Genomic DNA, 904,982 nt, shown 5'->3' with positions numbered 1-904,982 from the left:
TCAGCGCGGCCGATGCGGGCGCCTGGGGCATGCCTGCGCCCACACCGGGCACTAGGCCCTGCACGCCCACGCCCGGCTGCATGAGCAGGCGGCGCAACTGGCCCACGACTTCCTGGGCGCGGTGGCGTGCGCGCGAAAGGGTTGTCAGGCCTACGGGCATGGCGGGCATCGCCGGCATCTGGCCATGGGGCGCGGCGGCGTCAGGCGGGTAGGCGGCAGCGCCGGGCACGCCGCCCATCTGCGTGGGCGCATAGGCCGAGGAATGCTGTGATGCAGTGGCATGCTGCGAGGCCGCAGCAGGTGGCGCGGCGGTCTGGCCCAGGCCCATGGCGCGCGTGGAGTTGCCTGCCTCGGTGCGCCGCACGCGCATGGCCACGTCCTGCGAGCGGGTGACGCCCTGGCCGTCCAGCAGCACATGGGCGGCCTGGTACTCGGTCACCAGCACGGGCGCCAGGGCCGTCTGCAGCAGGTCCAGCACGCGCTGCAGATCACCGCGCTGCAGGCCCGTGGCCAGCCATTGCTCGACCAGGTGCCGGCACACGGTTTCGGTGCGCAGGATGTCGTCCGAGGGCAGCTCGCGGCCCTCGATGAACTGCATGCGCAGACGCAGCGTGTCGAAGGCCGGCGCTGCGGTCTCTCCCATGGCCAGGGCCATGCGGGAGGCCAGGATCTTGTTCTCCACCACATCGTCGCTGAGCAACTCGAACTGCGGCGCGCCGCGCTGCGGCACGGCGGCAGGCGCGGCTTTGGCCGGCTGTAGCGCGCCTTGCAGGGCCTGCATGCTGGCGTTCAGCCAGGCGCTCTGGTGCTGGCGGTAGTTGCCCCAGGCTTCACGCCGCTCCTGCATTTCGCGCTGCGTGCCCACGGCCTGGGCCTGTTGCTCCATCTGCGCCAGCAGCTGCTGGGCCACGCCGGGCAGGCCCTTGCACAGTCCTCGCACCCAATGCAAACGCGCCTGCTGGCCCAGGGAGGACTGGGGGCCAGCAGGCGCGTTGGAAGGGGTGGGCAGGGAGGGCATGCCCGCGAGTGTAAGCCGGTCTGGAGCTAGAACATTCGCTTACACAGTGGCGCCGGCGTTGGGATCGTTGGGGTCCGTGGAAGCCTTGGGCGCCTTGATCAGATCCTCGCGCTTGACGCCCAGCCACATGGCGATGGCGGCGGCCACGAAGACCGAGGAATAGATGCCGAACAGGATGCCGATGGTCAGCGCCAGCGCGAAGTAGTGCAGGCTGGGACCGCCGAAGAAGAACATGGACAGCACCATGGCCTCGGTGGAGGCGTGGGTGATGATGGTGCGGCTCATGGTGCTGGTGATGGCGTGGTCGATCACCTCGGTGGTGCTGAGCTTGCGGAACTTGCGGAAGGCTTCGCGGATACGGTCGAAGATCACGACCGACTCGTTGACCGAGTAGCCCAGCACGGCCAGCACGCCGGCCAGCACCGACAGCGAGAACTCCCATTGGAAGAACGCGAAGAAGCCCAGGATGATGATCACGTCGTGCAGGTTGGCGATCACGGCGGCCACGCCGAACTTCCACTCGAAGCGCATGGCCAGGTAGATCACGATGCCCAGCACCACGAAGCCCAGGGCCATCAGGCCGTTGTGCATGAGCTCGTCACCCACCTGCGGGCCCACGAACTCGGTGCGGCGCAGCGTGACTTCGGCGTCTTCCTTCTTGAGTGCCGTGAGTACTTGCTCGCTTTGCTGGGCCGAGGTCACGTCCTTTTGCACGGGCAGGCGGATCATCACGTCGCGCGATGTGCCGAAGTTCTGGACCGTGACATCGGCGTAGCCGAGGCCGGCGACCGTGTCGCGCACCTTGGCGATGTTGGCGGGCTGGGTATAGGCCACCTCCATCACGGTGCCGCCCGTGAATTCCACGGACAGGTGCAGGCCGCGGGTGAGCAGGAAGAACACGGCCAGCGCGAAGGTGATGAAGGACACCGCGTTGAGGATCAACGCGTACTTCATGAAGGGGATGTCTTTGCGGATGCGGAAGAACTCCATGGTCTTCCCCCTTTCAGTTGTTGGCGCCGGAATCGGCGACGCTGGATCCCTTGGCCGTCACCGAGCGCAGCTGGCTGGTGTCTTCAGGCTTCCAGACCTGGCCGATGGAAATGCTCTTGAGCTTCTTGCGGCGGCCGTACCAGAGGTTGACCAGGCCGCGCGAGAAGAACACGGCCGAGAACATGCTGGTCAGGATGCCGATGCAGTGCACCACGGCGAAGCCGCGCACCGGGCCGGAGCCGAAGGCCAGCAGCGCCAGGCCCGCGATCAGCGTGGTCACGTTCGAGTCCAGGATGGTGTGCCAGGCGTTCTCGTAGCCCGCATGGATGGCCGCCTGCGGCGAGGCGCCGCCGCGCAGTTCCTCGCGGATGCGCTCGTTGATCAGCACGTTGGAGTCGATGGCCACGCCCAGCGCCAGCGCCATGGCGGCGATGCCGGGCAGGGTCAGCGTGGCCTGCAGCATGGACAGGATGGCCAGCAGCAGCAGCACGTTGACCGACAGGGCCACCGTGGAGATCACGCCGAACAGCAGGTAGTACACGCACATGAAGGCCGCGATGGCCACCAGGCCCCAGACCACGGAGTGGATGCCGCGGTTGATGTTGTCGGCGCCCAGGCTGGGGCCGATGGTGTATTCCTCGATGATCTCCATGGGCGCGGCCAGCGAGCCGGCGCGCAGCAGCAGGGCCGTGTCGTTGGCTTCCGCCGTGGTCATGCGGCCCGAGATCTGCACGCGTCCGCCGCCGATCTCGGTGCGGATCACGGGAGCCGTCACGACCTCGCCCTTGCCCTTTTCGAACAGGATGATGGCCATGCGCTTGCCCACGTTCTCGCGCGTGATGTCCTTGAAGATGCGTGCGCCCTTGGCATCCAGCACCAGGTTGACCGTGGGCTCCTGGGTCTGGCTGTCGAAGCCGGGCTGTGCGTCGGTGAGGTTCTCGCCGGTCAGCACGACCTGCTTTTGCACGATCACGGCCTGGGCGTTGCGGTCCAGGTAGCGCTCGGAGCCGAAGGGCACGGGGCCCGAACCCAGTTCAGCGCCGCGCGCCTCGGAGGATTCGTCGACCAGGCGCACTTCCAGCGTGGCCGTGCGGCCCAGGATGTCCTTGGCCTTGGCCGTGTCCTGCACGCCGGGCAGTTGCACGATGATGCGGTCCAGGCCCTGCTGCTGGATCACGGGCTCGGCCACGCCCAGCTCGTTGATACGGTTGTGCAGGGTGACGATGTTCTGCTTGAGCGCCTGCTCCTGCACCTTGCGCAGGGCTTCGGGCTTGATGGAGGCCAGCAGCTTGAAGCCTGCGCCATCCGGCTCGGAGGTGGCCGCCAGATCGGGGAACTGGTCGGAGACCAGGTTGCGCGCGGCCGTGAGCATGGCTTCGTCGCGCACGCGGATCTCGACGGTGTTGCCGTTGCGCGAGACGCCGCCGTGGCGGATGTTCTTGTCGCGCAGCGAGCTGCGCAGGTCGCCGGCAAAGGAGTCGGCCTTCTTGGTCAGGGCGGCGGCCATGTCCACCTGCAGCATGAAGTGCACGCCACCGCGCAGATCCAGCCCCAGGTACATGGGCTTGGCGCCGACGGCCGTGAGCCATTGCGGCGAGCGCGACACCAGGTTCAGGGCCACGATGTAGGCCGGGTCGTTGGCATCGGGGATCAGGGCCTTCTGGATCACGTCCTTGGCCTTGAGCTGCTCGTCGGGCGTGTTGAAGCGCGCGCGCACCGAGGTGCCTTCGATGGACAGGACGTCGGGCTTGACATCGGCAGCCTTCAAGGCCTCTTCGACTTTCTGCAGCACGGCGTTGTCCACCTTGATGGTGGCCTTGGCCGAGGAGACCTGCACCGCAGGCGCCTCACCGAAAAAATTGGGCAGGGTGTAGAGCACCCCTACCAGCAGCGCGATCACGATGATCGCGTACTTCCAGACCGGATATCGGTTCATGATCGCGCTCTTCGCTCTTTGTAGACAGCAACGCACAAAAGGGTGTGCTGCCGCCTGCGCGGTCCGCACACCCGCAAGACAGGGACAGCGCTTACTTCAGCGTGTCCTTGGGCAGCACCTGGACGACGGCGCTGCGCTGGATCTGGACTTCCACACCCGAGGCGATCTCGATGTGCAGGAATTGCTCGGACATGCGCGTCACGCGGCCGATGATGCCGCCGGCCGTTGCCACTTCGTCACCCTTGGCCAGTGCCTCGATCATGGAGCGATGCTCCTTCTGGCGCTTCATCTGCGGACGGATCATCACGAAGTACAGCACCACGAACATCAGCGCCAGAGGCGCCATGCCCATCAACTGCGACATGAAGTCGCCACCGGAGGCTGCTGCTGCGGGTGCGGTCTGGGCAAAAGCGGAAGAAATAAACACGGGCAAGACTCCAGGATTGGAAGGTCGAAAAAGGGTCGCTGCGCACGCCGATATGCACGGGCCCGCGCAGGAGAACGGAGCATTGTATGCGTCAGCCCTGACCCACATGGGCTGCCAGGATCTGGCTGCTGCGGGTTTTTCGGCGACGATGGCTGCAACTGGCGGCCATCTGCCGTTTTTAAAGGGGCGGAGCGCGTTTTTTCGTGGTTTTTGCGCCCGGCGTGACGGCACTTGAAGCGGCCCCGGAGGCAACCGCGCCGCCCGCACCTCACGGTACGGGCGGCGGCCGCGATCTTACAGGACGCCCCTGTGGCGGGGCTGTCCGTGTGGTTTCAGGCCACGCCGACTGCGGGCTGTCCCGTGCTGCCCGCGCCCCGTGATGGGGCGTTCCAGCGTGCCATCAGCGCCTTCCACTTGGTGCGGGCCGCAGCCAGGTTGCGCTCCTTGACGTGGCCGTAGCCGCGGATGTCCTCGGGAATGCTGGCGATCTCCACGGCCAGCGCCAGGCGCTCGGGCGTGAGCTCGGACAGCAGTCCTTCTATGCACTGGCGGTATTCCTGGATCAGTGCGCGCTCGGTGCGGCGCTCCTGCGTGCGGCCGAAGGGGTCCAGCGCCGTGCCGCGCAGGCCCTTCATCTTCGCCAGCACTTCCATGGCCTTGCGCATCCAGGGGCCGTAGGACTTCTTGACCAGATGGCCCTGCTCGTCCTTGGCGGCCGACGACGGCGGCGCCAGGTGGTGGACCACGCGGTAGTCGCCCTCGAACATGCTGGCGATGCGCTGGCTGAAGGCCGCATCGGTGTGCAGGCGCGCGACCTCGTACTCATCCTTGTAGGCCATGAGTTTGAACAGATAGCGGGCCACGGCTTGCGACAGGCGCGTGCCCGAGCCCGCCACGGCGCGCTCGGCGGCATGGACCTTGTCCACGAAGGCCTGGTACTCGGCCGCATAGGCGGCGTTCTGGTAGGCCGTGAGGAAGTCCACGCGCTTGGCCACCATCTCGGTCAGCGAAGGCTTCTTGACGAACTGGATCACCTGGGCCGTCTGGAACAGGGCGCGCACGGCAGCCAGGTCATGGGCGCAGCGGCGGCCCCACTCGAAGGCGGCCTTGTTGTTGTCGGCCTGCACGCCGTTGAGTTCGATGGCACGCATCAGCGCTGCATGCGACAGCGGCACGCGGCCCTTTTGCCAGGCGTAGCCCAGGATCAGCGGGTTGGTGTAGATGCTGTCGCCCAGCAGCTGCACGGCCACCTGCTCGGCGTCGAAGCTGCCCAGCAGCTCGGGGCCCACGGCCTGGGCCAGTGCGCTGGCGCAGCGGTCGTCCGGCGCCTGCCAGTCAGGGTTGGTGACGAAGGCTGCCGTGGGCGAACCATGGCTGTTGAGCGCCACGAAGGTGCGGCCCGGCTGCATCACCGACATGGTGGTCGGCGTGGCCGTGACGATGGGGTCGCAGCCGATCACCAGGTCGGCCTTGGCCATGTCCACCTTGGTGGTGTAGATGGCTTCGGGGCGGTTTGCGATCTGGATGTGGCTCCAGGTGGAGCCGCCCTTTTGCGCCAGGCCGGCCGCATCCTGGGTGATCACGCCCTTGCCCTCCAGGTGGGCCGCCATGCCCAGCAGCGAGCCGATGGTGATCACCCCCGTGCCGCCGACGCCGGCCACGACGATGCCCCAGGCCTGCTCGGCCACCGGCAGCACGGGCTCCGGGATGGCGGGCAGCATGGACAGGTCGCCCTTTTTCTCCTTCTTGGGCTTCTTGAGCTGGCCGCCTTCGATGGTGACGAAGCTGGGGCAAAAGCCCTTCACGCAGGAGTAGTCCTTGTTGCAGGTGTTCTGGTTGATGCGGCGCTTGCGGCCGAACTCGGTCTCCACCGGCTCGACCGACAGGCAGTTGGACTGCACCGAGCAGTCGCCGCAGCCCTCGCAGACCAGCTCGTTGATGACCACGGTCTTGTCGGGCGTGGCCAGCGTGCCGCGTTTGCGGCGGCGGCGCTTTTCGGTGGCGCAGGTCTGGTCGTAGATGATGGCCGTGCAGCCCTTGAGGGTGCGGAACTCGCGCTGGATGCGGTCCAGCTCGTCGCGGTGGTGCACGGTCACGCCCTCGGCCAGCGCCACGCCGTCGTACTTGGCGGGCTCGTCGGTGACGATGACCAGTTTGGCCACGCCCTCGGACTTGAGGCTGTTCATGATCTGCAGCACCGAATGGCCCTCGGGCCGCTCGCCCACGCGCTGGCCGCCCGTCATGGCCACGGCGTCGTTGTACAGCAGCTTGTAGGTGATGTTCACGCCGGCCGCGATGCTCTGGCGTATCGCCAGCAGGCCGCTGTGGAAGTAGGTGCCGTCGCCCAGGTTGGCGAAGACATGGGCGTCCTTGGTGAAGGGCGCCTGGCCCACCCAGGTCACGCCCTCGCCGCCCATCTGCGTGAAGGTGCTGGTGGAGCGGTCCATCCACACCGTCATGTAGTGGCAGCCGATGCCGGCCACGGCGCGGCTGCCCTCGGGCACGCGGGTGCTGGTGTTGTGCGGGCAGCCGCTGCAAAACCATGGCACGCGGTCGCCCGTGGGCTGGCTCTGGGCCACCTTGAGCGCGGCCTCGCGGGCGTCCAGCACGGCAATGCGCTCGTGCATGCGCTGGGCGATGTGTTCGGGCACGCCGATCTTGGTCAGGCGCTGGACGATGGCGCGCGCGATGAGGGCCGGCGTCAAGTCCGCATTGGGGCGCAGCAGCCAGTCCTGGCTGGGATTGGGCACCGACCATTCGCCGCCGTGCTCATCGCTGAACTTGCCGACCACGTTGGGCCGCACGTCGGAGCGCCAGTTGTACAGCTCTTCCTTGATCTGGTATTCGATGACCTGGCGCTTTTCCTCCACCACCAGGATTTCCTGCAGGCCGCGCGCGAAGTCGCGCGTGATGGTGGCCTCCAGCGGCCAGACCACGTTGACCTTGTGCACGCGTATGCCCAGCTGGCGGCAGGTGTCGTCGTCCAGGCCCAGGTCGGCAAGGGCCTGGCGCATGTCGTTGTAGGCCTTTCCGCTGGCGATCAGGCCGAAGCGGTCGTTGGGGCCCTCGATCACGTTGTGGTTGAGCCGGTTGGCGCGCACATAGGCCAGGGCCGCATACCACTTGTAGTTCATCAGCCGCTGCTCCTGCTCCAGCGGCGCATCGGGCCAGCGGATGTGCAGGCCGCCGGGCGGCATCTGGAAGTCCTCGGGCAGGATGATGTTCACGCGGTCCGGCTCCACCGACACGCTGGCCGAGGACTCGACCACCTCCTGGATGGTCTTCATGCCCGACCACAGGCCCGAGAAGCGGCTCATGGCAAAGGCATGCAGGCCCATGTCCAGGATGTCCTGCACATTGCTGGGAAAGAACACCGGCGTGCCGCAGGCCTTGAAGATGTGGTCGCTTTGGTGGGCGGCCGTGCTGCTCTTGCTGATGTGGTCGTCGCCGGCCAGCGCGATCACGCCGCCGTGCCGGGCCGTGCCCGCCATGTTGGCGTGCTTGAACACGTCGGAGCATCGGTCCACGCCCGGGCCCTTGCCGTACCACAGGCCGAAGACGCCGTCGAACTTCTTGGTCTCGGGATAGAGATCCAGCTGCTGCGTACCCCAGACGGCCGTGGCGCCCAGCTCTTCATTGACGCCGGGCTGGAAGACGATGTTGTTGGATTCGAGGTGCTTTTTCGCGGCCCATAGCGCCTGGTCATAGCCGCCCAGCGGGGAGCCCCGGTAGCCGCTGATGAAGCCTGCGGTGTTCAGGCCCGCTGCAGCGTCGCGCTGGCGCTGCAGCATGGGCAGGCGCACAAGGGCCTGTACTCCGCTCATGAATGCACGGCCGTGCTGCAGAGCGTATTTGTCGTCGAGGGTGACCGTCTCCAGGGCGCGGCGCACGTCTTCGGGCAGTGGGGCATTCATGGCTTGTCTCCATCGATGGTCGGCGCCCTGTCATGTCCTGCCCGGAACGGGAAGGAGGCATGCACGGCACTCGTTGTCTGAACCAAATCGCCTTTTTTCAGTGTATTCGTGCTCGTCTGATAGGTCTTTGCTTTCTTTGCGCTGTTTCAAGTATCCTGAGCAAGGATCTTTCTTGAAAATGGTGTTTTGTGCAAACTTTGGACAAATTCGACATTGCCATCCTCGGCCACCTGCAGGCCGACGCGCGCCTGACCAATGCCGAGCTGGCCCAGCGCGTGGGCCTGTCGGCCGCGCCGTGCTGGCGCCGCGTGCGGGCGCTGGAAGAAGCGGGCTTCATCCGCGGCTACCACGCCGACATCGACCGCCACAAGATCGGCCTGGGCGTGCTGGCCTTCGTGCGGCTCGATGCCGTGCGCACGGCCGGCACGCTGACGCTGGAGATGGAGGACGCCATCCGCAAGCTGCCCGAGGTGGTCACCTGCCACTACATCAGCGGCACCGGCACCTTCGAGCTGCAGGTGGTGGCGCGCGACCTGGACAGCTTTGCGCAGTTCGCGCGCAACACGCTGCTGAACCTGCCCAACGTGAAGGATATGCAGACCAGTTTCTCGCTGGGCGAGATCAAGTCCAGCCATGCGCTGCCGCTGTCCCAACTGGGACCCATGGCGGGCCAGGGACTGCCGGGCCAGTAGCCGCAGGCCGGCGGACTGGCCTATGAAGGTCGCGCCGAAGCGACAGTGTGCTCCTGTAACAGGAGCGAAAAACGGTTGTCGTACAAGGCGGTGATCGTGGTTATTAGTAAGGCAACCATTTCTGGCGCCACCCTGCGTTTGGCCCGAGAATCGGGACACATGGCCGCAGAACAATCAACACCAGACCCCGCCCAGCCACCCGCCTCAGAAACCGAGCCTTCCACCCAGCCCCCGGCCGAGCCCTCGGGCGCGGGGGCGCCGGGCACCCTGCTCGAGGACCCGTCCGGCATGGCCGCTGCCGACAGCGCGGCCGCCGAGGCCGAAGGCCAGAAGACGGCCCAGGCCCAGCAGGGCGTCTGGGCGCCGCTGTCCGGCCCCACCTTCCGCATGCTCTGGCTGATCTGGATGGCGGCCAACACCTGCATGTGGATGAACGATGTGGCGGCGGCATGGCTCATGACCTCGCTGACCACCTCGCCCGTGCTCGTGGCCCTGGTGCAATCGGCCTCCACGCTGCCCGTCTTCCTGCTGGGCCTGCCCAGCGGTGCGCTGGCCGACATCCTGGACCGGCGCCGCTACTTCATCGTCACCCAGTTCTGGGTGGCGGCCGTGGCTCTGGTGCTGTGCCTGTTCGTGCTCTCGGGCCGGATGACGGCGCACTGGCTGCTGGTGCTGACCTTTGCCAACGGCATCGGCCTGGCCATGCGCTGGCCGGTGTTCTCGGCGCTGATTCCCGAACTCGTGCCCAAGCACCACCTGCCCTCGGCCATGGCGCTCAATGCCGTGGCCATGAACGCCTCGCGCATCATCGGCCCCCTGGTGGCAGGCGCCATCATCGCCAGCCTGGGCAGTGCCTGGGTGTTCGTGCTCAATGCCGTGCTGTCCGTCATCTCGGGCATCGTGCTGATCCGCTGGAAGCGCCGCCACGTGGCCAACCCGCTGGGCCGCGAGCGCCTGCCCTCGGCCATGCGCGTGGGCCTGCAGTTCGTGCGCGAGTCGCCGCGCATGCATGCGGTGCTGGCGCGCACGGTGTGTTTCTTCCTGCAGTGCACGGCGGTGATGGCCCTGCTGCCCCTGGTGGCACAGCGCCTGCACGGCCCGACCGAGGGCGGGGGCGGCGCCGAGACCTTCACGCTGCTGCTGGCCTCCATGGGGGCGGGCGCCATCGTGGGCGCCATGTTCCTGCCGCGCCTGCGCCAGGCCATGTCCAAGGAAAGGCTGATTCGGTCGGGTTCGGCCGTCCATGCCCTGGCCACGCTGGCCGTGGCCTTGTCGCCCAATGTCTACATGGCGGTGCCGGCCATGATGCTGGCCGGCATGGCGCTGATCTCCACGGCCAACGTGCTGGGCGTTTCGGCCCAGATGGCCCTGCCCAACTGGGTGCGGGCGCGCGGCATGTCCATCTACCAGATGTCCATCATGGGCGGCACGGCGGCAGGCGCCGCGCTCTGGGGACAGGTGGCCAGCATGGTGGGCGTGCGCGGCAGCCTCATGGTGGCGGCCGCCAGCGGCGTGGCCTGCATGCTGCTGGTGCAGCGCCTGGTGCGCGACCGCCAGATCGAGGAGGACCTGAGCCCCTCCAAGGCCTTCCAGCGCCCCGAGGTCAACATCCCCGAAGCCGGCCGCGTGGTCGTCACCATCGAGTACCAGATCGACCCCACCCAGGCCGAGGCCTTCCGCGCCCTCATGCAGGAAAGCCGCCGCAGCCGCATGCGCCAGGGCGCGCTGGGCTGGAGCCTGCTGCACAGCATGAGCCACCCGGAGCGCTACGTGGAGCAGATCATCGACGAGTCATGGACCGAGCACCTTCGCCGCTTCGACCGCGTCACCGCCGCCGACGTGGCGCTGCGCGACCGCAAGCTGGCGTATCACAAGGGCAAGGAACCGCCGCGCGTCACGAGGTACTTCGATACCCCCTGAGGCGCTGCGCGCCTTCCCCCAGAGGGGGACGGCGCCCTCGCAGCGAGGCGGCTCTTGCTCGGCGCCCCTGGCGTTGGGCCGCGCCAGAGCGAGGGACAGTGGATAGAGGTGTGTCTGCGCTGGTCTTGTGCCATGCGGGGCGAGCCTTGGCGCAAAGGCGGCGCACCCCAAAGCGGGAGGAAGCGGCGTAGCCGCTCAGGGGGTCACCTCAAGTGCGGTGCCTGGCTCGCCAGGGCGCGCGGCCAGAAGGCCCACAGGCGCAGGTTCTGCTTGATGCGGCCTGCCAGGTCGCCGGCTTCGGGGCCCCAGCCCATGAAGTAGTCGGCGCGCACGGCGCCGACGATGGCGCTGCCCGTGTCCTGGGCGAAGACCAGGCGGTTCAGCGCCACGGTGGGCCCGGATGTGGACAGCCAAACCGGTGTGCCGTAGGGGATGCTCTGCTTGTCCACGGCGATGGAGCGGCCTGGCGTCAGGGCCACGCCCTGGGCGCCCTTGGGGCCGAACTGCAGGTCCAGGCCTTCCAGCGGCTCCTCGCGGAAGAAGACGTAGCGCGGGTTGCTCCACAGCATTTCATTGACGCGGCCGGGGTTGGCGGCCACCCAGGCGCTGATGCCGGGCCAGGTGGCGTCGCGCACCAGTCCCTGGTCCAGCAGCCAGCGGCCCACGCTCTTGTAGGGCTGGTCATTGGTGCCCGCAAAGGCGACGCGGATCGTGCGTTGCGCGCCCGTGGGCTCGGTGATGTTCAGGCGCCCCGATCCCTGGATGTGCAGCACCATCGCATCGACCGGGTCGCGCAGCCAGGCGATGGCGCGGCCTGCCAGGGCCGCCTGGGCCTCTGGCAGGGTCTCGATCTGCTGGCGCGAGAACCAGGGCTTGCGGCTGCCGAAGCCGGCGCCGGCCGGCGTCTTGTACAGCGGCACGTTGAATCCGTCGCCGGGCAGGCGCCGCGCCTCGAACAGCGGCTCGTAGTAGGCCGTCAGCATGCCGTCCGGGCCGCCGCCCAGCGCCTCGATGCGGTAGGGTTGCAGATTGGCCATGAGCCAGGCGCGCTGCTCGTCGCCCGTGGCGATGCTCAGCTGGCGCACATCGCGGCACAGGCCTGCGAAGACCGAACTGGGTCGTTCGCAGTTCTTTAGCCAGGCATTCCAGGCTTCGTGCAGCGCGTCCTCCTGCAGGCCGGGCAATTCGCTCCAGTCGGCCGCGATCCAGCGGCTCTTGGTGGGCGTGTTGGTGACCAGCGGGGGCCTGGGCGTGACGGCGGGAGAGCCGCCCGGCTGCAGATCGGGTACGGGCGAGGGGTCGTAGACCGGCTTGGTGGTGGTCGTGCAGGCGACCAGCGTCCCTACAATCAGCGCCATCGCGGCATGGCGCAGGAGGTGGAAATTCATGGGGTTGATTTTGCTCGAAGCACTGCTGGCCTTGGTGATTCTGGTCGCTATTGTGTGGTGGACCATGTTCTCCGGACGCCGCAAGGGCGAGTTGCCCGTGGACACGCCACGGGATTCGCATCCGTCTCCAGACAAACCCTCTCCCGGGCAGGATCGCAGCGGCCCGTGACGGCCGTGGAGGCAGCCTCGCGGAGCGGGCGCCGTCCTACGGGTATGCCCTGCCCGCACTGATAGGCTGTGCGCAGCCTGCTTTCCACAATGGGGACCCTGGCGCTACCGCACGGTGCGTTCCCAAGATTCAAAAGGAGTTTCCAATGCGCAAGCACATCGTTCTGGCCGCCGCAACGGCGGCCGCACTGTTCATCTCCGGCTGCGCGAACATGAGCGACACCCAGCGCCGCACGGCCACGGGCGCTGGCGTGGGCGCTGCAGCCGGCGCCGTGCTGGGCGCCGTCACCGGCGGCAGGGCCGGCACGGGTGCCGTGATCGGCGCTGGCGTGGGTGCACTGGGTACCTACATCTGGTCGCAGAACATGGAAAAGCAAAAGCGCGAGATGGAGCAGGCCACCCAGGGTACGGGCGTGAACGTGAGCCAGACGGCTGACAACCAGCTCAAGCTCGACATTCCCAGCGACATCTCGTTCGATACCAACCGTTCCGACATCAAGGGCAACTTCGCTCCCATCCTGGACCGCTTCGCCGAGGGCCTGCGCAACAACCCCAATGCCGAGGTGCGCATCATCGGCCACACGGACAGCACCGGCTCTGACGCCATCAACAATCCGCTGTCGCTGGACCGCGCCAACAGCACGCGCAACTACCTGACCATGCGCGGCGTCTCGGGCGCCCGCATCGCCACCGAAGGCCGTGGCTCGCACCAGCCCGTGGCTTCCAACGACTCGGCCAGCGGCCGTGCCATGAACCGCCGCGTGGAGATCTTCGTGGGCGAGATCCCGCAGCAGCACCAGCAGCCTCAGTATCAACAGCAGCCGCAGTACCAGCAGCCCCGCTGACCCGGGCTCTGTGCCAGATGCAACGCCCCGCAACGCGGGGCGTTTTTGCGTGGGCGGGCACCGGCATTGCCCTATGCTGGCTCCCATCCATCAATGGGGAGTCGTATGAGTGAAGCAAGCACAGCGGGCGCGGCCGACGTGGTCAGCCCGCTCGACAAGGGCCTGGGCGCGCTGTCCGCCCCCTGCGCGCCGCAGGACGCTGCCGCGCAGGGGTGGAATCTGCTGCGGGAAGACTTGAGTTTGCCGGTGGCCGTGCTGTCGCAGTCGCGCCTGTCGCACAACCTGGCCTGGATGCAGCGCTTTGTGGATGCCTACGGCGCCCAGCTCGCGCCCCACGGAAAGACGACCATGGCGCCCCGCCTGTTCCGCCAGCAGATCGACGCGGGCGCCTGGGGCATCACGCTGGCCACCGCTCAGCAGACGTGCGTGGCCCATGCCCATGGCGTGCGCCGCGTGCTCATGGCCAACCAGTTGATCGGCCGGCGCAACATGGCGGCCGTGGCCGAGCTGCTGGCCGATCCCGGCTTCGAGTTCTTCTGCCTGGTCGATTGTGCCGAGCAGGTCGAGCAGCTGGCCGCCTTTTTTGGCGCGGCGGGCCGGTCCGTGCAGGTGCTGATCGAACTGGGCCCGCCCGGCGGGCGCACGGGCGTTCGCTCCGATGCGCAGATGCAGCCGCTGCTGGACGCGCTGGCCCGGGCCGGTGCCGGCGTGCGACTGGCCGGGATCGAGGTCTACGAGGGCGTGCTCAAGGAAGAAGAACCCATCCGCACCCTGCTGCGGCGCGCCGTGGACTGGCTCCAGCGGCTGGCGGGCGAGGGCCGGCTGCAGCGCAGCCCGGCCGTGCTCACCGGCGCCGGCTCGGCCTGGTATGACGTGGTGGCCCAGGAGTTCGGCAAGGCCGACATCGGCGGTCCGCTGGATCTGGTGCTGCGCCCGGGCTGCTATCTCACGCATGACGCGGGCATCTACCAGGCAGCGCAGCGGCGCATCGACCAGACCAATCCCGTGGCGCAGCAGATGCGTGCCAGCCTGCAGCCTGCGCTGCAGGTCTGGGCCTATGTGCAGTCGCTGCCCGAGCCCGGCCGCGCCATCGTGGCGCTGGGCAAGCGCGATACCGCCTTCGAGGCCGTGCCGCCCCGGCCCGCGCTGCGCTACCGCCCCGGTGATGCCGCGCCGGTGGCTGCACCGCCCCATTGGGAGGTCACGGCCATGATGGACCAGCATGCTTTCCTGAAGGTGGCCGAGGACGATGGCCTGCGCATAGGCGACATGCTGGCCTTCGACATCTCCCACCCCTGCCTGACCTTTGACAAATGGCGGCAGTTGGCCGTCGTCAATGACCGCTATGACGTGGTGGACGTGATTGCCACGTATTTCTGAAGGGGTCAGCCGTGTGTGCGCAGCAGGTTGGCCAGTTCAACGGCCGACTTGACCTGCATCTTGTCGAAGACGCGCGCGCGGTGGACCTCGACGGTGCGCACGCTGATGTCCAGCTGGTCGGCGATGAGCTTGTTGGGAATGCCCTCGACCACCAGGCGCATCACGTCGCGCTCGCGCTCCGTCAGCTCGTTGAAGCGTGCACGCACGGCTTCGCGCGCACGGGTTTCAGCCTGGTGCTGGGCCGACAGTTCCAGCGCCTGTTCGATGCGGTCCACGAGGGCATTGTCCGAGAAAGGCTTCTCGCAGAAGTCGAAGGCGCCGCGCTTGACGGTGTCCACGGCCGTGGGCACGTCGGCATGGCCGGTCAGGAAGATCACGGGCATGCCTGCGATCTGGTTGCGTTCCAGCATGAGGTTGAACAGCGCCAGCCCGCTCATGCCGCCCATGCGCATGTCCAGCAGCAGGCAGCAGGGATTGCGTGGCGGTGGGCGCGACTGCAGCATGGCGTCGAAGGCCTCTGCGCTGTCATAGCATTCGCTGAGCAGGCGGCGCGAGCGCAGCAGCCAGGCGAGCGCTTCGCGGACATCGGTGTCGTCGTCGACGATGTAGACGGTGGCGTCGGGTACAGGTTCCATGGGCCTATTGTTCCATTTGTTCCATTGGTGCCATCTATGCCTGCACCTGCGCAGGGCTGTGCGCCGGCAGCGTGAAGGCGAAGACGGTCCCGCGCGGGCTGTGGGGGCTGTGCTGCAGGTGGCCGCCATGCTGCTCGACCACGGTACGGCACAGGCTCAGGCCCAGGCCCATGCCCTCGTTGCGCGTGGTGAAAAAGGGCGTGAACAGTTGCTCCGCCACATGCTGGGGAATGCCGGTGCCGCAGTCGATGACGGCGAACTCCACCCAGCTGCGGCGCGTGCTGGCGGCCGCACGGCGCACGCGCAGCTGCAGCTCGCGCTCCATGGTCTCGGGCGAGTCCATGGCCTGCATGCCGTTGCGCGCCAGGTTGAGCAGCACCTGCTCGATCATGGTCGGATCGCACAGCACGGGCGGGAGGCCGGGCTCGATGTCGGTGGTCACGCGCACGCCCAGGTTGCGTGCCTGCAGGCTGATCAGCGGCAGCACGGCGTCTATGAGTTCGGCGGCGCCTATGACTTCGCGGGACTGGTCGCGCCGCCGCACGAAATCGCGCACGCTCTTGATCACGCGGCCTGCGCGGTCGGCCTGGAAGCTGATGCGCTCCATGGCCATGCGCAGGTCCTGCAGTTGCTGGCGCAGCCGGGCTTCATGGTCCGAGATGGCGCTGCCCGCACCTGCACCTGCACCTGTGCCCGTGCCCGTGCCCGTGCCATCGTCGCTCCCCAGCATGTTCAGCGATCCCGTGGCGTAGCTGGAGATGGCCACCAGCGGCTGGGTGAGTTCATGGCTCAGCAGCGAGGCCATCTCGCCCACCGTGGCCAGGCGGGCCGTGGCCTGCAGGCGCTCCTGCGAGGCGCGTGAGATCTCTTCCATGCGCTTTTGCTCGCTGATGTCGATGAAGGCACTCATCCAGCCGGTGTGTTGGCCCTGGGCATTGATCAGCGGCGCCTCGAAGATCAACACCGGAAAGCGCGTTCCGTCCTTGCGCATGAAGATGCTTTCATGGCCCTCGCGCGGCGGCGGGGCGTTGCCGGACAGGCGGCTGTCGCGCCGGCGCGCGTAGATCTCGGCGCGCTCGGGCGGCCAGTAGGGCGCAATGCTCAGTCCCAGCAGTTCCTCGGCCGTGAAGCCCACCATGCTGCAGAAGGCCGGGTTCACATAGCTGATGCGGCCCTGCAGATCGCGCGCGCGCAGGCCCGTGACCAGCGAGTCCTCCATGGCCTTGCGAAAGGCCAGCGCATCGCCCAGATCGCGCTCGGCGCGCAGGCGTCGGCGGTTGTCGCGCACCAGCACGGCGACCACGGACACCAGGGCGATGGACATCAGCGTCACCAGGGCCGTGAGCACGTTGGGGAATACGCTGGGCGCGCGGTGCCAGCTGTCCATGCGCAGCACCAGGGTGCTGCCCGGCAGGTCCAGCAGCTGCTGCGCCGTGAACATGCGCGTGCCGCGCCAGGAGGCGCCCAGCAGGGCCAGGCGCGTGCCGTCCGGCTCGGTGAAGGACACTTCCTGGGTGCGCGGCAGGTTCTTGCTGACCTGGGTGATCAGCAGGCTTTGCAGGCTGTAGGTGCCGATGACAAAGCCGATGATGTGGCCGCTTTGCGTCAATGGCAGGCAGACCTCCATCATCTCCGTGCCCAGGCCTTCGGCCAGCAGCTGGAAGTAGCTGGGCGAGTAGGCCGGGCCGTTGAGGCGGCGCGCGTGGGTGCAGGTCAGCACGGCCTCCGGATGGGTGTTTTGCGTGCGCAGCTGGTCTTCCCACTGCACGTTGCGGTAGGGCGTCTCGGCATGGGAGCGGATCTGCAGGCCCGCATCGCGCCATTCGATGCGCATCAGCTCGCGGCGCACCTGCAGCAGCTCGGCGGCGCGGGTCTTCCACTCGGCAGGGTCGTTGTCGGGCGCGTTCAGCGCCTGCAGGTCCTGCAGGTTGCGGTTGAGGGCGGCGCGTATGTCGGCCACGGCATTGGCGGTGTCGCGCTCCAGCTTGTCCTGGACCTGGGAGGCCTCATAGCGTCCGGCCAGCCAGACCATGGTGATGAGCATGCTGGCCACCAAAGCGACCAGCAGGCTCCACAGCGACCAGCGCCGCCAGGCAGTGCGCCAGCGGCGCCAGGGCCAGCGGCCTTCGGCAGGGGCGGGCGTGGACAGGTGCAGCGGATTCACAGGACGCGGTGCTCCAGGGCCGGCAACTGGCGGCGCACATGCGCCAGGCGCTCGCGCTTGATCTCGCCCAGCACCACGCCGGCACCCTCGGCCTGCTGCGCCAGCACCATGCCCCAGGGGTCGGCCAGCAGGCTGTGGCCCCAGGTGCGGCGGCCGTTCTCATGGTGGCCGCCCTGGGCGGGCGCCAGCAGGTAGGCCTGGTTTTCGATGGCGCGGGCGCGCAGCAGCACCTCCCAGTGGGCCAGGCCCGTGATGTGGGTGAAGGCGGCGGGCACCAGCAGCAGGTCGGCACCCTGCTCGGCCAGTCGGCGGTACAGCTCGGGAAAGCGCAGGTCGTAGCACACGCTCAGGCCCAGGCGCCAGGACTCGCCCTCGCGCGAGGTGATGTCGCAGGTCACGGGCGTGTGGCCGGCCTGGACCACGGCGGCCTCTGTGTAGCGCTCGCGGCCGTTGTCGTAGTGGAACAGGTGGATCTTGTCGTAGCGCGCCACGCATTCGCCCTGGGGCGAGAACACCAGCGAGCTGTTGAGCACGTGGGCATCGTCATCGGCCACCAGGGGCAGGGTGCCGCCGACGATCCACAGCTGCAGCTCGCGCGCGGCGCGGCCCAGGAAGTCCTGGATGGGGCCTTGGCCGAAGCTCTCGCGGTAGGCCAGCTTGTCGGTATCGCGCAGGCCCATGGCACAGAAGTATTCGGGCAGGGCCGCGAGTTCGGCGCCCTGCTCGCGCGCCTGGCGCAGCAGGGCCATGGCCTGGTCGAGGTTGGCGCGCACATCGGGTTCCGACACCATTTGCAGGGCTGCGATTTTCATGGGTTCTCTCCTGAAGGGGCTGACTCGGTGGCGGTGGAGGGCGTGCGCGACGGTGTGTCAGAGGGCGTTGCGGCCCGGCGGCGCGGCAAGGCAGTGACCTGGGGATCATCCCAGCTGCCGTCGATGCGGAATTCCTTGGTGGCTGCCGCAATCAGCGGGCCCCGCAGCAGCACCTGCGCCAGAAAGCTGCCCAGGCCGATCACGGGGTTGATGGCCGTGGCCACCAGGGAGGCGGTCATCGCGTTGATCTCTGGCACCACCACCACGTGCAGATTCTGCGTCTCCTGGACCAGGTCTGCCGTGCCTTCCATCAGCACGGCGGCGTTGACGCCCTTCATCTGCATGTTGTTGGTGCGCGCCACGCCATCGGTGATCTGCACATCACCGCGCATGAAGTCGAAGGCAAAGCCGTTGCTGAAGACATCGCGGAAATCCAGCGTCAGCCGGCGTGGCAGCGCCTGCAGGCTGAGCACGCTCAGCAGCTTGGCCAGGCCCGGTTCGGCCTTGAGGAACTGGCCGGTCTGCACATCCAGGTGCATGGAGCCCGAGAGGCTGCGGAAATCGGGCGTGATGGGCGAGCCCGTCCATCCCGCCGAGCCCTGCAGGCTCCCCTTGCCATTGCCCACCACGCCGGGCATGTCAAAGCGCGTGAGCAGCTTGCCCACGTCGCGCAGGTCCAGCTGGAACTGCAGCTGGCTGCGCCCCGGATGCTCGGACTGCCCCTGGGGCAGGCGCCACTGGCCGTTGGCCGTCAGCGTGGCCTCGGGCGTGGAAATGTTGAAGCGCGACAGCTGCCATTCGCGTGCCGCCGCGTTGCCGGGCACGGGGCGGTTGCGGGCCTCGACCTCCAGGCGGCCCAGCGCATGGCCCGACAGGTGCATGTCGTCCACCACGATCTGCAGCGCCGGCAGCTGGCGCGGCCCTTCGTTGAACAGGGCGTCCACGCGTTCGGACTTGGCCTCCGGCACCGTCAGGCGGGACAGCCGGGCGACCAGTTGCCCTTCGGGCTGGGCGTCCGTGCCTTCGCGAAAGCCCACATAGCCATCCAGCTCCTGGGAGGTGAGGTTGCTGTGCCACGAGCCACCATCGCGCGAAATGCCCGCCACCACATCGTGCAGCTGCCGCCCCTTGGCCTGCAGTTGCTTGACGCGCAGGCTCAGCCGATCGGGAAGGTATTCGCGCGCAGGGTCCGTGGCGGCGTCGGCGGGCTCTGGCATGGCGCCGTTGGACTGCGGCGCCAGCGCCAGCCAGTCGTCGATATTGAAGAGCGGCAACTGCACATGGGCCTGCACGCCCTGGCCCGAAGTGGGGGCGGTGCCCGCTTCCTGGCCGATGAGGATGCTGCCGTGCAGCACGCGGCTGTGCTTGCCACTGATGTCGCGCTCATAGAAGACCGAGCCCGTGTCGCCCAGTTGCACGCTGATCTGGTCGCGCAGCGGGGCATCGGGCGCGGCGAAGCTGGCGGGCGCGAGCTGGTGGCTCACGGCCAACGGCTGGATGGACTCGGCGGCCTTGCCCAGCGGAGTCGGCAGGTTGATGCGCATGCCCTGCAGGCTGGACTGGACCTGGATTTCGGGCGTGCCACGGCGCACCTTCAGCAGCAGGGAATAGGGCGACTGGCCCTCGGCATGGCGGGCCAGGTCGGCCACCCAGCCCAGTTCCCTGGCATCGCGCAGCCCCTGTGCCGTGGCCGTGCCCTGCACCCGCACCTTGACGGACGATTCGGTGGCTGGCGCATTGCGCGCCAGCGCCTGCATGCCGCCATCGGCACGCAGTTCACCGCCCAGGGCCCGCGCCTGCAAGCCCACCAGCGAGAAGCCGGTGTCGGAGAATTTGACGGCGCCACGCAGCTGGCTCAGGTGCGGTGTCTCGTCATCGAGCTGCAGCGAGTTGCCCGCCAGCGTGACCTGCCCGGACACCTTGCTGCGGTCCAGATGGTCGATGGGCAATTGCAGTTGCAGGGCCAGTTGCGCGGCGCCCGTGGCCTCGCTGCCGTCCAGCACGTGCCCGGTCAGCGCCGACAGGGCCGAGGTCTTCACCACCCCCAGCATGTCGGCCAGCGGGCCCTGGCCCTTGGCGGTGACGGCCACCTCGGTGTGGGCCAGGTTGGGAATGCTGGCCTGGATGTCGCGCATCTGCAGCTGCGGATAGCCGGCGAACTGGCCGCGCGCATTGCGCACGGCCATGGAGGAGCGGTCAAACACCAGCTCGCCGGACAGATCGACCAGGGCCGGCCAGGGCGCCTCGCCATGCGTGAGCAGATGGGGCGGCACATATTCATAGTGCACGTCATGCAGCTTGGCCGCGATGTGGAACTCGCCCTGGCTGGGCTTGTCGGCGGGTACGTGGTCCAGGTTGCCGCGCACCTTGAAGTTCACCGTGCTCGCGCGCCCGGCGTGTATGGCCTCGCGCACATAGTGGCGCGCGTCGGCGGGAATCTCCAGCGGCAGGTAGCGGTGCACGCGCGTGCCATCGGCGTTGCGCAGCTGGCCCTGCAGGTCCAGCACGCCGGGAAAGCGCGGCTGCCTGTCGCTGCCGTCGCCGGTATGCCATTGCGCGCGGGCCTCGCCTTCGGTGTCGTCATTGGCAAAGCGCAGGCTGGGCACCTGCACGCTGATGGCCTGGCCGCGCAGTTGCCAGCGCAGGCTGGCCTGCAGGCGGTGCAGCGGGATCTCGGGCTCCTCGAACACGCCGGGGAACGACAGCGACGCCGGCCGCTGCTCTGTGCCCTCCATCTCCAGCTGGGCCTGGCCGCCGTCCTGGTCCAGCGAGAAGCGCGCGTTCAGGCCCTTGAGGCCGGGCATGCCCGGCGCCGCGGGGCCTTCGGACGACGCCACGCCGTTGATCGACAGTTGCAGCAGTTCGCCACTGGCCTTGTACTGCTGCAAGGACTCCAGCGGGCCGCGCCAGCTTCCCTGGAACTGGTGCAGGCGGCCGGCCGGTGCCAGATCGGCCAGGTGCTGCTGCACCTGCTCTGGAAGCGGCAGGCGCTGGCCCAGCTGGGCGAGGATGGCCAGGTCAATGCCATCGGCCTGGAACTCGCCGTGCTCACCCAGCGCCCCCTGCGTGCTGGCGCCGGCGGGGTTGTAGCGCGCGCGCAGATTGCCAGCCGGCCAGTGCAGGCCGTCGCCCGTGGAAAATTCCAGGTTCTGCGCAGCGAAGCGCCAGCCGTCCTGGTGTTGCACGCTCAGCCTGCCCGTCAGGGCCTGCAGCTTCAGCGGCTGCAGGTCTTCGCGCCACTGCAGCTGCAGCGCGTTCACGGCCACGTCGGCCATGGCGCCCACGGGCTGGCCCTGGCGCAGGTCTATCCAGGCGCGCAGCGCGCCCCGGCCCTGCTGCAGGCGCAAGCCAGAGGTGTCTATGTACCGGCCGAGCTGGGACAGGTCGATCTGCGTGAACATCGCATGGGCCTGGCCGCTCCAGCGGCGCCAGTTGCCCTCGTGCGTGGACAGCAGCGGCTCGCGGAACAGGCCGGTCAGCATGAAGCGCTCGCCCCAGCCCTCGGGCGGCGTGGCATCCAGGCGCAGTCCGTGGCCCCAGCCCTTGTTGCGCAGCACCAGGTCCACATCGCGCAAGGCCAGCGGCGGAGCCTGGCGCAGTTCGTCCAACCACAGCAGGCTGCCGCCGCGCAGCGCCAGTTCGGTCTGCGAAAACAGCCAGTCGGCGGCGGCATTGTCCCCGCCGGCCGAAGGGCTGATCTCGATGCCGGCCACGAAGACTCGGCCATCGGCCGCGCGGCGCACCACGAGTTCAGGACGGTCTATGTAGATCTGTTCCACGCCCAGGCGCATCAGCGAGCGTGCCGAAACGGCGACCACCACGCTGGGCAGGCGCAGGGCGTCTGCCGAATGTTCGGGGTCTTGCACCACCACGTCGCCCAGCTCGAAGCGGGGGACCAATCCCTCGCTGCGGGCCGTGATGCTGCCTATGCGAACCGGTAGGCCCAGCGTGCGTGAGGCCAGGGATTCCAGCTGAGGACGCCATTCGCCGATTCGCGGCACAATCCAGCCATGGAGCACCCCCCACACGGAGGCGAGGACCAGCCAGAAGGCCAGGACCAGCCCCAGTGACCACCGCGCAAGGCCGGCCATCCAACGGGTCAGGCGTGTGGGGTGCGGTTTCGGTTCGATCATCGGCGGCATCAGCTATGACGGGAATTATGACCGGCGCCCTCAGGGCCTGGGCGGTAACCAAGGGTTGCTGCAATCCCTCTGCGCGTGAGTGGCCGCTTCTTTCGCGTTCCGTATGCAATCCTCAGTTCACGCAATGGCAGGTACGGCCTTGAATGTCCCCGCACAGGCCGCCTATTCCCGTTTTCACCAACGGCTGCACCGTCGCTATGGCGACGAGCTGAGCCTCTTGCCGCCGGGTCCGCCCGAGCGCGCGTCCATGGAGCAGGCCCTGGCGGCACTGCTGGAGCGTGGCCTGGACCTGTCGGCTGCGCTGCGTGTGCTGCGCCAGCTGGTCATGGAGCGCACCATGGTGCTCGACTGCGAGCAGCAGGCGCCGCTGGCCGTGGTCACGCGCGCCGTGACCGAGCTGGCCGAGCTGGCGCTGGAGCGCGCCTGCATCCAGGCGCGCGCCGAGCTCGACGCGCGCCATGGCGCGCCCCAAGGCCCCGACGGCCGGCCCGTGCAGCTGTGGATCATCGGCATGGGCAAGCTGGGCGCACGCGAGCTCAACGTCTCCAGCGACATCGACCTGATCTACGTCTACGAGCAGGACGGCGACACCGCCGGCCTGCCCGATGGGCGCGGGGTGATCTCCAACCACGAGTACTTCGCGCGCGTGGTCAAGGGCATCTACGGCCTGATCGGCGACACCACCGAGCACGGCTTTGTCTTCCGCGTGGACCTGGCGCTGCGTCCCAACGGGAACTCGGGGCCTTCGGCCGTCTCGCTGGCCTCGCTGGAGGAGTATCTGCAGACCCATGGACGCGAGTGGGAGCGCTTTGCCTGGCTCAAGAGCCGCGTCGTGGCGCCCATGGACTGCGTGCGCTCCCAGCAGGTGCAGGCGCTGCGTGCCGTGGTCCTGCCCTTTGTCTTTCGCCGCTACCTGGACTACGCGGTCTTTGATGCGCTGCGCTCGCTGCACCGCCAGATCCGCGAGCATGCGGCGCGGCGCAGCGCGGGCCATCCGGGCCGCTCCAATGACGTCAAGCTCTCGCGCGGCGGCATCCGCGAGATCGAATTCACCGTGCAGCTGCTGCAGGTGGTGCGTGGCGGCCAGTTCCCCGAACTGCGCTGCCGCCCCACGCTGGAGGCGCTGGGCCGCCTGGCGCGCGCCGGCCTCATGAGCCAGGAAGTGGCCGACGCCCTGGGCTCGGCCTACACCTTTTTGCGCCGTGTCGAGCACCGTATCCAGTACCTGGACGACCAGCAGACCCATGTGCTGCCCACCCGCGACGATGACCTGGAATGGATTGCGCGCACCATGGGCTTTGCCGATGCCTGCGCCTTTTTGCACCAGCTCGATGCCCATCGCGAAAAGGTGGCCGAGGAATTCGACACCCTGCTGGGCGGCTCGGCCCAGCCCCAGTGCGGCTCGGGCCGTTGCAACGGCGCGCGCAGCCCCGCCCAGGGCACGCCGCGCGAGATAGACGGCCTCATGGAGCAGTTGCCGCCAGCCCTGGCCGCCCATGTGGCCGACTGGCGCGGCAATGCCCGCATCGCCAACCTGCGCGACGAGGCGCGCGGCCGGCTGTTTCGACTCGTGCAGCGCACGGCGCAATGGGTGGCCGAGCGCAGCGTGCCCGAAGACGCCGCGCTGCGCTTTCTGAACTGGCTGGAGCCGCTGCTGCGCCGTGAAAGCTATCTGGCCCTGCTGCTGGAGCGCCCCGCCGTGCACGAGCGGCTGCTGGACCTGCTGGGCGCGGCACGCTGGCCCGCGCGCTACCTGCAGCAGTACCCGGGCGTGATCGACGAGCTGGCCAACGAAGCCATGCTGGGCGAGCGTTTCTCGCCCATGGACTTCGAGCATGAGCTGGCCCTGCGCCTGGCCGCGCTGCAGGCCACGGGCGAGGACGATGACGAAACCCTGCTGAACCTGCTGCGCCGCGCCCACCATGCCGAGGTCTTTCGCACGCTGGCGCGCGATATCGAAGGTCGCATCACGGTCGAGCAGGTGGCGGACGATCTCAGCGCACTGGCCGACTGCGTGCTGCGGGTGACGGCCAGCTGGTGCTGGAGCCGGCTCAAGAACCGCCACCGCGAGTCGCCGCAGTTCGCCATCATCGGCTACGGCAAGCTGGGCGGAAAGGAGCTGGGCTACGGCAGCGACCTGGACATCGTCTTCGTCTTCGATGACGAAGACGAACACGCCTCCGAGATCTATGCCGCCTTTGTGCGCAAGCTCATCAACTGGCTGGCCGTCAAGACGGGCGAGGGCGACCTGTTCGAGATCGACACCGCGCTGCGCCCCAACGGCAACTCGGGCCTGCTGGTGACCAGCTTCGCCTCCTATGCCAACTACCAGCAGCAGCGCGGCAGCAACACGGCGTGGACCTGGGAGCACCAGGCCATGACGCGGGCGCGCTTCGTGCTGGGCAGCGACGATCTGCAGGCCCGCTTCGATGCCGTGCGCGAGGCTGTGATCACCGCGCCTCGCGACGCCTCGGCGCTGCGCGACGAAATCGTCGCCATGCGCGAACGCGTGCGCGGCGCCCATCCGGTGCGCGGCGGCCTGTTCGATGTCAAGCACAGCCCGGGCGGCATGGTCGATGTGGAATTCGCGGTCCAGTACCTCGTGCTCTCGCAATCGGCCTCGCACCCGGAACTGATGGCCAACCTCGGCAATATCGCGTTGCTGCAGCGCGCCGAACAGGCAGGATTGATCCCGGCCGGCGTAGGCCAGCAGGCGGCCCGGGCCTATCGCGAACTGCGCCGCCTGCAGCACGTGGCACGGCTGGATGAGCGCTCGGCACAGCTGGTGCCAGGGCAGGCCGAGCCGCTGAGTGCGCCCGTCAAGGCCTTGTGGGATGCGGTTTTCGCCAACGCCGTTGCGGCTTGACGATGTGAAGCAAAGAAGGCGGCTTGCGGCTGCGAACGCCTTCACTTCAGCATCCGTGGAAATTGGCCTACAGCAGGATCGCGGGCATCCTCAAAATGTTACATTTTTCCTGCCCACGACCCCTGGAACTTCTGCAAAAGTAGCTCATCTATTGAACAGCTTGTTGAGAGAGAGTATCCAGACCGAATTTCACGTTGCGAAGCCTCTGGGGCCACAGTCCTGAACTGTTCCGCCCGAAGCGCTTCTCCTCCCTCCCTCTCTTTATTCGTTTCGGGATGCTTCGCAACTTTTTTATGCCAGCAAAAAGGCCACCCATCGGGTGGCCTTTTTGCATTCCCGGGCTGGTGCGGCGTCAGGGCTGGGGAGGGCGCGTGGCTGCAAAACTGGCACGCTCGGCCAGCTTGGCCTGCAGTGCGGCCAGATTGGGGTGGTCGGCGCGCCAGTCCAGCTCGGGAAAGCGAAAGTCCAGCCAGCCCAGGGCACAGCCCACGCACACGTCGGCCAGGGTGAAGTGGATGCCGCAGCAATACGGCTTGTCGCCCAGGCCCTGGGACATCACGTTCAGTGCAGCCCGCACCTTGGCAAGCTGGCGGTCTATCCATGCCTGGCAGCGCTGTTCTTCGCTGCGGCCATCCCAAGTGGCTTCGAGGCGGGCCAGCGCCCCGGCATCCAGCAGGCCATCGGCCAGTGCTTCCCAGGTCTTGATCTCGGCGCGCTCGCGCCCCGTGCCGGGGATCAGCTTGCCTACCGGGGAAAGTGTGTCCAGATATTCGACGATCACGCGCGAGTCGAACATGGCATCGCTGCCGTCCATGACCAGGCGCGGCACCTTGCCCAGCGGGTTGCCGGTGCCGGGCGACAGCTCGCGGCTCCAGGGGTTTTCCTCGACGAACTGATAGTCGAGCCTTTTCTCTGCCAGTACGACGCGTACCTTGCGTACGTAGGCGCTGGTGGAGGAACCTATCAGTTTCATGGCAATTTTCCGTGGCGAAGAGGCGGCCCATGGGCGGGCAGCAGATTCTATGCGCTGCCCGGCGATCTCCCCCTCGGCCCCCGTTTTTGCCGCGCGCACCTACAATCACGGCCCATGAATCTGCCGCACATCTCCGCCCTGTCCCCGCTCGACGGCCGCTACGCCGCCAAACTGTCTCCTCTGCGCCCGATCATGAGCGAGATGGGATACATGCACCGCCGCGTGCAGGTGGAGGTCACCTGGTTCATCGCCCTGTCGGATGCCGGCTTTGCCGAGTTCAAGCCCCTGTCCGAAGGCGCGCGCGTCTATCTGCAGGACCTGGTGAAGAACTTCTCCGAGGCCGATGCCGTGGCCATCAAGGACATCGAGAAGACCACCAACCACGACGTCAAGGCCGTGGAGTACTGGATCAAGGGCAAGTTCGACGGCCGTCCCGAGCTGCTCAAGGCCGCCGAATTCGTGCACTTTGCATGCACCAGCGAAGACATCAACAACACCAGCCACGCGCTGCAACTGCGCGCCGGCCGCGACAGCGTGCTGCTGCCTGCAATCTCCGGCATCACGGCCAAGCTGCGCGAGATGGCCCATGCCTATGCTGCCGTGCCCATGCTCAGCCGCACGCACGGCCAGACCGCCAGCCCCACCACCGTGGGCAAGGAAATCGCCAACGTGCTGGTGCGCCTGGAAAAGGCAGCCGCGCGCATTGCCGAGGTCAAGCTCCTGGCCAAGATGAACGGCGCCGTCGGCAACTACAACGCCCACCTTTCCGCCTGGCCCGAGTTCGACTGGGAAGCCTTCAGCAAGAACGTGATCGAGTCGCCGGAACCCCAGGGTCTGGGCCTGAGCTTCCAGCCCTACTCGATCCAGATCGAGCCGCATGACTACATGGCCGAGCTGTTCGACGCCATCGCGCGCGCCAACACCATCCTCATCGACTTCTCGCGCGATGTCTGGGGCTATGTGTCCCTGGGCTACTTCAAGCAGCGCCTGAAGGCCGGCGAGATCGGCTCCTCGACCATGCCGCACAAGGTCAACCCCATCGACTTCGAGAATGCCGAAGGCAACCTGGGCCTGGCCAACGCCCTGCTCAAGCACCTGGCCGAAAAGCTGCCCATCTCGCGCTGGCAGCGTGACCTGACCGATTCGACCGTGCTGCGCAACATCGGCGTGGCCATGGGCTATGCCACGTTGGCCTACAGCTCGCTGATGACCGGCCTGAACAAGCTCGAACTCAACGAAGAGCGCCTGCAGGAAGACCTGGACAACGCCTGGGAAGTCCTGGCCGAGCCCATCCAGACCGTGATGCGCCGCTACGGCGTGCAGGGCGCCTACGAAAAGCTCAAGGAAGTCACGCGCGGCAAGACCGTGCAGGCCGAAGACCTGCACCGCCTGATCAACGGCCTGGAAATCCCCCAGGCCGACAAGGACCGCCTGCTGGCCATGACGCCTGCCTCCTATGTGGGCAAGGCGGCCGAGCTGGCGCGCCGCGTCTGAGTTGATGCAGGCCTATGGTGCCGGCACTTCGGCGCGATCCAACAATTTCGACGCGCTGAGACTGCTGGCCGCACTGCTGGTCATCTGGAGCCATCAGTTCGCGGTCATGGGCTTGCCGGTTCCCCAGCTCCTGCACAACGAGCCCGGGGCGCTGGGCGTGGTCATCTTCTTTGCCATCAGTGGCTATCTCGTCACCTTGTCCTGGCTGGCTGACCCGCATCTGGGGCGCTTTGCGGCGCGCCGGGCACTGCGTATCTGGCCCGGCCTCATCGCAGCCGTCCTGCTCTGCGCTTTCGTGCTCGGGCCCTTGGTCACCACCTTGCCCTTGAAGGCCTATCTCGCGCATCCATTGACGTGGGACTATCTGCGCAACCTGTGGCTGGACACACAGTTTGCGCTGCCGGGCGTATTTGATGGCAACGTGCTGGCTTCATCGGTCAATGGCCCCTTGTGGACCATCCCGCTGGAAGTGGGCTGCTATGCCTTCCTTGCTGCAGCCGGAGCCCTGGGTGTGATGCGCTGGCCCTGGGTTGCTCCCCTGGCATTTCTTGCGCTGCTTTTGGGCATGCAGTGGCACTACAGCCCAGCGCCGGGTGCTGCCATGCCTGCCTGGTCGTTCGGACTGCAATACGGCATGGTGTTCGCGCTGGGCGCGACGCTGGCCTGCTGGCGCCATCTGTGGATAGAGCGCCGCCCGTTGGCGATGACTGCAATGCTGCTGCTGCTTGCCGTCCTCTACTTCAAAGGCCCGGCGATCATTGCGGGCCAGGCACCCTTGCTGGCGCTTGCAGTTTTTTCCGTGGTGGCAGGATCGGCATCCACGCCCCTTCTCAAGCATGCAGGGCATTTCGGCGATTTCTCTTACGGCCTGTACATTTACGCCTTTCCCGTGCAGCAGCTGGTGGTCTGGCATTTCGCGGACCGGCTCGGCTATGGCGCAGCTCTGGCCTGCACCGTGGCCGGCACGGGCCTGCTGGCCGTGCTGTCCTGGCATTTGCTGGAAAAGCAGGCACTGACCTTCAAGCCTGCCCGGCCCGCTTCGGGTGCTCCCAAAATCCCTTCGTCGCATGTGACGGGCTGACCCTCACCTGCCGAACTACCTGTCTCATGGCCCTCAAATCCACCATCTTCAAGGCGAACCTGTCCATCGCCGACATTGACCACGGCTACTACGCCGACCATGCGCTGACCCTGGCTCGCCATCCCAGCGAAACGGACGAGCGCATGATGGTGCGCCTTGTGGCCCTGGCCCTCAATGCCCACCAGCTCAGCGACATGTGCAACGGCGACGGCACGCTGGCCTTTGGCGCGGGCCTGTCCGATCCCGAGGATCCCGATGTCTCGCTGACCGACTTCACGGGAGCCAAGCGCCTGTGGATCGAGGTCGGCCAGCCCGAGGAAAAGCCCATCGCCAAGGCATGCAACAAGTCCGATGCCGTAGTGCTCTACGCCTTCCACCATGCGGCGGAAGTCTGGTGGAAAGGCCTGGAAGGCAAGCTGGCACGACTGAACAAGCTGCAGGTCTGGCGGATTCCCTCCGAAACCTCCCAGTCGCTGGCGGAGCTGGCCGAGCGCAGCATGCAACTGCAGGCCACCATCCAGGAAGGCGCATTGACGCTCAGCAGCAATCTGGGCACGGTCTTCATCGAGCCGCTGCGCTGGAAGTAGCCGGGCACTGGCCCAAGCAAGCCACTGTCTCAGTCAGGCACCTGCATCCGGACGGCCTGGGCGAAGGACTTCACCGTCCAGCCCGCGCCCAGCAGCATGCGGCGAGTGGACAGCCGGTCCATGACATCGTCGGGCACATTGCAGCCCAGATGGATCAGCGACTTGCTCTCCGTGATGCCCACATAGCGGCCGTCATAGCTGCGCGCCAGATGGTTCCACAGGCCGTGTGCACCCGGCGACTGGCGTGCGCCGCTGACGAGGCAGGTGCCCGTATCGAGCACGCTGCGGTAGACGGCGCTGGCGATGCCGCGCCGCTGGTAGTCCGGCGCAAAGCGCGAATGGGGCGAGCGCACGCGGCGGTCGGTGCGCTTGTCCACTTCGACCAGGCGATTGAACACCGTGTAGCCGGCCAGGCAGCGCCGCTCCATATCCTCCACGTAGGCAAACCATTCGCCGTCGGCCTCCCGCCAGTGCAGCTGGAACTGCGGATCGTGAAGCGGACGTCGCTCCAGGCCGTGCAGCTTGTTGCCGGGCTGGTACAGGCGCTCATGAATGGCTTCGAGCTCGCCCTCCACCAGCGGCTGCATCACGTCGATGCGCAGTTCGGTGACGTGGTGCGGCCGCAAGCGGGCCGAGGCGCGATGCGCCGCGGCATCACGCAGATGGCGCCAGAGGGAGGAAAACGAGGGCCCGGCTGGGGCAAAGGCTAGACAGGTCACGGCAAAGCTCGCTTTGTCGGCAGGCCTTGTGGCCCGGCAGACGCGTGAAAACCCAACCGTCTTCAGTTTCAAGGTGAAGGCGGCGCAAGAAGAGCGGATTCAGTGAAGCGACGCTGCCCGGTTCCGCGCAGGGCAGCGCATCAAGACCGTGCGGCCTGTCTGGGGCCGATGTTCAGCCGCGCTGCATCGCGCTCGCGCAGGCGAGCGGCCGTGGCAGGCCAGGCCTTGCTGGCCGGCACGCGCGTGCTCCCCGCATCACTTGCCGTGAGGCGCATGCAGGGGCGGGGGCGGCGGTGGCTGGAAGCAGCGGTCTGCAGCATGGGGACTGATGTTAGGCCGCCTGCAACATCGCACTGGTTCGGTGCGATATACGGCAATCAGCCGGGTTTGCGCGATATGTCCGCGCGCTCGGCCGCACGCTCTGCATAGCGGGTAAAGCGCCAGGAGTCGCCTTCTGTCGTGATCCTGCGCCATACGGCGCGCTTCTGTGGTGGCTCCATGGCGGTCCACATCTGCACTTCGTCGAAGCTGCGGCCACAACCCTTGCATTTCTCGTCGCCCTGGCTGGTGGAGCAGATGGCGATGCAGGGCGTATCGGGGGTCGTGTCGTACCAGGCCAGCCAGGCTGCCATGGCGTGCGAGGGAAAGCCCTCAACCTGCACTTCGGTCTCATGCCAGAAGATCATCAGCGCGTACACCTCGGCCAGGGCCCGTACTTCGGGCTGCAGCAGCACACCATCCGGGGACGGGTGGCGCTCTCGCCAGTAGTTGATGGCGGCTTCGATATCGGTGATGTGCAGTGCGGTCATGGACGGGCAAGGGGAAGGGACAGCGATGATAAGGCGCATGCCAGTCCTCGGCCGGGCACTGCTGCAACACTCCATCAGCTTCAGGGTTGCTATGAATAGTGAAGCGTTGGGGGTAGATGTATAAAAGGAGTGCGGGATGTGTTGCTTGTGCTTTCCGTGGAATTGAAGGGTTTTTTCACTTGCGTGCCGCAGCGGCTTTGTGTTGCAATCCGCAGGTTCGAAGGGGAGTAGCTCTCTGCCGGCAGGGGTGTTTGCAAAGCCACCGCGCCGGCATCGGAATGGTCGTCAATACGAAGCGCAAGCTTCCGGCCTTCCGGGCTGCGGTGCATACCGCAGCCGAGCAAGACCTTTGATGGACCTGATGACGGTCGATCAAGGTGTTCTCCCCTGAGCCAGGCATGTCCTTGCCCGGGTAGGCGCTGTGTCGTCGCATCGGTCTTTCTGTGCTGGTGGGTGTTTCTCCAGGAGGGAGGAGTTTCCGCCGGCCGTACTCAACAGCGAGGACCTTATGGACTTGGACTTTCTGACTCACGCCCCGTTCTGGGTGGCCCTGGGCCAAATCATCATCATCGACATCCTGCTGGGCGGGGACAACGCGGTCGTGATCGCGCTGGCCTGCCGCAAGCTGCCGCCCGCGCAGCGCAAGAAGGGCATCATCTGGGGCACGGCTGGCGCCATCATCCTGCGCGTCATCCTGATCGCCTTCGCGATGACGCTGCTGGCGCTGCCCTTCCTGAAGTTTGTCGGCGCACTGCTGCTGGTGTGGATCGGTATTAAGCTGATTGCACCTGATGAAGATGGCCATGACAACATCCAGGGCAGCGACAAGCTGCTGGCGGCCATCAAGACCATCATCGTCGCCGACCTGGTGATGAGCGTGGACAACGTGATCGCCATCGCCGGCGCCGCACAGAGCTCGGGCGAGCACCAGCTGCTGCTGGTCGTGCTGGGTCTGTTGATCTCCATCCCCATCATCGTCTGGGGCTCGCAGCTCGTGATCAAGCTGATGGAGCGCTTCCCCATCATCATCGTGGCCGGCGGCATGCTGCTGGGCTGGATTGCCGGCGGCATGCTGGTCACCGACCCCGTCTTCGCCAATACGGAGAAGTGGGACTGGATGGTCAAGCTGCCCCAGACCGACATGCTCAAGTACGGTGCCAGCGTGTTCGGAGCCCTGCTGGTGCTGGCACTGGGCAAGTACATCGCTTCGCGCCGTCCTGCTCCCAAGGCGGATGCCCACGGAGCTTGATTTCCTGAAAAGTTGAGGTTGGCGCCGGGTTGGCCTGTCTGGCCTCCCGCGCCGATTCGCGACAATCCAGTGCAAGGGCGGCTTTGACCGCCCGCCTGTCCCACCCCGCAAACCCAGTTCGACAAGGACTTGCTTTGAACCCCATCATCGTCTACGTGGATGACGCTTCCTACGCTCTGCCTCTGGTCCAGGCCCTGGCCGCCTCGCCGCAGGCCCAGTCCTCGCACTGGTTGCTGGTGGCCTGCGCACCGCGCATAACCCACCGTGTCAGCAAATGGGTGAGCCACAGCGCACGCGAAAGCTGGCGCGGCAAGTGGGCCGACAAGCTGTTTGCCCAGTTGCTGCCGGTGTTCGGTGACAGTGCAGGCCGAATCACGCCGGTGCTGGCCAAGGGGCCGCTGGCCGAACTGGTGGCCCAGCTCCAGCAGGAGCATGGCGCGGCCCAGATCGTCGATGCGCGCCGCCCCAAGCAGGAAGCCACGGCCCCAGCCGTGGCGCCTGCAGCCCCGCTGGGCCGGCGCTGGAATCTTCCGGGAACGCTGGCGGCCATCGGCGCGCTGATGGGCTTGGTGTTCGAGGAAGCGATGGTCTAAAGGCTTGCATCTGCCTGGCTGCTCTGGTCAGGCGATCACTGTCAGGACGGCATCCCGGAAAACGGGATGCCGTTTTTCATGGAGTTCTCCGGTCCACGGTTCCCAGTGCGCCGCCTCAACCCGGATCTGCTGGCTGCTGCTATGCTGCCCGCATGAAAATCCTGATCAAATGGCTGCTCAGCGCCGGTGCCCTGCTGGTCGTGGCCTATCTCTATGGTGGCGTGCAGGTCAACAGCTTCAGCTCGGCCATGATCGCGGCGCTGGTCATCGGCCTGCTCAACGCGGTGCTGCGGCCCATCCTCGTGGTGTTGACGCTGCCCGTGACCATCGTGACGGTCGGGCTGTTTCTCTTCGTGGTCAACGGACTGATGTTCTGGGCAGCCTCGGGCCTGCTCAGCGGCTTTCATGTCGCGGGCTTTTGGGCGGCCATGCTGGGCGCGCTCATCTACTCGCTGCTGGGCCTGGCCATCGAGTCACTTCTCGCGCGCCTGTTCCCTTAGCAGCTCCTCCACGGCACGCAGCCGCGTGTCCACGATGGAGGCTTCAATGAAATCCACCTTGGGCCCGCCCTTGCGGGCCAGTTCCTGCGCTGCCTTGAAGCGATCCACCGCGGCCGCATAGTCGTAGTGCGCAACCTGGGCCTCGGCCTCGGCGCGCAGCGCGCGCAGCTCCTGGCCCTGAGAGCGCTGAACCTGGGCCAGCAGTTGCCAGGCGCTGGCATCGCGCGGGTGGTCCGTCACCCAGGTATGCAGCGGGCCTGCCATGCTGGCGGCGCCCTGCTCGCGCAGCAGGATCTGTGTGCGCATCAGCAGCTCGGGCCGGCGCACCGCACGGCTTTCGACCACATTGACGGTGGCCAGACTGGGGCCGCTTTCCGTTGTCTTGGCGGGGACGGATTCCGTGGGACTGGCCTGGGCAGGTGCGGCTGCAGGCAGGTAGAGCGGTGGCAACGCCTGCAACGCGGCGCCGGGCTTGCCGGCTGTCAGCTCCAGTTCGGCCTGCAGCAGCTTGGCCTGCCGCAGGGCGCCGGGATCGGCGGCCGTGGCCGCTTGAAGGCGCCCGGACATTTCCCGCGCCTCGGCCCAATCGCGCAATTGCACGGCGCTCAGTGTGGCGGCATACAACTGTGCCACCTGCTGGGTCGGGGTTTGGCTGCCAAAGCTGGTGGAGCGCGGCAGCTCGGCCCACTGGCGCAGCACGTCCACGCCCGGGCGCGACAGCACGCGGGCCCGTGCGGCCATCATCACGTGTTCCAGGGAAGGGGCGGGCGCGGGCGCAACGCCGCGCGGCAGGCGTGAATGCATGTCGGCCATGCGCTCCGTGGTCAGCGGATGGCTGCGCAGATAGGGCCAGCTGCCGTTGTCATTGAGCCTATTGGCCTGCTGCAGCTTGTCGAACATGGTGACAAAGCCCTGCGGCGCAAAGCCCGCAGGCGCCATCAAGCCATAACCCATGCGGTCGGCCTCGCGTTCCATGTCGCGAGAGAAGTTCAGCTGGTTCTGCACGGCCAGCGCCTGGCCGCCCATCATCATCGCCATGGCGGCATCCGGGCTGCGGCTGGCGGCCAGGGCGCCCAGGATCATCGAGCCGATCATCAGCGGCGTCTGCTTGCCCTGCTGGGCAATGAGCCGCGCAATGTGGCGCTGCGTGACGTGGCTCAGCTCATGCGCCAGCACCGACGCCAGCTCGTCGCGCGTGCTGACCACTCCGATCAGTCCCAGGTGCACTCCCAGATAGCCGCCGGGCAGCGCAAAGGCGTTGACCGAGCGGTCCCGCCCCAGCAGGATCTCCCAGGCAAAGCGCTCTTCCAGCTCGTCCGACAGCTCGCCACGCGTGCGCGCCGCATCAACCAGGTGCTGCCAGATGCCTTCCACATATTCCTGCAGAACGGCGTCGTCTATGTAGTCCGGATCGCGGTACAGCGAGCGGATGATGCGGTCACCCAGGCGCCGCTCGTCACTGGTCGTCGTGGCCGCGCCGTCGCCCAGCGTTGGCAGGCGCAACTGGGCCTGTGCGGGGGCATGCGTTGCGATGGTGAGGGACGCGGCCAGCAACTGCAGGCCAACGGCGAAACGTGTCTTCAGGCGTGATGGGCGCATGGGCAGGTAGGAGGCCAGAAGGCCGGGCCCTGCACCTTGATGCCGGGCGGTGGAACACCCCACTATGATGCCTCGGTTCGCCGAACGTTCACGGCAGGACTGACCAGCGTGTCAGGTCTGCCGTAGACCGGCCCGTGCATTTTTTGGAGTTGTGCCATGTCTTCCCTCACCCATTTCGACGCCCAGGGCCAGGCCCACATGGTCGATGTCGGCGCCAAGCCTGCCACCCACCGCATCGCGGTCGCCGAAGGCCGCATCACCATGCAGCCCGCCACCCTGGCCATCATCCAGAGCGGCACCGCCAAGAAGGGCGACGTGCTGGGCATTGCGCGCATCGCCGGCATCATGGCCGCCAAGAAGACCAGTGACCTGATTCCGCTGTGCCATCCGCTGGCGTTGACGCGGGTGGCTGTGGAGTTTGAGCTGTTGGCCGAGGCATCTGCCGTCCGCTGCATGGCCACGGTGGAAACGGTGGGGCCCACGGGCGTGGAGATGGAGGCGCTCACCGCTGTTCAGGTCGCCCTGCTCACGGTCTACGACATGTGCAAGGCGGTGGACAAGGGCATGGTGATGGAGGGGGTGAGGGTCGTGGAGAAGCGAGGGGGCAAGTCAGGAAGTTTGAATGCCGCTCATGCAGTAATCAAGTCAACGATATAAACCTACTGGACGGTGAACTGAAGCATGGGAACCTGATCGGCTTCAAATTGCATGCGGGCTGATTCGCTATTGAAGATGGGGGCATGATCTCCCACGACGACCACCTTGACCCCGTGCATTTTCTTGTCGTTGATCATTTCTGATAATTCTTCAAAGAATTGAGTGTGCAATTGATGGTAGGTGCACAGTTGAGATTCGTATATTTCTCCAAATGCCAGCTTGCAGATGCTCTCGCGGAAATTGCTTACATCTCTCTCATCATAAGGGGTGTGTGAATTAAGTGTCATCCAGTAGACAAATGTCTTCGGTGCTGATGAGAGTTTCTCTTTTGCTATGCTGAAAAGGTACTTGTCACAATATCCAGGGAATGAATAGCATTCTGTCTTTCGGGATATTGGAAGAATTTCCTTGAATATCATTTCGTGAAATCCGACTACTGGATACCATTCCAGTCGTCCATACATGGTGCTGTGGGCGCCGTGCAACGATACCGTTTTGTAGCCTTTGGAGTGAAGCAATGCGGGAAGGCATTCTCCGACTGAATTTTCGTCGCTGGATATGTTCTTGAATTTCAGTTTTGTGGGAATCTTTCCGCACAGCTCGCGAAATTCGCCGAATATGGTGGAGCCTACGGCGTGTATACTTCCAGTTTGAATATGGGATGAGTGAGGGTTGGATGTTATCGCTGTAATCTGTTTTTCCAATATGGAATTGTCTTTTGGTTTTCCCCAGGATTCAGTAATTATGAGAAGTATTTTGTCGGGCAGGGGCCCGGAAAGGGAGAGAGACGCTGCGGAAGGCTGGGTTATCTTGTGATACTCCACATTGTCATTGCTGGTGAGGAAGAACGCCTGCTCGTTCAATGCCTGCAAATTTCCTATGAAATAGGAAGAACTGCCAAAAATGAGGTCACTGCGATCAAGGTATGAGGGATGGGTGAAGTTTCCTTCACGAAATGAAAATGCCCCTTGGAGCAAGGCCAGTAATATACCTGTGGTGAACACACGCTTCCAATTGATTGATTCCAGAAGCTTGATGGATTTGATGAATAGTAGTGCTATTATTCCGGAGCAGACAGCCAATGCTGCCAAGTAGGAAGGCTTGGCCTCAAAGGCAAAGCTTGTAATCGTGCTTATCTGTGAATAGTTGAAAAGGTAAAATACTTTTGTCATTCCCAGGAATATTTCCTGAGAAATAGAAAATATGAAGGCGGCTGATCCGATCCACTTGAAGCCAATCGCCACGAGAAAGAAGGATAGAAATATCTCCGCGCTGATGAAATATCTCTTATAGCCAAAGTGTATGGATATCCATTGAAACAATCCATTCAATGCAATAAATATTGCAAGGAGTAGCCATTTCGGTGCATCAATGGTTTGAATGATATTCTTGAGGTTTTGGAGAATCATGGCTCATGATGGTTAGAATCCATCGACAGGCGCAAAGGATTTTATTTCGGCTGTTCGGGAATCAATGAAGGCAACCCATTCCAGGCTTCGAAAACTGGTCAATGGCAGCCATGCCAGATATTGTTCCGAAAGCCCGCTGTCTCTGATCGCTTGATCAATCAATTGATGTTGGGTGGGATGCTTATTCCTCAGTAATTCCACTTTCTTGGCCCTCTCCAGCACCGCTGCCTTGCTCATTTCATAAGGCTGCCACCAATCGGGTCGCATGGATGGATCGATTCCGGCCAAAGATAAATCAAGGCTTTCCAGAAATTCCTGTCCTCCTTGGGGTGTTCTTGTGCCGATGATCCGGGGACCCATCCATGGCAGAACCTGTAATCCACCTTGTCTGGGTTGTAGTTTTTCTGGTGAGATATCTGCTGCAGTGATGACTCGAAAACGATCTGTCTCAAAAACTGTATATACCGGCCTGGCCTGGCTCAAGGTGAAAAGGCCATAGATCAGTGCTGCCAGCTGGAGTATCATGACCAGGCTCAGATCCTGAATAAGTTCGCGTCGAGGCTTGCGAGGATTGAAAACAATGGCAGTGAGTGCTGGGCCGCATATGACATCTACACCAATGATCAGCAAGAAAAGGCTCCTGCCGCCAACCAGCTCGCGGTAGGGGAAAGGAAACCACAGCCAAAATACCAAAAAGGCAATACCTGTTGCAATAGCTGAACTAGCAAGGAGATGCAAGCTTGCTGCACGCAAAGCGCTTTTTACTCTACTGTCCACAATTGTGTGTGATTTAAAATATGTAGAATGCTGGGCCACAGCATTGCGAGGCAAGGAAATCTATTTCCTTGCATCTTCGCGGTTTGTAATTTGTAAAAAATGCAAAAATATCTGTTTTTGATAAAAAAAGGAGCGCAAAGCGCTCCTTTTTATCTATCGAAAAATATTTCGATATCAGCGGCATTCAGCAGGGGAGTACTTTGCCAGAACGCCGATGTCGAGAGGTGTGAAACCACCGCCCAGACGGCGACCAGTGGACAAAGCAGTCGTCGCAGTCTCGCCAACACAAGCCCAGTCAAGAGCACCAGATTTACCCGCAGCCCATGCGGTCGGCAGAGTTACGGCAGCTTCACTTGCAGTGCCTGTGCGCATACGAGGATACAGTTGCAGCAAAACGCGGCTACCCAGGCTGCCGACATTGGCCGCATTGTAGCGAATTGCGATATGTTCAGCTGCAGCACCAGTGGCGGACGAGCCAGCAAGAGCAGAAGTGCCGTTGTCGCTGAAGAACACAGCGTTTACAAACTTGGAATTTGCGCCCGTGCCGCCTGCTTGTGCGTTCCATGTAGCAACAAAACGTTGATAGTCATTCAGGCTGGCAACTCCGTCGGTAGCCAAGCCAGAACGGGCTGGCTGTGCAAGGCCGAGGCCTTCAGTGATACGCGAGCGCACCGTGTAATCCTGATAAGCCGGCAGCGCAACGGCTGCCAAAATGCCGATGATCGCCACGACGATCATCAATTCGATCAAGGTAAAACCTTGCTGGATGGAACGCTTCATGAACTTCTCCTCATAGGGGTTGATTGCATGCTCTGTCGAGCAAGAGCCGTGCCAGCTGTGCTGGAGGGACCGAAGGTCCTTGCAATGTAGGGTTTGGTTGCAACTTACACGGTTGATGCGCATTCTCTGACAAATTGATCCAAGTTGCGTGACATTTTTGTCAAGGATGGTGAGCTTGCTAAAAATGCATTGGCGTAGCTTGTCAGTAGATCAAGCCGGTCCTTCAGGCCACCAGGAACTGCATCTGGGTGCCAGCGAGTTCCAGCGTGTCGCCATGCTGCAGCGGTGCAGCGCGGCGGCCGATTTCCTGGCCGTTGAGCTTGAGGCTGGGGGCGTCGCCTTCCAGCTGGGCCAGCACGAAGCCGTGGTGCTTCTGGGTGATGGAGGCCACGGCCACGCCGGGCTTGCCCAGGGTGGTGACGACCTTGACCAGGGGGACTTCGCGGCCGGCGGCGTTGCCGTTGAGCATGCGGATGGCGGCCTGGCGCGTGGCCAGGCCGGCCATGGAGGGGGGCAGGGTGTGGTCGAAGCCCGAAGGGGTCTCCGAGCTGAACTGCGAAGGCAGGTCCGCTTCGGCCAGCGGGGCGGGGCGGGTGGCCTCGACGGCGGCGGCAATGGCGGCAAGGGCCGAGCGCGAGGAGGCGCTGGCCTGCTGCTGGACGAAGCGGATCTTGTACTTGCCGATGTCCAGTAGGTCGCCGTGGTTCAGGGTCTGGCGCAGTATGGGCTGGCCGTTGACATAGGTGCCATTGGTGCTGCGCAGGTCTTCGATGATGACGGCACCGTCGACGATGCTGAGCACGGCATGCTCCCCGCTGACCGCGAGGTTGTCGATGACGATGTCGTTGTAGGGGCGGCGTCCCAGCGTGGTGCGCTCCTTGGTCAGCTGCACTTCCTTGATGACGGCGCCGTCGATGGAGATGACCAGGGTCGGCATGCTCAAAATTCCTTTGTTATGCCCGGCTTGCACTGCACTGGGTGATCCGGAGCTGGGGTCTATCCAACTATTATGTCTGCGGCCCGGGCACGCCGGAGTCCGTCATCGTATTTGATACAGGCTATGGCTTGTCTTTGACCGATTGTTGGGTGCGCAATCATTTTTGACAATTGGAACCTGGGGTTTCTGCGCACGCAAGCGCGTCCATCGGATGGGTTCTGCCGTCGATCCCTGCGCTCTGTCTGGGCTCAATCGATGGCAGCGCAGGCGGCAGAGGGCGGGTTGGCCTGGAGTTCGATGAGCGCTGCGCTGATGTTGTCGTTTCCGCCTGCTTCATTGGCGGCCGTGAGCAGCGAGGTCAGCAGCACGGGCAGCGGGCTGGACTGCTTGAACAGTGCGGCAATGGCGTCGTCATCGAGCATGTCGGTAAGGCCGTCGGAGCACAGCAGGATGCGGTCGCCAGGCTGCAGCGGCCATTCATTGAAGTCGGGTGTGACGTCCTGGGTCACGCCCAGGGCCTGGGTGAGCAGGTGGCCCAGGCCGGACTGCCGGGCTTCGTGGTCCTGGATGCGGCCTGCGTCGATTTCTTCCTGGAGCCAGGTGTGGTCCCGGGTCAGGCGCAGCAGTTGGCCATCGCGCCATCCATAGGCCCGCGAGTCGCCGAGGTGGGCCAGCATCAGCAGGCCGGGCAGCAAAGCGGCTGCGATGACGGTGGTGCCCATGCCGCGGCAGCCGGGTGTTTCCTGGGCGGCGGTGAGGATGGCGGCGTTGGCCAGGTTCAGGGCATTGGCAAGTGACTGCTGCAATTCCTGGCGGGCCTGCGGCGTGTTGGCCACGGGCGCCTCGGTGGTGGTGCTTTGCAGCGCCACGGATACCAGACTAATGGCCATGGCGCTGGCGACTTCGCCGGCGTTGTAGCCGCCCATGCCATCGGCCAGCACGGCAATGGGCCAGGGCTGGGCGCTGGGATGGATGGTGACGGCGTCCTCGTTGTTGTCACGGCGCCGGCCCACATCGGTGCGTGCAACCATGGCGCAGTACTGGGCAGGAGCTTCCTGCCGGGTGGGTTGGTCCGGGATTTGGGGGGCGCTGGGCATGGTGGCAAAGGACGGATTCGGCGGTGGTGCCATCAGTCCCTGGTGTGCAGATGCAATGGTGAAGACCGGTGCACAGCGTAAATGAAAACAGTGCGCGCAAGTGCCCGGAATGCGCGGGCGCAACGGCTCGTCAGCTTGACGCCACATCAAGATGGGTCCTCGCAAAGCAAAAACGCACTGCCGGGGCAGTGCGTTCGTGATGCGGCGAAGGTGCTGCCTGCGGCAGCGTCAGGCCTGGGCTGCGTGCTTTGCGCCTGAGCGCGCCTGCAGGAACTTGCCAATGCCCACGACCAGCACGGCGCCGGCTGCGGCCGCCACATAGTGCAGCCAGGGGTGGCTGATGGCGTAGCCGTGCAGCAGGCGGTCGTTGACGATGGTTTCTCCGCCGACCCAGCCGATCAGGGCGGCGCCCAGCGTGATGATGACGGGGAAGCGCTCCATGAGCTTGATCATCAGCGTGGAGCCGAAGATCACCAGCGGGATGCTGATGGCCAGGCCCAGGATCAGCAGGACCATGTTGCCCTGGGCAGTGGCGGCCACGGCGATCACGTTGTCCAGGCTCATCACCAGATCGGCGATCAGGATGGTGCGGATGGCAACCATCATGCTGCCATGGCCCTTGGATTCGCCTTCATCATCTTCTTCGCCGGTCAGCAGCTGCAGGCCGATCCACAGCAGCAGGCAGCCGCCCACGATCTGCAGGAACGACAGCTCCAGCAGCTTGGCCGCGACCACGGTCAGGATGATCCGCAGCACCACGGCGGCGCCGGAGCCGAACATGACGGCTTTCTTTTGCTGTGCGGGAGGCAGCGAGCGTGCTGCGAGGGCGATGACGACGGCGTTGTCGCCAGACAGGATGATGTTGATCCAGACGATTTTCAACAGGCCGATCCAGAAATCGGCGCTTTGCAGGTATTCCATGGTTTCTCCGCTGTTATGAGTTGAAAAGCGCCAGGGCGGTAGCCTCTGGCGCTTTTTCTTTTTTGGAGTCGTCAGTGTAGGGCGGACTTGCCGCCTTACCGATTCGTAATTCTGCGTAATTTCTTCCTGGGGCGAACCCTGGATGTCACGCAGAACCGGTGCCGCTTAGATCAGGCCCTTGAGCAGGCGGCCCATTTCGGAGGGATTGCGGGTGATGACGAAACCGCACTCTTCCATGATGGCCAGCTTGGCGTCGGCCGTGTCGGCGCCGCCGGAGATCAGCGCGCCGGCGTGGCCCATGCGCTTGCCGGGAGGGGCGGTGACACCAGCGATGAAGCCGACGATCGGCTTCTTCATGTTGTCCTTGCACCAGCGGGCAGCTTCGGCTTCGTCGGGACCGCCGATTTCGCCGATCATGATGACGGCGTCGGTGTCGGGATCGTCGTTGAAGGCCTTCATCACGTCGATGTGCTTGAGGCCGTTGATCGGGTCACCGCCGATGCCCACGGCCGACGACTGGCCAATGCCCAGTTCGGTCAGCTGAGCCACGGCTTCGTAGGTCAGCGTGCCGGAGCGGCTGACCACGCCGACGCGGCCCTTCTTGTGGATGTGGCCGGGCATGATGCCGATCTTGATCTCGTCGGGCGTGATCAGGCCGGGGCAGTTGGGGCCCAGCAGCAGGGTGCGCTTGCCGCCTGCAGCTTCCTTGGCGCGCATCTTGTTGCGCACTTCCAGCATGTCACGGACAGGGATGCCTTCGGTGATGCAGATGGCCAGGTCCAGGTCGGCTTCCACGGCTTCCCAGATCGCGGCGGCAGCGCCTGCGGGGGGAACGTAGATCACGGAGACCGTGGCGCCCGTGCCTTGTGCGGCTTCCTTGACGGAGGCGTAGATTGGCACGTCGAAGATCTTTTCGCCGGCCTTCTTGGGGTTCACACCGGCCACGAAGCAGTTCTTGCCGTTCGCGTACTCGATGCATTTTTCCGTGTGGAACTGGCCCGTCTTGCCCGTGATGCCTTGGGTGATGACCTTGGTGTCTTTATTGATGTAGATAGACATGGTGTGTTCTCCGGGCCTGCTTACTTGACGGCTTCGACGATCTTCGTGGCCGCTTCGGCCATGGTGTCGGCGCTGATGATGGGCAGGCCGGACTCGGCCAGCATCTTCTTGCCCAGTTCTTCGTTCGTGCCCTTCATGCGCACGACGAGGGGCACTTGCAGGTTCACGGCCTTGCAGGCAGTGATCACGCCGGTGGCGATGGTGTCGCACTTCATGATGCCGCCGAAGATGTTGACCAGAATGCCTTCGACCTTGGGGTTCTTCAGCATGATCTTGAAGGCTTCGGTGACCTTCTCGGGGGTGGCGCCGCCGCCCACGTCCAGGAAGTTGGCCGGCTCGCCGCCGAACAGCTTGATGGTGTCCATGGTGGCCATGGCCAGGCCGGCACCGTTGACCAGGCAGCCGATGTTGCCGTCCAGCGAGATGTAGGCCAGATCGAACTTGGAGGCTTCGACTTCGGCGGGATCTTCTTCGTCCAGGTCGCGCAGTGCCACGATTTCGGGCAGGCGGAACAGGGCGTTGGCGTCGAAGTTGAACTTGGCGTCCAGGGCAATGACATTGCCCTTGCTGTCACGGTTCAGGGGGTTGATCTCGACCAGCGAGGCATCCGTGTCCATGTAGCACTTGTAGAGCTTCTGGCAGATGTCGATGAACTGGGCAGTGGAGTCGGCAGGCATGCCGATGCCCTTGGCCAGCTCTTCGCCCTGGGCCTGGGTCAGACCGACCAGGGGATCGACGAAGATGGTGATGATCTTCTCGGGCGTGGAGTGGGCCACTTCCTCGATGTCCATGCCGCCTTCGCTGGAAGCGATGAAGGCCACCTTCTGCGTGGCGCGGTCGGTCACGCACGACAGGTAGTACTCCTTCTGGATGTCGGCGCCGTCTTCGATGTACAGGCGGCGGACCTTCTGGCCTTCGGGGCCGGTCTGGTGCGTGACCAGCTGCATGCCCAGGATCTGGCCAGCCAGTGCCTTGACGTCGTCGATGCTCTTGGCAACCTTCACGCCGCCGCCCTTGCCGCGACCACCAGCGTGGATCTGGGCCTTCACGACCCACACGGGGCCGCCGAGCTTTTGGGCGGCCTCGACGGCCTCTTGCACTGTGAACGCAGGGATACCGCGAGGTACAGGCACACCAAACTGACGCAAGATGTCCTTGCCTTGGTATTCATGAATCTTCATGATGTCTCTCTCAAACAAATAGGGGGGGATTGACCCGGTAGCCCTGGGGTGCTGCCTCAAGGCGGAGTGACCTGGCAATCGCCGAATGTACCATGCTGCACTGCGCCATCCGACACGCCCCCATGCGCAGAATCCACAATTTCCTGCGGGCCAAGCAGCATGCCAGGAACTGTGCAATGCATTGATATGTCAGGGAAAAGACGGTTTCCCGACATTTCTTTCAGGCGCCACAGCTCTTTTGTCTTATAGAGGATCTGCAGGCGGCCCTGCCCGCCGTTTGTAACAGGCGCATGTCAGCGGCCCTGGATCGCCGCTGCCAACCGTTTTGCGACAACGGGCGCAGGGGGACCCGGTTTCGGTGAGAATCCGCAGCTGGAACGCGGCAATGGTGCCGCAGCGGCTCCAGGAGGGCCGCGCAGCAGGAGAAATACAGCGATGGCAAAAGTCTTTATCGATGGCGAAGCAGGCACGACAGGGCTGCAGATCCGTGAGCGTCTGGTCGATCTGTCCGGCGTGGAGCTGGTCAGCATTGCGCCCGAGCTGCGAAAGGATCCTGCTGCCAAGCGTGCGCTGATCGCCGGCGTGGACCTGGTCATCCTGTGCCTGCATGACGACGCTGCGCGCGAAACCGTGGCCATGGTCGACGCCATCGAGGCCGAGACCGGCCGTGCCATCAAGATCATCGATGCCTCCACCGCCCACCGCGTGGCGCCGGGCTGGGTCTACGGCTTTCCCGAGCTGCGCAAGGGCCAGCTGGACGCCGTCAAGGCTGCCACGCGCGTGGCCAACCCCGGCTGCTATGCCACGGGCGCCATCGCACTGCTGCACCCGCTGGTGGCGGCAGGCCTCATTCCAGCCGACTACCCGCTGAGCCTGCCCTCGGTGTCCGGCTACTCGGGCGGCGGCCGCAGCATGATCGAAGCCTACGAGGCCGGCACGGCCGCGCCTTACGAGGCCTATGCGCTGGGCCTGTCGCACAAGCACATTCCCGAAATCCTGCACTACACGGGCATGACGCGCCGCCCGGTCTTCATTCCTGCCGTGGGCAATTTCCGCCAGGGCATGCTGGTGCAACTGCCCCTGCATCTGGACCTGCTGCCGGGCGCGCCCAAGGCCGCCGATCTGCACGATGCGCTGGCCGCCCATTACGCGGCGACCAACACGCCCGAGCAATGGGTGTCGGTGCTGCCGCCCACCGACGACATGAAGCTGGCTGCCGATACGCTGACCGACACGAACAAGCTGGAGCTGCGTGTGTTCGCCAATGAGCAGTACCGCCAGGCCGTGCTGATCGCCCGTCTGGACAACCTGGGCAAGGGCGCCAGCGGCGCCGCCGTGCAGAACCTGCAGATCATGCTGGGCCTGTGAGGCCCCCCGCGCCCCCGTCCTTGCCGGGCCGGCGCGGTCCGGTCTGGGGCCATGTCCTGGCCCTGGCCGTGCTGTGTCTGCTGATCGTTGTGTTCACCTGGAAGCTGCGGCCGGCATTGCCTTCCTCATCGCGCCTGCTGCTGAGTCCGCTGCTGGGCAATATGGAAGCCTGCCTGGTGCAGGACGGGCTGCGCGAGGATTTTCCCAAGGAATTCCAGCAGGTGCCTGCCAGTTGCCTGGGCCCTCAGGGCTCAGCCGCGGAAATGGTGAAAGCCACGCTGCAGCGCCTGGGCCGGCCGCAGGGCGAGGGGCTGGAGCTGGGCTATACGCTCAGCGTGCCTCTGCTGCGCTATGTGCAGTGGAACGGCCGGGCCTGGGAAGTCCGGGGCGAGGCGCTGGACCGCGTGGTGCGCACGGTGGCGCAGGCGCAGCGGCCCGTGGTGCTCTACCTGTTCGCCACGCATTTCGAGGTCCACTCCCAGGCCGAGGAGCGCCTGGCCGCCGATCCCGCCAATCTGGCCTGGACGCCCAAGGGACCGCTGCCGCTGGACACCTATCTGGGCGCGCGCATCTTCCCGTGGTCGGTTGCGCGGCAGGACAATGAAATCACGCGCGTGCGCAAGCTGGTGGTTGATGCCCTGGCCGAGCGCATGTGCGCTGCGGGCGATGCCGCCATGCATCCGCTGCGTGCGCTCACCGTGCTGGGTGAGACGCACCAGCTGTTCCCGGGTTTCGAGGCCGGCATGGGGTTCGCGGCCGAAGGCTATGCGGTCACCGACTACAGCCCTGCATCCGTGGCGGGCTTCCATGCATTCCTGCGCCAGCGCTATGGCGACATTGCGCGGCTCAATGCCCATCTGAAGTCGGAGTTCGCCAGCTTCGATGCGGTGGAGCCTCCGTCGCGCAACATCCGCAGCGAGCCGCTGCAGAACTTCTTCCAGCACATCGACAGCTATGCGGCTGGCACGGTCCCGGTGTCCGGCTGGGTCCACTCGCCCGACGCGAAGCTGCAAAAGCAACTGGCCGTGGCCGTCTTCGTGGACGGGCGCCCTTACTCGCACGCCCCCGTGCACATGCACCGCCAGGATGTGGCCCAGGCCAAGCCTGATTTCCTCACGCCCGATGTGGGCTGGCGTGCCGACATCCGCTATCCGGCGCTGGGCGAGGGCCTGCACCGCATCGACGTGGTGCTGCAGACCGGCGGGCGCAGCCTGGGCCTGCTGGCCACGCGCCAGATCGCCGTGATGGACCGCCACCAGGGCGAGCCCAGGCCCCATGCCGCCGAGGCCTTGCCTGACTTCGGCAAGCTGCCCGATGGTGTGGAGTTCTGGGTGGACAGCCCGCAGGACCGGCTGGCGCTGTTCTACAACCCGCTGGTGACGGACTGGAACGATTTTCGCGAGCAGCAGGTGGCCGATTACATCCAGGGCTTTTCCGAGCACATCGGGCACGGCTGCCTGGGCCGGGTGCCTCGCTTTGCCCACCAGCTCAACCCCCATGCGAATCCGAGCTGGGACGCCAGCCGCTACGCCGTGGAGCGCAGCCTGCAACGCATGCCGGGGCTGTCCCTGGGTGTCAGCCTGTATGGCGAAGACACCTATGGGCCACTGGTCGGCCAGATGCTGCGCCGCTATGGCCACACGGCCTATGGCGTGACGGAGTTCCATCCGCTGGTGGCACTGTCGCCGCAGCGGCTGGAGAAAGTGCTGACCATGCACCGCCGCCAGGGCGCGCGCTTCCTGTCCTTCTTCATGGAGGCGCGGCCCGAGGACGCGACCGGCACGCAGTCCAGCAACGAGTTCTCCTTCGATGCGGATAACCGCGCGCACGGCTCGGACGCGCTTTACCGCTCGCTGCGCCAGGTGCTGCAGCCGCACTGACCTGCCGCGCGCAGCCTTTTCCATGTCTTCAGCGCACAGCAGTTCCCCTGCAGCCGCAGGCCGGGCCACCGCCATCGGCCTGCTGGCCGTGGTGTGCTGGAGCTGCACCGTGGGCCTGATGCGCTCGGTGGCCGAGCCGCTGGGCGCCGTGGGCGGCGCTGCCATGCTCTATACGGTCAGCGCCCTGTGCGTGGCCGCCGTGCGCGGCCTGCCCAGGCCTTCGCAATGGCGAACCATGCACCCGGCCTATTTCTGGGGCTGCGGGCTGCTGTTTGCGGTCTATGAAATCTGTCTGTCGCTGGCGATCGGTCTGGCGCAGGACCGCGCTCAGGCACTGGAGCTGGGGCTGATCAACTACCTGTGGCCCAGCCTGACCATCGTCTTGGCGGTGCTGCTGCGCCAGCAGCATGCGCGCTGGTGGCTGTGGCCCGGCGTGCTGCTGTGCCTGTGGGGGCTGACGCGCGTGCTGGGCGGCGAGTCCCTGCAGATGCATGACATGGCAGACCACATGCTGGCCAATCCGCTGGCCTATGGACTCGCCTTTGGCGCGGCCCTGCTGTGGCCCTGCTATTCGCTGGCTGCTCGGCGCTGGGGTGGGGGGCACAATGCCGTGGGGTTGTTCCTGATCTGGACTGCGCTGGCGCTGTGGATCAAGTGGTTGTGGCTGGGTGGCGAAGGCGGCATGCACTGGTCAGGCACCGTGGTGCTGCAGCTGCTGGCCGTGGGCGGGCTCACGGCCATGGGCTACAGCTGCTGGGAGCACGGCATACAGCACGGGCATCTGGCCGTGATGGCGGCGGCCTCGTACTTCACGCCCGTGTTCTCTGCCTTGCTGGCCAGTGCCTGGCTGCAGGTGCAGCCGGGCTGGGGCTTCTGGCAGGGCGTGGCGCTGGTGACCGTGGGGTCGCTGGTGTGCTGGGGCGCAACCCGGCGCGTGGATTAGTTGCCTTCGTCTGCAGCTCCGTCATCCCAGTCTTCGCTGCGCCCGCGCAGCACCTTGCTCGCTATTTCTCCGCCAAAGCCGCGCGCGGCCAGAAAGCGCATCTGCTTGAGGCGTTCCTGCGGGGTGGCCGGCGGTGTGCCGAAGCGCTGGCGCCATACGGCATGGGCGCGCTGCAGTTCGGTGGCGCGCAATTGTTCTGCGGCGGCGCGCACCAGGCCATCGTCCAGCCCCTTGCTGCGCAGCTCCTGCACCACGCGCGATGTACCAAAGCGCGCGGCCTTGCGATGCAGCACGGACTCGGCCACGCGCTCGGCGCTGATGAAGCCGCGCTGCTCCAGCGCGTCGAGCATGGCGCCCAGGTCCTCGCCTTCCTCCACATGGGGGGCGAGCTTGCGTTCCAGCTCCAGCCGTGAATGTTCGCGCTGGCCCAGCAGCTTGAGCGCCCGGCCTTTGAGCGACAGCTTGGCGAATCCCATGCGGCAATGTCTCCTGAATCATCCCGAATAAAAAAGGCCCCCACGCTCCCCTTGCTGCGCAAGGTCCGCTGCCCCCCAAGGGGGCCGCTTTTTGCCTTGGGGCGTCCCGGCGATAAAAAAGGCGCAGACGTGAGCCTGCGCCAAGATGGCAAACACAGTGTGTGCAGGCGCGGCGGCGCCTGCAGTGAGGGGTCAGGCCGCTCAGGCTTCGATCACGCCGTCCTTGTCGGCCTTGGCCTTGGCGCCCTTGGCGGCCTTGGCTTCGGGCGCATCGCCGCCGGCCGTGGGCAGCAGGGCAATGCCCAGGCTGTCGCGCACCTTGTTCTCGATCTCCACGGCCAGGCCGCTGTTCTCGCGCAGGAATTCGCGGGCGTTGTCGCGACCCTGGCCGATCTTTTCGCCGTTGTAGGCGTACCAGGCCCCCGACTTGTCGAGGATCTTGGCGTTGACGCCCATGTCCAGGATTTCACCTTCGCGCGAGATGCCTTCGCCGAAGAGGATGTCGAACTCGGCGGTCTTGAACGGGGGCGAGACCTTGTTCTTGACGACCTTGACCTTGGTTTCGTTGCCGATGGCTTCGTCGCCCTTCTTGATGGTGCCGGTGCGGCGGATATCCAGGCGGACCGAGGCGTAGAACTTCAGCGCATTGCCGCCCGTGGTGGTTTCGGGGCTGCCGAACATCACGCCGATCTTCATGCGGATCTGGTTGATGAAGATGACCATGCAATTGGTCTTCTTGATGGTGGAGGTCAGCTTGCGCAGCGCCTGGCTCATCAGGCGGGCCTGCAGGCCGGGCAGCTGGTCGCCCATCTCGCCTTCGATTTCGGCGCGCGGTGTCAGTGCGGCCACCGAGTCCACGACGATCATGTCCACGGCGCCCGAGCGCACCAGGCTGTCCACGATTTCCAGGGCCTGCTCGCCGGTGTCGGGCTGGCTGATCAGCACTTCGTTGAGGTTCACGCCCAGCTTCTGGGCATAGCTGGTGTCCAGCGCGTGTTCTGCGTCGATGAAGGCGCAGGTGCCACCCTGCTTTTGCATTTCGGCGATGACCTGCAGCGTCAGCGTGGTCTTGCCCGAGGATTCAGGGCCGTAGATCTCGATCACGCGGCCACGGGGCAGGCCGCCCACACCCAGGGCGATGTCCAGGCCCAGCGAGCCGGTGGAGACGACCTGGATGTCCTGGATGGCTTCGCCTTCACCCAGGCGCATGATCGTGCCCTTGCCGAACTGCTTTTCGATCTGGGCGAGTGCGGCCTGCAGGGCCTTGGCTTTTTCACTGTTGGCGGTGGTGACGGCGGTGTTCATGCGGACTCCTGGGTTGGGTATGGATTCAGCTCTGTATTTGCATTCAGGCTGGATGCTTGAACAGTAGTTTATGGGCTTGCTGTCTTGATTTGTTGGTGTTTTTAGTCAGTTTTCCTGACTTGTTGGATTTGCCTCCACAATGCATCCATGAGTGAGCTTTCCCCCGTCACGCCGCCCGCCGACGCCTGGCGCCAGACCCACCTGGGCCGCCTGCTCGGCCATGCCATGCGGCGGTTCGACGCGCGTGTGCTGCAGCTCATGGCGCGCGATGTGGAGGTGCCGCTGGCACTGTCCAACCTCGCTGCGCGCGACAAGGTGGGGGCGGCCCATATCCACATCACGCGGCATCTGTCGCTGGCTGGCGACCGGCTGACGGACCTGGCAGAGCGCGCAGGCATGACCAAGCAGTCCATGGGCGACCTGGTGGCCCAGTGCGAGGCCTGGGGCCTGGTCACGCGCGAGAGCGACGAGCGCGATGCGCGCGCGCGCCGCATCCGCTTCACGCCAGCGGGCCTGGCCTGGCTGCAGGCTTTCCATGACGCCGTCTCCCAGGCCGAGGCCGAATTCCGCGAGGAAGTCGGCGACGACATCGCCACCGTGGTGGCGCTGGGGCTGGAGGCCTACGCGGGCGGCGGCTCACTCGGGTAAGGTCCCTGCCCGCGCTGCGGGGCGCATCCTAGAATCCTGGGAATTAAAGGCGCGCATTTCCAACTCCCAGAGCGCGCCTGCATTACAGGAGACATCCCCCATGCGCATTCTGATTGCCGAAGACGACCAGGTCCTGGCCGATGGCCTGCTGCGCAGCCTGCGCGGCTCGGGCGCCGTGGTCAGCCATGTGGCCAATGGCAGCGAGGCCGACACCGCGCTGATGACCAGCAGCGAATTCGATTTGCTGATTCTGGACCTGGGCCTGCCCAAGATGCACGGTCTCGAAGTGCTCAAGAAGCTGCGCGGCCGCGGCGATGCGCTGCCGGTGCTCATCCTCACGGCGGCCGACAGCGTGGAAGAGCGCGTGCAGGGGCTGGACTACGGTGCCGACGACTACATGGCCAAGCCGTTTGCGCTGTCCGAGCTGGAGGCGCGCGTGCGCGCCCTCACGCGGCGCGGTATGGGCGGCGCCAGCAGCACCATCAAGCACGGCCCGCTGGTCTACGACCAGGCCGGCCGCGTGGCCACCATCGACGGCAAGATGGTCGAGCTGTCGGCGCGCGAGCTGGGCCTGCTGGAAGTGCTGCTGCAGCGGGCCGGCCGGCTGGTCAGCAAGGACCAGTTGGTCGAGCGCCTGTGCGACTGGGGCGACGAAGTCAGCAACAACGCCATCGAGGTCTACATCCACCGGCTGCGCAAGAAGATAGAGCGCGGCCCCATCCGCATCGCCACCGTGCGCGGCCTGGGCTACTGCCTTGAGAAGATCGCGTCCTGAGGCCGCTGCCGTGGCTGTCAGGCCCGGGTTGGCTTGCCTGCGCATAGTGGTGGTTGCCGCGGGGCCGTGAACCCGTCGTAAGGGGCTGCCCGCCGATGAAAATCTTCCAGCGTGAACAGCGCTCCCTGTTCGGCGAGATCCTTGACTGGATGCTCACGCCGCTGCTGCTGCTGTGGCCCGTGAGCCTGGCGCTGACCTGGCTGGTGGCCCAGGGCCTGGCCAACAAACCCTTCGACCGCGCGCTGGAATACAACGCCCAGGCGCTGGCCCAGCTGGTGATGGTGCAGCACGGCAAGGTGCTGTTCAACCTGCCGCAGTCGGCCAGCGAGATCCTGCGTGCCGACGAATCGGACACCGTGTATTTCCAGGTGCTGGGCGTGAAGGGCGAATACCTGGCCGGCGAGCGCGACCTGCCGCCGCCGCCCGAACCCGACGAGGCTCTGACTGGCGCGACGCCTCCAGGCTTGCCGTCCGGCGGCACCGTGCAGCTGCGCGATGCGGAATTTCGCGGCATCGATCTGCGCGTGGCCCATGTCTGGGTGCGCATGCCCCTGCCGGGCGAACCGCAGGCCCTGGTTCAGGTGGCCGAGACGCGCGAAAAGCGCAGCGTGCTGGCCACGGAAATCATCAAGGGCGTGATGCTGCCGCAGTTCGTCATCCTGCCGCTGGCCGCGCTGCTGGTGTGGCTGGCGCTGGCGCGCGGCATCAAGCCGCTGCACCGGCTGGAGGAGCGCATCCGCGCGCGCCGGCCCGAGGACCTTTCGCCCATCAACCACAAGGACGTGCCGCTGGAAGTCGTGCCGCTGGTGGATTCGGTCAATGACCTGCTGGGCCGCCTGGGCGACTCGCTGGCCACGCAAAAGCGCTTCCTGGCCGACGCGGCCCACCAGCTCAAGACGCCGCTGGCCGGGCTGCGCATGCAGGCCGAACTGGCCCAGCGCGAAGGCGTGAGTACGGGCGAGCTGCGGCAGTCCCTGGCCCAGATCGCGCGCTCCAGCATCCGTGCCACGCACACCGTCAACCAGTTGCTGGCGCTGGCGCGTGCCGAGAGCGCGGGCCTGGGGCGGGGCCTGGCCATGCAGCCGTGCAACCTGGTGCGCATCGTCACCGACGTGGTGCGCGACTGCCTGCCGCGCGCCATGGACAAGCATGTGGACCTGGGCTATGACGGCGCCGAGTCCTCGGCCGCCGGCGTCTGGCTGCAGGGCAACGCCACGCTGCTGACCGAGCTGGTGCGCAACCTCGTGGACAACGCCATCAACTACACGCCTTCCACCAGCAGCCGGCCGGGCATGGTCACCGTGCGTGTGCTGGCCGATCCTTTTGGTCAGGTCCTGCTGCTGCAGGTGGAGGATTCGGGGCCGGGCGTGCCCGAGGCCGAGCGCGAGCTGGTGTTCCAGCCGTTCTACCGCGTGCTGGGCTCGGAGGCCGATGGCTCGGGCCTGGGCCTGCCCATCGTGCTGGAGATTGCGCGCCAGCATGGCGGGCAGGTGGTGCTGGAGGATGCGCATCCGGGCCAGCAGCCACCGGGCGCACGCTTCAGCGTGCGCTTCACGGCACTGCGCTCGCCGCCGCCGCCGCCTAAGCCTGCGGCATAGGTGGCGCCTGACCGGCTGCCGCAGGGGCATCGGGGGCTACAGGGGCCATCGCCACCCGTCCCGGTGTCTGCGCCGCATGGTCCACCAACCAGTTGCGGAAGATGCCCAGCGTGCCATGGTTGGCACGGTCGGCCGGATAGCACAGCCAGTAGCCCAGGGCGCTCTGGTAGCCGTGCTGGGGCAGGGGCTCGTTCACCAGGCCGGCGGCAAGCTCGTCGAGCACCAGGCAGCGTGGCACCAGTGCGATGCCCATGCCCGCCATCACGGCGCGAATGATGGTCTGGAACTGGTCGAACTGCGGGCCCGCCAGCGGGCTGATGCCGTGGATGCCGTGGGCCTCGCTCCAGCGCGCCCAGGCGTCGGCAATGGTCACGTGGCGCAGCCGCGTGCAGCGCGCCACGTCCTGGGGCGTGGTGATGCGCGCCTCGGGGCCCGTGCCATGTGGCGGTGCGATCAGCGTCACCTGGCGGCCCACCAGATAGTGGGCGTGCGCGCCGCTCCAATGCCCGTCCCCGAACAAAATCGCGCAGTCCAGACCCGGACTGTCAAATTGGTAGCTGTGTACGTAGGGTACAAAGTGCAGCGTGATCTGTGGATAGCGCTGCTGAAACTGGGGCAGCCTGGGGATCAGCCACTTGGCCGCGAAAGTCGGCAGCGATGACAGGTGCAGCGCGCCTCGGCTGTCATCGCTGGTGATGAGTTCGAGGGTGGCCGCCTCCAGCTGGCCCAGCAGGGCGCGCACGGCGCGCTCGTAGCGTTCGCCCGCAGGCGTCAGGCTCAAGCGCTTGCGCTCGCGTTCGAACAGCGGCACGCCCACCCACTTCTCCAGCTCCTGGATCTGCTTGCTGACTGCGCTTTGCGTCAAGTGCAAGGCTTCGGCCGCGCGCGAGACACCTCCGAAGCGCACCACGGTGGAGAAGGCGCGCAGCAGATGTATGGGCGGGTTGAGGCGGCGCAAACTCATGACAGGGATATGATGAAACTATTCCTGTTCGGAATATTAACAGGCACAGTATTTGCTTTTTTTGTGAGCAGATTTCTTTTAATCTGACCTTGTTTGTAAGAAAGATCCTATGCAACGACGCCATTTCCTTGCTTCCATCGCCGCTTCTTCTGTCGTTCCTGGAATGTCCTTCGCCCAGGAAACCACCCGTCCCCTGCGCATCGTCGTTCCGTTCCCTGCCGGTGGCTCCACCGACATGGTCCCGCGCAACATGCAGGACGTGCTGCCCAAGCTGCTGGGCGGCCAGGCGGTGGTGATCGAGAACAAGGCCGGCGCCGGCGGCTCCATCGGCATGGCCGAAGTGGCACGTGCCACCGACGGCGTGACCTTCGGGATTGCCACGCTGTCCACCCATGGCGTGAACCCCGCCGTGTTCAAGAAGCTGCCCTACGACGCCATCAACGACTTTGTCGGCGTGACCGAGATCGTCAAGGCGCCCGGCGTGATCGTGATCAACCCCAAGCTGGTGCCTGCCAACAACTTTGCCGAGTTCGTGAAGTACCTGAAGGCCAACCCCGGCAAGGTCAGCTTCGCCACGCCCGGCAACGGCACCATCGGCCACATGTGGGGCGCCCAGTTCATGAAGAGCACGGGCACCGAGATGCAGCACATTCCCTACCGTGGTGCAGGCCCGGCCATCAACGACGTGCTCGGCGGCCAGGTGCCCGTGTATTTCGACCAGGTCGCGTCCTCGCTGCCCCACATCAAGGGCGGCAAGGTCAAGGCCCTGGCCGTGTCCTGGCATGAGCGCCTGGACGTGCTGCCCGATGTGCAGACCTATGCCGAAGCCGGCCACGCCGACCTGAACGATCCTTCCTGGTTCGGCCTCGTGGCCCCCAAGAGCACGCCGCCCGAGCAGATCGCCCGCGTGCAAAAGGCCATCGCGGCCGCGCTCAAGGACCCGGCCGTGCAAAAGCGCATGGCTGCCCAGGGCCTGTACATCTCCGGCACCAGCAGCGATGCTTTCACCAAGCAGATCGCCAGCGAAGTGGCCAAGATGAAGAAGATTGCCGCCACGGCCCAGATCCAGCTGGATTAAAGGCTCCCCCTGAGGCGCTTCGCGCCTTCCCCCTCTCTCGCTTCGCGGGAGGGGGACGACGCCCTCGCTGCGGGGCGGCCCTTGCTCGGCGTCCCTGGCCTGGGACGCGCCAGTTTCATGGCGGGCTGGCCGCAGCGCAGCGGTGCAATGCGTAACCGAGATAGACCACTTCCTCATGCATCCCGTCCTGCGACTGATCAGTCAGAACTTCCTGCAATCCCTGCCCGGCGCGGCAGGCTCCGGCGCGGCCGATGCCGCGCAGCCCATGGTGACCAGCGTGGCCGGCACCAGCGCCGTGGTGCTGGACTCGCCGCACAGCGGCACGGTCTACCCGCAGGACTTCGGCTCCTGCCTGCCGCTGGCCACGCTGCGCCAGGCCGAGGACACGCATGTGGAGAAGATCTATGCCTTTGCGCCAGGCATGGGCGTGGGCTGGGTGGAGGCGCATTTCCCGCGCATCTACCTGGATGCCAACCGCGACACCGCCGAGATCGACACCACCATGGTCGAAGGCGACTGGCCGCTGCCCGTCACCACCGACCAGGTCGTGCTGCAGAAGGTTCGCCTGGGCAAGGGCCTGATCTGGAAGTTCACCGACGAGGGCGTGCCCATCTACGACCGCCAGTTGCCGGCCTCCGAGCTGCTGCAGCGCATCGAGCGCTGCTGGAAGCCCTACCACGCCGCCGTGGAGCGCGCCATTGACGCCGCCCATGCGCGCCATGGCTACAGCATCCACATCAACTGCCATTCCATGCCTTCCGTCGCCGCCAGCCATGCCACGCTGCACCCGGGCCTGGTGCATGCCGACTTCGTCATCGGCGACCGCGACGGCAGCACGGCCAGCCCCGCGCTGTCCGAGCGCATCTGCGCCTTCCTGCGCGAGCGCGGCTACAGCGTGGACTACAACCATCCCTACAAGGGCGTGGAGCTGGTGCGCCGCTACGGCAAACCTGCCGAGCACCGCCACAGCATCCAGATCGAGATCAACCGCAAGCTCTACATGAACGAGCAGACCCTGGAACTGGACCAGGCCGGCTACCTGCGCCTGACCACCGATCTGAAGGTATTGGTCGAGCAGCTCATGGCCACCGACCCGCGCGCGCTCTGACCCGCGGCGGCTGAAATGAAAAAGGCCCGCGATCCTGTGATCGCGGGCCTTTTCGCATGGCATGCCCAACGGGTTCAGCAGGGTTTGAACGGCTTGCCCTCGAAGGCCTTGCCGCCCATGGCCTCGACCTGGCTGCGCAGTGCGGCCGTGGCCTGGGGCAGGCGCAGGGTGTAGAGCGTGATGTCGGGGCGCTCCTGCACCACGCGGGCCGTGCGCACGCCCTGGCGCGCGAAGTTGGTCAGCTCGCGCGTGGCCGCTTCCTCGGTGGAAAAGCGGCCCAGCGACAGGCCCGGCTCCAGCGCGCCGCCCGCACGGTCGAAATCGATCTTGCGGGCGCGCAGTTCGGCGCGCTTGCGTTCCAGGAATTCGGCGTCGGGGAACTTGCCCATGTAGACCATCCAGCGGCCCGGCTGGTGCGTGCTGCTCAGGTCCCATTGGTCGCTGGCGACCTGGGCGATGAGGCCGCGGCGCAGCGCCTCGGCATGGCGGTCTTCGATGCCCGTGGCCACCAGGCAGCTGGTGGGCTGGCCTGCAGCCTGGGCGGGCCTGGGTGCAGGGGCGGGCTCCTCGCCGCCTGCCGGGGTGGCGGCCGGCGCTGGCGTGGACGGGGCGGCGGCGGCCGGCGAGGGCGTGGTGGATGCGTTGTCCACGCTCAGCAGGCTCAGCGCCTCGGGGCGCACCTGCTGGGCCAGGCGCTCGGGCTCGGTCGTGGACGGGGGGGCCAGGCCCAGGGCCTGGAGCTGGCCGTGGCTCCAGAGGTAGTAGCCGGCATTGGCCAGCACCAGCAGCAGAAAGGCAATTCGCAGCATGTCGTTTCTCGGCGGGCCTAGTGCATCAATCGCTCTAGCCTACAGCAGCCGGCCGCACGCTGATTTCCGAGCTGGTGATGGCCTGCAGGCCGCGCGCCGTGCGCACCAGCAGCGCGCCATCGCGGCCCACGCCTTCGGCCATGCCGCTTTCGCCGTCGCTGAGATTGACGGCGCGCCCGCGCAGCAGGTCGCGCTGTGCAAAGCGGTCCACCAGCGGCGCAAAGCCCTGGGCGGCAAAGGCCTGGATGTCGGACACCAGTCCCGGCAGCACGCAGGCCAGGGCGGTGGGCGCGTCCAGGCGCTCGTCCAGTTCCAGCAGGCTGGCCGGCGGCGTGCGCATGCCGTCGCCGGGGCGGGGGCGCACATTCAGGCCGATGCCCACGACCACGTAGCGCGGCGTGCCGGGCTCATGCGCGGCGCTGCCGACAAAGCTGGCGGTCTCGATCAGGATGCCGCCGAGCTTGCGGTCGCCGTCGATCCACAGGTCGTTGGGCCATTTGAGGCCGATGCGCGGGCGCTGCGAGCCCGGGGCGGGCAATTGCGGCTGCAGGCTTTGCGCCACGCTCAGGCCCACGGCCAGCGACAGGCCGGACCAGTCGGCAGGCGCCAGCGGCATGCCCAGCGAGAAGGTCAGCGAATCGCCCACGCCGCTGGTCCACTGGCGGCCCAGCCGGCCCCGGCCGGCGGTCTGCACTTCGGTCACCAGCAGCACGGGTTCGTTGCGGCCATCGCGGGCGCGCGCCATCAGCTCGGTATTGGTCGAGCCGATGCTGGGCACGATCTCCACGGAAAAGCCCGGCAGTTGCGGCTCGATGGCCTGCCACAGCGACTCCGCAGGCCAGTGGATGGGGGACGAAGCCATCATGCGCCCGCCTTTGTCGAGGATGTGCCGGATTTTTTCTTCGGCTCTTGGGTGGGTTTGCCCAAAGGCTTTGGCGCTTGGGCCTGCTGTTTTTGGGGCCGCTTTGCCTTTTCAGACTTTTCCGATTTCGGCTTTGCGCCGGCCGGCAACGCATCGCCGGGCATGGGCGGGCGCCAGCCGCGCTTGGGCGCCAGCAGCGTGCCGCGGCAGGTGGCCGCACCGCACCAGCAGGGATACTCGGCCTTCAGCTTCCTGGTGTAGGGTTCGTCGATGATCAGGCCGTAGTCGTAGCTCAGCTCCTCGCCGGCGGCGATGTTGCGCAGTGCGACGATGAAGATGCGGCCATCGCGCTCGTCGGTGTAGCAGTTGGGCGCGCAGCTGTGGTTGATCCAGCGCGAGGAATTGCCGCCGTAGTTGGCATCGATCACGCGGTCTTCGTCGATGTGGAAGTAGAAGGTATGGTTGGGCTGGCTGGGGTCGTGCGGGTGCCTGTCCTGGGCTTCCTGCCAGCTGACGATTTCCCCTACGTACTCGACAAGGACCTCGCCTTCGGCAAGATCCTGCACGGCGAAGACGCCCTTGCCATGGACACCCGAGCGGCGGGTCTGGATACGGCGGCCGCCGGAAGGGGCCAAAGCTGTGCGGGGCATGTTTTCTCTGATAACTTGAATAGGCACACATGCGCGTGCGCGTACACGTACGTACACGCGTGAGCCATGGATTGTAGAAGCGCAGGCATGCGACATGCAGCTCCTGCGGGGAATGACGAGTACACACAATGACAAAGACCCTGGTGATTGCTGAGAAGCCTTCGGTCGCGCAGGACATCGTCCGCGCGTTGACTCCGGTGGCGGGCAAATTCGACAAGCACGATGAATACTTCGAGAGCGAACACTACGTCGTGACCAGCGCCGTGGGCCACCTGGTGGAAATCCAGGCGCCCGAGGAATTCGACGTCAAGCGCGGCAAATGGAGTTTTGCCAACCTGCCGGTGATCCCGCCGTATTTCGACCTCAAGCCCGTGGACAAGACCAAGAGCCGGCTCAATGCCGTGGTCAAGCTGGCCAAGCGCAAGGACGTCACCGAACTCATCAACGCCTGCGACGCGGGCCGCGAGGGTGAGCTGATCTTCCGCCTGATCGAGCAGTACGCTGCAGGTGCCAAGCCGGACGGCAAGGGTCTGGGCAAGCCGGTCAAGCGCCTGTGGCTGCAGTCCATGACGCCGCAGGCCATCCGCGACGGCTTCCAGAACCTGCGCAGCGACAGCCAGATGCAGGGCCTTGCCAGCGCGGCGCGCAGCCGCTCCGAGGCCGACTGGCTGGTGGGCATCAACGGCACGCGCGCCATGACGGCCTTCAATTCGCGCGACGGCGGCTTCTTCCTGACCACCGTGGGCCGCGTGCAGACGCCCACGCTGTCCCTGGTGGTGGAGCGCGAGGAAAAGATCCGCAAGTTCGTCAGCCGCGACTACTGGGAAGTGCATGCCGCCTTCGACGCGCAGGCCGGCCAGTACCTGGGCAAGTGGTTCGATCCCCAATGGAAGAAGAGCGAGGATGCGGAAGCCCGCGCCGACCGCATCTGGAACCAGCGCGACGCCCAGGCCATCGCCGACGCCGTGCGCGGCAAGCCGGCCCAGGTCACCGAGGAGTCCAAGCCCACGTCCCAGGCCAGCCCGCTGCTGTTCGACCTGACCAGCCTGCAGCGCGAGGCCAACGGCAAGTTCGGCTTCTCGGCCAAGACCACGCTGGCGCTGGCGCAAAGCCTGTACGAGCGCCACAAGGCCCTGACCTACCCGCGTACCGACTCGCGCGCCCTGCCCGAGGACTACGTGCCCGTGGCGCACCAGACCTTCGCCATGCTGGCCGGCAGCGGCATGCGCCACCTGGCGCCCTTTGCCCAGCAGGCGCTGGACGAGAACTATGTGCGCCCGACCAAGCGCATCTTCGACAACAGCAAGGTGTCGGATCACTTTGCCATCATCCCGACCACGCAGGCGCCCAGCGGCCTGTCCGAGGCCGAGCAAAAGCTCTATGACCTCGTCGTGCGCCGCTTCATGGCCGTGTTCTTCCCGAGTGCCGAGCACCAGGTGACCACGCGCATCAGCAAGGTCGAGCAGCACAGCTTCAAGACCGAAGGCAAGATCCTGGTCAAGCCCGGTTGGCTGGCCATCTACGGCAAGGAGGCCGCCAACGAGGTCGAAGGCGGCAAGGACGGCGACAAGGGCCAGCCCCTGGTCGCGGTGCAGCCCGGCGAGCAGCCGCGCGCCGGCCAGGTCGATCCCAAGGGCCTCAAGACCAAGCCGCCCGCGCGCTACTCCGAAGCCACGCTGCTGGGCGCCATGGAAAGCGCGGGCAAGCAGGTGGAGGACGACGAGCTGCGCGAGGCCATGCAGGAAAAGGGCCTGGGCACGCCTGCCACGCGCGCGGCCATCATCGAAGGCCTGCTGACCGAAAAGTACATGCTGCGCGAAGGCCGCGAGCTGATTCCCACGGCCAAGGCCTTCCAGCTCATGACGCTGCTGCGCGGCCTGGGCGTGGAAGAGCTCTCGCGCGCCGACCTCACCGGTGAATGGGAATACAAGCTGGCCCAGATGGAAAAGGGCCAGCTCTCGCGCGATGCCTTCATGCAGCAGATCCAGTCCATGACGGAAAAGCTGGTCAAGAAGGCCAAGGAATACGACCGAGACACCGTGCCCGGCGACTACGCCACCCTGTCCACGCCTTGCCCCAACTGCGGCGGCGTGGTCAAGGAGAACTACCGCCGCTACGGCTGCACGGGCAGCGACGGCCAGGGCGCGGGCTGCGGCTTCTCGTTCACCAAGTCGCCTGCAGGCCGCACCTTCGAGACGGCCGAGGCCGAGCAACTGCTGCGCGACCGCCGCCTGGGCCCTCTGGACGGCTTTCGCTCCAAGGCAGGCTGGCCCTTCGTGGCCGAGGTCACCATCGTGCACGATGAGGAAGGCGGCAACTACAAGCTCGAGTTCGACTTCGGCGACGACGCCGCTTCCGAAGACACGGGCGAGCTGGTGGACTTCGCCAGCCAGCAATCGCTGGGCCCCTGCCCCAAGTGCGGCGCGCCCGTCTTCGAGCACGGCAGCAACTACGTCTGCGCCAAGGCCGTGCCCACGCTGGCCCAGGCCACGCCCAGCTGCGACTTCAAGAGCGGGCAGATCATCCTGCAGCAGCCCATAGAGCGCGAGCAGATGCAAAAGCTGCTGCAGACCGGCAAGACCGACCTGCTGGACAAGTTCGTCTCCAACCGCACGCGGCGCAGCTTCAAGGCCTTCCTGGTGTGGGACGGCGCGGCCGGCAAGGTGAACTTCGAGTTCGAGCAGCGCGACAGCAAATACCCGCCGCGCAAGACAGCGGCCGCCAAGAGCGCGCCGGCCAAGAAGGCACCTGCCAAGAAGGCCGCGGCCAAGACCACGGCAAAGACCGCCACCAAGACTGCGCGCAAGCCGGCCGCCGGCACGTTGCAGCCCAGCGCGGCCCTGGCCGCCGTCATCGGCGAAGGCACGGTGGCGCGAACCGAGGTGGTCAAGAAGCTGTGGGAATACGTCAAGGCCCAGAACCTGCAGGACCCCAAGGACAAGCGTGTCATCCGCGCCGACGACAAGCTGCGGCCCGTCTTCGGCAAGGACAGCGTGAACATGTTCGAGCTGGCCGGCATCGTGGGGAAACATCTCACCCCCTGAGGCGCTTACGCGCCTTCCCCCTCTTTACTCGCTCCGCGAGGGAGGGGGACGACACCCTCGGTGCGGGGCGGCGCGGCCGGCTTAGGCCCTTCCTCGGTGTCCCTGGCTTTGGGGCGCGCCAGTTTTGAGGGCAGTGTTTGAGCTCTACGCCAGCGGGTCGCCGGCCTGACATGGGGGCAACACATGCTTGGGCTAATCTAGCGGGCATGGATACCGAAATGCTCACCCCGGCAGCAGCTGCCGCCGCTGCTTCCTCCCCGGCGCCCTCGCGCTCCATCCGCCTGGACGGCGCCTCCAACTTCCGAGACCTCGGTGGCTACGCGGGCCTGGATGGCCGGCGCGTGCGCTGGCGCACGCTGTTCCGTGCAGACCACCTGGCTGGCCTCAGCGCAGCGGACCTGGACGTGCTGCAGGGCCTGAAGCTCGCGCGCAGCGCGGACTTCCGGGGCAAGATGGAAAGCGCCCACCTGGCCTACGAATGGCCGGGCATTGCCCGCCATGCGCTCATCGTCGAGCCCACCGTGGTGCAGCGCGCCAGTGCCCTGATCGCCGCAGGCAACGACCTCACGGCCGCCCATGCCGAGGAGCTGATGCAGGACACCTACCGCAGCTTCGTGCACGCCTACGCACCGCGCTTTGCACAGTTGTTCCAGCTGCTGCTGGACAGCCAGGATCCGCTGGTCTTCCACTGCACGGCCGGCAAGGACCGCACGGGCTGGGCTGCCGCCTTGCTGCTCACCGCGCTGGGCGTGGACGAGGACACCGTGATGCAGGACTACCTGCTGACCAACCAGCTCTACCAGCGGCCCGCTACCACCTTCGCCCCCATGCCAGCCGAAGTGATGGATGTGCTGTGGCGCGTGCAGGCCTCCTACCTTGCGGCCGCCACCGACATGGTGCGGGCCGACTTCGGGGGGATGGAAGGGTATCTGCGGGATGCGCTGGGCATCGACAGTGCGGCACGCGAGCGGCTGGCCGCGCTTTACCTCGAAGGGTGATTACCTTCGCTCACGGGGCGGCAGGGTGGCGCGGCTAACATGGGCTGTGCCGGTCGGTTGCGCCGGAGTTCAAGGAGATTGCGATGAAATACGGCATGCGTGAGCTGGCCGCGATGGTGCTGGTGGCCCTGAGTGTGGGGCTGGCTGGCTGTGCGGGCGGGGTGCCTGGGGATGTTGCGGGGAGCCAGGCGTCCAGTGGCAGTGGGGTGACGGTGTTTGGGACTGTGGATGCCAATGTGAGTCATACGCGGACTTCGCGGTGACTCTTTGTGCTTTGGTTCTTTCGCTGGATTTGTCCCTGCCGGGTGGTTGTTTTTCGAGGCCGGGTTTCGGCCCGGCGGCCGACCTACTTTCTTATCGCGCGATAAGAAAGTAGGCAAAGAAGCGCGCCCCACTGCCCACGACCCTTCGCTTCGCTGCGGGCGACCTGCGTTGTGCGGGATGCGGGGTGCGCCGTGAAACTCGTTGCGCGCTGCGCGCTGCGCGCTTCACTCAAAACTCACGGCGAGCTAGACAACGAAGCAAGCCTGTCCTTCGGCAGGCTTGCCACCCCGCATCCCGCCCAACGCAGGCGTGGGCAGAAGGGGGGGAGGCTGGGGAACAGCCAACAGCCAACAGCCAACAGCCAGCCGGGTCAGGGCTGGATCGGCGTGATCACCACGCCGGTGCCTGCGGGGGCGTCTTCGCCGCCGGGCAGGGCGGGCGTGGCGGGGGTGGCTTCCTGCACTGCGCGCTGGTCCGTGGGGCCCAGCGTGCCCTGGGTGAGGGGGATGTTGGGGGCGGGCAGGGCGGGGGTGCTTTCTATGATTTCCTCGCCGGGCGACAGGCCCGGGCCGGGTGGCTCCGTGGGCTCGGGTGCGGGTTCAGGGGTCGGAGCCGGCTCCGGGGTGGCGGGTTGGCCGGGCTGTGCGGGCGGCTGCTGGTCGGCCCACCAGCCCTGCATGCGTTCGCGCAGGCGGCCGACCATGTCGGACCACCAGTGGCTTTGTTCGGGTGGCTCGAAGCGGGCCTTGGCGTCGATGACGGGGCTGCGCAGGGCGCGGGACATGAAGTCTCCCACCATGGGCAGGGCGCTGCGCGAGCCCTGGCCCCAGCGGTCGCTGCGCAGGGTGATGCGCGCGTCGTTGAAGCCGGCCCAGGCGCCGGTGACGATTTCCGGGTGCATGAGGATGAACCAGCCATCGGCATTGCCCTGGGTGGTGCCGGTCTTGCCGGCCACGTCGGCGTGGATGCCGTAGCGCTGGCGCACGGCCACGGCCGTGCCTTTGTCCACCACGGCGCGCAGCATGTCCACCAGGGCGTAGGCGTGGCCTTCGTCCAGCGCGCGCTCGGGCTTGGGCGGGCTGAACTCGGCGATGACCTTGCCGTCGGCGTCCTCGATGCGCGTGACCATCATGGGTGGCAGCCAGCGGCCACCGTGGGCCAGGCTGGCATAGGCGTTGACCATCTCCAGCAGTGACACCGGGCTGCTGCCCAGGGCCAGGGCGGGAACCTCGTCCAGCGGGCTCTGGCGCACGCCCAGGGCGCGGGCCAGGCGTGCCACGCGGGCGGGACCCACGGACTGCATGACTTCGGCGGTGATGGTGTTCTTGGAGTAGGCCAGGGCGTCGCGCAGCGTCATCTCGCGGCCCGTGGGGGGCGTGGCGTCGGTGGGGCGCCAGACTTCGCCGCCGGCCAGCTGGATTTCCACGGGGCTGTCCACGCGCTTGTCGTCGGGGGTGGCGCCCTGCTGCAGCGCGGCGCCATAGACAAAGGGCTTGAAGGTGGAGCCGGGCTGGCGCCGTGCCTGCTGCACGTGGTCGTAGGCGTCCTGCGTGAAGTCGCGGCTGCCTACCCATGCCAGCACTTCGGAGGTGGCCGGGTTCAGCGCCACGAAGCCTGCCTGCACGCGGGTCTTGTCCTCGCGCAGCTGCTTCATGAAGGCCTTGTCGGCCAGCAGGGCCTTGAGGGTATCTTCCTCGCTGTCCTTGTCCGTTGCCTTGTCCTTGCCTTGGCTGTCCGCGCGTTTGCGCGCGGCACGCCAGGCGGGGGTCTCTCGCACGAGTTGCTGCACCAGCGGGTTGGAGGCGTTCCAGCCGTCGCGCTGGCTCCAGGCGCCATTGGCCACGCCCTGCAGCGTGCGCGTCTGGCGCGCCACGGCCTGGTTGGCCCAGTTCTGCAGGCGCGAGTCGATGGTGGTGTGCACCACCAGGCCATCGGTGTAGATGTTGTAGTCGTTGCGGTCGGCCCAGTCGATCAGCCACTTGCGCAGATGCTGCGCGAAGTGCGGCGCCATGCCCAGGGGCTCTTCCTGGCGCTCGAAGTTGATGCGCATGGGGCGCTTCTTGAGCTGGGCGAACTCGGCCTCCTGCAGCACGCCGCGCTTGACCATTTGCGACAGCACCGTGTTGCGGCGGTACAGCGCGCGGTCGGGGTTGAGCACGGGGTTGTAGTAGCTCGTGCCCTTGAGCATGCCCACCAGCGTGGCGCTTTCCAGCACCGTCAGCCGCGCGGCCGGCTTGTCGAAATAGGTGCGCGCCGCCATCTCTATGCCGAAGGCGTTGTAGAGGAAGGGCACGGTGTTCAGATAGGTCTCGAGGATCTCGTCCTTGGTGTAGAGCGCCTCGATCTTGAAGGCCGTGATCGCCTCCTTGAGCTTGCGGTTGAGCGTGGGCGCGCGGCCGATTTCGGTCGGGTACAGGTTGCGTGCGAGCTGCTGGGTGAGGGTGGAGCCGCCCTGCGGATCGCCGCGCAGCGTGTGCACCACCGAGCCCAGCGTGCGGCGCCAGTCCATGCCGTGGTGCTCGTAGAAGCGGTGGTCCTCGGTGGCGATCAGCGCCTTGATCACCGAGGGCGACATCTCGTCGAGCTTCACCCACTGCCGGTTGCTGCGCTTGAACTGTGCGAGCTGCTTGCCATCCGCGCTCATGATCTGGGCTGGCTGCTCCAGCTTGGCCTTGCGTATGTCGCGGATGCCGGGCGTGAACGGGATCAGGGCCAGCACATACAGCGCGAACAGCAGCGGCAGCGCAGCGGCGAACAGCAGCCATTCGCGCCGGGTGGGCCAGCGGTGCCACCAGGGCAGGGCCGCCACGCGCTGGCCGATGCGGCTGGCCAGCAGCCTTTGCCAGGCTGCGAGCACAGCGTCGGGCAGCTTCAAGTCATTGAAAGAAAAGCGCATATTGCAAGACGGCCCTGATGACAGGACATCAGGGCCGATAGGGCGGGACCATTCCGCGAAGGCTAGAGAATGCCCAAAAAAACGGCACCCCGCTCGCGCGGGGTGCCTTGCCTATGGGCCAAGCCCCGGTATTGTCGGGCTGGCGTGTACTGGCGGGAAGTGCTTATTTCTCCAGCCAGTCGGACAGCTCGTCCGCATGCTCCTGCTCCTGCTCCAGGATGGATTCGATCAGCCGGCGCGTGGTCGGGTCCTTGTCGCCGATCAGGTCGATCATCTGGCTGTAGGCCTCGATGGCCACGCGCTCGGCGATCAGGTTGGTGCGGATCATGGCCTTCAGGTCCGTCTCGCCGTTGTAGTCGGCATGGCTGCGCTGGGTCAGCGTCTGGGGGTTGAAGTCGGGCTCGCCGCCCAGCTGCACGATGCGCTGGGCCAGCTTGTCGGCGTGGGCCATTTCCTCGTTGGCATGGACCAGGAACTCGTCGGCGATGGCCGGCGAGGCCAGGCCCACGGCGGTGAAGTGATGGCGCTTGTAGCGCATCACGCACACCAGCTCGGTGGCCAGCGAGTCATTGAGCAGCTTGATGATGTCCTCGCGCCAGGGCCCGAAATGCGGGGTCACGGCGCCATCGTCCAGGCTGCGCTTGGCAGCCTCCAGGGCCTTGGGGTCCAGCGCCAGGTGGCCGTTGCCGGGGTTGGATTTGGCTTGCTTCGTGGGGGTGCTGTTGGTGTTCATACAGGTGGTCTCTTCATCGTGGGACGGAAACTACGGCAGGCATGCGCCTATGCGGCTTGTAAACACCTGCCAGCGAAACGGGACCAGGCGGGCCGCTGTGCCCGCCTGTTGCCTTCCAAGGTAAGTTTTTGGCCGCCTGCTGTCTGTGAGACAAGTCCGCATCCCCATGCCCGGCCAGCGCGCCCCCGGGTGTCCCGGCGCTACCATGGATGCTCCACTCCAGGAGCACCGCATGAATGACACCGCCGCCGCGCCCCGCTCGGCCTACGACTTCGAGGCCACCTCCATCACGGGCCAGGCCGTCCCCCTGTCGGACTACCGCGGCAAGGTGCTGCTCATCGTCAACACCGCCAGCGCCTGCGGCTTCACTCCGCAGTACGCGGGACTGCAGGCGCTGCATGAGCAGTACGGCGAGCGCGGCCTGGTGGTGCTGGGCTTTCCGTGCAACCAGTTCGGTTCCCAGGAAAAGGGCAGCGAATCGGAAATCGCCAGTTTCTGCGACCTGAACTTTGGCGTGCGCTTCCCGCTCATGGGCAAGATCGACGTCAACGGCGCCAACGCCCACCCGCTGTACCGCTGGCTCACGGCCGAGGCGCCGGGCGTGCTGGGCACCAAGGCCATCAAGTGGAACTTCACCAAATTTCTCGTCGGCCGCGACGGCCAGGTCATCCGCCGCTATGCGCCGCAGGATGCGCCGGCCAAGCTGTCCACGGACATCGAGGCCGCGCTGGCGCTTTGATGCGCTGACCGCGCCTGTCCATCAGGGTTTCACGCAGGGCCGGCAGCGCGGGCCGGCCGCACGCCATGATTAGCATGCTCCTTGACATCACAACAAGGAGACAACACCCGTGAAAGCCTTCCGCCGCACCGCCCTCGCCCTGCTCACTGCCTGCACCCTGCCCATGATTGCTACCAGCGCCGCCGCCCAGGACAAGCCCGTGGTCCAGTTCATCGCCACGGGCGGCACCATCGCCATGAAGATCGACCCGGTCAAGAACGCGCCCGTGCCCGCGATCTCGGGCGACGACCTGCTGGCCACCGTGCCCGACGTGGGCAAGTACGCGCGTATCCAGGTCAACAACCTGTCCAACGTGCCCTCCGACTACATGGACCCGGCCCGCTGGGTGCAGCTCACCCAGGCCGTACAGGCCGCGCTGGCCCGCCCTGAGGTGGCTGGCGCCATCGTCTCGCACGGCACGGACACGCTGGAGGAAACCGCCTTCTGGCTGGACCTGACCGTGCAGTCGTCCAAGCCCGTCGTGCTCATCGGCGCGCAGCGCAATGCCTCGGTGTCCGACTTCGACGGGCCGCGCAACCTGCTCAACGCCGTGCGCATCGCCGTGGACCCCAAGGCGCGCGACAAGGGCGCCATGCTGGCCATGAACAACCAGATCAACGCCGCGCGCTACGTTACCAAGACACACACGGCCAACGTGGAGACCTTCCGCTCGGGTGAATTCGGCTTTCTGGGCGAGGTCTACCCGGACCGCGTCAGCTTCGCCTCCGCCCCCGCGCGCCGCCAGCACCTGCCCATCCAGGCGCAGACCATGCCCGAGGTGGAGATCTTCCCCATGTACGGCGGCGCCAACGGCCAGGCCGTGCGCCAGGCGGTGGACCGTGGCGTCAAGGGCATCGTCATCGACGCCCTGGGCATGGGCAACATGAACGTCGCCATGCTCGATGCCGCCAAGTACGCCATCGACAAGAACGTGCCCGTGGTCGTCAGCACGCGCGTGCACAACGGCCGCGTCATGCCCAGCTACGGCTTCGAGGGCGGCGGCAAGACCTCGTTCGAGGCCGGCGCCGTCATGGCCGACGACCTGCGCGCGCCCAAGGCGCGGATCCTGCTGATGCTGGCGCTGCAGTCCGGCGTGACGGGGCAGAAGGACCTGCAGGCGGTATTCGATCGATAGTTCGACCGACAGGCCGCCGCAACGCTGCCGCGCAGGCCCTGGCCTTGCGCGGCATTTCTGGCGGGGCACCGAGGTGGCACACTGGCAGCCCCATATGCCAACCAGGGCGCACCATGCAGGATGACGATCTCGAATACGTGGGCTTCTGGGCCCGCACCGGCGCCGCGCTGATCGACACCGTGATCCTGCTCGTGCTCATGCTGCCGGCCCTGATCTCCATCTACGGATGGGAATACCTGGAGTCCGAAAAACTGTTACACGGCCCGGCCGATTTCGTCATCTCCTGGGTGCTGCCTGCCATTGCCGTCGTCATCTTCTGGATCAAGAAACAGGCCACGCCGGGCAAGATGATCATCTCCGCCAGGATCGTGGACGCGCAGACCGGCGCGGACATGAGCACACAGCAGGCCGTCATTCGCTACCTGGCCTATTTCGTGTCCATCATCCCGCTGTGCCTGGGGCTGATCTGGGTGGCCTTTGACCCGCGCAAGCAAGGCTGGCACGACAAGATTGCGGGCACCGTGGTGGTCAGGCCCAAGCACCGGGGCGTGCAGCCGGTGAAGTTCCGCTGATATCCATATCGCACTGCTCCAGCGCGCTGGCCGTTTGTGCCTCGGCCTGCTTCAACGCCTTCTGGCTGTCTGCCAGGCTGCGGGCAAGGCCCGCCCCGTGGCTCAATCCTCTTCCAACCCCGGCTCGTCCACCACGAAGCCCGAGCCGTCCTCGTCGCAGAACACGCATTGCTGCACGAAGCTGTCCATGCTGCTGGCATGGAACCAGATCAGGCCCTGGTCTTCGTCGCAAAGCATGTCGGTCTGCTCGTCCACGCTGGCGGCGGCAAAGCCGCTCAGTTCCATTTCTTCGAGGAACTGCTCCAGGTCCTCGCAGCCCGCAAACAGCTCATGGTCCAGGCTGCCGATGCGGCCCTTGAAGGCGCCGTGCAGCACTTCCACGAAGGGGTTGCCGCCGGGGTCATGGCCAATGACCATGAAGTGCGCGGCAAACAGGTTCTCGCGCTGGTGGTCCTCCACGTCGCAGTGCTCCGAGCCTGCGCGGAAGTGGTGCAGGGTGCGCAGCCAGGCGTGGTTGTCGCCGGTCTCGTCGTCGGCCTGCAGGTAGTCCTCGCGGTCGGGCGCCGCTTCGAGCCGGTCGAAGTCCAGGCCGTTCTGCGTGATCAGGAACTGCGCGTAGGCGTCGGAGAAGCCTTGCGCGGCCTGGTATTCGCGCACCGCCTGGGCGTCGGGCAGGGCCAGGCCGAAGGGATTGGGAAAGCGCACTTGCATGGAACGGTCCTTGAAAAGGAGTGAACGGCGGCCACGCAGGCCGTGCCCGCAGGATGGTGCAGGCGTTGGGAGGCAGTTTGGTGACAGTTCTGTATTGAGCTGCAGAGCAGAGCAAAGCAGTGGCACGCAATGACTTCCCATATGTGCGTTGAACCCAGGCCTGCCTGCTCACAAATTGCACAGGTCTCAGACGTATCCGAAAGCACTCATGGAGGCAAGTACCCGTCCACCAGCGCTTGCACCACGTCCGCTTGCAGTACATCCCGCCTGCGCTTGATGGCCTCTCGCTCGCGCAGGCCGGCCATCCATCGCTTGAACGCGACGAAGGTTGCCGGGTGGACGGTATGCATGCGCGCCATGGCTCCATTGCTGGCGACGATGACGGCTGAAAACGGTGGCGCATCCAGCAGCACGTTGGCACGCCTGGCCTGGGCCACCCAGAAGTCTTCCTCGGCGTCGCTGAGTTTGATGGGGTGGGGATCGTCTGCCACACGTTCGCGACGGATGATGTCCACTTCAAAACCGTCTTTGTTGACGGCCGTGTAGAGCTGGCTTTTGCGCAGGCGGAACGTGCTGTCCACCTTCTTCAGTACGCCGAGCATGGAGCTGTCTACGCGGGCGAGTTGCGTGGCAAATTGCAGCCGCTTGCGGGTATCCCACAACAGGTCCATGTCGCGCGTGGCCAGGGCATCTGCCTGTAGCCGCAAGCCGGCTGCTGCCTCGTACGCGTAAAGCGCATGCGTTCCTACCACGCGAAAGTGCGGACTCAGCCCGGTGATCGACAGACGGTTGAGCAGCTCCACCACCAGCGGGTCCACCCTGCCTACGCGCAGCGCACGATTCAGTCGCTGGTGCTGGGCCAATGCGGCCTTGAGCCCGGCCAAACGCTCGGCGCTTTCCTGTTTGCGCTGCATGAAGCGTTCATAGATGGCTTCGGTTTCCGGCGTGCGAAGACCGAGGCTGGTTTCGGCGCCCGCAGGCGTGGTGCGGATCAGGTAGCTGGATTGAGGAGACGACGCCGGACCCGCATGCCAATACATGCCACCGCGTACTTGAGCCCCTTCATCCCGGGCTTCTTCCAGGGCTTCGAAGGTGGATACGGCGTCTATGTACTGGCGGGCCGCTGATGGCTGGAGGTCTTGCATTTCGGTATTTTTTTGAGAATTTCTCTTTTATACCGAAATTCTTTTAAAAACAACAGCCTAAGAGATTTTGAAACGCTTCGGATCACGAAGAAACCACCAGCCTCGAATGCCCCACGCCACCGCCTTTCTCCACCCGCACCTGCACGGCGATGCGTTCCTTGAGCGCCTCCACGTGGCTGATGATGCCGATCATCTTGCCGCTGTCGTTGAGCCGGTCCAGCGCGGTGAGTGCGATCTCCAGCGTGTCGGCATCGAGCGTGCCGAAGCCTTCGTCGAGGAACAGGGAGTCGATGGAGGTCTTGTGGCTGACCAGGTCGGACAGCGCCAGGGCCAGGGCCAGACTGACGAGGAAGGCCTCGCCGCCCGATAGCGTGCGCGTGTCGCGCGGGGTGTCGCCCTGCCAGCTGTCGACGATGTCCAGTTCCAGCTCGCCCTCGGGCTTGCGGCGCAGCAGGTAGCGGCCGTGCAGGCGCGACAGGTGGAGGTTGGCCAGGTGCAGCAGGTGGTCCAGCGTGAGGCCTTGGGCAAAGCGCCGGTATTTGTCCCCCTTGGCCGAGCCGATGAGGCCGTCCAGGTGCTGCCACAGCTCGCTGTCGCTGGCCTGGGCCGCAATGCGCTCGAACAGGGCCTGCTGGCCCTGGCGGCGGCGCTGGTCGTCGGCCAGCTGGGTGCGGACGCCGCCCAGTTGTTCGCTGAGTGCGTTGCGGCGTTCCTCCAGCGTTTGCAGGCGTGCCTGGATTTCTTCGGGCGCCGCCTCGGTCAGGGCCTGGGCCTGCAGTTGCGCGTGCTCGCGCTGTGCGGCTTCGAGCAGGGTGGCAGCGCGCTGTTGTGCCGCCTGCAGTTGCTGGCGCAGCGCGACCAGGCGCTGGCGTTCGGGTGCGGACAGCAGGGCCTGCAGGTAGGCGGGTTCGTCGGCAAAGGGGCTGGTGCTCAGGGCGGCCTGCCATGCGGATTCGGCCTGGGCCGCTTCCTCGCGCTGGCGGGCCAGCGTGGCCTGGGCCTGTTGCTGCTGGCCTTGCAGGGCATCCTGCTGCCGCGTGAGAGCGGCGATGTCGCTGGCGCATTCGGCCAGGGCCTGCGGCAGCTGTTCCAGGGGCGGCAAGGGCAGGGAAGGCGGCTCTGCCACAGCCGTATCGACGGGATGGTGCTGCGCCGTTCTCTGCACCTCGCACTGTGCCTCCCACTGTGTTTCCGACTGCTTTTTCCAGCGCTGCGCATCGGCCTCGGCCGCCTCGCATTCCTTGCGCTGCAAGGCCATCGATTGGGCCAGTTGCTGCAGGTCGTGCCGGGCCTGCTGCCAGTGCTGCCATTCGGCTTCGCGTGCCACAAGCCAGGGCTGGGCGTCGTCGGGCAGGGTGTGGCCGGCCTCGCCGAGTGAAGCCTGCAACTGCGCGTTCAGCGCCTGGGCTTCGGCCTGCAGGCCGGCGATGGATTGCTGCAGTTCTTCGCGGCGTGCGCTGTGGTCGGCCAGGGCCTGCTGCTGCAGCGCAAGCTGGCCTTGCGCGGTCTGCAGTGTCTGGCGGCTGTGTTGGGCGGCGTCCTTGGCCTGTTGCACGGCCTGCTCGCCTTGCTCGGCGGCCTGCACGGCGCGCTTGAGCGTGTCCAGCTGCCGGGCGCAGGCCTGGGCCGATGCGGCGAGGGTGTCGGCCTGTTGCCAACTGTCTGGCGCGAGTTGCAGGGGTTGCGTGAGGCCCTGCCATGTGTCGTGCCAGCGTGCGATGTCCTGTTCCAGTTCGTCGGCCTGGCGCTGGCGCGCCGCCTGCGCGGCCGTGGTGGCGGCCAGCGTGGCGCGGGCGGTTTCGCCCTGGGTTTGCAGGGCGTCGAGTTCCTCCTGCTTGCGGCGCAGCGCGGCTTCGGTGGCCGAGGCGTCCAGCGCTTCGTAGGCGGCCACGGCCGGGTGCTCTTGCGCGCCGCACAGCGGGCAGGGCTGGCCGGGCTGCAGGGCGTGGCGGTGCTCGGACAGGCTTTGGATGCGCTGCTCCTGGGCCAGCAGTTTTTGCTTGTCACGGACCTGTTCTCGCACGTCTATGTAGCGCGTGCGCAGGGCTTGCCAGGTGTCCGTCTGCTGCTGCGCCAGTGCTGTTCCTTCGCGCAATTCCCGGGCCAGTGTCTGTTGCTGGCGCGCAAGTTCGCGGCGCTGCGCGGCCTGGGTTTCTGCCTGGCGCCACAGGTGCAGGCGGTCCTGCTCTGCCTGCTCGCGCGCGCGCAGTTCGGCCATGCCGCCGCTGCCTTGAAGGCGCTGCGCCTGTTCGTCCTGCGCGTGCTGGAGTGCGGCGCTGGCGCGGGCCTGGGCATCGGTGGCGGCTTGGACCTGGGCCGCGCCGGCTTCGACGCTTTGCGCCATGCGGGCCTGTTCGGCATCCAGCTTGCGCAGGGCCTGCTGCTGGTGGGCAGCCTGCTGTTGCTGGCTGGCGCGCAGCTTGAACTGCTGGCGCCAGCTGCCCAGGCGCTCGCCCAGCAGGGCATGGGCTGCATGGTGGGTGCAGAACTGTTCCAGCGTTTGGTGCTCGGCCTGCTGGCGGGCCAGGGTGTCTTGCGCAGCCTGGGCCAGGCGGGCGGACAGGGCCTGGGCATGGCGGTGCTGCAGCAGCAGGCGGGTCTGGGTCTGCTGTTCGTGCTCGCGCAGTTGCTGCAGTTGCTGGCGGCTGTCATCGCAGGCGGCGGTGCTGCGCTGCCAGGCCTGGTGCAGCGGCTGCAGCGCTTGAGCAGGCTCGTCGTTGGCCAGTCTTTCCAGTTCGGGCGTGGCCTGCTCCAGTGCCTGGGCGGCGTCTGCGCAGCCGGTGCGGGCGGACTGCAGTGTCTGGGTGGCCTGGGCCAGTTGCTGCTGCCATTGGTGCTGGGCCTGGGTGCGCAGGTAGTCGGCCTGCAGCGTGGCCTGCTCCGTCACCAGGCTGTCGGCCTGGGCCTGCAGGGCATCGCGCGCCTCGGGCGTCAGCAACTCCACGCCATCGGCCTGGGCCTTGAGCTGGTCCAGGCGCTGGCGCGCATCGCGGGCGCGTTCGAAGACTTTCTGCGAGATCAGGCCGTAGATCTCGGTGCCTGTCAGCTCTTCCAGCAGGCCGGCGCGCTCATTGGCATTGGCTTGCAGAAAAGCCGCAAAGCCGCCCTGGGCCAGCAGCATGGATTTGGTGAAACGCTGAAAGTCCAGCCCGGTGATGGCGGCGGTCTGCTCGAGCTTGTCGCGCGTCTGGCTGCTGAGGATGCTGCCGTCGCCCCGGGCCAGTTCCACCTTGGGCGCCTGCAGTGCGCCATCCACCCTGTCGCGTGCGCGGCGCTGGCTCCAGAAGGCGCGGTAGACCTGTCCCTTGACCTCGAATTCGACCTCGGCCAGGCAGTCGGCCGTGTGGCGCGTCATGAGGTCGTTGGCGGATGCCGAGATGGTCTTCAGGCGCGGTGTCTCGTGGTACAGCGCCAGGCAGATGGCATCGAGCAGGGTGGACTTGCCCGCGCCCGTGGCCCCGGTGATGGCGAACAGGCCGTTGCCCGCGAACGGTGCCTGCGTGAAGTCGATGCGCCATTCGCCCTTGAGCGAGTTGAGGTTCTTGAGCCGCAGCGTAAGGATCTTCATGCGCGGGCCTCCTCGCCGTGTTCGCCGGCGCCTGGGTGGGGCGCATCAAGCCCGGCCACCACCTCCTGGTAGCGCCGGGTGAGGGCCTGGGCCAAGCCAGGCTCCAGTGTTTCCAGCGCCAGGCGGCGCTCGAAGACGTCGGCGGGGCTGATCTCGTGCAGCGACTCGCCAGCGGCGGCGGCCATGCCGGCCACCGCCCGGCCGCGCTGGCGCCGCACGCGCAGCAGTTCCACGGGCAGCTCGTCGGCCAAGGCCTGCACGCGGTCGGTGAGCTGGGGCAGGTAGTCGTCCTGCTCCACCACCACCTCCAACCACACGGGCCGTGCAGGGCTGCCGGCCTGGGCGGCGGCGCGCATCAGATCCGGCAAGGCGGTCAGGCTGCCTGCCACCGAGGCCATGGGCTGAAAGCAGGGAACGGGCAGGGGCGTGACGGTCTGCAGCCCTTCGGGGCCCAGGTCCACCAGCAGCATCTGCTTGGACTGGCGGGCCTCGTCAAAGCTCAGCGCAATGGGCGAGCCGCTGTAGCGGATGTGCTCCAGGCCGCCCACTTTCTGCGGCTGGTGGATGTGGCCCAGGGCCACGTAGTCGGCGGGTGGAAAGGCCGAAGTGGGAAACGCGTCCAGCGAGCCCACATAGATTTCGCGCACGGACTCGCTGCTGCTGGCGCCCACGGTGGTGAGGTGGCCCGTGGCGACGATGGGCAGGCGCTCGCCGCGTGTGGCGGCCAGCGTATCACGGCGAGCGATGGCGGCGTCGTGCACGTTGCGGTAGCAGGCCTCGATGGCGGCCTGCAGCGCCTGCTGTTTTTGCTCGGCGCTTTGGCCCGCCTGGCTCAGCATCACGTCGCGCGGGCGCATGAAGGGCAGGGCGCAGACGATGCAGCCAGGCATGGCAGGCTGGCCCGGCCGGCGCCGCAGCGGCAACTCCACCACGTGGCTGGCCGTCTCGCCCACGGCGGCCACCACGGTGGTGTCCAGGCAGGCCAGCAGCTCGCGGCTTTCGGCCAGCGTGGCCACGGAGTCATGGTTGCCGCCCAGCAGCAGCAGGGCCACGCCCGCCGCGTGCAGGCGCACCACGAGCTGGCTGTACAGCTCGCGCGCATAGCTGGGCGGCGCGCCGGTGTCGAAGATATCGCCCGCGATGAGCACGGCATCCACCGCCTGGGCATCGACCTGCTCCAGCAGCCAGTCGATGAGCGCAGCGTGCTCTGCCTGGCGGCTCTTGCCCATGAAGTGCTGGCCCAGGTGCCAGTCGGAAGTGTGAAGAAGGCGCATGGTTTCGGTATCGCGGTATCGGTCCAATGTCCGCCGGCTCTGGCGGGGGCGACAGTATGGTCGCTGGCGCGCATGGGTGACAGCAGGACGGCTTGCCGCAGCTAACATCCCGGTTCGCATCAACCAAGGAGACACAGGCATGTTCAGCCACGTCATGGTCGGGGTCAACGACCTCGAAAAATCCAAGCAGTTCTACGACGCATTCCTGGGCGCGCTCGGCATTGCGCCGGGCATGGCCAACAAGAACCGCTATTTCTACCGCAGCGCGGGCGGCACGTTTGCCATTTCCACACCGATCAACGGCGAGGCCGCCTGCCACGGCAATGGCGCGACCATCGGCTTTGCGACGCAGTCGCCCGAGCAGGCCGACGCGGCCCATGCCGCCGCCGTGGCAGCCGGGGGCGTGACCTGCGAGGATCCGCCCGGCTGGCGCGAGGCTTCGCCCGGTGGCCGGCTGTACTTGGCCTATGTGCGGGATCTGGATGGCAACAAGCTGTGCCTGTTGCATCGGCCGCCGAAGGCCTAAGTTTCTGACCGTGCCGGACGGTGTTTTTTCGGGGCTGGAGCCCTGACGTCGAAACGCCAAAATGCAAATAGCCGATGTGCCATAGCTGCACTCGGCTGTTTTTATTGCGATTGGCCAACGTGGTGCCGCGCCAGAACAATCACCATTGAAATGGCTTGAACTTGCATTTTGGGCAGTGCAATACCGTCTTGTCCCTGCCCTCCAGGAACAGCGCACCGCCCCGGAACTGGTTGATGCTCCAACTTCCACGGCTGCCATCGCTGAATGCGATTTCGCCGCTTGCATAGCAGGGCGACCAGTCTAGCGTGTAGTGTGCGTCGTTTTCGTTGGTGGTTTTTGCCTGTTGAAAATAACGGCGCACCTGGGAGATGGTCAGGACAAAGTTGGCGCAACTCACCGCTGGGTCTTTTTCGACGGGCGATTTGGCCGCGTTTTCCTGGATGGTGATCTGGCTGATCTTGGGAAGTATCAGTGGGCACAGTGGCGGCTCGAACTCTGAGCCTTTTGTGCATTGATTGGCGGCGGAGGCGGTGCTAGCCATAACAACTAGCAGGGGTAAGGTTAATAGTGATCTCACCATTTTGCTGAAATCGCTTCCGTAGGATTTTTTCTAGAGACTTCTGGGTGCCTGAAAACTTCGCTCATAGATATTCTTAGTGTCAGCGTTAATTCCGCGATAAGCCACTGTAGTGCATTGTTCTGCTCGCTTGTAACGGCCTGATAAGTTTTCTTTTCGTCTGGTATGTTCCCGCCACGAGGAAGTGCTTCACCTACCAATTCAATGCCAATGCTGTCTTGGTTGGCCGGAAATCGTGCTGGAACCTTTTTCAGCATCTCGCGCTTGTTCTCTTGGGTTGGATTGAAGCGTTGTAACGATTTTAATTCAACTGGCGTGCATCGCTTTTCCAATAAACAACGCGCTTTTATTTTGCCAATGTGCCATGTTTGTTTGTAAAGGGAAGCGGTTTGATATATTGTTCTATCTTTCTCTATCAGGAAATGTGCTCCATTTGCTGATGGGTTTTTGTAATTATCAATTGAAGACTGTGCTGTCGATCCTCCAGTTTGATGAACAATGATGCCATGAATTTCCTTCATTTCACCACGTTCAATGGTGGGTGCGATGGCTCGCTTTATAAGGGAGTGGATTGCTATTCCATTTCTATCAATTATTAGCATTTTAGTACCAATGATGTAGGCCTGCCGATGGCCCATGGGTGTTAATTTGGTATTTTGCTGGATATCGTAATTGCCGTTGATATGTTAGCCATGATGGGTATTGAGTGGTTGGATTGAATTTGTAAAATTATGCAATCCTGATTTTTTTGTCATATCTCGCAGTTTTTTAGATGTTTGGGCGGCTGTTGTTGTGATCTGATATGCAAATCAGTCTGTCTTGCGGAGTAGCAACTGTCTTGGCTTATGCGGGCGATCAAGAAATTGGTCGACAACCGGACAGGCCCGGCCTCGGAAAAAAGCATCACCCGGCAGGGGCAAAAAACACGCGTTCCCATACCCACTGCCCTCTGCGCCATACTCCCGCCCGAACGCGCCCACCGGGCGCTCACCCCCCAAGGAGAATGCGTGCAATCAGCAAGTGACCAGTGGTTCGACGAGGCGTACTACCAGCGCTACTACTTCGACAAGAAGACCAGCGTGGTCGACACCGAGCATGTGAACCGGCTGGGCGCTTTCGTGTGTTCCTATCTGAACTATGTGCGGGTGCCGGTGCGCCGCGTGCTGGATGTGGGCTGCGGCATCGGTCTGTGGCGCGAGGCGGTGCAGCGCCACTTCCCCGGTGCCAGCTACCACGGCGTGGAGTTCAGCGAGTACCTGTGCGGGCGCTTCGGCTGGGAGCGCGGCTCGGTGGTGGACTATGCGGCGCATGATCCTGCAGAGCCCTTCGATCTGGTGATCTGCCAGGGCGTGCTGCCCTATCTGAGCCCGCCGGATCTCAAGCGCGCGCTGGCCAATCTGGGGCGGTTGAGCCGAGGCGGTCTGTATGTGGAGGCAGTGGCGCGCGAGGATTACGAACGCGGCGTGATCGATGAGGATCTGACCGATCCGCGCCTGTTCCGCCACCGGGCCGATCTGTACCGGCGCGGGCTGGCCGAGCATTTCAAGGAACTGGGCGGCGGCGTGTGGCTGAGCCGCCGCGCCGAGCTGCCGCTGTTCGAGCTGGAAAGCGTGGGATGAGCATGGAGCTGCCTGCCCAGGCGCCGGTGTCTCCGGTGCCCCTGTCCTATTTGCGTGGCGTGGATTCGGGCGTGGCGCCGCATGCGGTGTCGCGCCTGCGCACGCAGCGGCTGGCGCGCAGCACGCGGCCGTTCCTGTCGCGCGGCGGGCCGCGTGGTGAGCGCTGCGAGGGTTGCCGGCTGCGGCCTTCGCACTGCATCTGCGCGCTGCGGCCCATGCTGCCGACGCGGGCAGGCTTTTGCCTGCTGATGCACGATGCCGAGCCGCTCAAGCCCAGCAACACGGGCTGGCTGATCGCCGATGTGGTGGAGCAGACGCACGCCTTCGGCTGGGCGCGCACCGAGGCCGATGCGGGCCTGCTGGCGCTGCTGGCCGATCCGCAGTGGCAGCCCTATGTGGTGTTTCCCGGTGAGTTCGTACAGCCGCCGCAGCGCGTGGTGCACACGCTGCCGGTGCCCCAGGCCGCGGTCGTGCCGGGCCAGGAGCGGCGCCCGCTGTTCATCCTGCTGGATGCGACCTGGCCCGAGGCGCGCAAGATGTTCCGCAAGAGCCCTTACCTGGACCGCTTTCCGGTGCTGAGCCTGCACCCGGATCAGGTCTCGCAGTACCGCCTGCGCCGCTCCCAGCGCGAAGACCACTTCTGCACCAGCGAGGTGGCCGCCCTGTGCCTGGAGCTGACGGGCGATGCGGGCGACCGGCGCGCGGGCCGCGCGCTGGAGAGCTACCTGGCGCTGTTCACCGAGCACTATCTGCGCGCCAAGAGCCAGCAGCCGGTTCAGGCAGACAGTGCCGCGCACCGGGGTCTGCAGGACGCCGTCTCATCCCGCTGTACGCCTGAAGAATAAAAACGATAGCGGTGAATGCTTGTGTTCATTGGGATTGGCGTCGTTTTGTTCCAAATTGTTGACGGCGCATCCATCGCCCCTGCCCGGTGTGCGCCGGTGGCTTCACGGGGTGGAACGGGCCAGGGTGCAGCGGCGCCAGCACAAACCTCCTGTTACGTTCTGGCTGCAGGGCGCCTCCCATACTCGCGGCGTGCGAAGAAAGGCGAGTGGACGGCAGGGCGGGGGCATAGGATCCCGGGCTGAATGTCCATCGAACCTCGTCCCCGGGCGGTGATGGCTAGAATTGGATTTCGCTGAAATTCATCGGCCTGGCCCCGCTCAAGCGGGGCTTGTTCGTGCACGCAGGGCTGCCCGTCGAGGTGGCCCGCATCCTCAGGGCGCGCCGCACCGCGGCACGCGGATTGCTGTTCACCGCATCCGCCGGGAACCTTGGGACGTGCCGTCTCTCTTATCGCGCTGGACCATGCGTTGCACCCTTCGGGGCCGGCTGCGCCATGGCCGCGTGCTCCATTTTCTTGGGGTTTGTTCATGGCTCGGGGCCCATTGCTCCGGCGTTGGAAAGGTGTCCGGTTTTGGTGGTCAAGGATTTCAAACTGCGCTACAACCCCGCCCTTGACGGGCTGAGGGGCGTGGCGATCCTGTTGGTGATCTTGTCGCACTCCCATGCGCCTCTGTTTGATGGCGCGTTCTTCGGGGTCGACCTGTTTTTCGTGCTCAGCGGCTATCTGATCACTTCGCTGCTGCTGATGGAAAACGATTCCGAGGGCCGCATCGGCTTCTGGCGCTTTTACCGCCGCCGCTTCTTCCGCCTGATGCCGGCGCTGGCCCTGTTTCTGGCCGCGTACTGCATCTTCGCGCCCATGCTGTGGCCGGACCTGAACGACATCTACTCCGATGCGCTGGTCTCCATCCTCTATCTGGCCGACTACGGCATCGCCTTCTTCGACAGCCCGGACACGCTGCTGCACATGTGGTCGCTGTCGGTGGAGGAGCACTTCTACCTGATCTGGCCGCCGCTGCTGGTGCTGCTGCTGCGCTTTTCCAAGCCGGGCCGCCTGTGGCGCCCGATTGCCCTGCTGTGGGCGCTGAGCTGGCTGTGGCGCGTGTACTGGGTGGACCAGGGTCAGCACTTCTATGAGATCTTCTTCCGCTTCGACACCCGCGCCTCGGGCCTGTTCGCCGGTGCGCTGCTGGCGGCGCTGATGATCGAGCGCCCGGACTTCATCGCTGCGCTGAAGGCGCGCATGCACCACGCCATGTGGGTGCCGCTGGCCGTGCCGCTGTTGATGGCGCTGCAATGGGACAACCAGGACGCCATGGTCTGGGGCATCACCGTGGTGGAGTGCGCGGCCGTTGTGCTGCTGGTGGCGGTGAGCCAGGGCTCGGGCCTGGTCTACGACATGCTGTCGTCGCCCATGCTGGTGAAGCTGGGACGCCTGTCCTATGGCGTCTATCTCTGGCACTACCCGGTGGTGCGCTATCTGCGCGCCGACTTCTCGTGGCCCGTGGTCGTGGTGCTGGGCCTGGCGATCTCGGTGGTGCTGTCGGCGCTGTCCTTCTACACCATCGAGCGCTGGGCGCTGCGCATGCGCGATGGCGAGCGCAAGGGCGGCGAGCGCCAGCCGCAGGCGCAGCCGGCCTGAATGCCGGCAGCGCGCCGAAAGCAAAAAGGGAACGTTGGCACGTTCCCTTTTTTTGTGGGTGAAGGAGATCTGCTGCGCTCTCAGAACCCTGCGCCGGGCTGGGACAGGTACTGCAGTTCCTCGGGCGTGCTGGTGCGGCCCAGGATGGCATTGCGATGCGGAAAGCGGCCATAGCGCACGATGACGTCGCGGTGCCGGTGGGCGTAGTCCAGCGTGCCGGCCAGGAACTCGCGCACGCCCTCGCCGCCAGTGTCACCGGCCTGGTCGGCCAGTGCCTGGAAGGCGGCCACGCTGCGGTCCTGCAGGGCCAGGTCCTCGGCATGCTCCAGCGGCAGGTAGCAGAAGATGCGGGCCACGGCGGGCAGGTCGGCATGCCGGTCATGGCCCTGGGCGATGCCGTCCAGCGCCAGCTGCAGCGCCTGCGGGTCGCCCGCAAAGCTGCGCGCCGTGCCTCGGAACAGGTTGCGCGTGAACTGGTCCAGCAGCACGATCAGCGCCAGCCTGCCCAGCGCCGTGCCGGCCCAGGCGTCGAGTCGGCCGGCCAGCGCGTCTTCGACCAGGGCACCGAAGCGCTCGCGGATCTGGTTGTCGGTGGCCTCGGACTTGATGAACCACAGGTTCTTGCAGGCCAGGGCGCTTGCATTGTCGGGGCGGGTGGAGCCCAGCCAGTAGCCGAGCACGTCGGCAATGCGGGGGTCTACGGCGGAGGAGGGTGCAATGCTGGTCATCGGGGGCCCGTGTCTGGTCGGATGAGGAAAGCTTCGATTGTGCAGGCGGTGGCGGGCCGAGGCTGTGGATGGCCGGTTCTACGCAGATGGATAACAGTTTGTGCAGAGGTTTTTCCAACCAATATGCACAGATTTTTCAAGAGGATTTCTATTGGTTATCAACAGGTGGTGTCATTGATTCCATTGGAGGTGCTTGAAAATCAAGCGGCAAGGGCATCAAGATTGCTTTCGGCAATACTGCGGAATTCCCCGGAGATGCGCGCATCCTGCGCCACGGCCCGCCAGAAGCGCCGCGCCAGTGCCTGGGCGCGCGGCCATTCGGCCAGCGTGGCGGCCGTGGGGCGCGGGGGCTGGGCGCTGAAGTCGCGCTCCACGATCTCGCCATTGATGGGCATGTAGAGCATGGGCAGCATGTCGTAGGTGGGCGACAGCGCCCAGTCGCCCTGCGGCTGCGGCAGCACGAAGGAGATGTTGCCGTAGTGCCGGTCGGTGTTGGCGATGAGTTGGCCGTAGGCCTCGAGCAGGCGCAGGCTGCGCGCATCGGTCTCGGTGATGAGGCCACGCGCCGCCAGGCGGCTGGCCGTGGCGGCCCAGTTGTCCACCTCGCCCACGTACTGGGCATTGAGCACCTGCAGGGAGACCATGCCTATGCGTCCGGGGTTGCGGTCCGGCGGCGGTGCGCAGCCCGGCTCGGGCTGGCTGCGATCGAAGCGCTCCGATTCGAGAAAGGCCCGGCCGCCATCAATGAAAAGCCGCGTGCGCGCGGCGGGCAGGCCGTCTTCGGCCAGGGTCTGCAGCGCCAGATGCTCGCAGACCAGCAGGTCGCGTATGCGCTGCTCGGCCGGCGCGTCGCCTGCCGGGGAGAACTTGACGATGACGCTGCGCCCGGCCGTGGTGCAGCAGAACTTGGGCTGCTCGCCGCCCGCCGACGAGCCCGGATGCGTGCCCTGCATGGCCTGCATGGCCAGGCGCGGATACTCGGCCGGCGACTCGGCGCGCAGCGCGCGGGCGGGCAGGGTGTGGAAGCGCTCGAACGCGGCTTCGCCCACGATGAGGTTGCCCGGCAGGTCCTCGCCGAATCGGGCCAGGGCGCGCAGCACGTCGTCCTCACCCCATTGGCGCGGGTCGCCGCCCAACTGCAGTTCGGGATGGCTGTGCGCAAAGGTGCGGCCGATGAAGCCCTGGGGCCGCATGTCGTCCAGGAACCAGGGCAGGCCGTCGTGCTGCTCGCTGAGGCCATCGGCCTCGTCCACCCAGAAGCCGCCGCCGTGCAGCGCGATCATGCGGCCGAAGGGCGATGCGTGGCCTTCGGTATCCACGCGCATGATGGCCACCTCGGCGCCCACGCCCGCCACCTGGCGCGGCAGCACATAGCGCTGCGTGCGCGCCGCACCCACCTTGCGCACCTGGCCCGACCGGATCAGCGGCGCCAGCGCGCGCGACACGGTGGGCTGGCTCACGCCCAGCATCTGCTGCAGCTCGCGCGCCGCCAGCGCACCGCCCTGGCGGCGCAGTGCCGCCAGTACCTGGGTGGAGAGGTCTTCCAAGGCCATGGGAATCAATTGATGAATGAATAAAAATAGGGGGTAATTTATTAAAAATCAATGATTTATGCAAATCAATGAATGAATATATGAATAAATTAATGCGCCGGTGGAGGGCCGTGCCCAAGGCCGCGGCAAAGCTGGGCGGGCGGGAGGGCCGGCCAGAAGGATTGGGTGATGTTTCCGTACGGGTGGCGGTACTGCCTATGTCTGATGGGCGCTCGCTGTGAAGCGCCTTCGCGCAGGTGCCGGGCAACACCCACTGCAGGGACAGGGAATAGCCCCTGGCGGGACAATGCCGATCTCAAAAAACATAGCGCCATGCGTATGGCATGCATGGCGCTTCAGGGTTTCGTGTCGGGCTTTCTGGGGCTTGTGCTGTCGTGATGAATCGCCGCTTTTTGTTGATGGTCCTGGCCACGGGCTGCAGCCTGGCTGCGACCGGATGTTCGGGAAAGTCCGGGCCTGGAAATGTCTCGATTTCGCGGCAAAGGCTGCAGGAGGTGGTGGCCCAGCGCTTTCCACGGCAATTCCCCGTGGCCGGCATGCTGCAGCTCAAGCTGCATTCGCCGGTGCTGGGATTGCTGCCCGAGCGCAACGCGCTCAATGCGGTGTTGCAGGCCGATCTGTCGGGACCCGTGCTCAAGCAAGCCTATGGCGGCCATCTGAACCTGGACTTCGCGCTGCGCTACGAGCCCACGGACCGCACGCTGCGCGCCCACCAGATCAAGGTCAACAGCCTGGTCATCAACGACCTGGCCCCCGCCATGAGCGACATGATCACCACCTACGCCAGCGCCCTGGCCGAGCAGGCGCTGGGCCAGCTCGTGCTCTACCAGCTGCAGGACAAGGACCTGGCCCTGATGGACTCTCTGAACATGGAGCCCGGCGCCATCACGGTGACGCCGGACGGCCTGAGCGTGGCCCTGGTCCAGAAGCCCGTCGCGCCGCGCTGAGAGCTGCGCCGGGCGGGCGGTGCTCGGTTCAGCCGTGCGCCTCCATCCGAGCGCCTCGGTAGCCGGTGCATGGCGGCGAGCGGGGAGACTGGCCATGCAATCTGCGTGGGTTGTCATGACCCGGCGGCAGGGCCGGGCCGCCATTATTTGGCGTGCCAAGCATGGCTGGGCGCCGAACGCTACGATGCAGCGGCCATCGATTTCTTGGCGAACCCGTCCAGCCTTCAAGGTGCCCCATGACTCCACAGAATCCGCTTTCCGCCTTTTCCGTCACGCGCAAGTGGCCGGCCACGCAGCCGGACCGCATCCAGCTGTATTCCCTGCCCACGCCCAACGGCGTCAAGGTGTCGATCGCTCTGGAGGAGATGGGCCTGCCGTATGAGGCGCACCGCGTGGGCTTCGAGAGCAATGACCAGCTCTCGCCCGAGTTCGTGGACACCTTTCCCAACAACAAGATCCCGGCCATCCTGGACCCGCAGGGTCCGGGCGGGAAGCCGCTGGCGCTGTTCGAGTCGGGCGCCATCCTGGTCTACCTGGCCGAGAAGTCCGGCAGCCCGCTGCTGCCCGCCGACCCGGCCGCGCGCTATGAAACGCTGCAGTGGCTGATGTTCCAGATGGGTGGCGTCGGCCCCATGTTCGGCCAGCTGGGTTTCTTCCACAAATTCGCGGGCAAGGACTTCGAGGACAAGCGCCCGCGCGACCGCTACGTGAACGAGTCCGTGCGCCTGCTGGGTGTGCTGGAGCGCCGCCTCGCAGGCCGCGCCTGGGTGATGGGCGAGCAATTCACCATTGCCGACATCGCCCTGTGGCCCTGGGTGCGCAACATGGTGGTGGAGCAGGGCTACAACGCGGCCGAACTGCTGGGCTGGGAGCGCTTTCCCGAGCTGCAGCGCGTGCTGGCCGCCTTCGTGGCGCGCCCGGCCGTGCAAAAGGGCCTGGTGACGCCGCCGCGCAACTGACCCGGCGGGCGTTGCATTCCTGGGCCGCACTGTCCCAGCCATGGTGGCTTTCAAAACCGGCGCGGGGGCCGCATCTGTCCGAGAATGCAGCGCCCCCTTTTTTCTTGCGGGCGCAGCCTCACAGGAGCCACGATGACCGCAGCCACCACCCCCGTCCTCCAGAGCCAGCCGCTGGGCCCGCTGTGGCCCACCATGGACCCCTTCCTGTTCTGTGCCCACCATGACGATGCCTATCCGCCCAGCGATGGCCGCCTGGGCGTGCAGGCCGTGGACCTGGAAGGCCGCCAGATGGGCAGCGACTTCAGCCGCAAGGACGGCTTTTCCATGTACCACGGCGATGGCGTGCCGGGCTTTCCCGGCCATCCGCACCGCGGCTTCGAGACCGTGACCCTGGTGCGCAAGGGCCTGATCGACCATTCCGATTCGCTGGGCGCGGCCGCGCGCTTTGGCGGCGGCGACGTGCAGTGGCTGACGGCCGGCAAGGGAATCCAGCATTCGGAGATGTTCCCGCTGCTCAACAGCGACGCGCCCAATCCGCTGGAGCTGTTCCAGATCTGGCTGAACCTGCCTGCGCGCTCCAAGATGGTGGAGCCGCACTTCACCATGTTCTGGAATGAGCGCATCCCGCGCCTGGAGCACGCAGACGCCGCAGGCCGCAGGACCGTGGTCACCGTGGTCGCAGGCAGCCTGCCCGGCACGGCGGCCGCCCTGCCTCCGCCGCCCGAATCCTGGGCCTCGCAACCCGAGGGCGACGTGGCCATCTGGACGCTGCGCCTGGAGCCCGGCGCACGCTGGACGCTGCCGCGCGCAGCCGGTGCGGACACGCAACGCATGCTGTATTTCTTTGCGGGCCAGGCACTGCAGGTCGGGCCCACGGCCCTGGCCCAGCATGCGGCCCTGCATGTGGATGCCACGCAGGACTGGGAGCTGCACAACAGCGGCGCCGACGCCGTGGAATGCCTGGTGCTGCAGGGCCGCCCCATTGGCGAGAGCGTGGCGCAGTACGGCCCCTTCGTGATGAACACGCAGCAGGAAATCATGCAGGCCATGCAGGACTACCGGCGTACCCAGTTCGGCGGGTGGCCCTGGGCCGAGCAGGACCCGGTGCATGGCGCAGAGAACCGGCGCTTTGCGCGCTACCCGGGCGCTGCGGCCGAGGAGCAGCCTCCGGCCGCCTGAGTCCGGTCAGGCCGCGTCAGGCCGTGTCTGCGGGTGGATGAAAGCTGGCCGGCGCGGGCGTGCGCCCCAGCTCCTTGAGGATCTTCAGCGTGATGGCCATGCCGGTGTTGCCTGCGGGCACGCCGGCATAGACGGCGGTCTGCAGCAGCACTTCGCGGATGGTGTCCAGGTCCAGCGGCGCGGCCTCGGCATCGGCCGGGTCGGCCAGCAGGCCCGTGCGGATGTGCAGCTCGAACTCTTCCCAGCGGCCCATGGAGGCCGTGATGGCCAGCACCATGATGCGGCGCGTGCGGCGCTCCAGGCCGGGGCGGCTCCAGATGCCGTCCCAGGCGTAGGCCGTGATCATGCGCTGGAACTCCACATTCAGTTCGTTGGCGCGCGCCACGGATTGGTCCACCCATTCATCGCCCAGCACGCGGCGGCGGTTGGCAAGGCCGCGCTGCAGGGCGTCGGCGGAAGGTTCGGTCATGGCGGGGTTCCTGTGTCAAGCATGGGAATGGGCATTGGCGTGGGCGTGGGTCTGCGGCGCTGCCAGCAGCGCCAGGCATGCATCATGCGATGCCTGCACGGCGCGGGCCGGGTCGCAGGCCCGGGCCAGCGCATCTTGCAGCGCTTGCAGGGCTGCTGCGTCCAGCCGGGGCGCGGCCCATTCGGCCAGCAGCAGGCGCAGCTCGCGTCCCTGCTCCAGCGCCTGCGGGGCCAGCAGCTCCACGGCGGCCAGGGCCTCGGGCTTGCCTGTCCAGTGCGCCATGGCGTGCACGCAGGCCTCTGAAAACACCAGTCCGTGCAGGCCCCGCACATGGCCCAGCATGCGCTGCGGAAGCACCTGCAGCGACTGCGCGGCCTGGCGCAATGCGGCGGCGGCGCCATGCACATGGCGCCACAGGTCGGGCCAGTGCGCGACCTCGGCCTGCCACTCGCCCAGCGCGCGTTCATGGGCCTGGGCCATGCAGCCCAGCAGCAGGGCCGCGAGTTGGGGGATGGCCTGGGCCTGTGCCACCGCCTGCATCAGGTGCACGGGATTGCGCTTGTGCGGCATGGCGCTGGAGGTGCTGCCGCGCGGCGCCTCGGCGATCTCGCCCACCTCGTACTGCGCCATCAGCGACCAGTCCCGGGCCAGCTTGGCCAGGCTGCCGCCGCACACAGCCGCTTCCATGGCCAGGCGCATCCAGTCGTCGCGCTGCGTATGCCAGCTGCGGCCGCAGGCCGACAGGCCCAGGCGCCGGGCCAGTGCCTGCTCCACCTCGGCACGGTGGCTTCCCAGCACGGCGCCATTGCCCACGGCGCCGCCCAATTGCACGCACAGCGCAGCGGTGGCAAGCCTTTCAAACTGTTCGATGCTGCGCCCCACGGCGGCAGCCGACTGCGCGCACTTGAATCCGAAGCTGGTGATCTGCGCGGGCTGCAGCAGGCTGCGCGCCAGCATGGGCGTGGCCACGTGCGTGCGGGCCAGGGCCTGCAGTGCGGACTGCAGCGCGTCCAGCTCGGCCAGCAGCGCCTGCAGGGCCTGCTGCGTGAGCAGGGCCTGCGCCGTGTCCACAGCGTCCTGCGTGGTCGCGCCCCAGTGCAGCCAGGGCAGGCCTTCCGGGGCGTGGGCCTGCAGCCACTGCTGCAGCGGCCGCACCACGGCCAGGCCCAGCGCGCCGCTGGCGCGTGCCTGCTCCACCACGCCTTCGCATGTGAGCGGCGCCTGCGCGCAGGCGCGCGCTATGGCCTCGGCGGCCGGGCGCGGCACCAGGCCGCAGTCGGCCTGGGCCTGGGCCAGCGCGCTCTCGAAGCGCAGCAGCGCGTCCAGCCAGCGCGCGTCTGCAAACCAGTGGCCGCTGTCGGCCGGGCCCAGATAGTCCTTCACCAATGACATGCTGTCCTTGCCGGTCTCAGGCCGTGGCGCCCGAGGCCTTGATCACGGCGGCCCACTTGGCGCTCTCCACCTGGATGCGGGCCGCGTACTGCGCGCCATCGCCCAGCAGCGGCACGGCGCCCTCGATGCCCAGGCGCGACTGGAAGGATTCGGCAGACGCCACCTTGAGGACGTCGCGCCCCAGCGCGCGCACCGTCTCGGCAGGCGTGCCCTTGGGCGCGAGGATGCCGTAGGTCAGCGAGCTCTCGAAGTCGGCCAGCGCACGCACGCCGGACTCGGCCACCGTGGGCACGTCGGGCAGCTGGGGCTGGCGTTTGGCGCTAGTCACGGCCAGGGCGCGCAGCTTGCCGGCCTTCACCAGGGCCATGGCCGCGGGAATCACGCCAAAGCTGAAGTCCACATTGGCTCCCACCAGGTCGGTCAGCGACGGGGCCGTGCCTTTGTACGGCACATGGATGGCCTTGGCGCCCAGCGCGTGGGCGAACATCTCGCCCGTCAGGTGGCCGCCCGTGCCCGAGCCGCTGGAGGCGTAGTTCATCTCGCCGCTGCGCTTGCGCATCTGCTCGGCCAGGTCGGCCACGCTGCGCGCGGGCGAGGAAGCCGGCACCACCAGCAGCAGGGCCGACGAGGCGAACATGGCCACCGGCTGCAGATCGGTGGCCGCATTGAACTTGAGGCCCGGATACAGCGAGGGATTGATGGACACCGTGCCCGTATGGCTCAGCAGCCAGGTGCCGCCGTCGCCGGCCGCACGCACCACGGCTTCCGTGCCCAGGTTGCCGCCCGCGCCGGCCTTGTTCTCCACGATCATCCCGTAGCCGAAGGACTCGTTGAGGCCATGCGCCATCTGCCGCGCAAATACATCGTTGCCGCCGCCCGGCGCAAACGGCACCACCAGGCGGCTGCCGCGCTTCTGGGCCCAGGCCGGCAGCGCACAGGCGGCCAGCGCGGCGGCGGCGGCGGACAGCCACATCCGGCGCGGCAAAGAGTTCTGAGAGGCTTGAGCGGTTTGAGCGGTGGGCCGGGAATCCATGCGTCTGTCTCCTGAAATAGTCGTTGTCACGCAGTGTGGTGCAGCGCAGCCTGGGAAAACAGCAGTTGCATCTGCGTTGTGATTCAAGAAAATGTGTGAAATGGACGTGAGATACATACACAATTTCTTGAGAGTGGTGGACACCGGCTCCATGTCCGAGGCCGCTCGCCAGCTGGATCTGAGCCCCTCGGCCATTGCCCAGCAGATGCGCGTGCTGGAAGGCGAGCTGGGTGCGCCGCTGCTGGTGCGCCATGGCCGCAGCGTGCGCGCCACCGAGGCGGGTGAGCGGCTGTTCGAGCGCGGCCGCCAATTGCTGCAGGACTTCGAGGGCCTGCGCGAATGGGTGGCCTCGGACGCGGACGGCGGCGAGCTGCGGCTGGGCACCGTGAACACGGCGCTGCACGGCTTTGTGCCCGCCGTGATGCGGGCCTTCGTGGCGCGCCACGCCGAGGTGCGCATCAGCGTGCGCGCCGGCCTCACGCCCGAGCTGTACACGGCCCTGGTCCAGTCCGAGCTGGACGTGCTGATCTGCCTGCAACCCTCGTTCGACCTGCCAAAGACCGTGTGCTGGGCCGAGCTGCGCCAGGAGCCTTTGGTCGTGCTGTGCCGCGCCCGGGATGCGCAGCAGGACCCGCTGGCCCTGCTGCGCACCCGGCCCCTGGTGCGCTACGACCGATCCCTGGCCGGTGGCCGGCTGGCCGACCGCTACCTGCGCGCCCAGGGCATTGCGCCGCTGGAGCGCATGGAACTGAACTCGGTGCTGGCCGTGGCCATGATGGTGGACCAGGGGCTGGGCGTGGGCTTGGTGCCCGACATCGGCCCCGTGCTTTCCCAGGGCCGCGACGTGCGCGTGCTGGCGCTGCCCGATCAGGCCGGCGGCGAAGGCCCCCGGCCTGCCGATGCGCGCAAGGTCGGCCTGCTGTGGCTGAACACCTCGGCCCGCGCGCGCTGGGCGCGCAGCCTGCTCGAATGCGCGCGCGAGTGCCTGGGCTGAGGCTGGGCAGCCGGTGAACCCCCGGTCCCGACGCTGGAATGCCCCAGGTCGCCGACAATGGCGGCTTTGCGCGGCGCGCCTTTTGCGCTGCGGTTTTCCAAGGCCTTTGCCATGAACATCACCAAAGACACCGCCGTCACCATCAACTACAAGATCACCGACAAGCTGGGCAAGCTGCTCGACAAGGGCGATGTGGCCTATCTGCATGGCGGCTACGACAACATCTTCGCCAAGGTGGAAGCCGCCCTGGACGGCAAGACCGTGGGCGACACGCTGACCGTGGACCTGGCCGTGGAAGACGCCTTCGGCGCGCGCGACGAGAGCCTGACCCGCACCATCCCCAAGGGCGAGTTCCCACCCGGCGTGAAGGTCGGCGGCCAGCTGCGCGGCACCGATGACCAGGGCCAGCCCCAGATCTACCACGTGGTCAAGATCAAGGGCCCCGTGGTGCTGCTGGACGGCAACCACCCGCTGGCCGGCATGGCGCTGCACTTTGCCTGCAAGGTCACCGAAGTGCGCGCGGCCAAGCCCGAGGAAATCGAGCACCGCCACGTGCACGGCGGCCACGGCCACCACCATTGAGAGGCACGGCCGGGATACACCCGGTCCGCACGGCTACGCAGAGCACAAAGGCCGCCTGGCATGCCCGGCGGCCTTTGTGCTTTGCGACTAGACCGCCTCCAGCGCCAGCAGCGCCGTGGCGGTGTTGGAGATCGGTATGTGGTAGTTGCCGTGCACGCGGCGCACGCCGGGCGCAGCCGCGGACAGGGCGCCGCGCATGGCCAGCCACATCAGCAGTTCCACGCCCTGGGTGCCGGTCTTTTCCACGAGTTCATGCACGCTGAACTGCGTGGCCCATTCGGGATTGGTGGCCATGCTTTCAAGGAACTGCAGGTCGAAGGCCTTGTTGATGAAGCCCGCGCGCTCGCCATCGAGCTGGTGCGACAGGCCCCCTGAGGCAATGACGGCCACGCGCTGGTCGCTGTTCCAGCGCGCAATCGCCCGGCCCACGGACTGGCCCAGCGCATAGCAGCGGCGCGCCGAGGGCAGCGGGAACTGCACGGTGTTGATGCACACCGGCACGACGGCCACAGGGCAGTCGCCCTCGGGCCAGAACAGCTTGAGCGGCAGCGTGCAGGCGTGGTCCACCAGCATCTCCTGGCAGCTGACCACATCGAAGTCCTCGCCCACCAAGGACTCGATCAGGTGCCATGACAGCTCCGCGTGGCCGCGCAGCGGTGCCAGCGTGGGAATGCCCCAGCCTTCGTCGGCGTTGCAGTAGCGCTCGGCCGCGCCCACGGCGAAGGTGGGCATCTTGTCGAGGAAGAAGTTCAGGCCGTGGTCGTTGTAGAACACCACCACCACGTCGGGGCGCTGGGCGGCCAGCCATTCGCGGATGGGCGGGAAGCCGTCGAAGAAGGGCTTCCAGTACGGCTCGTTCTGCAGGCCCTTGTGGATGGCGTTGCCGATGGCGGGAATGTGCGAGGTGCCGAGGCCGCCGATGAGATGTGCCATGGTGGGTGTCTCCTGTGCTGTGTCTTGCGTGTGGGCTGCGGCGGGGCTCAGGCGTGCGAGCGCAGCAGGGCCTGGAATTCGGCCTTGGTCATGCCGGTCTGCTGGGCGCCTATGTCCTGCATGTCCAGGTGGAAGATGCCGGCCAGCTTGGCCAGGTAGTAAGCGTTGCCGCCGGCCGCGATCATCTGCAGCACGTTGCGCGCGCGCACGGCCTCGGCCTGCTCCTGGTTCAGCCCGTAGCTGCGCATATAGGCCTCTTCGTCGGCCAGGAAGGCCTGGCGGTTGGCCAGCTCGTTGAAGGAAAAGCACATGCTGTTGAGCGCATAGCCCTTGCGGGCCTGCCTGCCGTCGAACAGGGTGGTGCCGGGAATCTGCGGCTGATCGGCCATGTTTTGTCTCCGGTATTTGCGTTGGATCAGCGGCAGTGTCCGGTCCGCGTTGCCAAAGATAAAGCGGCGGCCAATCATGGAATGCATGAGACAAATCGATGGATCGCAGCTCGATGGCAGGCTGCTGCAACTGCTGCTGGCCGTGCTGGAGACCGGCAGCGTCACGGCGGCGGCGCAGCGCCTGGGCGTGACGCAATCGGCCGTCAGCCATCTGCTGGACAAGCTGCGCGCCATCACGGGCGACCGATTGTTCGTGCGGCAGGGGCGGGGCATTGCGCCCACGGCCCATGCACTGGCGCTGCAGGACCCGGCGCGCGAGCTGCTGCGGCAGATGCAGCAGTTCGGCCGGGGGGCCAGCTTTGACCCCGCGCACTGGCGTGCCGAGATCACCATTGCCGCCAACGACCTGCAGCGCGAGCTGCTGCTGCCCGCACTGGCCCGGCGCCTGCGCTCAGCCGCGCCCCGGACGGTGCTGCGCGTGATCGACAGCGGCGCGCCCGATGCCGAACTGCTGCGCTCGGACGCCTGCCTGCTGGCCATCAGCCCGCGCCCGCCCGATGTCACGGACATCGTGCAAAAGCGCCTGTTCAGCGATGAGTACGCCGTCTTCTATGACAGCGCCGTGCGACAGCCGCCGGCCAGCCTGGCCGACTATCTGCAGGCCGACCACGCCACCGTGGCCTATGCCGACCGCCAGGCGCTGGACCTGGACCTGCAACTGCAGGCGCGCGGGCTGGAGCGCCGCTTTGCCGTGCGCGTGCCGGGCTTTGCGGCGCTGGCCGCCTTTGTGCGCGGCACGCCGCTGCTGGCGACGGCGCCATCGCTGCTGGGCCGCACGGCCCTGTCATCGCTGGCCAGCGTTGCGGTGCCCGTGGACTGCCCGCCGCTGCCCATGTTCATGATCTGGCACGCGCGCCACCAGGCCGATCCCGCCCATGCGTGGCTGCGCGGGCAGTTGCAGCAGGTGGTGGCGCAGGCGCTTGGCGGCGCCGGGCCGTCAATGCCTGCGGAGCAAGGCGCGCCGCAGCAGGCGCGCGGCGCGGTTGCGGATCTGGAAGGGGCTGTGGCTCACGGCCGGGCTCACGCGGGCGCGTGAGCAGGCGGCCAGGAAGTCGCGCAGCAGCACGCTGTCATCCAGCGTGCTGGTGTCGGGGTTGCGGAACTGGAATTCGGGGTGCCACTGCGTGGCCGCGATGTAGCTCTTGAGCGTGCCGGGCTTGCGGAAGATGGCCTCGGGGATGCGGTCGGGCAGGCTCCAGGCCTCCACATCGAACTCGGGCGCCACGTCCTTGATGCCCTGGTGGTGGATGCTGTTGACGCGTGCGCGGTCCAGCGTGGGATACAGCGCCTCCAGCCGGCTGCCGGGCACGATGGCGATGTCGTGGTAGTGGCGGTCGTACTCGGTGGGATTGCGGTGCAGCTGCGAGCCGGGCACCTGGGTCTCGATGTCCTGGTAGAGCGTTCCGCCGAAGGCCACGTTGATCAGCTGCAGACCGCGGCAGACGCCGAAGATGGGCTTGCCGGCCTGGGAAAACGCCTCGACCACGGCCAGGTCGTAGAGGTCGCGCACGCGGTCGCCCAGCCATTCGGGGCGCATGGGTTCCTCGCCATAGCTGCCGGGCCAGACATCGGCGCCGCCATGCATGACCACCCCATCCAGCCACTCGGCATAGTGCTCCAGCGTCACGTCGCCGCGTGCGGTCTCGCCTGTGGGGCAGGGCACCATCACCACCATGGCGCCGGCCGACATGATCCAGTGCGCTATCGATTGCTCCACGTACTGCAGCGTCTTGCCCGTGAAAAGCGGACGCTGCGGGTCCGCATGGGAGAAACAGGCCGAAAGGCCGATCTTGAGGCGGCGTGAGGCAAGTGGGCTCATGGGGTGGTGGGCAAGGGGAAAGTCCTGATGGTCACGTTGTAAGCCCAATCGTGCCTGCGACCTGTAGGAAGGGGTTGAACGCCCGCGACCGGCGCAGGGCCATCACCGCAAATAGGTGTAGGTGAATGCAAGAGTTGTCTTGAGGCATCTCAAGCTTCTTCAGCGCGCTGAACCCGGCGTCGTCCCTCTGGGTGTAGCCTGTAGGCAGGGTGGGGACTGCGGATGCTGCAGTGCGAAAAACCTGACGACGCAGGGTGCGACTTGCTGTGCAGGCAGCCCGCATGGCGTTACGATGGTTTCGCCAGTTCATCAATGGCCCCGACAACCCCGCCGCGCCGGTGGTGCGGCTTTTGGCGACTAGGAGGATATGCATGCAAGTTCAGGTTCATGCCGACGATTCGATCCAGGGTGGCGAGTCCTTGGCGCAATGGGCGCAGGAAGAAATCAACGCCAAGCTGGCGAGATTGAAGGACTATGTGGTGCGCGTGGAGGTGTTCCTCACGGGTGTCGATGCGCTCAAGACCTCGGGGGCTCCCGGCAAGCGCTGCGTTCTGGAGACCCGGGCCAATGGACGCCCGCCGATCGCCGTGAACGCCGAGGCCGAGAAGGTCAAGGACGCCTTCAACGCCGCCATCGATAAGCTGAAGCGGGCGGTGGAAACCGATCTGGGCAAGCTCAAGGACAAGCATGGCCGCGAGAGCGTGCGCGGCGTGGAAGATGGCACCGAGGTGGATGCGGCCAGCCCGGCCTGACCCTCGAAACTCCCGCAACATCAACGGCAAGGCGCCCCTTTCGGGGCGCCTTTTTGCTGGGGCGGCCATCGCCGCGAAGACTGCGGTACGGCGCGTTTCAGCGCGAGGCGCGCAGCACCACGCCGTCCAGCGAAGGCGCATGCAGCGGCGCCAGGGGCGAAGCCAGCGGCGGTCCGAAGCGGCGCGCCGCAGTGGCGGGCTGCCGGGTCTCGGCCTCCCACTGCGCGCGGGCCTCGGCGATTTCCTCTCCCGTGCGCGCCACGAAGTTCCACCACAGCAAGATGGCTTCATCCATGGGCTCGCCGCCAATGACCAGCAGGCGGCTGCCGGGCGCCGCTTCGATGGCGACCGAGGGCGTGCCCAGGGGCAGGTAGAGCAATTCCTCCACCGGCAGCGGCTGGCCGTTCACGCGCACGTCGCCTTCCAGGCTGAGCACGGCATGCTCGAAATCGGCGCGCAGCGGCAACGTGGCGACGGCATTGGCGCTGCGTGCGTTGTCCGCATGCAGGTCCACGCTCATCAGGGGCGTGTGCACCTCGGCGGGCGACGTCAGGCCCAGCGCCTCGCCGGCCAGCACCGTGGCCGTGAAGTCTCCCACCGTGGTCCTGGGCAGCTCGGGGTAGTGCTGGAAGCGGGGCGGACCGTTGCGGTGCGATTCGGGCAGCGCAATCCACAGCTGGGCGGCGTGGATGTGCGAGGGCGTCTGGCTTTCCTCGGAATGGGCGATGCCGTGGCCTGCCGTCATCAGATTGACCTGTCCGGGCCGGATGATCTGGGTGTTGCCCAGGCTGTCGCGGTGCAGCACTTCGCCGCGGATCATCCAGGTGAAGGTCTGCAGGCCGATATGGGGATGCGGGCCGACCTGCATGCCGGGCGGCGCGGGATCGGCGGGGCCGGCGTGGTCGAGAAAGCACCAGGCACCGACCTTGCGCAGGGCGCGCTGCGGAATGGCGCGCTGGATGGGAATGCCGCCCACGTCGGCGGTGCGGGTGGGAAGGTGCTGGGGCTGGGAGTTGGGTGGGGACGTGTCGGACATGGGCGGATCGGCCTGGTTCGTGGGGGAGGCCACCAGTGTCGTGCAGCTCGGCGCAGCAGGCAAACCAGGATCGCAGATATTGGGCCTGTTCGCTGACAGCGCATTCTCAGGAACATTGTTTACATTCGAGGAACGGCCCGGCGCCCGTCCTTTTGGCGGGCGCCGGCCTCACTCTTACAGGAGAAAACGCCATGAATACATCCGTACAGACGCACGCCGAAGCCGCTGAAGAGGCGGTCCAGAGCGCCGTGGAAGTCCAGCGATTCCCCGAGAAATTCGAAGCCACGGTCACCGGCAATGTGCAGCACCGGGTAGGCGATGGCCAATTGGAAGACATTCCGCGTGGCACCCGTGTGCAGGTGGCCACGGCCATCGGAAGCTATGTGCTGTCCTGGACCCAGGAGGATCAGCCGATCACCGTGTCGCTGGCCAAGCGGGAGTTCGAACTCTATGTCGATACGGGGGAGATCGAGGTCAGCGAAGCCTGACGCCGGCCATGTCCCCGTCCACTCCGAAGGCCCTGCGGCATACCTGCCGCAGGGCCTTTTGCATGGTGGCCAGTCCTTCGCTCAGGCGGGCAGCTGCAGCGCGGTCTGGATGTGCACTTCGCCGGCCAGCAGCTTGTGCACGGGGCAGGCCTCGGCCACCTGCAGCAGGCGCTGGCGCTGTTCGTCGTCCAGGTCGCCTTGCAGGGTGATCTGGCGTTCGATCAGGTTGCCGCTGGCCGGCGTGCCTTCGGGGTTCAGGCGCAATTGCACATCCACCTGCTCCAGCTTCCACTGCTTGCGCGCCGCATACATCTGCAGCGTGACCGTGGTGCAGGCGCCCAGGGCCGACAGCAGCAGCTGCAGGGGGTTGGGCGCCGTGTCGCCGCCGCCCTTGTCCGCGGGCTCGTCCACATGCCAGCTGTGGCCTTGGGGGTCGCCAAGCGTGACGCGATAGGGGGTGTCCGTGCTGGTGGCATGGGCGCTGTGGATCATGGAAGGTCCTTTGTCCTGGGGGTGTCGCAAGAGGGGTGGGGGAGCCAACGGACGACTCTACGCCTGCTTCGCGTCCGCTGCCTGGGGCCGATGCTTCATGCGCAGCGGAATTTTGAGGTAGTGCACGCCGTTGGCCTCGGCCTCGGGCCAATGGCCTGCGTGCATGTTGACCTGGATGGCGGGCAGCAGCAGGGCGGGCGCGGACAGCGTGGCGTCGCGCCGGTTGCGCATGGCCACGAAGCTGGCCTCGTCCACGCCCGCGTGCACATGCACGTTGCCGGCACGTTGGTCGGCCACGGTGGTTTCCCAGGCGTGGCGGTCGCGGCCCGGCGCCTTGTAGTCATGGCACATGAACAGGCGTGTTGCGGGCGGCAGGGCCAGCAGGCGCTGGATGGAGCGGAACAGCGTGCGCGCATCGCCGCCCGGAAAGTCGGCGCGCGCCGTGCCGTAGTCGGGCATGAACAGCGTATCGCCCACGAAGACCGCATCCTCGATGCGGTAGGACACGCAGGCGGGCGTATGGCCGGGCGTGTGCAGCACCTCGATGCGCAGCCCGCCCAGGGGCAGGCTGTCGCCGTCTGCCAGCAGTCGGTCGAAAGGCGGCTCCCCGGCGGGCGCGGGCAGGTTGAAGACGGGGCGGAAGATGCGCTGCACCTCGCGGATGTGCTCGCCCACGGCGATCGGGGCGCCCGTGCGCTCGCGCAGGTACGGGGCCGCGCTGAGGTGGTCGGCATGCGCATGGGTTTCCAGGATCCAGCGCAGGCGCAGGCCCTGGGCCTGCGCGGCGGCCAGCACGGCATCGGCCGAGCCGGTGTGGGCCTGGCCGCTGGCATGGTCGTAGTCGAGCACGGGGTCGATGGCGGCGGCCTCGCCCGTGTTCGCATCCCAGACCAGGTAGGTCACGGTATGGGTGGCTTCGTCGAAGAATGGCGCGATGCGCAGCGGCGAGGTCATGAAAGCACTCCTTTGTCGATGGCTCCAGTGCAGCCTGCCGGCAAGTATATTAGAATTTGCTAAATTAGATTTTTCTTAATCATGAACCAACCCATCCTCTCCTCCGAACAGGCTTTCCTGCAGCAGGGTGCGGCGCGCGCCGCCGCCCTGCTGCGCGCCGTGGGCAACGAGAGGCGCCTGCTGGTGCTGTGCCTGCTGATCGAGCATGGCGAGCTGTCGGTGGGCGGGCTGCTGGAGCGTATCCCGCTGAGCCAGTCGGCCCTGTCCCAGCATCTGGCGCGCATGCGCGAGGAGGGCCTGGTCGCCTACCGCCGCGAGTCGCAGACCCTGTACTACCGCATCGCCGATCCCGATGCGCAAAAGCTGGTGGCGGCACTCAAGAGCATCTTCTGTCCCTGAAAACCCCCACCCCAGGAGTCGTCCCATGTCCCTTCCCCTCATCTCGGCCCAGGCCGCCCGCCAGTTGCAGGCGCAAGGCGCCTGGCTCATCGACATCCGCGCGCCCGACGAACATGCGCGCGAACGCATGGCAGGCGCCCGCAGCATGCCCATGGAGCGCCTGGGCGCCCAGGCCTGGGGCGATGCGCCGGCCGCCGTGGTCTTTCACTGCCGTTCCGGCAACCGCACGCGGCTCAACGCCCAGGCCCTGGCGGCTGCCTTGCCGCCCGGCTGTGTCGGCCATGTGCTCGACGGCGGCCTGGACGCCTGGAAGGCCGAAGGCCTGCCCGTGCTGCAAGACAGCCGCCAGCCGCTGGAGCTGCAGCGCCAGGTGCAACTGGGTGCGGGCGGGCTGGCTCTGCTGGGCGCCGTGCTCGGTGCCACGGTTTCACCGTGGTGGCACCTGCTTTCGGCCTTCGTGGGCTGCGGTCTGATCGTGGCGGGTGCCACCGGCTTTTGCGGACTGGCGCGCATGCTGATGAAGGCGCCCTGGAATCGGCGCGCCCTGGGGCAGTGACGGTGTCTGCGCTGAAGTCCACCTGACGCCGGCCGGCTGCCCCCCCTCCTTCCCCTGTTCCGGGGACTGTGGAGAACCCCGGACGGCAGTACGATAGCTGCATGACATCTGTTTATGCCCAACGCCGCGCACGCTTGGCCGCCCAGTTGGGCGCCGGCGGCATCGCCATCATTCCCACCGCTCCCGAGCGCCAGCGCAACCGGGACACCGGCTATCTGTACCGCCACGACAGCTATTTCTATTACCTGACCGGCTTTGCCGAGCCCAATGCCTGCCTGGTACTGGCCGCCGATGGCTCCAGCGTGCTGTTTTGCCAGCCCAAGGACCTGGAGCGCGAAATCTGGGACGGCATCCGCCTGGGCCCCGAGGCTGCCGTGGCCACGCTGGGCGTGAGCCAGGCGTTCTCCAGCGCCGAGATCGATACGCGCCTGCCCCGCCTGCTGGAGAACCGGGGCCGCCTCTGGTATCCGTTCGCCACGCATGAAGGGCTGGCCGTGCGCGTGGAAGGCTGGCTGGGCCAGGTGCGCGCACGGGTGCGCTTTGGCGCGCTGTGCCCGTCCGAGCAGGGCGACCTGTGCACGCTGCTGGACGAGATGCGCCTGGTCAAGGACGCCCACGAGCAGGACATCATGCGCCGCGCCGCCGCCATCAGCGCCCAGGCCCATATCCGCGCCATGCAGCGCTCGGCGCGCATGCTGCGCGCAGGCCAGGAAGTGCGTGAATACCACCTGGATGCCGAGCTGCTGCATGAATTCCGCCAGCAGGGCTCGCAGTACGTGGCCTACGGCTCCATCGTGGCCGCCGGCGCCAATGCCTGCGTGCTGCACTACCAGGCCGACAAGGCCCCCGTGCGCGCGGGCGAACTGGTGCTGATCGACGCCGGCTGCGAGCTCGACGGCTACGCCAGCGACATCACGCGCACCTTCCCCGCCGATGGCCGCTTCACCGGCCCGCAGCGCGCGCTCTACGAGCTGGTGCTGGAAAGCCAGAAGGCTGCCGTGGCGGCCACGCGGGCCGGCGCGCGCTTCAACGATCCGCACGACGCCACCGTGGCCGTGCTGGCGCAGGGCATGCTGGATCTGGGCCTGCTGGACAAAAAGGTCTATGGCAATGCCCAGGACGTGATCGAGCAGCGCGCCTTCTTCCAGTTCTACATGCACCGCACCGGCCACTGGCTGGGCATGGACGTGCATGACTGCGGCAGCTATGTGGAGCCTTCGGAGCTGGGCCAGTCGCACGAGCGCAAGGACCCGCTGTCGGGCGAGACCATCACCAACCGCCCCAGCCGCATCCTGCGTCCGGGAATGTGCACCACCATCGAGCCGGGCATCTACGTGCGCCCTGCGGCCGGCGTGCCCGAGCAGTTCCACAACATCGGCATCCGCATCGAGGACGATGCCATCGTCACCGAGACCGGCTGCGAGCTGATCACGCGCGGCGTGCCCGTGGAGCCCGACGAGATAGAAGCCTTGATGCGTGACTGACAACGCCAGCCTGCCCACCACCGGCCCCGTGTCCACTCTCATGCCCGCCCCATCGGCCTATGCCGCACCCGCACTGCCCCGGCTGAGCTGGCGCATCTTCACGGTGCTCTGGCTGCTGGGGCTGCCCGGCGTGGCGGCCATGGCCTGGTTCGTGCTGCCCGACTGGATGCGCATGCTGGGCCTGCCCGTGGAGCCGCTGGTCACGCCGCTCACCGGCATTGGCGTGATGGCCGCGCTGCTGGCCCTGCCCGTGGGCGTGGGCGTGTGGCTGGGGCCGCGGCTGGGCCTGTCCGCACCGCTGCTGACCACCTGGGTGGCCGGGCGTTCGCCCCAGCGCGCCGTGCGCTACCTCACGCTGCCGGGGCTGGCCGGTGGCGTGGTCGGCGCGGCCTGGCTGGTGACCCTGGCCCTGGCCTGGCCCGACGACCTGACCCTGATCGACCCCGTCTACGCCATGCCGCTGGGCGCCAAGATGCTGTACGCGGGCATCACGGCCGAGCTGGTGATGCGGCTGGGCGGCATGACGCTGGTGATGTGGCTGCTGTGGCGGCTGAGCGGACGCACAGACCGCCGCCCGGGATGGACGCTGGGCTGGTGGTCCGTCATGCTGTCGGCCATGCTGTGGGGCATGCTGCAGCTGGCCCTGGCCTGGAGCACCTGGGGCGGCCTGTCGGACGCGCTGGTGCTGCAGTTGCTGCTGTTCGAGGTCGTCCACGGCGCCGTGGGCGGCTTCCTGTTCTGGCGCTATGGCCTGGAGGCGGCCATGGTGGCCCATGCCATCACCTACCTGCTCTCGCACGGGCTGGTGTGAGGCCTGGCGTCTGCGCAATGACACCGCCAGGATGAAGCGTCACAGAAGCCTCAGCGAGCCGAACAGGCCCTCGGTTTCGTCCTCGGGGCCGGCGGCGAAGTAGAGCGCGTCGCTGTCGCCCAGGGCCACGCCGTTGCCGAACTGCAGGGCCCACAGGCCGGGGATGGCCACGGGGCGGTCCTGCGCGTCGCGCAGATCGTCCACATAGCGGCCCGTGGACAGGTCGAAGGCACAGATGCGGCCTGCTCCCCCGAAGTTGCCGACCAGCAGGTGCCCCGCCAGTGCGCCGAAGCCGTCAGGAGCGATGGCCACGCCCCAGGGCGCATTCAGGCGTCCATCGTCCTCATAGATGCGCAGCAGGCGGCCGTCGAGGTCGAACTCGGCCAGCCTGCCGCGCGCAGGCCGGTTGCCGCTGGCCGCTTCTGCGGCTGCGTCCAGCGCATCCTCCTCGCCGGCATGGAACGCCAGGGGATCGTCCGGGTCGGGCTGGCTGATCGCATAGAGCACGAACACGCGGTCGCGGCGGCCGTCGTTGACGACCTGGATGTTGAAGGGCACCGGATCACCGGGCCGGGCCTCGCCTGCCGCGCCTGATGCGAACGGGTTGGCGAAGCCCTGAGTGGGCACCAGTTGCCACTGCGCGTCCAGCGTGCGGATCTGGGGCCGGGCGCCGAAGTCGGCCATCCACACGCGGTCCCATCGGCCCGTGTGGATGGCGGCCCCGAAGAAAGCCATGCCCTGGTCGGCGCCATTGAACATTTCCACCGCAGGGCCGTCCACCCGGACGATGGCGCCCGTCTGCGCATCGCGCTCCGTCCAGGCGCTGACGCTGCCGCTGTCGGTCACGAAGACGAAGCGGGCCGAGCCCTCGAGCAGGCGTCCGGCGGCAGGCTGCTGCCGGACCCGCAGCAGCTGCGAGTCCAGGGGCGCACCGTTGTAGACCACGCCGGTGACTTTGCCGGCACTGTCATCGCCGGTCAGGGCATCGGAGCGCGGAACGGCCACTTCGCGCAGGCCGTCCTGGTGCAGGGCGCGCATCCCGGGATCGGCCGAGCGAGCCACGTCACCGATGAACTGCCAGGACGTGCCCCCGCCGCCAATCCAGAAATGGCCTCCCGCGCCGGCCGGGCGGATGGCGATGCCCCAGCCGTTGACGAAGCCGGGCTGCGTGAAGCGCGCGCCGTAGCGCGCATGGCTGGCGAGCAGGGGAGTCTGGACATAGCGGTTGGCGGCAACATCGCCACCCGCGCCGCAGGCGGTCAGCGCCGGGGAGGCCAGGGTGGTCAGAACAAAGCGTCTGCGGTCAAGCATGGTGGATTTCCTGGTGGCATGGCAAAGCTGTGGATGGACTGGCTGAGCATGCGAAACCAAGGGGAACCGTATGTTCTGGCTGCGGCCTGCGGGCCTGGTGGACCACAGGATGTTGACGCCGACCGAAAACTGAGCCACTTTTTGGTGTGATGCCGACCTAAAACTGAGCCAGGTGTTTTACCTACCCTGCTGTTTTGTGCAGCAAGGGAATGAAGAGGGTGATCACCATGGACATGATTGGCAAGATACGGCGGATGCATCGCCGGGACAAGAAGACGAAGCGGGAGATATCGAGGGCCACGGGTCTGTCGCGCAACACGGTGGCCAAGTGGCTGGACGAGGCGCAGCCGGTCGAGCCCAAGTACCGCCGGGAGGCGGCGAAGGCGACCAAGCTGTCGGCGCACGAGGCGGAGCTCAAGCAAGCCTTGAAGGCCGATGCCAAGCGGCCCAAGAAGGAGCGGCGCACGGCCAAGGCCTTGTTCACGCAGATCAAGGCAGCGGGCTACGAAGGTGGCTACACGCGGGTGACGGACTTCATCCGCAAGTGGCGCCAAGGTGAAGGCCAACAGGCGGCCTGCAAGGCCTTCGTGCCATTGACCTTCGAGCTTGGCGAGGCCTTCCAGTTCGACTGGAGCGAAGACGGCTTGCTGGTGGGCGGGGTGTACTACCGCATGCAGGTCTCGCACATGAAGCTGTGTGCCAGTGGGGCCTTCTGGCTGGTGGCCTACCCCAGCCAAGGCCACGAGATGCTGTTCGATGCGCACACCCGCAGCTTTGCAGCGCTGGGTGGCGTGGCACGCCGTGGCATCTACGACAACATGAAGACGGCGGTCGACAAAGTCAAGAAGGGCAAAGGCCGCGTGGTCAATGCGCGCTTTGCAGCCATGTGCGCGCACTATCTGTTCGACCCTGATTTTTGCAACCGTGCCAGCGGCTGGGAGAAGGGGCGCGTGGAGAAGGATGTGCAAGACAGCCGCCGTCGCATCTGGGTGGAGGCGGGGCAACGGCGCTTTGGCAGCTTTACCGAGCTCAATGCGTGGCTGGGCGAGCGCTGCCGGGCTCTGTGGCGAGAGCTGCGCCACCCGCAGCACAAAGCGTTCAGCATCGCCGAGATGCTGGAGCTGGAGCAAAGCCACCTGATGCCGATGCCGGTGGCCTTTGATGGCTATGTTGAGAATCCGGCCAAGGTGAGCAGCACCTGCCTGGTGACGGTGGCGCGCAACCGCTACTCGGTGCCCTGCGAATGGGCGGGGCAAATCGTCAGCACACACCTGTACCCGGCGCAGATCGTGGTGGTGGCCGGCGATGCTATGGTGGCCACGCACGAGCGCCTGAGCGATCGCAACCAGACCCGCTACGACTGGCAGCATTACGTGCCGCTGATCGAGCGCAAGCCGGGCGCGCTGCGCAACGGCGCGCCCTTTGCAGACCTGCCCGAGCCATTGCAGCGCATGCGCAAAGGCTTGCTGCACCAGGAGGGCGGCGACAGGGTGATGGCGCAGGTACTGGCCGAGGTGCCCAAGCAAGGGCTGGACGCCGTGCTGGTGGCGGTGGAGTTGGCCCTGGAGAGTGCGCCGCCATCGGGGCGGGTGAGCACCGAGCACGTCATCAACGTGCTCGGCCGCCTGCAAGCGCAGCCCCTGCCCGAGACGGTTGCGACCAACCTGCAAGTGAGCCAGACACCCCTGGCCGACACGGCGCGCTATGACAGCCTGCGCGCTGGCAGCGACATGCAGGAGGCCGATCATGCGTGAGCTGGACAAGGAGTTCAAAGAGCTGCGCCTGTACGGCATGGCCGGGGCCTGGGAGGACCTGGTCAAGCAAGGCGGCCACGCCACGCTGGAGAGCTCGCGCTGGCTGCTGGAGCACCTGCTGCAAGCGGAAGTCACGGACAGAGCCATGCGCTCAGTGAGCTACCAGATGCACACGGCGAAGTTCCCCGTGCACCGCGACCTGGCGGGCTTCGACTTCGAATGCTCGCCCGTGGACAAAAAGCTCATCGAGCAGTTGGCCAGCATGGCGTTCACCGAGCAGGCGCACAACGTGGTGCTGGTGGGTGGCCCCGGCACGGGCAAGACGCATCTGGCCACGGCCATCGGCGTGGCGGGCATCACGCGCCATGGCTCACGCGTGCGGTTTTACTCCACGGTGGACCTGGTCAACGCACTGGAGCAGGAGAAGGCCCAAGGCAAGGCAGGCCGCATCGCAGCGAGCTTGCAGCGCATGGACCTGGTCATCCTTGATGAGCTGGGCTACCTGCCCTTCAGCCAGGCAGGCGGCGCCTTGCTGTTCCACCTGCTGAGCAAGCTCTACGAGCAGACCAGCGTGATGATCACCACTAACCTGGACTTCAAGGAATGGTCCAGCGTGTTCGGCGACGCCAAGATGACCACGGCACTGCTGGATCGACTCACGCACCACTGCCACATCGTCGAGACGGGCAACGAGTCCCACAGGTTCATGCACAGCACAGCCGTGGCCAAGAAACGCATCAAGGCACGCGAACAGGCCAAGAAGGCTGAGCCGTTCTGAGCGGTTCAAGGGCAAGCCGCTACGGGCTTCGCCCTGCGCGGCTTACCCTCAACGGACGACCACCGAGCTCGATCACCAAGGAGACCAAAACCGACCCAAGGCACTACACTTATCCACAGCCGACCTTCACAGGTTGGCCATTAGCCCTGGCTCAAAATTCAATCGGCACGGTGGCTCAATTTTGAATCGGCGCCAACACCACAGAGCGCTCCTGGGGCAACTCGGCAGCGATCTCCGTTACATCAGCGCTCCCTAGTTGCATCACGCGCTTGAGCACTGCAATCCGGGCAGGCTCGCAAAGCGCCTTGAAAAAGCTGCTTTCCAAGGACCCGATGGCGGCGTCAATGGCATGCGTGCGGTTGAGAGGCGAGGTAGTCATGTGCCGAATAATACGTGTATTTACATGCACATGTAAACCGACGCACCCAGCGGTGCCTACGCTGGCACTTGGGCAGCAAGGTACTGGTCAATCTCGGTTGCAGTGGAGCGCGCGGTGCGCATGACACCTATGAGAGTGGCAGATGCGGGCCCGGTCCATTCGCCGTAGCCGACCAGCCAGAGGCCTGGCACATCGCGCGCACGTGTCCCGTCTACGGTGACTTTGTTATCGGCCACCACGCCAAGAGACTCCAGATGTTGGAGTGCGGGCTTAAACCCGGTACACCACAAGATGGCGTCAAACGTGCGGCTGGTGCCGTCCGCCCACTGTGCGCCTTCAGCTGTCAGCCTCCCAAATGCTCCTACGGCATGAAGCACGCCACGTGCGCGGGCATCCACGACAGGGGGTACCATGACGACATCACCAAATCCCCCTGGCAAGTCTGTCGGGTCACGGCCTTCTTGGATTGCCAGCCACCGTGCAGTTGCGCGTTCAAAGAGTACTCTTCCATCCACATCGTCTGCCAGAAAGGCAGGCGGGCTCAAGGTGGCCCAGGTAGTGGACGCAGCAACCTGCGAAACCTCGGCCAAGATCTGCGCACCCGAGTTGCCACCGCCGACCACCATGACTCGCAGTCCTTGAAATGCGCTGGGCGATACGTAATGTGCGGAGTGAACCTGGAGACCGCCAAACGTGGACCGACCTTCGAGTTCCGGAATAAACGGGTTGCGCCAAGTCCCTGTGGCACTCACCACCACGCGCGCATCCCACGACCGGTCACCTGCCTTTACGGCAAATCCGTGGTCTCTACGCTCCACCGCCGTCACCAGCACAGGCCGCTGTACCGAGAGGTTGTAGCGGGCTTCGTACTGCCGCAGGTAGCAAATAACCTGGTTGCGGCTTGGGTACTGCTCCCCGGAGCTAGGCATGGGCCAGCCAGCAATGGAGCTCCAATTTGCAGGAGAGAACAGGCGCAGAGAGTCCCAGCCATGCTGCCAGGCTCCTCCACCGTAAGCGTTCCGCGAACGACACCCTTGCGCCGTCGATGACGGCGTGTTGAAGGATGGTTCTACGCGGCGGCGGCGAGCGCCGCGTTTGGCACGGCGATGTCGGTGGCAGGCCGCCAGTTGTGCGGCAGCAGCTGCGCGAGGTCGCGCTGCTTGAGCGTGGGCAGACGCTCGAAGACGTCCTTGAGGTAGGCCCAGGGATCGTGCCCGTTTAGTTTGGCCGACTCGATCAGGCTCATGACCACGCCAGCGCGCTCGCCGGCCTGCTGCGAGCCTACAAAAAGCCAATTCTTGCGGCCAACGCACAGCGGGCGCACCGCGTTCTCCGCCGCGTTGTTGTCGATTGGGACGTCGCCGTCGTCCAGGTAGCGCGTGAGCGCGCGCCAATTGCTCAGCGAATAATCGATCGCCTTGGCCGTCACGTCGGCATTGGCCAGCTTCTGGCGCTGCCCGGTCAGCCAGAGGTGCAGGGCCTGGACGATGGGCCTGGAGCGTTGCTGGCGCAGCAGCCACCGTGCCTGGGGTTCGAGTTCGCGCGCCTCGCGCTCGACCTCGTACAGCTTTGCGATCAGCGCCACCGCCTGGCCGGCGATCTGGCTGGCGTTGAACTCGTGCGCCTCGAACAGCTTGCGCCGCGCGTGGGCCCAGCATAGTGCGGCGCTGACGCCTTGCGCCTGAAGCCCAAAATAGCCGCTGTAATCGTCGCTGACCAGCGTGCCGCCGAAGCCTCGCAGCACGCGCCGCGGATGTTCGCCGGCGCGGCTGGCGGTGAAGTCGAACAGCACCGCGCGCTGGGCCACGAAGTTGGTCGTGCGGTAGACCCAGACGTAGGCCCGTTTGGTCTTGCCGCGCCCCGGCGCCAGCAGCGACACCGGCGTCTCGTCGGCGTGGATCACACCGTGGCTGAGGATGAAGCCCTTCAGTGCATCGGCCAGCGGTGCCAGACGCACCCGCAGATGCCGATCCACTGGGCCATGCTCGAGCGCGGGATGTGCACGCCAGAGCGCGCGTAGATCTCTTCCTGCCGGTACAGCGGCAAGTGATCGTCGTGCTTGGCCACCACCACCTGCGCGAGCAGGCCCGGCGCGGGGATGCCTTTGTCGATGATCTGCGCGGGCATCGGCGCGGCCTGGATCGTCTGGCAGCACGTGCAGGCGTACTTGCCGCGGATATGGCGCAGCACGAAGAATTGGGCCGGCACGCAATCGAGCTGCTCGCTGACTTCTTGGCCGATGCGCTTGAAGGGCTGGCCGCACTCGCAGTGGGTCTGCTCGATCTCGTGATGGTGATCGATGCGCGGCAGGCTCGCCGGCAGCGCCTGGCGCACCGCCTGGCCTTTGGCCCGGGGTGGCGCTACCGGTGGCTTCTGGTCTTGCTGGGCGGCGCGGTCTTCCAGCGCCGTGTCGGCCAGGATCTGATCGAACAGCACCGCCTGCGTGCTCGTCTCCAGGCTCTCGCTGGAGGAGCCGAAGCGCCAGCGCTTCAGCCGCGCGATCTCGAAGTTCAGCGCCTCGATCCTGGTTTGCTTGAACTTCAGCTCGCCTTGCATGCGCCCGATCACATCGCGCAGCTCCTGCATCGAATCCAGTGCGCCCGGCGCATCGATCGTGTGGGTGTCCGGGCCTTCGAGCATGGCCGCCATCATGCCTCGCGCGCGCGTGCGCGCGAGGCATGACTTTCTCCAATAGACAAACGCGCAAATCCCGACCTCGAATCGAGCGCATTCAGACCACCGTGATCGACTGCGGCTGCGCGCTGCCCAGGCGCTGCCACGGCAGGCCCGCGACGAGCCAGTCGAACTGCTCGCGCGTGAGTTGAAGTGACCCCGTGTCCTGGCGCGGCCAGGCGAAGCTGCCCGCTTGCAGCCGCCGGGTGCACAGCCACATGCCCGCGCCGTCGTAGACCAGCACCTTGAGCCGGTCGGCGCGGCGGTTGGCAAACACGTAGGCGTGGTGGGCTTGCGCGCCCAGCGCGAAGCCGCGCACCACTTGGGCCAACAGCGTGTCGATGCCCCCGCGCAGGTCGGCCGCGCCAAGCGCCAGCCAGATGACGTCGATGCGAATCATCGGCCGAACTCCCGCAGCAGCGAAGCGAGTTCACGCGTGTGCGCCAGCGGCCAATGCAGATCGAGCCGGGTGCCTCCCACGTTCAATTCGACGCGCACCGATGTCGATGCGGCACCAGGCGCCACGCGGGCGGCCACGAAGCCGCTCGGCCTGGCGGCTGGCGAGGGCTCAGGGCTGACGCCGTCGAGCCGCGCCTGCCAGCGCCGCGCATGTGCGCACCAGCTTTGCAGCGTTCCCGCTGGCACCCCGTTGGCCTCGGCCCATACCTGCGCCTTCTGGCCAGAGGCACGATACGCCGCCACTTGCTCCAGGCACCGTTCCATCTGCTGTCGATCCATGTCCACCTCGTCTCGTTCGTTGATTGCGAAGACCCGAGGTTCGCAGCTTCAACGGTGAGATGAAAGATGGGTTCGCGGAACGCTTACCCTCCACCTGCATCCTCGGCGTCCAAGATCAGCACTGAGCGGTTTGTGCGCCTCAGGAAGTAGGCAACGGACAGTGCAGCCTGGCCTCCTCCAACAATGATCACGTCATACAGTGTCACGCTCACATCGACCTCCAAATTCATTGCGCACTGGCAGTGCGGTGCTGAATGCGCATGGCCCACAGCGCAAAGAACGCGGTGATGCCGAGCATTGAGGAAAGCCACAATGCTCCCAGCGCCCAATGGGATACAGCCATTCCGAAGAGAAACGGGGACCCCGCCTGCACGATGCGCGCGGGCACCATCAACCAGCCTTGCCGCTGTCCATAGCCCTGTGCACCAAACACCTTGAGCGGCAACGTGCCCACGGCAATCGTCAAAATTCCGTTCCCAAGCCCGTGCAAGACTGCAAACAGACTCACTGCAGGCGCTCCAATCAGATACAGACACAGTGCTGCAGCGGGATGCGCCAAGATGGCCAGCTTGGCAGACAGCAGAGGGTGGGCGTTTTTCAAGAACCCGTATTCCACCAACCGCCCCGCCACCTGCGCGGGCCCCACCAGCGCAGCGGCTCCGATGGCAACGCCAATTGCTGCTCCAGTCGTCTGCAGAAGCTGCGGCAGGTGCGCCGCCATCGCCGTGCTGATGAACCACGAAACCGCAAACACATAGGCCATCAGATAGGCTGTGGATCTGTGAGGCTTGCCAGCTGCGCTTGAATGCTCGTGGGGGCTGGCCGCAGGTTGTTCATCACCTTGTCCCGGTTCAGCTACTGCAGCAGCTGCGCGCGGCAGCAACAGGTTGAGCGGAAGCCCCAAAAGAAGGTGTAGCAGTGCCCACGCCAGACATGCCTCACGCCAGCCAAACTCATGCGCGAGATAGCTGGAAAGCGGCCAGCCTACAGTACTGGCGAAGCCGGCAAACAGCGTGATGCCAGTGATGGCACGCCTCGCGTCCTGACCATACAGGCGAACGACAGTGGCAAAGGCGGCTTCGTACAGGCCGCTGCCCATGGCTATGCCCATGACGGCCCAGGCCAGGAACACATGGCTGGCCTGCGTGGCTAGACTAAGGATCACCAGTCCAGCAGCGAACACCAGGTTGCTGGCGACCAATACTGGACGGCCACCGAAGCGGTCAATGAACCGTCCTGCAATGGGTCCCATGGCAGCGGAAACCAATAGGGCCACCGAGAAGGCCGCGAATACCGTGGAGTACGCCATGCCGACCGCACTGCTGATCGGCTCCGCTAAAACAGCAGGAAGGTAGTACGACGAAGCCCACGACAGCGTTTGGGCCACGCCCAGCATGGCAGTGATCCGGATGCGGCGTTGCATCGTCTCGGCGCTTTAGATGCTTCGCTGATTAACGCGTTGCGAGAGTGCTTGTGCAGACTCACGTCGCTCGCTGTAGCGGTCCACAAGGTAATCTGCGCTGTCGCGGGTCAGCAGCGTGAACTTGACCAGCTCTTCCATCACATCGACCACCCGCTCATAGTAGGCAGAGGGCTTCATGCGGCCGGCTTCATCGAACTCCAAGAATGCCTTGGCCACCGACGACTGGTTGGGGATGGTGATCAGACGCATCCAGCGTCCCAGCACGCGCATCTGGTTGAGTGCGTTGAATGACTGCGAACCCCCACTGACCTGCATCACCGCCAGGGTCTTGCCTTGGGTCGGCCGCACAGCGCCCACGGCCAGCGGAATCCAGTCAATCTGGGCTTTGAGGATGCTGGTCATTGCGCCATGGCGCTCGGGTGAAGTCCACACCATGCCTTCGGACCACTGAACCAGATCGCGCAGCTCCTGGACCTTGGGATGGCTCTCCGGCGCATCGTCTGGCAGCGGCAGCCCACGTGGATCGAAGATCCGAGGCTCTGCCCCTAGTTTGCGAAGCAGTCGAGCAGCTTCCTCCGTCAGCAGTCGGCTGTAGGAGCGCTCACGGGCCGATCCATAAAGCAGCAAGATGCGAGGTGCATGCGTAGCGCGCTGGGCAGGCAGCAACCGATTCAGGTCCGCAGTCTCGAAGGACTGTTCGTCGAGGTTGGGTAAATCAGTGCTTTGCAACACGTTGTCCTTTCGCGTCGATGACGGCCTCTCCGTCTTCTTTGGTGAATGCACCCAACTGAGGGCGGGGCAAGATGTCCAGCACGGCCTCAGACGGCCGGCACAGACGAGTACCCAGCGGCGTCACCACGATGGGTCGATTGATCAGAATTGGATGCTCAAGCATGAAGTCGATCAGCTGCTGGTCGGTCCACTTGGGATCGCTCAGACCGAGTTCATCGAACGGCGTGCCTTTTTGCCTCAGGACCTCGCGCACCGGCACGCCCATTTCGGCCAGCAAGCGCTCCAATGTGGGCCGATCAGGAGGCGTCTTGAGGTATTCGATGACCGTGGGCTCTTCGCCGCTGTTGCGGATCAAAGCCAGTACGTTGCGGGAGGTGCCGCAGGCGGGGTTGTGATAGATGGTGATAGTGCTCATACCGGCTCCAGGACAGAGGGTGTGTTCAGGCAAAGATGCTCAGGCGCAATGCCAGGGCAGCCAAAGTGGCAAGCAGTACGGGTACGGTCAGCACCGAGCCAACCTTGAAGTAGTAGCCCCAGCTGATCGTGGTGCCCTTCTTTGCCAGCACATGCAGCCACAGCAGCGTGGCCAAGCTACCGATGGGGGTGATCTTGGGACCCAGGTCACAACCGATTACGTTGGCATAGACCATCGCCTCTTTAACGATGCCGCTGGCACTGGAGGCGTCGATGGACAAAGCGCCCACCAGCACTGTTGGCATGTTGTTCATTACGGATGACAGCAAGGCAGACAGCAGTCCCGTGCCAATGGCTGCGCCCCATACACCGCCATGTGCAAAACGCTCCAGCATCGCAGCCAGATAGTCCGTCAGGCCTGCATTGCGCAGCCCGTAGACCACCAGATACATGCCCAGCGAGAAGATCACGATCTGCCAGGGGGCACCATGCAGCACCTTCTTGGTACTGATGACCGACCCACGGCCTGCCACGGCCAGCAAGATGACCGCGCCCGCTGCCGCCACGGCGCTCACAGGCACTCCCAATGGCTCCAGGCCAAAGAAGCCAATCAGCAGCAACGCAAGTACTACCCAGCCAGCGCGGAATGTAGCTGGGTCTTTGATGGCATCGGCTGGGCGCTTGAGCTGGCCAAGGTCGTAGGAGGCTGGAATATCCCGGCGAAAGAACAGCATCAGCATGGCCAAGCTGGCGAGCACCGAGACCATATTGACCGGCACCATGACAGAGGCGTACTCGTTGAAGCCGATCTTGAAGAAGTCGGCAGAGACGATGTTGACCAAGTTGGAGACGATCAGCGGCAGGCTGGCCGTGTCCGCAATGAAGCCTGCCGCCATCACAAAAGCCAAGGTCGTTGCCGGCGAAAAGCCCAGCGCCACGAGCATGGCCATGACGATGGGAGTGAGGATCAGCGCGGCCCCATCGTTGGCGAACAGTGCCGACACGGCGGCGCCCAGCAGCACGATAAAGGCAAACAGCTTGGAGCCTTTGCCGCCGCCCCAACGCGCGAAGTGCAGCGCTGCCCACTCGAAGAACCCGGCCTCATCCAGCAGCAAGCTGATGATGATCACAGCGACAAAGGTTGCGGTGGCGTTCCAGACGATGTGCCATACCACGGGAATGTCGGCCAGATGCACCACCCCCAGCAGCAAAGCGATACCGGCCCCCAGAGAGGCACTCCATCCGATTCCCAGGCCTCGTGGTTGCCAGATGACCAAAACCAGGGTGAAAAAAAAGATCAGTACAGCCGAAAGCATCGTGATGGAGACCGTGGGTAAGTGATGGGCGTGCGTTGGTGAGGCAGTGGATCAGTGCGCGGACAGCTCGCGGGCCGTGCCCTGCAGTCGTGCTTTCTCCAGCTTGTCTGCGGGCAGATTCACCAGCAGCTCCAGACGGCGGCGAATCATGTGCATGGTCTGGCGGAAAGCTTCGAGCTTGGCGCCGTCATCAGCATCGCTTTCAGAAGGATCGGGGTAGCCCCAGTGCGCAGTAGCGGGGTGTCCGGGCCAGATGGGGCAGACTTCGCCTGCGGCGTTGTCGCAGACGGTGATGATCAGATCCATCTTCGGCGCATCGGCCACGGCAAACTCGTCCCAGCTCTTGCTGCGCAGGCCCTCTACGGACACGCCTGCGCGTTGCAGCACTTGCAAGCCCAGAGGGTTGGGCTGCTGGTTGGCTCGTGGGCTGCTTCCAGCCGAATAGGCCTTAAAGCGCCCCTGGCCCATATCGTTGAGCAAGGCTTCCGCCAGGATGCTGCGCGCCGAGTTGTGGGTGCACAGAAACAGAACATTCAAGGGTGTTGTAGTGTTAGTCATAAAGCCTCAGCAGCAAGACTTGGAGTTGGAAGTTTTGGAGTGGGGTGCACAGCATGAAGACGCCGTGGTTGTCGCCGCTGCGGCAGGACTGCAGCAGGCGCTGAACTTGGGCGCCGTCTGCGCCGCTTCATTGAACACAGGGATGTTTTCAAGGGAATGAAAGTGCTCCCAGGCGATGCCTTGGGGGTCGGTGATCCAGTGCTTGTCGCTGCGGGCGTAGCAGCAGGTGGTAGTGCCCTCATCCAGCAGTGCCATGTCAGCAGACTCGGCGCGCGCCTTGAGCTCTGCCAGTTCCACTGCTTCATCCACCTGGAAGCCAAGATGGTCCAGCCCAGGCTTGTTGCCCCGGGTCGAGATGGCGAAGTTCACCCGGGGTTCATCGAGCATCCACTTGGCGTAATCGGTTTCCACGCGGGCAGGTTCTGCGCCAAAGAGCTGGGAGTAGAAGGTGATGTTCTTGGCCAGATCATCAACATGCATGTGGACGTGGAAGCGTTTCATCGTGTGCTCCGTTAGCAGTTGCAGGTAGAGGCATCTGCCGGGGTGCACACAGCGCCCTGGCAGCAGTTTTCGGTGAGGTAGGCCAAGAGGTCGGTCATCGCAGGGAACGCAGCCCGGTACAGCACGTTGCGCCCCTGACGTTCCTGGCTGACCAGCTCAGCATGGGACAACTCTTTGAGATGGAAGGACAGTGCATTGGGAGCGATGCCCAACTGCTCGGCCAAGACACTGGGTGTCAGCCCGTCGGGGCCTGCGACCACCAGGGCGCGAAAAACGCGCAGGCGGGCTTCATGGGCCAGGGCGGAGAGGGAGCGGATGACTTGGGCTTCTTGCATTTATCAATAATACATCAACTGTTGAATAAATGAATTGATTTGAGAGTGTGACATCAGCGGATGACTGCTTATTGCCGACAGCTGTCTTTGCGCGAGCGCAAGCCGTTTCCGTCCCGACTGCCGCACCCAAGGGCCGTAGGCGTCTTGTATAGGCATGGCTGTAGTCGTTGGCGTGGCGCATGCTAGGCTTCCTGCGGGTTCGTCACTCGGCCTCGAATTCGAGGACCCAAACGATGCTCGTCCCTCATCACGTCAGGACGGCAGAGCACCTGAAAATCTGACCTTCGCTCCTCATCCGCGTACGACCTAGCCAAGCCACCTTGCAGGACTAGCTCTTCATTGGGGCAAGACGGTGGAGCTTTTTCACCCTTGACCCCGCAGAGATCACCGGCCGAGGCTGCGCTCCTCGTTCGCACCCGACTCAGCCCAGTCACCCTGCACGGTTGGCTCAGCGTGGGTGCGCTCAACCGGAGGGCTTGGGACGGTCTCGATGCAACGTGAATACCCAGGCCGGAGGGCTGCCTGGTGTTTCATCTCGAACCTTCCGCCCTAAGTTCTGTGTGCGCCAGCGGGCCGCTTGTCGCGTGCTGGCCAGCCTGGCTGCGCTTCGCAAAAACTCAAGATCAGTGGCGTAAAAGCTTATGTGCAGTGTCGTTCCGCATGTCTACCGGTTGCCTGCGGCTTGGAGGGGAGGTATGTGGCATGGAGGTGGACGTTATGATTGAGCTATTGCGATAACTATTCTTATCAAAATAGCTTCTTGCTTTTCGTAAACTGGCAGGATGAAAAGTACTCAGGCCACCTTGATGCCTCTTGCGCAAAGCGCAGCGGACTTCCCAAGCACCGATGAGCTGGCTGCTTTGCGTGCTTGGTATGAGGGCCTGCAGGCGCGTGCTGCGGTATCGAAGTACCTCGGGCACAACAAGGCTGATGGCCAGTCTTCTCGCGCCATGCTCGGGGCGATCCGCAGTAAGTTGGCTGCGTATGCAAAAGTGCGTCAGCGCCAAGACCTGGCCAGCGTGTTCGAGCACTCCGCCCAGGAGCGACACCATCGTCGTCGTGCGGTCCTTGCCACGATTGAAACCTTGCGTCATCTGCCGGCGCCTGAGCCGTCTGTGACGGACGAAGTGGAGCGCTGGCTTCCAACTCGCGCCGCTAACGCGCTGCGGAAGCATGGACTCAGAACGTTGGCAGACCTCACCGTCCGCGTACCCCGCCGCCGCCGCTGGTGGACTGTTGTGCCTGGCCTTGGGGCTACGAATGCCAAGGTGATAGAGAAGTTCTTTGCGGCTTATCCGTTGTTGACAGAGCAGGCGAGGGCGCTGCTACCAGAGCAGTTCGTACAAGATGTCGTGCCGTGGGAGCGCCTGGCTGTGCCGGCTGAGCTCGATGGCTCGCGTGGTGCCTTCAGGGCTCCAAAGGCGACCTGCACGCTCAGCGCAAGCACCGACTACCAAGCGATCCAATCATGGTTGTCTCTTCATGAATCAGAGTCGACGCAACGAGCTTACAAAAAGGAGGCAGAGCGACTCTTGTTGTGGGCTGTACTTGAGCGTCGCAAGCCACTTTCTTCATTGACTGCGGATGATGCGATCGCGTACCGAGGATTTCTACGCCGCCCGGCTCCAGCCATCCGGTGGATTGGTCCTGCAAGGCCCCGTACTGCCAATGACTGGAAGCCCTTTGCTGGGTCGCTGTCGCCTCGTTCGGTCGGCTACTCGCTGTCTGTGATTGGAGCCATGTTTCGCTGGTTGATCCAGCAGCGCTATACCCTGGCCAACCCTTTCGCAGGAGTCAAAGTTCGTGGCGCATCTCGAACCGAACCTTCAGCCGCCTCAAGAGTGTTCAGTGAAGGGGAGTGGGCCTTGATCCAGGCTGCCGCACAAGGTCTGGAATGGCGCAACGGTTGGACAGCTCCTGCAGCACAACGCTTGCAATTTGTACTCAGCTTCAGCTTCGGCACGGGACTGCGTATCGGGGAAATGGTCAGTGCAAAGCTTGGTCAGATCGAAGTTGATGGTCGGGGAGACCATTGGCTCCATGTGATGGGAAAGGGCGGTAAGGCGGGCAAGGTTGCACTGCCGCCGTTGGCGCGTTCGGCGCTAGAGCGGTACTTGGCCTACAGGCAGTTGCCTCTGACTGGGCTGCTGCCGGTCTCGTTGACACCGACCTAAGCTTCTTGAGCTTGCTCGAACTGTACGGGACTGAGATATCCGAGCGTCGAATGCCGACGCGTCGGGTTGTAGAAGCACTCGATGTAATCGAACACATCTGAGCGGGCCTGCCCTCGTGTCCTGTACACCTTACGGGCCGTGCGCTCGGTCTTCAGAGAACTGAAGAAGCTCTCCATGGCCGAGTTGTCCCAGACCTCACCAGCCCGACTCATACTGCAAGTGATGCCCTGTTCGTCCAGCAGCCTCTGGAAGTGCTCGCTTGTGTATTGGCTACCCTGGTCCGAGTGGTGCAGCAGTGCCACTGGCCTGCCCCGGCGCCACACAGCCATCATCAGCGCGTCCACCACGAGCTGCGAGGTCATGCTCTCCTGCATCGACCAGCCCACGATTCGACGGGAGTACAGGTCCAGTACCGCAGCTACGTAAAGCCAGCCTTCTGCCGTCCAGATATAGGTGAAGTCGGCCACCCATTTCTGGTTCGGACCATCTGCCTGGAACTGACGGTCCAGCACGTTGTCAGCCACAGCACCACGCGCGCCACGGTCCTTGGGTAGTCCACGCCTTCGCGGTCTCGCACGCAGCGCCTGCTCCCGCATGAGCCGCTCAATACGATGCAGCCCACAGGTCTGGCCTTGCTCCAGCACGTCGTGCCACACACGGCGTGCGCCGTAGGTGCGGTCGCTGCGTACAAAGCTCTGATGCACTTGCGCACCCAGCACCTCGTCGCTGAGGCTACGCCGGCTCCTGGGTCGTGTGAGCCAGGCGTAGAAGCCGCCTCGCGAGACACCGAGCGCCTCGCACATCAGATTGACCGGCCAGGCCCCTCGGTGTTTCGCCACGAAGCCGAACTTCACATCGACTCCTTCGCGAAGTAGGCCGCGGCTTTTTTCAATATGTCGCGCTCCATCTTGAGCTTGGCCACTTCCTTGTGCAGCCGTGCTATCTCAGCATCCTGCGCCTTTTGTTTGCCGTTGCCAGGGAACGCCTCCTGAGGCTCCTGCCTCAGCTCACGCACCCACTTGCGCAGCACGTTCTCGTGAACGTCCAAGTCTTTGGCCGCCTGGGCCACAGACACGCCACGCTCAACGACCAGTTTGACCGCCTCGAGTTTGAACTCGCGACTGAATGTCCTTCTTCTCTCCATTAACCACCTCCGGTTTCATCTGCCACCTTAACAAGGTGTCATCGAAACCGGCAGCAGCCCACATCTCCTGCTTCGCCGAAGCGATGCCGCGATCGGCCTCTGCCACGAACCGGTCGCGTCGGGTGGTATCACTCGCGTAGTTGAAGGGCGCCAACGCCTTCAGTGCCTCCTTGGTGGCGCCCGGCATCACGATCTTGCCGGCCTCGTCGCGAATCTGCGCGATCGGCACGGCCACGTCGTGCTGTCCCAGGCCCACGAACCCACCCGCACCGATGATGACGTACGACACGTTGCGCTCGGGGTCGATGATCAGGTCTTGCACCTTTCCGATCTTGGTGCCTGCATCGTTGTAGACCGTCTTGCCGAGAATCCCCTTCTTCACGCTCCATCCAAGTGCGAGGTGATCGGTCTCGGTGATGGTGACACCGATGGTGGTCGTGGAACCTGCGACCTGGGCGGTAGCGGCGGTCAGTGTCGTGAGCATGCCGGCAATGCCGAGCGCTGCGAACAGGAGAGTTTTCTTCATGGACTTCTTTCGTTGGTTGAGATGCTTCAACGCGGTTTTACAAAGCCATGAAGCGTGGGTCTGTGCGCTGGCGCACTGCAACGTCCAAGGCGCCAGCTTCGGTTGCTGGCCGTTGACGCTGAGCATGCCGGCCCTGTATTTGGGCTATGCGCCCAACCAGAATCGCTCGCTGCGATCGAGAAAGTCATGCAGGTGCACGAGCACCGAATCCTCGTCGAGCAGCACGACGCCGTACTGTGGCGGCTCGAAGCTGCCCGGGATGTCTTCCGATTCCCGAAGGTGCAGCGCCACCTGGTGGTTGGTTCCGCGCAATGTCGAGAACGGGATGCCGCGCCAGCTGCCCGAGATGGGGCGATGAATGTGGCCGAAGAACAAGTGCTTGACGCGGTGCTCGTGGCCCTTCAACGCCGTCAGCAACCATTCGTTGTCGACCAGGCCGATCCGGTCCATGACCGGGATGCCGAGGTGGAAGGCCGGATGATGCATGAACAGCAGCACCGGCGAATCGCCCTCCGCCAGACGCTGAGAAAGCCAGTTCGCCCGCTGCTCGCAGAAGACGCCGGAATGCGTTCCCGGTTCGTTGGTGTCGAGAAACAGCGCTCTGAACTTGCCGACGGCTTTTTCGTACTGGACGAACCCGTTGTTGTCCACGCCCACCTCTGGGAAGCGTTCCCGGAAATTGGGCCGGCTGTCGTGGTTGCCGAGAATCAGATGAACGGGCATCGGCAGCCGCGCACATTGCTCCGACAGTTGGCGGTAGGCGTCCGCGTGCCCGACATGTGCGAGGTCGCCCGTGATCACGCAGAACGATGCGTCCGCGTGCTCGGCGATCACGCTGTCGATGCAGCGCTCGAACCGTTTGCCGGGGTCATGCCCGTAGAGGGCACGACCCTGCTCGACAAGATGGATGTCCGTGATGTGGATGAACTTGAGCATGGTCGTGCCTGGCGATCAGCGCGGCAGCAGTGCCTGGACCGCCTTGCTCATGTCGGTGAGGGCGACGGCGGGCTGCACCTCTTGCGAGACCACGGTCTGCAGATGATCCTTGATCACATCGGTGATCTTCAAGCCGTTGTCACCCGGAAACGCATACCAGCCCGTGAGAACCGGCATCTGCGCGATGGCGGTCAAGTGATTGGGGTTCGCCTGGTAGAAGGGCGCAAGGAGCTTCGGGTCGTTCGCCGGCAGCGTGTTGGCCGGGAAGTAGCCGGTCGCCTTCACCATGGTCGTCGCACCCAGCGGGCCGGTGGCGAACTTGATGTATTCCCAGGCAGCGGCCTGCTTGGCAGAATCCTTGGAAAACATCATCGCTGCATTGCCGCCGGCCGGCAGGCGGCCGTCCTTGGCCACGGGCATGCGGGCGGTGCGAATCTCGAACTTGCCGCCGACCTGCTTCGTGATGCTGCCCAGGCGCGCCGTGGTCGTCGCCAGTACCGCGAGCTTGCCGCTCACGAAGTCCTGCCAGGCGGCCGAATAGGCGATGTTGCGCATCTCGCCTTGCTTGACGAGCTGCTCGAGGGTTTGAATGGCAGCCTTGCCTGCGGGGCCGTCGAATGCCACCTTCTTCTCGTCGGCGGTCAACATGGTGCCGCCGTTGCTGAAGACCAGCGCCTGCCACATCCAGTTGCCGGTGATGTCCCACTCGACGTGCAGGCTGTCCGTGCCGGGGGTTGCCGATTTCGACTTCTTGGCCGCATTCATGATGGCTTCCCAGGTCGTCGGGAAGCGATCGGGCTCCACGCCCGCCTTGCGCATCAGGTCGGCGTTGTAGTAGATGACGGGTGTGGACAGCGCAAAGCCGATGCCAACCTGCTGACCCTTGACCTGCCCCAGTGACAGCAGCGCCTGGTCGTAGCCCATCCCGGCCCAGCCTTTCTCTGCCTTGATGAAGGGTGTGAGGTCGACGGCGAGCCCGCGGTCGGCAAACACGCGCTGACGATTGAGGCCCTGATAGGACACGTCGGGCAGCTGGCCCGTCACGGCCTGGCGCAAGACCTGTTGCGCGGAGACCTCGTAGTCGGAGTTGGGCGCGCGGAACGTGACCTTGTACTGGGGGAACTTCGCCATGAAGTCTCTCGCGATCGATTCATGGACCTCCTTGAAAAGATCGGCGTAGGCGTAGTCGACGACGATCTCGGTCGGTTGCTGAGCCTGTGCCAGGCCTGCGGCCATCAACATGGTCAGGGCGGCGGTTTTTTTGAACAGTTGTTTCATTGCTTGATTCCTTGCGGTTTAACCCTTGACGCCGGTGAGCGTCACACCTTCGATGAAGCGCTTTTGCGCGACGACGAACAACAGCACCAGCGGCGCCGTGATCAGCACCGTGCCGGCCATCAAAGGACCGAACGCGCTGCCTGCTTCCTCATTGCGGAAGAACATGGTTCCCAATGGCGGTGTCGCCAGATCGGGTGAATTGATGACCAGGAGGGGCCAGAAATAGTCGTTCCAGTGCCAGACCACCGAGAAGATCGAGAACGCCAGCAAGGCGGGCATGGCGGTGGGCAGCATCACGCGCCAGACGATCTCCAGCTCACCCATGCCGTCCAGCCGCGCGGCATGGATCAGGTCGTCGGGCACGGTGCGAAAGAACTGCCGCATCAGGAAGATGCCGAACGCCGACACGCTGAAAGGCAGGATCAGCGCGCCCATCGTGTCGAGCAGACCTGCGTGGTACAGCATCACGTAGAGTGGGATGGCCGTGGCCTGGTACGGCACCATGAGCGCAAGCATCACCAGGCGCCATGCCCACGGCTTGCCGCGGAACGACAGCTTGGCGAAGGCGTAGGCGGCAGGCAGCGCCACCAGGATCTGAAGCACCAGGATCCCCGCGCAGACGAGAACGCCGTTCCACAGGTAGCGCAGCAAGGGGACCTTGGTCAGCGCCAGGGTGTAGTTCTCGACCGCGGCAAAGCGCGTCGGAAAGAGATGGATCTCGCTGCCGAAGATTTCGTCGGCGGGCTTGAGCGAGGTCAGCACCATCCAGATGAAGGGCATCAGGAAGACGAGCGCCACGGCCATCAGGACCCCGTGGCGAAGGATCCGAAAGGAAGGAGAAGGACGTTTCATGCGTAGTGCGTCCGGCGCTCCAGCGCGGCGTGCTGGATCTGGGTCAAGAGGAAGATGCCTGCAATGAAGACGACCGTCATGGCGCTGGCGTAGCCCATGCGGAAGAAGCTGAAACCTTCGGTGTAGATCGTGTGGAGCAGCACCTCGGTGGCCTTGTTCGGCCCGCCCTTCGTGAGCACATGCACGGTGTCGAAGACCTGCAGGGCGCGGATGGCGCACACGGTGATGACGAACAGGGTGGTGGGGCCCAGCAACGGCCAGGTGACGAAGCGGAAGCGATCGAAGGGGCGTTCGATGCCGTCGAGTTCTGCCGCATCGCGCACGTCGCGAGGAATGCCCTGCAAGCCGGCCAGGAAGAACACCAATGCCAGCCCCGACATCTGCCAGATGCCGATCGCGGCGAGCGAGTACAGCGCGAGCCGCCGGTCGTTGAGCCAGTTCTGGGGCGAGAGGCCGACCTGCATCAGCAGGTGATTCACGAGCCCGGCGCTCGGATGCAGCAGGAACTCCCACACGACCGCCATGGCGATCAGCGTCGACGCGGCCGGCATGAAGAAGGCGGTTCGGTAGAAGCCGCGTCCCGACCGATCGGACTCGATCAACAGCGCGAGGCTCAGGCCCAGCACGATCGAGCCCCCGGTGACGAGAACAAGGTAGACGAGGGTGTTGGCGACGGACTTGCGGAACACCGCGTCCGACCAGAGTTCGGCGTAGTTCTGCAGGCCGACCCAGTTCAGCGTGGTCGCGCCGAACTGCCAATCGGTCAGCGACATCAGAACGACGGCCAGCACGGGGATGAACAGCAGAACCGTCGCAAGAAGTCCCGCGGGTGCGAGAAGCGACGCTGTGGAGAGGGGATGGATGCGCATCGTCGGCTTTCAGGCAACCCGGGCCAGGACGTCGCATCGATCGATCGACAGGCGCTGACCGCCTGCGTCGAAGACATGCAGCGCTTCCCACGGGACCGTGACCTCGAACTCGGCCCCTGCGCGCGCAGCCGTGCCGGCCGGGAGGCACACGATGCAGGCCTCGCCCTGGCTCGGCAGGGTCAGCGTGGCCATCAATTCGGTGCCCGCATATTCCACATGGCCGACCACGCCGCGCACGGTGAGGCCAGGCGCCCTCGCCAAGGTGACCGCCTGGGGCCGGAAGGCGACATGGCAGGGTCCGCTGTTCCCCGGGGTAGCCGCGATGCGTTGCGCCAGGCAATGGATCTCGCCGTTGGCGAGGATCTCGCCCGGCACGACGTTGATCCGCGGCGCGCCGACGAATCGCGCGACTTCGAGGCTTCGGGGTCGCATGTACAGATCTTCGGGTGGCGCGACCTGAAGGATGCGGCCTTCGCGCATGACCGCGACACGGTCCGACATGGACATCGCTTCATGTTGATCGTGGGTGACGTAGATGAACGTCACGCCCAACTGGTCGTGAAGCTGGCGGATTTCGGCGCGCAGCGCATGCCGAAGGTTGGCGTCCAGGTTCGAGAGGGGCTCGTCGAACAGGAAAACGGAAGGGTGGCGAACCATCGCACGCGCCAGGGCAACGCGTTGGCGCTGGCCGCCTGAGAGATGCGCCGGCTTGCGATCGAGCAATCCGTCGATGGCGAGTCGTCGTGCGACCTCCTGCGCGCTGGCATGGATGTCGGCGAGCCGTCGCCGCACCCCGGGGGACACCAGGCGTGCCCCCGGCAGGCGACCCCAGAATCCGAGGCCACGCATCACCAGTGGCATCGAGATGTTCTCGCGGACTGTCATGTGGGGGTACAGCGCATAGGACTGGAACACCATCGCGCAGTCCCGCGCGCTGGGCGACAGGGCGAGCAGGTCGCGGTCTCCCATGCGGATCGTGCCCGTGTCGGGCGTGTCCAGGCCGGCGATCAGCTTCAGCAAGGTGGACTTGCCGCAACCGGATGCGCCGAGCAGGGTGAGGAATTCGCCGTCGCGCACGGTCAGGTCGAGTTCCTGAAGAACGGCAGCGCTGCCGAAGCGCTTGGTCAGGCCCGAGATCTGGATGTCAGACATGGTGAGTCGTCTCCGCCGTTGACTGAGTCGATGTCCGGGCGGCCATCCAGCTGTGGAATTCCGCGTAGTCCGAAAACGCGACGACGTACGGGCGCAAGTCGTCGGGGTTGGCCGCGTAGCCGCCCAGGTGAGCCGCCAGCCGTACGCCGGCGGCCTGGGCACATGCCGCGTCGATGCCGGAGTCCCCGACGAAGAGAACCGTCTGCGGCGTCGCGCCCAGTTGGGTGAGTGCGAGGTGCAACGGCGCGGCGTCCGGCTTGGGATGCTCGGCATCGCCCAGGCCGACGATCACATCGAAGAAGCCGGTGAGTGCTGCCTTGTCCAGCAGCGTGCGTGTCGAGTCCTGATCGCGGTTCGTGCAGATCCCCAGGGCGATGCCCTGCGAACGAAGCATCGACAGAAGCTCGAGAGCACCGTCGTATGCCACCGCTTTGTGCAGCCAGTGCGATGCATAGCGTTGCTGGAAGGCCTTCTCGAGGCGCGAGGCCAGCGCGAGTGGCACAGACGCTGTCTGAAGCCGGAGCGCGCTCTGGAAGAGGGCGGTGATGCCCTGGCTCAAGGCCGGACGAAGATGCTGCGGCTCGATGGCCTGCAATCCGGCCAGCACAAGTACCTCATTGGCCGCCGCTGCGAGGGAGGGAAGGGTGTCGAAAAGGGTTCCATCGACATCAAAGACGACTGTTCGTATTTGATCGTTAGTGTTCATGAACTGGATGTTACGAACATGATGAGTCAAACTCGTGACAAATACGGGCGGTACAGTTTCCGCACCGATCACGCGCACACCTCGCGCGTCAACCGTCCTGAGATGCAAGAAAACAGATGCTCAAAGCAGCTCGCCAGAAAGAAATCGTCGCCCTGTTGCAAGGAGGGGGCGTCGTCGAAGTCAGCGTGCTGGCTGAGCGTTTTCAGACCTCGCCCATCACCGTGCGGCGCGACCTCATCGAATTGCAGGAGCGGGGTGTGCTGGCCCGCACGCGAGGAGGGGCGATTCCCGGCAACGAGGTGTATGCGGAGGGTTGGGCGCGTTACGAGAGCGTGAGCTACGCGGAGCGGGAGAGGGAAAACTACCGCGAGAAACGAGCCATCGCAGAACTCGCAGCCCAATCCGTGTCGGACGGTGATTGCATCCTGGTCAACGGTGGGACCACCTGCCGACACCTCGCGGAAGCGCTGCGAGGTCACCACCATCTTCACGTCGTGACCAACGGACTCACCGTCGCGATGGAGTTGGCCAAGAGCAGAAACGCCACGGTGCATCTATTGCCCGGTACCGTGGATTTTCAGAAGATGACGAGTGTCGGTCGCCTCGAGACAGGTGCTTTCGAGAACATCACCGTGAGAGCGGCCTTCCTCGGCGTCCACGGCATCTCCGCGAGCGGGGGCATCGGCATGTTGACACCGGAGGAGGCCGTGATGAACCGAGCCTTCGTGGACGCCGCCCAGTCCGTCAATGTCCTCGTCGACTCCTCCAAATTCAAGGCGCAGGCCATTTTCAGGATCACGCATCTCGACAAGGTCGCGCGCGTGTTCACCGACGATGGCATCACCGATGAGGTGCGACATTCACTGGAGAAGGCCGGTGTGGAGGTGTTGGTGGCTCACGCCGAGGAGAATGGTCACTAGGACGCAAACCGTCATCCCCTGACCGGCCAACGGTTTCCGTTCGCCAGCGTACAGACATGTGCACGATCCGGCCCGAGGATGAACGCCAACGCCCATCTCCGACCCGCCATGAACGCATTGCTGTCACCGCCTCCAACCCCTGCCACGGGAGGCTCCGCGTCCGCGCAGGCGATGAACGAGCCGCTGCAGAAGCAGAGGGGGGTCAGGTTCTCGGCGGGTGCGCACGACGATGACGCTTGTGCCGCCGTGCTGCTTTCGATCGCCGAATGCAGGACGTTGCGTCCTGTGTCCGTCGAGGTGCTGCCGTTTCTCTGCTCCTTTGCCCACCGCCTCAGGCACACCTTCGACGGTTGCGTTGACGTCGCTGTGGACGTCGACCGAGCGTGTTCTGCGTGGACGGTCGACAGGGACGCACTGGAAGAGGCGCTGCTGGAGGTCGTGCTGGGGTCGGTGTGTGCGATACGTCGTCGGGGGCGATTGACGTTGCGGGCCTCCGTCGACGATCGGAGCAACCAACGCAGCACGGTGCTGACGGTGTTCAACAAGGTGCCACACGAAGATTGTTCGACATTCAGTTGGAGAAACTGACTTGCTCTGGCGCTTGATTCCTCCTCACCGACATCCACATCGTCGACATCGCCCGAACCGGGAGAAATCGTCTGTTCGGTAGCGCACTTAATACCGAGATAGACAACGATCGCTTGCGATTTGCGACACCGCGAAAAATGCAGGCAAATCCCTGCACCGGCTGGTCGCCAGCACGGCTATAAGTTCGCCAGCGAACAGATCAGGGGGAATCTTCGAGCCACCCCGGCTCGACGATATTTCGATCGTTCAAACGATCCTCTTGACTGGAACCTCGAATGCCGACCATCGACCAACCGAAGAAGAACCATTTGCTGGCCGCACTGCCCGAGGCGGAGTGGTCGCGGTGGCTTCCACAGCTCGAGCCCGTCTCCTTGCCGCTCGGGAAAGTGCTGTACGAGTCCGGTGGGGTGCAAAGCCACGTGTACTTCCCGACCACCGCGATCGTCTCGCTGCTTTACGTGATGGAGAACGGCGCCTCGGCGGAGATCGCAGTGGTCGGGAACGAAGGCGTCTTGGGCATCTCACTGTTCATGGGGGGTGAATCCACGACCAGTCGCGCTGTCGTCCAAAGCGCCGGGCGTGCCTATCGGTTGAGCGCGGCCGCGATGAAGGACGAGTTCAATCGAGCGCCGGTCCTTCACCTCTTGCTTCGCTATACGCAGGCGCTGATCACCCAGATGGCGCAGACGGCCGTGTGCAACCGCCACCACACGCTGGACCAGCAACTGTGCCGCTGGCTGTTGCTCAGCCTCGACCGGTTGCAGGGCAACGAGTTGATCATGACCCAGGAGCTGATCGCCAACATGCTTGGCGTGCGCCGGGAGGGCGTGACGGAAGGCGCGCTGAAGCTGCAGAAGGCCGGGCTGATCCAGTACGCGCGTGGGCGCATCGAGGTGCTGGATCGGGCCGGCATCGAGCAGCGCAGTTGCGAGTGCTATGCCGTGGTCAAGAATGAATACGACCGGCTGCTGCCCGATCGAACGGCGCATTGATGCAAGCGCGCAGCATCAGGCGATGAGCCGGTTGTTGATCGCGTAGTAGGTCAGATCGCTATTGGTGGACAGGTTGAGCTTCTCCATCAGGCGGGTGCGGTAGGTGCTGACGGTCTTGACGGACAACGCCAGTCCCATGGCGATTGTGCTGGCGGTTTCCCCCTTGGCCAGTTGGCAGAAGACTTGGAACTCGCGTTCGGACAGCTGCTCATGCGCCGCGCAACCACGGCCTCGATGCAGCTGCGTTGGCAGCAGTTCGGTCACTTCCGCCGAGAAGTACCGGCGGCCCATGGCCAGTGTCCGAACGGCCATGATGAGTTCGCTCGGCGCGCAGTTCTTGTTCAGGTAGCCACGTGCACCTTGTCGCAGCGACTCGAGCGCGTAGTGCTCTGCGGGGTGCGCAGTGAACAGCAGGATGCTGACCTTCGGCGCAGCAACGTGGAGGGACGCCAGCGTGTCGAAACCGAGCTGTCCTGGTGCGGGAAGATCGAGGATCAGAACGTCCGGTGGCATCGTGCCTGTGACCCGTTCCATCGCATCGGCGGGCAACCTGGCCTCCCCGACGATCCTGAGGTCGGTGTGCTCGGCAACCAGTCGGCGAAGACCCGCGCGAACCACCGGATGTGGGTCCAGGATGGCGATTTCGATCATGTGAGCTTTCGTGAGCGCCAACCGCGAAGGCGGGGCAGGGTGCCACTGTCGGCGTGACACGCAGCACAGTCTGTACGCTGCCGAACGAAAGCGAAGGAGACCGGCATTCAGGGGATCTCACGGGTGATTGCTGGACGCATCATGGTGATGGGTCGAGACCATGAGCCGGCCCGTCTCCTTTTTCACCACGCCATAGCATTCGCAGGCGCGGGCATTGAGCCCGGCGCGGTTGAGCACTGCGATGTGGCCGCGTCGGTACCGGATGTGCCCGGCAGCCTGCAGCTTGCCGGCGGCTTCGGTGATGCCTTCGCGTCGCACGCCCAGCATGGAACCGATCAGCTCCTGCGTCATGGTCAGTTCGCCTGAAGGGATGCGGTCGAGCGTCAGCAGCAGCCAACGGCACAGTTGCTGCTCCACCGAGTGATAGCGGTTGCACGCGGCGGTCTGCGTGGTCTGCGCGATGAGCGCCTGCGTGTAGCGCAACAGCAGCCGCTGCAGCGCGCCTGCGCGGTCAAACTCGCGTTGCAGTACGGTGCGGCTCAGCCGAAACGCCAAGCCGGCGGTCTGCACCACGGCGGACCCCGGCGTGCTGCCGCCGCCCATGAAGAGGGGGACACCCACCACCCCCTCATGGCCGACGCCTGCCGTCTCGGACGATGCACCCGAGGTCGTCACGTAGTGCAGCGAGACAATGGCCGTCCCGGGGAAATAGGCGTGCTGCAACGGCACGCCAGATGCGTAGAGGGCGTCTCCGAGACGGAGCGTCACGGGTTCCAGGGAGGCGGCGATGGCGGCAAAGTCCGGTGGGGGCAGGGCGGCCAGCAGGTGGTTCTTCCGCGGGTCATGGAAGGTGTCCACGCTAGCGGCTCGCGATCGGGTGGATGCCATCCTCGGCAAACTCGACCCCGATGCCGCGGTAGCCGACGAAGCGGCACGATTCGTCGAAGATGGGCTCCCCGCTCACGCGAAAGTGTTGTCGAACGCCATCGGCGCCAGCGCGCGAAAAGACAAAATCCAGAAAGGGCTGGCGATTGGCGATGAGCTTGCGCAGCGCCTCGCGCTGCGTCTCGTCCCAGCCCGTTGCCGCCATGAACAGTGCAGCGCCGGGTGGGGCTTCCACGGGCAGTCCGAGCATCTCCATCGCCGGTCCCGACAGGTTCAGCAACCGGCCTTCCCCGTCTTCCTCCCAGTGCCAGTCGGACGCCAGCTGCGTGAGGCGCCGATAGCGCGCCTCGCTTTCCGCCAGCGCCGCCGTGCGCTCGCGCACTGTCTGCTCGAGGACCTCGTTGTAGCGCGCCAGCTCCTTGTAGAGCAGCCGCACTTCCAGCATGTTGTGGATGCGCGTCTTCACCTCCAGTAGGTCGAAGGGTTTGCTGATGAAGTCTCTCGCGCCGGCTTGCAACGCACGCAACTTGTGTCCCGGCTGGGCCGTGAGCACGATCACCGGCAGATAGCCGTTGGTCGCCACCGTGTCGAGCCTGTCCATGACCTCGAATCCGTCCATTTCCGGCATCTGCAGGTCCAGCAGGATCAGGTCGAACGGGCTGTCGTGGTGCAGTGTCTCGACATCCCTTGACGACATCGTGGCAACGACGTTGGTGTACCCGGCTTCGGCGAGCACACGCTCCAGCAGTTGCACATTGGCGGGTTCGTCGTCGACGATGAGGATGCGCGCATCGAGCACGTCGTGTGGGTTCAGCATGATGTGTCTCCAGGGATGGCCGTTGCGGCAGCACGGCTCCGCGCCGCCGTCATCGCCGAATCAAGCGTTTCCATGAACTTGTCGACCTTGATGGGTTTGGTGAGGTAGCGGAAGAAGCCCGCTTCGAGCCCCTTCTCGATGTCCCGGGCCATCGCGTTCGCGCTGAGCGCGATCACAGGCATGCAGGAGGTTCGCGCGTCACCGGCCAACGCACGCAGGGCCTCGAGGCCGCTCATGCCCGGCAGGTTGATGTCCATCAGGATCACGTCGGGCTGGCGGCTGCGCGCGATCTGGATGCCGCGCTCCGCGTCCCTGGCGCTGAGCAGGCGGATGTCGGGGCGGCGGGCGATCAGCTTCTCGATCAGAAGCAGGTTGGCCGGGTTGTCCTCCACGCAGAGCAAGGTCTGGCGGGGCGCGTTTGCGTCGCCTCGGGCGCGAGGAAGGGGCTCGAGTCTTGCAAAGTCGGACCCGAGTTCAGGTGCGGCCGCCGCGTCCAGTTCGATCCAGAACGTGCTGCCGACCCCGACGGTGCTCATGGCGCCGATGGCGCCGCCCATCAGCTCGATCAGGCGCTTGCTGACCACCAGGCCGATGCCGGTGCCTTCCTCCGTGCCGGATTCCTGGCCCAGCCGGTTGAAGGGCTGGAACAGCTGGGCCAGCTTTTCAGGAGGCAGGCCTGGGCCGGTGTCTTCGAACGTCACCCGCACACGCCCCGTGCCAGCGTCGTGGCATGCGATCTTCACCGAACCGCCCGGTCGGTTGTACTTGATCGCGTTGGACAACAGGTTGACCAACACCTGCTTGACCCGGGTTCGGTCAGCCTTGACGAAATGAGGGCAGGCGAGCCCCGGAAACATCACGGCGATACCGCTCTTGCGGGCTTGCGGCTCGATCATCGCCTGGCAGTCGGTCAGGACGTCCGCCAGCGCCATCGATTCCGGAGACAGTGACAGCTTGCCGGATTCGATCAGCGACAGATCCAGGATCTCGTTGATGAGCGCCAGCAGATACCACCCGGCAACCAGCACCTGATCGATGCTCTCTTTCTGCGGCGGTGTGGGGGCGGGTGAGCCGCTATCCAGCAGCTGCGCGAAGCCGAGAATCGCGTTCAGCGGCGAGCGCAACTCGTGGCTCATGCTCGACAGAAACTCCGACTTCGCCAGGTTCGCCTTCTCGGCAACTTGCTTGGCATGCGCCAGGTCGGCATTCATGAGCAGCCGGGCTTGCGCAGCTTCCATGCGAGCGGTGACATCGGTGCGGATGGAGATGTACTTCTGGGTCTGTCCCGCTTCGTCGAGGAAAGGGGCGATGACGCTGTCGACCCAGTAGAGCGATCCGTCCTTCGCACGATTGCAGATCTCTCCTCGCCAGCGTTCGCCCGCGGTGATGCTGCGCCACATGTCGATCCAGAATGTCTCGCTCTGCACACCCGAATTGACGATGCGGTGCGTCTGACCAAGGAGCTCGGCCCGGCTGTAGCCAGAGATCAGGCAAAAGCCGTCGTTGACCTCGACGATGCGTCCAGACCGGTCGGTCACGGAGACGATGGAGTGCAGGTGGATCGTTTGCAGCAGGGCGTCGTGCTCGCGCTTGGCCGCCTCGGCCTGCTTGCGTGCACTGTTGTCCGTTGCAATAAGGAGGTAGCCGATGATCGCTTCATCGGCGTCGCGCAGTGCCGTGACCGAGACCACGACGGGGAAGCGGCTGCCGTTCTTGCGGATGCAAGTCAGTTCGTAGATGTCTTCGATGCCGTGGGCGGCTTTGAAGACCAGCGCATCAAACCCCGGAGCAATCGGCGTCGACAGCTCGATGCTCAAGGCCTTGGCCCGAGCGATGAGTTCTGCCGGGTCTGAAATGTCTGCGGGCGTGATGCGGTCGATGACTTCAGCAGCGGTATAGCCGAGCATGCGTTCCGCGCCCACGTTGAAAATCTGGATCACACCGTTCGCATCCGTGGCGATTTTGGAGAACATCGCGCTGTTGAAGATGGCGGCCTGGAGTGCGGCGGCCTGGCGGAGGGCGTCGGACTGATTCTTTGGGGGCATTGGGTTTCCTGAGCCGGACAGGGTTGCAGGCTGGCCGCGCGGCGTCGGTGCGTTAGGGCACATAGGGCGCATTGGCTGCACGCGACGGCGTGTGTGCGCTGGCAGACAGTCATGGATGTGCCCATCGGGAATGCTCCGGTCTCCTCCATCCAGTGCATGGCGAGTCGCCATGCAGCACCCGTGAAGCAGACCGCACAACGTCTTTTTTTCGCCCTGCGACCGGCACTGTTCGTCCTGGCGTCGCTCGCATGCGCTGGCACCGCTGTCGCGCAACCGGCCGAACTCAGCGTGGCCTACCGCGAACAGGTCCCGCAGCGGCTCGACCTTCCGCCGGATGCGGTTCTGCATTACGCCGAACTCGCACGCGAGCAGTTTCAGCGCGCAGGTGTGCCATTGCTGGGTTCGCAGTACGTTGCGGTGGTCGACCGCAGTCCGCAGGTGCAGGCCATCCTGGTCTATTGGGTTGCGTTGGGCGAGCCAGCCCTCCTGATCGGTGCCTCACCGGTGTCGACGGGTCGGGTCGGGCAGTTCGATCACTTCGAGACGCCGCTCGGCGTGTTCGATCATTCGCTTTCCAACCCCGACTTCCGCGCGGAAGGCACTCGAAACGAGTTCGGGTTCCGCGGCTATGGTGCCAAGGGGATGCGGGTGTACGACCTGGGCTGGCAGAAGGCCCGGCGAGGCTGGGGCAAGGGCGGTGACAGCACCATGCGGCTTCAGATGCATGCGACCGACCCGGTGCTGGCGGAGCACAAGCTGGGGAGCGTGCAGTCCAAGGGCTGCATCCGGATTCCAGCGGCGCTCAACCGGCTGCTCGATCATTTCGGTGTGCTCGATGCCGACTATGAAACGGCAGCGAGCGCGTCCGCCCTGGCCGAAGGAACGCCACCTTGGGTGCTGGCGCAGGATCGACGGCCGATCAGCGATGCCGGGCGCTATCTCGTCGTTGTCGACAGCCAGCGCGACACGCGCCCGGACTGGTCGCCTGCGCCGTTGCCGTTGCCGTTGCCGTGATGCTCTGTGCGCTGGCAGACGGTCGGCGTGGCCGATTTGCGTCAATGTGAGAAGGACGCAAGGAGACGCGTGCGCATTGCGAAGGCAAGCCGCTGTGAGACTCCGCGCGGCGCAATCTCCGGAAGAGACAATGAACCTGAAAAACACAAGCAAAGCATTCAGCAGCGCCGTCATCGACATGCATTGGTTGACAGCGCTGCTGCTGGCCGCGGTCTATGCATGCATGGAACTTCGCGGCTGGGCACCGGAGGGAAGTAGCTTGCGCGCCAGCATGAAAGCCCTTCACTTCTCTTTGGGCCTCTGCGTTCTTCTGACTGTGGCCGCGCGTCTCGCGGTGCGCTGGACGGCGGGTGCGGCGCCGCCCATTGTTCCGGCGTTATCGGCGACGCAAGGGTTGCTCGCACGGCTAGGGCACGTCGCGCTCTATGCGTTCCTCATCGCGATGCCTATCCTCGGCTGGCTCACGCTCAGCGCGGCGGGAAAGCCCATCCTGCTCTTTGGCGCAGCACTGCCTGCGCTGATGGCGCCCGACGAAGCACTGGCCAGCCAGGTCAAGGCGCTGCACGAAACGCTGGCGACGATCGGCTACTTCCTGATGGGTCTGCACGCCGCAGCGGCGCTGGCGCATCACTACCTGCGGCACGACAACACGCTGGTGCGCATGCTGGCATCACGGCGAAAGAACGGAGGCAACCGGTGACATCCCCACGCAGCCGCGCCCACAGGGAACGCCACCGCACCGACCGTGTCGGCTGGCTGCGCGCAGCCGTGCTGGGTGCCAACGACGGCATTGTGTCGACGGCCAGTCTGGTGGCCGGCGTAGCGGCGGCCCATGCCAGCCACGGAAGCATCCTCACCACGGCGATCGCCGGGCTGGTGGCCGGGGCCATGTCGATGGCCGCCGGAGAATACGTTTCGGTTCACTCGCAGGCCGACACGGAGAAGGCCGACCTCGAGCGGGAACGCGTCGAACTGCAGACCGAGCCGGCTGCCGAGCACCGCGAACTGGCGGCCATCTATGTGCGCCGCGGTCTCGATGCCACGCTCGCGAAAGAGGTCGCACAGCAACTGATGGCGCACGACGCGCTCGGCGCGCATGCGCGCGATGAACTCGGCATCTCGACCGTGCTGAGCGCTCGGCCGGTGCAGGCCGCGCTGGCCTCCGCAAGCAGCTTTGCGGCCGGTGCAGCGCTGCCGTTGGGGGTGGTCATGCTGGCCCCCCATGACGCGTTGATGCCTTGGCTGTGCGGCAGCACGCTGGTGTTCCTGGCGGGTCTCGGCGCGGTGGCGGCGCGCGTCGGCGGCGCCGGCATGGTCGTCGGGGCGTGGCGGGTCACGTTCTGGGGTGCGCTGGCCCTCGGTATCACCTGGGGTGTCGGCGCACTCTTCGGCGCCGCGGTCTGACGACGCAGGCCCAGGCGTCAGTCCAGCAGAACCAGGTCGCCGCGGGCTGCCGCGCCTTCCACGTCGTTCAGCGGGAGCATGGTGCAGTTCTGGCCCTTCGCCCCCCAGATCACTTCGACCACCGGACCCTCCATCTTCTCGATCAGGCACGGGCCTTTGGGGATGGTGCGATGCCGGCCATCGTCCCCCCGATAGCGCATCGCCGCGGTGATGCGGGCACTGTGCATCGTCAGCGGCTGTGCCGGCGTGGTCGACGGGGGCGTGTGTGGATCAGGCATGTGCGCATGTTCGCCGCGGCCGGCCATTCTTTCCGTTCGCCAGCGCACAGACCTGGCGCTGCCCGGCCCACTAGCCTCCAGGCCATGACTACTCCACCCGAAGCCTATCTCGTCGGGAGCGGCATCGGCTCGCTGGCCGCGGCCGCCTTCATGGTTCGCGACGGCCACATCCCGGGCGATCACATCACGATCTTCGAAGCCGGTCCGGTGGCGGGCGGCAGCCTCGACGGCGCAGGCGATCCCGTGAAGGGCTACTCGCTGCGCGGAGGGCGGATGCTGACCACCGACAACTACGAATGCACCTGGGACCTGTTCAAGACGATCCCCGCGCTCGGCGAGCGCGTTACCACCGTGTTCGAAGAGACGCTCGCATTCAACGAAAAGCACAAGTCGCATGCGATGGCGCGTCTGGTCGATCGACGGCGTGCCAAGGTGCCGGTGAAGTCGATGGGCTTCTCCATGCAGGACCGGCTGGAGCTCCTCAAGCTCAGCACCGCCGATGAAGCCACGATGGGCGCCAGCCGGATCACCGACTGGTTGTCGCCAGCTTTCTTCGAAACCGAGTTCTGGTTCATGTGGGTGACGACCTTCGCGTTCCAGCCCTGGCACAGCGCGGTCGAGTTCAGGCGTTACCTGCATCGCTTCGTGCTGGAGTTTTCTCGCATCGAGACCCTCGGGGGTGTCAAGCGGACGGTTTTCAACCAATACGACTCGCTGGTGCGTCCGTTGCAGGCCTGGCTGGAGGGGCAGGGCGTCCACTTCGTGATGGACTGCATGGTGACCATGCTCGACCACACCACCCGTGAAGACCGCCTGGTGGTGACCGGCATTCACACGACGCATCAGGGGCAATCCGCGCGCATCGCGGTGGGAGACGGCGACCTGGTGTTTCTTCAGAACGGCTCCATGACCGATTCGTCCAGCCTCGGTTCGATGAGCGAGGCACCGCCGCAACGCAGCAAGACGGAGGGGGGCGGCTGGACGCTGTGGGAGAACCTGGCAACGAACCGGCCCGGCTTCAGCAACCCGGGGGCCTTCAACAGCTGCATCGCGCAGTCCTGCTGGGAGTCGTTCACCGTCACGCTGCAGAACCCCGAATTCTTCGATGCGATGGCGCAGTTCAGCGGCAACGAGGCGGGCACCGGCGGCTTGGTGACCTTCAAGGATTCGAACTGGCTCATGTCGATCGTGCTGGCCCACCAGCCGCACTTCATCGACCAGCCGGCGGACGTGCAGGTGTTCTGGGGCTACGGCCTGTTGCCAGACCGGGTCGGCAACTTCGTGCCGAAGCCGATGGAGCAGTGCAATGGGGCGGAGATCCTTCAGGAACTCTGCGGCCACCTGCGCTTCGACCTCTCGACCGTTGAGACGGGCAACTGCATTCCCTGCCGCATGCCCTACATCACCAGCATGTTCATGCCGCGCATGCCCGGCGATCGGCCGCTGCCGGTGCCCGCAGGCTCCCAAAACCTTGCATTCGTCAGCCAGTTCGTGGAGCTGGCGGACGATGTGGTCTTCACCGTCGAGTACTCGGTGCGGGCGGCGCAGACGGCCGTTTATGAACTGCTGCACATCGACCGCAAGATCCCGCCCGTCACGCGCCACGACAGATCGATCAAGGCGGAGTTCGAGGCCTTGGTCAAGGCATTCGAGTGAGCCCGAGTGCGAGTCCGGTCAGTGCGAATCGCTGCTCGATAGTGTCGCGATAGCCGAGGCCTACCCGCCGACGACATGGATGCGACACGTCTCGTTCTGATCATGCTGCTGGCCGTCGTTGCCAGCCGTCTGATCGCCCGAGCCGTGCGCCTGCCGGTGCCGCTGATCCAGATCGCGCTCGGATGCGGCGTGTTCTATTCGGGCCTCACGTCCGTGGCGCTCGACCCGGATGTGTTCTTCCTTCTGTTGCTGCCTCCACTGTTGTTCCTCGACGGATGGCGCATCCCCAAGGACGACCTCCGGCGCGATGCGCCGACCGTCGTCACGCTGGCATTGGGGCTGGTGGTCTTCACGGTGCTTGGCATCGGGCTGCTGATCCATTGGTTGATCCCCGCGGTGCCGCTGCCGGTGGCGTTCGCGCTGGCGGCCGTGATCTCGCCGACCGACCCGATCGCCGTGTCGGCCATCGCGGGCCAGACGCCGCTTCCATTGCGCATGCGCCGCATCCTCGAGGGCGAAGCGCTCTTCAACGACGCCTCGGGCCTCGTGTGCATGCGATTCGCCGTCGCCGCCGCGCTCACGGGGTCGTTCGGACTCTCGCAGGCGCTGCTCGACTTCCTGTGGGTCGCCTCGGGTGGGTTGGGCGTCGGGTTCGCCGTGACCTGGCTGGTGACACGTGCGCGCTCGTCGTCGCCGTCAGTGCTGGTGGGCGACGACGGCGGCGCGCAGATCCTTGCGAGCGTGTTGATTCCCTTTGGCGTGTACCTGCTGGCCGAAGCCCTGCATTGCTCGGGCATTCTGGCCGCCGTCGCGGCCGGCATCACGATGGGCCACAGTCCACATGCGCACTGGCAGGCGGTCACGCGCATCCGGCGCACGGCAGTATGGGACACGTTGCAGCTGTTGGCCAACGGCAGTGTGTTCGTGCTCCTGGGCGAGCAGATTCCGTCGATCCTCGCCGGTGCGGGCGAGACCGTACGAATAACGGGACATCACAACCCGTGGTGGCTCGGTGTGTATGTGCTGGGCATCGTCATCGCCCTGGCTGCGCTGCGCTTCGCGTGGGTCTGGGCATCGATGAAGGTCGCCTACCTGGGCATGCAGTCCCTCGTGCAGACGTCCCACGGCCAGCGGTGGCGTGTGGTGGCTGCCATGTCGGTGGCGGGCGTGCGGGGCGCCGTCACGCTGGCAGGCGTGCTCACCTTGCCTTTGGCGCTGAGCGACGGCACACCCTTTCCGGGCCGCGATCTGGCCATTTTTCTAGCGGCCGGTGTCATCCTGATGTCGCTTCTGGTCGCCACCGTGTTGCTGCCACGCGCGCTGCGGGGCGTGGTGTTGCCTGAGACGTCCCGTGTCGCCCAGGAGGAACAGGCCAGAGCATGGGCAGCCGAAGCCGCCATCGGTGCGATCGAACGTGCCCAGCTTGCTCGCTTGCTCCCAACGTCTACAAGCGCCGGCGTCGACGCCGGTGTCTACGCGGCAGCGGCGTCCCGTCTGATCGCACTTTATCGGCAGCAAATCGATATGGATCCTGGCAAAGCTGGCGCCGCAGACCGGCGGCACGCAGCCGATGCCATCGACAGCCAACTGCGCCTGGTCGGGCTGCGTGCCGAGCGCGATGAAATTCTGCTGCGCGCCCACGACCACCGGATCAGCGACGCGACGCAAGCGCGCATGGTGCGCGAGATCGATCTCCAGGAGGCGCGTTACAGCGGTGCGCAGGCGGGATGACGCTTGCCGACGAATCATCGTCGCCGCGGAGGTGCGTTGGCGCACAGACCTCAGAGGCCGTTGCCGCACAAGCTGCCTCTTTCCAACAAGGATGACAGTCATGACCAAAACCGATAGCCAGATCCAGCACGACGTGCTGGCCGAACTTGCGTGGGAGCCTTCGGTAGGCGCCGCAGCCATCGGTGTCGAGGTCAAGGACGGCATCGTGACGCTGGCCGGCCATGTGGCCAGCTTCAACGAGAAGTGGGAAGCCGAGCACGCAGCTCTGCGGGGTCTCCTCGTTTTCAGTGCAATAAGTGACGGTACGAAAAGCTAGCACTGGCGCGGAGGTGGTGTTGGTAGATCGTTGATTTCATTGACTTTCCTGTTCACTTTCAAATCTGCGATTCGTGGCGTCAAACCGTGGTCGGTTTCATCCATTGGTGCCAGTTATCGATGCATTTGGCCGCGAAGGCAGGATTTGGTCAGCATAGCGGTCAACCGGGAAGCGAAACACACCCCGCAAGTTGATGCTCTCCAGCCTGGTGGGCGCAATCTTCCCGATCAGTTCCGGTGGAATGACCTGGCGGCGGTTCGACCAGCGATCCAGGACCGCCTGCATCTGTGAGGTATTCCACGCCATCACGATGTTGGCCATCAGGCTCAACGCATCGGCCACAGCCTGCATTTCATCGACACGTTTGGCCTGCGCCGGGCTGATCCGGCCGGTATAAATGGCGCGCTTGAGGGCGTTAACAGCCTCGCCCCGATTGAGCACCCGGCGCAACTCGTTCCTGAAAGCGTCCTTGACAAAGTAGTCAGCCAAAAACGCCGTACGCAGCAACCGCCCCAATTGCACGCCAGCCTCATAGATTGGATCGCCCTGGGCGGCAGAACCGAACCGCGCAAGAGCTGCCACCGCACTGGCATGTCCGCTCATGACCGAGGCTGCCAGGTGCACCAGACTATCCCAATGCTTTTCGATCAAAGCGACGTCGACATTGGCTTCGCACACCGCAGCGATTTCTGCGGGCACTTTGGTGCCGCGTGGCACAAAGAGGTGGCGCTGTTTGAGTTCCTTCAACCGCGGGCAAAGATCAAAACCAAGCAAACGGGCATGTGACATGGCAAAGTCGGTGTAGCCATGGGTATCCACAGCAAGCTGGCTGGTCTCCAGCTTTTCTTGGCGGATGACACCTTCAATGGCCACGCCCGCCTGGCGCTCATTGAGCACAAAGGGCTGCGCATGGAAGATGCCCCACCGGTCTTTTACATGGGAGTAGATTCCAATGGAAGGTGTGTTGCGCCGAGGATCAAGCCGGGCTTGCCACACCCGTTTGGTGGTCTCCATGCTCATCATGTCAGAAGATGCCAAATCGGACCGCCCCCAGGTGGCGGCAATCGGGTGTCGCTGCATGAATTCCAGCACAGCCTGGCAGGCCTGGCTCAGACGCCGTTCGTCCCGCGCCCAGCGCATGGCCTGGCGAATGCTGGTGGCAGACAATTGCGGAATCATGCGCGCGCATTCGACCGCAGTCAGACTGGTGCCGTGGGCCATGATGCCGGCATAGACCATCAGCAGCTCGTCGGTAGAGCGCGGCTCACGTCCGAGCATGATCCAGCTAAAGCGCACCTGGGCGTCAACGGCCAGAATCACTTCCGGCAATTGAACCTCACCGATGCGGTGATCCAAAGCCGCGCGCAGCTTGGTCACTTCTGGGTCTTCGTCCTCTGCGGGCAATGGCGACAAATGGAGTTCATCATCCACGCGCAGTACGCCACTGCGGGCTGCAGCGGCCACCGCATCGACACCGGCAGTTACTCTGGCCAGCAAAGGCTTCAAGAAAGTGGCAGCCTTGCTGGGTAACGATAGACGGGCATAGTGTTTCTTGGACTCTGCCTGCCAACGCTCGTCCGTGAAGAACAAGCGCGCACGACCCCGAAAGCTCAGGCTGTGCTCAATCCAGACCGAGCCATTGCGCACCGCGCGGCGCAGGGCAAACAGGGTGGCCACCTCCAACGCCTGAAACGCCCGTTCCCGGTCTGGGCTGGAGATCGAAACCTGCCAGATCATTCCCAGACTTGGTGCCACCACTTCAACTGGCAGCTTTCTGGATCCTTTGAGATATAAAGCTTGCAGCTTGGCAAGGTACTCGATGGCAGGATGCTCGCCGGTGGCCTGCCAGGGCAGCTTTGCAATGGCGACGAGCAACGACCGCACGGGGCGAATTCCATCAATCAATCCCTCGCGGACCAGGGAGGCCCTGCTCGGTGGTTTGCGTTTCTGGGTTTCGGTGATCAAGGCTTCAAGACGGGCACGCAACTCAGCATCTGGCACCGCACCTTGCGCGCTCAAGGCAACAAGTTCGCCGAGCAGCGTTTTGTACATTGCGGCCCAATTGACGGTAGCGGGGACATCGGCGGCAGCCTGACGCCACAGATCGGCGATCCGGCGCTGCACCATAAGGATCAACTGGTCTGTGGTGGTGAACAGGCAATACCGAAGAAAGCATGCGACCTCCACGGTGCGCGCTGGCTCTTTGATCTTGGCTCCGGCTGAGGGCGGCCTGGAGACAAGTCGGCGCGCGTAGCGGCGCAAGATGAGATCGGGGATGTCTGCCAGGTGCTTATGAACGTCCAGCGTGTAAAGCAGGTCGATGCGCTCCAGTACCTCGCTGATTTGGCGGGTTGAGTGTTTCGCCGGTGCAGCCCATAGCCAACTCTGCTGGGTTTGTCCATCTGGGCGCAGCTCTGAAACTGAGGCTCGCCAGCGATCAAGTGTTGCTGGATCAACGCTGGCGGCGATGGCGGTGCCTGTTTCAACTTCAAGCTGGGCAAGTGCCGCCGCAATCAGTGTCCGAATTGCCCGCTCGTGCACGATCACCAGCTTGTTCTTGTACAGCCATTGACGCGCCCGCACGAGTAGCTGATCGCGGTCGGCGCAGCGCGCCACTTCGTCGCGCAGTTCACGTACCAGTGAGCGGCGCTGGTGCTCGCTCATCCACTGGAATCCAAGGACCGTGCAGGCTACTTGTTGGTGATCGAATAGCGTGCGCCCGCGTTCATACATGGCTCTCAGCGAGGCGACTTCTGGTGCTGCAATGCCAAGCTCGTTGCCAAGGTGGCGCCACAAGGCTACTGGAATTACCCGAAAGGCACCGAGCAAACGCCCACTCATGCGCAGGAAACCAATATGGAGCGCCAGACCAAGCTTGTGGGAATCACCTCGGCGTGCATTGATTGCGTCGCGCTCGGCACCATCGAAGGTGAAAAATGCCTTCATCTCGAAGTCGCTGATATCGCGGGGGAGCCCACGCATCCCCAAAAACGTTGTGTGCCAACCCTGCATCGTGAACCTCAAAAGTGGGAGGCCACCATACCCGTTTACAAAGCGAACAGGAAAGTCAATGAAATCAACGGTCTACCCAGACCACCCCCGCGCCAGTGCTAGCTTTGCGTACCGTCACTTATTGCACTGAAAACGAGGAGACCCCTCGATACGCTCAATACCAAGGGGTTTCTCGTTTCCGAGGGCGAACCCCAGCGTTTCCGGCTCGGCCCGGCAGTCGCTCAGATGGCTCATGCCTGGTCCGCAGGCATGAGCTACGAAACCGTTGCCCAACCCATGATGCGCCGCCTGTGGGAGAAAACCCGCGAGACCATTTCCCTGCACGTACATGAGGGTGCTTTCAGGATATGTGTTGCCGAACTTCCCAGCACGCAGCCTCTGAGCTTCAAGCGGGGCGTAGGTTATCGCGAGAAGCTCGTGCGGGGCGCCAGTGGTCGCTTGATCCTGGCATGGCTGAACGTGAGCAAGCAAGACCTTAGCGCTTATGGCGCGGAAAACGCCGCCGAAGCTAAGCGGTGCACCGAACAGCTCAAGCAGATTCGCCTCGAAGGCTACGCCACCAGTCGCGATGAGCTGATTGAGGGCGCTGTCGCTATTGCTGCGCCGTTCTTCGACAGCAGCGGCCGCGTGGTGGGATCGCTAGGGCTATTCGGTCCCAGCGCAAGACTCGACGAAGAGGTTGTGCAGGGCTATGCCGCGCTGTTAAGGGAAGAGGCTGCACAGCTTTCGGCGGCATTGGGATTCAAGAATTGTCAGGTCCCGGATGATTGCGCACGTTCTTGACGAATAAATCAGGTGCTTTCATCTTCCATTTTTTGAGTGCTTGAACTGGGGCTTCGTGTCCCAGTGCCTTTTGCGGTAAGTGGTGGTTATACAGCCAGACAAACCTGTGCAGCGTCTTCTCCAAATCCTCTGCGCTGTTGAAGTGGTGCGAGCGCAGTACTTGATTCAGGCGACCATTGAAGCGCTCGACCATGCCGTTGGTTTTTGGCGTCCTGGGCTTGGTGAGCCGATGTTCTATCCCCAGTGCTTGGCATAGCTGGACGAATTCGTGCTCGCCTGTGGGCTGGCGAGTGCGACTGCCAAACAAGCGGTCTGTGAACTCTTTGCCGTTGTCGGTGAGGATGGTGTGAATCCTAAATGCTGCAGCTTTGCGGACGGCGGCCAAGAAGGCTTTGGCGGACGCTGCCGTCTTGTGTTGCTTGATATCAATGAACACCCAGCGTGTGGCCCGATCAATGGCAACAAAGACATAGCGGCGCTTGTCCTCATCTTGCATCTGGGGCAGGTACTTCACATCTACATGCACATAGCCAGGCTCATACGCCTTGAAGGGTTTGTGCTCGCTCTCAGGCTTGGGCTTGCCCGGTCCGATCAGGAACAACTGCACGCCCCGCGCATGCGCCCGACATCGGAAGGACGGCGCAAACCCGAGCCTCAGCCGCTGCGCTAGGCAAAGACATGGTGGCGCATTACATCCCTTGCGGATACAACTTTTTTTCCAACTCATTGCGAGCGCGCTTCAGCGGCATCAAAAAAGTCTCTTTGAACTCGCTCATGCTGAGTCTCTCTGCTCTAACTGCAATGCTCATGGCAGCAATTGTGTTGCCTTGAGGGTCGCGCACTGGCGCCGCCATGGAGCGCACACCCAGCTCCAACTCTCCATCGCTGCATGACCATCCGGATTGCCGGCAAGTATCAAGCAGACCCAGCAACTCCTCCAAGTCAGTCACTGTCTGATGGGTCAGAGCCATCCGCTCAATCATCTCCAGCCTTGCACGCGCCTCCTGCTGGGGGAGTCCTGACAACAGCACCCGACCAATCGCAGAACAGTACACCGGCAACCTAGATCCTATTCCTAGGCCCGTGCTCAAGCTGCGCCGTGCGGTCGAACGGCCAATGATGATGGCATCGTCTTCCAACAAAGTACCAAGCGAAGCGGACTCTCTGGTGCGCTCCGACAGTGCGTCCAGTAGCGGCTGGGCCAACGCAGGCATGGGGCGCGATGACAGAAATGAATAGGCGATCAGCAGCGACTTGGGCTGCATCCAGAACAGCTTCCCGTCACTCTCTAGATAGCCAAGCTGTACCAGCGTGCTGAGTGAACGTCTGGCCGATGCTGGTGTGGACTGCGTGAGCCTGGCCACTTCCGACAGCGTGAGCCGGGTATGCCGACGGTCAAAGCAAGTCAGTACCCCCAATCCCTTGCGCAGCGATTCCACAAAGTTCTTGTCCTGCATAGCGATCAAATCAAGGTGTTTTCAACATTTTTGCGCATAGCGCAAAAACAGGTTTAACACAAAGTACGACATCCCCATACTGCAGTTCCCCACACAAGAAGGAGACAAGATGCGCAACGCATCCATTCGCAGACGCGAAGCATTGATCGGCATTGCCGCTGCGGTCGCTGCAACAGGTAGCCTGGCTCAGTCAAATCAACCTCTCAAGATCGTCGTGCCTTTCTCAGCGGGAGGTACCGCCGATGTACTGCCGCGCCTAGTAGCCGAAAAAATCCGCGCGGACTACGCAGGTGGCGTGATCATTGAAAATAAGCCCGGGGCTGGTGGAAACATCGGTGCCGATCTAGTGTTCCGGGCACCGCCGGACGGAATGACTGTGCTGGCCTCCCCTCCGGGGCCCATCGCCATCAACCACAACCTCTATCAGAAGCTCAGCTTTGACCCGACTCGCTGGGTACCGGTGACGATTTTGGCCACAGTGCCCAACGCCCTGGTCATCAACCCGAAGCTGCCTGTTAAGTCACTTGGCGAGTTCATTGCATACGCCAAAGCCAATCCCAAAAAAGTGACTGTGGCGACGCAAGGCGACGGCTCCACATCTCACCTGACTGCTGCCATGTTTATGCAGCTGACTGGCACTGAACTGACTGTCATCCCTTACAAGGGAACAGCCCCGGCACTGATTGACCTGATCGGTGGCAATGTGGATGTGTTTTTCGACAACATCAGCTCGTCGGCCACCTACCACCAGGCCGGCAAGGTGCGCATTCTGGCCGTTGCCGACGAGCAGCGGTCTCAAATATTGCCCCAGGTCCCCACTTTCGCCGAGCAGCAATGGCCCGCCATGCAAGCCTTGACTTTCTTTTCTGTTGTGGCTCCCCCAGGCACGAGTGCAGAAATCGCACAGAGGCTTCAGAAGCAGATGGCCCAGGCTCTGTCATCAAATGACATCCGCAAGCACTTTCTGGAACAGGGTGCCGTGCCCTGCGGTTGGGATCCCACCAAGACTGCTCAGTTCATCCGCCAGGAAACCGAGAAGTGGAAGAAGGTGCTGAAGGCCGCCAACGTCAAGCTCTAACCCTTAGGAATCAACATGCAAGAATCCATCATCCAGTGGCATGGGGCCACTAATACGCGCGTGCCTTTCGGTATCTATACCGACACAGCCAATGCTGATCAGGAACAGCAGCGCATCTATCGCGGCGAGGTCTGGAACTACCTGTGCCTGGAATCTGAAATCCCCGAGGCGGGTGATTTCCGCACGACCTTTGTTGGTGAAACACCGATAGTTGTCGTGCGGGATGCCGACCAGGAAATCTATGCCTTCGAGAACCGCTGCGCGCATCGCGGCGCGCTCATCGCGCTGGAAAAATCGGGCCGTGCGGATAGTTTCCAGTGCGTCTATCACGCCTGGAGCTACAACCGACAGGGAGATCTGACCGGCGTTGCCTTCGAGAAAGGCGTCAAGGGCCAGGGTGGCATGCCGGCCTCGTTCTGCAAAGAAGAGCATGGCCCGCGCAAGCTCCGTGTAGCTGTCTTTTGCGGTTTGGTCTTTGGCAGTTTTTCCGAGGATGTACCCAGCATTGAGGATTACCTTGGCCCTGAGATTTGCGAGCGCATAGAGCGCGTGCTGCACAAGCCCGTAGAAGTCATCGGTCGCTTCACGCAAAAGCTGCCTAACAACTGGAAGCTCTACTTCGAGAACGTGAAGGACAGCTATCACGCCAGCCTCCTGCATATGTTCTTCACCACCTTCGAGCTGAATCGCCTCTCACAAAAAGGCGGCGTCATCGTCGACGAGTCGGGTGGCCACCATGTGAGCTATTCCATGATCGATCGTAGCGCCAAAGACGACTCGTACAAGGACCAGGCCATCCGCACCGACAACGAGCGTTACCGGCTCAAAGATCCCAGCCTTCTAGAGGGCTTCGAGGAGTTCGAGGACGGCGTGACTCTGCAGATCCTTTCTGTGTTCCCTGGCTTTGTGCTGCAGCAGATTCAGAACAGCATCGCCGTGCGTCAGTTGTTGCCCAAGAGCATCTCCAGCTCGGAACTCAACTGGACCTATCTCGGCTATGCAGATGACAGTCCCGAGCAGCGCAAGGTCAGACTCAAACAGGCCAACCTCATCGGCCCGGCCGGATTCATTTCCATGGAAGACGGAGCTGTCGGTGGATTCGTTCAGCGCGGCATCGCAGGTGCGGCCGACCTTGACGCGGTCATCGAGATGGGCGGAGACCACGAAGGCTCTAGCGAGGGCCGCGCCACGGAAACCTCGGTACGCGGCTTTTGGAAAGCCTACCGCAAGCACATGGGACAGGAGATGCAAGCATGATCAATGAAATTCAAATCGCGGCCTTCAATGCCGCTTACGCGAAGACCATAGACAGTGACGCCATGGAGCAATGGCCAACCTTCTTCACGAAGGATTGCCACTATCGCGTCACCAATGTCGACAATCATGCTGAAGGGCTTGCTGCCGGCATTGTCTGGGCGGATTCACAGGACATGCTCACCGACCGAATTTCTGCGCTGCGCGAAGCCAATATCTACGAGCGCCATCGCTATCGCCATATTCTGGGTCTGCCTTCGATCCAGTCAGGCGATGCAACACAGGCCAGTGCTTCCACGCCGTTCATGGTGCTGCGCATCATGCATACAGGGGAAACAGAGGTCTTTGCCAGCGGTGAGTACCTCGACAAATTCACCACGATCGATGGCAAGTTACGCCTGCAAGAACGCATCGCGGTTTGCGACAGCACGGTGACGGACACACTGATGGCATTGCCGCTATGACAATAGTGCACCGTAGATTGGCTTTGGCCATCGGCGATCCCCACGGTATTGGCCCTGAAATTGCACTGAAAGCTCTTCAGCAGTTGTCTGCCGCCGAAAGATCCCTGATCAAGGTCTATGGACCGTGGAGCGCTCTTGAACAAGCAGCGCAGATCTGCCAAATGGAGCCCCTTCTTCAAGACCTCATTCATGAGGAAGCCGGCTCGCTGGCACAACCAGTGCAATGGGGAGAGATCACCCCGCAGGCAGGCCTATCCACGGTGCAATCTGCAACAGCAGCCATCCGGGCGTGCGAAAACGGCGAAGTCGACGCCGTCATCGCCTGCCCCCACCATGAAACGGCCATTCACCGCGCGGACATAGCGTTCAGCGGCTACCCATCTTTGCTCGCCAATGTTCTTGACATGAACGAAGACCAGGTATTCCTGATGCTGGTAGGAGCTGGCCTGCGCATAGTGCATGTCACTTTGCATGAAAGCGTGCGCAGCGCATTGGAGCGGCTCTCTCCTCAGTTGGTGGTCAACGCGGCGCAGGCTGCCGTGCAGACATGCACCTTACTCGGGGTACCTAAACCAAAAGTCGCTGTACTCGGGATCAACCCTCATGCATCTGAAGGACAGTTGTTCGGCCTGGAGGACTCCCAGATCACCGTTCCCGCTGTCGAGACACTGCGCAAGCGCGGCCTAGCAGTAGACGGCCCCATGGGAGCTGACATGGTTCTGGCACAGCGCAAGCACGACCTGTATGTAGCCATGCTGCACGATCAGGGCCATATCCCCATCAAGCTGCTGGCACCTAACGGAGCCAGCGCACTCTCCATCGGTGGCAGGGTGGTGCTTTCCAGTGTGGGCCATGGCAGCGCCATGGACATTGCAGGCCGTGGCGTGGCTGACTCCACGGCCCTCCTGCGCACGATCGCCCTGCTCGGAGCCCAACAGGTCTGAGGCCCTTCCATGAATCACCAAATCCATATCCACGACTCTGATATCGCGTTCCCCTGCGCGCCCGGGCAATCCGTGCTGGATGCGGCCCTGCAGGCTGGCATCGAACTACCTTATTCCTGCCGCAAAGGTAGCTGTGGCAATTGTGCGAGCACCCTGCTCGATGGAAATATTACTTCCTTCAATGGCATGGCCGTGCGCAGCGAACTCTGCACCTCGGAGCAGGTATTGCTGTGCAGCTGCACCGCCGCCAGCGATATCCGTATTCAGCCGAGCTCCTTTCGCCGCCTCGACCCGGAAGCCCGCAAACGTTTTACGGCCAAGGTGTACAGCAATACACTGGCGGCACCCGATGTCTCGCTGCTGCGCCTGCGCCTGCCTGCGGGCAAGCGCGCCAAATTTGAAGCCGGCCAATACCTGCTGATTCACCTCGACGACGGGGAAAGCCGCAGCTACTCTATGGCCAATCCACCCCATGAGAGTGATGGTGTCACATTGCATATCCGGCATGTACCGGGTGGCCGCTTCAGCACTATCGTCCAGCAGTTGAAGTCTGGTGACACATTAGATATTGAACTGCCATTCGGCAGCATCGCACTGAAGCCTGACGACACCAGGCCCCTGATTTGCGTTGCAGGTGGCACGGGATTTGCGCCCATTAAATCCGTTCTTGATGACTTAGCCAAACGCAAGGTTCAGCGCGACATAACGCTGATCTGGGGGGCTCGCAACCCCTCGGGCCTGTATCTTCCTAGCGCCATCGACAAGTGGCGCAAAGTCTGGCCACAGTTTCGCTACATTGCAGCCATCACCGACCTAGGCGATATGCCTGCGGATGCTCACGCAGGTCGGGTGGATGACGCGCTACGCACACACTTTGGCAACCTGCACGATCATGTGGTGCACTGCTGTGGCTCACCCTCCCTGGTTCAATCAGTGCGCACAGCAGCTTCCGATATGGGCCTGTTAGCACAGGACTTCCACGCGGATGTTTTTGCGACGAGCCCGACTGGTAGCCACTAGAAGTAGCTATTCATGCGATATCAACACGGCGGGATATGACGGAGGCTGAGCTTGCGAGTGACTTGATGGGGAATGTTTGATAAACACTGAAAGGGGCTTTATGCCTAATGCCAGTCAGTTAAGGTTCAGCTGCCTCTAGATGAGCTAAAAGGCAACGTGTTTACACGTTGCCTTTTTCATTGATGGGTATTCTCTCAGGCGCATTGCGCCAATGTCTCTCTCAAGCGCCAGATCAGCTTGATCAATTGGCAGCTTTCATTGATCGTTCTTGAATCGCCCCGGGTTTTGAGGAGGCTCCAACACTTGAGAAGATGGAGCTATGACCAAGTCAAACAAGTTCTCGCCCGAGGTGCGCGAGCGTGCCGTACGCATGGTGCAGGAGCACCGAGCCGACTACCCTTCGCTGTGGGCAGCCATTGAATCAATAGCCCCCAAGATTGGCTGCGTGCCGCAGACCTTGAACGATTGGGTCAAGAAGGCCGAGGTCGACAGCGGCCAGCGTGCCGGTACCACCACGTCAGAAGCCCAGCGCATCAAGGAGCTGGAACGTGAGGTCAAGGAGCTGCGCCGGGCCAACGACATCCTGAAGACGGCCAGCGCGTTTTTTGCGCAGGCGGAGCTCGACCGCCGATTGAAGTCTTGAAGAACTACATCGACCGCCACCGTGACGACTACGGGGTCGAGCCCATCTGCCGGGTGCTGCAGATGGCCCCATCGTGTTACTGGCGCCACGCAGCCCGGCAACGTAACCCGCAACTGCGCAGTCAACGCGCCCAGCGTGACGAGTGCTTGAAGGCGGACATCCAGCGCGTGTGGCATGCCAACTGGCAGGTCTACGGGGCCGATAAGGTCTGGCTGCAGATGAACCGCGAGGGCATCCCGGTGGCACGTTGTACTGTGGAGCGACTGATGCGTGCCATGGGCTTGCAAGGGGCTCGCCGTGGCAGGGCGGTACGTACCACCACGCCTGACACATCAGCGCCGTGCCCGCTGGACCACGTCAACCGGCACTTCAAGGCCAGCCGTCCCAACGAGCTGTGGGTATCGGACTTCACCTACGTCTCCACCTGGCAGGGCTGGCTGTACGTGGCCTTCGTGGTGGATGTGTACGCCCGGCGCATCGTGGGCTGGCGGGTCAGCCGCAGCATGCAAACGGACTTCGTGCTGGATGCGCTGGAGCAGGCGCTGTATGCCCGCCAGCCAGCAGCCCATGCCTTGACGCACCATTCCGACAGGGGCAGTCAATACGTCAGCATCCGCTACACCGAACGGTTGGACCAGGCGGGCATACAGCCCTCGGTGGGCAGCCGGGGTGACAGCTACGACAACGCGCTGGCCGAGACCATCAACGGTCTGTACAAGGCCGAGCTGATTCACCGCCGGGGCCCCTGGAAGACCAGGGAATCCGTGGAGCTGGCCACCTTGCAGTGGGTGCACTGGTTCAACCATGTCCGACTACTCACGCCGATTGGGGGCATCCCTCCGGCAGAAGCTGAGGCAAACTACTGGAGGCAACTAGCCGTCAGCGACACCTCGGCAGAGGTGTCAACTTAAACCAATCGGCCTCCTCAAAACCCGGTGCGATTCAGAACTGCTCAAGCGGGTCGACCTGAGCCGGCCGACCCTCTACCGCTTGCTCGATGGGGTCTCCTCGTTTTCAGTGCAATAAGTGACGGTACGAAAAGCTAGCACTGGCGCGGAGGTGGTGTTGGTAGATCGTTGATTTCATTGACTTTCCTGTTCACTTTCAAATCTGCGATTCGTGGCGTCAAACCGTGGTCGGTTTCATCCATTGGTGCCAGTTATCGATGCATTTGGCCGCGAAGGCAGGATTTGGTCAGCATAGCGGTCAACCGGGAAGCGAAACACACCCCGCAAGTTGATGCTCTCCAGCCTGGTGGGCGCAATCTTCCCGATCAGTTCCGGTGGAATGACCTGGCGGCGGTTCGACCAGCGATCCAGGACCGCCTGCATCTGTGAGGTATTCCACGCCATCACGATGTTGGCCATCAGGCTCAACGCATCGGCCACAGCCTGCATTTCATCGACACGTTTGGCCTGCGCCGGGCTGATCCGGCCGGTATAAATGGCGCGCTTGAGGGCGTTAACAGCCTCGCCCCGATTGAGCACCCGGCGCAACTCGTTCCTGAAAGCGTCCTTGACAAAGTAGTCAGCCAAAAACGCCGTACGCAGCAACCGCCCCAATTGCACGCCAGCCTCATAGATTGGATCGCCCTGGGCGGCAGAACCGAACCGCGCAAGAGCTGCCACCGCACTGGCATGTCCGCTCATGACCGAGGCTGCCAGGTGCACCAGACTATCCCAATGCTTTTCGATCAAAGCGACGTCGACATTGGCTTCGCACACCGCAGCGATTTCTGCGGGCACTTTGGTGCCGCGTGGCACAAAGAGGTGGCGCTGTTTGAGTTCCTTCAACCGCGGGCAAAGATCAAAACCAAGCAAACGGGCATGTGACATGGCAAAGTCGGTGTAGCCATGGGTATCCACAGCAAGCTGGCTGGTCTCCAGCTTTTCTTGGCGGATGACACCTTCAATGGCCACGCCCGCCTGGCGCTCATTGAGCACAAAGGGCTGCGCATGGAAGATGCCCCACCGGTCTTTTACATGGGAGTAGATTCCAATGGAAGGTGTGTTGCGCCGAGGATCAAGCCGGGCTTGCCACACCCGTTTGGTGGTCTCCATGCTCATCATGTCAGAAGATGCCAAATCGGACCGCCCCCAGGTGGCGGCAATCGGGTGTCGCTGCATGAATTCCAGCACAGCCTGGCAGGCCTGGCTCAGACGCCGTTCGTCCCGCGCCCAGCGCATGGCCTGGCGAATGCTGGTGGCAGACAATTGCGGAATCATGCGCGCGCATTCGACCGCAGTCAGACTGGTGCCGTGGGCCATGATGCCGGCATAGACCATCAGCAGCTCGTCGGTAGAGCGCGGCTCACGTCCGAGCATGATCCAGCTAAAGCGCACCTGGGCGTCAACGGCCAGAATCACTTCCGGCAATTGAACCTCACCGATGCGGTGATCCAAAGCCGCGCGCAGCTTGGTCACTTCTGGGTCTTCGTCCTCTGCGGGCAATGGCGACAAATGGAGTTCATCATCCACGCGCAGTACGCCACTGCGGGCTGCAGCGGCCACCGCATCGACACCGGCAGTTACTCTGGCCAGCAAAGGCTTCAAGAAAGTGGCAGCCTTGCTGGGTAACGATAGACGGGCATAGTGTTTCTTGGACTCTGCCTGCCAACGCTCGTCCGTGAAGAACAAGCGCGCACGACCCCGAAAGCTCAGGCTGTGCTCAATCCAGACCGAGCCATTGCGCACCGCGCGGCGCAGGGCAAACAGGGTGGCCACCTCCAACGCCTGAAACGCCCGTTCCCGGTCTGGGCTGGAGATCGAAACCTGCCAGATCATTCCCAGACTTGGTGCCACCACTTCAACTGGCAGCTTTCTGGATCCTTTGAGATATAAAGCTTGCAGCTTGGCAAGGTACTCGATGGCAGGATGCTCGCCGGTGGCCTGCCAGGGCAGCTTTGCAATGGCGACGAGCAACGACCGCACGGGGCGAATTCCATCAATCAATCCCTCGCGGACCAGGAGGCCCTGCTCGGTGGTTTGCGTTTCTGGGTTTCGGTGATCAAGGCTTCAAGACGGGCACGCAACTCAGCATCTGGCACCGCACCTTGCGCGCTCAAGGCAACAAGTTCGCCGAGCAGCGTTTTGTACATTGCGGCCCAATTGACGGTAGCGGGGACATCGGCGGCAGCCTGACGCCACAGATCGGCGATCCGGCGCTGCACCATAAGGATCAACTGGTCTGTGGTGGTGAACAGGCAATACCGAAGAAAGCATGCGACCTCCACGGTGCGCGCTGGCTCTTTGATCTTGGCTCCGGCTGAGGGCGGCCTGGAGACAAGTCGGCGCGCGTAGCGGCGCAAGATGAGATCGGGGATGTCTGCCAGGTGCTTATGAACGTCCAGCGTGTAAAGCAGGTCGATGCGCTCCAGTACCTCGCTGATTTGGCGGGTTGAGTGTTTCGCCGGTGCAGCCCATAGCCAACTCTGCTGGGTTTGTCCATCTGGGCGCAGCTCTGAAACTGAGGCTCGCCAGCGATCAAGTGTTGCTGGATCAACGCTGGCGGCGATGGCGGTGCCTGTTTCAACTTCAAGCTGGGCAAGTGCCGCCGCAATCAGTGTCCGAATTGCCCGCTCGTGCACGATCACCAGCTTGTTCTTGTACAGCCATTGACGCGCCCGCACGAGTAGCTGATCGCGGTCGGCGCAGCGCGCCACTTCGTCGCGCAGTTCACGTACCAGTGAGCGGCGCTGGTGCTCGCTCATCCACTGGAATCCAAGGACCGTGCAGGCTACTTGTTGGTGATCGAATAGCGTGCGCCCGCGTTCATACATGGCTCTCAGCGAGGCGACTTCTGGTGCTGCAATGCCAAGCTCGTTGCCAAGGTGGCGCCACAAGGCTACTGGAATTACCCGAAAGGCACCGAGCAAACGCCCACTCATGCGCAGGAAACCAATATGGAGCGCCAGACCAAGCTTGTGGGAATCACCTCGGCGTGCATTGATTGCGTCGCGCTCGGCACCATCGAAGGTGAAAAATGCCTTCATCTCGAAGTCGCTGATATCGCGGGGGAGCCCACGCATCCCCAAAAACGTTGTGTGCCAACCCTGCATCGTGAACCTCAAAAGTGGGAGGCCACCATACCCGTTTACAAAGCGAACAGGAAAGTCAATGAAATCAACGGTCTACCCAGACCACCCCCGCGCCAGTGCTAGCTTTGCGTACCGTCACTTATTGCACTGAAAACGAGGAGACCCCGACAAGGAGCTTATGGCAAGTTGCTATCACCCTGATGCGCAGGACGATCACGGCACCTGGTGCGCAACCGGATCGGAGGTCGCCGAGCATGTATTCAATCTGGTGAAGCCGGGTAGTGCGGTAGCCATGCACTTCGCGGGCAACGTGCTGATCGAGGTGGAGGGCGATGTCGCGTTTGCAGAATCCTATATGTTGGCCTTTCGTGCTTACGACGAAAACGGCCAGCACTTCAACCGCACGAGAGCCCTGCGCTTTGTCGACCGATTTGAGCGACGTGCATCCGAATGGCGCATCAGCGAGCGGGTGGTGACAGACGATTGGGACCGCGTGGACGAGGTGCTCCGCAGACAGCCCGGGCATGAGAAATTCCGTCGTGGACGCAAGGATCGAGAGGACCCGGTGTATGCGATTCGGGCCGGCAAGGTTGCGCGCACGAAGTAGGGTTGGATGAATGCGGGGGTGCACTCACGAGACCTTTGCCACTCTGAGTGCAGTGGACTGGTCGCATACGCCGGTCTTTGACTCTGGACGGCTACTGTCGGATGTGAGCGATGTCCACGCCGACGAGCCTGATCCCATCAACCCACCATCAGCCCATGCCGCAAACGTCCCGCGCGTTTGTATGCTTTGACGACGGTGCTGACGTCGCAGGACAGTACACCTTCGAGCGCGCCGATGCGTTCCGTCGAAACCGTCCACAAGTCATGGATGTCGCGGCACAGCACGTGCCAGAACAGCTGGGTCTTGCCGCTGGTGCCAAACAGGCATCGTGTGTGTTTGTCCCGTGCGAGTTCCTTGGCGATGGGTTCGGCCAGGCCCGGGCGGGTCTGTATCGACAGAATGGCTTCAACGCCATAGCCAACCAGTGAGGGTTCCAGTTCGACGCGAAAGTTCAGCACATTGCGCTCGACCAAGCCGCTGATCATTCTCTGCACCTTGGGCTCGCTGACACCACAAGCTTCGGCCAATGCGCTCAGGCTGGCGCGACCGTCCGGGGTCAATGCTTCCAGCAGTCGAGACTCGTCGGCATTGAGTGCGCTGCGAGCGCTGCTGGGCAGGACGGGCTCTGGCGGAACCGAGCCGTCAATGCGCCAGCTGCTTGCGCGTCGGAAAGAGCGCATCACGACATGCGACTCCATTTGCCGCAGTCCCTGCACTTGGGGCAGCAGCCGAACGACCAGGTCCGACAGCTGTTCCTGAGTCTGCATGTTGAACTCGGCGAACAGATCGGCAGCGCCTGTCGTTGCCAATACCACCTGTGTTTGGGGGAGCCCTGCCAACTGCTCGGCAACTTGCTGATTGCGCCCGTTTTCCACCTGCAGCCAGGCATGCAGCACGGGGCCGTTCCCTTCGGAAACGGGGTCCAGCTCGCCGATGACCTTGACGTATCCGCCTTCCATGAGTCGCTGCAGGCGGCGCGACAAAGTGCGCTCCGGCACATCGCATGCCGCGCTGAGATCACGCCATGTCCCGCGTGGATTGACCTGCAGTGCGGTCAGGCAGGCCAGATCGGTTGGATCCAGTTCTGGATGTCCAATTTCGACGGTATCACTCACATCAATGTCCATATATAATGTAAACTAAGTATTGAATGTCCAATTTCAACACTTTCGAGCACTAAGAATGCAAAATTCAACAACCAATCAGAGACAAGGGCGCATCCGATGAGTCAGGCTATGTCCAAGCAGCCTTCAAAGCACGCCGAGCCATCCAATGCCCGCAAGATTGCAGCTGGCAGCATCGGCAATGCGGTGGAATGGTTCGACTGGACCATTTACGCATCGTTCGCGGTGTTCTTTTCCGGGCAGTTCTTTCCCAAGACGGATGAGACAGCATCTCTGCTGGCAACGTTCGCCATTTTCGCAGTCGGTTTCTTCATGCGTCCCGTCGGGGGCTGGGCCTTGGGAATTTTTTCCGATCGAATGGGCCGCAAGGCGGCACTGTCCGCCTCCATCCTGTTGATGGCAGGAGGATCGCTGATCATTGGCCTCACGCCCACCTACGAGAGCATTGGCCTGGCTGCGCCGATTCTGTTGGTGATTGCGCGGTTGCTTCAAGGCTTGTCACTGGGCGGTGAGTATGCTTCCGCATCGACGTTTCTGGCCGAGATGGCGCCCAACCATCGCCGGGGCTTCTTCTCCAGTTTTGCGTTCTTCAGCTCGGCGGGCGGCATTCTGATTGCTTCGGCGATCGGCTGGGTTCTGACCACCAACCTGACGCCCGAGCAAATGCGGGAATTCGGCTGGCGCATTCCTTTCCTGTTGGGTGCGCTGGGTGGCATTGCGGGGATGTGGCTGCGCACGTCCATTCCCGAGACGGAGGCGTCTGCCAAGCAGCTCAAGGAGCAACCCGTCAAGCAGCCACTGCGCACCTTGCTGCGTGAGTATCCGCGCGAGACTCTGCGCATCATCGGCTTCTCGGTTCTCACGACGTTTGCGTTCTACCTTTTCGTGGCCTATGTGCCCACGTATGCGATTCGTGCGCTGCATGCAGATTCCAAGGTCGCCTTTGGTGCCAACACCATCGCTATGATCGTCTTCATGCTGGTGCATCCGTTCTTCGGCATGCTGTCCGACCGATTTGGCCGCAAGCCGCAGTTGATCGTGTTCGCCGCGGGCTATCTGCTGTTCTTCTATCCCGCGATCACCAGCATGCAGCCGACGTTCGCGTCCATTTTGGCGGTGGAGCTGTTCGGTCTGGTGCTGTATGCGTTGTACACGTCGATCGCTCCAGCCATCATGTCCGAGCAGTTTCCAACCCGCGTGCGTGCGGTCGGCATTGGCGCTCCGTACAACCTGATGGTGGCGCTGCTCGGTGGAACGACTCCCTATCTGCTGACCTGGCTGCAAAGCATTGGTCAGGAGCGTTGGTTCTTCTACTACGTTCTGGTCGGTGCGGTCATCACGCTGATCACGTTCATCCGCATGCCCGAGACCAATGGCAAGCCTTTGAACTGAGCTCACTCGACTTTGATTCGCCCGCGCTTTTTTTGGAGGCTGCGGGCTCCATTTTTTCCAGCGATACCCATGCGAGAAACGCCCACTCCCCTCCATTTTCAGAATGCCCTGCAGATCGCCCATCTGATCGTCAGCGGAGAAATCAGCTCTCGCAAGGTGACTGAGCATTTTCTGGAGCGCATTGCACGAGCTCCCGAGCTCAATGTCTTCACGCAGGTGTTTGCCGAGCAGGCTTTGGCTCAAGCCGATGCTGCCGATGCTGCGTTGCTTGCAGGGGGGGGCGGTCCGGCCGGCGCGCTGCATGGCGTTCCGGTGGCGATCAAGGACAGCATTGAAGTGGCGGGAACCATCGCGTCTGCTGGTTCGCTCAGCCGTCTCGCCAGCATGAGCGCTGAGACATCGGCCGCTGTGCAACGCATGTGCGATGCGGGGATGGTCATTCTCGGCAAGACGCACATGACCGAGTTTGCATTCGGTCTGGCGGGGCAAAATCCCACGCGCGGCACGCCATGGAATCCGTGGGATGCCGACACCCATCGCGCTCCTGGCGGCTCGTCCTCGGGTTGCGGCATTGCCGTTTCGGCAGGGCTGGCTCCGATGGCCTTGGGTGGCGATACGGGTGGTTCCGTGCGCGCACCTGCAACACTCAATCATCTCGTGGGCTTCAAACCCTCCAGCGGAATCATCAGCGGTGCGGGCGTGGTGCCACTGGCTCCGACGTTGGACGTGCTCGGCCCCATCGCGCGCAGTGTTGCCGATGCGCACGCACTTGTCGCCATTTTGACGGGGTCCGACAGTGCCGATCCGCTGACCCAACAAATCGCTCCCGACATCAGCGAAGGCCTGCGCCAAGCGCTGCCAGCCATCACCGGCGGTACGTTGCCTGCATTGCACGTGCTGGACCCGCAAAGCTTTCCCTGTTCGCTGTCGGATGGCGCACAACGTGTCTGGGACGAGGCTCTTCAACGCCTCACGAACGCAGGGTGGACTTTGAAGTTCTGGACCCCTTCGGAACAGTTGAATATCGGCGACCTGTCCGAAGAGAATTCACTCATCCTGGGCTACGAGGGCTTTCAGCTCTATGGCGAATTGGCCCGCGATGCCACCCAGCCCATCTGGGAGGTCGTGCGACAGCGTATCCTGGCTGGCGGCAACACCACGCGTGCCCGATATGAACAGGCGATTGCGCGCCGCAAGCCAGCCATCGAACGCTTTGCGGAAGCCATCGGTGAGGGCGGCGTCCTGCTGATGCCTGCCACCGGTCACGGTGCTCTGCCACTGGATTCCGAAGATCGCGCCCATGCCAGCATCGGTCACTTTTGCCGTGCCGGTAATTTCCTGGGAGCACCCGCCATTGCCTTGCCCGCAGGGTTCGACGACAACGGCATGCCGGTTGGCGTTCAACTGATGGCCTCGCCTTTGGCTGATAGACAGTTGCTGTCCGTTGCTTCAGCGTTGGCACCGACACTGCGCGCCTCTGGAAAAGAGACGCCTGATCTTCAGCGGTGGAAGCTGTAATTTGTCGGACGAGGAATGGCGGCTCCATGTGGACGCTGGGCTGAACGTTCTGTCGGCAGTCAGCCGTTCAAAGCCGTCTGCACAACTCAATGAGATGCTGCCGAAACCAGTTCAGCCCGGCGTCATGGTCTGCATGTGAATGCCACAGGAGATAGACCGGGAAGGTGGGGACACGCAGCGGCACGGTGTGGGTCTGCAGTGGAAAGTTGTCGGCATACAGCAAGGCCATGCGGCGGGGGAGTGTCGCGATCAGTTGGCTGGTCTGCACCATGAGCGGCATGGACAGAAAATGCGGGACGGTGGCGCTGATTCTTCGGCTCAGTCCCCGTTTGGCCAGTGCCAGGTCGATCATCGGGCGTGATTTCCCATCGTGGGCACGAACCACATGATGAAGGTCCAGGTAGGTCTCCAACGTCAGGCGCTCCGTCATCTGCGGATGGTGTCGTCTAGTGATGGCGAGCAGGGTATCGGTCAGCACACAGACTTGATGCACCGATGGGTCCTGTGAAGGGAAGTAGTCGAGCGCCAGATCGACCCTGCCTTCACGCAGATCAGACAGGATTTGCGTTCCGACAGAAGGCGAGATGCGGACACGCAATCCCGGGGCGACTTGACTCAGCCAGTCGATGAAGCTGGGCAGGATCACGCTTTCCCCATAGTCCTCGACTGCAACGACGAACTCGCGATCGGCATGCGCATAGTCGAAGTCGCTTTCACCTTCCAGTCCTCTTTCGATCAATGCCAACGCTTGGCGCACAGGCTCCGCGAGCAATTTTGCGCGGGAGGTTGGCGTCATGCCCGAGGAGCTGCGCTCGAAGAGCGGGTCCCCCAATTTTTCCCGTAGCCGTGCCATGGCGTTGCTGACGGTCGGTTGCGAAAGATGCAGTCGATCCGCAGCTTTCGACATGCTGCGTTCGGTGAAGACCGCATCAAAGACTCTCAGCAAATTCAAATCCAGCGTTCGCAAGTTCATTGGGAAGTATATTTCGAATTGGAATACTCCCCATTCTGTATCTAAATTTGCTAAATACATAGCGCCTTCCAATAATCAGTCCATAACCCATCAGGAGACAGCAACATGAACGAGTTGGAGGCTGAACAGGAACTGGCGCTTTTGGATCATCCGGCCGAGGGAGTGGCCAGAGTGACGCTGAATCGTCCGGCGGCGCGCAATGCGTTGAATACACCCTTGCGGCGGGCATTGGATGCGACGTTCAAGTCGTTGGAGGCTGACGACGACGTGCGCTGTGTCATCGTCAGGGGCAACAGCCAGTGCTTTGCCGCAGGGGCAGATCTCAAAGAGGTTGCAGAGCTGGGCACGCATGCCGTGTCGCAACTGCCGGTTCTCAAAACCTGGAAGGTGATTGCCGAGCTGTCCAAACCATTGATTGCCGCTGTGGCAGGTCCGGCCTTCGGTGGCGGATGCGAGCTTGCACAACATGCCGACATCATCGTTGCAGCACGCAGCGCGCGCTTTGGTCAGCCCGAAGTCAACGTCGGAATCATGCCCGGCGGTGGCGCAACACAACGTCTGGTTCGTGCGCTCGGCTATTGGCGCGCCATGCATCTGATGCTCACGGGTGCCCCCATCAATGCAGAGGAAGCCCTGCAATGTGGTCTGGTCAGCGAGGTCGTCGACGACGAGCTGCTGGATCAACGGGCCGTCGAACTGGCCGCACTGATCGCCTCCCGACCGCCTGTGGCCGTGCGTTTGATCAAGCAGGTGGCACTTGCCGGAGCCGACTCTTCCTTGAGTGCGGGACTGCTGCTTGAGCGGCGGGCCTTCGAATCCCTGTTCGACACACATGACCAGAAAGAGGGCATGCGGGCATTCGCCGAACGGCGTGCACCGGTTTTCACGGGTCAGTGAATCATTGCTTTAACCACGGAGACACAATGAACAAGAACGATGTCGCGATTGTCGGGATTGGGAGAACTCCCTACAGCCGAGCCAAACCGGGCGAGAGAATCTACACGGTCGACGAATACATCGCCTGGGCTGCGGACCTCGCGTTGAAAAGCGCCGGCATGGGCAAGGATGATTTCAATGGGCAAGGCCTTGGTGTGGCCCATGCCGAAGCCGCGCATACGGTGAATTGGTCAGCGGCGACGGCGGAGACGCTGGGCATCAGTCCTCAAATCCTGCTGCGCGCAGATCAGGGCGGCGCATCGGCCACGGCAATGCTGATTCGTGCCGCCGCCATGATTCGTGCCGGGGTTGTCGATCGTGTACTCGTGGTGGGTGCCGACACGCCGCTGAGCATTCCTTCAGCGGCACCCGGTCTGCCGCTCTCGCCGGAGCGCACTCGCGGGACCTATTGGGACTTTCAAGGGCCGTTCGGGGTGATGGGGGCCACGGCGCAGTTCGCCTTGGTGCTGCAGCGTTACATGCACCAGTTCCCTGGTCTCCAATTCGAAACATTGGGAAAGATCGCCACCAGCAACCGGTATCACGCGACTTTGCATCCTGGTGCGATCTATCGTCAGCCCATGTCATTGGATGACTACATGGCTTCGCGCATGTTGTCCGATCCCATTCGCTTGCTCGACTGCGTGCCCATCGTCAACGGTGGTCTGGCCTATATCGTCACTTCGGGAGAGACCGCACGCAAGTTGACTGACCGACCCGTGTGGCTCAAGGGCTTCGGTGAGGCCAACAACTACTACCACGGCAAGCGAACGCTGCCGGACATCACGACGACAGGGTTCGCCAGTTCTGCGCCTGCAGCGATGCAGATGGCTGGAGTCAAGCACGACGACATCGACTTCTTCCAGCCTTACGACGACTACCCGTTCATTTCCATGATGACGATGGAGGACTGGGGCTTCTGCAAAAAGGGGCAAGGCGCCAAGTTTGTGGAGGAGCGCAATTTTCGTTTCGATGGCGACTTTCCATTGTCGACCGACGGCGGCCAATTGTCGGGCGGACAACCGGGCGGAGCGATCGGCGGCTTCATGCCACTGGTCGAAGCGGTGACCCAACTGCGTGGCGAGGCCGATCAACGGCAGGTGAAGAAAGCTCGCATTGGCGCAGTCTGCGGCTTTGGCGGAATTCCTTATGGTCGGCCAGGACGCAGCTGCATTGCCATCGTTCTTGGCAACGAGGGATAAAGGAGGCGAATGACATGATCGTATCTAAAGAAAACAAGCCGTTGCCCGTCATCACGGATCAGACGCGGCCCTTCTGGTCAGCAGCCAAGGAAGGTCGCTTCGTGATGCAGAAGTGCCAAGCTTGCGGCACGTTCAATTTCCAGCCCAAGCCTTGGTGCATCGAGTGCGGATGTCGGGATCTGGAGTGGGCACCAGCCAAGCCGTTCGGCGTGGTGTATTCATTCACGGTATCGCGTTCCATCGCCATGAATCTGGCGGGATGGCAGGACGAGATGCCGTTGGTGATGTGCCTGATCGATCTCGACGATGGGGCCCGAATGTATGGGCAGCTCACCGATGTCGATCCCGAAACTGTTCGCGTGGACATGCGGGTTGCCGTCCATTGCGAGTCCATCAGCGAAGAAGCCGGAATTCCGAAATTCCGCCCACACCATGACTGAAGTTGTACCTGACTCCCACCTGCTCGACCGAGCAGCCATGCGCGACGTTTCCTTTGATTGGGAGGACGCGCTATGTCTTGACGAACTGCTGACAGACGAGGAGCGGATGGTGCGCGACAGCGCCAGAGCGTTCGCCCAAAAGCGTCTGATGCCGAGGATCCTTCAGGCCAATCGCCATGAAGAGTTCGACATCTCGGTGATGAAGGAGTTGGCCGAGCTGGGCTTTCTCGGCGCAACCATCGAAGGGTTTGGCTGCGCTGGCATCAATTACGTGAGCTATGGATTGATTGCTCGCGAGCTTGAACGGGTGGACACGGCATTTCGCTCGGCGTTGGGGGTTCAGAGCACGCTGTCCATGATGCCCATTTATCTGTTTGGCAGCCAGGAACAGCGGGAGAAATATCTGCCAGCCATGGCGCGTGCCGATCTGCTGGGCTGTTTCGGATTGACGGAGCCGGACCACGGCTCCGATCCCGGTTCCATGGGAACGAGAGCGAAAAAAGTGGAGGGCGGTTGGCGAATCTCCGGCACCAAGACCTGGATCACGCATGCACCGATCGCGGACCTGATGGTGGTTTGGGCCAAGGATGAAGAGGGCCAGATCCGTGGCTTCATTCTGGAACGCGGCATGGCGGGGCTGAGCACGACCAAGATCGAAGGCAAGTTCTCGGTGCGTGCTTCGCCGACTGGGCAGATCATCATGGACGATGTGTTTGTTCGAGATGAGCAACGGCTGCCCAACGCACGCGGGCTGGCGGCACCGTTTGCCTGTCTGAACAACGCCCGCTTCGGCATTTGCTGGGGGGCCATGGGGGCTGCGGAGTTCTGCTGGCATGCCTCGCGTCAGTATGCGATCGATCGCAAGCAGTTCGGCCGTCCGCTGGCCGCCAATCAGCTCGTGCAGAAGAAGCTGGCGGACATGCAGACGGAAATCACGCTCGGCCTGCATGCCTGTCTGCGGCTGAGTCGGCTGCGCGACGCTGGTCGCGCCAGTCCGGAAATGGTGTCGCTCATGAAGCGCAACTGCGCCGGCAAGGCGCTCGACATAGCGCGCATGGCACGCGACATCCATGGTGGCAACGGAATTTCGGATGAGTTTCATGTGATTCGCCATCTGATGAATCTGGAGACCGTCAACACCTTGGAAGGTACGCACGACATCCATGCGCTGGTGCTGGGCCGTGCCCAGACCGGAATTCAGGCCTTCAACTGAAAGCGGTTGAAGCAAGCGAATACTTGGTCATTTTTGTTTTGTTGTGCAGCAGTCCACAGCAGATGTGGGCGCAAGGAGGGGTTCAATGTCAGTCCAGGAAACGACACGCCGACAAGCCATTCAGCGATTGATCGATCCTCGGTCGATTGCCATCGTGGGTGCGTCGGCGGATTTCTCGAAGGTCAATGGTCGGCCGCTCAAGCATCTCATTGAGAAGGGATACACCGGGAAGATCTATCCGGTGAATCAGAAGTATGAGGAAATCCAGGGGATCCCATGCTTTGCGCGCGTCGACGACCTGCCCGAAGGCATCGACATGGCAATCATCGCCGTGCCTGCGAGCGAGGTCATCGAGACCGTCAGGGCGCTGGGTCGCAGATCGGTTGCAGCTGCCGTCATCTTCAGTTCGGGATTCGGCGAAATGGGAGAGCAGGGCAAGGCTCAGGAGCGGCTGCTGGCCCAAGCTGGACAGGAGTCCGGTGTGATCCTGTGCGGCCCCAACTGTCTGGGGTTCATCAACGCGTTCTCCAATGTGTATGCGACCTTCAGCCAATATGCAGATGGCGAGACAGGAGGCGGTCCCATTGCGTTCGTCACTCAGTCGGGAGCCTTCGGCACGGCGATTGCCGCGCTGGTGCGTCAGCGTGGGTTGGGGCTTGGCTACTTCATCAACACCGGCAATGAAGCGGATCTGAACTTTTCGGATCTGATGCTGGCGGTCATCGAGGATCCGCGCGTGCGCGTTGCCGCCGGGTATCTGGAAGGCGTCTCGGACGGAGAAGGATTGGTGCGTCTGGCGCGTCGTTGTCTGGAGCTGGGCAAGCCGTTGATCCTTACCAAGGTGGGCCGACTGGGATCGGGTGCGCGTGCTGCGGCCTCCCATACGGGTGCCTTGGCGGTGGAGGACACCGTCTTTGATGCTGTGATTCGCCAGTTCGGCGTGCTCAGAGCCCGCAACGAGGAACAGATGCTGGACATGATGGAGGCGCTGGCCCAGCCGCGTGCGTGTTCCGGTCATGGTCTGGGCGTCGCCACGCAATCAGGCGGTGCGGGCGTGATGATGGCGGATCGCGCGGAAGAGGTTGGCTTGACGATCCCTGCTCTGGGCCACGCGACTCAGGAACGCCTTGCCAAGGTCATGCCTGCTTTCGGGTCGGCCACCAATCCGGTGGACGTGACCGGCCAGTTCGTCGCGCGGCCCGAGTTGCTGCTGGAATCTGTCGTGGCCTTGCTTGACGACCCGCAGGTGGATGTGGGGATCGTGTGGCTGCAACTGATGACCGCGCATGTCGACAAACTGGTCGGCATCTTCAAGGAAATTCAAGCACGCACGAGCAAGCCCTTCTTTGTCTGCTGGGTGGCTGCGCCGCAGGACGCGCAGCGTCGTTTGCGAGAGATGGGGCTGGTGGTTTTTGGCGCCGGTGAGCGGGCTGTGGAGGCTGCAGCCGCATTGGCCCGGCACCACAGCGCACTCAGGAAGCATGCGTTGACGGAGCGCGCGCCATTGCGCAATCCACCCACTGTGACCACGGAATGGAAGGCAGGCATGGTTCCGTGTCTGGAGGCCACGCACTGGTTGCAGTCTGCTGGCATCCCCATGGCCCCTGTGCTGCTTGCAAGGGATGAGGAAGAAGCGGTTGCCGCGTGGTCTCGATTCGCTGGCTCCGTGGCCATCAAGATCGAGTCACCCGACATTTCTCACAAAACCGAAGTGGGTGGCGTGCTGCTGAAGCTTGGTGATGAGCGCGCGGTACGCGACGGCGTCAAGCAGCTGCTGAGCAACATTTCTCATCATGCGCCGCAAGCACGGGTGTCCGGTGTGCTGATCCAGCCCATGGTTGATGGGCACATCGAACTGGTAATCGGCGTTCATCGCGATCCCGCCTTTGGAGCCATGGTGATGGTGGGATTCGGTGGCGTGCTGGTGGAAGTTCTCAAGGATGTTTCCTTCCGCAAGGCACCGTTTGAAGTGCAGGAGGGGCTGTCCATGCTCGAGGATTTGCGACTCGGTGCACTGCTGGACGGTGTGCGTGGGCAGAGCCCGGTGGATCGCAACGCCATAGCCCGCTTGCTCTCGGATGTATCTCACCTGGCCGCCGGAGTACCTCGCCTGGCCGAGCTGGACTTGAATCCCGTGCGCGTTGGTGTGGGCGGCCCGACGGCCGTGGATTGTGTGTTGGTGCTCAGCGAGGAGTGAGTCTGATCTTGAATGGACGTGAGGCAAGTGCGTCCATCCCCATGGTTTGAACAAATACAGGAGACAAGAAATGCTGCGTCAAAAAAGTATTCTGGGAGTTGTGAATGGCTCCTTGGGCATCGGTCTGGCTTTGGGGTTGATGTCCCAGCCCACAAGTGCCGAGGAGGCTTATCCCAACCGAACGATCACACTGATCGCACCATTCAGCGCAGGAGGTGATGCAGACTATGCTGCGCGGGCCTTTGCCGCCGCAGCCACCAGGGCGTTGGGGCAAGCGGTGGTGGTGGTCAACAAGACGGGGGCCAGCGGCGTGATCGGCTCCACCCAGGTCGTGAGCGCGAAACCGGATGGCTACACCCTTTTGCTGGCGCGCACCGGATCGCAGGCGATCATGCCAGCCATCATGCCGACCTCCACCAAATACAAGTGGAACGACTTCACGTTCATCGGCACCTTGGAACTCAATCCCTATGGATGTGTGGTGAGCAGCAACTCTCCCTACAAGACCTTCGCCGATCTGACGGAGGCCATGAAAAAGCAAGGCAAGAATCTCAATTTCGGCACGGCAGGGGTGTTGACGACCAATGACATGGGGCCGCGACAGTTGTTCCGGCTGTTGCAACTGACGGATCAGGTTCCGACACAGATTCCCTACAAGGGAACGGGAGAGGCCGTGTCATCCCTGCTCGCGGGACAGACGCAGTTCTCTTGCGGAAGTCTGGGCTCCTTCATTGCACATGTGAAAGCTGGCTCATTGCGGGCGCTGATGGTGACTACGGCAGAACGCCTGAAGGAGTTTCCGGACGTCCCGACCGCCAAGGAGTTGGGGTTCGCCGAGATGGAGCCCATCGTCGGCTGGAGTGCGGTGTACGGCCCACCGAATCTTCCTGCCAATGTAAGAGCCCGGTTGGTGGCGGCAATGAAAGCCATCGCGGAAGACGCGAACTGGCGTTCCATGACACAGCAGACAGGATCGCTTCCCAACGTGACTTCACCGGAAGCCACGCGCGATTTCGTTCAGAAACAATACGAGCTCTACCGCTCCCTGGGAGAGTCGTTGAATATCATCGATGTGAATTCCTAGGACCTGCGAAGCGGTGTACCGCAGATCGTCGAGAAGTCGTTTGGGTGGATGCGCATCCATTGTTTCAATCGCCGCACACACTGAATATCGGCTCTGCTGGCAATGGCTGTTGTGATCGAGTCAAGACGTGAAGCGCCGATTCAACGCAAAGCGGTGGCCGCGCGGACCCAGCACACCCGCTACGGGCGGGGTGGGTCACCGCGCATGCGGCGTCTCAGTCGCAGGTCCCAGCGTCGCCCGCTGCTTCTGATCGCACCGACGTTCAAGGCAAGCGTCACATACTTGTGGGATGGCGCATTGCGGGCATCTTCGGCAATCTGCTCTCGCAAGCCCAATGGAAACTCGTCGCGATCCAGACGGCTTGCGGCAGTCAGCAGCCGGAAGTGGATTCGCACTTCAATGCAAGCGCACTCTTGATGATGGTGCCAGCGGCCATTTCCCAGGATGAACAGTTTGGAGGGCTGCCAGCAGACTGGGCACAGTGATTCCTTCGACTCGTACATGCCGCGGATGATGCCATCCCAGAGTCGTAAATTAACAATCAATGGGCATCAATTAACAATCAGATGCCCGGGATTCTGACAGGCGGAAAATCGCATGGGCAACGGGCTTCATCGCACGCAAAAACGCCCTCCGAAGAGGGCGCGACTTCTTTGCTGACGGCTCAACGACGGCCGAGCAAGAATCCCAGAACCACACCCGCAGCCAAGGCACCACCGACGATCTGCCAAGGTTCGTCGTGGACATACTCGTTGGTGGCGCGCGCGGCGTGACGCGCATGACGCTTGGCTTCGTGGACCACATCAATGGCCGAGTCCTGAACTTCGCTGAGACCCTCGTCCAGCCGCTTGCGAAGCTGGCGCACCTCAGGAATATTGTCCAAATCGGCGTTGGCCAGCAGCTCACGCAGGTTGCTCACCGACTTTTCGAGCTCGTCCTGCGCATTGGCAACTTTATGTCGACCGAATCCCATGCTTCTTCCTTTCGAGAAAAACAGAAAGCGGATCAAGCATAGTCGATTGGCGAGGGGGCAGTGCCGACTTCCTTCGTGTCAACCGACCAACGTCATCGGGCTTACAGCATGTCACCCAGAATCTGTTCCAGATCGGCTTCGTCCGAGTCGGCCTCCAGGCGCAGGCTGCCCTGGATGTGGTTGAGGTGATTGAGCATGATCTGCTCGGCGTCTTCGCTTTTGCCTGCGGCGATGGCGGTGACCACGGCTTCGTGTTCGTCCACCAGACAGCAGGTGTTGACGGCCGATTCGTAGAGCGAGATCGTCAGGCAGGTCAGAGTGGAGAGTTCGCGCATGCTGCGCAGCAGCGCGGAGTTGCCTGCCAGCTCGGCCAACAGAACGTGGAATTCACCCGACAGGCGCACGGTGGCGCGTTTGTCGCCGCTCTCGCGTGCCTCGCGTTCGAGCTTGATGTGGGCCTGCAGTCGGGGTCTCCTCGTTTTCAGTGCAATAAGTGACGGTACGAAAAGCTAGCACTGGCGCGGAGGTGGTGTTGGTAGATCGTTGATTTCATTGACTTTCCTGTTCACTTTCAAATCTGCGATTCGTGGCGTCAAACCGTGGTCGGTTTCATCCATTGGTGCCAGTTATCGATGCATTTGGCCGCGAAGGCAGGATTTGGTCAGCATAGCGGTCAACCGGGAAGCGAAACACACCCCGCAAGTTGATGCTCTCCAGCCTGGTGGGCGCAATCTTCCCGATCAGTTCCGGTGGAATGACCTGGCGGCGGTTCGACCAGCGATCCAGGACCGCCTGCATCTGTGAGGTATTCCACGCCATCACGATGTTGGCCATCAGGCTCAACGCATCGGCCACAGCCTGCATTTCATCGACACGTTTGGCCTGCGCCGGGCTGATCCGGCCGGTATAAATGGCGCGCTTGAGGGCGTTAACAGCCTCGCCCCGATTGAGCACCCGGCGCAACTCGTTCCTGAAAGCGTCCTTGACAAAGTAGTCAGCCAAAAACGCCGTACGCAGCAACCGCCCCAATTGCACGCCAGCCTCATAGATTGGATCGCCCTGGGCGGCAGAACCGAACCGCGCAAGAGCTGCCACCGCACTGGCATGTCCGCTCATGACCGAGGCTGCCAGGTGCACCAGACTATCCCAATGCTTTTCGATCAAAGCGACGTCGACATTGGCTTCGCACACCGCAGCGATTTCTGCGGGCACTTTGGTGCCGCGTGGCACAAAGAGGTGGCGCTGTTTGAGTTCCTTCAACCGCGGGCAAAGATCAAAACCAAGCAAACGGGCATGTGACATGGCAAAGTCGGTGTAGCCATGGGTATCCACAGCAAGCTGGCTGGTCTCCAGCTTTTCTTGGCGGATGACACCTTCAATGGCCACGCCCGCCTGGCGCTCATTGAGCACAAAGGGCTGCGCATGGAAGATGCCCCACCGGTCTTTTACATGGGAGTAGATTCCAATGGAAGGTGTGTTGCGCCGAGGATCAAGCCGGGCTTGCCACACCCGTTTGGTGGTCTCCATGCTCATCATGTCAGAAGATGCCAAATCGGACCGCCCCCAGGTGGCGGCAATCGGGTGTCGCTGCATGAATTCCAGCACAGCCTGGCAGGCCTGGCTCAGACGCCGTTCGTCCCGCGCCCAGCGCATGGCCTGGCGAATGCTGGTGGCAGACAATTGCGGAATCATGCGCGCGCATTCGACCGCAGTCAGACTGGTGCCGTGGGCCATGATGCCGGCATAGACCATCAGCAGCTCGTCGGTAGAGCGCGGCTCACGTCCGAGCATGATCCAGCTAAAGCGCACCTGGGCGTCAACGGCCAGAATCACTTCCGGCAATTGAACCTCACCGATGCGGTGATCCAAAGCCGCGCGCAGCTTGGTCACTTCTGGGTCTTCGTCCTCTGCGGGCAATGGCGACAAATGGAGTTCATCATCCACGCGCAGTACGCCACTGCGGGCTGCAGCGGCCACCGCATCGACACCGGCAGTTACTCTGGCCAGCAAAGGCTTCAAGAAAGTGGCAGCCTTGCTGGGTAACGATAGACGGGCATAGTGTTTCTTGGACTCTGCCTGCCAACGCTCGTCCGTGAAGAACAAGCGCGCACGACCCCGAAAGCTCAGGCTGTGCTCAATCCAGACCGAGCCATTGCGCACCGCGCGGCGCAGGGCAAACAGGGTGGCCACCTCCAACGCCTGAAACGCCCGTTCCCGGTCTGGGCTGGAGATCGAAACCTGCCAGATCATTCCCAGACTTGGTGCCACCACTTCAACTGGCAGCTTTCTGGATCCTTTGAGATATAAAGCTTGCAGCTTGGCAAGGTACTCGATGGCAGGATGCTCGCCGGTGGCCTGCCAGGGCAGCTTTGCAATGGCGACGAGCAACGACCGCACGGGGCGAATTCCATCAATCAATCCCTCGCGGACCAGGGAGGCCCTGCTCGGTGGTTTGCGTTTCTGGGTTTCGGTGATCAAGGCTTCAAGACGGGCACGCAACTCAGCATCTGGCACCGCACCTTGCGCGCTCAAGGCAACAAGTTCGCCGAGCAGCGTTTTGTACATTGCGGCCCAATTGACGGTAGCGGGGACATCGGCGGCAGCCTGACGCCACAGATCGGCGATCCGGCGCTGCACCATAAGGATCAACTGGTCTGTGGTGGTGAACAGGCAATACCGAAGAAAGCATGCGACCTCCACGGTGCGCGCTGGCTCTTTGATCTTGGCTCCGGCTGAGGGCGGCCTGGAGACAAGTCGGCGCGCGTAGCGGCGCAAGATGAGATCGGGGATGTCTGCCAGGTGCTTATGAACGTCCAGCGTGTAAAGCAGGTCGATGCGCTCCAGTACCTCGCTGATTTGGCGGGTTGAGTGTTTCGCCGGTGCAGCCCATAGCCAACTCTGCTGGGTTTGTCCATCTGGGCGCAGCTCTGAAACTGAGGCTCGCCAGCGATCAAGTGTTGCTGGATCAACGCTGGCGGCGATGGCGGTGCCTGTTTCAACTTCAAGCTGGGCAAGTGCCGCCGCAATCAGTGTCCGAATTGCCCGCTCGTGCACGATCACCAGCTTGTTCTTGTACAGCCATTGACGCGCCCGCACGAGTAGCTGATCGCGGTCGGCGCAGCGCGCCACTTCGTCGCGCAGTTCACGTACCAGTGAGCGGCGCTGGTGCTCGCTCATCCACTGGAATCCAAGGACCGTGCAGGCTACTTGTTGGTGATCGAATAGCGTGCGCCCGCGTTCATACATGGCTCTCAGCGAGGCGACTTCTGGTGCTGCAATGCCAAGCTCGTTGCCAAGGTGGCGCCACAAGGCTACTGGAATTACCCGAAAGGCACCGAGCAAACGCCCACTCATGCGCAGGAAACCAATATGGAGCGCCAGACCAAGCTTGTGGGAATCACCTCGGCGTGCATTGATTGCGTCGCGCTCGGCACCATCGAAGGTGAAAAATGCCTTCATCTCGAAGTCGCTGATATCGCGGGGGAGCCCACGCATCCCCAAAAACGTTGTGTGCCAACCCTGCATCGTGAACCTCAAAAGTGGGAGGCCACCATACCCGTTTACAAAGCGAACAGGAAAGTCAATGAAATCAACGGTCTACCCAGACCACCCCCGCGCCAGTGCTAGCTTTGCGTACCGTCACTTATTGCACTGAAAACGAGGAGACCCCGATGATTTCGTTGGCCTCGGCGCCGTTGATCTGGCTGGCGTGGCGCAGGCGGATCATGTGCTTGGTGAAGTCGCGTCGGTCTTCGCGGCGTACGCGGGTCTGCGTCACCATGAAGGGCTGGAAGCCTTCTTTGCGAAGCTCAGTCAAAACCGTAGCCGTGGGGATGTAGCTGTATCGCTCCGAACGGCTCTCATGCGGGGAGTCCGCGAAGATGGACGGGGCCACGCGCCGGATTTGGTCATCCGACAGGGGATAGTCGGAACGCAGTGCGGGGGAATGGTTTGCGAAACGGGATGCGAGCATGTCTTTCTCCTGACTTGGCTGTTGAAGAAACACCGGATTCCTAGATTCGGAGCCCAGCCTTTCGGCTGTTCGGTGCAGTCGGCACGAGGAACCCGGTTGGCCCTGTTGCCACCGTCTTTCCTGAGTTCATCGCCCGCGACGGTCAGGAGCGCGCGGACGGGGGCCGTCAAGGAGACAAGCGCAGGGTTGGTGCGGCCCGCAGGCGCAGCCGAGGACACGGCCCTGCGCGCCTTGACGGCACACGGCCGCGGGCTACAGTCGCGGACAAGGTGATGAGTCAGGGAAGACGGCTGGACAAGGCAACGGCCCCTCAACACGCCGACCGCACGGCAAGCGAAGCGCGCAGGCCCGAAGCTGGAAGCCGGGCCGGAGGCGTCAGCCGACCGGAGGGAGGGGACGATGGAAGCCCGTCAGGGGCGAAACCCCGCAGGGGGTTCGATGCGCAGCACGACAGCGCGACCGGCCATGTTTCCTGGCCGGGGACGCCCGGACTTCAAGGCTCGATGCACAAGCTCATGCTCCAGGCATCGGGAAGCCGGCTCGGCGGCCTTTGAGGGGCGCCAAGCTCGCGCGGCGGGGATAGCCCGCAGGGCTTTCCCCTGGAGACAAGCAAAGCGCGCAACGCCCCGTTAGGGGCGCGAAGGCATCACGCCGAGTCGTCAGAGCGCAGGCTGGATTCCGACAGCAGCACGATGCGCTGCTCGTCAGTGATGAGTGCGTTGTTCATGGTGAGCTCCTGAAAGGTTGCCGGGCGGAATTGCCCGACCCTTTCGGGGCACTGCGCAGCGCAAGCAGTCAAGGGTCAACGACGGCCGCAGGCCGCAAGAGTGCGAGCACGCGCCGCCCTTGCACGGCGAGAACGCCGTGGCACGATGGAGAAGCAACAAGCCGCCACACCGCGCCACCCAGGCACAGCCGGTATTAGCAAGCGCAGCGCGCAGGCCCGGATCTGCGATCAGGGCCGCAGTTGCGTGAAGGATCGACGCCGCATGGCCGTGATTCGGCACGAAGCACGGGGCAACGCCCGAGAGCCTGACGGCGCCGCGCGCCGACACGCCCCAGCGCGGGGTGCAAATCTTCTGAACCCAGTAGCAGTTATTTTGTAGAGATCGCTACATCATTGCAACGACCGTGACATGGATTTAAGCTGTTGCCATGACTCTCACCTCCGACTCTTGGCTGACCCTCATCGTCAGCCTCCCCTCCGCGAGCGCCACGGCACGCATGCGGATTTGGCGCGCGGTCAAGACGCTCGGCTGTGCCGCCTTGCGCGACGGCGCCTATCTACTGCCCGCCCAAGCCGAACAGGCTGCGCAACTGCAGGTATTGGCCGACGAGGCGCTGCAGGAAGGCGGGCAAGCCTGGCTGCTGCAGGTGCAAGCCCGGAACATGACCGAACAGGCCACCTTTCAGGCGTTGTTCGACCGGGCGGCCGATTACACCCCCTGGCTAGAGGAACTGGCGCAAGCACGCCAGACGCTCTCCGCCCTGAGCGCAGCCGAACTCCAGCGTACACAGCGCAAGCATGCGCGTGCCTATGAGGTCATCCGCAAAATCGACTTCTTTCCCGGTGAGACGTCGATCCGCGCCGACGCCCAGTGGCGCGATTTCGCCAACGCCCTCGAAGCCATGCAGTCACCCGGTGAGCCGCAGCCAACAGCGGGCAACATTGCTCGGCGTGATCGCATGCAGTACCAGGGGCGAGTCTGGGCCACACGCCGCCATCTCTGGGTGGACCGCGTGGCGAGTGCCTGGCTGATCCAGCGTTTTATCGACCCTCACGCGCGCTTCCTGTGGCTGAACACCGCAGCAGACTGCCCGTCCGATGCGCTGGGTTTCGATTTCGACGGCGCGACTTTCTCGCACGTGGGCGAGCGGGTGACGTTCGAGGTACTGCTGGCGAGCTTCGGCCTGGAGGACGATCGGGGTCTCTCGCGCCTGGGAGCCATGGTGCATGCGCTCGACGTGGGTGGCGCGACCACACCCGAGGCCAGCGGCTTCGAGGCCGTGCTGGCCGGCGCACGCAAGCGCTGGCCGGACGACGACGCGCTGCTGGTCGACATCGGCGGCGTGCTGGATTCGCTCCATGCCCATTTCTCCAGTAGTCGCAAAACGTGACGACCCACCTCAGATCACTTCTTTAACTCAGATCACTTTTTTAGGAACGAATCTTCATGAACGAGACCACTTCAGCTGCAGCCATCAGCAGTGCGGCGCCTCGCAGCTATACGCTGTGGCAATTGATTGCTTATTTCTTACGGCTCGGAGCACTGGGCTTCGGCGGACCCGTAGCCCTGGCCGGCTACATGGATCGCGACTTGGTGGAACGGCGCCAATGGTTCACCGAGGCAGACTACAAGGAAGGGCTGGCCTTGGCGCAGCTCGCGCCAGGACCGTTAGCCGCGCAGTTGGCCATCTACCTGGGCTTTGTTCACTACAGCTTCCTAGGGGCCACCCTGGTGGGCCTCGCTTTTGTGCTGCCCTCGTTTCTGATGGTGATCGGACTGGGTTGGGCCTATACGCATTTCGGCGGTCTGGGTTGGATGCAGGCCGTGTTTTATGGCGTGAGTTCCGCTGTCATTGGGATCATTGCTATCAGCACCTGGAAGCTCTCTACCAAGAACATCGGCAAAGACAAACTGCAATGGGCCATCTTTGCAGTAGCGGCGGCGGTGACGATCATCACCCAATCCGAGGAACTGTGGCTGTTCCTGGGCGCAGGCGTTCTCGTGTGGTTGTTGCGCGCGCCGCCGAAATTTATTAAGCCGTCCAGCACGCTGCACAGCAGTGCTATTCCTTTGCTGGCCTTGCTTGGCTTGTCCAACGTCGACTGGACCAAGCTGTGGCAGATCACCAAGTATTTCTTCTACGCGGGCAGTTTTGTTTTTGGTAGCGGCCTAGCTATCGTCCCGTTTCTGTATAGCGGAGTAGTCAAAGAGTACGGATGGTTGACCGATCACCAGTTCCTAGACGCTGTCGCAGTCGCCATGATCACTCCCGGTCCTGTCGTCGTCACTACCGGGTTCATCGGCTTTCTGGTCGCGGACTTCTGGGGCGCGGTTGCTGCGGCGCTGGCAACCTTCCTGCCGTGCTATCTCCTCACAGTCCTGCCAGCCCCGTACTTCAAGAAATATGGAAAGAAACCGGGAATCGTGGCATTCGTCGATGGCGTGACGGCAGCCGCCATCGGATCGTTGGCCGGAGCCGTGGTAGTTATCGGGGTGCGCTCGATCAAGGACGTTCCCACGGCGCTACTCGCCCTGGGGACTGCTGCCTTGCTTTGGAAATTCAAGAAGTTGCCGGAGCCGATCGTTGTCGCTGCCGCGGCACTGATTGGGCTGGTCGTCTACCCGCTGGTGACCCGCAGCTGAATAGAAGCGAGAGGAGTCCACGCCTTAACCCATGACTTGCCACATTTCTAGGAACACTCCAATGGATTTACAACTACGCCCCCTTACCATCAACCTCGCTGCCCTCAACGGGCTGTCCGAGGAACTCATCCTCAGCCATCACGCGAACAACTACACCGGTGCAGTCAAGCGCCTGGATGCTATTCGCCAGCAACTGGCGCACCTGGATTGGCCGACCGCTCCGGTCTTCATGATCAATGGCCTGAAGCGCGAAGAGCTGATCGCCGCCAATTCCGCTTGGCTCCACGAGCTGTACTTCGACACGCTGGGAGGCGACGGTGCATTGCCGGACTCCGGCCTGGCAGTTGCCTTGGCCCGCGACTTTGGCAGCGTTGACCGCTGGCGCACGGAATTCTCCGCACTGGCCAAGGCCATGGGCGGCGGCTCGGGGTGGGCGCTGCTGTCATGGTCCACACGCGAGGCGCGGCTGATCAACCATTGGGCGGCTGACCATACGAACCTGCTGGCCGGCGCCACACCGCTGCTGGCACTGGACATGTACGAGCACGCCTACCACATGGATTTCGGTGCCAAGGCGGCCGCGTATGTTGACGCCTTCATGCAAAACATCCGCTGGAATGCCGTGATGCAGCGCTACGCTGCCGCCGTCGAGGCTGATGCACTGCCCTGGTCGGCCGCACCAGAGGAAGTCGGCGGTGACCTCCAACTGATCGACGTGCGACGCACGGCAGGCTACGCACAAGCGCCTGATCGCATCGCCGGGGCCATTCGGCGCGATCCCGTGCAGTTGGCAAATTGGAGCCGTGAAATCGATACCTCTAAACCCGTCCTTGTGTATTGCGTGCACGGCCATGAAGTCAGCCAGTCGGTGGCGCTCGCGCTACGAGCGCATGGCCTCGACGCACGCTTCGTGGCCGGAGGCATCGAAGCCTGTCGCGCTGCTGGCGTGACATTTGAAGCAAAGGAGTAGCACCATGAAGTGGATTACACGCGAACGCCCCAAGATCGACCGCATCGCCTGTCCCTGGCTGGTTGCGCGCTTCATCGACCAGCAGGCGGAATTTCTCTATGTGCCGGCCAGCGAGGTGCTGAAAACCGCCAACGCTACCGGCGCCATCCCCTACGACATCCCGAATGTCGAACTAAGCCATGTGGGCGAGCTGTGCAGTTTCGATTCCTTCCTGTCGAAGTACCACCTGGACGACCCAGCGCTGCGCCAGTTGGCCGAGATCGTGCGCGGCGCCGACACCTCCCGGCTCGACCTGACGCCGCAATCAGCAGGGCTCTATGCGCTCTCGCTCGGGCTGTCGCACAACTTTAGCGACGACCACGAAATGCTCCAGCACGGCATGGTGATGTACGACGCCCTCTATGCGTGGTGCCGCGCATGCCAGGCCGAGACACACAACTGGCCGCCGGTCATGCCAGCCTGATCCGCCCAACTGAAAATGCACCAAATGTCCGCAATCCCCCGTCTTGCCTTCGCCACACTCATTCAGTCCCTGAGCCTGGTGGCGGCATCGGCAGCGCCCGGCCCCAGCGAACTCACCGGCGCGCAGATCAAGACAGTCTTCGTCGGCAATGTCATATCCGAAGGCGCGCACTGGTCCGCTTACCTCCTTCCCGATGGACGCACGAAGTCCATTGAACTGGGGCGGCCGCACCAGGGGCATTGGAAGATCGTGGGCAAGGAATTGTGCGTAAGCATCAGCACGGGTGTAGAGCCCGAATGCTGGACGGTACTGCGCAAAGGCAAGGCCTATCTGCTGCGCGCCCACGGCCAAGACCTCTACGAGGTCACTCCGGAACCTCTGTCGTCGAAATACCCGTTCGATTGACCGGCACCTGCCTCGATTACCCGCTCCGGCCAGCCCCCGGAGCTGCATCCCGCCAACTACCAAGGAAACTCCATGCTGCGTCTAACCCTCTCCACACTGGCCCTGGCCGCGGGCCTGCTCACTACAGGCGCCCCGGCCATGGCCCAGGCCATCGACACCGCTGCCATCGAAACGGCCACCGGCCTCAAGGGCAGCTACAACCAGGCGGAAAACGTCTTCAAGGTCAGCAAGCCACGCGACGACGTGAAGATCAATGTCGATCGCTGGACCATGCCACCGTTCATGGGGCTCACCTCCTGGGCCGCGTTCACGCCAATGGGCTCGTCCACCATGATGATGGGCGATACGGTGCTGTTCGAGGATGAAGTCAACCCGGCGATGAGCGTCGCGCTGGACAACGGCCTGGAAGTGACTGCGCTGCACAACCACTTCTTCTTCGACCAACCCAAGGTCTTCTTCATGCACATCGGCGGCATGGGGGATGCACGCAAGCTCGCCACAGGCGTGAAGGCGGTGTACGACCGCATCGCGCAGGTGCGCGCCGCCCAAGGCACGCCGGCCAGCAGCTTCGCGGGCGACATCGCATCGCCAAGCCATGTCACTGCTGCGCCCATCGAGGAGATTCTGGGCAGCAAGGCGCAGGTCAAAGATGGCATGGTGAAAGTAACCCTTGGCCGCACAGCCAAGATGCATGGAACCACCGTCGGCAATGAAATGGGCATCAATACCTGGGCGGCCTTTGCTGGCGACGATGAGCATGCGGTAGTCGATGGCGACTTCGCCATGCATGAAAACGAACTGCAGACGGTCCTGAAAACCATGCGTGGCCAGAGCATCAACATCGTGGCAATCCACCAGCACATGACCTACGAGGAACCGCGCTACGTCTTTCTGCACTACTGGGGAAAGGGCAAGGCCGTGGATCTGGCTCAGTCAGTGAAGAAGGCGCTGGATGCGCAGAAGGCGGCGAAGTGACAAAGAAGACCTTCAGCTCGGTTACGCAACGCCTCTCAACAAGCTCTACCCGGCACCTCATGCGCTTCATCATCGCCGGGGCCATGTTTCCCGCACTTGCCGCAACCGCCAGGGAGGTGCCGCTGACCGGCCCGCAGATTCGTGCGACCATCAGCGGCAAGTATGTGACCGATGAACGCCATTGGGGGCACAAGTATTTCGCGGACGGGCGCGTCGAGCGATCGGAGAACGGCCGCCAGCGGTCTGCGCGCTGGTCCGTCAAAGGCAATCAGCTATGCCTGCTGCAGCCGGAAATCAGCAAGGACGAACCGATCTGCTACCAAGTCCTGCGCGACGGACAGGAGCTGCAGTACAAGGACGATGCGCAGTTCGTGGTGTATAGGGGGCTGGTGCGGCCCATGCCCAAACGAGAGCCGTGAACGGGGGCGCGAATGGCTAGGGATTGCATGCACGCAGGCGACTGACATGGCGCACTACCTCTGGACACTGCGTCCCTACTACCGGCAGACCGCCGGGCAGCTTGTCCTCGGCTCCCTGGCAGGCGTCGTCATGAACACAGCCGTGGTCCTGCCCGCCGTGTGCCTCGGGCGCGCGATCGACGCCGCGACGCACTTCGCGCAGGGCCAGGCGACGCGCGCGACGCTACTGCAGGCCGTCGCGCTGTTCGCCGCCGCAACCCTGGCCACAGAACTGCCGCGACTGGGCAAGCGCTGGTGGTTGATGACGGCCAACGCGCGCATCCGCGCCAATCTGCGCGCGGATGCCCTGCGCGGGGTGCTCGCCTGGCCGATGGCAAAGCTGACTGCCACGCCTGTTGGCGACACCATGGCGCGCGTCATCGGTGACGTCGAAGTGCTGGGCGTCGGTATCCGCGAGGTGATCGTCGAGACCTGGGACACGCTCCTGTTCTTGATGTCGTTCTTCGTCGCCATGCTGGTGCTGGACTGGTCGTTGACCCTGCAGGCGCTGATTCCCGTGCCCTTCGCGATGGTGCTGGCCTGGGCCGCCGGACGCTTTATTCACCAACGTACGACGGCGGCTCGACAAGCCAACGGCGCGTTGACCGCGGGACTGCAGGAGCAACTGTCCGGCATCCGCGTCGCGAGGCTACTGGGGATGAAGCAGGCCGCACAGACGCGGATCGAGCGGCTCGCAGATGCACAGGCGCACACCAATCTCGCGGTGGCGCGGCCCCGCGCCGGCCTGCCCGCGGTCTACACCACGCTGATGGCGGCCGGCATCGTGCTGGTGTTGTGGCAAGGCGGCGAAAAAGTCATCGCAGGCGCGTGGACGCTGGGGGCGTTCGTGACCTATCTGGACCTTTTTCTGCGCTTCACCGGGCGCGGATTTCGGGTGCCGCAGCTCGTGAACTCGGTGCAAGCAGGCGGCGCAGCCTACGCGCGGCTCGCCCCCTTGCTCGCTGCGGCCCTGCCTGCTCGCGGCGAGCATCGGTTCGCTTCGTTTCGCGCCGGCTACCTGGCCGGAACGACTCCGCGCTCGACTCTCACCGAGCCGGCGTCACGAGTTGAACGCGGGCTCGCCGTATCCCTGCACAACGTGAGCTTCTCTCACGGCAACGCCGACGCCGCCGTCACGGCGCTGAACCAGGTCTCGCTCGAGATTTCGGCAGGCGCGTTCGTAGCAGTGACCGGGCCGGTCGGCTCGGGCAAGAGTGCGCTGGCGAAGGCTCTGCTGGGCCTGTACCCGCTCGCCGGCGGTACCGTTTCCCTGGACGGCGACGCGCCCGCACGACATCGCGGTGACATCGGTTACCTGCCGCAGGAGCCCTTCCTGTTCTCGGGTACGGTGCGCGAGAACATCACCATGGGACGTGAGCAGGCCGACCTCGCCACGATGAGCGCCCTGGAAATCGCCGCGCTTGCGAAGGACGTAGCGGGCTTCGAGCACGGCGTCGATGCCGAGATCGGCGAGCGCGGCATTCGCATTTCCGGCGGTCAGCGGCAGCGCGTCGCACTGGCACGCGCGGCGGCGGCGGGACCTCGGCTGCTGGTGCTGGACGATCCGTTCTCGGCGGTCGACGTCGCGACGGAGGCTCAGATCATTGCCAGCCTGCGCGCGGAGTTCGGCCGCGGGGCGCCGGCCGCGCGACAGGCCACCATCGTCCTGTGCTCGCACCGGCTGGCGGCCTTCCCGCAGGCGGATCTCGTCGTCGTGTTGGATGGAGGACGCATAGTCGAACGAGGCTCTCATGAACAGCTGATGCTGGCGGGCGGCCTGTATGCACGGATCTACGCGGCGCAGGTCGCGATGGCACAGCCGGAGGACGCATGACCGCAACACAGTCACAGCCGGCACCGACAACACGCCGAGGACTCACGACCGCCCAGGTGGGCTCGCTACTGGCGCCGCAGAGACGCCTGCTCGTGGCCATCGCAGCCTGCGTGCTTGCCGGTGCGGCGCTGGAGGTGCTGCCGCCGCTCCTCGTGCGGCAGGCCGTGGACGCCCACTTGGCCGTGGGCCGTGGCGACGGCCTGATGCTGCTGGGCGTGCTCTACCTGCTGGTCGTGGCCGGGCAGCAGGCGTTGGGCTTCGCGTCTGCGTACGGCACCGCGATCGCAGCCCAACGGGCGTTGCGCGACCTGCGCGCGCGCCTGTTTGGCCATCTGCAACGGCTGCCTGCGCGCTACTTCGACACGACCCCGTTGGGTGACACCGTCAGTCGCTGCACCGCAGACATCGACACCATCGACCGCCTGTTCTCGTCGGGCATCGCGAGCCTTGTCGCCGACCTCGTGCGACTGGTCACGATCACGGTGACGATGCTCGTGCTCAGTCCCTCGCTGACGCTGCTCTGCGGACTGGCCGTGCCGCCCCTGCTGTGGTTCACGCGCTGGTTCCAGCTGCGGGTATTGGCCGCTGAACGGGCCAGCCGGGAGGCCGTGGGAAGCGTCAACACGGCACTCGTGGAGACCCTCGGTGGCGCGGAGGTCATTCGTGCTTTCGGACGAACGGGGTTCTTCGAGCACCGCTTTCGTGGCGCTCTGCAGGCCACGCAACACGCCTATCTCGCGGCCACACGCTATTCAACGATCTACACGCCGCTGATGGCCATCCTGGCGTCGCTGATCGTCTGCGGCCTGCTGTGGGCAGGCGCCGAGGGCGCGCTGGCGGGCTGGGGTGTTTCTATCGGCACGCTCACGGCCTTCGTGCTGCTGTTTCGCCGCTTCTTCGCGCCGATAACGACGCTGGGCGAGGAATGGCAGACCGTGCAGAGCGCGCTGTCCGGGGCGGAGCGCGTGTTCCAGGTCTTGGCGCTGCCGGTCGAGGAAACACCGGTCGCCCATTCCGTGCAACAGGCAAGGAGCGAACCGGAGCCGTTGATCCAGTTGAAGGATGTGATCTTCGGCTACGTCGCCGATCGCCTCGTGCTGAACGGCGTCTCCTTGAGCGTTCGCGCAGGCGAGCACGTCGCGCTGGTCGGGCGCACCGGTGCCGGCAAGAGCAGCCTGATGCACCTCGCCGGTGGCCTGTATGCGCCCTGGTCCGGCGAAATTCGCGTGGCGGGCGCGGATCCACGCGCCATGACGGACGAGGAACGCCGTCAGTGCCTGGGCGTCGTGCCGCAGACGCTGCAACTCTTCAGCGGCAGCGTGCTCGACAACCTCACGATGGGCGACGTCCTCGTGACCCGGACTGCTTGCGAAGCGGCAGCCAAGGCAACGGGCGCGCATGCGTTCATCCAGGCACTGCCGCAGGGCTACGACACGCCCCTGGACGCGGGCGAGGCCGGCGCCGCGTTGTCTGCGGGCCAACGGCAATTGCTCGCGCTCACGCGCGCGCTGGTGCGCCAGCCTCGCGTGCTGCTGCTCGACGAAGCGACAGCCGCGATCGACCACGCCAGCGACGCTGCGTTCCGCGCCGCTCTTCGCCGCGACGCGCACGACTCGAGCCGTGCCGTTCTGATCGTGGCGCATCGGCTGTCAACGGCGCTGGAGGCCGATCGCATCATCGTGATCGAGGACGGTCGCATCCTCGAACAAGGCGCGCCGGACGAGTTGATTCGGTGCCGGGGTCGCTTCGCCGCGCTGCTGGCCATGGAGACGGCAGGCTGGGATTGGCATCAACGTTGACGTTGGAGGACAGACATGGGCAAGGACTTCTACATACAACCCGACGCGGCCGACCCGGTGCTCGATCCCGACGCGGTGCTCGCGATCGTGCGCCTGCATGCGGCGGGCGCGAAGGCCGTCAGGGCCGTCGACGAGAGCGGCGGCGAGGCGCGCACCTATGCGATCGACGACGGCCTGATCCTGAAGGTTCAGAGACCACAACAGCTGCGCGCGCGAACGAGCCTGGACAAGGAGCGTTTCCTGTTGGAGCAGCTGGCAGGCCTGGAGGGCGTACGCGTTCCACGAGTCCTTGGTGGGGGCGTCGCCGAACCCGGGATCGAGTACACCTTGATGACGCGCATGCCCGGCGTGCCGATGCACTCGGCAAGGTTCGACGGTGACCTCCGCCGGCGTACGCTGGTTGACCTGGGGCGCATGCTGCGTCGCATTCACGCAATCCCTCAGCAACCCCTGTTCGAGGCGCGCCTGATCCCCGGCGACCACACGGCGGCCGACGTTCGCACACGGTTCGGCGGCCTCTTCGACGACGCCGTCACAGCCGTGGCGCGGGCGGCCCAGCCCTGGCCGTTCGCGCTCGACCCGTTGCAGTTGGCGCGCCTCGCGATGCGCGCCTTGCCGGACGCAGACGCCTGGGTGGCCTTGCACAGCAACCCCGGCCCCGAACACGTCTTCGTCGATCCGCAGACCGGGCAGTTGACTGGCATCATCGACTTCGGCGATGCGTATTTCAGCCACCCGGCGCTCGATCTGCGCCGATGGCCTCGGCCCATCGATCGGGCCGCAGTTCACGCTGGGTACTGCAGCGAGGCGGAGATGAGCGAGAGCTTCAATCAGACATGGCGCGTGGCCTGCGTGCTCACCGACATGCTCGCCATTGCGCAGGATCTGGAATGCCGCGCTGCAGGGCTCGTCGAGTTGGAAGAGCTTGTCGAGCAGTTGCACTGACGGCTTACGTGATGGCTGTCTTGGCGCCGGCCGATCACCCGCGAAAGAGTAGTACCCCCATCCTCTGGAGACACGGGGAGCCGCTACAACGCCGCGGTATTCGCTTTCAGCGTGCGATCCAGCTTGCGGTGAATGAGTGATACCAGTGTCAGGATGTCCAGGGCATCTTGTTCGGACATCGGCCAGTTTGTCTTGGGGGCATGGGCGAGTGGGTTGCGCACGGCGCCGAAGAGGCCTACCAGCAGATGGGCGAAGCCTTTTTGCTCGCTCTTCTCAGATTCGGTGGCGAGAGAACCGAGAACCAGGATCGGGTTTTGCGTCGAAAACGTCCGGTTCACCAACTCGGCTCCATCCATGGTCAGGCCCGACATGGAACGGATGCGCTCGGCGACGCCTTTGGTCGACTCGAAGACGGCATGGAAGTAGTTTTCATCCAGCAGTTCGGCGCGGCAGTAGTTGAGCACTTCGACATGGACGTTGCGGCTTTCAAGTGCCGACTTCAGCCGGCAGGCGCGCGAGCGCGCGGCGTCCAATGTCGTGGCCTTGTCGGCAAAGCCTACACGGCCATCTTCGCGCACGAAGAAACCCGAAAAAGCAACCACCACATTCAGCTCATCGCGCCGCCACCGGAAAGCGCCTGGGTCGCGCGCGTAGTTGACCGGGTTCATGGCAAGGTTGATCAGCAAGATCAAGTGATTACCGATTTGGTGCTGGTTCTGCGCTTCCGCCAGCGCGTTGAAAAGGCGCTTCCACTTGGTGATGCCAGGCGACACATCGGCGATTTTGATTTCCTGCAGCAGTCGCTCGATCTGCGCGCCCGTCAGACCTCGTTCGGTGTCTGCAAGCACCCGGCAAGCTGCCTCCATGTGCTGCGAACTAAAGGGATTGATGTGAGCCACGGAGTGAATTCACCAAGCGCCTGAAACCGCGCTGTTGTTCAATTTGATCCGAGTCACTTCCCCCAAGTCGTTTTGCATCCGCAACTCGGGAAGAATCGATTTCGGTGGTTTCCGGTACCAGTGCAGGCAGACGTTGACGAGATCTGCCCCGGCAGGCTTCTTCAGAAACGATTGCCGGAGGTTGACGGTCAGTTCGGGATTTGGCACTAGGTGGAAAATCACCTTCTTGATCCAGATGCTCATGGCTGGGAGCCATGTCGGCCCACTTCTTCTGAAACATGCGCCGCGGTGCGATGAACGGGTGGCCGGCGGACGTACAGGCTTCCGGGAACATCGGCGCCATGAAATCGATCACATATTCATCGCACTGTATCCACGCGTGAAACGACGTGTCCGAGCTTTGAACCTGTCCTTCTGTCAATGTGGCGAAAGAGATGACATGTTGGCGCCGACCGAAAACTGAGCCACTTATGAGGGTTGTGCCGACCCAAAATTGAGCCAGGTGTTCAACCTACTCTGCTGTTTTTTTGTGCAGCAGAGGACGAGGAGTGATCACCATGGACATGATTGGCAGGATCCGGCGTTTGCATGCCCGGAAGAACAAATCGGAGCGCGAGATCTCGCGCATGACGGGGCTGTCGCGCAACACGGTTGCGAAGTGGCTGCACGGCGAGGTGGATGGCCCGCCGAAGTACCGGCGCGGGGAGCAGCCGAACAAGCTCACTGCGTTCCACGAGGCGCTCAGGCAGGCGTTGAAGGCCGACGCCCGGCGGCCCAAGCGCGAGCGTCGCACGGCCAAGGCGCTGTACGCCGAGATCAGGGGCGCTGGCTACGACGGTGGCTACACGCGGGTGACCGACTTCATCCGGGCGTGGCGCCAGGGCGAAGGTCAATCTGCGAGCGCCAACGCCTTCGTGCCGCTGGCCTTCGAGCTCGGCGAAGCCTTCCAGTTCGACTGGAGCGAGGAAGGGCTGGTGGTGGGCGGGATCTACTACCGCATGCAGGTCTCGCACATGAAGCTATGCGCTTCGCGGGCCTTCTGGCTGGTGGCCTATCCGAGCCAAGGCCATGAGATGTTGTTCGATGCCCATACCCGCAGCTTTGCAGCCCTGGGCGGCGTGGCCCGGCGCGGCATCTACGACAACATGAAGACCGCGGTGGACAAGGTCAAGAAGGGTAAGGGCCGGATCGTCAATGAGCGCTTCGCGACCATGTGTGCGCACTACCTGTACGACCCGGACTTCTGCAACGTCGCCAGCGGCTGGGAGAAGGGCGTCGTCGAGAAGAACGTGCAGGACAGCCGCCGGCGCATCTGGATCGACGCGGCCAAGCAGCGCTTCGGCAGCTTCAGCGAACTCAACGCCTGGCTGGGCCAGCGGTGCCGGGCGTTGTGGGACGAGGTGCGCCACCCCGAGCACGAGCAGTTCAGCGTGGCCGAGATGCTCGAACACGAGCGGGCGCATCTGATGCCCATGCCGGCGCCGTTCGATGGCTACGTCGAGAAGCCCGCGCGCGTGTCCAGCACCTGCCTGGTATCGGTGGCGCGCAACCGCTACTCGGTGCCGTGCGAGCTGTTCGGGCAAATGGTCAGCACCAGGCTGTACCCGGGCAGCGTCGTCGTGGTGGCCAACGACCACATCGTCGCGCGCCACGACCGCCTGAGCAACGCCGGCGAGACGCGGTATGACTGGCAGCACTACATCCCGCTGCTGCAGAGGAAGCCCGGCGCGCTGAGGAATGGCGCGCCGTTCGCCGACATGCCCGAGCCGCTGCAGAGGCTGCGCCGTGGGCTGCTGCGCAACCCGGGCGGCGACCGCGTGATGGCGCAGGTGCTGGCCATCGTGCTGAGCGCCGGGCTGGACGCGGTGCTGGTGGCGGTGGAACTGGCGCTGGAGACCGGGCCGCCCGGCAAGGTGAGCGTGGAGCACGTGGTCAACGTGCTGGGGCGCCTGAATGCGGTGCCGATGCCGCAGACGGCTGCGACGCAGCTGAAGGTGAGCACACCGCCGCTGGCCAACACGGCGCGCTACGACAGCCTGCGTGCCGACAACGCCACCGAGGAGGCCGGCCATGACGCGTGACGTGACGGTTGAACTCAAGGCGTTGCGTCTGCATGGCATGGCCGGCGCCTGGGCCGACCTGGTGGAGCAAGGAACGAACGCAGGGGTGGACTCCTCGCGCTGGTTGATCGAGCACTTGCTGCAGGCCGAGGGCACGGATCGCGCCATGCGCTCGGTCAGCCACCAGATGCACGCCGCGAAGTTCCCGGTGCATCGCGACATCGCCGGCTTCGACTTCGAGGTCTCGCCGGTAGATCGCAAGCTTGTGAGCACACTGGCCGCAACCAACTTCACAGACGACGCACACAACGTCGTGTTGGTGGGTGGGCCGGGCACGGGCAAGACGCATCTGGCCACGGCCATCGGCGTATCGGGCATCACCCGGCATGGCAAGCGCGTGCGGTTCTTCTCGACGGTCGACCTGGTCAATGCACTGGAGCAGGAGAAGGCGCAAGGCAAGGCCGGGCGCATTGCATTGAGCTTGCTGCGCATGGACCTCGTCATCCTGGACGAGTTGGGCTACCTGCCGTTCAGCCAGGCCGGCGGGGCGTTGCTGTTCCACCTGCTCAGTCGCCTGTATGAACACACCAGCGTGATGATCACGACCAACCTGGACTTCGCGGAGTGGTCCAGCGTGTTCGGCGACGCGAAGATGACCACCGCGTTGCTGGACCGGCTCACGCACCACTGCCACATCGTGGAGACGGGCAACGAGTCGATCCGCTTCAGCCGCAGTACGGCAGAGGCCAAGAAGCGCATCAAGGCGCGCGAGCAGGCCCGCAAGGGCAGCAAGTCCGAGCTGCCGCAGGACGACTTCTGAAGCGGCGCCGCGCGGGGAAATCCGCTACGGGCTACGCCCTGCGCGGCTTCCCCCGCGCGCTCAACTCAACATCGAGGAGGTCAAAGAGCCAGGACAGACCTACACTTATCCACCGCCGGCCCTCTGAAGGCCGGCCCCCACCCCTGGCTCAATATTCGGTCGGCACGGTGGCTCAGATTTGGATCGGCGCCGACATACATTGCGGCCCAATTGACGGTAGCGGGGACATCGGCGGCAGCCTGACGCCACAGATCGGCGATCCGGCGCTGCACCATAAGGATCAACTGGTCTGTGGTGGTGAACAGGCAATACCGAAGAAAGCATGCGACCTCCACGGTGCGCGCTGGCTCTTTGATCTTGGCTCCGGCTGAGGGCGGCCTGGAGACAAGTCGGCGCGCGTAGCGGCGCAAGATGAGATCGGGGATGTCTGCCAGGTGCTTATGAACGTCCAGCGTGTAAAGCAGGTCGATGCGCTCCAGTACCTCGCTGATTTGGCGGGTTGAGTGTTTCGCCGGTGCAGCCCATAGCCAACTCTGCTGGGTTTGTCCATCTGGGCGCAGCTCTGAAACTGAGGCTCGCCAGCGATCAAGTGTTGCTGGATCAACGCTGGCGGCGATGGCGGTGCCTGTTTCAACTTCAAGCTGGGCAAGTGCCGCCGCAATCAGTGTCCGAATTGCCCGCTCGTGCACGATCACCAGCTTGTTCTTGTACAGCCATTGACGCGCCCGCACGAGTAGCTGATCGCGGTCGGCGCAGCGCGCCACTTCGTCGCGCAGTTCACGTACCAGTGAGCGGCGCTGGTGCTCGCTCATCCACTGGAATCCAAGGACCGTGCAGGCTACTTGTTGGTGATCGAATAGCGTGCGCCCGCGTTCATACATGGCTCTCAGCGAGGCGACTTCTGGTGCTGCAATGCCAAGCTCGTTGCCAAGGTGGCGCCACAAGGCTACTGGAATTACCCGAAAGGCACCGAGCAAACGCCCACTCATGCGCAGGAAACCAATATGGAGCGCCAGACCAAGCTTGTGGGAATCACCTCGGCGTGCATTGATTGCGTCGCGCTCGGCACCATCGAAGGTGAAAAATGCCTTCATCTCGAAGTCGCTGATATCGCGGGGGAGCCCACGCATCCCCAAAAACGTTGTGTGCCAACCCTGCATCGTGAACCTCAAAAGTGGGAGGCCACCATACCCGTTTACAAAGCGAACAGGAAAGTCAATGAAATCAACGGTCTACCCAGACCACCCCCGCGCCAGTGCTAGCTTTGCGTACCGTCACTTATTGCACTGAAAACGAGGAGACCCCTACAAGCCGCTTTGCTGCTGCCCAAGGCGCCTCGCCGGCGCCAGTCTGCACGCACGCATGAGGGCCGTGTTGCGGTCTCGCGCAGCGACCCTCGATGGTGCTCCGATGGTCTGGAAATCAAGTGCGATTCGAGTCAAACCGTGACGGCCGCCTTCGCCAAGGACTGCTGCGACCGTGAGGTGCTGGCTTGGCGTGCATGGGAGGGCAAGGGACTGCCAGGCAAGCCGGTTCGCGAGATGCTCATCGAGGCCGTCGAACGCCGATTCGGCTCGGTCGAAGCGGTCCCGTAGGGCCAAGAGTTGGAGTTCCTCAGTTACAACGACGGTGCCTAGATCGCTGCCGAAACGAGGGCACTGGCGCGCGCTCTGGGCCTGAAGCCCATCAACACGCCCGTCTTCATCCCGCAGAGCAACGGTATGGTCGAGAGCTTCGTCAACACCTCCAAGCGTGACTACGTGGCTCGCATGGACCTGAGTGACGCGCAGACGGTACTGGCACAACTGCCAGCGGCCTTCGAGCACTTCAACGAGGTGCATCCGCATTCTTCGCTGAAAATGCGGTCGCCTCGGGAGTTCAGGCGGCAACAGGCGGCATGGGCTGACCAGGTGCTTTATTGCGTATAGGGCGGGGTCGCGAGTACGGGGGCAACATTAGTATCACCTCGACCATCTGATGCCTGAACTGCGCCGGATACGGTAGCTTGACTCTGGACATTTGCGGCACCTCGAACAAACGCTGAGGTGTCCACCGAACTGGGTCAACTCCAGTCAGTAGAACGGGATGGGTTAAACACCTTCACCCAATGGCGCTGCTGCTAAGAATGCGCTATGTACTGCCAGCTTGGCTGGCAGTATAGTTAGTGTTTGCTATTGATGATTGTCTTTGTGGGCATTGTTTTTGGGATGACGTCAGATTTACTTGAACATGACGTCAGTTTCACTTGTGTGTACGCTTCAGGCCCGCACCGCATGCCGGAATGTTGCCTTCATGTAACCGCATTCGTGTGAGAATTGAAACCCGATTACAAACCCTGAGCGAGAGACATTCCATGCAAGTGAGCCGTGCCACCAAGATCGTCGCCACCCTGGGCCCCGCTTCCAGCGACCCGCAACTGCTGGAACAGATGGTGCGCGAAGGCGTCAACGTGGTGCGCCTGAATTTCAGCCACGGCAAGGCGCAGGACCACATCGACCGCGCCACCATGGTGCGCGAGGCGGCCCAGCGCGCAGGCCGCGAGGTGGCCATCATGGCCGACCTGCAGGGCCCCAAGATCCGCGTCGGCAAGTTCGCCGAAGGCAAGGTCATGCTGGAGCCCGGCGCGCGCTTCGTGCTCGACGCATCGCGCACCGAGCCCGGCGACATCAACGGCGTGGGCCTGGACTACAAGGAACTGCCGCGCGACGTGAAGCCCGGCGACGTGCTGCTGCTCAACGACGGCCTGATCGTGCTCACCGTGGACCATGTGCGCGGCGACGAGGTGCACACCACCGTCAAGCTCGGCGGCGAACTGTCCAACAACAAGGGCATCAACAAGCAGGGCGGCGGCCTGACGGCCCCGGCGCTGACGGCCAAGGACATGGAGGACATCAAGACCGCCATGAGCTTCCAGGCCGACTACGTGGCCGTGAGCTTTCCCAAGAACGCCACCGACATGGAAATGGCGCGCCAGCTGTGCAACGTGGCTGCGGCCCAGTACGGCCACAAGCCCGGCCTGATCGCCAAGATCGAGCGCGCCGAGGCCATTCCGCGCCTGGAAGAGATCCTGCATGTCTCCGACGGCATCATGGTGGCGCGCGGCGACCTGGCCGTGGAAGTGGGCAACGCGGCCGTGCCCGCGCTGCAAAAAAAGATGATCCGCATGGCGCGCGACATGGACAAGTTCGTGATCACCGCCACGCAGATGATGGAGAGCATGATCACCAACCCCGTGCCCACGCGCGCCGAGGTCAGCGACGTGGCCAACGCCGTGCTGGACGGCACGGACGCCGTCATGCTCAGCGCCGAGACCGCCGCCGGCAGGTACCCGCTGGAGACCGTGCAGGAAATGGCCAAGATCTGCGCCGCCGCGGAAGCGGCCGAAGACCCGGACAGCGATGCCGAGTTCACCGGCCGCCAGTTCTCGCGCATCGACCAGTCGATCGCCATCGGCGCGCTGTTCACGGCCCACCACCTGGGCGCCAAGGCCATCGTCGCCATGACGGACAGCGGCTCCACCGCGCTGTGGATGAGCCGCCACCGCATCCACATCCCCATCTACGCGCTCACGCCCAAGATCTCCACGCAGCGCAAGATGGCCATGTACCGCAACGTGCGCCCCCTGCTCATGGACACCAGCGCCGACCGCGACACCGCGCTGGACCAGGCCGAAGGCCATCTGCGCGCGCGCAACATCGTGCAAAGCGGCGATGTCTACGCCATCACCTGCGGCGAGCCCATGGGCCAGCCCGGCGGCACGAACATGCTGAAGATATGTCGTGTGAACTAACCCCTGAGGCGCTTCGCGCCTTCCCCCTCTCGCTACGCGGGGGGACGACACCCTCGCGGCGGGACGGCCCTTGCTCGGTGTCCCTCGTTCTGGGGGGCGCCAGTTTTATGTGCCGTGCGCTATGCCTTCGCCATGGTCTATCGGGGCCTGCCTGAGTGGGTTCGTGCGTTGTAGGGCAGCAGGTTGGGCATGACGGCAAGGCGGCGCCACAGCGCGGCATGCCAGACCAGGGTGGCGCTGCAGATGCCCACGATGGCGCCGCCGACCACATCGGACGGGAAGTGCACGCCCAGGTGCACGCGGCTCCAGGCCATGCCCAGGGCCAGCGACCAGGCGGACACCATGACCCAGCGGCGGTGGAGCGTGCAGCCCAGGGTCAGCGCCTGGGCCAGGGCAAAGGCGCCCGTGGCGTGCATGCTCGGAAAGCTGGACCGCAGCGCGTGTTCCACCCATTGCACGCCCATGCCCAGCTGGGCAGGACGCGGCGCCGGGAAGCCCCAGCGGATCAGCCGTGCCACGGCCCAGGCGGCCAGCATGGACAGCAGGGCCAGCACCAGCGTGCGGCGCAGGGCGGGCGAGCCGCGCAGCAGCCCGGCCATCACGGGAAGGGCGCACAGCGAGGGAAGCCAGGAGGAGATGGCGCGCGCCGCCTCGATCGAGATGGCGGGCGTTTGCGCGTTGGCGTTCAGCAGCGTGAACAGGGCGGGGTCCAGGGGCAGCATGGCAACGCTTGATCAGGGAGTGGAAGGCGGAAGGCTGGCGGCGGGCCACAGGGAGTCAGGCGCGCTGTCCCGGGTGCGCAGCGCACGCGTGACCGCCAGGTCGAAAAGCCAGCCCGCCGTCCAGCACAGCCAGCCGGTCCACAGCGTGTGGCTCATGAAATGGGCGCCGCGCATCTGCTGGGCCAGGCCCATCGACAGGCCTGCGGCCAGCGAGACGGCCAGCCAGATCCAGGCTGCGCGGGGTGCATGGCGGCGCAGCGCGAAATAGCCGGCCAGAAAGGCGAAGCCTGCCGAGGCATGGCCTGCGGGAAAGCAGCGGCCCGGCCCGCCGTCGGCCAGGCCCAGCGACCAGTGCGAGACATGGCGCGCCACGCCGCCGAACTCGGCCAGGTCCCAGGGGCAGCTGGTCGCGCTGGTGTACTTGAGCAGCGAGATCAGGGCCAGCGACAGCAAGATGCCCGCCACCAGCTGCACGCGCCGCCCGTGAGGCAGCAGGCGCAGCGGGCCGATGGGCCGCCAGACGCACAGCGTCAGGCCCAGCACCACCAGCCAGGCCAGGCGGCGTGCGCCTTCGTGGGCGATGTTCACGAAGAACCAGTCCGAACGCAGCGCAAAGCCATCGGCGTCGCCAAACCAGCGGGCCATGGCCAGGTCCAGGGCGCCGGCATCCCAGGCCAGGACCACGGCCAGGGCCGCCAGGGTCCACAGCAGGGTGCTTTTGAAGGAGGGGCCCTGCGCGGGGGTGGCGGAGAAATCTCGGGGGTCGGGTGTCGGCATGGCCGGCAGCATGAGAAGCGCGGCTTAAACCCGTCTTAACGCATGCCCCGGCGTGCGGCCATCGTCTGGCGCCGCAGCCGGCAGCGGCCATTGCACAATGCGCGCATGCGAATACTGGTCGTCGAAGACAACGCGGGCATTGCCGCAGGCCTGCAGGCCAATCTGCAACAGCGCCGCTATGCGGTCGACGTCTGCTCCACGGTGGCCGATGCCTGGCATGCGCTGGAGATGGAGCGCTTCGACGCCGTGCTGCTGGACCTGGGCCTGCCCGATGGCGATGGCAGCGAAATCCTGCGCCGCCTGCGGAGCCCGCGCCGTCCGGGTAGCGACAGCCACGCCCTGCCGGACCCCAACACGCCCGTGCTCATCCTCACCGCGCGCGACCAGGTGCGCGAACGCATCGCCGGGCTGGACCTGGGTGCCGATGACTACCTGGTCAAGCCCTTCGACATCGACGAGCTGGAGGCGCGGCTGCGCGCCATGCTGCGCCGCGCAGGCGGGCAGGCGGCACCCGTGATCCGCCATGGCGAGCTGGAGGTCGACCCGGCCGCGCGCACCGTGCGCCGCGACGGAAAGCTGGTGGAAATGTCGCCGCGCGAGTTCTCCGTGCTCTGGGTGCTGCTGCAGGCGCGCGGGCGCGTGCTCTCGCGCCAGCAGATCGAGGAACATCTCTACAGCTGGGGCACGGCCGTGGAAAGCAATGCCGTCGAGGTCCACATCCACCACCTGCGCAAGAAGCTGGGCAATGCCAGCATCGTCACCATGCGCGGCGTGGGCTACTTTCTTCCTGCGGAGAACCCATGAGCACCGCGCAGCAGCGCCGCCCCTCGCTGATCTGGCATCTGATGGCCTGGATGCTGGGCGCGCTGGTCGTGGTCTGGGCCAGCTTCGTGGCACTGGGCTACCAGACCGGCGTGCACGAGGCCGACGAGCTCACCGACGGCCACCTGGCCGGCGTCGCTGCGCTGGTGCTCAACCTGGAAGTCGCAGGCGCCGTAGGCCAGGGAGCAGCCACGCCCGTGCATGAGCCCCCCGGCCTGATGGCCCACGACTACCAGCAGTCGCTGAGCGTGGCCCTGTGGGATGGCGCTGGGCGGCTGATCTCGCGCACGGGCGATGCGCCCGAGCCCGCCTTCGACACCGAGCAGGGCTTTGCCACCCTGCGCCTGGGTCCCGAGCATCGGGCCTGGCGCAGCTTCACCCAATGGAGCCGCGACCATGCACGCAAGGTCAGCGTGATGATCGAGCTGCAGGAGCGCGACGAACTGGCCGACGACATCGCGGGCCAGATGATCGAGCCGGGCCTGTGGCTTTTGCCTGTGGTCGCGCTGGCGCTGGGGCTGGCCATTCGACGCGGCATGCGTCCGCTCAACGAACTCTCGCGCGAGGTCGAGCGCCTGGACCTGGCCCAGGCCGAGCGCGTCTCGCACCGCCACGCGCTGCGGGAATTCATGCCCGTGGTGAACTCCATCAACACCTTGCTGGACCGCCAGCAGGAGGCGCTGGAGCGCGAGCGCAGCCTGGCCAACGAAGTGGCCCATGAACTACGCACGCCGCTGGCCTCCATCGCCTTGCAGGCGCGTGCCCTGGGCGATGCGCCGGCCGGCGCCATGGACGCTCCGGCCCAGCGCGCCGCGCTGGCGCGCATAGGCCAGGACGCGCTGCACGCCGGCCATGTGCTCAGCCAGCTGCTGGCACTGGCGCGCGCAGGACGCGCCATGCTGGCCGACCCGCCCGTGCCCGTGGACCTGGCCGCGCTGGCCCGCCAGGTGGTGGCCGCCCATGCGCAGGCGGCCTGGCAGCGCGGCTGCAGCCTGTCCGTGCAGGCGCCTGAGGCACTGGGCGTGATGGGCAATGCCGTGCTGCTGGAGCTGGCGCTGCGCAACCTGGTGGAAAACGCCCTCAAGCACACACCGCACGGCACGCAGATCGAGGTGCAGGCCGGGCAGGGGCCGGATGGCGAGGTCTGGCTGCAGGTCTGCGATGACGGCCGCCGTAGCGACGGCCGCCGTGACGGCGCAGAGCGCGCGGCAGCGCCCGTGGACAGCCTGCACCTGGGCCACGAGATCGTGGCGCGCGTGCTGCGCGCCCACCAGGGAAGCTTTGGCGAGGCCGCGCCGCCCGAAGGCTTCACGACCTGCTACCGCATGGGAATGCCCGGGACAGGGTTGGCGGCAGCTGGTTAAAATCGCCAGTTACCAAGCGGTTACTGCCGCGATCCCCCGGCCGCAGCCCCGCAGCGAACCCATGACGCAGCGGCGGCCGCCATGCGGCAGGGGCATCCCCCTCTCAACAACTTGATACGGACCCTACACATGCCTCTCGTTTCGATGCGCGAACTGCTGGACCACGCTGCCGAAAACGGCTACGGTCTTCCCGCCTTCAACGTCAACAACCTGGAGCAGGTGCAAGCCGTGATGTCGGCCGCTGACGAAGTGGGCGCGCCCGTCATCCTGCAGGCCAGCGCAGGCGCCCGCAAGTACGCCGGCGAGCCCTTCATCAAGCACCTGATCCAGGCCGCTGCCGAGCAGTATCCCCACATCCCCCTGGTCATGCACCAGGACCACGGCACCTCGCCCGCCATCTGCCAGGGCGCGCTGAACCTGGGCTTCGGCTCGGTGATGATGGACGGCTCGCTGATGGAAGACGGCAAGACGCCTTCCTCCTTCGAATACAACGTGGACGTGACCCGCAAGGTCGTGGAAATGGCCCACAAGCTGGGCGCCACCGTCGAAGGTGAGCTCGGCTGCCTGGGCTCGCTGGAAACCGGCATGGCCGGCGAGGAAGACGGCGTGGGCGCCGAAGGCGTGCTCGACCACTCGGCCCTGCTGACCGACCCCGAGGAAGCGGCCCAGTTCGTCAAGGCCACGCAGCTGGACGCGCTGGCCATTGCCATCGGCACCAGCCACGGCGCCTACAAGTTCACGCGCAAGCCCACGGGCGACATCCTGTCCATCCAGCGCGTCAAGGAAATCCACGCGCGCCTGCCCAACACCCACCTGGTCATGCACGGCTCCTCCTCCGTGCCCCAGGAACTGCTGGAAATCATCCGCCAGTACGGCGGCGCCATGAAGGAAACCTACGGCGTGCCCGTCGAGGAAATCCAGGAAGCCATCAAGCACGGCGTGCGCAAGATCAACATCGACACCGACATCCGCCTGGCGATGACCGGCGCCGTGCGCAAGTTCCTGGCCGAGAACCCCGAGAAGTTCGATGCCCGCGAATGGCTCAAGCCTGCCCGCGAAGCCGCCAAGCAGATCTGCAAGGCCCGCTACATCGAGTTCGGCTGCGAAGGCCAGGGTGCCAAGATCAAGGGCTACACGCTGGAGCAGATGGCCGCCAAGTACGCTGCCGGTTCGCTGCAGCAGGTCGTGAACTGATCGGTTCCTTCCCCTTCAAAAAAAGCCCGCCGGTCCGCCCGGCGGGCTTTTTTGTTGTCAGCGCGGCGCGGGGGCCGCAGCCTGGGACCGTTGGGGCACGGCCATGGCCATCTCGTCATCGGGCACCACGGGCTGGGGGTGGCTGGCGTTCCAGCCCGACACCAGCAGGCTGGTGCCCGACAGCACCAGCAGCAGGCAGACCATCCATTCGACCAGCCGCTTGGGCAGGGCGGGCGGATGGCGCATGTGCAGCCAGGTCACCACCGTCACCACGGGAAAGGCCAGGGCCGCCGCCAGCAGCACGCTGGCGGTGATCTCGCCCTCCCAGGCCACCATCACCAGGCGCAGCAGCGCGCAGGTAAGGAACATGGCAAACAGGCACTGGCGCACCACCAGGCGGTCCAGCGGCTGGCGGTACAGGTGGTAGACCATGGGCGGGCCTGGCGTGGCAAACAGCCCGCCCAGCAGCCCCGAGGCCACACCGGCCACCCACAGCGACACCGGCCCCGACACCTGCGCGTTGACCTGCTTTTGCAGCAACAGCAACAGCGCGCAGGCCACGATGGCCAGGCCCAGCAGCATGCGCAGCCCGCTCAGCGCATTGCCGCTGAGCCACTGCAGCAGCAGCACGCCGCCGATCACGCCGATGACGCTGCTGATCAGCATGGGCTTGAGCAGGGACCACTGCGGCACCTGGCGGTGGGCGCGCAGGTAGGCCACGCCGTTGACCACGGACAGCAGGCAGGCCACGTTGGCCGCATCGCCAATGCCCATCAGGTGCGTGGCACCGGCCACGCCCACGAAGATCAGCCCGAAGGCAAAGCCCGTCAGGTTCTGGCAAAACGTGGCCAGGCCCACCAGGGCCAGGAACATCACATACTGGATCACACTCATCGAAACGCTTTCTGGCGCGCCGCTGCGCCGAACCGGCGACGCTAACACGGAGCGCCTTCGCCTGCCCGGGCGCCGAAGTCACCAGCGGGCGCCCCAGGCCAACGTGCCAGGCCGGCGTGTCAGTCCGACGTCTCAGGCGGCTGGCGTGTTGAGCCGCTGCAGCCGCTCGGGCGTGCCCACGTCGGTCCAGCGCCCGGCATACAGGCTGGCGCTCACCTGGCCGGCGGCCATCGCCCGGCGCAGCAGCGCCACCAGCGGCACGCGCCAACCGTCGGGGTTGCCGGGCGGGATGTCGCACCAGGGCGCGGCAAACAGCTCGGCGCGCAGCAGCGCAATGGTGCCGTAGGTCTGGCGCGGACGGGCATCGCCCTCGGGCCAGTCGCAGGCCAGGCCCAGTTCGTCCACGCCGAAGTCGCCACGCGGATGGTGCTCGGGGTTGGGCACCAGCCACAGATGGGCCAGCCGTCCGCTGGCGGCAAATTCGCGGGCCGCCTCGAACGGGAAATCAAAGTCGGGCGCGTAGACATCGCCGGCCGCCAGCCAGAACACCGTGTCCAGAAGCGGCAACGCGCGCGCAATGCCTCCTGCGGTCTCCAGCGCCTGCTCGGGCTCGGGGGAATAGGCCAGATGCAGCGGCTCGCCACCTGTGTCGGGCGCGAAGCGCGCCCCGAAGCGCGCGGGAATCTGCTCGCCCAGCCAGCCCGTGTTGACCACGGCGCGGCGCACGCCGGCCTGCGCAAGGGCCTGCAGGTGGTGCTGCAGCAGTGGCCGGCCCTGCACCTGCAGCAGCGGCTTGGGGCAGGTGTCGGTCAGCGGCCGCATGCGCTCGCCACGGCCTGCGGCCAGCAGCATGGCCGGTGGCTGCTCGGTGAGGAAAAGCGCCTTGGCGGCGGGGAACGGCTGGATGGGCGAGGCGGTCATGGAGCGCAACTGTAGACCATTGCCAGCGGCCATTGCCCCGCGCGCGGGAGCCGAAAACCCGCGTCCTTTAAAATAGCCGGCTTACTCTGATTACCCCCTCCTTCACGGAGCGCCCTGATGGCCAACACTCAACAAATGGCGAATGCGATCCGCGCACTCGCAATGGATGCCGTTCAACAAGCCAACTCCGGCCACCCCGGCGCCCCCATGGGCATGGCCGACATGGCCGTGGCACTGTGGAGCCGTCACCTCAAGCACAACCCCGTCAACCCGCAATGGGCTGACCGTGACCGCTTCATCCTGTCCAACGGCCACGGCTCCATGCTGATCTACGCGCTGCTGCACCTCACGGGCTACGCGCTGCCGATCGACGAGCTCAAGAACTTCCGCCAGCTGCACAGCAAGACGGCCGGCCACCCCGAAGTGGGCATCACCCCCGGCGTGGAAACCACCACCGGCCCGCTGGGCCAGGGCATCACCAATGCCGTGGGCTTCGCGCTGGCCGAAAAGCTGCTGGCCGCCGAGTTCAACCGCGCAGGCCACGCCATCGTCGACCACCACACCTACGTGTTCCTGGGTGACGGCTGCCTGATGGAAGGCATCAGCCACGAGGCCGCGGCCCTGGCCGGCGCCTGGAAGCTGGGCAAGCTGGTGGCGCTGTACGACGACAACGGCATCTCCATCGACGGCAAGGTCGCCCCCTGGTTCATCGACAACACGCCCGCCCGCTTCGAAGCCTATGGCTGGAACGTGGTGCGCGACGTGGACGGCCACAACGTGCAGGCCATCGATGCCGCCATCGCCGCCGCCAAGAAGAGCAGCGACAAGCCCACGCTGATCTGCTGCAAGACCAGCATCGGCAAGGGCTCGCCCAACCGCCAGGACACGGCCAAGGCCCACGGCGAGCCCCTGGGCGCCGAGGAAATCGCGCTGACCCGCGCGGCCCTGGGCTGGGAGCACGGCCCCTTCGACATCCCCGCCAGCGTCTACGGCGACTGGGATGCCAAGGCCGCCGGCGCCAAGGCCGAAGCGGCCTGGAACAAGAAGTTCGCCGCCTATGCCAAGGCCTTCCCCGAACTGGCTGCCGAATTCAAGCGCCGCATGGCCGGTGACCTGCCCGCCAACTTCGGCGAGATCGCCGCGCAGATCGCCTCCGACGCGCATGACGCAGGCGCCACCGTGGCCAGCCGCAAGGCCAGCCAGCTGGCCCTGGAAGGCCTGACCGCAGCCCTGCCCGAACTGCTGGGCGGCTCGGCCGACCTGACCGGCTCCAACCTGACCAACACCAAGAGCACGCCTTCGCTGCGCGTGGACGACAAGGGTGCCGTGGTCCTGACCGATGACGGCAAGATCGGCCGCCACATCAACTACGGTGTGCGCGAGTTCGGCATGGCCGCCATCATGAACGGCATCGCCCTGCATGGCGGCTACATCCCCTACGCAGGCACCTTCCTGACCTTCAGCGACTACAGCCGCAACGCCATCCGCATGGCCGCGCTGATGAAGCAGCGCGTGGTCCATGTCTTCACGCACGACTCCATCGGCCTGGGCGAAGACGGCCCGACCCACCAGTCCATCGAGCACGCCGCCTCTCTGCGCCTGATCCCGGGCCTGGATGTCTGGCGCCCTGCCGACACCACGGAAACCGCCGTCGCCTGGACCGTGGCCCTGAGCCAGAAGAACAAGCCCACGGCCCTGCTGCTGTCGCGCCAGAACCTGGCCTACGCAGCCAAGACCGAAGACACGCTGGACGACATCGCCTGCGGCGCCTACGTGCTGTCCGAGCCCAAGGCCGTCGGCCTGAACAAGAAGGCCCAGGCCGTCATCATCGCCACCGGCTCCGAAGTGCAGCTGGCCCTGGCAGCCCAGAAGCTGCTGGCCGAGCGCAAGGTCGCCGTGCGCGTGGTCTCCATGCCCAGCACCACCACCTTCGACAAGCAGGACGCCAAGTACAAGAGCCAGGTGCTGCCGGCCAACCTGCCGCGCATCGCCGTGGAAATGGGCGTGACCGACTTCTGGTGGAAGTACGGCTGCGCCGCCGTCGTCGGCATCGACACCTACGGCGAATCGGCCCCAGCGCCCGTGCTGTTCAAGCACTTCGGCTTCACGGCCGAGAACGTGGCCGACACCGTGCAGGCTGCGCTGCAGCGCGCCGGCAAGTAAAGCTGCGAGAAGGGGCCTGTGGCCCCTTTTTGCCGCCCGCCAGGCCCGGCCTGGCCCTCACCGTTTCAGTTTTTCCGTTTTTCGCAATCCGTCAATCCAAGAGGCAAATATGACGATCAAGATCGGTATCAACGGCTTCGGCCGCATCGGCCGCATGGTGTTCCGCGCTGCCGTGCAGAACTTCAGCGACATCGAAGTCGTGGGCATCAACGACCTGCTCGAGCCCGACTACCTGGCCTACATGCTCAAGTACGACAGCGTGCACGGCCGTTTCAAGGGCGAGGTCTCGGTGGAGGGCTCCAACCTGATCGTCAACGGCAAGACCATCCGCCTGACGCAGGAGCGCGACCCCGCCAACCTGAAGTGGAACGAAGTCGGCGCCGACATCGTGATCGAGGCCACCGGCCTGTTCCTGACCGACGAGACCGCACGCAAGCACCTGGCTGCCGGCGCCAAGAAGGTCATCATGTCCGCGCCTTCCAAGGACAGCACCCCGATGTTCGTCTTCGGCGTGAACTGCAAGACCTACGCCGGCCAGGACGTGATCTCCAACGCCTCGTGCACCACCAACTGCCTGGCTCCCGTGGCCAAGGTGCTCAACGACAAGTGGGGCATCAAGCGCGGCCTGATGACCACCGTGCACGCTGCCACCGCCACGCAAAAGACCGTGGACGGCCCCAGCAACAAGGACTGGCGCGGCGGCCGCGGCATCCTGGAAAACATCATTCCCTCCAGCACGGGCGCAGCCAAGGCCGTGGGCGTGGTGATTCCCGAGCTCAACAAGAAGCTGACCGGCATGTCCTTCCGTGTGCCCACCTCCGACGTGTCGGTGGTGGACCTGACGGTGGAGCTGAACAGCGAAGCCAGCTACGAAGAGATCTGCGCCGAAATGAAGGCCCAGTCGCAAGGCGTGCTCAAGGGCGTGCTGGGCTACACCGAAGACAAGGTCGTGGCCACGGACTTCCGCGGCGAGTCCTGCACCTCGGTGTTCGATGCCGAAGCCGGCATCGCCCTGGACAAGACCTTCGTGAAGGTCGTGTCCTGGTACGACAACGAGTGGGGCTACTCGAACAAGTGCCTGGAAATGGTGCGCGTGGTCGCCGCCAAGTAATCCTGGCGCGAACCGCTGCGGGGCCTGTCGACGGGCCCTGCACCAGGCCGGCATCGGACGCGATGCCGGCCTTTTTCATGGAAGCTGCGACACTGGCGGCTTGTGCGCCACACCGGAGGTTCCCATGGCTGTCCACGCGAGTTCCACCACGCTGATCGTGCTGCTGCCCCTGCTGGTCTGGCGCCTGCACGCGCGTTACCGGCGGCTCGTGGGGCGCCAGCGCACGAACAAGTACCGGCCCTGGATCACGCTGGGCATCTACACCGTGCTGCTGGGCCTGGTGAGCTGGGTCGCCTGGGGCCACTGGCCTGCGCTGGCGGCGCTGGGCGGCGGGCTGGTCTGCGGCGGGCTGCTGTCGCGCTGGGCCTGGTCGCGCACGCAGCTCGAACCGACTCCACAGGGCCTGTACTACACGCCTCATACCCATCTGGGCATTGCCCTGTCCCTGCTGTTCCTGGCGCGCATCGCCTGGCGCGTGGTGCAACTGGCCTGGCTGTCGCCGGGCGCCGATACCGGCCTGCATGGGTTCATTGCCAGTCCGCTCACACTGTCGGTGTTCGGGCTCATGGCGGGGCACAGCACGGGCTATGCGATTGCGCTGTATCGCTGGCGCCAGCGCGTGCTGGCCGCCAAGCGGGCGCGCGAGGCGGCCCAGGTCTAGCACTGCAAGCGTTGCTCGACAAAGCCGGCACCGGCGGCGCGGCATCATGGCCGCATGACTACTTCATCCGCATTGCACGAGACCATTGGCTTTGACGACTTCCTCAAGGTGGAGCTGCGCGTGGGCCGCATCGTGGACGCCCAGGTGTTCAAGGAGGCGCGCCGCCCCGCCTATGTGCTGCAGGTCGACTTCGGCCCGGCGCTGGGCCTGCGCAAGTCCAGCGCCCAGATCACGGCGCTGTACCGGCCCGAGGAACTGATAGGCCGCCAGGTGGTGGCTGTGCTGAACTTTCCCAGCAAGCAGATCGGGCCCATGCGCTCGGAATGCCTGGTCACGGGATTCCACAACGAGAACGGCGAGGTGGCGCTGTGCGTGCCCGACCGCGAGGTGCCGCTGGGTACCAAGCTGCTGTGACGGCCTGGGTGACTGTTGGCCTGGGTGACTATTCGATGCGCACGTCGGCCGCCTTGACGATGCGCCCGGACGCTTCCCAGTCGTCCTTGAGCAGGCGCTGGAATTCGGCGGCCGGCAGGGTGGCGGCTTCCACGCCCACGCGGGCCAGGCGCTCCTGGACCACGGGCTCGGCCAGCACCTTGCGCACGGCGGCGTTGATGCGCTCCACTTCGGCGGGCGGCGTGCCGGCCGGTGCCAGCAGGCCCAGCCAGGAGTCGAAGGCATAGCCGGGCACGCCGGACTCGGCCACCGTGGGCAGATCGGGCAGGAAGCGCGACCGTTGCTGGCCCGAGTAGGCCAGCAGTTTGACGCGCGGGTCCTTCTGGAAGGCCAGCATGCCGATGGTGGCGCCCGTGACCAGCTGCACGCGGCCGGCCAGCAGTTCGGTCGTGGCGTCGCCCGTGGATTTCATGGGGATGTGCTGCAGCTTGACGCCCGCCTGCGCGGCCAGCGAGGCCGAGGCCAGGTGCGAGGCGCTGCCATTGCCGGCCGACGCATAGTTGAGCTGGCCGGGCTGGGCCCTGGCGCGCTGCAGCAGCTCGCCCAGGGTCTGCACGCCCGAGGCGGCCGGCACGCCCACCACATAGCCCGTGCGGCCCAGGAAAGACACGCCCACGAAGTCCTTGAGCGGGTCATAGGGCAGCTTCGCGTACAGATGGCCGGCCAGGTTGTGGCTGGCCGCAGCCAGCACCAGGGTGTTGCCGTCCGGCGCGGACTTGGCCACCTGGGCCGTGCCCACGCTGCCACCCGCGCCCGCCCGGTTTTCCACCACCACGGTGGCGCCCAGGGCCTGGCCCAGTTCATTGCTGAAGGTGCGTGCCACCGTGTCCTGCGTGGCGCCCGCGCCGAAGGGCACGACGATGCGGATCACGCGTTCGGCATGCACGGCCGGTGCCAGTCCCAGGGCCAGGGCTGCTGCCAGCAGAACGCGGCGGGTGACGGGAGAAGGGTGAGAGGTTTTCATGGGGAAGTTTCCTGGGTGACGGCAAGCCACCGCTCCACCAGCCGCACGAAGTAGCTGGCGCCGATGGCAAGGATGTCGTCGTTGAAGTCGTAGGAGCGGTTGTGGATCAGGCAGGGGCCGTCGCCATGGCCGGGCAGTCGGTGATCGCCCTGGCCGTTGCCGATGAAGGCGTAGCAGCCGGGGCGCGCCTGCAGCATGTGGGCGAAGTCCTCGGCCGCCAGCACGCCGGGGAACTGCGTGTCCACGGCGTCGTCGCCCGCGATCTCGCGCATCACGGCGGCGGCGAAGGCGGCCTCGGCCGCGTGGTTGACCAGGGGCGGAGAGGCGCGCCGGAAATGGATCTCGGCCCTGCAGCCATGGGCCAAGGCCGTGTGCTCGGCCTGGCGGCGCAGGGCGGCTTCGAGGATGTCCAGCGCCGCCACGGAGAAGGTGCGCACCGTGCCGCCCACCCAGGCGCTGTCGGGAATCACGTTGGGCGCGTCCGAGCCCTGGATCTGCGTGACCGCCAGCAGCGCGCGTTCGCGCGAATCCACATGGCGCGCGACCAGGGTCTGCAGCTGCTGGGCCAGATCAATGGTGGCGGCCACCGGATCGGTGCCCGTGTGCGGCAGCGAGGCATGCGTGCCCTGCCCATGCAGCACGATGCGGAAGGTGTTGCTGGAGGCCATGAGCGCGCCCGGGTTGAGCGCGAAGCTGCCCACGCGGTCCAGCGCGAAGTTGTGCAGTGCGAAGACCGCATCGCAGGGGAAGCGCTCGAACAGGCCTTCGTCGATCATCCTGCGTGCGCCGGCCTTGCCCATCTCTTCGGCGGGCTGAAAGATCAGGTGCACCGTGCCCGCGAAGTCGCGCGTGCGTGCCAGATGCCAGGCCGCGGCCAGCAGCATGGTGGTGTGGCCGTCATGGCCGCAGGCATGCATGCGGCCTGCGTGCTGCGAGCGGTGGGCGAACCGGTTTTCTTCCTGCAGCGGCAGCGCATCCAGGTCGGCGCGCAGGCCGATGGTGCGCGTGCCGTGGCGTGCGTACGTATTCCTGCCGTGCACCACGCCCACCACGCCCGTGCCGGCCAGGCCGGTGTGCACCTCCACGCCCCAGGCGGCCAGGCGTTCGGCCACGATGGCCGAGGTGCGGTGTTCCTCGAAGCCCAGCTCAGGGTGGGCATGCAGGTCGCGCCGCAGGGCCACGAAGGGCGCCATGTCGGCAAAGCTTTCGATCAGGTGGGGCAAGGCGGTCTCCGGCCGCAGCCGGCCCATGCCTGCTGCGGCGAATCCCGGATTCTGTAAAGCCGCCAGCCCTGCGGCAACGAAGCAAAACGCATATGCATGCGCCCTGCATGCACAAGCCGAACGGGCCGATCAAGCCGTTCAGGCCGTTCAGGCGGACGTCACAGGGCCCTCAGGACTGCGCCATGCGCTGCGCGAGAAAGTCCAGGAAGGCCGTGATGCGCGCGGCCAGCGCCGTGTTGCGGTAGTAGACGGCGTGGATGGGCTGGCGCTGCTGCACGGTCTCGCGCGCCAGCACCTGCACCAGCTCGCCCTGGGCGCGATCGCGCACGGTCATGAAGTCGGCCAGGCAGACCACGCCCTGGCCGGCCAGGGCCAGCTGGCGCATGGTCTCGCCGCTGGAGGCCGTGAGCTGGGGCGCGGCATCCCAGCGGTCGCCGCCCTCGGGCGTGCGCAGCGGCCAGTGGTTCAGGCCCGGCACCTGGCTGTTGCCGATGCGCTGGTGGCGCGCCAGCGCGGCCACGCTCGCCACGGGGCCATGGGCCTGCAGGTAGGCGGGGCTGGCCAGCACGCGCAGCAGGCTGTGGCACAGCAGCCGCGCATGCAGCGTGGAGTCGCGCAGCTCGCCGATGCGGATGGCGATGTCGGTGCGCTGGGCCAGCAGGTCGATGTGCAGGTCATCGGTGTTCAGCTCCAGCGTGATCAGCGGATAGAGCGCGCGGAACTCACCCACCAGCGGCACGATGGCATGCAGCATGAAGGGCGAGGCCGCGTTGACGCGCAGCAGCCCGGCCGGCGCCTCACGGCGCGCGGCCAGTTCCTCCTCGGCCGCGTCCAGGGCCTGCAGCACCTCGCGCGTGCGGGCCAGGAAGCGCGCGCCTTCCTCGGTCAGCTCCAGGCTGCGCGTGGTGCGCCGCACCAAGGTGGTGGCCAGCTTTTTCTCCAGGCGCGACAGGCTGCGGCTGATGCCCGAGGTGGTCTGTCCCAACTGCTCGGCCGCCGCCGTGATACTGCCGCAGTCGATCACGGCGCGAAAGGCCTGCAACTCGTCCAGGGTGGTTTTCATGGGATGCCAGCTTGGCGCAATTGTTGCTGCAGCGTCAAATATTTTCTGCTGATACCAGGCTTTATCTGCAAGCGTGAACGCGCCAGACTGCAGTCTTCGAGGCGTTGTTCCGCGCCTTGTTTGCTTTTTTGAAAGACCTGCATGACATCGACTGCCTCTCTCGCTTCCGTGGTGCCCGCGTTCGGCCTGGGCACCTTCCGCCTCAAGGACGAGGTGGTGCGCCACTCCGTGGGCCAGGCCCTGGAAGTGGGCTACCGCGCCATCGACACCGCCCAGATCTACGGCAACGAGGCCGATGTGGGGGCCGCCATCGCCGCCAGCGCCGTGCCGCGCGATCAGCTGTTCCTCACCACCAAGATCTGGACCGAGAACCTGTCCGCCGACGCGCTGATCCCCAGCCTGGAGCGCAGCCTTGAAGCCCTGCGCACCGACCATGTGGAGCTGACGCTGATCCACTGGCCTTCGCGCAGCGTGCCGCTGGAGGACAGCCTGGGCGCCCTCATGCGCGCCAGGGAGCAGGGGCTGACGCGCCACATCGGCGTGTCCAACTTCAACATCGCGCTGCTGCAGCAGTCCATCGCCGCCGTGGGCGCCGCGAACATCGCCACCAACCAGATCGAGCTCAGCCCCTATCTGCAAAACCGCGCCGTCACCGACTTCGCACGCCAGCAGGCCATTCACACCACCTCGTACATGACGCTGGGCTACGGCAGGCTGCTGGCCGATCCCGTGCTGGCCGACATCGCCGCCGCCCGCGGCGCCACGCCCGCCCAGGTGGCGCTGGCCTGGACCATGGCCATGGGCTATGCCGTCATCCCCTCGTCCACCCGGCGCGCCCACCTGCAGGCCAACCTGGACAGCTGCCAGCTGGTGCTGGGCGCCGAAGACATGCAGCGCATCGCCGCGCTGGAGCGCGGCGACCGCCAGGTCAGCCCAGACGGGCTGGCTCCGGCCTGGGATTGAACCGCGGTCGTGACGGAGGGCCTGGGCGGCCCGGCGAGCTTTGACCTGGAGCAACGCAATGCGGACCCTAGGGGTAGTACTAGGGTTATCACAGTATCGAACGACCGTGCTTTTTATGAGAATGCACGATTAGTCGAGACAACCAGGAGACAAGCAGCATGAGTGACCGCCCATGGCTGGGTGCCTATCCGGCAGGTGTGCCCGCCGACATCGATCCCTCCCAATACCCTTCGCTGGTGGCCCTGATGGAGGAGGCCTTCAGCCGCTACGCGGACCGTGTGGCCTATTCCTTCATGGGCAAGGAGCTGACCTACTCACAGGTCGATGCGCAAAGCCGCGCCTTCGCTGCCTATCTGCAGAGCCTGGGCCTGGCCCGCGGCGACCGCGTGGCGCTGATGATGCCCAACGTGCCCCAGTACCCCGTGGCCGTGGCCGCCGTGCTGCGCGCCGGTTTCGTGGTCGTCAACGTCAACCCGCTGTACACGGCGCGCGAGCTGGAGCACCAGCTCAAGGACTCGGGCGCCAAGGCCATCGTCATCATCGAGAACTTCGCCCACACGCTGCAGGCCTGCAAGGCCGCCACGCCCGTGCAGCACATGGTGCTGTGCACCATGGGCGACCAGCTGGGCATGCTCAAGGGCGCCATCGTCAATTACGTGGTGCGCAAGGTCAAGAAGCTGGTGCCGCCGTTCTCGCTGCCAGGGGCCGTGCGCTTCAACGACGCGCTGGCCAAGGGCATGCGCTCGCCCTTCCAGGCACCGCAGCTGCAGGCCTCCGACATGGCCCTGCTGCAGTACACGGGCGGCACCACGGGCGTGAGCAAGGGCGCGGTGCTGCTGCACAGCAACATCATCGCCAACGTGCTGCAGTCCGAGGCCTGGAACCAGCCCGCCATGGGCAAGGTGCCGGCCGGCGAGCAGCCCACCAGCATCTGCGCGCTGCCGCTGTACCACATCTTCGCCTTCACGGTGAACATGATGCTGTCCATGCGCACGGGCGGCAAAACCATCCTGATTCCCAATCCGCGCGACCTCAAGGCCACGCTCAAGGAGCTGTCCACGCAGCGCTTTCACAGCTTCCCGGCCGTGAGCACGCTGTTCAACGGCCTGGCCAACCACCCGGACTTCAACACCGTGGACTGGTCGCACCTGAAGGTCTCGGTCGGCGGCGGCATGGCGGTGCAAAGCGCCGTGGCCCAGCTGTGGCTGCAAAAGACCGGCTGTCCCATCTGCGAGGGCTACGGCCTGTCGGAGACCAGTCCCTCGGTCAGCTGCAACCCCGTCACCTCCACCGAGTTCTCGGGCACCATCGGCGTGCCCCTGCCCAGCACCTGGATGAAGCTCGTCGATGACGAAGGAAACGACGTGACCACCATCGGCGAGCGCGGCGAGGTCGCCATCAAGGGCCCGCAGGTCATGGCCGCCTACTGGCAGCGCCCCGACGAAACCGCCAAGGTGTTCACCGCCGACGGCTACTTTCGCACCGGCGACATCGGCACCATGGACGAGCGCGGCTACTTCAAGATCGTGGACCGCAAGAAGGACATGGTCCTGGTCAGCGGCTTCAACGTCTATCCCAATGAAGTGGAGGACGTGGTCTCCAACTGCCCCGGCGTGCTCGAATGCGCCGTGGTCGGCGTGCCCGACGAGAAGACCGGCGAGGCCGTCAAGCTGGTCATCGTGCGCAGGGACGACAGCCTCACCGAACAGGCCGTGCGCGACTTCTGCCACGACAACCTCACGGGCTACAAGCGGCCCCGCGTGATCGAGTTCCGCACCGAACTGCCCAAGACCCCGGTTGGCAAGATCCTGCGCCGGGAGCTGCGCGACAGCAAGTAACGCGGGCGGCTTGCCGTGTTTGCAAAGAGGCGCTGCGGCGCCTCTTTTCATTGGGAGGGAACACGTCTTCAGAACACGCCCGGACCCGCCAGGGCCAGCGCCGCCAGCGCCACGGCCGCCGCATTGAGGCAGGCCAGCGCAAAGCCGAAGCGCACCAGCTCGCCTTCTTCCTGCGCGGTGGTCCGTGCCAGGCCCAGCACCAGCATCACGATGGACAAAGAGCCCAGCGCCGCATGCCCGGCGGCGCTGTTGTGCACGGCGGCCAGCAGCAGGCGCGAGGACTCGGGCAGCAGGGCGATGGCGGGCATGAAGATCGCGTTGCCGCCCACGTTGGAGCCCGTCATGTAGCCGGCCAGCGCACCGAAGGCCGCCACGATGGGCGCCAGGGCCGCAGGCGCCAGTTCGGCCAGCAGCTGCACCAGGCCGGACAGGAAACCGGCCTTGACCATCATCTGGGACATGGCCAGAAAGAAGAAGATGGTCAGCAGCGGGCGCTTGGCGCGGGCGGCCAGAGCACCAGCCAGGGCAACGCCACGGCCGGCCCCGCGCGCCAGCAGCAGTGCCAGCACCAGGGTCAGCGCCACGCCCGGCGAGGCCAGCGGCTTCCAGGCCACCTGGGCGCCCTGCACGATCCAGCGCTGGTCCCACTGCGTGGCCAGGGCCAGCAGCTTGAGCAGCACGATGGCAAGGGCGAGCGCCAGATACGGCCAGGCCTGGCGCGGCCAGCCGGGTGCCGCCTGGGCCGTGCCGCGCAGCAGCAGCGCGCGCACCAGCATGCCCAGCGCAACCGCAAAGCCCGCGCCCACGCCCGCCACCTCGGGGCCCAGCCAGCGGCTGATGCCATGCAGCACGACCACGAACAGCAGGCCAAAGCCGCCCAGCAGCAGCCAGGCCCGCGCACCGCGCTCGCCTGCCAGGTGCAGGGACAGGGCGCCCAGCACCAGGAACACCGGCGCGCTGGTCAGCGAGGACACAGCGGCCAGCGCGGCCGCATCCACATGGGCCAGCGAGGCTCCGATCACCGTGGCCAGGCCCAGCGTGCCCCAGGGCATGATGGCCATGCCCGCCAGCGCCATGCGCAGTGCGGCGCGCCGCTCGAACAGGCTCAGCAGCAGCGGCACGGTGGCGATCAGCGACACGCCAAAACCCGTCATCGCCTCCAGCAGCGGCGCCAGGCCCAGCACGATGAACACCACCTGATCGGCCGGCCCCAGGCCCAGCGAGCGCACCCACTGGCTCAGCGCCTGGTTCACGCCCATGCGTTCGATGAGGATCACGAAACCCAGGCCCGGCACGATCACGAAGGCCGTGCTCAGGAACAGCACGCCCGTGTCGCGCGCTGCGGCCAGGGCGGCGCCGGAAGCGGCGATGCCCTTCGCCATCCAGGCATCGACCAGCCACAGCAGGGCGACCAGCGCCGCCCCGGCCATGGCCGCCTGCACAGGCGGGCGGCGCAAAACCATGAGCATGGACATCACAAGAAACACGGGAGACAGGTGGAGCAGGGTGGCCATGGGATGGGCTTTCTCGGCAGGCAGGTCCGCATGCGTTGGATGCGGAAAACGACGAAATACTATTTCGCAGCACCTGTTTTTTGGTCTCTGAATTGAGGGTGTTTGCGAGAAAATTTCTCACCCTCCAAAAGTCCTCGCGTCCCATGACCAAGCACACCGCCCACCCTGCACACCTGGCCGACCTCGACGGCTTCGACCGCGCCATCCTGGCCATCGTCCAGCGCGACAGCACGGTACCGCTGCGCCTGCTGGCCGAGCAGGTCAACCTGTCCACGGCCGCCGTGCAGCGCCGCCTCAAGCGCATGCAGGCCGAAGGCGTGATCACCGGCCAGGCCGCCACCGTGGACCCCACGCGCGTGGGCCGGCCCATCACCATCATCGTGGAGGTCATGACCGAGCGCACCAGCATCGATGCGCTCAACGCCATGAAATCGCACTTCGCCGTGCCCGAGGTCCAGCAGTGCTACTACGTCACGGGCGAGGTGGACTTCGTGCTCGTGCTCACCGTGGCCACCATGCAGGAGTACGAGGCCCTGGCGCGGCGCCTGTTCGCCGAGAACCCCAACGTCAAATGGTTCAAGACCATCGTGGCGCTGGACCGCGTGAAGGTCGGGCTGGAAATTCCCTGCGAGTGAAGGCCCTTTGGCGCAATCTTGACAGCCGCTAAACGGCCGCCTACATTGAATGGAATGATCGTTCCAATTCAATGAGCCACCATGCGCACCAAGGACTTCGACCCCGATGACATTGCAGACGCCGCCATGCAGGTGTTCTGGCAGCGCGGCTACGCGGCCACCTCGGTGCAGGACCTGGTGGACGGCACGGGCCTGTCGCGCAGCAGCCTGTACGGCACCTTCGAGAACAAGCAGGGGCTGTTCCAGCATGCGCTGCGCCGCTATGAGGCCGTGACCACCTCCAACGTGGAACTGCTGTCCGGCCCGGGACGCGCCCGGGACCTGGTGCGGCAGCTGCTGCTGCGCATCGTGCAGGACGAATTGAGCGATGCCGGGCGCCGGGGCTGCCTGGTCGCCAATGCCGCGCTGGAGCTGGCCGGCCATGACGAGGCCGTGGCCGAGAGGGTGGCCGGCAACTTCCAGCGCCTGCAAAAGGCGCTGGAAAAGCTCATCCTGCGCGGCCAGCAGGAAGGCGATATCACCGACAGCAAAAAGCCGCGCGCCCTGGCGCGCTTCGTCCTGAACACCGTGCAGGGCCTGCGCGTGCTGGGCAAGGGCAGCAGCGCGCCGCAGCGCCGCCAGTGCCTGATGGATGTGGTCGACGTGGTCGACATGGCGCTGCAGGCGCAATAGCCGGCCACCCGCCACCCGCCGCGCGCATGTCGTGCCGTTGCGGGTTTTTATTTTCCTTGAATTGGAATGATCGTTCCAGTAATCCGGATCTCAGTTTTCCGTGTCTGTTCCACTCTCTCATCACCCAGGAGTTCCCATGCATTCAAACCTTCAAACCACCATTGCCGTGCTCGGCACGGGCCTGATCGGTGCGCCCGTCGCGCGCAACCTGCAACGCAAGGGCTTCACCGTCCGCGCCTGGAACCGGACGGCCGCCAAGGCCCAGGCCCTTGCGACCGACGGCGTTCAGGCCTGCGGCGATGCGGCCGACGCCGTGCGTGGCGCCCGCATCGTCGTCACCGTGCTCAAGGACGGGCCGGCCGTGCTGCAGGCCATGCAGGCTGCAGCGCCCGCATTGCAGCCGGGCACACTGTGGCTGCAACTGAGCACGGTGGGTGTGGATGCCATCGCGCCGCTGGCGCAGTTCGCCGATCGGCATGGCCTGGTGTTCTACGACTGCCCCGTGCAGGGCACGCGCCAGCCGGCCGAGCAGGGCCAGCTGGTCATCCTGGCCGCAGGCCCGCTGGCGCAGCGCGGCCAGGTGCAGCCGGTGTTCGATGCCATCGGCAAACGCAGCCTGTGGATTGCGCAGCAGGCAGGCGCCGCCAGCCGGCTCAAGCTGGCGCTCAACCACTGGGCCTTCGCACTCACGCATGGCCTGGCCGAAAGCCTGGCGCTGGCCAAGGGGCTGGACATAGAACCGGCCCTGGTGGTCGATGCCGTCACGGGCGGGCCCATGGACAGCGGCTTCTTCCAGGCCAAGGCCGCTGCCATGCTGTCAGGCCGCTACGACGCCAGCTTCACCGTGGCCAATGCCGTCAAGGACGCGCAACTGGTGGCCGATGCCGCCGCCGGCGCAGGCCTGCTGCTGGATGGCGCCCAGGCCGGGCTGCGCCGCTTCGAGCGCGCGCTGGCCGCCGGGCATGGCGACAAGGACATGGCGGCATCCCACCTGGCATCCCATCCAGCCTCCCATGCCTGAGATGCGCAGCAAGGACAAGGCAATGAATTCGCCCATGGACACCTCCTTCGACACAGGCCTGCCACTGGGCAGGCTGCTGGCCCTGGCGATGGCAGGCTTTCTGGCCATCATGACCGAGGCCCTGCCGGCCGGCCTGCTGCCGCAGATCGGCACGGGACTGGCTGTGTCCGAAGCCATGGCCGGCCAGATGGTCACGTTATACGCGCTGGGTTCGGTACTGGCCGCCATTCCCGTCGTGGCCGCCACGCGCGGGCTCAGGCGCCGGCCGCTGTTCATGGCGGCGGTGGGCGGGCTGCTGCTGTTCAACAGCCTCACCGCGTTGTCCGGCCACTACGGCCTGACCCTGGCCGCGCGCTTTGCCGCAGGCATGGCTGCGGGCGTGATCTGGGGGCTGGTGGCCGGCTATGCGCGGCGCATGGTGCCGCCGCATCTGCAGGGGCGTGCACTGGCCGTGGCGGGCGTGGGCCAGCCGTTGGCCCTGGCGGCCGGCGTGCCGCTGGGCGCCTGGCTGGGCAGCCTGTTCGACTGGCGCGGCGTGTTCTGGGCGCTGTCGGCGCTATGCCTGCTGCTGCTGGCCTGGGTGCGGCTGGGTGTGCCGGATTACGCCGGGCAGACGGCGCAGCAGCGCCTGCCCGTGGCGCGCATCTTGCTCATGCCCGGCGTGCGCCCCGTGCTGCTGGCGCTGTTCGGCTGGATGCTGGCCCACAACATGCTCTACACCTTCATCGCGCCCTTCCTGGCTTCGGCGGGTCTGGGGCAAAGGGTGGATGGGGTGCTGCTGCTGTTCGGCCTTGCGGCCATTGCCGGCATCTGGCTCACGGGCCTGCTGGTGGACCGCTGGCTGCGCGCACTCACCGTGCTGAGCCTGGCCTTGTTCGCCGTGTCTGCGTTGGTGCTGGGCCTGGCCGGGCAGTCGGCCGTGGCCGTTCTGATCGGCGTTGCGGCCTGGGGCCTGAGCTTTGGCGGCGCGCCCACGCTGCTGCAGACCGCGCTGGCCGACGCGGCAGGCGAGGGCGCCGACGTGGCCCAGTCCATGCTGGTGACGGTCTTCAACCTGGCCGTGGCGAGCGGCGGCGTGGCCGGCGGACTGCTGCTGGGCTGGCTGGGTGCCCGCGCCTTGCCCTGGGCGCTGGGGGTGTTGGCGCTGGCCTGCCTGTCCGTGGTCTGGCCGGCCAGCCATGCGGGCTTTCGGCCTGGGCGGCGCAGCATGGCTGCCTGAGGCACGGCCATCGCTGTTGCACCCGCATCGCTGTTCCCTAACGGACGGGGCAGCAAAGGGGCCACATGCCGCTGCGCATGTGGCCCTTGTTGCGTGCGATCAATCTTCCTATAATTGTTTTACCCCATGAACTGTGATTCATGGATAAAACAAATGGCGCCTTCCCCGCCATGATCCACCGACGTTGATGGAGAGACACATGTCCGAATCCGCTCAGAACACGCCCCGCACCTGGGACCAGCCCGAAGGCTCCAGCTTCGAACAATGGATGGAATCGCGCGTGGCGCGGTTTTCCACGCGCAAGTACGACTTCGACGCGCTGAAGTTCCAGGCCGACTTCGATCCCAAGTACCGCCGTGGCCAGATGCGCTACATCGGCACGGGCGGCACGGGCGTGGCTGCGGACAGCAACACCATCCCGGCCGAGCACTTCACCTTCTCCACCATGGTCATCCCGGCCGGCAATGAAGGCCCATCGCACCTGCATACCGATGTGGAGGAAGTCTTCTTCCTGATCCGCGGCAAGCTCAAGCTCGTGCTGGAGAAGGACGGCCAGCGCTTCGAGACCATCCTGACCGACCGCGACGTGGTCTCCGTGCCGCCCGGCGTGTACCGCGAGGAAATCAACATCGGCGACGAAGACGCGCTGATGTGCGTGATGCTGGGTGCCAAGAAGCCCATCACGCCCACCTATCCCCCAGAACACCCCCTGGCAAAAATCAAACGTTGAGTAGCGGGCCTGCCATGACCGCGCAGACGCTGCAGCGCATGGAGCAGCGCCTTCAGGCGCAGTTCCCCGAACACCTCATCGCCCTGCCCGGGGGCGCCCAGGTCGCCTGGCGCGAGGCCGGCGACACGGCCTCGGACTTTGCCGTGGTGATGCTGCATGGCATCAGCTCGGGCGCCGCGTCCTGGATGGACGTGGCCCTGGCGCTGGCGCCGCGCACGCGTGTGCTGGCCTGGGACGCGCCCGGCTATGGCCGCTCCACGCCGCTGGCACCCGCCGCGCCCACGGGCGCCGACTACGCCCGCGTGCTGGAGCAGTCGCTGCAGGCGCTGGGCGTGCGCCGCTGCCTGCTGGTGGGCCACTCGCTGGGTGCGCTCATGGGCACGCCCTGGGCGGTGCAGGCCGGTGCCGGGCGCGTGCAGCAACTGGTGCTGATCAGCCCCGCTGGCGGCTATGGCGCACCCGGCATGGGCGAGCAGCAGGCCAAGGTACGCCAGGGCCGTCTTGCGGCCCTGCAGGAAAAAGGCATCGAAGGCCTGGCTGCCGCCATCGACCAGCGCCTGGTCTCGCCCGCCGCGCCCGAGCCCGTGCGCCAATGGGTGCGCTGGAACACGGCGCGCCTGCATGCCGCAGGCTACGCCCAGGCCGTGGAGCTGCTGTGCGGCAGCGACCTGGGGCAGGCGGAGGGGCACCTTGCCATGCCGGTCGAGGTCTGGGTGGGAGAGCACGACGTCGTCACGCCGCCGGCTGCCTGCGCGGCCTGGGCCGCAAGACTGGGGGCGCGGTACGTTACGCTTGCGGCAGCCGGCCATGCCTCTGTCGTCGAACAACCTGCGGATGTCGCACAGAGGCTGGCCACCCTGCTGACCTGATGGCCTACCTGCCCGAATTGCGATGAGCGATACCTCCGAAACCCTCTCCACCGACAACGACCGCTACACCGTTCCCGCGCTGGAGCGCGGCCTGCGCCTGCTGGCCTGCTTCACGCCTTCGCAGCCCGTGTGGAGCGCGCCCGACCTGGCGCGCACCCTGGCGCTGCCCCGGTCCACGGTGTTCCGGATGCTGACGACGCTGGAGGGCATGGGGTATCTGCAACGCTCGGGCACCGAATACCGGCTGGGCCTGGCCGTGCTGCGCCTGGGCTACGACTACCTGTCCACCCAGCCGCTGGCCCAGCTGGCCGAGCCCGTGCTGCAGTCGCTGTGCGACCGGCTGGGCTTCACCACCAACCTGGCGCTGCTGGACGGCACCTCCGTGGTCTATGTGGCGCGCATCGCGCCGGCCGGCGCCTTCCAGGGCGCCGTGCGCGTGGGCTCGCGGCTGCCGGCCCATGCCACCGTGCTGGGCCGGGCACTGCTGCAGGACATGGACGCGGACCAGCTGCGCGCCCTGTTCGGCGGCAGCGAACTGCCCCAGTTCTCGGAAAGCACGCCGCGCAGCGTGGAACAGTTGCTGCAGTTGCTGCAGCAGGACCATGAACGCGGCTACGCCATGGGCGAGGGCTTCTACGAGCCCGGCGTCTCCAGCATCGCCGCGCCCGTGCGCGATGCGCAGGGGCGCATCGTGGCGGGCCTGGGCATGGCCGTGGCCTTCACCGAAATCGCTCCCGGCCGCATGGCCGACTGGGTGGAGCAGGTACGTGCCGCCGCCGATGAGCTGGCCGGCCACCTGCGCACCCAGCATCCCGGTTTTCTGCGCTGAACGGATGGTGGGCACACCGGCCGCCAGCGCATTCCTTCCCAGAAAGATATGACGATGAAGATTGCTGTGATTGGCTGCGGTGCGATTGGCGCCAGCGTGCTCGAACTGCTCAAGGGACATGCCGCCGTGCAGGTGGGCTGGGTGCTTGTGCCGGAAGTGACCGACGCCGTGCGCGCCACCCTGGCCCTGCATGCGCCCCAGGCGCGTGCCGTGCCTTCGCTGGCGGCCGAAGACCGGCCCGACCTCATCGTGGAGTGCGCGGGCCATGCCGCCATCGAGGAGCATGTGCTGCCCGCCCTGCGGCGCGGCATTCCTGCCGTCGTGGCCTCCATCGGCGCACTCAGCGCCCCGGGCATGGCCGAGGCCGTGCAGGCGGCGGCCGAGGCCGGAGGCACCCAGGTGCAATTGCTGTCGGGTGCCATCGGCGGCGTGGATGCGCTGGCCGCTGCGCGCATCGGCGGCCTGGACGAAGTGGTCTACACCGGCCGCAAGCCGCCCCTGGCCTGGACCGGCACGCCCGCAGAACAGCGCTGCGACCTCGCCAGCCTCAAGGAAGCCTTCTGCATCTTCGAAGGCAGCGCACGCGAGGCCGCCCAGCTCTACCCCAAGAACGCCAACGTGGCCGCCACCCTGTCGCTGGCCGGCATGGGCCTGGACCGCACCACGGTGCGCCTGTACGCCGACCCGGGCGTGGACGAGAACGTGCACCATGTGGCCGCGCGCGGCGCCTTCGGATCCATGGAATTGACCATGCGCGGCAAGCCGCTGGCGGCCAACCCCAAGACCTCGGCCCTCACCGTCTACAGCGTGGTGCGCGCCGTGCTCAACCAGGCCACGGCCATTGCCATCTGAGCCGCGCCGGGCACAGGCTCGCGGCACAATGGGCGCTTTCGCCCCGCAGGCGGCCCCCGGGCCGCCTTTGCTTTTTGCCTGTGCCGTTGAAACGTTGAAAGAGAAGCCACCATGACCATCGCCATCCTCAGTGCCCTGCCGCAGGAACAGGAAGGCCTGGTCCATGCCCTGTCCGACGCCCAGGGCACGGCCCACGCCGGCCGCATGTTCTGGCGCGGGCGCCTGCACGGGCACGACGTGGTCTGCGCGCTGTCGGGCATAGGCAAGGTGGCGGCCGCCACCACGGCCACGGCGCTGATCGAGCGCTTCGGCGTGCGCCGCATCGCCTTCACCGGCGTGGCCGGTGGCCTGGGCGAAGGCGTGCGCGTGGGCGATGTCGTCGTGGCCGACGAATACCTGCAGCACGACCTGGACGCCTCGCCCATCTTCCCGCGCTGGGAAATGCCCGGCTACGGACGCACGCGCCTGCCCTGCGACCCTGAAATGACCGCCGCGCTGCTGGCCGCCGCCCAGGCCTGCGTGGCCGAGGCGGGCGAAGACCTGCGCGCCGCCCACGCCACCACGGCGCCGCGCGCGCACCAGGGGCTGATTGCCAGCGGTGACCAGTTCGTGGGCACGGCGGGCGCTTCTTCCGCGCTGGCGCAGGGCCTGCGTGCTGCAGGGCATGAAGTGCTGGCGGTGGAGATGGAAGGGGCTGCGGTGGCGCAGGCCTGCCTGGACTATGGCGTGCCGTTTGCGGCCATGCGGACTGTTTCCGATCGGGCGGATGACAGTGCGCATGTGGACTTTGCGGAGTTTGTGAGGGTGGTGGCGAGTCGGTATGCGTTGCGGGTGGTGGATGGGTTTTTGCGGCGGCTGTCAGCGCAGCGCTGAGCGGTAGTGCTTTTATGCCGCTGATGCCTGGAGAACCGTCGCATCGTCCAGTTCAAAGTGCAAAGCCGTGCCAAGCGCCACGCTGGCGCGGGCCAACGTGGCCAGGGTGACGCCGGTGTCGTTTGCGTCCAGCAGGCGGTTCACCACCATGCGGCTGGTGCGCATGCGTGTCGCCATCTCGGTCTTGCTGACTTTCTGGGCTTTCATCGCCTGTGCGAATTGCGAGGAAATCACCCGCTTCACTGCGATAGCTGTGGCCTCCTCAAGCAGGCCTTCTTCTTCGAGGAAGTCATCGAAATTGCTGCCTAGATGTTTGTTCATGGGGTATTCCTCAGCTTCTTGAGCCGGTTTCTGGCAGTTGTCAGATCCGGCGCGGGGGTCTTGGCCGACTTCTTGATGAAGCCATGCAGCAGAACCATTTTTCCATTCTGGGCCGTGAATAGGACACGTGCGATGCCATCGCCAATGCTGCACCGCACCTCCCACAGTCCTGGCTCCATCTTGCGTACTACGGGCATGCCCAGAGGCCAGTAGTATTGGACAGTCTTGATATCGGCGCCGATGGCTTTGCGGTCTTCCACCGTAAGTTCAAGAAGCCAGTCACGCACGGGCTCCTTGCCGGCATCGGACCGGTAGAAGACAACGGAAAGAATGGGCTCTTCCATCGGAAAAGTGTATCTAAAAAAGTACTATTTTGCTGCGTATCTTTACTGATGACCGTGTAGCCCGTGTGTCATCGGAGGCCAAAGCCTTGACGCTGGACGCGAGGGGAATTCCTGCTACTGCGATTGCTTGGTTTCGATGCCTGGTTCCTGGCCTGGCAGCCGATGGCCCATCTTGATGCGCCAAGAAAGGTCAGGTCAAAGACGGCAACCCGAATGCCCGCGACCCCTTCGCTGCGCTCGGCCGGATGTGGCCGCCCTCGCGGCTATGGGCTTTGAGTGGGGTCGCAACCTACGCTTCTGGCTTCGCCTTGCACATAGTCGGCCAGTGACTCAGCGCCGTCGCGGATGGCGCGCAGTGCGTGAGCCATGGCTTGCGGACGTCGCAAGTCTTCTGGGGCATGGAGGCTGGCCAATGCAAGTTGGGCCAGGGCCCGTATTTCGTTGCAGCCTTCCTGTACCCATCCATTGGTGTCGGTGATGGTGCGAGCCAGTTGCTCGAAGCTGGCGCGCGTGGGAAGAGCGGTGCGCTGATCGTTCATGTTTTCGTACTCCTGTGCGAGACGGAAACACCCGACCTGCGTTTTCAAGCGCAGAAAGGGTGGATGGGATGTTGAAAACACGCACACAGACGTGCGGGCAGCCTTGCGGGTAGCCCCATCCCATCCAAAACCGTGTGGACGTGCGGGTGCGATGCCCACTGTCCAAGTGTTCAGACGTGACGAGGCCTCACTTTCGGGGAGGCTCTGCCGCTGTGTGTTGATGGTGTTTTCAAGCACCAGCCCCGGAACAGGGGGCCACCGAAATCATAGAGGCATTCCACAACCCCGCCTCAAACCCCAGGCCGAGCGAAGCGACGGCGCGCACCCATTCCCCGTATGAGCGCGCTGCGGCGTGGTGGTTGCGGGGTTGCAGTCCTGCCGAAGGACAGGACTGCTTCGTCATCTGGCTCGCTGCGGTCGGCCGCCGGGCCGAAACCCGGCTCCCGCCCGCAGGGCGGGCATGTCCTCGCAAGCCATAAAACGCCCCCATCCAAAACACACCCAGACACACCTCTGTCATCCATTTCCCACACGTCTCCGTGTTTTCCCCAATCCCACCCCGAACCATCAGTCCTAAACTCACGCTTGTTTCAAGAAAAAAGTGTCATTTCAAATTTGAAACAGACACAAACCCCCCTTCGATTGAGGTACGCCATGAACACCACGCCCTCCACAGGCCAGCTTGCCGGCCGCCGCATCCTCGTCACAGGCTCGGCGCGCGGCCTGGGCTTTGCGTTCGCCAAGGCCTTTTGCGAGCAGGGCGCGCGTGTCGCCATGGCCGATCTGCGCGAGGAGCTGCTGGCCGAGTCCGTGGCCCGGCTGCGTGCGCAGGGCTTCGAGGCCCATGGCTTCGGGCTGGATGCCGGCAATCCGGAGTCGATAGAGCGCTGCGCGCAGCAGGCCGTGCAGGCGCTGGGCGGGCTGGACGGCCTGGTGAACAACGCGGCCGTGACCGATTCGGGCGGCAAGGGCATGGACGACATCGATCTGGACAAGTGGGACCAGGTGATGAACGTGAACGTGCGCGGCGTGTGGCTGATGACGCGCGCCTGCCGCGCCGCGCTGCGCGACAGCGGCCGGGGTGCCATCGTGAACCTGGCGTCCGATACCGCGATGTGGGGCGCCCCCAACCTGATGGCCTATGTGGCCAGCAAGGGCGCGGTGATGGCCATGACGCGTTCCATGGCGCGCGAGCTGGGCGCCGACGGCATCACCATCAACGCCGTGGCGCCGGGCCTGGTGCTGGTGGAGGCCACGGAGTACGTGCCCGAGCACCGCCACCGCCTGTACATCGACCAGCGCGCGTTGCAGCGCGAGCAGCGGCCCGAGGATGTGTCGGGCGCCGTGGCCTATGCGCTGTCCGATGGCGCGCGCTTCGTGACGGGGCAGGTGCTGCCCGTCAACGGCGGCTTCGTCATGAATTGAAGGGGTTTCGCCATGACCGACACCCCCTCTTCCGGGAATGCCGAGAGCGCCGAGAGCGCGGACAACGGCACCGACAAGTACATGGTGCCCGCGCTGGAGCGCGGCCTGCGCCTGCTGCAGGAGTTCGGGCGCGGCAATGCCACGCTGGGCGCGCCCGAGCTGGCCCGCCGCCTGCAGCTGCCGCGCGCCACGATTTTCCGCATGCTCAACACGCTGGAGGCCATGGGCTTTCTGCAGCGTGCCGAGGGCAGCAATGACTACCGGCTGGGCCTGTCCGTGCTGCGCCTGGGCTTCGAGTTCCTGTCGTCCATGGACCTGACCGAGCTGGGCCAGCCCGTGATCGCGCGGCTGTGCGGCGAGATCCGCTACCCCTGCAACATCGTGGTGCGTGATGGCCGCTCCATCGTCTATGTGGCCAAGGTCACGCCACCCACGCCGCTGACCAGTTCGGTGCGCGTGGGCACGCGCCTGCCTGCCCATGCCACGGCACTGGGCCGCGTGCTGCTGGCCGACCTGTCCCTGCCCGAGCTGCGCGCGCTCTATCCCGAAGAGCACCTGGAAGCGCACACGCCCAAGACGCCGCGCACGGTGCTGGACCTGTTCAACCTGGTCGAGGCCGACCGCGAGCGCGGCCATGTGTTCAGCGAAGGCTTCTACGAAAGCTCCATCTGCACCATCGCCGCCCCCGTGCGCGACCACAGCGGCCGCGTGGTGGCGGCGCTGGGCACGACGGTCCCCGCGCCCCATGTGGAGGAGGGCCGTGCCGTGACCCTGATCGCCGGCGTCTGCGACGCGGCGGCCGAGCTGTCCGAGCTGCTGAACTACCGCCCGCAAACGCAGACGCAAACGCAGACGGCACAGCTGCTTTCCCTCAATTCCCGGCGCGCAGGAGGCGGCCATGTTTGATTCCCAACTCAAGGACACCACGGCCGTCGTCACCGGCGGCTCTTCGGGCATTGGCCTGGCCACGGTCGATCTGCTGCTGTCGCAGGGCGCGCGTGTCGCCCTGTGCGGGCGCAGCGCCGAACGCCTGGAGCAGGCCGTGCAGCAACTGCGCGGACGCCATCCCGAGGCCCGCCTGTTCGCCCAGGCCTGCGACGTGCTCGACGCCGCCCAGGTGCAGCAGTTCGCGCGTGACAGCGAGGCTGCGCTGGGTCCGGCCTCCATCCTCGTGAACAACGCGGGCCAGGGCCGGGTCTCGACGTTTGCCAGCACCGACGATGCGGCCTGGACCGAGGAGCTGCACCTGAAGTTCTTCTCGGTGCTGCATCCCACGCGCGCCTTTTTGCCGCAGCTCGAGCGCACGGCTGAGCCGGCCATCGTCTGCGTCAATTCGCTGCTGGCCTCGCAGCCCGAGCCGCACATGGTGGCCACCTCGGCCGCGCGCGCCGGCCTCAAGAACCTGGTGCGCTCCATGGCCACCGAGTTCGCACCCAAGGGTGTGCGCGTCAACGGCATCCTGGTCGGCCTGATCGAGTCCGGCCAGTGGCGCCGCCGCTTCGAGGCGCGCGAGGACCGCAGCCAGGACTGGAACGCTTGGAGCGCCGACCTCGCCCGCAAGAAGTCCATTCCGCTGGGCCGCCTGGGCTCGCCCGACGAGGCCGCGCGCGCCATCTTCTATCTCGCCACGCCCCTGTCCTCCTACACGACCGGCAGCCACATCGACGTCTCCGGTGGCCTTGCACGGCAAGCGTAGTGCTTCAGCCCCTTCACCCGATTCAAAGCAGAACATGACTTCTTCCGCATCCAAAATCACCGTCGGCGCCGTTGTGGCCCAGTTCCTCGAACACTGCGGCGTGCAGGCCGCGTTCGGGGTGATCTCCATCCACAACATGCCCATCCTGGACGCGATGCATGCGCGCGGCAGGGTCCGCTTCGTGATGGCGCGCGGCGAGGCCGGCGCCGGCAACATGGCCGATGCCTGCGCGCGTTCCACCTCCAGCCTGGGCGTGTGCATCACCAGCACCGGCCCGGCCGCCGGCAACATCGCCGGCAGCCTGGTGGAGGCCTATACGGCCGGCACGCCGCTGCTGCACATCACGGGCCAGATCGAGACGCAGTACCTGGACCAGAAGCTGTCGTACATCCACGAGGCGCCCGACCAGCTGACCATGCTGGGCGCCGTGTCCAAGGCGGCGTTCCGCGTGCGCAGCGCCGAGACCTGCCTGTCCACCCTGAAGGCCGCCGTGCAGGCCGCCATGACCGCGCCGACCGGCCCGGTGAGCGTGGAGATTCCCATCGACATCCAGCAGACCGTGATCGACATGCCGGCCGACCTGTCGCCGCTGCCGGTGGCCGTGCTGGCCCCCAGCGAGGCCGCGCTCGACGCCCTGGCCGACACGCTGGCCAAGGCACGCCGCCCGCTGCTGTGGCTGGGCGGCGGCGCACGCCACGCAGTCGCTGCCGTGCAGCGCCTGAAGGCGCTGGGCTTCGGCATCGTCAGCACGGGCCAGGGCCGCGGCATCGTGGCCGAGGACGATCCGGCCTCGCTGGGCGCCTACAACATCCAAAAGCCCGTGGAGGCCTTCTACCAGCGCTGCGACGCCATGCTGGCCGTGGGCACGCGCCTGCGCAGCAACGAGACGCTGAAGTACGAATTGAAGCTGCCGCGCCCGCTGCTGCGTATCGATGTGGACGCCGCCCAGCAGGGCCGCTGCTACGCCGATGACGGCTTTGTCTGCGGCGACTCGGCCCTGGCGCTGACAGGCCTGGCCGACCGGCTGGAGGCGCGCGGCTACAAGGCCGACCCCGAGCTGCTGGCCGACCTGCGCCAGGTGCACGACGAGGCCGTGGCCACCATGCGCGACGGCCTGGGCCCGTACAGCGTGCTGGTGCAGGAGCTGCAAAAGGCCGTGGGCCGCAACTTCAACTGGGTGCGCGACGTGACCGTCTCCAACAGCACCTGGGGCAACCGCGAGCTGCGCTTTTTCGAGCCCAACGCGGGCGTGCACGCCACGGGCGGCGGCATCGGCATGGGCATGCCCATGGCCATCGGCGCGGCCGTGGGCGCGGCGGTCAGCGGCTCGGGCCGCAAGACGCTGGGCCTGGCGGGCGATGGCGGCTTCATCCTGAACCTGGGCGAGCTGGCCACGCTGGTGCAGGAAGAGTGCGACACCCTGATCGTGCTGATGAACGACCAGCGCTACGGCGTGATCCAGAACATCCAGGACGCCTCCTACGGCGGCCGCCGCTGCTATGTGGAGCTGCACACGCCCGACTACGCGCAGCTGTGCGCCTCCATCCAGCTGCCCCATGCCCGCGTTCAAGACCTCAAGGAGCTGCCGGCGGTGCTGCAGTCAGCCTGGACGAAGAAGGGCCCCTTCCTGCTGGAGATCGACATGCGCGCCATCGGCAATTTCAAGGCCACGTTCTCTGGCCCGCCCGTGAACAAGCTGGACCAGATCCCGGCCACCACCACGGCCACCAAGGCCGCCTGAGGCGGCTGGATTCGAACGAACGAGAGAGGCTCACCATGTCGAACCTGGAACTGCTCCCCATCAACATCGCCGGCGAATGGCGCCTGGGCGGCGGCGGCGAATCCACCACGCTCTATCCCGCCACCGGCGAAGTGGTGGGCCGCCTGCGCGCGCCCAGCCTGGAGGATGTGGAGGAGGCCATCCAGAAGGCCGACCACGCCTTCCGCACCAGCGGCTGGGCCCAGAAAAAGCCCCATGAGCGCGCGGCCGTGCTGCACCGCGTGGCCCAGCTGATCCGCGAGCGCGCCGAGCCCCTGGCCCAGCTGCAGCGCCTGGACAACGGCAAGCCCATCAAGGAAACACGCATGCTGGTGGCCAGCGCCGCCGCCACCTTCCAGTTCTTTGCAGCGGCCTGCGAGACCATGGAGGAAACCATCACGCCCTCGCGCGGCGACTTCATGACCATGAGCGTGTACGAGCCCATGGGCGTGGTGGCGGCCATCACACCGTGGAACTCGCCGATCGCCAGCGAGGCGCAAAAGCTGGCGCCCGCGCTGGCCGCCGGCAACGCCGTGGTCGTCAAGCCCGCCGAGGCCACGCCGCTGCTGGCGCTGGAGCTGGCGAAGATCTGCGAAGAGGCCGGCGTGCCCAAGGGCCTGGTCAGCGTGCTGCCGGGCCGGGGCTCGGTGATCGGCGACGCCATCACCAAGCATCCGCTGGTCAAGCGCGTGTCGTTCACCGGCGGCACGTCCACGGGCAAGCACATCGCCCACATCGCGGCCGACAAGATGATGCCGGTCTCGCTGGAGCTGGGCGGCAAGTCGGCCACCATGGTGCTGGCCGATGCCGACATCGACCATGCCGTCAACGGCGTGCTCTACGGCATCTTCAGCTCCTCGGGCGAGTCGTGCATCGCGGGCTCGCGCCTGTTCGTGGCGCGCAGCCTGCATGCCGAATTCATGCAGCGCCTGACGGCCAAGGCCGCCGCGCTGCAGGTGGGCGACCCGGCCGACGAGCGCACGCAGATGGGGCCGCTGATCACCGCCAAGCACCGCGAATCCATAGAGAGCTATGTGGCCCTGGGCCTGTCCGAGGGCGGCCGGCTGCTCACGGGCGGCCAGCGGCCCGAGGGCGCGCAGTTCGAGCGCGGCTACTACTACCGCCCCACCATCATCGACGGCGTGAAGAACGACTGGCAGATCTGCCAGCAGGAAATCTTCGGCCCCGTGCTCGTGGCCATGCCCTTCGACAACGAGGACGACCTGCTCGCCCAGGCCAACGACAGCGTCTACGCGCTGGCCGCCGGCATCTGGACGCGCGACTACAAGAGCGCCTGGCGCATTGGCCGCGCCGTGCAGGCCGGCACCGTCTGGATCAACACCTACAAGCAGTTCTCCATCTCCACGCCCTTCGGCGGCTGGCGCGACAGCGGCCTGGGCCGCGAGAAGGGACGGCTGGGCATACAGCAGTACATGGAGCAAAAGAGCATGTACTGGGGCTTGAACGAGAGCCCCATCGCTTGGGCAAATTGAAGGAGCACGACATGAGCGTACTGGGCATAGACGAAATCACCTACGGCGCGGACGACCTGGCCACCTGCCGCCGCTTCTTCCTGGACTGGGGCCTGGCGCTGGTGCAGGAAGCGGACGACCGGCTGGTGTTCGAGACCCTCAACGGCTGCCGCGTGATCGTGGCCACCGTGGACCATCCCGATCTGCCGCCCGCCATCGAGGCCGGCCCCACGCTGCGCGAAGTGGTCTGGGGTGTGGAAAGCGAGGCGGACCTTGCGCTGTACGCCAGCCGCATTGCCGCGCTGCCGGGCTTCACACAGGGCCAGGGGCGCATAGGCTGCACCGACCCCAACGGCCTGTCCGTGCGCCTGCAGGTCACGCAAAAGCGTGATGTGGATGTGCAAGGCGCCGCCTACAACACCTGGGACCGCAAGGACCGCGTCAACCAGGCCAGCCCGGCCTACGAGCGCGCCCAGCCCATCGAGGTCGGCCATGTGGTGTTCTTCGTCAAGGACGTGCAGGCCTGCGAGCGCTTCTACGTGGACAACTTCGGCTTCGCGGCCTCGGACCGCTACCCCGAGCGCGGTGCCTTCCTGCGCTGCGCACCCGACGGCGGCCACCACGACATCTTCCTGCTGCAGCGCCCCGCCAAGGACGCTGGCCTGAACCACGTGGCCTTCACGGTGCGCGACATCCACGAGGTCTTCGGCGGCGGCATGCACATCTCGCGCTGCGGCTGGGACACCCAGCTGGGCCCGGGCCGCCATCCCGTGTCCTCGGCCTATTTCTGGTACTTCCGCAATCCGGCCGGCGCCCTGGTCGAGTACTACGCCGACGAGGACCAGCTCACCGCCGACTGGCAGCCCCGCGAGTTCGAGCCCGGCCCCACGGTGTTTGCCGAATGGGCCATTGATGGCGGCATCGACGGCAACACCCGGCGCCAAAAGGGCGTGGGTACCAGCGACGGGAAATTCATCACCGACAAGCGGCATTGAGACCGCGCCTGACGGCCTACCCCCACAACCCAACCACCCCACGGCCCCCACCATGAACAAGACACGTCGCCAGGTTTCTCTTGCCGCTGCATTCCTGGCTGCAGCCACGCTGTCCGGCACCGCGATGGCCCAGGCCTATCCGGCCAAGCCCATCACCATCATCGTGGCCTATCCGGCCGGTGGCGACACCGATGCCATGGCGCGCCTGTATGCCGAGAAGCTGTCCACGCGCCTGGGCCAGCCCGTGCTGGTGGACAACCGCCCCGGCGCCAGCGGCACCATCGGCAGCGTGCATGTGGCCAAGGCCTCGCCGGACGGCTACACGCTGCTGCTGGCGCCCAATACCTTCGCCATCGCGCAGTTCGTGCTCAAGACGGCCTCGGGCTCCAGCTACGACGTGCTGCACGGCTTCACGCCCATCGTGCAGACCAGCGTGCAGCCCATGTTCGTGGCCACCAACCAGGCCTCGGGCATCAAGGACATGAAGACCCTGATCGCCCAGGGCAAGCGCGACGGCCTGACCTACGCCAGCCCCGGCAGCGGCTCGCCCATGCACATCCTGGGCGAGATGTTCAACCGCGCCGCCGGCACGCGCATCGCCCACATTCCCTACAAGGGCGTGGCACCTGCCGTCAACGACCTGATCGGCGGCCATGTGCCCACGACCTTCATGACCTGGGGACCGATCGCGCCCTACGTCGGCGGCAAGGTCACCGCCCTGGCCGTGGCAGACAGCCAGCGCAGCGCGCTGGCCCCCAATGTGCCCACCCTGGCCGAGCTGGGCGTCAAGGATGTGGAAGTGTCTGCATGGCAGGGCCTGTTCGGCCCCAAGGGCATGTCGCCCGAGACCGTGAAGCTGCTGAACACGCACCTCAACGAGATCCTGAAGATGCCCGACGTGGTCTCCAAGATGGCCACCTTCGGCGCGCTGCCCGCAGGCGGCGAGCCCGCGCGCCTGGAAAAGACGAATGCCGCCGATTTCAATCGCTTCGGCAAGCTCATCAAAGACCTGGATATCAGGGCTGATTGAGCACCCCCCACACAAGACAGTTTTCGAAGGAGAGAACCATGGCCGCTGATCGCTATCTCGAGCCGCACCAGGCGCGCGAACGTGCCCCCACCCTGATGGAAGACCTGCTGGGCGATTCCATCGAACGCGCCTTCGGCGAAGGCGTGCAGACCCTGCCCGAACTGGTGGCCTACCTCAACCGCAGCGGCCCCTCCGGCGAGAACGGCGAGGCCTGGACCGAAGACAGCTTCCAGGCGCTGATGGCGCGGCTGGGCTATTGATACCGAGCAGGACTGGAGAGCCCCATGAACGTACAAACCATCACCATCGATCCGGTGGACGGCCTGCTCAACAAAGGCCTGAAGAACCTCTGGTACGCGGTCTGCCCCTCGGACTTCGTGAAGACCCAGCCCGTGTCCGTGCGCCGCTTCGGCCGCAAGATCGCGCTGTGGCGCGATGCCGCCGGCCAGGTCCATGCGCTGGAAGACCATTGCCCGCACCGCGGCGCGCCGCTGTCGCAGGGCGTGATCCTGGGCGACCGCCTGGCCTGCCCCTACCACGGCGTGGAAGTGCGCTGCGACGGCACCGTGACCAAGGTGCCCGGCAGCCCCGGCTGCAAGCTCGAAGGCTCGCGCGCGGCGCTGGCCTTCCATGCACGCGAGGCGCATGGCGCCATTTTTCTCTACAACAGTGACAAGGCCGTTGACGAGGCGCCCGAGTTCACGCTGCCCGAGGAGCTGACCTCGCCCGAGTACTCCAACTTCCTGTGCTATGCCGAGTGGCGCAGCGACTACCGCTATGCGCTGGACAACGTCATGGACCCCATGCACGGTACCTTCCTGCACAAGCAGTCGCACTCCATGGCCGAGGGTGACAGCAAGGCCACGTTCCAGGTGCGCGAGACCGATGACGGCTTCGTCTTCGAGAAGGTGGGCCAGCGCGGCGTGAACTTCGACTGGACCGAGTGGGGCAGCACGGGCGTGCACTGGATGCGCCTGGAGATTCCGTACCCCAAGACCGGCGGCCCCGGCGGCAACTTCGCCATCGTGGCCTGCGTCACGCCCATCAGCGCCGACCTGTGCTCCGTGTTCTTCTGGCGCTGCCGCAAGGTGCAGGGCTGGATGCGCGACACCTGGCGCTTCCTGTACCGCAACCGCCTGGAGGCGCGCCACTGGGCCGTGCTGGAGCAGGACCGGATCATGATGGAGCAGATGGAGCTGGACGCCAACGAGCGCGAGAACCTCTACCAGCACGACATCGGCCTGGTGCGCCTGCGCCGCCACCTGCGCCGCCTGGCCCAGGAGCAGATCGACGAAGGCGCCGCATCATGAGCACCAACCTCCAGGCCTTCGTGCACACGCTGCGCTTCGAGGCCCAGGACACCATCAGCGTGGACCTGCGGCCCGTGGCGGGCGGGGAGCTTCCCGCCTTCACGCCGGGCTCGCACATCGATCTGCACCTGCCCAACGGCCTGGTGCGCAGCTACTCGCTGAGCAACCCCAGCGAGGAGCGCCACCGCTACGTGGTCGGCGTGCTGCGCGACCGCGCCAGCCGCGGCGGCTCGCGCTGCGTGCACGAGTCGCTGCGCGTGGGCATGCCCATCACCATCTCCGAGCCGCGCAACCATTTCGCGCTGGACGAAAGCGCCGCGCACACCGTGCTGGTGGCCGGCGGCATCGGCATCACGCCGCTGCTGTGCATGGCACGCCGCCTCAAGGGCCAGGGCCGCTCGTTCGAGATGCTGTACTTCGCCCGCGAGCGCAAGGGCGCGGCCTTCCTGGAAGAGCTGCAGGCGCTGGGCATGCCGCTGCACCTGCACTTCGACAGCGAGGCCGGCGGCCCGCCCGACCTGCGCGCGCTGCTGGCCCAACGCCAGCCCGACGCGGGCACGCACCACTACGCCTGCGGCCCCACGCCCATGCTGGACGCCTTCGAGAAATTCTGCGCCGAGCTGGGCCACGCCAACGCCCACATCGAGCGCTTCACGCCCGTGGAGGTCAAGGCCGCCGACGATGCGCGCAGCAACTACACGGTGGAGCTCAAGCGCAGCGGCCGCTTCATCGAGATCACGCCCGAGAAGTCGCTGCTCGACACCCTGCTGGATGCCGGCATCCAGATGGACCACAGCTGCTGCGAAGGTGTCTGCGGCTCCTGCGAGACGCGCGTGCTCGAAGGCATTCCGGACCACCGCGACTCGGTGCTCAGCCCCAAGGAAAAGGCCAGCAACAAAGTGATGATGGTCTGCGTTTCCGGCTGCAAGAGCGAACGTTTAGTGCTCGATATCTGAGCAGGCAATCAGACCTGCACGGCAACAACCCACCACCCCCAAGCCCCCCAAGCCACCACCCCAGAGGAGACAACCCCATGAAAACCATCCATACGCCCATGCTGGGCGTGGCGCTAGCCTGCCTGGCGTCCTTGCCCGGTGCCGCTTCGGCGCAGTCCAAGGTCGAGATCTTCGGCGTCGTCGATGTCGGCGTCACGCACCTGAACGGCTCCGGCCCGTCCAAGACCGGCCTGTCCACGGGCGGCGCCAACATCAGCCGCCTCGGCTTTCGCGGCACGGAAGAGCTGGGCGGCGGCCTGCGCGCTGGCTTCTGGCTGGAGGCGGGCATGGACGTGGACAGCGGCTCGGGCAAGGCCAGCGGTGGCGGCCTGAGCTTCAACCGCCGCTCCACCGTGAGCCTGTCGGGCGACTTCGGCGAAGTGCGCCTGGGCCGCGATGACTCGGCCACCTTCCTGAGCACGCTGATCTTCGACCCCTTCCTCACCAACGGCGTGGGCGGCACCATGGGCTTCACCATGCTGGGCATTCCCGGCACGGGCACGGCCACGGGCGGCGCGCCCATCCAGATCAGCAACGCGGTCAGCTACTTCCTGCCGCAGAACCTGGGCGGCTTCTACGGCCAGGTGCAGGTGGCCATGGGCGAGCAGGCGCGCAGCGCGCCCAACAAGAACCAGGGCGACTACCGCGGCCTGCGCTTCGGCTACCGCCAGGGCCCCTTCAACGGCGCACTGGCCACGGGCAAGTTCTATGGCGACAGCGATGCGACCAACCTCACGGCCAGCAACGTGGGCCTGAGCTGGGACTTCGGCGTGGCCAAGCCCATGCTGCTGTGGGCCAGCGAAAAGCGCGGCGCCCTCAAGGTCACCGCCCTGCAGCTGGGCGTGACCGCGCCCGTGGGCATGGGCGAGTTCAAGGCCTCCTACGGCCACTACAACACCGACGGCAGCAATGCCGACTGGAACAAGATCAGCGTGGGCTACGGGCACAACCTGTCCAAGCGCACCCAGGTCTACGGCACGGTGGCCTTCCTCAAGAACAAGGACGGCGCGGCCAAATCCATCGGCGTGCAGGGCCTGTCGGCCCCGGGCACCACGCTGGGCGGCCGCTCCTCCGGCTTCGAGGTGGGCGTGCGCCACTTCTTCTGATACAGCCCATCGGGCGATAGAGACTTGCCATGAAAGATATGCGTGCGGCCCGCTGGTGGGGGGTGATCAGCCTCTTCATCATCGTCGCCATCTCCTATGTGGACCGGATCAACCTTTCGATCCTCATCCTCGACCAGGGATTTCTGGACCACATCGGGCTGACGCACGACGACCGCACGCGCCAGGGCCTGCTGGCCACGGCCTTCATGGTGGGCTACGGCGTTTCTTCCTTCGTGTTGACGCCGTTTTGCGCGGCGCTCTTCGGCGTGCGCCGAAGCCTGGTGGTCGGCCTGCTGCTGTGGGGCGCCGTGTCCTTTCTGTCCCCGGCCATGAACAGCTATGGCCTGCTGCTGGCCTCGCGCATCCTGCTGGGCATCTCCGAAGGGCCGCTGTACTCGCTGGCGGGCAGCTACATCAAGGCGCATTTCCAGAGCCACGAGAACGGCCTGCCCAACTCCTTCGTGAACATGGGCACGGGACTGGGGCTGGCGGTGGGCTATCCGCTGATCGGCTACCTGGTGGCCGGCCATGACTGGCAGACCTCGTTCCACGTGCTGGGCCTGATCAATGTGGCCATCGGCATTCCGCTGGTGCTGGCCTTCATCCGCATGCCCCGCGTGGACACCGGCATGCCGCGCCCGCGCTCGCTGGGCGAGGCGGTGGGACAGGTCGGCCAGATCGTGCGCGGCGCCATGCACACGCGCTATCTGGTGCTGGTGGCCGTGCTGTCGGCGGCCTTCTTCTCCTACCTCTGGGGCAGCAGCAACTGGCTGCCGGCCTACCTGGAGTCGCGCGGCTTTTCACTGCGCGAGATGGGCTGGCTGGCCTCGCTGCCGCAGTACGCCACGGTATTGGCCGTGCTGGTCGGCGGCATCGTCATCGACCGCCTGCCGCGCCGCCAGGTGCCGCTGATCTTCGTCGGCGGCAGCCTGGGCCTGGCGTTGGCCATCTGGCTGGCCATCCACATGGAAGACCGCTACGCGGCGGCCTACTGCCTGATCGCCGCCAACTTCTGCTGGGGCCTGATGAGCCCGGCCATTCCCAGCACCGTGCAGTACTGCGCGCGGCCCGAGCATGTGGCCAGCGCCTATGGCGTCGTCAACGGCACGGCGACCCTGGTGGCGGGCTTCATGCCTGCGCTCATGGGCGCCGTCATCGGCTGGACATCGCATTCGGCCGGCGGCGGTTTCGTTGCCGGCTTCGGCCTGCTGGTGGGCACGCAGCTGGTGGTCATGGTCTGCGGCCTGGTGCTTTGGCTGCGCGAGCGCGGCCAGGGCACCCACGGTGCCAGCGATGCCCGGGACACGTCCGCGCGCACGGCCTGACCTGCACTACAGCGCGCCCGCTGCGGCGCACTGCTCCAGAAACGTCACCAAGGCCTGCACGCGCGCCGTGCGGCCCTTGCGCGTGGGCACCAGCAGGGTGACGGGCGCGCTGCCGAAATGCCAGTCGGGCAGCACGCGCACCAGCCGGCCCTCGGCAATGGCCGGTGCCATGTCCCATTGCGAACGCAGCACCAGACCCAGGCCCTGCTCGGCCCAGTGGCGGGCCACGCCGCCATCGTTGGTCACATAGGACGGCGTCACACGCAGGGTCTGGCCGTCCACGGCACGCCGGCTGGCGGCGGGGCGCAGGTGCCACAGCGTCACATCCTCCTCGTTCTCGCGGATACAGATGCAGGCGTGCTCCAGCAATTCGCGCGGCGTGGCGGGCGTGCCATGGCGGCGCAGGTAGTCGGGGCTGGCGCACAGCCAGCGGTCGTTGGCAGCCAGCTCGCGCGCCACCCAGGAGGAGTCGCGCACCGTGCCGATGTGGACCACGGCATCGGCATCGTGGCGGTCGGGGAAAGGCGTTTCGCGCAGGTCCAGCTGCAGTTTCAGTTGCGGGTGCTGGCGCGTGAAGGGCACCAGGGCCGGGGCCAGCCGGCTGCGCCCGTAGCCAAAGGGCGCGGCCAAGCGCAGCGTGCCGCCCAGCTGGCGGGCATCGCCGTGCAGCGAGTCGCGCAGCTCCTCGATCTGGCCCAGCAGCCGCACGGCCTCGCGGGCAAAGCGCTCGCCCTCGGGTGTCAGCGCCAGGCGCCGCGCGCTGCGGTTGGCCAGGGACAGGCCCAGTTCGGCCTCCAGTCGGCGCAGGCGCATGGACAGTGCAGGCGGTGTCACGTCAAGCGCACGGGCCGCCGCGCTCAGCGAGCTTTCGCGTAGCAAGGCGGCGGCAAGCTGCAGGTCTTCGATGGCAATCATTCAATTTGCCTTAACGATTGATGACGGCGGATTTAACCACGACCATGGTCTTGGTCCGTACAGTGCCAAGGCATGAACACCCCATACCCCACCTCTGCCGCATGGCCCCGGGCCGTGCTCTTCGACCTGCTGACCGCCTTGCTGGACTCCTGGACCGTCTGGAATGCGGCCGCCGGCAGCGAGGCTGCCGGGCGCGACTGGCGCGCCGAATACCTGCGCCTGACCTATGGCTGCGGCGCCTACCAGCCCTATGAGGACCTGGTGCGCACGGCGGCCCGCAACCGGGGCCTGCCCGAGGCGGTGGCCGACAGGCTGGAGGCGCAATGGGAGCAGCTGCAGCCCTGGGATGGCGCACGCGAGCTGCTGGCCGCCCTGCGCCCGCACTGCCGCCTGGCCGTGGTGACCAATTGCTCCGAGCGACTGGGTCAACGTGCCGCCGCGCTGCTGGGCGTGGATTGGGATGTGGTGGTGACCTCGGAAGCAGCAGGCTTCTACAAGCCCGACCCCCGGCCCTACCAGCTGGCGCTGGACCGGCTGGGGCTGCCTGCGGGCCAGGCCGCCTTCGTGGCCGGATCGGGCTATGACCTGTTCGGAACCTCGGCCGTGGGCCTGCGTACCTTCTGGCACAACCGCGTGGGCCTGTCGCGGCCCACGGGCGCGCCGCAGGCCGAGGCCGAAGCACCCACGCTGGCGCCGGCACTGCCCTGGCTCAGGGACTTTTCCCCGCAGCAGGGCTGAACCCCGAGGGTGCAGCCGGTGCTGTGCCCGCCGTCCTTTCCTGTCCACCCTTGTGAGGAGCCTGCCATGCAGCTGCGTCCAGCCCTGCCGTTGTCCCTTGTGTCCGCATTCCCGGTCCTGTCCATCGTCTGTGCCATGGCGTGGAGCCAGGGAGCCCTGGCGCAGGCCGGCGCTGCCTTTCCGGCCAGGCCGGTCACGCTGGTCGTGCCGTTTCCCCCGGGAGGCCCCAGCGATGCGCTGGCCCGTGCCGTGGCTCAGAAGATGGGGGAGCATCTGGGCCAACCCCTGGTGATCGAGAACCTGGGTGGCGCCAATGGAACCATCGGCCTGAACCAGGCGCGCAAGGCCGCCGCCGACGGCTACACCCTGTCCTTTGGCGGCATAGGCACGCATGTGGTCAATGTGGCCTTGTACCGCAAGCTGCCCTATGACCCCGTGGCCGACTTCGCCCCTGTGGGACCTGCGGGCGCGGCGCCCATGCTGCTGCTGGCGCGTGCCAATCTGCCGGCCTCCGACCTGCGCCAGTTCGCCGACTGGCTCAAGCGCAACCAGGCCGCAGCCTCCTATGGCAGCGCCGGCGTGGGCTCGATATCGCACTATGGGTGCGTGCTGCTGCTGTCGGCGCTGGGCCAAAGCCCCACCCATGTTCCCTATCGCGGGATCGCGCCTGCCATGAACGATCTCATGGGCGGACAGACCGATTTCATGTGCGACCAGACGACGACGGCGCTGCCGCAGATCGCGGGCGGCCGCATCAAGGCGATTGCGGTGCTGGGAACACAGCGCCTGGCTCAGCTGCCGGGCACGGCGGCCAGCGCCGAGGCCGGCCACCCCCTGCAGGCGCGCTCATGGAACGCGATCTTCGCACCACGCGGCACGCCGCCGGCGGTGCTCGCGCGGCTGACGCGGTCGCTGCAGCACGCCATGGGCGATGCGGGCCTGCGCGCACAGATGGCCGCGCTGGGGGTGGAGCTGCCGTCGCCCGAGCAGGCCGTGCCGGCCACGGTCTCCGCCTTGATCGAACAGGGACTGCGCAACGACGTGCCTGCCCTCAAGGCCAAAGGCCAATACCTGGATTGACGATGGAGAGAGAAACACCATGCAAGACACACTTCTGACCCTGGACACGCCCGCTGCCGTGATCGACCTCGCACGCATGCAGCGCAACATCCACCGCATGCAGCAGCGCATGGACGCGCAGGGCGTGCGCCTGCGCGTCCATGTGAAGACCAGCAAGAGCGTGCCCGTGGCCGCCGCGCAGCGCGCGGCCGGGGCCTCGGGCATCACGGTCTCCACCCTGAAGGAGGCCGAGCAGTTCTTTGCCGCTGGCACCACCGACATCCTCTATGCAGTCAGCATGGCGCCGCACCGCCTGCCGCACGCCCTGCAACTGCGCCGGCGCGGCTGCGATCTCAAGCTCATCGTGGACAGCGTGGCGGCGGCCCAGGCCATTGCCGCGTTCGGCCGCGAACAGGGCGAGGCCTTCGAGGTATGGATAGAGATCGACACCGACGGCCACCGCTCCGGCGTGGGCGCCGAAGATGCGCCGCTGCTGCTGGCCATTGGCCGCACGCTGCACGACGGCGGCATGCGCCTGGGCGGCGTGCTCACGCATGCCGGCTCCAGCTACGAGCTGGACACGCCCGAGGCGCTGCAGGCGCTGGCCGAGCGCGAGCGCGCCGGCTGCGTGCAGGCCGCCGAAGCCCTGCGCGCGGCTGGCCTGCCGTGCCCCGTGGTCAGCGTGGGCTCCACGCCCACCGCGCTGGCGGCATGCCGGCTGGACGGCGTGACCGAGGTGCGCGCAGGCGTCTATGTGTTCTTCGACCTGGTGATGCGCAACATCGGCGTGTGCACGGCCGAGGACGTGGCGCTGTCGGTGCTGGCCACCGTGATCGGCCACCAGGCCGACAAGGGTTGGGCCATCGTGGACGCAGGCTGGATGGCCATGAGCCGCGACCGGGGCACGGCGAAACAGCGGCAGGACTTCGGCTACGGCCAGGTCTGCGACCTGCATGGCGAGGTGATGCCGGGCTTCGTGCTGACCGGCGCCAACCAGGAGCACGGCATCCTGGCGCGCGCTGATGGCGCGATAGAGGCCGACATCGCCGCCCGCTTTCCCCTGGGCACGCGGCTGCGCATCCTGCCCAACCATGCCTGCGCCACGGGCGCGCAGTTCCCGGCCTACCAGGCGCTGGCGGCAGATGGCTCGGTGCAAACCTGGGAGCGGCTCCATGGCTGGTGAAAACGGGATCGATCTGCGCCATGCATCGCCGAACCTGCCTGCGCCGGGCGGCCACTACAGCCACACGGCCATGGGCCAGGGGCTGGTCTTCGTGTCAGGGCAGCTGCCCATACGGCCCGACGGCACGCGCCTGGTGGACGCCAGCTTCGAGGACCAGGCGCGCCAGGCGCTGGCCAATCTGGCGGCGGCGCTGGAGCTGGCCGGCAGCGGCGTGCCCCGCCTGCTGCGGGTGCGCGTGTACCTGGACGACATGGCGCACTGGCCGGCCTTCGACCGCCTCTATGCCGACTGGGCCGGCACGCACCGGCCCGCGCGCGCCGTGGTGCCCACGGGGGCGCTGCATTTCGGGTTGAAGGTGGAAATCGAGGCCGTGGCGCTGGCCTGAAGAAAGCCCGGCCCGAGGGGGCCGGCTGCCGCTACTTCAGCCAGCCGCGCTTGCGGAAATACAGCATGGGCCCGACGGCGCTGAGCACCATGAGCGCGATGACGTAGACGTAGCCGAACTCCCACTCCAGCTCGGGCATGAAGCGGAAGTTCATGCCGTAGACGCTGGCGATCAGCGTGGGCGGCAGCAGGGCCACGCTGGCCACCGAGAAGATCTTGATGATCTTGTTCTGGTTGATGTTGATGAAGCCGACGGTGGCATCCATCAGGAAGTTGATCTTGTCGAAGAGGAAGGCCGTGTGGCTGTCCAGCGATTCGATGTCGCGCAGGATCTGGCGCGCTTCCTCGAACTGCTCGGCATTGAGCATCTTGGAACGCATCATGAAGCTGACGGCGCGGCGCGTGTCCATGACGTTGCGGCGGATGCGGCCGTTCAGGTCTTCCTGGCGCGCGATGGCGCCCAGCACTTCGCGGGCCACGTCGTCGGTCACGTCGCCGGACAGCACCATCTTGCTGGCCTTCTCCAGGTCGTCGTAGATGCCTTCGAGCGTATCGGCCGAGTACTCGGCGTCGGCGTCGAACAGCTTGAGCAGCACGTCCTTGGCCTCGTCGATCAGGCCCGGCGCGCGGCGCGCGCGCATGCGCAGCAGCCGGAAGACCGGCACGTCCTCGTCATGGATGGAGAACAGCACGCCGCAGCTGCGCAGGTTCTTGTTGTGCTCGTTGACGATGAAGGCCACGCGCACGGAGCGGGGGTCCTCGTCATCGTCGATCAGGAAGTCGCTGCGGATGTGCAGCTCGCCGTTGTCTTCTTCGTAGAAGCGGGCCGATTCCTCGATGTCGTCGTCCATCGCATCTTCGGGGATGGACAACTCGTAGTGCTGCTTGATCCAGCGCTTTTCCTCGACCGTGGGCGACTCCAGGTCCACCCAGATCGGCTTGAAGCGGGACAGCTCCTCCAGCGACTCGATCTCTTCTTGAACCAGGCGGCCATTGGCCAGCGTAAAGATGTTGAGCATAGGCTCACTCCAGGTGTTCTTCTCAGGCGTGCGGGGTATCGGGGGTGCTTTCAACCCCACAGGCCAACCGGGAGTTGAAAGCTACCAACTGGGGTAGGTTTCCACGGAGCTTTCTCCAAGATGCAAAGCATCGGATTATGCAGCGTTGCGCTGCAGCATGCGGGCCGGCCGCGCTATTCGGAAGCGGCTCCAGGGGGCATCTGGCGGCCTGTCACAAAAGCCTGGGCATGGCACAGGTCGGCCCAGGCGCCGGCCTTGGCCTGGGGGGCGCGCAGCAGATAGTTGGGGTCGTAGCTGACCACGGCCGGCACACCGGCGATGCGGTGAGGCTCGGCGCGCAGGCGGCCCAGGGCCTCCTGGCGCCCCAGCACGGCGCGCGCCGTGGCCAGGCCCAGCACCAGCACGCAGGCCGGGCGCAGATCGCGCAGCAGTGCCTCCAGCGACGGTTGCAGGGCCGGGACCTCGGGCGCCTCCTGGCCTTCGGCCGGAGGCTGCACGCGGTGCAGGGCGGCGCTGTACAGGCGCGGATGGTCCTGCAGGTTCAGCGCGCGCAGCATGTTGTCCAGCAGCCGGGCCGCGTCGCCTTCCAGCGCGGTGCGCGCGCAGTCGGGGCCGGGGCGCCGGGCGGGCGGCAGCGGCAGGGAGTTGGCCGGCGGCTCCAGCAGGATCAGCCAGCCGCCTTCGCCGCCATCACCGGCCGGCGGCGTTGCCGCATACACGGGACGCACGGGGCCCAGCCGCCAGCCCAGGCCCGGTGCGCCGGCCACGGGCTGCTGCACGTAGCGGCGCGGCGGGCGTTCGCGTTCGGGGATGACGGGTGCGGGAGAGGCGTGCACGGGTGCGGGAGGCGGTGTCGCCTGGACCGGCGCCTGAACAGGCACCTGAACGCGTACGGGCGTTGGCGCGGCGACAGGCGACGATGCAGCAGACGCCGGTGCATCAGGCGCCGGTGCATCAGGCGCCGGGAGGGGCGCCTCCTGCACGGGCGGCGGCACGGGGCGGGCCGCCGGCGGATCCGCCAGGGGCGCCGCTGCAGGCGCATCGGAGGGTGCAGCCAGGGCCTCGGACAGCACGGCGGGCGCGGTCTCGGGTTCGGGCAGCCAGACAGTGATGCCCATGGCATGCAGCATGGCCCGCTGGCGGGTGTCTAGATTCAGGGCCATAGCTTGAGGCTCATGAGCACGGCATGCTCGCGCGGGCCGTCGTGCATGGGGTAGTAGTTCTTGCGCAGGCCCACCTCCTGGTAGCCATGCGCGGCGTAGATGCTGCGTGCGCGGACATTGCTCTCGCGCACTTCCAGCCAGATCCATTGGGCCTGGCGCTGGCGCGACCACAGGGCCAGGGCGTCCAGCAGGATGCGGGCCCAGCCCTGGCGCTGGCGCGCCGGGGCCACGGTGATGTTGAGCAGGTGCACCTCGTCGAGCACGATCATGGCGACGAAGTAGCCGACCAGCCCGCCCTGGGCATCCACCAGCAGCTGGGTTTCATAGCCGGCCGCCATGGCGTCGATGAAGTTGCCGCGCGTCCAGGGATGGGAATAGGCCTGCTGCTCCACGGGCAGCAGCGTGTCCAGCCACAGCACGTTCAGCGGCTCGAAGCGCACGCTGTCCCGCTCCGACGCCAAGGCGTCGGTCAGGGGCGGCAGCGGCCGCGAGGGCTGTGGCGTGTGCGTGCTCATGCCTGGGCAGGAGGGGTCTCTGTGGTCTGCACGGGTGAAGCAAGCGCGGCTGCCGCCTTGGCAGCCTCGCGCTCGGCCGTGGTCTGCGCGACTTTATCGCGGATGTAGCGCGGCAGGGCCTGGTCGGCCGGCAGGGCGCGGTCGGCCGCCAGCATCGCAGGGGCCAGGCGCAGCATGGCGGCGGCCGTGGGCAGCGCAGCCACATGGCTGGCCTGGGGCGCCAGGCGCTCGCCATAGGCGGCCAGGGCGTTGCCGGCCACCACGGTGCCGGGCGGCAGCTGCAGGGCCTCGGGCGCGCACAGGCCGAAGTCGCCGCTTTGCTCGCCGATGTCGTTCCAGCGGCCATCGGCCCAGTGGTAGGCGGCGTGGTAGACCTCGTTCATGCGCGCATCGATCACGGCGATGAGGTCGGTGCAGCCGTATTGCATGCGCGCCTGCTCGGCCACGGCCAGCAGGCTGTCCATGGGCAGCACGGGCACGCGGGCGGCAAAGGCCAGGCCCTGGGCCACGGAGCACGCCGTGCGCAGGCCCGTGAACGAGCCCGGACCCCTGCCGAAGACGATGGCCCGCAGCTCGGCGAACTCCAGTCCGGCCTGGGCCATGAGGGCCAGGATGGCGGGGATCAGCTCGGTCGAGGTCTGCGGGCCGCCGGGGCCGCTGTGTTCCCAGACGGCATCGCCGCGCTGCACGGCGATGGAGAGGGTGTCGGTACTGGTGTCTAGGGCAAGAAGATTCATGGCGTGGGGCAGGCGGCGGTGCCGCAGCAAGCCCTGGATTATCGGTGCCCCGCCCGGCCCGCGCGCGGCATGGCCGCAATGACCGGCGTAGACTTGCCGGCCATGTTGCATCTTTCGCTGTCTTCTTTCCTTATTTCCTCGATTTCCTCCGCCTTCTCACTCGGAACGCCGCGTTCACACCGGGGCCTGGCAGCCGCGCTGCTGGCGGCGGCTGCCCTGCCCGGCATGGCCATTGCCCAGGCCGATGCGCCCACGTCACCGGCGGCCCTTTCCACCAAGACTGCGCGCGAAAGCCGGCTGCCGCCTCCCGTGGAAGCCGCCCTGGCGCGCGCCAAGCTGCCGCGCGAGGCGGTCTCCGCCCTGGTGGTGGAGGTCGATGGCCGGGCCGCTCCGCGCCTGGACTGGCAAAGCCATGTGGCCATGAACCCGGCCTCGGTGATGAAGCTGGTCACCACCTATGCGGCGCTGGACCAGCTGGGTCCTGCCCATGTCTGGCGCACGCCCGTCTTCCTGGGCGGGCCGGTGCAGGACGGCGTGCTGCGCGGGCCGCTTTACATCCAGGGCCAGGGCGATCCCAAGCTCGTGATGGAGCGGCTGTGGCTGATGCTGCGCCGCCTTCAGGGCATGGGCATCAAGGTCATCGTGGGCGACATCGTGCTGGACCGCAGCGCGTTCTCCGTCCCCGCCCACGATCCCTCCACCTTCGACAACGAGCCCTGGCGCCCCTACAACGTGGCGCCCGACGCCCTGCTGGTCAACTACAAGGCCGTGACGGTCGGCTTTGTGCCCGACGCTGCGGCGGGCGTGGCGCGGCTGCAATACGATCCGCCGCTGGCCGGAATCCAGCAACAGGAAACCGTGCCCCTGGCGCCGGCAGGCAGCGAGTGCGGCGACTGGCGCGCCCGGCTGCAGCTGGACATGGCCGACCCGTTGCGCATCGCCTTTGCCGGCACGTTCCCGGCCAGCTGCGGCGACAAGAGCTGGTCGCTGGCGCCGGCCCAGCCCGAGGCCTTCGCGGCGCGCGCCATCGAGGGCATGTGGCGCGAGCTGGGCGGCAAGCTCACGGGCACCGTGCGCGACGGCCGCGTGCCGGCCGGCCTGCAGCCGGCCTTCCAGAGCGAATCGCCCTCGCTGGCCGAGGTGGTGCGGGACATCAACAAATACAGCAACAACGTCATGGCCCAGCAGGTGTTCCTGACCATGGGCATGCAGCGCACCGGCGTGGCCAGCTTCGAGGCCTCGCGCCAGGCGCTGGGCCAGTGGTGGCAGGCGCGCTGGGGTGCGGCCGAGCAGCCCGTGGCCGACAACGGCGCGGGCCTGAGCCGCGAGGCGCGCATCACGGCCTCCGGCCTGGGCCGCATGCTGCAGCAGGCCTGGGCCTCGCCCGTGATGCCGGAGTTCGTGGCCTCCATGCCCATCGTCGGCGTCGATGGCACGCTGCGCCGCAGCCTCAGCCGCGTCCAGGGCATGGCGCACCTGAAGACCGGCACGCTGCGCGATGCCTCGGCCCTGGCCGGCTATGTGGATGGCGCCAGCGGCCGCCGATACGTGCTGGTGGCCATGGCCAACCACGCCAATGCGGCCGCCGCGCGCGCGGCCTGGGATGCGCTGGTGGACTGGACGGCGCACGACCGCTGATACGCTGCCTGCGCTCCTGTTCCAGGGCCTGCTTTTGCAGGCCCTTTCCGTTGTGTTTCCGCCTCCTGCCCGGCAAGGGCCTTGCCCTGCCTGCGGGCGCCAGACCGGTATTTATCGTCTATTCGCCCGCGTGCGAAATGCCCGGTCGGCCCGCGATTCCTATCGGTACTTGCCCGGTGTCGCCAAGGTGCGACTGTCGCTACGATGGCAATCACCAAAAAAAGCACGGTCGTGCTATTCACAACACTTCACGGAGATCACACCTTGGCAAATCGTTATCGAATCCTCGCGGCCTCCCTGGCCACGGCCGGCCTGCTGGCCGCTTGCGGTGGCGGCAGCGGCGCCGACACCACCCCCCGTGCCAAGATCACCTCCGTCAAGGTGATGGGCGACAGCCTCTCCGACAGCGGCACCTTCGGCTACAAGTTCACCGTGCAGAACGCCACGCTGACAGGCGCCGGCTCCAACCAGGTCTGGGCCGAGCGCGTGGCGGGCCTGTACAACATCTCCCTGTGCCCGCGCTTCAACGGCACGGCCTTCACGCCCAACACCTCGTGCAACAACTACGCCGTGGGCGGCGGCCGCATCAACTACACCAGCGCGCCCACGGCGCCCATCTCCATCACGCAGCAGATCCTGCTGGCCGGCGCGGCTGGCTTCACGGCCGATGACCTGGCCGTGATCGACGGCGGCGCCAATGACGCGGCCGACGTGATCGGCGCCTTCCTGGCCGCTTCCAGGGACCAGGGCGCCAACTTCAAGGCGCTGCTGTCCACCAAGATCGACGCGGCCACGCTGGGTGCGCTGCTGCAGCAGGGCCAGGCCGGCATGGCCCAGGCCGGCGGCCTGTACATGCAGAACCTGGCCAAGGGCTATGTGTCCACCATCCAGGCGAATGTGCTGGGCAAGGGCGCCACGCGCGTGGCCATCCTCAACGTGCCGGCCATCACGCTGACGCCGCGCTTCCAGCTGGTACTGCAATCGGTGGCCCAGCAGCAGGGCTCGGCCGCCGCCGCCCAGCTGGAGACCGTGTTCGACGGCTGGGTCAAGGCCTTCAACCAGCAGGTTGCCAACGGCTTCGCGGGCGAGAGCCGCGTGGCCATCATCGATTTCTACAGCGAGTTCCGCCAGCAGATGGCCGACCCCGCCCAGTACGCCTACACCAACGTGAAAAAGGCGGCCTGCCCTGCCACCGGCGCGGGCGCCGACGGCCTGCCCACCTACAGCTTCCCGACCTGCACCGAGGCCGCGCTGTCCGCCTCCATTCCCGTGGGCGAGACCAGCGCCAACTGGTGGAAGAGCTATGCCTTTGCCGACAGCTTCCACCCCACGCCCTATGGCCATCAGCAGATGAGCCAGCTGGCCTCCCGCACCCTGGCCCGTGCCGGCTGGCTGTGATCGCAGTCATGCAGCACGAGGAGACACATCCATGAAGACATTCCTGCGCATCACCGCCGCCGTGGCCATGGCCACGGCCTGCATGGCCGCCACCGCCCAGTCCGCCGGCACCTGGAGCGTGCGCCTGGGCGCCACGCGCATCGATCCCCAGACCAGCAGCGGCTGGCTGAGCACACCCAGCTTCCCCGACACCCGCGTGGACGTGAAGGCCAACAGCCAGCTCACGGGCGGCGTGACCTACATGGTCACCAACAACTGGGCCATCGACGTGCCCATGGGCCTGCCGTTCAAGCATGACTTCGTGGGCAATGGCGCCATCTCCGGTACGGGCAAGCTGGGCCGCACCAAGGTGCTGCCCGCCACCGTGTTCGCGCAGTACCGCTTCGGCGAGGCCAACTCCGCCTTCCGCCCCTACCTGGGCCTGGGCGTGACCTATGCCAAGTTCTTCGGCGAGCGCACCACGGCCTCCCTCAACGGCCTGACCGGCGGCACGCTGGCCAACCCGACCACGGCCTCGGTGGACAGCAAATGGGGCCTGACGCCCCAGATCGGCTTCGTCTACAACTTCAACGAGCGCTGGTTCCTGGACGTGGCCTACTACAAGAGCTTCCTGAAGACCACGGCGCACCTGTCCTCGGGCCAGAGCGTGTCGCTCAAGCTCAATCCGAACGTCTACGCCATCGGCATCGGATACCGCTTCTGACAGGTCGCAGTCCCCAAAGAAAAACCAGCCCGCGGGCTGGTTTTTTCATGGAGGGGGACTGCGCCTACTTGGCCGTGGGCATCACGAATTCCGCGCCCTTGGGCGTGCTCTCGGGCCAGCGCTGCATGATGCTCTTTTGGCGGGTATAGAAGCGCACGCCTTCCTCGCCATAGGCGTGCATGTCGCCGAACAGGCTGCGCTTCCAGCCGCCGAAGCCGTGCCAGGCCATGGGAACGGGAATCGGCACGTTGATGCCGACCATGCCGACCTCGATGCGGCGGCCGAACTCGCGCGCCACATTGCCGTCGCGCGTGAAGCAGGCCACGCCGTTGCCGAACTCATGGTCGTTGACCAGCTGCACGGCCTCGGCGAAGTCCTTGGCGCGCACCACGGCCAGCACGGGGCCGAAGATCTCTTCCTTGTAGATGCGCATGTCGGGCGTGACATGGTCGAACAGCGTGCCGCCCAGCCAGAAGCCGCCCGAGGTGTCCGTGCCTGTGGAGGAGCCGGCCGCCTTGCCGTCGAAGCCCCGGCCATCGACCAGCAACTGCGCGCCTTCCTTGACGCCCAGGTCGATGTAGCCGCTGATGCGCTCGTGCGCGGCGCGCGTCACGATGGGGCCCATTTCCGCGGCCAGGTCCTCGCCGTCCAGCACCTTCAGCGCCTTGGTGCGCTCGATCAGGCGCGGCAGCAGCTGGTCGGCCACGTCGCCCACGAGCACAGCCACGCTGATGGCCATGCAGCGCTCGCCGGCCGAGCCGTAGCCGGCGCCGATCAGCGCGTCCACGGCCTGCTCGATATCGGCATCGGGCATGACCACCATGTGGTTCTTGGCGCCGCCCAGGGCCTGCACGCGCTTGCCGTGGCGCGCGCCCGTCTCGTAGATGTAGTTGGCAATGGGCGTGGAGCCCACGAAGCTCACCGCCTTCACGTCGGGATGCTCGATCAGCGCATCCACGGCTTCCTTGTCGCCCTGCACCACGTTGAACACGCCGTCAGGCAAGCCCGCCTGCTTGAGCAGGTCGGCGATCAGCAGCGACGGTGTGGGATCGATGGGGCTGGGCTTGAGCACGAAGGTGTTGCCCGCCGCAATGGCCACCGGGAACATCCACATCGGCACCATCACCGGGAAATTGAAGGGCGTGATGCCCGTGACCACGCCCAGGGGCTGGCGCAGCGTCCAGTTGTCGATGCCGGTGGAGACCTGGTCGGTGAAATCGCCCTTGAGCAGCTGCGGAATGCCGCAGGCGAATTCCACGATGTCGATGCCGCGGCTGACTTCGCCCTGCGCATCGGTGAAGACCTTGCCGTGCTCGGCCGTGATCGCATGGGCCAGCTCGTCCTTGTGCTGGTTGAGCAACTCCAGGAAGCGCAGCAGCACGCGTGCACGGCGGATGGGCGGCGTATCGGCCCACTTCGGGAAGGCCGCCTTGGCCGCCGCCACGGCGGCATCGACATCGGCGCGCGAGGCCAGGGCCACGCGGCCCGTGACCTGGCCGGTGGCCGGGTTGGTCACGTCCTGCCCGCGGTCGCTGGCACCTGCCGTGCGCTGGCCGTTGACGTAGTGGACGATGGAAGCGAAGGAGGTGTTTGCGGTGTTCATGCCAGGCAGTCTAGAAGTGCGCTTTCTGCCTGCCTAGGCGCTGCGCTTGAATTGATTGTTCAATTTGCTGAACAATCCATGTATGGCAAATGAAAAACCCGATGCCAAGGCCGAGGCCTTGTGGAGCCACCTGCACTGGCTGGTCGTGCTGGAGCAGCAGGGCAGCTTCACCTCGGCCGCCGCGCGCCTGGGCGTGAGCAAGGCGGCCATGAGCCAGCGCGTGGCAGAGCTGGAGCGCGCGGCCGGCATCGCCCTGGTCACCCGCACCACGCGCAGCGTGCGCCTGACCGAAGCGGGCCAGCGCCTGGTGGACGACACGCGCGGCGCCTTCGAGCACATTGCCCACAGCTTCTCCGGCGTGCGCGACCTGGCTGCCGCACCGCGCGGCCTGCTGCGCGTGACGGCGCCGCTGGCCTTTTCGCGCCAGCAACTCATGCCGCGCCTGCCGGCCTTCCTGCGTGCCCATCCGCAGATCCGGCTGGAGCTGGACCTGTCGGACCAGATACGCTCGCTGGCGCTGGAAGGGTTTGATCTGGCCATACGCCACGTCACGGCGCCGCCCGAAACCCATGTGGCCTGGGCGCTGGCGCCCACGCGCTCGCTGCTCGTGGCCAGCGCGGACTACCTGGCCGCGCACGGCACCCCGTCCACGCCGCAGGACCTGGCCGCGCACCACTGCCTGCACTATCCGCGCACCCAGGGTGCCCCGGCCTGGAGCTTCGTTCCCCGCGACGCCGGCGTGGACGGCGTGCGCGTCGTCGTTCCCGTGACCGGCGGCTTTGCCGCCAACAACAGCGAAATCCTGCGCGACGCGGCACTGGCCGGCCTGGGCATCGCCCTGGTTCCGGACTTCAGCGCGCAATCGGGCCTGGCCTCCGGCCACCTGAGCGAAGTCCTGCCCGGCTGGCGGCCCGTCGACGCCTTCGGCGAACAGCTGTTCGCCATCCGCCCCTACGCCAGCCACGTGCCGCGCGCGGTGGCGGTGTTCGTGGAGTTCCTGCGGGCGTCGTTTGCGGCGGGGTTCATTCGGTGAAAGCCAGGCAGCAATAGGAACGAGCGGGTTTTGCACTACTTTCAGAGCAGTCCTATTTCCTTGTGCTGATTCGACGCTTAAAGTGCAGCGGTTGCTGAGAAATCAGTATATTCCTTTTCAACTGCGGACTGTTCTGCCTGGAATCAAGAAAGCCGAGCCATGAACCAACGCATGCTTGCTGCCCTGTGCATTGCCGCGCTCTATACCAGTTCATTAGCAGAGAATGTGCCGAAGTTTCAAAGAATCGTTGTCAACTTCAATCTTTCGGAAAAACTGGCTGCATGCTATCCGGAGCTTGCTACGCTGCAGGCATATGACTCACTTCCATTTCCGCAAGCATCCGAGCAGGTGGCGCGTATTGCATCTCTATCGAGAAACGTCACACCGTTGATTTTTCCTCCTGACAGGAAAATATTCGCTCCAAATAAATACGCAATCCATAGCATTTCCTGCGCCGATGGGTTTTCCGGCATCTGCCACTATTTGAGTGTGATGCCTACGCTTGGATTACCTCAATATCGAATGTACGGTCCATTGAATATGTCATGCACCCCCGTTATTGACCTGCAGACGGGTCTCGAGTGAGCGCTGCTTGCAGACCCCTGAGTGCGGGTCTGCGCATTGTGGCCAGCGTGCTTGCCCCTCAGGCCTTGATCCCCAGCTTATCCACCAATTGCTTGAACACCGCGTTGTCGCGGTCGATCACGGCCTTGAATTCGGGCTGGTCCAGGTAGCCCTCGCCCATGTTCTGCTTGGCCATGGTTTCGCGCAGGACGGGGTCCTTGAGGGTCTGGGTCATGGCCTTGCGCAGGGTCTGGACTACGGCGTCGGGCGTGTTGCGGGGCACGGCCAGGCCGCGCCAGCCGCCGATGAGCAGGTCGATGCCGCGCTCCTTGAGCGTGGGCACGGCTTCCCAGCCGGCCTGTATGCGCTGCTCGGCCATGATGGCCAGCGGGCGGATCTTGCCGGCCGCCACATAGGTGGCCACCTCCACGGGCGTGACGGCCACGGCCTCGATGTGGCCGCCCAGCAGGTCGAGCACGGCGGGGTTGGCGCCGCGGTAGGGCGCGTGGTTGAACTTCACGCCCGCCTTGTCCTGCAGCGCGGCGGCGGCCAGGTGGCCCAGCGAGCCCGGGCCGGCATTGCCGATGCGCACCGCTGCCTCGTCCTTGCGCGCGGCGGCGATCAGTTCCTCGATGCTGCGATAGGGCGAGTCGGCACGCACGGCGATGGTGGCGGGGTCGGCGTTCAGGCGGGCCACGGGCAGCAGGGCGTCGGAGCTGATATTGGTCAGCCCCATGTGCGGGATCATGGTCAGCTCGACGGTGATGATGCCGATCTTGTAGCCGTCCGGCCGGGCATTGGCCAGCTCGGTCCAGCCCACGGCGCCGCTGGCGCCTGCGCGGTTGAGCACGATCAGGTCCTGCGGCAGGTGCTTGCGCGCCACCTCGGCCAGCGCGCGTGCCAGCACGTCGGTGCCGCCGCCGGCAGCGAAGGGCACGATGAGTTCGATGGGGCGCTGGGGCCAGGCGCCGGCAGGCGCTTGTGCCACGGCGGGCAGGACGGGCGCTGCGGCCAGGGCGCCGAGTGAGCGGATGAAATGGCGGCGGGATGCGGTGGTCATGTTGTCTCCGGAATCTGTTCTAAGTGTCTTTTGTCGCTGCTGCGCTTCAATCCATTTTGATTTGGGCCGCCTTGATCACGCCGCTCCACAGCGCCTGTTCCGAGCGCACGAAGCCTGCGAACTGCTGCGGCGTCATCTCCATGGGCTGTATGCCGATCTCTTCGAGCTTGGCACGCGTTTCGGGGTGGCGCAGGGCTGTGGCCAGGCTCCTGTTCAGGCGCTCGGTGAGTGCAGGGCTCAGGTGGGCGGGGCCGACGAAGCCCTGCCAGGCATAGGCTTCGAAGCCGGGCACGCCGGCCTCGGCCATGGTGGGTATGTCGGGCAGGATGGGCAGGCGCTGGGGCGTGGCCACGGCCAGCACGCGCAGCTTGCCCGCGCGGATGGCCGAGATGCTGGGCGGCAGGTCCACGAACATGGACTGGATCTGGCCGGCCATGAGGTCCTGCAGCGCCGGGGCCGAGCCCTTGTAGGCCACGTGCAGGATCTGGGTGCCCGTGCGCTGCTTGAACAGCTCCAGCGCCACGTGCAGCGGCGAGCCCGGCCCCGACGAGGCCGAGGAGATGCCGCCCGGCTCCTTGCGCGCCATGGCCAGGAATTCCTGCACGTTCTTCGCAGGGAAGGACGGATGCACGGCCAGCACCAGCGGCATGCGGCCCAGGCCGCCGATGTAGCTGAAATCCTTGCCCGCGTCATAGCTCAGGCGCGCATACATGGCGGGGTTGAAGGCCAGCGTGCCCGAGTCGGCCGTGCCCAGCGTGTAGCCATCGGCCGGGGCGCGTGCGATCAGCGTGGCGCCGATGATGCTGGCCGCGCCGGGACGGTTGTCCACGACCACGGGCTGGCCCAGGTCCTTGCCCATCTGCACGGCCAGCTGGCGCGCGATCACGTCGGTGGTGCCGCCCGGTGCGTAGGGCACCACCCATTTGACGGGCTGGGTGGGCCAGGCTGGCGCACTCTGGGAGGACGGGGCTGGGGCGGATTGCGCCTGGGCGGTGCCCATGCCCAGCGTCAGCAGGGCGCAGGAAAGCCAGGCCTGGCGGTGCAGGGCCATTGGGTTGAACAGCATTTTTTTGTCTCCGGTGGTTTTTATGGGTGTCTGTTGCGCCGTGCGTCAGCGCGGCCGCAGCATCCATTCATGCGCGGGGTCGTTGCGAAAGGCCCAGCGCCGCTCGGGCCCGGCCATGGTGTTGAGGTAGTAGAGGTCGTAGCCGTGCGGGGCCACACAGGGGTGGTAGCCGCGCGGCACCATCACGGTGTCGCGATGCTCCACCGCCATGGCTTCGTCGATGCTGCGGTCATCGGTGTAGACGCGCTGGAAGGCAAAGCCCTGGCTGGGGTTGAGCAGGTGGAAGTAGGTTTCCTCCAGCACGGTCTCGGCGTCCGGCGCGGCGGGGTCGGCGCTGTCGTGCTTGTGCGGTGGGTAGCTGGACGAGTTGCCCGCCGGCGTGATGACCTCGACCACCAGCAGGGACTCGGCCGCCTCGGTCTCGGGCAGGATGTCGCAGACATGGCGCGTGTTGCTGCCCTGGCCGCGCACGCTGCGGCGCATGCTTTCGGGGGCGATCACGCGCGTGGCGTGGCGGCCCGTGGCGGGTGCGGCGCTCAAGGCAACGTCGGCTGGGCTGCGCGCCGTGATGCGCAGGCTTTGGCCGGGCGGCACGTACACGGCCGTAGGCGCACTCTCCTCGAACACGCTGGCGCGGCTGCCCAGGGCGCTAAACGCCTGGCTGCCGACCTGCACATCCACCTGGCCGGTGAGCACGGTGATGCAGTATTCAAGCGGTCCCGTGGACAACTCCTCCTGCTCGCCTGCCTGCAGCCTCAGGGCCTTGAAGTGGATGTGCTTCCAGCCCGCACTGGCCGGCGTGATGTCGGTGACGATGCGGCCGGGCGCGGCCTTGACGAGCAGGCTCATGCTGCAGCTCCTTCGGTGATGTCCTGGGAGGTTTCCACGCGGCTGGCATCCCAGCCGGCGATCAGCGCACGGAAGTTGGCGGCGACGGCATCGCGCAGGCCGGCATCGTCCAGCTCGTTGCGCAGCCACTGCAGCGCGGGTCCGGCCCAGACGCTGCGGCCGATCATGAAACCCTTGACCACGGGCGCCCGCGCCTGGGCAAAGCCCTGCACCAGTTGCTCCACGGGCTGGGACAGGCCCAGGATCACGGCGCCCCGGCACCAGGGGTCGCGTTCGTTCACCAGGGCGTCCAGCGCCTCCCAGTTCTCGCGCGCCATGGTGCCGACCTTCCACCATTCGGGCCTGAGGCCGAGGTCGTAGAAGTGGCGTATGGCGCGCAGCACGGCCTCGCCCCGGTCGTCGGGCGCCAGCGTGTCCTTTGGCGGGATCACTTCCAGCAGCAGCTCATGGCCGCTGGCGCGCGTGGCGGTCCAGACCTGCTGCAGCCAGACATCCTGCTCGGCGCGCAGTGCGGGCGTGTCGTCGGGGTGGTAGAAGACCAGGCATTTGACGGTATGGCTTTGCGGCCAGTGCAGCAGCTCGGAGGCCAGCGAGTTCGTGCCGTCGAAGCGCAGCGGGCGCGAGCCCGGCCGCTCTATGGGCCGGCCGATCCACCAGCCGCGTCCCGTGGCGTCGTGCAGCGCGGCCTCGCCCAGGTCGTGCCGGCCGTCGATCAGCACGCCCATGCGGCCCGCATTGCCCGGGTCGCGCTCGACCTGGGCGACCACCTCGTTGATCAGCCGCTTGAGCGGGCGCAGCCGCGCGGGCGCTGCGCCGGCCTCGCGCGCCAGATCGTCGAACTGGCTGCGGTGGTCATAGGCCAGCACGCACAGCGCGGGCCACTGCGGCCGCGCGCGGCTGACGCGGTGCAGGTGGGACAGCTCGGGGTCCTGGTCGGGACGCGGATGGCGGTGGCCCGAGAACCAGTGCGCCAGCTCGGCCTGCGTGGGCATGGCCGGCGCGCAGCCATGGCGCGAGACCACGATGGCGCCGCAGGCGTTGGCAATCGCCGCAGATGCCTCCAGGCTCTTGCCGCGCAGCAGCCCCGACAGAAGGCCGGAGGCAAAGGCATCGCCCGCGCCCAGCACATTGAGCACTTCCACGCGTTCGCCCGGCACCGTGGGCGCCTGGTCGATGACATCGGGCACCGCGCCTTCGATCAGCGAGCAGCCCAGCGGCCCGCGCTTGACCACGAAGACGGCGCGGCTGCATTCGCGCACGCGGCGCAGGCTGGCGATCAGGTCACCCTCCACGCCGCCGGCGATCAGCCATTCCTCTTCGGTGCCGATGATGAGTTCGAACGGGCCCAGCTCGGCCTGCAGCCTGCGGCTGACCTCGGCGCTGGCCACATAGCGTGTCTCGCCGTCGCCCCGTCCGGCCAGGCCCCACAGCACGGGCCGGTAGTCGATGTCCAGCACGCGCACCAGTCCGTGGCGGCCCGCGATCTCCAGCGCCCTGCGGCTGGCGGCCAGCACGCCGGGCGCGCTCAGGTGGGTGCCCGTGATGGCCAGGCAGCGGCAGCGGGCCAGGAATTCCTCGCTGATGGCTGCGGCGTCCAGCGCCATGTCGGCGCAGTCCTCGCGGGCGAACAGCAGGGGGAAGGTCTCCTGGTCCTTGATGCCCAGCAGCACCATGCCGGTCAGGCGCCGGGCATCGACCTGCACCTGGCTGGTGTCGCAGCCCTCGCGCTGCAGCGTCTCGACCAGGAAGCGGCCGTTGTGCTCATTGCCCACGCGCGAAATCATGGCCGAGCGCAGCCCCAGGCGCGCCGTGCCGAAAGCCATGTTGCCGGAGGAGCCGCCCAGGTACTTGGCAAAGCTGCCGGCCTCCTCCAGGCTGCAGCCTATCTGCTGCGCGTACAGGTCCACGGCCAGTCGGCCCAGGCAGGCCACGTCCAGCGGACGGTCGGAGGGAAAGTTCAGCATGCTCATGGTCATAGGCCCGTGCGTTGCGAGGGGCCCGGGGCGTGCGGGCCTCCCCATAATCGTTGCGTTCGTGCGATCATAGATCGAAATAGAAAATATTTTCCACAAATATGAAAAATAGAAAAACACCAGCCGATGCGGGCGCCACTGCGGCCTGCGGCCCCTACGCCGACCGCGCTGCCTTCCTGGACGTGCTGCGCCAGGGCTTCGAGGCGCTGAGCCGCCAGCTCAAGGCCATCGGCCGCCATGTGGAAATGCAGGGCGACCGCCTGGCCTTCGACGGAATCCAGGCCACGGCCGAGCAGTGCGGTGTGCAGCCTTCTGCCGTGGTGCGCTTTGCCAAGCATTTCGGGTTCTCGGGGTACTCGGAACTGCAGGCGCTGTTCCGCGCCGATGCGGCGCGCCAGCTCTCGGCCCAGCATGACTACCAGGACCGCATCCGGGGCCTGATCGCCTCGGGCAACGAACCGCGCAGCGGCGCGCGCCTGGCGCACGAGGTCATCGAAGGCAGCATCGAAAGCCTGCAGGCCCTGCAGCGCGGCCTGCCGCCGGAGCAGTTCGAGGCGGCGGTTGACCTCATGCTGGATGCCCCCTCGCTGTGGCTGGCCGCCTCGCGCCGCGCCTTCCCCGTGGGCGCCTACCTGGCCTATGCGCTGCAGCACACCGAAAAGCCCGTGCACTGGCTGCACGGCCTGGGCGCCATGCAAAAGGGCGAGCTGCGCGCGCTGTCGCCCGGCGACGTGATGCTGGCCGTCTCCTTCGAGCCCTATGCGCCAGAAACGCTGGAGGTGGTGGACGCGGCCCTGGCACGCGGCGCGCGCCTGCTGGCGCTGACCGACAGCCAGCTCAGCCCCCTGGCATCCCGCGCCACCGTCACCCTGCTCGCCCAGGACGCAGCCACCTTCGGCTTTCGCTCCCTGACCAGCACGCTGACCCTGGCGCAGTCGCTGTTCCTGGCGCTGGCCTACCGGATGGAGCTGGCGTACGAGCCTTCGGTGAAGAGGTCCTAGGCGGCAGCGTTCCGCCCAGGGCCGCTTTGTGGGGGTTCACCAGTGCACAGGCTTGCTGGCTGGTTTTTTCCGCGTCTGCACGTTCAGCGGCAACTGCGATTGCGCCAGCTCGTCGTCCCTGATGTGATGGCGAACCCAGTGCGCCAACGCCGTCAAGCGCTTGTTGGGCACTTTGCCGTCTGCTGCGGTCCTGTCGCGCAATGGCATGACCAGCCCCAGCCTGGCGGCGGGCACGTCCTCGCGCAGCATGCGCAGTGCGGGTTCCACGTCACTGTCGTTGGAGCAGATCACCAACTGGTCGCATTCGCCACGTACTGCATCACGGTAGGCGTGCAGCGCAAGGTTCACGTCGGTCTGCTTTTCTTCGATCATCCAGACGCGCGACACGTTGTTCTTGCTCGGGTTGGCGCCCGCTTGATAGCTCGGCAGGGATGTGGGTTCGAAGACGTGGAAGCCGTTGACGATCTGGATCAGGCCAGGGTCTCGTGCCTGAAGGGCGCGAAGGTACTGGGTCTGTGCCTGGACCGATGCCTCGCCATGCCGGGCGTACGAGGCTTTGACGGGGGCCGTGAAGTACTTGATGGCGACAACCTCTGCGCCAGGGTCTTGCGGCAGCAGGATGCGATCACGAAACAGCGCAGCAATGTCCAGCCACTTGTACGGCGTGCCCTTGAGCCGTGAGTAGTAGAGGTTGTAGCCGTCGATGTAGATGGTTGTTCTGGTCAATGTCCAAGCCACCAATGAAAAGACCACCTTGCGGTGGCCTTTTCGCCCTAAGCCTGAGCCAACTGAATGACACCGCGAAGGGATTGTGTAGCGCGATTCTAGCAACTCCTGCCATTCAAAGGCCTGAAACGGCGCCTGTTCCTGCGCCGCATGCCGTTGGACAGGCGCGCGGGTTGATGCCCGATGCGGCACTGCAGTCCCGGGGGGACCTCTTCTATCCCGCAGCCGCCGCGCGCAGCAGCCGGTCGCGCACGCCTTCCCAGTCCGGCGTGTCGGGCGGGGTCTCGATCCAGATCAGCCTGGCGCCGACTTCATCGAAGTCGCGCAGGGCGCCGAACAGCTCGCGCGCGGTGGCGGCGGCGTCGGCGGGCATGGCGCGCAGCGTGACGGCGCGCGAGGCGGTGCGCAGCGGTGCGCGGTGGTAGACGGCCAGGTTCCGGGCGTCGGCGCCCAGCACGTCCAGCCCGGCCTGCAGCTGCCTTGCATCCATGAGCCGGACCTTGGCGTTGGGCGCGTAGTGGGCCAGCAGCGTGCCGGAGGCGCGTGGCGTGTTCTCCAGCAGCTCGTCCTTGGACAGGGGGCGCTGGCCGCAGGCGCGCTCGATATCGTCGCGCGTGATGGCGCCGGGGCGCAGCAGCACGGGCACGCCGCGCGTGCAGTCCACGATGGTCGATTCAATCCCCACTTCGCAGGCGCCGCCGTCCAGCACCAGCAGCGTGTCGCCGAACTCGCCGGCCACATGGGCCGCCGTGGTGGGGCTGACGCGGCCGAACTTGTTGGCGCTGGGCGCCGACACACCCCAGACGGGCGGCTGCAGCTGCTGGCAGGCGGCCAGCACGGCATGGGCGACGGGATGGGAGGGGCAGCGCAGGCCCACGCTGTCCTGGCCGCCGGTCGAGGCCCGGGCGGCTTGGGGCAGGCGCGGCAGGATGAGGGTCAGCGGGCCGGGCCAGAAGGCGTCGATCAACTGCTGCGCGAACAGCGGCACTTCGCGTGCGTAGCGCGTGATGGCGCCGCTGTCGGCCACATGCACGATGAGCGGATGGTTGGGCGGCCTGCCTTTGGCGGTGAAGATCTGCGCGACGGCCGCGTCGTTGTCGGCATCGGCCGCGAGGCCGTAGACGGTTTCCGTGGGCAGGCCCAGCAGTTCGCCGCGCTGCAGCGCCTGTGCGGCGGCCTGGACAGAGGCCGCCAGCGTTCCATCAAGAATCATCGCGCGGGCCTTCAGAACGGCTCTATACCCAGGATGGCAGCGGCCTGCAGGGCGGTGGAGCGCACGGCCTCGGGCGTGGGGCCGGTGACGTTCAGGTGGCCCATCTTGCGGCCGCGCTTGGCGTCGTGCTTGCCGTACAGGTGCAGGTGGCAGCCGGGCAGGGCCAGGACCTGGTCCCAGGCCGGCGCCTTGGCCTGTTCGCCGTCCTTGAACCACAGGTCGCCCAGCAGGTTCAGCATGATGGACGGGCTGTGCTGGCGCGGCTGCGTCAGCGGCAGGCCGGTCATGCAGCGCACCTGCAGCTCGAACTGCGAGACATCGCAGGCGTTCTGGCTGTAGTGGCCGCTGTTGTGCGGGCGCGGCGCGATCTCGTTGACCACGAGCATGCCGTCCTGCAGCACGAAGAATTCGACGCAGAGCACGCCCACGTAGTCCAGGCCGTCGGCCACGGAACGTGCGGCGGCCAGCGCCTGCTCGACCTGTGCCTGGGGCAGGTTGCCTTCGTAGACCTCGGTGACGGAGAGGATACCCTCGCGGTGCAGGTTGCGCTGCACGGGCAGGTTGACCATGGAGCCGTCACGGCCGCGCGCCACGATGACCGAGCATTCATGGGCCAGCGGCAGCATTTTTTCCAGCACGCAGGCCACGCGGCCCAGTTGCTCCCAGGCGGTGGCCAGCTCGGCGGCGTTCTTCACGCGCACCTGGCCCTTGCCGTCGTAGCCCATGCGCGCGGTCTTGAGGATGCCGGGCAGCAGGCTGGCGTGCACGGCGGCCAGCTGGGCCGGCGTCTCGATCACCGCGTAGGGCGCGCAGGGCACGCCGCAGCGCACGAAGTGGGCCTTCTCCTGGGCGCGGTCCTGGGCGATGGCCACGGACGAGCCAGCCGGCGAGACCGGCCGCTGGGCGGCCAGCAGGTTCAGCGCCGCGGCGGGCACGTTCTCGAATTCGGTGGTGACGGCGGCCGACAGGCGCGCCAGCTCGGCCAGGCCCTGCGGGTCCTCGTAGCCGGTGCGTATGTGGTGGTGGCTTACCAGGCCGGCAGGGCTGGTCGGGTCGGCGTCGAGCACGGCCGTGAAATAGCCCATGGCCTGGGCCGACTGCACGAACATGCGGCCGAGCTGGCCGCCGCCCAGAACGCCCAGGGTCGCGCCGGGCAGGATCACTTCAGCGGCGCTCATGCGGCCACCGAGGGAAGCGTCATGGCACGCGCGGCGGCGGTCTGCTCGGCGCGGAAGGCTTCGAGCTTCGCCCGCAGGGCCGGGTCCTCATTGGCCAGCAGGGCCACGGCGAACAGGGCCGCATTGGCTGCGCCGGCCGCGCCGATGGCAAAGGTGGCCACGGGCACGCCCTTGGGCATCTGCACGATGGAGTGCAGCGAGTCCACGCCCTGCAGGTGGCGGCTGGCCACCGGCACGCCGAGCACGGGCACCACGGTCTTGGCGGCGATCATGCCGGGCAGGTGTGCGGCGCCGCCGGCGCCCGCGATGATGGCCTTCAGGCCCCGGCCGGCGGCGGCTTCGGCATAGGCGAACATGTCGTCGGGCATGCGGTGGGCCGAGACGACCTGGGCTTCATGGGCGATGCCAAATTGCTGAAGAATGGCAACTGCGTGCTGCATGGTCTCCCAGTCGCTGCTGGAGCCCATGACCACACCGATCTGGATGGAGTTCATGTCGTGAGGGCGCCTGCGGCCCGGCCTAGTGGAACCCGCGATTTTACTTTTTTAGTCCGGATCGGCCCGCATCCCCCTGCAAATCACCGCACAGCCGTGTGCTGCTCGCGCGCAAAACCCAGCACACGCTGGCGAAACACATGGGCCAGCCAGGCCAGGGCCATCGCCACCTGCACGGCCAGCGACAGCCACATGCCGCTGGTGACGGGCTTGGTCAGGCCGGCTGCCAGCGGCTGGGCCAGCATGGCGGCATCGGCCCCGGCGAGGCCAAAGGCCAGCAGCGGCAGCACGATGTTGACCAGCAGCCAGGTGACGGCGAACGCGGCCAGCGGCGACTTGATGCGCCCGGCCAGCAGGGAAAAGCCCGTGGCCAGCGCGGCATCACGCAGCAACTGCGCCGTTGCCAGTGCCGCCAACTGGGCTGTACCGGGCAGGATGGGCTGGCCGCCTGCGGGCCACAGCAGCCACAGCGCACAGGCCAGCACGGCCAGCAGCCAGCTCACGGGCCACAGCGGCAGGGCCTCGAGCGCGCCACGCCAGCGCCCCTGCAACACGCACCATTGCACCTGGCGCCAGCTGCGCAGGCCTTCGTCCATGCCGTGCAGGCAGACATAGGCCGTGCCCGCCAGCGCCAGCCCCGTGGTCCATGCGAAGAAGGAGGCCGGACCGGGGCCCTGCAACTGCATTGCATCGAGGTGCATGCCGCCAAAGGCCAGGCCCGCCACGCACAGGCCCAGCGGCCAGGCCCAGGGCAGGGTGCGCACATCCAGCCGCGTGCACAGCAGCCGCCACAGGGCCAGCAGGCCCAGCCCCAGCGCGATGGCGCCGAACAGGTAGATGGCGCCGCGCCCGTGCAGCGGTACGGACCACCACAGCACAGGGCGGCCTTCCTCGCGGCCCAGCTGCTCGGTCAACCGGCCCAGGATGGGGCCGGGCAGCACCATCACGAACAGCAGCGGCATCAGCACGAAGCGGATGCGGCGCGCGGGCTGCTCCTTCGGCCCCCAGCCCATGAGCACGGAGTGCATGCTCCAGGCCTGCAGGGCCAGGCCCCACAGCACGGCCTGCAGCACGGCGTGCACGCCCCAGGCCAGCCCGCCCGGCTGGCCCGCCGAGGTGACCAGCACGGCCAGCGCGCACCACAGCATGTACAGCCAGGCCGCCAGCGGGGCGCCCAGCAGCTTGCCCCAGGCCATCTGCCAGGGCGTGAGGGCTGACAGGCGCTGCCAGTCCCAGGTGTGCTGGTGCGCTTCCTCGTTGAGGCCGCGTCCGGCCAGCACGCTGCCCAGGCCGGCCGCGGCGATCCACATGCCGACCAGGGCGGCGATCAGCAGCGTGTGCAGGCGGCGGTCGGGCTGGACCAGGGCCATTGGCGTGGCCAGCAGCAAGGCGGTGAGCAGCAGGCTCCAGCCCAGCTGGGACGGCCGCCAGTTGAGCCAGAGCTGGCGCTGGAATTCGGGGTTGTGCGTCATGGCTGTTCCGCAGGGGTGGGGGTTGCTGCGTTCTGCAGGCCGCGCGCATAGCGGTCCTGCAGGCGCTCGCGCATCGGGGCCAGGCTGGCCACGGGCAGGCCGGTACCGACCAGGCGGGCCAGCAGATCGGCGCGCTCGCGCGGCAGGGTGGGCAGCCACAGCTGCAGATGCACCAGGCCCTGGTCATCGGGCGGCGGCACAGGGGTGTCGGGAAGGACCAGGTGCAGCTGCCGTGCCAGCGACCCGGCCGAGGCACCCGGTGGCGGTGCCAGCTCCAGTGCGTACAGTGCCAGCGGCGCATCGCCGCCGGCGGCAGGTGCCTTGATGCCGCCGTGCAGGGCCTCGTGGCTTTCCACGCGGCCGTCGCGCAGGCTCAGGATGTGGGTGCAGTACTCGTCCAGTTCGCTGAGGATGTGGCTGGAGACGATCAGGGTCATGCCCTGGGCCTGCAGCGCACGCATCAGCCTGGACAGGCTGGCGCGTGCCTCGGGGTCCAGGCCGCTGGCCGGCTCGTCCAGCAGCAGCACGCGCGGCTGGTGGACGATGGCCTGGCCGATGGCCACGCGCTGGCGCTGGCCGCGAGACAGCTCGGTGGGCAGGCGCTCCAGCAGATCGGCCAGGCCCAGCTGCCCGGCCACGTGCGCCACGCGCTGCGGCGCCTCGGACGGGGGCACGCCCATGGACAGGGCTGCGTACTGCAGGCAGCGCCGCACGCTCAGGCGGTCATAGAGGCCGAAGAAATCCGACAGATAGCCCAGGTGCCGGTGCACTTCGCGGGGCTGCTCCTGCACGGCAATGCCATGCACCTCGACCTGGCCCGACAGCGGCTGGTCCAGCCCGGCGATGCAGCGCATCAGCGTGGATTTTCCGGCGCCGTTGGGGCCTACCAGGGCCGTGACGGTGCCTGCGGCGATATGGACGCTGACGCCGTCCAGCGCGCGGTGGCCAGGGTACTCGAACACCAGCTGCGAAACCTTGATCAAGGCGAGCCCTCCCTCATTGTGTTGATGGCAGGCCGCAATGGCGGCTCAGCGCGCCAATATAGCCCAGCGCTGCCGCGCCTCGTCCCCGGCCGGGCTGCTTGAAATGCACGCAGCCGGCTCCCAACTGGGGTGGTTGCCGTCCATGGCGCCCACGCCATGGAATTGCTGGAGAATCACACGGTCCGCATCGGAGGCATCCGGCCGCCGAACTCCGAACCGCCACAGTTCGCGCGCCCTGGCCGCGCGCCTTGCCACAGGGTCTGATCACATGATTGATGTCACCATTGAGAATTTCGAAGCCGAAGTCGTCGCCGCCTCCATGCAGGTGCCGGTGCTCGTCGACTTCTGGGCGCCCTGGTGCGGCCCGTGCAAGACGCTGGGCCCCATCCTGGAAAAGCTGGAAGTGGCCTACGAAGGCCGCTTCAAGCTGGTCAAGATCGATTCCGACCAGGAGCAGCAGCTGGCCGGCATGTTCGGCATCCGCTCCATCCCGACCTGCATCCTGATGATGGGCGGCCGGCCCGTGGACGGCTTCATGGGCGCCCAGCCCGAAGGCAAGCTGCGCGAGTTCCTGGACAAGCACCTGCCCTCCGAAGGCGAGCTGGCGGCCGAGGCCGAAGCCGACGAGGCCCACCAGCTGCTGGAAGCCGGCGACACGCAGGCCGCCCTGCAAAAGCTGGCCGATGCGCTGGCCGCCGACCCGGCCAACGACGATGCGCGCTTCGACTACGTGCGCCTGCTGATCGCCACGGGCGGCTACGAAGAGGCCGGCGCCCTGCTGACCGAGCCGCTCAAGCGCATTCCCCAGCCCACACGCTTCGAGGCGCTCAACCAATGGCTGCAGTGCATGCTCTTCGTGCACAACGACGATCGCGGCAACTGGGAGTTTGCCCAGTTCGATGCCGTCATCGCACAGAACAAGCGCGACTTCGACACCCGCTTCGGCAAGGCCCAGGCCCTGGCCGCCGAAGGCCAGTGGGCAGCCAGCATGGACGAGCTGCTGGAAATCATCATGCGCGACAAGGAATGGAACGGCCAGGCCGCGCGCAAGCTCTATGTGGGCATCCTGGAGCTGCTCACACCCCCGAAGCCCAAGAAGCAGGACGCCATCCCCGGCAAGAGCAGCGGCGGCATCGAGCTGCTGGGCAAGGGAGCGGCCGAGCAGGACGAGGCAACGCAGCTGGTCAACGGCTACCGCCGCAAGCTCAGCATGGCGCTGAACTGAGTCCGGCCGCGCGCCGGTGAAGAGACGGGAGCCTTGCGGCTCCCTTTTTTCATGGCGAGGGCTCAGGGTGCAACCGGCTCCTCGGCCGCATGCGCGCGGTGCAGCAACTGCACGAAGCCGGGCGCATCCGGCAGATGCACGTCCGCCAGGCGCCTGACCGCAATGCCGGGGGACCACGAATTCATCACCACGGCGCCGGCCAGGGATGGCAGGTCGGCCAGGGTCAGCACGGCCTCGCGCTGCGCCACGCCCATGCGCTGCAGCTGGCGGCGCAGCATGGACTCGGTCGTGCCCGGCAGCACCTGGGCGCGCGGCCAGACCACGGCATCTCCATCCCAGAAGGCCAGGTTCCAGATGGTGGCCTCGCCAATACGGCCGTGGCGATCGGCAAAGGCGGCATCGTCAAAGCCCTGGGCTACGGCGCGACGCAGCAGATGCGTCTTCGCCACCTCGCCCACATGCTTGAGGTGGGGCAGCATGCGTTCATGCTCGAACAGCGCCAGGCTCAAGGGCCCGACAGGGCCCGAGGCGGGTGCCGAGGTCCGCACCAGCATGCGCGGCCGCGCATCGGCGGCCGTGAATTCCCCGGCAGGCGAGTACACCGTGGCGGTCAGCGAAACATCCTGCGGGCCGTTGGCAAGCGCCTTCCGCAGCTGTGCCTGGACATGGTCATCGGACAAGGCCTGGCCGTACAGCTCCAGCGAGGCCTGGCGCAGACGCTGCAGATGCAGGTCCAGCCCGCGCAGCCTGCCGCCGCGCACCTGCATGGCCGTGAAATGGGCATGGCCGGCAAAGGCCAGGGCGGCGAGTTCGGCCGCCGTAGCGGGCTGCCCATCGATAAGGCTGGTGAAGAAAGAGGCGGTTTCCATGGATTCATCCATCAACAAATTTTCTTGATTGTTCGATGGCGGTTCCAAAAGAGGAAGCAAGTAGTATTCGATGCTCCATCAAGAAAAATTTGAAGATCCATGCGCCAGCTTCCACCGGGCACACGCGCCCTGCGCAGCTTCGAGGCCGCAGGGCGCCACCTGAACTTCACGCGTGCGGCCGACGAACTGGGACTGACCCCGGCGGCGGTCAGCCACCAGATCAAGGAGATGGAGGAACAGCTGGGCCTCGTCCTCTTCACGCGCAACAGCCGCAGCATGCAGCTCACGCCCGCAGGCAGCGTGCTGCTGGAGGCCACGGCCGAGGCGCTGGGCCTGCTGCGGCGCGCCACCGCCCGGGCGCGCCAGCTGGCCCGGGGCGAGACGCGGCTGCGCCTGTCGCTGGGCGCGCGCTTTGCCACGCAGTGGCTGCTGCTCCGGCTGCCGCGCTTTCGCGCCGCGCATCCGCAGATCGAACTGAGCTTCGACATCAACGACGAGGTGCGCGACTTCGACGCCGATGACATCGACGCCGCCATCCGCTTCGGCACCGGCCGTGATCCGCACACCCTGGCGGTGCGCCTGTTCGACGCCAGGGTCATCCCCGTCTGCAGCCCGGCCCTGCTGCAGTCCGGCCCGCCGCTGGCCAGCCCCGCCGACCTGCTGGGCCACACGCTGTGCCACGTGGACTGCATGGTGGACGGCCAGGTCTGGCCGAACTGGCCGATGTGGATGGCAGCGGCCGGCGTGGAGGGCCTGGACGCAGGCCGCTGCATCGCATTCACCGACTCCAGCCATGTCGTGCAGGCCGTGCTGGACGGCGGCGCCGTGGGCCTGGTCGAGCAGGACCTGGTGGCCGAAGACCTGGCCCGCGGCCGCCTGGTGCGCCTGTTCGACATCGCCGTGGGCCTGGGCCCGGCCTATGCCTACCACCTGCTGTACCCCCGGCGCAGCCAGGGCCAGCCGGCCATCGAGGCCCTGCGTGCGTGGGTGCTGCAGGAGGCCGGGCTGGCAGGAGACGGGCTGCTGCCCGCCTGAGCCTGCGATTCAGGTGTTCGCAGGCTTGATCCTCTGGAACTGGAACCAGCCCTGGTTGAGAAACACGGGCAGCAGCGGCACCAGATAAAAGACGATGGCGTCCAGGAAAGGTGACCCCGCGGCCTCCTTGTGCGGCGCACCGCCAAGGAGTGCGTGGATCGCAGCGGGATCGCGCCAGTACATCCCGGCCCAGATCAGCCACAGGCCCAGCATCGCCAAGCCGAGCCAGCCGCGCCAGGCGGACTTCGGCTGGTCGGGTATCAGGGCGGTCGCTGCGTTGTCGAAGCAGAGACTGCTGAACAGGGATACAGCGGCCATGGCACAGGCCGTCAGAGGGATCTGCCACGCACGATATTCGGGGACGATGGCCACCATCGACATGCAAAGTACAGCAGCCAAGAAATGGGGGGATTGTTCCGAGCCCAGCACCATCAGCCGGTAGGGCAGTGCGATTGTGCGGCGCAGCAATGCCAGCGAGAGTACGAGTATTTCCTGCAGGCTCGAACTGCGCCGCTGCTGCTTGCGCAGAACGACCGACTGCCTGAATCCATGCCATGCCTGCTCCATGCGGTCACCGTGCAGCGTGTACGCGATGGCACAGACCAGAAACCAGGTTGCGCCGACCAGGGCTCCGGTCCAGGGCGTGCCCTTGAACCATGGCAGGGCCTGCACGGCCAGGGCGCACCACAGCAGCAGAGGCGGCAAGGCCTTGCCAGCCGGGCTGGCGGGCAGCAGCGCCAGCCAGTAGGCAACCAGCACCAGCATCACGGCCACGAAGAGCAGCGGCGTGCTGTCCACCGAGGTGAAGAGCACGGGCCACATGCGGGCCTCCCATATGCCGAAAATGGCCGTCGCCGTCACCATGAGCGCCACGGCAGTCCAGACCATCGCCAGCATCCTGTTGCGGCTGAGTCGCCCCTTCCACAGTGCCGCGTGCTGGGCGTGCTTGACGTGCAGCACCCCGCGGTAGGCGTAGCCGGCCATCACGAACGTGCCATACCCGATGAGGAGCACCGCCATGAGTCGGACCCACCAGGGCTCATGGGCATATTCGCTCCAGGACATCAGCACGGACGAGAGAAAGACCACCAGGGCAGTCCGGAAGGCGCAGCCCATTTCCATGGCGTGGTCGGCAAGTGAATGCAGCGGCGGCTTCGGGACGCCGAGCGCATAGCGCTGCCCCGGGCTGAGTTCGTTCCATAGGCGGGCAAACCGGCTGGGGGCGAGCATCGCCAGCAGGTAGATGCGCCACTTTGCAAGCTGCTGCACCAGTTGCCCGAACAGCGCGATTTGGCCGTAGTACTGCCTGAAGGCAGGATCGGGGTAGAAACGGGATTCCAGTTGGTCCAGTTGCTCCCGCAAGGCGGTGGCGCGGGCATGCCCCATCCATTGCCAGGCGCGGAAATCCGTCTCCCAGGCGAAATACTCCGACAGGGCGCGCGCAAATGCCGGCGGAAGCTCGGGCACCTCGATCACCAACTGCGCAAACCAGTTGCAGGCGTCAGGACGCTGTGACAGGGGCAGCTTGTCCAGCTCCCGCCGCAGATTGGGCCAGCCGTTCAGCAGTGCATCAGGCCCTGCCTGTTTGAGGTAGTTGAGCGTTTCGTGCGCCAGATCCCTGGGCGGGATGAAGGCGGCTTCCTGTGCCTGGGGTTCTGCTGCGTCCGTGTTGCCGGGCAGAGGTTGAGTCCCGGGGCCCGGGACCGGCTCCGACAGCGGTGCAGGCTCTTGTTCCTGCTGCGCAGACCTGGCACTGGATACCTGCTCAACTGCAGCCATGCTCGGCATCTGCGTATCGCCCGTGGCCGGTCGCCTGGCGTGCTGCAGGGCCAGGTCATAGGCCTCGCGCAGTGATTGATAGGCGGCCGCATCGTCATCGGGCCGCGTGTGCTTGAGCCTGGATGCGTAGGCCTTCTTGATGGCCGGCAGGTCGGTCGTGGCTTCAATGCCCAGTACTTGCCAGAAGCTCATAGCACGAAGCCCTTGTCGATGCTGTCCAGGTACTTCCTGAACTCGCCGCGCCACTGGCGGATCTGCTGCTCGTCCTGGCTGTCGAGAATGGCTTCGAAACGCGCCAGCGCGTGACCTATGTCCTGTCGCGCAGGGCCCAGCCTGTCTTCGTACAGCCGCTTGGCCCGGGCGACCAGATAAGCGTTTTCCTGTTTGTCGCGCGGATGGATCTTGAGTGCGCGCAGCTTGAGCAGGGCCTCCTGGATCTGCTCGTCGCTCAGGACATGATCGCTGCGCTTGATCAGCGTGCTGGTGGTCTGGCCGGTTGCCGGAATATGCCCTTCCACTTCGAGCAGACCATTGACGTCATAGGTGAAGCGGATATTGATGCTGATCTCGCCGCGTCCCTTCGCCGGTATCTCGACCTCCAGATCGCCGAGTTTCAGGTTCTCTGTGCCAATGGGTGACTCGCCCTGGCGCACGTCGATGACGATGCGCGTCTGTCCATCCTGAACGGTGCTGTAGGTCTGGACACGCGATACCGGCACCGGCGTATTGCGTTCGATGATGGGGGAAAAGCGGTCGCTGTAATGCCGTCCATCGATATTTTCCGAACTCACGACTCCCAGCGAGTAAGGCATCACATCGGTCAACACGATTTCGCTGAGTGCGGCATTGCGTGATTTGAGGCCGGCCTGAATGGCTGCGCCGTGCGCAATCGTTTCATCGGGATGGATGGTGCGCAGCGGCAGTCGGCCGAACAGGCGCGTGACCAACTGGCGGACCATGGGCATGCGGCTGGCGCCCCCGACCAGTACCACTTCGTCCAGATTGGCGATGTCCAATTGCGCATCTAGCATGGCGCGTTCCAGCGGCCTGCGCAGTCGCTGCAGCAGGTCTGCGCAGCGGTTTTCATAGTCGGCACGGCTGAGCGTCAATGCATGCGGCGTCTCCTGGTAGGTAAACCGCATTTCAGTCGACTCGCTCTCGCTGAGGTCGCGTTTGGCCTGTTCAGCGGCATGCCAGAGCCCCCCGTCCGAAGACAGGGTCTCCCGCGGAACGCTGCGCAGGGCAGGCGTCTGCTCAATGAACCAATCCACCAATACCTGCGCGAAGTCCTCGCCGCCCAGGCGCGTGTCCCCGGCGCTGGCGCGCACTTCCACCACGCCTTCGAAGTACTCGAGCACGGAAACGTCAAAGGTGCCGCCGCCCAGATCGAACACCAGAAAGGTCGAGTGATCCGGCCTTTCCTGCAGGCCATAGGCGAGGCCGGCTGCCGTGGGCTCGTTGAGCAGCCGTTCCACCTTGATACCTGCCAATTGGCCAGCCGCCTGCGTGGCTTTGCGCTGCACATCGTTGAAATAGGCCGGCACGGTAATGACTGCCTCGGTCACGGGTTCGCCCAGATAGGCTTGCGCATCCGCCACCAGTGCGCCAATGACCAGCGCGCTCAACTCCTCGGCGCGCAGACGCTTGGGCCCCAGCACAACCGTGTGGTCCGTGCCCATCCAGCGTTTGAACGCCATGGCCGATTGTTGGGGATGCGTGGTAACACGTTCCCGGGCCGCCAGGCCCACCAGAATGGCACCATCGTCCGAAATGCTGATGGCCGACGGAGTCAGGAAATGGCCCAGCGAATTGGGTATGAGTTCGGTCTTGCCATCGCGATAAATGCTGATCAGGCTATTGGTGGTGCCCAGATCGATTCCAACTAGCATTGCACTCCCTCTCAATGATGTGGGGAGGCATTTTGTCCGATGTCATAGGCCCCGACTATGGGATTTCGAGGGCTGGGCTGCCGCGATCAAAGAGTGTCGGCAAATCGCATCAACCCGCGCACCACGGCCTGCACGGCCGGGTCTTGCTGCGAGGCGCTGCGGCAGGCCAGACCCAGCGGGCGTGTCAGGGCGGGACTCAGCCCGCGCTGCTGAAGGGTGCGGCTGACGGCGTCCATGGGCTCCTCGCGTGGCAGGACGGTGGGACCGTGGCCTGCGGCGACCAGGGCGCGTATGCCTTCGGGATAACTCATCTCCATGCGCGGCTGGGGCAGCAGGCCGGCCTGGGCAAACCATTGCGACAGCAGGCGGTGCATCTGGGTGCCGGCGGCAAAGCCTATCCAGGGCTGGGCGTTGAGCCATTCGGGCGTGATCTGGTCGGGCAGCGGCATCTGCGGCGGCGCGAACAGCTCCATGGGGTCGTTGCGCCAGGCCAGCACCTCGAGCCCCGCAGCCACGGGCTGGGGCAGACCGACCAGGGCCAGGTCCAGGCTGCCGGCCGCCAGGCGCTGCATGGCCTGGGCCGAGCTCACGACTTCCAGGCGCAGCTCCACGCTCGGTGCGTGCTCGGCCAGCCATTGCAGCAGTTCGGGCAAAAGCAGGGGGCTGACGCCGGCCGAGGCGCCTATGCGCACGCTGGCGCCAAAGCCCTCGGCACGCTTGCGCACCTGGCGCAGCAGGGATTCGCTGTCTGCCAGCAGGCTGCGTCCGCCTTCGGCCAGCAGTTCGCCCGCAGGCGTCAGCTGCGCCTGGCGCTTGCCGCGCACCAGCAGCGGTGTGTCCAGGCGCGCTTCCAGCTCCTGGATGTGCAGGCTGACGGCAGGCGGCGACAGGTGCAGGGCCTGGGCCGCGGCGGCCAGGGTACCCAGGTCGGCCACGGCCACCAGGGTCTGGAGCTGGTCGAGGTTCAGGCGTCGCATCAGGTTTCCTGAAGATAAGGTTCCGAAGATTCGACTTTATCTAATCTGGGTGCGAATCCATCATCCCGTCCCGTATCAGTAACGAGGCCATGGAATGGAATTGAGCAACGCGGTGCTGGCTGCGGCCCTGGGGGCCGCGCTGATGAATGCGGGATGGAACAGCGCCATCAAGCTGGGCGGCGACAAGATGGTCGCCATGGCGCTGACCACGGGGCTGGCCAGCCTGTGGTCGCTGCTGGTGCTTCCCTGGCTGGACTGGCGTGCGGCGGCGCTGTGGGACGCATCGGTGTGGTGGTGGCTGGCGGCTTCGGTGGCCGTGCACACCGTCTACCACTTCGTGCTGCCGCGCGCCTACCAGCATGGCGAGTTCGGCGTGGTCTACCCGGTGGCACGCGGCAGTGCGCCACTGTTCGTCACGCTGGGCGCGGCGCTGCTGGCCGGTGAGTGGCCGGGCGCGACCGGGCTGGCCGGCGTGCTGTGCCTGTCGCTGGGCGTGCTGGCGCTGTCGTTGCGCAGCGGCGCGGCCAGCGGTTATGGCGGCAGCGGCTATGCGCTGGCCACGGGCGCCATGATTGCCTGCTACACGGTCATCGACGGGCTGGGTGCGCGCGCATCCGGTTCCGCGTTGCTCTATGCGGCCCTGCTCACGCTGGGCGATGGCCTGGCCACGGTGCTGATCGTCGCCTGGCTGATGCGCGAGCGCCTGGGCCGCGTGCGCATGCTGGCCTCGGCCCTGGTGTTCGGCGGCATCGTGCTGGTGCGCTGGGGCGGTTGATCCGCCCGGCGCCAACGTCCGCTGCGTGCTCAGCCGTGGCTGATGCGCGTGCCCAGCAGGGACAGGAACTGTGCGATCCAGGCCGGATGGGCCGGCCAGGCGGGGGCGCTGACCAGGTTGCCTTCGGTGTGCGCCTGGTCCACGCCGATGTCGGCGTAGGTGCCGCCGGCCAGTTCGACCTCGGCACGGCAGGCCGGGTAGGCCGAGCAGGTGCGGCCCTTGAGCACGCCGGCGCCGGCCAGCAGCTGGGCGCCATGGCAGACGGCGGCCACGGGCTTGTTGTTGTCGAAGAAGTGGCGCACGGCGGCGCGCACGGCATCGTAGTTGCGCAGGTATTCGGGGCCGCGTCCGCCGGGGATCACCAGGGCGTCGTACTGCTCGGGCTTGATGTCGGCGAAGCTGGCGTTGAGCGTGAAGTTGTGGCCGGGCTTTTCGCTGTAGGTCTGGGCGCCCTCGAAATCATGGATGGCCGTCTTGATGTGGTCCCCCGCCTTCTTGTCGGGGCAGACCGCGTGCACCGTGTGTCCCACGGCCTGCAGGGCCTGGAACGGGACCATGGTTTCGTAGTCCTCGCAGTAGTCTCCGCAGATCATCAGAATCTTCTTGCCGGCCATGTGCTTGCTCCTTCGAAAAAAGTCAGAGGGAACAAGCATTGTGGCAGTGTCGGTGACGCCGGCGTGACCGGCTGCAGAAACGGGCCCGCGCAATGAAAAAGAGAGCCGAAGCTCTCTTTTGCGGGGACAGGCAGGCTGCAGCTCAGGCCGTCAGGCGCTGCAGCGCTTCGCGGTACTTGGCGGCCGTCTTCTCGGTCACCTCCTGGGGCAGGCGGGGCGCCGGGGCGCTCTTGTCCCAGGGCTTGCCGTTGACCTGGGCCTGCTCCAGCCAGTCGCGCACGAACTGCTTGTCGTAGCTGGGCGGGTTCTCGCCCTTGGCCAGCGCCTGGGCATAGCCTTCCACGGGCCAGTAGCGCGAGCTGTCGGGCGTGAGCACCTCGTCCATCAGCACCAGTTCGCCGTTTTCGTCCAGGCCGAATTCGAACTTGGTGTCGGCAATGATCATGCCCTTTTCGAGGGCGATGGCGGCGGCTTCCTTGTAGATGCGGATGGCTGTATCGCGGATCTGGGAGGCCAGCTTCTCGCCGACCATCTCCACAGTGCGCTCGTAGGTGATGTTCTCGTCATGGTCGCCCATCTCGGCCTTGGCGGCCGGCGTGTAGATGGGCTCGGGCAGCTTGGCGGCGTTGGTCAGGCCTTCGGGCAGGGGAACGCCGCAGACCGAGCGCGATTCCTGGTATTCCTTCCAGCCGCTGCCGGCCAGGTAGCCGCGCACCACGGCCTCGATCAGCACGGGCTTGAGGCGCTTGACCAGCATGGAGCGGCCCGTGACCTGGGGCACTTCGGCGGGCGTGACCACGGATTCGGGCGCTTCGCCGGTCAGGTGGTTGGGGCAGATGTGGCCAAGCTTGTCGAACCAGAACAGCGCCATCTGCGTCAGCAGCTCGCCCTTGCCGGGGATGGGCTCGCCCATGATCACGTCAAAGGCCGAGAGGCGGTCCGAGGCCACCATCAGGATGCGGTCATCGCCCACGGCATAGTTGTCGCGCACCTTGCCGCGCGCGAGCAGCGGCAGCGAGGCAATGTTGGAAGTGTGCAGGGCGGAGGGACGGGACTGGGTGGTCATGTGAGGCAAGGGGCAATCTGGCAAAGAGGCTGCAGGGGCCGGAGGGCTGCAAGCGGCACGCGCAGGAGCGCGATTCTACCCAACGGCGCCTCACGGTGACGGACGGCCTGTGGCCACCCCCACCCCAGGGGCGCAGCCTGGCAAACCCGCCGATTGTGCGCCCAATCGCATGGCGCGCAAAACCCGCCTCCAAGGCCCTGCACTGTCCTGCGCTATCGGCTTGCGGCGTTGCTTTTGACCCGACCCGGGCGCATAGTGGATTCGCAAGCAAACGAATGCGCATTCCGGCCTGCAAGCACCTGTCCCGGCGGATCGTCCCCCGGTGGACCGGGCTGTTTCCATCCAGAGCAAGGAGTGTTTAGATATGAATCTGACGATTAGTGGGCATCACCTGGAGGTCACTCCCTCGCTGCGCAGTTACGTCATGGCCAAGCTCGAACGCATTCTTCGACACTTTGACCAGGTGGTGGATGTCAAGGTCTTGCTGACCGTTCATAACCAGAAGGAGAAGGAAAAGCGCCAACGTGCCGGTTGCACGCTGCGCGTCAAGGGCCAGGATCTCTTTGTCGAAACCTCTCACTTCGACCTTTATGCCGCCGTCGACGCGCTGGCTGACAAGCTGGACCGCCTCGTGGTGCGCTACAAGACCCGCCAGCAGGGCAGCCGCTACGGCACGGCCAAGCGGCTCGATGATGCTGGACTGACCCTGGCGTCAGTCGGGTGACAGGTAAGGCGCCGGCCCTGTGCGGGCGCTTACAATACCTGCGTTTTTGTGGCTGATGTGCCACGCACGACCACCGCCCTTCGGGGCGGTTTTTGATGGGGGTCAGGGTTTCCCCACGGTTTCCGGCACTGCGGTGCATAATTGTTTCCCGAACCATGAACCGTCTTGCCTCCATCCTGCCCGCCGCTCAAGTGCTCGTGAGCGTCGACGTCACCAGCAAAAAGCGCGCTTTCGAAGAAGCAGGTCTGCTATTCGAGAGCCTGCATGGCCTGTCCCGCGCACTCATCACCGACAGCCTCTTCGCGCGTGAACGCCTGGGCTCGACGGGGCTGGGCCATGGCGTGGCCATTCCCCACGGTCGCATCAAGGGGCTGACCGCTCCGATGGCAGCCGTGTTCCAGCTGGACCATCCCATTGGCTTCGATGCGCCCGATGAGCAGCCCGTGGGCCTGCTGATCTTTTTGCTGGTGCCCGAAGCGGCGACGCAAAAGCATCTGGAAATCCTTTCTGAAATCGCCGAACTGCTCAGCGACAGCCAGCTGCGCGAGCGGCTGAAGTCCTGCGGCGATGCGGCCCGGCTGCATGGAATGATTGCCGGCTGGCAGTCTTCCGCCGCCCCGCTGGTCTAGACTTTCGTCTTCCCCTTTTCACGGGCCTTGCCATGAGACCCAGTGCCATCAGCGCCGACGTCCTTTTCGAGGAGTTCCGCTCCAGCCTGCGCTGGGAGTGGGTGGCGGGCCTGGGGGCCTCGGAGCGCCGCTTCGACGAGATGGCCGTGCGCTCGGCGCGCTCGGGCGCCGATCTCGTCGGCTACCTGAACTACATCCATCCCTACCGGCTGCAGGTGCTGGGCGAGCGTGAGATCGCCTATCTGACCAACGCCACGCCGCAGGACTGCCAGCGCCGCGTGGCACGCATCGTCACGCTGGAGCCGCCCGTGCTGGTGCTGGCCGATGGCCAGACGGCGCCCGAGGCGCTGCTGTCCATGTGCGAGCGCGCCCACATTCCCATGTTCGCCACGCGCGAGCAGTCGGCCTTCGTGATCGATGTGCTGCGTGCCTACCTGGCCAAGCATTTCGCCGACCGCACGACCATGCATGGCGTGTTCATGGACATCCTGGGCATGGGCGTGCTGATCACGGGCGAGTCGGGCCTGGGCAAGAGCGAGCTGGGGCTGGAGCTGGTGACGCGCGGCAACGGCCTGGTGGCCGACGATGCCGTGGACCTGTACCGCATCAACCAGACCACGATCGAGGGCAAGTGCCCCGAGCTGCTGCAGAACCTGCTGGAGGTGCGCGGCATCGGCCTGCTCGATATCCGCGCCATCTTTGGCGAGACGGCCGTGCGCCGCAAGATGCGTCTCAAGCTCATCGTGCACCTGGTGCGCAAGGAAACCATGGAGCGCGAATACGAGCGGCTGCCAGCCGAGCCGCTGACGCAGGACGTGCTCGGCGTGCCCGTGCGCAAGGTGGTGATCCAGGTGGTGGCGGGCCGCAACATCGCCGTGCTGGTGGAGGCGGCCGTGCGCAATGCCATCTTGCAGCTGCGCGGCATCGACACCTACCAGGAATTCGTGCAGCGCCACCGCCGCGCCATGGAACGCGGCGACACCTTCTAGCGGTCTGCGCCGTCGTGGCGTCCGGCTGCCTGTTGCCGGCGGCCTGTTGCCTGGGCCCCACTGTTTTTTCCGGGATTGTTTGCGGACCGTGCGCCCATGTTTGCGCGCGGTGCGTTGTCGTTGTTTTCTCAAATAAGAATAATTCTCATTTTCTATAATTCGGGCAGATGCCGTATCCGGCCTGTGTCCCGACGGGCTGCGGGCCTGGATGCGGCGCATTTTCTTCCGCCTTGAAAGCCCTCCCGGATGTCCTCTCGTTCCCGCACCGGCCTGCCGCGCGCAGGCGCTGTCAGCCCCTTCGCCCCCGTTTCACCGTTCCACGGCCTGGGCACCATCGCCCGTGTCTGCGCCATGGTTGCCGCTGCCGCTTTGCCCGCCGCCTCCTGGGCGGCCGACGCCGAACTGGGCGAGATCACGGTGCGCAGCACCACCGATCCCCAGGCACTGCCCACCGTGGCGCCGGGCGGCCAGGTGGCCAAGGGCGCGGGCCTGGGCGTGCTGGGCCAGCGCGATGTGATGGATACGCCGTTCAACATCACCTCCTACACGGCCGAAGGCATTGCCGACCAGCACGCGACCACGCTGATGTCGGTGCTGGAAAACGACCCCTCCGTGCGCTTCACCACCAACACCGGCCACGCCTACGAGAACTTCACCATCCGCGGCCTGGGTGTGAATGCCTCGGAACTGGGCTTCAACGGCCTGTACGGCCTGGCGCCCGATGGCCATGTGCCCACCGAGATGATCGAGCGCGTGGAAGTGCTCAAGGGCCCGGGTGCGCTGCTGAGCGGCATGACGCCGGGCGGCGCCGTGGGCGGCACCATCAACCTGGTGACCAAGCGCCCGCTGGCCCGGGACCTCACGCGCGTGACCACCATGCTCAGCAGCTCCTCGCAGCTGGGCCTGCAGGCCGATGTGTCGCGCCGCTTCGGCCCGGAACGCCGCCTGGGCATACGCATCAACGGCAGCACCTCGGGCGGCGATACCGAGATCGACGGCCAGAACCGCCGCCATGGCCTGGGCGCACTGGCGCTCGACTACCAGGGCGACGGATTCACGCTGGGGCTGGATGCCTACAGCTACCGCTCCAACATCCGTGACGGCAGCCCGATGATGGTCAGCATGCAGAACCTCAAGCAGGTGATTGCAGCGCCCGACGCCAAGACCAATCTCTTCCCGGGCATACGTGCCCAGCAGCAAAGCGATGCGCTGATGCTGCGCGGCTCGGTGGACCTGGGGGCGGACTGGACGCTGTTCGGCTCGGTGGGCAGCGGCAAGCATTCCTATGACGGCATGCTCAACGGCACGCGCGTGGTGCTGCGCGCCCAGGGCGACGGCTCGGCCGTGGGCCAGACCTACAACCAGTACGGCTACACCGACAGCATGGCGGCCGAGTTCGGCGTGCGCGGGCGCCTGCGCACGGGTAGCGTGAACCATCTGCTGGTCGCCTCCGTGAACTGGATGAACCAGAAGGGCGGCCGCGCGGCCGTGGCCACCAGCGCCAGCTACATCACCAACATCTACGACCCTGCGCCCATCACGCTGGCCGGCCCCTACGGCGCCATCAAGCAGGAGCGCGACGACGTGCTCAGCAGCCTGGCCCTGGCCGACACGCTGAGCTGGGGTGGCGACACCGTACAGCTCACCGTGGGCGCGCGCCTGCAGCGCGTGAACCAGAAGATGGCGCGCTATGACGAACATGCCATCTCGCCCGCGCTGGGCCTGGTGGTCAAGCCCTGGGGCGATACGGTCTCGCTGTACGCCAACCATGTGCAGGGCCTGAGCGCGGGCTCCATCGTCGGCGCCACCTACGCCAATGCCGGCGAAGTGTTCGCGCCTTACAAGACCAAGCAGTTCGAGATCGGTGCCAAGTGGCGCACGGGTGATTTCACGCAGACGGTCTCGCTGTTCCAGATCGAGCGGCCTTCGTCCGTGGTGGAGACCGCGACCAACCGCCTGCTGATGGATGGCGAGCAGCGCAACCGGGGCCTGGAGTGGAATGTGTTCGGCGAGCCGCTGCGCGGCACGCGCGTGCTGGGCGGCCTGGCCTATACGCAGGCCATCCAGAGCAAGACCCAGGGCGGCGCGCGCGACGGCTACGGCGTCTACGGCGTGCCGCGCTGGACGGCCAACCTGGGCGGCGAGTGGGATGTGCCCGCGCTGCCGGGCGCCACGCTCACCGGCCGCCTGATCTACACGGGCGCGCAATGGGTGAATTCGGCCAACACGCTGAAGATGCCCAGCTGGACCCGCGTGGACGTGGGCGCGCGCTACGCCACCCGCATCGCGGCCAAACCCGTCACCTTCCGCGCCACGGTGGAGAACCTGTTCGACAAGTCCTACTGGGCCGGCAGTTTCAACGACAACTTCGCCACCACGGGCGGCCCGCGCACCGTGCGTGTCTCGGCCACGGTGGACTTCTGACGCCATGGCGCAAGCTGCACGACAAGGCCTGTGCCTGGCCGCCTCGCTGCTGTGCCTGATGGGCGCAGCCGTCCATGCCGGTGAAGACATGACGGCAACCGCATCGCGGCAGGCCCTGGCCGCACGGCCGGGCACGCTGGCGCCGGGCCAGGCGGCCACAGGGGTCCTGGCTGCAGGTGGGCGCGAGTCCTGGCGCGTCGATCTGCCCGCCGGCCATGTGGTCCAGGGTGAATTCGAGGGGCAGGGCGTGGCCCTGGACCTGGAGGATGCCCAGGGCCGGCACCTGCGCCGCCTGGCCAGGCCTGATGGCGGCGCCCAGTCGCTGATGTGGGTCACGGAGGGAGCCGGACGGCAGCGGCTGGTGGCCAGGCGTGTGGCCCTGGCTGACCCCCGTTCCGGCGGTGAGGCGCAAGAAGCGGGGCGCTTCGCGCTGCGGCTGACCTCCAGCCTGGCGCCTGCCGGCAACAAGGCCTCGGCCACCTCCGAGCCTCCGGCACTGCAAAGCCCGCGGCTGCGGGCTCTGGCGCAGGCAATCCAGCGCGGCGCGGGTGCTGGTGTGGCTGCCGACGCCTTCTGGCGGCGCGTGCAGGAGGAAGGAACACCCATGGTCGAGCCCCTGTCCGAGGGGCACTCCCTGGTCACCTTCCTATGGCGCGGCCAGCCGCGTGCGGGCATGCAGGGCGTGCGCCTGTTCGGCAGCCCGGCCGGCAACCATGATCCGCTGCAGCATCTGCCCGGCAGCGATGTCTGGTGGGCCAGCTTCCGCATGGCGGACAACGCCAGGCTCAGCTACCGGCTGGCGCCCGATGTGCCGCTGATCGAAGGCTCGGCCATGGAGCAGCGCCGCGCCCTGCTGGCTACGGCGCAGCGCGATCCGCTCAATCCCAAGACCTTCCCGCAGCCGCCCGAGGGCGGCTTCATCGATGTCTTCCAGGGCGCCTCCGTGCTGGAGCTGCCCAAGGCCCCACCCCAGCCCTGGACGGCGCCGCGCGCGGGCGTGGCGCAAGGACAACTGGTGCAGCACCGCCTGCGAAGCCGCGTGCTGGGCAGCAGCCGCGATGTCTGGACCTACCGCCCGGCGGGCGGCCAGGCGCCCGAGGCGCTGCTGGTGCTGTTCGACGGCAATGCCTATGCAAAGCAGGTGTCCACGCCCACCCTCATCGACAACCTCATGGCCGACGGCCTGATCCCGCCCACGGCCGTGGTGCTGGTGGACAACGCCAGCCCTCAGGCACGCGGCAGGGAATTGCCGCCCAACACCGCCTTCGCGCGCTTTCTGGATGAGGAGCTGATGCCCTGGGTGGGGGAGCAGGGCCTGGGCCAGCCTGCGGCGCGCACGGTGATCGGCGGCTCCAGCTTCGGCGGCCTGGCCTCGGCCTATGCGGGCCTGGTCAATGCGCGCTGGTTCGGCAATGTGCTGAGCATGTCGGGATCGTTCTGGTGGTCGCCGGCCGGCGAGGTGCCGGGCTGGGTGCAGCGCCGCTATGCCCAGGAGCCGCGCCAGCCCGTGCGTTTCTATCTGGATGCAGGCCGCTACGAGCGTGCACGCGGCGGGCAGGACGGCATCCTGGAAACCAACCGCCACCTGGCCGACGTGCTGCGCGCCAAGGGCTACGAGGTCACGCAGGCCGAGCATGAAACCAGCCATGACTACCTGCAATGGCAGGGATCGCTGGCCTGCGGCCTGGTGGCCCTGCTCACCCCCGGGCGCTTTGCCCAGGGCCTGCCGGCCTGCGAGCGCATGCCGGACAGCACGCCCGCACTTCCCTGAGGCCGCCAAGGCCAATGTTTGAACTTCCTGGCGATACAGCAATCATTGAAAGAATGAACACCTTGAATGCAAATCATTCCCGGCGCCACATCCTGGCGACGATGGGCCAGGGCGCGGGCATGCTGGTCACGCTGCCTCTGGCACTGTCCATGGCCCATGCACAGACGGCAGCGGTCGGCAAGACCGTGACCGTGCCGCACGCCAAGGGCGAGGTCCAGGTGCCCTTCAAGCCCGTGCGCGTGCTGGTGTTCGAGCTGGCGGCGCTGGACACGCTGCAGGCGCTGGGCGGCGAGGTGCGTGGCGTGCCCGAGTTCAAGATGCCGCCGCTGCTGGCCCGCTATGCCGATGCCAGGTATGCGCGCATCGGCAGCCTGTTCGAGCCCGACTACGAGGCCGTCAAGGCGCTGTCGCCCGACCTCATCATCGTGGGCGGCCGCTCCGAGGCCAAGTACAAGGAGCTGTCGCGCTTCGCCCCCGTGCTGGACCTGAGCGTCAGCGACCAGCACCAGATGGCCGATATCTACCGCAACATCCGCACGCTGGGCGCCGTCTACGGCCTGCAGGACAAGGCCGAGGCCGAGGTCCGGGCCGTGGAGCAGGCCATCGCCGCGCTGCATGGCAAGGCGCAGAACGCGGGCAAGGGGCTGGTGCTGCTGACCTCGGGCGGCAAGCTCAGCGCCTACGGTCCGGGCTCGCGCTTCGGCATGCTGCACGATGTGTTCGGCGTGAAGCCGGCCATCGACAACCTGACGGTGGCGCGCCATGGGCAGGTGGTCTCCTTCGAGTTCCTGCTCAAGACCAATCCCGACTGGCTGTTCGTCATCGACCGCGACGTGGCCATCGGCCAGGATGGCAAGACCGCCCAGCAACTGCTGGACAACCCGCTGGTGCGCGCCACCAAGGCCTGGCGCGGCAAGCAGGTGGTCTATCTGAACGCAGCCAACTGGTACACCCTGTCCAACGCCGGGCCGGGCGCGCTGAAGGCCAATATCCAGCAACTGTCGGATGCCTTTGCCCGCACATGACGCCAAAGCGTTGAGCCCGCCTGTCGCCACCGCGCACGCCGTGCCCATGTCACGCCCCTCTCGCCAGGCCCTTGCCTGGCTTTTCGCGCTGGGCCTGCTGCTGGCGCTGTCGCTGGCCAGCCTGATGGTGGGCGCGGGCGACATGCACTGGAGCGTGCTGTGGTCGCGCAGCGAGGACGACCTGGCCAGCCAGGTGCTGGTCTACAGCCGCGTGCCGCGCACCCTGGCCCTGTTGCTGGCCGGCGCATCCATGGCGGTCTGCGGACTGCTCATGCAGATGCTGGCGCGCAACCATTTCGTGGAGCCTTCCACCGTGGGCACGGTGGAGTCGGCCAGCCTGGGCATGCTGGCTGCGTTCCTCTGGGTGCCGCACTGGCCGGTGATGGCCAAGATGGGAATTTCGGCCGTGGCGGCACTGCTGGGCACGGCGCTGTTCCTGGCCGTGCTCTCGCGCATCCGGCTGCGCTCGTCGTGGATGGTGCCCCTGGTCGGCCTGGTGCTGGCCGGCGTGCTGGAGGCAGCCGCCAGCTTTCTGGCGCTGCAGTTCGACATGATGCAGGCGCTCAAGTCCTGGTCCAACGGCGATTTCTCGCTGGTGGTGCAGGGGCGGTACGAGTTGCTGTGGCTGTCGCTGGGTGTCACCGCCCTGGCCTGCCTGGCGGCCGACCGCTTCACCGTCGCCGGCCTGGGCGAGAGCTTTGCCACCAATCTGGGCCTGAACTACCGGCGCCTGGTCTGGCAGGGGCTGGTGGTGGTAGCCGTGGCCACTTCCGCCGTGGTGGTCACGGCCGGCAGCCTTCCCTTTGTGGGACTGATCGTGCCCAACGTGGTGCGCCTGGTCCTGGGTGACAACGTCCGCCGCAGCGTGCTGTGGGTGGCGCTGATCGGCGCGGGCCTGACCCTGCTGTGCGATCTGGTCGGGCGCATGCTGATCGCGCCCTATGAAATCCCCGTGGGCACCGTGCTGGGCGTGCTGGGCAGTGCTTTGTTCCTGGCGCTCATCCTGCGCCGCCGCAAGGACCGAGCATGAGCAGCCTGCCGCAATCCGTTGCTTCCGACGATCCGTCTGCGCGCAGTTGGGGCCGGGGCCGACGCCTGGCGCTGCTGGGAGGGCTGGCGCTGCTGTGCCTGCTGGCCTTCATGACCGTGGGCGTCAGGACCGACTGGGCCTTCGTGCTGGAGCACCGGGGCGCCAAGGTGCTGACCATGGCGCTGGTGGCCTGCGCCATCGGCCTGTCCACCGTGGTGTTCCAGACCGTGTCGCACAACACCATCCTCACGCCTTCGGTGATGGGGCTGGATGCGCTGTACCTGTTCGTGCAGGCGGCCATGGTGCTGATGCTGGGCGCGGCAGGCGTGTCCGCCATGGGCGAGGTCGGGCGCTATGCTCTCAACATCGTGCTGATGGTGGGCTTCAGCGTGCTGCTGATGCGCTGGCTCTTCGTGGGCCATGCCAGCAGCCTGCACCTGATGCTGCTGGTGGGCATGGTGGGTGGCATCTTCTTTCGCAGCCTGGCGGGGCTGGCCATGCGCGTGCTCGATCCCAATGAGTTCACGGCGCTGCAGGACCGCATGTTCGCCAACTTCAACGCGGTGAACCTGCAGCTGCTGGTGCCGTCGCTGCTGCTGATCGCGCTGGGCAGCGCCTGGATCTGGCGCCAGCGCCACGTGCTGGACGTGATCTCGCTCGGGCGCGATGCCGCCATCGGCCTGGGCCTGGACTACGATGGCCGCGTGCTGCGGCTGCTGGCCGTGGTGGCCTGCATGGTGGCCGTGTCCACGGCCCTGGTCGGGCCTGTCATCTTCTTCGGCCTGCTGGTCAGCAACATGGCGTATCACGCCATGGGCACGCGCCGCCATGCCTGGGTGCTGCCTGCGGCCGTGCTCTGGGGCTGCGTGCTGCTCATGGGCGGCCAGGTGCTGCTGGAGCAGCTTTTTCAATTCAATACCGTGCTGAGCATCGTGGTGGAGTTCCTGGGTGGAATCGTCTTCATCGTGCTGCTCATGCGCAAGGGGACCCAATGATCGAGGTGCGTGATCTGCTCAAGCGCCATGGCGGCACGACCGTGCTGCAGGAGCTCAACTTCAACGTGCCCGAGCGGGCGCTGACGGCCATCATCGGCCCCAACGGGGCCGGCAAATCCACGCTGCTGTCCCTGGTCAGCCGCCTCATGCCGATCACGGAAGGCCAGGTGCTGGTGGCTGGCCGCGACGTGGCCACCACGCCCACCGAGGCGCTGGCGCGCATCATGGCCATCCTGCGCCAGGACAACCAGAGCACGCTGCGCCTGACGGTGCGCGACCTGGTGGGCTTCGGCCGCTTTCCGCACAGCAAGGGCCGGCTGGGCCCCGAGGATGTGCGCCATGTGGACGAGGCGCTGGAGTACCTGCAGCTCACGCCGCTGGCCGAGCGCTTTCTCGACGAGTTGTCAGGCGGCCAGCGCCAGCGCGCCTACATCGCCATGGTGCTGTGCCAGGACACGCCTTTCATCCTGCTGGACGAGCCGCTGAACAACCTGGACATGGCCCATGCCGTCAGCATGATGGGCCTGCTGCGCCGCGCCGTCACCGAACGCGGCAAGACCGTGGTCATGGTGCTGCACGACATCAACTTCGCCTCCTGCTACGCCGACCACATCATCGCGCTCAAGGACGGCCGCCTGGCCGTGGCGGGCACGCCGGCCGAGGTCGTGCAGGACGAGGTCCTCAGCACCCTCTACGGCATCCCCGTCAGCGTGCACGAGGTCAAGGGCCGCAGGCTCTGCCATTACTTTGGCTGAACATGCGGTGTTTCGGGCTTGGCGCTTGAACCTGGCGCGGCCTGAGGCGAGGGACACCAAGCAAGGGCCTAAGCCGGCCGCTCAGGGGGTGCTTTTCTTCTTCAACAGCATGGAGTCGCCATAGCTGAAGAAGCGGTACTCCTGCGCGATCGCATGGCGGTACAGCGCCATCACCTGCTCGTAGCCGGCGAAGGCGCTGACCAGCATCATCAGCGTGCTCTTGGGCAGGTGGAAGTTGGTGATCAGCAGATCGACCACCTGGTACTCGAAGCCCGGTGTGATGAAGATGCGCGTATCGCCTGAGAAGTTGCCCGTCTGGGCCCAGGACTCCAGCGTGCGCACCGTGGTCGTGCCCACGGCGATGATGCGGCCGCCGCGCTGGCGGCAGCGTTCCAGCGCGGCCAGGGTGGCCAGCGGGATTTCGTACCACTCGCTGTGCATCTGGTGGTCGGCCAGGTTCTCGGTCTTCACGGGCTGGAAGGTGCCGGCGCCCACGTGCAGCGTGACGCTGGCGCGTTCGATGCCGCGCTCGGCCAGGCGGGCCAGCACGGCGTCGTCGAAGTGCAGGGCGGCCGTGGGTGCGGCCACGGCGCCGGGGCGGGCCGCGAAGACGGTCTGGTAGCGCTCGCTGTCTTCGGCGGCATCGGGGTCGTTGCCGGTTTCCTGGTGGCGCTCGATGTAGGGCGGCAGCGGCAGATGGCCGAAGCGCTCCATCAGCTCATGGGGCGTCTCGCCGCGCGGGCCTTCAAAGCTCAGGTGGAACAGCGGGCCGTTCTCGTCGGGCCAGCGGCCACGCAGCACGGCGTCGAAGCCGCCACCGTTCTTGCCGCCGCACAGGTGGATGCGCGAGCCGGGCAGGGGCTTCTTGCTGACGCGCATGTGGGCCACGACGTCGTTGCCTTCGAGCACGCGCTCGACCAGCAGCTCCAGCCGGCCGCCGCTGGCCTTCTCGCCGAAGATGCGCGCCTTGATCACGCGCGTGTCGTTGAACACCAGCAGGTCGCCGGGCTGCAGCAGATCGGGCAGCTCGTGGAAGATGCGGTCGGCGGGCGGGTTGGCATCGTCGCGGCCGTCGAGCAGGCGCGAGGCACTGCGCTGGGCGGCAGGATGCTGGGCAATCAGCTTCTCGGGAAGCTCGAAGTCGAAATCGCTGAGCGAGAACACACGGGACAGGGAGGACATGCAGTGCTTGAGGGCCGGACATGGCCCGTTCCAAGTTCGTTGAACGGAAGCTGGCAATTGTCGCAAACCCTGGGGTCATCCCCGGAATTGCCGGTGGTCACCTGGCCATGGCGGCCTGGGGCTGGCGCTCGAACTCCAGCCACAGCGATTCCAGATCGGGGAAGTCCCAGTCCGCAGGGTCTTCGCGCGCGATGATGCGGTCGTTGCCCTGGCTTTCGGACAGGTCCTCGATCTCCGGCGTGATGCGGCAGGACTGGCGCAGCGAATAGAAGACCTTGACGCGCGGCGCCAGCAGGCTGGCCGGCGAGGCATCGACCACCACCGCCAGACGCTGCGAATGCAGGCGCACCAGCGAGCCCAGCGGGTAGATGCCCACGGTCTGCACGAACTGCTCGAACAGCCGCTTGTCGAAATGGCGCGGACTCCACTCGGCCATGCGACGCAGCGCCTCCGAAGGCGGCCAGCCCTTCTTGTAGGGCCGGTCCGAGGTGATGGCATCGTAGACGTCGCAGATCGCCGTCATGCGCGCCAGCAGGCCGATGTCGCCCTGCTGCAGCCCGTCGGGGTAGCCGCTGCCGTCCACCTTTTCATGGTGGTGCAGGCAGGCATCGATGACCTCGTCGTCCAGGCCCAGCGGGCGCAGCAGCTGCTCGCCGTGGCGTGGATGGGCGCGCATCAGCGCCCATTCGGCGTCGTCCAGCGGGCCGGGCTTGTTGAGCACGGTCACCGGAATGGCGGTCTTGCCCAGATCGTGCATGAGGCCGGCCATGCCGGCCTTGCGCAGGCTGTGGTCGTCCAGGCCCATGCGCTTGGCCAGGGCCACCATCAGCGCGCACACGGCCAGACTGTGCATGTAGGTGTAGTCGTCGGCGGTCTTCAGGCGGGCCAGGCCGATCAGCGCATGGGGATTGCGTGCCACGGAGGCCGTCACATCGTCCACCAGCTGTCCGGCGGCCGAGGCGTCCACGGGCCGGCCCAGCCGCGCATCGCTGAACAGGCGGCTCAGCAATTGCCTGGCCTGGGCGCAGGTCTGGGCCGCGCGGCGCAGCTCGGTGGCGGTGGAGATGGGGGCCGTGCTCTGCTCGGACGCAGGGCGGGCGTTGTCGGGGATCTGGTGGCGAAGCTCGTCCTGCGGGTCGAAGCGCAGGCAGGGCACCTGCACGCCCACGTCCAGGCCTTTGCGCACATCGATCCAGACCTCCTGGATCGAGGTGGCGCGCAGACGCTGGAGATCGGCCTCGGAGCGAAGCAGGAAACGGGTTCGCCAAAAGGGATGCTCCATCCAGGAGCCGCAGAACTCGTGCAGGAACATGCCCAGAGTGACATGCTGGACATTGATACGCTTCAACATGGCATTCGGTGGCGGGGTAACACTACGTAACGTCAGCGTGCATGGTAGCGGCTTCCCCAGAGACCCGGGGCGTCAAGGGTGCTTTGGGCAGGGCCGGCCGGCATGAACGTGGCGTGTTGCCTACACCTGTATATTCATACACTATGCTGCAAGCCAACGCGCATGTTCTGAAACAGGAAAGCCCATGCCCCTGAACGTCTCCTCTGCCTTTCCCGACCTGGGGCGCGACGCCCCTGGTGGCAAGGCCGCGCGCGCCGGCAAGGCAAAGGCTGGCGCAGGCAAGGGCGGCGCCAGGAAGGCCGGCAAGGCCTCGGCCACTTCGGGCGACAAGGCCGCCTCGCCTGCACAGCCCGCCGCCAGGCCTGCCGCCAGTCCCGCGCAGAAGGCGCTGCAGAAAATGGGCCTGGTGCGCGACATCGACCTGGCGCTGCACCTGCCGCTGCGCTATGAGGACGAGACCCGCATCACCGCGCTGCGCAATGCGCGCGAAGGCGATACGGTGCAGATCGAGGCCACGGTCACCCACAGCGAAGTGCAGCTGCGCCCTCGCCGCATGCTCAAGGTCACGGTGGACGACGGCACGGCCGAATGCGTGCTGACCTTCTTCAGCTTCTACCCTTCGCACCAGAAAACCCTGTCCGTGGGCGCGCGGCTGCGCATACGCGGCGAGGTCAAGGGCGGCTTCTGGGGACGGCAGATGCTGCACCCCGCGTTCCGCGCGGCCGGGGGGGATCTGCCCACGGCGCTCACGCCCGTCTATCCGGTGGCGGCAGGACTGCCCCAGGCCTATATCCGCCGCGCAGCGGCCACGGCCATGCTGCGGGCCGACCTCTCCGATACGCTGCCCGCAGGAGAGCACCCGCCCGTGGCCCATTTCCACGGCAACGGCGGGCTGCCGCCGCTGTTCAGCCTGCGTGACGCGCTGCAGTTCCTGCACCATCCCACGCCCGATGTGGCCCTGGCCACGCTGGAAGACCATTCGCATCCGGCCTGGCAGCGCCTGAAGGCCGAGGAACTGCTGGCCCAGCAACTGTCGCAATACGAGGCCAAGCGCGAGCGCGCGCGGCTCAGGGCGCCCGTGCTGTGCGCATTGCCCATGGACAGCGCCCAGGGACTGGCGCGCCAGTTTCTCGACCAGTTGCCCTTTGGCCTGACCGGCGCCCAGCAGCGCGTGGTGGGCGAGATCCTCGCCGACATGCAGCGCCGCATGCCCATGCACCGGCTGCTGCAGGGCGATGTGGGATCGGGCAAGACGGTGGTGGCGGCGCTGTCGGCCGTGGCCTGCATCGAGGCCGGCTGGCAGTGCGCGCTGATGGCGCCCACCGAAATCCTGGCCGAGCAGCATTTCGGCAAGCTGGTCGGCTGGCTGGAGCCGCTGCTGGCCCCGCTGGGCAAGCGCGTGGCCTGGCTGGCCGGCGCGCAGAAGAAGAAGGAGCGCACCGCCATGCTGGAGCTGGTCCGCAGCGGCGAGGCGGCCCTGGTGGTGGGCACGCATGCCGTCATCCAGGACCAGGTGGAGTTCAAGAACCTGGCGCTGGCCGTCATCGACGAGCAGCACCGCTTCGGCGTGGCCCAGCGGCTGGCGCTGCGCCAGAAACTCGCAGCCTCGGGCATGGAGCCCCATCTGCTGATGATGAGCGCCACCCCGATCCCGCGCACCCTGGCCATGAGCTACTACGCCGACCTGGATGTCTCCACCATCGACGAGCTGCCGCCGGGGCGTACGCCCATCGTCACCAAGCTCATTGCCGACAGCCGCAAGGACGAAGTCATCGAACGCATCGGCGCCCAGGTCGCCCAGGGGCGCCAGGTCTACTGGGTGTGTCCGCTGATCGAGGAAAGCGAGGCGCTGGACCTGTCCAACGCCACGGCCACCCACGCCTACCTCAGCGAGATGCTGCCCGATGTCATGGTCGGCCTGCTGCATTCGCGCATGCCCACGGCCGAGAAGAAGGCGGTGATGGAGCTGTTCTCGGCCGGCGTCATGGGCGTGCTGGTCTCCACCACCGTGATCGAAGTGGGCGTGGATGTGCCCAATGCCTCGCTCATGGTGATCGAGCATGCGGAGCGCTTTGGCCTGTCGCAGCTGCACCAGCTGCGCGGGCGCGTGGGACGGGGCGCTGCAGCTTCGGCCTGCGTGCTGCTGTATTCGGTGGGAGACAGCGGCCGCCTGGGCGAGACGGCCAAGGACCGGCTGCGTGCCATGGCCGAAACCAACGACGGCTTCGAGATCGCGCGGCGCGACCTGGAGATTCGCGGTCCGGGCGAATTCCTGGGTGCGCGCCAATCAGGCGCTCCCATGCTGCGCTTTGCCGATCTGGAGCAGGACCTGATGCTGCTCGACTGGGCCCGCGAGCTGGCGCCCCGCATGCTGGAGCAGCACCCGCAACTGGCCCAGCGGCATGTGGACCGCTGGTTGGGCGGCAAGGCCGAATTCCTCAAGGCCTGATGGGCCGGCCCCCGCTTGCGGGATGTTTCTGTTACGTATTTTTACGCGCACGGGCGCTGCCCGGTGGCGGCCTGCTCCGCAGGCCTGCAGCCCGCGCCAGGCAAGGTTTGCGTGTGCGTTGTAGCTGTCGGTAGGGAGCGCTTCATGCGGTCCTGGCGGTGACATCTGCGCGCGGCGACGGCATTGAGTATTTGTGACATTTTGGTACATTGAGTCGCAAAAAACAGGGTAGGTCCATCCGGGAGGGGATGGCCTGCCACTCCTCCCCACGCTTCCCCACGGGGAGGACGGCCGTGATCACTCTTGTGTTGTCCCATCTTTCTGAGAATGAGGAGCCGTCCACATGAATGAAGCCGTTCAAGCGAATGAACTCGTCGAGACCTCCTGGCGCATGGGCCTGGTGGCCCTGTCCTATGGCATTGCCGTGCTGGGCTCCTTCGTGGCCCTCACGGCGGCACAGCGCATTCGCGGGCGCACGGGAATCAGCTGGCTGAATCTGCTGGCGGCCGGCACGGCGCTGGGCGGCATAGGCGTGTGGTCCATGCATTTCACGGGCATGCTGGCGCTGAACCTGGGCATGGGCTCGGGCTACTCCATGGTCGAAACCCTGGTGTCCCTGGTGGCTGCCGTCGCTGCGACCTCGGTGGCGCTGGCCTTTGTCGCGCGGCGGCCCGAAAGCGGGTTGCGCGTGCTGGGCGCCGGCACCCTGCTGGGCCTGGGCGTGGCCTTCATGCATTACCTGGGCATGTACGGCATGCGCTTTCCGGGCTTCATCGTCTGGTCCGTTCCCACCGTGGTGCTGTCCGTGGCCATTGCCGTGGTGGCGGCCAGCGCCGCTCTTTGGCTGTCGTTTCGCACCGGCTCGCTGGGCATGCGGGCGCTGGCGGCTGCCGTGATGGGGGCGGCAGTATGCTCCATGCATTACACGGGCATGGCCGCAGCAGACTTTGTATGCATTTCCGAGACACAGCGGTATGCTCGGCCGCAAGGTTTTGCCGTGATCAGCGCTTTGGACCTTCCCGTCTTTACCGTGATCGTGGCCATAGGCCTGGCAGCATTGATAGGCATGGACCAGCTCATGCAGCAGCGCGGCCGGATGCGCCGGCCGCTGCACTAGGTGGATAAATGCAAAAAGCCGGCAGGTCGGGGAGCGCGCAGTGGTCATGCGTGGACGAGGACTGGCACAATCGAAATAGGACAAATCCTAGAGTCTGCACAGGAACTTTTGAGGGGAGCACCCCGGCAACCGGGCCGCAAGGCCTGGTTGCACAAAGGTTTCGGCCCAGGTTCCAGGTCTAAGACCATCGTATTTCCCGAGGTTCCCTCCCAGACACAGCTCGCCAATGACACTTACCGAACTCAAATACATCGTGGCCGTGGCACGTGAAAAGCATTTTGGCCGCGCCGCCGAAGCCTGTTATGTGTCCCAGCCCACGTTGTCCGTGGCGATCAAAAAGCTGGAGGAGGAGCTCGATGTCAAGCTCTTCGAGCGCAGCGCCGGCGAAGTGTCGGTCACGTCGCTGGGAGAGGAGATCATCCGGCAGGCGCAAAGCGTGCTGGAGCAGGCCGCCGAGATCAAGGAAATCGCCAAGCGCGGCAAGGACCCGCTGTCGGGCGTGCTCACGCTGGGCGTGATCTACACCATCGGCCCCTACCTGCTGCCCGATCTGGTGCGCAACTCCATCCTGCGCACGCCGCAGATGCCGCTGATGCTGCAGGAGAACTACACCATCAAGCTGCTGGAGATGCTGCGCACGGGCGAGATCGACTGCGCCATCGTCGCCGAGCCCTTCCCCGACACCGGCCTGGCGCTGGCGCCGCTGTATGACGAGCCCTTCATGGCTGCCGTGCCCAGCACCCATGCGCTGGCCCAGAAGGACCATGTCTCCACCAGCGATCTCAAGAACGAGACCATGCTGCTGCTGGGCTCGGGCCACTGCTTCCGCGACCATGTGCTCCAGGTCTGCCCCGAGTTCGCACGCTATGCCAGCAACGCCGAAGGCATTCGCCGCACCTTCGAAGGTTCGTCGCTGGAGACCATCAAGCACATGGTGGCCGCCGGCATGGGCGTGACCCTGGTGCCGCGCCTGTCCGTGCCCGCCGATGCGCTGGAGACCACGGCGCGCCGCCGCAAGACCGACGAGCCGCACATCCGCTACCTGCCCATCCTCGAGGACGACGGCTCGGCACCGCCCACGCGCCGCGTGGTCCTGGCCTGGCGCCGCAGCTTCACGCGCTACGAGGCCATCGCCGCCCTGCGCAACGCGGTCTACGCCTGCGCCTTGCCCGGCGTCAAACGCCTGTCCTGATGACTGCACCGCTGCGCGGGCCGTGCCTCCAGGGCCACCGCGCTTGCGTTATCGTTGCTTTCGGTCTCCGGGCGGTCTGCCCGGGGCATATTCCATCCGTACGAAGTTGAAAGGGATCCCATGGCCAAAAATGCCAGCAAAGACAAGTCCGGTGCAAAGAAGCCAGAGGCCGTGCAGGCAGCGACGGCCGATGTCGCACCGGTGTCCGTGCGCTCCAGCGCCATCCACATCGGCATCAGCGACAAGGACCGTGCCGCCATCTCCAAGGGCCTGTCGGCCCTGCTGGCCGACACCTACACGCTCTATCTGACAACGCACAACTTCCACTGGAACGTCACGGGCCCGATGTTCAACACACTGCACACCATGTTCATGGGGCAGTACACGGAACTGTGGAACGCCGTTGATCCCATCGCCGAGCGCATCCGCGCCCTGGGCCATTTCGCACCGGGCTCTTATGCCGACTTCGGCAAGCTCACCAGCCTGGCCGACGTGCCCCACGATCCGCCCAAGGCCCTGGAGATGGTGCGCATCCTGGTGGCAGGCCATGAAGCCGTGGCACGCACGGCGCGCAGCCTCTTCCCGCTGGCCGACAAAGCCAGCGACGAGCCCACGGCCGACCTGCTGACCCAGCGCCTGACCGTGCATGAGCAGACCGCCTGGATGCTGCGTGCCCTGCTTGAAGAGTGATGCTGCACATGTCCCAAGCACCTGCCACGGCCCGGGAGTGATGACCGCGCATGCTCCGGACCTGGATTGACGCACACGCCGCCACGAGCGGCCTGTGCCTGGTACTGGCCGCCTTGGGCGGCCTTTTTTTCTACCTGCGCCTGCCCGCCGCCGCGCGGCTGCGCCATGCAGGCCTGCCGATGCCACGCGCCGCATGGCAGGGCCTGGTTGCGGCGGGCCTGCTGGCCGCGCTGGCCCTGGGCGTGATGGTGCGCGACATGCTGGGCCTGGGCCAGCCCGCAGGCTGCGACTCCTGCACCGACTGGCCGGTGCTGGATGATGCCCTGCACCAGTGGCTTGCTGGCCATGCCACCGATGCCTGGGTGCGCCCCGTGGTCGCCTTCACCCAGCTGGGCCATGTGGGCTGGATGGTGTCGCTGTCTGTTGCCGTGCTGGCGCTGCTGCTGTGGCGCCGCGACTGGCTGCATGCGGCCGCCTGGGTGGTGGCCACGGCGGGAGTCGGTCTGTGGATACGCGCCATCAAGACCAGCGTGGGCCGCCCGCGCCCCGTGGGCGGCTGGGTGCCCGAGGGCGGCTTCAGCTTCCCCAGCGGCCACAGCGCCGGCACCTTCGTGCTCTATCTGATGCTGGCCTGGCTGCTGCTGCCGTACCTGCGGCCTGCCTGGCGCTGGTGCGTGGGCCTGGCGGCCCTGGCCGTTGCCCTGGGCGTGGGGGCCAGCCGCGTCGTGCTGCGCGTGCACTATGCCAGCGATGTGCTGGCTGGCTGGCTGCTGGGCCTGGCCTGGATGGCGCTGGTGATCTGTGCCGTGGAGTGGGCGCAAACCCGCGTTGCCGGCAGGCGCGGCTGAGGCGCGCCGCCGAGCCCGCCCGCCCAGCGGCGACAATGCGGGCATTTTCGAATGTGATGCGTGCGATGGTCGGCCCACGGCCGCCATCGGCGCCCAGACGCCATGCCTACCTCCTCCTCTACGCCCATGCCTGCGCCCCGGCGCAGCAAACTGTCGCTCTACCTGGACCTGGTCCGCTTCAACCGGCCGGCCGGCTGGCTGGTCCTGGTCTGGCCCACGCTGGCCGCACTGTGGGTGGCGGCGGGCGGGTTTCCGGGCTGGCATCTGCTGGTGGTCTTCGTGCTGGGCACGGTGCTGATGCGCAGCGCCGGCTGCTGCATCAATGACATCGCCGACCGCGACTTCGACCGCCACGTCAAGCGCACCACGCAGCGCCCCATCACCTCGGGACTGGTCTCGGTCAAGGAGGCCGCGCTGCTGGGCGCGGCCCTGGCCCTGGTTTCGCTGGGCCTGGTGCTGACCACCCGCTGGGAGGCCGTGGCCTGGTCCGTGCCCGCCGTGCTGTTCACCATCCTCTACCCGTTCACCAAGCGCTTCTTCGCCATGCCCCAGGCCTTCCTGGGCATTGCCTTCAACTTCGGCATCGTCATCGCCTTCGCCGCCGTGCAGGGGCAGGTGCCCGCCACGGCCTGGATTCTGTGGTTGGCCAACATGTTCCTGGTGCTGGCCTATGACACCGAATACGCCATGGTGGACCGCGACGATGACCTCAAGATCGGAATGAAGACCTCGGCCATCACCCTGGGCCGCTTCGACGTGGTGGCCGTCATGGGTTTCTTCGTGCTCTGCGGCCTGCTCACGGTCTGGGCGTTGGCACCCTTCGGCCTGGCCTGGCCTTTCTGGCTGGGCCTGGCCGTGGCCGCGGCCCAGGTGATCTGGCACTTCACCCTGATCCGCCACCGCACGCGCGAGGGCTGCTTCGTCGCCTTCAGCAAGAGCCACTGGATCGGTGCCAGCCTGTTCGCGGGCGTGGCGCTGGGGTTTGCGCTGCGCTGAGGGCTCAGCGCTGAAAAAACAAGGGAGGCCGGTGCCTCCCTTTTGCATGGAGCCTGGGGCGCGTTGCGCCGGGCTCAGCGGCCGAATTCGGCGGCCAGCTCCTTGGCCCGTGTTTCCGCCGCCCGCATGGCGGCCACGAAATGCTCGGGCACCTGCTGCGCCTGCAGGTGCGTGATGGCGGCGTGGGTGGTGCCTCCCTTGCTGGTGACGCGCTGGCGCAGCACCTCGGCGCTTTCGCTGGAGCGGGCGGCCAGCTCCGACGCGCCCTGGAAGGTGGCCACGCCCAGGCGGTAGGACTGCTCGGCCGTGAGGCCCATGTCCACGCCAGCCTGTGTCATGGCTTCGAGGAACAGGAAGACATAGGCCGGGCCCGAGCCCGACAGGGCGGTCACGGCGTCCAGGTGCGCTTCCTGGTCGACCCAGACGAACTGGCCCGTGGTGGCCACCACCTGCTCGATGGCGCTCTTGCCCGCGGCATCGACCTGGGCGCGGGCGAACAGGCCCGTCATGCCCTTGCCCACCAGGGCCGGCGTGTTGGGCATGGCGCGCACGATGCGGCCCGTGCCCAGCCACTGGGCGATGGCGTCCGTGGGAATGCCGGCGGCCACGCTCAGGTGCAGGGCCTGGGCGGTGTGCGGCGCCACGGCCTGGGCGGCTTCCTTGAAGGTCTGGGGCTTGACGGCCCAGACCACGATGCCGGCACCGTCCAGCGCGCTGGCGGCGGCCGCGGCATCGGCATGGGCCGTGATGCCGAAGTTCGTGCGCAGCGCGTCGCGTGCAGCCTCGAAGGGTTCGACGACGACGATGCGGTCTGCGGATTGGCCCTGGCCGATCAGTCCGCCAATGATGGCGCTGGCCATATTGCCGCCACCGATGAAGGCGATGACAGGGGAGGCTGTGGAAACGGTGTTCATGCTGGTGGCGGTGGAGAAGGAAAACGAAGAGTTTAGAGCGTGTTCCCACCGTGCCAGCGCATGTCCACGCCATGGCTGGCGGCCAGGTCCAGGGGCTGTGCCGGGGCGCCGGGCCGCTGGCGCAGGGTGAGCGCGCAAGGGCCCTCTCCGCGCGTGGCAAGGCGCTGGCGCAGTGCGTCGCAGGCCGCCAGTGCCTGCGCACCTTGCAGCAGCAGGTCGAACCCCGGCAATGCCAGCCGCGCGCCCTGGTTGTCCAGCTTCTCCAGCGGCAGGCCCGGGCCCAGCAGCGCCCGGTAGCGGTCCAGGCTGGCGTCCAGATCGTGCACGGCGACGGTCAGCGAGGCTACGCCCAGCGCGCCGTTGGGATGCTCGCGCACGCTGCCTTCGGGCACGCGCAGCGCGCGCGGCGTGACGTCGCCGCACAGGAAGGGCAGGTCGGGCGTGGCGTGGCGCGCCGTCTGCCACAGCAGTTGCGCGCCGTCGGGGCGTACGCGGCCTCCATCCACGGGGCCGACCAGGGTGTCCAGCCCCCGCCCGCGCGCCTCGGCCAGGGCCTGGGAGGTGCTGCCGGGCAGCAGGGCGAAGTCCACCAGCCCCTCGCCATGGTCGCGCAGCGTGCAGTACCAGCGCTCTTCGGGCGCCGGGGAGGTCCAGGCAATGATCTCCAGGTAGGCGCCATCGGCAAAGACGACCAGCGCGTTGTGCGAGGTGCGGCCCGGATGGCGGCCGCCGATGACGACCTGGAAGCCCAGCGCGCGGTAGTCCGCCACGGCGGCCTCGAGGTCCTGCACGGCGATGACGATGTGGTCCAGCGGAAGTGCCATGAATGCTCCTGTGTTGTAAGGGGGTACCGTCCGGATTCTCAGTCTTCGAGCTGGATCTTGTTGTCCCGCACGAAGCGGCCCCAGCGCTCATATTCCTGGCGCACCCAGCGGTCGAGGGCGGGTCCGTCCGTGGCCATGACTTCGAAGCCCGACTGCATGAGCTTGCTGCGGATGTCGGGCGTGTTCAGCGTGGCCTGGAAGTCTTCGGTGAGCTTGTGCACCGTGGCGGCCGGCGTGGCGGAAGGCGCGAAGACGCCGATCCACGAATAGGCCTCGAAGCCCGCAAAGCCCGATTCGGCCACGGTGGGCACGTCGGGCAGCTCGGGCAGGCGCTTGAGGCCGGTCACCGCCAGCGGCTTGATCTTGCCCGCCGAAATCTGGCCGCGCAGCGCCGCGTAGCTGAGCAGGGTGAGGTCGGACACATTGCCGAGCACGGCCTGCACGGCCGGGCCGCCGCCGCCGTAGGGCACGTGCAGCACGTAGGTGCCCGAGCGGCGCTTGATGTCTTCCATCACCAGGTGGTTCATGGACCCCAGGCCGGTCGATGCGTAGCTGTATTTGCCCGGGTTGCGGCGCGCCAGCTCCAGGAAGCCGGTCAGGTCCTTGGCGGGCACCGAGGCCGAAGCGCCGATCACCAGCGGAAAGCGAAGCGCCAGCGACACGCCCGTGAAGTCCTTGAAGGTGTCGTAGGGCAGCCGGGACTTGGCGATGGGATTGATGGCATGGGTGTCGAAGCTGAACAGCAGGGTGTTGCCGTCCGGGGCCGACTTGGCCACGTACTGGGTGGCGATCTGGCTGGCGGCGCCGGGGCGGTTCTCGACGATCACCGACCGCCCGCTCACCTCGCCTAGGCGCGGCTGCAGTATGCGCGCGGCGATGTCGGTGCTGCCCCCTGGCGGGAAGGTGATGACTAGCTTGAGCGGGGCGGCACCCTGCGCGAACGCCGTGCCCGCCGGCCCCAGCAGGGATGCGGCGGCCATGGCCAGCAGCAGCTGGCGGCGGTAAAGGTGGCGTGAAGGGCTGCGTGTAGGGCTGCGTGAAGGGCGGCAGGGCATGGAAACTCCTTTTCAAGCGCATTGACGGGCAGAGGGGAGAGGGGGTCTGTGCGTGGGGCCTGGCGTCAACCCATCCATTGGCTCACCGGCACGGCCGTGTCCTGGAGCTCTTGCGAGATCACATCCACCAGCGCCGGGCCGTCGTGCATCAGCGCAGCCTTGAGCGCGGCTTCGAGGTCTGCCGGGTCCTCCACGCGCCATGCCTTGACGCCGAAGGCCTCGGCCACGCGGGCATGGTGGGTGCGGTTGAAGTCGACGGAGAAGTAGCGTTCATCGTAGCCGGACTTCTGGCTGGCCTTGATCCAGCCGAACACGCTGTTGGAGAACACGATCATCTTCAGCGGCACGTTGCGGCGCACGATGGTTTCCAGCTCGCCGCAGGTGAAGCCGAAACTGCCGTCGCCCATGACCGCGACGACCACGGAATCGGGCTGGCCGATGGCTGCGCCAAAGCCGGCGGACATGGCAAAGCCCAGCGCCCCGTGCGCGCGGTTGGTGATGAAGTGCCGGCCGGCCTGGGGCGCGTCGAAATAGGCCGTGAAGTAGGGACAGGGCGTGCCGGGGTCGGCCACCACGATGGCGCGCGCGGGCAGCAGGCGGTTGAGCGTGTCCACCACGCGCTCGGGCTTGATGGGGCGCTCCAGCGAGGCGGCCAGCGGCGCGAAGAAGGCCTGCTTGGCGGCGCGCGCGGTGGCCGCCAGCGCGGCGCCGTCCGCGGCATCGGCGGGGCGGCGGGCGATGCGCTGCTGCACGGCCGCGTGCAGCGCCTGCAGGCCCAGCAGGGCGTCGCCCACCAGGGCCACGTCGGTGCGGTAGTTGGTGCCTATGGTCATGGCGTCCACGTCCAGATGGACGATGGTCACCTTGCGCGAGGGCATCTGCCAGTGCTCGGTGGTAGTGGAGCCGGCGCGTGCGCCGATGAACATCACCAGATCGGCCTGCGCCACCACGGCGCGCGTGGCCTCGACGCCGCCATTGGTGCCCACCACGCCGGCATTGAGCGGATGGCTGCCGGCAAGACTGCCCTGGCCGCTGACGCTGGAGCACACGGGCGCGTTGAGCAGGGTGGCCAGCGCATCCAGCGCGGCGCTGGCGCCCGCGATCAGCACGCCGCCGCCGCAGATCAGCACGGGGCAGCGTGCCGCCACCAGGCGGTCGGCAGCCTCGGCCACGGCTGCCGGATCGGGCGTGGACCGGTAGGCCGGATAGTGGCCATGCCCTGGCTGGGCCCAGACATCGGCCGGATCCAGCGCGTGCTTTTGCACGTCATAGGGCAGGCAGATATGGGTGGCGCCCGGCCGGCCCGTGGTCATGGCGCGAAAGGCGCTGCGCACGGCATGCGGAATCTGGTCCACGCGGTCGATGGTGGTATTCCACTTGGTCAGCGGCCTGTACAGCGCCTGCTGGTCCAGTTCGGTCAGCGGGAACTTGCCGCGTGCGCCCACGGAGACGTCCGAGGTGATGCCCAGCACGGGCACCGAGGATTCGTTGGCCTCGGCCAGGCCGGGCAGCAGGTAGGTGGCGCCGCCGCCGCTGGGGCCTTCGCACACGCCCACCTTGCCGGTGACGCGCGCATAGGCGTCGGCCATGTAGCCGGCGCTGCGCTCGTCCCGCGTCAGGATGTGGTCCATGCCGTGGTCCAGCCGCGCCATGGCGTCGTAGAAGGGCAGGCTGGTGTCGCCGCACAGGCCGAAGATGTGCTTGACGCCGTTGAGCTGCAGCATGCGGACCATGGCGTCGGCGCCATTGAAAGCGGTGGTCATGTCGGGAGTCTCCGGGCAGGTTGGATGAGGGGTTTTTAAGAATCCATTTCAGTATACTTAAAAGTATCCAAAGCGCCAGAGGGCACAATGGCGCCATGAAAATCTCCAACATCCGCCATGAACGGGGCTCCAGCGTCTACAGCACGCTGCGTGACATGGCCATTTCCTACGAGTTCAAACCGGGCGAGCGCCTGAGCGAGAGCGAACTGGCGCTGCGCCTGGGCGTGAGCCGCACGCCCGTGCGCGAGGCACTGACGCGGCTGGTGGCCGACGGTTTTCTGCTGCCCGCCAGCCGCGGCTACATGCGGCGCGAGCTGGACGTGAAGGAGTCACTGGACCTGTACGAGGCCCGCGTGGCCGTGGAGCGCGAATGCGTGCGCTTGGCCGTGGAGCGCGCCACCGATGCCCAGATCGACGAGGCGCGGGCCTATCTGGAGCAGAGCCAGCGCGTGGCCTCCGACACGCCGGTGCGGCAGCTGGTGGACCTGGACGAGGGCTTTCACCTGCGCATTGCCGACATGGCTGGCAATGCCGAGCTGCGGCGCATGCTGGTGAGCCTGAACGAGCGCATCCGCTTCATCCGGTGGATCGACATGGAGAACGTGGGGCGCGCCTCCACCCAGCACGAGCACCTGGAAATCCTGCAGGCCTTGAGCGACCGCGACGCCCAGGCCAGCGAGCGCCTGATGGCCGAGCACATCGGCCTGCGGCGCGAGCAGATCGTGGAGGCGATTGCGCGCGGTCTGACGCGCATCTACCTGCCGCAGGAGCAGGTGCAGGCCACGCCCTGAAGCGCCTTCAGGGGGCGCAGGGCGTCGAGGGCCGGTAGGCGGTGACCAGGATCTGGTTGGCCTGCGCCGGGTTGAAGTTGTCGTCGCTGGCGAACACCAGCACGCGCGTGCCATCGGGCAGCGGCGGGCCCCAGGACATGGCCTCCATGTTGTCCAGCCGCCCGCGCTGAACCGTGGACAGGTCCGCAATCAGCTGCTTGGCTGCCACCTGCGGCGGGTTGCGCATGAAGCTGTCCATGGCCAGCGTATCGGGCGCTTGCAGGCCGATGCGGTACAGCCGCGCGCCAAAGCCGTGGCCCGGGCTGTAGGAGCGCTCCAGTACCAGCAGATGGTCGGGACCGTCCGGCAGGATTTCGCTGATGCCGTTGACCTCGCGCTGGGGCAGGGCCCAGCTGGCGGCCGGCACGGCATCGGGCTGGTAGGCGATCTGGCGCAGCAGCCGGCCGTCGTCCAGGCTGACCAGGCTGATGCGCACGGGCGCGCCTGCCGTGGCGGCGCTGGCGCGCGGGCCGTCCTGGCGCAGCGGCGCCTCCAGGGCCAGCCAGGCCTGCTGTCCGTCCGGCGTGACGGCCAGCCCCTCGAAGCCGAAGTTCGAGCGCAGGCCCGGCCTGCCGTCCTTGTCCTTGAATGCGTAGAACCACCGCGCGATCTGGCGGCCCGTGGCGTCGGTCCTCACCAGCGAGGTGCCAAAGCCCCGGCCCGGGTCGCCTTCGTCGGTCCACAGCAGGCCGCCGTCCGGCAGCAGGCGGATGGCTTCGGGGTCGGGCACGGGCTGGGTGGCGGGCGCGGCATGGCGCGGGCGCAGCCAGCGGCCCTCGGCATCCCGCAGCGGGTGCACTTCGGTGACCTGCGCCTGCCAGGGGTTGGGGCCGGCGCGCTGGCCGGCGTCCAGCGGCTCTATGCGCAGGCGCATCCAGCGCGCGGGGCCGCGGGCCGAGCGGTCATCGCTGATGGCCACGTAGTCGCCGCGCTGCGCGTCGTAGTCCAGGCCCGAGATGCCGCCTGTGATGGCGCCGTCGATGGGCTCGTCCCGCGCAAGGGTGGTGCTGCCCAGCCATTGCAGGCGTGCGCAGGCGGTGGGCTGCGGGACCAGCAGCGCCTGCGGTGGCGCGGCACAGCCTGCCAGCCACAGGCCGCAAGCAACCAGGCTGGCAAGCCGGTGCAAGACAGTCAGCCTCAGGCCGCCAGCGCGGTCTGGGCCACCGCATGCTCCCAGCGTGCCATCAGCTCGTCGGCGCGGTGCTTGTCCAGCGTGGGCACGAAGCGGCGCTCGGCCTTCCACAGCGCCGACAGTTCCTCGGTGCTCTGGTAGATGCCCGAGGACAGGCCCGCCAGGTAGGCCGCGCCCAGGGCCGTGGTCTCCACGCAGGCCGGGCGCACTACGGGAATGCCCAGCAGGTCGGCCTGGAACTGCATGAGCAGGTTGTTGACGCAGGCGCCGCCGTCCACGCGCAGTTCGCTCACCGGCGCGCCGCCGCTGGCCACCGCGTCGCGGCTCATGGCCAGCAGCAGGGCGGCGCTCTGGAAGGCGATGGATTCCAGCGCGGCCCGCGCGATGTGGGCGATGGTGGTGCCGCGCGTCAGGCCCGTGATGGTGCCGCGCGCATCGGGCTTCCAGTAGGGGGCGCCCAGTCCGGTGAAGGCCGGCACCATCATCACGCCGCCCGAGTCGGGCACGCTCTCGGCCAGTTGCTGCACCTGGCCGCTGTGCTCGATGGCGCGCAGCCCGTCGCGCAGCCACTGGACCACGGCGCCGCCCACGAAGACGCTGCCTTCCAGCGCATAGGCCGGCGCAGCGCTGGGCTGTGCCGCAGCGGTGGTCAGCAGGCCGTTGGCAGAGGTCTGGAACACGCCGCCTGTGTGCATGAGCATGAAGCAGCCCGTGCCATAGGTGTTCTTGGCCATGCCGGCGGAAAAGCAGGCCTGGCCGAAGAGGGCGCTTTGCTGGTCGCCGGCCACGCCGCCGATGGCGATCTCGCCGCCCAGCACCTCGGCTGCCGTGCGGCCGAAATCGGCGGCGGAAGGCAGCACCTCGGGCATCAGCGCGCGCGGAATCTCCAGCAGCGCCAGCAGATCGTCGTCCCACTGGTTGGTGTGGACGTTGAACAGCATGGTGCGGCTGGCGTTGGAGACATCGGTCACATGGCGGCGTCCGCCCGTGAGCTGCCAGATCAGCCAGCTGTCCACGGTGCCGAAGGCCAGTTCGCCGCGCTCGGCGGCGGCGCGTGCGCCATTGACGTTGTCCAGGATCCAGCGCAGCTTGGTGCCCGAGAAATAGGCGTCGATCAGCAGGCCGGTCTTGCGCTGGATGGTGTCGGCATGGCCGGCCTCGCGCAGCTGGGCGCACAGCGGCTCGGCGCGGCGGTCCTGCCAGACGATGGCGTGGTGCAGGGGTTGGCCCGTGGCGCGGTTCCAGACCACGGTGGTCTCGCGCTGGTTGGTGATGCCCAGGGCGCGGATGTCGGCCGCCGCCAGCCCGGCCTTGGCCAGGGCCTCGCGCGCCGTGGCCAGCTGGGTGCGCCAGATCTCGCGCGGATCGTGCTCCACCCAGCCGGGGCGGGGATAGATCTGCGGCAGCTCCAGCTGGGCAGAGGCCACGATGCGGCCCTGGGTGTCGAAGACGATGCTGCGCGAGCTGGAGGTGCCCTGGTCCAGGGCAAGCAGATAGGTCATGGTGCGGTATCCAGGAAAAGCAGGGCCGGTGCGCGTGTCCTGTGCGGGCGGTGGCGCAGCGGCTGCGGAAAACTTATTGCGCCACCACGCATTGCACTTCGGCTTCGCGCAGAAGGGCATCGAACGGAGCGGGGGGCGCGGTATCGGTGAACAGGCGGTCGATCTGGTCCAGGCGTGCCAGCTCCACCATGGCCTGGCGGTGGAACTTGCTGTGGTCGGCGGCCAGCCAGACCTCGCGCGACTGGGCAATGATGGTCTGGGCCACCTTGACCTCGCGCATGTCGAAGTCGCGCAGGCTGCCATCGGGCTCGATGGCCGAGATGCCGATCAGGGCGATGTCCACCTTGAACTGGCGTATGAAGTCCACGGCCGCCTCGCCCACGATGCCCCGGTCGCGCGTGCGCACCACGCCGCCGGCCACGATGACTTCGCAGTCCGCGTTGGAGCTGAGGATGGCCGCCACGTTGAGGTTGTTGGTGATCACGCGCAGGCCCCGGTGCTTGAGCAGGGCCTGGGCCACGGCCTCGGTGGTGGTGCCGATGTTCAGGATCAGCGAGCAGCCGTTGGGAATGGCCTCGGCCACGGCGCGCGCAATGCGCGACTTGCCTTCGGCATGCAGCACCTGGCGCTGGGGGTGGCCCAGGTTCTCGACCGTGGCGCTGGGCACGCGCACGCCGCCGTGAAAGCGCACCATCAGCCCGGCATCTGCCAGCTTCTGAATGTCGCGGCGCACGGTCTGAAGCGTCACGCCCAGGATCTCGGCCAGCTGCTCCACCGTGGTGGACTGGCGGCTGCGGACTTCGTCCAGCAGCTGTAGTTGGCGGGGGTTGGTGTTCACGGCAAATCCATCGGAGGGGCGATCTGGGGGACGGGTGGATGGTCGGGCAGTCAATCGGGCCGGGCGACGGGTTTATAGCGCATTTGACGCGGCCAGCCGTGGGCTGGGGAACTTTAAAACGAAGAAAAAGGAACAGCACCTAGGGTATGTGTTGATGGGCTGCGATCCGGAAAGAACAAAAATGAAGACGTTCGGGCCTTCAAACGCGCTTTGGAGGTCCGCCTTTCTCCTTGTTCAAATGCTGCCCCGGTGGCGGCCTCGCCAAAAGAGGGCAGTCGTGGAACTGGTGTTGGAGAGAATCAGCAAGCGTGTGGGCGGCCAGACCTGGCTGCACCCCATGCACCTGGAACTGGAAAGCCGCGCGGTGACCGTGCTGCTGGGCGCCACGCAGGCCGGCAAGACCAGCCTGATGCGCATCATGGCCGGCCTGGACGTGCCCACCGAAGGCCGGGTGCGCGTCGATGGCGTCGATGTGACCGGCATGCCCGTGCGCGAGCGCAATGTGGCCATGGTCTACCAGCAGTTCATCAACTATCCCTCGCTCACGGTGGCGGACAACATCGCCTCGCCGCTGAAGCTGCGCGGCGATCGCGACGTGGCGCAGCGCGTGCGCGCCCTGGCCGAGCGGCTGCACATCGAGATGTTCCTGGACCGCTATCCGGCCGAGCTGTCGGGTGGCCAGCAGCAGCGCGTGGCCCTGGCGAGGGCGCTGGCCAAGGGCGCTCCGCTGATGCTGCTGGACGAGCCGCTGGTCAACCTCGACTACAAGCTGCGCGAGGAACTGCGCGAGGAGCTGACCCAGCTGTTCGCCACCGGCAGCTCCACCGTGGTCTACGCCACCACCGAGCCCGGCGAGGCCCTGCTGCTGGGCGGCCACACGGCCGTGCTGCACGAGGGGGAGCTGCTGCAGTACGGCCCCACGGCGGAGGTGTTCCACCGACCCAATTCGCTGCGTGTGGCGCGGGCCTTCAGCGATCCGCCCATGAACCTGGTGCCCGCGCAGGCCGTGGACACCGGGTTGGAGCTGCCCGGCGGCGCGCGGCTGCCCATGGCGCTGCCGGTGGGCCTGGCCGCTGCCGGCCCCCTGACCCTGGGCCTGCGCGCCAGCGCGCTGCGCCTGCAGGCCCGGCCCGGGGATGTTGCGCTGCAAGGCGTGGTGGAACTGGCCGAGATCTCGGGGTCGGACACTTTCGTGCATGCCACCACGCCCTGGGGCGAGCTGGTGGCCCAGGTCACGGGCGTGCACCACCTGGACCTGGGCAGCGCGGTCACGCTGCACCTGGACCCGGCCCATGCCTACGTGTTCGGCACGGACGGCGCGCTGCTGCTGGCGCCGGCGCGGCCCGGAGGACGATGAGATGGCCCGCATAGAACTCGATCTGGCCCACTCCTACAAGCCGAACCCGCAGCAGGACAGCGACTATGCGCTGCTGCCGCTGAGCATGGTCTTCGAGGACGGCGGCGCCTATGCGCTGCTCGGCCCCTCGGGCTGCGGCAAGACCACCATGCTCAACATCATGTCGGGCCTGCTGGTCCCCTCGCAGGGCAAGGTGCTGTTCGACGGCCGCGACATGACGCGCGCCACGCCCCAGGAACGCAACATTGCTCAGGTGTTCCAGTTCCCGGTGATCTACGACACCATGACCGTGGCCGAGAACCTGGCCTTTCCGCTGAAGAACCGCCGCATGCCTGCCGACCGCATCCGCGCCCGCGTGGGCCAGATCGCCGAGATGCTGGAGATGAGCGGCCAGCTCGACCAGCGCGCGGCGGGCCTGTCGGCCGACGCCAAGCAGAAGATCTCGCTGGGCCGGGGCCTGGTGCGGCCCGATGTCTCGGCCGTGCTGTTCGACGAGCCGCTCACGGTGATCGACCCCCAGCTCAAGTGGCAGCTGCGCCGCAAGCTCAAGCAGATCCACCACGAGCTGCGGCTCACGCTGATCTATGTGACGCACGACCAAGTGGAGGCCCTGACCTTTGCCGACCAGGTGGTGGTCATGACGCGTGGCCGTGCCGTGCAGGTGGGCACGCCGGCCCAGCTCTTCGAGCGGCCCAGCCACGCCTTCGTCGGCCACTTCATCGGCTCGCCGGGCATGAACTTCGTGCCGCTGCAGCAGGACGGCGGCCGGCTGCTGGCCGAGGGCCAGTACCTGTCCCTGCCCGCCGCACTGGCCAGCGTGGCGCCCGGCCTGCCCCTGAGCCTGGGCATACGCCCCGAGTACCTGACACTGGCCTCGGCCGACGCGCCCGGCGCCGTGGCCTGCACGGTGGAGCGCGTGCAGGACGTGGGCACGCACCAGCTGCTGGTGGCGCGCCTGGGCGAGCGGCTTCTCAAGCTGCGCTGCGGCGCCGACGCCTTCCTGCCCGCCGCAGGGCAGACCGTCTGGGTGCAATTGCAGGGCCCCCACACCTGCTACTACGTCAACGAGGAGCTGCAGGCATGAGCCAGACCATCAAGCCCGTCAACCAGAAGGCCTGGCTGCTGATCCTGCCGGTCATCATCTGCGTGGCCTTCTCGGCCATCATCCCGCTGATGACGGTGGTGAACTACTCGGTGCAGGACATCATCAGTCCGGACCGGCGCGTGTTCGTGGGCACGGAATGGTTTGCCCAGGTCATGCGCGACGAGGAACTGCACTCGGCCCTGCTGCGCCAGATCGGCTTTTCGCTGGCCGTGCTGCTGGTGGAGATCCCGCTGGGCATCGCCCTGGCCCTGTCCATGCCGGCCCAGGGCTGGAAGGCCTCGGCGGTGCTGGTCGTGGTCTCGCTGTCGCTGCTGATTCCGTGGAACGTGGTCGGCACCATCTGGCAGATCTACGGCCGCGCCGACATCGGCCTGCTGGGCGCGGCGCTCAACGCGCTGGGCGTGGACTACAACTACACGGGCAATGCCACCCATGCCTGGCTTACCGTGCTGGTCATGGATGTCTGGCACTGGACGCCGCTGGTGGCCCTGCTGTGCTACGCGGGCCTGCGCTCCATTCCCGACGCCTACTACCAGGCCGCGCGCATCGACGGCGCCAGCAAGTTCGCGGTGTTCCGCTACATCCAGCTGCCCAAGATGCGCGGCGTGCTGATGATCGCCGTGCTGCTGCGCTTCATGGACAGCTTCATGATCTATACCGAGCCCTTCGTGCTCACGGGCGGCGGGCCCGGCAATGCGACCACCTTCCTGTCGCAGTACCTGACGCAAAAGGCCGTGGGCCAGTTCGACCTGGGGCCGGCGGCGGCCTTCTCGCTGATCTATTTCCTCATCATCCTGCTGCTGTGCTTCATCCTCTACAACTGGATGCAGCGCGTGGGCACGGCAGACAAGGAAGGGGCAAGAGAATGACCCCCACGCTCCCTTCGTTCACTGCCCCCCGAGGGGGCTCGGCCTGCCTTGGGGCGGCCCTGCGGGAGGCCGGACATGACTGAAGACCGCCGTTTCCACAAGCGCACGCTGTTCCTCGTCGCCTACCTGCTGTTCGCCGTGCTGCCCATCTACTGGATGGTCAACATGAGCTTCAAGACCAACGAGGAGATCCTGTCGAGCTTCTCGCTGTGGCCCCAGCATTTCACCTGGGCCAACTACCAAACCATCTTCACCGACGCCTCCTGGTACTCGGGCTACATCAACAGCCTGATCTACGTGGCCATCAACACCGTGATCTCGCTGACGGTGGCGCTGCCGGCGGCCTATGCGTTCTCGCGCTACCAGTTCCTGGGCGACAAGCATGTGTTCTTCTGGCTGCTGACCAACCGCATGACGCCGCCGGCCGTCTTCCTGCTGCCCTTCTTCCAGCTCTACACCACGGTGGGCCTGATGGACACGCACATCGCCGTGGCCCTGGCCCACCTGCTGTTCAACGTGCCGCTGGCCGTCTGGATCCTGGAGGGTTTCATGAGCGGCATTCCGCGCGAGATCGACGAGACGGCCTATATCGACGGCTACTCCTTCCCGCGCTTTTTCCTCACCATCTTCCTGCCGCTGATCAAGGCCGGCGTGGGCGTGGCGGCCTTCTTCTGCTTCATGTTCAGCTGGGTGGAACTGCTGCTGGCGCGCACGCTGACCAGCGTGAACGCCAAGCCCATCGTGGCGACCATGACGCGCACCGTCTCGGCCTCGGGCATGGACTGGGCGACGCTGGCGGCGGCGGGCGTGCTGACCATCGTGCCGGGCGCCATCGTGATCTGGTTCGTGCGGCATTACATCGCCAAGGGGTTCGCAATGGGGAGGGTGTGAGGCACCCCCTGAGTCGCTTGCGCGCCTTCCCCCTCTCTACCCGCTTCGCGGGGGAGGGGGACGACAGCCTCGCGGCGGGGCGGCCCTTGCTTGCTGTCCCTCGCTTGGGGCCGCGCCAGTTTCGACGGGCAGTGGTTTTTGTTTCTGAAAGGACTCGTCAATGTTTTCCTGGATGGCCTGGACGCTGCCGGTGGCGGTGTTCTTCAGTTGCATCGTGCTGATGCTGGTGGGCATGACGCTGTGGGAGTTGCGCAGCCCGACCGTGATGCGCAAGGGCTGGCTGCCGATGGCGACGACGCGCGGGGACCGGCTGTTCATCGGGCTGCTGCTGGCGGCCTATGTCAATCTGGCCTGGGTGGGGCTGGGCGAGAAGATGGCGCAGTGGTTCTCGCTGGAGGCCGAGCCTTCGGTGTGGATCAGTTTCGTGCTGTCCATGCTCGTGCTGGCCGTCGTGATGCGCAAAGGCTGATCACTTCATTCCATTTATCGACAGCCGGGTCCGAAGCTCCCCCGGGGCCCGCTGGTGCATGTGCATGTCGGGGAGACAGCAAGAATCTAGGAGACGGCAGATGAAACAACGACTTCACACCATCGCCCTCGCGGCGGCCCTGCTGGCGGCGGGGCAAGCGGCCTGGGCCGGAGAGGCGGAAGCCAAGAAGTGGATCGACGCGGAGTTCCAGCCCAGCACGCTGTCCAAGGACCAGCAGATGGCCGAGATGAAGTGGTTCATCGAGGCGGCCAAGAAGCTGCAGGCCAAGGGCGTCAAGGAGATCGCCGTGGTCTCCGAGACCATCACCACGCACGAGTACGAGAGCAAGACGCTGGCCAAGGCCTTCACCGAGATCACGGGCATCACCGTCAAGCACGACCTGATCCAGGAAGGCGACGTGGTCGAGAAGCTGCAGACCTCGATGCAGTCGGGCAAGTCCATCTATGACGGCTGGATCTCCGACTCCGACCTGATCGGCACGCACTACCGCTACGGCCGCATCATGAGCCTGACCGACTACATGGCCGGCGCCGGCAAGGACTTCACCAATCCGGGCCTGGACATCAAGGACTTCATCGGCACCAGCTTCACCACCGCGCCCGACGGCAAGCTCTACCAGCTGCCCGACCAGCAGTTCGCCAACCTCTACTGGTTCCGCGCCGACCTCTTCGAGCGCAAGGACCTCAAGGACAAGTTCAAGGCCAAGTACGGCTACGAGCTGGGTGTGCCGCTGAACTGGAGCGCCTACGAGGACATCGCCGAGTTCTTCACCAACGACGTCAAGCAGATCGACGGCAAGCCTGTCTACGGCCACATGGACTACGGCAAGAAGGACCCCTCGCTGGGCTGGCGCTTCACCGATGCCTGGCTGTCCATGGCCGGCGCGGCCGACAAGGGCATTCCCAACGGCATGCCCGTCGATGAATGGGGCATCCGCGTGGCCGACGACAAGTGCACGCCCGTGGGCGCCTCGGTCTCGCGCGGGGGCGCCACCAACTCGCCGGCCGCCGTGTTCGCGCTCACCAAGTACGTGGACTGGATGAAGAAATACGCGCCCAAGGAAGCCATGGGCATGACCTTCGGCGAGTCCGGCCCCGTGCCGGCCCAGGGCCATATCGCGCAGCAGATCTTCTGGTACACCGCCTTCACGGCCGACATGACCAAGCCCGGCCTGCCCGTGGTCAATGCCGACGGCACGCCCAAATGGCGCATGGCGCCCGGCCCCAACGGGCCGTACTGGAAGGACGGCATGCAAAACGGCTACCAGGACGTGGGCAGCTGGACCTTCTTCAAGGACCATGACGCCAACCGCACGGCCGCCGCCTGGCTCTACGCGCAGTTCGTCACCGCCAAGACCACCAGCCTCAAGAAGACCATCGTCGGCCTGACGCCCATCCGCGAAAGCGACATCCGCTCCAAGGCCATGACGGACATGGCGCCCAAGCTCGGCGGCCTGGTCGAGTTCTACCGCAGCCCCGCCCGCGTGGCCTGGACGCCCACCGGCAACAACGTGCCCGACTACCCCAAGCTGGCCCAGCTGTGGTGGAAGAACGTGGCCCAGGCCGTCACCGGCGAGAAGACGCCCCAGGGCGCCATGGACAACCTGGCCGAGGAAATGGACCAGGTCATGGCCCGCCTGCAGCGCGCAGGCATGGCGCACTGCGCGCCCAAGCTCAACCCCAAGGGCGACCCGGCCAAGTGGCTCAGCGACAAGCAGGCGCCGTGGAAGAAGCTGGCCAATGAAAAGCCCAAGGGCGAGACGATTGCGTATGACACGCTGCTCAATGCCTGGAAAAACGGCAAGGTGCGTTAGCACCCCCTGAGGCGCTTGCGCGCCTTCCCCCTCTCTACTTGCTTCGCAAGGGAGGGGGACGACGCCCTCGCCGCGAGGCGGCTCTTGCTCGGCGTCCCTGAGTTGGGCCGTGTCGGCTTTGGACAACATGCCCTGTGCTGGTCTCCCGGCCTATCGCCAAATTCGTTGACTGCAAAAAACACGAAACGAAAGATAGCGAAGAAAAAAATACAAAAACGAGCGAAAATAGCGGAAAACCCGATTCCGTCCCCTTCGCATTGGGCGCAGGCGTGGCGTCCCGGGTGCTGACATGGCGGCTACATGGCGCCCTGTTAACTTGCCCCACATTCCTTCGTCGAAGATCCATGTCCCTCGCTGCTTCCCCTCTGCCCACCGGCCGCGCCGCCCTGCTGGAACGCCTGGCCCAGCCTGAAACCTACGATCTGGCCATCATCGGCGGCGGTGCCACCGGCCTGGGCGTGGCCCTGGACGCGGCGGCGCGCGGGTTCAAGGTCGTGCTGGTGGAGTCGCATGACTTCGCCAAGGGCACGTCCTCGCGTGCCACCAAGCTGGTCCATGGTGGCGTGCGCTACCTGGCGCAGGGCAACATCGCCCTGGTGCGCGAAGCGCTGCATGAGCGCACCACGCTGCTGCACAACGCGCCCCACCTGGCGCAGCCGCTGGCCTTCGTCATGCCGTCCTACAAGCTGCTGGACACGCCGTTCTATGGCATCGGCCTCAAGATGTATGACGCGCTGGCCGGCAAGGCAGGCCTGGGCGCCACGGAATTCCTCTCGCGCTCCAGCACCGTGAAGTGCCTGCCCACCGTGCGGCAGCAGGGCCTCAAGGGCGGCGTCAAATACTGGGACGGCCAGTTCGACGATGCCCGCCTGGCGCTGGCGCTGGCCCGCACGGCCGCTGCCAAGGGCGCGCTGCTGGTCAACTACTGCCCCGCACGTGAACTGCTGCACGAAGGCGGCAAGGTCGCCGGCCTGATCTGCGAAGACTCGGAATCCGGCCAGCGCTTCACGCTGCGCGCCAAGTGCGTGGTCAACGCCACCGGCCCCTGGGTGGACCTGTTCCGCCAGCAGGACGCCGAGGCCCAGGGCCGTCCCGTCAAGCCCATGGTCGCGCCCAGCCAGGGCGTGCACGTGGTCGTGGACCGCGACTTCCTGCCCAGCGACCATGCCCTGCTCGTGCCCAAGACGGCCGACGGCCGCGTGCTCTTTGCCGTGCCCTGGCTGGGCAAGGTCATCCTGGGCACCACCGACACGCCGCGCAACGACCTGGCGCGCGAACCCCTGCCTTTCCCCGAAGAACTGGACTTCATCCTCACCGAGGCAGGCCGCTACCTCACGCGCCAGCCCACGCTGGCCGACGTGCGCAGCATGTGGGTGGGCCTGCGCCCGCTGGTCAAGCCCCAGGACGACGATGGCGAAAACACCAAGAAGATCAGCCGCGAGCACACCGTCATGTCCAGCCGCACCGGCCTGGTGACCGTCACGGGCGGCAAGTGGACCACCTACCGCGCCATGGCCGAAGACGTGCTCTCCGAATGCTTTGCCATCGGCCGCCTGCCGCACCGCCCCGGTGGTGTCACGGCCCGCCTGCCGCTGGCCGGCGCCCCGGCCGAGTCCGCCGTGCACCACCGCATGAACCAGATCCAGGGCCTGCATTCCTACGGCACGGAAGCCTCGGCGGTGCAGGCGTTGCCGGGCAACGACGAATGGCTGGCCGACGGCCTGAACGAAGCCATGGTGCGCTTTGCCGCGCGCTTCGAATACGCGCGCACCGTGGAAGACGTGCTGGCGCGCCGCAGCCGCCTGCTGTTCCTCGACGCGCGCAAGGCCGCCGAAGTGGCCCCGCGCGTGGCGGCCATCCTCCAGGAGGAGCTGGGACACGACGCCGGCCTGGCGGACTTCATGCCGCTGGCGGCGCAGTACCTGCCTGCCTGATCCTGTCCATCTCCATGCACAACGCCCTGCAGCGCAGGGCGTTGTGCTTTCTGCGTAAGACGCTTGCGCCACGAATGATTGTCAAAATTGATGAATATATGTACTCGATTGGTTTTATGAATGAGAATGCGGTTCATGGCGCCCAGCTTCAGTGCCAGTGAACAGCAGCCAGCACAAGGCTGACGAGGGAGGGAAGCAAAAAGAAAGCGCTTGAAAGTGCGTTTTCCGCAGGGCAAGGGCCGCGCCCAAGCCCGACGCGGTGGCCCCAAAGCCGCTGCGCGGTCTGTGCCGTCGTCGGCGCGGTCCGTCCGCAGCCAACAATTGCGTTGAGTCTGCCACCCTTTGCCGAGCCCGCGTGGCTCGGCTTTTTTATGGGCGTCTCCGGTGGCATGGGCCGATCGGGAGGCCCGGGCGGCCCCTCGGTTGCCGGCGCCCTTGTGGGCGTTGCGCAACGCTGCCGGGCAGGGGCGGGAAAAGTCGCTAAGGGTTTGACGCGCAAAGGAATTTCTGGGACAATCCCATGCTTCACGTGAAAACCGTGAAGTTATCTGCCCAGTGGAAGCGCCGAGAAATGGTTTTCGGCGTGGACGACGGGCCCAAGACTGACTGGCTGCTCGCGGCCCTTGAGAAGACTCTGGGGCTGTCGGGTGTTTGCTGGAGCAAGTTGGGAATATTGAAATGATCCAAACAGAATCTCGGTTAGAGGTTGCCGACAACACCGGCGCGAAGTCTGTTCAGTGCATCAAGGTGCTGGGCGGTTCTCATCGTCGCTATGCGAGTGTTGGTGACATCATCAAGGTGAGCATCAAGGAAGCTGCACCGCGTGGACGCGTCAAAAAAGGCGAGGTCTACAGCGCGGTCGTGGTGCGCACGGCGAAGGGTATTCGCCGCGCTGATGGCTCGCTCGTCAAGTTCGACGGCAATGCCGCCGTGCTGCTGAACGCCAAGCTGGAGCCTATCGGCACCCGCATCTTTGGCCCCGTGACTCGTGAACTGCGCAACGAAAAGTTCATGAAGATCGTGTCCCTGGCACCTGAAGTTCTCTAAAGGAAGCACCATGAACAAGATTCGCAAGGGCGACCAAGTCATCGTGCTGACCGGCCGTGACAAGGGCAAGCAAGGCGTGGTCTCGGCTCGCAAGGACGACTCCCACCTGCTGATCGACGGCATCAACCTGGTGAAGAAGCACGTCAAGCCGAACCCCATGAAGGGCACCACCGGCGGCATCGTGGAAAAGGCCATGCCTATCCACCAATCCAACGTGGCCATCTTCAATGCAGCGACCGGCAAGGCCGATCGCGTGGGCATCAAGGTGCAAGCCGACGGCACGCGCGTTCGCGTGTTCAAGTCCAACGGCGCCGAAATCAAGGCGGCCTAAGGGGTAACACATGGCACGACTGCAAAAACTGTATCGCGAAAAGATCGCGGCTGAACTGAAGGAAAAGTTCGGCTACACCTCCACCATGGAAGTGCCCCGCCTGACCAAGATCACCCTGAACATGGGTGTGAGCGAAGCCGTGGCCGACAAGAAGGTGATGGACAACGCCGTGGCCGACCTGACCAAGATTGCTGGTCAGAAGCCCGTGGTGACCAAGGCCAAGAAGGCTATCGCCGGCTTCAAGATCCGCGAAGGCCAGGCCATCGGCTGCATGGTGACCCTGCGTGGCGTTCAGATGTATGAATTCCTGGATCGTTTCGTCACCGTGGCTCTGCCCCGCGTGCGTGACTTCCGTGGTATCTCCGGCCGTTCGTTCGACGGTCGCGGCAACTACAACGTCGGCGTCAAGGAACAGATCATCTTCCCCGAAATCGAGTACGACAAGGTGGACGCTCTGCGTGGTCTGAACATCAGCATCACGACTACGGCAAAGACCGACGACGAGTGCAAGGCACTGCTCGCCGCTTTCCGTTTCCCCTTCAAGAACTGAGGTGGCGCATGGCTAAAGTTGCATTGATTCAGCGCGAACTCAAGCGCGAAAAGCTGGCGGCCAAGTACGCTGCCAAGTACGCAGAACTGAAGGCAATCGCCGCTGACGCAAAGCGCAGCGACGAAGAGCGCGACGCCGCTCGCCTGGGCCTGCAGAAGCTGCCCCGTAACGCGAACCCCACTCGCCAGCGCAACCGCTGCGAGATCACGGGTCGTCCCCGTGGCACCTTCCGTCAATTCGGTCTGGGCCGCGCCAAGATCCGTGAACTGGCCTTCGCTGGCGACATCCCCGGTGTCACCAAGGCCAGCTGGTAAGCAAGCAGGAGAGATTAAACATGAGCATGAGTGATCCCATCGCTGACTTGCTGACCCGCATCCGCAATGCACAAATGGTCTCCAAGACCACCGTGACGGCTCCTTCCTCCAAGGTCAAGGTTGCCATCGCCCAGGTGCTGAAGGATGAAGGCTACATCGACGGCTTCCAAGTGAAGACCGACGCTGGCAAGTCCGAACTCGAAATTACCCTGAAGTACTACGCCGGCCGTCCGGTGATCGAGCGCATCGAGCGCGTGAGCCGTCCCGGCCTGCGCGTGTACAAGGGCCGCGACGCAATCCCCCAGGTCATGAACGGTCTGGGCGTGGCCATCGTCACCACTCCCAAGGGCGTGATGACGGATCGCAAGGCACGCGCCACCGGCGTGGGCGGCGAAGTGCTGTGCTACGTGGCCTAACGGACATTAAGGAGAAATACTGAAATGTCTCGCGTAGCAAAGACTCCCGTGGCCATCCCCGCAGGCGTGGATGTGTCCATCAAGGCTGACCAGATCAATGTGAAGGGCACCGGCGGCACGCTGTCGCTGGCCCAGAACGTTCTGGTGAAGATCTCCAACAACGAAGGCAAGCTGTCTTTCGAGCCCGTCAACGACTCGCGCGAAGCCAACGCCATGAGCGGCACCATGCGTCAGCTGGTGAACAACATGGTGGTGGGCGTGAGCAAGGGCTTCGAGAAGAAGCTGTCGCTGGTCGGCGTGGGCTTCAAGGCTTCGGCCTCTGGCGCCAAGCTGAACCTCGCGATCGGCTATTCGCACCCGGTGAACTTCGAAATGCCGGCCGGCATCACTGTTGCCACCCCCACGCCCACGGAAATCGTGGTCAAGGGTGCTGACCGCCAGGCCGTTGGCCAACTGGCTGCTGAGATCCGTGCCGTTCGTCCTCCCGAGCCCTACAAGGGCAAGGGCATCCGTTACTCGGATGAGAAGGTCGTGATCAAAGAGACCAAGAAGAAGTAAGGAGCTGCATTATGTTGACCAAGAAAGAGCAGCGTCTCCGTCGTGCCCGCCAGACCCGCATCCGCATTGCACAGCAAGGCGTGGCACGTCTGAGCGTGAACCGTACGAACCTCCACATCTACGCAAGCGTGGTGTCGGAAGACGGCACCAAGGTGCTGGCTTCGGCCTCGACTGCCGAAGCCGAAGTGCGCACCCAACTGGGCGCCATCGGCAAGGGTGGCAACGTGGCTGCCGCTACGCTGATCGGCAAGCGCATTGCCGAGAAGGCCAAGGCTGCAGGCGTGGAGAAAGTGGCTTTCGATCGCGCTGGTTTCGCATACCACGGCCGCGTGAAGGCTTTGGCAGAAGCCGCTCGTGAAGCCGGCCTGCAGTTCTAAGCGGAGCGGATAGAAATGGCAAAGTTTTCTCCCAAGGTGCAAGACGAAGGTCGTGACGACGGTCTGCGCGAAAAAATGATCGCGGTGAACCGCGTCACCAAGGTTGTGAAGGGCGGTCGTATCCTCGGCTTCGCTGCACTGACCGTGGTTGGCGACGGTGATGGCCGTGTTGGCATGGGCAAGGGCAAGTCCAAGGAAGTGCCTGCAGCCGTGCAAAAGGCGATGGAAGAATCCCGTCGCAACATGATCAAGGTGTCCCTGAAGAACGGCTCGATCCATCACACCGTGATGGGTCAGCATGGCGCAGCATCCGTGATGCTGAACCCCGCTCCCAAGGGTACCGGCATCATCGCCGGCGGCCCGATGCGCGCCGTCTTCGAAGTGCTGGGCATCACCGACATCGTGGCCAAGAGCCATGGCTCGTCGAATCCCTACAACATGGTCCGCGCGACTTTTGACGCTCTGAAGAACTCCACGACCCCTTCGGAAGTGGCAGCCAAGCGCGGCAAGTCGGTTGAAGACATCTTCACCGCCTGATCGGAGTCAATCACATGACAACGCAACAAACCGTGAAGGTGCAACTGGTGCGCAGCCCCATTGGCACCAAGGAATCGCACCGCGCCACCGTCCGTGGCCTGGGCCTGCGCAAGCTGAATAGCATCAGCGAACTGCAGGACACGCCTGCTGTGCGCGGCATGATCAACAAGATCAGCTATCTGGTCAAAGTCCTCTGAAAGGATTGATGATGGAACTCAATAGCATCAAGCCTGCAGCAGGTGCCAAGCATGCCAAGCGCCGTGTCGGCCGCGGCATCGGCTCCGGCCTGGGCAAGACTGCCGGCCGTGGTCACAAGGGCCAGAAGTCGCGTTCGGGTGGCTACCACAAGGTGGGCTTCGAAGGCGGTCAAATGCCTCTGCAGCGCCGTCTGCCCAAGCGTGGCTTCAAGTCGCATCTGCTGAAGTTCAACGCAGAAGTGACCCTGTCCGCTCTGGAACAGCTGGGCCTGGCCGAAGTCGATCTGGCAGCTCTGAAGCAAGCCGGTCTGGTTGGTGAAATCGCAAAGGTGGTCAAGATCATCAAGAGCGGTGAAATCAGCAAGGCTGTCAAGCTCAACGGCATCGGCGCTACCGCCGGCGCCAAGGCTGCCATCGAAGCTGCCGGCGGCAGCATCGCCTGATTAATGATCTGAAAGAAGACATCCGTGGCTACTAGCGCAGCTCAAATTGCAAAAACCGGAAAATTCGGCGATCTTCGCCGCCGTCTGGTTTTTCTGTTGCTCGCGCTGGTCGTTTACCGCATCGGGGCTCATATCCCCGTGCCGGGCATCGATCCAGCGCAGCTGCAGCAGCTGTTCAATGGCCAGCAGGGCGGCATTCTCAATCTGTTCAACATGTTCTCGGGTGGGGCGCTGTCGCGCTTCACGGTGTTCGCACTGGGGATCATGCCGTACATCTCGGCATCGATCATCATGCAGCTCATGACCTATGTGGTCCCTACATTCGAGCAGCTGAAAAAGGAAGGTGAATCGGGTCGTCGCAAGATCACCCAGTACACCCGCTATGGCACTCTGGGCCTGGCGATTTTTCAGTCCCTGGGAATTGCCGTGGCTCTGGAAAGCTCCGCAGGTCTGGTTCTGAGCCCCGGTTTCGGCTTCCGCCTCACGGCGGTGGTCAGCCTGACGGCCGGCACCATGTTCCTGATGTGGCTCGGTGAACAGATCACGGAACGTGGTCTGGGCAACGGCATCTCGATCCTCATCTTTGGAGGTATCGCCGCAGGTCTGCCGAGCTCCATCGGTGGTCTGCTGGAGCTGGTGCGCACCGGTGCCATGAGCATCCTGGCCGCGATCTTCATCGTTCTCGTGGTGGCAGCCGTGACGTACTTCGTCGTGTTTGTCGAGCGGGGACAGCGCAAGATCCTGGTGAACTATGCGCGTCGTCAGGTGGGTAACAAGGTGTATGGCGGTCAGTCTTCGCACTTGCCGCTGAAGCTGAACATGGCGGGGGTCATTCCTCCCATCTTCGCTTCCTCGATCATCTTGCTGCCGGCGACCGTTGTGAACTGGTTCAGTGCAGGGGAATCCATGCGCTGGCTGAAGGACATTGCTAGCACGCTGACCCCCGGTCAGCCGATCTATGTGATGCTCTACGCCACCGCCATCATCTTCTTCTGCTTCTTCTACACGGCCCTGGTGTTCAACAGCCGGGAAACCGCCGACAACCTGAAGAAGAGTGGTGCCTTCATCCCCGGGATCCGTCCCGGTGACCAGACGGCCCGCTACATTGACAAGATCCTGGTTCGCCTGACCCTGGCTGGTGCGGTGTACATCACATTCGTGTGCTTGTTGCCCGAGTTCCTGATCCTGAAGTACAACGTCCCGTTCTACTTCGGTGGTACATCACTGCTGATTATTGTGGTGGTGACCATGGACTTCATGGCCCAGGTGCAGAACTACATGATGTCGCAACAGTACGAATCGCTCCTCAAAAAGGCGAACTTCAAAGCGACACTTGGCAATTGAACTAAGTGATGGGCCTGGCCGGCGGTGCCGGCGGGTCCAGTAAGAGTTAGTAGACGCCCATTCGATCTATCCATCGCGGGCATGTTTCCCGGTCGATAGGCCGTAACGGATGTAGAGTTTTAGGAGAATGAAATGAGAGTTTCGGCTTCGGTCAAAAAAATCTGCCGTAACTGCAAGATCATCCGCCGCAAGGGTGTGGTGCGAGTGATCTGCACGGACCAGCGCCACAAGCAGCGCCAGGGTTGATAGGAAAGTTTGAGGACGAATAATGGCACGTATCGCTGGCATTAACATCCCGCCGCATCAGCACGCTGAAATCGGCCTGACCGCTATCTATGGGATCGGTCGCACCACTGCACGCAAGATCTGCGAAGCCGCTGGCATCGCATATTCCAAGAAAATCAAGGAACTGACTGACGGCGATCTGGAAAAGATCCGCGATCAGCTGACTTCCCTGACGCTGGAAGGTGATCTGCGTCGCGAAACAACGATGAACATCAAGCGTTTGATGGACATCGGTTGCTATCGCGGTTTCCGTCATCGTCGTGGCCTGCCCATGCGTGGTCAGCGTACCCGCACGAATGCACGTACCCGCAAGGGTCCGCGCAAGGGTGCCGCGGCTTTGAAGAAATAAAGAGATTGAAAGATCACTATGGCTAAGTCTCCCGCAAACAACGCTGCACAGCGCGTTCGCAAGAAAGTCCGTAAGAACATTTCGGACGGCATTGCCCACGTGCACGCTTCGTTCAACAACACGATCATCACCATCACCGACCGCCAAGGCAACGCTCTGTCGTGGGCCTCGTCGGGTGGCCAGGGCTTCAAGGGTTCGCGCAAGTCGACTCCCTTCGCTGCCCAGGTGGCTTCGGAAGTGGCTGGTCGTGCTGCCATCGAACAGGGCATCAAGAACCTGGACGTCGAAATCAAGGGTCCCGGTCCCGGCCGTGAATCCTCGGTTCGCGCCCTGGGCGCCCTGGGCATCCGCATCACTTCCATCGCGGACGTGACGCCGGTTCCCCACAACGGCTGCCGCCCTCAAAAGCGCCGTCGTATCTAAGCTTTTTCACCAAGCCCACCGCCGCCCAGATGTGTAACATCGCGGGCGGCTCCCGTGCTTGTGCACGGCAGATGACACAAAGGAAATCAAGTGGCACGCTATATCGGCCCCAAGGCCAAACTCTCCCGCCGTGAAGGCACTGACCTGTTCCTGAAGAGCGCACGTCGCTCGATCGCCGACAAGTCCAAGTTCGACACCAAGCCCGGTCAGCACGGCCGCACTTCCGGTCAGCGTACTTCCGACTTCGGCCTGCAGCTGCGTGAAAAGCAGAAGGTCAAGCGCATGTACGGCGTGCTGGAAAAGCAATTCCGCCGCTACTTCGAAGCCGCCGACAAGAAGAAGGGCAACACCGGTGCCAATCTGCTGTCGCTGCTGGAGTCGCGTCTGGACAACGTGGTGTACCGCATGGGCTTCGGCTCGACCCGCTCGGAAGCGCGTCAGCTGGTGTCGCACAAGGCCATCACGGTCAACGGCCAATCCGTCAACATCCCTTCCTACATGGTGAAGGTGGGTGACGTGGTCGCCGTGCGTGAAAAGTCCAAGAAGCAGGCCCGCATCGTCGAAGCCCTGCAACTGGCTGGTCAAGTCGGTTTCCCCGCATGGGTGGAAGTGTCGGCCGACAAGGTTGAAGGCACGTTCAAGAAGTCGCCTGACCGCGACGAGTTCGGTGCAGACATCAACGAATCCCTGATCGTTGAGTTGTACTCGCGTTAATTCCGCGCAGCGACATTTCTGTAAAACCGTCCCCCAGCCGCGAGGCATCGCGCTGGGGTGCTTCACCAGCCTTACCGGTGTAACGAGCCGGGGGTATTGAGAGGAAGTCTGCATGCAAACCAATTTGCTGAAGCCCAAGACGATCAATGTCGAGCAGCTTGGCCACAATCGCGCCAAAGTTGTTCTGGAGCCGTTTGAGCGTGGCTACGGCCATACGCTGGGCAATGCCCTGCGCCGTGTCCTGCTCTCGTCCATGGTGGGTTACGCAGCGACGGAAGTGACGATTGCTGGTGTGTTGCACGAGTACTCGTCCATTGACGGTGTCCAGGAAGATGTGGTCAACATCCTGCTGAACCTCAAGGGTGTGGTGTTCAAGCTGCACAACCGCGACGAGGTCACGCTCTCCCTGCGCAAGGATGGCGAAGGCGTCGTGACGGCGCGCGACATCCAGACGCCCCACGACGTGGAAATCATCAACCCTGATCATGTCATCGCCAACCTGTCGCAAGGCGGCAAGCTGGACATGCAGATCAAGGTCGAGAAGGGCCGCGGCTATGTGCCCGGCAATGTGCGCCGCTATGGCGACGAGTCCACGAAGTCGATCGGCCGTATCGTGCTGGACGCTTCGTTCTCGCCCGTCAAGCGCGTGAGCTACGCCGTCGAATCGGCCCGCGTTGAACAACGCACCGACCTCGACAAGCTGGTGGTGGAGATCGAAACCAATGGTGCGATCACTGCCGAGGACGCCGTGCGCGCCTCCGCCAAGATCCTGGTGGAACAGCTCGCCGTGTTCGCTCAGCTGGACGGCGGCGATATCGCCAGCGTCTTCGATGCTCCGGCCGGTGGCCGTGGTGCCGCAACCGCCTTTGATCCCATCTTGCTGCGTCCCGTGGACGAGCTGGAACTCACCGTGCGTTCGGCCAACTGCCTCAAGGCAGAGAACATCTACTACATCGGCGACCTGATCCAGCGTACCGAAAACGAGCTGCTCAAGACCCCCAACCTGGGTCGCAAGTCGCTCAACGAGATCAAGGAAGTCCTGGCTTCCCGCGGTCTGACGCTGGGCATGAAGCTGGAGAACTGGCCGCCTGCTGGCCTGGAAAAGCGCTAAGCACTATAATTGCGGGCTCTCCTTTTTGGAGAGCCTCAGTGCCTCGGGCAGTACCTGATACGGCTGCCCGAATTAATCAACAACTTGCGCAAATTCGGTTGAGGCAAGCTGCAGATCCGGTAACGGGTCCAGGCTTGCATCCTTGTTTGCGCAAGCCCTAATTACATATTTTAGGAATAAAGCACCATGCGTCACGGTCACGGCCTCCGCAAACTCAATCGCACCTCTTCGCACCGCCTGGCGATGCTGAAGAACATGATGAATTCGCTCATCGAGCACGAAGCCATCAAGACCACCGTTCCCAAGGCCAAGGAACTGCGCCGCGTGATCGAGCCCATGATCACCCTGGCCAAGGTCGACACCGTTGCCAACCGCCGCCTGGCATTCGACCGCCTGCGCGACCGCGACAGCGTGACCAAGCTCTTCAACGAGCTGGGCCCCCGCTTCGCAAAGCGTCCTGGTGGCTACACCCGTATCCTGAAGATGGGCTTCCGCGTGGGCGACAACGCCCCCATGGCCTTCGTGGAACTGGTCGAGCGCGCTGAAGAAGGCGCCGCCGAAGCCAAGGCAGCTGAATAATCTGCTATAATTTTGGAATACCGCGCGATGGAGCAGTCTGGTAGCTCGTTGGGCTCATAACCCAAAGGTCGGAGGTTCAAATCCTTCTCGCGCAACCAAATTGAAAAGGGCTACGACAACTGTCGTAGCCCTTTTTTCATGCCCTCGCGCCAGGGCAAAGGCCAGGCAGACAGCCCGGCATCAGCCGCCCAGCTGGTTGCCGATGCGCTGGCCCAGCCGCAGGCGCACGCGGTGGGCGATTTCCTGGGCGGCATCGGGGCTGAGCACCTCGCTGATGTGCAGCAGCTCGGTGTAGTGCATGTACAAGAGGCCGCGCAGGGTCTTGAAAGCGGCCTCGTGGTCGCCGCCGCAGACGCTGGCGTCATCGGCCAGCACGCGCTCCACCACGCCGGCCTGCAGCAGCGGGATCTTGCAGATGACGGCGTGGCGGGCGATCTCCAGGTCGATCTCCTGGAGCCGGCATTCCCATTCCTCGGGCAAGAATCGATTGGCTGGCATGTCGGCTTTTCTCCTTTTTTCACTGCATGGGTACACCGGGGCGAAAGGCACCCGGTCTGGGGATGCTGTCATGTGAGCGGGGCTCGGTGGCCTGGGTCGCCAGGCTTACTGGCCCGGCCTTGATGCCTGTCAAACTTCGGTGGCGCAGGCGCCCGCTGGAAGCCGGGCTCATGCTGCACTGCATCATGATGTCAGTCATGCGGCGCGGCCGCCAGTGCCCGTGCAGGCTGGTGGGCTTTTGCTCCCGGCAGGCCATGCTCTCTCGGCGCCGCTCCGGCAACGCAAAGGATCCACATGCTCGAGAAGATTGCCTCGCTGTTCCGCTACTTCAAGTCGGCCGTGCCGTTCCGGCTGGTGCCGGCGCTGATCGCCACCGCCGTGCTGTTCGGGCTGCTGCTGGTGCCCGTGCCCGAGGGGCTGACGCCCAAGGCCTGGCAGCTGGTGGCCATTTTCCTGACCACCATCGTGGCCATCATCCTCAAGGTCATGCCCATTGGCGTGATGGCCTTGATGGCCATCGTGATCGTCTCGCTGTCCCAGGTCACGTCAGGCTCGTCCAAGGGCGCAGTCACCGATGCGCTGAGCAGCTTTTCCAGCCCGCTGATATGGTTGATCGTGGTGGCCATCCTGATCTCGCGCGGCCTCAAGAAGACGGGGCTGGGCAACCGCATCGGACTGATGTTCATCGCGCTGCTGGGCAAGCGGACCATCGGCATCGGCTACGGCCTGGCGATCTGCGAGCTGGTGCTGGCACCGTTCACGCCCAGCAACACGGCGCGCGGCGGCGGTATCGTGCACCCGATCATGAAGTCCATCGCCAATGCCTTCGAGTCGGACCCGGCCAAGGGTACGCAGGGCAAGGTGGGCACCTATCTGGCCCTGGTCAACTACCACGCCAATCCCATCACGTCGGCCATGTTCCTGACCGCCACGGCGCCCAATCCGCTGGTGGTGGACTTCGTGGCCAAGGCCACGGGCCAGGCCCTGCACCTGAGCTGGACCACCTGGGCGCTGTACATGCTGCTGCCGGGCCTGCTGTGCCTGCTGCTGATGCCGCTGGTGATCTACCTGCTGTCGCCTCCCGAACTCAAGGCCACGCCCAATGCCGTGGAGTACGCGCGCAGCGAGATGGCACGCATGGGGCCGCTGTCGGGCAAGGAGCGCGTGATGCTGGGCACCTTCGGCCTGATGCTGCTGCTGTGGGCCAACGTGCCGCAGATGCTGTTCGGGCCTGCCTTCACGCTGGACCCGACGGTGGTCGCCTTCCTGGGCCTGTTCGTGCTGATCATCACGGGCACCATCGACTGGGATGACGTGCTGTCCGAGAAAAGCGCCTGGGACACGCTGGTGTGGTTCGGCGCCCTGGTCATGCTGGCCGAGCAGCTCAACAAGCTGGGCGTGGTGTCCTGGTTTGCCGTGGGTATGAAGAACGCCATCGTCGCCAGCGGCCTGGACTGGCTGCCGGTGGCGGCCATCCTGGTGGGCGTGTTCGTGTTCTCGCATTACCTGTTCGCCAGCACCACGGCCCACATCAGCGCCATGATGCTGGCGTTCCTGACCGTGGGCGCCCAGCTGATTCCTGCCGACTATGTCGTGCCCTTCATGCTGATGATGACGGCCGGCTCGGCCGTCATGATGACGCTGACCCACTACGCCACCGGCACTTCGCCCATCATCTTCGGAAGCGGCTATGTCACGCTGGGCAACTGGTGGCGCGTGGGCGCGGCCATGTGCGTGATCGAGCTGCTGGTCTTTGCCGTGGTCGGCAGCGCCTGGTGGAAGCTGCTGGGCCTGTGGTGAGGGCGAAAGCCCTCATGCGGTGGTCCGTGGCTCGCCCAGCGACAGCATGAGCCGGTTGGCCCAGTTGAAGAAGGCCGTGCCGTGCAGCACATCGGAGATGGCGGCATCGTCCAGGCCGGCGGCGCGCAGCGCATCGATGTGGGCGGGCTCCAGCGCAGGCGGCGTCTGGGTCAGCGCCACGGCCGCCGTGACGATGGCGTTCCAGCGCGGTCCCAGGTCCGTGCCCGGGCCTTCGTCGAGCAGGCGCTGCACGTCGCCGCCCCGGCGCGAGAAGTGCGTGGCAAAGCGCGCATGGACCGAGGCGCAGTAGATGCAGCCATTGGCGCGCGAGGTGGCAGCGGCCGCCAGCTCCCGCTCGGCACGCGGCAGGCCGGCGTCGGGGTTGTAGAAGATGTCCTTGTCGGTGCGCGTGCGTGCGCCCAGCGTGTCGGGGTCGCGCGCCAGCAGGCGGAAGTAGGGCGACTGCGCGCGTGAGGCATCGACCAGGCCTGCATGGTGGCGTTCGGTCAGCTCGCTTTCGTCCAGCGGCTCAATCCATGGCAGCCAGTCGAGCTGTTCCTGGGTGAAGACCTGGGGAGCGGCGGAGTTCGTTGAGGTCATGGCTGGGCTTGCAGGGTGGTGGGTTGATGGGCGGCCGGGGGCGCGGGGCGTGCAGCCAGCACGCGCAGCCCCGCCACCACGCGGATCTGGAAGGACAGGAAGGACGCCAGCTGGGACACGATGACGATGTCCGTCTCGCTCCAGCCCGCCTGTTGCAGCGCCTGCAGGGCCCCGGCGCTGGCGTCGCGCGGGTGGTAGGCCAGCAGGTGCGCATGGGCCAGCGCCGCGGCCAGGCGCGCGCCCAGCAGCGCGGCATGGGCCGGGTCCACGGCATAGGCGGGGCCGCTCTGGTCCTCGCGGCTCAGCGGGCCTGCGGGGTAGCTGCCGTACGGCCCGTGCGGGCCGCTGCCGGGCTGAAGGCTTTGTGCACGGCCCCGCACGACTTCGGATGCCACGGCGGCAGCCAGTTCCGCATCTTCGACCGCCAGCGCCTTCGCATAGAAGGCGGCGCTGCGCGGCTCGCCATGCAGCCCGGCCGTGAAGGCGGCCAGGGCCAGCCGCTCGCGCAGCGAGACCGTGCCGGGCACGGGCTCGGCGGGCGTGAACAGGGCGGCAAAGCTTTGCTGGGCCTGCGTGCGCGCCTCGGTGCGGTGGCGGCGCACGCGGTCCGGGGCGCTGCCGGGGGTGATGCCGGCGAGGTGGTCGATGACGTCGTCCGGAAAACGGGGCTGTACGGTGGTGTTCATGGTCATGCGGCTTGCAGCAGTCCGGCCCGGGCTGCGGGGAGGGAAGAGGGTGCCTGCAGATCTGCACGGCGCCAGCCCAGGGCTGGCGCCACATGGGCGGCCGTCAGCTCGATGGAGCGCAGGATGGCGTCGTGCGGCGGGTCGATGGAATGCACCTGGAAGACGATGTCGCTCACGCGCGCCAGCGCCGTGTCGGCGCGCAGCGAGGCGATGACCTCGTCGGGCGTGCCCACATGCACGTCGTAGGCGGCGATGAGATCGGCCAGCGGCGCCTGCGGATCGACGCGGGCCGCCCACTGCGAGGGCTGGGCGGCATGGCGCCGGGCCACGCGGCGCAGGCCGGCCTCGGCCCAGCGCAGCGCATCGTCGCGGCGGTCGGCCACGAACAGCGTGCGCGAGCCCAGGATGCGCGGCGCCCGCCCTGCGGGCAGGCGGGCGAGGTAGGCGTCGATGATGGGGTTCTGGATCTCGGACAGCGTGGCCTGCGGCGCGCCTTCGGGCCGTGGCTGGGTGCGCGACAGCATCAGGCCGTCGCCGTTGGCCCCGGCCCGCGCGCCGCCCTCGGCCGAGAACGTGGCCTGCCAGACGCGCTCCAGCAGCTGCGGCGCGGCCGGGTACAGGTGGACGCCACCGGCCAGCGCGCGCCCGGCCCAGGCGTCCTGCAGCACGCCGAAGTTGCGTGCGAAGACGGCGCCGCGCTCGGCGCCCTGCACGCCAAAGGCCTCGAAGGATTCGGCCGTGCCGCCCGTGCCCAGGCCCACCTCCAGGCGGCCGCCGGTCAGCAGGTCCAGCACGGCCGCGTCCTCGGCCACGCGCAGTGCGTTTTCCAGCGGCAGCGTGATCACGCCCGTTCCGATGCGGATGCGCCGCGTGCGCGCCGCCACATGGGCCAGGAAGACGAAGGGCGAAGGCAGGCCGCCCTCGCTTTCATGGAAATGGTGCTGGGCCACCCAGGCCGAGTCGAAGCCCTGGGCCTCGGCATGGGCGATCTGCTCGGCCACCAGACGGTAGCGTTCGCCGGCCGGCACATCGTCGAGCAGGCGGCTGAAGAAGCCCAGGCGCGGGCCGCTGCGGGGGGTGGCGCCAGCGTGTGTGTCAGGCGGTATGAGGGACAAAATCAATGCTCCTTTTGCCGGGAATGGCGTCCATGAGTTCGCGCGTGTAGTCGCTGGTGGGGCGCTGGAACACTTCCTCCACGCTGCCCGCGTCCACCACCCGGCCCGCGCGCAGCACCGACACCGTGTCGGCAATCTGGCGCACCACGGCAAGGTCGTGCGAGATGAAGAGATAGGTCAGCCCCAGGTCCTGCTGCAGCTGGGCGAGCAGGGCCAGGATCTGCGCCTGCACGGTCACGTCCAGGGCCGAGACGGCCTCGTCCAGCACCAGGACCTGCGGCTGCAGCACCAGGGCGCGCGCAATCGCCACGCGCTGGCGCTGGCCGCCCGACAGCGCATGCGGGCGCCGCTGCAGCACGGCGGCCGGCAGGCCCACGCGCTCCAGCATGTCGTGCACGCGCCGGCGGCGCTCATCGGCCGGCAGCGGGTCGAAGTTCAGCAGGGGCTCCTCGATGATGTCGAACACGCTCTGGCGCGGGTCCAGAGAACTGAACGGGTTCTGGTAGACCAGCTGCACGCGGCGGCGCAGCTGGCGCAGGGCCTCGCCGCGCAGGCCCGTGACCTCGGTGCCTTCGATGCGGATGCGGCCCGCCGTGGGCCGGCCCAGGCCCACGATGGCGCGGATGGTAGTGGTCTTGCCCGAGCCCGACTCGCCCACGATGGCATGCGTGCTGCCCCGGCGCACGCGCAGCGACACGCCGTCCACGGCACGGAAGATGCTGCGCCCGTGGGCCGAGGCATGGCCGGGGGCCGCGAACTCGTGCACCAGGTCCTCGACCTCGATGGCCCAGTCATCGGCCGTGGCGGGCCTGGGCGTGCGGCGCGGCGCGGGCGCCAGCGAAGGCGCATCGGCCAGCAGCCGCCGCGTATAGGCGCTTTGCGGATTGCGCAGCAGCTCCAGCGTGGGGCCCTGCTCCTGGATGCGGCCGCCCTGCATGACGACCAGGCGGTGCGAGCGGTCGGCCGCCACGCCCAGGTCATGCGTGACCAGCAGCACGGCCGTGCCGGTCTCGCGGCGCAGCGCGTCGATCAGGTCCAGGATGCGCCGCTGCACGGTCACGTCCAGCGCGCTGGTGGGCTCGTCGGCAATGATGAGGGCGGGCCGCAGCGCAATCGCAATGGCGATCAGCACGCGCTGGCGCATGCCGCCCGACAGTTCGTGCGGATACTGGCGTGCGCGCAGCGCGGGCTGGGACAGCCCCACGCGGGCCAGCAGCTCCAGCACGCGCGCCTGCACGGCCGTGCGGTCGCGCAGTCCGTGGATGCGCAGGATCTCGCCCACCTGGTCGCCCACCGTGCGCACGGGGTTCAGCGACATGGTGGGGTCCTGCGGCACCAGGCTGACCACGCGGCCGCGGATGGCGTTCCAGCGTGCGGCCGGCCAGCCCGAGACCTCGGTGCCCTGCAGGCGGATGCTGCCGTGCTCGCGGTGGCCGTTGTCGGCCAAAAGGCCGATCACGGCCTGGGCCGTGGTGGTCTTGCCCGAGCCCGATTCGCCGACCAGGGCCACCACCTCGCCCGGCGCCACGGAAAACGACACGCCGTGCACCACGCGCTGCGCCTGGCCTGCGGCATCGCGGTAGGCCACGGCCAGGCCCTGCACTTCGAGCACGGGAGCGGTCGTTGCCACCGCTGGTGTGGCGTGGATGCGTTCCTCGATGGCGGCGCTCATGCAGGCCTCCGTGCGAAGGCCGTGGCGATGCGGTTGGCCGCCAGCACCACGGCCACCACGATCAGGCCCGGCGCCGTGGTCAGCCACCAGGCGGTGGCGATGTAGTTGCGGCCCTCGGCGATCAGCAGCCCCCATTCGGGCGTGGGCGCCGGCGCGCCGTAGCCCAGAAAACCCAGGGTGGAAATCGCAAGGATCGCCGAGCCGAACTGCAGCGCCGCCATGGCGATGACCGAGGTCAGCGAGTTGGGCAGCACATGGCGCCACAGCACGGCTGCAAAGCGCCCGCCGCTGCCAAAGGCGGCCTCCACATAGTCGGAGCGGCGCACGCGCACCACCTCCGAGCGCACCAGGCGCGCGAAGCTGGCCACCGAGACCACGCCTACGGCAATGGCCGTGTTGATGGTGCCAAAGCCCAGCACGATGATGATGGTCAGCGACAGCAGCAGCGAAGGCACGGCCAGCAGCACATCGACCAGGCGCATCAGCGCATCTTCCGTGCGCCCGCCCGTGGCCCCGGCCAGCAGGCCGATCAGCGTGCCCACGGCCAAGCCCACGCCCACGGCCACGAAGGCGCCCGACAGCGAATGCACGGCGCCATGCACCACGCGCGCCCACAGGTCGCGCCCCAGCGCGTCCGTGCCCAGCCAGTGCGCGGCGCTGGGCGCCAGCAACTGCTGGCCGGCCTGGCCCGCGATCGGGTTCTGGTGGGCGAACCAGCCGGGCGCCAGCGCCCACAGCGCGGCCATGGCAATCACCAGCCAGGCCAGGGCCAGCGTGGGCGGCAGGCGTTTCAGGGATTGCAGGCGGGCCGGCAAGGCGAAGCTGCGGCGCGGGGCGGCTGGCGCAGGGGCCAGGGACGACGCTGGCAGCGCCGTGGGAATGGGAATGGGAGTGGCGGGCGCGGCCTGGGCATCCAGGGCCGGGGAAAGAGCGCTTGAGACGGCAGTGTTCATGGCCGGTTCTCCACGGAATGGCGCAGGCGCGGATCAAGCAGCGGGTACAGCAGGTCCACGGCGAGGTTGATGAGGACGAAGGCGGCGGCCGAGACGACCACCACGGCCTGGAGCACGGCCGTGTCCTGGTTGCCCACGGCCTGCTGGGTCAGCGTGCCCAGGCCGTTGAGGCCGAACACGGCCTCCGTCACCACGGCGCCGGCCAGCAGCTCGCCGAACAGCACGCCGGCAATGGTCAGTGTGGGCAGCAGGGCATTGCGCGCCACATGGCGCAGCAGCACCCAGCGGCGCGAGGCGCCCTTGGCCCGCGCCACGGCCACGAAGGGCTTGGCCAGCACGGCGTCGATATTGCGCAGCAGCACCTGGGCCAGCGGCGCCGAGATCGGCACGGCCAGGGTCAGCGTGGGCAGCACCAGTCCTTCCCAGGGGCCGGGATTGATCACGGCGATCCAGCCCAGGCGGAACGACACCACCTGGATCAGCATGATCCCCAGCCAGAACACGGGTACCGAGACAAAGACCGAGGGCAGCGAATACAGCGCGTTGCGCAGCCAGGCAAAGGGCGCCAGGCTGGCGGCCGCCGCCAGCGCCACGGCCAGCAGCGCGGCTGCGGCAAAGCCCAGGGCCGCGAGCTTGAGCGTGGGCGGCAGGCTGGTGGCCAGGCCCTGGCTCACCGGCACGCCGGCCTGCAGCGAATAGCCGAAATGGCCCGTGAGGAACTGGCCCAGTGTATGCAGGTACTGCTGCCACACGGGCTGGTCCGAGCCGTAGGCGGCGCGGATGTCGGCGATCTCCTGCGGGCCCAGGCCCAGCTCGGGGTTCAGGAACTTGATCAGCACGGCGTCGCCCGGCAGCAGCTGCAGCAGGATGAACGAGACCGTGAAGGCCGCCCACAGCACCAGGGCGGCCTGGGCGATGCGGCTGAGCAGATAGCGGCGCGGCATGGGAGTGGTTCCTCAGGGTGCGATCCGGTCAGCGCCTGGCCAGCCAGGTGCTGTAGAAGCTGGGCCGGCCCACGGCCTCGAAGCCCACGTCGCGCACCCAGCCCGCGCCCGCAAAGGCCTGGGGTTCCTCGAAGATGGGGATCACATAGGCCTGGTCGATCAGGTAGTTCTGCACTTCGCCGGCCAGCGCCAGGCGCCTGGCGGCATCGGTCTCGGCCGCGATGGCGTCGAACAGGCCGTTGAGCTTGGTGTCCTCGAAGGACTTGACCTTCTGGCTCACGCCGCCTTTTTGCAGCAGCACGTTGCGGTTGGTCGGGTAGTAGTTGCTCTTGATCACGTCGGGATCGGCGCGGCCCACCATGCCGGGCAGCACGCCGGTCTTGTCGGGGTCCAGCGTGTCCACCGCGCGGCTGCCCGCGTCGCCCGACAGCACGTTGAGCTTGATGCCCAGGCGGGCCCACTGCTGGGCCACCAGCTGCAGCGTCTCCTTGTTCTGCGGCTGGGGCAGGGACTCGTAGGTGGAGAGCACGAAATCGCGGCCGTCCTTCTGGCGCAGGCCGTTGGCGCCCAGCGTCCAGCCGGCCTCGTCCAGCAGCTGTTTCGCCTTGGCCTCGTCATAGGCCAGCTTGGCCGACAGGTCCACGAAGCCGGCCGCCGTGGAGGCAATCACCGAGCGCGCCTGCGGATAGCGCGGCGAGAACAGCGTCTCCACGATCTCCTTGGCGTTGGTGCCATGCAGCAGGGCCTGGCGCACCCTGAGGTCGGCCACCAGGGCGTTGTCGGGGCGGATGGCCACGCTGTTGTTCACGCCGCGCGTGGGCGGGGCGTAGATGTTGAACTTCTGGTCCTCGACGCGCTTTTCGTCATAGGCCTGGATCTGGCGGATCAGCCCGGCCTGGCCGGCCAGCAGCGCGCCGATGCGCACGCTGTCCTCGGGCGTGACGATGAACTTCACCTCGTCCAGCCGCGCGCGGCCCTGGTGGGCCAGCTTGGCGGGACCCCAGGCGTAGTCCTTGCGCACCTTGAGCACCAGCTCCTTGCCCAGCGTCTCGCTGGCCACCACGAAGGGGCCGGAGCCGATGATGCGCGTGGCGTCGCCCAGCTCCTCGAAGGGGCGGTCCAGCGTGGCCGGCGAGACCAGGCCCGAGCCGATCACCGAAGTGCCCTGCAGAAAGCCCGGCGAAGGCTTCCTGAAGAAGAACTTCACCGTCAGCGGGTCGACCACCTCGCTGCGCTCGTAGTTGTTGATCACCTCGGACACCGGCTGCTTGAGCGCCTTGTTGCCCAGGCCATAGGTGTCGAAGTTGCGCGCCACGGCCGCCGCGTCCAGCGGCGTGCCGTCGGAGAAGGTGACGCCGGGCCGCAGCTTGAAGCGGTACTCGGTGGCGTCGGCATTCACGGTCCAGGACTCGGCGATCCAGGGCTGGATCTCCAGCGTCTTCGGGTCCTGGTAGGTCAGCTTGTCGGTGATCTGGTTGAGCACGCCGCCGTTGGGATAGAAGCCCCCGGCCGGCGGATAGAGGTTGGTATGGGCCTGCTGCTCCAGGTAGACCAGGGTGCCGCCTTCCACGGGCCCAGCAGCCGCGCCCGCCTGGGCCGTATCGGCCTGCCTGGAGCACGCCGCCAGCAGCAGGCTGCTGCCCGCCAATACCGCTATCGCGGCCTTCCATGCCACCTGACCCGCCTTCGATTGGGAAAACACGTTCGTACCTCGCCGCCGCTGGGGCGCTGAAAAACAAGACTGCCGGCCACAGGACCGGCTCCATGTTTTTCATGCTATCGATGCCAAATATTTGCGCTCATATATCGAGTTGCATCGTTATTTGGAAAACGACTAAGGGATGGGAGCCCCCCACATATCTGCCCAGTGCATAAGCGCAGACGGATTCGTTTGTTTGCCGCGCATGCGGCGGTCCCAACAATGGGCTGGTACTTCCTTCACCGAAAGCCCGTCCATGAGCCATCTCAACGAATACCTCGCCGAAAAACGCGCCGCCGTGCTCGCCCGCAGCGCCGCCGTCGCGGCCGGCACGGCCCAGCCCGCCCACCTCAAGGCCCATGTGCGTGCCGAGGGCCGCAGCGGCGTGCGCCGCCTGCGCATCCGCGAGCACCAGGTCATCAGCGACAGCCCGCCCGACTTCGCGGGCTACAACCTCGGCCCCAGCTCGCCCGAGCTGCAGCTGGGCGTGCTGGGCACCTGCGTGACCCACATCTTTCTGATCCAGGCGGCCGAGCGCCAGGTGCCGGTGGAGAGCCTGGAGGTCGAGGTCACGGGCATCATCGACCCGCGCGGCGGCAGGCCCGGCCACGAGGCCACGCCCATCTGGCCGCACGAGATCGGCTACACCGTGCACATCGACTCGCCGGCCAGCCGCGCCGAGATCGATGCGCTGTTCGAGGCCGTGGAGCGCACCTGCCCCATCCTCAACCTGCTGCGCAATCCGCAGAACATCCGCGCCGAAGTGCGCCATACCGACTCCAGCGCCGCCGCGCGCCTGGCGGCCTGAACACCGTGCGGAAAGCACCCCTGCCATGACCCTGCCACTCGACCACATCGTCATCGCGGTCCAGGACCTGGAGCGCACCATTGCCGACTATCAGGCGTTGGGCTTCAACGTGCTGCGCGGCGGCGAGCATCCGGGCCGCTCCACGCACAACGCCCTGGTGGTGTTTGCCGACGGCGCCTACTTCGAACTCATCGCCTGGCGCGCGCCCGCGCCCGAGGAACGCTGGTGGCAGCAGCTGCAGCGCCATGGCGAGGGCATTGTCGATTTCGCGCTGCTGCCCACCGAGACCGGCGCCGTGGTTTCCGCCGCCCAGGTGCGCGGCCTGGACTACGAGGCGCCCTACGAAGGCGGCCGCCTGCGCCCCGACGGCGCGCAGCTGCGCTGGCGCAATGCACGCGCCCGCAGCCAGGACCTGCCCTTTCTCTGCGGCGACCTCACGCCGCGCGCCCTGCGCGTGCCTGAGGGCGATGCGCGCGTGCATGCCAACGGCGCCACCGGCGTGGCCCGGCTGCACGTGGCCGTGCATGACCTGCGGGCCAGCCTGGCGCGCTGGCGCGCGCTGCTGGGCGAGGGCGCCGACATCGGCGAGGCCCGTCTGTCGGCCGATGGCGGCGCCTACCGCGCCTCGCTGAAGCTGGGGGGCACGGGGCCGGGCGCCACCGAGCTGGTGCTGTCTGCCCCAGCCCAGGGCGTGGCCACGGGCGCCCTGGGCCACCGGCTGGCCACGCGCGGCGAAGGCCCTTATGCGATCGGGCTGGACGTGCGGCGGCCCGCGCCTGCACGGGCACTGGACGAGGCCGCCACGCATGGCGTGCGCATCGTGCTCGCCCAGGATTCCCTGCCCCGGGAAACCGCTGCCGCCTAGGCGCAATGCGCGGGCGATAGAATGGCGCCCCGCTGACACCCATGCCCACTCCGGTGGGCGTTTTCGTTGCAGCCGCTGCAGCCTTCGCAGGCTGCCGTGGCGCGGCGCCGCTTGCCATGACGACTGCTTCCTCTCCTGCCACGCTGGGCATAGATTTCGGTACCTCCAACTCCGCCATGGCCTGGCGCGCGCCCGGCCAGCCCGCACGCCTGCTGCCGCTGGAAGGCGATGCCTGCGGCATGCCCACGGCGCTGTTCTTCCATACGGATGAGCACAGCACGCATTTCGGGCGCGACGCCATGGCCCAGTACCTGGATGGCGAGCCGGGCCGGCTCATGCGCTCGCTCAAGAGCCTGCTGGGCAGCGCGCTGCTGCAGGAAAAGACGGCCGTGCACGACCAGCTGGTCAGCTACCAGGATGTGATCGGACTGTTCCTTCGCCGCGTGGCCGACCGGGCGCGTGCCTCGCTGGACGGGCGCCTGCCCGAGCGCGTGGTGCTGGGCCGGCCCGTGCACTTCGTGGATGACCATCCCGAGCGCGACCGCCAGGCCCAGCAGGCCCTGGCCGACGCCGCGCGCGCCGCCGGCCTTGGCGAAGTGGATTTCCAGATGGAGCCCATCGCCGCCGCGCTGGACTACGAGCAGCGCCTCACGCAGGAATCCGTGGTGCTGGTGGTGGACATCGGCGGCGGTACCTCCGACTTCACCGTCGTGCGCCTGGGGCCCGAGCAGGCCGGCCGCCGCGACCGCCGCGACGACATCCTGGCCACCAGCGGCGTGCATATCGGCGGCACGGACTTCGACCACCGGCTCAACCTGGCCCAGATCATGCCGCTGCTGGGCTACCGCCACACCGGCCCCAGCGGCCGCGAAGTGCCCAGCCGCGTGTTCTTCGACCTCTCGACCTGGCACCTGATCCAGTGGCTGTACTCGCCCAAGGCCCTGGCCGAGGCGCGCAACCTGCGCACCGACTACAGCGACCAGCGCCTGCACAAGCGCCTGATGGACGTGCTGGAACTGCGCGAAGGCCACCGCCTGGCCGCCGTGGTGGAGCAGGCCAAGATCGAGGCTTCCACGCGCCATGCCGAGTCGCCCATCGAGCTGGGCTGGCTGGAATCGGGCCTGTCCGCCGCCATCTCGCCCGAGGTGCTGCACGAGCAGCTGCAGGGCCCCCTGCAGCAGGTCGTGGCCTGCGCCCAGGACTGCCTGCGCCTGGCCGGCGTGGCGCCCCAGGCGCTGGACGCCATCTACCTCACGGGCGGCTCATCGGCCCTGCGCACGCTGCGCGATGCGCTGCGCGAGGCCTTCCCCGGCGTGCCGCAGGTCGAAGGCGACCTGTTCGGTGGCGTGGCCACCGGCCTGGCGTATGCATAAGTCCCCCTGAGCGGCTGCGCCGCTTCCCGTTGCACGGCGCCCCCTCTCGCTACGCGGGGGGCGTACGGGCAACCGGCGACACCCTCGCGGCGGGGCGGCGCGGCCGGCGTAGGCCCTTGCTCGGTGTCCCTGAGGGTGAAGGCCACTGTGGTGCTGCCGCCTTGGGCTTAATCCTCTATCGGGTCCTCCTCGGCGGCCTGCTTGATCGCCAGCGCGGCGTCATAGAGGCGGTTGCGCGGTGCGCCCGTGATCTCGGCGGCCAGGCGCACGGCCGTCTTGGTGGGCAGCTCGGCCAGCAGCAGGCGCAGCACGCGCAGGGCGTCGGCGTCGGCCTCATCGCCACCCAGGGCCCCCGGGTGCAGCACCACGGCGAACTCGCCCTTGCTGCGCTGGGGCACGGCCTGCAGCCAGGCCGGCAGCGCGCTGGCGGGCATGGTGGCAATGTCCTCGAACTGCTTGGTGATCTCGCGCGCCAGCGTCACCGGGCGCTCGCCCAGCGTGGCCAGGGCGGCGGCCAGGTCGGCAATGCGGTGCGGCGCCTCCAGCAGCACGGTGCAGCGCGGCTGCAGGGCCAGTTGCTGCACGGCGGCCAGGCGCTCGGCCGACTTGGTGGGCAGAAAGCCCGCGAAGACGAAACCTCCCTCGCCCTGCGAAGGCGTGACCGCGCCGGCCACGCTGATGGCCGCCGTGATGCTGCTGGCGCCGGGCAGCGGAATGCAGCGCAGGCCCGCGGCCTGCACGGCGGCGCACAGGCGTGCGCCGGGGTCGCTGACGCCGGGCGTGCCCGCATCGCTGACATAGGCGATGCGCTGGCCCTGCTGCAGCCGCGCCACGATCTGCTGGGCCGCCTCGGCCTCGTTGTGCTGGTGCACGGCCAGCAGCTGGCTGCCGGGCCGGTCCAGTCCATAGGAACGCAGCAGGCCCTGCGTGTGCCGCGTGTCCTCGCAGGCCACGCAGTCCACCAGCTGCAGCACATGCAGGGCGCGCAGGCTGATGTCGGCCAGGTTGCCTATGGGAGTGGCCACCACGTAGAGGGCTCCCTGCGGATAATGCTGGGATGCCGCAGCATCCTTGGCTGCGCCCAGCGCGGTGGCGAAAGAGGTAGTCAATGGGTTTCCTTGCGAAAAAGCCGGCAGGCGCGGGGCCGTCTGCCCTCACGACCCGGCATCGGGGCCAGCAGGCCGAGGACGCGGCGCTGGCCCATCTGCAGGCGGCCGGCCTGCGTCTGGTCGAGCGCAATTATCGGACGCCGGGGCGCGGCGGCGGCGAGATCGACCTGATCGTGCAGGCGCGCGACGGCACCGTGGTCTTCGTCGAGGTGCGCAGCCGCGGCACGCGCGCCTTCGGCGGTGCCGGCGCCAGCATAGGCGCCACCAAGCAGCGGCGCATCGTGTTTGCCGCGCGCCACTACCTGATGCGATGGGCCGCGCCGCCGCCGTGCCGCTTCGACGTGGTGCTGGTCGAGCCTGGCGCCGGGCCTGCCGTGCAGTGGCTGCAGGCCGCCTTTGACGCCGAAGGCGCCTGATCCGTTACCGCTGCAGCACAAATAACGCCTGGCTACGAAAGACTTCAGGGGCGGCAGTTATCATCGGGCCTCCATGCTTGAGCAACGTATCCAACAGCATTTCATCGACAGCGCCGACCTGAAATACCAGGCCGCCCAGGCGCTGAGCCAGCCCATTGCGTCAGCGGTACAGGCCATGCTGGCCTGCGTGACCAGCGGCGGCAAGGTCCTGGCCTGCGGCGCTGGCGCCTCGGCCAGCGACGCCCAGCTCTTCGCCGCCCTGTGCGTGGCCGGTTTCGAGCGCGACCGGCCCGAGCTGGCCGCCGTGGCCCTGGTGTCCGACGGTGGCCTGCTGGGCACCGTGGGCGCCACGGGCTCGGGCGGCAACGCCACCCAGTACCTGGCGCGCCAGATACGCGCCCTGGGCCAGCCCGGCGACCTGCTGCTGGTGCTGTCCGCCACGGGCAACGACGTGGCCGTGCTGGAGGCCCTGGATGCCGCCCATGAGCGCGACATGATGGCCGTGGTGCTGACCGGCCGCACGGGCGGCTCCCTGGCCGGCCGCGTGCGCGAGACCGATGTTCTGATCTGCGTGCCGCATGACCGTGCGGCGCGCGTGCGCGAAACCCATACGCTGGTGCTGCACTGCCTGTGCGACGGCGTGGATGCCCAGTTACTTGGTGAACAGGAGATGCCTCTATGAAGTTCCGTTGGTCCCGCGCCGCCTGCGGTGTGCTCGCCGTTGCGTCCCTGGGCGCAGCCCTGTCGGGCTGCGTCGCCCTGGTGGGTGGCAGCGCCGTGATGGCCGGCATGTCGGTGGCGGACCGCCGCACCACCGGCACCCAGGTGGAAGACCAGGGCATCGAGCTGCGCGCCAACAACCGCATCTCCGAAGTGCTGGGCGACAAGGCCCATGTCAACGTCACCAGCTACAACCGCCAGGTGCTGCTGACCGGCGAGGCCGGCAACGAGGCCGACCGCCAGACCATCGAGAAGCTCGTGCGCGAGCAGCCCACGGTGCGCAATGTCTTCAACGAAGTGGTGGTGGCGCCCTTCACTTCCACGCTGAGCCAGCGTTCCAAGGACACCCTGATCACCACACAGGTCAAGGCCAGCCTGCTGGACGCCAAGGACATCCAGGCCTCGGCCTTCAAGGTCGTGACCGAGAACAAGGTCGTCTTCCTGATGGGCATCGTCACCCCGCGCGAAGCCAAGCGCGGCGCCGAAATCGCCCGCGGCATCAACGACGTGACCAAGGTCGTGCGCGTGGTGGAAGTCATCTCCGAGGACGAACTGGCCCGCATGCAGCCGCAGTCCGCCCCCGTGGTCACCGACGACTCCGGCAAGGCCGCCGCAGCCAGCGCTCCCACCAGCCTCTCGGAAAGCAGCCTGTCCACCCCCGCAGGCGCCACCGCCACCCCGGTGAAGTGATCACCGCCGCCTGAAAGCAAAAGCCGGAACATGTTCCGGCTTTTTGTTTTGGACATAGGAAGATCTCGTTCCTCAGGGCATAGCACTTGAATCTGGCAGGGCCTAAAGCCAGGGACACCAAGCAAGGGCCGCCCCGCAGCGATGGTGTCGTCCCCCTCCCTTGCGAAACAAGTAGAGAGGGGGAAGCGGCGTAAGCCGCTCAGGGGGTGAGCCTCTTGATGAGGCTGGAGGTATCCCAGCGCCTGCCCCCCATCTGCTGCACATCGGCATAGAACTGGTCCACCAGGGCCGTGACGGGCAGGCGGGCGCCGTTGCGCTGGGCCTCGGCCAGCACCAGGCCCAGGTCCTTGCGCATCCAGTCCACGGCAAAGCCGAAGTCGAACTTGCCTTCGGCCATGGTGCGGCCGCGATTGTCCATCTGCCAGCTCTGGGCTGCGCCCTTGCCGATGACGTCGAGCACGGCGGGAATGTCCAGGCCCGCGTGCTGGCCGAAGGCGATGGCCTCGGACAGGCCCTGGACCAGGCCTGCGATGCAGATCTGGTTGACCATCTTGGTGAGCTGGCCGGCGCCGCTGTCGCCCATCAGCGTGCAGGCGCGCGAGAAGGCCATGGCCACGGGCTGCATGGTGGCGAAGGCGGCCTCGTCACCGCCGCACATCACGGTGAGCTGGCCGTTCTGGGCGCCTGCCTGGCCGCCCGAGACGGGTGCGTCGATGAACTGCAGGCCCAGCTCCAGCCCGGCCGCATGCAGCTCGCGCGCCACTTCGGCCGATGCCGTCGTGTGGTCGGCAAAGATGGCGCCGCGGCGCATGCCCGCGAAGGCGCCGTCCGGCCCCAGCACGACCGAGCGCAGGTCATCGTCATTGCCCACGCAGCTGAACACGATGTCGGCGCCGGCCACGGCCTCGCGCGGCGTGGCCGCATGGCCGCCGTTGAACTCCTCGCACCAGGCGCGGGCCTTGGCCTGCGTGCGGTTGTAGACCGTGACGCGGTGGCCTGCCGTGGCCAGGTGGCCGGCCATGGGATAGCCCATGACGCCCAGCCCCAGGAAGGCTACGGAGAGGGGAGCGATGGCCGCATAGCTGCGGGCGGCGATGGAGGAGTCGGACATGGGGGATTCCTGAGAGGTGGTGGGAGCGGGTGGCGCAGGGGCGCGCGGTGTGCGGCCCTGGAAGGAGCCGGTGTCCCGGCTCGGCGCGCTGAAGGCGCGTTCAGACGATGGCGAAATGCTCGGTGCCCGCCGCCAGGTCCAGCGACTTGGCGCGCTGGCTGCCCAGCTTGATCTGCAGCCGCAGGTCGTTGACCGAGTCCGCATTGCGCAGGGCATCCTCGTAGGTGATGAGGTTGGACTCGAACAGGTCGAACAGCGCCTGGTCGAAGGTCTGCATGCCCAGGTTGCGGCTTTTCTTCATGATCTCCTTGATCTCGGTGACTTCGCCCTTGAAGATCAGGTCGGAGATCAGCGGCGAGTTGAGCATCACCTCGATGGCGGCCACGCGTCCCTTGCTGTCCTGCTTGGGCAGCAGGCGCTGGGAGACCATGGCGCGCAGGTTCAGCGACAGGTCCATCAGCAGTTGCGGGCGGCGCTCTTCGGGGAAGAAGTTGACGATGCGGTCCAGCGCCTGGTTGGCGCTGTTGGCGTGCAGCGTGGCCAGGCACAGGTGGCCGGTTTCCGAGAAGGCGATGGCGTGCTCCATGGTCTCGCGGTCCCGGATTTCGCCCATGAGGATCACGTCCGGTGCCTGGCGCAGGGAGTTCTTGAGCGCTGCTTCCCAGCTGTCCGTGTCCAGGCCCACCTCGCGCTGCGTGACCACGCAGTTCTTGTGCGGGTGCACGAATTCGATGGGGTCCTCGATGGTCACGATGTGGCCGTAGGAATTCTCGTTGCGCCAGTCCACCATGGCGGCCAGCGTGGTGGACTTGCCCGAGCCCGTGGCGCCGACCAGGATGCACAGGCCGCGCTTGGTCATGGTCACTTCCTTGAGCACCTGGGGCACGCCCAGGCTGTCGATGGTGGGCAGGGCCAGCGGAATCGTCCGCATCACCATGCCCACGCGGCCCTGCTGGATGAAGGCGTTGACGCGAAAGCGCCCGATGCCCGGCGGCGAGATGGCGAAGTTGCACTCCTTGGTGCGCTCGAAATCGGCGATCTGCTTGTCGCTCATGACGGAGCGCGCCAGCGTCAGCGTGTGCACCGGCGACAGCGGCTGCGGCGACACCTTGGTGATGCGCCCGTCGATCTTGATCGCAGGCGGGAATTCCGCCGTGATGAACAAGTCGCTGCCGTTGCGGCTGACCATGAGCTTGAGCAGGTCGTTGATGAACTTGGTGGCCTGATCTCTTTCCATTGCCGTATTCCCCCGGGCATTGCGCACCGTCGTGGCGCGCAGGTTGTTTTGTTATGTGCAGGTGGTCCGGTCCGGCCCGGATGGGCCAGGCGTCCTCATATTCGACTCATTCGCCGACTCATTCGCCATCTAAGTGTGCTGCTCCTCGCCCAGGCGCACGCTGATGGCACGCAGCCGGAACGAGAGCTTGCGCGCCAGCAGCGCCATCAGCTTGGCGGCCAGCGCGGCATCCTTGACCATCATTTCGTCCAGCGCCTCTGCGCTGAGCACGCCGATCTCGCAGTCGGTCAGCGTGGTGCAGCTGGAAAAGCGCGGCCCGCCGTCGAGCAGCGACATCTCGCCGAGGATGTCGCCGGGCCGTGTCTGCGCCAGGCGCATGCGCTCGCCCCAGGGCTGCTGGCGCTCCACGGCGATCTGGCCGGACAGCACCACCGCCATGAAGCTGCCGTTCTCTTCCTGGCGGATCACGTCGCGTTGCGGTGCCACGGCCGCGTAGATGAAGTATTCACTGAGCCGCTGCAGGCTGGCCGCATCCAGCTGGCCCAGGTAGCGGTCGCGCGACCACAGCTGCTCCAGCTGGGTGACGCTGCCGCGCGGCAGCCGCGTGGCACCCACCTCGATGGCGCGCGCCTCCCAGGGAACGGGAGGCGTGTGCGGGTCCATGAAGCCATGCGCCGCCAGCGTGGTCGTGAAGAAGGCCGACTCGGAGGCCGGGGCCGAAGGGTCCTGGCCGCTTCGCAGCTTGCGGAAAATGCTTTTCATGGCGCGTGGCGAGAGGCTGGGCCGGTGGCGGTCAGCCCGGGAAGTTGTCCGGTATCTTGGCCTTGGCGCGCGCTTCGGCCGGGCTGATCAGGTTGCGCCGCACCAGATCGGTCAGGTTCTGGTCCAGCGTCTGCATGCCCACATTCTGACTCGTCTGGATGGTGGAGTACATCTGGGCCACCTTGGCCTCGCGGATCAGGTTGCGGATGGCGCTGGTGCCCAGCATGATCTCGTGGGCCGCGATGCGGCCCTGGCCGTCCTTGGTCTTGCACAGCGTCTGTGAGATCACGGCCTGCAGCGATTCGGAAAGCATGGCGCGCACCATCTCCTTTTCCTCGGCCGGGAAGACGTCGATGATGCGGTCGATGGTCTTGGCGGCGCTGGAGGTGTGCAGGGTGCCGAAGACCAGGTGGCCCGTCTCGGCCGCGGTCATGGCCAGGCGGATGGTTTCGAGGTCACGCATTTCGCCCACCAGGATGGCGTCCGGGTCCTCGCGCAGCGCCGAGCGCAGGGCGGCCGAGAACGACTGCGTCATCGGCCCGACCTCGCGCTGGTTGATCAGGCACTTCTTGGAGTCGTGCACGAATTCGATGGGGTCCTCCACCGTCAGGATGTGGCCGTACTCGGTCTCGTTGAGGTGGTTGACCATGCCGGCCAGCGTGGTGGACTTGCCCGAGCCCGTGGGGCCGGTCACCAGCACCAGGCCGCGCGGCTTCAGGGCCAGGTCGGCGAAGATGCGCGGCGCGTTGAGCTGCTCCAGCGTCAGGATCTTGCTGGGAATGGTACGGAAGACGGCGGCCGCGCCCCGGTACTGGTTGAAGGCGTTGACACGAAAGCGCGCCAGCCCCTCGATCTCGAACGAGAAGTCCACCTCCAGGAACTCCTCGTAGGCCTTGCGCTGGGAGTCGCTCATGATGTCGTAGACCATGGCGTGGACCGTCTTGTGGTCCAGCGGATCGACATTGATGCGGCGCACATCGCCGTGCACGCGGATCATCGGCGGAAGCCCCGCGGACAGGTGCAGGTCGGAGGCCTTGTTCTTGACGCTGAAAGCCAGCAATTGGGTGATGTCCACGGAGTTCGCTCCCTCGTTTGGTACGCTGGCGGCAATTATGACGACGATTGAAAACAAGCTTCAACAGATTCACGAACGGATTGCCTCGGCCTGCGCGCAGGCGGGCCGGGCGGCCGGCTCGGTGCAGTTGCTGTCCGTCTCCAAGACCTTCGGCCCCGACGCCGTGCGCCAGGCCGTGCTGGCCGGCGAGCGCAGCTTCGGCGAGAACTACATCCAGGAAGGCGTGGACAAGATCGCCGCCGTGCGCGCCATGGGCCTGCCGGGCGGCGAGGCCCTGCAATGGCATTGCATAGGCCCCATCCAGAGCAACAAGACGCGCCTGGTGGCCGAGCATTTCGATTGGGCCCAGACCGTGGACCGCCTGAAGATCGCCGAGCGCCTGTCGGCCCAGCGCCCCGAGGGCCTGGCGCCGCTGCAGGTCTGCATCCAGCTGAACGTGGATGGCGGCGAGACCAAGGCCGGCGTGGCGCCCCAGCAGGCGCTGGAGCTGGCCGCCGCCATCGTGCAGCTGCCGCGCCTGGTGCTGCGCGGCGTGATGAGCATTCCCGACGATGTGCCGGGCTTCGAGGCCCAGCGCGAGGTGCATGCCCGCGCCACGGCCGTGTTCACGCAGATCCGCGCCAGCGGCCTGCCGGGGCTGGAACGCTTCGACACGGTATCCATGGGGATGACGGGCGACCTGGAAGCGGCCGTGGCCGCCGGATCGACCATGGTGCGCGTGGGCAGCGGCATCTTCGGCCAACGAAACTACGCCCCGCATTGAGCGGGGCGTAGCTGGCTTGGCTGGCGGGGCAGGCCGCCTCAGCGCCCGCCTGGCCGCTTCATCTGGCAGTCCGTGGGCAGCTCCACCTGCTCGGGCGTGTAGACGGCGTCGGTGCGAAAGCCGTAGTTCGTGCCTTCCCAGCCGGTCTTGACCAGCTTGCCATCCACGGGCGCGATGGTGTTGACCACCTGGGGCAGCAGCAGCTGGTGGTCCTTGCCGCGCATGCGCACGGGGCCGACCACGGTGTCCATCTGCAGGTCCTCCAGGGCCAGCGCGATCTTCACAGGTTCGGTGGACTGTGCCTTGGCCATGGCGGCGGCCAGCATGCGCGGCACCAGGTCCATGCGCGGGGCCAGGAAGTCCTTGCCCATGCGGGCCTTGTATTCCTGGGCGCGGGCGTCGGCCAGCGGGCGGCCGGCCTGGCCCGGGTGCCATTCGGCCACCCAGGTCAGCTGGCCGATGCGGGTCTGGGCGAAGGATGTCACCGTGCCCGGCATGCCGCCCGCGCTGTGGTTGAAGTAGCGCAGGTCATAGCCCGAGTCGGCCGCCGACTTGAGCAGCAGGGTCAGGTCCTGCCCCCAGTTGCCCGTGATCACCGAGTCCGCACCCGTTTCCTTGATCTTGGCCACGTAGGGCGCGAAGTCCTTGACGCGGCCTATGGGGTGCAGCATCTCGCCCGTGAACTGGATGTCGGGCCGGGCCGCGCTCACCATCTGGCGCCCGTAGGCCGCCCACTGCTTGCCGTGGGCGTAGTCCTGGTTGAGCAGGTAGACCTTGCGGATGCCCGGCTGGGTCTTGATGTAGCTGGCAATCGCCTGCATGCGCATGGCGGTGTTGGCATCGAACATGAAATGCCAGAAGCTGCAGGCCTTGCCCGTCAGCTCGGGGTCGATGGAGGAGTGGTTGAGCACCAGCACCTCCTTGCCCGGATTGCGCTGGTTGTGGCGCGAGGCCGCCTGCACCAGGGCTGCCACCACCGACGAGCCCGATCCCCCGGTCACCACCACGCGCGCTCCCTGGTCTAGGGCTGCCTGCAGCGCGGCCTGGCTTTCCTGGGCCGAGAGCTTGCTGTCGAACTGCAGCAGCTGCAGCTTCGCCCCGTTGAACAGACCGCCCTTGGCGTTCACGTCCTCGACCGCGTACTGCACGTGGTCGCGCATCAGCTCGCCCGTGCTGACGAAGGGGCCGGACAGCGGGTCGATGAAGGCGATCTTGAAGGTCTCGCCGCCCTGGGCGTGGGCGGCCGTGGCGCACAGCAGGGCGGCGGCGAGTGCCATGGATGGCTGGGAATATCGTCGGATGCAATGGCGGCGGATCGGCATGTCTTGTCTCCTCGAAGGAATGGTCGTCAGTCCTTGCCGGGCGGCTCGGCCCGGGGCCGGCTGCGCCGTGCAGGCGTCTTTTTCGCGGGGGATGCGGCAATGGCTTCGGGCGCGGTGGCTGGCGCCGTGCGCAGGCCCAGCACGCGGCTGGCCAGCTCGGTCAGCTCGGCCACCATCTCGGCCGTGCCCAGGCGGCCGCCGGGGCGGTACCAGTTGTAGAGAAAGCCCGGCAGGCTGCAGGCGGCCTGGGCGGTGATGCGTGTCTCGCGAAAGTCCAGGTGGCCGCTGGCGCGGCCTTCTTCGAGCAGCGCGCAGAACTGGCGGTAGAACTGGCGCGCCAGCGTGCGCGAGGCCTTCATATACGCAGGGCTGAAGGCCTGGGGCTCGCGGTAGGGAAAGAAGGCCGCCGGATAGTGGGCAATGGTGGCCGCGATCAGGCGCTGCAGGCAGTCCACGGCCTTCTCGTGCGCGGCGCGCGGATCGTCGGCCGCGAAGTCCAGCACCGTGAAGCAGGCCTCGGTGGGCGCCCAGCACAGGGTCTCGAAGATCTCCTGCTTGTTGCGGAAGTAGTAGTAGACGAAGGGCTTGGTCACGCCCAGGGCCTGGACGATCTGCTCCATCGTGGTGTTGGCGTAGCCGTTGCGGTCGAACAGGGCCTCGGCCGCCTTGAGGATGCGTTCGCGCTTTTCATCGGAGCCGGCCGTGGGAAGGCGCTGGCGGCCGCGCGGGGTGACAGGGGGCTTGGGCATGCGGGAAATCTCGTGTCGCGTCGGTGGCTGCGATGGTTATACCGGTGGGTAGCAATGTTCTACCAGCGGGTATATATTGGCAAGCCGCTGGACCCCAAAACAAATCAAGGCTATCCCTTAGGACTGGTTCCGGGATCGCCAGACACCCAGGAGACAAGCATGGCGGATTCCGAGACCCTCATTCCCCTGCATGAGGCCCTGCGCCGCAATGCGCGCAACCACCCCGGCCGCGACGCCTACATCTGGTATGGCCGCCACATCAGCTGGGCCGAGATGGATGCGGCCAGCGACGCCTTTGCCGCGCGGCTGCAGGCGCTGGGCGTGGGCCGGGGAGAGCCCGTGGCGCTGTTCATGAACAACTGCCCGCAGTACATCGTGGCGCACTACGGCATCCAGAAGGTCGGCGCCATCGTCTGCCCCTGCGGGCCGCTGAACAAGGAGCATGAGCTGCAGTACCAGCTCGATGACCTCCAGGCCCGCGTCATCGTCGCGGCCGATGTGCTGCTGCCCGTGGTGGACAAGGTGCGCGCCAGCACGGCGCTCAGGCATGTGCTGGCCGTGCGTTATGGCGACTGGCTTCCTGAATCGGCCACGCTGGCGCTGCCGCCCGAACTGCAGGTCCCCGTGCAGCCGCTGCCCGAGGGCGTGGAATCGTTCTGGGATGTCATGCACAGCGGCGCCAAGCCCGTGCCCGTCGATGTCGCCATGGACGATGTCTCGCTGATGACCTATACCTCGGGCACGACGGGCCTGCCCAAGGGCGCCATGCTCAGCTACGGCAACGCGGCCAGCAAGACGGCCGGCGCCTCCAGCGCCACGGGCGTGAACGCCGGCGACATGCTGCTGGCCGTGGCGCCGCTCTATCACATTGCCGGCATGTCCATGGGCGTGAACATGCCCGTGCACAGCGGCGCCACCTGCGTGCTGCTGCACCGCTTCGACCCGCTGGCCGTGGCCCAGGCCCTGGAGCGCTACCGCGTGACCTGGTGGTACAGCATCGCGCCCATGAACGTGGCCGTGATGCAGCTGCCGGGCGTGGAGGCCATGGACTTTTCCGCGCTGCGCCGCAACACGGTGACCAGCTTCGGCATTGCCTACACCGAGGAGCTGGCGCGGCAGTGGAAGCGCTTCACCCCGAACTGCATCTCCAGCGAGGCGGCCTACGGCCTCAGCGAGACCCACACCATGGACACCACCATGCCGGGCGATGCCATCCGCTGGGGCACGCACGGCAAGCCGCTGCCCGGCAACGAGGTGCGCATCATCGACCCCGAGACCGGCGAGCCCCTGCCGGCCGGCGAAGTGGGCGAGATCACCATCCGCGGCCCCGGCAACTTCAAGGGCTACTGGAACAAGCCCGAGGCCACGGCCAGGACCCTGAAGAACGGCTGGGTCCACACGGGCGACATGGGCCGCTTGGACGCCGAGGGCTACCTGACCTTCATCGGCCGCTTCAAGGAAATGATCAAGGTCTCGGGCTACAGCGTCTTCCCCGAGGAGGTGGAGGCCATCCTCATCAAGCACCCGGCCGTGGCCCAGGCCGCCGTGATCGGTGTGCCCGACCCGCAAAAGGGTGAGGTCGTGCGCGCCTTCATCGTCACGCGGCCGGGCCAGCAGATCGCGGCCGAGGACCTGGTGCAGTGGTCGCGCGAGAACATGGCCAGCTACAAGGCGCCGCGCGAGGTGCGTTTCATCGAGGCGCTGCCTGCCACCGGAGCGGGCAAGGTGCTGCGTCGCTTGCTGCGCGATCAATGAGAAAGACCGAAGACCCATGTTCCAGAAGATCCTGATTGCCAACCGCGGCGAGATCGCGCTGCGCATCGTGCGCGCGCTGCGCGAGCTGGGTGTGCCCAGCCTGGCCGTCCATGCCGCAGACGATGCGCAGGCGCCGCATGTATCCGCTGCCGATGCAGCCGTGCCCCTGGACGCCAGCGGCCCCTCGGCCTACCTGGACGGCGCCCACCTGCTGCGCATTGCGCGCGAGCACGGCTGCGACGGCATCCATCCGGGCTACGGCTTTCTCAGCGAGAACGCCGGCTTTGCCCAGGCCTGCGCCGACGCGGGACTGCGCTTCATCGGCCCTGCACCCGCCCATCTGGCGCTGCTGGGCGACAAGGCCCGCGCACGCGATCTGGCGCGCCGCTGCGGCGTGCCGCTGATGCCGGGCAGCAGCGAGGCCGTCACGCTGGAACAGGCTCAGGCCTTCTTCGAGGCGCAGCAGGCCGGGGGCGCCAGCGGCATCATGGTCAAGGCCATCGGCGGCGGCGGCGGGCGCGGCATGCGCGCCGTGGCGCGTGCCGAGGACCTGCCCGCTGCCTACGAGCGCTGCCGCAGCGAGGCGCGCGCCGCCTTCGGCGTGGACGGTGTCTATGTGGAGCGTCTGATGACGGGCGCACGCCATATCGAGGTACAGATCCTGGGCGACGGCGGCGCAGGCCCCATCGCGCTGGGCGAGCGCGAATGCACGCTGCAGCGGCGCTTCCAGAAGCTGGTCGAGATCGCGCCCAGCCCCAGCCTGGCGCAGCCGCTGCGCGAGCGCATCACGCGCGACGCGCTGCGCATGGCCGCCGAGATCGGCTACGAGAGCCTGGGCACCTTCGAATTCCTGGTCGATGCCGCCTCCGACTCCCTGCCCTATGTCTTCATCGAGGCCAACCCGCGCCTGCAGGTCGAGCACACCATCACCGAGGAAGTCTTCGGCATCGACCTGGTGCAGACCCAGATCCGCATTGCGGCGGGCGATCACCTGGGCGAGCTGGGCCTGGATGCCAGGACACCCCCCGCGCCGCGCGGCTATGCCATGCAGTGGCGCATCAATGCCGAGACGCTGGATGCCGCAGGCCATTCGCGCCCCGGCAGCGGACGCATAGGCGCATTGCAGTGGCCGGCCGGCCCCGGCATCCGCATCGACACGCATGCGGTGGCGGGCGCCAGCCCCTCGCCGCACTACGACACGCTGCTGGCCAAGCTCATCGTGCACAGCAGCGGGCCGCGCTTCGAAGACGTGCTGCGCCGCGCACGCCGCGCGCTGGACGAATGCCGCATCGACGGGCTGGCCACCAACCTGCCGCTGCTGCAGGCGCTGGCCGGCCGGCCCGAGATGGCGTCGCAGGCCGTGCACACACGCTGGCTTGAAGAGGCCCTTCCAGAATTGGTGGCGGACGCCCAGGCGCTGGCCGAAGGCGCGCGCCGCACGGCCGTGGCCGCCGATGTTGCGATGACTGCCGAGGCTGCTGGCGCGCCGGTCCCCGAGGGCGCCCTCACGGCGCCCATGCCGGCGCGCATTGTCCAGTGGAGCGTGGCCGTGGGCGATGCCGTGTCCGCCGGTGCCGAGCTGGGCGTGCTCGAAGCCATGAAGATGGAGCATGTGCTGCTGGCGCCGCAGGCCGGCGCCATCACCCAACTGCTGGCCGAGGCCGGTGCTTATGTGGCCCAGGACCAGCCCCTGCTGGTGCTGGCCGCCGCCGAAGGCGTGCAGGCCGACGCACGCGCGCAGCAGATCGCCCAGGACCCGGACCACATCCGCGCCGACCTGCGCCGCGTCATCGACCGCCATGCCTTCACGCGCGATGCTGCCCGGCCCGAGGCCATGGCCAAACGCCATGCCCAGGGCGGCCGCAGCGCGCGCGAGAACATCGCCGATCTTTGCGATGAGGGCAGCTTCATCGAGTACGGCGCGCTGGCCATTGCCGCGCAGACGCGCCGGCGCAGCATGGACGACCTGATCGCCAACACGCCGGCCGACGGCATGGTCACGGGCATGGGCTCCATCAACGGCGCGCAGTTCGGCCAAGAGCGCTCGCGCGCCGTCGTCATGGCCTATGACGCCACCGTGCTGGCCGGCACCCAGGGCGCGCGCAACCATGCCAAGACCGACCGCATGCTGGGCATTGCGCTGGCGCAGAAGCTGCCCGTGGTGCTGTTCGCCGAAGGCGGCGGCGGGCGGCCCGGCGATACCGACACGCCCGTGGTCGCCGGCCTGCATGTGCACACCTTCGCGGCCTATGCGGCGCTGTCGGGCCAGGTGCCGGTGATCGGCATTGCACACGGCCGCTGCTTTGCGGGCAATGCAGCCCTGCTGGGCTGCAGCGACGTCATCATCGCCACGCGCGCCAGCACCATCGGCATGGGCGGGCCAGCCATGATCGAGGGCGGTGGCCTGGGCGTGTTCCGCCCTGAAGAGATAGGACCCAGCAGCGTGCAGCATGCCAATGGCGTGATCGACGTGCTGGTCGAGGACGAGGCCCAGGCCGTGGCTGCAGCGCGCCACTATCTTTCGTTCTTCCAGGGCCGCACCACGGAGTGGACCGCGCCCGACACGCGCGCCCTGCGCCATGTGGTGCCCGAGAACCGGCTGCGTGCCTATGACACGCGTGCGGCCATGGCGCATCTGGTGGACGAAGGCAGCCTGCTGCCGCTGCGCACGGGCTTTGGCGCAGGCATCCACACGGCGCTGGCGCGCATCGAAGGCCGGCCCGTGGGGCTGATGGCCAACAACCCCTCCCACCTGGGCGGCGCCATCGACGCCGATGCGGCCGACAAGGCCGCGCGCTTCATGCAGCTGTGCAACGCCCATGGCCTGCCCATCGTGAGCTTGGTGGACACGCCGGGCTTCATGGTCGGCCCCGAGATCGAGAAGACCGCCCAGGTGCGCCATGTCAGCCGCCTGTTCGTCACGGCGGCCAAGCTGCGCGTGCCGTATTTCAGCGTGGTGCTGCGCAAGGGCTACGGCCTGGGGGCCATGGGCATGACGGCGGGCAGCTTCCATGCGCCGGTGTTCAACGTGGCCTGGCCCACGGGCGAGTTCGGCGCCATGGGTCTGGAAGGCGCCGTGCGCCTGGGCTTTCGCAAGGAACTGCAGGCCCTGCCCGAGGGCGCCGAACGCAACGCCCTGTTCGACCGGCTGCTGGCCCAGCAGTACGCCCACGGCGAGGCCATGCACATGGCCGGCACGCTGGAGATCGACGCCGTCATCGACCCCGCCGACACGCGCGTCTGGCTGTCGCGCGGCCTGGCGGGGGCGCGCGTGGCACCCGCCCAGGCGGGCTTCGTGGACACCTGGTAGGCCCTGAAAACGCGGCAGGCGGCGTGCTAAGCTGATCCTCTTTTCGACGAACACGATGGCGGGCCCGCTCAAGCGGGCCCCGCTGCCTCTGGAGACCTTCCCATGCCCGGACTTCTGCCCGATATCGATCCCGACGGCCTGCTCGAATTCTCGGTGGTCTACACCGACCGCGCGCTCAACCACATGTCCAAGCGCTTCGCGGGCGTGATGCAGGACATCCTCACCACGCTGCAGGAGGTCTACCACGCCCACACGGCCGTGCTGGTGCCGGGCAGCGGCACCTTCGGCATGGAGGCCGTGGCGCGCCAGTTCGCCAACCGCGAAAAGGTGCTCATCGTGCGCAACGGCTGGTTCAGTTACCGCTGGACGCAGATCTTCGAGGAAGGCGGCCTGGGCGGTGGCGCCGTGGTCTGCAAGGCCCGCCGCCAGGGCCCGGGCAGCCAGGACCCCTGGGCGCCTTGCGCGGCCGAGGACGTGGCCGCCGCCATCCGCACCGAGAAGCCCAAGGTCGTGTTCGCGCCCCATGTGGAGACGGCCAGCGGCATCATCCTCAGCGACAGCTACCTGCGCGCCGTGGCCGATGCCGCGCACGAGGTGGGTGCGCTCTTCGTGCTGGACTGCGTGGCCTCGGGCGCCATGTGGGTGGACATGGAAAAGACCGGCGTGGACGTGCTGATCAGCGCGCCGCAAAAGGGCTGGAGCAGCTCGCCGTGCTGCGCCATGGTCATGCTCTCGCAGCGCGCGCGCGAAGCCATCGAGCACACGCAAAGCTCCAGCTTCTCCTGCGACCTCAAGAAGTGGATGCAGATCGCCGAGGGCTACGAAAAAGGCCAGCACGCCTACCACACCACCATGCCCACCGACGCCCTGGTCCGCCTGCGCGACGTGATGCTGGAGACGCGCGCCTACGGCTTCGCCAAGGTGCGCGACGAGCAGATCGCCCTGGGCGCCAAGGTGCGCGCCCTGCTGGAGTCGCGCGGCTTTCCCAGCGTGGCGGCCGAAGGCTGGAAGGCCCCTGGCGTGGTCGTCAGCTACACCACCGACCCCGGCATCCAGAGCGGCAAGAAGTTCATGGAAGCCGGCCTGCAGACCGCCTCGGGCGTGCCCCTGCAGTGCGACGAAGGCCCGGACTTCAAGACCTTCCGCATCGGCCTGTTCGGCCTGGAAAAATGGCATAACGTGGACCGCACCGTCGGCCACATCGCCAAAGCGCTGGACGACATCGGTGTCCCCGCCAAGGCGTGAACCGAACCCGCTGCAAACATTGCATTGAAAGAGCCCTCATGAACAAGACCCTCACCACCCTGGCCGCCTCCTGCGGCCTGATGCTCGCCGCACTGACCGGCGTGGCGGCCCATGCGGCCGAACCCGTCACCACGGCCAGCGGCCTGGTCTATGAAAGCCTCAAGGAAGGCACAGGCGCCAGCCCCAAGGCCAGCGACACGGTGCGCGTGCACTACCGCGGCTACTTCCCCGACACGGGCAAGGACTTCGACAGCTCCATCACGCGCGGCCAGCCCATCGAGTTCCCCCTGACCGGCGTGATTCCCTGCTGGACCGAAGGCGTGCAGAAGATGAAGGTCGGCGGCAAGGCCAAGCTGACCTGCCCGCCCTCCATCGCCTACGGCAGCCGTGGCGCGGGCAGCGTGATCCCGCCCAACGCCACGCTGAACTTCGAGGTGGAACTGCTGGGCATCAAGTGATGGCCGGCCCGCTGGCCGGGCCATCCCCCGCCTGATGCGAAGCCGGCCTGCGGGCCGGCTTTTTCACGGTCGCTGAAAGGAAGACGTCGTGGACCCACGCAAACCGCTGGACGCGCGCGCCGCCGCGCTGATGCTCATGCTGTGCCTGATCTGGAGCCTGCAGCAGATCCTGCTCAAGGCCACGGCCGATGCCATCGCGCCCACGCTGCAGATCGCGCTGCGCTCGGGCGCGGGCGCCGTGCTGGTGTGGCTGTTCATGCGCTGGCGCGGCATGCGCGTGCAGTGGGGCGACGGCAGCTGGCGCCCGGGCCTGGCCGTGGGCACGCTGTTTGCGCTGGAATTCCTGCTGGTGGGCGAGAGCATCAACCACACCTCGGCCGCCCATGTGGTGGTCTTCCTGTATTCCGCTCCCGTGTTCGCGGCGCTGGGCCTGCACTGGAAGCTGCCCTCGGAGCGCCTGGCGCCGCTGCAATGGCTGGGCATCGCACTGGCCTTTGCCGGCATAGCGCTGGCCTTCCTGGGCGGCGGCAAGCCTTCGAAGGCAGCCGGCGCCGCCATGCTGCTGGGCGACCTGCTGGCGCTGGCCGCCGGCGTGGCCTGGGGCGCCACCACGGTGGCCATCCGCACCACGCGGCTGGCATCGCTGCCCGCCGCGCAGACCCTGCTCTACCAGCTGGCCGCCGGCTTTGCGCTGCTGCTGCCCGCCGCCTTCCTGCTGGGCCAGACCCGCTTCGAGCCCACGCCCCTGGCCTGGGCCGGCCTGGCCTTCCAGTCCGTGCTGGTCTGCTTCGTGAGCTTCCTGGTCTGGTTCTGGCTGCTCACGCAATACCTGGCCTCGCGCCTGGGCGTGTTCTCTTTCATGACGCCCATCTTCGGCGTGGTCTTCGGGGCCTGGCTGCTGAGCGAGCCCATCGAGCCCAACTTCCTGGCCGGGGCACTGATGGTGCTGGCGGGGGTGCTGCTGGTGAGCGGGTATGGGTGGCTGATGTCGCTCAGGCGTCCTGCCTGACCAGTCCCAGTCGCCGCGCCAGCCGCTGCAGGTTGGCGCGGTCCATCTGCAGCTCGCGTGCGGCGGCGGCCCAGCTGCCGTGGTGGCGCTGCAGGCTGGCCTTGATCAGCTGGCGTTCGTAGCTCTCCACGGCATTGCGCAGGCCTTGGGAGCTGGCGCCGGGCGATGCGACCTGTGGGACGGGCAGGGTCGGGGTGGCCGTCGCCGGGGGCTGCGCGTCATCCCGGAGATCGGCCTGCCCCAGCGTGACCATGCGTGCCCGGCCACCGGCCGGAGTGCCGGAGGGCGCACGGCTGAGCGCCCGCAGCACGCCGCGGCTGATAAGGTGCTCCAGTTCCCGGACATTGCCGGGCCAGTCCTGGGCGAGCAAGGCCGATTGCGCAGCGGGGTGCAGGCGCAGTCCGCCCAGGCCCAGGCGGGAACGGTTTTCCTCGAGGAAGAAGCCGGCCAGCATCAGCACGTCGCTGTCGCGCTCGCGCAGCGCGGGCACGCGCAGCGGGTAGACGCTCAGGCGGTGGAAGAAATCGGCGCGCATGCGGCCTGCTGCCACCTCGGCGGCCAGGTCGCGGTTGGTGGCGGCGATCACGCGCACGTCCACATGGTGCTCGCGGTCCGAACCCAGGCGCTGCAGCTGTCCGCTTTGCAGCACGCGCAGCAGCTTGGCCTGCACGGGCAGGGACAGCTCGCCCACTTCGTCCAGGAACAGCGTGCCCTGGTCGGCCTGCTCGAACTTGCCGCTGCGCTCGGACAGCGCGCCCGTGAAGGCGCCGCGCACATGGCCGAACAGCTCGCTTTCGACCAGGTTGTCGGGCAGGGCCGCGCAGTTGATGCTGACCAGCGCCCGGCCCGCGCGCGCCGACTGGGCATGCACGGCCTGGGCCACCAGTTCCTTGCCCGTGCCGGTCTCGCCCGTGATCAGCACGTTGAGGTCGCTGGCCGCGACCAGGGCGATGTCCTTTTGCAGCGCGCGCATGGCCGGGCTCTGGCCGATCAGCGGACGTGATGAATCGCCCCCCGGGGCGGCGCCGGGTGCGGGCAGGGCGCGCGCACTGCGCGCCAACCGGCGCAGCCGCTCGGCCGTGGTCACGGTGGCCGCCGCCAGGTTGCTGAAGGCCTGCAGCGCCGCCAGCGCGGCCGGGTCGGCAAAGCGCCCCGGGTCCAGCGCGTCCAGCGTGAGCAGGCCCCAGGGCAGGCCGCCGGTCTGCAGCACGCAGCCCATGCAGTCGTGCACCTCCAGCGGCCCGTGGCCCTGGGCCACCAGGCCGTCATAGGGATCGGGCAGCGGGCTGTCTGGCGCAAAGCGCATGGCCTGGCCCGCGGCCAGCAGCTGGGCGAAGCGCGGGTGCTCGGCAATGCGAAAGCGCCGGCCCAGCGCATCGGGCACCAGGCCGTCGATGGCCACGGGCCGCAGCCACTCGCCTTCCAGGCGCAGCAGGGCGGCGGCATCGGCCGGCAGCACGGCGCGCAGGGCTGCCAGCAGGCGGCGAAAGCGCTCGCGCTCGGGCAGGTCCTGGGCCAGGTCGGCCACCAGGGGGGTGAGGGCGTGCAGGGCGGTGGATGTGGTCATAAAGACTGCGATTGCTGTCAAAAGGACTCGATTTGACGAGAGTCATATTGACGCATGAAACGCCAAGCCCTTGTTCTTCAAGGGTCGCGGGACTGGCACGGGCCTTGCCTTTGCCAAGGCATGTCCGGCATCGCACCGGGCATGTCCGTCCCCGTACCCAAGGAGTTTCCCGTGCTGACCGACCGCCAACGTGCCATCGTCCAATCCACCGTTCCGCTGCTTGAAACCGGCGGCGAAGCGCTGATCACGCATTTCTACCAAACCATGCTGGGCGAGTACCCCGAGGTGCGCGCCCTGTTCAACATGGCCCACCAGCAAAGCGGCGCCCAGCCGCGTGCCCTGGCCTACAGCGTGCTCATGTACGCCAGGCACATCGACCGGCTGGACGCCCTGGGCGACCTGCCCGCGCAGATCATCAACAAGCACGTTGCGCTGCAGGTGCAGCCCGAGCACTACCCCATCGTCGGCACCTGCCTGCTGCGCGCCATCCGCGAAGTGCTGGGCGCCGAGATCGCCACCGACGAGGTCATAGCCGCCTGGGGCGCCGCCTACCAGCAGCTGGCCGACATCCTGATCGGCGCCGAGCGCCAGGCCTATGACCGCACGGCGGCGGCCGAAGGCGGCTGGCGCGGCGAGCGCGCCTTCGTGGTCGAGGACAAGGTGCAGGAAAGCGCCGAGATCACGTCCTTCTACCTGGTGCCCGCCGACGGCGGCCCCGTGATCGCCCACCAGCCCGGCCAGTACATCGGCCTGCGCCTGGTGGTGGACGGCCAGGAGCAGCGGCGCAACTACTCCCTGTCCGCACCCGCAGACGGGCGCAGCCTGCGCATCAGCGTCAAGCGCGAGGCGGGTGGCAAGGTCTCCAACTTCCTGCACGACCGGGTCCGGGTCGGCGACACGCTGCAGCTGTTCCCGCCCGCAGGCCACTTCACGCTGCAGCCCGGCGAGCGCCCGCTGGTGCTGATCAGCGGCGGCGTGGGCATCACGCCGACCCTGCCCATGCTGGACGCGGCCTTGCCGACCCGGCGGCCCGTGGTCTTCATCCACTGCGCACGCGAGCGCGGGGTGCATGCCTTCCGCGAGCATGTGGATGCGCTGGCTGCCGTGCATCCGCAGCTCACCCGTTACTACTGCTATGACCGGGCGGAGGAGGGCGATGGGGTCGATGCGCAGGGCCTGCTGACCGCCCGCCAGCTGGGTGAATGGCTGCCCGCCGTGGATGCCGATGTCTATTTCCTGGGGCCTCGGCCGTTCATGCGGTCGGTGAAGGAATCGTTGAAGGCCCTGGGGGTGCCGCAGGAGCAGGTGCGGTATGAGTTTTTTGGGCCGGCCGAGGCGCTCCAGTAGGCTTTGCCGGAGCCTGCCCTGGGTGGTTCCTGGCTCTGCCGCACCCCTGGCATGCCTTTGTCGCGCCCTTGTCGCGCCCCTTGTAGCACCTCTGTGGCAAGAGGCGCGACAAGGTCCGAAGGCTCAGCGGTAGAAGGCTTGCACGGTGCCCTTGAGCTTGATCAGCAAGGGCCTGCCCTTGCGATCCACCGTCTTGCCCGCGGGCACCTTGATCCATCCCTCGCTCACGCAATACTCCTCCACGTCGAACCGCTCCTTGCCGTTGAAGCGGATGCCGATGTCGTGCTCGAACACGGCCGCCACGTGGTGCGGGCTGCGCGGGTCGATGGACAGGTGGTCGGGCAGGGCGGGGCGCTCGGCGGATGCGTTGGCGTCGGTCATGGTCTTGTTCTCGCAAGAGGGTTCTGAAGAAAGCCGGTATTGTCCGCGCAATCCGGGGTCAGGCGCTGGCTGACAGGCATTGGCGGCAGGCATCGCCACGCGGGGCCCGGCGGGCGTCGTATGCTGCGCTCCATGCTGTCGCCAGAGCAACGTCAAACACTGAAGTCGGCCAAGCGCCTGCCGCTGGCGTTGCTGCTGCTCATGGCGCTGGGCTTCGTGGCCTCGTCGGTGGCGGCAGCGCACTGGCAGCAGGTGCCGCTGTGGCTGGCCTGCATCAAGGCCGTGACCGAGGCCTCGCTGGTCGGCGCGCTGGCCGACTGGTTTGCGGTGTCTGCCCTGTTCCGGCACATTCCGCTGCCCGTGGTCGGGCGCCACACGGCCATCATTCCGCGCAACAAGGACCGCATCGGGCTGAACCTGGCGAATTTCGTGCGCGACAAGTTCCTGGACGGGCCTTCGCTGGTGGCGCTGATCGAGCGCCATGATCCCGCGCGCGTGCTGGCGGGCTGGCTGACCTCACCGGCCAACAGCACGCTGCTGGGGCGGCAGGTGGCGCGGCTTGCGCTGGCGGCGCTGGAGATGGTGCAGGACCGGCAGGTGGAGCGCTTTCTCTCGCACTCGTTCAAGGCCTTGCTGGAGCATCTGGACCTGCCGCGCGCGGCGGCGGACCTGCTGTCGGGCCTGACCCAGGACGGGCGCCACCAGGCCGTGCTCGACGATGTGCTGGCGCGCGTCAGCGGCGTGCTGCGCGAATCCGAGACCCATGTGCTGATCGCCCGGACCATCGTGCTGTGGCTCAAGCGCGAGCATCCGCTCAAGGAGAAGATGCTGCCCACGGACTGGCTCGGCGACAAGGGTGCCACGGCCATCGCCGGGGCGCTGGACAGCCTGCTGCAGGACATCGCCAACGATCCCGGGCACCACATGCGCAAGGCGTTCGATGCCTCCGTGCAGCGGCTGATTGACCGGCTGCAGTCCGACCCGTCCATGGCCGATCGCGCCGAGCGCCTGCGCGACTACCTGCTGCACGACGAGAAGCTGGCCGGCTACCTGCGTTCGCTGTGGCTGGGCCTGCGCGCCAGGCTGCAGGCCGACCTGGCCAACGAGCATTCGCAGGTGGCGCGCAAGACCGCGGCCATGGGCCGCTGGCTGGGCCAGTCGCTGGCGCATGACGAGGCGCTGCGCCACTCCATGAACGAACGCCTCAAGCGCTGGGCCCAGGCGCTGGCGCCCGATGTCTCGCAGTTCCTGGCCCAGCACATCGCCGACACCGTGCGGCGCTGGGATGCGCGCGAACTGTCCGAGCTGATCGAGCTGCACATCGGCAAGGACCTGCAGTACATCCGCATCAATGGCACCGTGGTCGGCGGTGCCGTGGGGCTGCTGCTGTTCCTGGTCTCCAATGCGGGGCGGCTGTGGTCCTGATCTTCGTATCAGGATGTTGCCTGCGGGCCACATCGGGCCAACTTTACAAAGCCGCCGTGTTCGCCGGAACGCCGTGAATCGGGCCGGGCGCTGCACGCGCCCGGGCACTGGCGGCCCTGCATGTCATTGATGAAAAAGGCAACATTCAGCATCCTGAATGAATTGCTCACAGATCGGTGCGCTTGTAAAGAAAAACAGCAGCTGCGCTGCCGTCGGCCAGGCCGTTGTCGGCGGGAAAATAAAATAAGAACGATTCGCACTCATCAAAAACAACAGAGCGGATGCGCACCCCGGTCGTTCGACCGTCCGTGATTCTTCTTGCGAGCTTTCCCATGCACAACTGCACAGCCCCCGCGGCGGGCCGTGGCTTTGCCCTGTCCGCCCTTTGCACCTCCTTGCGTGCTTCGTTTCCCTCCACCGTCGCTCCCCTGCGCCGCACCGCGCTGGGCGCCTGCCTGGGCCTGCTGGCCTCGGGCAGCGCGCTGGCCCAGGCAGCAGGCGGGGCCGCGCTGGAAACCCTGGTCGTGACGGCCAGCGGCTTCGAGCAGGAGATCAGCCAGGCGCCGGCCTCGATCTCGGTGATCACGCGCCAGGAACTGGAGCAGGGCGCCTACCGCAACCTGCACGATGCCCTGCGCGATGTGCCCGGCGTGATCCTCACGCCCTCGGACAACAACTCCAACGACATCTCGTTGCGCGGCATGGGCGCCAACTACACCCTGATCCTGGTGGACGGCAAGCGCATGAGCACGCGCGAGACCCAGACCAACGGCAGCACGGGCACGGACCAGAGCTGGATTCCGCCGCTGGAGGCCATCGAGCGCATCGAGGTGGTGCGCGGCCCCATGTCCTCGCTGTACGGCTCGGACGCCATGGGCGGCGTGATCAACGTCATCACGCGCAAGGTGGCGAAGAACTGGCATGGCTCGGTGCGCGCCGACGCCACGCTGCAGGAGCGCTCCACCTCGGGCGATGCCTACCAGACCAACTTCTACCTGTCAGGCCCGATCAAGACCGACCTGCTGGGCCTGAGCCTGTACGGCAACTACAGCAAGCGCGACCAGGACCGCATCTACCAGGGCTACAACAAGAGCGACAACCGTTCGCTGAACCTGCGCCTGGCGCTGACCCCCAGCAAGGACCACGACCTGATCGCCGAGATCGGCACTTCGCGCCAGCACTTCGTTTCGTCGCCTGGCATGACCCTGCTGCCCACCGATGCGCCCAGCGACCGCAAGTTCGAGCGCGAGAACTACTCGCTGCAGCACAAGGGCCGCTGGGGCTGGGCTTCCTCCGACACCTATCTGCAGCGCGAGGAAACGCGCAACCTGTCGCGCGACATGACCATCAGGAACACGGTGTTCAACAGCAGCTGGGTGGCGCCGCTGGGCCGCCAGCACCTGCTGACCACGGGCGTGTACTACAACCAGCAGGACCTGCGCGACACGACGACCAATACGCTGCCGGGCTCGGCGCGCACCACGGCCGATCGCACGCAGTACGCCTGGTTCGCCGAGGACGAGTGGCGCCTGCGCGAGAACTTCGCCCTGACCGGCGGCCTGCGCTACGACCACGACAGCAAGGGCGGATCGCAATGGAGCCCGCGCCTGTACGGCGTGTGGAACCTCGACGCGCAATGGACCGTCAAGGGCGGCGTGTCCACCGGCTTTCGCGCGCCCTCGCTGCGCCAGACCCTGGGCGACTGGGGCCAGTCCAGCCGCGGCGGCAACATCTACGGCAACCCCGACCTGAAGCCCGAAACCTCGCTGAGCAAGGAACTGGGCTTGCTCTACAACAACGGCGCCGGCCTGTCGGCAGGCCTGACGGTGTTCGACAACGAGTTCAACGACAAGATCACGCGCATCGCCTGCCCGGAGTGCGGACCGGCCAATTCCTCGGGCAACACGCCCACCACCAACGTCAATATCGACAAGGCCATCACGCGCGGCGTCGAAGCCACGTTCAAGGCCCCGCTGGCGCGCACGCTGGACCTGAGCAGCAGCTACACCTTCACCAAGTCCGAGCAAAAGAGCGGCGAGTTCGCGGGGCAGCCGCTGAGCCAGCTGCCGCGCCACATGCTCAACCTGGCGCTGAACTGGAAGCCTTCGCAGCAATGGGCGGGCTGGGCCAAGCTGTCCTACCGGGGCAAGGAAAGCCAGCCCACGGGCGGCCGTTCGGCGCGCACCTGGGTGGCCGGCAGCTATGCCATGTTCGACATGGGCGGCTCCTACAACTACAGCAAGGACGTGACCTTCTACGCAGGCATCTACAACCTGTTCGACAAGGACGTGTACTACGAGGACTACGCCACGGTGCAGGACGGCCGGCGCTACTGGATCGGCATGAACGTGAAGTTCTAGGCATCCCGGCCGCAAGGGCGGCCGCTGCCCGTGGCCTGCGGATCGGGCCGCGCCGCTTCCCGGCGCGGCACCCGCCTCCGGAGGCCGGAACTCCTTTCATTTTTTCCTGGGATTCTTTGCCATGACCTTCGATATCACGCGCCGCGCGGCGGCGCTGGCCCTGCCGGCCTTGTTCCTGGGGACTGCGGCGGCGGCCCCGCTGTCCGTGCGGCATGCCGGGGGAGTGGCCAGCCTGCCCGGCGCACCCCGGCGCGCGGTGGTTTATGACCTGGGGGCGCTGGATGCACTGCATGCGCTGGGCGTGCCCGCGTCGGCGGTCGCAGGCGTGCCCCGGGCGCAGCTGCCCCGGTACCTGGACAGCTTCGCGCAGCGGCCTGCGGCGGGCGGGCTGTTCGAGCCCGACTACGAGGCGCTGAGCCGGCTGGCGCCCGACCTGATCATCGTGGGCGGGCGCTCGGCCGGCAAGGCCGAGGTGCTGGGACGCATCGCGCCCACGCTGGACCTGAGCGTCAGCGGCAAGCACATGCTGGCCGATATCGAACGCAACATCGCCACACTGGCGCTGCTGTTCGGCCGCCAGGCGCAGGGCCGTGCGCTGGTGCAGCGCATCCAGGCCGAGCTGCAGGGCCTGCGTGCCCAGGCCTCGCAGGCCGCGCCGGGCCTGCTGCTGATGGCCGTGAACGACAAGCTCCTGCCGCAGGCGCCGGGATCGCGCTTCGGCTTTCTGTTCGATGTGTTCGGCGCGCGCTCGGCGCTATCGGCCGCGCAACTGCCAGCCCGCGGCACCGCCTACGGCTTCGATGATGTGGCGCGGCTGGACCCCGAGTGGATCTACGTCATCGACCGCAACACGGCCACGGGCCAGGCGGCAGGCGGCGGCGAGATCATGGCTTCGCGCAAGGTGTTCGACAACGCGCGGATCCACGCCACGGCGGCCGGCCGCAAGGGGCAGGTCGTCTTCCTCGATCCCAAGGGCTGGTACCTGATGGGCAGCGCCGGGCCGACGGCGCTGCTGGACAACATGGCGCAGCTGCGCCAGGCCTATGGCGCGGCGTCATCGCGTTGACCGCGGGCCAGGGCCGGCTCCCGGTCCCGGCCCCACAGCGCAATCACGCGCACATAGGCCAGCTCGGCCAGCAGCTCCACCAGCGTCTGCGTGACGATGACGGCCGGCAGCACGGGAATGGCGCCAGGCACGGCCAGGGCCAGCGGCAGCACGACCAGCGAATTGCGCGTGCCCGCGCTGAACGCGACCGCTCGGCCTGCGGGCGCTGGAAGCCGGAAGGCACGCGCCACCAGCCAGCCCAGCGCGGGCGCTGCCACCGCAAAGGCGGCATAGACGGGCACCATGCTCCAGGCCGCGTGCGTGGCCGGGCCCAGCTGGGGCAGCACGGAGGCGATCACCACGAACAGCACCAGCGCGGTGGCCGGCACGGGCAGCAGGCCCAGCCATGCCGAGGCGCTGGCGCCGCGCCGGCTGCGGGCCGCCCACAGCTGGGTGGCAGCGGCCAGGGCCAGCGGCACGGCGATCAGCCACACGAACGCATGCAGGAAAGGCCCCGCCTGCACCAGCCGCGCCGCATCGTCTCCCAGGAACAGGCCCAGGTAGCCGGGCAGGGCCAGCATCTGCGCGATCAGCAGGGCCGGCGTGGCTGCCAGCAACAGGCGCGCATCGGCGCGTCCCAGATGGGAGAAGGTGACCACGTAGTCGATGCAGGGCGCCAGCAGCACCAGCAGCGCGCCCAGGCGCAGCAGGGGGTCGGCGGGCAGGAACTGCAGCAGGGCCCAGACCAGCAGCGGCACCACGATGAAGTTGGCCGTCATCAGCGCCGCCAGGAAGCGCACCTGGCCGAAGGCGCGCCGCAGCTCGGCCAAGGGCACCTGCAAGAAGGTCACATAGAGCATCAGTGCCAGCGCGGGGTTGATGGCGCGCTCCAGCACGCCTGTGCCGGGCAGCGCCCAGGCGGCAACTGCGGCCAGGGCCACGGCGGCGAAGTAGATGGGGATCTGGCGCTGTTCGAGCGCGTCTCGGGTGTCTTGCATTCAGGAGGCCGATGGCGGCGGGTACGAGGCGGGTACGCGGATGTGGGGCGGATGTGGGGCGCCTAGTATGGCAACGGCACAGCCGGCCCGCTGCTTCATTCCCCTGCAGGCCCTGGGCCCGCAGGGATCAGCCCTGGTTTGCCGCGCCCAGCACCTTGTACAGATAGGAGCGCGAGATGCCCAGCTCCTGCGCGGCCAGCTTCTTGTTGCCGCCGCAGCGTGCAATGGCGTCGAGGATGGCGTTGCGCTCCTGGTCCTTGAGCGGGGCCACGGCGCCGGTGGAGGGCATGTCGGGCTCGGCAACGGGCAAAGGCCGTGCGCCGGCCAGCGGGTCCTCGTGGCGCGCGAAGTTGTCCACGCCCAGCAGGTGGCCGTCGCAGAACACCAGGGCCTCTTCCACGCGCTGTCGCAGCTGGCGCACATTGCCGGGCCAGGCCTGGCGGGCCAGGTAAGGCATGACGCCGGGCGCGATGCGCGGCAGCGCAATGCCGTTGCGCTCGCAGAACGACTGGGCAAAGCGCTGCACCAGGGCCGGGATGTCCTCCAGGCGCTGGCGCAGGGCGGGCACATGCAGCACCACGCCGCTGAGACGGTAGAACAGGTCCAGCCGGAAGCGGCCGCTGTCGATGAGGGCGCGCAGGTCGCGGTGCGTGGCGGCCACGATGCGGAAGTTCACCTGCCGGCCGCTGTGCGCGCCCAGGCGCTGCACCTGGCGGTCCTCCAGCACGCGCAGCAGCTTGACCTGGATCTCCATGGGAATGTCGGCCACTTCGTCGAGGAAGAGCGTGCCGCCCTCGGCCTGCTCCAGCTTGCCGGGCTGGCCCTGCCTGCGCCCGCCCGTGAAGGCGCCGGCCTCGTAGCCGAACAGCTCGGACTCGATCAGCGTGGCCGGCAGGGCCGCGAGGTTGAGGCTGACCAGGGGCGCGTCGGCATCGCGCCCGCGCGCATGCAGGGCCTGGGCCACCAGCTCCTTGCCGCTGCCGCTCTCGCCCAGGATGAGCACGGGCACGTCCAGCCGCGCCACGGCGTCGATCTCGCGTGCCAGCCTTTGCATGGGGGCGCTGGCGCCCACCATCTGCGCCGTGGGCGTGCCGCCGCGCAACTGGCTCAGTTCGCGCTTGTAGTGCTGCACCTCGTCATGCAGCTGGTTCAGCCGCTGCTGCATGCGGTTGAGTGCCTCCACGCCGCTGAAGCTGACCTGGCCCACGGCGCCCACCACGGCGCCGCCCTCGTAGACCGGCATGCGGTTGACGATGCGGCTCACGCCCGGCCCCAGCTGCTGCAGGTCGCCGATCTCGGCGCGGCCGCTGCGTGCCACATGGGGCAGGCGCGAGTTGGGGATCACGTCCTCCGCGCGCCGGCCTGCGGCCGTGCCTGGCGCCAGGCCGAAGAACTTCTCGTGCACGGGGCTGATGTAGCGCATCAGCCCTTCATGGTCGGCCACCGTGATCGCCTGGTACGGGTTGGTCAGGAACATGTTGAGGATGGCGAAGGCGAAGGGCACGCTGGCCACCATGTCGAACAGCGCCGCCGCCTCGTCGGCCGGGCGCAGCAGGGCGACCTCGCCCTCGGCATCGGCCAGCACCACGGCCACATGGCGGGCCACCGTGCCGCGCGGGCCCGGTGTTTCCACGTGCAGCAACTGGCCATGGCCGATGGGGTTGTGCCCGTCGCCGTGCGCGCGGGCCAGGGCCTCGGTGACGGCTGCATGCAGGAGCGGCTCCTGCGCCAGGCCCAGCCGCGCCACGGGCTCGGGCGAGTCGCGCCGCCAGACGAGAACGCCGAATCGGTGGTCGGGGGAGCTGGGCATGGGCATGGCGGGCAGTGGCTGGGATTGAACGCACTCTAGCGGCGCGCAGGCCACGGGTCTGTCCCCGTGGTGTCTCCATTGAAGACAGTGCCCGACCCGTGTCTTCGAGGTTGTCCTTGATGTGGACACACGGAGATCGACTGTGGAAAAAATCCTTTGAATTCAACGCACTGCGTTCTGGCACGCCTTGTGCATCTCCACAGGCAAAAGGAGACACGACGACATGAGCTGGCAACCCGAAGTGGACGAGATCGCATACCGCCGCGCACTGGCGGCCAAACTGGGCGGAGAGGACAAGGTGGCGCGGCACAAGGCTGCCGGCAAGCTCACGGTGCGCGAGCGCATCGATGCCTGCACGGACGCGCAGTCCTTCGTGGAGGTGGGCTCGCTCACCGGCTCGGGCCAGTACGACGGCCTGGGCCGGCTGACGGACTTCACGCCCTCCAACCTCATCATGGGGCGAGCACGCGTGGGCGGGCGGCCCGTGGTCGTGGTGGGCGACGATTTCACGGTGCGCGGCGGCGCCAACGACGGCGCCGTGGGCGACAAGCTGATCTTTGCCGAGAAGATGGCGCACGACCTGCGCCTGCCCATGGTGCGCCTGGTGGACGGCACGGGCGGCGGCGGCTCGGTGCGCAACATCGAGACCAAGGGCTACACCAGCGTGCCCACCATGAAGGTCTGGAGCCAGGTGGTGCAGAACCTGTCCACCGTGCCCGTGGTCTCGCTGGCCCTGGGCTCGGTGGCCGGCATGGGCGCAGCGCGCGTGGCCTCCAGCCATTACTCGGTGATGGTCAAGGAGACCGCCCAGCTGTTCAATGCCGGCCCGCCCGTGGTGGCGCGCATCGGCCAGAACGTGACCAAGAACGAGCTGGGCGGCAGCCAGGTGCACACGCGCAACGGCGTGGTCGATGACGAGGTGGCCACCGAGCAGGAGGCCTTCGAGCGCGTGCGCCGCTTCCTGTCCTACCTGCCATCTTCGGTGTACGAGCTGCCTGCGCGCACCGCGCCGCAGGACGATCCGCGGCGGCGCGACGAATGGCTGCTGTCGGCCATTCCGCGTGATGGCCGCAAGGTCTACAAGATCCGGCCCATCGTCGAATGCCTGGTCGATGAGGGCTCCTTCCTGGAGACGGGCCGCCACTGGGGCCGGGCCATCGTCACGGGGCTGGCGCGCATCGACGGCTGGCCCGTGGCCGTGGTGGCCAGCGACCCGTACTTCTACGGCGGCGGCTGGGACGGCCCCTCCGCCGAGAAGTTCACGCGCTTCGTGGACATGGCCCAGACCTTCCACCTGCCCGTGGTCAACATGGTGGACATCGCGGGCTTCCAGATCGGCGTGGAGGCCGAGAAGGCCGGCGTCATGCGCTACGGCGTGCGCGCCCTGGCCGCCGTCTACCAGGCCACCGTGCCCTGGTGCAGCATCCTCATCCGCCGCGCCTACGGCGTGGCGGCGGCGGGCCACCAGCACATGGGCCGCTTCAACTTCCGCTATGCCTGGCCCTCGGCCAACTGGGGCTCGCTGCCCATCGAGGGCGGGCTGGAGGTGGCCTACAAGGCCGAGATCGAAGGCGCCGACGACCCCGTGCAAAAGCGCGCCGAGATCGAGCAGCGCGTGCGCAGCCTGACCTCGCCCTTCCGCACGGCCGAGGCCTTCGGCATCGACGAGGTGATCGATCCGCGCGACACGCGCGCCCTGCTCAGCGAATTCGTGGAACTGGCCGCGCCGCTGCGCGAGGCCGGAGCGCCGCAGTTCGGCCTGCGGCCCTGAACGCATAAAAAACCCAAGGAGACAAAGCAATGGCAACCAGACAACCGCGCGCGCCCTCGCGCCGCACCGCCCTGGCCCTGTGCCTGGCGCCGTGCCTGACCATCTGCGCCGCGACGGCGGCCCAGGCCCAGGCCCCCCAGGAGGACAAGTGGCCCACGCGCCCCGTGCGCATCGTGGTCGGCTTCCCTGCAGGCTCGTTCACCGACACCATTGCACGCGCGCTGTCCGAGCCGCTGAGCAAGTCGCTGGGCCAGCCCGTGGTGGTGGAGAACAAGCCCGGCGCCAACGGCGCCATCGGCGTGGGCGAGGTGGCGCGCGCCGCGCCCGACGGCTACACCCTGCTGGTCACCAACTCCAGCAGCATCACCATCAACCCCCAGATCTACAAGAAGATCACCTACCGCGCCAAGGACTTCGCGCCCATCACCATGGTGCTGGATGCGCCCTTCATCCTCACCGTCAACCCCGAGTGGGCGCAGAAGCACCAGATCCGCTCGGCCAAGGATGTGATCGTCTTCGCCAAGGGCCATCCCGACAAGCTCAGCTACGGCTCGGCCGGCCCCGGCAACATCGCCCACCTGGCCTATGCGGCCTGGAGCAACCGCACGGGCGTGAAGACCACGCATGTGCCCTACAAGAGCGCGTCGCAGGCCCAGATGGCCGTGCTCAGCGGCGAGCTGGACACGCAGTTCGACACCTGGAGCGCGCTGCCCCACATCGCCAGCGGCAAGCTCGTTGCGCTGGCCGTCACCGCGCCCCGGCGCATGCAGCAGCTGCCCGAGGTGCCCACCATGGCCGAGGCCGGCTATGCCGATTTCGACGTCACCTTCTGGGCCGGCCTGCTGGCGCCCGCGGGCACGCCGCCGGTCATCGTCAACCGGCTCTACGAGGCCTCCAGGGGCGTGCTGCAGGACGCACGCATCCGCGCCGTGCTCAGCAGCCAGGGCGAGCCCGTGATGATGCCGCCCGCGCCGTTCGGCCAGCGCATCGCCAAGGAAGTGGCCGACTGGGGCCAAGTCATCCAGCGCGAAGCCTTGTCTTTGGATTGATGAGGTACGCATGTCTCTGTTGCAAGCACTGAACCCCCGCTCCGTCGCCATCCTTGGCGCCTCCGACAACCCCATCAAGGCCGGTGGCCGGCCCATCGACTACCTGCGGCGCCATGGTTTCGCAGGCCGCATCCTGCCCGTCAATCCCAAGCGCGCCGAGGTCCAGGGCCTGGCTGCCTACCCCTCGCTGCGCGCGCTGCCCGAGGCGCCCGATGCCGTGGTCATCAGCCTGCCCGGCGAGGACGTGGCCGCCGCCATCGACGACTGCGTGGCCGTGGGTGCGCGCCTGGGCGTGATCTATTCGTCCGGCTTTGCGGAGCTGGGCGAGGAGGGTCGCCGGCAGCAGGCCGACCTGGTGGCGCGGGCGCGCCGGGCGCCAGGCGGCGGGCTGCGCCTGTTCGGCCCCAATTGCCAGGGCGTGGCCAACTTCGCCACGGGCGCCATCCTCAACTTCTCGACCATGATCAACGAGAACGCGCCGGCCGACGGCCCCGTGGCCATCGTCAGCCAGAGCGGTGCGGGCGCGGCCATTCTCTACGGCGGCCTGCGCCGCGCGGGCATCGGCGTGCGCTACATGCTGTCCACGGGCAACGAGGCCGATGTCTGCGCCGCCGAGGCCGTGCGCGCCGTGGTCGCGGATGAAGGCATCCGCCTGGTCGTGCTCTACATCGAGACGCTCAGGCAAAGCGCCTGGCTGGCCGAGGCCGCGCGCCTGGCGCATGCGCGCGGCGTCACCATCCTGGCCGTGAAGGCCGGCCGCACGCGCGCAGGCCAGGCCACGGCCAGCTCGCACACGGGCGCGCTGGCGGCCGAGGACGCGCTGGCCGATGCCTTCCTGCGCCAGCACGGCATACCGCGCCTGGCCGACTTCCGCGAGCTGATCGACTACGCGCCGCTGTTCCTGTCCCAGCCTGCGCCGCGCGGTCGCCGCGTGGTCAGCATCAGCAATTCGGGCGCCACCTGCGTGCTGTCGGCCGACGCGGCCGAGGAATACGGCCTGGCCCTGGAGCCGTTCGATGCCGCCACGCTGGACGGCCTGTCCCAGGCCCTGCCGTCCTATGTCACGGCGCGCAATCCCATCGACATGACCACGGCCCTGCTGGGCAGGCCGCAGACCTTTGGCGACACGCTGCGGGCCTTGTCGGGCAGCGGTGCGGCGGACCTCGTTCACGTGGGCTTCCCGATCGGCGGCGAGGGCTATGACTTCGCCGACTTCGCGGGCCAGGCCAGCCGCTTTGCGCGCGATACCGGCGTGCCCATTGCGGTCAGCGTCAACCAGGACTGGGTGGCCCAGGCCTTCCAGGACCAGGGCGTGCCCACCTTCTGGAGCGAACGCGCCGCCATGCGCGGCCTGGCGCTGCTGGCCGAGCAGGCCGGTGGCAGGCAGGCACAGGTGCCGTCTGCCGAGGCATCGGTGCCGGTGGCGGCCTCCCGCTCCCTCACGCTTGACGAGCCCTCCAGCCTGTCCGAACTCGCCCGCGCCGGCCTGCCGGTGATGCGCCATCTGGTCTGCAGGAGCGAGGACGAGGTGCGCGCCGCCATCGAGTCCCTGCCACGGCCCCTGGTGGCCAAGGGCGTGTCCGCCGATCTCTCGCACAAGTCCGAGCATGGCCTGGTGCGGCTCAACATCCGCGAGGCGGAGCAGGCGCTGCAGGCCTTTGGCGACTTCGCCGCCACGCTGGCCCGCCTGGGCGCGGCCGATGGTGGCCTGCTGCTGGGAGCCCAGCACAGGGCCGACTTCGAGCTGGCGCTGGGTGCCCATGTGGATGCCGAATTCGGCGTGGTGGTCATGGTCGGCCAGGGCGGCGTGCTGGTGGAGGCGCTCAGGGACGTGCAGTTCCTTGTCGCCCCCTTCAGTGCGCGGCAGGCGCTGGATGCCCTTGCGCGCCTGTCCATCGCCCCGGCCTTTGCGGCCGTGCGCGGCATGCCGGCCGTGGAGCTGGATGCCGTGGCCGCCATGATGGTGCGGCTGGGCGACTGGATGCTGGCCCAGGGCGGGCGCGTGCAGTCGGTCGACGCCAATCCCGTGCTCGTGGCGCGCGGCGCGCAGGCGCCGGTGATCGTCGATGCGGTGGTGGCCGTGGCCGCCACGCCAGCGGCGTCCTCGGAGGCGGCATGAGCGGCGCCCCGCACCCCATCCGCCGCGTGCTGGTCGCTAACCGGGGCGCCGTGGCCGCGCGCGTGATCCGCACGCTGCGGCGCATGGGCCTTGAATCCGTGGCCGTGTACTCCGAGGCCGATGCCAGCCTGCCCTATGTGCGCGCGGCCGACCAGGCCGTGTGCATAGGCCCTGCGCCCGCCGCGCAAAGCTATCTGGACCAGGCGCGGCTGCTGCAGGTGGCGCGCGAGACCGGCGCCGATGCCGTGCACCCGGGCTACGGCTTTCTCTCCGAGAACGCGGACTTCGCCGAGGCCGTGCAGCGCCAGGGCCTGTGCTTCATCGGCCCCTCGCCGCACTGGATACGCACGCTGGGCCACAAGACCCAGGCGCGGGCCTTCATGGCCGCCCAGGGCATGCCGCAGGCGGCCAGCTCGGCCGTGCTGCACAGCGTGCAGGAGGCGCAGGCGGAGGCGGCGCGCATCGGCTTTCCCGTGCTGGTCAAGCCCGCAGGCGGGGGCGGCGGCATCGGCATGCTGCCCGCGCACGATGCACCGCAGCTGGAGGCCGCCTGGTCCAAGGCCAGCGGCATTGCCGCCAAGTACTTCGGCACGGCCGAGCTGTACCTGGAAAAGCTGATCGAGGCGCCGCGCCACATCGAGTTCCAGGTGCTGGCCGACCGCCATGGCGAGGTGCGCGTGCTGTTCGAGCGCGACTGCTCGGTGCAGCGCCGCCACCAGAAGGTGGTGGAAGAGGCCCGCCCCGCAGGCATTCCCGCGCAGGCCCTGGCCGACATGCGGCAACTGCTGGCCGGCCTGCTGGCGCGCACGGGCTATGACGTGATCGGCACCGTGGAGATGCTCTACACGCCGCAGCACGGCTTTGTCTTCCTGGAGATGAACACGCGGCTGCAGGTCGAGCATGCGGTGACCGAGGAGATCACGGGCATCGACATCGTCGAGGCCCAGATCCGCCTGGCCGCCGGCGAGCGCATGGGCGACGTGCTGCCCGCCGAACCCGTGGCCAGCGGCCATGCCATCGAGGCGCGCATCTATGCCGAAGACCCCGTGCGCTTCCTGCCCTCGCCAGGGCGCCTGGACCGCTTCGAGATGCCCCAGGGCGAAGGCCTGCGCGTGGAGACCGGCTATGCCCAGGGCTGCAGCGTCACGCCCTTCTACGACCCCATGGTCGCCAAGCTCGTGGCCCATGGCAGCGACCGCGCCCAGGCCATCGCACGGCTGCGCCAGGCACTGGCGCAGACCCGCATCGAGGGCGTGAAGACCAACATCCCCTTCATCGAACGCATCCTGGGCCACGCCGATTTCCTGGACCTGCGCATCGACACCGGCATCGCCCAGCGCGTACTGGCCCCCCTTTGAAAGCCCTACCCATGACCACCACCCCGAACCTGATCACAAGCCCCATCGCCGGCCTCGTGGCCGCTGTGGAAGCCGCCGAAGGCGGCACCGTCGCCCTGGGCGACACCCTCATCATCGTGGAGTCCATGAAGATGGAGATTCCCGTGGAAAGCGAGGTGGCAGGCGTCGTGCGCCGCATGCTCGTGGCCGTGGGCGAGCCGGTGGCCGAAGGCCAGGCGATTGCGGAGATCGGATGAACGCCGTTGGAATCTCCACCACCCCGGACCTGGAGGCCGCCGCGCTGGCGCGCGGCTACTTCGGCATCGACGTGCCCTTCATGTCCCATATCGGCATGGAGCCCGTGAGCCTGGCGCCCGGCCTGGCGCGCACGCGGCTGCCCATGCGCCCGCACCTGGCCAACAGCCGGGGGCATGGCCATGGCGGTGCGCTGATGAGCGCGCTGGACTTCACGCTGAGCGCGGCCGCGCGCTCGTCCAACCCGCTGGGGCTGGGCGTGGTGACCATCGAGATGAGCACGCATTTCCTCGCCTCGGCCACCACCGACCTGCTGATCGAGGCCCGCGTGCTGCGCGCAGGCGCGCGCACCGTGTTCTGCGAGGGCAATGTGCTGGACAGCGCGGGCCAGGCCGTGTGCACGGCGCGGGCCGTGTTCAAGCTGATCGCGCTGTAGCCTGGCTTCAGGCGCCGTCGCCTTCGGGCGCCGGCGGCAGCAGATGCTGGCCGATCTGCTGCCAGGCCTTGGCCGCGTCATGCTGGCCGCCGAACATGTGGCAGCTGGCGGCCGTCATGGCCAGGCGGCCGTTTTCGGGCTCCAGGTCGAACGCCAGCTCGCATTGCGCGGCGGCGTTGCGCCACATCACCACGGCGTCTGGCGATTCTTCCTTTTGCAGCGCATGGGCTTCGGCCATCCAGGCCTGGGCCAGGCGAAACGCGGCTTCCGCCTGTTCCGGGTCGGCCTTGTGGGCCAGATAGAAATGCTTGCCGGCCTGCTGCCACAGCGCCCGGGCCTGGGCGAAATCCTGGGTGGCGGCCCGCTGCGCCTGGGCCACCAGGGCATTGCCTTCGGCCAGCAGCGTTGCGTAGGAGGAGGGGGCGTCTTGCGTCATGGGGCGCCATTGTGCCGCCGCTCCGGTGCCTGTGTTCAGGCCGGGGAATCGCGCGGCGGGCTCGGGCTGTCGGGCAGTTCCAGGCCGATGCGCGTGAAGCCGCCCTCGGACTCGGCAAAGCAGCGCCCGCCGTGCATGCGCGCGATGGCGGCCACGATGGCCAGGCCCAGGCCATGGTTGCGGTCGGCCTGGCTGCGCGCGGCGTCGGCGCGGTAGAAGCGGTCGAACAGGCGCGGCAGGTGGACGGGATCGATGGCCGGGCCCCGGTTGAGCACCGCCAGCGCCACATCGCCGGCGCCCCCGTGGTGGGTACAGGGCCGGGCGCCGATCTGCACGGTGATGGTGGAGCCGCGCTGTGCATAGCGTGTGGCATTGCCCAGCAGGTTGGACAGCGCCCGGCGCAGCAGCCGCGCATCGACCTCGGCGGCCGCGTCGCCCTGGACGACGACCTGCAGGTCGGCCTCCTGCAGCGCGGCCTCGTGGAAGTCGATGACCTCGTGGGCCAGCGCGGCCAGGCTGGCCCAGGGCGCCAGGCGCGCGCCCTGGCCCCGGTCGGCCTGGGAGAGAAACAGCATGTCGGCCACGATGCCGGCCATGCGCCGCAGGTCCTCCAGGTTGGAAGCCAGCACCTCGCGCAGCTCGGCCTCGCTGCGCGGCTTGCGCAGGGCCAGCTCGCAGCTGCTGATCAGCGTGGTCAGCGGCGTGTTCAGCTCATGGGCCACGTCGGCGTTGAAGGCCTCCATCTGCCGGTAGGCCACGGACAGCCGCTCCAGCAGGGCGTTGAACTGTGCGATCAGCGGCCGCAGCTCCTGCGGCTGCCCGCTGTCGTCCAGGCGCCGCTGCAGGTCCTGGGCCGACAGCTGGCGCGTCTGCTCGGTCAGCTGTCGCAGCGGCGCCAGGCCCAGGCGCACCAGCCAGATGCCGGTCAGCGACACCAGCAGGGCGCCGCCCACGGCAGCCAGGGCCAGCGTCCAGGCCAGCAGGGACAGTTGCCGGTCGTCTTCGGCCCGGTCCAGCGTGAGCTGGGCACGGGCCTGCTGGCCGGAGTCGGCCAGCACGACCTCGAAGCTGCGCTGCAGCGTGCGGCCGGGATTCTTGGGCGTGCGCAGGCGCTCGTAGAGCACGCGGCCCTGCAGGTCGGTGATGCGCAGCGACATCTCGTCCAGGCCCGTGAGAAAGTCGTCCAGCATGTGGGCCAGCCCGGCTTCGTTGTGGGCGCTGCGGCTTTCCGTCATCAGGTGCAGCACGGCCTGCTGCTTGAGGTCCAGCGTCTCGTGCTGGTGCTGCTCCAGCGTCATCGATGCCACCCCGTAGACGGCCGCGCACACCAGGCCCAGGCCCAGCATGGTCTGCAGGGCCAGCCAGCGCGACAGGCGCCGGCCCAGGTGGGGAATGTCGGCAGGGGCAACGCTCACGGTGCGCGCGACTCCAGCACATAGCCCATGCCGCGCACCGTGTGCAGCAGGGGCTGCGCGAAGGGCTGGTCCAGCTTCAGGCGCAGGCGGCGCACGGCCACCTCGACCACATTGGTCTCGCTGTCGAAATTCATGTCCCAGACCTGGGAGGCCAGCTCGGTGCGCGACAGCACCTCGCCCTGGCGGCGCAGCAGCAGGCTCAGCAGGTTGAATTCCTTGGCCGTCAGGTCCAGGCGCTGGCCGGCGCGCGTGGCGCGGCGGCGTATCAGGTCCAGCTCCAGGTCGGCCATGCGCAGCGTGGTGGCCTCGGCCGCAGGCTGGGCCGTGCCGCCGCCGCGGCGCAGCAGCACATGCATGCGCGCCACCAGCTCGGAGAACGCGAAGGGCTTGACCAGGTAGTCGTCGGCGCCGCCCTGCAGGCCGCGCACGCGGTCCTCCACCTGGCCGCGCGCCGTCAGCATCAGCACCGGTGTCTGGCGCGACTGGCGCAGCGCCGCCAGCACGGCCAGGCCGTCGATGCCGGGCAGCATGCCGTCGAGCACGATGAGGTCGTAGGCCAGCTCGGTGGCCAGGTGCAGTCCGTCGATGCCGTTGTGCGCGACATCGACCACGAACCCCTCCTCGGTCAGGCCCTTGCGGAGGTAGTCGGCCAGCTTGGTTTCGTCTTCGATGACCAGGACTTTCATGCCGAGCATTGTCGGGGCAGGCAAGGGTTTTCGGAGATGACAAATTTGTCATGTGCCCGACAGCGCCGGGTCGCTGCGCCGCCCTAGACTCGCCGGCATGGGGCAGTCGCGATTGGGGTCAAACGCCATGCCCGACAATCCCGCACTTCTGCCATGCCCTCTTCCATGACCCGGCCCCGTCTTGCCGCCCTTGCCATCCTCGTGATCGCGCTGCTGTTCCAGTGGACCTGGATAGCGGCCGCTGCGCTGTGCCGCCACGACGGGCATGAGACCCGGCACTTCGGCCACCATGTCCATGGCGTGAGCCTGCACGGCATGGGCGCCGAGCGCCATGCGGGCACGGGCACGGATGCCGAGTCCGGCCCGCCTGCGCAAAAGGCCGACCAGGGCCTGCAGTCCTCGCTCAGCGTGGACTGCTCCATGTGCCACGCCTGGGTGGCCGCTGCCACACAGCACTGGCAGGCGGCGCCGGTGGCCCCGCCGCCCGCGCAATTCGCCGAGCCGCTGCGCCGGCATGCCTCGGCCGTGCTGCTGCGCCCCGACCGGCCCCGCTGGCAGGGCTGACGCTCCTGCAGCCGCCGGCCGGGCATTCGGCGTTCATCGCCCTGTTTCGCCCCGGACCGGCATTTTCCAGAAATCCCTTCGCGCGCAGCGGCCCTCGTCCGTGCGCGCCCTGTGGCGTGGGGCCTGATCGACCAAGCGATCACGCCTGATCCGCGCTGCGGGCAAGGAGCCCGTGTATGTCTTTTCCTTCGTCCTTTCCGTCGAGGACAGCCTTCGCACCGTGGGTGCTGGCGGCGCTGGCCGCCTGTGGCGTCGTGCAGGCCGCCGAGCCACCGGCCGATTCCGTGGCGCCACCCGCCTTTGCAGGCGCATCCCTTCCTGATGGCCCGCCGCTGGACCTGCAGCAGGCACGGGCCCTGGCGCTGGACGGCAATCCCGGCCTGCGCGCGGCCCGCCAGGCGCTGGCCGCCACGGAGGGGGCCGTGCTGCAAAGCCAGGCCCGGCCCAATCCCGAGCTGGCCTGGTCGCAGGAGGACACGCGCCGCAGCACCCGCACGCTGACCGTGCAGCTGAACCAGACCCTGGAAGTGGGCGGCAAGCGCGAGGCCCGCATGCGCGTGGCCGAGCGCGGCCGCGACCTGGCCCGCGCCGAACTGGCAGGGACCGAGGCCGCGCTGCGCGCCGATGTGGGCGCGGCCTTTTTCGGCGTGCTGGCCGCGCAGCAGCGCGTGGTCCTGGCCGGGCAGACGCTGGAGATCGCCAGCAGCGCGCGCGAGGCGGCGGCCCGGCGCGTGGCGGCCGGCAAGGTGGCGCCGCTGGAGGAGACCCGGGCCCGCGTGGCCGAGTCCGGCGCCCTGCTGGAGCAGGCCCGGGCCCGCTCTGCCCTGCGCGTGGCGCGCGGCCAGCTGCAGGCGCTGTGGGGCGAGAGCGTGCGCCCCTTCGGCCAGGCCGAGGGCGCCGTGGACGCGCTGCCCCAGCTGCCGGAACTGGCAGCCCTGCAGCAGCGCATCGAACAGGCTCCCGCCGTGCTGCGTGCGCGCCAGGCGCTGGAGCAAAGCCGCGCCACGGCCGACCTGGAGCGTGCGCGCCGCCTGCCCGATCCCACCGTCAGCCTGGGCGTCAAGCGCGCCACCGAGGTCGGGCGCAACCAGCTCGTGGTCGGCGTCTCCGTGCCCCTGCCCGTGCTCGACAGCAACCGGGGCAATCAGCTGCAGGCCCTGCGCCTGGCCGACCAGGCCGAGGAGCAGTTGCTGGCCACGCGCGTTCAGCTGCAGGCCCAGCTGTTCGAGGCGCGCGAGCTGCTGCAGTCCAGCCGCGAGCAGGCGCGCCAGCTGGCCGAGGAGGTGCTGCCCACGGCGCGCACGGCCTACGAGCTGGCCTCGCGCGGGTTTGCGCTGGGCAAGTTCGGCTACCTGGACGTGCTGGACGCGCAGCGCACCTGGTCCGAAGCGCGCAGCCAGTACCTGGACCAGCTGCTGGCCACGCACCGCGCCGCCGCCGACATCGACCGCCTGCTCGGCACAGAAGCCGGCCTCTGACCCCGATAGCAACCTGATTGCATCCAGACCATGAACACCAAGCCCTCCTCCTCCCCCCTCGGACCGCGCCGCACCCTCGTGGCCATTGCCGTCATCCTGGCCGTGGGTGCGCTGGCCGCCACGCTGATCCTGCGCAGCGGCCCGCCGGGTGCCGCCAAGGCCGACAGCCATGGCCACGGCCACAGCGAGGCCGCAGGCCATGCCGATGGCGAGCACCACGGCGCTGCAGCCGCAGCCGCAGCCGATGGCCACAAGCACGACGAAGGCCATGCCGACGATGAGCACCATGAAGATTCCAAGGCGGAAAAAGCCGAGGCCAAGCCCGCCGCCAAACCCGCAGCCACCGCCGAAGCCGGCCATGGCGACGACGAAGGCCTGATCGCCATGGACGCCCAGCGCATGCAGGCGGCCGGCGTGCGCCTGGCCGAGGCCGGCCCGGCCACCGTGCGCTCCGTGCTGCAGCTGCCCGGGGAGATCCGCTTCAACGAAGACCGCACGGCCCACGTCGTGCCGCGCGTGGCCGGCATTGCCGAGAGCGTTCCCGCCAACCTGGGCCAGAACGTGAAGAAGGGCCAGCTGCTGGCCGTGCTCAGCAGCGCCGCCGTCTCCGAGCAGCGCAGCGAACTGCTGGCCGCCAGCAAGCGCCTGGAGCTGGCCCGCACCACCTATGCGCGTGAAAAGCAGCTGTGGGAGGAAAAGGTCTCGGCCGAGCAGGACTACCTGCAGGCGCGCCAGGCGCTGCGCGAGGCCGAGATCGCCGTCTCCAACGCCCAGCAGAAGCTGGCCGCCACGGGCGCCGGTGCCGGCGGTGGTGCGGGCGGGCTCAACCGCTTCGAGCTGCGCGCGCCGTTTGACGGCGTGATCGTGGAAAAGCACCTGTCCGTGGGCGAGGCCGTGCAGGACACCACCCAGGTCTTCACCATCTCCGACCTGCGCAGCGTCTGGGCCGAGATGCGCGTGGCCGCGCCCGACCTGCCCGCCGTGCGCGTGGGCGAGAAGGCCACGGTGCGCGCCACGGCCTTCGACTCCTCGGCCACGGGCGAGGTGGCCTATGTGGGCGCCCTGATCGGCCAGGACACGCGCACGGCCCCCGCGCGCATCACCCTGCCCAACCCCGACGGCGTGTGGCGCCCGGGCCTGTTCGTGAATGTGGAGCTGACGGCATCGTCCAGGCAGGCGCCGCTGGCCGTGGCCACGCAGGCACTGCAGAAGATGGAGCAGCAGACCGTGGTCTTCGTGCCCGTGCAGGGCGGTTTCCGCGCCCAGCCCGTGCGCGTGGGCCGCAGCGATGGCAAGGCCACCGAGGTGCTCGAAGGCCTCAAGCCCGGCCAATCCTACGTGGCCGAGGGCAGCTTCATGCTCAAGGCCGAGCTGGGCAAGGCCAGCGCCGAACACAGCCACTGATCGGAGAGTCCATGTTTGAACGCATCATCCGATTCGCCATAGAGCAGCGCTGGCTGGTCCTGCTGGCCGTGCTGGCCATGGCGGGCCTGGGCATCTACAACTACCAGCGCCTGCCCATCGACGCCGTGCCCGACATCACCAATGTCCAGGTGCAGATCAACACCCAGGCCAGCGGCTACTCGCCGCTGGAGACCGAGCAGCGCGTCACCTATCCCATAGAGACGGTGATGGCCGGCCTGCCCCACCTGGAGCAGACGCGCTCGCTGTCGCGCTACGGCCTGTCCCAGGTCACCGTGGTGTTCAAGGACGGCACGGACATCTACTTCGCGCGGCAGCTGGTGGGCGAGCGCATACAGCAGGCGCGCGACAGCCTGCCTGCCGGCATCACGCCCACGCTGGGCCCCATTTCCACGGGCCTGGGCGAGATCTACCTGTGGACCGTGGAGGCCGAGGACGATGCGAAAAAGCCCGACGGCACGCCCTACACGCCCATGGACCTGCGCGAGATCCAGGACTGGGTCATCAAGCCGCAGCTGCGCAACGTGCCCGGCGTCACCGAGATCAACTCCATCGGCGGCTACGCCAAGGAGTACCTGGTGGCGCCCGCGCCCGAGAAGCTGGCGGCCTACGGCTTCACGCTGGCCGACATCGTCACCGCCCTGCAGCGCAACAACAGCAACGTGGGTGCGGGCTATATCGAGCGCCAGGGCGAGCAGTACCTGATCCGCGCGCCGGGCCAGGTCGGCGGCATCGCCGACATCCGCGAGGTCATCGTGGGCTCGGCCCAGGGCCAGCCCATCCGCATCCGCGACCTGGCCGAGGTGGGGCTGGGCCAGGAGCTGCGCACGGGCGCAGCCACCGACAACGGCCGCGAGGTGGTGCTGGGCACGGTGTTCATGCTGATCGGCGAGAACAGCCGCACCGTCTCGCGCGCCGTGGACCAGCGCATGGCCGAGATCAACCGGGGCCTGCCCCCTGGCGTCAAGGCCATCACCGTCTACGACCGCACCAACCTGGTGGACAAGGCCATCGCCACGGTCAAGAAGAACCTGGTGGAGGGCGCGGCCCTGGTGGTGGTCATCCTCTTCCTGTTCCTGGGCAATCTGCGCGCGGCGCTGATCACGGCGCTGATCATCCCGCTGTCCATGCTGTTCACCTTCACGGGCATGGTGCACTACAAGGTCAGCGCCAACCTCATGAGCCTGGGGGCGCTGGACTTCGGCATCATCATCGACGGCGCCGTGGTCATCGTGGAGAACTGCGTGCGCCGCCTGGCGCATGCACAGGAGGCGCGAGGACGGTCGCTGACGCGCAGCGAACGCTTCCATGAAGTCTTCGCCGCCGCGAAGGAAGCGCGCCGCCCGCTGCTGTTCGGCCAGCTCATCATCATGGTGGTCTACCTGCCCATCTTCGCGCTCACGGGTGTGGAGGGGAAGATGTTCCATCCCATGGCGCTCACGGTGGTCATTGCGCTGGCCGGCGCCATGCTGCTGTCCATCACCTTCATCCCGGCGGCGATTGCGCTGTTCATGGGCGACAAGGTGGCCGAGAAGGAGAACCGCCTCATGGCCTGGGCACGCCGCGGCTATGCGCCCGTGCTGGCGCGCGTCATGGCCGCGCCCGCCGTGGTGCTCACGGCCGCCGCCGTGGCCGTGGCGCTGAGCCTGCTGCTGGCCACGCGCCTGGGCAGCGAGTTCGCGCCCAACCTCAACGAGGGGGACTTCGCCATCCAGGCACTGCGCATCCCGGGCACCAGCCTTACGCAGTCGCTGGAAATGCAGATGCAGATCGAGAAGGCGCTCAAGAAGGAGTTCCCCGAGATCGACCGCGTGTTCGCGCGCACCGGCACGGCCGAGATCGCCTCCGACCCCATGCCGCCCAACATCTCCGACGGCTACATCATGCTGAAAGCCCGCAGCGAGTGGCCCGACCCGGCGCGCCCGCGCGATGAGCTGCTGGCCGCCGTACAGGCGTCGGTGGACCGCATCCCGGGCAACAACTACGAGTTCTCCCAGCCGATCCAGCTGCGCTTCAACGAGCTGATCTCGGGCGTGCGCAGCGACGTGGCCGTGAAGATCTTCGGCGACGACATGGCCGTGCTGGAAAAAAGCGCCCAGACCGTGGCCGGCATGCTGCAGCAGATCGCGGGAGCCTCCGAGGTCAAGGTCGAGCAGACCACGGGCCTGCCCATGCTCACCGTGCAGATCGACCGCGAAAAGGCCTCGCGCTACGGCCTGAACATGGGCGATGTGCAGGACGCCATCAGCACCGCCATGGGCGGCACCGAGGCCGGCACGGTGTTCGAGGGCGACAAGCGCTTCGACATCCAGGTGCGCCTGCCGGACGCCGTGCGCAACGACCTGCAGGCCCTGAGCCGCCTGCCCATCGCCCTGCCGCGCGGGGCGGACGGGCGCATCGGCTTCGTGCCGCTGTCGGCCGTGGCCACATTCGAGACCGCGCCCGGCCCCAATCAGGTCAGCCGCGAGGACGGCAAGCGCCGCATCGTGGTCAGCGCCAATGTGCGCGGGCGCGACATGGGCTCCTTCGTGGGCGAGGCACAGCAAAAGCTGCAGGGCCTGTCGCTGCCGCCCGGCTACTGGACGCGCTGGGGCGGCACCTTCGAGAACCTGGAGTCGGCCACGCGCCGCCTGCAGATCGTCGTGCCCGTGGCCCTGCTCATGGTCTTCGTGCTGCTGTTCGCCATGTTCGGCAATGTGCGCGACGGGCTGGTGGTCTTCACGGGCATTCCGTTCGCGCTCACGGGCGGCATCCTGGCGCTGTGGCTGCGCGACATACCGCTGTCCATCTCGGCGGCGGTGGGCTTCATCGCGCTGTCGGGCGTGGCCGTGCTCAACGGCCTGGTCATGATCTCCTGGATCAGGAGCCTGCGAGAGCAGGGTGCCAGCGTGCCCGATGCCGTGACCGAAGGCGCGCTCACCCGGCTGCGCCCCGTGCTGATGACGGCCCTTGTCGCCTCGCTGGGCTTCGTGCCCATGGCCATTGCCACGGGCACGGGCGCCGAGGTGCAGCGGCCGCTGGCCACGGTGGTGATCGGCGGCATCCTGTCGTCCACGCTGCTGACCCTGCTGGTGCTGCCGCTGCTGTACCGGCTGGTGCATCGCAACGATCCGTCGGAGGCCAGCGGCACAGACCCCGCGCCCGCCGCGCCGGCACCTGCCGTGTGACGCGGCGCCCGGGCAGCACCCGGGCAGCCACTTTGAAATCCGCTGCAGCCTGGCTGCAGCGGGTTTCTTCATGCCCGGGATATCCCGGGCCACACATCTTTGCCCATCGATGTGAACCTCGCGCATTTGGCATGGAGCGGCTGCGAACCCCTGCCTAGAATTCGTCCCACAACAGCAAGGACAACGGGAGGGAGACAAGGCCATGAACAGCCCCGCCAGCGGACGGCACGGCCGTGCCCGCATCGCCGTGGAGAGCCGGTCCATCGACTGCATTCCCGACAGCGAGCGCCACGCGCGGCTCGCCGACCAGGGGCCGTTCTGGTTCCTGGGCAACTTCCACTTCTTCACGCTTTCCATCGGCTTCGTCGGCCCGTCGCTGGGGCTGTCGGCGCCCTGGAGCGCCCTGGCCGGGGCGCTGGGCATCATGTTCGGCACGCTGGTCATGGCGTTGCACGGCGCGCAGGGGCCGCAGCTGGGGCTGCCGCAGATGATCCAGTCGCGCGCGCAGTTCGGCTTTCGCGGTGTCATCCTGCCGCTGTGCGCCACGCTGCTGGTGTTCACGGGGTTCAACGTCGTCAACGTCTCGCTCATCATGCAGGGCATGCAGGCCGTGTTCGGCCTGCCGCCAGCGCCCACGGCCTGCGTGGCCGTGGCGGCAGGCGCCTTGCTGGCGGTCTGCGGCCACGATGTGATGCACAGGGCCTTCCGCTGCGCGCTGATGCTGGCGCTGCCGCTGTATGCGCTGGCCACGCTGGCGTTGCTGGCTGGCGTGGGCGAGCCTTTGGCACGCCAGGGCACGGGCCCGGCGCCGGGCTTTGCATGGAGCGCCTTTGCCGCGCAGTTCACCATCGCGGCCAGCTACAACATCTCCTATGCGCCCTATGTGTCCGACTATTCGCGCTACCTGCCGCGCCACACTGCGCCCCGGCGCCTGATCGCAGCCATCTTCCTGGGTGCATCGCTGTCCGGGGCCTGGATGATCGGGCTGGGCGCCTGGATGGCGCAGCGGCTGCAGGCCGGGGACGCGCTGGCGGCGCTGGGCCAGATCGGCGCGGCGCTTTTCCCGGGCGCGGACCGGCTGCTGCCTGCCCTGGCCGTCGTGGCCTTCCTGCCCATCATCGCGTTGAACACGTACAGCGCGGCGCTGACCGTGCTCACGGCGGCGGATTCGCTGGGCGGCCTGCGCCCCACGCGCAGTGCACGCATCGGTGCCATCGCCGCCATCAGCGCCACCATCCTCGCGTGCGTGCTGTCCATCCAGGGCAGCGGCGTGGCACTGCTGCACTCCTTCCTGGCGCTGCTGCTGTACTTCCTGGTGCCATGGACGGCGGTCAACCTCGTGGACTACTTCCTGGTGCGCAAGGGCCGCTACGCCATCGCTGATTTCTTCACGCCACAGGGCATCTACGGCGCCTGGGGCTGGCGCGGCATCTGCGCCTATCTGGGCGGCTTTGCAGCCATGGTGCCGTTCATGCACATCCACGACGCCACCGATGGCCATGCGGTCTTCATCGGCTGGGCTGCGCAGCGGCTGGGCGGCGTGGACTTCGCCTGGCTGCCGGGCATTCTCGTCGCCGGCAGCCTTTACTGGGGGCTGGCCCGCAACCTGGATCTGCAGGCCGAGGAGGCCGCCAGTTGCCAGCCGCGGCAGGACAGCCACCCTTTGCATCCCAAGGAGCGCACACCATGACGGAGCACCGCATCCGCATCATCCAGCCCCGTCTGCGTGACGGCGACATTGCCGGCAACCTGGCGATGACGCTGAAGACGATCAGGGCCAGCGCGGGGCAGGCCGACCTGCTGGTCTTTCCCGAAACCTGCATCAGCGGATTTCCCCGGCCCGACAACGTGGCGCAGCTGGCCGAGCCGCTGGATGGCCCCTCGGCCACTGCGCTGCGCGAGGCCGCGCGGCAAGCCGGCGTGGCCGTCGCCATCGGCCTGGCCGAAGCAGACCAGGGCCGCCGCTTCAATGCCGGCCTGCTGATCGATACCGACGGGCAGGTGCTGCTGCACTACCGCAAGACCATGCTCTACGACTCGGACCAGGGCGTGTTCGAGGCAGGTGAGCGCTGGCCCACATGCGAATGGCGCGGCCTGCGGCTGGGAATGCTGATCTGCTTCGACATCGAGTTTGCGGCACCGGCCCGCGCGCTGGGTGCGCAGGGCGTGGACCTGATCGTGCTGATGGACGGGATGATGCACCCCCACGGCCACATCCATCGCCATGCCGTGCCCGTGCGTGCGATGGACAACCAGTGCTACATCGCCATGGCCAACCGCGTGGGCCCTGGCGACAGCTACGCTTTCAGCGGAGGCAGCCAGTTCGCCGATCCCTTCGGCCAGACGCTGGCGCGCATCGCGGGCGATGCCGAGGGCCTGCTGGACGTGCGCCTGGACCCTTTGGCGCCCGGCCGCGCGCGTGCGCAGTACCGGGGCTGACGAGCGCCGAGGCGCCGCAGTGTCTCGGTCATCGCGGTCATCTGTGTCGGTTGTATGACAGCAATGTCACCATCCTGTGGGGGTGGCGTGGGGGGGCGATTTCTACATTGGAGTCCTCTCCCCGGCGTTCCGCCTTGCGGGGCGTGGGGAGAACGAATCACCAACGTTCTTTGAAAGGGACACACCATGTCGCAACGCCGTTTCACCCCCGCTACCCTGATCGCCGGCCTGGTCGCATCGGCAGCGCTGCTGCTGCCGGGCATGGCATCGGCGGCCGGTTACATCCACCCGGCCAACAACGAGGCGGGTGCCGTCGTCCATCCCGAACATTTCAAGAGCAGCAAGACGCGCGCCCAGGTGACGGCCGAGGCCGAGGCGGCCGTGCGCCAGGGCGGCACCTCGCGCTTCAATGCCGGCGTCTACCCGGCGCCTGCACCGCAGACCGGTGGCGGCAAGACGCGGCAGGAAGTGATCAATGAACTGATCAACGAAACGCCTGCCCAGCGCGATGCACGCCAGCGTGCCATGGGTGGTTGATGCACGTGCGGGGCGATGCAGTGCTGCCCCGCGGCAGCCGTATCAGGGGATGACCGACGCGCCGCGCGGCTACGAGCCTGCGGCGCGTTCCGCTTCCTCGGCCTCATGGGCGCGTGCGATGGCCAGGATCACGTCGCGCGCCAGGCGGCGCTTGGGTACGGGAAGGCGCAGGTAGATCTTGAACAGCTCGTTGTCCTCGTAGCCCAGGCCGGCGGACCAGCTGCCCTTGGGCTCACGCACCTCACGCGCCGGCTGCGGCGCGCGCAGGAACTCCTCCAGCGGCACCTGCAACCAGTCGGCCAGCGCAGCAAGTTTCTTGGTGTTGGGCATGGTCTTGCCCAGCAGCCACAGACGCACGCCGTGCTGCGACATGGGCTTGCCCCAGAAGCGTGTGTTGAATTCGCGCTCCAGCACCGAGGGCTTGGCTTCATAGCCACGGGCCTCCAGGGAATCACGTAATTTCTGCGCAAACCGCTGCTTCGCATCCTGCATGCGGGCACGCTATGGGATAAGTCTGATTGTGCAGTGAGTATTGTGAAAAATCACATATCCGATGTGATTGATAGTTACCATCAAAGACTCAACCAGAAATCACAAGCACAGGAGGGCCCATGCGCTGGCAAGGAGTGTGGCTGCTGCCTGCGGGCCTGGCACTGCTGCTGGGCGGTTGCGGCGGTGACGATGGCGAGGTGCTGACCGTGCGGGCTGCGCCCTGGGGCGCCGCCTCGGGCGTGTCGATAGGGCAGGTGCTGCAGGACAGGTCGGCCTGCGCGCGCAGCAGCTGGCGCAGCGTGGGAGACGGCAGCGGCGGGCGCATCGTCGAGTACGCCTGCGAGCGCGCAGGCGTGCGTGGCTACCTGCAGGCCAGTCTGCGCCAGGAGGTCGGGCCACTGCAGCGCGCCGCCGAAAGCGAACAGGCCCGGTTCGAGGCGCGGTTGCGTGGCGAATGGCGTGAGCTGCTCGTGCTGGAGCGGCAGCGGCAGGAGATGCTGCGGCGCCACGCGCAGGAGGCGCAAAGGGATGCCGACCACAGGCAGCGGCACCTGGAGGATCTGCGTGTGCTGGGGGACATGAAGGAGTGCGGCAGCTTCCGTCCGCAAAGCCTCAGTGCCGAGGCCGCGCCGCAGCGCCTGGTGCTGGCAGCCCAGGCCTGTGCGCAGGCCGGGCGCGCGGCCGGGCATGTCTATGCGCGCGAGCGGGAGCGGACGCTGGTGCGGCTGCGCGCGGCCCTGCCGCGCTACGACGAGGCCCGGCTGGGCCGCGAGGCGGCCTTGCAGGCGATGGACCGCACCCTGGAGCAGCAGGAGGCGGCGCTGCGCCGGCTGGAGGAAGACCGCCCCGAGGCGGGCGAGCGCATACGCCGCTCATTGGCCGCGCGCATGGAGGCCATGCGCCTGCGGCTGGGCCAGGTGGGCCGCGTGCGCGAGCTCACGCGCTGGAGCGTGGCCGGCGCACGCGTGGTCTACCTGGACACGGCCCTGGCCATGGAGTGCGGCGTGCGCACGCTGACCGAAGCCACGCCGCTGGACACCCTGGTCGAAGACCTGGGCGAGGGCCAGGCCGTGCCCCGCCAGGGAGGCGCATTGGCCCGGGCGCTTGACGGACTGTGGGCGCGCTGCCTGCAGCAGCCCTGAGGGCGGGAAGGACTGCACCGCGCCCGTTGCACCACGCCTCAGAATCTCGGCAGGTCCGGGTGTGAGATCTGGCCGCCGCGCACCAGCATCTTTCCGTACTCGGCACAGCGGTTGAGCGTGGGAATCACCTTGCCGGGGTTGAGCAGGGCCTGCGGGTCGAAGGCGGCCTTGAGCGCGAACATCTGGTCGTTCTCTGCGGTGGTGAACTGGGTGCACATGGAGTTGAGCTTTTCCACGCCCACGCCATGCTCGCCCGTGACCGTACCGCCCATGGCCACGCTGGTCTCCAGGATGTCGGCGCCGAACAGCTCGCAGCGGTGCAGCTCGTCGGGGTCGTTGGCATCGAACAGGATCAGCGGGTGCAGGTTGCCGTCGCCCGCGTGGAAGACGTTGGCGCAGCGCAGGCCGTATTTCTTTTCCATCTCCTGGATGGCCAGCAGGATGTCGGCCAGGCGCTTGCGCGGGATGGTGGAGTCCATGCACATGTAGTCGGGGCTGATGCGCCCGCTGGCGGGAAAGGCGTTCTTGCGCCCGCTCCAGAAGCGCAGGCGCTCGGCCTCGCTTTCACTCACCGTGATGGCCGTGGCCCCGGCGCCGCGCAGCACCTCGCTCATGTGGGCGATCTCTTCCTCGACTTCCTCGGGCGTGCCGTCGCTCTCGCACAGCAGGATGGCCTCGGCCGTGAGGTCGTAGCCGGCCTTGACGAAGTCCTCGACGGCGGCCGTCATGGGCTTGTCCATCATCTCCAGCCCGGCCGGGATGATGCCCGCCGCGATCACGGCGGCCACGGCGTCGCCGGCCTTGCGCACGTCGTCGAAGCTGGCCATGATGCAGCGCGCCAGCTGGGGCTTGGGGATCAGGCGCACGGTGACTTCGGTGGTCACGGCCAGCATGCCTTCGCTGCCGACCAGGATGGCCAGCAGGTCGAAGCCCGGCGTGTCCAGCGCCGTGGAGCCGAACTCCACCGGCTCGCCCTCCACCGTGAAGCCGCGCACCTTCAGCACGTTGTGCACGGTCAGCCCGTACTTGAGGCAGTGCACGCCGCCCGAGTTCTCGGCCACGTTGCCGCCGATGGTGCAGGCGATCTGGCTGCTGGGATCGGGCGCGTAGTACAGGCCCAGGGGCGCGGCGGCCTCGCTGATGGCCAGGTTGCGCACGCCGCACTGCACCACGGCCGTGCGGCTGGCGGCATCGACCTGGAGGATCTTGTTGAACTTGGCCAGCGACAGCGTCACGCCCATGGGATGGGGCAGGGCGCCGCCCGACAGCCCGGTGCCTGCGCCGCGTGCGATCACGGGCACCTGGATGGCGTGGCAGGCGCGCAGCACGGCCTGGACCTGGGCCTCGGTCTCGGGCAGGCAGACCACCAGGGGGCGCTGGCGGTAGGCCGTGAGTCCATCGCATTCATAGGGCGTGGTGTCCTCGGCGTTCCACAGCAGGGCATGCGCGGGCACATGGCGGGCCAGCGCGGCCACGACCTCGGCCTGGCGCCGTGCGCGTTCGGAGGCCGTGGGCTGCTGGTGGGCGGCATCGGCGGCGGCCGACGCCATGGCGCCGGGGGCAGGGCTGGCTGGGGAGCTGGCGGAAGTCATGGGGCCTGACTTTAGGCGATGCCGCCGTCTTTGTGCAGCGGGACTGCGCTGATGTTTATTGCAACGGCGCGTGAAATCCGCGAAATCCGTGAATTCCGTTGTGGGCGCCTCAGCAGGCCATCGCCCTCTTCAACCATTCAGCAAAGGCCGCGCATTCCCAGCGGTCCATGGTGCCGGTGCGCCAGCACAGGTAGTGGGCATGGGGGCTGGCCGTGTCCATGTCGAACAGGCGCACCAGGGTGCCGTTGTCCATCCAGGGTGCGCCCAGCTTGTGGCGCACCAGGGCAATGCCCATGCCGGCCGAGGCCGCGTCGCACATCAGGCCGATGTCGTTGAACTGCGAGCCCTCGTGCGGCTCGGGCCAGTCCAGGCCGGTGGCGCCGAACCAGGTGCGCCAGGGCTCCAGCGGGCTGCGCAGCAGGGGCATGCCTTCCAGGTCCTGGGGCTGCTCGAAGGGGCCATGCTCGCGGATGAAGGCCGGCGAGGCCAGCGGCGTGACCACGTCGCGCGCCAGTTCGATGTGCTCCACGTCGGCGTAGTGGCCGGGGCCGAAGCGCACCATCAGGTCGGCATCCTCGGCCACCACGTCCAGCAGCGGGATGGAGACCTGCAGGGCGATGTCGATCTCGGGATAGGTTTCCGTGAACTGGCGCAGGCGCGGGATCAGGATCACGCGCGCAAAGGTGGGCGTGACCGCCAGCTTGAGCCTGCGGCGGCCCGGCGCCGTCACCTCGCCCGGAAAGCGCTGCAGCGCGCCCAGGCCCTCGCGCACGTGGGACAGGTAGGCGCTGCCCTCGGTGGTGAGCGAAAAGTCCGAGCGGCCGAACAGCCGCGTGCCCAGGATCTGCTCGAGCTGGCGCACGCGGTGGCTGACGGCGCTGGGCGTGACGCACAGCTCCTCGGCCGTCTGCGTCACGCTGCGCAGCCGCGCCAGCGCCTCGAAAGTGAGCAGGCACTGTATGGGCGGGATGCGGCGGGCGCCGCTGCCGGGCGGGGCAAAGCCGCTGCCGGCGGCAAGGGTCACGTTCGCCATGGGCGGCCGGGAGCCGGCTTCAGCGGAAGACCACGGTCTTGTGGCCGTTGAGGATGACGCGGTGCTCGCTGTGCCACTTGACGGCGCGGGCCAGCACCTGGCTCTCGGTGTCGCGGCCGCGGGCCGTGAGGTCCTCCACGGTGTCGGTGTGGTCGGCGCGGGCCACGTCCTGCTCGATGATCGGGCCTTCGTCCAGGTCGGCCGTCACATAGTGGGCCGTGGCGCCGATCAGCTTCACGCCGCGGTCATGGGCCTGGTAGTAGGGCTTGGCGCCCTTGAAGCTGGGCAGGAAGCTGTGGTGGATGTTGATCGCGCGGCCGGCCAGCTTGGTGCACAGGTCGTTGGACAGCACCTGCATGTAGCGCGCCAGCACCACGAGTTCGGCGCCTTCGGCCTCGATGATCTCGAACTGCTTTGCCTCGGCCTGGGCCTTGGTGGCAGCCGTGACGGGGATGTGGTGGAAGGGGATGTTGTAGCTGGCCGCCAGCTGGTAGAACTCGCGGTGGTTGCTGATGATGGCGCGGATGTCCACCGGCAGCAGGCCGCTCTTCCAGCGAAACAGCAGGTCGTTGAGGCAGTGGCCTTCCTTGCTGACCATGAGCACGGTCTTCATGGCTTCGGCCTTGGTGTGCAGGCGCCACTTCATCTGGTACTGGCCGCCCAGGTCGGCCAGGGCCGCCCTCAGAGCCGCGGGATCGCAGCCGTTGCAGGCAAATTGCACGCGCATGAAGAACAGTCCGGTGGCCGGGTCGTTATACTGCGCGGCCTCTTCGATGTTGCCGCCTTGCTCGAGCAGGAAGCCCGAGACGGCATGTACCAGACCGAGCCGGTCGGGGCACGAAAGGGTAAGAATATAGGCTTGGGTCATAGCGGCGCAATTGTCGCAGCATGCACACGACCCTGCGCAAGTCACACGTTCTGGGAACGTTCTGAGGAACCACATGCAAGATCAGGGAGAGCAGCCCCGAATACCGCTCTGGGGCGCATTGACCCTGTATGTGTGCGCAGGTCTGCTGTGGCTCTGGGGCGTGGAATGGCTGCTGGCGCACCTGCAGATACCGCCCGGGCCGGCAGCGCAGCGGCGCATGCTGTCCTCGGTGGCCCTGGTGCTGGTCACGGCCGTGGGCGGCGGCTGGCTGCTGTGGCGCATGCGCCGTGGAGAGCGCACTGCCCATGCCGCGATGGCCGCCGGGCGGGAGGCCGACGAACGCCAGCGCCTGGCCGCCGCCGTGGTGGACAACACCATGGAGGGCGTGGTCGTCACCGATGCGCGCAGCCGCATCCTCTCGGTCAACAGCGCCTTCACGCGGCTGCTGGGCTATACCGAGCAGGAGATGCTGGGCAAGACCCCGCGCATGTTCAAGTCCGGCCGCCACGACAAGGCCTTCTACGAGGCCATGTGGGACAGCATGCAGGCCACGGGCCACTGGCAGGGCGAAATCTGGAACCGCCGCAAGAACGGCGAGGTCTTTCCCGAGCGCATGTCGCTCAGCGCCGTCAAGGACGCACAGGGCAAGGTCACGCACTACGTGTGCATGTTCACCGACATCTCGGCCGAGAAGGCGCGCGAGGCCCAGCTCGAATTCCTGGCCCACCGCGACATGCTCACCGGCCTGCCCAACAGCGTGCGCTTCACAGCGCTGCTGGAAGACGCCGTGGCCGAGGCGGCCGCCGAGCAGGGCACGCTGGCCGTGATGCTGCTGAACATCGATCGCTTCAAGGACGTCAATGACAGCTATGGCCACGCCATCGGCGACCAGGTGCTGCGCCACATCGCCGCCCGTGTGCACGACTCCCTGGGTCCCCAGGACCTCATAGGTCGCATGGCCGGTGACGAACTGGCCGTGCTGTGCAAGGGCATGAGCGAGCGCGGCGACGCCATCGCCCGTGCACGGCAACTGATCGCGGCGGCCGGCCAGCCCTGGAGCTCGCCGGACGGCCTGTCCGTCATGGCCGGCGTCAGCGTGGGCATCTGCATGTACCCCTCCCATGCCGGCAATGCCCAGGACCTGCTGCAGGGCGCGCATGCGGCCGTCTACGGCGCCAAGTCGCGCAGCGGCCGTGCCTGGTGCTTCTTCGAGGAAGACATGACCTCGGCCGCGCGCGAGCGCCTGGCCATGGAGGCACGGCTGCGGCAGGCCATAGACCTGGGCCACCTGCGCCTGTACTTCCAGCCCCAGATCGACCTGGCCACTGGCCGCCTGGTGGGCGCCGAGGCCCTGGTGCGCTGGCTGGACCCGGACGAGGGCCTCATCTCCCCGGCACGCTTCATTCCCGTGGCCGAAAGCTCGGGCGTCATCGGCGCGCTGGGCCTGTGGGTGCTGCGCGAGGCCTGCGCCCAGGGCCAGCGCTGGCGCGATCAGGGCCTGCCCGAGATGACCATCGCGGTCAATGTCTCGCTGCACCAGTTCCTGCTGACCGACATCGCCGGTGCCACCGCCGACGCGCTGGCCGCCACGGGCTTCGCCCCGCACTGCCTGGAGCTGGAGATCACCGAAAGCGCCCTGGCCGAGCGCCCCGAGGAGGCCCTGGCCGTCATGCGCCGTCTGCGCGCCCAGGGCCTGCGGCTGGCCATCGACGACTTCGGCACCGGTTATTCCTCGCTGGCCCACCTCAAGCGCTTCCCGCTGGACCTGCTCAAGATCGACCAGGGCTTCATCCGCGACATCCCGCACAGCGCCGACGACATGGCCATCAGCGGGTCGGTGATCGCGCTGGGGCATGCCATGGGGCTGAAGGTGCTGGCCGAGGGCGTGGAGACGGCCGAGCAGCTGGCGTTCCTGCGCGGCAAGGGGTGCGACTTCTTCCAGGGCTATCTGTGCAGCAAGCCCATGCCTGCGCAGGCGTTCGGCGAGTGGGTCTCGGGCAACGAGGGGATGTGGGCCGTGCAGGGGTGAAGCTCAGTCCACCCGACCCGCATCCGCCCGCGGTGCCGGCGGGTTCCTGAACTTCTCGCGCAGCTCTGCGCAGTGGTCCTTGGCCGGCAAGGCGTCCGTCTTCTGCAGCCAGTCCACATCGGATTCGTGCGCCACCGATGTCTCGCCTGCCTGCGCCACGGCCACTTTGGCTGCTGCGGACTCGGGCAGCCAGGTCGGGATGCCCACCCCGCGCAGGACATGGCCCCGCCCGGCCACCAGCACCACGGTCTTGCCAGGCCTGATCGCCGCCTTGGCCACCTCGGCCATGCTGGCATCGCGGGCCAGCTGGATGCGGGCCATGGGCGGCAGCTGTGTGTCGGGCAGCAGGCCGCAGTGGCCTTCGCGGATGGCGTCGAGCTGGCGCTGCCAGGCTTCGGGCGGCAGGTGGGTGTCCAGGTTCTGGTTGCGCATGGCCTGCTTCATGTCGGCGCGGGGCAGGTTGCCGCCCAGCACGGGCACGCCTGCGCGCACGGCGGCCATGACCACGCCGCGGTAGCGCGGCCAGGGCCAGGCGGCGTCCTGCCATTGCAGGGCCTGCTGCACAGCGTCCTCGGAGGCGTCGCGCGCCAGGCTGGCCGTGGAGCCCGTGCGCGGCGCCATCTCGATCACCAGCGCGGCCAGGCGCTCCTGCGTGGCCAGCTGCTGCACCGTGGCCTGTTGCCAGGCCTGGTGGGCCGCCGCATCGTGCTGCTCGCCCAGCAGCACCAGGGGTGCGTCGGACCAGCGCTGCAGCTGCTGCGTCCAGTCCCGCGCCGGTGTGGAGGAGCTGGCGCAGCCGGCAAGGGCTGCCGCCAGCCATGCGGCCGCAGCCAGACCGGCAAGGCGCGGGGTGCGGATGAAGGGGCGGGGGATGGAGCGGACTTGCATGGCCCCATGCTAAACACTGGCCTCGCCCGGGGGCCCCATAGGCCCTGTGGGCATTGGGGGCAGTTGAAAGGATCCTAGGAATCGGGGCGGGGCACGGCGCAAACGGGTGGCGCTTGATTCAGGTCAAGACGCGCAAATGCGCCGTGGCTACAGTGCGACCATGCATGGCAAGCCCTCGCTTTCGACCAAGCTGCTGCTCATGGGCGCGGCCTGCCTGCTGGCGGCCGTGGCATCGATCGGCTTCACGCTGTGGGTGGCCTGGCAGCTGGAGGGCGGCGCGGCCGCCGTGAACGAGGCCGGGCGGCTGCGCATGAGCATGGTGCGCATGGCCATGGCGCGCCAGAACGAGGCGCCTGCGCAGTGGCAGGCGCGCGCGCAGCAGTTCGACGCCAGCCTGGACCTGCTGCGCAGCGGCGACATGTCGCGCCCGCTGTTCGTGCCCTGGAGCGACGAGGTCAGGGAGCGCTACGAGCGCATACGCCGCGACTGGAGCGCGCTGCACGCGCGCTGGCAGGCCGAGGACCAGGCCGATGCGCAGGCCATCATGGGCAGCGCCGACGCCTTCGTGCGCGAGGTGGACGGCTTTGTCGAAGCCATCGAGGACCGGCTCTCGCGCTGGACGGCCATCCTGCACCTGTTTCAGATGTGTCTGATGGCGCTGGCCATCATCGCGGCCGTGAGTTTCATGGCCACCAGCTACTGGCTGGTGCTGCATCCCGTGGGCCAGCTGCGCTCGGCGCTGGAGCGCATGCGCCGCGGACACCTGGACACGCGCATGAGCGTGGAGGTGGACGACGAGTTCGGCCAGCTGGCGGCCGGCTTCAACCTCATGGCCCAGTCGCTGCAAAGCTCGCACGCCGAACTGGAGGACAAGGTGCGCGAGAAGACCGCCAGCCTCAACGTGCAGCACCAGCAGCTGCAGGCGCTGTACGCGGTCAGCGTGCAGGCGTCGGAGGCCGCCAGCCTGCAGTCCCTGGCCGAAGGCTTTGTGCGCCAGGTCCGCCTGGCGGCCCAGGCCGATGCGGCCACGGTGCGCTGGTCCGACGAGGCCAACGAGCGCTACGTGCTGCTGGCCGGCGACGGCCTGCCCCAGTCCATGTCGGTGCAGGAGCACTGCCTGCACACGGGCGCCTGCCTGTGCGGCCAGCCGCGCGAGCAGGCGCGGCTGCGCGTGATCCCCATCACGCCGGCCAGCGACCTGCAGCTGCCGCACTGCCGCGAGGCCGGCTTCGAGACCGTGGTCAGCATCCCCGTGCAACTGCAGCAGCGCCTGTTGGGCGAGGTCAACCTGTTCTTTCGCTCCACCGTGGTGCTCACGGACGACATGCGCGACCTGCTGTCCGCCATGGCGCGCCACCTGGCCAGCGCCATGGAAAGCCTGCGCGCCACGGCGCTGGAGCGCGAAGCCGCCGTGGCCGAGGAGCGCGGCCTGATCGCGCGCGAGCTGCATGACTCCATTGCCCAGTCGCTGGCCTTTCTCAAGATACAGACCCAGCTGCTGCGCGACGCCGTGGCCAAGGGCCGCGACGAGGCGCGCGACCGCAGCCTGGGCGAGCTGGAAGTGGGCGTGCGCGAATGCTATGCCGACGTGCGCGAGCTGCTGGTGCATTTCCGCACGCGCACCAGCGCCGAGGACATCGAGGCCGCGCTGCGCGCCACGCTGTCCAAGTTCGAGCACCAGACGGGCATTGCCACCTCGCTGAGCATGACCGGCCAGGGCCTGCCGCTGGCGCCCGATGTGCAGATCCAGGTGCTGCACATGGTGCAGGAGGCGCTGTCCAACGTGCGCAAGCACGCGGGTGCCAGGCATGTGCAGCTGCGCGTGGGGCGCCACCCCTGGCGCTTCGAGGTCAGCGACGACGGCTGCGGCTTCGTCCCCGCCGACGTGGCGCCGGACTCGCTGCATGTGGGCCTGGGCATCATGCGCGAGCGCGCCCTGCTGGCGCAGGCGCTGGTCCATGTCCACTCCCGCCCCGGCGAGGGCACGCGCGTGCTCATCGAGCTGCCGCCGTCGGCCTCGGCCGGGGCGCCGGCGCAGGCCCTCCCCTCGAACGCGTGACACGCTCCCGGAAGAAAAAAGCCGCCCCATGTCCTTCTCCAGCCCCATCTCCGTCTTCGTCATCGACGACCACACGCTGTTCCGCCGCGGCCTGATCGCCCTCATCGCCCAGGACGCAGGCCTGCGCGTGGTCGGCGAGGCCGGCGACGCGGGCGAGGCCCTGCGCCTGGTGCCCGCGCTGGCGCCCCAGGTCATCCTGCTGGACAACCACCTGCCCGGTGTGCTGGGCGTCGATGCCATCGCGGGCCTGCGGGCCGCATCGCCCGGCAGCCGCGTCGTCATGCTCACCGTGAGCGAGGACGGCCAGGACCTGGCGGCCGCGCTGCGCAACGGCGCCCAGGGCTATCTGCTCAAGACCATCGACGGCGACCTGCTGTCCGAAGCCCTGCGCCGCGCCGCGCGCGGCGAGCCCGTGGTCAGCCCCGAGATGATGGGCAAGCTGGTGGCGGCCTTCCAGTCCCAGGGCGCGCCCGAGCCCCAGGCGCCCGAGCCGGACGAGGCCCCGGCCTCGCCGCTGTCCCCGCGCGAGGAAGAGGTGCTGGTCCAGATCGCCCGAGGCGCCAGCAACAAGGAAATCGCCCGCACGCTGGACATTGCCGAGACCACGGTCAAGATCCACGTCCAGCACATCCTGCGCAAGCTGGGCCTGAGCTCGCGCGTGCAGGCGGCGGTGTATGCGTCGGAGCGGCAGCGGGATTAGCGGCCTACGCTGTGGCTGAAGCCCAACCATCCCCCGCACACCGCATCGCCCACACCCAGGCCAGCGCGGCCGCTACGGTCAGCCCGGTGAGCATGGCTGCCGCGCCCACGGCGTCCAGCGCCACGCCGGCGGCCAGCGGCACCAGCATGCGGCTGGCGGCAAACAGACTGGCCTGCAGGCCGTAGTCGAAGGCCTGCCAGCGCGGGCGGGCGAATTGCATCATCAGTCCGAAGACGCAGGCCGAGGAGGCGCCCATGGCTGCTGCCACGCAGGCCACGGCCGCGATCAGGCCCGGGGCCGGGGCGCCGGCTGCGATGACGGCCGCCAGCAGCGCCAGCGCCGCCACGTTGCAGCCCGCATACAGGGGCAGGGCGCGCCGGGTGCCCAGGCGGCGCGTGAGCAGGGGCGAGGCCGCGCCCGCCAGCGCAGCCACCACGCCGCCGCCCATGCCGGCCAGCAGGGCGGCCTGGGCGGGCGCGAAGCCGTGGTCCAGCATCAGCGGCTTGAGGTAGAACCAGGCCGCGCCGATGAAGGGGAAGTAGCTGACCAGCACCAGGGTCCAGCGCCAGGCACCGGGCTGGGCGCCATAGCCGCGGACCATGGCGGCCAGTCCAGCTTTGGGCACAGGCAGCAGCAGGGGCGAGGGCGCATCCCCCGGCTCATGGCGCACCACCCAGGCCAGCAGCAGGGCGCCCAGCGCCAGTGCGCCGGCCAGGCACAGGAAGGGCGCGCGCCAGCCCCATTTCGCCTGCATGAGCAGCATCATCCCGCCGCCCACGATGGCGCCCAGCGACAGCGCCGCTGCGCGCACGCCCCCGGCGCGCATGCGCTCGGACGCGGGCAGCAGGCGGATGGCCAGGGCGCTGACGGGAATGTCGGCCCAGGTGGCGGCCAGCGCGGCCGCGAAGGCCAGGCCGAACAGCCACAGGCGCTCGGCCAGCAACTGCTGCCAGCCCAGGGCCAGCAGCACGGCCGCATAAGCCAGGCACAGGGCCAGCGCCCAGGCGCGGTAGCGCGGCCGGCCGTTCGCGCTGCGCGCTTCCACGGGCGCGGCCAGCGCGAACTTGATCAGCGCGGGCAGCCCCGCCAGCTGGAACAGGCCGATGGCCGTGCCCGACCAGCCATGCTGGCGCATGACCAGGGGCAGGCCCAGCCACAGGTAGACGCTGGGCGCCGTGAGCGCCAGGTGCAGCCAGCCGAAAAGCGCCTGGAGCAGCCAGACAGGGCGGGGAGCTGCGGCCTTCATGGCGCGGCCTTGCGCGCCACGAGCACGGCCAGCGGCGCCATCGGAAACTCGCGCGACTCGATGCGTTCTATGCGCTCGAACCCGGCCTGCGCCAGCAGCGCCTGCAGCTCGCCGCGCCGGGTCACGCTGCGGCCCAGCAGGCGCATGGGCAGGTAGTAGGGCAGGGTGCGCAGGGCGGCTTCGGGCGTCTCATCCACCTCGGCATGGGCGCAGACGAAGACGCCGCCGGGCGCCAGCGCGTCGAACACCTTGGCGACCACGGCTGCCGCATCGGGCACGAAGTGCAGCACGGACGAGCACCAGACCAGGTCGTAGCCGCTGCCTATGCTGTCCGTGGCCAGGTTGCCGCCCAGGGCGGTGAAGCGGTCGGACAGGCGGGACTGGCGGGCGTTGTCCGCCGCCACGGCCACGGCCTCGGGCCAGTCGAAGACGCTGGCCTGCAGCGCGGGCTGCCGGCGCAGCAGGGCCAGCGCGATCCAGCCGGGGCCGCCGCCCAGGTCCAGCATGCGGCGCGCGGCGCCTGCCTCGGGAACCTGCTGCAGCAGGTTCAGCGCGGCAGGCACGCTGACGGCGCGCTGCTCCTGGCCGATCTGGGCGCGCGCGGCGGCGGCCCAGCCTTCTGCATTGCCCGTGGCCAAGGGGGCGCTGCAGGCCGAGCTGTCCCCGGCAGGGCCGTGCTCGACCAGGCCGCGCAGCAGCGTGGCGGAGTGGCGCAGCGAGCGCAGGCGGAACAGCCAGGCCGCGCCGCAGGACTCGGGCGATGCGCTGTGCAGGTAGCGCAGCGCGTCGGTGGCCAGCAGGTAGCTCACGGGCTCGTGCCGGCCGCGCCGCAGGAGGCCCATGCTCCACAGCAATTCCAGCCAGTGGGAGGTATTGGCCTCGTTCCAGCCCTGGGCCTGGGCCAGCTCGGCCGGCGTCTGGGGCGTGGCCAGCCGGTCCAGGGCGCCCGATTCGAGCGCCAGCACCAGGGCCTCGGCCTGCACCTGGGCGGCGGCCAGGTCCCACAGCGGCTGCAGGGCGTGGGAGGGGGCGTGGGTAGGGGATTCACAGCGGGGTGTATTCATCGGAAGGTCCTTTTCACGAAAGGGAGTCACATGCGCCAGGTCAGCCGCACGCCGAACTCGCGCGGCGGGCTGTAGACCACGACCTGGCCGTTGAGGTAGCCCACGGCGTCATAGCGGCGGTTGGCGGCATTGCGCAGGTAGGCGGCGATTTCCCAGGACCCCTGGGCATAGCCGGCCGCCAGGTTGAGCAGCCCGTAGCCGGGGCGGCGGTAGGCGTTGGCGGCGTCCAGGTAGACCTTGCCCGTGCCCTGCACGGCGGCCTGCGCCCACCAGCGGCCGGGCGCGTCGTAGCGCAGCGCCACATGGGCCGTCATGTCGGGCGCAAACGGGTTGCGGTGGCCGTCGTAGACGGCGCCGCCGTCGCGGAAGCTGCCGAAGCGCGTGCGGTTCAGGCCCAGGGCCGTCTGCAGCTGCCAGCCGCCGCCGAACACATAGTCCAGCTCGAAGTCCGCGCCCGTGGAGCGTGCCCGCGCCGCATTGGTGATGTAGACCACGCCCGGCAGGCCCATCTGCTGCACCTGCATGTCGCGAACCTGCTGGGTGTAGACCGAGGCCGCATAGCGCAGGCGCTGCCCCAGCAGCCGGCCCTTGGTGCCGATCTCCCATGCGCGCACGGTCTCTGGCTCGTAGGCCGCATAGCCCATGGCCGGAGAGAACACGTTGAAGCCGCCCGCGCGGTAGCCTTCGCTGAGGCTGGTGTAGATCTGGCCCTGGGGCGACCACTGGTATTGCAGCGAGAGCTTGGGGCTCAAGCGCGACCAGTCGTCGCTGCGCGCCGCCGCGCCCACGGGGGCCAGTTCCACGCGGTTGCGCTCCACGCGCGCGCCGGCCGCCAGCGTCCAGCGCTCGGACAGCGGGACGGTCCAGTGCGTGAACAGCGCCGCCGTGCTGCCCTTGAGCCCGGCCGTGGGCCGCATCAGTGCGGCGGGCAGCTTTTGCTCGTAGCGCAGGTCATGGTCGTCGCGGTCCAGGTACAGGCCGGCCAGCCAGCGCGCGTTCCACAGGCCTGCGGCCTCGCCCTCCAGGCGCAGTTCCTGCGAGGTCGTGGCCAGGCGGTAGTCACGCCGCACGTGGAGCAGGTCGGCGCGCTGGAAGTCCGTGTCCTGCAGCACGCGGTCGTCGAAGACATTGCGCGCGGTGATGGAGCGCAGCCGCAGCCCCGAGGCAAAGCGGTGCGAGACATCGAGCGCCAGCGTCTGCCCGCGCGAGCGGTTCCAGCTGTCCGTGCCCGAGTTCACCGTGGCGCGCGGCGCGGCAATGCTGCCCCATTGCGCGGCGCCGTCGTCCCAGCGCTGCTGGGCGTAGCGCAGCGTGGCCTCGGTCTCGGCCGTGGGCGTCCAGCGCAGGGCCAGGCGGCCGCTGGCGCGCTCGCGGTCGTCCACGCGCGCTCCCGTCGCCTGCTGGCGTATGAAGCCGTCCTGCGCGCGCCACTCGCCCGACAGGCCGATGTAGAGCTGGCCCGGCACCAGGGCGCGGCCCAGCTCGAAGCTGCCCGCGCGCTGGCCGTGGTTGCCGGCCTCGGCGCTGATCGATGCATAGGGCGCGTCGCCGGGCTGGCGCGTGACGATGCTGACCACGCCCGCTTCGGCATTGCGGCCGTACAAGGTCGATTGCGGGCCGCGCAGCACCTCCACGCGGTCCACGCCCTGCAGGTTGTGCTCGAAGCCCTGGGCCATCAGCGTGGGCACGCCATCGACCAGCAGCAGCGTGGACGAGGAGAACGACACGAAGTTGGCCGTCAGCCCGCGCATCACGGGCGGCTGCACGCCCGACTGGCCGAAGGCCTGGAACACAAAGCCCGGCACCTGGGCGGACAGCGCGTCCAGCCCGCGCACGCCAGCCGCCTCCAGCGCCGCGCCGTCGAAAACGGAGACGCTGGCGGGCACGGCGTCCAGGCTCTCGGCCTGCTTGTTCACCGTGACCGTGATCTCGGGCAGGGTGGCTTCGGGCGCCTGGCCCTGGGCCGCCACCGTGAAGGGGGCCAGGGCCAGCGCGGCCGGCCAGCGAAGGGGGAATGCCATGGTTTTCTCGTCCTCTCCAAAAGGGAATCTCGTTGGAGACCGATGCTAGGGAAGATGAGAATCGCTATCATTTGAAAACGTATGCGCGCCGGAGCATTTCCTATGCGAAGCGCGCATCCATTCCTCTCCCATGACCTCCCGCATCCCTTCCTCGCTTGCCTTGCCCCAGCCCTGTGCGCCGGGCTGGACGCGGCATGCCCTGCCCGCCGAGCTGGGCGACTGCCATGCGGAGCGCTTCACGCTGGGCGACGGCATCGTGCTGGCGCGCTCGCACTATTGCCCGCTGCGCGACCTGGTGGAGGACAGCGTGCAGGCCGATGCCTCGGACCAGGGCCGCACCCTGGTCATCACGCTGGGGCTGGCCGGGCAATCGGGCTTTGTGGCGCGCACGGGCGCGGCGCTGCGCTTCGCCGCAGGGCGGACCACGCTGGCAGCCTTTCGCGGCAGCCAGGGCGAGCGCCGCTATGCGGCAGGCCAGACCGTGCGCCAGCTGCGCCTGCTGCTGTCGGGCGCGGCGCTGGACCGCTATCTGGGGGCCGAGCTTTCGCGGCGGCTGACGCAGGTGGACGGCGCGGCCGGCGTGCGGCCCTTGGACCACCGTGCCAGCCTGCCGGCCAGCCTGGCGCTGGCGCGGCGCCTAGCCCAGCCGCCCGGGCACCAGCCCACCGATGCGCTGGACCGCCACATCGCCATGCTGAGCCTGGCCGCGCTGGAGCTGCGCCACCTGGCACCTGCGCCGCAGCCGGCCAAGGCGGCACCGCGCTGGTCGGCCGACGAACTGGCCCGGCTGGAGCAGGCGCGCGAACTGCTGTCCACCCAGATGGACCGCGCGCTGACCCTGGCCTACGTGAGCGCCGCCGTGGGCCTGGGCGAGCACCGGCTCAAGCAGGGCTTTCGCGCCGTCTTCGGCACCACGCCCCAGGCCCTGCTGCTGGAGCTGCGCATGCGCCGCGCCTGGGCGCTGCTGGAGACCGGCTGCCAGGTCGCCCAGGCCGGCTGGCAGGTGGGCTATGCCCATCCGTCGAACTTCAGTGCGGCATTTGCGCGGTTCTACGGGCGCAGCCCGAAGTCCGTTTTTGGCCGCCGCTCCTGATCTGCGTCAAGCCTTTTTGTCCCCGATAGTTCTTTGGAACTAGGCCCGCCTGCGCGCTCCTAGTTCTTCCGCCTTGTCCGAGCGTACGGCTGGCGGATGTGCGGCGCGGCCCTCGCGCGGGACCATGGAAGCCATAGCCCCCACGAGGAAAACAAAATGGCAAACACAGCGCCCACCGCACAGGGCGACCCCCGCAAGAGCACCAGCACAGGCACACGCCACGACCGCCAGGCCTGGTCGGTCCTGGCCGTCAGCACCCTGGCCTTCACGGTCTGCTTCATGGTCTGGATGATGTTCGGCATCATCGGCATCCCCATCAAGAAGATGCTGGATCTGAACGCCACGCAGTTCGGCCTGCTCACGGCCATGCCCGTGCTCACGGGCTCGCTGGTGCGCGTGCCGCTGGGCATCTGGACCGACCGCTTCGGCGGGCGCATCGTGATGGCGGTGCTGATGGCCGTCACCGTGCCCGCGATCTGGGTGATGGGCTATGCCACCGAGTACTGGCACTTCCTGACCATCGGCCTGTTCGTGGGCCTGGCGGGCGGCTCGTTCTCGGTGGGCACGCCCTATGTGGCGCGCTGGTTTCCCAAGGAGCGCCAGGGCATGGCCATGGGCATCTACGGCGCGGGCAACTCGGGCGCGGCGGTCAACAAGTTCGTGGCGCCGGTGATCCTGGTGGCCTTCGGCTGGGCCGCCGTGCCGCATGCCTATGCGGCCATCATGCTGGGCGCGCTGGTGCTGTTCTGGCTGTTCAGCCACAGCGACCCGGCCCACCTGGTGCCCAGCAACGTACGCTTCAGCGACCAGTTGAAGGCGCTCAAGGACCCGCGCGTGCTCAAGTACTGCCAGTACTACAGCATCGTCTTCGGCGGCTATGTGGCGCTGAGCCTGTGGATGGTGCAGTACTACGTGGGCGAGTACGGCCTGGACATCCGCGTGGCGGCCCTGCTGGCGGCCTGCTTTTCTCTGCCGGGCGGCGTGCTGCGCGCCATCGGCGGCTGGCTGTCGGACAAGTACGGCGCGCACAGCGTGACCTGGTGGGTGCTGTGGGTGTGCTGGATCTGCCTGTTCCTGCTGTCCTATCCGCAGACCGACTTCACGGTGCTCACCACCGAGGGCAGCACCCGCTTTCACCTGGGCCTGAACGTCTATGCCTTCACCGCGCTGATGTTCGTGCTGGGCATTGCCATGGCCTTCGGCAAGGCCAGCGTCTTCAAGTACATCAGCGACGACTACCCCGGAAACATCGGCGCCATCAGCGGCATCGTGGGCCTGGCCGGCGGCCTGGGCGGCTTCATCCTGCCCATCCTGTTCGGTGTGCTGCTGGACTGGACGGGCATCCGCTCCAGCGCCTTCATGCTGCTGTACGGCGTGGTCTGGGTGTCGCTGATCTGGATGTATTTCACCGAGGTGCGCCGCACCGACGTGCTCAACAGCCACGGCGGCCACAGCGATGTGCAGCCGGCCGCGCGCTGAACCGCAGGAGTTGCACATGCATGCGAACATCAAGACCGCCGCAAAGGCATCCGCGCGCAGCCGCCCCGGCAGCGTGCTGACCCTCTGGCGCCCCGAGGACAAACAGTTCTGGGAGCGCGAGGGCGAGGCCATCGCCAGGATCAACCTCTGGATCTCGGTGCCCGCCCTGTTCCTGGCCTTTGCCATCTGGCAGGTCTGGAGCGTGGTGGCCGTGAACCTGCCCGCGCTGGGCTTCACCTACTCCACCAACCAGCTGTTCTGGCTGGCGGCCGCGCCCGCGCTGTCGGGCGCCACGCTGCGCATCTTCTATTCCTTCATGGTGCCGCTGATGGGCGGGCGCCGCTGGACGGCGCTGTCCACGGCCTCGCTGCTGATCCCGGCCATCGGCATCGGCTACGCCGTGCAGGACGCCAGCACCGGCTATCCGACCATGCTGATCCTGGCCCTGCTGTGCGGCCTGGGCGGGGGCAACTTCAGCTCCAGCATGGCCAACATCAGCTTCTTCTTTCCCAAGGAGCGCAAGGGCTCGGCCCTGGGCGTGAACGCGGGCCTGGGCAACCTGGGCGTGTCGGTGGTGCAGTTCCTGAGCCCGCTGGTGATCACGGCCGGCATCTTCGGCGTCTTCGGCGGCGATGCGCAGACCATCACCAAGGCCGGCGAGACCACCCGGGTGTGGGCGCAGAACGCGGCCTTCATCTGGGTGCCGTGGATCGCCATCGCCTCGCTGGCCGCCTGGTTCGGCATGAACGACATCGCCGACGCCAAGGCCAGCTTCGCGGCCCAGGCCGCCATCTTCCGGCGCAAGCACAACTGGGTGATGTGCCTGCTGTACCTGGGCACCTTCGGCTCGTTCATCGGCTTTGCCGCCGGCTTTCCGCTGCTGATCAAGAGCCAGTTCCCGGCGGTCAATCCGCTGGCCTATGCCTGGCTGGGCCCGCTGCTGGGCGCGCTGTCGCGGCCTTTTGGCGGCTGGCTGGCCGACAAGGCGGGCGGCGCGCGCGTGACGTTCTGGAACTTTCTCGTCATGGCCGTGGCCGTGGTGGGCGTGCTGTATTTCCTGCCCAAGGGCAGCGGCGGCTACGCGCTGGGCTTGGGCCCTGCCGAGGGCAGCTTCATGGGCTTCTTCCTGATGTTCCTGGTGCTGTTCCTGACCACGGGCATCGGCAACGGATCGACCTTCAGCATGATCCCGGCGATTTTCCTGGCCCTCAAGCAGCGCGAACTGGGCGCCCATCCCAGCGAGCAAGCGCAGGCCCATGCCCTCAAGGAGGGCAATACCGAAGGCGCGGCCGCCCTGGGCTTTGCGGGCGCGCTGGGAGCCTACGGCGGCTTCTTCATCCCCAAGAGCTACGGCAGCTCCATCGCCGCCACGGGCGGGCCCGAGCTGGCGCTGTGGGTGTTTGCCGCCTTCTATGTGCTGTGCGTGGGCGTGACCTGGTGGTACTACGCGCGCAGGAACGCCGAGATGCCCTGCTGAGCCCCGGGCCGCAGGCACTACTGCACCGAACAGCAACGCACCGCAACGAACAACAAGGAGTCCCGCGATGAGCCATTTTCTGGACAAGCTTTCCTACTTCTCCCTGCCCCGGCAGGAATTCTCCAACGGCCATGGCCAGGTGACGGGCGAGGACCGCACCTGGGAAGACGCCTACCGCGACCGCTGGGCGCATGACAAGGTGGTGCGCTCCACGCACGGCGTGAACTGCACGGGCTCGTGCTCGTGGAAGATCTACGTCAAGGGCGGCATCGTGACCTGGGAGACCCAGCAGACCGACTACCCGCGCACGCGCGCCGACCTGCCCAACCACGAGCCGCGCGGCTGCGCGCGCGGAGCCAGCTACAGCTGGTATCTGTACAGCGCCAACCGCGTCAAATACCCCATGGTGCGCGGCCGGCTGCTCAAGCACTGGCGTGCCGCCCTGGCCGTGGCCAGGAGCCCGGTCGATGCCTGGGCCGCCATCGTCGAGAACGCGGATGCGCGCAGCGAGTGGCAAAAGCAGCGCGGCCTGGGCGGCTTCGTGCGCAGCAGCTGGGACGAGGTCAACCGCATGATCGCGGCGGCCAACGTCTACACCATCAAGAAGCACGGGCCGGACCGCATCATCGGCTTCTCGCCGATTCCGGCCATGTCCATGATCTCGTATGCCGCAGGCAGCCGCTACCTGAGCCTGATCGGCGGCGTGTGCATGAGCTTCTACGACTGGTACTGCGACCTGCCGCCGGCCAGCCCCCAGACATGGGGCGAGCAGACCGACGTGCCGGAGAGCGCCGACTGGTACAACTCCAACTTCATCATCGCCTGGGGCTCCAACGTGCCCCAGACGCGCACTCCCGACGCCCACTTCTTCACCGAGGTCCGCTACAAGGGCGCCAAGGTCGTGGCCGTCACGCCCGACTACTCCGAGGTCGCCAAGCTGGCCGACCTGTGGATGCACCCCAAGCAGGGCACGGATGCCGCCGTGGCCATGGCCATGGGCCACGTCATCCTCAAGGAGTTCTACTTAGGCGAGCGCGGCCGCCCGGCCTATTTCGAGGACTATGCGCGCCGCTACACCGACCTGCCGCTGCTGATCCGCCTCAAGCGCCAGCAACTGCCCGACGGCTGCACGGCCCTGGTGCCCGAGCGCTATGTGCGCGCCAGCGACTTCGACGGCCACCTGGGCCAGGACAGCAACCCCGAGTGGAAGACCGTGGCCTACGGCGAGGACGGCGGCGTGGCCCTGCCCAACGGCTCCATCGGCTTTCGCTGGGGCGAGGCCGGCCGTGCCGACGAGGGCCTGTGGAACCTCGAATCCAAGGAGGCGCGCACGGGCAACGACGTGCAGCTCAAGCTCTCGGTGCTGGACGGCCAGGGCGTGGACAGTGAAGTGGCCGACGTGGCCTTCCCCTACTTCGGCGGCCTGCAGTCGCCGGGCTTCGACGCCAACGAGCAGGGCACGGATGTGCTGCTGCGCCGCGTGCCCGTCTCGCGCATGGTGCTGGACGGCGAGGAGGCCATCGTGGCCACCGTGTTCGACCTGCTGGCGGGCAACTACGGCATCCACCGCGGTCTGGAGGGCGAGGGCGCCGATGGCGGCTATGACGCCGATGCGCCCTACACCCCGGCCTGGCAGGAAAAGATCACCGGCGTGCCGCGTGACCAGGTGATCGCCATTGCGCGCCAGTTCGCCGACAACGCCGAGAAGACGCGCGGCAAGTCCATGGTCATCATCGGCGCGGCCATGAACCACTGGTACCACTGCGACATGAACTACCGCGGCATCATCAACATGCTGATGCTGTGCGGCTGCATCGGCCAGAGCGGCGGCGGCTGGGCGCACTACGTGGGCCAGGAAAAGCTGCGCCCGCAGACCGGCTGGACCGCGCTGGCCTTTGCGCTGGACTGGCTGCGCCCGCCGCGCCAGATGAACTCCACCAGCTTCTTCTACGCCCACACCGACCAGTGGCGCTACGAGAAGCTGGGTGTGGAAGAGGTGCTGTCCCCGCTGGCCGACCGCAGCCAGTACGGCGGCGCCATGATCGACTACAACGTGCGCGCCGAGCGCATGGGCTGGCTGCCCAGTGCGCCGCAGCTGCAGGCCAACCCGCTGCAGCTGGTGCGCGACGCCCAGGCCCAGGGCCTGGACGTGAAGGACCACGTGGTGCAGTCCCTGCAGGACGGCTCGCTGTCCATGAGCTGCGAGGACCCCGACCACCCGGCCAACTGGCCGCGCAACATGTTCGTGTGGCGCTCCAACATCCTGGGCAGCTCGGGCAAGGGCCATGAGTACTTCCTCAAGCACCTGCTGGGCACCACCCATGGCGTGCAAGGAAAAGACCTTGGAGAACAAGACCCCCCCGATGCGCTGCGCGCCTCCCCCCAGGGGGCGGCCGGCTTGGGGCGGCCCGGCGCCGGCCATTCGGCCAAGCCGCAGGAAGTGCGCTGGCACGACAAGGCGCCCGAAGGCAAGCTGGACCTGCTGGTCACGCTGGACTTCCGCATGAGCACCACCTGCCTGTACTCGGACATCGTCCTGCCCACGGCCACCTGGTATGAGAAGAACGACCTCAACACCAGCGACATGCACCCCTTCATCCACCCGCTGTCGGCGGCCGTGGACCCGGCCTGGCAGGCCAGGAGCGACTGGGAGATCTACAAGGGCTTCGCCAAGTCCTTCAGCGAGGTCTGCGTGGGCCACCTGGGCGTGGAAAAGGACGTGGTGCTCACGCCGCTGATGCACGACACCCCCGCCGAGCTGGCCCAGCCCGATGGCGTGCGCGACTGGAAGAAGGGCGAGTGCGCCCTGATCCCCGGCAAGACCGCGCCGCAGATTGCCGTGGTCGAGCGCGACTATCCCAACCTCTACAAGCGCTTCACGGCCCTGGGCCCGCTGATGGACAGGCTGGGCAACGGCGGCAAGGGCATTGGCTGGAACACCGAGACCGAGGTGGAGCAGCTGGGCGAGCTCAACGGCCTGGTGCGCGAGGAAGGCGTGAGCCAGGGCCGCCCGCGCATCGTCACCGACATCGACGCCACCGAGGTGGTGATGATGCTGGCGCCCGAGACCAACGGCCACGTGGCCGTCAAGGCCTGGGAGGCGCTGTCGAAGCAGACGGGGCGCGAGCACGCCCACCTGGCCCTGCACCGCGAGGACGAGAAGATCCGCTTTCGCGACATCCAGGCCCAGCCGCGCAAGATCATCAGCTCGCCCACCTGGTCGGGCCTGGAAAGCGAGAAGGTCAGCTACAACGCCTGCTACACCAACGTGCATGAGCTGATCCCATGGCGCACCCTCACCGGCCGCCAGCAGTTCTACCAGGACCATCCGTGGATGCGCGACTTCGGCGAAGGCTTCGTCAGCTACCGCCCGCCCGTGCACATGAAGGCGCTGCAGGAAGTGCAGGGCCAAAAGCCCAACGGCCACCCCGAGATCGCGCTGAACTTCATCACGCCGCACCAGAAGTGGGGCATCCACTCCACTTATGGCGACAACCTGATGATGCTCACGCTGGCGCGTGGCGGCCCCATCGTCTGGCTCAGCGAGGACGACGCCAAGAGCGCCGGCATCGCCGACAACGACTGGGTGGAGCTGTACAACGCCAACGGCGCCATCGCGGCGCGGGCCGTGGTCAGCCAGCGCGTCAAGCCGGGCATGGTGATGATGTACCACGCGCAGGAGAAGACCATCAACACGCCGGGCTCGGAGATCACCGGCACGCGCGGCGGCATCCACAACTCGGTCACGCGCATCGTGCTCAAGCCCACCCACATGATCGGCGGCTACGCGCAGTACAGCTACGGCTTCAACTACTACGGAACCATCGGCACCAACCGCGACGAATTTGTCCTGGTGCGCAAGATGCGCCGCATAGATTGGCTCGACGACGAAGCCGAGGCCGGCGCGGCCGCCCATGCCTGAACAACAAGGAGAAACACGATGAAAATCCGCGCACAGATCGGCATGGTGCTGAACCTGGACAAGTGCATCGGCTGCCACACCTGCTCCGTCACCTGCAAGAACGTCTGGACCAGCCGCCCCGGCGTCGAATACGCCTGGTTCAACAACGTCGAGACCAAGCCCGGCATCGGCTACCCGCGCGAGTGGGAAAACCAGGCCAAGTGGAACGGCGGCTGGATGCGCCGCACGGACGGCTCCATCGCGCCCCGCCAGGGCGGCAAGTGGAGCCTGTTGATGCGCATCTTCGCCAACCCCAACCTGCCCCAGATCGACGACTACTACGAACCCTTCACCTACGACTACGAGCACCTGCAGTCGGCCAGGGAAAGCAAGGCCGCGCCCACGGCGCGCGCACGCAGCCTGATCTCGGGCCAGCGCATGGAGAAGATCGAATGGGGTCCGAACTGGGAGGAAATCCTGGGCGGCGAATTCAGCAAGCGCAGCCATGACGTGAACTTCGAGCAGATCCAGAAGGACATCTACGGCCAGTTCGAGAACACCTTCATGATGTACCTGCCGCGCCTGTGCGAGCACTGCCTGAACCCGGCCTGCGTGGCGTCCTGCCCCTCGGGCTCGATCTACAAGCGCGAGGAGGACGGCATCGTCCTCATCGACCAGGACAAGTGCCGCGGCTGGCGCATGTGCGTCTCCGGCTGCCCCTACAAGAAGATCTACTACAACTGGCAAAGCGGCAAGGCCGAAAAATGCATCTTCTGCTACCCGCGCATCGAGGCCGGCCAGCCCACCGTCTGCTCCGAAACCTGCGTGGGCCGCATCCGCTACCTGGGCGTGCTGCTGTACGACGCCGACCGCATCGAGGAGGCGGCCAGCGTGGAGCGCGACCGCGACCTCTACCAGGCGCAGCTGGACATCTTCCTGGACCCCAATGACCCCGAGGTCATCCGCCAGGCCCGCATCGACGGCATCCCCGACGCCTGGATCGAGGCCGCACAGTCCAGCCCCGTCTACAAGATGGCCGTGGACTGGAAGGTGGCCCTGCCGCTGCACCCCGAGTACCGCACCCTGCCCATGGTCTGGTATGTGCCGCCGCTGTCGCCCATCACCTCGGCGGCGAACGCCGGGCATCTCGACAGTGTCGGCCGCAGCCCCATCAATGGCGACCTGCCCGATGTCTCGCAGCTGCGCATCCCCGTGCAGTACCTGGCCAACCTGCTCACCGCCGGCGACACCACGCCCGTGGTGCGCGCGCTGGAGCGCATGCTGGCCATGCGCGCGTACCAGCGCAGCAAGCACGTGGACCAGGAACAGAACCTGGCCGTGCTCCAGTACGCGGGACTGACGGTGCACGAGGTCGAGGACATGTACCAGACCATGGCGATCGCCAACTACGAGGACCGCTTCGTCATCCCCTCGGCCCACCGCGAATACGCCGAAAGCGCGTTCGATTTGCGCGGCGGCTGCGGCTTCTCGTTCGGCAACGGCTGCTCCGACGGCAGCACCGACGCCAGCCTGTTCGGCGGCAAGAAGCCGCGCACCATCCCCATCCGCGCGCAAATGTGAGGACTGCCGCCATGTTCAATCACAACACCTCCACCCCCGTGCGCCTGACGCTGCGCGCGCTGGCCTGCCTCATCGGCTACCCCGGCGCGGAGCTGCGCGCCCTGCTGCCGGGCCTGATCGACGCCCTGCGCCTGGAGCAATCCGTGGCGCCCGCGCGGCTGCGCGAGTTGCAGCAGCTGGCCGAGCAGCTGCAGGCCATGGACCCCTTCGAGGCCGAGGCCCGCTACGTGGACACCTTCGACCGGGGCCACCAGACCTCGCTGCACCTGTTCGAGCATGTGCACGGCGACTCGGCCGACCGGGGCCCGGCGCTGATCGACCTGCAGCAGACCTACGAGCGCGCGGGCCTGGCCTTCGAGGCCGACGAACTGCCCGACCACCTGGCCGTGGTGCTGGAGTTCGCCTCCACCCAGCCGCCGGCCATCGCCCGTGAATTCCTGGGCGAGATGGCCCACATCCTCAACGCCCTGTTCACGGCGCTGGTGCGGCGCGACAGCCCCTATGCCAGCGTGATCGCGGCCGTGCTGGAGATCACCGGCCACAGGGCCGAACGCGTGGAAATCCGCCCCGAGCCCGCCATGGACGATGCCTGGGCCGAACCCGCCGCCTTCGACGGCTGCAGCAGCCAGGGCAAATCCCGTCCCGGCGCCGAGCAGCCCGTGCATTTCGTGCGCCGCACGGCGGCGCCCCAAGCCCAAGGACCCCGCCAAAGGAGCCTGACATGACCCCCTCCTGGATAGACCACCTGCTCTTCGGCCTCTACCCCTACATCTGCCTGGCCGTGTTCTTCATCGGCAGCTGGCTGCGCTTCGACCGCGACCAGTACACCTGGAAGAGCGATTCATCGCAGCTGCTGCGCAGCGGCAGCCTGCGCTGGGGCAGCAACCTGTTCCACATCGGCGTGCTGTTCCTGTTCTTCGGCCACACCGTGGGCATGCTCACGCCGCACTTCGTCTACGAGCCCTTCATGGCCGCAGGCGCCAAGCAGCTGCTGGCCATGGTCAGCGGCGGCATCGCGGGCACGCTGGGCTTCATCGGCCTCACCATCTTGCTGCACCGCCGGCTGTCGGACGTGCGCATCCGCGCCCACTCCAGGTTCAGCGACATCGCCATCCTCTGGCTGCTGTGGCTGCAGCTGCTGCTGGGCCTGGCCACCATCCCGCTGTCGGCAAGGCACATGGACGGCTCCATGATGATGGCCCTGGCCGAATGGGCGCAGCGCATCGTCACCTTCCGTGGCGGCGCAGCCGAACTGCTGGCCGAGGCCGGCTGGGTGTTCAAGGCCCACATGTTCCTGGGCATGAGCATCTTCCTGGTCTTCCCCTTCACGCGCCTGGTCCACGTCTGGAGCGGCTTCGGCACCCTGGTCTACCTGCTGCGCCCCTACCAGCTGGTGCGCTCGCGCCGCCTGGGCCTGCCCGCATCGTCGGCACGCCGTGACGCCAAGCCCGGCCATTGAGGAGAGCGACATGGAACATGGATGCAACGGATCGGGCGGCGGCCACTGCGGCTGCGCGTCTCCAACCCCTTCTTCAACTTCTACTTCTTCTGCCCCGATGGGGGATCTCCCGGCGATTCCCGAAGTGCCGGCCTTCCAGCCCGTGGGCGAGGCCGGTGCCGAGGTGGCCCGCATCAACGCCACGCCGCTGCACGCACCCGGACAGCGCCCGCCCGAGCGCGAACTGCGCCAGCGCGCCTGCACCGAGCTGCTGCGCCAGGAGGCCCAGCGCGAAGGCCTGCTGGGCGCCGATGATGCGGCCGGCGACGACGGCGTCATCAGCGAGCGCGCCTCCCAGACCATAGAGCAGCTGCTGGAGCAATCGCTGCACCTGCCCGAGCCCGGCGAGGACGCCTGCCGCCGCCACTTCGATGCCAACCCCGCGCGCTTCGCCCAGGGCGAGCGCGTGCGCCTGCGCCACGTGCTGTTTGCCGTCACGCCCGGCGTGGACGTGCGCGCCCTCACCCAGCGGGCCGAGGCCCTGCTGATCGAGCTGCGCTGCGCCGACGACGCCGGCCTGCGCTTTGCCGAGGCCGCGCGCCAATGGTCCAACTGCCCCAGCGGCCAGCACGGCGGCGAACTGGGCTGGCTGGGCCGCAGCGACTGCGCACCCGAATTCGCGCGCGATGTCTTTGCCTCCCAGGAAATCGGCGTGCTGCCGCGCCTGGTGCACAGCCGCTTCGGCCTGCACGTGGTCGAGGTCTGCGCGCGCGAGGCGGGCGTTCTGACCGACTGGCAGCAGGCGCGCCCGGCCGTCGCCCAGGCCCTGCACCAGCAGACCTGGGTGAGCGCGCTCCACCAGTACCTGCAGCTGCTGGCCGGCCAGTCCGAAGTGGTGGGCGTGCGCATCGCTGCGGCCGACTCGCCGCTGGTGCAATAGCCGGGCAAAGGCGCAGTGCCCATGCCCGACGACGAACTGCTGCTGCGCCTGCGGCGCTTCCACGAGCACGCCTTTCCGCAGTACCGTGCGCAGTTCCGCACCCTGGTCGACGAGGGCCAGCACCCGACCACGCTGTTCATCGGCTGCTCGGACTCGCGCCTGGTTCCCTACCTGCTCACGGGGGCGCCGCCGGGCGAGCTGTTCCTGGTGCGCAACGTGGGCGCCTTCGTGCCGCCGTACGACGGATCGCACGGCCACCACGGCACGGCGGCGGCCATCGAATTCGCCGTGCTCAACCTGCAGGTCAGCCGCATCGTGGTCTGCGGCCACAGCCACTGCGGGGCCATCAAGGCCCTGTATGGAGAAGTCTCGCCCGAGGCACGCAACCTGCAGCGCTGGCTGGACCTGGGCCGCGAGGCCGTGCTGCCCGTGCAGGCCGGCCCCGAGGCGCTGCGCCGCACCGAGCAGCGCGCCGTCGTGCTGCAGCTCGAACGGCTGATGGCCTATCCCATGGTGCGATCGCGGGTAGAGGCCGGGCAGCTCAGCCTGCACGGGTGGCACTATGTCATCGAAGACGGCGAAGTCCATGTCTTCGATGTCCAGACCGGCCGCTTTGTTGCGGCATCTCAAGCTCCGCACAGCGGCACCGGGCCGTACCCGCCCTACGTGGAGCATGATGGACAAGTGCTTGTCGACTGAGGCCCGAGCAAGTGCCAGGGACGGCGGCAGGCAAGTCAACACGGGAGCCATGCCAATGCATCGCGAAAACCTGGGCCGCGCGCAGGACGCGGCGGATTTGCAGCCCATCAGCCTCGATGTGCTGCGCGAGAAATACCTCAAGGACGGCGAGACCGGCGTGGGCGAGCTCTACGCCCGCGTGGCCCGCGCCCTGGCCTCGGTCGAGCCCGAGGCGCGCCGCGCCGAATGCGAGGCCCTGTTCCTGGCCAACCTGCAGGCCGGCGCCATAGGCGCGGGGCGCATCATGAGCGCGGCCGGCACCGACCTGCAGGCCACGCTGATCAACTGCTTCGTGCAGCCCGTGGGCGACTGCATCCAGGGCGTGGACGACGGCGGCTACCCCGGCATCTACGAAGCCCTGCGCGAAGCCGCCGAAACCATGCGCCGCGGCGGCGGCGTGGGCTACGACTTCTCGCGCATCCGCCCCCGTGGCGCCGAGGTGCGCGCCACCGCCTCGCTGGCCTCGGGCCCGTGCAGCTACATCAACGTCTTCGATCAGTCCTGCGCCACCGTGGAAAGCGCGGGCGCGCGGCGCGGCGCCCAGATGGGCGTGCTGCGCATCGACCACCCCGACGTGCTCGAATTCATCACCGCCAAGCGCACGCCGGGCCGCTGGAACAACTTCAACGTCTCGGTTGGCGTCAGCGACGCCTTCATGCAGGCCGTGGCCGAAGACCAGCCCTGGCACCTGGTGCACCGCGCCCGCCCCGGCACCGCCTTGCTGGAGCAGGGTGCCCACCAGCGCGCCGACGGCCAGTGGGTCTACCAGACCCTGCCCGCCCGCACGCTGTGGGACACCATCATGCGCTCGGCCTACGACTTCGCCGAGCCCGGCATCCTCTTCCTGGACCACATCAACGACGACAACAACCTGCGCTACTGCGAGGAGATCGCGGCGACGAATCCTTGCGGCGAACAGCCGCTTCCCTCCTACGGATGCTGCGACCTCGGCCCCGTCATCCTCACGCGCTTCGTGCGCCATCCGTTCGGCTTCGCGGGCGAGCCTGTGTTCGACTTCGAGGCCTTCGAGCGCGCCGTGGCCGTGCAGGTGCGTGCGCTGGACAACGTGCTGGAGCTGACCTGGTGGCCGCTGCCGCAGCAGCGCGAGGAAAGCGAGGCCAAGCGGCGCATCGGCGTGGGCTTCACCGGCATGGGCAATGCGCTGGCCATGCTGCGCCTGCGCTACGACGCGCCCGAGGGCCGGGCCATGGCAGCGCGCATTGCCGAGCGCATGCGCGATGCGGCCTATGGCGCCTCGGTGGAGCTGGCGCGCGAGAAGGGGGCCTTCCCCAAGTTCGACGCCGATGGCTACCTGGCCGAAGGCACCTTCGCCAGCCGCCTGCCCGATGCGCTGCGCCAGCGCATACGCACGCACGGCATACGCAACAGCCACCTGCTGTCCATCGCGCCTACGGGCACGGTCAGCCTGGCCTTTGCCGACAACGCCTCCAACGGCATAGAGCCGCCGTTCTCCTGGACCTACAAGCGCAAGAAACGCACGGCCGATGGTGGCAGCGCCGAGTACGCGGTCGAGGACCATGCCTGGCGCCTGTACCGCTCGCTGGGGGGCGACGTGCAGCAGCTGCCCGACTACTTCGTCAGCGCGCTGCAGATGCCTGCGGCCGGCCACATCGCCATGATGCAGGCCGTGCAACCCTTCGTGGACACGGCGATCTCCAAGACCGTCAACGTGGCGGCCGACTATCCCTACGAGGACTTCAAGGACCTGTACCGCCAGGCCTGGAAGGCCGGCCTCAAGGGGCTGGCCACCTACCGGCCCAACACCATCCTGGGCGCCGTGCTCGAGACCCATGCGCCCGAATCTGCTGAAAAGCCGGCCTCCCCCGCGCCGGCAGGGGCCGCGGCTTCCGCACCCGACCCCCTGCGCACCGTGATAGAAAGCCGCCCGCAGGGCGCGCTGGACGCCGTGGCCGAGAAGATCGAGTACTGGACCCAGCAAGGCCCCAAGCGCCTGTACCTGGTCGTCTCCTTCCTGCCCGTGGTCCTGCCCGATGGCCGCACGGTGGACCGCGCCATCGAATTCTTCATGCCCGTGGGCCAGAGCGGCGAGTCCCAGCAATGGGTGACCTCCAGCATGCGCCTGCTGTCACTGGCCGCGCGCGGCGGCTTCCTGGAGCGCGCCCTCAGCGATATGCGCAAGGTGGCCTGGGACCGGGGCCCCGTGCGCCTGGGCACCCACCAGCGCGACGACGGCACACGCGTGCCCATGTGGCACGACTCCGAGGTGGCCGCCATCGCCTATGCGGTGCAGAACATCCTGGCCCGGCGCGGCAGCGGCGCACCGCCCGCCCCATCGCCGCTGCCCGAGCCCGAGGCCCTGGCCACCGACCCCATGGTCATGGCCGGCCGCAAATGCGAGGAATGCGGCGCCCATGCCGTGATCCGCAAGGACGGCTGCGAGTACTGCACGGCCTGCGGCCATCTGGGGAGTTGCGGGTGAAGGGCAGTTCGCTGTGGTTTTCAAAAAATGGCGTTCAGTAGTTTTGCTGTGTTCAGCAATTGCTGAATGCAGCCATTTCATTGAAATTCGGTTGAAATTTTCACCAAAAGTGCTATTTTCAGCGAATGTTGAAAACTGCTGATCCAGTGAATATCGAGCAACGCGCCGTGGATGCGCTGCGAGCAGCCTTGGGAGAAGCGCCCGGGCTCACGGTGCTCGATATCGAGGCCGGCAACGATATCCAGGACGTGTCGGTGGACTTGGTCTGCCATGTCGATTTCGGGGGGCGACGCCACGTTCTTGTGGGCGAAGTGAAGTCAAGCGGGCAGCCCCGGTATGTGCCGAAGGCGTTGCTGCAGCTCAAAACGTACGTTGGCAGACAGCAGGGCTCGGACTTGGTCACGCCTGTTTTCATTGCGCCCTATCTCTCCGAAGACGCCCGCGCGCTGTGCACGGAAAACGGGGTCGGCTACCTTGACTTCGAGGGAAACGCGCGCATCGTGTTTCCCGGCTTCTTCATGTCGCGCAGTGTGGCAGGCAAGCCGCCAGCGGAGCGGCGACAGTTGCGCTCGCTGTTCAAGCCCAAGTCCGCTTCGGTGCTTCGTACCATGCTGCGAGATCCATCGAAGAGTTGGCGGGTAGCGGATTTGGCCGAGGCATCGCTTGTCAGCGTCGGACATGTCAGCAATGTGCGCAATAGCCTGCTGGACAGGGGATGGGCTGAAGTGTCCGAAGAGGGGGTCTTCCTCTCCAATCCCGACGGGCTGCTTGATGCATGGCGCGACGACTATGCGCCCCCTGGCGCGGACCGCCGAGCTTTCTACACGACCCTGCATGGGGCCTTGTTCGAGGACGCGGTTCGGAAGTTGGGACCGACATTGGCGGATGACGGGCTCGCCATTCTTTCCTCGTTCTCGGCGGCCAACTGGCTGGCGCCCTATGCACGCGCCGGGACGCATTACTTCTATGCCGACGAAGAAGGGGCAGACCGACTGCGCCAGTTCCTGAGTCTTTCGCCAGCAGGCCGGGGTGAGAACGTGGTGGTCACCGTCCTTGACGACCTTGCCCTGTTCAATGACTCGGTCGAAGCAGCAGGCGGTATTCATTGCACGAGTCCAGTCCAGACCTATCTGGATCTGTACGTGTCGGGTGAGCGTGGCCGCGAAGCGGCTGAGCATCTGCGTCGGGAAAGGCTGCAATGGCAGGGATGACCGCTGGCGAGCCTCAATCCGCAAATGACTACGACGACCGTACGACGGCGGCCGTCAAATCCGTCCTGATCGAGATCGGCCAAATCCTGGGCAGCTACAAAGGCAGGTATGCCGTCGTGGGTGGTGCGGTGCCTTGGCTGCTCCTGAATCAGAATGACATGCGCCATGTGGGGACGCTGGACGTCGATCTGAGCCTGGATGCCGCAGCATTGGGGGGCGGCGAGTATGCCCACCTCATAGAGTCACTGAAAAGTCATGGTTACGAGCAGCGCGAGAGCCTGCGGCGCTTTCAACTCGTGCGGCAGATCGATGCCCGCGATGGAGGCCCGCTGATCGACGTCATCGTGGACTTTCTGAGGCCGCGAGACGCTGTGACCGCGAAGAACGATCCACCGCTGGTGGACAACTTTGCTGTGCAGCGGGCCAGCGGCGCCGAGTTGGCGCTGAGATTCTGCGAGTTCATTCCGATCTCTGGAGCGATGCCCAACGGCGGGACGAACCGGGTCGAGGTGGCCGTCTGCTCCATCCCGGCACTGCTGGCAATGAAAGGTCATGCAATCCATGGCCGCTACAAGCACAAGGACGCCTACGACATCTACTACTGCGTCCGTAACTACCCTGGCGGCATTGACGCGCTGGCTGCAGCCTGCCGGCCATTGCTTGATCACCCGGAGGGTCTCGCCGGATACCGATTCATTGCCGGGAAGTTTGATTCTCCCGATGGATTCGGACCCACCTGCGTCCGGCAGTTCGTTGAGGAAAGCAGGACGCTGGGGGAACGCTCTGCGGACCAGTGGCAGCTTGACGCCTTTGGACAGGTGCATGCATGGTTGCGCGCGCTAGGTCTATGAGCAAGACGCCTGCAGCCACCGTTCGTGCAGTGCCCGCTTGCGGCCTATGGTAAGCAATGGAAGCCAAGAGTTTTTCATCCAAGGACTTGCATATGCAGCTGATGAGTCAACGCCCGCAGGGCGATGCCGTGCCCGGCTGGCGCGCGCCCGGCACGGGCTTCGACCAGCCCTTCGAGATGCTCGAAGCCTGCCACGAGCGCGTGCTGCGCATGCTGGCGCTGCTGGACCGGCTGCGCGTGCATCTCCGGACCAAAGGTTGCGACGACAGCGCACGCCAGGCGGCGCGCGACATCCTGCGCTACTTCGACCAGGCGGCGCCGCTGCACCATGAGGACGAGGAGCTGCATGTCTTCCCGCCGCTGCTGGAGCAGGGCGATGCGCAGACCGTGGCCCTGGTGCAGCGCCTGCAGCGCGAGCACGGCCTGATGAGCGCCGACTGGGCGCTGGCGCGCCAGCCGCTGCTGGACATGGCCGAGGGGCAGTCCCAGGGCTTTGGCGCGGCTGACGAGGAGGTGTTCGAACGCTTCGCGGCCTGCTATGCCAGCCATGTCGAGAATGAAGAGCGGCTGGCCTACCCCCAGGCGCGCGGCCTGCTGCCAGAGGCAACGCAGGCGGCCATGGGCCGTGAGATGGCCGTGCGGCGCGGCGCGGACCTGTCACGGAGATAGCGCCGCCGGCAGCGCGCGGGAGCCGGCGCGGCGATACTCGCAGGCTTTGGACCTGCCCCCGCCTCGCCTGCCATGCCCGAGCGCCGCCCCATTTTCCTGCTTCGCATCGCACTGACCCTGCTGGGCGCCCTTGCCGCCGCCCAGCTGTGCCTGTGGCTGCGCACGCCGCTGCCCTGGATGCTGGGGCCGCTGATCGCCACCTCGCTGGCCTCCATCCTGGGCGCGCCCACGGCCAGTTCGGGCCGGCTGCGCAACGGCGGGCAGTGGATCATCGGCGCCTCGCTGGGCCTGTACTTCACGCCGGCCGTGGTGCAGTTGATCGCGGGGCTGTGGTGGGCGATTGCCGTGGCCATTGTCTGGGCGCTGCTGCTGGGCTGGGGCTTCGGCGCCTGGCTGTACCGCGTGCATGCGCCGCGCATGCCGCAGATACCGGCGGGCGAGATGCGCGCCACCACCTATTTCGCTGGCGCCATTGGCGCGGCGTCGGAGATGACGCTGCTGGCCGAGCGCGAGAACGCGCGCACCGACCTGGTGGCGGCCAGCCACAGCCTGCGCCTGGTCATCGTCACCGTGAGCATTCCGTTCGCGCTGCAGTGGAGTGGCCTGCACGGGCTGGAGGGGCTGACGCCGCCCAGCATCCGCATCGTCGAATGGCCGGGGCTGGCGCTGCTGGCCGTGCTCACGGGCCTGGGCGCCTGGGCCATGGACCGGCTCAGGCGCGCCAACCCCTGGTTCCTGGGCGCGCTGCTGGTGTCCATGCTGCTGACCATGTGCGGCCAGGAACTGTCGGCCGTGCCCCAGGCCCTGGTCAATGCGGCGCAACTGGTGATCGGCATCAGCCTGGGCGTGCGCTTCAAGCGCGAATTCCTGCACACCGCGCCGCGCTGGCTGGGCTCCGTGGCCGTGGGCACCGTGGGGCTCATGGCGATCTGCGCGGGCTTCGCCTGGCTGCTGCACCTGGCCGCGGACCTGCCCTGGGTCACGCTGCTGCTGGGTACCTCGCCGGGCGGCATCACCGAGATGGCCATCACCGCCAAGGTGCTGCAGCTGGGCGTGCCCGTGGTCACGGCCTTCCAGGTCTGCCGGCTGATCGCCGTGCTGCTGCTGGTGGCGCCGCTGTTCCGCTGGGTGGAGGCGCGCGGGCCGGCCGCGTCGCGCACGGCCTAGGGCCCACCTCACCACAGCCCACTGTCGCTGGTCGATACCGCAATCGCACCACCGGCCAGCGCCTGCTGGACCTGCTCCTGGCTGCAGACGAAGCCCGAGGCCACGAGCGGCGGCAGGATGCGGCGCTCGGCCTCGGTGATATGGGCCAGCATGGGGGCGGGCATGATCTGCACGAGGTTGGGGTCGCTCTGCTCCACGGCCTTGATGCTGCGCGGCCAGGTGGAGCGGTCGGTGACGAAGACCTTTTGCATGGTCAGCAGCCCGGCCTTGTTGGCGCGCTGGATGGTGGCCACGCGCGTGGACAGCAGGCTGCTGGCGCCCAGGTCCACAAGGTAGTCCACGCCGCCCTTGTCGGGCGAGATGCCGTCGCAGCTGTCGATATTGACGATGGCGATCTTGCCCGCCCCGGTGATGGTGGAGATCACCGAGCGCAGGCGGCGCAGTTCGATGTTGGCGACGATGGCGACCTCGGCCTGGCTGGCCAGCAGCGCGTCCATTTGCTCGGACCCGTACAAGGTGGCGATGACGGGGCGGCGCGCCAGCCGCGCGCCCAGGGAGTTGTCCGGGCGGCCCATGTCAGAGGTCCAGCCCCAGCTTGCCGGGGTTGAGCAGGTTCTTGGGGTCCAGCATGCGCTTGGTGGCCTCCAGCAGGGCAAAGGCCGGGCCCAGCGATTGCCGCATGTAGGGTGCGCGCAGCAGGCCCACGCCGTGGTGGTGGCTGAGCGTGGCGCCGTGGCGCAGCAGCACGGCGTTGGCCGCGTCCCAGGCCGCGCGGTACCACTGGGCACGCTGGTCCACGGCCACCTCGCCGCGCAGCGAAAAGTACAGGCAGGCGCCATCCACATAGGCATGCGACTGGTGGGCCGAGCCGGCCAGGGTGCCGGGGATGGCCTGCAGGGCGGCGACCACTTCCTCGTAGATGGCCGGCAGGTCTTTCCAGGGGCCGCACATCTCCAGCGTGTCGGCGACGAAGCCCGGGCCTTTCTTGAAGCCCTCGGCGCTCTTGCCGGTCAGGTAGCGCGTGTCCAGCCAGCGCTCCAGGGTGGCGGCGCCGTCCAGCCGTTCACCCAAGGGTGCACACACACGTTCGCAGATGGCCATGACGGCATTGACGATCTCGGGCGCGCCTTCGTCGGCGATCAGCAGCACGTTGAGGTCGCTGCGGCCGAATTGCACGCCGCTTTCCAGCGCGTCGTACAGCCGCAGCGCGGCGGGGTTGGCGCCTTGCTGCAGGATCTGGCGGCAGGCTTCCAGGCCCTGGGCAAAGCTGGCAAAGCCATAGGCGATGGCGCGGCCGTGGTCGGGCAGGCGGTGCAGCTTGAAGCGGATGCGCACGATCACGCCGAGCGTGCCTTCCGAGCCGATGAACAGCTGCTGCAGGTCCGGCCCGATGGCCGCGCGCGCGTAGCCGCCCACGGTGACGAGGCGGCCATCGGCCAGCACCACGTCCATGCCGTGGACCATGTCCTCGATCTTTCCGTAGCGCGTGGACAGCTGGCCCGCGCCCCGGCAGGCCACCCAGCCGCCCACGGTGCTGATGCCGAAGGACGAGGGCCAGTGGCCCATGGTCATGCCGTGGCGGCGCTGGATGGTTTCCTCGAACACGTCGCCGAACATGCCGGCCTCGACCTCGACGATCTGGCTTTGCTCGTCCATGGCGATGAAGCGATTGAGTTCGCACAGGTCCAGCACGATGCCGCCGCGCAGGGGCAGGGCCGCGCCCGTGACGTTGCTGCGCCCGGCCGAGACGGTGACGGGAATGGCGTGCGCGTCGGCAATGCGCATCACGGCCTGCACCTGCTCCACGGTGGATGCATGGGCGATGACGGCCCGTGGCGTGGCCGGGTGGCCCGAGGTCTCGGCCACCATGGTGCGGGCCCACCAGTCGCGCGTGCCGGCAACGATGTCGGTGCGCTCGGTCTGCACGCGGTCGCAGGCGGCGCGCAGCGCGGCGAGCACGGCCTCGGGCATGGCCACGGGTTCGTGCTGCAGGCCGCAGTCAGGCCCTTCGGAGGCAGTGCGGTCGGCTGCGGGTGCGGCCTGCGCCGCCCAGCCCGGGGTCGTGGGGGCGCCCACCACGTAGTTGCGGCGGTTGTAGCCGCGGGCGATTGCGTCTTTGCTCAGCATTGGATGTCTCCCATCAAAATCTGTTTCTCGCGCTCCATGGCGCGGCGGTAGTCGTGGATCTGCTGCGCTATTTGCGCAGGTGCCAGCCCCAGTTCCTGGGCCAGGATGTCGCCCACGCGCGCTGCGGCGCGGGCCGATGCATCGCGCGCCATGAGTCGTGCGCGCATGCGGCGCGAGAGCACGTCTTCCACCGTGCGCGCCATTTCGTGGCGCGCGGCGTAGAGGACTTCGGCCTCGGTGTGGGGCAGTCCCTCGACGATGGGCCGGGCCAGCGCGGGATGCGCGTCGAGGATGTCGCTGACGAAGCGTGCCTCCGTGCCGTAGCGCTCGCCCAGGTGGGCCGACAGTCCGCCCGTGGCCGTGATGGCCTGGGCGTCGTAGCCGGCCGCGCCCAGCAGGAAGGCGGAGGCGGTGGTGCAGCGCGTGCGCCGGCCCAGCAGCTTTTCCACGGCGTCCACGGTCTGCTCGGCCATGTGGCGCGAGGTGGTGAGCTTGCCGCCGACGATGGTGACCAGGCCGTCGGCTGCCACATGGATCTCGTGGTTGCGCTTCATCTCCACGGTCTTGCCGCCGGGCGGGCCGACCAGGGGGCGGCAGCCGGCGATGGAGCCGACCACGTCCTCGGGCGACAGGTCCACCTTGAGCGCCGATCGGGCGCCTTCGAGCAGGAAGTCCAGCTCGGCGCGCGTGCAGTGCACGTCGTCCAGGCTGCCCGCATAGTCCTCGTCGGTGGTGCCCAGGTAGGAGACATCGCCCCAGCGCGTGATGGTGGCGCGCCGGCTGCGGCCCGGCACGGGGATGGTGACGGTGCAGTCGTTGCGTATGCGCAGCCAGGGAATGGCCACGTGCACGCCCTTGGCGGGGCGCACGTGCAGCTGCGCCTGCTGGTCGGACCTGCGGCCATCCCAGTCGCGCAGCCAGACGCCCGTGGCCATGACCACGCTGCGCGCGCGCACCGTGATCTCGCGGCCATCGGCCTGGACGATGGCGCCGTCCACGCCGCCGTGGGCGTTGCGCGTGATGGCGGTGGCCCGGGCATGGTTGAGCACGGCCGCGCCATGGAAGGCGGCCGTGCGCGCCACGGCCAGCGTGAGCCGCGCATCGTCCACGCGCGCATCGAAGTACATGTAGCCGCCCAGGAGCTGCTCTTCGCGGAAGGTCGGGCAGTGCGACAGCACCTCGGCCTTGCCGAGCTTGCGGTGCAGGATGCCTTCGCGCCAGCCGCCGGCCAGGTCATAGGTCCACAGCAGGCTGCCGAAGGCCTTGGCCAGGCGGGCGTCGAAGACGCCGTCGCGCTCCATCACGGGAAACAGGAAGGGCAGGCGCTGCACCAGGTGCCGCGCATTGCGGCGCAGGCGCTGGCGCTCCAGCAGCGAGTGCCGCACCAGCCCCAGGTTGCCCTGCTCGATGTAGCGCAGGCCGCCGTGCACCATCTTGGAGGACTTGGACGAGGTGCCCGAGGCGAAGTCGTCCTTCTCCACCAGCGCCACGCGCAGGCCGCGCAGGCTGGCGTCCAGCGCCGCATAGGCACCCGTGATGCCGCCGCCGATGACCAGCAGGTCGAATGCCTCGTCGCCCAGCCGCGCCAGCTGGTCCGCGCGCTGCAGCTGCAGCGGCGCGGTCTGGGTCAGTGCGGCGCTGTCCCTGCGCTCCTTGCCAAAGGGCCATTGCATCATGCGCAGCCCTCCAGGGCGGCGCTGCGGCCGGGGGACCGGGCGCGGGCCAGTTCGTCGCCCACGCGGGCGCGCCAGATGCGGCGGCGCTCGCCGCGCTCGTCGGCGGCCATGCGCGGGGTGAAGACCGCTTCGGTGCGCAGCGTGGCGCAGGCCTGCTCCAGCCCGTCCCACAGCAGGCCTGCGCTGCCGGCCATGAAGGCGATGCCGCGCAGGCTGGCCTTGTCGGTATCGGCCAGGCGTCGCACGGGCAGGCCGCCCAGGTCGGCCTGGATCTGCAGCAGCGCATCGCTGCCCGACAGGCCGCCGCCCACCAGCAGCTCGCCCACCTCGGTGCCTGCGGCCGCCTCGTCCGCCTGCACGCAGGAGGCCACGGAATGCGCAATGCCTTCGAGGATGGAGCGCGCCAGCTGCGGCCGCGAGGTGGCCATGGACACGCCCGAGATCGAGGCCCGCGCGCCCGGCTCCATGGCCGGCAGGCGCAGGCCGGTGAGCGCGGGGATGAAGACCAGGTCGGTCGGCGTTTTGGCCTCGCGGGCCAGGGTGCTGATCTGCTGCGGGTTGTCGAACCACTGCAGCTTCTCGCAGATCCAGTTGAGCGCCGATCCCGTGGTGGGCACATAGGTCTCGATGGCATAGCGCGAGACACCGTCCATGCGCCGCGCCGTCATGGTCAGCGAGCTTTCATGGGCCGCGTCATGCGCGGGCAGCTTTGTTCCCGTGAGCACATCGACGAAGCTGCCCGTGCCATGCACGCACAGCGCCTGGCCCCGCTCCAGGCAGCCCAGGCCCACGGCGGCCGCATGCTGGTCGCCCGCGCAGGCCAGGATGGGCACGGCCAGGCCCAGCAGCTCGGTGCGCGTGCGGCCGAAGTCCTGCACGTCCTCGCACAGGCGGGGCAGCAACTCGGCGGGAAACTCCAGCGCGTCCAGCCAGTCCTGCAGGTAGCGGTGATCGCCCAGCGCATAGGCGTTGCCCGAGGTCACATTGGTGGGCGTGGTGACCACGGCGCGCGCATCCGACAGATGCCACAGCAGCCAGGAGTCGATGGTGCCGAAGGCCAGGCGGCGCTGCTGCCAGGCCTGGGCCACGGCCGGGCATTCGCGCAGCTTGCGCGCGGCCCACAGGTAGGGCGAACGCACGCCCACGGGCCGGCCCGCGTGACGGATCAGCCGGGCATCCCAGTCGCTGGCCAGCAGGGCCAGTTCGTCGCGGTGGCGCGAGTCCTGCCAGACCATGATGGGCGCCAGCGAACGGCCCGTGGCCGTGTCCCAGAGCACGGCCGAGCAGCGCTGGTTGGCAATGGCCAGGGCCACGATCTGCTGGCCGCTGCCCTGGGCGCGGGCGATGGCGCGGCGGCACACGTCCAGCGTGCGCTCCAGCAGCAGGTCGGCGTCCTGCTCGACCACGCCGGGGCGCGGGCAGTGGATTTCCAGCGGCAGATAGTCCTGGGCGGACACCTGCCCGTCGCGCCCCACGACGGCGGCGCGCGTGCCCGAGGTGCCTTCGTCGATGCAAAGGATCACGGCTTCATGGTGCATGGAGTGTTCTCTTTCAGGCGGTGGTTTGAGCGATCTTGGCGGGCGGGGCGGCGTCGTCCGCGAACTGGGGCGCGCCGGGCTCGTCGTCGGGGTTCACCGTGGTGCGCGTGGGGTCCCAGCGGATGGAAAAGCAGACGATGCTGGCCAGCAGCGGCACCACCGACAGGATGAGGAAGGTGTTCTCCAGCCCGTACTGCTGGCGGAACAGCGGGAACACCAGCAGCCCCAGCGCCGCGCCCATGGCGCCCAGCGCGCCGATCACGCCGTTGGCGCCCGCGCGCAGTTCGCTGCGGAACGACAGCGTGGACAGGCTCTTGCCGTTGGCGCCTGGCCCGCCCGAGTGAAAGAGGATGAACAGCGAGGGCACGGCCACGGCCAGCCAGATCGGCATGCGGCCGTTGAACAGGCCCAGCACCAGCAGCATCAGGAACACCAGCGCAAAGCCGAAGGCCGAGGCCCGCCGCAGGCCCAGCCGGCGCCCGATGACGGGCGACAGGAAGCCGCCGACGATGCCGAACACGTTGAACACCAGCGCGCCCAGCGTGGCCTCGCGGAAGTCCTTGCCGAACAGCGAGGCGCTGATCAGCGGCAGGTACCAGCCCACGGCAAAGTACTGGATGGACTGGCCTATCTGCACCGTGGCCGCCAGCAGCGTGCGCGGCAGGTAGATGCCGCGAAAGATCAGCAGCACATTGGCCAGCCCGCGCCGCGCCGGGTTGAGCACGGGAAGGCGTTCGGCGGGCGGCGCGGCCTCGAAGCGCTGGCCGTGTGCGCCGTAGATGCGCGTCATGGCGCGGGCGGCGTCATCCAGCCGCTCCTTGCGTGCCAGCCAGGTCGGGCTTTCCACCAGCAGCGCGGCCTGCATGCCCAGGATGAACAGGCCGAACACCGCCGTGGCGGCCACCGAATAGCGCCACAGCGAATCGCCCACATCCCAGGAATGGAACCACAGCGCCAGCACCAGGTTGCTGCACACGGCCATGTACCACATGCCCTGCCAGACATTGAGCCGGCTCTTGAGGCGGGCGGGCGTGAATTCAGCCAGCACCGCCATGGCGATGGCGAAGTCGATGCCATAGGCCGCGCCCACGAAGAAGCGTCCGAAGAGGATGGTGGCGTAGTCGGGCGCCATGCTGACCAGCAGCGCGCCGGCCACGGCCAGCACCTTGGCGATGACCAGCGGGCGCATGCGGCCCCAGCGGTCGGCCATCCAGCCGCCGATGGGATTGAAGGCGATGGACACCCAGGAGGCCAGCGACGTCATCCAGGCCACTTCGGCCGGCGTCAGCTGCTGGTCGCGCGTCATGGGGCCCAGGCCCACGCTGAGTGCGGAGTTGGAGAATGCGTCGAGGAAAAGTCCGCCGAGGGCCAGCCACCAGATGGTGCCGGCGCGGCCTGAAATGCCCTGGCGTGCGTCGATGTAGGCGATGACATCCTGAACGCCGCGAACCCTGTGGATGCTGGTCTGCATGCTGGCCTCCTGTGTTTCTGCAAGAGGCCGGCAAACCGTACAGGCGCGACAAGACCATCTCACAGATGGTCTTCAAATCTTGAACCTGTGCGGCGATTCTAGGCAGCAGGCGCAGCCTGCGGATCGGTGAAAGCACCAGGGTGCGCGCAATGGCCGCGCCCAAAGAAAAGGCCCGCCGCAGAGAACCTGCGGCGGGCCTGGCGCGAAGTCCCTTCACGGGACCGTGCGCTGTGTGCTGTCAGTGGACCACGACAGGCTGCTGGGCCAGGCCGGCGTAGCGCTCCAGGGCGTCCTCGACCTCTTCCTCGGTGGGGGCGTCCTGCTGCCAGGCGATGATCTGCTTCTGGAACATCTCGGCCCAGGAGCCGTCCAGATAGACCTCCTTGCCCGAGCGCTTGTCCACGATTTCGAAGCCGTGGCGTGGCAGCTGCCGGGCGGCATCGACCGCAGCTTCGCCGGCCGCTGCATCCGGATCCATGTCGGGACGCAGATGGAGCACCACAAAAGATTCGGAGTCGTAAAGCATTTGCATGGTGTTCCCTTTCTGGCCCGTTGCCGGGCGTCGCACAGCCTACATGGCTGCGAAGCGCCGGATTTCAAGGACCGTGGGGGTCCCGATCTATCGCATGCACTTGCATGCAGTATTCCACGGATTGGCATGCGCTGCGGCGTGTGCCGCAGGCCGCGCTGTGGTAGGCGGGCGGTGGCGTTGGCTGCAAGTGCAGGACTACCGGGAAATCACCGGTGTCCCACCGGTGGCCCCTGTGTCATGGCGCCTGGCGGCTCTTGAGCTGCAGATCGGCGAAGTCGCCGTTGTCCTGCGCCAGCCGGATGCGCACGGGCAGGTATTGTATGGACGGCGCCAGCCACAGCGAGGCCTGCTGGTCATCGCCGGCCGCCGCGATCTTGTCCAGCCGCAGCGCCTGCGTGCTGCCCGAGGGCAGCTCCAGCGTCTCGGTCTCGCCCACGCGGAAGGTCCAGCGGTCGGCGCGCCGCGCGCTGACGGTGATGAAGCTGATCTGCGTGCCCGCCGGGTAGCGCTGCGGCGCCGCCGCCAGCAGGGCCGACAGCTGCAGGAACACGCTGAGCCGGTCCTGGGCGCCGGGCGCGATGGGCGCGTCGGGCGCGCCCGTGCTGAAGCGCGCCAGGTTCTGGTCGAACGCCAGCTGCGCCGATTGCTCCTTGCGCGCCTTGTCGTTGAAGCGGCTGGGCTCCAGGCCCCTGTCGGTGATGCGGCCCTCGCTGGTCTGCGAGCGCGAGCCCAGCAGGAACAGGCTGACTTCCTGGCTGGCCTGGTACTGGCCGTTGGCATGGCGCCAGACCAGCTCGGCATTGGCCGAATAGTTGAAGCGCTTGGCCTGGCCGGTGACGGCGAACGACAGCCGTGCGGGATCGGGCAGTTGCACGGGAACGGGGGCGTCGGAGGCCAGCGGCGTGCCGTCGGGCGAGGTGATGGCCATGCCCTGGGCCGGGCCGGCCGAGGGCGTGGGCGTGGGCGGTGTTTCGGGTTCGGGCTTGGGAGCGGGCGGCGCCGGCGGTGTGGCCGGGGTTGGCTCGCTGCCGACACCCGTATCGGCAGCAGCACGGGCGGTTTCCGAGGCGTCCGATGCAGCAGGCTCCTGCGCTGCGGCCATCGGCAAGGGTTCGACGGTTTCGCGGATGGGCGTGTCCAGCGGCTCGGCCACGGGTGCGGTGGGCGCGGCGGGTGTCGGGCGCTGGACCTTGGGGCGAGGGCGGGGTTGCGGCTTGGGTACGGGCGCAGGTGTCTCGGGCGCGGCGGCAGGCGGGGGAGCGGGTGGCTCGGGCAGGGACAGCGCCCGTGTCTGCATGGCCGCCACCTCGGTGCGCGGTGCCGATACCTGGTTCCACAGCGGCAGGCCCAGCAGGGCCAGCGCATGGCCGCCCAGCACCACGGCGGTGAGGGCGGGCAGGGCGCGCTGGCGCAGGTGCATTTCAGGCATTCCAGCCCAGGTCCTGGGACAGCTGCACGCAGGCCTCGCGCAGGGGCGCATCGATGGCGCCGCCGTATTCGGGGTCGAAAGTGGCAATCGAGCCCAGCGTGGTCAGGCCCAGCACGATATGGCCCGAGGAGTCGAAGACCGGCGTGCAAAACGCCACGATGCCGGGCAGCACGGTATCGACCACGCGGGCGGTGCCGCGCTCGCGCACCTCGGCCAGCATGGCGTCTATGGCCTCGGGGGTGAGCGGCAGGTCCTTGCGCTGGATGCGGCGGGCCTTGTCCACCTCGGGCTCCAGCAGCGGGGCCGTGACCTCGCGCGGCAGCCAGGCCGCGAAGCAGCGCCCGGTGGCCGAGGCCAGCATGGGCATGACGTCGCCCAGGCGCAGGTTGGCGGTGACCGACTGCGCGCTTTCCTCCCAGTGCACGATGGTCGGCCCGTGGTTGCCCCAGACGGCGATGGCCGCCGTGTGGTGGATGCGCTCCATGAGCGCGGGCATGCGTTCGCGCGCCAGCCGCACGGGATCCAGCCGCGCCAGCGATGCCAGGCCCAGCTTGAGCGAGGCCGGGCCCAGGTCGTAGCGGGAGGTGCGCGCGTCCTGAGTAACCAGGCCGATGCGCTGGAAGCTCACGAGGTAGCGGTGCGCCTTGGCGGCGCTCATGCCGGCGTCGGACGCCAGGTCCTTGAGCATCTGCGGGCCCCGGGCGCGCGTCAGCGCCTCCAGCAATGTAAAACCGACCTCGACCGATTGAATCCCTGCGCGTTCCTTGTCCATTGCAATAGAATTTGGTTTTGTTTAGTTAAATCAATTTAACTTATCGTAATTCGTGGCTGCGTCGCCATGGGTATCCAGGCCGCTGCCCGGATGCCGTGGCGCGCGGCGGCGGCACGGGGGAGCAGCATGAAACTTGCCACATACAAGGACGGATCGCGGGACGGGCAACTGGTCGTGGTGTCACGCGACCTGAGCCAGGCCCATTATGCGACTGGCATAGCGAGCCGCCTGCAGCAGGTGCTCGACGACTGGAGCTACATGGCGCCCCAGCTGCAGGACCTGTACCACCTGCTCAACAGCGGCAAGGCGGTCCATGCCTTTGCCTTCGATCCGCGCCAGTGCATGGCGCCGCTGCCGCGCGCCTACCAGTGGGCCGATGGCTCGGCCTACATCAACCATGTGGAGCTGGTGCGCCAGGCGCGCGGCGCCGAGGTGCCCGCCAATTTCTACACCGACCCGCTGATGTACCAGGGCGGCAGCGACGATTTCCTGGGCCCCTGCGACGACGTGGTGGTGCCCAGCGAGTCCATGGGCATCGACTTCGAGGCCGAGATCGCCGTCATTACCGCCGACGTGCCCATGGGCGCCACGCCCGAGCGTGCGCTGGGCGGCGTGCGCCTGGTCATGCTGGCCAACGACGTGAGCCTGCGCAACCTGATCCCCAGTGAGCTGTCCAAGGGCTTCGGCTTCTTCCAGTCCAAGCCCGCCACCTCCTTCAGCCCCGTGGCCGTGACGCTGGACGAGCTGGGCGACGCCTGGAAGGGCGGCCGCCTGCACCTGACGCTGCAGTCCACCTGGAACGGCCGCAAGGTCGGCATGTGCGATGCGGGCGAGGACATGAGCTTTCACTTCGGCCAGCTCATCGCCCATATCTGCAAGACGCGCAATGTGCGCGCCGGCTCCATCGTGGGCAGCGGCACCGTGAGCAACAAGGGCGTGGAAAGCGGCAAGGGCAAGAACCGGCGCATGGAGTGGCCCAAGGGCTACAGCTGCATCGCAGAGAAGCGCTGCATAGAGACCATCCAGGACGGCGCGCCCAAGACCGAGTTCATGCGCTTTGGCGACACCATCCGCATCGAGATGAAGGGCAAGGACGGCCAGAGCATCTTCGGCGCCATCGACCAGAACATCGTCGAGCCTGCCGAATGAGCCGCGTCTGCGCACCCTGGTGGCGCCTGGCGGGCAGGTCGCTGCGCGCCGGCCTGGCCGCGCTGGCGCTGTCGCCGCTGGCCGCGGCATTCGCGGCGCCCCCGGCCGCGGACCCTGTCACCTGCCCGCCCGAGGCGCGCATGCCCGGCCCGGACGAGATCCGCGCCCTGCAGCGCAAGGCGCAGGACCGTGGACTGCTGTGGCACATCGAGCACCGGGGCCGCACCAGCTGGCTCTACGGGACCATGCACGCGGCCAAGCTCGACTGGAGCGTGCCCGGCCCCACGGTGGCGGACGCGCTGCGCGCCTCCGACAGCCTGGCGCTGGAGCTGAACATCCTCGATCCCGAGGTCATGAAGGTCTTGTTCGCAGGCATGCAGGCGCGGCCCGATGCGCCGCCGCTGCGCGGCGATCTCCAGCGCCGGCTTGAGGAGCAAAGGCGCCTGGCCTGCGCCGGCCCCGAGCTGGCCCTGCTGCGCCCCGACGCCCAGGTGATCTCCCTGTTGTCGCTGGCCGGCCGCAGCGAGGGGCTGGACGCGTCCTATGGCATCGATTTCTCGCTGGCCGGCGTGGCGCTGGCCCTGGGCAAGCCCGTGCTGTCGCTGGAGACACCCGAGCTGCAACTGCGCGAGCTGGTCTCGGACGACCCCGCGCGCGTGGCCGAGACGGTGGAGTCCGGCCTGCGCCAGCTGGAAAGCGGCATCGCCTCCCAGAAGCTGGGACTGATCGCACGCGTCTGGGCCGATGGCCGCATCCACCTGCTGGAGAGCCTGCCCGACTGGTGCGACTGCATGGCCAATGCCGCCGAGCGCGCCGACTACGACCGCATGGTCTATGGCCGCAACCCCGGCCTGGCGCGCGAAGTGGCGCGGCAGATCCGTTCCGGCCGCAGCGTGTTCGCCGCCGTGGGCGCCCTGCACATGGTGGGCACGCGTGGCCTGCCGGCGCTGCTGGCGGCCCAGGGCTTCAAGGTGCAGCGCGTGGAGTTCCCCGCAGCCAGCCCGCCCTGAAACATACGGCCGCCGCCTCCATGAACAAAAGCAACAGGGCGCGGCCAGGACCCATCCACACCCATCCCACAGGAGACAACAATGGACCGTAGACAATTCCTGGCCGCCGTGGCGGCCTCATCCGCCGGCATGGCCGCGCCTTTTGCACAGGCGCAGGACTGGCCCGCCAGCAACATCCGCTGGGTCGTGCCCTATCCGCCCGGCGGCGGCACCGACGTGCTGGCGCGCACCGTGGCCGAGGCCATGCGCCAGACGCTGAACCAGACCATCGTGGTGGACAACCGCCCCGGCGCCTCCACCAACATCGGCGCCCAGATCGTGGCCACGGCCAAGCCCGACGGCTACACCATCATGTCGGCCGACAACGCCGTGCTGGCCTACAACGAGCACCTGTTCAGCAAGCTGTCCTTCAACCCCGAAAAGGACTTCACCTACATCGGCGGCATCAGCCGCTTCCCGATGGCGCTGGTGGTGAACCCGAACTTCGAGGCCAAGACCTTCAAGGAATTCCTGGCCTACGTGAAGGCGCATCCGGGCCAGGTCAACTACGCCTCGCCCGGCAACGGCTCGCCCCACCACCTCGCCATGGAGATGTTCAAGAACCGCACGGGCACCTTCCTGACGCACATCCCCTATCGCGGCGCGGCACCCGCGCTGGCCGACGTGATGGGCGGCCAGGTGCCCTGCATGTTCCTGGACCTGGCCTCGGGCCTGCCCGTGATCCAGTCGGGCAAGGTGCGCGCCCTGGCCATCGGCACGGGCAAGCGCGTGCCCAGCCTGCCCGAGCTGCCCACGCTGGCCGAGGTCGGCGTGCCCGATACCGAGGTCTATGCCTTCCAGGGCATCCTGGGCCCGGCCAAGATGCCCCCGGCCGTGGTGCAGCGCCTGAACGCCGAGCTCAACAAGGCGCTGGCCAACCCCGCCGTGGTCAAGCGCATGCAGGACTTCGGCATGGAGGCGCTGCCCGGCACGCCCGAGCAGTTCCTGGCCATGTCGCGCGCGGAGTCCAAGCGCTGGGGGGCGATCATCAAGAGCGCGGGCGTCAAATTGGACTGACCCCCTGAGCGGCTGCGCCGCTTCCCCCTTCTCGCTTCGCGGAGGGGGACGACACCCTCGGTGCGGGGCGGCCCTTCCTCGGTGTCTCTGGGTTGGGCCGTGGCGGTTTTGGGGGCGGCGCCCGGCTTTGATCTGATGCGCTGGTGCTGCTTTTTTTTGGCGTTCCTGATCGCCAATCCAGCGATCAATCCAGCCATCAATCCAGCGCCTTCTGCCTGCGCATGGTGGTGAAAAGAACAGCCAGGCTGGCGGCGGCGCCGGCCACGCCCAGGGCGGCGAAGAGGGGGATGCCCCACAGGCGCGGGCCCATGGTCAGCAGGCCGGGGGCCAGGCCCAGGATGAAGGCGCCGGAGACCACGGCCAGGGCCAGGCGGGTGGCGGCGCGTTCCAGGGCCTGGGAGAGGCGGTCGATGTGGCGTATGTCCAGGTCGGCCTGCAGCCGGCCCGAGCGCAGTCTTTGCATCACCAGCCGCAGGGTGTGCGGCGCGTCGTCGGCCAGGTCCATCCATTGCGCCATGGCGGCGCGGCGCTGGCGCGCCAGGCTGCGCAGGGAGTAGCGCTGCAGCAGCTGGGCCTTGACCAGGGGCGTGGCCGTCTGCACCACGTCGAATTGCGGGTCCAGCTGCAGCAGCACCTGGTCGGCCGTGATCAGTGCCTTGAGCAGCAGCGCCATGTCGGCGGGCAGGGCCACGCCGGTTTCGCGGGCCAGGGCCATGAAGTCCTGCAGGGCGCGGGACATCACCAGGCGGCCGTTGCTGGCGCCGGGGCCATGGCGGGTCACGAAGCGGTCCACGGCAGCCTCGATGCGCGCGGCCGAGGGCGGGGCGCGGCCGGGCATTTCGCTTTCGGCGGCCCAGTCCAGCAGCACGCCCGAGAGGCTGCGGCCCTGGCCCTCGACCAGGGCGCGCATCAGGCCCAGCACCTGGCGGCGGCGCTGGGGAGACAGCCGCCCGACCATGCCGAAGTCGATGAAGCCGACGCGGTTGCCGGGCAGGGCCAGCAGGTTGCCCGGGTGCGGGTCGGCGTGGAACAGGCCGTCGCGCAGCACCATCTGCAAAAACGCGCAGGCGCCACGGCGCGCCAGCAGCGGGCCGTCCAGCGCGGGGTCCGCGCCCACGGCCGAGGCCGGCACGCCCGGCACGAAGTCCTGCACCAGCAGGCGCGGCCCGCTCAATGCCCAGTGGATGGCCGGCACGACGATCTCGGGCTGGGCCGCGAAGTGCCGCGCCACGGCGTCGCCGTTGTGGGCTTCGACGGTGAAATCCAGTTCCTCGCGCAGCGCCTGGCCCAGCTGGCGCGTGACCTCGCGCGGGCGGTAGCGTGCCAGCTGCGGCCATTGTTCCTGGGCCAGCAGCGCCAGGTGCTCTAGCAGGCGCAGGTCGGCCTCGATCTGGGGGCGCAGGCCGGGGCGCTGGACCTTGACCACGACTTCGATGTCGGCAGCGCGGGCCGCAGGGGGGCTGTCGCTGCCGCTGCCGTCCTCCCGGCCTTCCCGGTCATCCCGGTCATCCCGTTCTTCAACCGCAGGCAGCCGCGCACGGTAAACCTGGGCCATGGAGGCCGAGGCCAGCGGCACGGGATCGAAATGCGTGAACACCTGCTCCACGGGCAGGCCCAGCGACTGCTCGATCAATGGCTGGGCCGTCTCCCAGGGCAGCGGGGCGGCGTGGCTGTGCAGTTGCTGCAGGGCGGCCGTCCATTCGGGCGCGAGCAGGTCCGAGCGCGTGGCCATGATCTGGCCCAGCTTGACGAAGCTGGGGCCCAGGTGTTCGAGGGCCATGCGCAGGCGCTCGGGGCGGCTGGCATCCAGCGGATGCTCGGGATGGGGCTGGCTGCCGCGCGGCGCGAAGCGGGCCAGGCCCAGCGTGTCGACCAGGTCGGCCAGCCCGAAGCGCAGCAGCACGCCGACGATTTCCTGCAGCCGGGCACGGTCGCGCACGGCGACCACGGCGGTTTGCAGCATGGGCATCTCCTGTCGGTGGTGGCAATGCGGTCCATTGTGCCGATGCGCCAGACGCCATTGCGCAGGAATCGCCCGCCTCCGGGGCGGGGCTCAGGCCAGCCGCTGCACCTGCACCGCGCAGTCGTAGAAGCTGGGCGCGCGGCCCAGGTCGGTCAGGCGCTGGTGGGTGAGCTCGTTGACATTGGTGCCGTTGTCGCCGTGCTTGCGCCACCAGATGCCCAGGCCGTTGACCACGCCACGGCGCGCGCGGCCGTTGAGGGTGGCGTGGCATTCGTAGCTGCCCCGGTCGTTGAAGACGCGCACGCGGTCGCCCTCGGCCACGCCGCGCGTGGCGGCGTCGTCGGGGTGCAGTTCCACCAGCGGGCGGCCTTCCATGGTGCGCAGGCTCTTGACGTTGACGAAGCTGCTGTTGAGAAAGTTGCGTGCCGGCGGCGAGATCATGGCCAGCGGGTAGCGCGCATCCGTTTCGGCGGTTTCGTAGTTGGGCAGGTAGTCGGGCAGCGGGTCCATGCCGCGCCGCGCCAGCTCGGCGCTGGTGAATTCGCAGCGGCCCGAGGGCGTGGCGAAGCCGCCCTCGGCAAAGGGGGCCTCGGGCAGGGCCAGGGTGGCAAAGCCCTTGTCCAGCAGCTCGTCGAAGTCCACGCCGCGCCCCTCGAAGGCTTCGCGGCACAGTTGCTCGTCTCTCGTCTGGAAATGGGCAGCGGCAAAGGCGTCGTCATGCCGCGCCATGTGCGCGGCCAGGTCGCGGAAGATCTGGCCGTTGCTGCGCGCCTGGCCCAGCGGCGCGATGGCGGGGCGGTTGAGCAGCACGTCGGTATGCCCGTAGCTGCCGTGGATGTCCCAGTGCTCGATCTGCGTGGTGGCCGGCAGCACGTAGTCGGCCAGGTCGGCCGTGTCGGTCATGAACTGCTCCAGCACCACGGTGAAAAGGTTCTCGCGCGCAAAGCCGGCCACGACCTTGGCCGACTCGGGCGCCACGGCCACGGGATTGCTGTTGTAGACCACGATGGCGTCCACGCGCGGCCCGAAGCCGTTGCCGCCTTCGTGCAGCAAGGCGTCGCCGATGGTGCTCATGTTGATGGTGCGCGGGCGGCGCTCGCCCAGCAGGTGCGGCATCTGCAATCGGGCGCGCTGCGCGGGCAGGGCGCCCGAGGCGGACAGCAGCAGGCCGCCGGCACGGTGGCGCCAGGCGCCCACCAGGGCCGGCAGGCAGGCGATGGCGCGCACGGCATTGCCGCCGCCGCGCGCGCGCTGCACGCCGTAGTTCAGCCGGATGGCCGCGGGCGTGGTGGTGCCGTAGTCGCGCGCCAGCTGGCGGATCTGCTCCACGGGCAGGCCGCAGACCTGGGCCGCGCGCTCGGGCGGCCACTGCAGGGCGCGGGCCTTGAGTTCCTCCCAGCCCAGCGTGTGGCGCGCAATGTAGTCATGGTCCAGCCAGCCGTGCGTGATCAGCTCGTGCATCAGGGCCAGTGCCAGGGCGGCATCGGTGCCGGGCAGCAGCTGCAGGTGCTCGTGGCATTTGTCGGCGGTCTCGGTCTTGCGCGGGTCTATGCACACCAGGCGTGCGCCGTTGCGCTTGGCCTCCAGCGCATAGCGCCAGAAATGCAGGCTGCTGCCGATGCTGTTGCTGCCCCAGATGAGGATGAGCCGGCTTTCGGTGAAATGCTCCACGCGCATGCCCAGCTTGCCGCCATAGGTCAGGTTCAGGGCCTCGCCCCCGGCGCTGGAGCAGATGGTGCGGTCCAGCAGCGAGGCGCCGAGCTGGTGGAAGAAGCGCCGGTCCATGCTCTCGCCCTGCACCAGGCCCATGGTGCCTGCGTAGCTGTAGGGCAGGATGGTTTCGGGATCGCGCGCCGCCAGCGCGTGCAGCCGGGCGGCGATGTCGGCCAGCGCCTCGTCCCAGCCCACGGGCTCGAACTGCCCGGAACCCTTGGGTCCCACGCGGCGCAGCGGGGTGAGCACACGCTCGGGGTGGTAGCTGCGCTCGGTGTATTTGCTGACCTTGGCGCAGAGCACGCCGCCCGTGTGCGGATGGTCGGGGTTGCCCTGGACTCTTTTGGCGATGCCGTCTTCGACCGTGGTCACCAGCGAGCAGGTATCGGGGCAGTCATGGGGGCAGGCGCCCAGCACCTGTGAGGTGGCCTGGAGTGGGGGCGTGGCGGAGGACATGGTGGCAGCGGTCTCGGACAGGGTGGGGACTTTGCGAAAGAACCGTGAAAGCCGGAAAAACAGGAAAAGGCCGTCACGGGCAAGGGGCGGTGCCGGTCTTGCATGCCGCAATCGCCGCTTGTCTTTATTATGCGGACCCTTGCAGCCGGCTGCACGCAGCAACGGCGCCGATTCCAGTGACAAAAACAGGCAAGTTCATGCTCCGACCCAAGACGGCGTTCAGCCGCAGACAGTTCATCGCAGCCAGCACGGCGGCTGCCGCCACCTGGACCGGCGCAGTGTGCGCCCAGGACGCGGGAGGCACCATTGTGCTGGGCCAGTCCTGCCCGTTGACCGGGTCTGCAGCGCAGATCGGCCAGCCCTTCCATGAAGGCGCCAAGCTGTACTTCGAACAGCTCAACGCGCAGGGGGGTATTGCCCGGCGCAACATCGAACTGCGCGTGATGGACGACGGCTACGAGCCCGAGCGCTGCGCGGCCAATACCCAGCGCTTCCTGTCCGACGACGTGTTCGCGCTGTTCGGCTACGTGGGCACGTCCACCAGCATGGCCGCGCTGCCGCTGCTGCAAAAGGCGCGCGTGCCCCTGTTCGCGCCGCTGACGGGCGCCGACGCGCTGCGCCAGCCCCAGCTGGCCCAACTGGTCTTCAACGTGCGCGCCTCCTATGCCGACGAGACGGCGCTGATGGTGCGGCACCTCACGGGCCTGGGCCTGAAGAAGGTGGCCGTGCTGCACCAGAACGATGCCTATGGCGAATCGGGCCTGGCCGGCGTCAAGGCGGCGCTGGCCGCCAAGGGGCTGGAGCCCGTGGGCGCGGCCACGGTGGAGCGCAACTCGAACAATGTGGCGGCGGCCGTCAAGACGCTGGTGCCGCTGGGCGCCGATGTGATCGTGCAGATCGTCACCTACTCGGCCAGCGCGGCCTTTGTGCGCGCGGCGCGCCAGGCGGGCTTTGGCGGGCAGTTCTACAACGTCTCCTTCGTCGGCTCGCAGGCACTGGCGCAGACGCTGGGCAAGGATGCCGAAGGGGTGGTCGTCACCCAGGTCGTGCCCTCGCCCTTCCAGACCTCGCGCCAGATCACGCGCGATTTCCTGGCGGCCATCCAGAAGGGCGGCGGCAAGCTGACGCCCAACTACTCCAGCATGGAAGGCTATCTGGCGGCACGCGTGTTCGCCGATGCGCTGCGCCAGGCCTCGGCCTCGGGCAAGCCCACGCGCGACGGCCTGGTGGCCGCGCTCGACGCCATGCACGGCCAGCAGGTGGCCGGCTTCCCGCTGGCCTTCAAGCCGCAATCGGCCAAGCCGCGCTTCGTGGAGTTGTCCATGCTGACCGGCGACGGCAAGGTCCGGGTGTAGGCTTGCAGCATTGGAGAAGGGCCGGGCCCCTTTCCCGGCTTTCCCTTCGGGTTGGCTCTGCGCGCAGGCGCTCGCGGCGTTGCAGCGCTTGCCAAGGCATGAGCCTTGGCGGCGCACTGCGCCTTGCGATCACCAGCGCGCAGAACCAACGCGGGTACTTAAAAGTGCATAACACGCTCTAGAAGGAGAACCCCATGGCCTTGCTGCAGGAGCTGCTGGACAGCGCACCCGAGATCACCGCGCTGCGCCGCGACATACATGCCCATCCCGAACTGTGCTTCGAGGAACTGCGCACCGCCGACTTGGTGGCCCGGCAGCTCGAAGGCTGGGGCATTGCCGTGCACCGCGGCCTGGGCCGCACGGGCGTGGTGGGCACCATCCACGGCCGTGACGGCGGCGCCAGCGGCCGGGCCATCGGGCTGCGCGCCGACATGGACGCCCTGCCCATGCAGGAGTTCAACACCTTCGAGCACGCCAGCCGCCACGCCGGAAAAATGCATGCCTGCGGACATGACGGCCACGTGGCCATGCTGCTGGCCGCCGCGCAGTACCTGGCCGCGCACCGCGACAGCTTCGAGGGCACGGTGCACCTGATCTTCCAGCCGGCCGAAGAGGGCGGCGGCGGGGCGCGCGAGATGGTCGAGGACGGCCTGTTCACCCAGTTCCCCATGCAGGCCGTGTTCGGCATGCACAACTGGCCGGGCATGAAGGCCGGCACCATGGCCGTGGGCCCGGGCCCGGCCATGGCGTCGAGCAACGAGTTCCGCATCGTCGTGCGCGGCAAGGGCGGCCACGCGGCCATGCCGCACATGGTGATCGACCCGCTGCCCGTGGCGGCCCAGCTCATCCTGGGCCTGCAGACCATCGTCAGCCGCAACGTCAAGCCCATCGAGGCGGGCGTGGTCTCGGTCACCATGGTCCATGCGGGCGAGGCCACGAACGTGGTGCCCGACAGCGTGGAGCTGCAGGGCACGGTGCGCACCTTCACGCTGGAGGTGCTGGACCTGATCGAGCGGCGCATGAAGGCCCTGGCCGAGAGCATCTGCGCGGCGCATGACACGCGCTGCGAGTTCGAGTTCGTGCGCAACTACCCGCCCACCATCAACTCCGCCCCGGAGGCCGAGTTCGCACGCCGCGTCATGGCCGAGGTCGTGGGCGAGGCCAACGTGCTGCCCCAGGAGCCGTCCATGGGCGCCGAGGACTTCGCCTTCATGCTGCTGGAAAAGCCCGGCGCCTACTGCTTCATCGCCAATGGCGACGGCGACCACCGCGCCATCGGCCACGGCGGCGGTCCCTGCACGCTGCACAACCCCAGCTACGACTTCAACGACCAGCTGATTCCGCAGGGCGCCACGTTCTGGGTGAAGCTGGCCCAGCGCTGGCTGAGCGAGCCCACGCGCTGAGGCCCTTGCGGGGTCCGGCCGACACCGGCATGTCACACACCGCACCTAGCATGCGGTCCCTGTGACCTCCATCGAATCCTCCACGGCCGCCGCGCAGGGCGTGGCCGTCCAAGCCCGGCAGCTCAAGCGCATCCACGGCGAGCGCGCCGTGCTCCAGGACATCAGCCTGCAGATCGCGCCCGGCGAGGTGCTGGCCCTGCTGGGTCCTTCGGGCTGCGGCAAGACCACCCTGCTCAAGATCCTGGCCGGGCTGGAGCAGCCCAGCCGCGGCGAAGTCTGGATGGGCGGGCAGTGCGCGGCCAGCGCCTCGCAGTCCCTGCCGCCCGAGCGGCGCGAGCTGGGCCTGGTGCTCCAGGACCATGCGCTCTGGCCCCATATGAGCCTGCAGGCCAACGTGGCCTTCGCATTGGAGATGCGCGGCCTGCCTCGCGCGCAGATCCACGAGCGGGTGCAGCAGACCCTGGGCCTGGTCGGGCTGCAGGGCATGGGCGAGCGCCTTCCCGGCAGCCTGTCGGGCGGCCAGCAGCAGCGCGCGGCGCTGGCCTGCGCCGTGGTGGAGCGCCCGCGCCTGGTGCTGCTGGACGAACCCCTGTCCGGCCTCGACGGCAACCTGCGCGAGCGCCTGTGCGAGGAAATTCCCCGGCTGCTGCGCAGCCTGGGTTGTACGGCCGTCTATGCGACGCAAGACCGCCAGCAGGCCTTCGCCGTCGCCGACCGCGTGGTCGTGATGGAGCACGGCCGCATCCTGCAACCGGGCAGCGCCCGGGGCCAGGCGCCGGCCCCCGTGCCTTGCGAGGCAGACCTATGGCCCATGGCCGGGCACCTGTGCAGCGCAGCATAGGAGGGGCGTAGCCGGTCTCGGTTCGGATGACGGTGAAAAAGCACGGTCGTTCTAAATTCCTGCATTTTTGGCTACACTGTGCCGCTACACGAACCGCCCACCAGGAGACCCGCCATGTCCGATCTGAACGCCGCCTTCGAGGCCGCCGTCAAGAACTCCACCTCGATCAGCGAGCGCCCCGACAACGCCACGCTGCTCAAGCTCTACGCGCTGTACAAGCAGGCCACCGAAGGCGACAACGAGGCCAAGAAGCCCAGCTTCACCGACATGGTCGGCCGCGCCAAGTGGGACGCCTGGGAAAAGCTCAAGGACACCTCGGCCGACGATGCCAAGCAGCAGTACATCGACCTGATCGAATCGCTGCGCTGATCAACACCACCACCGATCGCAGACACAGACAAGGCCCCGGACTCCGGGGCCTTGCCGTTTCCGGCCAGGCCACACCACACTATGTCAAAGAGTGGAGCGCTGGAAACTGGCGCGGCCCAACTCAGGGACGCCGAGCAAGAGCCGCCTCGCGGCGGGGGCGCCCAGCCGAAGGCGTCGTCCCCCTCCGCGAAGCGAGAAGGGGGAAGCGGCGCAGCCGCTCAGGGGGATCAATATTTGTTCGAGAAGTTCGCGCTGATGCGCTGGCGCAGGTACTCCGCGCCCGTGATGGGCGGGTACTTCTTTTGCGGGCCCTCGATCACCGCGTCCTCGTTGGCCTGGCAGAAGAAGGCCAGGCTGTAGCGCGCGCCCTGGTATTCATGGGGCAGGGGATTGCGCACGCGGTGGAAGTTGCTGGGCAGCTGGTCGTCGCTCCAGCGCGTGAGCATGTCGCCGATGTTGCAGGTGATCACGCCCTCCACGGGGTCCACGGGCGTCCATTGCTGGCCCTCCATCTCCTTGCCCGGCAGCACCTGCAGGCCGCCCTGGCCCGCGCGCTGGAACAGCAGGGTCAGGCAGTCGAAGTCGGTGTGGGCGCCTGCGCGCCACAGGCCCAGCTCATCCTTGAGCGCGGGATCGACCGCGAAGTAATGCAGCATGCGCAGCGTGCTCTGGTAGGCGGGCACCGAAGGGTCGTGGGCGCGCGTGAAGAAATCCGCATCAAAGCCCAGCTTGTGCGCAAAGCACGACAGCAGCTGCATGCCCACCTGCCAGCACTGGCGCTCAAAGTCCAGCGTGGCCTGCTGAAAGCCCGGCAGCTCCTGCTGCGTGGGCCACAGGCCGGTCATGCGCGGGCGCGTCACCTGGTAGGACTCCTTCTGGTCGGGCGTGCGCGTGGAAGGCCGGATCTGCGCCTTGTGCTCCCAGCCCGCATTGCGCGACAGCGGCCACTGCGCCTTCACCTCGCGCGGCAGCGCGAACAACTGCTCGGCACGCCCGAAGGCCGCATCGATATCGGACTGGGGAATGCCGTGGCCCGACACCTGGAAGAAGCCGATCTCCACCGAGGCCTGCCAGATCGCATCGGCAATCTCGGCCTTGCGGCGGTCGAAGTCGGAGATATCGATCACCCGCACCTCCCGTGCGCGCGTCTCCTGCCCCTGGCCGCCCATGCGGGCCTCCTTGGCGAGTTCACCCAGCGCGTAATCTGACGCCGGTGCCGAAGGCAGGGTGGGGTTGGCAAGCATGTTCATGGTCTGTTTCCTTTGCCGCAAAGGCAGTGGCAAGGCACGCGGCGGCCGGCGCAAAAAGACACCGATCCCGCCCGTCGCTCTTGAAGTGGCTGACAGGGCACAGGTCGCAGCCACGCCGCTCCCGCACCCGCTTCAAGAGCAATGACCCGCGCCGGCACAGGCCGGCAAGCTGAACGCTTCTACTCTTGCCAACCACCCAAGCAAACAGCGCGCCAGCCCGCGAAGGCCGGTTCATGGCCGCCTGCGTTCCATAGTGGTGCAAGAGGGCCGGGCAGCTTGGTGCACGCGCCGCATCGGAACCGTCTGGCACCAATCTGATGCATGCCCGCCGCGTCGAAAACCGGCGCCGCCCAGCCCAGTGACACCGAGGAAGGGCCGCCCCGCACCGAGGGTGTCGTCCCCCTCCCGCGCAGCGAGAGAGGGGGAAGGCGCGAAGCGACTCAGGGGGTGGTACGCACTTTGCATACAAGCATCACTGAGTAGAAGCGTTCAGCACGCGCCCAGTGCGCGTTGCCCGGAAATTGCTCATGTCACGCCAGCCGCCCGGCCCCATGCCAGCGGCCGGTCCCCATGTTGATAGCGACTGAGAGTTCCACCATGCAACGCCGCCATTTCCTTGCCGCCGCCGCCCTTCCCGCTGCCAGTGCCGTGATGCCCGGTGCCTTCGCCCAGGGCAAGGCGCTGACACCGCTGAAGTTCACGCTGGACTTTCGCGTGACCTCGCAGACCGCGCCCTTTTTCGTGGCGCTGCAAAAGGGCTACTACCGCGACGAGGGGCTGGACGTGAGCATCGACGTGGGCTCGGGCTCGGTGGCATCCATCACGCGGGTGGCCAGCGGCGCCTACCAGCTGGGCCTGGGCGACATCAGCTCGCTGATCGAGTTCAACGCGCAGAACGCGGGCGCGGCGCGCGTGCAGGCCGTCTACCAGTACTACAACCGCGCGCCGTTCGCCATCATCGGCCGCAAGGACCGGGGCATCACGGGCGAGTTCGCCAGCCTCAAGGGCAAGAAGGTGGCCGCCGCCGCCGTGGAGTCCACCCGCCGCGTCTGGCCCCTGGTTGCGCAGCGCCAGAACCTGCCGGCCGACCTGTTCGCCTGGACCACGACGGAGTTCTCGGCGCGCGACAACGTGGTGGTGCGCGGCGATGTGGATGCGGCCACCTATTTCCATGACTCGGCCGTGTCGCTGTTCGCACGCATCAAGCCCGAGGAGCTGTCGGTGCTGCGCTACACCGATGCGGGCGTGCAGCTGTACGGCAATGCCATCCTGGCCTCCAGCGCTCTGGTGGCCGAGCAGCCGGCGCTGGTGGCGGGATTCCTGCGTGCCAGCAACCGCTCCCTCGTCGAATGCCTGGCCCAGCCCGCGCTGGCCGTGGCCGCCGTGCGCCAGCGCGAGCCCATCCTGGATGAAAAGCTGGAACTGGCGCGCTGGGCCATCACCTCGCAATACCTGGCCGCGCCCGATACGCAGCGCCACGGCCTGGGCGACATCGACCCGCAGCTGCTGGCCCGACAGGCCGAGCAGGTCAGCCAGGCCTTCGGCCTGAAGGCACCCGTGTCGGCCGACGCGCTGTTCAACCGCAGCCTGCTGCCGCCGCTGGCCGCGCGCATGGCCAAGGCCTGAGGGAGTGCACATGGACCACGCCACCGTTTCACTGCCCCTTGAGGCCTCGCTCGACGAGCGCGACGGCCTGTACCTGCGCCGCGCCATCGCCATGGCCGACCGCGCGCGCCAGCGCGGCAACCGCCCTTTCGGCGCACTCATCGTGGCCGCCGATGGCCGCGTGCTGGCCGAGGCCTCCAACGCCAATGGCGAGAGCGGCGACTGCACGGCCCATGCCGAGCTGTCGGCCATCCGCCTGGCCAGCCCCCTGCATGACCGCGAGGCGCTGTCCGCAGCCACCTTGTATTCATCGGCCGAGCCCTGCGTGATGTGCGCGGGCGCCATCTTCTGGTCGGCCATAGGCCGCGTGGTCTACGGCATAGACGCCGTGCGCCTGCGCGAATTCCGCGGCGAGCGCCTGGACCAGAAGGATGCCGAGCTGTCCTGCCGCGATGTGTTCGCCGCCTCGTCCCACGCCATCGAATGCATAGGCCCGGCGCTGATCGGCGAGGCCGCCGCATCGCACCAGGGCGCCTGGAAAAGCTGACCCGGCCCCGTTCCGTCCCCACCGTTTCTTTTGACCACCAGAGAGGAAGCCCACCATGCAAAAACGACTGTTCCTGCACACCGTCCTGGCCCTGTCCGCCAGCGCGGGCGTGGCAACGGCCCATACACAGGCCCACGCGGCCACGCCGCTGAAGTTCCAGCTGGACTGGCGCTTCGAGGGGCCGGCCGCCTTCTTCCTGCAGCCGGTGGCCAAGGGCTACTTCAAGGACGCGGGCCTGGATGTCACGGTCGATGCCGGCAGCGGCTCGGGCGGCGTGGTGCAGCGCGTGGCCTCGGGCGCCTATGACCTGGGCTTTGCCGACATCGCGGCGCTGATGGAGTTCCAGGCCAACAACCCGGACATGCCCAACAAGCCCGTGGCCGTGATGATGGTCTACAACAACACGCCGGCCTCGGTGATGGCGCTCAAGAAAAGCGGCATCGCCAGGACGGCCGACCTCACCGGCAAGAAGCTGGGCGCGCCCGTGTTCGATGCGGGCCGCCGCGCCTTCCCGCTGTTCGCCAAGGCCAACCAGGTCGGCACCGTGCAGTGGACGGCCATGGACCCGCCGCTGCGCGAGACCATGCTGGTGCGCGGCGACGTGGATGCCATCACGGGCTTCACCTTCACCTCGCTGCTGAACCTGGAGGCGCGCGGCATCAAGGCCGCCGATGTGGTGGTCATGCCCTATGCGGACTTCGGCGTGAAGCTGTACGGCAACGCCATCATCGCCAGCCCGAAGCTGATCAAGGAGAACCCGGCCGCCATCAAGGCCTTCCTGCAGGCCTTCGCCAAGGGGGCCAAGGAAGTCATCGCCAACCCGGGCGCGGCCATTGCCTACGTGAAGGAGCGCGACGGCATCGTCAACACCCAGCTGGAGACGCGCCGCCTGCAACTGGCCATCGACACCGTGGTCAACAGCGCCGACGCGCGTGCCGAAGGCTTTGGCCAGGTCGTGCCCACACGCCTGTCGCTGATGGCATCGCAGGTCTCCGATGTCTACGCCACCAAGACGCGCGTGAACCCGGCCGAGGTCTGGAACGGCAGCTTCCTGCCGTCTGCGGCCGAGCTGAACATCCTGCCCAAGAAGTGACGACAAAGTGATTGACACCGTGCGCGTGCGCCAGCGGGTGGCGTGCACGGCCCTTGCCTGCTGCCTGACATGAATTCCTCCACATCCCACGGCGATGACGACGCCTTCTTCGTCGAGTTCCGCGACGTCTGGCTTGCCTACAACGAGGAGCTGCTGCGCGCCAACCACTTCGCGGTCGAGGCCATCGACCTGCAGGTGCGGCGCGGCGAGTTCATCGCCATCGTCGGCCCCTCGGGCTGCGGCAAGTCCACCTTCATGAAGCTGACCACGGGGCTGAAGATGCCCTCCATGGGCCGTGTCATGGTCAACGGCGAGCGTGTGACCGGGCCGCTGAAGATCTCGGGCATGGCCTTCCAGGCGCCGTCGCTGCTGCCCTGGCGCACCACGGTGGACAACGTTCTGCTGCCGCTGGAGATCGTGGAGCCGCACCGCTCGCTGTTCCGCCAAAAGCGCAAGGAGTACGAGGCGCGTGCGCGCGCCCTGCTGCAGAAGGTGGGCCTGGGCGGCTACGAGGACAAGTACCCCTGGCAGCTGTCGGGCGGCATGCAGCAGCGCGCCAGCATCTGCCGCGCGCTGATCCACGAGCCCCAGATGCTGCTGCTGGACGAACCCTTCGGCGCGCTGGACGCCTTCACGCGCGAGGAGCTGTGGTGCGTGCTGCGCGACCTGCAGGCCGAGCAGCGCTTCAACGTCATCCTGGTCACGCACGACCTGCGCGAAAGCGTCTTCCTGGCCGACACCGTGTACGTGATGAGCAAGAGCCCGGGCCGCTTCGTGGTGCGCCGCGACATCGAGCTGCCGCGCCCGCGTGAGCTGGAGCTGACCTACACGCGCGAATTCACCGACATCGTGCACGAGCTGCGCGGCCACATCGGCGCCATGCGCAAGACCGGCGCGGCCATCCAACAATAGAACGGGGGAGATTCACATGCACAAGAAATACGCGGAACGCTGGGCGCCCTGGGTGCTGCTGCTGGCGGTCATCCTGCTGTGGCAGGTCATCTGCTCGGCCTTCGAGGTCTCGGAATTCATCTTCCCCAGCCCCTGGGCCATCGGCCGGCAGCTGGCCGAGTTCAGCGGCATCATCGCCGCCCATGCCTGGCGCACCTACTGGGTGACGATGGCGGGCTTTGGCATCGCCATCGTGGTGGGCGTGCTGCTGGGCTTTCTGATCGGCTCCTCGCGCCTGGCCTATGCGGCGTTCTATCCGCTGATGACGGCCTTCAACGCGCTGCCCAAGGCGGCCTTCGTGCCCATCCTGGTGGTCTGGTTCGGCATCGGCGCGGGGCCGGCCATCCTCACGGCCTTCCTGATCAGCTTCTTTCCCATCATGGTCAACATCGCCACCGGCCTGGCCACGCTGGAGCCCGAACTGGAGGATGTGCTGCGCGTGCTGGGCGCCCGGCGCTGGGACGTGCTCATCAAGGTCGGCCTGCCGCGCTCCATGCCGTACTTCTACGGCTCGCTGAAGGTGGCGATCACCCTGGCCTTCGTGGGCACCACGGTCAGCGAGATGACGGCGGCCAACGAAGGCATCGGCTACCTGCTGGTGTCGGCCGGCTCGTCCATGCAGATGGGCCTGGCCTTTGCCGGCCTCATCGTGGTGGGCGCCATGGCCATGGTGATGTACGAGCTGTTCAGCGCCATCGAAAAGCGCACCACGGGCTGGGCCCGGCGCGGCTCGCAGGGCGAGTGAAGGAGAATCCGGCCATGACGCCCGCACCCGCGACGACACCTTCCATGACGCCTCTGACCGACGAACAGGCGGCCCGCCAGCTGCGGCGCGCAGGCGCCGTGGCCGGGCGGGCCATGGCCATGGGCCGCCATCCCTTTGGCGCGCTGCTGCTGGCGCCCGATGGCGAGACCGTGCTGGCCGAGCAGGGCAACATCGACACGGTGAACCATGCCGAGTCCACGCTGGCGCGCACGGCCGCCGCCAACTATCCGGGCGCCTACCTGGCGCAGTGCACCCTGGTCACCACCTTCGAGCCCTGCGCCATGTGCGCCGGAACCATCTACTGGGCCGGCATAGGCCGCGTGCTCTACGGCGCCGAGGAAACGGCGCTGCTGGCGCTGACGGGCGACCATCCCGAAAACCCCACGCTGTCCCTGCCCTGCCGCGAGGTCTTCGCGCGCGGGCAGCGCAGCGTGCAGGTCGTGGGGCCCGTGCCTGCGCTGCAGGAGGAGATGCTGGCGCCGCACCGGGGCTTCTGGCAGCAGCGCTGAACGGCGGCTGCGCCCCCCGCCCGCTCAACTGCGGCAGCCGGCCAGCGCGTCCAGCGGCTTCTGGTAGGTGGGGCTGGTCACGTCCAGCAGGCCCAGGGTGGTGTGGTAGAGGTTGTCGTGCGACAGCGGCGCGTCCAGCTGGCCGCGCACGCAGCGCTCGGACACGCCGGTGCGCTGGCCCAGGTTGCCCAGCCAGGCGATCATGGGAATGTGCTTTTGCTCGTCGGGCGCCATGGCGTAGGGCATGCCGTGCAGGTAGATGCCCATCTCGCCCAGCGACTCGCCGTGGTCGGACATGTAGACCATGCCGGTCTGGTAGCGCGATTGCTGGCGCGTCAGCCAGTCGATGGTCTGCGACAGGAAATGGTCGTTGTAGCGGATGGAGTTGTCGTAGACATTGACCACCTGCTCGCGCGTGCAGCTGGACAGCGCGTTGGTCAGGCATTCGGGCTGGAAGACCTTGGTCTCGGGCGTGGAGCGCTTGTAGTAGGCCGGGCCGTGGCTGCCCATCTGGTGCATGACCAGCACCACGCCGCGCTCGCGGCGCTCGCGCGGCAGGGCGGCGATGCGTTCGTCGATGCCGCTGAGCAGGATGCCGTCCAGGCATTCTCCATCGCTGGAACACAGCGCCTTGCCGTCGGGCGTGTCCAGGCGGTCGGCGGTGCTGGCGTTGGGAATGCGGTCGCACACTCCCTTGCAGCCGGCCTGGTTGTCCAGCCACAGCACGGCCAGGCCGGCGCTGTACAGCACGTCCACGAGGTTGTCGTAGTCCACCTTGCTCTTGTAGAAGCCGGTGCGGCCCAGGTGCGAGAACATGCAGGGCACGGATTCGCGCGTGCTGGTGCCGCAGGAGGTCACGTTGCTCCAGTTGAGCACCTGGCGCCTGGCCAGCTCGGGCGTGGTGTCGCGCGCATAGCCGTTCAGGCCCCAGTTGGCGGCGCGCGCCGTCTCGCCCACGACGATGACGAACAGCGGCGGCTTGCGCTCGGCCGCATAGGTGGCCCCCAGCGTGGCGCCGGCCGCGATGCTGGCAAACGGGCGCTTGGGCCGCAGGATGGGCTTGAGCACCGCATCCAGCGAGGCCAGCACCGGGCTGACCGGATTGAGCATGTGGCGCATCCACAGGTTGTTGCGGACCACGGGCGCCAGCTCGCGGTACGAGACAAAGACCGAGGCCGCCAGCAGCAGCACCGAGGCGGCCAGCAGCGCCAGCGTGCGCAGCACGGTCTGCATGCCGCGGCGCGGGCGGATGACGCGCAGCCGCAGCAGCCAGGCCGTGGGCAGGCCGGCCACCAGCAGCAGCTGCAGCAGCAGCTGGGGGTTGAACAGGTCGCTGCTCTCGCGCAGGTCGGTCTGCAGGATGTTGTTGATCATGCCGCCGTCCATCACCGTGCCGTAGGCGGTCATGAAGTACTGGGCCGCGCCGGCAATCCAGGGCAGGGCAATCCACAGCGGCTTCATGCCGCGCGGCCAGGCCGTCAGCGACAGCAGCAGCAGCAGGCCGCCCAGGCCCAGGGGCAGCAGCCGCAGCACCAGGGCGGCCAGGCTGCCGTCATAGCCTTCCAGGTGGGGCAGGCGCCGCCACAGCGCCCAGTTGGCGGTGGCCAGCAGCCACAGCGCCAGCACCAGGGCCACGGCCTGGGGCGAGCGCGGTGCGCTCCAGGCCCTGCGCAGCCGCGCCACGAGGCTGGCGGGGGCCGCCTGGGCAGGCTGGGCAGAAGATGGGGCCGGGGCTTGGCCGGTGCCGGAGGAGCCGGCAAAGGGGGGGCGGGCGAGCAGGCGTTCTGACATGGCCGCGAGCGTAGAATTCGCAGCTTAAGAACATCTGAACCCGACGTTCAGACTCCGTTCAGCTTGAACCCCTGCCGCCCCCCCTTGCGCCACGCTTGTTCCGTCCGTATCCGGTGCGCATCCTGATGTGCGAAGGCCCAACCTCCCATGCGAATCCTGCTGGTCGAAGACGATGAGGCCCTGGCCCAGGCGGTGGGCAGCTATCTGCGCTCCAAGGCCTTTCTGATCGACAGCGTGCCCTCGCTGGCCCAGGCGCGCGCCTGCCTGGCCGGTGCCAGCTACGCGGCCGTGCTGCTGGACCTGCACCTGGCCGACGGTGACGGCCTGGCGCTCATGCCCACGCTGCGCCGGCTGGCGCAGCCTCCCGTCACCATCGTGCTGACGGCCCGCGACCAGGTCAGCGATCGCATCCGCGGGCTGGACGCGGGGGCCGACGACTATCTGGTCAAGCCCTACGACCCCGAGGAACTGCTGGCCCGCCTGCGCGCCGTGAGCCGGCGCGGCGGTGGCATGCAGGCCGGGCAGGACGCCGTGCTGCGCATGGGCACGCTGGAGATCGACCTGGCCCGTGAAATGGTGCGCGACGCCGGCCGCACCCTGCTGCTCACGCCCAAGGAATGGGCGCTGCTGCGCGTGCTCACGGCCCAGCCGCAGCGTGTGCACGCGCGCGAGCATCTGCTCGATGCGCTCTACGGCTTCGATGCCGAGGCCGACAGCAACACGCTGGAAGTGTTCATCAGCCGGCTGCGCCGCAAGCTCGGGCGCGACCGCATCCTGACCGTGCGCGGCACCGGCTACCGCCTGGCCCTCGAGCATGGATGAGCCGCAGCGCTACAGCCTGGCGCTGCCGCCCCGTCTGGCCGACCAGCTGGCCCGCGAGCTGACACTGGCCCTGGCCGCCGTCTGGCTGGCCTGCGTGCTGGCGCTGGCCTGGTATGTCAGCCACATCGTGCACCACAACTTCGACCAGGAAATGATCGACAGCGGCCACCGCCTGCTGGAGGTGGCCGTGCACCAGCTGGAACAGGAAGACCACTCGCGCGAGGGCGTGCAGCGCCCGCATGTGGCCTCGCAGCCGGGCGACGAGGCCGAGGATCTGGTCTACCAGCTGCAGGACGGCCGCGGCAACGTGCTGCTGCGCACCCAGGCCGCCCCCGTGGCGGCCTTTGCCGTGCCCATGCGCGAGGGCTTCTACGAGCGCGAGGGCTGGCGCATCTATGTGGTGGCCCATCCCCGGCAGCCGCTGTTCCTGATGCTGGCCGATCCCATGGTCGAGCGCAGCGAGGCGCTGCAGCGGGCGCTGCTGGCGCTGGGCTCGGTGATGCTGGTCATGCTCGCCCTCATGGGCTGGGCGCTGCGCGTGACCGCGCGGCGGCGCCTGCGCGTGCTGCGCGACATGCAGCTGCAGCTGAGCGAGCGCGGCGGCTCCAACCTGGAGCCGCTGGACCTGGACGCCATGCCGCGCGAGCTGTGGCGGCTGGGCCGGGGCATCAACCACCTGATGCAGCGCCTGTCGCATGCGCTGCAGGTGGAGCGCTCCATGGCCGCCAATGCGGCCCACGAGCTGCGCACGCCGCTGGCCGTGGCCACGCTGCGCCTGCAGACGGCCCTGGACCGTGGCGTGGACAACGCCGACGTGCGGGCCGCGCACGAGGCGCTGGAGCGGCTGAGCCAGCGCACGGAAAAGCTGCTGCAGCTGTCGCGCGCGGCCTCGGGCTCGGCGCTGGCGCAGGACGATGTGCGGCTGGATACGCTGGCCAGCATGGTGGCCTCCGAGTTCTGGCAGCAGGACGAATCCACCCAGCTGCGGCTGGACGTGGTGCTGCCCGAGCAGCCCTGCGGGCCGGTGGCGGGCGACGTGGACACGCTGGCCATTGCCTTGCGCAACCTGGTGGAGAACGCGCTGCGCTACAGCGATGGCTCGGAGGTGCTGCTCGAAGTCTGCGACAGCCATACCGTCCAGGTGCGCGACGAGGGGCCGGGCATGGACGCCGTGGCGCTGGGCACCGCGCGCGAGCGCCATGTGCGCCATGTGGACGATCTGCGCCTGCCCCAGGGCGCCGTGCGCGAACTGGCATCGCCGGGCTATGGCCTGGGCCTGTCCATCGTGTCCATGATCGTGGCCCAGCACGGCGGCAGCCTGCAGCTGCAGTCGCCACCGCCTGGCAGCTCCAGCGGCCTGCTGGCACGCATTCAGTTGCCGGGGCGCGATCCGTCCGCGGATCCCGACGCCCCGGCCTGAGCCGGGGCGCAGGCAGACGGCAGGGGCGCATCGGCCGGCATGTGCCTGCACAGCCTGGCGTTGCGCTGCGCTGCGGGCAGGGCGGCCAGCTGCCGCACCTCGGCATAGAAACGCTGCCAGCCCTGGATTGCCTCGTTGCCGGGCTGGGCCTGGGCCGGAGCTTGGGTCTTTGCTTGGGCCTGGGCCTGGTGCCACAGCGCGGTGAAGGCCGGCACCCAGTCGTCATAGGCGGCCAGCGCGCCGAAGCTGGCGTTGTTGGCATCGGCCACCCATTGGTCCAGCCGGGCCTGGTGGCGTTCGTAGAACTGGCGCTGCGCGTCGGTCGTCAGCAAGGCTGCATCGGCGCTGCGCCATTGCGCACGCAGCGCAGCGTAGTCGCTGCGCAGCTGCTGGTAGATCTGCGCCTTGGCCTGCTGCATGGCGGGGCCGCGCTGCTGCGGGTCCTGGTACAGCTGCTGCAGCGCCTGGCGCGTGCGCCCGGTCAGTGCCCGCCACTGCGTACGCCGCAGCTGGCTGGACTCCCAGCGCGCGCGGGCGGCTGGGCCGGCCTCGGTGGCCAGCCACAGCGTTGCGCCCAGGCGCTCCACGGTGGTGGCAAAGGATTCGTTGAAGGCGGTATCGCCGGCCACGTAGACCACCTGGTGGGCCAGCTCATGGAACAGCAGGCCGGCGAACTCGCCCTCGCCCCAGCCCACGAAGGTGTTGAGCAGCGGATCGCCCCCCAGCCAGTTCAGGTAGCCCAGCGTGGAATAGGCGGGCACGCCGTAGCTGCCGGACTCCAGGCCCTGGTCGGCCAGCAGCCGGGCCTGGGCCACGGCGTCTGCCTCGGAAAAGTAGCCCCGGTAGCCCACGCAGCCGGCCACGGGAAAGCACCAGCGGTGCAGCTCCAGGCTGTCGGGCGGCGCGGCCACCACGTTCCACACGGCAAAGGGCCGCTGCAGATCGGCGTAGCGGCGGTAGCTGGCGTTGTCGGGCAGGCCCAGCCGTTGCACGGCGAAGCTGCGCATGCGCTGGGCCGCAAGCAGGCGCTCGCGCAGCGCGGGTGCCAGGTTGTCGTCCTGCAGCCAGTCGTCAATGGGGCGGCTGGCCTGCAGCAGGTGTATCTGGCCGCGCAGGCTCTGCCAGTAATAGCCCAGGCCGTCGCCGCCGGCCCCCGTGCTGGCACAGCCGCCCAGCAGCAGGCCTATGCCCGCCAAAATCGCGGGCAGGCCGCGCCTGACTACACTCAAGCCTTCACGCACCCTTGGCCCCCTTGCTGCTTTCATGGACTTCTTCACGCTGGCGATCATTGTCTTCATCGCAATCTACCTTCTCAAGACGCAGGAGCAGCGCCGGCATACCCTGCTGCTGGCCCAGTATCTGGGGCGTTTCCAGATAGAGAAGCTGATGGGCGGCCTGATCGAAGGCTATCTGCGCGCCCTGGGCGAGAACGACGAGCAGCGCCGCGCCCAGATCTGGACCGTGCTGGACAACACCGAAACCAGCCTGGTCGAGCAGTTCCAGCGCTTTGCCAAGGAAATGGCCTCGGCCGATCCGCAGCTCACGCGCGTGAGCACGCTGCCCGTGGCGCTGCCCTATCTGGACCGGCTGTTCCCGTCGTCCGGCTTCGATCTGCGCGAAGCCATGCAGCTGCATGCGCGCGGCATTGCCTCCGTGCGCGTGGCCGACAGCGCCACCGAGGAAGAACGCCGTGCGCGCGCCTTCATGATGACGGCCGAGCTGTTGCTCATGCAGTACACCTGTCATTGGTTTTGCAAATCGCGCGCCGTGGCATCCCTGCGGCTGGTCGCACGGCACAAGACGCCCTTCGAGCAAGTGCTTGCTTCGGTGAGTGACCAGACACGGCGCGACTACAGGCAGCTGATCGCCTGATCGCCCCTTCTGTGGCGGGGCGCCATGCCCCGCCATGCACAGCCCAGGCTGCGATTGACGCAGTGCGGCTTGCTGTCAAAAATGAACGCCATGACACAAGTGCTGAGCTCCATCGAGGCGCGGCTGGCGTCTCTCCCTGTTCCCGTGGCCGTGATCCTGCCGTCCGGCCAGCGCGCCGGTCCTGCGGATGCGCAGGTGGTGCTGCATTTCCAGTCCATGGCGGCCATGGCCAGCCTGGCGGCCGGGCAGATAGGGACACTGGGCAGTGCCATCGTGGAGGGGCTGGTACGCATCGATGGCCGCATGCGCGACGTGATGGCGGTGGCCGCCAGCCTGCTGCAATCCGATCCGGTGCGCGGCACATCGCACTGGTGGGTGCATGCCATGGCCCGCATGCGCTCCATGGCCGCGCACACGCTGGCGCGCGACGCCCAGCAGATCCAGTTCCACTACGACATCTCCGACGACTTCTACGGCCTGTGGCTGGACCCGCGCCGCGTCTATTCCTGCGCCTACTTCCGCGATCCGCAGATGACGCTGGCCCAGGCCCAGGAGGCCAAGCTCGACCACATCTGCCGCAAGCTGGACCTGCGGCCCGGCGAGCGTTTCCTGGACATCGGCGCGGGCTGGGGCGCGCTGCTGCTGTGGGCGGCCGAGCATTACGGCGTCACGGCCACGGGCATCACGCTCTCGCACAACCAGCACCGCCATGTGCAGCAGCTGATTGCCGAGCGCGGCCTGCAGGGCAGGGTGGACATGCAACTGCTGGACTACCGCGCGCTGGCGCCCGGCCAGCCCTTCGACAAGATAGGCTCGGTGGGCATGTTCGAGCATGTGGGCCAGGCCCAGCTGCCCGAGTACTTCCAGACCGTGCACCGCCTGCTGCGCCCGGGCGGCATGGCGCTGATCCACGGCATCACCGCAGGCGGCGTGGACAACACCCAGCTGGGCGCGGGCATGGGCGAGTTCATCGACCGCTACATCTTCCCCGGCGGCGAGCTGATGCATGTGAGCCGCGTGCTGCACGACATGGGCCACAGCGGGCTGGAAATGGTGGACACGGAGAACCTGCGGCCCCACTACGCACGCACGCTGTGGAACTGGTCCGACGCACTGGAAGCCCAGCTGCCGCAGGCGCAGCGTATCCTTGAGCAGCATGCCGATGCCGAAGGTGCCGCCAAGGTGCTGCGCGCCTACCGGCTCTATCTGGCGGGTTGCGCCATGGGCTTCGAGCGCGGCTGGATCGCCCTGCACCAGATGCTGTGCACGCATCCCGACGGACGGCTGCAGTCGGGGTCCATGGTGGGAGCCCAATCGGACTATGCTTTCAACCGCGAGTACATGTACCGCTGAGTGCATGACACGCCACACAGAAAAAGGATAGCCATGCTCTACAAGTTCAAGTCCCGTGCCACGGCCGACGTCATCATGCTCGAATCCAACGGCCGCCAGGTCCTGGAGATCGTCGGCAAGACGCCCGGCGCCAGCGGCATCATCACCGTCCAGCAGATCCCGGCCGCCATCGATGCGCTGGAAGCCGCCGTGGCCGATGACGATGCCCGCCGCAAGGCCAACCAGGAAGAGGATGCGCAGGATGGCGACCAGGACAATGCCGCACCGGGCGCACGCGATGCCGTCAGCCTGCGCCAGCGCGCTGCGCCCATGATCGACATGCTGCGCCGCAGCGCCGCCGAGAACAGCGACGTCACCTGGTAAGCCGGCGGCCCCCGCTGGCCCGTCAGGCGTTGATGCCCTTCATGCCTTCCTCCGTATAGCGCTGCCCGGCCACGGGCAGCTCGTCGCTGGCGCGCCGCAGCTCGTCCAGCTCGCCGGGCGTCAGTGCCACGGACAGCGCGCCCAGGTTGTCCTGCAGATGGGCGATGCGCCGGGTGCCCGGAATGGGCACCACGTCCGGCCCCTGGGCCAGCAGCCAGGCCAGGGCGATCTGCGCAGGCGTGCTGCCCTTGTGCTGCGCCAGGGCCGATACGGCACCCACCAGGGCCTGGTTGGTGTCGATGTTGCCGGGCTGAAAGCGCGGCAGGCTGGCGCGGAAATCGCCCTGCTCGAAGGCCGTGCCGCCATGAAAGCGTCCCGTGAGAAAGCCGCGCCCCAGCGGCGAATAGGCCACCAGCCCCACGCCCAGCTCGCGGCAGGCGGGCAGCACCTCGTCCTCCACCTCGCGCGTCCACAGTGAATACTCGGTCTGCACCGCCGCCACCGGGTGCACGGCATGGGGTCTCCTCGTTTTCAGTGCAATAAGTGACGGTACGCAAAGCTAGCACTGGCGCGGGGGTGGTCTGGGTAGACCGTTGATTTCATTGACTTTCCTGTTCGCTTTGTAAACGGGTATGGTGGCCTCCCACTTTTGAGGTTCACGATGCAGGGTTGGCACACAACGTTTTTGGGGATGCGTGGGCTCCCCCGCGATATCAGCGACTTCGAGATGAAGGCATTTTTCACCTTCGATGGTGCCGAGCGCGACGCAATCAATGCACGCCGAGGTGATTCCCACAAGCTTGGTCTGGCGCTCCATATTGGTTTCCTGCGCATGAGTGGGCGTTTGCTCGGTGCCTTTCGGGTAATTCCAGTAGCCTTGTGGCGCCACCTTGGCAACGAGCTTGGCATTGCAGCACCAGAAGTCGCCTCGCTGAGAGCCATGTATGAACGCGGGCGCACGCTATTCGATCACCAACAAGTAGCCTGCACGGTCCTTGGATTCCAGTGGATGAGCGAGCACCAGCGCCGCTCACTGGTACGTGAACTGCGCGACGAAGTGGCGCGCTGCGCCGACCGCGATCAGCTACTCGTGCGGGCGCGTCAATGGCTGTACAAGAACAAGCTGGTGATCGTGCACGAGCGGGCAATTCGGACACTGATTGCGGCGGCACTTGCCCAGCTTGAAGTTGAAACAGGCACCGCCATCGCCGCCAGCGTTGATCCAGCAACACTTGATCGCTGGCGAGCCTCAGTTTCAGAGCTGCGCCCAGATGGACAAACCCAGCAGAGTTGGCTATGGGCTGCACCGGCGAAACACTCAACCCGCCAAATCAGCGAGGTACTGGAGCGCATCGACCTGCTTTACACGCTGGACGTTCATAAGCACCTGGCAGACATCCCCGATCTCATCTTGCGCCGCTACGCGCGCCGACTTGTCTCCAGGCCGCCCTCAGCCGGAGCCAAGATCAAAGAGCCAGCGCGCACCGTGGAGGTCGCATGCTTTCTTCGGTATTGCCTGTTCACCACCACAGACCAGTTGATCCTTATGGTGCAGCGCCGGATCGCCGATCTGTGGCGTCAGGCTGCCGCCGATGTCCCCGCTACCGTCAATTGGGCCGCAATGTACAAAACGCTGCTCGGCGAACTTGTTGCCTTGAGCGCGCAAGGTGCGGTGCCAGATGCTGAGTTGCGTGCCCGTCTTGAAGCCTTGATCACCGAAACCCAGAAACGCAAACCACCGAGCAGGGCCTCCCTGGTCCGCGAGGGATTGATTGATGGAATTCGCCCCGTGCGGTCGTTGCTCGTCGCCATTGCAAAGCTGCCCTGGCAGGCCACCGGCGAGCATCCTGCCATCGAGTACCTTGCCAAGCTGCAAGCTTTATATCTCAAAGGATCCAGAAAGCTGCCAGTTGAAGTGGTGGCACCAAGTCTGGGAATGATCTGGCAGGTTTCGATCTCCAGCCCAGACCGGGAACGGGCGTTTCAGGCGTTGGAGGTGGCCACCCTGTTTGCCCTGCGCCGCGCGGTGCGCAATGGCTCGGTCTGGATTGAGCACAGCCTGAGCTTTCGGGGTCGTGCGCGCTTGTTCTTCACGGACGAGCGTTGGCAGGCAGAGTCCAAGAAACACTATGCCCGTCTATCGTTACCCAGCAAGGCTGCCACTTTCTTGAAGCCTTTGCTGGCCAGAGTAACTGCCGGTGTCGATGCGGTGGCCGCTGCAGCCCGCAGTGGCGTACTGCGCGTGGATGATGAACTCCATTTGTCGCCATTGCCCGCAGAGGACGAAGACCCAGAAGTGACCAAGCTGCGCGCGGCTTTGGATCACCGCATCGGTGAGGTTCAATTGCCGGAAGTGATTCTGGCCGTTGACGCCCAGGTGCGCTTTAGCTGGATCATGCTCGGACGTGAGCCGCGCTCTACCGACGAGCTGCTGATGGTCTATGCCGGCATCATGGCCCACGGCACCAGTCTGACTGCGGTCGAATGCGCGCGCATGATTCCGCAATTGTCTGCCACCAGCATTCGCCAGGCCATGCGCTGGGCGCGGGACGAACGGCGTCTGAGCCAGGCCTGCCAGGCTGTGCTGGAATTCATGCAGCGACACCCGATTGCCGCCACCTGGGGGCGGTCCGATTTGGCATCTTCTGACATGATGAGCATGGAGACCACCAAACGGGTGTGGCAAGCCCGGCTTGATCCTCGGCGCAACACACCTTCCATTGGAATCTACTCCCATGTAAAAGACCGGTGGGGCATCTTCCATGCGCAGCCCTTTGTGCTCAATGAGCGCCAGGCGGGCGTGGCCATTGAAGGTGTCATCCGCCAAGAAAAGCTGGAGACCAGCCAGCTTGCTGTGGATACCCATGGCTACACCGACTTTGCCATGTCACATGCCCGTTTGCTTGGTTTTGATCTTTGCCCGCGGTTGAAGGAACTCAAACAGCGCCACCTCTTTGTGCCACGCGGCACCAAAGTGCCCGCAGAAATCGCTGCGGTGTGCGAAGCCAATGTCGACGTCGCTTTGATCGAAAAGCATTGGGATAGTCTGGTGCACCTGGCAGCCTCGGTCATGAGCGGACATGCCAGTGCGGTGGCAGCTCTTGCGCGGTTCGGTTCTGCCGCCCAGGGCGATCCAATCTATGAGGCTGGCGTGCAATTGGGGCGGTTGCTGCGTACGGCGTTTTTGGCTGACTACTTTGTCAAGGACGCTTTCAGGAACGAGTTGCGCCGGGTGCTCAATCGGGGCGAGGCTGTTAACGCCCTCAAGCGCGCCATTTATACCGGCCGGATCAGCCCGGCGCAGGCCAAACGTGTCGATGAAATGCAGGCTGTGGCCGATGCGTTGAGCCTGATGGCCAACATCGTGATGGCGTGGAATACCTCACAGATGCAGGCGGTCCTGGATCGCTGGTCGAACCGCCGCCAGGTCATTCCACCGGAACTGATCGGGAAGATTGCGCCCACCAGGCTGGAGAGCATCAACTTGCGGGGTGTGTTTCGCTTCCCGGTTGACCGCTATGCTGACCAAATCCTGCCTTCGCGGCCAAATGCATCGATAACTGGCACCAATGGATGAAACCGACCACGGTTTGACGCCACGAATCGCAGATTTGAAAGTGAACAGGAAAGTCAATGAAATCAACGATCTACCAACACCACCTCCGCGCCAGTGCTAGCTTTTCGTACCGTCACTTATTGCACTGAAAACGAGGAGACCCCTGCACCAGCACATACAGCTTGTCACCCCGCCGCTGGCCATCGACCACGCCGTGCAGTTGCAGGCCCTCTTCCTCCTCGTCCGGCAGAAACACCACATCCACGCGCGGCAGCGGGTCGTAGCGGAAGCGCTGGAACTGCGGCAGCAGGCCCGTGAGCCAGAAGCAGGCTGGGCTGGCCCAGTGCAGGCTGGCGGCGCGCAGCACCGGCGTGGCATCCGGGCTGTCTGCGGGGCGCGGCAGCATGGTGTCGTGCATGCGGGCGTGTTCCAGGTCCACGAGGTTCCTGGCCGGGTGGAACTGCTCCCTGGCCACTTCGATGCGGGCGCGGGCATCCACGGGCCAGAGGGGCTCGCCCTTGGTGTGCTTGGCCAGCAGCGATTGCAGGTCATGCGAGCGCAGGTGGAAGTACCGCGCCGTGTCCGCCTTGTCATCCACCGGCTCCATCTCGAAACCCGGCTTGCAGAATGCCGCCCTGCCTGGATGCTCGAAAGCGCGCAGGTTGCTGTCCAGCACCCGCATGTTGGCCTCCTGCACCGCACCCGGCCGGTGACGCCGCACGCGTCCGGCCAGCTGGATCAGCGAGCGCATGGACGAGGGCTCGACCACGGCCCAGTCATAGTCATGGTCGCGGCCCACTTCGGTGACGGGGGAGCCGAGCACGATGAAGAGGTGATCGGCCTCATCGTTGGCATCAAGCAATGCGCGGATGGCCGGCCTCTGGAAGATGGGGTCTGCGCCGTCGGGGGAGCGGCGGTCCAGCACAGTGTCCAGGTGCCGCTCGATGCTGGAACGCGCCAGCAGCGGAAATTGCGAGTGGTAGACGCACAGGTGCACACGCACGCCCGGTGCAGGAGCGCCCTGGCCATACATGGCCAGGGCCACGTCGAACAGCGGTTCGATGTTGGCCATGCGGATGAGGCCGAAGCTCACGCGCTTGCCGCTGGCGGGATCGATGCCATGGTTGCCCGGCTGCTGGTGCAGCTGCCATGCATGCTCCAGCGCGATGCGCGCAAAATCCCGGCGCCGCGCGGCCGGGTCCAGCCCCTGCCAGCCGGCAGGCAGGGGAGCGATGGCAGCCAGGCGCCGCACCTCGGCCCGGGCGAGCTGGGCCACGCGCTTTTGCACAAAGCCTTCATGGCCTGTGCGAAACCCTGCGCCATCGGCGCAGTCCAGTGCCTGCTGGTGGAACTCGTCCACCCACAGGCAGCAGATGGCCACGGGCTCGCCGGGCCGCTCGCCGCGATGGCGCTGGAAGATCTCGCGCCCGGCGCGGTATGCCAGGTACAGCCCCTCCACCAGCGCTGGCGGCAAGGTGGCCGAGGACAGCAGCACGCGTGAGCCCAGCAGGCCTGCCCAGTGCACGAGCCGGGTGAGCGCGGGCAGGTCGGCCATGTCGAAATCATCGGGCTCGTCCAGTACGAGGTCGCCCGTCATGAGGCGCAGCATGGGCGCGATCTGGCGGCCGCCGCGCAGGCTTTCGGTGGCGGGCGTGAGGTGGTCCACGGTGCAGGCCAGCACGGGCGCGGCGATCAGCGAGCGCACCTGCGCATCGTCGGTCAGGCGCTGCAGCAGTGGGTGCTGGTCATTGCCGTCGAACAGGACTTGCCCGCCTTCGTCGAGCAGCGCCTGGCGCGAGGCCGAACCCGTGGCCTCGGCCTGCGCTTCCCAGTACTCGAACAGCGCGCGGCTGGCCGCGCCGCCGACCTTGATGGCGAGCTGGTCGTCGCCCAGGCCCAGGTCGTTCTGGAACACCCGCCCCGTCTGCAGCGTGAGCGTGCGCAGGCCGATGGCGAAGGCACAGCGCATGCCCACGCCCGGGTCGGCCAGCGCGTTCATGATGCGGGCATTGCCCAGCGTCTTGCCGCAGCCGGTGGAAGCCATGTTGACGATGAAGCCGCCCTGGCTGGCGGCCCGGTGGCGCACGCTGGCAGCCAGGTCGGCAGCCTTGTCCTGCCACTGGAAGCGCGCGTTGCTGCTGCGCTTCTTGAGGCCGCGATGGCTGCGCAGTGCCGGCAGGCTGCGCGCCAGCGTGGGCAGCGAGCGCGCCACCAGCGTGGCATGGGCCTGCACGCCAAGCAGGTGCTCGTCCAGCGTCTGGTTGAAAGCGGACGCGGCGCCTGGAACTGCACTCTTGCGCCGGGTGTTGGCGTACAGCGGATAGCCCGCGTTGCGGAAAGGCTGGCGGCGCGCTTCGTCCTCGATGCTGGAGTAGTGGTGGTCGGCCAGCATCAGGCACAGGCGCGAGAGGTGCAGCGTGAACGGATCGCCCAGGCTTGCAGCGTCAAGCGACCGGCCCGCCAACTCCTGCAGCTTGAGCGCATAGCGCGCCGCCTGCTTGCGCCAGGCGGCCGTGGCCACCGGAAGGCCCTGCGGGAAGTCCCAATGGGAGCGCACTTTCGCCGGGTCGGCTTTCTCGCGCGGCTCGTTCCAGTCGGCGCTGATGCACTGCAGCAGCTGCTCGATCTCATTGCTGTTGACGAAGCGCGGGCGCGCGCCGAAGCGGCACCATTGGCGGCGGTCGGGCTCCAGCTCGTCGTCGGACTCCTGCCGGCCTGCAGCGACCGGCATGCAGGGCAGCCGATGGTGTGTCAGAACCAGCCAGGCCACGGCGGTGGCCAGCGGCGGCAGCGCCTTGAACGGCAGAAGCTGGCTGGCCTGCGGCTCGTCCAGGCCATCGCGCAGAAGGCGGCCGCTGCGGTGATCCAGCCATTGCGCCTCAAAGGCCCGGGCGTCGGCAGCCTCATCCACACAGGCTGCCAGCCTTTGCAGCCATGCCGCGTCGCTGTCGCCGCCCACGAAAGCCTGGAACAGCCGCACCGACACCCATTCATGGCGGTAGTGGTTGCGCTCGCGCAGGCCCGGATTGTTCAGCCGTTCCTGGAATGCCCTGGTGGCCTTGCCCAGGTCATGCACCAGGGCCGCCAAAGCGGCCAGCGCCGTGATCAGTGGCAGGTGGTGCCAGTGGCTTTCATCTTCGGCGCGCAGCACGTTGCTGGCCGTGGTGTTGGTGGGCACGGCGCCTTCGGCGTTGAACTGGCGCCCGTCGCCTACGATCCACAGCAGTTCACTGTGGTCACGCCCGCGTATCCAGTGGCAGGCCACGGCGGTGTTCTTGCGCGCGCTCTGGCGCAGCAGCTTGCGCACGGTGTCGAGCCCGGCCGCCGTGATGGGCGTCTGCCAGGTGCGGTCGCCGCGCCGCTCGGCAAACTGGTCGAGGATGCGGCGCGTTTCGGTGAGGGCGCGCTTGCTGCACTGGGAGACGAAGAGCACGTTCATGTGCCGCCCTCCTGCACAGCGCCGGGCGTTGTGGGCGTGGTGGGCGCGCCGGCCATGCGCGCCGTGTCGACGGCAATGCGCTTGAGCGTGTCGATGATGAAGTCCAGCGATTCGCTGCGCGTAAGGGCCTCTATGCATTGGCGGCGAAATTGCGGCTCGTCGTCGCCGCGCATGGCCGACAGGAAGGCCTGGGGCAGGATGGCGGCATCCTTGACCAGGTCGGCCGCATCGAACACCAGGCCGCCGCGCCGCGTCTTGCCATGCAGAACGGCCAGGCCGTGGGGCAGGCCCAGCACCCAGGTGGCCGTGGCGCCCAGTCCGTAGGCCAGGTAGTTGCCATGGTCCAGATAGCGGTTGGCTGCATCGGTGCCGGTGCCGCGCTTGGCGCGCGTGAATTCGCCATATCCCACGGCGTCCACGGCGAGCTTGAACAAGGCCTTGGTTAGCCGTGCCTCATCGGTCAGCAGTGTCATGACATCGGGCGCATTGGCCATCAGCGCCGCAAATTGCTGCACCAGCGCCTTGAGGCGCTCCATGTCCACGGCAAAGCCGGATTCACGCAAGGCACGTGCACCCCATTCCTGCTGCAGCCGCTGCAATCGCAAAGCCTGCAATTGTTTGGCGGCATGCAGGCGCAGTTCATCGTCAAACCAGAATTGGACCCAGGCCTGCTGGTATTCAGTGGGGCGGTACTCGCTTTGCGGAGTGAGCCAGGCGACTTCAACGTCAACTTCATTGGCGCTGAACAAGGGCGTTCCACCGCCGCCGCAAAAGCCCACCAGCACCCCAGCCTTGGCCAGCTCCCGCATGGCCGCCTGCGTGATGGAGGTGCCGGTGCCCAGCAGGATGCTGGTGGTGTTGGCAATGGGAATATTCCAATACAGGCTGCGCTTGCCGGCATCGGTCACATATTCCACCCGCCCGCCATTGACCAGGACACGGCAGTGCTCAAGGTAATAGATGTTGGCGCGCTTGGAATGGAGAATGGTCTTGAGATCCTGGCCCTTGATATCCTGCATTGCAGCCTCCCGCAGGCAGTTGTATCAAATTGCCAATTCCCTTCAATGGCCTGTCCCAGGAACAAAAAAGGCGCCTTGCTTCCACAAGGCGCCTTTCTTTACATCCCAGTGAATGATCACTGCATCTGCTTCAGATTCCCGATGCGCACCAGCATTTCCGTGAACATCTGCATGTCGGCGCGCAGGTCGGGCAGTTCCTTGTATTCGAGCGCGTTGTGCGCCGTGTACTTCTTGCCGGGCATGGCGGGGCCGAAGTTGATGGCGTTGGGCATGAGCTTGGCCGTGGTGCTGCCGGCCGTGGGCACGGGCTTGGCGTCCAGGCCCGTGGTGTCGCCGAAGATGTTGAGCAGGGTGGACAGCCAGGCGCCCTTGGGATCGCGCGCCATCCAGTTGCCCTGGGTGTACTGCAGGGTGAGGGGAACCTTGGCGGCCTCGCTCCAGCGGGTGATGCGCTGCTCGACTTCGGTGCGCAGTTGCTCTGGCGTCTTGCCGCGCGGCATGCGCACGTTGGTGGTGACTTCGAGCTTGCCGTCTGCCGCCTTGATGAGGTTGGGCGACAGGGTCAGCGGGCCCATGAAGTCGTCGGCATAGGCAACGCCCAGCTGCTTGCCGAAGTAGTCGAGGCCGAAGGCGCCGTTGATGTAGCGCAGGGCGTTGCTGTAGGCATTGGGCTGGACCAGGGCCACGCCATCGGTGGGCATGAGCACCTGCTGCAGGAACAGCGTCAGGCGCGGCACGGGGTTGACGCCTTCCTCGGGGCGGGAGCCGTGGGCCGAGGTGCCCGTGACCTTGACGGTGGCCGTCGCGCCGCTGTGCTGTATGTCGATGGTGAACGGTCCGCCCTGCCCGGCATAACTGGTGGTGAAGTCACCCTTGGCCGCCTGCAGGCGCGCGGCGATGGCGGCAATGGCGGCTTCGTCGCTGGCCGTGATGGTGGCCGTGGCGGTCTGGGCAATGGCGTTGGCCGAGGCGGCGCCGGCCATGGCGGTGATGGCCGGGCGGGCGGGGTCGGTCTTCACGTCGTCGAACACGGCCTTGAGCGCGCCCGAGCCTTTTTCCGCGACGACGGCCGGGTACTTGCTGTCCAGCACGATGTTGTAGGCAGGCAGCGTGGTCTTGCCCTGGTAGTACTTCATGGCGTCGCCGCCGGTTTCCTCGGTGGTCTCGATCATGAGGCGTATGCCGCGCGACAGGGGCAGGCCGCTGTCCTTGACGGCCTTCATGGCGAACAGCACGGTGGCGATGGAGCCCTTGTCGTCGATGGTGCCGCGCCCGTAGAGCTTGTCGCCCACGCGCGTGACCTTGAAGGGGTCGATGGCCTGGCCGTCCAGCACCCATTCGGCGGGGACGACGGGGACGACGTCTGCATGGGTAAGGATGCCGAATTCATCGGTGCCCGCGTTCGTGGCGTTCGTGGTGTTCGCTGGCAGGGTGACTTCGAAGATGCGGTTGTCCACGTTGCGGTACTGCAGGCCGAAGTCCTTGGCCATCTGCTGCACCAGTTCGCCGAAGGCGAGGATGGCCGGGCTTTCGTGCGGCGGCACCTTGGGGTCGCGCACCGTGGGCAGGGCGACCATGCGCTCGATGCTGGCCAGCACGGCCCGCTCCTGCGTCAGCCGCGTGTACAGGCCCAGCAGGCGGGCGATGTGGTTGAGTTCATCCCCCGTGAGCGCGGCGCCTGCGGCATGGCGCTGCACGGCCTGGGCGATGGCAGGCTGCGCGGCCACGGCCTGCTTCAGGAAGCTGGCGAAGTCGGTGGGTGCCGGCTGCGCCTGGGCCAGCGCGTCCAGCGCGGGCTTCCTGAGGGTGTCGGCGCCGGCCGCGCCGCTCCACGCCAGGGCCATGCTCATGGCAAGGGCCAGGGTGGAGGCTTTGAACGGATGGTTCTTCATGGTCGTCGGTCTGTCGATGAATGCTGAGGCCGCAAGAATACGGGCTTTGCAGGCATGTTCCGGCCAGGCCGCGCTCGCAGATCGCGCCAGAATCCGCCCCAGAACAGCAGGTCTGCGGCGCGCTATGCCGCGGTGGCCGGAGCTATCGACAGCGGGATGGTCACGGGCCCGTCGTTGAGCAGGTGCACCTGCATGTCGGCCCCGAAGCGGCCCGTGGCCACGTCGGGATGCAGGGCGCGCGCCCGCTGGACGATGTAGTCGTACAGGCGCTCGCCCTCGGCCGGTGGCGCGGCGCGCGTGAAGCTGGGGCGGTTGCCGCCGCCGGTGTCGGCCGCCAGCGTGAACTGGCTGACAATGAGCAGGCCGCCGCAGGCGCCCTGCCCGTCCAGGTCCTGCACGCTGCGGTTCATCTTGCCCGCGTCGTCGGCAAATATGCGCAGCTTGAGCATCTTGGCCAGCAGCTTGTCGGCTTCGGCCTCGGTGTCGCCGCGCTCTGCGCAGACCAGGGCCAGCAGGCCAGGGCCTATGCTGCCGGCGACCTGGCCATCGATTTCCACGCGGGCCTGTTGCACGCGCTGCAGGATGCTGATCATGGTTCGGGGTTCGGTTTCTTGTCGGTGGATGGGGAAGAAGTGTCCGCCTGGCCTGCCGCCTCGATGGCGGCTTCCATGGCTGTCTGCATGCCCAGGGGCAGCAGCTCGATGCGCGCGTACAGGCCGGGCACGGCCTGCAGCAGTTCGGCCTCTATCTCGGTGCGCAGCCGGGCGGCGCGGGCCACGCTCCAGTCGCCGGGCACATGCATGTGCAGGTCGGCAAAGCTGCGCTCGCCGGCGCGCCGGCTGGAGATGTTGTCAAAGACCACGCCATGCGCGCGGTGCGCATGGCGGTCCAGAACGGCGTCGATGCGCAGGCGCTCGGGCGCGTCCAGGGCCTGGTCCATCAGGCCCTGGGAAGACTGCCAGACCAGTTGCGCGCCCTGCACGCAGATGTTGATCGCAACCCCGATGGCCACGGCCGCGTCCAGCCACAGCCAGCCTGTGAGCGCTGCGCCCATCAGGCCGATGACCACGCCGGCCGAGGTCCAGACATCGGTGAGCAGATGGCGGGCATCGCCCTCCAGCGCCATGGAGCGGTGCTGGCGCGCCGAGCGCAGCATGGCCACGGCCAGCAGGCCGTTGAGGGCAGAGCTGGCCACGGACAGCGCCAGGCCCCAGCCCAGCTGCTCCAGCGGCTGCGGGTTCCACAGCCGCGCCAGCGCCGCCCAGCCAATGGCCAGGCTGGCTCCGATGACCAGGATGCCCTCGAAGCCCGCAGAGAAGTACTCGGCCTTGTGGTGCCCATAGGGATGGTCGGTGTCCGCCGGCCGCTTGGCGATGGTGACCATGGTCAGCGCGAACACGGCGCCGGCCAGGTTGACGAAGGATTCGAGCGCATCCGACAGCAGGCCCACCGATCCCGTCAGCCACCAGGCCAGGGTCTTGAGCACGATGGTCAGCAGGGCCACGGCCACCGAGATGCGCAGCAGGCTGTGCGGCGCCATCCAGCCGGCCGCGGAAGCGGGGGCGGGAGCGTTGGCAGTAGAGGGAGTGGGTTCGGCCATGCTGCGCTGCGGTACGTAGGGGGGTGCTCCGGATTAGACCACCGCGTGCCCACCGCGTGCGCGAGCCGCATGACAGAATCCGCGCCATGAATGGATGGCAGCGATCAGCGGGGTGGGTGCTGGCCTGGGCCGTGGCCGCAGGCTGTGGCGCGGCCTGGCTGGCGCATGGGCGCCTGCAGTCGCTGCGCGAGGTCTTCGATACCGATGCCCGCATTGCCCACCGGCTGCTGAGCCAGCGCATGGTGCAGCACGACGCCATTCTGGGCACGCTGGCCCTGCTGCAGCCGCGCCAACCCGCATCCGGTCAGGCGCCATGGAGGCAGCTGCAGCGCCTGTATCCCCAGGTGCTGGATGTGGCGCGCCGCGCGGCCACCGCAGGCGAGTCCTGGCCCGAGACCTGGCCGCCCGGCATGGCCGAGGCCGAGCGCCGCTCCCAGGCCAGCGGCCAGGCCGAACTGGCCCTGGCCGACCTGGTCCGGGGCCGGCTGTACCTGGTGCAGGCCGGGCTGCCGGCCAGCTACGCGCTGCTGCTGGACCTGCGCGCCACGATTCCCGCCGACGAGTGGCCGCTGCCGCCCGCCACCAGCCCGGTGCGCGCATGGCTGGCCCTGGGCGGGCAGGAATTCGTGATCCAGCCGGGCCGGGCCGCCGCGCACGGCTGGAACACATGGTCGTGGGAGGTGAGCAAGACCCTGGCCTCGCCCAGCCAGCCTCTGGTGCTGTACCTGCGCCAGCCGCTGGACGCCACGGTGCTGCCCTGGACGGCCATGCTGGGCTGGGCCCTGGGCTGTGCGCTGGCCGTGGCCGGGCTGCGCACCCTGCTGCGTCAGCGCGTGGCCCGCCGCCGCGCCGAGCAATTGCTGCAGCTGGGCCAGGTGGCGCGGCTCAATACGCTGGGCGAACTGGCGGCCGGCATGGCGCATGAGCTGAACCAGCCGCTGACGGCCGTGCTGTCCAACAGCCAGGCCGCGCGCCGCCTGCTGGCCGAGGACCCGCCCGAGCTGGACGCCGCACGCCAGGCCATGGGGCAGGCTGCCGAGCAGGCCAAGCGCGCATCGGCCGTGGTGGGCAGGCTGCGCCGCCTGGTGGAGCGGCCGGGGCTGGCGCCCCAGGCCGAGCCGCTGGATCTGGGCCAGGCCGTTGCCGAGGCGCTGTATCTGCTGGAGCCCGAGCTGCGGCGCCGCCAGGTTCAGGTCATGGTGCAGGCCGCCGATCTGCCCGCCGCCCAGGCCGACCCCGTGGCGGTGCAGCAGATACTGCACAACCTGCTGGTCAATGCACTGCAGGCCATGGACGAGCAGCCGCCCGCAGCCCGCCATCTGCGGGTGGAGCTGGCACGCCGCGACAGCCGCCTGATGGTGGCCGTGCACGACAGCGGCCCCGGCGTGGCGCCCGAGATGCGCCAGCGCCTGTTCACCCCGTTTGCCACGGGCCGCGCCCAGGGCCTGGGACTGGGCCTGACGCTCAGCCAGAGCCTGGCCGAATCCATGGGCGGCAGCCTGGAGCTGGCCGCATCCGCCGCCACCCCGCCGCAAGGCGGGGCGCGCTTCGAGCTGCTGCTGCCTGCGGCCCATGGCCCGGCACCTGCCGCACCCAACGCCCCTCAGGAACCACTGACCCCATGACTGCCGCGCCCGCCCAAGACCTGTCCCCGCTGATCCATCTGGTCGATGACGACGAGGCCGTGCGCGACAGCCTGGCCCTGCTGATCGGCACCGTGGGCCTGCGCGTGCAGTGCTGGGCCGATCCGCTGGCCTTTCTCGACGGGGTGGACCGCCAGGGCATAGGCGCCATCGTGCTGGACGTGCGCATGCCCGGCATCGGCGGGCTGGCCCTGCTGGGCCGGCTGATGGAGCAGGGTGTGGACCAGCCCGTGATCATGCTCACCGGCCATGGCACGGTGGACATGTGCCGGCGCGCCTTCAAGGCCGGCGCGGCCGAGTTCCTGGAAAAGCCCGTGGACGACGAAGTGCTGATCGATGCGCTGCAAAGCGCCGTGCGCCAGCATGTGCAGTCGCGCGAACGCCAGCAGGCCGACCGCGATGCCCAGCAGCGCTTTGCGCAGCTTTCCGCGCGCGAACGCGAGGTGCTGGGGCTGATCGTGCAGGGCCTGACCAACAAGGAGATAGGCCGCAGCCTGGAGCTGTCGCCGCGCACGGTGGAAACGCACCGGGCCAACCTCTTCGCCAAGCTGGAGGCGCCCAGCCTGGCGCAGCTCATACGCCGCTACGCCAGCCTGGCCGATCCGGCGGCGGTCGCCTGAAGTTCCATCGCCGCGCCCAGCGCGCCTGGCTTCTCCGTATTTCTACGCAGCGGCGCGCGTAACCGTCCGAATGGTGCGCGGCGACGGCATTTTCTACAGTGCATGCATGCCGTCCGGGCTTGTGTCCCGGGCCGTCCTGACCCCCAAGGAGAAGACCATGCAACGCCGCACCACCAAGCTCGCCACCCTCGCCGCCCTGACCCTTGGCCTGATCGCCACCGCCGCGCAGGCCGATGCCGTGCGCACGGAAAAGAACATGTCGCTGGAGCTGGCCAACCAGATCGCCGCACGCAGCGTGGCCGCCTGCGCCGCCGACGGCCATGCCGTCACCGCCACCGTGGTGGACCGCGCCGGCACCGTGCGCGCCGTGCAGCGTGCCGACAATGCCGGCCCCCACACGCTGGAGGCCAGCCGCCTGAAGGCCTACACGGCCGCATCGGCCAAGAACAGCACGCTGGCCATCATGGAGGGCGCGCAGAAGAACCCCGGCGCCGCCAACCTGGTGAATATTCCCGGCTACCTGCTGCTGGGCGGTGGCCTGCCGGTGAAGGTGGGCAACGAGGTGATCGGCGCCGTGGGCATCGGCGGCGCGCCTGGCGGCCACCTGGACGACAAATGCGCCCAGGCCGCGCTGGGCCAGGTGCAGGAACTGCTCAAGTAAGGCGCCCGCAAGGGCTACCACACTGCGCCGCACCGCGCCCGGCCGCGCCTGCCCTTGATGCGGCGCTGCAAAAAAAAGACAGGCCGCCACGGCGGCCCCTGATGCCCGACAGCCGCACGCGCCCCCACGCGTCAGCGGCCGCTCACCCTCGCACAAGAGCGCTATCAAAATCTCTGCGATTCCGCTATAAATCCCCAGCGAGGGGGACGCATGCCAGAGAACATCGATGCGCAAGACACGGGGCCCGATGATGCGCTGTTGCGGCTGATAGCAGACACGGCTCCGGCCATGCTGGCCTATTTCGATGCGCGCACGCTGCGCCGCCGCTTCGCCAACATCAACTACGCACGCAATTTCGGCTTGACGCCCGCCGAGGCCGTGGGCAAGACCGTGCGCGAGATCGTGGGCGAGGCCGTGTGGCAGCTCATCGCGCCGCAGGTGGAGCGCGGCCTGCGCGGCGAGCATGTGCGCTACGAGCGCGAAGTGCCCCAGCCGGACGGCCCGCCGCGCCATATCGAGTCGCTGCTGATGCCGCACTTCGAGCAGGGCCGGCTGCAGGGCGCCGTGGTGCAGATCACCGACGTGAGCCACCACCACCATGTGGCGCAGAAGGTGCGTGACAGCGAAGAGCGCATGCGCAAGTTCACCGAGGTCACGACCGAGGCCATCGTCATGCACCGCGACGGCCTCATCATCGACGGCAACGAGGCCCTGTCCCGCCTGGCCGGCTACACGCTGGACGAGCTGATCGGCCGCCCCATCCTCGACTACATCTGCCCGGAATTCCGCCTCTACGCGCTGCAGTACATGCGCAGCGGCCGCGAGGACCGTTTCGATGGCGCCCTCCAGCACAAGGACGGCCACCGCATTCCCGTGGAGATCGAGGCCAAGACCATGCCGGCCGGGGGCAGGCCCTACCGCATCGTGCTGGTGCGCGACATCACGCTGCGCCAGCTGGCCCAGGAGCGCATGGACTTCCTGGCCCAGCACGACCAGCTGACTCAGCTGCCCAACCGGGTGCGCCTGATCCAGATGCTGCGCCAGGCGCTGTCGCTGGCCTCGGTCAAGCAGCGCACGCTGGCCGTGCTCCTCATCGACCTGGACCATTTCAAGACCATCAACGACTCGCTGGGCCACCAGGCCGGCGACCTGCTGCTGTGCGAGGTCGCCCAGCGCCTGCGCGGCAGCGTGCGCGCCCATGATCTGGTGGCGCGCGTGGGCGGCGACGAATTCGTGGTCGTGCTCACCGATGATCCCGATCCGCAGGAGACCGAGACCCAGGCCAGGCACCTGCAACGCATCATCGAGGCACCCTGCACCATCGACGGCACGCCGCTGGTGGTCTCGCCATGCATGGGCATCGCCATGTACCCGGGCGACGGAAAAAGCGCCGAGGAACTGCTCAACCGCGCCGAAAGCGCCACGCATACGGCCAAGGACAGCGGCCGGCGCAACCTGCAGTTCTACGCACCCGCCCACGGCGGCCAGGCCACCCAGATGCTGATGCAGGAGCAGCAACTGCGCGGCGCGCTGGAGCGCGGAGAGTTCGAGCTGCACTACCAGCCCCAGACCTTCACGGCCGATGGCCGGCTGGCGGGCTTTGAGGCCCTGGTGCGCTGGCGCCACCCGCAGCGCGGCCTGGTGCTGCCCGGCGAGTTCATCGGCTTTGCCGAGGCGCGCGGCCTGATCTCGGCCATAGACCACTGGGTGCTGCGCGAGGCCTGCCGCCAGGCTCGCCAGTGGCAGGACGAGGGGCTGCGGCCCGTACCCCTGTCCGTGAATGTCTCCGCGCTGGAATTTCGCCAGCGCAACATGGCGCGCGAGGTGGCCCTGGTGCTGGAGGAAACCGGCCTGGAAGCGCGCTGGCTGCACATCGAGCTGACAGAGTCCACGCTGATGCACACCAGCGGCCAGGTGCAGGACACCTTGCAGGCGCTGCAGGCCCTGGGCGTGGGCCTGGCCATCGACGACTTCGGCACCGGCTATTCCTCGCTGGCCTATCTGCGCCGCCACCCCATCAACCAGCTCAAGATAGACCGGTCCTTCATCGCCGACGTGCCCGATAGCGAGGACGACACGGCCATCGTCACCGCCATCGTGCAGATGGGCCACAGCCTGCATCTGGACATCGTCGCTGAAGGCGTGGAAACACCTGCCCAATTGGAGCTTTTGCGCGACCTGGGCTGCGGCATGATGCAGGGGTACCTTGTGGCGCCGCCCATGCCGGCCGACAGAGCGCGCGCCTGGCAGTTGCACAACAGTCATCCAGTCCAACGACAATAGCCCATGGTTTCGCTTCACAACCCCTCGCAGGCCTCACGGGCCGCAGCCACCTTGCACACCGACCCCCAGCGGGCCCTGGAGCACGTACAGCAGATCTACCGCGAGCAGATAGAGCACCTGCGCACGAACATGCAGCGCTTCGTCTCCGGTGAAACCCCGGCCGCCCCCGTCCACGCCTACTACCCCTTCGTGCGCATGCATACGGCCACCGTGTCACGCGCGGACACGCAGCTGGCCTACGGCTTCGTCGAGGGCCCGGGCACGCACGAGGCCACGCTCACGCGGCCCGACCTGTTCTCGCGCTACTACGCCGAGCAGTTCCGCCTGCTGATCAAGAGCCACGGCGTGCCGCTGGAAGTGGGCCTGAGCGACAAGCCCATCCCCATCCACTTCTCGTTTGCCGAGAACGACCACATCGAAGGCACGCTGTCGCGCGAGCGCCGGCAGCTGATGCGCGATGTGTTCGACCTGCCCGACCTCGAGGCCATGGACGACGGCATCGCCAACGGCACCTGGCGCCCCCAGCCGGGCGAGGCCCTGCCGCTGTCGCTGTTCACGGCCCCGCGCGTGGACTATTCGCTGCACCGGCTGCGCCACTACACGGGCACCCAGCCGGAGTGGTTCCAGAACTTCGTGCTGTTCACCAACTACCAGTTCTACATCGACGAGTTCATCCGCCTGGGCCACGCCGAGATGGCCCGGGAGGACAGCGAGTACGTGGCCTTCATCGAGCCCGGCAACGTGGTCACGCGCCGCACCGGCCTGCCGGCCCAGCCCAATGACGAGCTGGGCACGCCGCCGCCGCGCCTGCCGCAGATGCCGGCCTACCACCTGGTGCGCGCCGACCACAGCGGCATCACCATGGTCAACATCGGCGTGGGGCCGGCCAATGCCAAGACCATCACCGACCACATTGCCGTGCTGCGCCCGCACGCCTGGATGATGCTGGGCCACTGCGCGGGCCTGCGCAACAGCCAGCAGCTGGGCGACTACGTGCTGGCCCACGCCTATGTGCGCGAGGACCATGTGCTGGACGAAGAGCTGCCGCTGTGGGTGCCCATTCCCGCGCTGGCCGAGATCCAGCTGGCCCTGCAGCAGGCCGTGGCTGACGTCACGCAGATGGACGGGCCCGACCTCAAGCGCATCATGCGCACCGGCACCGTGGCCAGCACCGACAACCGCAACTGGGAGCTGCTGCCCAACAACCTGCCCCAGCTGCGCTTCAGCCAGAGCCGCGCCGTAGCGCTGGACATGGAAAGCGCCACCATCGCGGCCAACGGCTTCCGCTTCCGCGTGCCCTATGGAACGCTGCTGTGCGTGTCCGACAAGCCGCTGCACGGCGAGATCAAGCTGCCCGGCATGGCCAACCACTTCTACCGCGAGCGCGTGGACCAGCACCTGCGCATCGGCATGCGCGCCATCGACATCCTGCGCGAGGGCGGCACCCAGCGCCTGCACAGCCGCAAGCTGCGCAGCTTCGCGGAGGTGGCGTTCCAGTAGCGCCCCGCCACCGGCCACCTTCTTCCAAGGGCCCCGCTTCGCACCGCCATCCAGGGACGCACATGCCATCCACGCTGCCCACCCTGGATTTTTTCTCCATGACCTCGGTCGTGGCCCTCAACATGATGGCCATGTCGGCCGCCCTGCCGCTGGCCATGGGGCGGCGCGTCAGCGGTGCCGCGCGCCATGCCCAGCATTTCTTCCTGATCCAGGCCGGGGCCTGGATCTTCATCCTCATCGCCAGCCGCCTGCCGCAAGGCCTGCTCTCGCGCGAACTGCTGTCGCTGGGCGCAGCAGCCTGCGCGGCATCGGCACAGTGGCAGATGGCGCGCGCCTTGCGCGAATGGCTGGGGCCCCGGCCGCCCTGGCTGGAACGCGGCCTGATCGCGCTGTGCTTTCTGGGGCCGCTGGGCTTCACCCTGCTGCTGCCCCACTTGTCCTTGCGCACCGGCTGGTTCAGCGCCGCCCACGGACTGAGCCTGCTGGCGCTGGCCGGCCTGTGCCTGGCGCCACGCCGCCCCGTGGCACGCAGCTGGCGCTATCTGATGTGCGGCGTGGCCGTCTTCATGGGGCTGGTACTTCTGGTGCGCAGCTACCTGGCCCTGGCCACGCCCTTCCTGCCCAGCTTCACGGCCGACAGCGGCGCCAACCAGATATTCGCCCTGCTGGTCACGTTGAGCAGCACGCTGCTGATGGTGGCCGTGCTGGTGGCCTGGCGCGACGAGACCAACCAGCAGCTGCGCGACATGGCCTTGCAGGACATGCTCACCGGCCTGCCCAACCGCCGCGCCCTGCTGGAGCGCGCCCCCGCCATGCTGGCGCATGCCCAGCGCCACCGGCAGGCCCTGGCCCTGGTGATGCTGGACCTGGACCACTTCAAGCATGTCAACGACGAATACGGCCATGCCACGGGCGACCGTACGCTGTGCCTCTTCGCCCGCCTGCTGCAGCAGCAATTGCGCAGTGACGAAATCGCTGCGCGCTGGGGCGGCGAGGAGTTCTGCCTGCTGCTCTACACCACGGACGACGGTGTGGATACCCTGTGCACCCGGCTGCAGTCCGCGCTGCTGCAGGCCTCGACGCAGACGCTGGGCTTCGAAGTCCGCTTCAGTGCCGGCTGCGCCCACGCGCCCCAGGTCTGGGACGGCCTGCGCCTGGAAATGCTGCTGCCCGCCGCCGATGCCGCCCTCTACGCTGCCAAGCGCCGCGGGCGTGACTGCTGGACGCAGGTGCGGCTGAGCCCGCCGCAGCAGCAGGCCTGCGCCGATGCGCCTGCTGTATCGGAGACGTCGGAGACGCCGGATGCGCCGGCCAGGCCCGCACTGGCCGCCAAGCCTGCGCGCTAGCCCCGGACCCCAGGAAAACGCTCCATGCCCGCGCTCTTCGACGCCCTGAACCTGCGCAAGCGCTACGGCGACACCACGGTGGTCGATGACCTGTCCTTTTCCATCGCTCCCGGCGAATGCCTGGGCGTGATCGGCCCCAATGGCGCGGGCAAGACCACCACGCTGCGCATCTGCCTGGGCCTGACGGCACCCGATGCGGGCCATGTTCTCTACCACCCCGAAGACGGCTCGCCGCCGCTGCACATGCCTGCCGATGCACTGGCCATCAAGGCGCGGCTGGGCGTGGTCTCGCAGAACGACACGCTGGACCCCGACTTCAGCTGCGCGGAAAACCTGGGCGTCTACGCGCGCTACTTCGGACTGGGTACGGCGCAGATGCGTGACCGCATACCGCAGCTGCTGGACTTCGCGGCGCTGTCGCACAAGGCCGCGGCCAGGCCGGGCGAGTTGTCCGGCGGCATGAAACGGCGCCTGTCCCTGGCGCGCGCCCTGGTCAACGACCCGCGCCTGCTGCTGCTGGACGAACCCACCACGGGCCTGGACCCGCAGGCACGCCACCTGATCTGGGAGCGTCTGCAGTGGCTGCTGCAGCAGGGCAAGGCCATCTTGCTGACCACGCATTTCATGGACGAGGCCGAGCGCCTGTGCTCCCGGCTGCTGGTGCTGGACCACGGCCGCAAGATCGCCGAAGGCCGCCCGCGCGAACTCATCGCCGAGCACCTGGAGCCCGAAGTGGTCGAGGCCTACGGCAACGGCGCCCTGGGCCTGGCGCATGACGCGGCACTGCGCCCACTGGCCGGGCGCACCGAGGTCAGTGGCGACACCGTCTTCTTCTATACGCACGACGCGCGCCCGCTGCTGCAGGCGCTGGCCGCGCACAGCCACCTGCGCACCCTGCACCGCCCGGCCAACCTGGAGGACCTGTTCCTCAAGCTCACCGGCCGACAGATCAGAACCGACGGCTGAATCACCATGACCGAACCCGCATCGGGCACCCCCAGCATCTGGCGCCCCCCCGACCTGTCGCTGCGCTGGTGGCCGGTGTTCCTGCGCAACCTGCTGGTGTGGCGCAAGCTGGCCCTGCCCAGCCTGATCGGCAACATCGCCGAGCCGCTGATGTGGCTGGTGGCCTTCGGCTACGGCATGGGCGCCTTGGTGGGCGAGGTCACCGTGGGCGCCACGGGCCGGCAGGTGCCCTACATCCTGTTCCTGGCCAGCGGCTCCATCTGCATGAGCGCCATGAATGCCGCCAGCTTCGAGGCGCTGTACTCGGCCTTCTCGCGCATGCATGTGCAAAAGACCTGGGACGGCATCATGAACGCGCCCATCAGCCTGGACAGCGTGCTGCTGGCCGAGATGCTCTGGGCCGCCTTCAAGGCGCTGTTCACGGTCACCGCCATCCTGGGCGTGATGCTGGCGCTGGGCATCAGCCACGCGCCCAGGCTGCTGGTGGCCTGGCCCGTGCTGCTGTGCGTGGGCATCATGTTCTCCAGCATCGCGCTGATCTTCAACGCCCTGGCCAAGGGCTATGACTTCTTCACCTACTACTTCACCCTGGTGCTCACGCCCATGATGTTCCTGTCCGGCGTGTTCTTCCCGCGCGAGCAGCTGCCCGAGGCCGTGCGCCTGGCCTCGGACTGGCTGCCGCTGACCAATGCCGTGGAGCTGGTGCGCCCGCTGTTCATGGACGAGTGGCCGGCCCACCCGCTGCGCCACGGCCTGGTGCTGGCCGCCACCACGGTGGCGGCCTACTGGTTTGCGCTGGCGATGACGCGCAGGCGCTTCAGGGCCTGAGATCCGGCCGTTCTTCAGCGCGCTGCGGCGCGGATCATGTCCACCGCCTTCTCCGCGATCATCACCGTGGGCGCATTGGTGTTGCCGCTGACGATGCGCGGCATGACCGAGGCATCGACCACGCGCAGGCCCTTGATGCCGTAGACGCGCAGCTGCGCATCGACCACGTCCATGGGCCCCGGCCCCATGCGGCAGCTGCCCACGGGGTGGTAGATGGTGTCGGCATGGCTGCGGATGAAGGCCTCGATGCCCGCATCGTCCTGCGCGCCGGCCGAGGCCGGCATCTCGCGCCCGCCCAGGGCCGCCAGCGCCGGCTGGGCCAGGATCTCGCGGGCGCGGCGCACGCCGTTCACCATGCGCCGCAGGTCCTGCGCGTCGGAGAAAAAGGCCGGATCCACCAGCGGCAGGGCCAGCGGGTCGGCACTGGCCAGGCGCAGGCTGCCCCGGCTGGCCGGCTGCAGCACGCAGACATGCAGGGAATAGCCGTGGCCCCAGACCGTCTTGCGCCCATGGTCCACCAGCTTGGCCACCACGAAGTGCAGCTGCAGGTCGGGCGCAGCCTCGCCAGGGCTGCTGCGGATGAAGCCGCCCGCCTCGGCAAAGTTGGTGGTCAGCATGCCGCGCCGCTGGCTGCGCCATTGGCCCACGGCGGCCAGCAATCTGCGCGCACCGCCCAGTGACAGGCCGAAGCTGTCGGTCAGCTGCGCGCCATCGACCACCAGCACCACATCCGGGTGGTCATGCAGATGGGCGCCCACGCCGGGCAGGTGGTGGACCACATCGATGCCCAGCGAACGCAGGTGATCGCCCGGCCCCACGCCAGACAGCATCAGCAGCTGCGGCGACAGCAGTGCGCCGCCGCAAAGCAGCACCTCGCGCCGGCAGTGCAGTTGCTGCACCGTACCGCCCTGCAGGTACTCCACGCCCACGGCGCGCCGGCCCTCGAACAGAATGCGCAGCACCTGGGCACCCGTTTCCACGCGCAGATTGGGCCTGGCACGGTGCGGCGCCAGATAGGCCTTGGCGACGTGGTGGCGCTCGCCATTGCGCTGGGTGACCTGGTACAGGCCCACGCCCTCCTGCGCCTGGCCGTTGAAATCCGCGTTGTGCGCATGGCCGGCCTGCACGCCCGCCTGCACGAAGGCCCGGGACAGCGGGTTGGGATCGCGCAGCTCGGCCACGTTCAGGGGCCCGCCCGTGCCGTGCCAGGCATCGGCGCCGCGTTCGTTGTGTTCGGCGCGCAGGAAATAGGGCAGCACCTCGCTCCAGCTCCAGCCCGGGTTGCCCTGGGCCGCCCAGTGGTCGTAGTCGGCCGGCTGGCCGCGCACATAGACCATGGCGTTGACCGCGCTGGAGCCGCCCAGCACCTTGCCGCGCGGCTGGTGGCCACGCCGCCCGCCCAGGCCCGGCTGGGGCACGGTGGACAGGCCCCAGCTGTGGCGCCCGCCCTTGGCCATGGCGGCCATGCCCGCCGGACAGTGGATGAGCACGCTGGAGTCGGGGGGCCCGGCCTCCAGCAGCGCCACCTGCGTCTGCGCATCCTCGCTGAGCCGCCCGGCCAGCACCGAGCCCGCCGAGCCGCCTCCGATCACGATGTAGTCCAGCATGCCTCCCCCTCCCCTGCGGTGTAGCCATCCACTGTTGCAGTCGCCTGCGCGGCGCCGCAAGCCGGGGCAAACCCGGTGGATGCTCCGAATCCCGCTACGATCGCTGGATCGCATTCACGTTCGCATTCACTTTGTTCGTTTGAGGAGACTGACAGTCATGGCAATTCAAACCGTAGGCATCATCGGCGCAGGCACCATGGGCAACGGCATCGCGCAGGCCTGCGCGGTATCGGGCATCGACGTGGTCATGGTGGACATCTCCGATGCCGCCGTCCAGAAGGGCGTGGCCACCGTCTCGGGCAGCCTGGACCGCCTGATCAAGAAGGAAAAGCTGACCGAGGCCGACAAGGCCGCCGCCCTGGCCCGCATCAAGACATCGACCGACTACGCGGCGCTCAAGGGCGCGCAGCTGGTCATCGAGGCCGCCACCGAGAACTACGAGCTCAAGGTCAAGATCCTCAAGCAGCTGGACGCCCTGCTGGATGCCGACGTCATCGTCGCCACCAACACCTCGTCCATCTCCATCACCCAGCTGGCCGCCGTGACGGGCCGTGCCGACAAGTTCATCGGCATGCACTTCTTCAACCCCGTGCCCATGATGGCGCTGGTGGAGATCATCGTCGGCCTGCAGACCAGCGACGAGACGCACGCCACGGTCAAGGAACTGTCCGAGCGCCTGGGCAAGAGCCCCATCACCGTGAAGAATGCCCCCGGCTTCGTGGTCAACCGCATCCTGGTGCCCATGATCAACGAGGCCTTCTTCGTGCTGGCCGAAGGCCTGGCATCGGCCGAGGACATCGACGCCGGCATGAAGCTGGGCTGCAACCAGCCCATCGGCCCGCTGGCCCTGGCCGACATGATCGGCCTGGACGTGTGCCTGGCCGTGATGGAGGTCTACCTCAAGGAATTCGGCGACAGCAAGTACCGTCCCTGCCCCCTGCTCAAGGAAATGGTGGCCGCCGGCCGCCTGGGCCGCAAGACGGGCCGCGGCGTGTACAGCTACTGATACACCGCCCCCAAGGCCAAGCGAAGGCGAAGGCAGCTCAGGCTGGCCTTCGCCTTTTGTTTTGGTGGCCGCGCGCTACTTGGTTTTGCGCACCAGCGCCAGCATGTCCTCGATGACGATGTGACGTATCGACCTGAGCATTCTAAGGTGGGCACTTCTTGTGGAATGGTCCATTGCAGAGTCGGCAGGCTGGTGGAGCTGGCCAGCCTCGAATTCTGCGATCAACGTATCGGCCTGCGGAGCCAGCATGCCAAGCATCCTGTCGAGCACACGTCCGCTTGTGCTCTGGGTCAGGCCCAAGGCCGTACCTGCGGCCAGCAGCTTTCCGTAGGTCACGTCGGCAAAGAAGGCCGCACCCGCAAGCGGAACCGTCAGCCGCTCCTGTGGCCATACCGCATGTTCATCGGCGTAAGCCCGCGTGTGATAGACGGCGGTGCTCAGGAGATCGTAGAACGGCGCCAGCCTGACGCCGCCCCGGTCCACCAGGAACGACAGATTCTTCAGATGACTGTCGCTGTTGCCCACCAGGGTGTTGAACAGCAGCCACTGATAGATGCCCATCCGGGCTTGCGCCTTTTCGCGGCAGCGGTCCATCAACGACGCCAGTGTCTGGATGCTGGCTCCTTGATATTTGAAAGTCCGGGCCAGGTCGAGCAGTTGGCAGGCATCCACCACATGCAGTCGCAGCCACTCTTGGGACGCTTCATCAAACACGCGGTCAAAGCGGTTGATGACATAGGCCGGCTCGGGCGTGTACAGCAGGTGTACCGGCGGCACATCAAGCCCCAGGCGCCCGGCAAGCTTCATGGTGAAGGCCTCGTTGACGGTCGAGTGCGGATAGCCTTCGGCCGTGGAGTCCGGCTTGAGGATATGGCTGGAAGCCGTCCCTTGGAAGGGTTCCTGCAGGCGAGCGGTTTTCTCGTCGTACAGCACCACCATTTTGTGCTGCGCTCCAGCCAGGGACATGCGCTTGGGTGATCCGGCATGCAAGGATGTGCGCGGCAAGTTCCTGAGTCTTAGTGACAGTTCGCCGAACTCCAGCCTCCTTGCGCCGCGCTCGGCTGCACCCGCCCCAGGCGGCAGCAGGACCAGGGATCCGGCCGATTCCGCGCCAAGGGCCTGCAAAAGGCCGAAGGCATCGTGCTCATTCACCTCCAGCTCTTTGCTGATCGCACTGCGCAGTGCTTCCTCGGGCAGCAGGTTGTCGAAGAACCATTGGACGCTGCGGTGCGTAGATCCGTCGATGTGCCTGCGCTTTGCCAAGGAAATGCCGGGCGCCAATGGGAAAGCGCGAGGGTCGCCCATCCACTCCTCCTCATAGGCAAAGCCCCAGACATCCCTGTTTTCGACCAGCTTTCCGGCAAGCCGGCCGTTGATGAATACGTCCAGGATGCGTGCGGTCACGGCCTGTTCTTTTCGAAGGCGGTGCGGAAGAACGCATCGTCCGAGTCGCGGGCACCGGGCTCCTCCCTGACTTCAGCGGCTGGCCCTCCGTCCGGTGCGCCCTGGCGCGTTCGGTACTCGTGGGAACCATGGGACTCAGGTGGCAGCCTGGCCTGGCGGCGCTGCAGATAGGCCTGCTCGGTTCCCTCGGGAAGGTCGATGAGCACTTCGATTCCCAGTTCGGACAGCAGTTGCAGCACGCGCCCAAACTGGACCGTGGGCTTGCCGCGCTCCACGTCCCGCACAAAGACATGGCTCACGCCTGCGGCGCCTGCTGCATCGTCCTGGCGCAAGCGCCGCGCCTTGCGAACGGCCCATACCGCGTCACCGAGTGCATCCACAGAGTCGATGGAGATCTTCATGGCTTCAATGAAATCGAAAGCATGGTTTCGATCTTATCGATCGGCAATGGCGCTGGCAATGAATCGAAACGAACTTATCGATTTTCATCGATCAGCTTCCCAAACCTCAGAAAACGAAAGCATTGCTTAGATATTCATTTCGTTTTCAATCGTCCTCTGCGCGACTGCACCCATCCCTGGCCTGCTCTAAGGTCCATGCGCAGGAGACACGCATGGACATCAACACCCCCACCCCGCCGCCCGAAGGCTGCATCAGCTGCGAAGTGCGCGGCCATGTGCTGCTGATCGGCATCAACCGTCCCGCCAAGCGCAACGGCTGGACGCCCCCCATGTTCCAGCAGCTGGCCGAGGCCTATACCCGGCTGGACGACGACCCGCAATTGCGCGTGGGCGTGCTGCATGCGTTCGGCAGCCATTTCACGGCGGGGCTGGACCTTCCGGTAATGGCGGAGTACCTGCGCTCGGGCAGGAAGGCCATCCCGCAAGGCCTGGTGGAGCCGCACGACTACGGCCTGGTCGGCTACCGGCGCCGCGCCAAGCCCATGGTGGTGGCGGTCAAGGGCATCTGCTTCACGGTGGGCATCGAGCTGATGCTGGGCGCCGACATCGTGGTCGCGGCCGATGACTGCCGCTTTTCCCAGCTGGAGGTGCAGCGCTGCATCATGCCCACGGGCGGCGCCACGCTGCGCATGGCCGAACGTGCGGGCGTGGGCAATGCCATGCTGCACCTGCTGACGGCCGACGAATTCGACAGCGCCGAGGCCTATCGCCTGAACTTCGTGCAGAAGGTGGTGCCGGCCGGCCAGGAGCTGGCCGAGGCGCTGCGCATTGCCGAGCGCATTGCCGCCCAGGCCCCGCAGGCCGTGGTGGCCACGCGGCTCAATGTGCTCAAGGCCATCGAGCTGGGCCAGGCCGCCGCCGTGGCCGATTTCATTCCCGTGCAGCAGCGCCTGGCCAGCAGCGAGGATGCGGCCGAGGGCGTGCGCTCCTTCATCGAAAAACGCCCCGCGCGCTTCACGGGCCGATAGGCCCCCTCGGTCCCTCGACCCCTGCGGATCTTCACCTTCCGATCCGAAGGGGTTTTTCAAATTAAGTTGTGCACAATTTAATTGACAGCAATAATTCAACCCATGCCCAGCAGCCCTCCCCTTCCTCTCGACAGCTCCGAGCTTCTGCGCCTGGACAACCAGGTCTGCTTCGCGCTGTACTCGGCATCGCTGGCCATGACCAAGCTGTACAAGCCCCTGCTCGATGGCATCGGCCTGACCTATCCGCAGTACCTGGTGATGCTGGTGCTGTGGGAGCGCGACGGCCTGACCGTGTCCGAGATCGGCGAACAGCTGTATCTGGATTCGGGCACGCTGACCCCGTTGCTCAAGCGCCTGGAAGGCGCGGGCCTGCTGGAGCGGGTGCGCGATGCGCATGACGAGAGGCGCGTGCGCATCACGCTCACGCCGCAAGGCCGGGCGCTGCGCGATGCGGCTGAAAAGATTCCCGCCTGCGTGCTGCAGAGCACGCAGTGCACGCTGCCCGAGTTGCAGGCGCTGACGCAGCAACTGGGCGCACTGCGCCAGCGGCTGGTGCCGCGCCGCAGCGATTGACGACCACCCACAGACGATTTCCTCCACCCGTCCGCACCGCCGGACAACTTTGCAAAAGGAAGACACCATGGCCCAGCTCGAAAAAGTCCTCTACACCGCACGTGCCCACACCACCGGCGGCCGCGACGGCGCCTCGCGCACCGATGACGGACGCCTGGATGTGACCCTGTCCTCGCCAGGCACCAGCGGCACGGGCACCAACCCCGAGCAACTGTTCGCCGCCGGCTACTCGGCCTGCTTCATCGGCGCCATCAAGGCCGTGGCCGGCAAGCAGAAGATCAGCCTGCCCCAGGACCTGGCCATCGACGCCGAAGTGGACCTGGGCACCATCCCCAACGCCTACGGCATCGCCGCGCGCCTGAAGGTCAGCCTGCCCGGCATGGACAGGGCCGCCGCCCAGGCCCTGGTGGACGCGGCCCACCAGGTCTGCCCCTACTCCAACGCCACGCGCGGCAACATCGACGTGCAGATCACCCTGGCCTGATCAGGCCCAGTCCGGCCTCTGCAGCCAGTGCAACCTGCGGCGCAGGAGGTCGTAGCGGGCGTGGCAGGTCAACGGCCCGTGCAGCACGTCGGCTGCATAGCTGACCAGCGCGATCTCGCCCACGGCGGCCTGCCAGTGCTCCTGCATTGGCAGGCCGCTCATCCATTGCAGCACCTGGTCACGGGGCCAGGCAGCGCTCCAGGCGCCCAGCGTCACATGGGGCACGTAGGGGCGCATCGCCTCGGTCAGCGCCAGCCCGGGCCCTGTCTGCGCGAGCACGCCATGCAGTCCGTGCAGCGTGCAGCCGTCCGGCCTGTCGTCGCGCACCTGAAGGTAGGGCGCCATCTCGAAACTTCCCCAGCCACCGAACTCCAGCTGCAGCGGCGCGGCCGGCAGGTGCTGCAGCGCGAGCAGGTCGCGCGACAGTTGCGCCGCGCCGTAGGCCTGCGGCAGTTGCGCACCGCCATCCAGAAAGCCCGCGGTGGCCAGGGTCACGTGCAGTTGCCGCTGGCAGTGCGGGACCAGCGCTGCGCCCAGCCAGCGGCGTGCCTGCGCACAGGCGGCTTGCACTGCGTCGCGCACAGGCGGGGCCAGCGCCTGCATCGTCACCACCCAGACCGCATAGCGGCCACGGCCGAGGTGCCAGGCGCTCCAGCCGTCGGATGGCCCGGCCGCACTGGCGATGGCATGGGATTGCAGGAAGTGGGGCAGCAGCGGCACGGCGGGCGGATCGGCGTTGTCGGGCGGACGCAAAGCTTAAGCCAGCCCGGCGACAATCGCCCCATGTCTGCCACACCATACGATCCTGATCTGAGTGCCGTCCCCGATGCCGGTTCGCACGCCTATGCCCGGCTCACGCCCGACGCCGTGCTCGACGCACTGGCCTCGGTCGGCCTGTGGGGCGATGGCCGGCTCACGGCCCTGGCCTCCTACGAAAACCGCGTCTACCAGGCCGTGCTGGAGGACGGCGAACGCGTGGTGCTGAAGTTCTACCGCCCGGGCCGCTGGAGCCGCGATCAGATCCTGGAGGAGCACGCCTTCAGCGCCGAGCTGACGGCCGCCGAAGTGCCTGCCGTGCCCCCGCTGGTGCTGGCAGGTGCCACGCTGCACAGCTACGCGGGCTTTGATTTCTCGGTCAGCCCCTGGCGCGGTGGCCGCCCGCCCGAGCTGGACGATTTCGAGGTGCTGGAGTGGACCGGGCGCTTCCTGGCCCGCATCCACACCGTGGGCGAAGCGCGCCCGTTTGTGCACCGGCCCGCGCTGGACCTGGCCACCTTCGGCCACGACTCCATGCAATGGCTGCTGGACCGGAAAATGATTCCGCTGGAGGTGGAATCCACCTGGAAAGCCGCCTGCCAGCGCGCCCTTGAGCTGATGGCACCCGCTGCCGACGGCCTGAGCGCAGCCGGCCACTTCGGCCTGCACAGCGCGCGCACGCTGCGCCTGCACGGCGACTGCCATCCCGGCAACGTGCTGTGGACGCCGCTGGACGACGAAGGCCATGGCGGCCCGCATTTCGTGGACCTGGACGATGCGCGCACGGGCCCGGCCGTGCAGGACCTGTGGATGCTGCTGTCGGGCGACCGCAGCCAGCGCACGCGCCAGCTGGGGGCCCTGCTGGATGGCTATGAACAGTTCCGCCCCTTCGACCGACGCGAGCTGGCCCTGATCGAGCCGCTGCGCACGCTGCGACTCATTCACTACAGCGCCTGGCTGGCGCGACGCCAGGACGACCCGATCTTTGCCATCAACTTCCCGTGGTTCGGCACACCCGACTACTGGCGCGGACAGGTGGACATGCTCAACGAGCAGATCGAGGCGATGCAGGAAGAGCCTCTATACGCCTGAGGCCACCGGGCCGCCTGCCTGCCGAAGACAGAGATCTTTACAAATTGTCCAGACCTCCTGCGCCCTATCCAGGGCTGCGGGTTCCGGGGTATTCTCGGCCCGAAATCCCACCGGCCATGCCCTACTCCGCCTTCCCCCCTACGCTGCCCAACCCGCTACAGCCCTTGCCTGCCGGGCAGAAGGTGCTTGTGGTGGACGACGTCCCGGACAACGCCGCCATCATCTGCCAGGTGATCAAGGATCTGTGCAGCGTGCTCATGGCCCACACGGGCGAGGACGCGCTGACCCTGGCCCGCCAGTACCTGCCCGACCTCATCCTGCTGGACATCCGCATGCCCGAGATGGACGGCTTCGAGGTCTGCCGGCGCCTGAAGGCGGACCTGGAAACCGCCCACATCCCCGTCATCTTTCTCACGGCGCTGACCGAGCCCCATTGCGAGGAACTGGGACTGAACCTGGGCGCGGTGGATTTCGTGACCAAGCCCTTTCGCCCGCCCGTGCTCAAGGCGCGCGTGCGCACGCATCTGGAGATTGCACAGCAGCGCAAGATGCTGCAGCTGCTCTCGCACAGCGACGGGCTGACGGGCACGGCCAACCGGCGCTTTTTCGGCGCCCAGCTGGAGCGCGAGTTCATGCGCCTGCAGCGGCTGGGCGAGCCGCTGTCGCTGGTGATGATCGATGTGGACCACTTCAAGGCCTACAACGACCACTACGGCCATCTGGTCGGCGATGAATGCCTGAGCCAGCTGTCCCAGGCCATACAGGGCGCGCTGCACCGGCCTGGCGACCTGCTGGCGCGCTATGGCGGCGAGGAATTCGTCTGCCTGCTGCCCCATACGGCGCTGGACGGCGCGGTGCTGGTTGCGCAGGGCATCGTCGATGCGCTCAGGGCGCTGGACCTGCCCCACGCCGCCTCGCCCCTGGGCCATGCGCTGACCGTCAGCCTGGGTGTGGCCAGCATGGCGCCTTCGCCCGACAACAGCGCCGACCAATTGCTGGCCGATGCCGACCGGCGCCTGTACCTCGCCAAGAACGCGGGCCGGGACCGTATCGTCTGGGCGGGGTGAACCGAAGTACCCCCTGAGCGGCTGCCCTAGGCTGGGCCAGGCGCACCTTCCAGGGCGACGCATACGCTTAAGCGTTAGCAACGCCCGTCGACGCGGCAGGCCGGTACGACCTGACCGCTGGCGTCGCGCCATTGCAGCTGGCCGGCGGGGGTCTGGGAGGGCGCTGCAGGTGCGGGCTCCTGCGGTGTTTGGGTGGCGGAGCGCTGCGGGTCGTGCAGCACGGTGGACGAGCCCACGCCCACACCCACCCGCGCGCCGCCCACGCCCGTGGAGGCGCCCACGCCGGCGCTGCCCAGGACCTGGCCACTCTGGTTGACGCCCACCCCAACGCCCAGCGGCCCCACGCCCGTGCCGACACCGGCGCTCAGCCCGCCGCTGCCCAGCCCGACGCCCACCGATACCGGGCCGACGGGAATGCCTATGCCCACGCCGCCGCCTACCGAGCCGCAACCGGCCAGCAGCAGCGCACAGGCGGCAAGCGCGGCACCAGCCGCCTTGCGCGATGGCGGGCAGGTGATGAAGGCGGTGGGTGGAACTGGCATGCCGGACTCTCAGGACAAGGGGAAAACACAGGGACGGCCACAGGGTACACCCGCCCGCCTGGCGCACGATGCCAGCGGTATGCCCGGGTGCATGCCAGGGGCTCGGAGGCGGCGCAACACCCAGGACACGCGGGTTTCTTAGAATTCACCCATTGGCCTGCGGGTCATTCCAGATTCCATGCGCTCCCGGACAGTGCCGCGGCGCCTCGGGGCGCAAGGCCTGCGCGGCGCCTCTTTCCCTCGCTTTCGTCTTCTTCGCGTTCCCTTTTTCTATGCAAACCCGTTGGCCGCCCTATGCGTGGGTGTGTTTTTCCATGTGCGTGGGTGTCATGGGCACGGCCCTGGCCAGCCCGCTGTACCCGCTGTACCAGCAGGCCTGGGGGCTGCAGCCCAGCCACATCACGCAGATCTTCGTGGCCTACATGTTCGGCGCGCTGGCCAGCCTGCTGTTCCTGGGCCGGCTGACCGACCGCTTCGGCTTTGTCGCCGTGCTGCGCGCAGGCCTGATCCTGATGACGCTGGGCGTGCTGGCCTCCACCGTGGCCTGGAACGTGCCCAGCTTTGCGCTGGGCCGCGTGGTGATCGGCGTGGCTTCGGGGCTGATCACCACCTCGGCCTCGGTGGGCATGACCCGGCTCAACAACCGGGGCGACCTGCAGCGCGCCGCGGCCACGACCAGCCTGACCATTGCCTTCGGCTTCGGGCTGGGCCCCGTGGTGGGCGGGCTGATCGCGCAGTGGCTGCCCTGGCCGCTGGTCACGGCCTATATCCCCTCGCTGGGGCTGGGCCTGCTGGCCATCTATGCGCTGTACCAGGTGCGCATTGCCGAGCCGGCGGAGCTGGCCTCCACCCAGGCACGTGCGCTGCACTGGCGCGATTTCATGCCCACCATCACCCTGCCCGAGCGCCGCTTTGCGCGCCACTACGCGCTGGGCGGCATGTGTGCGTTCTGCGCCTTCGGCATGTTCAGCCTGTTCGCATCGCTGGCGCCCAGCTTCATGCAGCGCATGGTGCCCTGGCATGGGCCGGCCGTTTCGGGCCTGTCCATCGGCGTGATCCTGTTCCTCTCGGCGGGCTTCCAGTACCTGGCGCGCCCGCGCCCGACCAAGGGCTCGGCCATTCTGGGCTTTGCCTGCCTGGTGGCCTGCAACCTCCTGCTGCTGGTCAACAGCTTTGCGGGCTCGGCCCTGCTGTTCGCGCTCAGCGTGATCACCACGGCGGCGGGCCACGGCCTGTGCAATCTGGCGGGCATGTCCATCGTCAACAAGGTCTCGACACCGGCCACGCGCACGGGCCTGCTGTCCACCTACCTGGTGGTCGGCTACCTGGGCACCATCGTGCCCATCCTGGGCCTGGGCTGGCTTTCGGACCACATCGGCATCACCGAGGCCCTGGTCGCCTACTGCATCGTCATGGGCGTGCTGGCCGGCTGGCTGTGCTGGATGTGCACGCGCACGCCCACGCTGCCCATGCCCAAGCACTAGGACCTGTTCACGCCCAAGCGCAGGCTGTTCAGCGAAAGTGCGGCCCCGGCCCGTCCTTGGCCAGGCAATCGCCGTCATTGCGCAGCGGGCAGACTTTGAGGGACAGGCAGCCGCAGCCAATGCAGCCGTCGATCTGGTCGCGCAGCTGGGTCAGCCCCTGGATGCGCGCATCCAGCGCATGGCGCCAGCGCGCGGACAGCGCGCTCCAGTCGGCCTGCGTGGGCGTGCGGCCGCTGGGCAGGTCCTGCAGCGCCTCGGCAATCTCGGCCAGCGGCACGCCCATGCGCTGGGCCACCCTGATGACGGCCACGCGCCGCAGCACGGCACGCGCATAGCGGCGCTGGTTGCCGGGCGTGCGCAGGCTCTCGATCAGTCCCTGGCGCTCGTAGAAATGCAGGGCCGAGACGGAGATGCCACTGCGCCGGGCCACTTCGCCCACGGAGAGGATGGCCGGCCCGTCATGGTCGGACGCGGTGACACCGGCAGAAGACAGATTCATGGCAGCAGGAAAATAGGCGCAGGAAAAATAGGTCCAAGCAGGCCTGCATTTGACCTCAACTTTGGTTGAGGTTTCACACTGGCAAGCCTCGCCGGTCCAGCCGGCGCACTTTCGGACTCCAGGCCCACCATGCAACACGACGCACTTCCAGCCGCCTCGGCACAGCCCGCCGCTTCCACGGCCCCGCAACTGCACCATCTGCAGCCCGCCGGTCTCTACGACGCCACGCCCAACGGCTACACCCATGTGGTCACCGTGCACGGGCCGGCGCAATGGGCCTTCGTCTCGGGCCAGGGCGGCGAGAACCAGGCGGGCGACTTGCCCGACAGCTTCGCGGCCCAGGCGCAGCAGGCCCTGTCCAACCTCAAGCTGGCGCTGCAGGCGGCGGGCGCGGACATGGGCCAGGTGGTCAAGCTGACCCTGCTCATCGTGGACCACTCGGAGGCCCGCTTCAACGACTGGCAGGCCGCCGTGCGCCTGCATTGGAGCGACGGTGCCCCCGGCGATGGCGCCCCCAGCAATACCCTGCCGCGCTTTCCGGCCTGCACCCTGATCCCCGTGCCCCGGCTGGCCCTGCCCGGAATGCTGATCGAGGTCGATGCCGTGGCCGCACTGCCCGCCACCGCCCAGCCGGCGCGGCCGCCGCTGTGGGTCTGAGCCGTCCGCTTGCCACCCATCAGCAGATACCACAGGCATTCGTCCGATGAACAGATCCTCCCCGGCCCCCGCCCTGCCCTCGCCGCCCATGCAGGCCACCGCCGCGCCCGTGCTGCCCCAGAGCACCCTGCTGCTCATGGCCACGGCCTGCGGCCTGTGCGCGGGCGCCAACTACTTCAACCAGCCGCTGCTGCACTCCATCGCCATGGACCTGGGCATCAGCGAGGCGCGTGCCTCGCTGACGGTGACCATGGCCCAGGTCTCCTATGCGCTGGGACTGCTGCTGCTCGTGCCGCTGGGCGACATGCTGGAACGCCGCCGCCTGGTGCTGGGCCTGATGCTGCTGGCCGCGCTGGGCATGCTGGCCAGCGGCATGGCGCACAGCTTTGCGCTGCTGGCGGCGGGCACGCTGATGACCGGGCTGTTCTCGGTCGCGGCCCAGGTGCTGGTGCCCATGGCGGCCAGCTTTGCGGCGCCCGGCGCCAGCGGGCGCGCCGTGGGCCTGGTCATGAGCGGGCTGCTGATCGGCATCCTGGCCTCGCGCAGCGTGGCCGGCGTGCTCTCGGACCTGGGCGGCTGGAATGCCGTGTACTGGGTCGGTGCCCTGGCCACGGCCGGCGTGGCCCTGCTGCTGCGGCGCGCGCTGCCGCTGGCGCAGCCGGCCCAGCGCATCGGCTATGGCGCGGTGATGCGCTCCCTGCTCACGCTGGCGCGCGAGCAGCCGCGCCTGCGCAGCCGGGCGCTGATCGGCGGCATGGGCTTTGCCACGGTGAGCGTGCTGTTCTCCACCATGGCACTGCTGCTGGCCGGGCCGGGCTACGGGTTCGGCGATGCGCAGATCGGCCTCATCGGCCTGGTCGGCGTGGCCGGCGCCCTCATGGCCAACATGGCCGGCCGGCTGGCCGACCGGGGGCTGGAGCAGCGCACCACGCTGGCCGGCGGCCTGCTCATGCTGGCGGGCTGGGGGGCGCTGTGGCTGGGCGGCACCAGCCTGTGGTGGTTCCTGGCGGGACTGCTCATCGTCGATGCCGCGCTGCAGGCCCTGCACATCAGCAACCAGAACGTGATCTACGCGCTGGCGCCTTCGGCGCGATCGCGCATCAATGCGGTCTACATGACGGGGTACTTCATCGGCGCCTCGCTGGGCTCGGCCGTGGGCTCGACGGTGTGGCTGCACTGGGGATGGACGGGTGCCGGCGTTGCAGGCCTGGCCCTGAGCCTGTGCACGCTGGCCGTGGTCGCCTGGGACAGAAGCCTGGCGCGCCAGGCCAAGGCACGGGCGTAGGGCATCGCACCAACCTGCGGCACGGCGGCGCAGGAATGCACCGCAAGCGTGCCGCATTCCGCCCCGCGCATGGCAGCGCACGCACCAATCCGATGCACCAGCGCACCAGCAGGGCGCAGCCGCCACTGCACCGGATTGGCACGCTAAATGCATGACGGAAGGCCGTTACCACCCACACGCCCTGTACCGTCCGCCCCGCCCATGTCCGCAGCGCTACCGATCACCGCCGTGCCCGCTTGCGTCTCGGGCTGGCAGGCCATGCTGGACCTGCGCTTCGAGCACCGCGCCGGCCAGGGCAGCGTGCTTTCCCACGCACGCCACAGCGGCCCGCTGCGCGTGCAAAAACCGCTGCACCCTGAAGGCCCCGGCATCTGCCATGCCGTGCTGCTGCATCCGCCCGGCGGCGTGGCCGGCGGCGACCAGTTGCAGATCGATGTGACCGTGGAGCCCGGCGCCCACGCCCTGCTGACCACGCCAGGCGCCACGCGCTGGTACAAGTCCCAGGGCCGCCCGGCCGCGCAGCGCGTGCGGCTGCGCGTGGAAGAAGGAGCCATCCTGGAATGGCTGCCGCAGGAAAACATGCTGTTCGCCGGTGCCGACGCCACCATGGCGCTGGACCTGGATCTTGCGCCGGGCGCGCGCGCCATCGGCTGGGACGCCACGGTGCTGGGCCGCTATGGCGCGGGCGAGCACTGGAACCACACCGGCACCGCCCAATGCGCTGCCGCGCGCCTGCAGCTTCACAACCGGCTCGCATGCGGCGGACGGCCGCTGTGGCTGGAGCAAGGTGAACTGCACGCCGGCCATGCCCTGCTGTCCAGCCCCGTTGCCTGGGCAGGCTTGCCCATACAGGCCAGCCTCTGGGCCGTGGCCCCCGAACCCCTGGCGGCCATGGAGCCATTGAGCGAGCAACTGGCCGCCAGCCTGCCCTGGAGCGATGAAGTGCGCGCCGGCGCCAGCCTGCTGGCCGGCCAGGGCGGCGCGCCCTCGGTACTGCTGCTGCGCGTGCTGGCCCGGCGCATGGAGGCGGCACGGGCCGTGCTGCATGAAGGCTGGCGCCTGCTGCGCCCCGCACTGCTGGACATGCCTGCCCGCCCTCCCCGCCTCTGGGCCACCTGATCAACGGAGACTCATCCATGGAACTCACCCCGCGTGAAAAAGACAAGCTGCTGCTGTTCACCGCAGCCCTGGTGGCCGAGCGGCGCAAGGCGCGCGGCCTGAAGCTCAACTACCCCGAGGCCGTGGCGCTGATCAGCGCTGCCGTGCTGGAGTGGGCGCGCGACGGCAAGACCGTGGCCGAGCTCATGCACCTGGGCACCACGGTGCTGACGCGCGCCGATGTGATGGAGGGCATCCCAGAAATGATCCCGGACATCCAGGTCGAAGCCACTTTCCCGGACGGCACCAAGCTGGTCACCGTTCATCATCCAATAGTTTGACCCCCTGAGCGGCTACGCCGCTTCCCCCAAGGGGGACGGCGCCATCGCTGCGGGGCGGCGCGGCCAGCTTAGGCCCTTGCTGGGCACCCCCAACCAGCCCGCTGCATCCGCTTGTGCCGTGGGCAGATCCAGTCTCGATAGCGATCAAGGAGATCTCCATGTTCAGATTCCGCAACACTTTCAACTACCTGCTCGCCCCGGCCCTGCTGGCCGCCGCCACGGCTGCCAGCGCCCATACGGGGGCCGGCGCCCACCTGCATGCCGGCGACGGCGCCATGCAGGCCCTGATGGCCGGGCTGTCCCATCCCATTGCGGGCCTGGACCATCTGCTGGCCATGGTGGCGCTGGGCCTGTGGTGCGGGCTGATGCTCAAGCGCCAGTGGCTGCCGCCCGTGGCCTTTGCCGCCTGCATGGCGCTGGGCCTGGCGCTGACGCAGACCCCGCTGGAGCTGCCGGCCGTGGAGCCCATGGTGGCCGCCTCGCTGCTGGCCTTCGGCCTGCTGCTGGTGGCCCAGCGCCGCCTGCCCGTGGCCCTGGCCATGGTGCTGGCCGGCGCCTTCGCGCTGTTCCACGGATACGCGCATGGCGAGGTCTTCCCCCACGCGCTGCCCGCAGCCGTGTTCTGGGCCTACATGGCGGGCATGGTCGCCACCACGCTGGTGCTGCATGCCCTGGGCGTGGCCTTTGGCCGGGCCATGCGCGGCGGCACGGCTTCGGCCTGGGCCGCACGCCTGGCAGGTGTGGCCGCCATGGGCTACGGTGCCGTGGCGCTGGCAGGCTGAGCGCGGGAGCCGCACATGACCGAGCGCATCACCCCCGGCGAACTGCTGGCCGAGCCCGGCGAGATCCTGCTGAACGCAGGCCGGCCCGTGCAGACCCTCACGGTCACCAACACCGGCGACCGGCCCGTGCAGGTGGGCTCGCACTTTCATTTCTTCGAGGTCAACGAGGCCCTGCACTTCGACCGCGCCGCCGCACGCGGCTGGCGGCTGAACATCGCGGCCGGCACGGCCGTGCGCTTCGAGCCGGGCCAGGAACGCACGGTGGAACTGGTGGAAATCTCCGGCGACCGCATCATCTATGGCTTCAACGCCAAGGTGATGGGCAGGCTTTGAAGTACCCCCTGAGCGGCTACGCCGCTTCCCCCTCTCTCGCTTCGCGGGAGGGGGACGACACCCTCGGTGCGGGGCGGCCCTTCCTCGGTGTCCCCGGGTTGGACCACGCCGGTTTTAAGTACAACGAGCAACGCATAGCGTCGTAGACAACAGAAAGGGAATGCTATGGCAAGCATCACGCGCCAGGCCTATGCCGAGATGTTCGGCCCCACCGTGGGCGACCGCCTGCGGCTGGCCGACACGGCCCTGGTCATCGAGATCGAGAAGGACCACACGATCTACGGCGAAGAGGTCAAGTTCGGCGGCGGCAAGGTCATCCGCGACGGCATGGGCCAAAGCCAGCGCATGGCCGCCGACTGCGCCGACACCGTCATCACCAATGCCGTGATCATCGACCACTGGGGCATCGTCAAGGCCGACATCGCCATCAAGAACGGGCTGATCGCCGGCATAGGCAAGGCGGGCAACCCGGACATGCAGCCGGGCGTGACCATCGTCATCGGCCCCGGCACGGAAATCATTGCGGGCGAGGGCATGATCGTCACGGCCGGCGGCATCGACACGCACATCCACTTCATCTGCCCGCAGCAGATCGACGAGGCGCTGACCAGCGGCGTGACCACCATGATCGGCGGCGGCACGGGCCCGGCCACGGGCACCTTCGCCACCACGGTCACGCCCGGTCCCTGGCACATGGAGCGCATGCTGCAGGCCGTGGACGGCTACCCCATGAACATCGGCCTGCTGGGCAAGGGCAACGCCAGCCAGGCCGCGCCGCTGCGCGAGCAGATCGCGGCAGGCGCCATCGGCCTGAAGCTGCACGAGGACTGGGGATCGACGCCCGCCGCCATCGACTGCTGCCTGGGCGTGGCCGACGAGACCGACACCCAGGTCGCCATCCACACCGACACGCTCAACGAGGGCGGCTTCGTCGAGGCCACGGTGGCCGCCTTCAAGGGCCGCACCATCCACACCTACCACACCGAAGGCGCGGGCGGCGGCCACGCGCCCGACATCATCAAGGTCTGCGGCGAGGCCAACGTGCTGCCCTCGTCCACCAACCCCACGCGGCCCTACACGGTGAACACGCTGGACGAGCACCTGGACATGCTCATGGTCTGCCACCACCTGGACGCCTCGATTGCCGAGGACATCGCCTTCGCCGAAAGCCGCATCCGCCGCGAGACCATCGCCGCCGAGGACGTGCTGCACGACCTGGGCGCCTTCTCCATGATCTCCAGCGACAGCCAGGCCATGGGCCGCGTGGGCGAGGTCGTGCTGCGCACCTGGCAGACCGCGCACAAGATGAAGGTCCAGCGCGGCAGCCTGCCGGGCGACAACGCGCGCCACGACAACTTCCGTGTCAAGCGCTACGTGGCCAAGTACACCATCAACCCCGCACGCACGCATGGCATCGCCCATGTCGTGGGCTCGGTCGAGGTCGGCAAGCTGGCCGACCTGGTGCTGTGGCGGCCTGCGTTCTTCGGCGTCAAGCCCAGCCTCATCCTCAAGGGTGGCAGCATCGCCAGCGCCGCCATGGGCGACCCCAACGCCAGCATCCCCACGCCCCAGCCCGTGCACTACCGCCCCATGTTCGCGGGCCAGGGCAGCGGCGTGGCGGCGGCCAGCCTCACCTTCATCTCGCAGGCCGCCCAGCAGGCCGGCGTGGCCGACCGCTACGGCCTGCGCAAGCGCACCGTGGCCGTGGAAAACTGCCGCAGCGTCAGCAAGCGCGACATGGTGCACAACGACTGGCAGCCCGACATCAGCGTCGATCCCGAGACCTACCAGGTCGTGGCCGACGGCCAGCTGCTGACCTGCGAGCCCGCCACCGAGCTGCCGATGGCGCAGCGGTATTTTCTTTTTTAAGGGGGAGCAATGGGGTCAGCGGGGCAAGGGCGCACTGTGCTCACGTATCCAGAGGGCGAACCCGGCCTCGTCCAGTTCGCCTGCGGCCAAGGCCACCATGGTCAGCACACAGGACTCGTCACCCGCCGTCAATTCCCAGCCATTGAGATGGAGAAACAGCTCGGTCGCCACAAAGGCTGTGCGTTTATTGCCATCCGCAAAGGGATGGTTGCGCGCGATGCCAAAGCCATAGCTGGCTGCCAGCTCGGCCGCATCAGGCGCCCCATAAGCGGCCAGATGGCGTGGCCTGGCCAGGGCGGATGCCAGCAACCCGGCATCACGCACGCCCGCCGGGCCACCATGCTCGGTCAGTTGCTCTTCGTGAACAGCCAGCATGACGGCCTCGCTGAGCCAGACCCAAACCTGCATGTTCCCGGTCATTTCGCCAGCTCACGCAAAACACCACGCCGCTTTTTCATGATCAGGCGCGCTGCATCCATCTGCTGCCCGAAGTCCTCGTCATACGGAGAAAGCTTGATGCCACCGTCGGCAACCTCGGTCAGATACACCGTGTCGCCTTTGCCCAGGTTCAGCTTCGCCAGAATCTCCTTGGGCAGGATCAAGCCCACGGAATTGCCGACCTGGGTGAGTTTGAGAGTGGTCATGATGGAATCTCCAGGGAAGTCATTGACCTCGCAATGTTATAACGAACGTTAATACGAAACAATTCATGCTCACCGTCAACAAACACATGCCCCAGGGCGGCGGCCTTGCCGCCGTGCTGGTCAGGCGCGCCGCCACGCTGGAACTGGACTGGGACATGCGCCAGAAGAGCCGCTTTGCGGCCATCGACTCCACGGGGCGCGAGCTGGCCGTGGTGCTGGCGCGCGGCAGCGTGCTGCGCGGCGGCGATGTGCTGGTGGCAGAGGATGGCAGCCTGGTCGCCGTGCGCGCCGCGCCCCAGGCGGTGTTGCGCGTGACGGCGGCCACGCCGCTGGGCCTGCTGCGTGCGGCCTACCACCTGGGCAACCGGCATATCCCGGTGGAGGTCACCCCCACGCACCTGCACCTGGAAAACGACCCCGTGCTGCACGACATGCTGCTGCGCCTGGGCGCGCAGGTGGCCCTGGTGGATGCGCCCTTCGAGCCCGAGGCCGGCGCCTATGGCGGCGGCCACCGCCACGGCCATGACGCCAGCTTTGCCGAGGACCAGGCACTGGCGCAGAGCGTGTATGCGCTGCATGACCATGGGCACGCACACGGCCATTCACACGACCATTCACACGATCATTCCCACGGGCATGAACATGGCCACGACCACAGCCATGACCATGATCACAAAGGCTGCTGCGGACACGGGCACGGCCACGACCATCCGCATGGCTGACCTGTCGATGCAGGGGCTGTGCGCCCTGCTGCACCTGGCATCGCCCCAGCTGCCCGTGGGCGGCTTCAGCTATTCGCAGGGGCTGGAGGCCGCCATCGAGCACGGCCTGGTCACGGACGCCGGCACGGCGCGCACCTGGATTGCCGATGCGCTGGCCCACGGCTTTGCACGCTGCGAGGCGCCGCTGTGGCTGCTGCTGCGCCGGGCCTGGAGCGAAGGCGACGAAGGGGCAGTGCACGAATGGAACCAATGGTTCATTGCCAGCCGCGACAGCCGTGAGGCCCGTGCCGAGACGCTGCAGATGGGCTGGTCGCTGCACAGCCTGCTGCGCTCCGTGCCCTGGGGCGGCGAGGCCTTTGCGCCCCGCATCGCACAACTGGGCGCCCTTGTGGACAACCCTGGCCTGGCCTATCCCACGGCCTTTGCCTGCGCCTGCGCCGCCGTGGATGCCGACGAGGACCATGCCCTGCTGGCCTATGGCTTTGCCTGGCTGGAGAACCAGGTGGCCGCCGCCATCAAGGCCGTGCCACTGGGCCAGGTGGCGGGCCAGAGCCTGCTGCTGGCCCTGCATCCGCTGCTGGAGCAGGCCGTGGGCGAGGCACGCCGCCGCGCCAGCGAGGCGCCGCCCCGGCTGGACACCATGCTGCCCCAATGGAGCGTGCTGCAGGCGCGGCACGAACACCAGTACTCCCGGCTCTTCCGGTCCTGATCACTCACCCCAAGTCCACCATGAATACCCGCACCAAGAAACTCCCCCCGCTGCGCGTCGGCATCGGCGGCCCGGTCGGCTCCGGCAAGACCACGCTGCTGGAGATGCTGTGCAAGGCCATGCGCGCCCACTACGACCTGGTGGTCATCACCAACGACATCTACACCAAGGAGGACCAGCGCCTGCTGACAGTGGCCGAGGCCCTGCCGCCCGAGCGCATCATGGGCGTGGAGACCGGCGGCTGCCCGCACACGGCCATCCGCGAGGACGCCTCCATCAACCTCGAGGCCGTGGACCGCATGCTGCGCCAGTTCCCCGAGGCGGACATCGTCTTCATCGAAAGCGGCGGCGACAACCTGGCCGCCACCTTCAGCCCCGAGCTGTCGGACCTGACCATCTACGTGATCGACGTGGCCGGCGGCGAGAAGATTCCGCGCAAGGGCGGCCCCGGCATCACCAAGAGCGATCTGCTGGTGGTCAACAAGACCGACCTGGCGCCCTACGTGGGCGCCAACCTGTCCATCATGGAAGCCGACACGCAGCGCATGCGCGCCCACAAGCCCTATGTGATGGGCAGCGTGAAAAGCGGCAAGGGCCTGCGCGAGGTGATCGACTTCATCACCGAGCGCGGCCTGCTGCCGCCCATGCCCGCTCAGGCCTGAAGACGGCCGCGCACGGCCTTCAGCGCTGCGGCGTGCCGCTGGTGGCCTTGGCCTTGGCCTTGGGCAGGGTGGCCGCGCTGCTGGAAGACACCAGCGGGTGGCCGGTGGAGGTGGCGGCGCCATCGGTCTGGCGCCAGGCCGAGGGCTTGGGCGCCACCATGGGCTGGGGCGCGGCGGCAGGCGCCCGGCTGCGGTTCCAGGCCGGCAGCAGCACGCGGCGCACAAATCCCATGTCCAGCGCCAGCCACAGCAGCACCGGGCACAGCGTGGGCACCATCAGCCCGCCCATCTGGTAGGCGTAGACGATGGCCTCCAGCTGCCATGTCTGTATGCCCAGCACGTTGAGGTCGAGCCGCGCCGCAAGGCACAGCTGCATCAGCACCTGCGAGACCACGCTGAAGGTCTGCAAGGGCAGCAGCGCCACATACCCCACCAGGATGCGCCACCACCGGCCCGGCCCCCAGGCCGCCAGCAGCATGGCCACCAGCACCGGCAGGCCGTAGCCGTAGCGGGCGGGATCGACCTCGACGATGGCCTCGGCGCGGCGCCAGCCGGTCTGCTCGTTGGAGACCTGGACCGAGGAATTGACGACCAGGTTGCGGGGCGTCTCCAGGTCCACGCGCTGCACCCAGCCGTTGGCCGCGTTCTCCAGCACCCACTTGCTCATGCCGGACACCGGCACGGCCAGCCAGCCGGCCGCCAGCGTCCAGGCCAGGGTCAGCACCACGATGCCGCCCATGGCCAGGGCCGCGAAGCGCGAGATGGGATTGCGTCCGATCATGGCCTGCTCCTCAGGCGGCCACGGCGGCGGAAGCTGCAGCGGCAGGCGGCAGCGGCGGCTGGCCGCCGTCATCGTGCGACGGCGCCTTGCGGCCGCTCCAGCGCACCCACAGCAGCCAGAACACCAGCACGTCCAGCATGATCAGCGCCTGCCAGAGGTACTCATGCGCGAAGTTGAAGGCCGTGGTGCTCCACTGGCCCAGGTAGAACAGGCTGATGACGCGCAGCACGTTGATGGCCTGCACGGCCACGAAGCCGGCCAGCAGGCCCACCAGCTTCTGGCGCCATGACGAGGGGAAGGCCATCACGGCGGCAAACAGCACGATGTAGGCCTCCAGGCCGTTGCAGCCGGCCTCGATGGAGACGCCGAAGCCCGTGGCCGTGTTCCACAGCACCTTGCCCGTGGCCGAGGCCGTGCTGTCGAACCAGGTCACCAGCGAGGCGCAGATGTGCGCCAGGAAGGCCGTCCAGGGCAGCACGATGTGCTGCTGCACCCAACTGAGCAGGTTCAGCCCGAACATCGTCAGCTGGATGGCCAGAAAGATCAGAAAGAAACGCAGCATGGCAGGTCTTGGAGTGTTGGTTGCCGGGCTTGCGACCTGGCGGTTGCGAAACAGTGTCCCTCTATAGGCTCGCATTATCTTCGGACCGCTCAAAGACGACAAAGGCCGGTGCGTGAATCACGCCACCGGCCCTTGCCGTCACGGGCGCATCACCGACGCTCGCGCCTGCGCATGGTCCCCAGCGCCATCAGTGCCAGCAGGGACGACATCAGCATCAGGCCCCACTGCGACAGCGTGGGAATGCTGGCCGTGCCGCCCGGCCCCGGCTTGAGCGGCGTGGTGGTCGTGCTCTTGTCGTTGTCGGGATTGCCGTCACCGGGCACCGAGACCGTTGCCGAGTTGACCAGCGGGCGGGCGCCCTTGTAGGGCTTGTCCAGCTTGGTCTCCAGCGTGAAGACGGCCGTGCCGCCCTGGGCCAGCTGCGGCACGCTGCAGGTCACGGTGCGCGTGCCGCTGGCATAGCTGCAGCCGGCCGAGGCCGAGACGAACTCCAGCCCTGCGGGCAGCACGTCGGTCACCGAGCCGCCCGCGGGCGACTGCGGATCGCGGCCGTAGTTGGTGACGGTCAGCGTGTAGCTGGCCGTGTCGCCATCGTCCAGCGGGCCGGCGGGGCCCTGCTTGCCGATCCCCAGGTCAACGGCATTGCCCTGGCGGCTGGTGGAGGTCCGGTCGGTGGTGGTGTTGTTGACGATCACATCGCCGCCATTGCTCAGCCATTCCGTCTCGAAGGGCTTGACCGAGGCCTCGTGGTAGATGGTGCCGCCCGATGCCTTGTCGGGCAGGGTCTGTGCACGCATCTTGAACTTGATGGTCATGCTCTGGCCCGGCGCCAGCGAGGGGATGGTGCACTGCAGAGGCCCGCTGGTCGCGTTCAGCGCCGGCTGCACGCCGCACCAGGAGGCGGAGGCGCCGGGAATGCCGGCCAGCACCAGGCCGTTCTGGTAGCTGAAGGTGGCCGTGGAGCCCGATGCGGGGAACTTGTCGGTCACGACCACCTGGGTGGCGTAGGAGGGGCCGGAGTTGGTCACCGTGATGGTGTATTCGGTGTCCTCACCCAGCACCAGGCCGTCCGCGGTGTGGCGCATGCTGATGTTCACATCCAGCTCGGCACGCTTGAGCCGGGCCTTGGCCTCGGCCTGGTTGTTGGCCTTGGTCAGTTCCTCGGTGGCGGTGTCCACGGCGACCGTGTTGAGGATCTCCGTGTCAGCCGCCAGATCACCGCGCGAGCGCATCTTGTAGGCCACGGTGTACTGCGCGCCTGTGGGCAGCGGATTGGCCCAGGCGCACTCCAGCGTTCCGCCCTGCACGCCATCGGTGGCAGCCGGAGTGCAGGTGCCGCCGCCGGAGACCGTGGGCGTGCCGATGAAGATGGCGTCTGCAGGCAGCACGTCCTTGAGCGTGACATTGGCGGCCGACGAGGGGCCGTAGTTGGGCACCGTGACCGTATAGGTCAGCGGCTCTCCCGCAGCCGCCACCTTGGGCGAGACCTGCTTTTGCGCCGCAATTTCCGCGATGGCCTGCACGGTGATGCTGGCCGTCGAGGAATCGTTGCCGGGATCGGCGTCATGGATGTCCAGGGACTGGGCCGAGGCCGCGTTGGCATAGGTGCCGGTGGTGGCGCGCTTGGGGCGGATCTTGACCTCGATCACCACCTCGGCCTCCGGGGCCATGGAGGTGATGTCGCAGGTCAGATCGCGCGTCTCGCTGTTGACGCCGCCCGTGGGCGTGCCGCAGCTGGCGTTGGCGCCGGAGACGATGCGGCTGGAGACAAAGCCGCCGCCCGGGTAGGTGTACGGCACGGGATTGCCGGCCTCGTCCACCGGGTTGCCGCCCACGATGCGCACGCCGTCGGTCTGCTTGACCAGGGACTGCAGCGCGTCGCGCACGCGGACATTCGTCACCGTCGTGCTGGCCGAGTGGTTCTTCACCACCAGCTGGTAGGTGACCTCCTCACCGCTCTTGATGGCAGCCGGCGGCACGGGGCTGACCACGCTCTTGACGATGCCCACATCCACCTTGTCGGCAGACACGGTGACGGTCGCGGAGGTGGTGGCCGATGCATTGTCCCGGCCGATCACGCCAGCGGAGGCGTTGTTGGTGAAGTCCAGATGGCCCGAAGCCAGCGTGACCTTGGCCCTGACCTTGATCTGGCGGCTGGCGCCCACGGCCAGGCCCGCGGTCGAGGTGCAGCTCGGGGTGGTGCAGGTCCATTCCCCCGCGCCGGTGCCCGCACCGGACATGCTGACGATGGCCATGCGGCCGTCTGCGGGGTTGTCGGTCACGGTGATCTGCTGATTCGGCAGCACGGGCATGGGGCCGGTGTTGGTCACCGTGATCGTGTACTCGAACTCCTGGCCTGCCAGCACCGGGCGGCCAGGGCCGGCCTTGGCCAGCCTCAGCCGCGCATCGTTGCTGAAGTCCACGGCCGCGCTGGCCGTGTTGTTGGTCGTATTGGGCTCGTTGAGGCCGGGTGCCACACCGATCACGCCCTGGTTGACCAGCTGCGTGCCGGGTGTCCCGCCCGCAGCCACGCTGGCCTTGAAGCGGATGGCCTGCATGTTGGCGTAGCCGGCCACCGGGTACTCGCCCGCATGGGTGCAGGTGATGGTGCCGCTGTTGTGGCCGCAGTTCCAGGGCGCCGTACTGCCGTCGAAGCCCGTGAAGGTCACGCCGGCCGGCAGGGTGTCGGTGACGGTGAGATCGCGCGGCACGAGGGAGCCGCCTTCGCGGCGCGGCTGCAGCGTGTAGGTGACCTCGGTTGCCTGCAGCGCATCCAGCACTGTAGGCGCCACCTGCTTGCGCAGCGAGACATCCACGAACTCGCTGCCGCTGGAGACCACGGCGGCGCTGGCGGTGTTGTTGCCGGACTGGCCGTCGGGCATCTCCGTGCTGGCGTCCTTGTAGCCCTTGACGCTGGCAGCGCCGGCAATGGTGCCGCTCATGTTGGCGATGGCCGGCACGGTGATGGCTGGCAGCACGGCGCCTGGCAGCACCGGGCCGCCGCGCGTGCAGCTAAGTTCGCCCGAGATCAGCGGATAGCCCGAGGCCGGCGTGCAGCTCCAGCCGCTGCCTGAGGGCACGCCCGTGACCACGGCGCCGTTGGGCACGGGGAAACGCACCACGGTACGGCCACCGGCGGGGACCTCGGACGGGCCCTTGTTCTGCACGTCGATGACGTACTGGAAGGCGCCGCCGTTGGCGACGCTGGCGGGAGCCGCTATCGCAATGGCCAGATCGGCGGCCTCGGTGGTGGTGAAGTTGCGGTCCAGCTGCGTGTTGTTCTGGTCGTTGTCGTAGTCGGGCGAGGCCATGCGCGCGCTGGCCACGGCGCGCCAGTTGGTGCCGACGGTCGGCAGGATGACCTCGAAGCCCACGGACTTGAAGCCATCGGCGGGCGCCAGGTTGCCGATGTTGCAGACCAGCGTGTTGTTGCCTGCGGTGAGCACCGTGCCGGCAGCCGGTGCCGTGCAGGTGATGCCGCCCGGGCTGCTGCTGTAGCCCTGGAACACGGCGCCCACGGGCAGCACCTCGGTCAGGGTGACGCCTACGGCGTCGGGACCGATGTTGTTGTGCCTGACCTTGGCCACATAGGTGAAGGTGCCGCCGGCAGGCCCTGCCGATGCGTCCTGTCCGTCATAGAGACCATCCTGGTTGACCAGGATGTCGGTATCGGCCGGCGCCGCCACGGCAGCCGCTGTTGCCAGCAAGCCGCCGGACAGCAGCGCACGCGCCAGCCAGCCCTTTCTCGTGAAAGCCATACAAACCTCTCTTTTGCTTCGTTGACAGCGCCGAATGCCGCAGGCACGGACGCACGGGGTGCCCGGCTGGAACAGCTCTGTCAAAAAGCCGACAACCGGACGCACCAAAGGGAGGCATGATGGTTCTTTATTACCAAAAGTAAATATGATCTGGAATTTTTGACAAAAGTGAGTATTTAGAAGAATTTGTGAGTTTTTCGTGAATCCACCGACGACTACCGGTTTTCCTCACGGATTGCAGACGTGAAAAAGCCGGTGGCAGCTTGGCTGGCACCGGCTTGGAAGGCTTGTCTGCCGTGCGCTGGCACGACAGTGAGCAGGCACTGAGGCCTATGGAATGCGCCTGGGCGATCCTTGTGAGGAACTCACGCGAGAAGAGCGTTCACGCGCTTGACGTAGGCGGCCGGGTCCTCGGGCATGCCGCCTTCGGCCAGCACGGCCTGGTCGAAAAGGATGTTGGCCAGGTCATGGAAATGCACCGATCCGTCCAGCTTCTTGACCAGCGGATGCTCGGGGTTGACCTCCAGCACGGGGCGGGCGTCCGGCGCCTGCTGGCCGGCCTGCTTGAGCAGGCGCGCCAGCTGCAGGCTCATGCCGCCGTCCTGCACCACCAGGCAGGCCGGCGAGTCGACCAGGCGCGTGGACACGCGCACGTCCTCGGCCTTGTCCTTGAGCGCCTCCTTGAGCTTGGCCAGCAGGGGCTTGAAGGCTTCGGCCGCTTCCTCGGCGGCCTTCTTTTCCTCTTCGTCCTGCAGCTTGCCCAGGTCCACGGCGCCCTTGGCCACGGACTGCAGCGGCGTGCCGTCGAAGTCGGTCAGGTAGCCCATGGCCCACTCGTCCACGCGGTCGGCCATCAGCAGCACTTCGATGCCCTTCTTGCGGAAGACTTCGAGCTGCGGGCTGTTGCGCGCTGCCGTCAGGGAGTCGGCCGTGATGTAGTAGATCGCGTCCTGGCCTTCCTTCATGCGGGCCTTGTAGTCGGCCAGCGAGACCATGGCGTCTTCCTGGCTGGTGGAGGCAAAGCGCAGCAGCTTGGCGATGCGTTCCTTGTTGGCGAAGTCCTCGCCCAGGCCTTCCTTGAGCACGGCGCCGAACTCGGCGTAGAACTGGCTGTACTTGCCTTCCTTGGCCTTGTCCTCTTCGCTGACCACGTCGGTGACGCCGTCCGTGCCTTCGCCGGCCTCGTGGCGATCGTGCTTGGCCAGGTCTTCCAGCATGGACAGCACGCGCTTGGTGGAGCCGTCGCGGATCAGGCGCACGTCGCGGCTTTCCTGCAGCAGCTCGCGGCTGACGTTCAGCGGCAGGTCGGCCGAGTCGATCACGCCCTTGACGAAGCGCAGGTAGCCGGGCATCAGCGCCTCGGCGTCATCCATGATGAAGACGCGCTTGACGTAGAGCTTGACGCCGGCCTTCTTGTCGCGGTTGTAGAGATCGAACGGTGCCTTGGCCGGAATGAACAGCAGCTGCGTGTACTCGGTGTTGCCCTCCACGCGGTTGTGGCTCCAGGTCAGCGGGTTCTCGAAGTCGTGGCTGATGGCCTTGTAGAAGTCCTGGTACTGCTCGGCCGTGATGTCCTTCTTGGGACGCGTCCACAGCGCGCTGGCCTTGTTGATGGTCTCCCACTCGCCGGTCTTGACCATGGCGCCGGGCTGGTCGTTCTCGCCGTCCTTCCATTCCTCCTTCTCCATGAGGATGGGCAGGCTGATGTGGTCGGAGTACTTGCCGATGACCTGCTTGATCTTCCAGGCATTGAGGAACTCCTCGGCCTCGGGACGCAGGTGCAGCGTGATGCTGGTGCCGCGCTGGGGACGCTCGATCTGCTCGACCTCGAACTCGCCCGTGCCGCCGCTGGTCCAGCGCACGCCTTCGGCGGCCGGCAGGCCCGCGCGGCGTGTTTCCACGGTGATCTTGTCGGCCACGATGTAGCCCGAGTAAAAGCCCACGCCGAACTGGCCGATGAGCTGCGAGTCCGACTTCTGGTCGCCCGACAGCTTTTCCATGAAGGCCTTGGTGCCGCTCTTGGCGATGGTGCCCAGGTTGTCGATGGCTTCCTGCTCGCTCATGCCGATGCCGGTGTCGGCAATGGTCAGCGTCTTGGCGGCGGCGTCGAAGGACACGCGCACTTCCAGGTTGGGCTGGTCTTCATACAGCGCGGCATTGTTCAGCGCCTCGAAGCGCAGCTTGTCGCAGGCGTCCGATGCGTTGGAGACCAGCTCGCGCAGGAAGATCTCGGGGTTGGAATACAGCGAATGCGTGACCAGGTGCAGCAGCTGTGCAACTTCGGCCTGAAAAGAATGGGTTTGCTTGCTCATGCAGACAGTGTCCTATGTCCTATGGGTTCACAACAGGGAAAAAATCAGCCCTCATCTCGGGTCGGCGGATGCAATTTCAAGAGCCCGCCGCCCCTGTGGCGACGCAGGCTGTGGACGATTGTTCACTTTCTTGCCCTCTCGGCAGGCCAGGCGCAGCGCTATAACTGCGCCACTTTCCGCCATTCGGCGGGCAGTGCGCGCAGGGCCCGGGCGCAGCGGCGGGCCTGTTTCAGGAGATTTCCCATGCACAGCTCTGTTCAAAAATGGTCCGCAGAATTCCTCGGAACCCTGTGGCTGACCCTGGGCGGCTGCGGTGCGGCCGTGCTGGCCGCCGCCTTCCCGCAGGTGGGCATCGGCCTGGTCGGCGTCTCGCTGGCCTTCGGCCTGACGGTGGTCACCGGCGCCTATGCCTTCGGTCCCATCTCGGGCGGGCACTTCAACCCTGCCGTCTCCGTGGGCCTGGCCATGGGCGGGCGCTTTGCCTGGAGCGAGCTGCCGGGCTACGTCGTGTCCCAGGTGCTGGGCGCCATCACGGGCGCAGGCATTCTCTACGTGATCGCCACGGGCAAGGCCGGTGCCGACATCGGCGGCTTTGCCACCAACGGCTTCGGCACGCATTCGCCGGGCGGCTACGGCATGACGGCTGCCCTGGTCACCGAGGTGGTGATGACGGCCTTCTTCATCCTGGTCATCCTGGGCGCCACGGCCAAGCGTGCGGCAGCCGGCTTTGGCGGGCTGGCCATCGGCCTGTGCCTGACGCTGATCCACCTGATCTCGATTCCCGTGACCAACACCTCGGTCAATCCCGCGCGCAGCACGGGCCCGGCCCTGTTCGGTCCCGAGATCGCCGTCTCGCAACTGTGGCTGTTCTGGGTGGCCCCCATCGTGGGCGCGCTGATCGGCGCCGTGATCTACAAGGCCCTGCTGTCCAATCCGGCCGACGAGTAAGGCCAGGCACGGGCGCAGCAGGCGCCCCGCAGCAAACCCCGGCGGCTGGCGACAGCCGCTTTTTTTCGTCCGGCAGCAGCCGCGTTTTCATTGGACCTTTGGTGAAACACGGTTTTCGTTTGTTGCATGGCGGCAACGCGAAGGACTTTTACCCAGGGCAAACAGGCCAACTTTACGAAGCAGAAACCGAACACTAGTGATTCGCAATAACAATCCGCGGGCTTTCATCGGAGTGAACATGAGCAAAATCCAACAAATCCTCCCCCCCGCGAACCTCACCCAGCTGGCCCTTGCCGCTGCCCTGTGCCTTGCTGGCACCCCGGCCTTTGCGCAGGCCAGCACCACGCTGGGCACCGTGAACGTGACGTCTTCGACCGAAGCGCCCGTGAAGACCGACAACGCCTCCTCGGCCAAGTTCACGGCCCCGCTGGTGGACACGCCCAAGACGGTGCAGGTCATCAACGAGGAAATCATCAAGCAGACCGGCGCGACCAGCCTGCAGGAAGCCCTGCGGTCCACGCCCGGCATCACCTTCGGCAACGGCGAAGGCGGCAACCCCTCGGGTGACCAGCCCTTCATCCGCGGCATGGATGCCCAGGCCAGCACCTTCGTGGACGGCATGCGCGACATTGCGGCCGGTACGCGCGAAGTGTTCAACCTGGAATCGGTGGAGGTCATCAAGGGTGCCGATTCGGCCTATGCAGGCCGTGGCGGCGCTGGCGGCTCCATCAACCTGGTGACCAAGAAGGCCAGGAACGAGAACTTCATCAGCGGCGACGTGGGCCTGGGCACGGACAGCTACCGGCGCGCCACCATCGACGCCAACCGCGTGCTGGGCGAAGGCGTGGGCCTGCGCCTGAACGCCATGGTGCACGACGCCGACGTTCCCGGCCGCAGCGGCCCCGAGAACAAGCGCTGGGGCATCGCCCCCACGGTGACCTTCGGCATGGGCACGCCCACCGAGGTATCGCTGTCCTGGCAGCACCTGCAGACCGACAACATTCCCGATGGCGGCGTGCCCTACCTGTACACCAGCACGGCTGCCGCCGGCCTGCCCGGCGGCAGCGTGGTGCGTCCCACCTACGGCAGCAACCGCGACAACTGGTACGGCCTGACCAGCCGCGACTACGAGAAGGAAAAGAGCGACCTGTTCACGGCCACCGTCGAGCACAAGTTCACCGACACGAACAAGTTCCGCAACAGCCTGCGCTACAGCAAGTCCGAACAGGACTACCTGTGGACCCAGCCCGACGACAGCAAGGGCAATGCCATCAACGGCTATGTGTTTCGCCGCGGCAATGCGCGCGTGGCCGACATCAAGACGCTGCAGAACCTGTCGGAATTCACGGGCAAGGCACAGACCGGCAGCGTGGGCCACAGCTACGCCTTCGGCCTGGAGCTGTCCAAGGAAAAGGCCGAGTCCCGCACCGCCGCGCTGCAGACCACCAACACCACGTGCACGGCCGCCAGCCTGTGGTGCGCCTCGCTGAACAACCCGGACAGCAGCCCGCTGTGGAACCTGCCCGTGACCCTGGGCGACCCCAGCCACAACAAGATCGACACCGTGGCGCTGTACGGTTTCGACACGCTCAAGTTCAACGACCGGTGGCTGCTCAACGCCGGCCTGCGCCTGGACCACTACAAGCTCAGCGCCTCCGGCCCCGCCGGCCGCAACACGCCGGCCTATGACCTGAGCCGTTCGGACACGCTTTTCAACTACCAGCTGGGCCTGGTCTACAAGCCGGCCACCAACGGCAGCATCTACGCCAGCCTCGGCACCTCCTCGCGACCCGGCGGCTCCATGCTGGGCAACGGCAACGAGGACCTGGGCATCTCCACCGACCAGCTGGCCAACCTGGCGCCCGAGAAGACCCGCTCGCTCGAGCTGGGCACCAAGTGGGACCTGATGGAAAAGCGCCTGGCGCTGACCGCCGCGCTGTTCCGCAACGACGTGACCAATGCGCGCATCACCGAAAACGGCGTCACCTACATGGGCGGCAACAAGGTGGTCAACGGCGTGGAGCTGGGCTTCACGGGCAGCGTGCTGCCGGGCCTGAGCGTCTTCGGCGGCTACACCTACATGGACAGCGAGCAGAAGAACGCAGGCGCAGGCAACGTGGCCAACGGCCAGCCCTTCCCCAACACGCCCAAGCACAGCTTCAGCCTGTGGACCAGCTACAAGCCCATGGCCAAGCTGACCGTGGGCCTGGGCATCTATGCCCAGAGCAGCGTGAACCAGAGCTACATCCGCTCCACCGTGGATGGCGGCATCGTCACCAAGGGCGCCAGCGGCTATGCGCGCTACGACGCCATGGTGGCCTACCAGATCGACCGCAACCTGACCGTGCAGCTGAACCTGTACAACCTGGGCGACAAGGTCTACTACAGCGGCGTGCGTTCGCCCCACTACGCGACCATGGCGGCAGGCCGCTCGGCCGTGGCCTCGCTCAAGTGGACGTACTGATCTGCTGATCGCCCCGGGCGAACGCGCAGCGGCTTGACGCTGCGCAGATCACCGCAAAGCCCCGCAGGCCATCGTCGCCTGCGGGGCTTTTTTGCGGGACACTCATTGATTCCGCCCCTGAGGACCGCCTGCCATGATGCTCCGCATACCCGCCCTGCTCAGCCCCGACGAAGTGCGCCAGTGCCGCCAGGCGCTGGAGCAGGCCCCGTGGCAGGACGGCCGCGCCACGGCCGGCCCCCTGGCGGCCCAGGTCAAGGCCAACCTGCAGCTGCCGCTGGACAGCCAGGCCGGCCAGGCGATAGGCAACCTCATCCTCGACAGGCTGGGGGCCAGCGCGCTGTTCATGTCGGCCACGCTGCCGCTGAAGGTGCTGCCGCCGCGCTTCAACCGCTACGAAGGCGGCGGCACCTACGGCAACCACATAGACAATGCCATCTTCACCATCCCCGGCACGGCCATCAAGGTGCGCAGCGATGTCTCCACCACCGTATTCCTCAGCGAGCCCGACGAATACGAAGGCGGCGAGCTGGTCGTGGAGGACACCTTCGGCCACCAGAGCGTGAAGCTGGCCGCAGGCGACGCCATCGTCTACCCCGGCACCAGCCTGCACCGCGTCAACCCCGTCACGCGCGGCACGCGCTACGCCAGCTTTTTCTGGACCCACAGCCTCGTGGCCTCGGACGAGCAGCGCCGCCTCCTGTTCGACCTGGACCAGCAGATCCAGCAGTTGACGATGCGCCACCCGGGCGACCCCGCCCTATCCGCGCTGTCCGGCACGTACCACAACCTGTTGCGGATGTGGTCGCAGGCCTAGTGGCACAGCCGCCAGGCAGCCGCATCAGAACCTGTAGCGGGCCGTGACCAGCACATTGCGCGGATCGCCATACACGCCCGTGCCATAGGAACCCAGGCCCGGCATATAGGTCTTGTCGAACAGGTTGTTGACGTTCAGCGTCACCGACCACTGGCGGTCCACGTCGTAGCGCGCCATCAGGCCCACCAGCGCATAGGCACGCTGGTCGGCGCGCGCGTAGGGAGCGGCGGACTGCTGGTAGTAGGTCAGGCTCTGCCAGGCCAGCGACCCGCCCACGGTCCACTGCGGGTTGAGACGGTAGCTGGTGCTGAGCTTGAACAGGTGGCGCGGCTGGTTCGTGTTGACCGCGCTGAGGATCACGTCGGGCTGGGCCGGCGCACGCGAAGTGCGGTAGGTGTAGCCGCCGTAGATGTTCCAGGCCGGCGTGATGCTGCCCGACACTTCCATCTCCACGCCCTTGCTGGTCACGCCGTCGATGGCCGCATAGACCTCTTCCCCGGATTGCGGGTTGGCGCTGACGTACTGCGCGGCATTGCGCTGCTGGATGTGGAACAGCGCCAGCGAGGCGTTGAGCCGGCCGTCCAGGAACTCGCCCTTGACGCCCACTTCGCGGCTGCGGCCCGTGAGCGGCGGCAGCGGGCTGCCGGCAGCGTCCTTGTAGTAGGTCTGCGGATTGAAGATATCGGTCTGGCTGGCGTACAGCGACAGCTGGCGGTTCAGGTCATACACCACGCCCGCATAGGGCACGGTCTTGTGCGCCACGCGCAGCGCGTTGTTCACGACGTAGCTGCCGTTCAGGCCCGTGGTGTCGTCCAGCATGTCGTACCAGCTCACGCGCGCACCCAGGATCACCGACAGATCGTCCGTGGGCCGCAGGCGCGCGGCGCCGAAGACACCCTTTTCCACGATGCGCGTCATGCGGTGGTTGCGCAGCTGGAAGTCGGGCCGGGGCACCTGGCCGTCCCACTCGAAGTAGTTGCCCACGGGACCGTAGGCATTGCTGTAGCCGGGCGCATGGCGGCGCTGGCGCGACCAGCTGGCGCCGAACGACAGCTCATGCTCGCGCCCGAACAGCTGCAACGGCCCGGACAGCGCCGCATTCACGGCCTGCGTGGTGGCATCGGTGGGAATCTTGTTGGACAGCATGTTGATGCCCAGGCCGCTGACCGGGTCCACCATGCCGTGGGCTGCCACGCCGACCTCCACGTCGCGCGACTGGCGCAGCCGGCTGGCAGACAGGTCCATCTTCCAGCCATTGCCGAAGCTGTGCTTGAGTTCGGCAAACACGTTGGTGCTGTCGTTGTCCCAGTACGACCAGCGCGCCGCAGGGTTGAGCGAGGTGGGGAAATGCGTGCGGCTGCCATCCTTGAAGAACAGCGGGATGTGGCCGAAGCTGGCCCCGTTGGCGCGCGTCTGCATGTGGTCAATGCCCAGGCTGGCCACGGTGCCCGGGCCCAGGTCGGCCTCGATGATGCCGTACAGGCTGCGCACGTTGCGGCTGTAGTCGTCCACATGGGACCTGGCGTTCTGCGCCACGGCCACCACGCGGGCGCGCACGCGGCCGTCTTCGGTCAGCGGCGCGGAGATGTCGCCCACGCCGCGCAACCGGTCATGGCTGCCGATGGCCGCCTCGGCCGAGGCCTGGAAGGTCTTGGTGGGCCGCTTGCGCACCAGATTGACCACGGCCGACGGATAGCCCGCGCCCGTGAGCAGGCCTGTGGCGCCCTTGACCACTTCCACGCGGTCATAGATGGCGCTGTCGGCCAGCGAGGTCGTGTACTGGTTGGCCGAGTCCATGGTGTTGGGCACGCCGTCGAACTGGAAATTCTCGATGGCATAGCCGCGCGAGTAGAAGGTGGTGCGCTCGCTGTCGTTGCGGCCCACGGTGATGCCGGGCGTCTTCTCCAGCACCTCGGGCAGGCTGGTCAGGCCCTGGTCGTCCATGAGCTGGCGCGTGACCACGCTGACCGACTGCGGCGTCTCGCGCTGCGACAGGCCCAGCCGTGTGGCCGTGCTGGACTGGCGCGTGGCGTAGGAGCCCGTGCCTTCGGAGACCGCGCTGCGCTCGGCAGCCGCCGTCACGTTGACCGTGGCCAGCGTGGCACCAGCGGCCGCCACGGGCGCCACCTGCTCCACGCGCCGCAGCGCATAGCCGCCGCCGGCCTGGCGCACGGCCTGCCAGGCGGTGCCGGCCAGCAGCGCCTCGAAGGCAGCCTCCACCGTGTAGCTGCCGCGCAGGCCCGCGCTGCGCTGTCCGGCCGTCTGCTCGGCCGTGAAGATCAGGGCCACGCCGGCCTGGGCGGCCGTGCTGCGCAAGGCGGCATCCAGCGGGCCGGCAGCGACGTCATAGCTGCGCTGGGCCTGGGCCAGCACGGCGGCGGGCATGAGCGCGATGGCCAGCGCCAGCGCGGGGCGGGGCATGAAAAGGGGTTGCATGGTCCTGGGTTCTCCCTGTGTTCCGATGTCGAAAATCAAAGCTCTCGGAAACAAGGAAGCGCGGCGCGGGAAATCGGGTCACCCCCGGCGCAAAAAAAGCGAAAAGGAAGAAAAAAGCCTCAGCCGCGCACCTGCGCAGGCTCCACCACCACCCACCAGCGCGTGCGCCAGCGCAGTTGCACGGGCAGCGCACCGGGCAGCATGGCCAGCACGGCGTCCGTGCCATCGATGCCGCCTTCGTCCAGCGGGAACACGCCTGAGAACCGCAGCCCGGCCACGGCCGGATCGGCGTGCAGCCAGCCGGGGCGGTAGCGGTTGAGCTCGGCCAGGAAGTCGTCCAGGCGCTGGTTGTCCACCCACAATTGGCCCCGGCTCCAGGCGTCGTCCGCGGGGCCGGCCGGCTGCACCGTGCCCCAGCCCGTGCGCGTGAAGTCCATGGCCTCGCCCGCCTGCAGGCGCCGTGCGGATGCGCCTGTGCCGGCCGGGCGCAGCTCCACGGCGCCCTCGAACACCGCCACGCGCGCACCTGCCTGGTTGCTGCGCACCATGAAGCGCGTGCCCAGGGCGCGCACGCGGCCGTGGGCGGTCTCCACCACAAAGGGCAGATCGCCCAGCGCACCTGCGGGATGACCGGTGGTGAACAGCGCCTCGCCGGCCAGCAGGCGCAGCCGGCGCTCGCTGCCGTCGAACTGCAAGGCCACAGCGCTGCCGGGGCCCAGCAGCATGTCCGTGCCGTCGGGCAGGCTCCAGCGGCGGCGCTGCGTGCCGGTGGAGTAGTCGGCCGCCATCTGCTGCCACTGAGGCGTGCGGCTGGCCAGCCAGCCCGCGCCCGCCGCCGTGCCCAGGCCCGCGAACAGGCCCAGCAGGCGCCGCCGCGCAGCCCGGGGAGCAGCGGACAGGCCGCGATAGCCCGCGCCACCGGCATTGAGCCCCGTCAGCGCGCCCGTGACGGCCTGCAGATGAGCCCAGGCGCGGCCATGGTCGGCGTCTTCATCGAGCCAGCGCTGCCAGCGCGCCCGGTCGGCGGCCGAGGCCTGGCCCGATTGCAGCAGCGCAAACCAGCCTGCCGCCGCCCGCGCCACGCCGGCCGGCAAGGGCCGGCCCAGCGCCTGGGGCGCCTGGATACTGCTGCCGGGTAGCGGCGTGGCGCTGGACAGGCGCCGAGGATCGGAAGGAGGCACCGGCGCCATCAGGACAGAGCCAGCACGAAGCAGCGCTCATAGCCCTGGGCCAGGTAGCGCTTGACGCTGGTCATGGACACGCCCAGGCGCGTGGCGATGTCCGCATAGCTCAGGCCTTCGAGGTGGGCCAGCAGGAAGGCCTCGCGCACCTTGGGCGCCAGCGCGTCCAGCGCCTGGTCCACGGCCTGCAGTGATTCGAGCGCGATCAGCCGCTCCTCGGGCGAGGGAGCCAGCTCGGCCGGCAGCAGGGCCAGGGTGTCGAGATAGGCGCGCTCCAGCAGCCGGCGCCGGTGCTGGCGGATCACAAGATGGCGGGCCACGGTGGCCAGGAAGGGGCGCGGCTGCTCGATGCGGCCGGCCATGCCCGAGGTGATCACGTTGACGAAAGTGTCGTGCGCGATATCGGAAGCCTCGAACACATTGCCCAGCCTGTGGCGCAGCCAGCCTTGCAGCCAGCCGTGGTGTTCGACATAGAGGGTGTGTACAGGATCGGCCGGTGCGCGCATGAAAAGACGGACGCGCCCCGGACTGGCGTGCCGCAGCGCTGAAGCTCGTTTGAGAATGGTTCGCATTCTAAACACGAGCTGTGCGCTCACTGAAACCGGCGCGGCCCAAGACCAGAGACACCAAGCAAGGGCCGCCCCGCCGCGAGGGTGTCGTCCCCCTCCCCCGCGAAGCGGGTAGAGAGGGGGAAGCGGCGCAAGCCGCTCAGGGGGTGCTAAAAGCCTTCGTGTGCACCCAAATAGCGCCACTGGCCCACAGGCAGGTTGCCCAGCGTCACGCGGCCGATGCGGATGCGCTTGAGGCCCACCACGCGCAGGCCCACCAGTTCGCACATGCGGCGGATCTGGCGCTTCTTGCCTTCGGTCAGCACGAAGCGCAGCTGCTCGGGGTTCTGCCAGTCCACCTTGGCGGGCTTGAGTTCCTCGCCGTCCAGCGACAGGCCATGGCACAGGCGTGCCAGCTGCTCGGCCGGGAACACGGATTGCACGTCGATGTCGCGGTCGCCGTAGGTCACGCGTACCAGGTACTCCTTGTCCATCTCCGAGTCTTCGCCAATGATCTGGCGCGCCACGCGGCCATCCTGGGTCATGACCAGCAGGCCCACGGAGTCGATGTCCAGCCGGCCGCAGGGCGCCAGGCCCTTGAGCTGCGCGAAGTTGAAGCGCGTGCGGCTGGTGTCCTGGTTCCAGTGGTTCTGGGGAGTGACCAGGACCACGGCGGGCTCGTGGCCATCCTCGGCCTGTCCGCTGACGTAGCCCATGGGCTTGTGGATCAGGATGGTGACCTGCTGGTCCTGGCGGTCACGTGCCTCGCGCTCGACCGTGATGCGGTCGGCGGCCACCACGTTCTGGCCCATGACGGCGAGTTCGCCGTTGACGCGGACCCAGCCCTTGTCCACCCACTCGTCGGCCTCGCGGCGCGAGCACAGGCCCATGTCGGCCAGGCGCTTGTTGATGCGCACGGCGCCCGGAACCTGCTCCTGCACGGGCGCGGGGGCACGCTTGACGGGAATCTCGCGGCTGGCGCCACCGTCGGCGGGACGGTAGGTGCGGATGCCGCTGAGCGGACGGTAGGCGGGTTCGGCCTGGGCCGGCGCATCGCGGCGCGGGCCGCGGGCGTCATCACGGCGGGGACCGCGCGCATCGTCGCGGCGGGGGCCCCGGGCGTCGTCACGGGGGCGATCACGGAAGCCGCCTTCCCGGGGGCCGTCACATTGCCCATCACGCGGACGCTCGTCGCGCTGGCCATAGGGCCGGTCGCGGCGATCATCCGGGCGGGGCGGACGCGGGGGACGGGAGTCGCGCATGTCGCCCGCATGGCGCGTGTCACGCGCATCACGGGGATCGCGCTGCTCGCGCGGGGCACGGTTTTCGCCGCCGCCCTGGCCACGCCAGTCGCCACGCGGCTGGGAACGGTCCAGGTCCTCGGCACGGCCGAAACCGCTGCTGCGCGGGCGCTGATCACGGGCGTCGCCGCGGGGTGCCGCATCACGGGCATCGCCGCGAGGGCCTGCGTCACGGCGGTCGGAGCGCTCGTAGCGTTCATTGCGCCCGCCGCGGTCATTGCGGTCATTGCGGTCGTTGCGCGGGCCGCGTGCGCCCGCAGATCTGCCTGCGCCACCAGAGGGGCGGCGGGCATCGCCAGCCGGCTCGGCCTGTGGCTTTTCGGGGCGGCGCAGCACAGGGCGCGCGGAGGGCGCTGCCGCCTCGTCGGCGCCGGGCCGGGACGGTTTGGAAGAAGTAGGGGATGACATTAGGCCGCCATTGTCGCGCGGCACGGCCTGCAGCGGCAGCGCCCTGCGGCCAATACGGGCATTGCGCTCGGCTATCGGCCCCGCGCTGCCCCGGCCCGCCGGGACCCCTGCGCGGTCCCGCAGCGAAGCGCCTGCACGAAGGACGGCACACCCGTTGTGCGAGCCCGATTCCCGTCCATGGCAATGCACCTGGCCCCCAGGCCCATCCCATTCGCTGTATCCGTCGCGATATGCATATTCATATGAATCCCCAATGAAAGATGGATCAGGTTGAATCAACTCGCCACGAAAATTCGCCATCCGGCCAATGAGGAAATAACAGCCCATGGCATTGAATATGTAAAAAACTGTATTTCTCACGAGCGCATTCATTCATTTTCCATTGCAAACCAATCCATTGGGCTTGCCATTTCCCATGTATCTCCCCATAGAATGGCGCCCGTCCAGAGACAGGGGCTCTCTTTCGAGACAACAGCCCTGCGCGCAGCGCCCGCTGCGGCATCCAGACCATCACGCCCGGAATCCCGCCTTATTCAACAAGGAAAACCATGAGCGATACACCCAACCTATTGAATTCCATGCCCTTGAAAGAACAATTCAAGGCGCTGCTCATCACCAAAATGGACTTGACGGGAATCGAGTGGTCCGATATGGAGACCGCCATTGGCCCGAATGCCGACAAATACCGTCCGCTGTGGGAGCGCATGGTCAGCGGGAAAAAGGGATTCTTCGCCGCACTCAGTCCCTGCTGGACGGCCATTCCCTTCATGGGCGTGTCCTGGGCCATTGCCCGCCGCGTCTACGCCTATGCCGTGGTGGCCTTCATCACCCTGTTGATCATCAACCTGCTGATGCCCGGCACGGGCGGCGCGGGCCGCGTGCTCGGCATCGCGGTGGCGATTTCCTTCACTGTCAAGCGCACCTACCTGCAGTGGCTGGTCACGCGCGTACAGCAGGTCAACCAGATGGGCCTGGCGGGCGCTGCGCGTGAAGAGGCGCTGCGCCAGATCGGCGGCCTGGACCAGAAGAACGGCTGGATCTCCTTCGGCGTGCTGCTGGCCATCGGCATCGTGCTGGCCGCCTTCTGAAGCGCCAGGCCCGCAGATCAGCGGTCCACGGGCAGCCGGTCGCACAGGGCCACCAACTGCGCCAACTGGGGGCCCACATCCCGGATCAGCGTGCGGGCCGGCATGCGCAGGCCCGGCACGGCGCAGTTGAACAGCAGCCGGCGAGACCCGTAGCGGATGCGGGAGGCCGCGCCCACCGCGCACACGCCCAGGCCGGAGTCGCCCATGTTGACCGCGAAGCCCCGGGCGGCATAGTGCGCCAGGCTTTCGCTGGCGTTGTCCCTGCAGCGCGCGTATTCCTCGGGCCGCTGGCTGCGCACGCGGTCCAGGAAGCGCTGCAGTTCCCCGGCATCGAGCTGGGCAAGCCCTGCCCGGCCCATGGCCGTTTCCAGCACGCCGCGAACCGCGCCCACGCCGGGGCGCTTGAGCGTGCCGCCTTCCCAGGCGCAGGTGTCCAGGTAGACCACATCCAGGTCCATGACCACGCCCACCGATACCGCCCCCTTCACGCGGTCGGCCAGGGCCTGCATGGGCAGGCGCAAAGGCCCCAGCAGCGGCGTGTTGATCACATAGGGGTAGCCCAGGGCGACGGCGGCCGGGCCGACGAAGTAGCGGTCCAGCCGCTCGTCATGGTCCAGGTAGCCCATGGTCTGCAGGCTGCGGCACAGCCTGGACACGGTGGGGCGCGGCAGGCCCAGGCGGCGGGCCAGCTCGCTGTTGGCATGCGGGCGCGGGTCGCTGACGAAGCACTGCAGGATCATCAGCCCCTTGGCCAGCGTGCCTGCGAAATACGGGTCCTGCTCGCGGATGCGGCAGACATCCTGCGAGTCCCTGGGTTGGTGGGCAATGGGGGTGTGGGGCACGTGGCGATTGTGCGGACCACCGCCGCAAAGCCGCAACTGCATTTCAATATTTGAAACTGCATTGCAGCCCTGGTGCCCGCGCTTCCTACAGTGCGGCCCATGAGCCAAGCCCCCACCCCCCAACCCGCCGACGCCCGCCTGCAGGCGTTGATTGCAGACATCCGCCATTTCGTGCGCCACCGCTGGCATCCGCTCGAAGAGCAGATCGAGCGCGATGACGAGATCCCGCCCGCCGTGGTCCAGGAACTGCGCGACAAGGGCTATTTCGGCTGGAGCATTCCCCAGGCCTACGGCGGCCTGGGCCTGAGCACCGAGGAGCTGGTGCGCTGCGCCTTCGAGCTGTCCCAGGCCTCGGTGGCGCTGCGGGCCCGCGTGGGCACCAACACCGGCATTGGCTCCGAAGCCCTCGTGGCCGACGGCACCGAGGCGCAAAAGCAGCGCTGGCTGCCGCGCATGGCGCGCGGCGAGCTCACGGGTTGCCTGGCGCTGACCGAGCCGGACGCGGGCTCGGAGGCAAGCAACATCCAGACAACGGCGCGCCGCGAGGGCGACCACTATGTGCTCAACGGCAGCAAGCGCTTCATCACCAATGCGCCGCTGGCCGATGTGTTCACCGTCATCGCCCGCACCGGCGAAGGCAGCACGGGCAGCGAGGGGCTGACGGCCTTCTTCGTGGAGCGCTCGCCGGGCCTGGTGACAGGCCGGCCCTATCGCAAGATGGGCCAGGCGGGCTCGCCCGTGTCCGACGTGCATTTCCAGGACTGCCGCGTGCCGGCCGACCAGATCATCGGCGGGCGCGAGGGCCAGGGCTTCAAGACCGTGATGAAGGTGCTCAACAAGCAGCGCCTGCACCTGGCCGCGCTGTGCACGGGGCCGGCGATCCGCATGCTGGACCTGGCGCTGGCCCATGTGCGCCAGCGCGAGCAGTTCGGCCAGCCGGTGGCGAACTTCCAGCTGGTGCAGGCCATGCTGGCCGACAGCCGCACCGAGATCTTCGCGGCCCAATCCATGATCCTGGAGGCCGCCCGCGCCCGCGACCGGGGCGAGGACGTGGCGCTGTCCGCCTCCATGTGCAAGTACTTCGCCTCCGAAATGTGCGGCCGCGTGGCCGACCGCGCCGTGCAGATGTTCGGCGGCGCAGGCTATGTGGCCGACTTCAGCCCCATAGAGCGCTACTTCCGCGACGTGCGCCTGTTCCGCCTCTACGAAGGCACCAGCCAGATCCACCAGCTCAACATCGCCAAGCTCATGCTGCGCGAGAGCGCCTGACACCGGAGGCCTCCATGACACGCCCCCTCACCTCGAAGCACCTGGCCAACCTGGGCCTGCTGGCCGCGCTGTGTGCCTGCGCGCAGGCTGCCCAAGCGGCACAGACGGCCCAAGCGGCTTTTCCCGATCGGCCCGTGCGCGTGATCGTTCCCTTTCCCGCAGGCGGCAGCACCGACCTCGTGGCCCGAGCGCTGTCGGTGGAACTGGGCAAGGCCCTGGGACAGCCCGTGGTGGTGGAGAACAAGCCGGGCGCGGGCAGCCTGGTCGGCTCGGAACTCGTGGCCCGCGCCGCGCCCGACGGCTACACCCTGCTCATGGCAGGCCTGAGCAATGTCTTCCTGCCCCATGTGCACGCCAACCTCAAGTGGAATCCGCTGACCGACTACGAGTACATCGGCCTGGTGGCGGACCTGCCCAACGTCATCGCCGTCAACGCCAAGACCCCCTACCGCACGCTGGCCGAACTGGTGGCGGCCGACAAGGCCAGGCCCGGCACGCTGTCCTTCGGCTCGGCCGGCACGGCCACGCCCTCGCACCTGGTCTGCGAGATGGTCAACCACCGGCTCGGCACCAAGATGCAGCACCTGCCCTACAAGGGCAACGCCCCGGCCGTCAACGACCTCATGGCCGGCCACATCCCGGTGATGTGCAACAACCTGGGCGGCACCCTGCCCTACATGCAGGGCGGGCAGATCCGCATCCTGGCGCAGACCGGCAAGAGCCGCTCGCCCGCCGCGCCCGACATTCCCACCTTTGCCGAGCTGGGCGTGGCCGGGCTGGACACCGGCCTGTGGGTGGGCCTGGCCGCGCCCAAGGGCACGCCGCAGCAGATCGTGGCCACGCTCAACCAGGCGCTGGCCAAGGCCATGGCCTTGCCCGAGACACGCGACAAGCTGGCGCGCCTGGGCGCCACGCCGCTGCCCACGCAGGCGGCGGACTTCCACCAGCGCGTGGCCGAAGACCGCCGCGCCTGGGAGCCCGTGCTGAAGAACGTGGACCTGAAAGGCAACTGATGCAGCGCCAAGGCTATCCGCTGGAGGGTGTGCGCATCCTCGACATGGCCACGGTGCTGGCCGCCCCCTTCTCGGCCACCCTGTGCGGCGACCTGGGCGCCGACGTCGTCAAGCTGGAGCTGCCCGGCGGCGGCGACACGCTGCGCAGCCTGGCCCCCGTGCACGACGGCCACGCCGTGTTCTGGAAAACCGCCAACCGGGGCAAGCAGGGCATCTCGCTGGACGTGCGCAAGGCCGAGGGCCGCATGCTGTTCCTGCGGCTGATCGAGGATTTCGACGTGCTCGTGGAGAACTTCCGCACCGGCACGCTGGACCGCTGGGGGCTGGACCTGGCCACCTTGCATGCCCGCAACCCGCGCCTCATCGTGCTGCGCCTGACGGGCTTCGGCCAGACCGGCCCCTATGCGCGCCGGCCGGGCTTTGCGCGCATCTTCGAGGCCATGAGCGGCTTCGCCCACCTCACGGGCGAGGCGGGCGGCCCGCCCCAGCACATGAACTACCCGCTGGGCGATGCCGTGGCCGGGCTGTTCGGCGCCTTCTCCATCGCGGCCGCACTGGCCGAGCGCAATGCACAGCCTCCAGGCGAACGGCGCGGCCTGGAGATCGACCTGTCGGCCACCGAAGCCATGCTGCGCCTGCTGGACCCGCTGGCGGCCGAGTACCAGCTGGGCGGACAGGCACGCAGCCGCACGGGATCGTGCGCGGGCTACACGGCGCCCTCCAACGTCTACCGCACGCGCGACGGCGCCTGGCTCACCGTTGTCGCCACGGGCGATGCCATCTTCGCGCGCCTGTGCCAGGCCATGGACCGCGCCGAGCTGGCCGCCGACCCGCGCTTTGCGGACAACGCCGCGCGCATCCGCCACCTGCAGGCACTGGATGCGCTGATCGTTCAATGGTGCGCAGGCCTGGACTGCGCCCAGGCCACGGCCGCGCTGGCCGCGCACGACATCCCGTTCAGCAAGGTCTGCTCGGCCGAGGACGCGCTGCAGGACCCGCATTTCGTGGAGCGCGGCAGCTTCATCACCCTGCCCGACCCCGACCTGGGCCCCCTCGCCGCCCCCGCGCCCGTGCCACGCTTCACGGGCCGCCAGGCCCCTTCGCCCCGCAGCGGCCCGGCCACAGGCCAGGACAATGCACGCATCTATGCGGAGTTGGGGCTGGATGCGCAGCAGCAGGAGAGGCTGCGGCGCGAAGGCGTGATCTGAAGGTGTGCAGTGCTGGCGTCAGATGGCCAGCCGTGCGGCCAGCAGGTCCGCCTGCTCGGCGAACTTGCGGGGATGGGACGTGCGCAGCTGCGCCAGGTTCTGCACCTTCCATCGCACGCCGGGCAGGTGTTCGAGATGGGCGATGTCCAGCGCCGGCCAATCGGGGACTCCTGCGGCCAGCGACAGCAAAAAGCGCCGCTCACTGGCATCCAGCCCTTGCTGGAGCTCCCGCAGCAACCGCTCGCGTGCTGCGAGCAGAGATTGCAGCGACACAGGCTCGGCCGTCATGCCCCGGAAGTTGTTTTCGAAATCGTGCCGGACATCACGCAAGGGAGGAAACAGCACTTCGTGCAACGGCCGGTTGCTGCAGGCCAGATAGACCACGAAGGCGCGCCGGATGCCTGAGGTGATGCCGCCGTGCGCGAACAGCTGCATCACATCGAACAGATCACGCGGGTGCTGCCGGTCCAGGGCGGCCACAAGCTTGCCGCCGTACACGTCCTCTGCCGAGACCACGGGAATCTCCAGGTCGGCCATCAGCACATCGCGCGCAGCGGGCGTAAGCGATGCCCGCCGTACCGGCAGCACCGTGCCCCGCATGACATAGTTCACTTCGATCTTGACCTGCACGGAACCACGGCGCACCAGCAGCTTAGTCTGGCCCGCTGCAGCCACCGGCGCATGGGTCTGGAAGCCCCGCTTCGTCAGGCGTATAGCCGCTTGCCGGATGGCCTCATTGATCCGTTGCAGCGCCTCGTCGCGCGACGGCCTGTGGTCGGGAAACACCAGGTCCAGATCAACGGACAGACGCGGCATATCGCGCACGAACAGGTTGATCGCGGTTCCGCCCTTCAGCGCGAACGTGTCATCCACAAACACCAGCGGCGCGACCTGTGTCAACAGGCGCGCAGTGTCGAGATAGGTCTGGTTCATGGCTTGAGCACCAACAGGCCATCGGCTGATCGAGACACCCAGGGCCGGCCGCTGCCCGTGGGCAGCATGGCCGGATCGAGCCTTGCAGCCCAGGGCAGCGCCCCCTCGCGCCCGAGTTGCAGGCACAGGCGCACGGTCTTGACGCTGGTGCAGCACTGCAGAAGTTCACGCAGCACCTCGGCGCGCAGGCTGTACGCGCTTTCCACCAGCTCCCTGGCTTCCTGCAGCGGCTGGCGCACGCCCACATCGCTCAGAAGCTCCAGCAGCGCACGCTCCGGCGCCGACACCTGTGCGGCCCCGCTGCGTTGTTCGAAGGGCCCGACATGCAGCAAGGCACCGGGTTGCTCGTCGAACAGCCTCTTGCGGTGGTATTCAGCGGGAAAACGCTCGGTGAACCATGGCGGCAGTTGCCCGGCGGCCCAGCCATACAGCTGCAGCACCGGCTGCTGCGCCACATACTGGCGCATGCCGTACCAGTCCAGCGCCGACTTGCCCCCCACATGCAGGCCCTCCAGGCGGCGCTGCAGCACGCCCAGGCTCGGATGCAGGGCCAGGCTGTCGTTGGGCCGGCAGAAGACCCCCCGCATCAGGCGCTTCAGCCAGCCCGCGCGCACGTAGTGGACAGCCAGGTCTGCGGAGATGCCCAGCCCTGCCAGATCCTGCGAGGTGATGGGTGTGCCCGCAGGCAGCTGCGTGTAGAGCGCGTTTAATTTGCTTGCCCCGGTCGTAGTCATGCTGCGATTCAAGCACTTATTCCAAACACGGGCAACTTTGATATTTCCTTCCAATCGTAGTTCTACTACGATTTTCAATACTTTTCAAAATTTCATGGCGACATGCATCGGTACTGGTCCATGCCGATGGGTACGGCGCCAAAGCGGACGCCGCGCATGCTCAGGCCGCCCGCCGCGCCGTCGCAAACAGCCCGCTGCGCAGCGCTTCCAGGTCGAGCACGCGCAGGCCGCCGTACTCCACGACGATGGCGTTTTCGCGCTGCAGCACGGACAGCGCCTCGTTGACGCGCTGGCGTGACAGGCCCACCAGGTAGGCCAGCTCCTGCTGGGTGATGCGCAGCACCTCGCCGACGCCGGGATACAGCAGCGGGTGAAAGAGCGCGGCCAGGCTGCGGGCCACGCGCAGGTCGGGGTTGGTGAGGCGGTCGATTTCGCGGGCCGAGATGAACTGGCCCAGGCGCTCGTTGAGCTGGCTCATGACGAAGCGGTTGAAGCCGATGGAGTGGTCCAGCAGCCAGTGGAAGGTGTCGATGGGCAGGCCGGCGACCACGCTTTTGCGGATGGCCTGCACGTTGTAGCGGTAGGGCTCGCGCTTGACGGCCGTGCCCTCGCCGAACCAGCCGCCCGGAGGCAGGCCGGCCAGCGTCATGCTGGCGCCGTCGGCGCCATCGGTGTTCATCTTGAGCAGGCCTTCGACCACGCCGAACCAGTAGGTGGGTGCGCGGCCGGTGCGGCAGACGTAGTCACCGGACTGTGCGTCGCCGACGACCAGCGCCTTGTGCGCGCGCTCGCGCTCGGCGGGCTGGAGCAGGGCCAGCCAGGGAATGCCATCGAGTTCCTCGGGTCGGGGCGCACGGCGGCGCTGGTGCAGTGACAGTTCTTGGCTCATGGAGTCGCGGCGAGAGTGCGCGGATGAATCAACAAAACCACCCAAGCATTGCCCGAGGCCAGTGGCTGGCGTGAGCGGGATTTCCAGAAGGACGGCGACCCGCTGCGAACGGGCTGGAGCGCAAGCCCCCCAACGGGCAATGAGACCGTTTTGGCACCATTTGTTACGGCGCGTTTTCCCGATGATGAGTTTCCCGAAGATTGTCGTCAAACAGACACCACGGCGTCAAAGCCAGTCCTACGATGCAGTCCAAGCCGGTGGGTCTCAGCCTGGGCATTTGCACCACGCGGCCACCATCCACGAACAACCAAGGACATGGAATGACGACCACGTTCCCGCACCTGCTGCTCCAGCATGCTGCCCAGCGCCCACAGGCACCGGCGCTGCGCGAGAAGGAATACGGCATCTGGCAGACCTGGAGCTGGAGCGAGGCCGCGCAGACCGTGCGCCACATGGCCTGCGGCCTGGCGGCGCTGGGCCTGGCACGCGGCCAGAATCTGGCCTTCATCAGCGACAACCGGCCCCATGTCTACATGGGCTTCCTGGCCGTGCAGGCGCTGGGCGCCGTGCCGATCCCGCTGTACCAGGACGCGGTGGCGGCCGAGATGCGCTTCGTCATCGAGGATGCCGAGATCGACTTCGCCTTCGCCGAGAACCAGGAGCAGGTGGACAAGCTGCTGGAGGTGCGCGAGAGCGTCCGCGGCCTGGGCCACATCATCTATGACGACCCGCGCGGCCTGCGCCACTACGACCAGCCGGGGCTGATCAGCACCGAGGCGCTGCTGCAAAAGGGCAAGGAATGGGAGGCCGCCCACCCGGGCGCCTGGGATGCCATGCTGGCGGCGCTGTCGCCCGACGACGTGTCCGTCATCCTCTACACCTCGGGCACGACGGGCAAGCCCAAGGGCGTGTGCCAGACCCACCGCAGCTTTGGCGAGTCGGCACGCGGCGGTGTGCAGGTGGACCGCCTGGGCCCTGGCGACAACGTGATCTCCTACCTGCCTCCGGCCTGGGTGGGCGACCACCTGTTTTCCTTCGCGCAGTGGCTGGTGGCGGGCTTCACCATCAACTGTCCGGAGTCGGCCTCGACCGTATCCATCGACCTGCGCGAGATCGGCCCCAGCTACTACTTCGCGCCGCCGCGCATCTTCGAGGGCATGCTGACTTCGGTGTCCATCCGCATGGAGGATGCCGCGCCGTTCAAGCAGTGGATGTACGGCCGCGCCATGGCCGTGGCGCGGCGCGTGGGATCGGACATCCTGGACGGCAAGAAGGTGGGCGCGCTGGACCGCCTGAAGTACGCGCTGGGCGACCTGTGCATCTACGGCCCGCTGCGCAATGCCATGGGCCTGTCGCGCATCCGCGTGGCCTATACGGCAGGTGCGGCCATCGGGCCCGAGCTGTTCCGCTTCTTCCGCTCCATCGGCATCAATCTCAAGCAGCTCTACGGCCAGACCGAGACCTGCGCCTATGTGTGCATACAGCGCGACGGGCAGGTGGAACTGAGCAGCGTGGGCCAGGCCGCACCGGGCATCGAGCTGAAGATCGCCGACAACGGCGAGGTGCTGCTCAAGGGCGTGTCCGTGCTCAAGGAGTACTACAAGCGCCCCGATGCCACGGCCGAAGTGGTGGATGCTGACGGCTGGTTCCATACGGGCGATGCCGGCGTGATCGACGCCAGCGGCCAGCTGCGCATCATCGACCGCGCCAAGGACGTGGGCAAGACCAGCCGGGGCGCCATGTTCGCGCCCAACTACATCGAGAACAAGCTCAAGTTCTTCCCCCAGATCAAGGAGGCCGTGTGCTTCGGCCACGGTCGCGACCAGGTCTGCGCCTTCATCAACATCGACTACGAGGCCGTGGGCAACTGGGCCGAGCGCCAGGGCCTGCCCTACGGCGGCTATGTGGACCTGGCATCGAAGGCCAAGGTGCTGGAGATGGTGGCCGACTGCGTGGCCCAGGTGAACGCCGACCTGGCCGCCGAAGCCGGCATGGCCGACACGCAGGTGGCGCGCTTCCTGGTGCTGCACAAGGAGCTGGACCCCGACGACGACGAGCTGACCCGCACGCGCAAGGTGCGCCGCGGCTTCATCGCCGACAAGTACGGCGTGCTGGTCGATGCGCTGTACACGGGCAAGCGTGAGCAGTTCATCGAGACCCAGGTCAAGTTCGAGGACGGCCGCACCGGCAGCGTCAGCGCCACGCTGTCCATCATCGATGCCAAAACCCATTCGGTGGCTGCCACCGCCAGGGCCTGACCGGAGCCGCTGACATGACCCACAAGAAGATCGGCGATGTCATCCTCGACATCAAGAACATCAGCCTGCGCTTCGGCGGGGTGAAGGCGCTGACGGACATCTCGTTCGATGTGCGCGAGCACGAGATCCGCTCCATCATCGGCCCCAACGGCGCAGGCAAGAGCTCCATGCTCAACTGCATCAACGGCGTGTACACCCCGTCCGAGGGATCGATCACCTTCCGGGGCAAGACCTTCAGCCACATGAACAGCCGCCAGGTGGCCGAGATGGGCGTGGCGCGCACCTTCCAGAACCTGGCGCTGTTCAAGGGCATGAGCGTGATCGACAACATCATGACCGGCCGCAACCTGCAGATCAAAAGCGGCATCCTGATGCAGGCCCTGCGCCTGGGCCCGGCCCAGCGCGAGGAGATCCGCCACCGCGAGTTCGTCGAGCACATCATCGACTTCCTGGAGATCCAGGCCTACCGCAAGACCCCCGTGGGCCAGCTGCCCTACGGTCTGCAAAAGCGCGTGGACCTGGGCCGCGCCCTGGCCATGCAGCCGCAGGTGCTGCTGCTGGACGAGCCCATGGCCGGCATGAACGTGGAGGAAAAGCAGGACATGTGCCGCTTCATCCTCGATGTGAACGACGAGTTCGGCTCCACCATCGTGCTGATCGAGCACGACATGGGCGTGGTCATGGACATCAGCGACCGCGTCGTGGTGCTGGACTACGGCAAGAAGATCGGCGACGGCGCACCCGACGAGGTGCGCCAGAACGAAGACGTGATCCGCGCTTACCTTGGCACCAGCCACTGAGGGGACTGACATGGGATTTTTTCTGGAAACCTTGTTCGGCGGCCTCATGGTAGGCACGCTGTACGCGCTGATCGCCATCGGCTTCGTGCTGATCTTCAAGGCCTCGGGCGTGTTCAACTTCGCCCAGGGCGCGATGGTGCTGTTCTCGGCCCTGGCCATGGCGCGCTTTTCCGATTGGATCCCGAAGTGGATCGGCATGGAGCCGGGCTGGTTCACCAACCTGCTGGCCATCTGCGTGTCGCTGGCCATCATGGTGGTCGTGGCCTGGGTGATCGAGCGGCTGGCGCTGCGCCACCTGGTCAACCAGGAGCCCATCACGCTCTTGATGGCCACGCTGGGCATCGCCTACCTGCTCGACGGACTGGGCCCGATGATCTTCGGCAGCGCCGTCTACAGCATCAACGTGGGCATGCCCAAGGACCCCATGTTCATCCTCGACGGCCTGTTCGAGGGCGGCGTGCTGCTGAGCCAGGAAGACCTGTATGCGGCCTGCATCGCCGCGCTGCTGGTGGCCGCGCTCAGCGTGTTCTTCCAGAAGACCAAGACCGGCCGCGCGCTGCGCGCCGTGGCCGACGACCACCAGGCGGCGCAGTCCATCGGCATCCCGCTGTCGCGCATCTGGGTCATCGTCTGGTCGGTGGCCGGCGGCGTGGCCCTGGTGGTGGGCATCATCTGGGGCTCCAAGCTGGGCGTGCAGTACTCGCTGTCGCTGGTGGCCCTGAAGGCCCTGCCCGTGGTGATCCTGGGCGGCCTGACCTCGCTGCCCGGCGCCATCATCGGCGGCCTGATCATCGGCGTGGGCGAGAAGCTCTCCGAGGTCTACCTGGGCCCCATGGTCGGCGGCGGCATCGAGACCTGGTTCGCCTACGGCCTGGCCCTGTGCTTCCTGCTCGTGCGGCCCCAGGGGCTGTTCGGCGACAAAATCATTGATCGCGTTTGACCGTTACGGAGAACCTGCACATGTTTTATCGTGAGAACGGTCAATTCAAGACGACCTACGCATCCGACCAGCAGATCTTCGGCGTCGCCCAGGACCGCTGGGCCATCGTGGCGCTGCTGGCCGTCGCCTTCCTGGTGATTCCCTTCAGCGTCAGCGACTACACCTTCCAGGCCGTGCTGATCCCCTTCCTGATCATGTCGCTGGCGGCGCTGGGGCTGAACATCCTGGTCGGCTACTGCGGCCAGATCTCTCTGGGAACGGGCGCCTTCATGGCCGTGGGCGCCTATGCGGCCTACAACCTGCAGGTGCGTTTCGAGGGCATGCCGCTGCTGGTGGCCCTGATCGGTGGCGGCGTGCTGGCCATGGTCTTCGGCGTGATCTTCGGCCTGCCCAGCCTGCGCATCCGCGGCCTGTACCTGGCCGTGGCCACGCTGGCCGCCCAGTTCTTCGTGGACTGGCTGACCAGCCGCGCCGCCTGGGTGACGAACAACTCCTCCTCGGGCTCGGTGAGCGCGGGCCCGCTGTCCATCATGGGCTGGAAGATCGACACGCCCATGGAGAAGTACCTGCTGTGCCTGGGCATCCTGTGCGTGCTGGGCCTGGCCGCCAAGAACCTGGTGCGCGGCGCCATCGGCCGCGAGTGGATGGCCATGCGCGACATGGACGTGGCCGCCAGCGTGATCGGCATCCGCCCGACCTACGCCAAGCTCAGCGCCTTTGCCGTGAGCAGCTTCATCGTCGGCGTGGCCGGCGCGCTGTGGGGCTTCGTACACCTGGGTGCCTGGGAGCCTGCGGCCTTCAGCCTGGACCGCTCGCTGCAACTGCTGTTCATGATCATCATCGGCGGCCTGGGTTCGGTGGTCGGCAGCATCTTCGGCGCGGCCTTCTTCGTGCTGCTGCCGCTGCTGCTCACCCAGGTGCCTCACTGGCTGGGCCTGCCGCTGTCCACGGCCACGGCGACCTACCTGGAGCACATGATCTTCGGTGCGCTGATCGTGTTCTTCCTGATCGTGGAGCCGCACGGACTCGCGAAGCTGTGGGCCACAGCCCGCCAGAAGCTTCGCGTCTGGCCCTTCCCGCATTGAGTTGATCTGTATCGAGACAGGGCGCCACAGAGTGCCGGATAACCGGGGAATCTTCCCCAGCCAACTAGGAGACAACGTCATGATGTTCAAGAAAGTCGCCATCGCCGCCGCCACCGTCGCAGCCGGAATCGGCGGCCTCGTGGCCGCCCCCGCCGTCCAGGCCCAGGACCAGTTCGTGCCGCTGCTGGTCTACCGCACGGGCCAGTTCGCTCCGCTGGGCATTCCATGGGCCGATGGCAAGCAGGACTACATCAAGCTGGTCAACGCCAAGGGCGGCATCAATGGCGTGAAGATCGCCTACGAGGAATGCGAGACGGCCTACGACACGGCCAAGGGCGTGGAGTGCTATGAGCGCCTGAAGGGCAAGGGCGGCGGCGCGGCGGGCTTCGATCCGCAGTCCACCGGCATCACGTTCGCCGTGACGGACAAGGCGCCCGGCGACAAGATGCCCATCATCACCACGGGCTACGGCCTGTCGCAGTCGGCCGACGGCAAGGTCTTCGAGTGGAACTTCCCGCTGCTGGGCAACTACTGGACGGCGGCCGACTCCATCATCCAGGACATCCTCAAGAAGGAAAAGGGCAGCCTCAAGGGCAAGAAGATCGCCCTGGTCTACCACGACTCGCCCTATGGCAAGGAGCCCATTCCGCTGCTGCAAAAGCGCGCCGCCAAGGAAGGCTTCGACCTGACGCTGCTGCCCGTGACGGCGCCCGGCGTGGAGCAGAAGTCCACCTGGCTGCAGATCCGCCAGCAGCGCCCCGACTACGTGCTGCTGTGGTCGGCCGGCGTGATGACGCCCACGGCCGTGCGCGAGGCGCAGGCCACCGGCTACCCGCGCGAGAAGATGTACTCCATCTGGTGGGCCGGCTCGGACCATGACGTGAAGGACATCGGCGCCGGCGCCAAGGGCTACAACACCGTGACCATCCACAACACGGCCGAGCACGACAAGGTGCACGACGAGGTCAAGGCCATGGTCTACGACAAGGGCCAGGGCACGGCCACCGACGCCAAGGAACTGGGCGCCATGGCCCATACGCGCGGCATGGTGATCTCCATGCTGCAGGTGGAGGCCATCCGCACGGCACAGGAAAAATACGGCAAGGGCAAGGTCATGACCTCCGAGCAGGTGCGCTGGGGCCTGGAGAACCTGAACCTCACGCAGGAGCGCCTCAACGAGCTGGGCTTCGGCAAGATCATCCGCCCCGTCAAGACCAGCTGCGACAACCACCTGGGTACCGACTGGTCGCGCATCGCCCAGTGGGATGGCGCCAAGTGGAAGGTGGTCTCCGACTGGTACCAGGCCGACAAGTCCATGGTCGAACCGCTGGTCAAGGAGTACGCGGACAAGTACGCCAAGGAAAAGAACGTAAAAGCTAGAACTTGCACCCCCTGAGGCGCTCGCGCGCCTTCGCCCTCTCTACCCGCTTCGCGGGGGAGGGGGACGACACCCTCGGTGCGGGGCGGCCCTTCCTCGGTGTCCCTGAGTTGGGGCATGCCCCGCGCAGAGATGCTTCGAGAGTTGCGGCCCCGCACTCCGCTTTCGTATCAACGCCCATGGACGACGCCATGACCACCGCACCCACCTCCGCCCCGGCCGCCAGCGATCCGCTGCTCGTGGTCAATGGCATCGAAGTCATCTACAACCATGTGATCCTGGTGCTCAAGGGCGTTTCGCTCCAGGTGCCGCGCGAGAGCATCGTGGCCATCCTGGGCGGCAACGGCGCGGGCAAGACCACGACGCTGCGCGCCATCTCCAACCTGCTCAAGGGCGAGCGCGGCGAGGTGACCAAGGGCACGATCGAGCTGGAGGGCGAGCGTATCGAAAGCCTCACGCCCTCCGAGCTGGTGCAGCGCGGCGTGGTCCAGGTCATGGAGGGGCGGCACTGCTTCGCCCACCTGACCATCGAGGAAAACCTCATGACCGGCAGCTACACGCGCACTGACAAGGGCGAGATAGCGGCCAACCTCGAGAAGGTCTACAACTACTTTCCGCGCCTGAAGACGCGCCGCACCTCGCAGGCCGCCTACACCTCGGGCGGCGAGCAGCAGATGTGCGCCATCGGCCGCGCGCTGATGGCCAACCCGCGCATGGTGCTCCTGGACGAACCCTCGATGGGCCTGGCCCCGCAGATCGTCGAGGAGGTGTTCAACATCGTCCGCGACCTCAACAGCAAGGAAAAGGTCACCTTCCTGCTGGCCGAGCAGAACACCAACATGGCGCTCAAGTACTCGGACTACGGCTACATCATGGAAAGCGGCCGCATCGTCATGGACGGCGCGGCCTCGGACCTGGCCAGCAACGAGGACGTCAAGGAGTTCTACCTGGGCGTGGGCGGCGGCGAGCGCAAGAGTTTCAAGGACGTGAAAAGCTACAAGCGCAGAAAACGTTGGCTTGCATGAATACCCCCTGAGTCGCTTCGCGCCTTCCCCCTCTCGCTTCGCGGGGGGACGACACCCTCGGTGCGGGGCGGCCCTTCCTCGGTGTCTCTCGCCTGGGGCCGCGCCGGTTTCGCAGGCAACGGCATTGCTGAATTTCTGGAATAAACCACTATCACTGGCCGGACTCCATCTGCCCTTTTCCACATACAGGACTAGCCATGAGTGCCTTCTACGACGCGCTGGAGACGCGCACCCCTGACGAACGCGAAGCGGCGCTGCTGGCCGCCCTGCCCCGACAGATCGCCCATGCGCAGCAACAGTCGGCTGCCTTCGCCCGGATCCTGGACGGCGTCGACGCCGCGCAGATCACCAGCCGCGAGGCCCTGGCCCGCCTGCCGGTGACGCGCAAGTACGAGCTGCTGCAGCGCCAGGCCGAGCAGCGGCCCGCGCAGATCTTCGGCGGCTTCAACGCCATCGGCCTGGGCCAGCCCATGCCGCGCCTGTTCTGCAGCCCCGGCCCCATCTACGAGCCCGAAAGCCGCCGCCCCGACTACTGGCGCATGGCGCGCGCGCTGCATGCCTCGGGCTTTCGGCCCGGCGAGCTGGTGCACAACTGCTTCAGCTACCACTTCGTGCCCGCGGGTTCGATGATGGAAAGCGGCGCCCATGCGCTGGGCTGCACGGTGTTCGCAGGCGGCACGGGCCAGACCGAGCAGCAGGTGCAGGCCATGGCCGACCTGCGGCCCGCAGGCTACGTGGGCACGCCCAGCTTCCTCAAGATCATTGTGGAAAAGTCCGTGGAGATGGGCCTGCCCATCCCGTCCGTGACCAAGGCCATGGTCTCGGGAGAGGCCTTTCCGCCCTCGCTGCGCGACTGGCTGGCCGAGCGCGGCATCGCGGGCTACCAGTGCTACGCCACGGCCGACCTGGGCCTGATCGCCTACGAGACCGAGGCGCGCGAAGGCCTGGTGCTGGACGAGCAGGTCATCGTCGAGATCGTGCGCCCCGGCACGGGCGACCCCGTGGCGCCCGGCGAGGTGGGCGAACTGGTGATCACCACCTTCAACCCCGACTACCCGCTGATCCGCTTCGGCACGGGCGACCTCTCTGCCGTGCTGCCCGGCCAGTGCCCCACGGGCCGCACCAATGCGCGCATCAAGGGCTGGATGGGACGCGCCGACCAGACCACCAAGGTGCGCGGCATGTTCGTGCACCCGGGCCAGATTGCCGACGTCGTGCGCCGCTTTCCGCAGGTGGGGCGCGCAAGGCTGGTGGTCACGGGCGAGATGGCCAATGACCAGATGCAGTTGCTGGTCGAAACCCGCGAGACCTCGCCGGGCCTGGCCCAGCAGCTGTCCGACGCGGTGCGCGAAGTGACCAAGCTGCGCGGCGACGTGCAGATGGTGCTGCCGGGCACCCTGCCCAATGACGGCAAGGTGATCGAAGACGCGAGGTCGTACAAGTAGCCACCGAGGCGCGGGGGACGGTGGCCGCGCCGCCGCGCAGCCGGCGCAATCCCTGAAAACATGACGCCTGTCAAGCCTCCAAGGGTTTGCACTAGATCAATGGCAAGGGAATCTGCTGCGGCGCAATAGAAACAATTCTTAAAATTCGTCTCCTCGTGCATTCGGTTTCTTTTGCGTGTTTGCCCTTTAGGGCGAAAACGCATCGCCCCCTATCATTTGCACGCCATTCACCTGGAGACACTATGAAAGCATTGTTCAAGATCGCAGCCATCGCCCTGGCAGCCGGCGCAGCCATTGGCGCTCATGCGCAGGACTATCCTGCCGCAGGCAAGACGATCACCCTCATCGTGCCGTTCACCGCAGGCGGCCCGACCGACAAGGTGGCCCGCGATCTGGCCGAGTCCATGCGCAAGCATCTGAACAATGCCACCATCGTGGTGGACAACGCCGACGGCGCCGGCAGCACCATCGGCACGGCCAAGGCTGCACGTGCCCGCCCTGACGGCTACACGCTGCTGATCAACCACATCGGCATGTCCACGATCCCGTCGCTGTACCGCAAGCTGTCGTTCAACGTGCTCAACGACTTCGAGTACGCCGGCATCATCAACGACGTGCCCATGACCCTGATCGGCCGCCCCAGCCTGCCGGCCAAGAACTTCGCCGAGGTCAAGGACTGGATCGGCAAGAACCAGGGCAAGGTCAACCTGGCCAATGCCGGCATCGGTTCCGCCTCCCACCTGTGCGGCCTGATGCTGCAGGCGGCCATGAAGACCGAAATGACGCCCGTGCCCTACAAGGGCGCCGCGCCGGCCATCGCCGACCTGATCGGCAACCAGGTCGACCTGCTGTGCGACCAGACCACCAACACCACGGGCCAGATCACGGCCAAGAAGGTCCAGGCCTATGCCGTGACCACGCCCAAGCGCCTGGTCATGCCCGCACTGAAGGACCTGCCGACGCTGGCCGAAGTGGGCGTGCCTGACTTCCAGGTCACCATCTGGCATGGCCTGTACGCGCCCAAGGGCACGCCGGCCGACGTCGTCAAGAAGGTCAACGAGGCCATGAAGGCCGCCCTCAAGGACCCCGAGTTCATCAAGCGCCAGGAAGCCCTGGGCGCCGTGATCGCCAGCGACGGCCGCATCGAACCCGAAGGCCACAAGAAGTTCGTCCAGGCCGAGATCGAGAAGTGGGGCAAGGTCATCAAGGCAGCCGGCACCTACGCCGACTGATCCCGAGGACCACCACCGCGACGGATCGCCCAGTTGCAACCACGATCAAGCCCGGCTTCGGCCGGGCTTTTTCGTTGGCGGGGACGGCGCGACAGCGGCGATGCAGGGTTCAGGGCGCCGGCCCGCGCAGCGCCATCACGGCCTGCCAGCTGCCGCCGCGCTGGCTTGCGTTGTAGAGGTTGCTCTGCGTGTTGCCGGGACCTTCGTAGTAGCTGCCGCGCATCAGGCATTGCGATCCCGAGGCCGTGCAGTGCACAAGCTCGACGCCGAACATCAGCGCCGGCCGGCCGCTGGCCCGGTCCAGCACCTGCTCGCCGCCCTTGCCCACGTCGCAGGCCGAAGCCGGCCGCACCTGGCTCTGGCCGCTGAGCAGGGCCAGCGTGCCGGCATCGGGGTCCAGCAGCGCCCAGCCCCGGCCGTTGCCTATGCAGTAGGCCGCCGCCTTGGGGCCGAGGTTGGAGGCGTTGTCCAGAAACAGCAGCGAATACACGGCCGCCGCCGCTCCCGGGGGCGCCTGCGGGCCGGTGGGCGCCTTGGGCCTGTCGGCGCAGGCGGCCAGCGCCAGCGTGGCGGCCAGCGCGCCCAGCCAGGGCAGGAATCGGGAGGAATGACGGAGGCGGTGCATGGAAGTCCTTTCTTTCTCGCAATCTGCGTGCGTGTTTAACACGGCGCGCGGCCCCTGCTGCGGCTCAGGCCGGGCCTTCGAGTTCGGCATGCCGCCGCTCGAACAGTTCAATGAGGTGGTCCGCCACGGCCCGCACCCGCCGCGAATGGGCAAGGTCGGCATGCATGGCAAGCCAGATGGGCTGATCGGCGCCCAGCTGCGGCTCCACGCAGACCAGCCCCGCCTGCCGCGCCAGGAAATGCGGCAGCACGGCCAGGCCCAGGCCCGCCTGGGCCGCGGCCAGCTGCGCGGACAGGGTGTTGGTCTCCAGCCGGCAGGGACGCCCGCGCAGGGCGCGCGCCATCCAGCGTGCGGCGGGCAGGTGGGCATGGCTGTCGTCCCAGCCGATGAAGGCGTCGCCTTCGAAGGGGTCCGGGCCGCTCCGGCCAGCGCGGCCAGCAACATGGCCGGCCGATCCGTACAAGCCGAAACCCAGCGTTCCCAGGCGCCGGATCGTGACGTGGCCGGCCTCGGGCTGGGTCATGCGCACGGCCAGGTCGGCATCGCGCCGGTGCAGGTTCAGCGTCTGCACGCCGCTGACCAGCTGCACGCGCAGCCCCGGATGGCGCGCGAACAACTGCGCCAGCGAGGGCACGATCAGCGGGTTGGCCAGGTTCTCCGCCGTGGCCAGCCGCACCACGCCCGCGACCTGCGCCTGGCTGTGCGCGGCATCGCCCAGGGCCTGGGCCGCCTGCTCCAGCGTCTCGGCCGGGGCCAGCAGCGCCTGGCCGTCGGCCGTGAGCCGATAGCCGCTCTGGTGGCGGCTGAACAGCGGCATGGCCAGCGCGGACTCCAGCCGGTCCAGCCGGCGCGAGACCGTGGCCACGCCCAGCCCCAGCGCGGCCGAGGCGCCGCTCAGGCTGCCGGCGCGGGCAATGGCCAGGAAGATGCGGGCGTCGTCCCACTGCAATGAAGTGCTCCTTGGTTTTCCTGGAAAGCCCTTGCGGAGAGCCTTTGTGGAAATGTTTTCCGGAAATGGAAGATCGAAGCGCGATTTTCTCAGTAGGCAAGCCCACCCCGGAAAACCATACTGGCCCCTTGTTTCAGCAAGAGGATATGCAATGCAACAACGCACACTTGGCCACGATCTGCAGGTATCCGCCCTGGGCCTGGGCTGCATGGGCATGAGCGAGTTCTATGGCCCGCGCGACGACGCCCTGGCGCTGCAGGCACTGGACCATGCCGTGGAGGCCGGCATCGACTTCCTGGACACGGCCGATGTCTACGGGCCGCACCACAACGAGGAGCTGATCGGCCGCTTCCTGGCCACGCGCCGCCCGCGCGTGAAGATCGCCACCAAGTTCGGCATCGTGCGCAAGGCCGGGGAGTACCGGCGCAGCATCGACAACAGCGCGCAGTACGCGCGGCAAAGCTGCGAGGACTCGCTGCGGCGCCTGGGCGTGGAGCGCATCGACCTGTACTACGTGCACCGCGTCGATGCCACGCGGCCCATCGAAGAGATCATGCAAGGGCTGGCGCGCCTGGTGCAGGAAGGCAAGATCGCCCGCATCGGCCTGTGCGAGGTCAGCGCAGCCACGCTGCGCCGCGCCCATGCCGGGGTCTCCTCGTTTTCAGTGCAATAAGTGACGGTACGAAAAGCTAGCACTGGCGCGGAGGTGGTGTTGGTAGATCGTTGATTTCATTGACTTTCCTGTTCACTTTCAAATCTGCGATTCGTGGCGTCAAACCGTGGTCGGTTTCATCCATTGGTGCCAGTTATCGATGCATTTGGCCGCGAAGGCAGGATTTGGTCAGCATAGCGGTCAACCGGGAAGCGAAACACACCCCGCAAGTTGATGCTCTCCAGCCTGGTGGGCGCAATCTTCCCGATCAGTTCCGGTGGAATGACCTGGCGGCGGTTCGACCAGCGATCCAGGACCGCCTGCATCTGTGAGGTATTCCACGCCATCACGATGTTGGCCATCAGGCTCAACGCATCGGCCACAGCCTGCATTTCATCGACACGTTTGGCCTGCGCCGGGCTGATCCGGCCGGTATAAATGGCGCGCTTGAGGGCGTTAACAGCCTCGCCCCGATTGAGCACCCGGCGCAACTCGTTCCTGAAAGCGTCCTTGACAAAGTAGTCAGCCAAAAACGCCGTACGCAGCAACCGCCCCAATTGCACGCCAGCCTCATAGATTGGATCGCCCTGGGCGGCAGAACCGAACCGCGCAAGAGCTGCCACCGCACTGGCATGTCCGCTCATGACCGAGGCTGCCAGGTGCACCAGACTATCCCAATGCTTTTCGATCAAAGCGACGTCGACATTGGCTTCGCACACCGCAGCGATTTCTGCGGGCACTTTGGTGCCGCGTGGCACAAAGAGGTGGCGCTGTTTGAGTTCCTTCAACCGCGGGCAAAGATCAAAACCAAGCAAACGGGCATGTGACATGGCAAAGTCGGTGTAGCCATGGGTATCCACAGCAAGCTGGCTGGTCTCCAGCTTTTCTTGGCGGATGACACCTTCAATGGCCACGCCCGCCTGGCGCTCATTGAGCACAAAGGGCTGCGCATGGAAGATGCCCCACCGGTCTTTTACATGGGAGTAGATTCCAATGGAAGGTGTGTTGCGCCGAGGATCAAGCCGGGCTTGCCACACCCGTTTGGTGGTCTCCATGCTCATCATGTCAGAAGATGCCAAATCGGACCGCCCCCAGGTGGCGGCAATCGGGTGTCGCTGCATGAATTCCAGCACAGCCTGGCAGGCCTGGCTCAGACGCCGTTCGTCCCGCGCCCAGCGCATGGCCTGGCGAATGCTGGTGGCAGACAATTGCGGAATCATGCGCGCGCATTCGACCGCAGTCAGACTGGTGCCGTGGGCCATGATGCCGGCATAGACCATCAGCAGCTCGTCGGTAGAGCGCGGCTCACGTCCGAGCATGATCCAGCTAAAGCGCACCTGGGCGTCAACGGCCAGAATCACTTCCGGCAATTGAACCTCACCGATGCGGTGATCCAAAGCCGCGCGCAGCTTGGTCACTTCTGGGTCTTCGTCCTCTGCGGGCAATGGCGACAAATGGAGTTCATCATCCACGCGCAGTACGCCACTGCGGGCTGCAGCGGCCACCGCATCGACACCGGCAGTTACTCTGGCCAGCAAAGGCTTCAAGAAAGTGGCAGCCTTGCTGGGTAACGATAGACGGGCATAGTGTTTCTTGGACTCTGCCTGCCAACGCTCGTCCGTGAAGAACAAGCGCGCACGACCCCGAAAGCTCAGGCTGTGCTCAATCCAGACCGAGCCATTGCGCACCGCGCGGCGCAGGGCAAACAGGGTGGCCACCTCCAACGCCTGAAACGCCCGTTCCCGGTCTGGGCTGGAGATCGAAACCTGCCAGATCATTCCCAGACTTGGTGCCACCACTTCAACTGGCAGCTTTCTGGATCCTTTGAGATATAAAGCTTGCAGCTTGGCAAGGTACTCGATGGCAGGATGCTCGCCGGTGGCCTGCCAGGGCAGCTTTGCAATGGCGACGAGCAACGACCGCACGGGGCGAATTCCATCAATCAATCCCTCGCGGACCAGGGAGGCCCTGCTCGGTGGTTTGCGTTTCTGGGTTTCGGTGATCAAGGCTTCAAGACGGGCACGCAACTCAGCATCTGGCACCGCACCTTGCGCGCTCAAGGCAACAAGTTCGCCGAGCAGCGTTTTGTACATTGCGGCCCAATTGACGGTAGCGGGGACATCGGCGGCAGCCTGACGCCACAGATCGGCGATCCGGCGCTGCACCATAAGGATCAACTGGTCTGTGGTGGTGAACAGGCAATACCGAAGAAAGCATGCGACCTCCACGGTGCGCGCTGGCTCTTTGATCTTGGCTCCGGCTGAGGGCGGCCTGGAGACAAGTCGGCGCGCGTAGCGGCGCAAGATGAGATCGGGGATGTCTGCCAGGTGCTTATGAACGTCCAGCGTGTAAAGCAGGTCGATGCGCTCCAGTACCTCGCTGATTTGGCGGGTTGAGTGTTTCGCCGGTGCAGCCCATAGCCAACTCTGCTGGGTTTGTCCATCTGGGCGCAGCTCTGAAACTGAGGCTCGCCAGCGATCAAGTGTTGCTGGATCAACGCTGGCGGCGATGGCGGTGCCTGTTTCAACTTCAAGCTGGGCAAGTGCCGCCGCAATCAGTGTCCGAATTGCCCGCTCGTGCACGATCACCAGCTTGTTCTTGTACAGCCATTGACGCGCCCGCACGAGTAGCTGATCGCGGTCGGCGCAGCGCGCCACTTCGTCGCGCAGTTCACGTACCAGTGAGCGGCGCTGGTGCTCGCTCATCCACTGGAATCCAAGGACCGTGCAGGCTACTTGTTGGTGATCGAATAGCGTGCGCCCGCGTTCATACATGGCTCTCAGCGAGGCGACTTCTGGTGCTGCAATGCCAAGCTCGTTGCCAAGGTGGCGCCACAAGGCTACTGGAATTACCCGAAAGGCACCGAGCAAACGCCCACTCATGCGCAGGAAACCAATATGGAGCGCCAGACCAAGCTTGTGGGAATCACCTCGGCGTGCATTGATTGCGTCGCGCTCGGCACCATCGAAGGTGAAAAATGCCTTCATCTCGAAGTCGCTGATATCGCGGGGGAGCCCACGCATCCCCAAAAACGTTGTGTGCCAACCCTGCATCGTGAACCTCAAAAGTGGGAGGCCACCATACCCGTTTACAAAGCGAACAGGAAAGTCAATGAAATCAACGGTCTACCCAGACCACCCCCGCGCCAGTGCTAGCTTTGCGTACCGTCACTTATTGCACTGAAAACGAGGAGACCCCAGTAGCGATGTACGGCTGCCGGTGCATGCCAGCTCCGTGTTCGACAAGCTGTTCATCGGCCGTCCCGAGGTGCGCAGCACGGTGCGCAAGCTGCGTGCCTTCCTTGCGACCGACCCGGAGCCCAACCTGCAAACGCGCGAGCGCCGCGAGGCCTTCGTCGATGCGCTGATCGATGAAATGGTCTCGCTCGCCGGCGAAGTGCAGCAGGCCCTGCCAGCTGGCTGGAGCTGCGACTCGGAACGCTTCGGCAAGCTGGTGCGTGAAGAGCAATTGTGGCTGGACCCATTGCGGGCCGAACTGCGCGATGAGGCAGATTTCGCCCGCGAATGGCTTTGGATGGACTGGCCTGCCGAGGTAGGCAAGCGCTTTGCCAACTGGCTCAACAGCCAGCTGTTCGGCCAGTTGCCTGTGGGCGACGCCGAGGCGCGTGTGTGGCGGAAAGAACTGCTGACCGATGAGGATGGTTTTGTGCAGCAGTTGCGTGAACTGCGCAAAAGGCTGGACGCCCCGGCCTATATCCCTATCCGCAAAACGCATGATGAACTGGTGATGCACAGGGGGGGCGCGGTATGACGCAATCGCCACAACCGCAGGCCATCCTGACCTTCCCCCATCTGCGCGTGCAAAACGCCAACGCCATCTCCAGCCCGCTCACGCACGGCTTCCCCTCCATCACCGCCTTCACCGGCCTGATGTGGGCGCTGGAGCGCAAGCTGGCGCAGGCCGGCATCCCCTTGCGCCTGCACGCGGTGGGCGTGGTCTGCCACCACCATCAGGAGCAGGTGACGCAGGGCTATGTGCGCAGCTTCAACCTCACGCGCAACCCGGTGGACAAAGACGGCAGCACCGCCGCCATCGTGGAGGAAGGGCGCATTCACCTCGACATCTCCCTGGTCTTCACCGTCTCGGAAAAACGCGACCCCGGCTCCAACTCGGCCCCGACCTTGGTGCAAAGCGCTGCCGAGCCGATGCAGCAATGGGCCGATGAAGCCGGGCAAATCCTGTCGCAAATGCGCGTGGCCGGCGGCAGCCTGCTGCCATCACGTGCCGCACCCGGCAGGCGCGTGCGCCCCAGGCTGGCCGTGCTGGCAGAAGACGCCACCGAGCGCAGCCGCCAGTTCCGCGAATGGCGGCGCCAGTGGCTGCCGGGCTTCGCCCTGGTGGGGCGTGACGACCTGCTGGCCGACCGCCTGCACAGGCTGCGCGACAAAGCGGCGCACACCACGCTGCTCGACGCCTGGCTGCATGCATCGCGCTTCAACCATGAGCCCGTGGCAGCGGCCGAAGGCCAGCCCCCGCCTGCCGATGGCAAGCATCCATGGGCAGATCCCTGGCGCGGCCCCGGCAGCGGCTGGATCGTGCCTGTGCCCGTGGGCTATGCGGCACTCTCGCCATCACATGCCGCAGGCGAAGTGCTCAACGCCCGCGATGCCACCACGCCGCTGCGCTTCGTGGAGTCGGTCTACTCGCTGGGCGAATGGATCAGCCCGCACCGCCTCACCCATCTGGAGCAACTGCTGTGGCATGCGCACACCGATGAAAAGCGGGGCCTTTACCGCTGCCGCAGCGGCTACGTCCCAGACCCCGCAGCCGTGGCCGACCCTGACGACGCCGCAGCCCAGGAGCAGGAAGACGACGACAGCTATGCATACACCTGACCCGCGTCCTTGCACCGCCGCCTTTCACACCGTATTGCCAAAGGATTGAACACCATGTCCAGCACCCTCAAGACCGCATCCGTCCTCGCCTTCGAACGCAAGCTCGACCCCTCTGACGCCGTCTTCCACGCAGGCAACTGGGATGACCGGGCGGCCTCCGCCTCCTGGCCCTCCGTCAAGCTGCGCGAGAAATCCGTGCGCGGCACCATCTCCAACCGCCTCAAGACCAAGGACCAGGACCCGGCCAAGCTCGACGCTGCCATCGAGAACCCCAACCTGCAGACCGTGGACGTGGCAGCCCTGCCCGCCGATGCCGACACGCTCAAGGTGCAGTTCACGCTGCGCGTGCTGTCTGGCGCAGGCACCCCGTCTGCCTGCAACAGCGCCGAATACCAGGCCAGGCTCGCGCAAACGGTGCAGGCCTATGCCTCGGCCCAGGGCTTTGCCGAACTGGCCAACCGCTATGCGGCCAACCTGGCGAACGGACGCTTTCTGTGGCGCAACCGCGTGGGCGCGGAAAGCGTGCAGGTGCAGGTGGTGCAGCTCAAGGATGGCAAGGCCGGGCAGGCATGGTCGTTCGATGCGCTGGCCCACAACCTGCGCACGCTGGAGCAGCCTGACGAGAAAGTGGCTGCGTTGGGCAGCGTGATCGCGCAGGGGCTTGAGGGCAATGCCCATGTGCTGCTGCAGATCACCGCCTTTGTGCGCCTGGGCGCGGGCCAGGAAGTCTTCCCCTCGCAGGAACTGATCCTTGACAAGGGCAGCACCAAAAAGAGCAAGACGCTCTACCAGATCGGGGAAAAAGGCCAGGAGGTCGCCGCCATCCACTCCCAGAAAATCGGCAACGCCCTGCGCACCATCGACACCTGGTACGACGGCGCGCAGGACCTGGGACCCATCGCGGTCGAGCCCTACGGCTCCGTCACTACCCAGGGCAAGGCCTGGCGCCAGCCCAAGCAAAAGCAGGACTTCTACACCCTGCTGGACGACTGGCTGCTCAAGGACAAGGTGCCGCCCGTCGAGCAGCAGCACTTCGTGATGGCCGTGCTGATCCGTGGCGGCGTCTTCGGCGATGCGAGCTGATGGCCATGACCTCGCACTACATCGACATCACGCTGCTGCCTGACCCGGAATTCAGCCACGCCCACCTGCTGGGCGCGCTGGTCGCCAAGCTGCACCGCGCGCTCGTGCAACTGGGCAGCGCTGACATAGGCATCAGCTTTCCCGGCTACAGCCTGCGTCCACGCACTCTGGGCACCATCCTGCGCCTGCATGGCAGTGAAGCCGCGCTGCGCGGTCTGATGGAACAGCCCTGGCTGCAGGGCATGCGCGATCACGTGCACTGCACGCCGCCAGCTTTGGTGCCAGAGGGCGCCGTGCCCTACCTGGTGCAACGCCGGCAATTCAAGACCAGCCCCGACCGCCTGCGCCGCCGCCGCATGCGGCGCAAGGGAGAAACCGCTGAACAGGCCGCGGCCGCCATCCCCGACAGCGTGGAGCGCACCCCGGACCTGCCCTACGTTCAACTGCGCAGCGCCAGCACCGGCCAGCCGTTTTGCCTGTTCGTGGAGCAGAAAGCGGTGCAGGGAACGGCGGGCCAGGAAGGCTTCAACACCTACGGGCTGAGCCTGGGAACTGCTGTTCCCTGGTTCTGACCCTTTTTCTGGCGGCCTGAAGACTGCCTTGTAAATCAACAGCTTGGCGGATGCCCCGGAATTTGGGGTGTTCGCCAGCTGGAGGTGAAAGCTCTTTCAAAATCAATGGATTAGGGAATTTTTTGCCTAGTTCGCTGCCGCATAGGCAGCTCAGAAAAGCTGGGCCCGGCTCGCGAGTGTTGGTTCTCGGTTCGCTGCCGCATAGGCAGCTCAGAAATTGCCGAGATCTGGCCAGTTGATGGACTGGACGTTCGCTGCCGCATAGGCAGCTCAGAAACAAAGCGACTCTGCTTCCAGCATGGGCGGCGCGTTCGCTGCCGCATAGGCAGCTCAGAAATATGCGAAGTGGATCGATGGCGGTCACAACGCGTTCGCTGCCGCATAGGCAGCTCAGAAAACGGGTATTTTTCCCTTTTGATTTTTTGGATAGTTCGCTGCCGCATAGGCAGCTCAGAAATTCCACCATTCCACCGCCACCCGGTAGCCCTTGTTCGCTGCCGCATAGGCAGCTCAGAAAAAGTTGCTCAGCAGCTGAACCTCGGCTGCGGCGTTCGCTGCCGCATAGGCAGCTCAGAAAGACCCGTGAACTCAACCTCCTCACGGTTGAGGTGTTCGCTGCCGCATAGGCAGCTCAGAAAATCTACGAGCGCATCCCGCACTGGTTCAACCAGTTCGCTGCCGCATAGGCAGCTCAGAAAAGCCGCCGCGCGGGCCGGATATGCGGGTCTCAAGTTCGCTGCCGCATAGGCAGCTCAGAAAACGAGCTCGCGGCTGTAGCCGGTGTCGTCCTGGTTCGCTGCCGCATAGGCAGCTCAGAAATGTCGCGCTTGTCGCCGCGCTCGCGGGCTCTAGTTCGCTGCCGCATAGGCAGCTCAGAAATGCTTGCCGTCGCGGAACAGCAGGGCCGGGTCGTTCGCTGCCGCATAGGCAGCTCAGAAACTGGAAACGCCTGCAGCCCCGGCCGACCAGCATGTTCGCTGCCGCATAGGCAGCTCAGAAAAAAGCGCTCTGGCGCATCCACAAGGAAGCCTCGTTCGCTGCCGCATAGGCAGCTCAGAAAAACTGCGCCGCCTGGCGGGCGGTACTGCTGGCGTTCGCTGCCGCATAGGCAGCTCAGAAAATCAGGCAGGAAAGCGGATCTGGCGCGCGGGCGTTCGCTGCCGCATAGGCAGCTCAGAAATGTGAAGACCTCGCCATCAAGACCGTCATCGCGTTCGCTGCCGCATAGGCAGCTCAGAAAAGCGCAGGAAGCGCCTGCAGCCCCGGCCGTGCGTTCGCTGCCGCATAGGCAGCTCAGAAATGCAGCAGCAGGAAGAGATTGCAAAGCTGAAAGTTCGCTGCCGCATAGGCAGCTCAGAAAAAGCACAGGGCGCCGCTGTTTCTTTGCCGCGCGTTCGCTGCCGCATAGGCAGCTCAGAAAAGCTGCGCCGCATGCAGGAATGCGGATGGCTCGTTCGCTGCCGCATAGGCAGCTCAGAAAAGTGGTCCGGCACGAACCCCGCGCACCCGGCCGTTCGCTGCCGCATAGGCAGCTCAGAAAATCACGGTAGGCGACCGCGAGATCGAGGCGCCGTTCGCTGCCGCATAGGCAGCTCAGAAATGCGCGGGGCCAACCTGGACGGGGCCAACCTGGTTCGCTGCCGCATAGGCAGCTCAGAAATTCGGGATTCAGCGCGTGTTCCTCCAGCCAGTGTTCGCTGCCGCATAGGCAGCTCAGAAAATCTGCAGCGCCATCGACGACTGGCTGCGCGAGTTCGCTGCCGCATAGGCAGCTCAGAAATGCTGCAACTCATCCCCACCACCCTCACGCGAGTTCGCTGCCGCATAGGCAGCTCAGAAAACGGCGGCTTCAAACCGGCCCGCCATGACGTCGTTCGCTGCCGCATAGGCAGCTCAGAAATCTTCCACGAACTCAGGCGCGAACGGAGGGCCGTTCGCTGCCGCATAGGCAGCTCAGAAAACCGCCCAGGTCCGCATGTGTGGCAACAGCGTGTTCGCTGCCGCATAGGCAGCTCAGAAAAAAACCAGATCGAACGCGGCGTAATCGCAAAAGTTCGCTGCCGCATAGGCAGCTCAGAAAAGCAACCTGGCGTGTTCGAAACCCCACGCCTCGTTCGCTGCCGCATAGGCAGCTCAGAAAGCGCAAAAAGTTGCTCACGGCAGTCTGCCCGCGTTCGCTGCCGCATAGGCAGCTCAGAAAATGGGGATCCAAACCTTGCCGTCGCGCGGATCGTTCGCTGCCGCATAGGCAGCTCAGAAACCGGCCGACACCGATCTGCGCAAGGCGCTGCAGTTCGCTGCCGCATAGGCAGCTCAGAAAAGGAGGTCTAGATGATCACCCCGCAGCCATCCGTTCGCTGCCGCATAGACAGCTCAGAAAAGTGCCGCGCGGGAACACCTCGGCATCCCACCGTTCGCTGCCGCATAGGCAGCTCAGAAATGACGGCGACCCCTGGGGCCTGGCGGGCTTGTGTTCGCTGCCGCATAGGCAGCTCAGAAACGAGGCTGCAGCACTTGAGCGCGCACAGGAAAGTTCGCTGCCGCATAGGCAGCTCAGAAATGAGTCTCGTAGACGTTCTTAGGCGTCGCAGTGTTCGCTGCCGCATAGGCAGCTCAGAAAAGCGTAGGTGTGGCCGATGCGGCCCTCTGCGTGTTCGCTGCCGCATAGGCAGCTCAGAAATCGGGCGTGTAGGGGAACGCTACCCACAACACGTTCGCTGCCGCATAGGCAGCTCAGAAAGGGTCGGGCACGCGCTCGAAGTGGTAATCGCGGTTCGCTGCCGCATAGGCAGCTCAGAAATTCGGGAAGCCTTCACCCTGCCGTGCCTCCAGGTTCGCTGCCGCATAGGCAGCTCAGAAACAGTTGGGTTCATCGAACGTCGTCGCGGGAATGTTCGCTGCCGCATAGGCAGCTCAGAAAGAGCGCAATCGCTGACTCCTGATCTCGACTGAGTTCGCTGCCGCATAGGCAGCTCAGAAATTGGGGGAGATCGGCTGACGGTAGCCAGGCGAGTTCGCTGCCGCATAGGCAGCTCAGAAAATAGAGGCGAAGTGGTTCAGCTTGGAAGAAGTGTTCGCTGCCGCGTAGGCAGCTCAGAAAAACGCAGGGCATCTGGGTCGTGCTGGTCCACCGTTCGCTGCCGCGTAGGCAGCTCAGAAAGTGACGCTCATCGCCGAGCCGGTAATCGGCCAGTTCGCTACCGCGTAGGCAGCTCAGAAATTGAAGCGCAGCATCCAGCGCTGCGGGATCGCGTTCGCTGCCGCGTAGGCAGCTCAGAAAAGACGAGGCGCGCGCTGCGGTGTCGAGAGACTGTTCGCTGCCGCGTAGGCAGCTCAGAAAGTCAAGGAAGCCCTTGTTCGCGGCATCAATAGGTTCGCTGCCGCGTAGGCAGCTCAGAAAACGCCGAACTGCAGCGTGATCGAGCCCGTGGCGTTCGCTGCCGCGTAGGCAGCTCAGAAAACTTGGCCCCCATGCTGGCTGACCAGCCACGATGTTCGCTGCCGCGTAGGCAGCTCAGAAATCAGAAAGATGTGGTTCGAGTTTAGGGACTGGGTTCGCTGCCGCGTAGGCAGCTCAGAAATTGAGCTTGCCCATTTCCTCGTCCTTCTCTTCGTTCGCTGCCGCGTAGGCAGCTCAGAAAATGGCCTACGAAATGATCTCGCGCCCCGTGGCGTTCGCTGCCGCGTAGGCAGCTCAGAAAATGCGCGGTCACAGTGCTCCAACCCGCCGAACGTTCGCTGCCGCGTAGGCAGCTCAGAAAATGGATTGCGGGCCGTTCCAGACCACGGCATGGTTCGCTGCCGCGTAGGCAGCTCAGAAAGAAGCCCGGCGAAGGCCTGCCCTGCGGCCACTGTTCGCTGCCGCGTAGGCAGCTCAGAAACTGGAGGATTGGGCCGGCGCCTTCCTCGAAAAGTTCGCTGCCGCGTAGGCAGCTCAGAAAAGCAGGGCGCGGACCATCGGCCCGCTGAACAGGTTCGCTGCCGCGTAGGCAGCTCAGAAATCGATGAGGTCTTCCGCCATAGCCTCTGCGCTGTTCGCTGCCGCGTAGGCAGCTCAGAAAATGATGGCGTCCGGGTGGCCCGCGTAGCCCAGGTTCGCTGTCGCGTAGGCAGCTCAGAAACCACTGGGCACAAGGAGAGCTGACATGCAGACGTTCGCTGCCGCGTAGGCAGCTCAGAAAACCCGTCAGCAGGGCCACAGCGCCCGTGACGCGTTCGCTGCCGCGTAGGCAGCTCAGAAACGATCCTGTCCGTCTGCTGGAGATGACTCAGGGTTCGCTGCCGCGTAGGCAGCTCAGAAAATCGACATCACGCGCGCCCAAGCCGCCGCCGAGTTCGCTGCCGCGTAGGCAGCTCAGAAATACGGGGAGCAGGCGCAGGCTTTCCCCCGGCAGTTCGCTGCCGCATAGGCAGCTCAGAAATGCTTGATCGCCAGGTCGCGGTCGGTAGTTGCGTTCGCTGCCGCATAGGCAGCTCAGAAATTGAGGCACTGGACCTCTGTATTGCTGATCCAGTTCGCTGCCGCATAGGCAGCTCAGAAATGGAACCAGTTGATGGGCAACAACCAGACCGGGTTCGCTTCCGCATAGGCAGCTCAGAAAGATGCAATCTGAGGACACACCATGAACTGGCAGTTCGCTGCCGCATAGGCAGCTCAGAAATGACCCCCTCCCCCGGCTCGTAGCCGTGGAACGTTCGCTGCCGCATAGGCAGCTCAGAAACCGCCGGGGGCTCGGATCGATACCCGCCACGGGTTCGCTGCCGCGTAGGCAGCTCAGAAATGTCCAAAGTCTGCTTTGGCGCCGGTTGCGTCGTTCGCTGCCGCGTAGGCAGCTCAGAAACTGGCCAAGCTCGCAAATCATGTGGCCAAAGAGTTCGCTGCCGCGTAGGCAGCTTAGAAAATCTCGGGCCAGATCCGTTTCCACCGCACAGGGTTCGCTGCCGCGTAGGCAACTCAGAAAACGGAGCCGCCCGGCGCGGGGGGGGGCGCTCAGGTTCGTTGCCGCTTAGGCAGCTCAGAAAGGCTGCTGACTTGGAGGCGACAGAGAAGCCTCTGCATTCAACCTTCCGGGCCATGCTCCGCGTATTCCACAAAGGACGGTGCTTCATCAAACAGTTGCAAGAGCAGTTTGAGGCGCCGGGCGTAGAGGCTCTGTGGCCGGTTGAAGGCCTGGGCTGCCAGGGCGATGGCTGCGCGGGCGAGATACCACTCGTTGTCGAATTCGCTGGCGTCCTCGAATACCTTGTGCCGAATTTGCCGGATGTGATTCAGCGCCAGGTCTGCGGCCAGGTCCACCTCTACATCCGCGTCATGCCAGTCCCTGTCGGCACAGCGTGTTTCGATCAGGGCAACCAGCCCCATCTCTGCGCGGGCAATGGACAGGGCGATCATTTGCTGCATGGTGGGCCAGGCAGCGGTGTCCATCGTGCAGGGCTTGTTCGTTGGGTGTCGTGACGCAGCCATATCGATTCCTTTGTCGTCGCTTCAATGACTCGGGCTTTCTATGCACGATCTATGCACTCAATATTCTATGCATTGTGCATAGAAAATGGCAAGCGTGTTCCATGGCAAAGTGCGCGGATGGCACGCGACGACCCAACCATCTACATGCGTATCCCTCAGGAGTTGAAGGATCTGCTGGATGCCGCTTCTGAAGAGAACCGGCGCTCAATGACTGCCGAGGTCGTGTCTCGGCTACAGCAGACCTTTGCGGCGCCGCGCGTTTCGGGCATGGACAGCGGTAGTTCGCAAATGAATCTGAATACCCGCGTCGGTGACGAAACGCTGGAAACCGTGAAGCGTATCGAAGAGCGGTTGCAATCGCTTGCGCAAGCCCTGGCCCTGCCACAGCGCGGCCCTCAGCCAGACACGGATGCGGCGACGCCGGAAAAATCCACAGGCAAGCGCGTATCGAAGTCAGCGCAGAGTGCGGCGTCGAAGAAGTAGCTTTCAGGCCTCACTGCCTCCAGAAAAACACCCCCGCCATCACCAGCCCCGTCAGCACGATGCCCGCGCGCAGCCATTCGGGCGGGATGCGGCGCGCCAGGCGGGCGCCGCCGTAGCCGCCTGCGGTGGCGGCGATCATCATGACCAGGGCCTGCTCCCACTGCACGACGCCGCCGGCCGCATAGATGGCGACGGCAATGGCCGTGAGCAGGGCGGAGACCAGGTTCTTCATGCCGTTCATGGCATGCAGCCTGGTCTGGCCCAGCAGGCCGAACAGGGCCAGCAGCAGGATGCCCAGGCCGCCGTTGAAGTAGCCGCCGTAGATGGCCACGGCCAGCATGCCGGCGCCGGCCTTCAGGGGCGATGCATGGGCGGCATGCTCGGCGCTGCCGCGTGATGCCATGCGCCTGAGCTGGGGCGCGAAGGCGAACATGGCGGTGGCGGCCAGCAGCAGCCAGGGGACGACCTTGCGGAACAGGTGGTCTGGCGTGACCAGCAGCAGGGCCGCGCCCAGCGAGCCGCCGATGAGCGACAGCAGGATGACGCCGCGCATGCCCAGGCCGGGCGGCGGCTCCATGTCCTGGCGAAAGCCCCAGGCACCGGCCATGTAGCCGGGCAGCAGGGCGACGGTGCCGGTGGCGTTGGCGGCCACGGGCGGCACGCCGGTGAAGACCAGGGCGGGCAGGGTGAGGAAGCTGCCGCCTCCGGCAACGGCATTGAGCGCGCCGGCCACGAAGGCGGCGCTCATGAGTAGTGCGATGTCCCACATGGGTGTTGTCTCCTCCTGGAGCCGGGCATCGGCAGGCCGCCGTGGCCTTGCGCGGCCAGGCCGGTGTTATAGGTCGAGGCCGATCTTAGTGCCGGACCATCGGCCGGGCTGTCGCACCGGCATGGCGGCTGGGTCAGGGCTGCTTTGCGCAAAAGGACAGGATCGCGCCGGCGTGGTGGCCACCTGGCGACTAGGGCGGCTCCACCGCCGGGCCGGGCAGGCCCAGCGTGGCGCGCAGCAGGGCAACGCGCGGGTTGGCGACGGCGCTGCGGTAGATCAGCGCCACGGGGCCCATGGAGATGGCGGGTGTGACATGCACCCTGCGCACCCCCAGCGACCGGGGCGAGGCCTGCAGCGTGGAGTCGGGCACGGCGCTGAGCCCCAGGCCGGCCCGGACCAGTTGCAGGTTGGTGAAGGGGCTGGTGGATTCAATGACGGGCGTGGGCGCGATCACGCCTTCGCGGCGGAACACCTCTTCCATCATGCGGCGCAGCATGGAGCTGCGCGTGGGCAACCGGGGCTATACGGGGAGCCCGGCGGCCGACACCTACCGGTGCGCCGACGGCTGGCTGTCCACGGCCGCCAACACGCCGCAGCAGTTTCGCAGGCTCGCCAGCGTGCTGGACCTCGATGCCTTCAATGCGCCCGAGGGCGGCTTTGTCGCCGCGCGCGATGCGTCCGCGCTGCAGCGACTGCAGGCATGTCTGGCCGAGGCCTTCGCCGCACGCAACGCACGGGACATGGAAGCCCGGCTCAACGCCGTGGGCGTGCCTGCCGCCAGGGTGCGGCGCCTGGGTGAATTCCTGGGCGAGGCCCGCGCCGCCGGCACCGTGTCACCTGTGAGCTATGGCGCCGGCGGCGCTGCGGTGGACACTCCGGGACTGGGGTTCCGGTGGATGGATGCCGCGCCCCTGCCGGGTGCGCCGGCCCCCGTCCTGGGCGATGGCAACCTTGCGCTGCTGCGGGAGCTGAGGATGGTGGACGAGGCCATCGCCCGCCTGTGCCGCAGCGGCGTGCTGGGCGCGCCGCAGTCCTGATTGCCTTTGGATTCCTTTGCCACTGCCTTGCTGGAGACCCCATGTTCAAAGCCTTGCTGCTGACCCAACCCGTACCGCGTGAAACCCGTGCCGAGTGTGTGGAGCTGGACGAAGCCAGCCTGCCCGCCGGCGCGGTGCGCGTGGCCGTCTCGCATTCCACGCTCAACTACAAGGATGCACTGGCCATCACGGGGCGCTCGCCCGTGGTGCGCCAGTTCCCCATGGTGCCGGGCATCGACCTGGCCGGCACGGTGCTGGACAGCGAGGACGCGCGTTTCCAGCCCGGCGATGCCGTGCTGCTCAACGGCTGGGGCGTGGGCGAGACCCACTGGGGCGGGCTCGCCCAGCAGGCGCGGGTGAACGGCGACTGGCTGATCCGCCGGCCCGAGGCCTTCAGCGCACGGGATGCCATGGCCATAGGCACGGCCGGCTATACGGCCATGCTGTGCGTGATGGCGCTGCAGGCGCATGGCATCACGCCTTCCAGCGGCCCGGTGCTGGTGACGGGGGCCAATGGCGGCGTGGGCAGCATTGCCGTGGCCCTGCTGTCGCGCCTGGGTTTCGAGGTGCACGCCGGCACCGGGCGGCCCGAACAGGCCGAGCACCTGAAGGCGCTGGGCGCGGCGCGGATCGTGGAGCGCAGCAGCCTGGATGCGCCCGGCAAGCCGCTGCAAAAGGAGGTCTGGGCGGCGGCCGTGGACAGCGTGGGCAGCCATACGCTGGCCAATGTGTGCGCCAGTCTGCGCTACGGCGGCTGCGTGGCGGCCTGCGGACTGGCCCAGGGGCTGGACCTGCCGGCTTCCGTGGCACCGTTCATTCTGCGCGGCGTGTCGCTGCTGGGCATCGACAGCGTCTATGCGCCGCAGGCGCGGCGCGAGCAGGCCTGGGCGCGGCTGGCTGCCGAGCTGCCGCGCGAGGTGCTGGAGCGCAATACCGAAGAGGCGGGCCTGGCCGATGCGGTTGCGCTGGCGCCCCGGCTGCTTGCCGGCCAGGTGCGCGGCCGGGTCGTCATCGATACGGCGCGCTGAGGCCCGCGCGGGGCCTGGTGCCGCCTACTTGGCGTAGGGGTCGGCAAAGCCCAGCTCGACCATGATCTCGGTCTCGTAGGCTTCCATTTCCTCGGCGTCCTGCTCGCTGGTTTCATGGTCCCAGCCCTGGGCATGCAGCGTGCCGTGCACCAGCAGGTGGGCGTAGTGCTCCTCCAGCGTCTTGTTCTGCTCGCGCGCCTCGCGCTCGACCACGGGGGCGCACAGCACCAGGTCGGCCATGGCGGTGGGCTCCTGCTGGTAGTCGAAGGTCAGGACGTTGGTGGCGTAGTCCTTTTGTCGGTACTCGCGGTTGAGCTGCTGGCCTTCCTCGGCATCGACGATGCGCACGGTGATTTCGGCATCGACGGCCAGGGCGTGGCGTATCCAGCGCGTGACCTTGCTGCGGGACAGCACGGCGCGGTGGGCGGGCGCCTCGGCAAAGCGCGCGAATTGCAGGGACAGTTGCAGTTGGTTCAGGGACATGGGGAAGTGCGTGGGCGTGAGCTTGTGCTTTGGAGCGCCCGTGGGCGGGCGTCTGCTGTGGCTGTCGGGATCAAGGCGCTGCAAGGCGCGGTGCGGCACGGCGTGCCGGGGCCTGGCCGCGTGCGTCGTAGGCGTCCACGATGCGGGCCACCAGCGGGTGGCGCACCACGTCGGCGCTGGTGAAGTGGTTGATGGCGATGCCCTTGACGCGCTTCAAGACGCGCTCGGCATCGATCAGGCCGCTCAGGGCACCCTTGGGCAGGTCGATCTGGCTGACGTCGCCCGTGACCACGGCGCGGGCGCCGAAGCCGATGCGCGTGAGGAACATCTTCATCTGCTCGGGCGTGGTGTTCTGCGCCTCGTCCAGGATGACGAAGGCGTTGTTCAGCGTGCGCCCGCGCATGAAGGCCAGCGGCGCGATCTCCAGCACATTGCGCTCGAAGGCCTTTTGCACCTTCTCGTAGCCCATGAGGTCGTAGAGCGCGTCGTACAGCGGGCGCAGGTAGGGGTCGACCTTCTGCGTGAGGTCGCCGGGCAGGAAGCCCAGGCGCTCGCCCGCTTCCACGGCCGGGCGCGTGAGCACGATGCGCTGCACGGCGCTGCGCTCCAGCGCGTCCACGGCGCAGGCCACGGCTAGGTAGGTCTTGCCGGTGCCGGCCGGGCCGATGCCGAAGGTGATGTCGTGGCGGGCGATGTTCTCCAGGTAGGCCGACTGGTTGGCCGTGCGCGCGCGCAGGTCGGGGCGGCGCGTGGACAGCTGGATGGCGTCCAGGGGCTGCTCGATGAGTTCGGTGTCGCCGGCCAGCATGAGCTGCAGCGAATCGTCCAGGATGGGGTCGTCGGCCATCTCGTAGAGGGCCTGCAGCAGCTCCAGTGCGTCGTTGGCCTTGGCCTTGGGGCCGTCGATCTTGAATTGCTCGTGGCGGTGGGCGATCTTGACGCCCAGGGCGATCTCGATGGTGCGCAGGTGCGCGTCGGCCGGGCCGCACAGATGGCTCAACCGGTTGTTGTCGTGGGGTGTGAAGGTGTGGCGCAGGATCACGCGGATAATTCCAGAGATTCCGGGCGGCGGCCAGCGCGAGGGCGTGGTGCCATACCCTGTGAATGGGCCGGCGTTCGGTTGCGGACGGGCATGAAAAGCCGCCCCTGGGGCGGCAAAGGACACCAATGATAGGCAAATTGACAGGAACGCTGCTGGAAAAAAACCCGCCCGAGGTGCTGGTGGACTGCGGCGGCGTGGGCTACGAGGTGCAGGTGCCCATGAGCACCTTCTACAACCTGCCGGCCAGCGGGGCCAGGGTCAGCCTGCTGACGCACTTCGTGGTGCGCGAGGATGCGCAGCTTCTGTACGGCTTTGGCACGCACAGCGAGCGCCAGGCGTTCCGCGAGCTGATCAAGATCACCGGCATCGGCCCGCGCATGGCGCTGTCGGTGCTCAGCGGCATGAGCGTGGAGGACCTGGCCCAGGCCGTGACGCTGCAGGAGGTGGGCCGCCTGGTCAAGGTGCCGGGCATCGGCAAGAAGACGGCCGAGCGCCTGCTGCTGGAGCTCAAGGGCAAGATCGGCGCCGATACGGGCGCGCAGTCGCTGTTCGTGAACAACGACCAGAACGACATCGTGCAGGCGCTGATGGCGCTGGGCTATTCCGACAAGGATGCGGCCGCCGCGCTCAAGAAGCTGCCGCCCGACGTGGGTGTGACCGAAGGCATCAAGCTGGCGCTGAAGGCGCTGGCCAAGTGAGCGGCGCATGAGCATCCATACCGACGATTTCGGGCAGGGCGGCTTTCCGCAGGGCGGTTTCGCGCCCGACAAGGCACCGGAAAAGCCGCGCATGATTTCGGCAGCGCCGGTCTCGCGCGGGGAAGAGGCCATGGAGCGCGCCCTGCGCCCCAAGCTGCTGCAGGAGTACGTGGGCCAGGCCAAGGCGCGCGAGCAGCTGGAGATCTTCATCGGCGCGGCCCGAAAGCGCAGCGAGGCGCTGGACCATGTGCTGCTGTTCGGCCCGCCGGGCCTGGGCAAGACCACGCTGTCGCACATCATCGCGGCCGAGCTGGGCGTGAACCTGCGCCAGACCAGCGGCCCCGTGCTGGAAAAGCCCAAGGACCTGGCGGCGCTGCTGACCAACCTCGAAGCCAACGATGTGCTGTTCATCGACGAGATCCACCGCCTGTCGCCCGTGGTCGAGGAAATCCTCTACCCGGCGCTGGAGGACTACCAGATCGACATCATGATCGGCGAGGGGCCGGCGGCGCGCTCCATCAAGCTGGACCTGCAGCCGTTCACGCTGGTGGGCGCGACCACGCGCGCGGGCATGCTGACCAACCCGCTGCGCGACCGCTTCGGCATCGTGGCGCGGCTGGAGTTCTATACGGCCGAGGAGCTGGCGCGCATCGTGCGGCGCAGTGCAGGCCTGTTGAACGCGCCCATCGATGACGAGGGCGCCTTCGAGATCGCGCGCCGCTCGCGCGGCACGCCGCGCATTGCCAACCGCCTGCTGCGCCGCGTGCGCGACTATGCCGATGTGCGCGGCGACGGCAGCATCACGCGCGAGCTGGCCGACCGCGCGCTGGCCATGCTCGATGTCGATCCCCAGGGCTTCGACATCATGGACCGCAAGTTGCTGGAGGCCGTGGTGCACCGCTTCGACGGCGGCCCCGTGGGCCTGGACAACATCGCGGCCAGCATCGGCGAGGAGGCGGGCACCATCGAGGATGTGATCGAGCCCTACCTGATCCAGCAGGGCTTTTTGCAGCGCACGCCGCGCGGGCGCATGGCGACCCAGGCGGCGTACCGCCACCTGGGCCTTCCCGTGCCGGGCGACGACGCCAGCTGACGCAGGCTCACTCCTCCGTGCCGGCGTTCCAGAAGGCCTGCAGCACGCCGGGCAGGGCCTCGATGGCGGCGATCACGCGGTCCAGCTCGTCGGAGTCCACCGAGGTGGCGTAGAGCATGGCCTCGATCTCGGTGTCCTGCGGGCCGAAGGCATGGGTTTCCACGCCTCGCACGGGGTAGCTGGCGTTCTCCAGCAGCTCCAGCATCTGCTCGCGCACATCGCCCTGGGCGCCGCGGTGGCAGATGGCGTAGACGTAGTAGGTCGACTCCGTGGATTCGTCATCCACCGGGCGGCGGTTGATGCGGTTGACCACGGGGCGCAGCAAGGTGTTGCTGGCCAGCACGAACAGCGTGGCCAGGCCGGCCTCGGCCACCAGGCTGGCGCCCGCGCAGGCGCCCACGGCGGCCGAGCCCCACAGCGTGGCCGCCGTGTTCAGCCCGGTGATGTTGGCCCCTTCCTTCATGATGGCGCCCGCACCCAGGAAGCCCACGCCCGAGACCACGTAGGCCACCACGCGCGTGGCGCCCTCGGCCCCGCCCAGGCGCACGGCCAGATCCACGAAGACGGCCGCGCCCACGGCGACCAGGGTGTTGGTGCGCAGCCCCGCCGTGCGCTGGCGCACCTGGCGCTCCAGGCCGATGAGGGCGCCGAACACGAAGGCCGTGGTCAGGCTGACGAAGGTGTCCAGCATGGCGCCGGGGTTGAGGTTCTGCAGGGCCTGCATGGGGTTCCGGGCTTTCCTGGTGAATGGGTTGAAGGGGCGTTGAAAGAGGCGCTGAAGGGTGCGTCACTGCCAGCCGTAGCGGCGGATGTAGACGCGCTTGAGCAGCGTGGCCAGGCAAGCGTAGCCCAGCAATATGGCAATCATCCACGGGAAGTAGGCCGCCGGCAGCGCCTGCAGCTTGAAGTAGCCGGCCAGGGGCCCCATCGGCAGGAAGATGCCGGCCGCCATCACGGCCGCCGTGGCCAGCAGCAGCGGCCAGGACGGGCGGCTTTGCAGGAAGGGGATCCTGGGCGTGCGGATCATGTGCACGATCAGCGTCTGCGTGAGCAGCCCGATGACGAACCAGCCCGACTGGAACAGCGTCTGCTGTCCGGGCGTGTTGGCGGCGAAGACGAACCACATCAGCGCGAAGGTCAGGATGTCGAACAGCGAGCTGATGGGCCCGAAGAACACCATGAAGCGGCCCAGGTCGGCCGGGTTCCAGCGCAGCGGCTGGCGCACCAGTTCGTCGTCCACGTTGTCGAAGGGGATGGCGATCTGCGAGAGGTCGTACAGCAGGTTCTGCACCAGCAGGTGCAGCGGCAGCATGGGCAGGAAGGGGATGAAGGCCGAGGCCACCATCACCGAGAACACGTTGCCGAAGTTGGAGCTGGCCGTCATGCGGATGTACTTCAGCATGTTGCTGAAGGTGCGCCGGCCCTCGATCACGCCCTGCTCCAGCACCATCAGGCTTTTTTCCAGCAGGATGATGTCGGCCGCTTCCTTGGCGATGTCCACGGCGCTGTCCACGCTGATGCCGATGTCGGCCGCGCGCAGGGCCGGGGCGTCGTTGATGCCGTCGCCCATGAAGCCGGTGATGTGGCCGTTGGCGCGCAGCGCATGCACGATGCGCTCCTTGTGCAGCGGCGTGAGCCGGGCGAACAACTGGTGCCGCTCCACCGTCTGGCGCAGCATCTCGTCGTTCATGTGCTCGATCTGCGTGCCCAGGACGATGTGGTCTGCGGGCAGCCCCACATCGCGGCAGACCTTGGCGGCCACCAGTTCGTTGTCGCCGGTCAGCAGCTTGACGGCCACGCCGTGCGCGGCCAGGGCGGCCAGCGCCTCGGCCGTGGTTTCCTTCGGTGGGTCCAGGAAGGCGATGTAGCCGATCAGGGTCAGCTCCGACTCGTCGGCCACGCCGTAGTCGCTCTTGTGCGGCGGCACTTCCTTCATGGCCACGGCGACCACGCGCAGGCCATCGCGGTTGAGTTCGCGCGTCACGCGGCGCACGCGGGCCAGCTGCCCCTCGTCCAGCGGGCGCGTGCCGTCGCCCTCGCGCAGCCGGGTGCAGGCGCCCAGGATTTCCTCGACCGCGCCCTTGCAGATCAGCTCGTGGTGGTGGCCGCGCTCGGCCACCACCACGGACATGCGGCGGCGCTCGAAGTCGAAGGGGATCTCATCGACCTTGCGGTAGTCCTCGGCCACGCGCATCTGGGTGTGCAGCTCCACGTGTTCCAGCACGGCATGGTCGAGCAGGTTCTTCAGGCCCGTCTGGTAGTGGCTGTTGAGGTAGGCGAAGCGCAGCGTCTCGTCGCAGGGCTGGCCGAAGGCGTCGGTGTGCCGCTCCAGCACGATGCGGTCCTGGGTCAGCGTGCCGGTCTTGTCGGTGCACAGCACGTCCATGGCGCCGAAGTTCTGGATGGCGTCCAGCCGCTTGACCACGACCTTGCGGCGCGACAGCACCACGGCACCCTTGGCCAGAGTGGAGGTCACGATCATGGGCAGCATCTCGGGCGTCAGGCCCACGGCCACGGACAGCGCGAACAGGAAGGCCTCGGCCCAGTCGCCCTTGGTGTAGCCGTTGATGAACAGCACCACGGGCACCATCACGGCCGCGAAGCGGATCAGCAGCCAGCTGACGCTGTTGACCCCGGTCTCGAAGGCCGTGGGCGCGCGGTCGTTGGAGGTCACCCGCGTGGCAATGGTGCCGAAATAGCTGCGGTTGCCCGTGGCCAGCACCACGGCCAGCGCCGTGCCCGAGACCACGTTGGTGCCCATGAACAGCAGGTTGCTGGCGTCCAGCACGCCGGTGCCATTCGATGCACTGGCGTCGGCGCGCTTTTCCACGGGCAGGGATTCGCCGGTCATGGCGGACTGGCTCACGAACAGGTCCTTGGCGCTGAGCACGCGGCAGTCGGCAGGAATCATGTCCCCGGCCGACAGCACCACGAAATCGCCGGGCACGACCTCGCGCAGCGGCACCTCGTAGCGGCGCGCCTGCTGGCCGAAGCCGCTGTGCGGGGCGTCTGCGGAGTCGGCATCTGCAGGGGCCGGTGGGCCGCCATTGCGGCGCAGCACCGTGGCCGTGCTGCTGACCATGGCCTTGAGCCGCGCGGCGGCGCGGTTGGAGCGGCCTTCCTGCACAAAGCGCAGCAGCGTGGACAGCAGCACCATGGAGGCGATGACGACCGTGGCCTTCATGTCCTCCGTGGCGTAGGAGACCACGGCCAGCAGCGTCAGCAGCAGGTTGAAGGGATTGCGGTAGCAGTACCACAGGTGCAGCCAGCCGGGCAGCGGCTTTTCGTGCTCGACCTCGTTGGGGCCCAGACGCGTGAGCGCGGCGCGGGCCTGCTCGCGGGTCAGGCCGTCCTCGCTGGAGCCGGTGCGCGCCAGCACGGCGGCAATGTCATCGCGCGAGGCGCGCAGCAGCTCGCGCGTGAGGGTCGGCGATACCGAGCGCGAGTGGTGCACGGCCGTGCCCGAGGGCAGGGCATTGCGCCGGAACAGCCCCAGGGCGTGGCGGCTGCGCAGAAACGCCTGGAACAGGTGCTTGAGGCTTTTCATGGTGACCTCCCTGGCGGCTCAGGCCTGGCTCGAACGAAGGGTGGCGCGCAGCCAGTGCCAGTTGCGCTGGCAGGCGCACAGCAGGCGGCGGCGCAGCGGCGGGCGGGCCACGGTGGCCGACTGCAGCCATTGGCGCCGCGCATGGGCAGGCAGGTGGCGGTAGACCTCGGCGCGCTCCTGCGCCGCCAGCAGGGACAGGACGTCGGCCTGCTGGCGCTGCGTGAGCGCCACGAGGGAATGGGCGAAGAGATCGGGGCCGTGTTGCTGCAGCAGGGTGTGCAGTTGCCCAGTGTGGCGTGCCGCAATGGCGGCTTGCAGGGCCAGCTGCAAGGTGCTGGCGCGGGTGGTGTGGGAGGTGCGGCTGGCGCGTGTGGAGACGGGTGCTGTTGCGGGCGTGGCTGCGGGCATGGTCCGCAGTGCGGTGATGACGTGTTGCATGGCGGGCTTCTTTCGTTGCGGCCGAAAGAAGCCCGGCACCTATCCGTCAATGGACGTGCACGGGTCTCCCGGCCGGGGCCTTGGGAAGGGGCGGAAGGGCCGCAGGCATGTGCGGCCGGACCGTATCGGAGGGGTCAGGGCAAGATCGACTCGGATCGGGGTCCATGGGGGAACTCCTTTCTGACGATGGGGCGGACAAGGCTGCGGCGCGCGCTCAGCGCGGCTGCAGGCTCAGAAAGCTGCGGATGCGGTGCGTGGGCCAGTGGGTCTGCAGGTCCAGGTGCATGGCGTGCTCCATGGCCGATGGGGCCTGGGCCTGCATCTGTGCCTGTGCCTGTGCCTTGGCCTGCATTGCTGCCTGGGAGGCAGCCACGCGCGTGCCGGTGGCGCCGGGGCAGGGCGCGGCAGTGGCAGGCTGCAGGCGTTGCATTGCGGGGCGAGCGAACGGTGTGGACATGGCTTTCTCCTTGGCGAACCAGGAAGACTGCCGCGGGCAGGGCCGTCAAGCAGCGTGGGCCGCGCGCTGCAACGGGGCAGGCACGGACACGCGGTCAGTGAACCACAGCAACTGGAATCTCAGGTGCAGGGGCGGCATGCCTGATGCAAGCCAGATGCCACTGCATCGCCGGGCGGGCGCGAAGATCCAAGGGGAAACGCAGCAATGGAAGGAAGCCGGCCGACATGGCCGCTCCCTTCACAGGAGTCGGTCAGTCAGCCAGCAGCGTAGCCATTGCGGCGCGCTGTTTGTCACTGGTTGAACTGGCACTGTCCACGGAAGGACTCCTGAAAATGCGATCCCGCCATTGTGCCTTGCGAGCTGCCTCGGGTCAACCCTGATGTCGATGCGCCACGGGCCAGCCAGCCCTGCACGATCAGCAACTGCGCCGCGTAGTAGGTGGACAGCACGGCCGCTTGCGCCCCGTCGAAAGGCTGCACGAAGCGGTTGATGGCCAGCAGCGAGTCGCTGACCATGAAGAAGCAGGCGCCGATGGCCACGGTCCAGGCGGGCTGGCCGCCCAGGTGCCTGGCGCGGCCCAGGGCCTGCGCCGCCATCAGCGCAATGACCAGCACATAGGCGGCCACGGGCAGGCGCAGCGCGGCGGGCAGCCCGCCCTGCCAGAGCACGGCATACATGGCAACGCCCAGGGCCAGCGTGGCGGCCAGCGAGGGCCGGTGCGCAAACCAGGGCGCATCCTGGCGCAACAGCACGATATAGGCCAGGTGGGCGAGCAGAAAGCTGGCCAGGCCCGGGATGAACAGATCGGGCAGCATCAGGAACACGTCGCCCGCCATCGAGGCCGCCAGCGCCGCGGCCAGCCAGCAGGCGCCGCGCGCGGGTTTCGCCAGCGCCGAGAACGCCGCGCTGCCGCGCCACAGCTGCATGACAGCGATCAGCGCAAAGACCATGGCCAGCGGCTTGAACAGCCAGTGCCAGTGCAGCATGTCCAGCACGCTGGTGGCGGTGGCCAGCGCGCCGGCCTCGATGGCCAGGGCCACCCACAGGCTGATGCGCCCCTGCATGGCCGCGCCCAGTGCCCACTGGCAGGCCAGCAGCACGCCAAACCACAGCGCATTGCGCGCCGTCGAGGACTGGTCGGCATGCCACAGGAACAGCGACACCCCTGCGATCAGCGCCACGAACTGCAGGCCCGCAAACCAGCGCAGGCTGCGCTGCATGTCGGGTGCGTAGAGCACGCGGTGCGCGTCCAGGTCGAAGGCCGGCCTGGGAAAGCGCTCGGCCACATCGGCGGGGCGCCATCCGGGCGGCTTGAGCCAGACGCGCAGCTTGTCGCCCCAGCGCCGCGCATGCCAGCTGTCATGGATGAGTTGCCGGTACACCACGGCGTTGGCCCACAGCGGGTCCCAGCTTTGCAGCAGGCCGCGCGTGCCGTAGACGCAGGGCTCGCTGTCGTCCTCGGGCTTGAAGGTGCCGAACATGCGGTCCCAGACGATGAGGATGCCGCCGTAGTTCCTGTCCAGGTAGCAGTCATTGACGGCGTGGTGCACGCGGTGGTTGCTGGGCGCGCAGAACCAGCGGTCGAACCAGCCCAGGCGCCGCACCTGCTCGGTATGGACCCAGAACTGGTAGAGCAGATCGATCAGGCCCACGATGGCAAACACCAGCGGCGGCACGCCGGCCAGCGCCATGGGAAGGTAGAACAGCCAGCCCAGCAGCGCGCCCGAGCTGGTCTGGCGCAGCGCCGTCGACAGGTTGTAGTCCTGGCTCTGGTGGTGCACGGCATGCGCGGCCCAGAGCACGGCCACCTCGTGGCCCATGCGGTGAAGCCAGTAGTAGCAGAAGTCGTAGAACAGCAGGGCCAGCAGCCAGCCGGGAATGCTGGTCCAGAAGGCATCGTTGCGCCACAGCGCCAGGTGCTCGAAGGCCAGCGTGTACAGGCCCACGCGCAGCAGCGTGGTGAAGACGGCGCTGGTCTGGCTGAGCATGCCCAGGCTGATGGAGCTGATGGCGTCGGCCAGCCGGTAGGCATTGCGCCCGCGCCACAGGCTCACGCCCCATTCCAGCGCGATCAGCAGCAAAAAGGCAGGTGTGGCGAAGACAATGACTTGGCTGGGTGAGAGCATGGTCAGCCGATTCTGGGCATGGCGGCGGGGCAGCGCCTTAGGCGAGAACCCTAGGACACGGAATCACAAGGGTTGAAACGGATTGCAATAAATAGGGCTTCGTGGCAAGCGTGTGGCAGGAAAATTGCGCCCTATGGCAGAATCGCTCGCTTTCCACGCGCTGGCCGTCCCTGCCCTGCAGGCCATTGCCAGCCCGCACCGCCTTCGCCGGCATGCGCCGCGCATGCCCACGCTCCATGCACCTGTCCCGACGCTCCCTGCTATCGGCTGCAGCCTCAGTGGCTGCGGCCCTTGCTACTGCACCCGCCGCCCATGCCGCGCCGGGCGCGGGCAAGCCCTGGCCGGCAGGCGGGCCCATCACGCTGATCGTGCCCTTCGGCGCGGGCAGCGATGTGGACGCCACGGCGCGGCTGGTGGCCGAAAAGCTGGGTGCGCGGCTGCGCCAGTCGGTGGTGGTGGACAACGTGCCGGCCTCCGGCGGCGTGCTGGGCGTGAGCAAGGTGGCGCGCTCGCATGCCGATGGCTACACGCTGCTGCTGGGCTTTGACGGGCCGGTGAGCATTGCGCAACTGGTGAACTCCTCCGTGCGCTATGACGCCGAGCGTGATCTGGCTCCCGTGGGCCTGACTTCGGTGGCGCCCATGGTGATCGTGGCCCGCCCTGGCCTGCCCGTGCACAACCTCAACGAGCTGATCAGCATGGCCCGCGCCCGGCCCGGCGCGCTGACCTATGCCACCCCGGGCGTGGGCACGGTGCTGCACCTGGCCATGGAGCGGCTGCAGGAGCGTGCCCGCATCCGCCTGGTCCATGTGCCCTATCGTGGCGTGGCACAGGTCACCAGCGAGGTCATGGGCGGCCAGGTCGATCTGGGCATTCTGATGACCACCGGCGCCACGCCGCTGGTGCAGCAGAAAAAGCTGGAAGGCGTGGGCGTGACCTCGGCACAGCGCATCGACGTGATTCCCGAGGTGATGAGCTTTGCGGAGGCTCCTGATTTGAAGGGCTTCGAGCTGGAAGCCTGGACCGGCCTGTTCGCCCCCGCCCGCACGCCCGAGCCCGTGGTCAGCCGCCTGGCCGCCGAACTGGCCGAGGTGCTGAAGCTGCCCGAGGTCCGCAAGCGCCTGCAGGACAGCGGCGCCACGCCCGGCTCGGGCACGCCGGCCACGTTCGCCCAGTTCCTGAAGAAGGAAAAGGCGAGCTACACGCAGATTGTCAAGTCCGCCAATATCCAGGTGGAATAGGCCGCGCTGACGGTCAGCGGGTGACCGCTTTTTTCCATTGAATGAAGACTGGGCCGGCGAAATCGGCGGCATTGTCTGCAGTCGCCTTTGTGCGCCGAGTGCCACGTATTGGTGTGTGAAATCTGTTACCCTCTGCTTACATTTTTAAGGGGGCGGTGTGGGGGTGGAGAAAATCATGCGCCGGGCCATGGCATGGCTCTGGCTTTTTGCGCTTGCAGCGTCGGGCGCTGCAATGGCCGAGGACCGGCCCAATGTCACTTTTGCGGGAGTCGCCTATTCGGGCGATGCCAGTTCGCAGCAGCAGCGATTCCCTTATTCAAAGCAGTATGAGAGCCGCCTGAAGGCCGCCGGACACAGTGCCTATGCGCGGGCACTGGCATTCGTGCAGCAGGCGCCTGCACAGCATCTGCAGATATCCACCAATCCCATCGATGAGCTCAAGGGGCGCGACCAGGCCCTGGTGGTTTCTCTGGTGCTCAATTCCGAGACGGTCTCCGTGGAAAGCTTTGGCGGCGTGCGCAAGCTGTTCATCCTGATTCGTGGACAGGCCCTGTTTTTTGACTTCAAGTCCATGACGGCGGTGCGTTCGTATCCGCTCAGCTTTGCCTTCATCGACAACCTGCGCCACGAGCCGTCGCAAGAGGAAATCATGGAGCGCGTGACCAAGGTATACGAAGGCGCGGGAGGCAAGCCCGGCATCTTCGGCCGTTTTGCCCAGGTGCTGGCCATGGCCACCGTGCCCTCGCAGACGCCGCGTTTCCTGCAGGTCACCGATATCCAGATTCCCGCCGCCATGGCCGAGATGCTGCCCGGCTATCTGCAGGACCCGCAGGTGCACAAGACCTGGGCCGCCGATATCGTGGGCGAGGCCATTTCCAGCCGCATTGGTGTGCCCATCATTCCTTTTGCCATGGGCTATGCCGTGGGCAATGTGATGCGCATGCAGGTGCTTGACGGAGAGGTCTACACGCTGCAGCTGCCCAGTGCCGACTACGCCATCAGCGTCGATTTCAAGGGATTCAAGAAGCTCAAGTTCAAGGAGTCCAGCGCCGGCACCAGCTATGTCTACGGCACCTTTGCCGATATGCGCATCCAGGAACCCAATGGGCCGGTGTTTCTCGGCGCCTCGCTGAAGAACGCGGAAGTGAAGGTAGTGCCTTCCACGCAAACCCATGTCGATGATTTTCCGGCGTTCTATGACTCGCTCAACGGCCTTTTCGTGAAGCTGGCCGAGACGGTGGCGGCTGGACGGGGCAATGACTGGCTCAAGTCGGCTGCGGCCGAGAGCGACATCGAAGCGCAAATTGTCAAAACAAAAGACCTGATGAATCTATGCAAGTAATCCAGAAAATCCTCCTGTGCCTTTCCATGGCGCTGTTCGCGGCCGGTGCGGGCGCGCAGGTGCAGCAGGCACGCGGCAAGGCATCGGTCAGCTACCAGGATTCAAAGGTCAGCCCGCAGGACAAGGAGCGTGCGCTGATGGCGGCCCAGCTCAAGGCCGTGGAGTTCTACTACGCCGAAGCGGGCCAGTCGGAGGCCGAGAATTTCGACGCCGTGCGCGACAAGATCCTGGCCAACCCCGATCGCTACATCCTTGAGCACACCGTGCTCAGCGAAGAGGACAACGCCGACAGAAAGCAGTACACGGTCTCCGTGCGCGTGGCGCTGAACGTGGCCAATCTGCGCAATGCCGTCAAGGCCAACTCTGCCGTGGCCAGGGGCGGTCCCGCAGGCCGGTCGCCGCTGGCCTTCATGTTCGTCTCGCGCCAGGTGGCCACGATCAAGTCCTTCGATGACCGTGTCTACAAGCGCGTGGACGAGACCGAGGACGTCAAGGCCCAGGTCAGCGCTTCCGAAAAGGGCAGCGAGGGTGAATCCATCCGTGGCGGACGCATCAGCACGAATGCCTCCACGGCGACCTCGGGCACGGCCTCGGTCAAGAGCAGCCGCACTTCCGAAACCGGCGGCAGCACGACGCGCCGCTCGGCCGAGTCCACCTGGCGCGTGATCCCCAGCGCCAACCTGGCCCAGGTCTTTTCCTCCAACTTCGCCAAGGCCGGCTTCAAGGTGTCAGAGGCTGCCATGGTGGAGCCCTACACGGGCGGCCACTTCAAGGTCGCGGCCGTGGAGAACGACTACAAGAGCGGCATGGACCTGCAGCCCTCGACCCTGGCGGCCGTGGTGGCCGGCATGCGCACGGCGCAGATTCCCTACATCGCCCTGGGTACGCTGGATGTGGGCATGGGCGAGCCCGATCCCCAGACCGGCCTGATGCGCGTGAGCGTGACGGTCAACGCCAAGATCCTGGACATCGCCCAGACCATTCCCGACACGATTGCCGCCGTCGGCCCGGTGCTGTATGCGGGCACCGGCCCGTCCGAGGATGAGGCGCGCAACAACGCGCTGAAGCTGGCCGCCAACAACGCGGCCCGCGATCTCACCAGCCAGGTCACCAATCTGGGCCTGCGCTGAGCGCTGCGGCTTCCAAGGTCCGGCTGCCATGCAGCCGGACCTTTTTCCTTTCGTTCGTTTTCCACGCTTTCCACGTTTTTATCTTCGCCGTCCGCGTTCACGGACTGCTGCAACCCGAGTCCATCTCCATGAAAAAGCTCTTCACCACCGTCGCCGTTGCCGCCGCCATGGCCAGCCCCGCCCTGACACAGGCCCAGTTCTCCATGCCCTCCATCCCGGGTGTCGGCAAGCTCATGGGCGGCAGCGGCTCTGCCGACGTGGCCGGCCAGGGCGACGCACTGGTGCGCAGCTATGTGGGCGCCAGCAAGGAGGTGCTCAGCGCCAATGCCAAGATGGCCACGGCCCTGGGCCTGAAGGAGCAGGCCGCCAGCGCCGCCAGCACGGCGGACAGCCTGGGTGATGGCGCCACCATCGGCGCGCTGGGAGATGGCAACAAGGTGGTCTCCGACACCAGCGGCGCGATTGCCGAATCCATGGCGAAGAAGCCCGTGCTCGATGCCGCCTCCAAGGCCTCCTTCGCCGAGGGGCTGGTGCACCTGGTCAACGGCAGCGTGAAGTACGCCGGCATGGGCAAGGATGTATCGGCCATGGGCAAGAGCCTGCAAAGCGCCAACCCCATGCAACTGACCAAGCTCACCTCCGCAGCCTGGGTGGTGTCCAAGTTCCCCGGCTCGGCCTCCGACCTGTTCAGCACCGTGCAGACGGCCATTGCCTTCGCGCGGGCCAACGACATCGAGGTGCCGGCCAATGCGGCTGACGCCACGGCCGCGCTGGGCACGCTCAAGCTGTGATCCGGTACAGGCAAGGAGCACTTTCTATGCGTATCCGCATCATTGCGGCCGTCGTGGCTGCCTGCGCCGCCATGTCCGGCTGTGGCGACAAGCCGTCCGAGCAGCCCAGGACCGACGCGCCTGAACAACCCCAAAGCGTCGCCCCGCCCGTGCCCGACGTGGGCAGGCTGGAGACCGTCGAGGTCCAGGTTACCGGCCTGGGCCAGTCCCCTGGTGAAGCCATGGCGCAGGCGCTGCAGATGGCGCTGCTGCAGGTCAATGGCGCGGTGATCCAGTCTGCCTCCGTCACGGCCAAGTACGGTCTCGACGTGGCGCTGGGGCAGGACGCCGCCTCGCTGCGCGCCAGCGCCTTCGCCGAGGTGGTCAAGCAGAAGTCCGGTGGCGTCATCCAGTCGGTCCAGGTGGTGGATCTGGAAGAACCCAAGCCTTGGGCCAAGCGCTACAAGTACACCATCAAGGCCAACATTTCCAAGTTCAAGCCTTCGGCCGAGATGCAGAAGATCAAGGTCGTGGTCGGGCCGATGCGCTTCGAGCAGGCCTCGCTGCCTATGGGCGACCGCAGCGTTGCAGCCGCCGAGTTGTCCGCCACATTGCGCCAGCGCATCAGCGACGCCCTGGTGCAGACGGGCCGCTTTGCCGTGCTGGACCGCGAATTCAGCCCCGAGATCGAGCAGGAACTGGCCATCATCGCCACGGGCCAGGCGCCCAGTGCCGAGCTGGCCAAGCTGTCCCAGGCTGCCAGCGCCGATCTGGTGTGGAGCGCCCGCGTCAGCAGCTTTGCCTACAACCGCCATGCACGCCAGCTCAAGACCAGCGACCGCCAACTGGTGAGCTACTCGGGCGGCTGGGCCCTGTCGCAGAAGCTGGTGAACGTGGCCACGCGCCAGGTCACGGCCTCGGATTCGCTGCGCGGCTCCGTCCCTTCCACGGCGCCGACCACGCTGGGCGCGGGCGTGGATGGCAACAAGGTCATGACCGACATGAGCGATGCGCTGGTTGCCGGCGTGGTCAGCTCCATCCTGCAGCGCACCTTTCCGCTGACCGTGGTCGCCCGCGATGGCGAAAGCGTGGTGCTGAGCCAGGGCGGCCAGGCTGTGAAGGAGGGCGCACGCTACCAGGTGGTGGCCATGGGCAAGGAGATGAAGGACCCGCAGACCGGACAAAGCCTGGGGCGCCTGGAGTCACCGTGCTGCGAACTGGTGATTGATCGCGTGACCCCCAACCTCTCCTACGGCCACCTGGAGAACATGCGCGGCGGCATGGAAGACCTGCCACCGGGCGGGCTGCAGGTGCGTGAGGTGCTGAAGGCATCCGCCGCGCCCGTGCTGGCCGCACAGGCGGCATCAGGCGACGGGGCCGGTGAGCCCCAGGCCGCACCGGCACGTGCTGCACAACCGCCCGCAGCACGCCGCGCGGCATCGCCCGCCAAGGAGGCCGATGCCCCGGTCGGCAAGAAGGACGACGACAACTGGTAAGCGACAAGTGGCGGGGAGGTGCGCTGCGGCGCCCTTCCCCGTGCGGGTGCTTAGCTGAAAACCTCGTCGCGCGCACCGCCTTCCAGGTGCTGCACATCGCCCCAGCCAACCAGGCCCAGGCCCTGGGGCGTCCACAGCAGGCGGTTGATGGCCGCGTTGCCCAGCGCCCAGGTGCGCGGCGCCTGCACTTCCTGGTGCGTGGCCAGGCGGTAGAGCACATCCATCACGCCGCCATGCGCCACGATCACGATCTGCTCGCCGGGATGGCCACTGGCCAGCCGGTTCACCGTGGCCGAGATGCGGTCGCGCAGCATCAGCAGCGACTCGCCGCCGCCAGCGGGCACGAACTCGGGATCGCGCTTGCGCCAGCGCAGCGCGTCCTCCGGGTGGGACGCCTCGATATCGTTGAAGGTCTGGCCCTCGAAGCTGCCGAAGCAGCGCTCGCGCAAGCCCTTGTCGGCCGTCAGCGATGCGCCCGTGGTCGCGGCCACGGCCTCGGCCGTGGCATAGGCACGCAGAAGGTCGCTGCTGTAGATGGCGGCCACCGGCTCGCCCGCCAGGGCCTTGCCGGCCTGGGCGGCCTGCCACAGGCCCAGGTCGTTCAGAGGAATGTCCAGATGGCCCTGGATGCGGGCGTCCACATTCCAGGCGGTTTCTCCGTGGCGGATGGCAATGATGCGCGTGGCTTGCATGAGGGGCTGGCGTGGGGTGCTGCAAAAAGAGCAGGCATTGTCCCGCAAGCCAGGCAAGCCTGCATCGCGCGCCACCGTTGAAACTGGCGCGGCCCAACTCAGGGACGCCGAGCAAGAGCCGCCTCGCGGCGGGGGCGCCCAGCCGAAGGTGTCGTCCCCCTCCGCGAAGCGAGAAGGGGGAAGCGGCGCAGCCGCTCAGGGGGTCAGATCAGCGATTTAGCGTTGTCCAGCACGAAGTCGCAGGCCTTTTCCTTGAGGTCGCCCTTGAGCTTGTCGATGCTGAAGCTCTTGCCGTTGGAGCCGGTGACCAGGCCGCCCAGGCCGTTCTGGAATCCCGTGTCCTTGGGCTCTTCCTGCTTTTGCATGCCCAGCTTGCCCAGCAACTGGTCCTTGACCTGGGCCGCCTTGTCGGCATTGAGGTAGTTGTTCTTCATGCAGTAGGAGATGACGCCTGCCGCATTGCCGGCCGTGGCCGAGGGGCTCAGGCCCAGGGCGGACAGCGCGCCCGCACCGCCTGCGCCCGCACCCAGCATGCCGCCGAGGCCGGAGCCGGCGCCTTCGCTGCTGGCGGCGGCCTTGTCACCGCCAAGGCCCGAGGCCTGGCGCAGCGAGTCGCCCAGGCCCGACGCCTGGGCAGGCAGGGCGCCCAGGCCCAGCATGGCGCACAGCAGTGCGCTGGCAATGGATGTCTTCATGGATGCTTCCTTTCCGCGGAAACCCGCAGGCTCGATACAGGGTCTGAAATTAGCACGCCGTGCGGCGCAGACCTGTGCCCGATTGCAAACCTTTGCCAGAGCGGGCTGTGTCGGTCTTTCGCGTTTTCACTAGCTGTCAAAGCCGTTGGCCTGTCCATGATGGCCGCACACCATTGGCGGGCCGCGGCGGCAGTCTTGTTATTTGAAAATGGCTTTTAAGTATAAAAATCAATTCAACAAGCTGAAAAAGTTATTTAAAGTGGGGCGCACCTATATGGCCCGCTTCTTGCGGCGCCCGGGCTGCTGCGTCGCATGGCCGCCGCCTTTCCAATCAATCCACAGGGGAGCAGACAAATGATCATGAAGATTCTGGGCAGTTCTTTGCTGGCCGCAGGCCTGTTGACCTCGGCCGCGCTGGCCCAGGCCGAGACCGTGCGCTGGGCGCGCGGCTCCGATCCGACTTCGCTGGACCCGCATGCCTTCAACGTGGGCACCAATTTCGTGCTGCTGCACCAGATCTACGAAACCCTGGTCATCCGCTCGGCCGACGGCAAGCTGGTGCCCACGCTGGCCACCTCGTGGAAGATGACCTCCGACCCGTCGGTCTGGGAGTTCAAGCTGCGCCCCAACGTCAAGTTCCATGACGGCACGCCGTTCACGGCGCGCGACGTGGTCTTCTCGCTGAACCGCGCCAAGGGCGAGAACGCCCAGGTCAAGTCCCTGCTGTCCTCGATGGAGGAGGCCAAGGCCGTGGACGATCTCACGGTGCAGGTGAAGACCAAGGGCCCGAACCTGATCTTCCCCGACAACCTGACCAATCTCTTCATCATGAGCGAGAAGTGGTCCAAGGCCAACGGCGCCGAGACCACGCAGGACACGGCCAGCAAGACCGAGAACGGCGCCACGCGCGCGGCCAACGGCACGGGCGCCTATGTGCTGGCCAGCCGCGAGGTCGATTCGAAGACGGTGATGAAGCTCAACCCCGACTACTGGGGCAAGGGCCAGTTCCCGCTGCAGGTGACCGAGCTGATCTACCTGCCCATCAAGTCCCCGGCCACGCGCGTGGCGGCCCTGCTGTCGGGCGAGGTGGACTTCGCCCAGGACATTCCCGCGCAGGACGTGGCGCGCCTGAAGCAGGACAAGCGCCTGCGCATCAATGAAGGCCCCGAGAACCGCTCCATCTTCCTGGGCCTGAACGTGGGTGCGGCCGAGCTCAAGAGCAGCAACGTCAAGGGCAAGAATCCGCTGGCCGATCCCAAGGTGCGCCAGGCCATCGAGCTGGCCATCGACCGCGATGCGATCAAGCGCTCGGTGATGCGCGGCCTGTCGATTCCCACCGGCGTGATCGCGCCGTCGTTCGTCAATGGCTACGAAAAGGCCTTCGCGGCCTATCCCAAGGCGGATGCCGCCAAGGCCAAGCAACTGCTGGCCGAGGCGGGCTACCCCAACGGCTTCACCATCACGCTGAACACGCCCAACGACCGCTATGTGAACGACGAGGCCATCGCCACGGCGGTGGCCGGTTTCCTGGGTCGCATCGGCATCAAGACCGAAGTCTCGGCCCGGCCGATCGCCATGCACAGCGTCTCGCTGACCAAGGCGGACAGCGACTTCTACCTGTACGGCTGGGGCGTGCCCACCTACGACTCGGCCTACATCTTCGACTTCCTGGTGCATACGCGCGGCAAGGACAGCCGGGGTGCGCAAAATGCCACGCACTACAGCAATGCCGATGTGGATGCCAAGATCCTGTCCCTGTCCTCGGAGAGCGACAAGGCAAAGCGCGATGCCACCATCAAGAGCATCTGGGAGACCGTGCAAAAGGAGCGCTTCTACATTGCGCTGCATGACCAGGTGATCCACTTCGCGTCCGTGCCCCGGCTCAATGTGCCCGTGCACCCGGACAACGCGCTGCACTTCAAGTTCGTCAAGTTCGAGAAGAAGTAAGCGCCGATGCTGGTCCATCTGCTGCGCCGGCTGGGCCAGTCCGCCCTGGTCCTGCTGGCCGTCTCCTTTGTCTCGTTCATGGTGTTCCGCCATATCGGCGATCCCACGATCAGCCTGCTGGGCGAGGACGCGACGGTTGCCGAGCGCGAGGCGCTGACGGAAAGCCTGGGCTTCAACAAGCCCGTGCCGCTGCAGTACCTGGCATACGTGGGCAAGGTGCTGCAGGGCGACCTGGGCATCTCCTACCGGCTCAAGCGCCCCGTGACCGAGATCATTGCCGAGCGCCTGCCCGCCACGCTGGAGCTGGCGATGACGGCGGCGCTGTTCGCCCTGGTCATCGGCGTGGCGCTGGGCGTGTACACGGCCATACGGCGCGAGGGATGGCTGAGCCGCTCGATCATGACGGTGTCGCTGGTGGGCGTGTCCCTGCCCACCTTCCTGATCGGCATCGCCCTGATCTACCTGTTTGCCGTGGAGCTGCGCTGGCTGCCGTCCTTCGGGCGCGGCGAGACGGTGAAGCTGGGCGGCTGGGAGACCGGGTTGCTGACGGCTTCGGGCTGGTCGGCGCTGATCCTGCCGGCCATCACGCTGGGCTTCTACAACATGACCCTGATCATGCGCCTGGTGCGCGCCGAGATGCTGGAGGTGCTGCGCGCCGACTACATGCGCTTCGGCCGTGCGCGCGGGCTGCGTGAGCGCGATCTGTACTTCGGCCATGCGCTGCGCAATACCCTGATTCCCGTGATCACCATCGCGGGCCTGCAGATCGGCTCGCTGATCGCCTTTGCCATCGTCACCGAGACCGTGTTCCAGTGGCCCGGCGTGGGCCTGCTGTTCATCTCCTCCATCCAGGGCGTGGACGTGCCGCTGATCGCCGCCTACCTGATGTTCATCGCGCTGCTGTACGTGGGCATCAACCTGCTCGTCGATTTCCTGTACGTGATCGTGGACCCCCGCTTGAGAAACCGATGACCGATTCCGCCAAACAAGCAATCCCTCCCACGGGCTGGCGCGCCAGCGACTCGCCGGTCAAGCGCGCGTTTGCACGCTCGCGCCTGGTGCAGGCGGCGGCGCTGGTGCTGGCGCTGATCGTGGCGGCCACGCTGCTGTCGCCCTGGCTGGCCTGGCAGAACCCCTTCGATCCGGCCAATCTGGACCTGATGGATGCCTTCACGCCGCCGGGCCAGGCGGGCACCAGCGGCACGCTGTACGCGCTGGGCTCGGACGACCAGGGCCGCGATGTGTGGAGCGCCATCCTCTACGGGCTGCGCATGTCGGTGCTGGTGGGCGTGTCGGCCGTGGGGCTGTCCCTGCTGATCGGCGTGCCGCTGGGCCTGGTCTGCGGCTATGCGGGCGGCTGGTTCGACACGCTGATGATGCGCATCGCCGATGTGCAGCTGACCTTTCCCGTGATCCTGGTGGCGCTGCTGGTCTTCGGCATCGCACGCGGCCTGCTGCCCGAGGGCTACCGCGACGACATGGCGGTCTTCGTGATCATCGTGGCCATCGGCCTGTCCGACTGGGTGCAGTACGCGCGCACCGTGCGCGGCGCGGTGATGGTGGAAAAGCACAAGGACTACGTGCTGGCGGCCCAGCTCATAGGCCGCAGCCGCGTGGCCATCCTGGTGCGCCACATCCTGCCCAACCTGCTGGCGCCCATCCTGGTGATCGCCACCATCAGCTTCGCGCATGCCATCGTGGCCGAGTCCACGCTGTCCTACCTGGGCGTAGGCCTGCCGCCCACCCAGCCTTCGCTGGGCACGCTGATCCGCATCGGCCAGGGCTTCCTGTTCTCGGGCGAGTGGTGGATATTGCTGTTCCCCTCGCTGGTGCTGCTGGCGCTGGCGCTGTCCGTCAACCTCGTCGGCGACTGGCTGCGCGACGCACTGAACCCCAAGCTGCAATGAGCACGACACAAGAATCCGGGCAGCCCCCCGCACAGCCTGCGGTGCTGAGCGTTCGCGGCCTGTCCGTCACCTTCGACACCTACAAGGGCCCCGTGCAGGTGCTGGACGATGTGAGCTTCGACATCGCGCCCGGCGAGATCCTGGGCGTGGTCGGCGAGTCTGGCGCGGGCAAGTCCATGACGGGCGCCGCCGTGATCGGCCTGATCGAGCCGCCGGGCCGCATCTCGGCCGGCACGGTGCAGTTGCGCGGCGAGCGCATCGACACGCTGCGCGGCGAGGACCTGCGGCGCATACGCGGCCGGCGCATAGGCTCCATCTTCCAGGACCCGCTGACCAGCCTGAACCCGGTCTATACCGTGGGCCGGCATCTGGTGGAGACCATCCGCACGCACCTGCCCGTCTCCGAGAAGGAGGCCGAGGCACGCGCGCTGGCCCTGCTCGAAGAGGTGGAGATCCCGCAGGCGCGCGAGCGCATGGCCCAGTATCCGCACCAGTTCTCGGGCGGCATGCGCCAGCGCGTGGCCATCGCCCTGGCGCTGTGCGCCGAGCCCGAACTCATCATTGCCGACGAGCCCACCACGGCGCTGGACGTGTCCGTGCAGGCGCAGATCATTGCCCTGCTGCGCCGCGTGTGCAAGGAGCGCGGCGCGGCCGCCATGCTGATCACGCACGATATGGGCGTGATCGCCGAGACGGCCGACCGCGTCATGGTCATGTACCAGGGCCGCGTGCTGGAAACCGGACCCGTGCGCCAGGTGCTGGACGCGCCGCAGCAGCCCTACACCCAGGTGCTGATGGGCGCCATTCCCAGCGTGCACCACCGCGTGCAGCGCCTGCCCGTGCCCGAGGTGGGCGGCGGCCCGGCCGCGCCCGCCGTGCCCTGGCAGCCCGGGGCCGGTGCGCCGGAGCCTGCGGCTGCCCTGCTGGAGGTCAGGGATCTGTGCAAGGAGTTCGACCTGTCCAGCGGCTGGCTGGCCCGGCTGCTGGCGCGCGAGGACAAAAAAATCCTCAAGGCCGTGGACGGCGTCGGCTTTTCGATCCGCAGGGGCTCCACCTTCGGCCTGGTCGGTGAGTCCGGCTCGGGAAAATCCACGGTGGCGCGCATGGTGGCCGGGCTGACGCCCCCGACCAGCGGCACCGTGCTGTTCGACGGCGTGGACAAGTGGAGCCCGGCCGCCCAGACCGTGGCCATGCGCCGGCGCTTCCAGATGATCTTCCAGGACCCGTATGCCAGCCTGAACCCGCGCTGGACCGTGCAGGAACTGATTGCCGAGCCCCTGCAGGTGCTGGCCCTGACGGCCGGCAAGGACGAGACGGCCGAGCGCGTGCAGGAGGCGCTGCGCCGCGTGCGCATGAAGCCCGACGATGCGCGCAAGTACCCGCACCAGTTCTCGGGCGGGCAGCGCCAGCGCATCGCCATCGCGCGTGCCCTGGCCAGCCGGCCCGAATTCATCATCTGCGACGAGCCCACCTCGGCGCTGGACGTCTCGGTCCAGGCCCAGGTGCTCAACCTCATGCGCGACCTGCAGGAGGAGTTCGGCCTGACCTATCTGCTCATCAGCCACAACCTGGCCGTGATCCGCCACATGTGCGACGACATCGGCGTCATGCAGCGCGGCCGCCTGGTCGAGACCGGCGAGGCCGGCGCCGTGCTCGATGCACCGCAGCATGCATACACGCGTGCGCTGATGGCTGCCGTGCCGGATATGGAGCATGTGCACTGAGGCAAGTGCACTGCCATGGCCTGGCGTTCAGGTCGCGGCAACGACCCGCACGTCGAACCGGACCTGAAGCCAGTTCTTGATGGCGGCAAAGATGGCGGCAAGATTGTCCATGCTGGGGTTGCCTTTCGGCGAGAGCATGCGGTGCAGGCTCTTGCTCGGCTTGTGCGTGAGGTCGGCCAGCGTCTCGAATCCCACCGTTGCGTTGACGAGATCGCGCAGGACGAGGCGTGCCGTTTCTGGCTCACCGCTCAGAAAAAGAGTGGCCGCCTCATCAAGCAGCGCCTGTGCGAAAGCAGGGTCGCGCTCAATGCGCTGAATGACCGTTTGTTTGAAATCGCGGGTGAGCGTCATGCCTTCGTTCCTTTTTTGGCATTGTCCGAGGGGCGTTGCCTCTTGCGAGCCTTGTATTCGCTGTGCAGGGCCACGGCTTCGTCGATGGCCTTCTGCTGGCCCTTTTTCGTGCTGCCCCCGAACAGGATGATCAATCTTTCCCCGTCCTTGGCGAGATAGATGCGGTAGCCCGGGCCCCAGTCGATCTTGTATTCGCCAATACCCCGGAACCATTCGATATTGGAGGTGTTGCCCAACTCCATGCGGGCCATGGCGACGGCCACCTTGGCGGCCGCCTGGCCATCCAGCCCGTTGAACCATGTCTGGTACGCGCTGCTGCCGTCTTCGCGGATGTACTCCTGGAGCTGGATTCGCATGGATTGGATGGTAACTTATGAGTTACCAACGCTGCAAGGCGCTGTCCACATGACCTACAGCGTTCTCATGTTCCCAGGAACGAATGACAGCGATGGACCCAAAAAAGGCCTGCGGATGCAGGCCTTTGCTTCTGAGACACGATGGCTCACCGGGCGGGTGCTGGCGTGGCCGGTGCTGCCTGCGCTGCAGGCGCCGCCTGGGCCGGCGGCTGCGCCGGCGCGCCACCCTGCTGCACCGGACCGATGGTGGTGCGCACCACGCGCGAGCCCTTGGGCGGGTTGGGGAAGCCGGTCAGGGCGGCGTCGAACAGGATGCCGAAGATGGCCGGGTCGTCGGTCCAGACGTCCTGGCGCTGGGCCGAGGTCTCGTAGACGATCTGCTGCGTGGTGGCGTTGCGCATCACGATGCTGACGGCGCGGTAGTACTCCAGCGGCGGGCCGTCGAACATGAAGCTGCCGCCAAAGCCCATGCCCCAGCCGCGCCCGTAGCCCAGGCCCCAGCCCCAGCGCGGGCCGCCCCAGCGGTCGTAGTAGGGCCAGGCGGCGTAGTCGCGCGCATAGCGGGCGTCGGCGCCGATCTGCACGATCAGGCTGGCCCGGGAGTCGTCGCGCTGCAGGCCCACGCGGCCCAGGGCCTGCTGGGCCTGGGACTCGATGGCCGCGAAGTGCGTCTGCGCCTCGCGTTGCGAGGGCAGCACTTCCAGGCGGTAGGTGGGCGGCGCGGGCAGGGCGCCCAGCGTGGAATAGCTCTGGACGGTGCTCTGGACTTCGCGCACGCTGGCGCAGCCCGTAAGCAAGGCCGTGGCCACGATGGCCAGGACATGGATGCAGCGCAGCTTCATGGTGTACTCCTTGGTCGAAAAAAGGCCCGTTTGCACGGGCCTTGGTTGGAGTGGGGCGATTGTTATAGGTTCAGCCGTCAGGACGACAGTTGTACCACCTGCAGACCGGGCAGCGATGCGGACACTGGCATCTCTTCATGGTCGAAGGCCATGTCGCCGTTGGGGTCGGCAATGCCGGTGGCCTTGGCGTTCTTGAAGTCGTGCAGCTCGGGATCCATCATGTGCGTGGTCACGATGTGGCCCATGGCGCGGAACATGCTTTCCACGCGGCCCGGGAATTTCTTGTCCCATTCGCGCAGCAGCTCGCCCACGGCCACGCGCTGCAGGCCGTCCTGGCTGCCGCAGAGGTTGCAGGGGATGATGGGGAAGTTCTGGTACTGGGCCCAGCGCACGGTGTCCTTCTCGGGCACGTAGCACAGCGGGCGGATCACCACATGCTTGCCGTCGTCCGAGACCAGCTTCGGGGGCATGCCCTTCATGCGGCCGCCGTAGAACATGTTGAGCATCAGCGTCTGCACGATGTCGTCGCGGTGGTGGCCCAGGGCCACCTTGGTGCAGCCCAGCTCGTCGGCCACCTTGTACAGGATGGCGCGGCGCAGGCGCGAGCACAGGCCGCAGGTGGTCTTGCCCTCGGGCACGACGCGCTTGACCACGCTGTAGGTGTCCTGCGTTTCGATGTGGTAGTCCACGCCGATGCTCTTGAAGTACTCGGGCAGCACATGATCGGGAAAGCCGGGCTGCTTCTGGTCGAGGTTCACCGCCACCAGCTCGAATTTGACGGGCGCGCGCTTTTGCAGCTTGCGCAGCACGTCCAGCATCGTGTAGCTGTCCTTGCCGCCCGACATGCAGACCATGATCTTGTCGCCTTCCTCGATCATGTTGAAGTCGGTGATGGCGCGGCCCACCTCGCGGCACAGGCGCTTTTCGAGCTTGATCTGCTCGCGCTCGATCTTGATGCGGTTGCCGCCTGCGGTGTCTGCGGGGGCGTCGGCGGCGGCTTCTTCGGCCAGCCAGGGGTTGTCGGTCACTGCGTTCATGGGGTTCACCATTGTCCTGTCTCGACGCGAATGGCCACTTCGCAGTCGTCAAAAATTTCGAGCTTGGCGATCTTCACGCGCACGCCCATCACGCCGGGCAGCTGCATCAGGCGCTGGGCCAGCTTGCCGATCAGGCTCTCCAGCAGGTTCACATGCTCGGCCGTGCATTCATCGATGATGATCTGGCGCACCTTGCGGTAGTCCAGCACATGCAGGATGTCGTCGTCGCGCGGAGCCAGCGGCTGCGTGCCCAGGCTCAGCTCGGCATCGACCTGGATGGGCTGGGGCATCTGTTTTTCGTGGGCGAGGATGCCCAGGTTGGCGTCGAAACGCAAACCCGTGAGCGTCAGGATCTGTTGTCCGGTGGCGGAGTTCATGGGGAAAAGCCGTGGAGTGTGGGGATGGGCGCGGGCAGGCGCCTACATCATGGAAAAGTCGCGCTCGAAGCGCTGCAGGTGCTGGCCGCCATCGACCAGCAGCGTAGTGCCCGTGATGGACTGGTTGTCCAGCGCAAAGCACACGGTGGCGGCCACGTCGGCCGCGCTGGACGAGCGGCCCAGCGGGCTGAGGCGGTGCAGGGCCTCGAAGCGCTCCTGGCTCAGCATGTGGCTGGTCAGCGTCAGGCCCGGGGCCACGCCGACCACGCGCACGCGCGGCGCCAGGGCCAGCGCCAGCATGGTGCCTGCGGCCTCAAGCGCTGCCTTGGACAGCGTGTAGCTGAGGAAATCGGGGTTCTGGTTCCAGAGCTTCTGGTCCAGCATGTTGATCACGGCGCCGCTGGCATGCTCCTCGCCGGCCGCCACGCGGTCCTCGATATGGGCATGCAGCGCCTGGGCCAGCAGGATGGGCGCGCCGGTGTTGCTGCGCAGGTGGGCTTCCAGGGCCACGTAGCTGAAGCTGCCGGCGTCGTCATGCTCGAACAGAGAGGCGTTGTTGACCACGGCGTCCAGGTGGCCGAAGTGCGCAACGGCACGCGGCACCAGGGAGCGCACCGAGTCCTCGTTGAAGAAATCGGCATCCAGGGCGGCGCTGTCGCCGGCCAGTTCAGCGCAGGTGGCGGCCGTCTCCAGCGCCTCGTCGTGGGAGTCGCGGTAGTGCACGGCCACCTGCCAACCGGCGCTGGCAAGCGCGAGCGCGATGTCGCGCCCCAGGCGGCGGGCCGCGCCGGTCACCAAAACTGTGCGTGTTCGGGCAGGTGAGGACATTCGAGGACAATGTACGGATCGTGACGACAGAACCCTCAATTTTAACGGCCGCCCTGCAAACCCGTATTGCGCAAGAGATTGCGTCCTCGGGCGGATGGCTGGCTTTCGACCGTTTCATGGCCCTGGCGCTGTACGAGCCGGGCCTGGGCTACTACGCCAATGACACCGCCAAGTTCGGGCTGATGCCATCGTCGGGCAGCGATTTCGTGACCGCGCCCGAGATGTCCCCGGTCTTCGGCCAACTGCTGGCCGCCCAGGTGGCCGAGGCGCTGCAGCGCACGCACACCCGCGAAGTCTGGGAGTTTGGCGCCGGCACGGGCGCGCTGGCGCTGCAGGTGCTGGACGAGCTGGCGGCCCTGGGCGTGCGGCCGGACCGCTACACCATCGTCGACCTGTCGGGCACGCTGCGTGCGCGACAGCAGCTCAGGCTGGTGAAGTACGAAAGCCTGGTGCACTGGGCCGATGCCCTGCCCGATAGGCTCGAAGGCGTGGTCATCGGCAACGAGGTGCTGGATGCCATGCCCGTGCAGCTGCTGGTGCGCAAGGCAGGTGTCTGGCATGAGCGCGGCGTGGTGCTGCAGCCGGACGGCAGCCTGGGCTGGGAAGACAGGCCCACGCCACTGCGCCCGCCGATGGACATCGAGGGCGAGCACGACTACCTGACCGAAATCCACCCGCAGGGCGAGGCCTTCATTCGCACGCTGGGCGAGCGCATGGCGCGCGGCGCGGCATTTTTCATCGACTACGGCTTTGGCGAATCCGAGTATTTCCACCCGCAGCGCCACATGGGCACCCTGGTGTGCCACCGGCTGCACAAGGTGGACGATGATCCGCTGGCCGATGTCGGCCTCAAGGACATCACGGCCCATGTGAACTTCACGGGCACGGCCGTGGCCGCGCAGGAGGCGGGCTTCGAGGTGCTGGGCTATACCTCGCAGGCCCATTTCCTCATCAACTGCGGCCTGGGCCCCAAGCTCGACGCACTGGCCCAGGGCCCGCGCGCCATGGCCACCAAGCTGATGATGGAGCACGAGATGGGCGAGCTGTTCAAGGTCATCGGCCTGGCCAAGGGCGTGGAGCCCTGGGACGCCATGGGCTTTGTGCGCGGCGACCGCACGCACCGCCTGTAGCCGCCGGCCAGAGCTCTGCCCCGGCCTCAGCGCTGGACGCTTCGGCCGTTGCTCACCTCGTAGGCCGTCTGGTCCTTGAGGTTGATGCGGTAGATCTCGCGCGTGACGTTGCCCGAGAAACCCAGCTCCACGATGGACAGGTTCTCGAACGTGGTCGTGAAGCCGCCGGGCAGGATGCGGTTCAGGCGCGCGGCGGTCTCGCCCATGGCGCGCTCGATCTCGGGCGTGAAGGTGGCTTCGCTGTAGACCAGGGTGTTGTGCGGGTTGTGGCTGCGCACCTCCTTGCCGGCCTGCACCTGGTTGATGCCGCTGACACCCACGCTTTGCACCATGGCCTTGGCAGAGTCGTTCATGCGGGCATAGACGGGTCCCGTCACGCGCGGCAGCGGGCCGTCGCGCAGCGGCGCCATGGCGGCGGTGGCGCGGGTGTTGAAGTCCATCATGGCCTCGTAGGCCGGGCCGGACTTGACGATGCCCAGGTCCAGCCACCAGGGCTTGCCGGCGCCCTTGGCGGCCTCGGTGGTGTAGAAATTCTTCAGGTGCACGTCCTGCAGCACGGGCGGCAATGCCGGCAGGGCCGCCAGCATCTTGCGCGGCGTGGAGGGATCGGCGCTGTGGATATGCACCACGGTGACATGGGGCAGGTTGAAGGTGTTGGCCTCGGCCACCAGCTTCAGGCGCAGCAACTGCTCGTGCACCACGGGTGCGACCTGGCTGTCCAGGATGGCCGTGGCATCGGCAGGCAGGCGGTAGACCAGGCCATAGGTGGCCTGGTGCGCGCGGAAGTCGCTGCGCTGCAGGGCGCTGTTGTCGATGGCGCCGGGTCGGGCTGCCGGCGCAGGTGCGCTGGCGCAGGCGGTCATCAGCAAGGCGGCGGGCAGGGCTGCGGCAAGAAGAAGGCGGCGGTTGCGTTGCATGGCGAATTCGTGGTGGTCTGCCTGGAGGCGATGAAGAGGGGAGGACAGCGGCAATGTAGGCAGTCCATATGTCGTGTGCATGACGCGGTGTACTCTGTATGGCCCGGTCCCGCGCCGCCGTACACTCGGCGCCATGATCCGCTGGCTCCTCGTCATCTTTCTGGCCCTGCTGCTGTTCAATGGCCTGCACGCCTGGCTGGAACGCATAGGCCTGGGCCGCCTGCCGGGCGACTTCCGCTTTCGCCTGTTCGGCCGCGTGATTTTTCTGCCCATTGCCAGCACCGTGTTGCTCAGCGTGATTGCCGCCCTGATCGCCAAGCTGGTCTGAGCATGGCTTGAAGCATGGGCGCAGCGCCCGTATATGCATGCAATTGCCCCCATGACTCGCCAACAAGAGGCCGCCCATGTCCGACAAGCTGCATTTCGTCTGCCCCCATTGCCACACCACCAACCGCATTGCGGTCGATCAGCTGGGCAGCGCGCCTGATTGCGGCAGCTGCCATCAACCGCTGGTCACCGGCCAGCCCGTGGCGCTGGATGCGCAGAGCTTCGCCAGGCATGTGGGGCGCAGCCAGGTGCCCGTGGTGGTCGATTTCTGGGCCCCCTGGTGCGGCCCCTGCCGCATGATGGCGCCTGCCTTCGAACAGGCGGCTCAGGCGCTGGCGCCCGGCGTGCAACTGGCCAAGCTCGATACCGAGGCGCACCCCCACGCTGCCGCGCCCTGGAACATCCGCAGCATCCCGACCATGGTGGTGTTCAAGGAAGGACGCGAGATCGCCCGTGTCTCCGGCGCGCTGCCTGCCGGCGAGATCGTGCGCTGGGTGCGCTCGGTCGTCTGATGGTTGCCGGGCCGCAAGGACCGGGCGCCTTCAGGCCCTTCCTCAGGCCTGCACTTCACCCGGCAGATAGAAGCAATAGCCGCTGTTGCGCAGCGTCTTGACAGGCAGCTGCTGGCCGCTGGCCTCTTGCACCTTGCGCCTCAGCCGGCGCATCTGGGTGTCCAGGCGGCGCTGGTCGTAGACCAGATAGTCTCCACCCAGCGCCTGCACGATCTGGCGGCGGCTGACGCTGGCCCCTGCCTTGCCCATCAGGCAGTGCAGCACCAGCAGGTCCTGGTGTGACAGCGCCACAGGGGGCGAGGCGGGGGGCTGCAGGCGGCTGGGGCCAAGCTGCAGCAGCCACGGCGCCTGGCGCTGCTGCAGGCCCAGGCGCCGCACCAGGGCGGCCAGGGTGGCTTCCAGCTCGTCGAGATCGCAGCCTTTGCCCAGGTAGTGGTCGGCGCCGATCTCCAGGCCGTCGATGCGGTTGGCGCTGCTGTTGAGCGCGCTGAAGACGATGATGCCCAGTTGCTGGCCCTGCTGGCGCAGGCGCTGGATCAGCGCCAGGCCGTTGCCGTCGGGCAGGCCGATGTCGATGATGGCCAGCCGGTGGCGCCGCGCATCGAAATGGCGGTCGAACTCCTGCAGGCTGGCCACGCACTGCGGTGCATAGCCCAGGGATTCGAGGAACTCGCCCAGTTCATGGCGCAGCACGGGCTCGTCTTCGAGCAGGATCACATCAAGCATGGACTGGGAGGAGGGCAGGCGGGTGACAGCGCAGACAGCTGGTGTACGCTGGCGGCCCCGTGGTGGACTTCAGATGCGATATTACCGTGCAACCCTCATCGTGCTGGCCTGGCTGCTGTGCCCACTGCTGCTCCAGGCCCGGACCCTCGTGCTGGACCCCGATGTGCCCATGCAGGAGACCGCAGGGCAGTGGCAGCGGCTCGATGACGCTTCGGGCCTGCTCGATGTGCGGCAGGCCGACCTGGCGCCCGGGTGGAAGGCGATGCCAGGGCACCTGAACGCCAGCTTCACGCAGGCGGCGGTCTGGTTGCGCATGCCGCTGCAGGTGCAGCAGCCCGGCAGCTGGATGCTGTTGCTGGGCAATGCCCTGCTCGATGAGGTGGAGGTCCATGTGCGCCGGCCTGGCGGCCCCTGGCAGCTGCTGGGGCGCAGCGGCGAAGAGATTCCGCGTCACGCCTGGCCGGTGGACTACCGCAGTCCCGCATTCCAGTTCGAACCTGCTGCCGCCGGGTCATACGAGTTGCTGGTGCGCCTGCGTGCGCGCAACGCGCTCGTCACCCGTATCGATCTGTGGCAGCGACTGGCGTTCGACAACCATACGCGGCGCGAGGCCCTCTCGTTCGGCCTGTACTTCGGGCTGTACCTGCTGTTGATTGGCGTGCAACTGGTGTTCTGGCTGGGCACGCGGGCTCCGGTGAGCGGCCTGTTTCTGGCCTATCTCAGCGTCTGCGTGCTCAATGAGGTGGTATCGCTGGGGCTGGTGCAGCAGTTGACGGGCCTGCCGGGTTTCTGGAGCGACCGCCTGCTGGGATGCGGCATTGCCGGCGCCCTGGCGATCTCCATGCAACTGGCCTGCAGGCAGTTGGAGCTGGCATCGCTGTATCCGCGGCTGGTGCGCCAGATCGTGCCGCTGCTGTGGCTGTTCAGCCTGTGCTGCATGCTGTTGGTGGTGTCGGGGCACTACTCGGCGGGCATGGTCCCGGTGCAGGCCATGACCCTGCCGCTGACCGTGGGCTTTCTCGCATTCGCCCTTTGGCTGTGGCGGCGCGGCCACGCCCCGGCACGGTTCTTCATGCTGGCGTTCGGCATCTTCTATGCCGGCGTGCTGATCTCTTTCCTGCGCAACCTGGGCTGGCTGCCCATGAACGCGCTGACCGCGCTTGTGTCCACGCATGCGTCCGCGCTGGGCACCATGGCGCACATGCTGCTGCTCAGTGGCTGGATCATCGGCGGATACGAGCGCAGGCGCCGCATTCGAGAGCGCGAGCAGGTCCGGCTGGAGGCGGAACTGCGGCAGCGACAGTTGCGCGAAAGCGAACTCAGCGAGGCGCTGGCGCTGGAGCGCAGGGTGCGCCAGGAGCAGCGCGACTTTGTCGCCATGGTCTCGCACGAGCTGCGCACGCCGCTGGCCATCATCCTGACCAGTGCGCAGCAACTGGCGCGCAATCTGGCGGCACCGCCCGACAAGACGCTGGCACGCAGCCGCAACATCCGCGAAGCCGCCCAGCGCCTGCTGGCCCTGGTGGACGACTGCCTGGCCGACGACCGCATGGCCGATCCCCAGCCCCATGCCGAGCCACGCCTGCAGCCCTGCGACCTGCATGCGCTGGTGGATGGCTTGTGCCTGGACTTTGCGCCCGGCCGCATCGTCTGCCAACTGGGCGGGGGCACGCAGCAATTGATCACCGATGCCGGCCTGCTGCGCATCGCGCTGCGCAATCTGCTGGCCAATGCAGACCGCCACACGCCCGAGGGCGAATCGGTCCGCCTGGACGTGACCAGGCAGGGCGAGGGTCTGGAGATCCAGGTCTCGAATCCGGCAGAGCCCATTGCCCAGGCGGACCAGGACCAGCTGTTCGAAAGGTATTACCGTGGCCGCAACGCCCAGCACCGGCCCGGCGCCGGGCTGGGGCTGTACCTGGTGCGGCGCATCGCCGAGCGGCTGGGCGGCAGCGTGGCCTTGTTGACGGCAGGAGGCGAGCAGCCCGTGTGCCTGCGACTGGTCCTGCCCGTGGCGCGAGCCTGATTCCCGTGTGTGGCGGCCTTTGCGCTCAGGCCGCCTGCGCCAGCCAATCTGCCACGGCCTGTGCGCGCGCCGCCTGCACGGCTTCGCCGATGGCCTTGCCCTGCTTGCCGCGCGCAGCGGCCTGGGCGGCGATGTCAGAGGTGGAGACGGACAGCGCTGCGGCCAGCGCTTCGCGCAGGCGGGCACGCTGGGGATAGGGCCGGTCTTCGAAACCCAGTCTTCCGCGTGCATCGCACTCACAGGCCATGAGCGCCTGCTCGAAGCGCGCGGGCTTGCGGATGGCGTCGCAGCGCTCCAGCAGGCGGACGATGGCGGCGCCGTTGAGTTCGCCGCTGCGGTGGATGTTGCCGTGCTCGCGCGCCACCACGTCGCCCAGTTCGCGGCAGTCCGTGGGCACGCGCAGACGCTCGCCCACTTTCTCGGCCAGCCGGGCGCTGCGCTGCTCATGGCCTATGTGGCGCGGCAGCACATCGGCCGGCGTCGTTCCCTTGCCCAGGTCGTGCACCAGGCAGGCGTATCGCACGGGCAGGGGGGCGTCGAGCTGTGCGGCCATGTCCAGCACCATCATGGCGTGCACGCCGGTATCGACCTCAGGGTGGTACTCGGCGCGCTGGGGCACGCCCCACAGCCGCTCCAGCTCGGGCAGCAGCACGGACAGCGCACCGCACTCGCGCAGCAGCTCGAACATGCGCGAGGGGCGGCGCTCCATCAGGCCACGGCTGATCTCCTGCCACACGCGCTCGGGCACCAGGGCATCCACCTCGCCGGCGGCCACCATCTCCCGCATCAGGGCCATGGTTTCCGGCGCCACCGTGAATTCGTGGAAACGTGCCGCAAAGCGCGCCACGCGCAGGATGCGCACCGGGTCTTCGCGGAAGGCCCCGGTCACATGGCGCAGCACCCGGGCCTGAAGATCGGCCTGGCCGTGGTAGGGATCGGTGATGGCGCTTTCACCATCCCAGTCCGCAGGAGCGGCCATGGCATTGATGGTCAGGTCGCGCCGGGCCAGATCCTGCTCCAGCGTGACATCGGGCGCCGCCTGCACGACGAAACCCCGGTACCCCAGGCCGCTCTTGCGCTCGGTACGCGCCAGCGCGTATTCCTCGTGCGTCTCGGGATGGAGGAAGACCGGGAAGTCCCGCCCCACAGGCAGAAAGCCGCGCGCGGACATTTGTTCGGGCGTGGCGCCGACCACCACCCAGTCGCGGTCATGCACGGCCCGCCCCAAAAGACGGTCGCGCACCGCGCCGCCCACCATGTACACCTGAAATTCGCTCATGCCGCAATGGTAGGGCCTGGGCGGTGACATGATGGCGGGCTGCCTCCACGCCCCGATGGAGTGCCGAGCGCATGCATTCTTTCGGTTTCTTTCTGGAGACACACTCAAGCAGCACCAGCCGGACGGCCGATGCACTGGCTCCGCAACCGCGGCATTGCGCAGGCCGCGCCCACCCCAGCGCAGCAGTGCTCCGACTTTTGCTGGTGCGCCGCTCAGCCGGCCGCAGGCGCGCTGCGGTAGGGTTCCTCGAACGGCCGGAAATCGTGCTCGGCCAGTGCGCCCTGCACCCAGTCCTGCACGCCCGGCAAGGCGCGCACGCGGCGCACGTAGGCGTCGATGGCCGGGGCCAGCGGCAGCTCGTAGGTCGTCAGGCGCATGCACACGGGCGCGAAAAAGGCATCGACGATGCTGAACTGGTCATACAGCATGGGGCCGCTGGCCGTGGACAGCAGCGGCTGCCACAGCTCGGACAGGTGCTGGACATCGTCGCGCAGGTCCGCGCGCTCGGCCCACAGCCGCGCGCCGACCTCGGGCAACTGGGCCTCGATGTTCATTGGGCACAGCGAGCGCAGCGCGCCGAAGCCGCTGTGCATCTCGGCACAGAGGCTGCGCGCGCGGGCGCGGTTCAGGGCCAGGGTCGGCCACAGGTGTTTTTCAGGGAATTTCTCGGCCAGGTACTCGCAGATGGCCAGGCTGTCCCAGATGGCCATGCCTTCGTCCATGAGCACGGGCACGCGGCCCGAGGGAGACAGTGCGCGGGCACGCTGCTTGAAGGCGGACTGCTCGTCGAAGCTGTCAAAGCGCAGCATGACTTCTTCGAAAGCAATGCCGGCCTGGCGCATCAGCACCCAGGGGCGCATGGACCAGGATGAGTAATTCTTGTTGCCGATATAGAGCGTGAGCATGGCCGCAACCTCCGCGATAGGCCCTACAGCTTAGCAAGCATGGCAGGAAAACCCATGTAGGAGCCGGGCGCTGCCTGGGCGCGCTCTAATGCGTGCCATGCAAAACGATAGCTTTTCCCCCCAGGCGCCAGCGGCGCGCCACACGGCTGCGCTGGTCCTGTTTTCCGGCGGCCAGGATTCGACCACCTGCCTGGCGCAGGCGCTGTCGCTCTACGAGCGCGTCGAGACCCTGGGTTTCGACTACGGCCAGCGCCACAGCGTGGAAATGCAGGTGCGCCAGCAGGTGCGCGAGCGGCTGGCCAGGGATTTTCCCGAATGGGCACCGCGCCTGGGCGATGACCATGTCCTCTCGCTGGACGTGCTGCAGCAGATCGGCGGCTCCTCCCTGACCGAAGACGTGGCCTTCGCCATGCAGGCCGACGGCCTGCCCAACACCTTCGTGCCCGGCCGCAACCTGCTGTTCCTGACCCTGGCCGGCGCGCTGGCCTACCGTCGCGGCCTGTCGGTCATCGTCACCGGCGTCTGCGAAACCGACTACTCCGGCTACCCCGACTGCCGTGACGACACCATGAAGGCCATGCAGCTCGCCCTGAACCTGGGCCTGGAGCGGCGCCTGCGCATCGAAACCCCGCTCATGTGGATAGACAAGGCCCAGACCTGGCAAATGGCCCACGACCTGGGTGGCGACACCCTGGTGGACCTCATCCAGCGCGACACCCACACCTGCTACCAGGGCACGCGCGAGACGCTGCACGACTGGGGCTACGGCTGCGGAACCTGCCCCGCCTGCGACCTGCGAGCCCGCGGCTGGCATCAATGGCAGGCGCAGCGCGAGACAGCAAACTAAAGAAGCACAGCGCTAGAAACCGGCGCGGTCAAAAGCGAGGGACACCGAGCAAGGGCCGCCCCGAAGTGAGGGTGTCGTCCCCCTCCCCCGCGAAGCGGGCAGAGAGGGGGAAGGCGCGCAGCGCCTCAGGGGGTGCTTGTTCTACACCGGCCAGACGACTCCGTGGTCGTTCAAGATGGCGTCCAGCGGCAGGTCATGCGGCTCGGGCTCGAACTCGTCCACATAGCCGCAGCCGTAGCCCAGGCCCACGGTGAAGGGCTTGGGCTGCAGCTCGGCCAGGGTGCGGTCGTAGAAACCGCCGCCATAGCCCAGGCGGTAGCCACCGGCCGCGTAGCCCACGCAGGGCACGAACAGCAGGGTGGGGGTCAGGGTTTCGGTGTCCTTGGGCTTGGGGATGCCATAGGCGTCCTCTTCCATGGGGCAGCCCGGGTACCAGGCGTGAAAGCTGAGTGTCTTACGCTGCTTGTCGATCACGGGCAATCCGATGCGGCGTCTTTGTGGGGTACCCTGTAGCTCGCCATCTTCCTTCCACCGGTGAAGCGCTGGCAGCGGGTCGAACTCCCCCTTGATCGGCCAATAGGCGCCGATGATGCTGTCGGGCCGCTGTATCAGCCAAAAGCGCATGACCTGCTGCAGCGCGTCGGCGCGCTGCAATCGGTCGGGAAGGTTGAGGCGCTGGTCTATCAAGCTGCGGCGCAGGGCTGCTTTGTCCATCAGATAATTTCCTCCATGCACTGGCTGAAGATTTTGACACCGCTTCTGGCGGCTTCCCTCTGGACCACCGCAGCCACGCCTGCGCTGGCGCAAAACCGTGGCGACGACGTCCTGCTGGAAATGCAGCAGGCCTTTCGCAAGGGCGACAAGGCCAAGCTCACGCAGCTGCTGCCTTCTGCGCGTGGCCATGTGCTCGAACCTTGGGCCGCCTATTGGGAACTCAAGGCCCGGCTGGAAGAAGCCAGTGCCGACGAGATTCTGGGGTTTTTCAAGCGCTGGCCCGGCACCTACCAGGAAGACCGGCTGCGCAATGACTGGCTGCTGCTGCTGGGGCAGCGGCGCGACTGGGGCATGTTCGACCAGGTGCACGGGGCGTTTCGCATGCGCGATGACCGTTCCGTCAACTGCTATGCCCTGCTGATCGACAACCTCAAGGGCCAGCCTGCCGCCAATCTCGGCCAGCAGGTCCGCGACCTGTGGTGGGCCCAGCGCGACGCCGACGACGGCTGCACCTATGCTGCCGGCGAGCTGTACGCAGCCAAGCAGATCAGCGAGCCCGAAGTCTGGCGCAAGGCACGCCAGTCGGCCGAGGCCAATCGCCAGAAGGCCACGCGCGATGCCGTGGCCATCGTCGCGCCCGAGGCCCTGCCCCAGGTGGCGCAGGTGTTCGCCTCGCCGGCGAAATACCTTGCCGGGCAGACGCGCGTGCGCGGTGCCGTGCCCAAGGAACTGGCGCTGCTGGCGCTGATCCGCATGGCGTCCAGCGACCCGGCGGCGGCGGCCACCCAGCTGGAAGGCGGCTGGGGTGCCCGGCTGACGGCCGAAGAGAACAACTGGGCCTGGGGCGTGATCGGCAAGCAGGCCGCGCTCAAGCTGCAGCCCGAGGCTGCGGCCTATTTCGGCAAGGTGCGCAAGGACGGCGATCTCAGCGACGAACTGCTGGGTTGGAAGGTGCGTGCCGCGTTGCGTGCAGGCGACTGGCGCACGGTGCGCCGCGCCATCGACGCCATGGGACCTGAGCGCACCGAACACACATGGACCTACTGGAAGGCCCGCGCCCTGCTGTCGGGCCGCCCCAGCGAGCAGGAGCGTTCCGAGGCGCGCCAGCTGCTGGAGGACATGGCCGGCCCCGGCAGTTTCTACGAACAGCTGGCGCTGGAGGATATCGGCCAGCGCGTGACGGCCCCACCGCCGCCTGCGCCGCCCACGGCACAGGAGAAGGCCGCCGCCCGCGCCAACCCCAGCCTGGTGCGCGGCCTCTACGCCATCCAGAACGGCCTGCGCAGCGAAGGCGTGCGTGAATGGAACTACGCCACCAACCTGCACCAGGCCGGCGGCATGAACGACCGCGAACTGCTGGCCGCCGCCGACCTGGCCTGCCAGCAGCAGGTCTGGGACCGCTGCATCAACACCAGCGAGCGCACCCGCAGCTTTGCCGACTGGAGCCAGCGCTTTCCCATGCCCTTCCACGACACGGTGCTGGCGCGCTCGCGCTCCATCGGCCTGGACCCGGCCTACGTCTATGGACTGATCCGCCAGGAAAGCCGCTTCATCATGGATGCACGCTCGGGCGTGGGCGCCTCGGGCCTGATGCAGGTCATGCCGGCCACGGCCCGGTGGACGGCGCGCAAGATCGGCATGACGGACTTTTCCCCGTCCATGATCAATGACCGCGATGTGAATATCACCATAGGCACCGCCTATCTGAAGCTGGCGCTGGACGATTTCGACGGCTCCATGGCGCTGGCTGCGGCCGGCTACAATGCCGGCCCCGGCCGCCCGCGCAACTGGCGCAACGGCCCGGTGCTCGACGCCGCCATCTGGGCCGAGAACGTGCCCTTCACCGAGACGCGCGACTATGTGAAGAAGGTGCTGTCCAACACCACCAACTACGCGGCGCTGATCACGGGCCAGCCCCAGTCGCTCAAGAGCCGCCTGGGCACCATCGGCCCGCGTGATGCGGCCACGCCCGACCCCAGCAAGGATCTGCCCTGAGCCGCACTTGACATTCCTGCGGGATGCGGCGATGCCTGTCGGCGCTACACTTGGTTACCGACTGGCGGGCCGCATGCCGCGGCCCCGGATACCGCAGGGGTTTCAAGAATGACAACAACAGGGAGCCGCGCGGCCTGGGTCGCGCTGGGTCTTGCATGGGCGTGCACGGCGGTGGCGCAGCCCGTCTACAAATGGGTGGATGCCGAAGGGCGCACGCACTACGGTTCGCAGCTGCCCGTCGACCAGGCCGATGCCGGCCAGATCAAGGTCTCGCCCAATGGCAGCTCGGGCCGGTTTGGCGAAGAGCGCAATCCCGACGGCACGAAGAAGCTGCCCAAGCAGGTGCGCGAGCTGGCGGACGGCGTGGCCAAGGGCCTGAGCAAGGTCGATTCCAAGGAGGTGCCGCTGAACTGCGCAGCCGCCGTGGACAACATCCGCAGCCAGGTGGACACCATGGTCGAGAACGGCCAGAAGAACCTCAAGGGCGGCTACATCACGCAGGCGCAGTTCGATGCAACCGCGGGCAAGTTCCGCGAGGCGCGCACGCACGCCACGGTGGCCGACTGCCAGGCCTCCACGGGCCGCTCCAAGGCCATGTACCAGTGCATGTCCAACAGCTACAACCACCTGATCGGCTGCGCGGAAAAGCACAAGCCCTGAAGCGATCCGATCCCTCAGGTCTCGGCCCACATGCGCAGCAGGTTGTGATATTGGCCCGCGAGGCTGAGGGTTTCATCGGTCTCGCCCAGCTTCTCGCGCAGGCGCTGGATGGTCTGGTCCATCTCGAACAGCATGGCCCGGCGTGTGTCGTCGCGCACCATGCTTTGCGCCCAGAAGAAGGCGCACACGCGCTCGCCCCGGGTGACGGGCTCCACGCGGTGCAGGCTGGTGGAGGGATAGAGGATCAGGTCGCCGGCCGGCAGCTTGACCTCGTGCGTGCCGTAGGTGTCCACCACGACCAGCTCGCCGCCATCGTAGTCCTCGGGATCGCAGAGGAAGAGGGTGCAGGACACATCGGTGCGCATCCACTGCTGCGCGCCTGGCAGGCGCCGTGCCGCACCGTCCACGTGCAGGCCATAGGTTTCACTGTCCGCGTAGCGGTTGAACAGCGGCGACATGGTGCGCGCGGGCAGGGCGGCACTGAAGTACAGCGCATTGGCCGCCAGCGCCTGCTCGATGGTGCGGCCCTGCTCCAGTGCCACGGGCGAGTCTTCGGGCAACTGGCGGTTGCGCTTGACCCGGGCGCCTTGGCTGCCCGCCGTGGCACGGCCATCCACCCAGTCGGCCGCGTCGATGGCTGTGCGGATCGCAGTGACCTGCTGGCGCGTGAGCACGTCGGGAATGTGCAGCATCATGGTGCGGGTCCTCCTCGCATGGAAAAAGCCCCGGCGGGGCCGGGGCGGTACTGGGATTGTCGGCGCTCTGCGCGCGGCAAGGCCGGCGCGGCCGCCCGTCTTGCATCCACTCAGAAGCGGAAGTTCGCCGTCACGCGCACGGAGCGCGGCGTGCCCGGGAAATAGCGGTAGCCGCTCTTGTTGATGGCGCCCACGTATTCCTTGTCGAACAGGTTGTAGAAGTTCAGCTGGATGTCGGCATTCTTGTTGATGCGGTAGCTGGCCATGGCGTCGAAGACCCAGTAGGCATCGGTGAAGTTGGGCGTGCCCACGGCTCCGTCGGTGCCACGCTTGAGTCCGCCCGAGTAGCGCGCCCCGCCAGCCAGCGTCAGGCCGAACGGGAACTGGTAGCTGGTCCACAGTGAGAAGGCGTTCTTGGGCGTATAGGTCAGGCCGCTGGAGCCGTCCTGCGCCACGGTGGCGCCCGTGTCCACCTTGGTGTCCTGCAGCGTGTAGCCGGCAGTCACGCCCCAGGCGGGCGTGATCTGGCCCGTGGCGCCCAGCTCCAGGCCCTGCACGATCTTCTTGCCGGTCTGTCCCACGGTGCCGTCAGGGTTGGTGACGATCTCGTTGGTGATCTCGGTGCGGAACAGCGCGCCTGTCAGCAGCAGGCGCTTGTCCATCAGCTCCCACTTGGTTCCCAGTTCGGCGGTCTTGGCCTTTTGCGGGTCCATGTTGGGGTTGTTGGCGTTGTTGGCGGCCGTGGACAGCGTGAAGTTGGCACCGCCCGGTGGCTGCTGCGACAGGGCGTAGTTCACGTACACGCTGCCATTGGGCGCGGGCTTGTAGAGGCCGCCGATCTTCCAGCTCAGCAGGGTGTCGGAGGCCTCCAGGCCCACGGCGCTGGGCAGCACGGTGCCTGCAGGATTGCTGCCGCAGGCCGGGCCGCTGCGGCCGCCGCAGACGGCGCGTGCGTCGTACTGCGTCTTGTAGCGGTCCAGGCGCAGGCCGGCGTTGGCCTGCCATTGCTCGTTGAACTTGAGCGTGTCGAAGGCGTACAGCGCGAAGGTGTCGGTCGAGCCCTTGCTGTCGGCGCCGTTGCGCGACCAGTTCAGGCCGGAGCTGGGCACCTGCGGGTCATAGAGGCTGGCATTGGGCCAGGCGCCCGTGGTGCCCGTGCCGTAGTTGCTCTGCTTTTCGCGCGTGATCTCCACCCCGGTGCTCAGCTCGTGCCGCACGCTGCCTGTCGCCAGCTTGGTCGTCAGGTTGGTCTGGTTGGTGACGATGTCGTTGACCTGGTTCTTGAAGGTCGGCAGGCTGCGTGACACGGTCCAGTCGGCGGGATTGCTGCTGTTGTTGCTGGACAGCGTCATGAAGGCCGTGAGCAGGTAGTCCTGCTTGGTGCGGCCCCAGCGCGTGGTGTTGCGCAGCGTGGTGTCGGGCGTGAAGTCGTGCTCCACGCGCAGCGTGACCATGTCGGCCGTCACGTCGTCGTGGTCGGCGCTGGTGCCGTAGAAGCGGCTGGGGTCCACGGGGCGGCCCGCGTTCAGGCGCGCATCGGTGTTGCTGTAGCCGGGCAGGCCGATGGTGGGCACGCCGCCGTCCGGCACATTGCTTTGCTTGACGTGCAGCACGTTCAGGTAGGTGCGCGTGTCGGTGTTCAGTCCGAAGGCGAACGACGGTGCGATGCCCCAGCGGTCATTGGCCACGCGGTCGCGGCCGGCGACGCCGGCGTCCTGCACCATGGCGTTGAGCCGGAAGGCCGCACCGCCCATGCCGGTCAGGCTCTTGTTCCAGTCCACGGTGGAGCGCTTGTAGCTGCCCGAACCCGCGCCCAGCGAGGCGCCGAAGCTGTCGGCCAGGCTGGGCTGCTTGGTGACCATGTTGATGGCGCCGGTGGGCGCGCTGCGGCCGTAGTCGGTGCTGGCCGGGCCCTTGGTGACTTCCACCTGCTCGGTGTTGAACACGTCGCGCGAGATGGAGCCCACGTCGCGCACGCCGTCCACATAGATGCTGTTGGAGGTGTCGAAGCCGCGCATGTAGATGGCATCACCCGTGCTGGTGTTGCCGTTCTCGCCCGCGTAGAAGGTGCCGGCGCCGGGCACGTTGCGCAGCGCCTCGGTCAGCGTGGTGGCGCCTTGTTCCTGCAGCACCTGCTCCTTGATGACGGAGATGGTCTGCGTCGTGTCCACCAGCGGCTGCGTGAACTTGGGGGAGGAGACCTGTGCGGGTTCGTAGCCGGTGCTGCGCGAGCCTTCGACGGTCACTTCCTTGAGGCTGGGCGCGGTCCTGGCGCTGGGCGTCTGTGTCTGGGCCACGGCCGGCATGCCCAGGGTGGCCAGGGCCGCGGCTGCAGCGATGATGCCGGCCGACGGCGAGCGGCCAGCGCTGTCGTGTTTGCGGCTTTTGATGTACGAGTTGGAGTTCGCCATGGTTGAACGGAAAGCGGGATGGGCAGTGAACATGCTGGCTTGCTGGCCGGCGTTGCGCGGGCGGCTGGAGAGCTGTCTTGGCTTGCCGGTGCTGGCTGGATCAGGCAGTTTTGCCTGGATTGAGAATGGTAATGATTCCTAATAAAAATATAAGAATAATCTGATAAGTGAATGGATGGCCGTTGCCGCCCAGCAACAGCCCTGTCTCGGAACTTCAGCGCGGCGACCAGCCTGGCCGAGCGCGCCCCGCCCGGGATGTAGCGCGCGCCGTTGTTGTTCAGGCTGGCGATGTAACGCTGGTTGGCGAGGTTGTAGACGTTCAGCTGCAGGCTCAGGTTCGCGCTGAGCTCCCAGGCCATGAAGGCGTACAGCGCAAGGGTCTTGGTGTGGCCTTCGTTGATCTGGCCGGCATAGCGGATGTCCTGGCCCGTGATCGCGTCGCTGACGCCGGGATCGTAGAGATTGGCGGGCGCCAGGGCGCCTGCGCCCGTACTCGGAACCCGAGGCGCCCTTGACGATCTCGATGTCCTCGATGTTGAAGGTGTCGCGCATTGGGCTGCCCAGGTTGCGCACGCGGTCGATGAAGATGCTGCCCGTGGTGCCGCAGCCGCGCAGTGCTTGCGGCCGGTGATGTGATTGGCGTGGTTTGCGCCTATCGCAGATCTGTTTCGTTCAGGCGTTGTGAACCCATTCGCCCTCGCGCTGCGCCGCGCCCGATTGCACCAGCGCATCCACCAGAGTGCGGCTCCAGTGCTCGGCGGTCTCGTTGCTGAAATAGCCTGCATGCAGCATGCCGAAGTAGGGCGTGGCGTCCAGCCAGGCCAGCAGTTCAGTGGTGCGCACGCGCTGCCAGTCCAGCAGCCGGTACTTGAGCAGCACCTTGGCCGCGTAGAGGGCATGGCGCTCGGGGGCGCGCACAAAGCCGTCCAGGCGGCGGCGCGCCGTGTCCAGCGCCGCGGCCACGCCCGTGAAAACGCCGCCGTGGCCGGGGACGATGGTGAGCGGTGCCAGGGCCTCGATCACATCCAGCGTGGCGGCCACTTCCTCGAAGGCCTGCAGGCCCTCGATTTCGGGAAACACCACGCCGAAGCCGTTTTCCCAGAGCGCATCGGCCGAGATCAGTGTGCGGCTGGCAGGCTCGAACAGGATGATGGAGTGCGGGTCATGCCCCGGCGCGGCATGGATCTGCCAGTCGCGCCCGGCCAGCCGCACGCTGGCGCCGGGCTGCAGTACGCCGGTCAGCGCAAATGGCGGGCATTCCTGGCCGGTGGGGGTGTAGCTCAGCGCCTCGGGATTCCAGTGGCGCACGAATTCGGCCTGGCCCGGCGCGACATAGGTCCGGGCCTGCGGCCAGCGCGCCTGCAGTGCGGCATTGCCGCCGCAGTGGTCGCTGTGCAGATGGGTGTTGAGGATGCGCGCCAGCGGCTGGCCAGCCAGCGTCTGCTCGATCAGCAGCACGGTCTGCCCGGCATGGCTGACGTAGCCGGTATCGACCACGGCCGCGCCGTCGTCCTGCGGATCGGCAGGGTCGGCCGCGAAGACGATGTTGTTGGCCGACAGCCAGCCGCGCTCCAGCACGGTCATGCCGCAGGGCAGCGCAGCGGTGGCGCTTGTGGGGGCGAAGGAGGTCATGGGGGGAGAAGCCTTTCCCAAGGCTAACAGCCGCAGGCAGCCACGGCTGACGCGTGGGCTACAGCTGCGGCCGTGCGGGTTTCAGGCGGGATCGCGCAGGGCGCGCCTGAGGATCTTGCCCACATTGGTCTTGGGCAGTTCGTCGCGGAACTCCACCTGCCGCGGGCGCTTGTAGCCGGTGAGCTGGTCATGGCAAAAGCGCATCACCTGGTCCTCGGTCAGTGCCGGGTCGCTGCGCACCACGTAGACCTTGATGGCCTCGCCCTGGCGCTCGTCGGCCACGCCCACGGCCGCGCATTCGAGCACGCCGGGGCACATGGAGATCACGTTCTCCAGCTCGTTCGGATAGACGTTGAAGCCGCTGACCACCATCATGTCCTTCTTGCGGTCGATGATGCGGGTGAAGCCCTCTTGGTCCATCACGCCGATGTCGCCGGTACGCATGTAGCCGTCGGCCGTGAAGGCCTTGGCGGTTTCGTCGGGCTGGTTGTAGTAGCCGCGCATGACGTTGGGGCCCTTGATGCACAGCTCGCCGGCCTCTCCCATGGGCAGGTCGCGGCCTTCGTCGTCCTTGATGGCGATGGAGATGCCCGGCAGCGGCAGGCCGATGGTGCCGCTGAAGGAGGTGGCGGTGACGGGGTTGTTGGTGCCGATGGCGCAGGTCTCGCTCATGCCCCAGCCTTCGATCATCACGCTGCCCGTGACCTGTTGCCACTGGCGCGCCGTGCCCTCGCTGGCGGCCATGCCCCCGGCCTGCGACACGCGCAGCTGCGAGAAGTCCAGCTCGCGGAACTGGGCGTTGTTGAGCAGGGCGTTGAACAGGGTGTTGACGGCCGGCAGGATGTGGAAGGGCCGTTTCTGCAGCACCTTGACGAACTTGGGGATGTCGCGCGGATTGGGGATCAGGCTCAGGCTGGCCCCCATGCGCATGGCGAACAGGCTCACCGTGAGGGCGAAGATGTGGTACAGCGGCAGCGCCGCGATGATGTGCGTGTCCTGCGCGCTGACGCGCCCGTGCAGGGCCGGCGTGAACCAGGCATGCGCCTGCAGCGTGGCGGCCACGATGCAGCGGTGGGTGAGCACGGCACCCTTGGACAGCCCGGTGGTGCCGCCCGTGTATTGCAGGAAGGCCACCGAATCCAGTCCCGCCTGGCTGGGGCGCAGCTCTTTCTGGGCGCCGCGCGCCAGCGCCTGGGAAAAGGTCGTGACCTCGCGCACCGTACCGCCCTCACCGTCCAGCGGCAGGCTGTAGGCCGGCACCATCTTGGCCAGGTGGCGCACGGCGAAGGTGATCCAGCTGCCATACATGCCTCCCAGCAGATCGCCCATGGCGGTGACGCAGACATGGCGGATGGCGCTGCGCTCGATCACGTCGGCCAGGGTGTGGGCGAAGTTCTCCAGGATGATGATGGCCGTGGCGCCCGAGTCCTTGAGCTGGTGCTCCAGCTCGCGCGGGGTGTACAGCGGATTGACGTTGACACAGGTGTAGCCGGCGCGCAGCACGGCCGCCATGCTCACGGCGAACTGCGGCACATTGGGCAGCATGATAGCCACGCGCGCATCGGGCTCCAGCCCCAGACCCTGCAGCCAGGCGCCCAGGCGCGTGGACAGCTGGTCCAGCTCGCGGTAGCTCATCCAGCGGTCCATGCACACCGAGAAGGGCAGGTCCGCATGCTGGGTGAAGGCTTCCTCCAGCAGATGCGTGAGCGAGCGGTATTGCTCGGGATGTACCTCGTGGGGCACATCGGCGGGATAGTTCTTGAGCCAGGGCGCAGCGTCCATGCAGGGTACCTTGGGTTGCTGGTGAGACAGGGGAACGGCAAAGGGGCAGGCGCCGGTCGGCCGGCCACCGCTGCGGCTGATTCTGGTCAGGCGGGTGCTTTGCGGTCTACGCGGGGTTGTCCTAGGCAGGGGCCGGCGTCCCCGAGAAAGTGCGGCCGCTCTGTGCTACGTTGGCGTTTTTTTCAGGGAGGGCGGGCTGCCGTGAACGCACGCATTCTGCAAATGGTGGCGCTGGGCACGCTGGCCGGCGCCATGGCCTGGCTGGCATGGTGGTGGCCGGAATCGCGCGGGCTGGCGCTGGCAGGAGCGCTGCCGGGCCTGTGCTGGCCGGGCCTGCACTTGGGCCTGCAGATGGTGTTGATGCGCCGCGTGGTGCGCAAGGCCGGCGCACCCGTGCCCGCCTGGCGCACGGTGGCGGCAGCCTGGCTCGCCGAGTGGGCATTGGCCGTGCAGGTGTTTGGCTGGCGCCTGCCCTTCCGGGTCCATGCCGAGGCCGATGGCTGGCCAGGTGACCCGGCCGCAGGACAAAACGCAAGCCCGGTCACAGGCCAGGTCGGCATGGTGCTGGTCCACGGTTTCTTCTGCAATCGCGCGGTCTGGGCGCCATGGCTGCGGCGGCTCAAGGAACGCGGCATTGCCTGCGCGGCCATGACGCTGGAGCCGGCGCACGGCGCATCCATCGACGCCATGGTGGCCGACCTCGATGCCTGCGCACGCCGCATGGCCCAGGCCACGGGGCAGGCGCCGCTGATCGTGGCCCACAGCATGGGCGGGCTGGTGGTGCGTGCCTGGCTGGGCCGGTTGTCCGCGCAGGAGCGCCGGCAACTGGCTGCCCATGTGGTGACCCTGGCCACGCCGCACCGCGGCACCTGGATGGCGCGCTTCGCCCATGGCCTGCCGGCGCTTCAGATGCGCGAGGACAGTTCCTGGCTGCAGCGCCTGGGGCCGCCGCCGCCCGAGGTGGCCTTCAGCTGCTGGTGGAGCTGCTGCGACAACATCGTCTTTCCCTTCCCCGTGGCCACGCTGCCAGGGCAGCACGCGCACCGCCTGGACGACGTGGCCCATGTGCAGCTGGTGTTCGACGAGCGCGTCTGGCGCTTTTGCCTGGAGCTGCGCGAGCGGCTTCAGGACGCGGAAGTCTGCAGGGCCACTTCACCGGGCAGCAGCGCATCGGCCGCGATGGTCGGCTGATCGCGCAGCTGGCGGTACAGCGGCTCGAAATCGGCGGCCGTGAGGTCGAACAGCTGCTGCAGGTCGTCGATCACGAAGTAGGTGTGCTGGTAGGTGTCGATCTTGTAGAGCGTGCGCATGGCGCGCTCCAGCGACAGCGGCAGGCGCTGCGGCTCGGGGCTGCGCACCGAGTAGTTGAGCTCGCCCGAAGAACTCAGAATGCCCGCGCCGTAGGCGCGCAGGCCGCCCTGCTCGCGGATCAGCCCGAACTCGATGGTGTACCAGTACAGGCGCGACAGCATCTCGCAGGCGCCCAGCTCGGCGGCCTTGAGCCCGCCCTGGCCATAGGCCTGGATGTAGTCGGCGATGACGGGGTTGAACAGCAGCGGCACATGGCCGAAGAGGTCATGGAAGACATCGGGCTCGACGATGTACTCGAACTCCTCGGGCTTGCGGATCCAGTCCGTGACCGGGAATTTGCGGTTGGCCAGCAGCGAGAAGAAGGGCACCTCGGGAATCAGGCCCGGCACGCCGACGATCTCCCAGCCCGTGGCGCGGCGCAGGCGCTCGTTGACTTCCTCGAAGCGCGGAATGCGGTCCTTGGCGCCCAGCGAGGGCAGGGCGTCGATGAAGTGCTGGCTGGCCAGTCCCGGCAGCAGGGCGGACTGGCGTTCGTACAGGCGCCGGTAGGTGTCGTGGTCGGCCTCGGTGTAGGCGTCGTAGTCCTGCGCGCAGGTGTAGTCGTCGCTGGCGCGGCTGTAGTCGCCGCGCGGGGGGCGGTCGGCCTGGCCGTAGACCACGGGTGCCACACCGGGGGCGTGGGCGGGGGCGTGGGACGAGGTGGGGGTCGCTGCGGTGCTCATCATGGTGCTCTCCAGGGATCTTGTCATTGCTGCCCCGGGCCGGGGGCAGGCAAGGCACCTGCGCGGCTCAGAGCTGGCGGATTCGGGCGGCCTGCACCAGCAGGCCGTATTTGCTGTGCTCGGAGCGCACAAAGCGCGCGAACTCCTGCAGTTGAAGGTCTTCGGGCAGCACGCCCATGGCGGTCAGCGTTTCCTGCACCGGACTGCTGCGCATGGCCTTCGAGAACACGGCGGCATGGCGCTGGGCCAGGTCGGCGGGCCAGCCGGCAGGCGCGAACAGGCCGAACCAGTTGGCGAGGTTGAAGCCCGGTACCGTGTCGTTGAGGCTGGGCACCTCGGGCAGCAGCGGCACGCGTTCCAGCGTGGTCACGGCCAGGGGCTGCAGCCGGCCTGCACGGATGTGCGGCAGCGAGGATGCCAGGCTGTCGAACAGCAGATCGGCCGATCCGTCGAGCAGGGCCGACAGCGCCGGCTGCGTTCCGCCAAACGGCAGATGCAGCAGCGGCAGCCGCGTGAGCATCTGGTACATCTCGCCCGACAGGTGCCCGCTGCTGCCCGGCCCGCCCGAGGCATAGCGCAGCGGCTGGCGGTGCTTGGCAAGAAAGCGCTGCAGGTCCAGCGCCGTGCGTATGCGCCACTGGCGCGCCAGATCGCTGCGCATCACCAGCACATTGGGCATGCGCGCCACCAGCACTAGCGGCTGGAAGTCGCGCAGCGGGTCGTAGCCCAGCTGGGGCTGCAGCCAGGGCAGCACGGCGTGCGTGGCGGCCGCGCCCATCAGCAGCAAGCGGTCCTGGGCCGTGGCCTGGGCCACCATGTTCGAGCCCTTGGCGCCGCCTTCGCCCGGCACGTAAAGAATGTGGATGGCCCCCAGCTTCGCGGAGCTGGCCTCGACCAGAGGACGCGCCGTGCGGTCCAGGGGGCCGCCGGCTGCATAGGGAACGATCAGGGTCAGGGCGTCGGATTTCGCGTCGCGCGCCGGGGCTGTCAAGGCTGTCGAGGCTGTCGGGGGCGGCTGGGGCTGTGCCGAAGCCGGCAGCCAGGGCAGGGCGGCCAGGGCCGCCAGCAGCCTGCGCCGCGCCATCCGGGCCGACGGCTGCGGGCCGGCTGCCGCAGGTGCACGTACTGGCGCAGATGCACGGGCATGGCGTGGCATGGCGCGGGTGGCGTCGTGGCGGGGCGTCATGGCGTGAAGCGAAATGGAGGCGATCCCCGCAGTATAGGCAGCGCCGACTGCCGCTGAGGCCGCACGCGCCCATGTCCTGCGCGCGCCGGGCCGTCTGTGCGCGGGCGGGGAACTGGGCCAGGTTCAGCGGGGCTTTCATGGGGGTCTCCGGCCTTTTCGTGCAGGACAGTGTTTCGGGCGCCCCAGGCATGGCCTGCGGGCTTGCGATCAGTGCTGTCACTGTAGGCGGGAGGGGCTTCAGCTTTTTGCCGTTTGCCCTTGGTGGGAAAATGCGGAATGCATGAAAATTGCGGAATTCTTTTGTTTATCGCAATTTAACTGGTTAATTCGGGTTAACCCTGAAGAAATCCGTACTTATTTACGAGTCCACCGCCATGAGCGCCACGCACACCATCGACAAACTGGATCGGGCCATTTTGCGCCGCCTGCAGGCCAACGGCCGGGAAACCTATGACGTCATCGGGGAGCAGGTCGGCCTGTCTCCCAGTGCCGTGCTGCGCCGGGTCAAGCGCCTGGAAGACAGCGGCGTGATCGACCGCTATGTGGCCCTGGTCCAGCCGGAGACCGTGGGCCTGGGGCTGACCGCCTATCTCAACGTGCGCCTGGAGAAGTACACCGAGACCAGCAAGCGCAACCCCATGGACGTGTTCCGCGCCAGCGTGCAGACTTGGCCCGAAGTGGTGGAGTGCGTGTCGCTGACCGGGGAGATGGACTATCTGATGCGTGTGGTCGTGGCCGACATGCAGCACTACACGCGCTTCGTCATGGACACCTTGCTCAAGCATCCCAGCGTGCAGGATTGCAAGACCAGCTTCGTGATGGACCGCGTCAAGGTGACCACGGCCGTGCCTTTGTAGCCTTCGGGCTCGACAGGCGCCAGGCCGTTGGGTGTTGCAGGGAGGGGAAATTGGTTTGCATGCCAAAACCTTACGGTTTTGTTGCATTGCAATATCTTCGTTGCTCGACCTCGGGTTTTTACCTATATTTGAGCCATGAATGCATCCAAAGACTGGTTGAAGGCGTCCTGGCAGGCCGGCCGGGACATGTTGCGTGCGAGCGCAGGCCAGCCGCACCGTCCCGATGGGCGCTCCGCGTCCATGGTGCCCATTCGTTCGCTGGGCCCGTCCCACCGCGAACGCGTGGTGGCGCATTTGCTCAAGCTCGATGAAGGCGACCGCTACCTGCGCTTCGGCTATGCCGCCAGCGACGAGCAGGTTCGCCGCTATGCGATGCAGCTTGATTTCGAGCGCGACGACATCTTCGGCATCTACAACCGCCGGCTCGAGCTGATCGCCATGGCGCATCTGGCCTTTGCCTCGCATCCCGAGCACAAGAGCTGCGCCGAATTCGGCGTTTCCGTGCTCAAGCAGGCACGCGGCCGCGGCTACGGCGGGCGCCTGTTCAACCGCGCGGTGATCCATGCACGCACCAAGGGCGTGTCCATGATGTTCATCCACGCGCTGTCGGAGAACACGGCCATGCTCAAGATTGCGCGCAAGGCCGGCGCCACCATCAAGCGCGATGGCTCCGAGTCCGAGGCCTACCTGCAGCTGCCGCCTGCCGGCATCGACACGCACATGGCGTCGCTGATGACCGAGCACATCGGCGAGGTGGACTACCAGCTCAAGAAGCAGGCCAAGCAGTTCTGGGATTTCCTGGCCGACGTGCAGGAAATCCGCCGTGGCGTGCAGGATGGCCGCCACCAGGCCGGCGAATAGGCGCAAAACGCCGCAAAGGGAATTGGCGCAGCGCATGCAGGGGTGACGGAGCAATCCGCTATCCTTGCGGCTTGTTTCACTACCGCACGTCCTGCACTCCAAGACAGTGTCCGACCCCCATCCTGCGCGCTCTTCCGAGAAGGAAAGCAAGCGAAGCTTCCTGCAAAAGGTGGCCGAGTTCATCCACCCGGCCCCTGATTCTCCTGACGAGCTGATCGAGACCCTGGCCGACGCCGAGGACAACCAGGTCATCGGCCCCGAGTCCCGCGTCATGCTCGAACGCGTGATACGCATGGCCGACATGACGGCCGGCGACGTCATGGTCGCAGCCCCTCGCATGGACCTGGTCAACATCGACGCTCCGTTCGATGAACTGCTGCACCAGGTCATCACCACTGCACATTCGCGTTTCCCGGTCTACCAGGGCGAGCGCGAGAACATCATCGGCATCCTTCTGGCCAAGGACCTGCTCAAGCTGCAGCGTTCACCGGACCTGAACATCCGCGCCCTGCTGCGCCCCGCCGCCTTCGTGCCGGAGAGCAAGGGCCTGAATGATCTGCTGCGCGAGTTCCGGGGCAACCGCAACCATCTGGCCGTGGTCATCGACGAGTTCGGCCGCGTGGCAGGCCTGGTGACCATCGAGGATGTGCTGGAGGAAATCGTCGGCGAGATCGAGGACGAGTTCGACATCCCCGAGGACGAGGGCGACATCTTCGCCCTGGCCGACAACAGCTACCGCGTGGCGGGCGACACCACCATCGAGCATGTGAACGAAGCCTTCGAGGTCGCCCTGCATGCCCGCGATCCCGAAGATGAGTTCGACACCATCGGAGGCCTGATCGCCCACGAAATGGGCCATGTGCCCAAGCGCGGCGAGCAGATCCATCTGGCCGGCCTGGAATTCACCGTGCTGCACACCAAGGGCGGCGCCGTGCGCTGGTTCAAGGTGGTGCGCGATCCCGCAGCCGACAGTCTGCTGCGCAGCTGAGGCTGCCCCTTTCTATCCCCACCGACATCTCTCCCGTACCTGGCCGATGCCCCTGTCCAGTTCTTCCGCTTTTTCGCAAGACGGCCGGCGCATGGGCCGGCTCGCCGTGGGCGTGCTGCTGCTGCTTGCGGGTGCAGCCCAGGCCCTGTCGCTGGCCTGGCCCTGGGCGCGCGGCCAGGGCGACGGGCCGCTGAGCCTGGTCGGCGGCTATGGCCGCCCGCTGTGGTGGCTGCAGATTCTGTCGCTGGCCGTGCTGGCACGCGCCCTGCAGACGGCACAGCGCCCGGCCCAGGCGGCGGGGCGGGCCATGCTCTATGCCACCGCCTGGCTGGTGGCCACCTTCTGGTGGCTGTTCATCTCCATGCATGTCTATGGCGGACTGCCTGCGCCGCTGGCCGTTGCCGCCGTGCTGGCGCTTGCGGCCTTCCTGGGCAGCTACTACGCGGTGGCCGCCTGGGGCTGGCACAAGCTGCGCCCCACCAGCACGGCGGGCGGCGCCTTGCTTTTCGCCGCCGTCTGGCTGCTGGCCGAATTGGCGCGTGGCTGGCTGTGGACCGGCTTTCCCTGGGGCGCGGGGGGCTATGCCCACGTCGAAGGGCCCCTGTCGGTGCTGCCGCGCTGGATCGGCGTCTACGGCACGGGGGCGGTGGCGTCCTGGCTGGCGTATTGGCTGGCCGCCTTGGCGGCCGGTTCGCGGGGCGGACAAGCCCTTCGGCCTGCACGGTGCGCGGCCACTGTGGCGGCCCTGGTTCTGGCCTGGGGCGGGCTGTGGTGGCTTCGCGATGCCGCCATCAATGCACCATCGGCCGAACGGCCAGCGCTGAGCGTGGCCATGCTGCAGGGCAATATCCCGCAGGATGAGAAGTTCGAGGCCGGCAGCGGCATTCCGCTGGCCCTGGGCTGGTACGGGCGGGAGCTGCGCGCGGCCACGGCGCAGCTGGTGGTCGCACCCGAGACGGCCGTGCCCCTGCTGCCCCAGCAGTTGCCCGAGGAATACCTGGACCTGCTGCGCGAACCATATCTGAAGAAGGATGGCCGGCAGGCGGCGCTGCTGGGCATCCCGCTGGGCTCGGAAGAGGCCGGCTATACGAACTCGGTCGTGGGCTGGCAGCCTGGCCAGATCCAGGACTACCAATACGACAAGCACCATCTGGTGCCCTTCGGGGAGTTCATCCCGCCGCTGTTTCGCTGGTTCACGCAGATGATGAACATACCGCTGGGCGACTTCAACCGCGGCGCGCTGGGCCAGCCTTCCATGGCCTGGGCTGGCGAGCGGCTGTCACCCAACATCTGCTACGAGGATTTGTTTGGCGAAGAGCTGGGTGCACATTTCGGCAATGCAGCGACGGCGCCCACGGTGCTGGTGAATTTCAGCAACATCGGCTGGTTTGGCGACAGCGTGGCGATCGACCAGCATCTGGCCATCAGCCGCATGCGGGCGCTGGAGTTCGAGCGCCCCATGCTGCGCGCCACCAATACCGGCGCCACGGTGGCCATCGACCACCGGGGCGTGGTGACGCACGCGCTGGTGCCTTACGAGCGCGCGGTGCTTGAGGCCAGTGTGCAGGGCCGCGAGGCCTTGACACCGTTTGCGCGCTGGGTGAATGCAGCAGGCCTGGTCCCGCTGTGCGCCGCTGCTGCGGCGGTGCTGCTGGTGGCCTGGATGGGCCGCCGCAGGGCCTCGGTTCAGGGGCTGTAGCCAAGTCCCGCGACCTGGGTCGGCGTGGCTTTTGTGGCAGAGTTTTGATGCGGCCTCGGGGTTTTGTTGCAGTCTGGCAACGTTCAGCCCCGATAATGCGCGGCTGCATGGTCCGCTGCGGGCCGCACCCATTCAGAGATAGAGGTGGCGTCAGTGCCGCCGTGGAGCAAGTTAGACAATGGCCGATTCTTTTTCGTATGAGCAACTGATCGCTTCGGGCGAAGGCAAGCTGTTTTCCGCAGACAGCGGGCGTCTGCCACTGCCTCCCATGCTGATGTTCGACCGCATCACGCACATCGACACGGATGGTGGCGCCCACGGCCTGGGCAAGATCGTCGCCGAACTCGACATCAAGCCTGATCTCTGGTTCTTCGACTGCCATTTCCGGGGCGACCCCGTCATGCCCGGCTGCCTGGGTCTGGACGCCATGTGGCAACTGATCGGCTTTTACCTGACCTGGCTGCGCCTTCCCGGCCGGGGCCGTGCGCTGGGCGCCGGCGAAGTCAAGTTCACGGGCGAAGTGGGTCCTGACGTCAAGCTCGTGACCTACGAAATCGACATCAAGCGCGTGATCAAGCGCAAGCTCAACATGGCCATCGGCGATGCACGCCTGCTGGCCGACGGCAAGGAAATCTACGTCGCCAATGACCTGCGCGTGGGCCTGTTCCTGCGCGAGGGTGAAGGCCAGGGAACGGCAGCATGACCAAACGTCGCGTAGTCATCACCGGCGCGGGCATTGTCTCGTGCATCGGCAACGACCTCGATACCGTGGAGACCTCGCTGCGCGAGGGGCGCACGGGCATCAAGGCCATGCCGAAGTTCACCGAACTGGGCATGCGCAGCCAGGTGGCCGGTGTGCCGGAGATCGACGTCGAGGCACGTATCGATCGCAAGCAGCTGCGCTTCATGGGCGATGCCGCTGCCTATGCGCAGATCGCGCTGGAAGATGCCATCGCCCAGGCCGGCCTGGCTCCCGAGCAGGTCAGCCATCCGCGTACCGGCCTGATCATGGGCTCGGGCGGCGGATCGCCGGCCAACCAGATCGAGGCGGCCGACACGCTGCGCGAAAAGGGCATTCGCCGCGTCGGGCCCTACCAGGTCACGCGCTGCATGAGCTCCACGGTGTCCGCCTGCCTGGCGACCAACTTCAAGGTCAAGGGCATCAACTACTCCATCACCTCGGCCTGCTCCACCTCGGCGCACTGCATCGGCGCAGCGGCGCAGCAGATCGCCTGGGGCATGCAGGATGTGATGTTTGCCGGCGGCGGCGAAGAGCTGTCCTGGGGCATGGCACTGCTGTTCGACGGCATGGGGGCCATGTCCAGCAAGTACAACGACCAGCCCGAAAAGGCTTCGCGCGCCTATGACGCCCACCGCGACGGTTTCGTGATCGCAGGTGGCGGCGGCGCGGTGGTGCTGGAAAGCCTGGAGCACGCCCAGGCCCGGGGTGCGAACATCCTGGCCGAAGTCGTGGGCTTTGGCGCCACCAGCGATGGCGAGGACATGGTCGCGCCCTCGGGCGACGGCGCCATCGCCTGCATGCAGCAGGCCCTTGAAGGCCTCGAAGGCGGCGTGGACTACATCAACACCCACGGCACCTCCACGCCCGTGGGCGACATGCAGGAAGTGCGCGCCATGCGCGCGCTGTTCGGCGACCAGGTGCCGCCGTTCTCCTCCACCAAGTCGCTGACCGGCCACTCGCTGGGCGCCACCGGCGTGCAGGAAGCCATCTACTGCATGATCATGATGAACAAGGGCTTCATCGCGGGTTCGGTCAACGTGGACACGCCCGATCCCGCGCTGAACGACATGCCCCTGGTCACGCGCACACGCGATGCCCAGTTGAACACCGTGCTGTCCAACAGCTTCGGCTTCGGTGGCACGAACGCCTCGCTGGTGCTGCGCCGCTGGCAGGGCCAGTGAATACGCCCTGGTGTGTAAAAGGCGTGTCCTGAAGGAAAAAGCCCGCCTCCTGCGGGCTTTTTCACTGGTGAACGCCGACAATGCCCAGGTCGCGCGGGAGGCAGCACTGCAGGCTGCTGCCTGAACCCCGAACCAAGAACAATGAAATTTTGCAAGGTTGAACCATGATTCTTGTCACAGGCGGCGCCGGCTTCATCGGCGCCAATTTCGTGCTGGACTGGCTGGCTGCCGGCGATGAGCCGGTGCTCAACGTGGACAAGCTCACCTACGCGGGCAACCTCAAGAGCCTGGAGAGCCTGCAGGGCGATGCGCGCCATGTCTTCGTGCAGGCCGACATCGGCGATGGCGAAGTCCTGGCCCGCCTGCTGGCCGAGCACCAGCCGCGCGCCGTGGTCAACTTTGCGGCCGAAAGCCATGTGGACCGTTCCATCCACGGCCCAGAGGACTTCATCCAGACCAACGTGGTCGGCACCTTCCGCCTGCTCGAGGCCGTGCGCGGCTACTGGAGCGCGCTGGATGCCGAGGCCAGGGCGGCCTTCCGCTTCCTGCATGTCTCCACCGACGAGGTCTATGGCAGCCTGGCGCCAGCGGCACCGGCCTTCACCGAAGACCATAACTACGAACCCAACAGCCCGTACTCGGCCAGCAAGGCCGCCAGCGACCACCTGGTGCGCGCCTGGCATCACACCTACGGCCTGCCCGTGCTGACCACCAACTGCAGCAACAACTACGGCCCGCTGCATTTCCCCGAGAAGCTGATCCCCCTGATGATCGTCAACGCCCTGGCCGGCAAGCCTTTGCCCATCTATGGCGATGGCATGCAGGTGCGCGACTGGCTCTATGTGCGCGACCATTGCAGCGCCATCCGCCGCGTGCTGGAGGCCGGCAAGCTGGGCGAGACCTACAACGTGGGCGGCTGGAACGAAAAGCCCAACGTCGAGATCGTGAACACCGTCTGCGCGCTGCTCGACGAGCTGCGCCCCAAGGCCGATGGCACCAGCTACGCTGCCCAGATCACCTATGTGCAGGACCGCCCCGGTCACGACCGGCGCTATGCCATCGACGCGCGCAAGCTCGAGCGCGAACTGGGCTGGAAGCCCGCGGAGACCTTCGAGACCGGCATCCGCAAGACCGTGCAGTGGTACCTGGACAATCCCGAGTGGGTGGCCGATGTGCAGTCCGGCGCCTACCGCGAATGGGTCAGCCGCCAGTACACGGAGGGAGCCGGCGCATGAAGCTGCTGCTGCTGGGCCGCAATGGACAGGTGGGCTGGGAGCTGCAGCGCAGCCTGGCGCCGCTGGGCGAGTTGATTGCGCTGGACCGCCAGGACGACGCCGGTGGCCAGGGCCTGTGCGGCGATCTCTCTCGCCTCGATGAACTCGCACGTACCGTGCGCGCTCTGCGTCCCGATGTCATCGTCAATGCCGCCGCCCACACGGCCGTGGACAAGGCCGAAAGCGAGCCGGAACAGGCGCGGCTGCTCAATGCGCTGGCTCCCCAGGTGCTGGCCCGCGAGGCGGCGCAGACCGGCGCGCTGCTGGTGCACTACAGCACGGACTACGTCTTCGACGGCAGCGGCAGCGCTGCGCGCACGGAGACCGAGGCCACGGCGCCGCTGTCCGTCTATGGCGGCAGCAAGCTCGAAGGCGAGCAGCTGATCCAGGCTTCGGGCTGCCGCCACCTGATCTTTCGCACCAGCTGGGTCTATGCGGCGCGCGGCGGCAACTTCGCCAAGACCATGCTGCGCCTGGCCCAGGAGCGTGAAGCACTGAGCGTGATCGACGACCAATGGGGCGCACCGACGGGCGCGGACCTCATCGCCGACGTCACGGCCCATGCCATTCGCCAGCTGCAGCGCCAACCCGGCGACCAGGGCCTGTACCACCTGGTGGCCGGTGGCGAGACCACCTGGCATGCCTATGCCAGCCACGTGATCGCCCGCGCCCGCGAACTCGCGCCCGACCGGCCCTGGAAGGTGCAGCGCATAGCTGCCGTGCCCACCAGCGCCTTTCCCACCCCGGCGCAGCGTCCGCACAATTCCCGCCTGAACACCGACCGGCTGCAGCAGACCTTCGGCCTGCGCCTGCCCCACTGGCAGGCAGGCGTGGACCGCATGCTGCAGGAAATCATCTGAGCGCGGTCTCGCTACTCAGTACGAACGACAGGACCCACCCCATGAACGCGCAACGCAAAGGCATCATCCTCGCTGGCGGCTCCGGCACCCGCCTGCACCCGGCCACGCTGGCCATCAGCAAGCAGCTGCTGCCGGTCTACGACAAGCCCATGATCTACTACCCGCTGAGCGCCCTCATGCTCGCGGGCATCCGAGAAATCCTCGTGATCAGCACCCCGCAGGACACGCCGCGCTTCGAGCAATTGCTGGGCGACGGCTCGCAGTGGGGCCTGAAGCTGGAGTACGCCGTCCAGCCCAGCCCGGATGGCCTGGCCCAGGCCTTTTTGATCGCCGAGGACTTCCTGGCCGGCGCCCCCAGCGCCTTGGTGCTGGGTGACAACATCTACTACGGACACGACTTCCCCCGCCTGCTCGAACGCGCTGACGCGCGCAGCGAGGGCGCCACGGTGTTTGCCTACCACGTGCAGGACCCCGAGCGCTATGGCGTGGCCGAGTTCGACGCCCAGGGCCGCGTGCTTTCCCTGGAGGAAAAACCCAGGCAGCCCAGGAGCAACTACGCGGTCACGGGCCTGTATTTCTACGACAGCCAGGTCGTTGAGCTGGCAAAGTCCATCAAGCCCTCGGCGCGCGGAGAGCTGGAAATCACCGACCTCAACCGCCTGTACCTGGACAAGGGCCAGCTCAATGTGGAGCTCATGGGCCGTGGCTATGCCTGGCTGGACACGGGCACGCACGACAGCCTGCTGGAGGCCGGCCAGTTCATCGCCACGCTGCAGCAGCGCCAGGGCCTGAAGGTGTCATGCCCCGAGGAGATCGCCTTCCGCCAGGGCTGGATAGACCGTCCCCAGCTCGAGACGCTGGGCCAGGCGCTGGCCAAGAACGGCTATGGCCAGTACCTGCTGCAGATCCTCAAGGAAAAGGTGCACGCATGAAGGCAACACCCCTGGCCATTCCCGAGGTGATGCTGATCGAGCCCAAGGTCTTTGGTGACGATCGCGGCTTCTTCCTCGAAAGCTTCAACCAGCAGGCCTTCAACCAGGCCACGGGCACGGACCACCAGTTCGTGCAGGACAACCACAGCCGCAGCAAGAAGGGCGTGCTGCGCGGCCTGCACTACCAGCTGCCTCCCCATGCCCAGGGCAAGCTGGTGCGCGTGGTGCGCGGCGCCGTGTTCGATGTGGCCGTGGACATCCGCAAGGGCTCGTCCACCTTCGGCCAATGGGTGGGCGCCGAGCTGACGGAAGACAACCACCGCCAGCTGTGGGTGCCCCCAGGCTTTGCCCACGGCTTCATGGTGCTCAGCGACAGCGCCGACTTCCTCTACAAGGCCACGGCCTTCTACGCGCCCCAGGCCGATCGCGGCATTGCCTGGGACGACCCGGCCATCGGCGTGCAGTGGCCGCAGCTCAATGTGGAGCTGTCGCTGTCGGACAAGGATCTCAAGCAGCCGCTGCTGGCGGATGCCGAGCTGGCCTGAGCCAGTTCACATCTGGTCCGGCAGCACCCCGCCCGGCACGGCTTCCTCCAGAAAGCCGGCGATCAGCCGGGCCTGGCGGCGTTCGCGCAGGCAGTACAGGTATTCGGGCAGGCGCGGCACGGGGCCTGCGAAGGGCAGGACGACGATGTCGGGGTGGGCCGAGGCTTCATGCCGGGCGAAGACGCTGATGCCCATGTCGCGGATCACGGCCTCGCGGATGGCTTCGCGGCTGGCGATTTCCATGACGTGGCGCGGTGCCAGGCCGGCGGCGGCCAGCATCTGTTCGGTGAGCTGGCGCGTCATGGAGCCGCGCTCGCGCAGGATCAGCGTGTCTTGCACCAGATCGGACGCCTGCACCATGGTGCGCTGCGCCAGCCGGTGGCTGCGGTGCACCAGCAGGGCCAGCGGGTCCTGGCCCAGTTCCACGCGCAGCAGGCGCGGATCACCTTCCAGGTGCGATGAGGTCGCCAGGTCCACCTGGTAGTCCACCAGCGCCTGCACCATCTGGCGCGAGTTGCCGCCCACGATGGCCACTTCCACCCGCTCGAAGCGCCGCTGGTAGCGCTTGACGATGTCCAGCACGTAGTAGGGCGCCGTCGCACCGATGCGCAGTTGGCCCTGGCTGGCATCGCCCGAATGGCGCAGCGCCGACTCCAGCTGGATGGTCTGCAGCAGCAGTTGCTCGACCTGGGGCAGCAGGCGCAAGCCGGCATCGGTGATGGACAGCCGTCCGCCCTGGCGATGGAACAGCTCCACGCCGTAGTGCTCTTCCAGCGCGCGGATCTGGGTGGTCACGGTGGGCTGGCTCAGCGAAAGCTGGCGTGCCGCCTGCGTGATGCTGCCCAGGCGGGCCACCCAGAAGAAGGACTTGAGCTGCGTGACGAACATGGCGGGGTGTTGGGGTCAGGAATGCCTGGCGCCATTTCAACATGGCGCCGTGATGCGCAGGGCCGGCGTGGCCGGGTATGTCCCTGGAAACAACTCCTGCGCCTGAAGGCACACTTCTTGCATACCAGTTTGCGTGCCAGTTTGTGTGCCAGCTGATTCATGGGTCTCGGCTGGTCTTGTGTCAGTGATTGCTCGTGATCAAGGAGCGCAGCAATGGATATTCGCAATCCCTCGCCGGGTCTTTACAACGAAGACCTGGCGCCCACCAAGGACCGCCGCTGGGGCGCCTTCAGCATTTTCAACGTCTGGACTTCGGACGTGCACAGCCTCTGGGGCTACTACCTAGCGGCCAGCCTGTTTCTGCTGTGCGGCAGCTTCGTCAATTTTCTGATCGCCATCGGCATCAGCTCCCTGGTCATCTTCTTCTTGATGAACCTGGTGGGCTATGCGGGCGAGAAGACCGGCGTGCCCTATCCGGTGCTGGCGCGCGCGTCCTTCGGGGTATGGGGCGCGAATCTGGCTGCCCTGGTGCGAGCCATCGTGGCCTGCTTCTGGTACGGGGCGCAGACGGCGGCGGCCTCGGGCGCCATGGTGGCGCTGCTGGTGCGCAATGAGGCGTTGCTGTCCTTCCACCAGACCACGCACTGGCTGGGCCATTCGGGTCTGGAGGTGATCTGCTACGTGGTCATCTGGGCCTTGCAGCTGCTGATCATCCAAAGGGGCATGGAGACCGTGCGGCGATTCCAGGACTGGGCAGGGCCTGCCGTGTGGATCGCCATGCTGGTGCTGGCCATCGGCCTGTGCGTGAAGGCCGGCGGCTTCAGTTTCGACCACGGCATTCCCATGGATGTGCTGCTGGACAAGACCAAGGATGCGGGGGTGAGCGGCGCGCCGGGCAGCTTCTGGGCGCTGATGGCCGTGGGCGCGACCTGGATCACCTACTTTGCGGCGCTGTACCTGAACTTCTGCGATTTCTCGCGCTATGCGAAGAACAAGGAGGCGGTGGCCAAGGGCAACCTCTGGGGCCTGCCCGTGAATCTGATCGCTTTCTCGCTGGTGGCCGGCATCACCACGATTGCGGCCTTCAAGGTCTATGGCGAGGTGCTGCTGCACCCCGAGCAGATCTCGGCCAAGTTCGACAGCTGGGTGCTGGCCCTGCTGGCCGCCGTCACCTTTGCCGTGGCCACGCTGGGCATCAACGTGGTGGCCAACTTCGTCTCGGCGGCCTTCGATATTTCCAACGTGTTTCCCAAGCGCATCGACTTCAAGCGCGGCGGATACATCGCCGCGCTGATCGCCCTGGCTCTCTACCCCTTTGCACCATGGGAGGGCGGCGCTGCCCACTTCGTGAACGCCATCGGCGCCACCATGGGGCCGCTGCTGGGCATCATCCTGGTGGACTACTACCTGGTGGCCAAGGGCAACATCAACGTGGCCGCGCTGTATGACGAACATGGCGAGTACCGCTACGAGGGCGGCTGGAACGTCAACGCGCTGATCGCCACCGGCATCGGCAGCGTGTTCTCCACCATCCTGCCCAACTTCACCAGCCTGCTGCCGGTCTGGTGGGGCACCTACGGCTGGTTCTTCGGCGTGCTGATCGGCGGCAGCGTGTACTGGGTGATGGCCACGCTGCGCCCGCGCCGCATTCCGGCCGCAGCCTGAGGAGGCCGCCATGTCCGAGCCGCAGGATGCGCCGGCCACCGGGCCGGCCTTGATTGCCGAGCGCGTGATGCGCTCCATCGTCGAGCGCAAGCTGCGCCCTGGCGAACGCCTGGGCGAAAAGGAACTGGCCGAGGTCTTCGGTGTGAGCCGCACCATGGTGCGCGAGGCGCTGATGCAGCTGCAGGCGCGCGGCTTCGTCGAGGTGCGCTCGCGCCAGGGCTGGTACGTGGTCGAGCCCTCGTTCGAGGAAGCCCAGGAAACCTATGCCGCGCGCCGCGTGCTGGAGTCCGGCATGCTGCGCGACGCGGGCCGGCCGCTGCAGGCGGCCATACGCACGCTGCGCGAGCATGTGGCCCAGGAGCGCGGCGCCATCGCCGAGGCCGACAACGCCGGCCAGCGCAGCGTGCTGCTGGCCGACTTCCACGTCTGCCTGGCCGAGCAACTGGGCAACCGCTTTCTCACGGCCATGATGGCCGACCTGTCGGCGCGCACCACCCTGGTGTCTGCGCTGTACCAGTCGCAGACCGAGGCCCAGCACTCCAATGCCGACCACGAGGCCATCGTCGATGCGCTGGCGGCCGGCGACATGGCGCGCGCCGAGCAGTTGATGCGCGAGCACATCGACGCGCTGGCCGCCAGGCTGGATCAGAACCTTGCCCACCGCGCGCGCCTGCAGGACCGGCTGCTGGATGCGCTGCAGCCGCAGACGGCCCAGGCTGAGCGCCCGGGCAGGGTAAAGCCGCGCCGCTGAAGAAGGCGGGAGCGGGGCGGGGGCGCCGCGGGGCGGAGGGCACCCAAATCCGCCAATACCCGCTTCGCCAAATTTCCGTTGTGTGACACGGACGTTTCACCTGCGCTTTCTACAGTGGGTGTCAGAGGTGGCGACCCTGCCGCCTGTCCACGAACCCACAACGGAACTGACACGCCATGCGCCACACCCTTGCCTCCCTGGGCCGCCGCCTTGCCATTGCCTCTGCGGTGCTGACCGTCGCCTCCTTCGCACCCCTGGCCCATGCGGCCAAGACCGAGCTGCTGGTCTACAGCGCCCTGGAGGCTGACCAGATCAAGGCCTACAAGAGCGGCTTCGAGAAGGCCCATCCCGAGATCGAACTCAAGTTCGTGCGTGACAGCACGGGCATCATCACGGCCCGCCTGCTGGCCGAAAAGGCCAATCCCCAGGCCGACGTGATCTGGGGCGTGGCCGCCACCTCGCTGATGCTGCTGGACAAGCAGGGCATGCTCCAGCCCTACGCGCCCAAGGGCCTGGACAAGGTGCGAGCCAACATGCGCGATCCGCGCGCCCAGCCGACCTGGGTGGGCATGGACCTGTGGTCCTCGGCCATCTGCTTCAACACCGTGGAGGCCGGCAAGCGCAAGCTGCCGGTGCCCGCCAGCTGGGCCGACCTGGTCAGGCCCGAGTTCAAGGGCACGATCACCATGCCCCACCCGGCCTCCAGCGGCACGGGCTACCTGATGGTCGCGGCCTGGCTGCAGATCATGGGCGAGGACAAGGGCTGGGCCTACATGGACGCCCTGCACCAGAACATGGGCGTGTACACGCACAGCGGCTCCAAGCCCTGCCGCCAGGCGGGGGCCGGCGAGTTTCCCGTGGGCCTGAGCTTCGAGTACCGCGCCAGCAAGACCAAGAAGGACGGTGCGCCCATCGACATCGTTTTCCCTCGGGAAGGCCTGGGCTGGGATGTGGAGGCCACGGCCATCCTCAAGACCAGCAAGAAGCAGGAAGCCGCCAAGGCCCTGGCCGACTGGGCCGTCACGCCCGAGGCCAACAAGCTCTACGCCGCCAACTTCGCCGTGCTGGCCTTGCCCGAGGCGCAGGAAAAGCTGGAGTTCATTCCTGCCGATCTCGAAAAGCGGCTGGCGAAGAACGACTTCGATTGGGCCGCGGCCAACCGCGAGCGCATCCTGGCCGAGTGGAGCCGCCGCTACGAAGCCAAGGCAGAGAAAAAGTAAGCCGGAGCCACGCCATGCTGCGCATAGACCATATCGCCAAGCGCTACCGCGAGCAGCAGGTGCTGCGCGGCATTGACCTGAACGTGGAGGCGGGCGAGTTCGTCAGCCTGCTCGGCCCTTCGGGCTGCGGCAAGACCACGCTGCTGCGCATCGTCTGCGGCATCGACATGCCTGACGAGGGCAGGGTGCTGTTCCAGGGCGATGACATCACGCGCTGGCCGGCCGCACGCCGTGGCTTCGGCGTGGTGTTCCAGAGCTATGCGCTGTTTCCCAATCTCACGGCCGCGCAGAACGTGGCCTTCGGGCTGAACGGGCAGCCTGCGGCGCAGGCGCGCGAGCGCGTGGCCGAGATGCTGTCCCTGGTGGGTCTGGGCGCGCAGGCCCAGCGCTACCCGGCCCAGCTGTCGGGCGGCCAGCAGCAGCGCGTGGCACTGGCCCGCGCGCTGGCGCCCCGGCCGCGCCTGCTGCTGCTCGACGAGCCGCTGTCCGCGCTCGATGCCCAGGTGCGCACCGAGCTGCGCAGCGAGATCCGCCAGCTGCAGCGCCAGCTGGGCATCGCCTCCATCATGGTCACGCACGACCAGGAAGAGGCCTTGTCCATGGCCGACCGCGTGGTGCTCATGCACCAGGGCCGCATCGAGCAGCAGGGTTCGCCCGAGCAGCTCTATGCCCAGCCCGTGAGCCAGTTCGCGGCCGGTTTCGTGGGCCGCATGAACCTGCTGCCGGCCACGGCCGAGGGGGCGGACCAGGTGCGCATCGGCGAAGCCAGCCTGCGCTGTGCGCTGGCCGGCTTCGAGCGTGGCGACGCGCTGCTGGTCGGCGTGCGTCCGGAAAGCGTGGTGCTGCACCCGGCCCAGCCCACGGCGTTGCCCAACCTGTTGCGCGCCCGCGTGGTGGAGACCTCCTTCCTCGGATCGATGGCCCTGGTGCGCCTGTACAGCCCCACGCTGCAGTGCCAGGTTGACGCCCAGTGGCCCCTGCGCCACGACGTGGGCCTGCCCGACTGGCTGCAGGGCGAGGTGCTGATGGAGTTGCCCGCCGCTGCGCTGCAGCCGTTGGCGGCGCCCGATGCGAGGAAGGCCGCATGAGCGCGCATCCCATGGACACGGCCGTTTCCGTGCCGGTGCCGGTGCCGGTGCCGGTGGACCGCTTCGCTTGCGCCCGCCGCAGCGCGCCTGCAGGGCCCGTGCGTCCGCAGGGGCGCAGCGCAGGCTGGGAGCGCTGGTGGCTGGGCGCCCTGGTGCTGGGCGCACTGGCCTGGCTGCTGGCCACCATCGCCCTGCCGGTGGCTAGCCTGCTGGGCAGGAGTTTCTGGGACGACACGGGCCGCTTCACGGGCCTGGCCCAGTTCATCACCTATGCGCGCATGCCGGGCGTGACGCAATCGCTGTTCAACAGCCTGTGGCTGTCGGCCGTGAGCAGCACGGTCTGCGTGCTGCTGGCCTATGCCTACGCCTATGGCGTGGTGCGCAGCTGCATGCCGCTGGCGCGCTGGTTCCGCGCGCTGGCCCTGGTGCCGCTGCTGGCGCCCTCGCTGCTCATGGCCATCAGCCTGATCTACCTGTTCGGCAGCCAGGGCCTGCTCAAGGGCTGGCTGCAGGGGGGCTCGGCCTACGGGCCCTTCGGCATCATCGTGGGCTCGGTGCTCTGGACCTTTCCGCATGCGCTGATGATTCTGTGCACCACGCTGGCCTCGGGCGATGCGCGCCTGTACGAGGCGGCCGCCACGCTGGGCGCCAGCCGCTGGCGCAGCTTCCGCCAGGTCACGCTGCCGGCCAGCCGCTACGGGCTGATGATTTCGTGGATCGTGGTTTTCGTGCTCGTGGTGACCGACTTCGGCGTGCCCAAGGTCATTGGCGGCAACACGGCCATGCTGGCCACCGACATCTACAAGCAGGTCATCGGCCAGCAAAACCTGTCCATGGGTGCGGTGGTGGCCATGCTGCTGCTGGTGCCGGCCGGCCTGGCCTTTGCGGCCGAGCGCCATCTGCGCGCGCGCCAGGCGGCCACCATGGGCGTGCGCTCCGTGCCGCTGGTGCCCCAGCCCCATGCGCCGCTGGACCGCGCGCTGTTCGCCTACTGCGCGCTGGTGGCGCTGGCGCTGCTGGCCGTCATGGGCACGGCCGTGCTGGCCTCCCTGGTCAGCTACTGGCCGTACAACCTCACGCTGACATTCAAGAACTACCGCTTCGACATGATGGACGGCGGCGGCTGGGCCAGCTATGGCAACTCGCTGTCCATGGCGCTGGCCACGGCCGTGCTGGGCGCGGTGCTGAGCTTTGTGACCGCCTACCTGGTGGCCAAGCCCGTGCGCTGGGCGCGCACGCGCCAGTGGCTGCATGCCGTGGCCACGCTGCCCATGGCCGTGCCGGGGCTGGCGCTGGGCCTGGGCTACATCCTGTTCTTCAATGCCCAGGGCAATCCGCTGCACTTCCTGTACGGCAGCATGGCCATCCTGGTGCTGTGTTCGGTGGCGCATTTCTTCTCGGTGGCGCACATCACGCAACTGGCCGCGCTGCAGCAGCTCGATGCCGAGTACGAGCGCGTGGCCGATTCCATGGGCGTGGCCTTCTGGACGCTGCTGTGGCGCGTGCACCTGCCGGTATGCCTGCCCGTGGTCATGCAGGTGGCCGGCTATTTCTTCGTCAACGCCATGACCACGGTGTCGGCCGTGGTGTTCCTGTACTCGCCCGAGACCACGCTGGCCTCGGTGGCCGTGCTGGCCATGGACGACGCGGGCGACACCGCGCCGGCCGCCGCCATGGCCACGCTGATCTTTGCCACGGCCGCTGCGGGCCGGCTGCTGATCGCGGCGCTGGATGCCTGGGTGCAGCGGCGTACGCAGCGCTGGCGCCAGCGCTGACTTTTTTCCTTTCCCTCTCCTCTGTTTTCTCCCATGAAGAACTACGACCTGATCGTGGTGGGGGCCGGCATTGTCGGCCTGGCCCACGCCTATGCGGCTGCGCGCCGTGGCCGCAGCGTGCTCGTCATCGAGCGCGATGCAGCCTGCATCTCCGCCTCCATCCGCAATTTCGGCTTTGTCACTGTCACGGGGCAGCAGGCGGGCGCCCACTGGCAGCGGGCCATGCGTTCGCGCGATACCTGGGCCGAGATCGCGCCGCAGGCCGGCATCGAGGTCGTGCACCGCGGCCTGTGGCTGACGGCGCGCCGGGCCAGCGCCGAGGCCGTGCTCCACGCCTTTCTGAGCACCTCCATGGGCGAGCGCTGCGAGCTGCTCACGCCGGCCCAGGCCGCCGAACGCCACCCGGCACTGCGCACCGAAGACCTCAGCGCCGTGCTCTACAGCCCGCATGAGCTGCGCGTGGAGTCGCGCACAGCCATTGCCAGGTTGGCGCAGTGGCTGGAGCAGGCCATGGGCGTGGATTTCCGCTTTGGCGAGGCCGTGCTCGAGGTGGCGGCACCCCGGGTGCGCAGCGCCCGCGCCAGCTACCACGGCGAACGCGTGGTGGTCTGCAACAACGCCGACCCGGGTGGCCTGTTCGCCGGCCTGTGGGCGCCGCACCGCATCCAGCTGTGCCAGCTGCAGATGCTGCGCGTGCGGCCGCAGCCGGGCTTGCAGCTCAAGGGCTCGGTCATGGGGGACCTGAGCATGGTCAGATACGAGGGCTACAGCGCCCTGCCCGAAGCCGCCGCGCTGCGCGCCGAGCTGGAGCGGGAGGAGGGCGAGAGCCTGGCCCACGGCATCCACCTGATCGCCGTGCAAAGCGCCGACGGCAGCCTGGTGGTGGGCGACTCCCACCACTACGGCGCAGCGCCCCCGCCCTTTGCCAGCGAAGCCGTGGACCGGCTGATGCTGCGCCACATGAACGAGGCCCTGCACCTGCGCGATGCGCAGGTGGTAGAGCGCTGGGTTGGCGTCTACCCGAGTGCGCAGGACGCGCCCTGCGTGGTGCATGCGCCCGACGAGGCCACGCGCGTGGTGGCGGTCACCGGAGGTTCCGGCGCGAGCACCGCCTTCGGGCTTGCCGAAGAGGTCTGGAGCGCGTGGTGAGCGGCAGCTGGCCTACTGTCCGAACATCACCCACAGCAGCGCCAGCACCATGATCGTGGCCAGCACGGCCAGCGTGATCTTGAGGGCGCTGTAGGGGCGCTCGCCCGCGATCTGGCCCGTGTAGCCGTTGGCGATGATCTGAAAGGTCCTGCTGCCGTAGGTGTAGCCCACCAGCCAGACCGGCACGAGGATGTGCTTGAAGGTGCGGCCCTGGTACTCGCGCTGCATCTGCAGGTTGCGGTAGGTGTCGCCGGGCACCTGGCGCGCGCACAGGGCGCGCAGCTGCTCGTCCATGTCCTGCACGTTGACCTGGGCGGCCTTGCCCAGGTCGATCTGGTAGCGCTCCACCGTCCAGCCGCGCACGAACTCGGGCGTGTAGGGCTTGAGGTCGGTGGTGGTGGGGAAGGGCTCCACCTGGCGCAGCAGGTTGGCGTGCACGCCCACGGTGCCGGGCACCAGCTCGTCGTCGAAGAAATGGGCGAGGCTGCCCGAGGCCGGCTCCCAGCGCACATGGCGCACCTGGCGCGTCTGCACGTTGCCGTTGCTGTCGCGGTAGGACTCGGTGGTGTAGTAGTAGAAGCCCGCCTCGGCCTGCCAGTCGGCGCTGGCGTGGGCGTCGAAGGTCCAGTAGGGCAGGTAGACGCCGTGCAGCGTGTCGGTCAGCGCGGCGGATTTCAGGCGGTTGGGCGCGAACCAGCGGCTGCCGTACCACTGGCGTATGCGGTCGCGGATCTGGCCGTCGCTGATCTTGAAGGGCAGGATGCTCTGCGGCGTGATGGCATCGCCCTGGCCCTCGTGGGCCACGATGGAGGGCGAGCCGCAGAAGTCGCAGCGCTGGGCCACGGTGCGGTTCACGAAGACCGAGATCGCACGGCAGTTCTGGCACTGGACCTCGTAGCGGTCCTCCGTGCCCCAGCCCCGGCCGGACTTGGGGTTGCGCAGCGCCTCGGCCAGGTCCTGCTCGACCACATCGCGGCCCAGTTCCTCGCGCGTTTCCTCGCTCCAGGGCACCGTGGTGCCGCAGTACGGGCACTTGAGCGCCTGGGCCTGGGCATTCCATTCGAGGTTGGCGCCGCATTCGGGGCAGGGGTGCTTGCGCACCATGGCCGGCGCGGCGGCAGCGGCCTCCCAGGAACCGGAGGCGGGGGAAGTCGAGGTGCTGGAGGAACTGGAGGAGGGCGCGCTCACGGCATCGGTCCTGGAAAACGGGACGCGGCGCCAGGCAGGGCCTGGCGCCGCAAGGGGTCAAACCACGGAAATGTCAGCCGCGCAGGAACTCATCGAGTGCGGCTTGCGCAATGCGCCACTGGCTGCCGATCTGGCGCGCCTTGAGGTTGCCGGCCTGGATCTCGGCCAGCACATCGGCCTCGCTCACACCCAGCACCTGGGCCGCCTGCGCCGGGGTCAGCACCTGCAGGCCACCGGCGGCGGGCGCTGCCGGCGCCTGGGCTGCCTGGGCGGCGGCAGGCGAGAACGGGTCGGAGGCCTGGCCGGCCGGTGCGCCGCCGGCGCCGCCGCCGTTTTGCATGCTCTTCATCATCTCCTGCGCCATGCCGAAGCCCATGGCCATGGTGGCGGGCAGGGTGGCTGCGGCAGCGCCTTCGCCGCCCGTGGTCATGGCCTGGCCCATCTGGTACTTGACGTAGTCGTTGAGGTTGCCGATGGCCGTCATGCTGGAGCGCTTGTCGATGGCCTGCTCCACCTCGGGCGGCACGGACACGTTCTCCAGCACGAAGCTGGTGATCTCCAGGCCGTACTTGTCCGTCATGGCCGGGTTGATCAGCGGCAGCAGCGCATCGCCCAGCTCGCCATAGCGCTGGGCCACGTCCAGCACGGGCACCCGGGCCTTGGCCAGCGACTCGGTGAACACGCTGATGATGCGCGAGCGCATGGTGTCGGCGAACTCGTCGATGCGGAAGTTCTGGTCCGTGCCCGCCACTTCCTTGAGGAACTTGGCCGGCTCGACGATGCGGAAGTCATAGGTGCCGAAGGCGCGCAGGCGCACGGCGCCGAAGTCCTGGTCGCGCACCATCACGGGGTTGGAGGTGCCCCACTTGTTGCCCGTGAACAGCCGCGTGTTGATGAAGTAGACATCGCACTTGAACGGCGAGTTGAAGCCGTACTTCCAGCCCTGGATGGTGGACAGGATGGGAATGTTCTGCGTGGTCAGCGTGTGCTTGCCGGGGCTGAACAGGTCGGCGTACTGGCCGGCCGAGACGAACTGCACCTGCTGCGACTCGCGCACGATGAGCTGGGCGCCGTTCTTGATTTCCTTGTCGTCGTCGGGCCAGCGGTAGGAGAGCGTGTCGCGCGAGTCATCGGTCCACTCGATGATCTCTATCAGTTGCTTGGTGATGATGTTCATCAGGTTCATGGCAGGCTCCGAAACGGTGGTGGTCCACGACAAAAAAGGTCAATGGGCCATTCTAGGCGGCGTGCATGGCGGCGGGGAGAACGGCCACCGGCCGCTGCCCCGGTGAATTGTCAAAAAATGATCCGGATGCGTCGTGCAAGGCGGGCTTTCGGGGCTTCGCGCGCCACGGCCTTTGCCGGCATGTGTCGCCTGCTCCGTTTTTTGATGCAGATCGCCCTGTGGAGCGTCTGCCGTGGGGCCGCAGGCCCGCGCCACGGCGCAGGGCCGGGCGGCGCCTTAAAATCGTCGTTTGCGCGGCGCGAGCCGCCTCTCATTCACCGGCGCGGCCCCGGCCTGCGTGCGACGCCTGAAACAAGTCATGCTCACTTTCCAACAAATCATCCTCAAGCTGCAGTCCTACTGGGCCGACCAGGGCTGCGCGCTGCTCCAGCCCTATGACATGGAAGTGGGCGCGGGCACCTCGCATACCGCGACCTTCCTGCGCGCCCTGGGCCCCGAGCCCTGGAAGGCCGCCTACGTGCAGCCCAGCCGCCGCCCCAAGGACGGCCGCTACGGCGACAACCCCAACCGCCTGCAGCACTACTACCAGTTCCAGGTCGTGCTCAAGCCCGCGCCCGACAACATCCTGGAGCTGTACCTGGGCTCGCTCGAGGCCCTGGGCTTCGATCTCAAGAAGAACGACATCCGCTTTGTCGAGGACGACTGGGAAAACCCCACGCTGGGCGCCTGGGGCCTGGGCTGGGAAGTCTGGCTCAACGGCATGGAGGTGACCCAGTTCACCTACTTCCAGCAGGTCGGCGGCATCGACTGCAAGCCCGCCACCGGCGAGATCACCTATGGCCTGGAGCGCCTGGCCATGTACCTGCAGGGCGTGGACAACGTCTACAACCTGACCTGGACCGACGGCCTGAGCTACGGCGACGTCTACCACCAGAACGAGGTGGAGCAGTCCACCTACAACTTCGAGCACTCGGACGCCGACTTCCTGTTCACCGCCTTCAGCGCCCACGAAAAGCAGGCCAACCACCTGATCGGCGAACAGCTGGCGCTGCCGGCCTACGAGCAGGTGCTCAAGGCCGCCCACACCTTCAACCTGCTCGATGCGCGCGGCGCCATCAGCGTGACGGAGCGTGCCGCCTACATCGGCCGCATCCGCAACCTGGCCCGCGCCGTGGCCAAGGCCTATATGGACAGCCGTGCGCGCCTGGGCTTCCCCATGGCGCCCAAGGCCCATGCCGACGAAGTGCTGGCCGAGCTGGCCAAGGCCGCCGAACAACAGGGCAAGAAGGCCGCCTGAGGCGGACACCGCTGCACCGAGAGAACACCAGACCATGAACGCATCGAATCTTCTTGTTGAACTGTTTGTCGAAGAGCTGCCCCCGAAGGCGCTGCAAAAGCTGGGCGACGCCTTTGCCGGCGTGCTGTTCGAGCAGCTCAAGGCCCAGGGCCTGCTGGCCTCCAGCGAAGCGCGCCTGACGGCCTATGCCTCGCCGCGCCGCCTGGCCGCCCACATCACCGAAGTGCTGCCCCAGGCCGAGGACAAGGCCGTGTCGCAAAAGCTCATGCCCGTCTCCGTGGGCCTGGACGCCGACGGCAAGCCCACGCCCGCACTGATCAAGAAGCTGGCCGCCCTGGGCGCCGGCGAAGAAGCCGTTGCCAGCCTGACCCGCCAGGGCGAAGGCAAGGCCGAAGCCCTGTTCCACGCCTCCACCGTGCGCGGCGTGATGCTGGCCGACGGCGTGCAAAAGGCGCTGGACGAAGCCATTGCCCGGCTGCCCATCCCCAAGGTCATGCGCTACCAACTGGCCGACGGCTGGAGCAGCGTCCATTTCGTGCGCCCGGCCCACGGCCTGGTGGTGCTGCACGGCACCGAGGTGCTGATCGGCGTCAAGGCCCTGGGCCTGACGGCCGGCACGGCCACGCATGGCCACCGCTTCGAGGCGGCGGTCGATCCCGTGGTCATCCGCTCCGCCGATGACTACGCCGCGCAGCTGCGCGAGGAAGGCGCCGTCATCGCCAGCTTCGCCGAGCGCCGTGCCGAGATCGCGCGCCAGCTGCAGGCCGCTGCCGAGCGCGTGGGCGGCGGTGTCCGTCCCATCGAGGACGAGGCCCTGCTGGACGAAGTCACGGCCCTGGTCGAGCGCCCCAATGTGCTGGTCTGCGAGTTCGAGAAGGAATTCCTCGACGTGCCGCAGGAATGCCTGATCCTCACCATGAAGGCCAACCAGAAGTACTTCCCGCTGCTGGACGCCGCCGGCAAGCTGACCCACCAGTTCCTGGTGGTCAGCAACATCAGCCCCCAGGATGCCAGCGCCGTCATCGGCGGCAACGAACGCGTGGTGCGCCCGCGTCTGGCCGACGCCAAGTTCTTCTTCGACCAGGACCGCAAGAAGACCCTGGCCTCGCGCGTGGACGGGCTGGGCAAGGTGGTCTACCACAACAAGCTCGGCACCCAGGGCGAGCGCGTGGAGCGCGTGCGCTCCATCGCCAAGAGCATTGCCCGCCAGCTGGGCGACACGGGCCTGGCCCAGCAGGCCGACCTGGCCGCGCAACTGGCCAAGACCGACCTCGTGACCGACATGGTGGGCGAGTTTCCCGAACTGCAGGGCACCATGGGCCGCTACTACGCGCTCAACGACGGCCTGGACGTGGCCGTGGCCGATGCCATCGAGGACCACTACAAGCCCCGCTTTGCGGGCGACGAACTGCCGCGCGGCAACGCCGGCGTGGTCGTGGCCCTGGCCGACAAGCTGGAAACCCTGGTCGGCATGTTCGGCATCGGCAACCTGCCCACGGGCGACCGCGACCCCTTCGCGCTGCGCCGCCACGCCCTGGGCGTGATCCGCATGCTGGTCGAGAAGGACCTGGCGCTGGACCTGGAAACCCTGCTGGTCAGCGTGCTGCCCGCCTTCGGCGACAAGATCGAGGACGCCACGCCCCAGCTGGCCGATTTCATCTACGACCGCCTGGCCGGCAACCTGCGCGAGCAGGGTTTCTCGGCCCAGGAAGTGGACTCGGTGCTGGCCCTGCGCCCGCAGCGCCTGTCCGACGTGCAAAAGCGCCTGGAAGCCGTGCGCGCCTTCGGCGAGCTGCCCGAGGCACCGGCCCTGGCCGCCGCCAACAAGCGCGTGGGCAACATCCTCAAGAAGGCCGACCAGGCCGTGCAGGCCCAGGTCGACGCGGCCGTGCTGGCCGAGGTGGCAGAGAAGGACCTGTACGCAGCCCTGCAATCGGTGGCGCCCAAGGCGCAGCAGCAGTTTGCTGCCGGCGACTACACGGCCAGCCTGCAGACTCTGGCCGCGCTGCGCGCCCCGGTCGATGCCTTCTTCGAGCATGTGATGGTCAACGCCGAAGACCCGGCGCTCAAGGCCAACCGCCTGGGCCTGCTGGCCACGTTGCACGAAGCCATGAACCGCGTGGCGGACCTTTCGCGACTGGCGTGAATGGAGCACCCCCTGAGGCGCTTCGCGCCTTCCCCCCGTGGCACGGCGCCTCTCTACTTGCTTCGCAAGGGAGGGGGACGACACCCTCGGTGCGGGGCGGCGCGGCCGGCCTAGGCCCTTCCTCGGTGTCCCTCGTCTTGGGACGCGCGCAATTGAGTTCTGACATTCTTGGGACCCGACCATGAAAATTGCGATCCTGGACCGTGACGGAACCCTCAACCAGATCGGTGAAGAGGGGTTCATCGGCTCGGCCGAGGCCTGGAAGGCCCAGCGCGGTGCGCTGGAAGCCGTGGCGCGCCTGAACCGGGCGGGCTGGCATGTGGTGGTCGCCACCAACCAGCCAGGCCTGGGCCGGGGCCTGTTCGACGTGACCGAGCTCAATGCCGTGCACGCGCGCATGCATCGCGAAATGGCGGCGGCAGGCGCGCGCGTCGATGCGGTTTTCTACTGCCCCCATGCCCCGGACGAGGAATGCCATTGCCGCAAGCCCGGCACGGCGCTGTTCGAGCAGATTGCCGAGCGCTTCGGCGTCGAGGGGCAGCAGCTGTGGGTCATAGGTTCCTGCGTGGCCCACCTGCAGGCCGGAGCGGCCATGGGCGCACGCCTGCACCTGGTCTGCACGGGCGCCAGCGCCGGAGTGTCTCTGGACGGCGAACTTCCGCCCGGATTGCCTGCCGGCACCCGGCGCCATGCCAGCCTGGCCGCGCTGGCCGATGCGCTGGTTCCGGCAGATGCCGCACCCGCTCCCTGAACGCCTGAACGGCGCTTTGTCCATGCGCCGCCGGCCTGCTGTCCTGCGCACAATGCTATCTTTGTGAATTCCGATTCCTGAGGGCGCAAGGCCCGGGCCAGCCGCCCGGCCGCTGCGCCGCTTTCTGCACCACACTGCCGCCATGTCCCTGATCCGCTCCACCCTCCACATGCTCTGGATGGGCATCACCGTGATCCCCTACACCCTGGCCGTGCTGCTCACGCGCTGGCTGGGCGGCGGGCCGCGCCGCGTCTATGCCGTGGCGCGCGCCTGGCTCAAGCTGTCGGTGGACAGCGCCCGCGTGATCATGGGCGTGCGCCACCGCGTGCAGGGCATGGAGAACCTGCCCACCGACCCCAAGCAGGGCGTGGTGCTGCTGGTCAAGCACCAGTCCACCTACGAAACCTTCCTCATGCCGGCGATCATGCCGCGCCCGCTGGCCTATGTGTTCAAGAAGGAACTGCTCATGGTGCCCTTCTTCGGCTGGTCCATCGGCAGCATGGACATGATCCATATCGACCGAAAGCACGGGTCGCGCGCATTCCACAAGGTCGTGGAGCAGGGCCGGCGCCTGCTGGCCCAGGGCACCTGGGTCATCATGTTCCCCGAAGGCACGCGCATCCCGCGCGGCGAACGCGGCGAGTACAAGACCGGCGCCACGCGCCTGGCCATCATGACCGGCGTGCCCGTGGTGCCCATTGCCGTCACCTCGGCCAAGTGCTGGCCGCGCAAGGCCTTCATCAAGACGCCGGGCGTGGTCGATGTCTCCATCGGCAAGCCCATCCCTTCCGTGGGCCGCAAGCACGAGGAGCTGATGGTGGAAGTCGAAAACTGGATCGAATCCGAGATGCAGCGCCTCGACCCCGAGGCCTACCGCGCCTGAGGCAGGAGTCGGCATGGCGGACACGGCACAGCGTTCCTGGGACTGGTTGGTGCCGCCCGCCGTGGAAAGACAGGACGGCGGGCTGAGGCCGCGCCGTGAGCGATCCGCTCAACCCGAAGCGCCGCAGGCTTTGCCTGCACCTGCACCTGCACCTGCACCCACCCCGCCCGCCGGCTCCGCGCACAGTTCCTTCGTTCATCCGCAAGCCAACCAGCAGGCGGTTCTCCAGGGGCAGGTGCTGCACTATCGGTTGCAGCGGTCGCGCCGGCGCACCATAGGCTTCACCATCGGCACGCAGGGGCTGGTGGTCAGCGCGCCCGCATGGGTGAGCATGACGGCCATCGGGCAGGCACTGGATGCGAAGTCGGGCTGGATACTGCGCAAGCTCCAGGAGGCCGGGCAGCGCCAGCGGGCCCAGCAGTCGGCACGCATCCGGTGGGAGCACGGCGGCGAGATCGACTATCTGGGGCGTCCCCTGGCACTGCTTCTCACCGGTGGCGAAGCCCAGCCGCTGCGCACCCGCCAGGTCCACCGCGAACAGGCGGCCGACGGCAGCCAGTCCCTGCACCTGCCCCTGGCGCCAGACGCATCGGCTGCCGAGGTGCGTGCCTGCGTGCAGGCCTGGATGCTGCGCGAGGCCCGCTCCTGGTTCACGGCCAGCCTGCAGCGCCATGCGCCGCTGCTGGGCGTGCAATGGACCAGCCTGCGCCTGACCAGCGCGCGCACGCGCTGGGGCAGCGCCAACACCGCAGGGGCCATCCGCCTGAACTGGCGGCTCATGCAGCACACGCCCGAGGTCATCGACTACGTGGTCGTGCACGAGCTGTCCCACCTGCGCCACATGGACCACAGCCCGCGCTTCTGGGCCACGGTGGCCAGCGTGATGCCGGGCTGGGAGGCGCAGCGCCAGGTGCTGCGCGACAGGCTGCTGCCGCCCTGGGAATAGGCGATCCGGGCACCGGCGAGGCGGCGCCAGTCGGGCTGGACGGTTATTCTTGCCGGGCACACAACCGCGTCCTATCAAGAAAGCCCATCCATGTCCGCAAACGCTCCCGTTCCCGCAGCCATTCCCCTGGCCGTCCAGCCCGCACAGGGCTATGCAGGCGACATTCCTCCCGAACTTGCCTGGCAATGGCTGCAATCCGGTGAAGCCGCGCTGGTGGACGTGCGCACCGATGCCGAGCGCGAGTGGGTGGGCCGCGTACCCGGCGCCGTGGCCGTGGCCTGGAAGCAGTGGCCGTCCATGGCCATGAACCCCGATTTCGACAGCCAGCTGCGCGCCGCCGTGCCTGAGGGCGGCAAGGTGGTCCTGCTGTGCCGCAGCGGCGTGCGCTCGGTGGCCGCTGCCCAGCGCGCAGCGCAACTGGGCATCGAGGCCTACAACATCCTCGAAGGCTTTGAGGGCGATGTGGACGCCAGCGGCCAGCGCGGCCATGTCGGCGGCTGGCGCCTGCGCGGCCTGCCCTGGCGCCAGTAAGCCGGCGCCAGCCTGTCGTCGCTCAGCGCTGCGGCTGCGCGAACCCCAGCGCCGCCGCCCGGGCGGCCACCATGTCCACCAGGGCCTGGGCCGGTCCCGACAGCGTGGCCTGCGAGCGCATGGCCAGCAACAGCCGGCGCCGTGTGTTGAGCGCCCCCAGCGGGCGCAGCCGCAGTGCCCGCGCGGCCAGGTGCGGCGCGGTGGCCGCGCGCGGCAGGATGGCCAGGCCCAGACCCACCGAGACCATGTGGCACATGGCATCGAAGCTGCGCACCTGGATGCGGATCCGCACCGGCCGGTTGATGGACTCGGCCTCGGCCGCAATGCGCCGCATCAGCGAGGTGGAGCGGGCCAGGCTCACGAAGTCGTGGTCCAGCACGGTGGCCAGGGGCACGGGGGAGTCGTCGTCCGTGTCCAGCGCATGGCCGCGCGGCATGACCAGCACCAGTTCGTCCACATCGCAGACCTGGGTGCTCAGCCCTTCCAGTGGCGTGTTCTCGCCAATGATGGCCAGTTCGGCCACGCCGCTGAGCACGGCCCGCACGGATTCCTCGCTCAGCGCGTCCTCCAGGTCCACCGAGACACCTGGGTGGGAGGCCATGAAGTCGGCCAGCAGCCGCGGCAGAAAGCCTGCGAACGCCGAGTTGTTGGCCCACAGGCGCAACTGGCCCGTGGCGCCGCTGCGAAAGTCGTCCATGGCCAGGGCCAGATGCTCCAGCCGGGCCACCACGTCCACGGCATGGTGGTACATGCTCTGGCCGGCGGGCGTGGGCGTGACGCCGCGCTTGCTGCGCACCAGCAGGGTCACGCCGCAGTGCTGCTCCAGCTCGGCCACGCGCTTGCTGGCGGCTGCCAGTGACAGCCCCAGCGTGCGCGAGCCGGCCGTCAGGCTGCCGGCATCGACCACGGCCACATACAGGCGCAGTGTCAGCAGATCGAAGCGGTGGAGGTTGATCATTCCCATCCTCCACCAGAGACGAAGGATGGATCAACGAGATACGGCTGTTCGACCGCGAGCAGGCCCGCAAGAATGCGCCGGTACAAAGAGAACATGGAGACAAGCATGAATCGACGCATTGTGCTGCAGGCCGCCGGCCTGGCAGCGGCAGCCCTGCTGGGCGCAGGAACCGTCCAGGCCCAGGCCTTTCCAGCCAAGTCCATCACCCTCGTGGTCCCCAATCCGCCCGGAGGCGTGGTGGACACGGCGGCACGCCTGGCGTCCGATCCGATGTCGCGCCTGCTGGGGCAGTCGGTCGTGGTGGACAACCGGGGCGGGGCCAGCGGCAACATTGCCTACCAGATGGTGGCCAGGGCACCCAAGGACGGCTACACGCTGCTGGCTTCGTATTCGGCCTACCACGTGGGCAATCCGGCGCTGTTTCCCAAGCTGCCCTGGGCCCAGTCCGAGCTGGTGCCCGTGGGACTGATCGTGGCCGCCACCAATGTGATCGCCGTCCATCCTTCGGTGCCGGCGAACAGTCTGCAGGAATTCATTGCCTACCTGCGCAAGAACCCGGGCAAGGTCAACTATGCGTCGCAGGGCAATGGCTCGCTGTCGCACGTGGGCACGGCCGTGTTCGCCCAGGTGACCCAGACCCAGATCACGCATGTGCCCTACAAGGGGTCCGGCCCGGCCATCCAGGACGTGCTGGGCGGCCAGGTGCAGATGTTCATCACCACGCCGCCTTCGGTGCTGGGCCATGTGCAGACGGGCAAGCTCAGGGCCCTGGCCGTGACCAGCAAGACGCGCCATCCCATGCTGCCCGATGTGCCCACCACGGCCGAAGCGGGCCTGCCGGGCTTCGAGCTGGAGGCCTGGGTCGGCCTGTTCGCGCCTGCGGGCACACCGCCCGACGCCATCGCCAGGCTGTCGGACGCGCTCAAGACCTCCCTGGAGTCGCCTGACGTGCAAAAGCGCGCGGCCCTGCAGGGCGTGGAGCCGCGATTCCTCGGCCCGCAGGCGCTGGCCGCCCTGGTCCAGCGCGAGACGGACCACTGGGGCAAGGTCATCAAGGCCAACCACATCACGATGGATTGACATGACAGCCAAAACCCATTTCCGTATCGGGCAGATCGTGCCCAGCTCCAACACCACGATGGAGACCGAGATCCCCGCCATCCTGCGGGCCCGCGAGGCCCTGGCGCCCGAGCGTTTCACCTTTCACTCCAGCCGCATGCGCATGAAGCATGTGACCAAGGAGGAGCTGGCTGCCATGGACGGCGACAGCGACCGCTGCGCGCTGGAACTGTCGGATGCGCGTGTCGATGTGCTCGGCTATGCCTGCCTGGTGGCCATCATGAGCATGGGGCGCGGCTACCACCGTGTCTCCGAGACGCGCCTGCACCAGCGCACCGTGGACAACGGCGGCCCCGCGCCTGTGGTCACCAGCGCCGGCGCCCTGGTCGATGGCCTGCACGCCATCGGCGCGAAGAAGGTGGCGCTGCTGGCGCCCTATATGAAGCCGCTGACGCAGCTGGTCATCGACTACATAGAGAACGAAGGCATCGAAGTGGTGGACAGCATCTCGCTGGAGATTGCCGACAACCTGCAGGTGGGCGCCCAGGATGCGCGCGCACCCATCGAGATCACGCGGCGCCTGAACACGGCCAATGCCGACGCGGTCATCGCCTCGGCCTGCGTGCAGATGCCCTCGCTGGCCTCGGTGCAGCCCATCGAGGACCGCGTGGGCCTGCCGGTACTGTCTTCCTCGGTGGCCACGACGTTCATGATGCTCAAGCGCCTGGGCTTGCCGACAGCCGTTCCGGGGTTCGGTGCGCTGTTGAGCGGTAAATACTGAATCTTTCCTTGAGAAAGGCCGCTATTGCGGCCTTTCTCGGAGCGGGGTAGGTCTAGTTCGCGGCATCCAGAACTGGCATGAGCCAGGTCAGAGACACCGAGCAAGGGCCGCCCCGCCGCGAGGGTGTCGTCCCCCTCAGGGGGAAGCGGCGACGCCGCTCAGGGGGGGCTTAGATTGCCGGAATGCGCAGCTTCTGGCCGGGGTAGATCTTGTCGGGGTGGCTCAGCATGGGCTTGTTGGCCTCGAAGATCACCGGGTACTTGTTGGCATCGCCATAGAACTTCTTGGCAATGGCCGACAGCGTGTCGCCGCGCACCACGTCGTGGTACTGGGCTTCGGGCTCGGGGTTGGTCACCGTCATCTGGTTGTCCACGGACTGCACGCTGGAGACGTTGCCGCAGCACAGCGTCACCTTTTCCTTGGCCGCCTGGGTAGGTGCCGTGCCCAGCACCGTGACCTTGCCCTGCGAGCCGTCGAACTGCACCTTCACGTCACTGACGCCCAGGTTCTGCGTGCCGATATAGGTCTCGATGGCCTTGGCCGCCTTGGCATTCAGGTCTTGCGCAGGCTCGGCTGCCTGTGCGGCGCTGCCGCCGAACAGCTTTTCGCCGGCTTCCTTGATGAAACTGAAAAGTCCCATGGGTGACTCCTGTTGGTGGGTGGAAAAACGGAAAGGCCAATGTAACGCCTAACAGTGGCAGCGCGCGCTGCCGGGCAGGAGCGCTCCCGGATTTTTGACATTTGCGCCATTCTTGCGTTCACGTCCTCACTCAGTTGTCGTCCATGGCTGACGCTATCCTCCGGAAAACTCCGATAATCCCGCCCATGACTTTTTTGGCCATAGACATCGGCAACACCCGCTTGAAATGGGCGATGTACGACGCGCATCGGCCTGGCGCTGCCCTGTTGGCGCACGGCGCCGAGTTCCTTGAGCACATCGAGCACCTGGCCGAAGGGCCGTGGAGCGACCTGCCCACGCCCACGCGCATGCTGGGCTGCGTGGTGGCTGGCGACACGGCGCGACGGCGCGTGCACGACCAGATCGACATGATGCTGGGCTGGGATTTCGAGCCGCAGTGGGCCGTGCCCAGCGCAGCCGAGGCCGGCGTCACCAATGGCTACGATTTTCCGTCGCGCCTGGGTGCGGACCGCTGGGTGGCCATGATCGGTGCGCGCCAGCACATCCTGCAGCGCGGCCCCGAGCGGCCCCTGATCGTGGTCATGGTCGGCACGGCCGTCACCGTGGACGCGCTGGACCAGCATGGCCACTTCATGGGCGGGCTGATTCTTCCGGGCCACGGCATCATGCTGCGCGCCCTGGAAAGCGGCACGGCCGGCCTGCATGTGCCCACGGGCGCGGTCACGCCATTTCCCACCAACACCAGCGACGCCCTGACCAGCGGCGGCACCTACGCCATCGCCGGTGCCGTGGAGCGCATGTACCAGCATCTCTACATGCACTGCAGCATGGAGCCTGCCTGCGTCATGGCCGGCGGTGCCGGCTGGAAGATGGTGCCCAGCATGACGCGGCCTTTCGAACTGGTGGACAACCTCATCTTCGAGGGGCTGCTGGTCATGGCCCAGCGCCGTTGGGGTGATGCCAGCGGCCTGCCCGCGGAGGCGGTGAAGGCGGCTTGAAGCCGCCTTGAACCACCTGACAACGCCTGAGGCCACTTTTCATCGTGCAGCGCAGCATCGCGCCGCACGATTGCGCGCGTAACAGTTGATGACGGGAAGGCGGCGCCCCTGGGTGTCGCATGCTATGCCTTTGGCGGGGGATGCGGCGACAGTGGATAATCCGCGGCAATGTCTTCCACCAATCACCTCATGGAACCGATTGCCGCTGTCGAAGCCCCGATCAAGGGGCGGCTGGGCGAACGCCTCCTTTCCGCCGGCAAGCTGAACGAGCGCGATCTGCAAAACGCCCTGCAGGCGCAGCAGGAGTTGGGCGGCTACCTGGGCCAGGTGCTGGTACAGCTGGGTGTGGTGGCGGAAACCGACGTGGCCCAGGCGCTGGCCGAGCAGCTGCAGATGCGCTGGCTGCGTGCGGAAGAGTTTCCCGACCTGCTGCCCGACGTGCCGGGCCTGCTGGCCAGTTTTCTGGATGCGCAGTGCGTCTGCCCGATTTCGCTGCAGGACGGCGTGCTCGAAGTGGCCATGTCCGTGCCGCAGGACCCCTTCATCACCAAGGCGCTGCGCCTGGCCACGGGGCTGCAGATCAAGCCCGTGCTGGCGCTGGAGGCCGACATCCGCAAGGCACTGTCCGAAGCAGGCCAGGAACCCGAAGGGGAAGAAGGCCAGGACTGGGAATCGGACGCCACGGGTGGCGACTTCGTCGAACATCTGAAGGACCTGGCCAGCGAGGCGCCCGTCATCCGCCTGGTCACAGGCATCATTTCCCGCGCCATCGAGCTGCACGCCTCCGACATCCACCTCGAGCCCTTTGAAGCCGGCCTGCAGGTGCGCTACCGCATGGACGGCGTGATCCACGCGGCCGAACTCGTGCCGCCGCGCCTGAGCGCCGCCGTCGGCTCGCGCGTCAAGCTGCTGGCCCATCTGGATATTGCCGAGCGCCGCCTGCCGCAGGACGGCCGCATCAAGACCCGCGCCAAGGGCCGCGAACTGGACCTGCGCGTCTCCACCGCGCCCACGGTGCATGGCGAGAGCATCGTCATGCGGGTGCTGGACCGCGCCAGCGTGAGGCTGCGCCTGGAAAGCATGGGCTTCGAGGCGGACACGCTCGAGAAATTCAACACGCTGCTGGCCAAGCCGCACGGCATTGTGCTGGTCACGGGCCCCACGGGCTCTGGCAAGACCACCACGCTGTATGCAGCCCTGTCCAAGATCGACGCGGTTTCCAACAAGATCATCACCGTCGAGGACCCGGTCGAATACCAGCTCGACGGCATCAACCAGATCCAGGTCCATCCCCAGATCGACCTGACCTTCGCCAACGCCCTGCGCTCCATCCTGCGCCAGGACCCGGACATCATCATGATCGGCGAAATGCGTGACGGAGAAACCGCGCAGATCGCCGTGCAGTCCGCCCTGACAGGTCACCTGGTGCTGTCCACGCTGCACACCAACACCGCCGCAGGCGCCGTCACCCGCATGCGCGACATGGGGGTGGAGAGCTACCTGATCACCTCCTCGGTCAACGGCGTGCTGGCCCAGCGGCTGGTGCGCACGCTGTGCTCGCGCTGCAAGCAGCCCGACACACTGCCGACGGCCGCCATCGAGGGCAGCGGCCTCAAGCGCTTTCTGCGCGAGGGCTCGCCCATCTACCGCGCCGTCGGCTGCGAGCACTGCCGCGGCACGGGCTACAAGGGGCGTACCGGCATCCACGAACTCATGGTCATCGACGAGCCGCTGCGCCGCGCCATCATCGAAGGCCAGGATGCCAACGCCCTGCATGCCATGGCGGCCAAGAGCGGCATGCTGAGCCTCTATGACGACGGCCTGCGCAAGGTGGCTTCGGGCGTCACCACGCTGGACGAAGTGCTGCGCGTGACCCAGGACCAGAGCGATGCCTGATTACAGCTGGGAGGCCGTGGACAGCCGCGGTCAGATGGTCAAGGGCACTTTTTCCGCTGCGGCCGTGGCCGAGGTGGTGGTGCACCTGCGCAAGAGCCGCCTGTCGCCCATCAAGGTCGAGGAAGCCGCAAGCCTGGGCAATGTGCCGCTGGCGGCGCGTGCGCTCAAGAAAGGCCGCATCAAGGCCGACGACATCCAGGGCATGACCACCGAACTGGCCATCATGATGCGTGCCGGCCTGTCGCTGGACAATGCGCTCAAGGTCCTGGTGGAGATGAGCCACAAGGTGCAGATGCAGGCCATGCTCCAGTCCGTGCTCGACAGCGTCAAGGCCGGCATGCCGCTGAGCCAGGCGCTGGGTAAGCACCATGACCTGTTCGGCGACTTCTATATCAACATGGTGCGCTCGGGCGAGGCCAGCGGCCAGATGTCGGGCGTGCTCAACCGGCTGGTGGAACACATGGCGCGCCAGCGTGCCCTGCGCGACAGCGTGGTCTCGGCCACCATCTATCCGGCCATCCTGCTGGGCGTGGCCGTGCTGTCCCTGGTGGCCATGCTGGGCTTCGTGGTCCCGCAGTTCGAACAGCTCTTCAACGACATGGGCGACGCGCTGCCCCTTCCCACGCAGTTCGTGATGGGGTTGGGCCATGCGTTTCGCAGCTACGGCTGGGCGGTGTTCATCGTGCTGGGCGCGCTGGGCTGGGCCTTTTCCCGCTGGGCCAAGAGCCCCAAGGGCCGCCAGACCTGGCAATCGTGGCTGCTGGGCCTGCCGGGCCTGGGTGGCGTGGTGCGCAAGTACCAGCTCACCTTGTTCAGCCGATCGCTGGGCACGCTGCTGGGTAACGGCGTCACGCTGCTGACCGCACTGCGCATTGCCAGCGACACGGTCTCCAACGTCGCCATCCGCGAGCGCCTGGAAAAAATGGGTCCCATGGTCAAGGAAGGCCATCGCATGGCCCATGCTGCCCAGAAAACCGGAGAATTCGAGCCCCTGGCCCTGAATCTGGTGCGGGTGGGCGAGGAAACCGGCCGCCTGGGCGACATGATGCTGGAGCTGTCCAACATATTGAACCGCGAGGTCGAAAACGCGATCAAACGCCTCCTGACCATGCTGGAGCCGGCGCTGATCCTGGTCCTCGGTATCCTTATCGCCTCCATCATCGTGTCGATCCTGCTCGGAATCCTGTCCGTCAACGATCTGGCCGTCTGATGAATCTGAATTGTCTGAAAGGTATGTAGAAGATGATGCGCATGCAAAAGCAACTGTCCTCCCGCGCCCGCAAGCGTGGCTTCACGCTGATCGAACTGCTGGTCGTGCTGGCCATCCTGACCCTGCTGGCCGGCCTGGTCGGCCCCAAGGTGCTGAACCAGTTGGGCGGAGCCAAGACCAAGACGGCCGGCGTGCAGATTGCCGACATCGAAAAGGCGCTGGAGCTGTACAAGCTCGACGTGGGCCGCTATCCCACCTCGCAGCAAGGCCTGGACGCGCTGGTCAAGCAGCCGGCAGGTGCAGCAGGCTGGGCTGGCCCCTACCTCAAGGGTGGCGTGCCCAACGACCCCTGGAACAATCCCTACCGCTACACCTATCCGGCTGCCAACGGCGATGTGGAAATCCTCTCGCTGGGCTCGGACGGTGCTCCTGGCGGCGAGGGCGAGGCCTCTGACGTGCGCAACACCAAGTAACGCGTTGCGCAACACCCTTTCAGCAGCAGCCGTTGCCGTACCGTTTCGCCAAGGATGAGTCTTGAATCGCGTCCAGGGTTTCACGCTGATCGAACTGCTGGTGGTGTTCGCCATTCTCGGCGCGATCATCGGCATCATCCCGCCTGCCATGGGCAAGCTGCGCGATGCCGTGGACTACCGACAGACCGTACAGGATGTCACGGCCCTGCTGCGCAAGGCACGCCAGCAGGCCACGCTGCAGGGCATGCCCGTGACCTTTGCGGTCAATACGAATAGCCGCCAGTACGGTATCGCCGGGCAGGCCTCGGTGAGGCTGCCGGACAGCCTGACCGTGCAACTGACCACGGCGGCGGGCATGGCCCTGGCCGACGGCAGCCAGACCATCGTCTTCCTGCCGGAAGGCGGTGCCACGGGGGGCAGCATCTCTCTGGCCCGCGCGCAAAGCGGCGGTGGCGTGCGCCTGCGCGTTGACTGGCTGTCCGGCCAGGTCACCAAAGAGGCCCTGTAGTGAGTCGGCACGCCGGTTTCCGCCCCAGGATGCGGGGCATGACCCTGCTGGAGTTGCTGGTGGCGCTGTCCATCATGGCCCTCTCACTGGCCCTCATCTATCGCGCGGTCGGCGGCTCTGCGCGGGGCGTGGCCAAGCTGGAGCAGAACCAGGGCGTGGCCCTGCTGGCAGATTCGCTGATGGATGCATTTCCCATGGTAGATCCTGGAGGCACGCAGGCTTCGGGCCAGGATGGCGCCTATGCATGGCAGGTGGCCTCGGCACCTTTTCCCGTGGCCGATCTGCCCGAGACCGCAGTTCCGCTCCATGCCTTGCGCATCACCATCTCCGCCGAAGGGCGCAGCTGGGTCTTCGAGACTCTGCGCCCCCAGCGCCCATTGCAGCAGGGCGAGGTGGCACGATGAGCCGGCATGGCCGTTTGCCGGCAGGCCAGCGGGGCTTCACCCTGGTCGAGTTGCTGGTGGTCATGGCCTTGCTGTCCCTGCTCATGCTTGGACTGGCATCGGCCATGTCCACGGTTTCGCAGACGCAGGAGCGTGTCGATGCGCGGCTGGACCGCATGGACCATCAGCGCGTGTCCGTCGCTTTTCTGCGTTCCGTCCTGGGCCAGGCCTCTGCCATACGGCGGCAGGCGGGTCTGCGCAAGCAGGGCGAGAGCGAACTGTTCTTCGAAGGCGGCCCACAAGGTATGCGCTGGCTGGGTATCATGCCCGCGCGCTTCGGCATGGGTGGCCGAACCCACTTCCAGCTCTCGGTCGAGGGGGATGCTCTGGTGTTGCGCTTCGCGCCCTGGCAGGGGCCCGATGTCATGCCCGACTGGGGGCAGAGCCAGTCCTATGTGATTGATCGCGGTGTCACGGCTTTTGCCTTGCGTTACCAGAATGCCAAGCTGGGCGTGGCACATTGGCAGCCGCAATGGGGACCCGAGAAAGACAATGAAAAGGAGCTGCCATCCGCTGTGCAGATCGAGTTGCAGGCGGCGTCGGGTGTGTGGCCCATGATGGTCATCGCCATGCGCACACCGGTTGGATCGAACCCTCGAAGCGTTCTGATGCCTTCGTTCGGTGGAGGTCAGCAATGATGTCGCGCGTCAGACGGCGGGCGGCCGTGGCAAGGGGCGATCAGGGCATGGCGCTGGTGCTGGTGCTCTGGATTGTCGCTGCACTGGCCATTTTTGCCAGCAGCCTGGGCGGGGTCGTCCGCCAGGAGGCTGCGGTTGGAGGGGTGACCCGCAACATGGCCGAAGGCCGCGCCGTGGGTGAGGCGGCGATTTACCTGACCTTGCAGCGCATGGCGGCCAGCCCGACAAACCTGAAGGCCTTTGAATCGGTGACGGTTCCGGTCGCGGGACGGATAATCCCGGTCGAAGTCATACCCTGGAGTGGCCTGGTCAACATCAACAATGCGCCGCCTGCCCTGCTGGCACTGGTGCTGTCCCGGTTTTCGGGACTCGGAAGCGGGCAGGCGGAAGCGATGGCCCAGGCCATTGTCCAGACCCGCGAGGAGATGAGGCGGCGCTCTATAAGAGTGCCTTTCGAAACCACTGAAGACCTGCTGCAGGTGCCCGGTATGACCTATGCCATCTACGCACCTCTGCGCCATTTCGTCGTCGCGGATTCAGATGGGCGCCCGGGCGTCAACCTCGAAGCATCGCCCCTGGCACTGAGGGCGGTGCTGGAGACGGCGGACGTGGGTGGGATTCGCCAGGCGCAGTCCAGTTCGCGGTACACCGTGATAGCGCGCGTTCCTTTTGATGCAGCGGGGGCGGTGCTGGTCATGCGCCAGGTGGACGTGCGCCAGCAGCGGCCTATGGGGCAATTGCCGTGGACGGATTTCTCTTCCATGCAGGTATGGCAAGGACGTATGTAGTGGGTGCCCCGTGGCGATGTACAGGGCAGCGCGCTGCAATTGCTAGAAGGATTCGTCGTGATGAGACAGTTTTTTTGTAGGAAATGGCAGGCTTCATGGGATTGATGACCTCCGACGCCAAGCTTTTTGGATTGGACCTGTCGGCGCTGGGGCGCCAATGGCAGGAAGCATGGCCGCAGATGATGGATTGGCCGGTGCTCCGCCGCCTCATGCCCGCCTCTGGGATCGAGGTGCTGGGCCACAAGGCAGGTGCATGGGTGCGTGCAGGCCGCTGGCTGAGCTGGCAGGAGCCGGGGCAGGGCAGCTCCGTCCCCGCTGGCGTGGCGGTGCTCGTGGATGAAGGCAATGTCCTGTCACGCAGCCTTCGCCTGCCTGCCATGCCGCCCGCCTCACTGCAGGCGGCGGTTGCGCTGGACGTGCAGACCATGTCCCCGTTTTCCGCGCTGGACACCGTCTGCGGTTACGTCCGGCGCAAGGCCCCCGACGCGGCGCATGGCGCTATTCCGTCGCAGGGTCCGGTCGATGTGGTGATCGTCTCGCGTGCTCACATCGACGGGCTTCTGAAGGCGTTCGCCGACCATCCGGCCTTGGCCAAGGGCGCCGAGCCCGAGGTCTGGGCGATGAGCGCATCGGGTATCCCGGTCATGCTTGACGGCTTCGGCGAGCAGCAGCGCCTGAAAAAAGAAGCATGGCGCTGGCGCTGGCTGATGCTGGGCCTGGGCGCCGTGCTGGCCCTGGCTCTGGCGATCGCTGCCACGCCCTCTTTGCAACTGCGGTTTCGCGCGCTGGATGCCCAGCGGCAGTTCACCCAGCTTTCACGTTCTGTCTCGGAGGTCGTGGCTGCCCGGCAGGGTCTGGCGGAAGGGGGGCAGGATGTGGCCACCTTGCTGGACCGCCAGCGCCAGCAACTCGACCACCTGCGTGTCCTGTCCGCGTTGACGGCCACCTTGCCCGACGACACCGCTGTGCAGCGCATTCAATTCAAGGGAAACAAGCTCACGGTGCTGGGGTTGAGCGGCAATGTGTCGCACGCTGTGGACCTGCTCTCCAAGGTGCCGGGGTTCGTCGATGTGCAACTGCCCAGTGCCGTCACGCGGGCCGCAGGGACCAGCAAGGACAGTTTTGTCCTGGAGGCCGTGATCGACCCCAAGGTGTTTGGCTCCCATGCTCTGCCTGACGAGCCGGCCACGCCGGCGGAAGGCACCTCTGCGGAGCCTGGTATTGCCTCTGTGCCCCCGGCTGCCAAGGAGGGCCAATGAAAATCGCGATACCTGCCCCCCTGGCACGCCAGTTGCTGCTGCTGGGCGCGCTCGTTTTGCTGGTGCTCGTTCCTGTGAGCCTGGCTGGACTCTGGATCTATGGCCGGCATCAGGCCGCGCAGGAAGCCCTTGATACGCTGGCGCCCCGGTATGCGCGGCTGCTGGGAATGCGCGACCAGGAAGATGAAATCCGCCAGGCCCTGGTCCAGGTGGCGGAAATCAAGGCCAAGCATGTCTATCCCGGAGAGCTGGATGCGACCCAGACCGGCAATGGCATGCAGCAGAGGTTGCGCACCATGCTCGATGCGGCGGGCCTGTCGGTGGTCAGCAGCCAGGTCAAGCCGGTGACCGACGATGGCGCCTATGAACGCATCAGCGTGGCCATGACGGCCGAGGGCGCATGGTCCGCCATCCAGTTGGCGCTGGTGGCTCTCAAGGACCTCTCTCCCACCGTATGGCTCGACGATCTGGAAATCAGCCTGCAGGGCAGCCTGCTGAGCAATGATCCCAAGGCCGTACCCAAGCTCAGCGCGCAATTCACGTTCAGCATTCTCCGGAGCAAAATCTCGTGAGGCGGCCCAATCTACCGGTCTGGGGCATTGCAGGCACCCAGCTCATACTGTGCGCAGGGCTGGCTGCCCTGTGGCTGACGCCCGAGCTTCAACTTCGGAACACGACCTGGCAACCGCCAGGAGTGCAGCGAGGCGATATCCAGGCCATGGTTCCCCAGTCTCCGTCCGGGTCTGCCCCCCGCCAGGATGACCGGCAACTCCTGCAGATGCAGGAGCGTCCGCTGTTCGCCATGACACGCCGCCCGCCGCCGCCGCCGCCACCACCGCCGCCACCTGCCAAGGAGCCCGAGCCCGACCGCCTGGCCAATGCCCAGGTGCTGGGCTCGTTCGCGGGCAAGGTGACGGGCATCATCCTGCGCGTCGACGGCAAGGAGCAGCGTCTGATGGTGAACCAGAGCCTCAATGGCTGGAAGCTCATCCGGGTGGATGGACGTGAGGTTGAGCTGGAGCGTGAAGGCAGCCGGCGCACGCTCACCATCGCCAGATCCAGTATGGACAAGGGAGCCGCTCCACGGCCGGGATCCCCTGCCCAGGCGAACTCCGCGCCGGAAGAGCCGCAGTTCCCGCTGCCCGCCGGGCTGACCCGAAGCGGCCAGGGAGCGCCTGTGCCGTCGTTCGGCAGCAGTGGCCCTGCCGTTGCCAAGCCGCAGAAATGAAAGAGATCGGTCAGAAAATCATGAAATTCCACTACCGTCCCGTCCAAACCGTATTGGCCGTCGCTGTATGCCAGTTGTTGCTGGCGTGCGCGCAACCGGCCCAGAAGAGCTTCGTCAGCCACTTCGGCACCGGCCACACCCAGGAATATTTCTTCACTGAGCCGGAGGAGGAAAAGAAATCCGACTCCAAAGCGGACGAAGGCCGCCAGCCCCGCATCATGGAAGGGACGGGCAGGCTGATCGGCGAGCCCAAGGCGCTGCCTCCTGTCTCCGGCGCGCCGGTCAAGCTCAGTTTCGAAGATGCTCCGCTCGCGCAAGTGGTCCGTACCGTGCTGGGCGACATCCTGTCGCTGGACTATGTGCTGCATCCGCCCATTGCAGGCACCGTCACGCTGAGCACGCAAAAGGAAGTTCCCGCCGACCAGGCGCTGAACCTTCTCGAGACGGCCTTGCAGGCCAATGGCATGGCCATGGTCCGCGACGCGCGAGGGACCTACCATGTGGGTCGTGTCGATGCGCTCAAGAGCATCGGCGCAACGGTGCGCCAGGCAGTGGTCGACAAACCGCTTGCGCCTGGGTATGGGACCATCATCGTTCCGCTTCAGTACATTGGCGCCAACGAGATGGCGTCCATCCTGCGCCCCATGGTGCCGGGTGATGCCATCGTGCGCGTGGACAATGTCCGCAACCTGCTGGTCATGGTGGGGTCGCGCGCCCAGGCCGAAGGCTGGCTGGAGATGGTGCGCACCTTTGACGTGAACCTGCTGGAGGGCATGTCGGTGGGCGTGTTCCCGCTCAAGTATGTGACCATCCAGGAGGTCAATGCCGCCCTGCAACTGATGAGCGGAGGTGGCGCTGCTGCCCAGGCGGCAGCACCGGCTGCAGGCGCGGTGGGTACGGCTGGCGCCGCTCGGCAGGGGGGGGCTGCGGCCGCGGCCGGGCCCAATGCCGCAGCCGCCCTGGGCGAAGGCAACCCCCTGTTTGGCGCATTGCGCATCATGCCCATCGAGCGGCTCAACAGCATTCTGGTGATCACGCCCCGTGCGGCTTACCTCGAGGAAGCACGCCGCTGGATCGCCAAGCTCGACCAGCCCGGCTCGGGTGGCGCGCAGCCGCAACTGAACATCTATCACGTGCAAAACGGCAATGCCAAGCATCTCGCAGGCGTGCTGTCGGGCATCTTTGGCGGATCAGGCGGTGGCTCCTCAGCCAACAGCGGTGTGGCGCCTGGGCTTGGGACTTCCATGGGAAACAGCGGTTTTGGAAACAGTGGCTTCGGAAACAGTGGCTTCGGAAACAGTGGCTTCGGCAACAGCGGCTTCGGAAACAGCGGTTTCGGAAACAGCGGTTTCGGCAATAGCGGCTTTGGTAGCAGTGGCCTTGGCAACAGCGGTTTCGGCAACAGTGGCTTTGGCAATAGCGGTTTCGGCAACAACCAGCAGCGCTTGGGGCAAACCGGTGTAGGTGGCCAGGGCGGCGGCACGGCCAGCATCGGCAACATCCGTGTCATGGCTGACGAGCTCAACAACTCCGTGTTGGTCTGGGGTACGCCTGCGGAATTCGAGCGCATCGAGGTGACGCTCAAGAAGCTCGACCTGCCGCCGACCCAGGTGCTGATCGAGGCCAGCATTGTCGAGGTCACGCTGAATGATGGCCTTCAGTTCGGCTTGCAGTGGGCCTTCAGCGGAGATGTGGGCAACAAGGGCTATGGAGGAAATGGCACGCTGCTCAACACGGATAAGGCCACAAGTTCCACTCTGGGTGAGGCAATTGGCATGGGCTTCAACTACACGTTGAGGAACTCTGCCACCAACATCCGCGCTACCCTCAATGCCTTGTCGACCAAGACCAATGTCAAGGTGGTGGCCAGCCCCACGCTCATGGTGCTGGACAACCATACGGCGGCCATCGCCGTTGGTACGCAGCAGCCCTACCGGTCTGGGGAAACCACGACCAGCGCGACCGTCGGCAGCACCACCACCAACTCCTACCAGTACAAGGACACCGGCGTAAACCTGCAGGTCACTCCATCGGTCAATGCCGGCAACCTCGTCACCATGACGGTCAATCAGCAGGTCACCGACGTGGGCAGTGAGGACACCATCACGAAGCAGACCTCCTTCCTGCAGCGGCAGCTCTCCAGCCGAGTGTCTGTTCGCTCCGGCGAATCCATTGTCATGGGTGGCCTGATACAGGAGACGAATACCAACAGCCGCAATGGCGTTCCTTTCCTGCACGACCTGCCTGTCGTGGGCAATCTGTTCGGCTCTACCTCCAATTCTGGGCGGCGCACCGAGTTGCTGGTCATCATCACCCCGCGCGTGGTGCGCTCCGATGTCGATATCCGCAGCGTCAGCGATGATCTGCGCGATCAGATGCGTGCCCTGGTCCCGCTGCTCAAAACGCCGGAGCCCGCCGGATCCAAGGCGGCAGTGGAGATCGGTCCCTTGTCGTCGGGAAGTGTGCGCTGAGGCCGGAACCAATGAAGGCTCCATGCCTCGAAACTTTCTTTTTGGAGAAAACAACCTCATGAATCTCTTGACGAACCAACGTCCGATGCAGAGCCAGGTGCGCTGGCTGCGGTGGGGTGCCGTTCTGGCTGGCATCACCGTTCTTGCCGGCTGCGCAGGCCTTGGCAAGCCCAAGGACCCTGAAACCATCGTGGCCGAGCGCTCGCTGGCGTACTGGCAGGCACGGCTGGATGGGAATGTGGCAAAGGCCTATGGGTTCACGACGCCTGCCTACCGCTCCCTCAAGTCGGAGGAGCAATTCCGCCGTGCCTACGGCATGGCTCCCTCTGTGGAAAATCTTGAGCCGGGCCAGGCTCGCTGCGAGGCCGATCGTTGCGAGTTCAACATGAAGTTCACTGCCCAACTGCCCATGCTCAAAGGCACTGGCGTGCCCATGGGGATGAAGGAAGTTTGGGTTCGTGAAGACGGCCAGTGGTGGATCTTTCTGGAGTAAGTGAATACTTCGGAAAGAATGCCGACGGAAGGGGTAGGCACAGTCTGGAATGTTTGTAATAATCCTACGTCCCTGATCGGGTGCTCTTTTGAAAGTGTTGTTTTTTTCCGAAACACGATCTGAGTGCCTGAAATAAGCGGTAAGCGGCACAAATGCCTGTGCTACGATTCCCCGGCGATCAATCGTGGTGGTTGCAACTACCTTATCTTTTTACTGGAGATAGTTCTTATGAAGAAAAATGTTCTGGCTCTGAGCATTGCTGCCATGGTTGGTGGCCTGGGCTTTGCCGGCGCAGCTTCGGCCAACGTCATCGTCGGTACTGGCGATGCCACGACCGTGAAGACGGCTGTCGATGCTCGCCTGCTGTCGCAAGCGACTGCTACCGGCCTGCAAGTGGCTGACGGTGGCGTGGGTCATGCACTGGTGGTGCCTTACTTCAACGCGCAAAACGGTAACTCCACCGTGCTGCACCTGACCAACACCGACACCTTCAACGGTAAGGTTGTGAAGGTCCGTTTCCGTAGCGCTGCCAACTCTGACGACCTGCTGGACTTCCAAGTCTTCCTGTCGCCTGGCGATGTGTGGACTGGCGCTGTTGCCGCTAACGGCACGGATGGTGCTACGCTGGTTTCCGCAGACAACACCTGCACGGTGCCCGCTCTGACCAAGGGCGTTGCTGTGCCTTTCGGCACGAGCCGTCTGGCTGGCTACCTGTCGGATGACGACAAGAAGAACCAAACTCGTGAAGGCTACGTTGAAATCTTCAACATGGCAGACATCACGAACGCAGCTTCTTGGAATGCTGAAGGTCAGATCGTTGCTGGCGGCACTCGCCTGTCTCCCCTGTACCAAGCCACCAAGCATGTGAACGCCGTGGCTCCCTGCTCGGTTGCTGGCTCCCCCGCACGTACCCTGGTGGACAGCGCAGCTGTGAACGATTACACCGAACAAGCTGCTGCTGACACCGGTCTGCAGACCCCCACCGGCGGCCTGATGGCTGACTGGTACATTCTGAACGTGGCTCAAACCACCACGTTCTCTGGTGGTGCTACTGCTATCCAGGCAACTGGTGGCAATGGTCGTGCCAACTTCGTGCACTTCCCCCAGATCAACCAGGCTTCCACTGCTGTTGCCAACAACACGACGGCTGACCCGCTGTTCCGTACCGCTGACGTGTACAACGCAGCTGGCGCTGCTGTGACTTCGGCATCCATCCCTCTGAACCACAGCGACCTGCCCGACATGTCTACGCCTTACTTGGCTGCAGACGCTGCTCTGGGTGCTAACGGCCCCCGTTCGCAAGCTAATCGCCTGACGCAAGCTCTGGCTGTTCGCTCGGTGACCAACCAGTATGCCAACGATGCCATCATCGCTGCCAAGACTGACTGGCTGTTCTCCATGCCTACCCGTCGTTACAACGTGGCTGCTAACTACGCCGCTGTGACCAGCGCCGGTGCTGCTGCTGCTAACGCCAACTACCGCGTGTTCACCAACCTGAACACTGTTGCAGTCAGCCAAGCCAACAACTGGTTCTACCCAGCTGCAACTGGTGCAATCGCTGCTGGCGGTGGTACGTTCCGTGCAAACGGCAACACATCCGTTGATGCCAAGGGCAACATCTGCGTGCTGGCTGACGCACAACGCTTCTGGGATCGTGAAGAAACCACCAGCGGTGTGATTCCTGAGTTCTCGCCCGGCGGCACGACCTCCGTGCAGTTCTGCGGCGAAGTCAGCGTGCTGGCATTCCAAGACACCGGCACTTCCGTGCTGGGTGCCTCGGTTGCTCGTACTACGGCTACCCGCGGTACCTACGAAAACGGTTGGGGCGTCCTGACGACGACCAACGCCGGCATGGGTCTGCCCCTGGTTGGTGCTTCGTTCATCAAGCTGGCAAACCCCGCTGCACGTCCTGGCGTGTCCGGCACGTACGGCGTGACTTGGCCGCACCGCTTCACGCGTTAATTCGTGGGCACTTTTTCGCGGTAACGCGATCTGAAAAGGCAGGGGTTTACCCCTGCCTTTTTTTATTTCAATGACTGTTCCTCATCCATGAAGATTTCGATGATCCGTCTCTTCCCAATGCAAAGTCTGGCTCTGGCCGCCATGGCAATGGTTGTACCTTCGGTGCAGGCTGCCGATGCCGTCACCTTCGTCCGTGGTGGGCAAGCTGTTGTCACTTCGGTCGACGTGGAGGCCGATGTGCAGATGCGGCTTCCCCCTGAAGTTCGTGCCCAGGCGCTTGCCAGCAAGCAGACGGCCGGGCAGATCGCTGAAAATCTGTTTGTGCGCAGGACGTTGGGCGAGCAGGCTGTTGCAGCAGGGCTTGACAAGGACCCTGTTGTAGCGGCTGCCTTGCAGGTGATGCGCGACAAGGTGCTGTCGGACGAGCTACTCAACCGTGCAGCAGGCAAGGCAGAGATCAGCGATGATGTGGCCTTGAAGCAGGCTCGCACCGTTTATCAAGCCAAGCCTGAGCGCTTCAAGGTCGGCGAGCAGTTGCGGGTTCGCCATATCTTGATCGCGGGGGTGACGCCAGAGTCCAAGACCAAGGCAGAAGAGTTGCTCACACAGCTCAAGGCCGGTGCAGACTTCGCAAAGCTGGCCGAAGAGCATTCAAGCGACAAGGGCAGCGCCTCTCGTGGTGGTGATGTGGGCCTTTTTACCAAGGGGCGAATGGTTCCTGAGTTCGAGGCCGCTGCTTTTTCGTTGCAAAAGAAGGGGGATCTGAGCGGTTTGGTGCAGACACAGTTCGGCTACCATCTGATCCAGTTGGAAGAGCGTCATGCGCCAATGACTCGCCCCTTCGATGAGGTCAAGAACGAGCTTTTGCGTGAGGTGAAAGTTGAGGCCTCCAATGAGGCCAGAATGGCTCTAGTCCGAAAGGCTCAGGAAAAGGCTGTGCCGGACGTGAAGGCAATCGAAGCTTTTGCTGTGCGCAATGAGTCCAAGGTGCAAGCACTGCCTCCCGCCGGAGATTCTGCAACCCGGCGTTGATCCAACGCACACTGTTCTTCAAAGGCTGCCAACCAACGCGGGATGCGTGGTGGTGGCCTCCAATTTTCTACGATGAACGCTTTATGGAACGAAGCGCTTGCGCTGTGGCGCGGGCGCAGCTTGGCGTGGGTGCTGATACGCCGCGAGATCGCTTCGCGCCACAAGGGCACAGCCTTGGGCATTGCCTGGCCCTACCTGCAGCCGTTGCTGACCGTGGCGGCTTACTACCTGGTGTTCGACGTGGTGTTCGGCATGCGGCTGGGTGAGCATGCCCCAACGCGTGCTGTTGGTGCTTTTCTCGTCGTAGGCGCTCTGCCATGGATGGCCTTCTGCGACGCCGTGTCGCGGGGTATGAACAGCCTGATAGATGCAGGCGGGCTGCTGCAGAAGAACGCCTTGCCCCCTGTTCTCTTCGTCACGCGCTCGGTACTGGCCAGTGCGTTGATCTATGGCCCGCTGCTGTTGCTGGTGGCATTGGCCTACATCCCCTCGCATGGACTGAGGCCTGCAGTTCTGGCTTTGCTGCCACTGCTGGCATTGCAGGTGCTGCTGTGCTTGGTGCTTGCCTACGTGCTGGCCATACTGGCGGCGGCCCTGCGTGATACGGTGCAGGTGGTGGGCTTTCTGCTGTCCGTCGGCATTTACCTGACGCCTGTGCTGTTTCCATTGAGCATGTTTCCCGAACGCTGGCGCTGGGTGCTATGGCTCAATCCGATGACAGGGCTTGTACAGGGCTACCAGCAGGTGCTGTTGCAGGGGGCCTGGCCACTGATGAGCGTGTGGTGTGTGTCACTTGCTTGGCTTGTGGGAAGCACCATCGTTTTGAATGCGCTGGTGCGGCGCAGCCGTGACCAGCTGGTGGATTGGCTATGAGCATGAAGCATGTTGATGCCCTGCCCGAGGATCTGGTGCTGCGCGTGAGCCAGCTGGGCAAGGAATACAAGCTCTATCCCTCTCCGCGCTCGCGCCTGAAGGCTCTGCTGACGGGGGCTGCCACGCACCGCAGCCATTGGGCGCTGAGGGATGTGTCTTTCGAACTGCGGCGTGGGCAGTGCATTGGAGTGATCGGTGACAACGGCGCGGGCAAAAGCTCGCTGCTCAAGCTGCTGGCGGGCACCTTGCAGCCCAGCTTTGGCCAGATCGAGCGGGTAGGGCGAGTGACTGCCATCCTGGAGTTGGGGGCGGGCTTTCACCCCGACTTCAGCGGGCGTGACAACCTGTATTTCGGCGGCAGCCTGATCGGCATTAGCCATGAGCGTATGCGCGAGCTCGAGCCCGAAATCGCGGCGTTCGCCGAGCTGGGCGAAGCACTGGACCGGCCCGTCAAGACCTATTCATCCGGTATGACGGTGCGGCTGGCGTTTGCGCTGGTGACGGCGGTGCAGCCGGACGTGCTGATCATCGATGAAGCCCTGGCTGTGGGCGACCAGCATTTCCAGAAGAAATGCATCGAACGCATCATGGCGTTCCGCAAAAGCGGCTGCACCATCCTGTTTTGCTCGCACAGCCCCTATCACATTCGCCATCTCTGCGATGCCGCCCTGTGGCTGCGGGGTGGCCAAGTGGCGCAGTTCGGCCCGACCGAACCAGTGCTGGCCGCGTACGATCTGCATACGCGCGAGCGCCAGGAGCGTGAGCAGCAGTCGCTGGAGGCTCCCGTCGCCGCACTGCAGGTGTCTGCGGGCGAGGGTGCCGGACACCAGGAGGTACAGCCTGAGCCTGCAGGTCCCGTCGCGGCCGTTGACAGTGGTTCGGCCTGCATTCTTTCCGTGGATGTGAAGGATCTGGCCGAACCTGCCGGCGACCAGCCCGGTCTCTTGCAAAGCCAGGATCTGGTCGTGACCATCACAGCGCGCGGCCGGGGGAGCGAGCGGCCCCATATCGGCTTCATGATCGAGCAGTCCAAGGGCGTGGGCATCACCTCCCTGGCCACGCATGAGGATGGAGCGGTCCCTCGCCAGTTGCCCGATGGAACCTGGCAGACCGTACTGACGTTCCCGGAGCTGCCGCTCCACAGCGGCGACTACGTGATCAGCGCTTTCCTGTTCGATGAGACAGGGCTGGCCGTCTATGACGAGTGGTTCCAGTTCCTGCACCTGCGCTTCATCTTTCCCAAACCCTTGCCGGGCTTGGTGCGGTTGCCCCACCACTGGAGCTGAGCCCGTACGGCGGGATACACGGCTGCCTGTCGTTGGCTCCATAATCCACACCCCATGACATCCGACAATTCTTCGAATCCCCTCGGTGAAGGGCAGCGATTGCTGCAGGAGGCTTTGCATCTCCTGGAGCGTGGCGATCGCGCAGGTGCTGCGCAGGTGCTGGTCCGTGCACGCGAAAACGACGACAGCCTGCTGCAGGCGCATGCGCTGATAGAAGCCCATGGGCTTGTGGGCTCGTTCTCCAACATAATGGGACTGGACTGCAGAATTTCCCCGAAGGACGATATTTTTGGCTTCTTCCGAGGTCATCCGTCCAGTGTGAATCCGCTGCGCGATTACTTCGCCGACGGCTGGCGCACGCTGTCGGAACTCATGCTGCTGCTGGAGGCCGTGGACAAGCCGCTGTTGCGCACGGCCAGCGTGCTGGAGTTCGCCAGCGGCCATGGCCGCTTCACGCGGCACTTGGTCAAGGCCCTGGGGGCTGAACGCGTCACGGTCTCGGATATCGTGGCCGATGCCGTGGATTTCTCGCAGCAGACATTCGGCGTGAACGGCTTTGCGTCGGCCAGCGTGCCGGAGCAGGTACGCTGGCCCCAGCAGTACGAGCTGGTGTTTGTGCTGTCGCTGTTCAGCCATCTGCCGCGCTCGACCTGGACACGCTGGCTGAAGGTATTGCGCGATGCGGTGGCACCAGGCGGTTTGCTGGTGTTCAGCACGCATGGTGTGAAGGCGGCGGACTTCGATAGCGTGAAGCTCGATGATGATGGTTTTTTCTTCGCCCCATCCAGCGAGTCGAGCGCCATCGACGCCAATGAATACGGAACAGCTTTTACCTCTGAGCGCTTTGTGCTGGACCGCATTGCCGAGACTTGGGGCAGTGATGCGCTGCGCCATCGCTCTCTTGTGCATTTCTGGAATCACCAGGATGCCTATGTACTGCAGCTGTTGTAGACGTTATCTGGGCTAAAGAAAGAACAAAGAGGACGATCGCATGAGTTGGATGCTGCGTTTGCAGGAGCGGCTGTTAGGCATTTCCCCATGGAATGCCGACAAGATCACGGATGAATGGTTTCGTGCGCATTTCAACTATGCGGCTGATCTGGCCCACGACTGGCTGGGACGGTCGCTGAATCTGTCCCAGGCCAAATTGCTGAATTTCGGCTGTGGCGACGGCATCACCGACCTAGCTTTGGTATTGCGCCACGGCGCGACATCCATCCACGGCATAGACATTCGACAGGAGTATGCCAAGCTGCCCCGGATTGCACGAGAGCAATTGGGCATGTCGCGCATTCCCGCCGCGCTGAGCTTCGAGACCATCGTGCCAAACTCGCCGTTGGCGGGCAGGCATGCAGGCTACGATGGCTTGCTGAGCTGGTCCACCTTCGAGCATGTGCAGCGAGACAAGGTGCTGCCCATCCTGGCGGACCTGCATGCCTGTCTGCGGCCGGGTGGCGTCTTCTTCCTGCAGATCGAGCCCCTGTTCCACTCCCCTTGGGGCTCGCATCTGCGTCGCTATGATGATATGCCCTGGCACCATTTGATGGCCTCGGAAGAGGAGTTGTGGAACACCATCGAAAAGCATGAGGGCCCTCTCGATGCCGCCGAGGTGGATTTTGGCTTTGCGGATTTCGGTGCGGATGGCTACAAGCGCTTCGTGTTCAAGGAATACCAGGCGCTGAACCGGCTCACTGCTGATGAACTGATCGATATCGCCCGGCAGGCCGGTTTCGAGGTGTTGCGTGAGGAGCGGCGCCATGTGGACATGCCCATTCCCGAGGCATTGCAGGGACGTTATCCCGAAGATTGGTTGCGCAACAACGAGATCCTGCTGCTGCTGGGTAAACCATAGCCGGGATCGGGCCTCAGGCCCGTCCATCAATCTATCGTGCGATAGAAGCTCCAGCTGCCCTCGGACTTCAGGTGCCGCAGGTGCGGATTCTGATTCAGGCCCTGCTCATGCCGTTGCGGTGCTGCGATGTGGGTGGCAGCAATCTTCGAGAAGTCGAAGCTGCGTGTGTTCACACGCAGCAGCACATGGTCCAGGCTATGGAGGACGGGCTCGAAATCCGTGCCTTGCAGTTCGGCGCCTTCTATGGTCAGGTGCTGATAGCGGTTGTAGATACCGTAGTATTTTCTCCCGGGGTCCAGTCTTTCCCAGAACGCGAGAGGCGGGTGGTAGAAGATCCCTGAACTGATCCTGATGCCAGATGCCGCCAGCGCCATGGCCTGACGATTGTTGTCCAGCACGACCCAGCGGGCCTGGCGGCTCGTGGCATCGGCGTCCAGCTGTTGCAGCTTTGGCCCTGGTTCCACATGCAATGGCGCCTGCAGCAAGGGGTTGAAGGGCAGGGCTGTTCCCAGCATCCAGACCATGTAGATGGCCATTGCGGCAACAAATTGCCGGTTTGCCAGCAGCAGGGCCAGGACGGCAAAGGCCGTTGCCGTGATGACGGCGACCCCAGGACTGATGGTCTCGGAGATCGCCGCAGGCAGCGTTGAATAGGTGAAAACCGCAAGCCATGCGCAGGCGGTTGCTCCCGTTACCGCAAGTGCCGACAACTGGCGCTGCCTTTCCGGGATGGTTGGAATGATTTCCGAGGCCTGGGTGGGCCATTGTTTCCTGAGCACGCTGGCCAGCAGCCAGGTCTGAGCCAGCAGCAAGCCGATATCCGTGCGGTAGACAGGAACCTTGGCCCATTGCGTCGCCTGAGCCAGCCAGGCAGGTATGCCTTGGTATGAAAAGTACAGGGTCCAGCCAATGAAGGTCAGGCAGAGGCACCCCGCCAGATCCAGTTGCCGTGGCGTCCTGCACCGCATGTCCTGCGTTTGCTGCCAGGCAAACAGCAAGGCCAGCGGAATGGCCAGGAAAATGTAGGAGCCGGCATCGCTGGGTACAAGCATGTCGGTGATGTGGAACATCTGATCCGGACCGAAAAGCCCTCTGGTCAGATACCAGGGATCCATGTATCCCCCTGTCTCCATGCGCCTTCCCGGGTAGACCGTGGCAGCAATCGACGACACGGCGTCTGCAGCATGAAGCCACCATGCGTAGAGCAAAAGGGCGGGCACAAGCGCCATGACCACCACGAGCAGTGCCTGTTGCCAGTTCCAGCGCCAGTCCCCGCGGTGCATATACAGCCATGCTATGGCGAGCGGGCCCAGCAGGCTGGCCACCACTACGAGCCAGGCCGGGTACAGGGTAAGGGCAAAGCCTGCCAGTGCCCAGCCTGCCACCAACGCCCTGGGCAGCACCTGCCGGATGGATTGCCTTGTCCAAGCGGTCAGGAACATGCCGAAGGCGAGCAGTGCGAAAAACAGGATGTAGACAGGCCAGCCCGACCAGCCAACTGACATGGGGGACGCACTTACGCTAAGTGCAAGAACAGCTGCGGGCTGCCAGCGCAGTTGTGCGATGCGCACCAGGACCCACAGGCATGCAGCGAATCCGGCAAAGTAAGGAAACCACCAGTACCATGCGAGCGCCCGCCGCAGGTCAAGGATGAAAAAGCCCCAAGTAGCTGGCTTGGCAAGCGCAGACAGGTTGGAGACGGGCACGCCGCTCATGCCCACAGTGTTCATGTTGTGGCCGGCGCTGGAAAAAACCGTGCTGGTGTTCTCGAAGCTCTTCAGCAGGTGTCCGGGTGCGGCGGCATGGTATTGGCTGATGGCCATGGCGGTGATGACCTGCCATTCATCGCTGCGAATGATCTGGGGGGTACCAAGCCAGGCATTTTCGTCATGGGTAACAAGCTCGTCGTTCTGAAAGAGCAGGGCAACGGAGGAGCCGGTCCATCCACCCGCCACCAGAATGATGAAGGCTGCTGCGGTTGCCGCACCAAAAGCCCTGGCACCAATGCGCAGCCTGGACTGCCATCCGGACAGGGACAGCAACAGGAGCAGCGCAGGCAGGCAGAAGGCCACAAGGGCGCCGGCTCTGGGCAGCAGGCCGGCGCGGGCAGCCTGGTGCAGCGTGATCTGTCGCGCCTTGTCCATGGTGGTCAGCGCAAAACGCCTGCCGTCCGTGGTCATGATTTCCATGCGTACGGTGTAGGTGCCGGAGGCAAAGTCCGGGTCGAGCGGGGCACGGATGTGGAATCCGGCGTTGGCCCAGTTCGGATTGCCTGTAGCCGCCACAACGTCGGGCCTGGGATACGACAGGGCATTGAGCCGGCCTTGGTAGACAAGGTGGTCGTCCAGGAAGATCGAAGCCTGGGTCGGAAAGGCGTGGCTGCGTCCGGAGGCGCTCCAACCCTTGGCGATCAACTGCTGTTTGGCCGCATCGAAATGGATATCCTCCAGTACTCCTTGGTCATGGAAGGCCGTATCAGTTGCACCGGCCGGTAGAAGGAAGCCGCAAAGCAGTATGGTCAGCAGCAGGAAGGACATCCGATGGATGACCCTGTGGAATGACTGGCGTATGGAGTGCATGGCCTGAGAAGCGTTGTCAACCTTTGTGCGATGCGGACCTTGCCTTGAAGCGCGCAAGGTTCAGGGCAGTCGGGGCTGCAAGCCCGCCAGCGACGGTCTTGCCTGCTGACTCAGGCCTGCAGCCAATTCTTGACCCGGCGCTGCCAGTGCGCGGGAATACGCCTGGCCACGCCGCGCAGGATGGGTAGCGAGCGCAGGTGGGCCAGCAGGATCAAGGCCCCCGATCTTGCAGCATGGTCCTGGCGTTGCAGGCGATGTGTGGCCAGGAAGGCCGCATCCAGTGGCTGGAGCAGGGCCTGATCGCGCGGCTGCAGCCCCTGGAGATAACCGTCGCCATAGAAAGCCGCTCCCGGCTGGGCGGCGGCACTCCCTGTTGCGGCCGGTTGCTGCGGCAGCTGTCCTTCAATGAAGTGGCGTTCGCGTATTTGCGCGAAGAAGTCCAGCCATTGGGCGGTGCTGGCGTCCCAGGGCATGACCCAGGACCAGTCGCGGCCTGCCAGCCTTTCGGGGAAGGCCCCTATGTCGGGCGCGACGATGGGCAGTCCGGCGGCCAGGCAGGCGCTGAGCGTGTAGCTGTAGGTCTCCGGCCATTGGGCGGGGAACCAGGCCAGGTCGGGCTGCAGCCACTCCAGCAGCGCAGGCAATTCCTCTTCCTTGTAGCCACCATGCACCGTCAGGCGTGCGCGTGGCTGGGTCTGCAGGCTGCGGTAGCCATAGCCGAGCAGATGGAATTCCACAGGAGCTCCGCGTTTGGCGGCTTCGATAGCCACGGCTTCAAGCACGTCGGCCCCCTTGATGGCACTCATGGCTCCCAGCACGACGATCTTGAGTGGGGCCGTGGCGGCCAATGTGCGTGCCGTTGGGGTCGGCAACTGTGCCGGCATGTCGGTGTGGGCAACGGCCTGGACGCGTGCCCCGGGCACGAAGCCGGCGATCCGGCTGGCTGTGTCCTGGCTGGGGGCCAGCACATGGCGCGCGTTGTTCAGCAGCAGCGCATTGCGGTGGCGCCACTGGGCCACGGTGCCGGCATAGGGGGCTGTGTCCGTTGGTTCGCAGCAGCCGCATTCGCCCGCGCGGGGCGGCACGATGTAGCGGTTGTCGATGCCGGTCAGCGAGATATTCTTGCAGTAGGTGTAGAAATCATGGGCCGTGAAGTCATGGGCCGTTCCCAGGCGTGCGGGCAGGTCCAGGATGGCTTCGCTGTGGCCCAGGAGATGCTGGTAGTGCACGTGCACCACGCCCAGCTGGCGCAGGGCCTGCACCAGCTCCTCCATCTGGTCGTTGATGCGGAAGGCGAGCTCGAAGGCTTCCTTCTCTTCGGCACGGCGCAGGACCACGACTCCACCTGCGGCTGGGGACAGCATGAGGAACAGTGCCTTGCCTTGCAGGAACTGCGCCAGTTCGCGGACATGGCGCACGGTGCCGCCCGCCCGATCGTGGAGCACGGCCAGCACCACGGGCTGCTGCGCTGCCTCGGCCTGCAGGCGTGCCACATCCAGCGCCAGGCGTGCCGTGCGCGCAGGGTCGGCCTGGACGAAGGCCATGACATCGGCTTCGTAGCGCGGATGCAGCCTGCGCAGGGTTTCCATGGCGGCACGTTCACGCGGGCTCTTGCTTTCTCCGAAGCTCACGCCGCCTGTGTGCAGCACGAAGGTGTCCAGCAGATGCAGGTTGCGCCAGCCAGCGGCTGCGGCACGCTGGCAGAAGTCGTTTTCCTCGCCATAGCCCTTGCCGAAGTGCTCGGTGTCGAACAGGCCGACGGCGTTCAGGCTGTCGCGGCGGATGTACATGCAAAAGCCCACGCCGGTCGGCACGTCCACCACCTGGCCGGGGTTGGTGCGCGCGCACAGTGCGTCGATGGCGGCCGTGTCCATGCCGGGCGGCAGGTCGTTGCCCTCGCAAAAGCGCGGGTAGCTGCAGATGGTGGCGTTGTTGGAAAACGGCGTGACGGAGGCGATGCGTGCATCGCCGTAGGCAGCCTGGCGGATGCGGTCCAGCCAGTCATTGGCAACCACGGTGTCGCTGTTGAGCAGCAGCACGTCATGGGCGGTGTTCAGCGCCATGCCGCGGTTGACGGTGCCGACGAAGCCGAGGTTCTCCTCGTTCTCCAGCAAAGTGATGCGGGGCTCCTGCGCAGCCTTCTCGCGCAGCCAGGCCGTGACTTCGGGCTCCGGGCTGGCATCGTTGATGACCACGAGTTGCCAGTGCGTGCGGCAGGGGCTGGCCAGAACGGATTCGATGCAGTTGCGCGTGTCGTCCAGGCCGCGGTACACGGGCACGATCACATCGACGGGTTGCTGCGGCATCGGCTGGGGCACGGGTGTGTGGAGGACAGGGGCAGGCACGGGCGTGCGGCCCAGCAGGCGGTCAATGCGCATCTTGGCGTGGACGAGAGGGCGCGTGGCCCGGAAGACGGTGGAGTTCTCGATATCGCGCAGGTGCTGCTCCAGGCGCGCGAAGTCCCGCTGCACGCGGGTGGCCTCTTGCTGCCAGATGGCGCGCTCCTTGCTCTGCGACTGGTGGCTGTCTTCCAGGAGGGCGTTGCGGTGCTGCAGCCTATGGATCGCAGCGCTTCGCTCTTCCAGTTGCTGGACATCCTGCGCGTGCTGCTGCTCAAGCCGCATGCGCTGTGTGTGCCACTGATCCTGCAGATCATTGGCCCGGCTGCGCTCTTGCGCGATCTGCCGTTCAAGCGGCTGCACGGCGCCCGCCAGCGCCAGATAGTCGGCCGACATGGGCCATCCCATCTCGATCTCCAGCGAGGCGCCACGCAGTGCAGCCAGGGTTTCTGCGGGAATGGGCAGTTCGAACCAGGGGTCATCGCCGGTCAGAAGCAGCATCAGCGAGAAGGCGCCTGCCGGATGAAGTCCATTCCACACGAGCTGATGATGCGGGCGTTGCCCCAGCAGGGCAGCGTCCGAATCCTCGGGCAGCCATTGCCAGACGACGGCGCCTTGCGCATCGAGCAAGGCCAGCCGATGCAGGTGTATGAAGCCCGGCCGGTCGGCCAGGTCCAGACGCAGATGGCTCAGTGAAGTGTTGTGGTCGGGCAGCGCAAAGCGCAGTGTCTGGCGTGCCTGGCCAATGATGCCCGTGGTGGAGAGCTTGCTTTCCTCGTCATAGCGGCCAGCGCGTGCCATGTAGAGCTGTGCCGTGAATAGGGCATGTGCCTGTGGATAGTTCACCGGCGGCTCGATGGCCTGTGCCTGGGCCACCGGGGCGGCACTGGCGATGAACTGATAGGCCAGTGCATCGGGCGTGGCCAGCAGGTGGCGGGCAACGGCAGGGGGCAGGCTGTCGTAGGCGACGCGGAATTCGGATTCGGGGAGCGCCCGTTCGATGGTGTCGATGTCGTCCACCTGCCAGCCTTGCTCGGCCAGAAAGCGCGACAGCGAGCGCCGCGTAAAGAAACGCAGGTGGGTGCGGTCCAGCAGGCCTTCTTCGCGGTAGCGGAATTCGCCATGCAGCAGTTCTGCCACCAGGCCGCTGTAGCCTGCATTGGGCACGGAGATCAGCAGACGGCCTTCGGGCGTCAGCCGCTTGCGGCATGCAGCCAGGATGCGCTCGGGCTGGCGAAGGTGCTCCAGCACGTCGGCGCAGACGATGTAGTCATAGCGCGCATCGCCGAAGAGCTGGTCCAGATCGCAATCCTCCAGGTCGGCCACATGGACATGGCGGTAGAAGGGCGCGGCATGGCGTGCCTCTTCCTGGCTCAGGGTGACGCCATCGCAGACGCATTGCTTGTGCTCGGCGAGAAAGGCGCCCAGCGCGCCGCTGCCGCAGCCCAGATCCAGTATGTGCGCCTGGGCCCGGACATGGCCGGCCAGCACGGACAGCGACGTGCGCTCGTTCAGATCGACGGTGCGCAGGTAGACGTGGGGATCGGGAATGGGTGTGGTCATAGGAAAAGGGGTGCCGGGCAATCTCTCCGCTGGGAGCAGGTGCCGCAGCCGTATTCATTCATGCCAGACGGCCTTGGCCAGTCCGCAGCGGGCAGCAAGCTGCGCCCACGTCAGGGCGCAAAAAATCCCGGAAGTCCGGGCGGCAGATTGTCGCGCATCATAATGCCGGCCACTGCAGTGACTGCATGGCATGGCCGGGTAATGACATATTGCGCGGCTGTTGCATTTTTTTGCATTACGGCATGGCCGCTGACGCTTGACGAAGGCCGTCGGCGGAATACTCTGTGCCGCCGTTTCTGCGGCGCGTGATTCCCGTGCGGGAATTTGAAGATCTGAAGGGCGGCATTGATGGGTTCATCGTTGGTCGTGTCGGTGGTGAGCCACGGACATGGCACTCATATACAGAGGCTGCTTGCATGCCTGGCATCGGCCCGCCTGGCGCCAGTGTCCCGCGTGGTGCTGACGCTCAACATCCCCGAGGTGGAGCCCCTGGCGCCAGCGACCGGGTGGCCCTTTATCCTGGAGATCCGGCGCAATGCGCAACCCCTGGGTTTTGGCTGCAACCACAACCGGGCGCTGGCGAATGCCCGGGAGGCGTTTGTCTGCGTGATCAATCCTGACGTGTACTGGGGAGCGCAGGAAGAGCCGCTGCAAGAGCTTCTGGCGCTGGCGGCCCGGCCGGGGTTGGCCCTGGCCTATCCCCCGCAGATCGGCGAAGACGGCACGCTGCAGGATTTCGAGCGGGAACTGCCATCTTTCTGGAATTTGCTGCGACGCAAGCTGCACGGGCGTGTGGAGCAGCGTGTGGAATGGGTGAATGCGGCCTGCCTGGTGCTGGGCCGGGATAGCTGGATGCGGCTGCGTGGGTTTGACGAAGGTTTCTATATGTATTGTGAGGATGTGGATCTGTGCCTTCGCCTGCGGGTGCTGGGCGGAGAGCTTCGGCGCGGTGAGTTGTCTGTCGTCCATGCGGGTCAGAGGGCGAGCCGGCGCAGCCTGCGCCATGGCGCATGGCACGTGGCCAGCCTGCTGCGGCTGTGGAGCCGTCCGGCCTACCGTAAGGCCCGAGCCTTGCCGCAGGCAGGGCCCTCGCTGCGCAGCCTGCATGGGGAGCCATCGTGATCTGGATGGCGGTATTGGCCTTCATGGTGTCTTGCACCGGCTGCGCACTGCTGGTGCGCTGGGCCGGGCGGTCCTCTACGTCCTCTTACGGATACGACAAGCCGCAGCGCTTTCACATCGGCGAGGTACCCCGGCTTGGGGGCGTGCCGATGTACCTCGGGCTGGCTGTCTCCTGGGGGGTGGGCACCTGGCTGAGCATGCGCGGAGATCCTTCCTCGCTGCGCATGCAGCTGTGGGTTGTCGTATGCCTGGCCGCCATGCTGCCAGCGGTGGTGGGGGGGGTCATCGAGGATGTCTCGCAGCGCCTGAGCGTGCGTTACCGGCTGGTGCTGACCCTGCTGAGCGCCGTGCTGGCGGTTTTGCTGTGCGGCCTCTCCGTGCCTCGGCTCGGCTGGCCCTGGCTGGAACAGGCACTGGGTCCGGCCATGCCCTGGCTGGGCATGGGCCTGGCCGTGCTGGCCCTGACGGGCCTGCCCCACGCCTTCAACATCATCGACGGCTACAACGGGCTGGCGGGCATGGTGGCCACCATCATCTGCCTGGCGCTGGCCCATGTGGCCTTGCAGGTGGGCGACCGCACGCTGGCCGCCATGCTGGTGACGCTGGCCGCCGCCACCTGCGGCTTCCTGGTCTGGAACTACCCGCGCGGCATGATGTTTGCCGGCGATGGCGGAGCCTATGTCTGGGGCCTGGCGATTGCCCTGGCCAGCATCGCCCTGGTGCAGCGCAATTCCGCAGTCTCTCCATGGTTTCCCATGCTGCTGCTGATCTATCCGGTCTGGGAGACGGTGTTTTCCATTTACCGCAAGCTGATGCGCGGCATGTCGCCGGGCATGGCGGATGCGCTGCATTTCCACCAGCTTATCTATCGGCGCATGGTGCGCGGTGTGTTCGACGATGATCTGGCCCGGCGCATGCTTCGCCGCAATAACCGGACCTCCCCCTATCTGTGGGCCTTCACGCTGCTGACCGTGGTGCCTGCGCTGCTGTTCTGGAGCAATACACCGGTCCTGGTGGGTTTCTGCCTGCTGTTCGTGGTCAGCTACGTGGTGGCCTATCTGGCCATCGTGCGCTTCAAGCTGCCGGGCTGGATGCAGAACAATGGATGATGACCGGGCGCCATGGGCGTTCCGTCATCCGGGCATGCAACACTGCGGCGCAGTTGCGGCACAATGCCCGCCTTGTTGTTGACTACTTCCACGCCCCAGGGCTAGCACCATGAACGATATCCTCTCGATTGCCCCCCGCGACAAGGCCGAAATCCTCGCCCAGGCCCTGCCCTACATCCGCAAGTTCCACGGCAAGACCATGGTCATCAAGTATGGCGGCAACGCCATGACCGATCCGGCCCTGCAGGCCGACTTCGCGGAAGACGTGGTGCTGCTGAAGTTGGTGGGCATGAATCCGGTGGTGGTGCATGGCGGCGGGCCGCAGATCGAGACGGCCCTGAACCGCCTGGGCAAGAAGGGCGAGTTCATCCAGGGCATGCGCGTGACCGATGCGGAGACCATGGAAGTCGTGGAATGGGTGCTGGCCGGCGAGGTGCAGCAGGACATCGTGGGCCTGATCCACCAGGCCGGTGGCAAGGCCGTGGGCCTGACAGGGCGCGATGGCGGCCTGATCCGCGCACGCAAGCTCAAGATGGTCGACAACAAGGATCCGAACATCGAGTACGACGTGGGCCAGGTGGGCGACATCGTCTCCATCGACCCCAGCGTGGTGCGCGCGCTGCAGGATGACGCCTTCATCCCCGTGATCAGCCCCATCGGCTTTGGCGAGGAAAACGAGAGCTACAACATCAACGCCGACGTGGTCGCCAGCAAGCTGGCCACCGTGCTGCAGGCCGAAAAGCTGGTGCTGCTGACCAACACCCCCGGCGTTTTGGACAAGGCAGGCAGCCTGCTGACCGACCTCACGGCGCGCGAGATCGACGCCCTGTTCGCTGACGGCACCATCTCGGGCGGCATGCTGCCCAAGATCAGCGGCGCCCTGGATGCCGCCAAGGCCGGCGTCAACGCCGTGCACATCATCGATGGCCGCGTGCCGCATGCCATGCTGCTGGAAATCCTGACCGACCAGGCCTACGGCACCATGATCCGCAGCCATTGAGGCCCGATGGCGCGGACTTTGCGGTTCGCGTTACCATCGCGCATGGCCCGGGCGTGGTCTGACGGCCTGGGCCGGTCTGCTGCAAGCCGCCTTTGGGCGGCTTTTGTTTTTTAGGTTTGATATGCGTTTGCTTCTTGTGGAAGACGATGTGATGGTGGCCAGCGGCATCAAGCTGGGGCTGTCCGATGCGGGGTATGCCGTGGACTGGGTCGGCAGTGCCGAGCGCGCCCTGGAGGTGCTGGCCCAGGAAGCCTTCGACCTGGCCGTGATCGACATCGGCCTGCCCGGTATCGACGGGCTGGAGCTCACGCGCCGCCTGCGCAGCAGCGCGGTGGAGAGCTCGGCCATGCCCGTGCTGATTCTGACGGCGCGCGACGCGCTGCAGGACCGCGTGCAGGGCCTGGACCAGGGCGCCGACGACTACATGGTCAAGCCCTTCGAGCTTCCTGAACTGCTGGCCCGGCTGCGCGCGCTGCTGCGTCGGTCACAGGCAGCCACATCGGCCGTCCTCAGCTTCGGTCCCATCGAGCTGGACACGGCAGGCCGCCGCGCCGGCGCGCGCCAGCCTGCACAAGACGATGAGAGCGAGGGAAAGCTGCTGCCCATCGACCTGGGCCCGCGCGAATGGACCGTGCTGGAATACCTGCTGATCCACGCGCCCAAGCCGGCCAGCAAGGACAAGCTGCTGCAGGCGCTCACGGGCTGGGACCGAGAGATCACGCCCAATGCGGTCGAGGTCTATGTCTCTCGCCTGCGCAGCAAGCTGGAGCCGCACGGCGTGGCCCTGCGCTCCATCCGGGGCTTCGGCTATCGGCTGGAACTCTCGCATACCGTTGCCTGATGCGGACATGGCGCATGGCCCCAGGCGCTGACCGCCCATGACAGCCAATCTGCGACTTCGCCTGCTGGTGCTGCTGGTGGTGCCGCTGACGCTGCTGGCGCTGATGGGCGGCTGGTTCGGCTACCGCTCGGCAGACGAGGCCTCCACCCAGCATGACCAGCGCCTTTTGCGCCTGCTGCCCGCGCTGGCCGACTCCGTGCTGGCACCGTCGATTGCCGAGGGAACGCCGCCGCTGGTCGCGCTGACGCCCGCCATCGAGGAAGTCTTGCGCCAGCGCGGCAACGACGTCGGATATGCCGTGGGCGACCTGCAGGGCCATGTCGTTGCCGGCGACACCTGGATCCGCTTCGATGTGCCTTCCACGCCGCTGGCCGAGTTCCACAGCCAGGAGCATGACGGCCTGACCTACCGCGTGGCCGTCATGCGCGCCGAAACCTATGGCGCCGGTGAAATGGTGCTCGTGCTGGCCGACGGTGGCGACGTACGCCAGCAATGGGTGCGCCAGTTGCTGCTGCATGTGCTGCTGCCCAGCGTGTTGCTGATCGCGGGCGCTGGCATTGCCATCTACTGGTCGGTCAGCCGGGCCTTCCGGCCGCTGCTGACCCTGACCCAGGCTGTGGAGCGGCGCTCGCCGCGCGACCTCAGTCCCATCTCTGAGCACAGCTCGCCGGCCGAGGTCCGCCCGCTGGTGCGCTCGCTCAACCGATTGTTTGCACTGGTCAACGCCCAGGCCGAAGGCCAGCGGCGCTTTGTGGCCGATGCCGCCCATCAATTGCGCACGCCTCTGGCGGCCTTGCAAGCCCAGGTCGAGGCCTGGGCGCTGAGCGCGCAGGCTGCCCAGGCCGAAGCGAGGCGCAAGGGCACCGAGGCCCAGGTGGTGCTCAGCGTGACGCAGATCGAGCAATTGCGCGACGCCACGCGGCGCACCTCGCAGCTGGCACGCCAGTTGCTGGCGCTGTCACGTGCCGACGCCCGCAATGCCGAAGTCCAGCCGCTGCAGCAGGTGGACCTCAAGGACCTGTGCGAAAGCATGCTGGAAATGTTCTTCGACCAGGCCAGCGCCAAGGGGCTGGACTTCGGCCTTGACGTTGCTCCGGCCAGTGTCTGGGGTCACAGCTGGCTGCTGCGCGAACTGGTGTCCAATCTCGTGGACAACGCCATCAAGTACACGCCGCCCGGCGGTAGCGTCACGCTGCGCTGCGGCATGTACCATGGCGCGGGGCAGTCTGCGGATGAGCCGCCAGGGTGGGCCTTCCTGGAGATCGAGGACGATGGCCCCGGCGTGCCCGAGGCCGAGCGCTCGCAGATCACGCAGCGCTTTTACCGCGCCCAGGGTGCGTCCGGCGATGGAACGGGGCTGGGATTGGCGATTGCCGATGAAATCGCCCTGTTGCACCAGGGCACTCTGGCCTTTGGCGCCGGCGCGCAGGGCAAGGGCCTGCTGGTACGCTTGGAGCTTCCATTGCAAATGCCGGCCGTGCTCTCGGAAACAGTAGCAGCGCAGCCAACAGGGACGCGATCCTGACGGTTGCGCTCATGAGGACAGCTTTGTGCGGAGTTGCCGCCGAGGGCTGTGAGAGAATTACTTACAAATAGTTGATCTGCTTATGTCCGAGTCTGAAGTCCTGTCGCCTTTATCCGCTCCTGGCGCTGATGTCGTTTCCGACGAAGCCGCCTCCGCTTCCGCCCCCACGCCTGCGCGCAAACGCCCCAAACCCGGGGAGCGGCGCGAGCAGATCCTGCAGGCGCTTGCGGCCATGCTGGAAAAGCCCGGCGCAGAACGCATCACCACGGCAGCGCTGGCCGCTCACCTGGGCGTCAGCGAGGCGGCCCTGTACCGCCACTTCGCCAGCAAGGCCCAGATGTTCGAAGGACTGATCGAGTTCATCGAGCAATCCGTCTTCACGCTGGTGCAGCAGATCGTCGGGCGGGATGTGCCGGAGGAAGAGCGGCCCGCAGTGGATGGCATGCGCCAGGCCAGCCGCGTGATCTCGCTGGTGCTGCAGTTCGGCGAGCGCAACCCCGGCATGGTGCGCGTCATGGTGGGCGATGCCATCGTCTTCGAGCACGAGCGTCTGCAGGCCCGCATGAACCAGTTCTTCGACCGCATCGAATCCACGTTGCGCCAGTGCCTGCGCCCCGCCGCCGGTGCGCTGGGCTCCTCCGCCCCGACGGTCGATGCACAGGTGGCCGCCAGCGTGCTGACATCGTTCGCGCTGGGCCGCCTGCAGCGCTACGCGCGCTCGGGTTTCCGCCGCCTGCCGACCGAGCATCTGGAAGCCAGCCTGGCCTTGATGGTCTGAACATGGCCCAGCGGACCCCAGGGTCCGCTCTGCAGCAAAGCCACCCGCTTGTGCCGGTGGCTTTTTTCATGGGCACGCGGTGGAGGGGGCTTCGGGTTGCTAGGTGTTTTCCCCCGCATGTCTTCGCCGCGACAAGCTTTCCATGCAAAATAGCACGAACGTTCGTTTTAACAAGAATTTCGCATGTCCAGCGTTTCCGCCCCACGCCGCACCGCCCGCTCTCCGGCCAACTCCAATGCCGATCCCAAGGCCGGCTCTTCCGTGCACGAAGCGGCTGCGCCCGCGCCGCGCCGCGCTCTGCACAAGGGGCAGCAGACCAAGGCCACCATTGTGGAGGCTGCCCTCAACCTGGCCACGCACATCGGGCTTGAGGGCCTGTCCATAGGCGCTCTGGCCGAGCTGACGGGCATGAGCAAGTCGGGCGTGTTCGCGCATTTTGGCTCGCGCGAGGAGCTGCAGATTTCCGTGGTGCATGAGTACCACGACCGTTTCGAGCAGGAAGTGTTCTTTCCCGCGCTTCAGGCGCCGCGCGGCGTGGCGCGTCTGCGGGCGCTGTTCGACAACTGGATGAAGCGCACTTCGATCGAGCTGGACTCGGGCTGCATCTATATCAGCGGCGCCGTGGAGTTCGACGACCGCACGGGGCCGGTGCGCGATGCGCTGACGGCCTCGGTCCAGACCTGGCACGCAGCCATGCGCCGCACCATCGTGCAGTGCCGCGAATGCGGCGACCTGCGTGCCGACCTGGACGAGAACCAGCTGCTGTTCGAGATCCACGGCCTGATCCTGGCCCTGCATTACGAGGCGCGCTTCCTGCGCAACGAAGGCTCCATGCAGCGCGCCATCGACGGCTTCGAGAGCATTCTGGCGCGCTACGCCAGCCCGACCTGATTTTTCAGTTTCACCGTTTTCACCGCATCCACTGCAAACCCCGCCAACACAGGAGAAGACAAATGCCCAGCTACAACCCGCCCCTGCGCGACATGCAATTCCTCATGCACGAGGTGTTCAAGGTCACGGATGACTACCGGCAGATGACGGCGCATGCCGAGGTCGATGCCGACACCATCAACGCCGTGCTGGAAGAGGCGGGCAAGTTCGCGGCCAATGTGACGTTTCCGCTGAACATCAGCGGCGATGCCGAGGGCTGCGTGCTGAACAAGGAAACCCACGAGGTCACCACGCCCAAGGGCTTCAAGGAGGCCTACCAGAAGTACGTGGAAGGCGGCTGGCCTTCGCTGTCCTGCGACACGGCCTATGGCGGCCAGGGCCTGCCCTTTGCGGTGAACTCGGCGCTGTACGAGATGCTCAACAGCGCCAACCAGGCCTGGACCATGTACCCCGGGCTGTCGCACGGCGCCTACGAGGCCCTGCATGTGCATGGCACGGAAGAGCAAAAGAAGCTGTACCTGCCCAAGCTGACCAGCGGCGAGTGGACCGGCACCATGTGCCTGACCGAGCCCCATTGCGGCACCGACCTGGGACTGCTGCGCACCAAGGCCGAGCCCGTGGCCGGCGCGCCCGAGGGCACCTACAAAATCACCGGCAACAAGATCTTCATCAGCGCTGGCGAGCACGATTTCACAGAGAACATCGTCCATCTGGTGCTGGCCCGCCTGCCCGATGCGCCCCCGGGCTCCAAGGGCATCAGCCTGTTCGTGGTGCCCAAGTTCGTGGTCAAGGCCGATGGCTCGCTGGGCGAGCGCAACCCCATCTTCTGCGGTGCGCTGGAGCACAAGATGGGCATCCATGGCAATGCCACGGCTCAGATCAATATCGACGGCGCCATCGGCACCCTGGTGGGTCAGCCGAACAAGGGTCTGCAGGCCATGTTCGTGATGATGAATGCCGCCCGCCTGGGCGTGGGCAACCAGTCGCTGGGCCTGACCGAGGTGGCCTACCAGAACGCCCTGGCCTATGCCAAGGACCGCCTGCAGATGCGCAGCCTGTCGGGCACCAAGGCCAAGGACAAGCCGGCCGACCCCATCATCGTCCACCCCGACGTGCGCCGCATGCTGCTGACGGCCAAGGCCTATGCCGAAGGCGGCCGCGCGCTGGTGACCTACTGCGCCTTCCTGATCGACAAGGAGTTCAACCACCCCGACGAAAAGGTGCGCAAGGACAGCGCCGAGCTGGTGGCGCTGCTGACGCCCATCGTCAAGGCCTTCATCACCGACAACGGCTGGACGGCCACCACCATGAGCCAGCAGGTCTATGGCGGCCATGGCTTCATCACCGAATGGGGAATGGAGCAGTTCGTGCGCGATGCGCGCATCAACATGATCTATGAAGGCACGAACGGCATCCAGGCGCTGGACCTGCTGGGCCGCAAGGTGCTGGGCAACCAGGGCGCATCGCTCAAGAAGTTCGGCAAGCTGGTGGCGCAACTGGTGGAGGAAGAGGGCGTCAACGAGAAGATGGCCGAGTTCATCAATCCCATCGCCTACCTGGGCGACCAGATGACCAAGTTCACCACCGAGATCGGCTTCAAGGGCATGCAAAACCCCGACGAGGTGGGCGCCGCCTCTGTGGACTACCTGCGTGTGGCGGGCCACCTGGTGTTCGGCTACTTCTTCGCCCGCATGGCCCAGGTGGCGCTGCGTGAAATCGCCAAGGGCAACACCGACCCGTTCTACCAGGCCAAGCTGCAGACCGCGCGTTTCTACTTCGCCAAGCTGTTCCCCGAGACCGCGACGCTGATGCGCACGGCCCGCGCGGGCAGCAAGTCCCTGATGGACACGGACGCGGCGCTGGCCTGAACGGCTTCACTCCAACATGGGAGCACGGGCTGTGCGCATCAGCGTGGTCTGTGCGCCTTTCTAGGCGAAAGGGGTTTGAAATGAAGGCATATCAAGCACTGGCAGCAATGGTGCTGGGCCTCACGGCCGTCGCGGCGCAGGCGCAGATGACGCCCGTGGGCCTGTGGAAGAGCGTGGACGACAAGAGCGGCGAAGCCAAGTCCGAGATCCGCGTGGCCGAGAACGACGGCGTGGTCACGGGCCGCATCGAGCAGATCCTGCGCAAGGGCGCCGATCCGGCCGCCACCTGCACCGAGTGTTCTGACGACCGCAAGGGCCAGCCGCTCAAGGGGCTGGAGATCATCCGCGGCGCCAAGAAGGCCGAGGGCAAGGACGTCTGGGAAGGCGGCAAGATCCTCGACCCCGAAAACGGCAAGACCTACACCCTGCGCCTGACGCCCATCGAGGGCGGCGCCAAGCTCGAGGTGCGCGGCTCCATCGGCCCCTTTGGCCGCACCCAGACCTGGGTGCGCGTGCAGTAAACCATTCCGGAAGGCGGCCGCAGCGGCCGCCTTCCTCCCACTTGTGGAACATCCATGTCCCGATTCAATGTGAAGAAAGTCGCCGTGCTCGGCGCTGGCGTGATGGGAGCGCAGATCGCGGCCCATCTGGTCAATGTCAAGGTGCCCGTGGTGCTGTTCGACCTGCCTGCCAAGGAAGGCCCGAAAAGCGGCATCGCCGAGCGCGCCATCGCCAACCTCAAGAAGCTCAAGCCTTCGCCCATCGGCGTGGCCGAGGACGCGGACCTGATCCAGCCCGCCAACTACGAGGAGCACCTCAAGCTGCTCAAGGGCTGCGACCTGATCATCGAGGCCATTGCCGAGCGCATGGACTGGAAGCTCGATCTGTACACCAAGATCGCGCCCCATGTGGCCAAGCACGCCATCGTGGCGTCCAACACCTCGGGCCTGTCCATCACCAAGCTGTCCGAGGCGCTGCCCGACGCGATCAAGCCGCGCTTTTGCGGCATCCACTTCTTCAACCCGCCGCGCTACATGCCGCTGGTGGAGCTGATCGCCACGCCGACCACGCAGCCCGTGGTGCTGGACCAGCTCGAAGCCTTCGTCACCAGCGGCCTGGGCAAGGGCGTGGTGCGCGCCAAGGACACGCCCAACTTCATCGCCAACCGCATCGGCATCGCCGGCATGCTGGCCACCATGAAGGAGGTCGAGAACTTCGGCCTGACCTTCGACGTGGTCGATGACCTCACCGGCAAGAAGCTGGGCCGCGCATCCAGCGGTACCTTCCGCACGGCCGACGTGGTGGGCCTGGACACCATGGCCCATGTGATCAAGACGCTGCAGGACAACCTCAGCGCCGAGACCGATCCCTTCTACGGCAGCTTCGGCACGCCGCCCGTGCTGGCCAAGCTGATCGAGCTGGGCAACCTGGGCCAGAAGGCGAAGAAGGGCTTCTACAAGAAGGTCGGCCGCGACATCCTGCAGTTCGAGCTGGACAGCGAGGACTATGTGCCCGCAGGCGGCAAGGCCGACGAGGTCTATGGCCGCATGCTCAAGAAGCCCGCAGCCGAGCGCCTGAAGCTGCTGCGCAATGCCGAGGGGGCGCAGGGCCGCTTCCTGTGGGCCATCCTGCGCAACAGCTTCCACTACGCGGCCATCCACCTGGAGAGCATTGCGGAGTCCGCACGCGACGTGGACCAGGCCATGCGCTGGGGCTTCGGCATGAAGCAGGGCCCGTTCGAGCTGTGGCAGGAAGCCGGCTGGCTGGAAGTGGCGAAGATGGTCCAGGAGGACATCGATGCCGGCAAGGCATTGAGCAAGGCACCTCTGCCCAAGTGGGTCTTCGAAGGCCCGGTGGCCGAGGCCGGCGGCGTGCACACGGCGCAGGGCTCGTGGAGCCCTGCCAAGGGCCAGTTCGTGCCCCGCCGCGTGCTGCCCGTCTACGAGCGCCAGATCTTCCCCGAGAAGCTGCTGGGCGAAGACAGCCTGCCCGACTGGAAGACGGCAGGTACCACGATCGCCGAATCCAAGGCGCTGCGCACCTGGACGCTGGACGGCCAGATCCTGATCGCCAGCATCAAGAACAAGATGCACGCCATCAGCCCCGAAGTCATGGAAGCGCTGATGGAGGCCGTGGACGTGGCCGAGACCGACTTCCAGGGCATGGTCATCTGGTCGGGCGATGCGCCGTTCAGCGTGGGCGCCGACCTGGAAGCCACCATGCCGGCCTTCGTGATCGGCGGCGCCGACGCCATCGAAAGCGTGGAGCAGGAGCTGCAAAACCTGATGCTGCGCATCCGCTACGCCCAGGTGCCCGTGGTTGCGGCCATCCATGGCATGGCGCTGGGCGGCGGCTGCGAGCTGGCTGTGTACAGCGCACGCCGCGTGGCGCATATGGAAAGCTACATCGGCCTGGTGGAAGTCGGCGTGGGCCTGGTGCCCGGCGCGGGCGGCCTGACCTACATCGCGCGCCGCGCGGCAGAGAACGCCGCCACCAGCACGGGCAAGGACCTGCTGCCCTTCCTGACCGAAGGCTTCACGGCCGCGGCCATGGCCAAGGTGGGCACCAGCGCCATCGAGTCGCGCAAGCTGGGCTACCTGCTGGACAGCGACCTCATTGTGCCGCACAAGGACGAACTGCTCTTCGTCGCCATCAACGAGGCCAAGTCCATGGCCGCAGGCGGCTGGCGCGCGCCGCTGCCGCGCAGCTTCCCCGTGGCGGGACGCAGCGGCGTGGCCACCATCAAGGGCTCGCTGGTCAACATGCGTGACGGCGGCTTCATCAGCGAGTTCGACCAGCATGTGGCCAGCCTGATCGCCAACGTGGTCTGCGGCGGCGACGTGGATGCGGGCACCCTGGTGGACGAGGCCTATCTGATGAAGCTCGAACGCAAGGCGTTCTGCCACCTGATCGGCCATCCGAAGACCCATGAACGCATTCTCGGAATGCTGAACACCGGCAAGCCCGTCCGGAATTGATATGTCCCCCCCTGAGTCGCTTCGCGCCTTCCCCCAGGGGGACGACAGCCTCGCGGCGGGGCGGCCCTTGCTTGCTGTCCCTGACTTGGGACATGCCTGCGTTGCGGGCCGCGAATAACTGAGATCTAGGAGCAATCTCCATGAAACAAATCCAAGACGCCTACATCGTCGCCGCCACGCGCACGCCCATCGGCAAGTCGCACAAGGGCTTTTTCCGCAACTACCGTCCCGACGACCTGCTGGCGACCACGCTGAAGGCCGCGCTGGCCCAGGTGCCGGGGCTGGACCCGGCTGCCATCGAGGACATCATCTGCGGCTGCGCCATCCCCGAGGCCCAGCAGGGCCTGAACGTGGCGCGCATCAGCGCCGTGCTGGCGGGCCTGCCCACCAGCGTGGGTGGCATCACCGTGAACCGCTTCTGCGCCTCGGGCCTGTCGGCCGTGGCCATGGCGGCGGACCGCATCCGCGTGGGCGAGGCCGACGTGATGATCGCGGCCGGCGTCGAGAGCATGAGCATGGTGCCCATGATGGGCAACGCGCCCTCGCTGTCGCCGTCCATCTTCGAGCGCGATGGTGACGTGGGCATTGCCTATGGCATGGGCCTGACGGCCGAGAAGGTGGCCCAGCAGTGGAAGGTCTCGCGCGATGCGCAGGACGCCTTTGCGCTGGAGTCGCACCGCCGTGCCCTGGCCGCGCAGCAGGCCGGCGAGTTCAAGGACGAGATCACGCCCATCGAGGTCACCGACCGGGGCCTGGACCTGGCCAAGGGCGAACCCGTGGTGCGCACGCGCACCGTGGAGCTGGACGAGGGCGCACGCCCCGACACCAGCCTGGAAGGCCTGGGCAAGCTGCGCACCGTGTTCGCGGCGCGCGGCTCGGTGACGGCCGGCAACAGCTCGCAGACCAGCGATGGCGCAGGCGCGCTGATCCTGGCCAGCGGCGCCGCCGTGCAGCGCTTCGGCCTCACGCCGCTGGCGCGCTTCGTGAGCTATGCCAGCAAGGGCGTGCCGCCGGCCATCATGGGCATCGGCCCCATCGAAGCCATCCCGGCCGCGCTGCGCTATGCGGGCCTCAAGCAGGACGACATCGACTGGTTCGAGCTCAACGAAGCCTTTGCCGCCCAGTCGCTGGCCGTGGTCAACACGCTGGGGCTGGACCCCGCCAAGGTCAATCCCATGGGCGGCGCCATCGCCCTGGGCCACCCGCTGGGTGCCACAGGCGCCATCCGCTCGGCCACCGTGGTGCATGCGCTGCGCCGCAAGCAATTGCGCTACGGCATGGTGACGATGTGCGTCGGAATGGGCCAGGGCGCCGCCGGCATCTTCGAGCGGGTCTGACCGTTGCTCAAGGCCCCGTTCGCGGGGCTTTGTCTTTTTCGCTCATCCCATTTTTTCCCATCCATGCGAGCCGGCACAGAAACGGCACCGACCAGGAGACAGCCATGGAACAACACCAACTCAGCAGCGACGGCGCCACGCTGGCGCTGCGCGTCTATACGCCCGCTGGCCCGCCGCACGCCAGCGTGGTCATCGGCGGGGCCATGGGGGTGCGCCAGGCCTTCTACGAGGCCTTTGCCACCTGGCTTGCGGGCCAGGGCTATCGGGTGACCAGCTTTGACTACCGGGGCCATGGCGATTCCCTGCAAGGCTCTTTGCGCCAGGTGCGTGCCGACCTGTGCGACTGGGCGCGCGACTACGAGGCAGTCATCGCCCATGCCAAGGCGCAGTTGCCGGACCAGCCGCTGTTCCTGATCGGCCACAGCCTGGGCGCCCAGCTGCCGGGCCTGCTGCGCTCCCCGCAACTGGTGGACGGCCTTTTGAGCATTGCGGCCGGCAGCGGCTACTGGCGCGACAATGCGCCCCGCCTCAAGCGCATGGTTCCCTATTTCTGGCATGTGCTGGTGCCCGTGGCCACGCGCCTGTGCGGCTACTTTCCGGGCCGGCGCCTGCGCAAGGTGGGCGACCTGCCGGCCGGCGTCATGCTGCAGTGGCGCCGCTGGTGCCTGAATCCGCGCTACAGCGTGGGTGCCGAGGGCGAGGCCGCCGCGCGCAGCTACGCCGCCGTGCGCTTTCCGGTGATGGCGCTGTCCATGAGCGACGACGAACTCATGACCTGGCGCGGCACCGAGCACCTGTTCGCGCTCTACGCCAATGCCCCCAGCCGCATCGAGCGCATCGAACCCAAGGCCCTGCAGTTGCGGCGCATAGGGCATTTCGGTTTCTTCCGCGCCGATATGCGCGACGCGCTCTGGGGCCGGGCCGTGGACGTGTTCTCGGGCTGGACCAAGGCGCCGGCCGCCGCGGCCCACCCGCGCTTTCCCTCACCCGCAGAGTCGCCGGCTTGACGGACGCGGGCGCCGCTTGCCATCACACTCGTTTGCCATGAGCACAGACATCCATCCTCTCGACCAGGCCGTGGCGCTCACGCCCACCGGCGCCGTGGGCCACTACCAGGGCCAGACCACGCAGGACTACTGGAACATGGTGGGCCCGTACGGCGGCATCACCGCCGCCGCGCTGGTGCAGGCCATCCAGCAGCATCCGCTGTGCCTGGGCGATCCGCTGTCCATCACCGTCAACTACGCGGCCGCGCTGGGCGCGGGGCGCTTCGACATCGAGGCCCGCCCCGTTCGCACCAACCGCTCCACCCAGCACTGGCTGCTGACCATCACCCAGCCCGACCAGGATGGCGATGCCCAGGTCGTCACCACGGCCACGGCCGTCACGGCCGTGCGGCGCAGCACCTGGGGCGGCACCGACCTGGCCATGCCCGAGGTGCCGTCGCCCGCCGCCGTGCCGCGCGTGCCGCCGCTGGGCGGCGTGGAATGGCTCAACCGCTACGACATGCGCTTTCTCGACGGCATCATTCCCCAGACCTGGGATGGCCGCGAGACCGACAGCCTCACTCGCCTGTGGGTGCGCGACGAGCCGCCGCGCGCACTGGATTTTTGCGCGCTGGCCGGCCTGGCTGACGTATTCTTCCCGCGCGTGTGGCTGCGCCGCGCACAGCGCACCCCGGCGGGCACGGTGTCCATCACCGTCTACTTCCATGCGGGGCGCGAGGAACTGGCCGCCGCAGGCACGGGCCACCTGCTGGCCCAGGCGCGCGGCCAGGAATTTCGCAACGGCTTCTTCGACCAGAGCGCCCAGCTGTGGAGCGAGGCCGGCGTGATGCTGGCGAGCAGCCACCAGATCGTGTATTTCAAGGAATAAGCAAGGCAAGACCATCATGAGCGAAACCACCCAGGACATCCTCGTGCACACCGAAGCCGGTGTCTGCACCATCACCTTCAACCGCGCAGACAAGAAGAACTCCATCACCGAGGCCATGTACGCCAGCATGGCCGATGCGCTGGCCCAGGCCGGCGAAGACGCCGCCGTGCGCTGCGTGGTCTTCCAGGGCGACATGGCCATCTTCAGCGCGGGCAACGACATTGCCGACTTCCTCAAGCAGTCGGCCGGCGGCGCCGCCAGGCCGGAGGGCGAGCAGCGCCCCGTCTGGCGCTTCCTGCATTACATTGCCGCCTTTCCCAAGCCCGTGATCGCCGCCGTCTGCGGCCCGGCCGTAGGCATCGGCACGACCTTGCTGCTGCACTGCGACCTGGTCTATGCGGGCGACAACGCGGCTTTCTCGCTGCCCTTCGTGAACCTGGGCCTGTGCCCCGAAGCGGCCTCCAGCCTGCTGCTGCCCCAGATGCTCGGCTACCACCGCGCGGCCGAGGCCCTGCTGCTGGGCGAGCCCTTCCTGGCCGAAGCCGCCCTGGAAGTGGGCCTGGTCAACCGCGTCGTGCCGCCCAGCGAATGCAATGCGCTGGCCCAGGCCCAGGCCAGGAAGCTGGCGGCCAAGCCGCTGTCGGCCCTGATCGAGACCAAGCGCCTCATGAAGGCCGGCCAGTCCGGCCTGGTGCGCGAGCGCATGGCCGAGGAGGGCGCGAGCTTCGGCAAGCTGATGGGCGGACCTGCTGCCAAGGAGGCGTTCACCGCGTTCATGGAGAAGCGCAAGCCGGACTTCAGCCAGTGCTGAAATCCACGAAGGCCTCTGAGGTGCCCGTGCAGTTCGAGCCCGAGTTCATCGCCGGGCTGCGCGAGGTGTTCGAGCGCCAGATCGCCTTCAACCAGGTGCTGGGCCTGCGCATCACCGAAGTGCTGCCCGAGCGGGTTGAAGGCCGCATCACCATGCGGCCCGAGCTCATAGGCCACGCCGCCTACCAGCGCATCCACGGCGGCGTGATCAGCGCCGGCCTGGACTCCATGGGGGGCCTGGCCGTCATGGCGGCCATCGGCGCCAAGCACATGGACGACGCACCGCTGCAGCGCCTGCACCGCTTCTCGCGCCTGGGCACCATCGACCTGCGCGTGGACTACCTGCGCCCCGGCATCGGCAGCGAATTCATCCTGCGCGCCGAGGTGCTGCGGCTGGGCTCGCGCGTGGCCAACACGCGCATGGAATTCCTGGGGGCCGATGGCAGCTTGCTGTCCACGGGGACGGCGGCGTACATCGTTTCTTGAAGCATGGCCCGCTGACTGCGGGCCTTCTTTTTTGCGTGTCTTCACCCCCAGCGCGCGCGCCACACGGCCCAGGCCGTGCCTGCGCCATAGGCGGCCATGGCCACGGCCACGAGGATGAACAGCGACTGGGCGCTGCCCAGGCCGCTGGACATGAGCCAGCCGCCGCCCACCACCACGATCAGCAGGCGCACCGTGCCGGCCAGCACGGGAGCCCAGACGCGGCCTGCGCCCAGGGAGGCGAAGTACAGCACCAGTCCCAGGCCGAACAGCCCGAAGGCCGGGCCCACGGTGCGCAGGTAGAGGTCGGCATAGGCGCGCACGGCCGGGTCGCCGGTGAAGATGCCTGACCACAGCTGCGGCCAGACCATGACCACCAGGCCCAGCACGCCCAGCAGGGCGGCGGCCATGGCGCCGCCCGACCAGGCCACGCGGCGCGCGCGGGCCACCTGGCCGGCGCCCATGGCCATGCCCACCATGGGCACGGCGGCCATGCCCACGCCGAAGGCCATGGGGATCAGCAGGAACTCCAGCCGCTGGCCAATGCCGTAGCCGGCCAGTGCCAGCGGGCCCAGGCGGGCGACCATGCCTGTCAGCAGCAGCGCGGCCAGCGCCGTTTGCACGGGGGACAGGCAGGCCAGGGCCCCCACGCGCAGGATGTCGCGGAACATGGGCCAGGCCAGGCGGGGCCTGCGCCAGTCCAGTTGCAGGCGCTGCTGGCCCCATTGCAGATAGGCCAGGAAGACTGCGACGGCCAGTGCCATGGCCACGATGTTGCCCACGGCCACGCCCGGCATGCCCCAGCGCGGCATGGGTCCCAGGCCCAGCCCCAGCGTGCCGCCGACAGCGATCTGCACCAGCGAGGCCGCAAAGATCACGGCCGACGGCATGCGCATATTGCCCGTGCCCCGCACCACCGATGCCAGCGTATTGCACAGCCACACCAGGATGGCGCCGCTGAACAGCACGGCGCCAAAGCCTGTGGCCGCTGCCAGCACCTCGCCGCGCCCGCCCAGCCAGCTGTAGAAGGTGGCGCCGCAGAGCACGAAGATGAGCGAGTACAGCAGGCCTGCGATGGTGCCGATGACGATGGAGTGCAGGGCCAGTGCCGAGGCACGCGCGCCGTCGCCCGCGCCCAGCGCGCGGCTGATGGCCGAGGACACGCCGCTGCCCATGGCACCGTTGCTCATCATCTGCGTGAGCATGGCCAGCGGAAACACCAGGGCCATGGCCGCCAGCGATACGGTTCCCAGCTGCCCCACGTAGTAGGTCTCGGCCACGGCGACCAGCACCGACATGCTCAGCGCCACCATGTTGGGCACGGCCAGGCGCATCAGGGTGGAGGCGATGGGGCCACTGACCAACGGATGCGCGGACCCGCTGGCCGCAGCGCCAGGGGCTGCGGAGGGCAGGGCGGCGCTCATTCCGCGCTCTCCTGCGTGGCGGTTTCCAGCACGGGCAGCATGCCCAGCACCAGGCTTTCCAGCGCGCCGATCTGCTCGCTGCCGCACAGCTCGCGCACGCGCTGCTGGGCCTGGCGCCACAGGGCGGCAGCCTCGCGGATGCGGGCGCGGCCTTCGGGCGTGACCACCACGCAGCGGCTGCGCGCATCCGCGCCGGGAACCAGGTCGATGAAGCCGGCCTGCTGCAGCGTGCGCAGATTGCGCGTCATCGTCGTGCGGTCGGTGTGCAGCTGCTCGGCCAGGGCCGAGACGGTGGGCGGGCCGTCGGGCGCATTGCGCGCCTGCACCAGCAGGCTGAACTGCGTGCCGCGCAGGCCGCTGGGCGCGAGCGTGTCGTCATAGAGCTGGGAGATCTTGCGCGACAGGCTGCGCACCATGAAGCAGGTGCAGACCGGACTGGCGGCGCTTGAGGTGGAGGAGGTCATGGGGCGTGGGGCAGGTGGCCTGGAATGGAAATAAGTGTAGATGCACCTATTGATTTGCGCATGTCCGCTGCGCGACCTGCACATGCGCGGTGTGTGATCGAGAAAGGCTTGCAAGCACATGAAACGGGAGAACCATCTGGTTACTTTTCTTGCGAGATGCCGGCATTTGTTGCCAGTTCGTGTGCGTAGCATCGGATTTTTCCGAAGGAGACCCACCCATGGCTGTTCAGAACCCGTTCTTTGGCAAGCGCGACAACGATGCTTTCACCTCCCGCAACACCCTGGGCAGCGGCATAGGCGCCACCGGTACGGGCGGCAGCCCCTCCGGTGCCGTCACGCCCAGCTCCAGCGTGACAAGTCCGTCGACCGCCCAGCGCCAGGCATCGGCCGTGGCGCAGGACTCCCAGGGCAGCAAGCTCACCGTAGGCCCCAATATCAAGCTCAAGGGCGTGGAGATCACCGACTGCGACACGCTGGTCGTCGAAGGCACGGTGGAAGCCACCATGGACTCGCGCGTGATCCAGATCGCCGAGCAGGGTGCCTTCCACGGCACGGCCGAAATCGACATCGCCGAGATCCATGGCGTGTTCGACGGCACGCTGACCGTGCGCGAGAAGCTGGTCATCTACGGCACGGGCAAGGTCAGCGGCAAGATCCGCTACGGCAAGGTGGTGATCGAAGAGGGCGGCGAGCTCACGGGCCAGATCGAGGCCGGCTCCTCGCCGCGCTCGTCCTCGTCGGGTTCGGCTGTGGCATCCAGCGCCTCCAGCCTGTCTTCCTCGTCGGCCGCCTCCAGCGACAGCGCCGCCAGCAGCTCCGCTGCGCTGGCCGCGGCCAGCGCGGCCGCCTCGCTGCAGCCGCGCGTCACGCCGTCGCTGGCATGAGCGATCTCTGCTGCCGGAAATGAAAAGCGACCTGCGAAGGTCGCTTTTTTCATGGCTGCAGAGGCGGGGCGGGTTCAGCCGGCCTGCTGCTGCTTGCGTTCTGCATTGCGCTCGGCCGATGCGCGCCAGGAGCGCACCTGGTCGTTGTCCGGCAGCGACTGGGGCTTGCCCTGGCCGTCGATGGCCACGTAGGTCAGCAGGGCTTCGGTCACCTTGACGAAGCGGCCCTGGTCGGCAAAGCGCTCGGCATAGACCTCGACATCGACCGTGACCGAGGTGCGGCCCACGCGCTGCACGCTGGAGTAGAACGACAGGATGTCGCCCACGCGCACGGGCTGCTTGAAGATGAACTCGTTCACGGCCACGGTGACCATGCGGCTCTGGCCCAGGCGCGAGGGCAGCACCGAACCTGCCAAGTCAACCTGCGCCATGACCCAGCCGCCGAAGATGTCGCCATTGGCGTTGACATCGGCAGGCATGGGAATGACCTTGAGAACCAGCTCCTTGTCTGCGGGCAAGGGATGGGGCGGGAGGTCTGGGCGGGGTGGCATGGGCACAATCGGGTCAATATAACAACCGAGAATTGTCTTTCATGCGACGCGAGAGCGCTTCCCCTACGGATTTACCCTTAGTCCCAACCCCGGCACCGTCGCGGGACTGGAACGCGCTGCGGCGCCTGCTGCCCTACCTGTGGCAATACAAGTGGCGCGTGCTGGCGGCGCTGGGCTTCATGATCGGGGCCAAGCTCGCCAACGTGGGCGTGCCGGTGCTGCTCAAGCACCTGGTCGATGCGCTGGATCTGAAGGCCGGCGATGCCCGCGCGGTGCTCGTCGTGCCCGTGGCCCTGCTGCTGGCCTACGGGCTGCTGCGCTTTTCCAGCTCGCTGTTCACCGAGCTGCGCGACCTGGTCTTTGCCAAGGCCACGCAGGGCGCCTCGCGGGCGATTGCGCTGTCCACCTTCGAGCACCTGCATGCGCTGAGCCTGCGCTTTCACCTGGAGCGCCAGACCGGCGGCATGACGCGCGACATCGAGCGCGGCGTGCGCAGCACCGAGTCGCTGATCTCGTATTCGCTCTACAGCATCCTGCCCACCTTCATCGAAATGGCTCTGGTGCTGGGCATCCTGGCGTTGCGCTTCGACATCTGGTTCGCGGCCATCACACTGGCGGCGCTGGTGTTCTACATCACGTTCACGGTCACGGTGACCGAGTGGCGCACGCGCTTTCGGCGCGAGGCCAATGCCCAGGAGTCGGCGGCGCACACCAAGGCCATCGACTCGCTGCTGAACTACGAGACCGTCAAGTACTTCGGCAACGAGGGCTTCGAGGCGCGGCGCTACGACGAGAACCTGGAGGCGCTGCGCCGCGTTCGCCTCAAGAGCCAGAGCACGCTGAGCCTGCTCAACTGCGGGCAGCAGCTGATCATCGCCACGGCCCTGGTCGCCATCCTCTGGCGGGCCACGCAGGGCGTGGTGGATGGCCGCCTGTCGCTGGGCGACCTGGTCATGGTCAACGCCTTCATGATCCAGCTCTACATCCCGCTGGGCTTTCTGGGCGTGATCTACCGCGAGATCAAGCAGAGCCTGACCGACCTGGAGCGCATGTTCACCCTCATGGACAAGGAACGCGAGGTGGCCGACGCGCCCGGCGCCCAGCCGCTGCAGACCCATGGCGCACCGCCCGAGCTGCGCTTCGAGCATGTGGACTTCGCCTATGACCCCGAGCGGCCCATCCTCAAGGACGTGAGCTTCACCATTCCCGCCGGCAAGACCGTGGCCGTGGTCGGCCCTTCGGGCTCGGGCAAGAGCACGCTGGCGCGGCTGATCTTCCGCTTCTACGACGTGCAGTCCGGCCATGTGCGCATCGCCGGGCACGACCTGCGCGAGCTGACCCAGGACAGCGTGCGCGGCGCCGTGGGCATCGTGCCGCAGGACACGGTGCTGTTCAACGACACGGTGGAATACAACATCGCCTACGGCCGCCCTGGCGCCAGCCGCGAGCAGGTGGTGGCGGCCGCGCGCGCCGCGCGCATCCACGACTTCATCGAGGCCACACCCCAGGGCTATGCCACGCGCGTGGGCGAGCGCGGCCTGAAGCTGTCGGGCGGCGAAAAGCAGCGGGTGGCGATTGCGCGCACCCTGCTCAAGGACCCGCCCATCCTGATCTTCGACGAGGCGACGTCGGCGCTGGACTCGGCCAACGAGCGCGCCATCCAGGCCGAGCTGCAAAGCGCCGCGCGCAACAAGACGGCGCTGGTGATTGCCCACCGCCTGTCCACCGTGGTCGATGCGCACGAGATCCTGGTCATGGAGGCGGGCCGCATCGTCGAGCGCGGCACCCACGCCCAGCTGGTCGCGGCGGGCGGGCGCTATGCGGACATGTGGGCGCTGCAGCAAAGCGGGGAGCCCGCCGTGCTGTAGCGCGGGGCGGCCGAGGGACCGGGCGGCCGGGTGCCTGGACGGCTTCAGGGCTTGAGGTGCGTGACCAGGAACTGCTCCATGGCCTCGTAGAACTCGAACTTGTTCTCGTCGTTGTGAAAGCCGTGGCCCTCGTTGTCCTTGACCATGTACTGCACCTCGACGCCGCGCTCGCGCAGCGCCTTCACCACCTGGTCGCTCTCGTCCTTGTTCACGCGCGGATCGCGCGCGCCCTGGGCGATGAACAGCGGGGCCTTGATGCGGTCCACGTGCAGGGCCGGCGAGGTGGCGGCCAGGCGCTCCCTGTCGCGCTCGGGATCGCCCACCATGGCGTGCATCTGGTCCAGCAGCGGCTTCCAGTAGGGCGGAATGGTCTTCATGAAGGTGAACAGGTTGGACACGCCCACATAGTCCACGGCCGCCGCATACAGGTCGGGCGTGAAGGCCACGCCGGCCAGCGTGGCATAGCCGCCATAGCTGCCGCCGTAGATGCCGATGCGCGCAGGGTCGGCAATGCCCTGGTCGATCAGCCAGTGCACGCCGTCGGTGATGTCGTCCTGCATCTTCAGGCCCCATTGGCCGAATCCCGCTTCCCAGAACGCGCGGCCATAGCCCGTGGAGCCCCGGAAGTTCACCTGCAGCACGCAGAACCCCCGGTTGGCGAGGAACTGCACTTCGGGGTTGTAGCCCCAGCCGTCGCGGGCCCAGGGGCCGCCGTGCGGGTTGATGATGCAGGCCAGGTTCCTGGGCTCGCGGCCGGCCGGCAGGGTCAGGTAGCCGTGGATGGTCAGGCCGTCGCGGCTGGTGTAGCTGACGGGCTGCACGCGCGACATGGCGGACTCGGGGATGGCCGGGTTGATGTCGGCCAGCTTGGTCAGCGCGTCAGCGGCCGCGTCGTAGATGTAGCGCGCGCCCGGCGTGCGGTCGTTGAAGGCGGCGACGATGAACTTGTCCTCGGCGCGGTTGGCGCCCTGGATGGCGAAGTCGTAGCCCGGCAACTGCGCGGCCAGCCGGCCGTACAGGGCTTCGGTCTCGGCATCGAAGAAGCGGTACTGCGGCTTGTCGGTCTGGTAGGCGGCCAGGGTCAGCACGCGGCGCTTGCGCGAATAGGCCGCCGCGCCCAGATCGACTTCCTCGGGCACGAAGATTTCTTCTTCCTCGTCGGGCCGGGCCGGGTCGATGACCACCAGGGCCAGCTTGTCGCGGCCCCGGTTGGACAGGGCGTAGAGCTTTTGGTCGTCGAAGGTGAAGAAGGCCGGGCTGACGCTGGTGCGGTAGTCGGTGGTGATCAGGGGCTGGAACTCGCCGGCCTCGTCGTCGCGGTAGAGCAGGGCGCTGTTCAGGCCGTCGCTGGCCACGGCGGCCCGCACGCGGCCTGCGTGGTCGGTCTGCCAGCCGACGATGTTGCCGGGGTTCTGCGCCACCAGTTGCGCCGCCCCCGTGTGCACGTTCACGCGGTATACGTCGAAGACCTCGGCATCGCGCCGGTTGTGGCTGATCAGCACATGGTCGGGGTCGTCTTCCAGGTCGTCCTCGATGCTGGCGCGCACGCCTTCCCAGGGCGTCAGGTCGGTGGCTTCGCCGCTGCGCGCGTTGACCGCCAGCACGTGGAAGTTCTCGTCGCCGCCGAAGTCCTTCTGGTAGAGCACTACATCCGGGCCCTTCCAGAAGAAGTTGCTGATGTCGCGCTCGGTCTCGGCCGTGATGCGGCGCGGCTCGCCCACAGGGGTGCTGCCCTCCAGCGCCTGCACATGGATATTCATGCGCGCCGGATGGCCGTCCACGCTGACGGGCTGCATGAAGCCCAGCATGCTTCCGTCATCGGCCAGGCGGAAGAAGCCGCGTTCCGGATTGCGGAAGAAGTCCTTGATCGGATAGGCCTGCGGAGCCTGCGCATCGGCGCTGGCATCCCGTGCCAGGTTGAGGATGTGGGCGGCCATGGCGGGGTGTCGGGAAAACGTCGGCAAGGGTGACCTCCTGGGTTGCAGCGGCAGGGGAAAAAGGGAGCCGGCCATGATGCCATGGTGCTGTATACAAACAGGCGGGCCACTGTCTTTGCTGGGATTGGTTGTATACATTTGATTGGTGTTTTCCCGTGTTTTTGCGGAAAAGTGCACCATGAATCGCCTTGAATGTATACATTTACGCCATTCCATCCAGACAAAGCCCCATGAGCCCCCAGCTTGCCCCCGCCGCCTCCGAAGCGGAAAGCCATTCCCAGGTCATCAAGGCCCAGCTGCAACTGCGCGAGATGATTCTTGCGGGCGAGTTGCCCGCAGGCGAGCGCATTGCCGAGCTGACCGTGGTGCAGCGCCTGGGCATCTCGCGCACGCCGGTGCGCGCCGCGCTGATGCGGCTGGAGCAGGAAGGCCTGCTCGAAGCCATGGCCGGCGGGCGCGGCTACCGCGTGCGGCTGTTCTCCGAGGCCGACGTGGCCGATGCCATCGAACTGCGCGGCACGCTGGAAGGCCTGGCCGCGCGCTGGGCGGCCGAGCGCGGCGTGGCCGAGCCGCTGCTGGCGCAGGCCGGCCGCTGCCTGGATGCCATCGACCGCGTGCTGGAGACGCCCGACTGGGGCGATGAGGCCTTCTCGCGCTATGTGGCGCTGAACTCCGAATTCCACGACCTGCTGCATTCCATGGCCGGCAGCAGCGTCATGCAGCGCGAGCTGGAGCGCGTGGTGCGCATGCCCTTCGCCTCGCCCTCGGGCTTTGTGCTGGCGCGGGCCGAATCCCCGCGTGCGCGCCACAGCCTGATGGTGGCCCAGGACCAGCACCGCCAGGTGCTGGACGCCATTGCCGCGCGCGAGGGCGCCCGGGCCGAGGCGCTGATGAAAGAGCACTCGCGCATTGCGCGCCGCAACCTGCGCGAAGCCGTGAGCGAGCCCGGCAGCCATGCGGTTCCTGGCGTGCAGTTGATCCGAGCCTGATTCGAGTCTGACCCGCGCTTGATCTGCGCTTGATCTGCGCTTGATCTGCCCTTGATGTGCGCCGGCGGCCTCGGCCGCCTGCGCCCCAGCCACCGCAGCGCCAAGGACTGCGGACCCCACCCATAAAGGAGACCCCCCATGAGCACATTCCCCAAGAACACCTGGTACGTGGCCGCCACGTCCGACGAGATCCAGGACAAGCCGCTGGGCCGTCGCATCTGCGGCGAGCGCATCGCGTTCTACCGCGCGCAGCACGGCATTGCCGCCGTGGAGGATTTCTGCCCGCACCGCGGCGCGCCCCTGTCGCTGGGCTTTGTCTGCGAGGGCAAGCTGGTCTGCGGCTACCACGGGCTGGAGATGGGCTGCGACGGCAAGACCATTGCCATGCCGGGCCAGCGCGTGCGCGGCTTCCCCGAGATCCGCAGCTATCCCGTCGAGGAGCGCCATGGCTTCATCTGGGTCTGGCCCGGCGACAAGGCGCTGGCCGATGCCGCGCTCATCCCGAAGCTGCCCTGGCACGACAACCCCGAATGGGCCTATGGCGGCGGCATGTTCCACATCCAGGCCGACTACCGGCTGATGATCGACAACCTCATGGACCTGACGCACGAGACCTATGTGCACGCCAGCTCCATCGGCCAGGCCGAGATCGACGAGACGCCCTGCAAGACCGAGACGCGCGGCGAGGGCGCCGATGTCGAGGTGGTCACCAGCCGCTTCATGAACGACATTCCCGCGCCCCCGTTCTGGAAGATGGCGCTGCGCAGCAACGGCCTGGCCGACGATGTGCCCGTGGACCGCTGGCAGGTCTGCCGCTTCACCCCGCCCAGCCATGTGCTGATCGAGGTCGGCGTGGCCCACGCAGGCCACGGCGGCTACGACGCGCCCGACGAGCACAAGGTCTACAGCATGGTGGTGGACTTCATCACGCCGGAGACCGAGGAGTCCATGTGGTACTTCTGGGGCATGGCGCGCCGCTTCAATCCGGGCGATGCCGAAGTCACCGACCGCATACGCGAGGGCCAGCACAAGATCTTCAGCGAAGACCTGCAGATGCTGGAGCTGCAGCAGCGCAACCTCAGTGCCCACCCCGACCGCAAGCTGCTCAAGCTCAACATCGATGCGGGCGGCGTGCAGTCGCGCAAGGTCATCGACAAATGGATTGCGCAGGAACAGCAGGCGGCGGCGGTGGCCGCAGCAGCGGCCCAGCCTGCCGCCGCGGTGGCCTGAGGCCGGCCATGGCCCGGCGCGCATCCAGGACCGGCGCCGGGGATGGGGTAATCTCGGCGGGCTTCAACCCCAGGGCCGCAAGGCCTGCCGCCACCGATGGTCCACTCCGCCTCCGATCCGCTTTCCATCGACCTCTACGACCAGCCGGGCCACCTGATCCGGCGCGCGCAGCAGATCGCGGCGCAGCTGTTCCGCGACGTGCTGGGGCCGGACGTGACGCCCGTGCAGTACGCCATCCTGCGCATGCTGCAGGAAAAACCGGGCATCGACCAGGTAACGCTGGCGCGGCTGGTGGCGCTGGACAACTCCACCACGGCCGACATCGCGGCGCGACTGGAGGCCAAGGGCTGGGTGCTGCGCGAGATCCTGCCCCGGCGCCAGCGGCGCCTGACGCTCACGGCCGAGGGCGAGGCCATGCTGGGCGGCTTCGTGCCGAATGTGCACGAACTGCACAACCGCATGCTGGCCGCGCTGGAGCCCGAGGAGCAGGCCGAGTTCAAGCGCCTGCTGCGCAAGTTCGTGCAGTTGCACGACGCACGCGACGCCCTCGACGCTTCCTCATCCGACTGACAGCGGCCCGGCCGCCTCCGCGTCCGAGACTGCGCGGCCCCGCCTGATCGGGGAAATCCCGGTATCTGGCGCCGATTTTCATTCAGTAAACTGAATCACATTCAGCATACGTAATGATGTGTTGAGAACACAAGAAAGCTCCCACAGAGCTTCAACCCAAGGAGACCCACGATGACTGCCTCTACCCCTGTTCCATGGCTGCAGCGGCCTTGCGCCGCCGCATCGTCCAACTGCCCGTTGCGGGAGCTGCGGCCATGAGCGCCGACCTGCGTGCAAGCGTCGACCAGCGGCCCATGACGCGCTTCCAGTGGTCGGTCATAGCCCTGTGCATGGTGCTCAACATGATCGACGGCTTCGACGTCCTGGTCATGGCGTTCACGGCCTCTGCCGTGTCGGCGCACTGGCAGCTCAGCGGCGCCCAGCTGGGCTTTCTGCTCAGTGCAGGCCTGTTCGGCATGGCGGGCGGATCGCTGTTGATCGCGCCCTGGGCCGACCGGCTGGGCCGCCGGCCGCTGATCCTGGCCTGCCTGGCCCTCTCGGGCGTGGGCATGCTGGGCTCGGCCTTCAGCCAGAGCGCCACGCAGCTGGCGGCGCTGCGCGTGCTCACGGGCCTGGGCGTGGGCGGCATCCTGGCCTGCAGCAACGTGATCGCCAGCGAATACGCCTCGCAGCGCTGGCGCAGCCTGGCCGTCACGCTGCAGTCCACGGGCTACGCGCTGGGCGCCAGCATTGGCGGCTCCATCGCGGTGTGGCTGCTGGGGCGCCATGACTGGCGCGCGGTCTTCCTGTTCGGCGGCTGCGTGACGCTGGGCGTGCTGGTCCTGGCCTGGTGGCGACTGCCGGAATCCATGGACTTCCTGCTGGCGCGGCGCCCGGCCGGCGCGCTGCAGCGGCTCAACGCCCTGGTCGGGCGGCTGGGCCTGCCCGCATTGGCTGCGCTGCCGCCTGCCGCGCCCGCATCGGCGGGGCCGGCGCGGCGGGGCCCGCTGCAGCTGTTCGCACCGGGCCTGCGCCGGCCCACGCTGCTGGTCTGGCTGTCGTTCTTCGCGGTGATGTTCGGCTTTTACTTCGTCATGAGCTGGACGCCCAAGCTGCTGGCCGCCTCGGGCCTCACGCCCGAGCAGGGCGTGACCGGCGGGGTGCTGCTGAGCCTGGGCGGCATCCTGGGCGCCACCTTGCTGGGCCTGCTGGCGGCGCGCTATCCCGTGCACCGCGCGCTGGCCGGCTTCATGCTGGCCACGGCCGTGCTGCTGTGCTTCATCGTGAGCAATCCGGGCTCGCTGCTGCTGTCGTATGCGCTGGCTTTTCTGATCGGCGTCTTCGTCAACGGCTGCGTGGCCGGGCTCTATGCCATCGCGCCCATGGTCTATGGCGGCGAGGTGCGCGTGACCGGCGTGGGCTGGGGCATAGGCATAGGGCGCATCGGCGCCATCGTCTCGCCCATGGTCGCGGGCTCGCTGCTGGACGCCGCGTGGTCGCCCAGCCAGCTCTATGTGGGCTATGGCCTGGCCTTCGTGTTCGCGGCCTGCATCGTGTCGCTGCACCGGCTGCAGGGGCCCGAAGCCGGCAGGCCCGCAGCCACGCGCCGCACGCTGTCGGCGCATTGAGCGCGACTTGCAGACAAGAAGGAGAACCCATGACCGAATGCACCACCATTGCACCTGCCTCCACGCCTGCCTTCCCGCTGGACCAGTGGTATGTCGCCGGCTTTGCCTGGGAGCTGCAGGACGCGCCACTGGCACGCACCCTGCTGGGCCGGCCCGTCGTGCTGTTTCGCACGCCCGATGGCAGCGTCGCCGCGCTGGAGGACCGCTGCTGCCACCGCGAGCTGCCGCTGTCCTGCGGCACGGTGGAGGCGCGCGGCCTGCGCTGCGGCTACCACGGCCTGCTGTTCGACCGCGCCGGCCAGTGCCTGGAGATTCCGGGCCAGCAGCGCATACCGCCCAAGGCCTGCGTCAAGTCCTTCGACCTGCGCGAGCGTGACCAGATCCTCTGGATCTGGATGGGCGCCACACCCGATTCCGTGCCCGCGCAGGAGCCGCCCGCCTATCCCGTGCACGGCGATGCGCGCTACCGCTTCGGCGGCGATGTCTACCACTACGACGCGCCCTACCAGCTCATCCACGACAACCTGCTGGACCTCAGCCACCTGGGCTATGTGCACCTCAAGACCATTGGCGGCAATGCCGGCATCCACATGAATGCGGAGCTGCAGGTCCGCCAGGACGGGGACAGCGTCACCGTGCTGCGCTGGATGCCCGACTCCGACCCGCCGCCCACCTATGCGGCAGCCTGGCCGTTCGCGGGCCGCATCGACCGCTGGCAGGAGGTGGAGTTCCATCCCTCGCACGTGTGCATCTGGACCGGCGCCATGGACGCAGGCAGCGGCCGGCTCGACGATCCGCAGCGCGAGGGCTTTCACATGCGGGGATTTCACGGCGTGACGCCGGAGACCGAGCATTCGGCCCACTACTTCTGGACCATTGCCACCAACCCGCATCCCGACATGCAGGACACCACGCGCCTGGTGATCGACCAGACGGCTGCCACCTTCGAGGAGGACAAGGTCGTCATCGAGGCCCAGTTCCGCAACCAGCAGCGCTTTGGCGCGCGCCCTGTCATCGACATCCACGTGGACGCCGGCCCCAACCGCGCGCGCCGCGTGATCAGCCGGCTGCGCGAGGCCAGCGCCCGTGCGCTGGCGGCGGCCTGATTTTCCGAACCCATCCCTTTCCGCTTTTTTTCCCCATGCAAGCCAACCCCATCCTCCAGGTGCGCGTCGCGCGCAAATGCGCCGAGGCGCAGGACATCTGCAGCCTTGAACTCGTGCCGCTGGACGGCCAGAGCCTGCCCGCCTTCACGGCCGGCTCGCACATCGACCTGCACCTGCCGGGCGGCCTGGTGCGCCAGTACTCGCTGTGCAACGACCCGCAGGACACGGGCCGCTACGTGGTCGGCGTGCTGCGCGAGGCCGCCTCGCGCGGCGGCTCGGCCGCCGTGCACGAACAGGTGCAGGAAGGCCAGCAGATCGCCATCGGCGCACCGCGCAACCACTTCGCGCTGCATGCGGGTGGCCCTGCGCGGCATCTGCTGCTGGCCGGCGGCATAGGCATCACGCCCGTGCTGGCCATGGCGCGCCAGCTGGCGCGCGAGGGTGCCGACTTCGAACTGCACTACTGCGCGCGTTCGCGCGAGCGCATGGCCTTCACGGCCCTGCTGCAGTCCATGCCCTGGGCCGACCGCGTGCACCTGCATGTGGATGGCGAGGGCGCGCTCGACATGGCGCAGCTGCTGGGCGCCCCGCAGGCGGGCCTGCACCTGTATGTCTGCGGCCCACGCGGCTTCATGGACGCGGCCCTGGGCATGGCTCGCACATCGGGCTGGAGCGAGGACCGCCTGCACTACGAATTCTTTGCAGGCGAGGTCGTGCAGCGCGAGGGCGATGCCGGGTTCGAGATCGAGATCGCCAGCACCGGCCAGGTGGTGCGCGTGGCGCCCGAGCAGACCGTGGTCCAGGCGCTGGCCGGCATCGGCGTGGAGGTGCAGACCTCGTGCGAGCAGGGCGTGTGTGGCACCTGCCTCACGCGTGTGCTCTCGGGCGAGCCCGAGCACCGCGACATGTACCTGACCGAGGACGAGCAGGCCGCCTGCGACCAGTTCCTGCCCTGCTGCTCGCGCGCGAAATCCGCCCGGCTGGTGCTGGACCTGTAGCGCTGGACCCGGCCGGCCGGCGCACAATGAGGTTTTCCCCCAAGGCCCGCCCTGTGGCGGCGGGCGCCGCCTTCCTGCCATGCAACCTGCCCTGCTCGTCCTCAACTTCAATACCGAGGCCCATCTGCGCCAGATGGCCCAGGCCTTTCCCTCCTTCGAACTGCTCTACGCGCCCGACGCCGCCCAGTGCGAGGCCGCCATCGCCGAGCACGGCACGCGCATACAGGCCGTGCTGACCATAGGCTCCATCGGCCTGTCGGCCGCGCAGATGCAGCGCATGCCCGCCCTCAGGCTGGTCTGCGCGCTGGGCGCGGGCTACGAGAACATCGATGTCGCCCATGCGCAGGCCCACGGCATTGCCGTGGGCAACGGCGCAGGCACCAATGACGACTGCGTGGCCGACCATGCCATGGGCCTGCTGATCGCCTCCGTGCGCGGCCTGGTGCGCCTGGACCGCGCCACGCGCGACGGCGTCTGGCGCACCGCCATGCCGCTGCCGCCCAATGTCTCGCACAAGCGCCTGGGCATCCTGGGCATGGGCGCCATCGGCGCCAAGATCGCCCAGCGCGCGCTGGGCTTCGAGATGGAGATCGGCTACCACAACCGCAGCCCGCGCAGCGGGCTGCCCCACCGCTACTTCGGCGACCTGCTGTCCCTGGCGCAATGGGCCGATGTGCTGCTGGTCGCCACGCCGGGCGGCCCGGGTACGCGCCATCTCGTCAACGCCCAGGTGCTGGACGCACTGGGCCCGCAGGGCCACCTGGTCAATATCGCGCGCGGCAGCGTGGTCGATACCGCCGCCCTGGCCGCCGCTGTGCGCGAAGGCCGCCTTGCCGGCGCGGGCCTGGATGTCTACGAAAGCGAACCTGCGCCACCGGCCGAACTGCTGGACCTGGACGCCGTGGTGCTCACGCCCCATGTGGGCGGCTGGTCGCCCGAAGCCGTGCAGGCCTCGGTGGACCGTTTCATCGCCAACATGCGCTGCCACCTGGAAGGCCGCCCGCTGGTCTCGCCGGTCACGGCCTGAGGCTGGATTCAGCCCTGTGCCATCCCGGCAGCTGCTGCCAGGTGCAGCAGCCCCATGACCAGGCAGAGGGCCGAGGACACATGCCAGAAGCGGTCGCTGTTGTCCGGGAACCGCGGTTTCAGCCACGGAAAGGCCGCGGCCCGCGCCACCAGCACCAGGCCGGCCCCGGTCAGCACCGGGCGCATGAAGGGCAGGGGACCCAGCAGGCCCGCGCCTGCCAGCGTATACCCCGCCAGCAGCGACAGCACCACGCCGATGGCCGCCGACACCAGCGGCGGATACCAGTGCCCGGCCTCGGCCATGCGCGCCATGCGCTCGCCGGCACCCATGAGCCGCAGCCCACGTCCCCCCCAGACGATGCAGGCGAAGTGGGCCAGCGCGGCCGCCGTGTCGAACAGGGCGGCGGCCAGGGCCAGCAGTTGCACGCCCTTCACGGCAGGGCTTCCCACGCGCCGGTGTGCTGATGGTTCTTCATGGTGTATTCCTTGGGATTTGCTGCAATGGCCGGCCACTGTAGTGCTTAAACTCCGGGCAGAAAACTCGCCTTGTGCTCAGGTTTTGCCGCATGCCCTCCCATACCTCCGCTACCACTGAATCCCAGAGAAGAAGACAGCCCGTACAGGCCCGTGCGCAGCGCACGCTGGAGGCCATTGTTCAGGCAGCAGCTCAGATTCTGGTCAAGGAGGGCGAAGCCGCGCTCACCACCAATCGCATTGCCGAGCGCGCAGGCGTCTCCATCGGCACGCTCTACCAGTACTTCCCCGACAAGCAGGCCGTCTTGCGCGCCATGGTCGATGGCCAGCGCCTTGCGGCCGTCGCGGCCATCGAGGCCTGGCTGGAGCAGGCGTCGGAGCAGGGCCTGCCGCGCGAGGCCGTGGCGCGCGGCGTGGTCGCCTGCATCGTCGAGGGCTTTGCGGGCCGCACGCCCGCGCGGCGCAAGCTGGCGCGCTTTGCCTGGCGCCAGGATGGTGACGAGCGCATTGCCCTGTCCATGCGCGAGACCGCCGAGCGTATGGCCGCCCACCTGCAGCGCTGGGGCGGCCCCTCGCTGTCCTATGCGCGCCTTTACGTGGCCACGCGGGCCGTGCTGGGCACGGTGCGCTTTGCCTCGCTGGAGGCTTCGCCGCTGATCGCCTCGGGCGCACTGGAGGAGCTGCTGTGCGAGATGGGGGCAGATATGTTGCTGGGTGGCGCGACGGACGCGGGAGCCGCTGCCCGTGCCCCTGCCCCATAGGCAGCAGGGGCTGTGCCTGTGCCATTTCGCTGGACCGGCTTCGCAGCAAGGCATGCCTTGATGGGCGGGCTGAAGTCCTGGTCGTCCTTGCGAAGCAGGATGGCGAAAAAAAGGCCCCGCAGAGCGGGGCCTTTTGCTTCTACCGGAGTGTGCGATCAACCGATAGCATTCTAACGAGTTCGCGCGGCAATGGCTTTCTCCGCCACATCCACCAGGTCGGCGCCGACCTGCTGCTTCCACTTGTCGTAGACGGGGCGCGTGGCCTTGACGAAGGCTTCGCGCTCGGCCGGCGTGAGCTGGGTCACGGTCACGCCGTTGGCGGCCAGGTCCTTGAGCAGGGGCTTGTCGGCCTCGATCATGCCCTTGCGCGCGATCATGACCTGCTCCTTGGCCGCGTCCACGGCGGCCTGGCGCACGATGTCCTGGTCTTCCTTGGTCCAGGTGGCCCAGATGTCCTTGTTGACCACGAAGATCAGCGGATCGTTGATGTAGCCCCACAGCGTCAGATGCTTCTGGCCCACGGACTGCAGCTTGGCGGCCATGTAGACCGAGACGGGGTTTTCCTGGCCGTCCACGGCGCCGCTGGCCATGGCGGGCTGGGCATCGGCCCAGCTCATCTGCGTGGGGTTGGCGCCCAGCGCGGTGAAGGTGTCCAGGAACAGCGGCGAGCCCACGACGCGGATCTTCAGGCCCTTGAGGTCGGCAGGGGTCTTGATGGCGTGCTTGGAGTTGCTGATCTCGCGGTAGCCGTTCTCGCCCCAGGCCAGCGGCACCACGCCGGCCTTGTCCAGGCGCTGGAACAGGCGCTTGCCGGGCTCGCCATGCGTGAGCGCGTCGGCGGCCGCGTAGTCGGGCATCAGGAAGGGCAGGGCGAACAGGTTCAGCTCCTTGATCTGGGGCGACCAGTTCAGCGTGGAGCCCACGGCCATGTCGATCACGCCCTGGCGCAGCGCGCTGAATTCGCGCGTCTGGTCGCCCTGGATCAGGGACACGCCCGGGTAGAGCTTGATGTTGATGCGGCCGTTGGTGCGCTCGCGCACCTTGTTGGCCCAGATCTCGCCGCCCTTGCCCCAGGGAAAGGCCGTGCCCAGCACCAGCGACATGCGGTACTCGCTCTTGTACTTGGCCGGAGTCTGCGCCACTGCGGGAGCGGACGAAAGGGCCAGGGCCGCCGCTGCGGCCAGGCCGCTGGCGAGGAAAGTGCGAAGTTTCATTGCGAAGGTCTCCTTGTTGAATTTTTGGGAAATCAGTAGCCCAGGCGTGCTGGGAGCCAGAGAGCCAGCTGCGGGAAGGCGATCACGGCGATCATCACCAGGAACATGGCCAGCAGCATGGGGCCGACCCAGCGCACGGTGGACTCCATGCGCACGCCCGCGATGCGGCAGGACACCATCAGGTTCACGGCCAGCGGCGGCGTGAACTGGCCCAGCGCCACCTTGAGCGTGAGGATGACGCCGAACCACACCGGGTCCCAGTGGTAGTGCTGCATGATCGGCAGCAGCAGCGGCACGAAGATCAGGAAGATGGAGATGCCGTCCAGGAACATGCCCACGGTGATCAGCAGCAGGATCAGCAGCGCCATCACGCCGTACTCGCCCAGGCCCGATTCCACGATGGCCTTGGCCACCGGATCGATCACGCCCAGCGTGGACAGCGAGAACGCGAAGATGCCGGCCAGCGACACCACCAGCAGGATCACGGCCGACAGCTCGCCGGCCTCGCGCAGGATGGGATACAGGTCGCGCAGCGTGATGGTGCGGTGGATCACCATGCCCACGAACAGGCCGTAGAACACGGCCACCACGGCGGCCTCGGTAGGGGTGAACCAGCCGGCGCGCATGCCGCCCAGGATCAGCACCGGGGCGGCCAGGCCCCAGGAGGCCTCGCGCAGGCTGCGCCAGAACGGCGGGCGCGGCATGGACGATTCCAGCGCACCCATCCTGTGCCTGCGGGACATCCACACGGCCGGAACGATCAGCGCCACGCCGGCCAGGATGCCGGGGATCATGCCGGCCGCAAACAGCGCCGGCACCGAGGCGCCGGGCACCAGCACCGAGTAGATGATGAAGGCCACGGACGGCGGGATCAGGATGTCGGTGGCCGCAGCCGCGCCCACCACGCTGGCCGAGAAGCTGCCCGGATAGCCGGCGCGGCTCATGGCCGCGATCATCACGCCGCCCACTGCAGCGGCATTGGCCGGGCCCGAGCCCGAGATGCCGCCCAGGAACATGGCCACGGCAATCGCCACCAGGGGCAGCATGCCGGGGCCGCGGCCCACGATGGCCACGGCGAAGTTCACCAGGCGCAGCGCCACGCCAGAGCGGTCGAAGATCGAGCCCACGAGCACGAACATCGGAATCGCCAGCAGCGGGTACTTGCCCAGGCCGGCATAGAAGTTCTGCGGCACTGCCAGCAGGCCGAACCACTGCGTGTCGGGGCTGGCCAGCGCGATGGCGGCCGACCCTGCCAGGCCCAGGGCCGCGCCGATGGGCACGCCCAGGAGCATCAGGCCCAGGAAGGCGATGAAGAGCAGGGTCGCGATCATGGCGCCTTCTCCTCGTCCACGAAGGCGCCGGGGCGCCCCTGGCGCAGGAACAGTTGCAGCGCGCGCAGCGTGATCAGCGCCGAGCAGATGGGCAGCCACATCGAATACCACCACTGCGGCACGCCGATGCCGGGCGAGGTTTCCTCGAAACGGTAGTCGTCCCAGACCACGCGCACGCTCAGTGCGGCGATCACCGCGAACAGCAGGGCCACCATCAGCGTGCCGAAGCGCGCCAGGCGCTTCCTGCGCAGGGCGCTGCCGCCTTCGGCGAAGTATTCGATGCGGATGTGGGCGTTGCGCGCCACGGCCGCCGAGCCCGCGACCATGGCCAGCAGGATCATCAGGAAGACCGAGATTTCCTCGGTCCACGCGAAGGAAGAGGAGGTGAAGTAGCGCACCAGCACATTGGCGAAGGTGATCAGGGCCAGCAGGGCCATGATGACCACGGTGAGCCAGTCCTCGATGCGCAGCGAACGCGGCTCGTCCGGCTGGGAAGGCGTCTCAGCGGCGCCGTTTTCGGTGGGAGGGGATGACATGGACGCGGGGAGTCAGAAAATTACACATGGCGGGGCAGATGCAGTCACTGAGCTTCCTCGGCGTCGTGTGCCGGGGGCCGTGAGGAAAAAATGTCACATTGGGTAAATGCGGCGCAGCGCCATTATGTGCGCATACGAGCGCCGCATCAGATGGCGGTTTCCTCAGTGTGGCGGCCCATGCGGGACGTTGATACGGGCATGCCCCGGCGTGGAGGCACCGAGGAAGGGTCGCCCCGCACCGAGGGTGCCGTCCCCCTCCCGGAGAGAGAGGGGGAAGCGGCGTAGCCGCTCAGGGGGTGCCTTCCATCACAGCGGATAATGGCGGGCATGGAAACCAAATGGCTAGAAGATTTCGTCAGCCTGGCTGAAACACGCAGTTTCAGCCGCTCCGCCCAACTGCGGCATGTGACGCAACCTGCGTTCTCGCGCCGCATCCAGGCACTGGAGGCCTGGGCCGGCACCGACCTTGTGGACCGCAGCTCCTACCCGACCCGGCTCACGCCGGCCGGCAAGACCATGTATGACCAGGCGCTGGAGATGCTGCAGTCGCTGCAGAGCACGCGCACCATGCTGCGGGCCCATGTCAGCGCGGGCAAGGGCATGGTGGGGTTTGCCGTGCCGCACACGCTGGCCTTCACCTTCTTCCCGAACTGGGTCTCCAGCGTGCAGGCCAAGTTCGGGCCGTTCCGCAGCCGGCTATTCGCGCTCAACGTGCACGACGCCGTGATGCGCCTGGTCGAAGGCGGCTGCGACCTGCTGATCGCCTACTTCCATCCGTCCCAGCCCTTCCAGCTTGACCCGGCGCGCTACGAGATGGTCAGCCTGGGCCATGAGGTGCTCGCCCCCTACGCCAAGCCCGACGCCGACGGCCTGCCGCTGCACCAGCTGCCGGGCCGCCAGGGCCAGCCACTGCCCTACCTGGGCTATGCGCCCGGCGCCTACCTGGGCCGCGTGACGGAGCTCATCCTCAAGGAAGCGGCCGAGGCCGTGCACCTGGAACGCGTCTACGAGACCGACATGGCCGAAGGCCTCAAGGCCATGGCGCTGGAAGGCCATGGCGTGGCCTTTTTGCCATTCAGCGCCGTGCGCAACGAGCTGGAGGCCGGCCGCCTGGTCAGCGCCGCACCTGCCGGTGACGACGGTTTCCGCATGGACATGGAAGTGCGTGCCTACCGCGAAAAACCCACCAGCAAGGATGCGCCCCAGGGCGTGGCCGGCGCGCTGTGGAACTTCCTGCTGGAGCAGGGCGAGACCATCGGCTGACACGCCAGGCGGCACTCATGAAGACAAAGGGGCTCTCGAGCCCCTTTTTGCTGCACGCTGGTGCACGGCAAAGCCCGTCAAGAGACCGACTTGGTGCATGGGTTATGCCTAGGGTAAACACCTATTATGCATGGCATGCATAAGGGTTTCTGCAAACGGCATTGGCTGTGCTGCCACGCCTGGCATTAGAGTGCGCGCACAGCAGCCACGCCGTGTGCAGGCCCGCAGGCGCGCTGGATCGGGCAAAAAACGCGTGCCATGGCACGGCAGTTGCTTACCTGAATCCGGCTGACGTGCTGGAAAGCCCTAGCACGTGTCGGTGCTCCAGCACCGTGCGTGATTGCACAATATGTGTCACATCGTTGATAGTTCGAGCCAGCCCACAAGGCGACTCGACCGTTCTCATCAAGACCGTTTTCGTTCTCATCTCAGGAGACCCGTATGAAGAAGCATTTGTTGGCCATCGCCGTGACCGCCCTGGCTGCAGGCAGCGCTTTTGCGCAGGCTGGCGACACCCTGGCCAAGATCAAGTCCTCCGGCGCCGTGACGCTGGGCGTGCGTGAATCCTCCGGCCTGGGCTATACGCTGGGCAATGGCAAGTACGTGGGCTTCCACACCGAGATGGGCGAGCGCGTGCTGGCCGACATCCAGAAGCAGCTGGGCCTGGCCAAGCTGGACATCAAGTACCAGCCCGTCACCTCGCAGAACCGTATCCCCCTGGTGACCAATGGCACCGTGGACATCGAGTGCGGCTCCACCACCAACAGCCAGGCCCGCCAAAAGGATGTGGCCTTCGCCGTGACCACCTATGTGGAAGAAGTGCGCATCGCCGTCAAGGGCAACTCCGGCATCACCGGCATCAAGGACCTGAACGGCAAGACCATCGTCACGACGACGGGCACCACCTCGGTGCAGACCCTGCGCAAGAACAAGCGCGCCGACGGCCTGACCTTCAAGGAAGTCATGGGCAAGGACCACGCCGACAGCTTCCTGATGCTGGAAACCGGCCGTGCCGACGCCTTCATCATGGACGGCTCCATCCTGGCCGCCAACATCTCCAAGTCCAAGGCACCTGCCGACTACAAGATCGTCGGCGAAACCCTGTCGGTCGAGCCCATCGCCTGCATGCTGCGCAAGGACGACCCCGCCTTCAAGAAGGCCGTGGACGACTCCATCAAGCGCCAGATCGCCGACGGCTCGCTGGCCAAGCTCTATGACAAGTGGTTCATGCAGCCGATTCCCCCGGCCAACGTGAAGGTCGGCCTGCCGCTGTCCGACGCCACCAAGGACGCATGGGCCAACCCCAACGACAAGCCCATGGAGTCGTACGAAGTCAAGTAAGCACCAGCTGAATGCCGCCCCTTCTGCCATGCGGTTGGAAGGGGCGTTTTTTGTTGCGGCGCCGTTTTTGCCGGTAGTGCATTTTTCAAGAATCTGAATAAAGAGGTGCTCCTATGAGTTGGGATTGGCAGGTGTTCTGCCAGGACACCATTACCCAAGAGGTCGGTCAAAGCTGCTTCGGCAAGAACGGCGACATCACCTACCTCGACTGGATGCTGTCGGCCTGGGGCTGGACCATTTCCGTGTCGCTGCTGTCGCTGTTGATCGCATTGATCGTCGGCTCGCTGATCGGCACGCTGCGCACGCTGCCCGACCGGCCGTGGATCGTGCGGCTGGGCAATGCCTGGGTCGAACTGTTCCGCAATATTCCGCTGCTGGTCCACATCTTCATGTGGTACCACGTGGTGCCGTCCATCTTCCCCGCGCTGAAGTCCCTGCCGGGCTTCGTGCTCGTGGTGCTGGCGCTGGGCTTCTTCACCTCGGCGCGTATCGCCGAGCAGGTGCGTTCCGGCATCCAGGCGCTGCCGCGCGGCCAGCGGTACGCGGGCATGGCGCTGGGTTTCACCACGTTCCAGTACTACCGCTACGTGCTGCTGCCCATGGCGTTTCGCATCATCATTCCGCCGCTGACCAGCGAGACCATGAACGTGTTCAAGAACTCGTCCGTGGCGTTTGCCGTGTCCGTGGCCGAACTGACCATGTTCGCCATGCAGGCGCAGGAAGAGACTTCGCGCGGCATCGAGATCTACCTGGCCGTCACCGGCCTGTACGTGGTCTCCGCCTTTGCCATCAACCGCATCATGGCCTTCATCGAGAAGCGCTCGCGCGTCCCGGGCCTGATCGCTGCCAGCGGCGGAGGACACTGACATGAACCTGCAAATCGACTGGTCGTTCTTCACCTGGGACCTGTTCAGCAACTTCGTGCTGAAGGGCCTGTACTTCAGCCTGACGCTGACCGTCATCGCCACCATCGGCGGTGTGCTCTTCGGCACGCTGCTGGCGCTGATGCGCCTGTCGGGCAAGAAATGGCTCGATGTGCCCGCCACGCTCTACGTCAACGGCATGCGCTCCGTGCCGCTGGTGATGGTGATCCTGTGGTTCTTCCTGCTGATGCCGCTGATCATCGGGCGGCCCATCGGCGCCGAGGTCTCGGCCATCATCACCTTCATCGCCTTCGAGGCGGCCTACTTCAGCGAGATCATGCGCGCGGGCATCCAGTCCATCCCGCGCGGCCAGGTCTTCGCGGGCCAGGCCATGGGCATGACCTATGGGCAGAACATGCGCCTCGTGGTGCTGCCCCAGGCCTTCCGCAACATGCTGCCCGTGCTGCTGACGCAGACCATCATCCTGTTCCAGGACACCTCGCTGGTCTATGCCATCGGTGCCTACGACATGCTCAAGGGCTTCGAAGTGGCCGGCAAGAACTACGGCCGTCCCATCGAATCCTATCTGGCCGCTGGCGTGACCTACTTCGTGCTGTGCTATTCGCTGTCCTGGGCAGTGAAGCGCCTGCACAAAAAGATTGCCATCATTCGATGACACACCACCCCCTGAGTCGCTTCGCGCCTTCCCCCTTGAAGGGGGACGACGGCCTTGGCTGCGGGGCGGCCCTTGCTGGCCGTCCCGCCCCCATGACCGCGCCCCTTGTCGGCGCGGCGATGGACAACTGACACGAGTCGGAGTGAACCAATGATTGAACTCAAGAACGTTTCCAAGTGGTACGGCAGCTTTCAAGTGCTGACCGACTGCTCCACCAACATCCAGAAGGGTGAGGTCGTGGTGGTCTGCGGCCCGTCGGGCTCGGGCAAGTCCACGCTGATCAAGACCATCAACGCGCTGGAGCCCTTCCAGAAGGGCGAGATCTTCGTGGACGGCGTGGCCGTGCACGATCCCAAGACCAACCTGCCCAAGCTGCGCAGCCGCGTGGGCATGGTGTTCCAGCACTTCGAGCTGTTCCCGCACCTGTCGGTGACCGAGAACCTGACCATTGCCCAGGTCAAGGTGCTGGGCCGCAGCGCGGACGACGCCAGGAAGCGCGGCCTCAAGATGCTGGACCGCGTGGGCCTGACGGCGCACAAGGACAAGTTCCCGGGCCAGCTGTCGGGCGGCCAGCAGCAGCGCGTGGCCATTGCGCGCGCGCTGTCCATGGACCCCATCGTGATGCTGTTCGACGAACCCACCTCCGCGCTGGACCCCGAAATGGTCGGCGAAGTGCTGGACGTGATGATCGGCCTGGCCAACGAAGGCATGACCATGATGTGCGTGACCCACGAAATGGGCTTTGCGCGCAAGGTGGCCAGCCGCGTGATCTTCATGGACGTGGGCGGCAAGATCCTGGAGGACTGCTCCAAGGACGAATTCTTCGGCAACCCGGAAGCGCGCCAGCCCCGGACCAAGGAATTCCTCAACAAGATCCTGCAGCACTGAACCGGTGCGGCCCTTGCGGGCACGGCAATCAAGGGGGCGCTTCGGCGCCCCTTTTTTGTGGCCACGGCGAGACGATGATGAGAATCGTTCTCGATACAATCGCCGGCTCAGCTGTTTGCACCGTGCTCCAGATCCCGCCCCCATTTCCCCGCCACCGGACAACTTCCACGTCCGCCGTGCCATGCCTGCCATGAAGCGCGACGACGCCCCGGGAGAGCCCGGTGGCCATTCCCGCAGTCTCTACACCCGCTGGCGCAAGCCGCTGCAGCGCATGCTGGCGCGGTACTTCAAGAGCCCGGCCGATATCGAGGATGCCTCCCAGGAAGTCTTCGTGCGCATGCTGTCGGCCGACAAGCGCCTGCCCGTGGACGAAGAGCGGCCCTATCTGCATCAGGTCGTGCGCAGCGTGGCGGCCTTCGCGCACCGCACGGCGCCGCAGCAGGCCGGTGTGCGGCTGGTGTCCGTGGAGGATTGCCGCGACGAGGTCGAGGCCCTGCCGGCCCGCGACGGAGCCGACCATGCGCTGGACGATGAGCGCCGCCAGCGCCTGGCCCGGCTGCGCGATGCCCTGAACGAGCTGCCCGAGCGCCAGCGCCAGGCCTTCGTGCTGCACCGCGTGCAGGAACTGACGCTGGAGCAGACGGCCGAGCGCATGGACATCACCGTGCGCATGGTCTCGCGCCACCTGAGCCGGGCACTGTCCTATTGCGAGATCCGCGTACGCTACGCCAGCGCCGAGCAAATGCGTGCCCTGCTGCGCGCAGACGAGCAGCGGCCGGGCGCCGCAGAGAACACACGATGAGCAACGAACTTCCCCCGGGCGTTTCGCCGCAGGAGCTGGTGGGGCTGCATGACAGGGCGGCCGACTGGTTCGTGCGCCGTCAGCAGCCGGACTGGACGGGCGCCGATGAGCGCGCGCTGGATGCGTGGCTGGGCGCCCACCCGCTGCACCGCAGCATCTTCGAAGGCATGTCGCGCCACTGGCATGGCGCGCCACAGCTCAGGGAATTGTTTCCCGATGAGTTCGGCGCAGCGGTGCCGCCCGCCGCGCCTGCCGTCTGCGCTGCACCAGCGGCCGCGCCGCCGCGCCAGCGCGTTCTTGCCCGCTGGCCCGGCCGCCCTGCGGCGGCCCTGTCCGTGCTGGCGGTGGTCTCGCTGCTGGCCTGGGGTGGCTGGTACCGCTGGGACCACACGCCAGGCTATACGCTGCAGGCCCGCACGGCGCCCGGGCAGACGCAGAGCATCGAGCTGCCCGATGGCTCGCGCGTGGCCCTCAACGTGGACAGCGAACTCCAGGTGCGCTACTACCCGCGCCGCCGCGAGGTGGTGCTGGATCGGGGCGAGGCCTTCTTCGAGGTCACGCCCGGCCCGGACAGGCCCTTCACCGTGGACTCCGGCGCCAGCCGCGTCCGGGTGGTGGGCACCGCGTTCAATGTGCGCGCCGGGCCGCCGCGGCTGGTGGTGAAGGTGCTGGAGGGCAAGGTGCAGCTGCGGCCCGAGCGTGACCGGGCTGGGGGCGATGTCCTGCTGCTGGCGGCAGGCGCGGGCGTGGCTGTGGACGGCGCCGGCCGGCACAGCACCGTGGTGGCCGATGCGGACAGCGTGGGCGACTGGCGCACGGGCCAGGTGCGCTTCAGCGGCACGCCGCTGGCGGAGGTGGCGCAGGAGCTGTCGCGCTATCTGGGTGCGCCCGTGGAGCTGGGCGACGAGTCGCTGGGCCGCCTGCGTGTCTCGGGCCTGCTGGCCACGGCCGCGCCCGAGCGCTTTGTGCGCGCGCTGCCGGCCTTGATTGCGGTGCGCGTGCAGCCGCGCAACGGCGGAGGTTGGCTGATCGTGCGGGATGAATCGAAGGACGGGAAACAATTTGTTTCAAATTGGTGGACAACCCCAGGTTCCAGCTTTGCACCGCTCTTGGCTTCTATAGGGGCAGGGGCGTGGATTTTCCAGGCCCGCACGGCTGCCAGCCAAGGACCACCGAGGGCGCTCGTCCCTCACGCCCCAGCCAACGGCCGCAACACCTGACGCGCATGCGCGGGTGGGCTGGCATGGCTTGTCCGGCGCGGTTCCTGATCGCCCGCGACGGCTGCCTGCGGCCTGCCCGTCGCGTGCCCGTGCAACGGCACAGCAACGGAGTGGCAATGAGAGCGCAAGAAGCAGCAGGCAGGGAATTCGCAGGCAGGGGCACACATGCCCGACGCAGGAACATGAAGGAGCAGGGCGCCGGCCCGCAGGCCAGTCCGCGCCTGCTGGCGTGGCTGGTGGCCGGTGCCATGGCCGGCATGGGCGCCGCGCCGCCCGCCCGTGCGCAACAGCTTCAGCAGCCGGCCGCCTCTTCACCGATGCCGTCATCCGGACAGCGGCTGGCCTTTGACCAGCCGGCCCAGCCGCTGATCAACGCGCTGCGCGCCTTTGGCCGTCAGACCCAGTTCCAGGTGCTGTACGACGAAGCCGTGCTGGGCGGCCGCCAGGCGCCGGCCCTCCGGGGCAGCTTCACGCCGCAGGAGGCCATGGACCGGCTGTTGGCCGGCACCGGCGTGACCGCGCACAGCACCGAGCAGGGCACGTTCACGCTGCGAAAGGCGCCTGCGCCTGAGCCTGCGCCGCAGGCGTCGGCGGGCACCACGCTGTCCACGGTCAACGTGACCTCGCAGCGCATGGCCGCGCCGGGCAGCTACGTGGGCAGCGGCAGGAGCGCCAGCACCAAGCTGGACACGCCGCTGATCGAGACGCCGCGCTCCATCTCCATCGTCACCCAGGAACAGCTGCAGAACCAGGCGCCCAAGAGCATCGAGCAGGCCCTGTCGTACACGGCCGGCGTGTCCACCGAAGTCACGGGCGCGGACCTGCGCATGACGGGCGCCATCATCCGGGGTTTCAGCGATGGCAGCTCCTACTACAAGGACGGCCTGCGGCAGTTCTCGGCCGGCACCTATGGTTCTTGGAACGACGAGATCGACGAGCTGGACAGCATCGAGGTCATCAAGGGCCCGGCCTCCGTGCTCTTTGGCCAGGGGCGGCCGGGCGGCGTGATCAACGTGGTCTCCAAGAAACCCGAGGCCGACCATGTGAACAGCGTGGGCCTGTCCTATGGCCGCTACCAGCGCGCCCAGGCCACGGCCGAGCTGGGCGGCGCGCTGGATGCCTCGGGCGACCTGCTGTACCGGCTCAACCTCAAGGCGCGTGACAGCGACGGACGCACCGTGGGCTCGCGCGATGACCGCATCTCCATCGCGCCCTCGCTGCGCTGGAACCTCTCCGGCCGCACCCACCTGACCGTGCTGGGCAGCTACTCGCGCGAGCGCGGCACGCCCAAGTCCTGGTGGCCCAGCCTGTTCACCTACCCGCAGATCAAGGACCTGCCCGCGCACCTGACCGCCGGCGACCCGTCCTTCGACCGCTTCGACCGCGACACGCGATCGCTGGGCTACGAGTTCTCGCACCAGACCGACAGCGGCTGGCAGCTCACGCAGAACCTGCGCTACTCCACCATCGACATCGATTACCGCCATATCTACGCCATGGACGTGCTGGCCGACGGCCGAAGCGTCTCGCGCGCCAGCCTGGCCCAGCGCACCAAGGGCCGTACGCTGGCGCTGGACACCCGCCTGCACAAGGACCTGCGCTGGGGCGGGCTGCAGCACCGGATGGCCTTCGGCATGGACCATGTGAAGTACAGGGAGCGCGGCGGCCTGGGCTTTGGCTGGGATGTGCCCGACCTGGACATGCTCGACCCCGCCTATGGCCAGTCCATCGCCTATCCAGAGCTGGAGGACAGCCGCACGGACCTGCGCCAGACCGGCATCTACACGCTCAACCAGTTCAAGTGGGACCGCTGGGTGGCCAATCTCAGCCTGCGCCATGACCAGGCGCGCACCACGCAGAACAGCAGCACCCAGCCGCGCATGAGCGACAGCGCCACCACCGGCAGCGCGGGCCTGCTCTACCTGTTCGACAGCGGCTGGGCGCCCTATGCGAGCTATGCGACCTCCTTCGATCCGGTCACGGGCCTGCAGTACGACGGCAATCCGTTCGAGCCCCGGCGCGGCAAGCAGTACGAGGCGGGCGTGAAGTACCAGCCTCCGGGAAGCACCTCGCTGATCACGGCCTCGGTCTTCGACCTGCGCCAGACCAACGTCACCACGCTGGACCCCGACCACCCGCGCTTCAGCATCCAGACGGGCGAGGTGCGCTCCACGGGGCTGGAGCTGGAAGGCCGCTTCGCACTCACGCGCGAGCTGAACGCGCTGGCCAGCTACACCTACCTGGACCCGCGCACCACGCAGAGCAACCGGCCCGCCGAAATCGGCCGCCAGACCATACAGACCACACGCCACATGGCCAGCCTGTGGCTGGACTACCGCCCGCGCGCGGTGCCGGGCCTGATGGTGGCCGGCGGCCTGCGCTACAAGGGTCGCTCTCCCTACAACGTGGCGGCGGACGGCACGCTGAACATCAACGACTCCGCCACGCTGGCCGACCTGGCGCTGGCCTACGAGACGCCGCAGTACCGCATCGCGCTGAACATCAACAACCTGTTCAACCGCAAGTACTTCGCAGGCATCTTCCGCGGCGTGGATCGCGAGGCCACGCTGAGCTTCAAGTACTACTGGTCTATGTAGAAGACCTGCGCGCGGGTGGCTTGCGCGCGGCGCGAGCCGGCCCGCGCGGCTCGGGCGTCCTGATCAGCTGGTGGTTGAACTCCCTCCACAGCGCGTCGCGCCGGGCCAGCGCCTCGGACACATCGGCATGGCGCAACTGGGCCACGGCCGAGACCAGGGCATTGCACAGGTAGAAGGCGGCCGTGTAGGAGTGAAAGGGCGAGGCATTGGCCGTGCGCACCTGCAGCCAGTGGTGGGCCACGGTGGCCAGTGGGGCCGTGGGGCTGTCGGTGATGGCCAGCACCCGGGCGCCGGCTTCCGAAAATCGCTGCGCCACCTCGTAGGTGCCGCGTGAATACTGGCTCACGCTGAAGGCCAGCAGCGTGTCGGTGGGGCCTACCCACAGCAGCTGGTCGGCCGGGGCGATGGCGCCTGCATCCAGCTGCTGCACGCCGGGGCGGCACATGTTCAGGTGCAGGGCCAGCCAGGCGGAGACCGGCGAGCTGTTGAGCTGGGCCAGCACGAACACCCGGCCCTCGTCCTGCGCGAGCTGCCGGGCCATGGCCTCGAAGGCCGCCATGTCCAGCCCCTCGCGCGTGGACTGGATGTTGTGCTGGTCGTGCAGCAGTGCATCGTCCACGCACTCGCTCAGGCTGCGCTGCGCGCCCAGCAGCACGGGCGCGCGCTGGGCAGCCGTCTGCAGCAGCGCCGTCACCTCGCCGCGCGCCTCGCGCTGGGCCTCGGCATAGCTGGCATAGCCGAGCTTGGCGAACAGGCGCACCACGGTCGAGGCGCTGGTGCCTGTGCGCGCTGCCAGGGCGGTGGCCGATTCCAGCAGCGCATGCGGGTAGTCGCTGCCCAGGGTCTGGGCCAGCGTCTGCTCGCTGGCCGTCAGTTCCGCGCCCTGCTGCGCCAGGCGCTGCGGCAGCAGCAGCGCGGCTTTTTGCAATGGTGATTTCATGTTTTTCTTGTATATGCAACGTGTGTTGCAAAATAGGGGGTCGCGTGCAACACTGCATGCACTCTGGAGATTCCACCATGCACGATACCCTCGAACAAAGCCGCGTGCAGCAGCGCGCGAGACTGCTGGACTGGCTGGGCGGCCAGCAGCAGGCCATGCAAGATCTGTTGCACAGGATTGTCGATATCGACAGCGGCAGCCGCGATGAAGCCGGCATCCTGGCCGTGGCCCAGGCCCTGCGCGAGCGGCTGGAGGCGGCCGGCGTGGCCGTGCGCTTCGAGGACGTTCCCGGCTACGGCGTGCTGCTGCATGCCGACGTGCCCGGGCCCGGCGAGGGCGCGCCCATCTATCTGATGGGCCACATGGACACGGTCTTTCCGGCCGGCACCGTGGCGCGCCGCCCCTTCCGCGTGGAAGAAGGCCGGGCCTACGGTCCCGGCGTGGCCGACATGAAGTCGGGCCTGGTGCTCAACGTCTTCGTGGCCGAGGCCTTTGCGCGCTGCGGCGGCCTGGGCGCGCCGCTCAAGCTGTTCTTCTCGTGCGACGAGGAGATCGGCTCGCCCGCCACGCGCCAGACCATCATGGATACGGTGCGCGGTGCGCGCGCCGTCTTCAACGCCGAGCCGGGCCGCGTCAGCGGCAACCTGGTGACCAGCCGCAAGGGATCGATGGCCGTGGAGTTCGAGGTGCAGGGCGTGGCCGCCCACGCCGGCATCAACCACGCGGCCGGCGCCAGCGCGCTGGAAGCCATGGCGCGCAAGCTGCTGGCCCTGCATGCGCTGACCGATCCCGCCACGGGCACGACCACCAATGTGGGCGTGCTGCAGGGCGGCATCGTGCCGAACATGGTGGCGCCCCATGCCAAGGCCGAGCTCGATGTGCGCTACACGGCCCAGACCGATCCCGATGCGCTGATGGAGCGCATCCGCGCCATCGTGGAGGAGGAATCCGTGCCCCGCACCCAGGGCCGCGTCACCGCCGTGCGCCGCACCCTGCCCATGGCGCCCACGCCCGATGCGCTGCTGCAGCTGTACCGTCGCGGCGCGCAGTCGCTGGGCTTCGACGTGCAGGGCGAGTTCACGGGCGGCGCGGCCGACAGCGGCCTCACGGCCTCGGTGGGCGTGCCCACGCTGTGCGCCACCGGCCCCGTGGGCGGCCATCCCCATACCGAGCGCGAGTACTGCGAGCTGGCCACCTTCGTGCCGCGCGCCCAGGCCGTGGCCCTCGCCATCTTCGACCATCCTTGACTCCGCTGATACCCATGAAAAACCTGTCCGTGAATGCATCCTTCCCCACCCGCCGCAAGCTGCTGGGCGCAGGCCTTGGCCTGGCGGGCCTGTCCGCGCTGGCGCCGCTGGCCGCACGCGCCGATGACAAGTACCCCTCGCGCCCGATCACGCTGGTCGTGCCGTTTCCGCCCGGCGGCTCGGTGGACATCATGGGCCGCCAGTACGCCGAGCCCCTGTCGCGCATCCTGGGCGTGCCCATCGTGGTGGAGAACCGTCCCGGCGCGGGCGGCTCTGTCGCCACGCAGTACGTGTCGCGCGCCAAGCCGGACGGCTACACCCTGGTCGTGTCCTCGCAAAGCAGCCACCTGGCCAATCCGCTGACCCAGCCCAAGATCGGCTACGACCCCATCAAGGACTTCGAGAACATCGCCATCCTGGGCCGCCAGCCCAATGCGCTGATGGTGCATTCCAGCCTGCCCGTGAAGAACTTCCAGGAGTTCATCGAGTACGTGAAAAAGCGCCCCGGCCAGGTCAACTACGGCAGCGCCGGCATCGGCAGCATGGGCCAGCTCAACGTGGAAATGCTCAAGGCCGCCACGGGCATCTTCGCCACCCACATTCCCTACCGCGGCGGCTCGCCGCTGGTCACGGCAGCCATCGGCAACGAGGTGCAGTTCATCCTCGACAACCTGGTCTTCATGCTGCCCCATGTGCAGTCGGGCAAGGTGCGCGCCCTGGTCGTGGCCTCGGAGCAGCGCCTGCCCATGCTGCCCGACGTGCCCACCATGGCCGAGGTCGGCTATCCCCAGCTCAACATGAGTTCCTGGACCGGCATCGCGGCGCCTGCGGGCACGCCCGACGCCATCGTGCAGACGCTGCACAAGGCCGTGCGCCAGGCCGCCACCGCGCCTGCCATGGTGGCCAGCCTCAAGGAGCGCGGCGTGGTCGCGCCCGAGGAGATGAGCCCCGCCGCGTTCGAGAAGATGATGGCCGAGCGCCTGAAGCTCTTCGGCGAGGTGGTGCGCAAGGCCCATATCGTGGCCGAGTAAGCAGGGCACGCCCAGGGCGCCCCCAGGGCGCCCCGGATGGCCGGGCGCAGCCGACGTATTTCCATAAGGAGGAGACATGAGCATGACCCCTATCGCCCGCCAGGCTGCCAGCCACCCTTCCCGCCGCCGTGTGCTTGGCGCGGGGCTGGGCCTGGGTATGCTGGCGCCGCTTGCGGCGCTGGCCGCCGAAGGCAATGCCACCGGCTACCCCTCGCGCCAGATCAGCTTCATCGTGCCGTTCCCTCCGGGCGGTTCGGTGGATGCCATGGCACGCCAGTACGCCGAGCCCATGGCACGCATCCTGGGCGTGCCCATCGTCGTGGAGAACCGGCCCGGCGCGGGCGGCTCGGTGGCCGCGCTGGCCGTGGCGCGCGCCAAGCCCGATGGCTACACCCTGGTCGTGTCCTCGCAGAGCAGCCACCTGGCCAATCCGCTGACCCAGCCCAAGGTGGGCTACGACCCCATCAAGGATTTCGAGAACATCGCCATCCTGGGCCGCCTGCCCAATGTGCTGGTCGTGCCCGCGAGCCTGCCCATCCGCAGCTTTGCGGAGTTCATCGCCTATACCAAAAAGCACCCTGGCCAGCTCAACTACGGCAGCGGCGGCACGGGCAGCATGGGCCAGCTCAACATGGAGATGTTCAAGGCCGATGCGGGCCTGGACATCACCCATGTTCCCTACCGGGGCGGCACGCTGCTGGTCACCTCGGTGCTGGCGGGCGAGGTGCAGATGTTCTTCGACAACCTCATCTCCATGCTGCCCCACATCCAGGCGGGCAAGGTGCGCGCCCTGGCCGTGGCCTCCGAGCAGCGCGTGGCACAAATTCCCGATGTGCCCACCCTGGCCGAGGTGGGCTACCCGCAGCTGAACATGAGCTCCTGGACCGGCCTGGCCGCGCCGGCCGGCACGCCCGCGCCCGTGGTGCAGGCCCTCTTCAAGGCCGTGCGCCAGGCCGCCACGGCGCCGGCCATGGTGGCCAGCCTGCAGGACCGTGGCGTGACCCCGCCCGAGGAAATGAGCCCCGCGGCTTTCGAGGCCATGATGTCCGAGCGCCTGAAGCGCTTTGGCGAGGTGGTGCGCAGGACGGGCATCGTCGCCGAGTGAGCTGCTAGTCCAACTGCACACCCACCTCGCGCACCAGCCGCCCCCAGTCCGCCAGGTCCTGGCGCAGCGTGTCGGCGAATTGCGCGGGCGTGGTCCGGGGCAGGTCGGTCAGGTTGAGCTCGCCCAGCTTTTTGGCCGTGGCCGGGTCCTACAGCAACTGGTTGATGGCGGCGTTGAGCTTGTCCACGATGGGCTGCGGCGTTTTGGCGGGCGCGAAGACGCCGTACCAGGAATAGTTGTGGAACGGGTAGCCGGCCTCGGTCAGGCTGGGCAGGTCCGGCTGGCTGGGAATGCGCTTGTCGCCGCTGTGCGCAATGGCGCGCACGCGGCCCGCACGCACCAGCTCCACGGTGGAAGAGGTGTCCGCAAACGCCGCTTGCACCTGCCCGCCCAGCAGGCCCTGCACACAGGGGCTGCTGCCCTTGTAGGGCACATGCTGCATCTGCAGGCCGGCCTGCCTGAGCAGGAATTCCATGGTCAGGTGCCCGCCCGAGCCCTGGCCCCAGGAGCAGTAGCTGAGCTGGCCGGGCCGGGCGCGCACATGCTCCACGAACTCCTTGAGCGAATGCACGGGCAGATCGCGCGAGACCAGCAGCAGATTGCCCGCGCGCCCTATTTGCGCAATGGGTGCGAAGTCCTTGATCGGGTCATACGGAACCTTGCGGTAGAGGCTGGGGTTCACGGCCATGGACGCCGTGTAGGTGAACAGCAGCCGGTAGCCGTCCGGCGCGCCGCGCGCGGCCTGCTCCACGCCGACCAGGCCGTTGGCGCCGGGCCGGTTGTCCACCACGAAGGGCTGCCTGAGCAGCCTGGTCAGGCCTTCGGCAAACACCCGCGCGATGGTGTCCGTGCCGCCGGCGGCGGCCGTGGGCACGATCAGCGTGACGGGGCGGGCGGGGTAGTTGCCGGCATCCTGCGCCGGCTGGGCGTGGCCCGTGCAGGCCATGGCCAGCAGCAGTGTCAGGGCCATGCCGTGCTTCTTCATCGTCTTCATGCACTTGTCTCCTTGTGTCGCCGTGTGTCGCCTTGCCTGTGCGCGGCCCCGTCAGCGCAGCCCCAGGCGCGCCTGCGTGCCCTGCTCGATCATGTCGGCCCCCACGCGGTAGAGGTTGCGCGAGACATAGCTGTCCACCTCGCGCGCACGCTCGCGCAGCCAGGCGGCCTTGAGGCTGCGGGCCTGGCCGATCTCGGGCGCGTCGCCGGCCGCGGTGGCCAGCACGTCGATCACATGCAGGGCCAGCTGCCACTGGCCCGCGTCGGCCAGCGCCTGGGCGCTGGCCACCAGGCCGGGCTTGTCGGTGATGGCATCGGCGATGGCGGCGCCTGCGGCCTCGGGCGGGGCCGGGTGCAGCGTGGTCGGGTTGCGGTCCCACCAGCCGTTTTCCGAACGGTAGATGTCGCGCACGATGTAGCTGGGGTCGCCATAGGTGGGCTTCATCCACTCCACGCCGAACAGTTCCTGCGGATAGTCCATGGCCGCGAGCACCTGCTGCTCGTTCAGGCCCTCGTTCATCAGGCGCACGACTTCGGCGCGCAGCCAGCGCAGCGCCTGTGCGGTGTGCAGCAGCACCTGCTGCACGGCCTGCTCGCCCTCGATCACGGGACCGAACTCGCGCACGGCCTTGAGCGGGCGCAGCGCGGCCATGGCCTGCAGCGTGTCGGCCCAGCGCACGGTGTCGCGCAGCGTGCGAAAGGGCGTGCCGATGTTGGGGATGGAGTCCAGCAGCGCCGCGCCGCCGTACAGCACGCGCTGGCCGGGGCTCCACAGCGCGATGGCGTCGTCGGTCTCGGACGGCGCCCAGAACAGCTCGATGCGGCCGTCCCCGCTGCCTATCTCCAGCCGCGTGTCGAAGGTTTCGGTGGGCTCGTGCATGTCCAGCCGGTGCTCGAAAAAGCCCGCGCTGCGGTTGAACTGGATCTCGGCCATGCGGTGCTGCAGCGCCCGGGTCTCGCGGTAGCGAGCCTGGCGGCGCGGCAGGTTGCGGTGCGCGATGAGGCGCGGCACGGGCTCTCCGCGCGCGGCCGCATGCTCCAGCCAGGCGGGCACGCCCGCGTTGTAGCCGATGTGGCCGTGGCTGTAGCACAGCGCATGCACGGGCGCGTCGCTGAGCTGGCGCAGGCTGGCGATCATGTCCTGGCTGACCTTGCCGCCGGGGCCGGCGTCGATCACCACCAGGCCCGCGTCGGTCTCGGCCACGAAGGACTGGCCCTGGCCGCGCAGTATGTGCAGGCCCGGCGCCACGGTTTCGCTGCCGGTGCCCACCAGCAAGAAGGGCTTGTCGTCGTCTCTGGCGTTCATGGGGTCTCCGGGTCTGGTTCGATGGGGGGCAGGGCGTAGCGGCCGTCCAGCAGTTCGGGCCGTGGCATGTAGGCGCGCAGGCACAGGTAAAAGCCTTCGCGCGGCGCGGGCAGCCAGTTGGCGCGGTGGTCTTCGCTGGCCGGTGGCGCGTGGCTGATGTGGATAGTCAACCCACCATCGCCATCGCCATCGCCATCGCCATCAGCGTCGGGGCGCAGGCCCGGCGTGCGGTCGCCGATGGCATAGCGGTCGATGGGGTTGTCCACCAGCATGCAGTCGTGGGCGCCGTAGAGGGTCAGGGACCAGAAGGCCTGCACGGGCGGCAGCGCGCCTGGGGCAAAGCGCAGCCGGTAGCGGCGGCTGCCATGCAGGGGCCGGCCCTGGGCGTCATGCCAGGCCAGGGGGTAGATGGCCTCGCGGCTTTCCAGCATGCCGATGTACTTGAGCGCAATTTCGGCGCGGGCCTGGAAGTCGTCGCCAAAACCGCCTTCGACCAGGGCGGGGAGTTCCCAGCCCGAGTCCAGGCGCCGGCCCGTGCTGGCCGCGCGCAGCCGGGGCAGCACGCTGTCCAGGGCGCGCTGCAGTGCGGCTTGCTGTTGCGCATCGGGTGCGCCCAGCCCGGCGCCCAGGCCCACGGCCGCAAAGCGCGCGACCCGTGCGGCATGCCCTGCTGGCGGCGGGTTGTCGCGCAAGGCGGCATTCACCTGGGCTGCATAGTGCTCGGCATTTGGCGGGGCCTGGGGATCGCAGTCCGGGTCGAAGGCACGGGCCTGCGAGGGCGTGCCCGCCTGCCAGTCTGCCAGCGGGCGCACCGCAAAGCCGTCCTGCAGCGCGTGCACGGCGGGCAGGTCGTGCTCGCCATCGACCAGGATGCGGCCTATCACCCACAGCCAGGGCGTGGGCGCGGCAATGTGTGCGCCGGGCGCATCGAACGGTGGCGGCAGCGCCCCCTGCCAGCCGGGCGGCGTGACAAGGAAGGAGCGCGCAGCCGTGCCCGTCAGGCGCTGGCCCAGGTGGGCGAAGGGGTTGGTGAAGAAGTCCAGCAGGCCCAGCACGTAGTAGCGGCCCGCCGTGTCGGGCACGTCGATCACCAGCGGCCCGGCGCCCAGGTCCAGCCAGGCGTTGGTGTAGAGCGTGTCGTTGTTGGGCGTGACCACGCGGCTGGTGCCGGCGCGCAGCAGCTGGCGCGCATGCACGAACTGGTTGCACCAGCGCAGCGGTGCGGGCGCGGCCTCGCCGGCCGCATTGCGCCGGGGCGAGGTGGCCGCACGCATGCGGCGCATCTCGTACAGCGGGCAGGTGTGGATGACGGCCTCCTCGGCCAGGGTGCTCAGGTCCATGGCGTGTCTCATGCGGCCACGGGCTGCAGGGGCGGAACAGGCCATTGGTGCGCGCCTGCCTGCGGGTGGTACATGCGCAGGATGAGGTAGAAGCGCCCGTGCGGCGTGGGCAGCCAGTTGGCGGCGCCCTGTGCCGGCCGGGCATGGCCCAGGTCGATCTGCAGGCTGCCGTCGGCCTCGCGCAGCAAGCCCGGCGTGCGGTCGCCGATGGAGTGGCGGCCGATCTCGTTGCCGTAGAGAAAGCGGTCGGCGTCGTACAGCGTGACGGACCAGAAGGCGTCGGCCGGTGGCATGTCGGCGGCATTGAAGCGCAGCACATAGCGCTGGCTGCCGTCCAGCGGCTGCAGGCCTGCGTCGTGGTGGGCGGCGGCGTAGATGGCCTCGCTGGTGGCCAGCGCGCCCAGGCCCAGGTAGGCGGTGCGTGCGCGGCCCAGGTACTCGCTGCCGTAGCGGCCGGTGGACGGCGTCATGGTCCAGGGCCGGGGACGGCGGTTGCGCCCCATGGCGGCCACGGTGCGCACGCCGTCGGCAAAGCCCTCGGTCAGGCCTTCGCGCAAGGGCTCCTCCAGCTGCTCCCACGCCATGTGGGCGCTGGCCACCAGGCCGGCCTGGCCGAACCAGGCCAGCAGTCCCTGGTCCTCCTTGCGTCCGGGCGCCTCGGCCAGCGCATGGCAGAGGTTGGTGAAAAAGCGCGGCGCAACCTCGGCCGCAGGCTCCTGGTTCTCGAAGGCGGCCGCCATGGCGTCCACGGGCGGGCCGACCCAGTTCGTGACGGCGGCCGGGCGGCCTCCTTTCGGCGTGCCCGGCGCGGGCTCCAGCCGGATGTCGGCCTGCAGTGCGCGGGCTGCAGGCCAGTCGGGCGCATCGCCCACCACGGTGCGGCCGATCAGCCAGACCAGGTTGCTGGGGCAGTGCACCAGACGGTGGCCGGCCAGATGCTCCGGCACCTGGCCGCCCGGCCCGACCAGGACCACGGTCTCGCCTTCGGGCGGGCAGTTGCGCGGTCCCAGGTTCTCGAAATTCTCGGTATAGGCGTCGTACAGGGCCAGCACGAAATAGCGGCCCGGATGCGCGGCGCTGGAGGGCACGGTCAGCAGGCGCGGGCCGTCGGCCAGGTGGATCCAGGCCAGCGAGTACAGCAGGTCGTTGGCGGGCGTGACCACGTCGCGGTCCTCATGGGTGGAGGGGCGCTGGCTGTGGTGCAGCGTGTCGAAGTCGCCGCGCATGTCCAGGCCCAGGCCCACACTCAGACCGTTAGCGCGCGCGGCGCCGGCATCGGTCTGCAGGCGGCAGGTGCGGTAGGTCTCTATCAGCGGATAGCCGTAGACAAAGGCGGCCAGGCCGATGGAGCGCGCCAGGGCGCGGCGGACTTCGGGCAGGGAGGGAGGGGTCGGGTTCATGTCCATTGTTTTCTTCAGGGCAGGAGGGGGGTCAGTCGAGGGTCACGCCCGTGGAGCGCGCCAGGTCCAGCGCCACGGGCAAAAAGGCGGCGTAGGCGGCGCTGGCCTCGGCCGGGCTGTTGCCCTGGGCCTCCAGGCCCAGCGCCTCGACACGCTGGCGCACCTGGGGCTCGCGCATCACGGCGGCGACCTCGCGGCCCAGGCGTTCGACGATGGCATCGGGCGTGCGTGCGGGCGCCATCAGCGAGATCGATCCCGTGATGGCATACACGGGCTCGCGGTAGCCCTGCTCGGCAAAGGTGGGCACATCGGGCAGGGCCTTGCTGCGGCGCGGTCCGGCCACGGCCAGGGCGCGCAGCTTGCCGGCGTCGATGAAGGGCTTGAGCGTGGCGGCCGAGCCCAGCGTCATCTGGATCACGCCGCTGATCAGGTCGATGGACATGGGCCCCTCGCCCTTGTAGGCCACGTGCAGCGACTGCAGGCCGTAGGCCTTGTCCATGAAGACCTGGACCTGGTGCGGCTGCGTGCCCGCCCCCCAGGAACCCATGGCGTACTTGCCCGGCGACTGGCGCACGGCCTCGACCAGGCCCTTGAAGTCCCTGGCCGGCACGGCCGGGTTGACGGCCATCACCATGGAGGGCGAGACCACGTCCGAGACCATGCGCAGCTCGGTGCGCGGGTCGTAGGGCAGCTTCTTGTAGAGCACCAGGTTGGCCGTGATGGGCCCGGGCACGGTCAGCAGCAGGGTGTGGCCGTCGGGCACGCTCTTGGCCACATGCTCGGTGCCGATGATGCCGCCCGCGCCGCTGCGGTTGTCCACCACCACGGGCTGGCCCAGGCGCTTGGCCAGGCCCTCGGCCAGGATGCGCGCCACGGTGTCGGTGGAGCCGCCGGCCTGGTATTGCACGACGATGCGCACGGGCCGGGCGGGATAGCCGTCCTGGGCCAGCGCGGCGCTGCAGGCCAGGGCAAGGCAGGTCAGCGCGGCGGTGCGCAGCAGGGGTGTGTTCATGGTGGCCTCCGGGTGGGAGATGGAATGGGCATTGGCTTTCATGCAGCCTCCCTGCCGATGACCAGCGCATCGACGGCCACGCAGCCGCCGTCCTCGCGCGGGCGGGCGATCAGGGGGTTGATCTCGGCGCTTTCCAGCGTGGCGCCTGCGCGCTGCGCAAAGCCAGCCAAGGCGCACAGCGTGTCGGCAATGCTGTCCAGGTCCACGCGGGGGCGGCCGCGCGCGCCGTCCAGCACGGCAAAGGCCCGCAGCTCGCGCACCATGGCCAGCGCGTCGTCGCGCGCGATGGGCAGCAGGCGCAGCGAGACATCGCGCAGGATCTCGGCATGGATGCCGCCCAGCCCGAACATCAGCACCGGGCCGAACACCGGGTCGCGGTGCACGCCGGCGATGCACTCCACGCCGCCCTGCACCATGGGGGCGGCCAGCGCGCCGTCGATGTGCGCATCGGGCCGGGCCTGGCGCGCATTGGCCAGGATGCGGTCGAAGGCGGCCTGGGCGCCGGCCGCATCCGCCAGGTTCAGTGCCACGCCGCCCACGTCGGACTTGTGGGCGATGGCATCGCTGCAGACCTTGAGGGCAATGCGTCCGCCCATCTCCTGCGCGGCCTGCGCTGCCTCGGCCGCCGTGCGCACCAGCCGGTGCGGCACCACGGGCACGCCGGCCTCGGCCAGCAGGGCCATGCTGCGCTGCTCCGACAGCGTGCCCGCCGGCAGGTGCAGTGCGCTGCCTGCATCGGCCATCGCGGGCAGAGCCTGCGGTGTTTCATGCAGGCGGGCCAGCGCGCCAATGCAGCGTATGGCCGCGCCCGGGTCGGCAAACACCAGGCAGCCCAGCGCCTCCAGCGCATCGCGGCGCTCGGGCGGGCACAGCGTGCTGACGGCCAGCAGGGTGTCCGGATGGTGGGTGCGCAGCGTCTGCACCAGGCTTTGCAGCACGGGCCAGAAGGCGTCGGACAGGCCGCCTGCCGCGAAGAAGCCCAGCCAGCTGTCGAACTGCCGGTCGGCCAGCATCAGGCGGGCACTGCGCTCCAACAGCGTCATGTCGTTGGTGACCTGGCCCGTGATGTCCACGGGGTTGCGCGGCGCGGCAAACGGCACCCATTCGCGCAGCTGGCGCTGGGCCGCATCGGACAGCGGTGCCACGTCCAGGCCGGCTGCGCTGGCGTCGTCGGCCATCATGGCGCCCACGCCGCCCGAGACCGTGAACAGTCCGATGGACCGCCCCTTGGGAGCCCGCGCGATGGAGGCACTGGCCGCCAGCGCGAAGAAGTCCGTGATGGAATGCGCGCGCAGCACGCCGTAGCGGCGGAACACCGCGTCATAGACGGCATCGTTGCCCGCCAGCGAGGCGGTGTGCGATGCGGCGGCGGCCGCGCCCAGGGCGCTGGTGCCCACCTTGCACATGACCACGGGCTTGCCACGCTCCTGCGCCAGGGCCAGGGCCGCGCGCAGCCGGGGGCCGTCGCGGCAGCCTTCCATGTAGGCCATGATCACGTCGGTCTCGGGGTCCTGGGCCAGCCAGGCCAAGCCATCGGCCAGCTGCACATCGGCCTCGTTGCCCGTGGTGGCCCACAGCGACAGGCCCAGCCCGCGCTCGCGCGCCAGGCTGTAGGCATAGGCCCCGAAGGCGCCCGACTGGCTGACCATGCCGATGCGCCCGGGCCGCACCAGGCCGCCGCCCGGCGCGGGCGAGAACGTGGCGTAGACCTGGTGGCCGGGGCGCATGAAGCCCAGGCAGTTCGGGCCGATGAGGCGTATGCCCGCCTCCTGCGCGCGCCGCGCCAGCGCCTGCTGGGCGGCCGTGCCTTCGGAGCCGGTCTCGGCATAGCCCGAGGAAAACAGCACCATGGACTGCACGCGCGCGGCGGCCGCATCCTCCAGCACGCCGGCCACCTGCGACTGCGGCACGGCGACGATGGCCAGGTCCACCGGCGCGCCGATGGCGGCCAGCCGCTCGTGCGCGGGCAGGCCCTGCACGCGGCTGGCGCGCGGGTTCACCGCATACAGCGCGCCGCCGTAGCCGAAGCGCAGCAGGTAGTCCAGCGGAATGCCGCCGATCTTGCTGGCCTGGTCCGAGGCGCCGACCACGGCGATGGAGCGCGGCGCGAACAGCGCGTCGAGCCGGGAAGTGTCGAAGCAATGGCTGTCGGTCATGGATGTCCCTCAGAAGTTGTGGCGCACGCCCAGCGCCAGGGACCGCACGCCGTCGCCGCTGTGGGCGGCCACCGGCACGTTGGCAATGGCGGCCGAGGCATTGGCCGCGTTGCCCAGCTGCAGCCAGCGCGCGTAGAGCACGGTGCGCTTGCTCAGCGCGTAGTCGTAGCCCAGCGTCCAGGTGTTCTGGGCGCGGTCCGTGCCGCCCACCTCGCGCCGCGCCACCGAGACCAGCAGCTTGGAGCGCGCATCCACGCTCCAATCGGCGCCCAGCTGGGCCAGCCTCGCCTTGGGTGTGCCTGCACGGTCCACGCGGTTGATGACGTAGTTGCCCGTCAGGCGCAGCCCATTCAGGGCTTCCCAGCTGGCCGACAACGCCTGGTACTGGCTGGTGGCGGGCGCGGCCACGGGTGCGGCGGCGCTGCCTTCCACGGACTTCTGGAAGCTGTAGGCCAGGAACCAGGGCTTCTGGTTCCAGCCCAGCGTGGCGCCGTAGAGGCGGCCGTTGCTGCTGTTCGGCGAAGCCGCTTCGCCGAAGGAATAGGCCAGGTCCGCCAGCCAGGGCTGGCCTGCCGGCGTGCGGTAGCGCACCAGGTTGTTGGCCCGCGCCGCAAACGGCCGCAGGCCGGCCTGGGCATCGGTGGCCGACACCAGGTTCAGCGAGGAAAACAGCGCGTTCATGCCCAGCGGATCGGCCCGGAACAGCGCGCCGAACATGGGCGTGTACATGCGGCCCATCTCCACGGCGCCCCAGCCGCTGTTCAGCCCCACCCAGGCCTGGCGCGTGAAGGCCAGGCCTGGGCCGGGAATGGTGCCCAGGCCCGTGTCCGGCGCCACGCCGGCCTCCAGCATGAACTGGGCACGCAGGCCGCCGCCCAGGTCCTCGCTGCCGCGAAAGCCGATGCGCGATGCCGCGCTGCCCCCGTCCTCCAGCCGGCTCAGGCGCGTGGCGCCCGACCTTGCGCTGTTGATGTGGACGTCGACGATGCCGAACATCTCCACGCTGCCCTGGGCCCACGCGGACGTTCCCAGGGCCGCCATGCCGCCGGCGGCCAGCCAATGCTTGTGCTTCACGAACTTGTCTCCTTGGTAGCGCCCCGGATGCTTTGCCCGGTGGCTTGCTTGCTACTATCCCGAGCGACAGGGGATGCACTCTGTCAAGCCATTGACAAATGGCGGTACATGGGCACCGGACTAACCCGGGGCCTTCGACATCGTGAGAGAACCATGCGCTCCAAGCCTGCTCCCGTGGCCGACCCTTCGGCGCTGATCCGCCGCGCCCTGGGCCTGTGCCGCATGCTGCGCAACTGGCCGCCCGAGGTGCTCGATGAGCTGACGGCGCTGTCCCGCCTGGGCCGCTACGAGCGCCACCAGCAGGTGCGCGCCGCCGACCCCAAGCGGCGCGAGGTGCTGGTGGTGGCTTCGGGCTGCGTGGAAGTGGGCGGCGTGGACGCCACGGGCTCGCGCTTCGTGCTGTCCATGCACAGCGCGGGCGACATCGTCGGCCTGGCGCGGCTGCTGGAGCACACGCAATTCGTCTACGACTACCACGCGCACCAGCCCACCGTGCTGGTGGAGATCCCCGGCGAGTCTTTCCTGGCCCTGCTCGATGCCCATCCGCTGCTGTGGAAGGACATCTGCCTGTTGGTGCTGGCGCGCATGCACGAGCTGATCGTCGTCCAGCAGCGCCACGCCTTCAGCAACATCGACAACCGCGTGGCCGAGCTGCTGGCGCGGCTGGCCCCCACGCATGGACAGCCCGCGCCCGACGGGCAGGGCGTGGTGCTGCGCATCTCGCAGAGCGACCTGGCCGCCATGCTGTCGGTCTCGCGCCAGACCATCAACAAGGAGCTGCGCCTGCTGGAGCAGCGCGGCCTGCTGCAGGCCGCCTATGGGCGGCTGACGCTGGTCGATCTTGCCGGCCTGGGGCGCGCGGCCGCAGCCGGCCCGGCAATGGGACAATAGCGCACCATGACCGCCTCCACCGACACCCTCACGATCACCCGTCCCGATGACTGGCACCTGCACGTGCGCGATGGCGAAGCCATGCGCAGCGTGGTGCCGCATACGGCCGCGCAGTTTGCGCGCGCCATCATCATGCCCAACCTCAAGCCGCCGGTGACCACTGCCGAGCAGGCGCTGGAGTACAAGCAGCGCATCCTCTCGGCCGTGCCCGAGGGCATGGCCTTCGAGCCGCTGATGACGCTGTACCTCACCGACAACCTGCCGCCCGAGGAAATCGTGCGCGCCAAGGCGGCCGGCGTCGTGGCCTGCAAGCTCTACCCGGCTGGCGCCACCACCAACAGCGACCACGGCGTCACCGACCTGCGCAAGATCTACCCCACGCTGCAAGCCATGCAGCGCGAAGGCCTGCTGCTGCTGGTGCACGGCGAAGTCACCAGCAGCGACATCGACCTGTTCGACCGCGAGGCCGCATTCATCGACCAGCACCTGATCCCGCTGCGCCGCGACTTCCCCGAACTCAAGATCGTCTTCGAGCACATCACCACGCGCGAAGCCGCCCAGTACGTGACCGAGGCCGACCGCTTCGTGGGCGCCACCATCACGCCCCAGCATCTGCTGTTCAACCGCAATGCCATCTTTACGGGCGGCATCCGTCCCCACTACTACTGCCTGCCCGTGCTCAAGCGCGAGACGCACCGCCTGGCACTGGTGGAGGCGGCCACCAGCGGCCTGCCCAAGTTCTTCCTGGGCACGGACAGCGCGCCGCACGCGGCCCATCTCAAGGAACACGCCACGGGCTGCGCGGGCTGCTACAGCGCCCATGCCGCCATCGAGATGTATGCCGAGGCCTTCGACAATGCCGGCGCGCTGGACAAGCTCGAAGCCTTCGCCAGCTTCAACGGCCCGGACTTCTACAGCCTGCCGCGCAACACCGGCAAGATCACCCTGGTGCGCGAGAGCTGGACGCCGCCGGACAGCTTCGCCTTCGGCGAGGCGCAACTGAAGCCGCTGCGCTCCGGCGAAGCCCTGCCCTGGAAGCTGGTTTAAGCTGGCGGGACTGCCACCCGCCAGAGGATTGCCATGCCTGAGCCGCAACCGCGCATCGCCCTGCTGATCGACGCCGACAACGCGCCGGCCGAGATGATCGACGAGATCCTGACCGAGCTGTCGACCTTCGGCGTCATCGACATCCGCCGCGCCTACGGCAACTGGACCAAGCATTCGCTCAGCGGCTGGCAGCGCAAGCTGCTGGATTTCGCACTGCGGCCCATGCAGCAGTTCGACTACTCCAAGCACAAGAACGCCACCGACATGGCGATGACCGTGGACGCCATGGAACTGCTCTACACCGAGCGGCCCGACGCCTTCGGCATCGTCTCCTCCGACGCCGACTTCACCCCGCTGGTGATGCACCTGCGCTCCAAGGGCGCGGCCGTCTACGGCTTCGGCATGGCGCAGACACCCCAACCCTTCGTCAATGCCTGCTCGCGCTTCCTGTACCTGGAAGCGCTGGGCGAGGCGGCGCCCGCCAACGGCAATGGCCAGGACGCCGCGCATGAGGCAAGCCAGGCGGCGGTGCCGCCCGTGGCTGCATCGGCCGCCGCCGAGCCCCAGCCGCCCAACGGTGCCGGCAAGGAACGCGCGCCGGCCCAGGCCGAGCAGGCACCTGCCTCCTTGTCCGTTCCCGAGCCGCAGCGCCCCTGCCTGCGCGTTCCTTCGCAGGAGCTGCGCCAGGACACGCGCCTGTTGAACATGCTGCGCAGCGCCGTCAACGCCACGCAGGACGAAAGCGGCTGGGCCCATGTGGGCGCCGTGGGCGCGCAGATCGGCAACAAGGCCTCGTTCGATGCGCGCAACTACGGCTATGCCACGCTCACCAAGCTGCTGGCGGCCACGCAGGCCTTCGAGATGCGCGACGAAGGCACCTCGCGCGTGGCCGTGCGCGACAAGCGCCTGGCCAAGGCGCAGTCCAGGCCGTCCGGCAATTGACGTTTCCCATCGACTGGAATGCGCCCTGGCTGCAAGGGCTGCAAACGCAGGGCAGGGCGGCCTGCCAGCGGGTGGCGCAGGGCCGGCCGGTCTGGCAGGCCTTGCAGTCACTGGCCGACGCACAGGCGCTGCCCTGGCGCTTTGTGCCCCAGCACGATCTGCCCGAAGGCATGGCCTACGAGCAATTCATCTTCGAGACGCGCTGCATCCCCACGCGCGACAACCTGCATGACTTCTTCAACGGCCTGATCTGGCTGCGCTGGCCCGCGCTCAAGCAGCGCTGCAATGCCCTGCAGGCCGGCGCCATTGCCCAGGCGGGCGTGGGCGCGCAGCGCGGGCCGCTGCGCGATGCCGTCACCGTGCTGGACGAGAACGGCGCCCTGCTGCTGGCGCCGGCCGCGCTGTGCGAGGCGCTGCGCCACCGGCGCTGGCACCAGCTCTTCGTGGAGCAGCGCGCACTATGGCGCCAGGCCAGGCTGCTGCCCATAGGCCATGCGCTGCTGGAAAAGCTGGTGCAGCCGCGCAAGCCCATCACGGCCCATGTGCTGTGCGTGCACACGGATGGTGCAGGCGCCACGGCAGGCCCCGCCACGGTGGACATCGACGCCTGGCTGGCCGGCAGCATCTGGCTGGAGGTCGACACCCTGGCGTGCAAGCCTTTTGCGCCCTTGCCGGTGCTGGGCGTGCCCGGCTGGTGGCGCGAAAACGAGAACTTTTCCTTCTATGATGACTCTCTCGTGTTCCGGGCGCCCCGTTCCGTACAAGCATCACAACAAGGAATGACAACGGCGCAGGACCCGGCTTGAAAACAGCCGGTGCGGCCCTCACTTTTCAACGCTGCAGGGCCCAGATTCTTCCCCCTTTCCCCACTTTGTGGAGAACCCACTGATGAAACGCATCGCACTTTTTCTATTGACCAACGTCGCCGTCGTGGTGGTGCTGGGCATCGTCGCCAGCCTGCTGGGCGTCAACCGCTTCCTGACCTCCAATGGCCTGAACCTCGGGGCCCTGCTGGGCTTCGCCTTCATCATGGGCTTTGGCGGCGCCATCATCTCGCTGCTGATCTCCAAGCCGCTGGCCAAGTGGAGCTCGGGCGTGCACGTGATCAACGAGCCGCGCAACGCCGATGAGGCCTGGATCGTCAACACCGTGCGCGGCTTCGCCGACCGTGCCGGCATCGGCATGCCCGAAGTCGGCATCTACGAGGGCGAGCCCAATGCCTTCGCCACCGGCGCCTTCAAGAACTCGGCCCTGGTGGCCGTGTCCACGGGCCTGCTGGAAGGCATGACGCGCGAAGAGGTGGAGGCCGTGATCGGCCACGAGGTCGCCCACATCGCCAATGGCGACATGGTGACCATGACCCTGATCCAGGGCGTGATGAACACCTTCGTGGTCTTCCTGTCGCGCGTCATCGGCTATGCCGTGGACAGCTTCCTGCGCAAGAACGACGAAAGCAGCTCGGGCCCCGGCATCGGCTACTACGTGACCACCATCGTGCTGGACATCGTGCTGGGCTTCCTGGCCGCCATCATCGTGGCCTGGTTCTCGCGCCAGCGCGAATTCCGCGCCGACGCGGGTGCCGCCCAGCTCATGGGCCGCAAGCAGCCCATGATGAACGCCCTGGCCCGCCTGGGCGGCATGCACCCCGGCGAGCTGCCCAAGAGCGTGGCCGCCATGGGCATTGCCGGTGGCATCGGCAAGCTGTTCTCGACCCACCCGCCGATCGAAGAGCGCATTGCCGCGCTGCAAAACGCGCAGAACCTCTGATTCAGGATCAGGTTCGACACGCTGGAGCCTGTCCAGTGGGGCCCGGTCATTGACTGGGCTCCGCTTCCCGAAGCCCCATCAGAAATGCTTGTCCGGTACTCCATTTTTGCGAATGTAGTAACGTACAAGCATTTTCTTTGACGGAGGTGCGTCATGCAGATTTCGACCTTCAGCAGCCGTGAATTCAACCAGCATGTTTCCGCTGCCAAGAAAGCGGCCAGTGGTGATGACGTGGTCTACATCCTGGACCGGGGGCAGCCTGCCCACGTGCTGATGAGCATTGAGAAATTCCGTGAACTGTCGGGGCAGACTCGGAACATTCTTCAATTGCTGGCCATGCCCGAGGCCGCCGATATCGATTTCGACATTGAGCGCGCGAAGGATTTGCCGCGCACAGTGGACCTGTCCTGATGTATCTGTTGGACTCCAACATCGTTTCCGAACTGCGCAAGGCATCGTCGGGCCGCGCGAACGATGGCGTTGTGGCCTGGGCGCAATCGGTCGCGGCCGAGTCCCTTTTCATCAGCGCGATCACGCTGATGGAGCTGGAGAAAGGCGTGCAGTTGAAAGCCCGGCAAGACCCGGCTGCCGGGCAGGTGCTGCGCCGCTGGCTGGTGGAACGCGTGTTCACAGCCTTTCAGGGACGTGTGCTGCCAGTGGATGCGATGGTGGCCATGGAAAACGCGGCCTACCACGTGCCTGCGCCGCGGCCGCTGGCCGACAGCCTGATCGCGGCCACGGCGAAGGTGCATGGCTTGTGCGTGGTCACCCGCAACATCAAGGACTTCGAGCCGTTCCAAGTTCATGGAGTGCGCGTCTTGAACCCTTGGATGTAGGGCCCGTCTCAACCCCACGTACAGCCAGACTTGATCTTTACCCAGGCTTCACAAGCCCCTGTCAACAACCGGCAGGGGCTTTTTCGTTGTATCTGCATGGCCGTACTAAGCGCGGCCAGGAGTGCATCGTGAAGCCTGTATTCATTCAAACGCCGGGCCGTCGCCTGGTTCCGGCCCTGGTCCTGGCTGCCGCCGCGGTGGCATTGACCGGCTGCGTGGTGGCGCCTGCCTATCCCGTAGGTCCTTCGGGCGAGGTGGTCTATGCGCCCATGGCGCCGCCGCCGGTGCAGACCGAGGTCATTCCGGTCGCTCCCTCGCCGGTCCATGTCTGGATCGGCGGCTCCTGGGGCTGGGGTGGCGGCCGTTATGCCTGGCGTCCTGGTTATTGGGCGGCGCCGCCGCATCCCGGCTATGCCTGGCGCCCGCACCGCTGGGACCATGGGCCGCACGGCTGGTACCAGCGTCCCGGCGGCTGGTATCGCCGCTGAGTCAGGTGGCGGCGGCGTCGGCGCTGCCACCCTGGCCGGCCTTGGCCAGCAGGAAGTCGATGCAGGTGCGCACGGCCCGGGTCTGGTGGCGGTCGGGCAGGTACAGCAGGTACATGTGGGTGCCGAAGATGCTCAGGCGGTACTCCTGCAGGGTCAGCACCACCTCGCCGCTGGCCACCTTGTCCTGCACCACGTAGTCGGGCACCAGGCCCACGCCCAGGCCCGCCAGAACGCCCTGGCGCAGGAAGGGGAAGTGCTCGGAGATCATGGTCGGCGCCAGCAGCACCTCCTGGCGGTCCGTTCCCTGGTAGGCCGACAGGCGCAGCTGGCGGCCCATCACGCCGGCCGTGATCAGCGGGCTGTTGCGCAGCTCGTACAGCGTGCTGGGCAGGCCGTGCTGCTGCGCATACTCGCGTGAGGCGCAGGCCACGTAGTGCACATTGCCCAGGCTGCGCGCAATCACCGACAGCGGCGGCTCCTGGATCACGCGGATGGCGATGTCCACCTCGTCGCGCAAATGGTCGGCCCGGTTCTCGAACAGCACATCCAGCACGATGGCCGGATACAGCCGCTTGAACTCGATCAGCCAGTCGCTCATCACGATCTGTCCATAGCCGCTGGGCACGCTCAGCCCCACGCGCCCTGCCATCCCCTGGCCCAGCGACGTGATCGTCTCGCGCGCCGACATCATCTCGTTCTGGATCGCGCGGCCATGCTCGTACATCCGCATCCCCACCTCGGTCGGCTCCACGCGCCGCGTGGTGCGCCGCACCAGCTGCACCCCCACCGATTTTTCGAGCTGCGTCAGGTGATAGCTCACATTGGCCCGCGTCATCTTCAGCTTGCGCGCCGCCTGGCTCAGATTGCCGCTATCGATGATTTCCACCAGCAGGGTCAGCGAGTTCAGATCCATTCAGTTCACCAAGCAAAACAGCGAGATCGAGCGCAAGAGCAGAGGGCATAAAACTGGCGCAACCCAAAGCGAGGGACACCGAGGAAGGGCCGTCCCGCACCGAGGGTGTCGTCCCCCTCCCCCGCGAAGCGGGTAGAGAGGGGGAAGCGGCGTAAGCCGCTCAGGGGGTTGTCAAATACGTTTTTACAGTCTGTCAATCATTCATGGGATTGTAAAGAACCATTGTCGTAGCAAGAATGGATGTTTTGAGTGGAAAACCCAAGTTCGGAGACATGCAGATGAGCGAACAAGCCCAGGCTTCCGTGGTCCAGACCCGCCTTGACGGCGCCGTGCTGGTGGTCAGCATCAACAACCCCCCCGTGAATGCCCTGGGCCAGGCCGTGCGCGCCGGCCTGCTGGCCGCCGTGGAGCAGGCCGAATCGGATGCCGCCGTCAAGGCCGTGCTCATCGTGGGTGAGGGCAAGGCCTTCATCGCCGGAGCAGACATCCGCGAATTCGGCAAGCCCGCCATGCCGCCCTCGCTGCCCGAGGTGCTCAATCGTCTCGAAGCCTCCGACAAGATCGTGGTCGCCGCCATCCATGGCCCGGCCCTGGGCGGCGGCCTGGAAGTGGCCATGTCGGCCCACTACCGCCTGGCTTTGCCGGCTGCCAAGCTCGGCCTGCCCGAAGTCAACCTGGGCCTGCTGCCCGGCGCCGGCGGCACGCAGCGCGCACCGCGCCTGATGGGCGTGAAGGCGGCCGCCGACCTCATGCTCAGCGGCAAGCACCTGTCGGCCAAGGCCGCGCTGGCCGCCGGCCTGGTGGACAAGCTGGTGGACGGCACCGACGCCACGGCCGCAGGCCTGGCCTACGCCAACGAGCTGCTGGCAACCAATACTGCGCCGCGCCGCACGCGTGACATCGAGATTGCCGACAAGGCCGCCGCGCTGGCCGAACTCGACGCACTGGCCGCCGACACCGCCAAGAAGAGCCGTGGCCTGTTCTCGCCGCTGAAGATCGTGGAATGCGTGCGCGCCGCCGTGGAGCTGCCCTTCGACGAAGGCATCGCCAAGGAGCGCGCCCTGTTCGTGGAGTGCCTGAACAGCCCGCAGCGCGCCGGCCTGATCCACGCCTTCTTCGCCGAGCGCGAAACCGCCAAGATTCCCGAGGCCAAGGCTGCCGCGCCGCGCCACTTTGCCAAGATCGCCGTCATCGGCGGCGGCACCATGGGCGCCGGCATCACGGTGTCCGCGCTGGACGCGGGCCTCACCGTGACCATGATCGAGCGCGACGCCGAGTCCATCGCGCGCGGCCAGGCCAATGTGGAGAAGGTCTACAACGGCCTGATCGCCAAGGGCCGCATGACCGAGGAGGCCAAGGCCGCCGTCATGGCGCGCTACACGCCCAGCACCTCCTATGACGACATCAAGGATGTGGACCTGGTGATCGAGGCCGTGTTCGAGGACCTCGAGGTCAAGAAGGCCGTGTTCAAGGAACTGGACCGCGTCTGCAAGCCGGGCGCCGTGCTGGCCACCAACACCTCCTACCTGGACATCGACGCCATTGCCGCTGCCACCTCGCGCCCGCAGGACGTGATCGGCCTGCACTTCTTCAGCCCCGCCAACATCATGAAGCTGCTGGAGATCGTGGTGCCCGCCAAGGTGGCGCCCGATGTGGTGACCACGGCCTTCGAGCTGGCCAAGCGCATGAAGAAGGTGCCCGTGCGTGCCGGCGTCTGCGACGGCTTCATCGGCAACCGCATCCTGGCCGTCTACAAGCAGGCTGCCGACTACATCATGGAAGACGGCGCCAGCCCCTACGAGATCGACGAGGCCGTGCGCGGCTTCGGCTACCCGATGGGCCCGTTCCAGGTCACCGACCTGGCCGGCGGCGACATCGGCTGGGCCACGCGCAAGCGGCGCGCTGCCACGCGCGATCCCAAGGCCCGCTACGTCGAAGTGGCCGACCGCGTCTGCGAGCGCGGCTGGTTCGGCCAGAAGACGGGCCGTGGCTTCTACCTCTACCCGCAGGGCGCGCGCGTCGGCCAGCCCGACCCCGAAGTGCTGGCCATCGTCGATGCCGAGCGCGCCAAGAAGGGCGTGACGCCGCGCAAGTTCACCCCTGAGGAAATCATGCGCCGCTACATGGCCGCCATGGTCAACGAAGGCGCCAAGGTGGTGGAGGAGGGCATTGCCCTGCGCCCGCTGGATGTGGACGTGACCTTCCTGTCCGGCTACGGCTTCCCGCGCTTTCGTGGCGGCCCCATGAAGTGGGCCGACATGCAAGGTCTGGACAAGGTGCTGGCCGACATCCGCGAATTCGCCAAGGAAGACGCGCTGTTCTGGAAGCCCGCTCCCCTGCTCGAAAAGCTCGTGGCAGAAGGCCGCGATTTCGAAAGCCTGAACAAGGCAGCGTAACTGATCACCCCCTGAGCCGCTGCGCGGCTTCCCCCTCTCTCGCTACGCGGGAGGGGGACGACACCCTCGGTGTGGGGTGGCGCGGCCGGCGTAGGCCCTTCCTCGGTGTCCCCGACTGGGCCGCGCCGGCAACAAGTAATAGAAATTCCCAAGAGACAAGCAAGGACCGACCATGCGCGAAGCCGTCATCGTTTCCACTGCCCGCACGCCCCTGACCAAGTCGCACCGCGGCGAGTTCAACGTCACGCCCGCCGCCCAATTGGCGGCCTTCTCGGTCAAGGCCGCGGTCGAGCGCTCGGGCATCGACCCGGCCATGATCGAGGACCTGATCCTGGGCTGCGGCAACCCCGACGGCTTCCAGGGTCGCAACCTGGGCCGCCAGACCGTGCTGCGCGCCGAGCTGCCCCTGTCCATCGCGGGCACGACCATCACGCGCTTTTGCGCCTCGGGCCTGCAGTCCATCGCCATCGCGGCGGGCCGCATCGTGGCTGAGGGCGTGGACGCCATGCTGGCCGGCGGCATCGAGACCATCTCGGGCATCCGTCCCGGCAACAACCTGCCCACCGACATGGACCCCTGGCTGGTCGAGCACAAGCCCGCGCTGTACATGGCCATGATCGACACGGCCGACATCGTGGCGCGCCGCTACGGCATCAGCCGCGAGGACCAGGACGCCTTCTCGCTGCAAAGCCAGCAGCGCACGGCCGCCGCCCAGGCCGCCGACCTGTTCAAGGACGAAATCATTGCCTGCGCCACGCGCATGGCCGAGAAGAACAAGGACACGGGCGAGATCACCTACCGCGACGTGGTCGCCACCAAGGACAACTGCAACCGCGCCTCCACCACGTTGGAAGGCCTGGCCAAGCTGGAACCCGTCAAGGGCCCGGACCAGTTCATCACGGCTGGCAATGCCTCGCAGCTGTCCGATGGATCGTCGGCCTGCGTGTTGATGGAGGCCAGGCAGGCCGAGCGCCTGGGCCTGTCCCCGCTGGGCGCCTTCCGCGGCTTTGCCGTGGCCGGCTGCGAGCCTGACGAAATGGGCATCGGCCCCGTCTTCGCGGTCCCCAAGCTGCTGGCGCGCCACGGCCTCAAGGTCGAGGACATCGACCTGTGGGAACTCAACGAGGCCTTCGCCTCACAGGCCCTGTACTGCCAGCGCAAGCTGGGCATTCCCAACGAGCGCCTGAACGTCAACGGCGGCGCCATCTCCATCGGCCATCCCTTCGGCATGACGGGTGCGCGCCTGGCGGGCCACATCCTGCTGGAAGGCCGGCGCCGCAAGGCCCGGGACGCGTCAGTCAAGTGGGGCGTGGTCACCATGTGCATCGCTGGTGGCATGGGCGCCGCAGGCCTGTTCGAAATTTATTGAATAAGCACCCCCTGAGCGGCTGGCGCCGCTTCCCCCTCTCTCGCTTCGCGGGAGGGGAACGACGCCCTTGCTGCGGGGCGGCCCTTGCTCGGCGTCCCTCGCTTAGGGCACGCCAATTTCAGGGCTGCAAACGGCTTACAACGCCACGGATTACTGGGGAATAGCAATGGATTTGCAATTTACGACTGAAGAACTGGCCTTCCGCGACGAGGTTCGCGGCTTCCTCAAGGACAAGCTGCCCGAGGACCTGTCGCACAAGGTCAAGAACGGCCTGCAGCTGACCAAGCAGGACATGGAGCGCTGGCACGCCATCCTCAACGAGCGCGGCTGGCTGGCCAACCACTGGCCCGAGCAGCACGGCGGCCCGGGCTGGAGCGCGGTGCAGAAATTCATCTTCGAGCATGAATGCGCGCTGGCGGGCACGCCGCGCATCGTGCCCTTCGGGCTGAGCATGCTGGGCCCCGTCCTGATCAAGTACGGCAACGAGGCGCAGAAGGCCCACTGGCTGCCGCGCATCCTCAATGGCGCCGACTGGTGGTGCCAGGGCTATTCGGAGCCGGGTTCGGGCTCGGACCTGGCCTCGGTCAAGACGTCGGCCGTGCGCGATGGCGATCACTACATCGTCAACGGCCAGAAGACCTGGACCACGCTGGGCCAGCACGCCAACATGATCTTCTGCCTGGTGCGCACCAACCGCGAGGCCAAGGCGCAGCAGGGCATCAGCTTCCTGCTGGTGGACATGAACTCGCCCGGCGTGGAAGTGCGCCCCATCATCACGCTGGACGGCGAGCACGAGGTCAACGAAGTCTTCTTCACCGACGTCAGGGTGCCCGTGGAGAACCTGGTCGGCGAAGAGAACAAGGGCTGGACCTACGCCAAGTACCTGCTGACCTACGAGCGCACCAACATCGCGGGCGTGGGCTTCTCGGTGGCCGGCCTGGAAAAGCTCAAGGCCGTCTCCGGCCGCATGCTGCGCAACGGCAAGCCGCTGACGCAGGACCCGCTGTTCGCGGCCCGCCTGGCCAAGGTCGAGATCGACCTGGAGAACATGAAGACCACCAACCTGCGCGTGATCGCCGCCGTGGCCGGCGGCGGCGTGCCGGGCGCCGAAAGCTCCATGCTCAAGATCCGCGGCACCGAGATCCGCCAGGAAATCCTGTCCCTGGTGCGCCGCGCCATGGGACCCTACGCCGCGCCCTTCATCGAAGAGGCCCTGCAGGCCGGCTACGACCAGCCCGCCATCGGCGACGCGGCTGCCGCCACGGCCGCCGCCGCGTACTTCAACTACCGCAAGCTGTCGATCTTCGGCGGCTCCAACGAAATCCAGAAGAACATCATCTCCAAGATGATCCTCGGCCTCTGATCCGGCAAGGAAAACGGAACATGAACTTCGAACACACCGAAGACCGCCGCATGCTGGCGGACAGCCTCAACCGCTTCGTCTCCGAGCAGTACGCCATCGAGGCGCGCAACCACGTCGCCTATGGCGAGGAAGGCCACAGCCCGCTGCTGTACGGGCAGTTCGCGGACATCGGCGCCATCGGCGCGCTGTTCCCGGAAGACGCTGGCGGCTTCGGCGGCCAGGGCTTCGACATCAGCGTGGTCTTCGAATGCCTGGGCCGCGGCCTGGTGGCCGAGCCGCTGCTGGGCGCCCTGGTCGTGGGCCAGGCCCTGATCGCGGCCGGCAGCGATGCGCAAAAGGAACAGCTGGCAGCCATCATCGGCGGCACGTCCATCGCGGCCCTGGCCCATGACGAGCCCGGCAGCCACTACGAGCTCAACAACGTCGCCACCACGGCCGTGCGCAGCAGCGACGGCTGGGTGCTGAACGGCGCCAAGGGCGTGGTCGCCTTCGGCGAGAAGGCCGACCTGCTGCTGGTCTCGGCCCGCACCTCGGGCAGCCAGTACGACGAGGCCGGCATCAGCCTGTTCCTGGTCCCCGGCAATGCCGCAGGCATCCAAAAGCGCGGCTACAACCGCATCGAGGGCGGCCGCGCGGCCGAGCTGGTGCTGGACAAGGTGCAGGTCGGCGCAGACGCCCTGCTGGGCGAAGAAGGCCGGGGCCTGTCCCTGCTGGAACGTATCAGCGGCTACGCCGTGCTGGCGCTGACCGCCGAGGCCGTGGGCGCCATGGACGTGGCCAAGGACCAGACGCTGGAGTACCTGCGCACGCGCAAGCAGTTCGGCGTGCCCATCGGCAGCTTCCAGGCCCTGCAGCACCGCATGGCCGACCTGCTGCTGGAAGTGGAGCAGGCGCGCTCGGCCGTGATCAACGCGGCCGCCGCCATTGCGGACGAAGACCGCGTGGCGCGCGAGAAGGCCCTGTCGGCCGCCAAGTACAGCATCGGCCGCATCGGCACCCTGGTGGCCGAGGAAAGCATCCAGATGCATGGCGGCATCGGCATGACCTGGGAGCTGCCCCTGGCCCACTACGCCAAGCGCCTGGTCATGATCGACCACCAGTTCGGCGACGAGGACCACCATCTGTCGCGTTACATCGCACTCGGCTCGCAACACTGAGCCAAGGAAAGCCGCCATGACCGAAGCGAACCAAGTCCTGCTGACCCGCCGCGAAGGCGCCGTGCTGGTGCTGTCCAACAACAACGTGGCCGCGCGCAATGCGCTGTCGCCCGAGTTCTACGCGGCCGTCTCGGCGGCGCTCAAGAGCGCGGCGACCGACCCCACCGTGGGCGCCGTGGTGCTCACGGGCGAGGGCGGCCACTTCTGCGCGGGCGGCGACCTGCGCCAGCTGGCCAAGCGCCGCGAGCTGCCGGTGCAGGAGCGACGCGCCAAGCTCGAAGGCCTGCATGACCTGATCCGCAGCGTGCGCGACTTTCCCAAGCCCGTGATCGCCGCCGTCGAAGGCGCGGCGGCCGGCGCGGGCCTGTCGCTGGCCCTGGCCTGCGACATGCTGGTGGCGGCGAAGAACGCCGTGTTCTCGGTCGCCTACGTCAAGGTCGGCCTCACGCCCGATGGCGGCGCCACCGCCTTCCTGGCCGAGTTCGTCTCGCGCCAGGTGCTGACCGAGCTGTGCCTGACCGGCGAGCGCATCAGCGGCGAGCGCCTGCATGCCCTGGGCCCCGTCAACCGCCTGTCCGAACCGGGCCAGGCCCAGGCCGACGCCGTGGCGCTGGCCGCCCAGGTGGCCACCGGCCCCGACCAGGCCATGGCCCTGATCAAGGACCTGTGCCGCCAGGCGCCGCGCAACACGCTGGAAGAGCAGCTGGAGCTGGAGGCGCAGTACATGGTGCGCTCGCAGGAGAGCGAGGAATCGCGCGAAGGCATTGGCGCCTTCCTCGAAAAGCGCGCTGCCGACTTCACCAAGCTGCGCGGCTGAAATGAAGCACCCCCTGAGCGGCTGCGCCGCTTCCCCCTCTCTCGCTACGCGGGAGGGGGACGGCGCCCTCGCTGCGGGGCGGCCCTTGCTAGGCGCCCCGGGTTTGGGCCACGCCAGTTGCAAGGGTTATGAGCCGTATGGACGTTGTTGAATAGAGGAATCTCAAGGAGACAAGATGGCAAGCAAGGAAAAATCGGGCGACATCGACTTCCCGCTGGAGGGTGTGCGCGTGCTCGACCTCTCGCGCGTGTTCGCGGGGCCGCTGTGCGGCATGGTGCTGGCCGACTTCGGCGCCGAAGTGGTCAAGGTCGAGCACCCGGGCCGCGGCGACGACACGCGCGACTGGGGCCTGCGCATCGGCAAGACCGAGACCACCTACTACAACAGCATGAACCGCAACAAGCGGTCCATCACGCTGGACCTGCAGACCCCCGAGGGCGTGAAGATCGTCCACGACCTGCTGCCCCAGTTCGACGTGGTCATCCACAACTTCAAGACCGGCGGCGCCGAGAAGCTGGGCCTGGGCTACGAACAGCTCAAGGCCATCAAGCCCGGCATCATCTACTGCGCCGTGGCCGGCTATGACAGCAGCGGCCCCGAGGCCAAGCGCCCCGGCTACGACCTGGTCATCCAGGGCGAGGCCGGCCTCATGGCGCTCAACGGCGAGGCCGGCACGCCGCCGCTCAAGTTCGGCGTGGCCGTGGTCGATCTCATGACCGGCATGTACGCGGCCCAGGCCATCCTGGCCGCGCTGTTCCGCCGCGAGCGCACGGGCAAGGGCCGCCTCATCGAGATGGCGCTGTACGACAGCGGCATCATGATCACCGGCTACTACGGCCTGGACGCCATGCAGCTGGGCCATGACCCCGAGCGCTACGGCAATGCCCACCCCTCCATCGTTCCCTACGGCATGTACGAGGCGGCCGACGGCCCGCTGATCATCGCCGTGGGCAACAACGCCCAGTTCGACAAGTTCTGCCGCCAGGTGGTGATGCGCCCCGACATCGTCGAGGACGAGCGTTTCTCCACCAACGTCAACCGCGCCAAGAACCGCCTGGAGCTGGGCCCCATGCTCAAGGAACTGATCCGCTCCTTCCCGCGCGATCTGCTGCTGGAGCGCCTGACGGCCGCCGGCATCCCCTGCGGCCGCGTGGCCGGCCTGCACGAGGCCCTGACCAGCGAGCGCACGCGCCGTGGCGGCCTGCTGCGTGACATGCCCCACCCCGTGGTCGGCACCACGCCCGTGTTCGCGCCGCCCTACCGCCTGGACGGCCAGCGCCTGCCCATACGCCATGCACCGCCCACGCTGGGCGAGGGCACGCGCGAGGTGCTGCACCGGCTGCTGAGCATGAGCGACGAGCAGCTGCAGCAGCTGCAGTCCAAGGGCGTGCTGACCCTGCCCGAGACCCCCGCGCAACAGGGATAAGAGGACCGATCACGCGACTGATTCCACGGGGGCCATTGATGCCCGGCTCCCGACCCGCCAGGTTTGCATGCCGCACCAAGACGGCACCCATAGACAGCAACACCCAGGAGACAAAGCCATGAGCAACCAAGTCACACGCCGCGACATTCTTCAAGGGCTGGCCGCCATCGGCGGCACCAGCCTGCTGGCCACGGGCGCCACCAGCGCCCTCGCACAGGCCGGCAAGCCGGCAGCGTGGCCCACCAAGCCCATCCGCGTGGTCGTGCCCTTCAACGCGGGCGGCGCCACCGACATCATTGCGCGCACCATCGGCGAGGCCCTGGCCAGGCGCGTGGGCCAGCCCGTGGTCATCGACAACCGCGCGGGCGCGGCCGGCATCCTGGGCACGGACGCCGTGGTCAAGGCGCCCGCCGACGGCCACACCCTGCTGGTCTCGCTCAGCACCTCCATGCTGATCAACCAGTTCCTCTACACCAAGCTGCCCTACAACCCGCAAAAGGACATCGCCCTGGTCACCCAGATCGCGGCGGCGCCCGTCACCCTGGTGGTCCATCCCTCGGTGCCGGCCAACAACATGAAGGAACTGCTGGCCTACGTGAAGGCCAACAAGGGCAAGCTCTCGTACGGCTCCTGGGGCGTGGGCTCGTATGCCCACCTGGCCGGTGCCTACATGAGCAAGACCATGGACGCCGACATGACCCACGCCGCCTACAAGGGCGAGGCGCCCATGATCCAGGAGCTGATCGGCGGCCAGCTGCAGATGTGCTTTTCCAGCGCGCTCAACACCAAGCCCTTCATCGACTCGGGCAAGCTCAAGGCCATCGGCGTCACCGGCAAGGAGCGCATGGAAATCCTGCCCAAGCTGCCCACCATCCATGAACAGGGCGTCACCGACGACGCCTACGCCATCTACGGCTGGGTGGCCATGGGCGCGCCGGCCGGCGTGCCCAAGGAGATCGTGGACCAGCTCTACGGCCACCTGCGCGAAATCGCCAAGGACCCCAAGGTGCTGGAGCGCACCGTGGGCGCAGGCTTCATGCCGCTGATGAACAGCCCGCAGGCCTTCCGCGAGAACTACCAGCGCGACATGCCCATCTGGAAGGCGCTGGTGGAGGAAGCTGGCGCAAAGCTTGATTGATTTTTCCGGCCCGCGGCAGCGGGCCGCCACCGACGACTGCTGAGACAGCTTTGAGAGGAGACTTCATGTACACGCGCAATCCCGCATCCCCGGCACGCCCCACGCGGCGCAGCGTTCTGGCCCTGGCCGCAGCCCCGCTGCTGGCCGGCCTGGCCGGCGGCGCCCTGGCCGAGACCGGCTGGCCCAGCAAGATGCTGCGGCTGGTCGTTCCCTTCCCGGCGGGCGGCCCCACCGACACGGCATCGCGCATCGTGGGCCAGAAGCTGGGCGAGCGCCTCAAGCAGACCGTGGTGGTGGAAAACCGCCCTGGCGCCTCCGGCTCCATCGCGGCCGTGCAGGTCGCCAAGAGCCCGGCCGACGGCTACACGCTGATGATGCTGGCCACGCCCACGCTGCTGGCGCCGCACCTGTACAAGAAGGCCGGCTACGACACCGTCAAGGACTTCACGCCCGTGGCCACGGTCTATGACCTGCCCATCGTCATCGTGGTCAACCCCACGCTGCTGCCCGACGTCACCGACCTCAAGAGCCTGATCGCCCACGCCAAGGCGCAGAAGGTCGCGCTCAACTACACCAGCTCGGGCGCCGGCAGCTTCGGCCACCTGAGCATGGAGCTGCTCAAGCAGATGGCCGGCTTCGACATGCAGCACGTGCCCTACAAGGGCGGCGTGCCCGCCATCACCGACACCATCGGCGGCCAGGTGCCCATCATGTATGCCGACCTCGTGGCCGCGCTGCCCCACATCCAGGCCGGCAAGCTGCGCGCCATCGCCGTGGGATCGCCCCAGCGCGTGGCCATGCTGCCCGACACCAAGACCATTGCCGAGCAGGGCATCAAGGGCTACGACGCCGTCTCCTGGGGCGGCCTGCTGGCGCCCAAGGGTAGCCCCAAGGCCGTGGTCGACCGCATCGCCAGCGAAGTGCAGCAGATCCTGGCCGACAAGGACATCCAGGAAAAGCTGCTCAACGCAGGCGCCATCGCCGCCTACCAGAACCCCGCCCAGCTGGGCCAGCGCATCCAGCAGGACTACACGCGCTGGGGCCAGCTGATCCGCGACAAGGGCATTGCAGTGGAGTGACAACGACATGAAGACACGCATCACCGAACTCTTTGGCATCGAGCATCCCATCATCCAGGGGGGCATGCACCATGTGGGCCTGGCCGAGCTGGCCGCCGCCGTCTCCAACGCGGGCGGCCTGGGGCTGATCACGGGCCTGACCCAGCGCACGCCCGAGCTGCTGGCGCGCGAGATCGCGCGCTGCCGCGAGATGACGGACAAGCCCTTCGGCGTCAACCTGACCTTCCTGCCCTCGGTCAACCCGCCCGACTACCCGGGCTACGTCAAGGCCATCATCGAAGGCGGCGTCAAGGTCGTGGAGACGGCGGGCAACAACCCGCAGAAATGGCTGCCCGCGCTCAAGGAAGCCGGCATCAAGGTCATCCACAAGTGCACCTCGGTGCGCCATGCGCTCAAGGCCGAGGCCATCGGCTGCGACGCCATCAGCGTGGACGGCTTCGAATGCGGCGGCCATCCGGGCGAGGACGACATCCCCAATTTCATCCTGCTGCCGCGCGCGGCCGAAGAACTGAAGATTCCCTTCGTCGCCTCGGGCGGCATGGCCGACGGCCGCTCGCTGGTGGCTGCGCTGGCGCTGGGCGCCGAGGGCATCAACATGGGCACGCGCTTCATCGCCACCCAGGAAGCGCCCGTGCACGACAACGTCAAGCAGGCCATCGTCGCGGCCAGCGAGCTGGACACGCGCCTGGTCATGCGCCCGCTGCGCAACACCGAGCGCGTGCTGACCAACCCGGCCACCGAGCGCCTGCTGCAAAAGGAGCGCGAGCTGGGCGCGGCCATCACCTTCGCCGACATCGCGCCCGAGGTGGCCGGCGTCTATCCGCGCATCATGCATGACGGCGACATGGACGCAGGCGTCTGGTCCTGTGGCATGGTGGCCGGCCTGATCAACGACGTGCCCACGGTCCAGCAGCTGATCTCCGGCATCATGGACCAGGCCCATGCACTGATCAACGAGCGGTTGGCCGGCCTGGCCCGCTGACCGCCCATCTTCACAGGACTTGCGCAAACAGGATGCGACAACGTGCTGCGCCCCATGGCAAGCCGCTTGCCTTGTTCCTTCTTGCGTAGGTCGTACTTCAAAAACCAGGAAAGAGCTTTCTCATGAAAATCCTTGTACCCGTCAAACGTGTCGTGGACTACAACGTGAAGGTCCGCGTGAAGTCGGACGGCACGGGCGTGGACATCGCCAACGTCAAGATGAGCATGAACCCCTTTGACGAAATCGCCGTCGAAGAAGCCGTTCGCCTCAAGGAAAAGGGCGTGGCCACCGAAGTCATCGCCGTCTCCTGCGGCGTGGCCCAGTGCCAGGAAACCCTGCGCACGGCCATGGCCATCGGTGCCGACCGCGGCATCCTGGTGGAGACCACCGAGGAGCTGCAGCCCCTGGCCGTCGCCAAGCTGCTCAAGGCCCTGGTGGACAAGGAGCAGCCCGGCCTGATCATCCTGGGCAAGCAGGCCATCGACGACGATGCCAACCAGACCGGCCAGATGCTGGCGGCCCTGGCCGACCTGCCGCAAGCCACCTTCGCCTCCAAGGTCGAAGTCGCTGGCGACAAGGTGAATGTCACGCGTGAAGTGGACGGCGGCCTGGAAACCCTGGCCCTGAGCCTGCCGGCCGTCATCACCACCGACCTGCGCCTGAACGAGCCGCGCTACGTCACGCTGCCCAACATCATGAAGGCCAAGAAAAAGCAGCTGGACACGGTCAAGCCTGAAGAGCTGGGCGTCGATGTCGCCCCGCGCCTGAAGACGCTCAAGGTGGCCGAGCCCGCCAAGCGCGGCGCTGGCGTGAAGGTGCCCGATGTGGCGACCCTGGTCAGCAAGCTCAAGAACGAAGCCAAGGTCATCTAAAGGAATTCGCAGACATGACATCCCTCGTTATTGCAGAACACGACAACGCTTCCATCAAGAGCGCCACGCTCAACACCGTCACTGCGGCCCTGGCCTGCGGCGGCGACGTGCATGTGCTGGTGGCGGGCGAGAATGCTGGCGCCGCCGCGCAGGCCGCGGCCCAGATCGCCGGCGTTGCCAAGGTCATCCACGCCGACGGCGCCAGCCTGAAGGACGGCCTGGCCGAGAACATCGCGGCGCAAGTGCTGGCGATTGCTTCGAACTACAGCCACATCCTGTTCCCCGCCACCGCCAGCGGCAAGAACGCCGCGCCGCGCGTGGCCGCCAAGCTGGACGTGGCCCAGATCAGCGACATCACCAAGGTGGACAGCGCCGACACCTTCGAGCGCCCCATCTACGCAGGCAACGCCATTGCCACGGTGCAAAGCGGCGACAAGATCAAGGTCATCACCGTGCGCGGCACGGGCTTTGACGCAGCGGCCACCACGGGCGGCAGCGCCCAGGTGGAGCAGCTGGCGGCCGCTGGCGACAGCGGCAAGAGCAGCTTCGTGGGCCGTGAAGTGACCAAGAGCGACCGCCCCGAGCTGACGGCCGCCAAGATCATCGTCTCCGGCGGCCGCGCGCTGGGCAGCAGCGAGAAGTTCAACGAGGTCATGACCCCGCTGGCCGACAAGCTGGGCGCCGCCATCGGCGCCAGCCGCGCAGCGGTGGACGCAGGCTATGCGCCCAATGACCTGCAGGTCGGCCAGACCGGCAAGATCGTGGCGCCCCAGCTGTACATTGCGGCCGGTATTTCCGGCGCCATCCAGCACTTGGCCGGCATGAAGGACTCCAAGGTGATCGTGGCGATCAACAAGGACCCCGAGGCACCGATCTTCTCGGTGGCCGACTACGGCCTGGAGGCCGACCTGTTCCAGGCCGTGCCCGAGCTGGTGCAGTCGCTGTAAGAACGCAAGGCACCGCACCGGGAGGCGGTGCCAACGGGCCCGGGTGAAGCATCCGGGCCCTGGCCAGAGCGGCACACAAAGCATGTGCCCCGGCCCCATCTGGTTCAGAGATGCAGGAGACAGATATGCAGATTTCCATTGGCCGCCGCAGCCTTGCGCTTGCGGCTGTTGTCTTTGTGGCCACCACGGGCGCCAGCGCGCCGGCATGGGCCCAGGCCAGCGACTTTCCCACGCGCCCGATCACGCTGATCGTGCCCTTCCCCGCAGGCGGCTCCACCGACCGCCACATGCGCACCCTGGCCGACATCGCGGGCAAGCAGCTGGGTCAGGCCATCATCGTGGAGAACAAGCCCGGCGCGGGCGGCACGCTGGGCCCGGGCAACATGTCCCGCACGGCCAAGCCCGATGGCTACACCATCACCCAGTTCCCCATGTCCATGCTGCGCATGGCGCACATGCAGAAGACGGCCTGGAACCCGGTCACGGACTTCACCTACATCATCGGCGTCTCGGGCTACACCTTCGGCTTCACGGTGCGCTCGGACTCGCCCTACAAGAGCTTCAACGAATACATTGCCGCCGCGCGCAAGAGCCCCGGCAAGATCGAGTACGGCTCCACCGGCATAGGCTCCTCGCCCCACCTGCTGATGGAGGAGCTGGCCGAGAACGCCAAGGTCACGCTCAACCACGTGCCCTTCAAGGGCAACGCCGACCTGCAGCAGGCCCTGCTGGGCGGCCACGTGGCCGCGCAAAGCGATGCCTCGGGCTGGGACACCTATGTGGATGGCGGCCAGATGCGCCTGCTCATGACCTTCGGCGAAAAGCGCACCCAGCGCTGGCCCGACGTGCCCACGGCCAAGGAGCTGGGCTATGGCGTGGTCTCCACCTCGCCCTACGGACTGGCCGGCCCCAAGGGCATGGACCCGGCCGTGGTGCGCAAGCTGCACGACGCCTTCAAGAAAGCCATGGATGACCCGCGCCACATCGAGGTGCTCAAGCAGCTGAACCAGGACGCCTGGTACCGCTCCGGCGCCGACTATGCGCAGTGGGTGCGCGAGGCGTATGCCAAGGACAAGGTCCTGATCGACCGCCTGGGCCTGGCCGCCAAGTAGGCCTGTCCTCCAACGCGCCCGCAGGGCCAGGGGGCTGGCGGGCGCAGTCCGCTTGAGATTCGTGAATTCCTGGAACGGAGCCCCTCATGACTGTTACCCTGCCTTCGCCCGATGCGCCCTTCACCACGCTGGCCGAGCTGATCCGCAGCCACGCGCGCCAGCAGCCTGCCCATGCCGCGCTGCGCGACGACCAGCAGACGCTGAGCTACGCGCAGCTCGACGCCCTCATGGACCGCGTGGCCGCCGCGCTGCAGCGCGACGGCGTGCAGCCTGGCCAGGCGATTGCCATCTGCGCGTTGAACTCGGTGCGCTATGCCGCGCTGTTCCTGGGCGCCCTGCGCGCGGGCGTGGTGGTTGCGCCGCTGGCGCCGTCCTCCACGGCCGACAGCCTGGCCTCCATGCTGCGCGATGCCCAGGCGCGCCACCTGTTCCTCGACAAGGCGGCCCAGGACCTGGTGCCTGCCGACGGCGCCCTGCAATGCATCTCGCTGGACGGCGCCGCGCCCGGCCGGGCCTTTGACGACTGGCTGGCGCCCGAAGGCGCGCAGCCCGCGCCCGTGAGCGTGGAGCCGGCCGCGCCGTTCAACATCATCTATTCCTCGGGCACCACGGGCACCCCCAAGGGCATCGTGCAGTCGCACGGCATGCGCTGGGCCCACATCAACCGGGGCAGCGTCTACGGCTATGGCCCCGAGGGCACGACGCTGCTGGCCACGCCGCTGTACTCCAACACCACGCTGGTGGTGTTCTTCCCCACGCTGGGCAGCGGCGGCTGCGTGGTACTGATGCCCAAGTTCGACGCGGCCCGCTACCTGCAGCTGGCCCAGCAGCACCGCGTCACCCACACCATGCTGGTGCCCGTGCAGTACCAGCGCATCATGGCGCTGCCGCAGTTCGGCGAGCATGACCTGTCCAGCTTCCGCGCCAAGTTCTGCACCAGCGCGCCGTTCCGGGCCGAGCTCAAGGCCGACGTGGTGGCGCGCTGGCCCGGCAGCCTGACCGAGTTCTACGGCATGACCGAAGGCGGCGGCACCTGCATCCTCGAAGCCCATCTGCACCCGGACAAGCTGCACACCGTGGGCAGGCCCGCCGAGGGCCATGACATCCGCCTCATCGACGAGGACGGCCGCGAGGTCGCCCCCGGCGAGGATGGCGAGGTCGTGGGCCACTCTGCCAGCATGATGACCGGCTACCACGGCCAGCCCGCCAAGACGCGCGAAGCCGAATGGTTCGACCCCACGGGCAAGCGCTTCATCCGCACGGGCGACGTGGGCCGCTTCGATGCCGATGGATTCCTCACCCTGTTCGACCGCCGCAAGGACATGATCATCAGCGGCGGCTTCAACATCTACCCCAGCGACCTGGAAACCCAGCTGCGCGCCCACCCGGCCGTGGACGACGTGGCCGTGGTCGGCGTGCCTTCCGAGCAATGGGGCGAGACGCCCGTGGCCTACGTGGTGTCGCGCGCGGGGCAGCCGGCCCTGCCCGAGGACATCATGGGCTGGTACAACCAGCGGGCCGGCAAGACCCAGCGCCTGGCGGACCTGCGCTTCATTGCCGAGCTGCCGCGCAGCGCCATCGGCAAGGTGCTCAAGCGCGAGCTGCGCGACCAGTACGCGACGGGGCGCTGAACCGGCGGATGCTTTCTCCAAACGATGTCCACCACGATGTCCACCAAGAGGTACACCCCATGAGCAACGACACCACGATGTCCGAGGTCCGCCGCCAGGTGACGGCCGAGGAATGGCAGACCCGCATCGAGCTGGCCGCCGCCTACCGGCTGGTCGCCCACTTCGGCTGGGACGACCTGATCTTCACCCACATCTCGGCGCGCGTGCCGGGCCAGCCCGACCAGTTCCTGATCAACCCCTACGGCATGCTGTTCGACGAGATCACCGCGTCCAGCCTGGTCAAGGTCGATCACGAAGGCCGGCCGCTGATGGAGACCGAGTACGACGTCAACCCGGCCGGCTTCGTCATCCACAGCGCCATCCACGACGGCCGCCCCGAGGTGCAGTGCGTGCTGCACACGCACACGCGCTATGGCGTGGCCGTCTCGGCGCAGAAGGAGGGGCTGCTGCCCATCTCCCAGCAGTCCATCTTCCCGCTGGCGCGCCTGGCCTACCACGACTACGAAGGCGTGGCCCTGCGCGACGACGAGAAGCCTCGCCTGGTCGATGACCTGGGCGCCAGCAACTTCCTCATCCTGCGCAACCACGGCCTGCTGACCTGCGGCCGCAACGTGGCCGAGGCCGTGCTGGCCATGTACACGCTGGAGTCGGCCTGCCGCATCCAGATCCTGGCGCAGTCGGGCGGCGGCGAGCTCACGCGCATCCCGCAGGACATCATTGCCGACGCGGTCAACCAGTCGCGCCAGGTCACCAAGGGCAAGGGCGCAGGCCTGGCCTGGCCCGGCCTGCTGCGCCGCCTGGACCGCATAGACCCTTCTTACAAGGACTGAAGGAAACCATGGGAATTCTGGTCAATATCCACCCGAGCATGGGCGCGCCCATCGTCGACTCGCTGCGCGCGCTGGCGCCCGGCGTGCAGGTCTGGGGCCACCGCGAGGAGGCGCCGGCCGACGCGGTCGAGGCCATGCTCGCCTGGAGCCTCAAGCCGGGCGTGCTGCCGGCCTATCCGGGCCTGAAGCTGCTGTGCGCGCCCAGCGCGGGCGTGGACAAGCTGCTGGCCGTGCCCGACCTGCCGGCCGGCCTGCCCGTGGCGCGCACGGTCGATCCGCAGCAGCATGTGGAGATCGCACAGTACGTGGTCGGCACCGCGCTGCGCCACACGCGCGAGCTGGACCTGTTCGCGCGCCAGCAGCAGGCCGGCGACTGGCTGCGCCGCCCCGTGCGCGCCAGCGCAGACTGCCGCGTGGGCATCCTGGGCCTGGGCGAGGTCGGCCGCTTCGTGGCCGGCGCCATGCAGGCCATCGGCTACCCCGTCGCCGGCTGGAGCCGCAGCGCCAAGAGCATTGCAGGCCTGGCCACGCACAGCGGTGCCGAAGGTCTGAAGCAACTGCTGTCCACCAGCGACATCCTGGTCTGCGCCTTGCCGCTCACGCCCGAGACTCGCGACCTGCTGGACCGCCGAACCCTGTCCCTGCTGCCGCGCGGTGCCTACTTCATCAACGTGGGGCGCGGCGAGCAGGTGGTGGAAGACGACCTGCTGGCCCTGCTCGACGAAGGCCACCTGGCCGGCGCCGCGCTGGACGTGCTGCGCGACGAACCGCCCCAGCCCGGCAACAAGGTCTGGGGCCATCCCAAGGCCTTTGTCACGCCGCACATCGCGGCCCAGGCCTCGGCCGACACCGTGGCGCGCCAGTGCCTGGAGAACCTGCGCCGCCTGCGCGCGGGCGAGCCGCTGCTCAACCTTGTGGATGTGGCGCGGGGGTATTGAGCCTTGTTTTCCATCCGACGCTGCGCTGTTGCGTGGCGTTTTTTCATCGCCGGGCCGCCCCAAGATGAAAAGCGGCCCCCTTGGGGGGCAGCGGACCTTGCGCAGCAAGGGTAGCGTGGGGGCCATTTTTCAACTTAGAAGAATCCAGAGACACCATGCCTTCGACTTCCCGCCGCGGCTTTTTGCAATCTACCGCTGCCGCCGCTGCAGCAGCCACCACCGTGCTGGCCCCCTCGGCCTGGGCCCAGAGCCCCTGGCCCTCCAAGCCCATCCGCATCATCGTTCCGTACACGGCAGGCGGCTTCACCGACCAGATGGCGCGCCTGCTGCAGGTCGGCCTGCAAAAGGCCCTGGGCCAGCCCGTCATCGTGGAGAACAAGCCCGGCGCCAACAGCATCATCGGCGTGGACCAGATCGCCAAGGCCGCGCCGGACGGGCACACCTTCGGCGTGGTCATCGCGGCCTATGCGGCCAACACCACGCTCTATCCCAAGCTGCCCTACAACCCGAAGAAGGACCTGGTCGGCGTCTCGCTGATGGGCGTCTCGCCCCTGGTCGCTGCCGTGGCCATGAACGCGCCCTTCAAGACCACGCCCGAGCTGATCGCCTATGCCAAGGCCAATCCCGGCAAGGTGGGCTTCGGCTCCTCGGGCAGCGGCTCCAGCGCCCACCTGACCACCGAGCTGATGAAGCTGCTCACCAGGACGGACATGGTCCACGTGCCCTACAAGGGCGCCGCGCCCGCGCTGGCCGACCTCATGGGCGGCCAGATCCCGCTGTTCCTGGACCCGCCGCCCAACCTCATCCAGCCCGCCAAGGCCGGCCGCATCCGCCTCATCGGCGTGGCCAGCGACAAGCGCCTGGCCGCGCTGCCCGACGTGCCCACCTTCGTGGAGCAGGGCTACGACGGCCTGCTGGGCAGCACCTGGGCGGCCATGATCGCGCCGGCCGGCGTGCCGCGCGAGATCGTGCAGCGCATGTCCGCCGAGGTGTCGCGCATCATCCGCAGTGCCGAGGTGTCGCAGCGGCTGGAGCAGGTGATGGGGACGTTTGCGGAGGGGTCCACGCCTGAGGAGTGCGATCGGTTCATTGCTGCCGAGACGGAGAAGTGGGGGAGGGTGATTCGGGAGGCGAAGGTGACGGTGGACTGAGTCTTTCTTGTTCTCGGGTCTGTTTTTTGACCCGGCAGGGGCAAAAACAATCAGGCAGCCCCCACCCTCCACCGCCTCCTCGGCGCCCTCAACGCATGCCTTTCCCGATAGGCAGCAGGCGCCATCCCCACATACCGCAAGAACACCCGCCGAAACGCCGAGGCATCCCCATACCCGCAGGCCAGCGCCACGGACGGTACGCTCTCCAGCGTGATCTCCAGCAGCACCCGGGCCCGTGCGCAGCGCAGGCGGTGCAGGTGGTCCAGCGGGCTGTGGCCCAGCTCCTGCTGGAAGTGGCGCAGCAGGGTGCGCGGGCTGGTGGATGCCGCGTGCGCGAGGGCCTGCAGGTCATAGGGCTGCTCCACGCGCGCCTCCAGCCAGGCGATGGCATGGGCCAGCACGCTGTTGCGCGTGGCGGGAATGCGGCGGTCCTGCAGGGCGGCCCGGGTGGCGCGTTCGCGCTGGGCATCGGGCTGCAGCACGGCGGCCAGCGCTGCGGCCAGGTCGTCGCCGAAGGCATGGCGTGTGAGCGCGACGGCCATGGGCGCCAGGGCCTCGGGGTGGGAGGCGCTGAGCCAGGGCCTGTCGTCCACGAAGGGCTGGCCCTCGGCCAGTTCGATGCCCGGGAAGTCCAGGCCGAAGCCGCCCATGAAATACCAGGGCAGGGCCACAAGCCGGCCCTGGCAGCGGCCGCCCGCTGCCGCAAACCAGGCGGCGCTGCCCAGCGTGCAGACGGCCAGGCCCTGGTCGAAGGCCGTGGTGATGCGGCGCACGAGGGCCGGATGCGCGGCGACGATGTCGCGTATGGAGGGAATGTCAGGGCAGTGCAGCGCGCTCACGAAGACGGCCTGCGCGGGCCCTTCGGCTGCCGCGCCTTCGTCCGCGTGCGGCATGGTGGGCAGGGGCCGGCCCTGGCCGTCGACCCAGCGCCAGCCAAAGCGCGGCGTTCGCCGGCCCAGGCGCAGGCTGGCGACCAGGTTGGCGCTGCGCAGCATCTCCACCAGGTGCGCGGCGTGGCCGATGGCGCTGTGCTCCAGGCAGGGCAGCTCGATGACAAAGGTCCGGGGCATGGCGATTCTGGCTCCTCGAATGGCGATTTTGACGTGCCCGTCATACGTGCTTCACTTTTAGCATGGCTGCTTGTGCCACTTTCCAGGACCACGAAGATGCTCCACACCAGCGCCGAGACAAAGCCTTCCTCCTTCCCGCGCACAGGCCTGCGCTCCATCGCCCTGGCCGGGCTGCTGACCTGCGGCCTGCCACTGGCGGCCAGCGCCCAGGGGCTCGATGCACAGGGCCTGGCGGCCCTGGATGCCGCCATCCAGCCGCTGGCGCCCAAGATGGTGGAGTGGCGCCGCGACATCCACCAGCACCCCGAACTGTCGGGCCAGGAAGAACGCACGGCCAAGGTGGTGGCCGATCATCTGCGCCGCCTCGGCATGGAGGTGCAGACCGGCGTGGGCGGCACGGGCGTGGTGGGCGTGCTGCGCGGCGGCCGGCCGGGCAAGACCGTGGCGCTGCGTGCCGACATGGACGCGCTGCCCGTGGCCGAGAAGACCGGCCTGCCCTTTGCCTCCAAGGCCAAGGCCCAGTACATGGGCAAGGAGGTTTCGGTCATGCATGCCTGCGGGCACGATGCCCACGTGGCCATGCTCATGGGCGCGGCCGAGGCGCTGGCCGGCATGCGCGCCAAGCTGCCCGGCACGGTGAAGTTCATCTTCCAGCCCGCCGAGGAAGGAGCTCCCGTGGAGGCCGATGCCCACGGCCATGTGCCCAGCTTCGGCGCCAAGGCCATGGTGGAGGCCGGTGTGCTCAAGGACGTGCAGGCCATCTACGGCCTGCACATCACGTCCAACCTGCCGTCGGGCATGGTGGGCTATCGCAGCGGGCCGCTGATGGCGGGTTCGGACAGCCTCAGCATCCAGGTCGAGGGCCGGGGCGGCCATGGCTCGTCGCCGTGGAATGCGGTCGATCCCATCGTCGCTGCCAGCCAGGTGGTGCTGGGCCTGCAGACCGTGGTCAGCCGCCAGCTCAACATCAGCCTGGAGCCGGCCGTGCTGACGATCGGCTCCATCCAGGGCGGCACGCGCTACAACATCATCCCGGACAACGTGGAGATGCAGGGCACGCTGCGCACCTTCGACGAGGACATGCGCCAGGAGGCACACAAGCGCATCACCGCCACGGCCGAGCAGATCGCGGCATCCAGCGGCGCCAAGGCCAAGGTGCGTTTCGGTCCCGTGGCCTATCCGGTGACCACCAACCCCGCCGCACTGACCGAGGCCTCTCTGCCCGCGCTCAAGCTGGCCATGGGCGGCAAGGCCATGGTGATTCCCAAGGTCAGCGGCTCCGAGGATTTCTCGGAGTTCCAGAAGGTGGTTCCGGGCTTCTTCTACTTCCTGGGCGCACCGCCGGCCGGCCAGGATTTCGCGAAGGCGCCGTCCAACCACTCGCCGCTGTTCGATATCGACGAGAAGCAACTGCCCACGGGTGCGCGCTCACTGGCCGCGCTGGCCGTGGACTATCTGCAGCGCAACCCATAGTTATTCGACTCGCCCTGAGCGGCGGAAGCCGCTTCCCGTTGCACGGTGCCCCTGGCTTGAGATCGAGTCCGTGCGAACCGCGTCGGCTCTATTTGGCGCTGGCGATTGCCGATGGGCCTTTCCACCACCGGGCGATGGCAAGGCGGAACGGCAGCAGCAGCGCCACGCCCAGCACCAGCTTCACGCCCAGGTCGCCCAGGGCCCAGGTCACCCAGGGCTCGGCGGCACCTGCGAAGGCGATGCTCCAGAACAGGAAGGTGTCCAGGCAGGCGGCCAGCAGCGTGGCCACCAGGGGGGCACGCCACCAGCGGCCCGCACGCAGGCGGTGGAACACGCCGATGTCCAGCCACTGCGAGGCAATGAAGGCTGCGCCCGAGGCCAGCGCGATGCGCGGCGGCGCCAGCACCAGCGAGGCGGCCACGGCCACGGCAAAGCCCACCCAGGCCACGCGCCGGGCCTGCTGCGGGCCGAAGCTGCGGTTGACCAGCTCGCTCACCAGGAAGGCGAACGGATAGGTGATGGCGCCCCAGGTCAGCCAGTCGTTGATGGCGTACTGCACCAGGATGTTGGACGACAGCACCACCACGCCCATGGCCGCAATGGCGGCCAGCAGCTGGGTGCGCGAGGGGGCGGCGAAACGCGGCGGACGCGGTGTCATGCTGCGCCACCGGAGCCGCGTGCCCCCGACGAGGGCAGGGGCAGCCCGAGGATGGCGCAGGCCACGGCCTCGCCCACCTTCACGCCATCCACGCCGGCCGACAGGATGCCGCCCGCGTAGCTGGCGCCTTCGCCGGCCGGGTACAGGCCGCGCGTGTTCAGGCTGTGGAAGTCCGCGCCGCGCTCGATCTTCACGGGCGAGGAGGTGCGCGTTTCCACGCCGGTGAGCACGGCATCGTGCATGTCGTAGCCGCGGATCTTCTTGCCGAAGGCGGGCAGCGCCTCGCGCATGGCCTCAATGGCATAGGCGGGCAGCACGTGGTGCAGGTTGGTCAGCGTGATGCCGGGCTTGTAGGAGGGCTCGACCTCGCCCAGCGCGGCCGATTCCTTGCCCGCGATGAAGTCGCCCACCAGCTGGCCCGGCGCGTTGTAGTTGCGCCCGCCCAGCAGGTAGGCCTTGGTCTCCAGCTGGCGCTGCAGCACGATGCCCGACAGCGGGTGCAGCTCGCCGTCCTTGAGGTTTTCCACGCCATGGGTCTTGCCGTCGAAGGCCCAGGCAAAGCTTTTGGCATCGCGCGGGTAGTCGGAGGGGTCGATGGCGCAGACCATGCCGGCGTTGGCATTGCGCTCGGCGCGCGAGTACTGGCTCATGCCGTTGGTGACCACGCGCTCGGGCTCGCTGGTGGCCGCCACCACGGTGCCGCCCGGGCACATGCAAAAGCTGTAGACCGCGCGCCCGTTGCTGGCGTGGTGCACCAGCTTGTAGTCGGCCGCACCCAGCAGCGGGTGGCCGGCATGCCTGCCCCAGCGCGCGCGGTCGATCACGCTTTGCGGATGCTCGATGCGAAAGCCCACCGAGAACGGCTTGGCCTCCATGTGCACGCCGCGCTCGTAGAACATGGCGAAGGTGTCGCGCGAGCTGTGGCCCAAAGCCATCACGGCATGGTCGGTCTCCAGCCACTGGCGCTCGCCGCTGTCCTGGTCCAGCACTTCCAGGGCGGTGAGACGGCGATCCTTGCCCTCGCCTTCGATGCGCATGTCACACACGCGCTGGCCGAAGCGGATCTCGCCGCCCAGGCGGATGATCTCCTCGCGGATGCCCTCGACCACCTTCACCAGCTTGAAGGTGCCGATGTGCGGATGCGCGGCATAGAGGATCTCGGGCGGCGCGCCGTGGGTGACGAATTCCTGCATCACCTTGCGGCCCAGGTGGCGCGGGTCCTTGATCTGGCTGTAGAGCTTGCCGTCGGAGAAGGTGCCTGCGCCGCCTTCGCCGAACTGCACATTGGATTCGGGCACCAGCTCGCGCTTGCGCCACAGGCCCCAGGTGTCCTGGGTGCGCTCGCGCACCGAGCGGCCGCGCTCGATCACGATGGGCCTGAAGCCCATCTGCGCCAGCACCAGGGCCGCAAAAATGCCGCAGGGCCCGAAGCCCACCACCACGGGCCGGCGCTGCAGGTCGGCAGGCGCCTGGCCCACGGCATGCCAGCGCATGTCGGGCGTGGGGTTCACATGGGCATGGCTGGAGAACTGTTCCAGCAGCGCGGCTTCCTGGCTCTCGTCGGCCAGCGTCAGGTCGACGATGTAGACGGCCAGCAGCTCGGACTTGCGCGCATCGAAGCTGCGCTTGTGCACATGCACGGAGGCAATGGCCTCCTCGGCAATGCCCAGCTGGCGCGCGGCCAGGGCACGCAGCGGCTCCAGGGGCAGGTATTCGGTGTGGCTGTCGGGGTGGTATTGCACCGCCGACAGGGGCAGTTTCAGTTCAGAGACGCGGATCATGGCTTGTACCTATCAAGCAGAGGGCCGGCGATGGTAAGCCAAAGTGGGCGACCGCACAGGCTGCGGGCCGCACAGCCTTGGGGTGTGCTCGGGTTCGGATTTTCCGCCAGATATTTCCGGTGCTGGTGCCGTCCCGATCCGGGCACGGACCTTGCATGCAGGGCCGGCCATCCGCGAACGGGGCCCTTCAGTCCCGCTCTGATGGGGTGGCTGCATCTGCGCGAAGTGGTGGTGGAACGGATGTAAGCTCACGGCAAGCCTGCGGGCGGGTGCTGCCCCAGGTGAACAAGATCAACGCATTCCACGCACCACAAGGAGACATTTCATGAAGCAACCCCCTTCCAGGCAACGCCTGCCCGCATGGCAGTGGATCGGCCTTGCGGCCGCCACGCCGCTGTTCCTCGCATCGTGCGGCGGCGGTGGTGGCAATGGCGGATCGGGCCAGGACGACCTGGCGGCCTGCGCCATCACCTCGGGCGATGGCAGCGTGGTCGTGGGCTCGGGCCTGCCCGGTGATCCTGCCGCACCCGAGCCCTCGTCGGGCTACCGCCTCGGCAAGAAGGCCCTGCACACCTCCAAGTACATGGTGGTCACGGCCAACCCGCTGGCGTCCAAGGCCGGTTGCGAGGTGCTCAAGTCCGGCGGCTCGGCCGTGGATGCGGCCGTGGCCGTGCAGATGGTGCTGGGCCTGGTGGAGCCGCAGTCCAGCGGCATCGGCGGTGGCGCCTTCATGCTCTACCGCGATGCGGCCACGGGCAAGGTCGTGGCCTATGACGGCCGCGAGACCGCGCCGGCTGCCGCCACGGAAAACTACCTGCGCTACGTGGACGATGCCACCGACCAGACCGCGCCCAAGCCTTCGGCGCGCTCCAGCGGCCGCTCCATCGGCACGCCGGGCGTGGTGCGCATGCTGGAACTCGCGCACAAGGACTACGGCAAGACCGCGTGGCCCCAACTGTTCAATTCGGGCATCGACCTGGCCAGCAAGGGCTTTCCCATCAGCGGCCGCATGGCCGCCGCGCTGGAGGGCTCCAAGACGGAGCTGGCGCGCGATGCCGATGCCGCCAAGCTCTACTTCGATGCCCAGGGCAAGCCGCTGGCGCTGGGCGCCAAGTTCGTCAACCAGCCCTATGCCGACACGCTGCGCAGCATCGCCACGGGCGGTGCCGATGCCTTCTACCGTGGCGACCTGGCCCAGGCCATCGTCAGCAAGGTGGGCGTGACGCAGACCGTCTCGGACGGTGCGCCCATCACCCCCGGCAAGACCACGCTGCAGGACTTGGCCAGCTACGAGGCCAAGCGCCGCGAGGCCGTCTGCACCACCTACCGCGCGCGCTACATGGTCTGCAGCATGCCGCCGCCGTCGTCCGGCGGCATCGCCGTGGCACAGGCCATGGGCATTCTGGAGAATTTCGACCTCAAGGCCTATGCGCCCACGGCCATCGATGGCGAGGGCGGCAAGCCCTCGGTGATGGGCGTGCACCTGGTCAGCGAAGCCCTGCGCCTGGCCTATGCCGACCGTGACAAGTACGTGGCCGACACCGACTTCGTGTCCCTGCCCGGCGGCTCGCCGGCCCTGATGCTGGACAAGAGCTACCTGCGCCAGCGCGCCGCCCTCATCTCCACGACCAAGAGCATGGGCACGGCCCAGGCAGGCAACTTCGGCACGCCTTCGCAGGGCGTGGTCGACGTCAAGGAGGCCGGCACCACGCACATGAGCATCGTCGATGCCAAGGGCAACGCACTGAGCATGACGACCACGGTGGAGTCCAGCATGGGGTCCTTTCACGTCACGCGCGGCTTCGTGCTCAACAACCAGCTGACCGACTTCGCGGCCATCCCCAGCACCGCCGACGGCCCGGTCGCCAACCGCGTGCAGCCGGGCAAGCGCCCGCGCAGCTCCATGGCGCCCACGCTGGTGTTCGACCTGAAGACCGACGGCACCGCCGGCGACTTCAAGATGGCCACGGGCTCGCCGGGCGGCAGCACCATCATCCAGTACGTGACCAAGACCCTGGTCGGCGCGCTGGACTGGGGTCTGGATGCGCAGCAGGCCACGTCGATGGTGGACTTCGGCGCGGCCAACAGCCCGACCACCAACGTGGGCGGCGAGCACCCCAACATCAACACGGCCAATGGCGGCAACGACGATCCGCTGGTCAGCGGCCTGCGTGCCCTGGGCCATGTGGTGTCCATCAGTGCGCAGTCCAGCGGTATTGGCACCATCTTGCGGGTGCAGCGCAATGGGCAGGCGCAGCTGGAAGGTGGGGCTGATCCGCGCCGTGAAGGGCTTGTTCTGGGCGATACCGTTCGCTGATTTCGGTCTGATGATTGACTGAGGAAGGCGCTGCTGGCGGGATGCTGGTGGCGCCTTTTTTGCTGGTTTGCTGGTGGGTCTTTTTTTGACCCTGCCGGGTGGTTGTTTTTCGAGGCCGGGGTTCGGCCCGGCGGCCGACCCGCTTTCTTGTCGCGCGACAAGAAAGCGGGGCAAAGAAGCGCGCCCGGTACGACTCACACTCATAGGTGACACATCAGTACAAGGACATGGGTAACAGATCCAAGCTTGGCAGCTGGAGCCAACAGCAGCCAAGGAGCGATCACCATGCCCTGGAAGGAGTGCGCACCCATGGACGAGAAACTGCTCTTCATAGCCGACCATCTGCGCAGTGGCGTGCCGCTGAGCGAGCTGTGCAGGCGCTACGGCATCAGCCGCAAGACGGCCTACAAGTGGGTTGAGCGATACCGCCAACTGGGCATGGATGGATTGCAAGAGCGCAGTCGCAGGCCCCACGGGAACAATCAGGCGATCAGCTATGCACAGCGCCGGGCCATCATTGAGCTGCGCACGCAGCAAAGGTCACAGATGGGGCCCAAGAAGCTGCACGCTTTGCTCCTGCAGCGTTGGGGCCCACAGGAGACACCCAGCAAAACCACCATCTACAACGTGCTGAAGGCAGAGGGGCTTGTTTGCAGCAGGCGTGTACGCAGACGCTCGGTGCCTACGGCCCAGCCCTTGCGAACGAGCAAGCAGCCCAATGGGGTGTGGAGTGCAGACTACAAAGGCCAGTTCAAGACAGCCGATGGTCACTGGTGCTATCCATTGACCATCATGGACCACGCCAGCCGCTATTTGCTGGCCGTGCATGTCTACGACAGCCCCAACTACGAGGATGCCAAACGCAGCTTTGAACAGGTGTTTCGGCAATACGGACTGCCCGAGCGCATACGCAGTGACAACGGTCCGCCGTTCGCGACTACTGGCGTGGCGGGCCTGTCACGCCTGGCGATATGGTGGATAAGGCTGGGCATCAGGCCGGAGCGCATCGAGAGGGGCAAGCCACAGCAAAACGGTCGCCACGAGCGGATGCATCGCACGCTCAAGCATGCCCTGGGCAAAGAGCCTGCGGCGGACAAAGCGGCATTGCAGATGCAGCTCGATGCCTTTGTGGAGCACTACAACCAGCAGCGCCCGCATGAGGCCTTGCAGCAAAGCATGCCGGCCCAGCACTACAGCGACTCGGTCAGGCCATACCCCTCAAAGCTACCGGAGCTGGAGTATCCGAAGCATTGGGAAAGGGTTCGGGTCAGCCACAACGGCTTGATTTACTGGCGAGCGCTGCGGATCTACATAGGCTACCTGCTGGCGGGGCAGTGGATCGGGATGCAGGAGGTGGCCGCTGGGCAGTGGGATGTGTATCTGGGGCCGGTGCGACTGGGCTGCTTCAACGAAGAGGATGTGCGAGGACCCCAGAAGGACTATGTGAGCTTGAAGTGTTACCCATGTCTGTGAGCTGAGTTGTTACCCATGTCCTTGACACGTACAGCCCCAAACTGCCCACGACCCTTCGCTTCGCTGCGGGCGACCTGCGTTGGGCGGGATGCGGGGTGTGCCGCAGAACTCACTCCTTGCGCCTGCGGCGCAATCCGTTCAAACAACTGCGGCAAGCTAGACAACGAAGCAGCCCTGTCCTTCGGCAGGGCTGCCACCCCGCATCCCGCCCAACGCAGGCGTGGGCAGAAGGGGGAGGCTGGGGAACAGCCAACAGCCAACAGCCAACAGCCAACAGCCAACAGCCAACAGCCGGCGCCATCGCTCCGCTCGGCTTCAAACCGGGGCCGAGCGAAGCGAAGGCCCGCACCACCTCCCGTATGTCAGCGCCTGCGGCGTGGTGGTTGCGGGGTTGCAGTCCTGCCGAAGGACAGGACTGCTTCGTGACCTGACTCGCTGCGGTTGTCTGAGCGGCGCGCGAAGCGCAAAGCGAGTTCCGCAGCGAACCCCGCAACCGCCACGACGCAGGTTGCCCCGGAGCGAAGCGCAGGGGTCGCGGGCATTTGGGCGCGTTTCTTTGCCTACTTTCTTATCGCGCGATAAGAAAGTAGGTCGGCCGCCGGGCCGAAACCCGGCCTCGAAAAACAACCACCCGGCAGGGACAAAAACAGCTATCAATGGCAGCAGCTTTGAAGACAGATCCCGCCCCATGACTGTCGCCTCAAAGACATGCCCCACCCCCCACAATGCGCAAAAAAACACCCCACCACCCCCCGCAAACCAAGCAACCACGCCACCCCCTGCTATAGAGCCATCAGTCCCGCACCCACGCTGCGCGTTTTCCCCACAAGCCCCAACGCTACGGGCTTGCCCGAATCCATGGTTGGCATGCATCCATCTAAATTGAACAGCAGCAAGTTCGATGGTCGTGGGCCTCTGAGGAAGATGGAAATGCAAAGACGAGTGTTTGGCGCATGGATGTGCGCATCGGTCCTGATGACGGGCGCAGCATGGGCGCAGGACAGCTATCCCAGCCGCCCCATCAGCCTGGTCGTGCCCTACGGCGCGGGCGGCGTGACCGATGTGGTGGCGCGTGCGCTGGCACAGGGCATGGGCAAGCAGCTGGGGCAGACCGTGGTGATCGAGAACAAGCCCGGCGCGGGCGCGTCCATGGGCGTGATGGACATGCGATCGGCCAAGCCGGACGGCTACCGCCTGACGCTGGCGCCCGTGAGCATCTTCCGCCAGCCGCACATCCAGAAGGTGCAGTACGACCCGGTGCGCGATCTCAGCTACATCGCCACCTACATGACCTATGACTTCGTGCTGGCCGTGCCCCAGGACTCGCCGTTCAAGACGGTGCAGGACCTGGTCGAGTTCGCCAAGAAGAATCCGGGCGCCGTGGACTACGGCACGCCGGGCAAGTTCACGGCCAACCACGTGGTGATGGCGCTGCTGGAGCAGGCCACGGGCGCACGCTTCACGCATGCGCCCTTCAAGGGCGATGCCGAGGCGCTGAACTCGCTGATGGCCGGCCACATCAAGTCCGGCGTGTACGCCAACACGGTGCTGCCGTACCTGAGCTCGGGCAAGCTGCGCGCCCTGGCCTCGGCCTCCGAGGTGAGGCCCGAGGCCTTTGCCAACGTGCCCACGTTCCGCGAGGCCGGTTATTCCTTCGATGTGCCCTCGCCCTTGGGCATTGCCGGGCCGCGCGGCCTGCCGCCCGAGATCGTGCGCAAGCTCGAAGCCGCCATCAAGGCCGCCATGGACGACCCGGCCTTCCGCCAGGTCGTCGGCAACTACGGCGTGCGCACGCAGTTCCGCGGCAGCCAGGAGTACACGGCGTTCGCCAGGAAGGCGTTCGAGGACGAGAAGAAGATCGTGCAGAACATAGGCCTGGAGGATTGAGGCCGCTACGCGGGCGGCAGCCCGGCCATGGCACGCAGGTCCACCAGCCGGTCGTACTCGGCCGCCGTGATCAGCCCCAGCTCCACGGCTGCCTCGCGCGGCGCAATGCCGCGCGCCATGGCCTCGCGCGTGATGCGTGCCACGGCGTCATAGCCCAGTACCGGGTTGAGCGCGGTGGCCTGCAGCAGCGAGTGGCTGACCTGCTGCTCCAGCCGCTCCGTATGTGCCTGCAGGCCGGCCACCAGTTTCTCGGCAAACACGCGGCTGGCGTCGCCCAGCGCGCGCATGGCGCGCAGCAGGTGGTGGATCAGCACGGGCTTGGCCACGTTGAGCTCGAAGTGCCCGGCCGAGCCCGCCAGCGTGACGGTGAGGTGGTGGCCCATGGCCTGGTAGGCGGCCTGGACCACGACCTCGGCCACGGTCGGGTTGCGCTTGCCCGGCATGATGGAGGAGCTCAGCCCATCGTCGGGAAACACCAGCTCCCCCAGGCCGCAGCGCGGGCCTGAACCCAGCAGGCGGATGTCGTTGGCCATCTTGGCCAGCGAACCGGCCACCACATTGAGTGCGCCCGAGACCTCGATGAGCGCATCGTGCGCGGCCATGCCTTCGAACTTGCAGGGATTGGGCGTGACCGCCAGGCCCGTGAGCGCCTGTATCTCCTCGCAGAAGATCCGGTCGAATCCGGCCGGCGCGTTGAGCCCCGTGCCGGCCGCCGTGCCGCCCTGGGCCAGGCTCCACAGCCGGGGCTGGGTGTCCCGCAGCCGGTGGATGCCGTGGCCCACCTGGTGGGCGAATGTCTCGAAGCTCTGGCCCAGCGTCATGGGCACGGCGTCCATCAGGTGCGTGCGCGCCACCTTGAGCACGCCGGCAAAGGCCAGGGCGCGTTCCTGCAGGCGCTGCTGCAGCTGTTCCAGGGCGGGCAGCAGGTGGTCGCGCAGCTCCAGCGCCGTGGCCAGGTGCATCACCGTGGGAAAGCTGTCGTTGGACGACTGCGAGGCATTGGCATGGTCGTTGGGGTGGACCGGGCTGCGCGTGCCCGGGGGCTGGCCCAGCATCTGGTTGGCGCGGTTGGCGATGACCTCGTTGGCATTCATGTTGGTCTGCGTGCCCGAGCCCGTCTGCCAGATGGTCAGCGGGAAATGCGCGTCCAGCAGTCCGTCGCGCAGTTCGACGGCCGCGGCCTCGACGGCCGCGCCGCGCTGGTCGTCCAGCACGCCCAGGCGCCGGTTGGCGCGCGCTGCCGCCAGCTTCTGCAGCCCGAATGCGCGGTACAGGCCCTGCGGAAAGCGCTCCTCGCCAATGGTGAACAGCTCCAGCGCGCGCTGGGTCTGCGCGCCCCAGAGGCGGTCGGCAGGGATGTGGACGGGGCCGAAGGCATCGTGCTCGATGCGGGTATGAGCTTGGGTCTGTGCCTGGGCCTGGGTGCGTGTCTGGTCCATGGGCTCAGTCCAGCGAGATCTTCGCGTCGGCTGCCACCTTGCGCCAGCGCTCCACCTCGGCGGCCGTGTGGCGTGCCAGGGCTTCGGGCGCGTATTGATCTGCGGGCAGCAGGCGTATGCCCTGGGCGGCCATCCTGTCGGTCCAGGCCTTGTCGGCCAGGGCCTTGGTATAGGCCTGGTAGACCTTTTGCACCACGTCGCGCGGCGTGCCCTTGGGCGCGTAGATGCCGTACCAGGTGGCGGTCTCGAAGCCCGGCAGCAGCTTCTGGCCCAGCGCGGCGGCGCCCGGGAACTGGGGCATGGGCTTGTCCGAGGTGAGGGCGATGGCGCGGATGCGCTCGCCGGCCAGCTGGGGCAGGGCGGTGTTGGTCTGGTCGAACATGGCATCGACCTGGCCCGAGATCACATCGGTCATGGCCGGTGCCGCGCCCTTGTAGGCCACCTGGGTGATCTCCATCTGCGCGCGGCTGGCGAACAGCGCCGCCACCAGGTGCGAGGTCGATCCCACGCCCGCGTTGCCGAAGTTCAGCCGGCCCGGGTTCTGCTTGCCGAAGGCCACCAGCTCCTCGGCCGTCTTGTACGGGGAGTTCTTGCGCACCAGAAGCACCAGCGGCGTGTCGGGGAAGCGGAACACCGCCTCGAAGTCCTTGACCGGGTCATAGGCCAGCTTCTTGTACAGCGACGGCGCCGCGCCCATGTAGCCCATGTGGCCGACCAGGAAGCTGTAGCCGTCGGGCGCCGAGCGCGCCGCCTTGGCCGCGCCGATGGTGCCGCCCGCACCCGGAACGTTCTCGATGATGATCTGCTGGCCCAGCTGGGTGCTGGTGCGCTGGGCGATGTCGCGCGCCATGGCGTCCGTGGGGCCGCCGGCCGCGAAGGGCACGATCCAGGTCAGCGGCTTGGCGGGGTAGCCGCCCTGGGCGTGCGCGGCCAGGGCGAAGGTGGTGGCGGCCAGGGCAAGGGCCAGGCGTGGCAGGCGGGGAAGATGGAAAGGCATGGTGTTGTCTCCTGTAGTGCTGTGTTCTGTCCTGGGTCGGGATGTCAGCGGCCGCTGGCTGTATGGGCGCGCGACAGCGCAAGGGCGCGGTCCACCATCTGCGGGGCCTCGCCCAGGTAGTTGCGCGGGTCGGTGAGGCGCTGCAGCGCCGCGCGGTCGAAATGGGCCGTGACTTCGGGCAGGCGGGCCAGCGCATCGGCCAGCGTGCCGCCCTCGGCGTTGACGCTGCGGCAGGCGGCATAGACGATGTCGTGCGCCTGCTGGCGGCCCGTGTGCGGGGCCAGGCCCATCATCACGGCCTCGGCCACGATCAGACCGTCGGTCATGTCCAGGTTGCGGGCCATGCGTTCGGGATCGACGATGAGGCCGCCCAGCATGAAGCGCGCCTGGTGCAGGGCGCCGGCCGAGAGCACGAAGCTCTCGGGCAGGGCCACCCATTCGGCGTGCCAGGGGCCGGTGGCGCGCTCCAGGTCCTGGACCATGGCGTCCAGCATCAGGCCCGCATGCTGGCGCACGGCCTTGGAGGCGGCCAGCATCAGCTCGCTGGAGATGGCGTTGCGCTTTTGCGGCATGGTGCTGCTGGCGCCGCGCCCCGTGACGAAGGGCTCGAACACCTCGCCGAACTCGGTGGAGGACAGCAGCATCACGTCGTAGGCGATCTTGCCCAGCGAGCCGGTGACCAGGGCCAGGAAATTCACGGCCTCGGCCAGGCCGTCGCGCGCCACATGCCAGGTGGTGGCGGGCACGCCCAGGCCCAGTTCTTCCATCAGCAATTGCTGCACTTCCAGGCCCCGGCCGCTCAGCGAGGCCAGCGTGCCTGCCGCCCCCGCGAACTGGCCCACCAGCACGCGCGGGCGCAGTTCCTGCAGGCGCTGGGCATGGCGGTCGAACATGGCCAGCCAGATGGCGGCCTTGTAGCCGAAGGTGATGGGCAGGGCGTGCTGCAGGTGCGTGCGGCCGGCCATGGGCGTGTCGCGGTGGCGTTCTGCCAGGTCGGCCAGGATGGTGCGCAGCGCGGCGATGTCGGCATCGACCAGGTCCAGCGCATCGCGCACCTGCAGCACGGTGGCGGTGTCCATGATGTCCTGGGTGGTGGCGCCCCAGTGGATGTAGCGGCCTGCGTCGCCGCACTGTTTCACCAGCTGGTGCACCAGCGGCAGGATGGGGTAGCCGACAATGTCGGTTTCCTTGCGCAGCAGCTCGAAGTCCAGCGCTTCGAGGCTGCAGCGCTGCGCGATCTCGTGTGCGGCCTCGGCCGGAATCACGCCGCAGCGGCCCTGGGCGCGTGCCAGCGCGACCTCGACCTCGATGTAGCGCGAAACCAGCGCGCTGTCGGCGAAGATGGCGCGCATGGCGGGGGTGCCGAAGGCGTCGCGGAACAGCAGCGAATCGATGGCGGTGCTGGCGGTGAAGGACGGAAGGGTCATGGTGCGTAATTGCAATTAAGTTCGGACATATCGATATTTTTATTTATGTACGTACATTACGAACATCCGGGTTTGCCTGGGGGGAAGGCCTGCGCCCATGGCTGAGACACGCTATGCCCAGGTGGCGCGCGACCTGTCCGAGCGCATTGCCTCGGGCGAATACGCCGTGGGCGCCCTGCTGCCTACCGAGCTGGAGCTGTGCGACCGCTATGGCGTGAGCCGCCACACCGTGCGCGCGGCGATTGCCGAGCTGCAGCAGTCGGGGCTGGTCTCGCGGCGCAAGAAGGTCGGCACGCGCGTGGAGGCGGCGCAGCCCCATGCGCACTACCGCCAGGCGCTGACCTCGCTGGAGGACTTGGTGCAGTTCGGCGCCACCCATGTGCGCGAAGTGCGGCGCATCGAGGAGGTGGTGCTGGACCAGGACCTGGCCGCCGAGCTGGACTGCCCGGCCGGCAGCCGCTGGCTGGCCATCTGCAGCCTGCGCCGCGACGGCGCAGCGCCGCACCTGCCCATTGCCTGGACCGTGGTCTATGTGGATGCGCAGCGCTTTGACACGCAGGAGCTGGCCGAGCGCGTGCGCGCCGCGCCCGAGTTGCTGGTCAGCAGCCTGCTGGAGCAGCAGTACGGCCTGCGCATCGCGCGGGTGCGGCAGGCCGTGGTGGGAGCGCTCATTCCGGATGCGCTGTCGGAAGAGTTGCAGGCCCCGGCCGGGTCAGCGGCGCTGAAGATCGTGCGCCGCTACCTGGATACCGATGGGGAGTTGATGGACCTCAGTGTGACCTTGCACCCGGCCAGCCGCTACACATTGCATACGCAGCTGGACCGGGATCTGGCGAGCGTCTAGCCGTTGGCGTTGGCAGCTTCCGAGCCCTGCTCTGCGAGGAAGCCGCCGCTCTGGTGCGACCACAGCTTGGCGTAGATGCCGCCCAGCTCCAGCAGTTGCTGGTGCGTGCCCTGCTCGACGATCTGGCCCTGGTCCATGACGATGAGCCGGTCCATGGCCGCGATGGTCGACAGGCGGTGGGCGATGGCGATCACGGTCTTGCCGTGCATGAGGCTGTCCAGGCTTTGCTGGATGGCGGCCTCGACCTCGCTGTCCAGCGCGCTGGTGGCCTCGTCCAGCAGCAGGATGGGCGCGTCCTTGAGCATGACGCGCGCAATCGCCACGCGCTGGCGCTGGCCACCCGACAGCTTGACGCCGCGCTCGCCCACCTGGGCATCGTAGCCGCTGCGGCCCTTGAGGTCGGTCAGCGTGGCGATGAAGTCCGAGGCCTCGGCCTTGTCCGCGGCGGCCAGCATCTCCTGCTCGGTCGCATCGGGGCGGCCGTAGAGGATGTTGTCGCGCATGGAGCGGTGCAGCAGCGAGGTGTCCTGCGTCACCATGCCCACGGCGCCGCGCAGGCTGTCCTGCGTGACGGTGCGGATGTCCTGCCCGTCGATGGTGATGCGCCCGCCCTGGGGTTCATGGAAGCGCAGCAGCAGGTTCACCAGCGTGGACTTGCCCGCGCCCGAGCGGCCGATCAGGCCGATGCGCTCGCCCGCGCGGATGTGCAGGTTCAGGTGGTCGATCACCTGCTTGCCGCCGTCCTTGTAGGCAAAGCTCAGGTCCTCGAAGGCGATGGCGCCGTGCGTGACCTGCAGCGGCCTGGCGTCGGGCGCATCCACGATGGTGCGCGGCTTGGTCAGCGTGAGGATGCCGTCCTGGATGGTGCCCACGTTCTCGAACAGGCCCGTCATCTGCCACATCACCCAGTGCGAATAGCCCATCAGCCGCAGCGCCATGGCAATCACCGCTGCCACCACGCCCGCGCTGGCCTGGCCGGCAGACCACAGGTACAGCGCCGTGCCCGTGGAGCCCACCAGCAGCATCGTGATCATCAGGTGGTTGGTGATCTCGAACAGGCTGACCAGCCGCATCTGCGCATAGCCGGTGGACTTGAAGGCGTCCATGGCGTTGCGCGCGTACTCTGCCTCGCGGCGCGTGTGGGCGAACAGCTTGACGGTGGCGATGTTGGTATAGGCATCGGTCACGCGGCCCGTCATCATGGAGCGCGCGTCGGCCTGCTCCTTGCCGATCTTGCCCAGGCGCGGGACAAAGTAGAAGCAGGCGCCGATATAGGCCAGCAGCCACAGCGCGAACGGAATCATCAGCCGCCACTCGAAGCTGGCCGCCAGCACCAGGATGCCGATCATGTAGACGCTCACGCCCACCAGCACATCGACCACCATGAACACCACTTCGCGCACCGACAGCGCCGTCTGCATGATCTTGGTGGTGATGCGGCCCGCGAACTCGTCCGCATAGAACGACATGCTCTGGCCCAGCATCAGCCGGTGGAACACCCAGCGCAGGCGCATGGGGAAATTGATGGCCAGCACCTGGTGCATCACTGCCGTGTGAAAGGCCAGCAGCAGCACGCTGGACAAGAGGATGGCGGCAATGCCCCAGACCGTGCCGCGCTGCTGCTCCCAGAAGCCTGCCGGCGACACGGTGGACAGCCAGTCCACCACATGGCCCATCAGGGCGAACAGCGCCGCCTCGTAGACGGCCAGCAGCGCCGAGGTGCAGGTCAGCAGCGCGATCCAGCCGCGCATGCCTTGCGTGCAGGCCCAGATGAAGGCGAAAAAGCCCTTGGGCGGGACCGTGGGCTCGACGCTGGGATAGGGCGGGACGCGTTTTTCAAAGAAACCGAACAAGATTTTTTTACTCCTTGGTCAGACCATCGTAGGCCAGAGTCGGGTTTGCCCGATGCGCGTTCAGCATGACCTTTGGGCGCAACATGTTTTGTAAGAGATCTCCACACAACTGTCTTACGCCGGGCTGGGCGTCACGTCTGCGCTGCACACAGGCGGCGGTCCGGGATGCGGTCGCGGCGCCGGTACGGATTGTCCAGGCCCGAGGCGGTTCACTTTGTGCGCGAGCAGACAACGCAGCATGCAGCGGCCAGCAACAATGCACGCCGCTGCGATTGCCGGCCCTGGCTCTTCGTGGAGTGGATCATGCGCAGTGCGCGTGCCTTGCTCGCCCCGAGCGTGCCATGCACAGCGCCGCCACGGCCGCCAGCATGGCCAGGCCGGCGGCAACCCGGCCCGTGGACAGAGGGCCTGCGGTCTGCAGTGCCCATCCGCCCAAAAGGGCACCCAGCGCAATGCCGGCATTGGCGGCCGAGACATTGGCCGTGCCCGCCAGGGCCTGCGCCTGGGGTGCGGATTGCATGACGCGGATCTGGCAGACCGGGTACAGGGCCGTGTTGGCCACGCCCCAGACGGCCAGCGCGACCACCAGCCAGGGCAGGGCCTGGGCCAGCTGCACGGTGGCCGCCATGCCCAGGGCCAGTACCAGGCACAGGGCCGCTGTGACTCTCAGCGCGTGGTGCTCGGCCCAGCGCCCGCCCAGCCAGTTGCCGGCCAGGCCGACGGCGCCAAATCCCATCAGCCACCAGCCCACGCGTGCGGGTGCCACGCCGGCGGCGCGCTCCAGGATTTCGGCCAGATAGGTATAGGCCGTGAACATGGCCGTGAAGACCAGCACCGACAGCGCAATCTGCGCCAGGAACCGGGGAGTGCGCAACACGCGCAACTGCTGCGCCAGGGGCATGCGGGGCGCGCCTTCAAGCGCCGGCATCTTCCATTGCAGGGCCAGGGCCACCAGCAGCGACAGCAGGGCCAGCAGGCCGAAGGCGCCGCGCCAGCCCACGGCATCGGCGGCCAGCGTGCCCAGGGGAATGCCCAGCAGCAGCGCCGCAGAAATGCCCAGGTAGACGCTGGCCACGGCACGGCCTGCGCGTGACGGTCCTGCCAGTTGCGCAGCGGTTTCGCTGGCCGTGCCCCAGAACACCGGCAGCGCCATGGCCGGCAGCAGGCGCGCCAGTGCCAGCACGCCCAGGCTGGGCGCCACGGCCGCCAGCGCATTGGAGCCCGCAAACAGCAGGGCAATGGCCACGAACAGGCGCTTGCGGCCCACAGGTGCCAGCCAGGCCGTGAGCGGCGGACCGGCCAGCGCCACGACCAGGGCGAACAGCGTGACCAGCTGGCCGGCCGCCGCAGCGCTGGTGCCCAGGTCGCGCGCCAGCGCCGGCAGCAGGCCGACGATCAGGAACTCCGTTGTGACGATGACGAAAGCCGCCACCGCCAGCACGGCGGTGGCGGCCTTGCCTTGGGTGGCAGGAATGGAGGGGCGGGCATCGCGGTTCAGGGATGGGGCAGGGGACATGCGCAAAGACTCCGGGGAAAAGAAACAACAGGCCCGCGAGCTTATTTAAGATGTGAATTCTTATCTCGGATGAATTTTCTGCAGATACTGGAAATTGATTCTTGAATGAAAGCCGCCATCGCCATGTTTCCTTCGGAGCGTCTCAAGGGCATCGAGTCCTTTGTCTGTACCGCAGACGCGGGCAGTTTCACGGCTGCTGCCGAGCGGCTGCACCTGACGGGCTCGGCCGTGGGCAAGGCCGTGGCCCGGCTGGAAGCCCGGCTGGCGACGCGCCTGTTTGAACGTACGACGCGGCGGCTGCGGCTGACCGATGCCGGCGAGGCCTTCTACCGCACCTGTGTGCGCGTGCTGGGCGAGCTGGAGTCGGCCGAGCAGGTGCTGGCCGCCGAGCACCTGGAGCCCGCAGGCAGGCTGCGCGTGGACCTGCCGGCGCTGTACGGACGGCTCAAGGTGATGCCGCTGCTGCTGGAGTTTGCACAGCGCCATGCGGCGGTGCAGCCCCAGGTGTCGTTCACGGACCGCTTCGTGGACGTGGTGGACGAAGGCATCGACGTGGCCGTGCGCATAGGCGGCAGCGTGCAGCTGCCTGCGGGGCTGGGCCAGCGTCTGCTGGGGCGGGAGCGGCTGGTGTTCTGCGCATCGCCTGCCTATCTGGAGCGGCGCGGAGCGCCTGACAGCCTGCAGGCACTGGCCGGCCATGATGCCGTGGCCTATGGAAGAACCGATGCAGGCATGAGTGCATGGCAGAGCAGTGCCGGCGCAATTGCGGTGCAGCCGCGCATGGTGCTGGGCGATGGCGAAGCGGTGGTGGCTGCCGTGATGGCGGGCTGCGGCATCGCCCAACTGGCCACGTGGATGGTTGAGGCGCCGCTGCGCGATGGCCACCTGCTGCGGCTGCTGCCAGGCGCCGAAGTCGATGGCCTGCCGCTGCACTTGGTCTGGCCGCGCAGCCGCCAGTTGCTGCCCAAGGTGGATGCGCTGCTGCGGCACCTGGCTCAGGGCCTGACGATCTGAACGGCTCTGCCATGACAAAAGGCCCGCGAAGGGCCTTTGGCTTGTTCAGGGGGCAGGGCGGTCAGGCCGGCAGGAAGCCTTCCACCGACAGGTAGCGCTCGCCCGTGTCGTAGTTGAAGCCCAGCACCTTGGCGCCTGCGGGCAGCTCGGGCAGCTTCTGCGCGATGGCGGCCAGCGTGGCGCCCGAGGAGATGCCGACCAGGATGCCTTCCTCGCGGGCCGAGCGGCGTGCGTACTCGCGCGCGGGTTCGGCTTCGACCTGGATCACGCCGTCCAGCAGGCTGGTGTCCAGGTTCTTGGGCACGAAGCCTGCGCCAATGCCCTGGATGGGGTGGGGCGAGGGCTGGCCGCCCGAGATCACGGGCGATGCGGCAGGCTCCACGGCGAAGACCTTGAGCTGGGGGAATTGGGCCTTGAGCACCCGCGCCACGCCGGTCAGGTGGCCGCCCGTGCCCACGCCGGTGATCAGCACATCCAGGCCTTCGGGGAAGTCGGCCAGGATTTCCTGGGCGGTGGTGCGCACGTGCACATCGATGTTGGCGGGGTTCTCGAACTGCTGCGGAATCCAGGCGCCAGGCGTCTGGCTGGCCAGTTCCTGGGCACGGGCGATGGCGCCCTTCATGCCCTTTTCCTTGGGCGTGAGGTCAAAGCTGGCGCCGTAGGCCAGCATCAGGCGGCGGCGCTCGATGCTCATGCTCTCGGGCATGACCAGCACCAGCTTGTAGCCCTTGACAGCGGCCACCAGGGCCAGGCCCACGCCGGTGTTGCCGCTGGTGGGCTCGATGATGGTGCCGCCGGGCTTCAGGGCGCCGGACTTCTCGGCGTCCTCGACCATGGCCAGCGCGATGCGGTCCTTGATGGAGCCGCCGGGGTTGCCGCGCTCGGACTTGATCCACACATTGGCACCGGCGCCGAACAGGCGGTTGATGCGCACGTGGGGCGTGTTGCCAATCGTTTGCAGGATGTTGTCAGCTCTCATCGGACCTCCGCGATTTTGGGGTGGTGGTTGGACAGTCGGGGTGTTGCGCAGCCAGCGTGCGCGGTCACGGAGCATTGTGCACGCAGGCGTTCCATGCATGGGCTATATCGATATGGCCTGGACGGCTAACATCGCCGCATGAATCTACGGTTCCTGGAAACCTTTGTGCTGCTGGCCGAGCTGCGCAATTTCCGCATGACGGCCGAGCGGCTGTACACCACGCAGGCCGCCGTCTCCAGCCGCATCGCCACGCTGGAGCAGGAGTTCGGCGTGCGCCTGTTCGACCGCGGCGTGCGCGAGGTCACGCTCACGGCCGACGGCGCCAAGGCCCTGGTCCATGCCGAGCGCATGCTGCGCCTCATGCGCGAGATGCGCGAGGACATGCTGGACAAGCAGGCCTATGCGGGCGTGATCCGCATCGGCGCCATCGAGTCCATCGTGCACAGCTGGTTCCCCGATTTCCTGGCGCTGCTGCAGCAGCGCTATCCGCGCCTGCAGGTGGAGATCGCCTGCGACACCACGCTGCACATGTCCGAGCAATTGGTGAAGGGGCAGCTGGACCTGTCGCTGCAAGCCAAGCCCGTGACGGCGGCCGGCTTGGGCCATCTGTCGCTGGGCGAATTTCCCATGGCCTGGGTGGGCAGCCCCAAGCTGGGCATCGGCGACGAGACCCTGAGCCTGGCCGAGCTGGCGGCCTTTCCCATCATGTGCTTTGCGCGCGGCTCCGAGCCGTATGCGGTGATCGAGCAGCTGTTCTCCACCGAAAGCAGCGCCTCGGTGCACCTGAACTGCATTGCCTCGGTGGCCACCATGATCCGCGTGGTCTGCGACGGCCTGGGCGTGGCCGCCGTGCCGCCGGCCATCATCCAGCGCGAGCTGGCCGAGCAGCGCCTGCGTCTGCTGCGCGTGGACCGGGAGTTCCCCTCGCTGCCGCTGGTGGCCTGCTACCGCAACGACCACCAGAACCCGCTGACCGAAGTGGTGGCGCGCGCGGCCGAGGAGACCGCCGCCGCCTTTGCGCTGAACCACGGCCAGGCCGTGGCGCGGCTGCCGGGCAGCGGCCTGGGCGGCTAGGCCCGAGGCCGCCTGGTCGATCAGCCCTGCGCCGAAGCCAGCAGCTGCTCCACGGCCAGGGCCACGGACAGCAGTCGCCGGTCCTGCCCGCCGAGGCCGGCCAGGCTCAGGCCCACGGGCGCCTCGCCTGCGCGGTGGCAGGGCAGGGAGATGGCGCAGCCGTCGAGGAAGTTGATCAGCGTGGGGTTGCGCAGGATCAGGCCGTTGGCGCCGAAGTAGGCCTCGTCGCTCTGCGTGAGGTCGGCGATCTTCGGGGCGACCACGGGCACGGTGGGCATGACGATCAGGTCATGGTCGGCCATCTGCGCGCTCACGGCGGCAATCCACTGCCTGCGGCGTGCCAGCAGGTCGATGTAGTCGGCCGCGCTGATGTCCTTGCCGCGCAGGATGCGCGTGCCCACGCGCGGGTCGTATTCGGACAGGCGCGTGGCGATGTGGTGGCGGTGCCAGGCCCAGGCCTCGGCGGCCGTGAAGCCGCCCTTGGAATTGATGTCGGCCAGCTCGCCGAAGGGCGCGACCACGGCATGGGTGATGTGGGCGCCTGCCTGCGACAGCCGGGCCAGCGTGCGCTCCCAGGCCGCGGCCACGGTGGCGTCCATGCCATCCAGCACCACGTTGGTGGGTGCCAGCAGGCGCAGGCCCTGCAGCGGCGCGGCATGCAGCTCGCCCAGCGGCTCGCCGCTGAGGATGGCATCCAGCGTGGCGCAGCAGCGCACGCTGGGCGCCAGCGGGCCGATGGAGTCCAGGTTGGCCGACAGCGGCAGCACGCCTTCCATGCTCACGCGGCGCGCCGTGGGCTTGAAGCCCGTGAGCCCGCACAGCGCCGAAGGAATGCGCACCGAGCCGCCCGTGTCCGAGCCGATGGCCGCCATGGCCATGCCGTCGGTGACCGAGATGGCCGCGCCCGAGGACGAGCCACCCGGGATGCGGCCGCCGTCCTCGTCACGCTGCCAGGGATTGCGCGGCGTGCCGTAGTGCGGGTTGATGCCCAGTCCCGAGTAGGCGAACTCGGTCATGTTGGTCGTGCCCACGATGACGGCGCCGGCCTGGCGCAGGCGCTGCACCACTTCGGCCGTGCGCTGCGCGGGCGGTGCGTCGGCCAGCAGGCGCGAGCCACCCAGCGTGGGAAAGCCGGCGATGTCGAACAGGTCCTTGACCGAGACCGGCAGGCCCTCGATGGGCGAGCGCGCCAGGCCGGCCGCACGCAGCACGTCGCTGGCGCGGGCCTCGGCCAGGGCCGCGCCCTGGAACACGCGCGTGAACACCTTGGGGCCTTCCCCCGACATGGTGCGGGCCAGGGCCTGCTCGGTCAGCTGCACCGAGGTGGTTTCGCCGCCATGCAGGCGCTGTGATGCCAGTTCCAGGCTGGGCAGGGGGAGGGCTTGGGTCATGTGGGAAGTCCTGTGGGTGAAGGCGGGCGTGGGCGGATCGGAGTCGGGGCTCAGGCCACGACGTCCAGCAGTTCGCTGCGGTAGCTGTGGCGGATGGAACGCTGGCTGCGGGGATCGTACAGCTCCATGGAGAACTGCGTCGAGGGGCGGATGCCGCCGATGGCGCCCACCGTGCCGCAGGTCATGCCGCAGCCTGCGGGCAGCAGATCCTTGCCGCCCGTGAAGCCTGCGATCAGGTCCTGGGGCGTGCGCAGGCTGGCCAGCGTGCCTTCCTGGTAGAGCACCTCGCGGCCGTCTTCCACGATCCACGAGCGCACGACCAGCTCATCCCAGTGGCCGGCCACGTCGGCAAAGCGCCAGGCCTGGGTGGCCACGGGCTTGACGCAGGCCTGCTTGGAAAAGGCCACGCTGTAGGCTTCCAGCTTGCGGTCCGTGTGGTCGGAGGCCAGGCTCACGAACATCTCGCCTTCGTGCGTGAACACGAAGACCTCGACCTCGCCCGAGGAGTCCGGGCCCAGCACCTGCAGCGCGCTGCGCTGGCTCAGCTGGTTGCTGGAGATGCGGTAGTACAGCGGCACGGCGCTGGGGCGCGGGATGCCGATGGCGGCCAGCTCCTCGATGTGGTGCTCGATGGCATCGCGGTCGCGGCCGGCCCAGCCGGCGACGATGAGGGTGTCGAATTCAGGGGCGAAGGTCTGGCCTTCGGGGGTGGTGAACTGCAGTTGCATGGCAGGCGATCCAGGGGGAATTCGGGGCCGCGGGCCCCGGTGAGAAAACGCGGAAGTCAGGCTGTGGCGTGCGGAGGGCGTGGAGCGGCACCGCACGCGCAGGCCTCACTGCTTCCTGACGAAGAGCACGACCAGGAAGGCCGCCAGGAATTCGAGGGCTGCCACGAAGTACAGGCCCGAGGACAGCGATCCCGTGCTGGTCTTGAGCGCGCCGATCATGTAGGGCGCCACGAAGCCGGCCAGGTTGCCGATGGAGTTGATCAGTGCAATGCCGCCGGCCGCCGCCGTGCCGGCCAGGAAGGCGGCAGGAATCGACCAGAACACGGGAAAGGCCGCGAGGATGCCGATGGAGGCCAGCGTCAGCGCGCACAGGGCGAGCACGGCGTTGTGCAGGAACAGGCCCGTGAGGATCAGGCCCGCCGCCGCGATCAGCGCGGACAGGGCGCAGTGCATGCGGCGCTCGCCGGTCTTGTCCGAATGCATGCCGTTCCAGACCATGGCCAGGGTGCCGGCCAGGAAGGGAATGGCCGAGATCAGGCCGATCTGCAGCGTGTTCTGGATGCCGATCTCCTTGATGATGGACGGCGACCAGAACGCGATGGTGGCGTTGCCACTGACGATGCAGAAATACACGGCGGCGCACAGCCACACGCGGTAGTTGCGGCAGGCATCCAGGAAGGACACATGCTTGTGGCCGCCCTGGTTCTCGGCCTCCACGGCGGCGGTCACGGCGCGCTGCTCGGCCGCGCTCAGCCACCTGGCGTTGGCGGGCTTTTCGGGCAGGTACAGCAGCACGAAGAAGCCGGCGATCACCGAGGGAATGCCTTCCAGGATGAACAGCCACTGCCAGTTGGACAGATGGCCCACGCCCTGCATGCCATTCATGATGGCGCCCGCAATCGGGCCGCCCACGGCGCCCGCAATGGCGAACGAGGTCATGAACAGGCCGTTGACGCGCGCCCGGTGGCGGGCCGGGAACCAGTAGGTCAGGTACAGCACCACGCCGGGGAAGAAGCCGGCCTCCACCACGCCCAGCACGAAGCGCAGCACGTAGAACATGGTGGGCGTGGTCACGTAGGCCATGGCCATGGAGGCCGCGCCCCACAGGATGGTGATGCGCGCCAGCGTCTTGCGCGCGCCGATCTTCTCCAGCAGCAGGTTGCTGGGCACTTCGAACAGGAAGTAGCCGATGAAGAAGATGCCTGCGCCCAGGCCGTAGATGGCCTCGCTGAACTGCAGGTCGTCCAGCATCTGCAGCTTGGCGAAACCGACGTTGACGCGGTCTATCCAGGCCAGGATGAAGAGCAGGACCAGAAAAGGGATCAGGCGCCAGGCGATCTTGCGGTAGGTGGCGTCCATGTCGAGGGACGCGGCCTCGCCGGCGCCTGTGCTCTGTGCGAGGGGATGTGCGGCGGATGCCGGGCTGCTCATGGGGTGTCTCCTGTCTTCGAAAGTGCAGCGGGCACACGGGCCAGGCCGCTGGGACCGGGCCCGTGTGTCGTGGGAACCTCAGGCGTCTGGCGCTTGCAGCGGTTCCTTTGGCGGCAGTATCGAAAGGCAGGACAGGGCTGTCCAACAAGAAATTATGAGCAGGCCTGAATGCAAATTCTTATGGGCAGCAATGGTGCGGGCGCCGCACCGGCATGCGGCATGCGTGCACCATTTGCGCTCGGGAAAACCCTGATTTTTTCAGGCGGTGGCGGCGGCACGCGGTGCGCGCAAAGGCTGCTTCCACAGCTCGGCCAGCAGCAGGCCGCCGATGGTCAGCACGCCGCCCACGGCGTGGTAGGCCGCCAGGGGCTCACCCAATGCCATGAAGGCGATCACGGCCGTGAAGATGGGTACCAGGTTGAAGAACATGCTGGAGCGGCCCGGCCCGATGCGCGCCACCGACATCATCCACAGCAGCGGCGCGGCGATGGAGGCCATGATGCCCGCAAAGCCCACCAGCGGCAGGTTGGCCGCGTTCAGCCCCGTGCGCGGCGCCATCAGGAACAGCGGCAGCTGCGCGATCACGGCCACCAGGATCTGCAGGTACAGCAGTTGCACCGTGGCCAGGCGCGGCATGGGCCAGCGCTTGAGCAGGATGTTGTAGACCGCATAGGCCAGCATGGCCACGAACATCAGCGCGTCACCGCCATTGAGGCCCTGGGTGAGCAAGGTGGCAGGCTGCCCCGAAGACACCACCAGGGCCACGCCCGCAATCGCCAGCACGCAGCCCAGCACGGCGCCCCGGCTCAACGCCTGGCCCAGCATGGCGGTGGACAGGCCCAGCACCATCATGGGCGTGAGCGAGCCGATCAGGCCCATGTGCGTGGCCGATGTCATATGGGCCGCGTAATAGGCCAGGCTCTGGTAGATCACCATGCCCAGCATTCCCAGCACGATGAGGCGCGGCAGCTGCGGCCGGATGTCGGCGCGCTGGCGCCAGATGGACGGCAAAAGGAAGGGCGTGAACAGCACGGCTGCCACCAGCCAGCGGTAGAAACCGATCTCGGCCGCGCCGATGCTGTCGGCCGCCATCTTGCTGACCACGGTATTGACCGACCAGATGAGCACGGCGATCAAAGGGAAAAGGTAAGACCCCATTGGAAGACTCCTAAGACTGGTCCTATGATCGTTCTGTCCGACTTGGAGTGCATCCCTGGTTTCGGACAATCGATAGCGCAACCCGGACCATCCGCCATGCCCCGTCCCAGCAAGCCCATGCGCATCCAGAACGTCGAGAATGTGCCGGGCGAGTACTACTTCCGCTACGACGAATTCGGCGCCGACACCGAGGTGCCGCCGCACAGCCACAGCTGGGGACACCTGAACTACACGCCCCACGGCAGCATGTGCATGGACACGGCAGGCCAGCGCTGGGTCTCGCCGCCGCAGTACGGCGTCTGGGTGCCGCCCGGCGTGGTGCACAGCTGCCATGTGGCGCACGCCGTGGTCTACCGCTCGGTCTACCTGGCGCCTGCGCTGTGCAGGGAGCTGCCGGCGCAGCCGTGCTCCATGCGCATCGGCGCCATCGTCAAGGCCATCCTGGCCGACTTTGCCGTGCGCGACGTGCACATTCCCGCCACGGATGCCGACCTGCGCCTTGCCCGTGTGCTCTACGACCAGTTGCGGGCCGTTCCCGTGGAGCCCGGCTATCTGCCGGCCGCCGAACACCCGGCCCTGGTCGAAGTGCTGACCCGCATGCGCGCTGCGCCCGAGGACCACCGCAGCCTGGCCCAATGGGCCGCCAGCGTGCACATGACCGAGCGCACCCTGGCGCGCCACTGCCAGCGCGAGCTGGGCATGGGCCTGGGCGAATGGCGCCAGCGCATGCGCTACCTGCTGGCCATCGACGCGCTGGAGGCCGGCCTGAGCGTGCAGCAGATCGCCTATGACCTGGGCTACAGCACGCCCTCGGCCTTCATCGCCATGTTCCAGCGCGAGGCCGGGACCTCACCCGAACAATTCCGCCGCGAGTTCTGCATGCCTCCGTGAGGCTGTTGCGCCATCTGTCTGCAGCCCGGCCCCAGCCGCGAGATAATGCCGCCCGTGAAGCACGCCAGACCGCCGCTGGTGCAATCGTGGAAACACGGCACTGGAGGAACGTCCGGACTGCACAGGGCAGCGTAGCAGCTAACGGCTGTCCACCGTGAGGTGAGGATCAGAGCAACAGAGACGAGTCGGGGACATGTGCCGCCAACTTGGTGTTCTATGGGGTGCCAGCGCAAGCTGGCGACGGATGGCGCAAGCCAGACGCCCAGGCGAAAGCCTGGGCCCCATAGCCACCCGGGGACGCGGAACGCGTCCCCGGGTGAAACGGGCAATCTCTACGCGCAGCAATACCAAGTAGGCACACGTTGACGGGGCCCCCGGAGTGTGCGGGTAGGTAGCACCGAGCCGGGCGGCGACGCCCGGCCCAGATTAATGGCGGTCACATGCGGGCAACCGCGTGCACAGAATCCGGCTTATCGGCGCGCTTCACACTTTCTTCCATGCCCCGCCACCGGCGGGGCATTTTCATGGGCGATTCAGAACTGGTATTTGGCCGTCAGCAGCAGCCTGCGCGGCACGCCGAAATAGTTGCCGCCGTTGTTCGTGCCCAGGGTCTCGAAATAGCGGCGGTCGAACAGGTTGCTGATGTTCATCTGCAGGTCCAGCTGCCGGTTCACCCGATAGCCGATGACCAGGTCGGCCACGGCATGGGCGGGCTGGCGGATTGCATAGCCCTCGGCGCTGGTCAGCGACTCGGACGTGGTGCGGCTCTGGTAGCGCAGGCCGCCGCCCACGCGCCATGCGCCCAGCTCGCCGCCCAGGTGGTACATGGCCGACAGCTTGAGCTGGTGGCGCGGCGTGTAGCTGGCATAGGGCGCGCCCTTGGCGCCTTCGGTGCTGTCGCTGGCGATCTCGGCCTGGGTGAAGGTATAGCCAAGGCCGGCGTTCAGGCGCGGCAGGATCTCGCCGCTGATGTCCACGTCCAGCCCCTTGCTCCTGACCTTGCCGACGGAGCGGTAGCAATTGGTCTTCACCGTGCAGGAGTTGATGTCCGCGATGGCCTGGGGCAGGTTGTCCTGCGTGGTGTTGAACACGGCAACGGCCAGGTTCACGCGCTCGTCCAGGTAGCTGCCCTTGAGGCCCAGCTCGAAATTGCGGCCCTCCACCGGCGCCAGCATGCTGCCCGAGACATCCAGAAAATCCTGCGGCCGGAAGATGCTGGTGTAGCTGGCATAGGCCGAGTAGGTCTTGCTGATGTCATAGGTCAGCGCCGCATAGGGCGTGGCATGGGCTTTCTCGCTGAATTCGCGCTCCCGGCTCCAGCTGCCCTGGCGCTGGACGTTGGTGAAGTCGTACCAGTCCAGGCGCGCGCCGGCGATCAGGTTCAGTGGCTCGGCCAGCAGGAAGCGGCCCGTGGCGTAGGCCGAGGTCAGCGTGGTCTTCTGGCGGCGCGTCCACAGGTCTTCGGCCAGCAGGCCGGAGCGGTCCAGCGAGTGGGGGTTCCAGGTATAGGGATCGACGCCATTGGCGATCAGCCATTCCCCCGTGGGCGACAGGTAGCTGTAGCCCTGGTCGCTCCAGCGGATGGTGCGGCGGCTGAGGCCGAAGGCCAGGTCATGCTCGCGGCCGAACAGGCGCACGGGGCCCTGGGCCGAGGCATCGAGGCTGAGCTGGCGCTTGTCGTAGTCGTAGAGGCCGCCGGCCACGTCGTAGCGCGTGCGGCCCTGGTCGTCCAGGCCGCCCGAGACCAGGTAGGCGCCGTCCAGCGCGGACTGGGCCTGCAGGGCGCGCGCGGCCAGCCTGGCCTTCCAGCCGTTGTCGAAGCGGTGCTCCAGGTCGGCGAACAGGCTGACCTCCTTCTTGTCCCATTTGCTCCAGGAGGGCGAGAAACGCCTGGATCGCGCAATGTCGAGGAAGGAGCCATCGAAGCCCATGGGCACGCCCATCCATTGCGAGCCGGGGTTGTCTTCGTTCACATAGGAGCCGCCCACGCTCAGCGTGGTGTCGCGCCCCAGGTCGAACTCGGCGGTGCCGTACAGCAGCTGGCGGCGGCTGCTATAGCCATCGATGAAGTGGTCACGCGACTGGGCCGAGGCCACCACACGCCCGCGCGCCGAGCCGTCCTCGATGAGGGCGCCGCCCACATCGACCTCGCCCACGGCCTGGTTCCAGCTGCCGCCGCGCAGGGTGACCGAGCGCTGGGTGGTGCGCGGCGCGCGCTTGCGCACGAAGTTGATGGTGCCCGAAGGGTCGCCCACGCCCGTCATCAGCCCCGTGGGGCCGCGCACCACTTCCACGTGGTCGTACATGGCCATGGTGTCGTAGGTGGAGGTGTCGGTTTCATACGAGACGGGCACGCCGTCCTGCAGGAACGAACCGATCACGAACCCGCGCGAGAAGTAGCGCGCCCGGTCGTCGCTCCAGCGGTTGATGGTGATGCCGGTGGCGCTGTTGGCCACGTCGTCGATGGACAGCATGCCCTGGTCGTCCATCTTCTGGCGCGTGACCACGGTGAGGGACTGGGGCGTCTCGCGGATGGACAGCGGCAGCTTGGTCGAGGTGCTCATCAGCCCCGTGGTGTAGGAGCCCGAGCCCTCGGTGGTCGTGGTCTCGCCCACGGCGGACACCGTGACTTCGGGCAGGGCCACGGTGCCGGCGGGCTTTTCCACCACCAGCGTGCCCTGGCTCACATGGCCTTCCAGCCCGCTGCCGCGCAGCAGCCGGGCCACGGCGGCGGCGGTGCTCAGGCGCCCTTCCACGGCGGGCGCGCGGCGGCCCTGCACCAGTTCAGGCGCAGCCAGCAGTTGCAGGCCGGCCTGGCGGGCCAGTTGGGCCAGCGCCTGGTCCAGCGGCTGGGCGGGAATGTGGAAGTCGGTGCTGGCGGCCGTGGCCGGGGCCGGTGCTGCCTGGGCCAGCGCGGCTGGAGAAAGCTGCACGGCCAGCAGCGCGATGGCCGCCGCAACGGCATGGTGGCAGGCAAGGCGTGAAGGCTTGGAGGGGAATGAAGGCATGGAAGGTCCCGTGGCGGATCTGGGCAATGGCGATTCCCGGGCTGCGAATGCGTCGCGTTCCCGGGTCCTCATGCCTATACGAACGGGCGCAGGCATTCCCTCATGCCTGGTGCGCATGCGACGTGCATTCCGGGGCTATGGGCGCATCAGCTGCGGCGGCGGATGACCAGGGTGCGCCCGGTTCCCGGGCCCTGTTCCTCTTCCTGCACGCTGACCGGCAGGGTGCGCGGCAGCATGCGCAGCCAGCCCTGGGCCGCCGCAATGCGCACGCGCCCCAGCACGGGCAGGGCGGCGGCGTCGGGCTCCACGCGCAGTGGCTGCAGGCTGTAGCGCTCCAGGCGGCGGGCAACCTCGGCCAGCGGCGTGTTCTGGAAGTCCAGCCAGCCCTCGCGCCAGGCGGCCACTGCCGCAACCGTTTGCACGGCGGCCGTCTGGCCTGGCGCCAGGCGCAGCATCTGGCCTGCGCCCAGTGCATGCCGGGCGCCGCTGCCGTCGCGCACCTGCACGCGGCCCGCATCGACGGCGACCAGCACCGCATCGTCCTCCAGCGCCACCTCGAAGCGCGTGCCCAGCACGCTGACCTGTACGTCCGCCGCCTGGACCACGAAGGGCCGTTCCGTGTCGCGCGCCACGGCGAAGAAGGCGCTGCCGGCCAGCAGCCGCACCTGGCGGCGCGTGGCGTAGAAGTCCACCTCGGCACGGCTGGCGGCGTCCAGCGTCAAGCTGCTGCCGTCGGGCAGGGGCTGGTTCAGCAGGCGGCCGGTGGCCGTGGCCAGCCGCACCTGGTACTGCGGCATCCACTGGCGCCAGGCCAGCCAGATCGCCGGGCTGCCGACACCCAGGCCCGCCATCCCCAGCAGGGTGGACAGGGCGCGGCGGCGGCCCGTGCGTGGTGCGGGTGCGGCGATGTCTCCGCGCCAGCGGCGCAGCGAGGCTTCCACGCTGTCCATGGCGCGCATGACTTCGCGTTCCACGGTTTTGACCGAGACGCCGTGGCGCTCGGCCAGCTCGGCATGCGAGGCGCCCTCGATGCGGTCGGCCAGGAAGATGTCGCGGCAGCGCGCCGGCAACTGCGCCAGGGCGCCTTCGACCCCGGCCAGGGCCTGGCGGTAGGAATGGGTGTCGGCCACATCGGGGCTGAGGGGGGAGGGCGGCTCGCCTTCCCTCGCGCTGGTGTCAAAGCGCTCGGCCGTGCGCTGGCCATGGCGCAGGTGGTCGATGGCGATGTTCTCCATCACCGCGTAGAGATAGGCGCGGCTGGCGCCTGGCGGACTGTCCGGCGCGGCGGGCGCATCGCTTTCGCCGCGCTGGCGTTCGGCCAGGCGTATCCAGGCGTCATGCACCAGGTCACGCGCAGCCTGCGGGCCGGCGCGGCGCGCCACGAAGCGCACCAGCTCGTGGTAGCTGTCCTGGAAGGTGCTCAGCAGGGAAGAGGAGGAAGAGGCGGGTGCAGGCATGCGGGAGGCCCGAAGGCAGCACGGGAATCCCGCATTCTATGAAATGATTCTCATTTGCCGAATGTGCTGCCCGCCGCGCACCCGGCAATGCCGGCCTAGAACCGCTCCCAGGGCATCAGGTAGCGCCACTGGCCTTCGGGCACCTTGGCCAGAGAGAGGCGGCCAATGCGCAGGCGGCGCAGGCTGACCACGCGCAGGCCCACTTCGGTGCACATGGCGTCGATCTCGTCGGGCGCGATGCCCTTGAGCGCAAAGCGCAGGTGGTTCTCGTTCTGCCAGCTCACGGGGCAGGGCGGCAGCTGGCGCTTGCCGATCGGCAGGCCGGCCTTCATCAGCTCCAGGCCGTCCTCGTGGATCTGGCCCTCGACGCCGACGATGCATTCCTGCTCCAGCCACATGCCTTCCTCGCCCAGCTTGCGCGCCACGCGCTTGTCCTGGGTGTAGACGATGAGGCCGCTGGCAGGCAGCGGCAGGGGCAGGAAGGATTCCAGGTTCTTGAAGTGCTGGGCCAGCACCAGCAGCGGCATGGGCGTGTCCACCTGGGCCATGCTGGCTTCGCCCAGCAGGGAGTGGGCGCTGCGCACCCGGCCATAGGGCCGGCCCTGGGTATAGCCCGCGGGCTTGTTCATCAGCAGGGTGACGGGCGGCACGGCCTCGGGCTGGGCGCCGCTGCGCAGCGTGACCTGCTGCTCGGGGCGCACGCGCGTCTCGGGCAGTTGCACGACCTTGCCGTCCACCTGGACGTTGCCGGCGGTGATATGCAGCTCGGCCTCGCGGCGCGAGCATTGTTCCTGTTCGGCCAGGCGCTTGGCCAGGCGAACGCTTTCAGATTCAGACATGCGCGCAGCTTAACCAGATACCAGGCCCCGCGCGCGTCGTCGGTCATTGCCGGTCATTGCCGCCCGCACAGCGCACGGATGCGCTCCACATGCGCCAGCAGCGAGCGCTCGGCAATCGGCCACAGCTGCGGCGGGGCGTCGTCATAGGCCAGGCGCACCCAGTCCTGCACGCTGCCGTCGGGCTGTCTTTGCATGGCGGCCAGCACCTTGGCCTCGCGCGCCAGCCGGTGGGCCTTCAGCTTGGCGATCGCCTGGCGCGCAAAGCCCAGCACATAGCCATGGGCCGGCAGGATGAAGCGCGCATCGTGCGCGGCGCACAGCGCGTCCAGCCTGTCCAGCGAATCGATGTACTCGCGCATGTTGCCGTCGGGCGGATCGATGATGGTGGTGCTGCCGTTGAGGATGTGGTCGCCGCTGAACAGCAGGGCATCTTCCTCCAGCAGAAAGCACACGTGGTTGGCCGCATGGCCCGGCGTGAACACGGCCTGCAGCGTGTGGGTGACGGTGCCTTGCGCATCCTGCACGGCGATGCGCTGGCCATCTGCCAGCACGTGGTCTGGCGTGAAGCGGCTGGCCGGCCGGGCCGTGGGTGCCGAAGGCAGGCCGCCGATGGCCGGGCGTGGCTTGCCGGCCTGCACCGCCAGCGCCTGCAGCAGGGCTGCGCCCGGCGAATGGTCGGCGTGGGAGTGGGTGCACAGGATGTGGCGTATGTCGCCGCCGGCCGCCTCGAACAGGCGCTGCACATGCGCGGCGTCGGCCGGGCCGGGATCGATGCAGATGTAGCCCGTGGCGGCATCGCCCACCAGATAGCTGTTGGTGCCGGGGCCGGTCATCACACCGGGGTTGGGGGCCGTCAGGCGCAGCAGGTTCTTGCGCAGGGGCACGGCGCGCTCGCTCTGCCAGTCCAGCGTGTGCAGGATCTGGCCGTCCGGGCAGACCATTTCCAGCTCGCCGAAGGGGGCCTCGTCCTCCATGTGGCGGGCTTCCTTGCCATCGAGAAAGCCGGTGCGCGGGCAGCACTGCCACAGCGGCCGCTCGCCTTGCAGGGCGGCGAACACGGCATCGGTGCCCGCGAAGCGGCTGAGCCGGTCCAGCGTGCGGATGGTGGGAAAGATCATGGGAAAGCTGCCGGCGCGGTGGCGCTCCAGCGCTTGCTGGGGGCTCACCCAGATGGGCTCGAACTGTTCCGATCCGTCGGCGTCAGGCTCCTGGCCTTCGGGCATGCGCGCCACGAAGAAGGGCACATCGAAGCGCCGGGGCAGGTCGCGGTCGGCCGTCCAGTGGGCCAGGTACCACAGCGCATCCACGGCCAGGCGCAGGCCGCGTGCCTCGCACTGGGGAACCAGGGGCGCATTGCGGTCCAGCGTGGCCAGCTCGGCGGCCGATACCGGTCGGCCCTGGGCATCGTGGGCCAGCAAAATGCCGAGCTCCTCGAAAGTCTCGCGCAGGCCGGCGATGGCCTGGGTGACGCGCAGGCGGTCGCCGGCCTGGGCGGGGCGGGTGCTGGCGCAGGCATGGGCGGCGTCGGCAGAGTCCTGGGCCTCGATGCCGCCGCCCGGGAAGACATAGGCGCTGGGCACGAAGCTGGCCTTGGGCGAGCGCCTTGTCATGAGCACTTCCAGTCCGCTGCCATCGGCGCGGTCGCGCATCAGCAAAACGGTGGAGGCCTTGAGCGTGTCTACGGGCTGGCGCTGGGGGTGCAGGAGCTGGCTGGGGCGGGTCATGGGGGCATTATGCGGATGGACCTGCATCGTGCTGTTGCGCCGGAGACGCAGGCAGCTGGATGGCGCTCTGCGCCAGGGCATGCCCCGGATTGCGCCATGAGGCTGCCGTGCAGGGGATAATCGCGGGATGCAGATCCGCTTTACCAAGATGCAGGGCGCTGGCAACGATTTCGTGGTCCTTGACGAAACCGCCGGCCCGCTGGGCCTGAGCGCAGCCCAGTACCGCTTTCTGGCCCACCGCCAATTCGGCGTGGGCGCCGACCAGATCCTCACGGTGCGGCCCTCGCCCGCCGAAGGCATCGACTTCGAATACGTGATCCACAACGCCGACGGCGGCGAGGTCGAGCAGTGCGGCAACGGTGCGCGCTGCTTTGCCCGCTATGTGCACGACAAGGGCCTGACGGACAAGTCCGTCATCCGCGTGCAGACGCTGGCCGGCCTCATCGCCCCCGAGCTGCATGCCGATGGCCGCGTCACCGTGGACATGGGCCAGCCCGTGCTGGAGCCCGCCCTGGTGCCCTTCGATGGTGCAGGCCTGGTTCCCCGCCCGCTGGGTGCGGCGCAGCAATGGCCCCTGCAGCTGGGCGACGAGGCCACGGTCTGGATCGCCCCCGTTTCCATGGGCAACCCGCATGCGGTGCAGCTGGTGGACGATGTGGACCATGCGCCCGTGGCCACCTGGGGCCCGCTGATCGAGCGCCATGCGCGCTTTCCCCAGCGCGTCAATGCGGGATTCATGCAGATCGTCGATCGCGGCCAGATCCGGCTGCGTGTGTACGAGCGCGGTGCCGGCGAGACGCTGGCCTGCGGCACGGGCGCCTGCGCGGCCGTGGTGGCCGGCATCCGCTGGGGGCTGCTCGACGCGCGCGTCGATGTGCGCACCCGCGGTGGCCGGCTGACCATCGAGTGGGACGGCGGCGCAGTGCGCATGACCGGCCCCGCAGAGTTTGTTTTTGAAGGACAGATCGAGGTTCCCGACCAGCCATGAACAGCACTACCGATATCGCCGTCACCGAAGAGACGATTGCCGACTACCTGCTGAACCATCCGGAATTCTTCGAGCGCCACGCCGAGATGCTCGCGCGCGTGCAGCTGGTCAGCAGCCACAGCCCGCGCACCGTCAGCCTGCAGGAACGCCAGGCCGAGATGCTGCGCGAGAAGATCAAGGGCCTGGAGCACCGCATCATGGACATGATGCGGCACAGCAGCGAGAACGCCTCCATCGCCGACAAGCTGCACGCCTGGAGCTGCGCCCTGGCCAAGGTCCAGGACCTGCGCGAACTGCCCCATGCGCTGACGGCCAGCCTGCAGCATGTCTTCGAGGTGCCCCAGGTGGCCCTGCGCCTGTGGAACGTCTCCGGCGCGCAGACCAGCAGCATCTACACCATGGGCGTCAGCGACGATGCCAAGTCCTTCGCTGCCTCGCTGACCATGCCGTTTTGCGGCCCCAACATGGGCTTCGAGCCCGGCGGCTGGCTGGTCGATCCCGACGCGGCCCAGTCCCTGGCCCTGCTCACCCTGCACGATGGCGACCCCGGCAACCCGGCCCATGCCTTCGGCATGCTGGTCCTGGGCTCGCCCGATCCGTTGCGCTTCGAGGCCACCATGGGCACGGAATTCCTCTCGCGCATCGCGGCCCTGGCCAGCGCGGCCCTCTCGCGCATGCGGCCCGTGGCGCTGACCCTGGCGCGCGGCTGATCGGCTGAAAGCCCATGCCGGGGGCATCGGACAGGGACGGGCTCCCGGAAGGCGGCCTTCCGGCAGAGGATCTGGAGGCAGAGGACCTGGCGCTGCTCCCCTCCGCCGTCCATGCCTATCTGGAGCATGTGCGCGTGCAAAAGCGCCTGGCCGACCGCACCTGCGAGCTCTATGCGCTGGACATGGGCCGGCTGTGCGCCATGGCCCGCGACGCCGGCCTGGAACTGCTGGCGCTGCAGCCCGCCCATATCCGCCGCTTCGTGGCCCGGATGCATTCCCGGGGCCGCAGCCCGCGCGGCATTGCGCTCATCCTGTCCGGCTGGCGCAGCTTCTTCCGCTGGGCGGCCCAGCAGTCGCTGGTGCCTTTCAATCCTGTGGAGGGCGTGCGCGGCCCCAAGGCCCCCAAACCCCTGCCCAAGGCATTGGGCGTGGATGACGCCGTGCAGCTGGCCGCCTTCAGCAACGCCGACGCCGACCCCTGGATCGAGGCGCGCGACGCCGCCATCACCGAACTGCTCTACAGCTGCGGCCTGCGCGTGGGCGAGCTGGTGGGCCTGGACGTGGCGCCCGGCCAGGACACGCAGCGCCAGGGCCGTGGCTGGATAGACCTGCAGTCCGCCGACGCCCACGTGCAGGGCAAGGGCGGCAAGCGCCGCACCGTGCCCGTGGGAGCGGCCGCGCTGCAGGCGCTGCAGCGCTGGGTGGCCCTTCGGGAAACGGGTCTTGCGGGTGCGGCCGCGCAGGCTGCGCAACACGAACCCGCCCTTTTCATCGGCCGGCGCGGCGAGCGCCTTGGCGCGCAGTCGGTCTGGGCGCGGCTGCGCCAGCGCGGGCAGCAGGCCGGCCTTTCGGCCGGTGTCCATCCCCATGTGCTGCGGCATTCGTTCGCCAGCCACATGCTGCAGTCCAGTGGCGATTTGCGCGCCGTGCAGGAGCTGCTGGGCCACGCCAGCATCTCGACCACGCAGATTTACACGCGCCTGGATTTCCAGCATCTGGCCCAGGCCTACGAGAGCGCCCACCCGCGCGCGCGCCGCAAGAGCGGCGACAGCAGGCAAGTCGGCGAAATCGGCGAAACCCCTGAAAAGGACAACCTCGAATAAAAAAGGCCAAGCCCTCTGGCAAAACAGCACTTGACAGGCTCGCTAAACTTATTCGGAACGTCTTTTCGACAAGGCCCGTCCATGGTGGACGGGCCTTGCCGCTTCCCTTTGCTGAATTTTCTGAAAGCAATCCCATGGCACTGATTCCCGTCACCATCCTTACCGGCTTCCTGGGCTCGGGCAAGACCACGCTGCTCAAGCGCGTGCTCAGCGAGTCCCACGGCATGAAGATCGCCGTGATCGAGAACGAGTTCGGCGAGGAAAACATCGACACCGACATTCTCAAGACGGAGTCCAAGGAGCAGATCCTGCAGATGAGTAACGGCTGCATCTGCTGCACCATCCGCGAAGACCTGCGCGAGACCCTGCAGCTGCTGGCCTCCAAGCGCCGCAAGGGCCTGGTGGAGTTCGACCGCATCGTGATCGAGACCACGGGCCTGGCCGATCCCGGCCCCGTCGCCCAGACCTTCTTCATGGACGACGAGATCGCCGAGACCTATCTCATCGACTCCATCCTGACCCTGGTCGACGCCAAGCACGCCAACCAGCAGCTGGACGACCGCCAGGAAGCGCGCCGCCAGGTCGGCTTTGCCGACCAGCTCTTCCTGTCCAAGACCGATCTGGTCAGCGAGGACGAGAAGAACGCGCTCATCCACCGCCTCAAGCACATGAATCCGCGCGCGCCCATCCGCGCCGTGCATTTCGGCGAAGTGCCCCTGAACGAAGTCTTCGACCTGCGTGGCTTCAACCTCAATGCCAAGCTGGACATCGATCCCGACTTCCTCAAGGAAGACGATCACGACCACGGCCATGATCACAAGCACGAGCATGGCGAGCACTGCAGCCATGACCACGAGCATGACGAGAACTGCGGGCACGACCACGCCCACAGCCACGCCCATGATCACGAGCACGGCGAACACTGCAATCATCCTCACCACCATCACCACGATGACGACGTCAAGAGCTTCGTCTACCGTGCCGACCGGGCGTTTGACCCTGCCCGCCTGGAGGACTTCCTGGGCGCCATCGTCAACATCTATGGCCCGCGCATGCTGCGCTACAAGGGCGTGCTGAACATGCAGGGCACGGAGCGCAAGGTCATCTTCCAGGGGGTGCACCAGCTCATGGGCAGCGACCTGGGACCGCAATGGGCCGAAGACGAAAAGCGCCAGAGCAAGATGGTCTTCATCGGCATCGACCTGCCCCAGGACATCTTCCTGCAGGGCCTGGAGCAGTGCCTGGTCTGAGCCGTCTGTGAACTTTTGTGAGGAATTACATGGTTTTTGCTGACATCTGATTGACGCAGGAGCCGCCCGCATCTGCAGGCGGTTCCTCTGCTTTCATGTGGGGTATGTGCAACGGCTTGCGCTCCTGTAGAGCATCGATACAATCGCGCCCCTGAAGAGAGCCCCCAAGCCCAATGGACTGCCCCGCAGGGGTCGCCCATACCGTGAGGAGACAGCAAGTGAGCGCCGAATCCAGCAAGAAGCCGTCAGTGGCCGCCCAGGCCCCGGCTGCAAGCCAGAAGGCCGCGGTCCGCACTGCGGTCGGCGTCGTCGACCTGGCCTCCCGCGCCGGCTGGAAAAGGGCTCTTTGCACGCACGGCCGCCGCACGGCCTGGATTGCCGCACCCCGCCGCAAGGGGAAGCCGGCAGGTTCCGCAACTGCGGCGATCGGCTGTCCTACATGGCATTCGACCCGGGCGCCTCGATTGACAGTACCATCCATGGCCCCGTCCGATGCCCCCGGCTCGGACTAAGTTAGCGAAACCAACACTATGCCTACCACTACGCAAACGCCTTCGTCGGGATCGACGAAACGAGACCCCAAGCTGGCCAATGCCTGGAAGACCAAGTCGGCGGAGGAGCTGACGGATGCCGAAGTGCTGGCCATGTCCGATGACGACTACATGAATGAGAAGCAGATGGCGTTCTTCCGCCTGAAGCTGCTCACTCTCAAGCACGACATGCACACCAACGCGGGCGAGACGGCAGAAAACCTGCGCGAGGACACCGTGGTGGTTCCCGATCCGGCCGACCGCGCCACCATCGAGGAAGAGCACGCGCTGGAACTGCGCACCCGCGACCGCGAGCGCAAGCTGCTCAAGAAGATCGAGCAATCCATTGCACGCATCGACGCAGGCGACTACGGCTACTGCGACGAAACCGGCGAGCCCATCGGCGTGGGCCGCCTGCTGGCCCGTCCCACGGCCACGCTGTCGCTGGAGGCCCAGCAGCGACGCGAGCTCAAGCAGAAGATGTACGGAGATTGAGTTGCGGCAACGGCCTTCGGAACGGTGGTGCTAATCTGATTCGCCATGGCAAAAGAAGAGAGCAGCAAATCGGGAGGGTTGTTGTCCAAGGTGGTGCGCTTTGTGCGCCACCCGACGGTCAATTGGTCCGATCTCGACGGCCTCGACGCTGACCAGGAGAGCCAGTACAGCAAGCAGGCGCTCAAGGAAATGATCGAGCGCAAGCGCCGCAACGACTTCGTACGCAAGCGCGAATTCGACCAGCTGCGCCGCCTGCGCCAGGCCGAGTTGCAACAGGCCTCCCGGCCGGGCAGCGCATCTGTCGGTGTCGGCGTGCCCGGACCGGCTGCGCAGGGCTCGCAATTCCTCAGCAGCCTGCTGAGCTCCAAATCCTCCGGCGAGCGCGCCGTCACGCTCAAGAAGATCGACGAGATCGAGGCCCAGATGTCCCAGCAATGGTGGCGGGGCAAGCAGGCGGCCGATGCAACCACCATTCCCATGGCGCTGCCCGCTGGCGGCAACCCCGCGCCGGCGTCGTTTCGCAAGCAGCCGCCGCCGGGCCAGATCCCCATGCTCAGCGACGTGGTGCCTGCGGCCATCGCCTCGGCCGGCGATGTGGCGGCCTTTGCCACCACCTTGCCCATGAGCCTGGCACCTGCGCCGCAGGTGCCGTCCGTCTCCACGGCTCCCCTCATGGATTCCATGCCCATGGCCCGCCCCCTGCGGCCATTGGAGGGGGCGACCGATTTCCTGCCCGCCTTCGCGGCCACCGAGGTCTCTGCCCCGCAGCCCATGGACATGGTGCCGCCATCCTTCGTGGTGTTCGAGCACGATCCCGACCTCGAAGAGCCGGCCATCCTCTTTGCCAATGGCGACGTGGACGGCGCCGAGCAGGGCATGCTGGAGCTGATCGAGCGGCGCGATGTGCCTGCGCAGCTGCCGGTCTGGCTGGCCTTGCTGGACCTGTACCGCGCGGCCGATCGCCCGCTGCAGTTCGACAAGGCCGGCATTGAATTCGCGGCGCGCTTCGGCCGCTCCGCTCCCCAGTGGTTCGCGATGCCGCAGCAGCGCACCGCCGCGATGGCGCCCCTTCCCGGCGCAGCGGCAGGGCGCGGCTGGCGCTGGAGCGCTCCCGCCCAGGTCACGCCCAGCGCCGTCACGGCGCTGAAGGCCTCCCAGGCCAAGGCCGCCGGTCCCTGGACCCTGGACTGGGCTGCCGTGACCCACATCGACGAGGCGGCAGCCACCGCCTTGGAGGCGCTGCTTCAGCAATGGGCCGATTCCCAGGGCGTATTCGTGCTGCTCAACGCGGACCGGCTGCAGGCGCTGCTGGGCGCGCTGGCTCCCTCGGGCGACTCCGCTGTGGATACGCTGTGGTGGCGCCTGCGCATGGCCGTGCTGCGCCTGATGAACCGGCAGGATGATTTCGAGCTGGTGGCCCTGGACTACTGCGTGACCTACGAAGTCTCGCCACCTGCATGGGTGGACCCGGTCTGCCAGTGCCTGACGCAAGCCGTCGAGTCCGGCGGTGCACAAGCCCCTGTGCAGCCGGGCGCTGCCGCCCCGGCGGATACCGTGCGATTTGCGCTGTCCGGCACCATCGAAGGCGATGCCTCCACCTGGCTGGACCCGGTGCAGGAAGGCGCCAGCCTGGGCGAGCCGGTGTTCATCGACTGCACCCAGCTGGTGCGCATGGACTTTGCGGCGGCCGGCTCCGTGCTCAACTGGGCGGCCCATATGCAGTCGCTGGGCCATGTGCTGCAGTTCGGCCAGCTGCACCAGCTGGTGGCCGTATTCTTCAATGTGATCGGCATCCAGGAGCATGCGCAGGTAACGCCGAGACGGGACTGACCTGCCGAGCGGCGGCATTCTTTGGAGGGGCTCTTGAGAAGGCGGGAGCCGCCCTCATCTGGCACCGCTATGGAACAGTATCACGGCACCACCATCATCAGCGTGCGCCGGCAGACCCCCGAAGGCGTGCAGGTCGCCATCGGTGGCGATGGCCAGGTCACATTGGGCAACATCGTCGTCAAGGGTACGGCGCGCAAGGTGCGCAAGCTCTACCACGGCAAGGTGCTGGCCGGCTTTGCCGGCGCCACGGCCGACGCCTTCACGCTGTTCGAGCGCTTCGAGGCCAAGCTGGAAAAGCACCAGGGCCATCTGACGCGCGCGGCCATCGAGCTGACCAAGGACTGGCGCACCGACCGCGTGCTGCGCCGGCTGGAGGCCATGCTGGCCGTGGCCGATGCATCGGCCTCGCTGATCATCACCGGCAACGGCGATGTGCTGGAGCCCGAGCAGGGCATCGTGGCCATCGGATCGGGTGGCGCCTACGCGCACTCGGCGGCCAAGGCGCTGCTGACCAACACCGAGCTGTCGGCGGAGGAGATCGTGCGCAAGTCGCTGGCGATTGCCGGCGAGCTGTGCATCTACACCAACATGCATCACACGGTCGAGACGCTCTGAGACCCTCGCGGCGCGGGCGGTTCTCGCCCGGCCATTGAAACGGATAGCCGCCAGCGGCCAGGTAACGGAAGCGGGGCTGGCGGCGCAATGCTTCGAATACACACCATGTCCTCTGCCATGACCCCCCAGGAGATCGTCTCCGAACTGGACCGCCACATCGTCGGCCAGGCTGGCGCCAAGCGCGCCGTGGCCATCGCGCTGCGCAACCGCTGGCGCCGCCAGAACGTGGCCGACGGCCTGCGCCAGGAGATCACGCCCAAGAACATCCTCATGATCGGCCCCACCGGCGTGGGCAAGACCGAGATCGCGCGCCGCCTGGCGCGGCTGGCCGATGCGCCCTTCATCAAGGTCGAGGCCACCAAGTTCACCGAAGTGGGCTACGTGGGCAAGGACGTGGATGCCATCATCCGCGATCTGGCCGAGGTCGCCGTCAAGCAGACGCGCGAGGCCGACATGAAGAAGCTGCGCCTGCGCGCCGAAGACGCTGCAGAGGACCGCATCCTCGACGTGCTCGTGCCCCAGGCCCGCAGCGGCGAGGTGGCTGCCGACAGCACGGCCCGCCAGGTTTTCCGCAAGAAGCTGCGCGAAGGCCAGCTCGACGACAAGGAAATCGATATCGACGTGGCCGACGCGCCGCCTCAGGTGCAGATCATGGGCCCGCAGGGCATGGAGGAGATGGCCGAGCAGCTGCGCGGCATGTTCAGCCACATGGGCCAGGAAAAGCGCAAGACGCGCAAGCTGCGCATTGCCGAGGCCATGAAGCTGCTGACCGACGAGGAAGCGGCCAAGCTCGTCAACGAGGAAGACGTGCGCACGCGCGCCATTGCCAATGCGGAGCAAAACGGCATCGTCTTCATCGACGAGATCGACAAGGTCGCCACGCGCCAGGAAAGCAGCGGCTCCGACATCTCGCGCCAGGGCGTGCAGCGCGACCTGCTGCCCCTGGTCGAGGGCACCAGCGTCTCCACCAAGTACGGCGTGGTCAAGACCGACCACATCCTGTTCATCGCCTCGGGCGCCTTTCACCTGTCCAAGCCCAGCGACCTCATCCCCGAGCTGCAGGGCCGCTTTCCGATCCGCGTGGAGCTGGAGTCGCTGTCGGTCCAGGACTTCGAAGCCATCCTCACCCAGACCCATGCCTCCCTGGTCAAGCAGTACCAGGCGCTGCTGGCCACCGAAGGCGTCACGCTGGAGTTCACGCCCGAAGGCATCACCCGGCTGGCCGGCATCGCCTTCGAGGTCAACGAGCGCACCGAAAACATCGGCGCGCGCCGCCTGTCCACCGTGCTGGAGCGGCTGCTGGACGAGGTCAGCTTCGATGCGGCCAAGCTTTCGGGGCAGACCGTCACCATCGACGCGGCCTACGTGGACCAGCGCCTGCAGTCCCTGAGCCAGGACGAAGACCTGTCTCGCTTCATCCTCTGAAGCCTGCCCCGGCGGCCGAGCGGCCGCCATCGAAGTGACTGCCCGCATTGCCGGGCAGTCACTTTTTGTAGGAGGCCGGCCCGAGTTGCACCCCGTCGCCAGCGAATTGAATCGTTGCAATTGCCTGCCGGGATTGAGAGTTCACTTGCAATCACTCCCCTAAGTGCTTGTAAAGTCTCGGTTTTTTGTCATCACTCACATTGCATTCGATCTCTAAGTTGTTGATTTCATTGCAAATAATTGTCCATTCCCGGGTTGTGAAACACCAAATTGCTGCTACAGTGCAAAAAAGTGCAATTAAGTGGTGAAAGTTGCCTTTGTGCCCCGATTTCCGGGACGCGATGGCTCCAACCGACCGGGGTGACTGACCGTGTTTCAAGGGGCGTCCTCGCTGAATCTCGATGGCAAGGGGCGGCTGTCTGTGCCGACCCGGCATCGTGACGCCCTCTTGGCCATGGCGCAGGGCCAGGTCACCCTCACCAAACACCCCCATGGTTGCCTGATGCTGTTCCCGCGCACGGAGTGGCTGCAGTTCCGCGAGCGGATCGCGCAGCTGCCCATGTCGGCGCAGTGGTGGAAGCGCATCTTCCTGGGCAACGCCATGGACGTGGACATGGATGCCACCGGCCGTGTGCTGGTGTCGCCCGAGTTGCGCGACGCCGTGGGTCTGACCAAGGAGGTCGTGCTGCTGGGCATGGGCAACCATTTCGAGCTGTGGGACAAGGCCACTTATGAGGCACATGAAGCGAAGGCCATGCAGGAAGAGATGCCTGCGGCCTTCCAGGATTTTGCTTTCTAGGAAAGAGGCGTTCTCTTGAATCAGCCGTTGCAACACATCACCGTTTTGCTCGACGAGGCCGTCGATGCGCTGCTGGGCGGCGCCGCGCAGCCCGTTGCCGGGCAATGGGTGGACGCGACGTTCGGGCGAGGCGGGCATTCCCGGCGCATCCTCCAGCGGCTAGGGCCGGGCGGGACCTTGCTGGCGTTCGACAAGGACCCGGACGCGATCGAAGAGGCAGCGCGCATCACCGATGCGCGTTTTTCGATTCGGCACGAAGGGTTTCGCCACCTGGGCGAGTTGCCGGCCGGCAGCGTGCAGGGCGTGCTGATGGACCTGGGGGTGAGCTCTCCCCAGATCGACAACCCCGAGCGTGGCTTCAGCTTCCGCTTCGAGGGTCCGCTGGACATGCGCATGGACACCACGCGCGGTCAGAGCGTGGCGGACTGGCTGGCGGAAGCCGATGCCCAGCAGATTGCGGAGGTGATACGTGACTACGGCGAAGAACGGTTTGCTGGCCCCATTGCAAAGGCGATTGTTGCTCGGCGCGAAAGCCAGGGGCCCCTTCGCAATACCGCGGAGCTTGCCGAGCTCGTGGCTGGCGCGGTCCGGACCCGCGAGGCTGGGCAGAACCCAGCGACACGCACATTCCAGGCTCTTCGGATTTTCATCAATGCCGAGCTTGAAGAACTCGAACAGGCGCTAGAGGCCAGCCTGCGCGTGCTCGCGCCGGGCGGGCGCCTGGTGGTGATCAGCTTCCACTCGCTGGAAGACCGCATCGTCAAGCAGTTCATTGCCAGGCATTCCAAGGAAGTCTATGACCGGCGCGCACCCTTTGCCGCGCCCACACCCATGCGCCTTGAAGCCCTGGGCCGCATCAAGCCCAGCGAGGCCGAGGTCGCCGCCAATGCGCGTTCGCGCTCGGCCGTGATGCGCGTGGCCCGCCGCACCGAGGTGCCTGCATGAAGCGCACGCACCGTCTGGCGCAAGAGGAGGGCGTGGCATGCTGCGCCTGAACCTCGTGCTGCTGCTGGCGGTGATGGCCAGCGCCATCTTCCTGGTGCACAACCAGTACGAGTCGCGCCGGCTGTTCACCGAACTGGACCGCGCCGTGGCCGAATCGCGCCGCCTGGCCACCGAGCAGCAGCGCCTGCAGGTGGAAAAGCGCGCCCAGGCCACGCCGCAGCGCATCGAGGTCATGGCGCGCGAGCGTCTGCAGATGAAGCCGGCCACGCCGGCCATCGCCCAGTACGTCAATGACGATGCGCGCACGGGAGTGGCTCCATGACGCGCAGCGTGCTCTACACCTCCAGCCCCTTGCTGGCGTCCAAGACACCCCTGTGGCGCAGCAAGATGATCGTGGCCATGCTGGGCCTGGGCTTTGTCGGCCTGGGTGCACGCGCGGCCTATGTGCAGGTGTTCGGCAACGACTTCTTCCAGCGCCAGGGCCAGGTGCGCTTTGCGCGCACGTTGGAGCTGCCGGCCAACCGCGGCCGCCTGCTGGACCGCAATGGACTGATCCTGGCCTCCAGCGTGCCGGCCGCCAGCATCTGGGCCATTCCCGAAGATGTCGAGCAGGACGACCCCGAGGTCAAGGCCAAGCTCAAGCAGCTGGCCGCGCTCATGGAGATGCCGCTGCCCGCGCTGATGGAAAAGCTGGCCGACGAGGACAAGACCTTCGTCTGGATCAAGCGCCAGCTCGACTGGGACGTGGGCCAGCAGATCCATGCCCTCAACATCAAGGGCATCTACCAGCGCAAGGAATACAAGCGCCAGTACCCGGAAGGCGAATCGGCCGCCCACATCGTGGGCTTCACCAATGTGGAAGACCATGGCCAGGAAGGCATGGAGCTGGCCTTCGACAAGGAGCTGGGTGGCAAGCCCGGCTCGCGCCGCGTGATCAAGGACCGCCTGGGCCGCGTGGTCGAGGGCGTGGGCGAGGAAGTGCCGCCGCAGGACGGCCGCGACATCCAGCTGTCCGTGGACAGCAAGGTCCAGTACTTCGCCTACCAGAAGCTCAAGGAGCAGGTCATCGCGCACAAGGCCAAGGCGGGCAGCGTGGTGGTCATGGATGCGCACACCGGCGAATTGCTGGCCCTGGCCAACTACCCCAGCTACGTGCCCGACAAGCGCAAGAACCTGACGGGCGAGCAGCTGCGCAACCGCGCCATCACCGACACCTTCGAGCCCGGCTCGACCATGAAGCCCATCACCATCGGCCTGGCGCTGGAGTCGGGCCGCTTCAAGCCGGAAACGCCCATCGACACCACGCCGGGCCGCGTCAACGTCACGGGCTCGACGATTTCCGACACCCACAACTACGGCCTGCTCACCGTGGCCGGCGTGATCCAGAAGTCCAGCAACGTGGGCACGACCAAGATCGCGCTGCAGATGCCGGCCAAGGAAATGTGGGAAACCTTCTCGGCCGTGGGCTTCGGCCAGAAGCCGCAGATCTCCTTTCCCGGCGCCGCCAGCGGTCGCCTGCGTCCCTACAAGACCTGGAGGCCGGTGGAGCAGGCCACCATGGGCTATGGCTACGGCCTGTCCGCCAGCCTGCTGCAGATGACGCGCAGCTACACCGTCTTTGCCAACGGCGGGCGCGTGATCCCGGCCACCATGGTCAAGACCGACGAGCCGCCCGTGGGCGTGCCCGTGTTCTCTCCGCGCACGGCCAACGAGGTGCGCAAGATGCTGGCCCTGGCGGCCGGCCCCGGCGGCACGGGCCAGCGCGCCCAGACCATCGGCTACTCGGTGGGCGGCAAGTCGGGCACGGCCCGCAAGCAGCAGGGCAAGGGCTATGCCGCCGGCAAGTACCGCGCCTGGTTCACGGGCATGGCGCCCATCGAGAACCCGCGCATCATCGTCGCCGTGATGGTGGACGAGCCCAGTGCCGGCACCATCTACGGCGGCACCGTGGCGGCACCCGTGTTCAGCGAAGTGGTGCAGCAGACGCTGCGCCTGATGGGCGTGCAGCCCGATATGGAAGTCAAGCCCTTGATCGTCGCCAATCCCGTGGAGGAGCCCTCGCTATGAGTTCCTCCCAAGCCCTGCTGATGCTGTCGTCGGCCACCGAGGCTGTCCAATGGCTGGCCGCCCGCCTGCAAGGCAGCGGCACGCTGCAGACCGACAGTCGCAAGGTCCGGCCCGGCGATGCCTTCATTGCCTGGCCCGGCGCGGCCACCGATGGCCGCGCCCATGTGGCCTCGGCCCTGGAGCGCGGCGCCGTGGCCTGCCTGGTCGAAGCGCAGGGCGTCGAGCCCTTCGGTTTTTCCGGCGAGCACATCGCGGCCTTGCCCGGCCTCAAGGCCGCCACGGGCCTGATCGCCGACCAGTGGTTCCAGCATCCCAGCGCCCGGATCGACGTGCTGGCCGTCACCGGCACCAACGGAAAGACCACCACGGCCTGGTGGCTGGCGCATGCGCTGGCCCAGGTGAAGCTGCAGGAACGCAGCGGCTGCGCCCTGGTGGGCACGCTGGGCGTGGGCATCCCGCCCGCCCTGGAATCCACGGGAATGACCACGCCCGACCCGGTGCGGCTGCAGCGCGCATTCCGCGAGTACGCCGATGCGGGCCTGGCGGCCTGCGCCATCGAGGCCTCGTCCATCGGCATCGTCGAGCACCGGCTGGACGGCACGCGCATCCGCGTGGCGATGTTCACCAATTTCACGCAGGACCATCTCGACTACCACGGCAGCATGCAGGCCTACTGGGATGCCAAGGCCGCGCTGTTCGACTGGCCCGGCCTGCAGGCCGCCGTCGTCAATGTGGACGACGCGCACGGCGCGCGCCTGTGGGCCACGCTGCAGTCGCGCCCATCCTCTGCCGCGCTCGATGTCTGGAGCATTTCCATCGAGGGCGCGGCGCGCCTGCAGGCCAAGGACATCGCGCTGGGCGCCGAGGGCCTGAGCTTCACCGTGATCGAGGCCGGCCACAGCCTGCGCATGCACACGCGCATGGTGGGCCAGTACAACGTATCCAACCTGCTGGGTGTGCTGGCAGCGCTGCGCTGCCTGGGCCTGAGCCTGGACCAGGCCGTCGCTGCCTGCGCCCACCTGGAGCCCGTGCCCGGCCGCATGCAGCAGATCGTCCAGCCCGGCCAGCCGCTGGTGGCCGTGGACTACGCCCACACGCCTGACGCGCTGGACAAGGCCCTGCGCGCCTTGCGCCCGGCCGCCGAGCAGCGCCAGGGCCGGCTGTGGTGCGTGTTCGGCTGCGGTGGAGACCGCGATGCCACCAAGCGGCCGCTCATGGGGCAGGCCGCCCAGAAGAATGCCGACTGCGTGCTGGTCACCAGCGACAACCCGCGCAGCGAAGTGCCCGACCGCATCATCGACCAGATCCTGGCCGGCATGCAGCCGGGCGAGAACCTGCAGTCCCAGGCCGATCGCGCGGCGGCCATCGCCCAGGCGATCGCGCACGCCAGCGAACGCGACGTGGTGCTGATCGCCGGCAAGGGACATGAGGACTACCAGGAGACGGCAGGCCAGCGCCATCCGTTCTCCGACATGGCCGAGGCGCGCAAGGCGCTGGCGGCCCGTGAAGGAAAGAAGCGGTCATGATGACCTTGCAACAAGCGCTGGAGCTGATCCAGTCGCATATCCCCCAGGCACGGCTGGTCGGCAACGGCCAGACCGTGCTCACGCGCGTGCACACCGACACCCGCACGCTGCAGGCCGGGGATCTGTTCGTCGCCTTGAAGGGCGAGCGTTTCGATGCCAACCAGTTCCTGGTCCAGGCCCGCGAGGCCGGTGCCGCCGCAGCCCTGGCCCATGGCGGCCTGGAGGCTGCAGGCCTGTCCGGCATCGAAGTGCCCGATTCGCTGGCCGCCCTGGGCGCGCTGGCCACGGCCTGGCGCGCGCGCTTTGCGCTGCCGCTGATCGCCGTCACCGGCAGCAACGGCAAGACCACGGTCACGCAGATGGTGGCCTCCATCCTGCGTGCCCATGCGGGCGAGGCGGCGCTGGCCACGCGCGGCAACTTCAACAACTCCATCGGCCTGCCGCTGAGCCTGATGCGCATGACCGGCCAGCACCGCGTGGCCGTGCTGGAGATGGGCATGAACCATCCCGGCGAGATTGCCGAGCTGGCCGCCATCGGCCAACCCACGGTGGCCCTGGTCAACAACGCCCAGCGCGAGCACCAGGAATTCATGCACACGGTCGAGGCCGTGGCGCGCGAAAACGGCAGCGTGCTGCTGGCCCTGCCCGCCGACGGCGTGGCCGTGTTCCCCGCAGGCGACACCTACACGCCGCTGTGGCGTGAGCTGGCGGGCGCCCGCCAATGCCTGCTGTTCGGCGAGTCTGGCGACGGCGCCCATATCCACGCGCGTGACGCGCTGTGGCTGGGCGATGCCTGGCAGTTCACCCTGGCCACGCCCGAGGGCGAGGCGCCGGTGCGCCTGCACATCGCCGGCCGCCACAACGTGCGCAACGCGCTGGCCGCAGCGGCCTGCGCCCAGGCTGCCGGCGTGCCGCTGGCCGACATCGCACGCGGCCTGAGCGTGTTCGAGCCCGTGCAGGGCCGCTCGCGCGCGCTGAGCGTTTCGGTGCAAGGTCGCCCGGTCACCGTGATCGACGACAGCTACAACGCCAATCCCGATTCGGTGGCCGCGGCCATCGAGGTACTGCGCGAACTGCCCGCTCCCCAGCTGCTGGTGCTGGGCGACATGGGCGAGGTCGGCGACCAGGGGCCGCAATTCCATGCCGAGGCGGGCGCGCTGGCGCGCAGCCTGGGCATTGCCCGGCTGTTCACGCTGGGCGCGCAAAGCACATCCGCCGCCACCGCATTCGGTGCAGGTGCCCGGCATTTCGAAGACATGGCCTCGCTGCAACAGGCAGCCTGTGCCGCGCTGCCCGAGGTGGGTAGCATTCTGGTCAAGGGTTCGAGGTTCATGAAGATGGAGCAGGTGGTTCAGGCGGTCGAGGCGGCCGGCAAGGATGACGGTTGCAAGAAGGAGGCCGCATGCTGCTGATGCTGTCCCAATGGCTGCAGGGCCTGTCCCCCGAGTTCGGCTTTCTGCGCGTCTTCCAGTACCTCACGATGCGCGCCGTGATGGCCGCGCTCACGGCCCTGGTCATCGGCCTGCTGGCCGGACCGCGCCTGATCCGCATGCTGACCTCGCTCAAGATCGGCCAGCCCGTGCGCGGCTACGGCATGGAAACCCATCTGGCCAAGAGCGGCACGCCCACCATGGGCGGGGCGCTGATCCTGCTGTCCATCGCCGTGTCCACGCTGCTGTGGTTCGACCTGTCCAACCGCTTCGTCTGGATCGTGCTGCTGGTCACTCTGGGCTTCGGCACCATCGGCTGGGTCGATGACTGGCGCAAGGTGGTCAACAAGGACCCCGAGGGCATGCGCTCGGGCGAGAAATATTTCTGGCAGTCCGTCATCGGACTGCTGGCCGCGCTCTACCTGGTGTTCTGCATTTCGGAGAACACCAATGCCCAGGTCTTCGAGCTGTTCGTGACCTGGGTGCAGTCGGGCTTTTCGCTGGACCTGCCCCCCAAGGCCGGCCTGCTTGTTCCCTTCTTCAAGGAAGTCAGCTACCCGCTGGGCGTGCTCGGCTTCGTGGTCATGACCTACCTGGTCATCGTGGGCGCCAGCAATGCGGTGAACCTGACCGATGGCCTGGACGGCCTGGCCATCATGCCCGTGATCATGGTGGGCTCGGCCCTGGGCATCTTTGCCTACGTCACCGGCAATGCCGGCTACGCCAAGTACCTGCTGTTCCCGCACATCCCGGGCTCGGGCGAGCTGCTGGTGTATTGCGCGGCCATGGCCGGAGCGGGTCTGGCCTTTCTGTGGTTCAACGCCCATCCGGCCCAGGTCTTCATGGGCGACGTGGGCGCGCTGGCGCTGGGCGCTTCGCTGGGCACCATCGCCGTGATCGTTCGCCAGGAAATCGTGCTGGCCATCATGGGCGGCATCTTCGTGGTCGAGGCGCTGTCGGTGATGCTGCAGGTCACCTGGTTCAAGTTCACCAAGAAGCGCTATGGCGAAGGCCGTCGCCTGCTCAAGATGGCGCCGCTGCACCACCATTTCGAGAAGAGCGGCTGGAAGGAAACCCAGGTCGTGATCCGCTTCTGGATCATCACCATGCTGCTGTGCCTGCTGGGCCTGTCCACGCTGAAGCTGAGGTGAGTCCATGAACACCGAAGACTTCAAGACCGAACCTCCTGCGCTGCCGGCTGGCGAGCCCGCTGTCCCGGCGCTGCATGCCGAACTGGCCAAGGGGGCCGACTTTGCCTCGGAGTCTGCCGGCGAGCGGGCGGACGAGCCGGTCGCGGATCCGGTCCTGGATGATTCGCCGGCTGCGGCGCCGCAAGGCGCAGAGCAGCCGCTGGCTGCCGAGCCTTCGCAGGCGCTTGGGCTTGAGGCAGCCCCGGCCCCTGCGGCGATGACCGAGCCTGTACCCGACATCTCCACGCTGACGGCGGCCAGGGATGCCGCTGCCTTCGTGGCCCAGATCTTTGCCGACCCCAGCATCTCGGATTCCTCCGACGCCGAGGTCACCCCGGTCGCCACCGAAGAGGCGGTTGAAGCCGAACAGGTACTGCCACCCGTGGCTGCCGGCTGGCCCGGCGAGCAGGCCCAGCACCTGCAGGGCCAGCGCGTGCTCATCCTGGGCCTGGGCGCCTCGGGCCTGGCCATGGCGCGCTGGTGCGTGCGCTGCGGCGCCGAAGTCATCGTGGCCGATACGCGCCAGGCGCCGCCCCAGCTGGAACAGCTGTCCGCCGAACTGCCCCAGGCGCGCTTCGTGCCCGGAGATTTCACGGCCCAACTGGTGGACGGCCAGAGCCTGGGGCTGGTCTACCGCTCGCCCGGCCTGAGCCCGGCCGCCGTGGCGCCCGTGGTCGACACGGCCCGGGCCCAGGGCCTGCCCGTGGGCGGCGAACTCGATCTCTTCGCCATGGCGCTCAAGGCCCTGGCCGCAGCCCATGGCTACCGTCCCACCGTGCTGGGCATTACCGGAACCAATGGCAAGACCACGGTCACCTCGCTGACCGGCCAACTGCTGGAGCATGCCGGCCTGCGCGTGGCGGTGGCGGGCAATATCGGCCCCACGCTGCTGGACACGCTGACCCAGGCCATCGATGCCGAAACGCTGCCCCAGGCCTGGGTGCTGGAGCTGTCCAGCTTCCAGCTCGACGGCGTGCAGATGTTCGAGCCCACGGCCGCCGCCGTCCTCAATATCACCCAGGACCACCTGGACTGGCACGGCAGCCTGCGCGCCTATGCCGATGCCAAGGCCTGTATCTTCGGCAGCAGCGGCATCATGGTGCTCAACCGCGAGGACCCCGAGGTCATGCGCATGCTGCCGGCACCCGTGGTGCCGCCGGGCAAGCGCCAAAAGCCCCAGCAGCGCGCCCACATCACCTTCGGCGGCGACATGCCGCGCCGCCCCGGCGACTTCGGTCTGGAAGTGGTCAGCGGCATGACGTGGCTGGTGCGCGCCCATGAGGCCGACGAAACCGCCAAGGGCAAGAACGCCGAAGACCTGTACATCCAGCGCCTGATGCCCGCCGACGCGCTGCGCATCCGTGGCCGGCACAACGCCATCAATGCCCTGTCCGCCCTGGCCCTGGCCAGCGCGGGCGGCTGCACGCTGGCGCCCCTGCTCTACGGCCTGCGCGAGTACCGGGGCGAGCCGCACCGCGTCCAGCCCATCGGCCGCGTCAACGGCGTGGAGTACTACGACGACAGCAAGGGCACGAACGTGGGCGCCACCGTGGCCGCGCTGTCGGGCCTGGGGCCTGACCACCGCATCGTGGTCATCCTGGGCGGTGACGGCAAGGGCCAGGATTTCTCTCCGCTGGCCGCACCCGTGTCGCGCCACGTGCGCGCCGCCGTGCTGATCGGCCGCGACGCGGGCCGCATCCGCGCTGCGCTGCAGGACTGCGGCGTGCCCCTGGTCGATGCCACCACCATGGCCGATGCCGTGGAGCTGGCCGCCTCGCGCGCCCATGAAGGCGACGCCGTGCTGCTGTCGCCCGCCTGCGCCAGCCTGGACATGTTCCGCAACTACGAGGACCGGGCCCACCAGTTCGTCGATGCCGTGCGCGCGCTGGCGCTGGATGCCGGCCATGAACTCGGAGGTGCTGCATGAGCGCGATGAACGCCATGAACCAGGCCCTGGGCCGCATGCGCTCCTGGTTCGGAGGCGCGCAGGAAAAGGCCATCGACGTGCTGCCCGTGCGCCTGGGCGGTCCCCAGTACCACCGGCCCACGCAGACGCCGGCCAGCGTGCTCGGCCTGGACCAGGCCCTGATCTGGGTGGTCATAGGCCTGCTGGCCTGGAGCCTGGTCATGGTGTATTCGGCATCGATCGCCATGCCGGACAATCCGCGCTTCGGCAAGATCGCGCCCACCCATTTCCTGATGCGCCATGCCATGTCCATAGGCATGGCCTTCGTCGGCGCGCTGCTGGCCTTCCAGGTGTCCATGGCCACCTGGGAGCGCATGGCGCGCAAGCTCTTCCTGGTGTCCCTGGTCCTGCTGGTGGCCGTGCTGATCCCGCACGTGGGCACCGTGGTCAACGGCGCGCGGCGCTGGCTGTCGCTGGGCATCATGAACTTCCAGCCGTCCGAGCTGGCCAAGTTCGCCGTGCTCATCTATGCGGCCGACTACATGGTGCGCAAGATGGAGGTCAAGGAGCGCTTCTTCCGCGCCGTGCTGCCCATGGGGCTGGCCGTGGTGCTGGTCGGGGTGCTGCTGCTGGCCGAGCCCGACATGGGCGCCTTCATGGTGATCGTGGTGATCGCCATGGGCATCCTGTTCCTGGGCGGCGTGAACGCGCGCATGTTCTTCCTGATCGCGGCCCTGGTGGTGCTGGCCTTCGTGCTCATCATCGCCACCTCCGAATGGCGGCGCGAGCGCATCTTTGCCTACCTCAATCCCTGGGATGAAAAGCATGCCCTGGGCAAGGGCTACCAGCTGTCGCATGCGTTGATCGCCATCGGGCGCGGCGAGATCTTCGGCGTGGGCCTGGGCCGCAGCGTCGAAAAGCTGCACTGGCTGCCCGAGGCGCACACCGACTTTCTGCTGGCCGTGATCGGCGAGGAATTCGGCCTGGTCGGCGTGCTCCTGATCGCCGTCACCTTCCTGTGGCTCACGCGCCGCATCATGCTCATAGGGCGGCAGGCCATTGCGCTGGACCGGGTGTTCTCCGGCCTGGTGGCCGAGGGCATTGCGATCTGGATGGGCTTCCAGGCCTTCATCAACATGGGCGTGAACCTGGGCGCGCTGCCGACCAAGGGACTGACGCTGCCCCTGATGAGCTTCGGCGGGTCGGCCATCCTCATGAATCTGATAGCGATAGCGGTGGTGTTAAGGGTGGACTACGAGAACAAGTTGCTGATGAAGGGAGGGCATGCATGACGCAGTCCACCTCTCAAGGCACGCAACGCCAGCGCACGGCCCTGATCATGGCCGGCGGCACGGGCGGCCATATCTTCCCGGGCCTGGCCGTGGCCCAGGCGCTGCGCGAGCGCGGCTGGAACGTGCGCTGGCTGGGCGCCCCCGGCTCCATGGAGTCCCGCATCGTGCCGGCCCAGGGCTTCCCGCTGGAGACCATCGAGTTCTCGGGCGTGCGCGGCAAGGGCATCATGACCCTGGCCTTTTTGCCCATGCGCCTGCTGCGTGCCTTCTGGCAGGCGCTGGCCGTGGTGCGCCGCGTCAAGCCCGACGTGGTCGTGGGCCTGGGCGGCTACATCAGCTTTCCTGGCGGCATGATGGCCGTGCTGGCCGGCAAGCCCCTGGTGCTGCATGAGCAGAACTCCGTGGCCGGCATGGCCAACAAGGTGCTGGCCAGCGTCTCCCACCGCATCTTCACCGCCTTCCCCAACGTGTTCCCCAAGGGCCGCTGGGTCGGCAACCCCTTGCGCCAGGCCTTCACCGAGCAGCCCGCGCCCGAGCAGCGCTTTGCGGGCCGCAGCGGACCGCTGCGCCTGCTGGTGGTGGGCGGCAGCCTGGGCGCCAAGGCGCTCAACGAGATCGTGCCGCAGGCGCTGGCCCTGATACCGGCCGATGTGCGCCCCGTCGTGCTCCACCAAAGCGGCGCCGCACAGATCGACGCCCTGCGCGCCAACTACGCGGCGGCAGGCGTGCAGGCCGAGCTGACGCCCTTCATCGACGATACGGCGCGCGCCTTTGCCGAGGCCGATGTCATCGTCTGCCGCGCCGGTGCCAGCACGGTCACCGAGATCGCGGCCGTGGGCGCAGCCGCCATCTATGTGCCTTTCCCGGCCGCCGTGGACGACCACCAGACCGCGAACGCGCGTTTCCTGGTCGATGCTGGTGGTGGATGGTTGATGCAACAAAGCGCACTGACTGCCCAAACCCTGGCCGAAATGCTACAAAATATGCAGCGTGCGACGCTGCTGGAGCGCGCTGGAAAAGCCAAGAAAATGCAAAAGACCGAAGCCACCGCCGAGGTGGTCGCCGCCTGTGAGGAACTGGCCGCATGAAGCACGCCATTCATCACATCCATTTCGTCGGCATCGGCGGCGCCGGAATGAGCGGCATCGCCGAGGTGCTGCACAACCTGGGTTACGCCGTCTCGGGCTCGGACCTGTCCGACAGTGCCACGCTGCGCCGGCTCGCAGGCCTGGGCATTGCCACCCACGTCGGCCATGCGGCCGCGAACATCGAAGGGGCTGACGCCGTCGTCACCTCCACCGCCGTGCAGTCCGACAACCCCGAGGTGGTCGCGGCGCGCACGCACAAGATCCCCGTCGTGCCGCGTGCGCTCATGCTGGCCGAGCTGATGCGCTTCAAGCAGGGCATCGCCATCGCAGGAGCCCACGGCAAGACCACGACCACCAGCCTTGTGACCAGCGTGCTGGCCGAGGCCGGGCTGGACCCGACCTTCGTCATCGGCGGCAAGCTCAACAGCGCGGGCGCCAACGCCAAGCTGGGCCAGGGCGACTACATCGTGGTCGAGGCGGACGAGTCCGACGCCTCCTTCCTGAACCTGCTGCCCGTGATGGCCGTCGTCACCAACATCGACGCCGACCACATGGAAACCTACGGCCATGACTTCGGCCGGCTCAAGGGCGCCTTCGTCGACTTCCTGCACCGCATGCCGTTCTACGGCCGCGCCATCGTCTGCGTGGACAGCCCGGCCGTGCGCGAGATCCTGTCCCAGGTGGCCCGCCCCGTGACCACCTACGGCTTTGCCGAGGACGCCCAGGTGCGCGCCCTCAACGTGCGCGCCGAGGCCGGCCGCATGCATTTCACGGTGCGCCGCAGCAACGGCCAAAGCTATCCCGACCTGGACGTGGTGCTGAGCCTGCCGGGCGAGCACAACGTGCTCAACGCGCTGTCTGCCGTGGCCGTCGCCATGGAGCTGGAGATTGCCGACGAGGCGCTGCTGCGCGCCTTCGAAAGCTTCAAGGGCGTGGGCCGGCGCTTCCAGCGCTATGGCGAACTCCCTGCAGCGGACGGTGGCATCTTCACCGTCATCGACGACTACGGGCACCACCCTGTCGAGATGGCGGCCACGCTAGCTGCTGCGCGCGGCGCCTTCCCGGGCCGCCGCCTGGTGCTGGCCTTCCAGCCGCACCGCTACAGCCGCACGCGCGATTGCTTCGAGGATTTCGTCAAGGTCATCGGCCTGGCCGATGCCGTGCTGCTGACCGAGGTCTATGCGGCCGGCGAGGCGCCGGTGGTGGCGGCCGATGGCCGCTCGTTGGCGCGCGCCCTGCGCGTGGCCGGCCGGGTCGAGCCGGTCTTTGTGGAAGACGTTGCCGAGCTGCCGGCGGCCCTGGCCGCCCACGCCCGCGATGGCGACGTGCTGTTGTGCATGGGGGCCGGCTCGATTGGCGCCGTGCCCGGAAAGTTGGTTGAAATGCTTCAGAAACAAGAGCTGCAGGCGCAGCAGGGAGCTGCGCAATGAGCAGCTTCGGCACCCAGATCGATGTCAAGGCCCTGGGCAAGGTGGCCGTGCTGTTGGGCGGCCGCTCGGCCGAGCGCGAGGTCTCGCTGATGTCGGGCACGGGCGTGCTCAAGGCCCTGCTGTCGCAGGGCGTGGATGCCCATGCCTTCGACCCCGCCGAGCGGGACCTGGGCGAGTTGAAGAAGGACGGTTTCGACCGCTGCTTCATCGCGCTGCATGGCCGCTACGGTGAGGACGGCACGGTGCAGGGCGCGCTGGAGCTGCTGGGCATCCCGTACACGGGCCCCGGCGTGATGGCCTCCAGCATCGCCATGGACAAGATCATGACCAAGCGCATCTGGCGCTTCGAGGGTCTGCCCACACCCGACTGGCGGCTGGTCGCCAGCGCCGACGAGACCCGCGCCGCGCTGCAGGCGCTGGGCGCGCCCATGATCGTCAAGCCCTCGCGCGAGGGCTCGACCATCGGCCTGACCAAGGTCTGGACAGCCGAGGAATGCGAGCAGGCCTATGTGCTGGCCTCCCGGTACGACCCCGAAGTGCTCTGCGAAGAGTTCATCGAAGGCGACGAGACCACCTGCCCCGTGCTCGGAACCGGCGAGGGCGCCCACGCCCTGCCCGTGATCCGCATCGTCGCGCCCGAAGGCAACTACGACTACCAGAACAAGTACTTCACCGACGACACCCAGTACCACTGCCCCAGCGGCCTGCCTGCCGAGGAAGAGGCCGAGATCCGGCGCATCGTCGTGCGGGCCTTCCGCACGCTAGGCTGCCGCGGCTGGTCGCGCGCCGACATCATGATCCGCGCCAGCGACCGCAAGCCCTTCCTGCTGGAGATCAACACCTCGCCGGGCATGACGGGCCACTCGCTGGTGCCCATGTCGGCCCGCGCCATCGGCGTGAGCTACGAAAACCTGTGCCTGGGCATCCTGGCCAACGCCGCGCTGGACGCGCAACCGGAGCAGGAGCACGCATGAGCTACTCCCTGCCGGCCCCCTTCGACGTCAAGCTCATGAACGTGACCGCCACGGTCCTGTTCGTGGGCGTGGCTGCGCTGGGGCTGGCAGCGGTGAGCTGGTGGGCGCTGCGCCATCCGGCCTTCAATATCGGCCGCATCGTGGTCGAGGGCGAGCTGGTGCACAACAACGCGGTGACGCTGCGCGCCAATGTGGCGCCGGTGCTCACGGGCAACTTCTTCACCGTGGATCTCAAGGCCGCCAAGGCGGCGTTCGAGCAGGTGCCCTGGGTGCGCGAGGCGCAGGTGCGCCGCGACTATCCCAACAGCCTGCGCGTCATCCTGCACGAGCATGTGGCCGAGGCCTTCTGGGGGCCTGATTCGGGCACCGGCCTGGTCAACAGCTTCGGCGAGGTCTTCGAGGCCAACCTGGGCGAGCTGGACCGCGACGGCCTGCCGCGCCTGCAGGGCCCCGAGGACAGCGCCCCGCAGATGCTGCAGATGTACCGGCTGCTGGTGCCGGCGCTGGGGCCGCTGGATGTGGAGATCGACGGGCTGACGCTCAATGCGCGCGGCAGCTGGCAGCTCAGGCTGGCCAACGACGCACAGATCGAACTGGGTGGCGGCAGCGTGGAGGCCGTGCTGCAGCGCGTGCAGCGCTTCGTGCGCACGCTGCCCCAGATCACGACCCAATACAAGCGCAAGGCCGACGCCATCGAGTCGGCCGACCTGCGCTACGAAGACGGATATGCGCTGAGGCTGCGCGGTGTGACCACCGGCACGGCCAAGGCGCCGGCTGCAGTGCGTCCCCGACGCTGAAGACGAGGGAGGACAGACCTATGTACATGCACACCAAGCAGCGACACAGCGACAGGACAGAACCAACCGGGGGCGGATGCTGATATGGCAAGAGAATACAAAGATGTGATCGTCGGACTGGACATCGGCACGGCCAAGGTCATGGTCGTGGTCGCCGAGGTCCTGTACAACGGCGAACTCAAGCTCGCCGGCCTCGGCGTGGCCCCGAGCAACGGACTCAAGCGGGGCGTGGTGGTCAACATCGACGCCACGGTGCAGAGCATCCAGCAGGCGCTGAAGGAGGCCGAGCTGATGGCCGACTGCAAGATCCAGCGCGTGTGCACCGGCATCACCGGCAGCCACATCCGCGGCCTGAACTCCAGCGGCATGGTGGCCATCAAGGACAAGGAAGTCACGGCCACCGACGTGGCGCGGGTGATGGAGACGGCCAAGGCCATCAACATCTCCTCGGACCAGCGGCTGCTGCTGGTCGAGCCGCAGGAATTCGTGATCGACGGCCAGGAAGTGCGCGAGCCCATCGGCATGAGCGGCATCCGCCTGGAGGCCAAGATCCACATCGTCACGGGCGCGCAGAGCGCGGCCGAGAACATCATCAAGTGCGTGCGCCGCTGCGGCCTGGAGGTCGAGCAGCTGCTGCTCAACCCGCTGGCATCGAGCCAGGCCGTGCTCACCGATGACGAGCGCGAGCTGGGCGTGGCCGTGGTCGATATCGGCGCGGGCGCCACCGACGTGGCCATCTTCACGGGCGGCGCCATCCGGCACACGGCCGTGATTCCCATCGCGGGCGACCTGATCACCAGCGACATCGCCATGGCGCTGCGCACGCCCACCAAGGACGCCGAGGACATCAAGGTCGAAAGCGGCTATGCCAAGCAGCTGCTGGCCGACCCCGACGCCCAGGTCGAAGTGCCGGGCCTGGGCGACCGCAGCCCGCGCATGATCAGCAAGCAGGCGCTGGCCGGCGTGATCGAGCCGCGCGTGGAAGAGATCTTTTCTTTGGTGCAGCAGGTGGTGCGCGATTCAGGCTACGAGGAAGTGCTGTCCTCGGGCATCGTGCTGACCGGCGGCAGCGCCGTCATGCCGGGCATGGTGGAACTGGGCGAGGACATCTTCCTCAAGCCCGTGCGCCGCGGCATCCCCAAGTATTCGAGCGCATTGGCTGACATGGTGGCTCAACCCCGCGCCGCCACCGTGATGGGATTGCTCGAAGAGGCCCGCCTGGCTCGCCTGCGCGGTTTCAAGGTGGCACAAAAGAGTGGGTCGATGAAGACCGCTTTTGGCCGTTTCAAAGACTTCATCGTGGGGAACTTTTGATATGTGCTTTCATCGACTGCGCATTACCGGCCCGCCCACCGGCTTCCGAATACCGGACAGAAGACAGAATTTTCCCCAGACGGTGGTGACCACTTACAGAGAGCTACAGGAGAACCAACATGCCCATCGACATGATTGAAGTTGAAGAATTCAACCAGGGTACGCAGATCAAGGTGATCGGCGTTGGCGGCGGCGGCGGCAATGCCGTCGAGCACATGATTGCGCGCAACGTGCAGGGCGTGGAGTTCGTCTGCGCCAACACCGACGCGCAGGCGCTGCTGCGCAGCAGCGCCCACCGCACCATCCAGCTCGGTGGCAGCGGCCTGGGTGCGGGCAGCAAGCCCGACAAGGGCCGCGAAGCCGCCGAGCTGGCCGAGGACGACATCCGCACTGCCATCGAAGGCGCGCACATGCTGTTCATCACAGCCGGCATGGGCGGCGGCACGGGCACGGGCGCTGCGCCCGTGATCGCGCGCGTGGCCAAGGAAATGGGCATCCTCACCGTGGGCGTGGTCACCAAGCCCTTCGAGTGGGAAGGCGGCCGACGCATGGCCAACGCCGACAGCGGCCTGAGCGAACTCGAAGCCAACGTCGATTCGCTGATCGTCGTGCTCAACGAGAAGCTGCTGGACGTGCTGGGCGACGACATCTCGCAGGACGAGGCCTTTGCCCATGCCAACGACGTTCTCAAGAACGCCGTGGGCGGCATTGCCGAAATCATCAACGAGTACGGCCATGTGAACGTCGACTTCGAAGACGTGCGCACCGTCATGGGCGAACCCGGCAAGGCCATGATGGGCACGGCCAAGGCCGCCGGCCCCGACCGCGCGCGCATCGCCGCCGAGCAGGCCGTGGCCTGCCCGCTGCTGGAGGGCATCGACCTGTCGGGCGCCAAGGGCGTGCTGGTGCTGGTCACGGCCGCCAAGGGCAGCCTCAAGCTGTCCGAGTCGCGCCTGGCCATGAGCACCATCAATGCCTACGCCTCGCCCGATGCGCATGTGATCTACGGCGCTGCCTACGACGACAGCCTGGGTGACGAAATCCGCGTCACCGTGGTGGCCACCGGCCTGTCGCGCCCCAGCGCACGCCGCCAGAACATGCAGGTGGTGCAGGGCGGCCTGCGCACCGGTACCGACAACATGAGCTACCAGCTGCCTTCGGCCTCCATGGGTGCCGCAACGGCAGCCGGCGGCCTGGTCGGCGGTGCCGCTGGCGGCGCCGACTATGCCAACAACATGTCGGTGCCCAGCGTCTGGCGTACCAACCGCACGCAGGCCGCTGCCCGCGTCGATGCCCTGGCCTCCGGCGGCATGGACGATCTGGAAATCCCGGCCTTCCTGCGCAAGCAGGCTGACTGAGCAGCGGCCGATACGGTCGCTGCATGGTTGTGATAGCGAATGCCGTGCCAGGGCCATGCCCTGCGCACGGCTGCCGCACTTTAAAATAGCCGGATGCTCCAACAACGCACCATCAAGACGATCACCCGTGCCGTGGGCGTGGGTCTGCACAGCGGCCAGCGCGTCGAATTGACGCTGCGTCCCGCGCAGCCCGACACCGGCATCGTGTTCCGTCGCGTGGACCTGCCGGAGCCCGTGGACATCCCGATATCCGCCGAAGCCGTCACCGACACGCGCATGGCCTCGACCATCGGCACGGGCGGCGCCAAGGTGCATACCGTGGAGCACCTGATGTCGGCCATCGCCGGCCTCGGGCTCGACAACATCTACATAGACATCACCGCCGAGGAAGTGCCCATCCTCGACGGCTCCTCCGCCTCCTTCGTATTCCTGCTGCAAAGCGCGGGCATCGAGCTGCAGAAGGCGCCCAAGCGCTTCATCCGCGTCATCCGCCCCGTCGAGGTGCGCGAGGGCGAGGGCCAGAACCTCAAGTGGGCACGCTTCGACCCGTACCACGGCTTCAAGCTGCGCTTCGAGATCGACTTCGCCCATCCTGCCGTGGACTCCACCGGCCAGTGCGTGGAGTTCGACATGGGCGAGGACAACTACACGCGCGACATCGCACGCGCGCGCACCTTCGGCTTCACCAAGGACGTGGAAATGCTGCGCAGCCACGGCCTGGCGCTGGGCGGCGGCATGGACAACGCCATCGTCATGGACGACTACAAGGTGCTCAACAGCGACGGCCTGCGCTACGACGACGAGTTCGCCAAGCACAAGATCCTGGACGCCATCGGCGACCTGTACCTGATCGGCAGGCCCCTGCTGGCCGCCTACAGCGCCTTCCGCTCGGGCCACGGCATGAACAACCAGCTGCTGCGTGCCCTGCTGGCCCAGCCCGACGCCTGGGAACTGGTCAGCTTCGACAGCGAGCGCCAGGCGCCCAAGGGCTTCGCCCAGCCCGCGCGGGCCTGGTGAGGCGGGCGCCGCCATGCTGATCTTCCGCTGGCTGGCCACCGTGCTGCTGCTGGCGTCAGCCGTGTCCTTTGCGTTCTACCTGGGCACGGGCCAGCCCCGCTACAAGCGCTGGGGCTTCATCATCCTCAAGTGGACCGTGATTGCCGGCGTGACCTTCTTCGCCGTGCTGTTCTTTGGACGCATCGTCTGAAACCTTGAGCGGATTCCAGGCTTCAGCTACTCGGCAGGGCTTGGTGAAAACACCCAGGCCGTAGTACGCGTGGGGCTCAATAGGAAATATCTGATCTTTTTCTTCATATTTTCAGAGCTGTCCTATTTGTCGATTCTCATGGATCTTTTAGCTTTTCGGTACCTGGCGGGCTCTTGTGGCAAGTGCCTGCCGGGGTAAAAAATGCTAAAGGAGACTTCATGCATATCAGCTGTATTACCCGAGAGCAGGCCCATCGTTTCATTAATGAAGAAATGAGACGTCCTCAGAGCAACAAGGTGTTGCATGCCCACCCGAGTCCGTTGTATTGGAGAGGCCCGAATGGGGAAGAAAATGATCGTTGGGAGGCGCGCAGAGAATCAAGCAATACCCGTTCAATGAATGCCAATTTCTATATAGGCATACCTTATTGCCTCCCTACTACACCAAATCATTGTGGTTTCTGTCTATTCCCCACGCAGGACTATGGCGGGAATGGCGCCATGTTGAAATATCTCGATTATCTGGAGAAAGAGGCGCAGATGATGGCGTGTCATCTTCGCCATGATAGGCTTTCATCTGTTTATGTGGGGGGAGGCACTCCAAATCTGTTGCGCGCCGAGGACTATATTCGGCTAATGAATATCACTAGGCGTATTTTTGGTGAACCGTCGGAAGGTGTGGAGCGAACGCTTGAAGGTATTCCCCAACTTTTCAACCATGACAAGGTTCAAGCCATAAAAGAGGCGGGTTTCAACAGAGTCAGCATGGGGGTGCAGCAGATGAGCGACAGGCTCATTCGATACAGTGGTCGAAGGCAGACCCATGAGCAGGTGATCAGCGCCCTGGAAGAGTTCAATGCTGCACGCCTTTCCGTCAACGTAGATCTCATTTATGGCTGGCCTGAGCAAACCTTGCATGACATGTTGCGCGATCTTCGTGAAGTCTGCGATCTCGGTGTGCGCCATATCACGCTATATCAACTCAATATCGCTGGTCGAAGTGATTTCAGCCGGCAGCAGCGAGATCTTTTGCCCTCGTTCGAGAATACGTACGAGATGTATGAAGCTGCTTGCAGCTATCTAGGATCGCGTGGCTTCCGTCAGGCAACGCTTTACGATTGGGAGCGCATCGAAAGTGAGGCGGGGAGATTTTCGTATGAAAATGCCGAGCGCTATCAATATGAGCAGCAGCTTCGCGAATTTCTTCAAAAGGATACCGAGGGTGTGATGGCGGTGACCTGCAACATGGTCGGCATCGGCTATGCGGCCATCAGTGGCTGCATGACTTGGCCAAATGAAGGCGGGCCAAACTGGATACAGATGAACAAGCGCTCAATGCAGGGCTACTTCGAATGCATTGATGCTGGTATTTTGCCAGTAGAAAAATACTTCGAATATACGCCGGAGGATCTTCGGTTGGTCTATATATTTCAACAATTGCAGACTATGAAAATTGATGGGACTACCTATGAGCAAGCATTTGGTACGGCGGTAGTCCAAGACTATGCGCCCATATGGGATGAACTGGATGCACGGCAATGGATAGAGAAATCTGGGTCTACCATTCGCATGGTGGGTCTAGGGCGGTTCTTGATTCCGATGATTCAATCATTGTTCTCGCATGCCCGCTTGCAGGAGATGCGTATGGGCCGCGATGCAATTCAGGCTGAAGGCAAGCGCTTCATCCAGATTTCAAAAGGTTGACGGCGCATGCAGAAAATCCATGCACCGACCAGGGATGGCCATGTCATCGTGCTGACGCGCATCGGCCCTTCGGAGGGGCCAGTGGTGGCCGTGACGCATGGCACGTTTTCTAACGTCACGTCATGCAAGAGACTAGGTAGATTCCTCGCTTTACAAGGTTATGGCGTTTGGCTGTTTGATTGGCGCGGGCATGGGCTGAATCCGCCAACCACCCACGACTACGACTTAGAAACGGTGGCCGAAGAGGACATTGAAAGCGCTCTCGGAGAGATTCATCGTCAAGAGGGGGGGCGGCGCTTGACGCTCATAGGGCATAGCGGTGGAGGTATTGCCGCTGCCATCTGGGCTGCGCGTCGGCCCGATCGGGCGCATGCGTATCTGGCTGGCCTGGTGCTACTTGCCGCCCAGGTGACCCATGCTGCGGCAACTTTTGCGTCGTGGGCTGCAATCAAGGGCTACGGGGCCTGGATTGCCCGCAGACAATGGCTTACCGCGAGCGGCATGGTCGGTCCCGAGAGGGAAAGCGCCCGCCTGATGCGCCAGTGGTGCTATTGGAACCTGCAGCGCAAATTCGTCGGTTATGACGGCATGGACTATTTGCGCAGGCTAACCGAGGTTCGTATTCCCGTTCTGGCGCTTGCGGGATCTGCCGACCGTGTGATCGCCCCTTGGCAGGGGTGCGAAGCTTTAGCCAGGGCTTTTGGAGGTAAGGACATCGAATTCCTGCTGTGCGGCAAGGCCACCTGTTTTCAGGAGGACTACAGTCACAGCCGGCTGTTGATGGCGGGCAACGCGCAGTCCGACGTATATCCACGGATCGCGCAGTGGATGAAGCTGAGGATCGGCGCCGCATCATCCTTAGAGCCTGCTCACGGTCTCGCGGGAGACGGAGCGCAGTGCTCCGAGGCGCCTCAATAGACCCTGCCGCCCTTGTAGACCGCATGCTGGCGGCGCTGCAGCTGCGTGACCTCGGCCATCTTCGTCATGGCGGCGCCTGCATGGGCGTGGGTGATGGCCAGGCCCAGGGCGTCGGCGGCATCGGTGCCGGGCAGGCCGGGCAGTTGCAGCAGGCGGCGCACCATTTCCTGGATCTGGCTCTTGGCCGCGCGGCCATGGCCGGTCATGGCCTTCTTCATCTGCAGTGCCGTGTATTCGGCGACCGGCAGGCCCGCATTGACCAGGGCCGTGAGCGCGGCGCCGCGCGCTTGGCCCAGCAGCAGCGTGGACTGGGGGTTGACGTTGACGAAGACGATTTCCACGGCCGAGGTGTCGGGCTGGTAGCGGCTGGCGACTTCCGAGATGCCGTCGAACAGCAGCTTGAGCCGGCCCGGCAGGTCGCCGAGCGCGATGCCCGTGGTGCGGATGGTGCCGCTGGCCACGTAGGCCAGGCGGTGGCCGTCGACGTCGATCACGCCGAATCCCGTGGTCTGCAGACCGGGGTCGATTCCAAGGATGCGCATGGGGTGAATGTAGCTGTTCAGGGGACGACGGCGCTGGGCATTCTCTGCATGACCGTGCGCGTGCGCTGCAGCAGATAGCCGGAGTTGGGCAGCTTCTCGAAGCGCTTGGGCTGGGGCAGCATCACGGCCAGGCGCGCGGCCTCGGCGGCGCTGAGCTGGGAGGCGCTCTTGCGAAAGTAGTGGCGAGCGGCCGCCTCGGCGCCGAACACGCCCTGGCCCCATTCCACGCTGTTGAGGTAGATCTCCAGGATGCGCTGCTTGCTCAGCATCAGTTCCAGCAGCTGGGTCAGCACCAGTTCCTGCCCCTTGCGCAGCAGGCTGCGTTCGCCCGACAGCAGCAGGTTCTTGGCCAGCTGCTGCGTGATGGTGGAGCCGCCATAGATCTTGGGCGCCTTGCCGTTGTCGGCCTTCATGGCCCGGGCTTCGGCGCGCTGGTTGCGCTGCCAGGCTTTCTCGATGGCTTCCCATTGCACCCCGTGGTGTTCGGTGAAGCTGTCGTCTTCGGAGGCAATGACGGCGCGCTTGAGCGTGGGCGCGATGCGGTCATAGGGCAGCCATTGCTGGCTCCAGTGCAGGCCTTCGGAGCTGCGCAGCATCTGCCAGGCTTCGGAGCGCTGGAAGGCTGTGGACTCGGGATCGACCACCACCATCAGCGCAATGCGCAGCACGAAGAACAGCTGCAGCAGCAGGCCGGCGCACAGCACCAGCAGCAGGGCGCGTGCCAGGGATTTCATGAAGCGCTCAGCCGCCTTGAGCAATATGGGCGCGCAGCTCGTTCAGCACCTGGGCCGAGGGCGGGCGCACGCCGCGCCACAGCGCAAACGATTCGGCCGCCTGCTCCACCAGCATGCCCAGCCCGTCGCGGGCCGTGGCGCCGTGCTGTTCGGCCCACTGCATGAAGCCCTGGGCCGCGGGGCCGTACATCATGTCGTAGGCCAGGCTGCCAGTGCGCAGCACGCGGGCCGGCACGGGCACCTCGGCACCGGCCAGGCTGCTGGCGGTGGCGTTGATGACCACGTCGAAAACCTCATCCACGGCCTGCTGCTCCAGCGCCACCAGTTCCACGCCATGTTGCGCAGCAATGGCGGCATGGCGCTGCACCAGGGCCTGGGCGCGCTCGAAGGTGCGGTTGACCACGGCGATGCGGCGCGGGCGCTCGGCAAGCAGCGAGCCCAGTGCGCCGGCTGCGGCGCCACCCGCGCCCAGCAGCAGCAGGTCGCGTCCGGCCAGCGGCACGCCTGCATTGCGCACGATGTCGGCCACCAGGCCCAGGCCGTCGGTGTTGTCGGCATGGATGCCGTCCGCCGCCAGCACCAGGGTGTTGGCGGCGCCGGCCAGTTGCACGCGCTCGCTGGAGGTGGTGGCCAGCTGTGCGGCTTCCAGCTTGAAGGGTACGGTGACATTGCAGCCGCGTCCGCCTGCCGTGACGAAGGCGCGCACGGCCTCGGCAAAGCCATTCAGCTCCACATGCTGGCGCTCGTAGTGCAGGTCCTGCCCGCACAGTTCGGCAAAGCGGGCATGGATCCAGGGCGAACGGCTGTGCGCGACGGGGTTGCCCATGACGCAGTAGCGGTCAGAGGAGGTGGCGGCAACGGAAGTCATGTCGAAAAAATGGAGTGCGAAGAGTGCGGGGCGCTACTGGGCTACTGGACCGTGGTCTGCAGCGTCTGCTCACGCGTGAACTTGAAGCGCGAGACCACGGCGATCTGGTCGGCCTTGGCGCGCATGGCGGGGCCGAAGTGGCCGAAGGGGCCGGCCGCACGCGCGATGGCTTCGGCGCGGGTGTCCAGCAGGCGGTTGCCCGAGCCCTGCACTATCTCAGTGGACAGCACGCGGCCGTCGTGGTTGACGGTGAGGATCATGACCAGCTCGCCATAGAGCTTCTTGCCGGCCTGCTCGGGAAAGTTCTCCGTGCCCTTGTCCTCGACCTTGCGGCGCAGGCCGTCGTAGTAGATGGCGTAGACGGCCTCGCGCGTGGACGGGCTGATATAGCGCTTCTTGGGGCGGGCGTTTTCTTCGTTGATGCGTTTTTCGATCTCGGCCAGCAGCTTGACCAGCTGCTGGCGCTTTTCCTGCTGGGCCTGCTGCTCCTTGGTCTGCTTTGCCGCCTCGCGCGGGTCCAGCGGCGGCAGGGCCGCGACCTGCTTGCGCAACTGCGTCAGCAAGACGGTCTGCTGCTCCTGCATGGAGTCGATCTGGCGCTGGCGTTCCTCGAAGTCGTCGCCCACGGCGGTGAGCGCCGAGTAGGGCATGGGGCTGGAGGCCCGGCCCTTGTCGGCTTCGCCGCCGCCGGCCAGCGAGGTCTGGGCGATGGCCTGCGCCTTGTCGGGCTGCTCGTTGGCGCGGGCATTGACCAGGATGACTTCCAGCGGCGTGTCCTGGAACACGCGGTCGAAGCGTTCCGGATCGATGAACCGGAACGAGAGCAACCCGGCATGCAGGGCAATGGAGACACCCAGTGCCAACTGCAGCGTACTCAGGGAACGGAAGGCGGTAGGCAGTTTCACGTCAGATCTAAGGCAGTGGCTTGGATGCGAGGCAGGGGCGCGGGCAGATCAGGGCTGGGCAGGATCGGCCGCGGGCGTGCCGTCGGTCTCGTTCATGTCCACGGCGATGGCGATGGGGCCGGCCACGGCCTCCTCGTCGTCCTCCGCTCCATCGTCGGCAGCGGCGGCGTCGCTGTCCAGGCGCTCGATCAGCGTGCCCGAGACATCGAGCGCGATCTCGTCGATCTCGCCCAGGCGCACGCGCACATGGGCACCGCGCGGCAGGCCGGTGACGCCCAGCACGGGGAAGACCAGCGGCAGGTCGTCGGCGCGCACCAGCAGGCCGCCGCCCATGCCTTCCTTGATGACGGTGGCCGTCAGCTCGGTGATGGCGTTCTGCTGCAGGTACTTGAGCGTCCAGAAGCGCTCCATGCCTGCCTGGTAGCCGTTGTAGGCGCTGTAGGCGCCGTCAAAGCTGCTGATGATGCCGAACAGCTCGGCATCCTTGGGCTTGAACGGCGCGGCCAGTGCGGCGGTCTTGCCGTGGCGCGCGCAGGCAATGATCTGCCACTGGTTGACCAGGTCCACATAGCGGCGCAGCGGCGAGGTGGCCCAGGCATAGCTCTTGACGCCGATGCCCGCATGGGGAAGCGCCTTGGTGGACATGCGCACCTTGATGCCGGGGGCCAGGCTGGCCTGGCTGCGGTAGATGCCGGGCACGCCCAGATCGGCCATCCAGCCGCCCCAGGTGCTGTTGGCCACGATGGCGGCCTCTGCCACGATCAGGTCCAGCGGTGCGCCGCGCTTGCGCACGGTGATCTCGACCTGCTCGTTGCCGCGGGGCTCGGCGCTGCCGTTGCCCACCAGGCGGAAGTTGTAGTCGGGACGGTTGAAGTTCTCGGGCTTGCCCCGCACCAGTTCGCGCCCGGCCTTCAGGTGCCTGGCCCAGCGCTGCAGGAACGTCAGTTCGGCGCGCTTGCCCTGCAGCACTTCGGGCGTGCCCTCGACCTCGATGGACGGGTCGGCCAGCCACTGCTCGGTGACGATGTGGTCCAGCTTGTCATGGCGGAAGTTGACCTGCACGGGCACGCGTTCCAGGCGCGTCTCGCTGGCCGTGGTCTCCAGCGTGGCCTCGTCCACGGTGACGTACAGCGACACGGCGGGGTTGGCGCGGCCTTCGTCCAGCGTGTAGATCTGCACCACCTCGTTGGGCAGCATGGTGATCTTGTAGCCGGGCATGTAGACGGTGGACAGGCGCGAGCGGCCGAGCTGGTCCAGCGGCGTGCCCGGCACGATGGCCAGGCCGGGGGCCGCGATGTGGATGCCCACGGTGACCGTGCCCGTGCCCAGGCCGCGCACCGACAGCGCGTCATCGATCTCGGTGGTGGCCGAGTCATCGATGGAAAACGCCTGGACATCGGCCAGCGGCAGCTCTGCCGGAGGCTGGGGCGCCTCCAGCGGCGGAAATTGCGTGCCCTTGGGGAAGTGGTCGAAGAGGAAGCGCTTCCAGTGGAATTCGTAGGCCGATTCAATGGCGCCGGCCCTGTGCAGCAGATCCAGCGGTGCCAGGCGCGTGGCGCGGCTGGCCTCGACCACGGCCTTGTATTCGGCGGCGTTCTTGTCGGGGCGGAACAGGATCTTGTAGAGCTGTTCGCGGATGGGGCCGGGGCATTCGCCGGCGCCCAGCTGCTCGGCCCAGGCCGTGATCTGGGCCTGGATCTGCTTTTTCTTCTCTATGCCGGCCAGCGCCTGCTGCAGGATTTCGGCCGGCGCCTTCTTGAAGCGGCCCTTGCCGGCGCGGCGAAAGTAGTGCGGCGCCTCGTAGATGCGAAACAGCGCGCCGGCCTGCTGGGCCAGCGTGGCATTGTCCGAGAAATAGTCGCGTGCCAGGTCGGCGAAGCCGAATTCCTCCTCGGGGGCGAATTCCCAGGCCAGGTCCAGATCAATCTCGGCGGCCATTGCCTGGCCCTGGGCGATCAGCTCGGCAGGCGCCGGCTTGTCGAACTTGAGCAGGATGTTGGCGGACTTGACCTTGACCCGTTTGCCCGAGTCCAGTTCCACCTGGGCGGAGGTGTCGGCTTCGGAGAGGATGCGGCCGGCCAGGAACTTGCCGGCTTCTTCAAACAATGCGTGCATAGCCCGATATTCTCCCACGCTGCGGCTGGCAGCTGCCGCGCAGGCGTGTGCGGCATCAGGCCAGATTCAGGAACTCGTCGAGCTGGGGCAGGTACTCCTCGAAGTTGCTCAGCGCGTGATCGCCGCCTTCCTGGATGATCTGCAGCGCATGCGGGTAGCGCGCGCTCATCTCGCGCCAGTCCAGAACTTCGTCGCCCTCGGCCGCCAGCAGCATCTCGGGCGCGGCCGGTGTCATGGAGCGCGTGTCCAGCGCGCGCAGCTCTTCCATGTACTCGCGGCGAAAGAAAAAGCGTTCCTCGGGGTTGTGCCAGGACGTCTGCTCGCCAATGTACTTTTCAAGATCGCGCGCCGGGTTCACGGCCGGGTTGATCATCACGCTGCGGCAGCGCGCCAGCTGGGCCACCCAGCTGGCGTAGTAGCCGCCCAGCGAGGAGCCGATAACGGCCATGGTCTCTCGCGGCCAGCTGCCTATGCCGTCGGCAATCAAGGCGGCCGCCTCGCGCGGGGATGGCGGCAATTGCGGGCTCCACCAGCGCACATGGGGATGGCGCGTGGCCACATGTTCGGCCATGCGCCGGGCCTTGGTGGATTGGGGTGAGGAGCGAAAGCCGTGCAGATACAGCAAATGGGTGGTGGTCATGGCGGGCGCTCTCCTTTGCGTTGCTGGGGCCGGGCGCCGGATGCGGCCCGGACGGCTCATGGCCCATTGTGGCCGCTGCGGCGGGTGGCGCCCAGCAGGGAAGGCCCGGGCCGACAGCTGGATGACAACCGCCTCCGTGGGCAACCCTGCGCCGGGCTAGGCCGCATGCGCCACGGGATAATGGCGGCCCGTGCCCGCGACCGACCATCCCCGTGACCGAATTCGACAAGCCCTCCCTCTGGCAACGTGTTGCCCCGCTGCTGCGGGGCTTTGACTTCTGGTTGCTGCTGTTCGTGGGCATGCTGGCGTCGGCGGGGCTGATCGCCATGTACTCCTCGGGCTTCGACCACGGCACGCGCTTCACCGACCACGGGCGCAACATGCTGATCGCGGCGGCCATTCTCTTTGTCGTGGCCCAGATTCCCCCGCAGCAGCTCATGAAGGTGGCCGTGCCGCTGTACATGCTGGGCGTGGCGCTGCTGGTGGCGGTGGCGCTGTTCGGCATCACCAAGAAGGGGGCTCAGCGCTGGGTCAACGTGGGTGTGGTGATCCAGCCCAGCGAGCTGCTGAAGATCGCCACGCCGCTGATGCTGGCCTGGTGGTTCCAGCGCCGCGAGGGCCAGCTGCGCGGCACGGACTTCGTGATCGCCATGGTGCTGCTCATGGTGCCTGTCGGGCTGATCATGAAGCAGCCCGACCTGGGGACCTCCCTGCTGGTGATGGCGGCCGGCCTGTCGGTGATCTTCTTCGCGGGCCTGCCCTGGAAACTCATCGTTCCGCCCGTGCTGGCCGGTGTGATCGGCATCACCCTCATCGTCTGGTACGAACCCCAGCTGTGCGCCGACGGCGTGCGCTGGCCCGTGCTGCATGAATACCAGCAGACCCGTGTCTGCACCCTGCTGGACCCCACGCGCGACCCCCTGGGCAAGGGGTTCCACATCATCCAGGGCATGATCGCCATCGGCTCCGGTGGCGTCTGGGGCAAGGGATTCATGGCAGGCACGCAAACCCACCTGGAGTTCATCCCCGAGCGCACGACCGACTTCATCTTCGCCGCCTATTCCGAGGAGTTCGGCCTGGTCGGCAACCTGTTCATCATCGTCTCCTTCCTGCTGCTGGTCTGGCGCGGGCTGGCCATCGCCATCCAGGCCAACACGCTGTTCGCGCGGCTCATGGCGGCGGCCGTGGCCATGATCTTCTTCACCTATGCCTTCGTGAACATGGGCATGGTCAGCGGCATCCTGCCCGTGGTCGGCGTGCCGCTTCCCTTCATCAGCTACGGCGGCACGGCCATGGTCACGCTGGGGCTGGCGCTGGGGGTGCTGATGTCGGTGGCGCGTTCGCAGCGGCAACTGCCGGGCGAGGGCAGCGGCCCGCTCTGAACACCAGTTTGCGGCGCCCAAGGCGCCTGCAAATGTCAAATAGTCTGGATGCCTGCTACCGGAAAGCTCCGTTTCTTCCTATGATTTGGCGAGCAAGCCAAGCCTGCATGAGACTGGCATGCTCCTGTTTCCATAACGTCTGCGGGATGACCGTGCACTTGCCACAGACGCCGAGGCGCGCTACAAAGCAAGCGCGGACATGGGCCAGCATGTTCGCCATCCACGCGGATGCATGCCTACGGAATGCCGCTCAGCCTGGTGGGGCGGCATTCCGTTCTTTTTTGCAGGCCCATGAACCGTTGGCTGCCCCCGTTGCACGGCGAGGGCATGGCCGGCTCTCTACAATGGGCGAATGATCTCCCGCGAACCCACCATTGAACGCCTGGCCACAGCGCGCCAGTTGCTGCTTGAGCCCTTCGGGCTCGATGAAACCCATCTCGCGCGCGCACTGGCCGAGATCCGCAGCCACCAGGTCGACGACGCCGACCTCTACTTCCAGTACACCCGCGCCGAAGGCTGGAGCCTGGAAGAGGGCATCGTCAAAACCGGCAGCTTCAGCATCGACCAGGGTGTGGGCGTGCGGGCGGTCAGCGGCGAGAAGACGGCCTTTGCCTATTCCGACGATATTTCCGAAGCCTCCCTGCTGGATGCGGCACGCACCGTGCGCTCCATCTCGAGCGCGGCCCAGAGCAAGCGCGTGCGCGCCAACGCGTCCAAGATCGCGCAAAGCCGCTCGCTGTATCCGGGGCTGGATCCCATTGCCACGCTGGACAGCACGGCCAAGGTCGAGCTGCTGGGCAAGGTCGAAACCCTGGCCCGCGCCAAGGACCCGCGTGTTGTCCAGGTCATGGCCGGCCTGGCCAGCGAGTACGACGTGGTGCTGGTCGCCCGCGCCGATGGCACGTTGGCTGCCGACGTGCGGCCGCTGGTGCGTCTTTCCGTCACCGTGATCGCCGAGCAAAAGGGCCGGCGTGAGGTGGGCTCTGCCGGCGGCGGTGGCCGTTTTGGCCTGGCCTATTTCAGCGATGAGCAGATCACGCAATATGTGGACGAAGCCGTGAGCGCGGCCCTCACCAACCTGCAGTCGCGCCCCGCGCCGGCAGGCGAAATGACCGTGGTGCTTGGCCCCGGCTGGCCCGGCGTGCTGCTGCACGAAGCCGTGGGCCATGGCCTGGAAGGCGACTTCAACCGCAAGGGCGCCAGCGCCTTCAGCGGCCGCATCGGCCAGCGCGTGGCGGCCAAGGGCGTCACCGTGCTGGACGACGGCACGCTGGCCGATCGCCGCGGTTCGCTCAACGTCGATGACGAGGGCTGCACCAGCCAGAGCAATGTGCTGATCGAGGACGGCATCCTCAAGGGCTACATCCAGGACGCAATGAACGCCCGCCTGATGGGCGTCAAGCCCACGGGCAACGGCCGCCGCGAAAGCTATGCCCACATCCCCATGCCGCGCATGACCAACACCTACATGCTAGGTGGCGACAAGGATCCGCAGGAAATCGTGGCCTCGATCAAGAAGGGCCTGTACGCCACCAACTTCGGCGGCGGTCAGGTCGACATCACCAGCGGCAAGTTCGTGTTCTCCGCCAGCGAGGCCTATTGGGTCGAGAACGGCAAGATCCAGTACCCCGTCAAGGGCGCGACCATCGTGGGCAGCGGCCCGGAATCGCTCAAGCACATCACCATGATCGGCAACGACATGCGCCTGGACAGCGGTGTGGGCACCTGCGGCAAGGAAGGCCAGAGCGTGCCCGTGGGCGTGGGTCAGCCTACGCTGCGCATCGACGGCCTGACGGTGGGCGGCACGGCCTGACCGTCGCATGCCCGCGCCCTGCATGGCAGGGGGCGGGTCCTCTGTCCTGCCTGACGCGGCCCGCCGCGCTCCGTGGGCGCCGCCCGGCGCCGATTCCATGACCCAGCTTTCCTTTCCTTCCCGGCCAGGCCTGCAGACTTCTGCCCATCCCCTGCGCAGCCTGCCGGAACACTGGCGCACCTGGGCCGGCGAGTCGCGGCTGAACCGCGTCTGGCTGAACGAGTTGATCGTGGGTGACCTGCAGCCCATGCACCAGCAACTGGCCTTGTTGGCCGTTGCGCTGGACGAGGCCGTGCGCGTGCGCTATGCGGGCAGTGCACGCCCTGCCGTGGAAGAGGCCATACAGCAACTCGACCTGGCCGTGCTGGACCACCAGCACTTCCTCACCACGCTGGGGGCGGTATGGCACGCCCTCTACGAATTTCCCGCCTACCAGCGCCTGCTCAAGGGATTCAGGGAGGTCGTGCACGCCTGGCAGCAGTCCGTGCTGGTGGGCGATGCCCAGGAGCCCGAGCATTTCCGCCGCTGCGAGCGTCTGGGCTGGCGCCTGCTGGGAGATGCATGCCTGTTGATAGACATGTTTGCGGAATCCGCCGCTGTGGCCGGCGGGTTCGATGCCGCCGCAATGCAGCCTTGGTACCGGACGCGTCGCTGGCGTCCCTGGAGCGCCCTGCGCCGAGCACTGCGCAGGCTGCGCGACTCCTTGCTGCGGCGTTGAGGCGGGCCTGCCGCGATGCGCGGAAGCGTCATTTTCTGGGGTTTGCACGTTTTCAAAGGTGAATGCAAGAAAACTGCATGCCATCGTGTTTTTATCCTTGATGACGAAATATTTTTGCGCTGAACGGTTGAAAAAGCAGTTTAAGTGCGTGGATGATTTTGAGGTTTCTCTCTGTGGCACTGTGAAGTGCGCCCCCCGTGCTGCCATGGCCATGTTGCACTGCGAAAAATGACTGTGCTACATTCAGTTCCCATGCAAGCCCGTACCTCCTTCTACTTTTACTTTTGGTTCTCCTCCCCGGCGGAAGAGAGGTAAGCGCGCGCACCCGAACAAACCTCCCTCAGAACCGCCGAAGCTGCAGAGCCCGGCGGTTTTTTGTTTTTCCCCTCCCGATTCTTCGCTCCGTTTTCCACGATCCATCTTTCCTCACGAAAGCAAGCAATGACTGCTCATCAAGCTTCCCTCGCCGATTCCTGGTATCGCGGCGGTTCCCAAAAGACTGGCCAAACCGACGACGCACGTATCAAGGACATCACCGTGTTGCCCCCTCCCGAGCACCTCATTCGCTTCTTCCCCATCCGCGGTACGGCCGTCGAAACCCTGATCGGCGATACCCGCCGCACCATCCACAACATCATGGCTGGCGAGGATGACCGCCTGCTGGTCATCGTCGGCCCCTGCTCCATCCACGATCCGGCGGCCGCCATCGAGTACGCGCGCCGCCTGGCGCCCATACGCGAGCAGTACAAGGACACGCTGGAGATCGTGATGCGCGTGTACTTCGAAAAGCCGCGCACCACCGTGGGCTGGAAGGGGCTGATCAACGATCCCTACCTGGACCAGAGCTACCGCATCGACGAGGGCCTGCGCATTGCGCGGCAACTGCTGATCGACATCAACCGCCTGGGCGTGCCGGCCGCCAGCGAGTTCCTGGACGTGATCTCTCCCCAGTACATCGCCGATCTGATCAGCTGGGGCGCCATCGGTGCGCGCACCACGGAAAGCCAGGTCCACCGTGAACTGGCCTCGGGCATCTCGGCGCCCATTGGCTTCAAGAACGGCACGGACGGCAACATCCGCATCGCCACCGACGCCATCCAGTCGGCCAGCCGTGGCCACCACTTCCTGTCGGTGCACAAGAATGGCCAGGTTGCCATCGTGAACACGGCGGGCAACCAGGATTGCCACGTCATCCTGCGCGGCGGCAAGACTCCCAACTACGACGCCGCCAACGTGGCCGCTGCCTGCGAGGACCTCGAAAAGGCGGGCCTGACGCCCACGCTGATGGTCGACTGCAGTCACGCCAACAGCTCCAAGCAGCATGAGCGCCAGAAGGATGTGGCCCGCGACATCGCCGGACAGATCAGCGGCGGCTCGCGCAGCGTGTTCGGCGTGATGATCGAAGGCCATCTCGTGGGCGGCGCCCAGAAGTTCACGCCCGGCAAGGACGAAGTGGCTGCCCTGACCTACGGCCAGAGCATTACCGACGCCTGCCTGGGCTGGGATGATTCCCTGGCCACGCTGGCCGAGCTGTCCGACGCCGTGCGGCAGCGCCGCGTCAAGCAGACCGAGGCGGCAGCAGCCTTGGTGGCTGCCTGAGGCGCAAAAGAAAACGGGGCGTCTGCGCCCCGTTTTTCGTGCCTGGCCGCTCCGTGGTCAGTGGGGCGATGTGGCGTCCGGCGGAGTCAGACCGCACTGGTTCAGCGTGTCGTCTATGCCCTGCAGCAGGGCCAACAACTGGCGCTTGTCGAATTCCACGGGCTGGCTCCACTCATGTTCGGCCAGCGGATGCACGTGGCTTTGGCAGGGCAACTGGCCGCCGGCCTCGATCACGGCACGCAGCCGGGGCAGGAAAACCCACTGCAGCCATTGCTGCAGCTTGAGCGTGTCGTACATGAAGGGCATGGTCGACGCCATGGCCTCGGGGCTTGGCGCCACGGCCGACCAGAGGCTCTGGCCGCGCAGCTCATCTTCGAGCTGCTGCAGCTGGTCAAGCAGTTTCTGGTGTGTGGTGTCGGTCGTCATGCGATGCGGTTGATGAAGAATCGGGGTCCAATCTGCAGGCGATTGTACGTTTGCACCTTGAAGCGGGCGCCGTGCCGCCATGAAACACCTGCTGCTGGCAGTGCCAGCCCCAGGCTGCGGCGCTTGCGCCATGTCAGCTTGCCCGGGGTGTGGAAAAGGCGCTTGCGGTTAAGCTCGCGGTATGAGTAACGACCCTGTCCGCGCGAGCAGGCACGGGGTTGTATCCAGTAATGACGAGAGGAGTTCCATGCGCAGCGAAGTGATTGTGGTGTTGGATGCCGGAAAAGAGTACCGCACGGACACCAACGGGCTCACCCCCATGAGTTCCGATGAAGGACGGCATTGGCTGGACCAGCAGTTCATCTCCATGGACTGCGAACCCCTGCGTGCCAGCGGCAAGGTACTGCTGGCCGACAAGCTGGTGGTGGTGGCGCGCGCGGCGCGTTCGCGTGCCGGGCTGTTCGACGACGAGCAGTGGCGCAACAGCTATGCCGTTGCAGCCCAGGCCGTGCTGTCCAAGCCGCTGATCCGTGTCGACGTGCCCGCCATGTCCATCAGCTACTGACGGCTGACAGGCGAAGGCACATGAAAGAAGCCCGGGCATGTCCCGGGCTTCTTTCATTGGGGCGGGGCTTGCTTGCGCTTTGTTCAGCCTGCGGCCTGCAGGGCGGCCAGCAGCTTGGGGTGTATGCCGCCGAAGCCGCCGTTGCTCATGCACACCACATGGTCGCCCGGCCGGGCGGCTGCGAGGATCTGTCCGATCAGCGTGTCCATGTCGCCTGCCACCTGCGCCTTGCGGCCAGGGCCCACGCCCAGGGGATGCAGCGCCTCGGCGGCGTCCCAGTCCAGGCCGGCCGTGTGGCAGAACACCAGATCGGCGCTTTCCAGGGACCAGGGCAGTTGCGACTTCATGGTGCCCAGCTTCATGGTGTTGCTGCGCGGCTCGAACACCGCAAGGATGCGTGCCTGGCTGCCGAGTTTGCGGCGCAGGCCGTCCAGCGTGGTGCGTATGGCCGTGGGGTGGTGGGCGAAGTCGTCGTAGACGGATACGCCGCCCGCCATGCCGCGCAGCTCCATGCGTCGCTTGACGTTCTGAAAGCGCGCCAGCGCCTCGCAGGCCTGTGCCGGCGTCACGCCCACGTGCTCGGCTGCCGCAATGGCGGCCAGCGCGTTGAGCTGGTTGTGTTCCCCGGTCAGCGCCCATTCCAGGCGGGCCACCTTGCGGCCACGGTGCAGCACGTCGAAGGCGCTCGGATCGCCCTCTGCGCTGAAGTCGCTGACCACCGCCCCGAAGCTGGAAACCTCGCTCCAGCAGCCCTGGTGCAGCACGCGGGTGATGCTTTCCTCGATGCCGTTGACAACAAGCCGGCCCGAAGCGGGGACGGTGCGCACCAGATGGTGGAACTGGCGTTCGATGGCACCGAGATCCTCGAAGATGTCGGCGTGATCGAACTCCAGGTTGTTGAGCACGGCCGTGCGCGGGCGGTAGTGCACGAACTTGCTGCGCTTGTCGAAGAAGGCCGTGTCGTATTCATCGGCCTCGATGACGAAGACGGGCTCCGCGCCGGCCGGGCTCTCGCCTGGCGTCGGGCGCCTGGATGCACCCAGGCGGGCCGAGACGCCGAAGTCCAGCGGCACGCCGCCGACCAGAAAGCCCGGGGCCAGGCCTGCGCATTCGAGAATCCAGGCCAGCATCGACGTCGTGGTCGTCTTGCCATGCGTGCCGGCCACGGCCAGCACATGGCGCGGGCAGGACGGATGGTGCAGCACATGTTCGCAAAGCCATTGCGGCCCGCTGGTGTAGGGAGCGCCGCTTTCGAGGATTGCCTCCATCAGCGGGAACTTGGGGCTGCCGTCGGGCAGGCGCGCGCGGCTGACCACGTTGCCTACGACATACATGTCGGGTTGCAGGGTCATCTGGTCGGCGCCGTAGCCCTCGATCAGCTCGATGCCCAGTGCACGCAGCTGATCGCTCATCGGCGGGTAGACGCCGGCGTCGCAGCCTGTGACGCGGTGCCCAGCCTCGCGCGCCAGCGCGGCCAGTCCGCCCATGAAGGTGCCGCAGATGCCCAGAATATGTATGTGCATGGCCGGGCATTCTACGGTTGCCGCCATGTCCGGGATGGCTGGCCTGCAAAAACAGGAGCTTGCGGCCCAGCAGGCACCGGGTCCCGGAAACACAAGGTTGCGAAATCGCCGGTGCAAGGCGCTGGCGGGAACATGCAAAGCCCGTCAGCGGCCGGCGTTGCTGCGGCTTGGGTCACAATGGCCCGGGGCCATCCGCAGGGAAGGCCTCTTATATATATGTAGGGATACAGCGGATCGTAAAGCCATGGACCAAGCCACTGCCGAAATTGCCCAGACTGCGGCCCGCCTCGTGGTCGAGGAAGGTCTGGAATGGGGGCCTGCCAAGCACCGCGCTGTGCGCCAGCTGGGACTGCCCTCGCGCACTGCGCTGCCGGGCAATGACCTGGTAGAAGAAGCTGTGCGCGAATACATCGCCCTGTTCTGCGCCGACACCCAGCCCCAGGAACTGCAGGCCCTGCGCGAGCTGGCTCTGCAATGGATGGATCGCCTGGCCGAGTTCCGTCCCCACCTGGCCGGCGCCGTCTGGCGCGGCACGGCCACGCGCCTGTCCGATATTTATCTGCAACTGTTCTGCGACGACCCCAAATCGGCAGAGATCGCACTGATCAACCAGCATGTGAACTACGAACCCAGCACCGTGACGGGATTCACCGGCCAGAGCGTGGAGGCGCTGAGCATCCATGCCTTCTGCCGCCCGCTGAACGAGGATGTGGGTGTGCACCTGCTGGTCCATGATCTTGACGATCTGCGCGGCGCGCTCAAGCCCGATGGACAGGGGCGCAGCCCGCGTGGCAGCGCAGAGGCACTGCGCAAGCTGTTGAACCAGGACGAAGGGGAGGCCGACCGTGGCTGATTCCGTGGATGCAGGTCAAAACACATCTTCCCGCCGCCGCTGGCTGATGGGCGGCGTTGCCGCCGCTGCGGGACTGGGTGGCGCCGGATTGGCCTGGTGGCGATTTCAGCCCCATGCCATGGAGTCCAGCGCCGAAGAGCAGCTGTGGCAGCAGCGTTTCATCACGCCGGATGGCTCGGCCATGACGCTGTCGCGCTGGCGTGGCAAGCCGGTGCTGGTCAATTTCTGGGCCACCTGGTGCCCGCCGTGCGTGCGCGAACTGCCCATGCTGGATGCCTTCTCGGCACGCCAAGACCAGCATGGCATTCAGGTCATTGGCCTGGCCGTGGACAAGCCCGAGGCAGTGCAGCGCTTTCTGGGCCGCACACCCCTGCGTTTCCCCGTGGCGCTGGCGGTGGAAGGCGGTCTGGGCCTGACCCGCTCGCTCGGCAATCTGCAGGGCGGACTGCCCTTCACCGTGCTGCTCGGCGAGGATGGCCTGGTGCGGCAACGTAAAATAGGTGAGCTTACTACCGAAGATCTGGCTTCCTGGAGCGCAAAAGGCTGATTTCCGCAGCGACCGAGCCTGTGCAGGCTCAGGAAATCCCCCGAATTCCATGGCGACGTTGATGAAAAATATGCCTCAAAGCACGCAGAAGGGCGAAATTGGAGTAAATTCGCGCCCTATTTAGTTGTTAGCCGCTGGAGCTCCCATGGATTTGCGAAAACTCAAGACCCTCATTGATCTGGTGTCCGAATCGAACGTGTCGGAACTGGAGATCACCGAAGCAGAGGGCAAGGTCCGGATCGTCAAGAGCGAAGGCGCCGTGGTGCAGCACTACGTGGCTGCGCCCATGCAGGCTCCGATGGCTGCGCCCGTGGCAGCACCTGTGGCCGCTCCCGCAGCAGCGCCCGTGGCAGCCCCTGCCGAGGCAGCCGTCGCGGGACACGTGGTGAAGTCGCCCATGGTCGGCACCTTCTACCGCGCATCCAGCCCTGGCGGCAAGCCTTTCGTGGAAGTGGGCAACCAGGTCAAGGAAGGCGAGACCATCTGCATCATCGAAGCGATGAAGATTCTCAACGAGATCGAGGCCGACAAGAGCGGCACCATTACCCGCATCCTGGGTGAAAACGGCCAGGCCGTCGAGTACGGCCAGCCCCTGTTCGTGATCGAGTAACCTGCAGGCGAGCGATGCCGCAAGCGGCACGACGCCCTGGCGCGAACGCATGCCGCGACGCGACAGAGCAATTGGCTCAACTGACGGCTTCGGCCTGCGTACCGCCGCAGGCACCAAGCCGCGAGGACCTTCATGTTTAAGAAAATTTTGGTTGCCAACCGGGGCGAGATCGCCCTGCGCATCCAGCGCGCCTGCCGTGAACTGGGCATCAAGGCGGTGATGGTGTATTCCGAGGCCGACCGTGACGCAAAGTACGTCAAGCTGGCCGACGAGGCCGTGTGCATCGGCCCCGCTCCTTCGCCGCTGAGCTACCTCAACATGCCGGCCATCATCTCGGCCGCCGAGGTGACCGACGCCGAGGCGATCCACCCTGGCTACGGCTTTCTCAGCGAGAACGCCGACTTTGCCGAGCGCGTGGAAAAGAGCGGCTTCACCTTCATCGGCCCCACGCCCGACAACATCCGCACCATGGGTGACAAGGTCTCGGCCAAGCAGGCCATGATCAAGGCGGGCGTGCCCTGCGTGCCGGGCTCGGACGGTGAACTGCCCGACGATCCGGTGCAGATCCGCCGCATCGCCAAGGCCGTGGGCTATCCGGTGATCATCAAGGCCGCAGGCGGCGGCGGTGGCCGTGGCATGCGCGTGGTGCATACCGAGGCGGCGCTGATCAATGCCGTGCAGATGACCAAGGCCGAGGCCGGTGCGGCCTTCGGCAATCCGGCCGTCTACATGGAGAAGTTCCTGCAGAACCCGCGCCATGTGGAAATCCAGATCCTGGCCGACAACCATCGCAATGCCGTCTACCTGGGCGAGCGCGACTGCTCCATGCAGCGCCGCCACCAGAAGGTCATCGAGGAAGCGCCGGCTCCCGGCATTCCCCGCCGCCTGGTCGAGAAGATCGGCGAGCGCTGCGCTGCAGCCTGCAAGAAGCTGGGCTACCGTGGCGCAGGCACCTTCGAGTTCCTCTACGAAAACGGCGAGTTCTACTTCATCGAGATGAACACGCGCGTGCAGGTGGAGCATCCGGTGACGGAACTGATCACGGGCGTGGACATCGTTCGCACCCAGATCATGGTGGCCGCAGGCGAGAAGCTGCCTTTCACCCAGCGCCAGATCAATGCCCAGCTCAAGGGCCATGCGATCGAATGCCGCGTGAATGCCGAGGACCCCTACAACTTCATGCCTTCGCCAGGCCGCATCACCATGTGGCATGCGCCCGGTGGCCCGGGCGTGCGCGTGGACTCGCACGTCTACAACAACTACTTCGTGCCGCCGAACTACGACTCCATGATCGGCAAGATCATCGTTCACGGCGACACGCGCGAGCAGGCGCTGGCACGCATGCGCACTGCGCTGCTGGAAACCGTGGTCGAAGGCATCAAGACCAACATCCCGCTGCACCAGGACCTGATGGTGGACGCCAAGTTCATGGAAGGCGGCACCAACATCCACTACCTGGAAGAGTGGCTGGCGCACCGCAACGCCAACAAGCGTTGAGCGGGTCACCCGATCGACCATGCATGCTGGCCCCCGGCGACGGCGGCCGGCATTTTTCATTGATTGCTTAGAAAAGGATGGGCCCATGTTCGAGTTGAGCCTGCTGTGCCCGGAAGACCGGGTCGAAACCATCAGCGATGCACTGGATGCGCTGGACGCCCTGAGCGTATCGGTCGAGGACGCCGACGCGCAGACCGAGGCCGAGCAGGCCCTGTTCGGCGAGCCCGGCATGCCGCCACCCAAGGACGGCTGGCAGCGCAGCCGCCTGGTGGCGCTGTTCCCCACGCAGCAAGCGGCCGAAGAGGCACGTGATCTGCTGCTGCCCCAGGACTTCTTCGAGGGCTGCAGCATCATCGCCGTCAAGCAGGTGCCCGAGCAGGACTGGGTGCGCCTGACGCAGTCGCAGTTCGCCCCCGTGGACATCACCCCCGAATTCTGGATTGTTCCCACCTGGCACGAACTGCCGCCGCAGGCGCGCGTGAGCATCCGCCTGGACCCGGGCCTGGCCTTCGGCACGGGTACGCACCCGACCACGCGCATGTGCCTGCGCTGGATCGCACGCCAGCCCGAGGGCAGCCTGGGGCGCACGCTGGACTACGGCTGCGGCTCCGGCATCCTGGCCATCGGTGCGGCCAAGTTCGGTGCCACCGACATCGACGCGGTGGACATCGACCCGGCTGCCGTGGAGTCCACGCGCTACAACGCCGATGCCAACGCCGTGCAGTTGAAGGCCGGCCTGCCCGATGCCGTGACGGGTGAATACCGCACCGTGCTGGCCAACATTCTGGCCACGCCGCTCAAGGTGCTGGCGCCGCTGCTGTGCGCCCGCGTGGCGGAGGGTGGAAGCCTGGTGCTGGCCGGCATCCTGGAGCGCCAGGCCGACGAACTCAAGCAGGCCTACGCGCCGTACCTGGCACTCGAAGTCGCCGACAGCGAAGATGGCTGGATCCTGATGACCGCGCGCCGCGCGGCCTGATTTGCGCCACGAGTCCCTGCGCGGCTGCCGCCTTCATGGCGCGGGCCGCGAGCAGCTGCCTACAATCGATCGCTGATGAGCCAAGTCACCCGCTGTCCTGCCTGTGGAACCCGCTTCAAAGTGGTGGCCGACCAGCTGCGAATTTCGCAGGGGTGGGTGCGCTGCGGCGTCTGCCATGAAGTGTTCGATGCCTCCGAGGATCTGCAGCCCCTGCCGGCCACGCCTGCGCATGCCGCCGGCAATCCCGTGGCGGGCGGGGCATCGCTCGATGGGCCGGAATTCGAGGACGATGACATCCGCGAATTCCGGGAGTCCATGTGGCTGCCGACGGCGCCCGTGGGGCTGCCGGGGCGGGGTGCTCCGGCACCGGCTGCAGCCACGGCAACTGGTGCAAGCACGGCGCCTGCTGCCAGGGTCGAGCCTTCGCCTGCCGTGCCGCCTGCCGAAGCTGCGGCTCCGCAGGCGCCCGCGTCCACGTCCACGTCCACGGCACCGCCTGCGCAGACCCCTTCGGCTTCTGCCGCCGACGATCCGGGCCGCGAGCTGCCTGGCGCGTCGCTGGTGGACGAGATCCTGGCGGCGTCCGTGGCTGCACCAGCGGCGCAGCCCCAGCCTGACGCGCGGCATGGGCCGGCGGTGGCGTCCCCGCCCGGCCTGGAGCCCGAACCCGAGCCTGAACCCCAGCCCGAGCCTGAACACAAGCCTGTTTCCGCGCCATCGCCGCACAAGGTGGATGGTGCCGTGCCGTCCCAGAAAGCCGATGCGCCTTCGCTGTCCGTCCCGACGGGCCTGGTCCGTGAATCGGAGCGGCAGGCGCAGGTATCCGTGCCTTCGCCGGAATTCTCCCGCTGGCCCGACAGCGACGGCGAGGGTGGCAGCGACGACCAGCCTGCGCTACCCGAGGCCGAGCCCGGCTTTGTGCGTCAGGCGCGGCGCAAGGCCTTCTGGCGCCGGCCTGCCGTACGCGTGGCCCTTGTGCTGGGCTGCCTGCTGGGCGCGGGCGCTTTGGCAGGCCAGGTGATGTGGGGCCAGCGCGATGCGCTGGCCGTGCAGCATCCTTCGCTGGCGCCCACGCTGCAGACCCTGTGCGCCATGGCGGGCTGCGAGCTGCAGCCGCGCCGACAGATCGGCGATGTGGTGATCGGCAGTTCGGGTTTTCGGCAGCTGCCGCGCAACGGCCAGTACCAATGGAGCCTGAGCCTGGAGAACCGCTCGGACTTCGCCGTGGCCATGCCGGCGGTCGAGCTCACGCTCACCGATGCGCAGGACAAGCTGCTGCTGCGGCGCGTGATCCGGCTCGACCAGTTCGGTGCCCCCGCGCAGATCGAGGGCCATGGCGAATGGAGCGTGACCGCCCCGGTCGAAGTGCAGGGCCTGGAGTCCGCCGTTGCCGGTTACCGCGCCCTGGTTTTTTATCCCTGATTCCCCTGACTCTTCAAGAAAGCCGAGACACACCATGGCCGCTCTCATCTGCGGATCGCTTGCGTTCGACAACATCATGACCTTCGACGGAAGGTTTGCCGACCAGATCCTGCCTGACCAGTTGCACATCCTCAATGTGTCCTTCCTGGTGCCCACGCTGCGCCGCGATTTCGGCGGGTGCGCGGGCAACATCGCCTATGCGCTGAGGCTGCTGGGGGGCGATGCCTGGCCCATGGCCATGGTGGGCAGTGACGGTGCCGAATATGTGCAGCGTCTGCAGGAGCTGGGCGTGCACACGGCGCACATCGGCCAGTTGCAGGACACGCACACGGCCCAGTGCATGATCATGACCGACCGCGACAACAACCAGATCACGGCCTTCCACCCGGGCGCCATGATGCAGGCCCACGGCAACCGCATCACGCCCGAACTCAGGGAGCAGGTGCGCGTGGGCATCATCGCTCCCGATGGCCGCGAGGCCATGATCGAGCATGCCCAGCAGTTCACGGCTGCAGGCATTCCCTTCGTCTTTGATCCGGGCCAGGGCCTGCCCATGTTCGACGGGCAGGATCTGCGCCGCTTCATCGAGCAGGCCGACTGGGTGGCCGTGAACGACTATGAAGCCCGCATGCTCAGCGAGCGCACGGGCTGGAGCCTGGAGCAGATTTCAGGGCAGGTGCAGGGCCTGGTGGTGACGCTGGGCGCGCAAGGCTGCGAGGTCTGGGTGCAAGGCACCAAGACCCCGGTGGCGCCTGTGCAGCCCGCTGCCGTGGTTGACCCCACGGGCTGTGGCGACGCGTGGCGTGGCGCCCTGCTTTTCGGCCTGGAGCGTGGCTGGGATCTGGTGCGTTGTGCAGAACTGGGCAACCGCCTGGGTGCGCTCAAGATTGCCAGCCGCGGCCCGCAGAACTACGTGCTGGACTTCGCCAAGCCCTGAGGCGGTGATCGCCGGGTGGCGGTACAGCCGCCATCGTCGCAATGAAAAAAGCCCGACTCGAAAGAGCCGGGCTTTTTGCTTTGAGACCGGAGAAGTCTCAGGGCTTGCTGCCTGTGGGGAAGGGCCATGCGGCTTGGGGTGCCAGGCGGGTTTGCGCGATGGGCGCGGGTGCGGCAGCGGGAGCTGCAGGCGCGGCAGCGGCGGGAGCTGCTGCGGCCTTCTTGGGAGCAGCGGCCTTCTTCGGCGCTGCAGCCTTCTTGGCGGGAGCGGCAGGAGCTGCTGCAGCCTTGGCGGGTGCTGCTGCGGGCTTGGCAGCCGGTGCAGCGGCGGGCTTCTTGGCCGCAGGAGCTGCAGCCTTCTTGGCGGGAGCTGCGGCCTTCTTGGCGGCAGGAGCAGCAGCCTTCTTGGCAGGCGCGGCAGCCTTCTTTGCAGCAGGAGCAGCAGCCTTCTTGGCGGGAGCAGCGGCCTTCTTTGCAGCAGGCGCAGCAGCCTTCTTGGCGGGAGCGGCGGCCTTCTTGGCAGCAGGAGCAGCAGCCTTCTTGGCAGGAGCTGCGGCCTTCTTTGCAGCAGGAGCAGCAGCCTTCTTGGCAGGAGCGGCGGCCTTCTTTGCAGCAGGCGCAGCAGCCTTCTTGGCGGGAGCGGCGGCCTTCTTGGCAGCAGGAGCAGCAGCCTTCTTGGCGGGAGCAGCGGCCTTCTTTGCAGCAGGAGCAGCAGCCTTCTTGGCGGGAGCAGCGGCCTTCTTTGCAGCAGGAGCAGCAGCCTTCTTGGCAGGAGCGGCGGCCTTCTTGGCAGCAGGAGCTGCAGCCTTCTTGGCGGGAGCAGCGGCCTTCTTCGCAGCAGGCGCAGCAGCCTTCTTGGCAGCAGGAGCAGCAGCCTTCTTGGCGGGAGCGGCAGCCTTCTTTGCAGCAGGAGCCGCAGCCTTCTTGGCGGGCGCTGCCTTGGCAGTGGCCGTGGCTTTCTTCACGGCTTCAGCCTTGGGGGCAGCCGCCTTTTTGGCGGTGGTCTTCTTGTCGGTGGGGGCCTTGGTAGAGGCCGTCTTCTTCGCAGTTGCCATCATCTTCTCCTTCGTTGATTTGCACAAAACACTTCGGGGTACGGGGCTCCGAAGCGATTCAATGCGATGTGGAGTGACGCATCGCAATGAACACGGAGACGCCCCACGCCGCAACACCATCGGTATTGCAAAAGCGTGAAGCGCGTCATGGTTCGCATTGTGCCTGCAGAGAAGCGATTAATCCCAGGAAAGTGCGCCTCCGGTTTGATACTCGATGACGCGTGTCTCAAAGAAGTTACGTTCCTTCTTCAAATCGATCATCTCGCTCATCCAGGGGAACGGGTTTTCCTCGTTCGGGAACAGGGCCTCCAGGCCGATCTGCGTGGCGCGGCGGTTGGCGATGTAGCGCAGGTAGCCCTTGAACATCGATGCGTTCATGCCCAGCACGCCGCGCGGCATGGTGTCCTCTGCGTAGCGGTATTCCAGCTCGACGGCCTTGACGAAAAGCGCCGTGATTTCTTCCTTGAATTCGGGTGTCCACAGCTGCGGATTTTCGAGCTTGAGCTGGTTGATCAGGTCGATGCCGAAGTTGCAGTGCATGGACTCGTCGCGCAGGATGTACTGGTACTGCTCGGCAGCGCCGGTCATCTTGTTCTGACGGCCCAGGGCCAGGATCTGCGTGAAGCCCACGTAGAAGAACAGGCCCTCCATCAGGCAGGCGAAAACGATGAGCGACTTCAGCAGCGTCTGGTCGGTCTCGAAGGTGCCGGTCTTGAAGCTGGGGTCCATGATCGCCTCGATGAAGGGGATCAGGAATTCGTCCTTGTCGCGGATGGAGGGAACCTCGAGATAGGCGTTGAAGATCTCGCCTTCATCCAGGCCCAGCGACTCCACGATGTACTGGTAGGCGTGGGTGTGGATGGCTTCCTCGAAGGCCTGGCGCAGCAGGAACTGGCGGCACTCGGGTGCGGTGATGTGGCGGTAGGTGCCCAGCACGATGTTGTTGGCAGCCAGCGAGTCGGCCGTCACGAAGAAGCCCAGGTTGCGCTTGACGATGCGGCGCTCGTCCTCGGTCAGGCCGTTGGGGTCCTTCCACAGGGCGATGTCGCGGTTCATGTTCACTTCCTGCGGCATCCAGTGGTTGGCGCAGGTGGCCAGGTACTTTTCCCAGGCCCACTTGTACTTGAAGGGCACCAGCTGGTTGACGTCGGTCTTGGCGTTGATGATTCGCTTGTCGGCGGCGTTGACGCGCTGGTGTGTGCCGGTGGCGGGGGCAGCTCCTGCGCCGGTCGGCGTGTTCGAGAGGGTGGCGTCGTCGTCAAAGGTCAGCATTGCAATTTTCTCCGGCATGCCCTGAGGCATATGTTCAGTTCATTCGGTGCGAAAGAGGCCTCTCTTTCTGCTCCGGTCAATGTAGGACCATGGGTGGCCTGGCATGTTGAGCAGGCCCAAGGTCCATGGCGAAGATCCTGCGCATGGCGCTGGCTGGCGGGCAGGGCGCGGGGCCTGCGCCGTGGCGAGGCCCCGCGCTGCGCGGCTTACTGGCAGGCTTCGCAGCCGGGATCGTCGATGGCGCAGAACTTGATGTCCGTCGCCGGGGCCTGGGCGCGTGCGGCGGCTGCCGCGGCTTCCAGGGCGCTGGAGGTGCTCACGGCAGCGGGCTGGGCGGCAGCCGTGGGCACTGCGTTGAGCACGCGGCTTTGCACCGTGGACTTCTCGATGTTGGTGGCGCTGGTGGTGCGCAGGTAGTAGGTGGTCTTCAGGCCACGCAGCCAGGCCAGCTTGTAGGTGTCGTCCAGCTTCTTGCCCGAGGCGCCGGCCATGTAGATGTTCAGGCTCTGGGCCTGGTCGATCCACTTCTGGCGGCGTGCAGCGGCCTCGACCAGCCAGGTGGGCTCGACCTCGAAGGCGGTGGCGTACAGGTTCTTGACGTCCTGGGGCACGCGGTCGATGGGGCGCAGCGAGCCGTCGAAATGCTTGAGGTCCATGACCATCACGTCGTCCCACAGGCCCAGGCGCTTCAGGTCGCGCACCAGGTACTGGTTGATGACGGTGAACTCGCCGGACAGGTTGGACTTGACCGACAGGTTGCCGAACGAAGGCTCGATGGAGGCATCGACGCCGACGATGTTGGAGATGGTCGCCGTGGGCGCGATGGCCACGCAGTTGGAGTTGCGCATGCCGTGCTGGCCGATCTTGGCGCGCAGCGCATCCCAGTCCAGGCGCGAGGAACGGTCCACTTCCACGTAGCCGCCGCGGGCCTTCTCCAGCAGGTTCAGCGTGTCCAGCGGCAGGATGCCCTGGTCCCACAGCGAGCCCTTGTAGCTGGAGTACTGGCCGCGTTCCCTGGCCAGTTCGGTGGAGGCCCAGTAGGCGTAGTAGCAGATGGCTTCCATCGACTGGTCGGCGAACTCGACGGCCGCGTCGCTGGCGTAGGCGATGCGCATTTCATAGAGCGCATCCTGGAAGCCCATCAGGCCCAGGCCCACGGGGCGATGGCGCAGGTTGGAGTCCTTGGCCTTCTGCACGGCGTAGTAGTTGATGTCGATCACGTTGTCCAGCATGCGCATGGCCGTGGTGATGGTCTTGCGCAGCTTGCCGTGGTCGATGGCGCCGTTGGTGATGTGGCGCGCCAGGTTGACCGAGCCCAGGTTGCAGACGGCGGTCTCGGTGTCGCTGGTGTTCAGCGTGATCTCGGTGCACAGGTTGGACGAGTGCACCACGCCGGCGTGCTGCTGGGGCGAGCGCACGTTGCAGGGGTCCTTGAAGGTGACCCAGGGGTGGCCGGTCTCGAACAGCATGGACAGCATCTTGCGCCACAGGTCCACGGCCGGGATGCGCTTGAACAGCTTGAGCTCGCCGGTGTCGGCCTTGGTTTCGTAGGCCGTGTAGGCGCGCTCGAAGGCTGCGCCGAAGAGGTCGTGCAGGTCGCCGACATCGGAAGGCGAGAACAGGGTCCACTGGCCCTTTTCCATGACGCGCTTCATGAACAGGTCGGGAATCCAGTTCGCCGTGTTCATGTCGTGCGTGCGGCGGCGGTCGTCACCCGTGTTCTTGCGCAGCTCGAGGAATTCCTCAATGTCCAGGTGCCAGGTCTCCAGGTACGTGCAGACGGCGCCCTTGCGCTTGCCGCCCTGGTTCACGGCCACGGCCGTGTCGTTGACCACCTTGAGGAAGGGCACCACGCCCTGCGACTCGCCGTTCGTGCCCTTGATGCGCGAACCCAGGGCGCGCACGCGCGTCCAGTCGTTGCCCAGGCCGCCGGCGAACTTGGACAGCAGGGCGTTTTCCTTGATCGACTCATAGATGCCGTCCAGATCGTCGGGCACCGTGGTCAGGTAGCACGAAGACAGCTGCGAGCGCAGCGTGCCGCTGTTGAACAGCGTGGGCGTGCTGCTCATGAAGTCGAAGGAAGACAGCAGTTCGTAGAACTCGATGGCGCGCGCGTTGCGGTCCTCTTCCTGCAGCGCCAGGCCCATGGCCACGCGCATGAAGAAGGACTGGGGCAGCTCGATGCGCGTCTTGCGCACGTGCAGGAAGTAGCGGTCATACAGGGTCTGCAGGCCCAGGTAGTCGAACTGCTGGTCGCGTTCGGCCTTGAGGGCGGCAGCCAGGCGGGGCAGGTCGTAGTTCAGCAGCTCGGGGTTGAGCAGCTCGTTGTCCACGCCCTTCTGGATGAAGCCGGGGAAGTAGGCGGCGTAGGCCGACTGGATGTCGGCAGGCTGCACGTCATGGCCCATGACCTCGCGCACGATGGTGTGCAGCAGCAGGCGGGCGGTGACGTAGGTGTAGTCGGGGTCCTTTTCGATCAGCGTGCGCGCGGCCAGGATGGAGGCCTTGAAGACTTCTTCGATCGGCACGCCGTCGTACAGGTTGCGCAGCGTCTCGGCAACGATGGGCGCGGCCTGGATGTCGGCATTGAGGTTGCGGCAGGAGGCCTCGATCAGGGCCAGCAGGCGGGCCTGGTCCAGCGGAACGCGCTGGCCGTTGTCGGTCACATGCAGCACGGGGGCGGGCGCGGCCGCAGCGGCGGCAGCGGCCTCGGCGGCCTTCTTCTGCTCGGCACGCTCCTGGTTGCGGCGGTCGCGGTACAGCACGTAGGCGCGCGCCACGTCGTGGTGGCCGCCGCGCATCAGGCCCAGCTCGACCTGGTCCTGCACGTCTTCAATATGGAAGGTGCCGCCGCCCGGACGCGAGCGCAGCAGGGCGCGCACCACGGCCTGGGTGAGCTCGTCCACGGTCTCGCGCACGCTGGCGGAGGCAGCGCCCTGGGCGCCGCGCACGGCCAGGAAGGCCTTGGTCAGCGCGACGGCGATCTTTTGCGGGGTGAAGGGCACCACGTCGCCGCTGCGGCGGATGATCTGGTAGCCGTCCTGCACGGACAGGTGATGGGCGGAGGAAGGATTGGCAGCATCACCGTGCGCAGCGGGAGCCAAAGAATTCAGTGCTTCTTGCATGAGTTTCCTCAACGGGTGTTTGTGGATAGAACGGACGCGGACCTGCACTGGGGGCAGGCTTGCTGGGAGATGGAATCGATGGCCGGATGTGCACACCGTTTTCACAGGGTGTGCACAGCTTGTGAACACTAGATATGGTGTCCGGCGTGCTCTCAGGCACTACCTGTAGTGTATCGCCGTCTCATGTACACGGGGTACTCACGGCCGGAAAACCGCTGTTTGCGCTGCGCCAAAACAGTGCCCAGCATGCAAGCCCATAGCAGCAGATCACCGCTGCGCGGTGGCTGGCGGGCGATGGCCTGTCGCAAGCCGCTACAGCCTTGCCGCTGCGCCGGTCGGACCGCCGAAAGCCCCATGAACAGTGGGGCTGCGACACATGCGTGAATTTGTAAAAAAAGATCAGGCCGGCCCGGCGTGCGCCTGCGCGCCACATGGGTTGCTTTCTGGATTGACAGCGCACTTTTCCTGGGCCTGTGGACAAGCCGGCCTGCGTGCAAGGCCTGGCGCAGTCCGGCAGGAGGGTGTGTGCTTACGTGGAGGGCTGGCCGGCGCGGGGCGGCAGCTGCCAGTTCGCCGTGGCCTGGTGACGGGACAGCAGCCCGCGCAGCCGGGGCCAGTCGAAGCCGGGGCCGGGATCGCGTTTGCGGCCGGGCGCAATGTGCTCATGGCCTGCGAGATGGGCGACGGGGTAGCGTGCGGCGATGGCTTCGCACAGGTTCTCCAGGGCCGCATATTGCGCCGGCTCGAACGGCAGTCCCTCCAGGCCCTCCAGCTCTATGCCGATGGAGTCGTCGTTGCAGCGATCCTTGCCGCGCCAGCTGGAGGCGCCCGCATGCCAGGCGCGCGCGTCACAGTCCACAAATTGCCAGACCTCGCCCAGGCGCGTGACGAAGAAATGGGCCGACACCTCCAGGCCGCGTATGCCCTGGTAGTAAGGATGGGCGTCCCAGTCGAGCTGGTTGGTGAACAGTTGCTGGACCGCCCCCGTGCCGTACTCGCCGGGGGGCAGGCTGATGGAGTGCACGACGACCAGATCGACCAGGGCCTGGGCCGGGCGCTCGCCGAAGTTGGGCGAGGGCAGGTGGCGTGCCTGTTGCAGCCAGCCGCCTTGCCAGGTCCAGGCCGGGGCCGTGGTCGTGGTAGCTGGTGCCTGCGGATCAGGCTTCGCCATGGCCGCCTCCGTCCGCCTCGGCGCTGGCGTCGCCGGGCAGGGCGATGTTCAGCCGGTCGATGCGGTAGCGGATCTGGCGCAGGCTCAGCCCCAGGCGCGCGGCCGTGGCCGTGCGGTTGAAGCCGTTTTCCTGCAGCGCCTGCACCAGGATGCTGCGCTCGCGCTCGTCCAGCCAGGCCTGCAGGTCGCGGGGCAGCTCCATGTCGGCAGGCTCCGGCGGCGGTGCGGCGCCGTCGTGCGCCTGGGTCTGCGTCGATGCGGGTGGGGCCGGCGGAGTGCCGCAGGGCAGCTGCATCTCGGGGTCTATGCGCAGCGGCCCTTCCTCGCCCAGCGTGATGGCGCGGTGCAGCAGGTTCTCCAGTTCACGCACATTGCCGGGCAGGGGCAGGCGGGCGATCTGCTCCAGGGAACGCTCGTCGATCTCGGGCATGGGCAGGCCCGACTCCTGCGACAGCCGTGCCAGCAATGCACGGCACAGCGCGGGCAGGTCCTCGCGGCGCTCGCGCAGCGGCGGAAGAAGGACTTCGATGACGTTGAGGCGGTAGTACAGGTCCTGGCGAAAACGTCCTGCCTGCACGTCGGCGGCCAGGTCGCGGTGGGTGGCGCTGACGATGCGCACGTCGGCCGCTTCCTCCTGCGCCGAGCCCAGGGGGCGCACGCGGCGTTCCTGGATGGCGCGCAGCAGCTTGGCCTGCATGGGCAGCGGCAGGTCGCCGATTTCGTCGAGGAACAGGGTGCCGCCGCGTGCCGCCTGGAAGTAGCCGTCGCGGTCCTGGGTGGCTCCGGTATAGGAGCCCTTGCGGGCGCCGAAGAACTCGGCCTCCAGCAGGTTTTCGGGGATGGCGCCGCAGTTCACGGCCACCATGGGGCCGTGGGCGCGCTGGCTGCAGGCGTGCAGGGCGCGCGCCACCAGCTCCTTGCCCGTGCCCGACTCGCCGTGCACCAGCACCGGCGCCATGCCGCGCGCCACCTTGGCAATGCGCTGCTTGACGGCCTGCATGGCGGGCGACTCCCCAACCATGGCGTCGAGCGCCCCGCCGCCGCTGAGCACGGGGCTTGCGGCCGACGCCGCCGAGGGGCTGCGCGCCGGCATCACGCCGGGGGGCGGCACGCCGCCCACGCCCTGGGCGGCCGAGGCCACGACCAGGCGGAACTGCTTGAGGTCCACGGGCTTGGTCAGATAGTCGAAGGCGCCCGAGCGCAGGGCTTCGACGGCATTTTCGGCCGAGCCGTAGGCGGTCATGACCACGCAGCGTTCTCGCCGCTGCTGGTTGCGCAGGTCCTGCAGCAGCTCCATTCCCATGCCGTCGGGCAGGCGCATGTCGGTGATGACCACGTCGAAGCGCTGGGTCTGCAGCTGTTCGCGCGCCTCGCCCACGCTGGCGGCGGTTTCCACGCGGTAGCCTTCGCGCAGCAGGGTCAGTTCATAGAGGGTGCGCAGATCCGGCTCGTCGTCCACGACAAGAATCGATGCGGCAGCGGGCAGGGAGTTCAAGGGCATCACACCACAATCTGGTCAAACAGGGAGGCCGGCAGAGCCGATGCGGCGCCGGCGCGGAACACGATGCTGAAGGCATTGCCCTCGACAGGGCCGTGCGGCGCGGGCCGCGACAGCCGCTGGTAGCTGATGCCTGCATCGTAGCGCTGGCACAGCTCGCGGCAGATGTACAGGCCCAGGCCGCTGGAGCGGCTTTCCGACGAGAAGAAGGGCTCGAACAGATGGCGCTGCACCGTGGGCTCCAGTGCGGCGCCGTCGCTCCAGACCTGCAGCCAGATCTGGCCTGCGGCCGGCGCGCCGGTCAGCACCTGCAGCGTATGCGGCTGCTGGGCGTTGCTGCGGTAGCGCTGGGCGTTGTCCAGCAGGTTCACCAGGATGCGGCGCAGGTGCTCGCCGTCGAACACCACGGTCCTTGCGCGCGCGTCCAGCAGCAGCTGGATGCTGCGCGCAGGCTGGTCCTGGGCCTGCCACTCCTGGCAGGCCTGGGCCACATGCTGGTCCAGGTCCAGCAGGCCGGCGTGGGCCTCGCCAATGTGCTGCTGGGCCCGCGCGATGTTGAGCACGTCCTCGACGGTGCGCGCCAGCCGCTCGGCGTTCTGGCCCACGATGCGGCACAGCTGCTGCTGGGCCGGGTTCTGCGCCAGATCTTCTGCCAGCAGGGCGTTGGCCTGGGTGATGGCGGCCAGCGGATTGCGGATCTCATGGGCCACGGCGGCGGACATGCGGCCCATGGAGGCCAGCTTTTCCGTGCGCAGCCGCGCCTCCATTTCGCGCAGGTCGTGCAGAAAGACTACGCACAGCTGCTGCAGCAGCGCGGGCTCGGCGGCATCGGTGGCGTCGGACGGGGTGGCGACCTCGGTCAGCCAGGTGCGCAGATGCAGTCCCGTCATGCCTTCCTGGCCGATGGACTGCAGATGGATGGCGGCCGATATCGGCAGGTTCTGGGCAAAGCTCTGGGCCACGGCATCCTGCAGCCGCTGCCAGCCGGCGTGCTCCTTGAGTGCGAAGGGCAGGGCATGCGCGTCGGCCAGTCCCAGCAGGTGCAGCGCGGCCGGGTTGGCCTGCTGCACGCGGAATTGGGGATCAACCACCAGCACGCCTTCGCCCAGGTGGCGGATCACCAGGGCATTGACCTGCTCCTGGGCCTGGGCCTTGCGGCTGCTGTGCTGTGCCAGGTGCCGCTCGCGCCGCACGCGGCGCGCCAGCTCGTGCGTCAGATAGGCCACGGCGAAATAGCCTGCGCAGGCAAAGCTGGCCTGGTAGTAGGCCTGGGTACTTTCTATGCGGCCCGCCAGGTCCTGCCATGCGACCCAGCCCAGGGTCAGCAGCGTGACGCTGGCCGTGGTGGCCAGCGCCAGCGTCAGATTGCCCAGCACGGCCGAAATCAGGATGGGGATGGCCAGCAGGGCCGAGTAGTTGAGCGGGCCTGTCTGCAACACCTGCAGCAGGCAGATGGCCGCGATGTCCACGCCGATCACGGGCAGCCAGTGCACTCCGGCGCGGGCAGAGGGCGGTTGCTCGCGTGCGGTCAGCCGCACCAGCAGCGTCAGCCCCAGGTAGCCCAGGCAGACCAGCCAGACCAGGGGATTGCCGCCGGGCTGCACGCTGAGCAGCGCCAACTGCAGCAGCAGCAGCGCGGTGGCGATGAGAACGCGGCCCGTCAGAAATCCCTGCCACAGCCGGACGAAGGGGGCGTTGGCGTCGTGCGGCGACTGCGCCGTGGCCTCGTCGATGGTGGGCGGCGGGGAGCGGGCGGCGTCCTGCATGCTCAGCGCCGTTGCGCCAGGGCCCGGTGCTCGGCGCTGCAATAGCTGCGGCCTGCGGCCTCGATGGCTTCGCTGCGCGGCAGGTGCAGGCCGCAGTGCGCGCATTCGACCATGTCCTGCGGTGCCGCCAGCGGCGCGTTGGCCGGGTCGGCCGGGTTGCGAGGCGCAGCCGCCTGGCGCCGCTCACGGGCCTCGGCACGGCGCTGGCTGCGCCAGACGCCGACGGCAATGACGATGACGATCAGGACCAGCAGGTACTTCATGCGGCGCGCTCCAGCAGCACTTCCATCACGAAGCGTGATCCCGCATAGGCCAGCAGCAGCAGCGCGGCGCCCGCGTAGAGCACGCGCACGGCGCTGCGGCCACGCCAGCCAAAGCGCGCACGGCCGATCAGCAGCACGGCAAAGGTCAGCCACGACAGCAGCGAGAACACCGACTTGTGGTTCCAGACCCAGGCCTTGCCGTAGAGCTGTTCGCCGAACAGCCAGCCTGCGGCCAGCGTGGCCGTGAGCAGCACAAAGCCTGCGGACACGAAGCGGAAGGTCAGGCGCTCCAGCGTGAGAAGGGGCAGGCCGCTGTCATGCCCGCCGCCGCCCAGCCGCATGTGCTGCTCGGCGCGTGTCATCAGCGAGGCATGGACCACGGCGGCGGCGAACAGTCCGTAGGAGGCAATGCCCAGTGCCAGGTGCAGCGGCAGCCAGGGCGAGGCGTTGACATGCAGGGGCGTTCCCGGAAACAGCGCGGCCAGGAGCACGGCGGCCGTGCCCAGCGCTGACAGCGCCAATTGCGCGCGCATCTTGGGGAACAACTGCTGTTCGACCCCATAGACGGTGAGCACCAGCCAGGCCGTCATGGACAGTGCTGGCGCGAACCCGAAGTGCGGCTGTTCCCCGAGCAGGCCCCAGGCCAGGGCCAGGGCGTGGAGCACCCAGGCCAGGCGCAATGCGGCGCGGGCGCCGGCATGGCTGATGCGTCGGGCACCGGCGGCCGGCACGGCATAGGCCACGGCTGCGGCAAGCGCCAGCATCCAGCCCAGGGGCGATGCGTTGGCGGAAATCAGGGGGACGGAGAGCATCTTTCTATGATAGCTGTGGCTTTCCTGCCGCCGGTTGTGCAGGCTCAGAATCCGGGCGCCGTGCCGTGGTTCGGAGCGCATTTTCTTCAGGGCTCGATGGCTGCCTCGATGCGATTGCGCCCCAGGGCCTTGGCCTGGTAGAGCAGGCCGTCCACCTTCTGCAGCCAGGTTTCCAAAGGCGCGGCAGACGGCTGCCGCACGGTGAGTACGCCGCAACTGACGGTGAGCAGCGGCGCCGTGGGAGAGGCGGCGTGGGCGATGGACAGGCGCAGCACTTCCTGGCGGAAATTCTCGGCCATGACCTGGGCGTCGCTTTCGCCGGGGAGGATGAGCGCGAATTCCTCGCCGCCAAAGCGCGCTGCCAGGTCGTAGGGCCGGCGCGCATGGCGCTGCAGCGTGGCGGCCACTGCCTTGAGCGCCTCGTCCCCCTGCACATGGCCATAGCAGTCGTTGTATTGCTTGAAGTGGTCTATATCAATGAGAGCCAGGCCCACGGACTCGCCCGTGCGCAGGCTGCGGCGGTGGGAGCGCTCCAGCATGTCGTCGAAGTGGCGGCGGTTGGCCAGCCCTGTCAGTCCGTCCACCATGGCCAGGCGCTCCAGGGCCTGGCGCTGCAGGGCCAGGCGTATCTGGTTGCGCACGCGCACCTCGACCACGGCGGGACGTATGGGCTTGGAGACATAGTCGGCCGCGCCCAGGCGCAGGCCGTATTCCTCGGCCTGGGCATTGCTCTGGCCGGTAATGAAGATGACGGCGATATGGGCGGTGCGCTCCTGGGCGCGCAACGCACCCAGCACCTCGTAGCCGTTCATGCCGGGCATGGCCAGGTCCAGCAGGATCAGCTGCAGCCGGTGGGCTTCGCGCTGGGCGATCACCAGCGCACCCGGGCCGTCCTTGGCCAGCAGCACACGGTAGTGGGGGCTCAGCAGCTCGGCCAGCATGCTGCGGTTCAGCCGTTCGTCGTCAACGATGAGGACCGTGGGCAGTTCCGGCCCGGTCAAGGCTTCAAACATCTGCAGCTCCCTGTAGGACCGTCCGGTTCACGGCCATGCTCCGCGCCAGCTCTTCGAGTGCCTGCAGCGCCGCCTCGGTTTCCAGGGACTCGGTGCAGCGCTGGATGCGCTGCAGCACGGACGCATGGCGCCCGTCGACCAGGGGCCGCAGCCGATCCAGTTCGGCCATGGCGGCATAGTCGCTGTCGGCAATCTGCAGCCGCAGCCGAGCCAGGGTGGACGAGACTTCTTCCGCGGTCATCGGCTGCCGCTGCGGGGGGGGCGCGGCAGTGGTCACGGCGGTCACGGCGGCCGCGGACGCCACGGCCACTACGGCCGTCTGCCCGGACCGCCGGGCGATTTCCGCCAGCAGGCCCTGCAGTCCATCGGCCAGCGCCTGGACCAGGGATTGCAGATCGCCGCCGGGCCGGGCGTTGCCGCCATTGCCGTCGCCTGACAGGCAGGCTTGCGCACCGGTCTCGGCCATGGCCGACCATTGCTCCAGCAGGTCCGCGCCCAGGTAGCCCAGACTGCCCTTGAAGGTGTGCACCAGCGATGCCACGGTGTCCCAATGGCCGCTGCGCACGGCATCGCGCAGCCGTTGCGGCGCATCGGCAAAGTCCTGGGCAAAGCCTTCGATGGCGTGGAGCATGCGCGGCGATTGGCCGGCAAGGCGTTGCCGCAGCCGTGCCGGATCCCAGGCCTGGGCAGGGCTTGACGGCGTCGGCTGCAAGGGCGCGGCCGGCGCAAGCGCTGCCGTTGGAGGAGGGCCCGCGCGCAGGCAGCGCTGCAGTGTCTCGTACAGCAGCACATCGTCAACGGGTTTGGTCAGATGGGCATTCATGCCTGCGGCCTCGATCCGGGCGCGCTCCTCGACATAGGCCTGCGCAGTCAGCGCGATCACCGGAAGATGCCGCAGCGCGCTGCGCGTGCGGATGGTGCGCGTGACACTGAGGCCGTCCATGCCGGGCATGTGCACGTCCATGAGCACGGCATCGAAAGGCTGGGTGTCCAGCAGCTGCAGCGCCTGCAGACCGTCCTGCGCAGTCTGTACCGATATGCCGGCCTGCTCCAGCAGCTCGGTGGCCACCTCGCGGTTGAGTACGTTGTCATCCACCACCAGCACCCTGCGCCCAGGCAGGCCCGGGTAGCGCTGCTGTGGCGAGGGGCCGGCCGCCGGGCTTTCCGGCGGGGGCGATTCGGGGTCCCGCAGTGCCTCCCGGATGCACGAGCGCAGTGCCGATGCGGTCAAGGGCTTGATCAGCAGGCCCCGCGGGCCCAACTGCGCGGCCTGCAGCTGCACTTCGTCGCGCCCGAAGGCCGTGACCATGAGCGCAGCCGGGGTCTTGGCCAGGTCCTGCTGCTCGCGCATGCGGCGTGCCAGGTCCAGCCCGTCCATGCCGGGCATGCGCCAGTCCAGCAGGGCCAGGCCGTAGGGGGATTCCTGGCGTGCGGCCTCTTGCAGCATGTGCAGCGCCTGCATGCCGTCCGCCGCCGTATCGCAGCGCATGCCCAGTTTGCGCACCATGGCGGCCAGGGCCTCGCGCGCGCTGGCGTTGTCATCGACGATGAGAACGCCGGTGCTGCCCAGGTTGTCGTGGCCGTCCAGCGGCGCATCCGTGGCAGGCCGGACCTTGGCCGTGAAGCGGAAGTTGCTGCCCTGGCCGGGCTGGCTGCAGACGCTGATCTCGCCGCCCATGAGCTGCACCAGCCTGTGGCAGATGGCCAGGCCCAGGCCGGTGCCGCCGTGGCGGCGCGTGGTCTGGATGTCGGCCTGGGTGAAAGGCTGGAACAGCCGTTCGGCCCTCGATGCATCCAGGCCTATGCCGGTGTCGCGCACGTTCACGCACAGGTGGTGCAGGGGCGCTGCCGTGGCGTGCGCGCCGGCCTCCACCGGCGCGCACGCCAGCGGCGGCTCCAGATGCAGGGAGATCACTACCTCGCCATGCTCGGTGAACTTGATGGCATTGCCGACCAGGTTGGTCAGCACCTGGCCCAGGCGCAGCGGGTCGCCGCGCAACCGGGGCGGCAGGTGCGGGTCCAGCGCATAGACCACTTCCAGCCCCTTTTCCTCTGCGCGCAGCGCCGTGGAGGCCGAGACGGTCTCCAGCACATCGTCAAGGGCGAAATCCACTTCCTCCAGCGCCAGCATGCCCGCCTCTATCTTGGAAAAGTCGAGGACGTCGTTGATCACGGCCAGCAGGGCGCTGGCCGAGCGCTCCACCTTCTCCAGGTAGCCGCGCTGGCGTGATGTCAGCGCAGTCTGCTGAACCAGGCGCGTCATGCCGATGACGGTGTTCATGGGGGTGCGGATTTCGTGGCTCATGATGGCCAGGAAATCCGACTTGGCCCGTTCGGCCGCTTCTGCGGCCTCCTTGGCCTGCTGCAGCGCCTGCTCGGCCTCGCGCTCGCGGGTGATGTCCAGCATGATGCCGTCCCAGACCATGCCCTCGTGGCTGCTCCGGGGGGCCGATCGGCAGCGCAGCCAGCGGATCTCTCCATCGGGCCTGATCACGCGAAAGCGGCAGTCGAAGACCCGCAGCGTATCGACCGAGCACTGCAGCATCTGCTGGTAGTGCGGCAGGTCCTCGGGATGGATGGCATTCAGGTAGGCCTGACGGTCGGCCATGATGGCGTGGGCCGGCACGCCGATCAGGTTCTCTATGCCGGCACTGATGTAGCTGAGCCGCAGTTGCGCCAGGCCGCCTTCCAGGCGGTAGATGGCGCCGCTGGGCAGGTTGTCGGCCAGGGCTTCGAGGCGCATGCGTGCGTCCTCGCGTTCGGACAGGTCCTGCAGCGTGCCGCTGAGCGCGACGATGCGGCCTTGCTCGTCGCGCAGGGCGCGGCCCATGAGGCGGGCCGCGAACCGCCGTCCGTCCGGGCAGTGGTGCACGACATCGAGGCTGTAGGACTGGCCGGTGCCGATGCACAGCTGCACGGCAGCGGTGAGCCGGGCAAGATCCTGCGGTCCGAGCATGGCGCGCAGGGCATGGCGCGTCAGCGGCGGACCCTGGGGGTCCAGGCCATTCATCACATACATCATCTCCGAGGCCTGGAAGTGTTCGGTGTCCAGCTCCCATGTCCAGCTGCCCAGGCGCGCCAGCTGTTCGGCCTGGCGCAGCACGTCGTAGCTTTTTTGCAGCTGGGACTCGGTCTGGCGCATGAGGGTGATGTCGCGCGCAATGCCCAGCACGCCCACGGTCCGGCCCTCGTCATTGCGGTAAGGAATTTTGGTGGACTGGAAGAGGCGGCGCTGCCCGTTGACCAGCAAATGATCCTCCGACACCACGGGGGCGTCGCTGTCCAGCACCCGGCGGTCGCTGTGGGTGAAGCTGCTGTCGGGGAACAGTTCCTGGTCGGTCTTGCCCACGATGTCTTCGGGCGTGCGCCCGGAAAAGCGCGCGGCGGCGGGGTTGACGAAGGTGTAGCGGCCCTGCCGGTCCTTGGCGAAGACCAGGTCGGGCGTTTCGTGCATCACGGCTTCCAGCAGGCGCGTCGAATCCTGCCACGGCCCAGTGCTTTTTCGCAGGAGCGGCTCCAGCTGCGCATCGGGCTGGCCGATCGGCTCGTCCTGGCCGGTGCGCTCGCTGAGCTCGTGCCAGGTGGTGAAGAAAAGCCGCCTGCCCGACAGCGACTGGCAATAGATATGGAGCTCGGCGGGGAAGCTGGTGCCGTCGCGGCGGATCAGTCGGCCGCAGAGATGGGCCTGGCTGTCCACGGCCATGTCCTGCCAGGGACCGCGCCGAAGTCCGTCCGCGTCGGGCCACACGTCCATGATGCCCAGCCCCAGCATGCCGGCCTTGTGATGGCCCAGGCTGGCGCAGGCATGGGCATTGGCATCGAGCAGGCAGCCCTGCTCGTCAAACATAAGAAAACCGTCGGGCACACGGTCCAGGAACTGGCCATACGGCGTATCGGGCATGAAGACTCCTAGGCGGTAGCAAGCCGGCACTGCACAGGGCGATAGCCATAATCTATGGAAACAGTGTGGATGTTACTGCCGGCCGGTGCCCGCTGCGCGGCAGGGAAGGCCGGTACTTACCCCTGCAGGGGCAGCGGGTAGAATCGTCGGGATCTGCAGGGTCCGTGCCGCGACCCGGCCCCGCCTGGCCCCATTCGGCAACCTGGCCCCGGCTGGCTCGCTGCAGCACACCTTTTCCTTTCCGACGACTCCAGTTCCTCCCCGCTTATGGCCTCCGCTCTGACCGACAAACTTTCGCGACTCGTCAAGGAGATGCGCGGCCAGGCCCGCATCACCGAATCCAACGTACAGGACATGCTGCGCGAAGTGCGCATGGCCCTGCTCGAGGCCGACGTGGCCCTGCCCGTGGTGCGCGACTTCGTTGCGCGCGTCAAGGAAAAGGCGCTGGGCCAGGAGGTGCTGGGCTCCCTGCAGCCCGGCCAGCTGCTGGTGTCCATCGTCAACAAGGAACTGGCCGCCACCATGGGCGAGGGCGTGGCCGACATCAATCTCAACGCCCAGCCGCCTGCCGTCATCCTCATGGCCGGCCTGCAGGGCGCCGGCAAGACCACGACCACGGCCAAGCTGGCCAAGCACTTGATTGAAAAGCGTAAGAAAAAGGTGCTGACCGTGTCGGGCGACGTGTACCGCCCGGCCGCCATCGAGCAGCTCAAGACCGTGACCGGCCAGGCTGGCGCCGAGTGGTTCCCCTCCACGCCAGACCAGAAGCCCCACGACATTGCCGTGGCCGCGCTGGACTACGCCAAGCGCCACTTCTTTGACGTGCTGCTGGTCGATACGGCCGGCCGCCTGGCCATCGACGAGCTGCTGATGGCTGAGATCAAGGATCTGCACGCCACGCTCAAGCCGGTCGAGACCCTGTTCGTCGTCGATGCCATGCAGGGCCAGGATGCGATCAACACGGCCAAGGCCTTCAAGGAGGCCCTGCCCCTGACCGGCATCGTGCTCACCAAGCTCGATGGTGACTCGCGCGGCGGCGCGGCGCTGTCGGTGCGCCAGATCACGGGCGCGCCCATCAAGTTCGCCGGCGTGTCCGAGAAGATCGACGGCCTGGAAGTCTTCGACGCCGACCGCCACGCGCAGCGCGTGCTGGGCATGGGCGACATCGTGGCCCTGGTCGAGCAGGTCACCAAGGGCGTGGACATGGAGGCCGCCCAGAAGCTGGCCGAGAAGGTCAAGAGCGGTGACGGCTTCGACCTCAACGACTTCCTGGCCCAGATCCAGCAGATGAAGCAGATGGGCGGCCTGTCCAACCTCATGGACAAGCTGCCGGCACAGCTCACCGCCAAGGCCGGCCAGGTGGACATGGACAAGGCCGAGCGCGAGATCCGCCGCAAGGAAGGCATCATCTGCTCGATGACCGCCAAGGAGCGCAAGAAGCCCGAGATCATCAAGGCCACGCGCAAGAAGCGCATTGCCGACGGCGCGGGCGTGCAGGTCCAGGAAGTCAACCGCCTGCTCAAGGAGTTCGAGCAGATGCAGGAGATGATGAAGAAGATGAAGGGCGGCGGCCTCATGAAGATGATGAAGCGCATGGGCGGCATGAAGGCCATGAAGGGAATGATGGGCGGTGGCGGCGGCATGCCCAAGCTGCCGTTCTGAGCGGGCCGGGCCCCGCCGATGGACAGTCAAGCCGCAGCACAGCCTGCGGCTTTTCTTTGGCCGCTGCGGGGCTTTGTGAGAACATGCGGCGCCATGAAGGCTGGCGTTTCGACTTCCCTTGCGGCTTCCCGCGTGACTGCATCGCGGCTGTCTCGCCGTGACTGGGGCCTGCTGGCGGCGGCTGCGCTGCTGGCCGGCTGCTCGTCTGCTCCCCGCAAGGGCGCGGGTCCCGGGCCTGCTCCTTCGCCGCAGGCCCTGAACCTGGATGGCGAGTTGCGCGAGGCCCTGCTGGCGCGCACCATGCTCGTGGTCAACACGCCGTATACCTACGGCGGCAATTCGCCCGACGGCGGTTTCGACTGCAGCGGCCTGATCCAGTGGGCCGTGGGCGGCATTACCGAAAGCCGCCTGCCGCGCACCACGGCCCAGTGGGCGCAGTTCAGCAATCCCGTGGGCAGCCGCAGCCTGCAGCGCGGCGACTTCGTGTTCTTCAACACCCTGGGCTCGCGCTATTCGCACATGGGCATCTTTGTGGGCAACGGCCAGTTCGTGCATGCGCCGTCCAGCGGCGGCACGGTGCAGCGCGTGCGCATGGACAACCCCTATTTCGCCAGGCGCTTCACCGAGGCGCGCAGCATCTTCGCCTGAGCGCCTGCCAGGCAAGGCGCCGGGCTTGGCGCCGGCTCTTGAATCGATGGTCCAATGAGAGCTCCATAGAAATCCAGGGTTTCGGAATGGATAACAAGCTCGAATTCGCACAGCGCCTGCGCCAGGCCATCGAGGCTGCGGGTCTGGAGCCGCGGCCCAGCGTGCTGCTGAATCTGTTCAATTCCAGTTACTGGGGTCGGCCGATTTCGTTCCAGGCGGTTGCGCGCTGGCTCAACGGCGAGGCCGTGCCCGAGCAGGACAAGCTGGTGCTGCTGGCGGAGCTGCTCAGGATCGAGCCCGAAGTGCTGCGCTTTGGCGACCCTGCCCAGCGGTCACTGCCGCCTCAGCACGAATGCCAGGAACCGGGCGTGGGCTATCTTGAACGCGAAACCTTCGACGCCTTTCTGAGGCTGCCCGCGCCGCAACGCCAGGTGGTGCGGGAGGTGATCCTGACCTTCGCCAAGGTGCACGGCGAAGGCTGAGGGCCGGGCCACCGGGCAGCCGTCACCGCACCGCCTGCGGCTGCCAGGGCATGGCATGCCAGGGATGGCGCGGATCGGCCACCCATTGCTGCACCTCCTCGGGCGTCACGCTGCGGCCCAGCACGTCGGCCCGGCCACGGGCCAGCCATTGGCTGCGGCCCCGCGCATAGGCCTGGCCGAAGGCCTGCCAGCTGTCAAAGCAATCCCGCGCGCGGCATGCGTTCAGGTGAAGGATCTGCTGGTGCAGGGCCTCGTCCAGCCAGCCCAGCAGCCAGGCACATCGCACGTGGAAGGCCACGCGCGCGCAGGCAAAGGCCATGGCGGCATGGGGATCGTCGCCGGCCTGCAGGCGCTGCAGGTCCAGCGTGAACCAGCGCTGGCGCAGGCCGTCGGGCAACTGGCGTGCGATCTGGGCATCGTCCAGGTCGGTGCGCAGGCCCAGGTGGTGCAGCACCATGGGGCGCAGCTGGGTGGTCAGGGTGTCGTCGGCACCATGGAGCTGCCGGTCTGCAAAGCCGCCCTGGATGGCGTGAAAGGCCATGGGATGGGCCAGGGCCAGGGCCCAGTCCAGCGCCGCATCGCCGCTGCGGTAGCTGCTGAAGTCGCCGCGCTGGCGCGCCGCACGCCTGCGGCGCAGGCCGGCGCGCACTGCCCACCAGACCAATGCAGACAGCACAACAAGAGTGAAGGCGTTCATCGCGGATTTCCTGTCCTGCCCGGCGATCCTGCCCGGCGCCGCGCCAGCTCCAGCGACTGCTGCAGGGCCGCGCTGCGCGGCATGCGCTCGAAGGCGGGCACGGGCACGGTGTCGCGGCGTGCCGCGACCAGCCATTGCATCAGGGGCGACCGGATATCCAGCTGCTCCAGCAGCGCCGGGTGGGCCTGGAGCAGCCACAATTGCTCGGCTTCGGTGTGCAGCTCGCTGGCCGCGCACCAGGCGCCGGTGTGGCCCGAGGCCAGCAGATGCGCCGGACGGCGCACGATGCCCATGGCCAGGGCATCCGTCGGCGCCTCGCCATCGGCATCGAGGTGGTTGAGCAGGGCCAGCACGTCGGCCAGGTAGCGCGCAATCGGCGGGCGGTTCTGCTTGCCCTTGATCTGGTCGATGCACAGCCGCCCGCCGTCAAGCACCTGGGCGCTGACGGTGATGCGCGGCTGGGCCGTGCCCGTGCGGTAGCTGAACAGGCGCAGCCGGCCCTGCTCGCAGGCTTCGGCGTAGTGCTCGCCGTAGCCGCCGCGCAGCGCGCCGCGCGCGCTGAACTGGCCCAGGCAGTGGCGCATCATCTGGCTTTCATAGGCCATTTCGGCGCGCAGGTCCGGGCTTTGGGCATCGAATTCGACGAAGACACCCAGCTGGCCACGCAGCAGCGGGCGCACGGCGCCGGGTCGGTGCTCGGCCCAGCCGCTTTCGCTTTTTCTGGCGAAGGCCAGGTGCTCCAGCGTCCAGCGCGCCAGGGCCTGCGGGCAGTTGATGCGCTGCAGCTTGCCCTCAAGCGCCGTGCCGCGCCGGGTGGACAGGAACTCCAGCAGCCGGCTTTCCAGCGCCAGCAGCGGGGCGCTGTCAGGCTCCACCCACCACAGCGGTGCGCTGGCGCCGGCTGCAGGGCTGTCCTGTAGCGGTGGCTGGCAGGCCGCATGCGCGCGCAGGCGCTCCAGCGCCCAGGCGGCAGGCTCGGTGCGCCGGTGCAGGCGCAGCAGCTCGGCCTGCGTGGAGATGGGCTGAACGGCCGGCGGATCGGCGTCGAGGTTGCCGATCACGTGGCGGTAGAAGTGGTTGGCCAGCCAGGCCGCGATCTCCTGACTGTCGCCGCGCGCCGCGCTGCGCTCGCGGATGCGCTGCTTGATGTCCGGCGCATTGACCACGTCGCGCGGGCGGTAGGCGCTGGCTGCCGTGGCGGCTCCCGGGTTCACCACAGCTTCCACCAGGGCTTGCTGTCCGAGCGCAGCTTGAGGCAGCGCTGGAGGCCGTCCCTGGCCATCTTGTGCTCGGCCTCGCTGTCATCGGGGGTGAGCTTGGCGATGGCCTCGCGGTGCAGGGCCACGGCCTGATCGATGGGGCCGCAGCTTTCCATGGCGCAGGCCAGGCGGCGCAGCGTGTAGCACTCGCCCAGGGCGCGCACTTCGGGCAGCAGGGCCTCCAGGCGGGGGCGCACCACGTCGCCATGGCTTTCGGAGAAGAAGTCGAGCAGGGACATCAGGGCCGCCAGGTAGTCGCGCCGCTGTTCGCGCTGCTCGTCTGCGTCCAGTTCCTCGAACCACTGGTCCAGGCGTTCCAGCCAGATGCCGATCTCGCCCGCGCGGCCGAGCTGGTAGAGCGCCAGCGCCACGCTGGGGAAGTAGTCGGTGGGGCAGTGGCGGCTGTAGCCGTAGTCCTGGGTGAAGTGCCACAGCTGCTCTGCCGCCGTGACGATGCCGGGTCGGTCATCACGGCGGATGGCACACCACAGCAGGCCGTCATGGTGCTCGGCGAAGGGGCTGCTGGACAGTCCCTTGTGGTGCAGGGCTGCAGCCTCTTCATAGCGCTGCTGCGAGCGGTACTTGATGGCAAGGTTGTTGCAGAGCATGGAGTAGACGTGCAGGTGCGCGTCCTTGTACCTGCCCTGGCCGCTGGCCCAGAAGGCCTCGAAGCGGGCCAGGCCCTCTTCGTAGTAGCGCTGCACCAGCGGCTCGCGCACCTCGTCGTCCGGCACCTGACGGCCTTCGCCCATGAGGGCGGCCAGGTCGTCCTCGTCATCCAGCGTCACGCCCGCCGCATAGCACCAGTGGGCGCCGAAGCCCTGGGGAAAGGGCCGCTGCAGCGCCTGTGCGGCCGGCAGCGCGGCAAAGCGCGCGGCCCAGAGCATGGGCAGCAGTTCGGAGTTGGCGTGCCGGGGCTGCTCGCCCACGCCGCGCTCGAGCAGCGGCAGGGCCTGTTCCCATTGGTGGTTCCTGGCCAGGCGCCAGCCGTCGATCATGTCCAGCAGCGGATGGCCGGGCGCCTGGGTGCGCGCCAGGGCCAGGTAGTCGTCGGCGCTGCGCGCAGCAGCCGGGCTGTCTTCCAGGATCTCCTGCATGTCGGAGTCCAGGCCGGCCCAGGCCAGGATCAGCGCCCAGGCGGGGGCGTGGGCGGTGTCGCTGTCCACCATGCGCAGTGCCAGCTCATAGCCCTGGCGGGCCGATCCGGGGCGGCTGTGCAGCACGCTCTCCAGCGCCAGGTCCGCCGCATCGGCCAGGCGGCCCGCCTCTTGCAGCCATTGCAGCACCAGGCCGCTGAAGGCGTCGTCGGAGTCGTCCACCAGGCCGAAGCGGCCCAGCTCGGCCAGCTGCAGCGCGGCCTCTGGCTGGCCCATGGCATGGCAGGCCATGGCCTGCAGCCGTGCCTCATGGACCTTGCGGTGCGCGCGCACCGCCTGCGATGCGGCGGGGCTTTCCGTGCGGGCCAGGTGCTGCTGCGCCGCCATCAGCACGGCCGGAACGCTTTGCGGGGCCAGCGGCAGCACTTCGCGCGCAAGGTGCAGCCAGTCGTCGAAGTCCACGTTCTGGTCGGCGTCTGCCAGGGCCAGCTGCGCCGTGGCGGCCTGCACATGGCGCACGGTGGCCGGCACATCGCCGCGCAGGCGGGCCAGCTCGGCCTTGCGCAGGCTGGCACGCGCGTCGCGGCGCGCGGGGGATGCCTCGCCGTCGGGGTCGCTGCGCTCGTGGCTGCGCTGCAGGTCCACGCCTTGCTCGGCCAGTTCCCAGGCCTGGGCCTCGCGGGCCAGGTAGTGCCAGCCATTCCAGTAGCGATAGGGCTCGCCGGTGTGCGGCAGCCGGCCCATGAGATCGGCGGCAGGCGCGAGCAGGGCCACGCCGCCTTCGCGGTCAAAGCGCAGCCGGCTCTGGATGTCGCTGAGCGCCAGGCTGGCCGTGGCCAGCAGGTGGTTGTCGCCCTGCAGGTGCTGCAGCGTGGCATCGCGGTGCTCGCGCAGCAGGGCGTTGGCGGTCTCGGGCCGTTCCAGGTCGAGCCAGAGATCGTGCAGACGCTCCAGTTCGCTCACCGTGGCCGGCGCGAAGCGCTGCTGCGAGAGCAGCTCCATGACGGCCGCCTGGCGTTCGGCCGGGGCGATGGGGCTGGTTTCATCTTCCTGTTGCAGCAGGTCGTGCGCCTGGTCCATGAAGGCATGCAGGGCTTCGCCCTCAAGGATGGCCTGGGCGTTGGCGGGCTGGGAGGTGTTCATGGAATCGATAGCAAGCAAGCGAAGCTGGAAAAGCCATGCAGGCCGACAGACCTCAGGGCGGCAACCCGCGATGCTAGCGGGCCGGCCCGCGCCAGGCCAGTGTGGCCGGGATGTTTTCACGTCCTGTTACACGCAAAAAGCCCGGCATTGCCGGGCTTTCGTTACGCAAGAGGTCGCTGGGCCACCGGGGCCGCCGGGATCGGGTTGGGATCAGTGGCGCACCACGACCTCGCCGCGCAGCGTGAAGGTGCGTGCCTCGGTGATCTTCACATCGATCATCTGGCCGATCAGGCGTTCGTTGCCCGGGAAGTTGACCACGCGGTTGCACTCGGTGCGGCCCATGAGTTCGCTGCCATCGCGCTTGGACAGTCCTTCCACCAGCAGGCGCTGCACCGTGCCCACGCGCTCGTCGCTGATGTCCTTGATGTTGTTGTTGATCACGGCCTGCAGCTCCTGCAGGCGGCGCAGCTTGACCTCGTGGGGCGTGTCGTCGTGCAGGTTGGCGGCCGGCGTGCCGGGGCGGGGGCTGAAGATGAAGCTGAAGCTGTTGTCGAAGCGCACGTCGTGGATGAGCTTCATCATCTTCTGGAAGTCTTCCTCGGTCTCGCCGGGGAAGCCCACGATGAAGTCGCTGCTCATGGCCATCTCGGGCCGGATGGCACGCAGCTTGCGGATGGTGCTCTTGTATTCCATGGCCGTGTAGCCGCGCTTCATGGCCATGAGTATCTTGTCGCTGCCGTGCTGCACGGGCAGGTGCAGGTGGCTGACCAGCTTGGGCAGCCGAGCGTAGGCCTCGATCAGGCGCGGCGTGAATTCGTTGGGATGGCTGGTGGTGTAGCGGATCCGCTCGATGCCGGGGATCTCGGACACGTATTCCAGCAGCAGGGCAAAGTCGGCGATCTCGGCCGTGTCACCCATCTTGCCCAGGTAGGCGTTCACGTTCTGGCCCAGCAGCGTGACCTCCTTCACGCCCTGGTCGGCCAGGCCCGCGACCTCGACCAGCACGTCCTCGAACGGGCGGCTGACTTCCTCGCCGCGCGTATAGGGCACGACGCAGTAGCTGCAGTACTTGGAGCAGCCTTCCATGATGGAGACAAAGGCCGAGGAGCCTTCCACGCGCGCCGGTGGCAGGTGGTCGAATTTCTCGATCTCGGGAAAGCTGATATCGACCTGGGGCTTGTGCCTGGCGGCGCGTGCATTGAGCAGCTCGGGCAGGCGGTGCAGGGTCTGCGGGCCGAAGACCACGTCCACATAGGGCGCGCGCTTGATGATTTCCTCGCCCTCCTGGCTGGCCACGCAGCCGCCCACGCCGATGAGCACGCCGCGTTCCTTCAGGTGCTTGTAGCGGCCCAGGTCGCTGAACACCTTCTCCTGTGCCTTCTCGCGCACCGAGCAGGTGTTGAACAGGATCAGGTCGGCCTGCTCCGGGTCGTCGGTGGACTCGTAGCCCTGGGCTGCGCCCAGCACATCGGCCATCTTGTCCGAGTCGTACTCGTTCATCTGGCAGCCGAAGGTTTTGATAAAGACTTTCTTGGACATGGTGGGGTTCCGTCAGGCAGCCGCCGCACTGCAAGCGGCGGTCTGCAGAAAAATGAAGATGGCCGGGCCAGGGCGGGCGCTGTGCTCCCTGGCCCGAGCCGCTGCGCCCCGCAAGCTGCGGGCCGCGTCCATCGTGCGCGTGCGGTGTGCGCCGGCCTCAGTTGAAGAAGCGGTGCAGCATCGACTTGGGCTTGTAGTGCTTGTCGGCCTCGGCCTTGGTCAGGATCCAGGCCTGGTGCAGCCACTGCGTCTGCGGCTCGATCACATAGCCCACCACGAGCTTGCTGCCCTGGTAGTTGATGGCCTGCACCAGCGTGCGCTCGGGGCTGAACAGGCGAAAGCCCGGGCTGGTGCGAATGGTCTTGCCGTCGATTTCGACCACGGGAAACTGCGCGGTCACAACCAGCTCGCCGAACTGGGCCTGCGGCGGGAAGTTGCGTGTCTCGTTGGAGGGCAGGCCCTGCGCGGCCGCGCCCAGGCTGGCGCAGGCCAGGCCGGCGAGCAGGGCGCCGGCGCACAGGCGGCGGACGGCAGAGAAATGGGGCTTGCAGCGATTCATGGTGTACATCCAGGGGCTGAACCCGCGATTCTACGAACTTGCCGCCGCGCAGGCGCAGCACTCGGGCATTTGTTCAGGTGCGGCCCGGCGCATACAGCACCGCCTTGGGCGGGCGGCACAGGCCCCAGAAGCGCAGGCCGATCAGCTCGGCCATCTGCACGCCCATGGCCGTGGGGGCGGAGATGGTGGCCAGGGCGGCGATGCCGACCCTGGCGCATTTGCGCACCAGCTCATGGCTGCCCCGGCTGGAGAGCACGACAAAGCCGGCCTCGCCCAGGCGGCCGGTGCGCGAGAGGCGGCCGACCAGCTTGTCCAGCGCGTTGTGGCGGCCCACGTCCTCGAGCACATCCGTCAGTTGCCCGTCCAGCCCTGCCCAGCCTGCGGCATGCACGGCGCCGGCTTCGGCGTTGAGCAACTGCAGCGGCGGCAGTGCCGCGATGGCTGCGCAGACGGTGTCGGCATCGACACGGGCGATCCAGTCGTGCGCGGGCAGGGGGTCGAAGGACAGGTCCAGCGCCGCGAAGCTGTCCACGCCGCAGACGCCGCAGCCTGTGCGCCCGCTCATGCTGCGGCGCCGGTCCTTGAGGCGCGCGAAGCAGCGCGAGGCCACGTCCAGCTGCACCTCGATGCCGTCCATGCCGGACGGAAGGCCTGCCGCTTCGGCGGCCACGGCCCGCACCTCGATGCCGTAGCAGTCGGCGCCGCTGTCCAGGATGCCCTCGGTGAGCGCAAAACCCAGCGCAAAGTCTTCCAGGTCCGAGGGCGTACCCATCATCACGGCATGCGAGATGCCATTGAACACCAGGGCGATGGGGACTTCGCTGGCTAGCACCTGGGGTTCGGGCTGGAGGCTGACGGCGCCGCCATCGGCGATCCGGTGGCGCACCACCGTATGCGTGCGCAGTGCGGCAATGGCGGGCGCGGTGGAGCAGGCAGCATCTGCCGGGCCCGAGTCCGGGGCGGGTGCGGGAGCGTGTTCGGTGGTGGCGTTCATGGCGTGGGCCGCGCAGGCGGCCTGCGCATGATATCGGTGCCGCCGCGCAGCTTCAGTCCAGCAATGCCATGCCCTTGATCTGGGCGAAGACATGCATGCCCGGCGCAATGCCCAGCTGCCGGGCGGAATGCAGGGTGATGCGCGCCAGCAGGCGGGACGGGCCCAGCTGCAGCGAGACCATGACCTGGCCCGGGCCGTCCTCGCGCAGATCCTGCACGGTGGCCGCCAGGATGTTGAGGATGCTGCTGTCTTGCGGGTGCTGCAGGCTCAGGCTCACATCGCGCGCCTGCACGCGCAGCTGCACGCTCTCGCCGATGGGGCGCGGGCGGGCCATGACAAGGCGAAGGCGCCCGCCGTCGAAGGACAGCGTGCTCAGGTGGGCATCCGGATCGTGCTGCCGGATCTGCGCACTGAGCATGGCCGCTGCCGTGTCGCCCATGCTCAGCGGCAGGTCCAGCCGTGCCAGCAGTTCGCTGGTGGCGCCGGCCGCGACGATGCCGCCTGCCTTGAGCAGCACCAGGTGCTGGGCCAGGCGCGCTACCTCGTCAATGGAGTGGCTGACATAGAGGACGGGAATGTCGAGTTCACGGCGCAGCTGGTCCAGGTAGGGCAGGACCTTGGCCTTGCGCTGGGCGTCCAGCGCGGCCAGCGGTTCGTCCATGAGCAGCACGCGGGGGCTGGTGGCCAGGGCGCGCGCAATGGCCACGCGCTGGCGCTCGCCGCCCGACAGGGTGGAGGGCATGCGGTCCATCAAATGGCCTATGCCCAGCAGGGACACGGCCTGGTCCTGGGACACCTTGCGCCGCTCGGCGGGCGTGCGCCGCATGCCGTAGTCGATGTTGCGCTGCACGCTCAGGTGCGGGAACAGGCTGGCTTCCTGGAACACATAGCCCAGGGCGCGGCGGTGCGTGGGCAGCCACTGGCTGGCCGCATCGTCCTGCCAGACCTCGCCATTGACGACGACACGGCCCCGTGCGCGCTCCAGCCCCGCCAGCGCGCGCAGGCAGGTGGTCTTGCCGCAGCCCGAAGGGCCGAACAGGGCCGTGACGCCGCGCCCGGGCAGCTGCAGCAGCACATCGAGGCGGAAGTCGGCACGCTCCAGCGCCAGCGCAGCAAGGATTTGCGAAGGGCTCGCGGCGGGCACGGCGCCGGCCGAAGCAACGGGAGAGAAGTCAGTCATCATGCGCGGCGCTCCTCGCGCGGCTGCAACAGGTGCAGGGCCAGCAGCACCAGGAAGGAGAACACCACCATGCCGCCGGCCAGCCAGTGGGCGTGGGCGTACTCCATGGCTTCCACATGGTCGTAGATCTGCACCGAGACCACGCGCGTCACGCCGGGGATATTGCCGCCCAGCATCAGCACCACGCCGAACTCGCCCACGGTGTGCGCGAAGGTCAGCACGGCTGCGGTGATGAAGCCCGGGCGCGCCAACGGCAGCGCCACGGTGAAGAAGCGGTCCAGCGGCCCCGCGCCCAGGCTGGCCGCGGCCTCCATGGGGCGCGTGCCCAGCGACTCGAAGGCGCGCTGCAGCGGCTGCACCGTGAACGGCAGGGAATACACCAGGGACCCGATGACCAGGCCTGCAAAGGTGAAGGGCAGGGTGCCCAGCCCCAGCGCCTGCGTCAACTGGCCCACGGGGCCATTGGGCCCCATGGTCACCAGCAGGTAGAAGCCGATCACCGTGGGTGGCAGCACCAGGGGCAGCGCCACCACGGCGCCAATCGGGCCGCGCCAGCGCGAGCGCGTATGGGCCAGCCACCAGGCCAGCGGCGTGCACAGCGCCAGCAGCAGCACCGTGGTCACGCTGGCAAGTTTCAGCGTCAGACGTATGGCGGCGTAGTCGTCGGCGGTAAGAATCATGCTGGAAGAATTCAGTGGTTCGCAGCGCTGGTGTCGTCCCCCTACCGCGCAGCGAGAGGGGGAAGGCGCGTCAGCGCCTCAGGGGGAGCCTAGAGCCCGTAGCCGTAGGAGCGGATGATGGCACGCGCTTTATCAGCACGCAGGTACTTCATCAGCTCGGTGGCGGCTTCGTTGTCCTTGCCGCTGTTGAGCACGATGGCATCCTGGCGGATGGGCTCGTGCATGGCGCCGGGCACCTGCCAGGCCGAGCCTTCGCGCAGCTTGCCGTTTCCCATCACCTGCGACAGGGCCACGAAGCCCAGCTGGGCATTGCCCGTGGCCGCGAACTGGTAGGTCTGGGCGATGTTCTCGCCCATGACGATGCGCGGCTGCACCTGGGCCGTGATGCCCAGCTTGTCCAGCACTTCCATGGCGGCCGTGCCGTAGGGCGCGAGCTTGGGGTTGGCCACGGCGATGTGCCTGTAGTCGTCGGTCTTGAGGACCTCGCCCTTGTCGTCCACATAGCCGGGCTTGGGGCTCCACAGCACGAGCTGGCCGATGGCGTAGGTGAAGCGCGAATCGGGCAGGCCACGGCCTTCCTTGGCGATCTTTCCGGGCGTGGTGTCGTCGGCGGCCAGCAGGATCTGGAAGGGCGCGCCGTTGACGATCTGCGCATAGAACTTGCCCGTGGCGCCGAAGGACAGCAGGGCCTTGTGCCCGGTGTCCTTCTCGAACTCGGCGGCGATCTTCTGCATGGGCGCCGTGAAGTTGGCGGCAACGGCCACCGACACTTCGGCAGCCTGCGCAGCGACACCGCCCAACAGGGCAAGGGCGGCAAAGGCGGTGGCACGCAGGGGCTGGTTCACGTTCATGGGTCTCTCGCTATTCCGTTGGTGAATAGCGCAGTGTAACGACCTGAAAATGCGCATGCAGGGTGCAGGCGTTTTGCTTGGCGGGAAATAACGCTTGGCGGGCATGATGTCGCGCATGACTGCCGACGCTCCTGCCTCCCCTTCCGATCTGGTGCCCGCGCTGGGCCATGACCTGGCTGACCGCCGCCTCGCCATCCTGCGCCATATCGCAGCAGGGCATTCGATTTCACAAGCGGCGCGCGAGGCCGGCGTCAGCTACAAGGCGGCATGGCAGGCGCTGGATGTGCTGACCAATCTCGCGGGCTGTGCCCTGGTGGAGCGCTCGGTCGGCGGCGCCGGCGGCGGCGGCGCGCGCATCACCGCAGCCGGGCAGTCCCTGCTGGCCATGGCCGATGCGCTGGAGCAGGCCCGTGCACAGGTGCTGCAGCGCTTTGGCGGGCCGGCCGGCGTTTCCTCGGCGGCTCCCGGACTGGGGCTGGGCCTGCGCACCAGCATGCGCAATCTGTGGCCTTGCCGGGTCGGGGCCCTGCAGGCGCAGGGTGCCCAGGTCCGCGTCTGGATGCTGCCCGATGGCGGTGGCGATGCACCAGGCATTGCCGCACGCATCACCGCCGAAAGCGCCCAGTTGCTGGGCCTGGCCCCTGGCCTGCCCGTGATGGCGCTGTGCAAGGCCACTGCCGTCCAGGTGCTGCCAGTGGCGCCGCTGGCCGGTGCGCAGGGCCTGGCCAATGCCTGGCCTGCCAAGGTGCAACGCCTGGCCCGTGCCGAGGGGGACGGACCGCGCGAAGTGGTGGCCAGGCTGCCCTGGGGCGGCAGCGGCGTGGGGTATGCGGCGCAGCAGGCGCAAGGCGAGCCCTGGACGCTGCGCACAGGACGCAAGGTCTGGCTGTCGGTGCCGGAGTCCGCCGTGGTGCTGGCCGTGGCCGACTGACACGACTGACCTGACAGGGTCGATTGAGCTGATTGGGCCGATTGGGCGTCGAGAAGGCCGCAGCGCGTTGCGCGTGCGCTGCAGTGGCTGCAGATTCGGACGGGTCTTATGGCGCATCCCGGGCGGGATACGAAAAATTGTGCCGCAGCGCAACCTGCGCGCTCCGGTGGCGCAGGCTTTCCCGGCGACCGATCCATCGAAACCTCCCTGGCCCCCATGAGCATCCTGAAATTGCGCAGGCAAGAGAAAGTGGCGTTCTACACCGCCTTGCTGTGTTCGTCCGTCGCGGCGTTCATCTTCTTCGCGTCCAAGGACGTGGCGGACAGTCTGGAGCAGCGGCTGGGTGCGCTGGCCATCTGCATCGTCATCGGCGCCGTGGTGACCCTGTTCAATCACTGGTGGTTCAGAGTCTGGGGCTGGCACCTGGTGCCGGTCACCCTGCTCCTGTTCTATGGCGGCACGCTGGTCGCAGGCTGGCTGTTTGGTGGTCGATGATCGCGATGGTGCCGAAGGGGAACCTGCCGCAATGCTTTGCGTCGAAGAGCCTTTGCGACTGCCTCCCAGGCCTCACACGGCCTTGCCCCTGCCATGAAGACCACCCTGTCCGCCGCCCTGATCTGCCTGTTCCTGTCTGCCCCGGCCCTGGCCCGTCCGCTGGACCCAGCGCCGCTGGATGCCTCGCAGTTCAACCTGGGACTGGTCGGCCTTGCCGGCGAGATTTCGCCAGCGGAGCAGCATCTGGAGGCCATGCTCAGGCGGCCCGAGGCCAATGCCGTCCTGCTGTCGGTGATCGACGATCCGCGAAGCTCGCCCGTGGCCAAGCTCTATGCGCTGTGCGGGCTCAAGCGCATGGGCAGTGGCGGCTACGAGGCAGCGCTGGTCAAGCTGCGCGGCTTCGAGGGCCAGGTTTCCGTGATGCTGGGCGACCAGATGTTCCAGGAAGACATCCGAGAGGCGGCAGACCGCATCGAAAACCTGGAATGCAGCGAGGGCGGCTGAGCCCCTAGCCGGCCGGTCCCGGGACAAAAAAAGAGCTGCCATCGGCAGCTCTTTGCATGGCAGGGCCGTTGCACGCACCACTCAGGACAGCTCGCGACCCTTGAGTTCGGGGATCAGAAAGGCCGTGGCCAGCATGTCCAGCACATAGATGGCCGCCAGCAGGGCGATGGCCACCTGGAACGAATAGCTCATGGCCAGCGCACCGATCACCACCGGGCCCAGTCCGCCCACGGCGCGGCCGATGTTGAACAGCACGTTCTGCGCGGTGGCGCGCGCCTCGGTGGGATAGGCCTCGCTCATCACGGCGCCGTAGCCGCCCATCATTCCGTTGACGAACAGGCCCATGAGGGCGCCTGCCCAGAGCATGGCCGCAGGGTCGGACAGCTGTGAATAGAGCACGACCATGATGACCGAGCCCAGCTGGAAGATCAGGAAGCTGGGCTTGCGGCCGATGCGGTCGGCCAGCTGGCCGAAGACCCAGATGCCGACCATCATTCCCACCACGGTCACGGCAGTCCAGATCGAGGACTTGGTCAGGCTGAAGCCCAGTTGCTTGGACAGGAAGCTGGGCATCCAGATCATGATGCCGTAGTAGCCGAAGTTCTGGACCGAGGTCAGCACGATCACGCCCAGGCTGACCTTGGCCGTGGCGCGGTCCTTCACCAGCAGCTTCAGGCTTTGCAGCACCGGCACGCGGGCCGACGGCGTGGCGGACTGCTGGCGCTTCACGAAGACCTCGGGCTCGTGCAGCTTGTTGCGGATCACCCAGGCCACCACGGCCGGGATCACGCCCACCAGGAACATGCCGCGCCAGCCTATGAGGGGCAGCAGCAGCGGCGTCAGCAGCGCCGCACCCAGCACACCCATTTGCCAGCCCAGGGCCACATAGGACGAGACGCGCGCGCGGTGGCGGGCAGGCCAGGCCTCGGCAGCCAGTGCCATGCCGATGCCGAACTCGCCGCCCAGGCCGATGCCCGCAATCGTGCGGTAGGCCAGCAGGTCCCAGTAGCCCTGCGCGAAGGCGCACAGGCCCGTGAAGACTGCGAACAGCATGATGGTCCAGGTCAGCACGCGGATGCGCCCGTAGCGGTCGCTGAGCAGGCCGAAGAAGATGCCGCCGAACACGGCCCCTATCAGCGTCCAGGTCACCAGCGAGCCGGCCTGGCCCGACGTGAGGTGCAGGTCGGCCGAGATGGCCGACAGCATGAAGCCCAGGATCAGCAGGTCGAAGCCGTCCATGGCATAGCCGACGGCCGAGCCGGCCAGGGCCTTCCAGCTGTAGCCATTGACCTGGGTGGCATGGGCGCCGGCATGCGTGTCTGTGCTGGCGCCGGCAGCATGGGCTGCGAGCGCCCCGGAGGAAGTGGTGGTCACGTGAAGATCCTTGAAAGCCAGGACGGCGCGCGCTCTCGCTGGGGTGCGGCACCACGCAAAACGCCTGCACCGCCGGCTGAGCCGGCGTGCGGGCACGCTGCGCGTGTGCTGCATCCTGGGAAAGCGATGGGCACGGGAGTCCTGGTGGGAAAACAAGCTGGGCGGCCGGCATGCCGGAGCATGGCAGGGGCTGCGCGCAAAGACAGAGCGCAAGGTGCAGCGCCAAAAGACCGCTTCTGCAAAAAGCGAAAGCCCTGAAATCGGCTGGGCGATCAGGGCTTGGAGGCTGCGGGCAGGCCCGGTGAAAAGGGCGCTCCCATGCGGGCGGGCGCAATGGTAAGGGAAGTGGCCGGACAAGGCAAGTAGGGCAGGCTTGCCAGACAGCTTCTACGGCATGGGCGGCTGGTACTGCCCGGCGGGCGCGGGACGGATTCGGGTGTTGCGCGGATGCAGCAGCCCCTGTGCTGCCGATGGCCCAGACAATTGAAGAAACGATAATGAGAACAAATCGCATTCGCTTTCTCTTCATGCCCTTCGACCCATCGGAGGGCATGGCGAGGAAGTTTTTTTATTGCCGTATTGCTGTTCTCCCGGAGCATTTCATGCCACTGCATCGCCTTCAACCCGGCCATCGCCCTGCGCCTCTTGCGCTGGCCATCTCCCTTGCCATCGGCGCCCTGTCCGCTCAGGCTCAGGCATTGCCGGACACGCAGAACCCGGCCACGCTGCCCACGGTCAACGTGATCTCCAACCAGTTGGGCGAGGTGACCGAAGGCTCGGGCTCCTATACGCCGGGCACCATTGCCACAGCCACGCGCATGGTGCTGACGCCGCGCGAGACGCCGCAGTCCATCAGCGTGGTCACACGCCAGAAGATGGATGACTTCAACCTCACATCCATCGACCAGGTGATGGAGCACACGCCTGGCATCAGCATCGTCACCTATGACAGCGAGCGCACCGAGTACTACGCCCGCGGCTTCGCCATCCAGAACTTCCAGTACGACGGCATTCCGATGATGCGCGACTCCGCGTACTCGGCCGGCAACACCCTCAGCGACATGGCGATCTATGACCGCGTCGAGGTGCTCAAGGGCGCAACCGGCCTGCTCACGGGCAGCGGCACTCCGGGCGCGACCATCAACCTGATCCGCAAGAAGCCCACGCGCGATTTCCGCGGGCATGCGTCCATCTCTGCGGGCAGCTGGAGCAACTACCGCACCGAGGTGGATGTGGGCGGCGCACTCAATGCAAGCGGCAGCGTGCGCGCGCGTGGCGTGGCCGCCTACCAGGACAAGGACTCGTTCATGGACCGCTATTCGCGCAAGACCGCGACGCTCTACGGCATTGTGGAAATGGACCTGACGCCACGCACTTTGCTGACGCTGGGCGGCGATGCGCAGAACAACCGTCCGGTCAACTCCACCTGGGGCGGCATTCCCCTGCTCAATGCCGATGGCCAATTCAATGACATGCCGCGCTCGCACAACAACGGCACGCGCTGGAGCCGCTGGGACCAGTACACGCGCACGGCCTTTGCCACGCTGGAGCACAGCTTCAGCAACGGCTGGGTGGCCAAGGCGCAGTTCAACCACCAGATCAACGGCTACAACGCCAACCTGGGCGCGGCGGCTGCGGGCTTCCCCAACCCGGCCGACGGCTCCGGCGTGTCGCTGTGGCGCGGCCAGTACATAGGCCGCACCACCAGCAACGCGCTCGATGCCTATGCCAGCGGGCCCTTCTCGCTGGGCGGGCGCGAGCACGAACTGGTGCTGGGCGCCAGCGTAGCAAGGCGCCACTGGAAGAACGATGGCTACTGGCAGCTGCCCGCCGACTATGTGTCCACGGTCAATGACTACTACCACTGGAATGGCGATTCGCGCCTGCCGGTGTGGGGCGCCTCACCCGACTACGTGAACAGCGAAGTGACCAAGGAGCAGGGCTTGTACACGGCGGCGCGCTGGAACCTGGCGGCCGACCTCAAGCTGATCACGGGCGGGCGCTGGTCCAACTATCGCAACCAGGTGCAGGGTCAGCGCGAGACCGGCGTTTTCGTGCCCTATGTGGGCGCGATCTACGACCTCAATGGCAACTATTCGGTCTACGCCAGCTACACCAGCATCTTCAGCCCGCAGTCCAAGCAAAACGAGAGCGGCAAGGCGCTGGACCCGCTGCGCGGCAACAACGCCGAGGTCGGCGTCAAGGCGGCCTTCATGGACGGCCGCCTCAATGCATCGGCGGCGCTGTTCCAGCTTCAGCAAGACAACTTTGGTATCGAGACCGGCGGCCTGACGCCCGGCGGCGCCACGGCCTACCGGGCCGCCGATGGCGTCAGGACGCGCGGCTTCGAGGCGGAGATATCCGGCCAGATCACGCCCGCCTGGCAACTGCAGGCCGGTTTCTCGCATGCCATTTCGCGCGACCAAGGCAAGCGCGTGGCCACGCTCACGCCCTCCAACCAGTTCAGCCTGCACACCAGCTACAGGCTGGACGGCCCGCTTTCCGGCCTGACGGTGGGCGGCGGCGCGCGCTGGCAGGACAAGACCTGGGGCGACATCTCCACGCCATCGGGCGGCACGGCCGTTCACACCGTCAAGGGCTACTGGCTGCTGGACATGATGGCGCGCTACGAGTTCAGCAAACAGCTGTCGGCCACCGTCAACGTGCGCAACCTGCTGGACAAGAAGTACTACACCATTTTCAGCTACTACAGCACCTACACCTGGGGCGAGCCACGCTCGGTGAATGTCAGCCTGAACTACAAGTTCTGAGGCCGGGCCCGCGCTGCGCCAGCGCGGGGTCTTTGGCCCTGGCGCCAAGGGCGCCGTGCTAGGCTGGCACCCGCTGCGGCCCGTGCGCCGCAAGCGCTCCCATTGCCGTCCGTTCACTGCCCGTTGGCCGCCCGGGTCCGTCAATGACCTTGCGGTGCAGTGCGGCGATATCTCGCAGGTTTTGCCAATAAAAACAATTCTCATTACAGTTTGGCATTCCGAGTTCTCCAACCTCCGATCCTTTCTGCCATGCATCCCATCCTGATTGCAGCCGCCCTCGCTTTGGGCGCGGCCGCCCCGATGAGCCAGGCCGCAGCCGCCGGCACCGTTCAACAGCCCGTGAAGAAGAACCTCTCCGTTGCAGAGGTGGTCAAGCATTACGGCACCCTGGTGCACGCCAATTACTCGGATTCCATCAGCTCGGCCAAGACCATGCAGAAAGCCATCGGGGCCTTTCTCGCATCACCCAGCGAACAGGGCCTGAACAATGCGCGCAAGGCCTGGCTGGATGCACGCGAGTACTACGGCCAGACCGAGGCCTTCCGCTTCTACGCCGGTCCCATCGACAACGATGAAGGACCCGAAGGCCAGATCAACGCCTGGCCCATGGACGAGTCCTATGTGGACTATGTGGAAGGCAACCCCAATGCCGGCATCATCAACAACCGCAAGGAAGCCATCACCAAGAAGCGCCTGGCCGAACTCAACGAGCATGACGGCGAGGAGAACGTTTCCACCGGCTGGCACGCCATCGAGTTCATGCTCTGGGGCCAGGACCTGAATGACAAGGGACCGGGCGCGCGTCCCTACACCGACTTCGTCGATGGCAAGAAATCCAATGCCGACCGCCGCCGTGAGTACCTGAAGGTGGTGACCGAGTTGCTGATCGAGGATCTGCAGTCGGTGGCCGACCAGTGGAAGCCCGGCTCGGCCAAGAATTTCCGCGCCCAGTTCGAGAAAAAGCCCGACGACGCGCTGCGCCGCATCTTCGTGGGCCTGGGTTCGCTGTCGCGCGGCGAGCTGGCCGGCGAGCGCCTGGAAGTGGCCCTGGCCAGCCGCGACCAGGAAGACGAGCACTCCTGCTTCTCGGACAACACGCACCGCGATGCCGTGACCAATGCCCAGGGCATCCTCAACGTCTGGCAGGGCAGCTACAAGCGCCTGGACGGCAGCGAGCTGCAAGGCCCGGGCATCAGGGACTGGGTGGCTTCCAAGGACAGCGCGCTGGCCGACAGGACCACGCGCCAGATCACGCAGTCGGTGCAGGCGGCCCAGGCCATTCCCGCGCCGTTCGACCAGGCCATCCAGGGCGCGCGCGACTCGGCCTCGCGCGCCAAGATCCAGGCCACCATCGACAGCCTGGTCCAGCAGAGCAAGGACCTGGTGGAGGCGGCCAATGCCGTCGGCATCACCCAGCTCAACCTGGTGGACCCCAAGGCCAACTAAAAGAACATTCACCCCAAGCGTCCAACCCCTCTCACGCCCATGCGCCAAGGCCGCCGCCCCCGAAAGGGTTCGGCGGCCATGGCTTTTGCAGGGTCGCCCTCACCATGAAATTTTCCCCATTGCTGCTGGCCGCAGCCTGCCTGAGTCTGCTGGGTTGCTCGGCGCAACAGCAGGAGTCCAAGGCTGCCGCGCCGCCAGAGCCGACCCCCGCGTCCACGCCTGCGGCGCAACTGCTGTTCGCGGCGCCGGGCGAGCCGCTGCCCCCGGGCGGCCAGACCACGGTCCACGCCACGGGCCGCAACGCTTTCTCGCTGCCCGCCGCCAACCTGGACGATGCCGAGCGCACGCGCTTCGTCATCGGCAACTCCTTCTTCAAGCGCAACTGGGTGCAGGCGCCGGCCTCCACCACGGCGCGCGATGGCCTGGGCCCGCACTTCCTGGCGCGCTCCTGCGGCGGCTGCCATGTGCAGGATGGCCGCGCCCAGCCGCCCGACTTCCACAACCCGCTCAAGCCCCAGCCGTTCGCGGGCCTGCTCATGCGGCTGTCCATTCCGGGTGAAGGCCCGCACGGCAGCCCGGTGCCGGACCCGGTCTATGGCGACCAGTTCAACACCGAGGGCGTGCTGGGCGTCAGGGGCGAGGGTCAGCTGCGCATCCGCTATGAACAGGTGCATGGCCGCTTTGCCGACGGCACGGCCTACACGCTGGAAAAGCCGGTCTACGAGCTGGCTGCGCTCAACTACGGCCCCCTCGCTGCCAACCTGATGACCAGCCCGCGCATTGCGCCCCAGGTCATCGGCCTGGGCCTGCTGGAGCACATCCCGGAGTCCGAGATCCTGGCCAACGCTGCCGCCCAGGCGGCCCTGGGCGGCCCCATCAAGGGCCAGCCCAACTATGTCTGGGATGCCTACGGCGAACGCATGATGCTGGGCCGCTTCGGCTGGAAGGCCAACGTGGCCTCCATTGCCCACCAGACGGCTTCGGCCTTCCTGGGCGATATCGGCATCACATCGAAGCGTTTCCCGCACCAGACCTGCACGCCCGCGCAAAAGGACTGCCTGGCCGCGCCCAACGGCAACGGCGCCGAGGGCGTGGAGATCGAGGACCGCGTGCTGGACGACGTGATCTTCTACCAGGCCACGCTGGCGCCGCCTGCACGGCGCAACGCCAGCGACCCTGCCGTGCGCCGTGGCGAGGCACTGTTCCACCAGGCCCAATGTGCACAGTGCCACCGGCCTTCGTACAAGACCGGCGGCGCGCTGTTCCCCGCGCTGTCTCCGGCGCTCAGCAGCCAGGCGCTGTCGGGCCAGACCATTGCGCCCTACACCGACCTGCTGCTGCACGACATGGGCGAGGCCCTGGCCGATGGCCGGCCCGACTTCAAGGCCTCAGGCCGCCAGTGGCGCACGCCGCCGCTGTGGGGCATAGGCCTGCTGCCCGATGTCAACAACCACCAGCGCCTGCTGCACGACGGCCGTGCGCGCGGCGTGCTGGAAGCCATCCTCTGGCACGGCGGCGAGGCCGAAGCCGCGCGCGAACAGGTGCGCCAGTTCAGCGCCGAAGACCGTGAAGCCCTGGTCAAATTTGTGGAGTCCCTCTGATGCAAGACATGCGCATGACCCCTCGCCAAATCCTTTGTGCCGCCGCGCTGGCGCTGCTGGCCACCACCCCGGCCCAGGCCCAGGAAGTGGAGGCCAACATGGCCATCCCCTTCTACAACACGGCCCATGCCGTGCAGGGGCTGTATGGCCAATGGTTCTCGCCCCAGGCCAAGGCCGCGCAGGCATCCGCCCAGGCACTGAACCAGGCGCTGCGCGCGCACTGCGCAGCACCTGCGGCACCTGCGGGATCGGCTGCCGCCACGCTGCAGACGGCGCGCCAGGCCTATGTGCAATCGTCGCGGCAGTGGAGCAGCCTCTCGGCCGTGGCCCTGGGGCCGCTGGTGGAGCGCCGCTCGGCACGCCTGGTGGACTTCCGCCCCATGCGCCCGGCCCTGCTCAAGAAGGCCATACAGTCGGCCCCCGCCGATCTGGCCGCCATGGAGCGCATCGGCGCACCCGCCAAGGGATACCCGGCGCTCGAGAACCTGCTGTGGACCCAGCCCGTGGAGCCGCAGACGCCGGCCTGCGCCTATGCCACCCTGGTGTCCGAGGAAATCGGCGCCGAGATGGGCATCCTCCGCAATGGCTTTGCCAAGCTTGCCGCCCAGGACTGGTCCGAGGACGGCGATGCCACCACCGAAGCCATGGCCGAGTTCATCAACCAGTGGGTCGGCGGCCTGGAGCGCCTGCGCTGGGCGGACATGGAAAAGCCCTTGCGTAGTGCGGGCAGTGCAGGCAGCAAGCCCCCCGCCTGGGAGCACCTGGCCAGCGGCAGCACCGTTGAGATCTGGCGCGCGCACTGGCAGGGCCTGCGCACGCTGGCCGTGAGCGTGGACCGCAAGGTGCCCCAGCCCGGCGTGGACATCGTGCCCATCGAGTCCTACCTGCGCGGCCGTGGCCTCAACCCGCTGGCCGACCGCTGGCTCAAGGCCGTCAACGAGGCCGATGCCGGCATGCGTGCCCTGACCGAGCCGAGCGCCAAGGCCGTCGATGCCGCCACCAAGCCGCTGTCGCGCCTCAAGCGCCTCATGGAAGGCGAGGTGGCGCCTGCGCTGGAAGTCAACATCGGGTTCTCGGATGCCGACGGGGATTGAGCAGGCGCTGAATCGCCGCCGCTGGCTGCAGGGCATGGGGCTGCTGGCTGCCATGCCGCTGGCAACCTCCCATGCGGCCAGGCCGTCTGGACCGGCACGGTCGCTGGCTGCGGCCTGGATGCAGGGCGAGCAGATGCGTGTCGGCATCGTGCAGGCCCGTGCGCAGGTGGACAGGCCGCTGCAGGTGCTGCAGGCCCTGGATGTGCCCACGCGCGCCCATGGCATGGCCGCGCTGCGCGACGGCTCCGTGGTCTTCGCCAGCCGCCGCCCCGGCGACTGGCTGGTGCGCCTGAAGCCCGGACAGGCCGCCGAGGATGCGCAATGGCAGTGGATAGAGCCCGACCGCTTCTTCAACGGCCATGTCATCGAAAGTGCCGATGGCCGCCATCTCTACACCACCGAGACCGACCTGGAAGATGCCCAGGGCCTGATCGGCGTGCGCGATGCCATCACCTTGGAGAAGATCGCCGAATGGCGCACGGGCGGCATGGACCCGCACCAGCTGCTGCTGGACGCCGACGGCACGCTTATGGTCGCCAACGGCGGCATTCCCACGCAGTCCGAGACCGGCCGGCGCAAGCTGCAGCTGGACCACATGGACTCGTCCATCGCGCGGCTGTTGCCGGCAGAAGGCGGCGCCCGTGCCGGCCTGTGGAAGCTGGACGACAGCCGCCTGAGCCTGCGCCACCTGGCCTGGGGCCCGCAGGTCGCCCACGCGCCCGCGCGCCGCTGGCTGGGCATTGCGCTGCAGGCCGAGCACCGCGACACCGAAGCGCGCGCCGCCGCGCCCGTGCTGGCCCTGTTCGATGGCCACCGTTTGCATGCCGTGCCCCTGCCCGAAGGGCGCGAGCCCCTGGCCGGCTATGGCGGCGACATCGGTTGCGACGGCCAGCTCTTCGCCGTCAGTTGCCCGCGCGTGAACACCGTCACCTGGTGGCAGGTGCCCGGCAACGGCCAGGCCAGCGGACGCTGGCTGCGTGGCGATGCCATGCCAGGCGTGTACTGCGTGGCCAACGCAAGTGTCTCGCTCGATGCCAAGGGCCGGCCCCTGCCTGCCGAGCCCGCGCTGTGGATGGGCGGTGCGCGCCAGGCCCAGCTGCGCCAACGCGGCCAGGTGTTGCGCACGGTGGCAGTGCCTGGAATGGCGCTGGACAACCACTGGATTGAGCTGAAGAGCCGCCGCTAGCAGCCGGGGGAGGGCGCCGAGCAGGGTGCGCTCCCGGCGTGCCCGCGCTCTGTTCGTCGGGCAAGAAAAAAGGGTCTACGCTTGCACGTAGACCCTTTTCTTTGTTTGGTGGCGCTTCACGGACTCGAACCGCGGACCTGTGGATTATGATTCCATCGCTCTAACCGACTGAGCTAAAGCGCCGTAAGACCTAAATTATATGCAGAATTTTTGGTCGATCCGGGAAGTTGTGCAAATTTCTCGAAATTTCTTTGCGAGAGGCCTGCAGTGCCTTGCCGGAAGACGCGCATTGTAGCGTGTCTTTCAGCAGGTTCAGAGATGTTTGAAGTTTGCGGGGCGCTTGTTGACGAAGGCGTCCATGCCTTCCTTCTGGTCCTGCGTGGCGAACAGCGCGTGGAACAGGCGGCGCTCGAACATGACGCCGTCAGCCAGCGAGCCCTCGAAGGCGCGGTTCACCGATTCCTTGGCCGCCATGACGGCGATCTGCGAGAAGCCGCTGATGATGATGGCAGCGCCCAGGGCTTCGTCCATGAGCTTGTCGAAGGGCACGACGCGGCTGACCAGACCGGCGCGCTCGGCCTCGGTGGCGTCCATCATGCGGGCCGTGAGGGCCATGTCCATGGCCTTGGACTTGCCCACGGCACGTGGCAGGCGCTGCGTGCCGCCGGCGCCGGGGATGACGCCCAGCTTGATTTCCGGCTGGCCGAACTTCGCGTTGTCGGCGGCGATGATGAAGTCGCACATCATCGCCAGCTCGCAGCCGCCGCCCAGGGCAAAGCCGCTGACGGCGGCGATCACGGGCTTGCGGATGCTGCGGATGGTCTCCCAGTTGCGCGTGATGTAGTCGCCCTTGTAGGCGTCGGCAAAGCTGTACTTGGCCATGGCGCCGATATCGGCGCCGGCTGCAAAGGCTTTCTCGCTGCCGGTGATGATCATGCAGCCGATGGCCTCGTCGGCTTCGAAGGCCTGCAGGGCCTGGCCCAGCTCGTTCATGAGCTGGTCGTTGAGCGCGTTGAGCTGCTTGGGGCGGTTGAGCGTGATGATGCCGACCTTGTCGGCTTCGACGCGAACTTCAATCATTTCGTAGGCCAAGGGAGTCTCCTGCTGGGGTTGTCGTCGTGATGCTCAAGAATAACCGGCCAGGGGCGCGGGTGCGCGTGTGTGCATGTGCGCGCCTGCGCCGCGTTTCACGGCGTGCCGGGAGCCTGCGGGCTGTCGGCGCGGCCGCCTAGCCAGCGTCCCACGGCCTCTTCGTCGGTGATTTCCAGGGCGAGGTTGCTGGGAGACGGGAGCTGTGGAGCGCTGGAGATGGCAGCTTTTGCATCGCCGTTGTCCGTTTTCTCGACCATGGCGGCCTCGCTCAGCAGGGCCGAGCCCCAGGGCAGGGTGAAGGCCAGGATCTGGCGGTCGCGGGCCACCCAGGCCACGATCTCCAGCGCCGTGCCTGCGTACAGCGCCACATCGTCCAGGCGGGTGATGCGCCAGCGTGCGGGCTGTGCATCCTCGGCCCCGGTGGGCAGCTCGATGGCCAGCCATTCGTCGCCGGCCATGAAGCCTGCGCGCTCGGCCAGGCTGCCGCGCAGCACGGTCTTGACGGTGATGCCCTGGCTTTCCTGTACGCGCAGGCCCAGCCGCTGGGCAGTCTGCGCCGGTTCGACCTTGGCCTGCACGCCCTGGGCGGCCAGCAGCTCGGCCAGCGGCAGGTCGTCGGTGCCGTGCACCCATTGCGTGATCTCGGGGGCGAAGCTGCGCCCGCCCAGCTCCTGCAGCACGGCCAGCACATCGGCCTCGCGCATGGGGCCGCCCTGGCAGCGCTGCCACAGCGCGCGCATCACGTCGTCCAGCGTGCTGCGGCCTTCGCGGCGCAGTTGCAGGTCCAGGGCCAGCGCGACCAGGCAGCCCTTGGTGTAGTAGCTGACGGTCTGGTTGGGCGTGTTCTCGTCCTGGCGGTAGTACTTGACCCAGGCGTCATAGCTGGCCTGGGCCACGGACTGCAGGCGGCGGCCCGGTGTCTGCAGCACCTGGTTGATGGTGCGCGTGACCAGCTTGAGGTACTGGGCGTTGTCGATCAGGCCGGCGCGGCGCAGCAGCAGGTCGTCGTAGTAGCTGGTGAAGCCTTCGAAGAACCACAGCAGCTCGGTGTAGTTCTCCTGCCCGTAGTCGTAGCGTGCGAATTCTGCGGGGCGCAGGCGCTTGACGTTCCAGGTGTGGAAGTACTCGTGGCTGATCAGGCCCAGCAAGGTGGTGTAGCCCTCGGCGGCCTTGCGCTCGCCCACGCGCGGCAGGTCGCGCCGGCCGCAGATCAGGGCCGTGGAGTTGCGGTGCTCCAGGCCCCCATAGCCGTCATCGACCACGTTGAGCATGAACACATAGCGCTGCATGGGCGCGGGCGTGGCCTGCTCGCCCGTACCGTGCCAGAAGGCCAGCACGGTCTCGCAGATCCTGCGTGCATCGGCAACCAGGCGCGCGCCGTCGAAGCTGGGCGCGGCGCCCGCAACGACGAAGCTGTGGGGCACGCCCGCGGCCACGAAGTCGCCACGCCAGAAGCTGCCCATCTCCACGGGGCAGTCCACCAGTTCGTCGTAGTGGGCAGCGCGGTACAGGCCCCAGCCGCGCGCATCGGCGTCCACGGCGTCCAGGCCGGTGGCCACCTGCCACGATGCCGTGGCGTCCGATGCAAGCAGCTGCAGCGTATGCGGCGTGTCTTCCTGGCCGTGCACGCGCAGGCACAGGCTGGTGCCGTTGAAAAAGCCGCGGCGGCGGTCCAGCCAGGCCGTGCGCACCGAGCTGTCATAGGCGCAGAACTGGTAGCTGAGCACCAGGGGCGTGTTGGCGTCGCAATCGGCCTGCCAGAGGTTCTTTCCCTGCTGGGCCAGCGCGACGGGGCGGCCGTCCTGCTCGGCAGACAGGTCCTGGAGGTTCTTGGAGAACTCCCGCACCAGATAGCTGCCGGGAATCCAGACCGGCAGGGACAGGGTCTGGCCGGCGGCCGGGCGGGCGATGTGCAGCTGCACGCTGAACAGGTGCGCGTCCACATCAAGGGCCTGCACGCGGTAGTGGATGTCCGCTGCGGCAGTGGCAGCGGCGGTGGCGGCGAGGGGAGAGGTCATTCGGGCTCCTGCAGGGGTGGCCTGGAGGCTGCCCGGGCCCGCTGCGGCGGGCTGGAGCCGGGAAGCTCCGGCCAAGGGGAATCAGAGGGGCGGGCCCGGCATCGGGCCCGCGAGGTGGCGATCAGCGCGCGGCTGCGGCCAGGTTCTTCTCGACTTCCTGGGCGCTGATGGCGCCAGGCACTCGGGTGTTGTTGGTGAAGATGACGGTGGGCGTTCCCGTGATCTTGTACTTGCGGCCGAAGGCCAGGTTGCGCTGCACGGCCGAGGTGTCGCATTGGGCAGCGGCCGGCACCTTGTCGCGCAGCATGTGGTCGGCCCATGCACCGGCCTGGTCCTTGGCGCACCAGATGTTGCGCGATTTCTCGGCCGAATCGGGGCTCAGGATGGGGTACAGGAACAGGTAGATGGTGACGTTGTCCACGTTCTGCAGGTCGCGTTCGAAGCGCTTGCAGTAGCCGCAGTTGGGGTCCTCGAACACGGCCATCTTGCGTTCGCCCTTGCCGTGGACGATGGTCACGGCGTCCTTGAGCGGCAACTGCTTGAAGTCCACCGCCGTCAGCTGGTTCATGCGGTCTTCGGTGAGGTTGCGGCGTGCCTTGGTGTCGATCAGCTCGCCCTGGATCAGGTAGTTGCCCTTGGCGTCCGTGTAGAACAGATCCGTGCCGATGCGCACCTCGAACAGGCCGGACATGGGCGTGGGGCGGATTTCGTCGATCTTTTCCAGCTGGGGAATGCGCTCGGTCAGCGTCTTGCGCAGGTTGGCGTCCTGGGCGTGAACACCGAGGCTCCAGGTCAGGCTGGCAGCCGTCAGCAGGCAGGCGAAGAGTTTCATGGCAATGCGGAGGTGGGCGGGGCCGCGTTCAGGCCGGCCGCGCCGTGGTTGAGGGGGAGTGCGCAGCGCAGGGCGCCACGGAGCACGGGTACGAGTCGCAAATCGGCAAAGGGTTCAACGGCAAGCATTCCTGCATGCCGGGCTCAGGCGCCGCTGCGCGGGTCCAGGCCCATGGCCTGGCGTGCCATCCAGTCCTTGAGCGGGCCGAAGCGCTCGAAGCCCTTCATGCCCCAGTTGCGCAGCATCTGCACCGGCACCTCCGGTCGGCTGAACAGCTGCTGCAGCCCGTCCATGGCCAGGCCCATGGGCGCCAGCGCGGCCTTGCGCTCGCGTTCGTAGCGGCGCAACAGGCGCAGATCGCCCGTGCTGCGCCAGTAGCCGCGCTCCTGCAGCACGCGGGCCAGGGCCTGCACATCGCCCAGGCCCAGGTTCAGGCCCTGGCCTGCCAGCGGGTGCACGTTGTGGGCCGCGTCGCCCACCAGCACCCAGCTGCGGGCCGAACGTGCATCGCCGTCAGGCATGGAGCCGCACCAGTGGTCGGCCACGGCCTGCTGCAGCGGCCAGGCCATGCGCGGTGCACTCAGCTCCAGCCGGCCCAGTGCGCCCTGGCTGATGGCTTCCAGCCGCGCCGTGAAATCCTGCGTGTCGGCGGCCAGCCAGCCATCGGCCAGCTCGCGGGCGATGGACCAGACCACGGCCACGCTGTGGCCTTGGGGGCCTTCCAGCGGAAGCAGGGCCAGGATGCCTTCGGGCGTGAACCACTGGCGCGCCACCTGGCCGTGCGGCAGCTCGCAGTGCAGCCGGGTGGCGATGGCGTGCTGTGCATAGGGCGTGACGGCGAAGTCCACGCCGAACTCGCTGCGCGTGCGGCTGGCACGGCCTTCGCAGATGGCCGTCAGCGGCGCGGCCACGGGCTGGTGCACCACCTCGACCATGGGCTGGTAGCGCACGGCCTCGGCCAGGCGCTGCTCCAGCGCGGGCACATCGACGATCCAGGTCAGGGCGTCGACGTCCTGGCGGGCAGCGTCGAACAGCACATGGCCGTCCAGGTCGCCAAAGACTTCCATCTGCGTCACGGGCGTGGCGTGCTCGTCGTCCGGCCAGCAGCGCAGGCTGTCCAGCAGGCCGCGTGCGCTGGCATTGAGCGCGTAGGCGCGCACATCGGGCGCGTTGCCGGTGGGAGCGGCCACCACCAGGGCCACGCGCAGCCGTTCCCGGGCCAGCAGGAGAGCCAGGGTCCGGCCTGCGATGCCGGCCCCGCGTATACATACATCAAAGGTTTGCGCCATGGCCGGCATTGTAGGAGTCCGGGCCATGCCGGGGATTCCAACTGGCGCAAACTCCGGCTTTGGCGTGATGTGCCGCAGCCTGCGTCGCCATCTGGCATATTGCCGCCCAACGCATGGCGCCATTCGCGCCATGGATGGCATACACACTCCAGATTTCCCCAAAAAGAGCTATCCGATGTTTGACCAAGAAAGAGACGTGCAGGGCCGCATTGCCCAGTTGTGGGTATATCCCGTCAAATCCTGCGCGGGCATCGCGCTGCAAAGCAGCGGCGTCGGCGCCACGGGCCTGGCCTGGGACCGCCATTGGATGGTGGTCGATGCCAACGGCGAATTCCTGACCCAGCGCGACCATCCGCGCATGGCCTGGATACGCCCCGAGCTGGAGGCCGGCCACCTGGTCCTGCATTTCCCCCAGCTCCCGCCCCTGCGCATCCCGCTGCAGGCCACGGGCCCGGTGCGCCAGGCGCGCGTCTGGTCGGATGGGGTCCAGGCCTGGGATATGGGGCCGGAGGCAGCGCGCTGGCTGACCCAGGCCCTGGGCGCGGATTGCGCCCTGGTGCGTTTCGACCCGGCCGCGCCGCGCCGCACCAGCGAGCGCTGGACAGGCGGCGAGGCCGCGCCCGTGCACTTTGCGGACGGCTACCCGCTGCTGGTGCTGAGCCAGGCGGCCGTGGATGAGCTCAACCAGCGCCTGCAGGCCGCCGGCCAGCCCGCCGTCGATGCCCGCCGCTTCCGACCGAACATCGTGATCGAGGGCCTCGAGGCCCACGACGAGGACCGGGTCGACGGGTTCGACGTGCTCGATGCCCGGGGCCTGCGGCTGCGCATGGCCAAGCCCTGCACACGCTGCCCCATTCCCGACATCGACCCCGTCACGGCCGTGCAGGGCACCGCCGTGGGTGATGCCATCCGTACCTACCGCCAGGACGACCGTGTCGATGGTGCCATCACCTTCGGCATGAATGCCGTGCTGGAAGGCCTGCACGACGGGGCTGAACTGGCTGTTGGCCAGTCCGTGGCCGGCGACTGGCAGTTCGCCTGAAACGACAGGAAATGCCCGGTTGACTAAAATGCGGGGTTTGTCCCCAGAATCCCTGTAGAAAGCCCTGCCATGAGCCTCAAATGCGGCATCGTGGGCCTGCCCAATGTGGGCAAGTCCACTCTCTTCAACGCGCTGACGAAGGCCGGCATCGCCGCCGAGAACTATCCCTTCTGCACCATCGAGCCGAACACCGGCGTGGTGGAAGTGCCCGATCCGCGCCTGCAGAAGCTGGCCGACATCATCACGCCCGAGCGCATCGTCCCGGCCATCGTCGAATTCGTGGACATCGCCGGCCTGGTGGCCGGCGCCTCCAAGGGTGAAGGCCTGGGCAACCAGTTCCTGGCCCACATCCGCGAGACCGACGCCATCGTCAACGTGGTGCGCTGCTTCGAAGACCCGAACGTCATCCACGTGGCCAACAAGGTGGACCCCATCGCCGACATCGAGGTCATCCAGACCGAGCTGTGCCTGGCCGACCTGGCCACCGTCGAGAAGGCGCTGAACCGCTACAGCAAGGCCGCCAAGTCGGGCAACGACAAGGAAGCGGCCAAGCTGGTGGCGCTGCTGACCCCCATCCAGGCTGCGCTGGACCAGGGCAAGCCCGCACGCACGGTTCCCGTCTCCAAGGAAGACGCGCCCCTGCTCAAGCAGTTCTGCCTGATCACCGCCAAGCCCGCCATGTTCGTGGGCAACGTCAGCGAAGACGGCTTCGAGAACAACCCGCTGCTCGACAGCCTCAAGGCCTATGCGGAGGCGCAGGGCGCTCCCGTCGTGGCCATCTGCGCCAAGATCGAGGCTGAAATGGCCGAGATGAGCGACGAGGACCGCGACATGTTCCTGCAGGAACTGGGCCTGGAAGAACCCGGCCTGAACCGCCTGATCCGCGCCGGCTTCGGCCTGCTGGGCCTGCAGACCTACTTCACGGCCGGCGTCAAGGAAGTGCGCGCCTGGACCATCAAGGTCGGCGACACCGCCCCCCAGGCCGCAGGCGTCATCCACGGCGACTTCGAGCGCGGCTTCATCCGCGCCCAGACCATCGCCTTCGACGACTTCATCGCCTTCAAGGGCGAGCAGGGCGCCAAGGACGCGGGCAAGATGCGCGCCGAAGGCAAGGAATATGTCGTCAAGGATGGCGACGTGATGAACTTCCTGTTCAACGTCTGAGGCAACGGATGCCGCGGCAGAACTGCTGAAAAGCAGTTCTCGCCCACCTCAGGAAACCGCGCTTGTGCGCGGTTTTTTCATGTCTGGATCGATTCGGTCCCACGCACCGAACGTCCATGGACAATGGCGCCTTTCCATTGGGGAAAGAGAGACCTTGAAATGGACCGCCCGCATTTCAGATTCCATCCCGGTGCCTATGAAACCGTCTTCGAGCAGGAAGAGGGTGTGTGTTCCTGCTGCGGACAAAACCGCAGCCTCAAGTACGAAGGCCCGTTCTACAGTCAGCAAAGCCCCGATTACCTGTGTCCCTGGTGCATTGCCAGCGGGCAGGCTTGCGAGACATACGACGGCGAACTTGTGGGATACACCGATATCGAAGGCGTGTCGCCTGATCCGGCAGACCCGGAGCCCGCCATCGCCAGGGAGCTGCTGCTGGAAGTAGCGCTGCGCACGCCCGGCTACAGGGCCTGGCAGCAGCCCGTGTGGCTCACGCACTGCAACGAGCCCTGTGTCTTCCTGGGTCACGCCGACAGGCAGGCCGTCGAGCCTTTCCTCGCTGAAGTCCTGCCCGACATCGAAGGCATCTACAAAAAGGATGCCCAGTGGATGCTGGAGCGCATGTCCACGGACGGCATGATTTCAGGCTGCCTTTTCCGGTGCGTGCGTTGCGGCGAGCATAGGCTGCATATGGATGTGGGATGAACCCGATGATCGACTACGAAACGCTCTCCACCCAGACCGGCATTGCCTTGCCGCCACTGTTGAAGGAATTTCTGGCATCGGGAAAGACCCACTATGGCCCGGATTGGGCTGATACCTGGCGCCAGCGCTGCCTGCAGGACCCGCCCTTGTTCATGAGTTGGCAGGACTTCGAATGGATAGACGCCGAAGCCAGCCGGGAAATCATCGAGGGCTGGCTCAATCCTTCCGCGCAGAACGGCAGGCGCTTTTTGCCATTCGCCCAGTCGGGCGCCGGCGATGCCTGGTGCCTGACGCCGCTGGACACGCATGGCGTGGGCGTGGCGCTGGTGTTGCACGATGACGAGGCCAGCAGCGTTGCCCATGCCTGCTTCGATGACTTTGTCTGTGCGGGATTTCTGCAGGCCTTTGCGGACCTGAGCGATCAGCTGGATGAATTGTCGGAGCCGGAGGCTTTGCAATTGTTGCGGGCCGATGTCGCACAGACCACGCGCTTCATGACTCAGGAGTTGGGAGGCTATCTGCAGGATTTCTGCCGGCGTCCCTTGGAGATCAGGCCTTGGCGCGACGGGCCCCGGGCGCGTGTTCGCCAGGTGGCTTCATTGATTTCACAGGATGAACTGGCGGCCGAACTGGACAGGCTGCCCGCCGTGGACCTTTCCTTTCCCGTCGTGGCGCGCTGGGAAGTGCGTTCATCGGACGAGGGCAGCACGCAGCCCGGCCTGGTGCCAGAGCCCGCAAAGATCGACTGGCGCACCCTTGCCGCCGATCCCCTGCAGAAGATGGCGGCCATCAGGGCCTGCCAGAGTGAGCATGGCTGCAGCCTGGGACAGGCCAAGGCCATGGTGGACCAGCACCTCGGCGGCCGTGTGAACGCGCACGCCTGACCGGGGGCAGGCCGGCGCCTTCAACCCACCATAGCCATCCATCCCGCCAACCGACCGCCTTCACCCTCCAGTTCCGCAGCCCCTCCCATCCGTGCCGAACTCTTCTTCGGGAATGCAAGGCAGATGCTCCGGGGGGGGGCTGGACATTGAGCTTCCGATCGTGCTGGATTGCTCTGCAGAGGCCCAGGCTGTTTCGGAGCGAGCGCCGTAAGATGACCCGTCGTCACCCGACAGGGTGAAAAGACAGGCCCGAGCAAGGTAACGCCAGCAAGAAAGGAATCACGTCCTATGGATAAGCAGGCGCTTGGCGAACGCGATATCTGTACCAAGCTCATCACGCAGGCTATGGAAAAGGCTGGATGTGACGCACGGACCGAGGTGCGCGAAGAATTCTCTCCGGCCGCACTCAGGGCCACCAGCGGGGGCGCAGTATGAGCACCCACCTGCCCGCCGACTATCCGGCGCTGCTGGCCGATATCAAGCAGCGTGTCCGCCATGCCCAGACGCGGGCCATGCTGGCGGTCAATGCCGAATTGATCCGCCTGTATTGGGATATCGGGGCACTGATCGACCAGCGCCAGAAACGGGAAGGCTGGGGTGCCGCAGTCATCCCTCGGCTGGCCAAGGATCTGCACAACGAACTGCCGGAGGAAAAAGGTTTTTCCGAGCGCAACATCAAGCGCATGCTGGCTTTTTATCGCGAGTATCCCTCTCTGGCTGCCACAGCCGGGAGCACAGAGAAAGTGCCACAGGCCGTGGCACAACTTGCCCCCGGCGAAAAAGTGCCACAGGCTGTGGCACAAAGCCGCCTGGCGCCGGGGGTGGCGGCAGATGGCGCACAGGTGTTTGCTCCTGATGTTCTGCTGTCCCTGCCGTGGGGCCACCACGCCGAGCTGATCGCCAAGGTCAAGGAGCCGGGCGCACGCCATTGGTACATGTGCGCAGCCATCGAAAACGGATGGAGCCGCAGTGTCCTGCTGATGCAGATCGAGACAGCCGCGCACCTGCGACAAGGCAGAGCTGCCAGCAACTTCGCCTTGCGCCTGCCTCCGCCGGATTCCGACCTGGTACAGCAAACGCTCAAGGACCCTTACCTGTTCGACTTCCTGACGTTGGAATCAGGTTTCCATGAGCGTGAGTTGGAAACCGGTCTGATCACCCATCTGGAAAAATTTCTCCTGGAGCTGGGCCAGGGCTTCGCCTTTGTGGGGCGCCAATACCACCTGGACCTTGCCGGAGACGATTTCTACATAGACCTGCTGTTCTACCATCTCAAGCTGCGTTGCTACGTGGTCATCGACCTCAAGCGGGGCGATTTCAAGCCGGAATACGCGGGCAAGATGAACTTCTACTGCAACGTTGTGGACGACAGGTTGCGACACGCAACCGACCAACCCACCATCGGTTTGATCCTGTGCCAGAAACCCAATCACGTGCTGGCCGAGTATGCGCTGCGCGGCGTGGACAAGCCCATCGGCGTTTCCGGTTTCGAGCTCACCCGTGCCTTGCCGGAAACCCTGCAAAGCAGCCTGCCCAGCATCGAACAGATCGAGCGCGAGCTGGGAGGCGGGCATGAATGAGCACACCGCCGAACTGCTGGAAAAGTACCTGCGACAGCTCGAACGCCGCGGGTAGTCATGCGATAGAAAAACACGCCAGCGCTCAACAGGTTGAATTTCACCGTCCGATGGCCCGTGGCGGTCTGCTGTGCCGGGCTCGAAGCCGCCCCTGCAACCCACCATAATCACCCATCCCGCCAACCGACCGCCCTCACCTTCGTGCCCCACCCCACCAGTCCCGCAGCCTCTCCCATCCATGCCGAACTCGTTGCCGTGCTGGCGGCGGTGACCCAGGGCACGCCGCGCGTGCTGACCACGGCGGACGGGCAGTTGCTGCCGGCGGGGCCGTTCGAGGTGGGGCACCGTTCGCTGCAGGCCGGCCTGCGCGCCTGGGTGGAGGAGCAGACCCATCACCCGCTGGGCTACATGGAGCAGCTCTACACCTTTGCCGATGGCGATCGCACCGATGCCAGCGGGGCGCGCGTGATCTCGGTCAGCTACCTGGGGCTGACGCGCGAGTCTGCCGACCGCAGCGCGGGGCAGGCCGTCTGGCAGGACTGGTACCGCTACTTTCCCTGGGAAGACTGGCGCGGCGGCGAGCCGGCCCTGCTGCGCTCGCACATCGCTCCGCGCCTGCATGCCTGGATGGCCGAGGCGCGCGGCGCCCAGCGTGCGCTGCGGCGCCAGCGCGCGGACATCGCCTTCGGCCTGGACGGCGGGCCCTGGAACGAGGACATGGTGCTGCAGCGCTACGAGCTGCTGTACGAGGCCGGACTGGTGCAGGAGGCGGCCCACCGCGTCCATGGCGCGGCCGCCATGCTGCCTGGCGAGGCCATGCACCACGACCACCGCCGCATCCTGGCCACGGGCATGGCGCGGCTGCGCGCCAAGATCAAGTACCGGCCCGTGGTGTTCGAGCTGATGCCACCCGAGTTCACGCTGCTGCAGCTGCAGCAGACGGTGGAGGCCCTGGCCGGGCGCGGGCTGCACAAGCAGAACTTTCGCCGCCTGATCGAGCAGCAGGATCTGGTCGAGGAGACCGGCCAGCTCACGGTGGGCTCGGCGGGCCGGCCGGCCAAGCTGTTCCGCTTTCGCAGCGATGTGCTGCTGGAGCGGGCCATCTCCGGCAGCAAGCTGCCGCTGGCCAAGGGCATCGACGGTTCCCCCTGAGCTGCACGGCACTTGCCCGATTGTGACAATGGCTTGACAGCACTTATGCTCGTATCTAGCATAAGTTCCTCGCTCAAGCCCGCAAGGCCGCGCGCCACATTTTTTTGACCTACATATACTCAAAATGAGCATTAATACTGCCAATGCCCTCAGTGCCCGCCTGCCTGTGCCGCCGCTGCCCGACCTGATGCTGGAGCCGCTGGTGCGCTCGGCCCTGCTGGAAGACCTGGGCCGCGCGGGCGACCTGACCACGGATGCCATCGTCCCTGCGGACGCGCAGGCCGCACTGCGCCTGGTGGCGCGCCAGGAGGGCGTGCTGGCCGGGCTGGACATGGCGCGGCTGGCGTTCCGTGCGCTGGATGCGCAGTCGCGTTTCGAGCCGGTGCTGCGCGATGGCAGCGAACTGGCGCCCGGCCAGGAGATCGCGCGCATCCACGGCAGCGCGCGCGCCATCCTCACCGCCGAGCGCGTGGCGCTCAACTACCTGTGCCACCTGAGCGGCGTGGCCACGGCCACGGCATCGATCGCGCGGGCCATCGCCGACACGGGCGCACGCGTGACCTGCACGCGCAAGACCATGCCGGGCCTGCGCGCGCTGCAGAAGTACGCGGTGCGCGTGGGGGGCGGCAGCAACCACCGCTTCGGCCTGGACGATGCCGTGCTGATCAAGGACAACCACATCGCGCTGGCCGGCGGCGTGGCCGAAGCCCTGGCCCGGGCGCGCGCAGGCGTGGGCCACATGGTGCAGATCCAGCTGGAGGTGGACACGCTGGAGCAGCTGGAGGTGGCGCTGTCCCTGGGCGTGGAAGTGGTGCTGTTGGACAACATGGACCTGGACACGCTGCGCACTGCCGTCTCCATGGCGCGCGGGCGCGCGGTGACCGAAGCCTCGGGCCGCATCACGCCCGAGACGGCGCGCGCCGTGGCCGAGACCGGCGTGGACCAGATCGCCGTGGGCTGGATCACGCACAGCGCCCGGGTTCTCGACATCGGCCTCGACACCTGAAATGAGGCACCCCCTGAGCCGCTGCGCGGCTTCCCCCGTGTGCACGGCGCCCTCTCTCGCTGCGCGGGAGGGGGGCGTCCGGGCAACCGGCGACACCCTGGCTGCGGGGCGGCGCGGCCGGCTCAGGCCCTTGCTCGGTGTCCCTGAGTTGGGCTGCGCCGGTTTTTTGCACCTAGCCCAGTGGAGCAGTTGCCATGTTTTTTGAAGGGTGTACCTTGAAGCGACGGAGACTCTGGACGCTGGCGGCCTGCGCGCTGCTGGCGGGCGCATCGGGGCTGTGGCTGGCGGCGCCGGGCAAGGCCGGCACGCGCCTGGAGCGGCCCATCACCATCGTCGTGACGTTTCCGCCGGGCGGCGGCACGGACCTGCTGGCGCGGCGCCTGGGCGAGCAGCTGCAGCAGCGCCTGGGCCAGCCCGTGGTAGTGGAGAACCGGCCGGGCGCCAGCGGCAACATCGGCGCCCATGCCGTGGCCCAGGCCGCAGCGGACGGCAGCACCTTGCTGATGGCCAACAGCTCGTTCGCCATCAACCCCGGTGTCTACGAACGCCTGGACTTCGACCCGCGCAAGGACTTCACGGCGGTGTTCAACGCCGGCTCCATCGCCTCGGTGCTGGTCGTGCCTGCGGACAGCGCGCTGCAGACGCTGGAGGATGCGCTGGCCCAGGCGCGCCAGGAACGGCCGCTGCTGTTCGCCTCCTGCGGCAACGGCACGCCCCAGCACCTGGCCGGCGAGATGCTGGCCCGCGACGCGAAGCGATTTGTCCAGCATGTGCCCTACAAGGGCTGCGGCCCGGCCATCACGGCCGTGGCGGCAGGCCAGGTGGCGGCGGGCATGGTCACGGCCAGCAGTGCTGCGGCCATGATCGCTGCAGGCCGCGTGCGCGCCCTGGCCGTCACGGCGCCGCAGCGACTGCCGCAGCTGGCCGGCGTTCCCACGGTGGCCGAGCGCGGCCTGCCGGGCTTTGCGGTGGAGCAGTGGCATGGCCTGCTGGCACCTGCCGCCACGCCCCGGGCCACGGTGCAGGCATTGCATGACACGCTGGAGCAAGCGCTGGCCGATCCCGCCGTCAGCGCTGGCTTGCGCGACCAGGGCTACACCCCGGCGCGGCAGACACCGGGCCAATTCCAGGCGCTGATCGCGGCCGACATCGACCGCTATGCGGGCGTGACGCGTGCGCTGGGCCTGAAGGCCGATTGAAGGCCGATTGAGGGGCCGACTGGCGACTTACTGCATGAACCAGCCGTGGCTGACCACCAGCGACTGGCCGGTCAGCGCATTGCTGGGGAAGCCCGCGAACAGCAGGGCCACGCGGGCCACGTCCTCGGTGGTGGTGAACTCGCCGTCCACGGTTTCCTTGAGCATCACGTTCTTGATGACCTCGTCCTCGCTGATGCCCAGCGTGCGGGCCTGCTCGGGAATCTGCTTGTCCACCAGCGGCGTGCGCACGAAGCCCGGGCAGATCACATTGGCGCGCACGCCGTGCTTGGCGCCTTCCTTGGCCACGGTCTTGGCCAGCCCGATCAGGCCGTGCTTGGCCGTGACATAGGGCGCCTTGAGCAGCGATGCCTCCTTGGAGTGCACCGATCCCATGTAGATAACGCTGCCGCCGCGGCCCTGCGCATACATGTGCCTGAGGCAGGCGCGCGTGGTGAGGAAGGCGCCGTCCAGGTGGATGGCCAGCATCTTCTTCCAGTCGGCGAAGCTGAATTCCTCCACCGGATGCACGATCTGTATCCCGGCATTGCTGACCAGGATGTCGATGCCGCCGAAGGCCCGGGCGGCCTCCTCGACCGAGGCGTTGACCTGGGCCTCGTCGGTCACGTCCACGGCCACGCCCATGGCCTGCGCTCCCGTGGCGCGCAGTTCGGCCGCCGTGGCGTCGGCCGCCTCCTTGTTGAGGTCGGCAATGACGATGCGCGCGCCCTCGCTGGCGAACAGCGTGGCGATCTCCTTGCCGATGCCGCTGGCCGAGCCGGTGATGAAGGCGACCTTGTCCTTGAGTTGCATGGTGAGTCTTTCCTGGAGAGTGGATGAAACAGGCCGGTGCCCATCTTCGGCGGGGCCGGCCGCGTGCCCTTGTCGGCGCAGGGACCAGTCTGGCGCCGGTTTCTTAGACGAAACTGAGTCGGCAGGCCAGGCTGCCTAGAGCGTGTTATGCACTTTTAAGTACCCGCGTTGGCTCTGCGCGCTGGTGATCGCAAGGCGCAGTGCGCCGCCAAGGCTCATGCCTTGGCAAGCGCTGCAACGCCGCGAGCGCCTGCGCGCAGAGCCAACCCGAAGGGAAAGCCGGGAAAGGGGCTCGGCCCTTCGTTGCAGCCCGCTTGCGGTGTGGCAACCGCGGCGCGTGCTACGCCTCGTTCCGGACCCCTTTCCCGGCTTTCGCGGGCACGTAAAAGTGCACAACACGCTCTAGTGTTGGCAGCCCGCAAGTCATGCCCGTGACGGCCGGCCCTTCAGTGCGCGGCGGCCTCGCGGTGCCGGGGCTGCTGGAACAGCTCGCAGACCAGTTCGCGCAGCCAGCGCTTGGCCGGTTCCTGTTCGAAGCGCCAGCTCCAGTGCAGCGACACGTCGAAGCGGTGATCGGGCAGGTCGGCATCGCGCACCGCATAGCCGCCGCGCTCGACAAAGCCGGCCGCGATCTCGGCCGGCATGATCACCGCCAGGTCGGTCTTGCCCACGATGGAGGGCACGGCCATGAAATGCGCGGCCGACAGGCGGATGCGCTCATCGAGCCGCAGCGCCTGCAGGATGCGCAGCGTCTCCGAATGCGAGCGCACGGCCGCGAAATCCAGCTGGCGCAGCGTTGCCAGCGCCAGTGGCGCGTCTTCGGGCAGGTGCGCCAGCGCGGGGTGGCCGCTGCGCAGCAGCACGCCGTAGTGGTCGGACAGCAGCACGGTCTGCCGGGTCCGCGTGCCACCCGGCAGAAAGCCGATGGCGATGTCCAGCATGCCCCGGTCCAGCGCATCGGCGATGCCGTCCAGCGGCATGGGCAGGGTCTCCAGCTGCACATGCGGGGCGCGCTGGTGCAGCGCCTGCATCAGCGGCGGCAGAAAGCGCGCCTCGCCGATGTCGCTCAGGTGGATGCGAAAGCGCTGGCGCGCCTGCAGTGGCTCGAAGCTCTGGGCCTCGGACATGGCGACTTCCAGCACCTCCAGCGCCTGGCGCACGGCCAGCGCCAGGCGCTCGGCACGCGGCGTGGGGCGCACGCCTGCGTGCGCGCGCTCGAACAGCGGATTGCCCAGCAGCAGGCGCAGCCGCGTCACGGCCTGGCTGGCGGCGGGCTGGGACATGCCCAGCTCCTCGGCCGCGCGGCTGACGCTGCAGTGGCGGTACACGGCGTCGAAGACGCGCAGCAGGTTGAGGTCCAGGTTCTTGATATCCATTTGGTGAATATCTCTTAGATGGTTTATTCAATTGCTGGAAATCATAAGCGCCTGCACCATGGGCACCGACTTCCATGGCCAGCGCGCGGCACGCACCGGGCGGCCGGCCCATTCCCCAGGAGACCCCATCTTGCAAGCACCCACCACACCGCGCAGCCAGCCCGCCGAGGCATCCTCTTCCACCGCGACCTGCACCGCGACCTACACCGTGCGCCATGCCGTGATCGCCATGCTGCGCGAGCTGGGCATGACGCGCATCTTCGGCAACCCGGGCTCGACCGAGCTGCCGCTGTTCCGCGACTACCCCGAAGACTTCTCCTATGTGCTGGGCCTGCAGGAAACCGTCGTCGTGGGCATGGCCGACGGCCACGCCCAGGCCACGCGCAATGCCAGCTTCGTGAACCTGCACTCGGCCGCGGGCGTGGGCCACGCCATGGCCAACATCTTCACGGCCTTCAAGAACCGCACGCCCCTGGTGATCACGGCGGGCCAGCAGGCGCGCTCGCTGCTGCAGTTCGACCCCTTCCTGCACTCCAGCCAGGCCGCCGAGCTGCCCAAGCCCTATGTGAAGTGGAGCTGCGAGCCCGCACGCGCCGAAGACGTGCCCCAGGCGCTGGCGCGTGCCTACTACATCGCCATGCAGGAGCCGCGCGGCCCCGTGCTGGTCTCCATTCCCGCCGATGACTGGGACAAGCCGGCCGAGCCCGTCACGCTGCGCCATGTGGGCTTCGAGACGCGGCCCGATCCGCGCACGCTGGACCTTATCGGCGATGCGCTGGATGCGGCGCGTGCCCCGGCCCTGGTCGTGGGCGCGGCCGTGGACCGGGCCCAGGGCTGGGATGCCGTGGTCGCGCTGGCCGAGCGCCACCAGGCCCGCGTCTTCGTGGCCCCCATGAGCGGGCGCTGCAGCTTCCCCGAGGACCATCCCCTGTTCGCCGGCTTCCTGCCCGCCATGCGCGAGCGCATCGTGCAACTGCTGTCCGGTCATGACGTGGTCTTCGCCGTGGGCGCGGCCGCCTTCACCTACCACGTGGAAGGCGAGGGCCCGCACATCCCCGAAGGCACGGCGCTCTACCAGTTGATCGAGGACCCGGCCATTGCCGCCTGGGCCCCCGTGGGCACGGCCGCCGTGGGCAATGTGCGCATGGGCGTGGAGGAGCTGCTGCAGCGCCCCGCGCCCGCACCGCGCCAGGCGCCCGCACCCCGGCCCGCAGCGCCCGTGCCGGCCGCGCCCGCCGCAGGCGAGCGCATGTCGGTGGCCTTTGCCATGCACACGCTGGCCCAGGTGCGTGACCGCCACAGCATCGTGGTGGAAGAGGCGCCCAGCTCGCGCTCCACCATCCAGACCTACCTGCCCATCTTCCATTCGGGCACCTTCTACACCATGTGCAGCGGCGGCCTGGGCCACAGCATGCCGGCCGCCGTGGGCGTGGCGCTGGCGCAGCCCGAGGCCAAGGTGGTCGCCGTCATCGGCGACGGCTCGGCCATGTACGCCATCCAGGCCCTCTGGAGTGCAGCCCAGCTGCGCCTGCCCATCAGCTTCGTGATCCTCAAGAACCGCCGCTATGCGGCGCTGCAGGACTTCGCCCATGTCTTCGGCTACCGCGAGGGCGAGAAGGTCGAGGGCACGGAACTGCCCGACATCGACTTCGTGGCGCTGGCCCGTGGCCAGGGCTGCGACGGCGTGCATGTGGAGAACGCGGCCGAGCTGGCCGAGGTGCTGGCCCGCGCGCTGGCCCATCCCAAGCCCATCGTGGTCGAGGTCGAAGTCGCCTGAGGCGAAGCCCCCTGCAGGAGACAAAGCCATGGAAAACACAAGAAGCATAGGCATCCTCGGCGCAGGCGCCATGGGCACCCTGTTCGGCGCGCGGCTGGCCCGCATCGGCCTGGACGTGACCCTGGTCGACGTGAACGACGAGCTGCTGCAGGCCCTGAACCGCGATGGCGCGCGCTGCCACACCGATGAGGGGCTGCTGCAGGCCCGCGTGCATGCGGCGCGGGCCGAGCAGCTCACGGCGGGGCCCGCGCTGTGGCTGGTCTTCACCAAGTCGGCCCATACGCGCGCTGCACTGCAGGGCATTGCCCATCTCATCGGGCCGGACACGCATTTCCTGAGCCTGCAAAACGGCATAGGCCACGCCGATGTGCTGCGCGAGCGGGTGCCGGCCGAGCGCATCGCCGTGGGCGTGACCACCTGGCCTGCGCGCGTGATGTCGCCGGGCGAGGTCAGCTCCATGGGGCAGGGCGGTATCCGCTTCATGCCTTGCGATGGCCAGCGCAGCGCGGTCTTCGACCTGCTGGCGGAAGACCTCAACCGCGCAGGCATGCATTGCAGCATCGACCCGCAGGTGCAGGAAGCCATCTGGGAAAAGCTGGCCTTCAATGCCGCCTTCAACGGCGTGTGCGCCGTGACGCGCCAGACCGTGGACGGACTGGCCAATCCGCAGGGCGAGGCCCTGCTGCAGCGCGTGCTGGACGAGGTGCTGTCCGTCGCCCATGCCCATGGCGTCGCCGCCAGCGCCGAGCGCGTGGGCGCGGCCGTGCGCGATGCGCTGGACCACCACCGGGGCCACCAGCCCTCGATGCTGCAGGACCTGCTGGCCGGCCGTGCCACCGAGACGGGCGCCATCCATGGCGCCGTGCTGCAGGTGGCCGACCGCCTGGGCATTGCCGTGCCCGTGACGCGCACGCTGCATGCACTGGTCAGCCTGTCGGAGAACGCGGGCTCCGTCGCACCGCGCTGAACGCGCTCAAGGCAAAACGAGCCACTACAAGAAGGAGACAAGATGCTGCGCAGACAAGCACTCAAGGCGGCACTGGCCATAGGCGCCCCGCCCCTGCTGGGCATGGGCACGGCACACGCCCAGACCGGCAAGCCCATCGAATGGGTGGTGGGCTTTGCCGCAGGCGGCGGCTCGGACGCCGTGGCGCGCGGCGTGGCCGAAGTCTGGGGCAAGGCCCTGGGCCGCACCGTGGTCGTCATGAACAAGCCCGGTGCAGGCACCAACATCGCCGCCGAGTACGCGGCGCGCACGCGCGAACTGGGCAGCCTGGTCTTCACGGCCGACTTCGCCACGCTGGCGGCCAACCCCCACCTGTTTCGCAAGCTGGCCTACAACGCCGAGAAGGACTTCGTGCCCATCGGCCTGCTGGCGCGCTTTCCGCTGTTCCTCGTGGTCGGCAACCAGCTGCCGGTGCACAACCTGCAGGAGTTCACGCAGTGGGTGAAGGCCCAGCCCGGCCCCGTCAGCTATGGCAGCCCGGGCCTGGGCACGCCCCACCACCTGGCCACCGAACTGCTGGCCCAGCGCCTGGGCGTGAAGATGTCCCATGTGCCCTATCGCGGCGCGGGGCCGGCCCTGATCGATGTGATCGGCGGCCAGATCCCCTTCATGCTGGCCGACAGCGCGGCGGCGGCCCAGCACATTGCGGCCGGCAAGCTGCGTGTCATCGGCGTGGCCAGCGCCGAGCGTCTCAAGAGCCACCCGGGCGTGCCCACGCTGGCCGAGCAGGGCGTGAAGGATTTCGAGGCCCATGCATGGCAGGGCCTGGTCGCACCCGCAGGCACGGACGACGCCACCGTACAGGCCTGGTCCGTGGCGCTGCAGCAGGCGCTGCGCTCGCCTGCCGTGCTGGCGCGCTTCGAGGCGCTGTCGCTGGAGCCGCTGCCCGGAACGCCCGCCCAGATGCGTGACTACTGGCGCAGCGAAAGCCGGCGCTGGGGCCAGGTCATCGAGTCGGCGGGCATACGGCTGGATTGACCGTAGCGCCGCTGCTGCTTCAGGCGCCCTCACCGTTTTCAAGAACTCATAACCCAAGGAGACATAGCTCATGCACAAGACAAATCCCTTCAGCCGCTGGCGCCGCCTGGGCCTGCTGGCCCTGCTGGGCGCGACGGCCTCGGTCCCTGCGCTGGCGCAGAAGGCCGGCGACAAATGGCCCGAGCGCCCCGTGCGCCTGGTGGTGAACTTCGCGCCCGGCGGCGCGGCCGATGTGCTGGCGCGCGCCATCACGCCCACCATGTCCCAGGTGCTGGGCCAGTCGGTGGTGGTGGACAACAAGCCCGGCGCGGGCGGCAACATCGGCATCAGCGAAACCGTGCGCGCGCCCAAGGATGGCTACACGCTGCTGCTCAGCTCGGGCGGGGCCATCACCATCAACCCGATGATCTACAGCAAGCTGGCCTTCAATCCCGAAAAGGACTTGACGCCCGTGGCTGCCGTGGCGCGCGTGCATGTGTTCCTGGAGACCAATCCCGCCGTGCCCGCCACCAACGTGGCCGAGTTCATCAAGCACCTGAAGGCCAACCCCGGCAAGCTGTCCTACGGCTCGCCGGGCCAGGGCAGCTCGCCGCATTTGGCAGGCGAGATGTTCAAGCGGATGGCCGGCGTCGATGCCGTGCACGCCCCCTACAAGGGCGCGGGCCCGGCGCTCAGCGACGTGCTCAGCGGGCAGCTGCAGTTCTGGTTCGACCCGGGTCCGGGCCTCAAGCAGGTCGAGGCGGGCAAGCTGCGCCTGCTGGCCATCGGCAGCCCGCACCGCTCGCCGCAGTACCCCAACGTGCCCACGCTGGCCGAAAGCGGCCTGCCGGGCTTTGATGCGGACACGCTGTTCGGCATCTACGCGCCCACGGGCACGCCCGAATCGGTGATCGAGGCCGTTCGCACTGCCGTGGCCAAGGCGCTGGAGCAAAAGAACGTCAACGACGTCATCCTCACCCTCGGAGCCACGCCCGCGCCCCTGAGCCGCAAGGCCTTCATCGACCACCACGCCACCGAGCGCGAGCGCTTCGGCGAACTGGTGAAAGCCATCGGCCTGAAAGTGGACTGAGCTTTCCCGCAGGCCATCGCCCGCAAGCCGCCCGCTCCGCGCTGGCGGCTTTTTGCTTTCCGGGCCGGGCTGGGCCGGGCCGAGGGGGGCCTTGTGCCGGCCATCTTCTATACGAAGGTATATCCCGCATCCACCAATGAACAGGCCAGCCTTCCCAACAAAGGCTGGCCGCAGGCACTTTCGCCTTTGATAATTCCGGGCACATATTGCACTGCAGCAAACAGGGCTCCCGGCCTGCACGGGGACTGCGCCACCCACACGCAAAGGAGTACCCCATGGACCCCGATCCTGATTCCGATCCCGATCCCGATCCTGCCAGGCGCTGCCGCGCCGTCCCTTTCCGCCTTTCCCTTCTTCCATTTCTTGATCTGCCCGGACCCGGGCGGAGGCCTGTGATCGCCTGAAGGTGCGAGAGGTCTGCGCGGGTCCATGGCACCCGGAGACCTCAGGATGACCCGCTTTCTTGCTTCTGAACGACCAGGCCGACCCCATGGCCAACCACATGGCCGACCCCATGGCCTGCACCAGCGCCATCCCTTGCTGGCGGCTGCATGGCCTGTGGGCGGGCTGCTGATCAGCGTGGCCATGGCCGCCTGCAACGGCCCGGCCGAAACCCAGGCTGCAGTAGCAACCCCCGCAACCCCCGCCACCGCCGCCCCGCAGCCGGCTCCCGTGCGCCGCGAAGGCAACCTCATCGTGGTGCCCGAAGGCTCGCCGCTGCGCGAGCGCCTGCAGGTGGCCGAGATCGCCCTGCAGCCGCTGCAGACCCGCCTGTCGGCCCCCGCCACCATCGAGGCCGAGCCTGAAAAGCTGGTCCGCATCACGCCGCCCGTGGCGGGCCGCCTGGTGCGCCTGCACCACCAGCTGGGCGATGCGGTGAAGGCCGGCGATGCGCTGATCACCATGGACTCCTCCGAGATCTCCAGCGTGCGTGCCGAGCACGCCAAGGCCCAGGCCGCGCTGCTGCACGCGCGCCAGGAATTCGACCGCCAGAAGCTGCTGTTCGATGCCGAGATCGCCGCGCGCAAGGACTACGAGGCCGCGCAGCAGGCGCTGGCCGCAGCAGGTGCCGATGCGCGCGCCGCCTCCGACCACCTGTCCCAGCTGGGTGCGGCCGTGCAGGAAGGCTCGCGCGGCAGCTACGTGGTCAAGTCGCCCATCAGCGGCCGCGTGGTGGAGATGGCGGGCTCGCAGGGCGGCTACTGGAACGATGTGAATGCCTCCGTCATGACCGTGGCCGACCTGCGCAAGGTCTGGCTCAGCGCCAGCGTGAGCGAGCGCGACCTGGCCCATGTGGACGTGGGCCAGCAGGCCCACATCGCGCTGGCCGCCTATCCCGACCTGCAGCTGCAGGGCCGCGTGCAGTACGTGGGCGAGCTGGTGGACACCGCCACGCGCAGCGTCAAGGTGCGCGTGGCCGTGGACAACCCCGAAGGGCGGCTGCGCCCCGGTATGTTTGCGCGCGTGGGCTTCGACGCCCCGGCGCGCCAGGCCGTGATGGTGCCGGCCGCAGCCCTGCTGCAGGGCCAGGTCAGCACGCGCGTCTTCGTGGACAAGGGCGGCTGGCGCTTCGAGCCGCGCGACGTGCAGGTCGGCGCGCAGCAGGACGGCCAGGCCGAGATCCTCTCGGGCCTGGCGGCCGGCGAGCGCGTGGTGGTCAACGGGGGAGTGCTGCTGCAATGATCGAGCGCATCGTCAACATCGGCTTTTCCCGCCGCGGCGTGGTCTGGCTGGTCTTTTGCTTCGCGGCCCTGTATGGCGTGTTCAGCTGGAAGCAGCTGCCGCTGGAGGCCTATCCCGACATTGCCGACGTGACCTCGCAGATCGTCACCCAGGTGCCAGGCCTGGCGGCCGAGGAGATAGAGCAGCAGATCACCATTCCGCTGGAGCGCGCCCTGCTGGCCACGCCCGGCATGCACGTGCTGCGCTCGCGCAGCCTGTTCGCGCTGTCGCTGATCACCGTGGTCTTCGAGGACGGCGTGGACGGCTACTGGGCGCGCCAGCGCCTGAAGGAGCGCATCGACGAGGTCACGCTGCCCTATGGTGCCCGCGCCGGGCTGGACCCCTACAGCTCGCCCACGGGCGAGGTCTACCGCTACACGCTGGAAAGCCCGGTGCGCAGCCTGCGCGAGCTGTCCGAGCTGCAGCAGTGGGTGGTGATCCCGCGCCTGAAGAAGGCCCAGTCCGTGGTGGACGTGACCAACTTCGGCGGCCTGACCACGCAGTTCATGCTGGAGCTGGACCCGGCGCGGCTGCTGCAGTACGGGCTGGCGCTGTCCCAGGTGATCGAGGCCATCAATGCCAACAACGCCAGCGGCGGCGGCAGCGTCATCGACCGGGGCGATGTCTCCTATGTGGTGCGCGGCGTGGGCCTGCTGGGCTCGCTGGACGACATGGGCAACGTGGTCGTCAAGACCACGGACAGCGGCACGCCCGTGCTGGTCAAGGACCTGGGGCGTCTGACCTACGGCAACGTGGAGCGGCGCGGCATCCTGGGCAAGGACGGCAACTCCGACACCCTGCAGGGCATCGTGCTGCTGCTCAAGGGCTCCAACCCCTCGCAGGCGCTGGAGGGCATCCATGCCGCCGTGGAGGAGCTCAACGGCAAGCTGCTGCCGCCCGACGTGAAGGTCGTGCCCTACCTGGACCGCACCACGCTGATCGAGCGCACCACCCACACCGTGGGCAAGACCCTGGCCGAAGGCCTGATCGTCGTCACCCTGGTGCTGCTGGTCTTCCTGGGCAGCCCGCGCGCGGCGCTGATCGTGGCCCTGACCATTCCCATGGCGCTGCTGCTGGCCTTCATCTTCATGCACCACGCGAAGATTCCGGCCAACCTGCTGTCGCTGGGCGCCATCGACTTCGGCATCCTGGTGGACGGGGCCGTGGTCGTGGTCGAGAACATCCTGCGGCGCCGCGAGGCCGACCAGAACCGGCCGCTCACGCCCAGGGACGCCATCACGGCCACGCTGCAGGTGGCGCGGCCCATCTTCTTCGGCATGTGCGTGATCGCGGCCGCCTACCTGCCGCTGTTCGCCTTCGAGCGCATCGAGTACAAGCTGTTCTCGCCCATGGCCAGCGCCGTGGGCGCGGCCCTGGTCGGGGCGCTGGCCGTGGCCCTGCTGCTCACGCCGGCCCTGGCCTGGTTGGCTTTCCGCAGGCCGCGCAGGATCTTCCACAACCCCGTGCTGCACCGGCTGGGCGTGGGCTATGACCGCTTCCTGGGCGTGGCCGTGGGCCGCGTGCGCTGGCTGGCGGGGGCCGTGGCGGCCTCGCTGCTGGCGCTGGGCGTGCTGGCCGGCACCATGGGCCGCGACTTCCTGCCGTACCTGGACGAAGGCTCCATCTGGCTGCAGGTGCAGATGCCGCCCGGCATCACGCTGGACAAGGCGCGCGACATGGCCGACGCGCTGCGCAGCGCCGCACTGGAGTTCCCCGAGGTCTCCTACATCGTCACCCAGACCGGGCGCAACGATGACGGCACCGACTACTGGACGCCCTCGCACATCGAGGCCAGCGTGGGCCTGCATCCCTATGGCGAATGGAAGTCGGGCCTGACCAAGCAGCAGCTGATCGCGAAGATGGCCGCGCGCTTCGACCAGTTGCCCGGCTACTCCGTGGGCTTCATGCAGCCCATGATCGACGGCGTGCAGGACAAGCTGTCGGGCGCGCACAGCGACCTCACGGTGAAGGTCTTCGGCCAGGACCTGGCCGAGGACCGGCGCGTGGCCGATGCCCTGGTGGCCGTGCTGGAGAAAGTGCCCGGCGCGGCCGACGTGGCCGTGGACGTGGAGCCGCCGCTGCCCAACCTGCGCATTGCGCTGGACCGCGCCGCTGCCGCGCGCTACGGCATCAATGCCTCCGAGGTGGCGCAGCTCATCTCCACCGGCGTGGGCGGGGCCTCCATCGGCCAGCTGTACGTGGGCGAGCGCAGCTACGACATGGCCGTGCGCTTCACGCCCGACACGCGCAGCAGCCCCGAGGCCATCGGCGCGCTGCGCCTGTCGGCCGCCAATGGCGCCCAGGTGCCGCTGGCCGACGTGGCGCGCATCACCACCACCGTGGGCCAGAGCGTCATCGTGCGCGAGGGCGGCGAGCGCCACATCCTCGTCAAGCTCAATGTGCGTGGCCGCGACCTGGCGGGCTTCCTCAAGGATGCGCACACCGCCATCGACCAGCACCTGGACTACGACCGCCAGAAGCTGCACATCGAGTGGGGCGGCCAGTTCGAGAACCTGCAGCGTGCCGAGGCGCGGCTGCTCATGATCCTGCCGCTGACGCTGGGCATCATGCTGGTGCTGCTGTTCGGCGAGTTCGGCAACCTGCGCCAGCCGCTGCTGGTGCTGGGCGTGGTGCCGCTGGCCATGATCGGCGGCTTTGCGGGCCTGCACCTGCGCGGCATGACGCTCAACGTCTCCAGCGCCGTGGGCTTCATCGCGCTGTTCGGCGTGGCCGTGCTCTCGGGCGTGCTCATGGTCTCGCAGATCAACCGGCTGCGCCGCGAGGACGGCCTGGGCCTGCGCGAAGCCGTGCTCGAAGGCGCCTCCAGCCGCATGCGCCCCGTGCTGATGACGGCCACCGTCGCCGCCTTCGGCCTCACGCCGGCCATGCTGGCGACGGGCCTGGGCAGCGACGTGCAGCGGCCCCTGGCCACGGTCGTGGTCTGCGGCCTGTTCAGCGCCACCTTGCTGACCCTGCTGCTGCTGCCCAACCTCTACTACGTGATCGAGGCCCGTGCCGCCCGCGCGGCCGAGCGCCGCCAGCGCCGCGCCGCTGAACGCGGTGAGAGCGGCGATCCGGATGCCGCCGAGCACGAGGGCGGGCATCGCACCGCAACGAGCCAACCCCATTGATGCGAGTCGCCATGCAAACGACCCCTTTCTTCCCCAGGCAGGCCCTGGCCCTGCTGCTGTGCCTTGGCGCCGCAGCGCAGGCGCAGACGGCGCCGTCCGCCGGCCTGCGCTTTTCCGACTACCTCAACGCCGTGGAGCAGCACAGCCCCCTGCTGCGCTCGGAGGAGCAGGGCGTGGAATCCGCGCGTGCCGGCATCGGCATCGCCGGCATACGCCCCGACCCCAGCCTCACGCTGGGCGCCTCGCGCGAGCAGGTGCGCACGGGCCAACCCCGGCCCACCACGCGCAACTACGAGATCAGCATGGAGCTGGAGACGGGCGGCAAGCGCGCCGCGCGCATTCAGTCCGCACGCAGCCAGGTGCGCCTGTCCGAGGCCGGCCTGGAAGGCGTGCGCAGCCAGCTGTTCTCCGATGCCGCCCAGGACTACACCCAGGCCTGCCGCGACTCGCTGGCGCTGGAGCGCAAGCAGCAGACGCTGAAGGCGCTGGGCGATGTGGTGCAGGCCAACGAGCTGAGGCGCAAGGCCGGCGACATCGGCGGCGTGGAATGGCTGCAGTCGCGCGTGGAGCGCGACCGCTTCCAGGCCGAGGTGGTGCAGGCGCGCGCCGAGGCGCAGACCGCACGGCTGGCGCTGTCCGTCCCGCTGGGGCGCCGCCTGTCCGAAGTCTTTGCCAGCGACACGCTGCAATGCGGCTTCATGGAATTGGCCGAAGACTCGGGACTGGAGGATGCCGACGCCCTGGTCGCCCAGGCCCTGCAGTCGCGCGCCGAGGTGCGCATCGCCCAGGCGGCGCTGGAGCATGCGCGCGACAACGCGGGCCTGGCCCGGGCCAACCGCTGGGTCAATCCCACGCTGGCCGTGGGCATGGCCGCCGTGCCCGCCACGGCCGGTGGCACGGACGCCCAGGGCAATCCCTTCGATGGCGGCGGGCGCTCGCGCACGCTGTCGGTCTCGGTCAGCGTGCCGCTGCCGCTGTCGCGCCTGGACCGGGGCGACCTGGTGCAGGCCGAGGCGGCCGTCACCCAGGCCATGCTGGCCCTGCAGCAGGCCCAGAACCGGGCCGAGGCCGATGTGCGCGCCGCCCGCTTTCGCCTGAGCGCCGCGCGCGAGAACGTGCAGCGCTACCGCGACGGCGTGCTGCGCGATGCGCAGCGCGTGCTCGATGGCATGCGCCTGTCCTACCGGCATGGCGAGGCTTCGCTGCTGGAGCTGCTGTCCGCCCAGCGCTCGGCCGACGAGGCCTACCTGGGATCGCTGGAGGCCGAGACCGAGCTGGCCAAGGCCACGGTGGAGCTGCAGCTGAGCGTGGGCCGCCGGCCAGTGTTGTGAACCCCCTGAGCCGCTGCGCGGCTTCCCCCTCTCTCGCTGCGCGGGAGGGGGACGACACCTTCGGTGCGGGGCGTCCCTTCCTCGGTGTCCCTTGTTTTGGGTCGCGCCAGTATCGTACGGTTCGGGTATAGCTTGCATTCAGGTGCAGCGGCTTCTTGAATGAGAATTGGCAGCTGACAGTCCATTCCTTTTCCCTGCACGCCATGACCACCGCTCTGCGCCGCTTTCCCCATTGGCCCCGGGCCCTGATCCTGGCGGCCATGGGCGTCGCCATGGCCGCGATCTTCGCGCTGGACACGCTGACCGACTACGCCGTGGCGGCCGCCGTGTTCCACACCGCCATCATCCTGGTGGCGGTGCGCTGGTTCAGCCCGCGCGTGGTCATCGGCCTCACGGCGCTGTGCATCGTGCTGACCCTGGCCAGCTTTGCGCTCACGCCTGCCGGTGCCTATCGCACCGGACTGATCAACATGGTGATCAGCATCCTGGCCATTGCCATCACGGCCTATCTGGGCCTGAAGATGGTGGCGGCCCAGAACGCGGCCCATGCGGCGCGCACCCAGCTGCTGCGCATCACCCAGACCACCAGCCTGGGGCAGTTGACGGCCTCCATCGCCCATGAGGTCAACCAGCCGCTGGCGGCCATCGTCACCAGCGGCAACGCCTGCCAGCGCTGGCTGGCCCAGGAGCCGCCCAACCTCGCCAAGGCCGGCCAGGCGCTGGAGCGCATCCTGGGCGATGCGCAGCGCGCCAGCGATGTCATCGCACGCATCCGCAGCATGGCACGCGGAGACGCACCCAGCCGGCAGTCCTTCGACCTCAACGAGGCCGTGCGCGAAATGGCCCGCCTGTCCGTCGCAGAGCTGGACCGGCGCGGCGTGGCCCTGGACCTGCAGCTGGCGACCGCGCTGCAGCCGGCCTGGGCCGACCGCGTGCAGATCCAGCAGGTGCTGGCCAACCTGCTGCTCAATGCCATGGACGCCATGCAGCACACACCGGCCGCGCAGCGGCGCATCGCCATCGCCACGCAGGCCCTGGGCCAGCAACTGGTGCTGACCGTGGCCGATGCGGGCGAAGGCCTGTCGCCGCTGGCCCGCACCCACCTGTTCGATGCCTTCTGGACCACCAAGCCCGACGGCATGGGCCTGGGCCTGAACATCTGCCGCCACATGGCCGAGGCCAACGGCGGCCGCATCTGGGCCACGGACCGCGAGGACGGGCGCGGGGGCACGGCTTTTCACGTCACCATCGCCTGCGCCCCGGCCACGGGCGACAGGCCTTCCACGGGATTGCGCCATGGCTGAACCCTCCACCGCCGAAGCCGAGGCACTGGTCTACATCGTCGATGACGACCCCTCGGTGCGCGCAGCCATCGAGGACCTGCTGGCCTCGGTGGGCCTGTGCGTGCGCGCCTTCGGCGCCACGCGCGAGTTTCTGGACCACTGGCAGCGGCAGCCGCCGCAGGGACCGGCCTGCCTGGTGCTGGACATCCGCATGCCTGGGCAAAGCGGCATGGACTTCCGGCGCCAGATGCTGGAGCTGGGCCTGAAGCTGCCCACCATCTTCATCACCGGCCATGGCGACATTCCCATGAGCGTGGAGGCCATGAAGACCGGCGCCATCGAGTTCCTGACCAAGCCCTTCCGCGACCAGGACCTGCTCGACGCCATCCAGCAGGGCATTGCCCTGGACCGCCAGCGCCGCGCGCTGGACGCCAGCGAACAGGCGCTGCGCGCCTGCTGGCAGTCGCTGTCGCCCGGCGAGCAGGAAGTGGTCGTGGGCGTGGTGCGCGGCCTGCTGAACAAGCAGATCGCGGCAGACCTGGGCGTGAGCGAAATCACGGTCAAGGTGCGCCGCAGCCAGGCCATGCGCAAGATGCAGGTGCGCACGCTGGCCGACCTGGTGCGTGCGCTGGAGCGGCTGGATATCCGCTGAGGTGTCCTGGCAGGCCGGGCGCAGGCCAGGGCAGGCCTGCCGCAACGCTTCAGTGGGCGTGGCCGTGCGCCGGTGCCTGCGCAGGCCCGCTGGCGGCACTGGCAGCACTGGCGGCACCCAGCGCCAGGAAGTGGTGGACCACGGGCCGCTCGGGGCCCATGTGAAAGCGCAGCGCCTGGGCCTGCAGATCGGCATCGGCCCTGGACACGCGCTGGTGCTGGCGCAGATGCTCGGCCCAGGACTCCACCAGGAACCACTCGATCACCCGGCCCGGCTCGCCCGTGTGCTCGGCAATGCCCCAGGCATAGGCGCCATCGCGCCGCCGCTCGCGCGCCACATGCTGCATGGCCTCGATGAAGGCTGGCAGGTCGTCGCGGCGCACCTGGTACTCCACCTGGATCATCACCGGGCCGCGGTCATGGGCCACGGGCTCGGCCAGCAGCGGCTCGGGCCAGTGGTTGGAGGCCTGCAGGTCCGCCTCCCCCGTGGGCAGCTTGATGCGGTGGAACACCAGCGAGATCGCCACCAGGCCCGCCGCGCCGATCAGCAGCGCCGTGGGAATGCCCACGCCCTGTGCAAACAGCCCCCAGGCCAGGCTGCCGCCCGCCATGGCGCCGTTGAACACCATCAGGTAGATGGCCAGCCCGCGGCCGCGCACCCAGTTGGGCAGCACCGCCTGGGCCACGCCGTTGAGCGTGGTCAGCGCAATGATCCAGCCCAGGCCCAGCACCAGCATCAGCAGCACGGCGGCCCATTGCGGCGGCGCCGTGGACAGCGCGGCCATCACGGCGGCGCTGAGCACGGAGGACAGGAGCACCAGGCCATCGGCATCCAGCCTTTTGCGCAGGCGCGGCAGCACCAGCGCGCCCAGGATGGCGCCTGCGCCCACGGCGCCCAGCATCACGCCGTAAAAGCCTGCCGAGCCGCCCAGCATGCGCCGCGCCACCAGCGGCAGCAGGGCCCAGACCGAGCTGGCGAACAGGAAGAACACGGCGGCGCGCAGCAGCACCACATGCAGCTCGCGGCTGGAGCGGGCATAGCGCAGGCCAGCGCGAAAGGCGCCGAAGAACTGCTCGTTCAGGGCCGATGCCTCGGCCTTGGGGCGCTTCCACCAGACCAGCGCGGCGATCACGAACACGTAGCTGACCACGTCCGCACCGTAGGCCGCCGCCGCGCCGAAGCTGGCCAGCAGCAGGCCGCCGGCCGCAGGGCCCAGGGCGCGTGCGATGTTGATGCCCAGCGAGTTCAGCGCCACCGCGTTCTTGAGGTCGCTGCGCGGCACCAGCTCGGGCACGATGGACTGCCAGGTCGGCCCCATCAGCGCCGCGCCTATGCCGCCCACGAAGGTCAGCGCCACCAGGTACTCCACGGTCAGCGTGTTGGTGCGTGCCAGCAGCAGCAGGCTGGCGCTGACGGCGGCCAGCAGGATCTGGATGCCGATCAGGAAGCGTCGGCGGTCCAGGATGTCCGACAGCACGCCTGCCGGAATCGCCAGCAGGAAGATGGGCAGCGTGGCCGCCGTCTGGATCAGGGCCACGGCGGCCGGGCTGGCCGACAGCTCGGTCACCATCCAGGAGCTGGCCACATCGCGCATGAAGCTGCCGATGTTGCCCAGCACCGTGGCGGCCCACAGCACGGCGAACACAGGCTGGCGCAGCGGCGCGAAGCTGCCGGAGGAACTGCCGGCAACAGCTGGGGCAGACGGCTTGGAATCGATGGACATGGCCTTGCTCCTCAGGCCATCCAGCAGGAGCAGCCCAGCGCGCCGAAGAAGCTTCGGGGGTCCGAGGTCGGCACGTTCGATGCCCAGGCGTCGGCATGGCTGTGGCCGTGCATGCCGCAGCTGGTGCCGCAGCCGCAGGCCGCGGCCAGGCTGCGGTAGCGCGCGGGGTTGAGCGAGTTCCTGCCAGCGCCCTCGGGCTCGCCCCAGGCGCCGTAGCCGCCAAAGCGCCGCACGGGCGACCAGTCGGGCATGGCCGGCGGCAGCGGGTTGTCGTCATGCTGCTGGAAGGGGCCTGCGCCATAGACCACGCGGCCGCCCACCACGGTGAGGTCGGATGTGAGGAAGGAGATCTCGTCCTCGGGCACGGCGAAATAGTCCTTGCTGGGCACGATCATGTCGGCCAGCTGGCCCACCTGGATGCGGCCGCGCAGGCCTTCCTCGTTGGAGAACCAGGCCACGTTCTCGGTCCACATGCGCAACGCGGTCTCGCGGTCCAGCAGGTTGCGCTGGGGGTACATCTGCAGGCCGCCCACGGTCTTGCCCGTCACCATCCACGACAGCGACACCCAGGGGTTGTAGGACGCCACGCGCGTGGCGTCCGTGCCGGCCGAGGTCTTCACGCCGCGCTCCAGGATCTTCTTGACGGGCGGCGTGGCCTCGGTGGCGCGTGCGCCGTAGCGTTCGGTGAAATACTCGCCCTGGTAGGCCATGCGGTGCTGCACGGCCACGCCGCCGCCCAGGGCCGCAATGCGGTCGATGGACTTGTCCGAAATGGTCTCGGCATGGTCGAAGAACCAGTTCAGGCCGTCGATGGGCGTGTCGCGGTGCACCTTCTCGAACACATCGAGCGCGCGCGAGATGGTCTCGTCATAGGTGGCATGCAGGCGCCACGGCCATTGGTTCTGCACCAGCACGCGCACCACTTCCTCCAGGTCGCCCTCCATGCTGGGGGGCATGTCGGGGCGCGGCTGGCGGAAGTCTTCGAAGTCGGCGGCCGAGTACACCAGCATCTCGCCCGCGCCGTTGTGGCGGAAATAGTCGTTGCCCTGCTTGTATTTCACGCTCTGCGTCCAGTTGAGGAAGTCGGCCTTCTCCTCCTTGGGCTTTTGCGTGAACAGGTTGTAGGCCAGGCGCACGGTGATCTGGTTGGCCTCGCTGAGCTTCTGGATCACCTCGTAGTCGTCGGGGTAGTTCTGAAAGCCCCCGCCCGCATCGATGACGCCGGTCACGCCCAGGCGGTTGAGTTCGCGCATGAAGTGGCGCGTGGAGTTGACCTGGTAGTCCAGCGGCAGCTTGGGACCCTTGGCCAGCGTGGCATAGAGGATGGTGGCGTTGGGCTTGGCCAGCAGCAGGCCCGTGGGGTTGCCGTTGGCATCGCGCGTGATCTCGCCGCCGGCGGGCTCGGGCGTGTCGCGGGTGTAGCCCACGGCGCGCAGGGCGGCCGCGTTGAGCAGGGCGCGGTCATACAGGTGCAGCAGGAACACCGGCGTGTCGGGCGCGATGGCGTTGATCTCCTCGATGGTGGGCAGGCGCTTTTCCACGAACTGGTGTTCGGTGAAACCGCCGACCACGCGCACCCACTGCGGCGCGGGCGTGTTGGCCACCTGGCGCTTGAGCATGTCCAGCGCGTCGGCCAGCGAGCGCACGCCGTCCCAGCGCAGCTCCAGGTTGAAGTTCAGGCCGCCACGGATCACGTGCGTGTGGTTGTCGAACAGGCCGGGCAGCACGCTGCGGCGCTGCAGATCGATGCGGCGCGTGCCGCTGCCGGCCAGGGCCAGCACCTCGGCGTCCGTGCCCACGGCGATGAACCGGCCGTCCTTCACGGCCACGGCGGTGGCCGTGGGCTGGGCCTTGTTCAGGGTGGTGAAGCGGCCGTTGTGGAAGACGACTTCGGGCGTGGAATCGGACATGGAGGCTCCTTGGCGAGCGTTGGTGGTGCAACCCAGCAGTCCACCCATGGCAAGGGTGGCTGCGGAGCCCAGGACTTTTCTGCGCGTGGTCATGGTGCAGTTTTCTTGAAGGTTTGGGGAGAGGTCAGCCGTGCTGCCGATCGGCATCGGTGCTCTTGCGACCGGGCAACTCGCCCAGCACATGCTCGGTGGCCTGCGTCTTGCTGCAGGCGCTGCGCAGGTCCATGCCCTGCAGCAGGTGCCGGCCCACGGGCACGATCTGCTCGCCGGCCAGGATGCCCAGCAGGCCGACCAGGGCTACCAGCGGCGGTGCGGGCGAGCGCACCTGCAGCAGGCTGTAGACCACGCCGACCAGCAGGCCGGCCCCAAGGGAAAGTGCATAGAGCTTCATGGCGAGACTCCTTTGGCGGGCCGGCGGCGGTGCTGGTGCTCAGGCCTTGGCGGGGTTCGGGCCCACGGTCTCGCCATGCTGCACGCGCTCGGCGGCCTTGTGCACCATGGTGTAGGCATAGTCCACGCCCATGCCGTAGGCGCCGGAATGCTCGCGCACGATGTCCATCACCGCGTCATAGGTCTCGCGGCGGGCCCAGTCGCGCTGCCATTCCAGCAGCACCTGCTGCCAGGTCACGGGCACCACGCCGGCCTGCACCATGCGGTCCATGGCGTAGTTGTGGGCGTCCAGCGACGTGCCGCCCGAGGCGTCGGCCACCATGTAGATCTCGTAGTCCGTGTCATGCAGGGCCGACAGGGCGAAGGTGGTGTTGCACACCTCGGTCCACAGGCCGGAGACCACGATCTTCTTGCGGCCCTGGGCGGCGTTGGCGGCCAGCGCATCCCGCACGTTCTGGTCGTCCCAGGAATTCATGGAGCTGCGCTCCAGCAGCCTGTGCTCGGGGAACACGGCCAGCAGTTCGGGATAGGTGTGGCCGGAGAAGCTGCCCGTCTCCACCGTGGTGATGGTGGCGGGAATGTCGAAGGCCTTGGCCGCCTTGGCCAGGCCCACCACATTGTTCTTGAGCACCTGGCGGTCGATGGACTGCACGCCGAAGGCCATCTGGGGCTGCTGGTCGATGAAGATGATCTGGCTGTTGGCGGGGGTCAGGACTTCGAGGTACTTGCGGTCGGTCATGGTGATCTCCTGTGAGGCAGTGGGTTGGGTGAAGGAAGGGACAGCGGAAATTCGGAAAGACAGTTGGGGCAGGTGGGCCCCGGCCGGAGCCGGGGCGGCAAGGGCGCTTCAGCGCGCCGTGTCGACGAGCACCAGCTCGGCGTCGGTCAGGGCCGTGACGCGCAGGGTCTCGACGTCGCTGATGGCGGCGCCGTCGCGCTCCTGGAGCGTCACGCCGTCGATCTGCACCGAGCCGCTGGCCGGCACCAGGTAGCCCAGGCGGTCGCGGCCGATGCGGTACTCCGTGCTCTCGCCGGCCTTGAGCGTGGCGCCCAGCACCCGGGCGGCGGTGCGGATGGGCAGGGCGTCCTCGTCACCGGGCAGGCCGCTTGCCAGGGCCACGAAGCTGCCCGAGCGCTCGCCCTTGGGGAAGGGCTTGGCACCCCAGGACGGGGGCTGCTGGCCGCGCTCGTCGGGCATGATCCAGATCTGGAAGATCCGCGTCGTGCCCTTTTCCTGGTTGTATTCCGAGTGGCGGATGCCGGTGCCCGCGCTCATTACCTGCACATCGCCCGCTTCGGTGCGGCCCTTGTTGCCCAGGCTGTCCTGGTGGGTGATGGCGCCTTCACGGACATAGGTGATGATTTCCATGTTGGCGTGGGCATGGGGCGGGAAGCCCGTGCCGGCGGCGATGGTGTCGTCGTTCCACACCCGCAGCGCGCCCCAGCCCATGCGGGCCGGATCGTGGTAGCCGGCGAAGGAAAAGTGGTGCTTGGCATCGAGCCAGCCGTGGTTGGCACCGCCAAGGGCTTGGAAGGGACGGCGTTCGATCATGGTGTTCTCCTGCTGCGTTGTGTGTTGCGATGGATGAACTTTATGTTTTGCCGACCAAGAAGAGAATAGAAAATATGCAAAGACATCTATTCCAAAACTTTCATGCCAAGACTTCCTGACCTCGAAGCCTGGGCCGTCTTCGCCAAGGTGGCCGAGACGGGCTCCTTCGCCAAGGCCGCCGCCGAGCTGGGCGTCTCCCAGCCCACCATCTCCAAGGCCATCACGAGGCTGGAGACGCGGCTCAGGACCAGCCTGTTGCACCGCACCTCGCGGCGCATGTCGCTGACGGCCGGCGGCCAGGCCTCTCTGGAGCGGGCCGCGCGTATCCTGGCCGAGGGCGAGGCCGTGGAGGCCGAGATCAGCGAGCAGTCCAAGAGCCTGCGCGGCCCCATCCGCATTGCGGCGCCCATGTCGTTCGGCATCTCGCACCTGGCGCCGGCCGTGCCCGCCTTCATGGCCGAGCACCCGGAAGTCACTCTGGACCTGCACTTTAGCGACGAGCTGATCGACGTCGTGGCCCAGGGCTTCGACATCGCGCTGCGCATCTCCTCGCTGCCCGACTCCAGCCTGCTGGCGCGGCGCCTGTGCACGGTGCGCCTGCTGCTGGTGGGATCACCCGAATACTTCGAGCGCCACGGCCGCCCCACCCATCCGCGCGAGCTGGCGCAGCACCGGGCGCTGCGCTATGTGCACAGCCGCCTGGGCGAGGCCTGGCGCTTCGTGCATGCGCGCCGCGGCGAGTTCGCCCAGGTCGTGCCCACGGCCATGCGCGTGAACAATGCCGAGGGCCTGGCGCCGGCCCTGCGCGCCGGGCTGGGCCTGGCCCTGCAACCCGAATTCCTGGCCTGGGAAGATTTGCAATCGGGTGCGCTGCAGACCTGCATGGACGACTGGCAGGTGCCCTCCATCGCCCTGCACATCGTCACGCCGCCCGGGCGCGCCCGGCCGGCGCGCGTGCAGGCGCTCATTGATTTCCTGGCTGCGCACTTCGCGCTGGCGCCCTGGGCGCGTGAGCCGCAGGCGTAGATCGCAAAAAGGGGAGAGCTTCGGTGGGGGGCTTCGGCCTCAGCTGGCCCAGGAGGCCGGCAGCAGCTGCAGCAGCACCACCGTCATCACCACATAGCGCAGGAACTTGCCGATGGCCATGTAGAACACGCAGGGCCAGAACGGCAGGCGCAGCCAGCCGGCCACGGCGCACAGCGGATCGCCCACCACGGGCAGCCAGCTCAGCAGGCAGGCCTTGGCGCCCAGGCGGCGCAGCCAGACGCGGGCGCGGCGCTCGTGGCGTGACAGATTGCGCGGCGGCTTGGCCCGTTCAGGCGGCAGCCCGGCCAGCCGCCGCTCGCGTGCCGCGCGCCAGGCCTTGTGCGCGCCCAGGCCCATCCACCAGCTGATGGCCCCGCCCAGCGTATTGCCGGCCGTGGCCACGAAAACCGTCTGCCAGAACAGGTCGGGATTGAGCTGGAGCAGGCCGACCACCGCAGGCTCCGAGCCCAGCGGCAGCAGCGTGGCCGAGATCAGGGCCACGATGAACACGGTGCTGAGGCCGAACTGCGGCAGCGCCAGCCAGCCCAGCAATTGATGCATCCAGACTTCCATAGGTGCTGCCAAGTGTAGGTCTGCGCTGGCTGACGCCTTGTCGGCCTGAAGCTATCGTGGGGTCTGGTCCGGAACCACAAGCACAGGGGGCGTCATGCAGACAGGGCGGATTGCAGGATGGGCGGGATGGGCGGCATTGGGAATGGCGGCAGCCGGCCTGGCCGGCTGCGCCGCGTTGCAGCCATCGCCAGGCAAGGACACCACCGTGGTGGCACAGGCCGCTGCCCAGGCGCCGCCGACCCAGGAGGCCGCACCGACCTCGGCCTGGGGCAAGGCGCTGCAGGCCAAGGGCTGCACCCTGCCGGACCCGGCCGTGGCCGACAGGCTGGAGCAGCTGCAGCGCGAGCTGGAGCCTCTGGGCCTGGAGCCGCGTCTGCAAGGCTGCGTGAGCCTGGCCGGTCCCGAGCCCCGCCCGGCCCTGGTGCTGGACGCCTGGGTGACCGACGGGCGCAAGGCCATGGCCGTGGTGCGCGGCCCGCTGGCCGACGGCGAGGCGCTGGACCTGGGGCTTGAGGCTGGGCAGCAGAAAGCCGGGCTGCAAAAGGTCGGCCTGCGTCCCATGCCCGACGACCAGGTCTCTCCTGACGTGCAATTCAACCGCCGCTGGTGGCAGGGCCGGCTCGGCGCCTACGGGCTGCAGGCCGTTCAGGGCCAGGTGCGCACCTTCGTTCCCACACCATGAAACCGCTGCGCTGTCTTGTTTTCGCCGCTTGGCCGCCTTGACGGCCCGGTTTTAGCCCTGCTGAAAATTTGGGCAGGTACAATCTTGGTCCTTTGTTGCCGCCCGTTTTGTGATCGGCGCGCGCGTTTTCTCCGGCTTTCCCGATGTCCTCCCTTCCCCTGTCCATAGGCCCCCATGCCCTGGCCAACCGCCTGTTCGTCGCCCCCATGGCGGGGGTGACGGATCGGCCGTTCCGCCAGCTGTGCAAGGCCCTGGGCGCGGGCTATGCGGTCAGCGAGATGGTGACTTCGCGCAAGGACCTGTGGAACAGCCTCAAGACCTCGCGCCGCGCCAACCATGAGGGCGAGCCCGGGCCCATCGCGGTGCAGATCGCGGGCACGGACGCCGAGATGATGGCCGAGGCCGCGCGCTACAACCTGGACCGTGGCGCCCAGATCATCGACATCAACATGGGCTGCCCGGCCAAGAAGGTCTGCAACAAATGGGCCGGCTCGGCCCTGATGCAGAACGAGGCCCTGGCCGTGGAGATTGCCCAGGCTGTGGTAGAGGCCTGCGCCCCGCACGGCGTGCCCGTCACGCTGAAGATGCGCACCGGCTGGTGCGACGCGCACAGGAACGCCGTGGTGCTGGCCCGCCGCTTCGAGGAGGTGGGCATACAGATGCTCACCGTGCACGGTCGCACGCGCGAGCAGGGTTACAAGGGCTTTGCCGAGTACGACACCATCGCTGCCGTCAAGGCGGCGGTGCGCGTGCCCGTGGTGGCCAATGGCGACATCACCGGCCCCGAGAAGGCGCGCGACGTGCTCGCCTACACGGGCGCCGATGCCGTGATGATCGGCCGCGCCGCCCAGGGCCGGCCGTGGATCTTCCGCGAGATCGCGCACTTCCTGGCCACGGGCGAGCACATGGCCCCGCCCCTGGTGGCCGAGCTGCGCCGGCTGCTGCTGGAGCATCTGCAGGACCACTACAGCCTGTACGGCGAAGGCACCGGCGTGCGCAGTGCGCGCAAGCACATCGCCTGGTACCTGCGCAGCCTGCCGGGCGGCGAGGCATTCAGACAACACATCAACACCATCGAGGACTGCGCGGTGCAATGGCAGGCCGTGGCCGACTATCTGGACGCCCTGGGCGCGCAGATGGACCGGATACCAGCCGCCATCGATGCCGGCGCCACAAGCGCCGAATTCGCAGAGCCCGCAGGAATGACAGTATGAGCAACCAGAACATCGAACAATGCGTGCGTGAAAGCCTGGAGGGGTACTTCCGCGATCTCGACGGCGAAAAGCCCAATGGCATGTACGACATGCTGATCCACCTGGTCGAAAAGCCGCTGCTGGAAGTGGTGATGAGCCAGGCCGACAACAACCAGTCCCGCGCCGCCGACTGGCTGGGCCTGAACCGCAACACGCTGCGCAAGAAGCTGCTTGAGCACGACATGCTCTGAGCGGCACGAATTCCCCTTTTTTCAAACTCCCTGCACCGACGCCCATGAACGCCCTGCTCTCCGTCTCTGACAAGACCGGTATTGTCGAATTCGCCCAAGGCCTGCACGCCCTGGGCATCAAGCTGCTGTCCACCGGCGGCACCGCCAAGCTGCTGGCCGAGGCCGGCCTGCCCGTGACAGAGGTGGCCGAAGTCACCCAGTTCCCCGAGATGCTGGACGGCCGCGTCAAGACCCTGCACCCCAAGGTCCACGGCGGCCTGCTGGCGCGCCGCGAGCTGCCCGCCCACATGGCGGCCCTCAAGGAGCACGGCATCGACACCATCGACCTGCTGGTGGTGAACCTCTACCCCTTCGAGGCCACCGTGGCCAAGGCCGGCTGCACGCTGGCCGACGCCATCGAGAACATCGACATCGGCGGCCCGGCCATGGTGCGCTCTGCCGCCAAGAACTGGGCCGACGTGGGCGTGATCACCGATGCCGGCCAGTACGAGGCCGTGCTGGCCGAACTCAAGGCCAATGGAAAGCTGTCCGACAAGCTGCGCTTTGCGCTGTCCGTGGCCGCCTTCAACCGCATTGCCCAGTACGACGGCGCCATCAGCGACTACCTGTCCAGCGTGAAGTTCGAGGACGACAAGCTCTCCGAAACCTACGTGCCAGAGCGCAGCGCCTTCCCCGGCCAGAGCAACGGCCACTTCACCAAGGTGCAGGACCTGCGCTACGGCGAAAACAGCCACCAGCAGGCCGCCCTGTACCGCGACCTGTATCCGGCCCCCGGCTCCCTGGTCACGGGCGAGCAGCTGCAGGGCAAGGAGCTGTCGTACAACAACATCGCCGACGCCGATGCCGCCTGGGAATGCGTCAAGAGCTTCGAGCAGCCTGCCTGCGTGATCGTCAAGCACGCCAACCCCTGCGGCGTGGCCTTGGGCAAGGACGCGCACGAAGCCTATGCCAAGGCCTTCCAGACCGACCCCACCAGCGCCTTCGGCGGCATCATCGCCTTCAACCGCACGGTGGACAAGGCGGCGGCCGAGGCCGTGGTCAAGCAATTCGTCGAGGTGCTGATGGCCCCCGACTTCACGGCCGAGGCGCTGGAAATCTTCAAGCCCAAGGTCAATGTGCGCCTCATGAAGATCGCCCTGCCGGCCGGCGGCGAGCGCGCCTGGGACCAGGGCCGCAACGCCGTGGACGCCAAGCGCGTCGGCTCGGGCCTGCTGCTGCAGACCGCCGACAACCATGAGCTGGCCCTGGCCGACCTCAAGGTCGTCACCGTCAAGCAGCCTACGCCCGAAGAACTGCAGGACCTGCTGTTCGCCTGGAAGGTCGCCAAGTACGTCAAGAGCAATGCCATCGTGTTCTGCAAGAACGGCATGACCATGGGCGTGGGCGCAGGCCAGATGAGCCGCCTGGACTCGGCGCGCATCGCCTCCATCAAGGCCGAGGCCGCCAAGCTGAGCCTGCAGGGCACGGTCGTGGCCAGCGATGCCTTCTTCCCCTTCCGCGACGGCCTGGACGTGGTCGTTGACGCAGGCGCCACCTGCGTGGCCCAGCCCGGCGGCTCCATGCGCGACCAGGAAGTCATTGACGCCGCCAACGAGCGCGGCGTGGCCATGGTCTTCACCGGCGTGCGCCACTTCCGCCACTGATGGCCGGCCAACTGCCTCCTGGCGCAGACGACGAGGGCGACGACGCCCCCCAGCGGCCCCGCTGGCTGGGCTGGGCGCTCGTGGTCTTCATGCTGCTGGTGGCGCTGGGTGTCTTCAACATCGGCTGGCGCATCATGCGCGGGCCGGCTGTCGGGGCCACCACGGCGGCGGCCGCAGCTGCCGTGACAGCCGACGCGCAGCTGGCCGCCGGCAAGGCCCTGGTGGAAGGCAATGACTGCCTGCGCTGTCACGGCCTGGTGCGCCACTACGTGGGCCCGTCCTTCCAGCAGATCGCCGGCCGCTACCGTGGCCGCGAAGATGCCGCCGACTACCTGGCGCGCAAGATCCGCGAGGGCGGGGCCGGCGAATGGGGCCGCGCCATCATGCCGCGCCACCCGCACATCGATACGGCGCAATCCCTGCAGATGGCGGCCTGGCTGCTGTCCCTCCCTTCTCCCGAACCCGGGAAATCCTGACCATGTCCCGCCTGTTCACCGCCCCTGACGGCCGGCCGCGCTGCCACTGGTGCGCGGCCACGGACGGCTACCTGGCCTACCACGACCGTGAATGGGGCTTTCCCGTCACCGACGACCGGCGCCTGTTCGAGAAGCTCAGCCTCGAAGGCTTCCAGTCCGGCCTGAGCTGGCTGACCATCCTCAACAAGCGCGAGAACTTCCGCGCGGCCTTTGCCGGCTTCGACTTCCACCAGGTCGCGCGCTTCACCGAGGACGACGTGCTGCGGCTGCTGGGCGATGCGGGCATCGTGCGGCATCGCGGCAAGATCGAGGCCGTGATCAACAACGCGCAGCGGGCGCTGGAGATGGTGGAGGCGCAAGGCTCGCTGTCGGCCTTCTTCTGGCGCCATGCGCCGGAGCCCGTGACCGGTGGCGGGCCCGTGTCCGAGACGGCCGAGTCCCGGGCGCTGTCCAAGGAGCTGAAGAAGCTCGGTTGGAAGTTCGTGGGGCCTACGACTGTCTACTCGTTCATGCAGGCCATGGGCCTGGTCAACGACCATGCGCAGGGCTGTGCCGTGCGCGATGAGGTCGAACAGGCGCGCCAGGCTTTTCTTCGGCCCTGACGTGAAAAGAGCCCGCAAGGGCGGGCTCGATCGGCAGGTACGGGCCAGCGTCAGAGCGTCTTGAACACTTCGCGCGCGGCTTCGATGGTCTTGTCGATGTCCTCGTCCGTGTGCGCGGCGCTCACGAAGCCGGCCTCGTACAGGGCGGGTGCGAAGTAGTGGCCGCGCTCCAGCATGCCGTGGAAGAAGCGGTTGAAGCGTGCGCCATCGGTCTTCATGACCTCGGTCCAGGTGCTGGGCAGCTCGGGCAGCAGGTAGAAGCCGAACAGGCCGCCCTGGTGGTCCACGCTGAAGGGCACGCCGGCGGCGTCGGCCTCGGCCTTGAAGCCGGCCATCAGGCGGCCGGTCTTCGCGTGCAGGGCGTCGTGGAAGCCCGGCTCGCTGATCAGCTCCAGCGTCTTGAGTCCGCAGGCCGTGGCAATGGGGTTGCCCGACAGGGTGCCTGCCTGGTAGACCGGGCCCAGGGGCGAGAGCTTTTCCATGATCTCGCGGCGCGCGCCGAAGGCCGCCATGGGCATGCCGCCGCCGATGACCTTGCCCAGCACGGTGATGTCGGGCGCAAAGCCTTCGATCTGCTGGGCGTACAGGCTCTGGGCGCTGCCCAGGGCCACGCGAAATCCGGTCATCACCTCGTCGTAGACCATCAGCGCGCCATGCTCGCGCGTGAGTTCGCGGATGCGGCGCGTGAAGGGCACGCTGGCGCGCACGAAGTTCATGTTGCCGGCAATGGGCTCCATGATCACGCAGGCGATCTGATCGCCGAACTGGGCGAAGGCCTCCTCGAGCTGGCCCACGTCGTTGTATTCCAGCACCACGGTGTCCTTGACCACGTCCTGCGGCACGCCGGCCGAGGAGGAGGCGCCGAACGTCGCCAGGCCCGAGCCGGCCTTGACCAGCAGGGCGTCGGCATGGCCGTGGTAGCAGCCGTTGAACTTGATGATCTTGTTGCGGCCCGTGAAGCCGCGCGCCAGGCGCAGCGCGCTCATGCCGGCCTCGGTGCCCGAGCTGACCATGCGCACCATGTCCATGGAGGGCATGAGCGAGAGGATCTTCTCGGCCAGCACGACCTCGCGCTCCGTGGGGGCGCCGAAGGAGAAGCCTTCCAGCGCGGCGGCCTGCACGGCGGCCATCACCTCGGGGTGGCCGTGGCCCAGGATCATCGGACCCCAGGAGCCGATGTAGTCGGTGAACTGCTGGGCGTTCTCGTCCCAGAAATGCGCGCCCTGGGCACGGCGCACGAAGCGCGGCGTGCCGCCCACGGCGTTGAAGGCGCGCACGGGTGAATTCACGCCGCCGGGGATCACGGCCTTGGCGCGTTCGAACAGGGGAATATTCAGGTCAGTGGTCATAGTGCAGGAGTCTGCCATGTGCGGGGGACAAGCCAGAGGTGCCAAGCCAAGGGCCTGTGCCGGCCGCGCAGCCGCTCAGGCGGTGGCCTGCCTCAATGCTTGGTGTCATGAGGGGGCATCACGAAGCCTTCGATGGCCTGGGTGTCGGGGTCCAGTTCGGCGAGGGGCTCGGCGGCGGCCTCGGCATCTTCATCCTCGGGCTCGGGCTGGGCCCAGAACATGCGGTCCGGGATGTAGTGGCCCATGCCGGGGCGAAAGCCGCTGTCCAGGCTGCGGTCCAGGTACTCCAGCGCCTCCTGCGTGGCCAGCCCCAGGTCGTTGCCGCTGGCCACCAGGGCCGTCAGCGCGGCCGACAGGGTGTCGCCCGAGCCGGTGAAGGTGGCGTCGAACATCTCGTACTTGCTGTTGCCCAGCACCGACTGCGCCGTGGCCAGCACGTTGTCCACGAACTGGTCGGGCAGGGGAATGCCGGTGACCAGCACGTAGGGCACTTCCAGGGCCTCGGCCGCCATGGCGATGTCGCGCGCCGTGGGGCTGCGGCTGTTGGTCCAGTCGGGCAGCAGCCAGCGCGACAGCGTACTGTGGCTTCCAACCAACACAGACGTTTGCGGAAGAACAAGTTCCTTGAGGGCGTCCATGTACTGGTCGAGCGGGTCTTCCTCCCACCACGACAGGTCGGGCATGTAACAGACGATGGGGATGTCGGGGTAGTCGGAGGCGATCTCGGCAATCGCTGCCAGGTTGCCCGGGCTGCCCACGAAACCGACCTTGATGGCGGACACGGGAATGTCCTCCAGCACGGCGCGCGCCTGCTCGGCCACGGCCTCGTCGTCAAAGGGAAAATGCTCGAAGATCTTGGCCGAATCGCGTGCGTAGGCACCCGTGACCACGGGCAACGGATGGCCGCCGACCGAGGCGATGGTGGCGATATCGGCCGACAGGCCGCCCGCCCCGCTGGGGTCGCTGGCGTTGAAGACCAGCACGCAGACGGGCGCGGTTTCGTCCATCGGCTCGGTGTCGGGACTGGGGGAGTTGGAGGGGTTCAATGCCATGGCTCAGCCCAGTGTGCGCCCCGCCAGCGAAGGCCGTGGCGGGTGGTTGTGACTAGATACAATCGTTGCATTCTATGTGAAGGCCCTTTAAGCTGTGACCGACCCCAAAACTTGGATGTGCTTGATCTGCGGGTGGATCTATGACGAGGCGCAAGGCTGCCCCGAGCATGGCATCGCACCCCAGACGCGTTGGGAAGACGTGCCCATGAACTGGACCTGTCCCGAGTGCGGAGCACGTAAAGAAGACTTTGAGATGGTCGAAATCTGAGCGCGGGACCACCCGCGCCGACTCATACATTTCCGGGAGGTTTCTCAGTGACGACATCGGGCGCACCCTTGCGCGTACTCGTGGTGGATGACAGCAATACCATCCGCCGCAGCGCAGAAATCTTCCTCAAGCAGGGCGGGCACGAAGTGCTCCTGGCCGACGACGGCTTCGACGCACTGTCCAAGGTCAACGACTACCAGCCCCAGCTGATCTTCTGCGACATCCTCATGCCCAAGCTGGACGGCTACCAGACCTGCGCCATCATCAAGCGCAACGCGCGCTTTGCTGACACGCCTGTGGTCATGCTCTCGTCCAAGGACGGCGTATTCGACAAGGCGCGCGGGCGCATGGTGGGCTGCCAGGACTACCTCACGAAACCCTTCACCAAAGACCAGCTGCTGCAGGCCGTGGAGCAGTTCGGCAAGCAAACCATAGGAGCACTTTGATGCCCATCCGCAAAGTCCTGGTCGTGGACGACTCCAAGACCGAACTGATGTTTCTGTCCGACATGCTGCAAAAGCAGGGCCTGCAGGTACGCACGGCCGAGAATGGCGAAGAGGCCATGCGCAGCCTGGCCGAAGACCGTCCCGACCTGATCCTGATGGACGTGGTCATGCCCGGCCAGAACGGCTTTCAACTGACGCGTGCCATCACGCGCGACCCGCTGTACGCCGACCTGCCCATCATCATGTGCACCAGCAAGAACCAGGAGACCGACCGGGTCTGGGGCATGCGCCAGGGTGCGCGGGACTACATCACCAAGCCTGTGGATGCAGACGAGCTGCAGGCCAAGATCGCGGCGCTGAACTGATCTGGTGCGCTGCCCATGGCGAACCGTGAAGCACTGCGCGATCTGCAGTCCCGTCTGGCTGGCCGCCTTCAGGCCGCACGCAGCGAAGGCGTCAAGGTGGCGGCCTGGCTGGCCGTCCAGGCCGGCGGGCGCAACTACCTGATGCCGCTGGGCCAGTCCGGCGAGATCTTTCCCTGGGCCGGCGTGCAGCCTGTGCCCTATACAAAGCCCTGGTTCCTGGGCATTGCCAACCTGCGCGGCACCCTGGCCGGCGTGATCGACCTGGCCAGCCTGCTGGGCCACGGCGTGACACGCAGCGAACCGGCGCTGGCCGAGTCCAGCCTGCTGGCGTTCAATGCCGCGCTGGAAGTGAATGCGGCCCTGCTCGTGGACCGCCTGCAGGGCCTGCGCAGCGCCGACGCATTCGTGCGCACCGAGCCTGCGCCCGAGCACTCTCCCGCCTTTTTCGGCCCCGTGCATATCGATGAAGCGGGCCACCGCTGGCAGGAGCTGCAACTGCAGCGCCTGTCCCAAACCTCCGAGTTTCTGAGCATTCGCGCCTGAGTTTCTGAAGGTCGTCCCATGTCATTCTTGCAACGTCTTGCAAATCGCTTCCAACGCAAGCCGGCCGACGCCGGCTCCGGTGCGGACAACAGCATGCTCGGAGACACCGTCTCCCAGGATATGTACGCACTCGATGCGTCACTGACCGTGCAGGGCGCCCCCGACGCCATGCCGGGCCGCGACGGCGGCGCAGCCGTTGACCACGACATGGTGGCCCTGCCGCTGCTGGGCCGCGCGCCTGCCGCGCGCCACCAGCGCACGCTGTCCACCTTGCTGGGTGTGTCGGTGCTGGCCCTGGTGCTGGCGGCGGCCTGGGCCCTGCGCCAGGCCGACGGCTCGGCGCAGCAGCTGGCCGCCACCGGCCAGGCGCTGATGCAGTCGCAGCGTCTGGCCAAGTCGGTCTCGCAGGCGCTGACGGGCGCGGCATCCTCCTTTGTGGACGTGCAGGACAGCTCCGGCGTGCTGGCGCGCAACGTGCGCGCCATTGCCTCGGGCGACGACTCCATGGGCGTGCGCCCGCTGGGCGGCGCCTATGCCGACGAACTGGCCCAGATCACGCCGCTGATGGAGCGCGCCGAGCAAAGCGCCAAGGTGGTGATGGACCAAAAGCAGATCCTGACCCAGGTCGGCGACGCGCTGCGCACCATCAACCGGCAGTCCTCGGACCTGCTGGAGATCGCCGAAACCATCTCCTCGCTGAAGCTGCAGCAGGGCGCCAGCCCGGCGGAAATCTCCGCTGCCGGCCAGCTCGTGATGCTGACCCAGCGTATCGGCAAGTCGGCCAACGAATTCCAGACCGCCGAAGGCGTGAGCCCCGAGGCCGTGTTCCTGCTGGGCAAGGACTTGAACTCGTTCAAGGAAATCTCCGAAAGCCTGCTGAGCGGCAGCAGCGAGCTGCGCCTGCCTCCCACGCGCGACGCCCAGACCCGCGAGCAGATCGAGGCGCTGATCAAGCTCTACGAAGAGACCCGCAGCGAGGCCAGTGCCATTTTGGGCAACCTGCAGGGCCTGGTGTCCGCCCGCGAAGCCCAGACCGCCATCAACGCCGACAGCGAACCGCTGCGCCGCCATCTGGAAGACCTGCAGAACAAGCTGCAAAGCGGCGCCGGCATCGGCTCGCTGCCCATGGGCCTGCTGGCGCTGGCCACCGTGCTGGTGCTGCTGTGCGGCGTGGGCCTGTCCCGCGTGCAGCTGCTCGACAGCCGTCTGCGCCAGGAAGCGGCCGAACGCCGCCAGGAAGAGTCCCGCGTGCAGGAGCATGAAGCCAAGCGCATCAACGATGCCAACCAGGCCGCGATTTTGCGCTTGATGAACGAACTGCAATCGGTGGCCGAAGGCGATCTGACGCAGGAAGCGACCGTGACCGAGGACATCACCGGCGCCATCGCCGACTCGGTGAACTACACGGTGGAAGAGCTGCGCGCCCTGGTGGGCAGCGTGCAGAACACGGCAACGCGCGTGGCACAGACCACGGCCGAGGTGGATGCCAACTCCACCGAACTGCTGGCCGCGTCGACCGAACAGCTGCGCGAGATCCGCGAAACCGGCCGCTCCGTGCTGGACATGGCAGGCCGCATCAACGAGGTCTCGACCCAGGCGCAGGAATCTGCCCAGGTGGCGCGCCAGTCGCTGGAAGCTGCGGACCTGGGCCTGAAGGCCGTGCAGAACGCCATCGGCGGCATGAACTCCATCCGCGACCAGATCCAGGAAACCTCCAAGCGCATCAAGCGGCTGGGCGAATCCTCGCAGGAGATCGGTGAAATCACCGAGCTGATTTCCGACATTACCGAGCAGACCAACGTGCTGGCGCTGAACGCCGCCATCCAGGCCGCATCGGCCGGTGAAGCCGGTCGCGGCTTCTCGGTGGTGGCCGAAGAAGTGCAGCGCCTGGCTGAGCGCTCGGCAGATGCGACGCGCCAGATCGCGGCGCTGGTGAAGGCGATTCAGACCGACACCCAGGATGCCGTGGCCGCCATGGAGCGTTCCACCCAGGGTGTGGTCGAGGGGGCGCGACTGTCCGACTCCGCAGGTACCGCGCTGACCGAGATCGATACCGTGTCGCGCCACCTGGCCGAGCTGATCGAGCTGATCTCCTCGTCCACCTCGCGCGAGGCCGTCCTGGCCAACGACGTGGCCGAGAACATCCAGCACATTTTCGCGGTGACGGAGCAGACGGGCGAAGGCACACGCACCACGGCGCAGCAGGTGCGCGAACTCTCGCACATGGCCGAGGAACTGCGCCAGTCGGTGGCGCGTTTCAAGATTGCCTGACCCGGTCCAACATAGCTATGCACAGGCCCTAGGGGCTTGGGGAACTGTCCATGTCAGTGGTTGACGAATCGCAAACGGGCGCGGCGCAGGCCGCGCACACCGAACAGGACCTGGGCCCGCTGGCCTGGGTGCTCGATGAGCTGCGCAAGTCGCTGGAAGGCGCGAGCAAGGCCGTGGCGCGTTTCGTGCGCGATGCCGATGCGGCGCGCGCCTCGGACCTTGAGGAGCTTGACACCTCGGCCCTGCGCATCGCCCGCCAGCAGCTGCACCAGGCCTGCGGCGCCCTCGAAATGGTGGGCCTGGGCTCTCCGGCCCTGGTGCTGCGCGGCATGGAAAGCGCCGTGCAGCGCTTCGTGCAGCGCCCCGAGCTGTGCACCGACCAGGCCGCCGCCACGCTGGAGCGCGCCAGCTTTGCCCTGATCGAATACCTGGAAACCGTGCTGGCCGGCAAGACCGTCTCGGCCGTGGCCCTGTTTCCCCAATACCGCGACACCCAGGCGCTGGCCGGCAACGACAAGGTGCATCCGGCCGACCTGTGGCCTGCCGAGCGCCGCGCGCGCGAGCCCGAATGGGCGCGCCAGGCCGAGCCGCTGGCCTACGGGCCCGATGCCCGGGCCCTGCTCGACGGCGTGGTGCTGCGCATGGTCAAGAGCGACGACCGCGAGGCCGCCGCCCAGATGCGTGACCTGTGCCTGCGCTTTGCCGTGGCCCAGACCGAGGATGTCACCGCACGCAGCTTCTGGAAGGTGGCCGCTGGCTTCTTCGACGCGCAGTCGCGCGGCCTGATCGTTGTCGACCTCTATGTGAAACGCATGGCCTCGCGCGTGCTGCTGCAGTACGCTGCCATGGCCAAGGGCGACCGCACGCCGCCTGCGCGCCTGCTGCAGGACCTGCTGTTCTTCTGCGCCCAGGCGCGCCCGGCCGAGCAGGCCGGCGCTGCCCTGCAGGCCGTGCGCCAGGCCTACGGCATGCAGGCCCAGCCGCAGGTGGACTACCAGCAGACCCGCTTTGGCCGCTACGACCCGGCCGTGCTGGTGCAGGCGCGCAAGCGCATCACCACGGCGGCGGAGACCTGGTCCGCCCTGGCAGGCGGCGACCGTGCGCGCACCAAGATCGTGGTGGACCAGTTCGCCCAGGTGGCCGAATCCCTGGTCAAGCTGCACCCGGCCAGCCATGGCCTGGCGCGCATGCTGATCAAGGTGGCCGAAACCGTGGCCCGCATCGGCGAGCCGCCGCCGGCGGAACTGGCCATGGAAGTGGCCACCTCCGTGCTCTATCTGCAGGCGGCCTTTGCCACCATGGACATGGGCGACGAGGAACTGGCCGAGCAATCCGCCAACCTGGTACAGCGCCTGGAGGAATCCCTGCAGGGCGCGCCCGCCCGGCCGCTGGAGCCGTGGATGGAGGAGCTGTACCGCCAGGCCAGCGACCACCAGACCATGGGCTCGGTCGTGGGCGAATTGCGTGCCACGCTGGCCGAGGCCGAGCGGCACCTGGACCAGTATTTCCGCAACCCCGCCGATGCCACCGTGCTGGCGCCGGTGTCTGGCCAGATGGCGCAGATGCGCGGCGTGCTGTCCGTGCTGGGCCTGGACCAGGCCACCCAGGCCATGCAGCGCATGCGCGAAACCGTGGAGCGGCTGGTATTGGGCGAGATCGCCGAGTCAGAACGTGCCCAGGTCTTCGACAAGCTGGGCAACAGCCTGGGCGCCATGGGTTTCCTGATCGACATGCTGAGCTACCAGCGCAGCATGGCGCGCAAGCTCTTTGTCTATGACGAGGCCGAAGGCGGCCTGCGCATCCTGATGGGCCGCCGTGGCCACCGCGCCGACGACGCGGGCAAGGCGCCCGAGCAGCTGCCGGCCCTGGACACCGCCGCCGTGCCGCCGCAGCGCGAAGCCGTTGCCGTGGCCCAGCCGCTGCCCGTGCCCCAGATCCAGCCCGCCGAGACTGCACACGACCTGCCTGCCGAACCCACTGCGGCAGCACCGTCGGTGCCGGCGCCGCCGCCACCCTCCGTGGACCTTGTGCCCGAGCCCCTGCCGCAGGCGACTGTCGCCGGGCAGCAAGCGCTGGCCGACGATGCCGAACTGGCGCAATTCGCCAAGGCGCTCGAGATACCCGCCGAAGCGGCTCAAGCAGCTGACGTGGCTGAAGCGGCCGAACCGGTGCCCGGCCCTGCTGCCGCTGCCGCCACGGCTCAGCCCGAACCCCTGCCTGAACCCGTTCCCCCGCTGGCCGGTCTGACCGTCTCGGAAGATGATTCCGACGACGAAATCCTGAGCATCTTCCTGGAAGAGGCCCGCGAGGTCGTGGACAACGGCCTGCAGGCGCTGCGCACCCTGGCCGATGAGCCCGGCAACCTCAGCGAGCAGACCACGCTGCGCCGCGCCTTCCATACGCTCAAGGGCAGCTCGCGCATGGTCGGCCTGGATGAATTCGGCGAAGCCGGCTGGGCCATGGAGCAAATGCTCAATGCCTGGCTGGCCGAGCAAAAGCCCATGCCCCAGCCCATGCAGGAGCTGGCCAGCGACGCGCTGCGCGCCTTTGGCGCCTGGGCGTCGGCCATCGAGCGCCAGCAGGCCGATGCCTGGCTGGCCACGCCCTTCCGCGCCGCAGCCGATGCCATGCGCCTGGAAGGCGTGCGCGCCGACGTGGCCCTGGTGCCGCGCGCCGACCGCCGCACGCAGGCCGAGCCTGCCGCGGTCGAGGCGCCGGTGGAGCCCTTCGCCGCAGTGGAGCAGCAGCTGCAGGCCGAGCAGCGGGAAGCCCCCGAGCCGGCCGTGCCCGCCGAGACCACCGGGACCGCCGGTGACCTGGACATTGCGCTGGACGTCGGTCTGCTGGACCTGGACCCCCAGCCTGCGGCGGCCGTGCCCGAACAGTCGCAGGGTTCAACGCAGCCGGAGACCGCCGAGGCACCCGCCGCGCTGGCCACCGACGCGGTGGAGGAGCTGGACTTCGCCGCCTTCGAGGCGGCCATGCGCGACAGCGAGCAGGAAGCCCTGGCCGTTGTCTCGGGCGACCAGCCCGCGCTGCCCGGCACAGAGACTGTGCCCGAGGCACATGCCGACGCGCTGCCCGAGCTGCAAGCAGAAGCTGTAGCCGAAGCCGAAGCCGAAGCCGAAGAGCAGGCTCCGCACGCCGCCGTGCCGCTGGCGCCTTTCGAGGGGCTGGATCTGGACCTGACTCCGGCAGCCGCACCTGCCGAGGCCATCGAAGCCGTAGAAGCTTCCGAGGCGGAAACCCCGCAGGAGCTGCATGCCGAATCCGTGGCCGATGAGGCGCCTGCGGTGGCTGAGGAGTCCGGCGCACAGGAGCCGTCCGGCGTCGATGCCGATGGCTTCAAGGTCGTGGACGGCCTGCGCATCAGCGCGCCGCTGTACAACGTCTATCTCAACGAGGCCGACGAATGGTCGCGCCGCCTGGACCTGTCGCTGCAGCAATGGGCGACCGAGCCCGGCGAGCCCGTGCCCGATGACGCCATCGCCTTCGCGCATTCGCTGGCCGGCAGCTCGGCCACCGTGGGCTTCAAGGCCTTGTCGGACCTGGCGCGCCTGCTGGAGCATGCGCTGGCCCATCTGCAGCCGCAGCGCTGCGGCACGCCTGAGCAGGTCGCCGCCTGCATTGCGGCTTCCGACGAGGTGCAGCGCCTGCTGCA

The 904,982-nt window shown here is 67.1% G+C and carries 800 protein-coding genes, 2 tRNA genes, 1 other RNA gene, 10 pseudogenes, 1 CRISPR repeat array and 1 other annotated feature (2 of these 815 only partly in view); of the genes and pseudogenes, 496 read left to right on the top strand and 317 right to left on the bottom strand.

Annotated elements, in window-relative coordinates:
- From ACRSCF_RS29365 to ACRSCF_RS29345, 5 genes are all read right to left on the bottom strand, one after another.
- On the bottom strand, window positions 1-1,018 hold the 5' portion of the coding sequence (locus tag ACRSCF_RS29365; RefSeq protein WP_244387638.1) for a DUF1631 family protein. 1,403 nt of this gene lie to the left of the window's left edge; the window shows 1,018 of its 2,421 coding nt (coding positions 1-1,018); its start codon is at window positions 1,016-1,018; its stop codon lies beyond the left edge, outside the window.
- Window positions 1,019-1,057: 39 nt separating this feature from the next.
- A complete protein-coding gene (gene secF / locus ACRSCF_RS29360) occupies window positions 1,058-2,008 on the bottom strand; it encodes a protein translocase subunit SecF (RefSeq protein ID WP_016449364.1) in 951 nt (316 codons plus the stop codon).
- Between the two features lie 13 nt (window positions 2,009-2,021).
- A complete protein-coding gene (gene secD / locus ACRSCF_RS29355; RefSeq protein WP_016454252.1) occupies window positions 2,022-3,944 on the bottom strand; it encodes a protein translocase subunit SecD in 1,923 nt (640 codons plus the stop codon).
- A 91-nt stretch (window positions 3,945-4,035) separates the two neighbouring features.
- Window positions 4,036-4,371, bottom strand: a complete 336-nt coding sequence (gene yajC / locus ACRSCF_RS29350; RefSeq protein WP_016449366.1) for a preprotein translocase subunit YajC — start codon at window positions 4,369-4,371, stop codon at window positions 4,036-4,038.
- A gap of 332 nt (window positions 4,372-4,703) precedes the next feature.
- Window positions 4,704-8,285: an indolepyruvate ferredoxin oxidoreductase family protein gene (locus ACRSCF_RS29345; protein WP_034366215.1), complete on the bottom strand. Its 3,582-nt coding sequence runs from the start codon at window positions 8,283-8,285 to the stop codon at window positions 4,704-4,706.
- Window positions 8,286-8,473: 188 nt separating this feature from the next.
- Here ACRSCF_RS29345 and ACRSCF_RS29340 point away from each other — a divergent pair, with 188 nt between their 5' ends.
- Together ACRSCF_RS29340 and ACRSCF_RS29335 are read left to right on the top strand one after the other, a co-directional pair.
- Window positions 8,474-8,977: an Lrp/AsnC family transcriptional regulator gene (locus ACRSCF_RS29340; protein WP_016449368.1), complete on the top strand. Its 504-nt coding sequence runs from the start codon at window positions 8,474-8,476 to the stop codon at window positions 8,975-8,977.
- 159 nt (window positions 8,978-9,136) lie between these two features.
- Entirely contained in the window at window positions 9,137-10,897 is a 1,761-nt protein-coding gene (locus ACRSCF_RS29335) for an MFS transporter (RefSeq protein ID WP_411165081.1), read from the top strand.
- Between the two features lie 203 nt (window positions 10,898-11,100).
- Here ACRSCF_RS29335 and mltA read toward each other — a convergent pair whose 3' ends face one another.
- Window positions 11,101-12,285: a murein transglycosylase A gene (gene mltA, locus ACRSCF_RS29330; RefSeq protein ID WP_017404060.1), complete on the bottom strand. Its 1,185-nt coding sequence runs from the start codon at window positions 12,283-12,285 to the stop codon at window positions 11,101-11,103.
- Between mltA and ACRSCF_RS29325 the strand changes: the two genes are divergently transcribed.
- The 3 genes from ACRSCF_RS29325 (at window position 12,284) to ACRSCF_RS29315 (ending at window position 14,678) form a co-directional block, all read left to right on the top strand.
- Window positions 12,284-12,454 carry a hypothetical protein gene (locus ACRSCF_RS29325; protein ID WP_016449371.1) on the top strand — a complete coding sequence of 57 codons (171 nt, stop codon included), beginning with the start codon at window positions 12,284-12,286 and terminating at the stop codon, window positions 12,452-12,454. The two genes, mltA and ACRSCF_RS29325, sit on opposite strands and share 2 nt — an antisense overlap.
- A gap of 145 nt (window positions 12,455-12,599) precedes the next feature.
- Window positions 12,600-13,298: an OmpA family protein gene (locus tag ACRSCF_RS29320; protein ID WP_016454249.1), complete on the top strand. Its 699-nt coding sequence runs from the start codon at window positions 12,600-12,602 to the stop codon at window positions 13,296-13,298.
- Window positions 13,299-13,403: 105 nt separating this feature from the next.
- Complete coding sequence (locus ACRSCF_RS29315) at window positions 13,404-14,678, top strand: amino acid deaminase (protein ID WP_047328051.1); 1,275 nt, start codon at window positions 13,404-13,406, stop codon at window positions 14,676-14,678.
- Between the two features lie 5 nt (window positions 14,679-14,683).
- Here ACRSCF_RS29315 and ACRSCF_RS29310 read toward each other — a convergent pair whose 3' ends face one another.
- From ACRSCF_RS29310 to ACRSCF_RS29295, 4 genes are read right to left on the bottom strand one after another with little or no spacing between them, the layout of a single operon-like run.
- Window positions 14,684-15,313, bottom strand: a complete 630-nt coding sequence (locus tag ACRSCF_RS29310) for a response regulator transcription factor (RefSeq protein WP_012202778.1) — start codon at window positions 15,311-15,313, stop codon at window positions 14,684-14,686.
- Between the two features lie 34 nt (window positions 15,314-15,347).
- Window positions 15,348-17,477: a two-component system sensor histidine kinase NtrB gene (locus ACRSCF_RS29305; protein ID WP_034366220.1), complete on the bottom strand. Its 2,130-nt coding sequence runs from the start codon at window positions 17,475-17,477 to the stop codon at window positions 15,348-15,350.
- Window positions 17,474-18,289, bottom strand: a complete 816-nt coding sequence (locus tag ACRSCF_RS29300; RefSeq protein ID WP_016454246.1) for a carbon-nitrogen hydrolase family protein — start codon at window positions 18,287-18,289, stop codon at window positions 17,474-17,476. The genes ACRSCF_RS29305 and ACRSCF_RS29300 overlap by 4 nt, the downstream gene beginning before the upstream one ends.
- Window positions 18,286-22,422, bottom strand: coding sequence for a YhdP family protein (locus ACRSCF_RS29295; RefSeq protein WP_244387637.1), 4,137 nt, complete (start codon window positions 22,420-22,422; stop codon window positions 18,286-18,288). The genes ACRSCF_RS29300 and ACRSCF_RS29295 overlap by 4 nt, the downstream gene beginning before the upstream one ends.
- A 133-nt stretch (window positions 22,423-22,555) precedes the next feature.
- On the opposite strand from ACRSCF_RS29295, the gene glnE reads away from it, so the two are divergent.
- Window positions 22,556-25,297, top strand: a complete 2,742-nt coding sequence (glnE, locus tag ACRSCF_RS29290) for a bifunctional [glutamate--ammonia ligase]-adenylyl-L-tyrosine phosphorylase/[glutamate--ammonia-ligase] adenylyltransferase (RefSeq protein WP_432676131.1) — start codon at window positions 22,556-22,558, stop codon at window positions 25,295-25,297.
- Window positions 25,298-25,649: 352 nt separating this feature from the next.
- On the opposite strand, the gene ACRSCF_RS29285 is transcribed toward glnE, so the two are convergent.
- Window positions 25,650-26,270, bottom strand: coding sequence for a glutathione S-transferase family protein (locus tag ACRSCF_RS29285; RefSeq protein WP_016449378.1), 621 nt, complete (start codon window positions 26,268-26,270; stop codon window positions 25,650-25,652).
- Between the two features lie 114 nt (window positions 26,271-26,384).
- On the opposite strand from ACRSCF_RS29285, the gene purB reads away from it, so the two are divergent.
- The 3 genes from purB to ACRSCF_RS29270 are packed head-to-tail and all read left to right on the top strand — an operon-like array spanning window position 26,385 to window position 29,432.
- Window positions 26,385-27,764, top strand: a complete 1,380-nt coding sequence (purB, locus tag ACRSCF_RS29280) for an adenylosuccinate lyase (RefSeq protein WP_017404067.1) — start codon at window positions 26,385-26,387, stop codon at window positions 27,762-27,764.
- 4 nt (window positions 27,765-27,768) lie between these two features.
- Window positions 27,769-28,845 (top strand): acyltransferase family protein, encoded by a 1,077-nt coding sequence (locus tag ACRSCF_RS29275; RefSeq protein ID WP_034366240.1) that lies wholly within the window; start codon window positions 27,769-27,771, stop codon window positions 28,843-28,845.
- Window positions 28,846-28,871: 26 nt separating this feature from the next.
- Window positions 28,872-29,432, top strand: coding sequence for a YaeQ family protein (locus ACRSCF_RS29270; RefSeq protein ID WP_017404069.1), 561 nt, complete (start codon window positions 28,872-28,874; stop codon window positions 29,430-29,432).
- Between the two features lie 29 nt (window positions 29,433-29,461).
- Here ACRSCF_RS29270 and ACRSCF_RS29265 read toward each other — a convergent pair whose 3' ends face one another.
- The 3 genes from ACRSCF_RS29265 to ACRSCF_RS29255 form a co-directional block, all read right to left on the bottom strand.
- Window positions 29,462-30,151: a hypothetical protein gene (locus ACRSCF_RS29265; RefSeq protein ID WP_026062040.1), complete on the bottom strand. Its 690-nt coding sequence runs from the start codon at window positions 30,149-30,151 to the stop codon at window positions 29,462-29,464.
- A gap of 140 nt (window positions 30,152-30,291) precedes the next feature.
- Window positions 30,292-30,471, bottom strand: a complete 180-nt coding sequence (locus ACRSCF_RS29260; RefSeq protein WP_017404071.1) for a hypothetical protein — start codon at window positions 30,469-30,471, stop codon at window positions 30,292-30,294.
- Window positions 30,472-30,528: 57 nt separating this feature from the next.
- Complete coding sequence (locus tag ACRSCF_RS29255; RefSeq protein WP_017404072.1) at window positions 30,529-30,960, bottom strand: DUF3717 domain-containing protein; 432 nt, start codon at window positions 30,958-30,960, stop codon at window positions 30,529-30,531.
- 508 nt (window positions 30,961-31,468) lie between these two features.
- Between ACRSCF_RS29255 and ACRSCF_RS29250 the strand changes: the two genes are divergently transcribed.
- From ACRSCF_RS29250 to ACRSCF_RS29240, 3 genes are all read left to right on the top strand, one after another.
- On the top strand, window positions 31,469-32,209 hold the full coding sequence (locus ACRSCF_RS29250) for a TerC family protein (RefSeq protein ID WP_016449385.1): 741 nt from the start codon (window positions 31,469-31,471) through the stop codon (window positions 32,207-32,209).
- Window positions 32,210-32,343: 134 nt separating this feature from the next.
- Window positions 32,344-32,802: a hypothetical protein gene (locus tag ACRSCF_RS29245; RefSeq protein WP_016449386.1), complete on the top strand. Its 459-nt coding sequence runs from the start codon at window positions 32,344-32,346 to the stop codon at window positions 32,800-32,802.
- Between the two features lie 152 nt (window positions 32,803-32,954).
- Window positions 32,955-33,302, top strand: coding sequence for a phage holin family protein (locus ACRSCF_RS29240; RefSeq protein ID WP_012202791.1), 348 nt, complete (start codon window positions 32,955-32,957; stop codon window positions 33,300-33,302).
- Here ACRSCF_RS29240 and ACRSCF_RS29235 read toward each other — a convergent pair.
- A complete protein-coding gene (locus tag ACRSCF_RS29235; RefSeq protein ID WP_016449387.1) occupies window positions 33,276-34,901 on the bottom strand; it encodes a M48 family metalloprotease in 1,626 nt (541 codons plus the stop codon). The two genes, ACRSCF_RS29240 and ACRSCF_RS29235, sit on opposite strands and share 27 nt — an antisense overlap.
- Window positions 34,902-35,057: 156 nt before the next feature.
- On the opposite strand from ACRSCF_RS29235, the gene moaC reads away from it, so the two are divergent.
- On the top strand, window positions 35,058-35,558 hold the full coding sequence (gene moaC / locus ACRSCF_RS29230; RefSeq protein ID WP_034366225.1) for a cyclic pyranopterin monophosphate synthase MoaC: 501 nt from the start codon (window positions 35,058-35,060) through the stop codon (window positions 35,556-35,558).
- A 2-nt stretch (window positions 35,559-35,560) separates the two neighbouring features.
- On the opposite strand, the gene ACRSCF_RS29225 is transcribed toward moaC, so the two are convergent.
- From ACRSCF_RS29225 to sucC, 8 genes are all read right to left on the bottom strand, one after another.
- Window positions 35,561-36,967 carry a sulfatase-like hydrolase/transferase gene (locus ACRSCF_RS29225; protein ID WP_158528274.1) on the bottom strand — a complete coding sequence of 469 codons (1,407 nt, stop codon included), beginning with the start codon at window positions 36,965-36,967 and terminating at the stop codon, window positions 35,561-35,563.
- Between the two features lie 12 nt (window positions 36,968-36,979).
- On the bottom strand, window positions 36,980-37,744 hold the full coding sequence (tfpZ, locus tag ACRSCF_RS29220; RefSeq protein WP_279495516.1) for a TfpX/TfpZ family type IV pilin accessory protein: 765 nt from the start codon (window positions 37,742-37,744) through the stop codon (window positions 36,980-36,982).
- Window positions 37,745-37,918: 174 nt separating this feature from the next.
- Entirely contained in the window at window positions 37,919-38,524 is a 606-nt protein-coding gene (locus tag ACRSCF_RS29215) for a pilin (protein ID WP_034366228.1), read from the bottom strand.
- Between the two features lie 223 nt (window positions 38,525-38,747).
- A complete protein-coding gene (locus tag ACRSCF_RS29210; protein WP_244387634.1) occupies window positions 38,748-39,461 on the bottom strand; it encodes an FHA domain-containing protein in 714 nt (237 codons plus the stop codon).
- 248 nt (window positions 39,462-39,709) lie between these two features.
- The gene (locus ACRSCF_RS29205; RefSeq protein ID WP_047474588.1) at window positions 39,710-40,492 is read right to left on the bottom strand and encodes a PP2C family protein-serine/threonine phosphatase; all 783 of its coding nucleotides are present in this window, start codon (window positions 40,490-40,492) and stop codon (window positions 39,710-39,712) included.
- Window positions 40,493-40,786: 294 nt separating this feature from the next.
- Complete coding sequence (locus tag ACRSCF_RS29200; RefSeq protein WP_016449393.1) at window positions 40,787-41,479, bottom strand: TerC family protein; 693 nt, start codon at window positions 41,477-41,479, stop codon at window positions 40,787-40,789.
- Between the two features lie 165 nt (window positions 41,480-41,644).
- Window positions 41,645-42,538, bottom strand: coding sequence for a succinate--CoA ligase subunit alpha (gene sucD, locus ACRSCF_RS29195; protein ID WP_016449394.1), 894 nt, complete (start codon window positions 42,536-42,538; stop codon window positions 41,645-41,647).
- A 20-nt stretch (window positions 42,539-42,558) separates the two neighbouring features.
- Window positions 42,559-43,719: an ADP-forming succinate--CoA ligase subunit beta gene (gene sucC / locus ACRSCF_RS29190; protein WP_016449395.1), complete on the bottom strand. Its 1,161-nt coding sequence runs from the start codon at window positions 43,717-43,719 to the stop codon at window positions 42,559-42,561.
- Window positions 43,720-44,154: 435 nt separating this feature from the next.
- Here sucC and argC point away from each other — a divergent pair, with 435 nt between their 5' ends.
- From argC to yddG, 3 genes are read left to right on the top strand one after another with little or no spacing between them, the layout of a single operon-like run.
- On the top strand, window positions 44,155-45,087 hold the full coding sequence (argC, locus tag ACRSCF_RS29185) for an N-acetyl-gamma-glutamyl-phosphate reductase (RefSeq protein ID WP_244387633.1): 933 nt from the start codon (window positions 44,155-44,157) through the stop codon (window positions 45,085-45,087).
- Window positions 45,084-46,967 (top strand): hypothetical protein, encoded by a 1,884-nt coding sequence (locus ACRSCF_RS29180; RefSeq protein WP_432675173.1) that lies wholly within the window; start codon window positions 45,084-45,086, stop codon window positions 46,965-46,967. The genes argC and ACRSCF_RS29180 overlap by 4 nt, the downstream gene beginning before the upstream one ends.
- A gap of 22 nt (window positions 46,968-46,989) precedes the next feature.
- Window positions 46,990-47,910 carry an aromatic amino acid DMT transporter YddG gene (gene yddG / locus ACRSCF_RS29175; protein ID WP_016449398.1) on the top strand — a complete coding sequence of 307 codons (921 nt, stop codon included), beginning with the start codon at window positions 46,990-46,992 and terminating at the stop codon, window positions 47,908-47,910.
- Here the strand turns inward: yddG and recX are convergent.
- Window positions 47,907-48,386, bottom strand: a complete 480-nt coding sequence (gene recX, locus ACRSCF_RS29170; protein ID WP_016449399.1) for a recombination regulator RecX — start codon at window positions 48,384-48,386, stop codon at window positions 47,907-47,909. The two genes, yddG and recX, sit on opposite strands and share 4 nt — an antisense overlap.
- A gap of 201 nt (window positions 48,387-48,587) precedes the next feature.
- Window positions 48,588-49,691: a recombinase RecA gene (gene recA, locus ACRSCF_RS29165; RefSeq protein WP_016449400.1), complete on the bottom strand. Its 1,104-nt coding sequence runs from the start codon at window positions 49,689-49,691 to the stop codon at window positions 48,588-48,590.
- 147 nt (window positions 49,692-49,838) lie between these two features.
- Between recA and ACRSCF_RS29160 the strand changes: the two genes are divergently transcribed.
- The 3 genes from ACRSCF_RS29160 (at window position 49,839) to ACRSCF_RS29150 (ending at window position 52,712) form a co-directional block, all read left to right on the top strand.
- Window positions 49,839-50,339: a MarR family winged helix-turn-helix transcriptional regulator gene (locus ACRSCF_RS29160; RefSeq protein WP_016449401.1), complete on the top strand. Its 501-nt coding sequence runs from the start codon at window positions 49,839-49,841 to the stop codon at window positions 50,337-50,339.
- Between the two features lie 100 nt (window positions 50,340-50,439).
- Window positions 50,440-51,114: a response regulator gene (locus tag ACRSCF_RS29155; protein ID WP_034368846.1), complete on the top strand. Its 675-nt coding sequence runs from the start codon at window positions 50,440-50,442 to the stop codon at window positions 51,112-51,114.
- Window positions 51,115-51,209: 95 nt separating this feature from the next.
- The gene (locus ACRSCF_RS29150; protein WP_034368848.1) at window positions 51,210-52,712 is read left to right on the top strand and encodes a sensor histidine kinase; all 1,503 of its coding nucleotides are present in this window, start codon (window positions 51,210-51,212) and stop codon (window positions 52,710-52,712) included.
- On the opposite strand, the gene ACRSCF_RS29145 is transcribed toward ACRSCF_RS29150, so the two are convergent.
- On the bottom strand, window positions 52,696-53,676 hold the full coding sequence (locus ACRSCF_RS29145) for a LysR substrate-binding domain-containing protein (RefSeq protein ID WP_034368850.1): 981 nt from the start codon (window positions 53,674-53,676) through the stop codon (window positions 52,696-52,698). The two genes, ACRSCF_RS29150 and ACRSCF_RS29145, sit on opposite strands and share 17 nt — an antisense overlap.
- Before the next feature lie 109 nt (window positions 53,677-53,785).
- Here ACRSCF_RS29145 and ACRSCF_RS29140 point away from each other — a divergent pair, with 109 nt between their 5' ends.
- Window positions 53,786-54,754 (top strand): Bug family tripartite tricarboxylate transporter substrate binding protein, encoded by a 969-nt coding sequence (locus ACRSCF_RS29140; protein WP_026062916.1) that lies wholly within the window; start codon window positions 53,786-53,788, stop codon window positions 54,752-54,754.
- A gap of 175 nt (window positions 54,755-54,929) precedes the next feature.
- Window positions 54,930-55,862 carry an N-formylglutamate amidohydrolase gene (locus ACRSCF_RS29135; protein ID WP_034368852.1) on the top strand — a complete coding sequence of 311 codons (933 nt, stop codon included), beginning with the start codon at window positions 54,930-54,932 and terminating at the stop codon, window positions 55,860-55,862.
- A gap of 74 nt (window positions 55,863-55,936) precedes the next feature.
- On the opposite strand, the gene ACRSCF_RS29130 is transcribed toward ACRSCF_RS29135, so the two are convergent.
- Genes ACRSCF_RS29130 through ACRSCF_RS29120 form a run of 3 tightly spaced genes read right to left on the bottom strand, consistent with a single transcriptional unit; the run spans window position 55,937 to window position 58,183 of the window.
- Entirely contained in the window at window positions 55,937-56,671 is a 735-nt protein-coding gene (locus ACRSCF_RS29130; protein WP_034368854.1) for a hypothetical protein, read from the bottom strand.
- Window positions 56,672-56,705: 34 nt separating this feature from the next.
- Window positions 56,706-57,536, bottom strand: a complete 831-nt coding sequence (locus ACRSCF_RS29125; protein ID WP_016449407.1) for a biotin--[acetyl-CoA-carboxylase] ligase — start codon at window positions 57,534-57,536, stop codon at window positions 56,706-56,708.
- Entirely contained in the window at window positions 57,533-58,183 is a 651-nt protein-coding gene (locus tag ACRSCF_RS29120; protein ID WP_016449408.1) for an SET domain-containing protein, read from the bottom strand. Before ACRSCF_RS29120 ends, ACRSCF_RS29125 begins: the two co-directional genes overlap by 4 nt.
- A 128-nt stretch (window positions 58,184-58,311) precedes the next feature.
- On the opposite strand from ACRSCF_RS29120, the gene ACRSCF_RS29115 reads away from it, so the two are divergent.
- Window positions 58,312-61,227, top strand: coding sequence for a DNA topoisomerase III (locus ACRSCF_RS29115; RefSeq protein WP_034368856.1), 2,916 nt, complete (start codon window positions 58,312-58,314; stop codon window positions 61,225-61,227).
- Between the two features lie 218 nt (window positions 61,228-61,445).
- On the top strand, window positions 61,446-62,225 hold the full coding sequence (locus tag ACRSCF_RS29110) for a tyrosine-protein phosphatase (protein WP_016449410.1): 780 nt from the start codon (window positions 61,446-61,448) through the stop codon (window positions 62,223-62,225).
- Between the two features lie 634 nt (window positions 62,226-62,859).
- Here ACRSCF_RS29110 and ACRSCF_RS29105 read toward each other — a convergent pair.
- Together ACRSCF_RS29105 and ACRSCF_RS29100 are read right to left on the bottom strand one after the other, a co-directional pair.
- Window positions 62,860-65,385: a penicillin-binding protein 1A gene (locus ACRSCF_RS29105; RefSeq protein ID WP_212645195.1), complete on the bottom strand. Its 2,526-nt coding sequence runs from the start codon at window positions 65,383-65,385 to the stop codon at window positions 62,860-62,862.
- A 163-nt stretch (window positions 65,386-65,548) separates the two neighbouring features.
- A complete protein-coding gene (locus tag ACRSCF_RS29100; protein ID WP_016449875.1) occupies window positions 65,549-66,118 on the bottom strand; it encodes a ferritin-like domain-containing protein in 570 nt (189 codons plus the stop codon).
- A gap of 232 nt (window positions 66,119-66,350) precedes the next feature.
- Here ACRSCF_RS29100 and ACRSCF_RS29095 point away from each other — a divergent pair, with 232 nt between their 5' ends.
- The 3 genes from ACRSCF_RS29095 to ACRSCF_RS29085 all read left to right on the top strand — a co-directional run bounded on the left by ACRSCF_RS29095 (window position 66,351) and on the right by ACRSCF_RS29085 (window position 68,603).
- Window positions 66,351-66,857, top strand: coding sequence for a glutathione peroxidase (locus tag ACRSCF_RS29095; protein WP_013804566.1), 507 nt, complete (start codon window positions 66,351-66,353; stop codon window positions 66,855-66,857).
- A gap of 109 nt (window positions 66,858-66,966) precedes the next feature.
- Window positions 66,967-68,031: an asparaginase gene (locus ACRSCF_RS29090; RefSeq protein ID WP_244387632.1), complete on the top strand. Its 1,065-nt coding sequence runs from the start codon at window positions 66,967-66,969 to the stop codon at window positions 68,029-68,031.
- Window positions 68,032-68,144: 113 nt separating this feature from the next.
- Entirely contained in the window at window positions 68,145-68,603 is a 459-nt protein-coding gene (locus ACRSCF_RS29085; RefSeq protein WP_034366881.1) for an RDD family protein, read from the top strand.
- 102 nt (window positions 68,604-68,705) lie between these two features.
- Here ACRSCF_RS29085 and ACRSCF_RS29080 read toward each other — a convergent pair whose 3' ends face one another.
- The 4 genes from ACRSCF_RS29080 to sbcD all read right to left on the bottom strand — a co-directional run bounded on the left by ACRSCF_RS29080 (window position 68,706) and on the right by sbcD (window position 75,301).
- On the bottom strand, window positions 68,706-69,314 hold the full coding sequence (locus tag ACRSCF_RS29080) for a hypothetical protein (protein ID WP_034366885.1): 609 nt from the start codon (window positions 69,312-69,314) through the stop codon (window positions 68,706-68,708).
- Between the two features lie 206 nt (window positions 69,315-69,520).
- Window positions 69,521-70,459: a GSU2403 family nucleotidyltransferase fold protein gene (locus ACRSCF_RS29075; protein ID WP_034366888.1), complete on the bottom strand. Its 939-nt coding sequence runs from the start codon at window positions 70,457-70,459 to the stop codon at window positions 69,521-69,523.
- Window positions 70,460-70,541: 82 nt separating this feature from the next.
- Window positions 70,542-74,027, bottom strand: a complete 3,486-nt coding sequence (locus ACRSCF_RS29070) for an AAA family ATPase (RefSeq protein ID WP_244387631.1) — start codon at window positions 74,025-74,027, stop codon at window positions 70,542-70,544.
- Complete coding sequence (gene sbcD, locus ACRSCF_RS29065; RefSeq protein ID WP_244387630.1) at window positions 74,024-75,301, bottom strand: exonuclease subunit SbcD; 1,278 nt, start codon at window positions 75,299-75,301, stop codon at window positions 74,024-74,026. The genes ACRSCF_RS29070 and sbcD overlap by 4 nt, the downstream gene beginning before the upstream one ends.
- A gap of 139 nt (window positions 75,302-75,440) precedes the next feature.
- On the opposite strand from sbcD, the gene ACRSCF_RS29060 reads away from it, so the two are divergent.
- Window positions 75,441-75,827, top strand: coding sequence for a VOC family protein (locus tag ACRSCF_RS29060; RefSeq protein ID WP_012202828.1), 387 nt, complete (start codon window positions 75,441-75,443; stop codon window positions 75,825-75,827).
- A gap of 139 nt (window positions 75,828-75,966) precedes the next feature.
- Here ACRSCF_RS29060 and ACRSCF_RS29055 read toward each other — a convergent pair whose 3' ends face one another.
- Both ACRSCF_RS29055 and ACRSCF_RS29050 read right to left on the bottom strand, forming a co-directional pair.
- Window positions 75,967-76,368, bottom strand: coding sequence for a hypothetical protein (locus ACRSCF_RS29055; RefSeq protein WP_016449868.1), 402 nt, complete (start codon window positions 76,366-76,368; stop codon window positions 75,967-75,969).
- A 32-nt stretch (window positions 76,369-76,400) separates the two neighbouring features.
- Window positions 76,401-77,042, bottom strand: coding sequence for a peptidoglycan recognition protein family protein (locus ACRSCF_RS29050; RefSeq protein ID WP_082254180.1), 642 nt, complete (start codon window positions 77,040-77,042; stop codon window positions 76,401-76,403).
- A gap of 369 nt (window positions 77,043-77,411) precedes the next feature.
- On the opposite strand from ACRSCF_RS29050, the gene ACRSCF_RS29045 reads away from it, so the two are divergent.
- The 3 genes from ACRSCF_RS29045 to ACRSCF_RS29035 all read left to right on the top strand — a co-directional run bounded on the left by ACRSCF_RS29045 (window position 77,412) and on the right by ACRSCF_RS29035 (window position 80,511).
- Window positions 77,412-78,023, top strand: coding sequence for a class I SAM-dependent DNA methyltransferase (locus ACRSCF_RS29045; protein WP_016449866.1), 612 nt, complete (start codon window positions 77,412-77,414; stop codon window positions 78,021-78,023).
- The gene (locus tag ACRSCF_RS29040) at window positions 78,020-78,868 is read left to right on the top strand and encodes a tRNA-uridine aminocarboxypropyltransferase (RefSeq protein ID WP_244387629.1); all 849 of its coding nucleotides are present in this window, start codon (window positions 78,020-78,022) and stop codon (window positions 78,866-78,868) included. Before ACRSCF_RS29045 ends, ACRSCF_RS29040 begins: the two co-directional genes overlap by 4 nt.
- Window positions 78,869-79,362: 494 nt before the next feature.
- Window positions 79,363-80,511: an acyltransferase family protein gene (locus tag ACRSCF_RS29035; RefSeq protein ID WP_016449864.1), complete on the top strand. Its 1,149-nt coding sequence runs from the start codon at window positions 79,363-79,365 to the stop codon at window positions 80,509-80,511.
- A gap of 80 nt (window positions 80,512-80,591) precedes the next feature.
- Here the strand turns inward: ACRSCF_RS29035 and ACRSCF_RS29030 are convergent, their stop codons facing one another.
- Window positions 80,592-81,239: a DUF924 family protein gene (locus ACRSCF_RS29030; protein WP_432675172.1), complete on the bottom strand. Its 648-nt coding sequence runs from the start codon at window positions 81,237-81,239 to the stop codon at window positions 80,592-80,594.
- Between the two features lie 200 nt (window positions 81,240-81,439).
- On the bottom strand, window positions 81,440-82,792 hold the full coding sequence (gene yjjJ, locus ACRSCF_RS29025; protein WP_244387628.1) for a type II toxin-antitoxin system HipA family toxin YjjJ: 1,353 nt from the start codon (window positions 82,790-82,792) through the stop codon (window positions 81,440-81,442).
- 497 nt (window positions 82,793-83,289) lie between these two features.
- Here yjjJ and ACRSCF_RS29020 point away from each other — a divergent pair, with 497 nt between their 5' ends.
- The 3 genes from ACRSCF_RS29020 to ACRSCF_RS29010 all read left to right on the top strand — a co-directional run bounded on the left by ACRSCF_RS29020 (window position 83,290) and on the right by ACRSCF_RS29010 (window position 85,877).
- Window positions 83,290-83,739, top strand: a complete 450-nt coding sequence (locus ACRSCF_RS29020; RefSeq protein ID WP_223275342.1) for a DUF1439 domain-containing protein — start codon at window positions 83,290-83,292, stop codon at window positions 83,737-83,739.
- 236 nt (window positions 83,740-83,975) lie between these two features.
- Window positions 83,976-84,698: a glutathione S-transferase C-terminal domain-containing protein gene (locus tag ACRSCF_RS29015; protein ID WP_013804547.1), complete on the top strand. Its 723-nt coding sequence runs from the start codon at window positions 83,976-83,978 to the stop codon at window positions 84,696-84,698.
- Window positions 84,699-84,830: 132 nt separating this feature from the next.
- Window positions 84,831-85,877, top strand: coding sequence for a pirin family protein (locus tag ACRSCF_RS29010; RefSeq protein WP_012202840.1), 1,047 nt, complete (start codon window positions 84,831-84,833; stop codon window positions 85,875-85,877).
- A 16-nt stretch (window positions 85,878-85,893) separates the two neighbouring features.
- Here the strand turns inward: ACRSCF_RS29010 and ACRSCF_RS29005 are convergent, their stop codons facing one another.
- The 3 genes from ACRSCF_RS29005 to ACRSCF_RS28995 are packed head-to-tail and all read right to left on the bottom strand — an operon-like array spanning window position 85,894 to window position 88,771.
- On the bottom strand, window positions 85,894-86,346 hold the full coding sequence (locus ACRSCF_RS29005) for a carboxymuconolactone decarboxylase family protein (RefSeq protein ID WP_013804545.1): 453 nt from the start codon (window positions 86,344-86,346) through the stop codon (window positions 85,894-85,896).
- A gap of 15 nt (window positions 86,347-86,361) precedes the next feature.
- Entirely contained in the window at window positions 86,362-87,738 is a 1,377-nt protein-coding gene (locus ACRSCF_RS29000; RefSeq protein ID WP_034366897.1) for a lyase family protein, read from the bottom strand.
- A 16-nt stretch (window positions 87,739-87,754) separates the two neighbouring features.
- Window positions 87,755-88,771, bottom strand: a complete 1,017-nt coding sequence (locus ACRSCF_RS28995) for a Bug family tripartite tricarboxylate transporter substrate binding protein (protein ID WP_034366900.1) — start codon at window positions 88,769-88,771, stop codon at window positions 87,755-87,757.
- Between the two features lie 100 nt (window positions 88,772-88,871).
- Between ACRSCF_RS28995 and ACRSCF_RS28990 the strand changes: the two genes are divergently transcribed.
- Together ACRSCF_RS28990 and ACRSCF_RS28985 are read left to right on the top strand one after the other, a co-directional pair.
- Window positions 88,872-89,765: a LysR family transcriptional regulator gene (locus ACRSCF_RS28990; RefSeq protein ID WP_047326367.1), complete on the top strand. Its 894-nt coding sequence runs from the start codon at window positions 88,872-88,874 to the stop codon at window positions 89,763-89,765.
- Window positions 89,766-89,876: 111 nt separating this feature from the next.
- Window positions 89,877-90,347 carry an FKBP-type peptidyl-prolyl cis-trans isomerase gene (locus ACRSCF_RS28985; RefSeq protein WP_026062580.1) on the top strand — a complete coding sequence of 157 codons (471 nt, stop codon included), beginning with the start codon at window positions 89,877-89,879 and terminating at the stop codon, window positions 90,345-90,347.
- A gap of 87 nt (window positions 90,348-90,434) precedes the next feature.
- On the opposite strand, the gene ACRSCF_RS28980 is transcribed toward ACRSCF_RS28985, so the two are convergent.
- Together ACRSCF_RS28980 and ACRSCF_RS28975 are read right to left on the bottom strand one after the other, a co-directional pair.
- On the bottom strand, window positions 90,435-91,280 hold the full coding sequence (locus ACRSCF_RS28980) for a class III extradiol dioxygenase family protein (protein ID WP_244387626.1): 846 nt from the start codon (window positions 91,278-91,280) through the stop codon (window positions 90,435-90,437).
- Window positions 91,281-91,327: 47 nt separating this feature from the next.
- Complete coding sequence (locus ACRSCF_RS28975) at window positions 91,328-91,669, bottom strand: protocatechuate 4,5-dioxygenase subunit alpha (protein WP_016449852.1); 342 nt, start codon at window positions 91,667-91,669, stop codon at window positions 91,328-91,330.
- Between the two features lie 76 nt (window positions 91,670-91,745).
- Between ACRSCF_RS28975 and ACRSCF_RS28970 the strand changes: the two genes are divergently transcribed.
- On the top strand, window positions 91,746-92,765 hold the full coding sequence (locus ACRSCF_RS28970; protein WP_244387625.1) for a LysR family transcriptional regulator: 1,020 nt from the start codon (window positions 91,746-91,748) through the stop codon (window positions 92,763-92,765).
- Here the strand turns inward: ACRSCF_RS28970 and ACRSCF_RS28965 are convergent.
- Window positions 92,667-93,548 carry a gamma-glutamyl-gamma-aminobutyrate hydrolase family protein gene (locus tag ACRSCF_RS28965; protein ID WP_012202849.1) on the bottom strand — a complete coding sequence of 294 codons (882 nt, stop codon included), beginning with the start codon at window positions 93,546-93,548 and terminating at the stop codon, window positions 92,667-92,669. The two genes, ACRSCF_RS28970 and ACRSCF_RS28965, sit on opposite strands and share 99 nt — an antisense overlap.
- A 371-nt stretch (window positions 93,549-93,919) precedes the next feature.
- Here ACRSCF_RS28965 and ACRSCF_RS28960 point away from each other — a divergent pair, with 371 nt between their 5' ends.
- Window positions 93,920-94,300: an HPF/RaiA family ribosome-associated protein gene (locus tag ACRSCF_RS28960; RefSeq protein WP_016449850.1), complete on the top strand. Its 381-nt coding sequence runs from the start codon at window positions 93,920-93,922 to the stop codon at window positions 94,298-94,300.
- Between the two features lie 97 nt (window positions 94,301-94,397).
- Here ACRSCF_RS28960 and ACRSCF_RS28955 read toward each other — a convergent pair whose 3' ends face one another.
- Window positions 94,398-95,336: a pirin family protein gene (locus ACRSCF_RS28955; RefSeq protein ID WP_016449849.1), complete on the bottom strand. Its 939-nt coding sequence runs from the start codon at window positions 95,334-95,336 to the stop codon at window positions 94,398-94,400.
- A gap of 191 nt (window positions 95,337-95,527) precedes the next feature.
- On the opposite strand from ACRSCF_RS28955, the gene ACRSCF_RS28950 reads away from it, so the two are divergent.
- Window positions 95,528-95,824, top strand: coding sequence for a hypothetical protein (locus ACRSCF_RS28950; RefSeq protein ID WP_016449848.1), 297 nt, complete (start codon window positions 95,528-95,530; stop codon window positions 95,822-95,824).
- An 81-nt stretch (window positions 95,825-95,905) separates the two neighbouring features.
- On the opposite strand, the gene ACRSCF_RS28945 is transcribed toward ACRSCF_RS28950, so the two are convergent.
- On the bottom strand, window positions 95,906-96,316 hold the full coding sequence (locus tag ACRSCF_RS28945; RefSeq protein ID WP_244387624.1) for an OsmC family protein: 411 nt from the start codon (window positions 96,314-96,316) through the stop codon (window positions 95,906-95,908).
- A gap of 57 nt (window positions 96,317-96,373) precedes the next feature.
- Window positions 96,374-97,270 (bottom strand): MBL fold metallo-hydrolase, encoded by an 897-nt coding sequence (locus ACRSCF_RS28940; protein ID WP_017404645.1) that lies wholly within the window; start codon window positions 97,268-97,270, stop codon window positions 96,374-96,376.
- Between the two features lie 81 nt (window positions 97,271-97,351).
- On the opposite strand from ACRSCF_RS28940, the gene ACRSCF_RS28935 reads away from it, so the two are divergent.
- From ACRSCF_RS28935 to ACRSCF_RS28920, 4 genes are all read left to right on the top strand, one after another.
- A complete protein-coding gene (locus tag ACRSCF_RS28935) occupies window positions 97,352-97,669 on the top strand; it encodes an ArsR/SmtB family transcription factor (RefSeq protein WP_017404646.1) in 318 nt (105 codons plus the stop codon).
- Window positions 97,670-97,694: 25 nt separating this feature from the next.
- A complete protein-coding gene (locus tag ACRSCF_RS28930; RefSeq protein ID WP_016449844.1) occupies window positions 97,695-98,225 on the top strand; it encodes a rhodanese family protein in 531 nt (176 codons plus the stop codon).
- Window positions 98,226-98,326: 101 nt separating this feature from the next.
- Window positions 98,327-99,709 (top strand): aminopeptidase P N-terminal domain-containing protein, encoded by a 1,383-nt coding sequence (locus ACRSCF_RS28925; RefSeq protein ID WP_244387623.1) that lies wholly within the window; start codon window positions 98,327-98,329, stop codon window positions 99,707-99,709.
- Window positions 99,702-100,520 carry an abortive infection protein gene (locus tag ACRSCF_RS28920; protein WP_244387622.1) on the top strand — a complete coding sequence of 273 codons (819 nt, stop codon included), beginning with the start codon at window positions 99,702-99,704 and terminating at the stop codon, window positions 100,518-100,520. Before ACRSCF_RS28925 ends, ACRSCF_RS28920 begins: the two co-directional genes overlap by 8 nt.
- A 39-nt stretch (window positions 100,521-100,559) precedes the next feature.
- Here the strand turns inward: ACRSCF_RS28920 and ACRSCF_RS28915 are convergent, their stop codons facing one another.
- Window positions 100,560-101,831: a TIGR03118 family protein gene (locus ACRSCF_RS28915; protein ID WP_016452063.1), complete on the bottom strand. Its 1,272-nt coding sequence runs from the start codon at window positions 101,829-101,831 to the stop codon at window positions 100,560-100,562.
- A 227-nt stretch (window positions 101,832-102,058) separates the two neighbouring features.
- On the opposite strand from ACRSCF_RS28915, the gene istA (ACRSCF_RS28910) reads away from it, so the two are divergent.
- Window positions 102,059-103,585 carry an IS21 family transposase gene (istA, locus tag ACRSCF_RS28910; protein ID WP_034366930.1) on the top strand — a complete coding sequence of 509 codons (1,527 nt, stop codon included), beginning with the start codon at window positions 102,059-102,061 and terminating at the stop codon, window positions 103,583-103,585.
- Window positions 103,578-104,363, top strand: coding sequence for an IS21-like element helper ATPase IstB (gene istB / locus ACRSCF_RS28905; RefSeq protein ID WP_024815605.1), 786 nt, complete (start codon window positions 103,578-103,580; stop codon window positions 104,361-104,363). Before istA (ACRSCF_RS28910) ends, istB (ACRSCF_RS28905) begins: the two co-directional genes overlap by 8 nt.
- A 175-nt stretch (window positions 104,364-104,538) precedes the next feature.
- Here istB (ACRSCF_RS28905) and ACRSCF_RS28900 read toward each other — a convergent pair whose 3' ends face one another.
- The 13 genes and pseudogenes from ACRSCF_RS28900 to ACRSCF_RS28840 form a co-directional block, all read right to left on the bottom strand.
- The gene (locus tag ACRSCF_RS28900) at window positions 104,539-104,742 is read right to left on the bottom strand and encodes a hypothetical protein (protein WP_324622819.1); all 204 of its coding nucleotides are present in this window, start codon (window positions 104,740-104,742) and stop codon (window positions 104,539-104,541) included.
- Window positions 104,743-104,798: 56 nt separating this feature from the next.
- Window positions 104,799-105,752: pseudogene (locus tag ACRSCF_RS28895) on the bottom strand (ArsO family NAD(P)H-dependent flavin-containing monooxygenase); the annotation flags it as partial.
- A gap of 59 nt (window positions 105,753-105,811) precedes the next feature.
- Window positions 105,812-107,328: pseudogene (tnpC, locus tag ACRSCF_RS28890) on the bottom strand (IS66 family transposase).
- A 145-nt stretch (window positions 107,329-107,473) separates the two neighbouring features.
- Window positions 107,474-107,815 carry an IS66 family insertion sequence element accessory protein TnpB gene (gene tnpB / locus ACRSCF_RS28885; RefSeq protein WP_014386445.1) on the bottom strand — a complete coding sequence of 114 codons (342 nt, stop codon included), beginning with the start codon at window positions 107,813-107,815 and terminating at the stop codon, window positions 107,474-107,476.
- Window positions 107,812-108,153 (bottom strand): IS66 family insertion sequence element accessory protein TnpA, encoded by a 342-nt coding sequence (gene tnpA, locus ACRSCF_RS28880; protein WP_014386446.1) that lies wholly within the window; start codon window positions 108,151-108,153, stop codon window positions 107,812-107,814. The genes tnpB and tnpA overlap by 4 nt, the downstream gene beginning before the upstream one ends.
- 86 nt (window positions 108,154-108,239) lie before the next feature.
- Window positions 108,240-108,359 (bottom strand): annotated as a pseudogene (locus tag ACRSCF_RS28875) (FAD-dependent oxidoreductase); the annotation flags it as partial.
- A gap of 20 nt (window positions 108,360-108,379) precedes the next feature.
- Window positions 108,380-109,576 (bottom strand): MFS transporter, encoded by a 1,197-nt coding sequence (locus ACRSCF_RS28870; RefSeq protein ID WP_034366909.1) that lies wholly within the window; start codon window positions 109,574-109,576, stop codon window positions 108,380-108,382.
- A gap of 12 nt (window positions 109,577-109,588) precedes the next feature.
- On the bottom strand, window positions 109,589-110,305 hold the full coding sequence (gene arsH / locus ACRSCF_RS28865) for an arsenical resistance protein ArsH (protein WP_034366914.1): 717 nt from the start codon (window positions 110,303-110,305) through the stop codon (window positions 109,589-109,591).
- Entirely contained in the window at window positions 110,292-110,723 is a 432-nt protein-coding gene (gene arsC, locus ACRSCF_RS28860) for an arsenate reductase (glutaredoxin) (RefSeq protein ID WP_034366917.1), read from the bottom strand. The genes arsH and arsC overlap by 14 nt, the downstream gene beginning before the upstream one ends.
- Before the next feature lie 25 nt (window positions 110,724-110,748).
- Window positions 110,749-112,038, bottom strand: coding sequence for an arsenic transporter (locus tag ACRSCF_RS28855; RefSeq protein WP_034366919.1), 1,290 nt, complete (start codon window positions 112,036-112,038; stop codon window positions 110,749-110,751).
- A gap of 51 nt (window positions 112,039-112,089) precedes the next feature.
- A complete protein-coding gene (locus tag ACRSCF_RS28850; protein WP_034366922.1) occupies window positions 112,090-112,596 on the bottom strand; it encodes an arsenate reductase ArsC in 507 nt (168 codons plus the stop codon).
- Window positions 112,597-112,602: 6 nt separating this feature from the next.
- Window positions 112,603-113,097, bottom strand: a complete 495-nt coding sequence (locus ACRSCF_RS28845) for an ArsI/CadI family heavy metal resistance metalloenzyme (RefSeq protein WP_034366925.1) — start codon at window positions 113,095-113,097, stop codon at window positions 112,603-112,605.
- A gap of 11 nt (window positions 113,098-113,108) precedes the next feature.
- The gene (locus tag ACRSCF_RS28840; protein ID WP_046986832.1) at window positions 113,109-113,432 is read right to left on the bottom strand and encodes an ArsR/SmtB family transcription factor; all 324 of its coding nucleotides are present in this window, start codon (window positions 113,430-113,432) and stop codon (window positions 113,109-113,111) included.
- A gap of 782 nt (window positions 113,433-114,214) precedes the next feature.
- Here ACRSCF_RS28840 and ACRSCF_RS28835 point away from each other — a divergent pair.
- Window positions 114,215-115,573: pseudogene (locus tag ACRSCF_RS28835) on the top strand (phage integrase family protein); the annotation flags it as partial.
- Window positions 115,574-115,602: 29 nt separating this feature from the next.
- Here the strand turns inward: ACRSCF_RS28835 and ACRSCF_RS28830 are convergent.
- From ACRSCF_RS28830 to ACRSCF_RS28795, 8 genes are all read right to left on the bottom strand, one after another.
- A protein-coding gene (locus tag ACRSCF_RS28830) for an IS3 family transposase (RefSeq protein ID WP_089577556.1) occupies window positions 115,603-116,750 on the bottom strand; the annotation gives its coding sequence in 2 pieces (ribosomal slippage) (window positions 115,603-116,489 and window positions 116,489-116,750; 1,149 coding nt in all).
- Window positions 116,689-117,402 carry a PRC-barrel domain-containing protein gene (locus tag ACRSCF_RS28825; protein ID WP_324622813.1) on the bottom strand — a complete coding sequence of 238 codons (714 nt, stop codon included), beginning with the start codon at window positions 117,400-117,402 and terminating at the stop codon, window positions 116,689-116,691. The genes ACRSCF_RS28830 and ACRSCF_RS28825 overlap by 62 nt, the downstream gene beginning before the upstream one ends.
- Before the next feature lie 18 nt (window positions 117,403-117,420).
- Window positions 117,421-118,212 carry a phosphodiesterase gene (locus ACRSCF_RS28820; protein ID WP_017405781.1) on the bottom strand — a complete coding sequence of 264 codons (792 nt, stop codon included), beginning with the start codon at window positions 118,210-118,212 and terminating at the stop codon, window positions 117,421-117,423.
- A gap of 15 nt (window positions 118,213-118,227) precedes the next feature.
- Window positions 118,228-119,490, bottom strand: coding sequence for an ABC transporter substrate-binding protein (locus ACRSCF_RS28815; protein WP_017405782.1), 1,263 nt, complete (start codon window positions 119,488-119,490; stop codon window positions 118,228-118,230).
- A gap of 18 nt (window positions 119,491-119,508) precedes the next feature.
- Window positions 119,509-120,294 carry a carbohydrate ABC transporter permease gene (locus ACRSCF_RS28810; RefSeq protein WP_017405783.1) on the bottom strand — a complete coding sequence of 262 codons (786 nt, stop codon included), beginning with the start codon at window positions 120,292-120,294 and terminating at the stop codon, window positions 119,509-119,511.
- 44 nt (window positions 120,295-120,338) lie between these two features.
- Window positions 120,339-121,211: a carbohydrate ABC transporter permease gene (locus tag ACRSCF_RS28805; RefSeq protein ID WP_026062490.1), complete on the bottom strand. Its 873-nt coding sequence runs from the start codon at window positions 121,209-121,211 to the stop codon at window positions 120,339-120,341.
- Window positions 121,212-121,220: 9 nt separating this feature from the next.
- On the bottom strand, window positions 121,221-122,363 hold the full coding sequence (locus ACRSCF_RS28800; protein ID WP_017405785.1) for an ABC transporter ATP-binding protein: 1,143 nt from the start codon (window positions 122,361-122,363) through the stop codon (window positions 121,221-121,223).
- The gene (locus ACRSCF_RS28795; protein ID WP_017405786.1) at window positions 122,356-123,069 is read right to left on the bottom strand and encodes an HAD family hydrolase; all 714 of its coding nucleotides are present in this window, start codon (window positions 123,067-123,069) and stop codon (window positions 122,356-122,358) included. The genes ACRSCF_RS28800 and ACRSCF_RS28795 overlap by 8 nt, the downstream gene beginning before the upstream one ends.
- Window positions 123,070-123,185: 116 nt before the next feature.
- Here ACRSCF_RS28795 and ACRSCF_RS28790 point away from each other — a divergent pair, with 116 nt between their 5' ends.
- The 3 genes from ACRSCF_RS28790 (at window position 123,186) to ACRSCF_RS28780 (ending at window position 125,569) form a co-directional block, all read left to right on the top strand.
- Window positions 123,186-123,989, top strand: coding sequence for a DeoR/GlpR family DNA-binding transcription regulator (locus tag ACRSCF_RS28790; protein WP_017405787.1), 804 nt, complete (start codon window positions 123,186-123,188; stop codon window positions 123,987-123,989).
- A gap of 108 nt (window positions 123,990-124,097) precedes the next feature.
- Window positions 124,098-124,577, top strand: coding sequence for a hypothetical protein (locus tag ACRSCF_RS28785; protein ID WP_146100201.1), 480 nt, complete (start codon window positions 124,098-124,100; stop codon window positions 124,575-124,577).
- Between the two features lie 275 nt (window positions 124,578-124,852).
- A complete protein-coding gene (locus tag ACRSCF_RS28780) occupies window positions 124,853-125,569 on the top strand; it encodes a Crp/Fnr family transcriptional regulator (RefSeq protein ID WP_017405789.1) in 717 nt (238 codons plus the stop codon).
- Window positions 125,570-125,584: 15 nt separating this feature from the next.
- On the opposite strand, the gene ACRSCF_RS28775 is transcribed toward ACRSCF_RS28780, so the two are convergent.
- The 4 genes from ACRSCF_RS28775 to ACRSCF_RS28760 all read right to left on the bottom strand — a co-directional run bounded on the left by ACRSCF_RS28775 (window position 125,585) and on the right by ACRSCF_RS28760 (window position 129,967).
- On the bottom strand, window positions 125,585-126,220 hold the full coding sequence (locus tag ACRSCF_RS28775) for a response regulator (RefSeq protein ID WP_017405790.1): 636 nt from the start codon (window positions 126,218-126,220) through the stop codon (window positions 125,585-125,587).
- A gap of 117 nt (window positions 126,221-126,337) precedes the next feature.
- On the bottom strand, window positions 126,338-127,078 hold the full coding sequence (locus tag ACRSCF_RS28770; RefSeq protein WP_017405791.1) for a Crp/Fnr family transcriptional regulator: 741 nt from the start codon (window positions 127,076-127,078) through the stop codon (window positions 126,338-126,340).
- A gap of 1 nt (window position 127,079) precedes the next feature.
- Window positions 127,080-127,922, bottom strand: coding sequence for a response regulator (locus tag ACRSCF_RS28765; protein WP_017405792.1), 843 nt, complete (start codon window positions 127,920-127,922; stop codon window positions 127,080-127,082).
- Window positions 127,916-129,967 carry a PAS domain-containing hybrid sensor histidine kinase/response regulator gene (locus tag ACRSCF_RS28760; RefSeq protein WP_017405793.1) on the bottom strand — a complete coding sequence of 684 codons (2,052 nt, stop codon included), beginning with the start codon at window positions 129,965-129,967 and terminating at the stop codon, window positions 127,916-127,918. The genes ACRSCF_RS28765 and ACRSCF_RS28760 overlap by 7 nt, the downstream gene beginning before the upstream one ends.
- A gap of 111 nt (window positions 129,968-130,078) precedes the next feature.
- On the opposite strand from ACRSCF_RS28760, the gene ACRSCF_RS28755 reads away from it, so the two are divergent.
- The 3 genes from ACRSCF_RS28755 (at window position 130,079) to ACRSCF_RS28745 (ending at window position 132,385) form a co-directional block, all read left to right on the top strand.
- Window positions 130,079-130,981, top strand: coding sequence for a hypothetical protein (locus tag ACRSCF_RS28755; RefSeq protein ID WP_017405794.1), 903 nt, complete (start codon window positions 130,079-130,081; stop codon window positions 130,979-130,981).
- Window positions 130,982-131,111: 130 nt separating this feature from the next.
- Window positions 131,112-131,681 carry a cytochrome b gene (locus tag ACRSCF_RS28750; RefSeq protein WP_026062493.1) on the top strand — a complete coding sequence of 190 codons (570 nt, stop codon included), beginning with the start codon at window positions 131,112-131,114 and terminating at the stop codon, window positions 131,679-131,681.
- The gene (locus ACRSCF_RS28745; protein ID WP_017405796.1) at window positions 131,678-132,385 is read left to right on the top strand and encodes a VIT1/CCC1 transporter family protein; all 708 of its coding nucleotides are present in this window, start codon (window positions 131,678-131,680) and stop codon (window positions 132,383-132,385) included. Before ACRSCF_RS28750 ends, ACRSCF_RS28745 begins: the two co-directional genes overlap by 4 nt.
- A 17-nt stretch (window positions 132,386-132,402) precedes the next feature.
- Here ACRSCF_RS28745 and ACRSCF_RS28740 read toward each other — a convergent pair whose 3' ends face one another.
- Window positions 132,403-132,663: a hypothetical protein gene (locus tag ACRSCF_RS28740; protein WP_146100200.1), complete on the bottom strand. Its 261-nt coding sequence runs from the start codon at window positions 132,661-132,663 to the stop codon at window positions 132,403-132,405.
- A gap of 84 nt (window positions 132,664-132,747) precedes the next feature.
- Between ACRSCF_RS28740 and ACRSCF_RS28735 the strand changes: the two genes are divergently transcribed.
- The 3 genes from ACRSCF_RS28735 (at window position 132,748) to ACRSCF_RS28725 (ending at window position 136,366) form a co-directional block, all read left to right on the top strand.
- Window positions 132,748-134,319, top strand: a complete 1,572-nt coding sequence (locus ACRSCF_RS28735) for an oleate hydratase (RefSeq protein ID WP_017405798.1) — start codon at window positions 132,748-132,750, stop codon at window positions 134,317-134,319.
- 75 nt (window positions 134,320-134,394) lie between these two features.
- Window positions 134,395-136,050 carry a Na+/H+ antiporter gene (locus ACRSCF_RS28730; RefSeq protein WP_432675171.1) on the top strand — a complete coding sequence of 552 codons (1,656 nt, stop codon included), beginning with the start codon at window positions 134,395-134,397 and terminating at the stop codon, window positions 136,048-136,050.
- A 100-nt stretch (window positions 136,051-136,150) separates the two neighbouring features.
- Window positions 136,151-136,366, top strand: coding sequence for a BON domain-containing protein (locus ACRSCF_RS28725; protein ID WP_203400415.1), 216 nt, complete (start codon window positions 136,151-136,153; stop codon window positions 136,364-136,366).
- A 96-nt stretch (window positions 136,367-136,462) separates the two neighbouring features.
- Here ACRSCF_RS28725 and ACRSCF_RS28720 read toward each other — a convergent pair whose 3' ends face one another.
- Entirely contained in the window at window positions 136,463-139,378 is a 2,916-nt protein-coding gene (locus ACRSCF_RS28720) for a Tn3-like element IS1071 family transposase (RefSeq protein ID WP_003049965.1), read from the bottom strand.
- 249 nt (window positions 139,379-139,627) lie between these two features.
- Here ACRSCF_RS28720 and ACRSCF_RS28715 point away from each other — a divergent pair, with 249 nt between their 5' ends.
- Window positions 139,628-140,161 carry an IclR family transcriptional regulator gene (locus ACRSCF_RS28715; protein ID WP_052151783.1) on the top strand — a complete coding sequence of 178 codons (534 nt, stop codon included), beginning with the start codon at window positions 139,628-139,630 and terminating at the stop codon, window positions 140,159-140,161.
- Here the strand turns inward: ACRSCF_RS28715 and ACRSCF_RS28710 are convergent.
- Window positions 140,121-140,735, bottom strand: a pseudogene (locus tag ACRSCF_RS28710) (DDE-type integrase/transposase/recombinase); the annotation flags it as partial. The gene ACRSCF_RS28715 and the pseudogene ACRSCF_RS28710 sit on opposite strands and share 41 nt — an antisense overlap.
- Before the next feature lie 115 nt (window positions 140,736-140,850).
- Window positions 140,851-141,618, bottom strand: coding sequence for an IclR family transcriptional regulator domain-containing protein (locus ACRSCF_RS28705; protein ID WP_034369210.1), 768 nt, complete (start codon window positions 141,616-141,618; stop codon window positions 140,851-140,853).
- A 109-nt stretch (window positions 141,619-141,727) separates the two neighbouring features.
- Here ACRSCF_RS28705 and ACRSCF_RS28700 point away from each other — a divergent pair, with 109 nt between their 5' ends.
- From ACRSCF_RS28700 to ACRSCF_RS28675, 6 genes are all read left to right on the top strand, one after another.
- Window positions 141,728-142,696, top strand: coding sequence for a Bug family tripartite tricarboxylate transporter substrate binding protein (locus ACRSCF_RS28700; protein WP_034369207.1), 969 nt, complete (start codon window positions 141,728-141,730; stop codon window positions 142,694-142,696).
- Window positions 142,697-142,711: 15 nt separating this feature from the next.
- On the top strand, window positions 142,712-143,953 hold the full coding sequence (gene tphA2I / locus ACRSCF_RS28695; protein ID WP_034369204.1) for a terephthalate 1,2-dioxygenase terminal oxygenase subunit alpha TphA2I: 1,242 nt from the start codon (window positions 142,712-142,714) through the stop codon (window positions 143,951-143,953).
- Window positions 143,950-144,414 carry a terephthalate 1,2-dioxygenase terminal oxygenase subunit beta TphA3I gene (tphA3I, locus tag ACRSCF_RS28690; RefSeq protein WP_034369201.1) on the top strand — a complete coding sequence of 155 codons (465 nt, stop codon included), beginning with the start codon at window positions 143,950-143,952 and terminating at the stop codon, window positions 144,412-144,414. The genes tphA2I and tphA3I overlap by 4 nt, the downstream gene beginning before the upstream one ends.
- Window positions 144,411-145,358, top strand: coding sequence for a 1,2-dihydroxy-3,5-cyclohexadiene-1,4-dicarboxylate dehydrogenase (gene tphBI, locus ACRSCF_RS28685; RefSeq protein WP_034369198.1), 948 nt, complete (start codon window positions 144,411-144,413; stop codon window positions 145,356-145,358). Before tphA3I ends, tphBI begins: the two co-directional genes overlap by 4 nt.
- 9 nt (window positions 145,359-145,367) lie before the next feature.
- Window positions 145,368-146,378 carry a terephthalate 1,2-dioxygenase reductase TphA1I gene (tphA1I, locus tag ACRSCF_RS28680; protein WP_034369195.1) on the top strand — a complete coding sequence of 337 codons (1,011 nt, stop codon included), beginning with the start codon at window positions 145,368-145,370 and terminating at the stop codon, window positions 146,376-146,378.
- 319 nt (window positions 146,379-146,697) lie between these two features.
- Window positions 146,698-147,932, top strand: a protein-coding gene (locus tag ACRSCF_RS28675) for an IS3 family transposase (protein ID WP_122974833.1) whose coding sequence is annotated in 2 segments (ribosomal slippage) — window positions 146,698-146,980 and window positions 146,980-147,932 — 1,236 coding nt in all. Because the reading frame shifts where the segments join, the coding sequence is not laid out codon by codon here.
- Window positions 146,976-147,092 (top strand) — a sequence feature (AL1L pseudoknot). Its footprint overlaps the gene before it by 117 nt.
- Before the next feature lie 231 nt (window positions 147,933-148,163).
- Here the strand turns inward: ACRSCF_RS28675 and ACRSCF_RS28670 are convergent.
- Window positions 148,164-151,078, bottom strand: a pseudogene (locus ACRSCF_RS28670) (Tn3-like element IS1071 family transposase).
- Window positions 151,079-151,235: 157 nt separating this feature from the next.
- Here ACRSCF_RS28670 and ACRSCF_RS28665 point away from each other — a divergent pair.
- Window positions 151,236-151,664, top strand: a complete 429-nt coding sequence (locus ACRSCF_RS28665; protein WP_052151769.1) for a nuclear transport factor 2 family protein — start codon at window positions 151,236-151,238, stop codon at window positions 151,662-151,664.
- A 137-nt stretch (window positions 151,665-151,801) separates the two neighbouring features.
- On the opposite strand, the gene ACRSCF_RS28660 is transcribed toward ACRSCF_RS28665, so the two are convergent.
- Window positions 151,802-152,779: an Lrp/AsnC family transcriptional regulator gene (locus ACRSCF_RS28660; RefSeq protein WP_324622808.1), complete on the bottom strand. Its 978-nt coding sequence runs from the start codon at window positions 152,777-152,779 to the stop codon at window positions 151,802-151,804.
- Window positions 152,780-152,899: 120 nt separating this feature from the next.
- On the opposite strand from ACRSCF_RS28660, the gene ACRSCF_RS28655 reads away from it, so the two are divergent.
- Together ACRSCF_RS28655 and ACRSCF_RS28650 are read left to right on the top strand one after the other, a co-directional pair.
- Entirely contained in the window at window positions 152,900-154,180 is a 1,281-nt protein-coding gene (locus ACRSCF_RS28655; RefSeq protein ID WP_324622807.1) for an MFS transporter, read from the top strand.
- Between the two features lie 69 nt (window positions 154,181-154,249).
- Window positions 154,250-155,698, top strand: coding sequence for an amidase (locus ACRSCF_RS28650; RefSeq protein ID WP_324622806.1), 1,449 nt, complete (start codon window positions 154,250-154,252; stop codon window positions 155,696-155,698).
- A 67-nt stretch (window positions 155,699-155,765) separates the two neighbouring features.
- Here the strand turns inward: ACRSCF_RS28650 and ACRSCF_RS28645 are convergent, their stop codons facing one another.
- The gene (locus tag ACRSCF_RS28645; RefSeq protein WP_034368926.1) at window positions 155,766-156,671 is read right to left on the bottom strand and encodes a LysR family transcriptional regulator; all 906 of its coding nucleotides are present in this window, start codon (window positions 156,669-156,671) and stop codon (window positions 155,766-155,768) included.
- A gap of 105 nt (window positions 156,672-156,776) precedes the next feature.
- Between ACRSCF_RS28645 and ACRSCF_RS28640 the strand changes: the two genes are divergently transcribed.
- The 7 genes from ACRSCF_RS28640 (at window position 156,777) to ACRSCF_RS28610 (ending at window position 164,228) form a co-directional block, all read left to right on the top strand.
- Window positions 156,777-157,568, top strand: coding sequence for an enoyl-CoA hydratase-related protein (locus ACRSCF_RS28640; protein WP_043004377.1), 792 nt, complete (start codon window positions 156,777-156,779; stop codon window positions 157,566-157,568).
- A 26-nt stretch (window positions 157,569-157,594) separates the two neighbouring features.
- Complete coding sequence (locus ACRSCF_RS28635) at window positions 157,595-158,809, top strand: thiolase family protein (RefSeq protein WP_052151768.1); 1,215 nt, start codon at window positions 157,595-157,597, stop codon at window positions 158,807-158,809.
- A 14-nt stretch (window positions 158,810-158,823) separates the two neighbouring features.
- Entirely contained in the window at window positions 158,824-159,249 is a 426-nt protein-coding gene (locus ACRSCF_RS28630) for a Zn-ribbon domain-containing OB-fold protein (RefSeq protein ID WP_034368924.1), read from the top strand.
- Window positions 159,250-159,286: 37 nt separating this feature from the next.
- Window positions 159,287-160,462 carry an acyl-CoA dehydrogenase gene (locus ACRSCF_RS28625; RefSeq protein ID WP_034368922.1) on the top strand — a complete coding sequence of 392 codons (1,176 nt, stop codon included), beginning with the start codon at window positions 159,287-159,289 and terminating at the stop codon, window positions 160,460-160,462.
- An 85-nt stretch (window positions 160,463-160,547) separates the two neighbouring features.
- A complete protein-coding gene (locus ACRSCF_RS28620; RefSeq protein WP_034368919.1) occupies window positions 160,548-162,659 on the top strand; it encodes an acetate--CoA ligase family protein in 2,112 nt (703 codons plus the stop codon).
- A 70-nt stretch (window positions 162,660-162,729) separates the two neighbouring features.
- Window positions 162,730-163,743, top strand: a complete 1,014-nt coding sequence (locus ACRSCF_RS28615; RefSeq protein ID WP_043004383.1) for a Bug family tripartite tricarboxylate transporter substrate binding protein — start codon at window positions 162,730-162,732, stop codon at window positions 163,741-163,743.
- Window positions 163,744-164,027: 284 nt separating this feature from the next.
- The gene (locus ACRSCF_RS28610; RefSeq protein ID WP_034369516.1) at window positions 164,028-164,228 is read left to right on the top strand and encodes a hypothetical protein; all 201 of its coding nucleotides are present in this window, start codon (window positions 164,028-164,030) and stop codon (window positions 164,226-164,228) included.
- Window positions 164,229-164,407: 179 nt separating this feature from the next.
- On the opposite strand, the gene ACRSCF_RS28605 is transcribed toward ACRSCF_RS28610, so the two are convergent.
- The 4 genes and pseudogenes from ACRSCF_RS28605 to ACRSCF_RS28590 form a co-directional block, all read right to left on the bottom strand.
- Window positions 164,408-164,752 carry a DUF883 family protein gene (locus ACRSCF_RS28605; protein WP_411165079.1) on the bottom strand — a complete coding sequence of 115 codons (345 nt, stop codon included), beginning with the start codon at window positions 164,750-164,752 and terminating at the stop codon, window positions 164,408-164,410.
- Between the two features lie 65 nt (window positions 164,753-164,817).
- Window positions 164,818-165,168 carry an FCD domain-containing protein gene (locus ACRSCF_RS28600; RefSeq protein WP_411165112.1) on the bottom strand — a complete coding sequence of 117 codons (351 nt, stop codon included), beginning with the start codon at window positions 165,166-165,168 and terminating at the stop codon, window positions 164,818-164,820.
- Between the two features lie 157 nt (window positions 165,169-165,325).
- Entirely contained in the window at window positions 165,326-168,241 is a 2,916-nt protein-coding gene (locus ACRSCF_RS28595; protein ID WP_003049965.1) for a Tn3-like element IS1071 family transposase, read from the bottom strand.
- Window positions 168,242-168,374: 133 nt separating this feature from the next.
- Window positions 168,375-168,689 (bottom strand): annotated as a pseudogene (locus ACRSCF_RS28590) (DUF932 domain-containing protein); the annotation flags it as partial.
- A gap of 1,155 nt (window positions 168,690-169,844) precedes the next feature.
- Here ACRSCF_RS28590 and ACRSCF_RS28585 point away from each other — a divergent pair.
- From ACRSCF_RS28585 to ACRSCF_RS28540, 10 genes are all read left to right on the top strand, one after another.
- Window positions 169,845-170,807: a chromate resistance protein ChrB domain-containing protein gene (locus ACRSCF_RS28585; protein WP_046987168.1), complete on the top strand. Its 963-nt coding sequence runs from the start codon at window positions 169,845-169,847 to the stop codon at window positions 170,805-170,807.
- Between the two features lie 56 nt (window positions 170,808-170,863).
- Window positions 170,864-172,060 carry a chromate transporter gene (locus tag ACRSCF_RS28580; RefSeq protein ID WP_013722016.1) on the top strand — a complete coding sequence of 399 codons (1,197 nt, stop codon included), beginning with the start codon at window positions 170,864-170,866 and terminating at the stop codon, window positions 172,058-172,060.
- Between the two features lie 61 nt (window positions 172,061-172,121).
- On the top strand, window positions 172,122-173,030 hold the full coding sequence (locus tag ACRSCF_RS28575; RefSeq protein WP_013722015.1) for a Fe-Mn family superoxide dismutase: 909 nt from the start codon (window positions 172,122-172,124) through the stop codon (window positions 173,028-173,030).
- 4 nt (window positions 173,031-173,034) lie between these two features.
- Window positions 173,035-173,493: a chromate resistance protein ChrB domain-containing protein gene (locus ACRSCF_RS28570; RefSeq protein ID WP_005797792.1), complete on the top strand. Its 459-nt coding sequence runs from the start codon at window positions 173,035-173,037 to the stop codon at window positions 173,491-173,493.
- Between the two features lie 24 nt (window positions 173,494-173,517).
- On the top strand, window positions 173,518-173,898 hold the full coding sequence (locus ACRSCF_RS28565) for a hypothetical protein (protein WP_013722014.1): 381 nt from the start codon (window positions 173,518-173,520) through the stop codon (window positions 173,896-173,898).
- Between the two features lie 72 nt (window positions 173,899-173,970).
- Window positions 173,971-174,873 (top strand): DUF1259 domain-containing protein, encoded by a 903-nt coding sequence (locus ACRSCF_RS28560; RefSeq protein WP_005797786.1) that lies wholly within the window; start codon window positions 173,971-173,973, stop codon window positions 174,871-174,873.
- 59 nt (window positions 174,874-174,932) lie between these two features.
- Window positions 174,933-175,292 carry a hypothetical protein gene (locus ACRSCF_RS28555; RefSeq protein WP_059441851.1) on the top strand — a complete coding sequence of 120 codons (360 nt, stop codon included), beginning with the start codon at window positions 174,933-174,935 and terminating at the stop codon, window positions 175,290-175,292.
- A 46-nt stretch (window positions 175,293-175,338) separates the two neighbouring features.
- Window positions 175,339-177,165 (top strand): ABC transporter ATP-binding protein, encoded by a 1,827-nt coding sequence (locus tag ACRSCF_RS28550; protein ID WP_059441850.1) that lies wholly within the window; start codon window positions 175,339-175,341, stop codon window positions 177,163-177,165.
- Window positions 177,162-178,964, top strand: coding sequence for an ABC transporter ATP-binding protein (locus ACRSCF_RS28545; RefSeq protein ID WP_059441849.1), 1,803 nt, complete (start codon window positions 177,162-177,164; stop codon window positions 178,962-178,964). Before ACRSCF_RS28550 ends, ACRSCF_RS28545 begins: the two co-directional genes overlap by 4 nt.
- Before the next feature lie 15 nt (window positions 178,965-178,979).
- Window positions 178,980-179,909, top strand: coding sequence for a phosphotransferase family protein (locus ACRSCF_RS28540; RefSeq protein ID WP_432675170.1), 930 nt, complete (start codon window positions 178,980-178,982; stop codon window positions 179,907-179,909).
- Window positions 179,910-179,992: 83 nt separating this feature from the next.
- Here the strand turns inward: ACRSCF_RS28540 and ACRSCF_RS28535 are convergent, their stop codons facing one another.
- The 3 genes and pseudogenes from ACRSCF_RS28535 to ACRSCF_RS28525 all read right to left on the bottom strand — a co-directional run.
- The gene (locus ACRSCF_RS28535) at window positions 179,993-180,808 is read right to left on the bottom strand and encodes a TIGR02391 family protein (RefSeq protein WP_432675169.1); all 816 of its coding nucleotides are present in this window, start codon (window positions 180,806-180,808) and stop codon (window positions 179,993-179,995) included.
- A 9-nt stretch (window positions 180,809-180,817) separates the two neighbouring features.
- Entirely contained in the window at window positions 180,818-181,051 is a 234-nt protein-coding gene (locus tag ACRSCF_RS28530) for a DUF2026 family protein (protein WP_052151759.1), read from the bottom strand.
- 34 nt (window positions 181,052-181,085) lie between these two features.
- Window positions 181,086-181,229, bottom strand: a pseudogene (locus tag ACRSCF_RS28525) (DUF2026 family protein); the annotation flags it as partial.
- A 136-nt stretch (window positions 181,230-181,365) separates the two neighbouring features.
- Between ACRSCF_RS28525 and istA (ACRSCF_RS28520) the strand changes: the two are divergent.
- Both istA (ACRSCF_RS28520) and istB (ACRSCF_RS28515) read left to right on the top strand, forming a co-directional pair.
- Complete coding sequence (istA, locus tag ACRSCF_RS28520; RefSeq protein WP_005800234.1) at window positions 181,366-182,889, top strand: IS21 family transposase; 1,524 nt, start codon at window positions 181,366-181,368, stop codon at window positions 182,887-182,889.
- Window positions 182,879-183,688, top strand: coding sequence for an IS21-like element helper ATPase IstB (gene istB / locus ACRSCF_RS28515; protein ID WP_005800232.1), 810 nt, complete (start codon window positions 182,879-182,881; stop codon window positions 183,686-183,688). Before istA (ACRSCF_RS28520) ends, istB (ACRSCF_RS28515) begins: the two co-directional genes overlap by 11 nt.
- Before the next feature lie 194 nt (window positions 183,689-183,882).
- Here istB (ACRSCF_RS28515) and ACRSCF_RS28510 read toward each other — a convergent pair.
- A pseudogene (locus tag ACRSCF_RS28510) lies at window positions 183,883-184,848 on the bottom strand (DUF4158 domain-containing protein); the annotation flags it as partial.
- Between the two features lie 147 nt (window positions 184,849-184,995).
- Here ACRSCF_RS28510 and ACRSCF_RS28505 point away from each other — a divergent pair.
- Together ACRSCF_RS28505 and pyk are read left to right on the top strand one after the other, a co-directional pair.
- Window positions 184,996-185,616, top strand: a pseudogene (locus ACRSCF_RS28505) (integrase core domain-containing protein); the annotation flags it as partial.
- 425 nt (window positions 185,617-186,041) lie between these two features.
- Window positions 186,042-187,478 (top strand): pyruvate kinase, encoded by a 1,437-nt coding sequence (gene pyk / locus ACRSCF_RS28500; RefSeq protein ID WP_016449840.1) that lies wholly within the window; start codon window positions 186,042-186,044, stop codon window positions 187,476-187,478.
- A 137-nt stretch (window positions 187,479-187,615) separates the two neighbouring features.
- Here the strand turns inward: pyk and ACRSCF_RS28495 are convergent, their stop codons facing one another.
- Both ACRSCF_RS28495 and ACRSCF_RS28490 read right to left on the bottom strand, forming a co-directional pair.
- Window positions 187,616-188,200, bottom strand: a complete 585-nt coding sequence (locus tag ACRSCF_RS28495) for a phosphatase PAP2 family protein (RefSeq protein WP_160855195.1) — start codon at window positions 188,198-188,200, stop codon at window positions 187,616-187,618.
- A gap of 12 nt (window positions 188,201-188,212) precedes the next feature.
- Window positions 188,213-188,989 carry a phosphatase PAP2 family protein gene (locus tag ACRSCF_RS28490; protein WP_244387615.1) on the bottom strand — a complete coding sequence of 259 codons (777 nt, stop codon included), beginning with the start codon at window positions 188,987-188,989 and terminating at the stop codon, window positions 188,213-188,215.
- Window positions 188,990-189,082: 93 nt separating this feature from the next.
- On the opposite strand from ACRSCF_RS28490, the gene ACRSCF_RS28485 reads away from it, so the two are divergent.
- The 3 genes from ACRSCF_RS28485 to fba all read left to right on the top strand — a co-directional run bounded on the left by ACRSCF_RS28485 (window position 189,083) and on the right by fba (window position 192,357).
- A complete protein-coding gene (locus ACRSCF_RS28485) occupies window positions 189,083-189,781 on the top strand; it encodes a response regulator transcription factor (RefSeq protein ID WP_034363543.1) in 699 nt (232 codons plus the stop codon).
- Entirely contained in the window at window positions 189,778-191,163 is a 1,386-nt protein-coding gene (locus ACRSCF_RS28480) for a two-component sensor histidine kinase (RefSeq protein ID WP_016449836.1), read from the top strand. Before ACRSCF_RS28485 ends, ACRSCF_RS28480 begins: the two co-directional genes overlap by 4 nt.
- A 129-nt stretch (window positions 191,164-191,292) precedes the next feature.
- Window positions 191,293-192,357, top strand: coding sequence for a class II fructose-bisphosphate aldolase (gene fba, locus ACRSCF_RS28475; protein ID WP_013804528.1), 1,065 nt, complete (start codon window positions 191,293-191,295; stop codon window positions 192,355-192,357).
- 57 nt (window positions 192,358-192,414) lie between these two features.
- On the opposite strand, the gene ACRSCF_RS28470 is transcribed toward fba, so the two are convergent.
- Together ACRSCF_RS28470 and ACRSCF_RS28465 are read right to left on the bottom strand one after the other, a co-directional pair.
- Entirely contained in the window at window positions 192,415-193,251 is an 837-nt protein-coding gene (locus ACRSCF_RS28470) for a sulfite exporter TauE/SafE family protein (RefSeq protein ID WP_034363409.1), read from the bottom strand.
- Between the two features lie 132 nt (window positions 193,252-193,383).
- On the bottom strand, window positions 193,384-194,172 hold the full coding sequence (locus tag ACRSCF_RS28465; RefSeq protein ID WP_034363410.1) for a nucleotidyltransferase family protein: 789 nt from the start codon (window positions 194,170-194,172) through the stop codon (window positions 193,384-193,386).
- A gap of 117 nt (window positions 194,173-194,289) precedes the next feature.
- Between ACRSCF_RS28465 and tkt the strand changes: the two genes are divergently transcribed.
- The 4 genes from tkt to ACRSCF_RS28445 all read left to right on the top strand — a co-directional run bounded on the left by tkt (window position 194,290) and on the right by ACRSCF_RS28445 (window position 198,521).
- Window positions 194,290-196,335, top strand: a complete 2,046-nt coding sequence (tkt, locus tag ACRSCF_RS28460) for a transketolase (RefSeq protein ID WP_244387614.1) — start codon at window positions 194,290-194,292, stop codon at window positions 196,333-196,335.
- 109 nt (window positions 196,336-196,444) lie between these two features.
- Window positions 196,445-197,446: a type I glyceraldehyde-3-phosphate dehydrogenase gene (gene gap, locus ACRSCF_RS28455; protein WP_034363412.1), complete on the top strand. Its 1,002-nt coding sequence runs from the start codon at window positions 196,445-196,447 to the stop codon at window positions 197,444-197,446.
- A gap of 124 nt (window positions 197,447-197,570) precedes the next feature.
- Window positions 197,571-198,107 carry a hypothetical protein gene (locus ACRSCF_RS28450; protein WP_016449832.1) on the top strand — a complete coding sequence of 179 codons (537 nt, stop codon included), beginning with the start codon at window positions 197,571-197,573 and terminating at the stop codon, window positions 198,105-198,107.
- A 54-nt stretch (window positions 198,108-198,161) separates the two neighbouring features.
- Window positions 198,162-198,521 (top strand): tRNA-binding protein, encoded by a 360-nt coding sequence (locus ACRSCF_RS28445; protein ID WP_016449831.1) that lies wholly within the window; start codon window positions 198,162-198,164, stop codon window positions 198,519-198,521.
- 28 nt (window positions 198,522-198,549) lie between these two features.
- Here the strand turns inward: ACRSCF_RS28445 and ACRSCF_RS28440 are convergent, their stop codons facing one another.
- From ACRSCF_RS28440 to ACRSCF_RS28430, 3 genes are all read right to left on the bottom strand, one after another.
- On the bottom strand, window positions 198,550-199,524 hold the full coding sequence (locus ACRSCF_RS28440) for a tripartite tricarboxylate transporter substrate binding protein (RefSeq protein ID WP_016449830.1): 975 nt from the start codon (window positions 199,522-199,524) through the stop codon (window positions 198,550-198,552).
- On the bottom strand, window positions 199,521-200,774 hold the full coding sequence (locus ACRSCF_RS28435) for a M20 aminoacylase family protein (protein ID WP_244387613.1): 1,254 nt from the start codon (window positions 200,772-200,774) through the stop codon (window positions 199,521-199,523). Before ACRSCF_RS28435 ends, ACRSCF_RS28440 begins: the two co-directional genes overlap by 4 nt.
- Before the next feature lie 142 nt (window positions 200,775-200,916).
- Window positions 200,917-201,810, bottom strand: a complete 894-nt coding sequence (locus ACRSCF_RS28430; protein WP_016449828.1) for a LysR family transcriptional regulator — start codon at window positions 201,808-201,810, stop codon at window positions 200,917-200,919.
- 141 nt (window positions 201,811-201,951) lie between these two features.
- Between ACRSCF_RS28430 and dkgB the strand changes: the two genes are divergently transcribed.
- Complete coding sequence (gene dkgB, locus ACRSCF_RS28425; RefSeq protein WP_034363414.1) at window positions 201,952-202,773, top strand: 2,5-didehydrogluconate reductase DkgB; 822 nt, start codon at window positions 201,952-201,954, stop codon at window positions 202,771-202,773.
- Window positions 202,774-202,931: 158 nt separating this feature from the next.
- Window positions 202,932-204,611 carry a long-chain-fatty-acid--CoA ligase gene (locus tag ACRSCF_RS28420; protein ID WP_047217875.1) on the top strand — a complete coding sequence of 560 codons (1,680 nt, stop codon included), beginning with the start codon at window positions 202,932-202,934 and terminating at the stop codon, window positions 204,609-204,611.
- A gap of 68 nt (window positions 204,612-204,679) precedes the next feature.
- Here the strand turns inward: ACRSCF_RS28420 and ACRSCF_RS28415 are convergent, their stop codons facing one another.
- Entirely contained in the window at window positions 204,680-206,125 is a 1,446-nt protein-coding gene (locus ACRSCF_RS28415; protein ID WP_016449825.1) for an L-lactate permease, read from the bottom strand.
- A gap of 143 nt (window positions 206,126-206,268) precedes the next feature.
- On the opposite strand from ACRSCF_RS28415, the gene ACRSCF_RS28410 reads away from it, so the two are divergent.
- From ACRSCF_RS28410 to ACRSCF_RS28370, 9 genes are all read left to right on the top strand, one after another.
- On the top strand, window positions 206,269-206,760 hold the full coding sequence (locus ACRSCF_RS28410; RefSeq protein WP_016449824.1) for an Lrp/AsnC family transcriptional regulator: 492 nt from the start codon (window positions 206,269-206,271) through the stop codon (window positions 206,758-206,760).
- Window positions 206,761-206,841: 81 nt separating this feature from the next.
- On the top strand, window positions 206,842-207,432 hold the full coding sequence (locus tag ACRSCF_RS28405; RefSeq protein ID WP_013804518.1) for a TetR/AcrR family transcriptional regulator: 591 nt from the start codon (window positions 206,842-206,844) through the stop codon (window positions 207,430-207,432).
- A gap of 136 nt (window positions 207,433-207,568) precedes the next feature.
- Complete coding sequence (locus ACRSCF_RS28400; protein ID WP_034363416.1) at window positions 207,569-208,453, top strand: NAD(P)-dependent oxidoreductase; 885 nt, start codon at window positions 207,569-207,571, stop codon at window positions 208,451-208,453.
- Between the two features lie 22 nt (window positions 208,454-208,475).
- Entirely contained in the window at window positions 208,476-209,672 is a 1,197-nt protein-coding gene (locus ACRSCF_RS28395) for an MFS transporter (RefSeq protein ID WP_034363546.1), read from the top strand.
- A gap of 199 nt (window positions 209,673-209,871) precedes the next feature.
- Complete coding sequence (locus ACRSCF_RS28390; RefSeq protein WP_016449821.1) at window positions 209,872-210,402, top strand: cupin domain-containing protein; 531 nt, start codon at window positions 209,872-209,874, stop codon at window positions 210,400-210,402.
- A 14-nt stretch (window positions 210,403-210,416) separates the two neighbouring features.
- A complete protein-coding gene (locus ACRSCF_RS28385) occupies window positions 210,417-211,271 on the top strand; it encodes an alpha/beta fold hydrolase (protein ID WP_034363418.1) in 855 nt (284 codons plus the stop codon).
- A gap of 22 nt (window positions 211,272-211,293) precedes the next feature.
- Window positions 211,294-212,100 (top strand): IclR family transcriptional regulator, encoded by an 807-nt coding sequence (locus ACRSCF_RS28380; protein ID WP_126311145.1) that lies wholly within the window; start codon window positions 211,294-211,296, stop codon window positions 212,098-212,100.
- Window positions 212,101-212,154: 54 nt separating this feature from the next.
- Window positions 212,155-212,952, top strand: coding sequence for an aspartate dehydrogenase (locus ACRSCF_RS28375; RefSeq protein ID WP_034363548.1), 798 nt, complete (start codon window positions 212,155-212,157; stop codon window positions 212,950-212,952).
- A gap of 111 nt (window positions 212,953-213,063) precedes the next feature.
- Window positions 213,064-213,825, top strand: coding sequence for a 5'-methylthioadenosine/adenosylhomocysteine nucleosidase (locus ACRSCF_RS28370; protein WP_013804513.1), 762 nt, complete (start codon window positions 213,064-213,066; stop codon window positions 213,823-213,825).
- 12 nt (window positions 213,826-213,837) lie between these two features.
- Here the strand turns inward: ACRSCF_RS28370 and ACRSCF_RS28365 are convergent, their stop codons facing one another.
- The 3 genes from ACRSCF_RS28365 to ACRSCF_RS28355 all read right to left on the bottom strand — a co-directional run bounded on the left by ACRSCF_RS28365 (window position 213,838) and on the right by ACRSCF_RS28355 (window position 215,029).
- Window positions 213,838-214,146 carry an XRE family transcriptional regulator gene (locus ACRSCF_RS28365; RefSeq protein ID WP_034363421.1) on the bottom strand — a complete coding sequence of 103 codons (309 nt, stop codon included), beginning with the start codon at window positions 214,144-214,146 and terminating at the stop codon, window positions 213,838-213,840.
- Window positions 214,143-214,490, bottom strand: coding sequence for a type II toxin-antitoxin system RelE/ParE family toxin (locus ACRSCF_RS28360; RefSeq protein WP_324622804.1), 348 nt, complete (start codon window positions 214,488-214,490; stop codon window positions 214,143-214,145). The genes ACRSCF_RS28365 and ACRSCF_RS28360 overlap by 4 nt, the downstream gene beginning before the upstream one ends.
- A gap of 263 nt (window positions 214,491-214,753) precedes the next feature.
- Window positions 214,754-215,029, bottom strand: a complete 276-nt coding sequence (locus tag ACRSCF_RS28355; protein WP_074931722.1) for a hypothetical protein — start codon at window positions 215,027-215,029, stop codon at window positions 214,754-214,756.
- A 654-nt stretch (window positions 215,030-215,683) separates the two neighbouring features.
- On the opposite strand from ACRSCF_RS28355, the gene ACRSCF_RS28350 reads away from it, so the two are divergent.
- The 12 genes from ACRSCF_RS28350 (at window position 215,684) to ACRSCF_RS28295 (ending at window position 228,142) form a co-directional block, all read left to right on the top strand.
- On the top strand, window positions 215,684-216,454 hold the full coding sequence (locus tag ACRSCF_RS28350; RefSeq protein WP_012202888.1) for an SDR family oxidoreductase: 771 nt from the start codon (window positions 215,684-215,686) through the stop codon (window positions 216,452-216,454).
- 12 nt (window positions 216,455-216,466) lie between these two features.
- A complete protein-coding gene (locus tag ACRSCF_RS28345) occupies window positions 216,467-217,360 on the top strand; it encodes an IclR family transcriptional regulator (RefSeq protein WP_034363426.1) in 894 nt (297 codons plus the stop codon).
- Entirely contained in the window at window positions 217,353-218,150 is a 798-nt protein-coding gene (locus ACRSCF_RS28340) for an SDR family oxidoreductase (RefSeq protein WP_047217882.1), read from the top strand. The genes ACRSCF_RS28345 and ACRSCF_RS28340 overlap by 8 nt, the downstream gene beginning before the upstream one ends.
- A 34-nt stretch (window positions 218,151-218,184) precedes the next feature.
- Window positions 218,185-219,891 (top strand): thiamine pyrophosphate-binding protein, encoded by a 1,707-nt coding sequence (locus ACRSCF_RS28335; RefSeq protein WP_034363429.1) that lies wholly within the window; start codon window positions 218,185-218,187, stop codon window positions 219,889-219,891.
- A 35-nt stretch (window positions 219,892-219,926) separates the two neighbouring features.
- A complete protein-coding gene (locus ACRSCF_RS28330; RefSeq protein WP_017406709.1) occupies window positions 219,927-221,402 on the top strand; it encodes an aldehyde dehydrogenase in 1,476 nt (491 codons plus the stop codon).
- Between the two features lie 11 nt (window positions 221,403-221,413).
- Complete coding sequence (locus ACRSCF_RS28325; protein ID WP_016452044.1) at window positions 221,414-222,376, top strand: VOC family protein; 963 nt, start codon at window positions 221,414-221,416, stop codon at window positions 222,374-222,376.
- Window positions 222,377-222,428: 52 nt separating this feature from the next.
- Window positions 222,429-223,406, top strand: a complete 978-nt coding sequence (locus tag ACRSCF_RS28320) for a Bug family tripartite tricarboxylate transporter substrate binding protein (RefSeq protein WP_047217886.1) — start codon at window positions 222,429-222,431, stop codon at window positions 223,404-223,406.
- Window positions 223,407-223,444: 38 nt separating this feature from the next.
- The gene (locus ACRSCF_RS28315) at window positions 223,445-223,666 is read left to right on the top strand and encodes a recombinase-like helix-turn-helix domain-containing protein (RefSeq protein ID WP_016452043.1); all 222 of its coding nucleotides are present in this window, start codon (window positions 223,445-223,447) and stop codon (window positions 223,664-223,666) included.
- Window positions 223,667-223,690: 24 nt separating this feature from the next.
- Window positions 223,691-224,716 (top strand): aromatic ring-hydroxylating oxygenase subunit alpha, encoded by a 1,026-nt coding sequence (locus ACRSCF_RS28310; RefSeq protein ID WP_034363433.1) that lies wholly within the window; start codon window positions 223,691-223,693, stop codon window positions 224,714-224,716.
- Window positions 224,713-225,672: a PDR/VanB family oxidoreductase gene (locus ACRSCF_RS28305; RefSeq protein ID WP_016449105.1), complete on the top strand. Its 960-nt coding sequence runs from the start codon at window positions 224,713-224,715 to the stop codon at window positions 225,670-225,672. The genes ACRSCF_RS28310 and ACRSCF_RS28305 overlap by 4 nt, the downstream gene beginning before the upstream one ends.
- 77 nt (window positions 225,673-225,749) lie before the next feature.
- Window positions 225,750-226,817 (top strand): porin, encoded by a 1,068-nt coding sequence (locus ACRSCF_RS28300; RefSeq protein ID WP_013804504.1) that lies wholly within the window; start codon window positions 225,750-225,752, stop codon window positions 226,815-226,817.
- Window positions 226,818-226,846: 29 nt separating this feature from the next.
- Entirely contained in the window at window positions 226,847-228,142 is a 1,296-nt protein-coding gene (locus ACRSCF_RS28295; RefSeq protein WP_016449106.1) for an MFS transporter, read from the top strand.
- A gap of 6 nt (window positions 228,143-228,148) precedes the next feature.
- Here ACRSCF_RS28295 and ACRSCF_RS28290 read toward each other — a convergent pair whose 3' ends face one another.
- The gene (locus tag ACRSCF_RS28290; protein WP_034363435.1) at window positions 228,149-229,057 is read right to left on the bottom strand and encodes a LysR family transcriptional regulator; all 909 of its coding nucleotides are present in this window, start codon (window positions 229,055-229,057) and stop codon (window positions 228,149-228,151) included.
- Window positions 229,058-229,129: 72 nt separating this feature from the next.
- Between ACRSCF_RS28290 and ACRSCF_RS28285 the strand changes: the two genes are divergently transcribed.
- From ACRSCF_RS28285 to ACRSCF_RS28270, 4 genes are all read left to right on the top strand, one after another.
- Window positions 229,130-229,795 carry an HAD family hydrolase gene (locus ACRSCF_RS28285; RefSeq protein WP_034363438.1) on the top strand — a complete coding sequence of 222 codons (666 nt, stop codon included), beginning with the start codon at window positions 229,130-229,132 and terminating at the stop codon, window positions 229,793-229,795.
- Window positions 229,796-229,861: 66 nt separating this feature from the next.
- Window positions 229,862-230,875 (top strand): tripartite tricarboxylate transporter substrate binding protein BugD, encoded by a 1,014-nt coding sequence (locus tag ACRSCF_RS28280; RefSeq protein WP_016452041.1) that lies wholly within the window; start codon window positions 229,862-229,864, stop codon window positions 230,873-230,875.
- A gap of 19 nt (window positions 230,876-230,894) precedes the next feature.
- Entirely contained in the window at window positions 230,895-232,037 is a 1,143-nt protein-coding gene (locus ACRSCF_RS28275; RefSeq protein ID WP_034363441.1) for a DSD1 family PLP-dependent enzyme, read from the top strand.
- Window positions 232,027-232,422 (top strand): RidA family protein, encoded by a 396-nt coding sequence (locus ACRSCF_RS28270; RefSeq protein WP_034363444.1) that lies wholly within the window; start codon window positions 232,027-232,029, stop codon window positions 232,420-232,422. The genes ACRSCF_RS28275 and ACRSCF_RS28270 overlap by 11 nt, the downstream gene beginning before the upstream one ends.
- Window positions 232,423-232,453: 31 nt before the next feature.
- Here ACRSCF_RS28270 and corA read toward each other — a convergent pair whose 3' ends face one another.
- The 4 genes from corA to tsaB form a co-directional block, all read right to left on the bottom strand.
- Window positions 232,454-233,440, bottom strand: coding sequence for a magnesium/cobalt transporter CorA (gene corA, locus ACRSCF_RS28265; RefSeq protein ID WP_016449112.1), 987 nt, complete (start codon window positions 233,438-233,440; stop codon window positions 232,454-232,456).
- 173 nt (window positions 233,441-233,613) lie between these two features.
- Complete coding sequence (locus tag ACRSCF_RS28260) at window positions 233,614-234,603, bottom strand: uracil-DNA glycosylase family protein (protein WP_244387612.1); 990 nt, start codon at window positions 234,601-234,603, stop codon at window positions 233,614-233,616.
- On the bottom strand, window positions 234,594-235,118 hold the full coding sequence (rimI, locus tag ACRSCF_RS28255; RefSeq protein ID WP_016449114.1) for a ribosomal protein S18-alanine N-acetyltransferase: 525 nt from the start codon (window positions 235,116-235,118) through the stop codon (window positions 234,594-234,596). Before rimI ends, ACRSCF_RS28260 begins: the two co-directional genes overlap by 10 nt.
- Window positions 235,115-235,855, bottom strand: coding sequence for a tRNA (adenosine(37)-N6)-threonylcarbamoyltransferase complex dimerization subunit type 1 TsaB (tsaB, locus tag ACRSCF_RS28250; RefSeq protein WP_016449115.1), 741 nt, complete (start codon window positions 235,853-235,855; stop codon window positions 235,115-235,117). The genes rimI and tsaB overlap by 4 nt, the downstream gene beginning before the upstream one ends.
- Window positions 235,856-235,924: 69 nt before the next feature.
- Between tsaB and dacB the strand changes: the two genes are divergently transcribed.
- From dacB to ACRSCF_RS28235, 3 genes are all read left to right on the top strand, one after another.
- Window positions 235,925-237,493 (top strand): D-alanyl-D-alanine carboxypeptidase/D-alanyl-D-alanine endopeptidase, encoded by a 1,569-nt coding sequence (gene dacB, locus ACRSCF_RS28245; RefSeq protein WP_034363446.1) that lies wholly within the window; start codon window positions 235,925-235,927, stop codon window positions 237,491-237,493.
- Between the two features lie 264 nt (window positions 237,494-237,757).
- The gene (locus ACRSCF_RS28240) at window positions 237,758-238,891 is read left to right on the top strand and encodes an SGNH/GDSL hydrolase family protein (RefSeq protein WP_016449117.1); all 1,134 of its coding nucleotides are present in this window, start codon (window positions 237,758-237,760) and stop codon (window positions 238,889-238,891) included.
- Between the two features lie 31 nt (window positions 238,892-238,922).
- Window positions 238,923-239,594: an OmpW/AlkL family protein gene (locus ACRSCF_RS28235; RefSeq protein ID WP_016449118.1), complete on the top strand. Its 672-nt coding sequence runs from the start codon at window positions 238,923-238,925 to the stop codon at window positions 239,592-239,594.
- Between the two features lie 64 nt (window positions 239,595-239,658).
- On the opposite strand, the gene ACRSCF_RS28230 is transcribed toward ACRSCF_RS28235, so the two are convergent.
- Window positions 239,659-241,197 carry a CoA-acylating methylmalonate-semialdehyde dehydrogenase gene (locus tag ACRSCF_RS28230; protein ID WP_016449119.1) on the bottom strand — a complete coding sequence of 513 codons (1,539 nt, stop codon included), beginning with the start codon at window positions 241,195-241,197 and terminating at the stop codon, window positions 239,659-239,661.
- Between the two features lie 82 nt (window positions 241,198-241,279).
- On the opposite strand from ACRSCF_RS28230, the gene ACRSCF_RS28225 reads away from it, so the two are divergent.
- Entirely contained in the window at window positions 241,280-242,230 is a 951-nt protein-coding gene (locus ACRSCF_RS28225; RefSeq protein WP_034363449.1) for a LysR family transcriptional regulator, read from the top strand.
- Window positions 242,231-242,389: 159 nt separating this feature from the next.
- A complete protein-coding gene (locus ACRSCF_RS28220) occupies window positions 242,390-242,815 on the top strand; it encodes a hypothetical protein (RefSeq protein WP_126311156.1) in 426 nt (141 codons plus the stop codon).
- Between the two features lie 58 nt (window positions 242,816-242,873).
- On the opposite strand, the gene ACRSCF_RS28215 is transcribed toward ACRSCF_RS28220, so the two are convergent.
- From ACRSCF_RS28215 to ACRSCF_RS28200, 4 genes are read right to left on the bottom strand one after another with little or no spacing between them, the layout of a single operon-like run.
- Window positions 242,874-243,854, bottom strand: a complete 981-nt coding sequence (locus ACRSCF_RS28215; protein WP_034363451.1) for a tripartite tricarboxylate transporter substrate binding protein — start codon at window positions 243,852-243,854, stop codon at window positions 242,874-242,876.
- A 46-nt stretch (window positions 243,855-243,900) separates the two neighbouring features.
- The gene (locus ACRSCF_RS28210) at window positions 243,901-244,920 is read right to left on the bottom strand and encodes a Bug family tripartite tricarboxylate transporter substrate binding protein (RefSeq protein ID WP_034363453.1); all 1,020 of its coding nucleotides are present in this window, start codon (window positions 244,918-244,920) and stop codon (window positions 243,901-243,903) included.
- 45 nt (window positions 244,921-244,965) lie between these two features.
- Window positions 244,966-245,769 carry a 5-deoxy-glucuronate isomerase gene (gene iolB, locus ACRSCF_RS28205; RefSeq protein WP_017404006.1) on the bottom strand — a complete coding sequence of 268 codons (804 nt, stop codon included), beginning with the start codon at window positions 245,767-245,769 and terminating at the stop codon, window positions 244,966-244,968.
- Window positions 245,766-247,739: a bifunctional 5-dehydro-2-deoxygluconokinase/5-dehydro-2-deoxyphosphogluconate aldolase gene (locus ACRSCF_RS28200; protein ID WP_244387611.1), complete on the bottom strand. Its 1,974-nt coding sequence runs from the start codon at window positions 247,737-247,739 to the stop codon at window positions 245,766-245,768. The genes iolB and ACRSCF_RS28200 overlap by 4 nt, the downstream gene beginning before the upstream one ends.
- A 104-nt stretch (window positions 247,740-247,843) precedes the next feature.
- Between ACRSCF_RS28200 and ACRSCF_RS28195 the strand changes: the two genes are divergently transcribed.
- Window positions 247,844-248,743 carry a MurR/RpiR family transcriptional regulator gene (locus tag ACRSCF_RS28195; protein WP_016449125.1) on the top strand — a complete coding sequence of 300 codons (900 nt, stop codon included), beginning with the start codon at window positions 247,844-247,846 and terminating at the stop codon, window positions 248,741-248,743.
- Between the two features lie 36 nt (window positions 248,744-248,779).
- Here the strand turns inward: ACRSCF_RS28195 and ACRSCF_RS28190 are convergent, their stop codons facing one another.
- From ACRSCF_RS28190 to ACRSCF_RS28165, 6 genes are all read right to left on the bottom strand, one after another.
- Window positions 248,780-249,469 (bottom strand): NYN domain-containing protein, encoded by a 690-nt coding sequence (locus ACRSCF_RS28190; protein ID WP_244387610.1) that lies wholly within the window; start codon window positions 249,467-249,469, stop codon window positions 248,780-248,782.
- A 214-nt stretch (window positions 249,470-249,683) separates the two neighbouring features.
- Window positions 249,684-250,682 carry an L-threonylcarbamoyladenylate synthase gene (locus ACRSCF_RS28185; RefSeq protein WP_034363455.1) on the bottom strand — a complete coding sequence of 333 codons (999 nt, stop codon included), beginning with the start codon at window positions 250,680-250,682 and terminating at the stop codon, window positions 249,684-249,686.
- Window positions 250,683-250,693: 11 nt separating this feature from the next.
- Complete coding sequence (locus ACRSCF_RS28180; protein WP_047326339.1) at window positions 250,694-251,860, bottom strand: 5-(carboxyamino)imidazole ribonucleotide synthase; 1,167 nt, start codon at window positions 251,858-251,860, stop codon at window positions 250,694-250,696.
- Window positions 251,857-252,354: a 5-(carboxyamino)imidazole ribonucleotide mutase gene (purE, locus tag ACRSCF_RS28175; RefSeq protein ID WP_016449129.1), complete on the bottom strand. Its 498-nt coding sequence runs from the start codon at window positions 252,352-252,354 to the stop codon at window positions 251,857-251,859. The genes ACRSCF_RS28180 and purE overlap by 4 nt, the downstream gene beginning before the upstream one ends.
- Before the next feature lie 83 nt (window positions 252,355-252,437).
- Window positions 252,438-253,826, bottom strand: coding sequence for a hypothetical protein (locus ACRSCF_RS28170; RefSeq protein ID WP_034363457.1), 1,389 nt, complete (start codon window positions 253,824-253,826; stop codon window positions 252,438-252,440).
- Window positions 253,823-254,809: an ABC transporter ATP-binding protein gene (locus ACRSCF_RS28165; protein ID WP_034363460.1), complete on the bottom strand. Its 987-nt coding sequence runs from the start codon at window positions 254,807-254,809 to the stop codon at window positions 253,823-253,825. The genes ACRSCF_RS28170 and ACRSCF_RS28165 overlap by 4 nt, the downstream gene beginning before the upstream one ends.
- A gap of 268 nt (window positions 254,810-255,077) precedes the next feature.
- Between ACRSCF_RS28165 and trxA the strand changes: the two genes are divergently transcribed.
- The gene (gene trxA / locus ACRSCF_RS28160; RefSeq protein WP_016449132.1) at window positions 255,078-256,034 is read left to right on the top strand and encodes a thioredoxin; all 957 of its coding nucleotides are present in this window, start codon (window positions 255,078-255,080) and stop codon (window positions 256,032-256,034) included.
- A gap of 62 nt (window positions 256,035-256,096) precedes the next feature.
- Here trxA and ACRSCF_RS28155 read toward each other — a convergent pair whose 3' ends face one another.
- On the bottom strand, window positions 256,097-256,903 hold the full coding sequence (locus tag ACRSCF_RS28155) for an aminotransferase class IV family protein (protein WP_034363550.1): 807 nt from the start codon (window positions 256,901-256,903) through the stop codon (window positions 256,097-256,099).
- Window positions 256,904-257,002: 99 nt separating this feature from the next.
- Between ACRSCF_RS28155 and ACRSCF_RS28150 the strand changes: the two genes are divergently transcribed.
- Window positions 257,003-257,938, top strand: a complete 936-nt coding sequence (locus ACRSCF_RS28150; protein ID WP_034363463.1) for a LysR substrate-binding domain-containing protein — start codon at window positions 257,003-257,005, stop codon at window positions 257,936-257,938.
- A gap of 9 nt (window positions 257,939-257,947) precedes the next feature.
- On the opposite strand, the gene ACRSCF_RS28145 is transcribed toward ACRSCF_RS28150, so the two are convergent.
- The 3 genes from ACRSCF_RS28145 to ACRSCF_RS28135 form a co-directional block, all read right to left on the bottom strand.
- On the bottom strand, window positions 257,948-259,909 hold the full coding sequence (locus ACRSCF_RS28145; RefSeq protein WP_034363465.1) for a J domain-containing protein: 1,962 nt from the start codon (window positions 259,907-259,909) through the stop codon (window positions 257,948-257,950).
- The gene (locus ACRSCF_RS28140) at window positions 259,906-261,606 is read right to left on the bottom strand and encodes a molecular chaperone HscC (protein WP_016449136.1); all 1,701 of its coding nucleotides are present in this window, start codon (window positions 261,604-261,606) and stop codon (window positions 259,906-259,908) included. The genes ACRSCF_RS28145 and ACRSCF_RS28140 overlap by 4 nt, the downstream gene beginning before the upstream one ends.
- An 86-nt stretch (window positions 261,607-261,692) precedes the next feature.
- Window positions 261,693-262,583, bottom strand: a complete 891-nt coding sequence (locus tag ACRSCF_RS28135) for a LysR family transcriptional regulator (RefSeq protein WP_016449137.1) — start codon at window positions 262,581-262,583, stop codon at window positions 261,693-261,695.
- Between the two features lie 94 nt (window positions 262,584-262,677).
- Here ACRSCF_RS28135 and ACRSCF_RS28130 point away from each other — a divergent pair, with 94 nt between their 5' ends.
- Entirely contained in the window at window positions 262,678-263,358 is a 681-nt protein-coding gene (locus ACRSCF_RS28130; protein WP_244387609.1) for a transporter, read from the top strand.
- Between the two features lie 29 nt (window positions 263,359-263,387).
- Here the strand turns inward: ACRSCF_RS28130 and ACRSCF_RS28125 are convergent, their stop codons facing one another.
- Entirely contained in the window at window positions 263,388-263,972 is a 585-nt protein-coding gene (locus tag ACRSCF_RS28125) for a DJ-1/PfpI family protein (protein WP_016449139.1), read from the bottom strand.
- A gap of 142 nt (window positions 263,973-264,114) precedes the next feature.
- Window positions 264,115-265,038, bottom strand: coding sequence for a phosphoribosylaminoimidazolesuccinocarboxamide synthase (locus ACRSCF_RS28120; RefSeq protein WP_016449140.1), 924 nt, complete (start codon window positions 265,036-265,038; stop codon window positions 264,115-264,117).
- Window positions 265,039-265,402: 364 nt separating this feature from the next.
- Here ACRSCF_RS28120 and hpf point away from each other — a divergent pair, with 364 nt between their 5' ends.
- From hpf to ACRSCF_RS28075, 9 genes are all read left to right on the top strand, one after another.
- Window positions 265,403-265,762, top strand: a complete 360-nt coding sequence (gene hpf, locus ACRSCF_RS28115) for a ribosome hibernation-promoting factor, HPF/YfiA family (RefSeq protein ID WP_016449141.1) — start codon at window positions 265,403-265,405, stop codon at window positions 265,760-265,762.
- A gap of 155 nt (window positions 265,763-265,917) precedes the next feature.
- Entirely contained in the window at window positions 265,918-266,391 is a 474-nt protein-coding gene (locus ACRSCF_RS28110) for a PTS sugar transporter subunit IIA (RefSeq protein ID WP_016452020.1), read from the top strand.
- A gap of 32 nt (window positions 266,392-266,423) precedes the next feature.
- Window positions 266,424-267,380, top strand: coding sequence for an HPr(Ser) kinase/phosphatase (hprK, locus tag ACRSCF_RS28105; protein WP_016449143.1), 957 nt, complete (start codon window positions 266,424-266,426; stop codon window positions 267,378-267,380).
- A 246-nt stretch (window positions 267,381-267,626) separates the two neighbouring features.
- Window positions 267,627-269,804, top strand: a complete 2,178-nt coding sequence (locus ACRSCF_RS28100) for a TonB-dependent receptor (RefSeq protein ID WP_244387608.1) — start codon at window positions 267,627-267,629, stop codon at window positions 269,802-269,804.
- A gap of 4 nt (window positions 269,805-269,808) precedes the next feature.
- On the top strand, window positions 269,809-271,575 hold the full coding sequence (locus tag ACRSCF_RS28095; RefSeq protein WP_324622803.1) for an enterochelin esterase domain-containing protein: 1,767 nt from the start codon (window positions 269,809-269,811) through the stop codon (window positions 271,573-271,575).
- Window positions 271,576-271,628: 53 nt separating this feature from the next.
- Window positions 271,629-272,600 carry a siderophore ABC transporter substrate-binding protein gene (locus tag ACRSCF_RS28090; RefSeq protein ID WP_349305360.1) on the top strand — a complete coding sequence of 324 codons (972 nt, stop codon included), beginning with the start codon at window positions 271,629-271,631 and terminating at the stop codon, window positions 272,598-272,600.
- A 46-nt stretch (window positions 272,601-272,646) separates the two neighbouring features.
- Entirely contained in the window at window positions 272,647-273,630 is a 984-nt protein-coding gene (locus tag ACRSCF_RS28085) for an ABC transporter permease (protein WP_016452016.1), read from the top strand.
- On the top strand, window positions 273,627-274,625 hold the full coding sequence (locus ACRSCF_RS28080; RefSeq protein WP_034363470.1) for an iron chelate uptake ABC transporter family permease subunit: 999 nt from the start codon (window positions 273,627-273,629) through the stop codon (window positions 274,623-274,625). The genes ACRSCF_RS28085 and ACRSCF_RS28080 overlap by 4 nt, the downstream gene beginning before the upstream one ends.
- Window positions 274,622-275,380, top strand: coding sequence for an iron ABC transporter ATP-binding protein (locus ACRSCF_RS28075; RefSeq protein WP_034363473.1), 759 nt, complete (start codon window positions 274,622-274,624; stop codon window positions 275,378-275,380). The genes ACRSCF_RS28080 and ACRSCF_RS28075 overlap by 4 nt, the downstream gene beginning before the upstream one ends.
- Before the next feature lie 81 nt (window positions 275,381-275,461).
- Here the strand turns inward: ACRSCF_RS28075 and queA are convergent, their stop codons facing one another.
- Both queA and ACRSCF_RS28065 read right to left on the bottom strand, forming a co-directional pair.
- Window positions 275,462-276,562: a tRNA preQ1(34) S-adenosylmethionine ribosyltransferase-isomerase QueA gene (queA, locus tag ACRSCF_RS28070; protein WP_016449150.1), complete on the bottom strand. Its 1,101-nt coding sequence runs from the start codon at window positions 276,560-276,562 to the stop codon at window positions 275,462-275,464.
- A 97-nt stretch (window positions 276,563-276,659) separates the two neighbouring features.
- Window positions 276,660-277,913 carry an HD-GYP domain-containing protein gene (locus ACRSCF_RS28065; protein ID WP_016449151.1) on the bottom strand — a complete coding sequence of 418 codons (1,254 nt, stop codon included), beginning with the start codon at window positions 277,911-277,913 and terminating at the stop codon, window positions 276,660-276,662.
- Between the two features lie 184 nt (window positions 277,914-278,097).
- On the opposite strand from ACRSCF_RS28065, the gene recG reads away from it, so the two are divergent.
- From recG to ubiA, 6 genes are all read left to right on the top strand, one after another.
- Entirely contained in the window at window positions 278,098-280,362 is a 2,265-nt protein-coding gene (gene recG, locus ACRSCF_RS28060; protein ID WP_244387606.1) for an ATP-dependent DNA helicase RecG, read from the top strand.
- 343 nt (window positions 280,363-280,705) lie between these two features.
- A complete protein-coding gene (locus tag ACRSCF_RS28055) occupies window positions 280,706-281,479 on the top strand; it encodes an MHYT domain-containing protein (RefSeq protein ID WP_016449153.1) in 774 nt (257 codons plus the stop codon).
- Between the two features lie 226 nt (window positions 281,480-281,705).
- On the top strand, window positions 281,706-282,671 hold the full coding sequence (locus tag ACRSCF_RS28050; protein ID WP_016449154.1) for a LysR substrate-binding domain-containing protein: 966 nt from the start codon (window positions 281,706-281,708) through the stop codon (window positions 282,669-282,671).
- Window positions 282,672-282,791: 120 nt separating this feature from the next.
- Window positions 282,792-283,361 carry a Dps family protein gene (locus ACRSCF_RS28045; protein WP_034363476.1) on the top strand — a complete coding sequence of 190 codons (570 nt, stop codon included), beginning with the start codon at window positions 282,792-282,794 and terminating at the stop codon, window positions 283,359-283,361.
- A gap of 50 nt (window positions 283,362-283,411) precedes the next feature.
- Window positions 283,412-284,209 carry a phosphatase PAP2 family protein gene (locus ACRSCF_RS28040; protein WP_016449156.1) on the top strand — a complete coding sequence of 266 codons (798 nt, stop codon included), beginning with the start codon at window positions 283,412-283,414 and terminating at the stop codon, window positions 284,207-284,209.
- 126 nt (window positions 284,210-284,335) lie between these two features.
- Window positions 284,336-285,205, top strand: coding sequence for a 4-hydroxybenzoate octaprenyltransferase (ubiA, locus tag ACRSCF_RS28035; RefSeq protein WP_016449157.1), 870 nt, complete (start codon window positions 284,336-284,338; stop codon window positions 285,203-285,205).
- A 74-nt stretch (window positions 285,206-285,279) separates the two neighbouring features.
- On the opposite strand, the gene proC is transcribed toward ubiA, so the two are convergent.
- The 4 genes from proC to ACRSCF_RS28015 form a co-directional block, all read right to left on the bottom strand.
- Window positions 285,280-286,119: a pyrroline-5-carboxylate reductase gene (gene proC, locus ACRSCF_RS28030; protein WP_016449158.1), complete on the bottom strand. Its 840-nt coding sequence runs from the start codon at window positions 286,117-286,119 to the stop codon at window positions 285,280-285,282.
- Window positions 286,120-286,151: 32 nt separating this feature from the next.
- Window positions 286,152-286,943 (bottom strand): VOC family protein, encoded by a 792-nt coding sequence (locus ACRSCF_RS28025; protein WP_034363478.1) that lies wholly within the window; start codon window positions 286,941-286,943, stop codon window positions 286,152-286,154.
- A 38-nt stretch (window positions 286,944-286,981) separates the two neighbouring features.
- Window positions 286,982-287,998 (bottom strand): tripartite tricarboxylate transporter substrate binding protein, encoded by a 1,017-nt coding sequence (locus ACRSCF_RS28020; protein WP_244387605.1) that lies wholly within the window; start codon window positions 287,996-287,998, stop codon window positions 286,982-286,984.
- Window positions 287,999-288,063: 65 nt separating this feature from the next.
- Window positions 288,064-289,761, bottom strand: a complete 1,698-nt coding sequence (locus ACRSCF_RS28015; RefSeq protein WP_209799254.1) for a thiamine pyrophosphate-binding protein — start codon at window positions 289,759-289,761, stop codon at window positions 288,064-288,066.
- A 95-nt stretch (window positions 289,762-289,856) separates the two neighbouring features.
- Here ACRSCF_RS28015 and ACRSCF_RS28010 point away from each other — a divergent pair, with 95 nt between their 5' ends.
- Entirely contained in the window at window positions 289,857-290,552 is a 696-nt protein-coding gene (locus ACRSCF_RS28010; protein WP_016449162.1) for a GntR family transcriptional regulator, read from the top strand.
- 7 nt (window positions 290,553-290,559) lie between these two features.
- On the opposite strand, the gene ACRSCF_RS28005 is transcribed toward ACRSCF_RS28010, so the two are convergent.
- From ACRSCF_RS28005 to ACRSCF_RS27995, 3 genes are all read right to left on the bottom strand, one after another.
- The gene (locus ACRSCF_RS28005) at window positions 290,560-291,717 is read right to left on the bottom strand and encodes an esterase-like activity of phytase family protein (protein WP_244387604.1); all 1,158 of its coding nucleotides are present in this window, start codon (window positions 291,715-291,717) and stop codon (window positions 290,560-290,562) included.
- Between the two features lie 11 nt (window positions 291,718-291,728).
- Complete coding sequence (glpK, locus tag ACRSCF_RS28000) at window positions 291,729-293,225, bottom strand: glycerol kinase GlpK (RefSeq protein ID WP_061287254.1); 1,497 nt, start codon at window positions 293,223-293,225, stop codon at window positions 291,729-291,731.
- Window positions 293,226-293,298: 73 nt separating this feature from the next.
- Window positions 293,299-294,063 carry a DeoR/GlpR family DNA-binding transcription regulator gene (locus ACRSCF_RS27995; RefSeq protein ID WP_016452008.1) on the bottom strand — a complete coding sequence of 255 codons (765 nt, stop codon included), beginning with the start codon at window positions 294,061-294,063 and terminating at the stop codon, window positions 293,299-293,301.
- Between the two features lie 277 nt (window positions 294,064-294,340).
- Here ACRSCF_RS27995 and ACRSCF_RS27990 point away from each other — a divergent pair, with 277 nt between their 5' ends.
- From ACRSCF_RS27990 to ACRSCF_RS27870, 25 genes are all read left to right on the top strand, one after another.
- Window positions 294,341-295,420: an ABC transporter ATP-binding protein gene (locus tag ACRSCF_RS27990; protein WP_034363480.1), complete on the top strand. Its 1,080-nt coding sequence runs from the start codon at window positions 294,341-294,343 to the stop codon at window positions 295,418-295,420.
- A 1-nt stretch (window position 295,421) separates the two neighbouring features.
- Window positions 295,422-296,504 (top strand): ABC transporter ATP-binding protein, encoded by a 1,083-nt coding sequence (locus tag ACRSCF_RS27985; RefSeq protein ID WP_016452006.1) that lies wholly within the window; start codon window positions 295,422-295,424, stop codon window positions 296,502-296,504.
- Window positions 296,501-297,394 carry a carbohydrate ABC transporter permease gene (locus ACRSCF_RS27980; protein WP_034363482.1) on the top strand — a complete coding sequence of 298 codons (894 nt, stop codon included), beginning with the start codon at window positions 296,501-296,503 and terminating at the stop codon, window positions 297,392-297,394. Before ACRSCF_RS27985 ends, ACRSCF_RS27980 begins: the two co-directional genes overlap by 4 nt.
- A gap of 75 nt (window positions 297,395-297,469) precedes the next feature.
- Window positions 297,470-298,285: a carbohydrate ABC transporter permease gene (locus ACRSCF_RS27975; protein WP_013804448.1), complete on the top strand. Its 816-nt coding sequence runs from the start codon at window positions 297,470-297,472 to the stop codon at window positions 298,283-298,285.
- Window positions 298,286-298,445: 160 nt separating this feature from the next.
- Window positions 298,446-298,754, top strand: a complete 309-nt coding sequence (locus tag ACRSCF_RS27970) for a DUF2160 domain-containing protein (RefSeq protein WP_016449169.1) — start codon at window positions 298,446-298,448, stop codon at window positions 298,752-298,754.
- Between the two features lie 100 nt (window positions 298,755-298,854).
- Window positions 298,855-300,588, top strand: coding sequence for an ABC transporter substrate-binding protein (locus ACRSCF_RS27965; protein ID WP_016449170.1), 1,734 nt, complete (start codon window positions 298,855-298,857; stop codon window positions 300,586-300,588).
- A gap of 344 nt (window positions 300,589-300,932) precedes the next feature.
- Window positions 300,933-302,522, top strand: a complete 1,590-nt coding sequence (locus ACRSCF_RS27960; RefSeq protein ID WP_016449171.1) for a glycerol-3-phosphate dehydrogenase/oxidase — start codon at window positions 300,933-300,935, stop codon at window positions 302,520-302,522.
- A 678-nt stretch (window positions 302,523-303,200) separates the two neighbouring features.
- The gene (gene rplN / locus ACRSCF_RS27955; RefSeq protein ID WP_016449173.1) at window positions 303,201-303,569 is read left to right on the top strand and encodes a 50S ribosomal protein L14; all 369 of its coding nucleotides are present in this window, start codon (window positions 303,201-303,203) and stop codon (window positions 303,567-303,569) included.
- A gap of 10 nt (window positions 303,570-303,579) precedes the next feature.
- A complete protein-coding gene (gene rplX, locus ACRSCF_RS27950) occupies window positions 303,580-303,900 on the top strand; it encodes a 50S ribosomal protein L24 (RefSeq protein ID WP_016449174.1) in 321 nt (106 codons plus the stop codon).
- A gap of 10 nt (window positions 303,901-303,910) precedes the next feature.
- Window positions 303,911-304,450 carry a 50S ribosomal protein L5 gene (gene rplE / locus ACRSCF_RS27945; RefSeq protein ID WP_016449175.1) on the top strand — a complete coding sequence of 180 codons (540 nt, stop codon included), beginning with the start codon at window positions 303,911-303,913 and terminating at the stop codon, window positions 304,448-304,450.
- Window positions 304,451-304,458: 8 nt separating this feature from the next.
- Entirely contained in the window at window positions 304,459-304,764 is a 306-nt protein-coding gene (gene rpsN, locus ACRSCF_RS27940; protein ID WP_012202967.1) for a 30S ribosomal protein S14, read from the top strand.
- A gap of 20 nt (window positions 304,765-304,784) precedes the next feature.
- A complete protein-coding gene (gene rpsH, locus ACRSCF_RS27935) occupies window positions 304,785-305,180 on the top strand; it encodes a 30S ribosomal protein S8 (RefSeq protein WP_016449176.1) in 396 nt (131 codons plus the stop codon).
- A gap of 24 nt (window positions 305,181-305,204) precedes the next feature.
- Complete coding sequence (gene rplF / locus ACRSCF_RS27930; protein WP_016449177.1) at window positions 305,205-305,738, top strand: 50S ribosomal protein L6; 534 nt, start codon at window positions 305,205-305,207, stop codon at window positions 305,736-305,738.
- A gap of 11 nt (window positions 305,739-305,749) precedes the next feature.
- A complete protein-coding gene (rplR, locus tag ACRSCF_RS27925) occupies window positions 305,750-306,115 on the top strand; it encodes a 50S ribosomal protein L18 (protein WP_012202970.1) in 366 nt (121 codons plus the stop codon).
- A 15-nt stretch (window positions 306,116-306,130) separates the two neighbouring features.
- Complete coding sequence (gene rpsE, locus ACRSCF_RS27920) at window positions 306,131-306,652, top strand: 30S ribosomal protein S5 (protein ID WP_016449178.1); 522 nt, start codon at window positions 306,131-306,133, stop codon at window positions 306,650-306,652.
- Window positions 306,653-306,666: 14 nt separating this feature from the next.
- A complete protein-coding gene (gene rpmD, locus ACRSCF_RS27915; RefSeq protein WP_012202972.1) occupies window positions 306,667-306,849 on the top strand; it encodes a 50S ribosomal protein L30 in 183 nt (60 codons plus the stop codon).
- 11 nt (window positions 306,850-306,860) lie between these two features.
- Entirely contained in the window at window positions 306,861-307,292 is a 432-nt protein-coding gene (gene rplO / locus ACRSCF_RS27910) for a 50S ribosomal protein L15 (RefSeq protein ID WP_016449179.1), read from the top strand.
- A 24-nt stretch (window positions 307,293-307,316) separates the two neighbouring features.
- Window positions 307,317-308,636: a preprotein translocase subunit SecY gene (gene secY / locus ACRSCF_RS27905; RefSeq protein ID WP_012202974.1), complete on the top strand. Its 1,320-nt coding sequence runs from the start codon at window positions 307,317-307,319 to the stop codon at window positions 308,634-308,636.
- A 132-nt stretch (window positions 308,637-308,768) separates the two neighbouring features.
- Window positions 308,769-308,882: a 50S ribosomal protein L36 gene (gene rpmJ / locus ACRSCF_RS27900; protein WP_003050535.1), complete on the top strand. Its 114-nt coding sequence runs from the start codon at window positions 308,769-308,771 to the stop codon at window positions 308,880-308,882.
- 22 nt (window positions 308,883-308,904) lie between these two features.
- Entirely contained in the window at window positions 308,905-309,270 is a 366-nt protein-coding gene (rpsM, locus tag ACRSCF_RS27895; protein ID WP_012202975.1) for a 30S ribosomal protein S13, read from the top strand.
- Between the two features lie 18 nt (window positions 309,271-309,288).
- The gene (gene rpsK, locus ACRSCF_RS27890) at window positions 309,289-309,693 is read left to right on the top strand and encodes a 30S ribosomal protein S11 (RefSeq protein ID WP_012202976.1); all 405 of its coding nucleotides are present in this window, start codon (window positions 309,289-309,291) and stop codon (window positions 309,691-309,693) included.
- Between the two features lie 90 nt (window positions 309,694-309,783).
- Complete coding sequence (rpsD, locus tag ACRSCF_RS27885) at window positions 309,784-310,407, top strand: 30S ribosomal protein S4 (protein ID WP_034363487.1); 624 nt, start codon at window positions 309,784-309,786, stop codon at window positions 310,405-310,407.
- 112 nt (window positions 310,408-310,519) lie between these two features.
- Entirely contained in the window at window positions 310,520-311,518 is a 999-nt protein-coding gene (locus tag ACRSCF_RS27880; protein WP_012202978.1) for a DNA-directed RNA polymerase subunit alpha, read from the top strand.
- 186 nt (window positions 311,519-311,704) lie between these two features.
- A complete protein-coding gene (gene rplQ, locus ACRSCF_RS27875) occupies window positions 311,705-312,097 on the top strand; it encodes a 50S ribosomal protein L17 (protein ID WP_012202979.1) in 393 nt (130 codons plus the stop codon).
- A 21-nt stretch (window positions 312,098-312,118) separates the two neighbouring features.
- Window positions 312,119-312,195 (top strand) — tRNA-Met (locus ACRSCF_RS27870).
- Between the two features lie 82 nt (window positions 312,196-312,277).
- On the opposite strand, the gene ACRSCF_RS27865 is transcribed toward ACRSCF_RS27870, so the two are convergent.
- Window positions 312,278-312,595: a hypothetical protein gene (locus ACRSCF_RS27865; protein WP_016449180.1), complete on the bottom strand. Its 318-nt coding sequence runs from the start codon at window positions 312,593-312,595 to the stop codon at window positions 312,278-312,280.
- A 294-nt stretch (window positions 312,596-312,889) separates the two neighbouring features.
- On the opposite strand from ACRSCF_RS27865, the gene ACRSCF_RS27860 reads away from it, so the two are divergent.
- On the top strand, window positions 312,890-314,395 hold the full coding sequence (locus tag ACRSCF_RS27860; RefSeq protein ID WP_017407734.1) for a DASS family sodium-coupled anion symporter: 1,506 nt from the start codon (window positions 312,890-312,892) through the stop codon (window positions 314,393-314,395).
- A 12-nt stretch (window positions 314,396-314,407) separates the two neighbouring features.
- Here the strand turns inward: ACRSCF_RS27860 and ACRSCF_RS27855 are convergent, their stop codons facing one another.
- Genes ACRSCF_RS27855 through ACRSCF_RS27825 form a run of 7 tightly spaced genes read right to left on the bottom strand, consistent with a single transcriptional unit; the run spans window position 314,408 to window position 322,067 of the window.
- Entirely contained in the window at window positions 314,408-314,995 is a 588-nt protein-coding gene (locus tag ACRSCF_RS27855) for an alkylhydroperoxidase domain protein (protein ID WP_016449182.1), read from the bottom strand.
- Window positions 314,992-315,687 carry a CMD domain protein gene (locus ACRSCF_RS27850; protein WP_034363489.1) on the bottom strand — a complete coding sequence of 232 codons (696 nt, stop codon included), beginning with the start codon at window positions 315,685-315,687 and terminating at the stop codon, window positions 314,992-314,994. The genes ACRSCF_RS27855 and ACRSCF_RS27850 overlap by 4 nt, the downstream gene beginning before the upstream one ends.
- Window positions 315,684-316,796, bottom strand: coding sequence for a putative FMN-dependent luciferase-like monooxygenase (locus ACRSCF_RS27845; protein ID WP_034363491.1), 1,113 nt, complete (start codon window positions 316,794-316,796; stop codon window positions 315,684-315,686). The genes ACRSCF_RS27850 and ACRSCF_RS27845 overlap by 4 nt, the downstream gene beginning before the upstream one ends.
- The gene (locus ACRSCF_RS27840; protein WP_244387603.1) at window positions 316,777-318,468 is read right to left on the bottom strand and encodes a dipeptide ABC transporter ATP-binding protein; all 1,692 of its coding nucleotides are present in this window, start codon (window positions 318,466-318,468) and stop codon (window positions 316,777-316,779) included. Before ACRSCF_RS27840 ends, ACRSCF_RS27845 begins: the two co-directional genes overlap by 20 nt.
- Window positions 318,465-319,421: an ABC transporter permease gene (locus tag ACRSCF_RS27835; RefSeq protein ID WP_244387602.1), complete on the bottom strand. Its 957-nt coding sequence runs from the start codon at window positions 319,419-319,421 to the stop codon at window positions 318,465-318,467. The genes ACRSCF_RS27840 and ACRSCF_RS27835 overlap by 4 nt, the downstream gene beginning before the upstream one ends.
- Window positions 319,418-320,365, bottom strand: coding sequence for an ABC transporter permease (locus tag ACRSCF_RS27830; RefSeq protein WP_244387601.1), 948 nt, complete (start codon window positions 320,363-320,365; stop codon window positions 319,418-319,420). Before ACRSCF_RS27830 ends, ACRSCF_RS27835 begins: the two co-directional genes overlap by 4 nt.
- A gap of 28 nt (window positions 320,366-320,393) precedes the next feature.
- The gene (locus ACRSCF_RS27825; RefSeq protein WP_034363496.1) at window positions 320,394-322,067 is read right to left on the bottom strand and encodes a TIGR04028 family ABC transporter substrate-binding protein; all 1,674 of its coding nucleotides are present in this window, start codon (window positions 322,065-322,067) and stop codon (window positions 320,394-320,396) included.
- 253 nt (window positions 322,068-322,320) lie between these two features.
- Between ACRSCF_RS27825 and ACRSCF_RS27820 the strand changes: the two genes are divergently transcribed.
- The 3 genes from ACRSCF_RS27820 to ACRSCF_RS27810 all read left to right on the top strand — a co-directional run bounded on the left by ACRSCF_RS27820 (window position 322,321) and on the right by ACRSCF_RS27810 (window position 325,110).
- Window positions 322,321-322,872, top strand: a complete 552-nt coding sequence (locus ACRSCF_RS27820) for an OsmC family protein (protein WP_034400151.1) — start codon at window positions 322,321-322,323, stop codon at window positions 322,870-322,872.
- 25 nt (window positions 322,873-322,897) lie between these two features.
- Entirely contained in the window at window positions 322,898-323,737 is an 840-nt protein-coding gene (locus ACRSCF_RS27815; protein WP_324622801.1) for a VOC family protein, read from the top strand.
- 116 nt (window positions 323,738-323,853) lie between these two features.
- Window positions 323,854-325,110: an Hsp70 family protein gene (locus ACRSCF_RS27810; protein WP_016450731.1), complete on the top strand. Its 1,257-nt coding sequence runs from the start codon at window positions 323,854-323,856 to the stop codon at window positions 325,108-325,110.
- Between the two features lie 167 nt (window positions 325,111-325,277).
- Here ACRSCF_RS27810 and rsmI read toward each other — a convergent pair whose 3' ends face one another.
- Complete coding sequence (rsmI, locus tag ACRSCF_RS27805; protein WP_432675167.1) at window positions 325,278-326,219, bottom strand: 16S rRNA (cytidine(1402)-2'-O)-methyltransferase; 942 nt, start codon at window positions 326,217-326,219, stop codon at window positions 325,278-325,280.
- Between rsmI and ACRSCF_RS27800 the strand changes: the two genes are divergently transcribed.
- From ACRSCF_RS27800 to ACRSCF_RS27790, 3 genes are all read left to right on the top strand, one after another.
- The gene (locus ACRSCF_RS27800; protein WP_016450729.1) at window positions 326,219-326,635 is read left to right on the top strand and encodes a YraN family protein; all 417 of its coding nucleotides are present in this window, start codon (window positions 326,219-326,221) and stop codon (window positions 326,633-326,635) included. The genes rsmI and ACRSCF_RS27800 overlap by 1 nt on opposite strands.
- 73 nt (window positions 326,636-326,708) lie before the next feature.
- Window positions 326,709-327,317, top strand: coding sequence for an SIS domain-containing protein (locus tag ACRSCF_RS27795; protein WP_016451992.1), 609 nt, complete (start codon window positions 326,709-326,711; stop codon window positions 327,315-327,317).
- On the top strand, window positions 327,314-328,045 hold the full coding sequence (locus ACRSCF_RS27790) for a BON domain-containing protein (protein WP_016451991.1): 732 nt from the start codon (window positions 327,314-327,316) through the stop codon (window positions 328,043-328,045). Before ACRSCF_RS27795 ends, ACRSCF_RS27790 begins: the two co-directional genes overlap by 4 nt.
- A 199-nt stretch (window positions 328,046-328,244) precedes the next feature.
- Here ACRSCF_RS27790 and ACRSCF_RS27785 read toward each other — a convergent pair whose 3' ends face one another.
- The 4 genes from ACRSCF_RS27785 to ACRSCF_RS27770 all read right to left on the bottom strand — a co-directional run bounded on the left by ACRSCF_RS27785 (window position 328,245) and on the right by ACRSCF_RS27770 (window position 332,230).
- A complete protein-coding gene (locus ACRSCF_RS27785; RefSeq protein WP_016450726.1) occupies window positions 328,245-329,156 on the bottom strand; it encodes an NAD(P)-dependent oxidoreductase in 912 nt (303 codons plus the stop codon).
- A gap of 100 nt (window positions 329,157-329,256) precedes the next feature.
- On the bottom strand, window positions 329,257-330,393 hold the full coding sequence (locus tag ACRSCF_RS27780; RefSeq protein ID WP_016450725.1) for a PilT/PilU family type 4a pilus ATPase: 1,137 nt from the start codon (window positions 330,391-330,393) through the stop codon (window positions 329,257-329,259).
- 129 nt (window positions 330,394-330,522) lie between these two features.
- On the bottom strand, window positions 330,523-331,155 hold the full coding sequence (locus ACRSCF_RS27775; protein ID WP_017406039.1) for a cyclic nucleotide-binding domain-containing protein: 633 nt from the start codon (window positions 331,153-331,155) through the stop codon (window positions 330,523-330,525).
- 31 nt (window positions 331,156-331,186) lie between these two features.
- Window positions 331,187-332,230: a type IV pilus twitching motility protein PilT gene (locus ACRSCF_RS27770; protein WP_016450723.1), complete on the bottom strand. Its 1,044-nt coding sequence runs from the start codon at window positions 332,228-332,230 to the stop codon at window positions 331,187-331,189.
- Window positions 332,231-332,267: 37 nt separating this feature from the next.
- Here ACRSCF_RS27770 and ACRSCF_RS27765 point away from each other — a divergent pair, with 37 nt between their 5' ends.
- Window positions 332,268-332,993, top strand: coding sequence for a YggS family pyridoxal phosphate-dependent enzyme (locus tag ACRSCF_RS27765; protein ID WP_034363499.1), 726 nt, complete (start codon window positions 332,268-332,270; stop codon window positions 332,991-332,993).
- Window positions 332,994-333,031: 38 nt separating this feature from the next.
- Here the strand turns inward: ACRSCF_RS27765 and ACRSCF_RS27760 are convergent, their stop codons facing one another.
- Together ACRSCF_RS27760 and ACRSCF_RS27755 are read right to left on the bottom strand one after the other, a co-directional pair.
- Window positions 333,032-334,315 (bottom strand): branched-chain amino acid ABC transporter substrate-binding protein, encoded by a 1,284-nt coding sequence (locus ACRSCF_RS27760; RefSeq protein ID WP_034363502.1) that lies wholly within the window; start codon window positions 334,313-334,315, stop codon window positions 333,032-333,034.
- A 26-nt stretch (window positions 334,316-334,341) separates the two neighbouring features.
- The gene (locus ACRSCF_RS27755; RefSeq protein WP_034363504.1) at window positions 334,342-335,064 is read right to left on the bottom strand and encodes a TetR/AcrR family transcriptional regulator; all 723 of its coding nucleotides are present in this window, start codon (window positions 335,062-335,064) and stop codon (window positions 334,342-334,344) included.
- Window positions 335,065-335,223: 159 nt separating this feature from the next.
- Here ACRSCF_RS27755 and ACRSCF_RS27750 point away from each other — a divergent pair, with 159 nt between their 5' ends.
- From ACRSCF_RS27750 to ACRSCF_RS27730, 5 genes are all read left to right on the top strand, one after another.
- Window positions 335,224-336,819 carry an AMP-binding protein gene (locus ACRSCF_RS27750; RefSeq protein WP_034363507.1) on the top strand — a complete coding sequence of 532 codons (1,596 nt, stop codon included), beginning with the start codon at window positions 335,224-335,226 and terminating at the stop codon, window positions 336,817-336,819.
- Window positions 336,820-336,835: 16 nt separating this feature from the next.
- Complete coding sequence (locus ACRSCF_RS27745; RefSeq protein ID WP_244387599.1) at window positions 336,836-340,129, top strand: carboxyl transferase domain-containing protein; 3,294 nt, start codon at window positions 336,836-336,838, stop codon at window positions 340,127-340,129.
- A gap of 102 nt (window positions 340,130-340,231) precedes the next feature.
- Window positions 340,232-341,374, top strand: a complete 1,143-nt coding sequence (locus tag ACRSCF_RS27740) for a pyridoxal-phosphate-dependent aminotransferase family protein (RefSeq protein WP_012203005.1) — start codon at window positions 340,232-340,234, stop codon at window positions 341,372-341,374.
- A 38-nt stretch (window positions 341,375-341,412) separates the two neighbouring features.
- Window positions 341,413-341,832: an FKBP-type peptidyl-prolyl cis-trans isomerase gene (locus ACRSCF_RS27735; protein ID WP_016446675.1), complete on the top strand. Its 420-nt coding sequence runs from the start codon at window positions 341,413-341,415 to the stop codon at window positions 341,830-341,832.
- A gap of 88 nt (window positions 341,833-341,920) precedes the next feature.
- On the top strand, window positions 341,921-342,841 hold the full coding sequence (locus ACRSCF_RS27730; RefSeq protein ID WP_034363509.1) for a DMT family transporter: 921 nt from the start codon (window positions 341,921-341,923) through the stop codon (window positions 342,839-342,841).
- Here the strand turns inward: ACRSCF_RS27730 and norR are convergent.
- Window positions 342,825-344,408, bottom strand: a complete 1,584-nt coding sequence (norR, locus tag ACRSCF_RS27725) for a nitric oxide reductase transcriptional regulator NorR (RefSeq protein ID WP_244387598.1) — start codon at window positions 344,406-344,408, stop codon at window positions 342,825-342,827. The genes ACRSCF_RS27730 and norR overlap by 17 nt on opposite strands.
- Window positions 344,409-344,528: 120 nt before the next feature.
- Between norR and hmpA the strand changes: the two genes are divergently transcribed.
- Window positions 344,529-345,755 carry an NO-inducible flavohemoprotein gene (hmpA, locus tag ACRSCF_RS27720; RefSeq protein ID WP_017407870.1) on the top strand — a complete coding sequence of 409 codons (1,227 nt, stop codon included), beginning with the start codon at window positions 344,529-344,531 and terminating at the stop codon, window positions 345,753-345,755.
- A gap of 123 nt (window positions 345,756-345,878) precedes the next feature.
- On the opposite strand, the gene ACRSCF_RS27715 is transcribed toward hmpA, so the two are convergent.
- Window positions 345,879-346,136 (bottom strand): DUF3297 family protein, encoded by a 258-nt coding sequence (locus tag ACRSCF_RS27715; protein WP_016446670.1) that lies wholly within the window; start codon window positions 346,134-346,136, stop codon window positions 345,879-345,881.
- A gap of 120 nt (window positions 346,137-346,256) precedes the next feature.
- Here ACRSCF_RS27715 and ACRSCF_RS27710 point away from each other — a divergent pair, with 120 nt between their 5' ends.
- Entirely contained in the window at window positions 346,257-347,561 is a 1,305-nt protein-coding gene (locus ACRSCF_RS27710) for a DUF445 domain-containing protein (RefSeq protein ID WP_082254105.1), read from the top strand.
- A gap of 166 nt (window positions 347,562-347,727) precedes the next feature.
- Here the strand turns inward: ACRSCF_RS27710 and ACRSCF_RS27705 are convergent, their stop codons facing one another.
- Complete coding sequence (locus ACRSCF_RS27705) at window positions 347,728-347,895, bottom strand: hypothetical protein (protein WP_156180070.1); 168 nt, start codon at window positions 347,893-347,895, stop codon at window positions 347,728-347,730.
- Here ACRSCF_RS27705 and ACRSCF_RS27700 point away from each other — a divergent pair.
- Together ACRSCF_RS27700 and ACRSCF_RS27695 are read left to right on the top strand one after the other, a co-directional pair.
- Window positions 347,894-349,921, top strand: a complete 2,028-nt coding sequence (locus tag ACRSCF_RS27700; protein ID WP_034363511.1) for a ligand-gated channel protein — start codon at window positions 347,894-347,896, stop codon at window positions 349,919-349,921. The genes ACRSCF_RS27705 and ACRSCF_RS27700 overlap by 2 nt on opposite strands.
- 121 nt (window positions 349,922-350,042) lie before the next feature.
- Window positions 350,043-350,987, top strand: a complete 945-nt coding sequence (locus ACRSCF_RS27695) for a siderophore ABC transporter substrate-binding protein (protein ID WP_244387597.1) — start codon at window positions 350,043-350,045, stop codon at window positions 350,985-350,987.
- On the opposite strand, the gene ACRSCF_RS27690 is transcribed toward ACRSCF_RS27695, so the two are convergent.
- Both ACRSCF_RS27690 and ACRSCF_RS27685 read right to left on the bottom strand, forming a co-directional pair.
- On the bottom strand, window positions 350,963-351,964 hold the full coding sequence (locus tag ACRSCF_RS27690; RefSeq protein WP_034363513.1) for an arsenic resistance protein: 1,002 nt from the start codon (window positions 351,962-351,964) through the stop codon (window positions 350,963-350,965). The two genes, ACRSCF_RS27695 and ACRSCF_RS27690, sit on opposite strands and share 25 nt — an antisense overlap.
- 127 nt (window positions 351,965-352,091) lie before the next feature.
- A complete protein-coding gene (locus tag ACRSCF_RS27685) occupies window positions 352,092-353,774 on the bottom strand; it encodes a sigma-54 interaction domain-containing protein (protein ID WP_034363563.1) in 1,683 nt (560 codons plus the stop codon).
- 223 nt (window positions 353,775-353,997) lie between these two features.
- Between ACRSCF_RS27685 and ACRSCF_RS27680 the strand changes: the two genes are divergently transcribed.
- Genes ACRSCF_RS27680 through ACRSCF_RS27655 form a run of 6 tightly spaced genes read left to right on the top strand, consistent with a single transcriptional unit; the run spans window position 353,998 to window position 360,741 of the window.
- Entirely contained in the window at window positions 353,998-355,545 is a 1,548-nt protein-coding gene (locus ACRSCF_RS27680; RefSeq protein WP_244387596.1) for an acyl-CoA carboxylase subunit beta, read from the top strand.
- Window positions 355,546-355,574: 29 nt separating this feature from the next.
- Complete coding sequence (locus ACRSCF_RS27675) at window positions 355,575-356,594, top strand: tripartite tricarboxylate transporter substrate binding protein (RefSeq protein WP_034363515.1); 1,020 nt, start codon at window positions 355,575-355,577, stop codon at window positions 356,592-356,594.
- 10 nt (window positions 356,595-356,604) lie between these two features.
- Window positions 356,605-358,713: an acetate--CoA ligase family protein gene (locus ACRSCF_RS27670; RefSeq protein ID WP_034363517.1), complete on the top strand. Its 2,109-nt coding sequence runs from the start codon at window positions 356,605-356,607 to the stop codon at window positions 358,711-358,713.
- Window positions 358,710-360,071: an acetyl-CoA carboxylase biotin carboxylase subunit gene (locus tag ACRSCF_RS27665; protein WP_312840362.1), complete on the top strand. Its 1,362-nt coding sequence runs from the start codon at window positions 358,710-358,712 to the stop codon at window positions 360,069-360,071. The genes ACRSCF_RS27670 and ACRSCF_RS27665 overlap by 4 nt, the downstream gene beginning before the upstream one ends.
- 11 nt (window positions 360,072-360,082) lie before the next feature.
- On the top strand, window positions 360,083-360,307 hold the full coding sequence (locus ACRSCF_RS27660) for an acetyl-CoA carboxylase biotin carboxyl carrier protein subunit (protein WP_016446660.1): 225 nt from the start codon (window positions 360,083-360,085) through the stop codon (window positions 360,305-360,307).
- On the top strand, window positions 360,304-360,741 hold the full coding sequence (locus ACRSCF_RS27655; RefSeq protein ID WP_244387594.1) for a PaaI family thioesterase: 438 nt from the start codon (window positions 360,304-360,306) through the stop codon (window positions 360,739-360,741). The genes ACRSCF_RS27660 and ACRSCF_RS27655 overlap by 4 nt, the downstream gene beginning before the upstream one ends.
- 7 nt (window positions 360,742-360,748) lie before the next feature.
- Here the strand turns inward: ACRSCF_RS27655 and ACRSCF_RS27650 are convergent, their stop codons facing one another.
- From ACRSCF_RS27650 to ACRSCF_RS27640, 3 genes are read right to left on the bottom strand one after another with little or no spacing between them, the layout of a single operon-like run.
- Entirely contained in the window at window positions 360,749-361,177 is a 429-nt protein-coding gene (locus tag ACRSCF_RS27650; RefSeq protein WP_034363519.1) for a hypothetical protein, read from the bottom strand.
- A gap of 35 nt (window positions 361,178-361,212) precedes the next feature.
- Window positions 361,213-362,592 carry a heavy metal sensor histidine kinase gene (locus ACRSCF_RS27645; RefSeq protein ID WP_043789226.1) on the bottom strand — a complete coding sequence of 460 codons (1,380 nt, stop codon included), beginning with the start codon at window positions 362,590-362,592 and terminating at the stop codon, window positions 361,213-361,215.
- Complete coding sequence (locus tag ACRSCF_RS27640; protein WP_026062596.1) at window positions 362,589-363,278, bottom strand: heavy metal response regulator transcription factor; 690 nt, start codon at window positions 363,276-363,278, stop codon at window positions 362,589-362,591. The genes ACRSCF_RS27645 and ACRSCF_RS27640 overlap by 4 nt, the downstream gene beginning before the upstream one ends.
- Before the next feature lie 153 nt (window positions 363,279-363,431).
- Between ACRSCF_RS27640 and ACRSCF_RS27635 the strand changes: the two genes are divergently transcribed.
- The 7 genes from ACRSCF_RS27635 (at window position 363,432) to ACRSCF_RS27605 (ending at window position 372,885) form a co-directional block, all read left to right on the top strand.
- Window positions 363,432-363,842: a hypothetical protein gene (locus ACRSCF_RS27635; RefSeq protein ID WP_244387593.1), complete on the top strand. Its 411-nt coding sequence runs from the start codon at window positions 363,432-363,434 to the stop codon at window positions 363,840-363,842.
- Window positions 363,843-364,018: 176 nt separating this feature from the next.
- Window positions 364,019-365,320 (top strand): TolC family protein, encoded by a 1,302-nt coding sequence (locus ACRSCF_RS27630; protein ID WP_034363521.1) that lies wholly within the window; start codon window positions 364,019-364,021, stop codon window positions 365,318-365,320.
- A gap of 30 nt (window positions 365,321-365,350) precedes the next feature.
- Window positions 365,351-366,724 carry an efflux RND transporter periplasmic adaptor subunit gene (locus ACRSCF_RS27625; protein WP_244387592.1) on the top strand — a complete coding sequence of 458 codons (1,374 nt, stop codon included), beginning with the start codon at window positions 365,351-365,353 and terminating at the stop codon, window positions 366,722-366,724.
- Between the two features lie 11 nt (window positions 366,725-366,735).
- Window positions 366,736-369,909: a CusA/CzcA family heavy metal efflux RND transporter gene (locus ACRSCF_RS27620; protein WP_244387591.1), complete on the top strand. Its 3,174-nt coding sequence runs from the start codon at window positions 366,736-366,738 to the stop codon at window positions 369,907-369,909.
- 202 nt (window positions 369,910-370,111) lie between these two features.
- Window positions 370,112-371,599: a purine-cytosine permease family protein gene (locus ACRSCF_RS27615; RefSeq protein ID WP_432675166.1), complete on the top strand. Its 1,488-nt coding sequence runs from the start codon at window positions 370,112-370,114 to the stop codon at window positions 371,597-371,599.
- Complete coding sequence (locus tag ACRSCF_RS27610) at window positions 371,596-372,348, top strand: carbon-nitrogen hydrolase family protein (protein ID WP_203400054.1); 753 nt, start codon at window positions 371,596-371,598, stop codon at window positions 372,346-372,348. Before ACRSCF_RS27615 ends, ACRSCF_RS27610 begins: the two co-directional genes overlap by 4 nt.
- Window positions 372,349-372,534: 186 nt before the next feature.
- Complete coding sequence (locus tag ACRSCF_RS27605; RefSeq protein WP_016446650.1) at window positions 372,535-372,885, top strand: DUF4148 domain-containing protein; 351 nt, start codon at window positions 372,535-372,537, stop codon at window positions 372,883-372,885.
- Between the two features lie 69 nt (window positions 372,886-372,954).
- Here ACRSCF_RS27605 and ACRSCF_RS27600 read toward each other — a convergent pair whose 3' ends face one another.
- Window positions 372,955-373,377: a hypothetical protein gene (locus ACRSCF_RS27600; RefSeq protein ID WP_016446649.1), complete on the bottom strand. Its 423-nt coding sequence runs from the start codon at window positions 373,375-373,377 to the stop codon at window positions 372,955-372,957.
- Window positions 373,378-373,496: 119 nt separating this feature from the next.
- Between ACRSCF_RS27600 and ACRSCF_RS27595 the strand changes: the two genes are divergently transcribed.
- A complete protein-coding gene (locus ACRSCF_RS27595; RefSeq protein WP_034363524.1) occupies window positions 373,497-374,519 on the top strand; it encodes a hypothetical protein in 1,023 nt (340 codons plus the stop codon).
- Window positions 374,520-374,557: 38 nt separating this feature from the next.
- Here the strand turns inward: ACRSCF_RS27595 and ACRSCF_RS27590 are convergent, their stop codons facing one another.
- The 3 genes from ACRSCF_RS27590 to purU form a co-directional block, all read right to left on the bottom strand.
- A complete protein-coding gene (locus ACRSCF_RS27590; RefSeq protein ID WP_016446647.1) occupies window positions 374,558-376,069 on the bottom strand; it encodes an FAD-linked oxidase C-terminal domain-containing protein in 1,512 nt (503 codons plus the stop codon).
- Window positions 376,070-376,220: 151 nt separating this feature from the next.
- Window positions 376,221-377,144, bottom strand: coding sequence for a LysR substrate-binding domain-containing protein (locus ACRSCF_RS27585; RefSeq protein WP_017405258.1), 924 nt, complete (start codon window positions 377,142-377,144; stop codon window positions 376,221-376,223).
- 19 nt (window positions 377,145-377,163) lie between these two features.
- Entirely contained in the window at window positions 377,164-378,012 is an 849-nt protein-coding gene (purU, locus tag ACRSCF_RS27580) for a formyltetrahydrofolate deformylase (protein WP_013804418.1), read from the bottom strand.
- Window positions 378,013-378,085: 73 nt separating this feature from the next.
- Between purU and ACRSCF_RS27575 the strand changes: the two genes are divergently transcribed.
- Window positions 378,086-380,041 carry a putative bifunctional diguanylate cyclase/phosphodiesterase gene (locus ACRSCF_RS27575; RefSeq protein ID WP_016451962.1) on the top strand — a complete coding sequence of 652 codons (1,956 nt, stop codon included), beginning with the start codon at window positions 378,086-378,088 and terminating at the stop codon, window positions 380,039-380,041.
- A 3-nt stretch (window positions 380,042-380,044) separates the two neighbouring features.
- Here ACRSCF_RS27575 and ACRSCF_RS27570 read toward each other — a convergent pair whose 3' ends face one another.
- Window positions 380,045-380,929 carry a ChaN family lipoprotein gene (locus ACRSCF_RS27570; protein ID WP_046986881.1) on the bottom strand — a complete coding sequence of 295 codons (885 nt, stop codon included), beginning with the start codon at window positions 380,927-380,929 and terminating at the stop codon, window positions 380,045-380,047.
- 160 nt (window positions 380,930-381,089) lie between these two features.
- On the opposite strand from ACRSCF_RS27570, the gene ACRSCF_RS27565 reads away from it, so the two are divergent.
- Window positions 381,090-382,988, top strand: coding sequence for a type IV pili methyl-accepting chemotaxis transducer N-terminal domain-containing protein (locus ACRSCF_RS27565; RefSeq protein ID WP_026062352.1), 1,899 nt, complete (start codon window positions 381,090-381,092; stop codon window positions 382,986-382,988).
- A 28-nt stretch (window positions 382,989-383,016) separates the two neighbouring features.
- On the top strand, window positions 383,017-383,688 hold the full coding sequence (locus tag ACRSCF_RS27560; protein ID WP_012203037.1) for a response regulator: 672 nt from the start codon (window positions 383,017-383,019) through the stop codon (window positions 383,686-383,688).
- Window positions 383,689-383,692: 4 nt separating this feature from the next.
- On the opposite strand, the gene ACRSCF_RS27555 is transcribed toward ACRSCF_RS27560, so the two are convergent.
- The 3 genes from ACRSCF_RS27555 to ACRSCF_RS27545 are packed head-to-tail and all read right to left on the bottom strand — an operon-like array spanning window position 383,693 to window position 388,019.
- Window positions 383,693-384,934, bottom strand: coding sequence for an MFS transporter (locus tag ACRSCF_RS27555; RefSeq protein WP_244387589.1), 1,242 nt, complete (start codon window positions 384,932-384,934; stop codon window positions 383,693-383,695).
- Complete coding sequence (locus tag ACRSCF_RS27550; protein ID WP_244387588.1) at window positions 384,931-385,998, bottom strand: class I SAM-dependent methyltransferase; 1,068 nt, start codon at window positions 385,996-385,998, stop codon at window positions 384,931-384,933. The genes ACRSCF_RS27555 and ACRSCF_RS27550 overlap by 4 nt, the downstream gene beginning before the upstream one ends.
- Window positions 385,999-386,024: 26 nt before the next feature.
- Window positions 386,025-388,019 (bottom strand): TonB-dependent receptor, encoded by a 1,995-nt coding sequence (locus tag ACRSCF_RS27545; RefSeq protein ID WP_244387587.1) that lies wholly within the window; start codon window positions 388,017-388,019, stop codon window positions 386,025-386,027.
- A gap of 130 nt (window positions 388,020-388,149) precedes the next feature.
- Here ACRSCF_RS27545 and ACRSCF_RS27540 point away from each other — a divergent pair, with 130 nt between their 5' ends.
- The 14 genes from ACRSCF_RS27540 to ACRSCF_RS27475 all read left to right on the top strand — a co-directional run bounded on the left by ACRSCF_RS27540 (window position 388,150) and on the right by ACRSCF_RS27475 (window position 407,024).
- A complete protein-coding gene (locus ACRSCF_RS27540; protein ID WP_034363525.1) occupies window positions 388,150-389,112 on the top strand; it encodes a helix-turn-helix transcriptional regulator in 963 nt (320 codons plus the stop codon).
- A gap of 156 nt (window positions 389,113-389,268) precedes the next feature.
- A complete protein-coding gene (locus tag ACRSCF_RS27535) occupies window positions 389,269-390,591 on the top strand; it encodes an MFS transporter (RefSeq protein ID WP_034363526.1) in 1,323 nt (440 codons plus the stop codon).
- Between the two features lie 16 nt (window positions 390,592-390,607).
- Window positions 390,608-392,068: an MFS transporter gene (locus ACRSCF_RS27530; protein WP_016451955.1), complete on the top strand. Its 1,461-nt coding sequence runs from the start codon at window positions 390,608-390,610 to the stop codon at window positions 392,066-392,068.
- Window positions 392,069-392,135: 67 nt separating this feature from the next.
- On the top strand, window positions 392,136-395,990 hold the full coding sequence (locus ACRSCF_RS27525) for a nitrate reductase subunit alpha (protein WP_034363528.1): 3,855 nt from the start codon (window positions 392,136-392,138) through the stop codon (window positions 395,988-395,990).
- 18 nt (window positions 395,991-396,008) lie between these two features.
- Window positions 396,009-397,550: a nitrate reductase subunit beta gene (gene narH / locus ACRSCF_RS27520; RefSeq protein WP_034363529.1), complete on the top strand. Its 1,542-nt coding sequence runs from the start codon at window positions 396,009-396,011 to the stop codon at window positions 397,548-397,550.
- An 11-nt stretch (window positions 397,551-397,561) separates the two neighbouring features.
- Window positions 397,562-398,275, top strand: coding sequence for a nitrate reductase molybdenum cofactor assembly chaperone (gene narJ / locus ACRSCF_RS27515; protein ID WP_034363530.1), 714 nt, complete (start codon window positions 397,562-397,564; stop codon window positions 398,273-398,275).
- Complete coding sequence (gene narI, locus ACRSCF_RS27510) at window positions 398,272-399,009, top strand: respiratory nitrate reductase subunit gamma (protein ID WP_017405247.1); 738 nt, start codon at window positions 398,272-398,274, stop codon at window positions 399,007-399,009. The genes narJ and narI overlap by 4 nt, the downstream gene beginning before the upstream one ends.
- A 97-nt stretch (window positions 399,010-399,106) precedes the next feature.
- A complete protein-coding gene (locus tag ACRSCF_RS27505) occupies window positions 399,107-399,928 on the top strand; it encodes a peptidylprolyl isomerase (protein WP_034363532.1) in 822 nt (273 codons plus the stop codon).
- Window positions 399,929-399,949: 21 nt separating this feature from the next.
- Window positions 399,950-400,627, top strand: coding sequence for a carbonic anhydrase (locus ACRSCF_RS27500; RefSeq protein WP_047218516.1), 678 nt, complete (start codon window positions 399,950-399,952; stop codon window positions 400,625-400,627).
- A 55-nt stretch (window positions 400,628-400,682) separates the two neighbouring features.
- On the top strand, window positions 400,683-403,127 hold the full coding sequence (locus ACRSCF_RS27495; RefSeq protein ID WP_034363533.1) for an adenosylcobalamin-dependent ribonucleoside-diphosphate reductase: 2,445 nt from the start codon (window positions 400,683-400,685) through the stop codon (window positions 403,125-403,127).
- Between the two features lie 146 nt (window positions 403,128-403,273).
- Window positions 403,274-404,338: a type IV toxin-antitoxin system AbiEi family antitoxin gene (locus tag ACRSCF_RS27490; RefSeq protein WP_324622800.1), complete on the top strand. Its 1,065-nt coding sequence runs from the start codon at window positions 403,274-403,276 to the stop codon at window positions 404,336-404,338.
- Window positions 404,326-405,189, top strand: coding sequence for a nucleotidyl transferase AbiEii/AbiGii toxin family protein (locus ACRSCF_RS27485; RefSeq protein WP_034363535.1), 864 nt, complete (start codon window positions 404,326-404,328; stop codon window positions 405,187-405,189). Before ACRSCF_RS27490 ends, ACRSCF_RS27485 begins: the two co-directional genes overlap by 13 nt.
- Window positions 405,190-405,290: 101 nt before the next feature.
- On the top strand, window positions 405,291-405,857 hold the full coding sequence (locus ACRSCF_RS27480) for a hemerythrin domain-containing protein (RefSeq protein ID WP_411165077.1): 567 nt from the start codon (window positions 405,291-405,293) through the stop codon (window positions 405,855-405,857).
- A gap of 72 nt (window positions 405,858-405,929) precedes the next feature.
- A complete protein-coding gene (locus tag ACRSCF_RS27475) occupies window positions 405,930-407,024 on the top strand; it encodes an AbrB family transcriptional regulator (protein ID WP_209670098.1) in 1,095 nt (364 codons plus the stop codon).
- Between the two features lie 8 nt (window positions 407,025-407,032).
- Here ACRSCF_RS27475 and ACRSCF_RS27470 read toward each other — a convergent pair whose 3' ends face one another.
- The 8 genes from ACRSCF_RS27470 to ACRSCF_RS27435 all read right to left on the bottom strand — a co-directional run bounded on the left by ACRSCF_RS27470 (window position 407,033) and on the right by ACRSCF_RS27435 (window position 416,569).
- Complete coding sequence (locus ACRSCF_RS27470; RefSeq protein ID WP_034363537.1) at window positions 407,033-407,599, bottom strand: glycerol-3-phosphate responsive antiterminator; 567 nt, start codon at window positions 407,597-407,599, stop codon at window positions 407,033-407,035.
- Window position 407,600: 1 nt separating this feature from the next.
- Entirely contained in the window at window positions 407,601-409,151 is a 1,551-nt protein-coding gene (locus ACRSCF_RS27465) for an FAD-binding oxidoreductase (RefSeq protein ID WP_432675165.1), read from the bottom strand.
- On the bottom strand, window positions 409,145-410,827 hold the full coding sequence (locus tag ACRSCF_RS27460) for a glycerol-3-phosphate dehydrogenase/oxidase (protein ID WP_034363540.1): 1,683 nt from the start codon (window positions 410,825-410,827) through the stop codon (window positions 409,145-409,147). Before ACRSCF_RS27460 ends, ACRSCF_RS27465 begins: the two co-directional genes overlap by 7 nt.
- Window positions 410,824-412,365, bottom strand: coding sequence for an FGGY family carbohydrate kinase (locus ACRSCF_RS27455; RefSeq protein WP_244387585.1), 1,542 nt, complete (start codon window positions 412,363-412,365; stop codon window positions 410,824-410,826). Before ACRSCF_RS27455 ends, ACRSCF_RS27460 begins: the two co-directional genes overlap by 4 nt.
- A gap of 13 nt (window positions 412,366-412,378) precedes the next feature.
- Window positions 412,379-413,836, bottom strand: a complete 1,458-nt coding sequence (locus ACRSCF_RS27450) for an MFS transporter (protein ID WP_016451943.1) — start codon at window positions 413,834-413,836, stop codon at window positions 412,379-412,381.
- Window positions 413,837-414,074: 238 nt separating this feature from the next.
- Window positions 414,075-414,368: a BTH_I0359 family protein gene (locus tag ACRSCF_RS27445; RefSeq protein ID WP_034363542.1), complete on the bottom strand. Its 294-nt coding sequence runs from the start codon at window positions 414,366-414,368 to the stop codon at window positions 414,075-414,077.
- A 235-nt stretch (window positions 414,369-414,603) separates the two neighbouring features.
- Complete coding sequence (locus tag ACRSCF_RS27440) at window positions 414,604-415,797, bottom strand: DUF3108 domain-containing protein (protein ID WP_432675164.1); 1,194 nt, start codon at window positions 415,795-415,797, stop codon at window positions 414,604-414,606.
- Window positions 415,790-416,569 carry an IclR family transcriptional regulator gene (locus ACRSCF_RS27435; RefSeq protein ID WP_012203056.1) on the bottom strand — a complete coding sequence of 260 codons (780 nt, stop codon included), beginning with the start codon at window positions 416,567-416,569 and terminating at the stop codon, window positions 415,790-415,792. Before ACRSCF_RS27435 ends, ACRSCF_RS27440 begins: the two co-directional genes overlap by 8 nt.
- 126 nt (window positions 416,570-416,695) lie before the next feature.
- On the opposite strand from ACRSCF_RS27435, the gene ACRSCF_RS27430 reads away from it, so the two are divergent.
- The 3 genes from ACRSCF_RS27430 (at window position 416,696) to ACRSCF_RS27420 (ending at window position 419,784) form a co-directional block, all read left to right on the top strand.
- Window positions 416,696-417,718 (top strand): fumarylacetoacetate hydrolase family protein, encoded by a 1,023-nt coding sequence (locus tag ACRSCF_RS27430; RefSeq protein ID WP_034368208.1) that lies wholly within the window; start codon window positions 416,696-416,698, stop codon window positions 417,716-417,718.
- Complete coding sequence (locus ACRSCF_RS27425) at window positions 417,715-418,728, top strand: TraB/GumN family protein (RefSeq protein ID WP_244387583.1); 1,014 nt, start codon at window positions 417,715-417,717, stop codon at window positions 418,726-418,728. Before ACRSCF_RS27430 ends, ACRSCF_RS27425 begins: the two co-directional genes overlap by 4 nt.
- Before the next feature lie 81 nt (window positions 418,729-418,809).
- The gene (locus ACRSCF_RS27420) at window positions 418,810-419,784 is read left to right on the top strand and encodes a Bug family tripartite tricarboxylate transporter substrate binding protein (protein ID WP_016446620.1); all 975 of its coding nucleotides are present in this window, start codon (window positions 418,810-418,812) and stop codon (window positions 419,782-419,784) included.
- A 196-nt stretch (window positions 419,785-419,980) separates the two neighbouring features.
- Here ACRSCF_RS27420 and ACRSCF_RS27415 read toward each other — a convergent pair whose 3' ends face one another.
- Window positions 419,981-421,747 carry an ABC1 kinase family protein gene (locus ACRSCF_RS27415; protein ID WP_244387581.1) on the bottom strand — a complete coding sequence of 589 codons (1,767 nt, stop codon included), beginning with the start codon at window positions 421,745-421,747 and terminating at the stop codon, window positions 419,981-419,983.
- A gap of 90 nt (window positions 421,748-421,837) precedes the next feature.
- Entirely contained in the window at window positions 421,838-423,916 is a 2,079-nt protein-coding gene (locus tag ACRSCF_RS27410) for a molybdopterin-containing oxidoreductase family protein (protein ID WP_432675163.1), read from the bottom strand.
- Between the two features lie 197 nt (window positions 423,917-424,113).
- On the opposite strand from ACRSCF_RS27410, the gene ACRSCF_RS27405 reads away from it, so the two are divergent.
- The 4 genes from ACRSCF_RS27405 to ACRSCF_RS27390 all read left to right on the top strand — a co-directional run bounded on the left by ACRSCF_RS27405 (window position 424,114) and on the right by ACRSCF_RS27390 (window position 427,884).
- Window positions 424,114-425,271 (top strand): ABC transporter substrate-binding protein, encoded by a 1,158-nt coding sequence (locus tag ACRSCF_RS27405; protein ID WP_043789266.1) that lies wholly within the window; start codon window positions 424,114-424,116, stop codon window positions 425,269-425,271.
- 194 nt (window positions 425,272-425,465) lie between these two features.
- Window positions 425,466-426,674: a M20 aminoacylase family protein gene (locus ACRSCF_RS27400; RefSeq protein ID WP_034368211.1), complete on the top strand. Its 1,209-nt coding sequence runs from the start codon at window positions 425,466-425,468 to the stop codon at window positions 426,672-426,674.
- Window positions 426,675-426,735: 61 nt separating this feature from the next.
- The gene (locus tag ACRSCF_RS27395; protein WP_017407671.1) at window positions 426,736-427,515 is read left to right on the top strand and encodes an ABC transporter ATP-binding protein; all 780 of its coding nucleotides are present in this window, start codon (window positions 426,736-426,738) and stop codon (window positions 427,513-427,515) included.
- A gap of 114 nt (window positions 427,516-427,629) precedes the next feature.
- The gene (locus tag ACRSCF_RS27390) at window positions 427,630-427,884 is read left to right on the top strand and encodes an acyl-CoA-binding protein (protein WP_012203065.1); all 255 of its coding nucleotides are present in this window, start codon (window positions 427,630-427,632) and stop codon (window positions 427,882-427,884) included.
- Window positions 427,885-428,111: 227 nt separating this feature from the next.
- Here the strand turns inward: ACRSCF_RS27390 and ACRSCF_RS27385 are convergent, their stop codons facing one another.
- The gene (locus tag ACRSCF_RS27385; RefSeq protein WP_244387580.1) at window positions 428,112-429,134 is read right to left on the bottom strand and encodes an isopenicillin N synthase family dioxygenase; all 1,023 of its coding nucleotides are present in this window, start codon (window positions 429,132-429,134) and stop codon (window positions 428,112-428,114) included.
- Between the two features lie 597 nt (window positions 429,135-429,731).
- Here ACRSCF_RS27385 and ACRSCF_RS27380 point away from each other — a divergent pair.
- The 6 genes from ACRSCF_RS27380 (at window position 429,732) to ACRSCF_RS27355 (ending at window position 434,605) form a co-directional block, all read left to right on the top strand.
- On the top strand, window positions 429,732-430,760 hold the full coding sequence (locus ACRSCF_RS27380) for an ABC transporter substrate-binding protein (protein ID WP_034368212.1): 1,029 nt from the start codon (window positions 429,732-429,734) through the stop codon (window positions 430,758-430,760).
- A 10-nt stretch (window positions 430,761-430,770) separates the two neighbouring features.
- The gene (locus ACRSCF_RS27375) at window positions 430,771-431,286 is read left to right on the top strand and encodes a nucleoside deaminase (RefSeq protein ID WP_012203068.1); all 516 of its coding nucleotides are present in this window, start codon (window positions 430,771-430,773) and stop codon (window positions 431,284-431,286) included.
- A 55-nt stretch (window positions 431,287-431,341) separates the two neighbouring features.
- Entirely contained in the window at window positions 431,342-432,379 is a 1,038-nt protein-coding gene (locus tag ACRSCF_RS27370) for an ABC transporter substrate-binding protein (RefSeq protein WP_244387579.1), read from the top strand.
- A 69-nt stretch (window positions 432,380-432,448) separates the two neighbouring features.
- Complete coding sequence (locus tag ACRSCF_RS27365; RefSeq protein WP_012203070.1) at window positions 432,449-433,291, top strand: ABC transporter ATP-binding protein; 843 nt, start codon at window positions 432,449-432,451, stop codon at window positions 433,289-433,291.
- A 16-nt stretch (window positions 433,292-433,307) separates the two neighbouring features.
- Window positions 433,308-434,075: an ABC transporter permease gene (locus tag ACRSCF_RS27360; RefSeq protein WP_012203071.1), complete on the top strand. Its 768-nt coding sequence runs from the start codon at window positions 433,308-433,310 to the stop codon at window positions 434,073-434,075.
- Between the two features lie 14 nt (window positions 434,076-434,089).
- Window positions 434,090-434,605, top strand: coding sequence for a nucleoside deaminase (locus tag ACRSCF_RS27355; protein ID WP_016446610.1), 516 nt, complete (start codon window positions 434,090-434,092; stop codon window positions 434,603-434,605).
- A gap of 24 nt (window positions 434,606-434,629) precedes the next feature.
- Here ACRSCF_RS27355 and ACRSCF_RS27350 read toward each other — a convergent pair whose 3' ends face one another.
- Entirely contained in the window at window positions 434,630-436,396 is a 1,767-nt protein-coding gene (locus tag ACRSCF_RS27350) for a phosphoethanolamine transferase (protein WP_244387578.1), read from the bottom strand.
- Between the two features lie 147 nt (window positions 436,397-436,543).
- On the opposite strand from ACRSCF_RS27350, the gene ACRSCF_RS27345 reads away from it, so the two are divergent.
- The gene (locus ACRSCF_RS27345; protein ID WP_016446608.1) at window positions 436,544-437,218 is read left to right on the top strand and encodes a response regulator; all 675 of its coding nucleotides are present in this window, start codon (window positions 436,544-436,546) and stop codon (window positions 437,216-437,218) included.
- The gene (locus ACRSCF_RS27340) at window positions 437,211-438,638 is read left to right on the top strand and encodes an ATP-binding protein (RefSeq protein ID WP_043789275.1); all 1,428 of its coding nucleotides are present in this window, start codon (window positions 437,211-437,213) and stop codon (window positions 438,636-438,638) included. Before ACRSCF_RS27345 ends, ACRSCF_RS27340 begins: the two co-directional genes overlap by 8 nt.
- On the opposite strand, the gene ACRSCF_RS27335 is transcribed toward ACRSCF_RS27340, so the two are convergent.
- On the bottom strand, window positions 438,590-439,879 hold the full coding sequence (locus ACRSCF_RS27335; protein ID WP_034368213.1) for an aminopeptidase: 1,290 nt from the start codon (window positions 439,877-439,879) through the stop codon (window positions 438,590-438,592). The two genes, ACRSCF_RS27340 and ACRSCF_RS27335, sit on opposite strands and share 49 nt — an antisense overlap.
- A gap of 22 nt (window positions 439,880-439,901) precedes the next feature.
- Here ACRSCF_RS27335 and ACRSCF_RS27330 point away from each other — a divergent pair, with 22 nt between their 5' ends.
- The 3 genes from ACRSCF_RS27330 to ACRSCF_RS27320 are packed head-to-tail and all read left to right on the top strand — an operon-like array spanning window position 439,902 to window position 442,226.
- Window positions 439,902-440,510 carry a hypothetical protein gene (locus tag ACRSCF_RS27330; RefSeq protein ID WP_016446605.1) on the top strand — a complete coding sequence of 203 codons (609 nt, stop codon included), beginning with the start codon at window positions 439,902-439,904 and terminating at the stop codon, window positions 440,508-440,510.
- 24 nt (window positions 440,511-440,534) lie between these two features.
- A complete protein-coding gene (locus ACRSCF_RS27325) occupies window positions 440,535-441,863 on the top strand; it encodes a class I SAM-dependent methyltransferase (protein WP_016446604.1) in 1,329 nt (442 codons plus the stop codon).
- A gap of 33 nt (window positions 441,864-441,896) precedes the next feature.
- Window positions 441,897-442,226 (top strand): DUF1840 domain-containing protein, encoded by a 330-nt coding sequence (locus ACRSCF_RS27320; RefSeq protein ID WP_016446603.1) that lies wholly within the window; start codon window positions 441,897-441,899, stop codon window positions 442,224-442,226.
- Between the two features lie 22 nt (window positions 442,227-442,248).
- On the opposite strand, the gene ACRSCF_RS27315 is transcribed toward ACRSCF_RS27320, so the two are convergent.
- A complete protein-coding gene (locus ACRSCF_RS27315) occupies window positions 442,249-442,737 on the bottom strand; it encodes an aldo/keto reductase (protein ID WP_324622799.1) in 489 nt (162 codons plus the stop codon).
- Between the two features lie 150 nt (window positions 442,738-442,887).
- On the opposite strand from ACRSCF_RS27315, the gene ACRSCF_RS27310 reads away from it, so the two are divergent.
- Window positions 442,888-445,803 (top strand): Tn3-like element IS1071 family transposase, encoded by a 2,916-nt coding sequence (locus ACRSCF_RS27310; protein WP_003049965.1) that lies wholly within the window; start codon window positions 442,888-442,890, stop codon window positions 445,801-445,803.
- A gap of 112 nt (window positions 445,804-445,915) precedes the next feature.
- Here ACRSCF_RS27310 and cas3f read toward each other — a convergent pair whose 3' ends face one another.
- From cas3f to ACRSCF_RS27285, 5 genes are all read right to left on the bottom strand, one after another.
- Complete coding sequence (cas3f, locus tag ACRSCF_RS27305; RefSeq protein ID WP_324622798.1) at window positions 445,916-449,221, bottom strand: type I-F CRISPR-associated helicase Cas3f; 3,306 nt, start codon at window positions 449,219-449,221, stop codon at window positions 445,916-445,918.
- Window positions 449,218-450,240, bottom strand: coding sequence for a type I-F CRISPR-associated endonuclease Cas1f (cas1f, locus tag ACRSCF_RS27300; protein WP_244387567.1), 1,023 nt, complete (start codon window positions 450,238-450,240; stop codon window positions 449,218-449,220). Before cas1f ends, cas3f begins: the two co-directional genes overlap by 4 nt.
- A gap of 116 nt (window positions 450,241-450,356) precedes the next feature.
- Window positions 450,357-452,132, bottom strand: coding sequence for a dipeptidase (locus ACRSCF_RS27295; protein ID WP_034366819.1), 1,776 nt, complete (start codon window positions 452,130-452,132; stop codon window positions 450,357-450,359).
- A gap of 122 nt (window positions 452,133-452,254) precedes the next feature.
- Window positions 452,255-452,725, bottom strand: coding sequence for a D-aminoacyl-tRNA deacylase (gene dtd / locus ACRSCF_RS27290; RefSeq protein ID WP_034366821.1), 471 nt, complete (start codon window positions 452,723-452,725; stop codon window positions 452,255-452,257).
- Window positions 452,722-453,732, bottom strand: coding sequence for a cation diffusion facilitator family transporter (locus ACRSCF_RS27285; protein WP_034366824.1), 1,011 nt, complete (start codon window positions 453,730-453,732; stop codon window positions 452,722-452,724). The genes dtd and ACRSCF_RS27285 overlap by 4 nt, the downstream gene beginning before the upstream one ends.
- An 86-nt stretch (window positions 453,733-453,818) precedes the next feature.
- Here ACRSCF_RS27285 and ACRSCF_RS27280 point away from each other — a divergent pair, with 86 nt between their 5' ends.
- The 8 genes from ACRSCF_RS27280 (at window position 453,819) to ACRSCF_RS27245 (ending at window position 463,579) form a co-directional block, all read left to right on the top strand.
- Window positions 453,819-455,357, top strand: a complete 1,539-nt coding sequence (locus tag ACRSCF_RS27280; RefSeq protein WP_244387569.1) for a sensor histidine kinase — start codon at window positions 453,819-453,821, stop codon at window positions 455,355-455,357.
- Window positions 455,354-455,995 (top strand): response regulator transcription factor, encoded by a 642-nt coding sequence (locus ACRSCF_RS27275; RefSeq protein WP_034366827.1) that lies wholly within the window; start codon window positions 455,354-455,356, stop codon window positions 455,993-455,995. Before ACRSCF_RS27280 ends, ACRSCF_RS27275 begins: the two co-directional genes overlap by 4 nt.
- A gap of 157 nt (window positions 455,996-456,152) precedes the next feature.
- Window positions 456,153-456,656 carry a GlcG/HbpS family heme-binding protein gene (locus ACRSCF_RS27270; RefSeq protein ID WP_026062812.1) on the top strand — a complete coding sequence of 168 codons (504 nt, stop codon included), beginning with the start codon at window positions 456,153-456,155 and terminating at the stop codon, window positions 456,654-456,656.
- A gap of 210 nt (window positions 456,657-456,866) precedes the next feature.
- Window positions 456,867-458,939: a putative bifunctional diguanylate cyclase/phosphodiesterase gene (locus ACRSCF_RS27265; RefSeq protein WP_432675162.1), complete on the top strand. Its 2,073-nt coding sequence runs from the start codon at window positions 456,867-456,869 to the stop codon at window positions 458,937-458,939.
- Between the two features lie 3 nt (window positions 458,940-458,942).
- Window positions 458,943-460,439, top strand: a complete 1,497-nt coding sequence (locus ACRSCF_RS27260) for an AMP nucleosidase (protein ID WP_016446546.1) — start codon at window positions 458,943-458,945, stop codon at window positions 460,437-460,439.
- 62 nt (window positions 460,440-460,501) lie between these two features.
- Window positions 460,502-461,785 (top strand): GGDEF domain-containing protein, encoded by a 1,284-nt coding sequence (locus tag ACRSCF_RS27255; protein WP_034366833.1) that lies wholly within the window; start codon window positions 460,502-460,504, stop codon window positions 461,783-461,785.
- A 24-nt stretch (window positions 461,786-461,809) separates the two neighbouring features.
- Complete coding sequence (locus ACRSCF_RS27250; RefSeq protein WP_034366837.1) at window positions 461,810-462,751, top strand: ATP-binding cassette domain-containing protein; 942 nt, start codon at window positions 461,810-461,812, stop codon at window positions 462,749-462,751.
- A 6-nt stretch (window positions 462,752-462,757) separates the two neighbouring features.
- A complete protein-coding gene (locus tag ACRSCF_RS27245) occupies window positions 462,758-463,579 on the top strand; it encodes an ABC transporter permease (RefSeq protein ID WP_046987122.1) in 822 nt (273 codons plus the stop codon).
- 14 nt (window positions 463,580-463,593) lie between these two features.
- On the opposite strand, the gene ACRSCF_RS27240 is transcribed toward ACRSCF_RS27245, so the two are convergent.
- Complete coding sequence (locus tag ACRSCF_RS27240) at window positions 463,594-465,186, bottom strand: GMC family oxidoreductase (protein WP_244387570.1); 1,593 nt, start codon at window positions 465,184-465,186, stop codon at window positions 463,594-463,596.
- A gap of 157 nt (window positions 465,187-465,343) precedes the next feature.
- Here ACRSCF_RS27240 and ACRSCF_RS27235 point away from each other — a divergent pair, with 157 nt between their 5' ends.
- Complete coding sequence (locus ACRSCF_RS27235; RefSeq protein WP_016446551.1) at window positions 465,344-466,192, top strand: 3-hydroxybutyryl-CoA dehydrogenase; 849 nt, start codon at window positions 465,344-465,346, stop codon at window positions 466,190-466,192.
- A 75-nt stretch (window positions 466,193-466,267) separates the two neighbouring features.
- Here the strand turns inward: ACRSCF_RS27235 and ACRSCF_RS27230 are convergent, their stop codons facing one another.
- A complete protein-coding gene (locus ACRSCF_RS27230) occupies window positions 466,268-467,596 on the bottom strand; it encodes a HipA domain-containing protein (RefSeq protein ID WP_016446552.1) in 1,329 nt (442 codons plus the stop codon).
- Entirely contained in the window at window positions 467,593-467,997 is a 405-nt protein-coding gene (locus ACRSCF_RS27225; RefSeq protein ID WP_016446553.1) for a helix-turn-helix domain-containing protein, read from the bottom strand. The genes ACRSCF_RS27230 and ACRSCF_RS27225 overlap by 4 nt, the downstream gene beginning before the upstream one ends.
- Window positions 467,998-468,209: 212 nt before the next feature.
- Here ACRSCF_RS27225 and ACRSCF_RS27220 point away from each other — a divergent pair, with 212 nt between their 5' ends.
- From ACRSCF_RS27220 to ACRSCF_RS27210, 3 genes are all read left to right on the top strand, one after another.
- On the top strand, window positions 468,210-469,025 hold the full coding sequence (locus ACRSCF_RS27220; protein ID WP_034366841.1) for a crotonase/enoyl-CoA hydratase family protein: 816 nt from the start codon (window positions 468,210-468,212) through the stop codon (window positions 469,023-469,025).
- A gap of 102 nt (window positions 469,026-469,127) precedes the next feature.
- Complete coding sequence (locus ACRSCF_RS27215) at window positions 469,128-469,598, top strand: MarR family winged helix-turn-helix transcriptional regulator (protein ID WP_034366844.1); 471 nt, start codon at window positions 469,128-469,130, stop codon at window positions 469,596-469,598.
- Between the two features lie 67 nt (window positions 469,599-469,665).
- Entirely contained in the window at window positions 469,666-470,082 is a 417-nt protein-coding gene (locus ACRSCF_RS27210) for an organic hydroperoxide resistance protein (protein WP_016451896.1), read from the top strand.
- Here the strand turns inward: ACRSCF_RS27210 and ACRSCF_RS27205 are convergent, their stop codons facing one another.
- Window positions 470,083-470,835 (bottom strand): 2'-5' RNA ligase family protein, encoded by a 753-nt coding sequence (locus ACRSCF_RS27205; protein WP_244387571.1) that lies wholly within the window; start codon window positions 470,833-470,835, stop codon window positions 470,083-470,085.
- A gap of 30 nt (window positions 470,836-470,865) precedes the next feature.
- Here ACRSCF_RS27205 and ACRSCF_RS27200 point away from each other — a divergent pair, with 30 nt between their 5' ends.
- Together ACRSCF_RS27200 and ACRSCF_RS27195 are read left to right on the top strand one after the other, a co-directional pair.
- The gene (locus ACRSCF_RS27200; protein ID WP_016446558.1) at window positions 470,866-471,930 is read left to right on the top strand and encodes a serine/threonine protein kinase; all 1,065 of its coding nucleotides are present in this window, start codon (window positions 470,866-470,868) and stop codon (window positions 471,928-471,930) included.
- A gap of 116 nt (window positions 471,931-472,046) precedes the next feature.
- Window positions 472,047-472,997: a diguanylate cyclase gene (locus ACRSCF_RS27195; protein WP_016446559.1), complete on the top strand. Its 951-nt coding sequence runs from the start codon at window positions 472,047-472,049 to the stop codon at window positions 472,995-472,997.
- Between the two features lie 74 nt (window positions 472,998-473,071).
- On the opposite strand, the gene ACRSCF_RS27190 is transcribed toward ACRSCF_RS27195, so the two are convergent.
- Window positions 473,072-473,539 (bottom strand): hypothetical protein, encoded by a 468-nt coding sequence (locus tag ACRSCF_RS27190; RefSeq protein ID WP_016451899.1) that lies wholly within the window; start codon window positions 473,537-473,539, stop codon window positions 473,072-473,074.
- 272 nt (window positions 473,540-473,811) lie between these two features.
- Here ACRSCF_RS27190 and ACRSCF_RS27185 point away from each other — a divergent pair, with 272 nt between their 5' ends.
- The gene (locus ACRSCF_RS27185; RefSeq protein ID WP_432675161.1) at window positions 473,812-475,023 is read left to right on the top strand and encodes an MFS transporter; all 1,212 of its coding nucleotides are present in this window, start codon (window positions 473,812-473,814) and stop codon (window positions 475,021-475,023) included.
- A gap of 28 nt (window positions 475,024-475,051) precedes the next feature.
- Here ACRSCF_RS27185 and soxR read toward each other — a convergent pair whose 3' ends face one another.
- Window positions 475,052-475,522, bottom strand: coding sequence for a redox-sensitive transcriptional activator SoxR (soxR, locus tag ACRSCF_RS27180; RefSeq protein ID WP_034366847.1), 471 nt, complete (start codon window positions 475,520-475,522; stop codon window positions 475,052-475,054).
- A 129-nt stretch (window positions 475,523-475,651) separates the two neighbouring features.
- On the opposite strand from soxR, the gene ACRSCF_RS27175 reads away from it, so the two are divergent.
- The 7 genes from ACRSCF_RS27175 (at window position 475,652) to ureC (ending at window position 481,887) form a co-directional block, all read left to right on the top strand.
- On the top strand, window positions 475,652-476,179 hold the full coding sequence (locus ACRSCF_RS27175; protein ID WP_034366849.1) for a RidA family protein: 528 nt from the start codon (window positions 475,652-475,654) through the stop codon (window positions 476,177-476,179).
- 46 nt (window positions 476,180-476,225) lie between these two features.
- On the top strand, window positions 476,226-477,464 hold the full coding sequence (locus ACRSCF_RS27170) for an MFS transporter (protein WP_244387572.1): 1,239 nt from the start codon (window positions 476,226-476,228) through the stop codon (window positions 477,462-477,464).
- A gap of 201 nt (window positions 477,465-477,665) precedes the next feature.
- The gene (locus ACRSCF_RS27165) at window positions 477,666-478,583 is read left to right on the top strand and encodes an urease accessory protein UreD (RefSeq protein ID WP_034366852.1); all 918 of its coding nucleotides are present in this window, start codon (window positions 477,666-477,668) and stop codon (window positions 478,581-478,583) included.
- A 17-nt stretch (window positions 478,584-478,600) separates the two neighbouring features.
- Window positions 478,601-478,903, top strand: a complete 303-nt coding sequence (locus ACRSCF_RS27160) for an urease subunit gamma (RefSeq protein ID WP_017407199.1) — start codon at window positions 478,601-478,603, stop codon at window positions 478,901-478,903.
- A gap of 158 nt (window positions 478,904-479,061) precedes the next feature.
- Window positions 479,062-479,685: a HupE/UreJ family protein gene (locus ACRSCF_RS27155; RefSeq protein WP_017407198.1), complete on the top strand. Its 624-nt coding sequence runs from the start codon at window positions 479,062-479,064 to the stop codon at window positions 479,683-479,685.
- 27 nt (window positions 479,686-479,712) lie between these two features.
- Complete coding sequence (locus tag ACRSCF_RS27150) at window positions 479,713-480,018, top strand: urease subunit beta (protein ID WP_198818700.1); 306 nt, start codon at window positions 479,713-479,715, stop codon at window positions 480,016-480,018.
- 165 nt (window positions 480,019-480,183) lie between these two features.
- On the top strand, window positions 480,184-481,887 hold the full coding sequence (gene ureC, locus ACRSCF_RS27145; protein ID WP_046239195.1) for an urease subunit alpha: 1,704 nt from the start codon (window positions 480,184-480,186) through the stop codon (window positions 481,885-481,887).
- Between the two features lie 15 nt (window positions 481,888-481,902).
- Here the strand turns inward: ureC and ACRSCF_RS27140 are convergent, their stop codons facing one another.
- Window positions 481,903-482,307, bottom strand: a complete 405-nt coding sequence (locus ACRSCF_RS27140) for a type II toxin-antitoxin system death-on-curing family toxin (protein WP_034366858.1) — start codon at window positions 482,305-482,307, stop codon at window positions 481,903-481,905.
- Complete coding sequence (locus ACRSCF_RS27135) at window positions 482,304-482,531, bottom strand: AbrB/MazE/SpoVT family DNA-binding domain-containing protein (protein WP_016446570.1); 228 nt, start codon at window positions 482,529-482,531, stop codon at window positions 482,304-482,306. The genes ACRSCF_RS27140 and ACRSCF_RS27135 overlap by 4 nt, the downstream gene beginning before the upstream one ends.
- A gap of 65 nt (window positions 482,532-482,596) precedes the next feature.
- Between ACRSCF_RS27135 and ureE the strand changes: the two genes are divergently transcribed.
- Genes ureE through ureG form a run of 3 tightly spaced genes read left to right on the top strand, consistent with a single transcriptional unit; the run spans window position 482,597 to window position 484,624 of the window.
- Window positions 482,597-483,253, top strand: coding sequence for an urease accessory protein UreE (gene ureE / locus ACRSCF_RS27130; RefSeq protein WP_016451908.1), 657 nt, complete (start codon window positions 482,597-482,599; stop codon window positions 483,251-483,253).
- Complete coding sequence (locus ACRSCF_RS27125; protein ID WP_034366872.1) at window positions 483,246-483,962, top strand: urease accessory protein UreF; 717 nt, start codon at window positions 483,246-483,248, stop codon at window positions 483,960-483,962. The genes ureE and ACRSCF_RS27125 overlap by 8 nt, the downstream gene beginning before the upstream one ends.
- Before the next feature lie 20 nt (window positions 483,963-483,982).
- Window positions 483,983-484,624, top strand: coding sequence for an urease accessory protein UreG (gene ureG / locus ACRSCF_RS27120; RefSeq protein ID WP_016446573.1), 642 nt, complete (start codon window positions 483,983-483,985; stop codon window positions 484,622-484,624).
- A 19-nt stretch (window positions 484,625-484,643) separates the two neighbouring features.
- Here the strand turns inward: ureG and ACRSCF_RS27115 are convergent, their stop codons facing one another.
- From ACRSCF_RS27115 to htpG, 4 genes are all read right to left on the bottom strand, one after another.
- A complete protein-coding gene (locus ACRSCF_RS27115; protein ID WP_046239197.1) occupies window positions 484,644-485,405 on the bottom strand; it encodes an exosortase H-associated membrane protein in 762 nt (253 codons plus the stop codon).
- A gap of 10 nt (window positions 485,406-485,415) precedes the next feature.
- Window positions 485,416-485,967 carry an exosortase H gene (gene xrtH, locus ACRSCF_RS27110; protein ID WP_034366861.1) on the bottom strand — a complete coding sequence of 184 codons (552 nt, stop codon included), beginning with the start codon at window positions 485,965-485,967 and terminating at the stop codon, window positions 485,416-485,418.
- Between the two features lie 149 nt (window positions 485,968-486,116).
- Window positions 486,117-489,725: an IPTL-CTERM sorting domain-containing protein gene (locus ACRSCF_RS27105; RefSeq protein WP_244387573.1), complete on the bottom strand. Its 3,609-nt coding sequence runs from the start codon at window positions 489,723-489,725 to the stop codon at window positions 486,117-486,119.
- Window positions 489,726-490,090: 365 nt separating this feature from the next.
- Window positions 490,091-492,037, bottom strand: coding sequence for a molecular chaperone HtpG (gene htpG / locus ACRSCF_RS27100; protein ID WP_017407192.1), 1,947 nt, complete (start codon window positions 492,035-492,037; stop codon window positions 490,091-490,093).
- Between the two features lie 243 nt (window positions 492,038-492,280).
- On the opposite strand from htpG, the gene aqpZ reads away from it, so the two are divergent.
- From aqpZ to ACRSCF_RS27085, 3 genes are all read left to right on the top strand, one after another.
- A complete protein-coding gene (gene aqpZ, locus ACRSCF_RS27095) occupies window positions 492,281-492,985 on the top strand; it encodes an aquaporin Z (RefSeq protein ID WP_016446578.1) in 705 nt (234 codons plus the stop codon).
- A 238-nt stretch (window positions 492,986-493,223) separates the two neighbouring features.
- Window positions 493,224-495,449 (top strand): TonB-dependent receptor, encoded by a 2,226-nt coding sequence (locus ACRSCF_RS27090; protein ID WP_016451913.1) that lies wholly within the window; start codon window positions 493,224-493,226, stop codon window positions 495,447-495,449.
- A gap of 133 nt (window positions 495,450-495,582) precedes the next feature.
- Window positions 495,583-496,263, top strand: a complete 681-nt coding sequence (locus tag ACRSCF_RS27085) for a Fe2+-dependent dioxygenase (protein ID WP_016451914.1) — start codon at window positions 495,583-495,585, stop codon at window positions 496,261-496,263.
- 24 nt (window positions 496,264-496,287) lie between these two features.
- On the opposite strand, the gene ACRSCF_RS27080 is transcribed toward ACRSCF_RS27085, so the two are convergent.
- From ACRSCF_RS27080 to ACRSCF_RS27065, 4 genes are all read right to left on the bottom strand, one after another.
- The gene (locus tag ACRSCF_RS27080) at window positions 496,288-498,699 is read right to left on the bottom strand and encodes a TonB-dependent siderophore receptor (RefSeq protein WP_244387574.1); all 2,412 of its coding nucleotides are present in this window, start codon (window positions 498,697-498,699) and stop codon (window positions 496,288-496,290) included.
- 119 nt (window positions 498,700-498,818) lie between these two features.
- Window positions 498,819-499,889 (bottom strand): FecR domain-containing protein, encoded by a 1,071-nt coding sequence (locus tag ACRSCF_RS27075; RefSeq protein WP_034366863.1) that lies wholly within the window; start codon window positions 499,887-499,889, stop codon window positions 498,819-498,821.
- The gene (locus ACRSCF_RS27070; RefSeq protein ID WP_016451916.1) at window positions 499,889-500,386 is read right to left on the bottom strand and encodes a sigma-70 family RNA polymerase sigma factor; all 498 of its coding nucleotides are present in this window, start codon (window positions 500,384-500,386) and stop codon (window positions 499,889-499,891) included. The genes ACRSCF_RS27075 and ACRSCF_RS27070 overlap by 1 nt, the downstream gene beginning before the upstream one ends.
- Before the next feature lie 212 nt (window positions 500,387-500,598).
- A complete protein-coding gene (locus ACRSCF_RS27065; RefSeq protein WP_244387575.1) occupies window positions 500,599-502,509 on the bottom strand; it encodes a pseudouridine synthase in 1,911 nt (636 codons plus the stop codon).
- On the opposite strand from ACRSCF_RS27065, the gene ACRSCF_RS27060 reads away from it, so the two are divergent.
- Window positions 502,408-502,689, top strand: a complete 282-nt coding sequence (locus ACRSCF_RS27060) for a hypothetical protein (RefSeq protein WP_155524836.1) — start codon at window positions 502,408-502,410, stop codon at window positions 502,687-502,689. The genes ACRSCF_RS27065 and ACRSCF_RS27060 overlap by 102 nt on opposite strands.
- The gene (locus tag ACRSCF_RS27055; RefSeq protein WP_034368690.1) at window positions 502,686-503,225 is read left to right on the top strand and encodes a hypothetical protein; all 540 of its coding nucleotides are present in this window, start codon (window positions 502,686-502,688) and stop codon (window positions 503,223-503,225) included. Before ACRSCF_RS27060 ends, ACRSCF_RS27055 begins: the two co-directional genes overlap by 4 nt.
- Window positions 503,226-503,242: 17 nt before the next feature.
- Here the strand turns inward: ACRSCF_RS27055 and ACRSCF_RS27050 are convergent, their stop codons facing one another.
- Complete coding sequence (locus tag ACRSCF_RS27050; RefSeq protein ID WP_016446586.1) at window positions 503,243-504,109, bottom strand: IclR family transcriptional regulator; 867 nt, start codon at window positions 504,107-504,109, stop codon at window positions 503,243-503,245.
- 57 nt (window positions 504,110-504,166) lie between these two features.
- Between ACRSCF_RS27050 and ACRSCF_RS27045 the strand changes: the two genes are divergently transcribed.
- Genes ACRSCF_RS27045 through ACRSCF_RS27035 form a run of 3 tightly spaced genes read left to right on the top strand, consistent with a single transcriptional unit; the run spans window position 504,167 to window position 507,557 of the window.
- Window positions 504,167-505,336, top strand: coding sequence for an acyl-CoA dehydrogenase family protein (locus ACRSCF_RS27045; protein ID WP_016451918.1), 1,170 nt, complete (start codon window positions 504,167-504,169; stop codon window positions 505,334-505,336).
- A 14-nt stretch (window positions 505,337-505,350) separates the two neighbouring features.
- Entirely contained in the window at window positions 505,351-506,349 is a 999-nt protein-coding gene (locus ACRSCF_RS27040; protein WP_046986749.1) for a Bug family tripartite tricarboxylate transporter substrate binding protein, read from the top strand.
- A complete protein-coding gene (locus tag ACRSCF_RS27035; RefSeq protein WP_244387576.1) occupies window positions 506,349-507,557 on the top strand; it encodes a CaiB/BaiF CoA transferase family protein in 1,209 nt (402 codons plus the stop codon). Before ACRSCF_RS27040 ends, ACRSCF_RS27035 begins: the two co-directional genes overlap by 1 nt.
- 18 nt (window positions 507,558-507,575) lie before the next feature.
- On the opposite strand, the gene ACRSCF_RS27030 is transcribed toward ACRSCF_RS27035, so the two are convergent.
- From ACRSCF_RS27030 to ACRSCF_RS27020, 3 genes are all read right to left on the bottom strand, one after another.
- Window positions 507,576-508,490, bottom strand: a complete 915-nt coding sequence (locus ACRSCF_RS27030) for a nucleotidyl transferase AbiEii/AbiGii toxin family protein (RefSeq protein ID WP_034368683.1) — start codon at window positions 508,488-508,490, stop codon at window positions 507,576-507,578.
- Window positions 508,487-509,224, bottom strand: coding sequence for a type IV toxin-antitoxin system AbiEi family antitoxin (locus ACRSCF_RS27025; protein ID WP_034368681.1), 738 nt, complete (start codon window positions 509,222-509,224; stop codon window positions 508,487-508,489). The genes ACRSCF_RS27030 and ACRSCF_RS27025 overlap by 4 nt, the downstream gene beginning before the upstream one ends.
- 160 nt (window positions 509,225-509,384) lie before the next feature.
- Entirely contained in the window at window positions 509,385-510,113 is a 729-nt protein-coding gene (locus tag ACRSCF_RS27020; protein ID WP_016446592.1) for a Crp/Fnr family transcriptional regulator, read from the bottom strand.
- Window positions 510,114-510,433: 320 nt separating this feature from the next.
- Between ACRSCF_RS27020 and ACRSCF_RS27015 the strand changes: the two genes are divergently transcribed.
- The 8 genes from ACRSCF_RS27015 (at window position 510,434) to ACRSCF_RS26980 (ending at window position 520,276) form a co-directional block, all read left to right on the top strand.
- Entirely contained in the window at window positions 510,434-512,371 is a 1,938-nt protein-coding gene (locus ACRSCF_RS27015; protein ID WP_017405426.1) for an AMP-dependent synthetase/ligase, read from the top strand.
- A 14-nt stretch (window positions 512,372-512,385) separates the two neighbouring features.
- Window positions 512,386-513,171 (top strand): ABC transporter ATP-binding protein, encoded by a 786-nt coding sequence (locus tag ACRSCF_RS27010; RefSeq protein WP_013804350.1) that lies wholly within the window; start codon window positions 512,386-512,388, stop codon window positions 513,169-513,171.
- A gap of 10 nt (window positions 513,172-513,181) precedes the next feature.
- Window positions 513,182-514,111, top strand: a complete 930-nt coding sequence (locus ACRSCF_RS27005; protein WP_034368693.1) for a branched-chain amino acid ABC transporter permease — start codon at window positions 513,182-513,184, stop codon at window positions 514,109-514,111.
- Window positions 514,112-514,131: 20 nt separating this feature from the next.
- The gene (locus ACRSCF_RS27000; protein ID WP_034368679.1) at window positions 514,132-515,196 is read left to right on the top strand and encodes a branched-chain amino acid ABC transporter permease; all 1,065 of its coding nucleotides are present in this window, start codon (window positions 514,132-514,134) and stop codon (window positions 515,194-515,196) included.
- A gap of 79 nt (window positions 515,197-515,275) precedes the next feature.
- Window positions 515,276-516,592 carry an ABC transporter substrate-binding protein gene (locus ACRSCF_RS26995; protein WP_016446596.1) on the top strand — a complete coding sequence of 439 codons (1,317 nt, stop codon included), beginning with the start codon at window positions 515,276-515,278 and terminating at the stop codon, window positions 516,590-516,592.
- A 173-nt stretch (window positions 516,593-516,765) separates the two neighbouring features.
- Window positions 516,766-517,599: an ABC transporter ATP-binding protein gene (locus ACRSCF_RS26990; RefSeq protein ID WP_016446597.1), complete on the top strand. Its 834-nt coding sequence runs from the start codon at window positions 516,766-516,768 to the stop codon at window positions 517,597-517,599.
- Between the two features lie 197 nt (window positions 517,600-517,796).
- Entirely contained in the window at window positions 517,797-519,044 is a 1,248-nt protein-coding gene (locus ACRSCF_RS26985; RefSeq protein WP_016446598.1) for a phenylacetate--CoA ligase family protein, read from the top strand.
- Window positions 519,045-519,286: 242 nt separating this feature from the next.
- Window positions 519,287-520,276, top strand: coding sequence for a tripartite tricarboxylate transporter substrate-binding protein (locus ACRSCF_RS26980; protein WP_016446599.1), 990 nt, complete (start codon window positions 519,287-519,289; stop codon window positions 520,274-520,276).
- Between the two features lie 109 nt (window positions 520,277-520,385).
- On the opposite strand, the gene ACRSCF_RS26975 is transcribed toward ACRSCF_RS26980, so the two are convergent.
- Window positions 520,386-520,901 carry a hypothetical protein gene (locus ACRSCF_RS26975; protein WP_016446600.1) on the bottom strand — a complete coding sequence of 172 codons (516 nt, stop codon included), beginning with the start codon at window positions 520,899-520,901 and terminating at the stop codon, window positions 520,386-520,388.
- 64 nt (window positions 520,902-520,965) lie between these two features.
- Complete coding sequence (locus ACRSCF_RS26970) at window positions 520,966-521,850, bottom strand: LysR family transcriptional regulator (RefSeq protein WP_017406673.1); 885 nt, start codon at window positions 521,848-521,850, stop codon at window positions 520,966-520,968.
- Window positions 521,851-522,001: 151 nt separating this feature from the next.
- On the opposite strand from ACRSCF_RS26970, the gene ACRSCF_RS26965 reads away from it, so the two are divergent.
- Window positions 522,002-522,523 carry an aldo/keto reductase gene (locus ACRSCF_RS26965; RefSeq protein WP_324622797.1) on the top strand — a complete coding sequence of 174 codons (522 nt, stop codon included), beginning with the start codon at window positions 522,002-522,004 and terminating at the stop codon, window positions 522,521-522,523.
- Window positions 522,524-522,639: 116 nt separating this feature from the next.
- Here ACRSCF_RS26965 and ACRSCF_RS26960 read toward each other — a convergent pair whose 3' ends face one another.
- Window positions 522,640-525,555, bottom strand: a complete 2,916-nt coding sequence (locus tag ACRSCF_RS26960) for a Tn3-like element IS1071 family transposase (RefSeq protein ID WP_003049965.1) — start codon at window positions 525,553-525,555, stop codon at window positions 522,640-522,642.
- A gap of 160 nt (window positions 525,556-525,715) precedes the next feature.
- Here ACRSCF_RS26960 and ACRSCF_RS26955 point away from each other — a divergent pair, with 160 nt between their 5' ends.
- Genes ACRSCF_RS26955 through cas6f form a run of 4 tightly spaced genes read left to right on the top strand, consistent with a single transcriptional unit; the run spans window position 525,716 to window position 529,013 of the window.
- Window positions 525,716-526,273, top strand: coding sequence for a type I-F CRISPR-associated protein Csy1 (locus tag ACRSCF_RS26955; RefSeq protein ID WP_324623361.1), 558 nt, complete (start codon window positions 525,716-525,718; stop codon window positions 526,271-526,273).
- Window positions 526,270-527,358 (top strand): type I-F CRISPR-associated protein Csy2, encoded by a 1,089-nt coding sequence (csy2, locus tag ACRSCF_RS26950; protein ID WP_034366812.1) that lies wholly within the window; start codon window positions 526,270-526,272, stop codon window positions 527,356-527,358. Before ACRSCF_RS26955 ends, csy2 begins: the two co-directional genes overlap by 4 nt.
- Before the next feature lie 54 nt (window positions 527,359-527,412).
- Window positions 527,413-528,441: a type I-F CRISPR-associated protein Csy3 gene (csy3, locus tag ACRSCF_RS26945; RefSeq protein WP_034366809.1), complete on the top strand. Its 1,029-nt coding sequence runs from the start codon at window positions 527,413-527,415 to the stop codon at window positions 528,439-528,441.
- A 5-nt stretch (window positions 528,442-528,446) separates the two neighbouring features.
- On the top strand, window positions 528,447-529,013 hold the full coding sequence (cas6f, locus tag ACRSCF_RS26940; RefSeq protein ID WP_034366869.1) for a type I-F CRISPR-associated endoribonuclease Cas6/Csy4: 567 nt from the start codon (window positions 528,447-528,449) through the stop codon (window positions 529,011-529,013).
- A 129-nt stretch (window positions 529,014-529,142) separates the two neighbouring features.
- Window positions 529,143-534,035: a CRISPR direct-repeat array (repeat unit 28 nt; unit sequence GTTCGCTGCCGCATAGGCAGCTCAGAAA).
- A 37-nt stretch (window positions 534,036-534,072) separates the two neighbouring features.
- Here cas6f and ACRSCF_RS26935 read toward each other — a convergent pair.
- Entirely contained in the window at window positions 534,073-534,438 is a 366-nt protein-coding gene (locus tag ACRSCF_RS26935) for a hypothetical protein (RefSeq protein ID WP_034367332.1), read from the bottom strand.
- Between the two features lie 156 nt (window positions 534,439-534,594).
- Between ACRSCF_RS26935 and ACRSCF_RS26930 the strand changes: the two genes are divergently transcribed.
- Window positions 534,595-534,960 (top strand): Arc family DNA-binding protein, encoded by a 366-nt coding sequence (locus ACRSCF_RS26930; RefSeq protein ID WP_244387562.1) that lies wholly within the window; start codon window positions 534,595-534,597, stop codon window positions 534,958-534,960.
- Window positions 534,961-534,970: 10 nt separating this feature from the next.
- Here the strand turns inward: ACRSCF_RS26930 and ACRSCF_RS26925 are convergent, their stop codons facing one another.
- Together ACRSCF_RS26925 and ACRSCF_RS26920 are read right to left on the bottom strand one after the other, a co-directional pair.
- The gene (locus ACRSCF_RS26925; protein ID WP_244387560.1) at window positions 534,971-535,729 is read right to left on the bottom strand and encodes a sulfite exporter TauE/SafE family protein; all 759 of its coding nucleotides are present in this window, start codon (window positions 535,727-535,729) and stop codon (window positions 534,971-534,973) included.
- A gap of 190 nt (window positions 535,730-535,919) precedes the next feature.
- On the bottom strand, window positions 535,920-536,225 hold the full coding sequence (locus ACRSCF_RS26920; RefSeq protein WP_074920924.1) for a LysR substrate-binding domain-containing protein: 306 nt from the start codon (window positions 536,223-536,225) through the stop codon (window positions 535,920-535,922).
- Here ACRSCF_RS26920 and ACRSCF_RS26915 point away from each other — a divergent pair.
- Together ACRSCF_RS26915 and ACRSCF_RS26910 are read left to right on the top strand one after the other, a co-directional pair.
- Window positions 536,212-536,766, top strand: a complete 555-nt coding sequence (locus ACRSCF_RS26915) for a CoA transferase (RefSeq protein WP_244387558.1) — start codon at window positions 536,212-536,214, stop codon at window positions 536,764-536,766. The two genes, ACRSCF_RS26920 and ACRSCF_RS26915, sit on opposite strands and share 14 nt — an antisense overlap.
- Before the next feature lie 41 nt (window positions 536,767-536,807).
- Complete coding sequence (locus tag ACRSCF_RS26910; protein ID WP_012203153.1) at window positions 536,808-537,794, top strand: MDR family oxidoreductase; 987 nt, start codon at window positions 536,808-536,810, stop codon at window positions 537,792-537,794.
- Window positions 537,795-537,818: 24 nt separating this feature from the next.
- On the opposite strand, the gene ybeY is transcribed toward ACRSCF_RS26910, so the two are convergent.
- Together ybeY and ACRSCF_RS26900 are read right to left on the bottom strand one after the other, a co-directional pair.
- A complete protein-coding gene (gene ybeY / locus ACRSCF_RS26905) occupies window positions 537,819-538,277 on the bottom strand; it encodes an rRNA maturation RNase YbeY (RefSeq protein ID WP_016446534.1) in 459 nt (152 codons plus the stop codon).
- 70 nt (window positions 538,278-538,347) lie between these two features.
- Complete coding sequence (locus ACRSCF_RS26900; protein ID WP_016446533.1) at window positions 538,348-539,319, bottom strand: PhoH family protein; 972 nt, start codon at window positions 539,317-539,319, stop codon at window positions 538,348-538,350.
- Window positions 539,320-539,444: 125 nt separating this feature from the next.
- Here ACRSCF_RS26900 and ruvA point away from each other — a divergent pair, with 125 nt between their 5' ends.
- Together ruvA and ruvB are read left to right on the top strand one after the other, a co-directional pair.
- Window positions 539,445-540,017: a Holliday junction branch migration protein RuvA gene (gene ruvA, locus ACRSCF_RS26895; protein WP_016446532.1), complete on the top strand. Its 573-nt coding sequence runs from the start codon at window positions 539,445-539,447 to the stop codon at window positions 540,015-540,017.
- 7 nt (window positions 540,018-540,024) lie between these two features.
- Window positions 540,025-541,110 carry a Holliday junction branch migration DNA helicase RuvB gene (gene ruvB / locus ACRSCF_RS26890; protein WP_016451874.1) on the top strand — a complete coding sequence of 362 codons (1,086 nt, stop codon included), beginning with the start codon at window positions 540,025-540,027 and terminating at the stop codon, window positions 541,108-541,110.
- 7 nt (window positions 541,111-541,117) lie between these two features.
- On the opposite strand, the gene ACRSCF_RS26885 is transcribed toward ruvB, so the two are convergent.
- From ACRSCF_RS26885 to ACRSCF_RS26865, 5 genes are all read right to left on the bottom strand, one after another.
- Window positions 541,118-541,834 carry an MgtC/SapB family protein gene (locus ACRSCF_RS26885; RefSeq protein ID WP_012203158.1) on the bottom strand — a complete coding sequence of 239 codons (717 nt, stop codon included), beginning with the start codon at window positions 541,832-541,834 and terminating at the stop codon, window positions 541,118-541,120.
- Between the two features lie 63 nt (window positions 541,835-541,897).
- Window positions 541,898-544,657 (bottom strand): magnesium-translocating P-type ATPase, encoded by a 2,760-nt coding sequence (gene mgtA, locus ACRSCF_RS26880; protein WP_244387556.1) that lies wholly within the window; start codon window positions 544,655-544,657, stop codon window positions 541,898-541,900.
- Window positions 544,658-544,675: 18 nt separating this feature from the next.
- Window positions 544,676-545,095 carry a hypothetical protein gene (locus ACRSCF_RS26875; protein WP_034367374.1) on the bottom strand — a complete coding sequence of 140 codons (420 nt, stop codon included), beginning with the start codon at window positions 545,093-545,095 and terminating at the stop codon, window positions 544,676-544,678.
- Between the two features lie 214 nt (window positions 545,096-545,309).
- Window positions 545,310-545,552 carry a hypothetical protein gene (locus tag ACRSCF_RS26870; RefSeq protein ID WP_034367336.1) on the bottom strand — a complete coding sequence of 81 codons (243 nt, stop codon included), beginning with the start codon at window positions 545,550-545,552 and terminating at the stop codon, window positions 545,310-545,312.
- A 290-nt stretch (window positions 545,553-545,842) separates the two neighbouring features.
- On the bottom strand, window positions 545,843-547,678 hold the full coding sequence (locus ACRSCF_RS26865) for a lysoplasmalogenase family protein (protein ID WP_034367338.1): 1,836 nt from the start codon (window positions 547,676-547,678) through the stop codon (window positions 545,843-545,845).
- Between the two features lie 236 nt (window positions 547,679-547,914).
- Between ACRSCF_RS26865 and ACRSCF_RS26860 the strand changes: the two genes are divergently transcribed.
- From ACRSCF_RS26860 to ACRSCF_RS26840, 5 genes are all read left to right on the top strand, one after another.
- Complete coding sequence (locus ACRSCF_RS26860; protein WP_016451870.1) at window positions 547,915-548,919, top strand: Bug family tripartite tricarboxylate transporter substrate binding protein; 1,005 nt, start codon at window positions 547,915-547,917, stop codon at window positions 548,917-548,919.
- A gap of 187 nt (window positions 548,920-549,106) precedes the next feature.
- Window positions 549,107-550,261, top strand: a complete 1,155-nt coding sequence (locus ACRSCF_RS26855) for a hypothetical protein (RefSeq protein WP_324622795.1) — start codon at window positions 549,107-549,109, stop codon at window positions 550,259-550,261.
- On the top strand, window positions 550,252-551,391 hold the full coding sequence (locus ACRSCF_RS26850) for a hypothetical protein (RefSeq protein ID WP_034367341.1): 1,140 nt from the start codon (window positions 550,252-550,254) through the stop codon (window positions 551,389-551,391). Before ACRSCF_RS26855 ends, ACRSCF_RS26850 begins: the two co-directional genes overlap by 10 nt.
- Window positions 551,392-551,519: 128 nt before the next feature.
- Window positions 551,520-552,182 carry a hypothetical protein gene (locus ACRSCF_RS26845; RefSeq protein ID WP_034367343.1) on the top strand — a complete coding sequence of 221 codons (663 nt, stop codon included), beginning with the start codon at window positions 551,520-551,522 and terminating at the stop codon, window positions 552,180-552,182.
- Window positions 552,183-552,208: 26 nt separating this feature from the next.
- A complete protein-coding gene (locus ACRSCF_RS26840; protein ID WP_244387554.1) occupies window positions 552,209-553,657 on the top strand; it encodes a CsgG/HfaB family protein in 1,449 nt (482 codons plus the stop codon).
- A gap of 50 nt (window positions 553,658-553,707) precedes the next feature.
- On the opposite strand, the gene ACRSCF_RS26835 is transcribed toward ACRSCF_RS26840, so the two are convergent.
- Both ACRSCF_RS26835 and ACRSCF_RS26830 read right to left on the bottom strand, forming a co-directional pair.
- A complete protein-coding gene (locus ACRSCF_RS26835) occupies window positions 553,708-554,349 on the bottom strand; it encodes a histidine phosphatase family protein (RefSeq protein WP_034367346.1) in 642 nt (213 codons plus the stop codon).
- A gap of 203 nt (window positions 554,350-554,552) precedes the next feature.
- Window positions 554,553-555,044 carry a DUF2501 domain-containing protein gene (locus ACRSCF_RS26830; protein ID WP_016446524.1) on the bottom strand — a complete coding sequence of 164 codons (492 nt, stop codon included), beginning with the start codon at window positions 555,042-555,044 and terminating at the stop codon, window positions 554,553-554,555.
- Window positions 555,045-555,398: 354 nt separating this feature from the next.
- Here ACRSCF_RS26830 and ACRSCF_RS26825 point away from each other — a divergent pair, with 354 nt between their 5' ends.
- From ACRSCF_RS26825 to ACRSCF_RS26810, 4 genes are read left to right on the top strand one after another with little or no spacing between them, the layout of a single operon-like run.
- Window positions 555,399-556,991 carry an ABC transporter substrate-binding protein gene (locus tag ACRSCF_RS26825; RefSeq protein ID WP_244387552.1) on the top strand — a complete coding sequence of 531 codons (1,593 nt, stop codon included), beginning with the start codon at window positions 555,399-555,401 and terminating at the stop codon, window positions 556,989-556,991.
- Between the two features lie 6 nt (window positions 556,992-556,997).
- Complete coding sequence (locus ACRSCF_RS26820; RefSeq protein ID WP_016446522.1) at window positions 556,998-557,963, top strand: ABC transporter permease; 966 nt, start codon at window positions 556,998-557,000, stop codon at window positions 557,961-557,963.
- A complete protein-coding gene (locus tag ACRSCF_RS26815) occupies window positions 557,960-558,898 on the top strand; it encodes an ABC transporter permease (protein ID WP_012203172.1) in 939 nt (312 codons plus the stop codon). Before ACRSCF_RS26820 ends, ACRSCF_RS26815 begins: the two co-directional genes overlap by 4 nt.
- Entirely contained in the window at window positions 558,895-560,622 is a 1,728-nt protein-coding gene (locus ACRSCF_RS26810; RefSeq protein ID WP_016451863.1) for a dipeptide ABC transporter ATP-binding protein, read from the top strand. Before ACRSCF_RS26815 ends, ACRSCF_RS26810 begins: the two co-directional genes overlap by 4 nt.
- Window positions 560,623-560,649: 27 nt before the next feature.
- Here ACRSCF_RS26810 and ACRSCF_RS26805 read toward each other — a convergent pair whose 3' ends face one another.
- From ACRSCF_RS26805 to ACRSCF_RS26780, 6 genes are all read right to left on the bottom strand, one after another.
- Window positions 560,650-560,973 carry a DNA-binding protein gene (locus ACRSCF_RS26805; protein ID WP_012203174.1) on the bottom strand — a complete coding sequence of 108 codons (324 nt, stop codon included), beginning with the start codon at window positions 560,971-560,973 and terminating at the stop codon, window positions 560,650-560,652.
- Window positions 560,970-561,329 carry a type II toxin-antitoxin system RelE/ParE family toxin gene (locus ACRSCF_RS26800; protein ID WP_034367349.1) on the bottom strand — a complete coding sequence of 120 codons (360 nt, stop codon included), beginning with the start codon at window positions 561,327-561,329 and terminating at the stop codon, window positions 560,970-560,972. Before ACRSCF_RS26800 ends, ACRSCF_RS26805 begins: the two co-directional genes overlap by 4 nt.
- 146 nt (window positions 561,330-561,475) lie before the next feature.
- On the bottom strand, window positions 561,476-562,171 hold the full coding sequence (locus ACRSCF_RS26795; protein ID WP_016446518.1) for a DUF4136 domain-containing protein: 696 nt from the start codon (window positions 562,169-562,171) through the stop codon (window positions 561,476-561,478).
- A 77-nt stretch (window positions 562,172-562,248) separates the two neighbouring features.
- On the bottom strand, window positions 562,249-563,220 hold the full coding sequence (gene ttcA / locus ACRSCF_RS26790; RefSeq protein ID WP_016446517.1) for a tRNA 2-thiocytidine(32) synthetase TtcA: 972 nt from the start codon (window positions 563,218-563,220) through the stop codon (window positions 562,249-562,251).
- A complete protein-coding gene (locus ACRSCF_RS26785; RefSeq protein ID WP_016446516.1) occupies window positions 563,214-563,585 on the bottom strand; it encodes a dihydroneopterin aldolase in 372 nt (123 codons plus the stop codon). Before ACRSCF_RS26785 ends, ttcA begins: the two co-directional genes overlap by 7 nt.
- Window positions 563,586-563,627: 42 nt before the next feature.
- On the bottom strand, window positions 563,628-564,413 hold the full coding sequence (locus ACRSCF_RS26780; RefSeq protein ID WP_016446515.1) for an SDR family oxidoreductase: 786 nt from the start codon (window positions 564,411-564,413) through the stop codon (window positions 563,628-563,630).
- A 116-nt stretch (window positions 564,414-564,529) separates the two neighbouring features.
- Here ACRSCF_RS26780 and ACRSCF_RS26775 point away from each other — a divergent pair, with 116 nt between their 5' ends.
- Window positions 564,530-565,543, top strand: a complete 1,014-nt coding sequence (locus tag ACRSCF_RS26775; protein WP_016446514.1) for a class I SAM-dependent methyltransferase — start codon at window positions 564,530-564,532, stop codon at window positions 565,541-565,543.
- A 26-nt stretch (window positions 565,544-565,569) separates the two neighbouring features.
- On the opposite strand, the gene ACRSCF_RS26770 is transcribed toward ACRSCF_RS26775, so the two are convergent.
- Complete coding sequence (locus ACRSCF_RS26770; RefSeq protein WP_017406438.1) at window positions 565,570-566,460, bottom strand: hypothetical protein; 891 nt, start codon at window positions 566,458-566,460, stop codon at window positions 565,570-565,572.
- Between the two features lie 133 nt (window positions 566,461-566,593).
- Between ACRSCF_RS26770 and ACRSCF_RS26765 the strand changes: the two genes are divergently transcribed.
- A complete protein-coding gene (locus tag ACRSCF_RS26765; protein ID WP_012203183.1) occupies window positions 566,594-566,788 on the top strand; it encodes a DUF2905 domain-containing protein in 195 nt (64 codons plus the stop codon).
- A 76-nt stretch (window positions 566,789-566,864) separates the two neighbouring features.
- Window positions 566,865-567,299 carry a thioredoxin TrxC gene (trxC, locus tag ACRSCF_RS26760; protein WP_016451857.1) on the top strand — a complete coding sequence of 145 codons (435 nt, stop codon included), beginning with the start codon at window positions 566,865-566,867 and terminating at the stop codon, window positions 567,297-567,299.
- A gap of 42 nt (window positions 567,300-567,341) precedes the next feature.
- Here the strand turns inward: trxC and ACRSCF_RS26755 are convergent, their stop codons facing one another.
- Entirely contained in the window at window positions 567,342-568,025 is a 684-nt protein-coding gene (locus tag ACRSCF_RS26755; protein WP_016446511.1) for a response regulator transcription factor, read from the bottom strand.
- 73 nt (window positions 568,026-568,098) lie between these two features.
- Here ACRSCF_RS26755 and ACRSCF_RS26750 point away from each other — a divergent pair, with 73 nt between their 5' ends.
- Window positions 568,099-570,051, top strand: a complete 1,953-nt coding sequence (locus ACRSCF_RS26750; protein WP_047326229.1) for a sensor histidine kinase — start codon at window positions 568,099-568,101, stop codon at window positions 570,049-570,051.
- A 25-nt stretch (window positions 570,052-570,076) separates the two neighbouring features.
- Here the strand turns inward: ACRSCF_RS26750 and ACRSCF_RS26745 are convergent, their stop codons facing one another.
- Both ACRSCF_RS26745 and ACRSCF_RS26740 read right to left on the bottom strand, forming a co-directional pair.
- A complete protein-coding gene (locus ACRSCF_RS26745; protein ID WP_034367353.1) occupies window positions 570,077-571,330 on the bottom strand; it encodes a multifunctional CCA addition/repair protein in 1,254 nt (417 codons plus the stop codon).
- 212 nt (window positions 571,331-571,542) lie between these two features.
- Window positions 571,543-572,235 (bottom strand): glutathione S-transferase family protein, encoded by a 693-nt coding sequence (locus ACRSCF_RS26740; RefSeq protein ID WP_016446508.1) that lies wholly within the window; start codon window positions 572,233-572,235, stop codon window positions 571,543-571,545.
- Between the two features lie 97 nt (window positions 572,236-572,332).
- Here ACRSCF_RS26740 and queC point away from each other — a divergent pair, with 97 nt between their 5' ends.
- Complete coding sequence (queC, locus tag ACRSCF_RS26735) at window positions 572,333-573,082, top strand: 7-cyano-7-deazaguanine synthase QueC (RefSeq protein ID WP_244387550.1); 750 nt, start codon at window positions 572,333-572,335, stop codon at window positions 573,080-573,082.
- Window positions 573,083-573,223: 141 nt separating this feature from the next.
- Here queC and ACRSCF_RS26730 read toward each other — a convergent pair whose 3' ends face one another.
- Complete coding sequence (locus ACRSCF_RS26730; RefSeq protein WP_017407819.1) at window positions 573,224-573,796, bottom strand: 5-formyltetrahydrofolate cyclo-ligase; 573 nt, start codon at window positions 573,794-573,796, stop codon at window positions 573,224-573,226.
- 15 nt (window positions 573,797-573,811) lie between these two features.
- On the opposite strand from ACRSCF_RS26730, the gene ACRSCF_RS26725 reads away from it, so the two are divergent.
- The gene (locus tag ACRSCF_RS26725) at window positions 573,812-575,791 is read left to right on the top strand and encodes a lytic transglycosylase domain-containing protein (protein WP_016446505.1); all 1,980 of its coding nucleotides are present in this window, start codon (window positions 573,812-573,814) and stop codon (window positions 575,789-575,791) included.
- 108 nt (window positions 575,792-575,899) lie between these two features.
- On the top strand, window positions 575,900-576,451 hold the full coding sequence (locus ACRSCF_RS26720; protein ID WP_034367359.1) for a DUF4124 domain-containing protein: 552 nt from the start codon (window positions 575,900-575,902) through the stop codon (window positions 576,449-576,451).
- A 14-nt stretch (window positions 576,452-576,465) separates the two neighbouring features.
- Here ACRSCF_RS26720 and ACRSCF_RS26715 read toward each other — a convergent pair whose 3' ends face one another.
- The 4 genes from ACRSCF_RS26715 to ACRSCF_RS26700 form a co-directional block, all read right to left on the bottom strand.
- Window positions 576,466-577,146, bottom strand: a complete 681-nt coding sequence (locus tag ACRSCF_RS26715) for a Fe2+-dependent dioxygenase (protein WP_016446503.1) — start codon at window positions 577,144-577,146, stop codon at window positions 576,466-576,468.
- A 110-nt stretch (window positions 577,147-577,256) separates the two neighbouring features.
- Complete coding sequence (locus ACRSCF_RS26710; protein ID WP_244451732.1) at window positions 577,257-579,557, bottom strand: catecholate siderophore receptor Fiu; 2,301 nt, start codon at window positions 579,555-579,557, stop codon at window positions 577,257-577,259.
- A 672-nt stretch (window positions 579,558-580,229) separates the two neighbouring features.
- Entirely contained in the window at window positions 580,230-581,189 is a 960-nt protein-coding gene (locus ACRSCF_RS26705; protein ID WP_244387543.1) for an MBL fold metallo-hydrolase, read from the bottom strand.
- Window positions 581,190-581,270: 81 nt separating this feature from the next.
- On the bottom strand, window positions 581,271-582,971 hold the full coding sequence (locus ACRSCF_RS26700) for an AMP-binding protein (RefSeq protein ID WP_074920551.1): 1,701 nt from the start codon (window positions 582,969-582,971) through the stop codon (window positions 581,271-581,273).
- A gap of 201 nt (window positions 582,972-583,172) precedes the next feature.
- On the opposite strand from ACRSCF_RS26700, the gene ACRSCF_RS26695 reads away from it, so the two are divergent.
- The gene (locus ACRSCF_RS26695) at window positions 583,173-584,162 is read left to right on the top strand and encodes an esterase/lipase family protein (protein WP_016451849.1); all 990 of its coding nucleotides are present in this window, start codon (window positions 583,173-583,175) and stop codon (window positions 584,160-584,162) included.
- Here ACRSCF_RS26695 and phhA read toward each other — a convergent pair.
- Window positions 584,096-585,007: a phenylalanine 4-monooxygenase gene (gene phhA / locus ACRSCF_RS26690; RefSeq protein WP_016446498.1), complete on the bottom strand. Its 912-nt coding sequence runs from the start codon at window positions 585,005-585,007 to the stop codon at window positions 584,096-584,098. The genes ACRSCF_RS26695 and phhA overlap by 67 nt on opposite strands.
- Before the next feature lie 64 nt (window positions 585,008-585,071).
- Window positions 585,072-586,190 (bottom strand): Bug family tripartite tricarboxylate transporter substrate binding protein, encoded by a 1,119-nt coding sequence (locus tag ACRSCF_RS26685; RefSeq protein ID WP_244387527.1) that lies wholly within the window; start codon window positions 586,188-586,190, stop codon window positions 585,072-585,074.
- Window positions 586,191-586,564: 374 nt separating this feature from the next.
- Between ACRSCF_RS26685 and ACRSCF_RS26680 the strand changes: the two genes are divergently transcribed.
- The 10 genes from ACRSCF_RS26680 to rfbC all read left to right on the top strand — a co-directional run bounded on the left by ACRSCF_RS26680 (window position 586,565) and on the right by rfbC (window position 596,129).
- Window positions 586,565-587,047, top strand: a complete 483-nt coding sequence (locus tag ACRSCF_RS26680) for an Lrp/AsnC family transcriptional regulator (RefSeq protein ID WP_016446496.1) — start codon at window positions 586,565-586,567, stop codon at window positions 587,045-587,047.
- A 135-nt stretch (window positions 587,048-587,182) separates the two neighbouring features.
- A complete protein-coding gene (locus ACRSCF_RS26675) occupies window positions 587,183-587,908 on the top strand; it encodes a GNAT family N-acetyltransferase (RefSeq protein WP_016446495.1) in 726 nt (241 codons plus the stop codon).
- Between the two features lie 106 nt (window positions 587,909-588,014).
- Window positions 588,015-588,896: an HlyC/CorC family transporter gene (locus ACRSCF_RS26670; RefSeq protein ID WP_016446494.1), complete on the top strand. Its 882-nt coding sequence runs from the start codon at window positions 588,015-588,017 to the stop codon at window positions 588,894-588,896.
- A gap of 91 nt (window positions 588,897-588,987) precedes the next feature.
- Complete coding sequence (gene lnt / locus ACRSCF_RS26665; protein ID WP_370690605.1) at window positions 588,988-590,595, top strand: apolipoprotein N-acyltransferase; 1,608 nt, start codon at window positions 588,988-588,990, stop codon at window positions 590,593-590,595.
- A 178-nt stretch (window positions 590,596-590,773) separates the two neighbouring features.
- A complete protein-coding gene (fabA, locus tag ACRSCF_RS26660; RefSeq protein ID WP_016446492.1) occupies window positions 590,774-591,298 on the top strand; it encodes a bifunctional 3-hydroxydecanoyl-ACP dehydratase/trans-2-decenoyl-ACP isomerase in 525 nt (174 codons plus the stop codon).
- Entirely contained in the window at window positions 591,295-592,518 is a 1,224-nt protein-coding gene (gene fabB, locus ACRSCF_RS26655; RefSeq protein WP_016446491.1) for a beta-ketoacyl-ACP synthase I, read from the top strand. Before fabA ends, fabB begins: the two co-directional genes overlap by 4 nt.
- Window positions 592,519-592,682: 164 nt before the next feature.
- Complete coding sequence (gene rfbB / locus ACRSCF_RS26650) at window positions 592,683-593,753, top strand: dTDP-glucose 4,6-dehydratase (protein ID WP_034365112.1); 1,071 nt, start codon at window positions 592,683-592,685, stop codon at window positions 593,751-593,753.
- A complete protein-coding gene (rfbD, locus tag ACRSCF_RS26645) occupies window positions 593,750-594,652 on the top strand; it encodes a dTDP-4-dehydrorhamnose reductase (RefSeq protein ID WP_046985771.1) in 903 nt (300 codons plus the stop codon). Before rfbB ends, rfbD begins: the two co-directional genes overlap by 4 nt.
- Window positions 594,653-594,693: 41 nt before the next feature.
- The gene (gene rfbA, locus ACRSCF_RS26640) at window positions 594,694-595,584 is read left to right on the top strand and encodes a glucose-1-phosphate thymidylyltransferase RfbA (protein ID WP_034365109.1); all 891 of its coding nucleotides are present in this window, start codon (window positions 594,694-594,696) and stop codon (window positions 595,582-595,584) included.
- Window positions 595,581-596,129 (top strand): dTDP-4-dehydrorhamnose 3,5-epimerase, encoded by a 549-nt coding sequence (gene rfbC, locus ACRSCF_RS26635; RefSeq protein ID WP_034365106.1) that lies wholly within the window; start codon window positions 595,581-595,583, stop codon window positions 596,127-596,129. The genes rfbA and rfbC overlap by 4 nt, the downstream gene beginning before the upstream one ends.
- Before the next feature lie 6 nt (window positions 596,130-596,135).
- Here the strand turns inward: rfbC and ACRSCF_RS26630 are convergent, their stop codons facing one another.
- On the bottom strand, window positions 596,136-597,017 hold the full coding sequence (locus ACRSCF_RS26630) for a LysR substrate-binding domain-containing protein (RefSeq protein ID WP_016451843.1): 882 nt from the start codon (window positions 597,015-597,017) through the stop codon (window positions 596,136-596,138).
- A 213-nt stretch (window positions 597,018-597,230) separates the two neighbouring features.
- On the opposite strand from ACRSCF_RS26630, the gene ACRSCF_RS26625 reads away from it, so the two are divergent.
- The 6 genes from ACRSCF_RS26625 to ACRSCF_RS26600 all read left to right on the top strand — a co-directional run bounded on the left by ACRSCF_RS26625 (window position 597,231) and on the right by ACRSCF_RS26600 (window position 604,665).
- Window positions 597,231-598,682, top strand: a complete 1,452-nt coding sequence (locus ACRSCF_RS26625; RefSeq protein WP_016446485.1) for an NCS1 family nucleobase:cation symporter-1 — start codon at window positions 597,231-597,233, stop codon at window positions 598,680-598,682.
- A gap of 10 nt (window positions 598,683-598,692) precedes the next feature.
- Entirely contained in the window at window positions 598,693-599,433 is a 741-nt protein-coding gene (locus ACRSCF_RS26620; RefSeq protein WP_016446484.1) for a GntR family transcriptional regulator, read from the top strand.
- A 176-nt stretch (window positions 599,434-599,609) separates the two neighbouring features.
- Window positions 599,610-600,653 (top strand): putative 2-aminoethylphosphonate ABC transporter substrate-binding protein, encoded by a 1,044-nt coding sequence (locus tag ACRSCF_RS26615; RefSeq protein WP_016451841.1) that lies wholly within the window; start codon window positions 599,610-599,612, stop codon window positions 600,651-600,653.
- Between the two features lie 14 nt (window positions 600,654-600,667).
- A complete protein-coding gene (locus tag ACRSCF_RS26610; protein ID WP_016446482.1) occupies window positions 600,668-601,741 on the top strand; it encodes an ABC transporter ATP-binding protein in 1,074 nt (357 codons plus the stop codon).
- Window positions 601,738-603,516, top strand: a complete 1,779-nt coding sequence (locus ACRSCF_RS26605; protein ID WP_046985769.1) for a putative 2-aminoethylphosphonate ABC transporter permease subunit — start codon at window positions 601,738-601,740, stop codon at window positions 603,514-603,516. Before ACRSCF_RS26610 ends, ACRSCF_RS26605 begins: the two co-directional genes overlap by 4 nt.
- A gap of 33 nt (window positions 603,517-603,549) precedes the next feature.
- The gene (locus ACRSCF_RS26600) at window positions 603,550-604,665 is read left to right on the top strand and encodes a TIGR03364 family FAD-dependent oxidoreductase (RefSeq protein ID WP_046985768.1); all 1,116 of its coding nucleotides are present in this window, start codon (window positions 603,550-603,552) and stop codon (window positions 604,663-604,665) included.
- Window positions 604,666-604,677: 12 nt separating this feature from the next.
- On the opposite strand, the gene ACRSCF_RS26595 is transcribed toward ACRSCF_RS26600, so the two are convergent.
- Together ACRSCF_RS26595 and ACRSCF_RS26590 are read right to left on the bottom strand one after the other, a co-directional pair.
- On the bottom strand, window positions 604,678-605,853 hold the full coding sequence (locus ACRSCF_RS26595) for a zinc ribbon domain-containing protein (RefSeq protein ID WP_034365104.1): 1,176 nt from the start codon (window positions 605,851-605,853) through the stop codon (window positions 604,678-604,680).
- 73 nt (window positions 605,854-605,926) lie between these two features.
- Window positions 605,927-607,039, bottom strand: a complete 1,113-nt coding sequence (locus tag ACRSCF_RS26590) for an SPFH and helix-turn-helix domain-containing protein (protein ID WP_034365129.1) — start codon at window positions 607,037-607,039, stop codon at window positions 605,927-605,929.
- 358 nt (window positions 607,040-607,397) lie between these two features.
- Between ACRSCF_RS26590 and glyQ the strand changes: the two genes are divergently transcribed.
- The 6 genes from glyQ (at window position 607,398) to ACRSCF_RS26560 (ending at window position 613,593) form a co-directional block, all read left to right on the top strand.
- Window positions 607,398-608,336, top strand: coding sequence for a glycine--tRNA ligase subunit alpha (glyQ, locus tag ACRSCF_RS26585; RefSeq protein ID WP_016446477.1), 939 nt, complete (start codon window positions 607,398-607,400; stop codon window positions 608,334-608,336).
- 34 nt (window positions 608,337-608,370) lie between these two features.
- Entirely contained in the window at window positions 608,371-610,482 is a 2,112-nt protein-coding gene (glyS, locus tag ACRSCF_RS26580) for a glycine--tRNA ligase subunit beta (RefSeq protein WP_034365101.1), read from the top strand.
- Window positions 610,483-610,663: 181 nt separating this feature from the next.
- Window positions 610,664-611,233, top strand: coding sequence for a D-glycero-alpha-D-manno-heptose-1,7-bisphosphate 7-phosphatase (locus ACRSCF_RS26575; protein WP_016446475.1), 570 nt, complete (start codon window positions 610,664-610,666; stop codon window positions 611,231-611,233).
- A 142-nt stretch (window positions 611,234-611,375) separates the two neighbouring features.
- Window positions 611,376-612,116, top strand: coding sequence for a lysophospholipid acyltransferase family protein (locus ACRSCF_RS26570; protein WP_016446474.1), 741 nt, complete (start codon window positions 611,376-611,378; stop codon window positions 612,114-612,116).
- 13 nt (window positions 612,117-612,129) lie between these two features.
- Window positions 612,130-613,062, top strand: coding sequence for a M48 family metallopeptidase (locus ACRSCF_RS26565; RefSeq protein ID WP_070080677.1), 933 nt, complete (start codon window positions 612,130-612,132; stop codon window positions 613,060-613,062).
- 90 nt (window positions 613,063-613,152) lie between these two features.
- The gene (locus ACRSCF_RS26560; RefSeq protein WP_016446472.1) at window positions 613,153-613,593 is read left to right on the top strand and encodes a rhodanese-like domain-containing protein; all 441 of its coding nucleotides are present in this window, start codon (window positions 613,153-613,155) and stop codon (window positions 613,591-613,593) included.
- Window positions 613,594-613,615: 22 nt separating this feature from the next.
- Here ACRSCF_RS26560 and ACRSCF_RS26555 read toward each other — a convergent pair whose 3' ends face one another.
- Complete coding sequence (locus ACRSCF_RS26555) at window positions 613,616-614,551, bottom strand: LysR family transcriptional regulator (protein WP_016451833.1); 936 nt, start codon at window positions 614,549-614,551, stop codon at window positions 613,616-613,618.
- Window positions 614,552-614,656: 105 nt separating this feature from the next.
- Between ACRSCF_RS26555 and ACRSCF_RS26550 the strand changes: the two genes are divergently transcribed.
- Together ACRSCF_RS26550 and ACRSCF_RS26545 are read left to right on the top strand one after the other, a co-directional pair.
- Window positions 614,657-615,631: a Bug family tripartite tricarboxylate transporter substrate binding protein gene (locus tag ACRSCF_RS26550; protein WP_016446471.1), complete on the top strand. Its 975-nt coding sequence runs from the start codon at window positions 614,657-614,659 to the stop codon at window positions 615,629-615,631.
- A 1-nt stretch (window position 615,632) separates the two neighbouring features.
- Window positions 615,633-616,391, top strand: a complete 759-nt coding sequence (locus ACRSCF_RS26545; protein WP_016446470.1) for a maleate cis-trans isomerase family protein — start codon at window positions 615,633-615,635, stop codon at window positions 616,389-616,391.
- Window positions 616,392-616,560: 169 nt separating this feature from the next.
- On the opposite strand, the gene lysM is transcribed toward ACRSCF_RS26545, so the two are convergent.
- Complete coding sequence (lysM, locus tag ACRSCF_RS26540) at window positions 616,561-617,031, bottom strand: peptidoglycan-binding protein LysM (RefSeq protein WP_016446469.1); 471 nt, start codon at window positions 617,029-617,031, stop codon at window positions 616,561-616,563.
- A 185-nt stretch (window positions 617,032-617,216) separates the two neighbouring features.
- On the opposite strand from lysM, the gene ACRSCF_RS26535 reads away from it, so the two are divergent.
- The 19 genes from ACRSCF_RS26535 to ACRSCF_RS26445 all read left to right on the top strand — a co-directional run bounded on the left by ACRSCF_RS26535 (window position 617,217) and on the right by ACRSCF_RS26445 (window position 636,441).
- Window positions 617,217-618,029 carry a type III pantothenate kinase gene (locus ACRSCF_RS26535; RefSeq protein ID WP_016446468.1) on the top strand — a complete coding sequence of 271 codons (813 nt, stop codon included), beginning with the start codon at window positions 617,217-617,219 and terminating at the stop codon, window positions 618,027-618,029.
- Window positions 618,030-618,218: 189 nt separating this feature from the next.
- On the top strand, window positions 618,219-619,925 hold the full coding sequence (gspE, locus tag ACRSCF_RS26530; protein WP_016446467.1) for a type II secretion system ATPase GspE: 1,707 nt from the start codon (window positions 618,219-618,221) through the stop codon (window positions 619,923-619,925).
- Window positions 619,918-621,135, top strand: coding sequence for a type II secretion system F family protein (locus ACRSCF_RS26525; protein ID WP_016446466.1), 1,218 nt, complete (start codon window positions 619,918-619,920; stop codon window positions 621,133-621,135). Before gspE ends, ACRSCF_RS26525 begins: the two co-directional genes overlap by 8 nt.
- Before the next feature lie 32 nt (window positions 621,136-621,167).
- The gene (gene gspG / locus ACRSCF_RS26520; protein ID WP_034365098.1) at window positions 621,168-621,608 is read left to right on the top strand and encodes a type II secretion system major pseudopilin GspG; all 441 of its coding nucleotides are present in this window, start codon (window positions 621,168-621,170) and stop codon (window positions 621,606-621,608) included.
- A gap of 61 nt (window positions 621,609-621,669) precedes the next feature.
- Entirely contained in the window at window positions 621,670-622,116 is a 447-nt protein-coding gene (locus ACRSCF_RS26515; protein WP_034365095.1) for a GspH/FimT family pseudopilin, read from the top strand.
- A gap of 29 nt (window positions 622,117-622,145) precedes the next feature.
- Entirely contained in the window at window positions 622,146-622,520 is a 375-nt protein-coding gene (locus ACRSCF_RS26510) for a type II secretion system protein (protein ID WP_264675414.1), read from the top strand.
- On the top strand, window positions 622,517-623,197 hold the full coding sequence (locus tag ACRSCF_RS26505; RefSeq protein WP_034365088.1) for a prepilin-type N-terminal cleavage/methylation domain-containing protein: 681 nt from the start codon (window positions 622,517-622,519) through the stop codon (window positions 623,195-623,197). The genes ACRSCF_RS26510 and ACRSCF_RS26505 overlap by 4 nt, the downstream gene beginning before the upstream one ends.
- Window positions 623,194-623,985, top strand: coding sequence for a general secretion pathway protein GspK (locus ACRSCF_RS26500; RefSeq protein ID WP_126311302.1), 792 nt, complete (start codon window positions 623,194-623,196; stop codon window positions 623,983-623,985). The genes ACRSCF_RS26505 and ACRSCF_RS26500 overlap by 4 nt, the downstream gene beginning before the upstream one ends.
- Window positions 623,986-624,080: 95 nt before the next feature.
- The gene (locus ACRSCF_RS26495) at window positions 624,081-625,244 is read left to right on the top strand and encodes a PilN domain-containing protein (protein ID WP_244387522.1); all 1,164 of its coding nucleotides are present in this window, start codon (window positions 624,081-624,083) and stop codon (window positions 625,242-625,244) included.
- Window positions 625,241-625,816, top strand: a complete 576-nt coding sequence (gspM, locus tag ACRSCF_RS26490; RefSeq protein ID WP_016451828.1) for a type II secretion system protein GspM — start codon at window positions 625,241-625,243, stop codon at window positions 625,814-625,816. The genes ACRSCF_RS26495 and gspM overlap by 4 nt, the downstream gene beginning before the upstream one ends.
- A gap of 146 nt (window positions 625,817-625,962) precedes the next feature.
- On the top strand, window positions 625,963-626,472 hold the full coding sequence (locus tag ACRSCF_RS26485) for a hypothetical protein (RefSeq protein WP_016451827.1): 510 nt from the start codon (window positions 625,963-625,965) through the stop codon (window positions 626,470-626,472).
- On the top strand, window positions 626,469-628,943 hold the full coding sequence (gene gspD / locus ACRSCF_RS26480) for a type II secretion system secretin GspD (protein ID WP_244387520.1): 2,475 nt from the start codon (window positions 626,469-626,471) through the stop codon (window positions 628,941-628,943). Before ACRSCF_RS26485 ends, gspD begins: the two co-directional genes overlap by 4 nt.
- A 58-nt stretch (window positions 628,944-629,001) precedes the next feature.
- Complete coding sequence (locus ACRSCF_RS26475) at window positions 629,002-629,436, top strand: hypothetical protein (protein WP_034365082.1); 435 nt, start codon at window positions 629,002-629,004, stop codon at window positions 629,434-629,436.
- Window positions 629,437-629,664: 228 nt separating this feature from the next.
- Window positions 629,665-631,398 carry a hypothetical protein gene (locus tag ACRSCF_RS26470; RefSeq protein WP_034365079.1) on the top strand — a complete coding sequence of 578 codons (1,734 nt, stop codon included), beginning with the start codon at window positions 629,665-629,667 and terminating at the stop codon, window positions 631,396-631,398.
- A gap of 87 nt (window positions 631,399-631,485) precedes the next feature.
- Complete coding sequence (locus ACRSCF_RS26465) at window positions 631,486-632,430, top strand: peptidylprolyl isomerase (RefSeq protein WP_047217727.1); 945 nt, start codon at window positions 631,486-631,488, stop codon at window positions 632,428-632,430.
- Between the two features lie 72 nt (window positions 632,431-632,502).
- Complete coding sequence (locus ACRSCF_RS26460) at window positions 632,503-633,303, top strand: ABC transporter permease (RefSeq protein WP_034365077.1); 801 nt, start codon at window positions 632,503-632,505, stop codon at window positions 633,301-633,303.
- Window positions 633,300-634,589, top strand: coding sequence for an ABC transporter ATP-binding protein (locus ACRSCF_RS26455; protein ID WP_244387514.1), 1,290 nt, complete (start codon window positions 633,300-633,302; stop codon window positions 634,587-634,589). The genes ACRSCF_RS26460 and ACRSCF_RS26455 overlap by 4 nt, the downstream gene beginning before the upstream one ends.
- Before the next feature lie 54 nt (window positions 634,590-634,643).
- Complete coding sequence (locus tag ACRSCF_RS26450; protein WP_016446451.1) at window positions 634,644-635,540, top strand: class I SAM-dependent methyltransferase; 897 nt, start codon at window positions 634,644-634,646, stop codon at window positions 635,538-635,540.
- A 40-nt stretch (window positions 635,541-635,580) separates the two neighbouring features.
- Window positions 635,581-636,441: a class I SAM-dependent methyltransferase gene (locus tag ACRSCF_RS26445; RefSeq protein ID WP_016446450.1), complete on the top strand. Its 861-nt coding sequence runs from the start codon at window positions 635,581-635,583 to the stop codon at window positions 636,439-636,441.
- 26 nt (window positions 636,442-636,467) lie between these two features.
- Here the strand turns inward: ACRSCF_RS26445 and ACRSCF_RS26440 are convergent, their stop codons facing one another.
- Window positions 636,468-638,978, bottom strand: coding sequence for a DUF7657 domain-containing protein (locus ACRSCF_RS26440; protein WP_227468576.1), 2,511 nt, complete (start codon window positions 638,976-638,978; stop codon window positions 636,468-636,470).
- Between the two features lie 152 nt (window positions 638,979-639,130).
- Window positions 639,131-642,922 carry a methyltransferase domain-containing protein gene (locus ACRSCF_RS26435; protein ID WP_034365074.1) on the bottom strand — a complete coding sequence of 1,264 codons (3,792 nt, stop codon included), beginning with the start codon at window positions 642,920-642,922 and terminating at the stop codon, window positions 639,131-639,133.
- Between the two features lie 348 nt (window positions 642,923-643,270).
- Here ACRSCF_RS26435 and ACRSCF_RS26430 point away from each other — a divergent pair, with 348 nt between their 5' ends.
- The 15 genes from ACRSCF_RS26430 to ACRSCF_RS26360 all read left to right on the top strand — a co-directional run bounded on the left by ACRSCF_RS26430 (window position 643,271) and on the right by ACRSCF_RS26360 (window position 659,542).
- The gene (locus tag ACRSCF_RS26430; RefSeq protein WP_034365071.1) at window positions 643,271-644,044 is read left to right on the top strand and encodes a glycosyltransferase family 2 protein; all 774 of its coding nucleotides are present in this window, start codon (window positions 643,271-643,273) and stop codon (window positions 644,042-644,044) included.
- 5 nt (window positions 644,045-644,049) lie between these two features.
- Window positions 644,050-645,153 (top strand): glycosyltransferase family 4 protein, encoded by a 1,104-nt coding sequence (locus ACRSCF_RS26425; protein WP_244451731.1) that lies wholly within the window; start codon window positions 644,050-644,052, stop codon window positions 645,151-645,153.
- Between the two features lie 109 nt (window positions 645,154-645,262).
- A complete protein-coding gene (argB, locus tag ACRSCF_RS26420; RefSeq protein WP_012203251.1) occupies window positions 645,263-646,153 on the top strand; it encodes an acetylglutamate kinase in 891 nt (296 codons plus the stop codon).
- A gap of 121 nt (window positions 646,154-646,274) precedes the next feature.
- Complete coding sequence (locus ACRSCF_RS26415; RefSeq protein ID WP_016446445.1) at window positions 646,275-646,994, top strand: response regulator transcription factor; 720 nt, start codon at window positions 646,275-646,277, stop codon at window positions 646,992-646,994.
- A 37-nt stretch (window positions 646,995-647,031) separates the two neighbouring features.
- Window positions 647,032-648,519, top strand: a complete 1,488-nt coding sequence (locus tag ACRSCF_RS26410; RefSeq protein WP_016451814.1) for an ATP-binding protein — start codon at window positions 647,032-647,034, stop codon at window positions 648,517-648,519.
- Between the two features lie 82 nt (window positions 648,520-648,601).
- Entirely contained in the window at window positions 648,602-649,297 is a 696-nt protein-coding gene (slmA, locus tag ACRSCF_RS26405; RefSeq protein ID WP_012203254.1) for a nucleoid occlusion factor SlmA, read from the top strand.
- A gap of 183 nt (window positions 649,298-649,480) precedes the next feature.
- Window positions 649,481-650,188 (top strand): TetR/AcrR family transcriptional regulator, encoded by a 708-nt coding sequence (locus ACRSCF_RS26400; RefSeq protein ID WP_047217715.1) that lies wholly within the window; start codon window positions 649,481-649,483, stop codon window positions 650,186-650,188.
- A gap of 62 nt (window positions 650,189-650,250) precedes the next feature.
- Entirely contained in the window at window positions 650,251-652,056 is a 1,806-nt protein-coding gene (locus ACRSCF_RS26395) for an acyl-CoA dehydrogenase C-terminal domain-containing protein (RefSeq protein ID WP_017405915.1), read from the top strand.
- 80 nt (window positions 652,057-652,136) lie between these two features.
- Window positions 652,137-652,577 carry a DUF2147 domain-containing protein gene (locus ACRSCF_RS26390; RefSeq protein ID WP_016446431.1) on the top strand — a complete coding sequence of 147 codons (441 nt, stop codon included), beginning with the start codon at window positions 652,137-652,139 and terminating at the stop codon, window positions 652,575-652,577.
- A gap of 54 nt (window positions 652,578-652,631) precedes the next feature.
- Window positions 652,632-655,034 carry a 3-hydroxyacyl-CoA dehydrogenase/enoyl-CoA hydratase family protein gene (locus ACRSCF_RS26385; RefSeq protein WP_012203269.1) on the top strand — a complete coding sequence of 801 codons (2,403 nt, stop codon included), beginning with the start codon at window positions 652,632-652,634 and terminating at the stop codon, window positions 655,032-655,034.
- A gap of 140 nt (window positions 655,035-655,174) precedes the next feature.
- Window positions 655,175-656,371 (top strand): acetyl-CoA C-acyltransferase, encoded by a 1,197-nt coding sequence (locus tag ACRSCF_RS26380; protein ID WP_016446429.1) that lies wholly within the window; start codon window positions 655,175-655,177, stop codon window positions 656,369-656,371.
- A gap of 104 nt (window positions 656,372-656,475) precedes the next feature.
- Window positions 656,476-657,378 carry an alpha/beta hydrolase family protein gene (locus ACRSCF_RS26375; RefSeq protein WP_013804196.1) on the top strand — a complete coding sequence of 301 codons (903 nt, stop codon included), beginning with the start codon at window positions 656,476-656,478 and terminating at the stop codon, window positions 657,376-657,378.
- Window positions 657,379-657,415: 37 nt separating this feature from the next.
- Window positions 657,416-658,246, top strand: coding sequence for an acyl-CoA thioesterase (locus tag ACRSCF_RS26370; protein ID WP_034365068.1), 831 nt, complete (start codon window positions 657,416-657,418; stop codon window positions 658,244-658,246).
- A 16-nt stretch (window positions 658,247-658,262) separates the two neighbouring features.
- Complete coding sequence (locus ACRSCF_RS26365) at window positions 658,263-659,057, top strand: enoyl-CoA hydratase (RefSeq protein WP_034365066.1); 795 nt, start codon at window positions 658,263-658,265, stop codon at window positions 659,055-659,057.
- A complete protein-coding gene (locus ACRSCF_RS26360; RefSeq protein ID WP_034365063.1) occupies window positions 659,051-659,542 on the top strand; it encodes a thioesterase family protein in 492 nt (163 codons plus the stop codon). The genes ACRSCF_RS26365 and ACRSCF_RS26360 overlap by 7 nt, the downstream gene beginning before the upstream one ends.
- A gap of 41 nt (window positions 659,543-659,583) precedes the next feature.
- Here the strand turns inward: ACRSCF_RS26360 and ACRSCF_RS26355 are convergent, their stop codons facing one another.
- Together ACRSCF_RS26355 and ACRSCF_RS26350 are read right to left on the bottom strand one after the other, a co-directional pair.
- On the bottom strand, window positions 659,584-660,963 hold the full coding sequence (locus tag ACRSCF_RS26355) for an MATE family efflux transporter (RefSeq protein ID WP_252651492.1): 1,380 nt from the start codon (window positions 660,961-660,963) through the stop codon (window positions 659,584-659,586).
- On the bottom strand, window positions 660,960-661,427 hold the full coding sequence (locus ACRSCF_RS26350; protein WP_013804191.1) for a MarR family winged helix-turn-helix transcriptional regulator: 468 nt from the start codon (window positions 661,425-661,427) through the stop codon (window positions 660,960-660,962). Before ACRSCF_RS26350 ends, ACRSCF_RS26355 begins: the two co-directional genes overlap by 4 nt.
- 218 nt (window positions 661,428-661,645) lie before the next feature.
- Between ACRSCF_RS26350 and ACRSCF_RS26345 the strand changes: the two genes are divergently transcribed.
- Entirely contained in the window at window positions 661,646-662,311 is a 666-nt protein-coding gene (locus ACRSCF_RS26345; RefSeq protein WP_016446423.1) for a bactofilin family protein, read from the top strand.
- Window positions 662,312-662,385: 74 nt separating this feature from the next.
- On the opposite strand, the gene ACRSCF_RS26340 is transcribed toward ACRSCF_RS26345, so the two are convergent.
- The gene (locus tag ACRSCF_RS26340) at window positions 662,386-662,862 is read right to left on the bottom strand and encodes an acyl-CoA thioesterase (RefSeq protein ID WP_013804190.1); all 477 of its coding nucleotides are present in this window, start codon (window positions 662,860-662,862) and stop codon (window positions 662,386-662,388) included.
- 41 nt (window positions 662,863-662,903) lie between these two features.
- On the opposite strand from ACRSCF_RS26340, the gene ACRSCF_RS26335 reads away from it, so the two are divergent.
- On the top strand, window positions 662,904-664,730 hold the full coding sequence (locus ACRSCF_RS26335; RefSeq protein ID WP_016446422.1) for an ABCB family ABC transporter ATP-binding protein/permease: 1,827 nt from the start codon (window positions 662,904-662,906) through the stop codon (window positions 664,728-664,730).
- Window positions 664,731-664,774: 44 nt separating this feature from the next.
- Here ACRSCF_RS26335 and ACRSCF_RS26330 read toward each other — a convergent pair whose 3' ends face one another.
- Complete coding sequence (locus ACRSCF_RS26330) at window positions 664,775-666,667, bottom strand: S9 family peptidase (RefSeq protein WP_126311349.1); 1,893 nt, start codon at window positions 666,665-666,667, stop codon at window positions 664,775-664,777.
- 230 nt (window positions 666,668-666,897) lie between these two features.
- On the opposite strand from ACRSCF_RS26330, the gene ACRSCF_RS26325 reads away from it, so the two are divergent.
- From ACRSCF_RS26325 to ACRSCF_RS26295, 7 genes are all read left to right on the top strand, one after another.
- A complete protein-coding gene (locus tag ACRSCF_RS26325; protein WP_016451803.1) occupies window positions 666,898-667,656 on the top strand; it encodes a GntR family transcriptional regulator in 759 nt (252 codons plus the stop codon).
- 138 nt (window positions 667,657-667,794) lie between these two features.
- Window positions 667,795-668,886: an aromatic ring-hydroxylating oxygenase subunit alpha gene (locus ACRSCF_RS26320; RefSeq protein ID WP_012203282.1), complete on the top strand. Its 1,092-nt coding sequence runs from the start codon at window positions 667,795-667,797 to the stop codon at window positions 668,884-668,886.
- Window positions 668,887-668,982: 96 nt separating this feature from the next.
- Window positions 668,983-669,456 (top strand): MarR family winged helix-turn-helix transcriptional regulator, encoded by a 474-nt coding sequence (locus ACRSCF_RS26315; protein ID WP_016446419.1) that lies wholly within the window; start codon window positions 668,983-668,985, stop codon window positions 669,454-669,456.
- A 254-nt stretch (window positions 669,457-669,710) separates the two neighbouring features.
- A complete protein-coding gene (locus ACRSCF_RS26310) occupies window positions 669,711-671,063 on the top strand; it encodes an MFS transporter (protein ID WP_244387495.1) in 1,353 nt (450 codons plus the stop codon).
- Window positions 671,064-671,092: 29 nt separating this feature from the next.
- Entirely contained in the window at window positions 671,093-672,169 is a 1,077-nt protein-coding gene (locus ACRSCF_RS26305; protein ID WP_034365056.1) for an aromatic ring-hydroxylating dioxygenase subunit alpha, read from the top strand.
- Between the two features lie 35 nt (window positions 672,170-672,204).
- Complete coding sequence (locus ACRSCF_RS26300; RefSeq protein ID WP_034365054.1) at window positions 672,205-673,167, top strand: PDR/VanB family oxidoreductase; 963 nt, start codon at window positions 672,205-672,207, stop codon at window positions 673,165-673,167.
- Window positions 673,168-673,246: 79 nt separating this feature from the next.
- The gene (locus ACRSCF_RS26295) at window positions 673,247-674,194 is read left to right on the top strand and encodes a 2-hydroxyacid dehydrogenase (protein WP_017404541.1); all 948 of its coding nucleotides are present in this window, start codon (window positions 673,247-673,249) and stop codon (window positions 674,192-674,194) included.
- Between the two features lie 8 nt (window positions 674,195-674,202).
- Here the strand turns inward: ACRSCF_RS26295 and ACRSCF_RS26290 are convergent, their stop codons facing one another.
- On the bottom strand, window positions 674,203-674,643 hold the full coding sequence (locus ACRSCF_RS26290; protein ID WP_244387493.1) for a hypothetical protein: 441 nt from the start codon (window positions 674,641-674,643) through the stop codon (window positions 674,203-674,205).
- Window positions 674,644-674,759: 116 nt separating this feature from the next.
- Here ACRSCF_RS26290 and ACRSCF_RS26285 point away from each other — a divergent pair, with 116 nt between their 5' ends.
- Window positions 674,760-675,428 carry a TetR/AcrR family transcriptional regulator gene (locus tag ACRSCF_RS26285; protein WP_244387491.1) on the top strand — a complete coding sequence of 223 codons (669 nt, stop codon included), beginning with the start codon at window positions 674,760-674,762 and terminating at the stop codon, window positions 675,426-675,428.
- 170 nt (window positions 675,429-675,598) lie between these two features.
- On the opposite strand, the gene ACRSCF_RS26280 is transcribed toward ACRSCF_RS26285, so the two are convergent.
- The 3 genes from ACRSCF_RS26280 to ACRSCF_RS26270 are packed head-to-tail and all read right to left on the bottom strand — an operon-like array spanning window position 675,599 to window position 678,509.
- Window positions 675,599-676,642 carry a DctP family TRAP transporter solute-binding subunit gene (locus tag ACRSCF_RS26280; RefSeq protein ID WP_244387489.1) on the bottom strand — a complete coding sequence of 348 codons (1,044 nt, stop codon included), beginning with the start codon at window positions 676,640-676,642 and terminating at the stop codon, window positions 675,599-675,601.
- A gap of 32 nt (window positions 676,643-676,674) precedes the next feature.
- Window positions 676,675-677,973 carry a TRAP transporter large permease gene (locus ACRSCF_RS26275; RefSeq protein ID WP_244387487.1) on the bottom strand — a complete coding sequence of 433 codons (1,299 nt, stop codon included), beginning with the start codon at window positions 677,971-677,973 and terminating at the stop codon, window positions 676,675-676,677.
- Window positions 677,970-678,509 (bottom strand): TRAP transporter small permease, encoded by a 540-nt coding sequence (locus ACRSCF_RS26270; protein ID WP_016450270.1) that lies wholly within the window; start codon window positions 678,507-678,509, stop codon window positions 677,970-677,972. The genes ACRSCF_RS26275 and ACRSCF_RS26270 overlap by 4 nt, the downstream gene beginning before the upstream one ends.
- Before the next feature lie 327 nt (window positions 678,510-678,836).
- Between ACRSCF_RS26270 and ACRSCF_RS26265 the strand changes: the two genes are divergently transcribed.
- From ACRSCF_RS26265 to ACRSCF_RS26230, 8 genes are all read left to right on the top strand, one after another.
- Window positions 678,837-679,772 carry a LysR substrate-binding domain-containing protein gene (locus ACRSCF_RS26265; protein WP_193615942.1) on the top strand — a complete coding sequence of 312 codons (936 nt, stop codon included), beginning with the start codon at window positions 678,837-678,839 and terminating at the stop codon, window positions 679,770-679,772.
- 441 nt (window positions 679,773-680,213) lie between these two features.
- Window positions 680,214-681,113 (top strand): transporter substrate-binding domain-containing protein, encoded by a 900-nt coding sequence (locus ACRSCF_RS26260; protein WP_016450272.1) that lies wholly within the window; start codon window positions 680,214-680,216, stop codon window positions 681,111-681,113.
- Between the two features lie 113 nt (window positions 681,114-681,226).
- Window positions 681,227-681,979, top strand: coding sequence for an amino acid ABC transporter permease (locus tag ACRSCF_RS26255; protein WP_016450273.1), 753 nt, complete (start codon window positions 681,227-681,229; stop codon window positions 681,977-681,979).
- 1 nt (window position 681,980) lies between these two features.
- The gene (locus ACRSCF_RS26250; RefSeq protein ID WP_016450274.1) at window positions 681,981-682,652 is read left to right on the top strand and encodes an amino acid ABC transporter permease; all 672 of its coding nucleotides are present in this window, start codon (window positions 681,981-681,983) and stop codon (window positions 682,650-682,652) included.
- Window positions 682,653-682,802: 150 nt separating this feature from the next.
- Window positions 682,803-683,540: an amino acid ABC transporter ATP-binding protein gene (locus ACRSCF_RS26245; protein WP_016450275.1), complete on the top strand. Its 738-nt coding sequence runs from the start codon at window positions 682,803-682,805 to the stop codon at window positions 683,538-683,540.
- 190 nt (window positions 683,541-683,730) lie between these two features.
- On the top strand, window positions 683,731-684,342 hold the full coding sequence (locus ACRSCF_RS26240; RefSeq protein WP_224986090.1) for an RNA polymerase sigma factor: 612 nt from the start codon (window positions 683,731-683,733) through the stop codon (window positions 684,340-684,342).
- A complete protein-coding gene (locus ACRSCF_RS26235; RefSeq protein ID WP_244387485.1) occupies window positions 684,339-685,562 on the top strand; it encodes a FecR family protein in 1,224 nt (407 codons plus the stop codon). The genes ACRSCF_RS26240 and ACRSCF_RS26235 overlap by 4 nt, the downstream gene beginning before the upstream one ends.
- A gap of 182 nt (window positions 685,563-685,744) precedes the next feature.
- Window positions 685,745-688,159 carry a TonB-dependent siderophore receptor gene (locus tag ACRSCF_RS26230; RefSeq protein ID WP_244387483.1) on the top strand — a complete coding sequence of 805 codons (2,415 nt, stop codon included), beginning with the start codon at window positions 685,745-685,747 and terminating at the stop codon, window positions 688,157-688,159.
- Here the strand turns inward: ACRSCF_RS26230 and ACRSCF_RS26225 are convergent.
- Entirely contained in the window at window positions 688,152-689,099 is a 948-nt protein-coding gene (locus ACRSCF_RS26225) for a MurR/RpiR family transcriptional regulator (protein WP_016450279.1), read from the bottom strand. The genes ACRSCF_RS26230 and ACRSCF_RS26225 overlap by 8 nt on opposite strands.
- Before the next feature lie 77 nt (window positions 689,100-689,176).
- Between ACRSCF_RS26225 and ACRSCF_RS26220 the strand changes: the two genes are divergently transcribed.
- The 3 genes from ACRSCF_RS26220 (at window position 689,177) to ACRSCF_RS26210 (ending at window position 692,482) form a co-directional block, all read left to right on the top strand.
- A complete protein-coding gene (locus tag ACRSCF_RS26220) occupies window positions 689,177-690,346 on the top strand; it encodes a M20 family metallopeptidase (protein WP_016451791.1) in 1,170 nt (389 codons plus the stop codon).
- Between the two features lie 14 nt (window positions 690,347-690,360).
- On the top strand, window positions 690,361-691,377 hold the full coding sequence (locus ACRSCF_RS26215; protein ID WP_016450281.1) for a Bug family tripartite tricarboxylate transporter substrate binding protein: 1,017 nt from the start codon (window positions 690,361-690,363) through the stop codon (window positions 691,375-691,377).
- Between the two features lie 76 nt (window positions 691,378-691,453).
- On the top strand, window positions 691,454-692,482 hold the full coding sequence (locus tag ACRSCF_RS26210; protein ID WP_432675146.1) for a Bug family tripartite tricarboxylate transporter substrate binding protein: 1,029 nt from the start codon (window positions 691,454-691,456) through the stop codon (window positions 692,480-692,482).
- A gap of 148 nt (window positions 692,483-692,630) precedes the next feature.
- Here the strand turns inward: ACRSCF_RS26210 and ACRSCF_RS26205 are convergent, their stop codons facing one another.
- The 7 genes from ACRSCF_RS26205 to ACRSCF_RS26175 are packed head-to-tail and all read right to left on the bottom strand — an operon-like array spanning window position 692,631 to window position 701,763.
- A complete protein-coding gene (locus ACRSCF_RS26205) occupies window positions 692,631-693,476 on the bottom strand; it encodes a Bug family tripartite tricarboxylate transporter substrate binding protein (RefSeq protein ID WP_432675145.1) in 846 nt (281 codons plus the stop codon).
- Between the two features lie 51 nt (window positions 693,477-693,527).
- A complete protein-coding gene (locus tag ACRSCF_RS26200) occupies window positions 693,528-694,781 on the bottom strand; it encodes an alkyl sulfatase dimerization domain-containing protein (RefSeq protein WP_244387477.1) in 1,254 nt (417 codons plus the stop codon).
- Window positions 694,778-696,121, bottom strand: a complete 1,344-nt coding sequence (locus ACRSCF_RS26195; RefSeq protein ID WP_034365044.1) for a DUF1254 domain-containing protein — start codon at window positions 696,119-696,121, stop codon at window positions 694,778-694,780. The genes ACRSCF_RS26200 and ACRSCF_RS26195 overlap by 4 nt, the downstream gene beginning before the upstream one ends.
- Window positions 696,122-696,129: 8 nt before the next feature.
- Window positions 696,130-697,527, bottom strand: coding sequence for a DUF1254 domain-containing protein (locus tag ACRSCF_RS26190; protein WP_244387475.1), 1,398 nt, complete (start codon window positions 697,525-697,527; stop codon window positions 696,130-696,132).
- Window positions 697,528-697,552: 25 nt separating this feature from the next.
- Window positions 697,553-698,575, bottom strand: coding sequence for a Bug family tripartite tricarboxylate transporter substrate binding protein (locus ACRSCF_RS26185; protein WP_244387473.1), 1,023 nt, complete (start codon window positions 698,573-698,575; stop codon window positions 697,553-697,555).
- Window positions 698,572-700,689, bottom strand: a complete 2,118-nt coding sequence (locus ACRSCF_RS26180; RefSeq protein WP_244387472.1) for an acetate--CoA ligase family protein — start codon at window positions 700,687-700,689, stop codon at window positions 698,572-698,574. The genes ACRSCF_RS26185 and ACRSCF_RS26180 overlap by 4 nt, the downstream gene beginning before the upstream one ends.
- Window positions 700,690-700,698: 9 nt before the next feature.
- Window positions 700,699-701,763 carry a porin gene (locus ACRSCF_RS26175; protein WP_154835735.1) on the bottom strand — a complete coding sequence of 355 codons (1,065 nt, stop codon included), beginning with the start codon at window positions 701,761-701,763 and terminating at the stop codon, window positions 700,699-700,701.
- A 153-nt stretch (window positions 701,764-701,916) separates the two neighbouring features.
- Here ACRSCF_RS26175 and ACRSCF_RS26170 point away from each other — a divergent pair, with 153 nt between their 5' ends.
- From ACRSCF_RS26170 to ACRSCF_RS26135, 8 genes are all read left to right on the top strand, one after another.
- Window positions 701,917-702,654, top strand: a complete 738-nt coding sequence (locus ACRSCF_RS26170; protein ID WP_016451782.1) for a Crp/Fnr family transcriptional regulator — start codon at window positions 701,917-701,919, stop codon at window positions 702,652-702,654.
- A gap of 6 nt (window positions 702,655-702,660) precedes the next feature.
- The gene (gene pyrC / locus ACRSCF_RS26165; RefSeq protein WP_034365040.1) at window positions 702,661-703,701 is read left to right on the top strand and encodes a dihydroorotase; all 1,041 of its coding nucleotides are present in this window, start codon (window positions 702,661-702,663) and stop codon (window positions 703,699-703,701) included.
- A 33-nt stretch (window positions 703,702-703,734) separates the two neighbouring features.
- Window positions 703,735-704,643, top strand: a complete 909-nt coding sequence (locus ACRSCF_RS26160) for an NYN domain-containing protein (RefSeq protein WP_034365037.1) — start codon at window positions 703,735-703,737, stop codon at window positions 704,641-704,643.
- Window positions 704,640-705,449: a DUF3025 domain-containing protein gene (locus tag ACRSCF_RS26155; RefSeq protein ID WP_034365034.1), complete on the top strand. Its 810-nt coding sequence runs from the start codon at window positions 704,640-704,642 to the stop codon at window positions 705,447-705,449. The genes ACRSCF_RS26160 and ACRSCF_RS26155 overlap by 4 nt, the downstream gene beginning before the upstream one ends.
- Window positions 705,450-705,531: 82 nt before the next feature.
- Entirely contained in the window at window positions 705,532-706,410 is an 879-nt protein-coding gene (gene htpX, locus ACRSCF_RS26150) for a protease HtpX (protein ID WP_013804154.1), read from the top strand.
- Window positions 706,411-706,563: 153 nt separating this feature from the next.
- Window positions 706,564-706,821, top strand: a complete 258-nt coding sequence (locus tag ACRSCF_RS26145) for a type II toxin-antitoxin system Phd/YefM family antitoxin (protein ID WP_034365031.1) — start codon at window positions 706,564-706,566, stop codon at window positions 706,819-706,821.
- Window positions 706,821-707,246, top strand: coding sequence for a type II toxin-antitoxin system VapC family toxin (locus ACRSCF_RS26140; protein ID WP_034365028.1), 426 nt, complete (start codon window positions 706,821-706,823; stop codon window positions 707,244-707,246). The genes ACRSCF_RS26145 and ACRSCF_RS26140 overlap by 1 nt, the downstream gene beginning before the upstream one ends.
- A 128-nt stretch (window positions 707,247-707,374) precedes the next feature.
- Window positions 707,375-707,734 carry a YXWGXW repeat-containing protein gene (locus ACRSCF_RS26135; RefSeq protein ID WP_034365025.1) on the top strand — a complete coding sequence of 120 codons (360 nt, stop codon included), beginning with the start codon at window positions 707,375-707,377 and terminating at the stop codon, window positions 707,732-707,734.
- Window position 707,735: 1 nt separating this feature from the next.
- Here ACRSCF_RS26135 and ACRSCF_RS26130 read toward each other — a convergent pair whose 3' ends face one another.
- Window positions 707,736-708,647, bottom strand: a complete 912-nt coding sequence (locus ACRSCF_RS26130; protein WP_034365023.1) for a LysR family transcriptional regulator — start codon at window positions 708,645-708,647, stop codon at window positions 707,736-707,738.
- A gap of 278 nt (window positions 708,648-708,925) precedes the next feature.
- Between ACRSCF_RS26130 and ACRSCF_RS26125 the strand changes: the two genes are divergently transcribed.
- The 16 genes from ACRSCF_RS26125 to ACRSCF_RS26050 all read left to right on the top strand — a co-directional run bounded on the left by ACRSCF_RS26125 (window position 708,926) and on the right by ACRSCF_RS26050 (window position 727,855).
- Window positions 708,926-711,043: a 3-hydroxyacyl-CoA dehydrogenase NAD-binding domain-containing protein gene (locus ACRSCF_RS26125; RefSeq protein WP_016450298.1), complete on the top strand. Its 2,118-nt coding sequence runs from the start codon at window positions 708,926-708,928 to the stop codon at window positions 711,041-711,043.
- 172 nt (window positions 711,044-711,215) lie between these two features.
- On the top strand, window positions 711,216-712,412 hold the full coding sequence (locus ACRSCF_RS26120; RefSeq protein WP_012203324.1) for an acetyl-CoA C-acyltransferase: 1,197 nt from the start codon (window positions 711,216-711,218) through the stop codon (window positions 712,410-712,412).
- Between the two features lie 166 nt (window positions 712,413-712,578).
- Window positions 712,579-713,775: an acyl-CoA dehydrogenase family protein gene (locus tag ACRSCF_RS26115; RefSeq protein WP_244387470.1), complete on the top strand. Its 1,197-nt coding sequence runs from the start codon at window positions 712,579-712,581 to the stop codon at window positions 713,773-713,775.
- A 20-nt stretch (window positions 713,776-713,795) separates the two neighbouring features.
- Entirely contained in the window at window positions 713,796-714,932 is a 1,137-nt protein-coding gene (locus ACRSCF_RS26110) for an acyl-CoA dehydrogenase family protein (protein ID WP_034365021.1), read from the top strand.
- A 16-nt stretch (window positions 714,933-714,948) separates the two neighbouring features.
- Window positions 714,949-715,749 carry an oxepin-CoA hydrolase, alternative type gene (locus tag ACRSCF_RS26105; protein ID WP_013804147.1) on the top strand — a complete coding sequence of 267 codons (801 nt, stop codon included), beginning with the start codon at window positions 714,949-714,951 and terminating at the stop codon, window positions 715,747-715,749.
- A 175-nt stretch (window positions 715,750-715,924) separates the two neighbouring features.
- Window positions 715,925-717,175, top strand: a complete 1,251-nt coding sequence (locus ACRSCF_RS26100; RefSeq protein ID WP_016450302.1) for a CaiB/BaiF CoA transferase family protein — start codon at window positions 715,925-715,927, stop codon at window positions 717,173-717,175.
- A 118-nt stretch (window positions 717,176-717,293) separates the two neighbouring features.
- Entirely contained in the window at window positions 717,294-718,313 is a 1,020-nt protein-coding gene (locus ACRSCF_RS26095; RefSeq protein WP_016450303.1) for a Bug family tripartite tricarboxylate transporter substrate binding protein, read from the top strand.
- A gap of 65 nt (window positions 718,314-718,378) precedes the next feature.
- Window positions 718,379-719,392 carry a Bug family tripartite tricarboxylate transporter substrate binding protein gene (locus tag ACRSCF_RS26090; protein WP_016450304.1) on the top strand — a complete coding sequence of 338 codons (1,014 nt, stop codon included), beginning with the start codon at window positions 718,379-718,381 and terminating at the stop codon, window positions 719,390-719,392.
- A 7-nt stretch (window positions 719,393-719,399) separates the two neighbouring features.
- Complete coding sequence (locus tag ACRSCF_RS26085; protein ID WP_012203331.1) at window positions 719,400-720,374, top strand: NAD(P)H-dependent flavin oxidoreductase; 975 nt, start codon at window positions 719,400-719,402, stop codon at window positions 720,372-720,374.
- Window positions 720,375-720,496: 122 nt separating this feature from the next.
- A complete protein-coding gene (locus ACRSCF_RS26080; protein ID WP_012203332.1) occupies window positions 720,497-721,246 on the top strand; it encodes an electron transfer flavoprotein subunit beta/FixA family protein in 750 nt (249 codons plus the stop codon).
- Between the two features lie 14 nt (window positions 721,247-721,260).
- A complete protein-coding gene (locus ACRSCF_RS26075; RefSeq protein ID WP_244387468.1) occupies window positions 721,261-722,193 on the top strand; it encodes an electron transfer flavoprotein subunit alpha/FixB family protein in 933 nt (310 codons plus the stop codon).
- 125 nt (window positions 722,194-722,318) lie between these two features.
- On the top strand, window positions 722,319-723,305 hold the full coding sequence (locus ACRSCF_RS26070) for a tripartite tricarboxylate transporter substrate binding protein (protein ID WP_016450812.1): 987 nt from the start codon (window positions 722,319-722,321) through the stop codon (window positions 723,303-723,305).
- A gap of 86 nt (window positions 723,306-723,391) precedes the next feature.
- Entirely contained in the window at window positions 723,392-724,936 is a 1,545-nt protein-coding gene (locus tag ACRSCF_RS26065) for a class I adenylate-forming enzyme family protein (protein ID WP_016450811.1), read from the top strand.
- Between the two features lie 59 nt (window positions 724,937-724,995).
- On the top strand, window positions 724,996-725,766 hold the full coding sequence (locus ACRSCF_RS26060) for a class II aldolase/adducin family protein (RefSeq protein ID WP_012203336.1): 771 nt from the start codon (window positions 724,996-724,998) through the stop codon (window positions 725,764-725,766).
- Between the two features lie 8 nt (window positions 725,767-725,774).
- Window positions 725,775-726,704: a 2-hydroxyacid dehydrogenase gene (locus tag ACRSCF_RS26055; protein WP_043791031.1), complete on the top strand. Its 930-nt coding sequence runs from the start codon at window positions 725,775-725,777 to the stop codon at window positions 726,702-726,704.
- A gap of 155 nt (window positions 726,705-726,859) precedes the next feature.
- Complete coding sequence (locus ACRSCF_RS26050; RefSeq protein WP_012203338.1) at window positions 726,860-727,855, top strand: tripartite tricarboxylate transporter substrate binding protein; 996 nt, start codon at window positions 726,860-726,862, stop codon at window positions 727,853-727,855.
- A 50-nt stretch (window positions 727,856-727,905) separates the two neighbouring features.
- Here ACRSCF_RS26050 and ACRSCF_RS26045 read toward each other — a convergent pair whose 3' ends face one another.
- A complete protein-coding gene (locus ACRSCF_RS26045; protein ID WP_017406210.1) occupies window positions 727,906-728,925 on the bottom strand; it encodes a GlxA family transcriptional regulator in 1,020 nt (339 codons plus the stop codon).
- A 96-nt stretch (window positions 728,926-729,021) separates the two neighbouring features.
- On the opposite strand from ACRSCF_RS26045, the gene ACRSCF_RS26040 reads away from it, so the two are divergent.
- Window positions 729,022-730,398 carry an amidohydrolase gene (locus ACRSCF_RS26040; RefSeq protein WP_074924319.1) on the top strand — a complete coding sequence of 459 codons (1,377 nt, stop codon included), beginning with the start codon at window positions 729,022-729,024 and terminating at the stop codon, window positions 730,396-730,398.
- Window positions 730,399-730,486: 88 nt separating this feature from the next.
- Here ACRSCF_RS26040 and ACRSCF_RS26035 read toward each other — a convergent pair whose 3' ends face one another.
- Window positions 730,487-731,056, bottom strand: a complete 570-nt coding sequence (locus ACRSCF_RS26035) for a VUT family protein (protein WP_016454772.1) — start codon at window positions 731,054-731,056, stop codon at window positions 730,487-730,489.
- Complete coding sequence (locus tag ACRSCF_RS26030) at window positions 731,053-732,837, bottom strand: NAD(P)/FAD-dependent oxidoreductase (RefSeq protein WP_016454771.1); 1,785 nt, start codon at window positions 732,835-732,837, stop codon at window positions 731,053-731,055. The genes ACRSCF_RS26035 and ACRSCF_RS26030 overlap by 4 nt, the downstream gene beginning before the upstream one ends.
- Window positions 732,838-733,162: 325 nt before the next feature.
- Between ACRSCF_RS26030 and ggt the strand changes: the two genes are divergently transcribed.
- The 3 genes from ggt (at window position 733,163) to ACRSCF_RS26015 (ending at window position 738,514) form a co-directional block, all read left to right on the top strand.
- Window positions 733,163-735,154, top strand: coding sequence for a gamma-glutamyltransferase (gene ggt / locus ACRSCF_RS26025; protein ID WP_016448064.1), 1,992 nt, complete (start codon window positions 733,163-733,165; stop codon window positions 735,152-735,154).
- A gap of 285 nt (window positions 735,155-735,439) precedes the next feature.
- Window positions 735,440-736,627: an IS481 family transposase gene (locus tag ACRSCF_RS26020; protein WP_070080668.1), complete on the top strand. Its 1,188-nt coding sequence runs from the start codon at window positions 735,440-735,442 to the stop codon at window positions 736,625-736,627.
- Window positions 736,628-737,557: 930 nt separating this feature from the next.
- Window positions 737,558-738,514 carry a tripartite tricarboxylate transporter substrate binding protein gene (locus ACRSCF_RS26015; RefSeq protein ID WP_034366248.1) on the top strand — a complete coding sequence of 319 codons (957 nt, stop codon included), beginning with the start codon at window positions 737,558-737,560 and terminating at the stop codon, window positions 738,512-738,514.
- A gap of 5 nt (window positions 738,515-738,519) precedes the next feature.
- Here ACRSCF_RS26015 and ACRSCF_RS26010 read toward each other — a convergent pair whose 3' ends face one another.
- From ACRSCF_RS26010 to pcaB, 3 genes are read right to left on the bottom strand one after another with little or no spacing between them, the layout of a single operon-like run.
- Window positions 738,520-739,953 (bottom strand): class II fumarate hydratase, encoded by a 1,434-nt coding sequence (locus ACRSCF_RS26010; protein WP_034366251.1) that lies wholly within the window; start codon window positions 739,951-739,953, stop codon window positions 738,520-738,522.
- A 4-nt stretch (window positions 739,954-739,957) separates the two neighbouring features.
- Window positions 739,958-740,950, bottom strand: a complete 993-nt coding sequence (locus tag ACRSCF_RS26005) for a tripartite tricarboxylate transporter substrate-binding protein (RefSeq protein WP_034366254.1) — start codon at window positions 740,948-740,950, stop codon at window positions 739,958-739,960.
- Window positions 740,951-740,994: 44 nt separating this feature from the next.
- The gene (gene pcaB / locus ACRSCF_RS26000; RefSeq protein ID WP_034366257.1) at window positions 740,995-742,377 is read right to left on the bottom strand and encodes a 3-carboxy-cis,cis-muconate cycloisomerase; all 1,383 of its coding nucleotides are present in this window, start codon (window positions 742,375-742,377) and stop codon (window positions 740,995-740,997) included.
- A gap of 97 nt (window positions 742,378-742,474) precedes the next feature.
- Between pcaB and ACRSCF_RS25995 the strand changes: the two genes are divergently transcribed.
- Window positions 742,475-743,221 (top strand): GntR family transcriptional regulator, encoded by a 747-nt coding sequence (locus ACRSCF_RS25995; protein ID WP_013804129.1) that lies wholly within the window; start codon window positions 742,475-742,477, stop codon window positions 743,219-743,221.
- Here ACRSCF_RS25995 and ACRSCF_RS25990 read toward each other — a convergent pair.
- Both ACRSCF_RS25990 and ACRSCF_RS25985 read right to left on the bottom strand, forming a co-directional pair.
- The gene (locus ACRSCF_RS25990; RefSeq protein ID WP_154835692.1) at window positions 743,218-745,074 is read right to left on the bottom strand and encodes an ABC transporter ATP-binding protein; all 1,857 of its coding nucleotides are present in this window, start codon (window positions 745,072-745,074) and stop codon (window positions 743,218-743,220) included. The two genes, ACRSCF_RS25995 and ACRSCF_RS25990, sit on opposite strands and share 4 nt — an antisense overlap.
- 301 nt (window positions 745,075-745,375) lie before the next feature.
- Window positions 745,376-746,590: an MFS transporter gene (locus ACRSCF_RS25985; protein ID WP_244387466.1), complete on the bottom strand. Its 1,215-nt coding sequence runs from the start codon at window positions 746,588-746,590 to the stop codon at window positions 745,376-745,378.
- A 105-nt stretch (window positions 746,591-746,695) separates the two neighbouring features.
- On the opposite strand from ACRSCF_RS25985, the gene ACRSCF_RS25980 reads away from it, so the two are divergent.
- Window positions 746,696-747,604, top strand: a complete 909-nt coding sequence (locus tag ACRSCF_RS25980; protein WP_244387465.1) for a LysR family transcriptional regulator — start codon at window positions 746,696-746,698, stop codon at window positions 747,602-747,604.
- A gap of 61 nt (window positions 747,605-747,665) precedes the next feature.
- Here ACRSCF_RS25980 and cysK read toward each other — a convergent pair whose 3' ends face one another.
- Complete coding sequence (gene cysK / locus ACRSCF_RS25975; protein WP_016448056.1) at window positions 747,666-748,583, bottom strand: cysteine synthase A; 918 nt, start codon at window positions 748,581-748,583, stop codon at window positions 747,666-747,668.
- Between the two features lie 138 nt (window positions 748,584-748,721).
- On the opposite strand from cysK, the gene ACRSCF_RS25970 reads away from it, so the two are divergent.
- A complete protein-coding gene (locus ACRSCF_RS25970; protein ID WP_034366263.1) occupies window positions 748,722-749,657 on the top strand; it encodes a LysR family transcriptional regulator in 936 nt (311 codons plus the stop codon).
- Window positions 749,658-749,677: 20 nt separating this feature from the next.
- On the opposite strand, the gene ACRSCF_RS25965 is transcribed toward ACRSCF_RS25970, so the two are convergent.
- The 4 genes from ACRSCF_RS25965 to ACRSCF_RS25950 form a co-directional block, all read right to left on the bottom strand.
- Window positions 749,678-751,048, bottom strand: coding sequence for an amidase (locus ACRSCF_RS25965; RefSeq protein ID WP_034366266.1), 1,371 nt, complete (start codon window positions 751,046-751,048; stop codon window positions 749,678-749,680).
- Between the two features lie 50 nt (window positions 751,049-751,098).
- The gene (locus ACRSCF_RS25960) at window positions 751,099-751,776 is read right to left on the bottom strand and encodes a DUF2848 domain-containing protein (RefSeq protein WP_061288110.1); all 678 of its coding nucleotides are present in this window, start codon (window positions 751,774-751,776) and stop codon (window positions 751,099-751,101) included.
- A gap of 105 nt (window positions 751,777-751,881) precedes the next feature.
- Window positions 751,882-753,207, bottom strand: a complete 1,326-nt coding sequence (locus ACRSCF_RS25955) for an MFS transporter (RefSeq protein ID WP_016448052.1) — start codon at window positions 753,205-753,207, stop codon at window positions 751,882-751,884.
- A 258-nt stretch (window positions 753,208-753,465) separates the two neighbouring features.
- Window positions 753,466-754,365 (bottom strand): DMT family transporter, encoded by a 900-nt coding sequence (locus tag ACRSCF_RS25950; RefSeq protein WP_034366269.1) that lies wholly within the window; start codon window positions 754,363-754,365, stop codon window positions 753,466-753,468.
- A 96-nt stretch (window positions 754,366-754,461) separates the two neighbouring features.
- Between ACRSCF_RS25950 and ACRSCF_RS25945 the strand changes: the two genes are divergently transcribed.
- Both ACRSCF_RS25945 and rnpB read left to right on the top strand, forming a co-directional pair.
- Window positions 754,462-755,256 carry an AraC family transcriptional regulator gene (locus tag ACRSCF_RS25945; protein WP_034366273.1) on the top strand — a complete coding sequence of 265 codons (795 nt, stop codon included), beginning with the start codon at window positions 754,462-754,464 and terminating at the stop codon, window positions 755,254-755,256.
- A 56-nt stretch (window positions 755,257-755,312) separates the two neighbouring features.
- Window positions 755,313-755,745: RNase P RNA component class A (gene rnpB / locus ACRSCF_RS25940), an RNA gene on the top strand.
- 44 nt (window positions 755,746-755,789) lie between these two features.
- Here the strand turns inward: rnpB and ACRSCF_RS25935 are convergent.
- The 4 genes from ACRSCF_RS25935 to ACRSCF_RS25920 form a co-directional block, all read right to left on the bottom strand.
- Entirely contained in the window at window positions 755,790-758,264 is a 2,475-nt protein-coding gene (locus ACRSCF_RS25935) for a TonB-dependent siderophore receptor (RefSeq protein WP_244387463.1), read from the bottom strand.
- Between the two features lie 146 nt (window positions 758,265-758,410).
- Window positions 758,411-759,721 (bottom strand): sigma-70 family RNA polymerase sigma factor, encoded by a 1,311-nt coding sequence (locus ACRSCF_RS25930; RefSeq protein ID WP_034366276.1) that lies wholly within the window; start codon window positions 759,719-759,721, stop codon window positions 758,411-758,413.
- A 95-nt stretch (window positions 759,722-759,816) separates the two neighbouring features.
- Window positions 759,817-760,560, bottom strand: coding sequence for a pseudouridine synthase (locus ACRSCF_RS25925; protein ID WP_244387460.1), 744 nt, complete (start codon window positions 760,558-760,560; stop codon window positions 759,817-759,819).
- Window positions 760,561-760,613: 53 nt separating this feature from the next.
- Window positions 760,614-762,284, bottom strand: a complete 1,671-nt coding sequence (locus ACRSCF_RS25920; protein WP_034366279.1) for an MBL fold metallo-hydrolase — start codon at window positions 762,282-762,284, stop codon at window positions 760,614-760,616.
- Window positions 762,285-762,411: 127 nt separating this feature from the next.
- On the opposite strand from ACRSCF_RS25920, the gene dapF reads away from it, so the two are divergent.
- The 27 genes from dapF to ACRSCF_RS25785 all read left to right on the top strand — a co-directional run bounded on the left by dapF (window position 762,412) and on the right by ACRSCF_RS25785 (window position 793,174).
- Window positions 762,412-763,272, top strand: a complete 861-nt coding sequence (gene dapF, locus ACRSCF_RS25915) for a diaminopimelate epimerase (protein ID WP_034366282.1) — start codon at window positions 762,412-762,414, stop codon at window positions 763,270-763,272.
- Window positions 763,269-763,982 carry a DUF484 family protein gene (locus ACRSCF_RS25910; RefSeq protein WP_016448045.1) on the top strand — a complete coding sequence of 238 codons (714 nt, stop codon included), beginning with the start codon at window positions 763,269-763,271 and terminating at the stop codon, window positions 763,980-763,982. The genes dapF and ACRSCF_RS25910 overlap by 4 nt, the downstream gene beginning before the upstream one ends.
- A 14-nt stretch (window positions 763,983-763,996) precedes the next feature.
- Window positions 763,997-765,085, top strand: coding sequence for a tyrosine recombinase XerC (locus tag ACRSCF_RS25905; protein ID WP_212645042.1), 1,089 nt, complete (start codon window positions 763,997-763,999; stop codon window positions 765,083-765,085).
- 134 nt (window positions 765,086-765,219) lie between these two features.
- Window positions 765,220-766,335 (top strand): CobW family GTP-binding protein, encoded by a 1,116-nt coding sequence (locus ACRSCF_RS25900; protein WP_016448043.1) that lies wholly within the window; start codon window positions 765,220-765,222, stop codon window positions 766,333-766,335.
- 530 nt (window positions 766,336-766,865) lie between these two features.
- Complete coding sequence (gene dksA / locus ACRSCF_RS25895; RefSeq protein WP_016448042.1) at window positions 766,866-767,360, top strand: RNA polymerase-binding protein DksA; 495 nt, start codon at window positions 766,866-766,868, stop codon at window positions 767,358-767,360.
- A gap of 45 nt (window positions 767,361-767,405) precedes the next feature.
- The gene (locus ACRSCF_RS25890) at window positions 767,406-769,190 is read left to right on the top strand and encodes an STAS domain-containing protein (protein ID WP_034366288.1); all 1,785 of its coding nucleotides are present in this window, start codon (window positions 767,406-767,408) and stop codon (window positions 769,188-769,190) included.
- A gap of 69 nt (window positions 769,191-769,259) precedes the next feature.
- The gene (gene hslV / locus ACRSCF_RS25885; RefSeq protein ID WP_016448040.1) at window positions 769,260-769,805 is read left to right on the top strand and encodes an ATP-dependent protease subunit HslV; all 546 of its coding nucleotides are present in this window, start codon (window positions 769,260-769,262) and stop codon (window positions 769,803-769,805) included.
- Between the two features lie 105 nt (window positions 769,806-769,910).
- Window positions 769,911-771,230: an ATP-dependent protease ATPase subunit HslU gene (gene hslU, locus ACRSCF_RS25880; RefSeq protein WP_197065177.1), complete on the top strand. Its 1,320-nt coding sequence runs from the start codon at window positions 769,911-769,913 to the stop codon at window positions 771,228-771,230.
- Window positions 771,231-771,600: 370 nt separating this feature from the next.
- Window positions 771,601-772,029 carry a division/cell wall cluster transcriptional repressor MraZ gene (mraZ, locus tag ACRSCF_RS25875; protein WP_026062826.1) on the top strand — a complete coding sequence of 143 codons (429 nt, stop codon included), beginning with the start codon at window positions 771,601-771,603 and terminating at the stop codon, window positions 772,027-772,029.
- Window positions 772,030-772,044: 15 nt separating this feature from the next.
- On the top strand, window positions 772,045-772,974 hold the full coding sequence (rsmH, locus tag ACRSCF_RS25870; RefSeq protein WP_034366292.1) for a 16S rRNA (cytosine(1402)-N(4))-methyltransferase RsmH: 930 nt from the start codon (window positions 772,045-772,047) through the stop codon (window positions 772,972-772,974).
- 37 nt (window positions 772,975-773,011) lie between these two features.
- Window positions 773,012-773,296 carry a cell division protein FtsL gene (gene ftsL, locus ACRSCF_RS25865; protein WP_012203393.1) on the top strand — a complete coding sequence of 95 codons (285 nt, stop codon included), beginning with the start codon at window positions 773,012-773,014 and terminating at the stop codon, window positions 773,294-773,296.
- Window positions 773,293-775,041 (top strand): peptidoglycan D,D-transpeptidase FtsI family protein, encoded by a 1,749-nt coding sequence (locus ACRSCF_RS25860; protein WP_013804112.1) that lies wholly within the window; start codon window positions 773,293-773,295, stop codon window positions 775,039-775,041. Before ftsL ends, ACRSCF_RS25860 begins: the two co-directional genes overlap by 4 nt.
- Window positions 775,038-776,567 carry a UDP-N-acetylmuramoyl-L-alanyl-D-glutamate--2,6-diaminopimelate ligase gene (locus ACRSCF_RS25855; protein ID WP_016453129.1) on the top strand — a complete coding sequence of 510 codons (1,530 nt, stop codon included), beginning with the start codon at window positions 775,038-775,040 and terminating at the stop codon, window positions 776,565-776,567. Before ACRSCF_RS25860 ends, ACRSCF_RS25855 begins: the two co-directional genes overlap by 4 nt.
- On the top strand, window positions 776,564-777,979 hold the full coding sequence (locus ACRSCF_RS25850) for a UDP-N-acetylmuramoyl-tripeptide--D-alanyl-D-alanine ligase (RefSeq protein ID WP_047217442.1): 1,416 nt from the start codon (window positions 776,564-776,566) through the stop codon (window positions 777,977-777,979). The genes ACRSCF_RS25855 and ACRSCF_RS25850 overlap by 4 nt, the downstream gene beginning before the upstream one ends.
- Entirely contained in the window at window positions 777,970-779,148 is a 1,179-nt protein-coding gene (gene mraY / locus ACRSCF_RS25845) for a phospho-N-acetylmuramoyl-pentapeptide-transferase (RefSeq protein ID WP_016448034.1), read from the top strand. The genes ACRSCF_RS25850 and mraY overlap by 10 nt, the downstream gene beginning before the upstream one ends.
- A gap of 4 nt (window positions 779,149-779,152) precedes the next feature.
- Entirely contained in the window at window positions 779,153-781,114 is a 1,962-nt protein-coding gene (gene murD, locus ACRSCF_RS25840) for a UDP-N-acetylmuramoyl-L-alanine--D-glutamate ligase (RefSeq protein ID WP_016448033.1), read from the top strand.
- 5 nt (window positions 781,115-781,119) lie between these two features.
- Window positions 781,120-782,385, top strand: a complete 1,266-nt coding sequence (gene ftsW, locus ACRSCF_RS25835; protein ID WP_017404612.1) for a putative lipid II flippase FtsW — start codon at window positions 781,120-781,122, stop codon at window positions 782,383-782,385.
- Window positions 782,382-783,473: an undecaprenyldiphospho-muramoylpentapeptide beta-N-acetylglucosaminyltransferase gene (gene murG / locus ACRSCF_RS25830; protein ID WP_017404613.1), complete on the top strand. Its 1,092-nt coding sequence runs from the start codon at window positions 782,382-782,384 to the stop codon at window positions 783,471-783,473. The genes ftsW and murG overlap by 4 nt, the downstream gene beginning before the upstream one ends.
- Window positions 783,470-784,903 carry a UDP-N-acetylmuramate--L-alanine ligase gene (gene murC, locus ACRSCF_RS25825; protein WP_016453132.1) on the top strand — a complete coding sequence of 478 codons (1,434 nt, stop codon included), beginning with the start codon at window positions 783,470-783,472 and terminating at the stop codon, window positions 784,901-784,903. The genes murG and murC overlap by 4 nt, the downstream gene beginning before the upstream one ends.
- Window positions 784,900-785,877, top strand: a complete 978-nt coding sequence (locus tag ACRSCF_RS25820; protein WP_016448029.1) for a D-alanine--D-alanine ligase — start codon at window positions 784,900-784,902, stop codon at window positions 785,875-785,877. Before murC ends, ACRSCF_RS25820 begins: the two co-directional genes overlap by 4 nt.
- Window positions 785,874-786,674 (top strand): cell division protein FtsQ/DivIB, encoded by an 801-nt coding sequence (locus tag ACRSCF_RS25815; protein WP_016448028.1) that lies wholly within the window; start codon window positions 785,874-785,876, stop codon window positions 786,672-786,674. Before ACRSCF_RS25820 ends, ACRSCF_RS25815 begins: the two co-directional genes overlap by 4 nt.
- Before the next feature lie 84 nt (window positions 786,675-786,758).
- A complete protein-coding gene (ftsA, locus tag ACRSCF_RS25810; RefSeq protein WP_012203404.1) occupies window positions 786,759-787,988 on the top strand; it encodes a cell division protein FtsA in 1,230 nt (409 codons plus the stop codon).
- Between the two features lie 119 nt (window positions 787,989-788,107).
- Window positions 788,108-789,346 carry a cell division protein FtsZ gene (gene ftsZ / locus ACRSCF_RS25805; RefSeq protein WP_016448027.1) on the top strand — a complete coding sequence of 413 codons (1,239 nt, stop codon included), beginning with the start codon at window positions 788,108-788,110 and terminating at the stop codon, window positions 789,344-789,346.
- 93 nt (window positions 789,347-789,439) lie between these two features.
- Window positions 789,440-790,363 carry a UDP-3-O-acyl-N-acetylglucosamine deacetylase gene (gene lpxC, locus ACRSCF_RS25800; protein WP_012203406.1) on the top strand — a complete coding sequence of 308 codons (924 nt, stop codon included), beginning with the start codon at window positions 789,440-789,442 and terminating at the stop codon, window positions 790,361-790,363.
- Window positions 790,364-790,376: 13 nt separating this feature from the next.
- Window positions 790,377-790,553 carry a hypothetical protein gene (locus tag ACRSCF_RS25795; RefSeq protein WP_016448025.1) on the top strand — a complete coding sequence of 59 codons (177 nt, stop codon included), beginning with the start codon at window positions 790,377-790,379 and terminating at the stop codon, window positions 790,551-790,553.
- Between the two features lie 218 nt (window positions 790,554-790,771).
- Window positions 790,772-792,256, top strand: coding sequence for a coproporphyrinogen-III oxidase family protein (locus ACRSCF_RS25790; protein WP_244387456.1), 1,485 nt, complete (start codon window positions 790,772-790,774; stop codon window positions 792,254-792,256).
- 6 nt (window positions 792,257-792,262) lie between these two features.
- Entirely contained in the window at window positions 792,263-793,174 is a 912-nt protein-coding gene (locus tag ACRSCF_RS25785; RefSeq protein WP_154835660.1) for an alpha/beta fold hydrolase, read from the top strand.
- Here the strand turns inward: ACRSCF_RS25785 and ruvC are convergent.
- From ruvC to ACRSCF_RS25755, 6 genes are read right to left on the bottom strand one after another with little or no spacing between them, the layout of a single operon-like run.
- Window positions 793,168-793,716 (bottom strand): crossover junction endodeoxyribonuclease RuvC, encoded by a 549-nt coding sequence (gene ruvC / locus ACRSCF_RS25780; protein ID WP_016448023.1) that lies wholly within the window; start codon window positions 793,714-793,716, stop codon window positions 793,168-793,170. The genes ACRSCF_RS25785 and ruvC overlap by 7 nt on opposite strands.
- 17 nt (window positions 793,717-793,733) lie before the next feature.
- Complete coding sequence (mtgA, locus tag ACRSCF_RS25775; RefSeq protein WP_016448022.1) at window positions 793,734-794,450, bottom strand: monofunctional biosynthetic peptidoglycan transglycosylase; 717 nt, start codon at window positions 794,448-794,450, stop codon at window positions 793,734-793,736.
- 7 nt (window positions 794,451-794,457) lie between these two features.
- The gene (aroE, locus tag ACRSCF_RS25770; protein WP_034366294.1) at window positions 794,458-795,318 is read right to left on the bottom strand and encodes a shikimate dehydrogenase; all 861 of its coding nucleotides are present in this window, start codon (window positions 795,316-795,318) and stop codon (window positions 794,458-794,460) included.
- A gap of 41 nt (window positions 795,319-795,359) precedes the next feature.
- A complete protein-coding gene (locus ACRSCF_RS25765; protein ID WP_016448020.1) occupies window positions 795,360-796,223 on the bottom strand; it encodes an energy transducer TonB in 864 nt (287 codons plus the stop codon).
- Window positions 796,224-796,271: 48 nt separating this feature from the next.
- On the bottom strand, window positions 796,272-798,338 hold the full coding sequence (locus ACRSCF_RS25760; RefSeq protein ID WP_046983931.1) for a ribonuclease catalytic domain-containing protein: 2,067 nt from the start codon (window positions 798,336-798,338) through the stop codon (window positions 796,272-796,274).
- A 55-nt stretch (window positions 798,339-798,393) separates the two neighbouring features.
- On the bottom strand, window positions 798,394-798,978 hold the full coding sequence (locus ACRSCF_RS25755) for a YqiA/YcfP family alpha/beta fold hydrolase (RefSeq protein WP_016448018.1): 585 nt from the start codon (window positions 798,976-798,978) through the stop codon (window positions 798,394-798,396).
- A gap of 212 nt (window positions 798,979-799,190) precedes the next feature.
- Here ACRSCF_RS25755 and rodA point away from each other — a divergent pair, with 212 nt between their 5' ends.
- The 4 genes from rodA to ACRSCF_RS25735 all read left to right on the top strand — a co-directional run bounded on the left by rodA (window position 799,191) and on the right by ACRSCF_RS25735 (window position 804,490).
- The gene (rodA, locus tag ACRSCF_RS25750) at window positions 799,191-800,360 is read left to right on the top strand and encodes a rod shape-determining protein RodA (protein WP_034366297.1); all 1,170 of its coding nucleotides are present in this window, start codon (window positions 799,191-799,193) and stop codon (window positions 800,358-800,360) included.
- 352 nt (window positions 800,361-800,712) lie between these two features.
- A complete protein-coding gene (gene tldD, locus ACRSCF_RS25745; protein ID WP_016448016.1) occupies window positions 800,713-802,173 on the top strand; it encodes a metalloprotease TldD in 1,461 nt (486 codons plus the stop codon).
- A 97-nt stretch (window positions 802,174-802,270) separates the two neighbouring features.
- A complete protein-coding gene (locus ACRSCF_RS25740) occupies window positions 802,271-802,891 on the top strand; it encodes a hypothetical protein (protein WP_016448015.1) in 621 nt (206 codons plus the stop codon).
- A gap of 441 nt (window positions 802,892-803,332) precedes the next feature.
- Complete coding sequence (locus tag ACRSCF_RS25735) at window positions 803,333-804,490, top strand: 3-deoxy-7-phosphoheptulonate synthase (RefSeq protein WP_016448014.1); 1,158 nt, start codon at window positions 803,333-803,335, stop codon at window positions 804,488-804,490.
- Between the two features lie 57 nt (window positions 804,491-804,547).
- On the opposite strand, the gene ACRSCF_RS25730 is transcribed toward ACRSCF_RS25735, so the two are convergent.
- A complete protein-coding gene (locus ACRSCF_RS25730) occupies window positions 804,548-804,916 on the bottom strand; it encodes a YqcC family protein (RefSeq protein WP_016448013.1) in 369 nt (122 codons plus the stop codon).
- Between the two features lie 247 nt (window positions 804,917-805,163).
- Between ACRSCF_RS25730 and ACRSCF_RS25725 the strand changes: the two genes are divergently transcribed.
- Complete coding sequence (locus tag ACRSCF_RS25725; protein WP_016448012.1) at window positions 805,164-805,481, top strand: hypothetical protein; 318 nt, start codon at window positions 805,164-805,166, stop codon at window positions 805,479-805,481.
- An 83-nt stretch (window positions 805,482-805,564) separates the two neighbouring features.
- On the opposite strand, the gene mpl is transcribed toward ACRSCF_RS25725, so the two are convergent.
- Window positions 805,565-807,004: a UDP-N-acetylmuramate:L-alanyl-gamma-D-glutamyl-meso-diaminopimelate ligase gene (gene mpl, locus ACRSCF_RS25720; RefSeq protein WP_244387454.1), complete on the bottom strand. Its 1,440-nt coding sequence runs from the start codon at window positions 807,002-807,004 to the stop codon at window positions 805,565-805,567.
- A gap of 244 nt (window positions 807,005-807,248) precedes the next feature.
- On the opposite strand from mpl, the gene ACRSCF_RS25715 reads away from it, so the two are divergent.
- From ACRSCF_RS25715 to ACRSCF_RS25685, 7 genes are all read left to right on the top strand, one after another.
- On the top strand, window positions 807,249-807,857 hold the full coding sequence (locus tag ACRSCF_RS25715) for a hypothetical protein (protein WP_016448010.1): 609 nt from the start codon (window positions 807,249-807,251) through the stop codon (window positions 807,855-807,857).
- A 46-nt stretch (window positions 807,858-807,903) separates the two neighbouring features.
- Window positions 807,904-808,404, top strand: coding sequence for a TlpA family protein disulfide reductase (locus ACRSCF_RS25710; protein WP_016448009.1), 501 nt, complete (start codon window positions 807,904-807,906; stop codon window positions 808,402-808,404).
- A 145-nt stretch (window positions 808,405-808,549) separates the two neighbouring features.
- Window positions 808,550-809,014, top strand: coding sequence for an acetyl-CoA carboxylase biotin carboxyl carrier protein (accB, locus tag ACRSCF_RS25705; RefSeq protein ID WP_016448008.1), 465 nt, complete (start codon window positions 808,550-808,552; stop codon window positions 809,012-809,014).
- A 132-nt stretch (window positions 809,015-809,146) separates the two neighbouring features.
- Window positions 809,147-810,511 (top strand): acetyl-CoA carboxylase biotin carboxylase subunit, encoded by a 1,365-nt coding sequence (accC, locus tag ACRSCF_RS25700; protein WP_016448007.1) that lies wholly within the window; start codon window positions 809,147-809,149, stop codon window positions 810,509-810,511.
- Window positions 810,512-810,596: 85 nt separating this feature from the next.
- A complete protein-coding gene (prmA, locus tag ACRSCF_RS25695; protein ID WP_017404628.1) occupies window positions 810,597-811,487 on the top strand; it encodes a 50S ribosomal protein L11 methyltransferase in 891 nt (296 codons plus the stop codon).
- A 75-nt stretch (window positions 811,488-811,562) separates the two neighbouring features.
- A complete protein-coding gene (locus tag ACRSCF_RS25690) occupies window positions 811,563-812,909 on the top strand; it encodes a zinc-ribbon and DUF3426 domain-containing protein (protein WP_016448005.1) in 1,347 nt (448 codons plus the stop codon).
- A 34-nt stretch (window positions 812,910-812,943) separates the two neighbouring features.
- Window positions 812,944-813,846, top strand: coding sequence for a carbohydrate kinase family protein (locus ACRSCF_RS25685; RefSeq protein WP_244387450.1), 903 nt, complete (start codon window positions 812,944-812,946; stop codon window positions 813,844-813,846).
- 97 nt (window positions 813,847-813,943) lie between these two features.
- Here ACRSCF_RS25685 and ACRSCF_RS25680 read toward each other — a convergent pair whose 3' ends face one another.
- The 10 genes from ACRSCF_RS25680 to ACRSCF_RS25635 form a co-directional block, all read right to left on the bottom strand.
- Window positions 813,944-814,900, bottom strand: a complete 957-nt coding sequence (locus tag ACRSCF_RS25680) for a hypothetical protein (protein WP_070080660.1) — start codon at window positions 814,898-814,900, stop codon at window positions 813,944-813,946.
- 177 nt (window positions 814,901-815,077) lie between these two features.
- Window positions 815,078-816,172: a ribonucleotide-diphosphate reductase subunit beta gene (locus ACRSCF_RS25675; protein ID WP_016448002.1), complete on the bottom strand. Its 1,095-nt coding sequence runs from the start codon at window positions 816,170-816,172 to the stop codon at window positions 815,078-815,080.
- 206 nt (window positions 816,173-816,378) lie between these two features.
- Window positions 816,379-819,297 carry a ribonucleoside-diphosphate reductase subunit alpha gene (locus ACRSCF_RS25670; RefSeq protein WP_016448001.1) on the bottom strand — a complete coding sequence of 973 codons (2,919 nt, stop codon included), beginning with the start codon at window positions 819,295-819,297 and terminating at the stop codon, window positions 816,379-816,381.
- 529 nt (window positions 819,298-819,826) lie between these two features.
- Window positions 819,827-820,468: a 1,6-anhydro-N-acetylmuramyl-L-alanine amidase AmpD gene (ampD, locus tag ACRSCF_RS25665; protein WP_034364222.1), complete on the bottom strand. Its 642-nt coding sequence runs from the start codon at window positions 820,466-820,468 to the stop codon at window positions 819,827-819,829.
- Window positions 820,455-821,969, bottom strand: coding sequence for a sigma-54-dependent transcriptional regulator (locus ACRSCF_RS25660; RefSeq protein WP_244387448.1), 1,515 nt, complete (start codon window positions 821,967-821,969; stop codon window positions 820,455-820,457). Before ACRSCF_RS25660 ends, ampD begins: the two co-directional genes overlap by 14 nt.
- Window positions 821,969-823,732 (bottom strand): sensor histidine kinase, encoded by a 1,764-nt coding sequence (locus ACRSCF_RS25655; RefSeq protein ID WP_034364224.1) that lies wholly within the window; start codon window positions 823,730-823,732, stop codon window positions 821,969-821,971. Before ACRSCF_RS25655 ends, ACRSCF_RS25660 begins: the two co-directional genes overlap by 1 nt.
- A gap of 2 nt (window positions 823,733-823,734) precedes the next feature.
- A complete protein-coding gene (locus ACRSCF_RS25650) occupies window positions 823,735-823,995 on the bottom strand; it encodes a PP0621 family protein (protein WP_034364227.1) in 261 nt (86 codons plus the stop codon).
- Entirely contained in the window at window positions 823,992-824,807 is an 816-nt protein-coding gene (locus ACRSCF_RS25645; protein ID WP_017407444.1) for a cytochrome C assembly family protein, read from the bottom strand. Before ACRSCF_RS25645 ends, ACRSCF_RS25650 begins: the two co-directional genes overlap by 4 nt.
- Window positions 824,808-824,893: 86 nt before the next feature.
- Complete coding sequence (locus tag ACRSCF_RS25640) at window positions 824,894-825,820, bottom strand: GGDEF domain-containing response regulator (RefSeq protein ID WP_016447995.1); 927 nt, start codon at window positions 825,818-825,820, stop codon at window positions 824,894-824,896.
- A complete protein-coding gene (locus ACRSCF_RS25635) occupies window positions 825,813-829,721 on the bottom strand; it encodes a response regulator (RefSeq protein WP_034364228.1) in 3,909 nt (1,302 codons plus the stop codon). Before ACRSCF_RS25635 ends, ACRSCF_RS25640 begins: the two co-directional genes overlap by 8 nt.
- 267 nt (window positions 829,722-829,988) lie before the next feature.
- Between ACRSCF_RS25635 and ffh the strand changes: the two genes are divergently transcribed.
- From ffh to ACRSCF_RS25620, 3 genes are all read left to right on the top strand, one after another.
- On the top strand, window positions 829,989-831,383 hold the full coding sequence (gene ffh, locus ACRSCF_RS25630; protein ID WP_016447993.1) for a signal recognition particle protein: 1,395 nt from the start codon (window positions 829,989-829,991) through the stop codon (window positions 831,381-831,383).
- 93 nt (window positions 831,384-831,476) lie between these two features.
- Window positions 831,477-832,031, top strand: coding sequence for a C40 family peptidase (locus tag ACRSCF_RS25625; RefSeq protein ID WP_016447992.1), 555 nt, complete (start codon window positions 831,477-831,479; stop codon window positions 832,029-832,031).
- Window positions 832,032-832,117: 86 nt separating this feature from the next.
- Window positions 832,118-832,513, top strand: coding sequence for a helix-turn-helix domain-containing protein (locus tag ACRSCF_RS25620; protein ID WP_016447991.1), 396 nt, complete (start codon window positions 832,118-832,120; stop codon window positions 832,511-832,513).
- A gap of 22 nt (window positions 832,514-832,535) precedes the next feature.
- On the opposite strand, the gene ACRSCF_RS25615 is transcribed toward ACRSCF_RS25620, so the two are convergent.
- The 9 genes from ACRSCF_RS25615 to modA all read right to left on the bottom strand — a co-directional run bounded on the left by ACRSCF_RS25615 (window position 832,536) and on the right by modA (window position 842,512).
- A complete protein-coding gene (locus ACRSCF_RS25615; protein ID WP_244387446.1) occupies window positions 832,536-833,210 on the bottom strand; it encodes a DUF1266 domain-containing protein in 675 nt (224 codons plus the stop codon).
- On the bottom strand, window positions 833,207-834,424 hold the full coding sequence (locus ACRSCF_RS25610; RefSeq protein ID WP_034364318.1) for a hypothetical protein: 1,218 nt from the start codon (window positions 834,422-834,424) through the stop codon (window positions 833,207-833,209). Before ACRSCF_RS25610 ends, ACRSCF_RS25615 begins: the two co-directional genes overlap by 4 nt.
- A complete protein-coding gene (locus ACRSCF_RS25605) occupies window positions 834,421-836,709 on the bottom strand; it encodes a hypothetical protein (protein WP_244387444.1) in 2,289 nt (762 codons plus the stop codon). The genes ACRSCF_RS25610 and ACRSCF_RS25605 overlap by 4 nt, the downstream gene beginning before the upstream one ends.
- A gap of 210 nt (window positions 836,710-836,919) precedes the next feature.
- Window positions 836,920-838,248, bottom strand: coding sequence for a tRNA (N6-isopentenyl adenosine(37)-C2)-methylthiotransferase MiaB (miaB, locus tag ACRSCF_RS25600; protein ID WP_016447987.1), 1,329 nt, complete (start codon window positions 838,246-838,248; stop codon window positions 836,920-836,922).
- 157 nt (window positions 838,249-838,405) lie between these two features.
- A complete protein-coding gene (locus ACRSCF_RS25595; protein WP_016447986.1) occupies window positions 838,406-838,807 on the bottom strand; it encodes a hypothetical protein in 402 nt (133 codons plus the stop codon).
- Window positions 838,808-838,880: 73 nt separating this feature from the next.
- Window positions 838,881-839,801, bottom strand: coding sequence for a formate dehydrogenase accessory sulfurtransferase FdhD (gene fdhD / locus ACRSCF_RS25590; RefSeq protein WP_244387442.1), 921 nt, complete (start codon window positions 839,799-839,801; stop codon window positions 838,881-838,883).
- A 52-nt stretch (window positions 839,802-839,853) separates the two neighbouring features.
- Window positions 839,854-840,984, bottom strand: a complete 1,131-nt coding sequence (modC, locus tag ACRSCF_RS25585) for a molybdenum ABC transporter ATP-binding protein (protein WP_432675115.1) — start codon at window positions 840,982-840,984, stop codon at window positions 839,854-839,856.
- The gene (modB, locus tag ACRSCF_RS25580) at window positions 840,981-841,661 is read right to left on the bottom strand and encodes a molybdate ABC transporter permease subunit (protein ID WP_016453156.1); all 681 of its coding nucleotides are present in this window, start codon (window positions 841,659-841,661) and stop codon (window positions 840,981-840,983) included. The genes modC and modB overlap by 4 nt, the downstream gene beginning before the upstream one ends.
- An 89-nt stretch (window positions 841,662-841,750) precedes the next feature.
- Complete coding sequence (modA, locus tag ACRSCF_RS25575; RefSeq protein ID WP_034364234.1) at window positions 841,751-842,512, bottom strand: molybdate ABC transporter substrate-binding protein; 762 nt, start codon at window positions 842,510-842,512, stop codon at window positions 841,751-841,753.
- Window positions 842,513-842,615: 103 nt separating this feature from the next.
- Here modA and ACRSCF_RS25570 point away from each other — a divergent pair, with 103 nt between their 5' ends.
- From ACRSCF_RS25570 to ACRSCF_RS25560, 3 genes are all read left to right on the top strand, one after another.
- Complete coding sequence (locus tag ACRSCF_RS25570; protein WP_034364321.1) at window positions 842,616-843,443, top strand: TOBE domain-containing protein; 828 nt, start codon at window positions 842,616-842,618, stop codon at window positions 843,441-843,443.
- A 216-nt stretch (window positions 843,444-843,659) separates the two neighbouring features.
- A complete protein-coding gene (locus tag ACRSCF_RS25565) occupies window positions 843,660-843,938 on the top strand; it encodes a hypothetical protein (protein ID WP_034364236.1) in 279 nt (92 codons plus the stop codon).
- Between the two features lie 93 nt (window positions 843,939-844,031).
- A complete protein-coding gene (locus ACRSCF_RS25560) occupies window positions 844,032-844,442 on the top strand; it encodes a hypothetical protein (protein WP_016447979.1) in 411 nt (136 codons plus the stop codon).
- An 81-nt stretch (window positions 844,443-844,523) separates the two neighbouring features.
- Here ACRSCF_RS25560 and ACRSCF_RS25555 read toward each other — a convergent pair whose 3' ends face one another.
- Window positions 844,524-845,816, bottom strand: coding sequence for an MFS transporter (locus tag ACRSCF_RS25555; RefSeq protein ID WP_244387438.1), 1,293 nt, complete (start codon window positions 845,814-845,816; stop codon window positions 844,524-844,526).
- A 602-nt stretch (window positions 845,817-846,418) separates the two neighbouring features.
- On the opposite strand from ACRSCF_RS25555, the gene ACRSCF_RS25550 reads away from it, so the two are divergent.
- The 5 genes from ACRSCF_RS25550 to ACRSCF_RS25530 all read left to right on the top strand — a co-directional run bounded on the left by ACRSCF_RS25550 (window position 846,419) and on the right by ACRSCF_RS25530 (window position 853,914).
- Window positions 846,419-848,587, top strand: coding sequence for a TonB-dependent siderophore receptor (locus ACRSCF_RS25550; protein WP_244387437.1), 2,169 nt, complete (start codon window positions 846,419-846,421; stop codon window positions 848,585-848,587).
- A 249-nt stretch (window positions 848,588-848,836) separates the two neighbouring features.
- Window positions 848,837-850,033, top strand: coding sequence for an imelysin family protein (locus tag ACRSCF_RS25545; RefSeq protein WP_016447976.1), 1,197 nt, complete (start codon window positions 848,837-848,839; stop codon window positions 850,031-850,033).
- A 104-nt stretch (window positions 850,034-850,137) separates the two neighbouring features.
- Window positions 850,138-851,634 (top strand): di-heme oxidoredictase family protein, encoded by a 1,497-nt coding sequence (locus tag ACRSCF_RS25540; protein WP_034364239.1) that lies wholly within the window; start codon window positions 850,138-850,140, stop codon window positions 851,632-851,634.
- Window positions 851,634-852,728, top strand: a complete 1,095-nt coding sequence (locus ACRSCF_RS25535; protein WP_034364241.1) for an imelysin family protein — start codon at window positions 851,634-851,636, stop codon at window positions 852,726-852,728. The genes ACRSCF_RS25540 and ACRSCF_RS25535 overlap by 1 nt, the downstream gene beginning before the upstream one ends.
- Complete coding sequence (locus ACRSCF_RS25530; protein ID WP_244387431.1) at window positions 852,712-853,914, top strand: DUF1513 domain-containing protein; 1,203 nt, start codon at window positions 852,712-852,714, stop codon at window positions 853,912-853,914. Before ACRSCF_RS25535 ends, ACRSCF_RS25530 begins: the two co-directional genes overlap by 17 nt.
- 106 nt (window positions 853,915-854,020) lie before the next feature.
- On the opposite strand, the gene ACRSCF_RS25525 is transcribed toward ACRSCF_RS25530, so the two are convergent.
- From ACRSCF_RS25525 to ACRSCF_RS25505, 5 genes are all read right to left on the bottom strand, one after another.
- A tRNA-Met gene (locus tag ACRSCF_RS25525) sits at window positions 854,021-854,097 on the bottom strand.
- A gap of 129 nt (window positions 854,098-854,226) precedes the next feature.
- A complete protein-coding gene (locus tag ACRSCF_RS25520) occupies window positions 854,227-855,006 on the bottom strand; it encodes an enoyl-CoA hydratase (protein WP_034364243.1) in 780 nt (259 codons plus the stop codon).
- Between the two features lie 95 nt (window positions 855,007-855,101).
- Window positions 855,102-857,024, bottom strand: coding sequence for a M61 family metallopeptidase (locus ACRSCF_RS25515; RefSeq protein WP_244387429.1), 1,923 nt, complete (start codon window positions 857,022-857,024; stop codon window positions 855,102-855,104).
- A 121-nt stretch (window positions 857,025-857,145) separates the two neighbouring features.
- Window positions 857,146-857,856 carry a DsbC family protein gene (locus ACRSCF_RS25510; RefSeq protein ID WP_034364245.1) on the bottom strand — a complete coding sequence of 237 codons (711 nt, stop codon included), beginning with the start codon at window positions 857,854-857,856 and terminating at the stop codon, window positions 857,146-857,148.
- Between the two features lie 143 nt (window positions 857,857-857,999).
- Window positions 858,000-859,145: an FAD-dependent monooxygenase gene (locus ACRSCF_RS25505; protein WP_026062153.1), complete on the bottom strand. Its 1,146-nt coding sequence runs from the start codon at window positions 859,143-859,145 to the stop codon at window positions 858,000-858,002.
- Window positions 859,146-859,320: 175 nt separating this feature from the next.
- On the opposite strand from ACRSCF_RS25505, the gene ACRSCF_RS25500 reads away from it, so the two are divergent.
- The 8 genes from ACRSCF_RS25500 to ACRSCF_RS25465 all read left to right on the top strand — a co-directional run bounded on the left by ACRSCF_RS25500 (window position 859,321) and on the right by ACRSCF_RS25465 (window position 867,871).
- On the top strand, window positions 859,321-860,187 hold the full coding sequence (locus ACRSCF_RS25500) for an MOSC domain-containing protein (protein WP_034399449.1): 867 nt from the start codon (window positions 859,321-859,323) through the stop codon (window positions 860,185-860,187).
- 69 nt (window positions 860,188-860,256) lie between these two features.
- A complete protein-coding gene (ychF, locus tag ACRSCF_RS25495; RefSeq protein ID WP_016447967.1) occupies window positions 860,257-861,351 on the top strand; it encodes a redox-regulated ATPase YchF in 1,095 nt (364 codons plus the stop codon).
- Between the two features lie 159 nt (window positions 861,352-861,510).
- Entirely contained in the window at window positions 861,511-862,053 is a 543-nt protein-coding gene (locus ACRSCF_RS25490) for a CbrC family protein (RefSeq protein WP_034364247.1), read from the top strand.
- A complete protein-coding gene (locus ACRSCF_RS25485; RefSeq protein ID WP_158528230.1) occupies window positions 862,050-862,937 on the top strand; it encodes an SMI1/KNR4 family protein in 888 nt (295 codons plus the stop codon). The genes ACRSCF_RS25490 and ACRSCF_RS25485 overlap by 4 nt, the downstream gene beginning before the upstream one ends.
- Window positions 862,938-863,368: 431 nt before the next feature.
- Window positions 863,369-864,517, top strand: coding sequence for a PDDEXK nuclease domain-containing protein (locus ACRSCF_RS25480; RefSeq protein WP_034364251.1), 1,149 nt, complete (start codon window positions 863,369-863,371; stop codon window positions 864,515-864,517).
- A 198-nt stretch (window positions 864,518-864,715) separates the two neighbouring features.
- On the top strand, window positions 864,716-865,666 hold the full coding sequence (locus ACRSCF_RS25475; RefSeq protein WP_013804059.1) for an NUDIX hydrolase: 951 nt from the start codon (window positions 864,716-864,718) through the stop codon (window positions 865,664-865,666).
- Between the two features lie 124 nt (window positions 865,667-865,790).
- Window positions 865,791-866,672 (top strand): carboxylating nicotinate-nucleotide diphosphorylase, encoded by an 882-nt coding sequence (nadC, locus tag ACRSCF_RS25470; RefSeq protein WP_244387426.1) that lies wholly within the window; start codon window positions 865,791-865,793, stop codon window positions 866,670-866,672.
- Between the two features lie 194 nt (window positions 866,673-866,866).
- A complete protein-coding gene (locus ACRSCF_RS25465; protein ID WP_034364253.1) occupies window positions 866,867-867,871 on the top strand; it encodes a tripartite tricarboxylate transporter substrate-binding protein in 1,005 nt (334 codons plus the stop codon).
- 27 nt (window positions 867,872-867,898) lie between these two features.
- On the opposite strand, the gene ACRSCF_RS25460 is transcribed toward ACRSCF_RS25465, so the two are convergent.
- Window positions 867,899-868,681, bottom strand: coding sequence for a 3-hydroxybutyrate dehydrogenase (locus ACRSCF_RS25460; protein ID WP_016453173.1), 783 nt, complete (start codon window positions 868,679-868,681; stop codon window positions 867,899-867,901).
- Window positions 868,682-869,127: 446 nt separating this feature from the next.
- Complete coding sequence (locus ACRSCF_RS25455; RefSeq protein ID WP_034364254.1) at window positions 869,128-870,057, bottom strand: LysR family transcriptional regulator; 930 nt, start codon at window positions 870,055-870,057, stop codon at window positions 869,128-869,130.
- 130 nt (window positions 870,058-870,187) lie between these two features.
- Here ACRSCF_RS25455 and mdlC point away from each other — a divergent pair, with 130 nt between their 5' ends.
- From mdlC to ACRSCF_RS25410, 9 genes are all read left to right on the top strand, one after another.
- Window positions 870,188-871,834 (top strand): benzoylformate decarboxylase, encoded by a 1,647-nt coding sequence (mdlC, locus tag ACRSCF_RS25450; RefSeq protein WP_223275118.1) that lies wholly within the window; start codon window positions 870,188-870,190, stop codon window positions 871,832-871,834.
- Window positions 871,835-871,862: 28 nt separating this feature from the next.
- Window positions 871,863-872,801: a ketopantoate reductase family protein gene (locus ACRSCF_RS25445; RefSeq protein WP_034364256.1), complete on the top strand. Its 939-nt coding sequence runs from the start codon at window positions 871,863-871,865 to the stop codon at window positions 872,799-872,801.
- Window positions 872,802-872,843: 42 nt separating this feature from the next.
- Window positions 872,844-873,818 carry a Bug family tripartite tricarboxylate transporter substrate binding protein gene (locus ACRSCF_RS25440; protein WP_016447959.1) on the top strand — a complete coding sequence of 325 codons (975 nt, stop codon included), beginning with the start codon at window positions 872,844-872,846 and terminating at the stop codon, window positions 873,816-873,818.
- Between the two features lie 70 nt (window positions 873,819-873,888).
- Entirely contained in the window at window positions 873,889-874,887 is a 999-nt protein-coding gene (locus ACRSCF_RS25435) for a Bug family tripartite tricarboxylate transporter substrate binding protein (protein ID WP_126312465.1), read from the top strand.
- Window positions 874,888-875,472: 585 nt separating this feature from the next.
- On the top strand, window positions 875,473-876,570 hold the full coding sequence (locus tag ACRSCF_RS25430) for an efflux RND transporter periplasmic adaptor subunit (RefSeq protein WP_324622776.1): 1,098 nt from the start codon (window positions 875,473-875,475) through the stop codon (window positions 876,568-876,570).
- On the top strand, window positions 876,567-879,740 hold the full coding sequence (locus ACRSCF_RS25425; RefSeq protein WP_324622775.1) for an efflux RND transporter permease subunit: 3,174 nt from the start codon (window positions 876,567-876,569) through the stop codon (window positions 879,738-879,740). Before ACRSCF_RS25430 ends, ACRSCF_RS25425 begins: the two co-directional genes overlap by 4 nt.
- Window positions 879,741-879,751: 11 nt before the next feature.
- Window positions 879,752-881,071: a TolC family protein gene (locus tag ACRSCF_RS25420; protein ID WP_432675114.1), complete on the top strand. Its 1,320-nt coding sequence runs from the start codon at window positions 879,752-879,754 to the stop codon at window positions 881,069-881,071.
- A 203-nt stretch (window positions 881,072-881,274) separates the two neighbouring features.
- Entirely contained in the window at window positions 881,275-882,375 is a 1,101-nt protein-coding gene (locus ACRSCF_RS25415; RefSeq protein WP_052151641.1) for a sensor histidine kinase, read from the top strand.
- On the top strand, window positions 882,368-883,006 hold the full coding sequence (locus ACRSCF_RS25410) for a response regulator transcription factor (protein WP_034364261.1): 639 nt from the start codon (window positions 882,368-882,370) through the stop codon (window positions 883,004-883,006). Before ACRSCF_RS25415 ends, ACRSCF_RS25410 begins: the two co-directional genes overlap by 8 nt.
- Before the next feature lie 49 nt (window positions 883,007-883,055).
- Here the strand turns inward: ACRSCF_RS25410 and ACRSCF_RS25405 are convergent, their stop codons facing one another.
- The 5 genes from ACRSCF_RS25405 to ACRSCF_RS25385 form a co-directional block, all read right to left on the bottom strand.
- A complete protein-coding gene (locus tag ACRSCF_RS25405) occupies window positions 883,056-884,729 on the bottom strand; it encodes an MFS transporter (protein WP_244387416.1) in 1,674 nt (557 codons plus the stop codon).
- A gap of 11 nt (window positions 884,730-884,740) precedes the next feature.
- Window positions 884,741-886,639 (bottom strand): amidohydrolase, encoded by a 1,899-nt coding sequence (locus ACRSCF_RS25400; RefSeq protein ID WP_061288051.1) that lies wholly within the window; start codon window positions 886,637-886,639, stop codon window positions 884,741-884,743.
- A 124-nt stretch (window positions 886,640-886,763) separates the two neighbouring features.
- A complete protein-coding gene (locus ACRSCF_RS25395) occupies window positions 886,764-887,030 on the bottom strand; it encodes a XapX domain-containing protein (RefSeq protein WP_016447950.1) in 267 nt (88 codons plus the stop codon).
- 39 nt (window positions 887,031-887,069) lie between these two features.
- On the bottom strand, window positions 887,070-887,768 hold the full coding sequence (locus ACRSCF_RS25390) for a hydrolase (RefSeq protein ID WP_016447949.1): 699 nt from the start codon (window positions 887,766-887,768) through the stop codon (window positions 887,070-887,072).
- A 108-nt stretch (window positions 887,769-887,876) separates the two neighbouring features.
- Entirely contained in the window at window positions 887,877-888,581 is a 705-nt protein-coding gene (locus ACRSCF_RS25385) for a pirin family protein (RefSeq protein ID WP_016447948.1), read from the bottom strand.
- Between the two features lie 102 nt (window positions 888,582-888,683).
- Here ACRSCF_RS25385 and ACRSCF_RS25380 point away from each other — a divergent pair, with 102 nt between their 5' ends.
- Window positions 888,684-889,607, top strand: coding sequence for a LysR family transcriptional regulator (locus ACRSCF_RS25380; protein ID WP_034364263.1), 924 nt, complete (start codon window positions 888,684-888,686; stop codon window positions 889,605-889,607).
- 39 nt (window positions 889,608-889,646) lie between these two features.
- On the opposite strand, the gene ACRSCF_RS25375 is transcribed toward ACRSCF_RS25380, so the two are convergent.
- The gene (locus ACRSCF_RS25375) at window positions 889,647-890,168 is read right to left on the bottom strand and encodes a YqaA family protein (protein ID WP_016447946.1); all 522 of its coding nucleotides are present in this window, start codon (window positions 890,166-890,168) and stop codon (window positions 889,647-889,649) included.
- A gap of 106 nt (window positions 890,169-890,274) precedes the next feature.
- Here ACRSCF_RS25375 and ACRSCF_RS25370 point away from each other — a divergent pair, with 106 nt between their 5' ends.
- The 6 genes from ACRSCF_RS25370 (at window position 890,275) to ACRSCF_RS25345 (ending at window position 895,027) form a co-directional block, all read left to right on the top strand.
- Entirely contained in the window at window positions 890,275-890,862 is a 588-nt protein-coding gene (locus tag ACRSCF_RS25370; protein ID WP_034364266.1) for a hypothetical protein, read from the top strand.
- A 143-nt stretch (window positions 890,863-891,005) separates the two neighbouring features.
- On the top strand, window positions 891,006-892,076 hold the full coding sequence (dusB, locus tag ACRSCF_RS25365) for a tRNA dihydrouridine synthase DusB (protein WP_017406139.1): 1,071 nt from the start codon (window positions 891,006-891,008) through the stop codon (window positions 892,074-892,076).
- Window positions 892,073-892,306, top strand: a complete 234-nt coding sequence (locus tag ACRSCF_RS25360; RefSeq protein ID WP_016447943.1) for a Fis family transcriptional regulator — start codon at window positions 892,073-892,075, stop codon at window positions 892,304-892,306. Before dusB ends, ACRSCF_RS25360 begins: the two co-directional genes overlap by 4 nt.
- Window positions 892,307-892,350: 44 nt before the next feature.
- Window positions 892,351-893,949, top strand: coding sequence for a bifunctional phosphoribosylaminoimidazolecarboxamide formyltransferase/IMP cyclohydrolase (purH, locus tag ACRSCF_RS25355; RefSeq protein WP_034364268.1), 1,599 nt, complete (start codon window positions 892,351-892,353; stop codon window positions 893,947-893,949).
- On the top strand, window positions 893,949-894,425 hold the full coding sequence (locus ACRSCF_RS25350) for a c-type cytochrome (protein ID WP_017406137.1): 477 nt from the start codon (window positions 893,949-893,951) through the stop codon (window positions 894,423-894,425). Before purH ends, ACRSCF_RS25350 begins: the two co-directional genes overlap by 1 nt.
- Window positions 894,426-894,427: 2 nt before the next feature.
- A complete protein-coding gene (locus ACRSCF_RS25345) occupies window positions 894,428-895,027 on the top strand; it encodes a DNA-3-methyladenine glycosylase I (RefSeq protein ID WP_034364270.1) in 600 nt (199 codons plus the stop codon).
- Between the two features lie 50 nt (window positions 895,028-895,077).
- Here the strand turns inward: ACRSCF_RS25345 and hemL are convergent, their stop codons facing one another.
- Both hemL and thiD read right to left on the bottom strand, forming a co-directional pair.
- A complete protein-coding gene (hemL, locus tag ACRSCF_RS25340) occupies window positions 895,078-896,394 on the bottom strand; it encodes a glutamate-1-semialdehyde 2,1-aminomutase (protein WP_370690594.1) in 1,317 nt (438 codons plus the stop codon).
- Between the two features lie 74 nt (window positions 896,395-896,468).
- On the bottom strand, window positions 896,469-897,428 hold the full coding sequence (gene thiD / locus ACRSCF_RS25335; protein WP_016453190.1) for a bifunctional hydroxymethylpyrimidine kinase/phosphomethylpyrimidine kinase: 960 nt from the start codon (window positions 897,426-897,428) through the stop codon (window positions 896,469-896,471).
- Between the two features lie 115 nt (window positions 897,429-897,543).
- Between thiD and ACRSCF_RS25330 the strand changes: the two genes are divergently transcribed.
- The 6 genes in view from ACRSCF_RS25330 to ACRSCF_RS25305 are tightly spaced (at most 50 nt apart) and all read left to right on the top strand, a layout consistent with a single transcriptional unit that may run on beyond the window.
- On the top strand, window positions 897,544-897,696 hold the full coding sequence (locus tag ACRSCF_RS25330) for a rubredoxin (RefSeq protein WP_017406135.1): 153 nt from the start codon (window positions 897,544-897,546) through the stop codon (window positions 897,694-897,696).
- A 47-nt stretch (window positions 897,697-897,743) separates the two neighbouring features.
- On the top strand, window positions 897,744-898,142 hold the full coding sequence (locus ACRSCF_RS25325) for a response regulator (protein WP_016447937.1): 399 nt from the start codon (window positions 897,744-897,746) through the stop codon (window positions 898,140-898,142).
- Complete coding sequence (locus ACRSCF_RS25320; protein ID WP_016447936.1) at window positions 898,142-898,507, top strand: response regulator; 366 nt, start codon at window positions 898,142-898,144, stop codon at window positions 898,505-898,507. The genes ACRSCF_RS25325 and ACRSCF_RS25320 overlap by 1 nt, the downstream gene beginning before the upstream one ends.
- A 15-nt stretch (window positions 898,508-898,522) precedes the next feature.
- Window positions 898,523-899,050 (top strand): chemotaxis protein CheW, encoded by a 528-nt coding sequence (locus tag ACRSCF_RS25315; protein WP_016447935.1) that lies wholly within the window; start codon window positions 898,523-898,525, stop codon window positions 899,048-899,050.
- Window positions 899,051-899,068: 18 nt separating this feature from the next.
- Window positions 899,069-901,321: a methyl-accepting chemotaxis protein gene (locus ACRSCF_RS25310; protein ID WP_016447934.1), complete on the top strand. Its 2,253-nt coding sequence runs from the start codon at window positions 899,069-899,071 to the stop codon at window positions 901,319-901,321.
- Window positions 901,322-901,371: 50 nt separating this feature from the next.
- Window positions 901,372-904,982, top strand: partial view of an Hpt domain-containing protein gene (locus ACRSCF_RS25305; protein ID WP_244387411.1) — the 5' portion only. Its footprint extends 2,719 nt past the window's final position; only the first 3,611 of its 6,330 coding nucleotides appear in the window; the start codon lies at window positions 901,372-901,374; its stop codon lies off the right edge, out of view.

The sequence above is a fragment of the Delftia sp. 11MD genome (assembly GCF_050907895.1).
GTDB lineage: Bacteria > Pseudomonadota > Gammaproteobacteria > Burkholderiales > Burkholderiaceae_C > Comamonas > Comamonas tsuruhatensis.
The sequence above is the reverse complement of the archived record's forward strand: the minus strand, read 5'-3'. Positions and strand labels throughout refer to the sequence as shown.

Coding starts and splice junctions, on each gene's coding strand:
- secF (WP_016449364.1), bottom strand. CDS start 2,008: ATGGAGTTCTTCCGCATCCGCAAAGACATCCCCTTCATGAAGTACGCG.
- secD (WP_016454252.1), bottom strand. CDS start 3,944: ATGAACCGATATCCGGTCTGGAAGTACGCGATCATCGTGATCGCGCTG.
- ACRSCF_RS29345 (WP_034366215.1), bottom strand. CDS start 8,285: ATGAATGCCCCACTGCCCGAAGACGTGCGCCGCGCCCTGGAGACGGTC.
- ACRSCF_RS29335 (WP_411165081.1), top strand. CDS start 9,137: ATGGCCGCAGAACAATCAACACCAGACCCCGCCCAGCCACCCGCCTCA.
- ACRSCF_RS29325 (WP_016449371.1), top strand. CDS start 12,284: ATGGGGTTGATTTTGCTCGAAGCACTGCTGGCCTTGGTGATTCTGGTC.
- mltA (WP_017404060.1), bottom strand. CDS start 12,285: ATGAATTTCCACCTCCTGCGCCATGCCGCGATGGCGCTGATTGTAGGG.
- ACRSCF_RS29320 (WP_016454249.1), top strand. CDS start 12,600: ATGCGCAAGCACATCGTTCTGGCCGCCGCAACGGCGGCCGCACTGTTC.
- ACRSCF_RS29315 (WP_047328051.1), top strand. CDS start 13,404: ATGAGTGAAGCAAGCACAGCGGGCGCGGCCGACGTGGTCAGCCCGCTC.
- ACRSCF_RS29310 (WP_012202778.1), bottom strand. CDS start 15,313: ATGGAACCTGTACCCGACGCCACCGTCTACATCGTCGACGACGACACC.
- ACRSCF_RS29300 (WP_016454246.1), bottom strand. CDS start 18,289: ATGAAAATCGCAGCCCTGCAAATGGTGTCGGAACCCGATGTGCGCGCC.
- ACRSCF_RS29295 (WP_244387637.1), bottom strand. CDS start 22,422: ATGATCGAACCGAAACCGCACCCCACACGCCTGACCCGTTGGATGGCC.
- glnE (WP_432676131.1), top strand. CDS start 22,556: ATGGCAGGTACGGCCTTGAATGTCCCCGCACAGGCCGCCTATTCCCGT.
- ACRSCF_RS29285 (WP_016449378.1), bottom strand. CDS start 26,270: ATGAAACTGATAGGTTCCTCCACCAGCGCCTACGTACGCAAGGTACGC.
- purB (WP_017404067.1), top strand. CDS start 26,385: ATGAATCTGCCGCACATCTCCGCCCTGTCCCCGCTCGACGGCCGCTAC.
- ACRSCF_RS29275 (WP_034366240.1), top strand. CDS start 27,769: ATGCAGGCCTATGGTGCCGGCACTTCGGCGCGATCCAACAATTTCGAC.
- ACRSCF_RS29270 (WP_017404069.1), top strand. CDS start 28,872: ATGGCCCTCAAATCCACCATCTTCAAGGCGAACCTGTCCATCGCCGAC.
- ACRSCF_RS29260 (WP_017404071.1), bottom strand. CDS start 30,471: ATGCTGCAGACCGCTGCTTCCAGCCACCGCCGCCCCCGCCCCTGCATG.
- ACRSCF_RS29255 (WP_017404072.1), bottom strand. CDS start 30,960: ATGACCGCACTGCACATCACCGATATCGAAGCCGCCATCAACTACTGG.
- ACRSCF_RS29250 (WP_016449385.1), top strand. CDS start 31,469: ATGGACTTGGACTTTCTGACTCACGCCCCGTTCTGGGTGGCCCTGGGC.
- ACRSCF_RS29240 (WP_012202791.1), top strand. CDS start 32,955: ATGAAAATCCTGATCAAATGGCTGCTCAGCGCCGGTGCCCTGCTGGTC.
- ACRSCF_RS29235 (WP_016449387.1), bottom strand. CDS start 34,901: ATGCGCCCATCACGCCTGAAGACACGTTTCGCCGTTGGCCTGCAGTTG.
- moaC (WP_034366225.1), top strand. CDS start 35,058: ATGTCTTCCCTCACCCATTTCGACGCCCAGGGCCAGGCCCACATGGTC.
- ACRSCF_RS29225 (WP_158528274.1), bottom strand. CDS start 36,967: ATGATTCTCCAAAACCTCAAGAATATCATTCAAACCATTGATGCACCG.
- ACRSCF_RS29215 (WP_034366228.1), bottom strand. CDS start 38,524: ATGAAGCGTTCCATCCAGCAAGGTTTTACCTTGATCGAATTGATGATC.
- ACRSCF_RS29210 (WP_244387634.1), bottom strand. CDS start 39,461: ATGCCGACCCTGGTCATCTCCATCGACGGCGCCGTCATCAAGGAAGTG.
- ACRSCF_RS29205 (WP_047474588.1), bottom strand. CDS start 40,492: ATGGTTGCACGCACCGATGTGGGCCGGCGCCGTGACAACAACGAGGAC.
- ACRSCF_RS29200 (WP_016449393.1), bottom strand. CDS start 41,479: ATGGAATACCTGCAAAGCGCCGATTTCTGGATCGGCCTGTTGAAAATC.
- sucD (WP_016449394.1), bottom strand. CDS start 42,538: ATGTCTATCTACATCAATAAAGACACCAAGGTCATCACCCAAGGCATC.
- sucC (WP_016449395.1), bottom strand. CDS start 43,719: ATGAAGATTCATGAATACCAAGGCAAGGACATCTTGCGTCAGTTTGGT.
- argC (WP_244387633.1), top strand. CDS start 44,155: ATGGCAAAAGTCTTTATCGATGGCGAAGCAGGCACGACAGGGCTGCAG.
- yddG (WP_016449398.1), top strand. CDS start 46,990: ATGTCTTCAGCGCACAGCAGTTCCCCTGCAGCCGCAGGCCGGGCCACC.
- recX (WP_016449399.1), bottom strand. CDS start 48,386: ATGGGATTCGCCAAGCTGTCGCTCAAAGGCCGGGCGCTCAAGCTGCTG.
- recA (WP_016449400.1), bottom strand. CDS start 49,691: ATGAACACCGCCGTCACCACCGCCAACAGTGAAAAAGCCAAGGCCCTG.
- ACRSCF_RS29160 (WP_016449401.1), top strand. CDS start 49,839: ATGAGTGAGCTTTCCCCCGTCACGCCGCCCGCCGACGCCTGGCGCCAG.
- ACRSCF_RS29155 (WP_034368846.1), top strand. CDS start 50,440: ATGCGCATTCTGATTGCCGAAGACGACCAGGTCCTGGCCGATGGCCTG.
- ACRSCF_RS29150 (WP_034368848.1), top strand. CDS start 51,210: ATGAAAATCTTCCAGCGTGAACAGCGCTCCCTGTTCGGCGAGATCCTT.
- ACRSCF_RS29145 (WP_034368850.1), bottom strand. CDS start 53,676: ATGAGTTTGCGCCGCCTCAACCCGCCCATACATCTGCTGCGCGCCTTC.
- ACRSCF_RS29140 (WP_026062916.1), top strand. CDS start 53,786: ATGCAACGACGCCATTTCCTTGCTTCCATCGCCGCTTCTTCTGTCGTT.
- ACRSCF_RS29135 (WP_034368852.1), top strand. CDS start 54,930: ATGCATCCCGTCCTGCGACTGATCAGTCAGAACTTCCTGCAATCCCTG.
- ACRSCF_RS29130 (WP_034368854.1), bottom strand. CDS start 56,671: ATGCTGCGAATTGCCTTTCTGCTGCTGGTGCTGGCCAATGCCGGCTAC.
- ACRSCF_RS29125 (WP_016449407.1), bottom strand. CDS start 57,536: ATGATGGCTTCGTCCCCCATCCACTGGCCTGCGGAGTCGCTGTGGCAG.
- ACRSCF_RS29120 (WP_016449408.1), bottom strand. CDS start 58,183: ATGCCCCGCACAGCTTTGGCCCCTTCCGGCGGCCGCCGTATCCAGACC.
- ACRSCF_RS29115 (WP_034368856.1), top strand. CDS start 58,312: ATGACAAAGACCCTGGTGATTGCTGAGAAGCCTTCGGTCGCGCAGGAC.
- ACRSCF_RS29110 (WP_016449410.1), top strand. CDS start 61,446: ATGCTCACCCCGGCAGCAGCTGCCGCCGCTGCTTCCTCCCCGGCGCCC.
- ACRSCF_RS29105 (WP_212645195.1), bottom strand. CDS start 65,385: ATGCGCTTTTCTTTCAATGACTTGAAGCTGCCCGACGCTGTGCTCGCA.
- ACRSCF_RS29100 (WP_016449875.1), bottom strand. CDS start 66,118: ATGAACACCAACAGCACCCCCACGAAGCAAGCCAAATCCAACCCCGGC.
- ACRSCF_RS29095 (WP_013804566.1), top strand. CDS start 66,351: ATGAATGACACCGCCGCCGCGCCCCGCTCGGCCTACGACTTCGAGGCC.
- ACRSCF_RS29085 (WP_034366881.1), top strand. CDS start 68,145: ATGCAGGATGACGATCTCGAATACGTGGGCTTCTGGGCCCGCACCGGC.
- ACRSCF_RS29080 (WP_034366885.1), bottom strand. CDS start 69,314: ATGCAAGTGCGCTTTCCCAATCCCTTCGGCCTGGCCCTGCCCGACGCC.
- ACRSCF_RS29075 (WP_034366888.1), bottom strand. CDS start 70,459: ATGCAAGACCTCCAGCCATCAGCGGCCCGCCAGTACATAGACGCCGTA.
- ACRSCF_RS29070 (WP_244387631.1), bottom strand. CDS start 74,027: ATGAAGATCCTTACGCTGCGGCTCAAGAACCTCAACTCGCTCAAGGGC.
- sbcD (WP_244387630.1), bottom strand. CDS start 75,301: ATGCGCCTTCTTCACACTTCCGACTGGCACCTGGGCCAGCACTTCATG.
- ACRSCF_RS29060 (WP_012202828.1), top strand. CDS start 75,441: ATGTTCAGCCACGTCATGGTCGGGGTCAACGACCTCGAAAAATCCAAG.
- ACRSCF_RS29055 (WP_016449868.1), bottom strand. CDS start 76,368: ATGGCTAGCACCGCCTCCGCCGCCAATCAATGCACAAAAGGCTCAGAG.
- ACRSCF_RS29050 (WP_082254180.1), bottom strand. CDS start 77,042: ATGGGCCATCGGCAGGCCTACATCATTGGTACTAAAATGCTAATAATT.
- ACRSCF_RS29040 (WP_244387629.1), top strand. CDS start 78,020: ATGAGCATGGAGCTGCCTGCCCAGGCGCCGGTGTCTCCGGTGCCCCTG.
- ACRSCF_RS29035 (WP_016449864.1), top strand. CDS start 79,363: ATGGCCGCGTGCTCCATTTTCTTGGGGTTTGTTCATGGCTCGGGGCCC.
- ACRSCF_RS29030 (WP_432675172.1), bottom strand. CDS start 81,239: ATGACCAGCATTGCACCCTCCTCCGCCGTAGACCCCCGCATTGCCGAC.
- yjjJ (WP_244387628.1), bottom strand. CDS start 82,792: ATGGCCTTGGAAGACCTCTCCACCCAGGTACTGGCGGCACTGCGCCGC.
- ACRSCF_RS29015 (WP_013804547.1), top strand. CDS start 83,976: ATGACTCCACAGAATCCGCTTTCCGCCTTTTCCGTCACGCGCAAGTGG.
- ACRSCF_RS29010 (WP_012202840.1), top strand. CDS start 84,831: ATGACCGCAGCCACCACCCCCGTCCTCCAGAGCCAGCCGCTGGGCCCG.
- ACRSCF_RS29005 (WP_013804545.1), bottom strand. CDS start 86,346: ATGACCGAACCTTCCGCCGACGCCCTGCAGCGCGGCCTTGCCAACCGC.
- ACRSCF_RS29000 (WP_034366897.1), bottom strand. CDS start 87,738: ATGTCATTGGTGAAGGACTATCTGGGCCCGGCCGACAGCGGCCACTGG.
- ACRSCF_RS28995 (WP_034366900.1), bottom strand. CDS start 88,771: ATGGATTCCCGGCCCACCGCTCAAACCGCTCAAGCCTCTCAGAACTCT.
- ACRSCF_RS28990 (WP_047326367.1), top strand. CDS start 88,872: ATGGACGTGAGATACATACACAATTTCTTGAGAGTGGTGGACACCGGC.
- ACRSCF_RS28985 (WP_026062580.1), top strand. CDS start 89,877: ATGAACATCACCAAAGACACCGCCGTCACCATCAACTACAAGATCACC.
- ACRSCF_RS28980 (WP_244387626.1), bottom strand. CDS start 91,280: ATGGCACATCTCATCGGCGGCCTCGGCACCTCGCACATTCCCGCCATC.
- ACRSCF_RS28975 (WP_016449852.1), bottom strand. CDS start 91,669: ATGGCCGATCAGCCGCAGATTCCCGGCACCACCCTGTTCGACGGCAGG.
- ACRSCF_RS28970 (WP_244387625.1), top strand. CDS start 91,746: ATGGAATGCATGAGACAAATCGATGGATCGCAGCTCGATGGCAGGCTG.
- ACRSCF_RS28965 (WP_012202849.1), bottom strand. CDS start 93,548: ATGAGCCCACTTGCCTCACGCCGCCTCAAGATCGGCCTTTCGGCCTGT.
- ACRSCF_RS28960 (WP_016449850.1), top strand. CDS start 93,920: ATGCAAGTTCAGGTTCATGCCGACGATTCGATCCAGGGTGGCGAGTCC.
- ACRSCF_RS28955 (WP_016449849.1), bottom strand. CDS start 95,336: ATGTCCGACACGTCCCCACCCAACTCCCAGCCCCAGCACCTTCCCACC.
- ACRSCF_RS28950 (WP_016449848.1), top strand. CDS start 95,528: ATGAATACATCCGTACAGACGCACGCCGAAGCCGCTGAAGAGGCGGTC.
- ACRSCF_RS28945 (WP_244387624.1), bottom strand. CDS start 96,316: ATGATCCACAGCGCCCATGCCACCAGCACGGACACCCCCTATCGCGTC.
- ACRSCF_RS28940 (WP_017404645.1), bottom strand. CDS start 97,270: ATGACCTCGCCGCTGCGCATCGCGCCATTCTTCGACGAAGCCACCCAT.
- ACRSCF_RS28935 (WP_017404646.1), top strand. CDS start 97,352: ATGAACCAACCCATCCTCTCCTCCGAACAGGCTTTCCTGCAGCAGGGT.
- ACRSCF_RS28930 (WP_016449844.1), top strand. CDS start 97,695: ATGTCCCTTCCCCTCATCTCGGCCCAGGCCGCCCGCCAGTTGCAGGCG.
- ACRSCF_RS28925 (WP_244387623.1), top strand. CDS start 98,327: ATGACATCTGTTTATGCCCAACGCCGCGCACGCTTGGCCGCCCAGTTG.
- ACRSCF_RS28915 (WP_016452063.1), bottom strand. CDS start 101,831: ATGCTTGACCGCAGACGCTTTGTTCTGACCACCCTGGCCTCCCCGGCG.
- istA (WP_034366930.1), top strand. CDS start 102,059: ATGGACATGATTGGCAAGATACGGCGGATGCATCGCCGGGACAAGAAG.
- istB (WP_024815605.1), top strand. CDS start 103,578: ATGCGTGAGCTGGACAAGGAGTTCAAAGAGCTGCGCCTGTACGGCATG.
- ACRSCF_RS28900 (WP_324622819.1), bottom strand. CDS start 104,742: ATGACTACCTCGCCTCTCAACCGCACGCATGCCATTGACGCCGCCATC.
- tnpB (WP_014386445.1), bottom strand. CDS start 107,815: ATGATTCGCATCGACGTCATCTGGCTGGCGCTTGGCGCGGCCGACCTG.
- tnpA (WP_014386446.1), bottom strand. CDS start 108,153: ATGGATCGACAGCAGATGGAACGGTGCCTGGAGCAAGTGGCGGCGTAT.
- ACRSCF_RS28870 (WP_034366909.1), bottom strand. CDS start 109,576: ATGCAACGCCGCATCCGGATCACTGCCATGCTGGGCGTGGCCCAAACG.
- arsC (WP_034366917.1), bottom strand. CDS start 110,723: ATGAGCACTATCACCATCTATCACAACCCCGCCTGCGGCACCTCCCGC.
- ACRSCF_RS28855 (WP_034366919.1), bottom strand. CDS start 112,038: ATGCTTTCGGCTGTACTGATCTTTTTTTTCACCCTGGTTTTGGTCATC.
- ACRSCF_RS28850 (WP_034366922.1), bottom strand. CDS start 112,596: ATGACTAACACTACAACACCCTTGAATGTTCTGTTTCTGTGCACCCAC.
- ACRSCF_RS28845 (WP_034366925.1), bottom strand. CDS start 113,097: ATGAAACGCTTCCACGTCCACATGCATGTTGATGATCTGGCCAAGAAC.
- ACRSCF_RS28840 (WP_046986832.1), bottom strand. CDS start 113,432: ATGCAAGAAGCCCAAGTCATCCGCTCCCTCTCCGCCCTGGCCCATGAA.
- ACRSCF_RS28825 (WP_324622813.1), bottom strand. CDS start 117,402: ATGCTCAGCGTCAACGGCCAGCAACCGAAGCTGGCGCCTTGGACGTTG.
- ACRSCF_RS28820 (WP_017405781.1), bottom strand. CDS start 118,212: ATGCTCAAGTTCATCCACATCACGGACATCCATCTTGTCGAGCAGGGT.
- ACRSCF_RS28815 (WP_017405782.1), bottom strand. CDS start 119,490: ATGAAACAACTGTTCAAAAAAACCGCCGCCCTGACCATGTTGATGGCC.
- ACRSCF_RS28810 (WP_017405783.1), bottom strand. CDS start 120,294: ATGGCCGTGGCGCTCGTCTTCCTGATGCCCTTCATCTGGATGGTGCTG.
- ACRSCF_RS28805 (WP_026062490.1), bottom strand. CDS start 121,211: ATGCGCATCCATCCCCTCTCCACAGCGTCGCTTCTCGCACCCGCGGGA.
- ACRSCF_RS28800 (WP_017405785.1), bottom strand. CDS start 122,363: ATGTCTGACATCCAGATCTCGGGCCTGACCAAGCGCTTCGGCAGCGCT.
- ACRSCF_RS28795 (WP_017405786.1), bottom strand. CDS start 123,069: ATGAACACTAACGATCAAATACGAACAGTCGTCTTTGATGTCGATGGA.
- ACRSCF_RS28790 (WP_017405787.1), top strand. CDS start 123,186: ATGCTCAAAGCAGCTCGCCAGAAAGAAATCGTCGCCCTGTTGCAAGGA.
- ACRSCF_RS28785 (WP_146100201.1), top strand. CDS start 124,098: ATGAACGCATTGCTGTCACCGCCTCCAACCCCTGCCACGGGAGGCTCC.
- ACRSCF_RS28780 (WP_017405789.1), top strand. CDS start 124,853: ATGCCGACCATCGACCAACCGAAGAAGAACCATTTGCTGGCCGCACTG.
- ACRSCF_RS28775 (WP_017405790.1), bottom strand. CDS start 126,220: ATGATCGAAATCGCCATCCTGGACCCACATCCGGTGGTTCGCGCGGGT.
- ACRSCF_RS28765 (WP_017405792.1), bottom strand. CDS start 127,922: ATGCTGAACCCACACGACGTGCTCGATGCGCGCATCCTCATCGTCGAC.
- ACRSCF_RS28760 (WP_017405793.1), bottom strand. CDS start 129,967: ATGCCCCCAAAGAATCAGTCCGACGCCCTCCGCCAGGCCGCCGCACTC.
- ACRSCF_RS28755 (WP_017405794.1), top strand. CDS start 130,079: ATGGATGTGCCCATCGGGAATGCTCCGGTCTCCTCCATCCAGTGCATG.
- ACRSCF_RS28750 (WP_026062493.1), top strand. CDS start 131,112: ATGAACCTGAAAAACACAAGCAAAGCATTCAGCAGCGCCGTCATCGAC.
- ACRSCF_RS28740 (WP_146100200.1), bottom strand. CDS start 132,663: ATGCCTGATCCACACACGCCCCCGTCGACCACGCCGGCACAGCCGCTG.
- ACRSCF_RS28735 (WP_017405798.1), top strand. CDS start 132,748: ATGACTACTCCACCCGAAGCCTATCTCGTCGGGAGCGGCATCGGCTCG.
- ACRSCF_RS28730 (WP_432675171.1), top strand. CDS start 134,395: ATGGATGCGACACGTCTCGTTCTGATCATGCTGCTGGCCGTCGTTGCC.
- ACRSCF_RS28725 (WP_203400415.1), top strand. CDS start 136,151: ATGACCAAAACCGATAGCCAGATCCAGCACGACGTGCTGGCCGAACTT.
- ACRSCF_RS28720 (WP_003049965.1), bottom strand. CDS start 139,378: ATGCAGGGTTGGCACACAACGTTTTTGGGGATGCGTGGGCTCCCCCGC.
- ACRSCF_RS28715 (WP_052151783.1), top strand. CDS start 139,628: ATGAGCTACGAAACCGTTGCCCAACCCATGATGCGCCGCCTGTGGGAG.
- ACRSCF_RS28705 (WP_034369210.1), bottom strand. CDS start 141,618: ATGCAGGACAAGAACTTTGTGGAATCGCTGCGCAAGGGATTGGGGGTA.
- ACRSCF_RS28700 (WP_034369207.1), top strand. CDS start 141,728: ATGCGCAACGCATCCATTCGCAGACGCGAAGCATTGATCGGCATTGCC.
- tphA2I (WP_034369204.1), top strand. CDS start 142,712: ATGCAAGAATCCATCATCCAGTGGCATGGGGCCACTAATACGCGCGTG.
- tphA3I (WP_034369201.1), top strand. CDS start 143,950: ATGATCAATGAAATTCAAATCGCGGCCTTCAATGCCGCTTACGCGAAG.
- tphBI (WP_034369198.1), top strand. CDS start 144,411: ATGACAATAGTGCACCGTAGATTGGCTTTGGCCATCGGCGATCCCCAC.
- tphA1I (WP_034369195.1), top strand. CDS start 145,368: ATGAATCACCAAATCCATATCCACGACTCTGATATCGCGTTCCCCTGC.
- ACRSCF_RS28665 (WP_052151769.1), top strand. CDS start 151,236: ATGGCAAGTTGCTATCACCCTGATGCGCAGGACGATCACGGCACCTGG.
- ACRSCF_RS28655 (WP_324622807.1), top strand. CDS start 152,900: ATGTCCAAGCAGCCTTCAAAGCACGCCGAGCCATCCAATGCCCGCAAG.
- ACRSCF_RS28650 (WP_324622806.1), top strand. CDS start 154,250: ATGCGAGAAACGCCCACTCCCCTCCATTTTCAGAATGCCCTGCAGATC.
- ACRSCF_RS28645 (WP_034368926.1), bottom strand. CDS start 156,671: ATGAACTTGCGAACGCTGGATTTGAATTTGCTGAGAGTCTTTGATGCG.
- ACRSCF_RS28640 (WP_043004377.1), top strand. CDS start 156,777: ATGAACGAGTTGGAGGCTGAACAGGAACTGGCGCTTTTGGATCATCCG.
- ACRSCF_RS28635 (WP_052151768.1), top strand. CDS start 157,595: ATGAACAAGAACGATGTCGCGATTGTCGGGATTGGGAGAACTCCCTAC.
- ACRSCF_RS28630 (WP_034368924.1), top strand. CDS start 158,824: ATGATCGTATCTAAAGAAAACAAGCCGTTGCCCGTCATCACGGATCAG.
- ACRSCF_RS28625 (WP_034368922.1), top strand. CDS start 159,287: ATGCGCGACGTTTCCTTTGATTGGGAGGACGCGCTATGTCTTGACGAA.
- ACRSCF_RS28620 (WP_034368919.1), top strand. CDS start 160,548: ATGTCAGTCCAGGAAACGACACGCCGACAAGCCATTCAGCGATTGATC.
- ACRSCF_RS28615 (WP_043004383.1), top strand. CDS start 162,730: ATGCTGCGTCAAAAAAGTATTCTGGGAGTTGTGAATGGCTCCTTGGGC.
- ACRSCF_RS28595 (WP_003049965.1), bottom strand. CDS start 168,241: ATGCAGGGTTGGCACACAACGTTTTTGGGGATGCGTGGGCTCCCCCGC.
- ACRSCF_RS28585 (WP_046987168.1), top strand. CDS start 169,845: ATGACTCTCACCTCCGACTCTTGGCTGACCCTCATCGTCAGCCTCCCC.
- ACRSCF_RS28580 (WP_013722016.1), top strand. CDS start 170,864: ATGAACGAGACCACTTCAGCTGCAGCCATCAGCAGTGCGGCGCCTCGC.
- ACRSCF_RS28575 (WP_013722015.1), top strand. CDS start 172,122: ATGGATTTACAACTACGCCCCCTTACCATCAACCTCGCTGCCCTCAAC.
- ACRSCF_RS28570 (WP_005797792.1), top strand. CDS start 173,035: ATGAAGTGGATTACACGCGAACGCCCCAAGATCGACCGCATCGCCTGT.
- ACRSCF_RS28565 (WP_013722014.1), top strand. CDS start 173,518: ATGTCCGCAATCCCCCGTCTTGCCTTCGCCACACTCATTCAGTCCCTG.
- ACRSCF_RS28560 (WP_005797786.1), top strand. CDS start 173,971: ATGCTGCGTCTAACCCTCTCCACACTGGCCCTGGCCGCGGGCCTGCTC.
- ACRSCF_RS28555 (WP_059441851.1), top strand. CDS start 174,933: ATGCGCTTCATCATCGCCGGGGCCATGTTTCCCGCACTTGCCGCAACC.
- ACRSCF_RS28550 (WP_059441850.1), top strand. CDS start 175,339: ATGGCGCACTACCTCTGGACACTGCGTCCCTACTACCGGCAGACCGCC.
- ACRSCF_RS28545 (WP_059441849.1), top strand. CDS start 177,162: ATGACCGCAACACAGTCACAGCCGGCACCGACAACACGCCGAGGACTC.
- ACRSCF_RS28540 (WP_432675170.1), top strand. CDS start 178,980: ATGGGCAAGGACTTCTACATACAACCCGACGCGGCCGACCCGGTGCTC.
- ACRSCF_RS28530 (WP_052151759.1), bottom strand. CDS start 181,051: ATGAGCATCTGGATCAAGAAGGTGATTTTCCACCTAGTGCCAAATCCC.
- istA (WP_005800234.1), top strand. CDS start 181,366: ATGGACATGATTGGCAGGATCCGGCGTTTGCATGCCCGGAAGAACAAA.
- istB (WP_005800232.1), top strand. CDS start 182,879: ATGACGCGTGACGTGACGGTTGAACTCAAGGCGTTGCGTCTGCATGGC.
- pyk (WP_016449840.1), top strand. CDS start 186,042: ATGCAAGTGAGCCGTGCCACCAAGATCGTCGCCACCCTGGGCCCCGCT.
- ACRSCF_RS28495 (WP_160855195.1), bottom strand. CDS start 188,200: ATGCTGCCCCTGGACCCCGCCCTGTTCACGCTGCTGAACGCCAACGCG.
- ACRSCF_RS28490 (WP_244387615.1), bottom strand. CDS start 188,989: ATGCTGCCGGCCATGCCGACACCCGACCCCCGAGATTTCTCCGCCACC.
- ACRSCF_RS28485 (WP_034363543.1), top strand. CDS start 189,083: ATGCGAATACTGGTCGTCGAAGACAACGCGGGCATTGCCGCAGGCCTG.
- ACRSCF_RS28480 (WP_016449836.1), top strand. CDS start 189,778: ATGAGCACCGCGCAGCAGCGCCGCCCCTCGCTGATCTGGCATCTGATG.
- fba (WP_013804528.1), top strand. CDS start 191,293: ATGCCTCTCGTTTCGATGCGCGAACTGCTGGACCACGCTGCCGAAAAC.
- ACRSCF_RS28470 (WP_034363409.1), bottom strand. CDS start 193,251: ATGAGTGTGATCCAGTATGTGATGTTCCTGGCCCTGGTGGGCCTGGCC.
- ACRSCF_RS28465 (WP_034363410.1), bottom strand. CDS start 194,172: ATGACCGCCTCGCCCATCCAGCCGTTCCCCGCCGCCAAGGCGCTTTTC.
- tkt (WP_244387614.1), top strand. CDS start 194,290: ATGGCCAACACTCAACAAATGGCGAATGCGATCCGCGCACTCGCAATG.
- gap (WP_034363412.1), top strand. CDS start 196,445: ATGACGATCAAGATCGGTATCAACGGCTTCGGCCGCATCGGCCGCATG.
- ACRSCF_RS28450 (WP_016449832.1), top strand. CDS start 197,571: ATGGCTGTCCACGCGAGTTCCACCACGCTGATCGTGCTGCTGCCCCTG.
- ACRSCF_RS28445 (WP_016449831.1), top strand. CDS start 198,162: ATGACTACTTCATCCGCATTGCACGAGACCATTGGCTTTGACGACTTC.
- ACRSCF_RS28440 (WP_016449830.1), bottom strand. CDS start 199,524: ATGAAAACCTCTCACCCTTCTCCCGTCACCCGCCGCGTTCTGCTGGCA.
- ACRSCF_RS28435 (WP_244387613.1), bottom strand. CDS start 200,774: ATGGGCCGGCTGCGGCCGGAGACCGCCTTGCCCCACCTGATCGAAAGC.
- ACRSCF_RS28430 (WP_016449828.1), bottom strand. CDS start 201,810: ATGAAAACCACCCTGGACGAGTTGCAGGCCTTTCGCGCCGTGATCGAC.
- dkgB (WP_034363414.1), top strand. CDS start 201,952: ATGACATCGACTGCCTCTCTCGCTTCCGTGGTGCCCGCGTTCGGCCTG.
- ACRSCF_RS28420 (WP_047217875.1), top strand. CDS start 202,932: ATGAGTGACCGCCCATGGCTGGGTGCCTATCCGGCAGGTGTGCCCGCC.
- ACRSCF_RS28415 (WP_016449825.1), bottom strand. CDS start 206,125: ATGGCCACCCTGCTCCACCTGTCTCCCGTGTTTCTTGTGATGTCCATG.
- ACRSCF_RS28410 (WP_016449824.1), top strand. CDS start 206,269: ATGACCAAGCACACCGCCCACCCTGCACACCTGGCCGACCTCGACGGC.
- ACRSCF_RS28405 (WP_013804518.1), top strand. CDS start 206,842: ATGCGCACCAAGGACTTCGACCCCGATGACATTGCAGACGCCGCCATG.
- ACRSCF_RS28400 (WP_034363416.1), top strand. CDS start 207,569: ATGCATTCAAACCTTCAAACCACCATTGCCGTGCTCGGCACGGGCCTG.
- ACRSCF_RS28395 (WP_034363546.1), top strand. CDS start 208,476: ATGAATTCGCCCATGGACACCTCCTTCGACACAGGCCTGCCACTGGGC.
- ACRSCF_RS28390 (WP_016449821.1), top strand. CDS start 209,872: ATGTCCGAATCCGCTCAGAACACGCCCCGCACCTGGGACCAGCCCGAA.
- ACRSCF_RS28385 (WP_034363418.1), top strand. CDS start 210,417: ATGACCGCGCAGACGCTGCAGCGCATGGAGCAGCGCCTTCAGGCGCAG.
- ACRSCF_RS28380 (WP_126311145.1), top strand. CDS start 211,294: ATGAGCGATACCTCCGAAACCCTCTCCACCGACAACGACCGCTACACC.
- ACRSCF_RS28375 (WP_034363548.1), top strand. CDS start 212,155: ATGAAGATTGCTGTGATTGGCTGCGGTGCGATTGGCGCCAGCGTGCTC.
- ACRSCF_RS28370 (WP_013804513.1), top strand. CDS start 213,064: ATGACCATCGCCATCCTCAGTGCCCTGCCGCAGGAACAGGAAGGCCTG.
- ACRSCF_RS28365 (WP_034363421.1), bottom strand. CDS start 214,146: ATGAACAAACATCTAGGCAGCAATTTCGATGACTTCCTCGAAGAAGAA.
- ACRSCF_RS28360 (WP_324622804.1), bottom strand. CDS start 214,490: ATGGAAGAGCCCATTCTTTCCGTTGTCTTCTACCGGTCCGATGCCGGC.
- ACRSCF_RS28355 (WP_074931722.1), bottom strand. CDS start 215,029: ATGAACGATCAGCGCACCGCTCTTCCCACGCGCGCCAGCTTCGAGCAA.
- ACRSCF_RS28350 (WP_012202888.1), top strand. CDS start 215,684: ATGAACACCACGCCCTCCACAGGCCAGCTTGCCGGCCGCCGCATCCTC.
- ACRSCF_RS28345 (WP_034363426.1), top strand. CDS start 216,467: ATGACCGACACCCCCTCTTCCGGGAATGCCGAGAGCGCCGAGAGCGCG.
- ACRSCF_RS28340 (WP_047217882.1), top strand. CDS start 217,353: ATGTTTGATTCCCAACTCAAGGACACCACGGCCGTCGTCACCGGCGGC.
- ACRSCF_RS28335 (WP_034363429.1), top strand. CDS start 218,185: ATGACTTCTTCCGCATCCAAAATCACCGTCGGCGCCGTTGTGGCCCAG.
- ACRSCF_RS28330 (WP_017406709.1), top strand. CDS start 219,927: ATGTCGAACCTGGAACTGCTCCCCATCAACATCGCCGGCGAATGGCGC.
- ACRSCF_RS28325 (WP_016452044.1), top strand. CDS start 221,414: ATGAGCGTACTGGGCATAGACGAAATCACCTACGGCGCGGACGACCTG.
- ACRSCF_RS28320 (WP_047217886.1), top strand. CDS start 222,429: ATGAACAAGACACGTCGCCAGGTTTCTCTTGCCGCTGCATTCCTGGCT.
- ACRSCF_RS28315 (WP_016452043.1), top strand. CDS start 223,445: ATGGCCGCTGATCGCTATCTCGAGCCGCACCAGGCGCGCGAACGTGCC.
- ACRSCF_RS28310 (WP_034363433.1), top strand. CDS start 223,691: ATGAACGTACAAACCATCACCATCGATCCGGTGGACGGCCTGCTCAAC.
- ACRSCF_RS28305 (WP_016449105.1), top strand. CDS start 224,713: ATGAGCACCAACCTCCAGGCCTTCGTGCACACGCTGCGCTTCGAGGCC.
- ACRSCF_RS28300 (WP_013804504.1), top strand. CDS start 225,750: ATGAAAACCATCCATACGCCCATGCTGGGCGTGGCGCTAGCCTGCCTG.
- ACRSCF_RS28295 (WP_016449106.1), top strand. CDS start 226,847: ATGAAAGATATGCGTGCGGCCCGCTGGTGGGGGGTGATCAGCCTCTTC.
- ACRSCF_RS28290 (WP_034363435.1), bottom strand. CDS start 229,057: ATGATTGCCATCGAAGACCTGCAGCTTGCCGCCGCCTTGCTACGCGAA.
- ACRSCF_RS28285 (WP_034363438.1), top strand. CDS start 229,130: ATGAACACCCCATACCCCACCTCTGCCGCATGGCCCCGGGCCGTGCTC.
- ACRSCF_RS28280 (WP_016452041.1), top strand. CDS start 229,862: ATGCAGCTGCGTCCAGCCCTGCCGTTGTCCCTTGTGTCCGCATTCCCG.
- ACRSCF_RS28275 (WP_034363441.1), top strand. CDS start 230,895: ATGCAAGACACACTTCTGACCCTGGACACGCCCGCTGCCGTGATCGAC.
- ACRSCF_RS28270 (WP_034363444.1), top strand. CDS start 232,027: ATGGCTGGTGAAAACGGGATCGATCTGCGCCATGCATCGCCGAACCTG.
- corA (WP_016449112.1), bottom strand. CDS start 233,440: ATGCTCAACATCTTTACGCTGGCCAATGGCCGCCTGGTTCAAGAAGAG.
- ACRSCF_RS28260 (WP_244387612.1), bottom strand. CDS start 234,603: ATGGCCCTGAATCTAGACACCCGCCAGCGGGCCATGCTGCATGCCATG.
- rimI (WP_016449114.1), bottom strand. CDS start 235,118: ATGAGCACGCACACGCCACAGCCCTCGCGGCCGCTGCCGCCCCTGACC.
- tsaB (WP_016449115.1), bottom strand. CDS start 235,855: ATGAATCTTCTTGCCCTAGACACCAGTACCGACACCCTCTCCATCGCC.
- dacB (WP_034363446.1), top strand. CDS start 235,925: ATGGCCGCAATGACCGGCGTAGACTTGCCGGCCATGTTGCATCTTTCG.
- ACRSCF_RS28235 (WP_016449118.1), top strand. CDS start 238,923: ATGAAGACATTCCTGCGCATCACCGCCGCCGTGGCCATGGCCACGGCC.
- ACRSCF_RS28230 (WP_016449119.1), bottom strand. CDS start 241,197: ATGAACACCGCAAACACCTCCTTCGCTTCCATCGTCCACTACGTCAAC.
- ACRSCF_RS28225 (WP_034363449.1), top strand. CDS start 241,280: ATGGCAAATGAAAAACCCGATGCCAAGGCCGAGGCCTTGTGGAGCCAC.
- ACRSCF_RS28220 (WP_126311156.1), top strand. CDS start 242,390: ATGAACCAACGCATGCTTGCTGCCCTGTGCATTGCCGCGCTCTATACC.
- ACRSCF_RS28215 (WP_034363451.1), bottom strand. CDS start 243,854: ATGACCACCGCATCCCGCCGCCATTTCATCCGCTCACTCGGCGCCCTG.
- ACRSCF_RS28210 (WP_034363453.1), bottom strand. CDS start 244,920: ATGCTGTTCAACCCAATGGCCCTGCACCGCCAGGCCTGGCTTTCCTGC.
- iolB (WP_017404006.1), bottom strand. CDS start 245,769: ATGAGCCTGCTCGTCAAGGCCGCGCCCGGCCGCATCGTCACCGACATC.
- ACRSCF_RS28200 (WP_244387611.1), bottom strand. CDS start 247,739: ATGAGCATGCTGAACTTTCCCTCCGACCGTCCGCTGGACGTGGCCTGC.
- ACRSCF_RS28195 (WP_016449125.1), top strand. CDS start 247,844: ATGAAAAATAGAAAAACACCAGCCGATGCGGGCGCCACTGCGGCCTGC.
- ACRSCF_RS28185 (WP_034363455.1), bottom strand. CDS start 250,682: ATGATTCTTGATGGAACGCTGGCGGCCTCTGTCCAGGCCGCCGCACAG.
- ACRSCF_RS28180 (WP_047326339.1), bottom strand. CDS start 251,860: ATGAGCGCCGCTGAAGTGATCCTGCCCGGCGCGACCCTGGGCGTTCTG.
- purE (WP_016449129.1), bottom strand. CDS start 252,354: ATGAACTCCATCCAGATCGGTGTGGTCATGGGCTCCAGCAGCGACTGG.
- ACRSCF_RS28170 (WP_034363457.1), bottom strand. CDS start 253,826: ATGACGCACAACCCCGAATTCCAGCGCCAGCTCTGGCTCAACTGGCGG.
- trxA (WP_016449132.1), top strand. CDS start 255,078: ATGATTGATGTCACCATTGAGAATTTCGAAGCCGAAGTCGTCGCCGCC.
- ACRSCF_RS28155 (WP_034363550.1), bottom strand. CDS start 256,903: ATGGAAACCGCCTCTTTCTTCACCAGCCTTATCGATGGGCAGCCCGCT.
- ACRSCF_RS28150 (WP_034363463.1), top strand. CDS start 257,003: ATGCGCCAGCTTCCACCGGGCACACGCGCCCTGCGCAGCTTCGAGGCC.
- ACRSCF_RS28145 (WP_034363465.1), bottom strand. CDS start 259,909: ATGAGCTTCTGGCAAGTACTGGGCATTGAAGCCACGACCGACCTGCCG.
- ACRSCF_RS28140 (WP_016449136.1), bottom strand. CDS start 261,606: ATGCTAGTTGGAATCGATCTGGGCACCACCAATAGCCTGATCAGCATT.
- ACRSCF_RS28135 (WP_016449137.1), bottom strand. CDS start 262,583: ATGCGACGCCTGAACCTCGACCAGCTCCAGACCCTGGTGGCCGTGGCC.
- ACRSCF_RS28130 (WP_244387609.1), top strand. CDS start 262,678: ATGGAATTGAGCAACGCGGTGCTGGCTGCGGCCCTGGGGGCCGCGCTG.
- ACRSCF_RS28125 (WP_016449139.1), bottom strand. CDS start 263,972: ATGGCCGGCAAGAAGATTCTGATGATCTGCGGAGACTACTGCGAGGAC.
- ACRSCF_RS28120 (WP_016449140.1), bottom strand. CDS start 265,038: ATGACCACCCAGTCCCGTCCCTCCGCCCTGCACACTTCCAACATTGCC.
- hpf (WP_016449141.1), top strand. CDS start 265,403: ATGAATCTGACGATTAGTGGGCATCACCTGGAGGTCACTCCCTCGCTG.
- ACRSCF_RS28110 (WP_016452020.1), top strand. CDS start 265,918: ATGAACCGTCTTGCCTCCATCCTGCCCGCCGCTCAAGTGCTCGTGAGC.
- hprK (WP_016449143.1), top strand. CDS start 266,424: ATGAGACCCAGTGCCATCAGCGCCGACGTCCTTTTCGAGGAGTTCCGC.
- ACRSCF_RS28100 (WP_244387608.1), top strand. CDS start 267,627: ATGTCCTCTCGTTCCCGCACCGGCCTGCCGCGCGCAGGCGCTGTCAGC.
- ACRSCF_RS28095 (WP_324622803.1), top strand. CDS start 269,809: ATGGCGCAAGCTGCACGACAAGGCCTGTGCCTGGCCGCCTCGCTGCTG.
- ACRSCF_RS28090 (WP_349305360.1), top strand. CDS start 271,629: ATGAACACCTTGAATGCAAATCATTCCCGGCGCCACATCCTGGCGACG.
- ACRSCF_RS28085 (WP_016452016.1), top strand. CDS start 272,647: ATGTCACGCCCCTCTCGCCAGGCCCTTGCCTGGCTTTTCGCGCTGGGC.
- ACRSCF_RS28080 (WP_034363470.1), top strand. CDS start 273,627: ATGAGCAGCCTGCCGCAATCCGTTGCTTCCGACGATCCGTCTGCGCGC.
- ACRSCF_RS28075 (WP_034363473.1), top strand. CDS start 274,622: ATGATCGAGGTGCGTGATCTGCTCAAGCGCCATGGCGGCACGACCGTG.
- queA (WP_016449150.1), bottom strand. CDS start 276,562: ATGTCCTCCCTGTCCCGTGTGTTCTCGCTCAGCGATTTCGACTTCGAG.
- ACRSCF_RS28065 (WP_016449151.1), bottom strand. CDS start 277,913: ATGTTGAAGCGTATCAATGTCCAGCATGTCACTCTGGGCATGTTCCTG.
- recG (WP_244387606.1), top strand. CDS start 278,098: ATGCCCCTGAACGTCTCCTCTGCCTTTCCCGACCTGGGGCGCGACGCC.
- ACRSCF_RS28055 (WP_016449153.1), top strand. CDS start 280,706: ATGAATGAAGCCGTTCAAGCGAATGAACTCGTCGAGACCTCCTGGCGC.
- ACRSCF_RS28050 (WP_016449154.1), top strand. CDS start 281,706: ATGACACTTACCGAACTCAAATACATCGTGGCCGTGGCACGTGAAAAG.
- ACRSCF_RS28045 (WP_034363476.1), top strand. CDS start 282,792: ATGGCCAAAAATGCCAGCAAAGACAAGTCCGGTGCAAAGAAGCCAGAG.
- ACRSCF_RS28040 (WP_016449156.1), top strand. CDS start 283,412: ATGCTCCGGACCTGGATTGACGCACACGCCGCCACGAGCGGCCTGTGC.
- ubiA (WP_016449157.1), top strand. CDS start 284,336: ATGCCTGCGCCCCGGCGCAGCAAACTGTCGCTCTACCTGGACCTGGTC.
- proC (WP_016449158.1), bottom strand. CDS start 286,119: ATGAACACCGTTTCCACAGCCTCCCCTGTCATCGCCTTCATCGGTGGC.
- ACRSCF_RS28025 (WP_034363478.1), bottom strand. CDS start 286,943: ATGGCACTTCCGCTGGACCACATCGTCATCGCCGTGCAGGACCTCGAG.
- ACRSCF_RS28020 (WP_244387605.1), bottom strand. CDS start 287,998: ATGCCCTGCCGCCCTTCACGCAGCCCTACACGCAGCCCTTCACGCCAC.
- ACRSCF_RS28015 (WP_209799254.1), bottom strand. CDS start 289,761: ATGACCACCGCTTTCAATGGCGCCGACGCCATGGTCCGCATGCTGCAG.
- ACRSCF_RS28010 (WP_016449162.1), top strand. CDS start 289,857: ATGAAAATCTCCAACATCCGCCATGAACGGGGCTCCAGCGTCTACAGC.
- glpK (WP_061287254.1), bottom strand. CDS start 293,225: ATGACCTATCTGCTTGCCCTGGACCAGGGCACCTCCAGCTCGCGCAGC.
- ACRSCF_RS27985 (WP_016452006.1), top strand. CDS start 295,422: ATGGCCCGCATAGAACTCGATCTGGCCCACTCCTACAAGCCGAACCCG.
- ACRSCF_RS27980 (WP_034363482.1), top strand. CDS start 296,501: ATGAGCCAGACCATCAAGCCCGTCAACCAGAAGGCCTGGCTGCTGATC.
- ACRSCF_RS27975 (WP_013804448.1), top strand. CDS start 297,470: ATGACTGAAGACCGCCGTTTCCACAAGCGCACGCTGTTCCTCGTCGCC.
- ACRSCF_RS27970 (WP_016449169.1), top strand. CDS start 298,446: ATGTTTTCCTGGATGGCCTGGACGCTGCCGGTGGCGGTGTTCTTCAGT.
- ACRSCF_RS27965 (WP_016449170.1), top strand. CDS start 298,855: ATGAAACAACGACTTCACACCATCGCCCTCGCGGCGGCCCTGCTGGCG.
- ACRSCF_RS27960 (WP_016449171.1), top strand. CDS start 300,933: ATGTCCCTCGCTGCTTCCCCTCTGCCCACCGGCCGCGCCGCCCTGCTG.
- rplN (WP_016449173.1), top strand. CDS start 303,201: ATGATCCAAACAGAATCTCGGTTAGAGGTTGCCGACAACACCGGCGCG.
- rplX (WP_016449174.1), top strand. CDS start 303,580: ATGAACAAGATTCGCAAGGGCGACCAAGTCATCGTGCTGACCGGCCGT.
- rplE (WP_016449175.1), top strand. CDS start 303,911: ATGGCACGACTGCAAAAACTGTATCGCGAAAAGATCGCGGCTGAACTG.
- rpsN (WP_012202967.1), top strand. CDS start 304,459: ATGGCTAAAGTTGCATTGATTCAGCGCGAACTCAAGCGCGAAAAGCTG.
- rpsH (WP_016449176.1), top strand. CDS start 304,785: ATGAGCATGAGTGATCCCATCGCTGACTTGCTGACCCGCATCCGCAAT.
- rplF (WP_016449177.1), top strand. CDS start 305,205: ATGTCTCGCGTAGCAAAGACTCCCGTGGCCATCCCCGCAGGCGTGGAT.
- rplR (WP_012202970.1), top strand. CDS start 305,750: ATGTTGACCAAGAAAGAGCAGCGTCTCCGTCGTGCCCGCCAGACCCGC.
- rpsE (WP_016449178.1), top strand. CDS start 306,131: ATGGCAAAGTTTTCTCCCAAGGTGCAAGACGAAGGTCGTGACGACGGT.
- rpmD (WP_012202972.1), top strand. CDS start 306,667: ATGACAACGCAACAAACCGTGAAGGTGCAACTGGTGCGCAGCCCCATT.
- rplO (WP_016449179.1), top strand. CDS start 306,861: ATGGAACTCAATAGCATCAAGCCTGCAGCAGGTGCCAAGCATGCCAAG.
- rpmJ (WP_003050535.1), top strand. CDS start 308,769: ATGAGAGTTTCGGCTTCGGTCAAAAAAATCTGCCGTAACTGCAAGATC.
- rpsM (WP_012202975.1), top strand. CDS start 308,905: ATGGCACGTATCGCTGGCATTAACATCCCGCCGCATCAGCACGCTGAA.
- rpsK (WP_012202976.1), top strand. CDS start 309,289: ATGGCTAAGTCTCCCGCAAACAACGCTGCACAGCGCGTTCGCAAGAAA.
- ACRSCF_RS27880 (WP_012202978.1), top strand. CDS start 310,520: ATGCAAACCAATTTGCTGAAGCCCAAGACGATCAATGTCGAGCAGCTT.
- rplQ (WP_012202979.1), top strand. CDS start 311,705: ATGCGTCACGGTCACGGCCTCCGCAAACTCAATCGCACCTCTTCGCAC.
- ACRSCF_RS27865 (WP_016449180.1), bottom strand. CDS start 312,595: ATGCCAGCCAATCGATTCTTGCCCGAGGAATGGGAATGCCGGCTCCAG.
- ACRSCF_RS27860 (WP_017407734.1), top strand. CDS start 312,890: ATGCTCGAGAAGATTGCCTCGCTGTTCCGCTACTTCAAGTCGGCCGTG.
- ACRSCF_RS27855 (WP_016449182.1), bottom strand. CDS start 314,995: ATGACCTCAACGAACTCCGCCGCTCCCCAGGTCTTCACCCAGGAACAG.
- ACRSCF_RS27850 (WP_034363489.1), bottom strand. CDS start 315,687: ATGACCATGAACACCACCGTACAGCCCCGTTTTCCGGACGACGTCATC.
- ACRSCF_RS27840 (WP_244387603.1), bottom strand. CDS start 318,468: ATGAGCGCCGCCATCGAGGAACGCATCCACGCCACACCAGCGGTGGCA.
- ACRSCF_RS27835 (WP_244387602.1), bottom strand. CDS start 319,421: ATGAACACTGCCGTCTCAAGCGCTCTTTCCCCGGCCCTGGATGCCCAG.
- ACRSCF_RS27830 (WP_244387601.1), bottom strand. CDS start 320,365: ATGCCGCGCCGCTATCTGCTCAGCCGCATCGCCCAGGCCGCCCTGGTG.
- ACRSCF_RS27820 (WP_034400151.1), top strand. CDS start 322,321: ATGAGCCATCTCAACGAATACCTCGCCGAAAAACGCGCCGCCGTGCTC.
- ACRSCF_RS27815 (WP_324622801.1), top strand. CDS start 322,898: ATGACCCTGCCACTCGACCACATCGTCATCGCGGTCCAGGACCTGGAG.
- ACRSCF_RS27810 (WP_016450731.1), top strand. CDS start 323,854: ATGACGACTGCTTCCTCTCCTGCCACGCTGGGCATAGATTTCGGTACC.
- ACRSCF_RS27800 (WP_016450729.1), top strand. CDS start 326,219: ATGGGTTTCCTTGCGAAAAAGCCGGCAGGCGCGGGGCCGTCTGCCCTC.
- ACRSCF_RS27795 (WP_016451992.1), top strand. CDS start 326,709: ATGCTTGAGCAACGTATCCAACAGCATTTCATCGACAGCGCCGACCTG.
- ACRSCF_RS27790 (WP_016451991.1), top strand. CDS start 327,314: ATGAAGTTCCGTTGGTCCCGCGCCGCCTGCGGTGTGCTCGCCGTTGCG.
- ACRSCF_RS27785 (WP_016450726.1), bottom strand. CDS start 329,156: ATGTCCGACTCCTCCATCGCCGCCCGCAGCTATGCGGCCATCGCTCCC.
- ACRSCF_RS27780 (WP_016450725.1), bottom strand. CDS start 330,393: ATGGAAAGAGATCAGGCCACCAAGTTCATCAACGACCTGCTCAAGCTC.
- ACRSCF_RS27775 (WP_017406039.1), bottom strand. CDS start 331,155: ATGAAAAGCATTTTCCGCAAGCTGCGAAGCGGCCAGGACCCTTCGGCC.
- ACRSCF_RS27765 (WP_034363499.1), top strand. CDS start 332,268: ATGACGACGATTGAAAACAAGCTTCAACAGATTCACGAACGGATTGCC.
- ACRSCF_RS27760 (WP_034363502.1), bottom strand. CDS start 334,315: ATGCCGATCCGCCGCCATTGCATCCGACGATATTCCCAGCCATCCATG.
- ACRSCF_RS27755 (WP_034363504.1), bottom strand. CDS start 335,064: ATGCCCAAGCCCCCTGTCACCCCGCGCGGCCGCCAGCGCCTTCCCACG.
- ACRSCF_RS27750 (WP_034363507.1), top strand. CDS start 335,224: ATGGCGGATTCCGAGACCCTCATTCCCCTGCATGAGGCCCTGCGCCGC.
- ACRSCF_RS27745 (WP_244387599.1), top strand. CDS start 336,836: ATGTTCCAGAAGATCCTGATTGCCAACCGCGGCGAGATCGCGCTGCGC.
- ACRSCF_RS27740 (WP_012203005.1), top strand. CDS start 340,232: ATGCCCGGACTTCTGCCCGATATCGATCCCGACGGCCTGCTCGAATTC.
- ACRSCF_RS27735 (WP_016446675.1), top strand. CDS start 341,413: ATGAACAAGACCCTCACCACCCTGGCCGCCTCCTGCGGCCTGATGCTC.
- norR (WP_244387598.1), bottom strand. CDS start 344,408: ATGACCACATCCACCGCCCTGCACGCCCTCACCCCCCTGGTGGCCGAC.
- hmpA (WP_017407870.1), top strand. CDS start 344,529: ATGTCCGGCATCGCACCGGGCATGTCCGTCCCCGTACCCAAGGAGTTT.
- ACRSCF_RS27715 (WP_016446670.1), bottom strand. CDS start 346,136: ATGACCGACGCCAACGCATCCGCCGAGCGCCCCGCCCTGCCCGACCAC.
- ACRSCF_RS27710 (WP_082254105.1), top strand. CDS start 346,257: ATGCTGCGCTCCATGCTGTCGCCAGAGCAACGTCAAACACTGAAGTCG.
- ACRSCF_RS27700 (WP_034363511.1), top strand. CDS start 347,894: ATGCACAACTGCACAGCCCCCGCGGCGGGCCGTGGCTTTGCCCTGTCC.
- ACRSCF_RS27705 (WP_156180070.1), bottom strand. CDS start 347,895: ATGGGAAAGCTCGCAAGAAGAATCACGGACGGTCGAACGACCGGGGTG.
- ACRSCF_RS27695 (WP_244387597.1), top strand. CDS start 350,043: ATGACCTTCGATATCACGCGCCGCGCGGCGGCGCTGGCCCTGCCGGCC.
- ACRSCF_RS27690 (WP_034363513.1), bottom strand. CDS start 351,964: ATGCAAGACACCCGAGACGCGCTCGAACAGCGCCAGATCCCCATCTAC.
- ACRSCF_RS27685 (WP_034363563.1), bottom strand. CDS start 353,774: ATGCCCAGCTCCCCCGACCACCGATTCGGCGTTCTCGTCTGGCGGCGC.
- ACRSCF_RS27680 (WP_244387596.1), top strand. CDS start 353,998: ATGAGCTGGCAACCCGAAGTGGACGAGATCGCATACCGCCGCGCACTG.
- ACRSCF_RS27675 (WP_034363515.1), top strand. CDS start 355,575: ATGGCAACCAGACAACCGCGCGCGCCCTCGCGCCGCACCGCCCTGGCC.
- ACRSCF_RS27670 (WP_034363517.1), top strand. CDS start 356,605: ATGTCTCTGTTGCAAGCACTGAACCCCCGCTCCGTCGCCATCCTTGGC.
- ACRSCF_RS27665 (WP_312840362.1), top strand. CDS start 358,710: ATGAGCGGCGCCCCGCACCCCATCCGCCGCGTGCTGGTCGCTAACCGG.
- ACRSCF_RS27660 (WP_016446660.1), top strand. CDS start 360,083: ATGACCACCACCCCGAACCTGATCACAAGCCCCATCGCCGGCCTCGTG.
- ACRSCF_RS27655 (WP_244387594.1), top strand. CDS start 360,304: ATGAACGCCGTTGGAATCTCCACCACCCCGGACCTGGAGGCCGCCGCG.
- ACRSCF_RS27650 (WP_034363519.1), bottom strand. CDS start 361,177: ATGACGCAAGACGCCCCCTCCTCCTACGCAACGCTGCTGGCCGAAGGC.
- ACRSCF_RS27640 (WP_026062596.1), bottom strand. CDS start 363,278: ATGAAAGTCCTGGTCATCGAAGACGAAACCAAGCTGGCCGACTACCTC.
- ACRSCF_RS27635 (WP_244387593.1), top strand. CDS start 363,432: ATGCCCTCTTCCATGACCCGGCCCCGTCTTGCCGCCCTTGCCATCCTC.
- ACRSCF_RS27630 (WP_034363521.1), top strand. CDS start 364,019: ATGTCTTTTCCTTCGTCCTTTCCGTCGAGGACAGCCTTCGCACCGTGG.
- ACRSCF_RS27625 (WP_244387592.1), top strand. CDS start 365,351: ATGAACACCAAGCCCTCCTCCTCCCCCCTCGGACCGCGCCGCACCCTC.
- ACRSCF_RS27620 (WP_244387591.1), top strand. CDS start 366,736: ATGTTTGAACGCATCATCCGATTCGCCATAGAGCAGCGCTGGCTGGTC.
- ACRSCF_RS27615 (WP_432675166.1), top strand. CDS start 370,112: ATGAACAGCCCCGCCAGCGGACGGCACGGCCGTGCCCGCATCGCCGTG.
- ACRSCF_RS27610 (WP_203400054.1), top strand. CDS start 371,596: ATGACGGAGCACCGCATCCGCATCATCCAGCCCCGTCTGCGTGACGGC.
- ACRSCF_RS27605 (WP_016446650.1), top strand. CDS start 372,535: ATGTCGCAACGCCGTTTCACCCCCGCTACCCTGATCGCCGGCCTGGTC.
- ACRSCF_RS27600 (WP_016446649.1), bottom strand. CDS start 373,377: ATGCAGGATGCGAAGCAGCGGTTTGCGCAGAAATTACGTGATTCCCTG.
- ACRSCF_RS27595 (WP_034363524.1), top strand. CDS start 373,497: ATGCGCTGGCAAGGAGTGTGGCTGCTGCCTGCGGGCCTGGCACTGCTG.
- ACRSCF_RS27590 (WP_016446647.1), bottom strand. CDS start 376,069: ATGGCGTCGGCCGCCGCCGATGCCGCCCACCAGCAGCCCACGGCCTCC.
- ACRSCF_RS27585 (WP_017405258.1), bottom strand. CDS start 377,144: ATGGCGAACGTGACCCTTGCCGCCGGCAGCGGCTTTGCCCCGCCCGGC.
- purU (WP_013804418.1), bottom strand. CDS start 378,012: ATGACCCAAGCCTATATTCTTACCCTTTCGTGCCCCGACCGGCTCGGT.
- ACRSCF_RS27575 (WP_016451962.1), top strand. CDS start 378,086: ATGCAAGATCAGGGAGAGCAGCCCCGAATACCGCTCTGGGGCGCATTG.
- ACRSCF_RS27570 (WP_046986881.1), bottom strand. CDS start 380,929: ATGCAAGTCCGCTCCATCCCCCGCCCCTTCATCCGCACCCCGCGCCTT.
- ACRSCF_RS27565 (WP_026062352.1), top strand. CDS start 381,090: ATGCATGGCAAGCCCTCGCTTTCGACCAAGCTGCTGCTCATGGGCGCG.
- ACRSCF_RS27560 (WP_012203037.1), top strand. CDS start 383,017: ATGTCCTTCTCCAGCCCCATCTCCGTCTTCGTCATCGACGACCACACG.
- ACRSCF_RS27555 (WP_244387589.1), bottom strand. CDS start 384,934: ATGAAGGCCGCAGCTCCCCGCCCTGTCTGGCTGCTCCAGGCGCTTTTC.
- ACRSCF_RS27550 (WP_244387588.1), bottom strand. CDS start 385,998: ATGAATACACCCCGCTGTGAATCCCCTACCCACGCCCCCTCCCACGCC.
- ACRSCF_RS27545 (WP_244387587.1), bottom strand. CDS start 388,019: ATGGCATTCCCCCTTCGCTGGCCGGCCGCGCTGGCCCTGGCCCCCTTC.
- ACRSCF_RS27540 (WP_034363525.1), top strand. CDS start 388,150: ATGACCTCCCGCATCCCTTCCTCGCTTGCCTTGCCCCAGCCCTGTGCG.
- ACRSCF_RS27535 (WP_034363526.1), top strand. CDS start 389,269: ATGGCAAACACAGCGCCCACCGCACAGGGCGACCCCCGCAAGAGCACC.
- ACRSCF_RS27530 (WP_016451955.1), top strand. CDS start 390,608: ATGCATGCGAACATCAAGACCGCCGCAAAGGCATCCGCGCGCAGCCGC.
- ACRSCF_RS27525 (WP_034363528.1), top strand. CDS start 392,136: ATGAGCCATTTTCTGGACAAGCTTTCCTACTTCTCCCTGCCCCGGCAG.
- narH (WP_034363529.1), top strand. CDS start 396,009: ATGAAAATCCGCGCACAGATCGGCATGGTGCTGAACCTGGACAAGTGC.
- narJ (WP_034363530.1), top strand. CDS start 397,562: ATGTTCAATCACAACACCTCCACCCCCGTGCGCCTGACGCTGCGCGCG.
- narI (WP_017405247.1), top strand. CDS start 398,272: ATGACCCCCTCCTGGATAGACCACCTGCTCTTCGGCCTCTACCCCTAC.
- ACRSCF_RS27505 (WP_034363532.1), top strand. CDS start 399,107: ATGGGGGATCTCCCGGCGATTCCCGAAGTGCCGGCCTTCCAGCCCGTG.
- ACRSCF_RS27500 (WP_047218516.1), top strand. CDS start 399,950: ATGCCCGACGACGAACTGCTGCTGCGCCTGCGGCGCTTCCACGAGCAC.
- ACRSCF_RS27495 (WP_034363533.1), top strand. CDS start 400,683: ATGCATCGCGAAAACCTGGGCCGCGCGCAGGACGCGGCGGATTTGCAG.
- ACRSCF_RS27485 (WP_034363535.1), top strand. CDS start 404,326: ATGGCAGGGATGACCGCTGGCGAGCCTCAATCCGCAAATGACTACGAC.
- ACRSCF_RS27480 (WP_411165077.1), top strand. CDS start 405,291: ATGAGTCAACGCCCGCAGGGCGATGCCGTGCCCGGCTGGCGCGCGCCC.
- ACRSCF_RS27475 (WP_209670098.1), top strand. CDS start 405,930: ATGCCCGAGCGCCGCCCCATTTTCCTGCTTCGCATCGCACTGACCCTG.
- ACRSCF_RS27470 (WP_034363537.1), bottom strand. CDS start 407,599: ATGGGCCGCCCGGACAACTCCCTGGGCGCGCGGCTGGCGCGCCGCCCC.
- ACRSCF_RS27465 (WP_432675165.1), bottom strand. CDS start 409,151: ATGCTGAGCAAAGACGCAATCGCCCGCGGCTACAACCGCCGCAACTAC.
- ACRSCF_RS27460 (WP_034363540.1), bottom strand. CDS start 410,827: ATGATGCAATGGCCCTTTGGCAAGGAGCGCAGGGACAGCGCCGCACTG.
- ACRSCF_RS27455 (WP_244387585.1), bottom strand. CDS start 412,365: ATGCACCATGAAGCCGTGATCCTTTGCATCGACGAAGGCACCTCGGGC.
- ACRSCF_RS27450 (WP_016451943.1), bottom strand. CDS start 413,836: ATGCAGACCAGCATCCACAGGGTTCGCGGCGTTCAGGATGTCATCGCC.
- ACRSCF_RS27445 (WP_034363542.1), bottom strand. CDS start 414,368: ATGCAAATGCTTTACGACTCCGAATCTTTTGTGGTGCTCCATCTGCGT.
- ACRSCF_RS27440 (WP_432675164.1), bottom strand. CDS start 415,797: ATGCCTGAAATGCACCTGCGCCAGCGCGCCCTGCCCGCCCTCACCGCC.
- ACRSCF_RS27435 (WP_012203056.1), bottom strand. CDS start 416,569: ATGGACAAGGAACGCGCAGGGATTCAATCGGTCGAGGTCGGTTTTACA.
- ACRSCF_RS27430 (WP_034368208.1), top strand. CDS start 416,696: ATGAAACTTGCCACATACAAGGACGGATCGCGGGACGGGCAACTGGTC.
- ACRSCF_RS27425 (WP_244387583.1), top strand. CDS start 417,715: ATGAGCCGCGTCTGCGCACCCTGGTGGCGCCTGGCGGGCAGGTCGCTG.
- ACRSCF_RS27420 (WP_016446620.1), top strand. CDS start 418,810: ATGGACCGTAGACAATTCCTGGCCGCCGTGGCGGCCTCATCCGCCGGC.
- ACRSCF_RS27415 (WP_244387581.1), bottom strand. CDS start 421,747: ATGCTGCAAACCGCCGTGGTCGCCGTGCGCGACCGTGCCCGGCTGCAG.
- ACRSCF_RS27410 (WP_432675163.1), bottom strand. CDS start 423,916: ATGTCCTCCGCCACGCCCCCACTCCAGGCCACCTCACAGGTGCTGGGC.
- ACRSCF_RS27405 (WP_043789266.1), top strand. CDS start 424,114: ATGCTCCGACCCAAGACGGCGTTCAGCCGCAGACAGTTCATCGCAGCC.
- ACRSCF_RS27400 (WP_034368211.1), top strand. CDS start 425,466: ATGGCCTTGCTGCAGGAGCTGCTGGACAGCGCACCCGAGATCACCGCG.
- ACRSCF_RS27390 (WP_012203065.1), top strand. CDS start 427,630: ATGTCCGATCTGAACGCCGCCTTCGAGGCCGCCGTCAAGAACTCCACC.
- ACRSCF_RS27385 (WP_244387580.1), bottom strand. CDS start 429,134: ATGAACATGCTTGCCAACCCCACCCTGCCTTCGGCACCGGCGTCAGAT.
- ACRSCF_RS27380 (WP_034368212.1), top strand. CDS start 429,732: ATGCAACGCCGCCATTTCCTTGCCGCCGCCGCCCTTCCCGCTGCCAGT.
- ACRSCF_RS27375 (WP_012203068.1), top strand. CDS start 430,771: ATGGACCACGCCACCGTTTCACTGCCCCTTGAGGCCTCGCTCGACGAG.
- ACRSCF_RS27370 (WP_244387579.1), top strand. CDS start 431,342: ATGCAAAAACGACTGTTCCTGCACACCGTCCTGGCCCTGTCCGCCAGC.
- ACRSCF_RS27365 (WP_012203070.1), top strand. CDS start 432,449: ATGAATTCCTCCACATCCCACGGCGATGACGACGCCTTCTTCGTCGAG.
- ACRSCF_RS27360 (WP_012203071.1), top strand. CDS start 433,308: ATGCACAAGAAATACGCGGAACGCTGGGCGCCCTGGGTGCTGCTGCTG.
- ACRSCF_RS27355 (WP_016446610.1), top strand. CDS start 434,090: ATGACGCCCGCACCCGCGACGACACCTTCCATGACGCCTCTGACCGAC.
- ACRSCF_RS27350 (WP_244387578.1), bottom strand. CDS start 436,396: ATGTCAGAACGCCTGCTCGCCCGCCCCCCCTTTGCCGGCTCCTCCGGC.
- ACRSCF_RS27345 (WP_016446608.1), top strand. CDS start 436,544: ATGCGAATCCTGCTGGTCGAAGACGATGAGGCCCTGGCCCAGGCGGTG.
- ACRSCF_RS27340 (WP_043789275.1), top strand. CDS start 437,211: ATGGATGAGCCGCAGCGCTACAGCCTGGCGCTGCCGCCCCGTCTGGCC.
- ACRSCF_RS27330 (WP_016446605.1), top strand. CDS start 439,902: ATGGACTTCTTCACGCTGGCGATCATTGTCTTCATCGCAATCTACCTT.
- ACRSCF_RS27325 (WP_016446604.1), top strand. CDS start 440,535: ATGCCCCGCCATGCACAGCCCAGGCTGCGATTGACGCAGTGCGGCTTG.
- ACRSCF_RS27320 (WP_016446603.1), top strand. CDS start 441,897: ATGCTCTACAAGTTCAAGTCCCGTGCCACGGCCGACGTCATCATGCTC.
- ACRSCF_RS27310 (WP_003049965.1), top strand. CDS start 442,888: ATGCAGGGTTGGCACACAACGTTTTTGGGGATGCGTGGGCTCCCCCGC.
- cas3f (WP_324622798.1), bottom strand. CDS start 449,221: ATGAACGTGCTCTTCGTCTCCCAGTGCAGCAAGCGCGCCCTCACCGAA.
- cas1f (WP_244387567.1), bottom strand. CDS start 450,240: ATGCAGGATATCAAGGGCCAGGATCTCAAGACCATTCTCCATTCCAAG.
- ACRSCF_RS27295 (WP_034366819.1), bottom strand. CDS start 452,132: ATGAAGAACCATCCGTTCAAAGCCTCCACCCTGGCCCTTGCCATGAGC.
- dtd (WP_034366821.1), bottom strand. CDS start 452,725: ATGATCAGCATCCTGCAGCGCGTGCAACAGGCCCGCGTGGAAATCGAT.
- ACRSCF_RS27285 (WP_034366824.1), bottom strand. CDS start 453,732: ATGGCCGAACCCACTCCCTCTACTGCCAACGCTCCCGCCCCCGCTTCC.
- ACRSCF_RS27280 (WP_244387569.1), top strand. CDS start 453,819: ATGAATGGATGGCAGCGATCAGCGGGGTGGGTGCTGGCCTGGGCCGTG.
- ACRSCF_RS27275 (WP_034366827.1), top strand. CDS start 455,354: ATGACTGCCGCGCCCGCCCAAGACCTGTCCCCGCTGATCCATCTGGTC.
- ACRSCF_RS27270 (WP_026062812.1), top strand. CDS start 456,153: ATGCAACGCCGCACCACCAAGCTCGCCACCCTCGCCGCCCTGACCCTT.
- ACRSCF_RS27265 (WP_432675162.1), top strand. CDS start 456,867: ATGCCAGAGAACATCGATGCGCAAGACACGGGGCCCGATGATGCGCTG.
- ACRSCF_RS27260 (WP_016446546.1), top strand. CDS start 458,943: ATGGTTTCGCTTCACAACCCCTCGCAGGCCTCACGGGCCGCAGCCACC.
- ACRSCF_RS27255 (WP_034366833.1), top strand. CDS start 460,502: ATGCCATCCACGCTGCCCACCCTGGATTTTTTCTCCATGACCTCGGTC.
- ACRSCF_RS27250 (WP_034366837.1), top strand. CDS start 461,810: ATGCCCGCGCTCTTCGACGCCCTGAACCTGCGCAAGCGCTACGGCGAC.
- ACRSCF_RS27245 (WP_046987122.1), top strand. CDS start 462,758: ATGACCGAACCCGCATCGGGCACCCCCAGCATCTGGCGCCCCCCCGAC.
- ACRSCF_RS27240 (WP_244387570.1), bottom strand. CDS start 465,186: ATGCTGGACTACATCGTGATCGGAGGCGGCTCGGCGGGCTCGGTGCTG.
- ACRSCF_RS27235 (WP_016446551.1), top strand. CDS start 465,344: ATGGCAATTCAAACCGTAGGCATCATCGGCGCAGGCACCATGGGCAAC.
- ACRSCF_RS27225 (WP_016446553.1), bottom strand. CDS start 467,997: ATGAAGATCTCCATCGACTCTGTGGATGCACTCGGTGACGCGGTATGG.
- ACRSCF_RS27220 (WP_034366841.1), top strand. CDS start 468,210: ATGGACATCAACACCCCCACCCCGCCGCCCGAAGGCTGCATCAGCTGC.
- ACRSCF_RS27215 (WP_034366844.1), top strand. CDS start 469,128: ATGCCCAGCAGCCCTCCCCTTCCTCTCGACAGCTCCGAGCTTCTGCGC.
- ACRSCF_RS27210 (WP_016451896.1), top strand. CDS start 469,666: ATGGCCCAGCTCGAAAAAGTCCTCTACACCGCACGTGCCCACACCACC.
- ACRSCF_RS27200 (WP_016446558.1), top strand. CDS start 470,866: ATGTCTGCCACACCATACGATCCTGATCTGAGTGCCGTCCCCGATGCC.
- ACRSCF_RS27195 (WP_016446559.1), top strand. CDS start 472,047: ATGCCCTACTCCGCCTTCCCCCCTACGCTGCCCAACCCGCTACAGCCC.
- ACRSCF_RS27190 (WP_016451899.1), bottom strand. CDS start 473,539: ATGCCAGTTCCACCCACCGCCTTCATCACCTGCCCGCCATCGCGCAAG.
- ACRSCF_RS27185 (WP_432675161.1), top strand. CDS start 473,812: ATGCAAACCCGTTGGCCGCCCTATGCGTGGGTGTGTTTTTCCATGTGC.
- soxR (WP_034366847.1), bottom strand. CDS start 475,522: ATGAATCTGTCTTCTGCCGGTGTCACCGCGTCCGACCATGACGGGCCG.
- ACRSCF_RS27175 (WP_034366849.1), top strand. CDS start 475,652: ATGCAACACGACGCACTTCCAGCCGCCTCGGCACAGCCCGCCGCTTCC.
- ACRSCF_RS27170 (WP_244387572.1), top strand. CDS start 476,226: ATGAACAGATCCTCCCCGGCCCCCGCCCTGCCCTCGCCGCCCATGCAG.
- ACRSCF_RS27165 (WP_034366852.1), top strand. CDS start 477,666: ATGTCCGCAGCGCTACCGATCACCGCCGTGCCCGCTTGCGTCTCGGGC.
- ACRSCF_RS27160 (WP_017407199.1), top strand. CDS start 478,601: ATGGAACTCACCCCGCGTGAAAAAGACAAGCTGCTGCTGTTCACCGCA.
- ACRSCF_RS27155 (WP_017407198.1), top strand. CDS start 479,062: ATGTTCAGATTCCGCAACACTTTCAACTACCTGCTCGCCCCGGCCCTG.
- ureC (WP_046239195.1), top strand. CDS start 480,184: ATGGCAAGCATCACGCGCCAGGCCTATGCCGAGATGTTCGGCCCCACC.
- ACRSCF_RS27140 (WP_034366858.1), bottom strand. CDS start 482,307: ATGACCGGGAACATGCAGGTTTGGGTCTGGCTCAGCGAGGCCGTCATG.
- ACRSCF_RS27135 (WP_016446570.1), bottom strand. CDS start 482,531: ATGACCACTCTCAAACTCACCCAGGTCGGCAATTCCGTGGGCTTGATC.
- ureE (WP_016451908.1), top strand. CDS start 482,597: ATGCTCACCGTCAACAAACACATGCCCCAGGGCGGCGGCCTTGCCGCC.
- ACRSCF_RS27125 (WP_034366872.1), top strand. CDS start 483,246: ATGGCTGACCTGTCGATGCAGGGGCTGTGCGCCCTGCTGCACCTGGCA.
- ureG (WP_016446573.1), top strand. CDS start 483,983: ATGAATACCCGCACCAAGAAACTCCCCCCGCTGCGCGTCGGCATCGGC.
- ACRSCF_RS27115 (WP_046239197.1), bottom strand. CDS start 485,405: ATGATCGGACGCAATCCCATCTCGCGCTTCGCGGCCCTGGCCATGGGC.
- xrtH (WP_034366861.1), bottom strand. CDS start 485,967: ATGCTGCGTTTCTTTCTGATCTTTCTGGCCATCCAGCTGACGATGTTC.
- ACRSCF_RS27105 (WP_244387573.1), bottom strand. CDS start 489,725: ATGGCTTTCACGAGAAAGGGCTGGCTGGCGCGTGCGCTGCTGTCCGGC.
- htpG (WP_017407192.1), bottom strand. CDS start 492,037: ATGAGCAAGCAAACCCATTCTTTTCAGGCCGAAGTTGCACAGCTGCTG.
- aqpZ (WP_016446578.1), top strand. CDS start 492,281: ATGCACAGCTCTGTTCAAAAATGGTCCGCAGAATTCCTCGGAACCCTG.
- ACRSCF_RS27090 (WP_016451913.1), top strand. CDS start 493,224: ATGAGCAAAATCCAACAAATCCTCCCCCCCGCGAACCTCACCCAGCTG.
- ACRSCF_RS27085 (WP_016451914.1), top strand. CDS start 495,583: ATGATGCTCCGCATACCCGCCCTGCTCAGCCCCGACGAAGTGCGCCAG.
- ACRSCF_RS27080 (WP_244387574.1), bottom strand. CDS start 498,699: ATGCAACCCCTTTTCATGCCCCGCCCCGCGCTGGCGCTGGCCATCGCG.
- ACRSCF_RS27075 (WP_034366863.1), bottom strand. CDS start 499,889: ATGGCGCCGGTGCCTCCTTCCGATCCTCGGCGCCTGTCCAGCGCCACG.
- ACRSCF_RS27070 (WP_016451916.1), bottom strand. CDS start 500,386: ATGCGCGCACCGGCCGATCCTGTACACACCCTCTATGTCGAACACCAC.
- ACRSCF_RS27065 (WP_244387575.1), bottom strand. CDS start 502,509: ATGAATGCGCTCGTGAGAAATACAGTTTTTTACATATTCAATGCCATG.
- ACRSCF_RS27055 (WP_034368690.1), top strand. CDS start 502,686: ATGAGCGATACACCCAACCTATTGAATTCCATGCCCTTGAAAGAACAA.
- ACRSCF_RS27050 (WP_016446586.1), bottom strand. CDS start 504,109: ATGCAGTTGCGGCTTTGCGGCGGTGGTCCGCACAATCGCCACGTGCCC.
- ACRSCF_RS27045 (WP_016451918.1), top strand. CDS start 504,167: ATGAGCCAAGCCCCCACCCCCCAACCCGCCGACGCCCGCCTGCAGGCG.
- ACRSCF_RS27040 (WP_046986749.1), top strand. CDS start 505,351: ATGACACGCCCCCTCACCTCGAAGCACCTGGCCAACCTGGGCCTGCTG.
- ACRSCF_RS27035 (WP_244387576.1), top strand. CDS start 506,349: ATGCAGCGCCAAGGCTATCCGCTGGAGGGTGTGCGCATCCTCGACATG.
- ACRSCF_RS27030 (WP_034368683.1), bottom strand. CDS start 508,490: ATGAACCAGACCTATCTCGACACTGCGCGCCTGTTGACACAGGTCGCG.
- ACRSCF_RS27025 (WP_034368681.1), bottom strand. CDS start 509,224: ATGACTACGACCGGGGCAAGCAAATTAAACGCGCTCTACACGCAGCTG.
- ACRSCF_RS27020 (WP_016446592.1), bottom strand. CDS start 510,113: ATGAGCCAAGAACTGTCACTGCACCAGCGCCGCCGTGCGCCCCGACCC.
- ACRSCF_RS27015 (WP_017405426.1), top strand. CDS start 510,434: ATGACGACCACGTTCCCGCACCTGCTGCTCCAGCATGCTGCCCAGCGC.
- ACRSCF_RS27010 (WP_013804350.1), top strand. CDS start 512,386: ATGACCCACAAGAAGATCGGCGATGTCATCCTCGACATCAAGAACATC.
- ACRSCF_RS27005 (WP_034368693.1), top strand. CDS start 513,182: ATGGGATTTTTTCTGGAAACCTTGTTCGGCGGCCTCATGGTAGGCACG.
- ACRSCF_RS27000 (WP_034368679.1), top strand. CDS start 514,132: ATGTTTTATCGTGAGAACGGTCAATTCAAGACGACCTACGCATCCGAC.
- ACRSCF_RS26995 (WP_016446596.1), top strand. CDS start 515,276: ATGATGTTCAAGAAAGTCGCCATCGCCGCCGCCACCGTCGCAGCCGGA.
- ACRSCF_RS26990 (WP_016446597.1), top strand. CDS start 516,766: ATGACCACCGCACCCACCTCCGCCCCGGCCGCCAGCGATCCGCTGCTC.
- ACRSCF_RS26985 (WP_016446598.1), top strand. CDS start 517,797: ATGAGTGCCTTCTACGACGCGCTGGAGACGCGCACCCCTGACGAACGC.
- ACRSCF_RS26980 (WP_016446599.1), top strand. CDS start 519,287: ATGAAAGCATTGTTCAAGATCGCAGCCATCGCCCTGGCAGCCGGCGCA.
- ACRSCF_RS26975 (WP_016446600.1), bottom strand. CDS start 520,901: ATGCACCGCCTCCGTCATTCCTCCCGATTCCTGCCCTGGCTGGGCGCG.
- ACRSCF_RS26965 (WP_324622797.1), top strand. CDS start 522,002: ATGCAACAACGCACACTTGGCCACGATCTGCAGGTATCCGCCCTGGGC.
- ACRSCF_RS26960 (WP_003049965.1), bottom strand. CDS start 525,555: ATGCAGGGTTGGCACACAACGTTTTTGGGGATGCGTGGGCTCCCCCGC.
- csy2 (WP_034366812.1), top strand. CDS start 526,270: ATGACGCAATCGCCACAACCGCAGGCCATCCTGACCTTCCCCCATCTG.
- csy3 (WP_034366809.1), top strand. CDS start 527,413: ATGTCCAGCACCCTCAAGACCGCATCCGTCCTCGCCTTCGAACGCAAG.
- cas6f (WP_034366869.1), top strand. CDS start 528,447: ATGACCTCGCACTACATCGACATCACGCTGCTGCCTGACCCGGAATTC.
- ACRSCF_RS26935 (WP_034367332.1), bottom strand. CDS start 534,438: ATGGACACCGCTGCCTGGCCCACCATGCAGCAAATGATCGCCCTGTCC.
- ACRSCF_RS26930 (WP_244387562.1), top strand. CDS start 534,595: ATGGCACGCGACGACCCAACCATCTACATGCGTATCCCTCAGGAGTTG.
- ACRSCF_RS26925 (WP_244387560.1), bottom strand. CDS start 535,729: ATGTGGGACATCGCACTACTCATGAGCGCCGCCTTCGTGGCCGGCGCG.
- ACRSCF_RS26915 (WP_244387558.1), top strand. CDS start 536,212: ATGCGGCGCAGCATGGAGCTGCGCGTGGGCAACCGGGGCTATACGGGG.
- ACRSCF_RS26920 (WP_074920924.1), bottom strand. CDS start 536,225: ATGCTGCGCCGCATGATGGAAGAGGTGTTCCGCCGCGAAGGCGTGATC.
- ACRSCF_RS26910 (WP_012203153.1), top strand. CDS start 536,808: ATGTTCAAAGCCTTGCTGCTGACCCAACCCGTACCGCGTGAAACCCGT.
- ybeY (WP_016446534.1), bottom strand. CDS start 538,277: ATGTCCCTGAACCAACTGCAACTGTCCCTGCAATTCGCGCGCTTTGCC.
- ruvA (WP_016446532.1), top strand. CDS start 539,445: ATGATAGGCAAATTGACAGGAACGCTGCTGGAAAAAAACCCGCCCGAG.
- ruvB (WP_016451874.1), top strand. CDS start 540,025: ATGAGCATCCATACCGACGATTTCGGGCAGGGCGGCTTTCCGCAGGGC.
- ACRSCF_RS26885 (WP_012203158.1), bottom strand. CDS start 541,834: ATGCAGGCCCTGCAGAACCTCAACCCCGGCGCCATGCTGGACACCTTC.
- mgtA (WP_244387556.1), bottom strand. CDS start 544,657: ATGAAAAGCCTCAAGCACCTGTTCCAGGCGTTTCTGCGCAGCCGCCAC.
- ACRSCF_RS26875 (WP_034367374.1), bottom strand. CDS start 545,095: ATGCAACACGTCATCACCGCACTGCGGACCATGCCCGCAGCCACGCCC.
- ACRSCF_RS26870 (WP_034367336.1), bottom strand. CDS start 545,552: ATGTCCACACCGTTCGCTCGCCCCGCAATGCAACGCCTGCAGCCTGCC.
- ACRSCF_RS26865 (WP_034367338.1), bottom strand. CDS start 547,678: ATGCTCTCACCCAGCCAAGTCATTGTCTTCGCCACACCTGCCTTTTTG.
- ACRSCF_RS26860 (WP_016451870.1), top strand. CDS start 547,915: ATGCACCTGTCCCGACGCTCCCTGCTATCGGCTGCAGCCTCAGTGGCT.
- ACRSCF_RS26855 (WP_324622795.1), top strand. CDS start 549,107: ATGGCATGGCTCTGGCTTTTTGCGCTTGCAGCGTCGGGCGCTGCAATG.
- ACRSCF_RS26850 (WP_034367341.1), top strand. CDS start 550,252: ATGCAAGTAATCCAGAAAATCCTCCTGTGCCTTTCCATGGCGCTGTTC.
- ACRSCF_RS26845 (WP_034367343.1), top strand. CDS start 551,520: ATGAAAAAGCTCTTCACCACCGTCGCCGTTGCCGCCGCCATGGCCAGC.
- ACRSCF_RS26840 (WP_244387554.1), top strand. CDS start 552,209: ATGCGTATCCGCATCATTGCGGCCGTCGTGGCTGCCTGCGCCGCCATG.
- ACRSCF_RS26835 (WP_034367346.1), bottom strand. CDS start 554,349: ATGCAAGCCACGCGCATCATTGCCATCCGCCACGGAGAAACCGCCTGG.
- ACRSCF_RS26830 (WP_016446524.1), bottom strand. CDS start 555,044: ATGAAGACATCCATTGCCAGCGCACTGCTGTGCGCCATGCTGGGCCTG.
- ACRSCF_RS26825 (WP_244387552.1), top strand. CDS start 555,399: ATGATCATGAAGATTCTGGGCAGTTCTTTGCTGGCCGCAGGCCTGTTG.
- ACRSCF_RS26820 (WP_016446522.1), top strand. CDS start 556,998: ATGCTGGTCCATCTGCTGCGCCGGCTGGGCCAGTCCGCCCTGGTCCTG.
- ACRSCF_RS26815 (WP_012203172.1), top strand. CDS start 557,960: ATGACCGATTCCGCCAAACAAGCAATCCCTCCCACGGGCTGGCGCGCC.
- ACRSCF_RS26810 (WP_016451863.1), top strand. CDS start 558,895: ATGAGCACGACACAAGAATCCGGGCAGCCCCCCGCACAGCCTGCGGTG.
- ACRSCF_RS26805 (WP_012203174.1), bottom strand. CDS start 560,973: ATGACGCTCACCCGCGATTTCAAACAAACGGTCATTCAGCGCATTGAG.
- ACRSCF_RS26800 (WP_034367349.1), bottom strand. CDS start 561,329: ATGCGAATCCAGCTCCAGGAGTACATCCGCGAAGACGGCAGCAGCGCG.
- ACRSCF_RS26795 (WP_016446518.1), bottom strand. CDS start 562,171: ATGAAGCTGCGCTGCATCCATGTCCTGGCCATCGTGGCCACGGCCTTG.
- ttcA (WP_016446517.1), bottom strand. CDS start 563,220: ATGGTGAACCCCATGAACGCAGTGACCGACAACCCCTGGCTGGCCGAA.
- ACRSCF_RS26785 (WP_016446516.1), bottom strand. CDS start 563,585: ATGAACTCCGCCACCGGACAACAGATCCTGACGCTCACGGGTTTGCGT.
- ACRSCF_RS26780 (WP_016446515.1), bottom strand. CDS start 564,413: ATGTCCTCACCTGCCCGAACACGCACAGTTTTGGTGACCGGCGCGGCC.
- ACRSCF_RS26775 (WP_016446514.1), top strand. CDS start 564,530: ATGGCCCTGGCGCTGTACGAGCCGGGCCTGGGCTACTACGCCAATGAC.
- ACRSCF_RS26770 (WP_017406438.1), bottom strand. CDS start 566,460: ATGCAACGCAACCGCCGCCTTCTTCTTGCCGCAGCCCTGCCCGCCGCC.
- ACRSCF_RS26765 (WP_012203183.1), top strand. CDS start 566,594: ATGATCCGCTGGCTCCTCGTCATCTTTCTGGCCCTGCTGCTGTTCAAT.
- trxC (WP_016451857.1), top strand. CDS start 566,865: ATGTCCGACAAGCTGCATTTCGTCTGCCCCCATTGCCACACCACCAAC.
- ACRSCF_RS26755 (WP_016446511.1), bottom strand. CDS start 568,025: ATGCTTGATGTGATCCTGCTCGAAGACGAGCCCGTGCTGCGCCATGAA.
- ACRSCF_RS26750 (WP_047326229.1), top strand. CDS start 568,099: ATGCGATATTACCGTGCAACCCTCATCGTGCTGGCCTGGCTGCTGTGC.
- ACRSCF_RS26745 (WP_034367353.1), bottom strand. CDS start 571,330: ATGAGCGAATTTCAGGTGTACATGGTGGGCGGCGCGGTGCGCGACCGT.
- ACRSCF_RS26740 (WP_016446508.1), bottom strand. CDS start 572,235: ATGCTCACGCTCTATATCGGCAACAAGAATTACTCATCCTGGTCCATG.
- queC (WP_244387550.1), top strand. CDS start 572,333: ATGCAAAACGATAGCTTTTCCCCCCAGGCGCCAGCGGCGCGCCACACG.
- ACRSCF_RS26730 (WP_017407819.1), bottom strand. CDS start 573,796: ATGGACAAAGCAGCCCTGCGCCGCAGCTTGATAGACCAGCGCCTCAAC.
- ACRSCF_RS26725 (WP_016446505.1), top strand. CDS start 573,812: ATGCACTGGCTGAAGATTTTGACACCGCTTCTGGCGGCTTCCCTCTGG.
- ACRSCF_RS26720 (WP_034367359.1), top strand. CDS start 575,900: ATGACAACAACAGGGAGCCGCGCGGCCTGGGTCGCGCTGGGTCTTGCA.
- ACRSCF_RS26715 (WP_016446503.1), bottom strand. CDS start 577,146: ATGATGCTGCACATTCCCGACGTGCTCACGCGCCAGCAGGTCACTGCG.
- ACRSCF_RS26710 (WP_244451732.1), bottom strand. CDS start 579,557: ATGGCGAACTCCAACTCGTACATCAAAAGCCGCAAACACGACAGCGCT.
- ACRSCF_RS26705 (WP_244387543.1), bottom strand. CDS start 581,189: ATGACCTCCTTCGCCCCCACAAGCGCCACCGCTGCGCTGCCCTGCGGC.
- ACRSCF_RS26700 (WP_074920551.1), bottom strand. CDS start 582,971: ATGGACGCTGCGCCCTGGCTCAAGAACTATCCCGCCGATGTGCCCCAC.
- phhA (WP_016446498.1), bottom strand. CDS start 585,007: ATGATGAGCACCGCAGCGACCCCCACCTCGTCCCACGCCCCCGCCCAC.
- ACRSCF_RS26685 (WP_244387527.1), bottom strand. CDS start 586,190: ATGACGCCCCGCCACGACGCCACCCGCGCCATGCCACGCCATGCCCGT.
- ACRSCF_RS26680 (WP_016446496.1), top strand. CDS start 586,565: ATGAGCGCCACGCACACCATCGACAAACTGGATCGGGCCATTTTGCGC.
- ACRSCF_RS26675 (WP_016446495.1), top strand. CDS start 587,183: ATGAATGCATCCAAAGACTGGTTGAAGGCGTCCTGGCAGGCCGGCCGG.
- lnt (WP_370690605.1), top strand. CDS start 588,988: ATGGGCCGGCTCGCCGTGGGCGTGCTGCTGCTGCTTGCGGGTGCAGCC.
- fabA (WP_016446492.1), top strand. CDS start 590,774: ATGGCCGATTCTTTTTCGTATGAGCAACTGATCGCTTCGGGCGAAGGC.
- fabB (WP_016446491.1), top strand. CDS start 591,295: ATGACCAAACGTCGCGTAGTCATCACCGGCGCGGGCATTGTCTCGTGC.
- rfbB (WP_034365112.1), top strand. CDS start 592,683: ATGATTCTTGTCACAGGCGGCGCCGGCTTCATCGGCGCCAATTTCGTG.
- rfbD (WP_046985771.1), top strand. CDS start 593,750: ATGAAGCTGCTGCTGCTGGGCCGCAATGGACAGGTGGGCTGGGAGCTG.
- rfbA (WP_034365109.1), top strand. CDS start 594,694: ATGAACGCGCAACGCAAAGGCATCATCCTCGCTGGCGGCTCCGGCACC.
- rfbC (WP_034365106.1), top strand. CDS start 595,581: ATGAAGGCAACACCCCTGGCCATTCCCGAGGTGATGCTGATCGAGCCC.
- ACRSCF_RS26630 (WP_016451843.1), bottom strand. CDS start 597,017: ATGTTCGTCACGCAGCTCAAGTCCTTCTTCTGGGTGGCCCGCCTGGGC.
- ACRSCF_RS26625 (WP_016446485.1), top strand. CDS start 597,231: ATGGATATTCGCAATCCCTCGCCGGGTCTTTACAACGAAGACCTGGCG.
- ACRSCF_RS26620 (WP_016446484.1), top strand. CDS start 598,693: ATGTCCGAGCCGCAGGATGCGCCGGCCACCGGGCCGGCCTTGATTGCC.
- ACRSCF_RS26615 (WP_016451841.1), top strand. CDS start 599,610: ATGCGCCACACCCTTGCCTCCCTGGGCCGCCGCCTTGCCATTGCCTCT.
- ACRSCF_RS26610 (WP_016446482.1), top strand. CDS start 600,668: ATGCTGCGCATAGACCATATCGCCAAGCGCTACCGCGAGCAGCAGGTG.
- ACRSCF_RS26605 (WP_046985769.1), top strand. CDS start 601,738: ATGAGCGCGCATCCCATGGACACGGCCGTTTCCGTGCCGGTGCCGGTG.
- ACRSCF_RS26600 (WP_046985768.1), top strand. CDS start 603,550: ATGAAGAACTACGACCTGATCGTGGTGGGGGCCGGCATTGTCGGCCTG.
- ACRSCF_RS26590 (WP_034365129.1), bottom strand. CDS start 607,039: ATGAACCTGATGAACATCATCACCAAGCAACTGATAGAGATCATCGAG.
- glyQ (WP_016446477.1), top strand. CDS start 607,398: ATGCTCACTTTCCAACAAATCATCCTCAAGCTGCAGTCCTACTGGGCC.
- glyS (WP_034365101.1), top strand. CDS start 608,371: ATGAACGCATCGAATCTTCTTGTTGAACTGTTTGTCGAAGAGCTGCCC.
- ACRSCF_RS26575 (WP_016446475.1), top strand. CDS start 610,664: ATGAAAATTGCGATCCTGGACCGTGACGGAACCCTCAACCAGATCGGT.
- ACRSCF_RS26570 (WP_016446474.1), top strand. CDS start 611,376: ATGTCCCTGATCCGCTCCACCCTCCACATGCTCTGGATGGGCATCACC.
- ACRSCF_RS26565 (WP_070080677.1), top strand. CDS start 612,130: ATGGCGGACACGGCACAGCGTTCCTGGGACTGGTTGGTGCCGCCCGCC.
- ACRSCF_RS26560 (WP_016446472.1), top strand. CDS start 613,153: ATGTCCGCAAACGCTCCCGTTCCCGCAGCCATTCCCCTGGCCGTCCAG.
- ACRSCF_RS26555 (WP_016451833.1), bottom strand. CDS start 614,551: ATGATCAACCTCCACCGCTTCGATCTGCTGACACTGCGCCTGTATGTG.
- ACRSCF_RS26550 (WP_016446471.1), top strand. CDS start 614,657: ATGAATCGACGCATTGTGCTGCAGGCCGCCGGCCTGGCAGCGGCAGCC.
- ACRSCF_RS26545 (WP_016446470.1), top strand. CDS start 615,633: ATGACAGCCAAAACCCATTTCCGTATCGGGCAGATCGTGCCCAGCTCC.
- lysM (WP_016446469.1), bottom strand. CDS start 617,031: ATGGGACTTTTCAGTTTCATCAAGGAAGCCGGCGAAAAGCTGTTCGGC.
- ACRSCF_RS26535 (WP_016446468.1), top strand. CDS start 617,217: ATGACTTTTTTGGCCATAGACATCGGCAACACCCGCTTGAAATGGGCG.
- gspE (WP_016446467.1), top strand. CDS start 618,219: ATGGAACCGATTGCCGCTGTCGAAGCCCCGATCAAGGGGCGGCTGGGC.
- ACRSCF_RS26525 (WP_016446466.1), top strand. CDS start 619,918: ATGCCTGATTACAGCTGGGAGGCCGTGGACAGCCGCGGTCAGATGGTC.
- gspG (WP_034365098.1), top strand. CDS start 621,168: ATGATGCGCATGCAAAAGCAACTGTCCTCCCGCGCCCGCAAGCGTGGC.
- ACRSCF_RS26510 (WP_264675414.1), top strand. CDS start 622,146: ATGCGGGGCATGACCCTGCTGGAGTTGCTGGTGGCGCTGTCCATCATG.
- ACRSCF_RS26505 (WP_034365088.1), top strand. CDS start 622,517: ATGAGCCGGCATGGCCGTTTGCCGGCAGGCCAGCGGGGCTTCACCCTG.
- ACRSCF_RS26500 (WP_126311302.1), top strand. CDS start 623,194: ATGATGTCGCGCGTCAGACGGCGGGCGGCCGTGGCAAGGGGCGATCAG.
- ACRSCF_RS26495 (WP_244387522.1), top strand. CDS start 624,081: ATGGGATTGATGACCTCCGACGCCAAGCTTTTTGGATTGGACCTGTCG.
- gspM (WP_016451828.1), top strand. CDS start 625,241: ATGAAAATCGCGATACCTGCCCCCCTGGCACGCCAGTTGCTGCTGCTG.
- ACRSCF_RS26485 (WP_016451827.1), top strand. CDS start 625,963: ATGGTTCCCCAGTCTCCGTCCGGGTCTGCCCCCCGCCAGGATGACCGG.
- gspD (WP_244387520.1), top strand. CDS start 626,469: ATGAAAGAGATCGGTCAGAAAATCATGAAATTCCACTACCGTCCCGTC.
- ACRSCF_RS26475 (WP_034365082.1), top strand. CDS start 629,002: ATGAATCTCTTGACGAACCAACGTCCGATGCAGAGCCAGGTGCGCTGG.
- ACRSCF_RS26470 (WP_034365079.1), top strand. CDS start 629,665: ATGAAGAAAAATGTTCTGGCTCTGAGCATTGCTGCCATGGTTGGTGGC.
- ACRSCF_RS26465 (WP_047217727.1), top strand. CDS start 631,486: ATGAAGATTTCGATGATCCGTCTCTTCCCAATGCAAAGTCTGGCTCTG.
- ACRSCF_RS26460 (WP_034365077.1), top strand. CDS start 632,503: ATGAACGCTTTATGGAACGAAGCGCTTGCGCTGTGGCGCGGGCGCAGC.
- ACRSCF_RS26455 (WP_244387514.1), top strand. CDS start 633,300: ATGAGCATGAAGCATGTTGATGCCCTGCCCGAGGATCTGGTGCTGCGC.
- ACRSCF_RS26450 (WP_016446451.1), top strand. CDS start 634,644: ATGACATCCGACAATTCTTCGAATCCCCTCGGTGAAGGGCAGCGATTG.
- ACRSCF_RS26445 (WP_016446450.1), top strand. CDS start 635,581: ATGAGTTGGATGCTGCGTTTGCAGGAGCGGCTGTTAGGCATTTCCCCA.
- ACRSCF_RS26440 (WP_227468576.1), bottom strand. CDS start 638,978: ATGTCCTTCCTGCTGCTGACCATACTGCTTTGCGGCTTCCTTCTACCG.
- ACRSCF_RS26435 (WP_034365074.1), bottom strand. CDS start 642,922: ATGACCACACCCATTCCCGATCCCCACGTCTACCTGCGCACCGTCGAT.
- ACRSCF_RS26430 (WP_034365071.1), top strand. CDS start 643,271: ATGGGTTCATCGTTGGTCGTGTCGGTGGTGAGCCACGGACATGGCACT.
- ACRSCF_RS26425 (WP_244451731.1), top strand. CDS start 644,050: ATGGCGGTATTGGCCTTCATGGTGTCTTGCACCGGCTGCGCACTGCTG.
- argB (WP_012203251.1), top strand. CDS start 645,263: ATGAACGATATCCTCTCGATTGCCCCCCGCGACAAGGCCGAAATCCTC.
- ACRSCF_RS26415 (WP_016446445.1), top strand. CDS start 646,275: ATGCGTTTGCTTCTTGTGGAAGACGATGTGATGGTGGCCAGCGGCATC.
- ACRSCF_RS26410 (WP_016451814.1), top strand. CDS start 647,032: ATGACAGCCAATCTGCGACTTCGCCTGCTGGTGCTGCTGGTGGTGCCG.
- slmA (WP_012203254.1), top strand. CDS start 648,602: ATGTCCGAGTCTGAAGTCCTGTCGCCTTTATCCGCTCCTGGCGCTGAT.
- ACRSCF_RS26400 (WP_047217715.1), top strand. CDS start 649,481: ATGTCCAGCGTTTCCGCCCCACGCCGCACCGCCCGCTCTCCGGCCAAC.
- ACRSCF_RS26395 (WP_017405915.1), top strand. CDS start 650,251: ATGCCCAGCTACAACCCGCCCCTGCGCGACATGCAATTCCTCATGCAC.
- ACRSCF_RS26390 (WP_016446431.1), top strand. CDS start 652,137: ATGAAGGCATATCAAGCACTGGCAGCAATGGTGCTGGGCCTCACGGCC.
- ACRSCF_RS26385 (WP_012203269.1), top strand. CDS start 652,632: ATGTCCCGATTCAATGTGAAGAAAGTCGCCGTGCTCGGCGCTGGCGTG.
- ACRSCF_RS26380 (WP_016446429.1), top strand. CDS start 655,175: ATGAAACAAATCCAAGACGCCTACATCGTCGCCGCCACGCGCACGCCC.
- ACRSCF_RS26375 (WP_013804196.1), top strand. CDS start 656,476: ATGGAACAACACCAACTCAGCAGCGACGGCGCCACGCTGGCGCTGCGC.
- ACRSCF_RS26370 (WP_034365068.1), top strand. CDS start 657,416: ATGAGCACAGACATCCATCCTCTCGACCAGGCCGTGGCGCTCACGCCC.
- ACRSCF_RS26365 (WP_034365066.1), top strand. CDS start 658,263: ATGAGCGAAACCACCCAGGACATCCTCGTGCACACCGAAGCCGGTGTC.
- ACRSCF_RS26355 (WP_252651492.1), bottom strand. CDS start 660,963: ATGAGCGCCGCCCTGCCCTCCGCAGCCCCTGGCGCTGCGGCCAGCGGG.
- ACRSCF_RS26350 (WP_013804191.1), bottom strand. CDS start 661,427: ATGACCTCCTCCACCTCAAGCGCCGCCAGTCCGGTCTGCACCTGCTTC.
- ACRSCF_RS26345 (WP_016446423.1), top strand. CDS start 661,646: ATGGCTGTTCAGAACCCGTTCTTTGGCAAGCGCGACAACGATGCTTTC.
- ACRSCF_RS26340 (WP_013804190.1), bottom strand. CDS start 662,862: ATGCCACCCCGCCCAGACCTCCCGCCCCATCCCTTGCCCGCAGACAAG.
- ACRSCF_RS26335 (WP_016446422.1), top strand. CDS start 662,904: ATGCGACGCGAGAGCGCTTCCCCTACGGATTTACCCTTAGTCCCAACC.
- ACRSCF_RS26330 (WP_126311349.1), bottom strand. CDS start 666,667: ATGGCCGCCCACATCCTCAACCTGGCACGGGATGCCAGCGCCGATGCG.
- ACRSCF_RS26325 (WP_016451803.1), top strand. CDS start 666,898: ATGAGCCCCCAGCTTGCCCCCGCCGCCTCCGAAGCGGAAAGCCATTCC.
- ACRSCF_RS26320 (WP_012203282.1), top strand. CDS start 667,795: ATGAGCACATTCCCCAAGAACACCTGGTACGTGGCCGCCACGTCCGAC.
- ACRSCF_RS26315 (WP_016446419.1), top strand. CDS start 668,983: ATGGTCCACTCCGCCTCCGATCCGCTTTCCATCGACCTCTACGACCAG.
- ACRSCF_RS26310 (WP_244387495.1), top strand. CDS start 669,711: ATGAGCGCCGACCTGCGTGCAAGCGTCGACCAGCGGCCCATGACGCGC.
- ACRSCF_RS26305 (WP_034365056.1), top strand. CDS start 671,093: ATGACCGAATGCACCACCATTGCACCTGCCTCCACGCCTGCCTTCCCG.
- ACRSCF_RS26300 (WP_034365054.1), top strand. CDS start 672,205: ATGCAAGCCAACCCCATCCTCCAGGTGCGCGTCGCGCGCAAATGCGCC.
- ACRSCF_RS26295 (WP_017404541.1), top strand. CDS start 673,247: ATGCAACCTGCCCTGCTCGTCCTCAACTTCAATACCGAGGCCCATCTG.
- ACRSCF_RS26285 (WP_244387491.1), top strand. CDS start 674,760: ATGCCCTCCCATACCTCCGCTACCACTGAATCCCAGAGAAGAAGACAG.
- ACRSCF_RS26280 (WP_244387489.1), bottom strand. CDS start 676,642: ATGAAACTTCGCACTTTCCTCGCCAGCGGCCTGGCCGCAGCGGCGGCC.
- ACRSCF_RS26275 (WP_244387487.1), bottom strand. CDS start 677,973: ATGATCGCGACCCTGCTCTTCATCGCCTTCCTGGGCCTGATGCTCCTG.
- ACRSCF_RS26270 (WP_016450270.1), bottom strand. CDS start 678,509: ATGTCATCCCCTCCCACCGAAAACGGCGCCGCTGAGACGCCTTCCCAG.
- ACRSCF_RS26265 (WP_193615942.1), top strand. CDS start 678,837: ATGGAAACCAAATGGCTAGAAGATTTCGTCAGCCTGGCTGAAACACGC.
- ACRSCF_RS26260 (WP_016450272.1), top strand. CDS start 680,214: ATGAAGAAGCATTTGTTGGCCATCGCCGTGACCGCCCTGGCTGCAGGC.
- ACRSCF_RS26255 (WP_016450273.1), top strand. CDS start 681,227: ATGAGTTGGGATTGGCAGGTGTTCTGCCAGGACACCATTACCCAAGAG.
- ACRSCF_RS26250 (WP_016450274.1), top strand. CDS start 681,981: ATGAACCTGCAAATCGACTGGTCGTTCTTCACCTGGGACCTGTTCAGC.
- ACRSCF_RS26245 (WP_016450275.1), top strand. CDS start 682,803: ATGATTGAACTCAAGAACGTTTCCAAGTGGTACGGCAGCTTTCAAGTG.
- ACRSCF_RS26240 (WP_224986090.1), top strand. CDS start 683,731: ATGAAGCGCGACGACGCCCCGGGAGAGCCCGGTGGCCATTCCCGCAGT.
- ACRSCF_RS26235 (WP_244387485.1), top strand. CDS start 684,339: ATGAGCAACGAACTTCCCCCGGGCGTTTCGCCGCAGGAGCTGGTGGGG.
- ACRSCF_RS26230 (WP_244387483.1), top strand. CDS start 685,745: ATGAAGGAGCAGGGCGCCGGCCCGCAGGCCAGTCCGCGCCTGCTGGCG.
- ACRSCF_RS26225 (WP_016450279.1), bottom strand. CDS start 689,099: ATGAAATCACCATTGCAAAAAGCCGCGCTGCTGCTGCCGCAGCGCCTG.
- ACRSCF_RS26220 (WP_016451791.1), top strand. CDS start 689,177: ATGCACGATACCCTCGAACAAAGCCGCGTGCAGCAGCGCGCGAGACTG.
- ACRSCF_RS26215 (WP_016450281.1), top strand. CDS start 690,361: ATGAAAAACCTGTCCGTGAATGCATCCTTCCCCACCCGCCGCAAGCTG.
- ACRSCF_RS26210 (WP_432675146.1), top strand. CDS start 691,454: ATGAGCATGACCCCTATCGCCCGCCAGGCTGCCAGCCACCCTTCCCGC.
- ACRSCF_RS26205 (WP_432675145.1), bottom strand. CDS start 693,476: ATGAAGACGATGAAGAAGCACGGCATGGCCCTGACACTGCTGCTGGCC.
- ACRSCF_RS26200 (WP_244387477.1), bottom strand. CDS start 694,781: ATGAACGCCAGAGACGACGACAAGCCCTTCTTGCTGGTGGGCACCGGC.
- ACRSCF_RS26195 (WP_034365044.1), bottom strand. CDS start 696,121: ATGGACCTGAGCACCCTGGCCGAGGAGGCCGTCATCCACACCTGCCCG.
- ACRSCF_RS26190 (WP_244387475.1), bottom strand. CDS start 697,527: ATGGACATGAACCCGACCCCTCCCTCCCTGCCCGAAGTCCGCCGCGCC.
- ACRSCF_RS26185 (WP_244387473.1), bottom strand. CDS start 698,575: ATGAAAGCCAATGCCCATTCCATCTCCCACCCGGAGGCCACCATGAAC.
- ACRSCF_RS26180 (WP_244387472.1), bottom strand. CDS start 700,689: ATGACCGACAGCCATTGCTTCGACACTTCCCGGCTCGACGCGCTGTTC.
- ACRSCF_RS26170 (WP_016451782.1), top strand. CDS start 701,917: ATGCGCTCCAAGCCTGCTCCCGTGGCCGACCCTTCGGCGCTGATCCGC.
- pyrC (WP_034365040.1), top strand. CDS start 702,661: ATGACCGCCTCCACCGACACCCTCACGATCACCCGTCCCGATGACTGG.
- ACRSCF_RS26160 (WP_034365037.1), top strand. CDS start 703,735: ATGCCTGAGCCGCAACCGCGCATCGCCCTGCTGATCGACGCCGACAAC.
- htpX (WP_013804154.1), top strand. CDS start 705,532: ATGAAACGCATCGCACTTTTTCTATTGACCAACGTCGCCGTCGTGGTG.
- ACRSCF_RS26145 (WP_034365031.1), top strand. CDS start 706,564: ATGCAGATTTCGACCTTCAGCAGCCGTGAATTCAACCAGCATGTTTCC.
- ACRSCF_RS26140 (WP_034365028.1), top strand. CDS start 706,821: ATGTATCTGTTGGACTCCAACATCGTTTCCGAACTGCGCAAGGCATCG.
- ACRSCF_RS26130 (WP_034365023.1), bottom strand. CDS start 708,647: ATGGATCTGAACTCGCTGACCCTGCTGGTGGAAATCATCGATAGCGGC.
- ACRSCF_RS26125 (WP_016450298.1), top strand. CDS start 708,926: ATGAGCGAACAAGCCCAGGCTTCCGTGGTCCAGACCCGCCTTGACGGC.
- ACRSCF_RS26120 (WP_012203324.1), top strand. CDS start 711,216: ATGCGCGAAGCCGTCATCGTTTCCACTGCCCGCACGCCCCTGACCAAG.
- ACRSCF_RS26115 (WP_244387470.1), top strand. CDS start 712,579: ATGGATTTGCAATTTACGACTGAAGAACTGGCCTTCCGCGACGAGGTT.
- ACRSCF_RS26110 (WP_034365021.1), top strand. CDS start 713,796: ATGAACTTCGAACACACCGAAGACCGCCGCATGCTGGCGGACAGCCTC.
- ACRSCF_RS26105 (WP_013804147.1), top strand. CDS start 714,949: ATGACCGAAGCGAACCAAGTCCTGCTGACCCGCCGCGAAGGCGCCGTG.
- ACRSCF_RS26100 (WP_016450302.1), top strand. CDS start 715,925: ATGGCAAGCAAGGAAAAATCGGGCGACATCGACTTCCCGCTGGAGGGT.
- ACRSCF_RS26095 (WP_016450303.1), top strand. CDS start 717,294: ATGAGCAACCAAGTCACACGCCGCGACATTCTTCAAGGGCTGGCCGCC.
- ACRSCF_RS26090 (WP_016450304.1), top strand. CDS start 718,379: ATGTACACGCGCAATCCCGCATCCCCGGCACGCCCCACGCGGCGCAGC.
- ACRSCF_RS26085 (WP_012203331.1), top strand. CDS start 719,400: ATGAAGACACGCATCACCGAACTCTTTGGCATCGAGCATCCCATCATC.
- ACRSCF_RS26080 (WP_012203332.1), top strand. CDS start 720,497: ATGAAAATCCTTGTACCCGTCAAACGTGTCGTGGACTACAACGTGAAG.
- ACRSCF_RS26075 (WP_244387468.1), top strand. CDS start 721,261: ATGACATCCCTCGTTATTGCAGAACACGACAACGCTTCCATCAAGAGC.
- ACRSCF_RS26070 (WP_016450812.1), top strand. CDS start 722,319: ATGCAGATTTCCATTGGCCGCCGCAGCCTTGCGCTTGCGGCTGTTGTC.
- ACRSCF_RS26065 (WP_016450811.1), top strand. CDS start 723,392: ATGACTGTTACCCTGCCTTCGCCCGATGCGCCCTTCACCACGCTGGCC.
- ACRSCF_RS26060 (WP_012203336.1), top strand. CDS start 724,996: ATGAGCAACGACACCACGATGTCCGAGGTCCGCCGCCAGGTGACGGCC.
- ACRSCF_RS26055 (WP_043791031.1), top strand. CDS start 725,775: ATGGGAATTCTGGTCAATATCCACCCGAGCATGGGCGCGCCCATCGTC.
- ACRSCF_RS26050 (WP_012203338.1), top strand. CDS start 726,860: ATGCCTTCGACTTCCCGCCGCGGCTTTTTGCAATCTACCGCTGCCGCC.
- ACRSCF_RS26045 (WP_017406210.1), bottom strand. CDS start 728,925: ATGCCCCGGACCTTTGTCATCGAGCTGCCCTGCCTGGAGCACAGCGCC.
- ACRSCF_RS26040 (WP_074924319.1), top strand. CDS start 729,022: ATGCTCCACACCAGCGCCGAGACAAAGCCTTCCTCCTTCCCGCGCACA.
- ACRSCF_RS26035 (WP_016454772.1), bottom strand. CDS start 731,056: ATGACACCGCGTCCGCCGCGTTTCGCCGCCCCCTCGCGCACCCAGCTG.
- ACRSCF_RS26030 (WP_016454771.1), bottom strand. CDS start 732,837: ATGATCCGCGTCTCTGAACTGAAACTGCCCCTGTCGGCGGTGCAATAC.
- ggt (WP_016448064.1), top strand. CDS start 733,163: ATGAAGCAACCCCCTTCCAGGCAACGCCTGCCCGCATGGCAGTGGATC.
- ACRSCF_RS26020 (WP_070080668.1), top strand. CDS start 735,440: ATGCCCTGGAAGGAGTGCGCACCCATGGACGAGAAACTGCTCTTCATA.
- ACRSCF_RS26015 (WP_034366248.1), top strand. CDS start 737,558: ATGCAAAGACGAGTGTTTGGCGCATGGATGTGCGCATCGGTCCTGATG.
- ACRSCF_RS26010 (WP_034366251.1), bottom strand. CDS start 739,953: ATGGACCAGACACGCACCCAGGCCCAGGCACAGACCCAAGCTCATACC.
- ACRSCF_RS26005 (WP_034366254.1), bottom strand. CDS start 740,950: ATGCCTTTCCATCTTCCCCGCCTGCCACGCCTGGCCCTTGCCCTGGCC.
- pcaB (WP_034366257.1), bottom strand. CDS start 742,377: ATGACCCTTCCGTCCTTCACCGCCAGCACCGCCATCGATTCGCTGCTG.
- ACRSCF_RS25995 (WP_013804129.1), top strand. CDS start 742,475: ATGGCTGAGACACGCTATGCCCAGGTGGCGCGCGACCTGTCCGAGCGC.
- ACRSCF_RS25985 (WP_244387466.1), bottom strand. CDS start 746,590: ATGTCCCCTGCCCCATCCCTGAACCGCGATGCCCGCCCCTCCATTCCT.
- ACRSCF_RS25980 (WP_244387465.1), top strand. CDS start 746,696: ATGAAAGCCGCCATCGCCATGTTTCCTTCGGAGCGTCTCAAGGGCATC.
- cysK (WP_016448056.1), bottom strand. CDS start 748,583: ATGAGAGCTGACAACATCCTGCAAACGATTGGCAACACGCCCCACGTG.
- ACRSCF_RS25970 (WP_034366263.1), top strand. CDS start 748,722: ATGAATCTACGGTTCCTGGAAACCTTTGTGCTGCTGGCCGAGCTGCGC.
- ACRSCF_RS25965 (WP_034366266.1), bottom strand. CDS start 751,048: ATGACCCAAGCCCTCCCCCTGCCCAGCCTGGAACTGGCATCACAGCGC.
- ACRSCF_RS25960 (WP_061288110.1), bottom strand. CDS start 751,776: ATGCAACTGCAGTTCACCACCCCCGAAGGCCAGACCTTCGCCCCTGAA.
- ACRSCF_RS25955 (WP_016448052.1), bottom strand. CDS start 753,207: ATGAGCAGCCCGGCATCCGCCGCACATCCCCTCGCACAGAGCACAGGC.
- ACRSCF_RS25950 (WP_034366269.1), bottom strand. CDS start 754,365: ATGGGGTCTTACCTTTTCCCTTTGATCGCCGTGCTCATCTGGTCGGTC.
- ACRSCF_RS25945 (WP_034366273.1), top strand. CDS start 754,462: ATGCCCCGTCCCAGCAAGCCCATGCGCATCCAGAACGTCGAGAATGTG.
- ACRSCF_RS25935 (WP_244387463.1), bottom strand. CDS start 758,264: ATGCCTTCATTCCCCTCCAAGCCTTCACGCCTTGCCTGCCACCATGCC.
- ACRSCF_RS25930 (WP_034366276.1), bottom strand. CDS start 759,721: ATGCCTGCACCCGCCTCTTCCTCCTCTTCCCTGCTGAGCACCTTCCAG.
- ACRSCF_RS25925 (WP_244387460.1), bottom strand. CDS start 760,560: ATGTCTGAATCTGAAAGCGTTCGCCTGGCCAAGCGCCTGGCCGAACAG.
- ACRSCF_RS25920 (WP_034366279.1), bottom strand. CDS start 762,284: ATGACCCGCCCCAGCCAGCTCCTGCACCCCCAGCGCCAGCCCGTAGAC.
- dapF (WP_034366282.1), top strand. CDS start 762,412: ATGCAGATCCGCTTTACCAAGATGCAGGGCGCTGGCAACGATTTCGTG.
- ACRSCF_RS25910 (WP_016448045.1), top strand. CDS start 763,269: ATGAACAGCACTACCGATATCGCCGTCACCGAAGAGACGATTGCCGAC.
- ACRSCF_RS25905 (WP_212645042.1), top strand. CDS start 763,997: ATGCCGGGGGCATCGGACAGGGACGGGCTCCCGGAAGGCGGCCTTCCG.
- ACRSCF_RS25900 (WP_016448043.1), top strand. CDS start 765,220: ATGGCACTGATTCCCGTCACCATCCTTACCGGCTTCCTGGGCTCGGGC.
- dksA (WP_016448042.1), top strand. CDS start 766,866: ATGCCTACCACTACGCAAACGCCTTCGTCGGGATCGACGAAACGAGAC.
- ACRSCF_RS25890 (WP_034366288.1), top strand. CDS start 767,406: ATGGCAAAAGAAGAGAGCAGCAAATCGGGAGGGTTGTTGTCCAAGGTG.
- hslV (WP_016448040.1), top strand. CDS start 769,260: ATGGAACAGTATCACGGCACCACCATCATCAGCGTGCGCCGGCAGACC.
- hslU (WP_197065177.1), top strand. CDS start 769,911: ATGTCCTCTGCCATGACCCCCCAGGAGATCGTCTCCGAACTGGACCGC.
- ftsL (WP_012203393.1), top strand. CDS start 773,012: ATGCTGCGCCTGAACCTCGTGCTGCTGCTGGCGGTGATGGCCAGCGCC.
- ACRSCF_RS25860 (WP_013804112.1), top strand. CDS start 773,293: ATGACGCGCAGCGTGCTCTACACCTCCAGCCCCTTGCTGGCGTCCAAG.
- ACRSCF_RS25855 (WP_016453129.1), top strand. CDS start 775,038: ATGAGTTCCTCCCAAGCCCTGCTGATGCTGTCGTCGGCCACCGAGGCT.
- ACRSCF_RS25850 (WP_047217442.1), top strand. CDS start 776,564: ATGATGACCTTGCAACAAGCGCTGGAGCTGATCCAGTCGCATATCCCC.
- mraY (WP_016448034.1), top strand. CDS start 777,970: ATGCTGCTGATGCTGTCCCAATGGCTGCAGGGCCTGTCCCCCGAGTTC.
- murD (WP_016448033.1), top strand. CDS start 779,153: ATGAACACCGAAGACTTCAAGACCGAACCTCCTGCGCTGCCGGCTGGC.
- ftsW (WP_017404612.1), top strand. CDS start 781,120: ATGAACGCCATGAACCAGGCCCTGGGCCGCATGCGCTCCTGGTTCGGA.
- murG (WP_017404613.1), top strand. CDS start 782,382: ATGACGCAGTCCACCTCTCAAGGCACGCAACGCCAGCGCACGGCCCTG.
- murC (WP_016453132.1), top strand. CDS start 783,470: ATGAAGCACGCCATTCATCACATCCATTTCGTCGGCATCGGCGGCGCC.
- ACRSCF_RS25820 (WP_016448029.1), top strand. CDS start 784,900: ATGAGCAGCTTCGGCACCCAGATCGATGTCAAGGCCCTGGGCAAGGTG.
- ACRSCF_RS25815 (WP_016448028.1), top strand. CDS start 785,874: ATGAGCTACTCCCTGCCGGCCCCCTTCGACGTCAAGCTCATGAACGTG.
- ftsA (WP_012203404.1), top strand. CDS start 786,759: ATGGCAAGAGAATACAAAGATGTGATCGTCGGACTGGACATCGGCACG.
- ftsZ (WP_016448027.1), top strand. CDS start 788,108: ATGCCCATCGACATGATTGAAGTTGAAGAATTCAACCAGGGTACGCAG.
- lpxC (WP_012203406.1), top strand. CDS start 789,440: ATGCTCCAACAACGCACCATCAAGACGATCACCCGTGCCGTGGGCGTG.
- ACRSCF_RS25795 (WP_016448025.1), top strand. CDS start 790,377: ATGCTGATCTTCCGCTGGCTGGCCACCGTGCTGCTGCTGGCGTCAGCC.
- ACRSCF_RS25790 (WP_244387456.1), top strand. CDS start 790,772: ATGCATATCAGCTGTATTACCCGAGAGCAGGCCCATCGTTTCATTAAT.
- ACRSCF_RS25785 (WP_154835660.1), top strand. CDS start 792,263: ATGCAGAAAATCCATGCACCGACCAGGGATGGCCATGTCATCGTGCTG.
- ruvC (WP_016448023.1), bottom strand. CDS start 793,716: ATGCGCATCCTTGGAATCGACCCCGGTCTGCAGACCACGGGATTCGGC.
- mtgA (WP_016448022.1), bottom strand. CDS start 794,450: ATGAAATCCCTGGCACGCGCCCTGCTGCTGGTGCTGTGCGCCGGCCTG.
- aroE (WP_034366294.1), bottom strand. CDS start 795,318: ATGACTTCCGTTGCCGCCACCTCCTCTGACCGCTACTGCGTCATGGGC.
- ACRSCF_RS25760 (WP_046983931.1), bottom strand. CDS start 798,338: ATGCACGCATTGTTTGAAGAAGCCGGCAAGTTCCTGGCCGGCCGCATC.
- ACRSCF_RS25755 (WP_016448018.1), bottom strand. CDS start 798,978: ATGACCACCACCCATTTGCTGTATCTGCACGGCTTTCGCTCCTCACCC.
- tldD (WP_016448016.1), top strand. CDS start 800,713: ATGATCTCCCGCGAACCCACCATTGAACGCCTGGCCACAGCGCGCCAG.
- ACRSCF_RS25740 (WP_016448015.1), top strand. CDS start 802,271: ATGACCCAGCTTTCCTTTCCTTCCCGGCCAGGCCTGCAGACTTCTGCC.
- ACRSCF_RS25735 (WP_016448014.1), top strand. CDS start 803,333: ATGACTGCTCATCAAGCTTCCCTCGCCGATTCCTGGTATCGCGGCGGT.
- ACRSCF_RS25730 (WP_016448013.1), bottom strand. CDS start 804,916: ATGACGACCGACACCACACACCAGAAACTGCTTGACCAGCTGCAGCAG.
- ACRSCF_RS25725 (WP_016448012.1), top strand. CDS start 805,164: ATGCGCAGCGAAGTGATTGTGGTGTTGGATGCCGGAAAAGAGTACCGC.
- mpl (WP_244387454.1), bottom strand. CDS start 807,004: ATGCACATACATATTCTGGGCATCTGCGGCACCTTCATGGGCGGACTG.
- ACRSCF_RS25715 (WP_016448010.1), top strand. CDS start 807,249: ATGGACCAAGCCACTGCCGAAATTGCCCAGACTGCGGCCCGCCTCGTG.
- ACRSCF_RS25710 (WP_016448009.1), top strand. CDS start 807,904: ATGGGCGGCGTTGCCGCCGCTGCGGGACTGGGTGGCGCCGGATTGGCC.
- accB (WP_016448008.1), top strand. CDS start 808,550: ATGGATTTGCGAAAACTCAAGACCCTCATTGATCTGGTGTCCGAATCG.
- accC (WP_016448007.1), top strand. CDS start 809,147: ATGTTTAAGAAAATTTTGGTTGCCAACCGGGGCGAGATCGCCCTGCGC.
- prmA (WP_017404628.1), top strand. CDS start 810,597: ATGTTCGAGTTGAGCCTGCTGTGCCCGGAAGACCGGGTCGAAACCATC.
- ACRSCF_RS25690 (WP_016448005.1), top strand. CDS start 811,563: ATGAGCCAAGTCACCCGCTGTCCTGCCTGTGGAACCCGCTTCAAAGTG.
- ACRSCF_RS25685 (WP_244387450.1), top strand. CDS start 812,944: ATGGCCGCTCTCATCTGCGGATCGCTTGCGTTCGACAACATCATGACC.
- ACRSCF_RS25680 (WP_070080660.1), bottom strand. CDS start 814,900: ATGGCAACTGCGAAGAAGACGGCCTCTACCAAGGCCCCCACCGACAAG.
- ACRSCF_RS25675 (WP_016448002.1), bottom strand. CDS start 816,172: ATGCTGACCTTTGACGACGACGCCACCCTCTCGAACACGCCGACCGGC.
- ACRSCF_RS25670 (WP_016448001.1), bottom strand. CDS start 819,297: ATGCAAGAAGCACTGAATTCTTTGGCTCCCGCTGCGCACGGTGATGCT.
- ampD (WP_034364222.1), bottom strand. CDS start 820,468: ATGGCGAAGCCTGATCCGCAGGCACCAGCTACCACGACCACGGCCCCG.
- ACRSCF_RS25660 (WP_244387448.1), bottom strand. CDS start 821,969: ATGCCCTTGAACTCCCTGCCCGCTGCCGCATCGATTCTTGTCGTGGAC.
- ACRSCF_RS25655 (WP_034364224.1), bottom strand. CDS start 823,732: ATGCAGGACGCCGCCCGCTCCCCGCCGCCCACCATCGACGAGGCCACG.
- ACRSCF_RS25650 (WP_034364227.1), bottom strand. CDS start 823,995: ATGAAGTACCTGCTGGTCCTGATCGTCATCGTCATTGCCGTCGGCGTC.
- ACRSCF_RS25645 (WP_017407444.1), bottom strand. CDS start 824,807: ATGCTCTCCGTCCCCCTGATTTCCGCCAACGCATCGCCCCTGGGCTGG.
- ACRSCF_RS25640 (WP_016447995.1), bottom strand. CDS start 825,820: ATGTTTGAAGCCTTGACCGGGCCGGAACTGCCCACGGTCCTCATCGTT.
- ACRSCF_RS25635 (WP_034364228.1), bottom strand. CDS start 829,721: ATGCCCGATACGCCGTATGGCCAGTTCCTGGACCGTGTGCCCGACGGT.
- ffh (WP_016447993.1), top strand. CDS start 829,989: ATGGCCTCCGCTCTGACCGACAAACTTTCGCGACTCGTCAAGGAGATG.
- ACRSCF_RS25625 (WP_016447992.1), top strand. CDS start 831,477: ATGAAGGCTGGCGTTTCGACTTCCCTTGCGGCTTCCCGCGTGACTGCA.
- ACRSCF_RS25620 (WP_016447991.1), top strand. CDS start 832,118: ATGGATAACAAGCTCGAATTCGCACAGCGCCTGCGCCAGGCCATCGAG.
- ACRSCF_RS25615 (WP_244387446.1), bottom strand. CDS start 833,210: ATGAACGCCTTCACTCTTGTTGTGCTGTCTGCATTGGTCTGGTGGGCA.
- ACRSCF_RS25605 (WP_244387444.1), bottom strand. CDS start 836,709: ATGAACACCTCCCAGCCCGCCAACGCCCAGGCCATCCTTGAGGGCGAA.
- miaB (WP_016447987.1), bottom strand. CDS start 838,248: ATGTCCAAGAAAGTCTTTATCAAAACCTTCGGCTGCCAGATGAACGAG.
- ACRSCF_RS25595 (WP_016447986.1), bottom strand. CDS start 838,807: ATGAATCGCTGCAAGCCCCATTTCTCTGCCGTCCGCCGCCTGTGCGCC.
- fdhD (WP_244387442.1), bottom strand. CDS start 839,801: ATGAACGCCACCACCGAACACGCTCCCGCACCCGCCCCGGACTCGGGC.
- modC (WP_432675115.1), bottom strand. CDS start 840,984: ATGATGACTGACTTCTCTCCCGTTGCTTCGGCCGGCGCCGTGCCCGCC.
- modB (WP_016453156.1), bottom strand. CDS start 841,661: ATGATTCTTACCGCCGACGACTACGCCGCCATACGTCTGACGCTGAAA.
- modA (WP_034364234.1), bottom strand. CDS start 842,512: ATGAACGTGAACCAGCCCCTGCGTGCCACCGCCTTTGCCGCCCTTGCC.
- ACRSCF_RS25570 (WP_034364321.1), top strand. CDS start 842,616: ATGATGTCGCGCATGACTGCCGACGCTCCTGCCTCCCCTTCCGATCTG.
- ACRSCF_RS25565 (WP_034364236.1), top strand. CDS start 843,660: ATGAGCATCCTGAAATTGCGCAGGCAAGAGAAAGTGGCGTTCTACACC.
- ACRSCF_RS25560 (WP_016447979.1), top strand. CDS start 844,032: ATGAAGACCACCCTGTCCGCCGCCCTGATCTGCCTGTTCCTGTCTGCC.
- ACRSCF_RS25550 (WP_244387437.1), top strand. CDS start 846,419: ATGCCACTGCATCGCCTTCAACCCGGCCATCGCCCTGCGCCTCTTGCG.
- ACRSCF_RS25545 (WP_016447976.1), top strand. CDS start 848,837: ATGCATCCCATCCTGATTGCAGCCGCCCTCGCTTTGGGCGCGGCCGCC.
- ACRSCF_RS25540 (WP_034364239.1), top strand. CDS start 850,138: ATGAAATTTTCCCCATTGCTGCTGGCCGCAGCCTGCCTGAGTCTGCTG.
- ACRSCF_RS25535 (WP_034364241.1), top strand. CDS start 851,634: ATGCAAGACATGCGCATGACCCCTCGCCAAATCCTTTGTGCCGCCGCG.
- ACRSCF_RS25530 (WP_244387431.1), top strand. CDS start 852,712: ATGCCGACGGGGATTGAGCAGGCGCTGAATCGCCGCCGCTGGCTGCAG.
- ACRSCF_RS25515 (WP_244387429.1), bottom strand. CDS start 857,024: ATGACCTCTCCCCTCGCCGCCACCGCCGCTGCCACTGCCGCAGCGGAC.
- ACRSCF_RS25510 (WP_034364245.1), bottom strand. CDS start 857,856: ATGAAACTCTTCGCCTGCCTGCTGACGGCTGCCAGCCTGACCTGGAGC.
- ACRSCF_RS25505 (WP_026062153.1), bottom strand. CDS start 859,145: ATGGCGCAAACCTTTGATGTATGTATACGCGGGGCCGGCATCGCAGGC.
- ACRSCF_RS25500 (WP_034399449.1), top strand. CDS start 859,321: ATGTTTGACCAAGAAAGAGACGTGCAGGGCCGCATTGCCCAGTTGTGG.
- ychF (WP_016447967.1), top strand. CDS start 860,257: ATGAGCCTCAAATGCGGCATCGTGGGCCTGCCCAATGTGGGCAAGTCC.
- ACRSCF_RS25490 (WP_034364247.1), top strand. CDS start 861,511: ATGGACCGCCCGCATTTCAGATTCCATCCCGGTGCCTATGAAACCGTC.
- ACRSCF_RS25485 (WP_158528230.1), top strand. CDS start 862,050: ATGAACCCGATGATCGACTACGAAACGCTCTCCACCCAGACCGGCATT.
- ACRSCF_RS25480 (WP_034364251.1), top strand. CDS start 863,369: ATGAGCACCCACCTGCCCGCCGACTATCCGGCGCTGCTGGCCGATATC.
- nadC (WP_244387426.1), top strand. CDS start 865,791: ATGAGCATTAATACTGCCAATGCCCTCAGTGCCCGCCTGCCTGTGCCG.
- ACRSCF_RS25465 (WP_034364253.1), top strand. CDS start 866,867: ATGTTTTTTGAAGGGTGTACCTTGAAGCGACGGAGACTCTGGACGCTG.
- ACRSCF_RS25460 (WP_016453173.1), bottom strand. CDS start 868,681: ATGCAACTCAAGGACAAGGTCGCCTTCATCACCGGCTCGGCCAGCGGC.
- ACRSCF_RS25455 (WP_034364254.1), bottom strand. CDS start 870,057: ATGGATATCAAGAACCTGGACCTCAACCTGCTGCGCGTCTTCGACGCC.
- ACRSCF_RS25445 (WP_034364256.1), top strand. CDS start 871,863: ATGGAAAACACAAGAAGCATAGGCATCCTCGGCGCAGGCGCCATGGGC.
- ACRSCF_RS25440 (WP_016447959.1), top strand. CDS start 872,844: ATGCTGCGCAGACAAGCACTCAAGGCGGCACTGGCCATAGGCGCCCCG.
- ACRSCF_RS25435 (WP_126312465.1), top strand. CDS start 873,889: ATGCACAAGACAAATCCCTTCAGCCGCTGGCGCCGCCTGGGCCTGCTG.
- ACRSCF_RS25430 (WP_324622776.1), top strand. CDS start 875,473: ATGGCCGCCTGCAACGGCCCGGCCGAAACCCAGGCTGCAGTAGCAACC.
- ACRSCF_RS25425 (WP_324622775.1), top strand. CDS start 876,567: ATGATCGAGCGCATCGTCAACATCGGCTTTTCCCGCCGCGGCGTGGTC.
- ACRSCF_RS25420 (WP_432675114.1), top strand. CDS start 879,752: ATGCAAACGACCCCTTTCTTCCCCAGGCAGGCCCTGGCCCTGCTGCTG.
- ACRSCF_RS25415 (WP_052151641.1), top strand. CDS start 881,275: ATGACCACCGCTCTGCGCCGCTTTCCCCATTGGCCCCGGGCCCTGATC.
- ACRSCF_RS25410 (WP_034364261.1), top strand. CDS start 882,368: ATGGCTGAACCCTCCACCGCCGAAGCCGAGGCACTGGTCTACATCGTC.
- ACRSCF_RS25405 (WP_244387416.1), bottom strand. CDS start 884,729: ATGTCCATCGATTCCAAGCCGTCTGCCCCAGCTGTTGCCGGCAGTTCC.
- ACRSCF_RS25400 (WP_061288051.1), bottom strand. CDS start 886,639: ATGTCCGATTCCACGCCCGAAGTCGTCTTCCACAACGGCCGCTTCACC.
- ACRSCF_RS25395 (WP_016447950.1), bottom strand. CDS start 887,030: ATGAAGCTCTATGCACTTTCCCTTGGGGCCGGCCTGCTGGTCGGCGTG.
- ACRSCF_RS25390 (WP_016447949.1), bottom strand. CDS start 887,768: ATGACCGACCGCAAGTACCTCGAAGTCCTGACCCCCGCCAACAGCCAG.
- ACRSCF_RS25385 (WP_016447948.1), bottom strand. CDS start 888,581: ATGATCGAACGCCGTCCCTTCCAAGCCCTTGGCGGTGCCAACCACGGC.
- ACRSCF_RS25380 (WP_034364263.1), top strand. CDS start 888,684: ATGCCAAGACTTCCTGACCTCGAAGCCTGGGCCGTCTTCGCCAAGGTG.
- ACRSCF_RS25375 (WP_016447946.1), bottom strand. CDS start 890,168: ATGCATCAATTGCTGGGCTGGCTGGCGCTGCCGCAGTTCGGCCTCAGC.
- ACRSCF_RS25370 (WP_034364266.1), top strand. CDS start 890,275: ATGCAGACAGGGCGGATTGCAGGATGGGCGGGATGGGCGGCATTGGGA.
- dusB (WP_017406139.1), top strand. CDS start 891,006: ATGTCCTCCCTTCCCCTGTCCATAGGCCCCCATGCCCTGGCCAACCGC.
- ACRSCF_RS25360 (WP_016447943.1), top strand. CDS start 892,073: ATGAGCAACCAGAACATCGAACAATGCGTGCGTGAAAGCCTGGAGGGG.
- purH (WP_034364268.1), top strand. CDS start 892,351: ATGAACGCCCTGCTCTCCGTCTCTGACAAGACCGGTATTGTCGAATTC.
- ACRSCF_RS25350 (WP_017406137.1), top strand. CDS start 893,949: ATGGCCGGCCAACTGCCTCCTGGCGCAGACGACGAGGGCGACGACGCC.
- ACRSCF_RS25345 (WP_034364270.1), top strand. CDS start 894,428: ATGTCCCGCCTGTTCACCGCCCCTGACGGCCGGCCGCGCTGCCACTGG.
- hemL (WP_370690594.1), bottom strand. CDS start 896,394: ATGGCAGACTCCTGCACTATGACCACTGACCTGAATATTCCCCTGTTC.
- thiD (WP_016453190.1), bottom strand. CDS start 897,428: ATGGCATTGAACCCCTCCAACTCCCCCAGTCCCGACACCGAGCCGATG.
- ACRSCF_RS25330 (WP_017406135.1), top strand. CDS start 897,544: ATGTGCTTGATCTGCGGGTGGATCTATGACGAGGCGCAAGGCTGCCCC.
- ACRSCF_RS25320 (WP_016447936.1), top strand. CDS start 898,142: ATGCCCATCCGCAAAGTCCTGGTCGTGGACGACTCCAAGACCGAACTG.
- ACRSCF_RS25315 (WP_016447935.1), top strand. CDS start 898,523: ATGGCGAACCGTGAAGCACTGCGCGATCTGCAGTCCCGTCTGGCTGGC.
- ACRSCF_RS25310 (WP_016447934.1), top strand. CDS start 899,069: ATGTCATTCTTGCAACGTCTTGCAAATCGCTTCCAACGCAAGCCGGCC.